793 protein-coding genes, 21 tRNA genes, 3 other RNA genes, 4 pseudogenes and 1 riboswitch (2 of these 822 running past the window's edge) are annotated in these 922,746 nt (G+C 39.1%); of the genes and pseudogenes, 324 read left to right on the top strand and 497 right to left on the bottom strand.

Annotated elements, in window-relative coordinates; all coding sequences use genetic code 11:
- Positions 1–472 carry the 3' portion of a DUF2189 domain-containing protein gene (locus RM552_RS05635; protein ID WP_311367794.1) on the top strand. It extends 338 nt beyond the left edge of the window, so 472 of the gene's 810 nt are visible here — the last part of the coding sequence; its start codon lies off the left edge, out of view; its stop codon occupies positions 470–472.
- Positions 473–567: 95 nt separating this feature from the next.
- Here the strand turns inward: RM552_RS05635 and RM552_RS05630 are convergent, their stop codons facing one another.
- The 6 genes from RM552_RS05630 to cmoA all read right to left on the bottom strand — a co-directional run bounded on the left by RM552_RS05630 (position 568) and on the right by cmoA (position 7,334).
- On the bottom strand, positions 568–2,343 hold the full coding sequence (locus RM552_RS05630; RefSeq protein ID WP_311367793.1) for a sugar phosphorylase: 1,776 nt from the start codon (positions 2,341–2,343) through the stop codon (positions 568–570).
- A 40-nt stretch (positions 2,344–2,383) separates the two neighbouring features.
- Positions 2,384–3,610: a glycosyltransferase family protein gene (locus RM552_RS05625; protein ID WP_311367792.1), complete on the bottom strand. Its 1,227-nt coding sequence runs from the start codon at positions 3,608–3,610 to the stop codon at positions 2,384–2,386.
- 4 nt (positions 3,611–3,614) lie between these two features.
- The gene (locus RM552_RS05620) at positions 3,615–4,484 is read right to left on the bottom strand and encodes an HAD-IIB family hydrolase (protein WP_311367791.1); all 870 of its coding nucleotides are present in this window, start codon (positions 4,482–4,484) and stop codon (positions 3,615–3,617) included.
- The gene (locus RM552_RS05615; RefSeq protein ID WP_311367790.1) at positions 4,469–5,359 is read right to left on the bottom strand and encodes a kinase; all 891 of its coding nucleotides are present in this window, start codon (positions 5,357–5,359) and stop codon (positions 4,469–4,471) included. The genes RM552_RS05620 and RM552_RS05615 overlap by 16 nt, the downstream gene beginning before the upstream one ends.
- A 163-nt stretch (positions 5,360–5,522) precedes the next feature.
- Positions 5,523–6,512: a tRNA 5-methoxyuridine(34)/uridine 5-oxyacetic acid(34) synthase CmoB gene (cmoB, locus tag RM552_RS05610; RefSeq protein WP_311367789.1), complete on the bottom strand. Its 990-nt coding sequence runs from the start codon at positions 6,510–6,512 to the stop codon at positions 5,523–5,525.
- 60 nt (positions 6,513–6,572) lie between these two features.
- Positions 6,573–7,334, bottom strand: a complete 762-nt coding sequence (gene cmoA, locus RM552_RS05605; protein ID WP_311367788.1) for a carboxy-S-adenosyl-L-methionine synthase CmoA — start codon at positions 7,332–7,334, stop codon at positions 6,573–6,575.
- Positions 7,335–7,546: 212 nt separating this feature from the next.
- Here cmoA and RM552_RS05600 point away from each other — a divergent pair, with 212 nt between their 5' ends.
- Positions 7,547–8,182 (top strand): LuxR C-terminal-related transcriptional regulator, encoded by a 636-nt coding sequence (locus RM552_RS05600; RefSeq protein ID WP_311367787.1) that lies wholly within the window; start codon positions 7,547–7,549, stop codon positions 8,180–8,182.
- A gap of 130 nt (positions 8,183–8,312) precedes the next feature.
- Here RM552_RS05600 and fadE read toward each other — a convergent pair whose 3' ends face one another.
- From fadE to purM, 4 genes are all read right to left on the bottom strand, one after another.
- Entirely contained in the window at positions 8,313–10,880 is a 2,568-nt protein-coding gene (gene fadE / locus RM552_RS05595; RefSeq protein WP_311367786.1) for an acyl-CoA dehydrogenase FadE, read from the bottom strand.
- Positions 10,881–11,063: 183 nt separating this feature from the next.
- Complete coding sequence (locus tag RM552_RS05590) at positions 11,064–11,753, bottom strand: DUF3108 domain-containing protein (protein ID WP_311367785.1); 690 nt, start codon at positions 11,751–11,753, stop codon at positions 11,064–11,066.
- A 43-nt stretch (positions 11,754–11,796) separates the two neighbouring features.
- A complete protein-coding gene (gene purN / locus RM552_RS05585; protein ID WP_311367784.1) occupies positions 11,797–12,471 on the bottom strand; it encodes a phosphoribosylglycinamide formyltransferase in 675 nt (224 codons plus the stop codon).
- A gap of 10 nt (positions 12,472–12,481) precedes the next feature.
- The gene (gene purM / locus RM552_RS05580) at positions 12,482–13,516 is read right to left on the bottom strand and encodes a phosphoribosylformylglycinamidine cyclo-ligase (protein ID WP_311367783.1); all 1,035 of its coding nucleotides are present in this window, start codon (positions 13,514–13,516) and stop codon (positions 12,482–12,484) included.
- A gap of 239 nt (positions 13,517–13,755) precedes the next feature.
- Between purM and RM552_RS05575 the strand changes: the two genes are divergently transcribed.
- Both RM552_RS05575 and hda read left to right on the top strand, forming a co-directional pair.
- Complete coding sequence (locus RM552_RS05575) at positions 13,756–15,057, top strand: DUF2066 domain-containing protein (RefSeq protein ID WP_311367782.1); 1,302 nt, start codon at positions 13,756–13,758, stop codon at positions 15,055–15,057.
- A 13-nt stretch (positions 15,058–15,070) separates the two neighbouring features.
- On the top strand, positions 15,071–15,778 hold the full coding sequence (hda, locus tag RM552_RS05570; protein ID WP_311367781.1) for a DnaA regulatory inactivator Hda: 708 nt from the start codon (positions 15,071–15,073) through the stop codon (positions 15,776–15,778).
- On the opposite strand, the gene RM552_RS05565 is transcribed toward hda, so the two are convergent.
- The 3 genes from RM552_RS05565 to arsC form a co-directional block, all read right to left on the bottom strand.
- Positions 15,775–17,739: a hypothetical protein gene (locus RM552_RS05565; RefSeq protein WP_311367780.1), complete on the bottom strand. Its 1,965-nt coding sequence runs from the start codon at positions 17,737–17,739 to the stop codon at positions 15,775–15,777. The genes hda and RM552_RS05565 overlap by 4 nt on opposite strands.
- Complete coding sequence (locus tag RM552_RS05560; RefSeq protein ID WP_311367779.1) at positions 17,732–18,187, bottom strand: DUF2069 domain-containing protein; 456 nt, start codon at positions 18,185–18,187, stop codon at positions 17,732–17,734. The genes RM552_RS05565 and RM552_RS05560 overlap by 8 nt, the downstream gene beginning before the upstream one ends.
- A 125-nt stretch (positions 18,188–18,312) precedes the next feature.
- Positions 18,313–18,669 (bottom strand): arsenate reductase (glutaredoxin), encoded by a 357-nt coding sequence (arsC, locus tag RM552_RS05555; protein WP_311367778.1) that lies wholly within the window; start codon positions 18,667–18,669, stop codon positions 18,313–18,315.
- 113 nt (positions 18,670–18,782) lie between these two features.
- Here arsC and RM552_RS05550 point away from each other — a divergent pair, with 113 nt between their 5' ends.
- Positions 18,783–19,253 carry a TlpA family protein disulfide reductase gene (locus RM552_RS05550; RefSeq protein WP_311367777.1) on the top strand — a complete coding sequence of 157 codons (471 nt, stop codon included), beginning with the start codon at positions 18,783–18,785 and terminating at the stop codon, positions 19,251–19,253.
- Positions 19,254–19,286: 33 nt separating this feature from the next.
- On the opposite strand, the gene bepA is transcribed toward RM552_RS05550, so the two are convergent.
- A complete protein-coding gene (gene bepA, locus RM552_RS05545; RefSeq protein WP_311367776.1) occupies positions 19,287–20,801 on the bottom strand; it encodes a beta-barrel assembly-enhancing protease in 1,515 nt (504 codons plus the stop codon).
- A gap of 190 nt (positions 20,802–20,991) precedes the next feature.
- On the opposite strand from bepA, the gene RM552_RS05540 reads away from it, so the two are divergent.
- Positions 20,992–22,068, top strand: a complete 1,077-nt coding sequence (locus RM552_RS05540; protein WP_311367775.1) for an AI-2E family transporter — start codon at positions 20,992–20,994, stop codon at positions 22,066–22,068.
- A 102-nt stretch (positions 22,069–22,170) separates the two neighbouring features.
- Here RM552_RS05540 and bcp read toward each other — a convergent pair whose 3' ends face one another.
- Both bcp and RM552_RS05530 read right to left on the bottom strand, forming a co-directional pair.
- Positions 22,171–22,629 (bottom strand): thioredoxin-dependent thiol peroxidase, encoded by a 459-nt coding sequence (gene bcp, locus RM552_RS05535; RefSeq protein ID WP_311367774.1) that lies wholly within the window; start codon positions 22,627–22,629, stop codon positions 22,171–22,173.
- Positions 22,607–23,158 carry a glycine cleavage system transcriptional repressor gene (locus tag RM552_RS05530; protein ID WP_311367773.1) on the bottom strand — a complete coding sequence of 184 codons (552 nt, stop codon included), beginning with the start codon at positions 23,156–23,158 and terminating at the stop codon, positions 22,607–22,609. Before RM552_RS05530 ends, bcp begins: the two co-directional genes overlap by 23 nt.
- Before the next feature lie 171 nt (positions 23,159–23,329).
- Here RM552_RS05530 and dapA point away from each other — a divergent pair, with 171 nt between their 5' ends.
- The 3 genes from dapA to purC are packed head-to-tail and all read left to right on the top strand — an operon-like array spanning position 23,330 to position 26,087.
- Positions 23,330–24,214, top strand: a complete 885-nt coding sequence (gene dapA, locus RM552_RS05525; protein WP_311367772.1) for a 4-hydroxy-tetrahydrodipicolinate synthase — start codon at positions 23,330–23,332, stop codon at positions 24,212–24,214.
- On the top strand, positions 24,214–25,326 hold the full coding sequence (bamC, locus tag RM552_RS05520; protein ID WP_311367771.1) for an NlpB/DapX family lipoprotein: 1,113 nt from the start codon (positions 24,214–24,216) through the stop codon (positions 25,324–25,326). The genes dapA and bamC overlap by 1 nt, the downstream gene beginning before the upstream one ends.
- Before the next feature lie 41 nt (positions 25,327–25,367).
- On the top strand, positions 25,368–26,087 hold the full coding sequence (purC, locus tag RM552_RS05515; protein WP_311367770.1) for a phosphoribosylaminoimidazolesuccinocarboxamide synthase: 720 nt from the start codon (positions 25,368–25,370) through the stop codon (positions 26,085–26,087).
- 13 nt (positions 26,088–26,100) lie between these two features.
- Here the strand turns inward: purC and yfaE are convergent, their stop codons facing one another.
- The 4 genes from yfaE to ubiG all read right to left on the bottom strand — a co-directional run bounded on the left by yfaE (position 26,101) and on the right by ubiG (position 31,090).
- Entirely contained in the window at positions 26,101–26,385 is a 285-nt protein-coding gene (gene yfaE / locus RM552_RS05510; protein WP_311367769.1) for a class I ribonucleotide reductase maintenance protein YfaE, read from the bottom strand.
- 29 nt (positions 26,386–26,414) lie between these two features.
- On the bottom strand, positions 26,415–27,545 hold the full coding sequence (gene nrdB, locus RM552_RS05505; RefSeq protein ID WP_311367768.1) for a class Ia ribonucleoside-diphosphate reductase subunit beta: 1,131 nt from the start codon (positions 27,543–27,545) through the stop codon (positions 26,415–26,417).
- A 102-nt stretch (positions 27,546–27,647) separates the two neighbouring features.
- A complete protein-coding gene (nrdA, locus tag RM552_RS05500; RefSeq protein WP_311367767.1) occupies positions 27,648–29,969 on the bottom strand; it encodes a class 1a ribonucleoside-diphosphate reductase subunit alpha in 2,322 nt (773 codons plus the stop codon).
- 410 nt (positions 29,970–30,379) lie between these two features.
- Positions 30,380–31,090, bottom strand: a complete 711-nt coding sequence (gene ubiG, locus RM552_RS05495; RefSeq protein ID WP_311367766.1) for a bifunctional 2-polyprenyl-6-hydroxyphenol methylase/3-demethylubiquinol 3-O-methyltransferase UbiG — start codon at positions 31,088–31,090, stop codon at positions 30,380–30,382.
- Positions 31,091–31,344: 254 nt separating this feature from the next.
- On the opposite strand from ubiG, the gene gyrA reads away from it, so the two are divergent.
- The 9 genes from gyrA (at position 31,345) to pyrF (ending at position 41,686) form a co-directional block, all read left to right on the top strand.
- On the top strand, positions 31,345–34,035 hold the full coding sequence (gene gyrA, locus RM552_RS05490; RefSeq protein WP_311367765.1) for a DNA topoisomerase (ATP-hydrolyzing) subunit A: 2,691 nt from the start codon (positions 31,345–31,347) through the stop codon (positions 34,033–34,035).
- Between the two features lie 110 nt (positions 34,036–34,145).
- On the top strand, positions 34,146–35,228 hold the full coding sequence (serC, locus tag RM552_RS05485; protein ID WP_311367764.1) for a 3-phosphoserine/phosphohydroxythreonine transaminase: 1,083 nt from the start codon (positions 34,146–34,148) through the stop codon (positions 35,226–35,228).
- 33 nt (positions 35,229–35,261) lie between these two features.
- A complete protein-coding gene (gene aroA / locus RM552_RS05480; RefSeq protein ID WP_311367763.1) occupies positions 35,262–36,548 on the top strand; it encodes a 3-phosphoshikimate 1-carboxyvinyltransferase in 1,287 nt (428 codons plus the stop codon).
- 80 nt (positions 36,549–36,628) lie between these two features.
- Positions 36,629–37,321, top strand: a complete 693-nt coding sequence (gene cmk / locus RM552_RS05475) for a (d)CMP kinase (RefSeq protein ID WP_311367762.1) — start codon at positions 36,629–36,631, stop codon at positions 37,319–37,321.
- A gap of 100 nt (positions 37,322–37,421) precedes the next feature.
- Positions 37,422–39,095, top strand: coding sequence for a 30S ribosomal protein S1 (gene rpsA / locus RM552_RS05470; protein WP_311367761.1), 1,674 nt, complete (start codon positions 37,422–37,424; stop codon positions 39,093–39,095).
- 100 nt (positions 39,096–39,195) lie between these two features.
- A complete protein-coding gene (gene ihfB / locus RM552_RS05465) occupies positions 39,196–39,474 on the top strand; it encodes an integration host factor subunit beta (RefSeq protein WP_311367760.1) in 279 nt (92 codons plus the stop codon).
- Between the two features lie 86 nt (positions 39,475–39,560).
- Entirely contained in the window at positions 39,561–39,824 is a 264-nt protein-coding gene (locus RM552_RS05460) for a lipopolysaccharide assembly protein LapA domain-containing protein (protein WP_311367759.1), read from the top strand.
- Positions 39,824–40,993, top strand: a complete 1,170-nt coding sequence (gene lapB / locus RM552_RS05455) for a lipopolysaccharide assembly protein LapB (RefSeq protein WP_311367758.1) — start codon at positions 39,824–39,826, stop codon at positions 40,991–40,993. Before RM552_RS05460 ends, lapB begins: the two co-directional genes overlap by 1 nt.
- Positions 40,994–40,996: 3 nt before the next feature.
- The gene (gene pyrF / locus RM552_RS05450) at positions 40,997–41,686 is read left to right on the top strand and encodes an orotidine-5'-phosphate decarboxylase (protein ID WP_311367757.1); all 690 of its coding nucleotides are present in this window, start codon (positions 40,997–40,999) and stop codon (positions 41,684–41,686) included.
- Between the two features lie 51 nt (positions 41,687–41,737).
- Here the strand turns inward: pyrF and ald are convergent, their stop codons facing one another.
- Complete coding sequence (ald, locus tag RM552_RS05445; protein WP_311367756.1) at positions 41,738–42,868, bottom strand: alanine dehydrogenase; 1,131 nt, start codon at positions 42,866–42,868, stop codon at positions 41,738–41,740.
- Between the two features lie 123 nt (positions 42,869–42,991).
- On the opposite strand from ald, the gene lrp reads away from it, so the two are divergent.
- The 6 genes from lrp (at position 42,992) to serS (ending at position 49,687) form a co-directional block, all read left to right on the top strand.
- On the top strand, positions 42,992–43,477 hold the full coding sequence (lrp, locus tag RM552_RS05440) for a leucine-responsive transcriptional regulator Lrp (protein ID WP_311367755.1): 486 nt from the start codon (positions 42,992–42,994) through the stop codon (positions 43,475–43,477).
- Between the two features lie 112 nt (positions 43,478–43,589).
- Complete coding sequence (locus tag RM552_RS05435) at positions 43,590–45,977, top strand: DNA translocase FtsK (RefSeq protein WP_311367754.1); 2,388 nt, start codon at positions 43,590–43,592, stop codon at positions 45,975–45,977.
- Positions 45,978–45,982: 5 nt separating this feature from the next.
- Entirely contained in the window at positions 45,983–46,678 is a 696-nt protein-coding gene (gene lolA / locus RM552_RS05430; RefSeq protein WP_311367753.1) for an outer membrane lipoprotein periplasmic chaperone LolA, read from the top strand.
- Entirely contained in the window at positions 46,678–48,003 is a 1,326-nt protein-coding gene (locus RM552_RS05425; protein ID WP_311367752.1) for a replication-associated recombination protein A, read from the top strand. Before lolA ends, RM552_RS05425 begins: the two co-directional genes overlap by 1 nt.
- Before the next feature lie 8 nt (positions 48,004–48,011).
- A complete protein-coding gene (gene crcB, locus RM552_RS05420; protein WP_311368282.1) occupies positions 48,012–48,383 on the top strand; it encodes a fluoride efflux transporter CrcB in 372 nt (123 codons plus the stop codon).
- Positions 48,384–48,391: 8 nt separating this feature from the next.
- Entirely contained in the window at positions 48,392–49,687 is a 1,296-nt protein-coding gene (serS, locus tag RM552_RS05415) for a serine--tRNA ligase (protein WP_311367751.1), read from the top strand.
- On the opposite strand, the gene RM552_RS05410 is transcribed toward serS, so the two are convergent.
- The 5 genes from RM552_RS05410 to RM552_RS05390 form a co-directional block, all read right to left on the bottom strand.
- Positions 49,688–50,032 (bottom strand): TusE/DsrC/DsvC family sulfur relay protein, encoded by a 345-nt coding sequence (locus tag RM552_RS05410; RefSeq protein ID WP_311367750.1) that lies wholly within the window; start codon positions 50,030–50,032, stop codon positions 49,688–49,690. It abuts the gene before it with no gap.
- A 56-nt stretch (positions 50,033–50,088) separates the two neighbouring features.
- Entirely contained in the window at positions 50,089–50,349 is a 261-nt protein-coding gene (locus RM552_RS05405; protein WP_311367749.1) for a DsrH/TusB family sulfur metabolism protein, read from the bottom strand.
- Positions 50,350–50,360: 11 nt separating this feature from the next.
- Positions 50,361–50,747: a DsrE family protein gene (locus RM552_RS05400; RefSeq protein ID WP_311367748.1), complete on the bottom strand. Its 387-nt coding sequence runs from the start codon at positions 50,745–50,747 to the stop codon at positions 50,361–50,363.
- On the bottom strand, positions 50,744–51,133 hold the full coding sequence (gene tusD / locus RM552_RS05395; RefSeq protein WP_311367747.1) for a sulfurtransferase complex subunit TusD: 390 nt from the start codon (positions 51,131–51,133) through the stop codon (positions 50,744–50,746). Before tusD ends, RM552_RS05400 begins: the two co-directional genes overlap by 4 nt.
- Positions 51,134–51,244: 111 nt before the next feature.
- Positions 51,245–51,904 carry a Bax inhibitor-1/YccA family protein gene (locus RM552_RS05390; protein WP_311367746.1) on the bottom strand — a complete coding sequence of 220 codons (660 nt, stop codon included), beginning with the start codon at positions 51,902–51,904 and terminating at the stop codon, positions 51,245–51,247.
- Between the two features lie 209 nt (positions 51,905–52,113).
- Here RM552_RS05390 and RM552_RS05385 point away from each other — a divergent pair.
- The 12 genes from RM552_RS05385 to RM552_RS05330 all read left to right on the top strand — a co-directional run bounded on the left by RM552_RS05385 (position 52,114) and on the right by RM552_RS05330 (position 59,945).
- A tRNA-Ser gene (locus tag RM552_RS05385) sits at positions 52,114–52,205 on the top strand.
- A 259-nt stretch (positions 52,206–52,464) separates the two neighbouring features.
- Positions 52,465–53,106, top strand: a complete 642-nt coding sequence (gene uvrY, locus RM552_RS05380; RefSeq protein WP_311367745.1) for a UvrY/SirA/GacA family response regulator transcription factor — start codon at positions 52,465–52,467, stop codon at positions 53,104–53,106.
- Between the two features lie 27 nt (positions 53,107–53,133).
- Entirely contained in the window at positions 53,134–54,966 is a 1,833-nt protein-coding gene (gene uvrC, locus RM552_RS05375; RefSeq protein ID WP_311367744.1) for an excinuclease ABC subunit UvrC, read from the top strand.
- A 60-nt stretch (positions 54,967–55,026) separates the two neighbouring features.
- Entirely contained in the window at positions 55,027–55,593 is a 567-nt protein-coding gene (gene pgsA / locus RM552_RS05370; RefSeq protein ID WP_311368281.1) for a CDP-diacylglycerol--glycerol-3-phosphate 3-phosphatidyltransferase, read from the top strand.
- Positions 55,594–55,734: 141 nt separating this feature from the next.
- Positions 55,735–55,810, top strand: a tRNA-Gly gene (locus tag RM552_RS05365).
- 72 nt (positions 55,811–55,882) lie between these two features.
- Positions 55,883–55,956, top strand: a tRNA-Cys gene (locus RM552_RS05360).
- 46 nt (positions 55,957–56,002) lie between these two features.
- A tRNA-Leu gene (locus RM552_RS05355) sits at positions 56,003–56,089 on the top strand.
- A 138-nt stretch (positions 56,090–56,227) separates the two neighbouring features.
- Entirely contained in the window at positions 56,228–57,091 is an 864-nt protein-coding gene (locus tag RM552_RS05350; protein ID WP_311367743.1) for a sulfurtransferase, read from the top strand.
- Positions 57,088–57,714: a LysE family translocator gene (locus RM552_RS05345; RefSeq protein ID WP_311367742.1), complete on the top strand. Its 627-nt coding sequence runs from the start codon at positions 57,088–57,090 to the stop codon at positions 57,712–57,714. Before RM552_RS05350 ends, RM552_RS05345 begins: the two co-directional genes overlap by 4 nt.
- A gap of 68 nt (positions 57,715–57,782) precedes the next feature.
- The gene (locus RM552_RS05340) at positions 57,783–58,526 is read left to right on the top strand and encodes a hypothetical protein (RefSeq protein WP_311367741.1); all 744 of its coding nucleotides are present in this window, start codon (positions 57,783–57,785) and stop codon (positions 58,524–58,526) included.
- On the top strand, positions 58,519–59,301 hold the full coding sequence (locus tag RM552_RS05335) for a glucosaminidase domain-containing protein (protein ID WP_311367740.1): 783 nt from the start codon (positions 58,519–58,521) through the stop codon (positions 59,299–59,301). Before RM552_RS05340 ends, RM552_RS05335 begins: the two co-directional genes overlap by 8 nt.
- Positions 59,298–59,945: a DUF2987 domain-containing protein gene (locus RM552_RS05330; RefSeq protein ID WP_311367739.1), complete on the top strand. Its 648-nt coding sequence runs from the start codon at positions 59,298–59,300 to the stop codon at positions 59,943–59,945. The genes RM552_RS05335 and RM552_RS05330 overlap by 4 nt, the downstream gene beginning before the upstream one ends.
- A 27-nt stretch (positions 59,946–59,972) precedes the next feature.
- Here the strand turns inward: RM552_RS05330 and rssA are convergent, their stop codons facing one another.
- The 11 genes from rssA to ccoN form a co-directional block, all read right to left on the bottom strand.
- Positions 59,973–60,893 carry a patatin-like phospholipase RssA gene (gene rssA, locus RM552_RS05325; RefSeq protein WP_311367738.1) on the bottom strand — a complete coding sequence of 307 codons (921 nt, stop codon included), beginning with the start codon at positions 60,891–60,893 and terminating at the stop codon, positions 59,973–59,975.
- Positions 60,894–60,920: 27 nt separating this feature from the next.
- Positions 60,921–61,823, bottom strand: coding sequence for a tRNA 2-thiocytidine(32) synthetase TtcA (gene ttcA, locus RM552_RS05320; RefSeq protein ID WP_311367737.1), 903 nt, complete (start codon positions 61,821–61,823; stop codon positions 60,921–60,923).
- A gap of 113 nt (positions 61,824–61,936) precedes the next feature.
- On the bottom strand, positions 61,937–62,674 hold the full coding sequence (fnr, locus tag RM552_RS05315) for a fumarate/nitrate reduction transcriptional regulator Fnr (protein WP_311367736.1): 738 nt from the start codon (positions 62,672–62,674) through the stop codon (positions 61,937–61,939).
- A 28-nt stretch (positions 62,675–62,702) separates the two neighbouring features.
- A complete protein-coding gene (locus RM552_RS05310; protein ID WP_311367735.1) occupies positions 62,703–63,371 on the bottom strand; it encodes a sulfite exporter TauE/SafE family protein in 669 nt (222 codons plus the stop codon).
- Positions 63,368–63,610: a cbb3-type cytochrome oxidase assembly protein CcoS gene (ccoS, locus tag RM552_RS05305; protein WP_311367734.1), complete on the bottom strand. Its 243-nt coding sequence runs from the start codon at positions 63,608–63,610 to the stop codon at positions 63,368–63,370. The genes RM552_RS05310 and ccoS overlap by 4 nt, the downstream gene beginning before the upstream one ends.
- Before the next feature lie 52 nt (positions 63,611–63,662).
- On the bottom strand, positions 63,663–66,161 hold the full coding sequence (locus tag RM552_RS05300; protein WP_311367733.1) for a heavy metal translocating P-type ATPase: 2,499 nt from the start codon (positions 66,159–66,161) through the stop codon (positions 63,663–63,665).
- Positions 66,162–66,218: 57 nt separating this feature from the next.
- Positions 66,219–66,710: a FixH family protein gene (locus tag RM552_RS05295; RefSeq protein ID WP_311367732.1), complete on the bottom strand. Its 492-nt coding sequence runs from the start codon at positions 66,708–66,710 to the stop codon at positions 66,219–66,221.
- 135 nt (positions 66,711–66,845) lie between these two features.
- Positions 66,846–67,811, bottom strand: coding sequence for a cytochrome-c oxidase, cbb3-type subunit III (gene ccoP / locus RM552_RS05290; protein ID WP_311367731.1), 966 nt, complete (start codon positions 67,809–67,811; stop codon positions 66,846–66,848).
- Between the two features lie 4 nt (positions 67,812–67,815).
- The gene (locus RM552_RS05285; RefSeq protein ID WP_311367730.1) at positions 67,816–68,010 is read right to left on the bottom strand and encodes a cbb3-type cytochrome oxidase subunit 3; all 195 of its coding nucleotides are present in this window, start codon (positions 68,008–68,010) and stop codon (positions 67,816–67,818) included.
- A gap of 8 nt (positions 68,011–68,018) precedes the next feature.
- A complete protein-coding gene (gene ccoO, locus RM552_RS05280) occupies positions 68,019–68,624 on the bottom strand; it encodes a cytochrome-c oxidase, cbb3-type subunit II (protein WP_311367729.1) in 606 nt (201 codons plus the stop codon).
- Positions 68,621–70,075: a cytochrome-c oxidase, cbb3-type subunit I gene (ccoN, locus tag RM552_RS05275; RefSeq protein ID WP_311367728.1), complete on the bottom strand. Its 1,455-nt coding sequence runs from the start codon at positions 70,073–70,075 to the stop codon at positions 68,621–68,623. The genes ccoO and ccoN overlap by 4 nt, the downstream gene beginning before the upstream one ends.
- A gap of 206 nt (positions 70,076–70,281) precedes the next feature.
- Here ccoN and RM552_RS05270 point away from each other — a divergent pair, with 206 nt between their 5' ends.
- Complete coding sequence (locus tag RM552_RS05270; RefSeq protein ID WP_311367727.1) at positions 70,282–70,728, top strand: hypothetical protein; 447 nt, start codon at positions 70,282–70,284, stop codon at positions 70,726–70,728.
- A 12-nt stretch (positions 70,729–70,740) separates the two neighbouring features.
- Here the strand turns inward: RM552_RS05270 and bfr (RM552_RS05265) are convergent, their stop codons facing one another.
- The 7 genes from bfr (RM552_RS05265) to RM552_RS05235 form a co-directional block, all read right to left on the bottom strand.
- Positions 70,741–71,208, bottom strand: a complete 468-nt coding sequence (gene bfr, locus RM552_RS05265) for a bacterioferritin (protein ID WP_311367726.1) — start codon at positions 71,206–71,208, stop codon at positions 70,741–70,743.
- Between the two features lie 3 nt (positions 71,209–71,211).
- Positions 71,212–71,682 (bottom strand): bacterioferritin, encoded by a 471-nt coding sequence (gene bfr / locus RM552_RS05260; protein ID WP_311367725.1) that lies wholly within the window; start codon positions 71,680–71,682, stop codon positions 71,212–71,214.
- A gap of 147 nt (positions 71,683–71,829) precedes the next feature.
- Positions 71,830–73,413, bottom strand: a complete 1,584-nt coding sequence (locus RM552_RS05255) for a cation:proton antiporter domain-containing protein (protein ID WP_311367724.1) — start codon at positions 73,411–73,413, stop codon at positions 71,830–71,832.
- 149 nt (positions 73,414–73,562) lie between these two features.
- Positions 73,563–73,763, bottom strand: a complete 201-nt coding sequence (locus tag RM552_RS05250; RefSeq protein ID WP_311367723.1) for a hypothetical protein — start codon at positions 73,761–73,763, stop codon at positions 73,563–73,565.
- 117 nt (positions 73,764–73,880) lie between these two features.
- Positions 73,881–74,693 carry an alpha/beta fold hydrolase gene (locus RM552_RS05245; protein WP_311367722.1) on the bottom strand — a complete coding sequence of 271 codons (813 nt, stop codon included), beginning with the start codon at positions 74,691–74,693 and terminating at the stop codon, positions 73,881–73,883.
- Positions 74,694–74,904: 211 nt separating this feature from the next.
- A complete protein-coding gene (locus RM552_RS05240) occupies positions 74,905–76,365 on the bottom strand; it encodes a flavin-containing monooxygenase (RefSeq protein ID WP_311367721.1) in 1,461 nt (486 codons plus the stop codon).
- The gene (locus RM552_RS05235; protein ID WP_311367720.1) at positions 76,358–79,081 is read right to left on the bottom strand and encodes a DUF2339 domain-containing protein; all 2,724 of its coding nucleotides are present in this window, start codon (positions 79,079–79,081) and stop codon (positions 76,358–76,360) included. The genes RM552_RS05240 and RM552_RS05235 overlap by 8 nt, the downstream gene beginning before the upstream one ends.
- Before the next feature lie 437 nt (positions 79,082–79,518).
- Here RM552_RS05235 and RM552_RS05230 point away from each other — a divergent pair, with 437 nt between their 5' ends.
- Positions 79,519–80,295, top strand: coding sequence for a hypothetical protein (locus RM552_RS05230; RefSeq protein ID WP_311367719.1), 777 nt, complete (start codon positions 79,519–79,521; stop codon positions 80,293–80,295).
- A gap of 70 nt (positions 80,296–80,365) precedes the next feature.
- Positions 80,366–81,241 carry an NAD(P)-dependent oxidoreductase gene (locus tag RM552_RS05225; RefSeq protein ID WP_311367718.1) on the top strand — a complete coding sequence of 292 codons (876 nt, stop codon included), beginning with the start codon at positions 80,366–80,368 and terminating at the stop codon, positions 81,239–81,241.
- Between the two features lie 17 nt (positions 81,242–81,258).
- On the opposite strand, the gene RM552_RS05220 is transcribed toward RM552_RS05225, so the two are convergent.
- Together RM552_RS05220 and RM552_RS05215 are read right to left on the bottom strand one after the other, a co-directional pair.
- Positions 81,259–81,705 (bottom strand): YaiI/YqxD family protein, encoded by a 447-nt coding sequence (locus RM552_RS05220; protein WP_311367717.1) that lies wholly within the window; start codon positions 81,703–81,705, stop codon positions 81,259–81,261.
- 49 nt (positions 81,706–81,754) lie between these two features.
- Positions 81,755–83,119: an SLC13 family permease gene (locus RM552_RS05215; RefSeq protein ID WP_311367716.1), complete on the bottom strand. Its 1,365-nt coding sequence runs from the start codon at positions 83,117–83,119 to the stop codon at positions 81,755–81,757.
- Between the two features lie 145 nt (positions 83,120–83,264).
- Here RM552_RS05215 and RM552_RS05210 point away from each other — a divergent pair, with 145 nt between their 5' ends.
- Positions 83,265–83,918: an RNA polymerase sigma factor gene (locus tag RM552_RS05210; RefSeq protein WP_311367715.1), complete on the top strand. Its 654-nt coding sequence runs from the start codon at positions 83,265–83,267 to the stop codon at positions 83,916–83,918.
- 1 nt (position 83,919) lies between these two features.
- On the top strand, positions 83,920–84,654 hold the full coding sequence (locus RM552_RS05205) for a DUF3307 domain-containing protein (RefSeq protein ID WP_311367714.1): 735 nt from the start codon (positions 83,920–83,922) through the stop codon (positions 84,652–84,654).
- Here the strand turns inward: RM552_RS05205 and RM552_RS05200 are convergent.
- Genes RM552_RS05200 through RM552_RS05190 form a run of 3 tightly spaced genes read right to left on the bottom strand, consistent with a single transcriptional unit; the run spans position 84,651 to position 87,799 of the window.
- On the bottom strand, positions 84,651–84,794 hold the full coding sequence (locus RM552_RS05200) for a DUF2256 domain-containing protein (protein ID WP_311367713.1): 144 nt from the start codon (positions 84,792–84,794) through the stop codon (positions 84,651–84,653). The genes RM552_RS05205 and RM552_RS05200 overlap by 4 nt on opposite strands.
- A complete protein-coding gene (locus RM552_RS05195) occupies positions 84,787–86,313 on the bottom strand; it encodes a cryptochrome/photolyase family protein (protein ID WP_311367712.1) in 1,527 nt (508 codons plus the stop codon). Before RM552_RS05195 ends, RM552_RS05200 begins: the two co-directional genes overlap by 8 nt.
- A gap of 28 nt (positions 86,314–86,341) precedes the next feature.
- Positions 86,342–87,799, bottom strand: a complete 1,458-nt coding sequence (locus RM552_RS05190; protein ID WP_311368280.1) for a cryptochrome/photolyase family protein — start codon at positions 87,797–87,799, stop codon at positions 86,342–86,344.
- 117 nt (positions 87,800–87,916) lie between these two features.
- Between RM552_RS05190 and RM552_RS05185 the strand changes: the two genes are divergently transcribed.
- The gene (locus RM552_RS05185) at positions 87,917–89,299 is read left to right on the top strand and encodes a DASH family cryptochrome (RefSeq protein WP_311367711.1); all 1,383 of its coding nucleotides are present in this window, start codon (positions 87,917–87,919) and stop codon (positions 89,297–89,299) included.
- Complete coding sequence (locus tag RM552_RS05180; protein ID WP_311367710.1) at positions 89,292–90,761, top strand: cryptochrome/deoxyribodipyrimidine photo-lyase family protein; 1,470 nt, start codon at positions 89,292–89,294, stop codon at positions 90,759–90,761. Before RM552_RS05185 ends, RM552_RS05180 begins: the two co-directional genes overlap by 8 nt.
- Positions 90,762–90,785: 24 nt before the next feature.
- Here RM552_RS05180 and RM552_RS05175 read toward each other — a convergent pair whose 3' ends face one another.
- Positions 90,786–91,070 carry a RepB family protein gene (locus RM552_RS05175; protein ID WP_311367709.1) on the bottom strand — a complete coding sequence of 95 codons (285 nt, stop codon included), beginning with the start codon at positions 91,068–91,070 and terminating at the stop codon, positions 90,786–90,788.
- Positions 91,071–91,290: 220 nt separating this feature from the next.
- Here RM552_RS05175 and fabA point away from each other — a divergent pair, with 220 nt between their 5' ends.
- Positions 91,291–91,809 carry a 3-hydroxyacyl-[acyl-carrier-protein] dehydratase FabA gene (gene fabA / locus RM552_RS05170; protein ID WP_311367708.1) on the top strand — a complete coding sequence of 173 codons (519 nt, stop codon included), beginning with the start codon at positions 91,291–91,293 and terminating at the stop codon, positions 91,807–91,809.
- A 56-nt stretch (positions 91,810–91,865) separates the two neighbouring features.
- Here the strand turns inward: fabA and rmf are convergent, their stop codons facing one another.
- The 17 genes from rmf to rluC form a co-directional block, all read right to left on the bottom strand.
- Positions 91,866–92,042, bottom strand: a complete 177-nt coding sequence (gene rmf, locus RM552_RS05165; protein ID WP_311367707.1) for a ribosome modulation factor — start codon at positions 92,040–92,042, stop codon at positions 91,866–91,868.
- A 314-nt stretch (positions 92,043–92,356) separates the two neighbouring features.
- Positions 92,357–94,030: a DUF3466 family protein gene (locus RM552_RS05160; RefSeq protein WP_311367706.1), complete on the bottom strand. Its 1,674-nt coding sequence runs from the start codon at positions 94,028–94,030 to the stop codon at positions 92,357–92,359.
- Between the two features lie 33 nt (positions 94,031–94,063).
- Positions 94,064–95,965, bottom strand: coding sequence for an ATP-binding cassette ATPase Uup (uup, locus tag RM552_RS05155; RefSeq protein ID WP_311367705.1), 1,902 nt, complete (start codon positions 95,963–95,965; stop codon positions 94,064–94,066).
- 13 nt (positions 95,966–95,978) lie between these two features.
- Positions 95,979–96,209, bottom strand: coding sequence for a glutaredoxin family protein (locus RM552_RS05150; protein ID WP_311367704.1), 231 nt, complete (start codon positions 96,207–96,209; stop codon positions 95,979–95,981).
- On the bottom strand, positions 96,210–98,330 hold the full coding sequence (rlmKL, locus tag RM552_RS05145) for a bifunctional 23S rRNA (guanine(2069)-N(7))-methyltransferase RlmK/23S rRNA (guanine(2445)-N(2))-methyltransferase RlmL (RefSeq protein ID WP_311367703.1): 2,121 nt from the start codon (positions 98,328–98,330) through the stop codon (positions 96,210–96,212). It lies immediately after the preceding gene.
- The gene (pyrD, locus tag RM552_RS05140) at positions 98,323–99,327 is read right to left on the bottom strand and encodes a quinone-dependent dihydroorotate dehydrogenase (RefSeq protein WP_311367702.1); all 1,005 of its coding nucleotides are present in this window, start codon (positions 99,325–99,327) and stop codon (positions 98,323–98,325) included. Before pyrD ends, rlmKL begins: the two co-directional genes overlap by 8 nt.
- A gap of 58 nt (positions 99,328–99,385) precedes the next feature.
- Positions 99,386–104,224 carry an NAD-glutamate dehydrogenase gene (locus RM552_RS05135; protein ID WP_311367701.1) on the bottom strand — a complete coding sequence of 1,613 codons (4,839 nt, stop codon included), beginning with the start codon at positions 104,222–104,224 and terminating at the stop codon, positions 99,386–99,388.
- A 356-nt stretch (positions 104,225–104,580) separates the two neighbouring features.
- Entirely contained in the window at positions 104,581–104,814 is a 234-nt protein-coding gene (locus RM552_RS17730; protein ID WP_432277180.1) for a DUF2835 family protein, read from the bottom strand.
- Complete coding sequence (gene pepN / locus RM552_RS05130; RefSeq protein WP_311367700.1) at positions 104,801–107,467, bottom strand: aminopeptidase N; 2,667 nt, start codon at positions 107,465–107,467, stop codon at positions 104,801–104,803. Before pepN ends, RM552_RS17730 begins: the two co-directional genes overlap by 14 nt.
- Positions 107,468–107,490: 23 nt before the next feature.
- On the bottom strand, positions 107,491–108,999 hold the full coding sequence (nhaC, locus tag RM552_RS05125) for a Na+/H+ antiporter NhaC (protein WP_311367699.1): 1,509 nt from the start codon (positions 108,997–108,999) through the stop codon (positions 107,491–107,493).
- A gap of 3 nt (positions 109,000–109,002) precedes the next feature.
- Positions 109,003–110,331, bottom strand: a complete 1,329-nt coding sequence (locus RM552_RS05120) for a sodium-dependent transporter (RefSeq protein ID WP_311367698.1) — start codon at positions 110,329–110,331, stop codon at positions 109,003–109,005.
- A 46-nt stretch (positions 110,332–110,377) separates the two neighbouring features.
- Entirely contained in the window at positions 110,378–112,477 is a 2,100-nt protein-coding gene (gene prc, locus RM552_RS05115) for a carboxy terminal-processing peptidase (RefSeq protein ID WP_311367697.1), read from the bottom strand.
- A 24-nt stretch (positions 112,478–112,501) separates the two neighbouring features.
- Entirely contained in the window at positions 112,502–113,218 is a 717-nt protein-coding gene (gene proQ, locus RM552_RS05110; RefSeq protein ID WP_311367696.1) for an RNA chaperone ProQ, read from the bottom strand.
- An 83-nt stretch (positions 113,219–113,301) separates the two neighbouring features.
- Positions 113,302–113,598, bottom strand: a complete 297-nt coding sequence (locus tag RM552_RS05105) for a hypothetical protein (RefSeq protein ID WP_311367695.1) — start codon at positions 113,596–113,598, stop codon at positions 113,302–113,304.
- 6 nt (positions 113,599–113,604) lie between these two features.
- Positions 113,605–114,066, bottom strand: coding sequence for a GAF domain-containing protein (locus RM552_RS05100; RefSeq protein ID WP_311367694.1), 462 nt, complete (start codon positions 114,064–114,066; stop codon positions 113,605–113,607).
- A gap of 43 nt (positions 114,067–114,109) precedes the next feature.
- The gene (locus RM552_RS05095; protein ID WP_311367693.1) at positions 114,110–114,760 is read right to left on the bottom strand and encodes an HAD-IA family hydrolase; all 651 of its coding nucleotides are present in this window, start codon (positions 114,758–114,760) and stop codon (positions 114,110–114,112) included.
- Positions 114,747–115,706, bottom strand: a complete 960-nt coding sequence (gene rluC / locus RM552_RS05090) for a 23S rRNA pseudouridine(955/2504/2580) synthase RluC (protein ID WP_311367692.1) — start codon at positions 115,704–115,706, stop codon at positions 114,747–114,749. Before rluC ends, RM552_RS05095 begins: the two co-directional genes overlap by 14 nt.
- Before the next feature lie 683 nt (positions 115,707–116,389).
- Between rluC and rne the strand changes: the two genes are divergently transcribed.
- A complete protein-coding gene (rne, locus tag RM552_RS05085) occupies positions 116,390–119,377 on the top strand; it encodes a ribonuclease E (RefSeq protein WP_432277194.1) in 2,988 nt (995 codons plus the stop codon).
- A 70-nt stretch (positions 119,378–119,447) separates the two neighbouring features.
- Here rne and topA read toward each other — a convergent pair whose 3' ends face one another.
- Entirely contained in the window at positions 119,448–122,123 is a 2,676-nt protein-coding gene (gene topA, locus RM552_RS05080; protein ID WP_311367690.1) for a type I DNA topoisomerase, read from the bottom strand.
- A 258-nt stretch (positions 122,124–122,381) separates the two neighbouring features.
- Between topA and astB the strand changes: the two genes are divergently transcribed.
- Complete coding sequence (gene astB, locus RM552_RS05075) at positions 122,382–123,722, top strand: N-succinylarginine dihydrolase (protein WP_311367689.1); 1,341 nt, start codon at positions 122,382–122,384, stop codon at positions 123,720–123,722.
- Between the two features lie 54 nt (positions 123,723–123,776).
- Here astB and RM552_RS05070 read toward each other — a convergent pair whose 3' ends face one another.
- Positions 123,777–126,059 carry an Ig-like domain-containing protein gene (locus RM552_RS05070; RefSeq protein ID WP_311367688.1) on the bottom strand — a complete coding sequence of 761 codons (2,283 nt, stop codon included), beginning with the start codon at positions 126,057–126,059 and terminating at the stop codon, positions 123,777–123,779.
- A gap of 179 nt (positions 126,060–126,238) precedes the next feature.
- On the opposite strand from RM552_RS05070, the gene RM552_RS05065 reads away from it, so the two are divergent.
- Entirely contained in the window at positions 126,239–127,537 is a 1,299-nt protein-coding gene (locus tag RM552_RS05065; protein WP_311367687.1) for a dicarboxylate/amino acid:cation symporter, read from the top strand.
- 3 nt (positions 127,538–127,540) lie between these two features.
- Here the strand turns inward: RM552_RS05065 and RM552_RS05060 are convergent, their stop codons facing one another.
- The 7 genes from RM552_RS05060 to dnaQ form a co-directional block, all read right to left on the bottom strand.
- Complete coding sequence (locus tag RM552_RS05060) at positions 127,541–128,767, bottom strand: lipoprotein-releasing ABC transporter permease subunit (RefSeq protein WP_311367686.1); 1,227 nt, start codon at positions 128,765–128,767, stop codon at positions 127,541–127,543.
- Positions 128,768–128,796: 29 nt separating this feature from the next.
- Entirely contained in the window at positions 128,797–129,474 is a 678-nt protein-coding gene (gene lolD, locus RM552_RS05055; protein ID WP_311367685.1) for a lipoprotein-releasing ABC transporter ATP-binding protein LolD, read from the bottom strand.
- 74 nt (positions 129,475–129,548) lie between these two features.
- A tRNA-Asp gene (locus tag RM552_RS05050) sits at positions 129,549–129,625 on the bottom strand.
- Positions 129,626–129,686: 61 nt separating this feature from the next.
- Positions 129,687–129,763, bottom strand: a tRNA-Asp gene (locus RM552_RS05045).
- Positions 129,764–129,812: 49 nt separating this feature from the next.
- Positions 129,813–129,889: transfer RNA gene (locus RM552_RS05040), tRNA-Asp, on the bottom strand.
- A 181-nt stretch (positions 129,890–130,070) separates the two neighbouring features.
- Positions 130,071–131,393 (bottom strand): TIGR03503 family protein, encoded by a 1,323-nt coding sequence (locus RM552_RS05035; protein WP_311367684.1) that lies wholly within the window; start codon positions 131,391–131,393, stop codon positions 130,071–130,073.
- 71 nt (positions 131,394–131,464) lie between these two features.
- Entirely contained in the window at positions 131,465–132,133 is a 669-nt protein-coding gene (gene dnaQ / locus RM552_RS05030; RefSeq protein ID WP_311367683.1) for a DNA polymerase III subunit epsilon, read from the bottom strand.
- Between the two features lie 177 nt (positions 132,134–132,310).
- Between dnaQ and rnhA the strand changes: the two genes are divergently transcribed.
- A complete protein-coding gene (rnhA, locus tag RM552_RS05025) occupies positions 132,311–132,775 on the top strand; it encodes a ribonuclease HI (RefSeq protein ID WP_311367682.1) in 465 nt (154 codons plus the stop codon).
- A gap of 1 nt (position 132,776) precedes the next feature.
- Positions 132,777–133,976: a class I SAM-dependent rRNA methyltransferase gene (locus RM552_RS05020; RefSeq protein ID WP_311367681.1), complete on the top strand. Its 1,200-nt coding sequence runs from the start codon at positions 132,777–132,779 to the stop codon at positions 133,974–133,976.
- A 12-nt stretch (positions 133,977–133,988) separates the two neighbouring features.
- On the opposite strand, the gene RM552_RS05015 is transcribed toward RM552_RS05020, so the two are convergent.
- The 5 genes from RM552_RS05015 to RM552_RS04995 form a co-directional block, all read right to left on the bottom strand.
- A complete protein-coding gene (locus tag RM552_RS05015; RefSeq protein WP_311367680.1) occupies positions 133,989–136,451 on the bottom strand; it encodes a polyprenyl synthetase family protein in 2,463 nt (820 codons plus the stop codon).
- Positions 136,452–136,730: 279 nt separating this feature from the next.
- Entirely contained in the window at positions 136,731–137,033 is a 303-nt protein-coding gene (locus tag RM552_RS05010) for a PilZ domain-containing protein (protein ID WP_311367679.1), read from the bottom strand.
- 105 nt (positions 137,034–137,138) lie between these two features.
- On the bottom strand, positions 137,139–141,029 hold the full coding sequence (hrpA, locus tag RM552_RS05005) for an ATP-dependent RNA helicase HrpA (RefSeq protein ID WP_311367678.1): 3,891 nt from the start codon (positions 141,027–141,029) through the stop codon (positions 137,139–137,141).
- 25 nt (positions 141,030–141,054) lie between these two features.
- Complete coding sequence (locus RM552_RS05000; RefSeq protein ID WP_311367677.1) at positions 141,055–142,122, bottom strand: isoaspartyl peptidase/L-asparaginase family protein; 1,068 nt, start codon at positions 142,120–142,122, stop codon at positions 141,055–141,057.
- A 138-nt stretch (positions 142,123–142,260) separates the two neighbouring features.
- Positions 142,261–142,659 carry a hypothetical protein gene (locus RM552_RS04995; protein ID WP_311367676.1) on the bottom strand — a complete coding sequence of 133 codons (399 nt, stop codon included), beginning with the start codon at positions 142,657–142,659 and terminating at the stop codon, positions 142,261–142,263.
- A 308-nt stretch (positions 142,660–142,967) separates the two neighbouring features.
- Between RM552_RS04995 and sbcB the strand changes: the two genes are divergently transcribed.
- From sbcB to RM552_RS04980, 3 genes are read left to right on the top strand one after another with little or no spacing between them, the layout of a single operon-like run.
- Complete coding sequence (gene sbcB, locus RM552_RS04990) at positions 142,968–144,419, top strand: exodeoxyribonuclease I (RefSeq protein ID WP_311367675.1); 1,452 nt, start codon at positions 142,968–142,970, stop codon at positions 144,417–144,419.
- Between the two features lie 30 nt (positions 144,420–144,449).
- Positions 144,450–146,090 (top strand): flagellar assembly protein A, encoded by a 1,641-nt coding sequence (locus RM552_RS04985; RefSeq protein ID WP_311367674.1) that lies wholly within the window; start codon positions 144,450–144,452, stop codon positions 146,088–146,090.
- On the top strand, positions 146,087–147,730 hold the full coding sequence (locus RM552_RS04980; RefSeq protein ID WP_311367673.1) for a flagellar assembly protein A: 1,644 nt from the start codon (positions 146,087–146,089) through the stop codon (positions 147,728–147,730). The genes RM552_RS04985 and RM552_RS04980 overlap by 4 nt, the downstream gene beginning before the upstream one ends.
- A gap of 6 nt (positions 147,731–147,736) precedes the next feature.
- On the opposite strand, the gene RM552_RS04975 is transcribed toward RM552_RS04980, so the two are convergent.
- The gene (locus RM552_RS04975) at positions 147,737–148,909 is read right to left on the bottom strand and encodes a thiolase family protein (protein ID WP_311367672.1); all 1,173 of its coding nucleotides are present in this window, start codon (positions 148,907–148,909) and stop codon (positions 147,737–147,739) included.
- Between the two features lie 205 nt (positions 148,910–149,114).
- Between RM552_RS04975 and RM552_RS04970 the strand changes: the two genes are divergently transcribed.
- The 7 genes from RM552_RS04970 to glgC all read left to right on the top strand — a co-directional run bounded on the left by RM552_RS04970 (position 149,115) and on the right by glgC (position 157,495).
- Positions 149,115–149,510, top strand: coding sequence for a MerR family transcriptional regulator (locus RM552_RS04970; protein ID WP_311367671.1), 396 nt, complete (start codon positions 149,115–149,117; stop codon positions 149,508–149,510).
- Positions 149,507–150,679 carry an isovaleryl-CoA dehydrogenase gene (locus tag RM552_RS04965; RefSeq protein ID WP_432277179.1) on the top strand — a complete coding sequence of 391 codons (1,173 nt, stop codon included), beginning with the start codon at positions 149,507–149,509 and terminating at the stop codon, positions 150,677–150,679. The genes RM552_RS04970 and RM552_RS04965 overlap by 4 nt, the downstream gene beginning before the upstream one ends.
- Before the next feature lie 82 nt (positions 150,680–150,761).
- Positions 150,762–152,369, top strand: coding sequence for a carboxyl transferase domain-containing protein (locus RM552_RS04960; RefSeq protein WP_311367670.1), 1,608 nt, complete (start codon positions 150,762–150,764; stop codon positions 152,367–152,369).
- A gap of 88 nt (positions 152,370–152,457) precedes the next feature.
- Positions 152,458–153,246, top strand: coding sequence for an enoyl-CoA hydratase/isomerase family protein (locus tag RM552_RS04955; protein WP_311367669.1), 789 nt, complete (start codon positions 152,458–152,460; stop codon positions 153,244–153,246).
- Positions 153,239–155,227, top strand: a complete 1,989-nt coding sequence (locus RM552_RS04950; RefSeq protein ID WP_311367668.1) for an acetyl/propionyl/methylcrotonyl-CoA carboxylase subunit alpha — start codon at positions 153,239–153,241, stop codon at positions 155,225–155,227. The genes RM552_RS04955 and RM552_RS04950 overlap by 8 nt, the downstream gene beginning before the upstream one ends.
- Positions 155,228–155,231: 4 nt before the next feature.
- Positions 155,232–156,140, top strand: a complete 909-nt coding sequence (locus RM552_RS04945) for a hydroxymethylglutaryl-CoA lyase (protein ID WP_311367667.1) — start codon at positions 155,232–155,234, stop codon at positions 156,138–156,140.
- Between the two features lie 101 nt (positions 156,141–156,241).
- Entirely contained in the window at positions 156,242–157,495 is a 1,254-nt protein-coding gene (gene glgC, locus RM552_RS04940) for a glucose-1-phosphate adenylyltransferase (RefSeq protein WP_311367666.1), read from the top strand.
- A gap of 31 nt (positions 157,496–157,526) precedes the next feature.
- On the opposite strand, the gene RM552_RS04935 is transcribed toward glgC, so the two are convergent.
- Genes RM552_RS04935 through RM552_RS04925 form a run of 3 tightly spaced genes read right to left on the bottom strand, consistent with a single transcriptional unit; the run spans position 157,527 to position 159,806 of the window.
- On the bottom strand, positions 157,527–157,943 hold the full coding sequence (locus RM552_RS04935; protein ID WP_311367665.1) for a DUF1801 domain-containing protein: 417 nt from the start codon (positions 157,941–157,943) through the stop codon (positions 157,527–157,529).
- 27 nt (positions 157,944–157,970) lie between these two features.
- Positions 157,971–158,777 carry an alpha/beta fold hydrolase gene (locus RM552_RS04930; RefSeq protein ID WP_311367664.1) on the bottom strand — a complete coding sequence of 269 codons (807 nt, stop codon included), beginning with the start codon at positions 158,775–158,777 and terminating at the stop codon, positions 157,971–157,973.
- Positions 158,778–158,798: 21 nt separating this feature from the next.
- Complete coding sequence (locus tag RM552_RS04925) at positions 158,799–159,806, bottom strand: helix-turn-helix transcriptional regulator (RefSeq protein WP_311367663.1); 1,008 nt, start codon at positions 159,804–159,806, stop codon at positions 158,799–158,801.
- A 152-nt stretch (positions 159,807–159,958) separates the two neighbouring features.
- Here RM552_RS04925 and RM552_RS04920 point away from each other — a divergent pair, with 152 nt between their 5' ends.
- A complete protein-coding gene (locus tag RM552_RS04920; protein WP_311367662.1) occupies positions 159,959–161,080 on the top strand; it encodes an alkane 1-monooxygenase in 1,122 nt (373 codons plus the stop codon).
- A gap of 7 nt (positions 161,081–161,087) precedes the next feature.
- On the opposite strand, the gene RM552_RS04915 is transcribed toward RM552_RS04920, so the two are convergent.
- Positions 161,088–162,383 carry a spinster family MFS transporter gene (locus RM552_RS04915; protein ID WP_311367661.1) on the bottom strand — a complete coding sequence of 432 codons (1,296 nt, stop codon included), beginning with the start codon at positions 162,381–162,383 and terminating at the stop codon, positions 161,088–161,090.
- 234 nt (positions 162,384–162,617) lie between these two features.
- On the opposite strand from RM552_RS04915, the gene RM552_RS04910 reads away from it, so the two are divergent.
- Positions 162,618–163,421 carry an acyl-CoA thioesterase gene (locus RM552_RS04910; RefSeq protein ID WP_311367660.1) on the top strand — a complete coding sequence of 268 codons (804 nt, stop codon included), beginning with the start codon at positions 162,618–162,620 and terminating at the stop codon, positions 163,419–163,421.
- 25 nt (positions 163,422–163,446) lie between these two features.
- On the opposite strand, the gene RM552_RS04905 is transcribed toward RM552_RS04910, so the two are convergent.
- Both RM552_RS04905 and RM552_RS04900 read right to left on the bottom strand, forming a co-directional pair.
- Positions 163,447–164,292, bottom strand: coding sequence for an HDOD domain-containing protein (locus tag RM552_RS04905; protein WP_311367659.1), 846 nt, complete (start codon positions 164,290–164,292; stop codon positions 163,447–163,449).
- A gap of 50 nt (positions 164,293–164,342) precedes the next feature.
- The gene (locus RM552_RS04900) at positions 164,343–165,431 is read right to left on the bottom strand and encodes a 2-dehydropantoate 2-reductase (RefSeq protein ID WP_311367658.1); all 1,089 of its coding nucleotides are present in this window, start codon (positions 165,429–165,431) and stop codon (positions 164,343–164,345) included.
- A gap of 37 nt (positions 165,432–165,468) precedes the next feature.
- Here RM552_RS04900 and RM552_RS04895 point away from each other — a divergent pair, with 37 nt between their 5' ends.
- Positions 165,469–166,788: a glycosyltransferase gene (locus RM552_RS04895; protein WP_311367657.1), complete on the top strand. Its 1,320-nt coding sequence runs from the start codon at positions 165,469–165,471 to the stop codon at positions 166,786–166,788.
- Between the two features lie 9 nt (positions 166,789–166,797).
- Here RM552_RS04895 and RM552_RS04890 read toward each other — a convergent pair whose 3' ends face one another.
- On the bottom strand, positions 166,798–167,433 hold the full coding sequence (locus tag RM552_RS04890; RefSeq protein WP_311367656.1) for an RpiB/LacA/LacB family sugar-phosphate isomerase: 636 nt from the start codon (positions 167,431–167,433) through the stop codon (positions 166,798–166,800).
- Between the two features lie 93 nt (positions 167,434–167,526).
- The gene (locus tag RM552_RS04885; RefSeq protein ID WP_311367655.1) at positions 167,527–169,218 is read right to left on the bottom strand and encodes an aminotransferase class V-fold PLP-dependent enzyme; all 1,692 of its coding nucleotides are present in this window, start codon (positions 169,216–169,218) and stop codon (positions 167,527–167,529) included.
- Positions 169,219–169,491: 273 nt separating this feature from the next.
- On the opposite strand from RM552_RS04885, the gene RM552_RS04880 reads away from it, so the two are divergent.
- Positions 169,492–170,142, top strand: a complete 651-nt coding sequence (locus tag RM552_RS04880) for an energy-coupling factor ABC transporter permease (RefSeq protein ID WP_311367654.1) — start codon at positions 169,492–169,494, stop codon at positions 170,140–170,142.
- Positions 170,143–170,152: 10 nt separating this feature from the next.
- Here the strand turns inward: RM552_RS04880 and RM552_RS04875 are convergent, their stop codons facing one another.
- Both RM552_RS04875 and RM552_RS04870 read right to left on the bottom strand, forming a co-directional pair.
- Complete coding sequence (locus RM552_RS04875; protein ID WP_311367653.1) at positions 170,153–170,722, bottom strand: phosphoribosyltransferase; 570 nt, start codon at positions 170,720–170,722, stop codon at positions 170,153–170,155.
- A gap of 74 nt (positions 170,723–170,796) precedes the next feature.
- Positions 170,797–171,993 (bottom strand): FtsX-like permease family protein, encoded by a 1,197-nt coding sequence (locus RM552_RS04870; protein WP_311367652.1) that lies wholly within the window; start codon positions 171,991–171,993, stop codon positions 170,797–170,799.
- Between the two features lie 118 nt (positions 171,994–172,111).
- Between RM552_RS04870 and RM552_RS04865 the strand changes: the two genes are divergently transcribed.
- The 5 genes from RM552_RS04865 (at position 172,112) to RM552_RS04845 (ending at position 180,367) form a co-directional block, all read left to right on the top strand.
- Positions 172,112–172,693 carry a PilZ domain-containing protein gene (locus RM552_RS04865; protein ID WP_311367651.1) on the top strand — a complete coding sequence of 194 codons (582 nt, stop codon included), beginning with the start codon at positions 172,112–172,114 and terminating at the stop codon, positions 172,691–172,693.
- Positions 172,694–172,744: 51 nt separating this feature from the next.
- Positions 172,745–176,257: a transcription-repair coupling factor gene (gene mfd / locus RM552_RS04860; protein WP_311367650.1), complete on the top strand. Its 3,513-nt coding sequence runs from the start codon at positions 172,745–172,747 to the stop codon at positions 176,255–176,257.
- Between the two features lie 136 nt (positions 176,258–176,393).
- Positions 176,394–177,476 (top strand): CsiV family protein, encoded by a 1,083-nt coding sequence (locus RM552_RS04855; RefSeq protein ID WP_311367649.1) that lies wholly within the window; start codon positions 176,394–176,396, stop codon positions 177,474–177,476.
- Between the two features lie 2 nt (positions 177,477–177,478).
- On the top strand, positions 177,479–178,024 hold the full coding sequence (locus tag RM552_RS04850) for a cob(I)yrinic acid a,c-diamide adenosyltransferase (protein WP_311367648.1): 546 nt from the start codon (positions 177,479–177,481) through the stop codon (positions 178,022–178,024).
- Positions 178,025–178,051: 27 nt separating this feature from the next.
- Entirely contained in the window at positions 178,052–180,367 is a 2,316-nt protein-coding gene (locus tag RM552_RS04845) for a penicillin acylase family protein (RefSeq protein WP_311367647.1), read from the top strand.
- Between the two features lie 11 nt (positions 180,368–180,378).
- Here RM552_RS04845 and RM552_RS04840 read toward each other — a convergent pair whose 3' ends face one another.
- From RM552_RS04840 to thrS, 8 genes are all read right to left on the bottom strand, one after another.
- Positions 180,379–180,999, bottom strand: coding sequence for a hypothetical protein (locus tag RM552_RS04840; RefSeq protein WP_311367646.1), 621 nt, complete (start codon positions 180,997–180,999; stop codon positions 180,379–180,381).
- Positions 180,971–181,267, bottom strand: coding sequence for an integration host factor subunit alpha (locus RM552_RS04835; RefSeq protein WP_311367645.1), 297 nt, complete (start codon positions 181,265–181,267; stop codon positions 180,971–180,973). Before RM552_RS04835 ends, RM552_RS04840 begins: the two co-directional genes overlap by 29 nt.
- Before the next feature lie 3 nt (positions 181,268–181,270).
- Positions 181,271–183,658: a phenylalanine--tRNA ligase subunit beta gene (gene pheT, locus RM552_RS04830; RefSeq protein ID WP_311367644.1), complete on the bottom strand. Its 2,388-nt coding sequence runs from the start codon at positions 183,656–183,658 to the stop codon at positions 181,271–181,273.
- Positions 183,659–183,671: 13 nt separating this feature from the next.
- Positions 183,672–184,652, bottom strand: a complete 981-nt coding sequence (gene pheS, locus RM552_RS04825; protein WP_311367643.1) for a phenylalanine--tRNA ligase subunit alpha — start codon at positions 184,650–184,652, stop codon at positions 183,672–183,674.
- Between the two features lie 347 nt (positions 184,653–184,999).
- Positions 185,000–185,353, bottom strand: a complete 354-nt coding sequence (rplT, locus tag RM552_RS04820; protein WP_311367642.1) for a 50S ribosomal protein L20 — start codon at positions 185,351–185,353, stop codon at positions 185,000–185,002.
- A gap of 23 nt (positions 185,354–185,376) precedes the next feature.
- The gene (rpmI, locus tag RM552_RS04815) at positions 185,377–185,574 is read right to left on the bottom strand and encodes a 50S ribosomal protein L35 (RefSeq protein WP_311367641.1); all 198 of its coding nucleotides are present in this window, start codon (positions 185,572–185,574) and stop codon (positions 185,377–185,379) included.
- A 113-nt stretch (positions 185,575–185,687) separates the two neighbouring features.
- On the bottom strand, positions 185,688–186,242 hold the full coding sequence (gene infC / locus RM552_RS04810; protein WP_311367640.1) for a translation initiation factor IF-3: 555 nt from the start codon (positions 186,240–186,242) through the stop codon (positions 185,688–185,690).
- Between the two features lie 84 nt (positions 186,243–186,326).
- The gene (thrS, locus tag RM552_RS04805) at positions 186,327–188,258 is read right to left on the bottom strand and encodes a threonine--tRNA ligase (protein WP_311367639.1); all 1,932 of its coding nucleotides are present in this window, start codon (positions 188,256–188,258) and stop codon (positions 186,327–186,329) included.
- A 193-nt stretch (positions 188,259–188,451) separates the two neighbouring features.
- Here thrS and RM552_RS04800 point away from each other — a divergent pair, with 193 nt between their 5' ends.
- The 3 genes from RM552_RS04800 (at position 188,452) to RM552_RS04790 (ending at position 191,701) form a co-directional block, all read left to right on the top strand.
- Entirely contained in the window at positions 188,452–189,540 is a 1,089-nt protein-coding gene (locus RM552_RS04800; RefSeq protein WP_311367638.1) for a DUF3080 family protein, read from the top strand.
- A 138-nt stretch (positions 189,541–189,678) separates the two neighbouring features.
- A complete protein-coding gene (locus RM552_RS04795) occupies positions 189,679–190,449 on the top strand; it encodes a class II aldolase/adducin family protein (protein WP_311367637.1) in 771 nt (256 codons plus the stop codon).
- A 76-nt stretch (positions 190,450–190,525) separates the two neighbouring features.
- Positions 190,526–191,701, top strand: coding sequence for a mandelate racemase/muconate lactonizing enzyme family protein (locus tag RM552_RS04790; protein WP_311367636.1), 1,176 nt, complete (start codon positions 190,526–190,528; stop codon positions 191,699–191,701).
- Positions 191,702–191,846: 145 nt separating this feature from the next.
- On the opposite strand, the gene RM552_RS04785 is transcribed toward RM552_RS04790, so the two are convergent.
- Together RM552_RS04785 and RM552_RS04780 are read right to left on the bottom strand one after the other, a co-directional pair.
- A complete protein-coding gene (locus tag RM552_RS04785; RefSeq protein WP_311367635.1) occupies positions 191,847–192,725 on the bottom strand; it encodes an amidohydrolase family protein in 879 nt (292 codons plus the stop codon).
- 8 nt (positions 192,726–192,733) lie between these two features.
- Positions 192,734–193,477, bottom strand: coding sequence for an SDR family NAD(P)-dependent oxidoreductase (locus RM552_RS04780; RefSeq protein WP_311367634.1), 744 nt, complete (start codon positions 193,475–193,477; stop codon positions 192,734–192,736).
- Between the two features lie 156 nt (positions 193,478–193,633).
- On the opposite strand from RM552_RS04780, the gene RM552_RS04775 reads away from it, so the two are divergent.
- Positions 193,634–194,617, top strand: a complete 984-nt coding sequence (locus RM552_RS04775) for an SGNH/GDSL hydrolase family protein (protein WP_311367633.1) — start codon at positions 193,634–193,636, stop codon at positions 194,615–194,617.
- Between the two features lie 14 nt (positions 194,618–194,631).
- Here the strand turns inward: RM552_RS04775 and RM552_RS04770 are convergent.
- Positions 194,632–194,708 (bottom strand) — tRNA-Val (locus RM552_RS04770).
- Between the two features lie 65 nt (positions 194,709–194,773).
- Positions 194,774–195,841, bottom strand: a complete 1,068-nt coding sequence (locus tag RM552_RS04765; RefSeq protein ID WP_311367632.1) for a patatin-like phospholipase family protein — start codon at positions 195,839–195,841, stop codon at positions 194,774–194,776.
- Between the two features lie 248 nt (positions 195,842–196,089).
- On the opposite strand from RM552_RS04765, the gene RM552_RS04760 reads away from it, so the two are divergent.
- The 5 genes from RM552_RS04760 to RM552_RS04740 are packed head-to-tail and all read left to right on the top strand — an operon-like array spanning position 196,090 to position 198,906.
- The gene (locus RM552_RS04760; protein WP_311367631.1) at positions 196,090–196,476 is read left to right on the top strand and encodes an ACT domain-containing protein; all 387 of its coding nucleotides are present in this window, start codon (positions 196,090–196,092) and stop codon (positions 196,474–196,476) included.
- A 39-nt stretch (positions 196,477–196,515) separates the two neighbouring features.
- Positions 196,516–196,866: an ArsC family reductase gene (locus RM552_RS04755; protein ID WP_311367630.1), complete on the top strand. Its 351-nt coding sequence runs from the start codon at positions 196,516–196,518 to the stop codon at positions 196,864–196,866.
- Entirely contained in the window at positions 196,859–197,986 is a 1,128-nt protein-coding gene (gene dapE, locus RM552_RS04750) for a succinyl-diaminopimelate desuccinylase (RefSeq protein ID WP_311368278.1), read from the top strand. The genes RM552_RS04755 and dapE overlap by 8 nt, the downstream gene beginning before the upstream one ends.
- 14 nt (positions 197,987–198,000) lie before the next feature.
- Positions 198,001–198,705 (top strand): M15 family metallopeptidase, encoded by a 705-nt coding sequence (locus RM552_RS04745; RefSeq protein WP_311367629.1) that lies wholly within the window; start codon positions 198,001–198,003, stop codon positions 198,703–198,705.
- A gap of 12 nt (positions 198,706–198,717) precedes the next feature.
- Positions 198,718–198,906 carry a DUF2897 family protein gene (locus tag RM552_RS04740; protein ID WP_311367628.1) on the top strand — a complete coding sequence of 63 codons (189 nt, stop codon included), beginning with the start codon at positions 198,718–198,720 and terminating at the stop codon, positions 198,904–198,906.
- Positions 198,907–198,935: 29 nt separating this feature from the next.
- Here RM552_RS04740 and RM552_RS04735 read toward each other — a convergent pair whose 3' ends face one another.
- The 6 genes from RM552_RS04735 to pgm all read right to left on the bottom strand — a co-directional run bounded on the left by RM552_RS04735 (position 198,936) and on the right by pgm (position 206,568).
- Positions 198,936–199,259 carry a heavy metal-binding domain-containing protein gene (locus RM552_RS04735; protein ID WP_311367627.1) on the bottom strand — a complete coding sequence of 108 codons (324 nt, stop codon included), beginning with the start codon at positions 199,257–199,259 and terminating at the stop codon, positions 198,936–198,938.
- Positions 199,240–199,683: an HIT domain-containing protein gene (locus RM552_RS04730; RefSeq protein ID WP_311367626.1), complete on the bottom strand. Its 444-nt coding sequence runs from the start codon at positions 199,681–199,683 to the stop codon at positions 199,240–199,242. Before RM552_RS04730 ends, RM552_RS04735 begins: the two co-directional genes overlap by 20 nt.
- Positions 199,673–200,722, bottom strand: a complete 1,050-nt coding sequence (gene astE / locus RM552_RS04725; protein WP_311367625.1) for a succinylglutamate desuccinylase — start codon at positions 200,720–200,722, stop codon at positions 199,673–199,675. The genes RM552_RS04730 and astE overlap by 11 nt, the downstream gene beginning before the upstream one ends.
- Positions 200,723–200,764: 42 nt before the next feature.
- Complete coding sequence (locus RM552_RS04720) at positions 200,765–202,081, bottom strand: putative bifunctional diguanylate cyclase/phosphodiesterase (RefSeq protein WP_311367624.1); 1,317 nt, start codon at positions 202,079–202,081, stop codon at positions 200,765–200,767.
- A 145-nt stretch (positions 202,082–202,226) separates the two neighbouring features.
- Positions 202,227–204,668, bottom strand: a complete 2,442-nt coding sequence (locus RM552_RS04715; protein ID WP_311368277.1) for a glycogen/starch/alpha-glucan phosphorylase — start codon at positions 204,666–204,668, stop codon at positions 202,227–202,229.
- 265 nt (positions 204,669–204,933) lie between these two features.
- The gene (pgm, locus tag RM552_RS04710; RefSeq protein WP_311367623.1) at positions 204,934–206,568 is read right to left on the bottom strand and encodes a phosphoglucomutase (alpha-D-glucose-1,6-bisphosphate-dependent); all 1,635 of its coding nucleotides are present in this window, start codon (positions 206,566–206,568) and stop codon (positions 204,934–204,936) included.
- A 366-nt stretch (positions 206,569–206,934) separates the two neighbouring features.
- Between pgm and RM552_RS04705 the strand changes: the two genes are divergently transcribed.
- From RM552_RS04705 to RM552_RS04695, 3 genes are read left to right on the top strand one after another with little or no spacing between them, the layout of a single operon-like run.
- The gene (locus RM552_RS04705; RefSeq protein WP_311367622.1) at positions 206,935–207,843 is read left to right on the top strand and encodes an AAA family ATPase; all 909 of its coding nucleotides are present in this window, start codon (positions 206,935–206,937) and stop codon (positions 207,841–207,843) included.
- 5 nt (positions 207,844–207,848) lie between these two features.
- Positions 207,849–208,877: a DUF58 domain-containing protein gene (locus tag RM552_RS04700; RefSeq protein WP_311367621.1), complete on the top strand. Its 1,029-nt coding sequence runs from the start codon at positions 207,849–207,851 to the stop codon at positions 208,875–208,877.
- Positions 208,874–210,988 carry a transglutaminase TgpA family protein gene (locus RM552_RS04695; protein ID WP_311367620.1) on the top strand — a complete coding sequence of 705 codons (2,115 nt, stop codon included), beginning with the start codon at positions 208,874–208,876 and terminating at the stop codon, positions 210,986–210,988. Before RM552_RS04700 ends, RM552_RS04695 begins: the two co-directional genes overlap by 4 nt.
- A 28-nt stretch (positions 210,989–211,016) precedes the next feature.
- Here RM552_RS04695 and RM552_RS04690 read toward each other — a convergent pair whose 3' ends face one another.
- Complete coding sequence (locus RM552_RS04690; protein ID WP_311367619.1) at positions 211,017–212,246, bottom strand: saccharopine dehydrogenase family protein; 1,230 nt, start codon at positions 212,244–212,246, stop codon at positions 211,017–211,019.
- A 73-nt stretch (positions 212,247–212,319) separates the two neighbouring features.
- Positions 212,320–212,781, bottom strand: a complete 462-nt coding sequence (locus RM552_RS04685) for an SRPBCC family protein (RefSeq protein WP_311367618.1) — start codon at positions 212,779–212,781, stop codon at positions 212,320–212,322.
- Positions 212,782–212,987: 206 nt separating this feature from the next.
- Between RM552_RS04685 and RM552_RS04680 the strand changes: the two genes are divergently transcribed.
- From RM552_RS04680 to RM552_RS04660, 5 genes are all read left to right on the top strand, one after another.
- A complete protein-coding gene (locus tag RM552_RS04680; RefSeq protein ID WP_311367617.1) occupies positions 212,988–213,713 on the top strand; it encodes an esterase/lipase family protein in 726 nt (241 codons plus the stop codon).
- Between the two features lie 9 nt (positions 213,714–213,722).
- Complete coding sequence (locus RM552_RS04675) at positions 213,723–214,952, top strand: NAD(P)/FAD-dependent oxidoreductase (protein ID WP_311367616.1); 1,230 nt, start codon at positions 213,723–213,725, stop codon at positions 214,950–214,952.
- A gap of 32 nt (positions 214,953–214,984) precedes the next feature.
- On the top strand, positions 214,985–216,454 hold the full coding sequence (locus RM552_RS04670) for a WS/DGAT/MGAT family O-acyltransferase (RefSeq protein ID WP_311367615.1): 1,470 nt from the start codon (positions 214,985–214,987) through the stop codon (positions 216,452–216,454).
- Between the two features lie 221 nt (positions 216,455–216,675).
- Positions 216,676–217,848: a hydroxymethylglutaryl-CoA reductase gene (locus RM552_RS04665; protein WP_311367614.1), complete on the top strand. Its 1,173-nt coding sequence runs from the start codon at positions 216,676–216,678 to the stop codon at positions 217,846–217,848.
- Between the two features lie 120 nt (positions 217,849–217,968).
- On the top strand, positions 217,969–218,670 hold the full coding sequence (locus tag RM552_RS04660) for a DUF8198 family protein (protein WP_311367613.1): 702 nt from the start codon (positions 217,969–217,971) through the stop codon (positions 218,668–218,670).
- On the opposite strand, the gene RM552_RS04655 is transcribed toward RM552_RS04660, so the two are convergent.
- Positions 218,667–219,290, bottom strand: coding sequence for a TetR/AcrR family transcriptional regulator (locus RM552_RS04655; RefSeq protein ID WP_311367612.1), 624 nt, complete (start codon positions 219,288–219,290; stop codon positions 218,667–218,669). The two genes, RM552_RS04660 and RM552_RS04655, sit on opposite strands and share 4 nt — an antisense overlap.
- A 195-nt stretch (positions 219,291–219,485) precedes the next feature.
- Here RM552_RS04655 and RM552_RS04650 point away from each other — a divergent pair, with 195 nt between their 5' ends.
- From RM552_RS04650 to RM552_RS04640, 3 genes are all read left to right on the top strand, one after another.
- On the top strand, positions 219,486–219,833 hold the full coding sequence (locus RM552_RS04650; protein ID WP_311367611.1) for a phasin-related domain-containing protein: 348 nt from the start codon (positions 219,486–219,488) through the stop codon (positions 219,831–219,833).
- Positions 219,834–219,922: 89 nt separating this feature from the next.
- A complete protein-coding gene (locus RM552_RS04645) occupies positions 219,923–220,591 on the top strand; it encodes a hypothetical protein (RefSeq protein WP_311367610.1) in 669 nt (222 codons plus the stop codon).
- A 115-nt stretch (positions 220,592–220,706) separates the two neighbouring features.
- The gene (locus RM552_RS04640; RefSeq protein WP_311367609.1) at positions 220,707–221,489 is read left to right on the top strand and encodes an SDR family NAD(P)-dependent oxidoreductase; all 783 of its coding nucleotides are present in this window, start codon (positions 220,707–220,709) and stop codon (positions 221,487–221,489) included.
- 4 nt (positions 221,490–221,493) lie between these two features.
- Here the strand turns inward: RM552_RS04640 and RM552_RS04635 are convergent, their stop codons facing one another.
- From RM552_RS04635 to RM552_RS04605, 7 genes are all read right to left on the bottom strand, one after another.
- Positions 221,494–222,396 carry an alpha/beta fold hydrolase gene (locus tag RM552_RS04635; protein WP_311367608.1) on the bottom strand — a complete coding sequence of 301 codons (903 nt, stop codon included), beginning with the start codon at positions 222,394–222,396 and terminating at the stop codon, positions 221,494–221,496.
- Positions 222,397–222,459: 63 nt separating this feature from the next.
- Complete coding sequence (locus RM552_RS04630; RefSeq protein WP_311367607.1) at positions 222,460–223,215, bottom strand: esterase/lipase family protein; 756 nt, start codon at positions 223,213–223,215, stop codon at positions 222,460–222,462.
- 22 nt (positions 223,216–223,237) lie between these two features.
- Positions 223,238–224,719, bottom strand: a complete 1,482-nt coding sequence (locus RM552_RS04625; protein WP_311367606.1) for a WS/DGAT/MGAT family O-acyltransferase — start codon at positions 224,717–224,719, stop codon at positions 223,238–223,240.
- Positions 224,719–226,371, bottom strand: coding sequence for a long-chain-fatty-acid--CoA ligase FadD (fadD, locus tag RM552_RS04620; protein ID WP_311367605.1), 1,653 nt, complete (start codon positions 226,369–226,371; stop codon positions 224,719–224,721). The genes RM552_RS04625 and fadD overlap by 1 nt, the downstream gene beginning before the upstream one ends.
- Positions 226,372–226,634: 263 nt before the next feature.
- Positions 226,635–227,096, bottom strand: coding sequence for a phasin-related domain-containing protein (locus RM552_RS04615; RefSeq protein ID WP_432277178.1), 462 nt, complete (start codon positions 227,094–227,096; stop codon positions 226,635–226,637).
- Positions 227,097–227,214: 118 nt separating this feature from the next.
- Positions 227,215–228,621 (bottom strand): WS/DGAT/MGAT family O-acyltransferase, encoded by a 1,407-nt coding sequence (locus RM552_RS04610; protein ID WP_311367604.1) that lies wholly within the window; start codon positions 228,619–228,621, stop codon positions 227,215–227,217.
- A gap of 61 nt (positions 228,622–228,682) precedes the next feature.
- A complete protein-coding gene (locus tag RM552_RS04605; RefSeq protein ID WP_311367603.1) occupies positions 228,683–230,302 on the bottom strand; it encodes a GMC family oxidoreductase in 1,620 nt (539 codons plus the stop codon).
- Between the two features lie 238 nt (positions 230,303–230,540).
- Between RM552_RS04605 and RM552_RS04600 the strand changes: the two genes are divergently transcribed.
- Positions 230,541–231,272 carry a hypothetical protein gene (locus RM552_RS04600; protein ID WP_311367602.1) on the top strand — a complete coding sequence of 244 codons (732 nt, stop codon included), beginning with the start codon at positions 230,541–230,543 and terminating at the stop codon, positions 231,270–231,272.
- Here the strand turns inward: RM552_RS04600 and RM552_RS04595 are convergent.
- Both RM552_RS04595 and RM552_RS04590 read right to left on the bottom strand, forming a co-directional pair.
- The gene (locus RM552_RS04595) at positions 231,269–232,273 is read right to left on the bottom strand and encodes an ion transporter (RefSeq protein WP_311367601.1); all 1,005 of its coding nucleotides are present in this window, start codon (positions 232,271–232,273) and stop codon (positions 231,269–231,271) included. The two genes, RM552_RS04600 and RM552_RS04595, sit on opposite strands and share 4 nt — an antisense overlap.
- A gap of 117 nt (positions 232,274–232,390) precedes the next feature.
- The gene (locus RM552_RS04590; RefSeq protein WP_311367600.1) at positions 232,391–233,866 is read right to left on the bottom strand and encodes a DUF3336 domain-containing protein; all 1,476 of its coding nucleotides are present in this window, start codon (positions 233,864–233,866) and stop codon (positions 232,391–232,393) included.
- A 175-nt stretch (positions 233,867–234,041) separates the two neighbouring features.
- Here RM552_RS04590 and RM552_RS04585 point away from each other — a divergent pair, with 175 nt between their 5' ends.
- Positions 234,042–235,256: a DUF445 domain-containing protein gene (locus RM552_RS04585; protein ID WP_311367599.1), complete on the top strand. Its 1,215-nt coding sequence runs from the start codon at positions 234,042–234,044 to the stop codon at positions 235,254–235,256.
- 34 nt (positions 235,257–235,290) lie between these two features.
- On the opposite strand, the gene RM552_RS04580 is transcribed toward RM552_RS04585, so the two are convergent.
- Positions 235,291–236,061 carry a ParA family protein gene (locus RM552_RS04580; RefSeq protein WP_311367598.1) on the bottom strand — a complete coding sequence of 257 codons (771 nt, stop codon included), beginning with the start codon at positions 236,059–236,061 and terminating at the stop codon, positions 235,291–235,293.
- A gap of 100 nt (positions 236,062–236,161) precedes the next feature.
- Here RM552_RS04580 and RM552_RS04575 point away from each other — a divergent pair, with 100 nt between their 5' ends.
- Positions 236,162–237,562, top strand: a complete 1,401-nt coding sequence (locus RM552_RS04575) for a wax ester/triacylglycerol synthase domain-containing protein (RefSeq protein ID WP_311367597.1) — start codon at positions 236,162–236,164, stop codon at positions 237,560–237,562.
- A 90-nt stretch (positions 237,563–237,652) separates the two neighbouring features.
- Here the strand turns inward: RM552_RS04575 and fusA are convergent, their stop codons facing one another.
- The 4 genes from fusA to RM552_RS04555 form a co-directional block, all read right to left on the bottom strand.
- Positions 237,653–239,740 carry an elongation factor G gene (fusA, locus tag RM552_RS04570; protein WP_311367596.1) on the bottom strand — a complete coding sequence of 696 codons (2,088 nt, stop codon included), beginning with the start codon at positions 239,738–239,740 and terminating at the stop codon, positions 237,653–237,655.
- Between the two features lie 153 nt (positions 239,741–239,893).
- Positions 239,894–241,027 carry a 23S rRNA (cytidine(2498)-2'-O)-methyltransferase RlmM gene (gene rlmM / locus RM552_RS04565; protein WP_311367595.1) on the bottom strand — a complete coding sequence of 378 codons (1,134 nt, stop codon included), beginning with the start codon at positions 241,025–241,027 and terminating at the stop codon, positions 239,894–239,896.
- On the bottom strand, positions 241,028–241,420 hold the full coding sequence (locus RM552_RS04560; RefSeq protein WP_311367594.1) for a DUF423 domain-containing protein: 393 nt from the start codon (positions 241,418–241,420) through the stop codon (positions 241,028–241,030). It abuts the gene before it with no gap.
- Positions 241,421–242,302 carry a transcriptional regulator GcvA gene (locus tag RM552_RS04555; protein WP_311367593.1) on the bottom strand — a complete coding sequence of 294 codons (882 nt, stop codon included), beginning with the start codon at positions 242,300–242,302 and terminating at the stop codon, positions 241,421–241,423. It abuts the gene before it with no gap.
- Positions 242,303–242,518: 216 nt separating this feature from the next.
- On the opposite strand from RM552_RS04555, the gene RM552_RS04550 reads away from it, so the two are divergent.
- Positions 242,519–242,812, top strand: a complete 294-nt coding sequence (locus tag RM552_RS04550) for a hypothetical protein (RefSeq protein ID WP_311367592.1) — start codon at positions 242,519–242,521, stop codon at positions 242,810–242,812.
- Positions 242,813–243,018: 206 nt separating this feature from the next.
- On the opposite strand, the gene ydiJ is transcribed toward RM552_RS04550, so the two are convergent.
- Positions 243,019–246,081, bottom strand: a complete 3,063-nt coding sequence (gene ydiJ, locus RM552_RS04545) for a D-2-hydroxyglutarate dehydrogenase YdiJ (protein WP_311367591.1) — start codon at positions 246,079–246,081, stop codon at positions 243,019–243,021.
- 280 nt (positions 246,082–246,361) lie between these two features.
- Here ydiJ and RM552_RS04540 point away from each other — a divergent pair, with 280 nt between their 5' ends.
- Positions 246,362–246,514, top strand: a complete 153-nt coding sequence (locus RM552_RS04540) for a hypothetical protein (RefSeq protein WP_311367590.1) — start codon at positions 246,362–246,364, stop codon at positions 246,512–246,514.
- Between the two features lie 111 nt (positions 246,515–246,625).
- Here the strand turns inward: RM552_RS04540 and ppsA are convergent, their stop codons facing one another.
- Complete coding sequence (gene ppsA, locus RM552_RS04535; RefSeq protein ID WP_311367589.1) at positions 246,626–249,007, bottom strand: phosphoenolpyruvate synthase; 2,382 nt, start codon at positions 249,005–249,007, stop codon at positions 246,626–246,628.
- 175 nt (positions 249,008–249,182) lie between these two features.
- Between ppsA and ppsR the strand changes: the two genes are divergently transcribed.
- On the top strand, positions 249,183–249,995 hold the full coding sequence (ppsR, locus tag RM552_RS04530; protein WP_311367588.1) for a posphoenolpyruvate synthetase regulatory kinase/phosphorylase PpsR: 813 nt from the start codon (positions 249,183–249,185) through the stop codon (positions 249,993–249,995).
- 1 nt (position 249,996) lies between these two features.
- Here ppsR and RM552_RS04525 read toward each other — a convergent pair whose 3' ends face one another.
- Entirely contained in the window at positions 249,997–250,329 is a 333-nt protein-coding gene (locus RM552_RS04525) for an RnfH family protein (RefSeq protein ID WP_311367587.1), read from the bottom strand.
- Between the two features lies 1 nt (position 250,330).
- Positions 250,331–250,759 carry a type II toxin-antitoxin system RatA family toxin gene (locus RM552_RS04520; RefSeq protein WP_311367586.1) on the bottom strand — a complete coding sequence of 143 codons (429 nt, stop codon included), beginning with the start codon at positions 250,757–250,759 and terminating at the stop codon, positions 250,331–250,333.
- A gap of 78 nt (positions 250,760–250,837) precedes the next feature.
- Between RM552_RS04520 and smpB the strand changes: the two genes are divergently transcribed.
- The 6 genes from smpB to RM552_RS04490 all read left to right on the top strand — a co-directional run bounded on the left by smpB (position 250,838) and on the right by RM552_RS04490 (position 255,034).
- Complete coding sequence (smpB, locus tag RM552_RS04515; RefSeq protein ID WP_311367585.1) at positions 250,838–251,302, top strand: SsrA-binding protein SmpB; 465 nt, start codon at positions 250,838–250,840, stop codon at positions 251,300–251,302.
- 42 nt (positions 251,303–251,344) lie between these two features.
- Positions 251,345–251,711, top strand: a transfer-messenger RNA (tmRNA) gene (ssrA, locus tag RM552_RS04510).
- A gap of 384 nt (positions 251,712–252,095) precedes the next feature.
- Entirely contained in the window at positions 252,096–252,800 is a 705-nt protein-coding gene (locus tag RM552_RS04505; protein ID WP_311367584.1) for a hypothetical protein, read from the top strand.
- Between the two features lie 36 nt (positions 252,801–252,836).
- A complete protein-coding gene (locus tag RM552_RS04500) occupies positions 252,837–253,049 on the top strand; it encodes a hypothetical protein (protein ID WP_311367583.1) in 213 nt (70 codons plus the stop codon).
- Positions 253,050–253,154: 105 nt separating this feature from the next.
- A complete protein-coding gene (locus RM552_RS04495) occupies positions 253,155–253,940 on the top strand; it encodes a hypothetical protein (protein ID WP_311367582.1) in 786 nt (261 codons plus the stop codon).
- Positions 253,941–254,035: 95 nt separating this feature from the next.
- Positions 254,036–255,034 carry an aldo/keto reductase gene (locus RM552_RS04490; RefSeq protein ID WP_311367581.1) on the top strand — a complete coding sequence of 333 codons (999 nt, stop codon included), beginning with the start codon at positions 254,036–254,038 and terminating at the stop codon, positions 255,032–255,034.
- Positions 255,035–255,146: 112 nt separating this feature from the next.
- Here the strand turns inward: RM552_RS04490 and RM552_RS04485 are convergent, their stop codons facing one another.
- A complete protein-coding gene (locus tag RM552_RS04485) occupies positions 255,147–257,738 on the bottom strand; it encodes a putative Ig domain-containing protein (RefSeq protein WP_311367580.1) in 2,592 nt (863 codons plus the stop codon).
- A gap of 276 nt (positions 257,739–258,014) precedes the next feature.
- Positions 258,015–260,357 (bottom strand): putative bifunctional diguanylate cyclase/phosphodiesterase, encoded by a 2,343-nt coding sequence (locus RM552_RS04480; protein ID WP_311367579.1) that lies wholly within the window; start codon positions 260,355–260,357, stop codon positions 258,015–258,017.
- Positions 260,358–260,624: 267 nt separating this feature from the next.
- Between RM552_RS04480 and RM552_RS04475 the strand changes: the two genes are divergently transcribed.
- Entirely contained in the window at positions 260,625–261,359 is a 735-nt protein-coding gene (locus RM552_RS04475; RefSeq protein WP_311367578.1) for a hypothetical protein, read from the top strand.
- Positions 261,360–261,439: 80 nt separating this feature from the next.
- On the opposite strand, the gene rpsO is transcribed toward RM552_RS04475, so the two are convergent.
- From rpsO to rimP, 6 genes are all read right to left on the bottom strand, one after another.
- Positions 261,440–261,709 carry a 30S ribosomal protein S15 gene (gene rpsO, locus RM552_RS04470; RefSeq protein ID WP_311367577.1) on the bottom strand — a complete coding sequence of 90 codons (270 nt, stop codon included), beginning with the start codon at positions 261,707–261,709 and terminating at the stop codon, positions 261,440–261,442.
- A gap of 172 nt (positions 261,710–261,881) precedes the next feature.
- Complete coding sequence (gene truB / locus RM552_RS04465; protein WP_311367576.1) at positions 261,882–262,826, bottom strand: tRNA pseudouridine(55) synthase TruB; 945 nt, start codon at positions 262,824–262,826, stop codon at positions 261,882–261,884.
- 7 nt (positions 262,827–262,833) lie between these two features.
- Complete coding sequence (rbfA, locus tag RM552_RS04460; RefSeq protein WP_311367575.1) at positions 262,834–263,235, bottom strand: 30S ribosome-binding factor RbfA; 402 nt, start codon at positions 263,233–263,235, stop codon at positions 262,834–262,836.
- Positions 263,236–263,315: 80 nt separating this feature from the next.
- On the bottom strand, positions 263,316–265,931 hold the full coding sequence (gene infB / locus RM552_RS04455; protein WP_311367574.1) for a translation initiation factor IF-2: 2,616 nt from the start codon (positions 265,929–265,931) through the stop codon (positions 263,316–263,318).
- Between the two features lie 23 nt (positions 265,932–265,954).
- The gene (gene nusA / locus RM552_RS04450; protein ID WP_311367573.1) at positions 265,955–267,448 is read right to left on the bottom strand and encodes a transcription termination factor NusA; all 1,494 of its coding nucleotides are present in this window, start codon (positions 267,446–267,448) and stop codon (positions 265,955–265,957) included.
- A gap of 36 nt (positions 267,449–267,484) precedes the next feature.
- The gene (rimP, locus tag RM552_RS04445) at positions 267,485–267,943 is read right to left on the bottom strand and encodes a ribosome maturation factor RimP (protein ID WP_311367572.1); all 459 of its coding nucleotides are present in this window, start codon (positions 267,941–267,943) and stop codon (positions 267,485–267,487) included.
- A gap of 426 nt (positions 267,944–268,369) precedes the next feature.
- On the opposite strand from rimP, the gene RM552_RS04440 reads away from it, so the two are divergent.
- A complete protein-coding gene (locus tag RM552_RS04440) occupies positions 268,370–269,044 on the top strand; it encodes a helix-turn-helix transcriptional regulator (RefSeq protein WP_311367571.1) in 675 nt (224 codons plus the stop codon).
- 76 nt (positions 269,045–269,120) lie between these two features.
- Here the strand turns inward: RM552_RS04440 and RM552_RS04435 are convergent.
- The 4 genes from RM552_RS04435 to RM552_RS04420 all read right to left on the bottom strand — a co-directional run bounded on the left by RM552_RS04435 (position 269,121) and on the right by RM552_RS04420 (position 273,124).
- Positions 269,121–269,197, bottom strand: a tRNA-Met gene (locus RM552_RS04435).
- Positions 269,198–269,362: 165 nt separating this feature from the next.
- Positions 269,363–269,665 (bottom strand): 4a-hydroxytetrahydrobiopterin dehydratase, encoded by a 303-nt coding sequence (locus RM552_RS04430; RefSeq protein ID WP_311367570.1) that lies wholly within the window; start codon positions 269,663–269,665, stop codon positions 269,363–269,365.
- Between the two features lie 187 nt (positions 269,666–269,852).
- Positions 269,853–272,507: a TonB-dependent receptor plug domain-containing protein gene (locus RM552_RS04425; protein WP_311367569.1), complete on the bottom strand. Its 2,655-nt coding sequence runs from the start codon at positions 272,505–272,507 to the stop codon at positions 269,853–269,855.
- A 176-nt stretch (positions 272,508–272,683) separates the two neighbouring features.
- Positions 272,684–273,124 carry a MaoC family dehydratase gene (locus tag RM552_RS04420; RefSeq protein WP_311367568.1) on the bottom strand — a complete coding sequence of 147 codons (441 nt, stop codon included), beginning with the start codon at positions 273,122–273,124 and terminating at the stop codon, positions 272,684–272,686.
- Positions 273,125–273,260: 136 nt separating this feature from the next.
- Here RM552_RS04420 and RM552_RS04415 point away from each other — a divergent pair, with 136 nt between their 5' ends.
- Positions 273,261–274,163, top strand: coding sequence for a LysR family transcriptional regulator (locus RM552_RS04415; RefSeq protein WP_311367567.1), 903 nt, complete (start codon positions 273,261–273,263; stop codon positions 274,161–274,163).
- 73 nt (positions 274,164–274,236) lie between these two features.
- Here the strand turns inward: RM552_RS04415 and RM552_RS04410 are convergent, their stop codons facing one another.
- A complete protein-coding gene (locus RM552_RS04410; RefSeq protein ID WP_311367566.1) occupies positions 274,237–276,036 on the bottom strand; it encodes an acyl-CoA dehydrogenase C-terminal domain-containing protein in 1,800 nt (599 codons plus the stop codon).
- 51 nt (positions 276,037–276,087) lie between these two features.
- Positions 276,088–278,190 carry a 3-hydroxyacyl-CoA dehydrogenase NAD-binding domain-containing protein gene (locus tag RM552_RS04405; RefSeq protein ID WP_311367565.1) on the bottom strand — a complete coding sequence of 701 codons (2,103 nt, stop codon included), beginning with the start codon at positions 278,188–278,190 and terminating at the stop codon, positions 276,088–276,090.
- A gap of 298 nt (positions 278,191–278,488) precedes the next feature.
- Here RM552_RS04405 and RM552_RS04400 point away from each other — a divergent pair, with 298 nt between their 5' ends.
- The 3 genes from RM552_RS04400 (at position 278,489) to RM552_RS04390 (ending at position 280,733) form a co-directional block, all read left to right on the top strand.
- Positions 278,489–279,412 (top strand): haloalkane dehalogenase, encoded by a 924-nt coding sequence (locus RM552_RS04400; protein WP_311367564.1) that lies wholly within the window; start codon positions 278,489–278,491, stop codon positions 279,410–279,412.
- A gap of 11 nt (positions 279,413–279,423) precedes the next feature.
- Entirely contained in the window at positions 279,424–280,188 is a 765-nt protein-coding gene (locus RM552_RS04395) for an SDR family NAD(P)-dependent oxidoreductase (protein ID WP_311368275.1), read from the top strand.
- A gap of 149 nt (positions 280,189–280,337) precedes the next feature.
- Positions 280,338–280,733, top strand: a complete 396-nt coding sequence (locus RM552_RS04390) for a DUF3718 domain-containing protein (RefSeq protein WP_311367563.1) — start codon at positions 280,338–280,340, stop codon at positions 280,731–280,733.
- A gap of 105 nt (positions 280,734–280,838) precedes the next feature.
- On the opposite strand, the gene RM552_RS04385 is transcribed toward RM552_RS04390, so the two are convergent.
- Genes RM552_RS04385 through RM552_RS04375 form a run of 3 tightly spaced genes read right to left on the bottom strand, consistent with a single transcriptional unit; the run spans position 280,839 to position 283,726 of the window.
- The gene (locus RM552_RS04385; RefSeq protein ID WP_311367562.1) at positions 280,839–281,813 is read right to left on the bottom strand and encodes an NADPH:quinone oxidoreductase family protein; all 975 of its coding nucleotides are present in this window, start codon (positions 281,811–281,813) and stop codon (positions 280,839–280,841) included.
- 2 nt (positions 281,814–281,815) lie between these two features.
- Complete coding sequence (locus RM552_RS04380; RefSeq protein ID WP_311367561.1) at positions 281,816–283,033, bottom strand: acyl-CoA dehydrogenase family protein; 1,218 nt, start codon at positions 283,031–283,033, stop codon at positions 281,816–281,818.
- Positions 283,034–283,057: 24 nt separating this feature from the next.
- Positions 283,058–283,726 carry a histidine phosphatase family protein gene (locus RM552_RS04375; RefSeq protein WP_311367560.1) on the bottom strand — a complete coding sequence of 223 codons (669 nt, stop codon included), beginning with the start codon at positions 283,724–283,726 and terminating at the stop codon, positions 283,058–283,060.
- A gap of 190 nt (positions 283,727–283,916) precedes the next feature.
- Here RM552_RS04375 and hemN point away from each other — a divergent pair, with 190 nt between their 5' ends.
- Positions 283,917–285,395 carry an oxygen-independent coproporphyrinogen III oxidase gene (hemN, locus tag RM552_RS04370; protein WP_311367559.1) on the top strand — a complete coding sequence of 493 codons (1,479 nt, stop codon included), beginning with the start codon at positions 283,917–283,919 and terminating at the stop codon, positions 285,393–285,395.
- 52 nt (positions 285,396–285,447) lie between these two features.
- Here hemN and RM552_RS04365 read toward each other — a convergent pair whose 3' ends face one another.
- Positions 285,448–287,814 (bottom strand): zinc-dependent metalloprotease, encoded by a 2,367-nt coding sequence (locus RM552_RS04365; protein WP_432277193.1) that lies wholly within the window; start codon positions 287,812–287,814, stop codon positions 285,448–285,450.
- Positions 287,815–288,027: 213 nt separating this feature from the next.
- Between RM552_RS04365 and RM552_RS04360 the strand changes: the two genes are divergently transcribed.
- Entirely contained in the window at positions 288,028–288,438 is a 411-nt protein-coding gene (locus RM552_RS04360; protein WP_311367557.1) for a hypothetical protein, read from the top strand.
- On the opposite strand, the gene recD is transcribed toward RM552_RS04360, so the two are convergent.
- From recD to RM552_RS04325, 7 genes are all read right to left on the bottom strand, one after another.
- Complete coding sequence (gene recD / locus RM552_RS04355; RefSeq protein WP_311367556.1) at positions 288,430–290,382, bottom strand: exodeoxyribonuclease V subunit alpha; 1,953 nt, start codon at positions 290,380–290,382, stop codon at positions 288,430–288,432. The genes RM552_RS04360 and recD overlap by 9 nt on opposite strands.
- Positions 290,382–294,176: an exodeoxyribonuclease V subunit beta gene (recB, locus tag RM552_RS04350; RefSeq protein ID WP_311367555.1), complete on the bottom strand. Its 3,795-nt coding sequence runs from the start codon at positions 294,174–294,176 to the stop codon at positions 290,382–290,384. Before recB ends, recD begins: the two co-directional genes overlap by 1 nt.
- Positions 294,173–297,592 carry an exodeoxyribonuclease V subunit gamma gene (gene recC / locus RM552_RS04345; protein ID WP_311368274.1) on the bottom strand — a complete coding sequence of 1,140 codons (3,420 nt, stop codon included), beginning with the start codon at positions 297,590–297,592 and terminating at the stop codon, positions 294,173–294,175. Before recC ends, recB begins: the two co-directional genes overlap by 4 nt.
- Positions 297,593–298,012: 420 nt before the next feature.
- On the bottom strand, positions 298,013–299,698 hold the full coding sequence (locus tag RM552_RS04340) for an AMP-binding protein (RefSeq protein ID WP_311367554.1): 1,686 nt from the start codon (positions 299,696–299,698) through the stop codon (positions 298,013–298,015).
- Positions 299,699–299,836: 138 nt separating this feature from the next.
- Positions 299,837–304,552 (bottom strand): EAL domain-containing protein, encoded by a 4,716-nt coding sequence (locus RM552_RS04335; protein WP_311367553.1) that lies wholly within the window; start codon positions 304,550–304,552, stop codon positions 299,837–299,839.
- A gap of 91 nt (positions 304,553–304,643) precedes the next feature.
- The gene (gene dld / locus RM552_RS04330; RefSeq protein WP_311368273.1) at positions 304,644–306,440 is read right to left on the bottom strand and encodes a D-lactate dehydrogenase; all 1,797 of its coding nucleotides are present in this window, start codon (positions 306,438–306,440) and stop codon (positions 304,644–304,646) included.
- Positions 306,441–306,612: 172 nt separating this feature from the next.
- Positions 306,613–307,974, bottom strand: coding sequence for a ribonuclease J (locus tag RM552_RS04325; RefSeq protein WP_311367552.1), 1,362 nt, complete (start codon positions 307,972–307,974; stop codon positions 306,613–306,615).
- A gap of 123 nt (positions 307,975–308,097) precedes the next feature.
- Here RM552_RS04325 and RM552_RS04320 point away from each other — a divergent pair, with 123 nt between their 5' ends.
- Positions 308,098–308,865 (top strand): heparan-alpha-glucosaminide N-acetyltransferase, encoded by a 768-nt coding sequence (locus tag RM552_RS04320; protein ID WP_311367551.1) that lies wholly within the window; start codon positions 308,098–308,100, stop codon positions 308,863–308,865.
- Here RM552_RS04320 and RM552_RS04315 read toward each other — a convergent pair whose 3' ends face one another.
- From RM552_RS04315 to RM552_RS04215, 21 genes are all read right to left on the bottom strand, one after another.
- Positions 308,866–309,651, bottom strand: coding sequence for a hypothetical protein (locus RM552_RS04315; RefSeq protein WP_311367550.1), 786 nt, complete (start codon positions 309,649–309,651; stop codon positions 308,866–308,868).
- A gap of 29 nt (positions 309,652–309,680) precedes the next feature.
- Complete coding sequence (locus RM552_RS04310; protein WP_311367549.1) at positions 309,681–310,169, bottom strand: hypothetical protein; 489 nt, start codon at positions 310,167–310,169, stop codon at positions 309,681–309,683.
- 30 nt (positions 310,170–310,199) lie between these two features.
- Positions 310,200–310,733 (bottom strand): hypothetical protein, encoded by a 534-nt coding sequence (locus tag RM552_RS04305; RefSeq protein WP_432277192.1) that lies wholly within the window; start codon positions 310,731–310,733, stop codon positions 310,200–310,202.
- 17 nt (positions 310,734–310,750) lie between these two features.
- Positions 310,751–311,146 (bottom strand): hypothetical protein, encoded by a 396-nt coding sequence (locus RM552_RS04300; protein WP_311367547.1) that lies wholly within the window; start codon positions 311,144–311,146, stop codon positions 310,751–310,753.
- Positions 311,147–311,154: 8 nt separating this feature from the next.
- Positions 311,155–312,033: a hypothetical protein gene (locus RM552_RS04295; RefSeq protein ID WP_311367546.1), complete on the bottom strand. Its 879-nt coding sequence runs from the start codon at positions 312,031–312,033 to the stop codon at positions 311,155–311,157.
- Positions 312,034–312,043: 10 nt separating this feature from the next.
- The gene (locus tag RM552_RS04290; RefSeq protein WP_311367545.1) at positions 312,044–312,577 is read right to left on the bottom strand and encodes a hypothetical protein; all 534 of its coding nucleotides are present in this window, start codon (positions 312,575–312,577) and stop codon (positions 312,044–312,046) included.
- A 65-nt stretch (positions 312,578–312,642) separates the two neighbouring features.
- A complete protein-coding gene (locus RM552_RS04285) occupies positions 312,643–314,010 on the bottom strand; it encodes a hypothetical protein (protein ID WP_311367544.1) in 1,368 nt (455 codons plus the stop codon).
- A gap of 2 nt (positions 314,011–314,012) precedes the next feature.
- The gene (locus tag RM552_RS04280) at positions 314,013–314,558 is read right to left on the bottom strand and encodes a hypothetical protein (protein ID WP_311367543.1); all 546 of its coding nucleotides are present in this window, start codon (positions 314,556–314,558) and stop codon (positions 314,013–314,015) included.
- A 1-nt stretch (position 314,559) separates the two neighbouring features.
- Positions 314,560–316,155, bottom strand: coding sequence for a hypothetical protein (locus RM552_RS04275; protein WP_311367542.1), 1,596 nt, complete (start codon positions 316,153–316,155; stop codon positions 314,560–314,562).
- An 11-nt stretch (positions 316,156–316,166) separates the two neighbouring features.
- Positions 316,167–318,308 carry an FHA domain-containing protein gene (locus RM552_RS04270; protein WP_311367541.1) on the bottom strand — a complete coding sequence of 714 codons (2,142 nt, stop codon included), beginning with the start codon at positions 318,306–318,308 and terminating at the stop codon, positions 316,167–316,169.
- Positions 318,309–318,312: 4 nt separating this feature from the next.
- Positions 318,313–320,496 carry a bifunctional serine/threonine-protein kinase/formylglycine-generating enzyme family protein gene (locus RM552_RS04265; RefSeq protein WP_311367540.1) on the bottom strand — a complete coding sequence of 728 codons (2,184 nt, stop codon included), beginning with the start codon at positions 320,494–320,496 and terminating at the stop codon, positions 318,313–318,315.
- 141 nt (positions 320,497–320,637) lie between these two features.
- Complete coding sequence (locus tag RM552_RS04260; RefSeq protein ID WP_311367539.1) at positions 320,638–321,015, bottom strand: hypothetical protein; 378 nt, start codon at positions 321,013–321,015, stop codon at positions 320,638–320,640.
- A 10-nt stretch (positions 321,016–321,025) separates the two neighbouring features.
- Entirely contained in the window at positions 321,026–321,490 is a 465-nt protein-coding gene (locus tag RM552_RS04255) for a hypothetical protein (protein ID WP_311367538.1), read from the bottom strand.
- Positions 321,491–321,748: 258 nt separating this feature from the next.
- Complete coding sequence (locus RM552_RS04250) at positions 321,749–325,339, bottom strand: ABC transporter permease/M1 family aminopeptidase (RefSeq protein ID WP_311367537.1); 3,591 nt, start codon at positions 325,337–325,339, stop codon at positions 321,749–321,751.
- A 9-nt stretch (positions 325,340–325,348) separates the two neighbouring features.
- Entirely contained in the window at positions 325,349–326,239 is an 891-nt protein-coding gene (locus RM552_RS04245) for an ABC transporter ATP-binding protein (RefSeq protein WP_311367536.1), read from the bottom strand.
- Positions 326,240–326,354: 115 nt separating this feature from the next.
- On the bottom strand, positions 326,355–327,368 hold the full coding sequence (gene ansA / locus RM552_RS04240; protein ID WP_311367535.1) for an asparaginase: 1,014 nt from the start codon (positions 327,366–327,368) through the stop codon (positions 326,355–326,357).
- Entirely contained in the window at positions 327,361–330,288 is a 2,928-nt protein-coding gene (locus RM552_RS04235; protein ID WP_311367534.1) for a DUF349 domain-containing protein, read from the bottom strand. Before RM552_RS04235 ends, ansA begins: the two co-directional genes overlap by 8 nt.
- On the bottom strand, positions 330,278–330,571 hold the full coding sequence (locus tag RM552_RS04230) for a YeaC family protein (protein WP_311367533.1): 294 nt from the start codon (positions 330,569–330,571) through the stop codon (positions 330,278–330,280). The genes RM552_RS04235 and RM552_RS04230 overlap by 11 nt, the downstream gene beginning before the upstream one ends.
- A gap of 37 nt (positions 330,572–330,608) precedes the next feature.
- Positions 330,609–330,941: a hypothetical protein gene (locus tag RM552_RS04225; RefSeq protein ID WP_311367532.1), complete on the bottom strand. Its 333-nt coding sequence runs from the start codon at positions 330,939–330,941 to the stop codon at positions 330,609–330,611.
- A gap of 38 nt (positions 330,942–330,979) precedes the next feature.
- Positions 330,980–332,647: an alanine/glycine:cation symporter family protein gene (locus tag RM552_RS04220; RefSeq protein ID WP_311367531.1), complete on the bottom strand. Its 1,668-nt coding sequence runs from the start codon at positions 332,645–332,647 to the stop codon at positions 330,980–330,982.
- 69 nt (positions 332,648–332,716) lie between these two features.
- The gene (locus RM552_RS04215; protein ID WP_311367530.1) at positions 332,717–333,859 is read right to left on the bottom strand and encodes a M14 family metallopeptidase; all 1,143 of its coding nucleotides are present in this window, start codon (positions 333,857–333,859) and stop codon (positions 332,717–332,719) included.
- Between the two features lie 318 nt (positions 333,860–334,177).
- Between RM552_RS04215 and RM552_RS04210 the strand changes: the two genes are divergently transcribed.
- On the top strand, positions 334,178–336,010 hold the full coding sequence (locus RM552_RS04210; protein ID WP_311367529.1) for a winged helix-turn-helix domain-containing protein: 1,833 nt from the start codon (positions 334,178–334,180) through the stop codon (positions 336,008–336,010).
- Positions 336,011–336,200: 190 nt separating this feature from the next.
- Entirely contained in the window at positions 336,201–336,881 is a 681-nt protein-coding gene (locus RM552_RS04205; RefSeq protein ID WP_311367528.1) for a hypothetical protein, read from the top strand.
- A 64-nt stretch (positions 336,882–336,945) separates the two neighbouring features.
- Here the strand turns inward: RM552_RS04205 and RM552_RS04200 are convergent, their stop codons facing one another.
- From RM552_RS04200 to malQ, 5 genes are all read right to left on the bottom strand, one after another.
- Positions 336,946–338,394, bottom strand: a complete 1,449-nt coding sequence (locus tag RM552_RS04200; protein WP_311367527.1) for a glyceraldehyde-3-phosphate dehydrogenase — start codon at positions 338,392–338,394, stop codon at positions 336,946–336,948.
- A gap of 276 nt (positions 338,395–338,670) precedes the next feature.
- The gene (gene msrB, locus RM552_RS04195; protein WP_432277177.1) at positions 338,671–339,060 is read right to left on the bottom strand and encodes a peptide-methionine (R)-S-oxide reductase MsrB; all 390 of its coding nucleotides are present in this window, start codon (positions 339,058–339,060) and stop codon (positions 338,671–338,673) included.
- A 47-nt stretch (positions 339,061–339,107) separates the two neighbouring features.
- Complete coding sequence (gene glgX / locus RM552_RS04190; RefSeq protein WP_311367526.1) at positions 339,108–341,240, bottom strand: glycogen debranching protein GlgX; 2,133 nt, start codon at positions 341,238–341,240, stop codon at positions 339,108–339,110.
- Entirely contained in the window at positions 341,241–343,436 is a 2,196-nt protein-coding gene (gene glgB / locus RM552_RS04185) for a 1,4-alpha-glucan branching protein GlgB (protein WP_311367525.1), read from the bottom strand.
- A complete protein-coding gene (gene malQ / locus RM552_RS04180; protein WP_311367524.1) occupies positions 343,436–345,649 on the bottom strand; it encodes a 4-alpha-glucanotransferase in 2,214 nt (737 codons plus the stop codon). The genes glgB and malQ overlap by 1 nt, the downstream gene beginning before the upstream one ends.
- A 278-nt stretch (positions 345,650–345,927) precedes the next feature.
- Between malQ and gap the strand changes: the two genes are divergently transcribed.
- Together gap and RM552_RS04170 are read left to right on the top strand one after the other, a co-directional pair.
- Positions 345,928–346,923 (top strand): type I glyceraldehyde-3-phosphate dehydrogenase, encoded by a 996-nt coding sequence (gene gap, locus RM552_RS04175; protein WP_311367523.1) that lies wholly within the window; start codon positions 345,928–345,930, stop codon positions 346,921–346,923.
- A 144-nt stretch (positions 346,924–347,067) separates the two neighbouring features.
- Positions 347,068–347,955, top strand: coding sequence for a D-hexose-6-phosphate mutarotase (locus RM552_RS04170; protein WP_311367522.1), 888 nt, complete (start codon positions 347,068–347,070; stop codon positions 347,953–347,955).
- A 6-nt stretch (positions 347,956–347,961) separates the two neighbouring features.
- Here RM552_RS04170 and RM552_RS04165 read toward each other — a convergent pair whose 3' ends face one another.
- The 5 genes from RM552_RS04165 to zwf are packed head-to-tail and all read right to left on the bottom strand — an operon-like array spanning position 347,962 to position 353,616.
- A complete protein-coding gene (locus RM552_RS04165) occupies positions 347,962–348,594 on the bottom strand; it encodes a bifunctional 4-hydroxy-2-oxoglutarate aldolase/2-dehydro-3-deoxy-phosphogluconate aldolase (protein ID WP_311367521.1) in 633 nt (210 codons plus the stop codon).
- Entirely contained in the window at positions 348,587–349,564 is a 978-nt protein-coding gene (glk, locus tag RM552_RS04160) for a glucokinase (RefSeq protein ID WP_311367520.1), read from the bottom strand. The genes RM552_RS04165 and glk overlap by 8 nt, the downstream gene beginning before the upstream one ends.
- A 1-nt stretch (position 349,565) precedes the next feature.
- Positions 349,566–351,407, bottom strand: coding sequence for a phosphogluconate dehydratase (edd, locus tag RM552_RS04155; protein WP_311367519.1), 1,842 nt, complete (start codon positions 351,405–351,407; stop codon positions 349,566–349,568).
- A gap of 14 nt (positions 351,408–351,421) precedes the next feature.
- Positions 351,422–352,114, bottom strand: a complete 693-nt coding sequence (pgl, locus tag RM552_RS04150) for a 6-phosphogluconolactonase (protein ID WP_311367518.1) — start codon at positions 352,112–352,114, stop codon at positions 351,422–351,424.
- A gap of 5 nt (positions 352,115–352,119) precedes the next feature.
- Complete coding sequence (gene zwf / locus RM552_RS04145) at positions 352,120–353,616, bottom strand: glucose-6-phosphate dehydrogenase (protein ID WP_311367517.1); 1,497 nt, start codon at positions 353,614–353,616, stop codon at positions 352,120–352,122.
- Between the two features lie 406 nt (positions 353,617–354,022).
- Between zwf and RM552_RS04140 the strand changes: the two genes are divergently transcribed.
- The 3 genes from RM552_RS04140 (at position 354,023) to RM552_RS04130 (ending at position 357,786) form a co-directional block, all read left to right on the top strand.
- Positions 354,023–354,874, top strand: coding sequence for a MurR/RpiR family transcriptional regulator (locus RM552_RS04140; RefSeq protein WP_311367516.1), 852 nt, complete (start codon positions 354,023–354,025; stop codon positions 354,872–354,874).
- Between the two features lie 32 nt (positions 354,875–354,906).
- Positions 354,907–356,343: a pyruvate kinase gene (gene pyk / locus RM552_RS04135; RefSeq protein WP_311367515.1), complete on the top strand. Its 1,437-nt coding sequence runs from the start codon at positions 354,907–354,909 to the stop codon at positions 356,341–356,343.
- Positions 356,344–356,592: 249 nt separating this feature from the next.
- Positions 356,593–357,786 carry a saccharopine dehydrogenase family protein gene (locus RM552_RS04130; protein ID WP_311367514.1) on the top strand — a complete coding sequence of 398 codons (1,194 nt, stop codon included), beginning with the start codon at positions 356,593–356,595 and terminating at the stop codon, positions 357,784–357,786.
- Between the two features lie 30 nt (positions 357,787–357,816).
- Here RM552_RS04130 and RM552_RS04125 read toward each other — a convergent pair whose 3' ends face one another.
- Positions 357,817–358,368, bottom strand: coding sequence for an NAD(P)H nitroreductase (locus tag RM552_RS04125; RefSeq protein WP_311367513.1), 552 nt, complete (start codon positions 358,366–358,368; stop codon positions 357,817–357,819).
- Between the two features lie 261 nt (positions 358,369–358,629).
- On the opposite strand from RM552_RS04125, the gene sppA reads away from it, so the two are divergent.
- The 3 genes from sppA (at position 358,630) to RM552_RS04110 (ending at position 361,707) form a co-directional block, all read left to right on the top strand.
- A complete protein-coding gene (sppA, locus tag RM552_RS04120; RefSeq protein ID WP_311367512.1) occupies positions 358,630–360,498 on the top strand; it encodes a signal peptide peptidase SppA in 1,869 nt (622 codons plus the stop codon).
- A gap of 89 nt (positions 360,499–360,587) precedes the next feature.
- Positions 360,588–361,193: an acyl carrier protein phosphodiesterase gene (locus RM552_RS04115; protein WP_311367511.1), complete on the top strand. Its 606-nt coding sequence runs from the start codon at positions 360,588–360,590 to the stop codon at positions 361,191–361,193.
- Complete coding sequence (locus tag RM552_RS04110) at positions 361,180–361,707, top strand: SprT family zinc-dependent metalloprotease (protein ID WP_311367510.1); 528 nt, start codon at positions 361,180–361,182, stop codon at positions 361,705–361,707. The genes RM552_RS04115 and RM552_RS04110 overlap by 14 nt, the downstream gene beginning before the upstream one ends.
- Before the next feature lie 9 nt (positions 361,708–361,716).
- Here the strand turns inward: RM552_RS04110 and yfbV are convergent, their stop codons facing one another.
- The gene (gene yfbV, locus RM552_RS04105) at positions 361,717–362,163 is read right to left on the bottom strand and encodes a terminus macrodomain insulation protein YfbV (RefSeq protein WP_311367509.1); all 447 of its coding nucleotides are present in this window, start codon (positions 362,161–362,163) and stop codon (positions 361,717–361,719) included.
- A gap of 175 nt (positions 362,164–362,338) precedes the next feature.
- Here yfbV and trxB point away from each other — a divergent pair, with 175 nt between their 5' ends.
- The 4 genes from trxB to infA all read left to right on the top strand — a co-directional run bounded on the left by trxB (position 362,339) and on the right by infA (position 365,182).
- On the top strand, positions 362,339–363,289 hold the full coding sequence (trxB, locus tag RM552_RS04100; protein ID WP_311367508.1) for a thioredoxin-disulfide reductase: 951 nt from the start codon (positions 362,339–362,341) through the stop codon (positions 363,287–363,289).
- A gap of 111 nt (positions 363,290–363,400) precedes the next feature.
- Positions 363,401–364,144, top strand: coding sequence for a leucyl/phenylalanyl-tRNA--protein transferase (gene aat, locus RM552_RS04095; protein WP_311367507.1), 744 nt, complete (start codon positions 363,401–363,403; stop codon positions 364,142–364,144).
- Complete coding sequence (locus RM552_RS04090; protein ID WP_311367506.1) at positions 364,141–364,830, top strand: arginyltransferase; 690 nt, start codon at positions 364,141–364,143, stop codon at positions 364,828–364,830. The genes aat and RM552_RS04090 overlap by 4 nt, the downstream gene beginning before the upstream one ends.
- Positions 364,831–364,963: 133 nt before the next feature.
- Positions 364,964–365,182, top strand: a complete 219-nt coding sequence (infA, locus tag RM552_RS04085) for a translation initiation factor IF-1 (RefSeq protein WP_006003271.1) — start codon at positions 364,964–364,966, stop codon at positions 365,180–365,182.
- 132 nt (positions 365,183–365,314) lie between these two features.
- Here infA and clpA read toward each other — a convergent pair whose 3' ends face one another.
- Positions 365,315–367,585 (bottom strand): ATP-dependent Clp protease ATP-binding subunit ClpA, encoded by a 2,271-nt coding sequence (gene clpA / locus RM552_RS04080; RefSeq protein ID WP_311367505.1) that lies wholly within the window; start codon positions 367,583–367,585, stop codon positions 365,315–365,317.
- A gap of 13 nt (positions 367,586–367,598) precedes the next feature.
- Entirely contained in the window at positions 367,599–367,922 is a 324-nt protein-coding gene (clpS, locus tag RM552_RS04075) for an ATP-dependent Clp protease adapter ClpS (RefSeq protein ID WP_311367504.1), read from the bottom strand.
- Between the two features lie 377 nt (positions 367,923–368,299).
- Here clpS and cspD point away from each other — a divergent pair, with 377 nt between their 5' ends.
- The 8 genes from cspD to RM552_RS04035 all read left to right on the top strand — a co-directional run bounded on the left by cspD (position 368,300) and on the right by RM552_RS04035 (position 378,595).
- On the top strand, positions 368,300–368,524 hold the full coding sequence (gene cspD / locus RM552_RS04070) for a cold shock domain-containing protein CspD (RefSeq protein ID WP_311367503.1): 225 nt from the start codon (positions 368,300–368,302) through the stop codon (positions 368,522–368,524).
- 246 nt (positions 368,525–368,770) lie between these two features.
- Complete coding sequence (locus tag RM552_RS04065; RefSeq protein WP_311367502.1) at positions 368,771–369,334, top strand: pseudouridine synthase; 564 nt, start codon at positions 368,771–368,773, stop codon at positions 369,332–369,334.
- 110 nt (positions 369,335–369,444) lie between these two features.
- Positions 369,445–370,596: a tRNA 2-thiouridine(34) synthase MnmA gene (gene mnmA / locus RM552_RS04060; RefSeq protein ID WP_311367501.1), complete on the top strand. Its 1,152-nt coding sequence runs from the start codon at positions 369,445–369,447 to the stop codon at positions 370,594–370,596.
- 58 nt (positions 370,597–370,654) lie between these two features.
- The gene (gene hflD / locus RM552_RS04055; protein WP_311367500.1) at positions 370,655–371,272 is read left to right on the top strand and encodes a high frequency lysogenization protein HflD; all 618 of its coding nucleotides are present in this window, start codon (positions 370,655–370,657) and stop codon (positions 371,270–371,272) included.
- Between the two features lie 56 nt (positions 371,273–371,328).
- Positions 371,329–372,705 carry an adenylosuccinate lyase gene (gene purB, locus RM552_RS04050; RefSeq protein ID WP_311367499.1) on the top strand — a complete coding sequence of 459 codons (1,377 nt, stop codon included), beginning with the start codon at positions 371,329–371,331 and terminating at the stop codon, positions 372,703–372,705.
- A 118-nt stretch (positions 372,706–372,823) separates the two neighbouring features.
- Positions 372,824–374,074 carry an adenylate/guanylate cyclase domain-containing protein gene (locus RM552_RS04045; protein WP_311367498.1) on the top strand — a complete coding sequence of 417 codons (1,251 nt, stop codon included), beginning with the start codon at positions 372,824–372,826 and terminating at the stop codon, positions 374,072–374,074.
- Positions 374,075–374,263: 189 nt separating this feature from the next.
- Positions 374,264–376,492 (top strand): NADP-dependent isocitrate dehydrogenase, encoded by a 2,229-nt coding sequence (locus RM552_RS04040; RefSeq protein ID WP_311367497.1) that lies wholly within the window; start codon positions 374,264–374,266, stop codon positions 376,490–376,492.
- Positions 376,493–376,687: 195 nt separating this feature from the next.
- Positions 376,688–378,595 carry an alpha/beta hydrolase domain-containing protein gene (locus tag RM552_RS04035; protein ID WP_311367496.1) on the top strand — a complete coding sequence of 636 codons (1,908 nt, stop codon included), beginning with the start codon at positions 376,688–376,690 and terminating at the stop codon, positions 378,593–378,595.
- Here RM552_RS04035 and kdsA read toward each other — a convergent pair.
- From kdsA to hemA, 4 genes are all read right to left on the bottom strand, one after another.
- On the bottom strand, positions 378,592–379,437 hold the full coding sequence (gene kdsA / locus RM552_RS04030) for a 3-deoxy-8-phosphooctulonate synthase (protein ID WP_311367495.1): 846 nt from the start codon (positions 379,435–379,437) through the stop codon (positions 378,592–378,594). The genes RM552_RS04035 and kdsA overlap by 4 nt on opposite strands.
- A gap of 106 nt (positions 379,438–379,543) precedes the next feature.
- Complete coding sequence (prmC, locus tag RM552_RS04025; RefSeq protein ID WP_311367494.1) at positions 379,544–380,407, bottom strand: peptide chain release factor N(5)-glutamine methyltransferase; 864 nt, start codon at positions 380,405–380,407, stop codon at positions 379,544–379,546.
- 19 nt (positions 380,408–380,426) lie between these two features.
- A complete protein-coding gene (prfA, locus tag RM552_RS04020; protein ID WP_311367493.1) occupies positions 380,427–381,512 on the bottom strand; it encodes a peptide chain release factor 1 in 1,086 nt (361 codons plus the stop codon).
- Entirely contained in the window at positions 381,512–382,789 is a 1,278-nt protein-coding gene (hemA, locus tag RM552_RS04015; protein ID WP_311367492.1) for a glutamyl-tRNA reductase, read from the bottom strand. The genes prfA and hemA overlap by 1 nt, the downstream gene beginning before the upstream one ends.
- Before the next feature lie 93 nt (positions 382,790–382,882).
- Between hemA and lolB the strand changes: the two genes are divergently transcribed.
- The 15 genes from lolB (at position 382,883) to RM552_RS03940 (ending at position 392,301) form a co-directional block, all read left to right on the top strand.
- Complete coding sequence (gene lolB / locus RM552_RS04010; RefSeq protein ID WP_311367491.1) at positions 382,883–383,629, top strand: lipoprotein insertase outer membrane protein LolB; 747 nt, start codon at positions 382,883–382,885, stop codon at positions 383,627–383,629.
- Positions 383,622–384,497, top strand: a complete 876-nt coding sequence (ispE, locus tag RM552_RS04005) for a 4-(cytidine 5'-diphospho)-2-C-methyl-D-erythritol kinase (protein WP_311367490.1) — start codon at positions 383,622–383,624, stop codon at positions 384,495–384,497. The genes lolB and ispE overlap by 8 nt, the downstream gene beginning before the upstream one ends.
- A gap of 41 nt (positions 384,498–384,538) precedes the next feature.
- Positions 384,539–384,614: transfer RNA gene (locus RM552_RS04000), tRNA-Gln, on the top strand.
- Between the two features lie 40 nt (positions 384,615–384,654).
- Entirely contained in the window at positions 384,655–385,593 is a 939-nt protein-coding gene (locus RM552_RS03995) for a ribose-phosphate pyrophosphokinase (protein ID WP_311368271.1), read from the top strand.
- Between the two features lie 87 nt (positions 385,594–385,680).
- Entirely contained in the window at positions 385,681–385,899 is a 219-nt protein-coding gene (locus RM552_RS03990) for a hypothetical protein (RefSeq protein ID WP_311367489.1), read from the top strand.
- A gap of 23 nt (positions 385,900–385,922) precedes the next feature.
- Positions 385,923–386,303 (top strand): hypothetical protein, encoded by a 381-nt coding sequence (locus tag RM552_RS03985; protein WP_311367488.1) that lies wholly within the window; start codon positions 385,923–385,925, stop codon positions 386,301–386,303.
- 140 nt (positions 386,304–386,443) lie between these two features.
- On the top strand, positions 386,444–387,100 hold the full coding sequence (locus RM552_RS03980; RefSeq protein ID WP_311367487.1) for a 50S ribosomal protein L25/general stress protein Ctc: 657 nt from the start codon (positions 386,444–386,446) through the stop codon (positions 387,098–387,100).
- A 20-nt stretch (positions 387,101–387,120) separates the two neighbouring features.
- Complete coding sequence (pth, locus tag RM552_RS03975; protein WP_311368270.1) at positions 387,121–387,705, top strand: aminoacyl-tRNA hydrolase; 585 nt, start codon at positions 387,121–387,123, stop codon at positions 387,703–387,705.
- A gap of 32 nt (positions 387,706–387,737) precedes the next feature.
- Positions 387,738–388,829, top strand: a complete 1,092-nt coding sequence (gene ychF, locus RM552_RS03970) for a redox-regulated ATPase YchF (protein ID WP_311367486.1) — start codon at positions 387,738–387,740, stop codon at positions 388,827–388,829.
- A 231-nt stretch (positions 388,830–389,060) separates the two neighbouring features.
- The gene (locus RM552_RS03965; RefSeq protein ID WP_311367485.1) at positions 389,061–390,086 is read left to right on the top strand and encodes a hypothetical protein; all 1,026 of its coding nucleotides are present in this window, start codon (positions 389,061–389,063) and stop codon (positions 390,084–390,086) included.
- A 145-nt stretch (positions 390,087–390,231) separates the two neighbouring features.
- Positions 390,232–390,308: transfer RNA gene (locus RM552_RS03960), tRNA-Met, on the top strand.
- Positions 390,309–390,380: 72 nt separating this feature from the next.
- Positions 390,381–390,465, top strand: a tRNA-Leu gene (locus RM552_RS03955).
- Positions 390,466–390,471: 6 nt separating this feature from the next.
- A tRNA-Gln gene (locus RM552_RS03950) sits at positions 390,472–390,547 on the top strand.
- 64 nt (positions 390,548–390,611) lie between these two features.
- Positions 390,612–390,687, top strand: a tRNA-Gln gene (locus tag RM552_RS03945).
- Between the two features lie 141 nt (positions 390,688–390,828).
- Positions 390,829–392,301 carry an alanine/glycine:cation symporter family protein gene (locus RM552_RS03940; protein WP_432277176.1) on the top strand — a complete coding sequence of 491 codons (1,473 nt, stop codon included), beginning with the start codon at positions 390,829–390,831 and terminating at the stop codon, positions 392,299–392,301.
- On the opposite strand, the gene RM552_RS03935 is transcribed toward RM552_RS03940, so the two are convergent.
- A complete protein-coding gene (locus tag RM552_RS03935) occupies positions 392,298–392,474 on the bottom strand; it encodes a hypothetical protein (protein WP_311367484.1) in 177 nt (58 codons plus the stop codon). The two genes, RM552_RS03940 and RM552_RS03935, sit on opposite strands and share 4 nt — an antisense overlap.
- Before the next feature lie 21 nt (positions 392,475–392,495).
- A complete protein-coding gene (locus RM552_RS03930) occupies positions 392,496–393,662 on the bottom strand; it encodes an FAD-dependent monooxygenase (protein WP_311367483.1) in 1,167 nt (388 codons plus the stop codon).
- A 243-nt stretch (positions 393,663–393,905) separates the two neighbouring features.
- Here RM552_RS03930 and miaB point away from each other — a divergent pair, with 243 nt between their 5' ends.
- From miaB to RM552_RS03900, 6 genes are read left to right on the top strand one after another with little or no spacing between them, the layout of a single operon-like run.
- Positions 393,906–395,333 (top strand): tRNA (N6-isopentenyl adenosine(37)-C2)-methylthiotransferase MiaB, encoded by a 1,428-nt coding sequence (miaB, locus tag RM552_RS03925; RefSeq protein WP_311367482.1) that lies wholly within the window; start codon positions 393,906–393,908, stop codon positions 395,331–395,333.
- Between the two features lie 24 nt (positions 395,334–395,357).
- A complete protein-coding gene (locus tag RM552_RS03920) occupies positions 395,358–396,401 on the top strand; it encodes a PhoH family protein (protein ID WP_311367481.1) in 1,044 nt (347 codons plus the stop codon).
- A 6-nt stretch (positions 396,402–396,407) separates the two neighbouring features.
- Positions 396,408–396,908 carry an rRNA maturation RNase YbeY gene (gene ybeY, locus RM552_RS03915; RefSeq protein ID WP_311367480.1) on the top strand — a complete coding sequence of 167 codons (501 nt, stop codon included), beginning with the start codon at positions 396,408–396,410 and terminating at the stop codon, positions 396,906–396,908.
- Between the two features lie 42 nt (positions 396,909–396,950).
- Complete coding sequence (gene corC, locus RM552_RS03910) at positions 396,951–397,811, top strand: CNNM family magnesium/cobalt transport protein CorC (RefSeq protein ID WP_311367479.1); 861 nt, start codon at positions 396,951–396,953, stop codon at positions 397,809–397,811.
- Positions 397,812–397,836: 25 nt separating this feature from the next.
- Positions 397,837–399,321, top strand: a complete 1,485-nt coding sequence (gene lnt, locus RM552_RS03905; RefSeq protein ID WP_311367478.1) for an apolipoprotein N-acyltransferase — start codon at positions 397,837–397,839, stop codon at positions 399,319–399,321.
- Positions 399,322–399,355: 34 nt separating this feature from the next.
- Positions 399,356–401,014 carry a SulP family inorganic anion transporter gene (locus tag RM552_RS03900; RefSeq protein ID WP_311367477.1) on the top strand — a complete coding sequence of 553 codons (1,659 nt, stop codon included), beginning with the start codon at positions 399,356–399,358 and terminating at the stop codon, positions 401,012–401,014.
- A gap of 24 nt (positions 401,015–401,038) precedes the next feature.
- On the opposite strand, the gene greA is transcribed toward RM552_RS03900, so the two are convergent.
- The 4 genes from greA to dapB form a co-directional block, all read right to left on the bottom strand.
- A complete protein-coding gene (gene greA / locus RM552_RS03895; RefSeq protein WP_311367476.1) occupies positions 401,039–401,518 on the bottom strand; it encodes a transcription elongation factor GreA in 480 nt (159 codons plus the stop codon).
- Positions 401,519–401,659: 141 nt separating this feature from the next.
- A complete protein-coding gene (carB, locus tag RM552_RS03890; RefSeq protein WP_311367475.1) occupies positions 401,660–404,881 on the bottom strand; it encodes a carbamoyl-phosphate synthase large subunit in 3,222 nt (1,073 codons plus the stop codon).
- Positions 404,882–404,891: 10 nt separating this feature from the next.
- Complete coding sequence (gene carA, locus RM552_RS03885) at positions 404,892–406,055, bottom strand: glutamine-hydrolyzing carbamoyl-phosphate synthase small subunit (RefSeq protein WP_311367474.1); 1,164 nt, start codon at positions 406,053–406,055, stop codon at positions 404,892–404,894.
- Between the two features lie 446 nt (positions 406,056–406,501).
- Positions 406,502–407,305, bottom strand: coding sequence for a 4-hydroxy-tetrahydrodipicolinate reductase (dapB, locus tag RM552_RS03880; protein WP_311367473.1), 804 nt, complete (start codon positions 407,303–407,305; stop codon positions 406,502–406,504).
- 197 nt (positions 407,306–407,502) lie between these two features.
- On the opposite strand from dapB, the gene RM552_RS03875 reads away from it, so the two are divergent.
- On the top strand, positions 407,503–408,189 hold the full coding sequence (locus tag RM552_RS03875) for a cytochrome b/b6 domain-containing protein (RefSeq protein ID WP_311367472.1): 687 nt from the start codon (positions 407,503–407,505) through the stop codon (positions 408,187–408,189).
- Here the strand turns inward: RM552_RS03875 and ahr are convergent.
- From ahr to grpE, 6 genes are all read right to left on the bottom strand, one after another.
- A complete protein-coding gene (ahr, locus tag RM552_RS03870) occupies positions 408,186–409,205 on the bottom strand; it encodes an NADPH-dependent aldehyde reductase Ahr (RefSeq protein ID WP_311367471.1) in 1,020 nt (339 codons plus the stop codon). The genes RM552_RS03875 and ahr overlap by 4 nt on opposite strands.
- 9 nt (positions 409,206–409,214) lie before the next feature.
- A complete protein-coding gene (locus RM552_RS03865; RefSeq protein WP_311367470.1) occupies positions 409,215–409,697 on the bottom strand; it encodes a c-type cytochrome in 483 nt (160 codons plus the stop codon).
- Between the two features lie 258 nt (positions 409,698–409,955).
- Positions 409,956–411,428 carry a hypothetical protein gene (locus tag RM552_RS03860; RefSeq protein ID WP_311367469.1) on the bottom strand — a complete coding sequence of 491 codons (1,473 nt, stop codon included), beginning with the start codon at positions 411,426–411,428 and terminating at the stop codon, positions 409,956–409,958.
- 378 nt (positions 411,429–411,806) lie between these two features.
- Positions 411,807–412,928 carry a molecular chaperone DnaJ gene (gene dnaJ, locus RM552_RS03855; protein ID WP_311367468.1) on the bottom strand — a complete coding sequence of 374 codons (1,122 nt, stop codon included), beginning with the start codon at positions 412,926–412,928 and terminating at the stop codon, positions 411,807–411,809.
- Positions 412,929–413,106: 178 nt separating this feature from the next.
- Positions 413,107–415,050, bottom strand: a complete 1,944-nt coding sequence (dnaK, locus tag RM552_RS03850; RefSeq protein WP_311367467.1) for a molecular chaperone DnaK — start codon at positions 415,048–415,050, stop codon at positions 413,107–413,109.
- A gap of 87 nt (positions 415,051–415,137) precedes the next feature.
- Entirely contained in the window at positions 415,138–415,833 is a 696-nt protein-coding gene (grpE, locus tag RM552_RS03845; RefSeq protein ID WP_311367466.1) for a nucleotide exchange factor GrpE, read from the bottom strand.
- A gap of 554 nt (positions 415,834–416,387) precedes the next feature.
- On the opposite strand from grpE, the gene RM552_RS03840 reads away from it, so the two are divergent.
- From RM552_RS03840 to RM552_RS03805, 8 genes are all read left to right on the top strand, one after another.
- Positions 416,388–417,680 (top strand): GntP family permease, encoded by a 1,293-nt coding sequence (locus RM552_RS03840; protein WP_311367465.1) that lies wholly within the window; start codon positions 416,388–416,390, stop codon positions 417,678–417,680.
- 139 nt (positions 417,681–417,819) lie between these two features.
- The gene (locus tag RM552_RS03835) at positions 417,820–418,983 is read left to right on the top strand and encodes an E22 family MetX-like putative esterase (protein WP_311367464.1); all 1,164 of its coding nucleotides are present in this window, start codon (positions 417,820–417,822) and stop codon (positions 418,981–418,983) included.
- 81 nt (positions 418,984–419,064) lie between these two features.
- On the top strand, positions 419,065–419,328 hold the full coding sequence (locus RM552_RS03830; protein WP_311367463.1) for an alpha/beta hydrolase family protein: 264 nt from the start codon (positions 419,065–419,067) through the stop codon (positions 419,326–419,328).
- A 33-nt stretch (positions 419,329–419,361) separates the two neighbouring features.
- Entirely contained in the window at positions 419,362–420,138 is a 777-nt protein-coding gene (locus RM552_RS03825) for a 3-hydroxybutyrate dehydrogenase (RefSeq protein WP_432277175.1), read from the top strand.
- Between the two features lie 104 nt (positions 420,139–420,242).
- Complete coding sequence (gene nadK, locus RM552_RS03820) at positions 420,243–421,118, top strand: NAD(+) kinase (protein ID WP_311367462.1); 876 nt, start codon at positions 420,243–420,245, stop codon at positions 421,116–421,118.
- Positions 421,119–421,274: 156 nt separating this feature from the next.
- Positions 421,275–422,948 (top strand): DNA repair protein RecN, encoded by a 1,674-nt coding sequence (gene recN / locus RM552_RS03815; RefSeq protein ID WP_311367461.1) that lies wholly within the window; start codon positions 421,275–421,277, stop codon positions 422,946–422,948.
- Between the two features lie 91 nt (positions 422,949–423,039).
- Positions 423,040–423,393 (top strand): outer membrane protein assembly factor BamE, encoded by a 354-nt coding sequence (locus RM552_RS03810; protein WP_311367460.1) that lies wholly within the window; start codon positions 423,040–423,042, stop codon positions 423,391–423,393.
- Between the two features lie 49 nt (positions 423,394–423,442).
- Positions 423,443–424,756, top strand: coding sequence for a Na+/H+ antiporter NhaC family protein (locus RM552_RS03805; protein WP_311367459.1), 1,314 nt, complete (start codon positions 423,443–423,445; stop codon positions 424,754–424,756).
- Positions 424,757–424,839: 83 nt separating this feature from the next.
- Here the strand turns inward: RM552_RS03805 and RM552_RS03800 are convergent, their stop codons facing one another.
- From RM552_RS03800 to fabB, 7 genes are all read right to left on the bottom strand, one after another.
- Positions 424,840–426,408, bottom strand: coding sequence for a methyl-accepting chemotaxis protein (locus tag RM552_RS03800; protein ID WP_311367458.1), 1,569 nt, complete (start codon positions 426,406–426,408; stop codon positions 424,840–424,842).
- 225 nt (positions 426,409–426,633) lie between these two features.
- On the bottom strand, positions 426,634–430,722 hold the full coding sequence (locus RM552_RS03795) for an EAL domain-containing protein (protein WP_311367457.1): 4,089 nt from the start codon (positions 430,720–430,722) through the stop codon (positions 426,634–426,636).
- On the bottom strand, positions 430,722–433,517 hold the full coding sequence (locus tag RM552_RS03790; protein WP_311367456.1) for a FimV/HubP family polar landmark protein: 2,796 nt from the start codon (positions 433,515–433,517) through the stop codon (positions 430,722–430,724). The genes RM552_RS03795 and RM552_RS03790 overlap by 1 nt, the downstream gene beginning before the upstream one ends.
- Positions 433,518–433,675: 158 nt before the next feature.
- Positions 433,676–434,692, bottom strand: a complete 1,017-nt coding sequence (locus RM552_RS03785) for an aspartate-semialdehyde dehydrogenase (protein ID WP_311367455.1) — start codon at positions 434,690–434,692, stop codon at positions 433,676–433,678.
- 18 nt (positions 434,693–434,710) lie between these two features.
- A complete protein-coding gene (locus tag RM552_RS03780) occupies positions 434,711–435,913 on the bottom strand; it encodes a 4-phosphoerythronate dehydrogenase (protein ID WP_311367454.1) in 1,203 nt (400 codons plus the stop codon).
- A 6-nt stretch (positions 435,914–435,919) separates the two neighbouring features.
- On the bottom strand, positions 435,920–436,669 hold the full coding sequence (locus RM552_RS03775; protein ID WP_311367453.1) for a class II aldolase/adducin family protein: 750 nt from the start codon (positions 436,667–436,669) through the stop codon (positions 435,920–435,922).
- Positions 436,670–436,809: 140 nt separating this feature from the next.
- Positions 436,810–438,024 (bottom strand): beta-ketoacyl-ACP synthase I, encoded by a 1,215-nt coding sequence (gene fabB, locus RM552_RS03770; protein WP_311367452.1) that lies wholly within the window; start codon positions 438,022–438,024, stop codon positions 436,810–436,812.
- Positions 438,025–438,190: 166 nt separating this feature from the next.
- Between fabB and mnmC the strand changes: the two genes are divergently transcribed.
- Complete coding sequence (gene mnmC, locus RM552_RS03765) at positions 438,191–440,272, top strand: bifunctional tRNA (5-methylaminomethyl-2-thiouridine)(34)-methyltransferase MnmC2/FAD-dependent 5-carboxymethylaminomethyl-2-thiouridine(34) oxidoreductase MnmC1 (protein ID WP_311367451.1); 2,082 nt, start codon at positions 438,191–438,193, stop codon at positions 440,270–440,272.
- A 9-nt stretch (positions 440,273–440,281) separates the two neighbouring features.
- On the opposite strand, the gene RM552_RS03760 is transcribed toward mnmC, so the two are convergent.
- The 6 genes from RM552_RS03760 to RM552_RS03735 all read right to left on the bottom strand — a co-directional run bounded on the left by RM552_RS03760 (position 440,282) and on the right by RM552_RS03735 (position 444,708).
- Entirely contained in the window at positions 440,282–441,055 is a 774-nt protein-coding gene (locus RM552_RS03760) for a FlgO family outer membrane protein (protein WP_311367450.1), read from the bottom strand.
- A gap of 1 nt (position 441,056) precedes the next feature.
- Positions 441,057–441,824 carry a FlgO family outer membrane protein gene (locus RM552_RS03755; RefSeq protein WP_311367449.1) on the bottom strand — a complete coding sequence of 256 codons (768 nt, stop codon included), beginning with the start codon at positions 441,822–441,824 and terminating at the stop codon, positions 441,057–441,059.
- 69 nt (positions 441,825–441,893) lie between these two features.
- The gene (locus RM552_RS03750; protein ID WP_311367448.1) at positions 441,894–442,517 is read right to left on the bottom strand and encodes a FlgO family outer membrane protein; all 624 of its coding nucleotides are present in this window, start codon (positions 442,515–442,517) and stop codon (positions 441,894–441,896) included.
- 90 nt (positions 442,518–442,607) lie between these two features.
- Complete coding sequence (locus RM552_RS03745) at positions 442,608–442,946, bottom strand: YfcL family protein (protein WP_311367447.1); 339 nt, start codon at positions 442,944–442,946, stop codon at positions 442,608–442,610.
- A gap of 23 nt (positions 442,947–442,969) precedes the next feature.
- Positions 442,970–444,112 carry an ATP-NAD kinase family protein gene (locus tag RM552_RS03740; RefSeq protein ID WP_311367446.1) on the bottom strand — a complete coding sequence of 381 codons (1,143 nt, stop codon included), beginning with the start codon at positions 444,110–444,112 and terminating at the stop codon, positions 442,970–442,972.
- A 23-nt stretch (positions 444,113–444,135) separates the two neighbouring features.
- Positions 444,136–444,708: an elongation factor P hydroxylase gene (locus RM552_RS03735; RefSeq protein WP_311367445.1), complete on the bottom strand. Its 573-nt coding sequence runs from the start codon at positions 444,706–444,708 to the stop codon at positions 444,136–444,138.
- Between the two features lie 167 nt (positions 444,709–444,875).
- On the opposite strand from RM552_RS03735, the gene RM552_RS03730 reads away from it, so the two are divergent.
- Both RM552_RS03730 and RM552_RS03725 read left to right on the top strand, forming a co-directional pair.
- The gene (locus tag RM552_RS03730) at positions 444,876–445,355 is read left to right on the top strand and encodes an acyl-CoA thioesterase (RefSeq protein ID WP_311367444.1); all 480 of its coding nucleotides are present in this window, start codon (positions 444,876–444,878) and stop codon (positions 445,353–445,355) included.
- On the top strand, positions 445,352–446,578 hold the full coding sequence (locus RM552_RS03725; protein WP_311367443.1) for a retropepsin-like aspartic protease family protein: 1,227 nt from the start codon (positions 445,352–445,354) through the stop codon (positions 446,576–446,578). Before RM552_RS03730 ends, RM552_RS03725 begins: the two co-directional genes overlap by 4 nt.
- 10 nt (positions 446,579–446,588) lie before the next feature.
- On the opposite strand, the gene RM552_RS03720 is transcribed toward RM552_RS03725, so the two are convergent.
- Together RM552_RS03720 and fadR are read right to left on the bottom strand one after the other, a co-directional pair.
- Positions 446,589–448,640 (bottom strand): oxidoreductase, encoded by a 2,052-nt coding sequence (locus RM552_RS03720; protein ID WP_311367442.1) that lies wholly within the window; start codon positions 448,638–448,640, stop codon positions 446,589–446,591.
- A gap of 97 nt (positions 448,641–448,737) precedes the next feature.
- On the bottom strand, positions 448,738–449,448 hold the full coding sequence (fadR, locus tag RM552_RS03715) for a fatty acid metabolism transcriptional regulator FadR (RefSeq protein ID WP_311367441.1): 711 nt from the start codon (positions 449,446–449,448) through the stop codon (positions 448,738–448,740).
- Between the two features lie 183 nt (positions 449,449–449,631).
- On the opposite strand from fadR, the gene dsbB reads away from it, so the two are divergent.
- From dsbB to RM552_RS03695, 4 genes are all read left to right on the top strand, one after another.
- Complete coding sequence (dsbB, locus tag RM552_RS03710) at positions 449,632–450,153, top strand: disulfide bond formation protein DsbB (protein ID WP_311367440.1); 522 nt, start codon at positions 449,632–449,634, stop codon at positions 450,151–450,153.
- A 92-nt stretch (positions 450,154–450,245) separates the two neighbouring features.
- Positions 450,246–450,506, top strand: coding sequence for a DUF5062 family protein (locus RM552_RS03705; RefSeq protein WP_311367439.1), 261 nt, complete (start codon positions 450,246–450,248; stop codon positions 450,504–450,506).
- A gap of 88 nt (positions 450,507–450,594) precedes the next feature.
- Positions 450,595–450,912 (top strand): hypothetical protein, encoded by a 318-nt coding sequence (locus tag RM552_RS03700; protein ID WP_311367438.1) that lies wholly within the window; start codon positions 450,595–450,597, stop codon positions 450,910–450,912.
- A 162-nt stretch (positions 450,913–451,074) separates the two neighbouring features.
- A complete protein-coding gene (locus RM552_RS03695; protein ID WP_311367437.1) occupies positions 451,075–452,187 on the top strand; it encodes a cystathionine gamma-lyase in 1,113 nt (370 codons plus the stop codon).
- On the opposite strand, the gene RM552_RS03690 is transcribed toward RM552_RS03695, so the two are convergent.
- The 11 genes from RM552_RS03690 to RM552_RS03640 all read right to left on the bottom strand — a co-directional run bounded on the left by RM552_RS03690 (position 452,184) and on the right by RM552_RS03640 (position 461,399).
- Positions 452,184–452,540 (bottom strand): hypothetical protein, encoded by a 357-nt coding sequence (locus RM552_RS03690; protein ID WP_311367436.1) that lies wholly within the window; start codon positions 452,538–452,540, stop codon positions 452,184–452,186. The genes RM552_RS03695 and RM552_RS03690 overlap by 4 nt on opposite strands.
- A 39-nt stretch (positions 452,541–452,579) precedes the next feature.
- The gene (locus RM552_RS03685; RefSeq protein ID WP_311367435.1) at positions 452,580–453,119 is read right to left on the bottom strand and encodes a YcgN family cysteine cluster protein; all 540 of its coding nucleotides are present in this window, start codon (positions 453,117–453,119) and stop codon (positions 452,580–452,582) included.
- Positions 453,119–453,427 (bottom strand): YcgL domain-containing protein, encoded by a 309-nt coding sequence (locus RM552_RS03680; RefSeq protein WP_311367434.1) that lies wholly within the window; start codon positions 453,425–453,427, stop codon positions 453,119–453,121. The genes RM552_RS03685 and RM552_RS03680 overlap by 1 nt, the downstream gene beginning before the upstream one ends.
- Positions 453,405–454,592, bottom strand: coding sequence for a ribonuclease D (gene rnd, locus RM552_RS03675; RefSeq protein WP_311367433.1), 1,188 nt, complete (start codon positions 454,590–454,592; stop codon positions 453,405–453,407). Before rnd ends, RM552_RS03680 begins: the two co-directional genes overlap by 23 nt.
- A 132-nt stretch (positions 454,593–454,724) precedes the next feature.
- The gene (locus RM552_RS03670; protein ID WP_311367432.1) at positions 454,725–455,573 is read right to left on the bottom strand and encodes an alpha/beta hydrolase; all 849 of its coding nucleotides are present in this window, start codon (positions 455,571–455,573) and stop codon (positions 454,725–454,727) included.
- Entirely contained in the window at positions 455,574–456,269 is a 696-nt protein-coding gene (locus tag RM552_RS03665) for a Slp family lipoprotein (RefSeq protein ID WP_311367431.1), read from the bottom strand.
- An 80-nt stretch (positions 456,270–456,349) separates the two neighbouring features.
- A complete protein-coding gene (locus tag RM552_RS03660) occupies positions 456,350–456,667 on the bottom strand; it encodes a hypothetical protein (protein WP_311367430.1) in 318 nt (105 codons plus the stop codon).
- A gap of 11 nt (positions 456,668–456,678) precedes the next feature.
- Positions 456,679–457,362, bottom strand: a complete 684-nt coding sequence (tsaB, locus tag RM552_RS03655; protein WP_311367429.1) for a tRNA (adenosine(37)-N6)-threonylcarbamoyltransferase complex dimerization subunit type 1 TsaB — start codon at positions 457,360–457,362, stop codon at positions 456,679–456,681.
- Between the two features lie 88 nt (positions 457,363–457,450).
- Positions 457,451–459,379, bottom strand: coding sequence for a DNA repair helicase YoaA (gene yoaA, locus RM552_RS03650; protein WP_311367428.1), 1,929 nt, complete (start codon positions 459,377–459,379; stop codon positions 457,451–457,453).
- Between the two features lie 35 nt (positions 459,380–459,414).
- On the bottom strand, positions 459,415–460,620 hold the full coding sequence (locus RM552_RS03645) for an ABC transporter permease (RefSeq protein ID WP_311367427.1): 1,206 nt from the start codon (positions 460,618–460,620) through the stop codon (positions 459,415–459,417).
- Positions 460,620–461,399, bottom strand: coding sequence for an ATP-binding cassette domain-containing protein (locus RM552_RS03640; RefSeq protein WP_311367426.1), 780 nt, complete (start codon positions 461,397–461,399; stop codon positions 460,620–460,622). Before RM552_RS03640 ends, RM552_RS03645 begins: the two co-directional genes overlap by 1 nt.
- Positions 461,400–461,594: 195 nt before the next feature.
- Between RM552_RS03640 and RM552_RS03635 the strand changes: the two genes are divergently transcribed.
- On the top strand, positions 461,595–462,398 hold the full coding sequence (locus RM552_RS03635; protein ID WP_311367425.1) for a Yip1 family protein: 804 nt from the start codon (positions 461,595–461,597) through the stop codon (positions 462,396–462,398).
- Positions 462,399–462,467: 69 nt separating this feature from the next.
- Here RM552_RS03635 and RM552_RS03630 read toward each other — a convergent pair whose 3' ends face one another.
- Positions 462,468–463,370 (bottom strand): DUF3025 domain-containing protein, encoded by a 903-nt coding sequence (locus RM552_RS03630; RefSeq protein WP_311367424.1) that lies wholly within the window; start codon positions 463,368–463,370, stop codon positions 462,468–462,470.
- A 162-nt stretch (positions 463,371–463,532) separates the two neighbouring features.
- On the opposite strand from RM552_RS03630, the gene RM552_RS03625 reads away from it, so the two are divergent.
- Together RM552_RS03625 and asnB (RM552_RS03620) are read left to right on the top strand one after the other, a co-directional pair.
- Positions 463,533–465,191, top strand: a complete 1,659-nt coding sequence (locus RM552_RS03625; protein WP_311367423.1) for a M28 family metallopeptidase — start codon at positions 463,533–463,535, stop codon at positions 465,189–465,191.
- Positions 465,192–465,471: 280 nt separating this feature from the next.
- Positions 465,472–467,142 (top strand): asparagine synthase B, encoded by a 1,671-nt coding sequence (gene asnB / locus RM552_RS03620; RefSeq protein WP_311367422.1) that lies wholly within the window; start codon positions 465,472–465,474, stop codon positions 467,140–467,142.
- A gap of 10 nt (positions 467,143–467,152) precedes the next feature.
- Here asnB (RM552_RS03620) and RM552_RS03615 read toward each other — a convergent pair whose 3' ends face one another.
- Together RM552_RS03615 and queE are read right to left on the bottom strand one after the other, a co-directional pair.
- Positions 467,153–468,019: an amino acid ABC transporter substrate-binding protein gene (locus tag RM552_RS03615; RefSeq protein ID WP_311367421.1), complete on the bottom strand. Its 867-nt coding sequence runs from the start codon at positions 468,017–468,019 to the stop codon at positions 467,153–467,155.
- A gap of 54 nt (positions 468,020–468,073) precedes the next feature.
- A complete protein-coding gene (gene queE / locus RM552_RS03610; protein WP_311367420.1) occupies positions 468,074–468,772 on the bottom strand; it encodes a 7-carboxy-7-deazaguanine synthase QueE in 699 nt (232 codons plus the stop codon).
- A 172-nt stretch (positions 468,773–468,944) separates the two neighbouring features.
- On the opposite strand from queE, the gene queC reads away from it, so the two are divergent.
- Complete coding sequence (gene queC / locus RM552_RS03605; protein ID WP_311367419.1) at positions 468,945–469,616, top strand: 7-cyano-7-deazaguanine synthase QueC; 672 nt, start codon at positions 468,945–468,947, stop codon at positions 469,614–469,616.
- Positions 469,617–469,619: 3 nt separating this feature from the next.
- Here the strand turns inward: queC and RM552_RS03600 are convergent, their stop codons facing one another.
- From RM552_RS03600 to RM552_RS03590, 3 genes are all read right to left on the bottom strand, one after another.
- Positions 469,620–470,549, bottom strand: coding sequence for a LysR family transcriptional regulator (locus tag RM552_RS03600; RefSeq protein WP_311367418.1), 930 nt, complete (start codon positions 470,547–470,549; stop codon positions 469,620–469,622).
- A gap of 261 nt (positions 470,550–470,810) precedes the next feature.
- The gene (gene uvrB, locus RM552_RS03595; protein WP_311367417.1) at positions 470,811–472,826 is read right to left on the bottom strand and encodes an excinuclease ABC subunit UvrB; all 2,016 of its coding nucleotides are present in this window, start codon (positions 472,824–472,826) and stop codon (positions 470,811–470,813) included.
- 12 nt (positions 472,827–472,838) lie between these two features.
- On the bottom strand, positions 472,839–474,212 hold the full coding sequence (locus RM552_RS03590) for an MATE family efflux transporter (protein ID WP_489753036.1): 1,374 nt from the start codon (positions 474,210–474,212) through the stop codon (positions 472,839–472,841).
- A gap of 795 nt (positions 474,213–475,007) precedes the next feature.
- On the opposite strand from RM552_RS03590, the gene RM552_RS03585 reads away from it, so the two are divergent.
- From RM552_RS03585 to RM552_RS03520, 14 genes and pseudogenes are all read left to right on the top strand, one after another.
- A tRNA-Asn gene (locus RM552_RS03585) sits at positions 475,008–475,084 on the top strand.
- 28 nt (positions 475,085–475,112) lie between these two features.
- A tRNA-Asn gene (locus RM552_RS03580) sits at positions 475,113–475,189 on the top strand.
- Positions 475,190–475,364: 175 nt separating this feature from the next.
- The gene (gene rsxA / locus RM552_RS03575) at positions 475,365–475,943 is read left to right on the top strand and encodes an electron transport complex subunit RsxA (RefSeq protein ID WP_311367416.1); all 579 of its coding nucleotides are present in this window, start codon (positions 475,365–475,367) and stop codon (positions 475,941–475,943) included.
- Positions 475,940–476,512 (top strand): electron transport complex subunit RsxB, encoded by a 573-nt coding sequence (gene rsxB / locus RM552_RS03570; RefSeq protein ID WP_311367415.1) that lies wholly within the window; start codon positions 475,940–475,942, stop codon positions 476,510–476,512. Before rsxA ends, rsxB begins: the two co-directional genes overlap by 4 nt.
- Positions 476,512–478,329, top strand: coding sequence for an electron transport complex subunit RsxC (gene rsxC / locus RM552_RS03565; RefSeq protein WP_311367414.1), 1,818 nt, complete (start codon positions 476,512–476,514; stop codon positions 478,327–478,329). Before rsxB ends, rsxC begins: the two co-directional genes overlap by 1 nt.
- A complete protein-coding gene (gene rsxD, locus RM552_RS03560) occupies positions 478,322–479,413 on the top strand; it encodes an electron transport complex subunit RsxD (RefSeq protein WP_311367413.1) in 1,092 nt (363 codons plus the stop codon). The genes rsxC and rsxD overlap by 8 nt, the downstream gene beginning before the upstream one ends.
- Entirely contained in the window at positions 479,406–480,056 is a 651-nt protein-coding gene (rsxG, locus tag RM552_RS03555; protein WP_311367412.1) for an electron transport complex subunit RsxG, read from the top strand. The genes rsxD and rsxG overlap by 8 nt, the downstream gene beginning before the upstream one ends.
- Positions 480,053–480,757 (top strand): electron transport complex subunit E, encoded by a 705-nt coding sequence (locus RM552_RS03550; RefSeq protein ID WP_311367411.1) that lies wholly within the window; start codon positions 480,053–480,055, stop codon positions 480,755–480,757. Before rsxG ends, RM552_RS03550 begins: the two co-directional genes overlap by 4 nt.
- Positions 480,754–481,386, top strand: a complete 633-nt coding sequence (gene nth, locus RM552_RS03545) for an endonuclease III (protein WP_311367410.1) — start codon at positions 480,754–480,756, stop codon at positions 481,384–481,386. The genes RM552_RS03550 and nth overlap by 4 nt, the downstream gene beginning before the upstream one ends.
- 178 nt (positions 481,387–481,564) lie before the next feature.
- Positions 481,565–482,491 (top strand): sialate O-acetylesterase, encoded by a 927-nt coding sequence (locus RM552_RS03540; protein WP_311367409.1) that lies wholly within the window; start codon positions 481,565–481,567, stop codon positions 482,489–482,491.
- A 21-nt stretch (positions 482,492–482,512) separates the two neighbouring features.
- Positions 482,513–482,656: a hypothetical protein gene (locus tag RM552_RS03535; RefSeq protein ID WP_311367408.1), complete on the top strand. Its 144-nt coding sequence runs from the start codon at positions 482,513–482,515 to the stop codon at positions 482,654–482,656.
- 75 nt (positions 482,657–482,731) lie between these two features.
- Positions 482,732–483,883, top strand: coding sequence for a helix-turn-helix transcriptional regulator (locus RM552_RS03530; protein WP_311367407.1), 1,152 nt, complete (start codon positions 482,732–482,734; stop codon positions 483,881–483,883).
- 131 nt (positions 483,884–484,014) lie between these two features.
- Entirely contained in the window at positions 484,015–484,404 is a 390-nt protein-coding gene (locus RM552_RS03525; protein WP_311367406.1) for a hypothetical protein, read from the top strand.
- Positions 484,405–484,414: 10 nt separating this feature from the next.
- Positions 484,415–484,541, top strand: a pseudogene (locus tag RM552_RS03520) (endonuclease III); the annotation flags it as partial.
- Here the strand turns inward: RM552_RS03520 and RM552_RS03515 are convergent.
- A complete protein-coding gene (locus RM552_RS03515; RefSeq protein ID WP_311367405.1) occupies positions 484,538–485,407 on the bottom strand; it encodes a flagellar protein MotY in 870 nt (289 codons plus the stop codon). The pseudogene RM552_RS03520 and the gene RM552_RS03515 sit on opposite strands and share 4 nt — an antisense overlap.
- A 196-nt stretch (positions 485,408–485,603) precedes the next feature.
- Between RM552_RS03515 and rnt the strand changes: the two genes are divergently transcribed.
- Entirely contained in the window at positions 485,604–486,227 is a 624-nt protein-coding gene (gene rnt / locus RM552_RS03510) for a ribonuclease T (protein ID WP_311367404.1), read from the top strand.
- Between the two features lie 88 nt (positions 486,228–486,315).
- On the top strand, positions 486,316–486,510 hold the full coding sequence (locus RM552_RS03505) for a (2Fe-2S)-binding protein (RefSeq protein WP_311367403.1): 195 nt from the start codon (positions 486,316–486,318) through the stop codon (positions 486,508–486,510).
- A gap of 72 nt (positions 486,511–486,582) precedes the next feature.
- Here RM552_RS03505 and RM552_RS03500 read toward each other — a convergent pair whose 3' ends face one another.
- Complete coding sequence (locus RM552_RS03500) at positions 486,583–486,912, bottom strand: Grx4 family monothiol glutaredoxin (RefSeq protein ID WP_311367402.1); 330 nt, start codon at positions 486,910–486,912, stop codon at positions 486,583–486,585.
- A gap of 282 nt (positions 486,913–487,194) precedes the next feature.
- Between RM552_RS03500 and RM552_RS03495 the strand changes: the two genes are divergently transcribed.
- Entirely contained in the window at positions 487,195–487,779 is a 585-nt protein-coding gene (locus RM552_RS03495; RefSeq protein WP_311367401.1) for a Fe-Mn family superoxide dismutase, read from the top strand.
- 114 nt (positions 487,780–487,893) lie between these two features.
- On the opposite strand, the gene RM552_RS03490 is transcribed toward RM552_RS03495, so the two are convergent.
- Genes RM552_RS03490 through prmB form a run of 4 tightly spaced genes read right to left on the bottom strand, consistent with a single transcriptional unit; the run spans position 487,894 to position 492,226 of the window.
- The gene (locus RM552_RS03490) at positions 487,894–488,946 is read right to left on the bottom strand and encodes a hypothetical protein (RefSeq protein WP_311367400.1); all 1,053 of its coding nucleotides are present in this window, start codon (positions 488,944–488,946) and stop codon (positions 487,894–487,896) included.
- 13 nt (positions 488,947–488,959) lie between these two features.
- Positions 488,960–490,189, bottom strand: coding sequence for an MFS transporter (locus tag RM552_RS03485; RefSeq protein ID WP_311367399.1), 1,230 nt, complete (start codon positions 490,187–490,189; stop codon positions 488,960–488,962).
- Positions 490,190–491,290: a chorismate synthase gene (aroC, locus tag RM552_RS03480; RefSeq protein ID WP_311367398.1), complete on the bottom strand. Its 1,101-nt coding sequence runs from the start codon at positions 491,288–491,290 to the stop codon at positions 490,190–490,192.
- A gap of 12 nt (positions 491,291–491,302) precedes the next feature.
- The gene (prmB, locus tag RM552_RS03475; protein WP_311367397.1) at positions 491,303–492,226 is read right to left on the bottom strand and encodes a 50S ribosomal protein L3 N(5)-glutamine methyltransferase; all 924 of its coding nucleotides are present in this window, start codon (positions 492,224–492,226) and stop codon (positions 491,303–491,305) included.
- An 87-nt stretch (positions 492,227–492,313) separates the two neighbouring features.
- On the opposite strand from prmB, the gene smrB reads away from it, so the two are divergent.
- Positions 492,314–492,865: an endonuclease SmrB gene (gene smrB, locus RM552_RS03470; protein WP_311367396.1), complete on the top strand. Its 552-nt coding sequence runs from the start codon at positions 492,314–492,316 to the stop codon at positions 492,863–492,865.
- A 20-nt stretch (positions 492,866–492,885) separates the two neighbouring features.
- On the opposite strand, the gene RM552_RS03465 is transcribed toward smrB, so the two are convergent.
- From RM552_RS03465 to RM552_RS03450, 4 genes are all read right to left on the bottom strand, one after another.
- Positions 492,886–493,008, bottom strand: a complete 123-nt coding sequence (locus tag RM552_RS03465) for a DUF3149 domain-containing protein (RefSeq protein ID WP_311367395.1) — start codon at positions 493,006–493,008, stop codon at positions 492,886–492,888.
- A 147-nt stretch (positions 493,009–493,155) separates the two neighbouring features.
- Positions 493,156–493,779, bottom strand: coding sequence for a transglycosylase SLT domain-containing protein (locus tag RM552_RS03460; RefSeq protein ID WP_311367394.1), 624 nt, complete (start codon positions 493,777–493,779; stop codon positions 493,156–493,158).
- 144 nt (positions 493,780–493,923) lie between these two features.
- Positions 493,924–495,516, bottom strand: coding sequence for a glutamate--cysteine ligase (gene gshA, locus RM552_RS03455; protein ID WP_311367393.1), 1,593 nt, complete (start codon positions 495,514–495,516; stop codon positions 493,924–493,926).
- 73 nt (positions 495,517–495,589) lie between these two features.
- Complete coding sequence (locus tag RM552_RS03450) at positions 495,590–498,424, bottom strand: M16 family metallopeptidase (RefSeq protein WP_311367392.1); 2,835 nt, start codon at positions 498,422–498,424, stop codon at positions 495,590–495,592.
- A gap of 329 nt (positions 498,425–498,753) precedes the next feature.
- On the opposite strand from RM552_RS03450, the gene RM552_RS03445 reads away from it, so the two are divergent.
- The 3 genes from RM552_RS03445 to RM552_RS03435 are packed head-to-tail and all read left to right on the top strand — an operon-like array spanning position 498,754 to position 501,030.
- Positions 498,754–499,314, top strand: coding sequence for an Hpt domain-containing protein (locus RM552_RS03445; protein ID WP_311367391.1), 561 nt, complete (start codon positions 498,754–498,756; stop codon positions 499,312–499,314).
- 16 nt (positions 499,315–499,330) lie between these two features.
- Positions 499,331–500,104, top strand: coding sequence for a pseudouridine synthase (locus RM552_RS03440; protein ID WP_311367390.1), 774 nt, complete (start codon positions 499,331–499,333; stop codon positions 500,102–500,104).
- Complete coding sequence (locus RM552_RS03435) at positions 500,101–501,030, top strand: ketopantoate reductase family protein (protein WP_311367389.1); 930 nt, start codon at positions 500,101–500,103, stop codon at positions 501,028–501,030. Before RM552_RS03440 ends, RM552_RS03435 begins: the two co-directional genes overlap by 4 nt.
- A 56-nt stretch (positions 501,031–501,086) precedes the next feature.
- Here the strand turns inward: RM552_RS03435 and lysS are convergent, their stop codons facing one another.
- The 13 genes from lysS to RM552_RS03370 all read right to left on the bottom strand — a co-directional run bounded on the left by lysS (position 501,087) and on the right by RM552_RS03370 (position 513,534).
- Positions 501,087–502,628 (bottom strand): lysine--tRNA ligase, encoded by a 1,542-nt coding sequence (gene lysS / locus RM552_RS03430; RefSeq protein WP_311367388.1) that lies wholly within the window; start codon positions 502,626–502,628, stop codon positions 501,087–501,089.
- A gap of 73 nt (positions 502,629–502,701) precedes the next feature.
- A protein-coding gene (gene prfB, locus RM552_RS03425) for a peptide chain release factor 2 (RefSeq protein ID WP_311367387.1) occupies positions 502,702–503,800 on the bottom strand; the annotation gives its coding sequence in 2 pieces (ribosomal slippage) (positions 502,702–503,724 and positions 503,726–503,800; 1,098 coding nt in all).
- Positions 503,801–503,947: 147 nt separating this feature from the next.
- Positions 503,948–504,517: an NADPH-dependent FMN reductase gene (locus tag RM552_RS03420; protein WP_311367386.1), complete on the bottom strand. Its 570-nt coding sequence runs from the start codon at positions 504,515–504,517 to the stop codon at positions 503,948–503,950.
- 85 nt (positions 504,518–504,602) lie between these two features.
- The gene (argS, locus tag RM552_RS03415; RefSeq protein WP_311367385.1) at positions 504,603–506,336 is read right to left on the bottom strand and encodes an arginine--tRNA ligase; all 1,734 of its coding nucleotides are present in this window, start codon (positions 506,334–506,336) and stop codon (positions 504,603–504,605) included.
- A gap of 12 nt (positions 506,337–506,348) precedes the next feature.
- Entirely contained in the window at positions 506,349–507,935 is a 1,587-nt protein-coding gene (gene prfC, locus RM552_RS03410) for a peptide chain release factor 3 (protein WP_311367384.1), read from the bottom strand.
- A gap of 155 nt (positions 507,936–508,090) precedes the next feature.
- Complete coding sequence (rimI, locus tag RM552_RS03405; RefSeq protein ID WP_311367383.1) at positions 508,091–508,546, bottom strand: ribosomal protein S18-alanine N-acetyltransferase; 456 nt, start codon at positions 508,544–508,546, stop codon at positions 508,091–508,093.
- The gene (locus RM552_RS03400) at positions 508,543–508,860 is read right to left on the bottom strand and encodes a hypothetical protein (protein WP_311367382.1); all 318 of its coding nucleotides are present in this window, start codon (positions 508,858–508,860) and stop codon (positions 508,543–508,545) included. The genes rimI and RM552_RS03400 overlap by 4 nt, the downstream gene beginning before the upstream one ends.
- A 23-nt stretch (positions 508,861–508,883) precedes the next feature.
- Positions 508,884–508,960 (bottom strand) — tRNA-Trp (locus tag RM552_RS03395).
- A gap of 103 nt (positions 508,961–509,063) precedes the next feature.
- A complete protein-coding gene (locus RM552_RS03390; protein ID WP_311367381.1) occupies positions 509,064–509,885 on the bottom strand; it encodes a phosphotransferase in 822 nt (273 codons plus the stop codon).
- Positions 509,886–509,888: 3 nt separating this feature from the next.
- Positions 509,889–510,515, bottom strand: a complete 627-nt coding sequence (pnuC, locus tag RM552_RS03385) for a nicotinamide riboside transporter PnuC (RefSeq protein ID WP_311367380.1) — start codon at positions 510,513–510,515, stop codon at positions 509,889–509,891.
- 1 nt (position 510,516) lies between these two features.
- Positions 510,517–510,771, bottom strand: coding sequence for a YkoF family thiamine/hydroxymethylpyrimidine-binding protein (locus RM552_RS03380; protein WP_311367379.1), 255 nt, complete (start codon positions 510,769–510,771; stop codon positions 510,517–510,519).
- Positions 510,772–510,784: 13 nt separating this feature from the next.
- Positions 510,785–512,884 (bottom strand): TonB-dependent receptor, encoded by a 2,100-nt coding sequence (locus RM552_RS03375; protein ID WP_311367378.1) that lies wholly within the window; start codon positions 512,882–512,884, stop codon positions 510,785–510,787.
- A 52-nt stretch (positions 512,885–512,936) separates the two neighbouring features.
- Positions 512,937–513,055, bottom strand: a riboswitch (TPP riboswitch).
- 68 nt (positions 513,056–513,123) lie between these two features.
- Positions 513,124–513,534, bottom strand: a complete 411-nt coding sequence (locus RM552_RS03370; RefSeq protein ID WP_311367377.1) for an acyl-CoA thioesterase — start codon at positions 513,532–513,534, stop codon at positions 513,124–513,126.
- 96 nt (positions 513,535–513,630) lie between these two features.
- Here RM552_RS03370 and RM552_RS03365 point away from each other — a divergent pair, with 96 nt between their 5' ends.
- Positions 513,631–515,763 (top strand): tRNA(Met) cytidine acetyltransferase TmcA domain-containing protein, encoded by a 2,133-nt coding sequence (locus tag RM552_RS03365; RefSeq protein ID WP_311367376.1) that lies wholly within the window; start codon positions 513,631–513,633, stop codon positions 515,761–515,763.
- Between the two features lie 54 nt (positions 515,764–515,817).
- On the opposite strand, the gene RM552_RS03360 is transcribed toward RM552_RS03365, so the two are convergent.
- The 6 genes from RM552_RS03360 to RM552_RS03335 are packed head-to-tail and all read right to left on the bottom strand — an operon-like array spanning position 515,818 to position 520,783.
- Positions 515,818–517,098: a tetratricopeptide repeat protein gene (locus tag RM552_RS03360; protein WP_311367375.1), complete on the bottom strand. Its 1,281-nt coding sequence runs from the start codon at positions 517,096–517,098 to the stop codon at positions 515,818–515,820.
- Positions 517,099–517,100: 2 nt separating this feature from the next.
- Positions 517,101–517,712: an energy transducer TonB gene (locus RM552_RS03355; RefSeq protein ID WP_311367374.1), complete on the bottom strand. Its 612-nt coding sequence runs from the start codon at positions 517,710–517,712 to the stop codon at positions 517,101–517,103.
- Between the two features lie 2 nt (positions 517,713–517,714).
- Positions 517,715–518,116 (bottom strand): ExbD/TolR family protein, encoded by a 402-nt coding sequence (locus RM552_RS03350; RefSeq protein WP_311367373.1) that lies wholly within the window; start codon positions 518,114–518,116, stop codon positions 517,715–517,717.
- 11 nt (positions 518,117–518,127) lie between these two features.
- Positions 518,128–518,652, bottom strand: a complete 525-nt coding sequence (locus RM552_RS03345; protein WP_311367372.1) for a MotA/TolQ/ExbB proton channel family protein — start codon at positions 518,650–518,652, stop codon at positions 518,128–518,130.
- 1 nt (position 518,653) lies between these two features.
- Positions 518,654–520,012 carry a MotA/TolQ/ExbB proton channel family protein gene (locus tag RM552_RS03340; protein ID WP_311367371.1) on the bottom strand — a complete coding sequence of 453 codons (1,359 nt, stop codon included), beginning with the start codon at positions 520,010–520,012 and terminating at the stop codon, positions 518,654–518,656.
- Between the two features lie 6 nt (positions 520,013–520,018).
- Positions 520,019–520,783, bottom strand: a complete 765-nt coding sequence (locus RM552_RS03335; protein WP_311367370.1) for a DUF3450 domain-containing protein — start codon at positions 520,781–520,783, stop codon at positions 520,019–520,021.
- 335 nt (positions 520,784–521,118) lie between these two features.
- On the opposite strand from RM552_RS03335, the gene RM552_RS03330 reads away from it, so the two are divergent.
- Complete coding sequence (locus tag RM552_RS03330; RefSeq protein ID WP_311367369.1) at positions 521,119–521,394, top strand: late competence development ComFB family protein; 276 nt, start codon at positions 521,119–521,121, stop codon at positions 521,392–521,394.
- A gap of 11 nt (positions 521,395–521,405) precedes the next feature.
- On the opposite strand, the gene ffs is transcribed toward RM552_RS03330, so the two are convergent.
- Positions 521,406–521,502: signal recognition particle sRNA small type (ffs, locus tag RM552_RS03325), an RNA gene on the bottom strand.
- 85 nt (positions 521,503–521,587) lie between these two features.
- Positions 521,588–522,643, bottom strand: a complete 1,056-nt coding sequence (locus RM552_RS03320; protein ID WP_311367368.1) for a Glu/Leu/Phe/Val family dehydrogenase — start codon at positions 522,641–522,643, stop codon at positions 521,588–521,590.
- A gap of 257 nt (positions 522,644–522,900) precedes the next feature.
- Between RM552_RS03320 and RM552_RS03315 the strand changes: the two genes are divergently transcribed.
- Positions 522,901–523,359, top strand: a complete 459-nt coding sequence (locus tag RM552_RS03315; protein ID WP_311367367.1) for an Lrp/AsnC family transcriptional regulator — start codon at positions 522,901–522,903, stop codon at positions 523,357–523,359.
- Between the two features lie 11 nt (positions 523,360–523,370).
- Here RM552_RS03315 and maiA read toward each other — a convergent pair whose 3' ends face one another.
- The 6 genes from maiA to pspA all read right to left on the bottom strand — a co-directional run bounded on the left by maiA (position 523,371) and on the right by pspA (position 528,437).
- Positions 523,371–524,024, bottom strand: a complete 654-nt coding sequence (gene maiA / locus RM552_RS03310) for a maleylacetoacetate isomerase (RefSeq protein ID WP_311367366.1) — start codon at positions 524,022–524,024, stop codon at positions 523,371–523,373.
- A 78-nt stretch (positions 524,025–524,102) separates the two neighbouring features.
- Positions 524,103–525,659: a transcriptional regulator TyrR gene (tyrR, locus tag RM552_RS03305; protein ID WP_311367365.1), complete on the bottom strand. Its 1,557-nt coding sequence runs from the start codon at positions 525,657–525,659 to the stop codon at positions 524,103–524,105.
- Between the two features lie 211 nt (positions 525,660–525,870).
- Positions 525,871–526,662, bottom strand: coding sequence for a phenylalanine 4-monooxygenase (gene phhA / locus RM552_RS03300; protein WP_311367364.1), 792 nt, complete (start codon positions 526,660–526,662; stop codon positions 525,871–525,873).
- A 268-nt stretch (positions 526,663–526,930) separates the two neighbouring features.
- Positions 526,931–527,413 (bottom strand): envelope stress response membrane protein PspC, encoded by a 483-nt coding sequence (gene pspC / locus RM552_RS03295; RefSeq protein ID WP_311367363.1) that lies wholly within the window; start codon positions 527,411–527,413, stop codon positions 526,931–526,933.
- Complete coding sequence (gene pspB, locus RM552_RS03290; protein WP_311367362.1) at positions 527,410–527,646, bottom strand: envelope stress response membrane protein PspB; 237 nt, start codon at positions 527,644–527,646, stop codon at positions 527,410–527,412. The genes pspC and pspB overlap by 4 nt, the downstream gene beginning before the upstream one ends.
- An 83-nt stretch (positions 527,647–527,729) precedes the next feature.
- Positions 527,730–528,437, bottom strand: a complete 708-nt coding sequence (gene pspA / locus RM552_RS03285; protein ID WP_311367361.1) for a phage shock protein PspA — start codon at positions 528,435–528,437, stop codon at positions 527,730–527,732.
- A 230-nt stretch (positions 528,438–528,667) separates the two neighbouring features.
- On the opposite strand from pspA, the gene pspF reads away from it, so the two are divergent.
- The 9 genes from pspF to RM552_RS03240 all read left to right on the top strand — a co-directional run bounded on the left by pspF (position 528,668) and on the right by RM552_RS03240 (position 539,329).
- Entirely contained in the window at positions 528,668–529,792 is a 1,125-nt protein-coding gene (gene pspF, locus RM552_RS03280) for a phage shock protein operon transcriptional activator (RefSeq protein WP_311367360.1), read from the top strand.
- Positions 529,793–529,814: 22 nt separating this feature from the next.
- Positions 529,815–531,470 carry an ABC transporter substrate-binding protein gene (locus RM552_RS03275; protein ID WP_311367359.1) on the top strand — a complete coding sequence of 552 codons (1,656 nt, stop codon included), beginning with the start codon at positions 529,815–529,817 and terminating at the stop codon, positions 531,468–531,470.
- Positions 531,467–532,498 (top strand): ABC transporter permease subunit, encoded by a 1,032-nt coding sequence (locus RM552_RS03270; RefSeq protein ID WP_311367358.1) that lies wholly within the window; start codon positions 531,467–531,469, stop codon positions 532,496–532,498. Before RM552_RS03275 ends, RM552_RS03270 begins: the two co-directional genes overlap by 4 nt.
- Positions 532,485–533,378: an ABC transporter permease subunit gene (locus RM552_RS03265; protein WP_311367357.1), complete on the top strand. Its 894-nt coding sequence runs from the start codon at positions 532,485–532,487 to the stop codon at positions 533,376–533,378. The genes RM552_RS03270 and RM552_RS03265 overlap by 14 nt, the downstream gene beginning before the upstream one ends.
- Complete coding sequence (locus RM552_RS03260; protein ID WP_311367356.1) at positions 533,378–534,466, top strand: oligopeptide/dipeptide ABC transporter ATP-binding protein; 1,089 nt, start codon at positions 533,378–533,380, stop codon at positions 534,464–534,466. The genes RM552_RS03265 and RM552_RS03260 overlap by 1 nt, the downstream gene beginning before the upstream one ends.
- Positions 534,463–535,254 (top strand): ATP-binding cassette domain-containing protein, encoded by a 792-nt coding sequence (locus RM552_RS03255; protein ID WP_311367355.1) that lies wholly within the window; start codon positions 534,463–534,465, stop codon positions 535,252–535,254. Before RM552_RS03260 ends, RM552_RS03255 begins: the two co-directional genes overlap by 4 nt.
- Positions 535,255–535,513: 259 nt before the next feature.
- Entirely contained in the window at positions 535,514–536,647 is a 1,134-nt protein-coding gene (locus tag RM552_RS03250; protein ID WP_311367354.1) for a DegT/DnrJ/EryC1/StrS family aminotransferase, read from the top strand.
- Between the two features lie 48 nt (positions 536,648–536,695).
- On the top strand, positions 536,696–538,621 hold the full coding sequence (locus RM552_RS03245) for a hypothetical protein (protein ID WP_311367353.1): 1,926 nt from the start codon (positions 536,696–536,698) through the stop codon (positions 538,619–538,621).
- Positions 538,622–538,639: 18 nt separating this feature from the next.
- A complete protein-coding gene (locus tag RM552_RS03240) occupies positions 538,640–539,329 on the top strand; it encodes a WbqC family protein (RefSeq protein WP_311367352.1) in 690 nt (229 codons plus the stop codon).
- 6 nt (positions 539,330–539,335) lie between these two features.
- On the opposite strand, the gene RM552_RS03235 is transcribed toward RM552_RS03240, so the two are convergent.
- The 3 genes from RM552_RS03235 to RM552_RS03225 are packed head-to-tail and all read right to left on the bottom strand — an operon-like array spanning position 539,336 to position 541,646.
- A complete protein-coding gene (locus tag RM552_RS03235) occupies positions 539,336–540,019 on the bottom strand; it encodes a class I SAM-dependent methyltransferase (RefSeq protein ID WP_311367351.1) in 684 nt (227 codons plus the stop codon).
- A 17-nt stretch (positions 540,020–540,036) separates the two neighbouring features.
- The gene (locus RM552_RS03230; protein WP_311367350.1) at positions 540,037–540,975 is read right to left on the bottom strand and encodes a glycoside hydrolase family protein; all 939 of its coding nucleotides are present in this window, start codon (positions 540,973–540,975) and stop codon (positions 540,037–540,039) included.
- Between the two features lie 11 nt (positions 540,976–540,986).
- On the bottom strand, positions 540,987–541,646 hold the full coding sequence (locus tag RM552_RS03225; RefSeq protein WP_311367349.1) for an acetyltransferase: 660 nt from the start codon (positions 541,644–541,646) through the stop codon (positions 540,987–540,989).
- Positions 541,647–541,794: 148 nt separating this feature from the next.
- Here RM552_RS03225 and RM552_RS03220 point away from each other — a divergent pair, with 148 nt between their 5' ends.
- Genes RM552_RS03220 through RM552_RS03210 form a run of 3 tightly spaced genes read left to right on the top strand, consistent with a single transcriptional unit; the run spans position 541,795 to position 544,272 of the window.
- Entirely contained in the window at positions 541,795–542,598 is an 804-nt protein-coding gene (locus RM552_RS03220; protein WP_311367348.1) for an FkbM family methyltransferase, read from the top strand.
- 4 nt (positions 542,599–542,602) lie between these two features.
- Positions 542,603–543,397 carry a phytanoyl-CoA dioxygenase family protein gene (locus RM552_RS03215; protein ID WP_311367347.1) on the top strand — a complete coding sequence of 265 codons (795 nt, stop codon included), beginning with the start codon at positions 542,603–542,605 and terminating at the stop codon, positions 543,395–543,397.
- A gap of 38 nt (positions 543,398–543,435) precedes the next feature.
- Positions 543,436–544,272: a phytanoyl-CoA dioxygenase family protein gene (locus RM552_RS03210; RefSeq protein WP_311367346.1), complete on the top strand. Its 837-nt coding sequence runs from the start codon at positions 543,436–543,438 to the stop codon at positions 544,270–544,272.
- Between the two features lie 81 nt (positions 544,273–544,353).
- On the opposite strand, the gene RM552_RS03205 is transcribed toward RM552_RS03210, so the two are convergent.
- From RM552_RS03205 to RM552_RS03140, 14 genes are all read right to left on the bottom strand, one after another.
- Positions 544,354–544,959, bottom strand: coding sequence for a DUF4402 domain-containing protein (locus RM552_RS03205; RefSeq protein WP_311367345.1), 606 nt, complete (start codon positions 544,957–544,959; stop codon positions 544,354–544,356).
- A gap of 161 nt (positions 544,960–545,120) precedes the next feature.
- Positions 545,121–545,921: a fimbrial biogenesis chaperone gene (locus RM552_RS03200; RefSeq protein ID WP_311367344.1), complete on the bottom strand. Its 801-nt coding sequence runs from the start codon at positions 545,919–545,921 to the stop codon at positions 545,121–545,123.
- A gap of 12 nt (positions 545,922–545,933) precedes the next feature.
- A complete protein-coding gene (locus RM552_RS03195; protein WP_311367343.1) occupies positions 545,934–546,404 on the bottom strand; it encodes a hypothetical protein in 471 nt (156 codons plus the stop codon).
- Positions 546,394–547,374 (bottom strand): SPOR domain-containing protein, encoded by a 981-nt coding sequence (locus RM552_RS03190; protein WP_311367342.1) that lies wholly within the window; start codon positions 547,372–547,374, stop codon positions 546,394–546,396. Before RM552_RS03190 ends, RM552_RS03195 begins: the two co-directional genes overlap by 11 nt.
- A gap of 203 nt (positions 547,375–547,577) precedes the next feature.
- A complete protein-coding gene (locus tag RM552_RS03185; RefSeq protein ID WP_311367341.1) occupies positions 547,578–550,463 on the bottom strand; it encodes a carboxypeptidase-like regulatory domain-containing protein in 2,886 nt (961 codons plus the stop codon).
- 82 nt (positions 550,464–550,545) lie between these two features.
- Positions 550,546–551,676, bottom strand: coding sequence for a sodium ion-translocating decarboxylase subunit beta (locus tag RM552_RS03180; protein WP_311367340.1), 1,131 nt, complete (start codon positions 551,674–551,676; stop codon positions 550,546–550,548).
- A 4-nt stretch (positions 551,677–551,680) separates the two neighbouring features.
- Positions 551,681–553,486 (bottom strand): sodium-extruding oxaloacetate decarboxylase subunit alpha, encoded by a 1,806-nt coding sequence (gene oadA / locus RM552_RS03175; RefSeq protein ID WP_311367339.1) that lies wholly within the window; start codon positions 553,484–553,486, stop codon positions 551,681–551,683.
- Between the two features lie 18 nt (positions 553,487–553,504).
- On the bottom strand, positions 553,505–553,765 hold the full coding sequence (locus RM552_RS03170) for an OadG family protein (protein WP_311367338.1): 261 nt from the start codon (positions 553,763–553,765) through the stop codon (positions 553,505–553,507).
- A gap of 264 nt (positions 553,766–554,029) precedes the next feature.
- Positions 554,030–554,106, bottom strand: a tRNA-Arg gene (locus RM552_RS03165).
- A gap of 23 nt (positions 554,107–554,129) precedes the next feature.
- Positions 554,130–554,206, bottom strand: a tRNA-Arg gene (locus tag RM552_RS03160).
- A gap of 23 nt (positions 554,207–554,229) precedes the next feature.
- A tRNA-Ser gene (locus RM552_RS03155) sits at positions 554,230–554,322 on the bottom strand.
- Positions 554,323–554,483: 161 nt separating this feature from the next.
- The gene (gene csrA / locus RM552_RS03150; RefSeq protein ID WP_311367337.1) at positions 554,484–554,675 is read right to left on the bottom strand and encodes a carbon storage regulator CsrA; all 192 of its coding nucleotides are present in this window, start codon (positions 554,673–554,675) and stop codon (positions 554,484–554,486) included.
- Positions 554,676–554,877: 202 nt separating this feature from the next.
- Positions 554,878–557,502, bottom strand: coding sequence for an alanine--tRNA ligase (gene alaS, locus RM552_RS03145; RefSeq protein ID WP_311367336.1), 2,625 nt, complete (start codon positions 557,500–557,502; stop codon positions 554,878–554,880).
- A 150-nt stretch (positions 557,503–557,652) separates the two neighbouring features.
- Entirely contained in the window at positions 557,653–558,096 is a 444-nt protein-coding gene (locus RM552_RS03140; protein WP_311367335.1) for a regulatory protein RecX, read from the bottom strand.
- A gap of 96 nt (positions 558,097–558,192) precedes the next feature.
- Here RM552_RS03140 and RM552_RS03135 point away from each other — a divergent pair, with 96 nt between their 5' ends.
- Both RM552_RS03135 and RM552_RS03130 read left to right on the top strand, forming a co-directional pair.
- A complete protein-coding gene (locus tag RM552_RS03135) occupies positions 558,193–559,350 on the top strand; it encodes a GNAT family N-acetyltransferase (protein WP_311367334.1) in 1,158 nt (385 codons plus the stop codon).
- Positions 559,351–559,593: 243 nt separating this feature from the next.
- Entirely contained in the window at positions 559,594–561,690 is a 2,097-nt protein-coding gene (locus RM552_RS03130; protein ID WP_311367333.1) for a M13 family metallopeptidase, read from the top strand.
- 107 nt (positions 561,691–561,797) lie between these two features.
- On the opposite strand, the gene RM552_RS03125 is transcribed toward RM552_RS03130, so the two are convergent.
- The 57 genes from RM552_RS03125 to RM552_RS02845 form a co-directional block, all read right to left on the bottom strand.
- Positions 561,798–562,388, bottom strand: coding sequence for a DUF938 domain-containing protein (locus tag RM552_RS03125; RefSeq protein WP_311367332.1), 591 nt, complete (start codon positions 562,386–562,388; stop codon positions 561,798–561,800).
- A gap of 55 nt (positions 562,389–562,443) precedes the next feature.
- On the bottom strand, positions 562,444–565,074 hold the full coding sequence (metH, locus tag RM552_RS03120; protein ID WP_311367331.1) for a methionine synthase: 2,631 nt from the start codon (positions 565,072–565,074) through the stop codon (positions 562,444–562,446).
- A gap of 35 nt (positions 565,075–565,109) precedes the next feature.
- Positions 565,110–566,165 carry a homocysteine S-methyltransferase family protein gene (locus RM552_RS03115; RefSeq protein ID WP_311367330.1) on the bottom strand — a complete coding sequence of 352 codons (1,056 nt, stop codon included), beginning with the start codon at positions 566,163–566,165 and terminating at the stop codon, positions 565,110–565,112.
- A 21-nt stretch (positions 566,166–566,186) separates the two neighbouring features.
- Positions 566,187–567,107, bottom strand: a complete 921-nt coding sequence (locus RM552_RS03110; protein WP_311367329.1) for a homoserine O-succinyltransferase — start codon at positions 567,105–567,107, stop codon at positions 566,187–566,189.
- A 127-nt stretch (positions 567,108–567,234) separates the two neighbouring features.
- Positions 567,235–567,693, bottom strand: a complete 459-nt coding sequence (locus tag RM552_RS03105; RefSeq protein WP_311367328.1) for a DUF2802 domain-containing protein — start codon at positions 567,691–567,693, stop codon at positions 567,235–567,237.
- Between the two features lie 154 nt (positions 567,694–567,847).
- Complete coding sequence (locus tag RM552_RS03100) at positions 567,848–568,336, bottom strand: chemotaxis protein CheW (protein ID WP_311367327.1); 489 nt, start codon at positions 568,334–568,336, stop codon at positions 567,848–567,850.
- Between the two features lie 110 nt (positions 568,337–568,446).
- Positions 568,447–569,124, bottom strand: a complete 678-nt coding sequence (locus RM552_RS03095) for a hypothetical protein (protein WP_311367326.1) — start codon at positions 569,122–569,124, stop codon at positions 568,447–568,449.
- Entirely contained in the window at positions 569,117–569,893 is a 777-nt protein-coding gene (locus RM552_RS03090) for a ParA family protein (protein WP_311367325.1), read from the bottom strand. The genes RM552_RS03095 and RM552_RS03090 overlap by 8 nt, the downstream gene beginning before the upstream one ends.
- Positions 569,894–569,981: 88 nt before the next feature.
- Positions 569,982–572,210: a chemotaxis protein CheA gene (locus RM552_RS03085; protein WP_311367324.1), complete on the bottom strand. Its 2,229-nt coding sequence runs from the start codon at positions 572,208–572,210 to the stop codon at positions 569,982–569,984.
- A gap of 12 nt (positions 572,211–572,222) precedes the next feature.
- Entirely contained in the window at positions 572,223–572,972 is a 750-nt protein-coding gene (locus tag RM552_RS03080; protein ID WP_432277191.1) for a protein phosphatase CheZ, read from the bottom strand.
- An 18-nt stretch (positions 572,973–572,990) separates the two neighbouring features.
- Complete coding sequence (cheY, locus tag RM552_RS03075; protein WP_311367322.1) at positions 572,991–573,374, bottom strand: chemotaxis response regulator CheY; 384 nt, start codon at positions 573,372–573,374, stop codon at positions 572,991–572,993.
- A gap of 36 nt (positions 573,375–573,410) precedes the next feature.
- Entirely contained in the window at positions 573,411–574,139 is a 729-nt protein-coding gene (locus RM552_RS03070) for an RNA polymerase sigma factor FliA (protein ID WP_311367321.1), read from the bottom strand.
- A 9-nt stretch (positions 574,140–574,148) separates the two neighbouring features.
- Positions 574,149–575,000: a MinD/ParA family protein gene (locus tag RM552_RS03065; protein WP_311367320.1), complete on the bottom strand. Its 852-nt coding sequence runs from the start codon at positions 574,998–575,000 to the stop codon at positions 574,149–574,151.
- A complete protein-coding gene (flhF, locus tag RM552_RS03060) occupies positions 574,997–576,496 on the bottom strand; it encodes a flagellar biosynthesis GTPase FlhF (RefSeq protein WP_311367319.1) in 1,500 nt (499 codons plus the stop codon). The genes RM552_RS03065 and flhF overlap by 4 nt, the downstream gene beginning before the upstream one ends.
- Before the next feature lie 59 nt (positions 576,497–576,555).
- Positions 576,556–578,655 (bottom strand): flagellar biosynthesis protein FlhA, encoded by a 2,100-nt coding sequence (gene flhA / locus RM552_RS03055; protein WP_311367318.1) that lies wholly within the window; start codon positions 578,653–578,655, stop codon positions 576,556–576,558.
- Between the two features lie 198 nt (positions 578,656–578,853).
- Positions 578,854–579,987, bottom strand: coding sequence for a flagellar biosynthesis protein FlhB (gene flhB / locus RM552_RS03050; RefSeq protein ID WP_311367317.1), 1,134 nt, complete (start codon positions 579,985–579,987; stop codon positions 578,854–578,856).
- An 84-nt stretch (positions 579,988–580,071) separates the two neighbouring features.
- Positions 580,072–580,848: a flagellar biosynthetic protein FliR gene (gene fliR, locus RM552_RS03045; protein WP_311367316.1), complete on the bottom strand. Its 777-nt coding sequence runs from the start codon at positions 580,846–580,848 to the stop codon at positions 580,072–580,074.
- Positions 580,849–580,866: 18 nt separating this feature from the next.
- Entirely contained in the window at positions 580,867–581,136 is a 270-nt protein-coding gene (gene fliQ / locus RM552_RS03040; protein WP_311367315.1) for a flagellar biosynthesis protein FliQ, read from the bottom strand.
- A gap of 1 nt (position 581,137) precedes the next feature.
- Positions 581,138–581,887, bottom strand: a complete 750-nt coding sequence (gene fliP / locus RM552_RS03035) for a flagellar type III secretion system pore protein FliP (protein WP_311367314.1) — start codon at positions 581,885–581,887, stop codon at positions 581,138–581,140.
- Positions 581,880–582,434, bottom strand: a complete 555-nt coding sequence (gene fliO / locus RM552_RS03030) for a flagellar biosynthetic protein FliO (RefSeq protein WP_311367313.1) — start codon at positions 582,432–582,434, stop codon at positions 581,880–581,882. The genes fliP and fliO overlap by 8 nt, the downstream gene beginning before the upstream one ends.
- Positions 582,394–582,861, bottom strand: coding sequence for a flagellar motor switch protein FliN (fliN, locus tag RM552_RS03025; protein WP_311367312.1), 468 nt, complete (start codon positions 582,859–582,861; stop codon positions 582,394–582,396). Before fliN ends, fliO begins: the two co-directional genes overlap by 41 nt.
- 3 nt (positions 582,862–582,864) lie before the next feature.
- Positions 582,865–583,944: a flagellar motor switch protein FliM gene (gene fliM, locus RM552_RS03020; protein ID WP_311367311.1), complete on the bottom strand. Its 1,080-nt coding sequence runs from the start codon at positions 583,942–583,944 to the stop codon at positions 582,865–582,867.
- A gap of 33 nt (positions 583,945–583,977) precedes the next feature.
- The gene (gene fliL / locus RM552_RS03015) at positions 583,978–584,493 is read right to left on the bottom strand and encodes a flagellar basal body-associated protein FliL (protein ID WP_311367310.1); all 516 of its coding nucleotides are present in this window, start codon (positions 584,491–584,493) and stop codon (positions 583,978–583,980) included.
- A gap of 79 nt (positions 584,494–584,572) precedes the next feature.
- Positions 584,573–586,852, bottom strand: a complete 2,280-nt coding sequence (locus RM552_RS03010) for a flagellar hook-length control protein FliK (protein ID WP_311367309.1) — start codon at positions 586,850–586,852, stop codon at positions 584,573–584,575.
- A gap of 130 nt (positions 586,853–586,982) precedes the next feature.
- Entirely contained in the window at positions 586,983–587,435 is a 453-nt protein-coding gene (gene fliJ / locus RM552_RS03005) for a flagellar export protein FliJ (protein WP_311367308.1), read from the bottom strand.
- Positions 587,436–587,441: 6 nt separating this feature from the next.
- Entirely contained in the window at positions 587,442–588,788 is a 1,347-nt protein-coding gene (gene fliI / locus RM552_RS03000) for a flagellar protein export ATPase FliI (protein ID WP_311367307.1), read from the bottom strand.
- Positions 588,769–589,599 (bottom strand): flagellar assembly protein FliH, encoded by an 831-nt coding sequence (gene fliH / locus RM552_RS02995; RefSeq protein ID WP_311367306.1) that lies wholly within the window; start codon positions 589,597–589,599, stop codon positions 588,769–588,771. The genes fliI and fliH overlap by 20 nt, the downstream gene beginning before the upstream one ends.
- Complete coding sequence (gene fliG / locus RM552_RS02990; protein WP_311368266.1) at positions 589,599–590,651, bottom strand: flagellar motor switch protein FliG; 1,053 nt, start codon at positions 590,649–590,651, stop codon at positions 589,599–589,601. Before fliG ends, fliH begins: the two co-directional genes overlap by 1 nt.
- Positions 590,652–590,683: 32 nt before the next feature.
- Complete coding sequence (gene fliF / locus RM552_RS02985) at positions 590,684–592,378, bottom strand: flagellar basal-body MS-ring/collar protein FliF (RefSeq protein ID WP_311367305.1); 1,695 nt, start codon at positions 592,376–592,378, stop codon at positions 590,684–590,686.
- A gap of 61 nt (positions 592,379–592,439) precedes the next feature.
- The gene (gene fliE / locus RM552_RS02980; protein WP_311368265.1) at positions 592,440–592,766 is read right to left on the bottom strand and encodes a flagellar hook-basal body complex protein FliE; all 327 of its coding nucleotides are present in this window, start codon (positions 592,764–592,766) and stop codon (positions 592,440–592,442) included.
- A 279-nt stretch (positions 592,767–593,045) separates the two neighbouring features.
- Positions 593,046–594,407: a sigma-54-dependent transcriptional regulator gene (locus RM552_RS02975; protein WP_311367304.1), complete on the bottom strand. Its 1,362-nt coding sequence runs from the start codon at positions 594,405–594,407 to the stop codon at positions 593,046–593,048.
- Complete coding sequence (locus RM552_RS02970) at positions 594,400–595,590, bottom strand: sensor histidine kinase (protein ID WP_311367303.1); 1,191 nt, start codon at positions 595,588–595,590, stop codon at positions 594,400–594,402. The genes RM552_RS02975 and RM552_RS02970 overlap by 8 nt, the downstream gene beginning before the upstream one ends.
- 119 nt (positions 595,591–595,709) lie before the next feature.
- Positions 595,710–597,173: a sigma-54 dependent transcriptional regulator gene (locus RM552_RS02965; RefSeq protein WP_311367302.1), complete on the bottom strand. Its 1,464-nt coding sequence runs from the start codon at positions 597,171–597,173 to the stop codon at positions 595,710–595,712.
- Positions 597,174–597,316: 143 nt separating this feature from the next.
- Positions 597,317–598,021: a pseudaminic acid cytidylyltransferase gene (gene pseF, locus RM552_RS02960; protein WP_311367301.1), complete on the bottom strand. Its 705-nt coding sequence runs from the start codon at positions 598,019–598,021 to the stop codon at positions 597,317–597,319.
- Positions 598,022–598,054: 33 nt separating this feature from the next.
- Entirely contained in the window at positions 598,055–599,203 is a 1,149-nt protein-coding gene (gene pseC, locus RM552_RS02955) for a UDP-4-amino-4,6-dideoxy-N-acetyl-beta-L-altrosamine transaminase (protein ID WP_311367300.1), read from the bottom strand.
- An 8-nt stretch (positions 599,204–599,211) separates the two neighbouring features.
- On the bottom strand, positions 599,212–600,210 hold the full coding sequence (pseB, locus tag RM552_RS02950) for a UDP-N-acetylglucosamine 4,6-dehydratase (inverting) (protein ID WP_311367299.1): 999 nt from the start codon (positions 600,208–600,210) through the stop codon (positions 599,212–599,214).
- Between the two features lie 25 nt (positions 600,211–600,235).
- Complete coding sequence (locus RM552_RS02945) at positions 600,236–603,862, bottom strand: motility associated factor glycosyltransferase family protein (RefSeq protein ID WP_311367298.1); 3,627 nt, start codon at positions 603,860–603,862, stop codon at positions 600,236–600,238.
- A gap of 64 nt (positions 603,863–603,926) precedes the next feature.
- Positions 603,927–604,319 carry a hypothetical protein gene (locus tag RM552_RS02940; protein WP_311367297.1) on the bottom strand — a complete coding sequence of 131 codons (393 nt, stop codon included), beginning with the start codon at positions 604,317–604,319 and terminating at the stop codon, positions 603,927–603,929.
- Entirely contained in the window at positions 604,316–604,738 is a 423-nt protein-coding gene (gene fliS, locus RM552_RS02935; protein WP_311367296.1) for a flagellar export chaperone FliS, read from the bottom strand. Before fliS ends, RM552_RS02940 begins: the two co-directional genes overlap by 4 nt.
- Positions 604,739–604,795: 57 nt before the next feature.
- Positions 604,796–606,244 (bottom strand): flagellar filament capping protein FliD, encoded by a 1,449-nt coding sequence (fliD, locus tag RM552_RS02930; protein WP_311367295.1) that lies wholly within the window; start codon positions 606,242–606,244, stop codon positions 604,796–604,798.
- 13 nt (positions 606,245–606,257) lie between these two features.
- Positions 606,258–606,764, bottom strand: coding sequence for a flagellar protein FlaG (locus RM552_RS02925; protein WP_311367294.1), 507 nt, complete (start codon positions 606,762–606,764; stop codon positions 606,258–606,260).
- An 82-nt stretch (positions 606,765–606,846) separates the two neighbouring features.
- Positions 606,847–607,683, bottom strand: coding sequence for a flagellin N-terminal helical domain-containing protein (locus tag RM552_RS02920; RefSeq protein WP_311367293.1), 837 nt, complete (start codon positions 607,681–607,683; stop codon positions 606,847–606,849).
- Between the two features lie 840 nt (positions 607,684–608,523).
- Entirely contained in the window at positions 608,524–609,351 is an 828-nt protein-coding gene (locus RM552_RS02915; protein ID WP_311367292.1) for a flagellin N-terminal helical domain-containing protein, read from the bottom strand.
- A gap of 743 nt (positions 609,352–610,094) precedes the next feature.
- Positions 610,095–610,928, bottom strand: a complete 834-nt coding sequence (locus RM552_RS02910; RefSeq protein ID WP_311367291.1) for a flagellin N-terminal helical domain-containing protein — start codon at positions 610,926–610,928, stop codon at positions 610,095–610,097.
- Between the two features lie 369 nt (positions 610,929–611,297).
- A complete protein-coding gene (flgL, locus tag RM552_RS02905) occupies positions 611,298–612,521 on the bottom strand; it encodes a flagellar hook-associated protein FlgL (protein ID WP_311367290.1) in 1,224 nt (407 codons plus the stop codon).
- An 11-nt stretch (positions 612,522–612,532) separates the two neighbouring features.
- Positions 612,533–614,677, bottom strand: coding sequence for a flagellar hook-associated protein FlgK (gene flgK, locus RM552_RS02900; RefSeq protein ID WP_311367289.1), 2,145 nt, complete (start codon positions 614,675–614,677; stop codon positions 612,533–612,535).
- Complete coding sequence (flgJ, locus tag RM552_RS02895; protein WP_311367288.1) at positions 614,674–615,612, bottom strand: flagellar assembly peptidoglycan hydrolase FlgJ; 939 nt, start codon at positions 615,610–615,612, stop codon at positions 614,674–614,676. Before flgJ ends, flgK begins: the two co-directional genes overlap by 4 nt.
- A gap of 67 nt (positions 615,613–615,679) precedes the next feature.
- Positions 615,680–616,831, bottom strand: a complete 1,152-nt coding sequence (locus tag RM552_RS02890; protein ID WP_311367287.1) for a flagellar basal body P-ring protein FlgI — start codon at positions 616,829–616,831, stop codon at positions 615,680–615,682.
- On the bottom strand, positions 616,828–617,475 hold the full coding sequence (gene flgH, locus RM552_RS02885) for a flagellar basal body L-ring protein FlgH (protein ID WP_311368264.1): 648 nt from the start codon (positions 617,473–617,475) through the stop codon (positions 616,828–616,830). Before flgH ends, RM552_RS02890 begins: the two co-directional genes overlap by 4 nt.
- 130 nt (positions 617,476–617,605) lie before the next feature.
- Entirely contained in the window at positions 617,606–618,394 is a 789-nt protein-coding gene (flgG, locus tag RM552_RS02880; RefSeq protein ID WP_311367286.1) for a flagellar basal-body rod protein FlgG, read from the bottom strand.
- A 46-nt stretch (positions 618,395–618,440) separates the two neighbouring features.
- The gene (locus RM552_RS02875) at positions 618,441–619,184 is read right to left on the bottom strand and encodes a flagellar basal body rod protein FlgF (protein ID WP_311367285.1); all 744 of its coding nucleotides are present in this window, start codon (positions 619,182–619,184) and stop codon (positions 618,441–618,443) included.
- Between the two features lie 217 nt (positions 619,185–619,401).
- Complete coding sequence (flgE, locus tag RM552_RS02870) at positions 619,402–620,787, bottom strand: flagellar hook protein FlgE (protein WP_311367284.1); 1,386 nt, start codon at positions 620,785–620,787, stop codon at positions 619,402–619,404.
- A gap of 9 nt (positions 620,788–620,796) precedes the next feature.
- Complete coding sequence (locus RM552_RS02865; protein ID WP_311367283.1) at positions 620,797–621,489, bottom strand: flagellar hook assembly protein FlgD; 693 nt, start codon at positions 621,487–621,489, stop codon at positions 620,797–620,799.
- 25 nt (positions 621,490–621,514) lie between these two features.
- A complete protein-coding gene (gene flgC, locus RM552_RS02860; protein ID WP_311367282.1) occupies positions 621,515–621,934 on the bottom strand; it encodes a flagellar basal body rod protein FlgC in 420 nt (139 codons plus the stop codon).
- Positions 621,934–622,353, bottom strand: coding sequence for a flagellar basal body rod protein FlgB (flgB, locus tag RM552_RS02855; RefSeq protein ID WP_311367281.1), 420 nt, complete (start codon positions 622,351–622,353; stop codon positions 621,934–621,936). The genes flgC and flgB overlap by 1 nt, the downstream gene beginning before the upstream one ends.
- Before the next feature lie 169 nt (positions 622,354–622,522).
- The gene (locus RM552_RS02850; protein WP_311367280.1) at positions 622,523–623,347 is read right to left on the bottom strand and encodes a CheR family methyltransferase; all 825 of its coding nucleotides are present in this window, start codon (positions 623,345–623,347) and stop codon (positions 622,523–622,525) included.
- A gap of 8 nt (positions 623,348–623,355) precedes the next feature.
- Positions 623,356–624,294, bottom strand: coding sequence for a chemotaxis protein CheV (locus RM552_RS02845; RefSeq protein WP_311368263.1), 939 nt, complete (start codon positions 624,292–624,294; stop codon positions 623,356–623,358).
- A 154-nt stretch (positions 624,295–624,448) separates the two neighbouring features.
- Here RM552_RS02845 and flgA point away from each other — a divergent pair, with 154 nt between their 5' ends.
- The 3 genes from flgA to flgN all read left to right on the top strand — a co-directional run bounded on the left by flgA (position 624,449) and on the right by flgN (position 626,123).
- A complete protein-coding gene (flgA, locus tag RM552_RS02840) occupies positions 624,449–625,156 on the top strand; it encodes a flagellar basal body P-ring formation chaperone FlgA (RefSeq protein ID WP_311367279.1) in 708 nt (235 codons plus the stop codon).
- A gap of 199 nt (positions 625,157–625,355) precedes the next feature.
- On the top strand, positions 625,356–625,688 hold the full coding sequence (gene flgM, locus RM552_RS02835; protein WP_311367278.1) for a flagellar biosynthesis anti-sigma factor FlgM: 333 nt from the start codon (positions 625,356–625,358) through the stop codon (positions 625,686–625,688).
- Between the two features lie 3 nt (positions 625,689–625,691).
- Positions 625,692–626,123, top strand: a complete 432-nt coding sequence (gene flgN, locus RM552_RS02830; protein WP_311367277.1) for a flagellar export chaperone FlgN — start codon at positions 625,692–625,694, stop codon at positions 626,121–626,123.
- Positions 626,124–626,235: 112 nt separating this feature from the next.
- On the opposite strand, the gene RM552_RS02825 is transcribed toward flgN, so the two are convergent.
- Positions 626,236–626,691, bottom strand: coding sequence for an LPP20 family lipoprotein (locus RM552_RS02825; protein WP_311368262.1), 456 nt, complete (start codon positions 626,689–626,691; stop codon positions 626,236–626,238).
- Between the two features lie 222 nt (positions 626,692–626,913).
- On the opposite strand from RM552_RS02825, the gene RM552_RS02820 reads away from it, so the two are divergent.
- The 5 genes from RM552_RS02820 to RM552_RS02800 all read left to right on the top strand — a co-directional run bounded on the left by RM552_RS02820 (position 626,914) and on the right by RM552_RS02800 (position 633,043).
- Positions 626,914–628,143 carry a flagella assembly protein FlgT gene (locus RM552_RS02820; protein WP_311367276.1) on the top strand — a complete coding sequence of 410 codons (1,230 nt, stop codon included), beginning with the start codon at positions 626,914–626,916 and terminating at the stop codon, positions 628,141–628,143.
- 175 nt (positions 628,144–628,318) lie between these two features.
- On the top strand, positions 628,319–629,728 hold the full coding sequence (locus tag RM552_RS02815; protein ID WP_311367275.1) for an undecaprenyl-phosphate glucose phosphotransferase: 1,410 nt from the start codon (positions 628,319–628,321) through the stop codon (positions 629,726–629,728).
- Positions 629,729–629,766: 38 nt separating this feature from the next.
- On the top strand, positions 629,767–630,876 hold the full coding sequence (locus RM552_RS02810) for a hypothetical protein (protein ID WP_311367274.1): 1,110 nt from the start codon (positions 629,767–629,769) through the stop codon (positions 630,874–630,876).
- 1 nt (position 630,877) lies between these two features.
- Positions 630,878–631,954, top strand: a complete 1,077-nt coding sequence (locus RM552_RS02805; RefSeq protein ID WP_311367273.1) for a hypothetical protein — start codon at positions 630,878–630,880, stop codon at positions 631,952–631,954.
- A gap of 48 nt (positions 631,955–632,002) precedes the next feature.
- The gene (locus RM552_RS02800; protein WP_311367272.1) at positions 632,003–633,043 is read left to right on the top strand and encodes a hypothetical protein; all 1,041 of its coding nucleotides are present in this window, start codon (positions 632,003–632,005) and stop codon (positions 633,041–633,043) included.
- 13 nt (positions 633,044–633,056) lie between these two features.
- Here RM552_RS02800 and RM552_RS02795 read toward each other — a convergent pair whose 3' ends face one another.
- The 5 genes from RM552_RS02795 to RM552_RS02775 are packed head-to-tail and all read right to left on the bottom strand — an operon-like array spanning position 633,057 to position 642,847.
- The gene (locus RM552_RS02795) at positions 633,057–638,348 is read right to left on the bottom strand and encodes a carbohydrate binding domain-containing protein (RefSeq protein ID WP_311367271.1); all 5,292 of its coding nucleotides are present in this window, start codon (positions 638,346–638,348) and stop codon (positions 633,057–633,059) included.
- A 19-nt stretch (positions 638,349–638,367) separates the two neighbouring features.
- Positions 638,368–639,378, bottom strand: a complete 1,011-nt coding sequence (locus RM552_RS02790; protein ID WP_311368261.1) for a glycosyltransferase family 2 protein — start codon at positions 639,376–639,378, stop codon at positions 638,368–638,370.
- A gap of 16 nt (positions 639,379–639,394) precedes the next feature.
- The gene (locus tag RM552_RS02785; protein WP_311367270.1) at positions 639,395–640,111 is read right to left on the bottom strand and encodes a sugar phosphate nucleotidyltransferase; all 717 of its coding nucleotides are present in this window, start codon (positions 640,109–640,111) and stop codon (positions 639,395–639,397) included.
- Positions 640,112–640,139: 28 nt separating this feature from the next.
- Positions 640,140–640,907, bottom strand: coding sequence for a polysaccharide biosynthesis/export family protein (locus RM552_RS02780; RefSeq protein ID WP_311367269.1), 768 nt, complete (start codon positions 640,905–640,907; stop codon positions 640,140–640,142).
- Positions 640,907–642,847, bottom strand: a complete 1,941-nt coding sequence (locus RM552_RS02775; protein WP_311367268.1) for an aminotransferase class I/II-fold pyridoxal phosphate-dependent enzyme — start codon at positions 642,845–642,847, stop codon at positions 640,907–640,909. Before RM552_RS02775 ends, RM552_RS02780 begins: the two co-directional genes overlap by 1 nt.
- A gap of 193 nt (positions 642,848–643,040) precedes the next feature.
- Here RM552_RS02775 and RM552_RS02770 point away from each other — a divergent pair, with 193 nt between their 5' ends.
- From RM552_RS02770 to RM552_RS02740, 7 genes are read left to right on the top strand one after another with little or no spacing between them, the layout of a single operon-like run.
- Positions 643,041–644,723 carry a GumC family protein gene (locus RM552_RS02770; protein ID WP_311367267.1) on the top strand — a complete coding sequence of 561 codons (1,683 nt, stop codon included), beginning with the start codon at positions 643,041–643,043 and terminating at the stop codon, positions 644,721–644,723.
- A 6-nt stretch (positions 644,724–644,729) separates the two neighbouring features.
- Complete coding sequence (locus tag RM552_RS02765) at positions 644,730–645,653, top strand: DUF6316 family protein (protein ID WP_311367266.1); 924 nt, start codon at positions 644,730–644,732, stop codon at positions 645,651–645,653.
- Positions 645,654–645,659: 6 nt separating this feature from the next.
- On the top strand, positions 645,660–647,168 hold the full coding sequence (locus RM552_RS02760) for an O-antigen ligase family protein (protein WP_311367265.1): 1,509 nt from the start codon (positions 645,660–645,662) through the stop codon (positions 647,166–647,168).
- Positions 647,168–648,193: a sulfotransferase gene (locus RM552_RS02755; protein WP_311367264.1), complete on the top strand. Its 1,026-nt coding sequence runs from the start codon at positions 647,168–647,170 to the stop codon at positions 648,191–648,193. Before RM552_RS02760 ends, RM552_RS02755 begins: the two co-directional genes overlap by 1 nt.
- Positions 648,190–649,701: an oligosaccharide flippase family protein gene (locus RM552_RS02750; RefSeq protein WP_311367263.1), complete on the top strand. Its 1,512-nt coding sequence runs from the start codon at positions 648,190–648,192 to the stop codon at positions 649,699–649,701. The genes RM552_RS02755 and RM552_RS02750 overlap by 4 nt, the downstream gene beginning before the upstream one ends.
- Positions 649,685–650,251, top strand: coding sequence for a serine O-acetyltransferase (locus tag RM552_RS02745; RefSeq protein WP_311367262.1), 567 nt, complete (start codon positions 649,685–649,687; stop codon positions 650,249–650,251). Before RM552_RS02750 ends, RM552_RS02745 begins: the two co-directional genes overlap by 17 nt.
- Entirely contained in the window at positions 650,217–650,867 is a 651-nt protein-coding gene (locus RM552_RS02740) for a hypothetical protein (protein ID WP_311367261.1), read from the top strand. Before RM552_RS02745 ends, RM552_RS02740 begins: the two co-directional genes overlap by 35 nt.
- A 6-nt stretch (positions 650,868–650,873) precedes the next feature.
- Here the strand turns inward: RM552_RS02740 and RM552_RS02735 are convergent, their stop codons facing one another.
- From RM552_RS02735 to RM552_RS02725, 3 genes are read right to left on the bottom strand one after another with little or no spacing between them, the layout of a single operon-like run.
- A complete protein-coding gene (locus tag RM552_RS02735) occupies positions 650,874–652,106 on the bottom strand; it encodes a class I SAM-dependent methyltransferase (protein ID WP_311367260.1) in 1,233 nt (410 codons plus the stop codon).
- 1 nt (position 652,107) lies between these two features.
- Positions 652,108–653,241, bottom strand: coding sequence for a CDP-glucose 4,6-dehydratase (gene rfbG / locus RM552_RS02730; protein ID WP_311367259.1), 1,134 nt, complete (start codon positions 653,239–653,241; stop codon positions 652,108–652,110).
- Positions 653,225–654,178 carry an NAD-dependent epimerase/dehydratase family protein gene (locus RM552_RS02725; RefSeq protein ID WP_311367258.1) on the bottom strand — a complete coding sequence of 318 codons (954 nt, stop codon included), beginning with the start codon at positions 654,176–654,178 and terminating at the stop codon, positions 653,225–653,227. Before RM552_RS02725 ends, rfbG begins: the two co-directional genes overlap by 17 nt.
- A 366-nt stretch (positions 654,179–654,544) precedes the next feature.
- On the opposite strand from RM552_RS02725, the gene RM552_RS02720 reads away from it, so the two are divergent.
- Both RM552_RS02720 and RM552_RS02715 read left to right on the top strand, forming a co-directional pair.
- Complete coding sequence (locus RM552_RS02720) at positions 654,545–655,177, top strand: hypothetical protein (RefSeq protein ID WP_311367257.1); 633 nt, start codon at positions 654,545–654,547, stop codon at positions 655,175–655,177.
- A gap of 55 nt (positions 655,178–655,232) precedes the next feature.
- Complete coding sequence (locus RM552_RS02715; protein ID WP_311367256.1) at positions 655,233–656,171, top strand: UDP-glucuronic acid decarboxylase family protein; 939 nt, start codon at positions 655,233–655,235, stop codon at positions 656,169–656,171.
- Between the two features lie 25 nt (positions 656,172–656,196).
- Here RM552_RS02715 and RM552_RS02710 read toward each other — a convergent pair whose 3' ends face one another.
- Positions 656,197–657,381, bottom strand: a complete 1,185-nt coding sequence (locus tag RM552_RS02710; protein WP_311367255.1) for a glycosyltransferase family 4 protein — start codon at positions 657,379–657,381, stop codon at positions 656,197–656,199.
- A complete protein-coding gene (locus RM552_RS02705) occupies positions 657,371–659,041 on the bottom strand; it encodes a WecB/TagA/CpsF family glycosyltransferase (protein WP_311367254.1) in 1,671 nt (556 codons plus the stop codon). Before RM552_RS02705 ends, RM552_RS02710 begins: the two co-directional genes overlap by 11 nt.
- Before the next feature lie 123 nt (positions 659,042–659,164).
- Here RM552_RS02705 and RM552_RS02700 point away from each other — a divergent pair, with 123 nt between their 5' ends.
- A complete protein-coding gene (locus RM552_RS02700) occupies positions 659,165–661,453 on the top strand; it encodes a hypothetical protein (protein ID WP_311367253.1) in 2,289 nt (762 codons plus the stop codon).
- A gap of 49 nt (positions 661,454–661,502) precedes the next feature.
- Positions 661,503–662,474, top strand: coding sequence for a glycosyltransferase family 2 protein (locus tag RM552_RS02695; protein WP_311367252.1), 972 nt, complete (start codon positions 661,503–661,505; stop codon positions 662,472–662,474).
- 8 nt (positions 662,475–662,482) lie between these two features.
- Here the strand turns inward: RM552_RS02695 and RM552_RS02690 are convergent, their stop codons facing one another.
- On the bottom strand, positions 662,483–663,367 hold the full coding sequence (locus RM552_RS02690) for a fatty acid desaturase family protein (RefSeq protein ID WP_311367251.1): 885 nt from the start codon (positions 663,365–663,367) through the stop codon (positions 662,483–662,485).
- Positions 663,368–663,577: 210 nt separating this feature from the next.
- Here RM552_RS02690 and RM552_RS02685 point away from each other — a divergent pair.
- Positions 663,578–663,653: transfer RNA gene (locus RM552_RS02685), tRNA-Arg, on the top strand.
- Positions 663,654–663,741: 88 nt separating this feature from the next.
- On the opposite strand, the gene RM552_RS02680 is transcribed toward RM552_RS02685, so the two are convergent.
- Positions 663,742–664,611 (bottom strand): alpha/beta hydrolase, encoded by an 870-nt coding sequence (locus RM552_RS02680; RefSeq protein WP_311367250.1) that lies wholly within the window; start codon positions 664,609–664,611, stop codon positions 663,742–663,744.
- A gap of 226 nt (positions 664,612–664,837) precedes the next feature.
- On the opposite strand from RM552_RS02680, the gene RM552_RS02675 reads away from it, so the two are divergent.
- On the top strand, positions 664,838–666,661 hold the full coding sequence (locus tag RM552_RS02675) for a serine hydrolase domain-containing protein (protein WP_311367249.1): 1,824 nt from the start codon (positions 664,838–664,840) through the stop codon (positions 666,659–666,661).
- Between the two features lie 118 nt (positions 666,662–666,779).
- Here the strand turns inward: RM552_RS02675 and RM552_RS02670 are convergent, their stop codons facing one another.
- Together RM552_RS02670 and RM552_RS02665 are read right to left on the bottom strand one after the other, a co-directional pair.
- Positions 666,780–667,466 carry a hypothetical protein gene (locus RM552_RS02670; RefSeq protein ID WP_311367248.1) on the bottom strand — a complete coding sequence of 229 codons (687 nt, stop codon included), beginning with the start codon at positions 667,464–667,466 and terminating at the stop codon, positions 666,780–666,782.
- Entirely contained in the window at positions 667,466–668,323 is an 858-nt protein-coding gene (locus RM552_RS02665) for an alpha/beta fold hydrolase (protein WP_311367247.1), read from the bottom strand. The genes RM552_RS02670 and RM552_RS02665 overlap by 1 nt, the downstream gene beginning before the upstream one ends.
- Positions 668,324–668,605: 282 nt before the next feature.
- Here RM552_RS02665 and RM552_RS02660 point away from each other — a divergent pair, with 282 nt between their 5' ends.
- The 3 genes from RM552_RS02660 to RM552_RS02650 all read left to right on the top strand — a co-directional run bounded on the left by RM552_RS02660 (position 668,606) and on the right by RM552_RS02650 (position 670,581).
- Positions 668,606–669,880 carry a serine hydrolase domain-containing protein gene (locus RM552_RS02660; RefSeq protein WP_311367246.1) on the top strand — a complete coding sequence of 425 codons (1,275 nt, stop codon included), beginning with the start codon at positions 668,606–668,608 and terminating at the stop codon, positions 669,878–669,880.
- 41 nt (positions 669,881–669,921) lie between these two features.
- Positions 669,922–670,179 carry a DUF1330 domain-containing protein gene (locus RM552_RS02655; protein ID WP_311367245.1) on the top strand — a complete coding sequence of 86 codons (258 nt, stop codon included), beginning with the start codon at positions 669,922–669,924 and terminating at the stop codon, positions 670,177–670,179.
- A gap of 204 nt (positions 670,180–670,383) precedes the next feature.
- Positions 670,384–670,581 (top strand): DUF2268 domain-containing putative Zn-dependent protease, encoded by a 198-nt coding sequence (locus RM552_RS02650; RefSeq protein WP_311368260.1) that lies wholly within the window; start codon positions 670,384–670,386, stop codon positions 670,579–670,581.
- A 320-nt stretch (positions 670,582–670,901) separates the two neighbouring features.
- Here RM552_RS02650 and RM552_RS02645 read toward each other — a convergent pair whose 3' ends face one another.
- The 5 genes from RM552_RS02645 to RM552_RS02625 form a co-directional block, all read right to left on the bottom strand.
- Positions 670,902–671,333, bottom strand: a complete 432-nt coding sequence (locus RM552_RS02645) for a GNAT family N-acetyltransferase (RefSeq protein WP_311368259.1) — start codon at positions 671,331–671,333, stop codon at positions 670,902–670,904.
- 58 nt (positions 671,334–671,391) lie between these two features.
- Positions 671,392–671,556, bottom strand: a complete 165-nt coding sequence (locus RM552_RS02640; RefSeq protein ID WP_311367244.1) for a hypothetical protein — start codon at positions 671,554–671,556, stop codon at positions 671,392–671,394.
- Positions 671,557–671,712: 156 nt separating this feature from the next.
- The gene (locus RM552_RS02635; RefSeq protein ID WP_311367243.1) at positions 671,713–672,948 is read right to left on the bottom strand and encodes an aspartyl protease family protein; all 1,236 of its coding nucleotides are present in this window, start codon (positions 672,946–672,948) and stop codon (positions 671,713–671,715) included.
- Positions 672,949–672,978: 30 nt separating this feature from the next.
- Positions 672,979–673,242: a hypothetical protein gene (locus tag RM552_RS02630; protein ID WP_311367242.1), complete on the bottom strand. Its 264-nt coding sequence runs from the start codon at positions 673,240–673,242 to the stop codon at positions 672,979–672,981.
- A 188-nt stretch (positions 673,243–673,430) separates the two neighbouring features.
- Positions 673,431–674,345, bottom strand: coding sequence for a LysR substrate-binding domain-containing protein (locus RM552_RS02625; RefSeq protein WP_311367241.1), 915 nt, complete (start codon positions 674,343–674,345; stop codon positions 673,431–673,433).
- Positions 674,346–674,488: 143 nt separating this feature from the next.
- On the opposite strand from RM552_RS02625, the gene RM552_RS02620 reads away from it, so the two are divergent.
- The 9 genes from RM552_RS02620 (at position 674,489) to RM552_RS02580 (ending at position 683,437) form a co-directional block, all read left to right on the top strand.
- Positions 674,489–675,406: a pirin family protein gene (locus RM552_RS02620; RefSeq protein ID WP_311367240.1), complete on the top strand. Its 918-nt coding sequence runs from the start codon at positions 674,489–674,491 to the stop codon at positions 675,404–675,406.
- Positions 675,407–675,431: 25 nt separating this feature from the next.
- Entirely contained in the window at positions 675,432–675,965 is a 534-nt protein-coding gene (locus RM552_RS02615) for an NADPH-dependent FMN reductase (RefSeq protein ID WP_311367239.1), read from the top strand.
- A gap of 23 nt (positions 675,966–675,988) precedes the next feature.
- Positions 675,989–676,219 carry a DUF2798 domain-containing protein gene (locus RM552_RS02610; RefSeq protein WP_311367238.1) on the top strand — a complete coding sequence of 77 codons (231 nt, stop codon included), beginning with the start codon at positions 675,989–675,991 and terminating at the stop codon, positions 676,217–676,219.
- 68 nt (positions 676,220–676,287) lie between these two features.
- On the top strand, positions 676,288–676,911 hold the full coding sequence (locus tag RM552_RS02605; RefSeq protein WP_311367237.1) for a hypothetical protein: 624 nt from the start codon (positions 676,288–676,290) through the stop codon (positions 676,909–676,911).
- A gap of 134 nt (positions 676,912–677,045) precedes the next feature.
- The gene (locus RM552_RS02600; protein ID WP_311367236.1) at positions 677,046–677,738 is read left to right on the top strand and encodes an ABC transporter ATP-binding protein; all 693 of its coding nucleotides are present in this window, start codon (positions 677,046–677,048) and stop codon (positions 677,736–677,738) included.
- Complete coding sequence (locus RM552_RS02595; protein ID WP_311367235.1) at positions 677,735–680,221, top strand: ABC transporter permease; 2,487 nt, start codon at positions 677,735–677,737, stop codon at positions 680,219–680,221. Before RM552_RS02600 ends, RM552_RS02595 begins: the two co-directional genes overlap by 4 nt.
- A 73-nt stretch (positions 680,222–680,294) precedes the next feature.
- Positions 680,295–681,422 (top strand): DJ-1/PfpI family protein, encoded by a 1,128-nt coding sequence (locus RM552_RS02590; protein WP_311367234.1) that lies wholly within the window; start codon positions 680,295–680,297, stop codon positions 681,420–681,422.
- A 34-nt stretch (positions 681,423–681,456) separates the two neighbouring features.
- Positions 681,457–682,170, top strand: coding sequence for a response regulator transcription factor (locus RM552_RS02585; protein ID WP_311367233.1), 714 nt, complete (start codon positions 681,457–681,459; stop codon positions 682,168–682,170).
- On the top strand, positions 682,163–683,437 hold the full coding sequence (locus tag RM552_RS02580) for a sensor histidine kinase (protein WP_311367232.1): 1,275 nt from the start codon (positions 682,163–682,165) through the stop codon (positions 683,435–683,437). The genes RM552_RS02585 and RM552_RS02580 overlap by 8 nt, the downstream gene beginning before the upstream one ends.
- A gap of 37 nt (positions 683,438–683,474) precedes the next feature.
- Here RM552_RS02580 and RM552_RS02575 read toward each other — a convergent pair whose 3' ends face one another.
- The 5 genes from RM552_RS02575 to RM552_RS02555 form a co-directional block, all read right to left on the bottom strand.
- Positions 683,475–684,227 carry a hypothetical protein gene (locus tag RM552_RS02575; protein WP_311367231.1) on the bottom strand — a complete coding sequence of 251 codons (753 nt, stop codon included), beginning with the start codon at positions 684,225–684,227 and terminating at the stop codon, positions 683,475–683,477.
- Positions 684,228–684,299: 72 nt separating this feature from the next.
- On the bottom strand, positions 684,300–684,629 hold the full coding sequence (locus RM552_RS02570; protein ID WP_311367230.1) for an outer membrane protein assembly factor BamB family protein: 330 nt from the start codon (positions 684,627–684,629) through the stop codon (positions 684,300–684,302).
- 46 nt (positions 684,630–684,675) lie between these two features.
- Positions 684,676–685,113 (bottom strand): anthrone oxygenase family protein, encoded by a 438-nt coding sequence (locus RM552_RS02565; protein WP_311367229.1) that lies wholly within the window; start codon positions 685,111–685,113, stop codon positions 684,676–684,678.
- Positions 685,114–685,303: 190 nt separating this feature from the next.
- Positions 685,304–686,245: a glutathione S-transferase family protein gene (locus RM552_RS02560; RefSeq protein WP_311367228.1), complete on the bottom strand. Its 942-nt coding sequence runs from the start codon at positions 686,243–686,245 to the stop codon at positions 685,304–685,306.
- A gap of 91 nt (positions 686,246–686,336) precedes the next feature.
- Positions 686,337–686,789: a DoxX family protein gene (locus tag RM552_RS02555; protein WP_311367227.1), complete on the bottom strand. Its 453-nt coding sequence runs from the start codon at positions 686,787–686,789 to the stop codon at positions 686,337–686,339.
- A 161-nt stretch (positions 686,790–686,950) separates the two neighbouring features.
- Here RM552_RS02555 and RM552_RS02550 point away from each other — a divergent pair, with 161 nt between their 5' ends.
- Complete coding sequence (locus tag RM552_RS02550; protein WP_311367226.1) at positions 686,951–687,859, top strand: LysR family transcriptional regulator; 909 nt, start codon at positions 686,951–686,953, stop codon at positions 687,857–687,859.
- A gap of 112 nt (positions 687,860–687,971) precedes the next feature.
- On the opposite strand, the gene RM552_RS02545 is transcribed toward RM552_RS02550, so the two are convergent.
- The 3 genes from RM552_RS02545 to RM552_RS02535 form a co-directional block, all read right to left on the bottom strand.
- Positions 687,972–688,793, bottom strand: coding sequence for an NmrA family NAD(P)-binding protein (locus RM552_RS02545; RefSeq protein ID WP_311367225.1), 822 nt, complete (start codon positions 688,791–688,793; stop codon positions 687,972–687,974).
- 27 nt (positions 688,794–688,820) lie between these two features.
- Positions 688,821–689,408 (bottom strand): carboxymuconolactone decarboxylase family protein, encoded by a 588-nt coding sequence (locus RM552_RS02540; protein ID WP_311367224.1) that lies wholly within the window; start codon positions 689,406–689,408, stop codon positions 688,821–688,823.
- 205 nt (positions 689,409–689,613) lie between these two features.
- Entirely contained in the window at positions 689,614–690,576 is a 963-nt protein-coding gene (locus tag RM552_RS02535; protein WP_311367223.1) for an AraC family transcriptional regulator, read from the bottom strand.
- Between the two features lie 543 nt (positions 690,577–691,119).
- Between RM552_RS02535 and RM552_RS02530 the strand changes: the two genes are divergently transcribed.
- A complete protein-coding gene (locus tag RM552_RS02530) occupies positions 691,120–692,988 on the top strand; it encodes a TonB-dependent receptor plug domain-containing protein (protein WP_311367222.1) in 1,869 nt (622 codons plus the stop codon).
- A 73-nt stretch (positions 692,989–693,061) separates the two neighbouring features.
- Complete coding sequence (smrA, locus tag RM552_RS02525) at positions 693,062–693,661, top strand: DNA endonuclease SmrA (protein ID WP_311367221.1); 600 nt, start codon at positions 693,062–693,064, stop codon at positions 693,659–693,661.
- Positions 693,662–693,673: 12 nt separating this feature from the next.
- Here the strand turns inward: smrA and purL are convergent, their stop codons facing one another.
- Positions 693,674–697,576 (bottom strand): phosphoribosylformylglycinamidine synthase, encoded by a 3,903-nt coding sequence (purL, locus tag RM552_RS02520; protein WP_311367220.1) that lies wholly within the window; start codon positions 697,574–697,576, stop codon positions 693,674–693,676.
- A gap of 347 nt (positions 697,577–697,923) precedes the next feature.
- Here purL and mltF point away from each other — a divergent pair, with 347 nt between their 5' ends.
- Positions 697,924–699,354 carry a membrane-bound lytic murein transglycosylase MltF gene (gene mltF, locus RM552_RS02515; RefSeq protein WP_311367219.1) on the top strand — a complete coding sequence of 477 codons (1,431 nt, stop codon included), beginning with the start codon at positions 697,924–697,926 and terminating at the stop codon, positions 699,352–699,354.
- Positions 699,355–699,770: 416 nt separating this feature from the next.
- Here mltF and tadA read toward each other — a convergent pair whose 3' ends face one another.
- Positions 699,771–700,247 carry a tRNA adenosine(34) deaminase TadA gene (gene tadA, locus RM552_RS02510; protein ID WP_311367218.1) on the bottom strand — a complete coding sequence of 159 codons (477 nt, stop codon included), beginning with the start codon at positions 700,245–700,247 and terminating at the stop codon, positions 699,771–699,773.
- Positions 700,248–700,503: 256 nt separating this feature from the next.
- Here tadA and RM552_RS02505 point away from each other — a divergent pair, with 256 nt between their 5' ends.
- Complete coding sequence (locus RM552_RS02505; RefSeq protein WP_311367217.1) at positions 700,504–700,737, top strand: hypothetical protein; 234 nt, start codon at positions 700,504–700,506, stop codon at positions 700,735–700,737.
- 62 nt (positions 700,738–700,799) lie between these two features.
- Here RM552_RS02505 and RM552_RS02500 read toward each other — a convergent pair whose 3' ends face one another.
- Complete coding sequence (locus tag RM552_RS02500) at positions 700,800–702,767, bottom strand: monovalent cation:proton antiporter family protein (protein WP_311367216.1); 1,968 nt, start codon at positions 702,765–702,767, stop codon at positions 700,800–700,802.
- A 366-nt stretch (positions 702,768–703,133) separates the two neighbouring features.
- Between RM552_RS02500 and RM552_RS02495 the strand changes: the two genes are divergently transcribed.
- On the top strand, positions 703,134–704,036 hold the full coding sequence (locus tag RM552_RS02495; RefSeq protein ID WP_311367215.1) for a GGDEF domain-containing protein: 903 nt from the start codon (positions 703,134–703,136) through the stop codon (positions 704,034–704,036).
- A 20-nt stretch (positions 704,037–704,056) separates the two neighbouring features.
- Here RM552_RS02495 and tilS read toward each other — a convergent pair whose 3' ends face one another.
- The 17 genes from tilS to rpsB all read right to left on the bottom strand — a co-directional run bounded on the left by tilS (position 704,057) and on the right by rpsB (position 723,785).
- The gene (gene tilS / locus RM552_RS02490; protein ID WP_311367214.1) at positions 704,057–705,523 is read right to left on the bottom strand and encodes a tRNA lysidine(34) synthetase TilS; all 1,467 of its coding nucleotides are present in this window, start codon (positions 705,521–705,523) and stop codon (positions 704,057–704,059) included.
- Positions 705,524–705,546: 23 nt separating this feature from the next.
- Entirely contained in the window at positions 705,547–706,503 is a 957-nt protein-coding gene (gene accA, locus RM552_RS02485) for an acetyl-CoA carboxylase carboxyl transferase subunit alpha (protein ID WP_311367213.1), read from the bottom strand.
- A gap of 27 nt (positions 706,504–706,530) precedes the next feature.
- Complete coding sequence (gene dnaE, locus RM552_RS02480) at positions 706,531–709,995, bottom strand: DNA polymerase III subunit alpha (RefSeq protein ID WP_311367212.1); 3,465 nt, start codon at positions 709,993–709,995, stop codon at positions 706,531–706,533.
- A gap of 52 nt (positions 709,996–710,047) precedes the next feature.
- Positions 710,048–710,620, bottom strand: coding sequence for a ribonuclease HII (gene rnhB, locus RM552_RS02475; protein WP_311368258.1), 573 nt, complete (start codon positions 710,618–710,620; stop codon positions 710,048–710,050).
- Positions 710,616–711,782 (bottom strand): lipid-A-disaccharide synthase, encoded by a 1,167-nt coding sequence (lpxB, locus tag RM552_RS02470; RefSeq protein WP_311367211.1) that lies wholly within the window; start codon positions 711,780–711,782, stop codon positions 710,616–710,618. The genes rnhB and lpxB overlap by 5 nt, the downstream gene beginning before the upstream one ends.
- 7 nt (positions 711,783–711,789) lie before the next feature.
- Positions 711,790–712,560 carry an acyl-ACP--UDP-N-acetylglucosamine O-acyltransferase gene (gene lpxA, locus RM552_RS02465; RefSeq protein ID WP_311367210.1) on the bottom strand — a complete coding sequence of 257 codons (771 nt, stop codon included), beginning with the start codon at positions 712,558–712,560 and terminating at the stop codon, positions 711,790–711,792.
- Position 712,561: 1 nt separating this feature from the next.
- The gene (gene fabZ / locus RM552_RS02460; RefSeq protein ID WP_311367209.1) at positions 712,562–713,008 is read right to left on the bottom strand and encodes a 3-hydroxyacyl-ACP dehydratase FabZ; all 447 of its coding nucleotides are present in this window, start codon (positions 713,006–713,008) and stop codon (positions 712,562–712,564) included.
- Positions 713,009–713,195: 187 nt separating this feature from the next.
- A complete protein-coding gene (locus RM552_RS02455) occupies positions 713,196–713,711 on the bottom strand; it encodes an OmpH/Skp family outer membrane protein (protein ID WP_311367208.1) in 516 nt (171 codons plus the stop codon).
- 93 nt (positions 713,712–713,804) lie between these two features.
- Positions 713,805–716,294 (bottom strand): outer membrane protein assembly factor BamA, encoded by a 2,490-nt coding sequence (gene bamA / locus RM552_RS02450; protein ID WP_311367207.1) that lies wholly within the window; start codon positions 716,292–716,294, stop codon positions 713,805–713,807.
- Between the two features lie 42 nt (positions 716,295–716,336).
- The gene (gene rseP, locus RM552_RS02445) at positions 716,337–717,701 is read right to left on the bottom strand and encodes an RIP metalloprotease RseP (RefSeq protein WP_311367206.1); all 1,365 of its coding nucleotides are present in this window, start codon (positions 717,699–717,701) and stop codon (positions 716,337–716,339) included.
- Positions 717,695–718,906, bottom strand: a complete 1,212-nt coding sequence (ispC, locus tag RM552_RS02440; RefSeq protein ID WP_311367205.1) for a 1-deoxy-D-xylulose-5-phosphate reductoisomerase — start codon at positions 718,904–718,906, stop codon at positions 717,695–717,697. Before ispC ends, rseP begins: the two co-directional genes overlap by 7 nt.
- A gap of 9 nt (positions 718,907–718,915) precedes the next feature.
- On the bottom strand, positions 718,916–719,788 hold the full coding sequence (locus RM552_RS02435; protein ID WP_311367204.1) for a phosphatidate cytidylyltransferase: 873 nt from the start codon (positions 719,786–719,788) through the stop codon (positions 718,916–718,918).
- On the bottom strand, positions 719,781–720,506 hold the full coding sequence (gene uppS / locus RM552_RS02430; RefSeq protein ID WP_432277189.1) for a polyprenyl diphosphate synthase: 726 nt from the start codon (positions 720,504–720,506) through the stop codon (positions 719,781–719,783). Before uppS ends, RM552_RS02435 begins: the two co-directional genes overlap by 8 nt.
- 79 nt (positions 720,507–720,585) lie before the next feature.
- Positions 720,586–721,143: a ribosome recycling factor gene (gene frr / locus RM552_RS02425; protein WP_311367202.1), complete on the bottom strand. Its 558-nt coding sequence runs from the start codon at positions 721,141–721,143 to the stop codon at positions 720,586–720,588.
- 25 nt (positions 721,144–721,168) lie between these two features.
- On the bottom strand, positions 721,169–721,927 hold the full coding sequence (gene pyrH / locus RM552_RS02420) for a UMP kinase (protein ID WP_311367201.1): 759 nt from the start codon (positions 721,925–721,927) through the stop codon (positions 721,169–721,171).
- Between the two features lie 179 nt (positions 721,928–722,106).
- Positions 722,107–722,979, bottom strand: coding sequence for a translation elongation factor Ts (gene tsf / locus RM552_RS02415; RefSeq protein ID WP_311367200.1), 873 nt, complete (start codon positions 722,977–722,979; stop codon positions 722,107–722,109).
- Between the two features lie 80 nt (positions 722,980–723,059).
- Positions 723,060–723,785 carry a 30S ribosomal protein S2 gene (rpsB, locus tag RM552_RS02410; RefSeq protein ID WP_311367199.1) on the bottom strand — a complete coding sequence of 242 codons (726 nt, stop codon included), beginning with the start codon at positions 723,783–723,785 and terminating at the stop codon, positions 723,060–723,062.
- A 383-nt stretch (positions 723,786–724,168) separates the two neighbouring features.
- Between rpsB and map the strand changes: the two genes are divergently transcribed.
- The 3 genes from map to RM552_RS02395 all read left to right on the top strand — a co-directional run bounded on the left by map (position 724,169) and on the right by RM552_RS02395 (position 728,151).
- Positions 724,169–724,957 (top strand): type I methionyl aminopeptidase, encoded by a 789-nt coding sequence (map, locus tag RM552_RS02405; protein ID WP_311367198.1) that lies wholly within the window; start codon positions 724,169–724,171, stop codon positions 724,955–724,957.
- A gap of 99 nt (positions 724,958–725,056) precedes the next feature.
- Positions 725,057–727,693, top strand: a complete 2,637-nt coding sequence (gene glnD, locus RM552_RS02400) for a [protein-PII] uridylyltransferase (RefSeq protein WP_311367197.1) — start codon at positions 725,057–725,059, stop codon at positions 727,691–727,693.
- Positions 727,690–728,151 carry an acyl-CoA thioesterase gene (locus tag RM552_RS02395; protein ID WP_311367196.1) on the top strand — a complete coding sequence of 154 codons (462 nt, stop codon included), beginning with the start codon at positions 727,690–727,692 and terminating at the stop codon, positions 728,149–728,151. The genes glnD and RM552_RS02395 overlap by 4 nt, the downstream gene beginning before the upstream one ends.
- A gap of 36 nt (positions 728,152–728,187) precedes the next feature.
- Here the strand turns inward: RM552_RS02395 and RM552_RS02390 are convergent, their stop codons facing one another.
- Positions 728,188–728,637, bottom strand: a complete 450-nt coding sequence (locus tag RM552_RS02390) for a flavodoxin (protein ID WP_311367195.1) — start codon at positions 728,635–728,637, stop codon at positions 728,188–728,190.
- Between the two features lie 77 nt (positions 728,638–728,714).
- Positions 728,715–729,428 (bottom strand): tRNA pseudouridine(65) synthase TruC, encoded by a 714-nt coding sequence (gene truC, locus RM552_RS02385; RefSeq protein WP_311367194.1) that lies wholly within the window; start codon positions 729,426–729,428, stop codon positions 728,715–728,717.
- A gap of 101 nt (positions 729,429–729,529) precedes the next feature.
- Between truC and RM552_RS02380 the strand changes: the two genes are divergently transcribed.
- Together RM552_RS02380 and RM552_RS02375 are read left to right on the top strand one after the other, a co-directional pair.
- Positions 729,530–730,558 carry a DUF3549 family protein gene (locus RM552_RS02380; protein ID WP_311367193.1) on the top strand — a complete coding sequence of 343 codons (1,029 nt, stop codon included), beginning with the start codon at positions 729,530–729,532 and terminating at the stop codon, positions 730,556–730,558.
- A 5-nt stretch (positions 730,559–730,563) separates the two neighbouring features.
- On the top strand, positions 730,564–730,875 hold the full coding sequence (locus RM552_RS02375) for a DUF3301 domain-containing protein (protein ID WP_311367192.1): 312 nt from the start codon (positions 730,564–730,566) through the stop codon (positions 730,873–730,875).
- Between the two features lie 559 nt (positions 730,876–731,434).
- On the opposite strand, the gene RM552_RS02370 is transcribed toward RM552_RS02375, so the two are convergent.
- A complete protein-coding gene (locus RM552_RS02370) occupies positions 731,435–732,073 on the bottom strand; it encodes a GNAT family N-acetyltransferase (RefSeq protein WP_311367191.1) in 639 nt (212 codons plus the stop codon).
- Between the two features lie 71 nt (positions 732,074–732,144).
- Positions 732,145–732,510: a DUF3192 domain-containing protein gene (locus tag RM552_RS02365; RefSeq protein ID WP_311367190.1), complete on the bottom strand. Its 366-nt coding sequence runs from the start codon at positions 732,508–732,510 to the stop codon at positions 732,145–732,147.
- A gap of 192 nt (positions 732,511–732,702) precedes the next feature.
- Here RM552_RS02365 and RM552_RS02360 point away from each other — a divergent pair, with 192 nt between their 5' ends.
- On the top strand, positions 732,703–733,077 hold the full coding sequence (locus RM552_RS02360; protein WP_311367189.1) for a hypothetical protein: 375 nt from the start codon (positions 732,703–732,705) through the stop codon (positions 733,075–733,077).
- Here the strand turns inward: RM552_RS02360 and syd are convergent.
- Positions 733,034–733,603 carry a SecY-interacting protein gene (gene syd / locus RM552_RS02355; protein WP_311367188.1) on the bottom strand — a complete coding sequence of 190 codons (570 nt, stop codon included), beginning with the start codon at positions 733,601–733,603 and terminating at the stop codon, positions 733,034–733,036. The genes RM552_RS02360 and syd overlap by 44 nt on opposite strands.
- A 143-nt stretch (positions 733,604–733,746) precedes the next feature.
- Between syd and queF the strand changes: the two genes are divergently transcribed.
- The 3 genes from queF (at position 733,747) to ppnN (ending at position 737,577) form a co-directional block, all read left to right on the top strand.
- Positions 733,747–734,556, top strand: a complete 810-nt coding sequence (gene queF, locus RM552_RS02350; RefSeq protein WP_311367187.1) for an NADPH-dependent 7-cyano-7-deazaguanine reductase QueF — start codon at positions 733,747–733,749, stop codon at positions 734,554–734,556.
- A 49-nt stretch (positions 734,557–734,605) separates the two neighbouring features.
- Complete coding sequence (locus tag RM552_RS02345) at positions 734,606–736,120, top strand: diguanylate cyclase (protein ID WP_311367186.1); 1,515 nt, start codon at positions 734,606–734,608, stop codon at positions 736,118–736,120.
- 77 nt (positions 736,121–736,197) lie between these two features.
- Positions 736,198–737,577: a nucleotide 5'-monophosphate nucleosidase PpnN gene (ppnN, locus tag RM552_RS02340; RefSeq protein WP_311367185.1), complete on the top strand. Its 1,380-nt coding sequence runs from the start codon at positions 736,198–736,200 to the stop codon at positions 737,575–737,577.
- A gap of 106 nt (positions 737,578–737,683) precedes the next feature.
- Here ppnN and RM552_RS02335 read toward each other — a convergent pair whose 3' ends face one another.
- Positions 737,684–737,926, bottom strand: coding sequence for a hypothetical protein (locus RM552_RS02335; RefSeq protein WP_311367184.1), 243 nt, complete (start codon positions 737,924–737,926; stop codon positions 737,684–737,686).
- 292 nt (positions 737,927–738,218) lie between these two features.
- Here RM552_RS02335 and RM552_RS02330 point away from each other — a divergent pair, with 292 nt between their 5' ends.
- Positions 738,219–738,461 (top strand): ComEA family DNA-binding protein, encoded by a 243-nt coding sequence (locus tag RM552_RS02330; RefSeq protein ID WP_432277188.1) that lies wholly within the window; start codon positions 738,219–738,221, stop codon positions 738,459–738,461.
- Positions 738,462–738,526: 65 nt separating this feature from the next.
- Here the strand turns inward: RM552_RS02330 and galU are convergent, their stop codons facing one another.
- A complete protein-coding gene (galU, locus tag RM552_RS02325) occupies positions 738,527–739,426 on the bottom strand; it encodes a UTP--glucose-1-phosphate uridylyltransferase GalU (protein WP_311367182.1) in 900 nt (299 codons plus the stop codon).
- Positions 739,427–739,470: 44 nt separating this feature from the next.
- Complete coding sequence (locus tag RM552_RS02320; RefSeq protein WP_311367181.1) at positions 739,471–740,814, bottom strand: UDP-glucose dehydrogenase family protein; 1,344 nt, start codon at positions 740,812–740,814, stop codon at positions 739,471–739,473.
- 442 nt (positions 740,815–741,256) lie between these two features.
- Between RM552_RS02320 and wecA the strand changes: the two genes are divergently transcribed.
- The gene (gene wecA, locus RM552_RS02315) at positions 741,257–742,285 is read left to right on the top strand and encodes a UDP-N-acetylglucosamine--undecaprenyl-phosphate N-acetylglucosaminephosphotransferase (RefSeq protein ID WP_311367180.1); all 1,029 of its coding nucleotides are present in this window, start codon (positions 741,257–741,259) and stop codon (positions 742,283–742,285) included.
- 132 nt (positions 742,286–742,417) lie between these two features.
- On the opposite strand, the gene RM552_RS02310 is transcribed toward wecA, so the two are convergent.
- The 13 genes from RM552_RS02310 to RM552_RS02250 form a co-directional block, all read right to left on the bottom strand.
- Complete coding sequence (locus RM552_RS02310; RefSeq protein ID WP_311367179.1) at positions 742,418–743,653, bottom strand: glycosyltransferase family 4 protein; 1,236 nt, start codon at positions 743,651–743,653, stop codon at positions 742,418–742,420.
- Entirely contained in the window at positions 743,631–745,247 is a 1,617-nt protein-coding gene (locus RM552_RS02305; RefSeq protein WP_311367178.1) for a heparinase II/III family protein, read from the bottom strand. Before RM552_RS02305 ends, RM552_RS02310 begins: the two co-directional genes overlap by 23 nt.
- A gap of 109 nt (positions 745,248–745,356) precedes the next feature.
- A complete protein-coding gene (locus RM552_RS02300; protein ID WP_311367177.1) occupies positions 745,357–747,468 on the bottom strand; it encodes a bi-domain-containing oxidoreductase in 2,112 nt (703 codons plus the stop codon).
- A 50-nt stretch (positions 747,469–747,518) separates the two neighbouring features.
- Positions 747,519–748,307, bottom strand: a complete 789-nt coding sequence (locus tag RM552_RS02295) for an AglZ/HisF2 family acetamidino modification protein (protein ID WP_311367176.1) — start codon at positions 748,305–748,307, stop codon at positions 747,519–747,521.
- On the bottom strand, positions 748,294–748,923 hold the full coding sequence (hisH, locus tag RM552_RS02290) for an imidazole glycerol phosphate synthase subunit HisH (protein WP_311367175.1): 630 nt from the start codon (positions 748,921–748,923) through the stop codon (positions 748,294–748,296). Before hisH ends, RM552_RS02295 begins: the two co-directional genes overlap by 14 nt.
- A complete protein-coding gene (locus RM552_RS02285) occupies positions 748,920–750,041 on the bottom strand; it encodes an N-acetyl sugar amidotransferase (RefSeq protein WP_311368257.1) in 1,122 nt (373 codons plus the stop codon). Before RM552_RS02285 ends, hisH begins: the two co-directional genes overlap by 4 nt.
- A 26-nt stretch (positions 750,042–750,067) precedes the next feature.
- Complete coding sequence (locus RM552_RS02280; protein WP_311367174.1) at positions 750,068–750,604, bottom strand: acyltransferase; 537 nt, start codon at positions 750,602–750,604, stop codon at positions 750,068–750,070.
- The gene (locus RM552_RS02275) at positions 750,576–751,700 is read right to left on the bottom strand and encodes a glycosyltransferase (RefSeq protein ID WP_311367173.1); all 1,125 of its coding nucleotides are present in this window, start codon (positions 751,698–751,700) and stop codon (positions 750,576–750,578) included. The genes RM552_RS02280 and RM552_RS02275 overlap by 29 nt, the downstream gene beginning before the upstream one ends.
- Positions 751,701–751,742: 42 nt before the next feature.
- Positions 751,743–753,095: a polysaccharide pyruvyl transferase family protein gene (locus RM552_RS02270; RefSeq protein WP_311367172.1), complete on the bottom strand. Its 1,353-nt coding sequence runs from the start codon at positions 753,093–753,095 to the stop codon at positions 751,743–751,745.
- A 2-nt stretch (positions 753,096–753,097) separates the two neighbouring features.
- Complete coding sequence (locus RM552_RS02265) at positions 753,098–754,360, bottom strand: Coenzyme F420 hydrogenase/dehydrogenase, beta subunit C-terminal domain (RefSeq protein ID WP_311367171.1); 1,263 nt, start codon at positions 754,358–754,360, stop codon at positions 753,098–753,100.
- A gap of 41 nt (positions 754,361–754,401) precedes the next feature.
- Entirely contained in the window at positions 754,402–755,514 is a 1,113-nt protein-coding gene (locus RM552_RS02260; RefSeq protein WP_311367170.1) for a glycosyltransferase family 4 protein, read from the bottom strand.
- 436 nt (positions 755,515–755,950) lie between these two features.
- The gene (locus RM552_RS02255) at positions 755,951–757,033 is read right to left on the bottom strand and encodes a hypothetical protein (RefSeq protein WP_311367169.1); all 1,083 of its coding nucleotides are present in this window, start codon (positions 757,031–757,033) and stop codon (positions 755,951–755,953) included.
- A gap of 177 nt (positions 757,034–757,210) precedes the next feature.
- Positions 757,211–758,122 carry a Wzz/FepE/Etk N-terminal domain-containing protein gene (locus tag RM552_RS02250; RefSeq protein WP_311367168.1) on the bottom strand — a complete coding sequence of 304 codons (912 nt, stop codon included), beginning with the start codon at positions 758,120–758,122 and terminating at the stop codon, positions 757,211–757,213.
- Between the two features lie 897 nt (positions 758,123–759,019).
- Between RM552_RS02250 and RM552_RS02245 the strand changes: the two genes are divergently transcribed.
- Complete coding sequence (locus RM552_RS02245) at positions 759,020–762,676, top strand: Ig-like domain-containing protein (protein ID WP_311367167.1); 3,657 nt, start codon at positions 759,020–759,022, stop codon at positions 762,674–762,676.
- A 99-nt stretch (positions 762,677–762,775) separates the two neighbouring features.
- Here RM552_RS02245 and RM552_RS02240 read toward each other — a convergent pair whose 3' ends face one another.
- From RM552_RS02240 to rfbA, 6 genes are all read right to left on the bottom strand, one after another.
- Positions 762,776–764,179, bottom strand: a complete 1,404-nt coding sequence (locus tag RM552_RS02240; protein WP_311367166.1) for a lipopolysaccharide biosynthesis protein — start codon at positions 764,177–764,179, stop codon at positions 762,776–762,778.
- An 87-nt stretch (positions 764,180–764,266) separates the two neighbouring features.
- The gene (locus tag RM552_RS02235; RefSeq protein ID WP_311367165.1) at positions 764,267–766,876 is read right to left on the bottom strand and encodes an SLBB domain-containing protein; all 2,610 of its coding nucleotides are present in this window, start codon (positions 766,874–766,876) and stop codon (positions 764,267–764,269) included.
- A 13-nt stretch (positions 766,877–766,889) separates the two neighbouring features.
- Positions 766,890–768,158 (bottom strand): UDP-N-acetyl-D-mannosamine dehydrogenase, encoded by a 1,269-nt coding sequence (gene wecC, locus RM552_RS02230; protein ID WP_311367164.1) that lies wholly within the window; start codon positions 768,156–768,158, stop codon positions 766,890–766,892.
- Positions 768,158–769,285 carry a non-hydrolyzing UDP-N-acetylglucosamine 2-epimerase gene (wecB, locus tag RM552_RS02225; protein ID WP_311367163.1) on the bottom strand — a complete coding sequence of 376 codons (1,128 nt, stop codon included), beginning with the start codon at positions 769,283–769,285 and terminating at the stop codon, positions 768,158–768,160. Before wecB ends, wecC begins: the two co-directional genes overlap by 1 nt.
- 107 nt (positions 769,286–769,392) lie before the next feature.
- Entirely contained in the window at positions 769,393–770,460 is a 1,068-nt protein-coding gene (rfbB, locus tag RM552_RS02220; protein WP_311367162.1) for a dTDP-glucose 4,6-dehydratase, read from the bottom strand.
- A gap of 87 nt (positions 770,461–770,547) precedes the next feature.
- The gene (gene rfbA, locus RM552_RS02215) at positions 770,548–771,426 is read right to left on the bottom strand and encodes a glucose-1-phosphate thymidylyltransferase RfbA (RefSeq protein WP_311367161.1); all 879 of its coding nucleotides are present in this window, start codon (positions 771,424–771,426) and stop codon (positions 770,548–770,550) included.
- A 192-nt stretch (positions 771,427–771,618) separates the two neighbouring features.
- Between rfbA and RM552_RS02210 the strand changes: the two genes are divergently transcribed.
- From RM552_RS02210 to galE, 3 genes are all read left to right on the top strand, one after another.
- Positions 771,619–773,133 carry a peptide MFS transporter gene (locus tag RM552_RS02210; protein ID WP_311367160.1) on the top strand — a complete coding sequence of 505 codons (1,515 nt, stop codon included), beginning with the start codon at positions 771,619–771,621 and terminating at the stop codon, positions 773,131–773,133.
- 158 nt (positions 773,134–773,291) lie between these two features.
- Positions 773,292–773,594, top strand: a complete 303-nt coding sequence (locus tag RM552_RS02205) for a DUF6170 family protein (RefSeq protein ID WP_311367159.1) — start codon at positions 773,292–773,294, stop codon at positions 773,592–773,594.
- Positions 773,591–774,610 carry a UDP-glucose 4-epimerase GalE gene (gene galE, locus RM552_RS02200; protein WP_311367158.1) on the top strand — a complete coding sequence of 340 codons (1,020 nt, stop codon included), beginning with the start codon at positions 773,591–773,593 and terminating at the stop codon, positions 774,608–774,610. The genes RM552_RS02205 and galE overlap by 4 nt, the downstream gene beginning before the upstream one ends.
- Before the next feature lie 102 nt (positions 774,611–774,712).
- Here the strand turns inward: galE and pseI are convergent, their stop codons facing one another.
- The 13 genes and pseudogenes from pseI to ccmA all read right to left on the bottom strand — a co-directional run bounded on the left by pseI (position 774,713) and on the right by ccmA (position 786,097).
- Positions 774,713–775,780 (bottom strand): pseudaminic acid synthase, encoded by a 1,068-nt coding sequence (pseI, locus tag RM552_RS02195; protein ID WP_311367157.1) that lies wholly within the window; start codon positions 775,778–775,780, stop codon positions 774,713–774,715.
- 8 nt (positions 775,781–775,788) lie between these two features.
- On the bottom strand, positions 775,789–776,472 hold the full coding sequence (locus RM552_RS02190) for a formyltransferase family protein (RefSeq protein ID WP_311367156.1): 684 nt from the start codon (positions 776,470–776,472) through the stop codon (positions 775,789–775,791).
- Between the two features lie 46 nt (positions 776,473–776,518).
- Positions 776,519–777,631, bottom strand: coding sequence for a UDP-2,4-diacetamido-2,4,6-trideoxy-beta-L-altropyranose hydrolase (gene pseG, locus RM552_RS02185; protein WP_311368256.1), 1,113 nt, complete (start codon positions 777,629–777,631; stop codon positions 776,519–776,521).
- Positions 777,632–777,654: 23 nt separating this feature from the next.
- A complete protein-coding gene (locus tag RM552_RS02180) occupies positions 777,655–778,512 on the bottom strand; it encodes an MlaA family lipoprotein (protein WP_311367155.1) in 858 nt (285 codons plus the stop codon).
- A complete protein-coding gene (ccmI, locus tag RM552_RS02175) occupies positions 778,509–779,876 on the bottom strand; it encodes a c-type cytochrome biogenesis protein CcmI (protein ID WP_311367154.1) in 1,368 nt (455 codons plus the stop codon). Before ccmI ends, RM552_RS02180 begins: the two co-directional genes overlap by 4 nt.
- A complete protein-coding gene (locus RM552_RS02170; protein WP_311367153.1) occupies positions 779,877–780,380 on the bottom strand; it encodes a cytochrome c-type biogenesis protein in 504 nt (167 codons plus the stop codon).
- Positions 780,380–781,048 carry a redoxin family protein gene (locus RM552_RS02165; protein ID WP_311367152.1) on the bottom strand — a complete coding sequence of 223 codons (669 nt, stop codon included), beginning with the start codon at positions 781,046–781,048 and terminating at the stop codon, positions 780,380–780,382. The genes RM552_RS02170 and RM552_RS02165 overlap by 1 nt, the downstream gene beginning before the upstream one ends.
- Entirely contained in the window at positions 781,045–783,075 is a 2,031-nt protein-coding gene (locus RM552_RS02160) for a heme lyase CcmF/NrfE family subunit (RefSeq protein WP_311367151.1), read from the bottom strand. The genes RM552_RS02165 and RM552_RS02160 overlap by 4 nt, the downstream gene beginning before the upstream one ends.
- Complete coding sequence (gene ccmE, locus RM552_RS02155; RefSeq protein WP_311367150.1) at positions 783,075–783,545, bottom strand: cytochrome c maturation protein CcmE; 471 nt, start codon at positions 783,543–783,545, stop codon at positions 783,075–783,077. Before ccmE ends, RM552_RS02160 begins: the two co-directional genes overlap by 1 nt.
- A 125-nt stretch (positions 783,546–783,670) precedes the next feature.
- Entirely contained in the window at positions 783,671–783,856 is a 186-nt protein-coding gene (ccmD, locus tag RM552_RS02150) for a heme exporter protein CcmD (protein ID WP_311368255.1), read from the bottom strand.
- Between the two features lie 114 nt (positions 783,857–783,970).
- Positions 783,971–784,717, bottom strand: a pseudogene (locus tag RM552_RS02145) (heme ABC transporter permease); the annotation flags it as partial.
- Between the two features lies 1 nt (position 784,718).
- Positions 784,719–785,402 carry a heme exporter protein CcmB gene (gene ccmB / locus RM552_RS02140; RefSeq protein WP_311367149.1) on the bottom strand — a complete coding sequence of 228 codons (684 nt, stop codon included), beginning with the start codon at positions 785,400–785,402 and terminating at the stop codon, positions 784,719–784,721.
- Positions 785,402–786,097, bottom strand: a complete 696-nt coding sequence (ccmA, locus tag RM552_RS02135) for a cytochrome c biogenesis heme-transporting ATPase CcmA (protein WP_311367148.1) — start codon at positions 786,095–786,097, stop codon at positions 785,402–785,404. The genes ccmB and ccmA overlap by 1 nt, the downstream gene beginning before the upstream one ends.
- 114 nt (positions 786,098–786,211) lie before the next feature.
- On the opposite strand from ccmA, the gene fliK reads away from it, so the two are divergent.
- Entirely contained in the window at positions 786,212–788,644 is a 2,433-nt protein-coding gene (gene fliK, locus RM552_RS02130) for a flagellar hook-length control protein FliK (protein WP_311367147.1), read from the top strand.
- Positions 788,631–788,987, top strand: a complete 357-nt coding sequence (locus tag RM552_RS02125; protein ID WP_311367146.1) for an EscU/YscU/HrcU family type III secretion system export apparatus switch protein — start codon at positions 788,631–788,633, stop codon at positions 788,985–788,987. Before fliK ends, RM552_RS02125 begins: the two co-directional genes overlap by 14 nt.
- Positions 788,988–789,103: 116 nt before the next feature.
- Here the strand turns inward: RM552_RS02125 and fghA are convergent, their stop codons facing one another.
- Complete coding sequence (fghA, locus tag RM552_RS02120; protein WP_311367145.1) at positions 789,104–789,949, bottom strand: S-formylglutathione hydrolase; 846 nt, start codon at positions 789,947–789,949, stop codon at positions 789,104–789,106.
- A 17-nt stretch (positions 789,950–789,966) separates the two neighbouring features.
- On the bottom strand, positions 789,967–791,094 hold the full coding sequence (locus RM552_RS02115; protein WP_311367144.1) for an S-(hydroxymethyl)glutathione dehydrogenase/class III alcohol dehydrogenase: 1,128 nt from the start codon (positions 791,092–791,094) through the stop codon (positions 789,967–789,969).
- A gap of 109 nt (positions 791,095–791,203) precedes the next feature.
- On the opposite strand from RM552_RS02115, the pseudogene RM552_RS02110 reads away from it, so the two are divergent.
- Positions 791,204–791,344: pseudogene (locus tag RM552_RS02110) on the top strand (2Fe-2S iron-sulfur cluster-binding protein); the annotation flags it as partial.
- Positions 791,345–791,541: 197 nt separating this feature from the next.
- Here the strand turns inward: RM552_RS02110 and recA are convergent.
- Both recA and RM552_RS02100 read right to left on the bottom strand, forming a co-directional pair.
- On the bottom strand, positions 791,542–792,567 hold the full coding sequence (gene recA / locus RM552_RS02105) for a recombinase RecA (RefSeq protein WP_311367143.1): 1,026 nt from the start codon (positions 792,565–792,567) through the stop codon (positions 791,542–791,544).
- 303 nt (positions 792,568–792,870) lie between these two features.
- A complete protein-coding gene (locus RM552_RS02100) occupies positions 792,871–793,368 on the bottom strand; it encodes a CinA family protein (RefSeq protein ID WP_311367142.1) in 498 nt (165 codons plus the stop codon).
- Positions 793,369–793,450: 82 nt separating this feature from the next.
- Between RM552_RS02100 and mutS the strand changes: the two genes are divergently transcribed.
- The 6 genes from mutS (at position 793,451) to RM552_RS02070 (ending at position 802,825) form a co-directional block, all read left to right on the top strand.
- Complete coding sequence (gene mutS / locus RM552_RS02095) at positions 793,451–796,042, top strand: DNA mismatch repair protein MutS (RefSeq protein WP_311367141.1); 2,592 nt, start codon at positions 793,451–793,453, stop codon at positions 796,040–796,042.
- 187 nt (positions 796,043–796,229) lie between these two features.
- Positions 796,230–797,861 carry a CTP synthase gene (pyrG, locus tag RM552_RS02090; RefSeq protein WP_311367140.1) on the top strand — a complete coding sequence of 544 codons (1,632 nt, stop codon included), beginning with the start codon at positions 796,230–796,232 and terminating at the stop codon, positions 797,859–797,861.
- 25 nt (positions 797,862–797,886) lie between these two features.
- A complete protein-coding gene (gene eno, locus RM552_RS02085; protein WP_311367139.1) occupies positions 797,887–799,179 on the top strand; it encodes a phosphopyruvate hydratase in 1,293 nt (430 codons plus the stop codon).
- A gap of 137 nt (positions 799,180–799,316) precedes the next feature.
- Positions 799,317–799,949, top strand: a complete 633-nt coding sequence (locus tag RM552_RS02080; RefSeq protein WP_311367138.1) for a hypothetical protein — start codon at positions 799,317–799,319, stop codon at positions 799,947–799,949.
- Positions 799,950–800,026: 77 nt separating this feature from the next.
- Complete coding sequence (locus RM552_RS02075) at positions 800,027–801,826, top strand: ABC transporter transmembrane domain-containing protein (RefSeq protein WP_311367137.1); 1,800 nt, start codon at positions 800,027–800,029, stop codon at positions 801,824–801,826.
- A gap of 84 nt (positions 801,827–801,910) precedes the next feature.
- Positions 801,911–802,825 carry a hypothetical protein gene (locus RM552_RS02070; protein WP_311367136.1) on the top strand — a complete coding sequence of 305 codons (915 nt, stop codon included), beginning with the start codon at positions 801,911–801,913 and terminating at the stop codon, positions 802,823–802,825.
- Between the two features lie 11 nt (positions 802,826–802,836).
- On the opposite strand, the gene RM552_RS02065 is transcribed toward RM552_RS02070, so the two are convergent.
- Complete coding sequence (locus RM552_RS02065; protein ID WP_311367135.1) at positions 802,837–803,856, bottom strand: NAD-dependent epimerase; 1,020 nt, start codon at positions 803,854–803,856, stop codon at positions 802,837–802,839.
- A gap of 298 nt (positions 803,857–804,154) precedes the next feature.
- On the opposite strand from RM552_RS02065, the gene RM552_RS02060 reads away from it, so the two are divergent.
- From RM552_RS02060 to RM552_RS02045, 4 genes are read left to right on the top strand one after another with little or no spacing between them, the layout of a single operon-like run.
- The gene (locus RM552_RS02060) at positions 804,155–804,829 is read left to right on the top strand and encodes a hypothetical protein (RefSeq protein ID WP_311367134.1); all 675 of its coding nucleotides are present in this window, start codon (positions 804,155–804,157) and stop codon (positions 804,827–804,829) included.
- 40 nt (positions 804,830–804,869) lie between these two features.
- A complete protein-coding gene (locus tag RM552_RS02055; protein ID WP_311367133.1) occupies positions 804,870–805,061 on the top strand; it encodes a hypothetical protein in 192 nt (63 codons plus the stop codon).
- On the top strand, positions 805,062–805,919 hold the full coding sequence (locus RM552_RS02050) for an HprK-related kinase A (RefSeq protein WP_311367132.1): 858 nt from the start codon (positions 805,062–805,064) through the stop codon (positions 805,917–805,919).
- A complete protein-coding gene (locus RM552_RS02045) occupies positions 805,916–807,034 on the top strand; it encodes a nucleotidyltransferase family protein (RefSeq protein WP_311367131.1) in 1,119 nt (372 codons plus the stop codon). Before RM552_RS02050 ends, RM552_RS02045 begins: the two co-directional genes overlap by 4 nt.
- A gap of 7 nt (positions 807,035–807,041) precedes the next feature.
- On the opposite strand, the gene RM552_RS02040 is transcribed toward RM552_RS02045, so the two are convergent.
- Positions 807,042–807,866, bottom strand: a complete 825-nt coding sequence (locus RM552_RS02040) for a S1 family peptidase (protein ID WP_311367130.1) — start codon at positions 807,864–807,866, stop codon at positions 807,042–807,044.
- Positions 807,867–808,483: 617 nt separating this feature from the next.
- Between RM552_RS02040 and RM552_RS02035 the strand changes: the two genes are divergently transcribed.
- Both RM552_RS02035 and RM552_RS02030 read left to right on the top strand, forming a co-directional pair.
- Positions 808,484–809,374, top strand: coding sequence for a PEP-CTERM/exosortase system-associated acyltransferase (locus tag RM552_RS02035; protein ID WP_311367129.1), 891 nt, complete (start codon positions 808,484–808,486; stop codon positions 809,372–809,374).
- Positions 809,375–809,605: 231 nt separating this feature from the next.
- Positions 809,606–810,460, top strand: a complete 855-nt coding sequence (locus RM552_RS02030; protein WP_311367128.1) for a ThiF family adenylyltransferase — start codon at positions 809,606–809,608, stop codon at positions 810,458–810,460.
- 117 nt (positions 810,461–810,577) lie between these two features.
- Here RM552_RS02030 and RM552_RS02025 read toward each other — a convergent pair whose 3' ends face one another.
- From RM552_RS02025 to RM552_RS02010, 4 genes are all read right to left on the bottom strand, one after another.
- Positions 810,578–813,142 carry a tetratricopeptide repeat protein gene (locus RM552_RS02025; RefSeq protein ID WP_311367127.1) on the bottom strand — a complete coding sequence of 855 codons (2,565 nt, stop codon included), beginning with the start codon at positions 813,140–813,142 and terminating at the stop codon, positions 810,578–810,580.
- 121 nt (positions 813,143–813,263) lie between these two features.
- Entirely contained in the window at positions 813,264–814,079 is an 816-nt protein-coding gene (gene pepA / locus RM552_RS02020; protein ID WP_311367126.1) for a flocculation-associated PEP-CTERM protein PepA, read from the bottom strand.
- Positions 814,080–814,267: 188 nt separating this feature from the next.
- A complete protein-coding gene (locus RM552_RS02015; RefSeq protein ID WP_311367125.1) occupies positions 814,268–814,855 on the bottom strand; it encodes an acyltransferase in 588 nt (195 codons plus the stop codon).
- Positions 814,852–816,087: a TIGR03087 family PEP-CTERM/XrtA system glycosyltransferase gene (locus RM552_RS02010; protein ID WP_311367124.1), complete on the bottom strand. Its 1,236-nt coding sequence runs from the start codon at positions 816,085–816,087 to the stop codon at positions 814,852–814,854. The genes RM552_RS02015 and RM552_RS02010 overlap by 4 nt, the downstream gene beginning before the upstream one ends.
- A 275-nt stretch (positions 816,088–816,362) precedes the next feature.
- On the opposite strand from RM552_RS02010, the gene RM552_RS02005 reads away from it, so the two are divergent.
- The 10 genes from RM552_RS02005 (at position 816,363) to RM552_RS01960 (ending at position 829,846) form a co-directional block, all read left to right on the top strand.
- The gene (locus tag RM552_RS02005; RefSeq protein WP_311367123.1) at positions 816,363–817,349 is read left to right on the top strand and encodes a polysaccharide deacetylase family protein; all 987 of its coding nucleotides are present in this window, start codon (positions 816,363–816,365) and stop codon (positions 817,347–817,349) included.
- A gap of 1 nt (position 817,350) precedes the next feature.
- Positions 817,351–819,183 carry a carbamoyltransferase family protein gene (locus tag RM552_RS02000; RefSeq protein ID WP_311367122.1) on the top strand — a complete coding sequence of 611 codons (1,833 nt, stop codon included), beginning with the start codon at positions 817,351–817,353 and terminating at the stop codon, positions 819,181–819,183.
- A gap of 1 nt (position 819,184) precedes the next feature.
- Positions 819,185–820,333: a GNAT family N-acetyltransferase gene (locus RM552_RS01995; protein ID WP_311367121.1), complete on the top strand. Its 1,149-nt coding sequence runs from the start codon at positions 819,185–819,187 to the stop codon at positions 820,331–820,333.
- A 1-nt stretch (position 820,334) separates the two neighbouring features.
- Positions 820,335–822,920 (top strand): hypothetical protein, encoded by a 2,586-nt coding sequence (locus RM552_RS01990; protein WP_311367120.1) that lies wholly within the window; start codon positions 820,335–820,337, stop codon positions 822,918–822,920.
- A gap of 7 nt (positions 822,921–822,927) precedes the next feature.
- Positions 822,928–823,899, top strand: a complete 972-nt coding sequence (locus RM552_RS01985; RefSeq protein ID WP_311367119.1) for a glycosyltransferase family 2 protein — start codon at positions 822,928–822,930, stop codon at positions 823,897–823,899.
- Positions 823,900–823,933: 34 nt separating this feature from the next.
- Complete coding sequence (locus RM552_RS01980) at positions 823,934–824,647, top strand: GDSL-type esterase/lipase family protein (protein WP_311367118.1); 714 nt, start codon at positions 823,934–823,936, stop codon at positions 824,645–824,647.
- Positions 824,634–825,761, top strand: a complete 1,128-nt coding sequence (locus RM552_RS01975) for an acyltransferase family protein (protein WP_311367117.1) — start codon at positions 824,634–824,636, stop codon at positions 825,759–825,761. Before RM552_RS01980 ends, RM552_RS01975 begins: the two co-directional genes overlap by 14 nt.
- A gap of 19 nt (positions 825,762–825,780) precedes the next feature.
- The gene (locus RM552_RS01970) at positions 825,781–827,154 is read left to right on the top strand and encodes an O-antigen ligase family protein (RefSeq protein ID WP_311367116.1); all 1,374 of its coding nucleotides are present in this window, start codon (positions 825,781–825,783) and stop codon (positions 827,152–827,154) included.
- A gap of 11 nt (positions 827,155–827,165) precedes the next feature.
- Positions 827,166–828,320, top strand: coding sequence for a glycosyltransferase family 4 protein (locus RM552_RS01965; protein WP_311367115.1), 1,155 nt, complete (start codon positions 827,166–827,168; stop codon positions 828,318–828,320).
- A 92-nt stretch (positions 828,321–828,412) separates the two neighbouring features.
- Positions 828,413–829,846, top strand: a complete 1,434-nt coding sequence (locus RM552_RS01960; protein ID WP_311367114.1) for an oligosaccharide flippase family protein — start codon at positions 828,413–828,415, stop codon at positions 829,844–829,846.
- A gap of 60 nt (positions 829,847–829,906) precedes the next feature.
- On the opposite strand, the gene RM552_RS01955 is transcribed toward RM552_RS01960, so the two are convergent.
- On the bottom strand, positions 829,907–831,253 hold the full coding sequence (locus RM552_RS01955; protein ID WP_311367113.1) for a hypothetical protein: 1,347 nt from the start codon (positions 831,251–831,253) through the stop codon (positions 829,907–829,909).
- Positions 831,254–831,428: 175 nt separating this feature from the next.
- Positions 831,429–832,934 carry an oligosaccharide flippase family protein gene (locus RM552_RS01950; RefSeq protein ID WP_311367112.1) on the bottom strand — a complete coding sequence of 502 codons (1,506 nt, stop codon included), beginning with the start codon at positions 832,932–832,934 and terminating at the stop codon, positions 831,429–831,431.
- Positions 832,935–833,225: 291 nt separating this feature from the next.
- Between RM552_RS01950 and RM552_RS01945 the strand changes: the two genes are divergently transcribed.
- From RM552_RS01945 to RM552_RS01930, 4 genes are read left to right on the top strand one after another with little or no spacing between them, the layout of a single operon-like run.
- The gene (locus RM552_RS01945; protein ID WP_311367111.1) at positions 833,226–834,338 is read left to right on the top strand and encodes a glycosyltransferase; all 1,113 of its coding nucleotides are present in this window, start codon (positions 833,226–833,228) and stop codon (positions 834,336–834,338) included.
- A gap of 12 nt (positions 834,339–834,350) precedes the next feature.
- The gene (locus RM552_RS01940; protein ID WP_311367110.1) at positions 834,351–835,415 is read left to right on the top strand and encodes a GNAT family N-acetyltransferase; all 1,065 of its coding nucleotides are present in this window, start codon (positions 834,351–834,353) and stop codon (positions 835,413–835,415) included.
- 14 nt (positions 835,416–835,429) lie between these two features.
- A complete protein-coding gene (gene asnB, locus RM552_RS01935; protein ID WP_311367109.1) occupies positions 835,430–837,316 on the top strand; it encodes an asparagine synthase (glutamine-hydrolyzing) in 1,887 nt (628 codons plus the stop codon).
- On the top strand, positions 837,309–838,421 hold the full coding sequence (locus RM552_RS01930) for a glycosyltransferase family 4 protein (protein WP_311367108.1): 1,113 nt from the start codon (positions 837,309–837,311) through the stop codon (positions 838,419–838,421). The genes asnB (RM552_RS01935) and RM552_RS01930 overlap by 8 nt, the downstream gene beginning before the upstream one ends.
- Here the strand turns inward: RM552_RS01930 and RM552_RS01925 are convergent.
- The 4 genes from RM552_RS01925 to RM552_RS01910 are packed head-to-tail and all read right to left on the bottom strand — an operon-like array spanning position 838,418 to position 843,043.
- On the bottom strand, positions 838,418–839,233 hold the full coding sequence (locus tag RM552_RS01925; protein WP_311367107.1) for a hypothetical protein: 816 nt from the start codon (positions 839,231–839,233) through the stop codon (positions 838,418–838,420). The genes RM552_RS01930 and RM552_RS01925 overlap by 4 nt on opposite strands.
- Positions 839,230–840,765: an exosortase A gene (gene xrtA, locus RM552_RS01920; protein WP_311367106.1), complete on the bottom strand. Its 1,536-nt coding sequence runs from the start codon at positions 840,763–840,765 to the stop codon at positions 839,230–839,232. The genes RM552_RS01925 and xrtA overlap by 4 nt, the downstream gene beginning before the upstream one ends.
- A gap of 9 nt (positions 840,766–840,774) precedes the next feature.
- Positions 840,775–841,599, bottom strand: coding sequence for an XrtA system polysaccharide deacetylase (locus RM552_RS01915; protein WP_311368254.1), 825 nt, complete (start codon positions 841,597–841,599; stop codon positions 840,775–840,777).
- 37 nt (positions 841,600–841,636) lie between these two features.
- Positions 841,637–843,043 (bottom strand): TIGR03013 family XrtA/PEP-CTERM system glycosyltransferase, encoded by a 1,407-nt coding sequence (locus RM552_RS01910; protein WP_311367105.1) that lies wholly within the window; start codon positions 843,041–843,043, stop codon positions 841,637–841,639.
- A 304-nt stretch (positions 843,044–843,347) separates the two neighbouring features.
- On the opposite strand from RM552_RS01910, the gene RM552_RS01905 reads away from it, so the two are divergent.
- Genes RM552_RS01905 through RM552_RS01890 form a run of 4 tightly spaced genes read left to right on the top strand, consistent with a single transcriptional unit; the run spans position 843,348 to position 848,266 of the window.
- Positions 843,348–843,974 carry an XrtA/PEP-CTERM system exopolysaccharide export protein gene (locus tag RM552_RS01905; RefSeq protein ID WP_311367104.1) on the top strand — a complete coding sequence of 209 codons (627 nt, stop codon included), beginning with the start codon at positions 843,348–843,350 and terminating at the stop codon, positions 843,972–843,974.
- Between the two features lie 21 nt (positions 843,975–843,995).
- Positions 843,996–845,570, top strand: coding sequence for an XrtA system polysaccharide chain length determinant (locus RM552_RS01900; RefSeq protein WP_311367103.1), 1,575 nt, complete (start codon positions 843,996–843,998; stop codon positions 845,568–845,570).
- Complete coding sequence (locus RM552_RS01895) at positions 845,567–846,544, top strand: XrtA-associated tyrosine autokinase (protein ID WP_311367102.1); 978 nt, start codon at positions 845,567–845,569, stop codon at positions 846,542–846,544. The genes RM552_RS01900 and RM552_RS01895 overlap by 4 nt, the downstream gene beginning before the upstream one ends.
- A gap of 27 nt (positions 846,545–846,571) precedes the next feature.
- Positions 846,572–848,266, top strand: coding sequence for a porin family protein (locus RM552_RS01890; protein WP_311367101.1), 1,695 nt, complete (start codon positions 846,572–846,574; stop codon positions 848,264–848,266).
- Positions 848,267–848,268: 2 nt separating this feature from the next.
- On the opposite strand, the gene RM552_RS01885 is transcribed toward RM552_RS01890, so the two are convergent.
- Positions 848,269–849,435, bottom strand: coding sequence for an XrtA/PEP-CTERM system-associated ATPase (locus RM552_RS01885; protein ID WP_311367100.1), 1,167 nt, complete (start codon positions 849,433–849,435; stop codon positions 848,269–848,271).
- 208 nt (positions 849,436–849,643) lie between these two features.
- Positions 849,644–851,080 (bottom strand): bifunctional D-glycero-beta-D-manno-heptose-7-phosphate kinase/D-glycero-beta-D-manno-heptose 1-phosphate adenylyltransferase HldE, encoded by a 1,437-nt coding sequence (hldE, locus tag RM552_RS01880; protein ID WP_311367099.1) that lies wholly within the window; start codon positions 851,078–851,080, stop codon positions 849,644–849,646.
- Between the two features lie 43 nt (positions 851,081–851,123).
- Here hldE and RM552_RS01875 point away from each other — a divergent pair, with 43 nt between their 5' ends.
- A complete protein-coding gene (locus tag RM552_RS01875) occupies positions 851,124–851,465 on the top strand; it encodes a GIY-YIG nuclease family protein (RefSeq protein WP_311367098.1) in 342 nt (113 codons plus the stop codon).
- 40 nt (positions 851,466–851,505) lie between these two features.
- Here RM552_RS01875 and RM552_RS01870 read toward each other — a convergent pair whose 3' ends face one another.
- A complete protein-coding gene (locus tag RM552_RS01870; RefSeq protein ID WP_311367097.1) occupies positions 851,506–852,405 on the bottom strand; it encodes a DUF350 domain-containing protein in 900 nt (299 codons plus the stop codon).
- A gap of 152 nt (positions 852,406–852,557) precedes the next feature.
- On the opposite strand from RM552_RS01870, the gene glnE reads away from it, so the two are divergent.
- Positions 852,558–855,434, top strand: a complete 2,877-nt coding sequence (gene glnE, locus RM552_RS01865) for a bifunctional [glutamate--ammonia ligase]-adenylyl-L-tyrosine phosphorylase/[glutamate--ammonia-ligase] adenylyltransferase (protein WP_311367096.1) — start codon at positions 852,558–852,560, stop codon at positions 855,432–855,434.
- 10 nt (positions 855,435–855,444) lie between these two features.
- Here the strand turns inward: glnE and RM552_RS01860 are convergent, their stop codons facing one another.
- From RM552_RS01860 to RM552_RS01835, 6 genes are all read right to left on the bottom strand, one after another.
- Positions 855,445–856,074, bottom strand: a complete 630-nt coding sequence (locus tag RM552_RS01860; RefSeq protein ID WP_311367095.1) for a TcpQ domain-containing protein — start codon at positions 856,072–856,074, stop codon at positions 855,445–855,447.
- A gap of 145 nt (positions 856,075–856,219) precedes the next feature.
- The gene (gene lpxL, locus RM552_RS01855) at positions 856,220–857,170 is read right to left on the bottom strand and encodes an LpxL/LpxP family Kdo(2)-lipid IV(A) lauroyl/palmitoleoyl acyltransferase (RefSeq protein ID WP_311367094.1); all 951 of its coding nucleotides are present in this window, start codon (positions 857,168–857,170) and stop codon (positions 856,220–856,222) included.
- Between the two features lie 131 nt (positions 857,171–857,301).
- Positions 857,302–857,559 carry a DUF3081 domain-containing protein gene (locus RM552_RS01850; protein WP_311367093.1) on the bottom strand — a complete coding sequence of 86 codons (258 nt, stop codon included), beginning with the start codon at positions 857,557–857,559 and terminating at the stop codon, positions 857,302–857,304.
- Positions 857,560–857,700: 141 nt separating this feature from the next.
- Complete coding sequence (locus RM552_RS01845; RefSeq protein ID WP_311367092.1) at positions 857,701–858,291, bottom strand: outer membrane beta-barrel protein; 591 nt, start codon at positions 858,289–858,291, stop codon at positions 857,701–857,703.
- A 149-nt stretch (positions 858,292–858,440) separates the two neighbouring features.
- On the bottom strand, positions 858,441–859,661 hold the full coding sequence (locus RM552_RS01840; protein WP_311367091.1) for a hypothetical protein: 1,221 nt from the start codon (positions 859,659–859,661) through the stop codon (positions 858,441–858,443).
- Between the two features lie 44 nt (positions 859,662–859,705).
- Positions 859,706–860,503: an outer membrane lipoprotein-sorting protein gene (locus RM552_RS01835; protein ID WP_311367090.1), complete on the bottom strand. Its 798-nt coding sequence runs from the start codon at positions 860,501–860,503 to the stop codon at positions 859,706–859,708.
- Positions 860,504–860,706: 203 nt separating this feature from the next.
- On the opposite strand from RM552_RS01835, the gene RM552_RS01830 reads away from it, so the two are divergent.
- Both RM552_RS01830 and RM552_RS01825 read left to right on the top strand, forming a co-directional pair.
- Positions 860,707–862,956, top strand: a complete 2,250-nt coding sequence (locus RM552_RS01830) for an acyl-CoA dehydrogenase (RefSeq protein WP_311367089.1) — start codon at positions 860,707–860,709, stop codon at positions 862,954–862,956.
- Positions 862,957–863,146: 190 nt separating this feature from the next.
- Positions 863,147–863,731 carry a thymidine kinase gene (locus RM552_RS01825; RefSeq protein ID WP_311367088.1) on the top strand — a complete coding sequence of 195 codons (585 nt, stop codon included), beginning with the start codon at positions 863,147–863,149 and terminating at the stop codon, positions 863,729–863,731.
- A 19-nt stretch (positions 863,732–863,750) separates the two neighbouring features.
- Here RM552_RS01825 and RM552_RS01820 read toward each other — a convergent pair whose 3' ends face one another.
- Complete coding sequence (locus tag RM552_RS01820) at positions 863,751–864,746, bottom strand: GGDEF domain-containing protein (protein WP_311367087.1); 996 nt, start codon at positions 864,744–864,746, stop codon at positions 863,751–863,753.
- Between the two features lie 308 nt (positions 864,747–865,054).
- On the opposite strand from RM552_RS01820, the gene RM552_RS01815 reads away from it, so the two are divergent.
- From RM552_RS01815 to RM552_RS01785, 7 genes are all read left to right on the top strand, one after another.
- Positions 865,055–866,275 (top strand): acyl-CoA dehydrogenase family protein, encoded by a 1,221-nt coding sequence (locus RM552_RS01815; RefSeq protein WP_311367086.1) that lies wholly within the window; start codon positions 865,055–865,057, stop codon positions 866,273–866,275.
- Between the two features lie 18 nt (positions 866,276–866,293).
- Positions 866,294–867,376 (top strand): phosphotransferase family protein, encoded by a 1,083-nt coding sequence (locus RM552_RS01810; RefSeq protein ID WP_311367085.1) that lies wholly within the window; start codon positions 866,294–866,296, stop codon positions 867,374–867,376.
- 29 nt (positions 867,377–867,405) lie between these two features.
- Positions 867,406–868,152, top strand: coding sequence for an SDR family oxidoreductase (locus RM552_RS01805; protein WP_311367084.1), 747 nt, complete (start codon positions 867,406–867,408; stop codon positions 868,150–868,152).
- Positions 868,153–868,171: 19 nt separating this feature from the next.
- Positions 868,172–869,038: a bile acid:sodium symporter family protein gene (locus tag RM552_RS01800; RefSeq protein WP_311367083.1), complete on the top strand. Its 867-nt coding sequence runs from the start codon at positions 868,172–868,174 to the stop codon at positions 869,036–869,038.
- A 76-nt stretch (positions 869,039–869,114) separates the two neighbouring features.
- Positions 869,115–870,800 (top strand): serine hydrolase, encoded by a 1,686-nt coding sequence (locus RM552_RS01795; RefSeq protein ID WP_311367082.1) that lies wholly within the window; start codon positions 869,115–869,117, stop codon positions 870,798–870,800.
- A 64-nt stretch (positions 870,801–870,864) separates the two neighbouring features.
- Positions 870,865–873,330 carry a PHP domain-containing protein gene (locus RM552_RS01790; RefSeq protein WP_311367081.1) on the top strand — a complete coding sequence of 822 codons (2,466 nt, stop codon included), beginning with the start codon at positions 870,865–870,867 and terminating at the stop codon, positions 873,328–873,330.
- An 8-nt stretch (positions 873,331–873,338) separates the two neighbouring features.
- Positions 873,339–874,604: a ligand-binding sensor domain-containing protein gene (locus RM552_RS01785; RefSeq protein ID WP_311367080.1), complete on the top strand. Its 1,266-nt coding sequence runs from the start codon at positions 873,339–873,341 to the stop codon at positions 874,602–874,604.
- 24 nt (positions 874,605–874,628) lie between these two features.
- Here the strand turns inward: RM552_RS01785 and RM552_RS01780 are convergent, their stop codons facing one another.
- The 9 genes from RM552_RS01780 to RM552_RS01740 all read right to left on the bottom strand — a co-directional run bounded on the left by RM552_RS01780 (position 874,629) and on the right by RM552_RS01740 (position 882,407).
- Positions 874,629–876,383 carry a monovalent cation:proton antiporter-2 (CPA2) family protein gene (locus RM552_RS01780; protein WP_311367079.1) on the bottom strand — a complete coding sequence of 585 codons (1,755 nt, stop codon included), beginning with the start codon at positions 876,381–876,383 and terminating at the stop codon, positions 874,629–874,631.
- 60 nt (positions 876,384–876,443) lie between these two features.
- Positions 876,444–876,875: a DoxX family protein gene (locus tag RM552_RS01775; RefSeq protein ID WP_311367078.1), complete on the bottom strand. Its 432-nt coding sequence runs from the start codon at positions 876,873–876,875 to the stop codon at positions 876,444–876,446.
- A gap of 28 nt (positions 876,876–876,903) precedes the next feature.
- Positions 876,904–877,695, bottom strand: coding sequence for an HvfC/BufC N-terminal domain-containing protein (locus RM552_RS01770; RefSeq protein ID WP_311367077.1), 792 nt, complete (start codon positions 877,693–877,695; stop codon positions 876,904–876,906).
- 28 nt (positions 877,696–877,723) lie between these two features.
- Complete coding sequence (locus RM552_RS01765) at positions 877,724–878,632, bottom strand: MbnB/TglH/ChrH family RiPP precursor modification enzyme (protein WP_311367076.1); 909 nt, start codon at positions 878,630–878,632, stop codon at positions 877,724–877,726.
- A 21-nt stretch (positions 878,633–878,653) separates the two neighbouring features.
- Positions 878,654–878,950 carry a BufA1 family periplasmic bufferin-type metallophore gene (locus RM552_RS01760; protein ID WP_311367075.1) on the bottom strand — a complete coding sequence of 99 codons (297 nt, stop codon included), beginning with the start codon at positions 878,948–878,950 and terminating at the stop codon, positions 878,654–878,656.
- A 126-nt stretch (positions 878,951–879,076) separates the two neighbouring features.
- Complete coding sequence (locus RM552_RS01755) at positions 879,077–879,643, bottom strand: YHS domain-containing (seleno)protein (protein WP_311367074.1); 567 nt, start codon at positions 879,641–879,643, stop codon at positions 879,077–879,079.
- 109 nt (positions 879,644–879,752) lie between these two features.
- A complete protein-coding gene (locus RM552_RS01750; RefSeq protein WP_311367073.1) occupies positions 879,753–880,094 on the bottom strand; it encodes an MGMT family protein in 342 nt (113 codons plus the stop codon).
- A gap of 89 nt (positions 880,095–880,183) precedes the next feature.
- Positions 880,184–881,494 carry a kynureninase gene (kynU, locus tag RM552_RS01745; RefSeq protein ID WP_311367072.1) on the bottom strand — a complete coding sequence of 437 codons (1,311 nt, stop codon included), beginning with the start codon at positions 881,492–881,494 and terminating at the stop codon, positions 880,184–880,186.
- A complete protein-coding gene (locus tag RM552_RS01740) occupies positions 881,484–882,407 on the bottom strand; it encodes an alpha/beta hydrolase (protein WP_311367071.1) in 924 nt (307 codons plus the stop codon). Before RM552_RS01740 ends, kynU begins: the two co-directional genes overlap by 11 nt.
- Positions 882,408–882,693: 286 nt before the next feature.
- Between RM552_RS01740 and RM552_RS01735 the strand changes: the two genes are divergently transcribed.
- Positions 882,694–883,116, top strand: a complete 423-nt coding sequence (locus tag RM552_RS01735; RefSeq protein ID WP_311367070.1) for a secondary thiamine-phosphate synthase enzyme YjbQ — start codon at positions 882,694–882,696, stop codon at positions 883,114–883,116.
- A gap of 13 nt (positions 883,117–883,129) precedes the next feature.
- Here RM552_RS01735 and RM552_RS01730 read toward each other — a convergent pair whose 3' ends face one another.
- Together RM552_RS01730 and RM552_RS01725 are read right to left on the bottom strand one after the other, a co-directional pair.
- Positions 883,130–883,669 carry a DUF2780 domain-containing protein gene (locus RM552_RS01730; RefSeq protein WP_311367069.1) on the bottom strand — a complete coding sequence of 180 codons (540 nt, stop codon included), beginning with the start codon at positions 883,667–883,669 and terminating at the stop codon, positions 883,130–883,132.
- Between the two features lie 115 nt (positions 883,670–883,784).
- A complete protein-coding gene (locus RM552_RS01725; protein ID WP_311367068.1) occupies positions 883,785–884,288 on the bottom strand; it encodes a YchJ family protein in 504 nt (167 codons plus the stop codon).
- 280 nt (positions 884,289–884,568) lie between these two features.
- Between RM552_RS01725 and ggt the strand changes: the two genes are divergently transcribed.
- A complete protein-coding gene (ggt, locus tag RM552_RS01720) occupies positions 884,569–886,338 on the top strand; it encodes a gamma-glutamyltransferase (protein ID WP_432277174.1) in 1,770 nt (589 codons plus the stop codon).
- Here ggt and RM552_RS01715 read toward each other — a convergent pair.
- From RM552_RS01715 to RM552_RS01705, 3 genes are all read right to left on the bottom strand, one after another.
- Entirely contained in the window at positions 886,335–886,502 is a 168-nt protein-coding gene (locus RM552_RS01715) for a hypothetical protein (RefSeq protein ID WP_311367067.1), read from the bottom strand. The two genes, ggt and RM552_RS01715, sit on opposite strands and share 4 nt — an antisense overlap.
- Positions 886,503–886,563: 61 nt before the next feature.
- Positions 886,564–888,966 carry a PVC-type heme-binding CxxCH protein gene (locus RM552_RS01710; protein WP_311367066.1) on the bottom strand — a complete coding sequence of 801 codons (2,403 nt, stop codon included), beginning with the start codon at positions 888,964–888,966 and terminating at the stop codon, positions 886,564–886,566.
- A gap of 21 nt (positions 888,967–888,987) precedes the next feature.
- Positions 888,988–889,455, bottom strand: a complete 468-nt coding sequence (locus RM552_RS01705) for a CreA family protein (RefSeq protein ID WP_432277187.1) — start codon at positions 889,453–889,455, stop codon at positions 888,988–888,990.
- Between the two features lie 249 nt (positions 889,456–889,704).
- Between RM552_RS01705 and RM552_RS01700 the strand changes: the two genes are divergently transcribed.
- Both RM552_RS01700 and RM552_RS01695 read left to right on the top strand, forming a co-directional pair.
- Positions 889,705–890,361 carry a dUTP diphosphatase gene (locus RM552_RS01700; protein WP_311367064.1) on the top strand — a complete coding sequence of 219 codons (657 nt, stop codon included), beginning with the start codon at positions 889,705–889,707 and terminating at the stop codon, positions 890,359–890,361.
- A 449-nt stretch (positions 890,362–890,810) separates the two neighbouring features.
- Positions 890,811–891,146 carry a DUF3718 domain-containing protein gene (locus RM552_RS01695; RefSeq protein WP_311367063.1) on the top strand — a complete coding sequence of 112 codons (336 nt, stop codon included), beginning with the start codon at positions 890,811–890,813 and terminating at the stop codon, positions 891,144–891,146.
- Positions 891,147–891,196: 50 nt separating this feature from the next.
- On the opposite strand, the gene RM552_RS01690 is transcribed toward RM552_RS01695, so the two are convergent.
- From RM552_RS01690 to RM552_RS01675, 4 genes are all read right to left on the bottom strand, one after another.
- Positions 891,197–892,330, bottom strand: coding sequence for a zinc-binding dehydrogenase (locus tag RM552_RS01690; RefSeq protein ID WP_311367062.1), 1,134 nt, complete (start codon positions 892,328–892,330; stop codon positions 891,197–891,199).
- Positions 892,331–892,508: 178 nt separating this feature from the next.
- Positions 892,509–892,787, bottom strand: coding sequence for a peptidylprolyl isomerase PpiC (gene ppiC, locus RM552_RS01685; protein WP_311367061.1), 279 nt, complete (start codon positions 892,785–892,787; stop codon positions 892,509–892,511).
- A gap of 18 nt (positions 892,788–892,805) precedes the next feature.
- Positions 892,806–894,422, bottom strand: a complete 1,617-nt coding sequence (locus tag RM552_RS01680; RefSeq protein ID WP_311367060.1) for a diguanylate cyclase — start codon at positions 894,420–894,422, stop codon at positions 892,806–892,808.
- Entirely contained in the window at positions 894,415–895,881 is a 1,467-nt protein-coding gene (locus RM552_RS01675) for a bifunctional metallophosphatase/5'-nucleotidase (RefSeq protein WP_311367059.1), read from the bottom strand. The genes RM552_RS01680 and RM552_RS01675 overlap by 8 nt, the downstream gene beginning before the upstream one ends.
- Positions 895,882–896,116: 235 nt before the next feature.
- Here RM552_RS01675 and RM552_RS01670 point away from each other — a divergent pair, with 235 nt between their 5' ends.
- From RM552_RS01670 to RM552_RS01655, 4 genes are all read left to right on the top strand, one after another.
- Entirely contained in the window at positions 896,117–897,241 is a 1,125-nt protein-coding gene (locus tag RM552_RS01670) for a PilT/PilU family type 4a pilus ATPase (RefSeq protein WP_311367058.1), read from the top strand.
- Positions 897,242–897,308: 67 nt separating this feature from the next.
- Positions 897,309–897,815: a DUF2059 domain-containing protein gene (locus tag RM552_RS01665; RefSeq protein ID WP_311367057.1), complete on the top strand. Its 507-nt coding sequence runs from the start codon at positions 897,309–897,311 to the stop codon at positions 897,813–897,815.
- 117 nt (positions 897,816–897,932) lie between these two features.
- On the top strand, positions 897,933–898,868 hold the full coding sequence (locus tag RM552_RS01660) for an SPFH domain-containing protein (RefSeq protein ID WP_311367056.1): 936 nt from the start codon (positions 897,933–897,935) through the stop codon (positions 898,866–898,868).
- Positions 898,869–898,871: 3 nt separating this feature from the next.
- On the top strand, positions 898,872–899,336 hold the full coding sequence (locus RM552_RS01655; protein WP_311367055.1) for an NfeD family protein: 465 nt from the start codon (positions 898,872–898,874) through the stop codon (positions 899,334–899,336).
- Between the two features lie 32 nt (positions 899,337–899,368).
- On the opposite strand, the gene RM552_RS01650 is transcribed toward RM552_RS01655, so the two are convergent.
- The 8 genes from RM552_RS01650 to gcvT all read right to left on the bottom strand — a co-directional run bounded on the left by RM552_RS01650 (position 899,369) and on the right by gcvT (position 908,190).
- Positions 899,369–900,283 (bottom strand): sensor domain-containing diguanylate cyclase, encoded by a 915-nt coding sequence (locus RM552_RS01650; protein ID WP_311367054.1) that lies wholly within the window; start codon positions 900,281–900,283, stop codon positions 899,369–899,371.
- A 6-nt stretch (positions 900,284–900,289) separates the two neighbouring features.
- On the bottom strand, positions 900,290–901,090 hold the full coding sequence (locus RM552_RS01645; protein WP_311367053.1) for an alpha/beta fold hydrolase: 801 nt from the start codon (positions 901,088–901,090) through the stop codon (positions 900,290–900,292).
- Positions 901,091–901,478: 388 nt separating this feature from the next.
- Positions 901,479–902,426: a hypothetical protein gene (locus tag RM552_RS01640; protein ID WP_311367052.1), complete on the bottom strand. Its 948-nt coding sequence runs from the start codon at positions 902,424–902,426 to the stop codon at positions 901,479–901,481.
- Between the two features lie 126 nt (positions 902,427–902,552).
- Positions 902,553–902,894 (bottom strand): hypothetical protein, encoded by a 342-nt coding sequence (locus RM552_RS01635; RefSeq protein WP_311367051.1) that lies wholly within the window; start codon positions 902,892–902,894, stop codon positions 902,553–902,555.
- 66 nt (positions 902,895–902,960) lie between these two features.
- Positions 902,961–903,374, bottom strand: a complete 414-nt coding sequence (locus RM552_RS01630) for a hypothetical protein (protein WP_311367050.1) — start codon at positions 903,372–903,374, stop codon at positions 902,961–902,963.
- Positions 903,375–903,609: 235 nt separating this feature from the next.
- On the bottom strand, positions 903,610–906,543 hold the full coding sequence (gcvP, locus tag RM552_RS01625; RefSeq protein ID WP_311367049.1) for an aminomethyl-transferring glycine dehydrogenase: 2,934 nt from the start codon (positions 906,541–906,543) through the stop codon (positions 903,610–903,612).
- Between the two features lie 126 nt (positions 906,544–906,669).
- Positions 906,670–907,059 carry a glycine cleavage system protein GcvH gene (gene gcvH, locus RM552_RS01620; protein ID WP_311367048.1) on the bottom strand — a complete coding sequence of 130 codons (390 nt, stop codon included), beginning with the start codon at positions 907,057–907,059 and terminating at the stop codon, positions 906,670–906,672.
- Positions 907,060–907,101: 42 nt separating this feature from the next.
- Complete coding sequence (gcvT, locus tag RM552_RS01615; protein WP_311367047.1) at positions 907,102–908,190, bottom strand: glycine cleavage system aminomethyltransferase GcvT; 1,089 nt, start codon at positions 908,188–908,190, stop codon at positions 907,102–907,104.
- A gap of 147 nt (positions 908,191–908,337) precedes the next feature.
- Between gcvT and RM552_RS01610 the strand changes: the two genes are divergently transcribed.
- Complete coding sequence (locus RM552_RS01610) at positions 908,338–909,198, top strand: LysR family transcriptional regulator (protein ID WP_311367046.1); 861 nt, start codon at positions 908,338–908,340, stop codon at positions 909,196–909,198.
- A 347-nt stretch (positions 909,199–909,545) separates the two neighbouring features.
- Positions 909,546–911,083: pseudogene (locus RM552_RS01605) on the top strand (amidohydrolase family protein).
- A 53-nt stretch (positions 911,084–911,136) separates the two neighbouring features.
- Here the strand turns inward: RM552_RS01605 and RM552_RS01600 are convergent.
- The 5 genes from RM552_RS01600 to RM552_RS01580 form a co-directional block, all read right to left on the bottom strand.
- Positions 911,137–911,598, bottom strand: a complete 462-nt coding sequence (locus RM552_RS01600; RefSeq protein ID WP_311367045.1) for a hypothetical protein — start codon at positions 911,596–911,598, stop codon at positions 911,137–911,139.
- Between the two features lie 272 nt (positions 911,599–911,870).
- A complete protein-coding gene (locus RM552_RS01595; protein ID WP_311367044.1) occupies positions 911,871–913,100 on the bottom strand; it encodes an FAD-dependent oxidoreductase in 1,230 nt (409 codons plus the stop codon).
- Positions 913,101–913,156: 56 nt separating this feature from the next.
- Positions 913,157–914,443, bottom strand: coding sequence for an FAD-dependent monooxygenase (locus RM552_RS01590; protein WP_311367043.1), 1,287 nt, complete (start codon positions 914,441–914,443; stop codon positions 913,157–913,159).
- Positions 914,444–914,458: 15 nt separating this feature from the next.
- On the bottom strand, positions 914,459–915,781 hold the full coding sequence (pepP, locus tag RM552_RS01585) for a Xaa-Pro aminopeptidase (RefSeq protein ID WP_311367042.1): 1,323 nt from the start codon (positions 915,779–915,781) through the stop codon (positions 914,459–914,461).
- A gap of 58 nt (positions 915,782–915,839) precedes the next feature.
- A complete protein-coding gene (locus RM552_RS01580) occupies positions 915,840–916,409 on the bottom strand; it encodes a UPF0149 family protein (RefSeq protein WP_311367041.1) in 570 nt (189 codons plus the stop codon).
- A gap of 267 nt (positions 916,410–916,676) precedes the next feature.
- Between RM552_RS01580 and ssrS the strand changes: the two genes are divergently transcribed.
- The 6 genes from ssrS to serA all read left to right on the top strand — a co-directional run bounded on the left by ssrS (position 916,677) and on the right by serA (position 921,546).
- Positions 916,677–916,860, top strand: a non-coding RNA gene (gene ssrS / locus RM552_RS01575) — 6S RNA.
- Positions 916,861–916,895: 35 nt separating this feature from the next.
- A complete protein-coding gene (locus RM552_RS01570; RefSeq protein ID WP_311367040.1) occupies positions 916,896–917,810 on the top strand; it encodes a ribokinase in 915 nt (304 codons plus the stop codon).
- 23 nt (positions 917,811–917,833) lie between these two features.
- Positions 917,834–918,775, top strand: coding sequence for a nucleoside hydrolase (locus RM552_RS01565; RefSeq protein WP_311367039.1), 942 nt, complete (start codon positions 917,834–917,836; stop codon positions 918,773–918,775).
- 58 nt (positions 918,776–918,833) lie between these two features.
- Positions 918,834–919,472 (top strand): 5-formyltetrahydrofolate cyclo-ligase, encoded by a 639-nt coding sequence (locus RM552_RS01560; protein ID WP_311367038.1) that lies wholly within the window; start codon positions 918,834–918,836, stop codon positions 919,470–919,472.
- 35 nt (positions 919,473–919,507) lie between these two features.
- On the top strand, positions 919,508–920,170 hold the full coding sequence (gene rpiA, locus RM552_RS01555) for a ribose-5-phosphate isomerase RpiA (protein ID WP_311367037.1): 663 nt from the start codon (positions 919,508–919,510) through the stop codon (positions 920,168–920,170).
- 146 nt (positions 920,171–920,316) lie between these two features.
- Positions 920,317–921,546: a phosphoglycerate dehydrogenase gene (gene serA, locus RM552_RS01550; RefSeq protein WP_311367036.1), complete on the top strand. Its 1,230-nt coding sequence runs from the start codon at positions 920,317–920,319 to the stop codon at positions 921,544–921,546.
- 79 nt (positions 921,547–921,625) lie between these two features.
- Here serA and RM552_RS01545 read toward each other — a convergent pair whose 3' ends face one another.
- Both RM552_RS01545 and RM552_RS01540 read right to left on the bottom strand, forming a co-directional pair.
- A complete protein-coding gene (locus RM552_RS01545) occupies positions 921,626–922,369 on the bottom strand; it encodes a DUF481 domain-containing protein (protein WP_311367035.1) in 744 nt (247 codons plus the stop codon).
- Between the two features lie 130 nt (positions 922,370–922,499).
- A protein-coding gene (locus tag RM552_RS01540; RefSeq protein ID WP_311367034.1) for a DUF481 domain-containing protein crosses the window boundary here: on the bottom strand, positions 922,500–922,746 show its end. It continues 614 nt past the right edge of the window; 247 of the gene's 861 nt are visible here — the last part of the coding sequence; its start codon lies beyond the right edge, outside the window; its stop codon occupies positions 922,500–922,502.

Genomic DNA, 922,746 nt, shown 5'->3' with positions numbered 1-922,746 from the left:
TTCACTTCGTCATTCGTTTAAAGCAATGTCGCGAAATGCCGTGAATGAATGGGGCTTTGGCATAATGCTCATGATACTTATGATATTTTGGTTAAGGGTTGCTAGCTTGATCCATGCGCTTAACCCTAATTATTCAGATACTAGCTTAGCGAGTATTTGGCCATTTTTGCTAATTGGTACGATTGTCGGCGGTGCATTCTCAGTTTTTGTATTTGTTATTAGCGTGTTTACACAGCCAATTTTGTTGGAACGTAAAGTAGATTTGGCAACAGCTGTTTTGAGTAGTATGAACGCTGTCTGGAAAAACAAAGAAGCTATGTTTGTTTGGGCATGTGTAATCCTTATTTCCATTTTACTCGGATTTTTTACAGCCTTTATTGCCTTTATTTTTATAATGCCAGTACTCGGTTATGCAACTTGGCATGGTTATATTCAAACCATAAAAACAAAACGAGCTAGAAAATTCGTTTAAAAACAGCCTAATGATTGTAAAACTTAGCGGATAATGAAGGTCAACTAATAGTAGATAAAAAAACGTCGCTTTACGCGGCGTTTTTTATTAAGTTATTAAAAACGATTAGATATCCACATGCTTTGATAAGGTTCTAGATCGATGTATTCCATTTGTTCGCAAATGATTTTTTGTGTCAATAAATCTACCCATTCGTCAGTACCAATTAAGTTAATATCACTTAAGCGTATATGTTGAGTCTCTTTCGATATATTTGATATACAAAATATACTTTGAATTCGATCTATGCTTTGACGCCAATACCCAAACACTTGGTCACCTAACTGCAGTGTAAATTGAGTAGCATTTGGGTGAAAAGCAGCTTGGCTTTTACGTATTGATAATAGTTGCGAAATTTGTGTAAGCACTTGATGATGCAAGGAATGCACATCGTCTAATTCACTGACTAAATCGGCATATTCCCATCTATGACGATTAATAGATCGATTTTGTCCTGTATGTGTGACTTTGTCATAATCATTTGTTGTTCCAAGTAAAGAATGAATATAAAGGCCGGGAACACCTTCTAAACCAAACATAATTGCGTGAGCACAAAGAAAACGTTGTAATTGGTATTCATCTGGCCCACTCACATCACCTTGTAAAGCATCTATTAAAGCGATATTTAATTCATAGGGTTTTTGCTTGCCATCAGCTGTGCTGCGAGAAGACACTTTCCCACCAAACTTTTGCATACTATCTGCTAACGCCCAAATCTCGTCTTCACTCAATAAACCTTCAGCGGGCCGTAAACCTATACCGTCATGAGATGCAATAAAATTAAAATAAAAAGTGCCATTTTGCGCTGGAGGCATACTCATCATCCAGCGTTTAAGATAATTGCACGAACCCGTTAGAAGGGTATTTAATAGCAAAGGAGGTAAAGAAAAGTTATATATCGCATGAGCTTCATTTGCATTTCCAAAGTAAGTGAGATTTTCTCTATTGGGAATGTTTGTTTCAGTGATAATAATGGTGTCTGGGGCAGCATTCTCTATGAGCGTTCGTAACAACCGTACTACTTCATGGGTTTTGGGCAAGTTTATACAAGAAGTGCCAACTTCTTTCCACAAAAATGCGATTGCATCTAGTCTGAATAACTTAGCACCGTTGTCTAAATATAATCGAATTATTTCGACCATAGCACTTAGGACTTCCGGGTTTCGGAAATCAAAGTCAACTTGGTCATGGCTAAAAGTACACCATACATGTTTAGTACCTTTACTAGTCTCAACTTCTTTGAGCAAAGGACTGGTGCGTGGTCGTGTTACATTGCTAATATCATCATCTGGTGTAGCTTCAAAAAAGAATCCTTTGCCAGGACTTTTATCGAGTAAAAAGTTATCGAACCACCTACTGCGGGCACTGCAATGATTAATTACTAAATCGACCATTAATTTACTGTTCTCAGAGATACTGCTTATGTCCTGCCAATCTCCTAATCCTTGATTTACCGTCGAATAATCAATCACCGAAAAACCATCATCTGAGCTATATGGAAAAAATGGCAATATATGCACGCTATTGATGGTTGCCCTGCAGTAGCGATTTAAAAAATTATCGAGTGTTTTTAAGGGCGCTTTATTTAAGCCTTCACTGTTCGACTCATTCGTTTCAATTATGGAATCACCATATGTAATTAAAATAACATCTTCTTGCGACCATAAATTCGCATGAGCTTCTACTTTACTTGCTTTGTTACGCGTATTTATACGCATGGTCTCAATGAGTTGTTGGGACAACGCTGTTAATTCCACATCGCTCAGTAAGCCTTCATAAATAGTGTTTAAGTGATGATTTATTTTATGTTGTAAATCGATAGCAAATTCCATTAATAGTTCCTGAAAATAGTCAATTTATATACCAGCGCATTTATTGGCCTAGAAATTCTTTATGGTCTTCTTCTACTGCACGTAAAAGGCATTCAAGTACATCAGGTTTAGCACTTACTACTCTATTCCAACTTGGTATAAAGGGCGTTTCCATAGGGTTATCCAAAAAGCTCGTGCCTGCTTTCATTATGTTTTTTGCGAATAACTCAACCGCTTTTTCTTCTGAATGAATATCTAATTTCAAACCATTCATCACAGCATCATTGTGATAAGTTTCAATAAAATCCAAGGCAATTCGGAAATAAGTTGCTTTAATTGTTCTAAAGGTTTCTGTATTGAAAACAGTACCCTGGGTAGCTAACTTTCTAAACAAGGCCTTGGTAATATCTATTGACATCTTTGATAAACCACCCTGGTCGTTATTCAAAGAAAGGTCTTGATGTTTGTGATCATAAGCATCGGCGATATCAGATTGGCATAAGCGATTGTGTGAATAATTTCTGTGCATCTCTGACAAAACGCCGATTTCTAGCCCCCAGTCGCTTGGAATACGGATATCATTTAGGACGTCGCGTCTAAATGAAAACTCTCCCGCAAGTGGATACCTAAAACTGTCCATAAATTCTAAATAATCGTTTTGGCCTAAGGTATGCTTTAACGCTCGTAATAATGGTGTGACCAATAACCGCGACACACGCCCATTAATTTTGCCATCGGCAACACGCGCATAAAACCCCTTACAAAATTCATAATTAAATTGCGGATTCGCAACAGGGTAGATTAATCGAGCTAATAAAGAGCGATCATATGTCAGTATGTCACAATCATGTAAAGCCACGCTCTCCACTCTATTAGAGGCTAAAACGAAACCCATGCAATACCAGACATTCCTACCTTTGCCCAACTCTTTCGGCGCCAATCCCAACTTACGTAATTCTTCATCTAGGGCTTGTAGTCGAGGGCCATCATTCCATAAGACTCTGTGTTGCTGTGGTAAATGAGAAAAGAATTTTAAGGCGTATTGGTACTGTTCTTTAGTAGCTCTATCTAAGCCGATGACAACTTCATTTAAGTACGGGACTTTAGCAATATGATCGATTGTTGCAGGTAAAGCTTTACCCTCTAGTTCTGAAAATAAACTAGGCAAAATTAAGCCTAAAGGCCGCTTTTTAGCGAATTCATTTAATTCACTTTCGAGCGCTTCGACCGAGCGATTTTCTAAATTGTGCAGCGTTGTCACAATACCATTTTGATAAAAATCTGCCATGTAATTACCTTATTTGTAAAATTGGAATAAGTTGATTAAGCACCTGACTCCATCCTTTCGGACCATCAACAGGTGACGTATATACTAATTTAGTTTTTTGTAGAATAGGAGGCGGATTAACGGGAGAAGTAATACGGACCGACACGTCTGCCGCTTCTAACATTGCGATGTCATTATTTCCATCTCCAAGCGCAATACTTGTGGTTACCTGACCCTGATTTTGTCTTTCAAATTCATTGCAAAGCCAACTCAAGACTTTTCCTTTATTAGTATTTCCACCAATATGTAAAAATCGTCCACCTTGAAGGGGAGAAGCACCTAAATTAGTTGCCGAATTAATCAACTGCTTTTTTAATTCTTCATTGGCGTGCCAATATAAAGGCTCTCCAAACTCTCGTTTGGATGCATTGATAGCACTTTGTTGGTCCAATCCAGTTAACTCAATTATCCGTTCAATCGGCATTTCTGAGAACATTTCAAAACAACCTTCAAAATCTACGTTCAATTTTTTCAATATGTTTTGCCAATGTTGCCTTTTGTGTGTAAATGATTTCATCCAAAAGCCATTACGCCAAGTCGTGCCTTTGGGTTTTTCAGGAAAAAATGATTTTGGGATGTATATTGCAGCACCATTTTCAACAACAAATGGCCCATGTATTTGCATTTCATCTTGAATAGCCAAAACTTCATCAAAGGTTTTACTTGTATTTAAAACAAGCGGTATTTGATAACGTTTTAACGCCTCGATGGTTTGTTCAGCCTCTTCAAAACTGTAACTATAATGGTCAAGTAATGTGCCATCTAGATCACTAAAAACAAGAGCCTGATGCTTGTCTGTCAATGGCATGATTTGTTTAATTACGTCATTTGACATTTTATAATTTCTCGATGTTGATTAAGTATAAACAAAGCATCGGCGCGGGCGGGCAGTATGTCTAATGCATATTCAGTTAGCCTTTGATAGTGCTGAATAAAACGGCCAACCTGTAGTTCATTCATTGCTTTATTTAGTGGCAAATTTTTAGCCTTGAGTGTGTCTATTAATTTATTTTCTTGTTGTAGGCGCCAATTATAGACGCTAGCAAAGCTCGGTGCTTGCAACATTACCAAGTAGTCTATTTCAGAAAATACAGTTTGATAAGTTGTTTCTAGTGATTTATTTACAAAACGACGCCATATGCCATTAGGGTCTTCATTTATTTCTAAATCATTTACGCCTTTTGTTAATTCACCGTCTTCTTGGGCAAGCATCCCAACGCACCATCCTTCTAAAATTACGATATCAAATGCTTTTTTTATTTGGATATGTTGATTCGGCGGTAGCACATCATCGATGCTTTTATCAAAAACAGGTATTTCACAATGTTGCTGGTTTTTTAGCGCCTTTATGCAACTAAGTAATAGGTTTGCATCATGCGTACCCGGCACGCCTCTTGTTTGCAGCAAAGGATGGACGGTTTCGCTTAATGTTTTACGATGTGCTCGACTATAATAAAAATCGTCTATCGACATTGAGATAGACATTTTATCGAATACTTGTGTCAGTAATTGAGTGAGCAATGCGCTTAAGGTTGATTTTCCTGAGCCTTGGCAACCGTTAAGCCCGATTATCAATGTTCCACCTGCACCATCATGGTGCTTGGATAGGGTCTTAGCTAATGGGACGAACCATTTAAGTGCGATATGTCGATATTCTTTTGGTAACCTTTCTTTTATAATAAAGTCATGTACTACAGTATCAATGTTCAAATAAGAACTCCAAAGTCACATTAAATCATAAACTTAGCTTATTATTACCACAGTATTAACGTAGTCTTGATGTAGACTTTGTGCAGTACAATATATGGCAATTGTTTTGTTAATTCCTAATACTTCAATTTTAATGCCAAAGTCTTTACACCGCAGACTATGTTTATTTTGTCGAGGCGACTGAAGCTGTGATAACGGCGCGTAAGGGCGCTTGATAACCTTCAATTGTTAAAGAATGGTTCTCGGGGTCCAAAAAATCAACTAACGATTGATTTTGCATCCACTCACTTGACTGTTGTTCATCCGTAGAGGTAAAACCAATATCCACACATTTACAATCTTCAAAGCCTACTTTTTCTAGCCAAACGATTAGCGCTTTTACACTTGGTATAAACCATACGTTGCTCATTTGGGCATATCTTTCGTTAGGCACCAACACTGTTGTTTTATCACCCTCTACGACTAATGTTTCAAGCACTAATTGTCCACCAGGCGCCAACTGCTGTTTCAATTCTTTTAAAAATTTTATGGGATCAGGTCGATGGTAAAGAACACCCATTGAAAACACACAATCAAAATATTGGGTGCTGGGCATTGCTTCAATGCCAATTGGTAGGAAGTGTATATTTTGTTCGGGCATGTATCGTTTAAAGCATTGAAACTGATAGAAAAACAAACTTGTAGGATCAATTCCTATTATTTGCAAAGCACCTGCTTGATGCATCCTAAACAAGTGATAACCACTTCCACAACCAACATCTAATACCTTTTTGTTTTTAAGGCTTTTTATATGCGGCAGCACTCTATTCCACTTCCAGTCTGAACGCCACTCAGTTTTAATGTGTATATCAAAAAAGCTAAAAGGACCTTTACGCCAGGGCATAAATTGCTTAAGTATAGAGATGGTTTTTCTTCTTTCCCCTTCAGATAAAGGTAAGTCTGAAGCAATGCTGACAATATCGTTTATGTCTAATTGAACATTATTGCATTCTGGCAATGACGCTAACTGTTTACTGAGTTTGGTCTTCTCTTTTACATTTCCACAAGTATCCCAATCATTTAGCTTGTCTGCAAAGTCTGCTAAGTACTTCTCCATTTTAGTATTGAGAAGTGACTGATAAAACAGACTACGCCATTTAAATTTACTGCTCATTAAACAATGCCTGTTAGTTGCAGACCATAGGTCGTTAAAACGATTTTATACATGAATCAATTAACCCAAATTTTTAGCTTTGATCGCAACCATAGATGAAAAATTAAAATGTTGATACCACCTACAAACATAAGAAAAGCCTGCGGCTTTTAAACGTTCAATATGGTCATCGGCGGTATCTAGTTGCATCACCTTTTCTAATGCACTTCTTTTTTGACTAATTTCTAAATCTGAATATCCATTATCACGTTTAAACTTGTGATGTAACGCAACCAAAGTATTGTCAATGGTGGGTTCCTCGTAAGCTAATTTTTCACTTAATATCAGAATACCGCCAGGCGCTAGGGATTGGTATATTTTCTCAATAAGGCCTTGCCTAGTATCTTTAGCTAAAAACTGGAGTGTGAAATTGATTACTACCATATGGCAAGAAGATAAGGTGCTTAATGTTATATCGTCTTTATGAATATTGATATATTGACCATATTGAAAGGTTTTTACATGTTGCTCACACCTTTCAATCATTTCTTGCGAATTATCAATCGCCTCAATATTGGGTTTCTTTTGTTGTAAACGTTTAGCTATAGATAAACTGGCTTCCCCAATTGAACAACCAAGGTCGTATATCTGTGCATTATCCGGACAAAATAGTGCCGCTAATTCACCAATACCATCTATTATAGTTTGATAGCCGGGAACAGAACGATTGATCATATCGGGGAACACATCGACAACCTGTTTGTTAAAACTAAATTCTTCTACATCAGTTAGCTGTTCCGAATAAATAGTGTCCGGTGCAAACTTGTCCTTGCTTTTTTTCATGTTAAAAAATACACATTAGTTGAATAAAAATGGTACTACAGGTAAGCTTGAAGTATAGCAGTAAAATTACCAATTGGTTATAGAACTCAGAAAGATTTGCTTACCAATTGTTATTTTTCACTTTTGTATTCCAATATATTTGGTAAAGCAATTTAAACTGAGTGAAGTCATTTAACCAAAGCAATAAAGGTTAGAAAGGAAATAGTGTCCCCATGTTAAAGTTCTTATTGGCTGATGACCATCCGTTGTATAGAGAAGCATTAAGAGCTGCTTTGCAAAGCCAATTGCAAGGGGTTAACTATTTAGAGTCAGACTCCTTCACCTCCACTTTACAAGTACTAAGACGTCAACGAAATATTTCAGTCATATTATTGGATTTAAATATGCCAGGCTGTGAAAATTTCTATGGCCTTTTGCGTATTAGGCAGTCTTTCCCTGATATACCAATTGTGGTCGTCTCAGCATCTGATTCTATTGAAGTAATTGCTCAAGTAATGGATTTTGGCGCAAATGCATTCGTGCCCAAAACGACGCCTACTCTTGAAATGGTAGCAGCAATAAAACAAGTATTGTCTGGCCAACAATGGTTACCAGAAGGAATAGCAGAAAAAATTGAGAACGTTTCGTCTGATACGATTGAAATTGCCCAAAAAGTTAAAGAGTTGACACCAAAACAATTTCAGGTACTACGTTTGGTGAAGCAAGGACTAATGAATAAACAAATTGCTGACACATTAAATGTGACTGAGGCAACAGTGAAAGCGCATATCAGTATGTTATTCAAAAGATTAAACGTTAAGTCGCGCACACAAATTATTGTGGCGATTGAGAAACTACAACTCGACTAATTCATCCTTATTTTTTATTTGCGTTTGTTTAAAAGCGCGATAATGGCGTTTCCAAAAACAAAAGACCAACACGCAAGCATGTTGGTCTTTTTACTATTCAACTTATAATGCCAGAATAACCTGGGAACGCTTAAGCTGCTTTAGTTTTCCGAGGCGCTTTAGGCTTTGCTTTGGAAACTGCCGCCTTTGCCGGTGTTTTAGCTGTTGGTTTTGTCGTTGTTTTAGCGCTTGGTTTTTTTCTGGGACTCCGTTTTGGTGCTGCAGTGACGCCAACTTTACTAGTCGCAGAAACTAACTCTTGTGGATCAAAATCATCTACGTTGATTGTTCTGAGTCTTCCGGCTTCAGTATCAATCAAGAGCTGCGCTTCTTCTTGCGAAATGATATTGGCTTTTAACGCTTGTTCTGCTAATTGATCAAGTTGAGTCATTTGTAAACTTTTACCTAAGGACTTGCAGATCTTTTTGAAGAGAGGCTCAACCTTCACTATATTCTCTAGCGTCTGTTCTAAATCACCAAACAAGTTACCTTCTACTCGTGATAAATATTGACCATCACCTAAGCGGCTTCGTGCACTATTTGGCGTTTGTAATATATGCGCAATTTTGTGCTCTATTACGTCGCTAGGTTTAGTGCTTAACTTACCAAACGGTTGCACGATTATTCGCAACAAAACAGATACTGCCGAATTGGGGAAATTACGTATAAAGTCATCAATTGCCACATCAATTTGATATAAGCTATCTTGTAATGCCCAGTTTAAGAAGGGCAGGTCTTCTTTATTTCGTCCTTGTTCATCAAAACGCTTTAAGGTTGCTGATGCCAAATACAATTGACTCAATACATCACCTAGTCTTGCAGATAAACGCTCTCGACGTTTCAATGAGCCACCCAAAACACCCATTGAAATATCTGTCAATAATGCCAAGTTAGCACTATAACCTTGTAAGCGTTTGTAATACCTAGCGGTTTCATCTTTAAATGGCGCACTAGATAAAACATTACGACTCAAAGTAAACCAAGCCGTTCGAACGGTATTACATATGGCGAAGCCAATATGTCCAAACACTGCTGTATCAAAATCTTCGAGTTGCTTTTGCTTATCTTCTTGCTGAGCGGCGTAAATCTCCTGAAGAACATAGGGGTGACAGCGCATAGCACCTTGACCAAAAATCATCATGTTTCGAGTCAGAATGTTCGCGCCTTCTACCGTAATAGAAATAGGCACACCTTGATAAGCTCGTCCAAGATAATTGTTTGGTCCTAAACATATGCCTTTACCGCCATGTATATCCATGGAGTCATTCACAATAGTACGCATACGTTCGGTTAGATGATATTTGCAAATTGCAGATATTACCGAAGGCTTTTCTCCTAAATCTACGCCCGCGGTAGATAAGGAGGTTACTGCATCCATCATATATGCACTACCACCGATTCTGCCGAGCATTTCTTCGACACCTTCCATTTGACCTATTGGCATTTTGAATTGACGTCGAATACGCGAATAGGCACCAGTTGTTAATGCTAATTGTTTAGCTCCACCCGCCGCCGATGAGGGGAGTGTTATACAGCGTCCTACCGACAAACACTCCATGAGCATACGCCAACCTTTACCGGCCATTTTTTCGCCGCCAATAATGTAACTAATCGGCACAAACATATCTTCAGCTTGAAGTGGTCCATTATGAAAAGGAACATTTAGGGGAAAGTGCCGACGACCAATCTTGAGCCCATCTGTATCTCTAGGAATGAGTGCACAAGTGATACCCAGCTCTTTTTTGTCTCCCAACAAACCGTCTGGGTCATGCAATTTAAATGCAAGTCCGACCACTGTAGCAATTGGGGCTAGGGTGATATAACGCTTTGAAAAAGTAAGACGCATACCGAGTACTTCTTTACCCTCAAATTTGCCTTTGGTAACTATACCTGTATCAGGGATTGCGCCAGCATCTGAACCAGCTTCTGGGCTTGTAAGCGCGAAGCAAGGTATTTCATCACCATTTGCTAAGCGAGGTAAATAATGATTTTGTTGTTCTTCAGTACCATAGTGCTGCAACAATTCGCCTGGTCCAAGTGAATTTGGTACGCCAACAGTTGACGATAATACCGCACTTACCCCTGCTAGTTTTTGAAGTACTCTTGACTGTGCATATGCAGAAAATGCTAATCCACCGTATTTCTTTTCGATGATCATAGCGAAGAATTTATGTTCTTTTAAATACGCCCATATATCGTCTGATAAATCTGCGTCTACATGGTTGATTTGCCATTCGTTAACCATTGAACATACTGTTTCGCAGGGGCCATCTAAAAATGCTTGTTCTTCACTGCTAAGCCTTGGACTAGCAATATTATGAAGCTTCTGCCAGTTTGGTTTACCTGAAAATAATTCACCATCCCACCAAACGGTTCCAGCATCTATTGCTTCTTGTTCAGTATCAGACATCTCAGGAGAAACTGATTTGTAAAATGCTAATAGTTTTGTACTTATATGTTCCAATCGAATGGGTTTATAAGCAATAGGCAACGCGATTACTGCAAACAATAACCAGCCGAGTATACCTATTGAACCCACGATAGAACCTATAAGCATTGTCGCTGTTAGTGCGCCAAGGCAGGTTGTGAGTGAATAGCGTTTGTATGCTACCACGCAAAATACAAGTGCAAATACTAAAAACCAAATTAAATCTGACATATCAACTCCCGAGGTCTGACCAGATATTCAAAGGTAGCCTTTTTCATCACAAATATCAAGTGATTGCATGCGATATCGCGCTTAGCGTTGTAAAAGGCTGAGCTAGCAAATAGATACGCAAATTTCACTTCAAAGATTACTTAATTATGGCCTATCGTTTGTTGAATGTGTTTTTAGCTGACATTATTTTGGTGAAATATAAGAAAAGTGCTTAAGTTGCATGTCGCCTTGTTCTTTTCCGTCTTTAAACTGTTGTAACCTAACAAGGTTATAATTCAGGCTAGGTGCAAACCATGCGAAAGTAACTCGTTTATTACTTTCTCGGTTAATTTTTACTTTATATGCCATCAAGTTTCCGTAGGGTAATGTAAGGTTTTCTTCTTGAATAACCTCTAATTCGTAGTGACGTTTTTCTCCTCTATAATTAATAAAATCGTAACCAATTTTTTTTACACCCTTTGCAAGTTGGCTGGGTAGGTCGATACGAAACAATTGATTATCTAATTCACCATCCCACTCTAAAGTTTGTTCGTCGTCTATAATTATTTGCCCTAAAGATTTATTAAACTGAACCTGTAAATATTTACTCGGGCCAGTGCCGGTTCGTTTGTATTCATATGTGATGGGAACAAGTTGATTGTTTTGATTTTCGAATGATGTTTTTTCAAAACGCTTATCTGAGAGGAAAAAACGAGAAACTTTTGAACGATAAATCAGCTCAAAATGATTTGCTTTAATATTGGTTAATGCTAGGTTCGCTTGACCCACATCGCTGCCTGACCTTAACGCTACAAATTCTGCATTGAATGGTTTCAATGAAATACTTTCAGCAGAAATAGCCGGTTTTGCCAAAAGAGAAAAAATGCCGACCACGATTATACTAAAGAAGGCCTTAATGCTCGTGTGTCGTTTGGTGTTAGGAGGGAAAAAACTCCTTACTATCAAGTTTTTCATATATTAACCCAGTTTTTATTATTTTTTTATTGTCTAACCATACCCGTTCTTGATGCAAACGTAAACGTCCTTCACAGAACCACTTTATTGCCATCGGATATATCAACCACTCACATTTAGATACTTTTTTAGCCAGTGTCTCTGGTGTATCGTTGTGCATGATAGATATTGCACTTTGTAGGACAACTGGACCGCCATCTAGTTCACTCGTCACGAAATGAATGCTTGCCCCATGAACATCGTCAGCGTTTTCAAGCGCCCGTTTATGCGTATTTAATCCAGGATATTTAGGTAATAAAGAAGGGTGTAGATTCAGCATTTTCCCGGCAAAAGCAGCGACAAAGTTGGGCGTTAAAATGCGCATAAAACCAGCTAGCGTGATAAGGTCAGGCGAGTATTTTTCGATTATTTTTTGCAATTCATGATCAAACGCTTCTCGCGTTTCAAAGGCGGTATGAGTCAAAGTATGGGATGGAATATTATGCTTATATGCGCGTTCAAGTGCGTATACCTTTTCTACGTTAGAAATGACGGCAACAACTTCACCATTGATCAGACCTTGTTCACATTTATCGATAATAACTTGTAAATTAGAGCCTGAACCAGATACTAAAACCACTATCCGACTTTTTTTCAATTCAGCCACTCTATTTAATCACAACGCTTTGATGTGGATCTGAACTCACAGAACCTATTAGCCATGCATTTTCACCCTGCTGGTTCAAGAACTGGACAATTTGCGGGGCTAACTTGTTATCAACAGCCAGAATAAGACCGACACCACAATTAAAGGTTCGTAACATTTCATGTTCGGTGACTTGTCCGTGTCGTTGTAGAAATTTAAAAATTGAAGGCCATTGCCAAGAGCTAGCATCAATGTTGGCACATAAGTCTTGTGGTAAAACACGGGGTATGTTTTCCCAAAAGCCACCACCAGTTATATGTGAAATAGCCTTGACGGGATAGGATTCTAAAAGGGCTAAAACTGATTTCACATATATTTTCGTGGGCGCTAATAAGTGCTCAATAATCGGTTTATTGTCTAGTTTTTCAGTGAGATTTATATTAGCAAGCTCTATAATTTTACGTATTAAGGAATAGCCATTTGAATGAGGGCCAGAAGAACCAAGCGCAATTAAAGCATCACCTGCACGCACCTGACTGCCGTCAATCACATTATCAGCTTCAACTACACCCACACAAAAACCAGCAATATCATAATCATTACCGTCGTACATTCCGGGCATTTCAGCCGTTTCTCCACCGATTAACGCGCAACCTGAAAGTTCACAACCCTTTCCGATACTCGTGACTACTTCAACTGCGGTATCGACATTCAGTTTACCTGTAGCGTAATAATCAAGGAAAAATAAAGGTTCAGCGCCTTGCACAATTAAGTCATTAACGCACATGGCGACTAGATCAATGCCAATGCCTGCATGCATGTTGTGGTCAGTTGCTAAGCGTAATTTAGTCCCTACACCGTCAGTACCTGAAACAAGAAGAGGGTGCTTGTACTTTTGAGGAATAGAACATAATGCACCAAATCCCCCTAATCCTCCTCTAACTTCTGGTCGATGAGTTTTTTTGGTAACCGTTTTTATTTTTTCAACCAATGCATTACCTGCATCGATATCTACGCCAGCATCTTTGTAGCTTAATGATTGTTTTGACTCGGACACACGTCTTCCTTTGTAGTCATAGTATGTAATGTGGATTAAAAAGCATTAGTGCGCATTGAACGAAATTTACACTATGACGTCCAACTAAAGCATCGTATTTTAGCAGTTAGCAAGCTAAAAAGGGAACAAAAATATCAATGCATTAAAAATTCAGATGCAATACTTTGTTAAATGTCCGACAATGGTAAAATAATTAACACAACTATTAACCTTAGTACTAAAGGAAGGGTCTAAAGAGCGTGTCGAAATGGTTTATGCATAATATTATCTTTATCGTACTAAGCTTATTTTTTAGTGCAAATGCTGTCCTTGCAGCAGATATTCTGCATATTAACATTGGTCGCATTGTTGTAGACGATCAGTCAATTAGGTCGCAACAAACAGCCGGTAAGAAGGCGTTGAGACAAGTTTTTATAAAAATAAGTGGTAATGAGAACATTGATCAAACCCCTGAAATTAGCAGAGCAATTAATAATTATGAACAATATCTAATTGCCAGTAGTTTTATTCAAATAAACACTCAATTAGTATTTGAAGCTAATTTCAGTAGAAACAAAGTTGAACAACTTCTCTTGGCCTCGGGTCAATCTGTTTGGACTAGTTTGCGTCCTAACGGATTATTATGGTTAGTGAACGAAAATGACGATGACAGTAAATCAATGTTAACGCATGTCTCTGCTTCATCATTGCTTCCTGTAGTTGAAAATGCTGCTTTTGCGAGGGGAGTTGATATTATTCTTCCTTTAGGTGACATTCAGGACACCACAGAAGTGAGTCTCTATGACTTATGGAATCAATATTTGAGTAGAATTATTACCCAAAGCCAACGTTACAATCCAGATTTTATTATTAGTAGTACAATTCAACTTTATTCTTTAGCTGAACATGAAGACCGTCAAGCATTAGAACGAGCATTTAAAGAAAAAAAAGCAATACTGGAAGAAACAGAGCAAACGTCGGATGATGAAACGACTAGAGAAATAAATCCAATAGAACCTGAAGATGTCTTGTCGCTTGATGATGCACATGAAAACGCTGTTGTAGAGTATGTGCCAAGTATTCTTAGTGCCGAAGTGCCAGCTGACACACAATTTAAACTTGATTATATTATTACAAACGAGATGGATGTTAAGAGAGGCGTTATTTATGCTCGTGAGCGCGAGGAAGCTATTGTTAAACTAATTGATAGTTATGCCAATATATTGGCCCAAGAATTTGCTTTAGGGGCTAACTTCTCCAAAGATAAAAACACGACTTTATTGGAGGTTAATAATATCGCTTCCCTAGTCGATTACTTAAGTCTTATAGAGTTACTTAATTCTGTCCCTAGTGTAAGTGCAGCTAGTCTGCGCAGACTAGCAGGGGATAAAGCACTTATAGATGTCGAACATGCGATGACGGTGCAGCAATTGTCTGCAATTCTAGCTTTAGATCCGCGCACAAATGTCAGTGAAAGCGCAGAATTTGAGATACAAAAATCAAACCAAAATACACAACAAAGTGTCTTGCAGCCACAACTGCAATTGCATTGGCAAAAGTAATGAGAAATAAGCCATGCAGTTAGTTTTGCCGGTTAACAGCTTTCATAAACAATCCTTTGAAAATTTTATAAACGGATATAATGTGCATATTGTCTCGCATTTACATCAAATTTTGGACGCTAATGTACAGCCAGCACTTGCTTCTCAAAGTATATGTGTATTGTCAGGACTTGAAGGTCTTGGTAAAACACATCTTTGTATGGCAACACAATCAAAAGGATTATTAAAAGGCTATAAATCGCAATATTTGAATATGCAAAGCCTAGTAAATATGCCTACTGAAATGGCGGAAGGCATAGCGGACAATCAGGTTTTATGTTTGGATAATATACATTCGTTGCGCCACAATGATGATTGGCAACGCGTATTATTTGATTTAATTAATCAATTTTTAGAAAAAAATGGCCGGCTATTGTTAATGAGTATGCGAGAGCCGCTTGCAGGTTCTAATTGGGGATTAAAAGATTTAAAAACACGATTGCAGTGGGGCACTAATTTTGGGCTAGCACAATTAAGTGACGAAGAAAAAGTAGTAGCGCTAGAGTCTTACGCCAGCAATATAGGGTTTACACCACAAAAAAAAGCAATGACCTATCTTATCACTCGCGTTAGTCGAAATATGAATACCTTAACTGAGCATTTGCGCGTATTAGACAGGCAGTCATTACAGCAAAAACGTAAAATAACTATACCGTTTATCAAAGAAGTGCTTAAGATTTAAGGCTTTAAATTTGGTCGTCCAGAGTGTATGTCTCTGCGATCTCTTTCTATAATCGCACGCTTCTCCAATTCGGATAATTTTAATGGGGACCTCGTTTCTTCAATACTCTCATTTTCGAAAGTAGGCGATATATCTAGGTTGTCTAACCAACCCTCATTTTCACGCATTAAAATCGGTAAAGGTAGCGTTTGTACTATATTTCGAACATTCCCTAGTTCTGGATAAACGCGACTAACAGCAAAAACTGTTCTGTCTTCTAGGGCGGGCGAACTTACTCTATTCCTTTGGCCCCAAGTAACGGAAGGGTTACTATTGTCAATAGCACCGTCTATTATTGCGACATCTGCTTCGGCATCTAAGCGATGTAACATCATGAATCGTTCAACGAGTGTCGCAAAGTCTTCTCTATTAGTTAGATAGGCATAAAATGATGGGGCAATGTCTGGTGTGAAGAACCCAGCAACGTCGCTACCACGATAGGCTATCTGTGTGCTATTTGGCGTTTCATTTTGAAACCTAACCCTAGCGAGAGCATGCATTTCATCCGACCTTAAAGGATAAGTATTGGTAAGGATATCAGAACTTGTGCCATTGTTTCTAAAATAAGCTAGAGGCGTTGTGTTTGGGTTCATATTTGGCCAAGAAGTCGGGGGGAAAAAATCATTTGCATGTGCAAGTTCATGATACATTAACCATGAAATACTAGCTTCTAGGTCTTCAAAAGGTCTAATGTCTCGATTTTGTTTACTATATCCACCTGCAGGATAATATTGATTATTCTTCGTGTAGCGCCACAAAACGGCGAACTGGAGATCACTACCGAAGTCGCTTCTAAAGTCCGGCACGTCATTTAACGTATCTCTTTCTTCTGGACTTTGCCAAAAATTTCTAGCATCTAAATATATAGCACCAGTTGCCGACCAATAAAAAGAAGGGCGAACGTCATACGATATTACAATCGCCGTTACTCCTCTTAATAGTTGCAGCATGTCAGGGCCAGCAGCCGAATTAGTTAAGTATTGTTCGAATCGCTCTCCCATCCACGCATGCGAGACTAACGTTCGATTCATCACATCATCGATACTTGGTGAATTGCTAGATGTGCCGATAAGTGGTAAATCGCGAAAAGTACAATTTGGGGTCCCTGGAATATTGTTTGAATATACACAGCTTTCTAAGGGATTTTTATAGGGGCTGTTTGACTTATAGGCAAACAAATCTTCTGTAATCACAATATTGTTGCTAAAAAAGAGACCATTAGTATCAAAGTCAACGTTTTTTACGGTAACAAGAACGCGGTCTGATTCACTGCTACCATCGGTAAATTGGACGATACCTTCAAAGCTAATAATCTCATCGTTGTCTACGGCAGGGGCATCAAAAAAAAGAAAATCATCGTTATTTTGAATATTTTGCGCTTGAGGACCTGCAATTTGATTCCATTGAATATTATCAAGCGTCTTGGTTTCTGGTATATCCATATGCAATGACACCTTACCCAATTCAGTAACGGTATGATCAAGGCGAATTGTTGACAGACTTTCAGACATGTTGGATACCACAAAATCTATATTGTGAGTTTGTTCTTCTCCATTGTTTACGAGTGAGAGGGTCAAACTGTAGTTACCCGTTTCTTTTGTATCAAACCCGATAGTTTGGGAGTTGCTTGCTAATATATTTAAAAGAGGGCCGCTGGTTTGTGACCAACGAATAGACGATATTGCGTTTCCGCTTTGCGGAACCACTGCAAATCCTAATGCTTCACCAACTTCAGCTTGTTGTTGACCATATATTAATATGTTGCCGGTATCTAAAATTGGGGTTAAATCACCAACACTTGGTGTATCTCCAATGGGGTTAAGACCTGGGTTGTCGGGGGTGCTTTGGTCGCTACCTGAGCCACCGCCACAAGCATACAATGCGCATACGACTATAATTAACAACCAAGACTTACTATTCATTTTTCTTGACCCCTTCAAACAATGCTTTTTCATCTTCCATAACTTTACTTAGTTTTGGTAGACTTGTTCCAAGCTCTTGACCCCTTAGACGCGCAAACATGCTGCATCCTACAAACATACCACAGGCTAATAGCAATTCTAGCGTCGCGTGCATTATATATGCTGGTTCAGCGTATATAACCGTAATGGCATGCAAAAAATACCATAAAACGATAAAACAAGACCAAGCATGCGTATATGGCTTGGCCTTAATGATACCAAGCAAAGGTAACAGTAAAGGTAACAAATATATAACAATTATAAAAAGTGTTGAATATTCTTGGTCGCTACTGAGTGCGAAATACCAAATACTTAACCAGAGCAATAAGCCCAGATGACTAAACAGAGCGATGCGCCTAAATAATAAAACCTGAGACGACATTACAGGGGGTAATTGTTCACTTTGCATTATTAGTTCTCACAGACTACAAGTTTTGGTTTAAATACGACTAACTAAGTGATTTCGGATGCATAATATTTAAAATATTGGCATTTCACGCGGCAAGTCATATGTACATTTCAAATAATAAAAAATCAAACACCAAGGAGTTCCATAATGCGTTCCAGTGGTCTTCCAATTGCTGCTTTGTCATTTACATGCAATATAGGTCTCTCTATTAACTTGGGGTATAACACCATCGCTTGTATTATTTCTTCATCTGAAGATGATTTCGTTAAACCGGCTAAAGAGAACTCTTTTTCTTTAATACGTGTCATTTCTAATATGCTTGTTAGTCCCAAGGCGGATTGCAAATCTTTTATTTGTTCGCATGTAAGTGGGGTTTTAAGATATTCCAGCACTTGAAAGTCGATATTTTGCTGTTGTAAATAATCAAGCGCTTGACGGCTTTTAGAACATCGAGGGTTATGGTATAAAATAGCTGTGGTCATGTATAATTCCTATTACTTGTGGTCACTTGAATGCTGTAGCGAAAAACACACAACATAACTCAAAAGACCATCATTATAAATATTTTCTATAAGGTATCATAGGCGTTAAATTCATGAACAAAAGAATAATAATAATTGTAGGGTTTTGTTTAGTCATAGTCGCATTTTGTGCAGGCTTAGCCCTTAATAAAGCCTTCGAATATGATTTGAAAACTTTAAATGGAGAAAAATTCACCTTTGCACAACTTAACGAAAAAATAGTAATTGTGAATTACTTTGCAGAATGGTGTGCGCCGTGTTTAAAGGAAATACCTGAACTCAATCTATTTAACGCACAATCGCCTGATAATGTAATCTTGTTTGCTGTTAGTTATGATGCGCTTTCAAATGAACAACTTAACAATATCAAGAATAAATATGATATTCAGTTTCCTTTGATCGTCGAACAAAAAAATGCGTTTCCAATTGAACGGCCCGCAATGTTACCAGCTACTTTTATCATAAAACCTGGTGGAAAGTTAGCAGGCCAATTACTAGGTGAACAAACTGCTGAGACATTAAATGAAGCGGTTTCTTCCTTATGATTAATCAAACATACTTTTGTTTATCTAAGCCACTCAAATACTGAGATTTTGCAAAGATTCTTGGGCTTGACGCAGTTGGGCGATTCTTCCTTTTATGCGCTGTTTTTCTAAATTATCGTTACCCGTTTGATTGTAAGCAAACTGCAGCTCATCTATGGCTAATGGGTAGGCGGATATGAGCGCGTAGATTTCTGCTTGTGCCATATGCGCTTCTTTTTGTTGTTGATTCCGATTATAGGCATCATGCAACAATTGGTAAGCAACAAAATTTTGATTTGATACCAGTAGCAAATCTCTTAGCAATTCGATTGCTGGCTTGTAATTTTGAGCTTCAAGATAGGCATTTGCAAGGTTTAGTGTCAGCACATAGTTTTTAGGTTTTAAACGCCAATGTGGTGTCAATAAACTAATAGCTTCTCGAGCTTGTCCTTGTTTGATAAATACATCGGTCATCAAATCCAAGAAAAAAAGATTTTCAGGGTCTTCCTTCAATAAAGGGCTTAATACCGATTGCGCATCTGCATAGTTTTCATTTTCGAAGAGCGCGATAGCTAAACCGTATTGTGAAGCGATATAGGCAGTTTTTTGCGTCGAAGTAGTCATACTTGATAGGTTTCTACTATTGGCCTTAAATCGCTCAATATTTCGTTTTGGCGTGCTCATATAACGCCCCATTATTCGGGCTTTTGCAAGATGAAAATCAATACTGGGAGGCAAGTTGATGCGGCCATAAGACCTAGCACGTGTAACGGTTTGTGCGACCCTCTCTTGAGGCAATGGGTGCGTTTGTAAAAATGCGAGTTGAATAGATCTGCCTCTTATTTGCTCGGCTAATTTTCCAAAAAAAGCCGGAGCACCTTGTGGGTCAAAACCAGCTCGGTAAAGAATATTAATACCAATATTGTCGGCTTCTTGTTCATTATTTCGAGTGAAATTGATAGATGCTTGCTGACTACCTGCCATACCTGCTTGAATAGTGGCAAGTCCTGCTTCTGGGTCAGCCAAGCCAATTAGGAGCCCGCCAATTAAGCTGGCTATCTGCAGGGGAGTATTGCGTTTCTGATTTTGAATGCGCCTCGCAAGATGTCTTTGTGTGACGTGAGCTACCTCATGGGCAAGTACTGAGGCTAGTTCACTCTCAGTAGATGCTTGAGCAAGTAAACCTGTATGAATTCCAATGTGCCCACCATAGAATGCGAAGGCATTAATGACAGGGTTATTAATCATAAAGAATTTGAAAGGAAATTTTACGTTGTCGGCATGGATAACCAGTCTATTTCCAATACCTTGAATATATTCCTGTAAAACGGGATCGTGCACAAGTGGCGCTTGACCGCGCATTTGCCGCATTATCACGTCGCCTATAATCTTTTCTTTATCAATAGTGATAGCATCAGATGCGACGACGCCAATCTCGGGAAGCTGGTTTCTATTATCTTGAATAGAATCTTGAAAATATCCTGGACCAGAATTACTTTGTGCTTGAGCATTATCACTATAAAAAATTGTTAGCAATATTATAATAGGGAGGTTAAAGCTATACTTCATGTAAATTAGTTACTTCCATCTTAGATGATATAATTTATACTAGAGACAGTTGAAATGTTAGATCCAACTTTACCCTAATGTAGACCGGAAATTTTCAAGTAAGTTTCCACTCCAAGGCTTAAAAAATTAAAACGCCTCGGTTAAAGATATCAAAATGAGTGAAATACCTCTACCCATAAAAGGATTATAGATGTTCGGTGTTGTTGGCAATTGGTACAGACGCAAGTTCTCTGACCCTAATTCGTTGATGTTATTATTGCTGATTATTTCTTCAGCGCTTATCTTGTATTTGTTTGGCGGTATTCTAATGCCAGTGTTGGTGGCCATAGTTATTGCATATTTGTTGGATGTACCGGTTTCTAAGATGGAAAGTTGGGGGGCTAGAAGGTGGTTAGCAACTAGCTTTACATTGGTCATATTCTTTGTTGTATGTTTTATTCTTGCGGTGAGCTTAATACCGGTTGTATCAAAACAAAGTGTCAATCTAGTAAAAGAAATCCCATTGATATGGGAGTCGACGCAAACTTGGTTAGCAAGTTTACCCAGTAAATACCCCAATCTAATTGAGGTAGGTTACATCAAACAAGCGTTAGAAGGTATTAATGAACGTGTTGTTTCATTCGGTGAACAATTACTTTCAGCATCGTTTAGTTCAATAGGAAATATCGCAGCTATTTTAATTTATATGATATTAGTGCCATTGATGGTCTTTTTTATGTTGAATGATAAAAAGGTATTTATGGCAAGTATCTCTTCTGTTTTGCCAAAAGAAAGACGCCTAATCACCCAGGTAGGCGAAGAAATGAATACGCAAATCGCGAACTATATAAGGGGTAAGGTTATTGAAATAGCGATCGTTGGGGCTGTTAGTAGTATTGCGTTTAGCGTGTTAGATTTGCGTTTTGCAGTATTGTTGGGGATGTTGGTAGGTTTTTCAGTTCTTATTCCATATATTGGTGCAGCGGTGGTAACCATTCCTGTTGCTATCGTTGGGTTATTTCAATTTGGATTTACTTCAGAGTTCGGTTACCTGATGATCGTATACCTAATTATACAAGCTCTTGATGGGAATTTATTAGTGCCGCTATTGTTTTCTGAGGCTGTGAGTCTACACCCGTTGTACATTATTATTGCAGTGTTGTTGTTTGGAGGACTATGGGGTTTTTGGGGCGTATTTTTTGCAATACCTCTAGCAACGTTGGTTAAAGCTTTAGTCACTGCTTGGTCTAGTCCAAATCAAAAGTTGGACGTTGAAGCAGACCTTTAGTTATCGCTTGCATTTGCGAATGCTCAGATAGCTGTAGTGAGCTTGAAAGGCCTAAGCAGCGCGCATGAAAGCTTTATGCTCAGGCCTTTACAATCGTTAATTTTATAATGCTGCCATGACAACTGTGTGATGTTCTTTTGTTTTAAACTTATCGAATACTTCACACACAACGCCTGCTTCATCAATCAAAAAACTGATGCGATGAATACCATCGTATTCTTTACCCATGAATTTTTTTAAACCCCAAACTCCAAACGCATCGGCTACACTATGATCTTCATCTGACAACAACGAAAAATTCAATTCTTCTTTATCAGAAAATTTTATTAAGCGTTTAACAGGGTCTGGGCTTATCCCTAAAATAATTAGACCTTTTTCTGCTAACACAGTTTTACTATCTCTTAGTCCTTTAGCCTGAATCGTACAACCTGGAGTCGATGCTTTAGGATAGAAGTAAATCAGAACTTTATTACCCTTTAAGCTATCAAGGTCTATTGTTTCATCAAATTGATTTTGCAAAGAGAAATTAGGGGCTTTATCACCAACTTTCAATGTATTCATTGTCTTCCTTATTTGTATGACTGATTTTACCATGAAGGCCTAAGTCATTTAAAAAGTGTTTAATAGTGTTGTCAAAACATGCACGATCAAAGCCCGTAGGGGCTAGTAATATCATTTTACAATCTACTTCAGATTGCTTATTTATCGTTCTCGTCTTTTGTCTTAAGGCATGCACATTAACTTTTTGTTGATGTAAAATCATGGTTAATTGTTCCATCAAACCGCTCGTATCATGTCCACTAAAAGCAAGACGAATATAATTTTCGATATTTTGCTGCTTATGCCCAGTGGTACGTTTCATCATGCAGAGCAGATCAAGTTCCACACATATTTTAGAGCAATTGATTTCAAGCGCGGTGATATTAGACTGGCTGCCATTAACTATCATGCTAAGTGAAAAATCAGCCCCATATTTGGCATGTCGACTGTCTAAGATATTGCACTTATTATTGCTGATAGACGCGGTCACTTTTGACAATACTTGTGGATTGTCTAAGCCCATAATATTGATAATTAGTTCATGTTGCATATTATTTAGCGCCCATTTCAAAGACTTCCTATGATATCAAAGCTTCTAACCATGCGTAAATAAGCAATATTTTAGCAAATTAGCTTATTAATTACCTAATTACACGCTTAATCCTTGTTTTTGAATGCATTCATCTCTAATATTACCGACTATTTTAAAAAGGGAGTGTTTATGTTTAAAGGTAGTTTTGTCGCGCTCGCCACCCCCATGTTAGACTCTGGTGAAGTTGACTACGAAAGCCTAGGTACATTAGTCGAATTCCATATAAATAATGGGACTGACGGCATAGTGTCGGTCGGCACAACAGGTGAGTCTGCTACCTTACCATTCTCAGAACATATAAAGGTAATAGAACGAACAGTTGATTTAGTGGATGGAAAATTGCCAATAATTGCTGGTTCAGGTGCAAATTCAACCGAAGAAGCTGTTTTTCTAACTAAACAAATCGCAAAAGCGGGTGTGGATGGCTTTTTGAGTGTGGTTCCTTATTACAATAAGCCTCAACAAAAAGGTTTGCTAGCACACTTTGATGCCGTTGCATCTGCTTCAGATTTACCTTTAATACTGTATAACGTGCCAGCAAGAACTGTATTAGATATGCATGACGAAACAGTTATTGAACTTAGTGAGCACTCTAATATAATTGGGCTCAAAGATGCTACCGGTGATTTAAATCGATTGCAGTCAGTAAAAGCAAACGTAGATTCTTCATTTATGGTTTATAGTGGTGATGATGCAACAGCGTGTGAGTTTATGTGCATGGGTGGTGATGGTATCATTTCAGTCTCGGCTAATATTGTACCGAAGCAAATGGCATCAATGTGTCGATATGCCCTAAACGGGGAATATGAAAACGCGAAAGCTGAAGATAGTGGTTTACAGCCGTTACATGAATTACTGTTCATAGAGCCTAATCCAGTGATGCCAAAATGGGCGTTATATAAAATGGAGCTAATAAAATCACCTTTTTTACGTTTGCCGTTGGTATTACCTGAACTTAATAGTCAAACTGACATCGAAAGAGAGTTAGTAAAACTAGGAATAATAAGAAATTGATGAAGAATGTAATTTTATATGGCAGTTTGTCATGTTTATTAGTGTTAGCTGGTTGCTCAAGCCCTAGCCAACGAGAAAAAGTTTCTGGTAGTTATGACTATTTGAAAACTAAACAATTGACAGACGGCTTTGAAGTCCCAACAGACTTGCAACAACCACTGCGTTCCAACCAGTATGATCTGCCAATTCTGGAAAGCGCTAATGAAGACGCAGAAGCCTTGGTTGGCCAAAATATGCGTATTTCTTCACCTAGATTGATACTGCCACTAGTAAGTGGTTCAAATGTGATTGAAGGTAGTGAAGATGCCGTCGTTACCTTTGACAAGATAAACGATAGAGAAGCTTTAGATAAAACAATTTGGGATAAGGTGCTTGGGTACCTCGAAAAGAATAACATTGGTGTTGAAAATTTTGACCGTGAAAACAATGTACTGACAACAGATTGGGTTGTAAGTCGCACTGAAATACCCGCGGACAGCTGGTACGACTTTACATCTGAATTTATTGAAGAATCACGCAAGTTTACATTAAGTTTGGAGTTAGCTCCCCATGGGAGAATAGCTTCTTTATCAAACGAAATCGTAGCTTACATTGATCAAGACGGGAATTCTGCCTTGAACAGCTTAGATGCGATATCAGAAAGATCTGATGAGGTTGAATTTTTAAACTATATCATTGCAGAATATGACTTCGGTATTCGATTAGCCAGGTCTGAGCGAATTGCTAAAATTAGAGATGGGTTTAGTACAGAGTTAGGCTTCAATGCAGATGGTGATTCCGCATACATTATCAATGCAGGATATAATAATGCCTGGCCAAGGTTATTATTAGTCCTCCGTAAAATGGGCTTTGATGTAATAGACTTAGACCAATCTTCAGGTTTGTTATTTGTTGCTTACAATGGTAATGATGACGGGTGGTTTTCGGGCTTATTTTCTGACGAAGAATTACCTTTAGAAAAAGACAACTATCGTATTCTGGTTCAGCGCTCTGGTGAAAGAACTTCTGTCACCTTTAAAGATGACGAAAATATCAGTTTTGATATTCAACTTGTGACTGATTTATTCCCCATATTCCAAGAGTATATGGCTTCAGACAATCTTGATATTTAACACAATGCGGTCGAAAAAATTAACAAATTATAGGTTTCAATATGCAAGTTGAAAAGAAGGATGAATTATACCGAGGTAAAGCTAAAACGGTCTTTTTAACAAACGTAGAAAATAAGTTAATACTTGAGTTTAGAGATGATACTTCAGCTTTCGATGGCGAAAAAATTGAGCAACTCAAAAGAAAAGGTGAAGTAAATAATAAATTTAACCACTTTATTATGCAAAAGCTAGAAGAGCAGGGTATTAGTACTCAAGTTGAAAAATGCCTGTCAGATAACGAAAGTTTAGTGAAAAAACTAAATATGATTCCGGTAGAGTGTGTGGTTAGAAATTATGCTGCTGGTTCTCTATGTCGCAGATTGGGTGTTGAGGAAGGCATTGTTCTCAGCCCGCCGACCTTTGAATTTTTCTTAAAGAATGATGCCTTGCATGATCCTATGGTAAATGAATCCCACATAACTGGGTTTAAGTGGGCGACTGAAGACCAAATTGCGAAAATGAAGTTACTTTCATTCGAAGTGAATGACATTCTGGTGGCCTTATTCGCAAAAGGCGATATGCTTTTAGTTGATTTTAAATTAGAGTTTGGCGTTGACGAAAATGGACATATTGTTTTAGGTGACGAGTTTACCCCAGATGGTTGTCGATTGTGGGATAAAGACACTAAAAAGAAGCTCGATAAAGACAGGTTTCGTCAAGGTCTTGGTTCTGTCGTTGAGTCGTATATCGAAGTAGCATCAAGAATAGGTTTATCATTGTAAATCAATAAACACTTTAGTTTTCTATGTTTATTTCGATATCAGACCTTGGTGTAGTGCAGCAACTTAATATTTCGTCATCATCAATAAAAGCAAGCGGGTCTACCAAGTAGTTTACTTTTCCGTTTAACAACTTGGTACGACAAACTCCGCAAAAACCTTCGCGGCAATTAAACTGGACTTCAACGCCATTGCGCTCAAGCGCATCTAAAACTGTTTCACCCTTGGTGCAAGAAACAAGGGTGTTATTTAGTTTTATTCTTGGATTGTCTGTATCATTAGATACTTCGTTTTTAGACATGTTAAGGCTAAGATTGATAACTATCGGTGTTATAAATCAAAATCTCCAAAGTCATCAGCATTAACCTCTGAATCAATTTGTGATACCAGATACGAACTTACTTCTACTTCTTGTGGAGCAACTTGAACATTGTCAGAACTTAAATAGTTATTCATCCAGGGTAGGGGATTACTTTTACTTTTAAACTCAGGTTTTAGACCGATTGCAGCCATTCGCTGGTTTGCGATATATTCAACGTAATCATGCAATATTTCTTCGTTTAGACCAAGCATTGAACCATCTTTGAATAAATATTTTGCCCATTCTTTTTCTTGTTGCACCGCCGTTAAAAATATCACTCTTGCTTCGTTTTCGCACTCTTTAGCAATTTCTGCCATTTCGGGGTCGTCTTTACCCTTACTCCAAAGATTCAGTATATGCTGAGTACTGGTAAGGTGTATATTTTCGTCGCGTGCTATTAGTCGAATAATTTTGGAATTACCTTCCATTAATTCCCTTTCTGCAAAGGCAAATGTACAAGCGAATGAAACGTAAAAACGTATGGCTTCTAGTGCATTAACCGAATTCATGCATAGAAATAATTTTTTCTTTAATTCACGCATAGTTATCAGATGTTCTTCACCGTCAACAATATGGGTGCCTTCACCGACTGTTTGATAAAGCTGAGTAGCAAAAATTAAATCATCATAATATTTACTAATATCTGTAGCGCGTCTTTTTATTTCGTCATTAACCACAATGTCTTCAAAAATATCACTCGGGTCAGAAAACAAATTTCTTAATATATGAGTGTAAGACCGAGAATGTATAGTTTCAAAGAATGACCAAGTTTCTACCCAAGTTTCTAACTCAGGCAAAGAAATTATGGGTAAAAATGCAATGTTAGGCGAACGACCTTGGACTGAATCTAAAAGCGTTTGATACTTTAAATTAGACGTAAAAATATGTTTTTCAGCAGCAGTCAATCGACTAAAATCTACTCTATCTTTACTGACATCAACTTCTTCTGGGCGCCAGAAAAAAGATATCTGTTTTTCAATAAGTTTTTCAAAAATAGGGTGCTTTTGTTGGTCGTAGCGAGCAACGTTCACCGGATTGCCGAAAAACATTGGTTCCAGCATAGTGTTAACTGTTTTTTGATTAAAAGTAGTATATTTCATTTTATTATAATAATACCTAGTGTTATTTAAAGGCTATATGCCAGTGCCGATTGTTGTCTAAATGTGTAAACTTTTAGCTACTTATATAATTAAGCTTGGTGCTTATATCTTACAAGCACCGCCGGCACAGTCATCATCTTCCTCTATGATAACCTCACGAGCGTTAGCGTTACTTTTATCCATTTCCATTTCGGTATCTGATTTTTCGGACGCACCATCTCTAGTATTATGGTAGTACAGCGTTTTAATGCCGAGTTTGTAGGTCGTCAGTAGATCTTTTAACAACAACTTCATTGGCACTTTATTGCCTTCATACTTTCCAGGATCATAACTAGTATTCGCAGATATCGTTTGATCGACAAACTTCTGCATAATGGCGGTTAATTGTAAGTAACCGTCGTTAGATGGTAAGTCCCACAATAACTCGTATTGGTCTTTCAGCCGTTTATATTCAGGAACAACTTGTTTTAATACCCCATCTTTGCTTTGCTTAATACTGATATGGCCCCTTGGCGGCTCAATACCATTAGTCGCATTTGAAATTTGTGACGAAGTTTCAGAAGGCATAAGAGCTGACAGCGTGCTATTGCGAAGACCGTGTTCAACCACGTCTTTACGTAAACCATCCCAATCATAATGCAAAGGTTCTTGACATATTTTGTCTAGATCTTTTTTGTAAGTATCAACTGGCATAAGACCTTGAGAATATGTCGTTTCATTAAACTTAGGACATGCGCCAACTTCTTTAGCTAGATTATTTGATGCTTTCATCAAATAATACTGTATTGCTTCGAATGTTCTATGAATGAGGGGGTTTGCACTAAAATCTGAATATTTAACACCATTTTTTGCTAAATAATAGGCGAAGTTAATAACGCCTATACCTAAGGTACGCCTGCCCATTGTTGCATTGTAAGCAGCAGGTACTGGGTAATCTTGATAATCTAGCAAATTGTCAAGGGCTCTAACGGCAAGATCTGCTAATTCTTCAAGTTCATCTAAACTTTCGATTGCCCCTAAATTAAACGCCGACAACGTACAAAGTGCAATTTCTCCTTCTGGGTCGTTAACATGCTCTAAAGGCTTAGTTGGTAGTGCAATTTCTAAACACAAGTTGCTTTGTCGTACCGGTGCAACTTTGGGGTCGAAGGGGCTATGCGTGTTGCAATGATCGACATTTTGCAAGTAAATTCGACCAGTATTGGCACGTTCTTGCATGAACTGGCTGAATAGTTCAATAGCTTTAACACGCTTCTTCCGAATACTTTCATCGTTTTCGTATTGCACATATAAGCGCTCAAATTCAGCTTGGTCGGCAAAGAATGCATCATATAACCCTGGCACATCAGAAGGACTGAATAAAGTAATGTATTCATCTTTTATCATCCGAGTGTACATCAGTTTATTTGCCTGAACACCATAGTCCAAGTGACGAACTCTATTTTCCTCAACACCTCGGTTGTTTTTAAGTACTAACAAAGACTCTACTTCTAAATGCCAAATTGGGTAAAACAAAGTGGCCGCTCCACCTCGTACACCACCTTGTGAACAACTTTTAACAGCGGTTTGAAAGTGTTTATAAAATGGAATACAACCTGTATGAAATGCCTCTCCACCTCTAATTGGACTGCCTAATGCACGAATACGACCAGCATTCACTCCAATACCTGCCCGTTGACTGACATATTTTACTATGGCGCTAGACGTTGCATTGATTGAATCCAAACTATCGCCTGCTTCGATTAATACACAAGAACTGAATTGACGTGTTGGTGTACGCACGCCTGCCATGATCGGTGTAGGTAGTGATATTTTAAATAAAGAAGTCGCATCATAAAAACGTTTTATGTAATCCATGCGAGTGTCGTGTGGATATTTGGCAAATAAGCAGGCAGCCACTAAAATATATAAAAATTGTGCACTCTCGTATATTTCACCACTGACACGGTTTTGGACGAGATATTTACCTTCCAATTGTTTGACTGCAGCATAACTAAAATTCATGTCTCTAGAATGATCAAGAATATCGTTCATTTCTTCAAATTCTTGCTGGCTATAATCTTCTAGTAAATGTTTGTCGTATTTGCCTTGCTCTACCATACGAGTCACTTGCTCATACAAGTGTGGAGGCTCAAATTGGCCAAACGCTTTTTTACGCAGATGAAATATAGAAAGATGAGCCGCTAAGTACTGATAATCAGGGGTATCAGTTGTGATTAAATCAGCCGCTGACTTAATCATAGTTTCATGTATTTCTTCTGTCTTTATGCCATTATAAAATTGAATTTGGGCTTTAATTTCAACCTGAGAAACAGATACATCTTCAAGCCCTTTTGCTGCCCAAGAAACGACTTTATGTATTTTTTCAAGATCGATCGGTTCTTGAGTACCATCACGCTTTGTAACTAGTAAGTTATTATTCATTATTATGCTCTTTGGCGTTAATATTTTACGGGTTTTGACGGCAAAACACCGTGGTCTATTTTTAATAGTTTGTTATTTACGAGAATTATAATTTAGCGCAAGCAAGCCGTTATTTTAGTTTTTGAGTGGGTTGGCTCACTGTGTCATACACAAGATAGTGTGTCTGGGACTGCTTTGCAATCACTATATGTAGTGTTTTGCGTCAAATAATTGACACTTGAAATTATGTTAGTATGAACTATCGATAAACCTTAAATACAACAATAGTTTAAGAAGAAGCAACAATTTAGTATGGATAAAATATTTTTTTAAAACAATTTGTTATAACAAAAATATTTTCCTTACAAAAAAGATTATAGTGTAAAAAATAAGCTCATTTCATATCACTTTTTATCTCAATAATAAGGCTTTTATTCTTTACGACAGGCGATAAAATAGTTTACGTCTACATTTGTGTCAGATAAATAGTATTGGTTTGCAAGCGGGTTAAAATGTAACCCAGTAATATGCTCTGGCACTAGCTCCGTTTGTTCAATCATTTTATTTAACGCTGCGGGCATAATGAATTTTTGATAGTCATGTGTTCCTTTGGGTACCATACCTAAAACATGTTCAGCGGTTATTATTGCGAGAAGATAAGACTTAAGGTTTTTATTAAGAGTAGAAAAGATGACTCTACCGCCTGGTTTTGTCAAACGAGCACAGGCTCTTACAATGGACGAAGGGTCAGGCACATGTTCTAACATTTCTAGACAAGTCACAATGTCATATTGTTGCTCATGCTTATCCGCCCAATCTTCTACAGTGCTAAGAGCATAATTTAGCTGTAAATCATCGGCGCCACTTTCTAACATATGCAATTTAGCAACATCTAACGACCGTTGCACCATATCTATACCAGTAACAATAGCGCCTCTAGCCGCTAATTCTTCTGCTAGAATGCCACCACCACAACCAATATCGACGATAGTTTTTCCGAACACACCACCAACATAACTTTCTATATAATCTACTCTAAGCGGGTTAATATCGTGTAGAGACTTAAACTCTCCGTTTCTATCCCACCATGTGTTAGCTAAATCATCAAACTTTGATAATTCATCAGTATCAATATTACTCATGATGTTTCCTATTTTGTCTGTTTTTTGCGCGTTTTTAATATAAAAAGAATACGTCAGTCATAAAAAGCGTTTTAGAACTTGCTTAAATCACAATATCCCGCTTTTACATGCTACAGTTTTGTTTAACTTAGTGATAGTATGTATCTGATTATTAATAATAACAAAGTAATAGATCAAGTAAGACTAACGCCCATTTATGACAATGGGTAGCGTCAGAACAATATCGACTTACATAAACAAGGATCACGCAGTTTATGACTGATAGTACCCAAGATAGTGCCAAAGATATTTCCCCGATTAATATAGAAGAAGAACTCAAGAATTCCTACTTAGATTATGCCATGAGCGTAATCGTTGGACGTGCTCTTCCCGACGTAAGAGATGGTTTAAAACCGGTTCATCGCAGAGTTTTGTTCGCAATGAACGAATTAAAAAATGATTACAACAAGCCTTATAAAAAATCTGCAAGGGTTGTTGGAGATGTAATTGGTAAGTACCATCCTCATGGTGATTCAGCCGTTTACGATACCATTGTTAGAATGGCGCAGCCGTTTTCCTTGCGCTATATGTTGGTCGACGGGCAGGGTAATTTTGGCTCTGTTGACGGTGATTCAGCTGCTGCAATGCGATATACCGAAATTCGGATGGCTAAAATAGCGCATGAGCTTTTAGCTGACCTCGATAAGGAAACCGTCAATTTTGTCCCTAATTACGATGGGCAAGAACATATACCCGAGGTATTGCCAACACGTGTACCTAACTTATTGGTTAACGGTTCTTCTGGTATCGCTGTTGGCATGGCGACTAATATTCCGCCGCATAATTTAACTGAAGTCGTCAATGGTTGCATTGAGCTGATTAACAATCCTGACTTAACAATTGAAGATTTACTTGAGTTTATACCCGGTCCGGATTTTCCTACCGCAGCTATTATTAGTGGTAGACAAGGTATTATCAACGCTTACAAAACAGGACGAGGCAAAATATACCTTCGTGCTAAAGCTGAAATTGAACAAGAAGAAAATGGTAAAGAGACAATTATTGTTCATGAGATACCTTATCAAGTAAATAAGGCAAGGCTGATAGAGAAAATAGCTGAGTTAGTAAAAGACAAAAAAGTAGAAGGTATTTCTGCGCTGCGAGATGAGTCTGACAAAGATGGTATGCGCATTGTTATAGAAGTCAAACGCAATGAATCTGCTGAAGTATTACTAAACCACTTATATGCGCTCACACAATTGCAAACCGTTTTTGGTATAAATATGGTTGCCCTTGATAAGACGCAACCAAAAGTATTTAACCTTAAAGAGGTGCTTGAGTCATTTATCCTTCATCGCAGAGAGGTGGTGACTCGTAGAACGGTTTACGAACTTAAAAAAGCGAGAGATAGAGCGCATATATTAGAAGGCCTAGCGATCGCATTAGTCAATATTGACCCAATAATAGAACTCATCAAAAGATCAAACAGTCCGGCTGATGCAAAATTGGCGCTTACTCAGCAAGGTTGGGATTTGGGCGATGTCGCACAAATGCTCGAAAGAGCAGGGAACGATGCCGCACGACCAGATTGGTTAGCTGACGAATATGGAATTCGTGATGGCCAATACTATTTAACTCAAGAACAAGCACAAGCCATTTTAGACCTTCGCCTTAATAAGCTTACTGGATTAGAGCACGATAAAATTCTTGAAGAATATCGTGGACTCATTGATGTGATCGCTGAACTATTAGAAATATTAGGAAGTTCAGAAAGACTAATGGAAGTCATTACCGAAGAGTTAGAAAAAATTCGTGATGAATACGGTGACGAACGACGCACCGAAATTACAGCAGCAAGTCATGACATTGATATTGAAGATCTAATTGAACGTGAAGAAGTGGTTGTTACTTTGTCTAGGGAAGGTTACGTCAAATATCAGAAATTATCTGACTACGAAGCGCAGCGACGAGGTGGTAAAGGCAAGTCTGCTACCAAAATGAAAGATGAAGACTTTATTGAAAAACTGTTAGTCGCTAATACACACGACCATATTTTATGTTTTTCGACCAGAGGTAGATTATATTGGCTGAAAGTTTATCAGTTACCACTAGCGAGTCGAAATGCGAGAGGGCGTCCAATTGTCAATATATTGCCTCTTGAAGAGGGCGAGCGTATTACTGCAATATTGCCTATTCAAGCATTTGAAGCGGGTAAATATGTGTTTATGGCAACGGCAAATGGCTCAGTTAAGAAAACAGAATTAATTCACTATTCAAGGCCACGAGCGAACGGCATTATTGCTATTAATTTAAACGACGGCAACGAGTTAATTGGTGTTGATTTAACCGATGGTGAAAGCGAAATAATGTTGTTTTCTGATGCGGGTAAAGTCGTTAGATTTAGCGAATCTCAAGTGCGAGCAATGGGCCGAACTGCCACTGGTGTAAGAGGTATTAGATTAGGCGATGCTGAAAAAGTAGTATCCTTAATTGTGCCTCACGAAGATGGGGACATTTTGACTGCGACCGAAAATGGCTATGGAAAACGCACGCCTATCGAAGAATATCCAGCAAAAAGTAGAGCAACAAAAGGCGTTGTTTCGATTAAAGTTTCAGAACGCAATGGCCAAGTAGTAGGCGCTGTGCAAGTGAATGAAAACAACGAAATGATGCTAATAAGCGATCAAGGAACACTGGTTAGAACGAGAGTAAGTGAAGTTTCGTCAATTGGTAGAAATACTCAAGGCGTTCGCCTTATAAAGACTGCTGATGATGAACATGTAGTTGCTTTACAAAAAATAGAAGAAGTGATCGAAGAAGCGGGTGAAGAGGTTGTGGAGGAAGGTACTGTTACTGCTAATTCTGAAAGTGCAGAAACCACCGATACACAAAAACTGGGTGAAAATAATTCGGATTCAGAGTCGTCTCAAGACCCTGAGGACGATAATGAAGGCGATAAGGCTTAAATAAAATTATCTAAGTTTCTGCAACAAATTGTTCGTAAAACTAATAAAAAGCAGCAGTTCTCGGGACTGTTGCTTTTTCGTTTTTTAATTCATTTTTTACATGGTGTGAAATGACTATTTATAATTTTTGTGCTGGTCCCGCAATGTTGCCCAAAGCCGTACTGGAAAAAGCAAAAACAGAAATGCTAAATTGGAATGGTTCCGGGACGTCAGTTATGGAAGTGAGTCATAGGGGCGCTCCATTTATGTCGCTTGCTCGTGAATCTGAGCAAAATTTAAGACATCTACTGGCCATTCCAAATAATTATAAAGTATTGTTTATGCACGGTGGTGGAAGAGGGAATTTTTTTTCTGTCCCTCTGAATTTATCAAAACGCGGCACAATTGCGCAATTTTTGAATTCTGGAATGTGGTCTGATAGCGCTATAAAAGAAGCACAAAAATATTTGCAAGTCGAAGTGGTCGCCAGCAACATTAAACGCAATAATCTGATAGAAGTACCTGAGCAAACAGAGTGGGAATTTAATAGTGATGCGGCTTATTTTCATTATTGTTCAAATGAAACCGTTGACGGTATTGAAATAAACTGGGTTCCACAAACGGGTGACGTGCCGTTAGTGGCTGATATGTCCTCTAATATCCTTTCTAAGCCATTAGATATAGAAAAATTTGGTATCATTTACGCAGGTGCGCAAAAAAATATCGGACCTTCAGGTTTATCAATTGTAATAATAAGAGATGATTTATTAGATTTTCAAGACGATAAAACGCCTTCTGTATTTTCTTTTAAAGAGCAAGTTAAGCACGACAGCATGTACAATACGCCACCTACTTTTTCATGGTATTTGGCTGGTTTAGTGTTTGAGTGGCTAATTGCCCAAGGTGGATTAGAAAACATGGAAAAACTCAATAAACAAAAAAGTCAGCATTTATATAGCTGTATCGATGGAAGCCAATTTTATAAAAATAACGTTCATCCAAATAATCGCTCTAGAATGAACGTAACATTTGACTTGGCTGATGAGCGTTTAAATGACGCTTTTCTTAAACAAGCAAATGAATCAGGATTGCTTGCCTTGAAAGGTCATAGGGCGGTTGGCGGAATGCGCGCAAGTATCTATAATGCGATGCCAATGGAAGGCGTAGAGGCACTTTGTAGCTTCATGAGAGACTTTGAAAGAGTCAATGCATAAACATCATCAACATTTTATTATTTAGGAACATTAATGCAGCAGTTAACATTATCCCCCATAAAAAAAGTATCTGGCACAATTAATGTCCCAGGAAGTAAAAGCTTATCCAATAGAGCTTTACTTTTAGCTGCTTTAAGCAAAGGGAAAAGTAAACTCGTTAACCTATTAGATAGTGAAGACATTCAACATATGCTGACAGCACTGAGGCAACTTGGTGTTAATTATTCCCTCAACACGACTAAAACAGAATGCGTAATAGAAGGTATTGGGGGCAAATTTAAAACAACAGAAAAACTTTCTTTGTTTTTAGGTAATGCTGGCACAGCAATGAGGCCCTTATGCGCCGCATTGGCTTTCTCCGACGTAGATGTTGTGCTGACCGGTGAACCACGAATGGAAGAGCGTCCTATTGGAGATTTAGCGGATGAACTTATTAATGCTGGCGCCAATATTTCTTACTTAAAAAATGAAGGATATCCGCCGCTTGAGATTAAAAAAGCGCTAGTAAAACGTGACCATTTTGTTATTGACGGGAGTGTTTCTAGTCAATTTTTAACCGCATTATTGATGGCTGCGCCGCTTCTGCAAAAAACGATTACTATCGATATCAAAGGAACATTAGTCTCAAGTCCTTATATAGACATCACGATAGCCACTATGGCTAAATTTGGAGTAAGGGTTGAAAACAATGCTTACCAACAATTTATTGTTAAAGGTCAACAAGAATATATTGCTTCAGAACATTTTTTAGTCGAAGGTGATGCTTCATCCGCATCTTATTTTTTGGCAGCGGCAGCAATAAAAGGCGGTGATGTCAAAGTGACTGGCGTTGGCACAAATAGTATCCAAGGAGATATTAGGTTTGCTGATGTTTTGGAGGAAATGGGTGCAACAGTGACCTGGTACCCAGATTCAATTGAGGTGTCTAACAATCGTTTGTTAGCGGTTGATATGGACATGAATCATATTCCTGATGCGGCGATGACAATAGCAACGACTGCACTCTTTGCTACAGGCACAACATGTATTCGAAATATTTATAATTGGCGCGTTAAAGAAACAGACAGGTTGCATGCAATGGCGACCGAACTAAGAAAGGTCGGGGCGCTTGTAGACGAAGGGCACGACTATATTTGCATTACCCCTCCAAATAAAATACAGCATGCCACCATTGATACCTACAATGATCATCGTATGGCAATGTGTTTTGCATTAGTCGCGCTTGATGATCATTCGGGTGTAACAATTAATGATCCCGCCTGCACAGCAAAGACTTTTCCGAGCTTCTTTGAGGCATTTGGTAGTATTTGCGAAAAATAAAACGGTACATCGGTTTATGTCATTTGCACATTAAGCAAAGAGGAGTATAATTCCGGCGTTTTCCAATAGCGGATGAATATATGCAAACGCAAAAAGTGCCCATTATTACGGTAGACGGCCCAAGTGGAGCGGGTAAAGGTACGCTTAGTTGTATGCTTGCTGAGGCATATAAATGGCACTTTTTAGACAGTGGTGCAATATATCGAGTATTGTCTGTTGCAGCCTTACACCACGATATTAGCTTTTCTGATACAGCTGGATTGACCCCTTTGGCGTCGGGTCTTGACGTCACTTTTAGCGTAACAGAAGCAGGAAATCGCATCATCTTAGAAGGTGAGGACGTGACCGATGACATCCGCAGTGAAGAAGTCGGCGACGCCGCTTCGCAGATTGCTTCTATTCCCCTAGTAAGGGAGGCCTTATTGCGTCGTCAAAGAGCCTTTAGAGAGTTGCCCGGATTAGTGGCTGATGGGCGTGATATGGGTACGGTGGTATTCCCTGATGCAAATGTGAAGATATTTCTTATAGCGAGTGCAGAAATACGTGCTGAACGCCGATATCAACAGTTGAAAGCTTTAGGCCGAGATGTTAAAATCTCGCGCCTTTTGTCGGACATCCAAGCTAGAGACGACCGAGACCGTAACAGAAAAACGGCTCCTTTAATTGCTGCTAAAGATGCATTTGTACTCGATTCAAGTGACTTGAACATAAAGCAAGTGTTTGAAAAGGCTAAAAATTATGCAGACTCTAAATTATTTGGGTCTGTATATTAAAGAACGTTAAAAAGACCGAGTTTAGGATGAATTTGGTTACCTTAAATAACCCCGAGATTCTGGATTGAATTGTCGGACTACAAAAGAAATTTAAATTAATATGACTGAAAATTTTGCAGATCTTTTTGAAGAAAGCCTTCAACAACTAGAAACACGCCCCGGTGCCATCGTAAAAGGCACTGTCGTATCCATCGATAAAGACATTGTATTAGTTGATGCTGGTTTAAAATCAGAAAGTGCTATCCCTGTCGATCAGTTCAAGGCCTTAGACGGTTCTTTAGAAATTGCTGTTGGTGACTCTGTAGATGTTGCCCTTGATGCAGTTGAAGACGGATTTGGCGAAACTATCCTCTCTCGTGAAAAAGCAAAACGCCATGAAGCATGGGTTGAACTTGAAAAAGCTTACGAAGAGAAAGAAACGATCAAAGGTATTATTAACGGAAAAGTTAAAGGCGGTTTCACCGTTGAAGTTAACACCGTTAGAGCTTTCCTACCTGGCTCATTGGTTGATGTTCGCCCTGTACGCGACACTAACCACTTAGAAGGTAAAGAATTAGAATTTAAAGTAATCAAGTTAGACGCTAAGCGTAACAACGTTGTTGTTTCTCGTCGTGCGGTAATTGAAGCAGAAAGCAGTGCTGAACGTGATCAATTACTATCTAACCTTGAAGAAGGCGATGAAGTTAAAGGTATCGTTAAGAATCTTACTGATTATGGAGCATTCGTTGATTTAGGTGGTGTTGACGGCCTACTTCACATCACTGATATGGCTTGGAAGCGTGTTAAACATCCAAGTGAAATCGTGAATGTTGGTGACGAAATCAATGTTAAGGTGCTTAAGTTTGACCAAGAGAAATCACGTGTTTCTTTAGGAATGAAGCAAATGGGCAGCGATCCGTGGCAAGAAATTGCTGAACGTTACCCAGAAGGTGCTCGTTTAAGTGGTGCTGTCACTAACTTAACAGATTACGGGTGTTTTGTTGAAATTGAAGATGGTGTAGAAGGCTTAGTACACGTATCTGAAATGGATTGGACAAACAAAAACATTCACCCATCTAAAGTGGTTAATTTAGGTGATGTTGTTAATGTAATGGTATTAGAAATTGATGAAGAACGTCGTCGTATTTCTTTAGGCCTAAAACAATGCATTGATAACCCTTGGGAAACGTTTGCTAAGTCACATGAAAAAGGCGACAAAGTATCAGGTAAGATCAAATCAATCACTGACTTTGGTATCTTTATCGGTCTTGACGGCGGTATTGATGGATTGGTTCACCTTTCTGACATTTCTTGGCAGAAACAAGGCGAAGAAGCGGTTCGTGAATATAAGAAAGGTGACGAGATTGATGCCGTTGTCTTACAAGTCGACCCAGAGCGCGAGCGTATCTCTTTAGGTGTTAAACAAAATGAAGAAGATCCGTTCAATAAGTATCTGACAGATAACAAGAAAGGTGCTATTGTTAATGGAACTGTTATCGAAGCCGATGCTAAAGGTGTAACTGTAAACTTAGCTGAAGAAGTTGACGGATACATTCGAATTGGTGACCTAGCAAGAGAAAGAGTAGAAGACGCAAGTGAAGTAGTGAAAGTGGGTGATACCATTGAAGCTAAATACACGGGTGTTGACCGCAAAAATCGCGTAATTACCTTGTCGGTGAAAGCTAAAGACCAAGCTGATGAAAAAGAAGCTTTGGATAAAGTGAATAACCAGGCAGAAGATGCTGGCTTTGCAAACGCAATGGCTGAAGCATTTAAAGCTGCCAAAGGCGATTAATAGCAATTCGGAGCGGTTAGTCCTAACCGCTCCTTTATTCTTTCCTTTCTTTGGTTATCACAAAATCATTATTTAATACTCAACATCGATGGAGTGTAAAGTGACCAAATCAGAACTTATTGAACGTTTATCTTTAAAAACCGATGAATTACAAGGTCGTGAACTTGAGAATGCGGTTAAAGAACTTCTTGAACAAATGGCGCAAACTCTACAAAAGGGTGACCGCATAGAAATCAGAGGTTTTGGTAGTTTTTCATTGCATTACAGAGCACCACGTGTAGGTCGAAACCCTAAAACTGGCGATACTGTAGAGCTAAATGGGAAACATGTACCCCATTTTAAAGCGGGTAAAGAACTCAGAGATAGAGTGGATTTGTAGGTAGTTATACCCAAAAATAACCTTTTTTAGCTATTTTCAGATTGCGTATCTATATTGAAATATGAGCTAGTAGGCTTAGGAAGAGTATGAAAGGCATTGTTCTTTTTGTTATCGTTTTATTTATTTTATTACTTGCTATAGTGGTTGGAGCGCGGAATTCATCGTTAATTACTGTTGAATTGTTGGTTATTCAAACAGAAATGCGCTTATCAACCTTTATGATCTTTTCGTTATTTGCCGGTTTTTTTGTAGGTATATCCACAATACTGACGAAATACCTTGTTTTACGCTTACGCTTTGCCAATATGAAAAAACGACTAGATAAACTTTCCCTAGAAAAGTCCAAATAATGTTGGAACTTCTTTTTCTACTCCTTCCCGTTGCGGCTGCCTATGGTTGGGTAATGGGGCGCAATAGTTTAAGAAGTGCTCAACGCAAGCAAAGCTCAATACTTTCTAATCATTATTATAAAGGTCTTAATTTTCTGTTATCAGACGAACCAGATAAGGCAGTTGATACTTTAATCAAGATGATAAGTGTTAATAATGACACGATAGAAACACATATCGCTATGGGTAATTTCTTTCGTCACCGTGGTGAATTAGACAGGGCTATACGTGTCCACCAAAATCTTATTAGTCGAGATAATATAAATAAACGTCAAGAAGCATTGGCGTTAGTTGAATTGGGCACAGACTATTTATTAGCCGGTTTCCTTGAGAGAGCAGAAGGCGTTTTTATACAACTGCTTGAAAATGAAAAGCACTTTGCTATTGCGCAACAAAAGTTATTTAGTATTTATCAAGTCACTAAGGAATGGAATAAAGCGGTTGAATTAGCGGCTCGAAGTTTAAAAGTTACCCCAAACGATGAGCATTTGTATTTGCTTTTATCTCATTTTTATTGTGAACAAGCGTTGTTTTATATCGAAGATGACGATTTAGGGAAAGCACAAGAGACCTTAAAAAAAGCGGTTATGGTCGAAGGCAAACAAGTGCGAGCATGGTTAGAGTTAGGTAAACTCGCTGTAAAGCAAGGTGAATATAATCAAGCAATAGATTATTTAACTGAAGTACCAAAACGCGACATAGATTGGTTAAGCGAAGCTATTCCTTTACTCGAAAAAAGCGCCGGCAAAACAGGCAACTGGGAACAACTTGAAAAGTTATTGGAGCCTTATTGGCAAAAATGTGCATCGTCGTATATTGCTAAAGTAAATATCATAGCCCGCAATGGAGAAGTAGAGCCGGCAGTAGAGACATTGTTGGTGCAATTAAAACAACATCCAACTATGCGCGGATTTAAGAGCCTTTTATCGCTTTACCAAAAAATGATAAGCGATAAACGTACACAACGTAGTATTGATCATTTGCATGAGCTCATAGACAAACAGATTGCACAAAGACCCAAATACCGATGCCAAAGTTGTGGGTTTTCTGGACGACAATTGTATTGGTTATGTCCTTCGTGTAAAAAATGGTCTGTAATTAAACCTATTAAAGGTTTAGATGGAGAATAAATAATGGACGCACGGCCGGTTATCATAGCGTTAGACTATGACGACATCCAATTAGCTAAGCAATTCGTAAAGCAATTGAACCCTGAAAATTGTCGATTAAAAGTGGGGAAAGAAATGTTTACCCTGTTTGGTCCAGACTGGGTTAAATATTTAGTTGATTTAGGCTTTGATGTTTTTCTCGATTTAAAGTTTCATGATATTCCCAATACCGTAGCCAAAGCAATTACAGCTGCGGCAAAATTAAAGGTATGGATGGTTAATGTGCATGCTAGTGGTGGGCATGAAATGATAAAAGCGGCAAAACATGCATGTTTAGCATCTGAATCAAAACCATTATTAACTGCAGTAACTATTCTAACTAGTATGGATAAGGCTCAATTTGTTCCTATTTATGGGCAACAAGATATTGCTAAGAAAGTGCTTGATTTAGCAACAATTGCCAATCAATCTGGTGCGGATGGTGTGGTTTGTTCTGCGCAAGAGGCTTCTTTGCTGCGTGAAAATTTTAATCAGCAATTCAAATTAGTGACCCCAGGGATACGCCCAGTCGGCAGTGATGTAGGGGACCAAAAACGAATAACAACACCCGCTAAAGCGAAATTATTAGGCGTTGATTTTATGGTAATAGGGCGGCCAATTACGCAAGCTTCAGATCCAGTTAATGCTTTGAATCAAATATTGCAGTCGTTATAAAAAAGCACCCTAAAAGAGTGCTTTAAAATAACAAATAAATATCATCTAGCATTACATTGATAAAGCATCTAATGGTTCTGCATATTTTAAGTTCAATTGAGAACCCAAAGCATCAACAACTGCTTGATAAGTTATATATCCTTTGTGAACGTTAAGACCATTTAAAAGGTGAAGATTGTTTTGCATAGCTTGTTTTGCACCATTGTTCGCCAATGCCAAGCCAAATGGTAATGTGGCATTATTGAGGGCCATTGTTGAGGTTCGGGCAACACCACCAGGCATATTAGCTACACAGTAATGTACTACATCATCTATGATATAAACCGGATCTTGATGCGTTGTTGCTCTAGATGTCTCGAAACAACCACCCTGGTCAATAGCCACGTCGACTAGCACAGACCCCGCTTTCATATTTTTAATATGCTGTTTATTTAAAAGTTTAGGTGCCGCTGCACCTGGAATCAATACTGCACCTACTACCAAATCGGCTCTTGAAGAATAATATCCAATAGCGTCTTCTGTAGAATATACCGTTTTAATTTGTGAGTTGAATATATCATCTAACTCTCTTAAACGCGGTAAGGAGCGATCTAATATAGTGACGTCGGCACCCAAACCAACAGCCATTTTTGCAGCATTAGTGCCTACTACACCCCCCCCAATAATGAGGACCTTACCAGATGCTACACCCGGTACCCCACCCAATAAAGTGCCGCTTCCTCCATGTGCTTTTTCTAGATAATGTGCCCCAGCTTGAACCGACATACGTCCGGCTACTTCACTCATGGGCGCGAGTAATGGAAGCGCTCCTTTTGCATCAGTTACCGTTTCATATGCGACGCAGGTAGCGCCTGATGCAACTAATAGTTCAGTTTGCAATGGATCAGGGGCCAAATGAAGGTAAGTATAAAGAATTTGACCTTCTTTCAACATTTTACATTCACTAGCTTGAGGTTCTTTTACTTTCACAATCATATCAGCTTGATCAAAAATATCGCTTGCTTTACTTATAATTGATGCACCCGCTTGTTGATAAAGTTCATCGGTAAACCCGATAGCAGAGCCGGCATTTGACTCTACAATAACGCCATGCCCAGCATTCGTAAACTCATTAACAGCGGCAGGGGTCAAGCCAACTCTGTACTCATGATTTTTTATTTCTTTTGGTACACCTACTATCATATTTGCTTTACTCTCAAATAAAATTTTTTAAGAATTTTAAACCAAATTATTCTAAAAAAAATTTCGTTATTTTTTCGTAATCAGTATAATATGCTATATATAACAAATAATGCGGAATTATATATGGCAGTCGAAACGGCTAAAAACATAGATCGCCTTGATCGTCGAATCATGTTTGAACTACAAAGGAATGGGAAAATATCGAATGTCGCCTTAGCTAAAGCTGTTGGTTTGAGCCCAAGCCCATGTTTAGAAAGGGTTAAGAGGCTAGAGGCTCATGGTTATATAAGCGGCTACATGGCACAGTTAGATCCAAAGTTACTAGGTTCTGCGATGTTGGTTTTTGTCGAAATAACGCTGACCAAAACATCTGTAGATATATTTGCAGAATTTTCTGCTGCCGTGCAGCAATATGAAGATATTCAAGAATGCCATTTAGTCTCAGGTGATTTTGACTTTTTGCTTAAAACAAGAGTGTCCGATATGTCGAGTTATCGAGAGCTATTGGGAGATACATTACTAAAATTACCCGGCGTAAGTGCTTCAAGAACATATGTAGTAATGGAAGAAGTAAAACATACTTCTAGCATCAAAATTAACTTAAATTAAGCCGGACTAATATGCTAATCTTTAGGGTATTATGGGCAACAAAGACGACACAATGTAGTTTTATCACTAACATTGAATACGAACAAACTATTTAGAGAAACATTTATTTAATATGGCTCGATTATCTGGCATTCAGCGCATGATGGAAGTAGGCATGATAGTGTCTTGTGCTTTTGCGTTCTTTTTATTAGTTGCATTAGCATCATTCCATCCTGCTGACCCTGGATGGAGCCAGGCTGGTTTGCAATCTGATGTGCAAAATATTATGGGCCCCGTTGGTGCCTATTTGGCTGATGTTTTGCTATTTATTTTTGGCATAACAGCTTTTTTAGTGCCATTTGGTTTAGCTTTTATTGGTTGGTTTTCGTTTTTACATTTGAAAAATGTAATCGAGCTTGATTATCTAACCATCGCCTTAAGACTAATTGGTGTGATCTTCTTGGTATTTGGGTTTACTGGCATAGCGAGTATCAATTTTGACGATTTTTACACGGTTTCTGCTGGCGGTGCGATGGGAGATATTATCAGCGATGCTTTGATTCCACATTTTAGCTTTGTTGGTTCTGTGTTATTACTGCTTTGTTTTTTTTGCACCGGATTTACACTCGCGACAGGCATATCGTGGGTAAATTTGGTCGATACTATAGGCGCGTTGGTAAGCGCTAGCGCTCGTAAATTATATTCATTACCAAAAAAATTGGCACGCTTAAGCTTGCCTAAACCCAATGTGTCTTCGGTTCAAAATGATGAGTTTATAGATAATAAATTATCTAAGCATGGCCAATCAAGCTTTGGTTCACAAAGTAAATCTAACGAAGGGGTTCAAGTCACTAGTTTAAAACCAGAACCAGCGAAAAAGAAAACAGAAAGAAAAACGCCCACTATTAATGTGCCTGACGAGATATTTGAAAAGGTATTGAGCGATGATCCGTCAATAACAGAGCATGCTAATTTGAATAAGTCATCTTCTACTGAAGAAGAGACGAATAGCAATACTGATATTGCACCCTTACCATCATTTGATCTATTGCAACGGGCAAATAAACGAGAAAACCCAATAACAGAAGAAGAGCAACAACAAATAGCAAGGTTGTTGGAAGCAAAATTAGCTGATTTTAATATTGAAGCAAATGTAGTTGATGTATTGCCTGGTCCTGTAGTAACAAGGTTTGAACTTGAATTAGCGCCAGGGATAAAAGTCAGTAAAATAACCACCTTGGCTAAAGATTTAGCCCGAGCTATGCTGGCTAATTCAGTACGAGTGGTTGAAGTTATCCCAGGAAAGTCAGTGATTGGCTTGGAATTACCTAATAAACATAGAGAAATGGTTCGGCTAAGCGAAGTGATTAGCTGTGATGACTTTCAAAAAAATGATTCACCACTCACGATGGTGTTAGGTGCCGATATTAGCGGTAAGCCAGTAGTTGTAGATTTAGCTAGCATGCCGCATTTGCTAGTAGCTGGTACGACAGGTTCGGGGAAGTCTGTTGGTGTCAATGTCATGATCTTAAGTTTGCTTTATAAGTCTACGCCAGAAGATGTTCGTTTGATTATGATTGATCCAAAAATGCTTGAGCTTTCTGTGTATGAGGGGATACCTCATTTGTTGGCCGAAGTCGTTACCGATATGAAAGAAGCATCCAATGCATTGAGATGGTGTGTTGGCGAAATGGAAAGGCGCTACCGTTTAATGTCGGCCTTAGGCGTCAGAAATTTAAAAGGTTATAACCATAAAATACAAACTGCTAAAGATCATGGCGAACCAATTTTAGACCCATTATGGAAGTTTGAAGAAAGTATGGAGACAAGTGCTTCCGAACTAGAAAAACTACCTGCAATAGTCGTAGTTGTAGATGAATTTGCTGACATGATGATGATTGTTGGTAAAAAGGTTGAAGAGCTTATAGCCCGTATCGCGCAAAAGGCGAGGGCGGCTGGTATTCATTTAATATTAGCGACGCAGCGACCGTCAGTTGATGTGATTACAGGGTTAATAAAGGCAAACATACCTACTCGCATAGCTTTTCAAGTATCGAGTAAAATTGATTCGCGTACTATATTAGACCAACAAGGAGCTGAGTCGCTTCTTGGTATGGGTGATATGCTCTATAACCCACCGGGTACAAGTATAACTACTCGTGTTCATGGTGCGTTTGTGGATGATGATGAAGTTCATGCTGTTGTTGCAGATTGGAAAGCCAGAGGCGCACCTGACTATATTGATGAAATATTAAATGGGGATAATGGTGGAGAAGTACTTTTACCTGGGGAACAAGCTGAATCAGCTACAGGTGAAGAATATGATGCTGTATATGATGAAGCATTAGCCTTTGTGACAGAAACCAGAAAAGTATCTATCTCTAGTATTCAACGCAAGTTTAGGATTGGTTACAACCGCGCCGCCCGAATTGTTGAACAATTTGAACAAAATGGCGTCGTAAGTACGGCAGGTAATAACGGAAATAGAGAAGTTTTAGCTCCGCCTCTGATAAGGGATTGAATAACATGAGAACTAAAATACAACGAATGTTAACGCGCAGTGTGAGCACTTTGATGCTATTTACAGCGGTGCCTCTCGCCTATTCAAATATGAATATGATTGCGATTGATAATACGCTTAAAACAACCCAAGCTTCTGTTGATGATAAGTCACGTCTAAAAGATTTGTTAGCAAACTATGAGAATTTTCAAGCTAATTTCACTCAGACCATAACAGATTCGAATGGCGATGAACTACAAACGGCAAGTGGTACCATATTATTGGTTAAACCACAAAAACTGAGGTGGGAAGTGACGTTTCCTGAGGAGGCCTTACTTATTGCAGATGGCCAAACAGTATTTAGTATTGACCCATTCCTTGAGCAAGTGACGCTGTTAGAGCAGGACGATCTAACTAACAATAATCCCTTAATGTTGCTGACGACTAATGATGAAAGCCAATGGGAAAGGGTCGATGTCGTATTTAATAACGGTTACTTTGTTGTAAACTCAAAAGATGATAATGCGATGATTGTATCCGTGACCCTTAAATTTGATGATAATGCTTCGTTAACTAGGCTAATCTCAGAAGACCGTCAGCAACAAACAAATACAATCTCATTTACTCTTGTTGAACAAAATATCGTTTTGCCAAATGATATTTTTACCTATGATGTAAAACCCAGTTGGGTTATTGATGACCAACGAACAATCGCTCAGTAATGTTAAATGAACGTCCACTTGCCCATATATTACGCCCAAAAAATATAGAAGATTTTGTTGGGCAAGAACATCTTTTGGGTGAAAATGGTCCAATCAGAAACCTATGTGAGGCAAAACAACTTTGCTCGATGATATTGTGGGGACCTCCTGGTTGCGGTAAAACTTCATTAGTTAGTTTATTAGAGCACTATTGGGAGTTACCAATAGTGCACCTTTCAGCCATCAACAGTGGCGTGAAGGACATAAAAAATATTGTTAAAAATCAAACAGGTTTGTTTCAACAACAGCAAATTGTCTTTGTTGACGAAATACACCGTTTCAACAAAGCCCAACAAGATGCATTTTTACCCTACGTAGAAAACGGGGATATTGTATTGATTGGTGCTAGTACAGAAAACCCGGCCTTTTCAATCAATTCTGCTTTATTATCAAGAACACGGGTGTTTACTTTACGCGCCTTGTCAAAAGAGAATCTTAAGCAATTAGTTTACAAGGCCTTGGAATATTTATCTGCTTCCCAAAACGGCATATTTAAAATAGAAGAGGCTGCTTTAGCCTTACTGATTAATCAAAGTGCTGGGGATGCTCGTAAGTTATTGAGTAATTTGGAGGTTGCTGCTCAAATTACAAATCAAACACCGAGTAAACCAGTGAATAACAAGGCAGGTACTGAGCTTTTCAAAATTGACGCTAATATCATTGCCAAGGCTAGCGGGCAGTCTATCGCCAGCTTTGATAAAAATGGTGACCACTATTATGATATTTTGTCAGCGTTTCATAAGTCCGTAAGAGGTTCTAGTTGTGATGGTGCATTATATTGGTATGCACGATTATTAATAGCAAATTCAGATGTGACGCCCATTTGTCGACGTTTGCTGGCGATTGCATCAGAAGATATTGGAAATGCAGATCCTAGAGCTTTGCAAATTTGTTTAAATGCGTGGGATACATACCATCGCGTAGGTGCTGCAGAGGGTGAAAGGGCTATTGCACAAGCGGTTATTTATTCAGCGTTAGCAGCAAAGAGTAATGCCACATATGTTGCGTTTAAAAAAGCAAAACGCTTAGCTAGTGAGCACTCTCGCGCAGACGTTCCTGTTCATTTACGTAATGCGACAAGTAAGATTACTCAAGACTTAGGGCATGGCAAAGACTATCAATATGCGCACAATTATGAATTTTCTATTGCGCCAAACCAACAATATTTACCTGATGATGTAGAGCTTGAGCCATTGTATGAGCCAAGTGATAGAGGTTATGAGAAGCAATTGGCGGCAAAGATTGAATTTTTGAAGCAAGTACAAGCTCAAGGAAATAAAGTATGACGGTGCATATTTCTGCATATTTATATGTTGCTTTAGGCGGTTCTGTTGGAGCTTGCTTACGTTACTTTTTAACACAGCAAAGTACTAAATTATTTTCCGACAACTTTCCATATGGCATTTTATTGGTCAATGTCATCGGATCGTTTTTTCTTGGACTTTTATACGCATGGTTAGAGCAACACCCAAATATTTCTGATAACATTCGTCTTATATTTGGTGTAGGTCTTTTGGGCGCTTTAACTACATTTTCAACTTTTTCTCTTGATACAATAACGCTATTTATGCAGGGTGAAGTATTAAGAGCTATTGCCAATACACTAAGCAACGTAGTTTTATGTTTGTTAGGGGTGTATTTGGCCTTTATGATCGTAAAAGGATAAATAGTTTCATGTTAGATCCACGTTTATTGCGCAGTGATATAAAAAGTGTTGCAGCTTCACTTGCTAAAAGAGGTTTTGTTTTAGATGTTCAAGCCTATATTGAGCTGGAAGAAAAACGAAAACATTTGCAAATAAGCACTGAAGAATTACAAAACGAAAGAAAAGTGCGCTCAAAATCGATCGGAAAAGCAAAAGCTTCAGGTGAAGATATTCAACCATTATTAGCACAAATGGACGCAATTGGCAGCAAACTTGATGAAAGTAAGCATGCATTAGATAGTGTTCAAAATGCTTTAAATATTTTCCATCAAGAAACGCCAAATATACCTGACGAATCCGTACCAGAGGGTGAGGATGAAGACGATAACGTAGAGATCACTAAATGGGGCGTGCCAAAGTCTTTCAATTTTGAAGTTAATGACCATGCTGACGTAGCAGCCAAATTGGATAACGGATTAGATTTTGAAACAGCAGCTAAGTTATCAGGCAGCCGCTTTGTTGTGATGAATGGTGCAGTTGCGCGCATGCATAGAGCCCTAGCACAGTTTATGTTAGATGTGCATACTGAAGAACATGACTATCAAGAGGTATATGTTCCTTATCTTGTTAATTCAGATAGTTTATATGGTACTGGTCAGTTACCTAAATTCGGTGAAGATTTATTCCATACTAAGCCAGCGACCGAAGAAGGCCAAGGAATGTCGCTTATACCTACGGCAGAAGTTCCACTGACCAATATAGCCAGAAACAAAATCTTCGACGAGAATGAGCTGCCGATTAAAATGACGGCCCATACTCCTTGTTTTAGAAGCGAAGCTGGCTCATATGGACGAGACACTAAGGGCTTAATAAGGCAGCATCAATTTGATAAAGTCGAGATGGTCCAGTTAGTATTACCAGAAAATAGCATGAGTGCCTTAGAAGAATTGACCTTGCATGCTGAGGCTATACTACAAAAGCTGAACCTACCTTATCGAAAAGTTATTTTGTGCTCAGGTGATATGGGTTTTGGGGCATGTAAAACCTATGATTTAGAAGTTTGGTTACCTGCTCAAAATACATACAGGGAGATCTCGTCTTGTTCAAACATGGGGGATTTTCAGGCACGTAGAATGCAAGCAAGATACAAGTCTAAGGATATGAAAAAACCCGAGCTTTTGCATACCTTAAATGGCTCTGGGCTAGCTGTTGGCCGCACTTTGGTAGCAATCTTGGAAAATTATCAACAAGAAGATGGCAGTGTTCTTGTCCCGAATGCGTTAGTGCCTTACATGAACGGCGTTAAAGTTATACAGACTAGTTAATTACAAGCATTTAGCTGGTTTTGGCAAGCCAGCTATTTTTGTGGCGATTTTTGCGGGTCCTTTGGGAAACAAACGATAAAGATATCGACTATTTCCTTTATCAATGCCATAGCTTTGTTCCATAGCTTTTACTAAAGCCCTAATAGCAGGGCTGGTGTCGTATTTTAGATAAAATTCACGCACAAAATTGACCACTTGCCAACGTTCGTCTGTCATTTCTATATGTTCACGCTGCGCAATCAGTAAAGCAACATCCTCAGCCCAATCTTTGTGATCTAATAAGTACCCATTATTGTCGACTTGAATTAGTCGATTATTGACCTCGATTGTATTACCTGTAGACATATTTATTTCCTAATTACAGTTTGTTCAAATGTATAAGCAATCATTTGTGACGATGCTTAGTCTTGTAAACTAATGATAGGAGAATGCTTAGAGCAAAGTAAAACCCATTCTTGATCAGATAATAATTGGCAAGCTATATTTGTTTCTAGTCCTGCAGCATGCCAATCACGGTCTAAGGCATAAATTTCGCAATCAGGATATTGGTTTAGGATATTTTTACATGCATAAACACCATCCTGAATAAGTACTACAATAGTTTGAGCATTAATATAGTCATCTATTTTACTTGCTTGGGAGGAAAAAAGCTGGATTATCATAATAAGCTCATTTAAAACACCAGAACCTGAGACGCATTAAGGCATAATGATTTAAACGCTTCTGGTTCAATAAGTGTAATTTTCATACTCTCTGCATCAATAGACTCATCAGTACTTTGACTAGACAAAAGATAAATATCTTCTACTTCAAACAATGGAAGAGAAGAGAGCCTTTTCAGCATATTTTTACGGTTTATCTTGTTGGCTTGCTGTTGTGTGAACAATTGATATTTAGCAAGCCCGCTAAATACAAATTTCACTTTAACACCGATATTAGAGGCCCCAAGAGCGGCTTCAAATGCATCGTTAGCACTACTTTGTGAATAGGGGCTTTTTGTGCTATTTATTAATATGTAATCCTCAAAAACTTCCTGACTACTTGCTCGCTGTGTTTTCAAAATTGAACACCCTTAGAGGAGGTAAGGGCGGCAAAATAATCACTCAAACCAACTTGTTCAAACGGAGGATTAACGTTGTAGTTGCCGTTTAGCGCACACTCCTCACTGACTATTCCGCGACGACCTGCTGCGGTAGTACATACATTCAAACGAACTCCTTGCTGTTCATGTAGTTCAAGCCAAGCTTGATAAACATCAAACTCATCAGAATTAACCTGTTGCAACAAAGACGCATTTTGCACACCAGCTTGATAAAAGAACACTTGTTCAATTGCAAAGCCTTGCGCTATGGCTGCTTTACAGAAATATAAAGCAGATTCGGCATTTCTTGAATCAAAGGGACTTTTGGTTACTATAAGCGTAAATGCTGTGTTATCTGTAGCCATTATTCTTTAACAACCATAAAATATTGAATCGGTGTTTCAAATATTATAAACCTTTATGAGTACAAAACAAAAACGCCCCTGCAAGAGGGGCGTTTTTAACAGAAATATGATTTACTCGTCCATTAAATTCAGTAATGACATCATATGAATGAACATTGTCCAAATATTACTGTACAAGGCAGCGGTAGCGATAATGTAGTTGGTTTCACCACCGTTAACGATACGACTGGTATCAAACAGTATAAAACCTGACATAATCATAATCGCAACAGCATTAATCGCCATAGTAAGTGCAGGCATAGCAAAAAAGATATTTGCTATAATTGCTAATATAACTACCACTAGCCCTACAACCAAAAATCCACGAAGAAAGCTGAAGTCCTTTTTAGTAGTCACAGCGTACGCAGATAGTGATACAAATACAATTGCTGTCGCAGCTAAGGCTTGTCCAACGATGTGTCCGGCGCCTGAAGATACATACATGCTTAGTATTGGGCCTAACGCACCACCAAGGAGCCCAGTGAATGCAAACACCCAAAATAAACCCGCTGCTGAATCTGCTTTTTTGTATGTTATGAATAAGCAAACCATAGCGCCAATAAACATTGCAATATAGCCGATAAACCCTACATTAAAACTCATGGTTATAAATGCAGTAACCGCACTGAATGCAATAGTCATTGCCAATAGCATATAGGTGTTGCGAAGCACCTTATTGATTTCTACTGCGGGTCTTGCACTAGCACCAGAATACAAAGTATCACGATCCATTATTTTCTCCGTTTAAACTAAACTGAACTAACCAACTAAACTTTAGTGTATTTGTATGGGTTTTAGTTCCAAATTTCAAGATTTTTCGAACAAAATAATAAAAGAAGTGTTAACTTTGTTTAAAAAACCTGCGAATAGACCCTTTATACGCTTTTTTTAGCAGAAAGGCTTTACAAAAAGCTAAGAGAATTTTAATATGCGCACCACTTGGATAGCTGGCAGAGCTTGGTTTAATGCACCTGACTTGAAATCAGACGTACGGTCAAACGTACCGGGGGTTCGAATCCCTCGCTATCCGCCACATTATAAAAACCCGCTTTTATCACTAAAGCGGGTTTTTTTGTTCGTAGTTCAAGAGAATTTTATATTTGAATAAGTGATAGGAAAGATAGCACCACTTTAATTCCCATGCACTCTCACTGTTTACAAATTAAGTGCTGCTATCTTTCCTTTTACTTTGTGAGAGAAATTAAAGAAACTAGTTTTCAAATTGTGTTTAATACAGCATACTAGTGAATTACAGAGCGTGAAAAACGCAAATCAAAACAGGTTGTTACGACGTGATTAAAATTTTAGTGGTTGATGACCACGACCTCGTAAGAACAGGGATTGTCCGTATATTAAAAGATGTAAAGGATTTTAATGTAATTGCTGCTGTCGGTTCGGGTGAAGAAGCGGTGGAGTATTGCCGTAAACATTCTCCAGACATCATCTTAATGGATGTTTCTATGCCAGGTATTGGTGGGCTTGAAGCTACGCGCAAAGTTAAACGTATTTGTGACAGTGCTAAGGTAATCTGCTTATCTATGCATAAGGAAAACCCTATTCCTTACAAAATAATGCAAGCAGGCGCTCACGGTTTCCTTACTAAAGATGCAGGCCAGAGCGAAATGATTAATGCGGTGTACAAAGTGCATTCAGGACAAAAATACATATCACCCGAAATAGCGCAACAAATTGCAATTGGTCAATTGGATATCAATAACGACAATCCTTTTGAGCAATTATCCGAACGTGAATTGGAAATCACCATGATGTTGACTCGTGGAATAAAAGTAACCGATATCGCGGGAAAATTATCAATTAGTGCTAAAACAGTTAATACTTATCGATACAGGATGTTCGAGAAACTTCATATTAACTCTGATGTGGAGTTAACCCATCTTGCATTACGACACAAGCTGATTACATCTGACGCATAATTAAGGCAATAAGAAGGACAAGTAGAGATGACAGATGAACAGTTGCCTCTTTTTGATCATAAAAATTTTCTTAAGCACTTAACCAGCAAGCCTGGCGTGTACCGGATGTATGACCGTAAAAATGAAGTCATTTACGTTGGCAAAGCAAAAAATTTAAAAAAACGTGTGACTAGTTATTTTAGGAAAAGTGTCGATAGTGTCAAAACGCAAACATTAGTAAATAACATTGTGGCAATGGATGTCACTGTGGTGTCGAGCGAGACTGAAGCATTCCTGTTAGAAAATAATTATATTAAAAAGTATCGACCTCGTTATAATGTTGTGTTGCGAGATGACAAAAGTTATCCCTTCATATTTATATCTGATCACAAACATCCACGCATAAGTTTCCATAGAGGTAGTAAAAAGAAAAAAGGGCAATACTTTGGTCCCTATCCAAGTGCGTGGTCTGTGCGCGAAAGTCTGCGGTCTATGCAAAAGATATTTCCAATTAGGCAGTGTGAGGACAGTTACTATAGGGCGCGCTCTAGACCTTGTTTACAATATCAAATGAAACGCTGCAATGCGCCTTGTGTAGAAGGCTACGTGACTGACGAGGAGTACTCAGAGCAAGTTGAACTAGCAGCGTTATTTCTAAAAGGAAAAAACTCACAAGTTATTGGGACTCTAGTCAAAAAAATGGAAGTCGCGAGTGACAGCCTCAATTTTGAAGCAGCGGCTAAATACCGTGACCAAATTAACGCCTTAAGACGCATTCAAGAAAGACAATTTGTCGCGGGTACACAGTTAGAACTTGATGTATTTGGTATGTCATTTAAAAATGGGATTGCTTGTGTTTTCGGAATTTTCATTCGTGATAACCAGATCTTAGGTAGTAAACCTTTCTTCCCTAAGGTTCCAAAAGGGAGTACAGCTGAAGAAATATTGGCCTCATTTATTTTACAATTTTATCTTTCTGGTAATAAAGTAATCCCTAAGCAGATCGTTTTGCCACTAAAATTCGACGACATGGAAACGACGCAACAGGTATTAAGTGTCGAAGCAGGGCGTAAAGTGACGTTTTTTGAGGGAGCAAGGGAAGAAAAGAAAAAATATTTGCAAATTGCGAACAATAACGCTGAAAACGCACTAGAAACACAACAAAATCAACAAAAATCGATATTTGCAAGGTTTACTGAATTAGAAAAAATACTAGACTTTGAAACACCTATTAAACGCATGGAATGTTTCGATATTTCACATATTTCTGGGCAGCAAACCGTTGCATCATGTGTTGTTTTTGATCGCAACGGTCCGCTCAAATCAGAATACAGATTATTCAATATAGATGGCATTACTCCCGGTGACGATTATGCGGCAATGGCACAAGCATTAAGAAGGCGATATAAAAAACCAAATAAAGATGCAAAGATTCCAGATGTACTGTTAATTGATGGTGGCAAGGGTCAATTGTCACAAGCCGAAAGCCATTTTAGCGAATGGCCAGAAGATTTAAAACCTATGATTGTTGGGGTAGCAAAAGGAACTTCTCGAAAACCAGGGTTAGAAACTCTCATTGTTGCCTATTCTCATGAGACTCTTGCAGTAGAATCAGACTCAGTTGGACTACATTTAATTCAACACATAAGGGATGAGTCACACCGCTTTGCTATTGGTGGGCATAGAAATAGACGTCAAAAGGTAAAAACAAGGTCTCCGTTGCAAGAAATACCAGGTATTGGGGCTAAAAAGCGACAAACGCTACTAAAATACACAGGAGGTTTGCACGGTTTAAAAAAAGCCAGCAAAGATGAAATTGCCAAAGTACCTGGAATCAGCGAAGATTTAGCTGATATCATATACGATTATTTGCATTCCTAAACAAGTAAGATCTGTTATGATGTTGACGTTGAAGTTTTTGTAGAGTTGTCTATTGTTGTGATCTGGACTATCCCAAATTTTATTACTATTTTTCGTGTTCTTCTGATCCCTATTTTTGTGACAGTTTTCTTTTTGGATTGGAAATGGGCTCAAGAACTAGGTGCTTTTTTGTTCTGGTTGGCTGCCATAACTGATTGGTTTGACGGATACCTTGCCAGAAAGCTAAAGCAATCTACCGCTTTTGGGGCATTTTTAGACCCAGTAGCAGACAAACTAATAGTAGCAGCAGCGCTTGTAATGATAACGCATATTTATGCAAGCGTTTGGATAACGATACCGGCAATCATTTTATTAATGCGTGAAATTTATATCTCTGCTCTGCGTGAATGGATGTCACAATTGGGTGAACAGGACTTGGTTAAGGTAAGTTTTATTGGTAAAGCAAAAACCATGGCGCAAATGCTGGCATTAATTGGTTTACTCTCGGGGCTAGAATATTTTATGGGCTTCCCTATCTATTGGGTCACCTTAGGTAAAATATTACTTTACATAGCGGCAATATTATCTCTATGGTCAATGGTGGCATACACAAAAGCTGCTTGGAAAACCTTATTAAATCAAAAATAATAGGGCTTTGATGTATAGTTTTACTGAGATTTTATTACGCTAAAACTGAAATTGATTAAAAATTGACTGAACAAGCTAATGCAAGGCGATTTGTGGTTGACAGCGCATTAATTGTAGGTAGAATGCACCGCACATTTCAGAGCGGGAATAGCTCAGTTGGTAGAGCACGACCTTGCCAAGGTCGGGGTCGCGAGTTCGAATCTCGTTTCCCGCTCCAATTTTTCTTAGTAACAATTTGAAATTCTGAAATGTGTAACGCTTGCACTCCAAAGCGTGAGCAAAGTTTTGCGGCGGAATGGCAGAATGGCTATGCAGCGGATTGCAAATCCGTGGATCTCGGTTCGACTCCGGGTTCCGCCTCCAGTTTACTGGAATCGTAACTCTTAGCTATATTACAGTGTTAAAAGTTGCCCGGGTGGTGAAATTGGTAGACACAAGGGATTTAAAATCCCTCGTCAGTAATGACGTGCCGGTTCAAGTCCGGCCCCGGGCACCATTTCTTCCTTACAAATAGTTATTTTTCGAAAAGTAATCTCATCTATTATATCTACTTAAGCATAAGTCAAGCATTCACAATCTATGACTGGATATGGTATTTTAGTTGTTATTATATTAGCTTTTGAGACGATTGAAGATGTCTTTTATTAACGCAAATTCACTTATAAAATGGCAACAGCAACAACACTGCAATCTTGGCAATAAAGTGCGAGTTTTGTTCACATCAATGAGTGGCAGTACAGGTGTTCGAAAAGACTTAGTAAAACAACACCCAAATTCATATATTGCTGATTCAACCTTTTTTGATTTAGAAACCCAATTCGCAGACACTAATTCGGCGATTTCAAATACGATGTGTTCCAAGTCACACTTTCAAATCGAAGCGCAAAAATTGGGCATAAACAACGACGATACTCTTGTAATCTATGATGATTATGGGAATTTTTGCGCGTCGAGAGTTTGGTTTATGTTTAAAAGCGTAGGCCACAAAAATGTATATGTTTTAGACGGTGGCCTACTTAGATGGTTAAGCTTATCGTTGCCCGTTGTTAACAAATTGAATATAAACCTTAGGGCGAGTGAATATACTGCTGCAGAGAGCACTCAATTTCAGTTTGTTGCGACTGATTATGTATTTGAAAGGATAAATGCGCCCAATTATCATATTATTGATGCTAGGGCCTTGCAGCGCTTTACTGGGCAGATTCCTGAGGCTCGTAAACACCTTCGAAGTGGACATATTCCAAGCTCTAGTAGTCTTCATTATGCACAATTGCAAAACGAAAATGGCGAATTAGTGGCATATAATCAGTTAACAGAATTATTTACTCACTATGACAAAGAAAACACATTAATTATGACATGTGGAAGTGGTGTGACGGCCTGTATTTTAGCTCATGTCGCCTACACATTAGGTTTTGACAAATTGCGAGTATATGATGGTTCGTGGTCAGAGTGGGGGGCTAGTGCCCATTTACCGATTGAAACGGGAATAGCATGAATATAGATTTCAATGTTTGGGCCAGCATCGCACTAATGCATTTTGTCGCTGTGGTTAGCCCTGGACCTGATTTTGCAATTGTCTTAAGACAAGGTTTGCAAAAAGGTTTGCGAGCGGCGCTATGGACAAGCTTAGGTATTGGCACAGGTATTTTATTGCATGTTAGTTATTCAATTCTTGGTATTAGCTTAATTATTAAAACAACACCATGGCTATATAATGCCTTGTTGTATATTGCTGCAGCTTATTTCATTTGGATAGGTATAAATGCATTAAGAAGTAAATCACAAGCCCAGAACCAAGATGATAGTGCTGATACTACACAAACTAGAGGACTTTGGTACAAGGCCTTTTCCTTAGGATTTATTGTAAATGGCTTAAACCCCAAAGCGACCTTATTTTTTCTTGCCTTATTTACAGCAGCTATCCCCGCGGAAACCTCGCTCAATACTCAAATTTTTTATGGCGTGTATTTAGCATGTGCGACAGCGGTTTGGTTTTGCTTTTTATCATTTGTTACTACTATTTCGAAAATTAGAACCGCATATCAGCTCCATGGGCATTGGTTCGACAGATTAATGGGGATCGTTCTGATTGGGATGGCCATATTTCTTTTACTATAAAAAACCTCAACGCATGTGAACTGTGCACTTATCAATGTTATAATCTACACTAGTCTGATAATTAAGGTATGAATGCCATTAAACCTACATTTTCCGGATTTAATCCCGATTATAAATTTGATATAAAAAATATATTTGAACAAGGGAATGCCTTAACTAAACAGAATATTTTTCTACTAGCACGTGCTTTAGTGATGATTATAAGTTTAGGTGTTGTGGTTATTCTTATACTTTTTGATGCCTATGGTATTAGTGATATTGCAAAAATAGCAAGCGGGGAAATAGTCTTAACCATAGCCCAACAACTTGGTATCGATTTAAGTTTAACAGTTGTTTTAGCGCCATTGTGGACGGGTATTAGCATGGCTGCAGTGTTTAGTAATCGGTCAATTAATATTCCATTTTCGAGCATCTTTGTTTTTTTCAAACTGCTACCTTTAGTTGCAATAGCCTATCTACTGATTAACACGTCTTTCGAAATAGGTTTGAGGCTATTAGTCATACCGGGTTTTTATATATTTGTGGCGACAACATTCACTTTAATATTAATTGCAGATAAAGGCTTACGACCATTTCAAGCCATATGGTGGTCTGTAAAAGCAGTTAATCATTACATTGTGCCTATGCTAGTCATTTTTTCATGCTTTTTCTTAATGTTAATTTTGGTGTTTTTTACTTTTGGCTTGGCCTATTTATATGTAGGACCTTTATTTTTTAATGTTAAGGCTATTTTGTATGAAGCCATTTTTTGTCATGAGTCCATATTAGAAGAACGAAATGTAAAATCTGAACAAGGAGTGTTCGATGCATAAATTTAAAATTATTGGCATTACATTTTTTATTGTCCTAATAGTCCTCGTGTTAACATATGTTTTGTTGCCACAAGATAAAAGTATTAAACATTACCCATTAGTAGAAAATGCCTTTGAAGCAGTGCCAGATTTTTCGTCAATTTCTAATGTTGTTGAAAAAAAACAAGCTTTTTTTGAATATCTTGCGCCTGCCGTTGAAGCACAAAATAGTTATATCCTTGAGTTAAGACAAGTCGTACAAGGTTACAAATCACTTATAGTTGCAGGAGAGTCACTTTCTTCATTACAACAAGATAATCTTAACTGGTTATACGAGGAATATCGGATAAACCTTGAACAGAGCCATGAGCAAAGATTCGCTGAGTTATTGCGTAAAATCGATATTATTCCACTAGAATTGGTGCTAGTTCAAAGCGCTAATGAATCTGCTTGGGGGACTTCACGTTTCGCCCGAGATGGATACAATTTTTTCGGATTATGGTGTTTTAAAAAAGGCTGCGGCTTTGTGCCCAAAAGACGAAATGAAGGGGCGACTCACGAGGTTGCTAAGTTTGATGATTTATCCAGCGCTATGTATTCTTACATGCGAAATATAAACCGTCACGACGCTTATAAAGAGTTGCGTTTGATTCGCCATAAAAGACGTAATAATCAGCAAAATATTAGCGCTATCGCATTAATAGATGGCTTATCTAAGTATTCTGAAAGAGGACAGGAGTACATAGAAGAATTACTGCAGATGATTAAAGTTAATAAGGATTTAATACCCTCGTGAAGAGATTTGCACTTAATATTACTATTATGTTTTATGTTTTTGCTTTGAGTTTTGATGTCAAAGCAAACGAATTGATCGTCGATTATAAAAGTTTTTATAGTCACGCACGTAAAATAAACAATGATGAAATGAATGCCTTACAATTTGCTTTCGGATTTATAAACATAAACAGCAAAAAATTATGTAGCATTGAAAGTGCCCGGATAAGTACAGAAAAACAACAATTACCGCTCGAAGTGAGTAAAGAGAATAGATTTACTATACCGGTAGAGAGGGCGCTAAGACTTGCTGATGCTAAGGTAGTATTATCATTAACTGAGGCGGTGAATATTTGTGACATGTCGGTTCAATTAGAAACTAAACCTGAGTTCTTGAAGATAAAATATTCAGCGCAAGAACTTGAAACCTTGTTTACGCAATATGAGGCATTCTTTGACGACATGGGTGGTTTTTTGTCATTTATGATGCCAAGTGTTAAAGGCTTAAATATATATTTTAAAGATCAAAACCTCGTGAAAGACCTTGAGCACGGCTTAAGGGTTGAAAATGGCGTGTTATTGGTGCAACAATCGCAATTTGTAAGCTTGGCTAGTATCGAGTTACCAAATAAACCTGTAAGAATTACAGCTCACACCGTTAAGTAATTCTGATAGAGATTTAAATAGCCCACCTTAATTTTCGTTTTCTTGTTGTATTTGTATATCCAATTGATATTTAATCTGCTGTGCTAAACGTTGCACCGACTCATAACCCTTGCTTGCTAACTCTTCCGCTCTATGAAACTCCAATAATCCTACATCTCTTAACTGTGGTTCAATCAATAGATCGGGTGGATCACCAGCTAAACGAGACCTTGTGACTCTTGCTTGTAAAATTTCTAATGAACTACTCATTACACTCATGATGCCCGGTGCACGCTTTTTATTGGGTTTAGGGTCGGGCGAAAACCATTGTTTCATAAAACCATCATTTGCTTTATCGATAAAATCATCAGTTTTTTGAACATTTACTTCGTGTTCATGTTCAAATTTTTCAATCAGTTGCGGTCTAAAATCAGCACTTAAGTTTACTGCTATCACAAAATCTGCACCTAATTGCCTGCATTGGTTTACGGGAACAGGATTGACGACTGCACCATCAACTAGCCATCTGCCTTCACGTTCTATAGGGGCAAAAAGAGCAGGGATAGCGCAAGAGGCTTGAATAGCATGTTCTATATCTCCACTATTAAAAACAACCTCTTTGCCAGAATATAAGTCAGTCGCTACCGCGGCGAATGGTATGTTCATTTCTTCAAAAGTACTGGCACAAAAATCTATTTTATGTTTTTCAAAGACTTTTTGACCACTGGCAATGCCACCGCGCTTAAACCCAATACCTAAAAGTTTAAATACCTGCCATTCTGAAAGTGAATAAGACCACTCTTCGAGCTCATTTAGCTTACCGCTGGCAAATGCAGAGCCAACATATGCGCCAATCGAACAACCGGCAACTACATCTATTTTGACCCCCATTTCTTGTAAGGCTTTAATGATCCCTATATGAGACCAGCCTCTTGCTGCGCCAGCTCCCAGTGCTAAACCAATTTTCAATTTACTCTTCCTTTTGACGGTGATTTTTTATTTAGCTTTTACTTCTACAACATTTAAACGAACAGTGTCTTGATTAGGGGTTTTAATTGTTAGATCTGGTTCATCAAATCCAATGTCGCCTTCACCTTCATAATTATTGTTTTTACTTAAATTAGTGAAATCAAAAAGAGATTGATCTAAAAGATGTGAAGGCACAATGTTTTGTGTTGCTTTAAACATCGATTCTATCCTGCCTGGGAAACGATGCTTCCAATCATTCAACATAGCTTTTATGTTTTTACGTTGCAGGTTTTCTTGCGAACCACAGAGGTTGCACGGAATGATTGGAAATGCCATATGCTGGCTATACTTGGCAATGTCTTGCTCAGAACAGTATGCAAGAGGGCGTATGACAACATGTTCTTTATTATCGCTTACAAGTTTAGCGGGCATTGACTTAATTTTACCGCCATAAAACATATTCAAAAACAGTGTTTCTAAAATATCATCTCTATGGTGTCCTAATGCTATTTTTGTCGCGCCAATTTCAGATGCCGTTCTATATAAAACGCCTCTTCTTAATCGTGAACAAAGGGAACACGTTGTTTTACCTTCAGGGATTTTCTCTTTTACAATAGAGTAAGTGTCTTCTTCTATTATTGTATAATTAACATTAAGTTCTGTTAGATATCTTGGCAATACATCCGCTGGAAAACCAGGTTGTTTTTGATCGAGATTAACAGCAATAAGGTCAAAATTTATCGGTGCGATACGTTGAAAATATAATAATACGTCAAGTAGCGTGTAACTATCTTTTCCACCCGACAAGCAGACCATTATTTTGTCATTGTCAGTGATCATATTAAAATCAAAAATCGCTTTTCCAGTTTCTCTACGCAAGCGCTTTTGTAGTTTGTTAAAACTATATTCAAGTTTTGTTTTTACTGACATGAGTATTATTTACTAATTAGATGATGCATAAATTATACAATAATAAGTCTTCGCTTAAAAATAAGTATATTTAAATATATGATTTACTAAGGTTGATTATATCAATCAATTCACTAGTTAACTGAACTGATTTCTATTTCTGAATCTGGCATTCTTTGCTGAACACCCTCAAGATCCAAAATAGTAATTAACTTGCCATCTACCTGTAAAAGGCCTTCTTTTTGAAAACACGTTAATAGCCTAGAAATAGTTTCCACTGTCAAACCTAAATAATTCCCAATTTCACCTCGAGTCATTGAAAGGTTAAATTGTTTTGCTGAATACCCCCGCTCATCAAATCGTTGTGACAAATGGCTAATAAAATGAAGTAAACGTTCTTCAGCGCTGCGTTTACTTAATAACATCATCAAATCGTGATTATGTTTAATTTCGGAACTCATAAATTTCATGATTTGTTGACGTAACTTAGGATAGCGATTCGACACTGTTTCGAGAGTATCGTATGGCAACTCGCAAACCATTGCTGTTTCAAGGGCTTGAGTATAACTTTGATGAGTGTCGTCACGCATTGCATCAAATCCAACTATATCACCAGGGAAATGAAAACCAACAATCTGTTCGACGCCATCACTGCCGCTAATGTAGGACTTAAATGACCCCGACCTGACAGCGTATAAAGAGTGAAACTTATCACCCACACTAATTAATTTATCTTGTTTATGGAGAGGTCGCTTGCGCTCAATAATATCGTCCAAAGAATCTAATTCAGATTTATTAAGACTAACGGGAAGACATAAATGACTGAAGCTACAGCTTTGACAATGTATAGAAAGTTCTGAACCTTTACTCATAACGCTACTTTAATATTTCTGAAAGAGATCATTTTATACCCTGAAATAATTTAAAGGTCAAAAATATTGCGAAAATTAGTATCAGAAAAGCCATAAACAAGCGAGTGTTTTTGTGTTGTAAATAGGGAATCACGAAACTTGCACCAACGCTAGAAGCAATTAATGCGGGCAGGGTGCCGATCCCAAAACATAACATAAAAACAGCGCCATTTAGACTATCACCGCTTGCTAAAGACCACGTTAACGCTGTGTAAACTAAACCACAAGGTAACCAACCCCATAACATTCCATATAAAACAGTATGCCATGGGGATTTAAATGGAATTAAGCTTTTGCCTATCGGCGCAATTTTTTGCCATAAATACCCACCCAATCTTTCAAAATAAGCTAGTATCTGCAATATCCCACTTATGTATAGGGCTAAAAGTAATAGAAAAAATATGCTTATAATTTGCAGAATATATAAGCCGAACACTACTTTTGCAGTAAAAATACTGCTTAAATAACCGGTAATTGCACCAGCGATTGTATACGAAAGGATCCTGCCAATATTATATGCAAAGATATACGGTGTTTGCTTGCTATTTTTAGGTGTTGCGAAAGTAAACGCAGATGCGATGCCACCACACATGCCAATGCAATGAACGCCACCTGCCAAGCCCATAAAAAAGGCCGTTAATAGAGAAAAGTCAGTCAATGTTTTGGTTCTTTGGTGTTTTGTTTATTACTTTCAACTGTCTCAGAACTCTCTGCTTTATCACTTACTGTTTTATTGTCTTTTGTATTATTAGGCGTAATGTCGTCATCAAATAATATGCTATAACCCTGTCGCTCCAAGTCGTCGAATTGATTAGATTTTACAGCCCAAAAAAACACGCCAATTGCAATAGCAACGATTATGACTGCTAGCGGTATAAGCACAAAAATTATACTCATTTGAAAATTAAACCTTTGGTAAATAAACTATTAACACTATTCAGTACTAATATTAACGCATCAAACGGGTAGAGTTATAGACAACAATAATAGAGCTCAAAGACATACCTAAAGCTGCCTGCCAAGGCGTTAATAACCCCAACACAGCAAAAGGGATCACCAAAATATTATAGCCTAAAGCCCATGCAATATTTTGCTTAATCTTACGTTTTGTAGCAAATGCCAAATTAATTAAATGGCTCAACATGTTTAGTTTAGGATTTAATAATACGACATCAGCAGCATTTTTGGCCAAATCAGATGCATTGCCTACCGCTATAGAAACATCTGCAGCCGCTAATACCGGTGCGTCATTAATACCATCTCCTAACATTAATGTTTTGGCATTTATTTTCTGCATGTTGTTTACATAGTCTAGCTTTTGAGCTGGAGAGCTATCACCAATAACATTGTTAATCCCTAATTGCTTGGCAATAATTTCGGCATTTGCTTGTGTGTCTCCGCTCAGAATTGTAGTTTTGAACGCTTTCAACTGTTTAAGCGTTTCAGTTACATCGTCAGCTAGCGTATCGGTGACCCAAAAACCTGCCAATACTTGATTTCCCATGGCAAAAATAACATTTGCGCCTTTTAGTGCTGTTATGTCATCAATTTGAAGCACTCTATCTAGTTTTTCCTGAATAAATTTTTTGGAACCAATGTGACATTGATAATGGTAGATATTGCTAGATACACCTTTGCCTATTTCAATATTCAGGTTTGTTACATTTATATCTTTCAGGGCTTGCCATTTTTTTTGACTCAAACTTAGCGGACCGAGCTTTTGATTTGCATCTACAAAAGCCTTGGCGATTGGGTGTTCAGAACGCATCTCAATAATGCTCGCAAGGTGCATTACTAGTTGTTCATTAGTAGTATGTGGTAAGCCAAAAGTATCACATAACTCATTTGAAAAACTTTCATTCAGCCATGTTTTTTGTATCGAAAATTCACCTTTAGTTAACGTGCCGGTCTTATCAAACACAATATCGCTAATGCCTGTAATTTGTTCAAGTGCATCGGCTCGTTTAAGTAATATACCCAACTGATTTAGTTTTGCCATGGCGCAGGTCAAGGCAGAGGGGGTTGCAAGACCTAAGGCACAAGGGCAGGTTGCCACTAATACTGAAATAGTAATCCAAAATGCATGTTCGCTACCTTGATAATACCAAAATAAATAGGTGGCTATTGCCACCGCAAGGACAATGATCACGAAAAAGCGAGAGAGTTTATCAGCAACTGCGGCTACCTTAGGTTTATTGGCTAGTGCATTTTCTTGCAAGCGCAATATTTGATTCATCATGGCATGTTTAACTGACGCAGACACTTTTACTATGATTGAACCTTGTTGGTTAAGTGAGCCAGCATACACTTTATCGCCAACACTTTTTGTTACAGGCTCAAATTCTCCGGTAAGCATTGATTCATCAAAAAGGCTCTTACCTTCGGTTATATAGCCGTCTACAGGCACACTCTCGCCAGGCTTCACAATAACCATATCACCTTTGATTAGTTGTTTTGCCAATACCGACTTCCAAATTGAATTTTCGAGCCTATTCGCTGTGATGGGAATCAATTTGAGCATGTTTGACGATATTAAAGAAGCACGATGTCTAGAGCGATGTTCTAAGAATCGACTTATTAAGAGAAAAAACACGAACATGCATATAGATTCAAAATACACCTCACCCGTATTCTTATTTACCGCCAGCACCCCAGCAATATAGGTCGCAACTATGGCAATCGTCACAGGCACATCCATATTAACAGTTTTAGCCTGAACGGCTTTGAGCGCACTAATATAAAAAATACTGCCTGAATACAATACAACAGGTGTGGTCAGTAACAAACTAACCGCATTAAAATAGCTTATTGCATCGTCATCAATATTACCAAAAATATCAAAATACTGCCCCATCGCTAACATCATCACCTGCATTGTCATAATGCCCGCAAGTCCCAATTTTTTTAGAAAAGCTTTATGTTCTTTTTTATAAGAAGCTTCATGTGTGTCGGGCTGAAATGGAAGAGATTCGTAGCCGATCGATTTTAATCGGGAAAGTATTTCTGACAACTTTATTTGATCCGGTTGCCAACTAATTAACGCCCGGCGAGCAGAAACATTGACAGAAACCTGCTTGATACCCTTCAATTTCGCGAGTTGTTTTTCAATAAGCCATCCGCATGCTGCACATGTAATCCCTTCAACGGTTAGTTGGATTTGTTTATGTTTACCTTGGTCGAAAACAAATTCTTCTTGTAGATCAGGTTCGTCGTAAACTGACAATTGTGCCATCGTATTAGAAAGGGCAGAGTCACCTCTAGCAGCAGGCTCAGTTCTAAATTCGTAATAATTAACTAAACCGTTGTCGACTATTGCTTGAGCAACTGCTTGACACCCAGGACAACACATAGCATGAGGGACATCATTGATGACAACTTGATATTTTTGGGCGTCTTCATTTGGCAAGCCACAGTGAAAGCAACAGTCTTCCGCAATATTGATGCTCATTTTGTTAATACAACTATGCTAATTGATAGTAACCTCGCTATGGCGAAACAACTCATCTTAGGGATCGAACTTAAATGCATTATTTTGCGGCAAATGGATGTTTTTCTGTATTTTCCAGTTTTCATCAATAGGAGTTAACCTCAATCGCCATTTTCCTTTGATAGGAAAAACTTCGTTGTTTCTATATACACCCGAGGCATCTCGAGTTAAAAACACATTGAAATCTTTATTTGCTTGGGTAACGTGGAAAAAATCTAATTTTAAGGCTTCTCCAGTGGCTGGCTGACCACTTAAAAACGTTAGTGCAATATTACCTTCTTCTACTTGCAGCATTGTACTGATATTTAAAGCCTGTGCATTTACTATTTTGTCTAAACGTTCGTTGATACTTTTGCCTTCTTTGTAGTAGTCATCAACGACCATGCTGTTTGTGCCGTCAGTAGCTAATCTAATCACTTGAGAACCCACAATAAGTGAAGAAAGAGGGATGGCAATCAAAAACCAAGGCCAAAATTGTTTATACCAAGGTTTATCGTCATATTCTTGCATGTTTTTATTACCTAAATTGCATATCAATAATACTAAACAACGTTTAATCAGCGCACTTGCGCAAAAAAAAGCCTCATTAAGAGGCTTTTTTAATAAGGTCAATAATATCTCTTAAGGATGAATTTAACAGCTTAATCATTTATTCGATAGGCTAAACACATAAGCCGCGACCACATGGACCTTGTCTTCACCCAAGGTAACATCAAAAGCTGGCATTACTCCATTTCTTCCATAATTTAAGGTATGCGTTACTGCTGGCTCTGTGCCGCCGTATAACCAAACATTATCAGTTAAATTAGGTGCGCCAAGCATTTGATTACCGGTTCCATCCATACCGTGACAGGCAGCACATACTGCATATCGTGCTTTGCCAGCTTGTGCCAATGCGTCATGATTTTCTTGCACTTTGCGCCCACTTAGGCTCAATGTGTAAGCGACAATTTCTTTTATGCCTTGCTCACCAAATGCATCTAACCATCCTGGCATGACGCCAGCTCGGCCTTTTATTAGGGTTTCTTTGATTTTCTCACCTGATCCACCGTATAGCCAATCATTATCGGTTAGGTTTGGAAAGCCACCACGCTGTCCTCTTGCATCTGAACCATGGCATTGTGCACAGTTTTGCAAGAATAGTCGTTTACCAACCTGCACGGCTTCTTCATTATTAGCTAATTGTTCAACCGGAGTTTTTGCATACTCTGCAAAAATAGGGTCAAACCTTTCTTGGGCTATTCTAATAGCAACTGCATATTCGTTTAAATTATCAGCTGCAATATCTTCTTCTAACTGTGCTTGAGACTCTTCTAAGGTTAGCACTGCTTGATTTGAACTTTCCCAGCCGAGCAAACCCTTAAATGAGAAGCCTATGCCAGGATACGCGATTAAATACAGCACGCCCCAAACCATAGTGATATAAAACAAATTAGTCCACCAACTTGGTAGTTGATTATTAATCTCAACAATACCATCAAATTCATGGCCCATTTCTTCGCCTTCGGGCACGCCTGTTTTATTAGCTAAACACCATTTAAGTAACAACCAACAACCAACAATGGTGCCAAAGGTAATTACGCCAATCCAAATTGTCCAAAACATAGTCATTGTCTTATGACTCCTGATCTTTTTTATTAATTTGTTCGTTCATTTGCGTGTTTTTGTGTTGCACTTCATCTTCAAAAATGATGTTTGCTGCTTCATCAAATTTACTTTTGTTTCTGCCAGTGAAGGCCCACCAACAGGCCCCGACAAATGCCACAAAAACGACGACCGTGAATATACTACCGACAATTCCTTGATCCATAATAAAGCCTACTGTAAATAAGTGCCGAGAGATTGAAGATAGGCAATTAGTGCTTCCATTTCCGTTTTACCCGCTACCGCAGCTTGTGCGCCTGCGATGTCTTCATCGGTATAGGGAACACCCAGCATGCGATTAACTTCTAATTTTTTGGCAATGTCTTTACCTGTTAACACATTGCTTTCTAGCCAAGGATAGCTAGGCATATTAGATTCAGGCACTACGTTACGTGGGTTTATTAAATGCACTCTATGCCATTCGTCGCTGTATCTACCACCCACTCTAGCTAAATCAGGCCCGGTGCGTTTTGAACCCCATAAAAAAGGTCGCTCCCAGACGGATTCACCTGCTACGGAATAATGGCCATAACGTTCTGTTTCTGCTCTAAACGGTCTTATCATTTGACTATGACAACCAACACAACCTTCCCTTATGTATATGTCTCGACCTTCCATTTGCAGCGCTGTATAGGGTTTTAAACCTTTTACAGGCTCTAATACCTGCTGCTGAAACATAAGAGGTAGTATTTGTGCCATTGCACCAAAACTTATGGCTACTAAGACTAATATTGTTAACAGTCCAACATTCTTTTCAATTAACTCATGTGGATTTTTCATTTGGCAACTCCTACAGCAACATCATCTGCTAGCATGCCTTCGTCCTGCTCATTCTTTTTTGGTGCATAAATAGTTTTGTAGCAGTTATAAGCCATAATCAACATTCCAGCGACAACAAATACACCGCCTATAAACCTAACTACGTAGAAGGGCTTAGATGCTTCTAAAGATTCAACAAACGAATAGGTAAGGGTTCCATCGGGGTTCACCGCTCTCCACATCATTCCTTGTAATACACCTGAGCACCACATGGCGACGATATATAATACAACGCCAATGGTTGCCAGCCAGAAGTGGTAATCAATTAAGCGAGTGCTATACATCTTAGGCTGTCCAAATAATATAGGCACCAAGTGATATACAGAACCTATCGATACCATAGCGACCCAACCGAGCGCGCCAGAATGTACGTGTCCAACTGTCCAGTCAGTATAATGAGAGAGTGCGTTGACGGTTTTAATCGCCATCATAGGACCTTCGAAGGTGGACATGCCATAAAAAGACAATGAAACAATCAAGAAACGTAAAATAGGGTCTGTGCGAAGTTTATGCCAAGCACCCGATAGCGTCATGATACCGTTTATCATACCGCCCCAAGATGGCACGAAAAGTATTACTGACATGACCATGCCCAATGACTGCGTCCAGTCGGGTAGGGCGGTGTAGTGCAAATGATGAGGCCCAGCCCAAATATAAAGAGAAACCAATGCCCAAAAATGTACAATAGATAAACGATATGAATAAACAGGACGACCGGCTTGTTTGGGGACAAAATAATACATCATGCCTAAGAAACCGGCCGTTAGGAAAAACCCTACCGCATTGTGTCCATACCACCACTGCATCATCGCGTCGACGGCGCCAGCATATATCGAGTAAGACTTAAACAATGTAACAGGGATGGCTAGGCTATTCCCAATGTGTAGCACTGCTACGGTTAGCATGAAGGCGCCTAAAAACCAATTTGCGACATATATGTGTGAAGTCTTCCGAACAACGAGTGTTCCAAAAAAATTAATAACGTAAGCGACCCAGACGAGAGTTATCAAGATATCGATAGGCCATTCTAGCTCAGCATACTCTTTACTTGCTGTAATACCTAAAGGCAATGTGATGACCGCTGAAACGATAACAGCCTGCCAACCCCAAAATGTAAAAGCAGCCAATTTGTCACTAAATAACCTAACTTGACAGGTACGCTGCACAATGTAGTAGCTAGTGGCAAACAATGCACTCCCACCAAAAGCGAAAATTACTGCATTGGTATGTAAAGGGCGCAAACGAGAATAAGTTAACCACGGTAAATCGAAATTAAGTACAGGTGCAAAAAGCTGAGCAGCTAAAAGTACCCCAACTAACATGCCGATAATACCCCAGATGACGGTCATAACTGTAAATTGCCTGACAACTTTGTAATTATAGTCAGGTTGAACTTGGCTTGATTCACTCATTTTTACGTGTTCCGAGTCTAGAAATTATTTTTGTTAACGTGTGTGTGTTACTTTTTAAATATTGTGTCCTAGTTGAGTGGAGCATCAATCAAAAGTAAACTCAGCACTCATTACCTGCGATGTTAATGTTTTTAAATACAAAAAGATACTTAAGTTAGGTTACTTTTGATCTCGGTCAATAAAGCAAAGTTTACGGTGAATAATTTGTGAAAAAAATGCAACAAATTCGAAAGGGATATTTCTTTGTAGCCTGCATTTTTATTGTGTTTGCAGGTTTTTATTTGCAAAGTATTAACAATTGGTCTGACGCTTCAGAAAAATGTGTACTTATCGATAATTGGTGTGAGATTCGGAAAAACGACCTGACCTTACGTATAGAATTTGACCAAACCCCCGTCTCTGAAGAGGAAATCGCTTTAGACATTGGTCTTAGTGACGCATATTTTGTCTCAAATGCGTGGGTCGAAGGGGTAAATATGTACATGGGAAAATCACCAATTGTCTTTGAAGACGAAGAAAAGCCTTCGCAAGGCGTGATGTTTTTAGGCAGTTGTCACCTCGATGAGATGCAATGGCATTTAAATATTAAAGTGGCTAAAAAAGGCACTCAATCTGAACAATATTTCACGGTGCCTTTTATTACTCATAATTAAACTCGATACCACTTATAGTTGTGATTGAAGATAATTTTGTATGCCCAAACGTTTAATTAAACCTAATTGTTGTTCTAGCCAATACGCATGATCCATCTCAGTGTCGTCTAACAACACTAACAGCATATCGCGGCTAACATAGTCTTGTTCGGTTTCGCAGATAGCGATTACTTCTTTTAATCTGTTAGCGACTTCATATTCAACGCGCAAATCACTCTCTAACATATCAGGGACTTCACTACCTATTTTCAAACCAGTACGCGTTTGCATGTCAGGTGTGCCACCAAGAAATAACATGCGTTCAATTAACTTTGTGGCATGACCTTTTTCATCATCAAACTCATGGTTGATACGCTCATATAATTTGTTCAAGCCCCAATCAAGATACATTTGTGAATGTATAAAATATTGATCCATTGCGGCTAACTCAAACCCAAGTAAGCTGTTTAAGCCGTCTATTACTTTTTGATTACCTTGCATAAACTATCCCTCCACCTGAGACTGCAAATAATTTTCAATGCCCATATTTTCAATTTGATACTGTTGAGTTTCTAACCAATCAGAATATTCTTCTTCGTCATCTAAAATCTTTGTCAACAAATCCCTACTGACAAAATCTCGTTCGGTTTCGCAGATCGCTATTGCGTGCTTTAACTTGGGAATTTGTTCTTGTTCAAACTTATAATCACAAGCCAAGCACTCTTTGGTGTCTTCACCAATGTATAATTTCCCCAGCATTTGCAAGTTCGGTAAACCTTCCAGAAAAAGAATTCTTTCGATTAATCTATCGGCCTGCTTCATATCTTTAATCGATTTTTTATAAGCGATATTATTTAAGCCTTCTAGCCCCCAGTTTTTGTGCATTCTGGCATGCAAAAAATACTGGTTTATTGATGTGAGTTCAACCGTCAACATGTCGTTGAGTTGTTTTATCACTGTAGGAGAACCTTTCATTATTAGTGCTCTGTTATTAAGACTGGTTAAATCTTAACATAAAGGAAAGTGCATTCATAGCAAACAATAATAAAAACACTTATAAAACAACTACATAGAAAGGTAAATCATTCTTATTTACAATTAGATTAGCAAACAAAAAAGAGCTTAAGTTTTATATTGTGATTGACTTTGCAGTAATTCAATACTTTCATCTGCAAAACCATAACCTGCATCAGTGAAGAAATTAAAGACTTTATCGACCCCTTTTGATAGCAAAGGGGCAACTTCATCTTCATATCTTGCTATGGCAGCAATTTGTCCCTTGTAGTCTGAGCTACGTAACTGCGTGGTAATGTTTGAAGAATCTTCAATTGACGGTAATGCTAAGAGTACAAGCTTGATATTAGTCGTATCTAAATTTTCCCATAGATCGATATTTTCGCCGTCTCCTACAATGGTGTTTTGTTTAAACTCAGGCATGCTAGATACTTTTTCTGAATCTGCATCCATGCCCCACACTTTATTATCAAGTTTTTTGTGTAAGGCAGATAAGGCACCTTTACCAACTCTTCCCATGCCCACTACTAAAACTTCGGCGTTTTTCATGCATGGATATTGGTCTTCAGAAAGAACAGTTGAGGATTCAAACCCTTTTAGCTTGTCTTTAAAACTTGTATATGTATCGTGTGAATGCTTATACATCAGACTCGTGATTACGAAAGAGAATGACATGGACATCGCCATTATGATTAACCACTCTTGAGTTAACAAACCAATGCCGACTGCTACGTTAACAACGATCAAACCAAATTCACTAAAATTACTCATTACCAGGCTAGTTAAAAATGCAGTGCGCACACGCAGTTTGAGTTTTGTTAATATAAAAAAGAAGAGCGCATATTTAAGTGGCAATGTAATGGTAATAAGAATGGCGATAAAGGTCATTTCAAAAGAAGGCAGGCCAGAAAGACCAATTGTTAGAAAAAAGCCAATTAGAAAAAGATCCTTAAAGCTTAATAAAGACTTTGAGAGCTCAGTAGCTTTGAAACTAGGGGCGAGCAGCATACCAACAATTAATGCACCCAAATCACCTTTAACGCCCACCAGTTCAAATAAATAATACCCACCCAGAGCGAATATAAACCCTGATAAAGGCAATAGTTCTCCGTGTCCTGCCTTTTCTAGTAGTTTCCTTAACACAGGGACACATGGAATTAGCAAAAATAATGCGAGAGCATATATTGAAGGCAACTTTCCAGTAGATGCAACCAAAAACAAGACAGCAAAAATATCTTGCATAACGAGGATACCAATCGCTATTTTACCGTGTCGCGTGTTTCTCTCGCCAGACTCTTCTAAGATTTTAACAACACATACCGTTGAACTGAAACTTAAAGCAAACGCAATTAGCGCTGTTTGCTGCCAATCCAAGCCTGTGAAAAAAGGCAATGAAAGGGTAATAAATACAATGAAAATTGCACCAGAGGCTACTAACCAAGATAAACCGTGTAGGATACTAGAAAACCATATCTCGGCTTTAATAAGGTCTTTAATATTGAGTTTCAAACCAATAGTAAATAACATTATGGTTATACCCAAATTAGCGAGTTGTTCGAGCTGAGGATTAGAGGAATAACCAAGCATATGCAAACAAAAGCCTGCCACTAGGTAGCCAATTAAAGGAGGCATATTGATGAGTTTGCAGCCGAAGCCCAAGACAAAAGCAACGAGTAATAATATAAATTCCATGCGAGCTTATCGGCAGCCTTATATATTTATGAAAGATTTTAGACTCTGACGAAAAAACAGAGAGTGTTAATTTGTCTAAAAGAATATAAAGAAGCGCAAGATTAATGCAATCTTTTAAAGAAAATTTTAGTGATTTCAGCTATATCTATTTATTGTGTTAGTAAATCCAAGTCTTGTGGAGATAAAGAATCTTGGAATGCTGAAATAAACTTAATTACATATGGTTTAGGAATTGTATCCATCAACTCAAATGCTCTTATTGTTGCTAATTTACAGTTTAAACGGCTAGCAATACAACTTAACGGTATTCCTCTGCGCGCAACTAGTCTTAAAAATTCTTTGCCAGTCATAACACGTCACTCTTTACTTGATGAACAGAGACACTGCTTAATTATAAGTAAAGCATAGTCTATTTACCAAAAAGAAATGTAATTTATTTCATACTAAAGTATAAGCCTTTGTTCCACTTAAAATTTTAATAGTTTGAAAACTTGCTTGGGACACTCGACCATTGGCATATGACCAATATTTGGCAATATCACCATTTTACCATTTACTAGTTTTTGCCAAATAACAGCATCAGAGGCTGGCAGCAGAGCATCTTTTTCTCCCCAAACTATTAAGCTAGGCGGATATTTTTCTGAAGGTGTAAATGGTTTAGAGAAAAAGCTATCAATATCAAAAAAATCAGTGAACATATGTTTGTATTGATTACTTTTAGATAAATAATTTTTATGTATCAAGTAATGAAGTACCGAAGGAGGAACAAAAGGGGGCTTATACATTGTATTTTTAAAGAATGATTTAGCTGACTCTACAGTGTCATGTAAAAATGGGTTATGTTTCTTTTCTGCGAGAATGCGTGCAAAGTCTGATTTTGCCCCAGCAGGATCGAGCAGTACTAGTTTTGTTACACAGTCATTAATTTGTCCTAAAATAGCGGCGACCATTCCCCCCATGGAATTACCAACTATTAAAAGTTGCGTTGATTTAACTGGATACAATACGCTTAACAAGTGATTAATATATTCTGCCTGAGCCATTGCAGAATAATTTTCTCTCGAATGATAGAGGTGCGCTCCATGACCTTTAAAATCAGGAATGATTAATTGATAGTCTTTATACGCATACCTAGCTAGTTTAAGCCAAATATCTTTGTCGGCACTGAAGCCATGAAGCATCAGTATACTTGGCTTGGATGGGTCAATATGCGGTATAGTTTGGTTGCTCGCTACATTACTATAAAAATAGTAGGTAGTGCCATCGTCACAAAAAATCACATACCTTTTTAGATGCGCAAACTTGCGTTGTATATAGTTTGTACTTAAATATAAAAATTTCCCGATAACATATGATTTTGAAAAAAATAGTAAGCACAAAATGACTAAAAGCAATAGAAAAAAGAACAAATTAAAACCTCAAATTAAAACCTCAAAAAAATGATATCAACATGATTGCTCTCACTATTAAACCAAACTCGGTGACTAAAAACTATTTTATAATGTGATGATGATGAGCGAACTTTTTACATAGACGCCGAAAACTAAAGCTAAAACCAGGAAACATTGCAATTACTTTCCCATGTTCATTTTTGTACCAGCTATTGCAACGTCCTTTATACCAGACCGTCTTTTCCATTTCTCTATGCACCATTGCCGTATAACCTTCTTCAGCTTCGGGTATAGGCTGTATTGAACACGCTGATTTTTCATGTAACTTTTTAATACAGGTCATGATGTATTTCATTTGTGATTCAATGACAAAGAGGGCACTTGTATGACCAATACCGGTATTTGGACCTGTGACTATAAAAAAGTTAGGAAAGTTTGGCATGCTAGTACCTAAATATGCTCTTGGATAATCGCGCCACTGTGCACCTAAGGTTTTCCCTTTTTCGCCTATTACTTGGTAGGATACCATCGATTTTTCTGGATTATATCCGGTTGCTAATATTATTAGGTCGGCGTCTATCAAACCCGATTGCTTAGTTTGTAAACCCTCATAACTTGCGTATTCAATGTAGTCATCTTTTGTGTGCAAGACAGTATTTTGATGTTGCAGAGCAGGGTAATAAGTATCGCTGACTAAGATTCGTTTACAACCAATAGTAAAGTCTGGTGTAAGTTGTTTTCTTAGATTTTCATCTTGCACTTGCTTTAGTAAGTGTTTTTTTGCTGGAATAGCGCCTAATACGCGCAATAGAGCAGGGCTGTACTTAAACGCTATTACGCGTAACTCAAACAGCCAATAGATTAACGTTCTTAAAGCGAAATTAATCGGCCTAAGGGCTAATGTAGCGCGGAATCTTTTTGGTATATGATAATCAAAACGTGAAAGCACCCAATGTGGTGTTCTTTGAAAAACATGTAATTTTTTCACCCTGTTTATAATACTAGGAATGATTTGAACCGCACTAGCCCCGCTACCCACTATAGCAACAAGTTTATTGTTAAGGTCAATACCGTCGTGCCAATTATTGCTATGAATAACCTGCCCCCTCAAGTCTTGAAGCCCATGTATATTTGGCATTGCTGGACTACTCAGAGGTCCGGTCGCATTTATTATTATTTTCGATTTAAAGGCTTTACCATTCTCTAATTTTACTTGCCAATGAGTTTTGCACCATTTTGCTTCAATAACGGTAGCACATAGCTCGATACTAGGGGCGAGATTATGCTTTTCAATAATGTGTTCGGTATATTGCGCTAACTGCTTTTGCTTTGCGTATAGATGCTCCCAAGGAAAAGGCTCGCCATCGATACTGTAAAGTGGACTTGGCACATCCACAGCGGCCCCAGGGTAAACACTTTGCTTCCATGTGCCACCAAAAAATGCACGTCGTTCAAGTATTACAAAATCATTGATACCCATTTTTTTAAGGTTCATAGCAGCAGTTAGCCCTCCAAAGCCGCTGCCTACAATTAATACTTCGATGATATTTTCACTAGTCATGAATTTCTTTTGTTTGTTGTTTTAAACGTTGGAATAACCATGCGACACCCAAAATAGATAAACCTAAACCAATAAATGACACGGCCCTGTATAAACCTTCTAGTGTTGACATATCAACAATAAAAGCCTTCAAAACCACTAGAGCTAGGATAATGAAGCCTGCTTTATTAACTTGTTCGTGCTTAAGTTTCTGAGCTAGTACTATAGAAATGATAGCGATAAACAGCCAAACAATTGAATAGGTATAGAGTTCTGCCTGTGACATAACACTGTGTCCAAACGCTAACACTTCATTATAAACGCTACGAATAAAGCCGTTTACATATAGAATTAAAAATATCGGAACTGTTATTAATATAGGTACTCGTAATCTATTGAAAGTTAGCCTATTTTTTAACGTAAACATGAGTAGTAGGGCAGGTATAAGCCACTGGGGCATTAACCAATTTATTAAAAAATGACTACCTGTGGTTTGCTTGCTAATAAATGGATTGTTAAAGAAAGATACATCAATTTGCATAAAGCTAAAGCCAATTAATAAAGCTGCGGCAAACAGTGCATATAATTTGGGGTGGCTAGAAAATTGTTTTCGCCAAAAGTAGACAATCGATAAAATCAACCAATTCATACCGAGTAAAACACTCTCAGAATAACTTAGATTATCGAAATTAGGATAGTCACCTGTTAACAAATAACTTGTTTCGGTAGTTACTAGTAATGCGACAGTGTGAACTATAGCACCAGAAAACCAAGCTTTTAATTGAGTATCAAAGGTATATTTGCGTGCGAGCCACATTAATCCACATACCAGGGGATATATAACTATTGTCCAATGTATGTTGAGTATAGTTTCATCTTTATAGGCATCAGCCCAAGGTGCAAAACTTAAACGAGCCAATACAAAAGCTAAAGCAATCTTATAAATCCAATTTGGCAAGGTGATCTTATATCGACTGCTTAACCACGCCATTAAAGATATTTGAATCGCCAAAGCTAAAGTGAGTGTCCCTGCACTAAGTAACATTGTCATAATAAGACTTAAAGCACCATTCGCAAACAACAAAAATGTCATTTGATGCAGCGTGTTGTTTGTCTTTAAAGCCCATACAGTGAAGCCTATTGCGAATAAGCCAAGCTCAGCTGCATACAGAGGATAAAGAAACTTTGCTGCATCGGGCGCCGAAATAGCATAGCTAATCGCCATAATAGAAAGTGGAGCGCACACCAACAACAATAAATAACTTGGCCGTGCAGGGAATATTTTTATCATGCAAGATGCGTAAAGAATAAACCCTAAACTTGCACCTTGAGCAAACAAATAGGGCCCCGCAAACGGGAATAAATTATCACTGTAGTCATAATTAGCTGGCATTAATAAGAATGTGACGAGACAGATAAACAATGCGATAAATGGCCAGGAATCAAAAGCACTATGTCTAATTGGTATAATCGCCAGAAACAACATCAACACCAGACTGAGTATCAATATTTCTGATTGGTAGCGATCTAGGATAAAGAAAGCAATTAACGCGAAAATTGGCACAAAAATACCTAATTGCTCTTTACGAGGAAGCAGTAAATCTTTCAGCGTTAAAGGGTCAAAACGTGTCTCTTTTAAGGTCCAGCCACATATAGGTGCGACCACAAACAAATAAGCCGTTAGCATAACAAAAACAGTAACAATGCTTAGTTCCGCTGTGCTTACTGTTCCTTTGTCTAACAATATCAATAAAGAAATTCCAAACCAAGCTAAATGGCCTGCTAAACAGAGCCACCATACCCAAGCGACTTTTACTTTTTGATAAACTAATAAAGCAGCCAAGCTAACAAAACTTACATAAAGAAGTAGGGCACTTATATTATTAGACCCCGTGCTCACCAGTGCAGGAACTGCATAAGAACCAATAACACCGATACCAGCAAGTACTGGCCCGTAACGAATAGATAAGATTGACGCTACAATTGATATGCCCGCTAATATAACGAACGCAAAATTAGGACTTAAATAACTATAAAAATCGAATGCTACTAATGTTATTGAGAAGCAAGTAATGACGCCGCCACTGGCTAATGCAGCTGGAATCAAGGGTGAATGTATTTTAAATTTATTAGGATTTTGAAATAAATATTCTGCCGCTATTATTAACGTAATACCAAACAATGCGCCTATGATAATTCTTAACATAGGCGGAAATAAACCAGCTTCGATGCTATATTTAGCTAAAAAGATACCACCTAATGCTAATACTGTAGCGCCTATCCAAATAAGACCATTTCCCATTAAGAATGTTTCAAAATTAAAACGTCTTGATTTTTTTGAAGCTTTACTCTTATTTAGCTGGTGTTTAGGTTGAAGGTCACTAGATGTATGCTTTGTGACCATAGGGATATCTGATTCATCGTTTGTAACATTCTGCTCAGAGGAATTTTTCGTTTCATCGACCGTAACGTTTTCCTCATCGGGGTCCTTGGCGGTCTCTTTTGTGTCATCGGGATCAATTCTAAAAGTTGTTATATGCGCCTCAACATCCTCTTTTAACCGATCAAACATGTCTTTCAGTCTTAAAATTTGTTTTTTTTGTATTTCGTTTATTTTGTTTGCTTGAGTTAAGTCACTTTTCAAGCGTCTAATTTGGCTTGTATTAATAATACTAAGGATAGCACCAATAAGAATTGCTAATACGACCACGATACCGAGAAAAACCAATCCATTCATTTATAACTACCTTAGATTACATTCTAAACAAAAGCTTACAACGAAAACCGCTAACAACATAATTTAACGCGAACATAAAATTAAAAAATATGTTCATTATTAAAGAGGGGATGACAAACAGGACTACAGCAATGTGGATAAACTGTGAATAATAGATTATTTAACATAATATACATTATACGTAATATAATAATATGTGGATAATATAAGGCTAATGTTATCAATGGCTTGAGTTTATCTTTTAGGTTTGAAGATTGATTCGTTATTAAACTCTTATTGAAATCACCTTGCTAATAATTCATAAGTAGAATTCAAGAAGAAAAAATAACATGAGTATATTGCAGAATATTATATTGAATGTTTGCGATTCAAAAAGTTTAGAACCAATTTTTGATTTGTTAGTCTGTTTAATATCTAAAATAAAAAGTTTGTGAATATTGAAAGCTGAAAAACTTCAATCAATTGAGCAATTGCCATTTCCACTAAAGGCTTTATTGTCTGAAGATTTGTTACTTACTCAATCCAAAAATAAAAACAATATGCACTATTGGATTATTTCATTAGTGATTCATGTTTTTTTGTTCATACTTGCGATTTATTTTATTCCTTCTCCAAAAAAAATAGAAAATATTCAGCCTTCAATTCAAACTTATTTGGTAAAAATAAAATCAAAAACAACAAAGTCTATTGATAAAACCGAATTATCTAATAAGGGAGAGCAAGAAGACAAAATTGAAATTGAGACAAGTGACTCTGCTATAGATTCCAATGAACAAGTGGAAATTGGTCTGCAACCCCCTATTAACGAAACAATCGACAACCCAGTCTCAAACCTAAATAATGACCCGGCGGACTTTAGTAAAACCGATAAAAGTCAAACCAACAGTATCCGAAAAAGTATTACCAAGGCCCTATTGCAACAATATGTTAACGATGAAGCTAAAAAACTAGGTCAACAAAGTGCAAAGGCTTTTCAGGATGCCAAAACAAGCCCAACAATAAATACGATTACAAGTAAAGACACATGGGAAATACCGGATGAAATTGCTCCTACATTAGTAGATTGTCAAGACACCGCTAAAAAGTCACTTGCCATTATCGCGACGTTTACTGGCGGTAATTTTGGATGCTTAGATAATAGTAATTTTCAGCAATTTATTGATAAACATAAGAATAAAGGTGTGATAGCTAAGCCTGAAACAAATAATAAATAGCATTTCCAACTTGCTTTTAAATCAAGTTTAGCAAATGATTAAACTCTCTTTTATATTATTAGGATTGTAAATGAAACTAGCTTTTATTGGTTTAGGCGCGATGGGATTTCCAATGGCTGGGCATCTCAGTAATAAAGGGTATTCAACAACGGTTTATAATAGAACAAAAACCAAATCAGAATTATGGCATAAGGCATACAACGGTAATGTCGAGCCAAGTCCAGCCAAAGCTGCTAAAGATGCAGATATAGTGTTGCTGTGTGTAGGTAATGACGAAGATGTCAGGTCGGTTGTTTATTCAGATTCGGGCGTTTTAGCATCAATGAAAGCCGGGGCAATATTAGTTGACCATACAACAACTTCTGCACAACTTGCTCGAGAATTAGCAGATGCTTGCCATGATAAAAATTGTGGGTTTATGGACGCACCTGTGTCAGGAGGTCAAGCTGGGGCGGAAAACGGTAAGTTAACGGTAATGCTGGGCGGGAGCCAAGAAACTTATCAAAAAATAGCGCCAATACTCGATTGCTACAGTCAAAAACATGCATTAATGGGTGATGTAGGTAGCGGACAATTAACTAAAATGGTTAATCAAATCTGTATTGCAGGAGTGGTTCAAGGGCTGTCAGAAGCACTTCATTTTGCCACACAGGCCAAACTGCCTGTAGAAAAAGTTATTGAAGTCATAAGTAAAGGCGCCGCGCAGAGTTGGCAAATGGAAAATAGATGGTCGACTATGGTAAAAAATGAGTTTGATTTTGGGTTTGCTGTCGACTGGATGAGAAAGGACCTAGATATTGTCCTTACTGAAGCGAAGCGAAATAAAAGCACCCTTCCTATAACCGCTATTGTTGATCAATTTTATGCGCAGGTACAAAACAATGGTGGAAATCGTTTTGATACTTCTAGCTTAATCAGTTTATTGAACAAAACCGAGGGGCCTTAAACGCTTTTTATCTGCCCTTATTTATTGCTGGCTAATATTCTGTCCAGGTGGCCGGCAAACTCTTTGCGTTCTCGTTGTGACATAGGCGGTGGCCCGCCTGTATTGACGCCGCTGGCGCGCATTGTATCCATAAAATCTCTTGTATTTAAGCGCGAGCGGATATTTTGTTTATCAAATAATTCTCCTCGCGGCGATAAGGCCATCCCCTCTTTTGCAATGATATCAGCGGCCAAAGGAATATCTGATGTAATAACTAGATCCCCTTTTTCACAGCGCTTAAGAATTTCATCGTCAGCAACATCAAAACCTGCATTCACTTGTAAAAATGTAATAAAAGGAGAAGGCGCTACTTTCATGTAATGGTTAGCCACTAACAGCGTATTAATTTGAGTGCGCGTTGCCGCTTTAAATAAGATTTCTTTGATAACGCTAGGGCACGCGTCGGCATCTACTATAATGTTCATATACCACTTTTATCATTTTTGATTTTTCCAAACTCACTTAGTGTTAAATTTAAATGAGCACATATACAAGCAATCCTATTAAACAAGACACTGCAAAACTCAATACTGCGCCCTCTTTTACCATATCTTGTATTTCAAATTTTCCCGTTCCATAAGCAATAGCATTAGGTGCAGTGGCTACCGGTAACATAAAGGCGCAACTAGCAGCCATAGCTGCAGGTATCATTAATACTTCTGGCGATACGCCTTGATTAACGGCTACCAAATACAAAATAGGCATTAGAAGTGTCGCTGCGGCGGTGTTACTAATAATTTCCGTTAAATAAGTCACTAAAAGACACAATAACAGTATGGTAATCAGCACAGGCATATCAGCGAGTGAGGAGAGCGATTGACCGATTATTTCACTCAATCCCGATGCTGTAAATCCTTTGGCTAAGGCAATACCCCCAGCAAATAGCAATAACATTTCCCATGGAATTGACATTGCCGATTTCAAATCAAGCACTTTTTGCCCTCTTCCGTCGGGCGTTAAAAACATAACAACAACAAAAAACAATGCAACTGTGCTATCGCCAGAAACTTCTACTCCCAGTAAATCACTCCACCCACCAAAAGGTGCGTTACGAGTTATCCAGGCCAAAACGGCCAGGCCAAATAATATAAGCGTTCGCTTTTCTTGAATTTGCCATTCACCTAAGTTGGGTAATTCGACATGCAAAGGCCCTTTTAATGAACGCGTTAACCAAAGCGCCATAATTGGAATGGCAACAATAACCACCGGTATACCAATAGACATCCATTTAACAAAACTATATTCACTGCCGGTTTGCGCTTCGTAAATACCAGCAAATATAACGTTGGGAGGTGTTCCAATTAGCGTACCTAAACCACCCACGCTAGCAGAATATGCAATGCCCAAAATAAGTGCTATTTGCAACTTTTTATCGTTAATTTTATCTAAAATTGCCAGCGCTATTGGCAAAACCACTAAGATTGTTGCTGTGTTAGATATCCACATACTTAACGCGGCTGTACAAACCATAAAGGCAAAGACTAAGCGGCGTTTACTTGATACACCTATTGCCCTGACCATTAAAATGGCTAAGCGTTTATGTACTCCCGATCTTTCAAGTGCTTTTGAGAGCATGAATGCACCCATTAGTAATAAAATAACATGGCTACCTAATGCGGCAGACACCGATTTATGGTCAAGTACATTAAAAAGAGGCAATAATACAAAGGGCACAAGGGAAGTAATCGCTATTGGGACGGGCTCTGTCACCCACCAAATGACTGTTAGTAAGGCAATGGCGGCGGTAATTGCAACTTTGTACGAGACATCAAAGCTGTCTAAAGTGAAAAAGCAAATTAACGCTAATAACGGGCCAAACCATGCGAAATGTTTACTCAAAATAACCTCTATTTATGCGGACAATCTACTCATAAGGTAGCAAATGTTTTTATTTTATCGCGTGCAAAGCAAATGTATACATTTGCTTTATCTTGAGTGATATGACAAACTTGATCTAGTATTCAAATAAAAAAGGCGTGAGTCAATGCTAATTGCTGTAGAAACAGGTGACTTGGTTGCATCTACTTCTTTATCAGAGAAGCAACTGGCCAAAGCACTGCTGGCGTTAAAAACTAACTTTGAAAAAATCACCGCTAATGAACACGGAAGTTACGAGATTTTCCGTGGAGATGCATACCAAATTGTGTATTTTAGCCCAAAGTTTGCATTCAAATATGCAGTATTAACCAAACTGTTTTTGTTGTCACAGTTGGATATTAAGGTCAACGTTAGCCAATCTATCGCGATTGACGTTGTTAATTCTCAAATATCTAAGCCTAGTGAAAATATGCATAGTGTTCTTGTTACATCTGGAAGACAATTAGACAGAGGGAATAAAGGTGAAATACTATTGAGTTCAGATTTAATCACAGATGACTTTAGCTTAGCAAACGCCTTCCTAAACCGCTTGATTAATAGCCTAACTCAAAAACAAGCAGAAGCACTGTATTGGTATATCCGCTTAGATTACCCTGAACAGCAACGCATTGCAGACACCCTTAAAATGACCAGACAAAATGTAAATACGCATTTAAACAGAGCGAGTGCTGATCTTGTGAAAAACTTTTTATATCGCTTTGAACATAATATTGAACAAGTAAATACAAACGAAGCATATTTGAAAGCAAGGGAGAACTGAGATGACGCTATTTTTGCTTTTATTAGTGGGTCATATTGTTGCTGATTTTTATTTGCAGCCACAAGCGTGGATAATGTGTAAAGTTCAAAATAAGCAGCGTTCTCTTGGTTTGCTGAAGCATATGGGAGTGCATACAGGGATAACGTCTGTCATATTGTTCTCCTATTTTGCGAGCTTTACACTTCCCATCTTGATTGGCTTATTAATTATAATTGTGAGTCATTACATCATCGATATTTGGAAGACTCACATGGGTTTTACGACCAAGTATTTTTTGATCGACCAAGTCTCTCATGTTGTTGTTTTACTGGTGGTATCCTTGTGGTTGTTGGGTTTCGATCTATCAAGTGTACAAACATATCTTTCGACACACGCCAATATTGACTATGTTATTTATGCCCTAGCCTATTTGTTTGCATTTAAACCGCTCTCAATCCTTATTCAGCTATTATTACGACCTTATGTAAATCAATTTGATGCACAAGAAGGTAATGGTGGTTTACAAACAGCCGGAGAGCACATTGGGGCATTAGAGCGTATTTTGATCATCACATTTATATTAATTGACCAATTTACTGGCGTGGGGTTTTTATTAGCCGCTAAGAGTATTTTTAGGTTTGGGGACATGCGACGTCAACAAGACCGGAAATTAACTGAATATATTATGCTAGGCACCCTTTTAAGTTTTACAAGCGCTATTGCAGTTGGTTTATTGGTGAAGCAGCTTTGGGATTAGTTTGCCCGTTTTTTGCTACGGCGGCACCGCTCTGAACAATATTTCACATCGTCCCAGTTTTTTTCCCACTTTTTACGCCATTTAAAAGGTAAGCCACAAACTAAACATGTTTTTTCTGGAAGAGTAGGTTTTTTATGCATTTAGGTTTTTAATAAAAATTTGAGTGTCATCAAGCATGTGACTGAGTTGTGTTGGATCCATTTTGCTCATGGTTCTATACATCATCCCCATACGCGGGTTACCTTCAAATCGATGCTGATGTGTTTGCATAAACCCCCAGTATAAATAATTAAAGGGACAGGCCTGAGCACCTGTTTTTTCTTTAACATTGTAATGACAATTTGCACAATAATTAGACATCTTATTCACATATGAGCCGCTTGCAGCATATGGTTTGCTCGCTAATTGGCCGCCATCTGCAAACAAAATCATACCACTAACGTTAGGCAGTTCAACCCACTCGTAGGCGTCTGCATAAACAATCAAATACCATTCATTAACCTCTTTGGGGTCTAAGCCTGCTAACAAAGCAAAATTGCCCAAAATCATCAGCCTTTGAATATGATGGGCATAAGCATGTTCTTTAGTTTGTTTAACGCTTTGACTAATACAATTCATCTGTGTGTCACCAGACCAAAAAAAGTCAGGTAACGGTACTTTGGCATCTAGATAATTGTCAGTTTTTAAAGTAGGCATAAAGTGCCAATAGAAGCCACGTACGTATTCCCGCCAACCTAAAATTTGACGAACAAAGCCCTCGACCGAATTAATAGGTGCATTTTGCTCATAAAATGCGGCTTGCGCAGCTTGTAATACTTCGTCGGGTAATAATAATCCCGCATTCAAATAAAATGAAATATGTGAGTGATAAAGCCAAGGCTCGTCTTGAACCATCGCGTCTTGGTATCGACCAAAGTTTTCCAATCGTTGTTCAATAAAATCATTAAGCACTTGAAGCGCTTGTTCCCTTGTCACTGCATAATGAAAATTGTCTACATCTCCAAAGTGGTCTTTGAACTCATTTTTTACTAGTTTAATGACATCTTTGGTAATCTGATCTTGGTCAAAAGATGTTGGTTTTGGTGGTTTAATGCCTTTTGGTAGTTTTTGACGATTCTCTCCATCGAAATTCCATTTACCACCAATAGGCTTGCCGTTTTCCATCAAATATTGATGCTTTTGTCGCATTTCTCGATAAAAATACTCCATCCGCAATTGCTTTCGAGCACTTGCCCAATTAGAAAAATCTGATTCACTGGCTAAAAAGCGATTATCATCGCTTATTTCCAAATCAATATTTAGCTTTTGTGACCACGTTTTAATATCTTCAAACAATCGATATTCACCGGGTTTTGCCAATACCAACTTGGTAATTTTATGTTGGGAGCAAAAAAATCGAACTTGTTCATAAAGACTGCCTTTATTATCTTTATGTGCGTAGTCGATGTAGCTGACCTGATAATTGTGCGCTTTCAATGTGTTTTTAAAATGACGCATGGCGCTGAATAAAAACGCAATTTTAATTTTATGATGTTTGACATAACTGGCTTCAGTTCGCACTTCAGCCATCAATACATGGTCTTTAGCCTTATTTAAGTTCACTAAGGAAGACATATTTAGATTGAGTTGATCACCAAATAACAAACACAACGTACTCATATTATAAACACCTATGAAAAATTATGATTTAAACCGCCTTTTTGATACTCGAATAGGCGTCTAATGCCCGTTTTCTGGTGGCACTAAGGTCGGCAATAGGGTGTGGGTAATCTTCACCAAGCGTAATCCCAGCTTCAGCAAGTATGATAGGTGGAGCATCCCATGGCTTATGAATATATTTATTAGGTAAGTTGGAGAGTTCAGGGCAATACGTTTTTACATATTCACCCTGCTTATCGAATTTTTCACCCTGCAATATAGGATTAAATATCCTAAAAAATGGCGCTGCATCTGCTCCTGAACCTGCTACCCATTGCCAACCAGCAGCATTGCTAGCGGTATCTGCATCGACCAAACAATCCCAAAACCACCTTTCACCACGTCGCCAATCAATAAGTAAGTTCTTTACTAAAAAAGAGCCTACTATCATTCGTACTCGGTTGTGCATATAGCCTGTTTTATATAGTTCTCGCATGCCTGCATCAACAATAGGGATACCGGTATTGCCCGTTTGCCATGCTGTTAAGTCTTGCTTTGATTGGGTGTCATTCTTCCAAGGAAAGATGTTGAATTTTGAATTGAAATTTTCGCGTTGTATATGATTAAAGTGAAATAATAAATAATACGAAAATTCTCGCCAACCTAACTCACTCAAATATACACCAACGCCTTTGCGCTCTTTAGCAGAATCGATACCTTCAAAAGCATCTACAACCGCATACCAGGTTTGATTTGGCGATATGAGACCAAAATGTAAATAAGGAGAAAGTAATGAAGTACCCTCTACGCTTGGTATATTTCGTTGCTCATCATAATTATCTATCGATGAGGTAATAAAATGGGCTAATTTATCCTGTGCACCATTTTCAGAGACATCCCACATTTCATAAAACTTTTCATCCCACTTAATTTTAGGCAGTAATTGCAGGTCACTTATGGTTAAACGCGCTAGGTCTGGAAACTCCACAGAGCTTTCGGCAAACTTAGTATGATGGGTGTTGACCGGGTAACGTGGTGGTGCTTGCTTCAAACATCCATTTTTGTAAAAAGGCGTGTAAACTTTGTAGGGTGTGCCATCCTTTTTTAGCACACTCATGGGTTCCCACAAAAGGCTTCCATTCGAACTTGTAGCGTTAATATCCATGGACTTTAACGTTGTTTTTATTATCGAGTCTCGACTAATAGCCCAAGGCTCATACATTCTGTTCCAAAACACATGCTGACATTGAGCTGATTTACATAAAGAAGGAATTATTTCTTTTGGATCTCCTTTAAATATCAGCAGCTTATTGTCTAAAGCCTTATTCAACGATTCAAGTGCATGGTGCAAAAACCAACGGGACGCTCCGCCCATCGAGCCTTCTTCAGGGACCGTATCGTCGAAAATATACACTGGCAATACATTACCAATTTGATTCGCGTTAGCGAGGGCCGGATTGTCTTTTATGCGTAGATCTTGGCGAAACCATACGAGGGCTTGTGTCATATTGTAAAGAGATTTTGTCAATTAACTTGATAGATTTTTACTCATACTAAACTCTTATAGATCGCTTTATTAGTGAAGCATGTAAAAAGAATTTGATAAAGCAGGGTTGGCTGTTCGTTGCATTTAGCTAAATTGCCTGCCCTAAGCTCAAAAAAAGTAGAAGCTGGAGATATTTTTCAAATGGGTAAAATAGGTTTACATTGGATGCGCCATGACCTCAGAATCAATGATAATTGGGCCTTAAGTCAACTAATACAAAAAGTCGATAAAACGGTTGTTGTATATGTTTTCAATTCGACTCAAGAAATTGAAAATAACTATGGTTTTTCTAGCTTAGGAAATCATCGAAAAGTGTTTTTGCAAGAGTGCTTACTGGAAGTGGCAAACCGTCTAAAACAAATGAACATATCTTTTTATTGTGTAAGATCGGACGATCCACCTGATACTATTTCCACGCTCATTGAGCATTGGTCATGCAGTGTTATGAGTTATGAATTCCATGCTGGCTTCCATGAAAATCAGGAGGTTTTAAAGGTAAAAGAGTCTCATCCTAGCCTTCAATTTATCGAGCAATATAGCAATTATTTATTTTCACCACATGAATTACCATTTGCATTAGATGACATGCCAAATGTATTTTCACCATTTCGACGCAAAGTAGAAAAAAATCTTAAGCTTCAACTCACCATACCAGAACTTATGAGTGAGAAAAAAGCTAACAATCAGCCGAATACTATGCTTAGGCTTCCAGATGAAATTACTGAGCTGTTTAATGGTGTTTTAACGAGCCACTCAACCGATCTGAATGATATAAATAAGTCTCGGTATGCCGCAGGAGAAAGTGGCGCTCATGCCCGTATAGAGGAGTATTTCTTTAAATCACATGGTATCGCGAAATACAAAGAAACACGTAATGGTTTAGATGGGTGGGGTTTTTCAAGTCGCTTGTCAGCTTATTTAGCAATTGGCGCTATTTCTCCGCGAACAGTAGTAGAGAAGCTAAAAGAGTATGAATCTATGCACACTGCCAATGAATCAACATACTGGTTGTTTTTTGAGTTACTTTGGCGCGAATTTTTTCATTGGCAAGCTTTGAAGCATGGCAAGCATTTATTCAACTTTGCAGGGATACAAAAGAAAAAACCTGAAACAAACATTGACCCAGTACGTTTCAAGCATTGGATAGCAGGTACTACCGCTTACCCCATAGTTAACGCGTGTATGAAACAATTGGCACACACAGGGTTTATGTCAAATAGAGGCAGACAACTAGTTGCAAGCTGTTTTGTGCATGAACTTGGGCTTGATTGGCGATATGGTGCCGCATATTTTGAACATATGTTGATTGATTATGACGTCGCCAGTAATTATGGAAATTGGCAGTATTTAGCTGGTGTAGGCTCTGATCCTCGAGGACACCGTCAATTTAATTTACAAAAACAAACAGAAATATATGACCCTACACACCAATTTATAGAATCATGGTTAAGCCATGATTGAAAAGCAGCGTTTTTCTGTCGTTTGGTTAAAACGCGATCTTCGTCTGCGTGATCATCAGCCAATTGTTAGAGCGATCGCACGTGGCCGCCCTATTTTGCTGCTGTATATTGTTGAGTCTATTATGCTTGAAGATCCTCATTTGGATATCAGGCACTGGCGTTTTGTTTATCAGTCACTACAAGATTTGAATCAACAATTATCCCAATTTGATACAGGTGTTACTGTATTGATGGGAGAGTGCACAAAAATATTCTCTGACTTAGAAGCAATGGGAATGGATGCTATTTTCAGCCATGAAGAAATCGGTTTAGCGCACACATATAAGCGAGATTATGAATTAGCTGATTGGTGTAATGTGAATGATGTGTTATGGCAAGAGTCTTTTTATGGAGCAGTTAAGCGGCCATTGAAAAGTCGTTCAACATGGCAGAAACACTGGCAAAAGAGGATATACTCGAAAACTGATGATCCCATATTAGACGATGCCTTTTTTTATCAACTTCCTCAATCGATGTCACGGTACCAATATCTTTGGCCAAAGGAATGTAAACACCATCATCCTAGTTTTCAGTTAGGGGGCGAAAAAAGAGCATGGTTTACTATGCATCATTTTTTTAAGGACAGAGGAAAGCGTTATTTTGGAAATATTGGTAAGCCACTCGAGGCTAGAGAAACCTGTTCTAGGTTATCTCCCTATTTGGCTTGGGGAAATCTTTCTTTAAAACAAGTTGTCCAATTTACTCAAACTCAACAGGATAGAACTGGTTGGAAGGCCTCAATAAGGGCTTTTAGTTCCCGATTGCATTGGCATTGTCACTTTATACAAAAATTTGAAACAGAAAGCGACATGCAATATCGCTCGGTCAACACGGCATATGAGAAATATCCATATTGCGATCAAGATACAGCCTTAAAACGTTTTAAAGCTTGGAGTAAAGGTAATACCGGTATACCAATAATTGATGCGTCGATGCTGGCCCTAATAAACACAGGTTATTTAAACTTTCGTATGCGTGCAATGCTAGTTAGTTTTTTATGTCACCATTTAAACGTGGATTGGAAGTTGGGTGTTAAATTTTTAGCAAGCCAATTCTTAGATTTTGAACCCGGTATACACTATCCACAATTTCAAATGCAGGCGGGTATTACGGGCACAAACACCATAAGAATATATAATCCAATTAAGCAGTCAAATGAAAAAGACCCTAACGGTGAATTTATCAAAAAATGGCTGCCTCAGCTCTCATGCTTGCCGAAAGAATATATTCATGCACCTTACGATATACCGGCTATGGAAGCGGCATTCTTGAATTTTGACGTAGACCGAGATTATATGCGGCCTATCATTGACGTTGAACAAGCCGCAAAAGAAGCAAGAATCCGATTATGGGCGTTTAGAAAAGATAAAGGGGTTAGACAGGAGGCGATCAGGATAGTTAAGCAGCATACAGTCCCTGATTAACAAATGTTATGATAATGGAGACATCTAGCCTTTTTTATGTCGTTTTTGCATTAATTTCTTTTTATCATCTTCTTGTAACCAGTTATTTAAAAACCTTATTTGCCCATTTTTATAGGCCGCATAGGTTATGCGTAACGAATTTGAAATAATATCGTTATCAGTCCAGCCTGTTTTTTCGACAATCTCTTTATAATTGTCCATCGCGTCGGGTGTGATATAACCACGAACTAATTTTTTACCTAACGCTTTTTGGCGTTCCCTATAACGCTTTTGTTTTTCTGCGTTGGCGACTAATTTCTTATTTTTCATTGCTATCCGTCTTATTGACTCAAACTATATGTGACTTGAATCTCTTAATTGTAAATGATATTTCGGATTTTTTTAATTTATTTAACTGTTCAGAGTTGTTTAGCGTACAAGTGTTCGCTAAAGTGTGCGTACTTTGTGCGAAGAAAAGCGCTATGTGCGCCCAATATACAAGTTGTTCGCCCCTGAATTAAAATAAAAGGTACTAATTAAGTAAGCCCATATGATAAATAAACAAAATAGTTTCACACGCGAAGAATTATTGACCTGCAGTACTGGCGAAATGTTTGGACCGGGTAATAGCCAATTACCTGCTCCTAATATGCTAATGATGGACCGTATTATTAACATTTCTGATGAAGGTGGAGAGCATGGTAAAGGCTACATAGAGGCTGAATTAGATGTTCACCCTGACCTGTGGTTTTTTGCCTGTCATTTTCCAGGCGATCCGGTCATGCCTGGTTGTTTAGGTTTAGATGCAATGTGGCAATTAGTTGGTTTCTTTTTAGGGTGGTCTGGTGGCCCAGGGAAAGGTCGTGCTCTTGGCGTAGGTGAAGTAAAGTTTACGGGTCAGATATTGCCTAGTGCTAAAAAAGTCAGTTACCGTATTGATTTTAAACGTGTAATAAAGCGGAAATTGTTCATGGGTTTGGCCGATGGCTCTGTCGCTGTTGATGGACGCGTTATTTATACTGCAAAAGATTTGAAAGTAGGTTTATTTCAAGATACATCAGCCTTCTAATACACAAAACCCCGTCGCATGACGGGGTTCTTTTATACTTCAATAATACTATTACGTTAACGAGAGTTTAAGCCTAATTGCCTATCGGTGTTTGCCTCTCGCCACCCTCCCAACCAATGAGAACGCGCGTCAGATGCCTGAAATGGACAATTGTCTTTAGAACGACCAGAAATACCTGCTTGATAACCTTTTGAATGGGCCCTGGTAAGTTTATCTCTCTTTTGTCTCTTCATTTAAAACCTCTCTAATAAAATAAAAAGTAACGCTTTAGTACTTAACCGAATTATCGGCTTGTGTCACTAAAAGTCACATTTAAGTAATACACCCTTATCATGAATTCTTCAATGCAAAATTCAATCAATAGGTATTAAAAAGCATTAACTAGTTGAAAAATATAGAGGCTTTGACTCACAATAAATTTGACTTAAAAATCAGTTTATTATTATGTTCTGTTATAAAAATAAATAAGGCCACGGTTAACGTGGCCTTGGGAGCATATCGATAGTTTTTAGTATAATTATCCTAAAAAACCAAATACATGCCGTATTTATTTGGATTTTAGGCGCCTAAATAGAATAAGTATCAGCAATCCAAATGAACTTATTATGCCAAAGCTTGCACCTTGACGCTCATTGGCTGCCGCTTCTTCCTCACTAGGGGCACAATCTGAAGCTGGATTCCCGGTAGGAATCAATTTCACTGCGACCACAGCATCGATCATTATTGCATTACCATCTGCATCATTAACCGGTTCTCCTCTGATATCACGTTGTGCTCTAGTGACAAGTGCTTCTGCAATTATCTCTCCGTTATCATTGATATCATTCGCCGCCACAATCTCAAATGGCGCATCACAGGCAATAAGTGAATTCAAATTAGTAAAGGTTTCGGCATCGATGTCATAAATAAACCCGTTTTTACGTCTATTTTCAGAATCTACATCAGCCTCACCTACTACAATATTTTCATTGTTTATTGCTCGAGGCACCGTTTCTGAACTGACAAAAAACCCATCAGGAAGTGTTATTTGGTCGTTATTACGATCATAGATAAACATTTTATCTCTAGATGTTCCACTAATCGTTCTTACTGCGTAGCCGACCACAATATTATTGTTGTTAATGCCTGTGGCTAAATTAGGCAGTAAGTCTGTGTCAGAAATTAGCTGACTGGTTACACTATTTTCAAATACAGCAGCTGCTTGGAAAAAATTATCACCGTTTGTAACCGGAGTATTGCCTACTGCAACGCCATTATCATTGATATCAACAGCACGATTTGAATAAATATTAATATCATCTGTTTCGGGTTCAAAAGTTAAACCATAAACCGTGGTGTCTACCACCTCGCCTTCGCTATTTAACTGCCAAACCATCGCTCGTCGTGTCATTTGTGGTAGGAAAGTATTGCTTGTGACACCAAAAATGCTAGTAGACGTTCTATTAATTAATGAATATAAACAAGTTTCTACAGGCTGGTCGCCTCTTATTTCAGGATCATTGCAATCATCAATGGCTTCTGTTATCGATTCACTTACCTCTACAGACCCTTCACCCGCTACCTGAAAATTAGTATTAATTGACCTTGCGTCGCTCAAACCACCAGCATCAATGTTCGGTGGTGTTAGTGCTGTTACACTATCACCGATTTGCACAAAGCCACGAGAATTATACTCATTGGTAACCACGGTGATATCGGTACCGTCTTCTAAGGTATAAGGTGTTTTGACATATGGACCCGCCATCGTGCCAACAATATGCGTTCCGCCTACGGAATCAGTCAATAAAGTAGTTTGGGCAAATGTAAAGCCATCCGTATCGTCTGTTTGAGTATCAAACCCAAACACATACTCAAAATCTGTTCCGTCTGTTTGATAGCCTATTTGTGAAGCTAACTTTTGCGTGAGAGGGTCAAACGCAGCTGTAAAACTCAATATACGGTTAACAATGATAGTATAATCAATATCGTTAAAATCGCCTTGCGCCGCCGCATCAGGGTCTGTCAGCGCTATTTGGTCTAAGTCCAGAATACTCAAATCAATTGGAGGATTAAAAGGCTGATTGACCGTTGTTAATATTAGGCCGGTATTATCAATAGAACTCGCAAATTGATTGCTTGATACTGATTCAGTTGGCAAGGTTTCGACATCATAAGATGAAGCCTGTCCAAATAACGGTAAACTGCTTAGCGCTAACATGGCTGTTATGCGATTTAATTTCATGTATCTTCCTGTTACTACTTTGACCATATGGTCTTAATTATTCTGCTTTGATTCTAAAGCTTCCCAGCGCCCAAAGGCTTCGTCTAACTTGTTCTCAAAACTCTGTAATTGTGAGAGTGTTTCTTTTGTATATTTTGTATCTTGACTAAAAAAATCAGGCTCACTAATTTGTTTTTGTAATTTTTCTATTTCGTGTTCTAAATTTTCAAGTATTGCCGGCAATGATTCTAATTCTCTTAACTCTTTATATGATAACTTTTTAGGCTTCACCTTTGTAGCAGATTGTTTGCTTTTTGGTTTAACTTCATTTTCTTTTACATTTAACGATTTCTGGCTGTGTTTGTCATGCCAGACTTTCATTTCACTATATCCACCTACAAATTGAGATACCTTGCCTTGTCCTTCAAAAAAAAGACTACTGGTCACAACATTGTCAATAAACTCACGGTCATGGCTCACCAATAAAACAGTTCCAGAGTATTCAACCAATATACTCTCGAGTAATTCAAGCGTTTCGACATCAAGATCGTTTGTAGGTTCATCTAATATCAGTAAATTACTCGGTTTTAGCATTAATTTAGCAAGCATTAATCGGTTTTTCTCGCCACCCGATAAGGTAGATACAGGCGCGTTAATTCTTTCAGGAGAAAATAAGTAATCTTGTAAATAGCTGATTACATGACGCGTACCGCCATTTACTTCTACTTCTCTTTTGCCATCAGCAATTGCATCTATAAGTGGTTTATTTAAGTCTAGCTGACTTCTGTGCTGATCAAAGTAAGCTAGTTCTATGTTAGTTCCCGTAAAATACTCACCTGATTGAGGCTGTAACTCTCCTAATAAAAGTTTTATTAATGTGGTTTTACCACAGCCATTTGGGCCAATTAGTGCAACCTTATCTCCACGGGTAACCAATAAATCTAAATTCTCTATAATCTTTTTCGTGTCAAACGCATAACTAGCCTGATTGAGTTCAAAAATTCGTTTACCTGATTTTGCACCACTTAAGGAGTGAATCACGGCAGTCCCCATTTGATTGCGTCGTGACTTATATTCTTCTCTTAATGCTTTCAAGGCTCTCACCCTGCCCTCGTTGCGTGTGCGTCGAGCCTTGATACCTTGTCTAATCCAAACTTCTTCCTTGGCCAGTTTTTTATCAAATTCCTTATTGTGCGTTTCTTGAACCTCTAGATCGTGGGCCTTTTGTTCTAAATATTTAGCATAGTTGCCAGGATAAGACTTCACTTGACCTCTATCGATGTCTATTATTCTGGTTGCCATACTTCGTATAAATGCCCGATCATGACTAATAAATACAATTGAACCATTATAGGTCAGTAAACTTTTTTCTAACCAAGCCACCATATCTATATCAAGGTGATTAGTTGGCTCGTCTAATAATAATATATCCGGCTGAGACACCAAAGCACGAGCTAAAGCGGCTTTTCGACGCCAGCCGCCAGATAGGTTTTTCAGGTTTGCACTGCCGTCTAAACCTAGTTGCGTTAATACGTTAGAGATTTTTTGTTCTAGCAACCAGCCATTACTTGCATCTAGTTTTTCTTGAATGCTTTGCAATTCTTTTAAAGCAGATTCAGAATGGTCTGTCGCTACTTTATTACTTTGAGCAAAATATGCTTTTATCAGTTTAGCATCATCGCTTAAACCTTCTGCAACATAGTCAAATAAGACTACATCGTTGTTAATTGGAGGGTCTTGGTCGAGCAAGGCAATATTAATATGGCTCGCGACTATGCGTTGACCGTCATCTAACTTTACATCACCATTTAGTACTTTAAGCATGGTCGATTTGCCACTGCCATTCCGACCTACTACACAGACTCTTTCTTTATCGGCCAAGGTAAATTCTGCGGCATCCAACAAAGGCGGTTGACCGAACAATATAGTTGCGTTTTTTAATTGAATTAAATTCATTTTAATAAACAGCTCACGATAAAAATGCTTGAAGGGCTTCTATGGAAAAAGGCCAGCCTAATTCTGCAGCATCCGAATTTCTTTTTATTACTGGGATTCGAGCACCATATAAGTGATACAACTCAACAGAATCTCTTATATTGATTTTTTCAATTTGAATATCAATATTTTGCATACTATGTAGCATATCGAGTGCTTGGTCACACAATCCACAGTGAGGGCCTGAATAAAGAATCACTTTCATTTAATGTACACTCAATATCCAACAATGATGTATTTTCGGAGAACGCTTAAAATCTTCATCTATTGTTTGTTGAGAAATATTTTCGATAACAAAACCCGTATCACTAAGACTTTCATGATCTAATTTAAAATTACGCAAATTATTACTAAAATAAATCTTTCCATTTTTTGTCAGTTTTTCTTTTGCTTGTTTTAAAAGTGCAACATGATCACGCTGCACATCCCAACTAGCTTCCATTCTTTTTGAGTTTGAAAACGACGGCGGATCAATAAAAATGCGATCAAAATTTGTTGCAAGCGATGTTGACTCAATCCATTTTAAACAATCTGCTTGAATAAATTCGTAAGCACCATTTAGCTTGTTTTGTTTGAAATTATCTTGAGCCCATTTAATGTAGGTATTAGACATATCAACCGACACTATAGATTTTGCCCCTGCCTTTGCTGCATGAACAGACACAGAGCCTGTATAACAGAATAAATTTAATACATGTTTATTGAAGCAGTCTTCGGCAAACCGTTTTCGGGTTAAGCGATGATCTAAAAATAAGCCAACGTCGAGATAGTCAGTAGGGTTTATTAAGAACTCTGCTCCGTATTCATTAACCAATATATGTTGATTAAAACTATGGGACTTTTCATATTGCTTATCGCCCTGCTGTTTTTCTCTTACTTTTAGCACTATTTTCTTTTTATCGCACTGTAACACCATAGGCAAATGCAATAAGGCTTGGGCTAACCTCTCTTGTGTCGTGCTCTCTGGTATGTTTTTTGGGGCGGCGTACTCTTGTACAATAACCCAATCAGCATAACGGTCTATGGCGAAGTTATAATTAGGTAAATCTGCATCGTATATTCGATATGCGTTACTGTCAGTTCGTTTTATCCAAGACTTCAAACGTTTTAAATTCTTATTCAGACGATTGCTAAATTCGTTAGCACTAGGTGCATTTTCAAATTGTTGCGTGTTTTCGCCTACTAGATCATAACACGCTAACTGCGTTTCAAGTTTTCCATTAAATAGCTTATAACGTTTATCAGCGCGAAGTTTCAATGCTTTTAATAGTTGCTGATTAGAACACAATAAAGCCAATTTCCAATTAACAAACGCAGTTTTGAAATGTTTACCTAGCTGTGAATACAACGGTAGTAAACCTACGTAATCATCTAAACGTTCGCCATAAGGAGGATTACTGACTATAAATCCTTGTGTTTCCGGAACAGTTGCATGCAATGCATCACACTGTTTAAATTCGATATATTCATCAACTCCTGCGTTGCGAGCATTCGCCTTAGCTGCATCTATTAACTTAGTGCTAATATCAAACGCATAAATAGGTGCTTTTGGTATATCGATTGACTCAAAAGCGGCTTGTCTTATTTCTTCAAAATCCGTTTGTTGATGCTGTAACCAATCACTAAACCCCCACCGTTCTCTGTACAAATTAGGTGCTAAACAGCTGGCCATCATGGCCGCTTCGATAGCGATAGTACCTGAGCCACACATAGGATCCAATAAGGGTAAATGCATATTGTCGACCCATGTACTTCTATATAATATAGCGGCGGCAAGTTGCTCTTTAAGAGGAGCGTCTCCCGTTTCTTGTCGATACCCTCTTAAATGTAAACTTCTACCTGATAGATCTAAACAAATACGTGCTGTTTCTCTGCGCAATCGAGCTTGAAACTGAATGTCGGGTGACTGTCTATCAACATTTGGTCTTTCAAATCCCGCTTCGGTAAATGTATCTACAATTGCATCTTTTACTTTCATTGCCCCAAATTGAGTGTTGTTAATATCACGATTTGTGCCCAAGAACGTAATTGCAAAAGTGGCTTCCGATGAAAAATGCTTTGTCCATTCAATACTATTGGCTAATTCATAAAGGTCGTTTGCATTCACACATTTACCAGTATTTAATATTAACAATACTCTATTTGCGATTCTAGAATGCAAACACAGATGATAAGCATGCTTTAATTCACCTGAAAAACGGACTTGCCCAGGTTGAACGGTAAAAGAAGTTTCTTCGAAACATTCAAAACTCGCCAATAACTGTATTAATTCTTTTTTTAATATCTCATCCAAGCCGCGTGCTGAGCTTACTATAAATTCATGCATTCGCTAACTCATTAATTAAAGCGGGGCCTTGGTATATAAAGCTAGAATAAATTTGTAATAAACTGGCGCCAGCCTCTCTACGTTTTATCGCATCGTCGGCTGAACTGATACCCCCCACCCCTACGATTGGAATGCGGCCTTTTATATGGTTTGCTAGTAGTTGTGTAACTTCTAAGCTTTTGTCATTTAAAACCGCTCCACTTAGACCACCGCTTTCGTTAGCATGTTTATGAGATGCGACTTTACGGCGATCCAAGGTAGTATTTGTTGCGATCACTCCATCCAAACCAGACTCTACTAACACGTCAGCGATTTGTTCGATTTCAACGGCACTCAAATCTGGCGCAATTTTTACTAAAATAGGAACATATTTTGAATACGCTTTTTGCAAAGCACATTGTTCTGCTTTTATGCCACTTAGCAAGTTTTTAAGGGCATCTCCATATTGTAAATTACGCAAGCCTGGAGTGTTTGGCGATGAGATATTAACAGTAATATAAGACGCTAATTCATATACTTTTTGCATACAATAAATATAGTCATCTAGTGCTTGGTCATCTGGCGTATCTTTGTTTTTTCCAATATTAATGCCCAGTACACCCGAATAATTACTTTTCTTCACATTTTGCACTAAGTAGTCCACACCCTTATTATTAAAACCCATTCGATTAATAATAGCTTGATACTCTGGCAGTCGAAACATACGAGGTTTCTCGTTTCCTAACTGAGCGCGGGGCGTGGTAGTGCCAACTTCAATAAAACCAAACCCCATACTTGCAAAGGCATCAATACATTCGGCATTTTTATCTAAGCCAGCTGCCAAGCCTATATCGTTTGGAAAATCAATACCAAAACAATTGGTAGGCTTGTTTACCATTTTTTGAGAGTAAAAACTCGATAAAAAATTGTGTTGAGTTTTATTCAGTAGTTTGATTGCGGTGTCATGACTCCATTCTGCATTACACAGAAGAGACATTTTTTGTAAAAGCGAATACACACAAAATCCATATAAAAAAGCCCTGCAAGCAGGGCTATTGCAAAATTATGCGCATAGTTTAATGGTTTGCGCTGATACTTAACAGCATCAATTCACGCAGGGCGACAGAAAATTTAGCAAATTCATGATTTTCACTGGTTTTGAATTCAGTCATCATGTGATGCCAGCGAGAAAGTTTTGCCTGATTATCCTCGATCCATGAGGCCAAAATGGCATCTGCATCCTTACTTTTAGGAGCTGAATTTAATAAAACAGTGGTTATAGCTCGTTGCTGCCAATCTAATTCTTCCCGATAAGAAGCGCGCGCCAGTGCCTGCCAGTGGTTGGCAACGGTCTGATGATTAATTTGCTGTAAAAACCAATGCAACTCGAACTTATTACCCAACTGAAAATAAAGTCTCGCCACAATTTCAACGGGGCGTTTTTCAAGTTCAGCAACCTGTGCTAAATCTAAACTTGAGAATAAATTGCTCATACAAGCTATTTTTATTGCCTGAACTTCAGGAACTTGCGCTTGAACGAGGAAATTGATGCGTTGCTCAACCTCTTTCACTTCAGACGCTACCAGATATTGTGTTAGCTTATTGGCTATTGTATTGAATGCACCGGCATACTTGGCAATAGCATCATCAATAGGCAAATCTTTTTCGCCATGTCGAATGTACCATCTAACGGTTCGCCTCAATGTTCGGCGCATCTCGTCGAGGATCTCCAACTGTAATTTTGCATCAATAATATTATCTAACTGTTCAACTTCTTCCCACAACTCACCCATTTTAAAGATGGCTTTTACAATAGAATATGCGTTACAAATTTCACTAGCATCAGCACCCGTTTCTTCTCGCAAACGATGAACAAAGTTTAGACCCATATCGTTAATGACTTCATTGGTCAGCTTGGTGGCAATAATTTCACTACGCAAGGGGTGTAATTGCATTTGTTCACTGTATTTTTCTCTTAATACCGCCGGAAATGCATTTAGCAAATATTTGTTATAGTAAGCGTTACCGGTGATAGACTCGAGATTAAATTCTTCCTTCATTACCATTTTGCCATAAGCAATCAGTACCGATAGTTCGGGACGCGTTAAACCTTGGCCTGTTGCGACACGTTCGGAAATTTCATCGTCAGACGGGATAAACTCTAACTCTCTATTTAATGCACCCTCTCTTTCAAGTCCATGAATAAATCTAAGCTGTTCTTTAAGTTGCTTAACGCCCATCATTTCGGTAATTGAAATTGACTGTGTTTGGCGATAACAGTCTTGAATAACAATATCCCCCACATCATCGGTCATGTCATATAGCAAAGCATTTCTTTGTTTTAGGGTTAAATCCCCATTATTAACTAGAGTATTCAGGAGTATTTTGATATTCACCTCATTATCAGAACAATCAACACCGCCGACATTATCAATGAAATCTGTGTTTACATGTCCTCCATTAGCTGCATATTCAATACGGCCCAATTGAGTAAGACCCAGATTGCCGCCCTCTCCCACAATTTTGGCTTTAACGTCTTTACCGTTAACACGTAGAGTATCATTTGCTCTATCACCGACTTCTGCGTGACTCTCTTTGCTACCCTTAATGTATGTGCCAATACCTCCATTCCAAATTAAGTCAACAGGCATTTTTAATACATTATGAATCAGCTCGGTTGGGGTCATTGTCGCTTTATTTACCCCCAAAGCCTTTTTCATTTCAGGACTTAACTTAATTGATTTTTCACTACGTTTGAATATGCCACCGCCCTTCGATATAAGCTTGCGGTCATAATCATCCCAACTTAAAGTCGGATCTTCAAATAGCCTTTGTCGTTCTTTATAGGTTTTTTCTACGTTGGGGGTTGGATCAAAGAAAATATGCATGTGATTAAATGCACAAACAATTTTGGTTTGCGTGGATAGCAACATACCGTTACCAAACACATCTCCCGACATGTCGCCAATTGCGACACAAGTAAAAGGCGTTGTCTGACAATCGACGCCTATTTCTCTAAAGTGGCGTTTAACCGACTCCCAAGCACCTCTGGCAGTAATCCCCATTTTCTTATGGTCATAGCCAACGCTACCACCTGATGCAAATGCGTCGCCCAACCAGAAATTAAATTCATCAGAAATGCCATTGGCAATATCAGAAAAAGTAGCTGTGCCCTTATCTGCCGCAACTACTAGATATGGATCATCTTCATCTAATCTCACCACGTCTGTAGGCGGTATCACTTTACCATCGACAATGTTATCGGTAATGTCCAACAAGCTTCTAATAAAAATTTTATAACAAGCCTGCCCTTCTTTTTGCATAGTAGCTCTGTCAGCATTATCAGGCATTCTTTTACAAACGAAACCACCTTTTGCTCCTACAGGCACAATGACTGTATTTTTTACCTGTTGAGCTTTTACTAAGCCTAAAATCTCAGTTCTAAAATCTTCCATACGGTCTGACCAACGCAAACCCCCGCGTGCAACTTTCCCACCACGTAAATGCACACCCTCAATTCGCGGAGAATACACAAAAATTTCAAATTTAGGCAATGGTAATGGCATTTCAGGAATTTCTGCTGGCAACATCTTAAAGGAAATATAAGGTTTAATTTGCCCTTCTTCGTCTTTTTGGTAAAAGTTAGTTCTGAGTGTTGCATTAATCAAATCAAGATAACGACGAATAATTCTGTCATCATCCAAATTTGACACTGTATCTAGTTTTTGCAGAATTGTCTCTTGTAGCCTATCAACTGCCGTTTTATTACGACGAATGCTGGGGCAAAATTGTTGATTAAATAATTCAATCAATAATTTAGATATATCTGGATAACTGGCCATTGTATTGGCTACATAAGACAAACTAAAACTTGAACCAATTTGGCGCATGTATTTTGCATATGCTCGAACAATTGTGACGCGTCTACCAGTAATACCTGCACCTAAAATAAGACGATTAAAGCCGTCATCTTCTAAATTCCCTAGCCATGTTTCTGAAAATGCGTTTTGAAAAAGCTCTTGTGCTTTATCCATGTCAAGATGTGCGCTGCCTTTGTACAGCATCGTAAAGTCCATTACCCAACTAATTTGACCTTGCTCATTAGTTACTTTGTAAGGACTTTCATCCACGACTCGTATGCCAAAATTCTCCAACATTGGCAAAACATCTGATAAGTGTATAGGTTCATCTTTATGATAGAGCTTAAGCTTAACTACATCACTGTCGCTGCTTTGTTCTTGAGGCTTGTAAAATAAAATATCGAGTTTATTTTCATCATTTAGTAATTCAATCCTTTGTATATCGACTAAAGCCGCACTTGGAAGATTTTGCTCAGAATAACTTCTACTGAAGGCATTATCGTACTTTCTGACAATTGTTTTTCCATGTTCCTCGCCATATACAGAAACAATTTTACTGTTTAACTTATCTTGCCAGGTCTTTGTTAACTCAATCAGATTTTTTTCTATTTCGTTCACATCAAATTCCAAATTATTATTGTTAACACGAGCAATGTAATGGGTGCGAGCATAAACGGATTCAGAAAAATAAGTATTAAATTCAACCTCACCTTCTGCTTTAAATGAGCGTTTTAATAAATCTTGTGTTTCACGGCGTAATTGAGTGTTGTAGCGTTCTCTTGGCACATATACCATACAAGAAAAATAGCGCCCAAAAGTGTCTTTTCTCACAAACAAACGGGACATACCGCGTTCTTGCATTTGAAAAATGCCCATAATTATTTGAGCAAGATCTTCATCTGTAGTTTGGATGAGTTCATCTCTTGGATAGGTTTCTACAATGTTGACAAAGGCTTTATAAGCATGAGTGCCTTTTTCAAATCCACTTAACTGACACATTCTGTCAATTTTCTCACGAAGCATGGGTAAATCGGCAGCGCTACTATTGTAAAAAGATGCACTATATAAGCCTACGAAACGATGTTCGCCGCTAACATTGCCCTTGTCATCAAATTCCTTAATGCCAATATAATCCATATAGGCCGGTCGATGAACTCGTGATTGGCTATTCGTTTTGGTTAACAATAATGGATTGCTGCTTAATGCCATTTCACGAGCATTGGCAGGAACATTCGATAATAATCGTTCTCTATTGCTTATTGAGTTTTTCATTAATCCCAAAGAACTATCATTATTAGGGCACCATCTATGGTCACCTTCTACAGCTTTAACATCGTAATATCTATAACCCATTAACGTGAAATTATGGTCGTTCAACCAATTAAGAAAGGTTTTGCCCTGTGATTTTACAGAGGCAGTGGCTTTACTTTTAGATTTGACAAACGACTTCGTAATATCTTTGAGTTTTTCTCGCATGGGTTGCCAATCAGCAACCGATAGAGACACTTCACTTACGACTGAACGAAGTTCTTCGGTTATTTTTCCTAAATCGCGAAGTCTTGATTGCCGGTCTATTTCGATAAAAAATACAGTTTCAGAAGTATAACCTGCTTTTGTTGATTCCTTTTCGGTAAACTCAGACACATTGCCATCTTTACTGCGGATAAAGTGCATGGGTGTGTGTAAAATCAAGTGTGATGTTATGTTCATACGGTTTATAGCCATACGAATTGAATCAACTAAAAACGGCATATCATCAACAATTATCTCGATAACCGTGTGAGAGGATTGCCATCCATTTTTAGCAATTTCTGGATTGAATACCTTAATTGACGGTTCGCTAGTCTCTCTGTCTTGTAAAAGTTGCCACAGACTTAATATAGCCCCATATAAGTCGCTGTCACTGCGACCGTCAAGATCATCAAAAGACATGGTCTTCATTAGTAACTGACCAAATTGAATGACTTTGTCTGATTGGGAGGGATCAACCTTATCGTTGACCAATGAAAATACACGCTCTAGTAACACAGATTGTTGATGATGCGTAAGCGACATTGTTTTATCTCTTTTAAGTTTTAAGAATACTACTCCACCCGTTTATCGGCATTTTCCTTAATTAATTAATGGTTTACTAGTTATTATTAACGATTTATTTACATTTTGCATAAGGATTTCGAAAAATTGCATAAAAAAAAGACCCAAAGGTCTTTTCATAAATAAATAAGCAAAAATAATTTGTAGATATAATTTGTAACTGTTGGAAAAAGACACAGTTTTTCCTTATTTACATATGTAGCAAGCTTATGAAGCAAATATCAAGTTCAAATTTTGAGTATAAATAGACAACTAGAGAACGCAAACACGATAGCGTGACAGTGAATTGCTAAGACTGAAAAGCCTAATAAGAACAATCACCTGCTTTCATACTTATTTATCATTTTAATTTTATTATTCCGGTCAACTTCCATTACAAACATACCATGCAAACCGTTTAAGCTTACAAACTTTTGCATGTTCTGTTTAGGCAACTGAATTCGTTTACCTTCAGTTGATGTGACCACGAGGTATTGTATTTGGTCATGGTAAAGATTTTCACACTCGGCATAAGACATACTGACAGAAAAATAATATTTAGTGTTTTTCATCTTGTTTAGATATTAAGCATTTACTAATTTTTTCGAATAAATCCTTACTTAAGCCTTTTGCACCATATAACCGTTGCAATTGCACAATTATTTTTTCTTGGAAGGAATTTTCTAGTTGTGAGTATTGTATCAATGGCGTAATAAGACGTGAGGCTACCTGAGGGTTCACTTTATCTAACTGTAACAAATAGTCTGCTAAATATTTATATCCACTTCCGTCAGCTTGATGAAATGCCACAGTATTATAGAAAGCAAATGATCCTATCAAAGACCGTACTTTGTTTGGATTTGTAATTGAAAATTGTTTATGCGCTTGCAATAGGTCTAATTGCGACAACAAATCTGGTTTTTCAATACTGGCATGCAAGGCAAACCATTTATCCATTACTACCGCATCATTAGTATATTGTTCTTCAAATGAAAGCATTAGCGCATCAAATAAATCGATATTATATACTTGAGCAGCTTTCAACGCTCCCAATTTATCTGTCATATTACTAGCGTCTTCAAATTGCTGTTTAATCAAGGCAGAAGCTAACTCATTACCACTGCAAGCAATATTAAATAAGAGAACGTTTTTTAATTTTCTGCCGTTTACTTGTTGCCTTTGATAAGCGTATGGCAGATCGTTTTTGCCATTTATATTGTGGTAATGTTTAAGCATATAGTTGACTGAGATGCTCGCTAAATAAGCGCGAACTTTGATATATGCTTTATTTAACTGTAACGGATTCACCTGTTCCAATTTCGCTATACAGCTTTCGAGTGAAGGCAGGGTCATTAACTGCGCGAGAACTTCATCGGGTAATGTCAACTCGGGTAAACTTCCCGCAAGGGTCGTTAATTCTTCTTTCACCTTAGCATTAAGTTTACACTCGTTAAGGTATACCGACTTAATCCAAGTAAAAAACAACTGCTGAGTCGCTTCCCATTTTGAATAATGATTATTGGCATTTAATATGATGTTTAAGAGTTGTTTTCCAGAATAGTCAAAATGGATTTTCACAGGCGCTGAAAAATCTTGCAAAAACACGGGTGTAATCTTATTAGCATCGCCTAATATTAGAATAGAATCAGCGCTGTCGGTTAATACAAAAGTATCGTTAGCCAGGCCTGTTTTAATTGCCTTCCCATCAGCATTTAGACATTGCACTTTTATTGGCACATAGAGCGCTTGTTTATGAGCTTGGTCGGCTGTGGCTTGAGTAAACTGTCGAAATCCAATGCGACACATATTGTCTTCATCATTTGATAGTTCGATGCTAATTTCTGGCGTCCCCGATTGTGAATACCATAATTTAAAATGAGCAAGGTCAATATCATTAGCATCCTGCATAGCCTGCACAAAATCGTCGCACGTCACAGCTTGACCATCATGCCTCTTAAAATATAAATCCATTCCTTGTCTAAAACCACGCTTGCCTAACAATGTGTGTAGCATTCTTATAACTTCAGCGCCTTTATCATAAACGGTGACCGTATAAAAATTATTCATCTCCATTACTTCATCAGGACGTATAGGATGACTCATCGGGCTAGCATCCTCTGCAAATTGATGTTCACGCATGACTTTTACTTGGCCGATTCGTGTGATCAGGGGGCTGAACATATCTGCTGAGAACTGTTGATCGCGAAAAACTGTCAATCCTTCTTTTAGACTTAACTGAAACCAATCACGACATGTAACTCTATTGCCTGTCCAATTATGGAAATATTCATGCGCAATAATAGATTCAATATTAAAATAATCTTCATCAGTCGCTGTATTTGAATCGGCCAGTACAAACTTGGAATTAAATACATTTAGACCTTTGTTTTCCATTGCTCCCATATTAAAGAAGTCAACCGCAACGATCATGTAAATGTCTAAGTCATACTCTAGTCCGTAAGTTTCCTCATCCCAGCGCATTGCCTTTTTAAGTGAATCTAAGGCATGTTGACCTTGCCCTTTGCGCCCCTCATCTACAAACAATAACAGTTCAATAGTGCGACCTGACATTGTGACAAACTTGTCTTCTAACTTATCAAAATGCCCCGCTACTAATGCGAATAAATAACATGGCTTTGGAAAAGGGTCTCTCCAAATACATTCGCGCATATTAGTATCGTTAACATTGTCGCTGATCAAATTTCCATTGCTTAATAAATAACTGAGGCTTGTGTCATTTGTTCGAATGCAAACGGTATATATGGATAGAATATCTGGTCTGTCAAAAAAATAGCTTATTTTACGGAAGCCTTCGGCTTCACACTGAGTACAATACGCGCCGTTAGAAAAATATAAACCCTCTAAACTCGTATTGTTTATCGGTGAAATGGTATTACTTATTGTGAGTGTAAATTCATCTTTATTGCATTGAATTCTTAGCCCATGTTCGTCTTTCCAAAAATCAACATCTAAGGTTAATGGAACACTATCAATCATAATATCAGTGAGCTGCAGACCCTCGCCATCCAGTACCAAAAAATCGACTGAATTATCAACACGACGTATTTGCATTACATTTTTTACCCGTGTTTCATTGGGATCCAACTCAAAAGTCAAGTGAATATTTGGAACTAAATGAGTCGGCGCTTTGTAATCAATACGTTTTTTACTGAGACTATGCTCGCTATCTGTGTTAGTAAGACTTGATCCAGAATCTGATGCCATGAAAACCCTACGATATAAAAATACTATTTATTAGTGACAATCTTAACTTTAGGTGGTTCTAGGCGTAAAATTTTAATACCAAAGTAAGCATAAAAAATAGCCATAAAGGGATTTATTAAGTTAAAGAAGGCGTAAAACACATAATCTAAAGGACTTACCTGCAGCACCCCGTGCATATACGCACCGCAAGTATTCCATGGAATTAACGGAGAAGTGATTGTACCGCCATCCTCTAAACTTCTAGATAGGTTTAGTTGATGTAATCCTCGTTTGGTAAACTCTTCTTTGTACATCCGCCCCGGCATTACAATTGAAATATATTGATCAGCAGTCACTAAGTTAGCACCAAAACAGGTAAGAATTGTTCTTGTTACCATATCGCCGGCTGTTTTTGCTCCATACAAGCAAGCGCCAACAATCGCTTTCAATAAACCCACTTTATCTAATACCGCTCCAAACGACATTGCGCATATGATTAACCAAATAGTATTTAACATCCCATCCATACCACCACGATTAACAAGTGAATCTAAGGCATCGTCACCAGTAATATATTCGAGTTGTGTGAACATGGCTTGCCACACCACCATTACGCTTTGTATGGTATCTTGCAAAAACGCGGGAAAAATACTTAGCTTGTCTAATAAATCAGGATTGAACTTGGATAGAACAAGTTCAGATTGAAATATCATCGCCCATATTCCACCCAGCACAGCTGCCATAAAAATAGCAGGGAAAGCGGGCATTTTTTTAACCGCAACAACAAGTAAGACGATAAGTGGGACCAGTGTGTACCAGCCAATTGTAAATTGTTCTGAAATAATCGCTTGCATAGCCGAAATACGCGAACCCGAATCGACTACATCTTCTTGGAAGCCTAAAGTAGTAAATAAAATAAGCGCTATTATAATGCTTGGTACAGTGGTCCAAAGCATGTATTTAATATGTTCAAATAAATCTGTTCCCGCCACCGCTGGGGCTAAATTGGTCGTTTCTGACAAAGGCGATAATTTATCGCCAAAATAGGCACCTGAAACAATTGCGCCTGCTGTTATGGCTAAAGAGAGGTCCATGGCTGTTGCAACACCAATTAATGCAACACCTATCGTTGCTGCTGTTGTCCAACTGCTGCCAATACTCATGGCTACGATTGCACAAATTAAACATGCTGCGGCGTAAAAAAAGCTTGGATTAAGCAGAGACAAACCATAATAAACCAGTGTCGGCACTGTACCCGCCAGCATCCATGTACCGATCAGTGCGCCTACGGCTAGTAGTATTAAGCATGCGTTCAAAGACAGGGCGATACCACCCACAATGCCCTCTTCTATTGCTTGCCATTTGTAGCCATTTTTTAAGCCAATAATTGCAGCAGTAAATGTACCGATTAATAAGGCTATCTGATTAGGTCCAAAAGACGAATCTTCACCAAAAAGATATACACTTGACCCCATTAATACAATTAACAATATGATAGGAGTAAGCGCATCTAGCATCGAGGGAGTTTTAGTTGAGTTGTTTTCAGTAGACATAGTTTAAAATACCGAGCGATAAAACATGAGAGCGATAACTAAAGGACAAACAAATTTTACGTACCACGGCCAAATTTTCCAAAATAATCCAGTTTTAATATCTTCACAACCGTTTTTTAATTCTTCTAATATTTGGTCTCGACGCCATATCCACCCAGCGAAAACACACAATACTAAACCAAGTAAGGGTTGACTATACTCAGTTGTAGCAGTAATCACTAATCCAAATAACTGTTCAAAGTTTAAGACAATTAACGCGCTAAGAACAAATACTAAGGCCGTTATCAACAGTGTTGCTTTGCTCCTTTTCAGCCCTTTGTTATCTACCAGAAAAGCAACCGGCACTTCTAACATAGATATCGAAGATGTAAGGGCAGCAATAGCCATTAACGCAAAAAATGCAGCGGCAACAATGGTACCAATATACCCCATACTTTCGAATAAAGAGGGCAATACTTGGAAAATTAACGAAGGTCCTGAAATCAAGTTATTAGAGTCATCGAGTATTTGTACGCCATTTGCTAAGGCGACATACATAGCTGGTATTATTAACATGCCAGCGAGCACCGCTACGCCAATATCAACTAACGCAACAGACGTTCCGAGTCTTGGCAAATTTTCATGCTTTTGAATGTAACTACCATAAACTAACATGGTACCAACACCGAGTGACATAGAGAAAAAAGCCTGGCCCATAGCATCTATCATTAAGCCAGTGTCGAACACTTTAGAAAAGTCTGGCACAAGGAACTTTGACCACCCTTCTGCCGCGCCATCTAAGGTACTCACGTAAATAATGAGCATGGTAATAAGTATTAGTAATGTTGGCATTAGTCGTACAGACCATCGCTCAATACCGTTGCTAACGCCGCCATTTACCACTATGCAGGTGACCACTAAAAAACCTAGCATAAAGACTAAATTTCGTGGAATAGAGTCCTCTGTTAACCAAGGTAGATCAATACTGACAATATTAGTTACAGAATCAATCAAATATGACAGCATCCAACCGGCAACAATTGCATAAAAACTTAATATTAGAATAACGGTAATCGCACCAATACTGCCGGTTATTGTGCCAAACACATTGCCCGAAATTTGTCTAAGTGCATCAATCATATTCGCACGCTTTGCGCGTCCAATGATAAGTTCAGCCATTAGTACTGGGTATGCCAGCAAAAACGCCATAATCAAATACATTAATACAAAAGCAGCACCGCCATTTTCAGCCACTTTCGTAGGAAATCCCCAAATATTACCTAGTCCGACCGCTGAACCTGCTGCCGCTAAAATAAACCCGATTCGAGAGGAAAACTGACCTCTTGCACTCATACCAACCTCTTTTTATTATTATTATAATGAAAGTATAAGCACCAAATTAGGTGCTTACTTTGGTTTTCACGTTTAGAGCATAACTGCCTGTTTGTATCATATCAAAGGTAATGTTGGCCGCTTCTGACAAAAATGGGTCAATATCGTCCAGAGCGTCGGGTAAATCATCATCAAGATTTTCTACCAATGGTAAACCCAGTCTTTGCAGTCTCTCATTTACTCTAGCGAGTGATTTACTTTCATTTTCTTTCTTTTCTGCAATTCGCTCTGCTTCGACCAAACTTATATAGTTTTTGTCTTTATTCTTTTTATATTCCGCTATGTCATCAAAAATGTATTTAAATTCCGGGTCTTTAACAGCTCTTGCTAAATGCTTTTGAGTTAATAATTCAATAACATTCTCGTTATTCTCTAATGCTGTATAACTGGCTTTTTGAATACTATCCCATGGAAGAGCTGTATCTTCGCTGCTCTCTCCCCACTCTGATGGGTCTATTGCAGATGGATATTTAATGTCGGGTAATACACCTTTATGTTGCGTACTTCCGCCGTTAATTCGATAAAATTTACCCGTGGTGAACTGAACCGCACCTAGTTTATTTTCAAAAAAGTCATATACGCGAGTCAACGGCCTATGCTGTTGCACAGTCCCTTTACCAAAAGTCTGTTCACCAATAATTATTGCGCGATTAAAATCTTGCATGGCAGCAGCGAAAATTTCACTAGCTGAAGCACTAAATCGATCGACCATTACGGTTAATGGCCCACCGTAATGAACAATACCATCGTTGTTTCGTTCTACAGCTATGCGTCCACTTCCGTAACGCACTTGCACAACAGGGCCTTTGTCGATGAATAAACCTGACAGCTCAATTGCTTCGGGTAAACTTCCGCCGCCATTACCTCGTAAATCTACAATAATGCCTTCGATATCTTCTTTCTTTAAATCATCGATTAATTTAATAATATCTACGTGAAGTTTGTGGTAAAACGAAGGGATTTCGATTATTCCTAATTTTTTACCAGCATTTGGGCCATCTGGTGCGACAAATACATCTGCTTTGGCTTGTCTATCTTCTAATTTGACTTTGTCGCGGGTTATGGTGACTTCTGCAATACGTTTAGTGTCTGTTCCACCTTTTTGTAGTTGTAGTTTAACCATAGAGCCTTTTGGCCCTTTTATTAACTCGACAACTTCATCCAGACGCCAACCCACTACATCAGTAAATGTTTCATCATTTTCTTGAGCGACACCAATAACTTTATCTTGGGGCTTAACTTTACCTGACTTATCTGCAGGACCACCCGCTACCAAACTCATAATGACGGTATGATCTTCTTCAACACGCAATACGGCACCAATCCCTTCTAATGATAGATTCATGTCTTGTTGAAAGCGTTCTGTACTTCTGGGTGATAAATAACTGGTGTGAGCTTCAATGCTGCGTGAAAACGCATTCATTACAGTTTGAAAAACATCTTCACTATTAGTTTGCGTTAACCTTCTTATCGCGCGCTTATATCGCTTCCTTAAGATATCTTGGGTTTCTTCCCAATTTTTATCAGCTAATTTAAGGTTCAATGCATCGTATTTAACACGTTGCCGCCATACCTCATTTAATTCTGATTTAGAAGAAGCCCATTGAGCATCCTCTCTGTCGTAAACAAATTTGTCATCTTTAACCGTAAAGTCAAACTCTTTGTCTAATAAACTAATTGCGTATTCGAAACGTTCTCTACGTCGTTCCAAATTAGCCTCATAAATATCATAAGCTGCTTGCAAACTTCCGAGTCGAATTGCATCATCAAATTTCTTATTGAGTTTGGAGAAAGCAGCCAGGTCTGAAGCTAGAAAAAAGTGCTTATTGCCATCTAAAATATCAAAATATCGGTCAAACACTTGTTCTGACAATTCGTCATCTATTTTGATTTTCTTGTAATGTGCTCGAGTAAAAAGAGCCGATATACGTTTAGCTGCGCGAGAATGTTGTTCTTCTTGTTCCAACTCAGGCAAAATTAACACTTCATTTTCTAAATCTGTGTTTGCGCTCACCGCGCTTAAACCAACAAATAAAGAAACGCTAATTGCGAATGTCGTTACTTTTAAATGTTTTAAAAAACCACCCGACGAACTGACTAGCTGCATAAAAAACCTCAGTTTTAATAAATACTAACGTGCCTTTGTTGGCGCATACAATTGGTGTTGTTGAACTTTGACCGTCATACCTGATTTTAGTTGCACCGATATACCGTCTTTGCCTATAGCAGTAACGACTACTGGCATCGGTTCTTTACCAAGTTTAACGAGTAATGAATTACCCAGTGCTATTTCTTCATCTGTAATTTCACGAACTTCTTTATCTTTTTTGACAAAAGCAGCATTGTTTTTAGGTTTCTGACTCGAATTTTTTATACTGGCTCGTTTTTTCCGCATTTGTTTGCGTTCATCAGCGACTGTATTAGTGACCTTCGTACTGTCCTCTGTAGCCTGTGAATCAGAATTTTTACCACTCTGATAACCCTTATGCTTGTTAGGTTTGCGGCTTTCTCTCAATTTAGCGGCTTTTGCTTTACTTTCTTTTAATTGCAAAGCGGCATGGTCAGCATGTTCCTGTTCTACTGTTTCGCATTCTTTACCCTGCAAATCGATTCGCGCCACCCCGCTTTTTATCGAAGCCAAATATCGCCAACTGCTGGTGTAATGACGCAGACTCATTCTTAGCATACGTTTGCTAATTGCTTCATTACCGTCTAATTCTTTTGCTAAGTCCTGAAATATTCCTATCTTCAAAGGCTTCGCAGGTCCCTCATTAAAAAAGCATTGAGGGTAAGTTTGACTTAAAAACGCCAGTGTATCTTTTTGATTAACTAGTTTATCTTGTTCCATTTATTCCGATAACTTTTATAAAATTTCAGGGTACTATTTGCATGAACTTGTAGCATGCTTGATTAAGTTTTTGAATCCATGAATTATCCATTAGATTCGTCTTCAGATTCGATATCATCCCAGTTAGCCATTAGATGGTCAACCCAATCAACCAAATCATCTTCTTCTATATCGGCTAAATTTCTGTCTACATGCCAAAATTTCCATGTATAAGCTAACATATTGTTGAGTATTTGGGTGTCAATATCGTCTGCGGCATTGTCATAAACCATGTGCAGTGCCATATTTAACTTTTCACTTGCCGCATCTGGGTATTCATGCACATCTTCCATATCTTGCCACGTGGACAAGATAGTATGAATATCGACTAATTGCTTCATTTAAAATTATTCCAAGGTATCGACTAAGATATTGACTACTTTGATGAGGCAGTCGGCGTCAAGCTTACTAAATGTATCCAAATCGGGACTGTCTATATCCAACACCGCTAATACTTTATCATTCTTTACTATTGGTATGACTATTTCAGACCGTGAATTAACATCACATGCAATATGCCCTTCAAATTGATGAACATCTTTTATAATTTGTGTTTGTTTTGAAAGCGCTGCAGTTCCGCACACTCCTTTTCCCATTGGAATTCGGATACATGCGGGTTGACCTTGAAATGGACCAAGAACGAGTTGGTTGTCCTTCACAAAGTAAAACCCCGCCCAATTCACTCCTTGCATCTGGGTAAATAAAATGGCACTGATATTCGCCATATTTGCTACTAAATCAGATTCATCTGCAATTAAGGATTTAACGTGTGACAATATCACTTCATAGTTTCCAATATTGTTTTTCATATTTTGTTTATCTTAATTATCTACTACATGGTTATTAAAAAACTTAAATGTTGGCATCAAAAATTTCCGGCAACCTAGTCAAATCATCAATTATATGCAGGGGGTTATGATCTAATAATTGCGATCTAGAATGTGCGCCAAAAGAAACACCAATGCGATGCATTCCGATATTTTCTGCCATTTGCATATCGTATTTGGTATCACCAATCATAACGGCGTTTTCAGGTTTTATTTGCCAATGGGCTAATAATTTGACCAGCATATCAGATGAGGGTTTAGATTCTGCATCATCGGCTGTAATGGAAGCGTTAAATAAGTGTTCGCATTGCGACTGGTTTAACGCTCTTTTTAGTCCCCTCCTCGCTTTACCTGTTGCTATACCTAAGGTGTAAGTTGCTGATAGACACTCCAATACCTCTTTGGCATCAGGAAACATAAAACATGGCGTTTGATCTTCGGTTACGAATATCTGTTTATAATGTGCTCTCACTATTTCAGCTGTTTTACTATCAACCTCAAAGAGCATTTTAATAGCTGGAATAAGGCTAATCCCTATTATCGATTTAACATCTTCGGCTTTTGGTATAGGCAGTTTACTAGCAATGGCAGCAGCCTGCATACAGGTAATAATTTTTTCCGCCGAATCCATTAAAGTACCGTCCCAATCAAAAATAATATGGCTAATTTGACGCATTTAATTTTTCCATTAGCATATTTAGCTCTTGGTCGTAGGGGGCTGAGATGACTATCTTTTCTTCCGATAAAGGATGGGTAAAAGATATTTTTTTAGCGTGTAAGAACAATCGTTTGCAGCCCAACCCTTTAATGTACTGGCTAAACATTGGGTTACCATATTTAGTATCGTTAGCGATGGGGTGACCGGCATATTGACAATGAACACGAATTTGATGTGTTCTTCCAGTAATAGGCTTTGCTTCAACTAAACTGCATCTTTGCCATTCCTTTAGCAGAGAGAATTTAGTTTCACTTGGCTTTCCATTGTCGTCTACAAAAACCATACGTTCCCCACTTTGAATCTGATTTTTGTGCAACTTCGCGCATACTTTGGTTCTTTTTACGGGCCACACTCGATCAACCAAAGCATGGTAAGTTTTATCCATGGTGTTTTGCCTAAGTTGTTCATGAAGATGCCTTAAAGCAGACCTTTTTTTGGCAATAATAATACAGCCAGATGTGTCTCTATCTAAACGATGGACAAGTTCTAAGTATTGCCCTTCTGATCTCAATACTCTGAGGGCTTCTATTAAACCAAAAGACAAACCACTCCCACCGTGAACAGCGATGCCACTTGGTTTATTAATAACCAAGAGACGCTCATCTTCATATAAGATACTTTTTTCAATTAGAGTAAGTTTATGGGTCTGTTTTTTGATATTAGATGTTTCGTCAGGTTTCACCTCTAAGCGGATTGGCGGCACCCTCACTTCATCGTTGGTTTGCAACTTATAAACGGGTTTAATTCTTTTTTTATTAACTCTCACTTCACCTTTGCGCAAAATTTTATATATTTTACTCTTAGGTACTCCTTTGAGTTTTGATATTAAAAAGTTATCAATGCGTTGCAGATGGTTCTCTTGTGTAATGACCAACATTTGAACTTGGTCAAACTCATTTGCCATGAATATTATTTTCCCGCATAAATAGCCCTAAATGTGAATTTTGTATGCTAGATCAATTTGTTGTGATAGTATCATGCTTCGCGGAACAACGCTCTAAGATAAATAGTTCGTCGCCACGCTTTTTGTGAGTATTAAATTGTATATTAAGTAACGAAGACCGTTAAGCAAAAAGTGAGAGCTTAAATACCTTGTAGACTGCAAACAAATGTGAATTTGAAATAGATAGCAGTTGGTGATTTAAGATATATTTATGGATACAAACCTCTTGTTGGTTAGTCTATTTTTTGGAGCGAAAGTGACTTATTCTTTTTTTGTATAAGTTTACTTAACCGCGATTAACCATGAATTTACTGTATTCGCTCGTGCTGATTTAGAACAACTAATTGTGCGAGACGAATGCGCATTATAATTAAACAGATTTAACATCAACTGAATTTAGTTAGATGCAAATTATGGTTGTGACAGGTTTTAATTCAGGATTGGAAAAAAGGTTTCCAGCACAATATTTGTATAGAAATATTGATAATTAAATTTCTGACGCACTCATAATTATACAATTAAAAGACTTTAAAGTTTACGTAAGTCATTGAATTATAGCATGTAAAGGCACAGACGCGACGTCTCTTGTCATAATTCTTGTTGCTGATAGATCTGTTTACTAACAGAGCTATAATATGAAAAGAATGTTAATTAACGCAACTCAGCTTGAAGAGTTGCGCGTCGCCCTAGTAGATGGGCAGAAACTCTACGATTTAGATATTGAAAGCCCCGGTCACGAACAAAAAAAAGCAAACATCTATAAAGGCACCATTACTCGTGTCGAGCCCAGTTTAGAAGCAGCATTTGTCGACTATGGTGCCGACAGGCACGGTTTTCTACCGCTCAAAGAGATAGCCAAAACTTATTTCCCCAAAGACTACAAATATGACGGCCGGCCGAGTATCAAGCAAGTTATCTCTGAAGGCACTCAAGTCATTGTTCAAATAGATAAAGAAGAACGTGGGCAAAAAGGTGCTGCCCTAACGACCTTTATATCACTTGCGGGCAGTTATTTGGTATTAATGCCAAACAACCCTCGTGCTGGTGGTATTTCTCGTCGAATAGAAGGTGAAGAACGCACTGAATTAAAGGCGGCGCTAAGCCAGCTTGAACTACCTAATGGCATGGGTTTGATTGTCCGTACTGCCGGTGTAGGAAAGTCTGCAGAAGAGTTAAAAAATGACTTAAGCGTTTTAGTGCATCATTGGGAAGCCATTGAAACAGTTGCCAGTAATACTCCCGCTCCATTTTTAATCCATCAAGAAAGCGACGTTATTGTACGTGCAATCCGCGATTATTTGCGTCGAGATGTTGGTGAAATTTTAATAGATAGTGAGCATGTTTATGCAAAAGCCTTACAACATGTTGAGCTTGTCAGGCCTGATTATGTGAGTAAATTGAAGCTGTATAAAGGTGAAGTGCCTTTATTTTCACATTATCAAATTGAAACCCAAATTGAATCAGCATTTCAGCGCGAAGTAAGGTTACCTTCAGGTGGCTCTATCGTTATAGACCCTACTGAAGCCTTAACATCTATTGATATCAATAGTGCAAGAGCAACCAAAGGCTCTGACATTGAAGAAACCGCCCTAAACACTAACTTAGAAGCAGCTGACGAAATTGCTCGACAGCTACGTTTACGTGACTTGGGCGGTTTGGTAGTCATCGATTTTATTGATATGTCACCTATCAAAAACCAGCGTGACGTTGAAAATAGAATGAAAGACGCTGTGCGTTCTGACCGTGCGCGTATTCAACTTGGTAAAATATCCAGATTTGGATTGATGGAAATGTCCCGTCAGCGTTTACGTCCATCTCTCGGTGATTCTGCCCATAACGTATGTCCACGTTGTGATGGCCATGGCACTATAAGAGGAATTGAATCACTTGCACTTTCTGTTTTGCGTATTATTGAAGAAGAATGCATTAAAGATAATACTGGTCAAATAGAAGCTCAGTTACCGGTATCAATGGCGACATATCTTCTAAATGAAAAAAGAGACGCTGTGCACGCGTTAGAAGCTCGTAATAAAGTTAGTTTAATGGTGATTCCTAACCCAAATTTAGAAACGCCAAAATACCAAATACTGCGCAGAAAGTCGTCTGAAGTTGTTAAAGACTTAAGCTATAACCTTGAATTAACAAAAGAACCAGAACATCCCGCGGACTCCACTAGTGCTAAAGTCGTTAAACGAGAGGAGCCTGCCCTTAAAGGGATGACAGCGCCTCCTAAAGCTGCAACATCATCAAGTCCTGTCGCCACTGATTCAACACCAGGCCTATTAGAAAAATTGGGTGCGTGGTTTAGTAACTTGTTTAGTGCGCCTGAACCCGAAAAGGCCAAACCAAAAACGAATAATAATCGTAAAAGTGGGCAAGCAAATAAACGACGAAATAATAGAAACGACCGCGGCGAAGGTAGACAAGATCGCAATCAAGGTAGAAACAGAAATGCCAAGCGTGGCCGCAATGATAACCGCAGCGATAAACGCCCTCAGCATGCAAAAGCGACCAATACGAATGATAGAGGCTCAGATAAAAAACGTAATGATAACCACAAAAAAGGCGATATCAACGCAAATGCTATAGATATTGAGAATGCACAGGATGCAACTCAAAAAAGTGCGGATAAGCCTGCCAAACAAGCTCAAAGTAAACCTAAACAGCGCAGAAATCGACGTCCTCAACGCACAAGTGTAAGAGTAAAGGATGATTCTGATATCGAAATATCAAATCTTGCAAAAGAAGCGGTGGTTAATGAAGATGTTACGAGCGCAAAAACAAATAATACAAACGCAGATGTAGAAGCGGAAAAAACAGAAGTTTTAGCTTCTTCTGAGACAGTCACTACAGATAAGCAAAAATCAGCGACTGAAAATTCAGAGCCGCTTGAAAATGTGAATGTAGCAAACGCTGACGATGATGCAGACCCTAAAAAGCCTCGTGCAAGAGGCAGACGTTCTGCACGACATGTGAGAGCTGCGGGACAAAAGAAAAAGCCACAGAGCAAAGAAGATGGTCAGCAGGTTGAATTAATGTTTGATGCTGAAGTAAACAAAACATCAAGTGAAACACCTGAACAAGCAGAAATAGCTATTGATAAAGTGCAATCTTCAGATGAAAAAAATAATGACGCAATAGAGGTAAATGAAGTTGCGGCTGTAGATGGTGCAGAACAAGTTAATGCTAAACTTGCTCATGACGACATAGTTGAAGAACTTACAACAAACGCTGTCAATGAACCAGTAACTGCATCTGAACCTGACCAGACAGAATTGACAACCGAAACTGCAAAAGCAGATGAAGCTGAATCCTCAGAATCGATTGAAACTGAATCCTCAGAATCGATTGAAGCTGAATCAGGCAAGGTAGATAAGCAGGTAGAAATTGAAGACAGCTCAGCAAACGCCGCTAAAACGGTTGAAGAGACTCAACACGCACGTGTTTACGAGCACAAGCCTATGCTATTTGTATCGCATCCTATGACACAGCCACAAGAAGTTGAAATGGCTAGTGAAACGATCGCTATTAATGCAATGGCTGATGAAAAACGCTTAACTTATCAGGCATCTAGTACTGCAACGTGGGCCAATGTTAAAGCAAGTGCAAGTGCACCAATGACAACTCCATAATGTTTTAATGGTAGTAAAAAGCGCCTATAAGGCGCTTTTTTTTGTCTACTAACTGTTAAACGTAAATCACTTATTTTTTCCTAACGCCCTTTTTCGGCTTTGCTTTAGGTCCTTTCTTACGCTTATCATCTATCACCCATTTTCCACCCTCATACCAAGCAGACCAGCCAGTTGCCTTTTTGTTACTATCTTCAGACATCACATATTGCTGCTTAGTTTTACGACTATACCTAACAATAGATTCATTGCCGTCAGGATCAGCCGCAGGGGCGTCAGCTAAATAATAAAATTTAGGTGAGATACGATCTCTAAAACGCGCTAGTTCATTAACTTTAGGCGCTCTCGTTTCTCTTGAACGTGGGAATGTTGAAGCCGCCAAGAATATACCCGACGCACCATCTCTTAGCACAAAATGTGCGTCAGAATTCTCACATTCCAACTCTGGCAGAAACACAGGGTCTTCTTTTGGCGGCGCAGCTTCGCCGTTTCTAAGTAACTTGCGCGTATTTTTGCATTCTTCATTAGTACAACCAAAATACTTGCCAAATCGACCATTTTTAAGTTCCATGTCGCTTTGGCATTTGTCGCACTCAATAATTGGGCCATCGTAACCCTTTATTTTAAACGTGCCTTTTTCAATTTCATAACCCATACAGGTCGGTACATTGCCGCAAACATGTAATTTACGGTTTTCGTCAACCAAGTAGCTGTCCATCGCTGTTTCACATACAGGACAACGGCGTTTGGCTCTTAAGACTTCGGTTTCCAATTCATCTTCATCGTCTACTTTTACCACTTCTTCACCGGGCGTGAGATTCATGGTTTGAGTACAACGCTCTTTAGGAGGTAACGCATAGCCAGAGCAACCCATAAACACACCCGTACTTGCGGTTCTAACATTCATATGGCGTTGGCATTTTGGACAGTCAATATCAACGGGTACTGCCTGATTTGGCAACATACCACCATCGTCTTGACTTTTTTCTGCATCGCTTAACTTATTAGCAAAATCAGCATAAAAACTATCCAGAACTTTCTTCCACGACAATTCACCGTGCGCTATATCATCTAAGCGTTGTTCCATATTTGCAGTGAAATCATAATTGATTAAGTCAGCAAAATTATCGACTAATCGGTCATTAACAATTTCACCCATTTTTTCTGCATAAAAACGTTTATTCTCAAGCTTCACATAACCACGGTCTTGAATTGTAGAGATGATATTGGCATAAGTAGACGGTCTACCAATACCGCGCTTTTCTAATTCTTTCACTAAAGACGCTTCGTTAAATCGAGCGATAGGCTTGGTAAAGTGTTGTTTAGGATCAATATGCTCACAACTAAGTTCGTCGCCCTGTTTCACATTTGGTAACTCAGCATCGTTGTCACTTTTCTTTTTAATTTGATTGAGGACTCTAGTCCAACCATCAAACACTAATACCCGCCCTTTCGCTGTTAATTCAAAGCTTCCTGCTTCGACCCGAATAGTGGTAGCGTCATATTTTGCATTGGTCATCTGGCAAGCTAAAAACTGTCGCCAAATTAGCTCATATAGCCTCTGAGCGTCTCTTTCCATTTCAGATAGTGAATTACCAGTCACGTTAACGTTCGATGGTCTTATAGCTTCGTGAGCCTCCTGAGCGCCTTCTTTACTGCCATATCTTATTGGGTTTTCTGGTATATACTGCTTTCCAAACTTATCAGAAATATAACCACGACACATGTCTACTGCTTCCGAACTAAGATTAGTGGAGTCAGTTCTCATGTAAGTGATATGGCCGGCTTCATACAGGCGTTGCGCCATGGTCATGGTTTTTTTAACACCAAACCCAAGCCGGCTGCTGGCGGCCTGCTGTAGCGTCGATGTGATAAAAGGGGCTGAAGGTTTACTCTGAGTTGGTTTTGATTCGCGACTAGAAACCTTAAAATTAGCTGTTGCTAGTTTTTCAACAGCAGAATTTGCCTGCTCTTCATTGGTCGGTTTAAACGCTTTACCATTTTCTTTCGCAACTAGCATGCGTAAGGCTTGTGAATTTACCTTTGTCTTCAAGTCAGTGTGAATATCCCAAAACTCTTCGGGTACAAAGGCTTTTATTTCACGCTCTCTCTCTACTACCAGACGCACAGCCACAGATTGAACTCGACCCGCTGACAATCCTCTTGCCACTTTTTTCCATAGTAAAGGAGACAGCATAAACCCGACTACTCTGTCTAAAAAACGTCTAGCTTGTTGTGCGTTTACACGATTGGTATTAACTTGACTGGGTTTTGAAAAAGCATCTTGAATTGCATTTTTAGTGATTTCATTAAATACCACTCGCTGAAACTCTTTGCCTTTACCGTCTAGTAGTTCTTGTAAATGCCATGCGATTGCTTCCCCTTCTCTATCCAAATCCGTTGCCAGATAAATAGTGTCTGATTGTTTCGCAAGTTTTTTTAATTCCGCAACAACTTTTTCTTTGCCTTGTAAGATTTGGTAATGCGCATGCCAATTTTGCATGGGGTCTACCCCCATACGGTCTACCAGCTTTCGGTATTCATAGGCCTTAAGATAGTCTTCTTTTTCTTGCTCGCCCCATGTATTTAATTCTTTTGCCGGCTTTTTCGGCTCCACTAAGCCGAGTGATTTAGTTGGAAGATCGCGAATATGTCCAACACTCGACTTAACAATAAAGTCTTTGCCTAAATATTTATTTATTGTTTTGGCTTTTGCTGGTGACTCAACAATAACTAGTGATTTGCCCATTTAATTATAATAAACCTTATAAAATAACGATTTGTCGAATAACAAAACTTAATAGTGATAATGTCATTTACTGTTTCCTTATTAAAGATATATCTTCAAAGTGAATAGAAAACAAGCTGAACTACATAAATATGTTCCTCTTAATCAGTAAAGTCATTGTTTTTATTAGAGTTTTGATAAAAACTTATTGGAATCAGACTTTAAGTACGTATAATCACGAAGAAAAGTAACCAGAACGTCAGCCGCGGAGAATAGTATATGAATTCAATAGAAGCAAATTTTGATGGCTTAGTTGGTCCCTCTCACAATTATGCTGGCTTGTCTTATGGGAACGTTGCTTCAAAATCAAATGCGAATGCTGTGAGCAACCCCAAACAAGCCGCATTGCAAGGGTTACAAAAAATGAAAGCATTGTCCGATATGGGCATGACACAAGGTGTAATAGCACCTCAAGAGCGACCTGACGTATATAGCTTACGCAAACTAGGCTTTACCGGTAGTGACCAGGATGTGCTGATTAAAGCGAGTAAACAAGCCCCTGCAATCTTTTTAGCGTGTTGTTCAGCGTCAAGTATGTGGACAGCTAATGCTGCGACGGTCTCGCCAAGTGCCGATACAGCTGATAGCAAGGTGCATTTTACGCCAGCTAATTTAACCAATAAATTTCATCGAGCGATAGAGCCTACCGTTACTGGGAATATACTTAAAGCCCTATTTTCTGACGATGAGCATTTTTCACATCATCAACACTTACCTGAAAACGACCATTTTGGAGATGAGGGCGCTGCGAACCATACTCGATTTTGTCATAACTATGGTGACCATGGGGTTGAATTATTTGTATATGGCAAGCATGCTTTTAATGACACTTTGCCTGCACCCAAAAAATTTCCAGCTAGGCAAACGCTAGAAGCTTGTGAAGCGGTTGCTCGCTTGCACAAATTACAAGAAGGCAGTGCGGTTTTTGCGCAACAAAACCCTGACGTTATTGATCAAGGAGTTTTCCATAATGACGTTATTGCTGTGGGTAATAAAAATGTGTTGTTTTATCATGAACAAGCCTTTTTAGACACAAGTAAGACGAAACAAGATATCGGCAGAGCTTTTGGAGCAGAGCCTTTCCACTTCATCGAAGTACCTACAAATTTAGTGGGCCTACAGGATGCAGTAAAAAGCTATCTCTTTAATACTCAATTGATAAATTTGCCGAGCGGCGACATGGTGATTATTGCGCCGATGGAGTGCCAAGAAAATAAAGCCGTATATAGCTATTTGCAGCAGCTTCTCGCTAGTAATACCCCCATCACTAACGTGCATTATTTTGACGTTAAACAAAGTATGCAAAATGGTGGCGGTCCTGCTTGTTTGCGCTTGCGGGTGGTGTTAAATGATCTGCAACTGGCCGCAGTGAATTCAAACGCCCTTATGAATGATACCTTGTTTGCCACTTTAAATACTTGGGTGAACAAACATTATCGTGACCGACTAACTGCATCAGATTTGGCGAGTAAAGAGTTTTTGGATGAATCTCGCTCAGCACTGGACGAACTGACTCAAATCATGCAGCTAGGTTCGGTATATCCGTTTCAGCAAATTTAAAAACAAAAAACCCGAGTTAATAATCTCGGGTTTTTGAAAGCTTACAAATATTGCTTATAGATTATCAGCACATGTTGTACTTGAGCCAAAAGGGTTACTCGGCGGAGGATTCGCTCTTGTTGTCAAATCATCTGCGGCAATGGATAAACTAAAGTTTTGCGCTTCCATCGATTCAGTACCTGCTGACTGCCCGAATACACTTAAGGTAACTTTTGACCAATACGCAAACTGTTTTGCATATCGTAATTGCACAATTGCCTGTCCAAATTCATCAGTACGAGAGACGTTATTTCTAAAATTGACGGTTGCAGTATTACCCGGTGTTAATAAACCATCGTTATTGTTATCTTCATTAAGATCTAACAAGCCATTGTTGTTTAAATCTTCGCCTTCATCTAACACACCATTTTGGTTTGTATCTTCACTACGCTCCAAAATACCATCCTGGTTTACGTCTTCGTTAGGGCAAGCTAAGGCATTACCAAATGCATCAACGACACTGACTACTGCAAAATATACATTATCGTCTTCATTCCAAACCCAGTAGCCTTTTGAATATGCATCAGCTTGAGTAGGCACAACAGAAGCGGTAAGCTCGGCATTGGCGACTGGACGACCAGAAGAATCTGTTACAAATACAGCAAACTCTTTGATATACGTTACGCCGTCTTCGTTTATTATTGCATTACCCGTACCTAATGATATATCGAATGCTCTATCACCCACAGTTAAGTCGGTCGTACTTTCGATGCCATCAGATTCGGCTCCAATGGTTACACCGTTATCGCCACTCACAGCGTTCGACGTGTACACAGTAGACGCAATACCATTACTATCCGTAATAGCTGTATTGGGTGACACGCTGCCGCCCGAAGCATCTGATATTAATCTAAAATTAACCACCTTCCCTTTTACCAAGTTGCCTCTGTCATCGCGCAATATGGCCGTAATAGTTGAAGTTTGACCCTCTGGGCCTATTAAATCTGGTGTTGCATCAACGAATATTTTATCAACGGTGGAGGCGACAAATTCAACTACTGCTCTGGCACTTACTTGATTACCTTCACTGTCGACACCAATAGCTGAAACAGTCGCTGGACCTGCAAAGTCTGAACTGATAGTGACACTTGCTATACCCTGTGCATTAGTCACTGTGGTGTTACTTTCAATACCATTTACACTAATTATTCCTCGAGAAGTGGTTACTTCAACCGTTCCGTTTGCAAAAGCGGCATTGTTTTTAAACCAACGCAAATCGATTGCATGTTGAGTAGACAATGCAAGATTTTCGGTTGGAATATTGAAAAAACTGAAATCATCTTGTTGGACAACGATATTAAATGTTGCGTTAGCATTTAAAGCGGAAGCAGTGACTGTTGCTGTGCCTGAAACAGGAGAACTAAAATTAACTGTCACTTGGCCGTTCTGCCCGGTTATTGGAGCGTTGTTATCCAACTGACCAATGTCTGTTGTAAGTTGTACTTGCTCGTTACTAATGCCATTCCCGTCTGAATCAGACAATACAATAGTGATGGGAGCAGAATCGTTTATAATGACAGAAGATGCACCATTTAAATTTACTTCGGTACCAACCACATCAATATTCAAGCTTTGTGACAGTGTTGCGGTATTGGCAACAACAGAAATTTGTCTATTCTCTTTATTATTTTGAGTAGTTAACATTGCTCGCGCCGTGCCATCATCGCCGGTTTGTAAATCTATGTTCGATAAAGACGCATCCTGGTCAGCCGAAAAGGCTACCGATACACTGGGGAGCAAAATGTTTTGTTCGTTTTTGACCACCGCGATTAATTCGATTTGATCGCCACCGCTAGAAGCCAATTGCACGGCATTTGCGTAAAGTTCTAGAGTAAACGGCGTTTGCTGCTGTGTACCCATGCTCTCAAAGCCTTTTTCGACGGGTGTTGCATTTGGCACCGATGCTGTAACTGTGCCACTGCCTGACAGATCACCCACTGTCATGATCATTGTTGCCACACCTTGTTCATTGGTTAACGCAGTGCCTGTATCGGTCGAAAATGTAGCTAATTGGGTAGTACTCAAAGTAAACGTTACCACTAGGCCTGCTTGAGCGACACCAGCGTCATCTGTCACCGTTGCATTTAGTGTTAACGGAGAACCTTCAGCGAGTTGAGTAGCCGAACTGCCCTGACTGTCAACAATATCTAAGCTTAGCGAAATAACAGGTGTAGAGTCTGGTGAATCGCCACCTTCATCCGTATTGGGCCCTTCTCGCGTAAGGGGTTCGCTTGAACCACCACAAGCGACCAATAGTAATATGGCAAAATTGAGCAGGATAAGTTTTGCGATTTTCATTCAGGTACCTATGTATTCTATATTGGTCAACGCGGCCTTGTTAACGCTAGTGTAATCGAGCACTTGAGTTAGCAATCTTCATTTAGCTTGCGTTGTAGTGTATAAAAGGTTTTAGATTTTGAGTTATACTTGTTAATCTTAGGTATTCAGACTAATAACCAAAAACAATAGGTCGATGTATGTCAAACCCAGCAACAAAATCAAATTTAACCGTTCGTATTCTTATCGGCATGCTGCTAGGAATCATTATAGGCGTGTTACTACAATGGTCATTTGACGAAACTAACGATCGCGTAATTTCTTTATTTGGCTTGTCGGTCTCTTTTAAAGAATTTTTTGTTTTAGGTATATTTGACGCAGGGGGTCAGATATTCGTAAACCTACTTCGAATGTTAGTAGTCCCCTTAGTATTTGTTTCTTTGGTATGTGGCGTAAGTAGTTTATCTGACCCTTCAAAATTAGGAAGGTTAGGTGGGAAATCGTTATTTTTATATATCTTAACCACCTGTATTGCAGTTACATTTGCATTGATTATGGCTTTGATTATTCAACCAGGTGAAGGTTTTACCCTCCCTACTGAAACCGTTTATGAAGCAAAAGAAGCACCTGGTTTAGCACAAGTCATCATTAATATGTTCCCTTCAAATCCAATAGCTGCGATGGCCGACGGAAATATGTTGCAAATTATAGTATTTTCATTGTTAGTGGGTTTTGCGATAACAAAAGCGGGCGATGCAGGGAAAAAAATTCAAGGCGCGTTTGAAGCATTGAATGAAGTGATCATGAAAATAGTGATTGTTATCATGAATATCGCACCATATGGTGTTTTTTTCTTAATGGCAGAGTTAGCTGCGAGTGTTGATATAAATGCTTTTGGCAACATCTTGCAATATTTTTTCTTGGTATTCTTCTTGTTGATTTTACACGCTTTAATTACATACCCAGTCTTACTATCAACCCTTGCTCGCTTAAATCCACTAATATTATTAATTAAAATGAAAGATACCGCGATATTTGCGTTCAGTAGTTCTAGCAGCAGTGCAACACTTCCCGTGACCATGGCTACCGCTCGCAACAAACTCGGTGTAGACAAATCAGTGGCTTCCTTTACCATCCCTTTAGGTGCAACTATTAATATGGATGGCACAGCCATTATGCAGGGAGTTGCGACCGTCTTTATAGCCCAAGTCTATGGTGTTGATTTATCCACAACTGATTTACTTATGGTAGTGTTAACCGCAACCTTAGCCTCCGTTGGCACGGCTGGTGTACCTGGCGTTGGCTTAATAATGTTGGCAATGGTCTTACAACAAGTAAATTTACCGGTAGAGGGTATTGCATTAATCATCGGTATAGACCGCTTACTTGATATGACACGAACAGTTGTCAATGTGACTGGCGACAGCACTATTGCATGCATAGTAGCAAAGTCTGAAAATCAATTAGACAAAAAAATGTATAACAATATGGACCTTTAAGGCTTAACTCAAGTTAGTGGCTGGGTCCAATTTTGCGGCTTTGTAAGCTGGGTAAAGTGTTGCTAACGTCGTGATAGACAACACAATTAACACAGTCATTAACACATCTAGCCACTCTAACTGTGACGGGATAGTGCCGGTAAAGTAGATGTCACCCGACAGTAATTCAGTGTTAAAAATTGATTCGAAAAAACGGATGATATCTCCCAGAAACAAGGCTAAGAGCACACCAATTGTTGTGCCAATAAAGGCCCCGCTAACACCATGATATAAGCCTTTCACTACAAAAATTGAAGCTATATTAGTATTACTTGCACCAAGTGTTTTCAAGATTGCAATTTCACGACTTTTTTCTTTAACTGACATCACTAAAGCAGAAACGATATTAAAAGACGCAACAGCAATGACTAACGCTAACACTATGTATACTACCGTACGGATTAACTGTATGTCCTGATATAAGTGCCCATGAGTGCGAGTCCAATCAGACATATATGCAGCCTGATTAAATTGAAATCCATATTGGCGCACTAATTCGAAGGCGTTAAAAGGGTCGTACAAGGAAATCTCAATATGCGTTGTTTGTTGATCAAATCCTAATAAGGCAGCGAGATATTGTTTATTTAACAAGCCAATTTGATTGTCGAGTTCACCGCCTACATTAACGCTTCCTTGAATAACTACCCATGCACTTTTAGGTGCCTTAAAACTAAGATCCTGAGTATTTGAAGGCAATAATAGTTGGATTTTATCACCCACTTCCAATTCGAGGTTTTGCATTATTTGATCGCCCAATAATATTGCGTTTTCCATTGTTGCCAGTTTTTCAGCATACATTGGGTTTCCAAATTTAGCCTGTAAATATTCATCTTCAACACCAATAAGTGCTGAGACTGCTTTCATCTTTTTTCCTTTTTGCAAAAGTCCAGCGGCTTTATTAATTGAAAATACCTTTTTCACTTTAGGATCGTTTTCTATTTGTTTAACAAAGGTGGGATCGGGGTATAGCCCTTTATTATCGATAGCGAAAATTTCCGCATGAGGTACTACTTTTAATAAACTTACGCGAAGCTCATGCTCAAAACCATTCATGACCGATAACAATAGAATTAACACTGCACAACCTAGTGCAATACCACTAGTCGATGATGACGAGACAAAGCTAATAAAAGAGTCTTGCTGCTTTGATTGCCTGAATCGTTTTGCTATTTGTAAAAAGACCGCTTGCACGCTTGCCAGCTCCTAATAAATGTTTTTGCCTATGACAAAAATTGTCCGTTAACGAGCGTTAGTGTTCGGTCCATTTGCTCAGCGAGTTGATGATCATGGGTTACTATTACAAAACAAGTACCTTCGCTCTCATTGATATCGTGAATCAACGCAATAATACTGTCACTAGATTCATTGTCTAAGTTCCCAGTTGGCTCATCGGCCATGATAATACTAGGATTGTTGATAAGCGCCCTTGCAATTGCTACACGTTGCCTTTCACCACCAGATAATTGATGTGGTTTGTTTTCTAATCGATGAGAGAGGCCTACCCTTTCGAGCAATTGAGATGCTTTATCGTAAGTTGTCGATTTATTTTCGCCACTAATTAATTTTGGCATCGCAACATTTTCTAGAGCGTTAAATTCAGGCAATAAATGATGAAACTGATATACAAAACCTAGGTGTTGATTTCTAAACTTGGCCTGTTGTTTGTTCGACAGTGTATTTAAGTTACCACCATCGAAGTTCACGTTACCAGAATTTGGTTTATCTAAGGTGCCTAATATGTGCAATAGGGTACTTTTACCCGAACCTGAGGCCCCTAATATTGCAAGCTTTTCGTTTTCAAAAATGGATAAGTCAACATTTTTTAAAATTTCAACTGTATGGTTTGCATCGTTATACGATTTGCAAATTTGCTTGGCACTAAGCAGCGTTTTTTTCATTAGGGTGATTAGATAACTTCAAGATAAGACTAGTTTAACGCTATTATAATATATTACTAGGGAAAGAGACTAAATGGCGGAGTGGACGGGACTCGAACCCGCGACCCCCGGCGTGACAGGCCGGTATTCTAACCAACTGAACTACCACTCCACATGGTAATGTATTATGCAAGGTAGACAAAAAGCTTTACATTTTTTTATCAATAGATAAATGGCGGAGTGGACGGGACTCGAACCCGCGACCCCCGGCGTGACAGGCCGGTATTCTAACCAACTGAACTACCACTCCGCAAAACAAACTTTTTGTAAAACCACACTCAAAATTTTAGCAGACTAAATGGCGGAGTGGACGGGACTCGAACCCGCGACCCCCGGCGTGACAGGCCGGTATTCTAACCAACTGAACTACCACTCCGCATTACCTAACATTAGGCATAGTCTTACAACAATGTAAATTTAATGTTGTGAAACACTAAATTACGTCATCTAAAGTGCGGCGCAGATAATACGGTTACTGCCATCACTAGTCAACCGCTTTTTGCAAACAAAATGAAGGTTGTACAAATTTCGTCCTAAGTAAAGACAATGGATTGAAATTAGCTTGCAGGGATTGAATCTTTGGCTGATTTACTGCGCTTGAAGTTCAGTAAACGAATAATTCGAAGAGAAAGATGATTAGTAGGATTTTTTTGTTTGTCGGCAAGAGCATACAAGAAGGCAATACCGAAGACTAGCAATGCAAAATTTATAATAAAAATATGCATTAACGATAGTGTCTCTTCTTCTTCGCTAGATGATTCCTGTTCAACCATAAGTTCTTCAATGATAGGGTCAGTGGCTACAGCTATGGGTTCAATAATGGGAGGAGGCTCTACCACAAACGAATATTCTGGTACGGTTAGCATTAGGTTTCGGCCAGTAACACTGGTTGCATAGGCACTCAGATTTACTTTGTAAATGCCCTCTCCTACATTATTTAAAGGAATTTGTTTTGGCAGATCATTTGCTTCAGTAATAGAGATTCTTGCTACATCACCATTGGGATAACGCAAAGTCCCATCTAAAATGAGACTTGAGAGACTCACCTGTGTTTCATCAGTTTGCACGGTTAACATGTGTTTAGCATCATCAGTGTCCGCTAAGTGGTGACTTATCTGAACAGGGTTAGGCAACAGAACGACTTTTTCATTCACTTGCTCTCGGGTGAACAGAGGGGTTCGCAAGGTAAAAATAGGTGTCCATTCCCCCTCAATAATGCTTAAGTTAAATTGCCCCGTGAAAATACCATCTGCATCGGCCTCATCAAAGCCAAGCCCATTGTCTTCAAATCTTGCTACTGTTCTAGAACCTAGTCCAAAGTTAGGGTATTCAGGATTATTAGTACTGACAAAATCGATAGAAAGTGATATCACTTCTCTAAATGGGGTAATATCGGGTTCACTGCCCTTGTTTTGTAAAAACGCCACTTGTTTAAGTGTCTCACCTGAATAAACCACGTTAGGAATTGCTTGCGCACTCAAGGTTATATCTGCGATAACCATTACTCTGCTTTGCGGCAATACATCACCTACAGCTTGCCAAGGTCCCGGCATTGGGTTTTTTAGCGAAATCATATCGTAAGTATCGGTTTCAAACCAAGTATAGCTATCGTCATCTAACGAATTTTCAATAAATAGCTTACTTCCGTCAGGTCGAACTAAAACAACAGGAGGTGAACCGTATTCTCTAAAAAAAACTATCGCAATTTCAGATATGCCGTTGTCGACACGGAATCTATTATTGAGTAACTGAATACTATTTTGATATTCATTACCAATGGGTACTATGACATCTTCATAATATATGTTGGATTTATTTTGCTCACCAGCTGTGGGAGCTGATGACTGCTGTGCGAACGCAAAGCCACTTGAAAATAGCATGCATAAACACACACAAAAGACTGTGTTTGCTTTGTTCGTTACTAATTCTTTGAATTGTACTAGTGTCGATTTCACTGCATATTGAAGATGGCTTTTTCCTTCTCTATATCATCGGCAGTGGCTTTGATAACCTTAAGCACAGGTACAGCATTAAGTTTAATGACTGTTTCCATACCGTCAGAATTGGTCTCTTCTTGTCCTGATGCGAGTGATAACTTGGTCTGCCCACCCGTCATATATAAATATACTTCAGCCAATATTTCTGAGTCTAATAAAGCGCCATGATAAGTACGACGGCTGTTATCCACATTATAATATTTGCATAAGGCATCAAGGTTATTCTTTTGACCTGGTCGCATTCGCCTTGCCATCACAAGCGTGTCTAACACGGCGCATATGTCACTAGTTTTAGGTAAATTCTGACGCGTCAGTGCAAATTCGTGATCCATAAAGCCAACATCAAACGGTGCGTTATGAATAATCAGTTCTGCACCTTTAATAAAATCAATAAAGTCACTCGCTATTTCTGTAAACTTTGGTTTATCGACTAAATATTCATTAGTAATGCCATGAACATCGATTGCTTCTTGCTCTATTTCTCTTTCCGGATTGACATACACATGAAAAGTCTCGCCTGTTAGCTTTCTATTTACTAATTCAACACAACCAATTTCAATTATTCTGTGCCCTTGTTTTGGGTCAATTCCGGTCGTTTCAGTGTCGAGTACGATTTGGCGCATATTTTTTCTTCTTGTTATCTCTTATCTAAGGTAAAGTATCTTGTCGTTGATACAAAATCAACAAACCCACCTATTATTTTACCTTGATATCGCGGGGGGTGTTAGAAATAAAATGAGAATTACATCTTCGTGCTTGTTTAGCGTCTTAAAATTAACCTTAAAGCAAAAATTATACATATGAAAAAAGTCACAATTTATACCGACGGCTCTTGTTTAGGCAATCCTGGACCCGGAGGCTATGGCGCTATTCTTAGTTTTAATTCTACACAAAAATCGATTAGCAAAGGTTATATTTTAACCACAAATAATAGAATGGAGTTAATGGCACCCGCAAAAGCTCTCGCTATTTTAAAAGAAGAATGCATTGTCGATTTATTCACTGACAGCCAATATGTCAAAAATGGCATTAATCAATGGATCCATGGTTGGAAAAAAAATGGATGGCGTACGAGCAATAAAAAAGCAGTTAAAAATGTTGATTTATGGCAAGATTTAGATGCTCAATGCAACAAACATCAGGTTAATTGGCATTGGGTAAAAGCCCATGCCGGGAATCCACAGAATGAAGCTGTAGATGATTTAGCAAGAAAAGCCGCGAGCAGTTCTCAATTAATTGAAGATATAGGATTTGACGGGAATTAAAGTGGCTAGTTTAGTATTAAAAGAAAATAGAGAAAAATCTTTATTGCGCAATCACCCTTGGGTTTTTGATGGTGCTATTGAAGAAGAAATCGGGACGCCACGCTCTGGCGCCACTGTTGATATTTTGTCAAGTTCAGGGAAATGGTTAGCAAAAGCCGCCTATTCGCCTCATTCTCAGATTCGCGCGCGTGTTTGGAGTTTTAATCAAGATACGATTATTGATAATAATTTTTTTACTCAATGCATTAAAAACGCAATAAGCAAAAGGAAAGCATGGCTACAAAAGCAACGCACCAACGCTTACCGTATAGTTGCGGCTGAATCAGATGGTCTTCCCGGTATAACGATTGATCTTTACGGCGATGTTCTTGTGATTCAGCTATTAAGCGCAGGTGCTGACAAACACAGAGACAAGATCGTACATTCATTAAAAAAGATTTTCCCCGATTATGTTATTCATGAACGCAGTGATGTTGCGGTCAGAAAAAAAGAAGGCTTAGAACAATACATCGAAACACATGTCGGCGTGTTACCCAATACAGTGATTATTCAAGAAAACGGCCTAAAAATTGAAGTTGATTTAATCAATGGCCATAAAACGGGCTTTTATTTAGACCAACGCAAAAATCGAAAAATTGCGGGTCGCCTTTGTCGTGACAAAAAAGTCTTAAATTGTTTTAGCTATACCGGGACATTTGGGCTTAGTGCCGCTCTAAACGGGGCTAAAAGTGTTGTCAACTTAGATGTGTCAGAATCCGCAATTGATACGAGTTTACATAATGTTCAGCTCAACTCTGATGTATTAAACGAAGCTTCTATCACTCATCTAATGGTCGACGTATTCGAACAACTGCGTGTTTACAAAGAAAATAAAACCCGTTTTGATGTTATTATTTTAGACCCACCAAAATTTGTTGAAAACAAAAATCATTTAGTCAGGGCTGCAAGAGGATATAAAGATATAAATAGGCTAGCCTGTGAATTGCTGAATGAAAATGGCTGCTTAATTACCTTCAGTTGTTCAGGATTAATGCGTGAAGATCTTTTTAGCAAAATTGTTGCTGATGCTGCTCAGGATGCAGGGGTCTATTTAAGTGTACAAGACAGGTTGCATCAAGATTGCGACCATACAGTGGCCAGCTATTTCCCAGAAGGACACTACCTAAAAGGTTTAGTCTGCATAAAATCAAAATTTATATGAGGTGAAAATAGCCTAAGATTGGCGATGTATTACAAAGTCCAAAAGTTGTTCGTAAAACGTATTATCGCCACTTAAACTCCTTAGAGATTCAGCTGCTTTTCGACGATACTGATAAAGTTTATCTCTCGCTCCTTCCACACCAAGTACCGTAACAAAAGACGCTTTATTTGCCGAAGAATCTTGTTGTACCGGTTTACCCATAGTTTGCTCAACACCTTCTGCATCCAGTAAATCATCTTTCAATTGAAAGACCAATCCGAGGTACTTAGCAAAGCGTTTTAAGTATTCTTTCTCAATATCATCTTCATTCGCCAATATGGCCGGAATAATCATGGCTGCTTCTATTGCGAGACTTGTTTTTAAAAAACAAATTCGTTCTAACTCGGTAATACCTGTACATGAACGACTCGATTTTAAATCCAACAACTGCCCCTCACATATTGCCTGAGTAGTATTTGATGCATATTCTATAGAAGCGAGGATGGTTGAAGGATCCACCCCTTTAATGGTAGTTTGCACTTCTACTGCCTTCATTATCAGATAAACCCCCGTTAGCTCTGCATGAGCTTCACTCTTACAATATTTATGCAAGGAGGCTTTACCGCGTCGTAAAGACGCATTATCTTGGCTAGGTTTATCATCAAATACTAATGATGAAGTATGCATATATTCGAGCAGTTGTAATACAGGGAGAGTTTGATCTTGTTCAAATTTATATCTATGAATCATAGTAATGTACGCTAAAACTGGGCGTAATCGTTTACCACCAATAGTAAGTGAATAGTTAGCAGCATCACGCAACAGTGTATCGTCTATTCGTTGATGTGCTTCGATCTTTAAATGTTGCTCTATGAAGGACTGAGCGTTTTGGTAATTTTTTTGAAAATCTTTTTTGATTCGTTGTTGATGTTCAAAATAATTGCTTACTTCACGGCTAATGAGTTTGTCAAACCACGCGACTTGATTCGGTGTTTTAATAAGCGTTGAAATTAACTTATCAAATGGCATATACCCGGTATTTAAAAGCGTTCTCTCTAGTTCCTTATACTTTTCGTCGCCGACTTCGTTTTTTAAACTCTTGTGAGCATTAATACTTCGCTCCAGTAATAACTGTTTTGCATGAGCATCGTTTTTATAAACGGTGGTAATTAAGTAAAACACGACACACCAGTACACACGGTAGGGATTTACGTTTTCTGATTTAGCCCCTTCAACATGATAATAATGACTATATGGTGTTAAATTATCTTGTTGGATGTCCACTAACAAGTCTTTTATATCATCGTTAAATTGGTTATAAATCCCAAAACAAAACACACGATGTTCAAATTGTTCGTCTCTTTTATTGTGCACAATATCTCTGGCTACTAAACGACTCCCCGCCGATTTTAAAATGACCGGCAAAAATAAGGCCTCATCAGAATAAACACCATGTTTTGCTGATTTTCTGCGATCAATATCTTGAGCTTCAAAAAACACAAAAGCTTGTTCAAAAAAGGAAATTGCACTGCTCCTTGATTGATAGCTTTTAATAGTTTCAAAAGCACATTTTAGCTCCTCATAAACGAAGCACATGGTCTCATTATTAGCATCACTAAAAACAGGAAACTCAGCAAGTTCTCCACTCAATAGGCTCTCTCTAATAGCCAAATTAAAAGATTCTTTTTCTTCATTATTTAAAAAATTTGGTGAATCTTGGATGTCGTCAATTAATGGATAAGTCAAGCCATAACAATAGCCCAACCTTATTGCGTTATCTAAGGATTCAGATTGTGCACGCTTTGGCAAATCTTTCGGCATTTCAGTTAAGCGATGCATGACAACACCTGCAATAACTTTTACCAACTTACGTAATCCATTGGTCTTATCCAATGATGCGGGGAGTTGTTGTTCCAGCAGAAACAACTTAGACTTCAACCATGTAATGCTAGCTTCAACATTGTATTGTTTAGACTTTTTGTCTATATAGGCATTATTTAGTAGCTCTGGTGCATCATGCCCTTCATTTTTTCGCACCCACTTTTGGATATGAGTACTGAGTTCATCTACTTGTTTGATGACATCTCTATTTTTTAGAGACTTACCTAAGTCACGCATAAAAATATAACTAAGTGACTTATCTAAGTAGGTCTTCAATTGCTTATCAACAGCGAGTTTCTGTAAAAATGTCAAGCTATTAGTGCTAGCATTTTGTTGCATTTGTTGCTCAATCAATGACAATTTTAAAGAGCTTTTGTTTTGGTTGTTCTCTTTTAACCATTGTTCATAAATACAAGTCAATTGTGCAAGACAATCGTCATTCTTAGCCAAGGATAATAACTCAGAAAAATAGTGAATCGCCTTTTTTTCCATTTTTTGATAACACCCAGAATCAATGCTGCATGCTATGTCATTACTGAGCTCATCATATGAAGAATCATTATAAAGAGACTGCTTTGATAACTTGGCGTTACTTGAGTCAATAAGCGATGTCAAATTCACTGCTCCTTGTAGACCCATAGCTATATGTTGCATTTACAAACAGCTGTATGGATAGTTTAGAATATAAACACTTACGTTTATGTGAGGACAAGCAAGTTATACACCATTCGTAGAATTATTATAAATCAGACACTTACGTAGTACGTGATAATAGATAAAGCGAATATTTTGTGCAAATGACTAATTTTTGGGAAAAGTAACACGGCATCCTAATGAACGCCTAGTTTGAATTTGCCTGATCGTTGAAGTTACAAAATAAAGTTGAATGAAAATCTAATTCATTTCACTTATTTCAACACCAACCAAATAGGTATCAGAGTCTTGTTCTTCACATCTCACCACTTTAGCTTTGGCAACTAAAGAAGGTATCTGATCATTATTAGAATCGACAGTAATTTGTAGCAAGGCGCCTATTTCAATAGCTTCTGATTCCATCTCTAAAGACATACCAGTTGCACTTATGTCCTTACATATAGCCGTCAAAGCTAAAGATGGATTTTGGTCTAATAATTCTACCTGACAAGGTGAATTGACCATCATCCGATAAAAATTTCGTTTGTCGTCGTAAGATAACATGAACTAATCCTCGTGAATTTAACGCTTTTTATCCAAACCTATGTTACACCACATCCATCATCAAACGATGTGCATCGTTCTTTATATTGGGTGAACAGTTTTAAGTCAACCTTTGTTTGATATCTCATTTAATTTATTACTTATTCGTTTCAAAGAAATGGGATATTTGGTCCCCAAATTTTGTGCAAATAAAGAAATTCTAAATTCTTGTATCATCTCTTGTATTTCATTTACCTCTTCCAAGTCTTTCATTTGTGTTGCATATTCTTCTTTGCATTTAATAAGTAAGGATTGCGCTTTATCAATTTCTATCTGATTAACTCTATCGCGATTTAAGTCTATTTTTAATTTTTCACAACGCACCAACAAACCTTTTAAGTATCGGTTCCAATCGCCTAGCCCTGATTCTCCTGTTTGTAAAACAAAGCCTTTAAAAACAAGTTCATTCAAATGCGATTTAATATGGCTGATATGACTTACATGGTTTAGCGGAATATTTCCTTTGCAAAATTTTTGTATTTGATTAGCTAAAGCCAAACCTGTTTCAACCTGTTTCGCTATTTTTAACGCCTTATCATTTAAATGCATACGAACAAACTCTTGCGTTGTTTTAAAAAACCTCTGCTCTCTGATTTCATTGCCATCCATATGCTCGTTAACTAATGCGGCGATGGCTGCACTTGCGATATCATCTATTAATAGCTGCACTTTTCCAAAGGGATTAAAATATAAACTCAACTTGGATTTATTCGGCAATTTCTCTTGAAGATACTTCAATGGCGAAGGTACGTTTTGCTTGAGGAGTAAAATCGTGCCAACCGCATGTTGTTTTTTTGCCTCACTTTCTAGTGTGAATAAGGCTAAGTCGACCTGATTGCCGACCACTTTTAAACCGGGGAACGCTTCAATTTCAAAACCATTTTGCGTTTTTCTATAACGCTTTGGGATAGTTTCCATCGAAAAAGTGGATAAACTCGCTTTTTCAATGCCCTCAGTCGCGACCTGTTCTAGGGTTTGTTTTAATTGAGACTCAAATTGTTGTTTTAGTTTTGGCAACGATTTACTGCTACCCAATACTTTCCCTTTATCACTAACAACAGCAAAGTTAAACCGCAAGTGGCTCTCAATGGTTTCTATATCAAAATCTTGTGAACTGACTTTTACACCTGACATTCGAAACAGCTTATTCGCAAATGCATCAGTTATGTTTTGGACGATACCATTTTTATCAACTGCTGTGAGGTCTTGCATGCAAGCATTAGCATAATCAGGAGCAGGAACAAAATTTCGGCGCAATCGCTTCGGTAAACTTTTAATAAGCGCTACAAGCAATTCTTGCCTTAATCCAGGTACAAGCCAGTCAAAGCCTATGTTCTTTACTTGATTTAATAAACCAATGGGAATATTTACACAAACACCGTCATCCGTTTTACCCGGTTCAAACTGATAACTTAGTGAAAAAACCAAACTATCTTGCTGCCAAGTATCTGGAAACGACGCCTTGCTTACGCCGCTAGCATCCCGTTTTACTAATTGTGCTTGTTCAAATTTTAGCAGATTGGGAGAAATCTGAACCGCCCTTTGCCACCATTTTTTAAAACTTGCTTCACTATTGACGTTTTCAGGCAGTTTTTCGCTATAAAAGTCTACTAGTTCATCTTCGTCGATTAATATATCGCGCCTGCGTGATTTTTTCTCTAGTAATTCAACTTGTGAAACTAAAGCCTGATTTTCGCGCAAAAAAGCAAAATTCAATTTTGACTCACCATTCACCAAAGCATGCCTGATAAATATATCGCGCGCTTCTACTGGATTAATGTTGGCATAGTTGACGGTTCGCCTCTGAACAATAGGTAAACCAAACAAGGTAGCGTTCATATAGGCAAGTACAGCACCTCGTTTCATGCTCCAATGCGCTTCTACATAGTTATATTTAAACAAATTTTTGGCGACTTTTTCTATCCACTCTGGTTCAATTTTAGCCGCTTGCCTAGCGTATAAATTTGAGGTCTCAACTAGCTCTGCGCTGACTATCCACTTTGGTGGCTTAGCAAACAAACCTGACCCCGGGAATAGTTTAAATTGACTATTTCGTGCTCCCTGATATTGTCGGTTTGCATCTTTTAAGCCGATTTGTGAACTTAAGCCAGCGATCACTGGCAAATGAATTTGTTCATATTCAGCCACATTTTTATTTAAACGAAGATCAACAGACACCAATGTGTGCTTAACTTGATGAACGATATCTTGCCATTCGCGCATACGCTGAAAGTTTATATAGTGTTTTGTACAATATTTTCTTAATTGATTTTGTGTAAGGTTTTTTTGCTCAGTTTTAAACGCTTCATAAAGGTTCAACAAACTTAAGAGATCAGAGTTTTTATCAGCGTACAAAGCATGTGCCTCATCCGCTTTTTGTTGTTTATCATGAGGCCGTTCTCTCGGGTCTTGTACACTCAAACCAGCCGTAATTACCATTATCTCATATACACTTTCATGGTCTTTCGCCGCTATTAACATGCGAGCATATTTGGGATCTAAAGGAAGCTTAGCCATCTTACGCCCTATTGGCGTTAGCTTAGACATACCTCTATGCTTAGTAATTGCCTCTAATTCAACTAGCAGACGTTGGCCATCACTGATAAATTTGTCTTCGGGGGCTTGTATAAATTCAAAATGACTAATTTCACCTAAACCCAATGCTAACATTTGTAAAATAACACTACTTAGATGCGTTCTAGTAATTTCTGGATCAGTAAAGGCTGGGCGCGATAAAAAATCTTGCTCGGAATATAAACGAATACAAATACCCGCAGAGGTTCTTCCACATCGACCCGCTCTTTGTTTCGCAGAGGCTTGTGAAACAGTTTCTATTGGTAGGCGTTGTACTTTTAAACGATGACTGTATCGAGACATACGCACTTTGCCGGTATCAATCACGTATTTTATACCCGGCACAGTTAATGATGTTTCAGCAACGTTTGTTGCAAGTACAATTCTGCGGCTTCCTTTCGGGTGAAATATAAGTTGTTGGTCCTTAGCTCCCATTCGAGCATAAAGTGGGAGTATTTCTGTTGCCTTATATTGTTTTTTAATTAATGCTTGTTGAGTCTCCCTAATCTCTCTTTCACCACTTAAAAATATTAATATGTCACCTCGGCCTTCAGCAAACAATTCGTCGACGGCCAAAAGAATAGCTTCACTTTGGTCTTGCGCTAAATCTTCTGCGATATAGTCTTTGTGTCTTATTTCTACTGGATAACTGCGCCCACTTACTTCTATTACTGGTGCATTATTAAAGTGACTAGCAAACTTATCGGTTTCAATGGTAGCGGATGTGATAATGACTTTTAAATCGGGACGCTTGGGTAAAACTCGTTTTATGTAACCCAACAGAAAGTCAATATTTAAACTGCGCTCATGTGCTTCATCAATAATAATAGTATCGTATTGGTTTAAAAACTTATCTTGTTGCATTTCTGCAAGCAGCATGCCGTCAGTTAACAGTTTTACTAAACTATTATCAGAGACTTGATCGGTAAAGCGCACTTTATACCCCACCAAAGCGCCAAGCTCAGAATCTAACTCTTCGGCAATTCTGCCGGCCACGTTGCGCGCGGCCAACCTACGAGGTTGAGTATGGGCAATCATAGCCGCCCTTCCGCGTCCAAGCTCTAAGCACATTTTTGGAATTTGTGTCGTTTTACCTGAGCCAGTTTCACCAGCAACGATCAGCACTTGATTTTTAGATATTAATGCCTTAATGGCATCTTTTTTGTCACTTACCGGCAAGTCAGGATAACTGATATTTAATGTTAACGCTTTTCTCTTTGACAATAGCGCTTTAGATTCTTCTACCTTCTTTTGCCACGCTTCAACAGCAACAGTCATTTTATTAGGGTCTGCAATCTGACTACATTGCTGGTATTTTCTTTTAAGGAAAAAACGGTCTTTAAGCATGCATAATGCAAGCTCAGATGATAAATCTACTTTCACTTGTTATATACCCGGAATACTAAGCCTAGTCTTTATATATTTTGATTGTCATATTTCCAGCAGTATCGATACTGGCTCTATACATACCAGGTGTATTAAATGGCATTGAGATATTGCCAAGGCTATCAATAGCAATCACCCCGCCACTGCCTGCATTTGCATTCAATGTCTCGAAAATTACTGCGTTAGCAGCTTCCTGTATTGAATCACCTTTATATTTTACGCGAGCGCAGATATCAGCAGCAACATTGTGTCGTATAAAATATTCGCCATGACCTGTCGCCGATACTGCGCATGAATGGTTGTCTGCGAATGTGCCTGCTCCGATTATTGGAGAATCTCCTACTCTGCCATATCTTTTTGCTGTCATCCCACCTGTTGAAGTACCTGCCACTAAATTACCATGGGCATCCAACACGACCGCACCAACCGTACCATACTTGTCATCTTGAAAAGGCAATAGATCTGATAAAGTAGCTTCTGTAGACTGTCCGTTTTGCTCACTAAAAGATAGCTCATCAATTTTTGATTTCGCTCTATCGAGGGCCTTTTTACGAAATTCGGTATTAAAAAAGCTGTTTTCAACGCTTTCTAAATCATGTTTCGCTGCAAAAGCTTCAGCTCCCTCGCCTGTTAACATCACATGGGGAGACTCATTCATTACCAATAATGCACCTTTAATTGGATTTTTAATATTGCGCACGCCCGCTATAGCACCCGCTTGTTTATCTTTACCGTGCATAATGGAAGCGTCTAATTCATGCTGCTCATCATAAGTATAAACCGCACCGACGCCTGCATTAAATAAAGGGGAATTTTCTAAATAAACAAGTGCTGCGATCACCGCTGAGCTTCCATCTTTACCTGCTTTAAGCTCTTTATATCCCAATTCTAGCGCTTGTTTTAATGCACTTTTTATTGCTTGCTCTTGCTCATCTCTGATATTTTCTTTCAATATCGTTCCTGCCCCACCATGTATAGCAATAGCAATAGTTGCGGCATCTTTGCTTAGTTTTGCTGATTCACTTTGTGGGGGTATGGCGTATACCATAAAACTACTAATCAACAATGATAAATATACTATAGACTTCATTGGGAACTCTTTCGGCTACAAATGTTAATAATATAACACTTATGCGTATTATGACGACCTAACTATAAAAATTATTTTTACCCAAACATCAACTTTCTAGCATGAAGCCTAAAGTTTTACATTCTTTTTGTTTGTTATTTATCGCCTTGCCGCTATCGACTGCCATTTATTTAATTCTAAATGTGGCGCAACAGCATTTAAAACCTGATGTTTAAATGCATCGAAGCTTCCATATTCAAAACTACTTGAATTTTTCAGTTGATTATAAGTAAGCCTCAATTTACGCATTGAAAAGAACGGCGCAACATTAACATGGGCGGTTTGCGTAAACGTACTCCGCGCTGAAGCGTTGTCGCTATGTCCATAATTAAAATTCACTGTGTGGGAGTAGTTTATCAGTGCAGATGCATGATTATTGGATGGATTTATCGCGTCATTGTTTGTTTGTAGATTTTCTTCATTTGTCATGCTCTCGCTACGTAAAGTATTAGGTTCTTTATCACTATTTTCAAACCGCTTAATAATATAATTATGCATGGCATGCTCGCTATAAAAATCTTCAACGCTTCAATAATAGTATCAATCCTTTTTTTCTATTAGTCATAAAAGCGATAAATACAATGACCTTTATAACAATTTGACTGTTGCAAACTGCAGACAATATTAAACACAAGCTCTTATAGCCGCTGCGTAATTTTCCAGTTACGTTGTATATTCATTTATGTTCTATAAACCCTAGCTCGTAAGTTTTATTAATATAATGACTTAACACTATCGAATTTTTATTACTTATAAAAATTAGCGTAAACTATCGTTATAAACATATTTTTAAAAATGAGATTATAGTGGCGACTAGTATTTTATGGCATGACTATGAAACATGGGGGGTGCGTCCTAGCGTTGATTTTCCTGCTCAATTTGCAGCAATTAGAACAGATTCAGATCTAAATATTATAGAAAATTCACCCATTATAAATTGGGCTTGCAAAGTCCCACATGATTATTTACCGCACCCAGAAGCCTGCATTGTGACCGGCTTGTCACCTTTAGTAATTAACCAAACTGGTATGAGTGAACCTTTCTTTGCTGATAAAATTCATCAACAGATGTCTCAAGCAAACACATGTGTCGCGGGTTACAATAGCATTAAGTTTGATGATGAAGTGACTAGGCACCTTTTTTACCGTAATTTTTATCCAGTCTACGACCGAGAATTTAAAAATGACAATACTCGGTGGGATATTATTGATCTTGTTAGGGCGTGCTATGCTCTGAGGCCAGAAGGTATTAATTGGCCCTTGTACGAAGATGGAAGACCTTGTTTTAAGTTAGAACAGTTAACTGCAGCAAATGATATTACTCATGCAAGTGCGCATGACGCTTTATCAGATGTATATGCTACTATCGCAGTGGCTAAATTAATCAAACAAAAACAAACTAGACTCTATGAGTTTTATTGGCAATTACGAAACAAACATATCGTAAATAGATATTTGCAACGATATCAACAAACCATATTAGTGTATGTCAGCGGATACATCTCTGCCAAAAGTGGTTGCTGCACGCTTATTATGCCTATATGCCCCCATCCAAAAAATAAAAATGCCACACTTTGTATTGACTTAAATCGTCCTATTGACGCTTTTTTGGCAAACGATGCCGAAACACTTTCACAACTTTTGTTTCATAAAAGTGAACAAGTTAATACAGAAAAGCGTCCCTCCATATATAGTGTCGCGGCTAATAAGTGCCCGTTTGTTGCGCCACTAAACACCTTAAATCCTCAACAATCAGAGATATTCAAGTTAGATATTGAAGCATGTAAACAAAATTTTGAAATGCTGCAAAACGCATCCAATTTAGTCTCTCTCTGCCAGCAAGTTTTTAATGTCAATATTGAAAAAGAAACCAACAATAATGTTGACCAAGGCCTATACACTACTAGTTTTCCGCAACCTGCCGATACAAACTTAATGAAGACAGTTCGGCACACCGAGCCAGAACAATTAATCGCATTGCAAGGAAAGTTTGAAAACGAAATTTACAATAAAATATTGTTTCGTTATCGAGCAAGGCATTTTCCTCATTTATTGGCAATGGATGAAATTGATAAGTGGCAACAGCACTTACAGTTTCGCTTTTCTGTTGGCAAGAAGGAAGAATGTTTATCATTAGAAGAGTATTTAAATTCTATAGAGGAATTAATGGCACAATATCAACAAAATCCTAAAAAAATTGGCTTGTTAAACAAGCTAAAGCGCTATGCTATGCATGTAACGGGCATAGAGACTTTTTAATGACTATGAACACATCATTGAGCCTGTAATATGAACGGTATACACCTATATACATCTACAGAGGACAATAAGCTATCTCTATCCATAGAGCCATTGCTAATCGAAGACAATTTTGAAGTAAAAGCGCTTATTGCACATATAGGAAAATCGGAATATTCAAATTACTACTTAGACGATGAAAATATTCTTGAGCTATGTGATACCTTAAAAGAACAATTGACACAAGATCGCATGGAACCAATTGAAGGTATCATTGGGCAAAAATTTAATGCCAAACTAAATGTGGTGTTAAGTGACGACAAAATGGAAGCTGAATTACAAATCACCTCTGCGTATGGAGGTGAAAATCCAAACGTAACAACAGCCATGGCTTTCCTAAGTCATCACTCCATTGTTAGAGGTGTGAGTCGCAAAAGAATAGATGCATTAATAAAAACCTTAACAAATGCGCCTCCCGGCACTCTTCATAAAGCAACAATAGCCAAGGGTCTGCCACCAAAAACAGGTAAAGGTTCTATCGTCCGTCCTGTTGTGCCAAACGCATTAGACAGAGCTTTAACGCCCTCACAATCTGAAGGCATAAAGGTTGATATGCGGGATTTTGGTGACATTATTTGCGTTGTCAAAGATCAGTTAGTGGCTGAAAGAATTCCTCCTAAAAAAGGACGAAACGGATATACCGTTACAGGCGAACCAGTCCCGGCACAAGATGGTGATTGGCATAAAATTAAAATCGGTACTAACGTGTATATTTCTATCGAAGATGAAAATCAAGTATTTGCGTCTATCGATGGATTACCTAAATTTTCAAGACAGCGAATTAGCGTCGATGATGTTTTTGTAACGAAAGGAGTCAATGTTGCTACAGGCAATATAAAATATGGTGGCGCGGTAATTGTTAACGGCGATATCACAGAAAAAATGAAAATAGAAGCTGATGGCGATGTCACAATAAATGGCTTTGTTGAGTCAGCGTATATAAAATCTTCAGGCGACATCATCATCACCCAAGGTGCTACAGGTAAAATTCAAGAAAAAGACTGCTGCCTGATTGCTAAAGGCAGTGTCTTTTTGCAACATGGGCAAGGACTAGATATTACCGCCGATAAAAACATCAATATTATGACACAACTTGCTCATTCGGTGTTGCATTGCGGAGAAGACCTTATTGTAGGTGAAGTAAAGCAACCATTGGGGAAAATTTTCGCATCTTATATTTATGCAACGAAGAAAGTAATGGCAGGTACTCTTGGTGCTATATCGGGAAGTGATTTGATAATTGATTATGCTAAACCTCATATCGCAATGAGTGAAAAATTAAAGTCTATGAACACCATGTATGAAGATTTACTTGTAAAAAATACTGAACATGAGAAAAAGTTAGAAAACGTACATAAATTAAACTTAAAAGATGAAAATGCTGTTAAAAAACGTGAGTTAATAAAGGAATTAGAGTTAGAACGCGTGTTTTTGAACTGGCTTCGGGTATCTATAGTCGAGTTAAAAACACAATTGAAAACGTTCAAACAAGATATTTCGATTGTGGCAAACAAAGGTATTTTTCCGGGTGTTAAAGTACAAATTGACGATAATCAGTGGAAATCTGAAAATGAGCTTTCAAGGTGTCGAATAGTCTATGAATATAGTAAGTGGAAGAAATTATTAGTATGAAAGGCATTACACTCCAGTCTGACGATGACAAAACTACACTTTTTGCTTATGTAGAACCGCGCCTACTAAACGGCTCTTTCGATATTGAAGCCCTATCAAAGTATGCTCAAAATCAGAGTGATGTTGAATACTACCTTATTCCTGAAGCCCTAATGGCACTCACCGACAGCGTTAACCTTGCTTTAAGTTCTGAAATATATGACACCATAGAATCGATTATTGGAGAAACCCGCGATGCCTTTATAGATGTGCAGGTCGCCAATGACGAAATGTCAGCCGAATTGATTGTGCATGCTCCATATGGCGGTAAAATACCTTCTCTTTTTGAAATATTGGACTTAATTGACGAAAGAGGTATTAAGCGAGGTGTCAGCGAGAAAAGAATTAATAAACTATTAGAGTTGTCAGCAGAAGCATCTGGTGGAAGCATTATTAGCGATGTGATCGCTAAAGGATTAACCGCTAGAAACGGCAAGAACTCTCGTTTAAAAGCACTTGTTCCAAACGCACTTGATCGAATACTTGCTCCTCAGCCTTTGACAGGTGGTAAGGTTGATATGCGAGATTTAGGCGAAATATTATGTGTTGATCCTGAAGACAAACTAGCAAAAAGATTGCCGCCGACCAAGGGCCGCAAAGGTTATACCGTAATGAACTCGGTACTAGAACCAGCTGGAGGCGTTTGGGAAGCCATAAAACTAGGATCTAATACCCACATCTCTGAAAACAACGAAAACCTAGTTCTGGCATCAATGGCCGGACAGGCTAAATTTGTTGATGGAATGGTGCTGGTTGAAGATGCTTTTGAATCAAAAGGCGTCAACGTAGGAACCGGTAATATTCAATACAAAGGCGCAGTTATCATTAATGGTGACGTTAAGGAAAACATGGTAGTACAAGCCTGTGGCGATATTACGGTTAACGGTTTTGTTGAGTCTGCAATGATTAAAAGTGATGGCGATATTATTATTACTCAAGGCGCAATGGGTAAAATGCACGATGTAGATTGCCGCTTAATCGCGGGTGGCAATATTTATCTTGCGCATGCTCAGGGCTTAGATATTGAGTGTAAAGGTGATTTGCATGTCGCCAAAGAGCTCGCCTTTTCTCGCGTAAAATGCAGTGGGAATATCATTGTTGGTACCGGTGATAAACCATCAGGATCTGTTTTCGGGTGTGAAATTGAGTGTTGTAAAAATCTGTCAGCAGGCTCGATTGGTGCTAGTTCTGGCAGCAAACTAACCATAAATTACACCCAAGGTTATGAAGAAATTAATCATAAACTACTTTCTATTAACCAAATTATTAGTCACCTTGAAAAAGCGAATACTGACCACATATCTCGTTTGGAGGCCGTTCAGCTTAAAACAGTACCGGTAGAATTACGCGAAAAATTTAAAAACTTATCCGATGAAGTTGAATCAGAAAAAGAATTATTGACTTGGCTGACAAGAAACAGAGAATTATTAAGAGAACAGGTCGATAATTATGCGAAATCGATAAAAATAGTCGCTAATGTCGAATTGTTCCCAGGTGTCGTGTCTATATTAAGCAACAAAACCTGGGAAGGGCAAAAAGAATGCCGAAGTTGCCAGTTATACATTGAGAATAACAATTGGGTTTACGAACCACTTATTTAATGTAAGTTAGTCTCGTTCTAGCGCAATTGCTGTTGCCTCACCACCACCAATGCATAAGGATGCTACTCCCCTGTGAGCACCCTGACGTTTTAAAGCGTGCAATAGTGTCACTATTATCCGGGCGCCTGACGCACCTATAGGATGGCCAAGGGCACAGGCGCCACCATTAATGTTGACCTTAGCAATATCTAATGACAGCTTCTTAATCGCTAACATTGTCACCATGGCAAAAGCTTCGTTTATTTCATACAAATCAACCTCTTCACTTGTCCAATTGGCTTTTGCCAACACTTTTTCGATGGCCCCAACAGGAGCAACGGTGAAGTCCTTAGGTTCCATGGCATGTGTCGCATGAGCCACAATCTTAGCTAAGGGCGTTAACTTTAGTGCTTCAGCTTTGCTTTTAGTCATAATTAATAACGCTGCAGCGCCATCTGAAATACTGCTAGAATTAGCGGCTGTTACTGTGCCGCTTTTAGTAAACGCGGGTCTCAGCGACGGAATTTTATCGATATTTGCATAGCCAGGCCCTTCATCAGTATCCACAATGTACTCACCTTTTCTAGATGACACTGTTACAGGGGTAATTTCATCATCAAATTGACCGTTCTCAATTGCACTTTTTGCCAAGCTTAATGATCTTATCGCAAAATCATCCATGCTTAGTCTATCTATGCCCTCGCTATCAGCTGTCTCTTGAGCAAAACACCCCATTGCTTTTGCATCATAAGCATTTTCCAATCCGTCCCGCATCATATGATCGAACATCATACTGTGTCCCATTCTGTGGCCAGCACGAGCTTTAGGCAATAGATATGGGGAAGCACTCATATTTTCCATTCCTCCAGCAACCACAATTTCAGCACTACCGGCTTTGATTAAATCATGCGCTAACATAACGGCCTTCATGCCTGAACCACAGACTTTATTGATCGTCATCGCACCTGTTCTGACGGGCAAACCTGCAGCTAACATAGCTTGTCTCGCCGGTGCCTGACCAAGACCAGCAGGAAGCACACAACCCATAATAACTTCGTCAACTATGCTTTTATTGATATCTTGCATACAAGCATCTATTGAATAAGCGCCCAACGAAGGGGCATCAACACTTGCTAATGAACCCATAAAACCACCCATCGGGGTGCGTTTTGCATTCACAATTACGATAGTTTCATCCATTTTTTTTCCTTTAAACAAGTCGTTTTCTACATCTTTTTACCCAGATTAGGTTTACGTTAACTTGACTTTACGTAAACGTAAAGTCATTATGTCATTTTTCCTAGAAAATATTTTCTGTTGCAATGATTTGCAGAGGGTTTTGAGACGTAAAACATGCAACTATCTTTATTATACAAAACATCGTTGACACATGAACAATAGTATTATGAATTCAAAAACCACCTATTCAATCGGCGAATTAGCTAAGCATTTTGACGTTACCGCCCGGTCAATTCGTTTTTATGAAGAACAACATTTAATCGCACCAGAACGACAAGGCCAAAGTAGGATATATCATGCCAAGGATAAGGTAAGGCTTAAGCTAATATTAAGAGGTAAACGCCTCGGATTCTCACTTGCGGAAATCAGAAAACTTTTTGAATTATACGACACCAATCCTAACTCCGCCGCCCAATTAGAAATAATGCTTCAATTGACCCAGTCTAAAAGAGCTGTTTTAGAACAACAACTTAATGATATTCAAATGCTGATGAATGAGTTAGACGAAGTAGAAATTCGCTGCCAGGAAGAATTAAACGAAATAAAACGAGGTTTACTATGATTACTGCCACCTATCCTTCTCTTAATTTTGGTTTGGGTGAAGATATCGATATGCTGCGTGAGCATGTCTATAATTTTGCTCAAAATGAGATTGCTCCGCTTGCTGAGTCTGCAGATGAAAACAATGCTTTTCCTAACCAACTTTGGCCTCAATTTGGCGATATGGGACTACTTGGTGTAACTGTAAGTGAAGAGTTTGGCGGGTCCAACATGGGTTATTTAGCCCACACTATTGCTATGGAAGAAATTAGCAGAGCGTCGGCGGGGATTGGTCTAAGTTACGGTGCACATTCAAATTTGTGTGTTAACCAGCTCTTTAAAAATGGTAGTCAAGCACAAAAAGAAAAGTACTTACCATCTCTGGTAAGTGGAGAACACGTCGGCGCGCTAGCGATGAGTGAACCCAATGCTGGCTCAGATGTTGTAAGCATGAAACTCCGCGCCGATAAAAAAGGTGACAAATATATCCTGAATGGCAACAAAATGTGGATAACCAATGGACCAGATGCATCAACTTTTATTATTTATGCAAAAACGGATACTAGCGCAGGCTCAAAAGGTATTACGGCATTTATCGTTGAAAAAACCACCCCCGGGTTTAGCCAAGCACAAAAACTCGACAAATTGGGTATGCGTTCTTCCAATACTTGTGAATTAGTTTTTGAAGACGCAGAAGTGCCTGCTGAAAATGTCTTAGGCTATGTTGGTGGCGGTGTTAAAGTACTAATGAGTGGTCTAGATTACGAAAGATTAGTACTGTCTGGCGGTCCTCTTGGGATAATGCAAGCCTGTATGGATGCGGTAGTCCCCTATATTCATGATCGTAAACAATTTGGTCAATCAATTGGTGAGTTTCAACTAATTCAAGGCAAAATTGCGGATATGTACACACAAATGAATGCAGCAAGAGCATATGTATATGCTGTTGCTAGGTCGTGTGACAGAGGAGAAACTACTCGTAAAGATGCGGCAGGGGCGATTCTCTACTCAGCCGAACTCGCTACAAAAATGTCGCTTGATGCAATTCAACTATTAGGTGGTAATGGATATATCAATGAATATCCTACTGGGCGCTTATTGAGAGACGCTAAACTTTATGAAATTGGTGCCGGCACTTCAGAAGTAAGAAGAATGCTGATTGGTAGAGAATTATTTAATGAGTCTCGATAATTATGCTTGCTGATGCTTACCACCTCGGAAGTAATATCACCGGAAATAATAATACTAATCTATATGCAAAAGGGGTATTTACGTGCCTGTTATAGAATCTAAAATAAATACTAATAGTGAAGATTTTGCTAAAAATAAGGCTCAAATGCAGTCTCAAGTAAAAGATTTACAAGATGTTGTGCAAAAGATTTTGCTAGGTGGTGGTGAAGCTTCACGCCAAAGGCATTTGTCACGAGGTAAATTACTTCCTAGAGAGCGAATCGAAGCACTTATAGACAAACATTCCAGTTTTTTGGAAATTGCGCAATTAGCCGCTTGGGAAGTATATGAAGACTATGTGCCATGCGCGGGAGTAATAGCAGGCATCGGCAGAGTTTCGGGAATCGAATGTATGATTGTCGCTAATGATGCCACTGTTAAAGGCGGTACCTACTACCCTCTAACCGTGAAAAAGCATCTTCGTGCTCAAACTATCGCCGCAGAAAACAATCTTCCCTGCATTTATTTGGTTGATTCTGGAGGCGCAAACTTACCTCGTCAGGACGAGGTTTTTCCAGACAAAGAACATTTTGGACGTATTTTCTTTAATCAAGCGAACATGTCTGCATTAAATATCCCACAAATTGCTGTGGTGATGGGATCTTGCACTGCCGGAGGTGCTTATGTGCCTGCGATGGCAGACGAATCAATTATCGTACGTGAACAAGGTACTATATTCCTCGGTGGGCCGCCGTTAGTGAAAGCAGCGACTGGCGAAGTGGTAAGTGCAGAAGAATTAGGTGGTGGAGATGTACATTGCAGAACATCTGGTGTAGTAGATCATTTGGCGAATAATGATCAACATGCGTTAGCCATTGCACGTGATGCCGTTGCTCGTTTAAATCGAGATTCAGATACACACTTAAAAAGACATGTTTCGGCGCTACCGCGATACGCGAGCGATGAAATATACGGCATTATCCCAAAAGACAGCAAGCAACCCTATGACGTAAGAGAAATCATTGCGCGTATTGTAGACAATAGTGATTTTCATGAATTTAAGGCGCTTTATGGTGAAACGCTTGTGTGTGGTTTTGCTAGACTCGACGGTTATGAAGTCGGTATTTTGGGAAATAACGGCATATTGTTTTCAGAATCTGCGCAAAAAGGAGCACATTTTATTGAGTTGTGTTGTCAGCGTAAAATACCCTTGATATTTTTGCAAAACATCACTGGTTTTATGGTTGGTAAACAATACGAATCAGGCGGTATCGCCAAGCATGGTGCAAAAATGGTGACGGCAGTTGCGTGTGCAAAAGTGCCAAAGATCACCATACTAATTGGCGGCAGTTTTGGTGCTGGTAATTACGGAATGTGCGGGCGAGCATACGATCCAAGGTTCTTATTTATGTGGCCAAATGCAAGAATTTCTGTAATGGGTGGAGAACAAGCTGCGGGAGTTTTATCTCAGGTTAAAGTAAGCCAAGCCGAGCGCAATGGACAAGTTTTGACTGAGTCCGAAGTTTCAGCCATTAAACAGCCGGTCATTGATACCTACGAAAAGCAAGGTCATCCGTATTTCGCTTCCGCACGATTATGGGATGATGGTGTTATTGACCCAAAAGATACTCGAAGTGTAATTTCATTGGCGTTATCAGCCGCCAGTAATCAAGTGCTTGATGATACGCATTTTGGTGTCTTTAGAATGTAAATTGATACCTTGAAATAGCAATTATTGCCGTATTGCTATTTATTTCTGACAAACAATTTTGCTAAAAAACATACATAGTGAATGAACAATGCAAAAAGTAATTTATACAGTTGAAAACCAGGTCGCTAAAGTTACGCTTAACCGCCCTAGCCTGCACAATGCTTTTGATGAGGAAGTTATTTCTGACCTTATAAAATGTTTTGATGATGCACAGATAAATCAGGATGTACGTGTATTGATTCTGCAATCAGAGGGCAAAACCTTTAGTGCAGGAGCTGATTTGCAATGGATGCAAAAAATGGCCGGTTATACACATGCAGAAAATCTTGCTGATGCAAAAAATTTGGCGTTGATGCTGCATAAACTTTTTACTCTTAAAAAGCCAACTATAGCTAGGATACAAGGGGCTGCATTTGGTGGTGCGGTTGGCCTAATTGCATGTTGTGATATCGCCATAGCTAGTAAACTGAGTAAATATTGCTTAAGCGAAGTAAAACTTGGTTTGTTACCAGCAACTATTTCGCCGTATGTTATTAATGCTGTTGGCGCACGCTATGCAAAACGGTTATTTATGACCGCTGAAGTTATTTCAGCTCGTCGGGCACGACGAATTGGCTTAATTAGTGAAACGGTTAGTGAAGAGGAACTTGATGAAGAGATTAACGCTATTGTAGACAAAATTTTGAAAAACGGTCCGAATGCGGTTTCGCTATCTAAAAGCTTAGTTAATGAAATACAACATTTGCCTATTAATAACAATTTAATGGACATGACAAGCCATACTATTGCCAACGCAAGAACCTCTGTAGAAGGTCAAGAAGGAATACAGGCTTTTTTACAGAAACGCAGTCCAAATTGGGTTAATAAAGATGATTAAAAAGTTACTGATAGCAAATAGAGGTGAAATCGCTTGTCGTGTGATACGCACAGCGAACAAACTAGGTATCGCAACCGTTGCTGTATACTCAGAGGCAGATGTAAATGCTCAACATGTAAAATTGGCCGATGAGGCTATTTTATTGGGTCCAGCTCCTTCCTCCGAAAGTTATTTAAAAGGTGACTTGATTATCGAGAAAGCCTTGGCCTTAAATGTAGATGCAATTCATCCCGGTTATGGTTTTTTATCTGAAAATGCAGGGTTCGCCGACAAATGCGAGGCCTCAAATATAATATTTATCGGTCCCGGATCAGAAGCAATCCGCGCTATGGGTTCAAAGTCAGCGGCCAAAACTATAATGGAAAAAGCCGGTGTACCATTAGTGCCTGGTTATCATGGGCATAATCAAGACCCTGATTTTTTACATGCTGAAGCTAAAAAAATGACTTATCCAGTGTTACTAAAAGCGGCTGCTGGCGGCGGCGGTAAAGGCATGAGACAAGTCTGGAAAGATGATGATTTTTTTGCAGCGCTTGCTGCGGCAAAAAGAGAATCAATGAACAGTTTCAGTGATGATCATATGTTGATAGAAAAGTATTTGACCGAACCTAGACACGTAGAAATTCAAGTGTTTTGTGATCAACACGGTAATGGCGTTTATCTTTTTGAACGTGATTGCTCTGTTCAAAGGCGTCATCAAAAAATTATCGAAGAGGCACCAGCACCGGGCTTAAGTGAAGAGTTAAGAAAAGAAATGGGGGAAGCTGCTTTAAAAGCAGCGTTTGCTATAGATTATCGTGGTGCAGGCACAGTCGAGTTTTTGCTAGACCATGATAACGCATTTTACTTTATGGAAATGAATACTCGCTTGCAGGTTGAGCATCCTGTGACAGAGTTAATAACAGGAGAAGATCTTGTTGAATGGCAAATAATGGTAGCAAATAACCAACAACTACCAAAAACACAGGAAGAGTTAAGTTGTCACGGTCATGCCATTGAGGCGCGTATATATGCAGAGGACCCTGATAATGAATTTTTGCCTAGCACCGGTAAAATTGAATTTCTTGTAGAACCCACTGCAACTAATAATGTTAGGATAGATACTGGTGTCATTGGTGGTGACGAAGTATCAATTTACTACGATCCGATGATTGCAAAACTTATCGTTCATGCACCTAACCGCGAGCAAGCTTTGTCTTTGTTAGTTGCAAGTCTTAACAAATATCTACTTTGTGGTGTCACCACAAATATTCCTTATTTAAACAAAGTACTAACCACTAGCGCTTTTCAAAATGCACTGCTCACTACAGATTTTATCGAGCGTCATGAGCAACAAATCGACAATGCGACCAGCAAATTGGCACCTGAATACCAAGCTGCGATTTGCAATATATTAAGCCATGGTAATGGACAAACTGCGTTCACCAGTGATCATTCTGAAGATGAGTTATCGTTTAACTTTAGGTTAAATCACTATAAAACAGAATGCATACTATTTATGTACGGAAGTACCAAATACGAAATTCGCTGTCAATATTTAGAAAAGAACAAAATTGATTTATTTTTCGCAGATAAGCATCACATATTTTTTAGTAATATGGGTCAAAACAAGCTAACCGTACACGCAGAAAACGGTCGTTATTCGTTTCAATATTATCAAAATGCCACAACATTATGGGTCCAAGGATATTTAGGAAGCGTTCGTATTGACAAAGTTTTGCCTGAGCTTGGCACTAACGATGGCGCAAATGATGTGGGTGATATTTTAGCCCCTATGAATGGAACGATTGTAAGTATCAACGTAGCGCCAGAACAGAATGTTGAAAAAGATCAAGTGTTGGCAATAGTTGAAGCGATGAAAATGGAACATAGCTTAAAAGCACCTTTTGATGGCCAAATAGCAGAGTGCTATGGTGCTGTTGGAGAGCGTGTCGATGGCGGTAGCGTGTTACTTAGTATGAAGAAACAAGATAAGGATTAGTGTAGTGCGTGATTATACTGATTTGCCTCAAAAAGTGAATATCATTGAAGTCGGACCGCGTGATGGCCTACAAAATGAAAAATCACCGCTCACCATAGAAGACAAAGTAGACCTAATAGATCGTTTATCAAAAACCGGTTTACAGCATATAGAGTCTGGAAGCTTTGTTTCGCCTAAATGGGTGCCTCAAATGGCTAATTCCGATCAAGTTTTAAAACAAATTAAACGTAAAAAAAATATTACTTATAGTGCACTTACGCCAAATCTTAAGGGCTATCATCTTGCAAAATCGGCAAATGCTGATGCTGTAGCGATATTTGCTAGTGCATCAGAAAGTTTTTCCCACAAAAATATAAACTGTAGCATTGCCGAGAGTCTTAAACGGTTCGAATCAGTATTAAATGAAGCTAAACGCGACAATATCCCTGTGCGTGGTTATGTTTCTTGCGTACTTGGATGCCCATACGAAGGTGAGATCTCTGCTCAAGCTGTTTTTGACATCACCCAGGCCTTGTTACAAATGGGCTGCTACGAAGTATCGTTAGGCGATACAATTGGCGTGGGAACACCGTTAAAATGTAAGCAACTTTTGCAATTATTACTCTCTCAAATAGACGCTTCGCGACTTGCTTTGCATTGCCATGATACCTATGGGCAAGCATTGGCCAATATACTTACTGGCCTGCAAGAAGGCATATTTAGCTTTGATGCCTCAGTATCTGGTTTAGGCGGTTGCCCTTATGCAAAAGGCGCATCGGGTAACATTGCCACAGAAGATTTACTCTACATGCTAAATAACATGAATATAGAAACGGGTGTCGACCTTAGTTCTCTCATAAAAGTGGGCGCTTCTATTAGTCATAAACTCAATAGAAAAAACCAGTCTAAAGTAGGCGCTGCACTAAGCGCTTAACTTCAGTTGCTTAAAATCGCTAGCAACACTAAAAACAAGATTGCGAATCCATAATAGATACTTTAGGATAGAAATATATCCCTATTGCAGTTAAGTAAAGTATGTCAAATCCAAATAATCGTTATATCAGTAATTTAACTCGTGATACCTATGCGCTCGTTCTTGCGGGAGGGCGTGGTTCTCGACTTCATGAACTCACAAATTGGCGAGCTAAACCTGCCTTATATTTTGGCGGTAAATTTAGAATCATCGACTTCCCTTTATCTAATTGTATAAACTCTGGGATACGCAGTATTGGCGTACTGACACAATACAAATCACACTCATTAATACGCCACTTAGTTCGAGGATGGGGACACTTCAAAAAAGAATTAGGAGAATCGGTAGAGATATTACCTGCATCTCAGCGATTTTCAGACGAATGGTACCAAGGTACCGCTGATGCTGTATATCAAAACATTGACATCATCAGAACAGAACTGCCTAAATACGTAATGATACTTTCAGGGGACCATATTTATCGTATGGATTACGGCCCAATGCTTGCTCAGCATGTAGAATCTGGAGCCAGAATGACAGTAAGTTGCATGTCTGTCCCTGTTGAACAAGCACGAAATGCTTTTGGCGTTATTGGTGTTGATGAAAACAATCAGGTAACTGGCTTCATCGAAAAACCCAGTGATCCTGTTCGTATACCTGATGACCCCGATAGTTGTTTAGCATCAATGGGAAACTATGTTTTCGATACTGAGTTTTTGTTTGAACAACTTGAGAGGGATTCTGCTAATCCTGATTCGGACCATGACTTTGGTAAAGACATCATTCCAAGTATCATCGACAACCATAAAGTGTGCGCATTTGACTTTAAAAAGAGTGCAAAAAATGACTCTTACTGGCGTGATGTAGGAACCTTAGATAGTTTTTGGGAAGCTAACATGGAAATGGTCGCGCCAGTCCCTGAACTCAACCTTTATGATAAACTTTGGCCTATTTGGACGTATCAAGAGCAACTTCCTCCAGCAAAGTTTGTATGGGATGAGCATGATCGTTCTGGAAAAGCTTTAAATTCAGTAGTTTCTGGTGGATGTATTGTGTCAGGTGCAACTTTACGAAACAGCCTTTGTTTTTCAAATGTAAAAGTAAGGTCATACAGTGAAGTTACTGAAACAGTTATTTTACCTGAAGCTGAAATTGGCCAAAGCTGCATTGTTAGAAAAGCCATAATAGACAGAGGTGTCAACCTACCTGACAACACCGAAGTAGGTGTGAATCATGACGAAGACAGAGCCAGAGGATTTAGGGTCTCAGAAAATGGCGTGGTATTAGTCACCAGAGAAATGCTAGGGCAAATGTAGTAATGTCTGTAAGTGAAAAACACCCCTTCTATTAGGGGTACTTTTCATTCATACATGACCAGTCTAATGCGACTAATTCTTCCAATGTTTTCATATCGACGTCAGCTAATTTGTTGATATTTAAGCACGATTTACCATGTTTAAACTTACCTAATCCTGCTAATTTTTCGGGGTGTTTTAAAACACCCAACATTAGATACAAGCTCATATAGTTTTTTCTTGGTGAAAAAGCCGCTCGTGACCATGTTTGGCGTTTTTTACTGCTGTTCTCATATGAGTAATCACCAAAACCTATAATTGATGTCCCCCACATTTTGGGGCTTTGCCCGGTCACTCTAGAATATACCTCAAGCAGAATTAGTGCATCTTGCTTTCTAGTTGGATGCACAAGAGAATCAATATATGCTTTAACAGACTCATCGTTTACCCGTGTTTTTAACGTACTCATAAAAAGCCCCCTGTATGACCGAATTTTCTAAGTAACTTGAGAAAGTGCGATATTTTCAATAAGACTAGCAACTTCAATTGGTTTTTCAAGTGGAAACATGTGACCTGCTGAAGCAAACTCAATATGCTTCATGTTGTTGTTATGTCTTAAGAATGGCTTTCTTAAATAAGGTACGCATACATTTGTATATTCAGCAGAAACCAAGGTACTAGGGACTTTCAACGATTGATAATAGCTCGGTAAATTGTGAGGAATGGTTCTAAATATGTCTGCTTCATTTTGCACTTCGAAAGTGAGTACTTTATAAGCACCATTTTGCTGAGTGGCGGCACTAATATAATCTGTAATGCATTCTGGGTCGAAGTGTTTGAAGAGTGCCTTTTTAGAAAAATAGTCGAATAGGTCTTGGTCAGCATACCATTTTTGTTTTCTAATTTGAGTGATGCCAGCGGGGGTAATGTTGTTAATGAAACGAGTACGTTTTGCAATTTTAAAAAGGAGCCTAGTGATACCTGTAATTAAAGGAGGTTCGAGCATAATTAATTGACTAAACAAGTCGGGTCTTTTGCAAACTGCTTTGTAAGAAATAACCGCTCCAAAAGAATGCCCTACCGCGATAGCCTTTTCACCTTTCGTTAAATGATGTTCGGTATAATCAACCAATTCATCAACCGTACTTTCCCAATTATCATTAAGTGGATAGGCGTTATTGTGAGTAAATTTATCTTTTGCAATAACCTTATATCTGGGGGTAAGTTGTTTGAACAGTTTATTGTAACTCTCAGCTGGAAAACCGTTTGCATGGGCAAAATGAAGAACCTGACTTGATGACATATTAACTAAATCCCTAGTAACTTAAGTACTATTTTTTTCAATAAATTCTGTGGGTGAGCATTGATACCAACGTTTAAAAGCACGCCTGAAATTAGCCAAATCCAAAAAACCCAGCATAACAGAGGTTTTGCTGATGGAATATCCATACACCAAAAGATATTCTTTCGCTTGAACGGCTTGATGCTGATCCAATAAGCGCTTAAAACTGGTTTGTTCTTGTTTCAAATATCTGTCTAGTGTGCGCTGACTAATATTTAATTGTTTTGCAACCTCAGGTAATTTAGGTCTATAAGTGTTAGTCTGCATCAGGATCTGCTGCACCTTCCCCGCATAACTGGTAAATTCTAACGATTTTTCTAACTCTAACTGACAAGCCTGCTCTGCTTGTAAAAAACTAAGTTTATCCACGCCAGGTATGCTTTTATGCATTAATTTATGGTTTGTTGCGATACCGCAATACGCATGATTAAACGTAATTTCTGCACTTTCAAAACAGGCGTATTTATTTTCAAATTCAGGTTGTTTGTAATCAAAGAAAATTCGTCCAATATATAAGTCAGGTACACGAGCCTGTATAGCAGCAAACAAATTGAACATGGCTGCGGTAACTGCCTCAATAACAAAGGCATGTAATTCACCTTTCCAAAAGGTATCTTTCGCTAGAACGACTATTTCATCGCCTTGATATATATAATTAACTTCAATAAATGGGATCCTTATAATTAAATATTTGGCTACAAAATCGATAATTTGCTGCAGGTTTTCACAATTTAATAACGCTAGACCAAATGTACCATGATGCGCAATTTGTAAGCGATGCCCTAGTTCAATCCCAAGTGTTTTTTGAGCATCTTCTTTTAATGCAATTTGCATTAAGTCTTCAAAATCTGCCAAATTTACTTTCCCATTGAGGGTGTAAAGACTTTTTTCATTTAGTTTTTTATCTAAAAGCCATGAATCCACATCAATGTTGCGTTCGCGCAATAATGCAATTAAGTGACCAAAATAATAAGTTGGTAAATTTTTCATTGTGTTATCAAATTAATATGCTTAATGATAATTTAGTGCAATATTTGCCAAATGGCAATAAATGACTCCATATAGACAAGCAAGGTACTCACTATTTATTCATTTAAACAGCAAAATATTGGTGCTTAATTGATATAACGGGAGGGTTTACCATGTTGCATTATTTAAAGTTTTTCCATTTTTATGGCATTGCTGTTAGTAGTTTCATATTCTTATTGCTCGGCGGAAATTTCATCTATGTCGGTTTTTTATTTTTTATATTACTTTATGTGCTAGGTGATATGTTTTTAGGAGACGATTATAGTGAGCCAACACTTAATAATAAGAACTTCATAAATACAATGCTTTATAGTGCTATACCATTAGCACTTTGTTTATTACTTATTTGTGCTTGGCTGGTAAGTCCTGCAAACCATGCAATTATGCAGGATTTAAGTAATATTATTGGCTACGATTTGTTCGCTGCAAAACAGGCAACTAATATATGGCAAATTGGCATTGCCGTCATCTATGCTGGTTTTTTGCTTAGCGGTGTCGCAAGCGTCGTCGGACACGAGTTAGTCCACCGAATCTCGAGTAAAAAAGATGTCTGCGCAGGACGTTGGTTAATGAGCATGTGTCTTGATGCTAATTTTTCGATTGAGCATGTTTACAACCACCATGCAAAAGTTGCAACGGAGGATGACCCTGCGACTTCACCGAGAGGTCGTAGTGTTTATTTACATGTATTGTATGCCCTCTTCTTAACCAATAAGTCAGCTTGGAATATCGAAGTAAAACGCCTCAAAAGAACAAAAAAATCAATATTTAGCTACCACAACATTTTTATTAGAGGATACCTAATGTCATTAAGTATTCTGTTAGTAGCGCTCTTCCTATTTTCATGGCAGGGAATGGCGATGATTTTTGCGATTGGTTTGAGTGCAAAGATTATTTTAGAAATTGTTAATTACATTGAACACTATGGTTTAGTGCGCGACGTAAAAGCACCGGTGAAACCAAAACATTCGTGGAATACCAACCGTAAAATGAGTTGTTGGGCTATGTTTAACCTTCCTAGACACTCTTATCACCATGCCAACGCAAGTGTGCCATTTGAACAATTAAAGTCGTTACCACAAGCACCTACTATGATAAACGGATACATCTCTAGCATAGCTATTGCTCTGATTCCGCCCTTATGGTTTTTTCTAATGAACAGAAAATTAGCCCATTGGGATGCTAATTTTGCTGACCAATCAGAACTAACACTATTGATGAATCAGCAAAAATAGCTATTTTTTATGCAGCCGCTTGTCGTTTTTCGGCAGCGGCCCAATCACGCTTAATGGTAGTTGATGCCCAATAAAAGGTAATCACTGACAAAACATAGGGCACAATCAATAAGGTGAGCGAAAAACGGAGTGCTTCAGCACTGCCCATTTGCTCAGTATACATTTGACTAACGATACCCACTAGCGTTGGACCACCACCCAAGGCAATGATATTGAGTACAAAAAAGAATAAAGCAGTGGACATTGCCCTAGCATTTATTGGTGCCAAGGTTTGTGCAATAGCAAAACAAGGTCCTAAATACATACCACTTGTTGTCAATAAGACAGCCATCAATGCAATAGAAAGCCAAGCATTACCCACGTACAAAGCAACTATAAAACATGGTACGCCTATGATCATTGCATACGTGGGTAATAAAGCATAACCTTTGCGATCTTTTTTACCCCAGCGGTCTGCGATAACGCCACCTAGCCAAACACCAGCCGCATAAGCTGTACCATTAATGATACCAAATGAGATGAGTAAATCTTGTATCTCTATATTGCCATGTACTCTCACATAAAAGTCAATTATCCACGTGGATATTGCATAACTGCCAAACGAACCAAAAGAGATCCCGAGACACATCCCCCACCAAGTCGGTATTTTCAATAAGGTTTTGATTGCTTCTTTAAGGGACATGCTTTGAGTACTGCCACTGGGCGCTACCGTCCGTTGCGGCTCCTTAATAGTTAATTTCATGATAATAGCCAGTATTACACCGGGCACACCAACGGCCAACATGACTGTGCGCCAGTCTGCATTGCCACCTTTTAGGAAAAAAGCCGCTGCAAAATAAGCGGCCATAATGCCAAAAGGTATACCAAGAGAATAGATAGCAAGCGCTTTTGCCCTTTCTGTTGAATCATATAAGTCAGAAATCATCGAGTGCGAAGGAGGACTGCCGCCAGCTTCACCAATACCCACACCAATTCGCGCTAAAGCAAGTTGAGTAAAGTTAGAAGCATATCCCGATAATGCAGTGAAGCCACTCCAAACTGTCAGTGATATGGCGACAATATTTACCCGACTATAGCGATCGGCTAGCCAAGCAATCGGAATGCCAACAACCGTATATAGTAACGCAAAGGCAAAACCTTTCAGCCAACCTAATTCTGCATCATCTAAACCAAGATCTTCTTTAATAAATGGCGACAAAATGCCAATAATCTGTCTATCAATAAAGTTAAAGGCATAGACGAGTGTCAGTATCAATAGAACGTAGCGCCGGTAGCCTGCAGAAGGCTGTTGTTGGGTTTCCATGGATATTAGTCCCTATCATTATTATTATTAAGTTGTGCTAAATACATATTTTTATGCGAGCATGCGGTATTTACATCCTCGTTAAGAATCACGTATTTATCAAGCAAACACCAATTTATGTAAATTATTTGTGAATATTGACATAACTGATAAACAAAGTGATGTTATTTACTTGCCTATTTGAGAAATATAAACAACAATTTAACAAATCAGACCAGTTGAAATGGCATATTTATGAATATAGATGACTATATTAGCTTAGCTGCTAATGTGATTAATACTAGCGATACTCCTATCATAGTTGAAAAAGATTGGTCGCAAGGACGCACGATTTATGGAGGCCTCTCAGCCGCATTGTTATACGCAGCGGCTAAACCATATGTTGATAACGAAAGATTATTACGATCGATGACTTGTAATTTCGTCGGCCCGCTTTTGTCTCAACAAGCCTTTACAATTTCGGTAGAAATTATTCGTGCTGGAAAAAATGTAAGTCAGGTGCAGGCGCGAGCTATTCAAGACGGTAAAATTTGTGTAGTTTCACAATTTTGCTTTGGTCAAAGCCGTGAGTCTAAAATTGAAGTACTTAACCACGAAGTTTCAAATATGCCTTTACCTAAAAAAGGCAAGTTTATTCCACAAATCCCAAAGGTTACGCCAAAGTTTCTAAAACATTTTGAATTAGCGTTTACTGATGGTGGCGTTCCATTCACAGGGCAAAAAGCAAGTCATATTCATGGGTGGATGCGTTATAAAACAACACCAAAAACCTTAAGCGACGCACATATCATTGGTATTATAGATGCGTGGCCACCCACTGTTTTACAAATGTTAAGATGGCCAGCCCCTGCTAGTACTGTTTCGTGGAACCTTGAGTTTATTCATCCACATCGTCCCCTTAATCCTGAAGATTGGTTTGCCTATAAGGTTAATACAAGACAAGCTGCTGGCGGTTACGCTCACACAGAAGCGACTATATGGGATAGTCATGATGAAGTGATCGCCTTATCGCGACAAACAGTGGCCGTATTTGATTAAGGCTATTATTGGTTAAATGTCAGTATTAAGCCGCTTTTGGTTCACTCATTTTAAATAGAGAGGACAAGGCTTCGAATTCTTCTTGGGTATTTTCTATTGCTTCAGAAATATCCTCCAAACTTAAATGTAGACTCTCATATAAAAACGCAGGTATGTGGTGACGCAAATTGTAAAACTCATCGAAGGTTTGGGTTACCGCTAAACTATACGACAATTGAATGATCTGAGACTCAACCGTAACCGCTGGCAAGTCATCATGATGTTGCATAGCGATCGTTGAAACTAAAATATCAGGTATTAACCAGCGTTGCATAAGGGATGCCGATACTTCTGCAAAACTAAAACCCAATACTTCCTCTTGGCATTGCTTAGGTAATAAATCCTCATTCAAACGGTTGCATTCACGAACGATAGTAGGTGTCACTCTTAACACAGCAAGTTCACCTACATTGTGTAGTAAGCCGCTAGTGTATAATCTGGATACGTCTTTTTCTTTACACTTTTTAGCAAAGAATACGCCAAACAAAGCGCATAAAATACTTTGTTTCCAGAACTTATCTATATCGATGTATTTCATATGCTCTCTGGTAAGCATATTACTCATACCAAACACAAGGGCAAATTCATACACGGATTTAACGCCAATGACTTGGATGGCTTTTTCAAGAGACTCGATTTTGCGTTCAAACCTAAATATGGGGCTATTTGCATATTTTAATAAATGTACTGCCAAACCGGGATCGGTAGAGACAACATGAGAGATATCCTTCATTGTTGAATCGTCTTTTTCAAAAAGTAACCGCAATTGATTTGCAGTATTAGGTACTGAATAAAGTTCGTTCGCTTTTTGTGCATACTCTATTGCGTTCATATGATTCTTCTTGGTCCCTAACACACTATGCTTTTACAAATAGTGTATTGTTATTTAAGTAATTCTGTTATTTCAGCTAGTATTTGCTCTGAATCGATATCAATTCCACGCTCTCGTCTTTTAACCTGTTTAACAACGTAGTCGTTAAAAACCGATTCGCCGCCGAGGGCCTTTGAATGTGACACGACTAATCCATTAAGATAGTCAATTTCAGTCAATTTTTTTTGCTGCAAATCCCACCACATACTTGTTCTGACCTTTGGGTCTATCTCCAACATTTTGTGGGCGACTCTTTCAAACAAAAAATCTGGCAAAACTAATACAAATGGTATCCACTTATTCGGCAGATTTGCGATTTTCGGTAGTTTTATTTTCTTTTTATTTACAATAAATAGTAGTTCTATCATGAGTTTAGCTAGCAATTTTCGATAAAGCCTGTTAGTTAACATTGTTTTTACCGGTACGTTTGCTAATGCGTTGACTGCATTTCCTAAATTGAGTTGTAGTTTAGCCCATTGCAAAGCGGTCATATCGTAAGTTATCTGTGTAGGGAGAAAGGCCGAATCTAATTGTCTTGACAGCCATTTCACCTCATCACCAATGGTATCTATATGCTCAATGACAAAATCGCCTTCAGAGCCTCTATGAAAATGACCTACTTCATCGTTTATGACATTAAATGGGACCATTGCTCTTATGACTCGATGATCAGGAAATGCCTGCTGTATAACTTTATGATTTTCAACTCCGTTCTGACAACAGACAATAATCGTATTTGGTCCAACACAACGCTTTATGACTTTGATAGCACTTTCAAGCGCTAAGCACTTTATCGTTAACCACAAAAAATCTGCTGGTGGCGACAAAACGTTTGCATCTTCAGGGGACACAATTTTTGGCAAAGAATCGATGACTAGATTATTACCTTCATAGTCGCTAATTGAATAATTATTATTTAGTTGGTCTGCAAACTTCTCCCTTGCAATTAAGGTCACCTTTTGAGATGCATGAATAAATGCGGCTCCTAAATAACATCCAATTAGACCTGCGCCTAATATCACATGCTCTGCGCTAACATCTATACTGTTATTTTGTGTTAATTTAGAAATTGGCATATCGTTTGGTTGTCCTGTTATCATTACTCAATTCATATTCCATATACCAAGGATAGTATAGTTGCAGGTTTTATTTATAGGTTTTGTTTGGCCAGAGCCACGCTCAAGTGCCGCGGGGCAAAATATATTAAGTTATATTCAGTCCTGCTTGGCAGCGGGTTATCATGTCCATTTTTGCAGTGCGGCAGAAACAACACCCAACTCCTTCGATTTAAATAGTGAAGGCGTAAGCTGTTTTTCATGTAAATTAAATTGTGAAAGTTTTAACAAGCAAGTGCAGACAATAAATCCTGACCTTGTCATTTTTGACCGTTTCATGTGTTTTGAACAATTTGCTTGGCGAGTGAAAGAGCAGTGCCCAGACGCTTTATTAGTGCTTGATGCAGAAGACTTACATTTTTTAAGACAAGCACGTCAAATGCTCCATAAGCAGTCTACTCTTCATAAATTTGACAGCCATTGTGAACACCATAATTTTATGCAAAGTAATGATATTTGTAACGAACTAACCCTACTTTGCGGCGAAAACTCTGTATTTGCAAGGGAACTTGCTTGCATATATCAAGCTGATATCACCCTTCTTCTTTCAGACTTTGAAGCTAACTTATTGCATTCATTATTTGCAATACCACAAAAGCAATTGTTTCATCATGCTTTTTTTATCGATTCTACCTCCGCCTATTGTTTTAATAGTAAACACGAACATAAACCAATACGCACATTTGAACAAAGACAAGACTTTATGTTTATTGGCAGTTATCGTCATGCCCCTAATGTTGATAGTCTTAAACTATTGAGTGAACATTTATGGCCAGCGATATATGACAAACTGAAGCATGTAGAACCCAAAATCAGTTGTCATGTTTATGGTTCCTATTTGTCGCCAAAGGCTAAACACTATGCTAAACCAAAGATTGGTTTGCATGTGTATGATCAAGCTCCTGATCAATTTGAAGTGATTAGTCGAGCAAAAGTGATGTTGGCACCGATTCCATACGGAGCAGGCGTCAAAGGGAAACTGCTAGACGCCATAATGACCGGAACACCGAGTGTTACCAGCCCCATAGGAGCTGAAGGTATACCTTGTGAAACATGGCCTGGCGCTATTTGTGAAAACAACAAATCATTTATTGATGCAGCGGTAGCTTTATATACAAATCAAGATTCTTGGTCATTAGCTCACAGCCATGCAAAACTAACATTAGAAGATCATATCGCTAGCAGTGAACATGCTAAAAAAGGTTTATTATCAGTATTACAGTCGACGGTTCAGAATATACAAACCCATCGACAACATTTATTTGTGCAATCGATCCTGTGGAACAAACTATTTTTGGCGAGCAAATATATGAGCCAATGGATTGAAGCAAAAAACAGATGATTATCCGGATTAAAGTAAACTTTTTATGTATTCAGTAATTTTAGGGTCTTGACTATTTTCAAATAAACATGCTTGAAAACGCTCACCTGATACAGCCGTTTTTACCAAATCTTGGTCAATACTTTTCAGCACATCTACATAATCACTTTTTAACATTGACGCTTTTACCTGAGCTAAAATACCCGCATTTTCAACTTGTGGTGCTTTTCTTTCTTTTGGATAACCCGCTCCACGCTCCCCTGTTAATGCTTTTTCAAACATATATTTCACATTAAGTTCAGCACCCCAACCAAAACCTTTTGCAAATGCCAATGCCAGAGCATTCCCATTGTTTATTTGATTAAACAAAAACGCGTCAGAAGGATCTAAGCAATAACCACAAAAAACACCTGGGTGTAAATTAAGAGACATCATTGCGCCTTGACCAGTGCCACAACCCGCTATAACAAAATCAACGGATTTTGTATTCAATAGTAGGCTCGCCATTATTCCTAAATGTATATATGTCAAATGATGGTCAGTTTCACTATTCATACCCACGTTAAACACCTGATGTCCAAGTGGATCAGCTACGCTCATCAAAGCATCGTTAACTATAGGATTTTTACCAGCTTGGCTATTTTCCATCATCAAAGCAATTTTCATTTATTTGTCTCTTTAAAGGTATTAAAAATTAGTTGTCGAATATTATCATTAAGATAAAACTTTAAACACCGTGTTTACGTCTTATATTAACAATCATACTTCCTCTTGTATCCGTCTAATAACTTGCCTAATGCCGTCTCTTCTGCCTTTACTGAAAAATTTGAATAAACCCAAATAGGTCAGATACATTTCGATATCAAATTCAGCAATAGTTTGCGTGTTAAGTGTATTTATTTTATCCAAGATGACAAACAACAGTCCTCGTATAATTTTACTATTTGAATACGCAAGGAAACGATAGTTATTTGCAGGCCCCTTGTATGACGCCAGCCAAACAGATGATTCACATCCACTGACCTTATTTATTTCAGTACGCGCTTGAGGCGGCAAAATCGGTAAGTGTCGACTAATAAGTAATAGTTGACGATGTTTTTCATTCCAATTATCTATCGCTAGTAATTGTTTCTCTGTATCGCTACAACTTGTATGCGCTTCTGTTGAAATGTGTAAATCACTGCCTGTGCTTGTTGTTGTTTGAGTTGATAGATTCTCTTTATCGCTAACGGTCATATATTCGACAAATCGCCTTAGCGCGGCTATAAAGTCGTCCACATCTTGAAAAGTGTTGTAACAAGCAATCGAAACCCTCACACAACCCTCAATTTTTAATGTTTGCATTAATGGCATGCAACAATGGTGACCAGCGCGAACCGCTATGCCCTCAGTCGCTAGATAGGAAGCTAGATCATTACAGTGAAATGGAAGCAAGTTAAAAGCAACAATAGGCAAGGAATTTTGTTCATTGCCATATATTTGCATGTGTTTAAATGATGATAACTGAGAATATAAATAATTGACTAAAGCATTTTCGTGACTTTGTATCGCCTTTAAATTAGCTCGACAAAAAGAAGCAGCTTCTGTCATGCTCAGTACACCGGCAATATTAGGCGTTCCAGCTTCAAATTTTAGGGGCGGCTCTTGTGCTTCAAAATTATCAAATGAGGCATGACTTATCATTTCTCCCCCTACCTTGCTAGGTGTCAATAAACGCAATAAGGCAAAACGCCCATATAAAACGCCAACACCTGTACCTGCGTACATTTTATGGCCACTTAACACATAAAAATCACAATTAATATTGGTCACATTAATATCGAGATGGGCTGCAGCTTGGGTACCATCAATTACAGATATAGCATTCGCGCTTTTTGCCAAATGGCATAAGGTTTCAACTGGGTAAATGTTCCCCAACGCATTAGAAGCATGAGCAATAGCCAATAATGCAACATCTTCAGTGATTAGTGATTTAGCATATTGTAACTGCTCTTCACCAAACTGCCCATTTTCTGCCAAGGGTATTCTTGTTAGCTTTAAATTAAATCGTTTTGCTAAGACTTGCCATGGTAATAAATTAGCGTGATGCTCACTTTCGCACACTACTATTTGCTTTCCATTTAACATGTTTTGGGTCAAACCATTAGCAATCAAATTTAGTGCTTCTGTAGCACCACTTGTAAAAACAAGCGTAGAACTATCATTACTGCCAATAAATTCTGCAATATTTGAACGAGCTTGTTCATAAACCTTAGTCGCTTTTTGAGCAAGTTCGTATGCACCCCTGTGTACATTTGCATTGTATTGACGGTAATAATTTTCACTAGCAGTCATTGCACAATTAATACGTTGACTCGTTGCCGCGCTATCTAAATAGACAGTTGTTGGCGGGGTAGAGTCAAGTTTTATATTTTCGAAAAACGGAAACTCTTGTCGGAAATCTGATGGCATAGGTAAGCTAAACCGGCTTTATTGCTAGCGAATTCGGGCATTATACCTTTAACCGATATTAATGCCACAGAAGCAGAAACTGAGGCACATTGACCGCTAGTAAAAAGTAGATGTGCTTATTCAGTAAAGATTACATGCCAATTTTTATACTGCATTCCCATATTTCTCTGCCTTTTGCTACTCTTGTATTATAAGTCGCTTTAATTTGAAGTAATATCTAGCGTAATACCCATAAGATGGCGCTATATTTAACCGGAGGAAGTATTTCTCATTATGTCGATGACCCTATTACAAATGATTGCTGTTTTGTTATTTGCTGCTGGACTAGTTTATATAGTTACTAAGACAGAACTAACTCGACTAATGACAGATCGAAAATGGCAACATATTGTATTTGGTGCAGCCACCTGTGTTTTCGTTTTATGGTTGTTCAGAATTAGCATACATGACGGTCTAATTATTCATTTTTTATGGTTATCTACACTCACACTAGTATTAGGCTTCAGATGGTCAATGCTAGTAGGTAGTTTTGTGTTGATTATGAGTACAGTAATTGGGAATGATACTTGGCAGATGATTGGTGTAAATGGTTTAATAGGCGTATTTTTGCCGATAATCGTAACATATGCCGTATTTTCGTACGCTTTTCATCGTATTTATCGACAGTTTTTTGTGTATATTTTTGTTTGTGCATTTTTCCCAGGTGCATTGACGATTGCTTTGAAAATGCTTGGGCTAAGCGCATATTATCTAGCCGATGGCATTTTCACCTGGGACGTGGTTTACTACAATTACACTCAAATGACCATATTAATGATATTTCCAGAAGCTTTTTTCAACGGTTTCAGTATGACTTGTCTGATTGTTTATAAACCTGACCTAGTGGCAACTTTTAGCGATAAATTTTACATTGATGGAAAATAGTCATCTTATCTTAGTCTTCGAATAATATATCTAGAATCGGGCTAAGTTCTTGTTTTCCTTCCACTATTTCTTCTTTCGTCAGGCCCGATAACTCATGAGGGAAAACTAACCATTCTTCACTTTCGTGAACGTAATAATCAGGAACCATCTGTGATATTGTGCGATTGTTTTTAGGTTTATAATATGGTGTTGCAATACGCATATCTTTAGGGGCATTTAATCGCATTAGGCCATGAATTTGATTGATTAACGCTTCTATACTTCTTCCTGAATCAAACACATCATCGACAATAAGCAGTTTGTCATTGGCATTCGCATTTTCTACCAAATAGTGTAGCCCATGTACTTTTATTTCTTTATTTTGTTGATTTATACCGTAGTACGATGACGTTCTTACTGCGATATGATCGGTAGGCGCATTTTTATATTCAAAAAATTCTTGCACGGCAATTCCAATAGGCGCGCCGCCTCGCCAGATGCCAACAATGAAATCTGGTCTAAAGCCGTCTTGATAAACTTTAGACGCTACTCTGAAAGAATCTTGCAGTAAAGAAGAAGAATCTATAAACACTTTAGCCACGGCACATACTCACAATATTAAACTAGAAAAAAAAGATAGTAATAGTTTATAGCAAGGATAATAAATTAATAGCCCTATTCATTACTTAGGCTATTTGCAGGCGTAATAGACTGCGCTTTTTTTGCAGGGTACCAACTTGCTAGCGCGCAAAGTACAATAGCAACCAAGCTAATAATAATAATTTGTTGGTAGCGTATATCGATAGGCAAACCTTGTCCGTTTTCACCAAACGCAAGGTTTGTACCCAAGACTTCAAGCAGATAGTTTAAGCTCCAACAACCAATCAAACCTAAAAACACTCCACCTAAAACGCCTTTTAATCCATTAAAAATACCGTTAAACAAAAACACTCGCATAATATCTGTTGGCAACATGCCTTGTGTTTGCAAGATAGCAATATCTGGTTTTTTCTCCGAAACAACCATAACAAGCGCTGAAACCACGTTAAAAGCAGCCACTGCAATTACCAGCATTAACATAAGTGACATCATGTTTTTTTCCATCTTTACCGCATCAAACAGAGGCCCTTGACGGTCTCGCCACAGCTGATATTTGATTCTTTTTTCATCTAAATGCTGCGATATGCTTTGATAGTCAAATGCATCTTTTAATACTATCCTTGTTTGGCCAAATCCCGTCAATTTTTGTCGAGAAAGGCGTGCTAAATCCTCAATATGCATGATTATCACTTTATCATCCATTTCAGAATTCACATTGAAAATTGCGCCAATTGTCACCAAACGTTGACTTGGTATTCGCCCTAAAGGAGAGTATTGACTCGCGTTTGTGCTTATAACGCGGAGATCTTGGCCTATATCAACCCCCATTTGATTAGCTAAAATACGGCTAATTGCCACTTTGAAACTTCCTGATTTGATACTATCCCAGTTTCCTGACACGACGTTTTCGGCTATTACTGAATGCTCTGCCGCCGCACTAATATCGGTACCCTGAGCAATTAATCCATTGATATTATTTCTAGATTGCACAATAACTTCTCTCTCAACGTATAGAAGTTGCGTGATAACTTTTGTAGAAATTTCATTGGGTAGTACTAATGGCGGAGTAGCATCAACAATGACATGCGGCATGATCCCCAATATACGCTTTTTTAATTGTCCCTCTAAACCATTCATGACAGATAACACAATAATAAGCGCAGCAATGCCAAGCGCAATGCCGATGATTGAAAACATATTGATAAAGGCAACAAAACTTTGCTTTGTTCCAGCTTGAGTATAGCGTAGTGCTATAAAAGCAGAAATAGACATGTATAATTGCAAACCTTGCGAGAGAGAGTGTTATTTAATAATAAGTCTACTATTATTTAGTAGCTAATGCATACTCTGGCACAAGATTAGACAATAATTTAAACAACAGGATTGAACATTGCCAACTTTAGAAGAAAAGATTGAACAGTTTAATGAATTCTATTTGATTCCTTTTAATATAAAAGTCAACGTTTTGCCTTGCGATAAAGAACCTAGCAGTATATCCATGGCAGATTTTGAGAACTCTATGCCTTACGCTTTTAAAATAGCGGGCGAAATGGCAGAAATTCAATCTCAAACACTAAAGCCGCTCAGAAATTTGGGTGATAAATTAAATGATTTAGTTGATTATTTGCAGTTTCAAGCAAAAAAAATAGATTTGATGATGAGCTATATTTTGCAACAACAAGATGATCCTAAATATAGACAAACAGCAATAAAATTTGGTGGTGGCGGTGTCATTGTTAGGCAAAACAATAAAGTGGATCTTGGTGAGACTCGCGTAATAAAACTGTTTTTAGAATCTGAATCGGCAGCCATATACTGCCTCGCTGAAGCAATAGTATGTGAGCAAATTAATGAGGAACAAACCGACATTAGCTATGTTTACACGCATATTCGGGAGCGCGACCAAGAATTATTGGTGCGCGCTAGTTTGCATTTGCAGACCCAAACATTGCGCAAACAGCATACACAATAATATCATTCTTTTTCACTAACGCTCCTCAAAAAAAGTATAGAAAATACAAATATGTCGTCTATTTTTGAACCGAGAATTCCGCTAACCAGAAATCAACGCAAGATACCCGACCATTTGCACTGGAATCGGCTGGAAGGTGCAGCTGTGCCACTTGCTATCGCCAACGCTTACAAGAAGCATCAAGGTCCTTTAATAGTTTTAACGACTGATACAGCAGAAGCTTACCAGTTGGAAAAAGAAATCAGCTTCTTTTTGGACAAAAAAACCGACGATTTACATATTTTCCCTCATTGGGAAACATTAGCCTATGACCATTTTTCGCCCCATCAAGATATTGTTTCTAAACGTTTAGAAACGCTGTATTTACTCAGTCGTAAACAGCCTGGAATATTTTTGGTGCCCATTAGCACTTTGTTGCAACGCCTCGCCCCCGTCGACTACATTGGTAAACATCTCCTATATCTTCAAGAAGGAGAAAGATTAGACACCAATGATTTTAGACGGAATTTAGAGAAGGCTGGCTACCTGCATGTGGGGCAAGTAATGTCACACAGTGAATTTTGTATACGTGGTTCAATTATTGATATGTTTCCTATGGGCAGTGATCACCCATACCGGATAGATTTATTTGATGATGAAATAGACTCTATCCGCTTATTTGATCCTTCCACTCAAAGAAGTTTAGACAAAGTTAGCAACATTCGACTGCTTCCCGCGAGAGAATTTCCCACAGACAAAGAAGCACTATCGCTATTTAGAACACAATTTTTAAATAACTTCGATCAAATTAAGCAAAATGAAGCTGATTCCGTATTAAGCCAAGTAAGCAAAGGCACAATGCCAGGCGGCGTAGAATACTATTTACCTTTGTTTTTTAAACAGACCGCAAGTTTGTTTGACTATTTACATGAAGATGCCATTTTTGTTTATCAAGGCGGGCTTAATCAAGCCATTGAAAAATTTTGTCTTGATGTTGAAAATCGCTACGAACAGTATAAGTACAATTTATCCCGGCCATTATTAACACCAACTGCTCTTTTTCTCCATCAACAAGAAGTAAACGCTTTTTTAAAAGCATGGCCTTGGGCAAAGATTGACACAAAAAATGATATTTCAAAGGATCTCGCGACAACCAAGGGAAAGCTTGACTTTAAATCACAAAAAATAAATAACATAGGCATAGATACCCTAGCCACAAACCCTTATGCGGCTATTCAAGCTGAAATAAAACAAGCAAATGAGCAATGTATCCCTGTTATGTTTGTTGCAGAATCTGCTGGGCATAAAGAAAGCCTTATTAATATATTATTGAAAGCCAATATTGAGCTTTCTCCCGTCGACAATTTTAGTCAATATAAAAACATTAAAAAGCCGGGTATTTGCGTAGGTTCGGTAGAAGATAGCGTTAAAATTTTAGATGGCAAAAATTCTCTACTGCTCATCACTGAAAAACAACTACTAGGACATAAAGTAAGCAGGCGTAAGCAAAAAAACAAAACAACATCTATTGACGAAAGTGCCATAATAAGAAATTTAGCCGAATTATCCGAAGGCTCTCCAGTAGTCCACTTGGAACACGGTGTTGGGCGCTTTTTAGGTCTACAAACACTCGATGCTGGCGGTGTACCAAGTGAATACTTAAGTATTGAGTACGCCAAGCAAGCAAAGCTATACGTACCAGTATCATCGTTACATCTAATCAGTCGTTATTCTGGCGGTGACGCCGAACACGCCCCTTTGCATCACCTAGGCAACGACACTTGGTCTAAAGCCAAACAAAAAGCCGCTGAAAAAGTGCGTGATGTAGCTGCACAATTATTAGATGTATATGCAAAAAGAGCAGCTAAACCAGGCTTTGCGTATCCAATTAATTGGACAGATTACCAGAAATTTGCAGACAGTTTTCCCTATCAAGAAACGGCTGATCAAGAACAAGCTATCAATGCCGTATTGCAAGACATGGGCAGTAAAAATGCCATGGACAGACTCGTTTGTGGCGATGTCGGCTTTGGCAAAACAGAAGTCGCAATGCGAGCTGCATATATTTGTGCCATGCATGGCAAACAAGTCGCTATTTTGGTGCCTACAACACTATTAGCGCAGCAACATTATGAGAACTTTAAAGACCGATTTGCACAATTTCCAGTCAATATAGAAGTTGTTTCACGCTTTGTCAGTAGCAAAGACCAAAATCAGGTACTAGAACAATTGCAATCGGGTAAGGTCGATATTGTAGTTGGTACGCATAAATTGCTGCAAAATGACGTGACCTTCAACGATTTAGGCCTTGTTATTATTGACGAAGAACATCGTTTTGGCGTTCGTCAAAAAGAAAAATTTAAGGCCTTACGTGCAGACGTTGATATATTAACGTTAACCGCAACACCTATTCCAAGAACGCTTAATATGGCATTAAGTGGTATGCGCGATCTATCGATTATCGCAACGCCTCCTGCCAAACGCTTACCTGTGAAAACATTTGTACTACAAAAGCATAAAGATATTGTGCGTGAAGCGATAATGAGAGAGATATTAAGAGGCGGCCAAGTTTATTTTTTACATAATGAAGTCAAAAGTATTGAACAAACAGCAGCCGATATAAGCGAAGTAGTACCAGAAGCCAGAATTGCGATTGGGCATGGTCAAATGCGCGAGCGTGAACTTGAAAATGTAATGAACGATTTTTATCATCAACGCTACAACGTATTAGTTTGCTCAACTATCATAGAAACAGGTATTGATGTAGCGACAGCCAATACTATTATTATCAATAGAGCTGATCATTTGGGACTGGCGCAGTTGCATCAATTGCGTGGTAGAGTTGGTCGTTCACATCATCAGGCATATGCGTATTTACTCACACCTCACCCACGACGGATGACTAAGGACGCAACTAAACGCCTTGAAGCGATTGCGTCTTTAGAAGATTTGGGTGCAGGATTTGCACTTGCAACCCATGATTTAGAAATTAGAGGCGCTGGTGAATTGCTTGGCGATGATCAATCAGGGCAAATAAACACCGTTGGTTTTAATCTGTACATGGAAATGCTTGAAGCGGCCGTCGAAGCGCTTAAAGAAGGTAAAGAGCCGAGCCTAACCGATACTTTGGGTAAACAAACAGAAGTAGAGTTAAGAATACCTGCACTTTTCCCTGAAGATTATATTGGAGATGTAAATATGCGTCTCGCCATGTATAAAAAGTTGGCTAATTGCAAAAGCAATGAAGAAATTGATGACATTCAAATTGAATTGATCGACCGCTTTGGTTTATTGCCTGTTGCTACTAAAAATCTGGTGCAAATGTCAGTGATTAAATTATTGGCCAAGCGTTTAGGTATAAATAAAATTGAAGCCAATGAACGTGGTGGCAGTATTGAGTTTGCAGCTGACACTAAAGTAGACGCGGGTTATTTAATACAATTAATACAAAGTAAACCATCGAAATATCGCTTTGATGGTCCACAAAAGCTCCGATTTATCGAAAGTACACCTGCTACACATGCAAGAAGTGATTTTGTGTTTGAATTGTGCGAAAAGCTAGCCAAAGCAAGCAATGTCAAATAAAGTAGCAGTACTTCGCAGATTTATTACTGGTGCGAAGCATGTAATAGCCAAAAATAGAGAGAGATGCTAAGGAATGGATAACAAATTAATAATAAAATCTTGCAATGCATTTGTTCTATCAATATTAGGAATATGCATGTTAGGTTTTTCTTATAATGGTGTTAGCCAAGAACAGCAAGACTGGTGGTTTAATGTCGAATTCATCGCATTCAAACGAAATATTCTCGCTTCTAATGATGAGGATTTTTCGCAAGCAGACTTTCAATTTACAAATACGGCTTCTAAAGATATTTGGGCTGTAGATTTGTATATTAAAGCGCTAAAACATAATATTGAGTTAGCCCCATGTAAAGATCCGATGCTTAATTATTTTTCTGAACCTACACTCGATTTAGCGCTTCAACAACAACCAGAAGCGCATTTCGATAAACTTTATAACACATTAATAACTGGGCCAAGTCCCCTACACTGCTTGTTGGAAGCTGATAAACAAAAGCGCCTCCCTTATTCATATTATGAAAACGAATTTGCATTTCCCTTACCGCTTGGTCTGGGTCATGAAAAAGATTTTGTTCCCCAAGAGGTTTTTGCTAAAGACGCTATTTTCAAACCTTATACACACTTGATCACAAAGGAAGAGACAACGACGACAGAAGTCGCATCGCGTATTTTTAGGCAAAGAGACATACAAGGCCTTTTCTATACCGCTTGGCGTCAAAACGTCGTCTTTGGTGAGGACAACGCGCCATTTTTTCATATTAAAGCCGGTAAGTTATTAAGATTAAAACCTAAAGTGAGCTACGATGATTGGGAAAAATCGTATTTTGCTGATGAAAATCAAATTGAAATGCAAGACGACCAGTTTTTTGAAAACTTGAAACGTCAGTTGGAAAATAAAGAAGCTGTAGACTGGTTTAGCTCAATCGAAAAACAACAAGAAATATCTTCACGACCATATCAACAAAACTGGGAAATGGAAGGTTTATTTAAAGTCTACTTAGACTATGTTAATCAAATCCCATATTTACATATCGATTCTGAGTTTAAGCATTATCGCATAGCAATTAACGAGGCCGAACAGGCCCAATTTGAAACATTCCCAATGAAACAGCGTCGTCGGATTATCAGTAAACAGATTCATTATTTTGATCATCCTGCTTTCGGATTTGTTATTCGCTTAGAAAGGTTCGTACCCCCTGTAGAAGAAATAAAGGAATAGGCATGAAAATCTATACCAAACAAGGCGATAAAGGCACTACTGCTGTTTATACGCATGAAGTATTGCGGCTTAGCAAAGACGATATTCTTTTAGATTGCTATGGTACATTAGATGAACTAAATGCAAATTTAGGGCTTATTGTCGCAAAACTTCGAGCCGCGAATTCACAAACTAACGAATTAACAAGCGAATGGCTAGATACTTTACAAACATGCCAGCAACAATTATTCGCAATTGGCTTTGCTATTTCTGATGACGATAAATTGCACTTAAGTAGTGTTGATAAATTGGAAGTTCATATCGACAAAATGCAAAGTAAACTGCCACCACAAACCTCATTTATATTGCCTGGTGGATCAGAAATTGCGGCGCAAATACACGTTGCTCGAACAATAACCAGACGGGCCGAGCGAATATTAGTCAGTCTATCGAAACAACATGAAGTCAATGAAATAGCGTTAACATATTTAAACAGGTTGTCAGATTTTTTATTTGTTCTTGCAAGATACTGCAATTTTGTAAGTAATATTAAAGACATCTCCGTTTAGTCTGCATTTACATGCCAAGGAATAATAATGAGAATATTTAAGTGGCTTATAATAAGCATAATTTCGGTGTCAGTTTTATTAGCAATACTTTTATACTGGGGCCTTCATGCGAGTTTACCGCAACTAGATGGAGAATTATCTAGCCCTGAGCTTATACAAAACACCGAATTAGCACGAGATGATTTGGGCACCGCAATAGTCTCTGCGCAAAATGAATATGATGCGGCATTTACCTTAGGTTACGCACATGCACAAGATCGACTCTTTCAAATGGATTTATTACGTCGACAAGCTGCAGGAGAATTATCTGAGCTTGTAGGTCGCATAGCGTTACCACGTGACAAAAAGCACCGCACACATCAATTTAGAAAACGCGCTAAGGCAATATTTAAATCACTTTCCCCACATGAGCAAAAGTTGTTAAGCACTTATACGGCTGGCGTGAATGCCGGGGCTGAGGGATATTCGACCAAACCTCTTGAATACTACTTGCTCTCTTCTTCGTTCATACCATGGACACCAGAAGACAGTTTGTTGGCTAGTTTTAGTATGTATCTTGATCTTCAAGCCGCTCAAATCGAAACAGACTATCGTTTAAGCATTCTAAATGAAATCTTTGGTGAAGAGATGCTGCGTTTTTTTACTCTTCCAAGCACCTATCAGGCAGCAATTGATCAAAGCACCATACCTTTAGAGCCTATAAAAGTGCCAGTATTACCACCCTCCTTAACAAACAAAGACACTTTTGATACTGCTAATGTAAAAACATTAATTGAGGAAATTCCAGATATTGGGAGTAATAATTGGGCCGTTGCCAATGAACTTACTCAAAATAGTGGTGCCATGTTAAGCAATGATATGCATTTAGGACTATCTGTACCTTCAATATGGTATCGAGCTCAACTGAATTATGTTGAAAATGGTGAGTCAATTTCGATAACAGGTGTTTCCTTACCAGGTACGCCTGCTGTGATTGTTGGTAGTTCAAAACATATCGCTTGGGGTTTCACTAATTCGGGCATTGACAATGTTGATTGGATTGAATTATCGGACGAAAGCGTTATTACCGAGCTTACTGAAATAATAAAATTAAAAGACGGTGTTGAAGAATATACCTTTGAAACTAGCCCATATGGCCCAGTAAGACGCTTTAAAGACAAAACCTATGCCCTTGCATGGGTTGCTCATCAGTCTTATGCCGTTAATATGAAATTAGCTGACCTTGGCAAAGCTAAAAATATTGATGAGGCATTAAATATAGCTCGTTCGGTCCGTATTCCTGCGCAAAACCTAGTCTTAGCCGACAGTCAAGGTGATGTTGCTTGGCAACTTCTTGGTGCTATTAGTGGACGAAAGGCAGTGGCTAGGCATGCTATACCTGAGGAAAGTTATAGCCCTTCATGGAAAACAGCCGAACCAAACCCAGCCAATATGATTCGCCCTGATAGTGGCCGTGTTTGGAGTGCAAATGCAAGAATGGTCAGCGCTAAGGACATTGGCCGATATGGCAATGGCGGTTATGCCTTAGGTGCAAGACAAAAACAAATTGTGTCTTCTCTAATGGAAAACAGCAATTTTACTGAGCGGGACTTTTATGACATTCACCTAGATAATAGAGCTGTGTTTTTAGGTCCATGGCATAATTTATTACTTCAGGCTCTGGAAGCAGCACCAACTGAATATGCAGATGACATAAAACTATTAAATGAGTGGGATGCATGCGCATGTGAAGACAGCATAGGATATACACTTGTAAGAAGGTTTAGAAGTGAAGTGATTAACATGTTATTGGCGCCAATTAATAAAGAACTGAACAAACATGATTTGTCCGTTAGGTATATGTTAAGAGGAATAGAACCAGCAATTTGGGCTCTTATTGATCAAAACGAAGATAGTTGGTTACCTGTTGAATATGAAAACTATCAACAATTTTTTCAAGAAAGTTTCAAGCAAACAAAATCACGCTTAGTCAACCAATATGCCCTTGAAGGAAATGACTACACAGCTCTTGCATGGGGTAATGTGAATGCTTTAGAGGTACGACATCCGTTTTCTGGAAGTGTTGGCCCCTTTGGTGACATGCTTAACATGCCAAAAGTGAAAGGATTTGGTGACAGCTATATGCCAGCTGTCCAATCTAAGAGCTTTGGAGCTTCGCAACGCTTAATAGTCAGGCCAAACGCGTTAGAAAATGGCATACTGACGATTCCAGGAGGTCAATCGGGTCATTTTTTATCAAAATATTTTGAAGCAGGCTTCTTAGAATATGCCGGCCATCAGAATACTCCCTTATTGCCTGGCGACATTAAACACCGTTTACGCTTTTCAGCTACTGCAGACTAGTTCTAGCTCTGTTAGTTGGGTGTTTGCTCTGTTGAGACAAAAACCTGCCATTGGCGTTTAGACTCTTTAAGTGCATCACCTTCAAAGCCTTGAGCAATTAACTCTTGGGCGACCGCTTTGATAAGCTTGTCTCGTTTATCGACTAGTTCTTTAGATGTCGCGTGCATGTCTTGAAATGCAGGATATTTTCGATACACAGCATCAAGGTCTGAAAAATTATAAAAAGCTTCTTCAAATTCTGCTTGATAATTTGTTTTCATACCTTGAAAAGCAAGAAACACAAGCCCTTGCTCTCCTTGCATAAGGGCCTTCTCAGCAGCCAATAAATTCACTTCATCTGCGGCATCTAGCAATTTTTGTTGCCAATATAATAAGGCTTGGTCGTCTCCATCTGCAGCCGCCGCAGCTAATGATAATTTTACATCTTGAGCAGCAAGCAACTCATTTAATGATAGTAAAGGTGCTTTTTGTTCTGCAATTGTAATGTTTTCTGATTCTGCTTTATTGGTAGACGGAGGTTCTTGTTCTGAACAAGCAAACATAAGAAAAACGCTCACTAAAAGTGAACGTTTGAAGAGTTTTTGTGAAATGAAAGAACGCAAACTATTTTGCAGGCGGAATATTTTCCACACGACTTTTCAGCTTTTGCCCGGGCCTAAAAGTCACCACACGTCGAGCCTTTATCGGAATATCTTCTCCCGTTTTAGGATTTCGACCTGGCCGCTCATTTTTAGTTCGCAAATCAAAGTTGCCAAAGCCTGACAGTTTTACTTGTTCCCCTGCTTCAAGACACGCTTTTATTTCTTCAAAAAACAATTCAACAAGGTCTTTAGCCTCTTTCTTATTGAGGCCTAATTTTTCGAACAAATGTTCGGCCATATCTGCTTTGGTCAATGCCATATTTTAATCTCTCAATGCTGCACTAAAATTGTCACGCAAATGTCTAACTACTTTATCGACAGAATCTTGAATTTCTTGATCTTCTAGTGTTTTATCAACACTTTGCAACCAAATGGATAAAGCGAGGCTTTTTTCGCCTTCACTTATACCTTCACCTGTATACATATCAAACAAGTTTATGTCAACAAGATTAGATATTCCAATTTTTTCGATACTATTTAATAATTTACCCGTTTTTACTTGATCAGATACAACTAATGCAAGGTCTCTTCTAATTGCAGGGAATTTTGATATAACAGCAGCTTCAGGTATTTTTCTACCACTTACATGTTCTGTTTGTAACTCAAACGCAAAAACTTGTCCATTTAAGCCTAAAGGTTTAGCAAACTTAGGATGTATAGCGCCTATTACGCCAATTACTTTTCCGTTTAAGACAATATTAGCACACTGACCAGGATGAAATACGTCATGCTGAGACGCTTCAAACTCTAAGTTACAAGCGCCTGATTGTAAACTCAGTAAATTTTCTGCTATCCCTTTAATATCAAAAAAGTCTAATTTTCGGTTTGGAATGTCCCAATGTTCATTATGCGTATTGCCAGACATTACCAAGGCAATGTGCGGCGTTTGCAACACACCATTCTCTGCATTAGCGTCTGCTTTAAATGTTAGCCCACTTTCAAAAAGACGCAAGTTTGCTTGTTGGCGTTTTTGATTATAAGACAAAGCATCAAGTAGTCCGGGTAACAAACTGACACGCATAACTGACATATCACTGCTAATTGGATGCGGTAAGGTAAGAGTTTCAGCATTAGGAAACAACAAAGCTTGTTTTTTGGGATCCACGAACGAATATGTAATAGCCTCAAACGCGCCTTTGTCACACAGCAATTTTTTCATGCGATTAAGACTAATCTGACCTTCTTTCTTGTTAGACATTGATAAACGAGCAAGCGGTTTTACATTTTCAATGTTGTTGTAGCCAAATATTCTCGCCACTTCTTCAATTAAGTCTTCTTCTATTGCAATGTCAAATCGATAAGAAGGTGCTTTAACGGTCCACCCTCCTTCAGAGTCATCAACTGTCATTCCCAAACGTTGCAACATATCTGTAACTCGTTCACTAGCGATGTTCATGCCTAACACTTGGGTCAATCTTTGTGGGCGAAGCGTAATATGATTGCGAACCGGTAGCTGGTCTTTATCCTCTGCCACGGTTACTGGTCCAGCATGCCCACCCACAATATCTAATAACAGTTGGGTTGCGCGCTCCATAGCGTGCATTTGCAGCGCAGGGTCAACGCCGCGTTCATAACGATGTGACGCATCTGTGTGTAAACCATATGCTCTCGCTTTGCCTAATATTTCGTCTGGATTGAAAAAAGCGGATTCTAGGAATATGTTAGTTGTTTCGGCAGATACGCCAGAATATTCTCCGCCAAATATACCTGCCATAGCCAAGGCTTTTGATTCATCAGCAATTAATAAGGTAAATTCATTGAGCGTCACTTCATTGCCGTCAAGTAAAACAAGCTTTTCTTCTTTCTTAGCCGCGCGCACAACAATATCTCCGTCGAGTTTATCGTTGTCGAAGGCATGCATTGGATGACCAAGTTCGAGTAATACAAAATTGGTTACATCTACTACAGGATCAATTGACCGTATGCCGCTACGTCTTAGCTTTTCTTGCAGCCAGAGCGGAGACTGTTTAGACATATCAACATTTTCAATAATTCGTCCTAAATAACGAGGACAGGCTGAAACATTTTCTAAACGAATGCCGCGCTTTGATTGCGACTCAACAACATTTTTAGCTGGTGCTTCTTCGAAGACATCAGTTTGATTTAACACCCCTACTTCGCGCGCTATGCCTTTAATTCCGAGGCAGTCGGCACGATTTGGCGTTAAATCAATCTCTATTATACTGTCATTTAACTGCAAGTAATCTTTAATATCTTGACCCACTGGCGCATCAACTGGTAATTCTAATATGCCAGAATGGTCTTCACCCATGCCCAACTCAGAAAAACTACAAAGCATCCCGTGAGAGGGTTGACCACGTAATTTTGCCTTTTTAATTTTGAAATTGCCAGGCAGGACTGCGCCAACAATAGCGACTGCTACTTTAAGACCAGAACGACAATTAGGCGCACCGCACACGATATCGAGGAGTTCATCACTACCTACATTTACTTTGGTAACTTGCAGTTTGTCAGCGTCTGGATGTTGACCACACTCAATAACTTCGCCGACAACAACGCCGCTAAATTCTCCTGCAACGGGCTCAATACCGTCAACTTCTAAGCCAGCCATACTAAGCTGTTCACACAATTCATTGGTACTTATGGCAGGGTTTACCCATTCTCTTAACCAAGATTCACTAAATTTCATCTGCTAACTCTAATTATTTAAACTGTTTCAAAAAGCGTAAGTCATTTTCAAAAAATGAACGTAAGTCAGTTACACCGTAACGAAGCATTGTCAAGCGTTCAACGCCCATACCAAACGCAAAGCCAGTGTATTCCTCTGGGTCTATGTTGACCGCTTTTAACACGTTAGGATGCACCATTCCGCAGCCCAATACCTCCAGCCACTTTCCATTTTTCCCCATTACATCTACTTCTGCTGAGGGCTCAGTAAATGGAAAATAAGAAGGCCTAAATCTTATTTGCAAATCTTCCTCAAAAAAGTGATGAAGAAAATCATGTAATACCCCTCGCAATTCTGCAAAACTTACATTTTTATCTACCATTAAACCTTCAACTTGATGAAACATTGGTGTATGCGTTTGATCGTAATCATTACGGTATACGCGGCCTGGGGAGATTATGCGTAACGGGGGCTTTTCAACCTCCATGGTTCGTATTTGTACACCTGAAGTTTGTGTTCGCAACATCAAATTAGGATTAAAATAAAAGGTGTCATGGTCAGCTCTAGCTGGGTGATTTTTTGGGATATTCAAGGCATCAAAATTGTGAAAACCATCTTCAACTTCAGGCCCTTGCTTTACTGAAAAACCAAGTTCACCAAAAAAACTTTCAATACGCTCAATTGTTCGATTAACCGGATGCACATTGCCAATTTCGGTCAATCGTCCAGGCATAGTCACGTCAACCGACTCTGCGGCTAACTTTGCATTTAGTTCTGCATCTTTTAAGGCTTTTATTTTGGTATTAATTAGACCTTGCACTTGCTGCTTGGCCTGGTTAATTTTTTGACCAGCGGCCGGACGTTCTTCAGCACTTAATGCACCGAGACCTTTCATTAGCCCAGTAACTTTGCCTTTTTTACCCATAAATTCAACACGCACAGCGTCAAGTTCATTAGGCGTACTAGCTTGCTCGACAGCAGCTTCAGCCTCTTTAATTATTGCTTCAAGCTCCATTTTTCCCTCGTTTTATTGGGCTTTTAACAAATCACAAAGACTCTCTATGTAATATTATGCGAGATCCAATGCGTTTGTTGTTGACTACAATTCGTTTCAACCCATTAGTTTACATTGTTTACACGAATTTTTCGTTAAGAATATGAATAAATTAACGTTTTATTATCAAACCTAAATAATCTTCAACACAATATAAGTCAAAATAAGCATAAAGTACCAAGTGACCTTGCGTTTTCAGACATAAATTTAGCGATCAAAAAAGCGAGCATCCTGCTCGCTTTTTTGAAAAAGAACTTAAACTCGCTAATTGAATAGCTGGGTTTAATTAAAATGTTACTTAAAATTGCTTATAAAGCGCCTTTTGCTGCATCGACAAGTGCAGTGAAAGCTGCTTTGTCGTGTACAGCGATGTCAGCCAGTATTTTACGATCGATTTCAACAGAGGCTTTTTTCAAACCATTGATAAAACGAGAATAAGACATACCGTTTTGACGGGCAGCTGCGTTTATACGAGCAATCCAAAGTTGGCGGAACTGACGCTTACGTTGACGACGGTCGCGGTATGCGTACTGACCTGCTTTAGTTACTGCTTGCACCGCTACGCGATAAACACGTGAACGAGCACCGTAATAACCTTTAGCTTGCTTTAATACTTTTTTGTGACGTGCGCGAGCGACTACGCCGCGTTTTACTCTAGCCATTGTTCAGTCTCCTAAGTGCTAAGTTATACGTATGGCAACATGCGTTGAATAAGTGCTGTATCGTTCTTATGAACGAGCTTCTTACTACGCAAGTGACGTTTACGCTTAGTACTCTTTTTGGTCAAAATGTGACGCAAATGAGACTGTTTGCTTTTGAAGCGACCTGAACCCGTTTTTTTAAAACGTTTTGCAGCACCGCTGTTGGATTTCATTTTAGGCATTGCTAAAACTCCGCATTGTTTACCTCACAGGTAATATAAATACCTATTGTGAGTGGTTAAAATTTGCAGCAAGGTGTTATAAGTTGTGCAGACTTATAAACTTTAGACCATTACTACTTCTTGGTAGGTGCGAGAACCATGATCATTTGACGACCTTCTACACGATTGGGGAAGGCCTCAACCGTGGCAATATCTTGCAAATCGGATTTAACCCGATTTAAAAGTTCGATACCAATCTCTTGGTGAGCCATTTCACGACCGCGGAAGCGAATCGTTACCTTGGCTTTATCTCCACCTTCTAGAAAGCGACGCAGGTTGCGCAGTTTTACCTGGTAATCGCCTTCATCAGTGCCAGGGCGAAATTTAATCTCCTTGACCTGAATTTGCTTTTGTTTCTTCTTTTGTTCTTTTTGGGCTTTGCTCTTTTCGAACAAAAACTTCCCGTAGTCCATAATTTTACAGACCGGAGGAGCTGCATTAGGGCTAACTTCTACTAAATCTAAACTTGCTTCAATAGCGAGGTCCATTGCTTCGGTAATTGACACTACCCCTGCTTGTTCACCATCTGCTTTCACCAAGCGTACTTCATTAACGGTTATTTCTTCATTAATACGGGCTTTGTCGCCCTGAGATTTATTGCTAACGCCTTTAATTTGGTATTCCTCCAAGAACTTTAAAAAATGGCAAGCCAGCCGAATTTAACACGCGGCATGGCTTGCAGATGCGTATTATACCTATTCTTTATCGGAGCGCTATTGAATTTTTTTACTTTTTATGTCGTTTTGCATTAAATCAATAAAAGCTTGTGCATCCATCACCCCTAAGTCTTTTCCTTTACGGGTTCTGACAGCCACTTTGTTGGCTTCTTTTTCTTTATCACCAACCACTATCATATAAGGCACTTTTTTAAGTGTATGTTCCCTAATTTTGAAACCAATTTTTTCGTTTCTAATGTCCGATTTCGCTCTTAATCCGGCAGTCTTTAACTCCTGTGTAACAGTATTGACGTACTCTGACTGCGAATCTGTAATGTTTGCCACTACAACTTGCGTTGGAGCTAACCAAATAGGAAAGGCGCCCGTAAATTCTTCAGTTAATATACCAATAAAACGCTCTAATGAACCAAGTATGGCTCTATGTATCATTACCGGTGTTTTACGCTCACCGTCTTCGTCAACAAATGTTGAACCTAATCTTCCTGGCATAGAAAAATCTAGCTGTACTGTGCCACACTGCCATGCCCTATCTAAGCAATCATAAAGTGTAAATTCTATTTTAGGCCCATAAAACGCACCTTCACCAGGCAAATAATCGAATTCGATATCCATACCTTTTAGCGCATCAGCCAAGGCTTTTTCTGATTTATCCCAAATTTCGTCAGACCCAACACGCTTTTCTGGCCGTGTCGACAGTTTTACGACTATCTTTTCAAATCCAAAAGTCGCATAAGTGTCGTAGACCATTTTTATACAATCTGTAACTTCATCTAAAATTTGTTCTTCGGTACAGAAAATATGAGCATCGTCTTGTGTAAAACCTCTAACACGCATTAAACCATGTAATGCGCCTGATGGTTCGTTACGATGACAACAGCCAAACTCTGCCATTTTTAAAGGTAAATCTCTGTATGACTTTAATCCTTGATTAAATATCTGGACGTGACCTGGGCAATTCATAGGTTTTATTGCATATTCACGTTTTTCTGACTCTGTAGTAAACATATTCTCAGCATATTTATCCCAATGGCCAGACTTCTCCCACAATGATCTATCCATCATCAAAGGACCTTTAACCTCGTCGTATCCGTATTCACGAAGTTTCTCACGAATGAATTTTTCTAATTCTGTGTATACTGTCCAACCATCGTTATGCCAAAACACCATCCCGGGTGCTTCTTCTTGCCAGTGCCATAAATCAAGTGCTTTACCTATTTTACGATGATCTCTTTTTTCTGCCTCTTGCAAACGATTTAGGTAAGACTTTAACTGTTTTTTATCTGGCCAAGCAGTACCATAAACGCGTTGTAACATTTTATTGTCGCTATCACCCCGCCAATATGCACCCGCAACTTTCATTAATTTAAAATAGTGACAAAAACGCATATTAGGGACGTGAGGGCCACGACACATATCGACATATTCTTCATGATGATATAAACCAGGCTTGTCGTCTTTTTCTATATTTTCATCGAGTATTTGAATCTTATAAGGTTCACCTCGTTCTTCAAAGGCATCTCTTGCTTGCTGCCAGGTCACTACTTTTTTAATTACGTCGTAATTAGTTTTGGCCAGTTCAAGCATTCTTTTTTCTAATTTATCGAGCGCATCCTGGTTTAATGCCTCATCTAAGTCTACGTCGTAATAAAAACCATTGTCGATAGTTGGACCAATCGCCATTTTTACATCAGGATAAAGTTGCTTTATCGCATGTCCCAATAAATGCGCGCAAGAATGACGAATAATTTCTAACCCTTCTTCATCACGCGAGGTAATTATTTGAAGTTTTGCATCTTTTTCAATGACATCAGTTGCATCGACTAAACTGCCATCTACTCTACCGGCAATGGTAGCTTTGGCCAAACCAGGCCCTATATCATTGGCAACATCTAAGACTGAAACTGCGCTATCAAACGAACGTTGACTGCCGTCAGGGAGAGTAATGTTTACGGGGTTTACAGAAGACATCTATATATTTTCCTTTCAGTGGTGACACCTACCAAGCGCCACATGATCAATGTAGGGTGCGGATTATAGCGATTTGACCTAATAATATGCAAATGAAGTATTGAATTTTCTTGATATTTTTCCTACTTCACTTGGATCCGAATCAAGCTCCTTGCCATAAAAAGAGTACCATTCGAATTTTTGTACAATATAAATGCTCGTTACTAACGTAAAACATTTCACCGTATTATTGATTTTATTTTTTGTGTTTGTTGTAACTACGGGCTGCTCAAAGCAACAACAGATTGAAAATGACTTACTCGCTTATCAATCACGATTAAGTGGTTTTACGGGTATTAAAATACAACAACAAAATCAAGTAAGTGCCCAACTTAATGCACCATTAAAAAACTCACTTAAACAAAATATTGAACAAATCTATATCAACCTGAGGGAATTGTATGCACTGCAAGATTGCACACTTAATCAAGTTGTAGCCCAGCGCAACACTGCCCTAGGAAAAATGCAGTTACCTTCAAAACGCTACTCATACGAAATTGCCTTACTTGAAGAATTAGCCAATTGTAAAGCACAACTCCTTGCAAAAGGAGACGGAGAAAATGTTAGTTCGATACTCAATCAGTTGGAAAATTGGGAAAAACAAAAAAAGAAACAACTCCCCTTGGTTTGGTCTAATTTTATAACACAATCAGACGAAATCTATCTCCATATTAGTAGCACATCTTCATATATAAGTGGCGATGAGGAAGACAACTTTATTGCCAGCAAACAAGCTTGGAAGGCATTGTCTGGGCACATGGAAGTTTTTATAAGCTTTCAATCTTTCAGGGAAAACATAGATAAATTAGGCTTACCAAGCCCGGAGAAAATCGAACAGCATCTGCAACAATTGGATCAATCAAGACTTTTAGCTCGAATGTGGAAAACACAATTATTGATGACAAATCTGTTAAATAATACTACACCATTATTAGAAGAATACCTTTTAGCAAACACTTGTAGTAACTCAAAACAAGCGGATGATATTGTCATTATGCGCAATATATTCACCATGTTTTTCGCTGAAAAAATTCAATCTTTGGCGGCGGAGTTAAATAAATATCACTATCAGATAGCCCCCTTAGTACTCCCATTAACTGAATCGGATATATTACCAAGCTCATATAAAGACTATTTGAAACGTCAACTTGTAACAAACCACAATGCGTATAAATCAGCGATGAAAATCCATATAGAAAGTTGGCAACAAATATTTGCTCGTTGTGCTCAAAAAAATATATAGGCGTGCTGTTTAAAAACCATTGCCCTTTATTTTACATATAGGCAAAATATTTAATTATTATCGCGTTATTAAACTACGACGTGTTATTATTTTTTTAATCAAGGTACACAAAAAAACAAGTTAGGAAATGAGTTGCTTATGTACAGTATTCCCGCATTGGATGTAAAAAAACACGTATCAGAACAAGAGTGGCAAACTCGTGTAGAGCTCGCAGCTGCGTACCGCTTATTGGTTATGCATAACTGGGATGATCTGATACACACTCATATTTCAGCTCGCATACCCGGTACAGATGATTTGCTCATTAATGCTTTTGGTTTGTGCTTTGAAGAGGTCACCGCCTCAAACTTAGTTAAAATCGATATTCATGGCAACAAACTTGATACTGATTGTCCTTTTGATATAAATCCAGCGGGATTTACAATACACAGCGCTGTACATATCGCTCGGCATGCAGATCAATGTGCTTTGCATCTTCATCATCCTGACGCTATCGCTGTTGCCAGCCACAAAGACGGTTTATTGCCTCTTAGTCAATACTCTGCTTTTGCCCTCGCTAGCTTGAGTTATCATAGTTACGAAGGTTTAGCAGTAGAGCAAGACGAAATAAAACGCCTTCAAGATGATTTAGGCACCGCTAATTTTATGTTGTTACGTAATCATGGCGCGCTTACGATGGGGAAAACAATTGGCGATGCGTTTATGCATATGTACGATTTATTATGTGCTTGTGAGATTCAAGTGAAGTTGCAACATTCAATGAATAACTCACATCCTGTAGATCAGGCTATTATCGATGGTATTAAGGCACAAGCTAATGTCGTCCATACTGGTCAAACAGGCGGCCAAAAAGCCTGGCCTGCCATGATGCGAAGAGTGAAACGCACATATCCTGATTTTGATACCTAATCTAGTCATATGAACTTATTGTCTATCCCTAAGCGTCAAAAAACTATTACCCTTAACCTATAGAAACCCAATAATTATGAAAATAACTCACGTAGAAATCTTCGATATACACTGTCCTGAGCGTCCTCCATGGAATCCAATTTTTGTACGTATACATACTGATGAAGGTATTCATGGTGTAGGTGAAGCTGGTTTGGCTTACGATTGGGGCCATAGCGCGGCGGCGGCTATGATAAAAGAAATCGCTGAAGCCGTATTAGTTGGCTTTAATCCGTTCAATACAGAATTATTGTGGTCACGCATGTTGAGAGAGAGCTTTTGGGGTCTAGGCGGTGGACCGGTGCTATATTCGGCTATGAGTGCTATCGATACTGCTTTATGGGACATAAAAGGCAAAGCACTTAATGTACCTGTTTACCAGCTCTTAGGTGGTAAAACAAATGACAACTTGCGTACCTATGCCAGTCAATTACAATTTGATTGGAGTCAAGATTGCGTAAAAATGTTAAGCCCAGACGATTATGCACGTTCTGCCGCAAAAGCGATGGCAGAGGGATACGACGCGGTAAAAGTTGACCCCATAGTCTACGATGAGAATGGTGATTCTAGCTTTGATCGCACCAAGCTATTTACCCCCAAACAAATGAAGCTATTTGGTGATCGACTCAGAGCCATACGTAATGAAGTGGGTGATGAAGTAGATATCATTTTTGAAGCTCATTCACTCATGGGGTGCGCGTCAGCCATTCAAATGGGAAGCGTGATTGAAGAAGTTGGATGCATGATGTTTGAAGAACCGGTCAATTATTTGAACTCTGCTGTTCATAAAAAAGTGGCAGAAAACGTCAAGGTGCCGATTGCTGGGGGTGAACGCTTGTATCACCGATGGGATGTGCGACCATATTTTGAAGATCAATCTATTGATGTGTTACAACCGGATGTCGGCTTATGTGGTGGCTTTACTGAAGCAAAAAAAGTGTGTGACTACGCCGATGTTTATGACATTCGAATTCAAGCGCATGTTTGTGGCGGCCCCGTTGCTACTGCAGCGGCGCTTCAACTTGAAGCAGCTATACCTAACTTTTTGATACATGAGCATCACACCTATGCAATTAAACATTGGAACAGGGAACTATGCTTACAAGACTACCAACCAAAAGATGGATTCTTTAAAGTGCCCGATTTACCGGGAATTGGCATTGAGCTAAATGACGAAATCGTTAATCGTTCACAAAAAGTCACAGTGAAATAAAGGACTATCTATCAAGTAAAAAAGGTGTCTTTCATAGCAAAGGCCCCTCTTTTTATAGCTTTAAAATTCAAAATTAATGCTCATAAAGCAAATTTTCGCCTTTTCATAAAGTCTATAAATTGCGTTAATTACCCGCGAAAATCGTCTAATTGTCGCTAAATCCATATATTTTTTTCGCATTGGCATAAATTAACATATCAGTATCTACGTTTAATTCATTACAGACTCTAATTATCGTTTGCCAATATTCTACATAGCTATGTTTTAATAGTATTACAGGAAAGTTACTTGCACACATGATTCGCTCTTGCGGAAATATGCTGGTTAGTATAGCCATACATTTTACTAAATCCCTGTAATGATAGCTTGTACAGCTCATTTCAAAACCACTGAACTTAACATATACGTTTTTATGCTCAGCGAATTTACGCATGTTATTCTGCCAAAATGTACCGTTGTCATCTGCAGACAAATCTGGTTTGCCGGCATGATTAATCACCCATTTTATGTTTGGTGTCTGTCTAATATAGTGGTGGAGCAGATCAAAACTCACCTCAAGATTTGCGTTAATCTGACATTCAAAAACATAGTGTCCTGAATTAATTTCAGCTATGTTTGTTTGCGTGTTCATGTGACCGAGGATAACATTTACATCTTCATCAAGAATATGTCTAAACCCTTGTAAAGATTGGAATTGTTCACATGCTATTACATTGGATTTAAAATCTTCATGTGTTTGTGTTAAATCACAACAAGCAATTGCTTTATGTCTATGCTCAAAAGTATTTAGCCAAGCTAATTCAGTATCTGCTTGTTCATTATTAAAACCTGCTTCAATGTGCACATAGCCTGACAAAAACATTTGATTATTGAGCACCAAATCTTGCGGACCAAAATTTTTTGCGATTAGATCTTTATTTTCCCAATTTGGCTCATTATTTGGCTGTAACCATGCGTATCGACCTTTTTCTAAGTCAAAAAAATGTACATGGGGATCAATAACTTTAAAGATATGATTAGTCATTCGTAGAATTAACCTGTGGTGTAACCACCATCTACTGCATACAAAGCACCAGTAATAAAACTAGCATCTTTACTGGCCAAAAATAACGCAAGTGCGGCAACATCATTTACGTGCCCTATCCGGCCTAAGGGCTGCAAAGCAGCTTCTTCGGCATGAACACGCTTTTTATCAGCGCCAGATTTTTCACAATAAGCATCAATCGCTTTATGGTATAACGGTGTTTCAACGGTTCCAGGGCAAAGTGTATTTGCTCTAATATTGTCTTTCGCATAATCCAAGGCTATTGTTTTTGCCATTGAAGCTAAAGCATGTTTTGAAATGTTATAAACGAAAGAATTTGGTTTGCCAACGCTAGATTGATCAGAGCCTATAAATAGAATAACCCCATCTTGCTTTTGCTTCATATACGGTATCACGGCCCTACTAACAGAATAAGCCCCTTTTACATTCAGGCTCATCACTCGATCGAAATCTATTTCCTGGGTATTTTCGATATTTGCTGAAAAGTGCATGCCTGCATTAGACACTAGCACATCGATAGTTTGCGATGATGCTATTGAATCCACGACTTGTTTAACTGCGTCATGGTTTGTTATATCACAATGCCTGTAATGAATGTGATCATTCTCATCATGATTTTCAGCCATTACAATATCTAAATTAAAGACTTCATACTGTTCAGCAGCAAAACGCCGCGCAATCGCTAAGCCAATGCCCGATGAAGCGCCTGTTATAAGGACGGTTTTTGTCATTCTTCAAAACTGTGTAATTAGAGTTTAGATAAGTATGCTTGAGATTGTTTTGAATCGCCAGAAATTATCTTTAATAGTCAACATAGCATGTACAAACATTGCGTTTTAATACATACTCAGATAAGTACACACAACAATAAAAATAAAGGAAAAATGATGCTTAAGCATATACTTTGTATTTTCGCTACACTTTCAATATCACTCCCTTCATTGGCCGCTCCCATTACTGATATATTTGTTATCGGTGATAGCACCGCTGACGCTGGTAATTTAAGTAACGACCCTGCGTTTCAATTACTTCTTGGTCAACCTGGACAACCCGTGCTAAGTGATCCGCCGTTTTTTCAGGGCCGCTTATCTGACGGACCAAATTTTGTCGATGTATTATCTCAGTATCTAGTTGGAGATATGACAAACGCCTCAGTTTTGGGTGGTAATAACTATGCATATGCTGGCGCTGTGACTAGCGGTACTGTATTAGGTTCTGCACCACTAGCACCTGATATGCTGTCTCAAACCAATAGTCTTATTGCTGCTCAAGGCAGTTTTGATGAAAATGACCTGGTTGTTATAAGTGGTGGATTCAATAATTTCTTCGTAAACCAAGCATTGGGAAATCCACTTACCGATTTTGAGGTTGTGACACAAATATTAACGGATATGTCTAATATCGTCACCAGTTTAGGTTCTGTAGGTGCAACACGTTTCCTAATAAGTTCCGATACGTCTGTAGTCAATAATTTTCCTGTAAATTTATTTCCCGGCCTCTTCGACATAAATCTATTAGATTATTCAAGTCTTGTTGGTTTTGCAGCTATCAACCCTCAGATGTTTGGCTTTAATCCTTTTGGAGCTCCAAGTTGCTTCATACGAGACGCCCAAGGCAATATCTTTACGTTTGATCCGAACACTTTTAACCCGTTTGGTGACATAGAAGCACAATATAATGTGCCAGGCACATGTTTAGATTTCGGTTTTGATACAAGTGACTTTTTATTGTTGGATGGCACTCACGTCACTAAAAACGTACAAACATTTATTGGTAATCAGGCCATTAATTTAGTACCGAGCCCGTCATCTGCGTTGATTGTTCTAATTGGACTGGTTGCGATTGGACTTCGTCGGAACGTTAAAAAGTAATAACATAGGAAACGTGGTGCGCCTACCCTGACTCGAACAGGGGACCTCTACCATGTCAAGGTAGCGCTCTAACCAACTGAGCTATAGGCGCATTTTGCTGTTTAATGCGGCGCGTATAATAGCTAGTGCCCGAAATATACGCAAGTGCTTTTTGTATTATCTTTTCAGATTTATAGGCTGTATCAAATCAGCTAAGGATTGTTTTTCTGCTGCTTCTAAAAATGACTCGGCTAATCGGTCTGATTCAGCAATTACTTTGGTCCAATATTTAATCCTGTCTTGAGCTGGCAAATATTTAAAGTCATTCCGGTCTGGGATTTTTCCGAAAGGCAATTTGGCGACAAAATCATCACTCGGTGCAAGCATTAACACATTGTCGTAACTAGATTCATGACAGCTTCTAGACTTTAACGACTTATCGAACCAGCCGGGAGTAGGTTTTGAATAGAAATGTGGGTACAACACCAAACCTGAGGTTTCTATCTGCATATCGAAATGATAATCGATAATACCGCCGTCTCTAAACATGCCGGGCTTAGCCCCGTTGATATCCTTTACGCCTTCTATTACTGCAGGTATAGAGCCCGATGCCATTAATGAAGTTAAAAAATTACTTTCATTTAACTGCACATTTTCAGTAATAAACTTGTGTTTTTCGCTAAAACTAAATGCTTTGTTGCTCGACGAAAAAACAATTCGGGTAAAACTTTTATTAAGCTGTTCTCTAGATTGGAAGTTGCGCAATGCAGCGAGCATCAAACCCGAATATTGCTTCAATTTAGATTCGCAGGCTGTCAAGCCGTGGCATCGTGCCACCACAATATGGACGGTTTTATTGACGCAGTTTAAAACTTGCTCTACCCCATTCTCTCCCATCATTTCACCCAATAACACACTTCCCTTTTGCGTGATTTCTTGCACGCTAGGTTTTTCTGAATAAACCGTGTTTGAATAGCCCTCAGCTAAGCGCGATATAGCCGCACCAGGATTATCTTGTGCAAAACAAGCTGCTCTGAAGGCACCCACCGAGCTACCGATGATATCAACATGATGTGTCGATTTATGCATGAAGTCGTTAAACAATACTTTGTCGAGCCCAGTGAGGACAAACCATTTAGGTCCGCCACTAGCACCTAATACTGCGCTAAACATCTCAGGTGTAAAGCCATTTTGTTTAATGTATGCGAGGGCTTTTGGTCCAGCATAAAATGATAAAGGAGACATAAGTATTTATAATTTCTTTTTTTGTGAATTATGCAAAGAAGATAAAAAAAGTTCAAATAATATTAAATGATGAAGTGTTAGCATTAATAGCTATATCTAAGCTCTTATCAGCTTATAATTGATTGTATTCTAAGCAATCTCAATTTGTTATACTTTTCAAAAATTTAGCGCGTTAACCTAACGTAACACACATACTTATCCACAGATAAAGTGGATAAAACTAATTTTTTCAATATCAGGACGATTCAATGTCTAAACAAACTTTGCGAGTGCTATCAAAGACGTTTGCAATCCATAGCCTTGATGAGAATAGTAATATTCCCTCCTCCGTATTCAAATGCGATATTTATTTTATTGGAAAAACTGAAGACGAGCTATCATTGGTCGTGCCTCAATCTTTATCTATTCCTGCAATTGAAACCGATTTCGATTGGCGTGTCTTAGAAGTATTGGGCCCATTAAATCTTTCCTTAGTGGGGATTATGTCGGACATTAGCGGAGTATTGGCCGCAGCAAAGGTGAGTGTTTTTATTGTATCTACATTTGAAACTGATTTTGTGTTAGTCAAGCAAGAACAATTAACCAACGCGATTAATGCTTTAAAAAAAGCGCGATATACAATAATCGAAGATTAAGCAAAAGACTCTGAGCAAAACTAAAGCTAAAGGATAAATATGACTAAAATGTTCGGTATCCCCAACTGCGATACTATAAAAAAAGCAAAATCATGGTTACAAAAAAACAATATTTCCTTCGATTTTCACGATTACAAAAAACTCGGTGTAGACGAAACCGTATTGCATGACGCTATTGATAATTTTGGACTGGAGCTAGTTCTAAATAAACGCGGAACTACCTATCGAAAACTAAGCGATGAGACTAAAGCTTCAATTAATTCAGACAATGTTGTGGGTCTGTTAACAGAACATCCTTCTATGATTAAGCGCCCTATTTTATTACACAATAAAAAGTTAATTATTGGGTTCAACGATTCAATTTATCAGGAATTTTTTGGCCTTGAATGATGTCATTGCGTTAACTAAAACACTTATTAATAAAAAATCCATCACGCCAGACGATGCTGGATGTCAAATACTATTTAAAGAATTATTGGCTGATATTGGCTTTACTAATGAAACTATGGTGTTTGAGGATACAACCAATCTATGGTCTCGCAAAGGCACAAAACAACCTGTCTTTTGTTTTGCTGGCCACACCGATGTAGTGCCTACTGGTCCAATAGACAAGTGGCAAAGCCCTCCTTTTGAAGCCACTGAAAAAGACGGCTTTATTTTTGGTCGTGGTGCTGCAGATATGAAAGCAAGCCTAGCTGCGATGATGGTGGCGACTAGACGATTTGTGGAAGACTATCCAGCACACAAAGGCTCCATTGCTTTTTTAATAACAAGCGACGAGGAAGGCCCATTTATTAACGGTACTACCCGAGTGATAGACACGCTGGAAGAACGAAAAGAAAAAATTGACTACTGCATTGTAGGTGAACCCTCGAGTACAAATCTAACGGGGGATGTAATAAAAAATGGTCGGCGAGGTTCGCTTACCGGAACGTTAACCGTGCATGGTATTCAAGGACATGTTGCCTACCCACATCTTATAAAAAACCCAATTCATCTGGTAGCCCCGGCAATAAGTGAATTGGCAGAGACTGTTTGGGATAATGGTAATGCGTATTTTCCAGCGACAAGCATGCAGATATCTAATATTCATGCCGGTACTGGCGCAACTAATGTTGTGCCAGGGAGCATTGAAATAGTGTTTAATTTTAGGTACTCGACAGAGGTCACGGCTGAACAACTGCAACAAGGTGTTGTAGACATATTGGACAAACACCAACTTCACTATACTATCGGATGGATAAAAAACGGCTTGCCTTTTATTACAGCTGAAGGAAGCTTAATTGCTGCAAGTCAAGAAGCTATAGCGGAAACGCTTGGCATTGACACCACATTATCCACTGCTGGAGGGACGTCGGACGGGCGCTTTATTGCGCCTACTGGTGCTCAAGTCATTGAGCTTGGTCCTGAAAATAATACCATTCACAAGATAAACGAATGCGTTAACATAGAGAATGTAAAAAGTTTAGAAAAAGTATATTACGCAATATTAGTAAAGTTACTTAGCTAGAGGCTATAAGGCTAATGCCAAACGACAAAAACTCAGAGTACTTAAACGTCTCATCATCACAAATAATGGGCTTAACAGAGCAGCATTTAACGCCTCTAATCGGTCCACATAAACTCCATCGTATTACAATAGATGCATTTTTATCTATGCAAAAAGCAGCAGCTTCAGAAAATATAGATATTCAAGTATGCAGTAGCTTTAGGAGTTTCGATAGACAATTGAGTATCTGGAATAAAAAATGGAGGGGGGAATTACCATTGCTCAGCCTCAATGGCGAAGTACTAGATACCGCAAATCTAAGCGATGAACAAAAAATTCATGCTATCATGCTTTGGTCAGCTCTACCTGGCGCGAGTCGACATCACTGGGGAACCGACTTTGATGTTTACGATAGAGCTGAAGTGACCCGGCGAAAACATCAATTTGAACTGGTACCCGCAGAGTATGAAAATGGCGGCCCTTGTGCAGAATTAAGCAATTGGATTAGCGATAATGCAGCCACGTTTGGTTTTTATTTACCTTACTCAAAATATACAGGCGGAGTTGCTAGAGAACCTTGGCATTTATCCCATAAAATGGTGGCTAACAAAATTATCAGTGATTTTGATCTAGACTCACTGCTTATACTATTGAAGAAATCCGAAATTCTGGGTAAAGAGCAAATATTGAAACAATTGCCCGATTTAGTTGAACGTTATACATACAACAAAGGCCTTTAAAAGGAATATACTATGCAGTTAAGCTTAACTTGGGTAATTGTCATTATTGTTGTGGTTTTTGCGGTGATTATTAGTAACATCACCCTGCTTAAAAAAAGTAATAAACCGTTTGAGTTTTCTGATGCATATGAAAAACAAAAAGAAGCTGAAAAGAACAAGAAGCCCGAAGATGATCAGGATAAACCTTCAGGCTTGATTTAAGTTTACTTTGTTATGTATCGGCTTTTTAGTTATTGACTTACTTTAACTGCAGTTCCGCTAATACTGACCATTAGCATACTGCCATTTTGACCCACAACTTCATAATCTAAATCAACGCCAACCACGGCATTTGCGCCAAGCATCATGGCTTCTTTTTGAATTTCATCAAAGGCAATTTTTCGAGCTTTGGTTAATTCTGCTTCGTAAGCGCCCGAGCGACCACCAACGATATCCCTTATTGAAGCAAACAAGTCTTTAAAAACATTTGCCCCCATTATCGCTTCACCTATCACAATGCCGTAATAAGCTTCGATTGTTTTTCCTTCAACATTATTAGTCGTAGTAATAAGCATTCAAGTCTCCTTGGTTTAGTTCTTTTAATGTTGTACAAATTAGCCCTTTGCGCTTTTCAAAATCAGGCGGGGAATATGGTAATGATTTACCCTTCCCCCAAATAGGGCCAGGCCATGTATCATCATACTCAAATCTAGCAACATGGTGTATATGCAATTGTTTCACAATGTTACCAAGCGCGGCCACATTTAATTTATCTGGCATAAACGCAACTTTTAATGCTTTACATACCCAAGCAGAAATTTGCAATACTTGAAGTTGAACATTCCAGTCTAAATCATCTACATCATAAACATCTTTATATTCTGGCACCAAAATCAACCAGGGGTAACGACTGTCATGAATGAGTCTAATTTGAATATGATTGCATTTTACCAGTAAGGTAGAGTCGCTTTTTAAACGATGGTCTATTTCAAAGCTCACAAGGAATTACCGTTAATAAAGCGCGTTGACCAATCGCCACTTCTGCATTTGGAAAAACAATCGCTTCGCCGTTATGAGTTGCATTTATAGGCGTTCCGTTTTCAATTGCCAATACATCTCCTTTATCAAACTCGGTAAAATTGGCAATATTCTCACTAAATCCTAGCGAAAAATTTTCATGTTCCCTATTTATCACCTGATTAACCTTAAACACTGTAATTGGGCAATCGTTATAGTGCTTTAGTAACACTTGTTCTTTGCTCAACAGTGCAATTAATTGTTTCTTAACCGCGCTAAAGTTGCGCATATCGTTTTCACCAAAGGGCTTTACTTTACCCAATTCGACAGTGAATGAATGAGCATGATGATAAAAAGATGAGTAATAACTAAAAGTGCCCGTTGGTGATTGAGAAAGTAATATAGTGTTAACGTCACAAGCAGACAAAAAAGCCAACTGTTCTAAATCATATTCTCGCCCATGTAAAAAGGGATATACCGCAAATTTTTCATGTTTAGAGGGACGAATAGCGGTATGCAAATCATAATGGATTTTTTCCGATTGCGGCCCATTAAAAAAACTGTCAACAATATGTTTAATGGTATCTGCTCTGACTTTTTCGTATGTATTTAATAAAACCGGCGCATTTGTTCTGACAAAAAGACGATTAAGGTTTTCATCGATAAAGCGAACGCCTTTATTCATTGCATCTATATTACCAAATATGAATAAGATACGGTGTTTACTTAGCAGACTTTGATTTAAAATTTGCGTTACTAACTGACTACAAATTTCAATGGGGGCGGTCTCATTACCATGAATGCCGCATGATAAAACGATACTTTTTGCATGTTTATCGACGGATGCTAAATTGATTCCAAGTATTCCGTTAGCAAGCAAGCTAACATGCGTTCCATTTTCTAATAAAAAGGTAAATGTGTTGGAATCTAAAGTGTAGCGTCGGCTAAAGTCTAAATAATCGTTGCTAATAAGTTGTTTAATTGACTGACGAGAAACCCCAGACAAAGAGAGTAATTCCACGCAAATCTCCGTAAATCGAATCTACGAAGTATGGTAGCACCTTTAACTTATTTTTCGAGCTTCTTGATGAATAATTTTAGAGAAGTGCCCTACTCTTAATAAGTTAAGAAACTCGCTCAAAGGAACTGCTTCAGAAAATAAAAAGCCTTGCCCTTTATCAACACCCATAGATTTTAGCAATTCAAGTTGCTCAACTGATTCTATGCCTTCTGCATAAGTTTCGCATTGCTTTGCGTCACAAATTAGTTTTGTCGCTTGAACAATCGCGCAATTTACTGGGGAATCCTGTAACGCTAAGATAAAGGCCTTATCAATTTTGATGGCACTGAGCTGCAGATCGCGGATAAAACTCAAATTAGAATACCCTTTACCAAAATCATCCATCGAAACAGATATTCCCATATCGGCTATGTCTGCTAATTGGCGTTTAACCAACAGAGAATTCGATAAAGCAACGTCTTCTGTAAGTTCAATTTCAAGCAAGTGGGTTTGAATATTATATTTATTTACTAATAATCTGAGCGTGCTAGTCAAATGTTGGTCGTACAACTGTGTAGGTGATAAATTAACGGAGATTTTAATTTGATGACCACACTCATGAATTTTTGCAAGCGCAGCCAAAGCATGATCGATAGACCAATAGCCAAGTTCGTTCATCATGTTATATGACTCGGCCGCTTTTAATAGTGTACCCGGAAACACAACGCCGTCTAATGGATGATTCCAACGCAGCAAGCATTCACCGCCAATAATACTGTAATCGTTTAAGTCGACTTTTGGTTGAAAATATAGTTCAAGTTCGTCTTTTGCGAGTGCTCTTGTTAGATCTGCTTTTAGTGTCAGGCCTCGTCCGGTCGCCTCATTAGTGTCGTCATTCAATAGAGTGAAATTTTCATGTCTATTAGACTTAGACTTTTTTAAAGCCGTTTCAGCCAGGGAAATAATTGTATTCACACTGGAATCGGGGTTTTTCCGTATTGCAACACCTACATTAAAATCTGCAATGAAAGCTGTATTATTCACGCTTAATGGTGTTTTAAAGTGGTTAAACAAGTGTTCATGTTCTGCGCGCATACTACTTGCACTTATGTTATTGGTAAACACAACACCAAATATATCACCACTGATTCTGCCAATTGCCATGGCATTGTCATATATCAAGTTAATACGATTTACGATTTGTAAGAGAAGATCATCACCTGCTTTATGGCCAAAAGCAGCAGATACGTCAGAAAAACGCATTACGTCTAACAACATGAGACTAAACCGTTTCTCGCGCTCAGCGATACTAGAAACTATCTCAATAAAATGATAGCGGTTTGGAAGTTCATTAAGATGTTGAATGTGATTAGGGGCCATCAAAAAGTAATTGTCCTCGACTACGTTCCCCTTATATATCGGTGCATTCACACAATACTTTATTCAAAAAGGCAAAAAACCGACTTAAATTCAGTCGGTTTTTTTAGGATGTTCGTGATTACCTGTTTTTTATACCGATGCTTAGTTATTTATCAACTGTACAAGGGTCTAGCTTCCATATTCTTTCAACATAATCCTTAACAGAACGATCCGAAGTGAATTTCCCCATTTTAGCCGTATTTAATATTGCCATTTTTGCCCATTTTGCGGAATCACCATACGCTTCATCCAACGCAATATTTGCTTCACAGTATGAATCATAGTCAGCTAAAACAAGGTAGGGATCACCACCTTTAAGCATGCTGTCTTTTAAGCTTGAGAGCGCGCCAGGTCTGCCAGGTGTAAAGTAGTCACTATCTAACCAGTCAAGCACCGCTTTTAATTCACTATTTTTATAATAGTAATCATACGGTTTGTAACCCTTACTTTGAAGTGCAGTTATTTCCTCAACAGTATTGCCAAAAATGAATATGTTGTCTTCCCCTACTTCTTCAGCAATCTCAATATTTGCACCGTCAAGTGTGCCAATAGTCACAGCGCCATTTAACGCTAATTTCATATTACCAGTACCTGAGGCTTCTTTACCAGCAGTGGATATTTGTTGTGAAACATCAGCAGCGGGTATCATTTTTTCTGCCAATGAGACTCTATAATTCGGTAAAAAAACGACTTTAATTTTTTTATTTACGCGTGAATCATTATTAATCTTGTCAGCAATCTTATTAATCGCATAAATAATAGTCTTAGCTAGCGTATACCCTGGCGCCGCTTTAGCACCAAAGATAAACACTCGCGGATGCATGTCATAATTTGGGTCCTCTAACAAACGGCGATATAAAGCCATAATGTGCAACAAATTTAGATGTTGGCGCTTATATTCATGCAATCTTTTAATCTGAATATCAAAAATAGCTTTTGGATCTACCTTAATACCAGTAAGTTTTAGTATTTCGTCCGCTAATATTTGCTTATTTTTTTGTTTAATTTTCATAAACTGGTTTTGGAAAGTTTTATTGTCGGCTAATGCAGAAATAGCATCAAGTTTATCTAGTTGCAAAGGCCAATCACTTCCAATTTTTTTACTAATAAGGTCTGACAATAATGGATTGCAGGCTTTGAGCCAGCGACGTGGTGTTACACCGTTGGTAACATTTGTTAATTTTCCTGGATAAAGTTGGTCGAATTCAGGAAATAAATTTTGTTTGACTAATTTTGAATGGATTTCTGCGACACCATTTACTGCAAACGAACCAATAACCGAAAGGTTCCCCATACGAACCATCTTTTCGCCAGCTTCCTCAATAATAGAAAGTTTGGCCTTAATTTTATTATCACCTGGCCATTTATTTTCTACTTCTTGCATAAATCGATGATTAATCTCATAAATAATCTCTATATGCCTAGGTAGAATTTTTTCTAACATTCTTACTGGCCACTTTTCTAACGCTTCTGGCAGTAAAGTATGATTAGTATATGCAAAGGTTTTGGTTGATATTGCCCAAGCACTGTCCCAATCTAATTCGGCTCTGTCTACTAGTATCCGCATCAATTCAGGAATTGCTATTGCCGGATGCGTATCGTTTAGTTGCACAACAACTTGCTCTGCAAAACGAGACCAATCGTCACCGTGAGCTCTTTTATATCTTCTAATTATGTCTTTAAGGGAACATGCACTGAAAAAATATTGCTGAATTAACCGGAGTTCTTTACCAGCTTCAGTTTCGTCATTGGGATAAAGTACTTTAGAAATTGTCTCTGCTTGTATGTTCTCGCGTTGAGCATCAACATAACCTCCCGCATTAAATACATCCCAATTAAAATATCCAGAAGATTTACTTTGCCATAAACGCAGCACATTTACTGTGCCACCACCATACCCAACTACAGGAATATCCCATGGAACGCCTTGTACGATCGATCCTGGGTGCCATTCTTTTTGAATTTTCCCATCATCACCGTACTTAGTTTCAACATAACCATATAGCGAAATTTCTTGAATAGATTCTGGCCGACAAATTTCCCAGGGATTGCCGTAGTCTCTCCAACTATCAGGCCGCTCGATTTGCCCCCCATTTTTAATTTCCTGTCGAAAAAGACCGTGTTCATAATGAATACCATAACCGATCGCAGGTAAGTCCATAGTGGCTAAGGAATCAATAAAACATGCTGCTAATCTTCCTAATCCTCCGTTACCAAGCGCCATGTCGGGTTCTTCTTCTAGTACGTCACTTAAACTTACGCCTAATTCTTGTAAGGCAGTATCTGCGGTTTCGAATAATCCAAAATTTTGCATATTATTTGACAACAGCCGACCCATCAAAAATTCTGCAGAAAAATAATGAACTGCTCTAGTATCATTTAAATAATGCGTTTTTTGTGTGCTTCTAAGCCGCTCTAACACTAACTCTTGAATAGCAGCGCTAACCGCTTTAAACCATGCGTGATTATCCGCTTTGTTTTCGTCAGTGCCTAACGTAGAGTGTAAATGCTTAATCACAGCTTGTTTAAAGACATTTTTATCTAGCATGTCTTCTAATATTGGTGATTGTGCACCTACAGTTTTTTTGGTGGTTTTAGCTTGTGTTTTCATAGTATTCCAAAGGACGTTCAACTTGCCCGAAGTTTATTACAGCAAAACGGACAACGCCAATGGGTAAAAGCTAAAACATACGTATGAATGTAAATATTTTGTTAATTTTTAAGACTGATTTGAAATATCAATATTATTTATCCGTATTTTTTACATTAATTACTATATTTATTAACATTTACATTACAAATAAGCATTTTTCTTAGATGATTGTAGAAACCAACTCTTCCGCTTCACAGATGATTTTAGTCAAATGTGTATCACCCGAAAAACTTTCAGCATATATTTTGTAGACATCTTCGGTACCTGAGGGTCGAGCCGCAAACCATCCGTTTTGAGTGCTTACTTTGACACCACCTATGGCCGCGTTGTTGCCAGGAGCGTGGGTTTGAACTTTAGTGATTTCTTCGCCCGCCATATGACTTGCCTTAATGTCTTCTTTGCTAAGAGCAGATAGCTTTTTCTTTTGTTGCAAAGATGCAGCCACATCGATTCTGGTATATACAGGTTTACCAAACTTAGCGGTCAAAGCCCGATAATGCTCAGCAGGATCTTTACCCGTTTTTGCTGTCATTTCGGCAGCTAATAAACACAAAATAAAGCCATCTTTATCAGTAGCCCAAGTATCACCTTGCTTATTTAAAAATATCCCACCCGCTGATTCTTCTCCAGCGAACCCAATGGTTTTATTGCTAAGCCCCTCTACAAACCACTTAAATCCTACTGGCATTTCAACTAGCGATCTTCCTAAACTATCAACAACCCGGTCTATCATTGAACTCGAAACTAGCGTTTTACCTATAGCTGCCGTATTTGGCCATTGATTTCGATGTTGTGCTAAGTAGTTTATGGCGACCGATAAATAGTGATTAGGGTTCATTAACCCACCTGTAGGGCACACTATGCCGTGTCGGTCAAAATCTGGATCATTACCAAATGCAATGTCAAATTTGTCTTTTAGGTCAATTAAGCCTGACATCGCATAAGGAGAAGAACAATCCATTCTTATTTTGCCATCTCTATCACATGGCATAAATGAAAATCGTTGGTCTAAACTATCGTTTACAATTTCTATATTTAAGCCGTAACGCTCAGCGATACGATCCCAATAATGAATACCTGAGCCACCCAAAGGATCAGTTCCCAAAGACAAACCTGCTTGTTTTATTACATCTAGATCGAGTACTTGGTCGAGTTGTTCGATATACAAGCTAGCAAAATCTTGCTCCTTAATAAACTCAGACGACATTGCTTGAGAAATGGGTATGCGCGCAATTGGTAAGTTCTGGGCGATAATTTCATTTGCTCTATTTTGTATCGCAGTTGTAACAGTCCCCTCGGCTGGACCGCCATGGCTCTGGTTGTATTTAAAACCGCCATCTGTAGGCGGATTATGAGAGGGTGTTATAACTACGCCATCGGCGTAATTCTCACTACGATTACGATTGTAATGAACAATTGCGTGAGAAATAACAGGTGTAGGAGTAAATCCGTTATTTTCTTGAATAACGACATGAACTGAGTTGGCTGCTAAGACCTCAAGAGCGGTTATCAATGCGGGTTCTGATAAAGCATGTGTGTCTTTACCTATAAACATCGGACCGTAAATACCATTTAACTTTCTAACTTCCGCCAGCGCTTGGCAAATTGCTGCAATATGTACATCATTGAAGCTGCCAATAATAGACTTTCCTCGATGACCTGACGTACCAAAACTCACAGCTTGGCTGATATCTTCAACATCAGGAATAACACTGTAGTAATCGCTAACAATTTTTGCGACATTAATTAATTCTGATTGTGGAGCTTTTTTGCCAGCAAGCGGATGAACGGACATATCAATGATTCCTAGTATGATAATTGAAATTATTATGCGAAAACTTGGTGTGTATTCATTATGCCACTAAAAATTAAGACCTGTTAATTATTAATATTCACAATGATATACCATTTGTGAATTGTGACACATTAACGCGCTGCGCTTTAAAACAAAATGCACTAAAATATATGCTTCTTTTAGCTATACTAAGGTATGCTAAATAATAAGTTAAATGGATACAAAATTGGCTAGAATATCGGTCAGTTAAGTTAATTCAAGATTTTGATTAAGCTGTCAATAAGCAAAGTCGACAAAAGACCAAACCATGTGGATATGCACACTTGTGTTAATTAGAAGTGTCAATAATTATAGGAAAGCCATTGCATGCGCTCCGACATCGCAAAATGTATTGAACAAATTAGCCGAGCGATTAAAGGCAAAGAAGACACTATTGAGCTAGCGCTGGTTTGCTTGTTGGCCAAAGGACATTTGTTACTTGAAGACCTTCCCGGTATGGGGAAAACGACCTTGTCAGAAGCGCTAGCAAGCGTATTTGGACTCGACTTTGCACGATTACAATTTACTTCAGATTTATTACCAGCTGATATTTTGGGCGTCAATATATTTGAAAATACCAGTCAAAGTTTTAGTTTTCACAAAGGCCCCATATTTAACCAACTATTGCTGGCCGACGAAATTAACCGTGCAAGCCCTAAAACCCAAAGTGCATTGTTGGAAGCGATGGCAGAAAGGCAAGTCACAATAGATGGCGTAACAAGACCTTTACCGTCGCCGTTTTTTGTAATAGCAAGTCAAAACCCACTTCATCAATCAGGGACGCATCCTCTACCAGAGTCGCAGTTAGATCGTTTTAATATGCAACTATCAATTGGTTACCCGGACTTTGATTCTGAAAAAGCAATGCTGAGTGAACATGACGACAAACCCAAGTTAGCGACGATCATAAGCCTAGAACAATTGACCCTGTTGCAAGAAAAAGTGGGTAACGTTAGTGTTAGTGAAGATGTATTGAATTATATCTTGAATTTAGTGAAGGTTAGCAGAGAGTCGGGTGATTTCCCCAATGCAATTTCTCCACGAGGCTCTAAAGCACTGTACAGAACAGCTCAAGCAGCTGCGTTTGTTCGTAGAAGAGATTTTGTTACTCCAGAAGATGTACAACATGTTTTGCAGGCTGTTTTTGAACATCGTTTAAGAGGCCAAATGAATTCTCCTACAGCGACAACCTTTAGCGACCATCTTTTGCAACAAGTCGATCCAATGGCTGCATAAGCCACATGGGTATAATAAATACTTGGCATCGTTTTAAAGCTTGGTTGAAAGACCTTCACAGTATCTGGCTGAATAAACGGATCCCAAGCAACAATTCGGTTCAGTTAAATATAAACAATACCTTTATCTTACCGACAAGTTTTGGTTGGTCGTGCATTGGTATAGCAGTTTGTTTGTTTGTATTGGGTACTAATTTTCAGAATAATGTCATTCTCTTACTTTGCTACTTTCTTATTGCTGTTATTTTACTGTCGGTATTTCATAGTTATTTTTACTTTATTCAACACAAAATTGAGTTTTTACCTATACAAGCTGATTTCGAAAATAGGCAGCTATATCAACCCATTCAAATCAATTCGACCGAAGATTATCAAGGCGGATGTCTAAGTTTTCAAATCGAAAACAAAGGGGTTATTAGCTTACAACAGCAAGCAAAAAAAACAATACGGGTTCCTTTACCTTCCTATACTCGGGGTCAATACCATAGTCCTCGCGTCAGCCTGAGCTGTATTTATGGATTTGGTTTGTTTAAGTGCTGGAGTCATTTAAGCCCAGATATAGATTTTTTGGTTTATCCGAAAATATTTAAGGCACCTATGAATTTGGTGCTAGAAAGTGAAGAAAGCGATTTGGGATTATCAAGTGATTCTCAACTTGCTATATCAGATAATCTGCAAGGTATACGCGAATACCAAGCCACCGATCCCATTCATCACATCAGTTGGAAGCACCTTGCAAAGGGCCAAGGATTGTTAACTAAGGATTTTAGTGAAAATCAAGGAGTATCAGGTTGGTTACGATTGCAGGACATACAACACTTAGGTCTAGAACGCGCATTGCAGTGCTTATGTTATCAAATTCAGCAATTAGAAAAAGATCATGTGAAATTTGGTTTAGATTTGGGAACGACTAAGTTATTACCTCAAACCGGTCCAAAACACATTGAAGAATGTTTGTCTCAATTGGCCCTTTATTCATCTTCGCCGACTAAACCTGATAGCGCCAACGCCTCCAAGCATAAGGCAAAAGCATGAAAGCTTATGTCGATAAGAACTTAAATAGCTTACCTGTATACGGCAGCTTAATCGCTGTATTTTTCCTTTTATTAATAACGCTGCATGAACCAATGATGACATGGGTTTGGATATTAAGTCTTTGCTCTATTATTATCGCCATCGCACGCATTAAAAAGCGACTAGAGCCGATTAAAAACCTTACGCTTAACTTGTTAGCAATATTTTGCATGCTGCTGTTAATTTACATGTCTGGTAGTTTTGGTTTAATGGCTACTATGGTCAACCTATTGGTTGTTGCGTGTTGCCTAAAGATCATCAATTTACATACCAAAGCTGACTATCACCTAATACTAATTGTGCTATTTTTCCTTATTGCATGTGGTTTTGTTTACAACCAAAGCGTTTATTTAGTGCTTTACTATTTTGTGTGTTTGATCATGCTTTTTCTCACCGCATTTTTTTTAAACCGAGGTGTATTAAGTATTGGCAAAAGCATTAAGCAAAGCCTCAAAATGATTTTTCAAGCAAGCCCCATTATGCTTGTTCTTTTTATCGTCGTACCAAGGTTCCCACCATTTTGGCAAACTCAAATAGAAAAAAGTACAGAAACTGGCTTATCAGAACAAGTTACGCCAGGCGATATTGCTAGCCTTGCGCAATCAGATGACCTCGTTTTTAGGGCCGAATTTGAAAACAATAATGTGCCAAATTCTCAAGACCGATATTTCAGATCTATCGTTTTAGATTACTTTGATGGATCAACATGGTCAGTAGCAAGAGAACCTACGCCTTATGACAGTGTAAACAAGTTCTCTTTTGAATTTGAAGATACACAAGAAACCAGCCAGTTTCGCTACTTAATAATAGCCGAACCAGCAAATACTAGATGGCTTTACTCTCTTGATATTCCTTTGCTTGAAGAAAACATGGGCGATGCTGCGATTTTTATGAATCAGCAATATCAACTGTATCAAAATGAAGTATCTACAAAATCAAATTTATACATTATTTCATCTTATACCAATGCCCGTTTAGACGTATTTAAAGATGAAGTGGACTTTTCCAGATATTTACAAGTGCCAACCGACTCTAACCCGCGCACTCAAGAGTGGGTGGCTGAAACCATTAGCGAAGAAATGACGTTCACCGACAAAGTGGATGCTATTAATCAGCTATTTTTAACGCAAGCCTTTACATATACATTAAAACCCCCTTTGATGAGTATAAATCCAGTTGATACTTTTATGTTTGAATATCAAAAAGGATTTTGTTCTCACTATGCTTCAGCAATGACCTATATGCTAAGAATTGCAGGTGTACCCGCCAGAATGGTTACGGGCTATCAGGGCGGTGAAATACAAGGTGAAAATATATTAACTGTTAGACAATATGATGCTCATGCATGGGTTGAAGCATATGACGATAAATTAGGCTGGGTTCGTTTTGATCCAACCTCATTAGTTGCCCCTAACCGAACATTATTAGGTCTACTGTCTGCGTTAAACAATCAAGAAAGTGAAGTGTTCGCTCGTGATATAAAAAGCTTTTTTGATTTTGCAGGGCTATCGGTACTTGATGAAAAATTGTCAATTCTTGACCACAATTGGAACCAGTTTGTACTTGGCTTTAATCAAGATGCCCAATCGAATATCATTACTTCTATTTTTGGCGAACTTAGTAAACAAAGCCTAACTCAATTCCTATTACTGACTATCGCTTTAATTGGACTGTTTTTAGCAGTGTTATTTTTACCCTATCGGTCTTGGTTTACACTGCCTACTAAAACACCGTTATCACTAGTTTTTAAGTCACTTAGTAAACTCGGTTACGAAAAGCAAGCTCATGAAACACTGGCTAGTTTTGTTGATCGTATTAAGCCCAGTATACAAGAGGCGGTATTTGGGCCATTGGAGCACTTTACCGAATTGTACTATCGCGCTACTTATCAAAGAAACTATGACACACCTGACGTTCATAAACCCAACAATACGGCAAATAATAAACATAACACGCATGAAAAATCTGTTGCTAATGATATGGTAAATGTAATCGAAGGTGAGTTAATAAAGGCAGCGAAAGCGGTGCAGCTTGCAATTAGATCACAAAAAAGACACTCCAGAAAGACCTAAAAACAAAATCGCACACCTTTTATAATCACTATTCTTGCTGCAATGTAAAGCTCAAACCCGCGTATTTTTCGAGACGCTGCACAATATGCATGCCAAATACACTCGCTGGGGTCCAAAAACCACCTGCTTTGTCTTCTTTTGAAATATCCTCAAGCAGACACATAGCAGATTCTCCTAACATTTTAGCAGTAGAACCGTAACCAGGATCGCGGTCTCCGGTAACTTTACACCGAAGTTCTTGCCCATTTTTTGTTTTACCGACAAACCTAAGGTCGTATCGCCCTTCTAATTGCTGTTTTTGGCTCGGTCCTTCACCTGGTTTAGGCAGGACTGTTTTTTCCATTAACCAGCGGCTCGGTGGAATCACCGCCGCCAGCATAAAGCCACCCATTCCTGCAGAAAATGCAGCGGCTCCCATCCCTCCTAATATACTCTTTCCAGTCATCATTGCTTCGTCGTATAGGAAATCGTTACCGTATTGGTTACCTAATAACGAATTACTTCGATGAATAATTCTAATATTAATTGCAGCCATAACAAATGGTGCAATCCATGTCTGCATATCTTTATCGTAGGCAGGTGTCATTAAATTAGTTTGTTTCACAGTGAAAGGATGGTCTGATGGACACAAAGCGTATGGGTCAGACAGTAACTTTCTTAGTTCCCTATCACTGCTAGCCTCTTTGATCATGTTCATCATGCTCGCAACAGTGCCACCCGACGCAGCGCCTTTCATACTTTTCACCCGCATTTTTATGCTTGAGCAATACTCATCAAACTGCAGTTTTGCGTTTTCTTGCAAAAAGAAAACGCCAAGATCCGATGGAATAGAATCAAAGCCGCAACTATGCACAATACGAGCCCCAGAGATTTTGGCAATATCCTCGTAACGAGTAACCATCTCTTTAATCCATTGTGGCTCTCCTGTTAAATCACAGTAATCAGTGCCATGAGCGACACAGGCTTTTACAACAACCTCACCATACAGCGCATAAGGACCAACGGTGGATATAACGACTTTTGTTGAGGTCACAAGCGCTTCAATACTTTCATCGTCATCAGTGTTTGCAACAATAATATCTAAGTTTGCGGCGGCATCACCTAATGACGCTTTTAATTTGCTAAGTTTGCCCTCAGACCTTCCTGCTATCGCCCATTTTATTCTGCCGCCAACGGGATAATTCTCTTGCATGTAGCGCGTTAATATTTCGCCTACAAAACTGGTGGCGCCGAACAAAATAATATCATACCGTTGCATTTTTCTATCCTTATTATCGTTATGTAATAGAACTACTTACAATTGCTGCCTAAAAGCACCAAGTTTATATTTATTACACCAATACTGTTTTAATATTGGTAATGTAGGTATCTACCATCCCTGCAAACTCCATTTTTACCATTGGACTTATTGCTAGTTTAAGCAGGCCCGGTAAGGGCAATGTTAGCACTGCTTTTGTAACAAAAGACAACTCAGTTCCTGCACTTAGTTCCTTAATTGTCCATTTCCCCGACACCTCGCTATTGCCTTCCCCTTTGATTGGGAACCATTCAACCGTTTTATCCGTGCTATTAGCTATGTACTCACAAGCATATGCAGTTTGCGCCGAGTGAGTGCCTAAATTTACTTTTTCCATTTCCCATTTAAATCTATTATCACCAATCTTTGTGATTGCATGAACTTTCGGGAAGTGTGCGGCAGATGCTTCAACATCTGACAACAAAGCAAAAACATGGTCTGAATCTGCGCTTACAATAAATTTTCGTGACAAATCGATGGATACTTTTAAAGCCAATGTGTCCCCCTAAAGCATATTGATAAACCTTGGTATACGATATAATAAGCCAAAGAGATTAGCGCAAGCACACAAATTACATCAAAGTCACTATGATCTAGTTAGTTGTTGTGAAGTATGAACTAGTATAGTGCTAATCAGATTCGATGGTTTCACGAGAAACGTTCTCCATATTAGTAGAGAATAAAGATAATGGTAAAAGTTTTGTGACAATACAACATTCACCTCCACCACAATGCAAGAAACCAAGCTTGTTAAGTATATTACTTGAAGTTAGAGCGCCTTTTGAGTTCGCCGCTATTGGCTTGCATGCGCATACTCTATCAAAAGCACCAAAAGGTGACGGTCGCCCCATCCTATTAGTCCCAGGCTATCAAGCTAGCGATACGTCGATGAAACCCTTAGGTACATATCTGCATTATTTGGGGTATCAGGTATACTATTCTCAACTAGGGAGAAATAAAGGCCAAGTAAATAGCGATATGCTTAGAGTAGGCAGAAGATGCGAAGAAATCGCTGAAGAACTGAACGGTCAATCTGTCACCCTTATTGGTTGGAGTTTAGGTGGTGTACTTACCCGTGAGGCCGCTCGGCTATACCCCAAATCTGTTAGAGAAATCATTACACTTGGCACACCTATAAAAGGCGGGCCCAAATTTACATCGATTGGAAAACAATACATTGCATTAAATAAGATTGACATCGACTCTTTTGAAATAGATGTTCATCAACGCAATTGTATTGGGTTCGACCAAGCGGTAACATCTATTTATAGCAAAACAGATGGTGTTGTTGGATGGCAGGCTTCGATCGATACTTACAACCCACAAGCCAATAATATTGAAGTAGTTAGCTCACATTTAGGCTTAGGCGTAAATCCACAAGTTTGGAAGTTAATAGCAGAGACGCTTCACAATAGCCGTGTAAATTAGGAATTATTTTTGACCACTCACACTTACAAATCGCGCATAATTATTATTGGCGCCAATTTTGCTGGACTGACTGCCGCAAGCAAAATTGACAAACACCACCTTGTAACAGTTATTGATGCTCGCGCGGATTTTCAGTGGACACCAAATATCCATGAAATGCTATCAGATGTTAAAAAACAAGATTATTTGTCCTTGCCACTTACTACCCTCATCTCAAAACTAGGTCATCATTTCATTCAACAAACCGTTAAATCGGTTAACAATGAGTTAAAAACTGTGTCTTTAAATGATGGGCAGACATTAGATTATGACGTACTACTGATCGCTTCAGGGCATAGCCGCACGAGTTATGGCATAACAGGAGCAGACAAATACGCCATTGGCTTCAGACAAGCTTCCGATGCATTAGCCATAAATAATAAAATACAGGCGTCAATAAATAGTAATACAAGCACCATTATCAACATTATTGGGGGTGGCTTTACAGGTGTAGAAGTGCTCGGCGAACTGCTACGAAAATACCCAAAAAATACAAACATTAAGCTAAATATCGTCGAGTCATCATCTAGCATATTACAATCACTGCCCAGCAAACTTGCCAATGACATAATAGAACAATGCAACAAGTTGGGTGTTCATTTTTACTTCAACAAAGCGATAAAAGAAGTTAAAAACGCTAGCATTTGCTTTGATGATAATAGTACTGTTCAATCTGATATCACAATTTGGACAGCAGGTACCAAATTGCCTGATTATCTGCTAGACCTAAATGCAAATATTGTTGCCAATGGCTTGCCAGTCAATCGTTATTTACAGGCGGAAGGATTTGACTCTATTTTTGTTGCTGGTGACTCTGCTAGCTATTCATCCCCCTTACCTAAACAAGCTAGCAACGCGATGGACATGGGCTTGCACGCGGCTGAAAATATTAATCGTTTTTGCAAGTACAAAACAATGTTGCCATTTACGCCAAAAACTAAACCCATTTTATTGTCTTTAGGCGATATTAATACTTATCTTATCCAAAAAAACCTAGTGTTAGCGAGCCCTCTCCTCGCCGCTGCAAAAGAAGCAGTTTATCAACTTTATATGGCACGATTATCATCTCTACTTCCGATAGAACAAGGACTTTCAGGTATCGCTGGCAGATTCAGTCTGTCAACAGAAAAATTGCTACTTGCTGAAGTATTAAAGGCAAGACCCAAAGTACTATTAGGGCGAAGTAAAGTTTTGTATTAGAATAACCTCAGCTTAAAGCGAAAGGACAGACTATGGATCACCTGAGTGGATCAGACGCCGCATTTTTACATTTAGAATCACCAGAAACACCAATGCATGTTGGTGGACTCGCTATTCTGGAGTTATCTGCTGATTATTCTGGCGACTTTATGGAAGACGTGCGTAAGCATATTCAAGAAAGAATGCACATGGCTCCAATTTTTCAACGAAAACTGGTCAATATGCCCTTTGATATCGCAAACCCAATTTGGGTGATGGACGAAGATATCGATATTGAATACCACATTAGGCATGTAATTGTGCCGCCGCCTGCGACTAGGAATACAGTTGATAAATTAGTTGCTCGTTTACATTCTAGTTTACTTGACCGTAGTCGTCCGCTCTGGGAAATGCATATACTAGACGGTTTACCCGTACCTGATGAATTGCCTAAGGGAACACGTTATGTAGGACTTTATTCAAAAATGCATCACGCAGCCTTAGATGGGATGGGCGGACAAGTGCTGATGGAAGCAATAATGGATGTGTCGTCTATACCTCGTCCGCCAAGAAAACGCATACGTCGCCGAGAATCCAACAATGGAGATAACTACGGCATTGCCGAATTAGCGGCTTCAGGGGTTATGCATAATATTAGTCAATCGATTAAATTAACTAAAAACTTACCCAAACTGACGGGCAAAGCATACGATCTTATTAAACCAGCAAGAAACGCTGACGGCAGTAAAGCAGAAAGAATGAACTGGTTAGCGCCAAAAACACCATTAAATGCCACTATTACCAATCAGCGAAGTTTCGCTCGGTTTTCAATTCCGCATGCAGAAAGCAAAGAAATTGCAAAACTAAATAACGTTAGTCTAAACGACGTTGTTATGGCAATTTCTGGTGAAGGTATGCTTCGATATTTTGCTGACGAAGGACTCAGTTTAGACGAGAATATGTTAGCAGCCATCCCTGTTAGTGTGCGACCAGAGGGCAATACAGAACTAAGTAATCAAGTGTCAATGGCGCGTATGAGCTTGGCAACTACCATCAAAGATCCACTTGCTCGATTAAAAGCTATAAATGCATCATCAACTCATACCAAAGAACTAATGTCAGACGTAAAATCTATAATGCCTACCGATTTTCCGTCAATTGGCGCACCTTGGCTAGTGAGTAGCATTGCATCTACTTTAACACGAGCCAGGGTAGCGAATTCTTTACCTCCCTTTGCTAATGTGCTGATATCGAATGTACCGGGTCCAAACATCACTCTATACTTTGCTGGGGCTAAACAAGTTAGTACTTATCCAGTTTCGATTCCGTATCATGGGATGGCATTAAATATCACCTTACAAAGTTACAACGGTTGGCTTGATTTTGGTGTGATTTCATGTCAAAAACTTATGCCTGATATCTACGAACTAGCACAACATATGAAAGAGGCTTACAAAGACTTATTAAAGCTCAGTATTGCTGCTCAAGCCAAAGAGTCAGGCAGTACTAAAAAGCCCTCATAATGTTTATGATGGAGATATGTTTTGGATGATATGTTAGGCGAGTAACTCGCAAAATAAACTTGAAATTCAAGTTCAAGTACCAAGCTTGTAAAATATTTGTTATTTATTTGATAATTTTATTGTTTTCCATTCCACTAAATGTGTATATTACTACACTGTTTGCAGTATTTTATATAGTTTGAATGTTCAGATTAAGCTAACAACAATTAAGGACCCATATAATGAGTGATGACATGCGTATTCCACGTAATGCAGAAAATGACCATACCGATGAAATGGCCAAAATCCGTCGTGATTTTATTAAAGAAAAGACTGGCGCAGAATTAGAACATACTGGTCAATACAGTATCGATACTGCTGTGCTACCTGGCAATGTGGAAAATTTTATTGGTATTGTACAAATGCCAGTTGGAATCGCTGGTCCTGTGCATATCGATGGTGAACATGCTAACGGCCATTTTTATGTGCCCATGGCAACCACTGAAGGCACATTGGTCGCTAGTTATAGTCGTGGTATGCGGGTTATTAATGAATGTGGGGGCGTCAAAACAACTGTTGTTGAGGGTTGGATGCAACGTGCACCTGCCTTTATATTCGATAATGCGCGTCAAGCAAGGGATTTTGGGATTTGGGTTACTGAAAATTTCGATAAAATTAAAGCGGCAGCAGAAACGACCACAAGTGTTGGTAAATTAGAACATATTCAACAATGGTCTGTTTCCAAGACAAAATATCTACGATTTAACTACACCACTGGCGACGCTGCTGGTCAAAATATGGTCGGGAAAGCCACACTCATTGCTTGTGAATGGATTAAAGCTAACTCCCCTATTCCGTGTTTTTATATGTTATCTGGTAATATGGATACTGATAAAAAGCACTCGCACCTTAACATGCTACATTCTCGAGGCAAGCGAGTAATTGCCGAAATTGTTCTGAAAAAAGAAGTGCTCGCAAGTGTGATGAAGGTAGATACCAAAATGCTAGCTGGTGCGACAACACTAGCAAATACCGGAGCTCACATGGCAGGTGCTGCATATAATGGCCCACATTCTGCCAACGGCATTGCTTCGGTATATATTGCGACAGGTCAAGATGAAGCCAATGTGGTTGAATCACACGCTGGTATGCTATCGCATCAATTGTTGGATAATGGCGACCTATACATGTCTGTTACTTTACCTTCATTGATTGTTGCGACTTTTGGTGGCGGTACTGGTTTGCCTACACAGAAAGAATGTTTAGAAATAATGGGTTGTGTTGGTAAAGGTAAAGCCAATAAATTTGCCGAAATTGTAGCGGCAACCGTATTGGCGGGTGACATATCTTTGGGTTGCGCAGTAATAGCTGGCCATTGGGTTGCTAGCCATGACAAAATGGGAAGAAACAGATAGTACTGTTGCTTAATTAAAGCCCGGTTCTTCCGGGCTTTTTTATATAGGCCTTAATACCATGTTGATGTAAAATTGTGTATTAGAGCCGTCAACTAAAGGACGCTTACATAAAGGATCGCAATGTCCAATACCTTAGAAAACATTATTTTGTCTTTGCAACACACCCAAAATATGCAAAAACATATTGCAGAAAACAATCTAACTACCCATATTCGTCATTTACAAGCTTGGCAAACTAAACGTTTACTCGTTACTCATGATGACTTATGGCAGTCAAAACGTTTTAAGCCGGCGATGCAGTTTTTCATTGACGAACTATACGGCCCTAAAGACTTTAGTCAACGTGATAACGAATTGGCCAGAGTGGTGCCCAAAATGGCTAAACTGTTGCCTGATAAAGCCCTTTTATCTTTGCAAGCTGCTCTTAAATTAAATGCACTTTCACTAGAATTAGATTTATCGTTGATACAAGATTTAGGAAAAAATACGCTTGACCACAATAGCTATTTTGCGTCTTACAAAGCCTGTAACAACCAAACGAAACGTGAAGAGCAAATTCAATTACTCGAGAACTTGGGATTAGACTTAGCGCAAGTTGTTAAAATTTCAGGCATTTCTGCCATTTTGATGCTTTCAAGAAAACCTGCAAAAGTGGCGGGAGTAAAGAGTCTTCATGAATTTTTAGAAAAAGGGTTTAAATCCTTTAAAAAGCTTGGAAATGTGCATGACTTTATCAATCCAATCATCCTCAAAGAACGAAAAATGATGCTGGCTTTATTTGAGAATGACGAAAACGACAACCCTTTACCCAAGGTTAATTAATCACTATCAAGATTTTTTTTCAATATAGCAGTCTTTATTTTCGCGCTGTCTTGATTTTTTGCATAATACGATTGAAGACTAAAATAAATAGTCATCAAAGTGCGATAAACAATATTAGGATCAACAAGCGAATCACCTTGCATCTGATAATAATTGAGACTTTGGAATAACGTGAGGCTGATCACGTCAAGCAAAAGGTCTAGATCAGCTGAAGAACCATTCAAAACACCTTTTCGTTGTTGCTGACTAAGGGTACTGCGAAGATACTGTCTTTGAAATTTAGACAACCTTTGTAACTTTGTTGTTATAGAGGGATATTGGGCTGAAATTTCTGCAATGTTTTGAAACAAGAACCTAAACAAATGCATAGCTTCCAAGCAATGAAATAGGTATTTGTAAAAATCTAAGCTGTCATCTGAAGATTGGTCAATGCCGTTAATTTTAGCAATGTAACTGTCAACCAAGGCGTTTATAATTTCATCTTTACCTTTGAAATGATAATAGAGATTTCCAGGGCTTATATCTAACTCGTTTGCGATATCGACACTTGTGATATTACGTTCACCTTGAGTATTAAACAAATCAAGACTTATCAACAATATTTTGTCTTTAGTTTTCAATGTATGTCGCCCCAATGAAACGTAAGTGATTTCCTAATCTACAGCTAATTGGCTTTTAAGGCTAGGGGCTGTTGTTGTTAAAAACTGATAAATTTTAATTAATTGCATTTTTAGTATGCGCTTTCTAATCCTATTGTTTATATTCTCATCATCATAGAGCTATAACGACATTTTTTAATTACTTGGAGAACTTAAATGACAACATTAGAACGCGTAAATAACACAATAGGCACAGCAGAAGAAATCGCAAGAAAAGCTTGGTTAGCAAGCCTTGGCGCGTATGGAAAAGGTTTTGAAGAAATCCAAAGTCAATACGAAAAATTCAACGGCGAAACAATGCGTATGTTTGAAGAATTAGTAACGCGCGGCACAAAAATTGAAACTAGTACAAAAGAAAAAGTAAAAGCAAAAACCTCAGTAGAGCAACGAGTAGAAGATGTTCGTAAACAACTTGGTCTTGATAACACCGACACTGCGTCAAAAATTGAAGAATTGTCGAAAAAAGTTGATGCCTTAGCTGCAACCGTAAAAGAACTTTCTTAGTATAAAACGCTAAGTAGTTCTTGGCTTTAATGCTTTTTCGCTTTATCACTGTGGTTTGATACAACATTTATTTATACAGGAGACATAAAATGTCGACTAAAGACACCTTAGAAAATATGGCTAAAAATACCTTTTTGGCAGGTTTAGGATCTATTGATAGCAGCAGAGACGCTCTTGCTAAGTCAATCGATGCCGCGCAAGAAAAATCCAACAGCCTATACAATGAATTGTTAACTCGTGGCGGCGAAATTCAAAACAAACTTTTTGAAAAAAGAGATGAGCTCCAAGCTAAAGGTAGAAAGTTTTTAGGGATTAAATCGAATCAGTCACAAGACGATAAGATTGAACAATTGAACGCGAAGGTAGATCAGTTGACTACAGCTGTGGTTGCATTAATTGAAAAAAGAAATGCAACTAAAGCAGTAGTAAAACCTAGGGTAGTGGCGAAGCCTAAAGCGGCTCCAAGAGCGGCAGCGAAACCTAAAGCAGCTCCAAAAGCAGCAGCGAAGCCGAAAGCAGCCCCAAAAGCGGCAGCAAAGCCTAAAGCAGCTCCAAAAGCAGCAGCGAAACCGAAAGCAACCCCAAAAGCGTCAGCGAAACCTAAAGCAGCTCCAAAAGCGGCAGCGAAACCTAAAGCAGCTCCAAAAGCAGCAGCGAAGCCGAAAGCAGCCCCAAAAGCGGCAGCAAAGCCTAGAGCGGCAACACAGGCAAAAAGCGATACAAAAGCAAGTAGTGATGCGCCTAGCAAAGCAGAATAATATTTATCTAGCATATAAAAACGGGCATATCAGCCCGTTTTTTTATATGATAAATATTTGATTCTTAAATATGCTTATAATCACTTAGTCTCATTCCAACATTAAGGTATAAACAATGCACGAGTGCAAAACAGTAATGATTACCGGCGCTTCGGAAGGAATTGGACGAAGCTTTGCAGAAACCTTCGCCAAAAAGGGTCACGATTTAGTACTTGTGGCCAGAAATGCTGAAAAGCTAGCATCCTTAGCCCAAGAATTAAAAGCTAACTACGCTATAGAAGCCCATCCATTTGCGGCAGACCTTATTCCTGTGGGAGCAGCAGAGGCGATTTTTGCTGAAATTAAAGAACAAAATATTAATATTGATATATTGGTCAATAATGCAGGAATGATGCAAGTCGAAAAACTTCACGAATGTGATATCGATGGCTTAAACCGGCTGATACAACTGAATATTCAAAGCCTTGTTAACATGAGCCACCACTTTGTCAAACCAATGATAGAGCGTGGAAAAGGTAAGATTATCAATGTGGGATCAATTGCTAGCTTTATGCCAACGCCAAATTTTGCGGCTTATGGCGCAAGTAAAGCATTTGTGCTCTCTTTTACAGAAGGTTTTGCTGAAGAGTTGCGTGGCACAGGCGTAACAGTTACTTGCGTATGCCCTGGTATGACGCAAACAAAAATGCTCGACCACGCAGATGGTTTTGAAAAGTACATACCAAACTTCCTCAAAGCCGAACCATCGGAATTAACAAACGAAGCCTATAAGGCATGTATGAAAGGCGACGTGGTATTTTTGGATAAACTTGCCAATAAACTTCTTGTGCAATGGGCTACTCACTACCCAAGATGGTTTGTAAGAGGCGTAAATGGGATTTTTGCTCGCTTCAAATAGCTTATCAACGCTTACTTATTAAGTTTATATCTTCAACAATTTGTTGCCAAAGTTGTGTGGGGAGCGTGTGCCCCATTCCTTTTAAAATTTGTAATTTGGCATTGGGTATCGCTTCAGCAGTGGCGATTCCACATTCAACAGGCACTAGAGGATCATCATCCCCATGAATAATGAGGCTAGGTAAATCAAGCTGACGTAAATTGGTCGTGCGGTCGGGTGAATCAATAATGGCCGCAAGCTGACGTGCTACACCTGCAGGATTGAAACCTCTCTCTCTTGAATACCTAATAACTTGTTCAATACGACTTGCATCAAATGTGAAGTGCGGTCCGTGCAGTAACTCCCACACTTTCAAGTTATGTTTTACATATTCATCTAATTGTTTGGGGGCAGGCTTTAAAAGCTTGGCACTCACTTTAGCCCTAGCTCTAGGTAGTGAGCGATCGCCTGTCGTCGACATAATTGAAGTCAGTGATTTGACTCTGTCGGGTGCTTTTATTGCGATGCATTGCGCAATCATGCCGCCCATTGATGCGCCAACCAAATGAGCATGAGAAATGCTCAATGCATCCATTAATCCCAATGTATCGTTCGCCATATCGTCAAGCAAATAAGGTGCGTTTATCTTTCTACTAAACAAACTGTTACCCAGAAAATCCCACAGATTGGGTACTGGGTAATCAGTGAGCCAAGTGCTTTTGCCAATATCACGATTATCGAAGCGAATAACGTGCAAATTATGACTCGCTATCAATTTGCAGAAGTCGTCGCTCCAGTGGATCATTTGGGTGCCTAAACCCATGATCAACAATATTGCAGGATCGCTTTGACGACCAAAACTGTCATAGTGAATGTGTAAACCATTTGAGCTTGCCTGCTGGCTTGCATTGTATTGAATGTTATCCAACGTGTACTTCCTTGGTCGAATATTGGCGCGTTTTAATCAAAAATAGCATATATTTAATAGTGCCTAGTACGGAGCCCAAGCATCTTCTTTTTGCGCCAAGCGATTTGCCACTATCCACATCACCTCGTGATTATGTCCTAATCCGCAATGACTACCCTTAACCTCAATATTCTCAGCCTGATCATCATCATCAATATGCATATTTAGGCAAGCCTGCCAATGAGCTACGCCATCGGTACGTGAGTAGAGTGCAGAGGTAGGCACTGGTGGTGGCTTTAACATATTTACCATCACGTCTGGGTTAGTGCTAACAATATCACCATTAATCAGACCAAATAGTTTTGCAACAAAGGGAACTGAGCCACCGGGTCCATTAAATGGACTTCCCAGAGTAATTACTTGTCTTACATGGTCCGGCAATAAACGCGCAATTTCGCGCGCTAAGATACCGCCCAAACTCCAACCAACTAAGCTAACTTTCTTGTCATGTTTTAGTGAAAGCTCTATCACACGATTAAGCAGTGCATCACTTAGTACGTCATGTCCGCCAACAATTTCAGTACCCAAGTTGCGGCCCAAACCCCACCCATATGTTTGATAGCCTTTGAACGCTAAAAAGGAACGAATTGGTTTAGTGCTGATATCGCTAGCTAAAAATCCTGGTAACACCATGACGGGATGGCCATCTCCTTTAGGTGCACTCAATAAAAACGGCATTAGCATGCCTGTCATCCCTAATTCAAAGAAAGTCCGACTTTCCCCTATCATATTGATTAAAGAGGGTTTTGGTAATTCTGCAATGGGTGCTTCTATCGTCATATTACTTCCTAATATTTGAGCGTTAATCTTGCTCTAAAAATTGCTTAAGTACTTCAGCTTCTTTTAGTTTCTTTTGTGCTGCTTGTTCTAATTCATTGGCACTTTCACGAATATAGCGAGTAAAAATATCAAGGTCAGGCATAAGGTTTGTTGCGCTAGTAGGGCTTATTGATATCGTGCCGTTGTAACTGCAAATAGGCATTATTAGCCCCATGCCATCAAAAATTGGAGCTGTGCCCATATTTACAATCAGTTTATGACCCGCTAAATAAAGGGGTATTTGTGGACCAGGTACGTTGGTAATAACCACGTTAAAGAATGGATTGTGTCGTTTAGCAACGGCTGCACTGCTATAGAACCTTGCAGCCACACCTGCTAAACCAAAAGGTATTAGCTCTGCATAGCCCATTAAGCTCTTGGCATCTATTGCATCTTGATAAAGCTTTCCAATCACAGTGTTCTGATGTATTTTTTCTAGCCTTTTGATTGGGTCGCTCAAATCTGTCGCCAATTGAACATACATGGCCGACACTTGATTTCCCATCGCATTTTTTTCTTCATCTGTACGAGTTGAAACTGGCACCATCGCAACTAAAGGTTTTTCAGGCAATTCATTTTTATCTTTCAAATATCGTCGTAACGCGCCGGAACAAATAGCTAAAATCACATCATTGAGCGTTGCTCCATGAACCGCTTTACGAAGCGCCTTCACTCGGTGAATATCTAATATTGCAGAATTCCAGACACGCGAGGCTTCGACTGTATCATTGAATTTAGTCTTGGGTGCTCGTAGAGGAATAGTCGGCATTCCAACCCCCTGATTGCGACTCAAACTACCCGCTTTTAGCGTTGACTTGCCCGTATCCCATAATAAACCCGGTAATTTACCGGGACGCGTAATAAAGTTATAAGCACTTTTTGCCATAAGACCTACAGGGCCAGGTACATCAGCTATTTTTTTATTAACCGGAGGTTTCACACTTCTTGGTTTCGGCGAAACATCATATAGCATGGTCATTAAATCAGCGCCTGATTTACCATCAAAACCTGCGTGATGCACTTTACTTATTAAGGCTACTGAGCCTTTGGGAACTTGCGGTATAGAGTCCAAGCCTTCTACAAAGATAAATTCCCAAAGAGGCCGCTCTCGATCAAGCTGTTGAGAAAACAAACGTGACGCTAAATAACGCAACTCCTTCCAGCCGCCCGGGCGCGGCAATGCCGTTCTATGCAGGTGCTGATTTAAATCAAAATCGGGGTCTTCAATCCAATATGGTCGGTCCAAACTCATTGGTACCGTGACTAACTTTTGTGTGAGCTTATCCACTGTATGCAATCTATCTTGAATAAACTGCTTGAAATCATCAAATTGCAATGAACCTTCCATAATAGCCACGCCGCCAATATGCATTGGTACTTTGGGTGTTTCAAGGTATAAAAATGACGCGTCTAATCCAGATAACTCTTCCATACTCTCCCCCATCAGATACTCAATTATGCTCATTAAGTCCTAAGTTCTCTACGCAATATCTTGCCTACATTACTTTTCGGCAGTTCTGCTATAAATTCAACCTTTTTGGGTATTTTGTATCCGGTTAAGTGCTGACGGCAGTGGGCAATAAGTTCTTTTTCAGTCAAATCTTCTTTTTTGCGCACCACTACTAACTTAACAATCTCACCCGAAACTTCATGCGGAACGCCAATCGCAGCAGCCTCAAGTACGCCCTCATGCATCGCCGCTACTTCTTCTATTTCGTTAGGGAATACATTAAAACCCGACACCAAAATCATGTCTTTTTTCCGATCCACAATATAAAAAAAGCCATCTTTATCACATGTTGCAATATCGCCGGTAGCTAACCACCCATCAACAATCATTTCAGCACTAGCTTCAGGCCGGTTTAGATACCCTTGCATTACTTGTGGCCCACGCACATGCATTTCGCCTGCTTCGCCAAGAGCGACTTCATTACCCTCGTCATCCACTAATTTTATTTCTGTCGATGGAACAGGCATCCCAATTGACCCTTTATAAGCTGGTAGTTCGGGTGGATTCACTGTTACGGTGGGGCAGCATTCTGTCAAACCATAGCCTTCGAGCAAAATAAGCCCGGTAGTCTCTTGCCACTTTTCAGCGACCGGTTTTTGAACTGCCGCACCACCGCCCAGAGCGAATTTCATGCGGCTAAAATCTAAGTCGGAAAACCCGGGAGTGTTTAATAAGCTATTAAATAAAGTATTTACGCCGGTTAACACTGTAAATGGATATTTTGCCATTTCTGCAACAAAGCCTTCCATATCTCTGGGATTAGTGATTAACAAATTTGGACAGCCGTACTTAATAAAGGTCAAACAGTTCCCTTGCAGCGCAAAAATATGATAAAGCGGCAACGCGGTTACAACTAATTCTTCGCCAGGATCAATCACATTTTCAAGGATGCTAGATGTTTGTTCTAAGCTTGCAACCAAGTTACGATGACTTAACATTGCACCTTTAGAAACGCCCGTAGTACCGCCCGTATATTGCAAAAAAGCGAGGTCTTTACCCGTAATTTCTGGGCGTGTATAGGTTTGTGAGGACCCCGTTTTTATTGCTGTTAAAAAACGTTCCGCGCCTGGTAAGTCATATTCTGGCACCAATTTTTTTACATGTTTTATTGCAAAGTTAGTAAACAATCTTTTAATTGGCGAAAGCATGTCACCAAGTGATGTTAGGAGTACTTTTTCCACGGCCGTTTCTTTGATCACTTCGCTTAAGGTACAAGCAAAATTTTCGACAATCACAATGGCTTTTGTGTTTGAATCTGATAATTGATGCTGTAATTCTCGTGGTGTATAGAGTGGATTAACATTTACCACAATCATTCCGGCTCGGAGTATACCAAACAGCGCCACTGGATATTGAATAAGGTTAGGCATCATTATGGCAACCGCATCACCTTTTTGTAGTCCGGCATTCTGCAAATAAGCCGCAAAGTTTTGTGACAAGGCATCTAATTCGGCAAAGCTAATGCTTTTACCCATATTAATATAGCTAGTGTTAGTAGAATATTTTTCTATTGATTGTTCAAATATGTCAACAATAGATGAATACTGTTCTGGGTTAATTTCTGCGGGCACAGAAGAATCGTAGTTTTCTAACCAAATCTTTTCCACTTTCGCTCCTAAATGCTGTTCTACTTTTTCGTAATTTGCATTGCAAATTTTTAACGAACTTTAATATCCAGCTTTTTATTATTCTTTACTTTATATGCAATAAAGCCCTCAGTTAAAATTAACACATATTTTTATACATTTCATTAACAACTACGACCAGTTGGAAACTTATATTCGTTATTTGCTGCAGTTTTTCTTAAATATTTTATTTAAAGCAAAAAAAAGAGCCCTAAGGCTCTTTTTAATTTGTTATTAAAATTCGATTACGCTTTTTTAGCTGCCGTTTTGCTTGCTGGTTTTGCGGCTGGTTTTGTTTTCGGCTCTGCTGCTAATTTAGCAACTGCTGCCGTTAACGCATCAATTTTTGCACTCAAGTCTTCAATTTTTTGGTCGTTATCGTTTCCGCCCATACCAAGCTTAGAGCGCACTGTTTCAATACGTGATTCAATATCAGTTTTGGCAACAACGTCATTTTTAACAGATTCTACTTTAACTTTACCTTCGTCTTCAATTTTTTGCCCTTTAGCAACTAATTCATCGAAGAATTTGTTTGATTCTGTAGAAAGAGCTTCCATACGCCCTGTCAATTCTTCAAACCCTTTACCATATGCGCCAAGACCTGCTAGCCATACTTTACGGGCCATTTCTTCTGCATTAGCTGCAGATTCTTTAATCATGTTTTCTGCAGTTGCTGCGCTTTCTTTTAACTTGTCGATGTTGTTCATAATATTTATCCTAATAGTGGTTAATTTAAGTATCTTGCTTCGATAGGATGCATATTAAAGAGATAAATTAGAATTCTCATACTAATTAAGCAAATTAAATCTATTTTTATAAAATAAATTACTCATTGTCTTTTTCTTTCATCAAGTTTTGCAGGAAAATCCCACCTTTAATGCTATCAATTGCCGATTCAATATAGTCGGCAATCACTTGTACATCGGGAATTGTATCCCTACAGGCCATTAAACCAAAACCAATGGTGTCGCAGTAACTCACCACAGTAATATTCAATGATTGTCCGTCAATCAATACAGACATGGGATAAGTTGCTTTTAGTTCAGCTTGACCAAAATAGAGAGGTGCGCGTGGACCTGGAACGTTAGAAATAGTCACATTGGCAGCCGGAGGGGTTAATTTGGACAAATTTAACTGGTTCATTACCGCAACTAAACCTTGTGCCATCACTGCAAAATTTGTTGCAGCATCTGCCGATACGTCCATTAATTCGTTTTTTGCGTCGTTAGTTGATTGACCAATTAACTGCAAACGTGTCATGGTATCGGGTTCGTTAGTAGCCAAATTAGCGATAACATAAGTGATTTGATTACCACTACGATTGACCTGACGAACCGATACTGGCACTGAAGCAATTAAGGATTTTTTTGTGAGGGCCTTTTTGTCTAGCATGTATTTGCGTAATGCTTCAGAGCAAAGTGCCAAGACAATATCATTGACGGTTGCATCTGCTTGTTTTCCAAGCGCTTTAATCTCGCTCAGCGACAATGCTTTTACAGCGAAACGACGAGCACCGGTAATTGGCACATTAAACAAGGACTTTGGTGCACTAAATGGGACCGGTGATGTGTTTTTGTCAATGCCAACGGCTTTTAAGCCCTGTCCCATAAACATTTTTGACAAGTCTTGTACCATCTTTGTGTTCGAACCCAGCTTCTCGATTACCTTATTGGCTTTATCTCTAATGCTAGCTTCTTCGTCACCGTTTACTTTTTTATGCTTTGGCACACCTATCCATGGCGCTCTAACCTCATCTGTCACCGCAAGACTCAAACAATTTTCCATGAGCTCGATTCCACCCATACCGTCTATAGCAGCATGATGCATTTTCATATACAGAGCAAATTGATTGTTTTCTAAGCCTTCAATTAAATGAAACTCCCATAAGGGTCTTTCTCTATCTAATAGGCGACTGTGCAAGCGAGAGGCAAGTTCTAGCAAATCTTCAACAGTACCGGGTTTAGGCAGCGCCGAATGGCGCACATGATAATGAATGTCAAAATTGTTATCGATTTCCCAACTGGGTAGCGCAGCACTACGCACTGAACTTAACTTTTGATTAAATGGAGGTCCAGGCCTTTGTTTTTCTAATTTTTCTAACAAATCGCGAGGGAAATTCCCCTCATAATTGGGCGGGATTTCGAAGATAGCTAAGCTAGCAACATTTACGGGGGTACTTTGTTTTTCTAGGGACAAAAACGCGAGATCAAGCGCATTTAGTTTATTTGACATGCTTTATAACCTGTAAACTAATTTGCCTTAGTGTAAACATAGGTATTGGCTTTTTACAATTCTATTCCGCGTATTCTGTTTTGATTAAGTCGGCTGCACGTTCAGCAATCATTATAGTAGGTGCATTCGTATTACCACCAACTAAACGAGGCATAACCGACGCGTCTATCACTCTCAAATTCGCGATGCCTTTTACTTTTAGTTCAGAGTCAACAACTGTACTATCGTCCTCTACTCTGCCCATTTTACATGTGCCGATTGGATGATAAATGGTCTCCGCTCGCTTGCGAATGAAGCTTAGAATTTCTGCATCGCTTTGCGCTTCGGGTCCCGGTCCAATTTCACGGGATTGATATTGAGTAAAAGCTTTAGCCGCTAAAATTTCCCGAGCCTTTTTTACCCCGTCTATCATGACTTTTTGGTCGTCTTCATGTTCAAGATATTTGGGATCTATAACTGCTGGGTGGCGCGGGTCGGACGATTGTAGTCTAATTTCACCGCTGCTTTTTGGATACAAGCAGCAAACGTGCAAACCATAACCATATCCAAAGGCCGTCTTTCGCCCATGGTCTAACAAAATAGCGGGCAAGAAATGATACTGAATATCAGGAACAGCTTCGGCGTATTGCGATTTAACGAAGCCCCCTGCTTCTGCAATGTTTGAAGAAAATAGTCCTTTGCGTTTAAACAAATATTGAAACACAGATTTTATATACTTAGGAATTGCACTGAATGCTACGGCATAACCTTCTCTCGCATCACATCTATGCTGCACTATCGTATCCAGATGATCCTGTAGATTTTGCCCTACACCAGGCAAATCGATTTCACATTCAATACCGTGTTCTGATAAATGTTGCTCAGGCCCTATGCCCGACAGCATTAGTACCTGAGGAGTATTAATTGCACCACTTGACATTATCACTTCTTTGTTTGCAAATATATTTAAAACCTGACCATCTTTGACAAACTTCACGCCCTTTGCTTGTTTGTTTTCAATGATTATTTTGTCTACACATGCTTGTGTAATTATTGTTAAATTGGGTCTTGCTATTGCATCAGTTAAATATGCTTTAGCCGCTGAACAACGTTGACCATCTTTTTGGGTTACTTGGTAAAAACCAAGGCCTTCTCTACTCGGTAGATTAAAATCTTCTATTACCTTTTCGTTTACTTCAGAAGCAGCTTCTACAAATGATTTTGACAACACATCTTTATGACGTAAATCATTAACGCAAAGTGGGCCCTTATTTCCATGGAACTCGCTCTCGCCATGTTGTTGGTTTTCAGCCTTCTTAAAATAAGGCAACACTGATTCCCAACCCCAACCTTCAGCACCGGAAGCTTCCCAATAGTCGTAATCTTCTTTTACGCCTCTAATATAAATCATGGCATTAATTGAACTAGAGCCGCCAAGCGTTTTACCTCTTGGCCAATGTAATTCTCGATTGTCTAACTGTGTTTGTGGTGCAGTAGAGTAGCCCCAGCCAATTCCTTTTATTCGCGCTAATAACGACAAACCAAAAGGTATATGAATTAAAGGATTTTTGTCTTTTGTCCCAGCTTCAAGTAAACAAACTGAAAACGCTGGGTTCTCAGACAGTCTTGCGGCTAGTGTCGCCCCCGCAGATCCGCCACCAACAATAATAAAATCGAACTCCGTTTTTGATAAGGAATACATAAAATACGGTCACTACCTGATAAAATTGACTACTACTACTCATCAAAATTAGAGTGAAATAAAAGAACTTTATTCTTTTGCAACTCATCTGATGTCCTACCAGTTAGTGTATCAAAAAAGAATACCAAGTGTTACTTTTCTGTTAAATCAGTTGCGTTTTATTTTCTGTACAGTCCTAATGCAGTCAAAACTCATTTCTTGACATAAACTCACTTATCGACACAATAAAGCAATTATTGTGAATAGAATGACCACTATGAAGCCAGACTGGCGCCTAAAACTTCGCTTAATTTCCGCTAGAATACTCATCAAATTAGGTAGATTAACGCATGCAGATTATTCCTCCTCTGAATTAAAATCTGCTGTGGATAAACATTTACCAGAAACCTTTCCAATTGAAGTTCCGGTGAGTAAGGGTGAACTGAGTTTATTGGAAGCACAAATTTCTATGCCCAAGAATGAAGCACTTATTGACGTACATTTGCTAGGAAGTTTATTAATTGGGCCAACAGTAAAACCGATATATCGTGCGCACATTACTATTCACCTGCAGGCCTATCCTATTTACGAAGTGGACACCAATATAGTAAAGCTAGAAAAACTATTAGTAAGCAATGTACAGTTAGTAAATGATGAATATTCAATTATTGAGGACAGTAAAGAATTACTTGGCTTATTGTTCCCCGTACCTTTCCAAAACTTATTAACGGGTACAGTTAAGTCAGCCATTGGCTTGTTAACAGGCGGTGGCTCAGACCTAGCGGTAGACTATATGAAGCTTTATTTATCTGGTAGTAAGCAGCGTATACTCGACTACCATAGACCACAAATAGAAGCGCTGGTCAGTGATTTTGCTCAAAGCGAAGAATTACAATACCAGCTGGATCCTAAAGAATTTGAAGAATATTTGTTTAGTTTATATGGTAGAGAAGTCATTGTTGAGGAGGGTAATTTACGGTTTAAATTTTAAGTGAGGTCCTCTTGAAACGTTTCTTTCCAACGCTTCTGAGACACGTGTTGTTTAATAAGTTCGATACACTCATTAACAATTAAAAGAACTTCTTGGTCTAGCATATGGTCTTCACTTGAAAAGCGACCCAGGCCATGTTCAATAAAATCATCAATTTTTTCGGGTGTGGCATCCTTAAGTAAATTAATAATAGATTTGGTGACAATATCAGTCACCGATTGCTCTAAGGTTCTTTCAATAGTATTGCCTAGCACGGGTACTAATTTTAAAGATGCCACCTGAGGGTTTTCACGTACAGCTTTTGATACGCTGGTATGAACATGATTGATAACCGATTCTGCATGTTTATTTTGCTCAATAGATTCCCCCACATGCACCATGACAGAGGATACCCACTGGGTGAGAATAGGCAGACGTGAAGCAATGACTTTACTACCAATATCTTCAATGAGCGGTGAGCCGGCTGCAATGTCTTTTTGCGCATCTGACAACACCTTTACCACTATGCGGTCACTTAACTCTTCCACAAACACGTTGTAGTAAAAAGTAATAAAGCGATAAACCGCTGTATTCCGAATATCAATGATTTCAAATTTTTGTAAACGGTATAATATTGAAAAAATACGTAGAAACCTGAAAACCCTAGCTCCACCCAAAGGAATACAACCTACTAGGTCATACCAATGAATAAAGGGGAAGAAATACCATCTAGTATAGATTTTACGCACAACGGCAGCTACCCAACGCACACAAAATTCTGCTAAAAAAATCGCTATAAAAGCTAAATCATAGAGTAAAAAATTCTCATGCACAGGCGCGTAAGCTTCTACTATGCTTGGTGATAAAGACGATAACAAAGCTTTAAACGCCCCAGTAGCAAAAAGGCCGTCAAATAAAAGCCAACATAAATTTACGACTAATAAAAAAAGCATAAATAAATCGACTATTAGCCATGGCCCTTCATGGCTTGATTTAAGTTTTGAAAAACTAAAGTTAATCATACTTACTCAGACGATCTATCAATAAGTACGCCATTAAACCTGGCTATTGCTTGCATTGCATGTAAATTGGTCATCGAGCTAGTTTCCATTCGATTTTTAAATGACTGTAAAAAGAAATTAGTTATCACCTACAACTTTTAATCCATTATGCTTGCCTAAAATCCGTGCTTCTCGTTCCTTTAATAACTTCAAATATTTGCGTAAAGTCTTACTAATGAGGGTGTTTCTTTTAACCAAATCAAGTTGTGGCCAAGTCGCTCTTTCACCATGTTCAAATAGTTCTGCAAGACTCTTTTTACTAGGGTTAGAGACAATATGGAGAAAATTGGCAATAGTGGGGTCAGGTAAAATGTTAATATCTCCCATATACTGCTGGTCAATAATTGAACGTACTTTATGAATACCCAATTTGGTTTGACGATGGCTAATCGCGTTTTCAAGCACGTCAAATGCATAAATGCTATTTATTTTGGCTAACTTGGCCACATAACGCATACTTAAGCCAACAATACCAGATGTATCACGCTTATCACGTGCCCTAAACAAAGTAGAGATAGGGTTGGTTTGACTCACAATACTATGATTCACTCCATACAGGCGGGCCAAACGTTTAAAAGGTAAATCGGCCATGATAGAGCCATCAGCAAAACGACGGTTAGGAATATAAGGTACCACTTCTCCTGCTTGATTTTTTGCTTTCAGCTGCACCGCAGAAAATACAATGGGAATGGCACAAGAAGCTCTTACCGCTTGCGAAATAATTGCATTGGGTGATGTTTTTGCGTTTAATAATCGAGAGTGCTGATGTAAATCGGCGGGTGACACTGTAATCGTTACGTGTTTCCCCGTTTTTTTGAATGCTTCTTCAAACGTAGTTAAGTCGAATAGCTCGATTAGTGCATTTTCGAGGTTTGTGCTATCAAACAAGCTATCTTTACTAAACCCGTTCCATAAGCGCCATTCACTAAATTTTGAATGGATAACATCTGGCGTTAATATGTCTTTTAGTTCTTCATTGGTTCTGGTCCCAACAAGTGCCGCAAGTATAGAACCTGCGCTAGCACCAGATAGTACGTCTGGCAACAAGTCATGTTCTACTAAACATTTCAGTACACCACCATGAAAGAAGCCTAAGCCTGCGCCACCGCTTAACATCAAGCAACTGCGGCCAAATGCATGTGCGGTTTCATCAAAAAATGAAAGCTTTTCGTAGTAATCAATTATGTTTTCATCTGCCTGATAAATAAAATCTAAAGATTCACATACTTGCTCAATAAATTCTTCAATTAGCCTTTTGGTGCCTATTTTGGCCTGAGCGTTCAAAGACGACGCTGCTATATTTCCCAAGTTCCCATGTAATCCTTCATGCAAGATATACATCAACCCAATAGCGTCATTGTTTGCTCTGGCTTGTTTTATTCGTTGAACGCGTTTTCGAATTGCACGATAGTCGTAATCTTTACATGCATCTTTTGCCTTCCATTCGTTTGCGCCCGACAACTCATCATGGGCTTGAGCAGCTTCTTTGTATTCAGCATACGACTCGGCTGTTTTCATGACGTTCTCTAATTCAGAAAGTCTTTTATTTGCCATGCTATTTAGTCTCTTTTTCGAAATAATCGCTAAATTTAAACGTAAATAATTAGAATTAGCTACCTAAATTGACTAATATTTCTTTTTTTGTGTTGACCATCTTGATTCCGATGGTAGCCTGATAGGCATGAAGTTAGCCTACAAATAAAATAATTAGACGGCGCGTTCCAATTTTATGAATCTTGGTTTAAATATAGAAACACTTACTTTATTGTCAATTCCCTTAATCAGCGCGATTGTGGGGTATTGCACTAATTTCCTGGCACTGAAAATGATGTTTTATCCTATTCAGTTTGTTGGAATAAAGCCAATATTTGGATGGCAAGGACTCATTCCAGCCAAGCGTCAAGAAATGGCAGAAATTGCTGTAGAGCTTGTGCTTGGTAAATTATTAAGTGTACAAGAGCTTGCTGCCCGGATTGATTCAAATGAATTAACTAAAGCAATAGACCGTCGTTTGAAACAAGTCCTGCGAAAAATTGTAAACGAGGTCATGCGAGAGTGTGCCCCGCAACTCTGGGCATCGTTGCCAGTTCAAGGAAAAAATTTAGTCTACGCTCGAATCGAAGCAGACATCCCAAACATTGTTGGCAACATGGTCGATGATTTTCAGCACAATATTGAAGAAATCGTCGATATTAAAGAGCTCGTGGTCAAAAAATTAGTCGAATCTCCGGCATTAATTAACGAAATTTTTCTAAAGTCAGGGGCTAAAGAATATCCGTTTATTGAACGTTCTGGCTTTTGGTTCGGTTTGTTATTTGGCTTACCAACAATGCTAGTCTGGATTGTTTTTCCGCAATGGTGGGTGCTGCCACTTGGGGGTTTAATTGTAGGCTATTTAACCAATTGGATAGCAATAAAAATTATCTTTGAACCCAAACAACCTGTTAAATTTTTGGGTTTGACCATTCAAGGTATGTTTTTAAAACGCCAACACGAAGTCTCGAGGGTATATTCGGACATCATAGAAGAAAAGTTAATGACCTCCGAAAACATCACTGAAATTGCCTTACATGGTTCTGGGTCTGAACAATTGTTAGAATTGATGGAGTTGCATGTAAACGATGCAATTGAACGTTATATCGCGATAACACAGCCATATTTTGCTATTGGTGTGGGCTCTGAGTCCTACTATAAAATGAAAGAGCTGGCGAGCAGACGTATTTTTGAAGACTCTGATAAATACTTACCCTATGCCTTCGAATATTCGAACAAAGCATTGCGCATTGGTGATGACTTATGTGAAAGGATGCGGGCACTCAGCCCTGAAGAGTTTGAAGGTGTGCTCCGTCCAGCCTACGAGGCAGATGAGTGGAAACTCATACTCACAGGCGCCCTTTTGGGTATGGGTGCGGGTTTTATGCAATTGTATTTAGTTTTTATGTAAGCAAACGGGTATAAAGTCCTAAATGCTACTTGCTCTAATTTCCGTTTTCCAATAAATCAAAAATAGCTAACAGCGATAAACTAAGTTTATGTTTAGGTGCAAATGTTATAAGCGGCTTTTTCGCTTGATGAGATTCACGCATTTTTACCGATTGGCTAATATATTCATTCAGCACAGGATAGCCCTCTGCAATTAATTCGTTAATAATCTGTTTAGGTAAATTAGCATTTGTCATAAATTGATTTGCAATGATGCCCTCAATTTCTAATTTAGGATTGTGATCTTCCTTAATTTCTGCAATTTTTTGCTGCAAACTATACAAACCTTGGCGTGCAAAATCATCGCAATCTATCGGAATTAGGCACCTATCTGACGCGATTAGCGCCGATAAGCTATAAAAATTCAACGCAGGAGCTGTATCAATATAAATATGATCAAAGTCTTTGCTCATGGATTCAAGCGCTTCTCGTAATTTATATATTTTATGTCGACTATGCAGCTCACTTTCTAATTCGTTTAAACGTTGAGCCCCCGGGATAATAAATAAATTGTCCACTTGGGTTGTCTTGCAATATTCAATAGCTGCTCGACGATGGAGATGAAAAGTAATCGTTTGCTCAAAAAGATCAGCAATTGTGCTTTCTTCTGGTGTTGCTAGAGCGTCTAGGTAAGCTGTGCTATTGCACTGAGTATCTAAGTCTATTATTAAGGTACGAAAGCCTTTACTTGCCGAAATGGCCGCTAAATTGACTGTTAGACTTGATTTGCCCACGCCACCTTTTTTATTGAACAATACTCTTATCACGCTTTTACTCTCCATCAGCCATTATTTTCAATTGCTTGTATTGTAGAATGATAATACTCTGGTACCAAAGTGCCAGAAAAATTATGTAGGGGACACGTTCTTGAGCAAAAAGATTTCATTTCTAGACCGAATGTTCTGGATAACTGAGTCAAAAGCAAATCCCAAGCATGTGGCGGCTATGCAATTATTAGAAATACCTGAAAACGCCCCCACTGACTATGTTGACCAACTTTACGCTGAATTACAAAGTTTTGACAGTGCTGTGACTCCATTTAACTGCAAAGTAAGCCAGTTTTTGGGATACCCAATTAAATTAACACCTACCAAACAAATTAATATGCAATACCATGTGCAATTACATATTGTAGATGACATCACAAATAAGGTGAAACTGCATAAGTTTGTCGCTAAATTGCATGAAAGTTGGCTAGATAGAGACAAACCCCTTTGGCAATACCATCTTATTAAAGATAAACAAAGTAAAGTATTTGCCATTTATGTCAAAGTGCATCATATGTGTGGTGATGGTGCCTCGCTTATTCGAATATTTCAAAAAGGATACAGTGAAAACATTAACAGCTCCGATTTTGTGCCCGTGTGGGCCTCAAAAAGCGCATCAAGAACAAAGCCCAAGGTAAATATATTTAAACGAATACTGACGGGACTTTGGGGGTTTATAGTTGCGATAAAAGACCTGCTTTGGATTATCTTCCGTTTGATGCTAAAACTACTGTGGATCAATCGTGTTTACATGCCAATTCCATTTACTGGCACAAAAACCATTTTGACAGGCCAAGTAAAAATTGGTCGTGTAGTATCGAGTATGGATATAGATTTTACTCGAGTAACTAAGCTAGCAAAGCGTTTAAGGGCCTCTGCAAACGAAATACTATTATGCGCCTTCGATATTGGTGTTCACCGTTTTCTCGAAGAACATGGTCAAGGGTTTGATAAAGCCCTATATACCAACATGCCAGTTAATTTGCGTAAACCAGGTGAAACAACAGCAGGTAATCAAATCGCTATTGTGCCGGTTAAACTGGCCTTCGATGAACATGATCCTTATTTAAGGCTACGACAAATTATTGAAAACCACCGCATTGTAAAATCCGTAGCGAGAGAATCACACCCTGCCGCTTTTAGTTACTACACTTTGCTAATTCAATCTTTCTCAACATTATTTGAAGTTTTACATATATCAGATTGGTTTCGACCCATTGGTAATATTTTGGTTAGTAACATGCCTGGCCCTGCCAATACACTTTACTTTAAAGATGCTAAATTACTGTCAAATTATCCAATTTCGACTATCACTCCAGGTGGCGGTGTTAATATTACCGTGGTTACTTATAACGGAATAGCGCAAATAGGCTTAGTTTCGTGTGATTCTAAAATAGACAGCTTAGACAATATGGTGAAGTATTTTCATGCCGCATTTAATATGCTAGAAAAATGCGTCGACGATGATTCACTCAGCATAAAAGATATCGTCATACGCTAGTAAATAAGGTGTTAGCAAAATTAAGATACAAAAAAGCCGTTCAAGTTGAACGGCTTTTTATTTTTATTTAAGAAAAGCTAGTTTAAACAATTATTTTGCTGCTTTACGCGCTTTTACTTCTTCAATGACCTTCTCTGACACATTAGCCGGGCAAGGCATATAGTGTGAAAATTCCATCGAGAACTGACCACGGCCAGACGTCATTGTACGTAAGTGTCCGATATAACCAAACATTTCTGAAAGAGGCACATCTGCTTTAACACGCACGCCTGTTACGCCAGCTTCTTGATCTTTAATCATGCCACGACGACGGTTTAGGTCACCGATTACATCACCTACATGGTCGTCAGGCGTAAATACGTCGACTTTCATAATTGGCTCGATCAGTTGTGGACCCGCTTTTGGTATAGACTGACGGAATGCGCCTTTAGCTGCTATTTCAAACGCTACTGCAGATGAATCAACCGCGTGGAAACCACCGTCGTAAAGCTCAACTTCAACGTCTAACACAGGGAAGCCAGCCAATACGCCTTCAGCCATCATGCCCTTGAAACCCTTTTCAATTGCTGGGAAGAATTCTTTTGGAACATTACCGCCCACAACAATAGAGTTAAATACATAACCACTGTTTGGCTCACCTGGACGAATTCTATAGTCAATTTTACCAAACTGACCAGAACCACCAGACTGCTTCTTGTGCGTGTAAGAATCTTCAACCGCTTGCGTAATGGTTTCACGATAAGCAACTTGCGGCTGCCCTACTACCAATTCAACGCCGTAAGTACGCTTAAGGATATCGACTTTAATATCTAAGTGAAGCTCGCCCATTCCCTTAAGGATAGTCTCGCCTGAATCTTCATCTGTCTCAACTTGGAAAGACGGATCTTCAGCAACCATTTTACCGATAGCAATACCCATTTTTTCAGTTGAACCCTTATCTTTAGGTGCAACGGCAATAGAGATTACTGGATCAGGGAAAATCATAGGCTCAAGCGTACATTCATGCTTAGGATCACATAAGGTGTGGCCTGTTTGAACGTTCTTCATGCCAACAATCGCGATAATATCGCCGGCTTGAGCGCTATTTAATTCAGTACGGTCATCTGCGTGCATCTCAACCATTCGGCCAATACGCTCAGTTTTACCGGTAGCCGAATTCAAAATGGTATCGCCTTTGTTTAAGGTACCAGAATATACTCGAATAAAGGTTAGCGCACCAAAACGGTCATCCATTATTTTAAATGCAAGGGCTCTAAATGGTTCGTTTACATCTACTTTAGCAACTTCACCAGTAGGCTCACCTGTTTGAGGATCAGTTAGCTCTTGTGCGTCTACTTCTGTAGGGCTAGGCAAATAATCAACAACAGCATCTAGTACGTTTTGAACACCTTTGTTCTTAAACGCAGAACCACAGTAAGTTGGGAAGAAGTCTAGTTTACGTGTACCTTCACGAATACAGTGCTTAACTTGCTCAATAGTTGGCTCTTCGCCTTCCATATAAGCCATTAACAAGTCGTCGTCTTGCTCTAACGCAGTTTCAACGAGTTGTTCATGGTATTCTTCAACTTTGTCAACCATATCAGCAGGAACGTCTGTAATTTCGAAGTTCTCCGGTAAACCAGTATCGTCCCATACGTATGCTTTTTTCTCTAGCACATCAACAATACCAACAAAATCGTCTTCGATTCCAATGGGCAATGCCATAACTAAAGGATTTGCACCAAGTACATCTTTAACCTGTTTTACCACTCGGTAAAAGTCTGCACCCATACGGTCGAGTTTGTTAACAAAAATAACACGAGCTACTTCAGATTCGTTAGCATAGCGCCAGTTAGTTTCTGATTGAGGCTCAACGCCACCAGAACCACAGAATACGCCAACACCGCCATCAAGTACTTTCAATGAACGATATACTTCTACAGTAAAATCAACGTGTCCAGGAGTATCGATGATATTCATACGATGATCTCTCCAGAAACAAGTTGTTGCTGCTGATTGGATAGTAATACCACGCTCAGCCTCTTGCTCCATGAAATCAGTAGTTGATTCACCGTCGTGCACTTCACCAGTTTTATGTATTTTACCGGTAAGTTTTAAAATTCGTTCTGTGGTGGTCGTTTTGCCCGCATCTACGTGAGCAAAAATACCAATATTTCTGTAATGGGCTAAATCTGACATGCTTTCCACTTTATTGGTTCGTTAAAAATTTCGGGCGAATTATATAGATCATTGAAGTGAATTTACACCACTTTAGAGTTTATTTTTGAAACTAGTCGATAATTCACTCCAATAATGAGCAAAAACTAAGAAAACAGTCGACAAATCTTTAATTTAATTTGGTTTTGCTAAAGCTTTTAACAACTGAGTATTGGTAATAATTACTATGCTTATTTCATCTCTATTGTGATAAAGCTGTTTTGCTGCAAAATGATATTCTTCAAAATGTGTAGACAAGGTGTTTTTAATATTTTGTAGGATAACACTAACTACCTTATAGCGCTTTGCCATCGGTAACTTAAGGTTAAATATCGCCGCATTTGCCTTGCGCGACACCAGCCATTTGAGCATTAAGTCAGCAACACGACTGGGTTGTTCGAGCATATCGCAAACTAACCAATCTACGTTTCCTTGCTGAGGTTCATATAAAAAGCCATCTTGAGAGTAATATTCTACAAGCCCTGTTTGCAATAAATTTTCTGCGATTTCGCCATGATCAACGGCCTCAACAATAATATTCCTTTTTATTAATTGATAAGTCCAGCCGCCAGGACATGCGCCAAGATCAACAGCGCGCATACCTTTTGTAAATAACGCGGTTTGTTGATTTTGGCTAAAAAATAAGAGTAATGCTTCTTCTAACTTAAGAGTAGACCTACTAGGCGCTTCCTGCGGCATTTTAAGACGTTTTATCCCCATTGGGTTGCTGCTACTGTCATTAACAATGCTAATCGCTAAGGTGCAGTTAGCACTGGTTTCAAATATTGCGTGCAAACGTACAGATGATTTTGTGTCATTTCCTATCGGAGTTAATAAATTCAACTTTCGTAGAGCCGTTCTCAAGGGCACTAAAAATTTTTTACAAAACTTTGCTATTTTTTTATTTTTTTCATTTTCAGCATACTCAACAAACACTTCGGAAAAGCTTTGCTTAGGACAAGCCATTTGTAAATAAGCCAGAATTTCAGCGACTCTATTGTCAGTTTTAAAAGCAATATCGCTTAATAGGAACAACTTTTGTCGCGCAAAAATCAACTCGCTAAATTTGGGTAATTTTGCATTCAACCGCGTTATTTCGTTAATCGACTGAATATGGTCAGGATTTTGTTTATTTAGGTGAAACCTCACCAGGGCATCGTTTTTATTAAACTTCCCATAACCATAATGGTTGTTGATAGCGAGCTTATCTTGTAATTCAGCCAACAAGTCGGCTTCATAACCCGAACGACAGTAAAATATTAACTCCATTTAAGATTGCTTTTCTTTCTGACTAAGTTGGTACGCAAACAATATAAAAGCCAACCAAGCAATTAAAAATAACAAGCCTCCAATCGGCGTAAAGTAGGCAAATGTTTTTATGCCGCTTAACGCTAAAGCATACAAACTGCCGCTAAACAGAAAAACTCCAGCAGAGAAGCAACTATTTACTACATTAACAGCACGAACATCAGATTTGAGCAAACTAACACTCAACAAGATCGCCAAAGCATGATACATCTGATACTTAGCAGCGGTATCAACAATACCTAACTGGTATTCTGTTAAAATATTTTTAAGCCCATGAGCCGCAAAAGCACCTATGCCTACTGCACAGAAAGCAAAAACAGCACCGACTATGATCCAATGGTAACTCGATTTCATTTATTCCCTCGCCTGCTCTAACATCCAATCTGAAAAAGTATTGATTTTGCTGTTTTCCGCTTGCGTACTTTTACAAACTAAATAATAGCTATTTTTCGATTCTATTTTTTCGTCAAAAGGACAAACCAACCGACCGCTTAAAATGTCAGGCTTGGCTAATACAGTGCCAGACAAAGCAACTCCTTGACCATTAGAGGCTGCTTGTAAAACTAACATAGTATGAGAAAAAATCGGACCTTGATTTACGTTTATACCCTTTACTTTAAAATGTGATAACCAATTTTTCCACACAACTCGAGTATTGTCGTGCAATAAACGATGGTCTTTTAAATCGAGTAAATTACCAAGCTTGTTCCCTTGCAATAAAAGTGGTGAGCACATTGGGGTTAAATATTCTTTTAATAATTGAATTGAGTGCAAATTCGGCCAATTCCCAAGCCCATAGTAAACAGCTATATCAACCGAGTCATCAAGGAAACCGTCATCTAAATCAACGGCCTTTATTCGCACATCTATATCAGGATGAAGTACCGAAAACAGGTGTAACTTTGGCACCAACCAATGACTAGCGAAACTTGGCGGTGTTGCAATTGTTATTGTGCCCTTCGCACTCATTTCAGTGAGCCTTTCGGTAGCTTCTTGTAAATGAATAAATATATCTCTCAATTCATGAAAATAAGACTGCCCCTCTTCGGTCAACAACAACGAACGATTTTTTCTGTGGAATAATTTAATCGATAAATAATTTTCAAGACTTTTGATTTGATGACTCACCGCAGCTTGGGTCACAAACAGCTCATCTGCTGCTTTTGTAAAACTTAAATGACGTGCTGCGGATTCAAAGGCTTTTATTGCATTGAGTGGCGGTAATCTTTTAAGCATTAGGCTATTTCCTGTCGGTTCGTTATAGATTAGTTTTTCTAATCAATAATATCAATAAATTTCGTTAAACTATTATTGGAAATGACCGTAATATTGTACGTGATAAGTAAATTAATTTATTTATTATCAATAATTTACAGATGTTAATTAAAATTTAAACATTAGTAAATTTAACGTTTATTTTATATCAATTATTTTAACCTTTAGGAAATCTAAATGAAATCAATATTTATAATTGCTGGTATCGTACTGTCAGCTTCAAGTTTTGCATCTCCCCCGATAGAACAGTCGAACATTTTTAATGACATTAAAAATGATAGCGTACTTGCTCAAAAACTTAATAAACAAGACCTGATTGAAATCATTGGTCAGCATAACGATGAAAGCAATCAACTTGCATTACCACAAATAGAATTGCTACCAATTGTAGACTTGATTCCCAGTCAAACTGGCAGTAATAGTAGAATAGCCAAGGTGATTAAACTAAAACAAGTCGCAGTTAGTGAGTAGATGGCTTATGTTAGAAAGCCAATCTTCTGATATACCTGTAATAAAGTCCGACACAGTGGCAGAGAGTAATCGGCATTAACGATATACTGCCACCGTGTTTTTCAACATTTCCCTTTCATTCAAGGCAGTCGCCTAGGTCTTCAAATTATTAATTTACCGCACTGAGTAGTCATATTAGTATGCGCGGATTCCAAGCATTTACTCATTCACGAAATGACAGAAGCTAAAACCTCGATAGGATGTTTTGGCCTAAAGTTATCTATACGTTTTACTTGACTTCGGCATGAATAACCTGTGGCCAAAATTTGAGTGCTTTCAGATAAATCGATAGTTTGTTTCCAACTTAAATCGTAGATTCCTCTAGAGTTATCCAAATGTTCTAATTCATGCCCATAGGTACCTGCCATTCCGCAACATCCTACTGAGACTATGTCAAGATCAAGTCCACATTGAGCAAACGCATGCTGCCAATCTTTTTCACTCTCTGGTAAAGCGGTTTTTTCTGAGCAATGACTCAACAGCTTATAGCTATGTTTTGGGTTGTTTTGGCTACAAACTTTAATGCCGTTCAGACTATTTCCATCTTTTAACCATTCGCTTATTGTCAGCACCTTAAAATTCACTTTAGAATCGCCTAAGCACTTTTTGTATTCATCACGATAACAAAGTACTAAGGATGCATCGGCCCCTACCATTGGGATACCTAGTTTTGCAACTTCATTGAGAAATGTAGACGTAGTACCTGCGGTTTTTGCAAAAGCAGTTAAAAAACCTTTTACATGTTGCGGTTTTCCATTCGGTGAGAAAGGCAAAATAACAGGTGTTTTCTGTATTTTTTGAATGAATTTAACCAGTGAAACCACAATTTCAGCATCGTAAAACGATGTAAATGGATCTTGCACAATCAAAACATGCTTATCTCGCTGCTCTTGTGGCATTTTCATAAGCACCTCTAGTGACGCTTGTGATGTTAAATATAAGGCACTGTCTTGAACTTGCGCTTTTAAAGTGGGCGACGAAAGCAAGGGAGTATCGACGTAACCGACAACATTTTTTAACAGCCATTTTGAAGGTGCAAAATCTGTAAGTGAATTAAAAAATCGAGGTGACTTTGCCATCAAGGGAGCAAGTGTTTCTACTTTTGCGACGAAGTAATCCTTCATGGGACGCATATAACGAGAATAATAAATGGCTAAAAATTTTGACCTGAAATCTGGAACATCAACCCCAACCGGACATTGCGATGAACAAGATTTACAAGCCAAGCAGCCATTCATTGCATCAAACACTTCATGATTAAAATCAGTTTTGCTGAATAAACTATTCCAAATTCGTTTGTATATATTACTTTTGAATGATGATGGAGAAATAGTTTGCTTAGTAACAGCAGAGTCGAGTTTTGCTAGCTGAAACAACCATTCTCTTATCAGCCCTGCCCGGCCTTTTGGACTATGACGACGGTCAGCAGTAATTTTGCTCGACGGACACATTGGCGATTTGGTGTCATAGTTAAAACATAATCCATTGCCGTTACAACTCATGGCACTTTCAAATTCGTTTTTAAAAGAAATAGGAATTTGTCTATCGAAAGTAGCTCGTTTTTGATCACTGACTTGTACTAATGTGTGATCAGTATTAGCTGGAACAGCAATTTTACCCGGATTCATTTTGTTTAAAGGATCAAAAACAGCCTTAATTTTACAGATTTCGTGGTATAAATCGTCGCCAAAAAAGGCTTGTGCATATTGGCTGCGATAGCCTTTGCCATGCTCGCCCCACATAAGCCCTCCGTATTTGGCGACTAGACTAACCACTTGATCAGAAATTTTCTCTAATAGTAATTCTTGCTCGGGATCGCATAAATCCAAAGCTGGTCGAACGTGCAAGACACCGGCATCAACATGCCCAAACATCCCATATTCCAAACCATGGGAGTCGAGCAAATCTCGAAACTCCATAATAAAGTCGGCAAGATTTTCTGGCGGAACAGCAGTATCTTCGGTAAAAGCGAGTGGTTTTTTCCGTCCTTTAGTTTTACCCAGTAAACCAACAGCCTTTTTGCGCATGGCGTAAATCTTTTTAATATCAACCCGGCTGTCAATGACTTGAAATCCGATGACACCATTTTTGTTATTTTGTTGAATCTCGCTGTTTAATCTGTCACCTAGTTCTTTGATTTTAGCGCTTATCTCTTGCTCTGATTCGCTATTGTATTCAACCATGTTTAAGCCATTCATGGTTTTATTTGGCACATCTTCAATCAAAGTTGCAACTGAACTCCAAGATAAGTCGGTACGCGCTAAATTAAGCACTTTACTGTCAACTGTTTCTACCGATGTCGCGTTAGCGGCTATCATGCTTGGCGCATGACGAAGTGCCGATTCAAAATCATCATATTTGATATTTACCAACTTGGTATATGATGGTATTTTGCTTATGTTTAATTTGACCTCAGCAATAAATGCAAGCGAACCTTCAGCCCCTGCGATAAGTCGACCTACATCTATTGTTTCTGCTTTATCGTCAAAAGTGTGTTCAAGATCATAACCCGTTAAAAATCGATTTAACCGCGGGAATTTAGCTATAATTTGACTGCGTTTTTCTACACAAGTACTTAGAGCTTGGTGGTAAATTTCACCAATCATGCTCTTCTCTTGTGCCAGTTTTTGGGCTTCGGTTTTATTAAGCGGTGCTGTATTAAGTATGTCGCCATTAGCTAAAACAGCAGTCAAGGCAAGTAAATGATCGCTGGTTTTACCGTAGACCAAAGATCCTTGACCTGAAGCATCGGTGCTCACCATACCGCCAATCGTTGCGCGGTTGCTAGTAGATAAATCGGGAGCGAAAAAATAACCATATGGAGCTAAATAGTCATTTAAAGCATCTTTTACTAAGCCCGATTGCACTTTGACCCATTCTTGTTCTATATTGAGCTCAATAATCGCATTCATGTATCGCGACGTGTCGACCACTACTCCAGGCGTCAATGATTGACCATTGGTACCCGTGCCACCGCCTCTGGCGCTAAAGGTAATCTCAGGCATATCTTTTGCTGTTTCTGCCAAAAGTTGTAAATCAGCTAGGTTTCTGGGGTGCAAAACCGCTTGAGGCATTTTTTGATAAATAGAATTGTCAGTGGCAACCGCTAAACGACTAGAATAAGAATACTCAATATCGCCTTGGTAATCGCTATTTTTCAGGGCATTTACATAATCTAATGTCGTCTCATTTAAATGAGAGTCAGGTAATAATTTAGGGAGTGCGTTCAATCAGGTGCTCCTACTTGTCGAGGCAACAGTATACAGACTGATTTTTAGTGACTAAAGCCAATTCCATATTATTTTCTATCAATTTATAGCCAAAATTTCTTTACAACTGATTTCCACCTTCACAACTGTTTAATATTTACACAATTAAGTGCATTCTAATTTTTGCCGATACATCAAGAGAAGAAGTAAGTTAAATCAATCATTGCAAATTATAAAATCAATATAATCAAGCAATTACGCTCAAGATATGTTACTATCACAGCGTTGACAAGGAGAAACGATGATTAAGTTATTCAAAGAAGCATTTAAGCGTAGACACCCATACGCCCCCGTTGCTTATATGGGAAGGAAAAATTTTGAGAAATCAATGGACTGTAAAGTATTGAAATTAAAAGAGTTAGACAAGAGAATGGCGCAAGAGGCCAAATCGTAGTCGCTCTCAAAGTAGAATGGTAGCGTTATTTACGCACATAGACATTTTATCATTCAAAAAAAGCGAGCTAGTCATCGACTGCTCGCTTTTTTAATGCCCTAAATTTAGTCTTTAAGTACAGTTTTTTTGCGATTCTGCCAAATATAACCACGTTTCAACGACCGTATCTGGATTAAGCGATACGCTATCGATACCTTGCTCAACTAACCAAGCAGCAAAATCTTCATGATCAGACGGTCCCTGACCACATATTCCCACGTATTTACCGCGAGCCTTAGCAGCTTTTATGGCCATCGATAATAAAGCTTTAATTGCGTCGTTGCGTTCATCAAACAGGTGAGCAATTAGGCCTGAGTCACGGTCTAGTCCAAGAGTTAATTGTGTCAGGTCGTTTGAACCAATTGAGAAGCCGTCAAAGATGTCTAAAAACTGGTCAGCAAGTAATGCGTTAGAAGGTAGCTCGCACATCATGATTACGCGTAACCCTTCCTCACCTTGTTTTAGGCCCTGTTCAGCTAACAGTTCAATAACTTTCTGGCCTTCTTCTACTGTCCTTACAAAGGGGATCATAATCTCAACATTAGTTAATCCCATCTTGTTTCTGACACGTTTTATGGCTTCACATTCCAAAGCAAAACAATCTCTGAAGCTTTCCGAAATATAACGACTTGCACCTCTGAAACCTAGCATGGGATTTTCTTCATGAGGTTCGTATTGGTATCCACCAACAAGGTTAAAATACTCGTTAGACTTAAAGTCTGACATTCTTACAATCACCTTTTTAGGGGAAAACGCAGCACCAATTGAAGCAATGCCTTCAACTAGTTTTTCAATATAAAACTCTACTGGCGATGCATAACCGGCCATTAAATCATTGATTTCTTCCTTCACGTCATCAGGTTGTTCGTCAAAATTTAGTAAAGCCTTTGGATGCACACCAATCATTCGGTTAATAATAAATTCTAATCGAGCTAAACCTACGCCTTCATGGGGTAAGCGGCCAAAATCAAAGGCTCTGTCGGGGTTGCCCACGTTCATCATCACTTTGAGAGGTAAATCAGGCATAGCATCTATACGTGAAGTCGTTACCTCAAAATCAAGTACCTTATTATAGATATACCCTGTATCACCTTCTGCACATGAAACAGTGACTTCGTCACCTGTGTTAATAGCGTCGGTAGCATCGGTACACCCTACTACAGCAGGAATACCCATTTCACGCGCTATAATTGCAGCATGACAAGTTCTTCCTCCTCTGTTAGTAACGATGGCCGAGGCTTTTTTCATAATGGGTTCCCAGTCAGGATCCGTCATGTCGGTAACCAACACATCGCCAAGCTCAATTTTGTCCATTTCAGCAATAGAGCCTAAAACTTTTGCCTTACCCGCACCAATTTTGTGACCAATGGCTCTGCCTTCACAAATCAGACTAGCTTTACCGTTTAGTTGGAAACGCTCAATAACTTGCATATCTTCTCGACTACGAACAGTTTCTGGTCGTGCTTGCACAATATATAATTTACCGTCTACACCATCTTTGGCCCATTCTATATCCATTGGACGTTTATAATGTTGTTCAATTATCATGGCCTGTTTTGCAAGCTCCATAACTTCTTCGTCATTGATTGAAAACTGAACACTGTCAGATTTATCAATATCTACAATATCAACTTGCTTGCCATGCTCGAGATCATCTGAATAAATCATTTTGGTTAATTTGCTACCAATATTTCGTCGCAAAACGGCTGGCTTACCATTACTCAATGTCGGTTTATGTACGTAAAATTCGTCAGGGTTCACTGCGCCTTGAACAACCATCTCACCCAATCCATAAGAACTGGTGATAAACACCACATCCTCAAAACCAGACTCTGTATCAATAGTAAACATAACACCAGATGCTGATAAATCACTGCGCACCATGCGTTGAATTCCAGCACTTAAGGCAACTCCTTTGTGATCATAGCCCTGATGTACCCGATACGAAATAGCGCGATCGTTAAATAAAGAAGCAAACACATGCTTAATGGCGACTAAAACAGAATCGTAACCTTTAACATTCAAAAAAGTCTCTTGTTGTCCTGCAAACGAGGCATCAGGCATGTCTTCAGCAGTAGCCGAAGAGCGAACAGCAAAAGATGCTTCGTCACCCGCATCTGCACAGAGTGTTTCAAAAGCGCCTTTGATAGCATCTTCTAATTCTTGTTGAAACGGCGTATCTAAAATCCATTGGCGGATTTGCTCACCTGCCTTTGCAAGCGCATTTACGTCATCTACATCCAATGCATCTAAAAGCGCATAAATCTTTGCTTCAACACCACTTTTTTCTAAAAAGAGATTAAATGCATAGGCCGTAGTAGCAAAACCACCCGGTACTTGCACGCCAGCATTTGAAAGATTTGATATCATTTCACCCAAAGAGGCGTTTTTACCACCGACTCTATTTACGTCATCCATGCCTAAATCTTGATACCAAAGAACATAATCTTGCACTGTTTGAGCCTCCGCGTTTATCGCATATGAGTAGTTTAAATTGAAAGTTTACAATATGAGCAACAAATTGCTTAATCTGTGCTACGTTAGCTATGTGGATTGTAAATTGGCTTTCATTTGAAAGTAAAATTTATTTTTTTTCGTAAGAAAATTACAACAATGTTAAGGAGATGTTGTGCGCGCTGCATTTTACATATCAGACGGAACCGCTATAACTTCAGAGGTTTTTGGGCATGCTTTATTGTCCCTATTTCCAATTGAATTCGAACATTTCACTATCCCTTTTGTTGAAACCGAACAACATGCTTTAGAGGTAATTGAACAAATAAAACGCGCTTATGAAAAAACAGGTGAGCGACCGCTTGTTTTTTATACCATGGTTAACTTAGACATTGGTCGAATTATTAGTCATTCTGTAGGTATTAATTATAAATTTCTTGACCAATTTGTTGCGCCGCTTGAAAAAGTAATTGGTGTGCCTTCTAAGCCCGAAAAACATCGCACCCATTCTATGCATGAAAAAACCTATGATATTCGCATTGAAGCGGTTAACTATGCCCTTGCAAATGATGATGGATCTAACTTAAAAGATTATCAAGAAGCCGATATTATTTTAGTAGGCGTGTCTCGTTCTGGCAAAACCCCAACGAGTTTATATCTAGCTTTGCAATATGGTATTAAAGCCGCAAATTATCCTTTTACTGAGGACGATATGGGGGATATTCTAAAACTACCGCCAATATTGCGCAGATTTAAAAACAAACTATTTGGTTTAACAATAGGTGCCGATAGACTGCAAGAAATACGTTCTGAACGCAGAGCCAACAGCCGTTATGCGTCTATTAAGCAATGCAGGATGGAATTAAGAGAAGTAGAAAATTTGTACCGAAAAGAAATGATACCGTTTCTAAATAGTACATCGTTTTCGGTTGAAGAAATTTCTGCCAAAATTCTCGCTACAACGGGTTTACAGCGCAGAAAGTACTAGCCTAGTTGGTTTTAGCTTTACCGCCCGTCACTCTGTTTGCGCGGCCCTCGTCTTTGGCTTTTTCAGCTCGGCGTTTGCGTACCTCTTTTGGATCAGCAATTAATGGCCGATAAATTTCAATACGGTCACCGCTTTTTAATACTGTGTTTAGTTTTGTAGTTTTATACCAAATACCCACTTTATTGACTGCTAAATCGATATCAGTATGAAGTTGCAGTATGCCAGATTGCTCAATAGCTTTCTCGACTGTGCAATTTTCCTCTACCGAAATAGCGAGTAAAGTCTGTTTTTCGGGTAGAGCATAGGTAATCTCAATCGTGATATTGTTCGACATTTTAATAGACCTCTTTCGCGCGCTGCGTAAACGCTTTTACCATATTGCTGGTAATACTTTTAAAGAGCTTGCCGAATGCCATGTCGACCAACATATTAGAAAACGTAAATGCCATATTTAGTTCTATTTTGCAGGCTTCGTCAGATAATGGGGTAAAAATCCAAATACCAGAAAATGTATCAAAGGGCCCTTCAAGTAAATTCATATCAATAGAGCGCCCTGGAATCAGTGTGTTTTCGGTTACCAAGCGCTGTTCAAAGTTGGCCTTTGATAAAATCATTTCTGCTTGCATACTAGTTTCATTTTCCAACAAAACATTACTGGTTTTGCAACCAGGTAAAAAGCTTTGGTAAGCCGCTACATCGTTGACTAAATCATACATTTGTTTGGCGCTATATGGCACCAATGCGCTTTTATTAATACTTGGCATATCTAAACTGCAATTATTCCTCAAAATAAAGTGGGATGTTAGAGACATCCATCTGCATTCGCGGCTATAATACCGCGCATGAAGAAGAAACAAAATAACAATAACACGATTGCCCGAAATAAAAAGGCGCGTCACGACTATCATCTAACAAGTAAATTTGAAGCTGGCTTAGAGCTGCAAGGGTGGGAAGTCAAAAGCATAAGAGCGGGTAAAGCCAATATTACCGACGCTTATGTTTACGTCAATAATGGTGAGGCATTTGTCACTAATATTCGCATACAACCATTAAGTGAAGCATCGTCGCACGTGATTTGCGACCCAACTCGTACTCGTAAACTTTTGCTAAACAAACGTGAAATCGAAGAATTAATGGGCGGCTTAGACCGTCAAGGTTTGACGATTGTTGCTACGGCGATGTATTGGAAAGCATGTTGGGTAAAACTAGAGATTTATCTAGCTCGCGGCAAGCAAGACCATGATAAGCGCAATGATATTAAAGATCGCGAATGGTCTCGGCAAAAAGAACGCTTGATGAAACATTAATAGTATCGAGCCTTGGGCTTGTGCTATCATAGTTGAAACACTGGGGCTGTTTTGGATTCGACAGGATTCAATGATGTTTTAGGTGCATGCAGAGGTGCGGTTGGCCTCTTTAAAAAGCCGCAAAAAAATAGTCGCAAACGACGAAAACTACGCACTAGCAGCTTAATAACCTGCATAGAGCCTCTTCGCCCTAGCTTTTTTCTGTAAGACGGGGAGTTCGAAGAGTCAAACCCAAACAGGATCGTGTGGAATCTCCCGCCTGAGAGATGAAGCATTAAAACTAATTCAGGTATGTATTTAAGTGGCGTGTCTATTCGCAGCTTGCTTACGAGAATAATAATAGACTAAGCATGTAGTACCGAGGGCTGACGCTTTCTGGACGGGGGTTCAATTCCCCCCAGCTCCACCACTTTAAATAACGAAGGCTGATTTTTCAGCCTTTTTTATTGTCTAAAATAACACCAAGACACACTGTTTTAAAGGCCTAAAGAGGTATTCATCTGTCGGTAAGTATTGCTAAGTAACATTTAATAGTGCTACATTTTGACACACGAATGGGGAAATGTTCTTTAGATTTCTTGCTTCAGGAAGTGTCACTCTTGCGGTGGGCGAAGCGCTTCATTCAGGAAATGTTTTTAATGACATATATTCTGTTCTGGCTGATATATTTTAAACTATTAATAGTAGACAGTTATTTATTTGATAAACGATTTGGATTATTTTTAATTTTTAAATTCATGCTAGGGTATCAAATTAAATTAGATTAGCATTGCGGTATTTTATGAGGTTGAATGTGGAAAGAATTTCCTTTGTACTTTTTTATATGTTGTTGATTACGTCATGTACGAATTATGAAAAATTAGACATCCAAGACATTAGAGTAAATGTTTATGAAAGTCACGAGCAAAATGTGAATCTATTGGCGGCGTTGTTAAATTATGATTTCAATTATCTCATCAACAAAAAATACGAAATCAATAAAGAGCATTTGAATTATGTTGAATTAGGTTTTGATATTGATAACTCTGAACACATTGCTTCTGTTAGAATCGTTTATGATTTAACATATTTTAAGGATAAGGATGTTCTTGATGCTACAAAAAAATATTTTGAAAGTTTAGTATACTGGCTAATCGATTATCATATTGTAAACGAGGAAAAATATCCGAAGTTATCAGTGACAACGTACGATATTGTTCATTCATTTTTGAATCAAGGACAACCGAATCAATATAAACGCTTTTCCTCAAGAGCCCAGGAAAATTTAAGTAAAAAAGAGTATTTGCTGTTTAGGCAGGACTTTTATGAAATATGGGGAGAATATTCAACGTTTTCATTTTCCAACCTTCAGTTTTATGAAGGAGAAGGAGGTACCCTTATATCTTCATTGAAATTTGACGTTATTTTTACCGACGGGAAAAAAACCACGATACAAATAATAATGCAAAAAGAAGGTGATATATGGAAAGTAAATCTAATTAACGCTCCGCTTGAATAAAAGAACTCAGATTTTTTGCAAAACTTGGAATAAAACATGAAAGCCCAAAGAATCTCTGATAAAGCCCCTATCCTATGTCATCCTGCAGTCGTTTTTGTCATCATATACGTCTTAACTGCCATCGTAATATTGACGGGTTATGACTTGTCAGCAGTTGCAGTTTGTTCATTTATTGGGTTCCTTTCTATTACCTTAGCTTCTATTTTGCGTGAATTAGTTTCGTGTAATTACTTATTATCACGCAAGTAGTGATAGACCAAAAGGCGACTGCATAGACCCTAAGGGTTTAATACCGGATCCGCCGGTTAAGAAACCAGACCCCCTTGACTTATTAAACAATTAGGAGATTCTTCATTGAAACATATTTCGTATCTGATTATTTTACTTGCCTTTAGCGTCGCTGAAATTAAAGGAAAAGAGTCAACATTTAGTTTAGCAAAACCTCATATTCCAAGTAATCAGCGCTGTGAGCTTGCGAGTAAATATATCAATGAGGCCTTACTTCCGGTCGAAGAAAATCTTAGCAACTATAAAATTCTTGGGAATTGTGCACTGAAAATCGGTGATATCAAGGTAGCTAAATATTATTGGGGAAAAGCAGCACTGCTTGGAGATGAATCAAGCTTAATAAATATTGGTATGATAAGTAGTTTAGATCCATCATCCGAGCAAGAAAGGTATTTTGGTATAACGATTCTAAGAAAAGTGGGGAATCAAAATGTAAAAGAAAAGTCAATGAGCAAGTTGTTTAGTGCCCTTATGATTATCTCTTATCCTTATGAAGGCTTATCAGATAATATAAAAAAACGAAAAACAGTCGCAAAACTTCTCGCAGAAGCAGCAGAACTAGAACATACGCATGAAATCTACCTGTCTGCGATGGTAATTAAATATCTTGTAAATCTTGGTTATTTTGAAGAAATCGAATCGACTGACCCGAGAGTTGAGCAAGTTCTTCAAATTGCAAGAGATACGAAGCCATATTATTGTTATATGAGCGAAGTTTTGGAGAGAAATTTATATAAGGTTCCTCAGAAAAAAGAGCTTAATCAAAGGTACAATAATGGTTGCATAATTGAATCTGAAGCACTCAACAAAGAAATTGAAGAAATTTTGCAACAGGATGAAAAGGTTAGATAAGAATTTAGTGGTCATCGTCAATTAAGACTAATACTTAGTTGTATGAAGCTTTTTTAATACACTTATATTAGCATTTATTCAATAGGCATTTGTTCATGGAAAATTACCAAGCCAGTATAGATAGATACAAACACAGTCAATATAAACGCTGTGGTAACAGTGGTTTGCGCTTGCCATTTGTTTCTTTAGGTTTATGGCACAATTTTGGGGCTCAGAATAATCTGGACCTAGCACGTGACATGGTGCTTAGAGCATTTGACTTAGGAATTACCCACTTTGATTTAGCCAATAATTATGGACCCCCCCCAGGAAGTGCGGAGTCGTTTTTTGGGCAAGTTCTTAATACTCAACTCAAACCATATCGAGATGAATTAATCATTTCTACAAAGGCTGGCTATGGTATGTGGGATGGCCCATATGGTGATTGGGGTTCACGTAAATATTTGATTGCGAGTCTCAATCAGAGCTTGCAGCGAATGAACGTGGATTACGTCGATATCTTTTATCATCACCGACCCGATCCAAACACCCCCTTGCAAGAAACCATGCAAGCTTTAAGCGATATAGTAAAATCGGGTAAAGCCTTGTATATAGGCTTGTCTAACTACGATGGTGAAGGTTTATTGAAAGCGAATAAAATCTTACAAGAGCTCGGTACGCCATGTGTAATTCACCAACCTCGTTTGAATATGCTAGATCGTGAAATGGAAAACGAAAGGGTTCTTAGTGCCGCAAATCAGTCTGGTATCGGAACTGTGCCCTTTTCACCATTGGCACAGGGTATGCTGTCGAACAAATACCTCAATGGTATTCCCAGTGACTCTCGAGCTAGCGACCCAGACGGTTTTTTAACACCCGAGCAAATTACACAAGAAAAGCTCAATACAATTATAAAACTAAATGAATTTGCAAAAGCTCGGCAGCAAACACTACCACAATTGGCAATTAGCTGGCTTCATGCTAAAGAGTCAGTGACATCTTGTATTATCGGTGCCAGTAAAATCTCACAAATAGAAGAACTAATGGCTACAGAAAAACATACAGCACTAAACGAAGATGAGATGAAAGCACTTGATTTGATACTTCAGGTCTAACATTGTGGATTAATCAGATAAAACCTCGGGGACAAAGCGCTTAAAATCACATAGAAATTAATTTCAAGCACTCTGACCCTTTGGTTAATTTGGTTACTTTAGTTATTCTATTTTAGTTTTCACTAAAGGTGATGTTATCAAAAAACACGATATTGTCTTGTGATCTAGCATTAAAATCAGGGAATACAATAACGTTAGTAATACCAATAGTTTCGGCTCTTCCAATATAACTACTGAAGTCAAAAGTTAGCACTTCCCATTCATTTATTTTGGTGTTAGCGACTTTAAGTTCAGGTTGAGCAGCTTCGCCCACCGAAAATTTTATCCCAACATCACTAATAACAGTCTTATACACCGCTATTCTGACAATTTTATTGCTATTATCCAGAGTAAATGTGGGTCCTGAATCGGTTTCAGTGCCTGCAAATGGGTTACCGGTTTGTAAGGCAGTGAACTTTGCAACCATTGCTGAACCATTCACACTATCTGGATTCTCATTTGCAACTATCTCTAAATCTGGGTCAGAGTCATTTTCAAAAACTTTCCATGTATAGCCAGCGTTACCTGCACCGTCAGCTTCAAAATCTAATGTTACCGGCCCATTTCCAGACGGAGGAGGTGTAGGGTTAGTGCTAGACGCACCATCTCTAAATATCTTAAGGTTATCGATTCTAAATACCGTACCATCGCTATTTGGCGAAAACGCTGGGAATATCATGACCAAATCAATAGCACCTTTATCTAAGCTGCCTTGTAAATCAGCTAAGTTAAAAGTGTAAGTCTGCCATGTATCTAATACTGGAGCCGCATGGGCTTCTTGGGCTGAAGAAAGGGCAACCTGTACTTCTTGTCCTGCACCACTTTCAACTTTCAAAAACCACTCTTGAGGGCCGCCAGAGCTTTGCGTCACTAGTTTTAGATCAAATTGTATTACCCCAGTACTCGCAAATGCTGAAGCATCAAAGGGCATACCGTTGACAGCACCATCACCATCTCTTGCAGTGTATCCGACTACGGTTCCACCTTGGTTTTCGGCTCTGTCGATAGTGAATTCAGTAACTTGACCTTGCTCACTATCTTCGTCTGTGACTAAACTCGCTTGGGTCACGCCACAACATGTCCATGCGGCCCATTCTGCCAGTATTTCATCATCAAATAATGTAAGTGCTAGATCAGTTGGTGTTCCGCCTGGATTTGGCGGTGGAGCAGGTGTAGCGCCATCTTCCATTATACGAACATTATCCACTCTAAACACTGTACCATCACTATTGGCTGAAAAGGCTGGAAATATCATCACAAGATCTATCGCTGATAAATCTAATGAGCCTGTTAAACTTGATAAATCAAAAGTATAGGTCTGCCAAGTATCTAAGACAGGTGCTGAATGGCCTTCTTGAGCAGACGAAAGCCCCAGTTGAACTTCTTGCCCAGCGCCACTTTCTACTTTCAAGAACCAATCTTGTGGACCACCTGAACTTTGAGTAACGAGTTTAAGGTCAAACACTAGGGTGCCGGTGTTTCTAAAAGCAGAAGCGTCAAATGGCATACCATTTGTTGCGCCATCGCCATCACGAGCAGTAAAGCCTACTACAGTGCCGCCTTGATTTTCGGCCCTATCAATGGTGAACTCTACAACTTGATCTTTATCTGCGTCGTCGGTGACAACCGTTGCCTGCGTTACGCCACAACACGTCCAAGTTGCCCAGTTAGGCAACTCTACGTTATCAAAAATAGACAGAGCCACATTTGCCGAAGCCGCTGTCGCAGTAATTGTGAAATTCTGACTAACGCTGTCTGTACCATCTGAAACCGCTAGTTCAACTGGATAATCACCGGCTATATCAGGCGTACCAGATAACACACCAGTAGTAGTATCAAATACTCCCCAAGCAGGTAAGCTTACTGATGAAAAAGTTAAGGTGTCATTGTCACTGTCAGTTGCGGTGATGGTGTAAGTGTAGGCTGTGTTTACCATTGCCATTGTTAATCCATTGCTGGTAATAACAGGTGCAGTATTTACAAACGGAGCAGGACTCACAACAATGGTAAAGGTTTGACTAACGGTGTCAGTACCATCGTTGACAGTCAATACGACATCACTGTTACCAACATCACCCACAGCCGGTGTACCACTTAAGATGCCGGTGCTTGCTTCAAACGACATCCAAGATGGCAACGTTGTTGCGGCAAATGTAAGAGTATCGTTGTCGGCATCTGTTGCCATAATGGTATAACTATATGCCACATTTTCTTCAGCTACAAGAATCGCAGTACTGGTCACAACTGGCATTTCATTTGGTGCAGCTGCAACGGTTATCGTAAACGATTGAGTAACTGTTTCTGTGCCATCACTAATGGTGAGCGAAACTGAAGCACTACCTATATCGTTTTCGCCAGGCGTACCACTAAGAATGCCGCTACTGGCATCAAAATTTAGCCAGGCAGGTAATGTCGGTGCCGCTAATGTAAGTGTATCGCCACTATCGGCATCAGTACCTGTTAATGTATAGGTGTATGCCTGCCCTTCTGTCGCGTCTGTTAAGGCTGTGCTAGATATTACTGGTGCATTATTAACAGGCGGCGTTACAACAGGAGGCGTACTTGTGTCTTCATTACTACTGCCCCCACCACATGCACTTATTGCTAAAACACTACCAACTGCAATCGCTAAATGTTTAACGCTTCTTTTATAATTTTTATTCATTAGAATCCCTATTAAACCAAGAAAAGGTCTTGGCGAAACCTTAGCTGTTACCAAATAACAACCAATACATACCCAAATAAATGTGGCAGCAAAATATAAGTTTTAACCTTATTTACATATTATTTACATGTAACAAATGAGGGCACAACGCAAACAGGCTGAAACGGACGACAAACTTGCTCAGAGGGATAAAAGGCTTTCGCTTAGATTGTAAGGATGTTGTTACTTGAGTTTACTTAATCAATAATTTCGAGGAGTGGGATCACACAGACGAGCTTATTTTGTAACGACTTCTTGATTGAGATACTTCCTTTCAAATTTTAGTGGGTCAATTGGCTTACTATAATAATAACCTTGAAACAAAATATCGCCGTTCAACATAAGCCACTCAACTTGTGCTTCGGTTTCAACGCCTTCTGCAACAGTTGTTAGGCCCAGGTTTTTAGACAGTTGAATGATAGAACGCACTAAGTTTTCGTCTTGTTTATCTAAGGTAATGTCGTTAATAAATGAGCGATCAATTTTTAATTTATCGACCGGCAAATCTTTTAAGTGGCTTAAAGAAGAAAAACCTGTACCAAAATCGTCAAGTGAAAAACCGACGCCCATTTTCTTCAAGCTAAGTATTTTGCTTATCGTATCTTCCATGTTGTTTAATGCGACACTTTCGGTAATTTCAAAGTCTAAATATTTACCGTCTACGTTATGCTTTGTGAGCACCCGCGAAACTGTTTCAATAAAATCGGTACGTGCTAATTGTTTGGCACTAATGTTAACCGCAAACCTGAAACCATCTGATAATAAGTCTCTGCCCTTAGTATCAGCAATAAAGGCACAAACTTTATTTAAAATTCTTTCACCTACGTCTACAATCAACGCGCTTTCTTCCAAAAATGGTATAAACTCAACTGGGCTAATAATTTCGTCGCCCTTGCGCCAGCGCATTAACGCTTCTGCGCCAACCACTTTTTGCGATATTGAATCCACAATCGGCTGCAAGACAAAGTAAAACTCGTCCCTAAACATTGCCTTCATTATGTCGCGTTCAAGCTTTAACAGCTCGGCTGCTTGGGTCGCCATTTCATCTTTAAAAAGTGTTACGCAATTTCTGCCTGCCTTTTTCGACTCATACATGGCCGTGTCGGCATATTGCAAAATTTGATCAGCATTGAAACGGTCTTTTTTAAATAAAACAACACCAACACTTGCTGTTAAGGCATAGCTATGTAGACCAATTTCAATTTCTTTATTAATGCATACTCTCAGTCTCTCGCCCAATACCTCTGCACTATTTGTTGCAACTTCAAGTTCGGTAGATACATTTTCTTCAATACATAGAAATTCATCTGCGCCCAATCGAGCGACTAAATCTAAAAATGAAAACTCTTTTCGTAGTCGACTCGCCAATTTTACTATTAGTTGATCACCTACCGAATGACTTAAGGTATCGTTGATACGTTTAAATTGGTCTAAGTCTGCAATTACCGCAATACCATAAATATCATCATTGACCGATGACTCATTAAGTACATCATAAACTTTGTTTCGATTAGGTAAGTTAGTTAATGGATCAAAATAGGCCAAGGACTCAATCTTTTCTTCTGCCTGAATGCGTTTCGTTACATCAGACGCTGTAATTAAAATACTATGGCCATCGGGCGTTTTGAATTTAACAAACGCCATTTCCATGTGGCAGTCAACATTACTCGCATTTTTAACAGGTAATGTATGATTAAACTGTCGTTTTCGAGAGCCAAGAAAGTCATTTATTGCATCACTTAAATCAGCATCAATAGGCTTAATCACTTCATCTGCTGATCGCCCTTTTAATTCATAAATACTGTATCCATAAAACGTTGCTGCAGCTTTATTTGCGAAAACAAAATTGAGATTACTATCGAGTGAAAAAATCAGTGCAGGGGCGGTATCTAGAATTAATCTAAATCGTTGTGATCGTTCAGTTAAGAGCACTTGCCCAGTGGATATGCGTGACAACATATCGTTGGCGGCATTAACAATTAAACTAAATTCGTCTCTTTCGTGACCAACTAAGTGGTTTATTTTCTGAGTGGCGATTGATTTAGTATTAACGCGTTGAAAACGGTCAGACAAACGCGTAAGTGGAGCTGCTAGTGTAAGGTGATACAAAATACTAAGCGCTAAGGTTAATAATATATAACCGCCTAAGGCAATCGCGAAAGCTCTAATTGCACGCTCGTATACACCCGACAAAGCGACGTGATTATCGATAACCAACACCATTTTACCATAAGAACTGTTTTGACCGGGACTTAACATTTCACCGGATAACTCTACCGTTGACCGAGTAAAATTGGGAACCACTAAATTAAGCACAGAATTATAGGTAAGTGTTGGGTTTGTTGTTTCGTCAAGGTTTTCTTGTCTGGAAAAATCGGCCATGACTTTATTCTGATCATCAATAATGGCGACATAGCTAAAAAAATCAAAATAGGATAAGCCGTTAATGACTTGTTCAGCCATGCGGTCTTCTAGTAAGTAAACCGCATTGCTAGCTGAACCTTTAGCTGCAGTCACGATTGACTCTATTGTTTGTGAAACTTCTGCTTGGCGTTGACGAAAGTCAAATATAGTTTGCATAAAAGCCATTAAAAGGCCCAAGCACACAAGAAGCACTAAACTTCTTACACCTAACGTGAACGACAATTTGGAGTTTAATTTCATAAGCGTCTGTTTTAACTTCTGAATTGTAATAATAGTTTAATTATTAGCAGCTTGCCAACTAATTCTGTATCGGCAAATTAATAAAAAGTATGCGCTTTTTAAAATATTTAGTTACATGCCGAACTTGATGTATTATATAAGGACTAATATTTATAAAATTGTTGTAGTTAAAAGGAATAATAAGTGTCTGGACAGAACAAAGACAAAGACTTTGCACCAATAAATGTGGACGTAAATGATCGTATTCCAGTAGCCAGCCCTCGTAACGCGAGCAAAGGAACAACTCAAGGAAACTCCAAAAATAGCAGCGGACTTACTGTCATTGCCCTATTAGTAGCTCTAGCAGCTTGTGGCGCAAGTGGATTTTTATATACCTTGCATGAAAAAAACCTAGCCCTAATAGATGAAAAAGAAAAACGCTTACTAAGCCTCGAGAACAGGTTGTCTGCAACGGGGGAGGAAATGGGTAATTCAACGATAGCATTGCAGGTTAAAGTGACTGAGCTATCTGAAAAATCTGAAGAGTTGTGGGAACAAATGGACAAACTTTGGGCTTCTGCATGGAGACGCAACCAGACAGAAATAAAATCACTAAGTGAAGAAGCAAAGAAGTCTCAGCGCGAAGTCTCAGGCCTTATTAATACGCTTAAGACCCAAGTAGCTAGCAACCAATCGAGCATAGGTACCACCCAGCAGCGGATCGATAGTGTTAATTCAAAAGTTTCTGCTCAAGCAAATGAGATGCTTTCAGCTACTGTGAATCAAGAAGCGGTTCAAGAAAACATTAACCAACAAGATAGAAAAATTAGAGAAATGGCTGAAAAAATCATTTTGCTTGAAAGAAGAAATACCAACCTATTGAAAGAACTTCAAGAAATAGAAAGCAGACTAAATGCAGTAATCAATAGAACCGTTTAATACTTAAGATTTTCACTGATATAAAAAAAGCACCCAAAGGTGCTTTTTTTATAATTCGTTAAGCTGTAAAAGCTTTTTCTTTATCGACGTAAACCTAAACGCTTGATCAACGCTAAGTAACGCTCAGAGTCTTTACGCTTTAGATAATCAAGTAATTTTCTGCGTTGACTAACCATTCTCAAAAGACCACGACGTGAATGGTGGTCTTTTTTATGATCTGCAAAATGGCCCTGCAATTTATTAATGTTATGCGTTAATAATGCAACTTGAACTTCAGGAGAGCCAGTGTCTCCCTCTTTAACGCCGTAATCGGCAATGATATTTGCGGTTTCTGCTGTAGTTAGTGACATGTGTTTCTCCAATGTTTTTGTTAAGCAAGTCCAATCACTAATTCAGACTCACCGTAAGAGCGACGCATTATATAGAAAGCAGTAATTTAAGCAAGATATATATGGCCAATATTTTAATGGGCTGTATGCCCGTCATTACAAATAAAACGTGGTTATCCTAAGCAATATCGGATTAAGACTCATAAACAACCAATCTTTTTGGATTTATCCTTTTATCGGCACTACACTCAGCTAATCCAAGAAATAAATCATTATGGTAAATACGCACAAAACATTGTGGATTAAGCGTAACTTTTACGCTGTCAAGATCAAGACTTTGTCCATGCATGAATGCCTTGGCGTCTGTTTCGCTAATATTTACTTTATCTAACCTAGAAATAGCAATATCCATAGGTAATAGCAAAGCATCCAAAGTGTTAAAGCTACCTAGGATGTTCCGGTCTGTGTCTTCGTCTAGCTTATCTAACTCTTTAAATGACATCATTTTGCTGGTATCAAAGTGAGCGACGCCAGTGCGCCTTAACGCGACGACATGTGCCCCACAACCAAGGTTTTGGCCTAAATCGTCGATTAACGATCTAATATATGTGCCTTTTGAGCAACTAACATTTAGTGTTAATATGTTATTTTTTAGACTTCGCCAATCTATATTATATATTTCTATATCGCGAGCGGGTCTATCAATAACTATACCTTGCCGTGCATAGTGATATAGTGGCTTTCCTTCATGTTTTAAAGCCGAGAACATCGATGGCACTTGCTTTATTTTACCCAGAAAGGTATTCAATTCTTCTTTTATTTTTGCTTCAGATACCTGTACCTTGCTAGTTTCAACAATTTCACCATCAGAGTCAGAAGTATCGGTGCGCTCGCCAAGTTTAGCGCTAACCAAATAGGATTTATCAGCATCTAACAAAAATTGTGAAAACTTTGTCGCCTCTCCCAAACAAATTGGCAACAAACCAGTGGCCAGAGGATCCAAAGCGCCGGTATGACCCGCTTTTTTTGCATAGAAGATTCGTTTTACTTTTTGTACAACAAAATTAGACGATACGCCCGTGGGTTTATCGACTAGTAGCACGCCGTTAATAGCGCGACCTTTGCGTGTTCTACCCATTATACGATTAGACTTCTTTGTCTTCGTCAGGTGTTATCTTTTTTGCTTCATCCGAAGCAATTGCTTTATTTACTAGCTGAGAAATTCTTGCTCCCTCTAAAATAGAACTATCTCTAAAAAAATGAACGGCCGGAATGTTGCGCATGCGCACTCTCCTGCCCAAAATTCCTCTTACAAAACTTTCATTTTCTTTTAGTTTAACTAAGTCTTTTTTCGCTTTTTCTTCATCATTAGCATAAAACGTAATAAATACTTTTGCATGTGCTAAGTCACGTGATACTTCTACATCCGACACTGTAATCATGCCGACCTCTGGCTCACGATGCTTAAATTCTTGCTGTAAGATTAAAGCAACTTCTTTGTGTATTTGTTGCGCTACTCTGTCAGTGCGGGAAAACTCTCTAGCCATTACATTCAACTCTTAAATCATAGTCATTTATTGACAAAAACGGAGGCATAAAGCCTCCGCTGTTATTGTGTTGAGGTACTTTAAATTTCGCGTTTAACTTCTACGATTTCAAAGACTTCAATTTGGTCGCCCACTTTTACGTCGTTATAATTCTTAACACCGATACCACATTCAATACCTTTTTTAACGTCTTGAACATCGTCTTTAAAGCGGCGTAAAGACTCAAGCTCACCTTCGTAAATCACTACGTTTTCACGTAGTACACGAATAGGATTGCTACGTTTAATTACACCCTCAGTGACCATACAACCCGCTATAGCCCCAAGTTTAGGTGATTTAAACACGTCTCTAACTTCAGCTAGACCTATGATTTCTTGTTTAAATTCAGGCGCAAGCATACCACTCATCGCTTGTTTAACTTCTTCAATCAACTCATAAATAATACTGTAATAACGTAAATCAATTTCTTCTGCTTCAATCATTTTTCGAGCGGTAGCATCTGCTCGAACGTTAAAGCCAACTACGATTGCTGATGAAGCCGCAGCCAAACTCGCGTCTGTCTCTGTGATACCACCGACACCACTGCCGATAATATTCACTTTTACTTCATCCGTAGAAAGTTTGGTTAAACTATCTGATATCGCTTCAATTGATCCTTGAACATCTGCTTTTAATACAATGTTCAAATCACTCACATCGCCACTTTCCATGTTTGCAAACATATTTTCTAACTTAGCTTTTTGTTGCTTCGCTAGTTTAAGTTCACGCTGTTTAGTATGACGTTTGGCGGCAACTTCTCGCGCTTTACGCTCATCTTGAACCACTACTGCGTTTTCACCTGCAATAGGTATACCTGACAAACCAAGCACTTCTACCGGAGTAGAAGGACCAGCGACGTCAATACCTTTACCATTTTCATCGCGCATGGCACGCACTCGGCCATACTCTTCACCACATAATAAAATATCACCGGCACGTAACTCACCTTCTTGCACTAGTACAGAAGCCACGGGGCCTCTACCTTTATCAAGACGTGATTCAATGACAATGCCTCTGGCAGGACCTTCAGCAGATGCTTTCAGATCTAACAATTCTGCTTGTAAACTAATCGCTTCGAGCAATTCTTCTACACCCATGCCGGTTTTGGCCGAGACGTTAACAAACTGATAATCACCGCCCCATTCTTCAGAGATAACTTCTATTTGTGAAAGCTCTGTTTTAACCCTTTCTGGATCGGCTGATTCTTTATCCATTTTGTTAACAGCAACAATTAACGGAACATCCGCAGCTTTACTATGTTGAATCGCTTCTTTTGTTTGCGGCATTACCCCATCATCTGCCGCTACAACTAATATAACAATGTCCGTAGCGGTTGCACCACGAGCTCGCATCGCAGTAAATGCGGCGTGCCCTGGTGTATCCAAAAATGCAATACGGCCGTTCGAAGTTTCTACGCTATAGGCACCAATATGCTGCGTTATGCCTCCGGCCTCGCCATCAGCAACAGTAGACGCTCTTATAAAATCAAGTAGCGATGTTTTACCGTGGTCGACGTGCCCCATGATGGTTACTACTGGCGCTCGACTTTTTATAGCACCTGCTGAGCTTGCTGCTACTAGCTCTTCTTCAAGCGCGTTTTCATTCACAATTTCGTACTTATGACCCATTTCTTCAACAACTAACACAGCTGTTTCTTGGTCTAGCACTTGGTTAATTGTCGCCATTTCACCCATTTTCATCATGGTTTTAATGACTTCAGTACCCTTGACCGACATACGACTAGCCAAATCACCAACTGTTATGGTTTCACCTAGTTTGACAATTCGTTCAACGGGCGCCACAGGCTTATTAAAGCTATGTTTAAGATCTTCACCTGCGTTCTTTTTACTCTTTTTACGACGTCGACTTCCACGCTCCACTTGCATATCTTCTTCGTCTTCAGCTTCTTGAGCATAGCGATTAGAATGCAAATGTACTTCTTCGGCCTCTTGCTTTTTACGACGCTCTTCTTCTTCTTTCCAACGCCGCTCATTTTCTTCAGCTAATTTCTTAGCAACTTCAGTCGCTTCCTTAGCTTCTTTTTCAAGCTTTTTCTGGGCTTCTTCTTCCTGTTTATTTTGTAACCTTTCTTCTTCTGCACGAGCAGCTTCTTGTGCTTTTCTATCTTTATCACTTAATTTAGCGTCCGCTCGACGTTCTTCGGCTTCTTTCTTTGCTTTTTCAGCTCTAGCAGCACGTTCAGCATCTTGTTTTTTACGAGCTTCAGCAGCTTGTTTAGCTTTCTCTTCCGCTGCTGCCCTAGCAGCTTTCGCAGCTTCCTCAGCTTTTTGTTCAGCCTCTAAACGTATTTTTTCTTCTTCAGCTTTACGTTGTGCTTCTTCTTCTGCTAACTTTTGAATTTCTTCGTCAGAACGCTTCACATATGTACGCTTTTTACGCACTTCCACCTTTACCGCTCTAGATTTACCTAAGCTAATAGTACTTGTTGTTTTGCGCTGTAAAGTCATCTTTTTGGGTGCCTGCGCACCTGAGCCACCATGTTGCTTGCTTAAAAAGTCTAACAGTGTCTTTTTTTCTTCTTCGGTAACACTGTCATCTGCAGCTTTGCTAATGCCTGCATCTTTAAATTGTTGTAATAATCGGTCAACTGTAGTGCTAATATCACTCGCTAACTTTTCTATGGAAACATCTGCCATATCTGATAATTCTCCTAATTGACCTATTCTTCGTTAAACCAAACAAGGTTTCTAGCAGCCATAATTAGCTCCCCTGCTTTTTCCTCGGTCAACTCTTCGATGTCGCTTATTTCGTCGGTGCCCTGCTCAGCTAGTAGTTCAAGGTTTGTTACGCCTCTGCTAGCAAGTAAATAGGCAACATGCTTATCCATACCTTCTAAGTCAAGCAATTCCTGGTCAGGTTCTGCTGATTCTAAGGATTCTTCATTTGCCAAAGCACGCGTTGTCAATGTGGCTTTTGCTCTATTTCTTAATTCTTCGACAATGTCTTCATCAAGTCCTTCAATTCCTAAAAGCTCATTTACAGGAACATAAGCAATTTCTTCCAAACTAGTAAAACCTTCATCTACTAATACAAGCGCAAAGTCTTCGTCAACGTCTAGGCCATCAGTAAATACTGATAATACTTTTTTGTTTTCTTCTTCATGCTTAGTCGTTAAATCTTCCACAGTCATGACATTCAGTTCCCACTCAGTCAACTGACTAGCAAGGCGTATGTTTTGACCATTACGACCTATCGCTTGCGCTAAGTTGTCGCTTTCAACTGCCACATCCATTGCCTTAGTATCTTCATCAACTACGATAGATGCTACTTCGGCGGGCGCCATTGCATTAATAACAAACTGCGCCGGATTTTCATCCCACAACACAATATCTACACGCTCTCCGCCAAGCTCGCTTGAAACCGCTTGCACACGAGAACCACGCATACCCACGCAAGCACCAACCGGATCAAGGCGTTTATCATTTGTTTTAACCGCAATTTTTGCACGGGCACCAGGATCTCTTGCCGCCGCTTTGATATCTAATGTTTCTTCAGCAATTTCGGGAACTTCTAGGCGAAATAACTCAACCAACATATCTGGATGAGTTCGGCTTATAAAGAGTTGGGCGCCTCTCGCTTCTGGTTTAATAACATATAAGAGACCACGCACTCGGTCACCCGGTCTAAATGTTTCTCTAGGTAACATATCTTCTCTAAAAATAACGCCTTCTGCATTGTTTCCTAAATCAATAATGATATTGTCTCTATTTACTTTTTTAACCGTACCAGTGACTAATTCACCTACTCGGTCTTCGTACTCTGCAATCATTTGCGCGCGTTCAGCTTCACGTACTTTTTGCACAATAACTTGCTTTGCTGTTTGCGTAGTGATTCGGTCAAAAGCAATTGATTCAATTTGCTCTTCTACAAAACCGCCAAGTTCCATATCGGGCTCATCAATCTGCGCTGCTGATATTGTAATTTCAGCAAATGGGTTTTCTTGTTCTACATCATCTTCAACGACTAACCAACGTCTAAAAGTGTCAAAATCGCCTGTTTCTCTATCAATAGAAACACGTACTTCTATGTTACCGTCGTTTTTCTTCTTGGTAGCGCTCGCTAATGCAAATTCAAGAGCCTCAAAAATCTTTTCTCTTGGCACTTGCTTTTCGTTTGATACAGCTTCTGCTACTAATAATATTTCTTTACTCATTCTTGCCTCATTGCTCTTTAACCGAGCGTAATAAGTTTAATCAAAATTTGGTACCAAATTAGCTTTTTGTACATTGTCATATGCTAATTCGAATCGTTCTTTATCTACTTCAATGGTAAAACTGTCTTCATTACAAGCAAGCAACGTGCCTTTATAATTACGTCGTCCTTCTAGTGGCATCGACAAACGTAAATCAATTATTTCATTTATAACACTTGCATAATGAGATGGTTTAAATAAGGGTCTATCCATACCAGGAGATGATACTTCTAAGTTATACTCGGTGCTGATTGGATCTTCTACATCTAACACCGCACTAACCTGATGACTTACTTCAGCACAATCATCAACTTCAATACCATTCTCAGAATCAATATATACCCTCAGTGTTGAATGCTTACCGGCTCTTACAAATTCAACACCCAATAGCTCGTAGCCCGCGGCTGATACCGGTGCGTCGAGCATTGCATTTAATTTTTTTTCAAGTTGTGACAATCCCAACTCCACTTTTTACATACAAAAAAAGGGCAAACAGCCCCGTACAAACTTTGTTTTAATAGGCTAAAACCTGAACAAAACAAACAAAAAAGCCCCGAACAAGCGGAGCTATCTAAGAATAGCCATGGCGTAATACACCACGCTATTTAAGGATTAACCACATAATAATTGTTGTTATCCCGCTTGTGTTAACGTTACTTTGAAACTTGGTAAAAGCTTACCTTAAGTGGCAAATTTTATACTAAAAATCGCCTACTAAAATTGCTATTACCAACAGGGAGTTCGTTATTGCGGGCAAGTATACAAGGGTCTACATCACATCGCAAATATAAATAATCAATAGCCTTGATGCAAACACAAAATATGCGTATCTTCTTACACTATAAACATTAAAACATCTTAGATAAAACGGATTTTAAATTAATGAAAGTATCTCAAGCCCTCTATGTTGTCCACGATACAGAACGCAATAACATGGATGGTAGTAAAGAAACTTTATGTTTCGCAGATTTGTTAAAAACATGCGCTTATCAGGTAAAGATACAAACAAGTCAGTGTGACTTTGCGAATATTAGCGCGCAAGCTATTGTATATATCGATTTTAAAGATACTAAATTGAACGCAAAAACACTCTACACTTATCGTGAAAAGTGCGAGCATCGTAAAATTGTTATCGTTGGCCTAGACCAATCAATGGCAAGTAATGAAAGTAGCATGTTAAAGCATGGGATTACGGGAGTATTTTATTCGCATGATCCAATCGATCTAATTGTAAAAGGTATACAACAAGTTAAAGCTGGAAAGCTTTGGTTTAAGCGCGCCACAATGGAACACATGGTCCAAGAATTGCTGCCTTTAGTTACGCAAAATAACCACGCCGAAAAACACAAAAGCTTAACTCACAATATATTATCTAAACGAGAACTATTAGTCGTTAGTTTGATACAAGATGGGGCTAAAAATCAGGAAATTGCCGACAAATTACATATTAGTCTTAATACCGTGAAAACCCATATTTATAGCATTTTTAAGAAAACATCTTGTAGAAATCGAGTAGAGCTTATCAAGTGGTCTATGCAATCAGAGCTTGTTTCTTAACTCTAATACGGTGTGGAAAATATTTTTCATAAATCTAAATGCAAAAAAACCAACGCTGATGCGTTGGTTTTTAATGTGGTTGCGGGAGCTGGATTTGAACCAACGACCTTCGGGTTATGAGCCCGACGAGCTACCAGACTGCTCCATCCCGCGCTTGAATTCTGGTCCCGAAATTAAGCAGTTACACATCTAAAGTATAATGCCTCGTCTCAAGGTGGGCGTATTATACATAGCAGATTTCAGTATGCAAGGATTAAACAATAAAATAAAAATCGAATGCCTAAACTTTGTTCAAAGAGCCTTTAATTCGTAATTTACTTATACTTTATACAATTCCATTTTTTTCGCTAATTCAAAATCCAGATCACTAATACCGTCTACATCATGAGTGACTAACTTAACCTCCACTTTATTGTAAACATTAAACCATTCAGGATGATGCTTTAATTTTTCAGCCCAAATCGCTATTTGCGACATCCATCCAAACGCCCGAATAAAACTTTTAAAGACAAAGGTTTTACAAAGCTTACCGTCTTGCAGTGTCCATGGATTGTCTTGCACAAGTTTATTTAATTCCTCCAAATGCCATTTAATCGCATCAGACTCTAATTTATTCGCCATTTAGCATTTCCTTTTTGTCTTATTTTGTTTTGTATTATTTTGTGTGGGTAGGCTGTAATAATCTACATACTATATGCCATAGCATAAGATGTAACAATCATGTACTACCTCACATATACAAATAAAACAGCGTCAATAGATCAAAAAAATAGCCCCATTAAGGAGCTATTTTTATCATTTGTAACTACTAAAAACCAACCGCTAGTCTGACATAAAGTTGACGTCCGCGAGGATCATGAACTTTAGAATCAAAACCACCATTAGTGAAGACTTGTGGCGGATTTTCGTCAGTAAGGTTAATTCCACCTACCGTTAATACATAAGCATTTTCTGTATCAAACATTGCTCCAACATCCATATTATATTGCGCATCAATAGTAGTATGGCTATCAATAGGCAAGTCATTTTGGTCATCGTCATAGCCATCAATATAGCGGAAGAATATATTTGCTGAATGATTTTCATGTTGCCAATTCAAACCAACATTCATTCTCAATTCGGGACTAGACACACCAATATTATTAAAGTTTCTACTACCTGCACCATCAATGTTGCCAGCCTGTGGGTCAACTAAATCATATTTTGTCACAAACGTCGCGCTAATTGATGGTGTAAACGCGCCTACGTCAGTGTCAATCTCATAGCTTGTCACTATATCAAGCCCACTGGTTTCTAAAGAACTTGCATTAACGTAGGTTGTATTAACTTGCAATAACGGGCCATTTAATGGATCGCCTGCTCGTATTACCCTTGTAGTATCTTGAGGGTTGGCGTTTAATATCGCTTGGAAGCTTTCTTGAATAATCAAATTTTCAAAGTCAAAGTTCCAATAATCTACCTCTAAGGACCAATCTTCAACCAGTTCCAATGAAATACCCATATTATATGCAGTGGATTCTTCAGGTACTAAGTCTTCGTTGCCAGACGCGCGCGCTGCAGCAAATGCTGCGGCCCCCGTTAATGGGTCAACCATTTGATTGAGGCTAGTCGCGCCACCATCGCGTTGAAAAATAGACGGTGCGCGAAACGATGTTGACCACGATGCTCTAACAGAAAAATCATCTGTAACCCGCCAAGAAGCTGCAATTTTAGGGTCGATTGTGTCACCGGTAGTACCGCCGTAGTCTTCATAACGTAACGCAATTTGCACATCCAAATTATCGCTAACCGGCATGGCTAATTCACCAAATAGAGCAACGACATCTTGCTCACCATATATATCGGCATTACCAATAACGAATGCAAATCGGTCCTGATTCGAAAGATCGTCGTAATCTTGAGTTAAATCTTGATAACGATATTGAGCACCCACCGCAAGACCAGCTGAACCACCATCCATTTCAAACCAATCTGTCGATATAAATGCTTCAACCACCTCAAGATTTGATCTTGAATCAATTTCCTGACGTGCGGTAAAGGAATCTATAACCGCTTGAGAGTTAGGCGAAACAAAGTTTGAAGAGAATGGATTAAAATATTCACACCCCCCCTCGCCTGCAACTGCAGCGGGATCAGTACGGTTACAATTTAAACCACCGAATCCGCGCAAAGCGTCTTGAAAATCTTGAGCCAAGGTATCCCGAACAGTAAAGTAAAAGTCGTTAGTAGCTCTTGTATAACTGACTTCCCAAAATCCTGAATCTAACTCGCCTTGGACCATGGTGCTAAAGCGGAAAGTGTCTGATTCGGTACGAGCAGGATCGCCTGGTTGACCATTACCTAACTCCCTGCCGAAAAACGATACCGGAAAGCCAAAGAAATTATCAGGGTGATCAGCGGGCACTGTGGGTAGAGTCAAAATTGGAAATGAAGGCGAACCACCACGTTCCGCTCTATTGCGCGCATAACTGACTTCAGTCACCCACTCCATAGTATCGCCTAATTCTTTAGTACCCCTAAAATAGGCGTTAACACGCGATTCATCAGGTACTAGAGAATAAGTTGAGCCAAAATCAAACCCACAAAAACCAACATCTGTTCCACTTGGACCTGCTCCAGCAGGAGCCAAAAGGATAGGTGAACCACCAAACGTAGAACATCCCGGATCAATAATAGGTGTAGGTGCTGCTGTAATAGGCGGTAAAATGAAAAATGCACCCGGCATACCTAAAGAACTAGTATCATCTTGGGGACGACTTAATCGTCTGTCTGAAGTAATCAAGGGGCTACGGTTGGTGTAGCTAATTGCGGCCATTAAGGTGCTATCGTCTCCTACAGTGCCCCAAAGACCTTGCAAAATATATTCTTTGTTATTGCCATGTGCGCCATCTTGATAATCTAATGTTACTGAGGCACCGTCATAATTCTTTTTAGTAATAAAGTTAACCACCCCAGCAACAGCATCTGAACCATATAAAGCTGAAGCGCCATCTTTTACTACTTCCATACGATTTATTGCAATCATTGGCACTAAAGAGCTTGTATCTACGAAGTTCACTCCACCATTATTTGGTTGCGAATTTACTACCTGTCGTTTGTTGTTTAATAATACAAGCGTTGACGCAACACCTAAACCTCTTAAATTAATGTTTGATGTGCCAGCAGTCGCATTTTGCGTAAATGCATCGGGGGTATTTTCAGCACCCGTATTAATCGTTAACGTTTGTGTAATATCGCTAATATTTTTTGCGCCAATTGCCTCAATGGCAGTCGCGTCAACAACTGCTAACGGCGAAGGTGATTCAAAGTTTTCGCTTCGTCGCACAAAACTACCAGTGACCATGATGAGTTCGACGTCATCATCTTCACTCGCTTCTTCTTGCGCAAAAACACTTGTCGGTAACGTAAACAATTGAGTTGCCACAAACGCGGCAATAGCAGTTCTTTTTGTAGACAGTTTCATTTTATTCCCCCAAATCGCACTTTAAAATTTGCTAAGGTGCGTTACTGTTTTAAGTTTCTTGTGTGTAACCATTGACTTATACCCTACTGATAGTAGGCGTAGATCAAGTATTTGTAAATAAATTGTTATTTATTTGATCGCATCACTAAAACAGATGGTCTAACCTGTTCACATTATTAACGGAGTATAAGAGACAAAAACACGCCTATTAAAGCCGGTTTTTCTCGTCCCTTTATTAATACTTGACCATTAAACTTGTAAAGATCTCCATGAGGTTTTTTCTCTATATTTTCTAAAGTAAAACTGTATTTTATTTCATCGTTGACTCTTACAGCTTCGATAAATCGTAATTGGTCCATCCCATAATTAATCATAGTCGTTTTGCTTTCGTCTATTTCTAAACACTCTGCAAACATCTTAGGCATAAGAGACACAGTCAAGAAGCCATGAGCTATAGTTGATTTATAAGGACTAAATTGAGCACACCTTTCAGCATCAAGATGTATCCATTGATGATCACCGGTTGCTTCGGCGAATTGATTTATTTGTTCTTGTGTAACGGTAAAAAATTGTTCATTTTCTAAACGTACACCAATTGTTAATTGATCTATTTTCATTTTATATTATTATTACCCATACTAATTAAACATTCTTTTAACTATTAATAATATTTATAGCACGTAAACGCAAAAAATTTAAATATTTTGTTAAGGAATTATTAATACGTTGGACATATTGCAAGGATCTTATTAGATGAATTTACACCGAATCGATTTAAATTTATTTGCCGTTTTTGATGCAATTTATACGGCTGGTAGTTTAACCAAAGCTGCTGATGTACTTTGCATTACTCAGCCAGCCGTTAGCAATTCTTTGGCGCGATTACGAGAAATGCTTAATGACCCATTATTTGTAAGGACAGGTCACTCAATGACACCTACACCTGTTGCTCAAAATATTATTGTGCCCGCTAGAGAAGCACTTGGCTTATTGCGTAAGAGTGTTCAACAAAGTCATGTTTTTGAACCTGAAGTGTCTACAAAAGCGTTTAATTTTGCGAGTAGAGACTTGTTAGAAGTAAGTATAATGCCTCGCTTAATTGCCAGGCTTCAAAATATTGCACCTAACATTACATTGACTAACTATGAGATGAGTAGACAACGTGTTGTATCTTCTATGGCTAGCGGGAATTTAGACTTTTTTGCTGATGCTTCTACGTTTACCGACGCTTATTTGAAAAAACAACGAATTGCTAAAGACAGATTTGTCGTACTAGCGCGCAAGAACCATCCGGTCATTAAGAATGAATTATCAATGGAAAGCTTTCTGAAGTTAGGACAAATAAACGTGTCAAACCGTCGCACAGGACCAGGGCCAATTGATGTCGCTTTAGATAAGCTTAATAAAAAGCGTAAGGTAGTAATGCGTGGCCAACATTTTTTAACCGTACCAAGTGCAATATCCAAAACCGATTTAATAGCCTGTTTGCCTTATCATTTAGCTAAACATTACGACTTAGCTATGTATGAGCTGCCATTTGAATTACCACCTATTGAATATTTTTTATACTGGCATGTCAGTGCCGATCACGACAGTTCTCATCATTGGATGAGAGAGCAAATTCAAGAAGTATCTAAGGCCTTTTTGCCCGATTAAAAAACTCCTCGATATAATCAAAAAAGGCGAGTGGAATATTCCACTCGCCTTTTTTAATTTATTTGCTTATTTACTAGCCTACTTTGAACAGTTCAGCGTCCATTTGCATTAGGTTTTCAGAGCCTGAATGAATAGCTGAAACGAGTGAACGTGTGCGCGTTAGCATGCGATCAAAATAAAACTTAGCGGTATGAATTTTCGCTTGATAAAAGTCTGATTCGCTGCTTCCTTGATCAATTTTTTCTTGCGCCAACACAGCCATTTTCAGCCAGAAATAACCAACCGTTACATAACCTGAAAACATTAAATAATCTACCGACGCGGCACCCAACTCCTCTGGATTATTGGCTGCAGACAAACCTATATCTTTGGTTATTTGTTGCCATTCATCTACGTGCGAGTCGATTGCATTTGTCCAAGCATTGAACATAGATTTTCCACGCACTTCGGTACAATAGTCTCTTATTTCTTGAGTAAATACATTGAGTAACTCACCATTAGAACCCATTATCTTCCGACCTAGTAAGTCTATCGCTTGAATTCCTGTGGTACCCTCATACATGGTGCAAATGCGAGTATCTCTTGCTAATTGCTCCATACCCCATTCAGCTATATACCCGTGACCGCCATAAACCTGCATCCCATAACTAGTTGCTTCTTGCGCAGTTTCTGTTAAAAACGCTTTCACTATAGGCGTTAACAAAGCGAGCTTCGCGTCAGCTAGTTTTACATCCGATTCATCTTTACTATAACAAGTCACATCTACTAATTTCATACAGTAGTTTGCCAACGCACGATTACCTTCGGCTAGAGACTTTTGAGTCAATAGCATACGTCTAACATCGGGATGCACAATAATTGGGTCAGCTGGTTTGTCTGGACTTTTAACCCCACTCATTGATCTGAATTGAACCCGGTCTTGCGCATAAGCTAGCGCCCCTTGAAATGCAGCTTCGATTGCTGACAAGCCCTCAACCCCGGTTCCAATTCTAGCGATATTCATGAAGGTGAACATGCAGTTTAGACCACGGTTTTCTTGCCCAATTAGGTGCGCTTTTGCACCATCGAAATTCATCACGCAAGTTGCCGAACCTTTAATTCCCATTTTATGTTCGATTGAACCACATTTAACTGTGTTTCGGTCTGCAACATTGCCGTTTTCATCAAGATTATATTTTGGCACAATAAAAAGCGAAATACCCTTCGTTCCGGCTGGCGCGCCCGGCAATCTGGCAAGTACAATGTGGATAATATTTTCTGACATGTCGTGTTCACCTGCAGAAATAAATATTTTTGTACCCGTTAGACTATAGCTACCATCATCATTGGGTTCTGCTTTACACTTAAGCATGCCTAAGTCTGAACCACAATGAGGTTCTGTGAGGCACATTGTGCCGGTCCAAGAGCCTTCTATTAATTTATCTAAAAATAAAGCTTGTTGCTCTTCAGTGCCATGACTTTTTAACGTTTCCATGCATCCCTGGCTAAGGCCTGGATACATTGCCCAAGAGTGATTGGCACCCGAAAACCACTCTGCTAATGACGTCGCCAATGAGTATGGAAGACCCTGCCCACCAAATTCTTCTGGGTGTGCCATCGACGGCCATCCACCTTCCACATACTGTGCATAAGCTTCTTTAAAGCCTGTTGGTGTTGTTACCACGCCGTCATCTATTTTACATCCTTCTTGATCGCCAATAGCATTGATTGGTGCCAATATATTTTCTGAAAACTTACCAGCTTCAGTGTAAATAGCCCTAACTAGGTCTTCACTTACCTCGTCAAACCCAAGCGCTTGGTAATGCGCTTCCATACCCAATAACTCTTGGGTAACAAATAAAGTGTCTCGTTCTGGCGCTTTATAATTTTGCATAAGAAATACTGCCTCTAATTTAAATATTCAAAAATTCTTAAGTCTAACCAATTACTTTTTATAGGTGGCTAGGGCTTGTTTACTTTGAGCAAGTTCAACTAACAGATCGGAAGGCTTAAACCAATGCTTGCCGTATTCGCCTAGTGAATCATGATAATGTTGCATCTTGTCAGCAATTTCTTGCAAACCAATTTCTTCGGCATATTGCATTGGACCACCTCGATGCACTGGGAATCCATAACCATAAACATAGATTACATCTATATCGCTGGCTCGCTGAGCTATGCCTTCTTTGAGTATTTCAAAGCCTTCATTAATGAGCGGGTAAATACAGCGTTCAAGAATTTCTTGGTCACTAATTTGCCTTTGCTCTATACCTAACTCTTTTGCTCTTCGTTGCGCTATTTCAATGACACTTGGATCTGGAATAGGTGTACGACTGCCCTGCTCATATAAATATACGCCTTTACCCACTTTAAGGCCGACTCTGCCGGCTTCAACTAGTTCATCTGCAACGGTACAATATGAAGGATCATGTTCAATGAATGCCTTTCTAGATTGGCGCACAAAATAACCAATATCTAAACCAGCCATATCACCCATAGTGAAAGGTCCCATTGGCAACCCAAAATCATAGATTATTTTATCAATGCGCTCAGGAGTGGCACCTTCAAGCACCAATCTTCCCGATTCACGGCCATAAACTTCGATCATCCTATTGCCTACAAAACCAAAGCAGACGCCAACCAACACTCCCACTTTACGTATCGTTTTAGCAAGTTTCATAGAAGTCTTAATGACATCGTCCGCGGTTTTTTCACCGCGCACAATCTCGAGTAATTTCATCACATTCGCAGGAGAGAAAAAATGTAAACCAATCACGTCTTGCGGCCTAGATGTACAGGCTGCAATTTCGTCAACATCAAGTGTTGAGGTGTTGGTAGCAAGGATTGCACCGTCTTTACATACTTTATCTAGTGCTTCAAAGACTTGCTTTTTAACACTCATTTTTTCAAAAACGGCTTCGATGACTAAATCGGCTTCTGACAAGTCGCTATATTCGGTAGTTCCTTGTAATAAAGACATCCGTTGTTCAACTTGTTCTTGTGTTAATTTGCCTTTCTTCGCCGAATTTTCATAATTTTTGCGAATAACAGCCAAGCCTTTGTCTAACGCTGCTTGCTCTAATTCGAGCATTCTCACCGGAATGCCTGCATTGGCGAAATTCATCGCAATGCCACCACCCATTGTGCCTGCACCAATTATTGCTACCTGTTGTATATCTCGCGCTTTAGTATCCTTCGCTATTGAGGGAATTGACGCAGCTGCTCTTTCAGCAAAAAAGAAATGCTGCTGGGCTCTCGCTTGAGGTGTATTCATACATTGCATAAATAGCTCACCCTCACGTTTCAAGCCCTCATTGAATGGCAACTCAAATGCTGCTTTTACCGCATCTATACATTTCGCTGGTGCAAAGAAACCACGAGCCTTAGCAGCTGTATGTGCTTCGGTCTGAGCGAAAACTGTCGCTAACTGTTCTGTCATTGCAATTTCAATTTTGCTTGTGGCGGGGATTACCTCGCCTATCGCCTGTTGCGCTACATCAACAGCGGCATCAAGCAAACTCTCTGGTGTTGTAATCTTGATGAACATATCGTTTAACACCTTAACGGGTGTTGGTGCGCCACTCACAATCATTTGCAAGGCAGTAGCTGCTGGAACGAGCCTAGGTAAACGTTGGGTACCACCTGCGCCCGGCAATATACCTAAGTGCACTTCGGGTAATCCAACTTTATTCTTTTCTGTGGTGACTCGGTAGTGACAAGCTAAAGCAAGCTCAAGTCCACCCCCAAAGGCTCCGCCATTTACAGCTGCAACAATTGGTTTGGGGCTATTTTCGATTAACGCTAATACTTCTGGCAACATGGGAGACAAGTCACCACCCGAAAATTCTGAAATATCGGCGCCCGCACTGAATAATGGCAAATCGCTTGTAATCACAATTGCCTCAATTTCAGTATCGCTTATAGCCTTATTAACAGCGTCTATCAATCCTACTCGAAGTGCCTTTGATAACGCATTTACTGGCGCATTCGCCATACTAACGACGCTTACATTGCTTACCGTTTTTTGTGATACCACTGAGTCGACCATGTTTATCCTCGTTTAAATTGAATTTCTACCCGCAGATTAATAGACACACTCGTCTTTATCTTCAAGTGATAACAAAATGTTAAAACAAGTCATAACATCAAGCTAATTTATAAGTTTTATATTTCTAAATAAGCTTGCCCTATTCGCTTCTAATCATTTGCAAGCAAGAGCGAATAAAATTTATACATCAAACTATACGACCAACACTGTTTATATTGGGATATAAATCAAAATGATAGATACAAATCGACTCAACTAACATATAATGTTAATTAGATGTAAACAAAAAGAAAGCACTATGCAAATATTACGCACACCCAAACATTGTTTTGAGAACTTACCCGGTTACAGTTTCCAAGAAAACTATGTTGATGTAAGCAATGCTTGCGCCTTTACCGTTGGCGAAGAACTGAGAATGCATTATGTTGACTATGGTCTGCCTGATTCGCCCGTGATTTTGATGCTCCATGGCGAGCCTAGTTGGAGTTACTTATATCGGCATATGATTAACAATGTCGCTCAAGCAGGTTTCAGAGTGATCGCTCCAGATCTTATTGGTTTTGGTAAGTCCGATAAGTTTGCAGAACAAGATGCCTATACCTACGCGAATCATCTTAGTTGGTTACGCGAGTTTTTAAACACCTTAGCATTAACCGATATCCATTTAATATGTCAAGACTGGGGGGGGCTTCTTGGTCTTAGGTTAGTGGCAGAACAGCCTGAATTATTTATGGGTGTTATTGCTGCTAACACAATGCTTCCTACTGGAGACCATAAGCCACCACAAGCATTTTTAGATTGGCAAACTTATTCTCAAGAAACAGATAATTTTGACATTGGAAATATTATTCAACGAGCCACACAAAATGATTTAATTGATGAGGTTGTAGCGGCATACAACGCGCCTTATCCTGAGGAAAAATATAAAGCGGGTGCGCGAAAATTCCCTCTATTAGTACCAATTAGCCCAGACGATCCCGAAACAGAAAACAATCGAAGAGCATGGGCGAGTTTAAAACAATTTGATAAACCCTTTATAACGGCTTTTAGCGACCACGACCCGGTAACGGCAGGTGGCGATAAAATTTTTCAAAAAACAATACCAGGATGCATAGGACAATCGCATACTACTATGGCAAACGGCGGACACTTTTTACAAGAAGACTGTGCGTCCGCACTAGCTGAGCTCGCAATAACTTGCTTTAAGGAAAACGAAAGATGAACACGTCGCATATGGATCCACTCTTAAACTTTGAAAATCAAACAGCGATTATTACTGGCGCTGCTAGCGGCTTTGGACGAGCTCTTGCGATAGCGTTAAATCAACGAGCTTGTCAATTAGTGCTTAGTGACATCGACGAGAGTGGATTAGAACAAACACGGAAATTACTTACATCACCGGAAAAATGCAAAACACTCATTGTCAATGTCGCGTCAGAAGAAGGCGCCGAAACAATGGTCAAAAAGGCTTTGGATGCATTTGGCTCGTTAACGATTGCCGTAAACAATGCAGGAGTTGCACACAAACAAGCAGCCATACATGACCTAAGCGGGGAAATATTTGACAATCAGTTTGACATCAATGTAAAAGGCGTTGCGTTTGGTATGAAACACCAAATACGTGCAATGCTCCAGCAAGGGTCTGGGCACATATTAAATGTGAGTTCTATGGCTGGTATTGGCGGAGCACCAAAGGGAGGGGCTTACAGTGCAGCTAAACATGCAGTAGTTGGATTAACTAGAACAGCAGCGGTCGAGTATGGTCGCTACAATGTAAGGTGCAATGCGATATGCCCATTTTTTAGTCCAACAGATATTTTGGAGAAAGGTGGCATGGGAAGCGAAGAAAACAAAGCCAAGCTTGGTATAGGCAGTCCAATGAAACGTATTAGCAAAATTGAAGAAATTGTAAATGTAATGCTCCTCACTCTCTCTCCTGGGAATACCTACATGAATGGACAAACTATCGCTGTTGACGGAGGTGTAAGCGCTTGGTAAATCCAATCCGCCATTATAATTGTGCTTAATCAGTCACTTACGGATTTAGCGTATTTTACACTATACTAAAGTATCATTAAGCTTACTTCACGCTACATAAAATTTTTATATCATTTCTCCGTCGAAACAAACCAGTTCGGAGAAATGACATGTTGAAATCATTATTATTAACTAGCGCTGTAGGAGCGTCTCTAATGTTTGCTGCACCATCAGCAGATGCAAAAATAGAAGATGCCCTTGCAAACATCTGTGCAATTGTAAAAGCCGATGACAAAGGCGAATTACGTAAAAAGATGAAAAAAGTACAAAGCGACTATTCTATCAAGCTGCGAGATTACTACGACGGTATCACTTGCGGTGGAAATAGCCTAATTAGATTAGCAATTCTAAACAATGCAGTGGAGGCAGGCACTTTATTAGTGAAAAAAATGCCAAAAAAGCATTTAAGCAAACCTGAAGCCGACGGCAAAACTTTGCAAGCGTGGATTGCTGAACAAGGCTTAGACACCAATGCAGTTGCGCAGGTAGTTGCTGATCGTATTTAACGTTTTATCATCCTGTTGATAACCTTTTCAACATGGTAGGCAGAGGTAACTTTGCCATTTTATGACCTCCTCCCCGGAGGTCATTTTTTATCTGCAAGTTTTTATTTATGGAATTAATACTACTTTTCCCATTACTTGTCTTGAAGTTAATTTATCTAGCGCCCCAACTGCTGCTTCTAATTTAAACGCTTCGTCAATTACCACCTCAATTTTCTTTTCAGCAAGCCAAGTCACTAACTGTTTCATATTAGACATGAAGTCTTGGGGTTGGTGTTGGACAAATGAACCCCAAAATACGCCTACAACAGAAAAACCTTTCACTAAGGCCAAATTTATAGGAAATTTAGGAATTTCACCACCAGCAAAGCCTATCACCAAAAGACGACCAGCCCACGCCATTATTCGTGTGCAAGTATGAAAAGTATCACCTCCCACACATTCGTAAACGACATCTACACCCTTTCCATTCGTGTGCGACTTAACCGTATCTTTTAAATCAACCTTACTATAATTAATAGTAATGTCGGCACCATTTTGTTTTGCTACTTCACATTTTTCATCTGTCGAACAGACCGCTATCACCTTAGCTCCCATTAGCTTACCAATTTGAACTGCAGCCAACCCAGTTCCGCCAGCCGCACCTGTGACTAGCAGTGTCTCGCCTTCTTGCAAGAGAGCTCGTTGTTTCAAGGCGTGATGAGCGGTAGCATGCGCTGTTGTTAATGCCGCAGCTTGATCTAGGGGGATGGACGCTGGTATTGGCATTACTTGCATGCAAGGTATCGCCACTTTTTGTGCGTATCCACCCAATTGGCATATGCCTATCACTGGCATACCGACTTTAAGATAAGGTACTTCTGGACCTACTTCGCTAATAATACCTGCAACTTCACTACCAGGAATAAATGGTAATTCGGGTTTCATTTGATACAAGCCCTGAACTAATAGGCTATCTGGGAAATTAACGCCAGAAGCTGAGACATCAACCACAACCTCTCCAGGTTTTGCGACTGGATCGGGCAAGTCAGCGTATTCCAAATCCTCAACCGGGGCAAAATTCCTACATACTATTGCTTTCATATCTATTTTCCTTGTTGCTGGACAACTAAGTTTTTTCCTAATTGCATCATGTGCACTTGATCAGGGCCATCTGCTAGCCTGATTGTTCTTGCATAGGCTAAAGTAGCTGACAAAATGGTATCTTGAGATGTGCCTGCTGCACCATGGATCTGAATAGCCTCATCAATAACCTCACAGGCCATTTTAGGTGCGACTATCTTAATCGCCGCAATGATATTTTTAGCTACCTTATTACCATATTTATCCATATGGTCAGCTGCTTTAAGTGTCAATAACCTTGCTTGCTCTATTTTACAATACATTTGCGCAATACTTTCACGTACTGACTGCTGCTTACTTAATGGTTGCCCAAAAGCAATACGCTGTTCTACTCGCTCACATGTTAGGTCAAGAGCGCGCTGTGCGCACCCAATAAGACGCATACAATGATGAATTCGACCCGGTCCTAATCTACCCTGTGCAACTTCAAAACCACGCCCCTCTCCAAGTATCAGGTTTGTTTTAGGGACTTTAACGTCTTCAAAGAGTACTTCTGCATGTCCTATTGGCTCATCCAAATATCCCATTGCTGACATAGGTCTAACAACAGTAACTCCAGCAGTGTCTATCGGAACAAGTATCTGTGATTGTTGCGAATGACGAGGGGCTTGAGGATCAGTTTTACCCATTACTATCAATATTTTACAGTTATTATTCATGGCACCACTTGTATACCACTTGCGACCATTTATTAAATAATAGTCACCCTTATCAACGATACTGGTAGCAATATTTGTTGCATCAGACGATGCCACCTCAGGCTCTGTCATGGCAAATGCAGACCTAATTTGACCTTCTAATAAGGGCACTAGATACTCTTGTTTTTGCGCATCAGACCCATATTTTGCAAGTACTTCCATATTACCGGTGTCTGGAGCACTACAATTAAATACTTCCGACGACCAAAGCACTCGACCCATGATTTCGCACAAAGGTGCATATTCTAAATTGGTTAATCCCGCTCCGTACGGTAAGTATTCCTCAGGCAAAAATAAATTCCAAAGTCCTTGTTCACGTGCCTTTTCTTTTAAGCTATGCATTAAAGCAGGGGTTTCCCAAGTATTACTATTGCTAGCGACTAAGTCGTGATATTCAGATTCAACAGGATAAATTTCTTCCTGCATAAATTTATTTAGTTTTTCCATTAGTGCAAGTGACTTTTCGCTATGATCAAAGTTCATCGTTGCCTCCTTAATTTGGGTTTATTAACTATAAGTAATTTTGTCTTGATGCTGCTTATTATCTAAATGTGGTACGTGATTAAAACAACTAAGTTGAAATCCATTTTTATTAAAGAAAAACTCATTCAGACTTGTATTTTTGATTTGTAAATTTAATGCTACGGCTTGTTCAACTGACGTATTTAATAATGTTTTTAAGAATATGGCCATCGTCCCGCCAGAACTGACTACCAGTACACGCTTGGCTCGACTTTCTTTTATTTGCTGCATGCCCTGCTCGACTCGACAACAAAAAGCTTGCCACGTTTCGCCTTGAGTAATATCTAATTCGGATTTTGACCATGCAATCATTGCATTGCGAAGTACTTTGTACCATTCGCTTCTTGGTGCATTGGGGCTTGGCTTTTGCTTTGGGTAGTGAGTTAAGTATGTGCGTACAATAAGATCAAAATCAAATTCATCCCAGCATGAATCTGAATAGATGTGTTCAGCTTTTGTATGCTTTAAAATACCTTCACTTGTTTGAATTTGTCGTTTTAAGGCGCCCGTCACAAGTAAATCAAACTCCTGTTGGCGTTGCGCAAAATATTCACCCAATAAAGACGATTGTTCATGCCCTAATGCACTTAACTCATCATAATTTTCGGCACCAAAGGAAGCTTGTGCATGTCTGACTAAAAACAATTGCGCCATAAAATGGAAATCCTCGTTTGTAAAATATCACAACCTAGGCTAATCGGTTTTAGCAAATAAGAGTAATTAATTGTTTTGATATACGCTTATTCATTACTTGTATAAAAACTTAAGCTAGATCAATTTTTGTATCCTGCAATTGCAGTAAACTTTGGGTTCAGCATAATTTAAAACAAAACGAGAAAGACACATGAGTTTGACAACTGACAATATAAACCCGATGAGTGTGGTGGCTAAAAGAACAAACCATGATGAAAGCAACCCAGCACTTAAAACAAGTACTGATATCAAAATAAATGAAATATGCGACCTTACTTTGTTGCAGAAATATAATACCTCTGGCCCACGATACACCTCGTATCCGACGGCAGTTTCTTTTACCCACGAATTTAATGAAAACGATTTTAAATGCTCTGTTGAGGAGTTGCGTCACACTGGTGCTAAAGACAGTCTATCTCTTTATATTCATATTCCATTTTGCCATAGCCTTTGTTATTACTGTGCTTGCAACAAAATAGTCACGCGGAACAATGACAAATTAGAAAGATATTTACACTATCTTAAAAAAGAAATTCAGCAGCGCAGCCAATTATTTGTTGATTTTACAGTAGATAAAATTCATTTTGGTGGCGGTACACCTAGTTTTCTTAGCCCAAAACAGTTAGCGGGTTTACTCTCTTTTATCTCAAAGAAATTTACTTTATCCGAAGACTTAGATCAAAGTATTGAAATTGACCCTCGTAATTTGCCCAATAATTTTCTTAGAGACCTTTTTTTAATGGGATTTAACCGCTTAAGTTTTGGTGTCCAAGATGTAAATAAAAGTGTGCAAGAAAAAATCAATAGGGTTCAAAGTACAGCTCTACTAATATCTTTAATTGATAGAGCAAAACAACTCGGCTTTGCTTCAATTAATGTAGATTTGATTTATGGCTTACCCGGACAAAACATCGAAAGCTTGAAACAAACCCTAAGGGCAATAAAACACCTAGACCCTGATCGTATTTCACTCTTTAGTTATGCTCATATGCCTAAATTGTTTGCTGCTCAACGCAAAATAAAAGACGAATGGCTCCCTGACACTGAACAAAAATTTACTTTATTTAACTATTTAGCAATTAATTTAATTGAGCAGGGGTATCACTTTATTGGCATGGATCATTTTGCAAAACCCAAAGATGAGTTATGTGTTGCAGCTCGAGAAAAACGTTTGTATCGAAATTTTCAAGGATATACTACCGATAAATCAAACTGTATTTTGGGTATAGGGGTTTCTTCAATTAGTAGCTTGGGCCGTTCATATGCGCAGAATGTCAAAAACTTAAACGAATATTACGCAGCAATAGATAGAGATGTTTCTATATTAGATAAAGGCTTGATCTTGAGCTTGGACGATGAAATTAGACGTAGTCTAATTCAACAATTAATGTGTAATTTTTATGTCGATAAAAATGCCTTCTCTAAACTACATCAAATTGACTTTGATGTTTATTTTGCAAAATCATTGAGTGAACTTGTTCCATTAGTAAAAGATGGGCTACTGAGTGAAACCGAAGATGCTATTTATGTGCATGCAAAAGGTCGTTTACTTATACGAAATATCTGCATTAACTTTGATGCACACATAGGTCATGAAAGACATAAAATGCGGTATAGCCGTGTCATATAAATAATAAGACAAGTAGCAGCCCAGAAAGGCTTACTACTTGTTTGATCATTGTCTAAATAGGAGAACCTGGAGGCAAAGGTTTTATGTTAATGTTGAGAGCCCAAATGCCTGTAGCCCAATATTGCTTGAGATGTTTAAGCATGACTTTATTGCGAGTACGTTTGCTATTTTTCTGCAACCATTTCTCAAAATCAATCAGTACTTCATACATGCTCATCTTAGCTTCTGCGCTCAACTCTTCATCACTCAACACATCAAAGAAAACCGACAAAGCGACTTTTTGAATACGTTGCTCTAATGGAGAGATAGAGTTTGTCTCAATCAACTCACTAAAAATATGATTGCTGACTTGTTTGACTGAAGGAATGTCACTATTCTGGCTATGTTGAAATGCTAAGCGATTTAGCCTTTCACTTTGCAATAAAATATTCAAGGTATACCCGGAGATAGACTCAGCTGCAGTTATCGGATCAAAGGCGGTATCCATTCTCGATGGCATACTCTCGCGTGTTCGAGTGCTACCATATGCTTTTGGCGGTATAAGCTTTAGTATGTCATTCGATAGCGTAAGAAATTCAGCACTTGCGCTAGAAACGAGAAGTTTAAGTGCCTGTTGCTGTATATCAGCGTCTACCGCTATAACGTTGGGAGCCTGTCCTATTCCTTTGACAGAATATTGGTAATGCAAGCCAGATACCTGTTTCACTAGCGCGTCTAATTGATAACGGTGTGAATAATATAAAGGAACTAGACGCCTTTCTAAGTCAGAATAATTACTATTTTTTGGTAAGCTATTTTCTCCAAACTTATTTAGCGCATGCGCTCTCACTTTTATAAAACGCTCAAATTCAGTCACAGGCTTTGAGCCGTTATCCCATAGGTGTCCGTCTGCAGACGCTCGTTTAGTAATGCGTGCATCAGGATCAGATTTGTATAAAAATCCTGCGGCTTGCGTTTGCTCAACCAATTCCATTAAAGCGTTTTGTTCATCTATAGAATCAGGGTAGTCCTGATAACCATATTTAACTACATACTTATCCCATTCACCTATGCCTAAGTCATAAGCCTCTGCCAGATTAATTTTACCCGCTTCTAGGCTGATATAGGGGTGCGGATAGTCCATAACACTGGCTCTGTTGTTTTCAGATGCGGCAAAATTATGTGCTATGCCAATGGTATGCCCAACTTCATGAGCAGATAATTGCCTAATGCGATTTAATGCTAATTGCATTTGTGCTTGGGTATCCTCAGTTTCACTATCAACAAATGGCGAAGTAAACGCATTCGCAATTAGGAAGTCTTGCCGAACACGTAAGCTACCTAGTGTCACATGTCCTTTTATTATCTCGCCCGTGCGGGGATCGATTACACTACTTCCATATGACCAACCTCGAGTAGCTCTGTGCACCCATTGAATAACGTTATAACGCACATCCATCGGGTCTGCGCCCTCAGGCAACACTTTCACCTGAAACGCATTCTTATAACCCGCTGCTTCGAAAGCTTGATCCCACCATAAGGCGCCTTCCTTCAAAGCACTCATTACAGGTTCAGGAATGCCAGGGTCGAGGTAATAAACGATAGGTTCTACCGCTTCACTTATTGCAGCATTTGGGTCTTGTTTAGCCAAGCGATGACGCGGAATAAATTTTTGTTCCATGGCTTCATCTATCGGCACAGAATAATCAATGTAACTATGTTTCCAAAAGCCTGAATAAGGGTGGAACGATCGCGGTCGATAATCGCTGTCCGGTAGTTGAATAAATGAGTGATGCAAATGCACAGTGACACTTTTAGCATCAGGTGAAACGTCTCTTATATATTGCCCTTTTGGCGAACCTGCAAAAGTGATTAGTGATTCTAACTCTGTATTTTTTTCAAACGTTTTGGTTTTTGCAAGGTAGACACCTGACCTTCCTTTATCAATGCTATATCCTCCTTGACCTGATCTTGAAAGTCTCTCACCGATACCATGAATATCAGTTTGCAAAAAATTAGTGTAGTCGATGTACAGCTTGTCTTCTTCTTCATGCGCTAATTCAAATCCAGCGATGACTGAGTCGGCAAAAGCTTCATCAACACTTTTGCGCTCCGCGATGTTATCACTTGTGGCTCGATATTTTGTATTCAATTGTTTAAGTAAAATTTTATTGCCAAAACGCTGAAACTTAACCAAACGTGTGTCTGCTAATTGGCCTCTATCAAGCCCAATATCATTTGACCCAATACCTTGAGGAAGACTACTTTTAAAAATAAACAATTGTTCGATTTGTGTGCTTTTTAATCGCAAAAACACTTTGTCTTGATTTTTATCATATACAATATCAAGCAAACCATTTTGCACCGATTTGTCTTGCAGAAAATCATCGTTACCTTGGTTGTTTGCAAAGGTCTGCGTGAAAGGTACAAAGACTAACATAAGAATGAATATGCGTAGGGGAGCTAGTTTTACCACTTGAGAACCTCTTATATCGATTTAGATTGATCTGCATCATGCATTAAGGACGTGAAAATCTGTAATATTTTTAATACTAAACTATATTACCAGTACCGTAAGATTTATTCACTCAGACTTTTTAATTAAAGTCGGTGTTGTTGTTACCTATACAAATCGTGGATATAAAAAATACTGATGCCAGAGCAAAACAGCAATAAAAACCCTAACAAAGTACTATTACATCGGCTTAAAAATACCAAGCAATTAACCTTAGTGGTAGACGGTAAAAATACGGTAGCCCTCGCTGAGAAACCTATCTTTGGACTTTCTGTGACCGTAAATGAAGCCCTTAAGAGCAAGCTTGGTTGCCTATTGATGCCAGGCTTTATTCTTGGATGGGTTAATTACCTTGATATCAAAAGTTTTGCATGTATTTCTAATGACAATATATATACTGAGGCAGCTCAGTTTATTCATGCGGAAAAAAATCAACTGCTCTTAAAAACACCTATTAAGCTGGTCGCTCTAGAAGAAGACATGAATCATAGTAAACATTTATTTACCTTCGACGATATTGGTAATGCACGAAACGACGAATTAGCTTAGTCGTCCTTCAATTCCACTAATTCTTTTTGATTTATGCTGTAAAGTTTCTATTAACACTTCTTTATTTGCTAAAATATCAACGCCCGTCCGCGCTCTGGTAACAGCTGTGTATAACAATTGCTGTGATAAGAATGCCTTATTGTATTCAGGGAGAATTACAGCAACACGGTTGAATTCTGATCCCTGCGTTTTATGTATGGTCATTGAGTATGTTGCTTCAAAATGCATTAAGTTATAAATGGAAATGCTTTTGAATGTACTATTTTCGCGTAAAAAATAAGCCGCCAAACCACTCTCTTTATTTTTCCAAATAATGCCTACATCTCCATTGAATAGTCCCAATTTGTAATCATTTTTCATGATCATGATCGGTTTACCATGATAAATTCGACTTACAGCATTTATATGAGCTTGATTTACTAACTCAGTTTCTATCATATTGTTTAGGTTATCGGTCCCGAAATAACCTTTCTTAAAAGGAGAAAGTAAAACAAAGTCTTGCAAGATAGCAAACGCTTCTTGAACATTTTCGGCTCTATAAATGCGCGCATAATATTGCTCTACAATACCTGAAATATAGTATTTAAGTGTAACTGGGAAGTTTTCTTTATTAACATTCATGTATTTTACAGAGGGCAATTTAAGCGCACTAGAAAACGCTTTTACATCCATCATAAGAATGCTATTTGCTAGCTGGCCGATGTCTTGATTATTCCGTCGAGATAGAGTGAGCCTATTTAAAAAACCAAGGCTATCTGTAATTGAACTGACTATTTTTTTACGATTAAAAGCATCTATTTTCGTCAAAATTGGCATAACTTCAGCTAACTTCTGCCATTTTCCTTCATCAAACTTGGCTAATGGATGATTCACTAAGTCGGCTAAAAGACTTCCACTCTCAATAGAAGGCAACTGATTTGCATCACCTACCAAAACAAGCGTAACGTCACTGCGAAGCGCTTGTATCAGTTTTACCAGCATGCTCACATCTAACATGGAAGATTCGTCAACTACCACCAATTTCGCTTGAATTTGATTGTGTTGGTCATATTTTGCTTGACCGGTAATTGGGTCTATTTTGAGTAAACGATGTATAGTTTTTGCCTCAATTTGCATGAGCTCTCTTGCAATGCCTTGCAGACCGTCTGTCATTTCTAATTGTATAAGCTCTTTTTGAAATGATTCAAAAACACGGTTTGCCGCTTTTCCGGTAGGTGCAAGTAATTCTATTTGTGCAGTTTTTAGTCCATCAATGATACTTTTTAACATAACTAATCTGGCTATAGTGTATGTTTTACCCGTACCAGCACCTCCAGTGATAATGGAGAATCGAGACAAACAAGCACTCAATGTAGCCAATTGCTGCATATCAATGTGATTATCTTTGACTGCTGTTTGAGGAAATAACGATCCTAACAAGCTTGAAGCTTGGTCAATCCATGTTGGACTGAGCATCTGAGCTTGTGTCTGTATGCACTTTTCCTTAACAAAAGCACATAATTGAGATTCGTAATACCAATACCTTTTTGTATAAATAAATGCATCGTTTATAACGATATACGCTTCATTCCTAAACGATTCTTGTATCGTTGACAAGGCCTCATTGAGCACAGTCTCATGAGGAAAATGATAACCATGCTTTGTTTGAGAATGGGGTTCTGATTGCGCTTGGCTATCTTCTTTCCAAAATCTTTTTTCACTTAGTGCGTTAATATGAATACAGATATGACCATCACGTTGATAAGCTGATACGGCTAAAAATATATGAAAAAGAAGACACACTTGCTCTTGTGAAAGTGGGTTTTGTGCATTATTGCAACGCCAATCATATAGTGCTTCTATAATGTTTTTTGCGAAAAAATAATCAATGGCTTCAATGGCATGAAGTGTTTGCATGCATATAATACTGTCATTATAGGGTAACGCAGGTGGTATGCCTTTCATTAGTGCGAATTTCCCCTAATGGTAGTTTGATTTGTTGAGTCTATGGTAGTGCTTGTTTGTTTAAAAAGTGTATCTAGTGCAAATATCGTTTTCTTATCAATATGATGCATAAAAACACCCGTAGGCTGATTCGCATCGGCACCTTGACTATGCATTCCCCGTAGATATAAATAACAGACGCCGCCAAAGTGCTCGCTAAAATTATAGTTCTGAATATTTGCGCGCAAATAACGATGTAAAGCAAGGGCATAAATTAAATATTGTAAATCATACATATGCAATGTGATGTCTAATAGTAACTTATGTTCAGTGTAGTCAGACTTGTCACTCCCTATGTAATTTGACTTATAGTCTGCAATAAAATACTTTCCGTCACGTTCAAATATCAAATCAATGAAACCGTGCATGGCTCCTTCTAGCATGGCCCCCTCTATAAAAAAGTCGTTTTGCTCCATCACTTGGTTAACACTCAGCTGAGGAAGTTGACGTTGAAAATGCCGAGACAAAGAATGTCGATGCTGATTTACAAGATCAATAAACGCAGTCAATGCTAGTTTATTAATTGGGTAATAAAACTCACTCTCTTTGAGTACTTCCCCCTCTAATAATGATGACAAACTAAAACTCTTATTATTAATTGTCTCGTTATAAAAAGAATATCCTAACACTTCATCAAGCCAGTTTTTTAATAGAAGGAAGTCTATATTTTCTTTGTTTACCCTATTAATCGCTAATCGACCAAATACTGTTTCATAGTCGGGATCTGAAAAATTAAGGTTTTCCAAAATATCATGTAAATAATTTCCGGCATCGGGACCCTTTGGAAACGTAAAAGCATAATGCGTGCTGGCTTTATCTTCACTTAAAGGTATTTCAAATGGCTCAATTTCGTCAACTATAGATGTAAGCTTGTTGTGTAAACTTCGCGACAATCCACTAAATGATGTTAACCGCCAATCACTGCAAATGGGAGAGCTTAAACTCAAGTTGGTAGGCATTATTGATGTTTCTTCAGTATAAGTGTCTACTAGTTTTGCCACATCATTGGTCATTTTAACCGCAAACAACGCCTCGCTACCGAGCAAACTTTGCTTAATTTGCTGACTTAATTTGATGCCCTTGTCTTCTTCAATATCATGCTCTACTCGTATATTGAGCGCGCGCATTAAAGCGCTATGATTAAACGATTTTGCACTTGTCATACCCATATAGCATCTAAAAATTGGTCTAGTTAGTGCTACATACAATAAGCGCATCTCTTCTGCCTGCACTTCTTGTTCTTTGTATCTAGCAGATTCAAATGTTTTTCCTATTTGATAATGAGTGTTTTGTACACCAAAGGCATCGTCTTCTTGGTCGGAACTTTGATGAAAACTCATTGCATAAGGGTGTTTGACAGACGTAACGTGATTGGCGAAAGGAATAAAGACAATGGGATATTCTAAGCCTTTTGATTTGTGTTGAGTAACAATTTTAATGAGTTTTTGATCGCTTTCCAAACGCAATTGCGAGGCTTGAGCAGCCGAGGGTTCAGAAATTTTACGATGTAGCCATTGCGTTATCTTGATAGGCGCCTTATTTTTTATTTCTGCCTGCGCCAACAGTTCTGCAAGGTGCATATAGTTAGTTAGGGAACGTTCGAGCTGTTGATGTTGAATATTCTGCGACTGTATACAGGTTTGTAATACCGCGAATATCCCTTTATTTTTCCATATCCCCCATAAGTCTAATACGCGTTTATAAATTGTTTCCCATTCTTCAGCATCATCGTTAATGAGCATCGCATTGATCGTTGCTACCGTAATATTTTCGCTAATTAAGCCCGTCGAAAATGCGCGTCTTATATTATCGTTTGTTGGCGTGTATAAGGCATTTAGTAACCAATATATTTGTAAAGCTTCTTGGCTCTCAAATAAAGGCGATTTTTCGCTAAGATAAACGGTTTTTATTTGATGCTCGTCAAATACCCGTTTGACCATTTTCGCTTGATTTCCATTTCTGACCAAAATCGCGATATGCTCAGGTAAAGTGTTTGATTCCATCTTGCCAGAAAGCTTTATTTTAGTCTGAGTCAATAATCGTTTTACTTCCTGGGCAGACCAATTCAAAATATCGTAGTGCTGCTGCGTTTTAGAAGCTTCTTTAAATACTTGTTTAGGACTTTCAGTGCGAACTAATGGCGCATTTGCGCAAACAAAAAGCATAGGCTGATGCATGCCGTCTGTATCTATCAAGGCCATTTCATCACTTGTAAATCCTGCTGAATTTACTGGCCTATATTCAATGTTGAAATTAAACAATTCAAATGAAGCCACTCGTTTATTACTTATATCTTTTCCATAAAATATTCGATTATATGCATCAATCAGATTAGCACTAGACCGATAATTGGTTGACATACTCCATCTATGATCGGCGTCATGCGCGGCATGCAAGTATGTAAAGATATCACCGCCACGAAACGAGTATACGGCCTGTTTAGGATCGCCAATCATCACTAACAATAAATGCGATAGGTCCGCGTTTTTTGTGTTGTAAATTTTTGAAAAGATTGAATATTGTTGTGCATCTGTATCTTGAAATTCATCGATTAAGGCGACCGGATAATCTGTACGTAAAATAGTTAATAACTCTGTATCTGCGGTTTCCATTGCCTTAGCAACCAAGCTGATTAAATCATCAAAACCCAATACTTTTTGTTCATCTTTGCTCGTTGCAAATTTGAAGTTAATCTTATGGAGCGTCTCCACAAGCACTTCATTTAACTCACAAGCCGCCAAACTTTCTTGCAATTTTTTCTTTTTTTTATACAACAAGCCTGCTTCATGAATATTGCTTTTAATTTTCTCGAAGGTAGCAAACAAAATATCATCAAGGTCTGCACTAAGTGCTCCTGTTTGTTGCATATTTTTTCGCCGAGAAGGTGTAAACAATCCGGTAAAGCACCTGGGTAATATAGCTTCATTTTTCAATGAGCCAAGCAGCCACTGTTGTATGATGGACGGAGATTCTATAAGCGTATCTTGTTGCAGCCAATTGCGTGTTAAATTAATCTCAACTTTTATTTTTGAAGGCTTACTTTTTACACCTTGTAAAAATAATTCGTCATATTCTTCTAGTAAGGCGAGCAATGCCTCACGGCTTTCCACTAAAGACTGCCAAACAGATTCAAACAAACGATGTTGAGACGCGATCAACTCCTCTTCATCAATGGCTTCCAATGTATACGGCTTGCCAATAAAACCGCCAAATTCTAATAAAAAATTTTCTGGATTGTGCCACCCTTTATTTTGCATCATCGAATAAGCATGCTTGTCTGCCCTAAGGGCATGCAAACATTCACGGGTACAAATACGAGTTAAATGCTGCAAATCATCTTGCAATTCAGATTGCTGAGTAATTGACATACTCGATCCAAATCGGCTAATGATTCGTTGGCAAAAGCTATGGATGGTAAAAATAGCCGCTAGATCAATTTCTAAATGAGCTATTTCAAGTCGTCGTTTAGCTTCACTACTTCCTACCTTTGCCATCATGGCTTTGCTAAAGTCACAAGGCTCCGTATCCCAATTTTGCAGCAACTCAACGATAAACTTGCTGATTCTTTCGCGAATTTCCTCGGTCGCCGCTTCAGTAAAAGTCATTACTAAAATATGCTTCACTGAGAGCGCTCGTTCAATTAGCAAGCGCACATAAATTCTAGTGATATTATAGGTTTTTCCTGTGCCAGCACTCGCTTCAATCAAGTGTTTACCCTGTAAAGGGATATTGATTGGGTCTAATTGATTCTTCATGGATTTGCTATCGCTTGTGCTACGAGTGTTAAATGTGGAGGAACGACAGCATCAAAAATTTCGCCCTGCTGCATATCATAAAAGCAATCGAAATAAGCTTGTAGACACTCAATATCTATTTCTGGCATTTGCTTAAACAGATGATCGAAATATGGATTGGGTAGATGTGAGCTCTTATTAGAATGATCATTGCCAGCTTGTGATGCCTCTTTCCACAAAAGCTTCAAAACAGGACTCGCTAAAGCGTCTTCTGGGGACTCAAAATCGAGTATTTGTTCTGCTAATCCATGATCTAATATTAGCGGCGAAGCATAAGCCTTTGCATAAACAAGCAAAATATTTGATAAACACTTGTGGGCATCTTTTTTGTCACTGAGGCGACATTCGTAATATTTTACAGCATATTTTTCGTTAGCCTTAGGCTTGTCTATTTTTTGCGTAAAATATACGCGCATCGATAAATTTTCATGGGCATATTTTTCTGTTTCGTCATGCATTAATAAAAGCAAATACTGTAACCATGAAATTAGCATGTGCTTTATCTTAGGTTTGCCATTAGTATATTTGACAGCCCTACTTCCTGCTCCTTTTATAAAATCGAAGTGGTAGCTCAATGAAAAACCATTTAAGTCTAATTGGCCACTGCAACTTTGTGTTTCACCTTCATGAAGAATACAATTGTGGCAACTGAAAACCTCTTCCGCATAGTCTATTAAACTTGAATCGATATCCAAATAGTAAGGTAATTCTCCCGATTGCCTTACTGCGGCGATTTGTTGATTAAAAGCGATATTTTCACGACGCTTTGCATTACTTAGATCTTCTTTATGCTTAGTATTGCGCCATAATTCACTGAAGCTTTTTTTAAGCATGTATTCGCTAAGGCCATTTAGTTGATAGTTCTCAGCAAAATCTCTTGCTTCAGGCTTAGAAAGATACAAATTTAAATGCCGGTTAACATAAAATGCTAAACTATTGTTTAAGCACTGATATAAATCTTGTAAATTAATGTCTTTAATTTGATCAGGTGCAATTTTTCCATCAATATACCCTGAGCGTTCGGCATGCTGCGTGATTGCTAGCTTTACCAAATGACTTGCCTGAGTTCTCCAACCCTCTTCATAGCAACCCAAATAAGCTCTATCCTCAGCAAAACTTTCAATACTGAAAGGATGAAGAGAATGTTTGACAATGGGTAAAGCCTCTTCTCCAAAGTACTCATGGCAATGCTCTATCAAAAGCGCTAAGACAGATGAAGCCTGCCTATCGCTGTTATCATTTATTTTTTTATATTGATAACTCAAGTGTAAATATTGTCGAGCTGAAACAATTGATTCAAGAAATAAATAGCGGTCGTCTCCACGACGGGAGCGGTCGCCTTTAATACTTGGGAAGTAATTCATTAAATTAAACTCAGCGGGTAAGTCCTGACGAGGAAACTCAGACTGATTTAAGCCCAAAATTGCTATTACTTTAAATGGTATGCTTCGCATCGGTAACATTGAACAGAAACTTACTTTCCCAGCGTAAAACTGGGACCTAGTTTCTGGAATACTCAAGAGTGCTTCTAAACTTTCAACAAATACAAATAGAGACACCGGTGTATCAAACTGACACGATTCGGTGTTTTCAATAATATCATTGAGTGTTTTTTGCAACAGCTTTACAGCAAAACTATCCTCTTGTTGAGGTGCAAAAAAGTTCTCTAACAATAAAGCCACATATTCTGACCATTGGCGCGGTGTTCTATTTTCAGATAATCCAGCCACGAGTAAATGGATTTGTTCAATCGCTTGCATAAATCTACCAAGCGTTTTAGTAGCTTGCCCTTCAACAAAGCCTAATGTGGCAACATCATCAACTAAAATATCAGTAGGGGCATTTATCCAACCTACAATTATTCGTTTAAGTCCCTTTTCCCAAGTATGTTGGTTATTTCGAAGCTTTACTTCCAATGCACTACTTACATGCTCATCATCAAGCCCCCAAATAATGCATGCCCGCTTGAGGTACGTGGCACAAAAATCCAAATCATGCTCTGCCAAACCGAACCTTGATGCAATCGACGGTAATGACACCAGGTCGACAATAGTACTTGCATCAAAACGACTGTTACCCATCTTTAAGATGCCCAAAACAGCCACAATTAGCATTTCTGATTCGATTGGCTTTCGATCGCTAATTGATACAGGGATATTTAGGCTCTGATTCTGTGATTGGGTGAATATAGCATTGATGTAAGGTGAGTATTTTTCGATACTGGGACACATCACAAGTACATCTCTTGGTTGCAAGCTTTTATCTGCATCGAAGCGAGCCAATAATGTATCCTTTAAGACTTGTAATTCTCTCACTTCGCTATGGCAAGCATGTACTGCTATAGATGGGTAATATGGGCTTTCTGTAATCTCTGATGATAATGGCGGCTGGGTAATTTCACCATCAAGAATTTGCCCTTGAATACACGATAATAATGTCCTACCATCGCGCCCACTAGTAGGCTCAATATCAAATGATGCAATTTCTTGATGCGTCATATCAACCAATAAATTATTCAGGTCTCTTCCTTGACCACCAAGATTTCGTAAAAGAGGATGCACTTGTTCTTCAAATAAGGATTTTTCAAAAGCATCATGTCGGTGTTTATATGCAAGTGCTCTATCTGACAAAGCGTCGCCCCAGTAATTAACACTGGGGTTTAATTGGAAAAAATGCACATGAGTATGTTTCGCAATAGCATCAAAAAATTTGAGATGTAGTGAAGACATCGAATTAAGCGCAAATACATAAATATCTTTTGGTAATGAAATATCTTCATGTAACAAACTGTTTATTGCCATACTTTGCAGATTAGCAGGATGAAATTTTTGTTCTTTTACTAACTCTCGCCAGATCCATGCCTGCCACAACTGCATTTTATTAGTGGATTCAGTCTCGGTTTGAAATAACTCATTTGCTTCCCATGCAAGTAACCAATCGGGTCGAAAAACCAAGTATTGCTCAAACACGTCAGCTAGTTGTTGCGCAAACCAAAACTGCCGTTTTTCCTTTGTATCCGGATCATCGCTTGCCCAATATTTTTTAATCGTTTTAAAATAGTGATTTTCAATCAATGTATTGTTGTTTAGCAACGCAAAAATACGCCATGATAATACTTCTCGTCTGTATGGACTTTGCTTAGGTACCTTTCCCTCTCCTAAAATTTGTCGACTGAGATCCCATATATATCGGCTTGGCAAAGGGCTGGAAACATTCATACTCACACCAAGTTGCTGCGCAAGCTTTAAACTAAGCCAGTGCTGCATACCGGGGTTTGGTACAAGGATGATACTAGGGTCTAATACTTTTTTGGGGCGTGATTTTAGTACTTCAGAAAGTAATAAAGACAAGTCTTCCAATTTATTAGACGGATACAAGAAAAACAAATAAAGGCCCCTGTCTTTCTATTTGTCGTAGCGACAAGTAAGAATGAAGAAGAATGATAATGAGTTAATATAACCAGCGGACGATAGAGAAACAAGTAGAAAGTTGAAAAGAAAAAACGTTGCATGTATTACTTACAATAATACATGCAACGAAACTGCTTTTGATGTTTTAGCTCATACAAATCAACTAAACTAAAACAACTTAGCACACACAACACTTATACTATAGCAATTGCCTTGCCAATATTAATTTCACTTACAATTCAATAGCTTAAAAAAACCGATGCCTTTCTTATACATTTTTTGAACTGCAATTGTGCAAGCTATTTAAGGTTTGCACTGTCTTGTCGCAAATCATTTGAAAAAGATATATTGTTACTTAAGCACTATGTTAGTTTTGACACCCATAAGTTAGTCACCCCAAACTACTTTGTCAGAATATTTACCTGTAATTGCGTCTTTAAACTTTTCTTCAATAACATGTCTTTTAACTTTAAGTGTTGGCGTAAGTAATTCGTTTTCCACTGACCATTCTTCTGTAAAAACGATGACACGGTCCATGCGTTGATGACTTTCCAGTTGAGCGTTAACCTCATTTAAAGTATTAGTCAGCGCTTCAGTGACAATGTCTTTTGCTTCTGTCCTAGCGTCTGCTGATAGCACTAATAAGGCAATAGGTTGTGGCAAACTAGTACCTGTAACACACACCTGTTCAACCATCGAGTTCTCCATAATTGAAGCTTCTATGGGTGCTGGAGCAACATACTTACCTTTTTCGGTTTTAAATATGTCTTTTAATCGTCCAGTGATAAATACAAAACCATCATCATCTATGACCCCTTTGTCACCTGTTCTTAAATAACCATCACTAGTGAAAACTTCGTCTGTTTTTTCTTGGTCTTTGTAGTAACCGACCATGTTACATGTCCCTTTTACTTGGATTTCACCGTCTTCCGCGATTCTCACTTCGACACCATCGTATGCTTTACCAATACTGCCAATTTTGTCAGCCCGAAATGGTATGGTTGACGTCCCATAAGCGCTGTTTTCAGTCATACCCCAACCTTCGGATATATCCACACCTATTTTACTGAACCATTCAATCGTTGCTGGTGGAATCGGCGCAGAGCCTGATGCCCACATTCTTGCTGATCCAAACCCTAGGCCGTCTCGAACTTTTTTAGCAACTTTTTTACCTACAAACGGGATACTCAACAAAAAACTCAGCTTTTTCTGAGGAATTTGTGATAAAACCCCCATTTGAAACTTAGTCCATAAGCGTGGCACCGAAATGAATAGAGTTGGCTGACAATCTTTTACATCTCTAGTAAACGATTCTAATGACTCCACAAAGTGTATTGACGTCCCCGCATAAAGACTGGCTAGCTCAATCAGTACTCTTTCAGTTATATGTGCTAACGGAAGATAGCTCATTACTCTGTCTTTAGCGCTAACCTCAAGTGCATTCAGCGAGTTTCGTGCGGCCCAATTTATCGTGTTGTATGTATGCACAACCCCTTTAGGTTGTCCAGTGCTGCCCGAAGTATAAATAATAGTCATAATATCGTTCATGTCGTGAACTGGACTTTCTTGCATGGGTTCTATATCAGTAAATGTTCCCCAATCGATGTCTGCACTTACATCGTCATAAGGGAAACCAACTTTAATTAAGTCGTCAGTTTCAATAGCGTTAATTGCAGCGGTGTTATCTAACTTTCCAACAAAAAGTAAAGGACACTCAGCATGTTCTAGCACATACGTGATGGTATCTTTGCCGGCAGTTGAGAAAATCGGCACCGACACATAACCGGCCATCATAATAGCCAAATCAGTGATCACCCATTCAGCCGTATTCTTACCTAAAATACCAATTCTCGTTCCTTTCGGGTAATCATAAGATTTGAGTTTGGCGGCAACGCGTCTTGCAGTTTCAGCAGTTTGCCCCCAAGTGAAAGTGCGTGTTTCACCTTTAACAGGCTGCGTCATATAATGCTGTTCGGTATTTTCTTTTTCCCATTTGTACAGCATTTCTAGGGGGGAAATTATTGTATTTTGTACACCAGCAACAGCAGCTTGATTCGTATTATCCAAAGGCATATATGATCCTAAACTTTTATTTATTTAACACGTGATTAACATACGTATCATAATACCTAAATGGTCATATCTGTTAACTGTTTTTTGTAAAAGATATCGTAAAGTTTATTCGAATGAATTTTATTGTTCATGAAAGTTTTATTTTGGGGCCTTCGGTAACTTTATAACTGGTGCCTTTTTTTTGTGGTCTGCATTCTTTTTGATCTCAATGCATTTTAACCAGTCAATAAATAGGAAATCCATTGATTCAATAAAAGTTAAAGGGTGAGAAAATAAAAATCCTTGAACATATAGACTTTTGTTTTGCATCGCAAAATCTAACTGATCAACTGTTTCTATTCCCTTCGTCCTCAACACCATCGCTTTTCTTTCTGCTGCTGTATAAATAACACTTGCCATTGCACGGGCATCAAATTGGAAGGACATATCGTGAATAATTTGTCGGTCTGTGATCAAACTATCAAAATTAATATCTTTGATAAACTTGTATGAGGAATAAGTTTTACCAAAGTCATCTAACGCTATTTCATAGCCGAGTTGATGGCTGTCTTTGACGAAGTGTTCAACACTTTCTTTATTGTTAATGCAAAGATCTTCATTGATTTCAAACTTTATAAATTTATTAGGAATTTTGAGTTTAGTTTGCAACTTAGACAGTGCCGCAAAATCAAATCCTAATATATGCTGCTCTGTCATATTAAGTGATATATACCCATCAAAACCAGATTCTTGCCATTTTGCAAGATCTGTTAATGCATCTTCTATGGATTGATTTGTAATATTATTGATGCATCCTACCGATTCTGCTATCGCTAAAAAATCAGATGGCTTTAACGGTTTATCTTTGCTAAATAAAGGCCATCTAAGAAGTACTTCAAAACCGATGGTCTTGCCATTGTGCATATCAATTATAGGCTGATAATAATTAATGAATTGTTTGTTTTTAGTCGCCAAATTAATATTGGTGAACAAGCTCGATTGTGTCTGAAACTCTTGGTTCATTGAATCAGTATAAAAGCTATAACGCTTGTTTCCTGTTATTTTAGACTGATTTAACGCAAGGTGTGCCCTGAATAATAGCGTTTCAGCAGAATGACAAGCTTCATCCAAAACTGCAATGCCAATATTGGCTGATACTGTCGTTGAAATGTTTTTTAATGTAATAATGCTCTCTACGTCTTTTAACAAGTTATTTGCGATTTCGTCTATCTCGTCTCTAGTGTTGACATTTTCTAAAACAACAACAAATTCATCACCGACCAAACGGGCAATTACCGTCTTAGCTCCAAAAAACGCGACAAGGCGTTTTCCGACTTCTTGCAAAATATCATCGCCTGCATCAAGTCCAATATTATTGTTGGTTTGTTTGAAGCTATTCAAATCAATATACAAAAGCGCTAACACATCGTCGTGTGTTGCAGCATACTCAATAGACTGTTGCAATCGTTCTAAAAATAAATGCTTGTTCATTAAACCTGTAAGTTTGTCAAAGTTTTTCATTTGCTGCAGTGCATTATTACTGGCTACTTGCTCAGTTATATCAGTAGATACAATCAAGTAACTGTCGACTTCAGACGGATTCAATTCGCTCGCGATTGCGTTAATATTTGTCAGTAAGGATAGCTTTTTGCTACCTATTTTGACGACATGTTCCATTTTTATCTTATCGCCGGCTTGCATACTGCTTAATTTTTTTAAGGTCTTATAGAAAAGCTCCTGATTTTCAATAACACTTGCTTCACTATGTTTAAAACGGTTATTTTTGTCTATTAAATTAAACGCTTTTCGAAAAGCCTGATTACTCGCTACTAAGGTTTTATTTGAATCAAATATCAATACCCAATCTCTTGTGTGCTCAAAGACATTGCCAAACTGCTTTAATCTATTCTGGTTAGTAATGATATTTGTTACTTCGGAAGTGGTGCCCGCAACCGATAGTAATTTTGTATTGTCGGCTGACATTTGTTTATTGCTAAGATCACGATACCATTTAATAGTATTTTGACCGCTCATCACTCTATAAGTATGGTCAAATGAGGCCTGCTTTACGGCAATGAAGAGGTTCCAAGCTTTAATATAGTCTTGTCTATCTGGCTCATATATATGCTCGATAAACTTATCAAGGGTCGTGTTGGGAGGGAGGGATTGTTTGTTTGTACCGTTGTTTTCTAACACATTCTCTGGGCGCTTACCCTTCAGGATATTGGTTTGGGCATCCCACTCCCAAGCATGGGCATTATTTACTTTGAGTGCATTGGTCAGTATTTTATTATTCTGCTTTATTTGTAGGTTTGCATTGTTTATCAAATGAGTGATTTTACGTCTACGCCAATACCAAACTATGCATATTGACACTGCCGAAAAAGCATATACAAAGTATGCGAAGGGTGACAAAAATTGGGGGTGCGCAATGTTTAAATGTAACGATGCCACTGCCATCTCGTTACTCACTCCAGCAGGATATATTTCAATAGTATGTTTGCCAGATGATAAAGTGGGCAATAACAATTTGCCTTCGCTGAGGTTTGGATAATTACTTATTTTATTTCCTGACACGATACGATATCGATACTTTTTGCTGGCATTAGTTGTACTGGATAGTGTTGAAAAATATAAGGTTAAACCTACGTCGTCATAATTTAAATTAATCGTCATATCATTCAGTAAGGTCAATGGCATATTTAACGACCGAGAAGCCAATTGTATTTCAGTAATAGAAGGAGATGTAATTTCAGGTATTTGTTCGCTTAATTCAGAGGGATGAAACATGGTAAAACCCAAATTAGCGCCATAGACTAAACTGCCATCAGACAACACCTCAATCGCTCCTTCATTGAATTCGCTGGTGGCTAGGCCATTTGCAAAACCAAAACTTTGTACATTTAAGTTTTTTGTATCAAATCTATGTAAACCTGAATGAGATGAAAACCACAACAAGCCATCATTATCAAATTTCAAATCATATATAAGGTGGGTCGGTAAATATTTTTCATTGGTGTACTTAGCAAGTGTGGTAAATGAATTTCCATTTAACTTATATAAACCATTTCCTGGGTAAGACAGCCAAAAAGAGCCTTCATTGTCACGGGCAAAACTACCTGGATAAATACTTCGACGTGTTCCCTCAGCTTTTATTGAATGTAATAAAGTAAGCGTTAGTGTTTCAGTATTAATTCCCCAAAGTTGCGCTGCACTGGCTAACAGCATCATTTTAGATTTTGTATCTACACCTAAAAACTTATAAGTATCAGCCACAGCAATATTATATGACTGTAAATCTATTTTTTTTAGCTCACTGTTTTTCACATCGACATAAAAAGCGCCGTTATCTGTTAATACCCAATAAACATTGTTATTTATTGGTACAAATGAATAAATGAATTCTGTAAATAGTTCATTAATAGCTTTATTATTAAAGTCGAACGAAACAAATTGATTGTTTTCTATATCAAATTTTCTTAATCCATCACCAGTAATTAGCCACAAATAACCTGTTTCGGAAGAATTGATTTGAGAAATTTCTGACGCTGAAAATTTGGCTAAATTAGGACTGGTTTTATAATATTGTTTAATATTGCCTGACGTTAAATCATATCTATTTAAACCATTATTAGTGCCAATAAATAGACTATTAGCATCGTATTGATAAATAGACCAAACAACGTTATTACTTAGCCTTTTGTTTTCTGGGGTAAATATCGAATTGTTAATATTTTTAAATCGCTGACTATTTGGAGACCACTTCATTGCTCCACTATACTCAGTTCCAAACCACAAACTACCTGCTTTATCGACACTTAAATTTAAAATATCACTGCTGGACAAAGCTTCATAATTCTTGATGGCTCGGAACAGAAAACTCGTTTGATAACTATCACCCTCTATTGAATAAAGACCAATATCACTGGCGAAATAGAGTTTTTCATTAATTTTTATCATATCCCAGATATTACGAATATCATTAATCGTTTGATATGAAATGTCACCCCATGATTGCGTAATGTATTTGTCTAGTTCGGCCAAGTTGAAAGCGTGCAAACCTTGCACTGTGCCAACAAATAATGTTTCTTTGTCGAACGATTTTAATAATTTTACATTTGCCGTATCGGCACCCTTGGGACCTGGAGAAAAAATAGTGAAAGTCTCGCCAGAATTTACATTAAATCCAAAAAGGCCATTGGTAGTACCAATGTACAATACCTGTTTGTGTTGATAGATGCTTCGGATGCTGAAGCCTTGATTAATTTGTGCAATACTTAATTCAAATAGTAAAACAGCGCTTTTAGTCTTGAATGAGTATCGGTAAACGCCTTCATTTAACCCAACAATGATGTCGCCATTATCTGCTTCAAACATTGAAGAAGAGTCTTGAAACCAGCTCGGCGCTAATTTTGAATCAACAGCCAAAAGGGTATCAATCGTCTTATGCTGCAAATCTAACGAAACTACTCCTCGGTTAGATGTACTTAAAATAAGTCGTCCAGAGCTATGCTCAAATATATGATAAATCGAAGAGTTGACAATATGATTGTGGATATCGTTAACTTGTAGCACTTTTGTGCCATCAAAACGATTGAGGCCTTCTTCAGTACCTATCCAAACAAATCCTTGTTTATCGACAAGTATATCGTGAATTGTATTTTGGTCTAAACCTTGATCGGTATCTATATACATCAATCTCGGTGATTGAATAGCCGCACCATTCATGACCTGCGCGTGGGTAACACTAAGACTTAAAGCAAATAACAATACCATGGTGATTTTTGGTATCAAATAACAGTTAAGTGAACACCAAAAACCAGAAAATGATTTATAGTTTTTGATGCTTAAGTCATATTTTTTTATGCCGTACAAAATGCAAAATTCCCTTTCCCAGCAAGCAACGCGTCTACTCTTTTACTTGTAATGAATGATACCGCACAAAGCAATATTTAGCTATTTGCTTTTACAAACAACATTGACAATTCCGCTGCGTTTTTTCAAGCTTGCCGATGCCCGGATTAAAGGTATTAGTAGGATCTAAGCTCGTGTAAAACTGCTTTAATGGGTCTTCAGCTTTGTACAAATAGCCTACGTTATGTTCAGCAGGATATTTTGCGCCACGTTTATCTAACTGAGTTAACATCATCTTTTTCACATCATGCGCATTTACGCCTTTTTTGAGAATATAATCTTGATGAAAGACATAACAAAAAAAGTGACCATAATAGAGTTTCTTTTCTATATGTTTTTCGATATCAGGCGGGAAAGATTCAACCCAGTTAATTTCATTACGTTTTAGGGCAATATCAAGTGCTAGTATGCTTCCTACTTCTTTGTTGTGCATTGTTTGATAACGAATAGCGGCCCCAGCAGCGGCAAAACGATGCAAATAAGCTTTTTTCGCTTCATCTTGATCGCATTCAAAAAAGTTCCCGCTGTTACTGTTAGCAAAATACGCTGTTAATATATTATGCCCTTTCTCAATATCTTCGTTACTTAGTTTTAATACTAAATGATGTTCGTATTCTTTGCGATACGCCTTCATACGCTCGGGAATATGGCTTGGAAACAATCGACTCAAGTGTTGCATTATTCGGTCGCTCAAGTATGGGGGCAACCACTTTACTTTATTTAGCAATGCATCAACTCGCCCTTTTTTGGCAAATAAATTAGGTAATCGCTTAGTGCCTAAATGTAAGACACTTAAAAATGTGTCCTTGCCATATTTTTCGGCAATATCAAATATGTCTCGATGCATATACTCACCGACTTCAGGTAATCCATTCAACTGAGATAATAATTGTCGACGAAGTTGATATAAGTCATTTGCATCATTGGTTCCAATATAAAAACTTTTTTCTACTCGATTTACAGGATGTGAATCGACTCTAACGGCAAAAACAGCTAACTTCCCGGCGCAGCCACTTGCCTCATATAAACGCCTCGGATCAGCATTAAATCGACTTGGTGTGTCTGCATCTATATTTTTGATTCGAGCTTGATATAAAGTATCGCTAGCACTTCGATTACCTTGTTCAATATCGTCCGTAGGAAAATTTCTAGTCGCTAAGTTTTTAATGATAGTGTCGGCATCGTCACCAAGCTTTATCCCAAGATGATTAACTAACAAAAGTTGCCCATGCTCGTTTATTTTCGCAAACACTGATAGTTCAGTGTAAGCCGGTCCTCTCTTGACTAAGGCACCACCAGAGTTGTTTGCAATGCCACCCACTACTGTCGCACCCAAAGTGGAAGAGCCAATGACCGAATGTGGCGACCGATTAACCTTGCTTAATGTTTCTTCTAGTTTGTGCAAAGTTGCGCCGGGAAAACTAAGAACCTGTTTGCCCTTATTGAGTAAAACAATATCATCTAAGGCAAGCGTGTTAATCACTATAACAGGCCTATCATAATCATTGCCGCTAGGCGTAGAGCCTTCCGTTAACCCAGTATTTGCAGCTTGCATTATAACAATCAGCTTTTGTTTTACTGCAATTTTCAATACTTCCCATAACTGCAACAAGTCTTGTGGAAATAACACTGCCAAAGCACTCCCTTCACCTGAACGCCAACCTTTACGATAATGTTGGTTCTTGTTCGGATCAGCACTTATATTGTTAGCACCCAATACCTTTTCAAAACTCTGCAAACAAACAGCAGCTTGATTATGTATTGGTTTACTCGGTTGACGAATACCAGTATCCACCTCAATATCTGTACTGGAATGCAGTACGGATGCCTCTTTATCGGTATTTTGCATAACAACCACCTTCTTCTTGGCAATATTTTTCACAGCTATTCCATTGGCTCATACTAAGACTTTAGCTTTTATAAAATCAAGTCGGAAACATGATATGTCTATGCGAAACGCCTTCCTGTTCTGCTAAACCCTTGCTCGCTGAAAAGCATATAACCTTTCAAATATATCATATTCAAAGAGGAGTTCGGCCGGCAGAGATTGCTTTTTTAAATATTGCAAATTTAGGCGAGAAACTATAAAGATCACCGTTTAGAGCGGTTAGCTGGTGCGGTATTTGAGTCAACTTAGCTTGTTCAGCACATGCTTTTAAATGCCGAGGTTCGCCATGAACTGGTACTACACATTTTGGTCGTACACTGTTAAACAAATCTGTTAGATCTTCTCGATTGGGATGGCCAGAAGCGTGAATCGTATGTTCCGCATTGTTTGAATCAACGACCCTAATTTTACGTTTTTCTAATAAATCGATTAAGGTTTTTATGGGCTTTTCATTGCCAGGAATTACGATACTGCTAAAAATAACGGTATCGCCCTCGTCTAATTCACAATCGCGATGCTCATCTTTTGCAAGTCGAGTCATACTTGCCTTGGGTTCGCCCTGTGAGCCAGATGCGATAATCAGTACTTCATGCTTAGGCAAATAACCGATGTGTCGTCGTGGCGTAATGCTAATGTCAGATGGCCAATAGCCAGCATATCGTGCAATACTGATCATGTTCTCTATTGCCGGCCCTAACACACAAATATACCTCCCGCTCGCTTGGGCAATCTTAGCAATGGATACTAAACGGGCAATATTGCTCGCAAAGCACGTCACAACCACACGTCCAGAAGCTTGGCTAATGTAAGTGCCTAAACCCTTTTCACATGCCTTTTCTGAAAGCGAATATCCGTCTTTTAGTGCGTTTGTTGAATCACAAACGACTACATCTATTTTCTCTGAAACGAGCTCTTTGAAAAAGGGCCGATTAAAGGCTGTACCTACTACAGGTGTATCATCAATTTTCCAATCTCCTGTATGCAACACTTTGCTTACAGGAGTTGTTATTAAGAGTGCATTGGACTCTGGTATAGAATGCGTAATTTCAATCCATTGTAAAGTAAAGGGGCCGATATCCAATATCCACCCAGGTTCAACTTCAGTAATTGGCAAATCTAGATCAATACCTGCTCTATATAATTTTCTTCTGAGTACTTCAGCAGTAAATTTAGTAGCGTAAATTTGACATTTGAGCTGCGGCCACATTGCAATTACAGCACCGATATGATCTTCATGTGCATGAGTCAATACTAAGGCAGATAATGAACTTGGGCGATTAGTAATAAATGAAAAATCAGCTGTCATGACGGGAAAACGTTTTGCATTCTCATTTATGTCGTCTTCTTGCTTTTGTGGGACATTAAAGGTCACTCCGCAATCGATCATAATCCATTGTCCGTTGTGACCATATAAGTTGACATTCATGCCTATTTCACCGGTCCCACCCAAGGGTAAAAACCAAAAATCGTTTTTTGTCGGCACCTTATTCAACATTATTTTTCATCTCAAATACTTCATTTATTCTTATCATCTTTACACATTAGCAGAATAATTAATGTAAAGAAGCTCACACAGCATCATTAATAAAATTTAATACGAATAAGGCTTATTAATAGATTGAGACATCAACACGCCAGAAAAAAATACGCGAGCATTTTCTTTATTTTAATGCCATGCTACCCTCTCGCTATGCATCGTAATATTACCCTCGACATCGCCAGAACATTCGCCATTTGCTTAATGGTTGTGTTCCATTTTATTTATGACTTAAAATTTTTTGGCTATATTAATTGGAATATTCCAGATGGTCATGGTTGGGTACAGTTTAGATGGATTATTATAAGTCTTTTCTTTTTATGTTTAGGTGTTTCACTTAGTTTTGCTCATGCCAAGCAATTTAAAGGACGAAAGTTTTTTCTGCGTTTAATGCAAATATCCCTCAGTGCATTGCTAATATCAGTCGCCACTTTTTTCGCTATTAATGATAATTGGATATTTTTTGGCGTTTTACATTTCTTAGCCTTATCAAGTGTTATTGTTATCTTTTTTGTATCTTACCCGCGCGTTAGTTTGTCAATAGGCATTGTGTTTGTTGTGATAGGTGTGATGCAAGTCGTGCCAAGTCGATGGCCTTTTCACTTGTTATTTGACGGGTTACCTAAATATACCAATGACTTTGTCGCTATTTTTCCATGGTTGGGATTGGTATTCATTGGCGTAAGTTTGGGACATAGCGAATGGATGAAAAATGACGTCTTAGCACCTAGCCTAAGCAATAGTAAACATCTTGCGACGCTTGTTTGGCCTGGACAGCATAGCTTGAGTATTTATCTTCTACACCAGCCAATCATGATGGGAATACTTTTTTTAATCAGTCTAGCCTAATTATTGTTTCAGGCAATTTTCTGCATCCGCTAATAACCAGCTTTCGCTCACGTTTTTGTTATTCATATTGATATTATGTAACCAAAGAGTTTGTCCTTTTAACTGATATACCCCGCTAAATTTTTGTAAATCGGCACCCGCTGAATATTCATGTATTTTTTGACTCAATCGCATGTCAAACCACATTGGATACAAGCGCGCTAAGAGATGTTGTGAGGCATATAATTCTAGTAACGAATGCTCAATTTGTGTCATGTGACCGCTAGCAATGCGCAATAATGGACTGTGTGACGCTTGTCTTTGCTTTAACATTATCAAATTTTTTCCAGTATAAGCCGCCAAGTCTATTCCTATGCAATTATGCATGTATTGCAATATGGCTTCGGTTTTAGAAATGGAATCTGGAAACTTTAATTGAAGCATATCTCCATTCATTTTTGTCATCTTATTTAGTTGTTGTTTTACTTCGGTATGAGTGCTTTTTTGTGATAACTTTCTATTAGTACTTTTCTGTGAAGATGCTTGCGTAGTTTGCGCCGTTACTTGTCTTGAAGAAACGTTCATTTCTGAAGGCGTAGGTAGCTGAAAATTAGCCATACTAATATTGACAGGAACAGATGCTGTCAAAACTGTTTTGGTCGATTGTTCACTTGGCGTAACTCGGGTTTTATTGACCTGTTCAACCAGCTTATTTTGCTCGATTAAATGATTGAGAAGAAAAGTGAACACAACTAACAAAAGCGTGGCAACTGCGTAAAAGCGTCTATCGTTGTTTTCTCTGACCATGTGTGACATCGGTATTAATTGGACAGATATTAATTGGACAGGCTAGACAAAGCCGTTAATTCAAGCTTTTGCGAAAGATCGCGCAACAAGGCTTGTTGATTTAATCTTTTAATTTGCTCGCTTTGCAGTTTTTCATCGGTCTGAGCGGCTAAGTCAAGGTCGCTAGTATCACTTTCTTGTTTCTGTTTTTGCTCTTGTGATGCACTCAATGACGTCGTTTTATTGTTTAGAGTATCCCTGTCAAGGAAGCTTTGCTGTTGAGCTCTCTCTAAATCATCTATTTTTTTATTTAAAATATCTATCCTTTCATTTAGCGCAATAATCTCAGGTAAATCTCTAGTGGCTAATGTTGTTGAAAAAGTGTCTTTATTTATGGAATCAGATGGAATAGATCCAGTCGTATTTGTCTCATCATTATTTTCAACTTGATGCGCAGGAATAAAGTAGTCCCATATTTGTGACTGGTACCCCAAATACAAGATTGCGATGATGCTACAAGTTATAAAAAGTGCTTTCATGTTAAGCCTCCTAACAGTATTAGATAAAATTTATTCGGCACTTGCCGATGGTAAAAACTTTGCAAATTCGGCGTTTCGCTTGGTATAAATTATGGCTACCCATGCTCTAACTACAGTCGCCGTAGGTAAACCAATTACGGTTGTCATGAAAGCCATAGAAAACTGCTTGGTCAAGATACTAATCACATTGTTCACATTTTCAGGTGTTAGACTTTGTTCAGACAACGCTCCTATTCCTAGGCTAATTCCCAAAAGTGTAAAAGTAAGCGCTAATGTTGATATAGCATTTGCGCTTTGTATTCCTATTTGGTGCCAATACAAAAATATATCTGCCTGCTGGGTTTTACTAAATCTATGAATTGCAATGATTGACAGTAATATCAACGCGCCAAAAATAATGCTAAACGTTAGGCCAAAGTTTTGCTCAATCCAAGTCAATATATCGGCCACTTGCATATTTGTGACGAAGCTCAGCCCAGCAAATACTATGGCTAGCCCTCCAATAAGGCAGGCAATTGCAAAAAACATATTATGCAATGGTTTTGCTGGCTCAGTATCTGCCATATTTTTCAAGCTTGAGATCATTTCCTAAAACCTACTCTCGCATTTAATATGGCTTCATTATTAAAATTAACCTGGTCAAGCCACTGCTGTGCTGCGCTTAATGATTTTTCTGCCCCTGCATGTACTAAGAATGTTGTCTCATATTCGTTAAATGCTCGCATCACAATCGTTGAATCACTATTTAATAAACGCTCATCTCGCATCACCATTCTTTCCATATCAGTGAGATGTTGTTGTCTTTTATTCAACAAATTTAAACGTTCTTGCAACATTAGCGATGGCGATAAGAGGTCGTTGATGAGTGCCGCTCTCTCTCGTTCAAGATTTTTTAAACTTAAGGCTGGATCGATTGCCAATACACTGGTGCTCACTAATGTGATTAAAGTCACACATACTAATTTCAATACATTCATAATAATTCCTATAAGAATATGGACACTGAATTGGCAGGTGTGTTGGTAATACCAGCCGAAGAGAGTGCTTGTTTTTCTTCAATTTCACTAATTGTGAATTCTAACGATTGGGCATCTAAAGCGACAATTTTAGCCATGTAGCTTAGCATTAAGGCCTCTTGATCAAGCAGAGACTGCTCACTAGATGATTGCATCAATAATTGTCTGATATATTCTTGAGTGCTCACTTCTCTGCCATCAATGCTTGCGGCTAAATTAGCGCTATGAGCTGCAATAGCATCTTTAAGTTGGTCTATTTTGGCCAAGTTACTGGCAAATTCTTTTGCATAAGGGCTCTGTTCAGATAATCCATTTTGTAATAAATTATCGTCAACTTGTTGCATGACTCTTTGCATACGGTCTTTTGCTGCTCGTTGACTTATTTTTAGCTGGTATGCTTTTGAATTTAATTCTTCATTATTACCTTGATATAGTTTTTCGAGCACCTTCTGATAAACATCAATTTTACTTTCCAATTGACTCTGTCTAATCTGCTGGCCTTTTTGCAATAAATCTAAAAAGTTCGATTTCACCTGCACTAAGTCAACTTTTTCGTCAATCATTTGATCCTGTGCAGCGCCTTCAATTATGGACTTTAGTGTTTGGATTTTATTACTTTCATCCATCATTTTATTTTCAACTGCAAGCAATTCTGTTGAAAGCGGCGATAACCTAAAGTCTTGTTGAATACGCTTTTCAATTAGGTTTGCGGGTAATTTAACCAATGACTCCGCCGAAATTGGTTGCCACTCTTGTGATTCGGCTGCATAAGCAAATTGATTGATGCTCATTACCGAAACGAGCACTACAATCTTATGTATATACGTCTTTCTATTGAGTATTTTCATTTTATTATCCTTATTGCAATGTCCACTTACGAGTTCTAGTTATTTCATCCCGTAAACTTGGCGCAATATTCAACATGGTTAAATCAAAAGCGGTTAATTCGTGTTGTCTAAGTAATGCGGTGGCAGTGTCGACAAAAGAAGAAAAATCATTCAATAATAAGTCTTGTTGTGGAAATCTTTGATGAAACGCGTCCAAAGCTTGTTGCGCAGACTGAATGTCGCCGGCATTGACAAAATTAACGACTGCTAGCGCATTAAATTGCATCGCTGTTTGTAAATCTGGATGCTTTGGCGAAAATTCGACATCTTGCAAGCAGTGCTCAGCAGAATTAGCCAACGAAAGATACTGACTAACAGAAGGTGAATTAATAGCTTGTTGTAATGCTAGTACCTGTTCAACGCAAGTAGAATCAAGTCTTTCAAAACTGGCGTTACTGACGATGACTTCTGCTGGTGAAGAGTGTGTGTTGCTATAACACCCTCCAAGGACAGCAATACAACATAATAAAATCGACGCTTTGGTTAAAGAAACAAGATGGGTCATTTATCGCTCCATATAAAACTAATAAGGTTTAATGAAGCCTATAAAACGATTAGTACGTTTTTTTCTTAAGGTTGGTATAACTCGTTTTTAATAATAAAAACTGGTGTGTTTTGTGTATGAGACCACGATACAATATCTTGTGTCGAATGCTGAGACTGCTGAGATTGAATAAACAATAGATAGTATTGCAAACTCTGTTTATCAGCAGCATCCACCTTGTTGGGGAACAGCAGTATATGATAGTACTGACGAATTATATTTTCAGAAGGAAGCGGTATACCCCAAGTAACCGAGTACCCCTCGTTGTTTTTGTTATCCTCTGGCAGAGAAACCTGTCCAAACAAAGGTACGATAGCACTTGATTCCGATACCAGCCAAACTTGAGCAAAATCAGTATACGTTTTTAAACTAAGTGAACACAAATGCTGTAGGTTTAAGGCGTTTATCGAACTAGTTTGACCTAACTGACCAGTATATATTATCGGTTTATTTGCTGTTAAGCTGCACAATTGCCGATTTTCAGAAACGTGTGAAACGAGTGAAAATTGGTCAATTTTGTGTTGTGTCCTAGACTCTCCAAACAAAAAATATATTGCCACAAATACAACTGAACAAACTACCAATAACACTTTCGTTTTTATTGTCTTGGGCAATTGCTGTATGAAAGATATATTGTCTTGGTCTATTGGTAGCGTTTTGTCATGCTTTCCCGTTTGAGTTTTAATAGACTCAATATGATTAATATCTCCACTGTCTATTCTTTCTAAATTAACAGTTGCCGACAAGTTTTTATTTGGTTTGGGGGATGATTCAACATCGTTCATTACATCACTGCTATTAGAAACGCTTTTGTTAAGGTCAATCGAATCTTTAAGAAAACTTTCATTCAATAAAAAGTCAATAATTTGCGTTAGCGATTGAACAGGCGTTAGATTTATACTTGTATCGGGCAAAGGCTGGCGCAAATTGCCATGAGGAACAAAAAAATGTACAGCATGCCCTTGTGCCTGCCAGGCAGATATTTGAGCATTGGCCGCAATACATTTTTGTGGCAAGCCTTCTACACTTAATACCTTATGATTAACTGTGTCTATTCTTCCAGTTGCTATGAAAATCGTGTTTTCAACACCAGTAAACAACATATTCTTACTGCTGACAGCTAGTGCATGGGCTAAAAAAATAGCTAGTTGCCAACTGTTGCCTTGGTCAATCTGACTAGCAATATTTACGCGATATGCGTGACATCCAAATAATTCATGAATTAATCCCTGCGGTTTTTGCACAAAACTTTGATAATCTGCCGATATTTTTGCCAGTGTTGAAGTATTATTGATGCTTACGACTGAATGAAGGTCTGGATCTGACAGCGCATGTATACTCTGAACTTGCACTAAGCCTTTGGTGGTCGCAATATACACCTGAGCTCGTTTCAATGCTATGAACTCACAATGTATAGATGCGATTCTGGATGACTAATTAAGCTGAATATTTCACTCTCTTGCGTTGTTAGCAACTGATATTTATTTGATTCTGTGTGTTCGAAATATATCATATGAAATTGGTCAGCAAATTCGGCGTGTACAAACAGCCCTTTCCTTGTTTTTTCTGGGTCTAGTTCTGCATTTAATCCATTGCTTAACTTTACTATGACAAACACTTGTTTATCAATGCTTTCATCAAAAACCCATTTAATCTCAAAGCCATCTGCAGACCGAACGTTTACATCCACAGAACTGGCCGCAACCTGGGGCATGCTCTGCATATCGCTAAAGAATTGTAAGGCCTTTTTATATAAACGACGTTTGTGCAAACTGCTATTTATTAGACTTAACACATCTCGATTGGAAGCATCGTGTGGTGATAAAATATAGTTTACGATCTCTTGCATATTGATGCTTACACAAGCCTCATGTTGAAACTTTGTATCTAATAGCCCCTGATATTGCCGCTTAGCAACAAATATTTGCTCTAATTTGTTCATACTACTTTGCACCTTGCGAATACAATTGACTTAACTCTTCTATAAATATAAGACGATCAGTCGAAAATTTACTCGTTTCGGATAGCCCTAATTCTTCAATGCTTGCTAAGAGTAACTTCAAATGGCTGTTTAGGCTCAGTAATTGCTGCGAACAATATATATAATTTGAAACAGACATCATTGATTTATCAGTAAAACCTTTACGATTATTTTTTTGCAATGCTTTGCTTGCTTTTTGTGTAAATTCTCGATAGCAAGCTTGCCCTTCAATAATCTTCAATAGATCATCCGAATTGGCATTAGTATGCCGAGCAAATTCAATTTTTAGCATAATAGCAAGACGTTCATACCGTTCGTCTGCATCTACCATAAGTTGTATAATTGACAAGGCCATAAATGGCTCTAACATTTGTAATACTGCAATATTCGCCAATAGAGTGTCGTTATTATGTTCAATAAGTTGCAGAACTTGGTGAACTAACTGTTCATAATCAGCCTCTTTAGAAATAGCGTCTTCAATATCAATTGTTTGTTTTTGTCTAATCGATTGTAGTATTGCATTTTGCGCTTGACCAAAACAGTTTGCACGCAACCATGATTGTGCAAACATCAAAATTTCAAAGTGTGAACTTAATAATTTAATAATAGAATATTGTTGTTTAGTTAGGGCTTTGGGAGGATTTAACAAACTCTCGTAGTCAATATTATCTTGTTTATCTTGAGGCAAACAAGCAAACAATTGCTCAGTCGATAATACACTCTCTAGCATAAAGTTTTCAGTACTTTGAGCATTGGCAACAAAGCCTTTATTTCTGACTTCTTCAATTGCGTTTACATACGTCAGGCTTTCTTCTACCACTGCAAAGTATTTGCTATGTCCTTCAATATTTTTATATTTTTGCCAGAAAGCTAAAATATTTGCATCATCAATCACCAAACACTTGTTTAATTGCTCATTATTAGGTGATGTGGTTTTACAATAAAAATCGTCTAATAAGCGCAATCGACGCTGTAATTTTGCTGTCGGTAAATGTTCTGATAAATAAGCATAAATTAGTTTTTGTAACAGACTAGAAAGCGCTTTTATCGCATTGAAACCTTCACCATACAAACACGTCTCAATTTTATCTAAAATACTCTCTAAACTACCCACTAACCACTCCATAAAACAAGACAAAATATTCGCTCTTGAAGCGTGGATTAGAAAACTTTTTTTAAACAAGGTCATGCTAAGTGTATTTTCGTGTATTGATATTTGTGCGTGTTCAAGCAAATGTGCTTGTTCCTTATCTTTTTCAAAAAATTGCATAAAGCCATTTGGTGTGTGGGAATTCTGCAGCCAAAAAAAGTCTATTAAATTACTTTTGGGAGAATGATGAATGATTGCCCAGCATAAGTGTGAAAGTTCAAAACATAAGCTACCATAATTTCGGCAGATGATATTTCGTGCGAGCAGATCAACACTCTTATCAAAGAATTTACGATTTGTTCCACAACAGGTTTTTGTTTCTCGTAACAAGCTAAAGTCATTACTTAGTTGTGCTGATACACCATAACTAACGACTGAGGATACCTGCTGTGTTTGAGAACTTTGCATAGGTCTGAATATTATTCAGTAGGTAATTTATGAATAGAGTGCTGCGCATAGCGCATAGAAACCCCATCATATTGATTGAGCTGAATAATCGTATCCTGATACTTTATTGAACAAGGTAATTGCAAAGGAACTTCTCCTATCAGCTCAACATCTTCAATAGTAATATTCGATATTTCATCCAAAGGCGCTATCAAAGCTTGCTCACCCAGTTTAATAGTGCATATAGGAGTGTATAAAGAACTATCCAATATATCCTTTTCAGAAACAATTCTCATGCTTGCATCTTTTTTGTTAAGAGCCACAATGGCGGTTTTTTTGGTACAAACAAGCTTAGTTCTTAATGCTAAGGCATTATCTGGCCAAATTTTATTTAATTTCTCTTGGTTTACCAATGTTTCTGACGATGGCACAAATGAAAATTCGGCCAATTTACTGCATGCAGATATTTTTACATTTAATGTCACTGCATTTAAGCTATCGTTAGCACCCAAAGTAATACTATCCCCACTGCTAAGCGCACTAGAGACACCTGCTTTGGATGGTATAGCATTGATATAGCTACCATTTTTGCTACTATGATCTTTCAATGCAAAGCCACTGGCTGTTTGTTCAATGGAACAATGATGCCCAACTCTCGACACTAATTTATGGTTAATATGGAATACACTATCTTGACTACTAATCCACGTGAAATCGTTTTTATTCGGTAATCGTCCAATATGTATAATGTCGTATTGAGTAAGCGTGATACTCACAGGATCATTGCTAGCAAAAATAACCATTGATCTAGCACTCGTAGAATACTCCTGCTTAATTTTTTTAATTAGTTTAGCGATTGCCTTGGTTTGTTTTTTAAAGTTACCTAAGTGCTTGGCTTTAGCATAAGCCTGATACGCTTGTTTGAGAGCCTTTAGTGGCAATTGTTGGCGATAATTGTTCATCGCTTTGGCAATTTTATTTCTTATCCACTGTTCATTTTCAGATAACAATTTTGTATTGTTTTCGTATTCCGCAATTTTCTGCGTCAATGCTTTTGCATCTTTGTTGACCGTATTAATATGTAAGGCTTTGGTGACAAACAACTTAGCAGTAATAATGTCTCCTGCATCAAAATACAACTTTGCTTTATCCACTGTTTTTGCAGAATCAATTTGTCGACTATTCCAATAAGATGCTTGCGAAGCCCATTTTTTTGCCAAGCCATAAAAGGGTTTTTTAGCCGTTTGGTAAGTATTCAACCAACCATCAGCATTTCGTAATTCAGCGTATTCATTTAAGTAATAATTTAAATATTGACGCCTTATCAGATATGCCAAAATGAATACAATAACTGAGAAAACAAGACCAAGAGTAAGTAAGGAAGGATTATACGGCTTACCCCCACGGGTGATTGATAAAAGCTCTTTTTCCTTATCAAAATTAAAAACGATAGCGGTGTTTTTATTTTCAAAAAAAGCAGCGAATACATTTTTAACTTGTGATGCACTAAGACTTGTTTGGAGTTCATAATGACTAGTAACTACTGGAAAATAGCGTTGACCAAATCGAAAATACTGGCTAGAACGCTTTAAGGTCATCTTTGTATCCATGTTGGCGCCTAATACATGGGTACTTAGTCCTTGCAGTTCTTCCTGTTCAAAATCAATAAGTGATATCCCTATTGTTTGCTCTTTTAATCTGCTTGATAATTTTTGTGCTAATAGTCGCCCAGCATTCTGACCTAACAACAACAAATTATTATCGATATCTTCTGGCTGTATCGGCATGCTATCAGCCAATATAATCTGATGAGACAATGGATCTAACATGTCTATTTGAATATAAGATTGTTTTGATCGGGAAATAGAGTACAAACCAAGCAATTGAATTTCTGGCGCGTTAAATAAAACTGCATTGAGTAAACTTTTTATGTTCGCTTTTCCACATAATGAAGTATTACATTTTTCAAAAATTACGTGAGACGGCATTAACTTCTCTAGACTCTGAGTGAGCGCTATTTCCAGTCCTTGTTCAAATTGATTTTGTTGCAATGGACTAAGTTGAATACTGCTATTATTCTGAGTATCAACATAAGGAATAAGCACAATGTGCCAGTCTTTAGCGACAAGCCTAATGGGAAAAAACAATAAGACAATAATTAATATATAAGGCACTAAATTATTCATTTGGATAGTAAATTAGTCTAAATCCAGTCGTGGGAGTTTTTGCCTGTTTAAGTAATCGGTTCATGTGATTCTGTTGTATTTCTGTTACTTCATTATACCACGAACCGCCAGCTACAATAGCCTGGTCACAGCGCTCCAGACCATTATCATACCAACATTCTGACAACCATTCTTGAACATTACCATATACGTCATATAATCCCAATTCGTTGGGCCTTCCCAAACCAAAAAACCGTGTAGTTCGTGCAATAGTGTTACCACAGTTTTTGCAATGACTATTTTGTTTTAATTGAGTAAACGATGCTATAGATTGAGGCCACAAGGCGAATAGTTTCCATTGCTCCAAATTCGGAAGCTTAAATTGACCATTAACCTTTGTATTCATCCAAGGAATAAATTGCTGATTCACTTCATACCAGCTAACGTTAGTCATTGGCTGTTCTATTGACTCTCTCTTCGCCAACGTCGAGTACGTTTTACTTTTACTACAGCTACCATCGGCAACACATAAATTATATAGCGCACGACTGACTTCGCTTTCCATAACAAAAAATGGAACATTTAAGGTGATACTTTTGTCGGCCGGCGCAGCGCTTGAAATGTTAATCAAGCTTACTTTTTCAATTTCGCCTTTCGCAGTAACGATGTCTATTAAAACTCTATTCTCTTGAGGCAAAAAGCTACCCAAAACTAGCTGCTCAGAGGAGGTACTTTGATTAGCTTTGGGTGGCATAGTATCGCTTACATCTTCTTTAAATACGGTGACAATTGGCTCACTCTTATCCTCAGAATGTTTATCGAGCATAAAATAGTTACTCAGAGTCCAATATGCGAACACAAAAAGAATAACTAAAACAGACACTATAAATTTTAATGACTTGGCGTTTGTGTAAGACTGAGTTGGCTTGCTAACATTGCTTAGCATGGCCGCTTGTTTAGGAACCTTAAGCTGCAGTAATAACAACGCTGCTTGTGGGTTGTCAGGTCGAGATTGTTGGCCGTCTTCTAGTAATTTCTCAAATTCTTCAACGCTACTATGTATCTTTTTATGATTGGCATATATCTGCGCTTTTTTATCAACTAAATCGCACCATTCAAACCATTTTTGTAGGTTTTTATTTAAAATTAGTTGCTGCTTAACCGCAGCTTCTAGGGTAAAAATATCTTTTATATCAACTTTATCTTGTTCACTTTTAATGCTTGCACATAAGTCAATCGCATGATGTTTATTCAGCTTTCCTTGGGCTAATAGTATTTTTTCAATCTCGCTTGATAAGGCCATAGATAATGTCGACATTAGTGAATCATCTGTCATCACAATAGTCTGAAAACTCTCAGCATTTTGAGTGTGTTTCTCTATTAAATCGAGACAAACACGTGCCGATTTTGGTCGCTTGTCAGGATTGCTAGCCAACAAAGCTTTAATCAAGTCTACCATCCATTTGGGTACTGTTGGAGAAAGCGATGAAATGAGCTCTTCGCGTTCATCTTTGTTATTTAGCCTATTTAGAGCACCACCACCTAGCAACAATCGGCACCATAAAACGCCAATTGAATACAAATCTGCACCCTCCGATAAGTCTTGATTTCCTTTTTTCACTTCAGGGCTAGCATATTCATGCGTAAATTTAGTCGTAATATTTAAAGCGTTTACATTTGTGATTAATTGATGATTGTTAAAAACATATGCGGCATCAAAATCACCCAGATAAACTTTCAAGTTTTCATCAAGCAAGATGTTCTGAGGTTTCACATCGAGATGAAGAACACCTTTGTCGTGTAGGCTATTAATTGCTGATAAAACTTGTTTAATGAAGCTAATGGATTTATAGGCGCTTATACGATCGCCTGACGAAGCCATGTATTCTGCTAAATTTTGCTGATACAGAGGCATTAATATGTAAGGAGTATGCTCCACGTTGCCAATATGCATTAATCTAACGATATGTTCTTCGTTTGAGAAATGATGCATAAGTCGAGCTTGATAAATAAAGGAATCGTTTACGTCTTTAGCGTGATTGTTAGAAGCTTGGTCTGAATTATTTACATAGGCGCATTTAATCACTAAATTGCAGTTTAGTGACTGACAATATACAAGATAAATTTGACTGTTTTCGCCTACAAAAAGTTGTTCTAAAACTTGGTAGGCGTCAATAAAATCGCCTTTTTGGTACATTAACACCTGAGGTAAAAGCCTGTTTATAGTAATAATAGGCTTATGCCATAATTGTGCCATTATTATGGTGTATTTATGCTATTTTTTGTATCACTTTCTGAATTTAAGCGATTATTCTCTTCATAGTCAAAACCTGCCCTTTTATTCTTCAGATTGCCAAATACGAGGAATGGTTTGATGTTGGAATGAATGATGCTTCAACAAAGGCTGTGTATTTTGATGAGTAATATGGCGTTTATTCGCTCTGTGTCTCATAACATTATGCATCCTAATATCTTGTAACTTAGTTTTCATTGCTTGCAAACTTTGTTGTTCCGAGATATGGCTTTTTCCAGGCGATAAGCTCGTTGTTTCTGTTTGCTGAATTTGATTTATTGCATAGGCTGCATTTAAGCTTTGAAAGTGCTTGGGAGTAGCAGGTTTAGCTTGATATATATAAGGCAGAAATAAACTACAAATCACAACACTAAGCACCAATACACCCATTTTAATTAGACTAGTATTATGTAATTTTTTCATCTATTTAGTCTCAATACTGTGTAGATAAGGTGCTTTGCCATTGTGCTGACAACATGGTTATTTGCACCGGCACCCCGTCAAACATTTTCTGAATCGCGAGCAATTCGTTAAGTGCAAGTGCGGGATTAACCGCAACAATGACTTCTTTTACTTGGTCTTTACTTGAAAAATTAGAAATATAATTATCAACACTAATTTCATTCAAGGCTAAGTCGTAAAATTGACCTTTCCAAAATAACAACACTTTTTGTTTTATTTCGTGGGAACTATGACTGACTTCAGCCTTATTGTTTTTATCCTCCTCAGTAGAAATACTAATCTTTTGTTTAACTGCATACTCAGCTATTGGTTTGTCTTCTGCTTCTGTTGACGCAGGTAAGGTCACCGAAATAAGCGCTAGTATTAATAATGCAAAAAACGCCATAGATAGGCCTAATGCTACTTCGGTCATGGCTTGTGTGGCAGTATCTTGCAAGAGGGAGTCATCCTTTTAAAAACAATAAAGCGTTAGGCTTATTCAAAATTAATCATGATCACCCTAGCTTATAAGACGATTTGTGTGATTTTTTATATTGCTAGGAGGTTTTGCTGAATAATCGAAAAGAAGAACAGCCAATCTGCACAGCCGAATTGTAAGCAAAATTTGCATTACAGAACAACAGCGCGGTTTTCATGCTTGCCCTCAGCCTTTGTCTTATTATATGAACGAATATTCAGGCATTAAATATTAGATTTACAGAGCAAGTATATTGTCTCTGCTATTTCGATCAATGTAACGAATAAAAGGGTCAACACCAATAAATTTAGGTCTACCCGATATTGCTTCTAACTGTATTAATAGCGTATTTTCACCATCTTCCAAACGATGCTTATTGTGGTACAAAATATTCGTATCATTACTAAAATCGTTTGGATCGCCATCAAAAATAACAATATCTACTAAATCAGCGAATTGTTGGCTAGTTTCTTCGCCTACACCATCAACTGAAAACTGCTTTACATTTACCATCAATTCGATCAAATGTAATTTCTCTGGGTTAGTATTTCCCGCTTCAATAGTATTTACCTCGGCTTCTATTAATTCGATATCATAAATCGTAATTTGAGAGAATTGCTGTTCTATAAAGTCATACTGTGACTTTTCTGCAACTGACTTAATCGCATTTAATAGATCAAGAGTGGTCGCCCTCTTGCCTTGACTAAATTTAAATTGTTCAATTAGGCCTGCAATGGCTCTATTCATGTTTTCAAACCCTATTCGATCAGCAATAGCCATTAATACAATGCCACCTTTGTGATAATAAATATAAGGTTGATTTTCAACGCGCATAAACGGCATTTCTTCTAAGTATTCGGTACTTCTGCCACGCAAATAAGCGTCTAGCTCATAGCTCAAAAACTCTCTGATTCTTACCTCACCATATTGCTTACGCATGACTTGTAAAGCAGCATACTGAGACAAAGATTCAGATAATACCGCACTGCCTTGAACATTAGCTGCATCTAATTGATGTCCAAACCACTGATGGGCGACTTCATGTGCTGTTATATAGTAAACAGAGTCGATAGTGGCGGGATCCCGTAAATCAGCTATAAAACCAATTTGCTCTGAATAAGGCACCGTATTAGCAAAACTTTGCGCAAATCGACGATATCCTGGAAACTCAATAATGCGTAATTGTTTATGTTGATATTTGCCGAATGCGTCCTCAAAAAATGCAAGTGAATCTTTGCTAGACTGTATCATTCGTTCTACATTCCATTCGTGTTCACGGTGATAATAAACGCTTATTTGAACACCATTGTAAATTTCGCTTTTAACTTCTAAATCAGCCGACATTAAGTTATAAAAATTAATCATCGGCTTATCCATTTTATATTGGAAATAGTTTCTCCCGCCTTCTACCCAATATTTTTGCAAATATCCAGGCGCGATTGCAATCTGGGATTGGTCGGTAGACAAGGTCGCCGAAAATTCTATTAGACCTATATGCTTGCCCAAAAAACTCTCATTATACCGACTCTCATCTTCTAGCTTGTAAGCTCTCTGAGGTGGCGGCAAATCACGCTTTTTTCGCTCATATTGATCGCTTAAATAGATATTTTTTTGTACGCCAAACGTTGGTAATAAAGAAACATTGTCGATAAAGGTTCCATTTTTGACCAAGCTTGTATCTTCATCACTATCTTTAAATCCAAAGTGTTGACGTGTCACTTTTATTCGTAATGCTTTCTGCTGGCCAGGCTGCATTGCTTTGTCAAACGACATCCACGCAGTCTTTAAATCACTATTAAAACCATTTATTTCTGCAGACTCAATTTCAACTCGACTATGATCGGGATAATTAATCAGGAATTTATCGATTGATTCATTTGTTTTATTTATAAGGGTTAAATCTGCAATAACTTCAATTTTCCTCAGATTGGGAAATATTGCCGCATTGATATCCACACTGACTATGCTAGGTAGAGGCGCATCTTCAAATAGCGAGTATTGCTTTTCATATTCTGCTCTTAATTCAAACACTTGTTCATCGAGTAAAAACTGATTTACCACCCGCGTATTATAATGAATAACAGTACCAACACTTATAAAACACACAATACCCAACACAACTAATACTTGGCCACCCTGCCCTAAATGGTAACCCATTAGCTTCCATCGACTTTTCAAACTTACCTTTGGCCCTCTCTGCCAAAGTGCAAAACTAAATGCCGAGAATACTAAGGCCAATGCAGACCAATACAACATATAATAATGATGTGACGACATCGCCCAACCATAACCATTCATATCAGAAAATATCATTTGGGGAGAAGAGCTGTAAAAGAACATATTATGTTCAAAGCCTATTTGAGCCATAACAAAGTTAGATACTAAAAAATACCCGACAAAAATTAGCATACCAACATATTTAGATGGGCTAAGTGCTTGTATTAAAAATGCCAATACAGTGAGCAAAATATAAGGCAATGCCTCAAAATACATTAAAGATATAATGTATTGTGGTAAGTCGTAATTTGTATAACCAGATACGGTTTGATTTATTAGCGCCGCCATTAAACCGGTAACTAAAACTGATATCGTCACAAAATTAACCGCACAAAACTTTGACAACCAAAATATAAAATTGGGCACCGGCGTACTGTCAATAATGTCACCGATGCCTACTGTGCGTTCTCTCCATACCACCTCGGCGGTATAATAAGTAATTACGATAATAAGTGTTAATCTGACGCCATTGGAAATTTGCGACACCATGTATTGGGTAATTGGCCAATCACGCACACCATAGTCTCCACTTGCAAAGACAAAAGTGCTAATAATTAAAAATGCAGCAAAGAGTAAGAGAACAATAAACGCAGGACTGGTGATAATCTGACTATATTCAAATTTCACCCTTGCCATAAAAAGTTGCAAATAATCGTTATCTTGAAAAGAATAATCTATTCTATTGCTATGCAATTCATGCAAAGTCGGCATATATTTAAGGTCTTTTAATGCAAACTTTTTGCTTCGACCCTGCGCCAAACGCAGTGGAGAAAAAATCCGGCCAAAAAACAATAAAAAGCATAATCCTAAGCCTATCCACAATAGTCTATTACTCAACACAAGGTCAGAAAATGATACGACTAAAGAGTTACGTTCTTTAGGTGTCCAGTATTGTGTTGTTTCAAAAAAGCTATACACGCCAAATGGATCAAATATTGCTAATAACTCACTTTGTTGAGGCGAAGTAAAAATAACTTCGGCAAGTGCGTAAAGTATAAATAGTCCTAGCGCAAACAAATAAACAGCTAACATACTTCTAAAGCGTAATGCTGCTGCAAATATTATTGTGCTCAAAGCAAACAATGTTGGCACTGAAAAAATGAGATATGGTACTAGGTAATAAAAAAGATTAAATTCACCCAATCTATCAACATCAAGTTGTGGCGATAAACTTCCAAGCATTAAGCCCAGAGGCACCATAGCTGATACAAATAAAATAACTAAAAATGAACCAATAAAACGACCAACTTGATACTTAAATGTATTGATGGGCTTTGTATAAAGCAGTTCGCTCATATTTGAAAGCTCATTTCTTATGGCAGTATTACCAATAAAATTGACCACTAAGAATAAAGAAAAAATGCCAAAAATAACCACTGTCTGGGCTATTGCATATGGACTATTAAAATTGATATTACTTGCGGAGCCAATACTCACATTTTCAATAGCAACAGATAAAAATGGCAATAAAAAGAAAATTAGGCATGTCACAATAAAAGAAGGCTGTTTAATAAAAAACCGCCATTCAAACTGTATCATTCTAAAAAACATTCAATAAGCCTACATTGCCGTATAATCTGAGGAATCATGACCGTATTTTAGTACTCTAAAATACGCATCTTCTAGGCTTACCGGTGCTGATTCAAAACCGTCTGGCATGTCATCTGACAATACATGCATTACCGTTCTTCCCGCAAACAAACGTGTTGAAATAATCTTATGATTTTGAGCAATTTCATCAAACTCTAATGGTAAAACTGTTTTCCGCCATACTTTGCCTTTCAAACTTTCCGTTACTTTAATAGGATTACCTTGAAGCAAAATTTTACCATTGCCAAGAATTGCCATGTCTTCACACAATATTGAAACATCATCAACAATATGTGTTGATAAAATAACGACCTTTTTTTCAGCCAAGCTTACTAATAAATTATGAAAACGATTACGTTCTTCTGGATCCAGACCCGCGGTAGGTTCATCAACAATAAGCAGATCAGGATCACCTAACAAGGCTTGCGCAATCCCAAAGCGTTGACGCATTCCACCCGAAAATGCGCTCACATAGTTTTTACGATGTTCGTAAAGATTAGTATGTGCAAGTAAGCCTTCGACAGTCTCATGCCTCTGCCCTTTGTTCGTCAAACCTTTTAACACAGCAATATGCGATAACATATCGTAGGCACTGACTTTTGGGTAAACACCAAAATCTTGTGGTAAATAACCCAACTTTTTACGTAATGCTTGAGGTTGGTCAAAGACGTCTATGTCGGCGAATTTAATTTGACCGCTATCTGCAAGTTGCAGTGTGGCGATTGTTCGCATAAGTGACGACTTGCCTGCACCATTTGGCCCTAATAAACCAAATACGCCATTTGAAATATTAAGACTTACCTGGTCGAGAGCTTTGATGCCATTGTCATAAGTTTTACTAACATTAGAAATTGTGAGCATATTTTGGTACTTATCATTGCATTGTTTACTAAGCGTTAAGCTAACAGCAGAGCACTAGAAAAGAAAGCCAAAAAACAAATTCCAATTGTATCGAAATGTGATAACTGAAATTATCTCAATCTGTCATTTCACCACGGATATTTTTAGCCATCAGGCGTCTTCTTTCTGAGATATCTAATTCTGAACGACTCAATAAATAATGCAATTTAGCCAAAGCCGCTTCGGGGGTTAAGTCTTTCCCCGAAATAACCCCAGTTTCTTCGACTAATACGCCGTTGGCGTATCCCGCCATGTCTACTCGCCCACGCATACATTGAGTACAATTTACGAGTAATATGCCATTTTCATGCGCGGCGGATAACTGTGAAAGCAATTCTGGATTCTGCGGCGCGTTGCCAACCCCATAACTTAACAAAATTAAGGCATTAACAGGTTGTTGAACAATATTAGTTATAACGCTGTTGCTGATGCCGGGATATAAGCTGACCAAACCAACTGGTTGACTCTTAACTGCACTGACTGAAAACGCTTTATTACTTGCATTAAATGGTAATTTATAATTCACCTCAATATTGATACCTGCATCTAATAAATGAGGGAAATTAGGCGAATCAAAGGCATCAAAGCCATCAGCATCGACCTTGCGAGTGCGGTTTCCCCTAAATAATTTATTATTAAAAAACAGAGTGACTTCTTCGATGGGATAATTTGCTGCGATATATAAAGCATTGAGCAAATTCGCTTGACCGTCAGAACGAAGCTGAGCAAGCGGAATTTGTGAGCCTGTAATAATGACTGGTTTATTTAAATTTTCGAACATAAAAGACAAAGCTGACGAAGTATATGCCATAGTGTCGGTGCCGTGTAAAATAATAAAGCCATCATAAGCTTCATAATGTTTAGCGATATCATTAGCAATGAGTTGCCAATCACTTGGCACCATATCACTGGAATCAAGAAGATGCTCATATTCATTGATAGTAAAATTAGGCATTTCTGCACGGTGAAACTCTGGCATTTTTTTAAGCGTCTCACTTAAATAACCTGCGGCTGGCACATAACCTTTACTTGATGGTTTCATACCTATCGTGCCACCAGTGTAAGCCACATAGATATGCTTTTTAGGCATCAACATTCACCATTTCAACCTTAGAATCGGCCGCTTCCACATCAATATTGTTACTACCTAAATAAAACTGCATAAAAAGTGACAATAAATCTTTGTCAGCTTTTTTTATCGCGCCCAAACTCGTCCAATGTTTTAAGACATCTTCTTTATTAGGCATACGTTCACCCTGCAATTTTGCTGTCATTAAAGCTAATTGCACTTGTTTTTTTAAGGCTTTCAGGTCTATGTTATCCGCAATATCTTGTTTATCCACTAGTATGCTTAAAACCATTAGTAGGCTTTTATGGTCATATTTACCTAACAAAGGATGCTTTTCAAAATTGCCTAAGGCCCAAGTTCTATATTTACTAGGTAATTTCTCACTTTCTTTCAAAAATATGGCTTGGTCTGCACTTTGTAAACATTCAAAAAGTGATTTTAGTTGAGTATTTTCTCTTTCTTGATTGAATTTTTTAACCGCACTATGAAAGGATGTTGATAGATTTTGTATTTTTTTATGGACTTTTTTTTGTGAATTTTCTGCAAGGGAGCGGAAATGTGTTTCAAGCTCGGCAAAAGACTGCTCAAAAAACTCTAAATCTGTAATTGCACGTGAAGAATCAATCTTTATTGATATCTCATTGATTTCGTTTTCAACTGCACGCAAAGCTTGGTCTTGTTCAGCTTGCTTTTTATTAACGACCTGATGAAATTTCCCAAATATCGCGTCATTTTTTTCCCTAAACGCATGCCATAATTGATTGTCTTTTCCTTTGCCTGCAAAGCCTATTGTCTTCCATTGGAATTGCAGTTTTTTCGCTTCATTCACTGCTTGTTGCAAGTCATCCATATTCTCTAGCCGACTTGCCGCCTTTAATAATTCATTTTTTCGCGCTGCATTATCTGCTTGTTCTTTCTCTATTGCTTGGGTTAAGGGCCTAATCGCTTTGTTGAACTCACGGTTTAAAATAGTAGCCTCTTTTTTATCTAGGTCTACAATTGATCTAAACGCTTGCCTCAATTGCGATAACTTTTTATGAAGAGCTTGTTCGAGTGAAGCAAAATCCAGTTGTTTAGCCTCGTCTATGATCCTTTGAGCGCTTTTCGCATTCTCTTGGCGTTGTGTTTCTATTTTTGCAAAAAATTCACGACATGGCGCAAAAGCTTGTTCCAATACCACATCAAATTCAGTATTTAACTGATCATCTTCGTCTGTGTACAAATGTCCAAATGATGACCATTCTTGTCGTAGTCTTTTTACCGCCTCAGCTCGTTCATAGCCATCGACAAATTTACTTAATACAAGTTCTCTTGCCTGTATCAATAATGCAGGTTTCCTTGGTTGTGCCACATAAGCTTGCCAATCTTGCAATTTTTCAACTTCTTGCAGGGTACTATCATATAGTTTTGCGATTCGTTTGAAGCGAATTTCGCCTAAATTATCACCTAACACTTTATTAATAAGCAGTTTAGTATGATGAAAAGTTGAGATGGCTGGCTTGTATTTACCATCAACAATTAAGCGATTAACGACTCTTAATTTCTGCTCAATTTTTCGTTCGTGTTGTTTAAAATTTGCATTTATTTTATGCAAAATACCGCGAAATCGTTTTTCCTCTTGAGAAAAAGCTTGTTTGGTTTGTTTAGGCAAATTAACTTTTTGGGATTCGATATTTTCTTTAAAAGCTTTCTGGAGTTGAGAAAACTCTGTTTCTAATGTTCTTGCAGTGGCTATATCTGGCTTGTCATCCAAACTGGTTTTTGTAACCGCATTTTGCTCGACATTATCAAGCAGTTCTCTAGCCTTAGCCAATACTTGAATATTTTGTGTGACTATGAGTTTAGATTCAGGCAAATGCATCAAAACGCGTCTATTTTCGTCTATTAGCGCCGAAATTCTATCTACTTCATTCGTTCGTGAAGAATCCAACGACTGGGATTTTAAATTAGATAATTCTTCTGATGCTGTACTAATTGCTCTTTCAAAAATCTTAATTTGTGCGGTAACATCACTTTCAACTTCGCTAATACAAAGCTCTATTTGTTCGCTAATTTGTTCACAAGATAGTGTTAGTTTGTGAATATCGTCATTCAGCTTTTTAGCTGCTAACTCTTTGTTATGACTTTCAGCTAAGGTTTGTAATTTTAACTGTGCGGTATTTTTTAATGATAAGTATTTAGTGCTCAGTTCAGCTGCATCTTGCTCACTTAAGTAGGCAAATTTATTTTTTAAACTCTCAAAATCTGTAATTTGTTTATCTAACTCACTTTTTAGTGTTGCGTAATCATCTACATCTTTTAACTTTAGTAACAGAGCATTAATTAATACGGCCCTCTGCTTTACTTGGATAGGCTGTTGTTTTAACCAATCTAAGTGCTCAAGTTTTTCTTTAACCGCAAGTTCTACGGTCATATTTTTGGCCTGCTTCATAAAACGATGAAGCAGTTTTTCGTCTTCAGTTTTTTCAATGATAGCCAATTGTTGTTCAACATCAGCTTTTTCAGCAAAATACTTTTTCGTCACTCTCTCCGAATCAATATTCAGCAAAGTGTTCATCGATAGGAACTTATCTTCATTAAGACGAATACAATTAAAAAGTAGATGCTGAAGTACACTCTTATTTTTCATTTCTGATATGTATGCTTTAAAAAGCTTGTCATCCACAACATGCGGTTGCTCAACAAGCTCATAACATTGCTGTTGAGCGTTCTTTTTTATCATAGCAGAAGATGTCGTTTCTGCTGTTTTCACCCAAAGAACAAACGAATTCAAATGTTTTAAAGCCGCAATTTTGACTTTGTCGCTCGCATCATTAAACGCCAATTCATGAACAATAGATTTGTCTTTCTCTTTTGTTACATCAAGTTTATCCAAGCTTTCAATTCGGACATTGGGGTCATCACTGGTATAGGTTGGCGCAAACAGTTTTTTAAAAATCATTTTCTTTAAACCGTGCTATGTTACTTTGTTTACTCGCTTCATGCTTCAGTTCGTTTTGGAGTTCTTGCCGTGACTTTTGAACAATTTTTCCCTCTTTATTGACCGTCATATGTTCTTCAGATTGTTCTATTTTTGCTTGATACAGCAATATCGCTTGTAGTACGGTTTCTTTCTGCTCATCACTTAAGGGATTACCGTCAAGCCACTTGCCGGTTTCAATCGCTATTTTAAGTTTTTCAAATACGTCTTTTGACATAGTCGCCACAAGCTGCTCGATATGCATAAATTATCCTTAGAATACTTTTTTGCAGCACCTACAATCAGCTGCGCTTTGCTATAGCTATCCTAGCACGATTGACCACATACCAAATAAACCCAATGGTAGCTACCGCAACGGATACATTAAACATCATAAGACCCTTGTCGCCATCAGGGAAGTTACCTAAAAAGACAAAATAGCATCCAACAATAAACAACAGAATCGCCAACATCGACTGATTCTGCAGCTTTTGCAGCTTTTGATATCTTTGTAGAGACAACTTACGTTCTATATCTTCTTTAGATGCACTGCCAAATTCATAATGACAATGACTACACGAATTTGCTTTGTCCGAAATTGGCTTTTGACAAGCCGGACAACTGATAATCGCCATGTTAACCTCTTAAATCTGTGCAGCCATTCTAGGCCTACTTATTTACTACTTTTTACCTTCTGCCAATATTCATTGACTGTTTCTTTCATCTCTTTGTGTAGCATCAAAATACCAAATAGATTGGGTAAGGTCATGACCACAATCGCTACAGCTGATATTGCCCATACCAATGTGGTATCCGAAACAGCTGCCCACAGGAAACCAAAAACGTAAACAACACGGTATGGCATCACTGATGCCGGACCAAGCAAATATGTCATTGCCCTATCACCATAATATGACCACGCAATAGCAGTAGAAAATGCAAATAGTAATAAACCAATAGAAACAATATATTGCCCATAACTACCTAAAAAGCCCTTTGTAAACGCTATTGTTGTTAAATTGGCTGAATGCACTAAAGATTTACCTTGCACAATAATGGTTGTTCTTGAGATATCACCATTAACTATGTTCAAAGTCCCACTAAATTTATCGTCGAGTGAACCCGCAAAGTATGTCACTTCTTCTGCAAATGAGCGGGCATTGATTAGAGTGTACCCGCCACTAATCGCTTTACCATTAACCACGACTATTTCGCCATTGTATGCACCGACTGAAGTGCCATCGAGCTCGTTTAAATATTTATAGACATTGGTAGCATCTTCTTGATTATCTTGCTGATACTCGCCATCAACAAAAAACATATCCGAACGATCAAACACATTTTCGTGCTTTTGATTCCAAACACCAGATGACAAAATAACTAAACCTGTAATCGTACAAATAATGATAGTGTCGATAAATGGCTCTAAAATAGAAACCATACCTTCAGAGACAGGCTCTTTTGTTTTCGCTGCGGCATGCGCAATAGGCGCAGAACCTTGTCCAGCTTCATTGGAAAACAAACCTCTATTCACGCCCCTATTGAAAGCATAAGCAAATGTTGCTCCTAAAAACCCGCCGGCAGCAGCAGAACCACTAAATGCGTCAGTTAATACAGAAACAAAAGCAGGCCCAACATTTTCAATGTTGGCAAATATCACAGAAAACGCACCCAAAATATAAATCACTGCCATAATAGGCACTATTTTAGATGTGACTGCCGCAATTCTCTTAATGCCGCCCAAAATAACAAGTCCGAGCAAAACAGCTAATATGCCACCTACAATCCAAGGTTCAAAACCAAAAGTAGCCTCCATTGTGCTAGCAATACTATTACTTTGCGGCAAGTTTCCGGTGCCGAAAGAACTAATGACTGTCGCAACCGCAAAAGCAACGGCTAACCATTTCATGTTTAGACGTTTATCCATATAGTACATAGGGCCACCGGCATAGGAACCATCGGCGGTTTTATCTCTGTATTTGTGCGAGAGTGTGACTTCAACAAACTTAGTTGTCATACCGAAGAAGGCTGTTGCCCACATCCAAAATAATGCTGCAGGTCCACCTAAAAATATGGCCAAGGCCACACCGCCAATATTTCCAGTACCTACCGTCCCTGAGAGTGCGGTCGTTAGTGATTGAAAATGGGTTGTATCACCCGGCTCATCACCTTTATCTAGCTTGCCTGACACCACTTTCCATGCATGCTTAAAAAAACGTACTTGAGGAAACTTCAGATAAATGGTGAAAAATGCACCCGTGCCCAACAACACGTAAGGAAACCAAGCTGCACTGCCTAAAAAACTATCTATTAAATTAACAAAATCGAGTATTGCGTCCACGTCAGATTTCCTTGTTTATCGTCTTATTTTTCTTTTATCTTCAATTTAGTGCTTATTTTCAAGCACAAATCACTTAGTTTTAAGTTTGTCAGAAACAGCATTTATTGCTATTAAAAGGTCTTCACCTAACTGTTTGCATCTTGGAACAGACCAACCATAACTTGCATCAGGCAAATTAGCATTATCTTTAAAGGGCATTTCTAGCGTATATGCAAGGCATTCATATCGAAACCCTACTGCGTTGCTCGCAACAGTAAGGTTAGCCTCACCTGGTTTATCTTTGTCGTATCCAAAAACATCTTGAAACTCTGGTGTAACCGTGAGTAAGGTTTCTTTAAACAGATCCTCAAGCTCTTTGATTTGCTCAGAATAATTAGGATTTCCTTCACCACCTGCCACAAAATTATAAGGGAGTGCTTCATCACCATGTATGTCAAAAAACATATCTACGCCGGTTTCTTGCATTTTATTTAACACGTAGAGGACTTCCGGGCTATTATTTAATGATGGATTTTGCCATTCACGATTCAAATTTATACCAGCGGCATTGGTTCGTAAATGCCCTCTTACACTGCCATCAGGATTCATATTTGGAACAATATAAAACACATTATGTTGCAGTAATTTTCGGGCTAAACCATCGTCTTCATCTAATAACCTTTGCACCAAACCTTCCACTAACCACTCTGCCATTGTTTCGCCAGGATGTTGTCGAGCGGTAATCCAAATTTTATTTTTAGCTGCTAACTCAATGTCTTCAGAGCCTATCACTAACAAGTTTATTTCTCTGCCATCGAGGGTTAAGCCCAACAACTCATGGCGACAGTCAAAACACTGTTGCGCTTGAGCAATGAAATTTAGATGTCTTTCATAACTGTAAGGTGCGAAATAAGCAAAATAAACACTGTTTTGTTCTGGCGTGAATTCTATGCTGAGATTATCCCCATCGAATACACTATCGACTCTAAACCATGTTTCTCGGTCGTATGACGCAACTGCATGATAGCCTTTCCAGCCTTCCGGATAGGCTGACTTTGCCAAGTCTACAATGGTAATACTATGTGCAACAAACGCTTCGGAGTGTAATTTAAAATGGAACCATTGATAAAAATCAGACTGATGATCTTTTTTTATGAAAAGTTTAATATCGCCGGGCGATTCAGCTGAAATTACATTTATGTTGCCACTGTCGAACTGACTGTTAATAATCATGAAATATTGGATAGTTTAATTTTATTATTCTGCAGTAATGTTAGCAAACTCTTAAGATTTACTAAACATGAAATATAAAATAGTTAATCTAAAAGGATTTAGCAATGCGTAAGCTAGCAGAATTGGATGCAATTATTGGTATGTGTCCGAATGTTATACGATGAAGGATGTTTTAGTTCAGCCATGATAAAAACGATTTGTGTTTAGCTTTAAAAAGTTTGGTCATTGTCAAAGCTATGTCTAGCAGTTGGCTTTAATCTATCATTTATTCTTGCTATCTTAATGATAAGCAGTATGGGAAGGTATATATCAAAAAGAATGCGCTATACACTTAATCACTGGCAAATAATACCACTCGAACACCTAATAGAAAACACACAAACGGGCGAAACGCATAAAATTGAACCTCGTTCGATGGCAGTTTTGACTATGCTGATGGAAAAATCAAATGAAATGGTCAGTCGCAAAGAGTTTGTTGAGCATGTTTGGGAAGGTCGTGTCACTGTCGATGAAAGTTTAACGCGATGTATCTCCGAACTTAGAAAAATTCTGGAGCGTGATGCCAAAAAGCCAGAATATATAAAAACAATCCACAAAAAAGGCTACAAACTACTAGTAGACGCCCAAAAAGTTGACCCTCCGATGTTGCCAGAGCAAAAAGCGAGCACTTTTCAAAGGCGTTTTGTGGTTTTGGCATTTGTCGTCACAGTATTTGCATTTGTCGTTAACATGAATTGGCCATTGTTTAGCAATAACGCAATAAAAAACAATGCCAAACACGAAGTTAATCGTGTTTTGAGCGACTTAAATGGCATCAGAGAAGTGCTGCTAGCCTCTGAATCATCTACCCCAATCGTATTTTTGAGTAACAACGACGGAACAAATGTTCACTACACCATTAAGTCTATTCCATTGATAGAAGGTGAAACAAAAGAAAAACAAAATATTATTCAACTGCTAAATAGTTATGGGCAGGTCATTTGGCAAGCATCAAGTTTGCAGTCTGATGAGCAACAAAAAGCAATGTCTGTTGACGCATTGATTGAGGTTTTACGGCTTTTACAGTTATATAAAGAAGCGCCGGAACTAGCACTCCTTTCACCTGAAATGCGCACTATGTATTCTCGCGCGCTGTATTTAATTGATGTAAGAGGGCGAGAAAACTTAGAAAATGCATTTGAACTGTTAGATAACATTGTGCAGCAAAGACCCGACTTCGCTATGGCAATTGTGCAAAAAGCCGTGGCTGCTCGCATGATGAGTTTTTACCTTGAATTGATAGAGGAACGACAACAGCAGTCTTTGCAATACCAATTATTATTGAAGCAAGCACAGGCAACAGCACCTGAGCACCCCGTCATTAGAAGCTTAACTGCAAGGCTTGACCTTAGTCGCAAGAATTGGTTCGAGTACCAACGAATACTTGAAGAGGCTGTCGAGTATTCTCCTGCATGTGTCATTTGTGTGAGGAACTTAGCGGAACATTATCTCAATGTAGGTTTTTATCAAAAGGCTGAAACATTGGTACAAACTCACTTAGACTATTTTCCATTGTCAACAATGATGCATAGCTTCTTAGGTCAGATTTATAACATGCAAGCACAAACAGAAAGTGCAAAACGACAAGTAAAAATCATCAACGCCTTAGGTCATTCAAGTGGTTCAGATGCCTTGGCTATGAAAATCAATATAGCCATGGCCGAAGGCGATATTGAACAATATTCGAAGCTAGCAGAGGCGATGGTTGCCCGTTATCCAGCTTATCAATACCATAAAGATGCCGTGGATGCGCAACTAAGAGGGGACAATGATGCGCTAAATCAGATCATGTCAAAAATGCCTCGCCTTGATTTCAATATTGCCTTAGTAGCTGGCAGTTATCAGCCCATAATAGATCGTATCAAACGAAATGTGAGTAATGGTGTTCTGCGCGATCTCATGTTAACACATGGCTGGCTCCAGCCGAATTCACATCTATCACCTGGTTATAGTCAAGGCTTACTTAGGCTAAAAAACCATAAGGATATTGTTCAATTGTTGATAGACATTGGATTGATGGATTATTGGTCTGAATACAACCAGTGGCCAGATTACTGCCATAAAAATGAATACCTCCAACATCGTCCAAATTATTGCCCACCACAACTATAAAATCGTCTGCAGTTAGGAAACTAAACTCTTTACTGCGAAACCCGTAAGCAATTGAATTAATTATAAATATATCGCCCTTAGGAAATGATTAGCTTTTCATTAGCTTATTTTTATATGCTACTAGTGAATTCGATTTTGAAACAGTTTACAAAAGAAGTCGTCTATAACTACAACTCCAAAAAGGGAAATGATGAAGACGTTAAAAATTTTATTTACTAGTGCATTGCTGTTCGCAGCAAGTAATATTAATGCTAACTTAATTGAGGGCAGTTTCTCACAAGTTGGCTTTGAAGGAGGAGGCTCTATCACAGGGTATTTTAAAGGCACAGATGTCGATCTCGATGGGCAGATTCGTACCGTGGGATTTTTTACTAACTTATTAATTCCCACTCTTCAACAAACCAATGAACTCGAATACGCGGAAATTACATTTTCAGGCTTTAATTCTACTCAGGGTGATCATACTCTCATATTTGATGGAGCGTTGGCCGCAGTTAACCCATTTTATCGACCATTTTTTTCCTTTGCATACAATATTGGTAGTGGAGAGATTGGAGATGAAGCTAACGAAGGTATGAGCTTCGCCGTGGGTGCACCAAGCACAAATTATGTGCTGGGTGAACTTTTCGCTGATATTTTTCTGCCAGACATAGACTTAACAATGCCTGAAACAAACACATTTGGTTCGTGTGATGGTATCAATGTTTGTGGCGCTGTTTTAGAATTTATCCCAGCCGGACAAAACAGCATTGACACAGTATTTCAATCGTTGAGTAAGGGGGCGGTTGGCGTTGTTTCCGCACCCGCTTCATTGTCGTTGCTCTTACTCGGCTTTGTTTGCATGTTTGTAAAATTAAGAAAAAACACGTAAGCCAAGTATCAATAATTTGAAATCAGTGGTGCTAAACAGCACCACTTTGTCCTTTCACCTTATATTATGGTGCCGGAATGGTGGGTACTGAAACACCCGCCATATCGGTAACGACACGCATCACCTGACAACTATAGCCATATTCATTGTCATACCATACATATAAAGTTGCTCTGTCATCGGCCACAATGGTTGCTTGAGAATCAACAACAGAAGGAGCGCGCGTTCCTACTAAATCAGTAGATACAATTTCAGTTGATGCGGTAAAATCTATCTGATGTTGTAGATTCGAAAACAAAGAAGCGTCACGCAAATAGGTATTTATGCCTTCTTTGTCAGTTTGAGACGCTAAATTTAGATTTAGAATAGCCATTGATACATTGGGTGTTGGCACTCTAATCGCATTCCCTGTCAGTTTACCTTCTAATTTAGGATAAGCTTTAGAGACCGCTTTGGCCGCGCCAGTTTCGGTAATCACCATATTCAATGAGGCTGCTCGTCCACGTCTTTCTGCTTTATGATAATTGTCTATCAAATTTTGGTCGTTAGTAAATGAGTGTACTGTTTCTACATGACCACTTTTTATGCCGTACTCTTCGTCTAGCGCTTTCAAAACCGGCGTAATCGCATTTGTAGTGCAACTAGCAGCGGACAAAATCACATCTTCTTTATCAATATCTGTATGATTAACACCATGTACTATATTTTTGATTTGTCCTTTCCCGGGAGCGGTCAAAAGTACTTTTGACGCACCTTTCGCTTGCAAGTGTTGAGATAAGCCTTCTTCATCTCTCCACATCCCAGTGTTGTCTACCACTATAGCCTTATCAATACCGTATTGCTGATAATCCACCTCACTTGGATGATTCGCGTATATAACTTGAATGAACGAACCATTTGCTTTTAGCGCTTTGCGTTCATTATCAACAGTGATGCTTCCATTAAAAGGCCCGTGTACTGAATCTCTTCGTAAAAGGCTAGCACGTTTTTCTAAATCGCCCTCTTTCCCCCCACGAACAACAATTGCTCGTAATCTAAGTTTGTTTGCTTTGCCTTGACGCTCTATCATCAATCTGGCTAATAGCCGACCAATCCGTCCAAAACCATATAGAACAACATCAACCGGCTCATGTTTATCATCTTGATTATTTACGCTATGTAGTGTGTTAGTTAAATAGGTATCAAGACTCTCAGTTTTGGCTATTTTATTATAGTGGAAATCATAAGCCAAACGACCAATATCGACCTCGCAGGGTGCAATAGGCATGTTGCTAATTGCTTCTAGAATAGGAAAGCTTTCTCGCAATCTTAACTTTACACCCTCAAACAAGCGCACGCTTCTATGGGCTTTAATTATATCTATCGCACTAGCGTTTAATAGCGATCGGCCATAAACCGTTATTTCAATTGCTTTATCCCTATATAAACGACCTACAATTGGCATCATTCGTTCAGCGAATTCTTGACGTTCTTGCCAACTAGATTGAAGCTCTTGTTCGTACTGTTGATTCATATCTACTTACCTTATTAATGCGAGTGAGACGGATGACGCGCGCATTCTATGCAAACTTGAGTAAAAGTCCAAACTGGTGAAAACTTTCACTTTTAGAGTCAAAAACGGATCAGCTGTTAATTTTTGTGTAATTAGTCGACATCAGTGAATAGCATTTAAAATAAACATCAAAAACAGTGATGTTATTGGAGTTCTTAGGTAAAAATAGTAAAAAAACCTGTAATAAAATTACACTAATTAATTTAGAGTATTTTACAATTTTGTTAAAAAAGCGATTTATTCGCTATCACTTGAAGCGTCAAAATTTAAAGATATCGAATTTACGCAATATCGTTTGCCCGTGGGTAATGGGCCATCATCAAAAACATGACCTAAATGCGCTTCGCATTGCCTGCATAAAATTTCAATGCGCTGCATCCCTAGGCTAGAGTCTTCCTTATATACCACGTTATCGTCATTTGATTGAGCATTAAAAGAAGGCCAACCGCAACCTGAATCAAATTTTGCCGCCGACTCAAACAAAGTAGCGTTGCAACATTTACACGTATATTTGCCTGTTTCTTTATTATGTAAAAACTCGCCAGTAAATGGCCGCTCTGTTCCTGCTTGACGCGTCACTCTGTATTCTTCTGGTGTCAACTTTTCTTTGTATGGATCGGTCATCATGTTCCTTCCAAGATATTTGTGGGCGTTAAAAATGATGGCATGACAAACTATTTATTACAATACAATCGCATCGTTCGTGCTGGCATGTTAAATATCGAATCAATAGCGCTAGCTCTGTATTTTGAAATATCACTAACACTTGTATCAAGAACACAAACCCATTTTTCATGCGCTTCTAATACAGGTAAATGAAACTCACGAGCGTCATGTAAACTATTAATACAAAGTAGCCATTGTTCTTCTTTGCTTGCATCTGACGCTAATTTAACATTGATCGCGTTACTTGGATGCTCTGCTGAAGCATAGTGTAGCGTATCTTCGCCAATCAAATGTAAAGCAAAGCAATGATGTTCGTGATTAACCCAGTCGATATCTGTTTTATGACTGCCATCACGTCTATACCAGTCAGCTACTTTAATATTTTGTCTGTTGTCGAACATATCATCGTCAAAGTGCATTTGTTGCAAAAGGCGATTTTTTGCACGTAAATTAATAACATACTGGCAAAAAGTTAAAAACTGGGCCTTTCTGTCCGTCATCTCCCAGTCTAACCAATTAATTTCGTTGTCTTGGCAATACGCGTTATTATTTCCATTTTGTGTTTTACTTAATTCATCTCCAGCGAGGATATGCGGTGTCCCCTGACTCAACACTAGCGTAGCAAATAAGTTTCGTTTTTGCCTTTCCCTCATGTCCAGAATCAAGGAGTCATTCGTTTCGCCTTCAATACCATAATTGGCACTCAAATTATGATTATGGCCATCTCTATTTTCTTCTAAATTATCTAAATTGTGTTTATTTTCAAATGACACAATATCGTGCAAAGTATAACCGTCATGATATGTGACATTATTAACACTAGCATGCATGGGACGAGTGTTTTTTCTGAAAATATCTCTTGAGCCCATAAGGCGCGTTGCAAACTCACCTTTTAAGCCTTTATCTCCACGCCAAAAGCCGCGTACTACATCTCTGAATTTATCATTCACTTCTAGCCAATAGTCAGGGTATTGCCCTAATTGATATCCTCCTGGGCCTATATCCCAAGGTTCAGCTATCATAACCGCTGTTCTAAGCAGTGGGTCTTGACGCAATACTTTGAAAAAAGCAGCACTATTCTTAAACTCATGAATTTCTCGTCCTGCTACACTTGCTAAATCAAACCTAAATCCGCTCACTCCCATTTCGCTTACCCAATACCGTAAGGCATCTACCACTAAACTAAGCATATAAGGATCAGACACTTTTAAGGTATTGCCACAACCTGAATAATTGAGATGCTGAGCTTGATCAGTTTCATCGTTTTGCTCTAGCAAATAGGCATGAGATTCAAATAAGCCTTTAAAACTTAACACTGGGCCATCTGCACCACTTTCACATGTGTGGTTAAAAACCACATCGAGAATAACTTCAATATTATGCGCTCTAAAACGAGCGATCATTTCTTTACATTCAGTTACCGCATCATTATTGGCATAGCGAGGCTCTGCTGCAAAAAAGTTGATGGGATTGTATCCCCAATAATTCGTTAAGCCTTTTAGTGTAATAAAGGGTTCGGGCATAAAGGCCATTAAAGGTAAAAACTGTATACTGGTAACACCTAATTGCTTTAAATGCTCAATAATAGCTGGCTCACAAGCCCCTAAATACTTGCCTCTTAGCTGTTCTGGAATACTCGGATGTAACTGCGTTAGCCCCTTCACATGTGCTTCGTATATAACCCTTTTTTCATCACTTATTCCTAGCGGGCGCAGGTTGCTATTAGCTTGAGCGAACAGCTTAGCTTTTGGCACCAAAGCATGAGAATCACCTGCATATTTTTCAGCCGACCATGTCAATGGTCTGTTTAACGATTGGGCATAAGGGTCAATTAATAGCTTATCGAGGCTAGAATCAGGATTTGTACTTCGATTACTTTTGGGTTTAACACGCAGACCATATAAGTGCTCTGTACCTACGCCTTTTATAAAGCCAAACCATCTCGACTGGATTCGTTGTTGTAACAATATGCGCGCAATTTCTTCTTCATTTTCGTCATATAAACAAATGAAAACTTGAGCCGCATCTGGCGCATAAATGGAAAAATTACAGCCATTTTCAGTTAACTTTGCGCCAGCAGGGAATAAGCTACCAGTCTGCAACACAAATCGATTTATGCTAGTTGCTATTTTCAATGACATTTACTGTACTACTAATTTATAAATAATTGTAGCTAAAGGAGGAACGCTTATTAGAATACTATTTTCTAAACCATGCCAGCTTTCGGTGTCCGAATGAACCGTATTCATTGTATTAAAATCACTACCACCAAAGCATGCATCATCAGTGTTTAACAATAATGAATACTGCCCCTTTTGTGGTACACCAAATCTCATTTCATCATGCACAATGGGTGTGAAATTACAAACAATTAGAAGCACTTCATTTTTATGTTTAGCAAAACGCGCAAAAGCGAATATAGATTGCGACTCATTATGTAAATCAACCCATCTAAAACCAGCAGGATCATGATCAAGTTCATGCAATGCTGGTTCACTAGAATACACCTCATTTAATTTTCTATAGAGTTTGTGAATACCTTGATGTGACGGGTATGATAAAAGATGCCAAGGTAAGGATTCATCGTGATTCCATTCTTTATCGGGCGCAAATTCGTTACCCATAAATTGTAATTTCTTGCCTGGGTGAGCAAACATGAAACCATAGTAGGTGCGCAAATTAGCAAAACGTTGCCAATCATCTCCGGGCATTTTCTGAATCATGGAGCCTTTTCCGTGTACAACTTCGTCGTGGGAAATAGGTAATACAAAATTTTCATCGTATGCATACACCATAGAAAAGCTTAGCTCGCCATGATGGTATTGTCTATATGCTGAGTCCTTAGCAATATAATGCAAAGAATCGTGCATCCATCCCATGTTCCATTTAAAGCCAAAGCCTAAGCCACCTGATGAGACAGGTTTTGAAACGCCGGCAAACGAAGTAGATTCTTCAGCGATGGTAATGGCATGTGGATGTTTGGCATACACTTCTGTATTCATCCATTGCAATAGGCTAATCGCTTCATAATTTTCGTTACCACCATCAACATTTGGTAACCACTCTCCTTCATTGCGAGAATAATCTAAGTACAGCATGGATGCGACAGCGTCAACACGAATACCGTCTACATTAAATTTATCAAACCAAAAAAGCGCATTAGCCACTAAAAATTGGCGCACGGTATCTTTGCCAAAATCGTAAATACATGAATTCCAATCTGTATGCCAACCTTTTCGCGGATCCTCATATTCGTATACACAACTACCATCAAATCTAGCCAATCCATGTGGATCTTCTGGAAAATGAGCAGGCACCCAATCTATGATGACGCCAATATTATTTTGATGACAAATATCAACAAAATATTTAAATTCGTCAGGTGTACCAAATCGACAAGTAGGTGCAAATAAACCTACCGGTTGATAGCCCCAAGAACCATCGAAAGGAAACTCTGACACTGGCAAAACTTCGATATGTGTATAACCCATATCTGTAACGTAATTGACGAGATCTTCTGCCAGTTCGTGATAAGTTAAATAACGTGAATCACCTTCTAAGGGACGCTTCCAAGAACCCAAATGAACTTCGTATATACTCATTGGACTTTGGTAAGGGTTATGCTGTGTCCTTTTTTCACGCCATTTTTGGTCTCGCCATTGATAAGCGCTATGATCAAACACAATCGAAGCGTGTGAAGGGTGATCGTGGTGACTAAAGCCTAATGGATCTGATTTATCAGGAAGTTGATTCCCCTCTCTATCAGACAAACAGTATTTATATTGTGCTCCGGCTTCCACATTAGGCATGAACAATACCCAATATCCTAGTTCAGTGCGCTGCATTGGATGCGCCGTGTTATTCCAATGATTAAAATCACCAATGAGATACACAGAGCCTGCATTTGGTGCGAAAACACAAAACCTAGTACCCTTGATACCACTTTCTGTATTGACTAGCTGAGCGCCAGCTTGGTGATACAAATTTTCAGGGGCATGATCAATAAAATGAACCGCATGATAAGCAAAATCTTGAAATTGATAAGGGTCTATATACACATGCTCACCATCTCTGGTGGCCGCACAAACTGAGTACTCTTCGGTCACAGCTTTATCGAGAACAGCTGAAAATACACCTGGACTTTCTTCTTCAAGCAAAACAATACTTTTTTGACTATGAGCGCTTTTTAGTGACACAGCAGTGGCATAGTTACACCATACCCGTATGATGTATTTACCGTTTTGTTCACTAGTCCCTAAACAAGAAAAAGGACGATCACAGCGTCCTATTTTCAATTCGTGGGCCAATTGATTTGTCAATTGATATTCACCCTGCATTAAGTTACCTCTTTGAGTGCTTTCTGGCTCGCTTGTCGTCGACGAGTGGTTAATTCTTTCGTTAAACGAACAATCTCAGGTCTATCAAAAATGTCTTCAATATTGTGACTAAGTTTACGTTGCCAATTTGGATATTCATTGAACGTGCCAGGAATATTAACAGGTTTATCCATTTGCAACCAATCTTCCAATTGTAAACTTAATAACGCACTAGACCCTGTTGCCATATGTGTTTGCATGCCAAAGTTGAGCTCACTTGTCATACCAACATAATTCACGTCTGTACTTATGTTTTTACTGATAGCGCTATGCCCATGTAATGTATTAAGTATATGTTGTTTATTTTCATGTCGTATGTTGTACAAGTTCGACAACACCTCTTGATCAGGATACAAACCCACTTCTTTTCCTAATGATAAATCGTCGCAATGCCAAAAACCTATTAATGTAGGCATGTCGTGGGTTGTCAAGGTTGACATAGATTGCTCGGGATAATGACTTGGTGAATAAAAGCCGCCATCTTCAGCTTGCTCAAAAAAGAAGACTCGATAGGAATACATACCATTTCCGTGCAGTTTTTCGCGAATGGCGTCTGGCACTGTGCCTAAATCTTCTCCAATTACCAAACTTTTATTACGCACACTTTCCAAGGCCAAAATTGCCAATAAGTCGTTAACTGGGTAATTCACATAGACGCCATCACTTGCATCATCCTCTTTATGCACCCACCACAAACGCAACAAGGCCATCACATGGTCAATTCTTAAAGCACCAGTACCTTTCATATTAGAAGAAAACAAATCAATGATAGGCTGGTATTGTTGTTTTTGTAATTGTTCAGGATCCATCGGCGGCAAGCCCCATTTTTGACCAAGCGGACCCAATATATCGGGGGGTGCACCTACACTAACTTGTGTGCAATAAAGTTCTTTATTACCCCATATTTCTGCCCCGCCCTCACTTACGCCAACAGCTAAGTCTTTATATAATCCTATCGACATGCCTGCATATTTAGCGGCCCGACTAGCCGCTTCAAATTGCAAAGCTGCTTGCCATTGCAAAAACAAATGAAACTTGACTTTTTTAGCGTACTTTTTAGCAAAGACCAATACAGATTTATTATTGATATCTTGATATTCTACTGGGAATACTGGCCAGCCCCAATAATCTTTGCCTTGGTCTTTCAAATGTATCTGCAAAGATTCAAATATGGCTTGTGAACGTAAACTGTCGCCTCCTTCCTCTACAAACTTATCAAATTGTTTTTTTTGTTTGTTTTGCCTTTGCAAATAGGTTTTATCAAACTCTTCAAAAATTAAGGAAAGCGCCTTGAGTTTTACTTCAGCAACCCCTTCATAATTGACAAAATCACTTGCTCTTAATGTCTCTATTTTTTGAGGTATATCATTATCAAACCACCATTCTTTTACAAGCTTGTGGTCAAAACCAACAACTGCCTCTACATCAATATATAAATAATTAAGCCATTGTCGAGAACTTGGTCCATATGGTGAACAGGCATTTGGATTAGCAGGAAACAAAGCATGGATGGGATTGAGACCAATAAAATCGGCGCCTTTAGCAGCTGCTTGCTTAACTAAACTTATCAAATCGGTGAAATCACCTACGCCCCAATTACGACGGCTTCTTAAGCAATATAATTGCACACTCAAGCCCCACGCTTTTTCACCACTCTTAATAGCTTTGGGCATGTAACAAGCTTTTGGCGCAATAATTAATTTACATTGAGAAACGCATTTACGTCCACAGTACATGCTAATTTGGTGATAACCCAAGATAGTAATTTTTGGTAGCTCAATTTCATACTCATGCCATTCTAGCCCTTCTATATTTTCAGTGGCTAGCAACTTTGCATCTACAGGGGTCACTTTATGACTCAGTGTATTGCCGTTTTCAAGTGATATTTTGAAGGTGTGCGCTTTAGCAGCATCAGAAATACAAACTCTCGCCTTAATCTTTACACTATCTCCTTTGCGCAGCACCAATACTGAAGGCAGCGCTTGTAGCCAATATTCAACAGCTTCGGATTCTAACTGCTCGGCAAGCATTTGTTCGTCTTGCATGGAATAGCCCATCGCTTCTAACAATTTATATTGGTTTTCGGGCTTAATTTTAGCGGGTTTCCCCCAAGCATCTATAAAATCCGAACTAATGCCTTTTTGCTCAATTAGATAGTCAACTAGTTGTGTCATTGATAAGTGTTCCTGCACATCGTCTAGCGTATAGGTTATTTTGTGAGTTTGCGCTGAATAAAAACGAAATATTCTGTTGTGTCATTGGCATTATTCATTAACTAACACAAAATCGGTATTGAATACGATTGCAACCCGCAAAAGCATAAGGATATCTGTAATAAAACAACACATAATAATATTTTTTTGCTTTACAGTAAAATATTGTGCATAATTTTCGTAATTTAATTACATCTTATTAATATATAACTTTTGTATTAACAGAATTTGAGGGCAATATGGCTATAAAACTTGGTATAAACGGCTTTGGACGTATCGGCAGATTGGTTATGCGTGCTGCTTGTGAAAGAGATGATGTTGAAGTTGTTGCGATTAACGATCTATTAGATATTGATTATATCGCTTACATGCTGAAATACGATTCGACTCACGGCCGTTTTAATGGATCCGTAGATATTGTTGACGGCAATCTTATAGTAAATGGCAATACCGTTCGTGTTAGTAGCGAACGCAATCCTGCAGACTTAGCTTGGGACGCAGTAAATGTGGATGTAGTAATAGAATCCACTGGTTTATTCTTAACGACAGATACTGCCAAAGCTCACCTTCAGGCTGGCGCTAAAAAGGTTGTTCTGTCTGCCCCAAGTAAAGACGATACACCAATGTTTGTTATGGGTGTTAACCATGATAAATACGCTGGAGAAGCCATCGTTTCAAATGCGTCATGCACAACCAATTGTTTAGCACCTATTGCGAAAGTCCTTCACGATAACTTTGGCATTGTAGATGGCCTAATGACAACGGTCCATGCTACCACCGCTACTCAAAAAACAGTAGACGGGCCATCTCAAAAAGACTGGCGTGGTGGTCGAGGCGCGTTACAAAATATCATTCCGTCGTCTACAGGCGCCGCAAAAGCAGTTGGTAAGGTTATCCCTGACTTAAACGGCAAGTTAACCGGCATGGCTTTCAGAGTGCCAACGGCTGACGTTTCCGTAGTAGACCTCACTGTTAACTTGGCAACAGCAGCCAGTTATGAAGAAATTTGTGCTAGCATGAAATCAGCGTCAGAAAATGAATTACAAGGTGTGCTTGGATACACTGAAGATGCAGTAGTGAGCAATGATTTTATTGGTGCCTCTGAGTCATCAGTGTTCGATGCGGATGCTGGTATTGCGCTAACCGGTAACTTTGTTAAAGTGGTGTCTTGGTATGACAATGAAATGGGGTATTCACTAAGAGTGCTTGACTTGGTTGCCCATATTAGTCAATAACTCATTGTTAGCTAGCTAAAATTAAAGACAATAATATTCGAAAAAGTAATCGGCCGCTAACAGAGCGGCCTTTTTTGTTTACGCTACTAACCTTAGCTATGCTAGGCTGATGAATCATTATTTAGAACGACTATGAGGTTATGAATGGCAACAGTTGATTTACAGCAAACCAGTTCGCTTACGCTGGAGTCCGGTGAACAAGGAAACGTACTCAATATCGATAACGATAATGCTTCAGCGCGCATTAGTTTATTTGGTGGTCATTTATTATCGTATATTAATAAAAAGGACAACAGGCAAAGATTATGGTTGAGTGACGAGGCAATCTTTGATAACCAAACCCCAATAAGAGGGGGCGTTCCCATTTGTTGGCCCTGGTTTGGCGAGGCAAGCACATCATTACCAGACAATAGCCCTAGCCATGGCTTTTTACGCACACAAACTTGGCAAGTAGAACATGCAGAAGACGTTGTTAGTCAAAACAAAGTACGAGAAACGAAGATAATACTCGTCCCAAGTCAGATGAATAATGTTGGCTTTAACACAAACCTTAATGTCCGTTTATTAATCAAGGTTGGCGATTCTTTGATCATCCATTTAGAAACCACTAACCTAAGCGAAAATCCAATAGAGCTAAGCCAAGCCTTGCATACTTACTTATCTATTTCTGATATTTCGAATATAGTGATTGATGGGGTAACCGGCAGCTACTTAGATAAACTCACCGGAATATCTATGCCAAAAACTCCACATCCTTATTTAATAGACGCTGAAGTTGACCGTATCCATTCGCATGTACAAGAGAATAAAGTGATGGTCATAGACAAAGAAACAAATGAACCCTTGGCTCAAGTTTCGCAGCGAGGGCATGATAGTCTCGTCATTTGGAACCCTTGGATTGAAAAAAGCGCTCGTATGAAAGACATGAGTAAAGAGGGATTCAAAACAATGTTATGCATCGAAGCCGCCAATACTGACGGCTTACAAATTGGGCCGAAGGAAACGCATATTCTTGAGCAAATTATCTATTAGAAGTGTTTAAAGACGAATAGCTTCATTGGCCAAGTCTGTCAATACTTTCCAGTCTTTGTTCTCAATTGCTTCGTTTGGTGCTAGCCATGAACCGCCTACGCAACGTACGTTTGGCAGCGCCAAATATTCCTTATAATTGCTCAAACTTATACCGCCTGTTGGGCAAAATACTGTATTTGGGAATGGCCCACCAATAGATTTAAGTGTCTTTGTGCCTCCAGCCGCCTCAGCTGGAAAAAATTTAAGATGATCATAACCTGCATCATTTGCTTTCATTAAATCCGATATGTTAGATATACCGGGGATAAGTGGAATAGTGCCTTCCTTTCCTGCCGCCAATAAATCTGCCGTCAAGCCTGGGCTGATAGCGAATTTAGCACCAGCGTCAGTTACCAATTTAAGTTGCTCTCTATTGGTTACAGTACCTGCTCCAATGTATGCTTCTGGAATGTTGTCTGCAATTTTTTGAATAATTTCAATAGCAGATTGAGTACGTAGGGTTACTTCTAACACGCTAATACCACCTTCTAAAAGCGCTTCGGCAATAGGTATTGCATCCTCTACATTTTCAATGACCAGCACAGGCACAACAGGGCCTTGACTGAATACTTCTGCAGAACTTATTTTCCAATTATTCATCGATATTACTTCTCTGTGTATGTTGTGTAAGATAAGCCAAGGCACCAAGAAGACCATGGTCCGGCTCTTTAATTAAATAGGTAGGTATATCCTTTACATAATGAGCAAAATCACCTTTTGCTTCAAAATACTGTCTAAAATCACTTTGTAAGAAAAACTCACCTAATTTACTTGTAACACCGCCGCCAATAAATACGCCACCAGAGGTGCATAAATTGAGTGCTAGATTACCAGCAAAACTTCCCATTACTCGACAAAATTGAGTAATGGCTAAACGCGCCATCGCATCACTGTTAGCTAATCCAGCTTTAGTTATATGCGAAGGTTCTTCAAAACTTAAGGTTTGCTTATGATGCAAGCACAACGCTCTATATATATTTACAATACCTCTACCTGACAGCACTTCTTCAGCAGATGCCCTACCAAATGTTTTATGCAAATATTGCCATATAATGATGTCATTTTTATCGTTAGGGGCAAAATCTACATGACCACCTTCACCATCTAATGTTTGCCAGCCAAGGCCAGTCCAGGTGAGATGTTCAACACCCAAACCAGTACCCGGACCAAACACAGCGATATTGCCATTCTCCTTGGCACTACCTGCACCAATTTGAATAACTTGATTGTGATTTAGTGTTGGTAGCGAATGCGCCACTGCGGTAAAGTCATTAATGACAAACAATTGCTCCAACGCTAACTCAGACTTCAACGCCTTTTTAGAAAACACCCACGAATGGTTTGTCATTTTTACTATGTCATTGTTAACCGGACACGCTATCGCAATACAACCAGCGGTAAAGCTACCCGTTATGGTTTGTTTCTGAAAATGATTAATCGCATCAACTATAGTTTCAAATTCTGTACAGAGATATTTTTCAATTTTCGAAATTCGACCATTCTCAATTAACGCTAGTCTGATATTTGTGCCGCCAACATCGGCAACAAACCTTGGTCCTGCGGTTAACATGCTACAAGGCTCCCTGATCTAATCGGTCTTGTTCGACAAATAAAGAACAAGCACCCTGCTCAGAACCTGTAAGTGTTGACCGCATACCAGCAAACAATTCTCTGCCCATACCTTGATGACTGGCTGTCAGATTCAAAGAAGCGTTTTCACGTGCGTCTAATTCAGCCTCTTCAACGAGCAAGGTGATATTACCAGTTGAGGTATCAATTTCTATTAGGTCGCCGTCTTGTACTTTGCTAATGAGGCCACCTTTAAATGCTTCGGGGGTCAAATGGATCGCGGCCGGCACTTTGCCTGATGCACCTGACATACGACCGTCTGTTACTAACGCAACCTTGTACCCTCTATCTTGCAATACACCCAGTGGAGGTGTTAGGCGATGAAGCTCTGGCATACCAATTGCCGCAGGGCCTTGAAATCTTACCACCACAATACAGTCTTTGTTTAATGCACCCGAACTAAAGGCATCATCCAGGGCATATTGATCATCAAAAACGACTGCAGGCGCGGTTAATTTGCATATTGGATTTCGCAAAGCAGACGTTTTCATGACTGCCCGGCCCAAGTTGCCGCACAAAACTGACAAACCTCCGTCAGATTTGAAGGGTTTTTTGATATCGGCAAAAACGTCAGTATCGAAAGAGCTTTGTGCACCCTCTTTCCAAACCAGTTCACCGTCTTCCAATTTAGGCTCTTGCATGTAACGTTCTAAGCCCTGTCCACAAATTGTATTGACATCATTATGCAAAAGACCTGCATCTAACAATTGTTTAAATAACAAGGCCATACCACCTGCTGCACTAAAGTGATTTATATCAGCTGAACCATTTGGATAAATGCGAGTGATAAGGGGCGTAGCTTTGGATAAATCGGCAAAATCATCCCAATTGATGATCAAACCTGCTGCTCTTGCGACTGCAACCAAGTGCATGGTGTGATTGGTAGAGCCTCCGGTTGCTAGCAAGGCAACAATTCCATTTACCATCGACTTAGCATCCACAATATGTCCAATTGGCATATAGTTGTCAGTGAGATCGGTCAAGCGAGTGACTTGTCGTGCTGCAGCATCCGTTAACGCGTCTCTCAGTTCAGTGCCCGGATTAACAAAGGAAGCGCCCGGTAAATGCAAACCCATTACTTCAACCACTAGCTGATTGCTATTGGCAGTGCCATAAAATGTGCAAGTACCCGCTGAGTGATATGACTGAGACTCCGCTTCTAACAACGCATCACGCCCCACTTTGCCTTCAGCGAATTGCTGTCGTATTCTTGCTTTTTCTTTGTTCGGTAAACCAGATGGCATTGGGCCAGCGGGCACAAAGATGGTGGGCAAATGGCCAAAACTCAAGCCACCTAAAAGCAAGCCAGGAACTATTTTATCGCAGATCCCCAGCATCAAGGTACCATCAAACATATTATGAGATAAACCTATCGCTGCGCCCATAGCAATATTGTCTCTGCTCATAAGACTGAGTTCCATACCAGCATTACCCTGAGTGACACCATCACACATCGCTGGGACACCGCCTGCAAACTGACCAACACTGCCAACTTGATTTAATGCCGTTTTTAACTTTTGAGGATAGTCTTCGTATGGTTGGTGAGCACTAAGCATGTCGTTATATGACGATACTATGGCTATGTTAGCTTTGGTCATACTGCGTAAATCAGATTTATCTTCTTTACCGCAAGCTGCAAAGCCGTGCGCCAAATTTCCACAAGACAACGCACCTCTGTGAGGTCCTTGACGTCTAGCTTCTTCTATTTTTTTTAAGTAAGCAGCACGCGAAACTTTGCTTCTTTGAATAATTCTATCGGTTACTTCTTGAATAATATTGTTCATTTTCTTGTCCTAAGCTAAGGCGCCCACATCAAACTCACTTGCGCTTCATCACAAACCGCTTTAATTGGCTTCTGTTTAGCATCGTAATTGGCTAGCGCGTCTTCCAACACTGCTAGTTTTTTGTCTCCAACAAGGTGTAAATAGATGTTTTTGGCCTTAATTATTTTGGCTAATGACATAGACATTCTTAAATGTGAAGCTGTTGTAGGTTGGGTAGCGATAGCACTAAGCTCTCTTTCTAGATCGAGCCCAGCATCAATCTGTTCACTACAAGGAAATAAAGAAGCGGTATGCCCGTCTTCTCCCATCCCCAAAACTAATACATCAAATTCGTCAGCAATGTCATCAATGCGCTGGCTTATTTCATTTTCTGCGTCATAGGGTGAATCATAATCTGCGGTTAGCGAGACAAATTTTGCTGCTGCCGCTTGTTCAACCAATAAATTTTCTTTCACAAGTTTTTCGTTACTGTCAGCATGTTGAGAATCCACCCATCTCTCATCAACTAAGGTCACTATAACATTGGTCCAATCAAAGCTTTTATTAGCTAATAAATCAAACAAAGGCTTGGGCGTCGAACCGCCGCTTACTGCCATTGTTGCCACCCCATTATCTTCAATACCACGTCGTAACTTTGCTAATATTTTATTGGCAAAAGAAGTATTCAAATTGTCGGCATTGGTATACTTATTGAACATTACAGACATTTTATTTACTTCCTTTTTCGTTTTATTTTGCTTTCGTACCAACTTCGTCCTTCTTTGGCTAATAACCCAATAGACGATACTGGCCCCCAAGTGCCAGATTGATAGGTTTCAGGGGCTTCATTACTGTGTTTCCAAGCATCAATAATTGAATCCGCCCAACGCCACGCTTGTTCAACTTCATCACGTCTGACAAATAATGCCTGATTACCCTGCATAACTTCTAAGAGCAACTTTTCGTATGCATCTGCAATACGTGAATCTGCAAATTCCTCAGAAAAACTTAAATCCAACTGGCTTTTTTGAAGATCCATCGATCCCATACTCGCGATACCAGGGACTTTATTCATAACAGTTACTTCAACACCTTCATCAGGTTGTAGCCTAATGACTAACTTATTCGGTGGTAAAGTCGAAAAACTATCTGAAAACAAATTATGTGGTTGACGTTTGAAATAGATGACTATTTCACTTACTTTGGCTGGAAGGCGTTTACCGGTACGCAAATAAAATGGTACTCCTGCCCATCGCCAATTGTCGATTTCTGCTTTTATGGCAACAAAGGTTTCTGTGGCACTTTTTTGATTAGCATCCGGCTCGTCGAGATAACCGGGTACTTCTTTACCAGCCACAAATCCAGTACCGTATTGGCCACGAACAGTTTTGTCATTAATATTTGAACTGTTAATGGGCCTTAGCGCCTTGAGCACTTTCAGTTTTTCATCCCGAATACTATCTGCATCCAGAGTCGCTGGAGGTTCCATCGCAATTAAAGTCAATATTTGTAAGAGATGGTTTTGTACCATATCTCTCATCTGGCCAGCATCATCAAAATAGCCCCAGCGCCCTTCAATACCAACGGATTCAGCTACACTCACTTGGACATGATCGATACAATTATGATCCCAATTTGTAGCAAAAATGGAATTGGCAAAGCGTAACGCTATCAAATTAAGAACGGTCTCTTTACCCAAGTAATGATCAATACGATAAATTTGTTTCTCATCAAAAAATTCGGCGACTTGGTCGTTAATCACTATTGAAGAAGCCAAGTCATTACCAATCGGTTTTTCTAATACAACGCGCACGCTTTCATCGATAACACCAGCATGGTCCATTCCTTTGCATAAGGCGCCAAAAATTGATGGGGGAGTTGCAAAATAGCAAACCATGACACGACTCTTATCGACATGTGCGCAAAGTTTGCTGTAGTCCTCTGGTTCGGTCATGTCTATCTTGACGTAATCAACCCGAGCAATAAAACGTAACCAAGTTTCTTCACATACTGCTTCACCTAAAAAGCTTTCAAAATTTGTGCGAATCGTTTCCACATATTCGTCTTTTGACATTTCTCTTCTGGCAACGCCAATCACTTTACTGCCTTCATGTAACAGGTTTGCTTTATCTAATTGATAAAGTGAAGGTAGTAACTTCCTTCTTGCTAAGTCTCCCGCCGTTCCAAATAAAACGAAATCAATAGGTTCGTATTTTTTTTCAGCTACCATATGTTGCCTCAATTAAAGAACAAAATGTGCGGCAAATGTAAATAGAAATAGCCGCAACTTGTTAAGTAGAATAAGTACTTTTGCCGTAGTAAACTACAAATGTAGTAAAATTACAAATTAAATTAAATCATGAAAAGATACGAATTTAACAACATAGAAAAATCGCCAACTTATTCCGACTTTAAATTCATAATATTAACTATATATTTCAATGCTATAAATAACTAATGCATGAGTGAAAATTATGTTTTTAGCTATTAACCAGTATAAAAACAATCAAAATATTGTGATTCACTTTCAATATTTTTGTTGAAAAGTTACAAAATGAATGACAAAGAGATAATTTGCTTATATTATACATCTCAACACTTATGTAACATCTTGGCGATAAACTTAAGTATAACGCATGAATATATTAGAAAAAATTTCTCGTGAAATGACCGAATTCAGCAAATCTGAAAAGAAAGTCGCTGAAGTCATATTAGCAAATCCGCAATCCGCCATTCATTCTAGTATCGCGACCCTAGCCAAACTCTCAAATGTAAGTGAACCAACAGTTAATCGATTTTGCCGTCGTTTAGATACTAAGGGCTACCCTGATTTTAAACTTCACTTGGCACAAAGCCTTGCCAATGGGACTCCTTACGTAAACAGGCATGTGGATGAGTTTGATGGTCCAAACGAATATACAACAAAGATATTCGAATCAACAATGGCTGCGCTCGAGGTTGCTCGTCAGTCAGTCGATATCGCCATGGTAAATAGAGTGGTAGACTTGCTTACTCAGGCTAAAAAAATATCATTTTTTGGCTTAGGAGCGTCTGCTTCAGTCGCACACGATGCAGTCAACAAGTTTTTCCGATTTAATGTGCCGGTTATTTCATTTGAAGACATACTTATGCAACGAATGAGTTGTATGAACAGTGTTGAGGGTGATGTTGTAATTTTTATTTCCCATACAGGCCGAACCAAAAGCCTTGTTGATGTTGCACAAATTGCACGCTTAAACGATGCAACTGTCATAGGTATTACTTCAGCTGATACGCCTTTAGCCAAAGAATGTAATTATGTGCTGTCTTTAGCCGTGCCGGAAGACACAGATTTATACATGCCTATGGCGTCAAGGATTGCACAGTTGACCTTAATTGATGTGCTTGCAACTGGTTTTACCTTACGTAGGGGTAACAAATTCAGAGAGAACCTAAAACGCGTCAAGCAGACACTTAGAAGTTCTCGCTACATCAAACACGACCATTAATCTAATCATTTATTTAATATAGAGAGAATATAATGTCACGTAGAACAAAAATTCTAGCGACACTTGGACCCGCAACCGACACCTCAGAAATGATAGAAGCTATCGTCCGCGAAGGTGCAAACGTTGTTAGAATGAACTTTTCTCATGGTAGCGCTCAAGATCATATTGAACGAGCTCAACGTGTCAGAGATGTTGCTTCTAAATTGGGTGTTTATGTGGGTATATTAGGCGATTTACAAGGACCAAAAATTCGCGTATCCCGCTTTGTCGACGATTCAGTTATCTTAAAGAAAGGACAAGCATTTATTCTTGACGCTGAACTAGATAAAAACGCGGGTACCAGTGAAAGTGTAGGAATAGATTATAAAGCCTTGCCTGAAGACGTTTCTCAAGGTGATGTGTTGTTGCTAGATGATGGACGCATCCAACTACAAGTAGTCGAGGTTATTGGTAAGAAAGTCCATACTGTTGTTACAGTAGATGGAAAGTTGTCAAATAATAAAGGTATTAATCGTTTGGGTGGCGGTCTGTCTGCAGAAGCGCTTACAACAAAAGATAAAGAAGATATCAAAACAGCAGCTACCATTGGCGTTGACTATTTAGCTATCTCATTTCCTCGTTCTGGTGCTGATCTTGACTATGCTCGTAGCTTAGCTGAAGCGGCAGGATGCCATGCTAAAATCTGCGCAAAAGTAGAGCGAGCCGAGACAGTCGCAAGCGATGATGCAATCGACGATATTATTAGTGCCTCCGATGCGGTCATGGTTGCTCGTGGTGACTTAGGTGTTGAAATTGGTGATGCTGAACTTGTGGGTGTGCAGAAAAAACTGATCAGTCGCTCGAGACAGTTAAATAAAGTGGTCATCACCGCAACCCAAATGATGGAATCAATGATAGAGAGTCCTATGCCGACGAGAGCAGAGGTAATGGATGTGGCAAATGCTGTTTTAGACGGTACCGACGCGGTCATGCTCTCGGCTGAAACCGCTGCCGGTCAATATCCAGTAGAAACTGTTGCTGCCATGGCTAGAGTATGTGAAGGAGCAGAAACCCATCCAAGCATTAAAATTTCAAAACATCGTATTGATGAGGATTTTAATGACGTTAGTGAAACAACAGCTATGTCTGCAGTGTATGCTGCTAACCATCTACCCATGATCAAAGCAATAGTTGGTTTAACAGAAAGTGGCACTACACCTCGTTTGATGTCTAGAATAACCACTTCTTTACCAATAATCGCAATGTCACGTCACGAATCAACCCTAAATCAGATGGCATTGTTTCGAGGTGTAAGACCTGTCTATTTCGATTCATCAAGCAGCCAAACCGGCTATCTGACTCGAGATGTAATTGCTACATTGAAAAATTCGAAGATATTAAATGTAGGCGACTCATTTATTCTTACATATGGCGATCAGATGGAAACTGAAGGTGCGACTAACGTTTGTAAAATAGTGACCGTCTCCTAAATTATCTTGTGTTATTCCTGCCCAGGCAGGAATACCCTTATTCAATATTTGGGGTAAAACACGTAAAGCAAAAAATAGTGAAAACTACAAACAAGCGTGTATGTGTATTAAATACTCGCTGTTTTTGGTCTTTGCTTTTGTCATATTAATAAGCATGTATCAGTCAAAAAAATTATCTTTTCGCCAAATCTCGATTACCCTTAATAGACTATTAATTTTAGCGTAAGCAAAATAAAGGAAAACTTAATCATGGCGAACGAAAAATATGACCTCATAGTGTTTGGAAGTACTGGGTTTACCGGCCGGCTTGTGGCTGAATACTTGCAAAAGCAATATGGCGAAGGCGGTCCTTCTGCTTCCGATAATATTAAATGGGCGATGGCGGGTAGAAGCGCAGAAAAACTTGAACAAGTTAGAGACGAAATGGGCATTAGCCAGGATATTGATCTTTTAGTCGCCGATAGTGATGACCAATCCAGCTTAGATTCATTAGTGGATAGCGCAAAAGTAGTTTTAACAACGGTAGGGCCATATCAATTATATGGCGAAAAACTATTAGCCACCGTGGTTAAGTTGGGCAAATCTTATGTCGATTTATGTGGAGAACCGGCATGGATGCATCAAATGATTGCCAAATACCAAGCTGAAGCTAAAACAAATAACGCTCATATCGTTTTTTCATGCGGTTTTGATTCGGTGCCATTTGATCTTGGCGTTTATTTTTTGCAGCAAGCCGTTATTCAAGAAACAGCAGCGCCGCTTGATTATGTAAAAGGCCGAGTTAGGAAAATGCAAGGAACATTCTCTGGTGGCACTGCAGCAAGCTTAAAAGCAACGATGGTTGCCGCAAAACAAGACAAAGCAATTATGCATGCGCTTATAAACCCCTATTCATTAGCCACGTCGGAAGTTTTAAGTGAGCAACCTAGGGGCGACAAACCTCATTTTGATGAAAAGCTAGGGTCTTGGGCTGCACCATTTATTATGGCTGCCATCAATACAAAAAATGTTCATCGCTCAAATTTCTTATTAAATTATGCATATGGTAAAACGTTCAAATACGATGAGATGATGTTAACGGGGCCAGGAGACAAAGGAGAAGCAATTGCAAACCATGTCGCTAACGATAAATCCTTAGGTGGCGAAGGTGGTCCAAAGCCAGGCGAAGGACCAAGCAAAGAAGAGCGTGAAAACGGATTTTATGATGTATTGTTTATTGGAGAACACGCTAATGGTAAAACTTATGCCGCAAGCGTGGCAGGTTATCTTGACCCGGGTTATGGCTCAACCTCAAAAATGATTACAGAGAGTGCTATTTGTTTAGCTGAAAAAAAGGAAAGTCTAAGTGGTGGTTTTTACACTAGCGCACCGGCTCTAGGCGAAGCGCTTATTGAGCGTTTGCAAAAAAATGCTGGTTTAGTGTTTAAAATAGAGCAAGCTTAATTTCTTTTATTTAGTCATTTACAACGAATACTACGTCCAATATTGTACAAAACTGTCAGCCTCTCGAGGTTGACGTTTTGTCGCTTTTAAGGGCGTCGTTCCCAAATACAAAAAACCTAAGATTTCGTCATTTTGCTTACACCCAAGTGACTGTTTAACATGCTCGTCAGTTGCATACCAACCAGTACGCCAAATACCTTGAAATCCTTGCGCTAATGCTGCCATCTGCATAGCTTGTACTGCGCAAGCGGTCGATGCCACCTGCTCAACTCTGGGCACTTTTTCATGTTCTTTATAATCACAAATAGCCACAATCACCATCGGCGCTCTAAGAGGCAATAAAGGTGCCCTTTCAATACTAGCCTCCGGTGCTCCTTTAGCTAATGCTGCAGCTTCAAAGCAGCTCCCTAATTTCTCTAAACCTTGCTCAGTACAAACAATAAAACGCCATGGTGACAAACAATGATGATCGGGTGCACAAAAACCAGCTTGCAATATATTATCAAGCTCATTCCCCTTCGGTGCAGGAGCGGTTAGTCTGGGTTGTGACCGTCTATTAAGTAATAAGTCTAATGCTTCCATTATGTCCTCTGTGTAGATGATAAGTGACGTTTATCAAATATTGCCTGCTGACAAAGCGCTGTTACCATGCCTATAATTAAATTATACTCAGATAAGTTGATATATTGCACAATATTTAAGTCTTATTTTGCGTTTGTATTTATATCGACCATTAAGCTTATATTACAGGTAACAACTGTTTACAATTTAAATCTGTCTTCTGTAAGCAGCATTTAATACACTACTGTGAAGGTAGTTGTATATTTTTAAAAGGACAAATTAATGTCAGAAAAACGTAGTTTTACTAAATCCTTATTCGTTGGAATTTGGAACACACTAAATTTTAGTCGTCGCTTAGTGCTTAATATTCTCTTTGTGATAATCGTACTTTTTATTATTATCGGTATAGCAAACTCAGGCTCAGACAAACCTAAAGTTTCAGCAGATAGCGCCTTGATTCTTAATTTGAGCGGTAATATTGTTATTCAAAAAACATGGGTTGACCCTACCGAAAAATTTGTACAAGAAGCATTAGGACAAGGCGGTGATGCCCCAGAAATACTGCTTAAAGAGCTGATTGACGTAATTGAAAATGCTGCCGAAGATGACCGAATCAAAGCTTTAGTACTCAAATTAGATCGCTTTGGCGGTGGTGGCATGGACAAGCTGAAAATGGTTGGTGAAGCACTTGAAGTGTTTAAAGCAACAGAAAAGCCGGTTTACGCGATAGGCGATTATTACGGCCGTTCTCAGTATTATTTAGCCTCACATGCAGACAATGTGTACATTCATCCTATGGGTGCGATGCTAATGGAAGGTTATACCCGCTACGGTACTTACTTCAAAGAAGCCTTAGAAAAATTAAAGGTGTCTACTCATGTATTCAAAGTAGGCAAATTTAAATCGGCTGTCGAACCTTATCTACGTAATGATATGTCAGACGAAGCAAAATTAGCCAATGAAGCATGGTTAACTGAATTATGGAGCATGTTCAAGAATGATGTTTCAGGCTCCCGTGAATTTGGCACAGATAACTTTGACGAAAACTTTGATGCTCTGCTTGAGAAGTTCAGTGCAGTAGAAGGCGATTTTGGCCAATATGCACTTACCAACAATTGGGTAGACGGCCTCCGCACTAGAGCTGAATTTAAGTCAGAAATGATTGAGCTTTTAGGTCAAGGTGAAGATGATAATTCATACAATAGTGTCAGTTATAATAGCTATTTAAAAATGATTACGCCTGATTTCACATTACCAAACACCGATTTAAACCAAATCGCCGTTATTGTCGCTAAAGGCACGATTTTAGATGGCAAGCAAGATCCTGGAACAATTGGTGGTGATAGCACAGCGGCTTTACTTCGCAAAGCCCGTTTAGACGACAATGTAAAAGCAGTTGTGTTACAAGTCGATTCAGGTGGTGGTAGCGCCTTCGCATCAGAAGTAATAAGACAAGAAGTTGAATTAATCAAAGAGGCGGGGAAACCAGTAATTGCCTCAATGGCATCAGTAGCAGCCTCTGGTGGCTATTGGATATCTGCCAGCGCCGATAAGATATTTGCAGAGCCAAGCACAATAACGGGTTCTATCGGTATATTTGGTATGTTCATGACATATGAAAACTCATTAGCTTACTTAGGCGTGAATACTGACGGCATTAGTACAAGTGAATTAAACGGCATTGACCCAATGCGAGAGCTTTCTGAAGGTTATAAATCACTGATTCAAATGAATATCGAACGAGGATATAAGCGCTTTATCACACTAGTGGCAGATGAACGTGGAATGACACTAGAAGAAGTTGACGAAATCGCACAAGGCAGAGTTTGGGTTGGCACACAAGCATTAGAATTGGGTTTAGTTGACGAACTTGGTGGACTAGAAGAAGCTGTTGCAGCAGCAGCCGATATGGCCGAACTTGAAGATTACTCAATGACCTATATAGAGCGTCAAATGACCGAAGAAGAGAAAATGTGGGCTAATTTACTTAATAATGTGAGTACAGTAGTTGGTAAACTAAATATTGATATAGAGCCGAGCCCTATTCAAAAGTTAGCTAACACTTTTAATCAAGAGGCTAAGATACTCACTTCTTTAAATGACCCCATGGCGTCGTATGTACTTTGTTTAGAATGCACCATGGTTGAATAACTACTAAACTTAAGCTGTTGCTAAAAACCCAGACCATACTTAAAGTCTGGGTTTTTTATTGGTATAACCTAACCATTATTGAGTAATAAATGAATTACCTTGCCCATATTTGTTTAGCTAAAATGACCGAAACTGATTTAGTTGGCAATTTTATGGGTGATTTTGTTAAAGGAAGCGAATTGGACAGATTTGACACTCCAATACAACATGGTATTCATTTACATCGTAAAATTGACGTATTCACTGATCAATACTACAAAGAAACCCACATTAGTACACACTTTCCTTTGCATTTACGTCGAACTTCATATCTTTGCTTGGATGTTTATTTTGATTACTTATTAATTAAACATTGGGAACAATTTTCGAATTTACCATTAAATACTTTGTTAGATGAATTTTACGACAGCCTTGCCACTTTTGAGCAGCCGCTCGAAAATCGATTTGATAAGGTTAGACAAAGCTTGCTAAGCCGCAGGTGGTTGAAAAGTTATGCCTCTATAGACACCATCAAAAATGTACTTATCCATATTGAAAATAGATTCAGTCGTCCTTTACTATTTGCTGTGGAAAGTGTGGATATAATGCATAGAAACCCTCAAGTTGAACGCACATTCTTGACATTTTTCCCTTTGTTAATCCACCACACGCAGCGTCAAGCCTTAAGTATTACATCCAGCAATGACAGCATGTAAAGCACCTGAAGCTTTGATATCTTTGGCTCAAAAAAGATTGAAAATACTATTTAAACATGCACAAGAAGCATTGCTTAGTGAGCACAACGCTCTCTTATGTGCAGAGTTAAAAATACCCAGAATTGAGCTTGGGCAAAGAGGAAAAGTTGCCGGTAGCGCACATTTACAACATAATTTGATAAAGCTAAACACCTTATTGTTTGAGCAGAATAAGCAGTATTTCTTAGATGAAGTCATTGCGCATGAACTAGCTCATATTTTAGTTTATCAGTTATACGGCCCTACAAAACCACATGGGAAAGAATGGCAACATATAATGCGTTCAGTATTTGAGAGAATACCTCACACTAAACACGGCTTGGATATCTCTAATATAGGAATTAAACAAGTCGCATATAAATGCGGTTGCGATACGGTCTATTTATCAATGACAAGACACAATAAAATCATTAAAGGGAAACAACAATATGTGTGCAAAAAGTGTCGTCAAACACTAAGGCAGTCAAGTGAATAAGGATACATTTTAAAAAAGGTGTTTTGTAAACGCTTTGTCTAGTTCTTTAAAAGCGGTGCGCAACAAAATAGCTAATTCTTTAAACTTAGGCTTTTGGGTAATCCTTCTTAACTCACAGCCTTCTGCTCGCATCTTAGCGTGAATTTCTTTGTACCAAGATAAAATATGAGGTGGCAATTCTTGTTCTGAACGATGCCCTAGCCACAGCATCCCCTGCAAGGGCATACTGACAAAAAAAGCCCCCATCGCAATGGCTTGGGGAAGTGCGCCTTTTCCTAGAACTTGAATTTGCATCGCTACTATCAATATGGCCAATGGTGGCATTATCTTTATTGCTAATTTAGTTGCGGTTATTATCCTGCATTCTGGAAAAAGTGCATACAACTGCTTTTGCATTGGCCAAATTCGCATATACTCTTGACCATTTTTCAAATAACTAGGAAGTTGAGTTAACATAATATCGTTTAAACCTTTCTTCTTTATTGCGTTAATATTAGCATAGTTAAATCGCGCAAGTGTTAAAATCTAATTGCTTGAAGAAAACTTTTTAGCGATTAGTATAAAAATTAGAGATTGAATTAGCGACTGATGGACACACATACACTACAATAACCACTATTTGGAGAATCAAATGTCAGAAAGCAGACACATACCTCTGCTAATATTAGGCTCTGGTCCTGCTGGGTATACAGCAGCGGTATACGCAGCCAGAGCAAACCTAAATCCAGTCCTTATTACAGGTAGCCAACAGGGTGGACAACTCACAACAACGACAGAAGTAGAAAATTGGCCAGGTGATGCCAACGATTTAACTGGTCCAGACTTAATGGTAAGAATGCAAAAACATGCCGAAAAATTTGATACCGAAATTGTTTTTGATCACATTATAGAAACTGATTTTAGTGAGAGGCCCCTTAAACTGAAAGGCGAAAATGCTAGTTATACTTGCGATGCTCTTATTATATGCACTGGAGCATCGGCAATGTATTTGGGCCTTGAAAGCGAACAGGCTTTTATGGGCAAAGGAGTAAGTGCTTGTGCAACTTGTGATGGTTTTTTTTACAAAAACCAAAAAGTTGTTGTGGTCGGTGGCGGTAATACCGCAGTAGAAGAAGCTTTGTACTTATCAAATATTGCTTCTGAGGTCCATGTTATCCATCGTAGAGAAACGTTTCGTTCAGAAAAAATACTGACTCAACGCTTAATAGACAAAGCGGAAAATGGTAACGTCACCTTACATTTAAACAAAACCCTTGAAGAAGTTGTGGGCGATGAAATGGGTGTAACAGGTGTTAAAATCAAAGATACTGTAAATAGCAGTGTTGAGGAATTAGATGCCATGGGAGTGTTCATAGCAATTGGTCATTCACCCAACACTGGTATTTTTGATGGTCAATTAGAAATGAAAGATGGCTATATTATTGTTAATAGTGGCGCTAATGGCAACGCAACACAAACCAGTGTTGAAGGCGTGTTTGCAGCGGGTGATGTAAGTGATCATATCTACAGACAAGCAATCACATCGGCAGGTACAGGTTGTATGGCTGCTTTAGATGCTGAAAAATACCTAGACGCCTTATAATTTAGCTAAAACGAGTGAGTATTTATGGCGAACACATGCTTTTTTTAGTCCAAACTGCATATGTAATATGGGTTTGTAAGTTGGGCAATGAAAAATACTTAAGTGGTGATAATGTTAGAAATCTTTAAACTGAATCACTCACTTGATTTTCCCTCATTAGAGTTTGCATTAGAAGAACCAAACGGCTTACTCGCATTTGGGGGAGATTTGTCTCCCAAAAGACTAAAAATGGCATACAAAAACGGGATTTTTCCGTGGTATAGCGAACAAGAGCCTATCTTGTGGTGGTCGCCTGAACCAAGAGCTATATTTTATGCTGACGAAATATCAGCAAATAAAACATTACGTAAAAACATCAAAAAATTTGGGTACTATGCATCGCTCAATAAAGACTTTAACGCAGTTATCGATAATTGTGCGAACGTCCCGCGCGTTAACAGTTCAACTGAAATTAGTGCTGAAGTAAGCAATGATAGCTCGTCGAGTACCTGGATAAATGTTGACATGATGAACGCATACACACATTTACATGAATTAGGTTATGCACATTCTGTCGAAGTTTATAATTCAGAAGACAAACTCGTTGGTGGATTATATGGTGTGGTGGTAAGTGGTGTATTTTGTGGTGAATCAATGTTTCATTTGTCAAATGATGCGAGTAAAACCGCTCTCCTAGCATTAGCACAGCATATGCTAAACCATGGAATGAACATCATAGATTGTCAATTGGTTAACCCTCATTTGTTATCTCTTGGTTGTAAAACTGTTTCTCGTAAACAATTTTTACATTTATTAGAAAACAATAAGCACATGGTTGACTGTTGGGGTACTAAGGATTTAATCATTTCCTTATGAAATTTGGCGTAACACAGACATTTGCTTGCAACTATTTACCCGACAAAGAAGAACGCTTATTGGTTTGCATGGAGCAAGAATCAGAACTTCAAGGACTTTATAACTCTCTGATTCAAGTAGGGTTCCGACGCAGCGGTGAACAACTTTATCGCCCACATTGTGAAAATTGCAAAGCCTGCGAATCAATTAGAATAATATGTGCAAAGTTCTTGCCCTCTAAAAGTCAAAAACGTGTATTGTCAAAAAATAAAGATGTTCAAATACAGGTAGTCAATAGTGAACGTGATGATTACTATGCATTGTACGAACACTATATCGCCAAATACCATCATGACGGAAGCATGTTTCCCGCAACTTATGAACAATATAGAAGCTTCGTTCATTGTGATTGGAATAAACCTTGTTTCATTGAGGGGAGAGTCGACGACAAATTAATTGGGGTAGCGGTGACCGACACCATCACTAATGGCTTGTCTGCGTTATATACGTTTTTTGAACCCAGTATGGCTAAGCGTTCCTTGGGTACCTTTTTTATTCTACAACAAATAAGAATCGCAATTGAAAAGGAGCTGCCATATCTATATCTTGGATATCAGATTGATGAATGCAACAAAATGAATTACAAGCAAAAATTTTTTCCTCATCAACGCCTACGTGATAATCAGTGGATTTTATCGACTAAATAAACAGGAAAAACTTTACTAATGCATGCTTTTGGCGTAATGTTCGCGCCGAAAAGCGAACAGTATTGACACGACAGGTATATAGACCCTGTTATGCAAAACAAATAATGTTAAAAAACTGAGGTTACCAAGCTAAATGGCAAAAGAAGATTGTATTGAAATGGAAGGTACGGTGCAAGACACACTTCCTAACACTATGTTCAGAGTAGAATTAGAAAACGGACATGTTGTTACCGCGCATATATCTGGAAAAATGCGTAAAAACTACATCCGTATCCTTACTGGAGATAAGGTAACTGTTGAAATGACGCCTTACGACCTCAGTAAGGGACGCATTATTTATCGAGCACGATAAACATCCTTTTGTTATATCGCGTCGAATAAAAATAATAATTGCGATAAAAATTTTCATAAAATTAAAAAAGCCGCGTCACTGTTAGTGCGCGGCTTTACTGCTTGATTCGAAACAATAGCGAAACTGTTTGGTTTACGCCTTTTCTTGCTTAATGGATTCTATGCTCTTGTATGTGAAACTCAGTTTCTTATTTTTCAGTCCCACTTTCACTTCGCCTCCATTAGCTAATTTTCCGAACAATAGTTCTGACGCCAACTCACGTTTTAATTCTTCTTGAATCAAACGCGCCATTGGCCTAGCACCCATTGATTTGTCGTACCCTTTTTCAGCTAAATAAGCGCGCGCTTTTTCGCTTACTTCTAGAGATACTCCTTTAACGTCTAACTGCGCTTGTAACTCTATAATAAACTTGTCGACAACTTGCATTATGACTTCTTCATCCAGGTGGTTAAACCAAACAATACTGTCAAGTCTGTTTCTAAACTCAGGAGAGAAGGTTTTATTAATCTCAGACATCGCGTCATGGCTATTATCTTGCTGTTTAAAGCCAATTGATGTCCGCACAGTCGCTTGTACACCTGCATTTGTTGTCATAACTAAAACTACATTTCTGAAGTCTACCTTTCGGCCATTGTTGTCGGTTAGCGTCCCATGATCCATAACTTGCAATAAAATATTGTATATATCGCTGTGTGCCTTTTCCATTTCATCAAGCAGCACAACCGAATAAGGTTGTTTAATCACTGCATCTGTAAGTAAACCACCTTGGTCATAGCCTACATAGCCAGGAGGCGCACCAATTAAACGACTTACTGCGTGCCTTTCCATATATTCAGACATATCGAAACGGATAAGATCAACGCCCATTATTTTGGCTAGTTGTTGTGTCACTTCGGTTTTACCCACACCAGTAGGACCAGCAAACAAAAAGCTACCTATAGGCTTAGCTTCATTGCCAAGTCCTGAACGTGACAGTTGAATCGCCATAGACATTTTTTCTATTGCTTGGTCTTGCCCAAACACAACCATCTTTAAATTACGCGAGATATTCTTAAGTACATCTTTATCAGATGCCGAAACAGATTTTTCGGGTATCCTAGCAATCTTAGCGATAATTTGTTCAATATCAGTTACGTTGATTGTTTTCTTGCGTTTTGACGCTGGCAATAAACGTTGGCTCGCTCCCGCTTCGTCAATGACATCAATAGCTTTATCGGGAAGTTGACGCTCATTAATATATTTGGCTGATAATTCAGCCGCCGCTTGCAAAGCTTTTTGTGTAAACCTAACACTGTGATGCTCTTCATAACGCGACTTTAATCCAATAAGTATCTTAGTAGTATCGTCAACACTAGGCTCAACGACATCAATTTTTTGGAAACGCCTAGCTAATGCGCGATCTTTTTCAAAAATGCCTTGATACTCTTGATAAGTGGTAGAACCAATACATCTGAGTTCGCCGCTGCTTAATTTGGGTTTTAACAGATTGGAAGCGTCCATAACACCGCCAGATGCTGCGCCCGCACCAATAATTGTGTGTATTTCATCAATAAAAAGAATAGCGTCTTTATCGTTACTAAGTTCCTTCAAAATACCTTTGAGACGTTTTTCAAAATCTCCACGATATTTAGTACCCGCAAGTAAACTTCCTAAATCGAGCGAATATATTGTACTCTCAGCAATCACTTCAGGGACATCTTCATTAACAATTCTAAATGCAAGGCCTTCAGCAATTGCTGTTTTACCAACACCCGCCTCGCCCACTAACAAGGGATTATTTTTACGCCGACGACAAAGAATTTGAATACTTCGCTCTACTTCCGAATCTCTGCCAATTAGCGGATCAATTTTGCCTTCTTTTGCCGATGCATTTAGGTTGCTGGCATATTTTGCCAACATGGATTGATTTTCTTCATTTTCGGCAGCTTCCTCGTTTACTTCTTCTGAGGGTGTTTCGTCATCTTCGTTTTTGCTAACCCCATGTGAAATAAAATTCACAACATCAAGTCTTGTGACGTCGGCTTTTTTGAGAATGTAAACCGCTTGAGACTCTTGCTCACTAAAAATAGCCACAAGAACATTCGCGCCTGTTACTTCACCTTTACCCGAAGATTGAACATGAAAAACAGCTCTTTGTAATACACGCTGAAAACCAAGTGTGGGCTGGGTCTCGCGATCTACGGCCTGTTCTTCCGTAATTAATGGAGTTGTCTCATTTACAAATTCGGTAAGCTCTGTGCGCAAAAGATCGACTTTTGCGCCACAAGCTTTCAACGCTTCATTAGCTGCTGTGTTATCAAGTAACATTAATAATAAGTGTTCGACAGTCATAAATTCATGACGTTGTTGACGCGCAAACACAAAGGCTTCGTTAAGCGTTTGTTCTAAATCTTTATTTAACATTTTAGTATTCCTCTTACTGCGCTGGTTCCATCGTACACATTAATGGGTGCTGATGTTTACGAGAATATTGGTTAACTTGCATAACTTTAGTTTCTGCAATCTCTGCAGTATATATGCCACATACTGCCTTTCCGTGATAATGCACCGTCAACATCAATTGGTTTGCTTTTTCTGTGTCCATAGAAAAAAACGTTTGTAAGATTTCAACTACAAAATCCATTGGCGTGTAGTCGTCATTATTTAGCATAACTTTGTACATCGGTGGTGGTGCAGTTTTTTGCCGCCGAAGTTCAAGTTGTTTTTCTCTTTCGATGTTTATAATGTTTTCTTTACTCATTGTGTATTCATATACTTGTTTGCTACTGCGTCGCCAATGAAAAATAACAACAACCATTAAACTGTCTTCAAAAACAGACTATAAAATAGCGACAATAGAAGCAAGTGTTTCTTTGCACTTCATACTTTGATTGTAGTGCGTATTTAGTAACTTGGGCGACGTAAATCATCATTTAGCATGAAAAATGTGAAAAAGCTTTATATCGCGTTTATATTTCTTGACAATGTTGACCTAACAAATCTAATCTAGTTGCTGAGTGACAATTTTGCCGTATGTCACCGATAGTTCATATAAAATAGTTCATATAAATTTATCGTCACCATAATTAAAACTATGAGGGCGAATAGTAAAGAATTCAAGGAACAGGACGCAGTTCTATGGCAGTTGGTAGAGTAAAGTGGTTCAATAATGCTAAAGGTTTTGGTTTTATTGTGCCGGAAGACGGCGGTGAAGACATATTCGCACATTATTCGACTATTCAAATGGATGGATATCGTTCACTGAAAGCTGGGCAACAAGTAACTTACGATGTTCAGCAGGGACCGAAAGGTTTGCATGCTGAAAATATCGGTCTTGCGGACGGAGAAGAGCCGACAAGATAAACAATTAGAATAAGTTATTCGAATTTGTTAGTAGTGGATATCTCCAAGAGATAGCTTACCTATGATAAATGGCAATAGCGTGGGATGGTTGTGCCACAATTAAACCTACTAAATCAAAGGTGGGTGAATGCAGACAGTGTAGAACTACCATGTCCGTTTTTAGTTTCTGATTGAAAGCAGCAGTTGACTGCTTTTTTTATGCCTCAAAACCTAAAATTCCAATTTAAAAAGTAAAAGAGAGTCAGCGTGAATCGTTTGAAAATCAAAGATTCGATTTCTAGAAAAATAATATTATTTAATAAACCTTTCAACACGCTAAGCCAGTTTACAGACAGCCAAAATAGGCGCACTTTAAAAGACTTTATTGATATCCCAAGTGTGTATTGTGCCGGCCGATTAGACTATGACAGTGAAGGACTTCTCATTTTGACGAACGACGGTTTGTTGAATAAAAAAATTACTGCTCCTCAAAACAAAACCAGTAAAACCTACTGGGTGCAAGTTGAAGGAATCATCAACAAGGCCCAAATTGAAGCGCTTCGCACTGGTGTTGCTTTGAAAGACGGAATGAGTTTACCAGCTAAAGTGCAACAAATCGCAGCACCCAATATTTGGCCACGCACCCCCCCTATTCGTGAACGCAAGAATATTCCAACGGCTTGGTTACAAATATCGATAATCGAAGGGCGTAACAGACAAGTAAGAAGAATGACTGCAAGTGTAGGTCTGCCTACTCTGCGTTTAATTCGATATAGAATAGGATCATGGACAATTGATGGCATCGACAATGGACAATATATCAGCTTGTAGTGTTGCTGATTAGGAAAGACAAAAAATTAGTCGAACATATTATGACCTTACAATGCCTATTTGCTATACTGCGCGAAATTCGTAAAAATCATACACAACAAACGGAATAAATGAACAGTAACACTGAAAAACCCATCAAAGAAACAAAGGTCATTGTTGGCATGTCTGGCGGTGTTGATTCGTCTGTCTCTGCCCTGCTTTTGAAACAACAAGGATATATTGTTGAGGGTTTATTCATGAAAAACTGGGAAGAAGACGACAACGACGAATACTGCGCAGCAGCTGAAGATTTAGCCGATGCACAAGCAGTTGCCGATAAGCTCGGCATATACCTTCATACCATTAATTTTTCCGCTGAATATTGGGACCGTGTGTTCGAATATTTTTTGGCTGAATATAAAGCAGGCCGCACTCCCAACCCCGATATTATGTGCAATAAAGAGATAAAATTTAAAGCCTTTTTAGAATTTGCAGCGGAAGATTTAGGGGCTGATTTTATCGCGACTGGCCATTACACCCAACGCCGACTTTATAATGGTAAATGGCAAATGGTGCGGGGAGCCGACGATAATAAAGACCAAAGCTATTTTTTATATACGTTGAGCCATGAACACCTCGCTAAAACGCTTTTCCCTATTGGTCACTTACCTAAGCCGAAAGTGCGCGAGATAGCGCATGCATTTGATTTAATTACCCACGACAAAAAAGACAGCACGGGTATTTGCTTTATTGGCGAACGAAAATTCAGTGATTTTTTATCACAATATTTACCTGCACAACCCGGTATTATAGTGACCGTAGACGGTGCCGAAATTGGCACACACCAAGGCCTGATGTATCACACCTTAGGCCAACGCAAAGGTTTACTTATTGGGGGTAAAAAAGAATACGGTGATGAACCATGGTATGTGGTCGAAAAAGACCTTGTAAATAATCGCTTGATTGTCGCCCAAGGGGCCAATCATCCTAGCTTATTTTCACATGGCTTAATTGCCGGTCAACTGCACTTTGTAGACCGAGAGGATTTCAATAAGACGCAGAAAATAACGGTGAAAACACGATATCGACAAAACGATGTAAAATGTACTTTTGAGCCGCATTCCTCAGACAAAGCAAAACTGATATTTGATGAGCCACAAAAAGCAGTAACGCCAGGACAATCAGCGGTTTTTTATCGTGATGATGTATGCCTTGGTGGAGGTATTATTGAGAGTTATTTGAAGATAGACGAAAATAATGAAGCGCTACTTAAACATGCCTAGATTATCAGTATATCAGTTATTATTTTTTACATTTAGTACCGCGATTTAAGGCTGCTCAATGAATTATCAAGAACAACATTTAGCCTTAGCTGGTGTATGCCAAAGCGCTAAACTAGTGCAATCAATAGCCAGAAATGGCAGTGCAGACGCAAATGCTGTTGAAGCCAGTATTTCTAGTATACTAGTCACGTCACCTGACAATACCCAACAGGTATTTGGTTCACTCCAAAATCTTGCTATTGGTTTCCAAACTTTAATTGCGCAATTAGACTCAAACAATAAACATAAAGATGCCGAATTAACACGCTACATTGCCTCTATACTCAGTTTAGAACGCAAATTAAGCCGTCATAATAGTGCGCTTAATGAGCTCGCTGAAAGAGTATCTCATGTCCAACGACAATTAGGGCATGTTGAATTTGAACATACACAAATTTTGACCTCTTTAGCCTCTATTTATTCTGATGTGGTAAGCCCGTTGGCTGCCAAAATTCAAGTGGCGGGTAATCCAGATTATTTAAGTCAGACTAGTAATCAAAAGAAAGTTCGAGCTTTGCTACTGGCGGGTGTGCGTGCGGCTGTATTGTGGCGACAATTGGGTGGCAAGCGCAGACAAATTTTGTTTAATCGCAAAACGGTCGTTAATGGTGCCAAAGAAGCACTACGAACAATTTAAAACAACATCAAGGTAGTTGCCTTGAATTTCATTAGACATTTTAAAAAGGTATACAAATGGAATTATCAGCACTTTCTGCATTATCACCAGTCGATGGCCGATACGGTAGTAAAAGCAGTGAGTTACGTTCTTTTTTTAGCGAATTTGGCCTAATCCGTTATCGTGTGGAGGTCGAAGTTAGGTGGCTTCAAGCGCTTTCTATGCAGGCTGAAATTACTGAAGTGCCTCCGTTTAGCGATGAAGCTAATGCCATCTTAAATAACATCGTAGATAATTTCAGCGAAAAACATGCACAACAAATAAAAGATATTGAAAAAACGACAAATCATGATGTCAAAGCTGTTGAATATTTTCTTAAAAACCAAGTTAAACATAACAATGAACTGAATTCAGTCAACGAATTCATTCATTTTGCATGTACTTCTGAAGATATTAATAACTTGTCGCATGCATTAATGCTAAAAAATGGCTTATCTAATGTTGTTGTTCCTTATTGTGAAAAGGTAATTACTGCAATTGCTGATTTAGCCAAACAGTACAAGCATATACCGATGATGGCACGCACACATGGGCAACCAGCCTCTCCTTCTACAATGGGTAAGGAAATGGCAAATGTCGTAGCGCGTTTAAAACGACAACTGACGCAAATAACAGCAGTCCCCATGCTAGGGAAACTAAACGGCGCTGTAGGAAATTACAATGCACATTTGAGTGCTTATCCCAATCTTGATTGGCATAGCATATCCGAAAATTTTGTGAGTGATTTAGGACTGGTGCATAATCCATTTACCACCCAAATAGAACCTCATGATTATATTGCTGAACTTTTTGATGCAATGGCTAGGTTCAATACCATTTTAATTGATTTTGACCGCGATATATGGGGCTATATTGCTCTAGGGCACTTCAAACAAAAGACTATCGCTGGTGAAATCGGCTCTTCCACCATGCCTCATAAGGTAAACCCTATCGACTTTGAAAACTCTGAGGGCAATCTTGGTATCGCTAATGCAGTTTTTGCTCACCTTGCGAGTAAATTGCCTGTTAGTAGATGGCAAAGAGATCTTACTGATTCTACGGTTTTGCGTAATCTAGGCCTTGGGTTTGGGTATGCCATCATAGCTTATCAAGCTAGTTTGAAGGGTATTAGCAAACTAGAAGTCAATGAAAAAAGTCTGGCCAAAGAATTAGACGATAATTGGGAGCTATTAGCAGAACCGATTCAAACCGTCATGCGCCGATATGGTATTGAGAAACCTTACGAAAAATTAAAAGACCTTACTCGTGGTAAAAAAGTAAATGCGTCTGTTATGGGTGAATTTGTAGATGCCTTAGACATACCGGAACAAGCAAAAGCAGAACTCAAAAAACTAAGTCCCGAGCAATATATTGGTGATGCAATCAGGCTAGTTGATCAGTTGTTAGCAGAATAAGCTGACGCTAAAATGGTCATATCAATCATTTAACCATGAGTGAACTCACTAAGTTGTTTGAGTTCTAATCGCATAAAATTTAGTGGTCGCTCTTGGTAATTTCTTCAAGGATGAAGAAATGATTCAAAGCGGTAAACTTAATCATCGAATTATTCACAATAATCGCACTAAAATTGTTAAAACAATTTCAAATGCCATGTTGTTTGTCATCTGTCTACAGGCTTTTAAACTCATATTGATGAGCTTATTGGAGCAAGATGACGCTCATGCTAATACTTATTGGTTTTATCATTTTTTAAATTTTTGTTTTCACTGTTTATTGTTCATTTATGCAATGAGACTAAACAATACAGGGGGTTTTAGCCGAGCAAGAGCAATATTGATAATAGCTTTTTGTAGCTATTTATTTTGGGCTTGTATCTTGTGGCAGGCCGACGTTGGACTTCACTACTATTTTATCCTCTCTATTTTTATTTGTAGTTATTTATTTTCTGGTCAAGAAGTGCGTCAAATGATTGTAGTTTCTGGGCTAATGGCTTTTTTGTTTTTATATTTCTCGTTTAGTCTTCCAAATACGCTGCATGCAAACGACCCAAGCTTTTACGGCTTGATGCAAAATGCGTTAGATATACCTTCCTACAACATTGCGCTAAACAAACGAATCAATAATATGGGTTTTATTTTTTCGTGTTGCATTTGTGTGTATTACATTCGTCAAATATTAAGCCGACACTGGCATAAACTTCAGGTTTTACAGCGTAACCAACAAAATCTTTTAAAAAAAATATTCCCAACCACATTGGCCGAACAGCTTACATATGTGAATGAAAGCACGCTCAACTTTAATCAAGAACTGGGTGTGATTTTTGTTGATATTTGCAATTTTTCTGAAATGTTGAAATCGCCCACTCAAGAGCCTGATTCATGGAAGCAGTTTTACAAATTATATGACGATTTTGATAATTGTTTATCGAATTTAGATGCAAGACGAATCAAAATAAACGGCGATCAATATATCGTCATAATTGGCTTAAATCGAACATATTGCCAAAAGCAAATTGCTAATTGTGTTATTGAGGCTTGTTTTTTGTTGCAAAAGCACTCTCAAATGTCCATTAAAATAGGCGCTAGCCTCGGTCAAGTAAGCATTGGAATATTTGATACCAATCACCCTCAATTTGATATTTGGGGTCAAACTGTTATCAGAGCCGCAAGGTTAGAACAAACAGCTGAGGCCAATCAAATTTTTATTGATTCGGCTATACATCTAAATAATACGATCATAGATGCAACAATTTTTAAACAAGAAAAAAACCTTAAAGGCATAGGAAAACAAACAACTTTTGAAATTTCACACTTTATTTGTTGATATGTCTGCTCAAATAGTCTTAAACGCTACAAAAACCTCTTTAAATCAGATAGAATTCAGCTCCAAAAATTAGCATGCTTGCAAAAATGTTAAGACCTTAAATTTTTGCTGCGTCATAATGCCATCTATTGATGAAACAAAGTTGCTTTTTTGAAAGCGACGTCAATACAACTAGCTATAGGACTTTTAATGACTACAGACACTTCTAAGATAATTTATACCATCACTGATGAAGCGCCAGCGCTTGCCACTCAGTCATTGCTTCCAATTATCAAAGCATTTACTGCTTCTTCAGGCATTGATGTAGAAACCAGAGATATTTCACTCGCTGGAAGAATAGTCGCTAATTTCCCGCAGTTTTTAACAGAAGAACAGCGCATGGATGATGCTCTTGCAGAACTTGGTGATTTAGCAAAAACACCCGAAGCAAATATTATCAAGCTACCTAATATAAGCGCATCAATTCCACAGCTACAAGCTGCAATAAAAGAATTACAAGTTAAAGGTTATGCTCTTCCAGATTATCCAGAGAGCCCACAAACGGCTGAAGAAGAAGAAATAAAAGCGACTTACGCTAAAGTATTAGGTTCGGCTGTAAATCCTGTATTACGTGAAGGAAATTCTGATCGTAGAGCCCCTGGTTCAGTTAAACAGTTCGCAAAAGCTAACCCACACTCAATGGGTGCTTGGTCGAAAGATTCAAAATCACATGTAGCACATATGGAATCTGGCGACTTTTATGGCAGTGAATTATCGGTAACCGTTGATGGCGCCCAAGATGTTCGTATCGAATTTGAAAATAAACAAGGATCGGTTTCTGTTCTAAAAGAAAAAATATCTCTGTTGGACAAAGAAATAATAGATGCCTCAGTCATGAGTAAGCATGCATTAATGGCGTTTTTTGAAAAAGAAATTAATGCTGCAAAAGGCGAGGATGTTTTGTTGTCGTTGCACATGAAGGCAACCATGATGAAAGTGTCTGATCCTATTATTTTTGGGCACGCTGTAGAAGTTTTTTATGCAGATGTATTCTCAAAGCACGCCGACACTTTCGCTCAACTTGGTGTGGATGTTAAAAATGGTCTTGGCGATGTTTATGCTAAAATTGCTAACTTACCGGCAGATAAAAAAGCCGAAATAGAAGCTGATATCCAAGCTGTGTATGCAACCCGCCCCGATATGGCGATGGTTGACTCTGATCGCGGCATTACCAATTTACATGTGCCATCTGACGTTATCATTGATGCATCAATGCCAGCAGCAATTCGTGCCTCAGGGCAAATGTGGGGACCGGACGGTAAGCAAAAAGATACTAAGTTTATGATCCCCGATCGTAATTATGCAGGTGTTTTCCAGTCAGTCATCACATACTGCAAAGCTAATGGTGCATTTGATCCAACCACAATGGGTACTGTGCCAAATGTGGGTTTAATGGCGCAAAAAGCTGAAGAATACGGTTCACACGACAAAACTTTTAATTTTAGTGAAGCTGGTACAGTAAGAGTCGTTAACGTGGCAGGTGATGTATTGCTTAGCCATGTCGTTGAACAGGGCGATATTTGGAGAATGTGTCAAGCTAAGGATGCTCCCATACAAGATTGGGTAAAACTTGCAGTAACGCGAGCTCGTGCCACTAATACGCCAGCGGTATTTTGGTTAGACAAAAACCGCGCTCACGATGCCGAAATGATAAAAAAGGTTGAGCAATATTTGCCTAACCACGATACAACTGGTTTAGATATCAGAGTGCTTAGTCCTGTTGATGCAACCGAATTTACCCTAGAACGTTGTGGTAAAGGACAAGACACAATTTCAGTGACAGGTAACGTTTTACGTGATTACTTAACCGATTTGTTCCCTATTTTAGAATTAGGTACAAGTGCAAAAATGTTATCTATTGTTCCTTTAATGAACGGTGGTGGCTTATTTGAAACCGGTGCAGGTGGTTCAGCGCCAAAACACGTGCAACAGTTTGAAAAAGAAAACCACTTACGTTGGGATTCTTTAGGCGAATTTTTAGCGTTAGCAGCGTCGCTTGAGCACTTAAGCGTCAATACTGGAAACGCCAATGCGCAGGTTTTGGCTGACACTCTAGACGCGGCAACAGCCAAGTTCTTACAAGAAAACAAGTCGCCTTCACGAAAAGTAAAAGAGCTAGATAATCGTGGTTCGCATTTTTATTTGGCAATGTACTGGGCACAAGAACTTGCAGCACAAACCACGTCTGATGAGCTTAAAGCACAATTTAGTTCTATTGCCGAGAGCATGACGACTAACGAAGACACAATTGTGAATGAACTAAACGAAGTACAGGGTGCTCCAATGAATATCAATGGCTATTATTTTGCTGATGATAAACTGGCAGCAGAAGCAATGCGTCCTAGTAAAACCTTAAACGGTATATTGAGCGCAGTTTAGCATACAAGTAATTGACTCAAAGAGGTTGTGCTTTTAGTACAGCCTCTTTTTTTTTGTGTTGATAAATAGCGCTAAGGCACACAAATTATTACTTGAATGCTCATCTCACGTCGCATACTCTTCTATTGGGCAATATTACTCAATGAACTAAAGTACTTAAGGTCGGTAGATCTTTATTTAAGAGGAAGCATAATTATGCCTTTGTTACGTCTGTGTTCGTTGTTATTAATAATACTTTGTAGTTTTTCTTCTCACGCTAAACTCGTCAATGTACAAATTAACGAACAAACAAACTTTATCGCTTTTGGCATTGAACTCGAAGCTATAAGCGGTAATTTACATTTCGAATTCGACCCTAAATTGCCGCAAAATCAGCACGTGACTGACATCCAATTGGCTAACATGCAAGATGGAAAAGTAGCGGTAACATCCACTTTTTTCATTATCCAACCAGCAGATAAAAATAAAAGGAAGGCGACTCTTCTAGAGATTAGCAACCGAGGTTCAAAAGCCTCACTACGGTATTTTAACAAAGCTGTGGTGAACAATTCGCCTACAACAGCGTCTTCATTAGGCGATGGCCTATTGCAGCGTTTGGGCTTATCGGTTATGTGGGTGGGTTGGCAAGCAGATGTCTATGCTCAAGATAACAATATGTCGGTTATATTGCCTAGGGCTAAAAACACTACAGGCATGGCTCGCAGTGATTGGACAATAGAAAGCCAAGCTAACAAATTGCGTTTGGCACATAGGGATAATATTAAAGTACTTTATGTCGTCGACAAGCACAAACAAGAGCAGGCTTATTTAACACGGCGACTTGCCCCCAACGACATGAAACAAATTGTGCCTAGCTCTAAATGGCGTTTTTCAGAACAAGGGGATGCGATTGTTGGCGATTTCAATCCTGGCATCTACGAATTAGTATACCCAACCCAAGAATCAATAGTTGTTGGATTAGGATTTGCACTCATTAGAGATACCGCAGAATACATAAAAAAAGGTGATTCACGGTTCTCTAGCCCTAAAACCATAGCATTTGGAGTCTCACAAACAGGTAGATGGCTGAGACACTTCTTATACCAAGGCTTTAATAAAACTGAGGCCGGTAACATCGCATTTGATGGCATGCTTATACATACAGCTGGTGCGGGACGAGGTAGTTTTAATCATCGTTTTGCACAAGCCTCGCGCGATGCACATAGAATGTCAGCGTTCTTCTATCCTACCGATGTGTTTCCATTTGCGAGTAGACCAGTTGAGCACCCTGTCACAGGCGAACCTGATGGCTTAATGCTGCATATGACAAACGCTTTTCACCCTAAAGTGTTTTATACCAACACAGGTTACGAATATTGGGGAAGAGCAGCAGCGCTAATTCACTCGCATAATGGAAAAGATATAGAACCCTTAGCAACTGAGCGTATATACCACCTAGCATCAGCCCAACATTTTGTTGAGCGTCAAAGTAACCTGAAAGCCATCGACGGCAAGCCTAGGTATTTTCAAGGAAACTCTCTTGACCTATTGCTAAATTTGCGCGCATTAATAAGTGCATTAACTGAGTGGGTAGTGGATGATAAAAGCCCACCTAAAAGCCGATTTCCACGATTTTCTGATAATACACTAGTCAACTTTGAAAATTATAACTTACCCAATATGTTAAGTGATTTAAGAAAACCTATTAGTCCACACACGGCCTATATTTACGATTATGGAAAACAATGGCAACAAGGTGTTATTAAGCTTAATCCACCCCGTATCCTTGCGACCATTGTACCGCCCTTACCCGCTGTAGACAGCAATGGAAACGAAATAGCGGGTATAAGACACCCATTGCTTGAAGCGCCTATTGCAAGCTTTTTACCGTGGGTATTGCGTCATAACGCACAATTTGCGCAAGATGAAATGATGGATTTCAGAGGTGCGATCAAGTTGTTGCCAAAACAACAGGTATTACAACGTTATGCAAATTGGGACGCTTACAGAAGGACCCTCGAGACTGCGATAAGCCATGCAATCACTCAAGGTTTTATACTAGAAGAAGACCGAGACTCGGTCTTAACGCAAGGGGAATGGCTATGGAAACTAGCGACTGACTAATCGATATCCAAAGGGCTAAATGATTTCACTAATTCATCAACGGCTTTCATTTGTGATAAGTATGGATAAAGTTGGTCAAGTGGTAATGCACACGGACCGTCACATTTAGCATTATCTGGATCGGGGTGTGACTCAATAAACAAACCAGCAATGCCTAAAGCCATGCCACTGCGAGCTAATTCAGCAGCTTGTTTGCGACGTCCATCAGCAGAATCACTTCGCCCGCCAGGCTTTTGCAATGCGTGTGTTGCATCAAAAATCACAGGCGCCATTGGTTTCATTAAATCCATACCAAGCATATCCACAACCAAGTTATTGTAACCATAACAACTTCCACGCTCACACAGTAATATTTGATCGTTTCCTGCTTCGGCAAATTTGTTAATGATGTGTGCCATTTCGTGGGGGGCCAAAAACTGAGGTTTTTTGACATTAATTACTGCTTGGGTTTTTGCCATGGCAACCACTAAGTCGGTTTGCCTCGCTAAAAATGCCGGTAGTTGGATAACATCAACAACTTCGGCAACAGGCCCAGCTTGATACGGTTCATGAACATCAGTAATAATTGGCACATCAAAAGTAGCTTTAATTTTTTCAAATATTCGTAAGCCCTCTTCCAGTCCCGGTCCACGATACGAACTCACAGATGAGCGATTTGCCTTGTCAAAAGAAGCTTTGAATACATATGGAATACCAAGTTGCGAAGTCACTTCTACATATTTTTCTGCGATACGCATGGCTAAATCTTCTGACTCTAAAACATTCATTCCACCAAACAAAACGAAAGGAGAATTATTTGAGACTTCGATTCTATTGACATTAACTTGCGTAATTGCATTCATTTTTTAAGTTCCTAGTTTCTGATTTGGCATTTATTGACAGCTTGCTCTTTGACGCAAAGATTGTCGTTAAATATCTTTATTTGTCGCTAATTGTTAGTAAATTCCGTTAATTGCTACGAAATTTCGCGTAAGTTACACGCACTTTTTTACCATAATCATGACGATGTTGAATATTAGTATATCCATGGTCTAACAAAATTTCAGCAATCCTTAGGTGTTGCTCATGTCCATGCTCTAAAAATAAAAAAGCATCATCGTTTAGATATTGTTGAGCAGTTTCAATAATATAGCGAATGTCGTCAAGACCATCAGCACCCGAAGCCAAAGCGGACATTGGTTCAAATCGCAGATCACCTTGTTGCAAATAGGGGCTATTAGATTCAACATATGGAGGATTAGCGACAATAAGATCAAAGCGTATATTGTTGCTTTTAGAAAAAAAACTAAACCAGTCGCTTTGATGACAATCAATTTTAACTTTGTTTAGCACCGCATTTTTTTCCGCTAATACGACCGCATCAACAATTTTATCAACTGCGCTAATTTCCCAGCTAGGGTTTTCTTTTGCTAATACAATGGCAATAGCTCCAGTACCCGTGCCCAAATCCAACACTTTTGTCTTGTCGGGAAAATCATGTTCAAGAACCGCTTCAATTAACGTTTCCGTATCTTGACGTGGAATAAGCGTGCAAGGCTCAACAAACAACTCTAGGTCCCAAAAGCTCTGTTTACCCAAAATAAATGCTAATGGTTTGCCGTTTATACGCTGCTTTAATAGTGCCTCAAAATGCTCAACTGTATCTTGTGACAATTGCTCTTCTGCGTTTGTAATCATCCAAGCGTGATTCTTTTGAATAACATGTTCCAACATCAAACGAGCTTCTAATGCTGGTGCCTGATAACTTAAGTCGGGTTGATCAGCGATAATTTGTGCAGACCATTTTAAAAGACCTGAGACAGACTTATTCATCAATTTTATTCGTCAGTTTTTATTCTTCAGACAATGCAGCAAGCAAATCGGCTTGATGCTCCTGCCTTATGGGGTCAAGCAAAGCGCCTAGGTCTCCAGCAATCACATCGTCAAGCTTATACAAGGTTAAATTAATGCGATGGTCAGATACCCGTCCTTGCGGAAAATTATAAGTCCGAATACGCTCAGACCGGTCGCCGCTACCCACCAAACTCTTTCGAGTACTGGCTTCTTCTTCTGCGCGTTTGTCTGTTTCCAACTGATTTAAACGCGACTGTAACACCGACATGGCTCGTGCACGGTTTTTATGCTGAGACCGTTCATCCTGACATTCAACAACCACACCAGTAGGCAAATGAGTTAAACGGATAGCCGAGTCCGTTTTATTAACATGTTGACCACCCGCTCCAGATGCTCTGTAAGTGTCTACACGTAAATCAGCTGGGTTAATTTCAATTGCTTCAGACTCGGGTAATACGGGTAATACCGCGACCGTGCAAGCAGAAGTGTGAACCCGTCCTTGAGATTCGGTTTCGGGAACTCGTTGCACACGGTGACCACCCGACTCAAACTTTAAAATTCCAAAAGCGCCATTCCCACTTACTTGTGAAATGACCTCTTTATATCCGCCATGCTCGCCTTCGTTTGCGCTCATAACTTCCAGACGCCAGCCTTTCGTCTCAGCATAACGAGAATACATACGGAATAAATCACCCGCAAAAATTCCGGCTTCATCTCCTCCTGCACCCGCTCTAATTTCTAAGAAACAATCGTGATCGTCGTTTGGGTCAGTGGGTAATAAGAGTATTTGTAATTCAGTTTCTAGCGTTTCGGTCCGATGTTTTGCATCTTTGTATTCTTCTTGTGCCATCTCTCGCATTTCAGCGTCATCTTCTTGCATCATTTCGTTGGCAGATTCAATATCTTGTTGTGCACTTTGAAATGCATTGAATTTTTCAACGACTTGTTCTAGTTGAGAATACTCTTTTGATAATGATCTAAACTTTTCTTGGTCACTAATAATGCTTGGTTCACCCAATAAGGCTTGAACTTCTTCAAAGCGTTCAACCAGTGTTTCTAGTTTCGTTACTACAGAATCTTTCATTATTTTCCTTTTGGGCCTTCTACTTGAGAAGTAAAAATATCTTCTAACAAACTTAACGCGCTTTTGTTTGGGTCAGCTATAGCCTGCTGAAGGGCTTTAGTAGGCTGATGCATCATGGTTTGTGCTAATTTGTAACTGAGTTCTTCAAGCACCTTATCAGTTTCCTCACCTTGCGCTAACTTTTGCATCGCTTTCGATAATATTTGTTGACGCACTATTTCAACATCTTCTCGATAGGCCTTAATTAAGTCACGCTTTTGATGCAATTGCTGCCACTTTAATAAGTCTTCTATATTTTGGCTAATTATTGCATTGGCTTCTGAGGCAGCAACTTCTCGATTTGCAATATTTTCTTGTACTATATGCTGTAAGTCGTCAACCGTATACAAATACGCATCGTCGAGTTTACTAACCTGGTCCTCAATGTCTCTAGGTACTGCTAAATCTATAAGCAACATGGGTTTGTGTCGCCTTGCTTTTAAAGCAACATCTATTGTACCTTTGCTGATCAAAGGCAAAGCGCTTGCGGTTGAACTAATAACAATATCAGTCTCACTTAACACGCTAGGAATTTGACTTATTGTGACAACTTTACTTTGAATATCTAGGACATCAGCAAGATGTTGCGCATTTGCTAAGGTTCTATTTGCAATTGTAACTTGTTTTATTTCAACATCGCTTAAATGTTTAGCGACCAATTCGATGGTTTCACCTGCACCAATTAACAACACCGTACTTTTATTTAAATGTCCGAAAATCTGCTTAGCTAATTGAACTGCGGCATAAGCAACAGAAACTGCATTTGCGCCAATATCAGTTTGTGTCCGCACTTTTTTGGCAACTGAAAATGTTGATTGGAAAATCTTTTCAAATTGGCCATTAATCGTCCCTACATGCTTTGCTTCAGTAAATGCTTGTTTAACCTGTCCAAAAATTTGTGGTTCTCCCAAAATAAGTGAGTTAAGACCACAAGCCACTTCCATAAGATGTCGTAAGGCATCTTCCTTTTCGTATAAATAAATATATTTTTTCAGCGTTTCAACATTGATGCTGTGCAGTTCTGCTAACCAATCAATTAAATCAGCACATGAAATTTGAGCGGAACTAGCAAACAGTTCGGTACGATTGCAAGTAGACAATATCACCAACTCAGCATTCTCTCGCTGCTTGGCGTATATGGTCAATGCATCGGCAAGGGTTGCGGGAGTAAACGCAACTTTTTCACGTACCTCAACAGGAGCAGTTTCGTGGTTAATGCCAACAGCAATAAAGCTCATTAGTATGGAATAGCCTAGGTTAATTTAATATGTTCGTATTATCGACAGCGCATTGTAGTCAAAAGCACGCTTAATTTAAAGAAAATCACTATAGTGAGAAATAAAAATACTGTATTCTACGGGAAACGACTTAATTTTGGCGGTATTTTGCACTCATTGCTTTATCAACAACGGTTGTATCACCTTTTTAAAGTGCTTTGTTTCTATGTTGTAGTCGCTTTGTTCGTGATTGGTTGTGTTTCGGCACCTAAGCCCAGAACAAGCCTGGCCAATACATCAGATATTGCGGCACTTGATCAATGGCGTATAAAAGGCAAAATAGCGTGGATCACGCAACAAGAACGCACCAGCGCGTATTTAAACTGGGAGAAAAATCAAAGCTCTTTGTCTTTTGGATTAACCAATGTCTTGGGTATTACATTAGCCAAAATGAAATACGACGGCAATATGGCGACCTTAACCGCAGACGGCAAAACGTATACTGACTTTTCTGCGAGTAGACTAATTGCACAAACAACGGGTTGGCAAATACCTATTGCTAATTTGCAGCACTGGATAAAAGGAGTAGCGGCCCCAGAAATCGAAAAATCCATCAGTGCTGACAGTAATGATTCAAATGAAAACCGAATTCAAGACATTAGCTATAATTCAGATGGTACTTTACGGCAATTCACACATAGCTGCAGAGCATGTGATACATGGCAAATTTCATATGTGGCTTACAAAAGTTGGTCACTATACGAACAAAATTTTCGTTTGCCCTCCTCAATTACGCTTCTTAATGTAAATACCCAGGCGCAAATTAAGTTACGAATAAGCCAATGGAGTGAAAGTGAATAATTCTGAGGTTAATGATGTATTTGATTGGTGGCCTAGCCCTGCAAAAATAAACTTGTTTTTACACGTCTGTGGTCGCTTCGAAAACGGCTATCACGATCTTCAAACACTTTTTCAAATTTTAGATTTTGGCGACGAGATTGGGTTTTCACTTCGTAAAGCTGGTCTGCAAGAAAATTGCGTGCAAATACTTGATAATATTGACGGTCTTGACCCGCAAGACAATTTGATAGTAAAAGCTGCGCAAGCACTATTACCATACAGAACCCTAAAGAGCCACAGTGTTGAGATTAAACTAAACAAGCGTATTCCAATGGGTGGAGGTTTGGGGGGTGGTTCAAGCAATGCTGCGACGACTTTACTGGCCTTAAATAAATTATGGCAGTGTGAATGTGATCTAAGTACTTTATTAGCGATAGGGAAAAAATTAGGTGCTGACGTACCGGTTTTTATAAAAGGGCAAACTGCATTCGCCAGTGGCATTGGTGAAAAGCTGCAGTCTCATAGCGTTCAGGAACAAATATATCTTGTCGCCAGTCCCAATGTGCATGTTTCGACTGCAGCCGTTTTCACCCACCCTTCGCTACCTCGACAAACTCAAAAAATTGATTTTGCGCACTACAAATTTGAACAAACGCAAAATGATTGTGAGAAATTAGTCTGTAATATGCATCCTGAGGTTGCAAATTTATTACAGTGGTTGCTAAACTACGCACCGTCAAGAATGACTGGTACAGGTGCTAGTGTTTTTTCTATTTTTGAGTCCGTTAGCGACGCAAAAAAGGTTTTAAAAAAACTGCCGGCTGGTACAAAAGCTTTTATTGCTAAGGGCTTAGACTGCTCTCCGGTGTTACAAAAATTAGCCCTATGACGCGTAATTGTTACGCATCAAAGCGCATCTGTCGATTTATTTGGGGTATAGCCAAGTTGGTAAGGCAGCGGGTTTTGATCCCGCCATTCGTAGGTTCGAGTCCTGCTACCCCAGCCAACTCTCTTTAAATGCACCGAGGATTTATCTTGTGCCTGATATGAAGCTTTTTGCAGGAAACGCCGTTCCTGAACTCGCCCAGAAAGTCGCCGAACGCTTATACACCAAACTAGGAAATGTGAGTTGTGGTCGTTTTAGTGATGGTGAAATAAGTGTCGAAATACATGAGAACGTGCGTGGTTCGGATGTTTTTATTATCCAGTCTACTTGCGCGCCCACTAACGATAACTTAATGGAACTTATCGTTATGATTGATGCGTTTAGAAGGGCTTCTGCTGGTCGAATAACCGCTGTTATCCCCTACTTTGGCTATGCCCGTCAAGATCGACGCGTGCGCTCGGCAAGGGTACCAATTACAGCTAGGGTAGTCGCCGACTTTTTGTCTAACGTCGGTGTTGACCGCGTATTAACTATCGATTTACATGCTGAGCAAATTCAGGGATTCTTTGATGTACCGGTAGACAACGCCTTCGGTACGCCCATTTTATTAGACGATATGTTTCAACGTGACTTTGACTCACCAGTTGTTGTCTCGCCAGATATTGGCGGTGTAGTGAGGGCGAGAGCAACAGCTAAATTACTTAACGATGCAGACCTCGCCATTATCGATAAACGTCGTCCAAAGGCTAACGTTGCTCAGGTAATGAATATTATTGGTGATGTTAAACAACGAGACTGTATTATCGTCGATGACATGATTGATACGGGTGGCACGCTAGCGAAAGCAGCAGAAGCGCTTAAAGCGCATGGTGCCAAACGCGTTTATGCATATGCTACTCACGCGGTGTTTTCAGGCAATGCGGCAAAAAACTTGGAAGACTCTGTGATTGATGAAATTATAATTACCGACAGTATTCCTTTGCCACCAGAAATCAAAAAGTTGAACAAGGTTAAACAGCTTACATTGTCTGAAATGCTTGCTGAGACGATCCGTAGGATCAGTAATGAAGAATCTATTTCAGCTATGTTTGAATACTAATTAGCAATGGTGAATTTGAACGATGCGACGTTATGGATTAAATCCATAGCGTCGTTTTTGTATTAGCCTCAGCGAGCAGAGTGAGCGATGACAGAACAAACACCAAAACCAAATAATACTAAACTTACTATGCGCATAAGAATCATACTTGGTATTGCTTCTATCCCCTCTTTCCTATTAGCGGGAATGTTAGGCGTCATGATAGTCAACGGTGATGCGAGTGATATAGGTTTCTTCGAAGCAGTTTATGCGTGTGTTGGTATATTAGCGTTATATATTGCACTTAGCGGTAAACGTTTGTTTTAATTGTTTGATTCAGGAAATACAAAATGCCATATCAACAAATTTTAATTTTGATTATGTGTACTTTTTTTCTTTACGCTTGCCAATCTTCAATACCTGATCAGGAACCCAATATGACAGTTGTCGAGGATAATAACGAAAAACCCCAAAAAACCCTTACACTTGTAGGTTATATCCGATATCAAAATATCGAAGGCGGTTTTTTTGGATTTATTGATAGCAAAGGCGAGGCATTTACTTTAATCAATTTACCCAAAGCTCATTTAGTAGATGGATTAATGCTTGAAATAAAAGGAAATATCATAAAGGATTATGCAACTACTACACAGTTTGGTTCTGTCTTAAATGTGAGTCAATCAACGGTACTAGGAAAGGATCAATCTCCCCCTTCTGCAAAGGAACTGTAAAATATTAGCACTATCTACACTTTTTAATTGTACGTGGCCTTTTCCAATGATAGAATTCGCCGCCGTTTTAATACGGTGAATACGCGTGTTGCTTGGTCGCAAAGCCACACAAATTTAATTTATAACATTGGAGACATTATATGTCTGACGCAATTTTTACATTGGATGCTACTGTCCGCACAGATATGGGGAAAGGTGCGAGCCGCCGCCTACGTCACGCAGGAAAAGTACCAGCCATCATATACGGTGCGGGGAAAGATCCCATCGCATTAACGCTTGAACACAATAAAGTAATTCAAGCACAAGCTTTTGAAGCCTTTTATTCACATGTTTTGACTATCAATGTTGATGGTAAAAAAGAAGAAGCGCTTGTGAAGGATATGCAACGTCACCCTTTCAAGCCTAAGGTTACTCACATTGACTTTCAGCGCATTGTTGCTGGCGAAAAACTTACCACAAACGTACCTCTTCACTTCATTAACGAAGATAAATCACCTGCTGTGAAATTAGAAGGAGGTCATGCTGAGAGATTGATGACAGAAATTGAAATAAGCTGTCTGCCTAAAGATCTTCCAGAATATATAGAAGTAGATTTGATAGCCGTTGAGCTTGATAGCGCCGTTCACTTGTCAGATATCAAATTACCTAAGGGTGTTGAATGTGTTGAATTAGCTAAAGGCGAAGAGCATGACTTAGCCGTTGTGACAATTAAAATGTCTCGCGGAAGTGCAGAAGCTGCAGACGAGGCCGGCGATGAAACAACTGGCGAAGCTGAAGCCGGAGATACTGAGGAATAACATCAGTGTCGACCACTAACATGCCTAATGTTCGTTTGATCGTGGGCTTGGGAAATCCAGGCCCCGAATATCGATTCACTAGACATAATGCTGGCGCTCAATTTGTAGAAAACTTAGCAGAAAGATTTGGCATTAGCCTTAAACTTGACGCTAAGTTTTTTGGTTTTACTGGCAGAGGGAATATTGCCGGCAAAGATGTTCGCTTGTTGATACCAACAACTTTTATGAATTTAAGTGGTAAAGCGGTTGCTAGCATGTGTCAGTTTTATAAAATTGACAAAAGTGAATTATTAGTTGCCTTTGATGAACTTGATTTTGAACCTGGTGTTGCCAAATTTAAACAGGGTGGCAGTTCCAGTCAAAATGGTATTAAAGATATTGTCAGTCGCTTGGCTAACCAGCGTGATTTTTGGCGTTTACGCATAGGCATAGGTCATCCTGGACATAAAAACAAAGTATCGGCCTATGTGTTGTCAAAGGCACCTAAGCAAGACTACGAAAATATTGAGAGCGCGATTGACGAAGCTTCTCGATGCTTAGAATTACTGCTTACAGAAGGTATAACAAGCGCGCAACAACGCTTACATAGCTTTAAAGCAGACTAAGCACCAATCAATAACAAATTTAAGAGGCAATTATGGGTTTTAAATGTGGCATCGTTGGTTTACCTAACGTCGGCAAATCAACTTTATTTAACGCGCTCACAAAAGCCGGTATAGAAGCAGCAAACTTCCCCTTCTGCACCATTGAGCCAAATACTGGCGTTGTACCAGTGCCTGATACGCGACTTGATAAATTGGCGAGTATTGTTAATCCTCAACGCGTTATTCCAACAACAATGGAATTCGTCGATATTGCGGGTCTAGTTGCGGGAGCTTCAAAAGGTGAAGGTTTAGGCAATAAATTCCTTGCAAATATTCGCGAAACCGATGCTATTGGGCATGTTGTTCGTTGCTTCGATGACGATAATATCGTGCATGTTTCTGGCAAAGTAGATCCTCAAGAAGATATTGATGTGATTAATACTGAACTAGCATTAGCCGACTTAGAAACCACTGATAAAGCTATTTTAAGAGTTGCGAAAAAAGCAAAAGGGGGAGACCAAGAAGCAAAATTTGAACTTGTTGTCCTCGAAAAACTTTTACCGCACCTAAATGAAGGTGGTTTGCTAAGAGCTTTAGACTTGACTAAAGAAGAATTTCAAGCGATCGCTTATATGAATTTCCTAACCTTAAAACCGACAATGTATATTGCCAATGTGAACGAAGAAGGTTTTGAAAACAACCCCTATTTAGATAAGGTTAAGGCTATTGCGGAGGCTGAAAACGCGGTAGTTGTTAGCGTTTGTGCCGCTATAGAATCTGACATTGCAGAACTTGAAGACGATGAAAAACAAGAGTTTATGGATGAACTTGGTTTAGAAGAACCCGGTCTGAACCGTGTAATAAGAGCCGGTTATAACTTATTAACTCTGAAAACTTACTTCACAGCGGGTGTCAAAGAAGTGCGTGCTTGGACATACCCTGAAGGCTCGACCGCTCCTCAAGCCGCTGGTAAAATACATACCGATTTTGAAAAAGGCTTTATTAGGGCCGAAATTGTTGGCTTTGACGATTATGTCACTAACAACGGTGAATCTGGAGCGAAGGAAGCAGGCAAATGGCGCTTAGAAGGTAAAGATTATATTGTTAAAGATGGTGATGTCATTCATTTCAGATTTAACGTGTAAGTTTTTTCGCGTTTTACCAACACTAATAAGGATAGGGTTTATCTTATAAACCCTACCCTTTTTGCCTGCAATACAGTGTCAAATACTTTACAAATTTATTGTTTTTTCTAATTTAAATATCATCCATTTAGCGCCATTCCCCATATAAAGCAATATGCATAAGCACAGACAGAGTAAAGGTGTGTAAAACCTCGCTTGGTCTTATTAATACATCCATGATATTGATATTTTATGAAAAATAGTATGCCGCAAACTACTATGCCTTTGTTACCCGGTGAAAAACCCATACCAAAAGCGCCCTCGATAGTGTTGGATGATGGAACTAACTGTATACCTCAGCATTTTCTTAGCTATCAGCACACTTTGAATTCAGTCTCTGAAATTATTTCACTTATTGATTTTGATCCTAAATATGTGTTGTTTGTCGATGAAGAACAAAACAGTATATTTCTGCAAGTAGGCATAATTGGCAAAGACAACTATTTGCCAAAATCGGTGCAGCAATCAAATAAAATAGTTTATGGCAGGAGATGGCGCGTTGAACCTCAATTACCTTCATCAGAAATTATACAAACTGCTTTTTTGGCCTGTCTTAAAGCTCGCGAGCATGAAATAAGAGAGCTTTTTAAATATCGAAGTGAGTTATTACAAAAAACAGTAATAACGACTCCTTTTAGCTGTCATCATGACTTGCCATTGATAGCCATGTCAAAGTCGACTGATACAAGCGCAATGCGTTATCCTTTAGCGCTTGAAAACCTTATTGCCTGTTTAAAAAAAGTGACCTATGCAGACGCTATTTTTAAATTTAAAGGGCTACAAGTACTGCCTGGTGACAAGCAACAATATATTCTTAGTTTTGATATAAGCCCCCTTGGAAAGAGTGATTTACATGAGTTAAAACAAGCAATAAGTGCGCATATTGTATTAAATGATTTATGTGAAGATACTATTTTGTATGGCCTATTCGATTATGTGCTAGCCCTTAGTAATCGTTATGTTGAAGAAAACTTCATATTCAAGGGCTATGCACGTTTTTCTCGAAATCAAAGTGTTGCGAAAATATCAAATCTGTCAGCCGAAACACGTATTGGAAGCCAACATAATATTGATAGTGAATTTGCGACACAATTTGCAGATTTAAATTATCAAACCGACGCAACACGTGTTCCGAAAATTAACAATAATGGGTTGGAGAAAAAGATTAAACATCAATTAAAACAGTTTGACATTCAATATGGTTTTTTACCTAAATAAAATACTGAAATAGATAAATGTGATGCACTTTTTAGCCTCAATTGTGGCATTTTTACGCAAGTGCGTCATTTTGACAAAAAAACGGTTGACGCTTAACTTTCAACTAAGCATAATACGCGCCACTCCGAAAACGGAGTAATTTAGTGGCTACGTAGCTCAGCTGGTTAGAGCACATCACTCATAATGATGGGGTCGCAGGTTCGAGTCCCGCCGTAGCCACCATTTTATTTTTTTGTTTTTTATGAGTTTGGTAGACACTTCAAACTCATGGCTTACGTTTTCGGAAACTTCTTTGCGGAAGTGGTGGAATTGGTAGACACGCTGGATTTAGGTTCCAGTGCCGCGAGGCGTGAGAGTTCAAGTCTCTCCTTCCGCACCACATTGTTGGGGTATAGCCAAGTTGGTAAGGCAGCGGGTTTTGATCCCGCCATTCGTAGGTTCGAGTCCTGCTACCCCAGCCATTTTCCAAGAGATATGCTTGAAAATGGACTTGTTTTTAACAGACTATTTTTATGCCTATTTTATTGGGGTATAGCCAAGTTGGTAAGGCAGCGGGTTTTGATCCCGCCATTCGTAGGTTCGAGTCCTGCTACCCCAGCCATATCCAAACGCCAGCAATGCTGGCGTTTTTTTATTGTTTTTATGAATCTCGTTGCTAATCGTTAACATTAGCCATGGTCAAATCTATAAAAATACTGCACAATAGATTTACATTTTAGTTATTCTCCCTTCATATTTCTTCATGGATACACTACTTTCTTGGCTCCAAACTAATATATTTGCGCCCATGCAAACCTCAGTAACTGCTGTCGTTTCCTTTGTGAACAACATTTTGTGGGGGGATGGGCAAGTACTGATATATCTATTATTAGCGGCCGGCGCATGGTTTACCTGGCGTTTAAAGTTTATTCAAATTCTTGATTTTAAGCATATGTTTTCGATTATGCGCAAAAGTGGTAAATCAGACGAAGTAGGTATTAGTTCATTCCAAGCATTATGCACAAGTCTGTCGGCACGCGTAGGGACAGGAAACCTTGCAGGCGTGGCCGTTGCCATTTCTTTAGGAGGCGCCGGTGCAATCTTCTGGATGTGGGTAATTGCTATATTGGGTATGGCAACAGGTTATGCGGAAAGTGTTTTAGGACAAGTGTATAAAATAAAAGACAGTAACGGACAATATAGAGGCGGGCCTGCCTACTACATTCAACAAGGTATACAAAATAAAGCATTTGCATGGGTTTTCGCATTGTGCTTATTTTTTGGCTATGGATTCGTGTTTTCTGCAGTGCAAGCAAATACGATAACCGATGCATTAAATAACAGTTACCAACTTCCTACTCATTATGCCGGGCTAGGCATATGCATACTTGCCGCGTTAATAGTAGTAGGTGGACTTCGTTCAATCGCAAAATTTGCTGAATATGTGGTTCCTTTTATGGGAGTGGCGTATATTTTAGTTGCCCTTGCAATAACTCTCATCAATATACATCTTTTACCCGGTGTTTTACTCGATATCATACAAAGCGCATTTGGATTGCAAGAAGCTGGCGCTGGCGCGCTGGCTGCGGCGATAAAAAACGGCATACAACGCGGATTGTACTCAAATGAAGCAGGTTCAGGTAGCGTCCCTCATGCTGCCGCCGCAGCGACTCCAGAACCTAACCACCCAGCCTCTCAAGGTTATGTGCAAATGTTGGGAGTATTTATTGATACTATGGTCTTGTGCACGTGTACGGCCTTTATCATTTTATTGGGCACGCAAACTAGTATTGGCGAAATGGAAGGTATACGTCTTACCCAAACCGCTATGCAATCACATTTAGGCGCGCTTGGAAGCGACTTTGTGTCAGCTGCCATATGCTTGTTTGCGTTTACCTCTGTAGTCGCAAACTATGCTTATGGCGAAAGCAATTTACACATGTTTAAATTAGATAATAAAATCGGACGAGGTGTGTATACCTCAGGCTATTTATTGATGATTTTTTGGGGCGCCATGGCATCATTACCCATGGTTTGGGCCATGGCCGATATGGCCCTAGGCCTAATGACGTTAGTAAATATTATTGCAATCGCTATGCTAACGCCTACTATTGTAGCGGTTACACAAGACTACAAAGCTAAACGAAAATTGCAACAAGAAGTGACTTTTGCGCACCAAGACTGCCATATACAAGGTCAATTAGAAGAGCCCGATATATGGAAGTCTAAAAACTAGCTAAAACCGTACATTAGCCCTGAAAGCAACAAAGCAATCAGAATTAATGGCAAAATCCAACGTTGAATTTTGCTCGCGGACTCGTCACTCATGCGCATATTTGATTTTTCTATCATTGGAATGATCACGATAAGTGCAATGAATAACACACCAAGAATAATTAACACATTCATCTATATATCCTGTTTTAAGGTTTATGATATACCCATTGCATATCGGAGTACTTTTGCTTTTATAGGCCCTGTTTGATTTGCCACTTTTAAGCCTACCTGCCGTATAATTCGCAAAGGTAAGGCTTCATTTGAAAATACCGAATAAATAACATCCATTGCTGTCATCATTGCTAAATTATGGCCTTTTCGAGATTTTTCAAACAAAGTACATACATCAGATACTGATTCAATGCCCTGCTCTTCAATGAGCTCTAATAAAGTAGCAACATCTTTAAACCCTAAATTAACACCTTGCCCCGCCAAAGGGTTAATAGTGTGGGCAGCATCACCAAGGATAATACTTTTTCCTTGACCATATCTATGTGCATGCATCCTAGCAATTGGAAAACTCGCTTTTCCTATAATTTCAAAACTAGGTAAAAAAGGTGGAAAGGCGCGTAATATCATGTGTTTCAATGTGCGATTATCTGCTTGTTGAATCTTATTTGATTGGTGTTTTTCGTCATACCAAACAAGGCAAGCGTGATTATCATACATAGGTAGCAATGCTCTTGGGCCAGTGGAATAAAATTGCTGCCATGTTGTATCAGGAATAGCGGCGTTTAATTTGACCAATATTGCAGTTGCACTTTGCTTATATTGCCATCCACTGGTGACTATCTTGCTTGCTTTTCTTACCAAAGACTGAGCGCCATCAGCACCAAGAATCATTTTTGCTTGAATGGCTAAGCCGCTCTCTAGCTGAACATTTCCTTTGCTGGTGTCGATAGCACTTATCATTTCGCCATATTTAATATCAACATGCTTTTCATATTTGTCTTGAATAGAACGCAAAAGGCCCAGCTGAACTAAGCGATTTTCGATGAAATACCCAAGCTTATCTTGTCCAATATCCTTTGCATCAAACGTAGTGGCTGCCGTTGCGTCTTCCCATACGCTCAATCGACTGTATGGTCGTAGGCGTGTATTTTCGATATGTTGCCAAGCACCTAATTGTTTGAACAGATTAATAGCGTGCAAATTAAATGCAGATAAGCGTAAATCCGGGCATTGCTCACGGTCGAAAGACTGAGGTTTTTGATGCTCAAGCAATAAAATACGTAAAGGTTTTTTTAAACGAGCCAATCCCAGCGCCATTGCTGCGCCTATCATACCGCCGCCTACTATGCATACATCATAGTTTTTCATCTGCTTCAGATTGACCCTTTCATTCATAAATTCGTGTTTGATACGAACAACGATATTTTTGCTTAAAAACAAGTTATGCCAATTATGCCATAAACCAAATTAGATAATCTCGTTTTAATAGTTTTAAAAATATAATAGATACTGGCCTTAACAAGGCTTTGAGGGTAAAATGCTTGGCCGTTTTGTAGTCTTACAATAACAAAACGCGATTGGCTTTATTGAAAAAGGTTTTTAAAAAACGAAATGAGCAAGAAACTATTTATTAAAACATGGGGCTGCCAAATGAACGAGTATGACTCGGACAAAATGGCTGACTTGTTAGATGCTACTCATGGTTATTCACTTTCTGAAGAAGCTGAAGACGCTGACGTCATCTTACTTAATACTTGTTCGATTCGTGAAAAAGCACAGGAAAAAGTATTTCATCAACTAGGCCGCTGGAAAAACTTAAAAAAGGACAAACCTGAGTTAATTATCGGTGTAGGCGGCTGTGTAGCGTCTCAAGAAGGTGACCAAATACGCAAACGTGCTCCATTTGTTGATATTGTGTTTGGCCCACAAACATTGCATCGTCTACCTGAAATGATTGGCCAAATCAAACAAGGCGAGCGTTCAGTTGTTGATGTTAGTTTTCCCGAAATTGAGAAGTTTGACCGATTACCCGAACCTAAAGCAGATGGGCCTAGTGCTTTTGTTTCCATTATGGAAGGTTGTTCAAAGTACTGTAGTTTTTGTGTTGTGCCCTATACAAGAGGCGAAGAAGTCAGTCGTCCTGTTGACGATGTCTTGTTGGAGATTGCTCAACTCGCGTCTAAAGGTGTACGTGAAGTCAATATGCTTGGCCAAAACGTGAATGCATATCGAGGCGAACAATACGATGGAAGCATTTGTCGATTTGCAGAATTACTTGAATTAGTGGCAAGTATAGATGGTATAGATCGCATCAGATACACCACTTCGCACCCTGTAGAATTTACCGACGACATTATTTCTGCGTACGAAAATATACCTGAATTAGTCGATCATTTGCATTTACCTGTGCAGTCGGGCTCAGATCGTATTTTAAACATGATGAAACGCGGCCATACTGCAATTGAATATAAATCCACTATACGAAAATTAAAAAAAGTCCGGCCAAACATTGCTATGTCATCTGATTTTATTATTGGTTTTCCTGGCGAAACAGAAGACGACTTTGCCGATACCATGGATTTAATTAATTTTGTCGGCTATGACATGAGCTTTAGTTTTATTTATAGCGCGCGACCGGGGACACCAGCTGCCGATGCCGTAGACGATGTAAGCGAAGAACGCAAAAAACAGCGACTACAAATATTACAGCAGCGGATCAATCAAAATGCGCAAACCATTGCTCGCAATATGCTCGATACTACCCAGCGAATTTTAGTCGAAGGGCCGTCTAAAAAGGATCCCAATGAATTAACTGGGCGCACAGAAAATAACAGAGTCGTCAATTTTGTTGGCAGTGTGGACATGATTGGTGAGTTTTGTGATGTAAAAATTACTCACGTGTATAGTAACTCTTTGCGCGGTACCGTTTGCAAGAGAGAATCAGAAATGGGCCTTAGAGTAGCTGTGTCGCCAGAAAGTATTTTGGCAAAGCAACCTAAAATGGATGACCTTGGTGTCATTCAAGTAATGCCCGCTTAATAGAATTGTAAGACAGGAGATAAATTGAGCAAAATAGTCAGTAATCAAGTTGTATTAGAGCCACAAGACACCAAACGCTTATCTAGCTTATGTGGGCCTTTTGATGATAATTTGAAACAAATAGAACGTCGTTTAGGCGTTGAAATAAACTATAGAAACAATGAATTCAGCGTTCATGGCGACCCATTGCAAGCCAATGGTGCCAGCGAATTACTTAAATTGCTGTATATTGAAACACAGGCAATTAAGGGCAGTGTACCCGTACTTGAACCAAATCAAGTGCATTTAGCCATTCAAGAAGCTAAATGTTTGGAACGTGCAGAAGCCGGCGATTATGGTAAAGAAGTTCATATAAAAACCAAGCGTGGCGTAATAAAACCACGCAATCCAAATCAATCAAAATATGTGTCTAATGTCGTGACTCACGATATTACGTTTGGCGTTGGTCCAGCTGGCACGGGTAAAACATATTTAGCAGTAGCCTGTGCAGTCGATGCTTTAGAAAGACAAGAAATAAGACGAATATTACTCACACGACCTGCCGTTGAAGCTGGTGAAAAACTGGGGTTTCTACCGGGTGATTTATCGCAAAAAGTCGACCCTTATTTAAGACCTCTTTATGATGCCTTATTCGAAATGCTTGGCTTTGAAAAAGTTGAAAAACTTATTGAACGTAATGTCATTGAAGTCGCTCCACTTGCCTATATGCGTGGTCGAACGCTAAATGACGCGTTTATTATCTTGGACGAATCACAAAATACGACTGTCGAACAAATGAAAATGTTTCTAACACGCATTGGCTTTAATTCTAAAGCGGTGATTACTGGGGATATAACTCAAGTTGATTTACCACGAGGCGCCAAATCAGGTTTACGACATGCTATAGATGTGTTGTCGGACGTTAACGATATATCGTTTAATTTTTTCAGTGCGAACGATGTTGTGCGTCACCCTGTTGTTGCAAGAATTGTGCAGGCTTACGAAGATTATGATGCTGAACAAGACGCTATAAAAGCGCAATTGCGAGCACAAAAAGACCAGCAAGATCAACAGCCGAAAAAAGATTAGTCATTCATGACAAATTGCGACCCAACAGAAATCGTTTTGGACCTTGATTGGCATATCGCAGAAGATGTAGAAGAAAAACTGCTTAAGCATATCCCTAACGCAAAACTTGTATCCAATTGGCTTAAAACCACATTGGAGCAAGTTCAGTATGAGGGGATCCTAGAAGTTGGTATTCGAGTGATTGGTAGCGAAGAGTCATATAGTTTGAATCAACAATATCGCAATCAAGCCAAAGCAACCAATGTATTATCGTTTGAGAGTGAGTTACCCGAATATATACCTTCTAATTTTATTGGTGATTTGGCGATTTGTGCACCAATTGTGATTGAAGAAGCAGAAACTCAAAATAAATTGGCGCATGACCATTGGGCACACCTTTGCATACATGGACTCTTGCATTTATTAGGATATGACCACATTACAGAAAGTGATGCTGAAAAAATGGAAAGTGCCGAAATAAAAATATTAGCGCAATTAGGTATTGACGACCCTTATCAAATTAGGTGAGGATAGGCGATAAATTGAACAATAAAAACGAGTAATCATTACATGAGTGACGACAACCCCCACTCTAGCAACGGTTCTTCTAACAAAAGCTGGTTTGCACAACTAATGCAGGGCTTTAAAGGAGAACCGAAAAACAGAGAAGAATTATCAGATCTAATTTCTGACGCCCAAGAACGCGAACTAATAGACCCGCAAACCAAAGAGATGATTGAAGGTGTAATGGGTGTCAGCGACATGCGGGTTAGAGACATAATGATTCCCCGAGCACAGATGATAACCATCGATATAGAACAAAGCGTCGACGAATTTTTACCCTTAGTTTTAGAATCAGCGCACAGTCGTTTTCCGGTTATTAGTGAAGATAAAGACCATATTGAAGGTGTATTGCTTGCCAAAGATTTATTGACTTATGCTTTTAATAACGAAAAGACCTTTATCCTTAAAAATGTCATCCGTGAAGCGGTTATCGTGCCTGAAAGTAAACGAGTTGATGTGCTGCTCAAAGAGTTCAGACAGCAACGATATCATATGGCAATCGTGGTTGACGAATATGGTGGAGTCTCGGGTCTTGTCACAATAGAAGATATCCTTGAACTCATTGTCGGCGAAATTGAAGATGAATTTGATGATGATGTTGATGAAAACGATAACATTCGTCCCTTAAACACATCTACCTATTCAGTTAAGGCGCTCACGCCAGTAGATGACTTTAATGCTTTTTTTGAATCCAGCTACAACGAAGAAGATTCTGATACTATTGGTGGAGTAGTGTTACGTGCCTTTGGACACATGCCTGACACAGGTGAAAAAGTACAAATAGATAATATAAACTTTGAAGTCACACATTCTGATAAAAGACGTTTACTGCAATTAAAAGTTTACTTACCCGACCTGGAGAAATAAGCTGAAGCCGCTAGTTCTCTACTTATTGTTAATATGCAGCGGTGCTAGCTTAACCTTTGCTTTTGCCCCCTATGGTCAATGGTACTTACCATTTATGGTGCTACCAGTCTCATTTTATTTAATTTCACGCTATGCAGACAAAATATTTATTGCTGCTTGGATGTTTGGTTTTGGCTATTTTAGCGCGGGCATAGCTTGGGTACATGTAAGTATTGCCGAATTTGGTGGTATCCCATTAGTTGCTTCATTATTTTTGATGTTTTTACTTTGTGCGTACTTAGCCTTATTTCCAGCAATGGCTTTTTACCTAACAAAAAGATTTTTTCCGATCCGTCCAATGTGGCCTTTGGTATTACCATTTATATGGTTAATAAGTGAATGGGCTCGAGCCCACTTATTAACAGGCTTTCCATGGTTGTCTATTGGTTATTCTCAAAGCACAAGTATGTTAAGTGCATGGCTACCCATAATTGGTGAAATTGGATTGTCTGCACTTATAATTTTGGTATGTATAAGTATAGCGATAGGAATCCAATATAAGAAAGTGATTTCCATCATCCCTATTGTCGTTTTGTTTGTGTCGTCTTTTGTTTTACAAAATGTGCAGTGGACAAAACAGAGTGACCAATCTAAATCGGTGTTGTTGGTACAGGGAAACATCGCTCAATCAATGAGATGGGACCCCAAAAAAGACGAACAAACAATTCGTCACTATCTTGCACTGACAGAGCCCTATTGGGATGCGGATATCGTTGTTTGGCCTGAAGCCGCTATTCCGAAGTTGGAGATTGGTAGTGGAGAATTATTAGTCGCGCTTGACCAACGTGCTATACAAAGCCAAACAGGCTTTATAACCGGTATCGTCGATTACAATATAGAAACGAAAGTCGCACTAAACCTATTGCTTGCCATGGGTATCGACAATGAACAAAGCAATACACCTTATCAATATGGGCATAAAAAACGTTTTGCAAAACATCACTTATTGCCAATAGGTGAATTTGTACCTTTTGAAGACTTACTTAGACCATTAGCGCCAATTTTTGATTTACCCATGTCTTCTTTCACGCGTGGAGAGTATGTACAAGATAATTTATTAGTTAATGAGACCTATTTTGCTCCCGCGATATGTTTCGAAATTGCTTTTCCAAAGCAAATTCGAGCAAACTTGCAACCCCATACAAATGCAATAATTACCGTCAGTAACGACGCGTGGTTTGGCGATTCTCATGGCCCCCATCAACATATGCAAATTGCGCAAGTTAGAGCTAGAGAATTTGGTCTTCCATTATTACGTGCAACTAATAACGGTGTAACTGGCACGATAAATAGTTATGGTCAAATAACAGCAAGTTTGCCTCAATTTGAAAGTGGGGTATTAACAAGTACCCTCCATTTTTCGGAAGGCTTTACACCTTATAGAAAATTTGGAGATTTACCTGTTTGGATAGTGACTGCGATGTTGTTTTTCATCGCCTTGATTATTAGGTATAAAGGTCAGTCAAATTAGTTTTTAAAAGTAAATTAGAGAGTTAGGGACAAGCTTGAAAATTTTTAATGTCATCAATACTTCAAATCTTAAAGGCGATATTTTAGGCGGGCTTACAGCCGCTATCGTTTCCTTGCCATTAGCTTTAGCTTTTGGTGTTGCTTCAGGCGCCGGCGCAGAGGCAGGTTTATACGGAGCGATAATCATTGGGTTTTTCGCCGCGATGTTCGGTGGCACACCCACGCTAATATCTGAGCCTACAGGCCCAATGACGGTTATTATGGCTGCCGTTATTACCACTATGATTGCAAAATATCCGGAAACAGGCCTTGCCATGGCATTTACGGTTGTAATGATAGCAGGCCTAACGCAAGTTTTATTTGGTGTGTTAAAACTAGGAAAGTACATAACGCTAATGCCATATAGCGTGGTCAGCGGTTTTATGTCAGGAATTGGATGTATTCTGATCATTATGCAGTTTGCGCCAGCCGTAGGCGCTTCTGTGCCTGCTGGCGGGGTGACAGGAGCAATAGTGAATTTTCAGGATACACTTAGTAATATCAACACTGTTGCAGCAGGAATGGCGATTTCAACTCTTGCATTGATATTTTTCACACCAAAAAAGATTAAGCAATGGGTTCCCCCACAGCTTATCGCACTTGTTTGTATTTCTATCATTTCGATCACTTTATTTGCCGACGCCGACATTCAACGTATTGGTGAAATAGATGTGAGTTTGCCAAGTTTAGTGTGGCCGACATTTAGTTCTGATCTTTTACAAACAATGATATTAGATGGCATTGTCCTCGGTATCTTGGGCTGCATTGATTCAATGTTAACATCCGTTATCTCTGACAACTTAACACGCCATGAACATAAATCAGATAAAGAACTAATCGGTCAAGGACTCGGCAACTTATTCTCAGGTTTGTTCGGTGGCCTGCCGGGTGCGGGTGCCACAATGGGCACTGTGGTAAATATACAAACCGGAGCGCGGACAGCACTATCTGGTTTGATCAGAGTGGCCATATTAGTTGTTGCAGTTTTTGGTGCGTCAACATTAATATCTGTTATCCCGATAGCAGTTTTAGCCGGTATCGCCATAAAGGTGGGCATAGATATCCTAGATTGGGGCTTTTTAAAACGCTCACATAAAGTGTCTCGTCACTCTTCTATGATCATGTTCATTGTATTATTACTCACCGTTTTCGTGGATTTAGTAGTAGCAGTTGGTATTGGAGTATTTATTGCCAATATTCTCATCATAGAAAAACTCAGTGAATCTCAAGCAAAAAACATTAAAGCGATTAGTGACGTCGATGGCAGAGTTCCACTAAGTTCAGAACAACGCTCTTTACTAAATGGCGCCAAAGGCCAAATTCTTTACTTTTATTTAAGTGGAACCATGATTTTTGGAGTATCAAAAGCCTTATCTCGCGAATTAAAAACCTTAGGCGACCATCATTCCTTAATAGTTGATTTAAGTGATGTTTCGTTTATTGATGATACAGTTGCCCTAGCGATTGAAAACTTGGTGAAGGATGCTCAAGGTTTAGATAAGCAAGTTGTAATGTTAGTGAACAATCCAAAAATAAAAGAAAAATTTATGATGATGGGTTTTGAAGCTTTGTTGGGCGATGCAGACTTTGTATTAGACCGGACCGAAGCCTTGCTACTCGCCCATGACAAATTAAAAGAAGGTGGATACCTTTAATTTGTTGGCATAACTTCAATAATTTTAAATATATTCTACTTCAATAATTTCAAACTCAACAACGCCAGCCGGCGTTTGAATTGTTGCCACGTCATCTATTTCTTTGCCTATTAACCCTCTGGCTATTGGCGAATTTACAGATATCAAACCTGCCTTTAAATCTGCCTCATCATCTCCAACAATTTGATATTTTATTTCTGCGTCCGTGTCGACATTAAGCAATTGCACTGTTGCGCCAAAAATAATTTTTCCGTTATTCGGCATTTTAGTGATATCGATTATTTGCGCGCCTGATAGTTTTCCTTCAATGTCTTGGATGCGCCCTTCACAAAAGCTTTGTTGCTCGCGAGCGGCGTGATATTCAGCATTTTCTTTCAAATCCCCATGCTCTCTTGCTGAAGCAATATCAGCAATAATTCTTGGTCTTACTTTCGTTTTTAACTCATTCAGCTCTTCACGCAAGGCTTCTGCGCCTTTAACCGTCATTGGAAATGTTGTTGCCATGCTTTCTCTCTTTTAGAATTGTTTTTTGAGTTTGTGCTTGTCTAAACTATCAACACAAAAGAAAACGAATGCCCTTGGCATTCGTTTTTACATATAGTTTTACCGTAAGTATAGAACAATAATCAGTTTTCTGACAGATGTTTAACTACGAATTTGTCGGTGTAAATCTTGTACAGAATTAACATTTTTAAATGCATCTTGTGTACCCGATTGCATAGTCGCAAAGGCAGCATTTAAGGTGGTTGTATAGGCCACTTTATTTAACAAGGCTTCTCTTCTGATATACACAGAATCTATAATGGCTTGGCGCCCTTCTGTTGTATTTACTATATACGTATAAGCCCCATTCTTGATAAAGTCGACTATATTTGGACGTCCTTCACCTAAACGATTTGCTACATCACAAGGTAAACCCGCTGCTTGTAATGCGTCTGCAGTTCCTTTTGTTGCCTCAAGTGTAAATCCATTCGCGATCATGCCATGTGCTAATTCAATCGCTCTAATTTTATCGTTGTTTCTTACCGAGATAAGAACTTTACCTTGTTTAGGAAGTGGTTCGCTCGCACCCAAATTAGCTTTTGCGTATGCTTCTTCAAAATTGATGCCTACTCCCATTACTTCACCCGTAGAACGCATTTCAGGTCCTAGTAGGGGATCAACACCTTGGAACTTAGCAAATGGCAAAACTACTTCTTTGACCGAATAAAATGGAGGAATCACTTCTTCCACAAAGTGTTGAGAAGCCAAAGATTTTCCAGCCATCGCTCTTGCTGCTATTTTAGCGAGAGGTACGCCAGTTGCCTTTGAAACAAACGGAACAGTCCTAGCAGCACGAGGATTTACTTCAATAAGATAAACCTGTCCATCTTTAATCGCAAACTGAGTATTCATGAGTCCAACAACTTGAAGTTCTAAGGCCATGTCTTTGACTTGTTTACGCATTTTTTCTTGAATTTCATGGGGCAATGAGTACGGAGGTAAACTGCAAGCTGAATCACCAGAATGTACACCTGCTTGTTCAATATGTTCCATGATGCCGCCAATAACTACTTGCTCGCCATCACATATAGCATCTATATCCACTTCGATGGCGTCATCTAAGAATCTATCCAATAGAACTGGCGAATCATTAGATACTTTTACCGCTTCATTCAAATAGCGAGTTAAATCACTCATGTCATAAACGATTTCCATGGCACGACCACCAAGCACATAGGAAGGTCGAACCACTAACGGAAACCCAATTTTCTCTGCCTCTTCTAAGGCTTCTTGCATGTTGCTAACAGTAGAATTTGAAGGTTGCTTTAATCCAAGCTTTTTCACCATCTGCTGAAATCTTTCACGATCTTCAGCGCGGTCAATAGCATCCGGTGAAGTACCAATTATATTAACGCCATTGTCTTTAAGCGCACGAGCTAGTTTTAAAGGTGTTTGCCCGCCATATTGCACAATGACACCCGTTGGCTTTTCAATACGGACAATTTCTAATACATCTTCAAGCGTTACTGGCTCAAAATACAAACGGTCAGACGTGTCATAATCGGTAGAAACGGTTTCAGGGTTACAGTTAACCATAATCGTTTCATAACCGTCCTCTCGCATGGCAAGGGCAGCATGAACACAACAATAGTCAAATTCTATCCCTTGACCAATCCTGTTAGGTCCGCCACCTAACACCATTATCTTTTCACGGTCTGAAGGATCAGCTTCACACTCTTCATCGTAAGTTGAATACATGTAAGCCGTAGAAGTTGAAAACTCGGCTGCACAAGTGTCTACTCTTTTGTAAACCGGTAAAATTGAAAGACTATGACGTTTGTCACGAACATCACCCTGAGCAACATCTGTCAAGGCGGCTATGCGAATATCTGAAAAGCCTTTACGTTTCAGCTTCCGCATAAAATCGGCATCAATACCCGGCAACCCGAGATCCGTAATCTCTTCTTCCAGTTCAATGATTTCTTCTATTTGTACCAAGTACCATTTGTCGATGTTGGTTAAGGCAAAAATTTCATCAACTGTCATGCCCATTCTAAAGGCATCTCCAATATACCAAATACGTTCAGCTCCGGGTTCTCGAAGTTCGTATATCAGTTTATTTTTGGCTTCAGGATCGTTTAAATCTAAAACTGGCTCGAAACCACTTGAGCCGACTTCTAACCCGCGTAAAGCCTTTTGAAGCGACTCTTGTTGATTACGACCAATGGCCATCACTTCACCAACCGACTTCATTTGTGTAGTCAATCGGTCGTTAGCACCCGCAAATTTTTCAAAATTGAAGCGGGGTATTTTAGTCACTACGTAATCGATCGAAGGCTCAAAACTTGCTGGTGTTTTACCGCCCGTAATGTCGTTTGCCAATTCGTCAAGCGTATAACCAATTGCCAGCTTTGCCGCTATTTTAGCGATTGGGAACCCGGTTGCTTTAGATGCGAGAGCAGAAGAACGAGAAACTCGCGGGTTCATTTCAATAATCACCATGCGACCCGTTTTTGGATCTACACCAAACTGTACATTTGAGCCGCCTGTTTCAACACCTATTTCTCGTAACACCGCTATTGCAGCATTACGCATAATTTGAAACTCTTTATCTGTAAGGGTTTGCGCTGGAGCAACCGTTATTGAATCACCTGTGTGCACGCCCATGGGATCAAAATTCTCTATGGTGCAAACAATGATACAGTTATCAGCTTTGTCGCGCACCACTTCCATTTCGTACTCTTTCCAACCAATCAGTGACTCGTCAATTAGCAATTCAGACGTAGGTGACAAATCTAGGCCTCGCGCACAAATTTCGTCAAACTCTTCAATGTTATAGGCTATACCGCCACCACTGCCACCCATGGTAAATGATGGGCGAATGATACAAGGGAAACCAATACGACTAAGCACATCATGGGCCTGTTGCATGTTATGAGCAATTTCTGCATGGGGACATTCCAATCCAATTGATTTCATCGCTTTGTCGAAGCGCTCACGGTCCTCTGCTTTATCGATTGCGTCAGCATTAGCGCCGATTAATTCAACGTCAAATTCTTTTAAAACACCATGTTTATTAAGATCAAGCGCGCAATTAAGCGCTGTCTGGCCGCCCATAGTCGGCAATATCACATCAGGACGTTCTTTATCTATAATTTTTCTGACTACTTCCCAATGAATGGGTTCGATGTAAGTTGCATCTGCCATTTCCGGATCAGTCATAATAGTGGCTGGGTTTGAATTAACAAGGATAACCCGATACCCTTCTTCGCGCAGTGCTTTGCAAGCTTGCGCGCCAGAGTAATCGAATTCACAGGCTTGTCCTATCACAATAGGACCTGCGCCAAGAATCAAAACACTTTTGATATCTGTACGTTTTGGCATTTTACTCTTCCTACTGTTTAGCTTGTTTAATTAATTCAATAAAATGATCGAACAATGGTGCCGCGTCATGCGGGCCTGGACTAGCTTCGGGATGCCCCTGAAATCCAAATGCCGGCGCATTAGTGAGCTTGATGCCCTGTAAAGTTTGATCAAACAATGACACATGTGTCACGTTAATGTGTTCAGGTAAATCGCTCTCGTCAACCGCAAAGCCATGGTTTTGACTAGTAATCATCACTTTGTTTTGGGCTAAATCTTTTACTGGGTGGTTCGCTCCATGATGGCCAAATTTCATTTTTGATGTTTTAGCCCCTGCAGCTATGGCTAGCAGTTGATGCCCCAAACAAATACCAAAGATTGGAATCTGTTTAGCAATAAATGTTTTTATTGCCGTAATTGCATAATCACACGGCTCAGGATCGCCAGGCCCATTAGACAAAAATATTCCATCTGGTTTGAGCGCTAAAACCTCCTCAGCACTGGTTTGAGCGGGAACAATTGTTAATTTACAAGCCCTATCAACCAGCATTCTTAAAATGTTGTTTTTAGCACCAAAATCGTAGGCCACTACGTGGTAAGATAAGTCTTGTACATTTTCCGCATACCCTTGACCTAAGGACCAAACGCCATCATTAAACTGATGTTGTTTTTCACAACTCACAACTTTAGCTAAATCCATACCTTTTAAGCCAGGAAATGCGGTGGCTGAATTGAGAGCCCGTTTAATTTCATCTGAAAGTTGTTGTTCGTCTAGCTTGTCAGAATCTCCAATCGACATAATACAACCATTTTGAGCACCTTTGTCTCTAAGCACTCGCGTCAAACGACGTGTGTCAATGTCTGCAATACCAACAATGTTATTACTCTTTAAGTAATCTGATAAAGTTTGTTGGCTTCTAAAATTACTCGCAATTATAGGTAAGTCTCTAATAACAAGACCTTTTGCGTATATATTGCTAGATTCGACGTCTTCAGAGTTGGTGCCGGTATTTCCTATGTGTGGATAGGTCAGTGTAATTATTTGTTCGGCGTAAGAAGGATCAGTTAATATTTCTTGATAGCCAGTCATTGAGGTATTAAATACAACCTCACCAACGCTACTACCTGCAGCTCCAATGGACGTTCCTTTAAAAACGGAACCATCAGCTAACACTAATAGGGCAGAAACAGCCAAGTCAACCTCCTAAAAAGTAGAGATAGCTAGTGTTTATCGAAAAATCAACGATAAACATGCAGTTAAGTATCTTTTTGTAAAAGAGGATACTCAATGTCTCTGCCAAAAAATCAACACTACGGCTGCCTGAGCTCACTGAAGTTCAATAAGCTTGGGGGCTTGCCGACTAATCATGTAGAATCGCCTGATTCGATATTGATTAAATTTGGCAAATTCCACGCAGTATATAGGACAATGAATTGTAGATCTAATAGTTTTTAAAATAGTGTTTAAAATAGTTGAAAATAACTACTTTAGACTTATTTTGTCAAAAACATGCTAAAAACATGCTTTTATGTCCCTAGCCACAACCACGTTGAGAGCCATTTATATTACCCCTTTAAGTAGCGACATGAATTCGAATGCAGCTAAAAGCTTAAGCCTATATTTGGATAATTCGTTAGAAATTAAGTTAAGGCAAGCACGTCCTGCATGGAATAGAGGCCAAAAGGCTTCTCTTTTACCCATATAGCAGCGGTCAATGCGCCGTTTGCAAAGGTGAGTCTGCTTGATGCTTTGTGGGTAATTTCGATACGCTCGCCAAGTGTTGCAAATAAGGCAGTATGTTCACCAACAATATCACCTGCTCTAACAGTAGCAAAACCGATCGTTTGTGAATCTCTTTCGCCAGTGTCGCCTTCCCTGCCAAAAACAGCTACTTTATCTAAATCTCTGTTTAAAGTTTCAGCAATGCTTTGTCCAATCGCAATGGCAGTTCCAGACGGCGCATCTTTTTTAAAGCGATGATGTGCCTCTAAAATTTCGATGTCAGCTCGATCCCCCATTACTTTCGCGGTGGTTTTTACTAGATTAAGCATCAAGTTGACACCAATGCTATAATTAGCAGCGAGTACAATAGGCACTTTCTTAGCGGCATCGTCAATCAGTGCAAGTTGCGCATCATCTAAACCTGTCGTACCTATAATAATGGGCTTTTTGTGTACAATAGCATATTCAAGGTTTCCCTCTAATGCATCTGGTAGCGTGAAGTCTATCAATACATCAGCAAAATCGGCCAATTCCGGCGTTAACTCTTTTACCGTAATATACTGTTTATTAATGCCAGCCAGTTCACCCGCATCAAGGCCAATAAATGCTGAACCTGTTCGCACTGACGTAAAAGCTAGGCCTAATTCGGCATGCTGATAAACGGCATCGATTAGCACTCTGCCCATGCGTCCGTTAGCACCTAGAATTCCTACTTTAATCATAATATGTGTCCATTACAAAATTGTTGCCTCATATTGTGCCACGATATCGCCCAAAAGGTTAGCATCTGTTTTTATTGGTTTAAAATCATGTTCTTCGGTTAATCTACACTATACTATGGCGCAAGAGTTGTTATTCTGATTATTATTTCATCCCTAAGAAGTTTAAAAGGTAATATTTTTATAGAGGAATTTGAGCCGTGCAAAAAATAAAGGTCTGGGACTTGCCAATTCGATTATTCCATTGGTTATTGGTACTCGCAATCGTATTTCAATTTGTGACTGGGGACCTGCTTGACGACGCCATGCAACTGCATTTTTATGGTGGTTATACCATTATCGGTTTAATTATCTTTCGGTTGCTTTGGGGTATGCTAGGCACATATTATGCGCGTTTTAATCAATTTATTGTTTCTCCAGTTTCCGCATTTAAGTACCTTACAAAAGCAAACAACATTGTATATCTAGGACACAATCCTGCGGGCGCTTATTCGGTAGTATTATTGCTCAGTCTGATATTTACTCAGGCTATATCTGGTCTATTTATTAGTGACGAAATATTCACAGATGGCCCTTATTACGGCCTACTTAATGAGTTTTGGCAATCATTAGCAAATTTTATACACCACAATTTCATGAACGTAATATTTGCAGCTATTGCTTTGCATGTTGGCGCGATTATATTTTACAAAATCAAATATAAAGAAGGCTTGACGTCGGCGATGATTACCGGTTTTAAACAAGTTGATACAACTAATTTAAACAAACCAAAACAAACATTCCCTTATTTCAGTTTTATATTGAGTATTGTGATTACGATGAGCATATTGTATTTACTCATTGAAGTTTTACCACCGCCGCCTGCTGATGATTACTTTGGCTATTAAAAATCTGCCTGTAACACAATACGATATCTTGCTTTACCGGACTTCAGATGCGCTAAGGCGTCATTAATTTTACTCATAGGGAACATCTCAACCATCGGTTGAATCTTATGCTGATTAGCAAATTCTAACATCGTTTTAATGGTATCTGGACTACCTACAGGAGAACCAGAAATAGATTTTTGTCCACTAATTAACGAAAATGCTCCTATGTCTAAGGGCTCAAGCGTTGCGCCAACAAAATGTAAACGTCCTTTTGGCTGCAAAGTAGTCATATATAAATTCCAGTCCAACTTAACATTTACCGTAGAGATGATAAGATCAAATTGCCCTTGTACCGATTCAATTTGTGCTGCGTCTTTAGAATTTATTACGTGATGGGCCCCCATTTTTTTTGCTTCATCTGCCTTATTATCGCTCGATGTAAAAGCAGTGACTTCACATCCCCATGCACTTAAGAATTGCACTGCCAAATGCCCTAAACCGCCAATACCAATCACGGCGACTTTGTCAGTGGGTTTAATGTCATATTGAACCAAAGGATTAAAAACCGTAATGCCGCCACAAAACATTGGCCCAACTGATTTTAGGTCAAGTCCTTCCGGCAAACCAACAACACTAGTTTGGGAAGCTTGCACATATTCCGAAAATCCACCATGCCTTTGCACAATTGTACCTATAGCCTTACTACATAAATTATGATCGCCGTTGTCACAGCTACGACACTGTTCACAATAGTCTGCATGCCAACCTAAGCCAACAAGATCACCTATATCATGTTTATTAACTTTGCTACCTACTTCTACAATTTCGCCAGCAACTTCATGCCCAGCTATCAACGGATAAGCTGACAAGCCCCATTCATTGTTTATCATCGACAAATCAGAATGGCATATGCCACAATAATGCACTTTGATCCGCACCTGTTCATCGCCCAATGTCGGTAATTGTGTGTTAATTTTTTCTAGGGCTTTTCCTGCACTATTGGCCGCATATGCTTGGCTCGTCTTTTGAGTCATTAATATCTCCTAGTCTTTTTTGTATTCGTCATGACAAGCTTTACATGTTGCACCAAGTGCACCAATACCCTTTCGAAAATTACCTTCGTCGTTCTTAGCTACAAGGTCTTGTAACTTAGCGGCCGCAGAAACCATATCGTCGATTTTAGCGTTAAAATCATCTTTATTTTTCCAAATACTACTTTTCGCGTCAGTGTTGACATCAAAGGCGGTAGTATCAAGCTCAAAATAGTCGTGCATCATGCTAGCTAAAAACGCTACTCTTTCTGCATTTTTGCCTATCGTTTCTGCATTCATAGGAATATTGCCCCGCGCCATCCCGCCGAGTGGTCCCATATTACTGCGTACTAATTGCAGTAATGATTTTCTGAAAGTAACAGCCGCATTTGCTTGTTTCTCTGATGTGGCTTTAGGATGGTTGTCGGCAGATGAGATGCCTGATACACATATTAAGCTTGCAAACAAAGTAGAAAGTAATATTTTATTTTTCATCGTGATGCCTTTATTTATAACTGTATTAAAAATGAATGAGGATTATTGCTTTTTAAATTTTATATTACACACGAATATTAGTTGAAAATTTAATTATTGAAAGCTTGATTCAGGCCTATACTAAAAAATATAACTAGCAGAAGTAGAAAATGACTTGCTCATCGTTGGGAGATAACAAGAAATACATTCAATATTTGGCAGTGTTTAGTATAAATATGACACTGCCAAACAAACATAAATAAATACTTATAAACTAAGTTAAGTGCGTTTTGATCGCACAAGTATAAGTACACATAAGCTCAAACATATGACCATGCTAGGCGCACTTACTTGATTGGGCAAGCTTGTAAAGCGTCCAAAGAAATTGAAAGTAAAACTTTGCCCTGGCATCCCAAAACTGGCGTATTGGTCGGTAGAGAACGTTATATCAATATCAAAAAAAGTTTCTATTGCTGAAAAAAAGTTAATGGCAAAATCAGTCTCTTCTTGTTCTGATAAAACGGTTCCTACATTAAATCCGTCGAGTGAAAAAAGGCTGGCATTTATACCGCTAATTTCAACATTAAGTAGGGATAGGTCTGTCAACATATCAGCATAACCTAGATCATTCGATACATTTGCAATCATAAAATCAAAAGCGTCTGCCTGATTAATATCTAGCAAACCTAAGTTGTAAGACCCACTGGTACCATAGTTGGTGTCGAATGCAGGACCAATTGTAGCAGGATTCAGAATAGACAACATACCTGACCTACACGCTGGCGCAGCGCCATAAGATGTCGAATCTTGTGGGCAAACTGTACCAAAGGTATTTGCCTCACCAGCGGCATAAGTGCCTGGGGGAACTGCGATAGCTTGAGGGGACCCTAAATCAGCTGTAAAAAATCCTGGTGGCGCTGGGGTTTGTTCAGTTGCTGCGGTTCCTGCAGCAAAATAACCAGGCTGAGCTAATATCGCTTCAGTCTGACCAGGAAGGCTAATGTATGACCCTGGTGCAGCCGCAATTGGCGCGGCAGCACCAAAATCGGGGGTGAAATACCCAGGGGGAGTAATAGTTTGCTCGATGGCCCCTGTCCCAGATGCAAAATAACCAGGTTGAGCCAATATCGCTTCAGTCTGACCAGGTAAACTGACAAAGCTTCCTGGAGCAGCCAAAGTCGGAGCCGCAGCGCCTGCATTAGCCACAAATGATCCTGGTGGCGCAATAGTTTGTTCTATGGCACCCGAGCCCGCAGCGAAGAAACCTGGTTGAGCCAATGTCGCTGAAGTTTGTCCGGGAAGACTAACAAAAGATCCTGGGGCTGCCAAAGTAGGAGAAACTGCGCCTGAGTTAGCCACGAAAGAGCCAGGTGGGGCGATGGTTTGTGTTGATGAGCCAGATTCTGCCACAAAAAAACCAGGAGACGCTAGCGTTGCAAAAGCTTGACCTTGCAAAGGCACGTATGTACCTGGCGGAGCTGGAGTTGGCGCCACCGCGCCCTCTGTTGATACAAATGTGCCAACAGGAGCTATGGTAGGCTCAGTAGCGCCTGAATTTGGTACATAATATCCAATAGGCGCCGGTGTACAAAAGGCATCCCCCACAGGCGCAAAAAAACCAGGCGGACATACGACATTAGCATGAGCAGAACCAAAAAATACATGCATAACAATAAACACGAAAATATATTTACTCGGTAAACTAACGGTATGTTTCTTTATTCGATAACGACTTGATGGGTTAACAGACATTCTAATGCATCCTTTCTGAATTATTTAGCAATATACTGTCTTAGTTTTTTCTGTTTTCCCAGTTATGGCATACTCAATTTTCAAGTTTGGCATACCTATTTTTTAAAGTGTTCAGTAATTCAATAACTTGAATCATCGCTTTGTTTATATTATTGCTAAATAAGCTAACTATTCCTCTGTTAGACTTACAACACATCAAGTGATAATGATTTATTAGATTTTTATTGGAAGGTAATTTTTATTGGAAGGTAATAATTATCGAGAAAAACAATCATGTAGAACTAAGGCGTTAACAAACATACTATCGCTATATGAAACTGTCGCTAATGCGGGATGACAAGGATATCAAGTAGACTACCAGATACCCTTGTGTAAAAGTTAACTTCTTAAGTCGTCAAAAAAACTTTTCACCCCATCGAAAAATCCGGTCTCTTTAGGTCTATGTTTTGCGCCAGAACCGCTAATAGAAGTCTCAAATTCTTCTAATAAAGCTCTCTGTTTAGAAGACAAGTTTACCGGTGTTTCAATTTCAACTTTACAAATCAAATCACCAACACTGCCACTGCGAACAGACTTGACGCCCTTTCCGCGTAGTCTAAACATTTTACCTGTTTGAGTTTCTGGGGTTACTTTCAATTTTACCTTGCCATCTAAGGTGGGTACTTCAATTTCACCACCTAAAGCTGCCGTGGTAAAACTTAAAGGGACTTCACAATACAAGTTATTGTTGTCACGGGTAAATATTTCGTGCTCACGAATATTCACTTGTACATATAAATCACCTGCTGGTGCCCCACTTTCTCCCGCTTCACCTTCGCCGCTCAAGCGGATTCTGTCACCTGTATCAACACCCGCAGGTACTTTTACAGACAAAGTTTTGGTTTTTTCAACACGGCCTTGGCCACGACAAGGCGAACATGGGTCAGAAATGATCTGACCTTTTCCTGAACATGTTGGGCAGGTTTGCTGAACAGCAAAGAAGCCTTGGCGCATTTGTACTTGACCATTTCCTTTGCACGTTGGACACGTTGTTGGAGAACTACCCTTTTTGGCACCAGAGCCATGACAAGACTCACATTCGGCAAGAGTCGGTACTCTGATTTCGACTTCTTTACCACGCACTGCTTCTTCTAGGCTCATTTCAAGATTATATCGTAAATCCGAACCTTGACGAGCACGTGAACGACCGCCGCGGCCACCGCCGAAGATGTCACCGAAAACATCTCCAAATATATCACCAAAATCAGCTCCACCGGCGCCGCCACCCCTATTGGGGTCAACACCTGCATGACCGTATTGGTCGTACGCAGCACGTTTTTGACTGTTGGTAAGGATCTCGTATGCCTCTTGGATTTCTTTGAATTTTTCTTCGAGGGCTTTATCGCCCTGGGTTCTGTCAGGGTGATACTTCATCGCAAGCTTTTTATAGGCTTTTTTGATTGTTTTTTCGTCAGAACTCTTGCTGACCCCTAACACTTCGTAATAGTCTCGTTTAGACATATAACACCCTGTAGTGACTTGTATTTCCAGTTAAATCAAAACTGCTGGTAGCCTAAGGAAACCTTGCAGTCACTGGTAAAAATTTGAGGCTTTTGCCCGTTTACTCGCAACAAAGGCGCAACTCACAAAGTGGTTGCGCCTACGGTCTATTGTTGCTTTAAATAAAGTACGTCAACGATTATTTTTTATCGTCTTTTACTTCTTCAAATTCAGCATCAACCACATCATCAGCGCCTTCACTAGTGTTAGCATTATCAGCACCTGCATCTTGTGGCGCTGCACCTGCAGCTGCTCCTTCCGCTTGAGCTTTTGCTTGCGCCATTTCCATAAGCGGAGCAGAAGCTTCCATTAAAGCTTGTGTTTTAGCTTCAATAGCTTCTTTATCTTCACCTTTCCGCGCTGTCTCAAGCTCATCTAAAGCTGCTTCAATCTTAGCTTTATCATCAGCACCCAGCGCATCCCCAGCTTCTTCGATTTGCGTACGAGTAGCATGTATCATGCCGTCTGCCTGGTTACGTGACTGCACGAGTTCTTCAAACTTAGCATCGGCTTCTTTATTCGCTTCAGCATCTTGTACCATTTGATTCACTTCGTCTTCACTTAAGCCAGAAGACGCTTTAATCGTGATTTTCTGCTCTTTACCTGTGTCTTTATCTTTCGCAGAAACATGTAAAATACCATCAGCATCAATATCAAAGGTAACTTCAATCTGCGGCGTGCCGCGCTGAGCAGCACGAATACCTTCTAGATTAAACTGTCCCAATGACTTATTACCTGCGGCCTGCTTACGCTCACCTTGAAGCACATGAACAGTTACTGCAGACTGATTGTCTTCAGCTGTTGAGAACGTTTGTGATTTCTTGGTCGGTACCGTCGTATTTTTTTCAATTAGCGCTGTCATTACACCGCCCATAGTTTCAATACCCAAAGACAACGGCGTAACATCTAACAACAATACGTCTTTTACGTCACCGGCCAAAACACCGCCTTGAATAGCTGCACCAACAGCAACTGCTTCGTCAGGGTTAACGTCTTTACGTGGCTCTTTACCGAAGAATTCAGTCACATACTTCTGTACTAAAGGCATACGAGTTTGACCACCAACCAAAATGATGTCGTCAATTTCACCAACACTTAGGTCAGCATCAGCAAGCGCTTGTTTTAATGGTTCAAGCGACTTCTTCACTAGCTCTTCAACTAGTGATTCCAATTTAGCACGCGTCACTTTAATCGCTAAGTGCTTAGGCCCAGATGCATCTGCAGTAATATACGGCAAATTAACTTCGGTTTGTTGTGCTGAAGACAATTCAATTTTCGCCTTTTCGCCCGCTTCTTTTAAACGCTGCATAGCTAAAGGATCTTTACGTAAATCAAAACCTTGATCTTTCTTAAACTCATCAACAAGGTAATTGATCATGCGATTATCGAAATCTTCACCACCAAGGTGTGTATCACCGTTGGTCGCCAATACTTCAAAAGTATGTTCGCCATCAACTTCGTCAATTTCAATGATAGATATATCAAAAGTACCACCACCAAGGTCATACACTGCAATTGTGTTGTTACCTTGATTTTTGTCCATACCATAGGCTAAAGCAGCAGCAGTTGGTTCGTTGATAATACGTTTTACATCTAAACCCGCTATTCTGCCAGCATCTTTAGTTGCTTGACGTTGAGAATCATTAAAATAAGCCGGAACAGTAATTACTGCGCCTGTGACTTCTTCACCTAAATAATCTTCTGCGGTCTTCTTCATTTTTTTCAAAACTTCTGCAGAAACTTGTGGTGGTGCCATCTTCTTACCATTTGCTTCAACCCATGCATCTCCGTTATCGGCCTTGCATATGTTAAAGGGCATGATATCTATATCGCGTTGCACTTCTTTATCTTCAAATCTGCGGCCAATTAAACGCTTAATCGCAAATAATGTATTGTCCGGATTAGTAACAGCTTGACGCTTTGCAGGCTGCCCTACTAAGGTCTCGCCGTCTTGTGTATATGCAATAATAGATGGCGTAGTACGCTCACCTTCTGCGTTTTCGATAACTTTTGCACTTTTACCATCTAGTACCGCTAAACATGAGTTAGTTGTACCTAAATCTATACCGATTATTTTACCCATAATATGTGTCTCCAAATTCTTTCATCTTCCCACTAAGTGGGGTTAGTAACCCTATTTTCAATAGGTGATTAATATTTTTTTATTTCTTTATGCTTTAGTATCTACGGTATTAGTACTGCCGCGAGAAACCATTACCATTGCTGGTCGCAATAAACGTTCATTTAGTAAATAGCCTTTTTGCATCACTGCAATCACTGTATTTGGTGGTACCTCATCAGTTTCTTGCATAGACATCGCTTGATGCTGTTCTGGGTTAAAGCTTTCGCCCTGAGGATCAATAATCTTCAAACCCGCATTTTCAAAAGTCGTAATAAAAGACTTTTGGGTTAATTCTATGCCTTCTAATAAAGGCTTTATCGCTTCATTTTCAGCATCTGCTGCTAAGGTAGCGCGCTCTAGGTTATCTACAACGTTCAATAATTCTTTGGCGAACTTTTCGAGCGCAAATTTACGTGCTTTGTCAATTTCTTGTTCAGCTCTGCGTCGCGCATTTTCGCCTTCAGCAATAGCCCTTAGAACTGAATCTTTTTGCTCATCAACTTTCGCTTCGGCAGCACTCAGTTTAGTTTCTAACTCATCTGCATAAGCTTTCCAGTCGATTTCTTGTTCGTCGTAGTTTTGAGTAGCATCAATATTTTCAGATGCATCCTCTTTAACCTGAGAATCACTGTTCTCACTAGTGACATACTCTTGATTACTATCGTTTTCATTAGTCGCGCTATTTTCCGACGATTCAGCTTGAATATTCTGTCCGTCTCTATTACCCGCATTTTCTGTATTCATGCTATGTCTCGCTTATTACTTTTTCGTGTATGAACATTTGCCAATGACGGCTATAATGGGGATTGTTTAGTATGCTTCAAGAACAAAATTAGACTTTTTTTATAAAACTACGCGAGCTTGGCTAAATATGTTTTCAATTTAGACCTTAATTGCTGTTGCCCTTGCTTATATTCTTATTTTATTTGTTGTCGCCATTTTAGGAATTAAAGCAAACAAACTCCCGTCATCGGTATATTCTTTGACATTGGGTATACATTGCACTTCTTGGGCATTTTTTGGCACAACAACACAAACCACACAATTTGGTTGGCCTTTTCTATGACACAAATTGTAGCGAAAATGCCACAATATGAACTAGTACCATCGTACTATTGGCTTTGCAGATTGGATATTGCACACTTTACACTAACTAGTGCTCTTCGTTCTGCGGTCACAGGTAACATTTAGTGCTAATCTTATTATTAAGTAGACAACTTTTTTAAAGGTAACAAGCTTTAATGCAGCTAGCGCTAATTCCCTATTGTTAAGTATTTTAAATACGCCTAGGAAAAAATATGTTGAGTTTAGTTGGCCTAATTGGAGGGCTGGTATTATTAATAGTGTTAACCATACGTGGCATGAATTTGTTCATCGCCGCGCCTCTATGTGCGCTTATTGTAGCACTATGTAACCACATGCCGGTGTTTGCTGGTGATAGTAACTTTGTGGTCACGTATATGTCCGGTTTTTCTGGTTTTGTGGCGTCTTGGTTTTTTATGTTTTTACTCGGCGCTATATTTGGCAAGTTTATGGAAGATACCGGAGCCGCAGACTCTCTTGCCCGTGCAATTATTAGTAAGCTAGGTTACAAGCATGCCGTTTTTGCTGTTGTTGCCGCTTGTGCGTTATTAACTTATGGCGGCGTATCTGTTTTTGTAGTCGCATTTTCCGTATATCCAATGGCATTAAGTTTATTTAAAGATGCCAACCTACCCCGGCGATTCATACCCGCAACATTAGCTTTTGGTTCGGTTACGTTTACTATGACGTCGGCAGGTTCGCCAGAAATTCAAAACTGGATCCCAATTAAATACCTTGGCACTTCGCCGTTTGCAGCATGGGAAGTCAGTTTAGTGGTGGCTATCCTCATGGCGGTGCTAGGATTTTGGTGGTTAAAACGTATGGTACGGATTGCCGTCGCTAATGGCGAAGTTTTTCAAGCAAAATCAATTGACCCAGAAATCAAAGAGCGTGATTATCCACATCCTTTAACTGGGCTCGTCCCTTTATTGGTGGTTTTGCTGATCTCTTTTTTATTGCACGAAGCCTACGCCCAATTTGCACTAATTGCTGCTTTAGGAGGTGGTGTTATCACTATCATGGCGGTCAATTACCGTTATTTCAACAATATGTCTGAAGCAATAAATATGGGGACAACTGGCGCCTTAATTGCGATTGGAAACACGGCAGCCGTTGTAGGCTTTGGTGCCATTGCTAAAACAACTGCCGCCTTTCAAAACACAGTGGATTTAATGACCCAAATTCCTGGTAACGAATTAATAGGCGCTGCGATTGCAGTGAGTGTAATTGCAGGTCTGACCGGCAGCGCCTCGGGGGGCCAAGCTATTGCGTTACCTGAAGTTGCCCCTTATTATTTAGACCAAGGTGTAAATCCCGAACAATTACACCGAATAGTGTCTATTTCTTCTGGCGCCTTGGATTCGCTTCCACACAATGGTTATGTTGTCACCACAATTAGAGCAATTTGCCATGAAACTCATCAAAATGCTTACGGGCCAATGGCAATCTTAACTGTCATTGTCCCTCTAATTGGGCTTAGTCTTGCCATTGCCCTATTTATTATATAGGCATAAGCTATGAAGAGCTTCGGAACATTGCACCTAACGATACTGGCATTATGTAGCATCATTAGTATGCATGCAGGCATTTCGGTAACAGATGATACAAAAAAATAATAATTCAAACCAAACAGAAAAAGACCCGTTAATGACATCAACAGATCAAACTCAAAGCCTGCCATTCATAGAAAAGAAACAATTTACTACCCGTAACTTCAAAACATTCGGTGGGAAAACAATAAAAAGAGTAGATGTTGGTTGGGAGAGTTATGGAAATCTGAATAAAAATAAAGACAATGTTATTTTGATTACTCATTACTTTACCGGAAATTCTCATGCTGCAGGCAAATACACAGAAAGCGACCTTGAAGTAGGTTATTGGGACAGTATTATTGGCCCAAACAAAGCCATCGATACCAATCTTTTTTTTGTTATCAGTGTAGATTCTTTAGTCAATGTAAGTGCATTTGACAAAGATGTTATTACCACGGGACCCGCAACAATAAATCCAGACACTGGAAAGCCTTATGGCTTGGATTTTCCGATTGTTACTATACGCGATTTTGTGAATGTGCAAAAACTGGTATTAGAAAGTTTGGGAATTTCTAAACTACATGCAGTTGCTGGACCATCAATGGGATCAATGCAAGCTATTGAATGGGCAAGTACTTATCCTGACTGGGTAGATAGACTGATATCTGTGATTGGTTCAGGCAGTGCTGATGCATGGACGACTGCTGCCTTAGAACAATGGGTAGTCCCTATTACTCTAGATGCTAATTACAGAGACGGTGACTACTATCAATTTGCTAAAGAAGAGTGGCCGCGAGCTGGCCTCACACATGCCTTAGCGTTGATAACACAATCAGCTTTGCATCCCGCTTTTTTCAATCAAATCGGCAAGCAAATCGACTTTAAAGTATTGGATGAAAATATTCTTCAAGATATTAAAGCAAAACCTAGTATCGTCAATTGGTTGTATGAGCGTGCTAGCGCTCGAGCTGACTTAATAGACGCGAATCATTTGATATATCTGGTTAGAGCGAATCAGCTTTTCATCACTGGTATGCAAGGTAGTTTAGAAGAAGGTTTAGCTAACATTAAAGCCAAAGTCTTACTGATACCCGCTAGCGATGACCTTCTTTTAATGCCTTACCATGCAGAAAAGCTTGCCAATTATTTTCAAGATAAAGACCATGCTGTGCAATTGCGTTATCTCGAAAGTAATAAAGAGAATAGCCGAGGCCATTTGGAAGGTGTAGCAGGGATTGCAGAACATAACGAGACAATTAACGCGTTTTTAACTAAATGAAGACAAGTTTCTTGCGAAACTGCGTGAACAAATAATGAGTTAAAAAGTATAATTCAATATTCACAAACATCTCTATCTGGTTTGTCTTCGGGCGATGCAATAGACACTGTTGGTGACAAATATGCCACTATGACAGGGCTAAACGAATGGGCGGCCAACAACAATATGATAGTTATGTATCCGCAAATTAGGAAGTCAGCTATGTTTCCAATGAATCCACAAGCTTGTTGGGATTGGTGGGGATATACAGATAAAAATTACGCTAACAAAGACGGTAAACAAATTAAGGCGATTCACCAAATTATATTAAATTTGCCTCAATTTGTGTTTAATCGTAGCCAATAAACGCAATAACGCATTTTTATACTTGGAAAAATCATGCAAAAAATTACACCTAAAACAATATTAATTACGGGTGCCGCCAGTGGAATAGGTTTTGGTATCGCGACTTATATGGCACAACAAGGTCATAATATTGTGGTTGCTGATATTAACAAAGATGCCGCACATAAGGCGGCTGAAGCCTTGAGTCAATATGGAACTGACACTCGTGCAATTGCAATAAATGTTACTGATGCTGAGGCGATAGCAGCCCTGCCCGCTTTACTGGGTAATACTAAAATTGACGTCTTAGTCAACAATGCCGGTATTCAACATGTGAGTGCGCTGGAAGATTTTCCGGCCGACAAGTGGCAACTATTGATAAATGTGATGTTAGTTGGTCCAGCTTTACTTACCCAAGCTTTTTTGCCACAAATGAAAGCGCAAAATTATGGGCGTATTATAAATGTTGGCTCCATCCACTCTATAGTCGCCTCGCCGTTTAAATCAGCATACGTCGCAGCTAAACATGGACTTGTCGGTTTTACTAAAACAGTGGCATTAGAAACCGGTGATTATAATATTACTATTAATACTTTGTGCCCAGCTTATGTGAAAACACCATTAGTTGAAGCACAAATAGGTGATCAAGCTAAAGCCAATAACATGTCTGAAGAAGAAGTAGTCAACAATATATTTTTAGCTCCCATGCCCAAAAAAGCATTTATTGAGATTGACGAGTTAGCCACGACTGCCGAATTTTTAATGTCGGATGCGGCTAAAAACATGACTGCACAGAATGTAGTTCTAGATGGTGGTTGGACAGCGCGTTGACAATTAAAAAAAACCAGCGAATTTGCTTGCCAGACGCACAAGCTTAAGTGTACCTTTCAGTTATGGATGTTAAATTTTCGTTAGAAAAGGTGCTGTTGTAAAAGATGCGTTATAAAACCGTTGGTCTTATCGGTAAACCAAGCCACTCGGCAAGCTATACAAGCTTAAATATTCTGGTTGAAGAGCTTGCATCGCGCGAGTGTAATATCTTAATCGAACAGCGTATTCGTGATTCAATTGACGATAAATCTTTAGTCGTTTGCTCTATGCAAGAAATTGCCGAACAGGCTGATTTGGCTATTGTTGTTGGTGGAGACGGCTATATGCTCGGCGCCGCCAGGGTGCTAGCTGGTTTTTCGATCGATGTGATTGGTGTAAATCGTGGTAATTTAGGCTTTTTAACAGACATTAATCCAGAGGGTATATCACGTCAACTCGCGCATATATTTGCTGATGAACTACATCGTGAAGAACGCTTTTTATTAGAAGCTCAGGTGCATAGTAATAACGAACTTCAAAGCACGCACGTGGCTGTAAACGAAATTGTGTTGCACCATAGCAAGGTCGCCCATATGATGGAATTTGAATTACACATTGGCGATGACTTTGTATTTAGTCAACGGTCTGACGGCATGATAATTGCCACTCCAACCGGCTCTACTGCATATTCTCTTTCTGGTGGCGGACCAATATTAGTGCCGCATCTCGATGCTGTGACCTTAGTTCCGATGTTTCCACATGCGCTTAGTAGTCGTCCAATTGTGGTCGATGCTAATTCAGAGATAAGACTAAAAATTTCTGATAAAAACTCAGATAACGTACAAATAAGTTGCGATAGCCACGTTGTCATTTCATTGGCTCCCGGCGATGTTGTCACAATAAAGAAAAGTCCTAATTATTTATCGTTAGTGCATCCTCCTGAATATTCTTATTTCAATGTATTAAGAACAAAACTTAATTGGGGCAGCCGCCTTTTTTAATATGTACTTTTGTTCTATTGCACTGCATTGAATGGATGGGTTATAAAAGTGCCTTTACATTGATTTAATTACTGTTTAGTATACTGTATAGATAAACAGTAACTTACTGATTAACACGCTTATGTGTTGAATATTTCAGATTAAAGGTAGCAAATTATGCTAGTTCATATTGCGATAAAAAATCTAGCCATTGTTAAAAAAGTAGAACTAACGCTAGGCTCTGGTTTAACCGCTATAACTGGGGAAACCGGCGCAGGTAAGTCGATTGCCTTAGATGCTTTGGGTTTGTGCCTTGGAAATAGAGCAGAATCAAATACAGTAAGAACTGGAGCCGACAAAGCAGAGGTAGTGGCTCATTTTGACCTTGGTAAACTCAAACGTGCTAGAAAATACTTAAATGAACATGAGCTGGCCCAAGACGACAACCCTGATGAATGTTTTGTTCGTCGAGTTATCAGCGCTGAAGGCCGTTCAAAAGCATTTGTGAATGGCATACCAGTTAATTTAACGCAGTTAAAAACCTTGGGAACTTTTCTCGGCGCAATTTACTCACAACATGCACATCACGAATTCCTAAAAACTGACAACCAACGCAGTGTGTTAGATGCATATGGCAAGCATGCCCCGCTTACTGAACAACTAGCACTAGCATTTTCCGCCTACACTAATACAAAAAAACAGCTTGATATAATGTCTCAACAGAGCCAACAACGCGCAGAGCGTATGCAATTGTTGGCTTATCAAGTTGAAGAACTCGATGAATTCAGTTTGACTGAAAATGAATTTGAAGAACTCGAAAATCAGGTGAAAAAACTGCATCACACCCAAGATATTTTACTCAACAGCGAACGTGCCTTAGAGTGCCTCGAAAGTGCCGACAATTCTGATGCACTTTCTTTAATCAACCAAAGTATCAAAGCTGTTTCAGACATCATACAGCACGACGATAGCGTGCAAAATGTGAGTGAAAGTTTATATGGTGCTTTGGCGCAACTTGAAGAAGCCTGTAACGATTTAAAACACTATCAAAATACAATTGAAGCTGATCCAGAACAGCTTATTTTGCTAGAAAATCGATATTCTGAATGCTTGGATATTGCAAGGAAACATAAGGTTAGTCCTGAAAACCTTTTCCAAATGCACATGGAGTTGGTAAATGAATTAAGCTTAATCAAAGGGGAAGAAAACAACTTAATCACGTTGCAAGATGAGCTTCTTAGCCATGAAGCCAACTACAAACAGGCGGCAGATGCTTTATTTCAAGCAAGAAAGCTTTCAGCAGCAGCACTTGCTAATGAAATTCAAACTTCTATCAGAGAAATGAATCTGCCCCATGCTCTTGTTCAAGTGTCTGTAAATGAGATTGATAATAAAGCGCCAGCAAAAAATGGTAATCATCTAGTAGAAATACTATTGTCAGTTAATCCAGGTCAAGTTTTAGAGCCTATTGAAAAAGTCGTTTCTGGCGGAGAGTTATCCAGAATAGGCTTAGCGATACAGGTCATATGTTCAAAAGAAAATCATATTCCTACCATGGTATTCGATGAAGTCGATACCGGTATTAGTGGACCCACTGCAGCTTTAGTCGGGAGATTATTAAGAAAGCTTGGAAAAGAAGCGCAGGTAATGTGTGTTACTCATTTACCTCAAGTTGCAGCACAAGCTCATCACCAGCTTTTTGTGAGTAAAAGTACCGATGGCAAAACGACTGAAACTAATCTTTTAAAATTAACTAAAGATGAACGTGTAAATGAGATAGCCCGCTTGCTAGCGGGTGACGAATTAACCGATACTGCAATCGCAAATGCCAAAGACCTATTAAGCTTGTAATGACATGAACCTTTATTTAGAACCAATTTGTACTTGAATGGTCTTAGGCAGGTGAGTTACGATGCACGCGCAAAAACTATAAAGGTAAACCATGAAATTAAAATTAGTCTTAATATTTGTCGTCTGTTTGTTAACAAGTGCATGCACAGACTGGATATTTCGTATAGATGTTCCACAAGGCAACTTCTTGGATCAAGATGATGTAAATAAACTTCGCGTTGATATGACAAAAGAGCAAGTCATTTTTGTTTTAGGCAACCCAGTTGTTCAAGACAGCTTTGATAATGACACTTGGTATTACGTGTATGATATGAAAAGAGGCATGCGTAAAAGAGGTGAGGACATACGAAAAGAGTTAGTCATCACATTTAAAGACAATAAAATTGCATCATTGGATGGTGATTTTGAAACTCCTGAAGACTTTAATACGCCGCTAGAGCAATAAAAAAGTAAACTGAGTCTAAACAAGCCACTGCGCAAGGTTAATAACAATAATGACTCCAACACCCAAATTTATTGGACTAAGCCCAATTATATTGTCGGTCTTGCTGGTGGTTGTTTCAGGTGTGGTTTCACAAGATTTTAATACCATGCCTATTTTGGTATCGCTGCTGCTAAGCTCAGCTTATGCGTTTTCACTTAACCCACAGTCTAATAAACTCAATATCGCACAAAAAATTGATATTTTCTGCGTCAGTGCAGGCAATAAAAATATTATTCTATTGGCAATCATTTTTTTATTAGCAGGCGCTTTTTATTCCCTCACAATAGAAATTGGTGCCCGCGATGCCACGGTAAATTGGGCTTTGCAATATATTCCCTCGCAATTTTTACTACCTGGACTGTTTATCATCAGTAGCTTTATCGCGTTTTCCATGGGAACCTCGATGGGAACCATTATGGCAATTACACCAGTAGGTATTGGCTTGGCTGATAGCTTATCTTTTTCGGCACCACTTGCAGCTGGTATTGTCATTGGCGGTGCTATGTTTGGTGACAACCTATCATTTGTATCGGATACGACTATTGCCGCCACTAAAACCCAAGGTGTTAAGCTTATTGATAAATTTAAAGCAAATATATTAATTGTAACGCCAGCGGCAGCGGTAACGATTTTACTATTATTATTGATAGATATTCCCGATACTTCTAACATCACTTTACACACTTACAATTTATGGTTAGTGATACCCTATTTCCTAGTCATCTTTGCCGCTTTAATTGGCCTAAATGTGATGGCAGTATTAGGCTTAGGTATATTATCAGCAAGCCTTATCGGACTTATTAAAGGCCAATTCGATATAGAGGGTTTGCTCAGTACCTTGCAAACCGGTATGGGTTGGATGCAGAACTTGGCTATTATTGCATTAACGATTGGAGGTATTATTGGCTTAATGAGGGCTTATGGTGGCATGGAATGGTTAATGCAAACATTAACCAAAAGAATTCGGAGCAAAAAAAGTGCTGAATTTAGTATTGCCAGCTTAGCCAGTTGTATGGACATCGCCACTTCTAATAATACCATCGCCATTGTTTCTTCTGGTACGATTGCCAAGGAAATTTCAACTAAATACAACGTAGACCCAAGGCGTTCTGCGAGTATCTTAGATATCTTTTCATGCGGTTTTCAAGGACTAGTACCTTATGGTGGACAGTTACTGACGGCGGCAGTGATGTGCAACGTATCCCCCGTAGCGTTAATCAAATATTGTTGGTACCCGGCGTTAATACTTGTATTCGGTGTCTTAGCAATTGCAAGTGGTTTACCTAAATTTAAAAGCCTTGATGATAAATCCAAAAGAATTTAAATAAAACTTCATTGCAATCGCTTTGTTGGACAGTTGCTACTCGACTTTTTGGTTGACGTTTAGCGTTTGTGTTTTTTTTTCACTTATCTATGGAAACGCATGACTAACGAGCGTTGTTGCTCTATCGTCTCTTTTAGTTTGTCACTTGTAAGCTTTGTACTCTCTGAGTTTTGTTTAGTTTGTAACGCTGACTCTGCGATATGTGAGATTTGTTCATCGATATGTGCAGACACATTACTTTGTTCTTCTGTTGCACTTGCCATTTCTATGGTCATATCGGCAACTGAATCCATCATTTGATTGATGTCGTTAAAGTGTTGTTGGGTTTTCTGGACCTTTTCAATACCTGCGGTCGCACTCTCTACCCCAGCTTCTGATGCGTTCACAGCTTGACTGGAACGCTCAACAAGGGTAGTTATAATGGCGTGAATTTCTTCTGTCGACTCTCTTGTTCGAGTGGCTAATGACCTTACTTCGTCAGCGACTACTGCAAAACCTCGCCCTTGTTCACCCGCTCTAGCTGCCTCTATTGCGGCATTCAAGGCTAATAAGTTGGTTTGCTCAGCAATACTGGTTATAGTGCTAGTCACATTACTTATTTCATTAGTTGAGTCAGATAATGCTTTTACAGAACCCGCAATTGACGAGACAGAATCCCTTAAGGAAGTTATTGTTTCTGTCGCTTCTATAGCACCGTCGAGTCCAACGCTTATTTGACCATTCGCATCGTTGACTAACGCTTTACTTGAATCCACTCTGCTGGCTACTTCGGTAATCGCTTGCGACATTTCAGTAATCGCGGAGGCAATTTGCTGAGTCGCTTGTTCTTGGTGAGTCACTGACAAGTTAGTGCTATTAGCAGACTCCGATTGCTCAAGCGCAATTTGTTCCAGCGGTTCGATATTGTCTGAAATTCGAGTGATGGCAGTTTGACCTCTAGCGGCTTCGACTTTAAGTGCGAGTTTTATTTCGGCAATTCGGCCTGTGTCAGCAAAATATGTTTGCGCCACAATTTGGTTGTGATACGAATTAGAAGCAGATGCTAAAATTGAATTAAATTCTTTGTTTCGTAAAACTAACGCAAAGCTGCCGGTACCCAGTACAAAACAAGCTGATACCAAACCTAATAATAGATTGCCAGACCATATCCCGGAAACCAGCCCTGCTATACATGCAAGACTACTGTATGGCACAAGCGCGGCACCAAGTGTCTTAAATCTGCGTGCTAACGTAGTAGGAGACTTACTTTCTCTTATCCTGCGATAGCATTCTTCTGCAAGTTGTTTTTCTTGCATAGTCGCGTTGACTCGAACCGATTCATACCCGCTAATTTTTCCGTCTTCAAACACCGGCGTCACAAAAGCAGACACCCAATAGTGATCACCGTTTTTCCGGCGGTTTTTTACCAGCCCCATCCAAGAATTACCCGACTGAAGTGTTGCCCACATTTCTTTAAATACTTCTTGGGGCATATCTGGATGTCGAACAATATTATGATTTTTGCCAATTAGTTCATCGTAATCAAATCCACTGACTTCTTGAAAAGCCTTATTGCAGTGTTGTATCACGCCACGGGAATCTGTCGATGAAATGAGTCGTTGCTGATCTGAAAACGAATATTCGTTACCGGTAACTTCTTTGTTTCTACGCATTTTGTACTCAATTAAGGTTAGAGTGAATTTGCATCATTTATAATTTGATATCGGTAAATCCCAATAATGCTTTACATAAAGTATAGATAAATTTCAATGCCATTTGGACGAGCGGGCAATTTAATATTGCTCTATTTTATACGTATCACTCGATGCTTATTCGACAATCGACAGCTGATTATAGTAATCGGGTATGAAATCATCTAATTGATACAAAATGCTACCTTAAGGAAGGCGATTTGTAGCGCGTTTTTCGTAGGCATGCTTATATAGCTTTTTAGAAATATTTACACCGCCATCTTGGATAATTTTCGGGAATTGTAACAATGCGGTTGCTTCCACTGCAGACACAGGTTTTGATAAGTAGTAACCTTGGGCATAATCGCAACCTTGTTCAATTAACGAGATTAATTGGGTTTGTGTTTCAATGCCTTCCGCTGTGGTTTGTTTACGTAAACTTTTGCCTAGAGATATGGTGGCGGTAACAATGGCGTGTGCATCTGCATAGATTTCTTTATCTTCATTTTGGTCAATAGATGAAATAAATCGACGATCAATTTTTAAAAACTGTACGGGTATTTCGCTTAAATAGGCAAGTGAGGAATACCCTGTTCCAAAATCGTCAATAGCTAAATCTATTCTGCGTTCACGAAGCGCATCAAATAATTCGCCAATAGCATAATTATTTTCAATCAACACTGACTCAGTAAGTTCGAGCTTAAGATATTTCGCTTCAATACCCGATGCCTCAATAGTCGTATCGAGCATATCCAAAAAGTTGGTTTGTTTTAACTGGTTTGAGGATAAATTAACGGATATTGAAGGTGGTATATCAAAATTCATATCGTGCCAGATCTTGGTTTGTCGACAAGCTTCTTCTAATACCCATTTGCCTATATTCCAAATGAGACCCGTTTCTTCGGCAATAGGGATGAATTTGAATGGTGGAATGAGGCCTTTTTCAGGATGTTGCCATCTAATTAAGGCCTCAAAACCAGCAAGCTTACCCGTTTCCAAATCAACGATAGGTTGATATTGAAGATAAAACTCATTATTGCCAAGTGCTTTTCGTAAGCTAGATTCGTATTCGGCGGCTTCAAGACTAATTTTTTGCATGTCGCAATCAAATACTTTATAGGTGGCTTTACCCGATTCTTTAGCACTGTACATCGCTATATCAGCGTCTCTTAATACATTGGGTACATTTTCATAACTATGATCGCAGACGACGACACCAATGCTCACATTAAAATAGAAAGTGTTGTCAGATAAAATAAAAGGCTTTTTAAAGGCATCCACTATCTTTTGAGCCAATTGAACCAGTTGTGCTTGATCATTGTGCTTGGCAACAACAGTAAATTCGTCGCCTCCCAGTCTGGCCGCATGTTGATCTTTATTTAATAAATCTTTCAAGCGAGCCGCTGATTCAATGAGTAGTCTATCTCCCATAGCATGACCGTGGGTATCATTAATTTGTTTAAAGCGATCGCCATCAAGAAAGAGCACACCAAAGCAATCATTTTTATCTTTTTTGCATTTAGTCAGTAATTCTTCAATTAGTTCTATTATCCATTGCCTATTGGGCAATTGCGTTAAGGAATCGTGAAAAGCCATATGAAAAAGTTGTTCTTGCGCTGAATTTTTCTCGTTTATTTCAATTTGTAGCTGTTTAGTTCTATCTTCAACTCGATTTTCTAATTCAGCGTTTAAACATGCTAACGAGTCTGTTGATTCTTTTAACTGTGCTGCATGAAGTTGAAGTTGCGCTGTTTTATCATCGACTTTCTGTTGGAGTTCTTTTTCTCGCTGAGCGTTAATTGAAAGTCGCCAATACATTACTATAAAAATCAAACTAATAATTAAGGTAACAAAGAGCAATATTGACCACCACGTTTGATACCAAGGTGGCAGAATTGAAAAACTAAATGATGCACCTGTTTCATCCCACAAGCCACTGCTATTCGCGCTATACACTTCAAACTTATAATTGCCTGCAGGTAAATTAGTATATTGTGCAAAACGCTCATTTGCGGTAGCTTCAACAAATCCAGTTTGCCAGCCATTTAATCGATATTTAAATTTATTGTATTCTGGAAAAACATAACTGAGACCAGTGAATTCCAACTTCAAACTATTTAAATCATATGATATTTCGGGTGTGTTAGAGTGCGATGAATGACGCAAATAAATCTCTTCGGTTGGGGTGTTATTTTCAGCCGAAATGAAATCTATTGTGGTTATGAGTGTTTTAGGTATAAATTCATTTTCAGGTAAATCATTGGGATTAATAATGGATACACCATATTTGCCTGGTACATAAATCTCATCTTCGATATGCCAAAAACTGCCATGTGTGCTCAACTCATTGCCGGCAAGTCCATCATGCTCAAAGTATCTAAACCACTTGTTTTTAGCGATATCAAAAATACTTAAACCATGATCGGTAGCCACCCATAATTTATTGTCACTATCCTTCCCGATATAGTAAATGACATTATTACTTAAGCCTTCGGCTGTGGTATAGGATTTTTCGCTTTTAGTGTGATAGTTATACTTTACTAAACCTTCTCGGGTACCTATCCAAATTTCATCTAATGATTCGACAAGTACAAACGAAAAGCTTAAGCTTTTCGTTGCTAACAAAAAAGTAAACTCTCCAGTTTTTAAATCTAGTACCTCAAGGCCTCGGTCTCCCGCAAGCCAGAGTTTATTGTCAAACAATTGCATATCGGAAATTTGCTCATTAGTAATATCACTATTGCCACCTCGCCGTTTATGAATGAAATTGGTAAAAACCCCATCTTCAAAATTAAAATATTGTAATCCCTTAGCCCAAATACTCATCCATATTCCACCTCGTTGATCTGCCACAAGTGTGAAAACATTGTTACCGGCAAGCGTTTGTTCAGTTGGCTTGTTCGGGTCAAAAACTAGTCGAGTGACTTGCATGGTTTCTGGGTTAAATTTTGATACGCCACCTGACCATGTGCTTGCCCAGATATGCCCATTTTCGTCTTCACTTAGGCTAATAACAGAATTGGAAGACAGCGTGTTGGTATTGAGTGGATCATGTTTTATGTTAGAAAACATACCGGTATTTATATTCAGAATATTAATACCGCCACCATCTGTGGCAATCCATAGATCACCATTGTCGCGCAAGATACTGCTATATGAATGTGGAAAATAGTCTTGAGGAGGGTGACTAAATTTGTCGCGTAAAATTGCAAATTTCTCGAGATCAGGCGTGACTCGATAAACGCCGTAGTTATTCATCGCAAGCCACAAAGAACCGTTTTCGTCCTCTGTTATTTCTTCAACCGTGGCATAGGGCAACTTTCCCGGTTCATTAAAAGCCGATGACATACAGATAAATTGATCTACTTTGGGTTTATACAAACATAAACCTTCTTTTTCTGTACCAACCCATAAGTTACCAGCGCTGTCTAAATATGTTGTTGTGATGTCATCGGAAATTAAGCCACTGTCGATATCGCTATTGTTATATAAAGTAGATTGTTGACTATTAGTGTCTATCCGTAACAATCCCTGCGGTGTTCCTATCCATAATGTCTTGCGCAATGCATCTAGGGATATACTTCTTATTACTAAGCTATTTAAATAGGCGTCCAACTGAGTACTTATTCTGGTAAGTTGGTTTTGTGCAATATCAAATTTAAACAGGCCAGTTGAAGACATGATAAAAAGAGCATGTAGGTCTTTATCATACGCCATGCTATCAATATAGCTTGATAGTATATCAATTTCTTCAATACCATCATTATTGTTATTGTTTAGCGTTTTTTTATCTACTTTTAGTAAACCAAAACCCTCACCTCCTAGCCATAAATAACCATCCTTATCTTCAACAATGCTACTAATCGTTTGTCTATTAGTAATATCATAGCTATTGAAAGACTGAGTACTCTCATTAAAACGATGCAAGCCTAAATTACCAAACCAGAGTTGTTTTTGGGTGTCCAGAAAAAGGAACGAGGGTCCAGGCGCACCACCTAAAATAAAGTCACTAAATTCGAAGGTTTTTAATGTATAGGCGTCGTAACGCATTACACCAACATCGCCAGATAGCCAAATATAACCCGACCCATCTTGAATGACATGTCTTGTAAATGGCGCTGCTTTGTCACCAGAGAGATGTATAGGGGTGGCCCTAAAGTTAGAAATTGACTCAATTTCATCAGTATTGAGTTTTATTTGTGAATGACTAGGGAATACAATAAAAATTAACAAAAGTAGAATATGTGAAAATAATTGAGATACCCGGTTGCTTCTTTTATGTAGACTTTCCAACACTAATCTTCACTGTTAAATTTTTTCAACAAGTCTGCCGCTTCTTGTTGTTGCTCTGGTGTACCTTTAATACTTACTTCATCAAGCAACTCTTTAGCGGCTTCATAATCTTCCATATCAATATATACTTGAGCAAGGTCTAAGCTACCAGCTTGATCGATGTCGGTGTCATCTAAATCGGTAATGTCATCTTTACCATTATCGACCAAGTGGTCAAGCGAGTTTTCTATATCTAAGTCTATGTCATCCTCGTTCATTTCAGGCAGTGATTCACTTTCTCTAAGTAACTCATCCACATCGACAAAATCGTCTTGCACGCCGTCGTCATTGTCTGCGTCTTTGTCAATAAGATCATCACTCATCAAAGCATCAATATCTAAACCAGCCAAATCTAAGTCCGACAATAGTTTATCTTCATCACTTTGCTTATCTGCGCTCTCTGAAGAGAGCTCTTCTAGCATTTCATCAAAATTGACATCGTCAAGGTCGCTTGTTAGGTCTTTTTCAAGCTCGTCGGGGGGAGTTAAGCTGTCTTGCGTGGTTTCTTGTTGGGTTTCTTGTTGGGTTTCTTGTTGAATACCACTATCATCTTCATCAAGCCAATTATCCAAATCAGGTAAACTTGATAATAAGTCATCTTCATCTTCTTTTTGCGCTGTTTGAGTATCATTACTCTCTGCCGAAGCTTCGAGCGATTGTGCACTTTCACCTGAAAACTCTTGCTCTACATCGTCATCAACCATGCTCTCTTCTGATTCATCGTCAGTAGACATGAAGCTTGGAATATCATCCAACAGGTCTGCATTGCTGTCGTTATCTATTAAATTATCTGGTAATTTATCTGCTTTATCATCGAGCTGCTTTTCTTGGTCAAACTCGGCTAAAATAGAATCTAATTCTTCCTCGCTGTTAATTTCTTCCGTTAAATCGTCTAATATTTCATCGGATAGTGCAGAGTTTAGCTCTTTTGATGGCTCCTCTATAAGCGGACTTTCTTCGCTATCTAATCCTAATTCTTTATCTAATTGTTCTTCAGCGGTTAAATCTGACTCTATATCTGCAATGATGTCATCAGCAATATTTTCATTTATAGTATCGGATTGCGCTGGGACATCCAAAGGACCTTCGTCAGCAATAGATTCATCTAGCTCACCCAACAATTCGTCAGCGAGCCTATTGATATCTTCATTCTTTTTCTCAATTTGTTTTTCTATTTGATCAATAGTGTCATCGCTAATATCACCATTTTCGTCTAAAGAAATACCCTCGGGGAGGTCAGAGTCACTGTCTTCAGATTGTTCTTCAACACTTGTATCAGGATTGTTATTTTGTGCTTGCGCTCCGTCATCGGGCGTTGTTTCTATTTCTTCTGACTGCTTTTCAAGTTCGGGGGCTTCTTGATTGTTTTCATCTTCGTCATCGGTAATGTCAGTAACTAAGTCGTCAGCACTGTTGTCATTTTCGGCATCTAGCAATGTATCTAGATTATCATCGGCACTATCATCAATATCATCATCGAGAGATATACCAAATTCGTCATCTTCTTTCTCTACAACTTCATCGGTATCAGCTTTTTTGATATCGGGCACTAACATGTCGTCATCTAAATCATCAAAATCACTTGAAAGATCTACCTCAAACTTATTATCTGACGATTCACTTGATGTGTCTTCATTGTCGTCATCTGACAAATCATCATCAAGCATATCTGCCGTTAACATGTCTTCGTCTAAAATATCATCGCTAAGGGTGGACAACGCATCTTCGTCTTCTAATTCGTCAGACAATATGTCATCTACTTGTAAGGCATCGTCATCGGCCAAGGCAGCCATTAAATCATCTGAATCACTGCTTTCTACATTGTCATCAATTTCACCGATAACGAGCTCATCATCGACAATATCAGGTGTTTTTGTAGCGGGTGTTGGCGCTATACTCGGTTCAGGATGCGGAGCCGGCACTGGTTTTCTTAAGATTAAGATTCCAAAGAGTATCAACACCAATAATACAACCGTGATACTGATAATCATAATCCCCGTATTCGATGTGAGGAATGTCATCAATGACCCTGAAGACTCGTCAATACGACGTTGCTCATTCTCTTTCATCAAGGCGATTAATTGATTGAGTTGGGCGACTTGTTGATCAATTTGAGTTTGTAATTCAGTTTCGACAGTTTGCGTTAACACACGGTTGTTATCATCAATTTGCAACAAACGTTCATTTAAGTTTCTATTTTCTTGCAGCAAAACTTCAACACTTTCTAGAGATGTCGCAACCTGTTCACGCAGGACAGCTATTTGATCTCTTTGTTGACGTTTAAGTACATCGAGTTGGCGTTGTAATTGACGTTGAGTATTAGATAAGTCTTGTTGATTGACCAAAGGTACATCGGGTTTTAAGTTACTCGCAGGATCATTTTGTCCGGTTGGACTTTCTCCGACAGCAGGATCTCTAACTGAATTTTGACGACCAAAAGCACGGTCGTCTTGAACCGCTTTTTCTCTTGCTCTGTCTGGATTGGTGCGCGCAATATATCTATCGCTTGGTAGTTGTAAAGTAGCACCATTGACCATGGTATTAAAATTACCATTTTCAAATGCCTGTGGATTCAACTCATAAATCGCCAGCATAACTTGATAAATACTGAACTGTGAATCTTGTTTATAACGGCTAGCAATGCGCCAGAGTGTATCGTTTTGATCAATAGGACCGTAAACAACACCTGAATATACTTGGGCATTGTCGCGTGGGCCTTGAATTTGTGTTTGAGCATCGGCAAATGCACTTACGCACATAAGCAACGATAGACATAAAAAAAGTCTTAAAACACGCATAATTATCAAATGAAATGCCACTCTTTAAAAAAAATAATGTTAGCTGATAAGAGTTATCGGCTAACATCATTAATATTTTATGTATTTAGTATTGGGTAATACTTATTTCTAAAAATAGCTTATAAGTAGTCCCTAATCAATGCCTCTGCAATTTGCACACTATTTGTTGCAGCGCCTTTGCGAATATTATCTGATACAACCCATAAATTAATCCCATTAGGATGAGAAATATCATTTCGAACTCGACCAACATGCACAAAGTCATTACCTGAAGCTGAACTAACCTGAGTAGGAAAGTCTGCAGCTTGCGCGTATACTTTTACATTTTCTGCCTGTTCTAGCAAATCGATAACCTGTTGTGCGTCGATGGGTTGACGAGTTTCTATATGTATTGCTTCACTGTGGCCAAAAAACACAGGTACTCTTACTGCCGTTGGATTAACTAAAATCGTCTCGTCACCTAAAATTTTACGGGTTTCCCACACCATTTTCATTTCTTCTTTGGTGTAATCATTTTCCAAAAACACATCAATTTGTGGGATTGCGTTGAAGGCTATTTGGCGAGAAAACTCTTCACCTGTTACTTCTTTTGCATTTAACAATTCAGCAGTTTGCCTTGCTAACCCTTCCATTGCACTTTTTCCCGCACCCGATACTGATTGATATGTACACACATTTATTCGTTCAATGCCAACAGCGTCGTGAATGGGTTTTAAAGCAACAACCATTTGAATGGTTGAACAATTAGGATTAGCTATAATATTACGGTTTCTAAAATCAGCTAGCGAGCCGGCATTCACTTCAGGCACAACTAAAGGAATATCTGGTTCGTAACGATATTGGGAAGTGTTATCGATAACAACACACCCCGCTTCTGCGGCTTTGGGCGCGAACTTTTCTGAGATAGAACCACCAGCTGAGAAAAAGCCAAGTTGTACTTTTGTCCAATCGAACGTATCTGCATTCAGTACTTTAACTTTTTTACCGTTAAATTCAACTTCACTGCCGGCAGAACGTTCGCTCGCCAAAGGGTAAAAATTACCAATTGGAAAGTTTCTTTCAGCTAATAATTCCATCATGGTCTGCCCGACCAAACCTGTTGCGCCTAAAACAGCAACATCAAACGCTTGTGACATTTTTTATCATCCTATAATTTAATTAAAATATTCACTGTCGTTAGAAATGATAAACCCTAATCCACGCAGGCATTCTTGAGTATATTTATTAGATGCTTCAATAGCTAAAGCACTGAATTCTCTGCGAATTGGATAATCTTGTCTTATTACTTTAAAGGAGTCAGATTGTGACATGTGTTGACGAAAAACACTATCATCATTTTCAATATTATATACCAATTTACATAATGCCAAAATGGCAGTTTGATAATCAATATCAGAACGCAGCGTTTGCTTGTTCAATTGAGCCTGCAATGATGGTGGAATATCACAGGTAAAAGCAGGCAACAGAGACTCTACACTAATTTTTGCAGGTGTTTGTATATATTCGCAGAGTCTCTCATATAATATATGCGTACCTTTCGCCTTACCTTCAAGCGAATGTCCAGCAATATGTGCAGTTGCAAACCTGACTAGAGGGATCAAGTCACGCTTTATAAAAGGCTCGTTTTCCCACACATCCAACACAATGCTAGGCGCATTGGGCAATGTAAGTCTAGTTAACAGAGCCGTATTATCGACCACACCGCCTCGACCAGCATTAATCAATATTTGATTGCTATTGAGCTGTGCCAAGGTCCTTGTATTAAACAAATGTTGGCTAGGATAAGCGGGGTCGCTGTTCAAAGGAGCATGGATACAAATAATATCTGCACTTAACACTTCATCAAAGTTGACATAGTTAGTGTCGGAAAGTGAATTTTCTATAGCGCGGGCTGTTAATTTATCAACTTGTGGTGGGTCATAAATAACCACGTTTGCACCAAGTACTGACATAGCCTCTTTAACTCTTCTCCCAACATTACCATGCCCTACAATGGCAATTTTTTTATCTGCTAATAAAAAACCTTGTTCACAAGCTATTGTTAATACTGCTAAAACTGCATATTGCGTGACCGCAATTGCATTACACCCTGCAGCGGAGCACCAGTAAACACCTGCTGCCTCTATTGCTTTAATATCAAAATGGTCATAGCCAGCAGTAGCAGTCCCAACAAACTTTAACTTAGGCATATGAGTTAAAACGGTATTGTCTATCTTAGTCGTTGACCTTACCAAAAGTACTTCTACTTGAGACAAATCTTGCTCAAGCAAATGCCCTTCAGCAAAAGCTGCTACTTCACCTAATTCACTGAAATAATCAAGGTAATAAGGCATCGCCTTATCTATTAAAATCTTCAATGCGATTTAATCTCTAAAATCTGGACACATTCTATCTAGTTTCCTCAATATGCCAGGCCACGCTAATTGGCCACCCGCAGATTTCGTTACTTCTGAGGCTTGTGCGCGGATCCCATCTAATATTTGCTTATTAATGGGCACTAAAGGCGCGTTTGTCGCTTGTGCTTTTAATTGAATTTCGCATGCACGTTGCAAGATAAACATGGCTAAAAACGTATCAGCAATATTATCAGCACAGGTTAACAGACCGTGATTCCGTAAAATCATAAAGTTTGTATTGCCTAAATCTGCAACCAAACGAACCTTTTCATCGGGATTTAACGCAACACCTTCATATTCGTGGTAGCTTAGCGAGCTCAATGCAAATAAAGATTGCTGAGAGTATGCTTGTAGGCCTTGTTCTAACGCGGAAATTGCGACACCTTCTGTTGTATGCAAATGCATCACACACTTAGCATCATCTCGTGCTTCATGCACTGCGCTGTGGATCACGAATCCGGCAGGATTGATATCAAATTCAGAGTCCATCACCTTGTTACCGTGAAGATCTACTTTCACCAAGCTTGAGGCTGTGACTTCTTCAAACAACATTCCATATGGGTTAATCAAAAAATGATGTTCAGGCCCCGGTACTCTCGCTGAAATATGAGTGAAAACTAAGTCGTCCCAACCATAATGAGCAATCATTCTATAACATGCGGCTAAGTCTACTCTGGTTTGCCATTCTTGCTCACTTACTTTGCTTTTTATACTCATACCCTGCCCCTTTGCTTATAGATTATGCAGTATTATTGTAAAAAGGGTTGGCAAACGCCAACCCTTTATTTGAATATCACTTATAAACCAAACTTATAAAGTTCTAAGCACAGCAATTAAAGAAAATTATAGTATCGTCCTTAATCTGAATATCGTTTAAACGCCAAGCTCGCATTAGTTCCACCAAAGCCAAAGCTATTCGACATCACCAAGTTTAGCTCGGCGTCTCTAGGTGAGCTCACAATGTCTAATCCTTTTGCGGCTTCGTCTAGTTCATCAATGTTAATAGAAGGACAAATAAAATTGCCCTCCATCATGAGCAAAGAATAGATCGCTTCATGTACACCAGCCGCACCAAGAGAATGGCCTGTTAATGATTTTGTCGCACTAATTGCTGGGCAATTTCCCCCAAATAAGGTTTGTATGGCTTCTAACTCCTTCACATCGCCTACTGGCGTAGAGGTGCCATGGGTGTTTAAGTAGTCCAAAGGTATATCACAATCTTTAAGCGCCATTTTCATGCATCTAATGGCACCTTCACCCGAAGGGGCGACCATGTCGTAACCATCTGAAGTTGCACCATAACCTACGACTTCAGCATATATTTTCGCTCCTCGCGCTAGCGCATGTTCTAATTCTTCAACCACGACCATGCCGCCGCCGCCAGAACTCACAAATCCATCTCGATTAGCATCATAGGTGCGAGAAGCAACAGCGGGGTTATCATTATACTTTGTAGAAAGAGCACCCATTGCATCAAATTGTCCTGACAGCGACCAGTGAAGTTCTTCGCCACCACCCGCAAATACCATTTTTTGTTTGCCTAATTGAATAAGCTCTAAAGCATTACCAATACAATGAGCACTTGTAGCGCATGCAGACGCAATTGAATAATTGACCCCCTTAATCTTAAAGGGTGTTGCCAAACAAGCCGAAACAGTACTCGCCATGCAACGAGTTACCATATAAGGGCCTACTCTCCTCACCCCTTTTTGACGCATAATATCGGCTGAAATAACTTGATTTTCAGAACTTGCTCCACCAGAGCCTGCAATAATACCCACCATATCGTCAGAGTATTGTTCTTCACTTAAGTTTGCGTCCTTTATAGCTTGTCGCATAGCTAAATATGCATAACTTGCAGCATCACCCATAAACCTGAGTGCTTTGCGATCAATATGCTCTTTTAGGTCTAGTTTCAAATCACCCCATACTTGGCTGCGTAAACCAGCTTCAGCAAATTGCTCAGAAAACGTAATGCCCGATTTACCCGCTTTTAAGGATTGTTTAACTTCATTTGCATTGTTGCCTATACTCGACACAATACCCAGACCTGTAATGACGGCTCGTTTCATTTTTCACCTTTGACAAATGTTGCGTTGATTTATCCAATGGACGCAATATCGGATATGTTTGTAAACGTTTTTGTGAGTGTAATATGTTACCTAGTTTATTTCTACAACTGGTCTGCTCTTATGGGTATAATACTTTATGATTTTTACTGGTTCTATTTAAAACTCAATGAAACTCTCTCCTGCAAAAGTTCACTTTAATGACACTGGAACCCCCTGCTCTAGTGACTACGATGATTTATATTTTTCAAACGAAAATGGCATAGCAGAAACTGATTACGTTTTTATTCAAGGAAATAATCTTCAAGATCGTTGGTTAAAACATCAAAGTGCACACTATTGTATTGCTGAGACTGGGTTTGGGACAGGCCTTAATTTTTTATATACCGCCTTTTTATTTGATAGATTTCTGCAAGCTCACCCGCAGCATATTTTAAAAAACTTATATTTTATAAGTACTGAAAAACACCCAATAGATATACAATTACTTACAAAAATCCTCGCCAACTTTGATCAACTAGAAAATTATAGTGCTCAATTGTTGACGGATTATCCGGATAATTCTCAAGGTGTGCATAGACGTCATATTAGCACTAATATCTGTTTAGATTTGCATTATGGCGATGCCAAAACGTCTTTAGCTGATGTAAAAACACTGCAAAAAGGTCTAGTTGATGCCTGGTTCCTCGATGGTTTTGCGCCGAGTAAAAATCCAGATATGTGGCACCCTAAATTATTTCAGGAAATAGCGCGCTTAAGTAAACCAAAAGCCACTTTTGCAACCTTTACGGCTGCAGGCATTGTAAAACGTGGACTAATGGAACAAGGTTTTTCAATAACAAAACGTAAAGGTTTTGGTCGTAAGCGGGACATGCTTGTGGGACTGTTCGACAAACCTGTCAATTTGCAAACATTGTCGACCAAGCATCGAACTAACCATGCGCCTTATTTCTACCGACATAAAATAAATGATGCAGAAAATGACTCCGTCAAACAAGCATCATCCCGATTGACCGTTGGCATCATAGGGAATGGTATTGCTGGCGCCATTACCGCGCTAAAACTAGTGCAACTAGGGGTATCAGTCAATATTTTCTGGCGCGCAAAGCAATCTGCAGATGGTGCATCGGGTAGTCCTATTGGTGGTTTCTATCCGCAGCTTAATGCCCAAATGAATACAGCCAGCCAAATTCAATTACAAAGTTTTTATTATGCGCATCATTTTTATCAAAATTTATCACGCATTGCAGAGTTTGATCATGCATTTTGCGGTGCACTACAAGTTGCCTTTAATGACAATACTAAAGAGCGACTACACAAAATTAGTCAAAAACAAATATGGCCAAATACAGTAGCGCAGTATGTTGATCCTGAAAGAGCAAGCAAGCTTGCAAATATTGACCTGCCTTACGAATGTTTACATCTTCCAAATGCGGGCTGGATATCCCCCCATTCAATGATTAATGCTTGTTTGAAAGTTGCTCAAAATACGGGGTTATTGACACTTTTTAACGAAACTGAATTACTCAAAATAAATAGTCACCATAACAATGTTATTAATTTTGAGGTGCAGCATAATCAAAGCTTAAAAACGGTAAGTCATCAGTGCAATGCTCTTGTCTTTAGTACAGGTTTTAGTAGTCCTGATTTTTCCTTTCCTCATATCCCTTTGACCTTAACTAGAGGACAAGTTGAGTTAATTGCAAGTAAGCCTGACTTGCAGCCATTGCAAACACTCTTGTGTCACAAAGGCTATTTCACCCCTGCTGTTAACGGCATGCATGCCATGGGATCGACATATAAAAAAGAAGACACAAGTTGCGAGGTTAGAGAGGCAGAAACACTGATGAATCTTTCTTTACAGCAAGGTTCATTATGTCAAGCGACTTGGGTGGCTAAACTTTCAGATGCAAGCCAAGATGATAATAGTTATGCGCGAGCTTCGGTTCGTTGTTCAACGCCCGACCATCAGCCTGTCGTTGGAGCTCTTCCTGCATCAAAACAAGCGCAAGAATTATCCGAGCTATATAAAGCCTTACCGTATTTTCGCTATCCTATTCCAAGCGTACAAGACAACATGTTTTTACTGACAGGCTTGGGATCTAGGGGCTTGACTACAGCGCCATTAATGGCAGAAATTCTCGTAAGTCAAATGCTAGGACGCCCCTTACCATTGAATGGGAAGTTACTAGATGCACTAATGCCTAATCGGTTTTTAGTGCGAAATCTAATCCGACAACAAAGGCCTTAGTAAAACTGGCTAATCTGAATAACTCACCAATCTTGGGCTCGTTTGCTCGCTTACAAACCTGGGAATTAAAACACTCGCGCTTGAAACAACTTGGTTTGTTTGTAATGAAATAATCCGCGCATTAACAAACACACCGTCTGCCTTTTCAATCATAGTCCCAGAGAGAACATGGTCCATTACTCGCTTATTAGCTAACTGTATGACATCTCGCGAGAAGGCAAGGTCGCCCCGACTTGTTACTTGTATAGCAGGCATTAATTTATGGTCAATAACGGTTAGGCCAAATTGTTGCATTTCAGAAATTGAATACTCGGCTAACTGATTACCCAATATCGTTGTATTTTGTAGCGTCCGGTCAAGTTTGACAAAACTGCTCACGCCAATCATTAAATTGGTATTTAAACCGCGACCATTTTTAACTAAATCCATAGCTAATTGACCCGCATAATCCTGTACACTTTTATAGGTAAAAAACGGACTAAAGCGCTGTACGGGGGGCAATAATGGCTGGTAACCAGTGACGTCTGAGCCATTTTGTTGAGTTTCTGCTGACTTGCTTGTTGCTTTTAAATCAGCATAGTTATTTAGGCCAATGGCATCATTTGATTTGTTGTCAGGGTCCAACTCAGGGGGAATTTCTCCCGCTAACCCATATTGTTCTCTGAGTAAATCTGCAATTGTTTGAGGTGGCTCATATCCTGCCATAAAGGCTTTACCCGCTGCGCACCCCGTTATAATTGCGCCAGCACTTAGCACTATTAATAGTTTATTAAGTGATCTCATTTTAGTCGCCTCTGATAATTCTAACACCGTCAACAATTTCATTTTGACGGGACGAACCGCTTGGTAGCAATGCATCCACTATATAAAAAGGAATAAAACTTTGAGCACTCGCAACAATGACATTAGATTGCATACCCAGCATACGCGCATTAATTAAAAAACCACCTTGATGTTTGGTCATTGTGCCAGTTAATACATATTGAATAGGTGTGTCATTTTTTAAATCTAAGAAATCTCGCGATAATACAAAATCGCCTGTCTCAGTCACCCGAATAAATTGTGTTGCTTTGAATTCAACAACAGGCATTCTAAATTTATGAAATTCGTGCACGAAAGACTCTGCCATTTGTTGCCCTAAAAGGTTAGTTTCTTTTAGGTCGCTGTCAATCAGTGAAAAATGTGTCACAGCGACCGGCGTGCGCTCTGTCACGTATTCCATGTTAGCGACAAGATCTTGTGCCATATTGCGAACATAATCTCCAACATGTTTGGTAAGCGGCATACCTTTATATGCCCCTGTCGCATGTGACATAATATTGGGTTTTGTAATCGATCCAAACTCATCTATTGACGAAGCATCTAACACTGCAGAGTGTGAAACACCTGAATGGGAACGTACGTCAATAACACCGTTACTGTCTGGTTCATTATCAGCAAGGTTTGTTTGTGTAGATTCGTTTGCCGAATCGGCAAACATTTGCTCCATGGAGGGCAATACACTGCATCCCCCTAACAATAAAAACATGCTTAACACAGTAATAAATTTCATGACTAACTCCTAAATTTAGCCAAGTTTCGACTCGGCCCAATGTATATTTTTATGTGACTTTCTAAACGGCTACTTTTCTGTTCTGTATAGTTGCCCATTGCGCATGACTACTTGCTCAGTTTCCCAAAACAAATCGCCAGGAAAATAACCTGTGGCGGCAGCAACAACATCTTTGTTGCGAACATTAATGACACGGGCATTTACAATCGCGCCATTTTGCTGTGGAGTGATTGTGCCGGTGATGTAATAATCGATATTCTGTAGCTGAGATAAATGAGACAAATCTCGAGATAGTGCTCGGTCATAGCTTTCAGACATAATAATTGAATTACTCGCTTTAAAGTCTTGAGTCACTAACCCATATTTAACAGCTTCTGTCATTAAGCCTTGCTCAAGCTGCTGACCTAATAGCATTAATGGACCTTGTTGAGTCATATCAAGTTGCATAGAAGTAACTGGCACAAAACCAGCAACGGCGTACCGATATTGACGGTCTGCGGTAAAACCAGTAAAAAGCTCCTGTGCTAACCGATGAGTATGAAACTCAACGTTACCAAGATTTTGAACGTGCGGTGTCTCAGATTTGGTATATAAATTAGGGATGATATTGGCGCATCCAGACATACCAAAAAGTAAGACCAGACATATTACGCAAAGCAAAAACGACGCAATTGTGTTTAGCGAATTTTTCATACTAACCAGCCCTAGCAGATTTAAATAAAATGAATTATTTAAACCTTAAGCAAGTTTGGTTCCAAGTGTGCCAATTTAATATGTATGAGCTTATGCTGGAATTTTTTCAACCAACTCACGCACTTGTACTGCGTCTTGTTGGCTTAGTTCTTGATCATTAATTGCCGCATTAATAGATGCATGCAACATGCTTTTTAAATTGCGTTGGAAAAGATGTAGACGGTCCTCATTAACCGTATTCGCATGTATTTTAAAACGTTCTATTTTCTGTTCGTCCAGCAAAATAGCCGCTGCGACAACCGAAAAATGACCGTGCAAATAACTTGAAATAAAAAGTTCTTGCTCATCCCCGTTTTCAATAAAACTATCGAGAAAAGCTTCTACTTGATCAAAGTAATCTTCTAAGCTAGTTTTTATTTCGTCTATCATCAAACAACATACCTTTAAAGTCTTTAAACACCGACGTAGTATAGTACCTGGTCTCTATACCCCGTAATAATTGAGATTGGACCGAGCATTGAATGGTCAACATCATGATCGCCTGAATCAGATATTAAGCCTTTCCCTGCTAAACCTTGTATTTTCGTTTTAGTTGCCACAAGTACGATATTTGCCTTCCCAATTTGCTGAATGAATGCAGGGGATAGTTGTTGGTTACCGCGTCCTAATATATGACCTTGCCCACCTATTAAAGTAATGATCAACTTGGTTGGTTTGCCAGCTGTTAACTCAATCAACTCTTGCGCGTTCACATCATTTTTTACAATCTTATTTTGATAAATTAAGTCAACACCCAGCAGTGTATTTGGTAAGTTACAGTGTTGCATGATCGCATCTACAGTGCTTCCTGAGCCCATTACAAAATAGTAGTCTTCATTATCTTGCATAATTTCAGTAAGGTATTCAGCAATATCGTCGAGCAATAATTCATCTGACTCTTTGCCACCCATTTTGACAGCTTGAATATATTGAAGCGATTCCGGTACCCATAATTCACCGAAATGTTTCGCGATGACCTTACCTTTTCGAAATTGTTCTTCGTCGATATCGCGAACTTCGGCTTGAACCAAAGAAACCAAGTTCCCTTTTATTACTTGCGCCAGCACACTGCCAGCAGCTCTTGGCGTTATTGCATAAACCCCACTATGAATTTTACAACCTGCTGGCACACCCAATACAGGAATTTTCTTAGTCAGGGATTCACACACATTTATTGCCGTTCCGTCACCACCGGCAAACAAAATCAAATCGACCCCTTCATTTTCTAATGCCTTGACGAGTTGACAAGTGTGTTCCGCTTCAGTTTGTAATGGCATTGAATTGGACACTATATGCGCTGTTAAACCTAATAAAACTGCAGTGTCCTCGCCCATTGCCCCGGCACCTGTATAGACTTCATAATAATCACTAATATCGCTACACTCATTTAAGGCGGTTTGCGCTTTTTGCATGGCTAATTGGGGTGCACCGGCAGCAAGGGCTTTTTCTCTTATTTCTCTGCCGTCACTTCCTTTAAGGGCAACTGAGCCACCGATACCGGCAAAGGGATTGATTACAAGACCTAACTTAAATTTTCTACCAAAAGGGATATTCATGTTCGATGACTCATAATAAGTGCCTAATAGTAATCATTTAATACTTGCAAGAATGATTGTGCTCTAGTCGGAAAACCCTTAACTTGATATAGACTAAGCTGTTTTTGTACTGCATTAGTAAAGTCTTGTTCTTCTTTCTTTCTAGTTATATCGCAGGCCTCATGGGACAAATTATCAATACTGACACAAAACGGTATCCCACAGGCTTTAGAAAAGGCGTACTCAAGGGCTTGTGGTTTTATTTCTACTTGTAAGAATTTTACTTGATCCCTTGCATTGCGACCATCAGGTACATACCAATAACCGTAGTCTTCTTGTTGCCGACGTTTGTCGCCTGCAATACACCAGTGAGCAATTTCATGTAAAGCACTAGCAAAATAGTCATAACGATAATAAACAACATGTCGTTTGTGTTTTTGACAATTTGGTTGATATAGAGGCTCATCGGCCCCTCCAATCAATATTGTTGAAAATTGCTCTTCAAAACAAGAAGCAAACAAACTTTCTAAATCAACACTGTTATGCTCAACTGCTTTTGGTGAAACTAAGTTAATAGACCTTTTTGTATTAAGGCCCAGTTGTCCGTGCAGCGACATGGTAAAGCTTCTCCTTATTTGTCTATAAAAGACAGAGCACGTATTGGCAAACAATAAATAGCGGACCATCGTAGCGCACAATTATAACCGATGTTAATATAAAGAAGCGAGTGATGATGATGCATATATCGTATGACCCACAACAACAATAAAAGCGAGTTATAAAGGTGAAGACAAATCTTACCTTATTAGATTGGAAATATAATGCTCCCTTCATCAGTGAATGGTGCATCGACGATTCGCATATCGATCATTACCAACATACCAATAACGTTGCTTATTTAGCGCGCCAAGAGGCGTTGGCTTGGGAGCATTCTACTTGTTTAGGTTTATCTTTCGAAGACTACAAAAGAGAAGATAGAGCAATGGCGATTACCCATCACCAACTCAACTACCATTTGGCATCACATGAAAATGATACCCTAGCATGTGCGACATGGATTATTGCTTGTGACGAAAAATGCAGACTTTCACGCTTTTTTCAATTTATAAACGTAGCGACTAATAAAACGGTATACAGCGCTACAACTCAATTTGTTTGCATTAAGCTGTCTAGTGGCATTCCAATAAAAATGCCTCCCAGTTTTAAATCGATTTATGGTAACGCTGCTCTACAATATCAACATAGCAACAAGGAAGAGGTATGAGTAGAACAAGCTTTTGGTTAAGCGTGTTGTTGTCTATATCACTGGGCGCTAATTTTTGGTTTTTATACAGAGCCTCAACGAGTAATAAAATTGACAGTAATGAACCAACATCCACTGTTGATGCTCAGACTAACAATAATTATGAGATGGTCAAACATACTAAAGGTGCCCGTAACATTGGTAAACTCGAACTAATTGAATCCTCAAAGCAACAGCTTATTAATGATTCAGATACACCTCTATCGCATCCTGAAGATTCAAAGATTTCGTTAAATATTAGCGAAACAGATAAAAACAATGCTCAAATTTTTATGCAGTTTTTACTCAATCTTAAAAAAAATGAAGCATATGAGCAGCTGGAATTTGAAGTATCTGAGTATCTACGCAAATTTCCTCAAGATATAAACGCACAGTTAATAGAGGCAGACGTTTATTATCATACTAAACCTTTAAATATTGCGCTTGTACACTATCAATCTATGTTGTCTCTTCCGCTTTCTAAAGACCAACGCAATCAAGTAGAAACTATCATTAGCGTAAATAGTCAGCGCATCATGAGGCAATTTAGTGGCGATGGTGCTTGGGACTTATTAGCAAGCTTTTTAGAACCATTGGTGCAAGTCGACCCACTTAATCGCAATTATTTAATGGCACTTGCGAGAGCTTATGGTATGCAGGAACAGTTGAGTCTAATGGAAGATGTTCTCGCCAGTTTCCCGCCAGACGATCCTAGAGCTAATAGGCTAAGAGATAGTATTTTTCAGCGTTTAAACAATGAAAACGTAGCCCAAACGGCAGTCACTCCTCCTATATTTGAAAACTTAACCGAAAACGAATCGCGCAAAGCTGATGTTGTTTTACAACAAACGCAAGGCCGTTTTGTTACTCAAGCAATTGCAGCTAATACATCGGTCTTGTTACTTTTAGACACCGGCGCATCTACAACCGCATTAAGCGATAAAAAGTTTGCGGATATTTCCTCAGGCTATAAAGAGTTTTTAGGGAAATTTAGCGTCAATACTGCAGGTGGAGTGATACAGGCACCTATTTACAAGTTGAGGAGTTTCACTTTGGGCAATCAACAACTTAGTAATATTAGTGTGATTGTATTACCGCAAGAAAATTTGAGTTCATATGACGGCTTATTAGGTATGAATGTAATCAGCCAGTTTGACTTGGCATATCAAGCATCAAGTCAAACTATGCGAATGTACAAAAAATAAGCATACAAACCTAAAGACGAGCAGCGAGTCGAGTGCCTTGGTCAATTGCCCGTTTTGCATCTAACTCTGTGGCTAAGTCAGCACCGCCGATTAAATGATTTGGTAAAGTTAAACCTTCTTGCAATTCGCGCAAAGGATGCTGACCGGCACAAACGACAACGTTATCGACCTCAATAACTTGCTTTTCGCCCGCTATTTCAATGTGCAAGCCCTGATCGTCAATCTTTAAATATTGAACACCAGCAATTAACTTAACACCTTTCATCATTAAACCAGCGCGATGCGCCCAACCAGTTGTTTTGCCAAGACCCGCACCTACTTTAGTAGATTTTCGTTGCAACAAGTAAATTTCCCTTGGTGACGGCTCTGGCAATGCTTGTACACCCTCAACACCTCCCCTAGCAGTGAGTGACATATCAATCCCCCACTCTTTCATAAATGCCGGAATATTAGTCGAGGTTGATACTTTTCCATGCGATAAAAATTCACTTGTATCAAAACCTATCCCGCCAGCACCCATTACTGCAACACGTCTACCCACCGGTTTTTTATGTTTAAGAACATCTATATAAGATAATACTGATGGATGATCGATACCTTCAATGTCGGGGGTTCTTGGCTTTATACCTGTAGCAATAATAACCTCATCATAACCACCCTTATGCAAGGTTTCTACGTCGACTGTAGTATTTAACTTTACCTCTACACCATGCAAGGCTAACTGCACATCAAAATAACGTATGGTCTCGTAAAACTCTTCTTTACCTGGAACTTGCTTTGCAATATTAAATTGCCCACCAATCTCCCCATCAGCATCAAATAGAGTAACTTTGTGACCTCTTTGGGCGGCTGTCGTGGCGGCAGCCAAGCCTGCTGGCCCTGCACCCACTACTGCAATATGCTTTAAGCTAGTTGCTGGTTCAATATTTAATTCTGTTTCGTGGCAGGCTCTTGGATTGACTAAACAACTCGTCATTTTACCGTCAAAAACATGGTCCAAACAGGCCTGATTACACCCAATACAAGTATTGATTTGACTTGCTTTGTTGTCTTTTGCTTTATTCACAAACTCCGCATCAGCCAAAAACGGCCGGGCCATAGAGACTAAATCGGCATCGCCTCTAGCTAAGACTTCTTCAGCAACTTCTGGCGTATTTATTCGGTTTGAGGTCACCACAGGAATATTCAAAGCTTGGCGGAACTTAGCCGTAACCCAAGTAAAAGCCGCTCTTGGGACTTTTGTCGCAATTGTAGGGATACGGGCTTCATGCCAACCAATCCCTGTATTAATAATAGTAGCTCCCGCTTTTTCGATTTTTAAACCTAATTCAACCACTTCGTCATAACTTGACCCACCTTCGACTAAATCAAGCATGGACAGGCGGTAAATAATAATGAACTCCTCACCAACCGCTTCGCGAACCTTCTTTACTACTTCAATAGGCAAGCGTATTCGGTTTTGATACTCTCCACCCCATTCGTCTTTGCGTTGGTTAGTGCGTAAAGCGATGAACTGGTTTAAGAAATATCCCTCAGAACCCATTATTTCCACGCCATCATAACCTGCTCGTTGAGCCTGCTTGGCAGTAAAAACAAAATCATCTATCTGTTTTTCAATACCCGCTTGGTCTAGCTCTTTCGGCTTGAAGGGATTGATGGGAGCTTGAATAGCTGAAGGAGCAACAAGCTTATCGCTATATGCATAACGACCCGTATGCAAAATTTGCATACATATTTTACCACCCTCGGCGTGTACAGCATTGGTCACATACTGGTGATTTTTGACTGCTTGGTCACTGTCTAATCGACGAGTTACAGCGTGTGTAGCGCCCTCGTCGTTCGGGCCAATACCTCCGGTGACAATGAGCCCGACACCGCCTTTAGCGCGTTCAGCGAAAAACGCAGCCATGCGTTCATGTCCGTTTTCTAATTCTTCGAGTCCTGTGTGCATTGAACCCATAATGATTCTATTTTTTAACTGGGTGAAGCCCAGGTCTAAGCCTCTGAACACATGCGGATAAGGAGAGTTGTTCGGGGTGGTAACTTTGGAAACATCTGTCATTCTTTTAACCTAATGCCTGTTATCATTTTAACTTGTTGTGTTTTTATATTATGGCGCTGAGCCGTCACAAATGCACATCAAACATATTTATATGAGCTTAATCGACAATGTTATCTGGCATTTCTTGACGTAATTCTTGCCAAATTTTTCCACTTTCAATTCCGTAGGTTCTTACTACGCCAATGACCCTATCCGTATCGTCAGTGTCAAGCACCGCAAGCAAGCGTTTATAATATTCAGTTGCAACATCCCTTGCAGGTTGATGACTAAAGAAAAAGCCTCCCACACGCGCATAAATTCCCCTAAAGCCATTCATCATAAGCACATAAACTGGATTATTGGATGCCAGTGCTAAATCATGATGCATTTGATAGTCATGCTGAGCAAACGCTTTACCCTCTTGCAAAACATCGGCATGCCTGCCGATTATGTCTCGACATGCTTGTAAATTTTGTTTAAACGCTGCCCTGATGAATACAGCACTCAAATTTGTTCTTGCAGAAAGTAAATTATCTAATAATTGCGGTTGTCCGTCTTGATCAAGTCTTGCAAGGGTTTCAAGAATATTCAGCCCACATGTTTCCCAGTAGTTATTTACTTTTGTTGGTTTGCCGTGCTGGATAGTAAGCCAGCCGTCTCTCGCGAGTCTCTGCAGCACCTCGCGTAAAGTGGTCCGAGTGACGCCTATTAATTCTGACAATTCTCTTTCTGCGGGTAAAATAGTACCGGGGGGGAACCGATTACTCCATATTGATTCAACAATGTACTCTTCGGCAAATCCTGCTGGGCTTTGAGATTTATATATCATAGTTAATTCTTATTCTTGTTCTCTTGAACTGATTGTACCAGATGACAGCGACAAGAAAAGCATTATTGCTTGAGGTGCTTCCTTATTCGGATACATAGAAAGAATGCATTGATTTTTACTTACTTAAACACATATGTTTGCTAACATTAGAAGGTCGTTTGTTTAATCGTTTGGAATACTAATATGCAGTGGATATATCAATTTAGCCAATCGCGGGTTTCATGGTTCATACTTGCTTTTTCAGCATTTGCATTATTTATTAGTGCGCTTTATTTCCAGCACGTTTTAGATTTCGCACCTTGTGTTAAATGTATTGATCAACGCACAGCTGTTATTGGGATTTTTCTCGCTGGTGTGATTGGTTTGCTAAGCAATAATGCTATTACACGGTGGGCGGGCTTTGCCGTTTGGGGATATAGTGCTTATTCAGGGCTAATGTCTGCAAATGCTCATATTGATGTTATATACGCAAGCAACCCACTATTTGCGCCTTGCGATATTGCCCCAAGCTTTCCTTCTTTTATGCCGCTGCACGAATGGCTACCGGCTGTTTTTGGAGCGACGGGCGAATGCAATGACAATCGTTGGCAATTTATGGACTTAGGCATGGCTGAGTGGCTACAGATTATATTTATCGCCTATTTGGTAGTGCTGGTAATAGTTGTGCTTGCACAATTTTTCGGTAAAAAAACCAATGCACAATGAAAATGCCGCAACTCTTAAGTTTAGCGAAACGCTTAAAAGTTACCGAGTAGTTTTGTATATTATTTTTGGCCTATACGAGGGTTTTATTTCCTATGAAAAAAATTAAAAACGAAAATGCCTTACTTAGAAAAGCACTCACCGTTGCAGAAACATACGCGCAGAAGAGAGGGTATAAAGCTTTTTCACCGTCTGACTCAGCAAAACATAAAGTAGAAAGTTTGTATAGGTTATTGGTTCTCGACAAACTTATTACCCCCCTTCCTCAAGACAAAGAAGATTTGGCCAGCTTAAAACATCGTTTGGTCGTTTGGATTATGAAACAGTTGCCCGATGACCACGAATTATTAAAATAATTTTTATTTTGAAATCTGTGTTAGCTTTATCGTATTTTTAGGAGTATGTTAAGTGCCCGAAAGATTTATTCACAATAGGAAAACAAGAATGAAAATTAAGAATCCATTACTAATGATAATGCTAGCCGTGACAATTGGTTTAGTTGGGTGCGCAGAAAAACAAGAAGCGTCAACTGAGGATGCAAAACAAGAGACAATGGAAGCAGCAACAGATGTTGAAGCTAAATCTGAGGATATGCTAGCTGAGGGCGAAGACAAAGTAGAAGCGATAAAAGAAGACGCAGACTCTGCAATGAAAGAAGCTGAGCAAAAAGCTGAAACAGCCGAAGAAGATGCAGCCGCTAAGTTAAAAGAAAAATGCATCGAAGCAGCTGAAAAGTTAGGTCAAAGCACAGATAAATGCTAACAATAAATGCTTAGCGATTGATGTACAAATAGCCCAATCTCGCGATTGGGTTTTTTTATGCTCAAAAAAAGCTTCTATATTGGCATTAGCAGGAATGGCAAATATATGCAGGTATCCACAATGTGCTATCCTATTTATGGATAATTCTTAGAGATACAAATCATGGCTCAAAAACCCTCTTTGGCCTCGCGCATTATTAATGCAGGCTCGCCTAAACCCGAAAATGGTCAGGCGTTTAAACCTGGCCCACAGTTTGCCAGTACCTTCCATTTGCAAGGCGATGTAGAAGCCAATACCTACCAATATGGTCGTTTTGGCCAACCAACATGGGATAGTTTGGAAAAAGCGTTTGCTAAATTAGAAGGCGGTGAAACGGTAATATTTCCGTCTGGAATGTCCGCTGCCGCAGCCATTTTGACTAGTTTAGTTTCACCAGGCGATACTATATTATTGCCTGCTGACGGATATGCGCCGGTTCGTTATTATGCTCAGCAGTATTTAGTAAAGTTTGGTATTCATTTAAAAACGGTAGAGACTGCAAAAATAGATGAATATGATTTCTCTGGGATAGATCTTGCCTTATTAGAAACACCCAGTAACCCTATGCTAGATACTTTTAATGTACATTTGGCAGCGACTAAATTACACCAACACGGCGGTTTATTAGCTATTGATAACACTACCCTTACTTTTTTGGGACAAGCACCACTCCTGTTGGGCGCTGATATTACTATGTCTGCAGACACAAAAGCGGTTAATGGACAAAGTGATGTATTATTTGGTCATGTTACTTGCAAAGAGTATGCAATTAGCGAAAAAATTCGAGAGTGGCGAAAATATTCGGGCAATATCCCTGGCCCAATGGAAACATGGCTTGTTCACAGAAGTTTATCAACCCTAGATGTTCGACTAGAGCGAATGTGCAATAACGCTTTAGCGCTTGCCACTTTACTAGCTGAACACGAAAAAGTTTTGTCTGTGCGTTACCCTGGACTAAAAAACGACCCTTCCTATTCCAACGCAAAAATACAACAGCAGTACTTTGGCTTTATTGTGAGTTTTGAATTGGCCAATCAGCATGCGGCAGATTCTTTTTTAAGGGCTTGTAAACTGGTCTATGAAGCGACAAGTTTTGGTGGCGTGCATAGTACGGCCGAACGTCGGGCTCGCTGGGGGACAGATGATATTGCAGATGGGGTTATTCGGTTTAGTGTGGGTTGTGAGCGGGCCGAAGATTTATTAAATGATGTCATGTCAGCATTAGAACAAATTTAGTCTATTTGCTTTTGTTTACTTTCTTCGCTCAAATTAACTTTTTCATTCTGTGTTTGCTCAGTTTTTAAGTTTTTTTCGAGCTCCTTATTCGCTTCTGCTTCTCGCTTAGCTTCATCTCTTTCAAATTCTCGCCAGTCTTGCTTATAGTCTTCAATAGTCACAGTCATGCCATTCAAACATTCGTCACGTGATTGGCCGATATATTGGTCACATCTTAACATTCGTTTTTGTTGATCACTGTATTGCGCTTCTTTGCTAATGCAAGCTGTTAAAATAAGTGCTAAAAACCAAACAACTAATGCTCGGGACACATTAATAGATTGATTCCCTATGTTCATTTTAGTTTTTTGCATATATACCTCCGCATATGGGTATTTGACGAATCTAGCTTGTCATTCTTCAATATCTTGAGATGGCCAATGCACAATGTAGTTTTCAAAATCATGAAGGTCAATTTGTGCTTCTGAAATTACTCGATTACGCACACTAATGCCCAATTGATGCATTTGAGCTTTTTTGCCCTTGTTTAAGAGTGGATGCCAATTTGCCAATCCTTTACCCTCTTGTAAACGACGATAGCTACAAGATGGAGGCATAAAGAAAATATCTTTTAAATTATCTTTGGTTAGGCTGACACAATCGGGAACAAGTTCAGAACGTTTATCATATTGAGTGCACATACAATTTTTATCGTTGAGCAAGTAACAGCTTATGTTGGTATAAAGAATTTCTTCACCATCTTGTAAGCGTTCTGTTGGCTCAAAGTCTCCATCAATACTTTCATCTTCAATAAACTTATGCAAGCAACACCTTGCACAACCGTCGCATATAGCTTCCCATTGGCTGTCAGACATTTCACTTAAGGGTGTATTGAGCCAAAATTGCGAATCGATTAATTCTTTACTATAAGGGCTTTTCTTTTTGTCTTTCATTACTCGTCTCTTTCACGAGTTGGTATATTTGCGTCCAAACCTAACTCACTCCGGTGGGTTTTTAGCAGGTTTTTCTGAGCCGGAGGCATTTGTAAATAGTAGCCTTTATCTTTTATGCTGGTCACGAAAGACTGTGAATCTATTCCCGCTACTTTTTTATGCTTTTCAATCGCTAAATACATAACAAATACAGGCGGGCCAAACTGCTTTAATAAAACTTCAGGTACCCTATCAAATGCATTTTTTTTCTCTACATATAAATAAGTATCCGCTTTACGTTTTGATTTATATACTACGCTTAACTTCATGTGAACCCGTTAAAAATGCTGATAGTTGTGGTATAAAAGGGTTTAATAAATTGTAACGCCAAGAACAGAGTAGATCAGGTTTTAAGGCCTGTGCTTCTAGTTCGTCTAAGTCAAACCAACACCACTTTAAGACCTGATTGAGTTGCTTTTTAGAAGCGAAAAGTGTGGTAGGTATTGAATGTTCATGTGATATTTGTTCTGTAAGCGCTTTTAGCTTTTCAAGCGCCTGCTTATAGTCTCTAAATTCGGTGAGTCTCTGTACTCTTTTGGGCATAGCTTCATCAGGTGCATCAATGACACTGCGGCATATTTTTAAAATACTATCACCATATAATTTAGCCGGCTTAGAATATAAATGCTGGCACTCAAATAGTTGTGGATTCGCCTGAGGAATCTTGTAGGCCAGTTCTATTAATGCTGTCTCTTTCAATACAAATGATAGTGGTTTATCTTCTCTGCGAGCAGTTTGCATGCGCCACTCTGCTAATTTTTGCAAACAAGCAAGATGTTTATGCCGCAACTTCCAATTATTCTTTACGCTTAAATAAGCTAATTCTGCAGGATATACAGCTTGCTTTTTTGCTGCAAGATGAGCAATCTCGTCATACACCCAAGTTAGTTTATTTTGTTCTTCAATTGGCACAAGCATGTGTTCGTAAAGTGCTAAAAGATGAGTGACATCTGCAAGAGCATAATCGCATTGAGCATTGCTTAAAGGGCGCTGCAACCAATCTGTTCTTGATTCACCCTTATCAACTTTAATATTAAAAACGCTTTCTACTAAATTAGCATAGCCTACCGACACACCGAGACCTAAAAGTGCAGCCGCAAATTGTGTATCAAAAATGGGTTGTGGAATTACATTCAAATGGTGTAGCAGAGTTTCCAAATCTTCTGAACAAGAATGAGCTATTTTAATAATATCGGTTTGTTCCAGTATTTTGGAAAATTCACTTAAATCAGAAATGGCAACCGGATCAATTAAATAAACCGTTTCACCGTCGAATACCTGAATCAAACCTAGTAATGGATTTAATGTTTGAGTCCTCACAAATTCAGTATCGAAAGCAATCACAGCCTTATCAGCGAGCTTTTTACATGCTTTATTGAGGTCGGCTTTAGTATCAATATACTGATAGTCTGTAATATGTTGGTAAGAATGCAATAGACTGTCTTTTAATTTAGTTAGCTTACTTATGAATCACGTGAACAAGCTATGAGTTAGGGAAAATTCTTTTTAATAGTAACACAGACACACAAGCGAATCAGCGTCGCTTGTTATGTATTATGCTTATCACTAATAGTTATTAATAATAGTGTTAATTTTTAGCGCTATCTCTTTAGCAGAATCCATATGTACATGGTGTCCGCCTGCAAAAGTGTACAATGGCACACCTTTGAATTGTGCTTTTCTCTTATCAATGCCTGCTTTTACTTTTTCAAAGCCCTGATCACCTAAAATAACAGCCCTAGGACATGTAATTGAATCTAGGATATTTAGCGCTTGACCTTCGGTTAGCCTTAGCGGAGACAAGGTACGTAAGCGTTTATCGCTGCGCCATTCTACAGATCCATCAGCGTTGATGTTTAGATTGCGTCGCATAATAAGCTCAGCATTATGAGGATTCAGGTCACTGACTCCACAACGTGCCTTGACAATATCTTTAAGGCTATTGGGTTGTCTTATGGCTTTTTGCGCTTTAAATCGACTTTGAATACTTGCTGAAATTTGTTGTGCTGAAGTATGCTCAGGTTCACTCAAAGGTCCCATAGATTCAATGGCAATAAAGCCCTTTAAATAGCTCGCTTGGGTACTCGCAACTATACTACTGACAATAGCTCCCAAAGAATGCCCCACTAAGACAACATTGCTTAATGCTAGATGCTCTATTAAGGATGCCAGGTCGAACACATAATCGAGTAAGTGATAATGCGCGTCAGAACTACGATGCTGGGACTTCCCATGGCCTGCAAAATCTACCGCTATCCAATTAACGTCGGTAAAAAACGGTAGCATGGGCAAAAAACTGTTAGCATTATCTAAGTAACCATGCACAAATATGAGGGTAGTATCAGCATTTGTTAAGTCGTTTTGTAGCGTCGCCAATTTTGTGTGGGGCAACGCTACAATAGATTCTTTTATCAATTAACGTTCGTCTTTTGGTCTGTTACTTTGGTTCCGAACACCAGAAGATGTTGTTCGCCCAGAACGAGAAGTAGCGGAAACACTACTGTTTGAGTTGCTTCTCGTGACTACTCCGCCTTGAGAATGACCATTATGTTTGGTGACTCTTAAACGTTGACGCAAATGACTATTATGCCATGGCGAATACCAAGGGTTATAAAATCCTCGATTGAAGCCATAATGAAAGCCAAAAGGAGAGAATGCAAAGCTTTCGACGCGAACATCCGAAGTTTCTTTCCACATATGATAGCCAACTGCATTTAATACCGGATATTGATATTCCTGTTCGCCAATTATTCCTACACTAGTAGTGCCCACTTCACCAACAACAGTAATTAGACGCCCTTCTTCAAATACTAATGGGTCGACAAAGCCAGTCACAACCGCCTTAAAGCGTCCTTCGCTTGGCTCACCTGTGCGAGGCTTGCCTGAACGTGCCTCAGGGAAATAGACTATTTCGATTTCAGAGACATCTTTTTTATTTTCGACACTCACAATTTTGCCGCCCCAACGCGCCTTCCTACCCGCTAAATCACTTTGCTTACTGTCAACATAAGTTACAAGTTTGTCGACTTCTGCGACCTCTATGTTTTCTGGCGTCATTGAGCACCCACCAATTAAGAGGGTGAACGGAATTAGGATACTAAGTAATTTCATCTGAAAATCTCCGTATTTTGCGGCACCGGATATTACCGGTCTTAAGCTACGACAACTGGTCTGCTGTCTAGTTCATTGATTTAAGCATAAAAGTCGACGCCCATCAAATTACTGAGGGCTTCTTGTCGCTGTGAAATATCCAATGAAGTGTATGCTTGTAAACTTTGCTTGACCGTAAAAGGAAGTTTATACGAAGATTCAACATAGCTGTTCGCTCGTTCGAGCAATTCGTCTGCTTGTTTATGCGCTTTCTCGCCACCACCTCTAACATAATCAGCTTCAATTACCGTTGCTTGATGCTCTTTCTCTAACGAGCCTTGCTTTTTTTGCGCATACGAAAAGTTATTTTCATGTTGATTTATAATCACAGCGTTATTTAAGGGATTAACTATTGACATGAACTCTCCGTTTATCTTCGATTTGGCAGTTTTTGCCAGGTGACTTTATCCCGTACATAAACAGGTTCAATGTTCTTAGCATTGGTCACTTGATCACGATTAAACTGATACTGAGCTAATGGTAGCATATGTAATGCGTTTGGAAACATTACCTTTGGCAAGGTGTCTATATATCCAGAGAATATATCTGCATAGGCCTCAAAACCAGTGCCCGCAATACCCAATGGTTTGTGTTGTGTGTACATATTCAAAGCAAGCTGAGGGTCTATAACGGTTTCATTACCATTTGTTGTTGCAATACCGTTAACAATTGTGAAGCTCCCCGCATATACTTCCTTCATTCTTGCATCTATCAAGGCTAGAGTAGACTCAAGTCGATATTCGTCATAATTCTGCTGCGCCAGTGTTGCTAAGGTAGACACTTCGATAACCGGTAAATTACTACCTAATGCTAAGCCCTGTACCGTGCTTGCCGCTATTCTTACACCTGTGAAACTGCCAGGTCCTCTGCCATAAGCAATAGCATCTAGATCAGCTATTTTAATGTTATTGCGCATAAGTATTGTGTCTAGCATAGGCAATATTTGCTGACTATGTTGTTGTGGGCATATGTCGAATATAGAGTCAGTATTACTCCCAATAGATAAGGCGACACTGCATGCCTCTGTTGCGGTATCTATCGCTAGAATATTCATTTTATTACCAATCGTTTCATTACTTGATTAGAGTGCCTTTCGTCTTATTTGACGCTGAATTAGTCTAAATAGTAGTGCTTAATCTTACTTAATCAATAGAAGACAGAAAATCTTCTACTATTTTCAAGTCTCGGGTTTTTTTCATTGGCGGTAAACTAGCCAAAAATTTACTTCCATATGCTTTAGTTACCAGACGATTATCACATATAACCAAGACCCCTTTGTCATTAAAATCTCTTATAAGCCGCCCTGCGCCTTGCTTTAAAGCGATGACTGCTTGAGGAATTTGAATATCAAAAAAAGGCGCTCCACCTTGCTTTCGGCAATCATCCAATCTGGCTTGTAACAAAGGGTCATCGGGCGAAGCAAAAGGCAACTTATCGATTAATACGCATAGCAAATCATCGCCTTTTACGTCCACTCCTTCCCAAAACGCGCCCGTTGCGAATAACACACTTTTACTATCGGCCAAGTAGTCTTTCAGCAGCATTGATTTTGAACGTTCACCCTGCACAAATACCGCATTCTCAATTTCTTCAGATACAGCTTCAGCGACAAGACGCATCATGTGATGACTGGTAAACAACATGAAACTGCGCCCTTTTGCCGCTTCGATTAAGCTAATACAAATATTTATTAAGGCTTTTTTCATATCTTTGTGATTAGGTTCAGGTAAATACCTTGGCACACATAACATCGCTTGTTGCTGGTAGTTAAAGGGGCTATCAAAACATTTTGTTGTAGCTGTTTCTAAACCCATTAAGCCTTGATAATGGGAAAAATCGCCATCTATTGCTAAGGTTGCTGACGTGAAAACCCAACTAGTATCTCTAGATTGAGTCACTTTATTAAATTGTGCGGCAATACTAAGCGGGGTTAAATGTAAGATAGCATGGTATTTGCTAGTTTCGTACCATAGGCTTACATCTTTGTGGTCATCCCGCAAAAATAAATTTAATCGCTCATCAAAGGTATTTAGCTTTTCTATTAGCGTATCAATGTCTTTGTCTCGGCCAATATTTAGTTGTGCTACTTGATTTAGCTTGTTCAATTCGTCAGACAACAAAGTAATTTGTTTTTTGATATCTGGCCGTTTTAATACTTGCGTCCAGTTTCCTCTTTCAGGGTCTTGCCCAAATAACGCTCTAAAATCGGCTACGGCATATAAGCACTTCTGCGCGCATTCAGACAATTGATTGGCATCTTTTAGCTGTACTTTTTGCAATTTACTAAGATCTTTGAGTAGATCATTTAACTGTCTCGTTGACAAATTTTCACCAAAATATTCGCTCGCAATATCAGGAATTAAATGCGCCTCATCAAAGATAACGGTTTCTACATTAGGGATAAGCTCACCAAAACCTTGTTCTTTTAGCGCTAAATCGGCGAAAAACAGGTGATGATTTACCACCACAATATCAGCCATCATAGCCTTTTGACGTGCTTTAACTAAAAAACAATCTTCAAAATAAGAACAGTCTTTGCCTAAACAATTGTCGATGGTAGAGGTCACAAGCGGTAACACTTTTGCGTCCTCTTTTAGCAAATTTAAGTCACTCATGTCGCCTGTTTTGGTGCCATTAGCCCATTTCATGACTGTTTTAAATTCATTTAAAACGTCCTTATCTAGACCTCTTTCTGACACTTCGTTTATTTTAGTCCGATGCAGGCAAAGGTAGTTGCTTCTGCCTTTTAATAATGCCGTTTGTTTTTCTTGATTTAACATTTGTTTGACTTGCGGAAGGTCTCTTTGGTATAGCTGTTCTTGAAGGTTTTTTGTCCCAGTAGATATGATAACTTTTTTGTTTGATTGCAATGCCGGCGCAAGGTAAGCAAAGGTTTTGCCAGTACCAGTGCCTGCTTCTGCAACAAGCACAGCCTTATCGTTGATAGTCTCTTCAATTGCTTTAGATAGGTCGAGTTGTTGCTCTCTAACTTGATAATCGTCTAGCGCTTTTGCCAAAGGGCCATCATTGGCAAAAAAAGCAGCAACACCCTTAACGTTCGTTTTTGTCATATTACAACAGTATGGCCCTAATAAGTACTTGCGGCTTATCTAAATAACACTTTCTCTTGGTTGAACCAATAAACGCAAAATGCTAAAAGAGCTCCCGCCAAAATAACCGAAGAACCAAATATAGCAACTAATTGCACATAATCCATTGTCCCTTTGATCAGTTCTTTTATCGCTAGGGCCACATTCGTCAATGGTATCCATGCCCATACGCCTTTTAATTCAATGCCGGGAATGAGTGCAATTACCACTGGAATAATGACAAATATCATCATAGGGTTCATATAACCTTGGGCTTCTTTAAATGAACGAGCGTATATTGACAAGGCCAGTAAAACGGCGGCAAACGTTGCCACCACGGGCACTAACATTAAGAAAATCAAAACAAAGTCAACCCAGTCAATCGCGGCCATAAACTCTGTCAAAATGTTAATATCTGCCATTGAGGCTGCACCCAGACCCCAGGCTGCGAAACTCGTTATGGTGATCAGAGCTGTGGTTGCCCCCGCAGTAGCGATGGTTAAAAATTTTGCCAAAACAATTTGAACACGATCAATAGGTGAGAGTAATAAGGTTTCTAATGTTCCTCTTTCTTTTTCTCCTGCACCTATGTCTGCAGCTGGTAACATTGCACCGGACAAACATAAAATGAACACCATATAAGGGACAAAGCCACCGATGACAGAACCCGCTTGCTCACGATCATCTGCCACATTAACCTTTTCAACTAAAATTGGATTGATCAGGGCTTTTTGAATATCTTCATTCACGCCTAAGGAAGCAAATGCTGCACGTTGGTTAGTTTCTTCGATCACATCGGTTATATCGCGAACTCTCGATTGAGCCCTATTAACTTGAGCATCGTTCAACACAATTTTTAGTACAATTTGACCGCTATTAATCACGTCGTTGCCATAGTTACTTGGGATTTGCACAATAAAATCGACCAAGCCATCTTTAACCGCTTTTTTAGCGTTTTCTTCGTCACTAATGTCTTCGCTTAGGCTGATTAATTCAAGCGTCTCTACATCAGTTAACTGCGCTGCCAAATCGCGACCATACTGCTCACCAGAAATAGCAAAACGCAGTGTTTTTGTTTGAGCTTCAGATTGTACCTCGTTGGTAACGTATATCATGCCACCAAAAATAATGGGGAAAATCAATACAGGTAACGCAATCATAAAGAATACAGTTTTACGGTCACGAACTAGTTCCAACAATTCTTTTTTATAGATTAACCACATTAGTTTTGATTCCTGTGCAGAGTAAGCATAAAGGCTTCGTGTAAGTTAGGAGACAAGGCAGTGAATTCGCTTAAACTACCATCAAACGTTGTTAAACCATGATCGATAACGCTAATGTGATCACAGAGCTCTGTGACTTCATCCAAATGATGGGTCGAAAAAATGACTGGAATGCCTTTAGTTTTTAAATCTCTTATAAAATCAATAACCGTTTTAGCTGCCATAATATCTAAGCCAGTGGTGGGTTCATCAAGTATTACAACATCAGGGCTATGGACAACCGCTCGCGCAATTGACGTTTTTTGTTTCATGCCTGTGGAAAAATTTTCGCTACGACGGTCAAGAAATGTATGCATATCGAGTTGGTCAGCAATTTCATCAATTCGCGCATTAATAGCGCTTTCGCTCATGTCATTTAAACGGCCAAAATATTGAATATTTTCACGCCCTGTAAGACGACCATACAAACCAGTAGAACCCGACAAAAACCCAATCTTTTTACGTGCAATTATAGGTTGATTAACAACGTCAACATCATCAATGATAATGCTACCAGAATCCGGTTTTAGTGCAGTCGATAACATCCGTAATGTTGTTGTTTTACCGGCACCATTTGGCCCCAGTAGTCCGAGCACTTGACCTTTATCACATTTTAGACTGACATCTTTAACCGAATGAAAGAATCGACCTTCAAGGCGAGGATCTTTTTTATCTTGCTCGCTGAGCTTTTTCGGATTTTCAACTTTGAATTTTTTTGCTAGTTGGGCAATGGTGATCATGCTCACATCCTTTATTGTTTTGAATAGCTTAAGGTAAGTCGCCTTTTATTGCTATTCAAAATCTTCTAAAAAAATAATCTTCTCAAATAAAAAGTGTTTCTATTTATGTATTTTGCCCAAATCTTCATTGTGTAGTTGCATTAGAAACAGGTATATTAAGGCGTATAACACAGGAATGCTTACTAGGGGAAATTGATGTCAGACCAACATGATGAAACTAATAATAATCAAAATAAAGAAACAGAAACCAACGCGTATTCACAACCTGAGGCTGAACTATCTGAAAAGGTCGAACTTAGCGTAAGCAACCCAATACAAGCGGCAAGTGAAATATTTTATAAACCCAAAGGTGTTTTTGATGCATTAGCGGTCAAAGACAATTGGTCGTGGGTTCCTTTTATTTTGCTTGCTGTAGTGATGTCATTGCCCGCCTACTTATATTTTGGTGTAGTTGATTTTGAATGGTGGCGAGATATCACTATCAATACATCTATGCCCGATGCGAGTCCTGCTGAGAAGAAAAATGTCATGTCAATGTATCAACAAGGCTCTACACAATTGACCAGTATGATTTTCAGTGTAATCGCACCGATACTTATTAATCTAATTTTAGCGCTTTATTACACACTTGTTACCCGTAATGATAACAAAAGTGTGCAGGGATACACTGATTGGTATGGTGCCATGTGGTGGATGTCGATGCCTGTGTTAATTAACTCACTAGTTGCTTTGCTTATCATTGCCATGCATGACAAAGGGACTGAACTCTCAACTGCTGTTTTGGCACCCTTGTCAGTGGCTTATCTTATGGGGATTGAAATGTCATCGAATTGGTTCAATTTTTTCAATGGTGTGCGATTAGATGTTATTTGGACAATATACTTATCAATGACTTGTGTGCGCTCTTGGACTAATTTTTCGGCCAATAAATCTCTTATTGTGGCGATTATTCCGACCGCTTTTATTTGGTTACTATTTGCAATTTTTGCCGCCACTTAAGCGTCACACCATATAAAGCACTGGCAATTTCAAAGGCGCTGACGAAAAATCATGCGCCTTTGAGTGTTTTTACTTACATGATTTTGGCATAAAGTAATCCGTGTTAGCGTAAAATGCTTCATTCTGCTGGTTTTTAGACCATCCCGGAATGCCCAGTAAAGGCAGAGGCTTCCATGGCTTCCTCTTAAAAATCAATTTTTTATCAATGAGATGTGTTAATAACATTTCGTCTACGTTGAGAAGTCGCTGCTTATCTCCAACTTGCTGATTGTCTTGAATCAAGGTTGTTAGCGTTTCGCTTGAAACACTCACAACTGTTGCTTTAGCGGTCAGACCAATAAAAGGGTTTAGCAACATTTCCCATAAAGCATGGCCCAAAACGACGGGGATAATATGGCTATGCCATAGTGCTTTATTTTTAACGAAAATTTGTTGCCAATCATGATTATCAAGTGCGTTTTCTAGCCAAGTTTGGTCGGTAAACAGTACTAATCCACATTCATCAAAGTGCGTTAGTCTGTCTCTAATGGCAGAACGATTTTTGCTATTTGAACGGTTTTGTCCATTTAGCGCATTGGTTTGTGACGACTTGATTTCCGTAACATGCTGTTGGTTAAAATACTGTTTTGTTTTTGGAAATTGCAACCAAATCATACCATTAAAGAAATCGTGCCAATTATTTCTCGTTGGAATTTTTTTATATTTATAAATGTATGCTTCATATGATTCATTGGCGTATTCAAAAACATCCTGAGCGATAAATTCGTTATGTGGCGTTTCATTGATAAGATCTTGTCGAAGCAAGTTTATGCATATATCGGCGCTTATTTCCTGATTCTCTTCAGCATAATTAATTATTTGCCGCTTAAGCTTGTTGCTTAATACAGACTCTAGGGCATTAAAGGGGCATGTTTTGCACTCATTGTCGAAAAAATGCATTAAGGTTTTCGTATTAAATGTCTGACCGGCCATGATGATTGAATTTATGCTCTCTAACCTTGTTTCAAATATTGAATAGCTTATACTCATGCCGCATGTTAGGGATTGTTGAGGTTTTGCTCAATGCATATGACGTAGCAAATAACAGCAAAACCCAAGTACATACAGCTTAAGAAATAATACTAGGATACAATAATGAATAAAAATATCTTTTCTGCCAAAAAAACCACTTTATTAAAAAGCACTTTGTTTGCTCTTCTGGCGAGCAGCTTAGTGCTTAGTGCTTGTACACAAGCACCATCATCAGACAACTTTGAAGAAGTTTATAGCAATATCAGTGAAGACGAATTACGTGCACACATTAAAACGCTAGCTTCGGACGAATTTGGAGGCAGAGCTCCTGCAACCGAAGGTGAAAAACTCACCCTTGATTATTTAACCGAAGAACTAAGCAAAGTGGGATTTGAACCCGGGAATGGAGATAGCTTTTTTCAACAAGTAGACCTAATGCAGATAAGCGCTGACGAAAACATGAGTCTACAGATGGGTAGCCATACTTTTGCGTATAAAGAAAATATGGTCGCAAGTTCGAAACGCGAGCAAGCGCAGATAGATTTAAAAGATTCCGAGCTTGTTTTCTTAGGATATGGGGTAAATGCGCCTGAGTACGATTGGAACGACTATTCTATGGCTGATGTTAAAGGTAAGACAGTTATTGTATTGGTCAACGATCCAGGCTTTGCTGCGCCCGATGGTGACAGATTCCAAGGTAAAACTATGACCTACTATGGCCGTTGGAGTTACAAATATGAAGAGGCAAGTGCGCAAGGCGCAGCGGCCGTATTTATTGTGCATGAAACAGAGCCGGCTTCTTATGGCTGGTCGGTGGTGTCAAATAGTTGGAGTGGTCCTCAATATGGTTTAGTGAGTCCTGATGCAGGTGCCAGTAGAGTTGCGGTAGAAGGATGGATCTCTTACGAAGCGGCAACAAAAGTCTTTGCCGAAGCAGGTCTTAATTTCGAAGAAGAAAAAACAAAAGCGCAAAACGGTCCATACGCTAAAGACTTGTCTATGACGGCTTCTGTCACGGTCAAAAATGAATTTAAAAAATCAAAAAGCTACAATGTTTTTGCAACGTTACCTGGTTCTGAAGCACCCGATGAACATATAATTTATACCGCACATTGGGACCATCTTGGCACCGACTTAAACAATGGAAAAGACGACCACATATACAATGGTGCTCATGATAATGCGACAGGCACTGCTGCTAGCCTCACCATGGCGAAGGCGTTTGCTGACTTAAACAAAAACCCAAAACGTTCGGTTAGTATGTTAATCGTAACTGCAGAAGAACAAGGCCTATTAGGGTCTAAGTTTTATGCTGAAAACCCCATTATCCCTCTTAATAAAACGGTTGCTAATATAAACATGGACGCCAAAAACATATTAGGTAAAACCAAAGATGTCTCAGTGATTGGTATGGGTAAATCTGAGTTAGAGCAATACTTAGAAAAAGCGGCAAGCAAACAAGGCCGTACCTTGTCGCAAGAAGATAGACCTGAAGCTGGATATTATTATCGTTCTGATCACTTTAGTTTTGCTAAATTAGGTGTACCCGCTCTATATGCGAAAGGTGGTTCTGAGCCCATTGATGAAGAAACAGCTAAGTATCGCAAGCGCATGAGCTTAATCGTAACTGGATGTTATCATCAAGTATGCGATAAATACCGTGACGAATGGGATTTAGGTGGTGTTCTTGAAGATACTCAACTTCTTTTTGATGTGGGGTATCAGCTTAGCAATACTGACCAATGGCCTGCTTGGAGCCCTAACAGCGAATTCCAGCGATAGGTAATTTACTGTAAAAAACACGACCTTCACTTAATTTTATGGCAAAAAATGCTGTTTTCTTAAGTTGGAGGTCATAAAAGCCAAATAAATCCTTGCTTTTTTTCCTGATCGTGGCAAATTCACGGTGTAGAAAGAATAGAATAAAAAAAACAATAAAATTCTGCTGTAAACGTGGTCATTTTAATAGCCTAGTGCTAATAAAAGGTGCATCTGAGTCTAGCAAGCTTTCTCGACAGAAAACCAACGTCACTTTGAATCAACTACAGAGGCAAGCCTTTTTATGTGCGGTATTTTCGGTATCTTAGATATCAAATCAAATGCGAGTGAATTAAGACCTAAAGCACTCGAATTATCAAAATTATTACGTCATCGTGGTCCTGACTGGTCAGGGATATGGCATGATGACAACGCTATTTTATGTCACGAAAGACTCGCAATTGTCGATGTCGACACAGGTGCTCAGCCGCTTGTGAGTGATAATGGTAAGCAAATATTAGCGGTTAATGGCGAAATATATAACCATAAAGAACTAGCAGCACAAGAGTGCGCCAATTATGATTTTGCTACGCGCTCTGATTGTGAAATCATCATCCCATTGTTTCAACAATACGGTGCCGAATTTGTTGATAAATTAGAAGGCATGTTTGCTTTTATTCTTTACGACAAAAGTACAGGGGATTATTTAGTTGCTCGCGATCATCTAGGTATTATTCCGCTTTACACTGGTTTTGATGAACATGGCAATTTTTATGTCGCATCTGAAATGAAGGCATTAGTGCCAATATGTAAAACGGTGCAAGAATTTCCTCCTGGTCACTACATGTTAAACGGTAATTTAGTAAAATATTATCAGCGTGACTGGATGTCGTATGATGCAGTTAAAGATAATCAAACTAACCTAGATGATCTGAAAAGCGCTTTTGAAAAGGCTGTAAAGTCGCATTTGATGTCTGACGTGCCTTATGCCGTATTACTATCTGGTGGTTTAGATTCCTCATTAGTTTCGGCAGTTGCAGCTCGTTACGTAGCAAAACGAGTCGAAGATGGTGATCAAAGTGATGCGTGGTGGCCACGTTTACACAGTTTTGCCGTTGGTCTTGAAGGTGCCCCTGACCTAATCGCCGCTAAAAAAGTCGCCGATATGATAGGTACTGTCCACCATGAAATTCATTTCACTATACAAGAAGGTTTAGACGCCATTAAGGACGTTATTTACCACTTAGAAACCTTTGATACCACAACCATTCGTGCTGCCACGCCAATGTATTTAATGACTCGCAAAATTAAGGCTATGGGCATCAAAATGGTACTTTCTGGTGAAGGTAGTGATGAAATTTTTGGCGGTTATTTATACTTCCACAAAGCGCCCAATGCAAAAGAACTACACGAAGAAACTGTCCGAAAATTAGACAGATTACATATGTTCGATTGTGCAAGAGCTAACAAAGCAACGTCAGCGTGGGGCGTAGAAGCAAGAGTACCTTTTTTAGATAAAAATTTCATGGACGTAGCGATGCGTTTAAACCCACAAGACAAAATGTGTATCAACGGACGCATGGAAAAATGGATTTTACGCAAAGCATTTGATGACGAAACTTATCTACCAGCAGAAGTGTTGTGGCGCCAGAAAGAGCAATTTGGTGATGGCGTAGGGTATTCCTGGATTGATTCTATTAGAGATTTTGTTGATGCTGAAGTTAGCGATCAGCAATTGGCAACTGCCGAATTTCGTTTCCCGATTAATACCCCCGACACAAAAGAAGGGTATTACTACAGAACTGTGTTTGAAACCTTTTTCCCTCAAGAAAGTGCTGCTAAGTGCGTTCCTGGCGGTAAATCGATTGCTTGTAGCACGGTGGAAGCACTGGAATGGGATGCTAGTTTTAAAGCTGCTGCTGACCCATCAGGTCGTTCAATGAAATCCGTTCATAGTGGCGAGTTCAAAGAATAATCGTCATAATTTATGGTAATGCATTTGGTTTGTACCAGAGCGATTTATCTTCGATTGGTGTGAGTACAGGCAGCAAGGGGTTGCTCAAATAATAGACGTCAGCCCCTTCAACATTAAAACGCTCTAATACTTCGCCATAATGCTTCATAAAGAGTTCATCGTAACTGCCATCAGCGATAGCTCGTTGCATGCCGGTTTTTAACAAATTCGCTAGCGTGACGTTACTCTTGTTAGTAAAAAAATATTGTGCCGCAGGATAGCGAATAAGAATATTTTTCTTCAGTCTAAAATTTTTTGAATAAGTATTTTCTAGTTCGCTCATCACTTCGATGACTGAGCGAGGGAAAAAATCAGCCTCTTGAAAATTTACAGACTGAGTCGCTTCGATATAGTCTCTAGCGGTAATGACATTGAACCCGTTCGCTTGTAAGATTTTGGTGTCTGGCCAAGCGATTCCTTGTACCGGAGAAAATTTAAGAAGGTCCGCCTGAGAATCTATTTTAGTAAACAAAAATGGATTGTCTTTGTGAGTTAATAGAACACGCCAACCTATGAGCCCTTTTGTTATAGGAATTCTAATCGCTCTTAATTGTGATTCTCGTTGTAAATCAGTCATTGACCATAACACATTAATCTCTAGGTTTTCTTCCAAGCGTTTAATTGATTTTGCTTGTGTGATAGGTGATGAGGAAGGCACTAACTGGTAACGCACACCCGTTTTTTGCAATGAGAGTTCTAATAATGCTAATGGAAACTCATAACGCTCATCATTGTCGACTTCAGATTGCGGATATACAATCGTCCACACGGCGCCCATCACCGCGGGGGAAGATAAAATTAAGAAAAGCGCCACTATAAATCTATTATTTGATTTCATTGTTCTGCAATATGAGCATTTCGAATATAGTAGAGTATCAACCAGACTATGTAATTATTCAACGCCAATATACTTATGCAATTGCACTGACAGGCGCCAATTATTTTTTATACAGGTATCAACGGCAAGTTGTGTAGCGCGTTCTTGCTGGCTAATTGGTTGCAAATATATTAGCGCTGACTGTTCGTTTTGCTTGTTATTGCCTTGCGTTAAATCACTTTCTTGGAGCAGTACATTTAGCTCATCTATATGTTTTTGCATAGCTACAGGATGCTTAATTTCATTAGCTCTTTGCATAGCGCTAACAAGCACAGGCATGCCAGCTTTCATATTTATCTTAGGTGAAACTGTTACCCACGTCTCTTCGCTACAACTTATAGAAAATGTCCCGCTTGTTTCAATCTGAGTACTGTAACCCTTTTTATGAGCTAATTCAGTAAAAGGGACCAAGTCAAACATACAGGGTTCACCGCCTGTAATAACAATATGTTTTGCGGTATACGACTTGTCCTTAAAAAGCGCAAACAAAGACTCAGGGCTCGCTGAAAAATAAAAAGCTGATTCTTCATTTTCTTGCATTATTACATCGACAGACCTTAGATTATTGGGTAATAAATCCCATGTATGCTTTGTATCGCACCAAGGACAACCTACAGGACACCCTTGTAATCTGACGAATATAGATGGCGTACCTGTCCAAAAACCTTCGCCTTGTATAGTTTCAAATACTTCATTAACTTGCAGCCCCGTCATTGGTCGTTTTTCCTATACTTATATTTTCTAAATGCCACACTTTCAAATATACTACACCCAATATCGATATGGTCAGTTAATTCTAGCTAGTAAATTTAGGCGGATTCTAGCATTGATAGTTTACAAAGATCTAAAATATCACCACTTTTCTTTATAGGTTGAACAAATATTAATGGTTAATACACAGTCCCAGAAAAAAGTCGTTATTATATACTCAGGCGGCATGGATTCGTATACAGTCCTTCACTTAGCATTGAAGCAAGGTTATGAAGTGTTTGCACTTTCATTTAATTATGGTCAGCGTCATAGTAAAGAGCTTGATTTTGCTAAAAATGTCGCTAAAAAGCATAATTTTGCGCATAAAATCGTCGATATCTCTAGTATTAATCAATTAATTGGGGGTTCTTCTTTAACCGATGACATTGCGGTTCCCGAGGGCCATTACGAAGAACGTTCGATGCAACAAACAGTCGTCCCCAATCGCAACATGATATTGCTTTCATTGGCGACAGGATATGCCGTGTCGATTGGCGCTGAAGCCGTCTATTTTGGTGCACATTCTGGTGACCATGCAATTTATCCTGATTGCAGGACAGAGTTTGTACAAGCCATGAATGAAGTATGTAAAATTGCTAATTATGAAGCCATAGAAGTAAGAGCGCCATTTTTAAAAGTGAGTAAAATTGAAATTTTAAAGCAAGGGCTAGCCATGAAACTGGATTATGCCGACACCTGGACTTGCTATAATGGACGCGATAAAGCGTGCGGTAAATGTGGGGCCTGTCAGGAAAGGCTTGAAGCTTTCTCGGCAAACAATGCAAGCGACCCACTTGACTATGAATAAACTCTATTTTTGACTTTCTGACACGAAATATTCAATTTCTTTAATGCAGTGACGCAAAACTGGATTAAGCCTAGTATTTTTGCCATTCATCACAAATAATTCATGTTCAAAATTAAACAAGCTTCCTTTAGCGATTGGCACTAAACCGGTCGCTGCACCTTGTTCCTTAGCTATATAATCGGGTAACAAACCAACATATTCGCCTGTCATGATGGCAGCCATACACACTTCGTATGAGTCGGAAAATGTTTGTATTGATAAGCGTTTATCACCATGAATATAGTTTGATGAAGATAATCCTGATATACCAATTGCAGGATACTCTTCAATATCAACGTTATCTGGCAAGCGCTCTGACTCTCTAAACTTGGCCAGAGGATGAGTAGGTGCACAATACAGTCGGCCTTTACATTTCACACCGACATCGTGAAAAGTCACTGATTCAGGTTTCACCATATCATAGGTTGAAAGTACCAAGTGACATTCACCAGATAACGCCACATGCTCTACTTCGTTATATAAACGAGTTTGCAAATTGACATGGATGTCATCAAATTTTTTCATTGTACTTTTTACGGCTTTACTTACCGCCAACTGGATAGAAGTGGCTAAACCAGACATAAGTACAATAGTTATATGACCAGAATAATCGTCATGTAAGGATTTAAGGTTAAATACAAAATTATCAAAAGCATTGAAGATGCGTTTTGTTTCTTGGAAAACCACCTCGCCCTCTTTTGTCATTTGAAAACCGCCACGACCACGATGACATAACACCAAGTCAAGCCGTTCTTCTAATTTCTTGATGGCTGCAGATATATTTGGTCTTTGCATCCTTAATACGGGTTCAGCCGCAGTAAAGCCATTACATGAAGCCACAGCATAAAATACTCTGAGTAACTTGATATCGGATTCTTGTAATCGGTTAAGCATTATTTTCCCTCAATTTCTTCCACTTGCAGCTAAGTACTCAATCAGGATTGACGCTTTTGCCGCCATTTATAGCGAACAGCGCGCAATTTTTGGACGCTAACATCGCGTACGTTCAAGAGTCTAGCATGATTATCTAATATAGTTATCGTTTCTCATAACTAAAACTTTATTTTTTTGTTACATTTTGAGGTGTATTATTTTTGAGGGGACGCAGGTTTGTGTCTAATGTATAGGCATGATAGAGGCCCGAAAGCCTTTATTTTATGATAGTTTGACAATTTCTTTACGCAGAGCTTCTACCTTATCGCGCACGGCTGCAGCTTTTTCAAATTCCAGGTCTCGAGCCAATCCAAACATTTCTTTCTCTAAAACAGTGACTTGCTCCATCATCTGTTTAACATTCATAGCCTTAGTTGCTGTTTGTTGATCAGATACCTTTTTCAACTTGACCTTTCCTGCCGCAGGGTGAGCACTATCCCCTAAATCCATGATATCTGTAATTTCTTTGTTCAGTTGTGTCGGCACAATTCCGTGTTTCTTATTATACTCTCGCTGTTTTTGCCGACGTCGGTCGGTTTCATCAATGGCTTTTTTCATCGATTTAGTGATTTTATCACCATATAAAATAGCTCTTCCATTTAAATGCCTTGCTGCCCTACCAATAGTTTGAATAAGCGATTTTTCTGCCCTCAAAAAGCCTTCTTTATCAGCATCCAATATAGCAACTAAAGAGACTTCTGGCATATCCAAACCTTCTCTTAATAAGTTGATACCTACTAAAACATCAAACTTACCTAAGCGTAAGTCCCGAATAATTTCTATACGCTCAACAGTATCAATATCGGAATGCAAATAACGCACACGCACTCCGTGCTCATTCAAATACTCGGTTAGGTCTTCTGCCATACGCTTAGTTAATGTGGTAATTAACACACGCTCATTCAACTTCACGCGATGCCCTATTTCACTCAATACGTCATCAACTTGTGTAGCAACAGGGCGCACTTCTATTTCAGGATCTATTAAGCCTGTCGGTCTTACTACTTGTTCAACAATATCACCCGCAGTATGTTCAAGTTCATAATTGCCGGGGGTTGCAGAAACATAAATCGTTTGTGGGCAAATTTGCTCAAATTCATCAAACTTTAATGGTCTATTATCGAGCGCTGAAGGTAACCTAAAACCATATTCAACAAGTGTTTCTTTGCGTGAACGGTCACCTTTATACATCGCGCCTATTTGCGACACAGTTACATGAGATTCGTCAATGAATAACAAACCGTCTGCAGGGAAATAGTCTAGCAGCGTTGGCGGTGGCTCTCCTGGCGCACGGCCTGACAAATACCTTGAATAATTTTCAATACCAGAACAATAACCAAGCTCAAGCATCATCTCTATATCAAATTGTGTTCGTTGAGATATACGTTGTTCTTCTAATAATTTGTGATTGTCTTTTAGCACAGATTGACGTTCTTTCAATTCACTCTTTATAAAGTCAATGGCGTTCAGAATCTTTTCGCGTGGTGTTACATAGTGTGTTTTAGGAAAAACAGTTGTTCTAATAACGTGTTTTTCAACCGCCCCAGTAAGTGGATCAAACAAAGAAATTCTTTCTATTTCTTCATCGAACAATTGTACACGCACCGCTTGCTTCTCTGAATCCGCTGGAAAAATATCAATTACATCACCACGCACTCTAAAAGTACCACGCTCAAAAGCCAAGTCGTTGCGCTTGTATTGCAATTCGGCTAAGCGGCGCAGTATATCGCGTTGATCCATAATGTCGCCTTGTCTGAGATGCAACAACATTTTCATGTAGCTTTTTGGATCACCAAGGCCATATATTGCTGATACAGAGGCAATAATTATTACATCCCTTCGCTCCATTAACGCTTTTGTTGCAGACAAACGCATTTGCTCAATATGGTCATTTATTGATGCGTCTTTTTCAATAAAGGTATCGGTACTAGGGACATACGCTTCAGGCTGATAATAATCGTAATACGAAACAAAATACTCTACCGCATTATTAGGGAAAAACTCCTTCATCTCTCCATATAGTTGGGCGGCGAGGGTCTTATTGTGTGCCATAATTAATGTTGGTCGTTGTTCTTTAGCAATGATATTGGCCATGGTGAAAGTTTTACCTGAACCCGTAACACCAAGCAGCGTTTGTCTAGCCAAGCCGCTTTGTAGGCCATCGATAAGACTTTCTATCGCCTGTGGTTGGTCACCGGCTGGTGAATAATTTGATTCAAGCTTAAAACCTTTAGCCACTAATGATCCTTTTTATATACTATTTGCTTGGTCGGCATTATCTATGCAAGATTGTTTTTGAATTTTACTAATGGATGTTTTAAACCACACTAAAGATACGATTGCCGCTACCACATTAGCTAAAACACAGCCCCAAAATAAACCTTCAAGCCCAAACCAATAACTTCCTAACGCGGTAATCGGGATATAACAAACAAACAAACGTATTATGCTAAGCCACAAAGCAATCATGGGTTTATGCATAGCATTAAACGAGCTATTTGTGAGTATCACAATACCTTGCAGACCATAACCCAACGGAACGATTAACAAAAACAAAGTAATCAGGTCAGCTACGGCTTGCTCTTCAGCAAATATTGACGCAATAAACCTTGAACTTAAGGCAAGTATTGCAAAAATGATTAGCTGCCAAATCATTACAAACTTAATACACAACTGATAAGAGGCTTGTATTCGAGCATATTGATTGGCACCAAAGTTTTGACTAATGAATGGAGGCAGAGACATAGATAGTGCTAAAACTACAATGCTGGCGATTGATTCCAGGCGATTTCCTACTCCCCACGCCGCCACTGATTCTGCTCCATATTGCGCGACTATGTAAGTGACAACAGCAGCTGTTATAGGCGTTAACATGTTGGAGCCAGCTGCTGGCAAACCAATTGTTAATACTCCATTCGCAGCCGCCCTAAATTCTTGCCAATTTAAGATTTTCGCTTCCATTAACTGTCGTTTAACAGCAAGTAAATATATTATCCATACGCTACATACTGCCCATGCTATACAAGTGGCAATTGCCGCACCTTGTATTCCTAAAGCAGGGAAACCCAACCAACCAAAAATCAAAATAGGATCTAAAATTGCGTTTATCGCGCCACCTAGCGCCATTATTATACTGGGTGTTTTTGTATCGCCAGATGCACGCAAAACAGCATTGCCCACCATTGGAATAGCTAAAAACACCCCAGCTAAATACCATATAGACATGTAATCATAAATTAATGGGATTAATTCTTCTTGAGCGCCCATTAATGAAAAAATAGGACCAATTGAAAAATAACCAAAGACACTTAGTATTCCTACCAACAAAGTCGCAAGCATAATTGATCCAGTTGCTAACACTTTTGCTTTAGAATCATCCCCTGCCCCAAGATATTTGCCAATGACTGCAGACGTGCCAATGCCCAATCCAATATTTAAACTAATTACCGTAAATGTAACCGGGAATGTAAAACTGATAGCAGCGAGTTCGTTAGTGCCAATTAAACTAACAAAGAAAGTATCAACAATACTAAAAGTCATTAACATAATCATGCCGACTATCATTGGCATGGTCATGTTAATCAATGTTGATTTTATATCGCTTTGTAATAGTTCGTTTTTGATAAGTTTTTCTCTGTAAAAATGACGCTACCTTAGGTAGAAAAGTTACGGATCATTGTCTGGAAGAACAGCTTCGTTAAAGGTTAACAAATATTCGGCAATATGTTCGCATTAGATTCCAAATATTTCACAATTATTTTATTCACTTATATGAATAAATTGTGACAATAATATGTCATTTTATTGACAACAATAATATTTACGCCTTGTCAATGAATTTAACACACAGGCTTTATAATTTTTATAAGCTGTAAAAACGCATTTAGTTATAAAGAGCATGAAAAACACTTAAATCATTGATTATTATAAATTTAATGATTAATTCATCATTTTTATACAATAAGCATTGACATTAATTAAAAAATTCAAACATCGATTAAAAACTTTCTTCCACAGACTTATCCACAGTTCGGGTGGATAAGTAGCCACGCCTTAATAATGACGTTACTTGTAAAGAATCTGAAATATTTCTATGTAAGTCACTACTAACCTTCTACTGCCTTTCATATTATTATGCGCTTTCAGTTAACTGTATATAAAGACAGTTATCAAGGGTTTTTTTATTCTTTTTAGTACTAAGCAAGTGATATTTTGCTTCAGAAAGTAATATTTTATACTTTCAGTGATTTAGCGCTCACATTATAGTTATAAAAATTTTATTTTCGTCTGTATTAGCAATCGCCCTATCAAATATACTGTTTAAACGTAAACTTTGCTCATTGAAAATGGAAAAAAACCGAAAACATAGTTGACACAAAGCACTAGGCTCATTAATATGCGCTTCCGTTAAAAGACAGGTCCCCCTTAGCTCAGTTGGTTAGAGCGACGGACTGTTAATCCGCAGGTCCCCCGTTCGAGTCGGGGAGGGGGAGCCACTTTTAATGTAAATATCCTAACTGCAATTCCCCCTTAGCTCAGTTGGTTAGAGCGACGGACTGTTAATCCGCAGGTCCCCCGTTCGAGTCGGGGAGGGGGAGCCATCTCTGTTTTGTTCATATATTAGATTTACACCCACATTACAATTGCCGCTGTTTCTTTGTTGTTTATTCATTCATAAAAAGCGATAATTACGCTTTGTAAATTTTGCATGCCTCGATGTTCAAAAATAAAGCTGGAACGTCTTTTATCAAATAACTAGGAAACTAACCATCAACGATGACAGATTTGCTACTACTTTTGCTGGGCACTGTATTAGTTAACAATTTTGTATTGGTGCAATTTTTAGGTTTATGTCCTTTCATGGGTGTGTCTGGCCGTTTAGAAACCGCGATTGGTATGTCAATGGCAACGACCTTTGTACTAACCCTAGCGTCTTTATCAAGCTATTTGGTCGAGACCTATATTCTTGCTCCATTAGACATCGTTTACCTCAGAACACTTAGTTTTATTTTAGTTATCGCAGTTGTTGTACAATTTACCGAAATGGTTGTTCGCAAAACAAGCCCTACTTTGTATAGATTGTTAGGTATATTTCTTCCTTTAATTACAACCAATTGTGCGGTTCTTGGGGTTGCTCTTTTAAATACAACTAAACAACACACTGTAGTTGAGTCAATTGTGTATGGATTTGGCGCGGCAGTCGGGTTTTCGTTTGTCTTGATTTTATTTGCCGCTATGCGTGAAAGATTAGCCGCCGCGGACGTACCTTCTCCCTTTAAGGGTGCTTCTATTGCTATGATAACGGCAGGACTAATGTCGTTAGCATTTATGGGTTTTACAGGCCTTATAAAATGACAATGACATTTATTGCCCTCTTAATTGTTGCGATAATTGCACTTGTTTTAGGTGCAGGGCTTGGCTTTGCAGCGATTAAATTTAAAGTAGAAAGCGACCCTTTGGTAGAGCAGATTGATAATATATTGCCCCAAACTCAGTGTGGCCAATGTGGATATCCAGGTTGTAGGCCATATGCAGAAGCTATTGCCAACGGGGACGAAATTAATAAATGTCCACCAGGTGGCGAGGCGACCATTAAAGATCTTGCAAGCCTAATGGGAGTTGAAGCAAAACCTTTAGATTCAGCTCATGGTGTCGAAGACATAAAAAAAGTCGCTTATATTCGCGAAGATGAATGTATTGGCTGTACTAAATGCATTCAAGCGTGTCCAGTTGATGCAATAGTAGGAGCTGCTAAACAAATGCATACGGTGATTATCGACGAATGCACCGGGTGTGATTTGTGTGTAGACCCCTGCCCTGTAGATTGCATCGACATGCTCGCATTGACACCAGAAACTGAAAACTGGCAATGGGATCTACAAAAAGTACCCGTGGGTGATATTCAAATAAAGGTTGTAAACTAATGGACCAATTTACACCCTATGACACCATAATGGAGCGACTCTCTTTAGGTCAATTATGGGACTTTCCTGGCGGAGTGCATCCCACAACACATAAAAGCTTATCTAACACTGTTAACATTGCAAAGCTCCCCTTGCCAAAATTCGTGCACATCCCCGTTAAACAGCACATAGGTGTGGATGGTGAATTATTAGTAAAGCTTGGCGAGCATGTATTAAAAGGGCAAGCCCTAACCAAAAGCGAGAACCCATTTGCTGTTCCAGTGCATGCTTCAAGCTCTGGAGTAATTACAGCAATTGGTCAACATCCTTCGGCACATCCTTCTGGACTTAATGACTTAACAATTACTATAGAGTTAGACGGTAAAGACGATTGGATAGCGACTAAAGGGTTCAGTGATTTTACTAAAGCAAGTAAAAATCAACTTATTACTGCAATTTGTGCTGCTGGCGTTAGCGGTTTAGGAGGCGCAGGTTTTCCTACTCATATAAAGTCAAATAATGCGAAACCTCTAGAGTTTATTATTATAAATGGTATCGAATGCGAACCATATATTAGCTCAGATGATAGGATTATGCGGGAACATGCTTGGCAAATCAGACAAGGCATAGATATTCTTGCCCACTTGTTACAACCCAAACAAGTTATTATTGCGGTTGAAGATAATAAACCAGAAGCAATCGAAACTATGTCGATTGCTTGCCAACAAAAAGCAGACTATCAGGTTATATCAGTACCTACAAAATATCCGGCTGGTGGAGAAAAACAGCTAATACAAGTATTAACATCAAGGGAAGTACCCGCAGACGGTTTACCCATAGATGTTGGTTGTATGATGTTTAATGTGGGCACTTGTTTCGCCGTTTCTGACGCAGTGATCGAAGGCAAGCCCTTAATTGAAAGAGTGGTCACAGTAACAGGCAAAGCCATACAAAACGCTCAAAATGTTTGGGCCTTATTGGGCACACCGATAAGCCATTTACTCCAACATTGCCATTATGCGAGTCAGTTACAAAGCCATCCTCAAATTATTATGGGAGGGCCGATGATGGGCTTTACCATTGCGTCGGCAAAAACTCCGGTTGTCAAAATTACTAATTGTATCTTGGCGCCGGCGAGAGAAGAACTTGCTTCTACTAAAGACGAACGCGCCTGCATAAGGTGCTCAGCTTGTGCTGATGCCTGCCCGGCGAGTTTATTACCCCAACAACTCTATTGGTACAGCAAAGCAAAAGATTTTGAAACGGCCGAAGACTATAATTTATTCGATTGTATTGAATGCGGTGCTTGCGCTTATGTGTGCCCAAGTGAAATCCCACTGGTTCATTATTATCGTCAAGCTAAAAGCAATATCCGACAACAACAACAAGAAAAAGAACAAGCAGATAAAGCAAGAGTGCGCTTTGAAGCCAGAAAAGAAAGACTAGAGCGCGAAAAACAAGAGCGCGAAGATAAACATCGCAAAGCAGCAGAAGCTCGGAAGCAAGCGATGTCGAAAGACGGTGGTGCTGCTAAAGATAAAATTGCGGCGGCATTAGCAAGAGCAAAAGCAAAAAAAGCTGCGCTTGCAAGCGACAAAGACAAAACAGTTAACATTGCAAAACAAAGTAGTATTAACAATGATAATCAAGAATCTGAGAAATCTGACGTAAAGGATAAACAATCGGATAAAGGCACGACAAATGAAAATTTAGAACAACAAACAGAAAAGACTGCAGCGGAATTAAAAAAGCAAAAAGTAGCAGCCGCGATAGCAAAAGCTAAGGCTAAGAAATTGCAAAACGACAAACAACAAAATGATGAGACTAACAATGACTAAATTAGCCGTCGCTAGCTCTCCTCATCATCACAATAAACGTGATACTGGCGCGGTAATGCGACTGGTCATTTACGCCATGATACCGGGTATTATGGTACAAACATTAGTATTTGGTTACGGCGTTATTATTCAATTGCTGCTTGCAATTATTACCGCAATAGTAACTGAAGTTGTTGTACTTGAAGTAAGAAAAAAAAGTGCCGAACGAGCGATTAAGGACTATAGTGCCGTTTTAGCTGCTATGCTACTCGCCGTAAGCATTCCACCGCTAGCCCCCTGGTGGGTGATTGTTATTGGTACTTTTTTTGCGATTGCCATTGTTAAACAACTATACGGTGGGCTGGGTTACAATATGTTCAATCCAGCGATGGCCGCCTATGTGATGTTATTAATATCATTTCCTGTGCAAATGACAGCTTGGATGCCGCCGATCAATGCAACAGCGCAACAAATAGACCTGTGGGACTCTCTTTATACCATTATCACAGGTTACACCTCACAAGGTTATAGTATTGAACAGTTGAAAGTCACCATTGATGGGGTTACATCTGCTACTCCTCTGGATTATATGAAAACCACATTAAGTGAGGGCTATACTGTAAGTGAGGCCCTCAAAGATGGCATGTTTAATGATAGTATTGGCAAAGGCTGGGGTCTTGTGAGCTTGGCATATTTTGGCGGGGGCTTGTTTCTGCTTGCTAAAAAAGTCATTAACTTCCATATACCCTTTAGTATGATATTCAGTGCTATGTTAGTTAGCACATTGTTCTTTATGTTTGACGCTTCCGTCTACGCTTCGCCTTGGTTCCATTTAGTCAACGGGAGCTTAATTATTGGGGCTTTTTTCATTGCGACAGATCCAGTTTCAGCGGCCACTACCAATAAAGGGCGACTAATCTTTGGTGCGGCAATTGGCTTTTGGATTATAGTTATACGAACTTGGGGTGGCTATCCAGACGCAATTGCTTTTGCAGTATTACTTTTGAATATGGCGGTTCCGCTTATTGATTATTACACGCGCCCTCGGACTTATGGGCATGCTGTAAAAGTCAAAGATATACCGTCAAGGAAAAATGATGTTTAGTCATATAAGAAAAAACGGTCTATTACTTGGCGCCTTTGCGTTAGGGACGACTAGCATAATTGCCCTCACCTATACCTTAACCCATGAGAAAATAGCGCAAGCTCGAGAGCAACAATTGTTAAGTACTCTAAATCAAGTCATTCCTAAGCAAATGCATGATAATGACCTACATCTTGATTGTTTAAAAGTACCTGCAGACCCTTTGTTAGGTGAAAAAGCACAACGCGTGTTTCGCTCTCGTTTACTCGAAAATAATACCGCTATCGCAATAGAAACTACAGCTCCCAACGGTTACAGCGGTGCTATTGATTTAGTCGTTGCCGTAAATATTGAAAATTCCATTTTAGGTGTCAGAACTATCAATCATAAAGAGACCCCTGGATTAGGAGATAAGATAGACCATAGATTAAGTGATTGGATATTCGATTTTGATAACAAGCAGTACAGTGACGATACCGGACAAAGGTGGCAAGTAAAAAAAGACGGTGGTCAGTTTGACCAATTTACCGGCGCAACAATTACCCCTCGAGCCGTAATCGCAGCTGTGAAAAATGCAACGATATACATAAAGCAAAATAGTACGTATTTATACAACGCTCAAAGCAATTGTTTGACTACACCATTAACGGAGGACAAACAATGACAATAAAACATGATTTTGCCGACTTGAGTATGCAAGGATTATGGAAAAACAACCCTGCAATAGTGCAATTGCTTGGCTTATGCCCCTTACTAGCGGTTACGGGCACATTTATTAATGGTTTAGGCTTAGGCATAGCGACAACCTTGGTACTTCTTGGCTCAAATATCACTGTTTCTTTAGTACGAAATTTTGTTCCAAACGAAATAAGAATCCCGATATTTGTCATGGTGATAGCCTCATTTGTAACAGTCGTCGAATTGTTAATGAATGCCTTTACCTTTGGCTTGTATCAAGTCTTAGGGATTTTTATTCCGTTAATTGTGACAAATTGTGCCATTATTGGACGAGCAGAAGCTTATGCATCCAAAAACCCGGTGCATTATGCAGCCTTTGATGGACTAATGATGGGCGCAGGGTTTACGTTTATTTTGGTTTTGCTCGGTGGTATGCGCGAAATACTTGGTTTTGGCACATTATTTACAGGTGCCGATTTATTGTTTGGTGAATTTGCACAAAATGCTACTATCCATATATTTGAAACCGATGCTAACTTTTTACTCGCCATATTGCCACCAGGTGCTTTTATTGGCTTAGGGCTTATCATAGCAGCAAAAAATATGATTGATAGAGCGGTAGAATCGCGCATGCAGAAAGAGCAAAAAATCGTTCAGCGTGCGCGAGTAACAGGCACCGATATATGAATAAAGAAAAACGTAGAGAAATCTTAACGCGTCTTCGCGCTGCAAACCCACACCCAACTACTGAGCTAAATTTTGCTTCTTCTTTCGAGTTACTAATAGCGGTCATACTTTCGGCTCAGGCAACAGACGTAGGCGTAAACAAAGCCACAGATAAACTTTTCCCTGTGGCCAATACCCCAGAAAAAATACACGCGTTAGGCGTAGCAGGGCTTAGTGAATATATTAAAACGATTGGACTTTATAATTCAAAAGCAAAAAATGTGATAGAGACCTGTCGATTGTTAATTGAGCAACACCAATCAAAAGTACCCGAAAATCGTGAAGCCTTAGAAGCATTGCCAGGAGTGGGCAGAAAAACGGCCAATGTTGTGCTTAATACCGCCTTTGGCTGGCCAACTATAGCAGTAGACACGCATATTTTTAGAGTGAGTAACCGCACTAAGCTGGCAATGGGAAAAACCGTTGAAAAAGTTGAAGAAAAGCTAATAAAAGTCGTTCCTGCGGAATTTAAAGTAGATGTTCATCATTGGCTAATACTGCATGGCCGCTATACCTGCATCGCCCGCAAGCCACGCTGTGGATCTTGTATTATTGAAGATTTGTGTGAGTTTAAAGATAAAATAGAATAATTGAGGTCAGCGCTTGCCAATTAGATAGACTCACAAAAATGCGTAAACAACTGCTTTAACGACTTTGGTTAAGTTTTAGTTAAAACACAACTTGAGTTGACTTCATAGTTCAATCTCCGTAGCTTTGTCATGCATGCTAAACGAAATTTAAAAGTATATTTAAAGGAGCCCTCTAATAATGAAAAAGTTATTCATTGGCTTATTACTATATTCATTCTCAAATTTTGTATTTTCTGATGAATATTTAACTTTCTTCCTAGCTGGTCAATCTAATATGGTTGGATATGGCTATGTAAATGAACTTCCCGCTGAACTTCGACAAGAACAATCAGTAATGATATTCCATGGTAATGGTACGTTTGACAATCAACCGGATGGCGGCACTGGGTTATGGTCAAAGTTAAAACCCGGTCATGGCACAGGTTTTAAATCAGACGGAAAGACCAATCACTACGCCAATCGATTTGGTGCTGAACTCAGCTTTGCTTCGACCTTAACTAAACACTTCCCCGACAAGAAAATTGCAATAGTTAAATATGCAGTTGGGGGTACGGGCTTGCACCTCAATACTGGCTATGGAAATTGGTCACCAGACTTTCGTGAAGGAGATGGCAAAAACCAATATGATTTCGCGCTCAACACTATTGAACGTGCATTTTCATCTACCGATATTGATGGTGATGGGGAGATAGATACACTCATTCCTGCGGGCATAATCTGGATGCAAGGTGAAGCGGACGCTCACCAAAGCGAAGCATCTGCGAATGCCTATTTTAATAATCTAACTCGCCTCATGGAACTATTTCGAGCAGCACTTAGAAAAGATGATATTCCCATTGTTATTGGAAAAATAACAAATTCAGGGCTGAGTGACGATAATATTATGCCTTACATCAAACGTGTGCAATTAGCACAACAACAGTTTGTTGAACATGATATATGTGCTGGCTATATGACTAAAACCGAAGGTTACCCATACAGTAAAAATGATCCTTGGCATTATTTAAGTGACGGATTTGTACAAATGGGAGAGAACTTTGCGAATGCTTTTGTCAATTTGGAGAGTCAATGCAAAGACACTAATGTGGAGTCTGGTAAATCTTAGAGCCGATTTCAGCTGCTTATAATGAGCACAAATGATGACGATAAATCAGAATGGCTAAAAAATCATTATCAAGAGCGTTTAGCGTCAACGACCATTGATAGTTCCATTTGTCTTAGCCTTTCGCGAGATTTCTCGCAAGCAATCGTTACATTGCAAATAGTTTAATTTATATAACATTTACCTTTGCTAAAGGACGTGTACTATTATCTATCATTAATGTTGATTTAAAGATACTCATCTATGGAAACGGCAGACATTCTGATAGTAATTGTATTATCAATAGGGGCAATTCAAGGCATTGTTTTTGGTGCTATTCTATTGAAGTCTTCGAAATTTAATAAAACCGCCAATCGTTTATTAGCATCACTACTTTTGCTGTTTTCTTACCGTCTTCTCGTACAAATAATGCGCCTATTCGGACTAGGCTACTATGATACATGGTACTATCTTATGATTGACCTAAGCTGGATTCATGGTGCACTTTTATTTGGATATGTTTATGCGCAAACCCATCAAAATTTTCAATTAAAATCGAAACACTTAATTCATTTGTTGCCTGTTATTTTTCAAGTCATTTTCAGTGTTTTTGTGAGGATACAAAATATATATTGGGATGGCACAAAAGAGAGCTTATCTTGGGCAGGCTATTGGGGATACTGGGCTTGGATGAATCAACCTACAATCTATATCGTAGCGAGCATTTTGATTGTGTCTTATGCTTACCTTGCCGAAAAACATTTAAATGCATCTAATAGTAAGTTTGTACTAGGTGAGGTCAGATTAATTTGGCTCAAAAGAATAATAAAATCCTTTAAGGTCTATTTCTCACTCGTATTTTTTGTTCTTGTGATTGATATGTTGTTTATTCGACTAAGCTCTCAAGAATACTATTTTTATTTTACGCGCTTTTACTATTACCCGTTTTTTATTGGTATTTCAATTATGACATATTGGATTGGCATTGAAGGTTTTAAGCGTAAAGACAGCACAGACATTTCTAATGTAAAGTCATTAGAACCAGAACGAGTGGCGCAGTTAGAACAGATTGTTAAAGATTTACAAAGTGTAATGCGAGACAAAAAGGTATTTAAAGATCCTGATTTAAGCCTAAATAAAACAGCAAACATATTACAAATTAAACCTTATTTGCTTACTCAAGCGCTAAACGAGGTCCTACAAACTAAATTTAATGACTATGTGAATGCCTTTAGAATTGCCGAAGTACAGTCCTTACTTTTACGACCCGAGAAACGTAAGCACAACTTATTAACCCTAGCACTTGAAGCGGGCTTTAATTCTAAATCGTCATTTAACCGTTCGGTAAAAAAGCACTTAGGTGTTTCTCCGAGTGAGCTAAGAAAGATCGCAAAAAAATCACTAGATGACATGTGATTTATACAACGGAATTTGTTTCATTTACATAATTGAAACTATTAAATTGTTTCATTTATCTAATTGAGACGAAGTTAAATAATCTAAAAGGTAAATTGGCTGCTCTTTAAATTTACATATAGAGTTTTAAAATGAAATTAATTACCTTTGTTATTTTTTTGACTATTAGTGGCGTTGCTAACAGCGCAAATACAAGCCCTAGCATAGATAATCATGCGCAACTAATAGGTACTTGGGTGTTAGACATGACACCCAATAATCCTAACGACAATAATTTTGCCAAAATGACCATTGATAAAATAGAAAAAGGAAAAGTCTACGGCGAGTTTTATCGAGATGGCGTGAAAATGCAGTATGGTGTCATTAATAAAGTGACTAAGAGAATCACTGTTGCACTAGTATCTTCCGACAATAGTGGTAAGTACAACAGTAGCTTTTATTTAGAAAATGGCATGCTATACGGGACCACGCATGCAATTGAGCGAGGATTTTTAGCTATCTGGACAGCAACAAAACAATAGATTGTGCTAGGAAAAACTGTTTAACGTAATTCCTGCTGAATTTAAGGTAGATGTGCCATTGGCTTATGCTGAATGGTCGATATACTTGTGTGGCTCGTAAGCCGCGTTGTGGCGCTTGTATGGTTTCTTTATACTAGTCAGCTTTATTCATCCGAACAACAACGCGGCGATTCTTTTCGCGCTCTAGTGAATTATCATTAGGGGATACATGTCGTTTCTCACCGTGTCCGGTAACATTAATGCGTCCACCGTCAACACCCATATTCGCAAAAAAATCTTTGATTTCATTGGCTCGGCGAATAGACAATTGTTCGTTTAACCAACTACCACCATAGCTGTCTGAATACCCATCTACTAAGACCAAGTCTAAGCTGATATCTTCTTTTAAATATTCAGCGATCATATTCAGACGACGCTCTGAATATTGGGTTAACTCAGCGCTATTTTTCTTGTAGGCCAACACAGTATATGCAATGTCCTCAAAACTGTACGGTAACAAATTACTAATACATTGACTAAAAGCAAGGTATTCCGGTTCAAAATTGCTCGCATTTAAAGACACTGCAACAGAATCATTGCCGTTCAACCAATCTTGGTAATGAATAGTTGGCCAAAAACCTTTTTCTAACTCAGTCAACATTTGCCATGCGGTATCCGCGGGTAAATCGCCATCGTACTGCTTGAGTAGGTCCATTTGTCCAATTTTTCGTTGTGCGACACCTCGCATCCACTTTGGAGGCATTGAATATACTGCTGCAGCATCGTATTTACCCGGAAGCCTGAGCATATCTAAGGTAAATTCTAAATTTAGCTGTTTTGATGCTTCAGTAATAAAACTTGCCTCACCAAAACCTGGAATAGGATGAGAAAGCTCACATACTAAGCGTGTTTGTTTGGCCATCGCCCATGTGGATGATTCAATATCTACCGCGTACTTACGCACGTTGGCTTGTGTACTAATAGATATAAAAATTAATAGGATGAATATAATATGACTTCGCATAATTTTCCTTTATTGCCTGACGGTCTGTTGCCGCTAAGGACTTCTATATAGGATAATATCGACCTTAATAAAAATTAGTTTAGGCTAGAAACTTTGTTGCTAGCAAAGCCCGATAAAGTCCTGCATACTAAGGCGATATCGCTCATTCATTTAGTCACACTCTGAGGTAGCTAAAGTATATTATGACAACAACAGCATGACAGCATCAGCTCCCGCACTTAACCTGCGCTTTAGAGGTTATTTCCCAGTTATTATAGATGTTGAAACTGCAGGATTTAATGCAGCGACAGATGCACTTTTAGAAATAGCTGCCATTACATTAAAAATGGATGACGATGGGATCCTTAGCCCTGATAGTTGTTTTCATGAGCACATCTCACCTTTTGAAGGTGCTAACATTGAAAAAGCGGCAATAGAATTTAATGGCATTGATCCTTTTTGTGCATTGCGCGGTGCCAAAGCTGAACAAGTGGTAATGCAAAGTTTGTGCAAGCATATACGTAAAATGCAAAAAGCGGCTGATTGTCAGCGCAGCGTTATAGTTGCTCACAATGCTAGTTTTGATCAGGGATTTGTCAATGCTGCCATCGGTAGACAAAGTATAAAGCGTTCCCCCTTTCATCCTTTTGTATCGTTCGATACTACTTCTTTAGCTGCGTTGTCGTTGGGTCAAACGGTATTGATCAAAGCTTGCCAAGCAGCCAATATTGAATTCAATCAAACTGAAGCCCACTCTGCGTTGTACGACACACAAAAAACAGCGGAGTTATTTTGCTATATGGTCAATAAATATCAATCTCTTGGCGGATGGCCACTCTAGTTTCCTCAATATTAAAAATAAATCTTGCGTTTAATCTAAATAACAACTATTATCATTTAGAATTAGATAACTGAGAGATTGTGCCAAAATGTTCGTTTGTGTATGTCATGGGATAACCGATAAACAAATTCAAACAGCTGCTCGTGAGCAAGGTGTTGGCAACGTGCGTGATCTAAAACAGCTGTTACCGCTTGGCTCTAGCTGCGGGACCTGCGTGCAAATGGCTCAAGATATCATTAATGATGTTATTATTGATGAGAGCTTATTTAAAGAAGTCAGTTAAAGAATAAAATTTGAACACTAAAAAGCCGCTTCTTAAAGCGGCTTTTTAATTTATATGCGTGGGTATATCACCTTATTCCGCTTTGTGCTTTTCTGCAGTTTCTTTTATTAATTCTTGCAACTCACCCTGCTGAAACATTTCTAAAATAATATCACAGCCGCCTACTAATTCGCCATCCACCCATAATTGTGGGAACGTGGGCCAGTCGGCATATTTTGGCAGTTCGGCACGTATCTCTGGGTTTTGTAAAATATCAACATAAGCAAACTGCTCATTACAAGCCATAAGCGCTTGAGACGCTTGGGATGAAAATCCACACGAAGGCAACTTAGGTGAGCCTTTCATATACAGTAAAATTGGGTTTTCGCTAATTTGTTCTTTGATCTTATCTATTGTTTCCATGCTACGTCGGCCTTATTTATTAATATCTTGCAGTGGTAAGGTTATTGCGACTATTTTAACTAATTCAAGCTAACAGTGTATGAAAATTAACACAAATTAGTAAGTAATTTGAAATATATAAGGTAAAACTGATCTTCTTTGTCGTAAATTTCGAATATTAACTATATATAATAGATTATCATTAAAATTTTTGGATTTGTTCAGTGTAATATAGTTTAAAAACTGACAATAATCCCCACTTCTTAAATTGATTAAAAAACACAATCTACCTGGAGACAAAACATGGCTTTTGAGTTACCTGACTTACCGTACGAAAAAACAGCATTAGAACCACATATCTCTGCTGAGACACTTGATTATCATCATGGTAAACATCACGCTACCTACGTGACTAAATTAAATGGTTTAATTGAAGGTACTGACCTTGCTAGCAAATCTCTAGAAGAGATTGTTAAATCTAGTGATGGCGGTGTTTTTAATAACGCTGCGCAAATCTGGAATCACACATTCTACTGGAATAGCTTGAGTCCAAATGCAGGCGGTGAGCCGTCGGGTGCACTTGCTGACGCAATAAACGCAAAATGGGGTTCATTTGCTGATTTTAAAGCAGCGTTTAACGACAAAGCCGTAAACAACTTTGGCGCAAGCTGGACTTGGTTAGTAAAAACTGCTGACGGTGGCTTGGATATTGTCAATACTAGCAATGCTGGTACTCCCATTACTGAAGATGGTCTTACACCACTATTGACCGTAGATCTTTGGGAACATGCTTATTACATTGATTACCGTAATGTAAGACCTAACTATTTGGAAGGTTTTTGGGCATTAGCAAACTGGGGCTTCGCCGCTGACAACTTTGCTAGTTAAGAGCCTTCACAGAAAGCTCGGGACTGAATAAATTCAGTATTCCGTTAGAAGCGCTTTAGGAAACTAAAGCGCTTTTTTTGTATTTCGAATGTAGTGTATGGCAAACCGACTCTGTTAGTGAGGGCAAACCAAAGCTACCATAGACTCATCTGGAGAAACACCAATTCGAGAAATACCGGCCTGACAGGTTTTTTCTTTTATACCAATAACTTGCCATTCTTTTTGTGGCGATAACTTGGTCTTTATATCGACTATTTGTCGTTGCCAAAGTTGTTTACCATCACTAGTAAACACAATACCACTGGGTGATACCGCAAAATAATCACTGCCTTGAGGCAATGTCGAAATTCTAAGCTTTTTCTCTGTTTTTGCATGATATGCAAATAGCCAATTACCCTCATCAGCCATATCTTTGGAATAAAGAAACCAAGGAGTTTGTTTAAAGCGATATAAACTTGCCCCAATTCCTTGATCGATAATAGTATCTTCAACATTATTATCGCTATTTACACGTTGCAATTGATGAGGTTTAGTTTCTCCAGAATCGTCAACACCACCTAAAACAAAGAGCAGAAGTTCATTATGATTCAGCCATACTTGATAACCTACAGGTTCGATTTCGTGCGCAAGATGAGATACTTGTTGCCCTTGAGTATTTAAAGACCATAACTCTTGTTTTCCTTGCTCGTTTACCCTGATAACTGACATTCCTTCTTTATTAGGTAAAGGCGTCGGTGAGTATTCTGAACTCAAGCTCTGTGTTAGATTTTTTGTTTTACCAAGCGCGATGTCAAATAACATGATATCGGTTTGCTGAATGGCTTGTTTCATATCATTTTCTGCACCCTCTTGCACTACCATTTGGGTAAAATATAAACGGGTATCGTCAAAAAAATATGGTTGATTGGTATAAAGATTATTGTTAGTTATAGCGACTAAATCACTTATAGGTTCTGCGGCGTTAACATTCAATCGAGCCAACCAAATATCACTACCACTTGGTGCTTGAGCATAAGCATTTGTATGCAATAGCAGCATAAGTCCTATGGTCAATACACTTTTATAGTTGGCACTTCTCTGTAATTGACCCCAAATAGCCAACTTTAATTTATATAAATTTACTAATGCATTTAGAGCGGACTTCTGTTTTAAGAAAATTACATTCATATTTAAATACCTGTTAAGTACGTTGTTCAATATCGGGCGCCTTGATATTACCGCGGTCTTTTATCACAAACATGAGCAAACCACCTACAAAAGCCATTATTGCTGAAAATACAAAACTTTCTTGCGAACCTAGCCCTTGTAACCACATTCTACCCGCAATATAACTGCCTAAAGCACTGCCAATACCGAATGAAATTGAAATATAAAGCGCCTGTGCCCGGCTTTGAAAACTCGCCGGAAAAAAATGGGTTAAAAAGTAAACTGAAGCGACATGTGTTAAGCCAAAACTAAACGCATGGATTATTTGGCTTAACACAATAACCCACAACTCATGCGCAAAGAAAGCTAATGCTAGCCAGCGAATACCTGTAAGTAAAATACTTAAAGCTAATAATAACATCACATTAAAACGCTTCAGTAAACGACCCGCATATATAAAAATAAAAACTTCTGAAAGCACACCCAGCGCGATAAAAATTCCCGTTTCAAAACCACTATAGCCCAAGTCTTGCATATACAGGGAGAAAAAGTTGTAATAACTGCCAAAACTTACTTGCAGCAATAAATTCCCTAATAAGAATAAAACAAATACCAACGACAGGGCTTTTTTCCACTCCCCCATATTATGACTTTCATGTTCTTTCTTATGCTCAGGTGCAACAACTAATAAGCTACATAAATAAAGTGCAAATAATGTACAGCTAGAGGCGAGAAGGATAAATTGTGCACCATAAAAATCGATCGCTTTACCAATAATTAAACTACAAACAATAAAACCGATACTTCCCCAAAGCCTTAGTTTGCCATAACCTCCTTTCGCCTTGGATGTAGCTTTAACGGTTATCACCTCTAATTGCGGCAACACGGCCGTCCAAAACATCATCATCAAACAAAATGTTAAGGTTAATAACCAAAAATCAAAAACCAAATAAATCGCTAAAAACACTAAAAACGCTAAAAGACAGCCAAGTCTTAATACTTCGCCAACTTTACCAGTTTTGTCAGCGATATTGGCCCATAAACTCGGGCCAAGAATACGAGAAAGTGCAACGCAGGCAAGTAAAATACCAATTTGATTTGAGTCATAGCCACGGTCATCAAGAAATAAACCGATATAAGGAACAAAAATACCGAGTTGGCCAAAATAGAAAAAGTAAGTAAACGCAAGCGTAATTCGGTTACTTTTACTGTGCACGCTAGCGTGACGCTTTTCCCCAAGCAGCAGTGCACTGATATTTTTCAATTAGTCTCTACTTGCAGGAATATGCGGCGTTTGCGAATCTACGTTGCTATTTTGCCCTCTATGACGTAATAGATGATCCATTAATACAAGCGCTAACATCGCCTCTGCGATAGGCACAGCACGTATACCTACACAGGGATCATGTCTCCCTTTAGTAATAATATCTGCAGATTCACCTTTAATGTCTACTGTCCTGCCAGAAATACTAATACTTGATGTAGGCTTGAGTGCCATGTGCACGAGTAAATCTTGCCCTGTTGAAATACCACCTAAAACACCTCCGGCATGATTGGTATAAAACCCTTGCGGCGAAATTTCATCTCTATGCTCAGTTCCTTTCTGTGCAACTACATCAAAACCGTCTCCTAACTCAACGCCTTTCACAGCGTTGATACCCATCATTGCATGGGCGATATCGGCATCGAGTCGATCAAACACAGGCTCACCCAATCCTAAAGGTATATTAGTGGCCGTCACTGATACTCTAGCACCCACTGAGTTACCTTCTTTTTTGAGATCACGCATGTACTGTTCTAGTGCGTCCAATTTACTCTCATCTGGGCAAAAGAAAGGATTGTCATTAGTAATGGTATGGTCTATTTTTTCTATTTTTATAGGACCCAGCTGAGAGATGTATCCCATTATCTCAATCCCATAGTTTTCTTTTAGATATTTTTTTGCAATCCCACCTGCCGCTACACGAATTGCGGTTTCTCTCGCCGAAGAACGCCCACCGCCTCGATAATCGCGTAAGCCAAATTTTTGCTGATATGTATAATCAGCATGGCCAGGTCTGAAACTATCTTTAATTTTTGAATAATCTTGACTGCGTTGATCAGTGTTTTTTATCAATAAGCCAATACTAGCCCCTGTGGTTTTGCCTTCAAACACCCCTGACAATATCGTCACTTCATCGGCTTCACGACGAGCCGTAGTGAATTTCGAAGTTCCTGGACGACGTCTATCCAAATCTGGCTGCAAGTCGTCTTCACTTAATGCTAACCCCGGGGGGCAGCCATCTACAACCCCACCAATCGCAATACCGTGACTTTCGCCAAAAGTGCTTAGCGTAAATAATTTGCCAAAGGTATTTCCTGACATTCTATTTCCTTTTTATAAATTTGATATTTTTTCTTGTTGCGCAAGTAACTGTTGCTTGTTAACTGCAAATATACCACTACCACCTTGTTCAAGGGAGCACCATGTCACCTCTAAATCGCCAAAGCGTTGATTAAAGTTTACTTCACTATTTCCGACCTCAACAAATAACCAAGCGTCATCGTTCATAAAATCGAGGACCTGGGTTAATAATTTTTGAGTAAGGTCAAGACCATCTTCTCCGCTAGCGAGGGCAAGTTCAGGCTCATGCAAATATTCTTGGGGTAAGTCATTCATATCCTCAGCATCCACATAAGGTGGATTCACTACTAGCAAGTCATAACCTTGACCTTTCAAGTTGTCAAATAAATCCGATTGCAAAGGGAATACTCTATGATCTAATTGATATTCTTGTATGTTAATAGAGGCGACGGCCAACGCATTTGTGTCTATATCTACAGCGTCAATTTGCGCATCGGGATAGTGTGCAGCTAAGGCAATCGCAATACAACCACCGCCAGTACACATATCCAGAATATTGCTTGGACTTGAATCTAAAAAGGGTGCAAAGCCCTTATTAATTAGCTCAGCAAATGGTGAACGAGGAATTAAGACGCGTTCATCAACATAAAAAGGCATACCAGCAAACCAAGCCTGCTGAGCAATGTACGGAAGTGGCGTTGCATCTTGAGCGCGTTTATCGATCCAATCATTGATGATGGTTCTTTCTGCTTGAGTCAACTTACAAGGATAAAACAATTTACACTCTTCTTGCTCTAAATCGAGTGGGAGTGCAAGTGCAGTAAAAACCAATCTTTGAGCTTCTTCCCAAGCATTATCGGTTCCATGTCCATAATAAAGATCATACTGATTAAATTGGGTTATCGCGTAGCGCACATAATCGGCTACCGTCTCTAAGTCAGCGCATACTTGGTTCATGCTAGTTTCTTCGCTTGTTTAACACAATTTAGGGGAATGCGCGTATAATAACGAAAGTTTATGTATTTTTCTGTTTAAATTAGGCTTATGAACAAAAATAATTCAAGTGATACCGACTTTGCATCTTTATTTAAGGACGCCAAGCCAGTTAAACAAGACCGCTATGTTATGAGTAAAAAAGAACGCATGGCCCAGCTTGCATTGAAAAAAACAAAAAATGTGCCTAAAGAAAGCCGCAGAGAAAGCGCCAGTATAGAAATATCGGACGAATTCGAAGCTTATTGGCCTACGGATAAACCATTAAAATTTTTTCGTGACGAAAGTGATGTTGGTAGTGAATGGGTAAAAAAACTTTCAAAGGGCATGGTACCTCCCGATTTAGAGCTTGATTTACACGGTTTACGGGCAAATCAAGCTAAACAAGATATTCTTAGCGCTATCAGCGAGGCAAGCAAAAATAACTATACCTGTATCCAAATAATTCATGGGCACGGAAACGGCATATTAAAATACAAAACACCTAATTGGCTTGTACAGCATCCAGAAGTCGCGGCATTTGTTCGCGCACCAAAACTATATGGTGGGAATAGCGCTATTTTAGTATTGATAACTAAAACGCTAGATAACTTAAAGTCTTAGAAAATAATTTTCTAAATTGCTTACGCGTCTTCGTTTACGTTATGTACAAACAAATAGACGTAGTATGCACATATCGCAATGACAACAAATATGCCCAAGATTGAACCCCATGCAACTGGATCATTGAGTAATAGTTCCAACATAATGCTTCTCCAAAGTTTGCTAAACAAAATAACTTGGCTTAAGCATAGTATTCTTGCAGGAAATTTTGATGATCTTGATCAATCTTATCTATCGTCAATACCCAAAACAGTATGGAAACTTAATCTAGATCAAATAATTTGCGTAATCTAGTCAAAAATTCCAAAAAACCAGCCACTCTTAAGGTCATCTTCACAAGTTTTTAGTTGCGTGGCGTAACGCCTTGCACGTTCGTCAACTTTGTCTGCAACTTTTATCAGCCACGCCTTTTGACGATAGCTTTTGCGCTTGTATCCACCCCAACCTTCGTGATAATTAAGGTATTGTGCCCTTGCGTCCCATTTTGATATTTTGTTAATCGTATTTGTTTTGCTAATAAACCAACCCATGAAGTCGATCGCATCTTCAAAATCGTCTCTGTCGGCATAGCGATTGCCTGTTTCTTTGACATAGTCGTTCCATGTCATTGTTTTAGCTTGTGCATAACCATACGCAGAACTGACCCTCCCCCATGGCACTAAACCAAACAAAATATAATCACGCGGGGGCTTTGCATCATGCCGAAAGGAACTTTCCTGATACATCATAGACATAGGAACGTGAATGGGCACTCCCCACTTTTCTCGCATATCCGCAGCGGCATCATACCAATCATCTTTCTCTTCAAATATTCGGCATAAATTTTCACGTTCAGAGGGCACAGTTGTGCTACAAGCACTGATTAAAACCATGCAACTGACAAAAATCATCATTAATTTGATATTTTTTAACATTATTCTGAACTTATCCTAAAACCGATGCTCTTACTAATGTGTGTTTCAAATGTTTCCCTAAGTGTGTATTGCCTGATGTTATTCATCAGGCTTTTTTTTGCCTAAACATCTTTATCGAGATAAGAAATTTGACGGCCGAATTAACTATGCGCCGCTTTTACGGTTTCCAAAATATGATGCTATAAAATCGCTAAACAAAAGCGTGTCCGCTTTTTCTATAGACATTTGCGCATCAAAAGACAGCTTAGCTTGTTCTTCAAAATCCTCTCTTGTCATATTTTTATACTGTAGACCGAGATTGTGCTGTTTATATTGTTTAGCAAGTTCAAGTCCCAAGCTACTATTATCTATATCGTTATCGAGTAAGGTTTTCAGCCACAAACCAGAAGGCGTTAATTCTGGATTAATAAATTTATCTTTTTGTTTTTGGACGGCTTTTGAATAATTTTTTGTGTTATTTGTTTTATCTAGTAAATCCGCAATTTGTGAGAATTCTTCTATTAGTTCACATCCCCAGTCGCTAAGTTTAATGGCTAAGCCTTCTTTGTTTAGCATCAGTTCAGGATTCCGTCCTTCTTTGACCGATTTATCCATATTGTTTTGGGTGACACTATAATCATCCCCCTGAAACTGTGCTGAAGGTGTTAACAAACAATGCAATAAAAATACGTCTAGGAAATAAAACTGTTCAGAATCAATTCCAATTGGCGAATAAGGATTTACATCCAATGAACGAACCTCAAGATAACTTACTCCCCTATCCTCAAGTGCATTTGTCGGCATTTCGAGGGATTTAGCTACTTGTTTTGGCCTAATCGGCGAATATAACTCATTTTCAATTTGTAAAACGTTAGCATTTAATTGTTGCCAACCGTCTTTCTCACTATGCCCTAAATGCGCATATTCAGGTGCATGCTGCCCAATTGCACTGCGTAAGGTAGCCACATAGGTATCCAAATTGTTGTAACAAATACTAAGGTTGGATTGTGCGCTACTCGTATAGCCTAGGTCACTCATTCGCAACGATGTTGCGTAAGGCATATATAAAGTACCTTTTCCTACTTTTTTAAACTGGTGGGCTATGTTTCTATGCGAGATAAATGACCCACAAAGAGCTGGTGAGGCACCAAATAAATACGGAATAACCCATGCTAAACGCCTGAAGTTTCTCACCATTGCATAATAATGAGCAGATTGAGTATGCTTATTCCACGATTCAGCGTGCAATTCACACCATTTTTGCCAAAAGCTCTCAGGTAATGAAAAATTAAAATGTACGCCCGATATGACTTGCATCATACTTCCGTAACGATGATGCAAACCCTGACGGTAAACTTCTTTCATTTTCGCGACGTTTGATTGGCCATACTTGGCGATCGGGATATTGGTCTCTGAATCAATAAAACAAGGCATGCTCATTGGCCATAACAACTCATTCCCAATAGATTCGTATGTGAACTTGTGAATATCGATTAATTGCGAAATTGTTTTATTAATATCGCTATCGGGAGGCGTAATGAATTCTAGCAATGATTCAGAAAAATCAGTTGTAATCCAGTCGTTGGTAAGGGCTGAACCCAACGCAACAGGATGCTCACTTGTGGCAATACCGCCATCATTGTTAACTCTTAAGGTCTCTCTCTCAACACCATGTTTAATATCTTTTAATGGAGCACAAAACGATGATGCCGATATGGCGGCCAAACGTTGCTCAAAAGTGTGTTGTTTTTCTGTCAAAATAACCTTCTATTTTATTTTTAATATACGTTTAATCTAAGCTTTTATTGAATGACCGAGTAGACCGACTTTTCTACCTCAGTATTTCAATCACTTCAATATCTCGATCAAAATCCTCTAAAGAATCTTGCAGTTTTTTTGCATCTCCGACAACAATTATATGCATTTTATCGCTAACTAACCATTTGGCGGCTAGAGCATTTAGTTCTGTGGTTGTGATATTTTGTATAATCTCTTGTTGTTTTGCAGTGTAGTCTTCATCTAAGCCTAATGAAGAAAGACGAATTAGAAAGCCTGCTTTTTGCCTTGGCGTTTCATATCTCAAAGCATCAGACTGTGTATAGGCCGATTGCATAAACACAAGCTCTTCTGCTGTCATCCCATGTTGTTGATACTGCTCAATCTCCGTTAAAAACTCTTGTATGCTTTCTTTTGTGAACTCTGCCGTAACATCCGCAGACGCAGTAAATGTGCCGGTTAATTTACCGCCTGAAAAGCGACTGCGAGTGCCATAGGTGTACCCTTTGTCTTCGCGTAAATTTAAATTGATACGGCTATTAAACATTCCACCTAAACTAAAATTGGCTAATGAAAGTTTAAAATACTCATCATAAGGGTCATAAACAGGTCCGTGTCGAACGATATTCACTATTGATTGCACCCCACCTGGATTATCCACAATAAACAATTTGCCTTTATCTATATTTTTATCGATTGTGAAATCTGGAAGCTTGTATCCACTTTTTTTCCAATCATTCAACATAACTGTGAATTCAAGTACCTTAGCTTTATCCGCGTCACCAACCACCACAAGCGTAGCAAAATCTGGTCGGTAATACTGCTCATAGAACCCTTTAACATCATCCAAGGTTATCGCATCAATACTTTGCAAAGTGCCAGAATCAGGTATACCTAATCGTGATTCTTTACCATATAAAACCATTTCACGCGCCCTCGACATAAGCGTAGATGGATTATTTAAAGACTGCTCCATGGCTTGAATATTGCGCTGTTTAAGTCGTTTAAAATCTGCTTCCAAGAATGCTGGATTAAATAACTTTTCTTGCAATAAGGCTAAGGTTTTATCAACGTGTTTACTTAGAGTGTTAACGTAAATATTTGTGTACCGACCATTCGAACTAAATGAAATAGAACTGCCAATTAACCGTAATTCATTACTTAACTCTTCGCTACTAAAATTGAGTGTACTTTCATTCATCATGGCGGCAGTCATACTAGCTAAGCCAGTTTTATCTAAGGGATCGAGCAATACCCCTCCTTCTAAACTTAGCGAAAATGACAAGGTAGGTGTTTCATTTGACTCGAGTCCTAATACCTTAATACCATTGCCCAAAGTTGTTTCCCAAAATTGAGGAACGTTAACGGCTTTACTCGCTTGAGCGCTTGGCTGAATGCTTCTGTCAAAAGAATCGATAATAACCGGAGCTTCGCCAATATTGGCCATTTCTTGCTGTACCGGTATTACTCTATCTTGTAAACTAAAATTGCTCTGGGCAGCAGCAATTTTACTTTGTCCGGTAGGAACAATACTTAGTACGACAGCATTTTTACCTTTAATGAAAGTATTATAAACACGCATTACATCGGCTTCAGTGACAGCATTATATCGGTCTAAATCAAATTGAACGGTATCTGGTGTTCCCCTATATATTTGGCTTGATGCCATGACCCCAACTTTTCCTGCTACACTCTGTAAGTTATAAATACTGCTTGTTTCTATGCTCGTTTTAACACGCTGTAAATCATCATCTTCAACACCTCTTTTTTCAAATTCATCCAAAGATGCATTGATAATGTCATTTAGAGCACTTAAATCACTTACCTTGCTAGGATTAGCTAACGCTAAGAGAAGAAATTCACACGCTAATTCACGACAAGGATGACTTGCTTGCGCTTGCACGGCAAAACCATTTTTTACCATGTTTTTATATAATAAAGATGTACGTCCACTCCCCAATATACTTGCTAACACATCAAGGGCTGGCTCGTCAGGATGATCGCTATAAACCGTTGGGAATGTGACTTGTAACAACGGCAGGTGGACTTTATCTTCTAAAGTAATATATCGGGTTTCGTCTAGTGCAGACGGTTGCTTTTTAGCCGACTTTACCTCTGGGCCACGCGGTATAGGGCCAAAATATTTGCTAATCCATTGCTTAGTTTGAGCTATATCAATGTCGCCGCCAATCGTTAGAACGGCATTATTAGGGCCATACCAGCGCTTGAAAAAGCGTTTTAAATCGTCAACATTAACGCGATCTAGATCTTCAACATAGCCAATTGTTGACCAAGAATATGGATGACCTTTGGGATACAAAGCTTCTCTAACTCTTTCTGAACGCAAGCCATAAGGCCTATTATCAACCCGCTGACCTCTTTCGTTTTTGACTGTTTCGCGTTGATTCTCAAATTTTTCTTGAGTAACTGCAGGCAACAAAAAACCCATACGATCTGCTTCTAACCATAGTACTTTTTCTAACTGGTTTGCGGGAATGGTTTGAAAATAATTAGTCCGGTCACTATTGGTTGTACCATTTAAGTTGCCTCCAGCTTCCGTAATCAATTTAAAGTGTTCTTCATCAGCTACATTTTCAGAACCTTGAAACATCATATGCTCAAAAAAATGTGCAAAACCCGATCGTCCATATTCTTCTCTAGCAGAACCAACATGGTAAGTCACGTTTACGTTGACTAAGGGATCTGAACCATCTGGATGCAAAATGACGGTTAGGCCATTTTCTAGTTCATATTGATGATATTTAAAAGCATCTCCGGTTAATTCAGCCTGATTAAACGAAGATTTGTCTTTATCGACTTGGGGTTGCTGACAAGCGGCGAGCATAAAATAAACGACGACTAACATGCTAAACAAACTAGATTTTTTCATATTTTTCATTCTTTTTATTTGTTGTTTACGTATGTATCTTTGGCTGGTTCAATGATTTTGGCTTTACATAAATAAAGTCCAGCAATACAGTATAAAAAGTTGTCCAGCTCTGCACAGATAAATGGCAAAATTCGACAGGTCTTGTGTATGATGGATAAAAAAAAGATGTATGTAAAAAGAAAGATGTAAAAAATAGTAAATTAAATTGAATTTGTATTTCTAAATCTGTCGACAATCATTAAAAAATAATACATATTTGTTTTTCAATACAGTAATTTATCGATATCTCTCATCAACATAGCACTTATTGATAAATAAGGAGACACCCAATGGACGTATCGAAAAATCTCGTTGATGTGCCATTCGCACTTTCTCAATTAGGAGGAAATTCAGACCTTCTGCAGCGCATGCTACAAAAATTCAAAAATGAATTTGCTAGTGTTCCGTCTGATGTAAGATCTTTGCTCGACGCCGAAAATATCAAAGATGCTAAATTAAAAGTACATACTACCAAAGGTTTATCTGGAAACTTGGGGTTAATAGCGCTTTATGACTGTGCCAAAATCTTCGACCAACAATTGAAAAATGAGAATATCGATGTTTCCTTACTTGATACGTTCGAGGCTTTGATGAAAGAGACTTGTGATGCTATCGATACCATAGATTTAGAAACAAATAATGTAGCAGAATTTTCACAAACACAGAAAAAACACAACCATAAGCAAATATTTTTAGAACGATTACAACGTCACGAATTTATTGATGATGATACGCTTCATATGTACATAGATAGCTTGGGTCTTGCTGTTGATGAAAAAACCTTGCTTTTCTCTTTGGTAGAAGAGTTGCAATACGCTAAAGCTATTAGCATTATTAACGAGAGTCAATAAGGCTGCTAGTTTATAGATGTCACATCCGGCTATCATAATTGAACATGATGATTTTGTTGTTGTTAACAAGCCTAGCGGCGTTAGTATGCATCAAGGCAGTAATGCGCATAATAATAAAAATGTACAAACAATTTTAGCTTGGGCCTTACAAATTGGACTAACCTGTCCTCTTTATCTTGTCCATCGTTTAGACACACATACAAGTGGATGTCTACTTCTAGCTAAACATAAAAGCCCCGCAGCAGCATTAAGTGCTCTATTCGAAAATAGACAAATAACAAAGTTCTACATTGCCTTGAGCGATAAAAAGTCGAGCAAAAAACAAGGTCGTATCAGCACCGACATGGTCAAATCCAGGAATGGAAGTTATAAGCTAGCATCGTCTACAAAGTCTCCAGCTGTGACATTTTTTCAAAGACAAACACTAAATCAAGCCACAAAGCTCGTGTCTCATGCACCGAGATATCTATATTATCTAAAACCTATTACCGGCAAAACCCATCAACTTCGTGTAGCTCTTAAATCACTGGGGAGCACTATTTTAGGCGACTCTCGATACAAAGGCGCCGTTGCTGACCGCTTGTATTTGCATAGTCTTATGTTAAATTTTACCTATTTAGGCGAAAACTTTAGCTGCACGGCTCTCCCTACACAAGGCGCATTCTTTGACAAAGATTTATTGGGGCAAATGAAAGATCCAACTTCTTTTAACTGGCCTCGGTATCAGCATCCAAACCGAGCAAAGAATCGGGTCGAAAATGCTAAAAATAATATGATTGAATACAAATGACTATAGGCATCATCGGAAACGGTGTGATTGGCAATATTTTTGCTCATTACTTAAACTCGCAACCAATCCATTTATTATGTCGTCATCATAATAATCCAGTTAAAACCTTGACTTTACCTGATGCAAAAAACGCGTTGGCCATCAATGCCGAGGTGCAGACTATCGAGTCGGTTTTTAAGACATGTTATGACGCCATCATAATCCCTGTTAAATATCATCAATTAGATAGCGTCATCAATGCACTAAAACCCAACTTAGCCGCCTCCACTTGTCTCATATTAATTCAAAATGGCGTTGGCGGAGGTGAGTTACTGCAGCAAAATTTCCCGAATAATGACATCTATATAGGTACCACTACCGATGCCGGATACCTTGTAAATAATAATGTTCAAATGACCGCTTACGGTCGTTTAGAATTAGGTATTTGGAAAAGTGCACTTCGGGCTGAAAACCTTAACCACACTAAAAATAATAGTATCACTGAACAAAATGCCCACCCTGCAATAAAAACTTTACTGCAATATCACCCTAATGCTTGTTGGGCAGAAAGTGTGGATACTATTCTACTCAGTAAACTTGCGATAAATGCTGTCATCAACCCGCTTACGGCCATTCTCAACATAAAAAATGGACAACTTAGAGATTATCCAAATCAGGTCTCTCAATTAAAGTCCGAAGTTTTTTGTGTGTTGCAAGCCTATGGCTTTGTGTTTGAAGCTGACGCTCTATCTAAGCGAATTGATGAAGTAATTACCCTAACCGCAGAAAACTATTCTTCTATGCATCAAGACTTCAGAAATAAAAGGCAGACCGAAATAGACGGCGTATTGGGTTTCTTACTTAAGCAAGCTAACATTTTAGAACTAAATGTTCCTAATATTGTGCGATTATTCAATGATATAAAGAATAAAGAAAAACCCCGCTAACACGCGGGGTGCACCGAGGTTTACATAAGACTTGTTACTATGTTTTTCCTAATAGCTTATTCTTGTCCTAGCGGCTTCATATGCGGAAACAAAATAACATCTTTAATGGTAGCGCAATCTGCAAACAACATGACTAGTCGGTCAATACCAATACCCTCACCGGCGGTGGGTGCAAGCCCGTATTCTAGAGCGGTAATATAGTCTTCATCAAAGTGCATGGCTTCGTCATCCCCAGCATCTTTTTCTTCTACTTGTTTCATAAATCTAGCGGCTTGATCTTCAGAATCATTTAATTCAGAAAATCCGTTTGCCAATTCTCTTCCACCAACGAAAAATTCAAAACGGTCGGTAACAAAACTATTCTCGTCATTTCGTCTAGCTAAAGGAGATACTTCCCATGGGTATTCCGTAATGAAGGTAGGTTGATCCAACTGTTCTTCAGCGGTCGCCTCAAAAATTTCGCAAAGATATTTGCCTGCGCCCCAAATACCATCAACTTCTGGCTCTTTAATATGTAAGGCTTTTGCCATTTCTTTCATGGCAGGCAAGTTATTTTCAGGATCTTTTATTGCCACTTCGTTTGCTTCAGGCCAATATTTCAAAACAGCGTCTGCCATACTTAAACGAGTGAATGGTTTACCAAAATCATATTCTTTAGTGTCTGTGACTTCACCGTCAGCATTGCGTATATGATTTTTAATAGTAGTAGACCCTAGTACTTTTTGCGCCACTTCCCGCAACATATCTTCAGTAAGGTTCATCAAATCTTTATAATCAGCATAAGCTTGGTAAAACTCTAGCATGGTAAATTCAGGATTATGACGTGTAGACAAACCCTCATTTCTGAAATTACGGTTTATCTCAAAAACTCGCTCAAAACCTCCAACAACTAAGCGTTTGAGATAGAGCTCTGGTGCAATTCGAAGGTACATATCAATATCGAGCGCATTATGATGAGTAACAAAAGGTTTAGCTGTAGCCCCGCCAGGAATAACTTGTAGCATCGGCGTTTCAACTTCCATAAAACGGCGTTCTGTCAAATAAGCGCGAATACCGTTGACTATTTCACTGCGCATCTTAAAGGTTTTACGTGTATCGGGGTTAGTAATAAGGTCAACATAACGTTGACGATATTTTGTTTCTTGATCGGCCAGGCCATGAAACTTCTCAGGTAAAGGTCGAAGTGACTTAGTCAGCAATTGAAAACTGTCCATGGTGACGTACAAATCACCTTTTCCTGATTTATGAATATCGCCGCTAACACCAATAATATCGCCAATATCTAGTGTGCCGTATTGTGCTTTTATGCTTTTCTGAGCAGTTTTATCAGCATAGGCTTGTATATGACCCGTCATGTCTTGTAACAACAAGAATGGTCCACGCTTTGCCATTATTCTACCCGCAATAGTTGCTTTATTTTTTGCTTGTTCAAGTTCGTCTTTTTCTAATTCGCCAAAAGCGTTTTGCAAGTCTTCAGCATAGTGCTCGCGTTTAAATTGATTTGGATAACCATTTGAAGGGCAGTTTTCACGTATATTACTGAGCTTTGCTCGTCTTTCTGCTATCAATCTATTTTCGTCTTGCTGCTCAATACTCATCGAGTTTCCCATTTTTTGTATTTTTTGAACTTTTTTGTTTAGTGTCACTTGCCGTTTGTAATAGCCAAAGTAATTATATACCTGACTTCAAACTTGCAATAATAAATTTATTTAAATCACCGTCTAATACTGCTTGTGTGTTGTGAGTTTCAACACCGGTACGCAAATCCTTAATACGCGAATCGTCCAGAACATAGGAGCGTATTTGACTCCCCCAACCAATGTCAGATTTATTATCTTCCATTGCCTGTTTTTCTTCATTTTGTTTTTTCATTTCAAGCTCATAAAGTTTTGCTTTCAGTTGCTTCATTGCCTGATCTTTATTTTTATGCTGCGACCTGTCATTTTGACATTGGACAACAGTATTAGTCGGCACGTGCGTAATTCGTACCGCTGAATCTGTGCGGTTAACGTGCTGACCACCCGCGCCAGAAGCCCGATAAGTATCTATGCGAAGTTCTGCCGGGTTTATATCAATATCTATATTGTCGTCAACCTCAGGATATGCAAATGCCGAGGCAAATGAAGTGTGTCTTCGACTACCCGAATCAAAGGGCGACTTTCTTACTAATCGATGAACACCTGTCTCTGTGCGTAACCAACCGAATGCGTATTCACCACTAAACCGTATGGTAGCACTTTTGATTCCGGCTACATCCCCGTCTGAAGCTTCTAACAATTCGGTTTTAAAGCCTTGTTCTTCGCCCCAACGTAAATACATTCTTAACAACATATTAGCCCAATCTTGAGCTTCTGTGCCGCCAGAACCCGACTGAATATCCAAATAACCGTCATTACTGTCATTTGGTCCAGAAAACATTCGACGAAACTCTAGTTTTTCAAGGGCAATTATTAGTTCATCTAATTCCTGCTGGGCTTCATCAAACGTCTCTTGGTCTTCGGCTTCAATAGCTAATTCTACAAGGCCTTCAACATCTAGTACGCCTTGCTCTAACTGTTGAATAGTTTGGACAATTAGCTCAAGTGCTGCTTTTTCCTTGCCCAGACTTTGCGCTTTCTCTGGCTGATTCCAAACATCAGGGTTTTCTAATTCTCGTGATACCTCTTCAAGCTGCTCTACTTTAACATCGTAGTCAAAGGTACCCCCGAAGCGCTTTTGTGCGGGTTTGGATATCAGCTATGGCATTGTTTATTGGGTTTACTTCAAACATAATTCATCTTTTCAAAAACGACTGGCGCGAGTTTACCTAAAAACAAGCCTGTTTAACAGGGCTAACACCCTAATTAACATAAGAATATGAGTTTATGAGCTGCCACTATCAGAATGGCTTAGAACACTAAAAAATTCGTTAAATAACTTATTTTAAAGCTTTGGTATAAGCGACACTTTGTGCCCCAAGAACATGTAATTTTTCGATGGTCTTCTCATCAATAACCTGCCCTTTTTCGTTAATTAAACTAGATACTTTACCAATCGCCTGTTGACTGGGGTGCACATGTATTCCAAGGTTCCCTAACAACATACGAGTTGGGACTAAAACACGCATTCCGCCCAATGCACCTGGCGAACAAGCCATGAGTGTAGCAGTTTTGTTCCGAAAAGCTTGCAAAGGCTTCTCACCCTGCTCCATTCGTGATGCCCAATCTATCGCATTTTTGAAGGCTGCGCTAAAACTACTATTGTATTCAGGACTAGCAATCAAAAAGCCATCATGTTCCATTAGTAATTGTTTAAAGGCTTTAGCACCCTTTGGAATTCCTGAAACAGCCTCGTCATCTTCGTTGAACAAAGGCGCGATGTAGTCGTTTAATGATACAATCGTTACTTCAGCACCAACATCTTTCGCGCCTTGCGCAGCGCACTCAACAATACTCTGATTAAACGATTGTTTACGCAAACTGCCACTAAACGCTAATAATTTACACATTATTTAATTCCAAATTTAATACATTAAGCTGACAAAACATTTAACACCTCCACCTGAGTCTGAACAAATTGCTAGGTAACATTTGCTACATTTTATCCATAGTTTCAATGCCTAATATTGTTAAGCCCTTGCCAAGAGTTTTGTTTGTGAGTAAACATAACTGTAATCGAGTTTCTTTATCACGTTCACTCACGCCTGCCATCAATATAGGACATGCTTCGTAAAAACGCATAAATAATGCTGCTAATTCATACAAATAGGTACACAATACGTGTGGAGTTGCATCTTTCGCCATAATTTCTAGGGCATCTTGAAATTGCAGAGCGTGTAAAGCTAGTGACTTTTCTAGTTCGTGATCAATATTTACTTGAAACTCAGTGTGATTTAAATCGAGTCCTGCTTTGACGAATATGCTTCTAGTTCTAGTAAACGCATATTGAATATAAGGAGCCGTATTTCCTTCAAAACTAAGCATGGTATCCCAATCAAACACATAATCAGTGGTTCTATTTTTGCTTAAATCTGCATACTTAACCGCACCAATTCCTAACTTTGTTTTCATGCTTTCAATTTGTATTTCAGACAAACTACTTTCTCTATTTAACAACAATTTCTCTGCACGCTCTACAGCTTCATCTAGCAAATCGACTAGCTTGACTGTTCCACCCGTTCTTGTTTTAAAAGGCTTATTGTCTTTGCCCAACATCATGCCGAATGGACAATGTTGGTACTCCTGTTCAGCTTTTATATATGCCGCTTTTCGAGCAACAATTTCAGTCTGTTTGAAATGCAAGGCTTGACGAGCATCAGTAAAAATCAAAGTTCTATCTGCGCCTAAATAACCCGATCTGTGCCTAACTGCAGCTAAATCCGTTGTGGAATATAAATATCCGCCACCGGATTTTTGTACAATGTATACCGCTGGCTTGCCATTTTTATCGGCTAATTCAGGTAAAAACACTACCTGAGCACCTTGGTCTTCTTGAGCAATACCTTTTTCTTTTAGGTCTGCAATCACATTGGCTAAATCGTGGTTATATGCACTTTCACCCATAACATCATCGCGCGTAAGACTCACGTTTAATTTTTTATAAACATCTTCAGAATGAGCAATAGAAATATCAATAAAGCTTTGCCACAATTGCAAACATTGTTCATCTCCTCCCTGGAGTTTGACGACATATTCGCGTGCTTTATCAGCAAAACCGGTTTCTTCATCAAACCTAACTTTTGCCTCTCTATAAAAATCTTCTAAATCACTCAGTGCTGATTCAGCAACTTCATTTTTTGCCAATTTGTCTTGCAAATGTGCAAGCAACATACCAAATTGGGTGCCCCAATCGCCCATATGATTTTGGCGAATCACTTTATGTCCCAAAAATTCTAAGCTTTTGACCACCGCATCACCAATAATGGTGGAACGTAAATGTCCAACGTGCATTTCTTTGGCTAAATTGGGAGCGGAATAATCTACCACTATGGTTTGCTCGACTTTTTTCTGTATATTTAATCGCGCGTCGGTCAACGCTAACATCGTTTGCTCTGACAACCATTTATTACTGAGAAAAATATTAATAAATCCTGGTCCAGCAACTTCTAGTTTCTCGGCAATACCGTCTAACTCTACCGTCCCTAAAATTTGTTGAGCGATATCTCGCGGATTTTGTTTCAATTTCTTAGCCAGACCCATAGCGCCATTAAATTGATAATCACCAAAGCCAGCTCGGGTGTTTTTTGCCAATGGCACGGCGGCATCTGCAAAGCCAAGACTGTTAAGCGCTTCTGCAAATTTAGAAATAAGCTTTTGTTGTATGTGCATGATGTTTATCTTTTATTGTTCGCGCGTAGCGGCAAATTTAATATCAGGATGGCGTTCTTGTGCTAAGCTGAGGTTAACCATTGTCGGGGCTATATAGGTAAGATTATCGCCGCCATCATAGGCCAAATTCATTTCAGACTTACGTTTAAACTCATCAACCTTTTTGTCATCCCCGTAAACCCAACGAGCTGTGCTCACATTTACGTGCTCGTAAATCGCATCTACGTTATATTCAGCTTTTAAACGAGCAACTACAACATCAAATTGAAGGACTCCTACGGCACCCACAATTAAATCATTATTAACAAGTGGTCTAAATACCTGTACCGCGCCCTCTTCTGCCAATTGTATCAGGCCTTTAAGTAATTGCTTCTGCTTTAAAGGATCTTTGAGTCTAATACGTTTAAATAATTCCGGCGCAAAGTTAGGTATACCGGTAAAGATGTATTTATCACCACTTGTAAAAGTATCACCAATGCGCATTGAACCATGATTATGTAAGCCAATAATATCGCCTGCATAAGCTTCTTCAAGTAATGCACGGTCTCCAGCAAGAAATGTTAATGCATCAGATATTCGCACATCTTTACCTATGCGGCTGTGGTGCATTTTCATTCCTTTTTGATATTTTCCAGAAACCACTCTACAAAACGCTATTCTGTCTCTGTGTTTAGGATCCATATTCGCTTGAATTTTAAAAACAAAACCACTGAATTTGTTATCGCTTGCGTTGACAAAGGTGTCTTGGTCGGTTTGTCTACCCAAGGGCGTGGGTGCCCATTCAACAAGACCATCTAACATATGATCAATACCAAAATTGCCCAAAGCTGTTCCAAAGAACACGGGGGATAACTCACCCTTTAAAAATGCTTCTAGCTCAAATTCATGAGATGCACCTTGCACTAATTCAAGCATTTCACGCAGTTCATCTGCATATAAACCAATTGCGTCATCGAGTTCAGGGTTGTCTAAGCCCTTAATAACTCGAGATTCTTGTATAGTGTGCCCCTGACCTGTTTGATATAAAATGGTCTCATCACGTAATAAATGATACACGCCTTTAAACTCTTTACCCATACCAATAGGCCACGTAATAGGTGCGCATTTTATTTTTAATACGCTTTCGACCTCATCTAATAAATCAATAGGGTCGCGTGTATCTCGGTCTAGTTTATTCATCAAAGTAATAATAGGAGTATCACGAAGGCGAGTGACTTCCATTAATTTAATCGTTCGATCTTCAACCCCTTTTGCCGCATCAATTACCATCAAACAAGAATCAACAGCCGTAAGCGTTCGATAAGTATCTTCTGAGAAATCTTCGTGTCCGGGAGTATCTAGTAAGTTCACTAAATGCTCTTGATAAGGAAATTGCATAACAGAGGTTGTAACCGATATTCCCCGTTCTTTCTCCATCTCCATCCAATCTGATTTGGCATGCTGGCCTGACTTTTTACCTTTTACCGTGCCTGCGGTTTGCAATGCGCGTCCAAACAACAGCACTTTTTCTGTGACCGTGGTTTTACCGGCGTCAGGATGCGAAATTATTGCAAATGTTCTTCGCTTATTAATTTCTTCGAGAAAATTGCCATCGCTCATCGTTTTTAAAACCTTATTAACCCAATTATTTGCCAATTATTTAACGCTACCCGCTAGCATTACGCTAAATCGGAATTTGCTATCCAAAAGTAAAGCGCCGTATTCTACCGAAAATTAGATTTTTATGCTCTGATAAATTTTGACTCTGTCAAAAATCATGATTCTCTTAACATGACTAACGCATCTTCTTTTTGATTGTCTTGTACATCGTAATAATTTTTTCTCATGCCAATTTGACGAAATCCAAATCGCTGATAAAGTGAAATTGCATGTGAATTATTACTATTTACCTCCAATAGTATTCGCTTTATTTGCTTAGTTTCTAGTGTGGATATTAACTCAGACAGTAATGAAGATGCATAACCTAAGCGCCTATATTGTTTACAAACGCTAATATCGTCAATCTCGGCTTCGTCAAGGCTTATACGCGCTAACAAATAGCCGCATAGTTGGGTTTTAGTATCCACAACATCAATTGATATCAGTGACACATCGGCCATGAATGCACTCTTGAAGGTAGCTAGTTGCCAAGCACGATATCGATGTTCACAAAATAGCCTATAGGCTTCTTCAAGTAACTCTGGTTTTTGTCTTGCGTGGTAAATCTTCACTTGCTCAAATGTTTAATTGTTTGCCATACCTGCCGCTTAAAATCACTTTCCGATAATAGGGTGGTATCAGGGAGCTGTAATTGTTTGTCATCTAAGTTAAGTGAAATTGATGAATGACCAAAACTAAGAGAAAATATCGAAACACGCTCTCCAGTGGAGTCTTTTGATATCGACAAATAAGTATCTAACAGACTTAAAACATCATCCAACCAACGAAAATCAATAACGTTTAATGTTTTATGTAGTGAATACAGATCTATGCCCATGTGTTGCAATTGAGCAATATGTTGACTGTTAATATCAAGCTCAGACACACTAACCTCGATCAAGTAAATGTTGGCAGGGGTGGAGGGATTCGAACCCCCAACCGTCGGTTTTGGAGACCGCTGTTCTACCAATTCGAACTACACCCCTACGCTGGACATGCATTATAACCATCCGACTCAATAAATAAAGTGATTTCATTACTGCATCCATACCCTTTTTCAATTTTCGCACAGCGCAGCGTGTAATTGCTTTACTCGATACCTAAAGATTGATGCCAAAGATAGTTAGTAAACGCAACCACATCTTTTACACGAAACACATTCTGTTCGACTTGAGAGGCTTTCAAGTTACTTAAATGTGCATATGAATGGCATAATTCTATTAGGGTTTTATCGTCAAAATCATTAATACTCGCACAATTTGCGATATCAAAATATCGGCAGCCTTTTGCAGCATACTCCCAATCGTAAAAAGGTCCTTGGGGAGAAACTACATGATCTAAATGCAGGTCGTTATGACATAGGACAAAATCCGATTCGTGGTGTTTTAAAAGATCCTGCCATGTTAGTTTCATTTGTTTGTATTGAGCACATAAATCGTCAGATGGACTATCAATTTGCTGCCAATAAACCTCCCAATGTTGCAATAACGGTAATACAGGCACCGAAACAAAGGACGAATGAATATTATGCAAAGATTCTGCTAGCATATCTATTTTATTGCTAAGATCCAGTTTGTTAGATCCAGTATGCGCGCGAGACAACCACTCTTCACAATATATACGTTTATTTTGGCTCAGATAAATTGGCTTTGGCGCTAAGCCCAAAATCGCTAACTCTTCTTGTAATTTAAATATACCCGTCCTATCAACAGGAACACTCTCTATGTCACTGAAGACCTTCAATAAGATAGTTTTTTGAGTTGTTTTTAACTTAAAAGCCTGATTGAGCGCCCCTGAATTTAAAAGCGTGGTTTCAACTTCGTTAGTCTTACACTCAATCACATCATGCAGTCTTAACTGATGCAAGATTTGTTTAAACACCTTTGAACCCAAGCTAATATTCGTTTTCATACTTTAATTGATGTTGCTAAATTGACTCTCCTTTACGATGTTACAATAAGTTTGCCGCCACTGCACCCAAGCCCTTATGGCGATAATAATATAAACTATCATCAAGAGCATTGAAACGTACAAAGCATTTTCATTAAACAAGACCAGACTCGCTATATTAATTATTGTCCAGTAAATCCAACATTCAAGTATTTTCTTAACGGTTAGCCAAGTGGTCATCAAAGAGAAAACACTTATGCTAATGTCGAGCCAAACTAATTGATATGTGAACCAGTATATTGTGGCGAAATAAAACAGAATGGAAATGCCTATTCCCAAGCCTGAGAAAATCAAATGATGCTTTAAAGTAAACTTTGATATGACGGTTTTGTCTTCACCTTGTTTTTGCCAAGAGATAAAGCCATAGACTGCCATTCCCATGTAGTAAATATTGAGTAACATTTGATAAAAAACAGACACTTCCCAAAATACATAAGAATATAAAGCCGTGCTGATTAAGCCAGCTGGCCAACACCAAATAGACTCTTCAGACGCTAGCCAAATATAAGCAACAGCAAAAATAAATGCGAATACTTCGAAGATACTCTGCTGCTGCCATTGTGTGAGAAATAACTGCCAAATCTCGTTCAAGTTAGCTTAAATCCATATTATTTGCATTGAGGAATTTACATACAAAAATAGCTTGGCCTAATTCGTCAAATGTTTTTTTCATTTCTATGCGCATTGTTTCTATTAGATGATCATACTCACCACTTACTATGGTGCTTGTGTGCGACGTGGAAACAAATAAAGCTTTGTCTTCATTTAAGCGGTCAATAAACGCTTTTATATATTTCACATAATCTTCATTTAACGGATACAAGGATATTTCGACGGCTAGTTTCATTGTTTAACTTCTCCTATTCCCAAGTGTAAGTGACGCTTAGGCCGATTTGTCTTTGTTGTCCAAATTGATAATAAGGCTCAGTAAATGCATATTCGTCTCTTGGGTCATTACTAAATCCACCAAAGCCTCTTGTAAATTGTTGCCGATCAAATATATTCTTCACCCATAGCTGTACTTTATAGCTATCTTTTTGCCAATTAAGTTCTGTATTAACGATTGTGGTAAAAGGCGCTCTTTCATCATGACCATCTGAAAATCCAAAATCATCTTTCATATCCATATCGACGTACCAAGATAGCTTGTCGTTTATTTGCCAAATAGAAGATAAAAAGCCTGTATAATAAGGTGCTTGTGCTTGTTGACGGCGCTGTGTAACCGAACCATCTACTTTTGTGTAATCATCAAAATGTGCATCTAAATAACCCAAATTTGCTTGCACCAGCCATGCATCGTTAATATCCCAGGTAGCACTAAACTCTATACCTTGGTTTATTCCTGAACCCGCATTCCCTATCACATCTGCAAATGAAGTCACCACACTGCCGTCGTCTGTCTCACGTGTAAACACAGCAAAATCACTCACTTGAGCATCATCTCTTCGCATGTGAAAAACAGTGAAGGTATAAAATAAATTTTCAGCTTGTGTTTTTAATCCTAGCTCTAAACTGTTATTAAACTCTGGGGCAAAAATCCGATTGGCGCTATCAAGTCTTTGGTCAATATTAAAGCCACCAGCTTTGTAGCCTCGAGAAGCTTTAGCATAAATAAAACTATTACTTAGTTTGTATTCAAGTGACGCTGATGCCGCGATTAGAGTATCGTCTATATCTGCAACAAAACCTTCAGCATCTGCAAACTCTGCATCGAATTTTTCTAAACGAGCCGCTGTACGAAGCGCTAAATCTTTATTCAACGCAAATGTTACTTGCCCATAAACAGCACTATTTGTTGGGTTATATTGACTACTGTAGTCTCCTTCGTTAAATGTATAAACACGCAAGAGATCTTCTTTATGTTGATTAAAATTAGCACCTACTAAATAAGCTAAGCTGTCGTTAGTCGATTGGATATTGGCTAATTTCACATCAACGCTGCGCCGTGTTATTTCGCGCTGATAACGATCAAAAGATGAATATTCAAAAGGATGAAAGCCTACAAATGTCCAATCTTCATCGTAGCCGTAGTCTGTATCGGCCTGAATACTCGACATAGTCATTTGCAACTTATGTGCAGAAAAATCGTGAGAATACTTAACACTAGCTGCTTGCGCATCGAGTTTATCGAAACCAGGCTCGTCAGAACGTGTTATGTTATCGTTATCTAATGAGAATGCATCATAGCCATTATTAATATCAAAGTGATATAAATTAAGTGCTAACAAACTTTTTTCAGATAACTCAATATCAAACTTTGCTGTCGCACTTAACTCATCTATACCATTAGTATCCTCTCTGTTTAAGAAAGAGTTCTCGACAAAGCCATCGCTTTTAGTAGATTGAATATTAAAGCGGCCATTCACTGATTGCGTCAGGGAATTTGAATAAACACCGGCTAAACGTGATTCATTAAATTGACCATAACTTGCACTTATTTGAGCAAACTCTTCTTCGCTGGCTTTGTTGCTAACAAGCTTAACAATACCAGCTAAACTATTCATACCTGTCGCCACAGACTGTGGACCGGATAAGATTTCAACTTGCTGTAAATCGAACACTGTGGCTAATCCGCCAATACCAGAAATATCAATATCATCTAACAAAATACCTACCGACGGATTGATCGGCTCAGCAAACTGAGAACGTTCTCCAATCCCTCTTATTTGTACAAATTTCCCACGAGATGCACCGGAGCTAAAATTCAAGTTTGGCACTAACGAAACTAGGTCTTGTAAATGTCTTGCTTGTCGTTTTTCAATTACATCGAAACTGAGTACAGTCGCTGCGATCGGTAATGTTGATAAATCGCCTTGATTTAAGTCAGCAGTGACGACAATTCTTTCAATGTCATCTGATGATTCATTGTTGTCTTGGAAAGAAAAACTAAAAAAAGCGAACAAAGTTAATATGCTGAATAAAAAGTACTTTGATGTGCTGAAAGGTATTTTATATTTCATTATGGTTCTCTTCAAAATGTGAAAAGAGCCGGAGTATAGCGACAGGGTATAGGTGTGTTTATTTTACCATTCCTACGCCGGTACTAACCGGATCAGGTGAATAAGGGTTCTTAATAGTCTCAGCGCATTTTGTTAATGATTACATTAACCAGCGCACCCCTTGGTTTATTGTTGTTAAAACAACTCAGCGATCATACCAACATTACAAACAGTTGCAATGAGTTGTTGGGCTTTACTCTTTATATATTCAAAGAGGCTAATTCTTGTGCAGTTTGTTCAACTAACATTTCTTGTGTTTTACCGTGAGGGACAGGTTGGCGACTTACAGGGTCAACCGCAACAAACACAATGTCATCAGCAAAACATATAGTTGTTTTAGTTGCTTTATTTCTAACCAAGCAACTGACTGTAATTGAGCTTGTGCCAACCCTTTTTGTAGCCAATCCAAACTCTACTATATCGCCTTTTCCCGCCGGTGATTCGAATGATATTTCGCCGATGTGTTTGGTGACTAAACAGTTTGTTTCCAATTGACAAATTGCATAAATGGCAGCCTCTTCATCTATCCATTGCAAGGCTCTTCCACCAAATAGTCCATTGGCATAATTTAAGTCACTGGGCATTACCAAACGACGTGATAAAAAACGCATGATTGTCTCCTAGCTTTTAGCTAACAAAGAAAACTAAAGTGTGTGAAGGTATAATATGCCACTATAGATTAATTAAATATAAAAGGTTGTTAGATTTTGGCGGAAAATTTACCTAACAATAATGCGATTCAAAGTCTCCAGCAAGGACTTGAGGCTTTCAACGAGTGGTTGAATGTGCGTAGCACGCTAGCTTGTCATCGTCAGATAGTCACGTTATCGGTAAATGCTAAGCATATTTTCGACTGTCTGCAAGTGTTAGATAAGCACTATAATCAGATATTGTACGTTGGTAACAGTGAATTTGAATCCCTAGATAATATTGCATCAAAGATAGAGCCCAAACAATATAAAAAGATGCTTGGTCAACAAGTGGACGCATTAATATTTGATGCACGAATGGGTATTAACCTGAATGCATTAATCGCTACCATAGGACTTATCAATCATTCGGGAATATGTTTACTGATATTACCAGAGTCGGATGAGGGGAATTCGGCTAATACCAGCGCTATATCTTTAAGTTTTGGTTATCAAAAGCCTGAATCTTGGTTTAACAAAAAACTGCTTAACGTTCTGAATGAACAAGTCTTAGCAAGTATTAGTCAAGATAACTGGCGTTTTCCACCTAGTCTAATAATTGACATGTCAGAGAATGTTTTGACGGAAGAAATTAATCCATCAACAGAACAACAAAAGGTCATTACATTTTTCAGCAACAATATACACAAAAAAAACACGCTGATTGTAATGGGTGCCAGAGGACGGGGTAAATCAACGTTATTGGGATTTTTGCACGCGCCTGCTACAGAGGCAAATAAACACGTTTATATATGTGCACCATCAAAAACACATGCTAAGCAATTTTATAGCAGTTGCGGAGTTTCAGACAATTATCTTCAAAAAACGACAAGCTTTGTTGCGCCTGAAGATCTTAACGACATTGAAGAAAAAGATGCTGTGCTTTTTATAGATGAAATGGCGTCGATAGCCCCCAATTTTTTAAAAAATGTGATTACACAGAATATGCCAATCGTTATGACTGGCACTAATATAGGTTATGAGGGCAGTGCAAAAGGTTTTGTGCAACGCTTATTACCGAGCATGTTAAGTGAGCCTACAAGTTATGTGTTCACCTTAAACACACCTTTTCGTTGGTACAAAGAAGACCCATTAGAATCATTTACTAATACTTTATTAGCAAACGACTTCGAGTGTACAGACCAAAAATTAATAAATACCACCAAAGAAGGCCATCATTTTTATCTTTTGGATAAATCCATATTAATAAATGAATCAAACATATATGAACAAGTTTTTGGTTTATTGAATTTGTCGCACTATCAAACCCATCCAAATGATATTGTGCGCATGCTGGACTCACCTGATCACCAGATATTTGTATGTGCCGATACAGACACTAACAACATACTTGCAGTAGCATGTATTATTGTCGAAGGGATTAGCGACGATAAAGTATTAGCTGAAAATATCAGTAAAGGTAAACGACGAGTACAAGGCCAGATGACACCACAAACCTTGTCTTATTACACTTTTAGTCCTCAATATTGTGATTATCAATATTATAGAATTAGCAGAATTACAGTAAGCACCGAGGCAAGAAGACAAGGTATAGGTAGCCAATTATTGTTGACTATTAAGTCCTATGCACTATTGAACGGTGTTAGTTTTTTAAGTACTTCTTTTGGCTTTACTAGTGAGCTATTTACGTTTTGGCAACAGAACAAATTTACTTTAGCAAAAATCGGACAACGAGTTGACAGTGCAAGTGGGACGAGAAGCATTATGATGTTAGCCAGTGTAAGAGATACAAGCTCATATCCGAAACAGTTGTTAAATATGCGCTTGTTAATGGACATTAAATTTCTTCGGGTTATTAAACCACATATAAGTGAAACGCTTGAGGAACTTGAAAAACATATACCCAATACTAACAACAATGACCTAGCCCTATATGCAAAGCAAATCTGTCTTTTGTATCTTGATTCCAACATGAATTTTAAACAACTAGCATTTGCTATTTTTTATTATGCGACCAGTTTAAGTTCAGAGCCTTCTAATCTTATTGACTTACAAAACGATACACCTGCACTATTAACGCTATGTCTGGCGCTAATACAGAAAAACCTTTCGAAAAAACATAAGATAGCCTTAGAATCCAAATTAAAAATAGTATTAAAGCAGCAAATTAATAAACTGAATGATAGATAATATATTTAGACATAAAAAAACCCGCGAAAGCGGGCTTTTAATATAAAGCTTATACTACAGTTTAATGCCTCTAGCATCTGCTTTTTGCTTGATATAAGGCAACCAAGCGCGAGCACTTCGACGAAGCTGTGGATCTTTAATCGCTTCTTTAGCATGGACATTTGCAGCTCTAAACCGGCCTGCGTAAAAATTTGCTTCCATTAACGAATAGTGAGTTTTACCTTCTTCTGCACCATTGTCTAGCGCTTTGGTTAGCGCTCCAATTGCGCTCACATAATCCTCAGATTGCATCAACATTACACCTTGTTTCCTGAAATACTCAGGATCAGGGTCCTTAGCTCCAGCCTGTCCGTAATATTTAGCTGCTTCTTTAGTTTCACGAGCTGCCAGATATACATTAGCTAAAGTAGCTAAATCTTTTGCGCCATTATCTAAAAGCCCAGTGTCCATATATTTCTTCTGCAGTTCGGCAGATTTTATTGGTATTTCCTTTTGAGCGTATAATTGAGCAAGGGCTCTAATCTCGTTTTTCTTAGATAAAAAACCTTGGTCATAAGCAACCGACATTGTTGCTAACGCACTGTCGAAATCCTCAACCAACATATATAAGAAACCAAGCCTTGCCCACCATTCACCCTCTTCAGGCAATAACTCTACCAATATTTCTGCAACCTTAACGGCGTCGTTATAACGTTTCGTTTCATGGTATGCACCCAACTTCAACACATAAGGTCTTTTATCAATTTCTTCATTAACTCTAATAGAATTGTCTGCTTGAGCAATAGCCTCGTCATACTTCTTGATATTAAAGTTTGCCTGTGCTGAGCGAAGATAAACCTCAGGAGTTTCTTTGCACGTAAACTCCATCCATTTGTCGTACCAAGAAATTGCTTCTGAGAACTTCTCTTCTTGCAAAGATAGATCACCCATTAATTTGAGCATATCGGCTTGGTCTTTATCGTTAAGCGCATTCCTTTCTGTCGCTCTTTTCAATACAACGTAAGCATCATTCATTTTACCGTCAATAGATATCATCAATTTGCCCATGAACTGTTCGACATAAGCTTGGTCGTACGGTTCTTTTGCCTCTATCTCGCCGAGCATTTCAACTGTTTGAGCAATGCGCGCTTGCTCTTCTATTTCTGGATCTTGATATACTTCGTAAGCTGAATTCAGCTTTTTCCCAGCACGTTCGCCTAACAGCTTCGTTTTCGGCAACTCGTATCCAGGACAATCTATCGGTATTTGTTGCGCATTGACAGTTGTTGTCAGCGTTGCAAGAGTAACCATTCCTATTGATACAAACGTATTTTTGATTGCATTAAATTTTTTCATATCTAACCACCATCTAGAGTGAAATCAAGACGAACTTTCAAACCAGGCTGCCTTTGGGCTACCCCGTCAACTACTTTTGGCTTGTATTTCCACTTGCGTAGCGCACGCTTTGCTTCCCGGTCGAATATACGTTTTGGTTGAGCATCAATCACCTCTACGTCTTCAACTCCACCGACTTCGTTTATTGTAAACGATAACTGCACCCAACCTTCTCGCCCGTCACGCGCAGCTTCAGGTGGATATTTAGGGTCCATTCTGAATATAGGCGTCGCTTCACCATCTTGCATCGCACCAATACCACCAATGTTGACACCTACACCACCGGTATCAATGCTTGGTACTGCCAAACTAAACGCATTCGCGTCTGGTTCAACTACATCAGGCTCAACCAATTCTACTTTTGGCGGCTCCTGAGGAGGCGGCGGTGGTGGCGGTGGCTGCCGCACACGCGTTTGTGTCGCTTCGTCAGGTTGTTGCATTATTATGTCAATTATAGGAGCTGGTGGCGGCTTATCGCCTGGAGCATCAGTATTCTCAACAAGCTTTGCCATTACTACAAAAAGAGCAAACGCAACGCCGGCACCTAAAAATATAGAGATTATCATTCTTAACATAATTAATTGCCCTCAACTGCAACAGCGACTCGATCAATACCAGCAGCTTTTACTTGGTCCATTATCTCGACAACTATACCGTGCTTAGCCTTAGAGTCAGCCTGAATAAAAACTGCATCTGTAGGCTGCTCTAATAATAATTTTTCCAAGTTCGCTCTAACCGCTTCTAATGATATTTCGCGCCTGTCCATCCATACTTTGCCGTCTTCTGTTACTGCGATAAATATGTTGGCGTTTTTAAACTTAACGGCCGTAACGCCCTCAGGTTTGTTTACTTCAATACCCGCTTGCTTAACAAAAACGGTCGTCACTATGAAGAAGATCAACATGATAAACACGATATCAAGCATCGGCGTCATATCAATTGCTGCATCTTCTCCTTCTTCTCTAACTTTACGTCCCATAACAACCTCGTTTAGTGATGTGGCAAGCTATCAACAAGCTTTTCTTTCAACATTTTAGCTTTAGCTTCAAGACGCGAACTAAAGAATAAACCTGAAAGCGCAGCGACCATACCAGCCATGGTAGGAATGGTTGCCATTGAAATACCAGCTGCCATCAATCTAGGGTTACCAGTTCCTTGGGTGGCCATAGTTTCAAACACCCCTATCATTCCAGTAACAGTTCCTAATAATCCTATTAGAGGACACATTGCAACTAAAGTTCTGATAATTAACAATCTAGCATTTAATCCATCAGAAGCCTGTGAAATCCATTGGTCACGGATTCGATGCGCATACCAAGAGGTAGTGTCGGTTCGTGCATCCCAGTCAGAAATAATTTTCTTTCTCACTGTTGGAAACACGGACGTCAAGTACCAGAAGCGCTCAATCATTAATACCCACATTAAGAAGAGCGCAGCAGCGACGAAATAAAGTACGTCACCACCGGTTGCGATGAATTCCCTGACGGATTCCCATAATCCGATTAGGAATAACATATTATGCTTGCTCCGACTCTGCGTGCGCGGCAACAATACCGGCAGTTTGCTCATCTAAAATATGAACAATAGACTTAGCGCGACCAGCTACAATGCTGTGCATAAGGATTAACGGAAGTGCCGCAATAATACCTTGAGCCGTGGTCACAAGTGCCATTGAGATTGAACCAGCCATTATTCTTGGGTCGCCCGTACCAAACAAAGTAATTTGTTGGAAGGTCATTATCATACCCAGTACAGTACCTAGTAGACCAAGTAGAGGCGCTATCGCAGCAAAAATCTTGATGATATTGATGCCCGATTCAACACTTGGTAATTCTTTGAGTATCGCTTCATCTAATTTAAGTTCGAGAGACTCAACATCAGCTGATTTATTAGCACTGTAAACCGTTAAAATACGACCGAGTGGGTTGGTATTAGATGGGTTATCAATATTGTTCAACTGGCCACGCATTTTACCGCCAACCAAAGTAAGCTGAATAATTTTGAACAAGCCAATTAATAAACCAATTGTCAACATACCCGTAATGATATATCCCACGATACCACCAGCATGATAGCGTTCTTCTAAGGTTGCTTTTTGCTTAAACAAGTTAAGTATTGCACCACGAGAAGGGTCAACATAAACTGCCGTAGTACCACTAGTTAAACCACGCAAGTCAGCTGTTGATGAAACTTGATAGCTTTCTGGTTGGCGTCCAAGTGGCTGAATGGTTTTTTCTTCATCGTTATAAACTAAATAACCTTCTTCACCCACTAGGTTAAATGTACCAATCCTTACGACTTCTTGAGACGTGACGCCACCTTCCAAATCTACTACATCTGCAGTAAATTTAGCGATTTGCCCAGAAGCAGTCATCTCTGTTTGCAAAGATATCCATAACTCTTCTAACTCACGTATGTTAGGTAAGCCTTTTGTGTCCTGTGACATCTCAGCCAAAAATGCTTCACGGCCTGGCATCTGAGCACTCACAATTGATGTTGAAATACGGCCATAAGCATCTGCTGATGCCTGACGAACAACACCAAACATTTCACCTAAAGTACCTGAAGCTTGGTCAAGCTCAACTTCTTTATCGATAATAGTTTGCTCGTTATTTGTGAATGAAGCTTGCAAACGGTCACCGCGTTGTTCTTCGGCACGCAATTGAGCTTGCGCTCTGCGCAACAATGCTTGCTTGTCAGCGCGAGCATCGAGAAACTCTCTTTCTCGCTCTTGATTAATACTAGCCTCAGAAACCCGGTTATTTTTTACTTGGTCTAATAACTCTTGTAAGGTCGCTGGTGCTTGTGCATTTGCAAACCCTGCCGTCAACGTAACGGAAGCAGTCGCGATTAGTGCTTTTATAGTTGTTTTCATTAATCTTTACTCCGCTGCTCTAATTGGAATTTCTACTAAATCTTCAGGCACCAAACCTTGTGCCATGCGGACAGCTTGAATGGTAGAGTCTAAAAACTCATCACCTAATTGTTGCCATGAACGTGAGTCATTATCCCACACCCATGCGTTTTCTTGGTCTAAACTAAGCGCAACAAGTGCTGCTCGTCCAAGGTTAAAGAAGTCAACAGAAACTTGTGTGCCACTCGCATCTATCGTACCTGTGTAAGACTGAATACGTGTACCATATTCGTTTTCAATAGAATATGCGTCTAGTACCTGACGAAATTGTTCAGACACCGTAACGCTAGAGTTACCCATAAGGTCTCTAAGACGCTCAACGCGGTCTAAACGTTCCTGAAGATTGATCGGAATATCAAGATTAATGAATTGTTCCAAACTATCAATCATTCTTCCCATCAAAGGTACGATATTTTGTTTTGTTTCTTCGATAGAATCGATTTGCGATTGCAAAGAGTCGATTACTCGTTGTTGGTCTGCAACCAACCCGGCAAGATAATCATTATATATTTTCAAGTTTTCGGTTTGATCGATAACACCGCGATATTCGACTAGCAGCTCTTGTGACTGTTCGAAAAGACCATTGATCTTTTCTTGCGACTTATTAGCTGCCACCTGAATTTTTTGCGCTTCTTTTTGCACATCTGCTAGCGGACCAGCAAAGGCAATACTTGACGAAGCTAGTGCGATAGCACCAACCACGCAAGATGCGATTTGAGTTCTCTTGCTCATTTTGGACATATTCCCAACCATTATTTTTCTGTTAACAAAGCTTATACAAAGCTCATAAGGGTTTATTTTGATTTATATTCTAATATTTATGCCCTACTAAAGTTGGACACACTTCTAAATATTCACAGGATGTTGCATAAATGTCAAGAAACTAGACAAAGTCAAAGCGAAAAAATTCTTGTTGCTCAACACATATTATCGATAAACGTAAAAGGCAAATATTTTATTCAGATTTTTGAGTTCGTTTTTTATCGAAAAAATTAAATTTTTAGCAGTTTTTGTCGATGATTATCTATGAGTAAGCGAATTACAAAATAGCGAAGAAAAATCACATTATGAAATTAGACGACGACATACATAACTACTATGAACACATGGTCTTAGAACATATAGAAGAACTTGGATTGCCCAAAACTAAAAGTGCTGACTATTTAGCTGATTTAACTTGCTTATCTCTTAATCAACTTTCACCTAGGTATATTAGATACGAAGTTGACATGGCGTTTTATTTGCCAAATTCTGAGCGCCAACAAATGCGCATGAATGTGATTCATGCCATCCAAACTGGGGTGGATTTTTTGGACGAGCATTCAGATTCAAATAAAAAATAGAAATTGGTGGCAAACTCCAGCCACATCCCGGCACATGAGTCCCTTAGTACGGCTGCTCCCTTCCGGGCCTGACCGGGTTTCCAAGCTATCATTGCGAGAGAACCAGAGTTTACCATTGAAAAAATGACTAGGGTTACCGCTAGTCAAATTGCAGGCGCATTATGACCTTTTAAAATTCAGTATGCAACAGGGCTTAAGCAGAATATAAGATTTTTTCTGCCTTCATATTAGCCACGGTTTGGGTAGGTATACCAGTGCTGCTAGATTCCTCTAATACTGCTCTGACTGTGTTCGATATGCCTGCTACTCGTTCACACAAACCGACATTGCTTCCATTCTTTATTGATTGATAGTGTATGTCGATGATACCGCCAGCATTCGCAAGGTAATCAGGTACATAACAAATACCTTTTTCCAATAAAAGTCTATCCATCTCATTTGTCGCTAATTGATTGTTTGCGGCACCGGCGATAATACTTGCTCCCAATGAAGTGATCGTATTTTCGTTAATTGCACCGCCTAATGCGCACGGCGAGAATATATCTACATCTAGTTTATGAATATCGCTATTGCTGACTATGGTTGCACCAAATTGCTTTTCAGCAATCAAAAGGTTGTCGTCGAAAATATCTGACACCATTAATTCACAACCCGCTTCATGAAGCAATTTTGCCAGACGCAAACCCACGTGACCAACCCCCTGAATGGCCACTTTCTTGCCGGTCAAATCGGAATTGAACACATGTTCAACGGCTACTTGGATACTATGAAAAACACCAAGAGAAGTTGCGGGAGCTGGGTTTCCATCTGCAGGTAGACCATCGATTGAATATTGTGCTGTATTGCCACCCGCAAACTTTGTCTTTTTTGCCATTTGATTCACGTCAGCAACAGAAATGCCAGAATCTTCTGCGATAATATATTTGCCATCACAAGAATTCACAAACTTACCCATTGCTTGCATCAGTGCGTGAGACTTATCTGTTTTTGGATCGCCAATAATAACTGCCTTACCGCCGCCCTGTGGTAAACCTGCCATAGCAGCTTTATAAGACATTCCAGAAGATAAACGCAACACGTCAGCCAAAGCAGCATGACTATTTGCATAGGGAAACATCCGACACCCACCCACACTAGGCCCTAAATTGGTATTATGCACAGCAATAATTGCCTTTAGGCCTGTTGAAGCATCGTTAATAAACGAAATACTTTCATGCTTGTCATAATCGGGGTGGTCAAAGATACTCATTTACTTCCTAAACAAATCATAATCACTTTTGTAGATGTTACTAGATTGAGGTGAGGACAAGTTTTGCGATTGAAGAATTTCTTTACCTTATATTTTTTAAATAGATAGGTAATAATTTCGTATTTATAGGATAATCATCCTATAATATGAACAATTTTAAAACTGTACGTAATATTTCATGTCAATACTGCATATTATAACAACTCAATAATATTCAAAATGAAATACACATACTATTTATGTTGAACAGATAAACTATGAAATTAGATAAATTTGATCGTGAAATTCTTAGAGTCATGCAAAAAGATGCAACAGTTTCAATGGCAGAGCTGAGCCAGTATGTGGGACTGTCACATACACCCTGTTGGCGCAGAGTAAAACGCATGGAAGCAGAGGGTATAATTCGTCAAAAAGTGACCTTGTTGGACGCTAAAAAATTAAGTTTAGGGGTGTCAGTCTTTATTTATGTTACCTTGAAAAATCATGATGGTGATTCTCTCACTAAATTTGAAACGGCAGTCCAAGAAATTGACGAAATTATAGAATGTCATACTACCAGCGGTGACAAAGACTATTTATTAAAGGTAATGGTGCGTAGCATCGAAGAGTATGAATTATTACTCAAGTCAAAATTAACATGCTTGCCACTGGTTGATCATTTAAGCTCTACTTTTGCTCTCAAACAGGTAAAAAATACTACCGAACTGCCAATATAGCATTAAGGTTATTAGCTTGCGTCAATTTGATTCTCTGGCGCGGCCTCCACAAAAGCAGGTAACTTTTGGCAATTTTCTGATATTTTTTTGAGTATGGGATAATGATCCATTTTCACACCGAATCTAAGTGCATTGTAGACTTGTGGCACCAAACAAACATCTGCGAGACTAAGCTCGTAACCAAAACAATATTTGCCCGACCGAGTCGCCAAACGTTTTTCTAAAGCATTAAAACCAGATTCTATAAACGACTTAGCCCAATAGTTAACTTGCTCATTTTCTGCTTTCAGCTCGTCGCGAAGTTTATGCAATACTCGTAAGTTAGCCAAAGGTTGTATGTCACAAGCGATGTCGTGTGCTAGCATTCTAACTCTTGCTCTATCAAGCTTGTGTTTAGGAAGAAGGGTTTGTTCACCTGGGTACACTTCATCGAGATATTCGATAATAGCCAATGACTGATTTAAGGTTATGTCTTTATCTTGATCAACGAGTGTCGGCACGAGCATTGCAGGATTCAATAATTGATAATTTGCTGACTTTTGTTGCCCGCCATCTTTAACCAAGTGAATGGGAACGTATTCGTAATCTATGTGTTTTAAATTTAATGCTATTCTGACCCGATAGCTGGCTGAAGAGCGCCAATACCCATACAATTGTATACTCACTATTCCTACCCTACATCCACTAAAGCATTTAACACTCAATTAAGCATAGCGACAAAAATGATGTAGGGCAAATTCCCCTTATTGCATCCTGACAGAATGCTTCGAGATGCCGTATTCACGCAATTTATTCGCAATAGCCGTATGACTCAAACCTAATTTTTTGGCTAATTGTCGAGTACTTGGATAAGACGGATACAAGCGCTTTAGCATGTCTTTTTCAAATCGTTTGACTTCTTGCTCGAGTGTACCGTCAAAATTCTCGTCGATGTAAGTCACGCTAGCACTGCAGTTGGGTAGTTTTATTGCTTCTTTTGTAATTTCGTTGCCATCAATTAAAGAGATTGCTCTGTAAAGAGCATTTTTTAATTGACGTATATTGCCAGGCCATGGATAAGATTCAATATAGTCGATGCATGGTTTACTCAATTTTGGCGCTTGAATCCCTAGCTTTTTTGAATGTTGTAGTACTAATTTATTTGCTAAGGACACAATATCTGCTTTGCGTTCTCGTAATGGTGGTATTGCAAGACCAAGTACATTTAACCGATAATATAAATCCTCTCTGAATTTACCATTTTGAACAGCTTCCGCGAGATCCTTACAAGATGTGCAAATTATTCGGCAGTCTATATATTTAACTCGACTATCACCCACTTGATGATAGGTTCCATATTCGAGCACTCGCAACAATTTTGCTTGCAAAGACATAGACATTTCAGATACTTCGTCAAATAAAATGGTGCCGCCTGCTGCTTGTTCAAATAACCCAGCTTTACCAACTGCTTTTTCAAACCCACCATCCGCATATCCAAATAGTTCAGTTTCTGCCACGTCGTCTGGCAATGAAGCACAGTTTAAAGTCACAAATTCGCCATCACTACGTGCACTATTTTCATGACAAGCTCTAGCTATTTGTTCTTTACCCGAGCCTGTATCACCGGTAATAAGAATATTGCCGTCTAATTCAGACATTCTTTTAGCTTCTCTGATAACTCGTCTCATCGCGGTTGAATTAGCATCAAAACTGTCAAAACTGCCTGAATAGGTGCTTCTTAGGGCATGAATTTGAGCCCCTAGTCTTACTTCTGATTTTAATAGAATAACTGCACCCGCCAACACGTTAGTTTCGCTATCGGGTATATTAACCGGGAGCATATCGGCAATATAATCTTGTTGTAAAAATTGTACTTTTTGAGTTTGCGCTTCAACTTTTTTAGCACTCAGCCATTTAATAAAATTAAACCCCGATATTAGTTCCTCAATGTTGATATCAAGTTGTTGGTCGGTCTGTAATTCAAGGCTTGATGTCACCACATCATTATAAAGTACTACTTTTCCGTTAACATCTATCGAAAAAACAGGATCTGGTAAGGTCTGAAGTATTGCATGCAACTGATTGCGTTCACGTTGTATTGGCATGAATGGTGTTGTTTTTACATCCACTATGCCGTCTACTCGTCTTAATTGGGGCATGAGATGTTGAAAGTCGCTAAATTCGATTGTGGGAAAGTCCAAGAAAATTTTCCCAGTTTCATCAATTTCTATTCCTCGCAAATCGATGTCATACTCATTTAATATATCAAGTACAGCTTGCGTTATGCCCTTTCGATCTTTACAACTTATTTCTAAACGCATTTGCCTTAACTCCAATTACTTATATGACCACCACGCCTTACTGCACCTGCTTTTGTGTATAACTATTGTGCACGGGTGTAAACATATCTGTTAATGTATGGCTTTATTTACGCAAGAGCGATTGGCTAGATCAAGGAAATGAGCAACATGAAAAAAGTTTAATGATTGCAGGACAACCTAGACCAAGGCCCGCAATCTAATTAGATGAGCGTTAGTTATCTTTAGCTTTAAATTGAGCTTCGAAAAGTCCAAGTTGTTTTGCCTGATTCACCAGCGCCATAAGGTCAGTATCGGCTAATGCATCTAAATCATCTGCGTTTTGCAAAACATAATAAATGGGTTGCATAATATCAATTCTATAAGGCGTTCTCATTGCATCAAGGGCATTAAAATCAGTTCGTTGCGCTTTTTCAGATTCTAAAGCATATTTGGTTTCGCCCGGAGAAGATAAAATCCCGCCTCCATAGATACGCAGTCCATCTGGTGTTTGCAAGAGACCAAACTCTACCGTAAACCAATACAAACGCGCTAAAAATACTCTCTCTTCTTTGCTAGCTGCTAATCCAAGTTTTCCGTACACATGGGTAAAATGTGCAAAAGCATGATTTGTTAGAAGCGGACAGTGCCCAAAGATTTCATGAAAAATATCGGGCTCTTGCAAATAGTCAAACTCCTCCTCACTCCTAATAAATGTTGCGACTGGAAACTGTTTATTAGCGAGCAGAGTAAAAAATTCGGTAAAATTAATTAACGCAGGCACTGCTGCTGTTCGCCAACCTGTTGTTGCCTGCAATACAGCATCGATATCTTTTAGTTGAGGTATTTTATCGCTCGGCATATTTAACAAATTAATGCCATGCATATATTGCTCACATGCACGCCCTTCTAGTAGCTTTATCTGCCTTTCGTATAAGCGACGCCAGCGTTCATTTTCGCTGTCACTCCATCGAATAAGGCCATCTACATCTATTTTTTTTGACACATATTTAGACAGTTTGGACATTTTTTACCTCTTAAAATGGCCGGCAATAGTAATCAAAAATACCTAATTTGATGAGGAATTGCTTGAACACCAGCTTGGTAGTACCAGTGATAATTGTAAGTATTATTTTACAAAACTAAGCAACTATACTATTTCTACAAAGGCATACCGATTTAAAACATCGGCATAAATAAACAGCTGAAGGTCAGTAAAATAAAACTGAGGCCATAAAAAAACCACCTTGTGCAAACATGGTGGCCTTTATTTTAGTCAAATACGAGTTTGCTACTTATAGCTTGTTGAATTCTCGATTTAATTGGAATTCAGATGATGTCACATACTTTTCCAAATTTCTTAATTTTGACTCTACCGCTGCATAGCGTTGCTTAATATCCATAAAGGCCTGTCTAGGTGGTTGTCCTGCCTGCCAAACTTTGGCTTTTATCTCGACTTTGTTTGCGCCTTCAGCATCGCTATTTCTAAATCCTTTCCCGGCGTATGCATTATTGCTTGTTTGATTGTCTGCCTGAAAAGTATAACCTTTGGAGCTATAGTTGGTTTCTTCGTAGTGTTTACCTTTCGGTTTTTCATCTAAGATAAACCATGCTGCAACATAAGCAACTAACATAAATGGTCCAGCGAGTAATAGAAATGCCGTAACAGTTAGTATTCTAACCAACCAAATTTCAATCCCAAAGTAATCACCTAATCCAGCACAAACACCCGCGATTTTGGCTTTGCTTTTGTCTCTATAAAGTTCACCATTTCTCATGCTCTACTCCTCCAATTAGGTGTTTCAGCATCGAGTATGCTCTCTAGTGTCTCTATTCTTTCTGCCATTTGCTCTGCTTTTTCAGCTAAGTTTTGCATAGAACGAATTTCAGTATCAGACAAACCTTGGCTAACTTGTTTTTTACTTCTGTAATGAAGAATCAGCCAAATCGGCGCAACAAACACCATAAAAACAACTAGCGTTATACCGGTAAATATAAAAAACTCTTCCATTGTTATTCTCCTACCGAATTCACTTGCTTGGCAACTTTTGGTATTAGCTACCAAGCAAATGCTTCTTTAATAATACTGTTGATCTAGGCTTTCTTAGATTTTTTAACTTCTGACACATTAGCTGCTTTGGGCTTATTGCCTTGCATCTTTTTCTTTAGCGCGGCTAGTTCGTCTTCAATTTTATTTTCTGACTCTAGGCTTGCAAACTCATCATTTAATGAACGGTTGCCAATGTCATAAGCTTCTACTTGAGACTCTAAATCATCAATTTTTCTCTCAAACTGTTCAAATCTACCCATTGCATCATCAACAGTACTGGAATCTAAGCGCTTTTTTACTTCTAAGCGACTACTTACTGTTTTCTGGCGCATCAAAATAGTCTTTTGACGATTTTTAGCATCTGCTAACTTGTCTTGTAATTGACCAGTTTCAGTTTGTAGCTTTGACAATTCGTCTTCTATAATTGCAAGCTCTGATGTCAATGTTTCTGCAGCTTCACTTGCTTTTTGTTTTTCCTGTAAAGCAGCTCTTGCTAGGTCTTCTCGACCTTTATTAATGGCTAATTCTGCTTTTGACTCCCAGTCAGCCGCTTCCTGAGTGTATTTATTTATTTGATGCACAACATCTTTCTTGTTTGCGATAGTCTTCGCAGATGCTGAGCGCACTTCAACGAGTGTATCTTCCATTTCTTGTATAATTAAGCGCACCATTTTTTCTGGATCTTCTGCTTTATCTAATAAAGCGTTGATGTTCGAATTAACGATGTCTGAAAAACGTGAAAAAATTCCCATGGTTTAGTACCCCTTCATTTAACTGCTATTATTAGCAAGATTTTGATAATTCACAAACGGATTTATCTACTGTGTTACTAGAACTGTATTCAAATAGCTTGCCAACTCGTTAAAACGCTTTAAGTTGTTGTTTTTAATTGTTTTATTTAATATTTTATTTTTATAGCCAAGCTACCTTGTTTTGAAGTAGACTATTATTTAGTGAAATTGACCACAATGTTGAGAACAACATGAGTTTGTTTAAACAAAACGATAACCTTATCGGCCAGGCAAATAGCTTTGTAGAAGTACTCGAACAAGTCTCTCAAGTTGCACCTTTGCATAAACCAGTATTGGTAATTGGTGAAAGAGGAACGGGTAAAGAGCTAATAGCAGCTCGCCTACACTTTTTATCAAAACGTTGGGAGCAAAACTACGTAAAGCTTAATTGCGCGGCACTTAACGATAATCTGTTAGAGTCAGAATTGTTTGGCTATGAAGCTGGCGCATTTACTGGCGCAAGTAAGCGACGAGAAGGTCGTTTTGAATATGCCAATAATGGCACACTTTTCCTTGACGAACTTGCTAATACTTCAGCACTCATCCAAGAGAAACTGCTGCGTGTTATCGAATATGGCGAATTTGAGCGTGTGGGTGGCACTCGAACCGTTAATGTTGATGTCAGATTAGTAGCCGCTACTAATGAAGATTTACCAACACTGGCAGACAGCGGCGAATTTAGAGCAGATTTACTCGACCGCTTGGCGTTTGACGTGATTACAATCCCCCCATTGCGCGAAAGAAGAAGCGACATCATGATGTTGGCCGAACATTTTGCAATTAATATGGCGCGAGAATTAGAATTAGAACTCTTTCCCGGCTTTAGTAAGTCTGCAACTGAACGTTTAATGGACTATAACTGGCCAGGTAATATAAGAGAGCTAAAAAATGTCGTGGAGCGCGCCGTATACAGGACGCCCCCTAACTTGCCTGTCCATGAAATTGTGATAGACCCGTTTGAGTCTAAATTCAGGCCTAGTAGACGCATAAAAACATCGAGCGTGCCCAACGCTATCGCGCCTTTAGAGCAAGAAAACATGCAGGCTAACTTAAGCCATAGTAACGCCGATGGCGAATCAAGCAATAGGGCTGAATTAAATGGCACAAATGACAGTTCGGTCAATGCAGATACGTTTGTATTTCCAATGGATTTAAAACAGGCTTCACAAGAGTTTGAAGTGAAAATGCTACAAGAAGCCTTGGCTGATTCACAATTTAATCAAAAAAAGACTGCGGAAAAGCTATCACTGACTTATCATCAATTGAGAGGGTATTTGAAAAAATACAATTTACTCGAGAACACAGAATCAACATAGTCCAAAATCTGGGATTAATACAATGATAAAACAGCCCATCAGCTCACTATCGAGTGAGTCAAAAACAAAAGCTGCGGGCTTGCTCTTTTGGGTGCTTTTTATTTTTTGTGTGGGGGCAGTCGGGTGCAGTAATGAACGTCCGAGTAAAGGCAACGCTATCACTTTTTGTTCTGAAAGTAATCCCGCTTTTTTCAATCCTCAACTTGACACATCAAGCACTACGGCCGACGCCTCTGCACATCAAATTTACGATCGCTTACTTGAATTCAATCCAGATAACGGGCGAATAGAACCGGGCCTTGCTAGTAGTTGGTTAGTTAGCCAAGATGGTCTGACTTATACGTTTCAATTACGACGAAAAGTAGCCTTTCACAGCACAGAATATTTTTTACCGACTCGCAGTTTCAACGCTGACGATGTGATCTTCAGTATTGATCGCTGGCGAGATCCAAAGCATCCCTATCATGAAGTCAATGGAGGTAACTATCCCTATTTCGAAAGCTTGAGGCTTGATCAAACCATAAAAAATGTAAGAAGAGTAAACGGTTATAGAGTCGAAATTACGTTATTTAAACGCGATAGTTCTTTTTTAGCAAATTTAGCCACTGACTTTGCTGTTATCATGTCGAAAGAGTATGCTGACCAGCTAACCAAGATTGGCTCACCAAGTCGTTTAGACACTCATCCTATTGGCACCGGTCCGTATAAATTTGTTGCTTATCGTCAAAATCAATATATTCGCTACTTGCGACATGCAGAATATTTCTTGCCGACTTCGGGTGCAGAACATCTCATATTTGATATTACTCCTCAATCGTCATTAAGAATGGCAAAACTTATCACTGGAGAGTGTGACGCCGTAGCTTTTCCCTCCCAAAGTGATTTAGAAGAAATTGAAAAACGTGAGTCTTTATCTCTGCTAGAAAAGCCAGGCCTAAACATTGGTTTTTGGGCTTTCAATACAAGTAAAGCTCCTTTTGATAACCCTAAAGTAAGACAAGCATTAGTTTTGGCCGTTGATAAAACATCAATACTCGATGCTATTTATCGTGGTCAGGCTACACGGGCAAAAAGTTTGGTGCCAAGTGCTTCGTGGGCTTATCAAAACGATGCTCGCGAATTAGGTTATAATCCGGTTAGAGCCCGCGAGCTACTAAATGAAGCAGGCGTGCCATTCAACTTCACTATGGACGTCTGGGCAATGCCTGTGGAAAGAGCATACAACCCCAATGCTATGAAAATGGCTAGGCTGCTGAAAAACTATTTAAACGAAGTCGGTATAACGCTCAATATCATTAGCTACGATTGGAATATATTTCGTGAGAATTTAAAACTTGGGGTACATGACAGTGTGCTTATTGGATGGAATGCCGACAATGGTGACCCAGATAATTTCTATCGTCCTTTACTAACATGCGATGCAATTCCATCAGGCACAAATAGAGCCATGTGGTGTAATGAAGAGTATGACAATATTATTCAACAGGCGCTGCTTATTGATGATTTTGAAGAACGTAAAGCCTTGTATCATCAAGCTAATCAATTATTATTTGAATATATGCCACTCATGCCCATCGCGCATGCATATCAATATCAGGCGGTACGCAGTGACATTGATAGCATGAAAATAAACCCTTTTGGGGGCATACGCTTTGATGATGTTGAGAGAAAACAGTGATAAAGCTACTTATTAGATACATCAACCTGATGGTCGCGACTATTTTAGTGCTGGTCTTATTATCTTTTTTGCTACCATTTTTCTTCCCCGGTGATTTATTAACCAATATATCGGGTATTACACCGCAGTCTGAACAACAACGGATTGCTTTAGAACAAGCGTTTAAACTAGACCAAAGTATCTTCCAGCAGTTTTTTCTGTATATCGAAAATTTACTCAGCGGGAACTGGGGGGTAAGCAGCGTAACTCAACTAAATTTGACAGACGAAATTATGCTTGCTCTTCCAGCTACTTTAGAGCTTGTTATGTATTCGCTTATTGTGGCAACATTCATTGGTATTCCAATAGGTTTTTTATCCGGCTTAAAACATCATAACCCTATCGATTTTTCGGTCGTCACATTTAGTATTGTGGGATATTCCTTCCCGGTTTTTTGGTTAGCGTTGATATTTATCATTACATTTTGCTTGCAACTGCAGTGGCTTCCAATTAGTGGGCGAATAGATTTGTTGTTTGAAGTACAACATCAAACTGGATTTATTCTTATAGATATTTTTTTATCAGATATTGGTGACACTAAAGCGGCTTATATTGATGCTATAAGACATGCGATCTTGCCCACAATAGCGGTTGCTACTATAACAACCGCTCTATTTATTCGCTTCTCAAGACGTTCTGTTATCGATGTTATGCAAAAAGACTATATTATTGCTGCAAAATCGAGGGGCTTTACCCAGAGCCAAATTTTCTTGAAGCACGGGTTCAAAAATGCCTTAATTCCTATATTGCCGTTATTAGCGCTTCAATTATCAACACTCATCACAAATGTCATGATTATAGAAACTATTTTCTCTTGGCCAGGCATTGGCAATTTATTAATACAAGCTATTTATCAGCAGGACTATCCTGCAATTCGAGTAGGTATGCTAGTTGTCGCTTTAATTGTATTGGTCCTAACTATTAGTCTAGAGTATGTGAGCCGAGCATTCGATAAAACAAAGGATGATAAAGAACGTGCAGCGTTTTAGCCTATATCAAGAGGAGTACCATCCCTCACCTTTAGAAAACGTTTGGATTGAATTCAAACGTAGCCACTTTGCGGTTTTTGGTTTGGTAATTTTATTGTTCTTTTTGGTTATCACATTATTTGCCCCTTTTCTTTCACCCTATGATCCTGATTTACAAAATACTAACGCTATTTTATTAGCCCCTGTATGGGAAGCAAATGGTACCGTAGCGCATATTTTTGGCACAGATAGTCTTGGTAGAGATGTTCTTTCACGGCTCCTACATGGGGCTCAAATCACATTTGGCAGTAGCTTACTCATTGTTTTAGTGGCCACTTTTGTGGGAGTCGGTTTTGGTGCTGTAGCAGGCGTCTTAAAAGGTGTAAGTTCAAGTATAGTCAATCATCTATTTGATTCGATAATGGCTATTCCAACCCTATTGATTGCTATCATTGTTGTTGCTATTACCGGTCCCGGATTGTTCAATACTATGTTTGCAATTACCATTGCACTGATACCGCAATTTATTCATCAAACAAGAAGTTATGTTAAAGCACAATTGGATAAAGAATATGTATTACTAGATAGGTTGGATGGCGCTAGTTCTGCTCGCATATTTTTCACTTCTATACTGCCTGGCATGTTCGAACTCATTGTTGTGCAAGCCACACTGTCATTAACCGTTGCTATTTTAGACGTTTCCGCCTTGGGTTTTCTAAAATTGGGCGCTCAAGAGCCTACTATCGAATTAGGTCAAATATTGACCCAAGGCTTGGAAGCTGCTTACGAAGAACCGTGGTTGGTTGCCTTACCTGGTTTTTTTATATTCTTAATGGTGTTATCGGTCAATATTGTTGGTGAAGGTCTTAGAAGCGCATTAAGAGATAGGTTTAAACACTAATGGCGTTACTTGATATTAAAAACCTTAGTTTGTATATGGATATAGGTGGCACGATTGTGCAAGCCTTAGAGAAAGTCAGCTTTACCCTTAACGAAGGTGAGATTAAGGCCCTCGTTGGTGAATCTGGATCAGGCAAAACTTTAGTTGTAAAAGCCATTATTGGGGCCTTACCGGGTTATTGGCAAGTCAAAGCAGACAGATTAAATTTTAAGGGGCAAGATTTAATTGACCTCAATTATGAACAACGCCGTCATATTATGCGTCGCGATATAGCCGTTGTTTTTCAAGAGCCAACCTCGTCCTTAGACCCGTCCGTTAAGCTTGGAAGCCAAATTGAAGAAAGTATTCCAGAAGAATTTGTCAATAAAGGCCGCTTTTGGGAACGCAAGAAGCATAGAAGAGAAATCGCAAACAGTTTGCTTCATAAGGTAGGCATTAAAGAGCATGAACGTTGGTTGAATTGCTATCCAAACGAAATTCCTCGGGATGTTAGCCAAAAAATAATGATTGCGATGGCATTGGCTTCAGAGCCAACCATACTTATTGCCGACGACAGCACTCGAGGAATGGAAAGCACAACTAAAACACAAATACTAAGATTATTGGTCAAATTAAATAAAACAAAAAATTTGTCTATTTTATTTGTTAGTCACGATTTACTCGCTATTACCAGCATAGCCAATAGTATGACTGTTTTATATTGCGGACAAACAGTAGAGTCAGGGAAAGTAAAATCTCTCCTTAAACGCCCTTTACACCCCTACACCAAAGCACTATTGGACAGCGCACCAAGTTTTCAAACTAGTTTACCGGTAAAATCACCATTAAAAACCCTAAAAGGAACAATACCAAGCTTTCAACATTTACCCACGGGTTGCCGACTTGGGCCAAGATGCCCTAACGCCGGAAAAGAGTGTGTACAAGCACCGATAATGCGTAACATTCAAGATCATCAATATAGCTGTCATTTTCCATTACATGTCGTCAATAAAAAAATCAGCAAAAAACAAGCGCAGACATCCACTGAACCATTGTCAAACGATAACGTGGATAATAATGCGGCATCTTCAGGCGAGAGAAACACATGACTTGTATCTTGCGAGTAAATGAAATGACCTACACACAGGTCGATAGCAGTGGCTTATTTGCACCAGAATCCATTTTCAAATTGGGCCCCATTACCTTCGATATGAATGAGGGTGAAACAATTGCTATTATTGGTAACAATGGCTCAGGGAAAACCCTCACAGGAAAGGCTTTAGCGGGGGCAATTACCCCGAGTTCCGGCTCTATCGAGTTTTTAGAAAATAATGCAGAAAACGAAGCAAATCGTCATAAACACCCTATTCGTATGATACTGCAACATAGTGTTGATTCGATGAATCCTGCTGTCTCTATTGGCAGCGTCTTCCAAAATACCTTAAAACTCAACACCAATTTATCCGAAGCACAACGCCAACAAAAGATTGAAGATACATTGGTGATGGTTGGCTTACTCAGAGAGCATTATTATTACTATCGCCATATGCTATCAGACGGCCAACAACAGCGTGTTGCGCTTGCAAGAGCCTTATTATTAGATCCCCGAATTATCGTCGCAGATGAGCCTTTTGCAGCTTTAGATCCCTCTGTTCGCTCACAAACAGTCAACTTAATTTTAGATTTACAAAAAAATTTAGGCTTAGGCTTTGTTTTTATTTCACATAATATTGGGATAGTGCGACATGTAAGCGACCGCGTTTTAGTTATGGACGACGGTAAAATTATTGAGCAAGGCAAAACCAGCGAAGTATTTGCTAATCCCAAGCAAGCTTTAACCCAAAAACTCGTGCAAGCACATTTCAACTTGGTTGAGCGACACTTTAGTTTGCTTTAAACCAACGGCAACCCCAAATGAGCTAAAGAGGATAAATATTGCCGGATCTTGCGGTTCTCCTCTTACCCAAAGATGCTACGCTTAGGTCTTGATACATGTCCCTAACACACTAGTTAATTGTCATTATAGACCTTATCTGCTTAATCTTGGAATTTGGCACGATATTCGCTTACACCTACCTTACACAATGACCAATGTAACGTTATTCGCTTGAATTCTGCGTTGCCTGTCAAAAATCCGTAATTAACGCACCAATAAAATGGGGGATGCCAATATCGCTATTCCACTTAATGAGCCATATTTACCCGCGTTTAAAAAATACGAGAAATACCTCGAAAAAATGTATGCCAATAAATGGCTAACTAATGGTGGGCCTTTGCTGCAAGAATTTGCTCTGCGCCTGCAAGATTATCTTGACGTGCCTTATGTAGTGCTAACAAGCAATGGGACGGCCGCTTTGCAACTGGCATACCGGCTATACAATCTACAAGGCAATGTAGTCACAACGCCGTTTAGTTTTATTGCTACCTGCAATAGTGCTGATTGGGTCGGGCTTAAGGTGAAATTTGCAGATATCGACCCAGACAACCTTAATATATCTCCTGCCGCCATCGAAAAGTCTATTGATGAAAACACCACAGCAATTGTACCCGTACACACTTATGGCAACCCCTGTGATGTTAAAAACATCAAAAAACTAGCAGACAAATATAAACTTAAAATTATTTATGATGCAGCGCACGCTTTTGGTATTAAGCGCCATAAAAGATCTATTCTTAATCAAGGTCATGCATCTGCTATTAGTTTTCATGCAACTAAGCTATTTCATTGCATTGAAGGCGGCGCGCTCATCGTGAATAATCGCGAAGATTATCAGCGCGCCCAAAATATGATTAATTTTGGAATTGATGCACAAAAAGGTGGAATCTCTTATACCGGATTTAATGGCAAAATGAGCGAAGCACACGCGGCAATGGGTTTAGCGATGCTTGACGATATCGATAAGGTCCTAGAAAAACGTCTAGAACATTATCACCTATACAAACAACTATTAGGTGATGCAGTAGCCTATCCCATTTGGGACAAATCAAGTACTCAAAATGCTGGGTATTTTCCAGTTTTATTTGAGGATAAAAAGCAGCGTGATTCAGTTTACGAAGCACTATCACGAAAGAATATTCAATCGAGAGCGTATTTCTCACCGTCGTTAAATTCATTAAACCACTTTACTAAAAACCAGAGCTTTGACTGCCCTGTTTCTGAAATCATGGTTGATCGAGTGCTTTGTTTACCATTGTTTTATGTTCTAAAACCAACAGGTATTAAACAAATATGTACGATTATTAAATCGACTCTTCAATCGCAATCTCTAAGACTGAAAGAAGCCATTTAATCAAAAAGAATATTTGGAAATAGAATTTACTAATTATGGAATATAGCTATGGAATATAGCCCACAACAATTGATGCAATATATTCAGCAAAGGCAATTCTCGCGAGCTGAAGAGGGCATCATTGCATTTATAGAAATGAATGCTAACAAACGCAACTTTATAAAACTTGCGTTGCCCGCCGGCGGTCATACTACTAGTCAAGTCGAATATGAACAACAATGCGTAAACTCAATAGGAGCTTATGCGAACATAATTGTGCAATTGTTTTGTCATCCTCAGTATCCACCGAGCTCAAAGATATTGGATACATTTTTGTTTAACAAAGAAACCTTAGAATTCATTTTTTCTTTAAGTGCTTGGAAGACTACCGATCCCATTATTGAAAAGCTATCCTTATTGCAAGAAACGAAGCTCAAAAAATCCCAATTATCCAAACGAAAATTGGTAAGATTAAATGTGCTGTTTTCGCTAATATGTTTAACCAGCAAACACAATCTTCCTTGGCCCAACTTATTTGACTTGGCGCCTCGCCTTGCCTGTTTGACCTACCTCGCTCTACTTAGTCAAACTATCAGTACGCTTGCGCCGGGTAAAGACGAAAAATTTAGCGATTTGTTGGCTCAAGCCAAAAACTTACCCGTCATTAAAATTGATGAATTTTTAGCTAATTTCGCCCTGAACGGCTATTTCTATAGCAGTTATACAACTGGTGAAAATAAATATGAAATTAAGAAGTGGTTATCTAAGCTTTTAAGGGCGAACATTAGCAATTTTTTGTCGAAAGAGATTTGTTTGCACATTGAATCATGCACAAATAAACCTATTCCTCAAAAACCAAAAATAGGTATTGTGCTTGAAGTGTTTCATACCCACCATGCCATGTATCGCTGTTTTAATTTATCGTTACGTGCGCTCGCAAAACAATATACGTGCATCGCATTTTTGGACAACGATAAAACGTATGAAATAGATGTTTCTGCTTTTGAAAGTGCGAAATATTTTGAACTCAGTGATTCAATAAACCAACGTGCACAATTGATATCAAAAGAAAAGTGTGACGTGCTTTTTTATCCCTCTGTAGGCTTAAAATCTTGGGGCTTTGTATTGGCATCAATGCGCTTAGCACCTCTTCAGTTTATGCAAGGTGGCCATCCGTCGAGCACTTATAGCGACGCGATGGATTACTTTATTATACCCGGAAACGCATTCGCAAAAGACGATGTCCAACAATACATTAATGAAAAAGTGATTATGGTAGATGACAAAAGTAGTTCGCAAAATTACGCGACACGTCATTCTCAGCTTAGCGACAAATTTGTTAGAGATAAAAGCGGTTTTCTTGAGGAAGACAAAGAAATTATTATTGGTGTAAATGGTGTGATAAGAAAGGTTTCTTGTGAAACTATTTCGCTTTGCAAGGAAATCAGTGAACGCGCATCTAAACCTATTAAGTTTATATTTTTCTCCATGCATCCAAGCGCGCACTTGGCTTATTTAGAGACAAAGGTAAATTTGTCGAGCATATTGCCTAATATAGAAATTATTAGTTATTCTGAATACCTTTCTTATTTAGAACAAATAAGCCGCTGTCACTTTTTATTACCAACCTTGCCTTTCGGCGGTGCCAATAGCAACGTGGACGCTATGGTGCTAAAAAAACCTAAGTTATATTTAAACCAACGTAAAGAGCTGTATACCCGTACCGACGCCATAGAATGGCAAAGTATAGGACTAGCAGATTTGATGAGATGTGACACGAAAGAAGAAATGATTGATAAAGCTCTGGGACTCATCGAAAGTAAGGAAACACGCATTAATTATTTCAAGGCTATGAGTGAAAAATGCCAGCTAGAGAACATCTTTGGAAATAATGACTCAAATGATACAACCTATATCAATAGACATGTAGAGTTGTTGTTAGATGATTACCAAGCAAACTTGAGACTGCCAATGCCAACTCAAGAAGCTTGTTAGAGTATTTTGGGGCAAGCTATGAAAACGGTCATTATGCAGCCATACTTCTTTCCATATTTGGGTTACTTTCAACTAATGCATGCAGCTGATACTTTCGTGTTTTTAGACGATGTGAATTTTATAAAAAAAGGATTCATTAATAGAAACTCAATCTTACTTAATGGACGAGCGCATCAATTAAGCTTACCCGTCAACAAGATTAGTCAAAATAAACTGATAAATGAGCATACAATTCGCAACGATGATACCAGCATCTTGACTACGTTTAAGCATGCCTATGCTAGAGCACCCTACTATGAAAATGTAGCGCCACTATTGGCAAATTTGATTTCTTATAAAGAGGTAAACTTAAGCTATTATCTTGCACATCAACTGCAAAGCATTTGCGAATATTTAGGTATCAAATGTCGATTTTTGTTTTCTAGTAGACTGGATAAAGACCCTAGTGTTAAGGGCCAAGATAAAATTATCGCACTCTGTAAGAACTTACAAACAAGTCATTATATAAACGCAAATGGCGGGAAACACTTATACGAACCGCAAGCTTTTGCACAAGCAAATATTCAACTAAACTTCATCAATCCATTAATGCCGAAATATCAACAGTATGGCAATACATTTGTTAATAACTTATCCATAATTGATGCAATGATGTTTAACTCTAAAGAAGAACTGAGTGATTTAGCAGGTCAATACCTAATTGAGTGAATACACTTAGGGAAATTGGTAAATCGCGTAGCTAGCATTAGGATGCCAGCCTTTTTTTTCGGTTATAAGCTTAAAATCATGCTCTGTAAATGTCTTTTTGTGTACAGGGTTATTGTAAATAACATAACACGGCTTGTTGTTAATGTTCTTTATAAACTGTTGCAAAATTTTGTTGTCAAAAGGATTATATAAATAATATACATTGATGTTTCTATCAAAAGAAAAATCCATTGTAGTGGCATCTTCGTTAAACAAACGCGTGTTTACAGCACGTAGTTTTTTAATATTACGGGTACAAATATTGAGTAAAGATTGACTGTAATCTAATCCGATAATTGGAATATCTGGATGTTTTTTTAACAGTTTGTTCCATACACACAACACTTTTCCTTTACCGCATCCTATATCAATAAGTGCAATATCAGTTACAGCAAGCTGCGCATTATCGAGCAAGTAAGACAAACTATCTCTTATCACGCTAGTCCAACTACTCATATAGAGAACCCCGTGCTCAAAATTATCGGGCCTCTCAATAAAATCCTCTTTTTGAATCCATGAGTGGGTGTCAGTTCCGTTCATAAGATCAAATAAATGATTGTTCTTAAAATACGCTACTGGCAGTCGGATTCCTGCTGCCTTATGCATTGCGCGGTAGTCTTTCAGGCCAAATCGTTTAGGTTTTGATATCACTTGTTTTTACCTAGCATTTATAGATTTGCCGTAGCATAACCAAAACCTGATTGACCAAAACCATTACCGTTATAAAACATAAATAACTTTCCCTTGTATTTTATAACATTTGGGTACGCTAACATGTTTGTATCCCAAGCATCTTTTGAGGTATGTAATACGCGATTGTTTGCGTCTCGAACCCAGTTTAAGCCGTCACTAGATTCTGCATATTCAATTCTGTATGCTTGTTTTGAATTGTTGCGATAATCTGACTTTCCGCGAACTGAATACCACATACTCATTTTATTTCCGTTATTCAAAACTGAAGCACTCGCCAAACCACCTTCCTCGCTTTGCAGGTCTAATGCAATTTCACTGTTGAGCTCCCAATCTATTGCATTTTTCGAACGTGCAATTTTGATATTGTATAAAGGTTCAAAGTACTCGTTTTGTTTCTCCCAACCTACGCAACTTAAATAATAGGCTACAAAATTTTCGTCACGTTTTATGACGCAACACGTTCCTGTAAAAAAAGGCTCTTTGGCGCTTTGCCCAATGATTGGTCCCGCAAATACACGTTGGTATGTTCGCCCATTATCATGACTGACTGCCAAGCCAATAGCATTTTGGAATGGTACGCTCCCGCGCCTCATCCAACCGATATAGTATAAATATTTTTTTTCGCCAAGGCTTAAAATAGAAGTTGGCATTATGCCAGAATCGTCAAAACAACCTGGCTGACCCAGCTCTAAAATAGGCTTATTGTGAATATAAAGTATATTTTCCGGCCGCCCTGCTTCGACTTCGATAAAAGACGTATGACTTCTTCCTCGGTCGTCTCTACTTGCATAATAAATACGCCACATTTTGTCGTCTACAGTGTCAACAATAGGCACTTGTGCATGCGTTTGCGCCCAAGATTGAATGGCCTTGGTCTTAAAGACCAAGCCCTTTTTTTCCCATTTCAGTCGCATGGAATAACGCTTCAAAATTTAATGTCTTTACTAGACTTCCTGCTTTTTTGTGCAGGTGCGCCAGTATAAAGTCCCCAAGCTTCTGTATCTTTAGTCAACATTCCACCCATCGCTAATAGTGTTCCCTCTGCCAAAGTAATACCATCTCTAAGCGTTGCATTGACTCCAAGAAATGAGTATTCCCCAATATCACAATGACCAGACATAACCACATGGGAAGTAAACGACACATGATCACGAATGCGACCATGATGGCCGATATGATTTCCGCTCCATAGACTAACGTTATCACCGATATCTGTGAATGGCTGTAATGTATTGTCTTCTAGAATAAAACAGTTCTCACCAATCTTGTTGTTTGAGATAAAAGCTTTTGAACTCACATAACTGATCAAAGAGTAACCTTTGTCTTTTATAGCATAGAAAATTCGAGCTCTATCTTGATTCATATTACTAGGAGACATGGGAGCAAAAAATTGACACTCATTTGAGGGGTAAATATTTTCCACAGATTCAAATGAAACAACTGGTAAACCGCAAAACTCCTTGCTCTCTGGCAAATATTCTCCATCGACACAAAATGCGACCACATCATGTTCGCTGTCGTTGCATAAGTAATAATGCGCCAATTCTGCAAAGTCTGAAACACCAAAAATTACTATTTTAGACATAAATTTAACCTTGTTATGACCGCTCTTTAGACATCATGGCAAGAAGCAAAGCATAATTCATACCAATAAATGTAAGGCGTGTTTTTTATAGTTGATGGCACAATTTATGCTTATTATGAGAAGTATTAAAATTAATGGGTTATAAAATTTGTCATATCAATATACACCACTTGAATCTCTCGTCTCCGACGAAGAAATTAAACTTTCAGAACTGGTCCAAAGCACATATATGAATCAAACAGAAGTGCAGATAAGAGGGAGTTCGTTACGATTTAACACCGTTTCAAAACGAACCCTATGGCAAGCGGTTGGTATTGATAAAATTGAACCTGAATTACTCAATTTTATTGACAAACTCCCAATCGAATCAGTTTTTTTTGATATTGGCGCAAGTAATGGTATTTTTTCTGTTTACGCGGCAAGCCAAGATCTAAACGTGTATTCATTTGAACCAGAAGCGGCAAACTTTTCACTCTTAGCAAAAAATTGCTTTTTAAATAACAAAAATAAACATCCAATCAAAGCATTTAATCTTGCAATTTCTAATAGCAATAAAATTGATAATATGTATGTTGAACACTACGAAGCGGGTGCACACAATAAGATTTTAGGTGCCCCAAAAAATGTGGGAGCGAAGCATGCTTTTAAGCCTGAACATCAGCAAGCTTGTATTTGTAATAAGCTTGATGACTTAATTAGCTTATATAACTTACCTGTTCCATATGCTATTAAAATAGACGTAGATGGTGCAGAAATGAGAGTGATAGAGGGGTCAAAATACACCTTACAAAATGAGCTTTTAAATGAAATTTTTATAGAAATTAACGAAAGCGATGCTAACGATACAAAAGCCATCGAAATACTCAACACTTATGGCTTTGAAGTACAACGAAAAACTCAAGTTCAACACTATGAGGGGCTTTTTAACTATGAGTTAAAAAGAGCTATTTGAAACAATGAACATCAAATCTAAACTTGAGAAAAATGGTTATGTCATTGTTAAAGGTGTGCTTCCCATGACAACTATTGCAAAAGCTAAAAACGCAATAAAAGCATGTGTTGATCAACAACTTGACCTATTTGATGCGCCTAAACCTAAAAATATTCATGACTCATTGCAATGCTTATTTGCATCTAACCCTTCTCGCTATAAAGACACAATTTCAAGTTTATGGCGTTTGTGCGATATATATAACGTATTGCAACATAAAAAAATCCAGAAAATATTAATAAACGAGCTTAAGTTTCCTTTTATTTCTATCGCTGGCGGTCAAGTCGTTCACATTCAGTCAAAAAAATTACAAATTCCTGGTGGATATTTTGGATTACCGGCTCATCAAGACTTCCCTTCGGTGAACGGTAGCCTAGATGGAGTGATAATTTGGACACCATTAATAGAAAACAAAGGTAACCAATTTCCCTTACAAATTATACCTAAAAGCCATCTTAACGGCGTTTTACCCACACAGACAGACTCAGATATTCCTTGGCAAATAGCCACAAATCAATACAGCGAAGGAGATTTCATCTCGGTTTCGTGCGAACTGACTGACATTGTAATAATGTCTACTTTTACGGTTCATAGGAGCGGCATTGAAGGAAAAAGTGGGCTTAAATTAAGTTGCAGCACCCGATTTGACAATGTATCCGAAAGGTCTTTTATAGATAATGGTTATCCTTCGGCATATATCCGCTCAGTTGATCGTGAGCTATACAAAACTAACCCATACTTATCTGCTTTTCAATCTTAAGCATGACCTTAATTTACATTTTATATTAAGTGAAAAATATGAAAACAAGAGCAATAGATGATTCGGAAATAGAAACATCACTCTGTAGTTTACAGCACGATGGTTTTTGTGTTTTAAAACAATATATTGACCCTAGCGTTGCCTTGGTGTTAGCAAAGCGTTCGCGAAAAATTAGTGATCAATTGATAGCTAATGGCAGAAAAACTAAAGCACCGATTGGCATGCAAAGGATGATTAGTGAGGACCGATTAGTCAATAATATCATCAATTATGATGACGACTTTTTAACGCTTGCGAGCGCTGGCGATCATTTAAAAATACTGATTCCAATTCTGAACGACCCCTATTATGGGTTATTGCCAGAAAAGCATCCAAATTATATTTTAGGGCAAGCAAATGTGAGAGAAGGCACATCTGCACTCCCATTCCATGTAGACACACGCATACTGACAAAAGGATTAGAGTGCTGGTCGATGCAAGGGGTGTTAGCACTTAGTGCAAAAACAAAACAAACGGGAGGCCTCAGAGTAAGGCCAGGTTCACACGTTTTAGGTCAATACCCAGATAGTAAAAAAGTTTATGATGATTCAATTAGTGTCGATTTAAAGCCCGGAGATTTTGTTCTTTTTGACAGTCAATTGCATCATGCAACTTTTGCCAGTGAAGTAAATTTTCCCGGTTGGTCATTCAACCTCACTTACAGAGCATGGTGGGTTAAACAACAATTCGACTTTTGTAAAATGCTAGGTGCAAAAAAACTAAAATCACTTACCCCTCAACAGCAGTTTTTATTGGGTGCATGTACTATTCCTTCAAGCGATCCTCTTTCATCACCCTCAATGAGAGGCGGATATGAGTTATTGGAAACGGTTTAACTAATTTTAAAACACAAAAAAGCCAGCAATGCTGGCTTTTTTAATGACGTCGTTTCAACGCATTTAAACGTTTAAATGCGATTAGTAGCTAACTTCTACAACATAGTTGCCTGTATAAGCACCATCGATATAAGGACTTGTTGAAGCATCACTGTCAGTAGCTAGTTCACCACCTACATAGAACCCAACATCACCATTTACGTCGGTTAACAAATCACCAGCGCTTGAATAAGCAGTACCATCATTACCGCCACCAATAATCTCAGCTTCCCAACCGCCAAGTAAAAGTTCAAAGTCTGGCGTTCCTGGAGGAGCAGATGCATTTGACAATGAAACATCTGCCGCTTCGAATGTGATTTCCAAAGCAGAGAATGGTGCGGTGCCTGAAACTGAATACTCACCACGAACACCCTGTGATATAACAGTTATTGCAGCGTTGTTATCAGAGTCGCTTGTTGATGGAGTACCATCTGCGGCAACTGTAATAGACGCTACGTTTGCACCATCGTCTTGAGCTGCTGCTCTAATAGTACCGAATGACAGTGGCGTTACTTCCGTTAAAACGAAGGCATTTTGCACTGTTACAGTAGCTTGTGATGTTACAGTTTCTTGTGCTTGTGAAGCTGCTGACACCGTTAGCAAAGATGCTGAAGTTACAGCTAATAAAATTTTGTTGCGTTTGAACATTGTTCTAACTCCATAATATTACTAATTAATGACACAGCAACGCAAGAACCCTCGCGACAACTCTGCCTTTCAGAAAATACAATTATTTTCTTTCATTGCGGCTTTTTGCCTACAATCTGGGTATCGGCACATCCCAAAGTCACTTTAGTAAAATTATCAAATTATTGTCTTAAAACAAATTCTTGAGGTGTTACTGACATGTATTCACCAGCACCAACAGCACGAATAACAAGGTCTCCAGAGATATTTTGATCATAACCTGTCAAAGTAATACCTCTAGAATTTTTATTTATTTCACTGAAAAAATTAACCGCATTTAGCCTTCCAATAGGTTCTGGACCTGCTCCTTTTTGATAAACTTCAAAGTTTGCTAAGAAGCTCATATCACCTTTTCTCTCAACATCCACATCAAGTACCACTTTTTCTGAGTCCGGTCGTTTTCGCAACGAAGCACCTGTAATTTTTATCTCTGCATTATTTTCTGATGTGCGTAACATCACAGGAACAGTGTAGTTCATAAATAAGTTCAGTTGCATACTAATACCTTCAGTTGGTGCCTCTTCTACGGTGGCCTCTGGCGGTATTACCATAAATTTTAGGTGAGAGCGGTATTCTGCCTTGCTGTTACTCGAGCTCCTTCTAGCTAATAACTTAATGAGTTGCCTTTCACCTGGCTTCAGTCTAACTTGTCGAGGCGAAAATCGAATCATATCTGCTGCAGAGTGCTCAAAAGCTTGCCCAGTACTTTCAACATCTTGATAGCCGCCGTTAGGTAAAGCAAATTTATCGACCCACTCTAAACGGTAGGTTAGTTCTTGTGTAGAAGTATTGATCAATACAATTTCTTCCGTTCGCTCGTTTTCTTCAAACACAACACGAGTAGGCGAAATTAATAACTTACTATGTGTATGAAAACTAATAATACTAATCAGAAATAAAACAAATACTGATTTAAATGACATAAAAACCTCTTATTAAAAATTTAGGGTAAATCTAACTCTTGACGTAAATGTAGTGTCTGTGAAGGCTTCTGAGCCGCTACCGCTAGTTCTGATAGAGCCGCCAAACCTTAGTTCGGCAATACCTGTTCCAGGCACGACTAATGAACTGGGTACATCTATTGCGTATAACTCAAAATGCTCAAGCGATATTAAAGGAGAACTTGTTCCAGATTGTGTAATACTCGCGCTTACTATAAAGGTAGTACCCGGGGCATAATCGGTAATTTCTATTAGACCAGCCTCGCCAATTGCAATCGGCCGAATTCCTGACGAGAAAGTGAACGCACCAAATCTATCCATTTCTATACTTTGTACAGAACTATTATCCAGCACCACTATCGTGCCAAAATCAATTGTTCTAACAAGTGTGCTGTCAGCGATTACGCTTTTGCTAATTATCGCTGCCAATAAACAGGAACAATATGTTAAATATTTAAATTGCATTGCCAACATACTCACTAACACCACAATAATGACCCCGTTTTGCAATTAGCGAACACACAGCTCGAGCGTCTTTATCTGAATCATATGGACCCACCCGTACGCTATAAAACGTTTTGTTATTAACATATACTTTTTGTATGCGTGCACTTCTATCGCAAGTAATATCGGCTATCTTGTTGTTAAGGTCTTTCCATCCATTATTTGCTTTAGCCGCAGAGCTATAACTAACTAAGTGCAATGCAAACCTTCCAGAGATAGTTTTGCAGTTGTCATTATTAATATTACTCGAAAAACTTGACCTACCTTGTATTGAGGCTGGTTGTGCTTGCGGACTTGCGCCTAAAGAAGCGAACTTTGCATCAATTGTCTCATTGGTTTGCACTGAGGTTTGAGCAATAGATTTAAATTTGTTGTCAGCTACGCCAACTTCTACCGAGCTAGTATCAATTTTTGAGCTAGTATAACTAGGCACAACTGCAGTCTTTTGATTCGTTTTAAATACTTGACCTATTTCGGAACTATCCCCTTGCTGCACATCCATTTGTGTTTGATTAGTGCTTATTAAGTTATCCATAGGTTGACTAATTAGGTCAGCGCTTTTTGTATTTGAAAAACTTGCACTATTTATTGGGCTATTTAGTGCATTCAATTGTTCAAACATATAAGAAAATTCAGATTCATACTTTGCAAGCCTAGCTATTTCAGCTTCTAATTTGTTTATGTCTTCAATTTTTTGATTAAGCTTTTCGATAGTTCTTGATTGCTCGACATAAAGCTGAGAATTGCGTGTTTTATCCGGAGCGGCAGTTTCAGAGTTACCAAATGAAAAACACCCAGCTAGAGAAACAAAACAAACCGACATAATGCAGAGCCGAATAGGTTTAAGTAAAAAGCCATTATTGGAAGAACTATTATGGAAATAACGGCTTAATAAAGAATGATGATTATTTAGTACAATATTTTTTTTCATAAATCCGCCATTTGATTGACATGATGTAGCTATTGATTACATTTCAGGTATTTGTATTCAAGTTTGGTGCCAAAATAGTGTATTAAATGTGGGTTCGCTCAAAAAGACTTTGCTTTGCTTATAAAAGGAGGGAATATGAATGAATGCCTGAGCCGCACTTAGCTATTTAACTAATAATCTTGCTTAATAAAACTACTCGCTTTCTATTGAAGAAATGACTTTGTTAAAACTAAGCATTCCAAATCTAATGCAATGTTTTCGCACCATTGTTCTGCATTATTAGCCACCGTGAAATATCCTGACACCACTGAATACTGATTTTCTGTCAAATCATCGACGATGTGCAGATTTAAGCTTGGATTCTTTTGTTTTATGGATTTTGCAAATAACATCGCCAGTGCTTTTCTTGGAAAAGCGCCATGACTAACAAAATAACCATTATACTCCGACATTTGCTGTGCAAGTAATATTTGATCAGCAAGATACTCTTCGCCCACTTTAATATTAATTTCGACAGGCTCAAGTGGCTTTAGTTTGTAACGACGATTCGTACTGTCAGAAAAAGACATTTTATACCTACCCGGAAGCACCCCTTCAAAATAAAAGAAACCATCAAAAGAGGACAAAGCAGTGTACACGTTGCCACTTTGTATATTTTCTAATTTGACAGAAGCTCCTTTTAAGTCAATTGTCGACCCATCTTCTTTTACCGCTCTAGCAAAGCCATCAACTTCCGTGACTTGTACGAACGGGAAATCGATGGTTTGAGATAAACCATAGCGCGGCGTTATGGAAATACCTTGAAGCCATGGCTGGATAAATGGGTCACCAATAGACCTACTGTCAAAGGTAATATCTGTTTGTACTTGGTCTGCTAAACCTTGCAACATTGCCACACCAATGCCATTGGTTTCGCCTCGGCTTCCCCCTTGGTTTGCAACAAATTTGATGTTTTCAAGCAAAGGCTCTCCCTCATCATATTCGAAATTAGCATTTACATCTTCAAAGGCTCGAACAAATATGACACCACGCGTCACCATTGAGCGATTGGAGGCATACACTAAATCATCACCATCTTCATAGCCCAGGCTCATTCTAGCAGTAAGGCCAACATTCCAGTTTGCCGATTCATCATAGAAAGAGTTCAAGCCCAAATATAGATAATCGTGCTTGTATTCCACGCCAAATTGATACCTATCACGGTCGCTATCGAGCGTTTTGGTATAACGAAAGTTGCTAGAGTAGTTTTCATTAATGCGCCAGTCTGCCTCGGCCAAGACTGAATCAATACCAAAACCATCAATATCTGAGTAATTACTTGCTAAACGGAAAAATGCAGGACCCACACTAAAATCGAGACCAATGTTACCATCAATAAATTGAGAGGACTCGGTTGCTGTTTCACGTTGATTAAAGCCAATACTATGATTTAGTCGTGCGCCACCTATTCTTGTGCCAATTTGATTGGATATCCGCGCAAATGTATCTTCGTCTTGTTTTTGATATTCAATTTCATTTAGGTAATTGATTCGGCCGTTTTCACCCAATTTGCCGTCATTGATAAAACGGAATAAATTGATTGCTGAAGCATCTTCGGAGTCTTTCCTATAGTTGTAACTCAATCTTAAGTTCTGACCAAACAAACGACTTCGCAGTGATGAGTTGACAAATACTGCTCCATTGTCTCCGACTGCCGTTTCTAAGCTACCTAATAGTGCATCTGAAAATTTAGTGTCTACCCCAGCTGAAAGTAAATTAATATTATTGTCGGTATTGAGTATAGAAGTATGCCCTAAAGATAAACGCAGGCTATCAGATAAACCATAACCGTATTTACCGTTAATACTTATACCGCCATCACTTTCGTCTGAGTTTCCAGTTTCTTGTCCCAGTAAAGACGTTCCAATCTGTGATATCGAAAACTCATATCCAAGACGCTTCTGATTAAGCAATGCTCTGTCTACCACTTTCTCTACCACTTCGCTATAACGTTGCCCTTGTGGGCCAAAAAATCGTAACTCTAAACTGTTGTCGCCGGTGACTAAAGGAATGTCATTAAACTCATAGCGACCAGATTGTACATTAACTTGTCTATCAATTAATATCCCATTACGGTATAGTTCAACATCCCAATCAGCTTGAATTTCACCGGCTAAGGTAGTTACATCAAAATCGTTGTTTCGACCCAATCTTTTGTTAGAAATGTAAATTCCTCGACCTTGGTTAGCAGTGCGTTGCCCAGGAATTCTGGTAGGTGTGACATCGCCTACAACAATTTGACTAGCTCTCAATGGACCAAGTAAATCAGCTTTTAAAGATTCGCGTGAAAAACTAACTCTAGAGTTCACTAAAAGGTCGTCATTAAATCCAGACAAGAAAAATCGCATGTTAGTCAACCCGACATCCCGGCCGCCCAGAATTGAGTAGCGTTGAGAGTTGTCATTTTCTGAGAAGTTAGCATCTAAAACGATATCTAAGGACTGCGGAGATAGTATTCTATAGCCTGAGCGTAACTCTGGGTAAATGACGTCTGAAGAGCTTTTTCGGAAAAACCCTGTATTGCTTCGACGCGCAAGTCTTTGTTGTATTGGCAAAGTGATACCAGGTTTAAGACTTACATTGAGATTCTCTAGATCTACCTCTGGGTTTAACTGAAAGCTTTCGTTTAAAAATTGAATGGACACATAGTATATGCCATTGTCTACAAAGATATCTTTAGATGAAAATTGCTTTTCAAGCGAATCTTTTAAGGATAAACGAGCGCCATCATCAGTTCCGGGTAAAGTGAGTTCAAATATATTATCTTCGCTGGCAAACCAACCTTTAAGTTGGTTTCCTTCGCGGTTAATGGGAAACTCTAAGATAGATGTTAATTCTTCTAAATCAAAATATAGTTGATTGTCTCGGTACAGAGCTATTGCATCACCCAACTTATATTTACTCAGGCGAATACTAACAATTAATTCGGAATTCTGTTCATATCGAGAAGCATTTTCAATATTTTGTGCAAACACATGAGACGAATTACACAGAAGCATCGTCACAATACACGCTAAAGAAAAATTCTTGAACTGAACTATAAAACGCATTAACCGTTCTCAAAATTTGAAAGATTAATGCTGTAGAAGCAAGTATTAGACCAATATTAAATTAACGACCCACTAGCGTTTATTAGCCTACTAATGCCAAAAGTATACCCGCAGCAACGGCACTACCTAATACGCCGGCAACATTTGGCCCCATAGCATGCATAAGTAAGAAGTTATGCGGATTGGCTTCAAGACCCACCTTGTTTACCACACGTGCAGCCATTGGTACGGCAGACACACCAGCAGCACCTACTAGAGGATTGATTGTTTCGCTGCTTACACGGTTCATTACCTTAGCCATAATAACCCCGGCCGCAGTCCCAATTGAAAATGCAACCGCGCCTAACGCCAAAATTCCGAGGGTTTCGACCGTCAAAAAAGCATCAGAAGATAGTTTTGAGCCTACCGCTAACCCTAAAAATATGGTGACGGTATTTATCAACGAATTTTGAGCGGTATAACTTAAACGTTCAACCACACCGCTTTCTTTCAACAAATTACCAAAACAAAACATCCCTACTAGCGGCGTTGCTGAAGGCAAAAATATGAGGGTCAATATTAATACAGCTAAAGGAAAGAGAATTTTTTCTCGTTGTGACACAACCCGCAACTGCTTCATTTCGAGTTTACGTTCTTCAGGCGTGGTTAGGGCCTTCATAATGGGCGGTTGAATGATAGGTACCAATGCCATGTAGGAATATGCTGCCACGGCGATGGCACCAAGTAATTCTGGTGCAAGTTTAGACGCCAAGAAAATAGCCGTTGGGCCATCTGCACCGCCAATAATCGCTATTGCAGACGCATCTTGCAGTGTAAACTCAAATCCGGGTAAGCCATTAAGCAAAATGGCACCAAACAATGTGGTAAATATGCCAAATTGAGCGGCAGCGCCAAGCAATAACATGCGAGGGTTGGCAATAAGCGCGCCAAAATCAGTCATTGCCCCTACACCCATAAATATTAATAATGGGAATATTCCAGTATCGACACCCACATAATAAATGTAGTGCAATAAACCACCAGCTTCGCTAAATCCGGCAAGTGGAATGTTAGTCAACAACGCGCCGAAACCAATCGGTAATAGCAACAAAGGTTCAAACTTTTTAACAATTGCTAAATAAAGTAAACCTAAGCCCACTGCCATCATAACTAATTGACCAGCTTCAAAGTGAGGTATAGAAGTGCTTTCCCACAATATTAGTAACTTTTCCATGTTATTAGCCCACCAACATCAAGGTCTGGCCTAACTGCACTGAATCGCCTTCGCTAACGCCAATTTGGGTCACAGTGCCACTGACTGTACTACGCACTTCAGTTTCCATTTTCATGGCTTCTAAAATAACAATCACATCACCTTCGTTTATTGCTTGCCCATCTTGCACAATAACTTTAAATATATTTCCGGACAAAGGCGCTTTAATTTCTGTACTGTTAACACTAGGTGCTGGGGTTTGTGCGGCTGCATGGGCATTCTGATTGGTCGGTGTCGCCAAATTTACTGGAACTATCTGCTGAATATCGCCGGCCTCGGTTACTGCCACCTGATAGCTTTCACCCTTTACACTTACATTGTAAACAACAGCATCGCCGGCTATAGGCGTAAGTTCTTCAGCAACAACCTCGCTCGATTTTGCACTACTAGGCGCTGGCTCAAAAGCGCTAGGATTGTCTCTGTTTTCAATGAATTTAAGACCAATTTGAGGGAATAAAGCATAAGTTAAAACATCGTCTACTTTATCTTCTGCTAGACGCAAAGATTTTTCTTGAGCCAAGCCTTCTAGCGCTTTTTCTAAATCGGGTAGCTCTGCATCGATTAAATCTGCTGGGCGACATTCAATCATTTTATCACCGGCTAAAACACGCGCTTGTAGTTCTTTATTTACAGCACCAGCAGTCGCTCCATATTCACCTTTTAATACGCCTGCCGTTTCTTTCGAAATGGACTTATAACGTTCGCCAGTAAGCACATTGATAACCGCTTGCGTACCTACAATTTGAGATGTTGGTGTTACTAAAGGAATAAAACCTAAATCTTCGCGAACACGCGGTATTTCTTTCAGAACCTCGTCAAATTTATCCTCTGCACCCTGCTCTTTTAACTGGCTTTCCATATTGGTAAGCATGCCACCTGGAACTTGCGCAGTTAAAATTCTTGCATCAACGCCTTTTAAGCTGCCTTCAAATTGCGCATACTTTTGTCGAATATCTCTAAAGTAGCTGGCTGCTTCTGCCATTAGCGGCTTATCTAGTTTAGTGTCTCGTGCGGTCCCTTCAACAATTGCGGCGATAGTTTCAGTCGCTGAGTGCCCGTATGTCATACTCATTGGGCTTATTGCGGTATCTAGCATGTCGATACCCGCGTCAATCGCTTTTTGATAAGTAGCTGTACTTAAACCAGTGGTCGCATGACACTGCATTGCAATGGGTATTTTTAAAAATGATTTGAGCTCCGTTATGAGTTCTTCACAATCATAGGGCTTTAACAAACCCGCCATATCTTTAATACAAATAGAATCGACGCCCATATCTTCGAGCTTTTTTGCCATATCAAGCCAAAAAGAGAGTGTATGTACGGGGCTTATTGTGTATGCCAGTGTGCCTTGTGCATGCGCACCAACACTTTTTGCAGCTTTAACCGCGGTAGTTAAGTTACGCACATCATTCATGGCATCAAAAATTCGGAACACGTCAACGCCATTAACATGTGCTCGCTCTACAAATTTAGTGACAACATCATCGGCATAGTGCCGATAACCTAACAGGTTTTGTCCCCGTAATAACATTTGCTGCTTAGTATTAGGCATGGCTTTTTTGATGGCTCTAATGCGTTCCCAAGGGTCCTCCCCTAAATACCTAATACATGCATCAAATGTTGCACCACCCCAGGACTCCATTGACCAATAACCAGCTTTATCTAACTTCTCAGCTATAGGCAGCATATCTTCTATTCTAAGGCGTGTAGCTAGCAAAGACTGATGTGCATCACGGAAAGCTAATTCAGTGATTTTCAACTGTGTCGACATTATGTTTTTCCCTATATCTTAATTCTTGTGGCTTCTGTGCGCGTGTATGGCCCCTGTTATGGCCGCAGCAATAATCGGATCGACTGTCGTAGGTGTTTGGTTGGTATTATTATTTTTATATGTCGTTTTATGTGCATTAGTAGCTAATGATTCATCAGGAAATTTAGATGCAAACCACGCTATAGAATGAATACCACCTATTAACATGGTCAGAAATGCAAAAACCACACACATTCCTACTGCTAATAATACACCGGCTTCTAATAGTTGCTCTGTCATTTTTATCCTATTGAATTAATCATCTTCTGTACTGCTAGTGTTAAGTATCATGCCATATGTCAAAACACAACGAAAATACCTGCTTAACAAAAACATGATCAACGCCACTATGCAAAAATTTTATCGTAAACGCTCTTTTTATGCAATAAATCTGAATAAATAAGCGCACAAGATTGAGCGTTTATAAATTGTTTATAAATGCCTAAATACTAGGGTAAATAAACGGGCATAAAAAAACCACCCAAGTAAGGTGGTTTAATTAAGTGGCGCGTGCGGAAGGATTCGAACCTCCGACCGCCTGGTTCGTAGCCAGGTACTCTATCCAGCTGAGCTACGCACGCGCAAAAACGGTTTTGATAAAAGTTGGCGCGTGCGGAAGGATTCGAACCTCCGACCGCCTGGTTCGTAGCCAGGTACTCTATCCAGCTGAGCTACGCACGCGCAATCTTTTAAAAAGTCACAAATGGCGGAGAGAGAGGGATTCGAACCCTCGATAGGGCTACAAACCCTATACTCCCTTAGCAGGGGAGCGCCTTCAGCCACTCGGCCACCTCTCCTAAATTGTGGAGCGCAAGTTTACTCAATCAAGGCTGTAAGTCAATGGTTTTTTGGTCACATTTTAGCAATCGCTAATTTTTTAAACAAAAACCCATAAAAATGAAAAAAGCTCGCATATACGAGCTTTCATTATTCAGCTATTATTTCGCAGAAAAAGTATTTAGCTATCAGCTAAATTACCATTACCCTTTTCAGCTTGGATCCTCATATAGATTTCTTCGCGATGAACGGACACATCTTTTGGCGCATTAACACCAATTCGCACTTGGTTTCCTTTAACCCCAAGAACAGTGACCGTTACGTTGTCTCCTACCATTAAGGTTTCACCTACGCGACGAGTAAGAATTAGCATTTATTGCTCCTATTGTGTGAACCATTAGTTGCTATATTTTATGAACAAATGCTATGCAAATATAGACAACTGCTTTGTCTTAGAATATTCAGTATAAGACAGTCAACCGCACTTCGCTACAGTATATACAAATAAACTTATGCTTAACAACAACCTAGTAAAACTTTTTGTATAAAAAAATGAATCCAAGCATGCAAAATGCTTAGATCTCATTTTGTATCCAAGTAGAAACTGACGCTAAAGCATTGTCCAATGACGCTACATCACTTCCTCCCGCTTGCGCCATATCGGGACGACCGCCACCTTTACCTCCAACTTGACTAGCTAAATAGCTAACCAATTTGCCAGCTTGAACTTTTTTTGTCATATCTTTGGTTACACCAACAATCAAACTCACTTTGTCGGCTTTACCCAAGCCTAGTACAATTACACCTGATTTTATTTGAACTTTGAGGTCGTCTACCATATTGCGCAATGATTTTGGATCTGCATCCTCGAGTCGTTTAACAAGCACGCTAAGGCCATTAATGTCTTGTACTTCGTTAATTAAATCTTTCGATTTTTGTCCGCTTAGTTGCTGTTGCAAAGCAACAAGGCTTTTTTCACTTTGTTTGAGCTGTTGTACAAGCTGTTCTGTTTTCTTAAGCACACTAGCCTTATCAGCTTTTACTAAACTCGCAATGCCGAACAATGTTTCAGACTCCTGACGAACAAAGTCTATTGCAGACTGACCGGTAATCGCTTCTAATCGGCGCACACCTGAAGAAATACCACCTTCAGAGACAATTTTAAACAAGCCAATATCGCCCGTTCTTTCGACATGAGTACCACCACATAACTCTACGGAAAACGACTCAGCGGCAAATTCGTCTTGCACCCCTCCCATACTAACAACTCGCACTTCATCCTCATATTTTTCACCAAATAATGCCATTGCGCCAGCATCTTTGGCCTGCTCTAATGGCATTAATTTTGTTTGCAGCGCAAGGTTATGTCGAATTTGTTGATTCACCACGTTTTCAATTTCTGTTAACTGAACGTCACTGATGCTTTCAAAGTGTGAAAAATCAAATCGTAATTTTTCAGCGTCGACCAACGACCCTTTTTGAGTAACATGTTCGCCCAATAAATTACGCAATGCAGCATGCAAAAGGTGAGTTGCGCTATGATTTAATTTTATGGCTTGACGTCTTGCACGGTCTACCGTCAATTCTATATTTTGCCCTACTTTTATGCTTTGTTCGTTTAATTTTACACTATGCACTACTGCTCCTGACACTTTTTGCGTATCGGCAACAAGAGCGGTCGCACCATCATATTCAATGAACCCGGTATCGCCTACCTGACCACCCGATTCTGCGTAAAACGGGGTTTTGTCCACCACGACTAAAACATGGGTGTTTGATGCTTCAGTCACCGATTTTTGATCAACTAACAAATCAAGCACTTTTGCAGAACCGGTCAATGCATCATAGCCAGTAAACTCGCTCTCATGATCTAATTGCAACAAGTTATTATAATCAGCGCCAAATTTACTTGAAGATTGCGCCAACTCTTTTTGCGCTTGCATGGCTTTATCAAAACCAGCTTCATCAATAGTAAATCCTTGTTCTCTTGCAACATCATTGGTCAAGTCAGCCGGAAATCCATAAGTGTCGTACAACTTAAATACTACTTCACCCGGTACTTGCTTTCCTTCAAGTTTTGACAAGGCGTCGTTTAAAATCAACATGCCTCGTTCTAATGTCGCGGAAAATTGTTCTTCTTCGGCTTTTAATACTTTTTCTATCATGGCTTGTTGCTGCGCAAGCTCTGGATATGCTTCTCCCATTTCGTCTACCAAACTGCTGACTAATTTGTAGAAGAATATATCCTTTGCTCCTAATTTATAGCCATGCCTGACTGCACGACGAATTATTCGCCTGAGCACATATCCTCGTCCTTCATTCGAGGGCATCACACCATCACATACTAGAAAGGAACATGAACGAATGTGATCGGCAATCACACGTAAAGATTTGTTATCGAGGTCTTGAGTCCCCACAATAGCAGCAGAAGATTTTATTAACGCTTGGAACAAGTCAATTTCATAATTGCTGTGCACATTTTGCAAGATAGCAGATATTCGCTCTAGCCCCATACCAGTATCTATCGACGGTTTAGGCAAATTTTGCATATCACCATTTGCTTGGCGATTGTATTGCATGAAAACCAAGTTCCATATTTCAATAAAGCGATCACCATCTTCTTCAGGTGAACCTGGAGGCCCTCCCCATATATGCTCACCATGGTCATAAAAGATTTCCGAACATGGGCCACAAGGACCGGTATCACCCATTGACCAAAAGTTATCTGAAGTGGCTATGCGAATAATTCGTTCAGCCGGCAGGCCTATTTCTTTTTCCCATATTTGATAGGCTTCTTCGTCTTCATGGTAAACTGTTACCAACAATTTATCCTTTGGTAAAGCTAACTCTTTAGTCAGGAAAGTCCATGCAAATTGAATTGCTTCTTGCTTAAAATAATCGCCAAAACTGAAATTCCCAAGCATTTCGAAAAAAGTATGATGTCGCGCTGTATAGCCAACATTGTCTAAATCATTATGTTTACCGCCAGCTCTTACACAGCGTTGAGATGAAACAGCTCGGGTGTAGGCTCTTTTTTCAGTTCCCAAAAACACGTCTTTAAACTGATTCATACCTGCATTGGTGAACAATAAGGTGGGATCGTCGTGAGGAACTAACGAAGAAGTCGCAACTTCTTGATGTTGATTATTTGCAAAAAAGTCGAGAAAAGCGCGTCTAATATCAGCGGTAGAACGAGTCATCTAATTTCCTATTCAGCCTAAGCTTGGGTATGTCATGGCATCTTCAAAAAATGCATTAAATAAAAGCAATTAAGGTTTTATATTAACAAAGCCCGCAAAGATAGCAGAAAAGCATATAAAAATTAAGTCTATTGATGCCAAAAACAATGGCTAAGTAAAGGCTTCTTTAATTTGTTCTAAGTCAAAACCACGTGATTGCAAAAAGCGCATTTGCTTTTGTTTTACCTTGAAGTCTATAACTTGTATATCACCATATTTTTTTAAGCGAACTTCGCTAGCTTTTGCAAACCAATCAAACTCTTCGGAAAACATATAGCTTTGATACAAAGATTCATCTATCTGTTGTTGCTTTAGTTTTTGTTCTATATATCGAGGCCCCTTGCCGTTCATGTAGCCTATTCGAACAACACTTTGTGCGTAACGTCTATCTGATTGAAGTTTCTTTTGTATAAATAAGTCCAATTGCTTGTCAACATTTTTGGCGTCAAAACCACGTTGAGCAAGCTTTTGTTTTAATTCAAACGCGCTATATTCCCTGCGCGCTAAAAATCGCGTTATCACATTATTTATTTCTTTAATTTGCTCTTGATCCATATTCCCTGCTTGTGCTTAATATCAATTAACGCATAATGATAGTGCTCATACCTTGGGCCCTCTTCTTTTATCTTTTTTGCAATTAGGCAATAGCACATGAATTGGCAATGGAAAACCGTCGATAGCATAGCAACAATTAGTGCAGATTCAATATCTGGTTTAATATCCCTGCCAACACTAGGCTGCCAAACTCCTTTTTTAAGCTATTCTTTTTTACTCGCGTTAGAAACAAACGAATGTGTAGGTGCTAACAGTGGTTGGCAAGCTAAACATATTGTTATACACGATGATGACCAAATTATTGCGTTTATTCCAGGATATTTGAAGCAACACTCCTATGGTGAATATGTTTTCGACCATAGCTGGGCTCATGCATACCAACAACATGGTTTAGGCTATTACCCAAAATGGATAAATGCCATCCCGTTTACACCTGTGCCAGGCGCTCGTGTATTAGTGAGAGCTGATGTTTGTGAGCAAGATTTATTATCATTTTGGCAAGTAAATAAAGCACAGATAATGAAAAAGCTAGATATTTCTTCTATGCATTTTTTGTTTACTCAACAAGCTTATTCTGACTCATTACATGAGCAAAATTTTTATCAACGACGTTCTGTACAATTTTATTGGTTTAACAAACAATACAAAGATTTTAGCGAGTTCCTTGGTTTAATGACCGCTCGAAGGCGCAAAACAATTAATAAAGAGCGCAAAAGTCTAGTCGATGCAGGCATAAGCATGCGCCGAATTGAGGGTCCTTCCATAAAAACTGACCATCTCGACGTGTTTTATCAGTGTTATCAAAAAACTTACATGAAACGCAGCGGTCATGGCGGTTATCTAAATAAATCCTTTTTTGAATCGCTAATTGAAAGCATGCCACAAAATATACTCTTGGTGCTTGCTTACAAATCCTCAACGGCCGTTGCATGTGCGTTGTTTTTTAACGATAAAGAGGGGCTATATGGCAGATACTGGGGTGCACTCACTGAGATATCAGGTTTGCACTTTGAAACCTGTTATTATCAAGGTATTGAATTTTGTATAGAAAACAATATCCCACTGTTTAATCCAGGCACGCAAGGTGAACATAAAATTCTCAGAGGCTTTGAACCTCAGTTATGTTTTTCTAATCATTCTATGGCTCATCCAGAGTTCGATAACGCTGTCGCAGATTTTGTCAAAAGAGAGCAAGCTCAAATTAATCAATATCAAATTGATGCTGGAAATTTATTACCCTTTAAAAAAGCATAATTTAGGTAGATTAGAGGATTCATTCATACAATCGAAAGTTCCTAAGATCATTAGATCTTTAAATCTGTTACAAAAACAATCTAAATTGTTACAAGGTTTGTATAAACCTTGATTTGTAAGCTTGCTACTTTTAAGGTATCGCAATCAAACAGTCGTGCGTCTTGATATTCATCCTGATAAACGCTGAAGCAATTCGTAATACAACATAACATTTACTACAAATATAAAGACAGAAGGACCATCATGAAAAAGTCATTACTCGCAATAGCAATAGTCAGTGCGTTAGCACTTAGTGCATGCTCAAAACCTACGAATACCGACTCTGCAACAATCAGTCAACAAGAAGATATGGCAAAAGCTACCATGACTGCAGAAAACGCTGCGCCTGAGCTTGGCAGTTTTGGTATAGATTTAGAATCTCGCGATTTGAGCATTAAACCAGGCGACGACTTTTTCATGTATGCCAGTGGTACCTGGTATAAAAATTACGAAATGCCAGCAGATAAAACTAGTTTTGGCGCTTTTGCTGCCCTTGCAGAAAAAAGTGAAGAGCGAGTAAAGGCGATAATTGACGATGTATCTACCAAGAGCGAGCTTAACTTTGAAGAAAGCTTAATTGCGAATTATTACAACTCCTACATGAATATTGATACTTTAAACGAAAAAGGCATTAGCCCGATACAGCCTACTTTAGACGAGATATCAGCAATTACTGATGTTGATGGCTTAACTAAAATGTTTGGAAATACTTGGTTGGTTAATACCAATTCGCCAATTGGCGGTGGATTGGGTATTAATAGAGTCGACCCAAATTCGTACCAGATGTCAATTGGAGTTGGTGGCTTAGGCTTGCCAGACCGTTCATACTACTTAGAAGACAACGAGCGATTTGGTAAAATCTTGGCAGAATATGAAAGCAATATTGCCACAATGCTTGCATTTGCAGGGCTAGAAAATACTGAAGAACGCGCCGCAAAAATTATAGCACTAGAAACAGCAATGGCCGAAGTTATGTGGCCTCGCGAAAAACGTCGTAATCGTGACCTAACCCTCAACCAAATAGAGCGAGCAGAATTAAACGAAACCTATCCTGGGTTTAATTGGGATCTATATATTGAACAACTGGGTTATGAAGCGAAGAGTTTGAATATTTCTAACCCTCAACCAGTAAACGACATGATTACACTGATTAACAATGAATCATTAGACGTCTGGAAGGATTATTTACGTTACCACTTGATTTCAGGCAATGCAGGTCTTTTGTCGGAGGAAATATATGCCGCTAACTTTGATTTTTATGGTACGACCTTAAGTGGCCAACAGACTCCTCGTGACAGATGGAAGCGAGCTATTGGAGCAATGTCTGGTACAAGTTCTTTAGGTTTCGCTCTTGGTAAAGTATACGTAGACCGTCACTTCCCTGAAAGCTCAAAAGAAAAAATGGTAGAGCTAGTAGAAAACTTACGTACAGCTCTAGATGAACGGATTACTAATTTAGACTGGATGGGAGAAGAAACTAAAGTAAATGCGAAAGAGAAACTTCAGGCCTTTGTACCTAAAATTGGCTACCCAGATGTATGGGAATCATTTGAAGGTTTAAGCTTATCTGCCGACGATTTAGTCGGGAATATAAAAAATATACGTCAGTTTTTCCGTGCAAAAAGTATTGCTGATGAAAACGTTAAAACAAACAGAGATGATTGGTTTATGCCGCCTCAACGTGTGAACGCCTACTATAATCCGTCTTACAATGAAATCGTATTTCCTGCAGCGATTCTAGAGGCACCATTCTTTGACCCTAATGCCGATCCAGCGGTTAACTATGGCGCAATAGGCGCGGTAATTGGCCACGAAATGGGTCATGGATTTGATGACCAAGGCTCTAAATCAGATGCGAAAGGTGTTCAGCGTAATTGGTGGACAGATGAAGACCGTGCTGCCTTTGAAGAAAGAACGCAAATTCTAGTTGACCAATATTCAAAATACGAACCAATTGAGGGTAATTTTGTAAATGGTAAAAATAGTTTAGGTGAAAATATTGGTGATGTAGGTGGCTTAGCCATGGCTTACCATGCTTATAAGTTAAGTCTTAATGGTGAAGAAGCACCAATTTTAGATGGCTTAACCGGCGACCAACGTTTCTTTTTAGCTTGGGCACAAGTTTGGCGTATTAAACGTACTGAAGAAAGCATGCTAAATAGACTTCGTGGCGGCACACATGCACCGGGTAAATTTAGAACGCTCGCCCCTAGAAACCACGATGCATGGTACGAAGCATTTGATGTTCAGCCGGGTGACGCACTTTATTTGCCACCTGAAGAACGTGCTCGTATTTGGTAATCTCCCCGCTCAAGAAGCGGTCTCTCAGTGTGTGAATTTGTGACTATAGTCATTCACTGAGAGGCTTGTGCAGCAACAAACAAGTAGTTGCTGCTGATTTGATTGCATTACTTTCGATGCCAAATAAGCATAAGGTTATTAGCTGGCATTTCGACTACCTCACTTAGGCTTAAGTTTGGTGCCCAAGATTGTAATTCGGCAATATCCCTATAACCACCTCGGCCGGTCTCGACGAGCTTTTCGTGAAAGTCGGCATTACTTTGACTACTGAATTGACCGTCGACCTTAAAAGGTCCGTACTGGCTAAAAACGCCATGCTTAGGTAGACGCATTTGTATCATTTCCATCAAGCTTTTGACTTCATTTGCTTGCATGATATGTGCAGTGTTAGCGCTAAAAAAGGCATCAAATGCTTGTTCAGGCCATGTACTTTCAGGCACTTTTAATTCTATTGGCGCTAGAATATTTTTACTAGGGTATTCCTGTATCCATTGACGGATGCCCGGATGATACTCAAGTTGATCCGCGCATTGCCAAATAAGGTGAGGTAGACTGGCAGCAAAATGTACAGCGTGTTGGCCTGTTCCACTGCCAATTTCAAGGACATGTGTACTTTTTCTAAAAGTATTTTTTAATACTTCAAGAATATGTGATTTATTATTCTCACATGCTTGGCTGAATGGCTTTTCTATGTTCATTTTTTTTGGTTCATTTTTTTGCTCTTTTTTAGTGGCTAGACAGCAGGGTATATCGTTAGTCTTGTAAATTAGGCAATAACCATTTTTCTGCTGTTTGTTGAGACCACGTTTTACGTTTTGCATAGTCTTGTAATTGATCATCTTGTATTTTAGCTACCGCAAAATAACGACTTTCAGGATGCGAAAAATACCAACCTGAAACAGATGCTCCAGGCCACATTGCATACGATTCAGTAAGTTTCATACCTATGCTTTGCTCAACATCCAAAAGATCCCAAATCACCTGCTTTTCAGTGTGTTCGGGACAAGCGGCATAGCCTGGGGCAGGTCTAATGCCTTGATATTTTTCTGCAATTAAGGCCTTATTATCTAAAGATTCATCCTTTGCGTATCCCCATAATTCTTTGCGCACCATTAAATGTAAATACTCTGCAAATGCCTCAGCTAATCTGTCTGCTATGGCTTTTACCATAATAGCGTTATAGTCATCACCCTCTTTTTCATATGCTTTAGCTAAGTCGTCTTCACCGATACCTGCTGTAACCGCAAATGCGCCAATATAATCCACCGCATCTGATGTGCTACTGCTCGGTTTAATAAAATCGCTTAAGCAATAATTAAAACCTCTTGGCTTTTCGGTTTGTTGGCGTAAATGTTCCGCCTTAGCAATAACTTGACGGCCACTTTGATCAAAAATATTCACGCTTTCGTCGTGACTATTTGCCGGGAAGATCCCAACGCGCCCTATTGCTTTCAAAGTTTTGTTATTAGTCAATTTGTCTAATAGCATTGTGGCATCAGCAAACAGTTTTTTAGCTTCTTCCCCTACTACTTCATCATTTAAAATACGTGGGTATTTACCAGCTAAAGACCACGTTAAAAAGAACGGAGTCCAATCAATGTATGCAGACAAAGTCGCAATGTCGGCTTTGATTGTTTTTACACCGACAAACTGTGGCACTGGCACTTGGTATGTTGCCCAATCACAGCTAAATTTGTTGGCACGCGCATCTTCAAAACTGATAGCCTTAGACCGAGGTCGTTTTTTGGCATGTTGTGCACGCACTTTTACGTATTCATCACTGATTTGTTGTGAATATGCAGTTTTACTATGTGCCGATATAAGTTTTTGACAAACACCTACCGCTCGGCTTGCATTAGGCACATAAACCACAGGATGATCGTAATTTTGTTCAATTTTCACCGCTGTGTGTGCTTTAGAGGTTGTCGCACCGCCTATTAATAAAGGTAAATTCATCTTCAATCGTTGCATCTCTTGAGCAACGTGCACCATCTCATCAAGTGAGGGTGTAATTAAACCGGATAAACCAATCATGTCAGCTTTTTCGTCTATTGCCGTTTGCAAAATTTTAGCAGCCGGCACCATCACGCCTAAATCGATGACTTCAAAATTATTACATTGTAAAACAACCCCCACGATATTCTTACCAATATCATGTACATCGCCTTTTACCGTCGCCATCACTATTTTGCCATTGGAACGTGATACACCCGACTTTTCTTCTTCGATAAATGGCTGTAAGTAGGCTACTGCTTTTTTCATTACACGAGCCGATTTCACCACTTGTGGCAAAAACATTTTACCTTCACCAAATAAATCCCCGACAATATTCATACCGTCCATTAGTGGACCTTCAATCACTTCGAGTGGTTTATCTGCCTCTAATCTAGCTGCCTCGGTATCTTCAATAATGTATTCGGTGATGCCTTTGATTAAGGCATGCTCTAGGCGTTTATTGACTGCTTGTTCTCGCCACTTTAGGTCTTCAACAGCGGCGACTTTGCCATCACCTTGATAGTTTGGCGCTAACGCCAAAAGATTGTCAGTCGCTTGACTATGACGATTTAAAATAACGTCTTCAACTGCATCTTTCAGTTCTTTTGGTATTTCGTCATATACTTCTAATTGACCTGCATTAACAATGCCCATATCCATACCTGCCCGAATGGCATGATATAAAAATACAGAATGCATGGCTTCTCTAACCGGGTTGTTTCCTCTAAACGAAAAGGAGATATTGGACAACCCGCCAGATACATGACAATAAGGTAATGTCTTTCTTATTTGTCGGGTGGCTTCAATAAAATCAACCGCATAATTGTCGTGCTCTTCGATACCCGTGGCGACTGCAAAAATATTTGGATCGAAAATAATATCTTCCGGTGGAAAACCAATATCCTTCACTAAAATATCGTAGCTCCGCGTACAAATTTCTATTTTTCGTTCACAAGTATCGGCCTGCCCTGTTTCGTCAAAAGCCATTACCACTGTTGCCGCGCCATAGCGTTTAATCTTTTTTGCTTGCGCAATAAAAGGTTCGGGGCCTTCTTTGAGGCTAATAGAGTTGACAATAGCTTTACCTTGTACACACTTTAAGCCTGCTTCGATAACCGACCATTTGGATGAATCAATCATAATGGGAACGCGTGATATGTCAGGTTCAGACGCAATCAGATTGAGAAACTTGACCATGGCTGCTTGTGAGTCGAGCATCGCTTCATCCATATTAATATCGATGACTTGTGCTCCATTTTCGACTTGTTGACGCGCTACATCGAGCGCTTTCTCGTAGTCTTCAGAGAGTATTAGTCTTTTAAACATCGCTGAGCCGGTTACGTTTGTGCGTTCGCCGATGTTAATAAATGTCGAGAAACTATTGCTCACAAATTTTCCTATTCAATGTAATTCACCCAATACCTTTAGGCATGAGTAAAAGGCTCTAAGCCTGATAATCTCATTTTTGTTTCTACGTCTATTGATTGTCGAGGCGCATAATTGGCTACTGCATCTGAGATAGCCTTAATGTGTTGAGGTGTGCTGCCACAACAGCCACCCACAATATTCAATAGACCACTTTGCGCCCACTCTTCGATGTGAGCGGCCATATCACTTGCATTTAAATCGTATTCGCCAAACTCGTTTGGCAAACCTGCATTTGGATGTGCAGATACTAAAGATTCGCTAATTCGCGATAACTCAACTACATATTGGCGCAATAAGTCCGGACCTAAAGCACAGTTAAGCCCAAAGGAAATAGGCTCAATATGACGTAAGGAATTATAAAAAGCTTCTGTTGTTTGACCGGATAAGGTTCTTCCAGATGCGTCAGTTATTGTGCCCGACACCATTACTGGTAAACGGATATTCAGTTCTTCAAACACCTCGTCTACGGCAAATGCCGCTGCCTTTGCATTTAAGGTATCAAAAATGGTTTCTAACATTATTAGGTCGACCTGCCCTTCGATGAGCGCTTTTGTAGCCTCTTTGTAATTAGCCACAAGTTCGTCAAACGTAACGTTGCGTTTTGAAGGGTCATTCACATCAGGCGAAATAGATGCCGTTCTACTTGTTGGCCCCAATACACCCGCAACAAAGCGAGGTTTATCGGGTTGCAGAGCAGAATATTTATCTGCTGCTTGGCGCGCAAGTTTAGCAGCTGCATGATTAATTTTTACAACCTCATCTTGCATATCATAGTCAGCCATTGAAATACTATTTGCATTAAATGTGTTTGTCTCAAGAATATCCGCCCCTGCGGCAAGATATTTTTCATGAATATCAAGAATTAATTCTGGCTGAGTAATTGCCAATAAGTCGTTGTTCCCTTTGACATCACAATGCCAAGTTGCGTATTCGCTGCCCCGATAGTCTGCCTCTGCTAGTTTATGCTCTTGTATCATTGTACCCATTCCACCGTCGAGTACTAAGATGCGACTTTCTGCGAGTTTGTGAATAAGTCTTGCTGTTTGGGTCATAAATAAGTCTCAATAAAGCTGTTAATTTGACAGACTTTGTAAATCGTAAGGGGTTGTTTGGTATACAAAATAATTTAACCAGTTAGTTAATAACAAATTACCGTGTGACTTCCATTGAACAATACATGGTGCATTAGGATCATCTTTTTGATAATAATTGACAGGAACCCGTGGTGAAATGCCGGCGTCGAGATCACGCTTATATTCTTGGTCTAAGGTGCAGGCATCATACTCTGGATGACCGGTAACAAACACCATACGTTTGTCCGTTGTGGCAGCTATGTATACGCCTGCTTGTTCCGACTCCGCTTGAACCTCGATATCGTCAATTTGGTGATAACTAGACGATGGTATCTCGGCGATGCGGGAATGTGGGGCATAAAATTCAGGATCAAACCCTCGCATCAATTCGTTTTTTGCATCCAATACTTTGTGTTTAAAAACGCCCGATAACTTATTATTCCTAAGTTCGCGTTGGATACCATAAAAGTGATACATAGCCGCGTGGGCTGCCCAACAAAGATAAAAACTCGATTGTACGTTTCCTCTCGCCCAATCCAATATTTCCACCATTTGTGGCCAATATTTTACCTCTTCATACTCTAAATTACCTAAAGGTGCGCCAGTAATAATAAGGCCATCATATTTTTTGTATTTTATATCGCTAAAATATTGATAAAAAGTATGCATATGAGAGGCTGGAGTATTTTTAGGGGCCACTTGATCAATTCGAATTAGATCCACGTTTATTTGCAAGGGTGTATTCGACAATAATCTCAAAATTTGCAATTCTGTCTCAATTTTATTAGGCATTAAGTTCAAAATACCTAATTGTAAAGGTCTAATATTTTGTGTGTTCGCTCTGGCATCATCCATTGCAAAAATATTTTCATCTAACAATTTTTCGAGCGCAGGCAATTCAGCTGGGATCTTTATGGGCATATTTGTACGGTGAATTTGTATTCAAGCTTAATAAAACATGGATGCTATTTTGGCAATAAATAAGCAAATGTCAAACAATTTACGTCTAGACGTCTAAAATAAAATAGGATATATTTTTTAAACTGAATTATTTACGTTGTAGGCCTTTTAAAACCTCCACTTCTGCCCTTGGCAATTGGCATGCATCCATAATGTCTTCTACTGATAGGCCTTGCGCCGCTAACTCGGTCGCTTTTTTATACATTCTTATTTGTGGATCTTCTTTTTCTAATTGCTCGAGTCTATTATCAGCTTGATCGAGTCTCTTTATTAAGCCGAGTATTTTTGTCTCATTGATTTGTAGAGCCTTATCTTTTTTCAATACATCATCAGTGAGCTGCTCAGGCTTATCAGCATCAGATTTATTGATGTTCTTTTGTATCTCTTGGGTATGTTTATACAAATCATTAAGCAACTTAATAGACTGTGTTAAGCGTTGATTTTCCGACCGTACTTTGCTCCAAATAAACAAGCTAAAAAAAGCCAGCACTACAACTAATGCCAGCGTAATAATATGAAGGGTTTCAGGACTAAGAGGTAGTGCCATTTGCTTTGCACGCTTATATAAAATTGGTGTATTACTAGTTATAGCAAAACAGCCGGTAATGACCAGCTGTTTTTAAAGGAAACATAAGTATTTTTAATTTTCAGTCAGTTAAGACCTATGAATAGTGTTGCTTCTGAGCGTATTCATCAGCACACTAGATTGCCATCATATCATCCCACTCTTCTTCACTCAGTAACTTGTTCAAGTCAACCAATATTAACAGCTCATCACCCCTATTACTCACACCTTGAATAAATTTGGTACTCTCTTCAGTACCTACATTAGGTGTACTATCAATTTCAGATGATTTTAGATAAACAACTTCGGCTACACTGTCGACCAATATGCCAACAACATGCTCGTCTGCCTCAATAATCACAATACGAGAATTGTCGGTAATATCTGTAGGGGGAAGCCCAAATCTTGAACGTGTATCGATCACCGTCACAACGTTGCCACGTAAATTAATGATACCCATGACATAATCTGGTGCCCCAGGCACCGGAGCAATCTCTGTATATCGCAGTACTTCTTGTACTTGCATTACATTAATGCCGTAGGTCTCTTCATCTAAACGATACGTTACCCATTGCAAAACCTCGTCATTTGGATCTGAAACTGTTGCTGTTTTTTCGTCAGACATGTGTATGCTCCGCTCCACTTTTCAACTTGTGTACATATCAAAACCATCTTAGGTTTGATATCACTATGTTCATTCATTTTGTGCATAATAACGCTATTTGTGCACGCCAATTATTTAAGTAATTTTTCTACCAATTTCGCACTATCTAGTAGCACTTCCATTGTTTCTGTCACAACTCCTACTAACCATGTTTTGTGATGCACATTGTCGTGCCACTTCAGGGCAGTTTTATGTAACATCTTGGTTGACCCGAGTTCATTACATTCGAGCACAAATTGTGATTTTCCTAACTGTAAATAATACTTATCCAATGCAAGCTCATTTACTTTTTGTATCGGTTTTCCACCAAACCAAAAAGTTTCATTAAGGCATTGGAACTTTTCTTCACCGTCAATTAAAACGCCCTTAAAAATCGATGAACTATCAAGGTTCCTTTTAGCCATTTTTAGAGCGCTTTTCGGCCTAATAATTCGACCTAATTCTAATAATGGAACAGACACTTTAAATCCAGCAATAATACAACTTAAACTCTGAAACTCCGTTGGTAAAGTATCACAAAGTTTCAGATTGGGATCTCGTAAACTCCCGCTTCTTATACTGTCGGCAATCGCTGAGTTTTCTTTACCCTCTTGTTGCATACAATCGAGCTTACAAGCATTTTCAAACAGGTCAGATAATGAATCATTTGCTCGTAGTATGAGTTGGTCATTTGTACCAGAAGGCAAAGTTGAATCTGCAAAAAAATTCAATAACGCATTCTCTGCATGCTTATAGTTTTGATCATTCATGTTTTAGTAAATCATTCGTTAACTTTTCATAAGCAAAGGCGCCTCTTGATTCGGGCGCAACTTCGACAATTGACGCGCCAATAGCGCTGGCATCTCTAAATTTTGTATCAATAGGGATATAGCCTTTCCATAGGCTTTCTTTAAAGGTTTCTCTTATTAACGAATAGGTCCGAATAGCTGCATTGTAGCGCCTATCAAACAATGTCGGCACAATGAGAATACGTGCATCTTGTTTCAGATTTGTGCGTAATTTTTCTAGAGTACTCATCATGCGTTGTAAACCTTGAAAAGCGAGATATTCAGTTTGTGTCGGTAAAATCAATTTATCTGAACTGGTAATTGCGTTTATCATCAAGACCCCTAACACGGGTGGGCAATCTATCAGCACATAATCATAATCACTAGATATACAATCAAGGGCATTTTTAATTATGAGCCCCTTACCCGTCTGCTGTGATAGCGCATTATCTATAGTCGAAAGTGCCATATGCGAGGGTAATAGTGTTACATTTTGGATGCTAGTTTGCACCGTCACTTTATTTACAATTGCTTTTAATTTGACTGTATTTTGTGGCGAGGTGAAGACATCGAACAAGGTATGTTGCAAAGTATCGCTGTCTATTCCTAAATAGTAACTCAGCGAACTTTGTGGATCTAAGTCAATCAGTAATACTCGCTTGCCTAATGCGCTCAAACAAGCAGCAATGCTAATAGTAGAGGTAGTTTTACCTACTCCTCCTTTTTGATTTACCAGGCTCCAAACCTTCATTATAATAAAGATCTCATGATTGATTACCAAAACTCATTGTTGCAAACTAGGCACAAAAATTATTGGCTCAGAACGGCATTATTTTAGTCTAGGAATATCTTTTGAGCAGGCCCGGCACATCTAGAATTAATGCAATTCCACCATCAGACGTAATTGTTGCACCCGCCATACCTGCGGTTCCTTGCAACAATGCATCTAAAGGTTTGATCACCACTTCTTCTTGACCAATTAAAGAGTCAACCGCAAAACCAATTTGAGTAGGCCCAATTTGCATAACGACAACATGGCCCTTATCACGCTCTTGACTCGGTTTATGCGGGTTAAGCCAGTCGTTTAAATAAAATAGTGGAATCGCTTTTGAACGCACAATCATGGTCAATTGCCCATCTACCGTATTTGTTTTGCTCAAATCCATATTAATAATTTCGTTTACTGCGCCTAGAGGCAAAGCAAAGGTTTGTTCACCGACAACAATCATTAATGTAGGCAAAATGGCTAAAGTCAAAGGCACTTTTATTTCTAATGTCGTTCCTTCACCCATTTTAGAATCTATTCGCACACTACCATTTAATTGGGTGATTTTAGTCTTAACTACATCCATGCCCACGCCACGACCAGATATATCACTTATTTCTGTTTTAGTGGAAAATCCTGGCGCAAATATAAGATTAAATGCGTCATTGTCTGACATGCGTGCGGCAGCATCTGCATCTAATACGCCACGAGAAATAGCAATTTCTTTTAATTTCTCCGCGTCCATTCCTTTACCGTCATCGGTAATAGTCAATAAAATATGGTCACCCTCTTGGGAGGCTGCTAATTTGACTGTACCCATTCGAGGTTTACCCTGAGCTTGACGCTCATCCGGCATCTCTATACCGTGGTCAACAGAATTTCGCACCAAATGCACTAAAGGATCGGCTAAAGCCTCTACTAAATTCTTATCTAAATCAGTTTCTTCGCCTTCAAGCACAAGAGTAATTTCTTTTTTCAGTGTTCTTGCCATATCCCTTACAACTCTGGGGAATCTTCCGAACACTTTTTTGATAGGTTGCATGCGGGTTTTCATCACCGCACCCTGCAAGTCTCCAGTGACAACATCTAAATTTGCAATCGCTTTCGTCATGCTTTCGTCAGCAACATTTATTCCAAGACTGATTAGGCGATTTCTGACTAATACTAATTCGCCCACCATATTCATAATTTGGTCAAGTCTTTTAGTATCTACCCGAACGGTCGTTTCAGCTTGTGGAGGAGCTGATTTAGTCTCTGCTTTCTTACGAGAAACCTCTTTTTTAGGCGCTGCGTTGGTAGTATGAGTTGTTTCTTTACTCGCTGCTACAGGTTTTTGTTCTGGCTTTTTAGGTATCTCACTCTGACCCTCGTTTTTTGGAGGGGTCGCAGGTGTTTCTTTTGCGACCTTATCAGTTGGTACGTTCGAATCTGCAATCGTCGGCGCTTTTCCTTTACCATGCAAATCATCTAATAACGCTTCAAACTCATCATCACTTATTTCGTCGTCGTTATTAGTTATACTTGGACTTACACTTTCCGGCGTCTCTGATTGGCTTGTAGAAGTCTCTGCTTTAAAACTGCCTTTACCATGAATATCATCAAGTAGAGCTTCAAATTCATCGTCGGTAATATCGCTATCTTCCGCACTATTTTTCGCTTCTGGTGTTTCATTTTTAGCCGGTGAACTTGGCTTTGATGTCGGTCCACCCTCACCATGCAGTTCATCTAATAGCGCTTCAAATTCATCTTCAGTAATTTCTTCGATAGAGTCTTCTGTTTGAGCGGCTTCTTGAGCACTGCTCTGAGGCTCTGCTGCAGATTCATTACTTTTCTCTTCAACTGTTTCATCTTCAACAGCTGATTTTGATTGCTCAGCTGTTTCGGCTTCGCCAAAGATCGTTTCACCTTCAACTTCTGGTGAACTGAGCTTATGTAATATCTTGATTAAATGTTCCGGAGCGGCTTCAAGAGGCTGTCTTGATTTTACATTTTCAAACATATCTACTACTACATCTGTGGCTTGTAGTATGACGTCCATTAATTCAGGTGTTAATGATCTCTGACCATTACGCATTACATCGAAAACGTTTTCGGCACCATGGCATATGTCAACTAGTTCTGTCAGTGACAAAAATCCAGCACCACCTTTTACAGTATGGTAGCCACGAAATATGGCATTCAATAAATCGGCATCTTCTGGATTGTTCTCGAGATCAACGAGTTGTTCTTGGAGTAACTCTAGAATTTCACCGGCTTCAACCATAAAATCCTGAAGAATATCCTCATCAACTTCAAACGACATCTAAGCGCTCCCCTAAAATCCTAAACTTGACAGCAAATCGTCAACATCGTCTTGCCCTTGCACGACGTCATCACGTTTTTCTGCATCTATAATCGGCCCTTCCGCTTTTACCTTATCGTCAGATTTCTTGGATGCCTGAGCGTTTTCTTCTATCGACTCTGGACCACTAAATGTCGCTAACATACCAATTAAATGATTTTCAACTTCTTTGACTAAGGTAATTACTTTATTAATAACTTGCCCTGTAATATCTTGATAGCCCTGCGCCATAAGAACTTCGGTCAATTTTGCATTGAGGGCTTGGGAATCTTTTCGGGCATCAGTTAACAAACCATCTAATTCGTGACATAAGTTCTTGAACTCGCCCAGTTCTATTTGTCTATGCATGAGTTTCTTCCACTCAGGCATGATGCAATCTAAGCGCTCGGAAAGTTTTTCAGCAATAGGCATACTATTTTCAACTGCATCCATTGTGCAGTTAGCAGCTTTTTCAGTCTCAGCAATCACATACTCTAGTCGCGCAGTTGCGTCGGGAAGTTCTTCTTGCGTTAGGTGGCTAATGCGATCGTCTATTTTAAAGCTATTGAGTGAATCGTGAAGTTGACGAGTTAATTTGCCTACTTCCGAAAACAATGCAGCAGATTCTGGCGCCTGCGAATTTTGAATGATTTGGTTGGCTGCATGCGTATCATTAGATTCTAAGTGTTTGACGAGTTCTTTGGCCTGATCCAGCGTCATCAAAGGTGTTTCTTGCGTCATAATATCTACCTTTGAAATGAGTTAACCTAAACGTTCAAATATTTTGTCTAGTTTCTCTTTAAGGGTTGCAGCTGTGAATGGCTTAACAACATACCCATTAACGCCTGCTTGAGCCGCAGCCACTATTTGCTCTTTCTTGGCTTCTGCAGTTACCATTAATACTGGGAGGTGTTTTAGCTTATCATCAGAACGAATGGCTCTGAGTAAGTCTATGCCTTGCATGCCTGGCATATTCCAGTCAGTAACAACAAAATCAAAATCACCTTGATTAAGCATAGGCAAGGCAGTATTGCCATCATCAGCCTCTTGTATATTGCTAAACCCAAGATCTTTCAAAAGGTTTTTTATGATGCGACGCATTGTTGAAAAATCATCAACAACGAGAATTTTCATACTTTTATCCAAAACTACCTCCGCTAAGGATCTTTATTCGAATTAAAATTATTTCTCTACTTGCCAAGATTGCATTTTAGACTTCAGCTTTATCATGGCTTGAGAGTGGATTTGGCTAACGCGAGATTCACTCACTTCTAGCACTTCACCAATCTCTCTTAAATTTAGTTCTTCATCATAATACAAGGCTAAAACAATCGCTTCGCGCTCGGGTAAAGTCGTAATAGCCTTTGCCAGTGCTTTTTGAAACGAACCTTGCATCATCTCTTCAAAAGGTTTATCGGCACCTTTTGACTCTTCCGTAGTTAAAACATCTTCACTAACGCCTAAATCTTCAATTCCAACTAATTTTCCAGCGTTAACTTCGTTAAGCATTTGATGGTAATCTTTAAGGGTAACGTCTAAAGCACTAGCTACTTCAGTATCTCTCGCATCTCTGCCAGTACTCTTCTCAACTTGATTGATCGCTTCAGTTATTGCCCTAGAATTCTTGTGGACGGATCGGGGTGTCCAATCTCCCTTACGAATTTCATCAAGCATGGCGCCCCTGATCCTAATACCTGCAAACGTTTCAAAACTAGCGCCTTTTGTACCGTCAAAGTTTCTTGCTGCCTCTAACAAACCAATCATGCCTGATTGTATTAAGTCATCGACTAACACACTCGCAGGTAATCGGGCCAATAGATGATGAGCGATTCGCTTCACTAGTGGTGCGTGTTTTTCAACCAATTGGTTTTTGTCTATTTGTTGTTGATATCCAGTCACTTGTATACTCACTATGGTTACCTAATCATGCAATGACACTAAGTTTTCAATAAAAAACTCTAAGTGTCCCCCAGCTTGCGCTGGCATGGGCCAGTGCTGCATGTCTATTGCTAATTTATTAATTGCTTTAGAAGCGGGTGAAGCAGGAAATGCCTCAACAATAGCACTTTGTTTGCGTACCGCTTTACGCACATTTTCATCAAATGGCACAATAGCGATTAATTCCAGTGCTACGTCTAAAAAGCGCGTGGTTACTTTCGATAGTTTGCTAAATAGCTCTTTGCCTTCTCTCTCACTGCGAACGGTGTTTGCAATAATTTTAAATTTAAAAACGCCTTGCTCTCTGTTTAGTATTTTTATTAACGCATATGCATCAGTTAGGGAAGTGGGTTCGTCGCATACAACAAGCACAACATCTTGAGCTGCTCTCGAAAAACTCACAACCATGTCCGAAATACCCGCGGCGGTATCTATTAACATAAGGTCAATGGGTGTTTTTAACTCGCCAAAGGCTCGAATAAGACCCGCATGTTCATGGGCACTTAATTCAGCCATAGATTTTGTGCCCGAAGTTGCTGGTGCTATTTTGATTCCATGTGGGCCTGTGACTAATATCTCGTCGAGGGTGCAGTCTCCATTTAGCACATGAGACAAATTACGCTCAACTCTTAGCCCTAACATGACATCTACATTTGCCAAGCCTAAATCGGCATCGAGTACCAATACACGACGTCCCAATTTGGCACATGCTATTGCGGTATTTAACGTGACGCTAGTTTTACCAACGCCTCCTTTACCTCCAGTAATGGCGACAACCTTTACCTGTTTGTTCCGGCTCATTGTACGCAAACTCCTAGCTTGGTCGTCAATCATAAGACACCCGCTTCTGCCGAAGTATTTTCGACTATTTGATCATGTTGCATACCAGAACCATATTTCCTAAATAGCTTGGCAGCAATCAGGGTTAGGTTGGCAGAATCAGCTAATTTTATATCTTCAGGGACCCGCTGACCGTCTGTCACATAAGATAAGGACATATCATTTTCGATAATAACGCTAAGCGCCTCACCTAAACTGTAACATTCATCTAATTTGGAAAAGATGCAGCCTTTGATTTCTGTTGAACGATATGCTTTGACCGTCTGTTTAAGCACTTGATATTGTGCACCCGCTGGCAATACTAAATATTTTTTTATGCTTAAATTGATATTGCTCTCGTACTCGTTAAGCTGTGAAATCAAGCGATGATCGCGTTGACTAAATCCTGCTGTATCAATAAGTACTAATTTCTTATTGCGCAATTGATACAAACAATCATTTAATTCTTGTGAGTTATGCGCTTTCTTAACGCTACATCCAATTATTTTTCCGTAAGTTGACAGTTGCTCAAATGCAGCAATACGGTATGTATCGATGGTCACCATAGCAACGTTTTCGGCACCGTACTTTTGCGCATACTTTGCGGCAAGCTTAGCGAGTGTAGTGGTTTTACCTGTGCCTGTTGGGCCAACAAGAGCAACTACACCGGACTGTGTTAAGATGTCATTCCCACCAATATGCAAGCGGTTTGATAATAGATTAAGAATATATTTCCAACCTTCTTTTTCATCTACTTGATGAGGCAGAAATTCAATAAACTGTTTTGCTAGGTGTTCGCTAATTCCCATATTAATGATTTGTTCATGCAAATAGCTATGGACAGGATTGTTGCGTTTCCTGCGTTCATCAGAAAGTTCTGAGACTTGGAATTTGAGTACATTTTTAATGGATTCTAACTCTGCTTTGATTACATCTAGCTTTTCAGGCTCCAATACACTAGGAGGAGGTTGAATACCGCCAGCTTGTGAGCTTGCGTGCTGTTGCGCTACGTTTTCTTCTTCAGAAAATGCAGGGGATCTAAAAATACGGTTATCAGCTCTAGGTTCTGACACGTCGCCATAACCAGCTTGCTGTGAATAGTGAAGCGATTTTTCTGGCTCTCTATTTAATTGATTTAAATTTTGGTCCGCCTCATTATAAGCAGGATATGAACGTTGCTTGTTGCTAGCATGCTTAGCTACTGGGGTCTCAGTTTTCTCAGCTTGTTGGCCATTGGTTTGATTATGCTGTTGGCTTTTTTGTTGTTCTAATAATGCTTGCAAACTATCAGGTCCAGAATCACCTATTATCTCGCTCAAACTAGGTGTAGCAGAGACCTTATCTTGCGTTTTGGCATCAGGCATTTTTTCGGCAGGATCGATAGCTGCGACTAACTCAATGCCATTGGCAACTTTTTTATTCGACATAATAACAGCATCACCACCAAGTTCGTCTTTGACCAACTTAAGCGCTTCTCGCATGTCTTTTCCAAAAAAACGTCTAATCTTCATATTGTTCTCTACCGCCTAATTCTGAATCGCTATATTTCGTGAAGTACAATAACGGATGGCTATTGCCCAACTGATGACACTATCTTTATTTGTTTATCATCTGGTATTTCTTGATAACTCAACACATGCAAACCAGACACCGCTTGTTTTAAAAACTTTGATAAGACCGGTCTTAACATGCCTGACGTTAACAATACTGCAGGCTCACCAGCAGCCTCTTGTTGTTGACACGCTTCTGACAAAGATTCTTGAAGCTTTTCTGCCAAACCAGGTTCGATTCCTGCGCCGTCATCACCACCCGCCTGAAGTGACTTATGCAACATCTGTTCCAATTCAGGAGCAAGTGTAATTACTGGAATTTCAGCACTACCATTGGTTATTTCTTGCACTATCAGTCGCTTAAGTGAAATTCTCAAGGCAGACACTAATACATCGGGGTCTTGGCTTTTGGGACCATAGTCTGAAAGCGTCTGTACTATCGTACGCATGTCCCTAATGGGCACACCTTCAGACAATAATGTTTGTAGTACTTTAACCACCAAACTAAGAGACAAGATATCGGGTACCAAACCTTCTACTAGCTTTGGATGTGTCTTTTCAAGCATATCCAGAAGTTGTTGTACTTCTTCGTGTCCCAACAATTGATGGGCATGATTTGTCAGTAATTGACTCAAATGGGTGGCAACAACTGTCGCTGAATCAACCACCGTATACCCTAAAGTTTGTGCATGTTCTCGTTGGCTTTGTTTTACCCAAACAGCATCCAATCCAAATGCAGGGTCTTTTGTAACGGTGCCTTCGAGTGTGCCAAATACTTGACCCGGGTTAATTGCCAATTCATGGTCGTGGTTAACTTGCGATTCGCCAACGCTAACACCTAATAAAGAAATAGAATAAGCGTTAGGCGTGAAATCTAAATTATCGCGGATGTGAACAGGTGGAATAAGAAAACCAAGCTCTTGTGAGAGTTTTTTCCGAACGCCTTTGATTCTATTGAGTAATTCTCCACCTTGTGATTTATCAACCAATGGAATCAACCGATATCCAACCTCTAGCCCTATAATGTCTAATGGCTGCACATCATCCCAACTAAGCTCTTTAACTTCGCCCATTGGTGCGACATTGTCTGGCATTTTTGCCACTTTTGCGGCTTCTTCAGCACGCTTTTTAGCACTCCAATCGCGGTAGAATGCATATCCACCTACCATTGCAGAAAAGGTCAAAAAGGCAAAATGCGGCATCCCGGGTATGATACCCATAATAAATAAAATAATGGCAGTGATATACAATGCTTGTCTATTCGCTAGCTGCGCTCTAATTTCGTCGCCCATTATTTGACTATCGTTTTCTCGAGTCACAATTATGGCGGTCGCAACCGATAACAATAAAGAAGGTATTTGAGCAACTAAACCATCACCAATTGTTAAGACGGTGTACACTTCCATTGCGTTACCGAAAGACAAATCATGTTGATACATGCCAATAAAAAGCCCGCCAACAATATTGATTAACATGATAAACAGGCCTGCTATTGCATCGCCTTTTACAAATTTAGAGGCACCATCCATAGAGCCATAAAAATCTGCCTCACTGGTAATTTCTTGACGTCTTTTGCGCGCTTGATCCTGGTCTATGTACCCTGCGTTTAAGTCAGCGTCTATTGCCATTTGCTTGCCCGGCATCGCGTCAAGAGTAAATCTAGCGCTGACTTCTGAAATTCTGCCAGCCCCTGCGGTAACCACTTTAAAATTGATGATGAGTAAGATGGTAAAAATAACCGCCCCTACCACATAATTACCACCAATGACTACTTCACCAAATGCTTGTATTACTTTACCAGCGGCATCCCCACCTTCATGACCTTCTAAAAGAACGACTCGGGTAGATGCTACGTTTAGTGCGAGGCGCAAAACCGTCGCAACGAGCAATACTAAAGGGAAAATACCAAAATCTACGGGGCGTTGCGTGAATACACAAACTAAAATAATGACTAAAGACAAGGCAATATTAAAACTAAACAAAGTGTCTAATAAAATGGTTGGCATAGGTAGAATAACCATACCCATCAAGGCCAACACTACAATCGGCGCGCCCAATCCACTGGTTAGACTTTTTAAATGATTTTTATCAATTTTTTGAAACGCTTGTGCAAGCTGCATACACCAAATTCTTGACTAATTATTAATATTTAAAGTGGGTACTACAACTCTCGTGCCAACTTAACAAAAATATCAATTTAATTAGTTTTATCGCCTAAACTATCCCTGCAAACTCTTGCCTCACTCCCACGATCACTTGTGTTATTCCCGCGAAAGCGTATTGGAATAGTTGTGTTGCGGTAATAAAGAGGGTACTTATTATCGCCTTAGCTCTGGTGGTATTGGTAAATCTTTTTTAAGTGCTTTAGGACGTTTAGCTTTACCTTTTTTATATGCTTTTAATTGATAAACATAAGCAAGGACTTGGGCAACTGCCATAAAGAGTTTTTGAGGGATTTCGTGGTCTGCTTCGGTTGAATAATAAATTGCCCGTGCCAAAGCCGGAGATTGAACAATTGGAACATCGTGTGCTTGTCCGATTTTACGAATGTGCAACGCTAATTGGTCAGCACCTTTGGCAACCATAACCGGTGCACGATCACCATCCTGATCATATTTTATAGCAACCGAAAAGTGTGTTGGGTTAGTCACAATAACGTCAGCATCAGGCACTTCTTGCATCATACGATTTGCTGCGGCTTGATATTGAATGCGTCTTACCCTGCTTTTGACCATCGGATCGCCTTCTGCATTTTTCCGTTCATCTTTTACTTCTTGCAGCGTCATTTTCATTTCTTTATTGTGTTTATGATTTTGAAACGGAACATCTATGAGCGCAATCGGCACCATTCCAACGACCAATAACAAAAAGGCCCATTCGAGCATATCCAAAGCATGGAAAATATTTAGTGGGTAAAGTTCAACGTCAAGATGTAAGGCCTCGTCTTTAAAAATAATTAAGGCAAAATAAGCCATGCCAGAAATAACTAATACTTTCCCTATACCTTTTAGCAATTCAACTAAAGCTTCTAAGCCAAACATTCTTTTAAATCCCTTCATAGGACTTACTCTATTGGCTTTTGGTGCTGCTGACGACCAAGTGAAATTATAGCCTCCCATTGCGACACTGCCGTAAATACCACCAATCATCGCAATGACGATAAATCCAATTAATGGCCATGCGCTTTCAAGCACCGCCATTTCTAAAATCTGAAACATGTGTTTTATGTCGTAAGTTTCATCGCGCGACAACATAAAAGAGCGTTGGGTAATACCAAACATGGCGCTAGCAATATACTGTCCAACTGAAATTAATGCAAAAGCACTGAACAACAACAACAAAGTAGTTGTTAATTCTTTAGAACGTACTATCTGCCCCTTTTTTCGTGCGTCTTCGAGTTTTTTGGGGGTGGGTTCTTCCGTTTTTTCAAACGAATCATCTTGTTCAGCCATCATTCTGCCCAAATCGATTGTTGCACATATAAAATAATGTGAGTTTGTATTGTGCTAAGTTATTCTCATTCTGACTCAGCATCGCTAGCAACTTTTTAATAATTCGCACATTAGTCCTTGTGCTCGAGTCCACTGCTGCTCAAAATGCAGTGCTTGATTCGACAAGGTCATCCATATAATGGTCAAACCCATAATTTGAGCAATAGAAAATCCAATACTGAATATATTCAATTGTGGTGATGCTTTTGTCATTACCCCAAAGGCCAAATTAACTATTAATAGACTCACTATAGGTGCTAAAGCAATCGTCACTGCTGACACAAACATCCAACCTGCCCAGTGAGCAATTTCTTTAAACTGTTCTCCAGTCCACCAAGGGCCGGTAATAGGAAATGCTTCAAAGCTGACTACGAGTAGCTCAATCATGAATAAATGGCCATTAAAAGCCCAAAAAAGCAAGGTCGCCAGAATCAAGTAAAATTGACCAACTGCGGGAACATTTATACCATTCACAGGATCGACAATAGAAGCAAAACCAAGACCTGTCTGCATTGCTATAATTTGCCCAGCTAGCACAAAGGTATTAATGACCATCATCGAAATAAACCCAATTGCAATGCCAATAATGAGTTGCTTTATCACCTCAAGCATTGCCCCGAGCGAGACTAATTCGGTCATTGGAACAGGAGGTATCATAGGAACAATCATGGCAGTCAACAAAATCGCAAGCAAGTTCCTAATCACCGGGGGAATAGTGCGGGCACTAATGCCAACCATGGCGATAAACATGCCCGAAAATCGCATAAACGCGAGCATATAATCACTGATCAAATTGGTTATTGTGCTGCTTAGCAAGTCCATGTTTTTATGTTACGTCCGTTAACCGACGATTGTCGGAATGCTGTTGACTAACTCAAAGGTATAATCCATAAGTTTTTTGACCATCCAACTGCCCAACCAACTCATTGCCAACAAGGTAACGATAAGGCGCGGTAAAAAACTCATTGTTTGTTCGTTTATGGAGGTAGCCGCTTGAAATACTGCTACAACTAACCCAATTAACAGTCCAGGTAAGATAATTGCTGTAACAATTAATATGATCATAAACATTGCATCACGCAATATTTCTACGAATGATTCTGGACTCATGTCAAACTCCCATCCCGAAACTATTTGCCAGCGTACCAAAAATCAAATTCCAGCCGTCTACCAGCACAAATAACATTAATTTAAACGGTAAAGAAACAATCATGGGTGACAACATCATCATACCCATTGCCATTAAAACGGAAGCCACTACTAAATCTAATATCAAAAATGGAATAAACAACATAAACCCAATTTGAAACGCAGTTTTTAGCTCGCTCGTGACAAAGGCTGGGATAAGTACTGTTAATGGCACTTGCTCTGGAGAATCGAATTGGCCTTCGTAACCACCAATGCGAACAAATGTCTCTAAATCAGTCATACGAGTTTGACTTAGCATAAAATCGCGCATTGGTTCTTTTGCTTTGTTAAAGGCGTCTATGGATGTCATTTCTTCATTTAAGTATGGCTGCAATGCCTGTTCGTTAATTTTTTCAAATACCGGGGCCATAATAAACATCGATAAAAACAAACTAACACCAATAAGAATTTGATTTGAAGGCGACTGCTGTAAACCAATAGCTTGGCGGAGAATAGACAATACAACGATGATTCGAGTAAACGAAGTCATCATCATTACGGCCGCAGGAATTAGACTCAAAGCAGTCATAATAAAGAGCGCTTGTAGAGTCATTGAGTATTCTTGGCTGCCGTCGGGATTTGTTGTTACTGTAACGGCTTCGATACCTGTTTGTTGTGCAAAGGCGGTTGAAGCAAAAGTAATCAATATAAACGCAAAGAATCCTTTAAGCATGTTTATCACCCGTATTATTTTTACTAATTCCTTTACCAGAAAGTCCATCAGCCATTGCTTGCACCAATTTTTGCTGAAAATTCAATTGAGTAGAAGAATTATTGTCTGCTAAGTCAATTGACTTATTCGTACTGCTAGCTTTCGTTTGTAGGGGTGTTTCAAGTTTTGCTAAATGATTAATGTTTTGTGATGTAATGCCTAAAAGGTGTTGTTCGTCACCTACTTCGATAACCATTACTTTTTCTTTATTGCCAGCCATTAAGCTAGCAACCACTTTCATCTGTCCGTTTCCTGCTTGAGTGACATTAAATCGACGCATGACAAATGCAAAAGCAAAAATAATGGCGATTACAACTAGAAGTGACAAAAACACCGACATAATGTTACTCGGAGAGGTGATATCACTTGTGTCTTGTTGTGCGCTTAAAAAACTTGATTGAAGTGTAATGAAGATTAATAGAAGTAGCTTTGAAATACCCGTCAAACATGGGTTTGACGGGATTTTTTTATTTAAGTTTTTTGATTCTTTCGACCTGACTAATAACATCCGTTAACCGAATCCCAAATTTATCGTTGATGACTACTACCTCTCCATGAGCAATCAACGTGCCATTTACCAAAACATCTAAAGGTTCACCGGCAACGCGGTCTAATTCAACCACTGAGCCCTGGTTTAATTGCAGTAAATTTCGAATACTAATATTGGTTCGGCCGACTTCCATCGATATGGTGACAGGAATATCTAAGATGGTGTCTAGCTTTTTATCTTCACCAGCAGCCATTGGCGCTTCGGTTAATTCATCTAGCCCCGCAGATTGCACCTCATCGACGCTATCTTCTGGTTCATTTTCCTGTTGTGCAGCAGCAATGAGATCATCAGGATCAACCGACTCCTCTGCTTCCCCGCCTTCAGCAGCCGATTGTTCAGCCATGGCAGCTTCCCAATCATCTAAATTATCATCATCTTGGCTCATCGCTTATTTCCTCTGTAATACACTATTGAGATCTTCTTCTAGTACCGATAATTCAGAATCACTATCAATAATCACGCCACCTTTGGTAAATAATTGCAATTCTGACTTAACTGAAGAAGGTCTTTTAATTTTATCGCTGATCTGAAGAGCAACGTTGTCTCTAGACTTACCTAACTTGGCTCTAAATGAAGGTAAATCTTCTATAGAAACGGTCACACTATCTGGCATCTGAATAGGAATAATATCCCCGTCTTCGAAACTCATTAACTTTCTTAGAGATAGTTCAACATCTAAAAAGTGTGTCGTTAATCCAACTTTTACATCCATCAGTTCATCGCGCAAGGCTTTACTCCAACGGAAGTCAGTGTCCTCTTTATCATTTTGTACGCCAGCATCTAACATGTCTCGAATAGGCTCTAACATTGAATAGGGTAAGGAAATATGAAAGTCTCCTCCACCGCCATCAAGCTCTATGTGAAATGAACTAATCACCACAACTTCTGTTGGACTCACAATATTTGCCATCGCCGGATTAACTTCTGAATCTAAGTATTCAAAAGACACATCCATTACTGGCGCCCAAGCTTCTTTATAATCCTCAAATATTAACTTTAACAGCATTTGAATAATGCGACGTTCGGTAGGTGTAAATTCTCTGCCTTCAATTTTGGCATGATAACGACCATCACCACCGAAAAAATTGTCAACCATGATGAATACTAAACGCGCTTCCATGGTTATTAATCCTGTGCCTTTTAATGGTCTAAAGCGCACCATATTAAGACTAGTAGGAACAAAAAGCGTATGCACATATTCACCGAATTTAATCATTTGGATACCATTTATAGACACTTCTGCTGAACGACGCATCATATTGAACAAGCTCACTCGCATATGTCTAGCAAAACGCTCATTGACAATTTCGAGCGTAGGCATGCGACCCCGAACAATTCGGTCTTGTGAAGAAAAATCATATTCAAGGGCAGAACCGTCGTTTTCAATTTCTTCGACTTGTTCTTCTTCAACATCATCCACACCGTGCAATAGTGCGTCTATTTCGTCTTGTGAAAGTAAATCACTCACTTTATCACCTATGCCCTGCTATATTCTTTATAGTCATTGGATCACAAATCCTGTAAATAATACTTGTTCAACAACTGGGTTATTTTCTAGTTCATTGAGTATTTGACGTACTTGTGATGTCGATTTTGTTCTGAGCTCTTTTTTACCCAATTCGGTTACCAAATCGTCGGCGTTTGCGGCACTAAAAACCTGTAAAAGATTGCCTTCTATCATTGGAATGTGACGTTGCGCTCGCTCTTCGTTTTCCGCACCTCGTACCATCAACTGTACTTCGATTTGTACTAATCGTTCACGAGCTGCACCCGGTGCGTTAAACTGAAATGGTCGCGGCATGGCAACATAAATCGCTCGACCTTCGTTTTCTGTCGATTCTGACATTTCGGCGCTAGCTTCTGTGTCATCTGTTTCTGCACTTTGCTCATCACCCATGAAAAGAAAATAATATGCACCGCCACCACCACCTAGCAATAAAACAACAGCTACGATAATGATTAACATCAATTTCGATTTTTTCTTGCCGCCATCTTCTGTTGTTAATTCTTCAGCCATTTCACTTACCTTTTGGTGTATTCAAGTTGGTTAATTACTTACATTAATTGCTTATGTGACGCCAATTTATGTCATTAAATCACGCGTAATAATCAATTCCCGCAATACCATTGCTATGTATTCTTTGATTAATAATTGGCGTTTCAAGCGCCACTTCATTGTCACTTACCTGTTCATCACTAGCTAAATCTTGACGTCTCACAACGACATCACTATTTGCATGTTGTTCTTGTTCATTACTTGCAAATTGCTGTTGATCATTACCTTGCTCTACAGATGATTCACCAAGTTCAATGCCCTGCTCTTGAAGCATATCTCTTAGTCTGGGTACTGCTTGGTCGAGAGCTTCTTTTGCGGCATTAGATTGCACCGAAAAATTAACTTGAGCACTATCACCACTTAGATTAACTTTTATCTGCATACCACCTAAGTCTGGCGGGTCTAATCTAATCTCAGCAGTCGCATTTTTGGCGTTCACCATCCATCTAACTTTTTCAGCGAGTTGTTGTTGCCCGTCTGCTTTAAATATATTTATAGCCCGGTCAATGACGGCTTGCTGACTTAATGACGCACTATTTGTATTTGCGGCCATATTTACCCCATTAGCAATTTTCGTTCCTTCTACTTGAGAAATATTGCCAGCAATGTCGTTGTTGCTTACATTTTGTACAGAAGCCTGTAATTGAGCACTTGTGCTATTTATAGCATTCGCCAAATTTAGTACGGCATTAACTTGTTTAACTGCTTCTTCTACCTTTAACTTAATAGCTTGATCACTTTCTATCGCTGCACTTGATAAGGCTTTCTCGGCCAGTGCATTTAAATCTATGCCGGGTTCTCTTCCTTGCCCCAACTGTTGCTTAAATTCTTTAACGCCCGCTTGTAATGCCGCAATAAATTCATTGCCTTTTTCAGGCGTTTTTAATGCTTGCGCAGTGTTTTCTAGTCGCTCTTTTAAGTTAGCAAGTGTTGCTTGCAACTTATCCTCTTCAAGCGCGAGTATATTGTTCAAGGGTGCCTTAGTATTTTCTACTGAAATGATTACTTTATTTTGCTCTGCAGTTTTATTAGCAAGTTCAGTAGACCTTTGTGACATTTTTGAAAGTACATTGTCATCTATTTCGTCCTGATTTGAGAGAGCTAATTCAGCATCCAAACCTTGAGTAATGACTGTTCCCTTTTTCAATTCAGTATTTTCAATATCGAATGTTGCTGCTATTGCCTCAGCCTTGCTTTTATTAAGTGTTTCATTGCGAGGTAACGCGGCTAAAGTTTTATCATTTACTATCGTTTCGTCAGTTATCACGTTTGATGTTATTAAGCTTTCTGTATTGTTTTGTGTTGTATTAGCTTGCACATTAATTTGGGCAATACCTTGCGCATTTAGCTCATTATCACTTGCGAGAATGGCCTTGCCATTAGCTTCAACGGCTTTAGCCCCCATTATTTGTTCCATTAATGTCTTGTCTAAGTCAATCATTTCTTTAAACGTTTGTGATGCTATTTTTGTGTTGTTTTGCAATTCACCCTCAACTGTACCCATGCTATCTTTTTGCAATTGCAATAACATCGATGATATTAAGGCCTTCACTTTATCTTCATCCACAACAGATAATTCTACTTGAGTGGCTTGGTTAGCTTCTGCGGTACCTGCTTGTAAACCCTGCAATAATTGAAGTTCCACTAAGCTTATTTCTAGCTGAACTTGATTCTGCTCTGATGCGTCTAGACTGGCTTGTTGAGAAACCACTAGTAAATCGTCAAAAATCTTTATTGCATTGGCAGAAACGCTTTTGTCATCTATATTATTAAACTCTTTAGCGTCAGAAATATCCCTTCCTGATTCAAATTCAGCTACTTTGCTCACATAACTGATAAAATCAAATTCTGCTTTTTGTTGTTTGTCTTTATTTGTTTGGTCTTGCGCAACCTCTTGTTGCCCTTGTCTGGCTAATTCTATTTTTGAACTTTTGATTTCTTGTTCACTATTCTTTTTATCTTGATCAATATTAGTTGCGTCTAAGGTTTCAGCTTTATCATTTGAAGACGTTTGCCCCCTTTCGACCTTGCCGGTTTTTTCATTTTTATTGTTAGGTGATATTTGTTCGGTAGCCTCTTGCGTATTTTTTGTATTACGCAGCGACATTTCGCTTTGTTCGAATGAGGCGTTGGTGTCAGCGCTAGCGTCCTGTCTTCTGTCATCGCGCACAGCATTTAACATCGAGGTGTTAGATTTACTGTCTTGGTGTAAATCTAAAGCCTCATGGAAAGCAGACTTACTAGTCGCTTCTGCTTTCACTTCTAGCGGCAATACAGAGGCGGCAGAGTCAGGTTGTTTGCTGGCAATTTGTTGCATCATATGATTTTTTCCCAAAACAAATATTTTTTAAGCTATTGTTTTTAATGTAATTAATAGAATATAAATTAATTAATATAGTAGAGTTAGCATTATCTATACCAATTTTTACTGCTGAGGGAAGTTACTTCTTTTAGCGATGTAAGGAGGTTTTTTTAAATGCATGTTGAGCTGCTAATTCATCAAACATTTTTTGCTCTTGCCTATTTTCTAACGCGATTGCCTTTTTCTGTTTTGAGAGTATTAAACTCTTTATAGCTTTACTTTTTTGTTGTTGTAGCAGCCATTGTTGTTTACGTTGAGCTTTAACTAATACGGCATTGTTAATAAGCTGTATTTGCTGCTCACAAGCTTTATCCAGTTTCCCAACAAACTGATGATGTTGATTCATAGATTGCGCGTCGACGCCTTGATGAGCTTTTTGTCTAATTCCATGCAAATAGTCAAGTCTATAACGTTCAAGGCCAGACAATTTGATTTGATTTTGTTGCAAATGCATGTTTGCCTGCTGATAAAGCATTGCGCAGTTCTGTTCTTTTTTTAGCGCTAGGTCGAGGACCAAATTAAGCTGTCTTAATTTACTCATAAATTATTACTTAGCCGGCTGACTAGCGGCAATGCCACCACTAAGCGTCGTCACCGTTTCTAGTGTTTGCTGCATATCAATTATTTGCTTCGTTCCTTGTTGTAAAAAAGCATTAATAGCAGGCGCCGCGGCAATTGATAAATCAATTTGTGGGTCACTCCCTTTGACATAAGCTCCTATGTTGATGAGCTCTTTGTTTTGTTGATAGTTCGAATAAACATTCTTGATCCGTCGAGCATGCTCTTCGTGTTCTTGAGAAACGACTTGGGGCATGACTCTTGAAATGGAGCTTTCTATATCGATCGCAGGGTAATGACCAGAATCTGCCAGTTCTCTTGAAAGCACAATATGACCATCAAGGATAGCGCGAGCAGCATCAGCAATAGGATCCTGTAAATCATCACCTTCAGTGAGTACAGTATAGAAAGCCGTAATGGAACCTTGTTGTTTGTTGCCGTTGCCCGCTCTTTCTACTAGTGCAGGTAACTTAGCAAAAACTGAAGGTGGATAACCTTTAGTTGCAGGAGGCTCGCCTACGGCAAGTGCTATTTCACGCTGAGCCATAGCATATCGTGTGAGAGAGTCTATTAATAATAAAACATTTTGACCTTGTTCTCGAAAATACTCCGCAATGGTGACCGCAGTTTCGCAGGCTTTTAAACGCATTAGAGGGGAAGTATCAGCCGGCGCAGCAACAATTACTGCTTTTTTTCGCTCCTCAGGGCTCAAAATATCTTCAATAAACTCTTTTACTTCTCGGCCTCTTTCACCTACCAAGCCTACAACAACAATGTCGGCCTTGGTGCCTCTTGTCATCATTCCCATTAATACACTTTTACCCACACCACTGCCTGCAAACAAGCCCATCCGTTGACCTTTACCAACGGTAATCATTGCATTAATGGCTCGCACACCAACGTCTAAAGGTTCTCTAACTGGTTTCCTGCTCAAAGGGTTTATCACTTGGCCTTGTGTTGAAACGCTCTTAGTCGTTTTTATTTCGCCTAAATCATCTAAAGCCTGACCATTAGCATCAATTACACGCCCTAACAAAGCACTGCCAACGGGTAAGGCCGAATCCTGACTCAATGGTTCGACCAATGAACCTGGGACAATGCCCTTAATACTCTGTACCGGCATCAAATAAGTAATATCGTTAGCAAAACCAACAACTTCTGCTTCAACTCTTCCGTTAATTGTTTGCACTAGCGCCCTTCCACCAACGGGAATAGTGCAGCCTATCGCTTCTAAAGTTAAACCAACACCGCGGACCAATTTACCCGCTCTAATAACCGGAGAAGTTGGAATATCATTGCCCAAAGCTTTGATGCGTTCAGCTAGCGCGAGGGTCATCACTCAATCCTTGTTTGATGAGCATTTGTGAAAAAATATCGCTACATCTTTTTTCAATTGACAAGTCAACAGCATGATCATTGGTTTGTATCTTACAACCACCTCTAGCAATAGTGTCATTGGTATTGATTCGCCAATTATTTTGCTTAATGATTGTTTCGTCAAAATGCGATAAAAATACGGGATAGTCTTCTGGGTTAATAATAATACTGTAATCTTTTTCTTGACTAGGAAGCGCTTGAATCGCTCGGTTTACCGCATTCAACAGTACCTTTTCATTTTGAGTAATTTCAACATTCACAACTGCTTTTGCCATATTAATAGCGAGAATTACCAGTTCTTTTTGAACATCTTCATCAATTTGTTTTAAAGGTTGGTGCAAATCATTAATATAACCTGAGAGCTCGTTTTTTTTAGCTTCAATGGTTTGCGTAGACAACTCTATACCTTCTTCAAAACCGGCCTTTTTACCGCTTTCTACTCCCTCTTTTTGCCCCTCTTCAAAGCCTTCTTGCTTGCCTTGTTCAAAACCCTCAGCATGCCCTGTTTTTAAGCCTTCACTATGTGCTGCTTGTCGAATTTCCTCGATTTCAGCGGCAGTAAGCGGAGCAAGATCTTCGTCAACTTCCGGTGCTTCGTATTTCCATTTCCCTCTAGGTCTGTTGAGTGCATCGGTTGCGGCTGGTGAACCTGATTTATCGTCTTCATGGTTCAGTTGTTCATCTTCAACACTAGGTAAATCCCATTTTTTCGCTTTATCGAGTTTCTGGGTAGCAGAACCTGCCCTATTCACAGCTGTATTATTGAACATTAAACAAACTCTTCTCCACCGTTACTGCCCAGCATAACTTCGCCAGCATCGGCCAATCGTCTAGCAATCGACAAAATTTCTTTTTGCGCCGTTTCAACTTCGCTTAATCTAACCGGGCCCATTGCTTCTATGTCATCAACTAACATTTCAGCGGCTCGCTTGGACATATTGCGGGTAATTTTGTCACGTAAATCATCGTCGGCACCCTTAATCGCGCGCATCAACGATTCTTGTTGCACTTCTCTCAAAATGGCTTGGATACCGCGGTCATCAACGTCAATTAAATTATCAAAAACAAACATCAGGTCTTGTATTTGTTGACTCATTTCTTCATCTTGTTCTCTTATCGCTTCCATTAATTGCGCTTCGATATTTGTATCAAGATAGTTCATTATATTAGCTGCTGATTTCAGACCACCCATTTTCGCTGCTTGGGCACCAGCTTGACCTGCAAATTGTTTTTCCATAATTTCATTTAGCTCTTGTAATGCAGCCGGCTGTACTTCTTCTAAATTTGCCACGCGCATCAACAAGTCTAAGCGGACTTTTTCAGGGAAATTAGCCAGAATCTCTGCTGATTGCTCAGGATCAAGGTAGGACATAACGATTGTTTGTATTTGAGGGTGCTCGTTACGAATAATATTTGCCACTTGCTTAGAATCCATCCATTTTAAAGATTCTAGACCTTTAGCACCAGTACCCGCTAGTATTTGGTCAAGCAAATGAGCAGCTTTATCTTCTCCTAAAGCAGCTACTAGTGCTCGTTTCACAAAATCTTCACTCTTGAAGCCAATAGTTGAATAATTTTGAATTTCGTCAATAAAATGTTTATGCACTGCAGATATTTTGTTTTGCGTCATATCGTCGGTACCAGCCATCGCAATACCTAATGTTTGTACTTGCTTTGGCTCCATAAATTTCAGTATCTGTGCAGCATCGTCTTCTGATAAACTTAATAAAAGTATGGCCGCTTTTTCAATACCATCTAATTTATTTATGTCATATTCTGGTATCTCTGGCGCTTCACTATTTTGAGCAGCATTTGCTGGCATTGTGTTTTGTGCATCTTTTGCCATGGTATGTCCTACTCGTCTTCTAATAACCAGCCACGAACAACTTGGGCTGATAATTCAGGTTCATTCGCCACCAACGCGCGAATCGCTTTAAGTACATCTTCGTCACCATGTAAGTTAGGTAACATGAGTGAGCCATCTGGCGAGAAGCCAACTTGTGCTTCATCAAAATCTTCACTCAGCACATCAATGGTTTCATCACCTAAATCCAAATCTGCATCATCATGCTCTTGTTCAAGTAAACCATTCTCAGGAAAGAGTAGTTTCTTGAGCATAGGTCTTACTACCGCCATGATTAATACAATAATAACAGTGGCACCCATAAACAATTTAAAAATAGGCATGAACCATTCTTCTTCCCAAATTGAGAGTGGCGCAACTTCGCCTATGTCAATGCGGTTAAATGGAATACTGACGACTTCTAACGAATCGCCGCGAGTGACATCAAAACCAATACCACCCTGTAATAAACGACGTATATTTAAAAGCTCTTCTTGACTGAGCGGCGTGCTAACACTTTCACCGTTAGCATCAATCGAATTCTTATGGTCTATTGCTACCGACACACTCAAGCGACTAATCACACCCGTTTGTTTTTTGGTATGACTAATCGTAGTGTCTAATTCGTAATTTCTGGTAGATTCTCTACTTGTATTGCCTGGCGTAGCTTGTCCCGCATTGGTGTCAGTTGCATTTTCTGGAATCTGAGAGTCTCCTGGCGGTTGATTGCTCAATGCACCAGGAATACCGGCTATAATTGCACCAACGGTATTTTGCTCACTTAACATTTCGCTTCGCACAGCAGGTAAGTCGGGGTTATATTGTCGCTGCGTCTGTTCGACTTTTGTAAAATCCATACTCACGTCGGCTTGCGCTGTATAATTACCAACACCGAGCACAGGAATAAGAATAGAATCTATTTTTTCTAGGTACTGCATTTCACGGTTTTTTTCAATCTCATATTCTTTACGAGCCATTGCACTAACTGAGTCAGCAGAGCCTGAATTGAGTAAGCGACCGTTGTTGTCGGTTACCGTTACCCTAGTTGGGTCAATGCCTTGTACAGCAGAGGCAACAATGTCTACAATTGCATCTACCTCTTCACCTGACAAAAATGTTCCATTTTGTGCGGTTACAACGACTGTTGCACTTGCTTTTGACTCTCTTCTGGCAAACACATTTTCTTTAGGGATGGCGAGCAATACGCGAGCTTTGCCTACCGCATTAATATCTTCAATTGTGCGCGCTAGAAGCTGTTCTCGAGCATGCTTTAAGCGTTCCATTTCGACACGCTGACTAACGCCAAAGCCCATATCTTGCATGATGATATCGGTACCTTGATTTGCACTTGGTGTAAGCCCTTGACGCGCTAATCCCAGTTTTACATTCTTGAATTCTGAATCAAGTACCAAAATTGTATTTCCTTCAATTTTATACTCGATTTGGTTTTGGTCTAAGTGATCTAAGGTTTCAATCATCTCTTGATGAGGCATTTGTACTAAAGGCCGATAAGCAGGCTCTTTTGACCATATAAAAATAAAAATAGCAATCGCCACACAAATGACAAGTGTCACGATCATAGTCACTTGCCTAATAGTTTCGGTATTAGTGAGCGTTTCTAAAATTGGATTTTTAGAAGATTCAAGTATTTCTGTTGATTCATCAGAATCTGGTATTGAGAGTTCGGTACTTGCTGCTTCAGCCACAACGTTTACTTCCCATTAATTTGACTAACATAATTTAAGGTTTATTTTTGTCTTAAGGACATTACACGGGCATATTCATAATTGTTTTATAGGCTTCCAATAGCTTGTTTCTAACCTGCACAGTTGCTTCAAATGCAATCCCCGATTTTTCTTTCGCTACCATAACATCAACTAAACTTAAGTTTGGGTCACCCATATCAAAACGTGTTTGCAATGTTCTGGAGGTTTTTTGCATGCCATTTACGTTATCTAAAGCTTGGCCAAGCATGTCAGCAAATTGACCTGAGGCTGGGTTTTTTTCCGCTCTAGACAAAGCATCTGACTGCCCTGTCAGTTCCGCTGCCATTGCCTGCATTTCTTGATAAATTGAGTTTGCTTTAACGTCCACTAGTTCTGCTCCAAGCGTCATATTTTTGGAAAATCTTAAGATTTCCGGTCGTTATAACTTTCTCTGCAAAGACAATGCCAACATCATGAAAAACGGCAGTTTTTGACTTTCATTTTGAATTGGCGTGGCAACTTAAAGCCGCTAGCGTGTATTAAAAGGCGTAAACCTAATGCAAAAAAAAACCGCCCCAATAAGGGGCGGAAATAGGGATTGACATCCTGTCATACTGCTTACAAAAAACGGGAGGGGTTTTTATTCGTAAAATTGCGTCATATTTTCCTATGATGGAAGTTCTATGCCACTTTCGCGCATTTTCGCTAATTTATATCGTAGAGTGCGCGGACTGATACCTAATTTCTCGGCAACATCTTTACGTTTGCCGTTAAGTGCTTGTAATGCATCCAAAATAATTTGATGCTCTTGCACTCGCAATTCTGAACCCAATAAACTTTTATCGTCCTCTATAAACAAAGCTTGAGGATTAGTTTCTGCATTAGCGTCAAAAATTTGTTGGTGAGTACTTTCAATGAGTAAATCATCACCATCTATGATGTCATCATTGCAGAGAATTAATGCACGTTGAATAACGTTTTCCAATTCACGCACATTTCCAGGCCATGTATGCGTATTCAATTTATGAGCAGCGCTAGCCGAAAATGTGAGTTGCGTTGCCTTGTTAGAATCACAATGTCTTGTCAATAAATGTTTTGCTAATGGTAATATGTCGCCTTGACGTTGATGTAATGGTAACCAAGTAATTGGAAACACATTTAAGCGATAATATAAATCTTCTCTAAATTTGCCATCTGCCACAGCGGCTTTCAAATCACGGTTGCTAGTAGCAATCACTCGTACATTTAACGATATTGTTTTACGACCACCTAATCGCTCAACCTCTTTTTCTTGCAACACTCGCAGTAGTTTGGCTTGTAAAGAAAGGTCCATTTCTGTGATCTCATCAAGTAAAATCGTACCTTGCTGAGCTTGTTCAAACTTTCCTGGACATGCCTGAATAGCTCCTGTAAATGCCCCTTTTTCATAGCCAAACAGAGTCGCTTCCAACATATTTTCCGGAATCGCTGCACAATTTATTGCGACAAATGGTGCGTCGCTGCGAGAAGACTGATCGTGGATGTAACGGGATAGTACTTCTTTACCAGAACCACTGGGACCCAGCACCATTACAGTAGCATCAGAATTGGCCACTTTTTGCGCTAAATTGAGTAAATTAAGACTACTTGGGTCAGCCGCTATTGGTGTTCTCGATACTACTTTTTGAGCGGGTGCATAACGCCCGACTAAATTAAGTAATACTTGCGGTGCAAATGGTTTTGATAGGTAGTCGGTTGCACCATCGCGCATTGCTTGTATTGCATCATTAACATTGGCATACGCTGTCATTAATACAAAAGGAAGATTCGGGTATTTCTTTTTGACCGACTTTAATAAAGAAAGACCGTTCATACCTGCCATTTGAATATCACTTACAATTAAATCAAAACTGCTATCTGATAGCTTAACCATCGCACCTTCTGCGCTATCTACTGGTGTCACTTGATATCCACCCAACAATAAAGTATCCATTAACGCTTCGCGAAGACCATGATCATCTTCAACTATCAATATTTTTGTTTTACTCATGTGCTACTCCTGTCTCACTATTTTTTTGGGTATTGGAAATATTAGAATTTGATAATGGTAAATAAAGAGAAAAATAGGCGCCTTCAATTTCATTATTACCACATTTCACAAAGCCTTTGTGAGACTTAGCAACTGTATTAACAACTGACAGCCCTAAGCCAGTGCCTTGTGACTTTGTGGTAAAAAAAGGTTCAAATAATTTGTTTATTTTATCTTGCTCTAAGCCTGGACCATTGTCGATAACACTAATTACTGCATAATCAACATTTTTGATATTGGCTTTGCGGGTTAGTAATTGAATGTGAGGCTTCTTTGATGAAGTTTCAGCCATTGCGTGACTGGCATTCATTAACAAATTCGCTATTGCGCCACATATTGCGGTAAGGTTACCTAGTATGGCACTATCAACAATCTCGTTAGAAACTGTTAAAGTAATGTTTTCTTGTTTGAGTTGAGCATCAACTTGTGCAATGCTTTTATCTTGAATATCTTGAGTCAATAAGGTGCTAACAATTTGCTGGTCTGAGCTTTTAGCAAATAACAACATATCGTTAACTTGAGATTCTAATTCCTTTAAGCGATGTGTTAATTTTTCGCTAAATCGATTGGCTAAATCATCACGTAAGCTCATGGACTTAAGGTTTTCTGCATACAACAATGCCGATGACAAAGGGGTTCGTACTTGATGCGCTAAAGACGCGACCATTTTACCGAGCGATGACAAACGCTGCATATGACCTACTCGGCTTTGTAATTGTCTGGTTTCGGTTAAATCCGTAATAACAATCAACTGACCTTTTTCAATACTCAATGGGCAGATATCAATTTTTACCCGTTTCCCATTTCGCATAGATACTTCGTGACCATCATCAGCTTGTGGTGCAAATACTCTATTTATAACATCTCGCCACAAATTGCCCTTTAAGGGTTCGCCCAATAAATGTATCGCTTGTTGATTAGCCAAACTTACTCGTCCCATTTTATCAACCACTAATACTCCGGCCGGTAAAACAGATATAAGGTGGAAAAAGCGACTATCGTTATCGATATCGCTGCTGTTTAAATAGATGGGACGACCATTATTAAACGTATCGTCGTAGGCAAAATCACCTACAACATTGGCGCTTAACTCACTTTTGGATAGACTTGGAGCAGTTTGTTTCGGTGAAGAAGATAAAATCATACATTGGCACTTTAGTCACTACATACTGTACCCAATGCATTCTATATGCCAAATTTAACTACTTGTTTTTAAAGGAAATAGTTTTATAGCTATGTCAATATTATGACTTTAGGTTCAAATTATTGACCGTCAGCTTTTTCTAATCTAACAATTTCATATTTGCGCATTTTTTCGACTAATGTTGTTCTGCGCATGCCTAATTGGTCCGCAGCTCTTGCCACAACCCAGTCTTGTTGCTCTAAAGCTTGTTTGATTAAGTTTATCTCTAAATCGGATAGGTATTCCTTTAGGTTCACGCCGTCAGAAGGTAGGCTAGCGTCGACCGATTGTAAATCTGTATCACTAGCCGGTGGACTAGCACCTTCAAACTTAAACATCGCATTAATTGCATCACGCTCTTGTTGTTCTTTCTCTGTATTGTCAGACTCTGGAAATTGTGTACCATTATCGTCAAATTGATACTTGTGAGGCAGATGTTTTAAATCTATCACCTGCAAGGGGTGCAGAATAGATAATCGCTCCACTAAATTAGATAACTCACGGACATTGCCGGGCCAGCTATGCCGCATCAATGAACCCATGGCAGTTTGCGTAAATTTAACCGGAGACTGTTTATTATTTTCTAGACGAGTGACAAGTTCTTGCAACAGCAAAGGGATATCTTGTGCCCTATCGCGCAGGGCAGGCGTTTCAATTGGGAAGACATTGAGACGATAATATAAATCTTCTCTAAATCTACCTTTCAAAATCATTTCTTCTAAATTACGGTGAGTAGCTGCGATAATACGCACATCGCATCTTAGGGTTTTAGCACCACCAACGCGTTCAAATATTCTTTCTTGCAAAACGCGTAGTAATTTGACTTGCATTTGTAAAGGCATATCCCCTATTTCATCTAAAAATAAGGTTCCCCCTTCAGCTAATTCAAAGCGTCCTTTTCGTGCACTTATCGCGCCTGTAAAGGCGCCTTTTTCATGCCCAAACAATTCACTTTCAAGCAAATCACCAGGAATAGCACCGCAGTTAACAGGAACAAATGGACCTTTTTGGCGCTTTGACATGTAGTGAATGTTTCTTGCGACAACTTCTTTCCCGGTTCCCGACTCGCCGAGAATAAGTACATTGGCTTCAACAGGAGCCACTTGTTCTATGAGTTCCCTAACATCTGTGATGCCATGAGAATTACCAACGAGGCTTCTAAACAGCTTTGTTTTTCCCGTCATTAAAGAAGATAGTGGACGGTTCGCGGTGTGGTATTCATTGCTTAATTTTAGTAACTCGCTTAAGTTCGGGTAGGTGATTGGTTCATAAAGAGAACCAATCAAGTTTTTAAACTCGCGATCACCGCTTAGTTGAAAGCCAATGTTAATAAATGGGCTATCGGGGTATTTTTCTATGATATCTTCCGCTATCTCTGGCACCTCACCGTCTAGCAAAATCGCTCCCCAATCGCCACTTTCAGCAATCGTTGCGACGCAATCAGTGTAACCACAACTAAAAAACTGCTCCCCTAAGAAAGACAAGATAATTTCTAAATTCTGCTTACGGGTTTGGTTTTCACTGACTACCAAAAGTTTGCTCATACTGCTCCAACTCGTGTGTACTAGATGATTAAAACGTCTATGACTTATGCATAGATAATAATATAACGATTTACCTAATAGTATAGAAAAGTCGTCTTTTTGACAGCAAAAAATAATATTTTTTGACACATTTTTGGTGTTTATTAGCTTTTTGTATAGGCTTTATACATTAGCTCGGCACGCAACCAATCTTCTTCAGTGTCTATATCTTGTACTAAATGTCGTGGGATTTGTATTGCAAGTGAGTCTTTAGAAAACCATGTTCTGGCGGGGTTTAAGTAGTCTTTTGTGCGCCCCCAATAAAATTGGCCAGCGTCATGAAAACAAGATTCAAGATCCTGAGAACGTGTTAATACATGTTCTGGAAACAAAGGATTAACAATGCCATTTTCGATAGTAATTCCACGTTGAATTGGAAAACCAAAACTAGTAACCGAAAAAGCAAATGCTTTTTCTTTATCAGCTTCAAGTAGTGTTATCCCTTTCTGCAAAAACTCAGCTTGTAAGAAAGGCGCCGTTGCGTATATACAGCAACAGAATTCGTACTGTTTGTTAGTGGCTTGTAGTGCATTGATCGCATGGGTAATGACTTCGCGAGTGCCCGTAAAATCATCAGATAGCGATGCTGGTCGCATAAAGGGAACGCTAGCACCTAATGATTGGCTTAATTTCGCAATATCGGGGCAGTCAGTCGACACTACAATTTCGTCAAACAAGCGCGACGCTTTTGCCGCCTCGATTGAATATGCAATCAGTGGTTTCCCGCAGAATAATTTGGTATTTTTACCGCGTATCCGTTTGCTTCCACTACGAGCCGGAATTAACGCTAAGCGCGCATTATTTTGCATAGGTTAGTTGCACTCTTCATGTATAAACATCGCTTACTCGGCAAGTATATCATGTAAGACTGATATCACTCGATCTTGCTCATCTTCACTTAAGTCATAATATATGGGTAAGGTTAACGCATGATTATAGAAATTTTCTGACACCGGAAATTGACCCGCTTCAAAACCTAATTCTTGATAATAAGGATGCAGATGAATGGGGATATAATGCACATTCACGCCAATCCCATTGGCGTGCAAAGCTTCATAAACCTCAGCTCTATTATGTTGTGTCAATTCCACCATATATAAGTGCCAACTAGCCGAGTCAATATTGTCTATTTGTGGCAGTTTTAATGGTAAATTTTGCAAGCGATCAAAGTATTTAGCTGCAATTACGCGTCTTTTATGAATAAATTCATCTACTCGGGATAACTGTGAAAGACCCAAAGCCGAATGTATATCACTTAAACGATAATTATAACCAAGGCAAAGTTGTTGATAATACCAAGGCCCTTCTGACGCACCTTGCATAAGCTCAGTATCTCGAGTAATACCATGCTTACTATACAATTGACATTTTTTTGCCAGCTTTTCATTGTTTGTCATTATCGCACCGCCTTCTGCGGTAGTAATAGACTTTACCGGATGAAAGCTCAATACAGCGATATCAGAAAATTGACAATTACCTACATTTTTATCTAAATATTGGCTTCCTAAGCTATGTGCAGCATCTTCAATTATTGCGATTTTTAATGGGGCACATAATGCTCGTATTGCCTGCATATCGCAGCTGATACCGGCAAAGTGGACAACTACTAGCGCTTTAGGTAAGGCATTATTTTGTTGCGCTTGTAAAAGTTTATTATCCAACTGTACAACGCTAATATTACGCGTTGTTGAATCTATATCAACAAAATCAACCTCTGCGCCACAATACCGAGCACAATTTGCAGATGCGGCAAAAGAATTTGGCACGGTCCATAAAATGTCACCCTTGCCTAATTCTATTGCCATACACGCAACATGAAGGCCCGACGTCGCGCTATTAACTAAGGTACAATGCGCCGCGCCGGTATAGTGACACAATGCTTTCTCAAATAAGGGTCCTTGCTGACCTTGTGTCAAAAATTGATTTTCTAATACATCAACAACTGCTGCAATATCGTTTTGGTTAATACTATGCTTGCCATAATTAATCATAAGGAAGTTTATACGGTTTGTTGATCGAGCCCAATTAGCTCATTAATACTTAAAAAGTGAGGGTTAGTACCAGAGTGATATTCAAATTTATCACTCACTTGTGTCCCTTTTTCAAATAATTTGTTTTGCTTGTAATTAACAGCATCTTCAAAAAATGTAATTGCTGGTGTTATTACAAAATGGTCTTCAAATTCGATACTATGATGTGCCATTTCTTCAGGTACCATTACTTCATGAAGCTTTTCCCCTGGCCTAATACCAATAAGATCATGCTCCCGCGTACCACTCATTGCTTCAACCAAATCTAAAATATTTATTGATGGAATTTTAGGGACAAAAATTTCGCCGCCCTGCATGCGTGCGAAGTTTTTCACAACAAAACTCACTCCATCGTCCAAAGTTATCCAAAATCGCGTCATTTCGGTATGTGTGACCGGTAATTTTTTTGCACCTTCATTTAATAACTTTCGATAAAATGGCACCACGGAACCCCTTGAACCCACTACATTTCCGTAACGAACCACTGCAAAACGAGGACCATTTGCACCTGCTATATTATTCGCTGCGACGAATAATTTGTCAGAGGCCAGTTTTGTTGCACCATATAAATTTACTGGGTTAGCCGCCTTGTCTGTTGACAGCGCAATAACTTTATCGACACTGTTGCTAATGCATGCATCAATGACGTTTTGTGCGCCATTAATATTTGTTTTTATACATTCATTAGGGTTGTATTCTGCTGCAGGGACTTGCTTTAACGCAGCTGCATGAACCACAAAATCGACATTTTTAGTCGCTGCTATTAATCTTTCTTTATCACGCACATCGCCAATAAAGTAGCGCATCGATTTATGATTAAACTCTTGCTGCATTTCGAATTGTTTTAATTCGTCTCGCGAAAAAACGATCAAGCGTGAAGGGGCATAGTTATCTAGGACAAAGCGGATAAAACGCTTACCAAAACTACCTGTGCCACCCGTGATTAATATACTTTTGTTGTCAAACAATGTGTTTTCTCCAAATTACGCATGCTTACTCTAACCAAGGGCCCAATAACTCAAATGCCTTTGGTGGTCTGTGCATCAATAGTCCTCGGTTTCGCGTAGCATCCTGTAAAGTAATTGCGTTGGTATTACTCTCTGGTTTTGTTACAGCCAAATAGTGTTTAAACATATAGGTGTTTGATAAGTGCCCGTTTGCCGTGTTTTTGCTGAACACTGTATTTACCATGGACAATAAACCTTGTTTAATTATCGATACTGATTTTGAATCATATTCGCTTTGTAAATCACTTAAAGCATTAGTAGATGCATTTATCAAGCCAGTTTTTTTAAAGCTTGGTTTGCAAAATACAAATGCAAATTTATGATAATCTTGTGCCCTCGCGCTGATATGATGTAAATAGTTTTCTATCGTAATAGCCTCTAACTCGCCTTGTTCAAACTGTTGGTTTTGGGAAGCATTTAAGACGTCTATCATGTTAGGTAAATACATAATAGTGTTAGTGCAATCGGCATTTATAACTTCAAAGTGCGTTTGCTGATGCACTATTACCATAATATTAGCACTTGTTTCTTCAGCAATTGTGGTTTTGAAAATCGCAACGTCATGGTCGTTTGTTATGTCAAACAGTACACAATCGTAGTGCTCACTACTTGTTAGTTGAACACTGTCAATGATATTAATATTGGGTATATTTTTGTCGTGAATATAGCTTTGTAATAAAGCACGTGTAGTTGTATCAGAGACGTAAACAGCAAGCCTTTTTGATTTGTGTTTTAACAATAACTGTTCTCGAATTTGGGAGAAAGCTTCTGAAGTATCAACTAAACTCAATTGGTGATGGATAAGGTGCTTAGCGTCTTCTATAAAGACCCGCCAGGTGCCGAGTATTTCATTGCAATCGCTTAGGTAACTTTGTAGGTCTTCTTCTGTGTCAGCAAATTCACCCATTATTTCACTTGAACGCATGGCCGCTTTTGACAAACCTGCAGACAAATAATTAATACTATTGTAAAAATAATAAAAATAGAGCGAGCCACCATGTGTTTTCGCCACATTTAATTGTGCTTGCAAAGACTGAATGAGCGCATCAACATCGTTCAATGAAGACAGCCTTGCCGCGCAAATTTGCTCCAACTGGCGCACTTGTTTAAACATTAACTCACTGCTGTATGCTTGCGCTAACATATTCGCTAAATCAACTTGTGGTGATATGAAGCAAGTTTGTAGGTTTTTTAAAGCACGCTGTTTTTCTGCTTGATGGGTAGTAATTAGCACATCATTTTTGTGCAGCGACCTTGTCCCTTCAATAAACACCCCATTAGACAAATTAAAACAATCAATGTTTTTACCTTTTGTTTTTTGTTCTCTTAACAATTGTTCAAGGATCATTCGAGAAATATTAAACTCTGTTTTGGTATACACCCACTCGTGATGGTTACCTTTTACTCGCATGGTTGTATTATGCGTGCTCTGATAATCAAAGAGCTGCTTTCCGTTTTGATAGTAACCAGAATCTTTACTATGGTGTTTATTTTGGTCAGCAAAGCCCAAATCTACACCGACTAAATAAAGTTGTTCAAATCCAAGCGTTAAAAATATATTTAAAATTAGATTAGTTACTGTGGGATATGCGTAATCCAAGGTAGTGAAATGTTCTGCATTCAACATTGCTAAAAATGTTTGTGAACTTGATTCTCCACTTTTAAATGCCATCAGTACATTTTTATACAAATCACAAGTGTCTGGATGTATACCATTGACACTTAATAGTGTTATTTGCTTTAAATATTCTGGATCGTCAATACGCGATGCCCAATCAAAATTTGCTCTGTTTTGTTCAACTTCACCATGAAAATCTGGACATATACCATTTCGGTGTAAGGCTTGTAATGCTGTTCCGCAACTTATCACAATCGCAGATTCTCTGTGCTCTTTAATCACATCAATACAATCGTCAAGAGAGGGACCATTACCCACTATAAATATTGGTGTTGATTTGTCTTTAACTGCTAAGTATTGCTGCGGCATGCTGCGCATTACTGGCACGCCTCGATGTAAAGCGTGAAATGTATGTGCAATACCATAAACGACATGGTCGAAATTTTCACCCATAGAGAAGATCACCATTAATTGCTGACGAACTTCGTTTAATACTTGCGCTAACATCGGGTTATCGTATGCTTGAACGATAAAAGTTTCATTCAATAAATGTGGCCCTATTTGCATAAACTGCGACATTAAGTCCTTGAACAAGCGTGAACTTGATTCACCTATATTTATGTACAATTTACAGTCATTGGACTCACAATTATTGAGTATTTCTGACCAGTCTATGGCATGTAGACTTGCCGCAAAAAAGTCTGGATTGGGTTCGCATATTATGAGATTTTCTACCTCATGTTCATTCAATAAAGATGCTAATAAATACCCTTCTGCTAAGCCAAAAACTAACAACACCTTAATTTTTTTGGGGAGGCTTTTTATATGTTTTTCTCGTGCTTGAAGACGTGCATCTAATTGGCAAATAAAACTGTTATGTACATAGTGCTTTAACTTATCTGCACTGTAACCAAAGGCTAAGCCATCCACGCTTGGATTGTTTTTAAAATGCTGCGCTAACAACAAAGCTTCACGTTTTGGGTCATCCCCGGCAAAAAAGTTTCCTTCGTTGATATTATAAATATTAATATCTTGTGTAGTGTTATGACGAACAATTTGCCATTGCCGACAATGATAATCCTCAAAAGCGGCATGTAAGTCTGGAAAGTGCAATAGTAAACTGGCTAAATTTTCGAGATATAATGGACTACTGTCATGTTCAATAGCTGTCCAGTTTTGAGCGTGATTAGCATTAAATGAGGTTAAAAAGTGAGCACTGTGATCTAGCGTTTGCGACAACTCAGCAATGCCATTATGCCATTTACCCAAACGAATGTTTGATACTATTTTATTAAAAACTGGCGTGATTTGATGTTGATAAACAAGCACTTCTGACACACCTAGCTGTGTGTGTAGTTCATTGATTTCTTTAAAAAATTGATGGATATTATCGCCAATTTGAAAAAACAATTGGATGCCACTGTTGGTTGCATTTTCTAAAAAATTAGCCCAGTCAAAAATAGAAAGACTTGCTTTAAATAATTGCCAATCTGATTCATAGATAACTAGTTTGCTACATGAAATACTATTCAATAAAATGGGGATATGTGTTGCTTTGCCTAAGCCCAAAATGACTAGTGCATCAGGCGGATTATTTTCAACATGAGCATGCAGTGCTTTTGCGTAAACAGATCTTTCGGTAAAACTATTATCTTTCGCTTTTAGCGTCTTTACATTATTTTCAGAAAAACATAAAAGCGAGGAATAAAAATAGTAATTTTCAACTTGCTGAGAAATATTCTCATCAACATTAATAGGATAAAAACAACGTCCAGTATTGAAATCAACAATATTAGTCTGTTTGTTTTTATCTACAAACACACTCAAATTGCGGGTCGGAATTTGGCTTATTAGACTGCCAATACTAGGCACATAATGCATGAATGCTTGAACGTTTTTAGCGTGTTGACTATTGATTAATCCTGCTAGTCGTTGTTCAGATTGACTTTGTTTTTCGTCGTCTGGTTCAAGATGCAATCGAATATCGGTAAGCATAAATGTCTAGTAAAATCCCGTTGTGTTTATATTAAGTGACAACAGAAATTAACTGGTTCTGATCTTAAACTTGGTGGTACTCTTTTATAGCTTTTGATGCTTTGCTAATGTTGGCTAAATTTTCACGAACGTGCTTTCGTTTTAATTCAACGGCGCCGAGTAACACTTTATTAATATCAATTTCTTTGCGTGCAAAAGACAGTTTCTGTTGTTCTTGCAAAGTATTAAGCAAAGACTCTACCAAGTTCGCGCGTTTTAGAATAAATTTTTCAATGTCTTCGTCTATGGCCTGACTCAATGTACCATCTGCGTCTTGTTCTACATTACAGTTAAACAGTTTTAGTAAGTGTTTATTTATGTCGGCCAGCTCACTTGGCGTATCACTATGATCAAGCTCAGCGTTAATAAAATTGCTTATTTTGCTTGGTTGACCAGCTGGTTTAAGAGTAGTTTTCACACATTTTCACCCTGAGCAGCACTATATGCGATTTGTTTATCTTCTTCAGAAATTGCTGCCCAAGCGTCTTTTATGGGTAAATATAAAGACGACACTTCATCAATAATGGTTATGCCATTTTCAGTGTCAATCTCTGTTAATTTATCGATAATATAGTTGTATAAACTAAAGATGTTTTCAGCAAACTCTCCACCCACATCTACATTAAGTGTGTCGCGTAAATTAATAAAAATTGCGGTCGCTTTTGACAGGTTTTCTGCACGACCTTTTAAGTCATCGCGGGTAATGCAACCTTTAGCATAGGCGAGCCTATCGAGCGCACCTTGCATTAGCATTAGCGTCAACCTATGTGGGTCGGCGCTAGCGACGTCCTGTTTTAAACTGCCTTTTTGATAGGCATTTATTGCTTTAACTGACACTTTCTTCACCTTTTATAAAAACACAGATGGTATGTGCTAAGTGGATATTAAATTTAGTTATGATAAAGCAGCAAACAAGGCGTTACCTGTTTGCTGAAGGCGTGCAACCGTGCTATCTAAGCTTAAATAGCGGCTACGCAATGTTTGTTCAAAGCTGATCATACGTATTTCAAATCTTTCACGGTCGCTCGTTACCACATCTTGCAAATCTTTAATGTTGTCTTCTCTTGAGCTCAAAATACCTGAAGACTGGGTGTATTGTTCTGTAAACTCTAATATTCGTGATGCTATGCCACCTTCGCCATTGAATAATTTGTCAATGTCGTCAAAATTATCATTAAGTGCATTTTCGAGACGGTCTGCACCAGAGCCCAAACCAAAATCGGTAGTGCTGATTTCTAGTTTCCCCTCTGAGGTTAATTCAATCCCCAGTGCAAATAAGCTACCAATTAACGAATCGCTAACGTTACTGCTTAAAATATTTGCTAATCCAGACTGAATACCTCTAACAGTAGAGTCTCCAGCTAATGCGCCGTCTTCTTCTAGATCGGACTCTCCATAACTGGTTAACCTAGCGAGGTCATCGTTAAGTTCGTTAAATTTATCTACAAACTCAGTAATTTTTTCTTCTAATCCTTCAGCATCAAACCCAATAATTAGCCTACTAGCAATGGGATCGCCATTGGTATCTTGATCTGACAACTCTTTTACATCAAAACGCACACTCTGAATCGTGTTCTCAAATTTATTAGTGTCACTCTGGACTTCAATACCATCAACAACCGCTATTGCATTTGCCGCATTTTTTATTGGCGACAGTAAAGTGCTCGACTCTGAGGAGTCGGTTGTGCTAATGCGATTGAGTTCAGCGATGTCACTATTGTTGACGATTTGTAAATCGTTACCAACACCGGTGATGTCTGATGTAAACACAAGTCGAGCACCGCCATCGGCGGTCCCGGTGTTTATAATATTGGCTTGCACACCAAAATTGTTTTCATCGTTGTTTATTTGTTCGCGAAGTTCGGCAAGCGTGGTGCCCTCAGAAATACTTAACGTAAAAGTGTCGTCGGTATCGCCAATTTTAAAAGTAATGTCGGCTGTACCGCTTGTGAGCACAACATCATCGGAGGATGCGAATCCACCATCAACCGCATTGGCCGTCTCAATACGGCTACCCTGAGCTAGCTGTGTTACCGCAATCTCATAGGTACCAGGCAGCGCAGCTGTACTCGGGTTTGCAGATAATACATCATTGTCTTCCGACGGATTCTCAATGGTGGGTTCACGGCCCGATAAGTTACCTTCTTGCTGTAACTCTTTAATGGCATCTTCAAACTCACTAAGTTTGGACTTAACTTGTCCAACGGCAGAAATTTCGTCGCTGAGCGATTCATCACGTTCGTCTAAACGCTGAGTCTTCGGCCCTCTTTCAGACTGAAGAAGTTGTTCTACTAGTGATTCAAGGTCTAAACCAGAACCTACTCCCAATGATGAAATGCTCATAAATTACCTCATATTATGCCTGCCCATCAAACACTACACCCGTTTTATTCGTGCTGTTTGATTCCAGTTCTTTCATTCGCTCTGCAAAAACCAGCATCTCCTCGGAAGGAATTTGCCGTATAACATTGCCGCTTTCTCTATCCATTACCGTAACAATCGGCTGGCTAGAGCTGTCATCAAGCTTGAATGAAAGTTCTGTGCCATTTGTTTGCAATTCTTGACTTAAAGACGCCAAGGACTCATTTAAATCGACCGTTTCCTCTCTTGTTAGCGTATCGGCTGATTGAGTATTTGCTTTACTCTTTTTGTCGTCTTCAGCCTGCTGCTTTTCAGCCATATTGACCTGCACTTTCTCTGCAGATTTAACTTGCTGAGCCACCGACGGCGTCTCACTTTTGGTGAATTGACTAGCACCACTGGCAAACCCGACTAAACTGCTGCTAACAAATGATTGACTGCTTAATGTCGAAGCAACATTACGCGCAGTCTCTTGCCCTATTTTAGTATTTACAAGGTCCATAACTACCTCCGTTGAAAAAAGTGAGGAGCGGTTACACCCAAACCTCTGATGAACCGCCCGTTCAACGCAACTCTACATGGTTTTATCCAAGCAATGCTAAAGCGGTTTGCGGCCTATTTGAAGCCTGACTTAACACCGCAATACTTGCTTGTTGCATAATTTGATTTCGGGTCAAATTTGCTGTTTCGGCGGCAAAGTCTGTATCCAATATTTGTGAACGAGCACCAGATAGGTTTTCGTTGATGTTACTAAGGTTTCTTATTGTCGATTGAAATCTGTTTTCAAGCGCCCCAAGGTCACCTCTTACACCACCAATCGCAGATATTGCAGTATCAATCAAACCAATTGCTGCACTCGCATTGGCCGCTGTTGATACCGACAAAGCACCTATTCCAAGCCCTGTAGCACTGTAGCCGGCAGTTGCTATATCTGCCGCTTCTAAACCAACGCTAATAGTTTGCCCTGCATTTGCACCTACCAAGAAATCTGCATCATATGAACCGTCAAATAAACTAACACCATTAAACTCAGTATCGGTGGCGATGCGAGATATTTCGCTTTTTAGCGCAGTCACTTCTGTATTTAGCGCTTCTCGATCGGCAGCAGAATTGATACCGTTTTGCGACTGTATAGCTAGTTGACGAATACGTTGCAGAGCGTTAGTTGTTTCTCCTAATGCTCCTTCCGCAGTTTGTGTTAACGATATAGCGTCATTTGCGTTTCTAACAGCTTGTTGTGTGCCATTAATTTGCGACGTTAATTTATCCGATATTTGCAAACCTGCTGCATCGTCTGCAGCCGAATTAATACGAGAACCAGAAGACAATCTTTCAAAAGACTTATTTAGCGCATTAGATGATTCAAATAGTTGGCGCTGTGCATTTAGCGCAGACACATTAGTATTAACAAAAATAGACATTTACTACCTCCAAAAACAAGAATCTGAAATCGCCAGCACACTGGGAATTCTTGTTTTCTTACATTTAGCTGAAATAGGTTCACTAGGCCTGGTTCAGCAACCTCAAATTTGGTTTAGCAAAAATAATTGCATTACCCCTCAACTAAATGTATCGGCGTCATCTTGAACTTCTTTAGATTTAATTTGAAAATAATTTTTAATTATTTTATCTCTCTGATTTTAAATCTATTATTTTAATTATCGCGTTCGCGATAATGACGCTGGACTACGCGATAATGACGGCGCTATTCGCACCCTTAGTCATTCCTTTGCGCACATTGTCATTCCTTCGAAAGAAGGAATCCCTCGAAAAGAGCATGCATCCCAGATGATGAGGATGTTTGGGGAGATTATCGCGTTCGCGATAATGACGGTGGACTACGCGATAATGAAGGTGACCGACGCGATAATGACGGTGGCGTTCGCGATAGGGACGGATGTTTTTTGGTACCTACTAATTTGGCACAGATCATGCTTTTAATTTTGTATTGAAAAAAAAGCTGAGCCATGGGGTGGCCCAGCCAAATTGCTCACGTTAGGAGTTGGAGCAAACTTTTCGTCGACTGGCAGGATTGTAGAATATGAAAGTACTGGCCTCTCAACCGCACTTCTACACTATCAGTCTTGTTAGTCGACATTTTCCTTTGTACCAGTTAACTGCTCACTACCTATAATATAAATTTTAGCGGTAGTATACGCCATCCTTGGCGTAGAGAGGGCCTCTCAAGCCTAAATAACTGGTTGAACTTACTTGTTATTGTTAAATTTTATTTTTTGTTAAATCACGTTTTTATTACCAGATTACTGTAATAAGCTAAGTGCAGCTTGTGGTCGCTGATTCGCCTGCGACAAAACAGTTGTGCTCGCTTGTTGAATAATTTGTAGCTTTGTTAAGTTAGCTGTTTCAGCGGCAAAATCTGTGTCTCTTATGCGGCTACGAGCTGCCGACACATTTTCTGAAACATTGGTCAAATTACGGATAGTCGATTGAAATCTATTTTGTATTGCACCTAAATCCGCTCGCTTGTCGTCTACAATAGCGATTGCGTTATCTAATTCGATAAGTGCCGCCGATGCTGCAGCCGGTGTGGAGACAGAGAGGTTAAATCCTGGGAATAATCCAGATGTGCCAAAGCCAGAAGCTCGCGATACATTTATACTAATTGTTTGACCTGAATTTGCACCCACTAAAAATAAAGCTGAGTAGCCTCCAGTTAACACACTCAATCCTGCAAACTCTGTCGTTTCTGCTACACGACTCATTTCGGCTTTTAATGCAGAAACTTCTTTTTGCAAAGCGTTTCTGTCGTCTACTGAATTAATACCGTTTTGTGATTGAATAGCCAATACTCTAATTCGTTGCAGTGCGCCTACCGTTTCTTGTAATGCACCTTCGATGGTTTGGGCCAGTGAGATACCATCATTTGCGTTTCTCACGGCTTGATCTAAACCCATGATTTGAGAAGTCATTCGATCAGATATTTGCAAACCAGCAGCATCATCTTTGGCACTATTGATTCTAAACCCCGATGATAAACGCTCAAATGCAGTACTTAAATTACTAGTGGTATCATTTAAAAACCGTCTTGTACTTAACGACGATATATTAGTATTTACAAATAAAGACATAATTTTTCCTAACGATTTAATTTATGCGCCAATATTTTGTGTTTTTGGCGTCATAGTTTTCACTTTATTCAGTGAGCTAACCCTATTTTTATGGCATAAACCATTGTCGATAAAAACAAAGTTGGCACACAACGTGCTAAAGAATTAGGTAATCAAGGACTGATGAATGTTCAAACTCTTTTAGAGATTTGAAGCATGTATGCTGTAACAGAGCGCAAGCTCTTGCTGACCGGCAGGTATGATGTTCCAGACCTCATACCTCTCACTACCTCCTGGCATCATTCCTGTCAGTCGGCAGTTCAGCATGTCATGACGACATCTGCTATTTTGGATAATGTTTATGAAAACAATTATCTATCATACAATCATCTTTAATTAGGGTGAATTGTTTTACTCTTGCTCTTCACCTTTCCTAACGCTATCGCCATTGCACCATCTGGTGAACGGTTGCACTTCTTTGTATTACTCTTTGAACTTGCTCTCGGTAATTAATTGAGTGCTTTAAGGGACTTTGTTGTTATGTTTTACCCCCGACAATTTAGTTATCGAACAGACACGCGAAAATCTTTAGTAAAAAAGACTAAATTAAATAAAAAAAAAGGAAATAAGCGGCCAGGCAATGCCTGGCCAATCGCTCGGATGTTAGAGAGTGAGCGGTCTCTCTTGCTGTTTGGCTAGTTAAAGCTAGTACTACCTCCTGGCTTCATTCCCCAAACAGTAGGGTCTCAGAAGGAACTAAAAGTTTAGCCTAAAAGCTGCAACGCCGATTGAGGACGCTGATTAGCCTGGGATAATATGGTAGTACTTGCCTGCTGAATAATCTGATTACGCGTTAAGTTAGCAGTCTCTTTCGCAAAATCAGTATCTAGTATTTGTGAACGGGCTGAAGCCATGTTCTCAGATATGTTAGATAAGTTACGAATAGTAGACTGAAAACGGTTAGTCAGCGCACCAAGGTCTGCACGAGCTCCACCTACTGCTGAGATTGCAGTGTCTAGTGTTGCCAACGCTGCCGAGGCACCTGCTGCAGACGATACAGATAAAGCCGCAAGGCCCAAACCAGTTGCTGAAAAACCTGCTAAGCCGTCTGGCGAACTTAAACCAACAGAAATAGTTTGGCCACTGTTTGCGCCTACTAAGAATGTTGCTGAAAAACCACCTGTTAAAATATCGACTTTGTTAAACTGAGTGTCTGTAGAAATTCTAGAGATTTCAGTTTTAAGTGCTGATACTTCTTTTTGCAAGGCATCACGGTCAGCTTGCGCATTAATACCATTTTGCGATTGCACCGCTAGTTGACGAATACGTTGCAAAGCAGTTGTGGTTTCGCCTAGGGCGCCCTCAGCTGTCTGCGTTAACGAGATTGCGTCGTTCGCGTTGTTTACGGCTTGATTTAACCCGTTGATTTGAGTTGTCATACGGTCCGTAATTTGAAGACCAGCAGCATCGTCAGACGCACGGTTTATTCTGAATCCAGATGATAAACGCTCAAAAGATGTATTTAACGAATTGGTTGAATTGAATAGCTGACGCTGGGCATTTAAGGCCGATACGTTAGTATTTACGAACATAGACATAAGTCTCTCCTACACTATCAGTCCAGCGCTTGCTGGCAGCCGGAAACATTCCGGAATTTAGTTTCATTTGTAGAACATAGCTTCTCAATTAAAAAGCATATGTACTGGCTCTCTCGTAAATGGTTATCGACAAGGGTGAAATTCCCTTTAATAGAATTTAATAAAAATTTTATTCAGTGGGCTGAAAAGCGGCAAAAAATTGCCGCCTTTAAAAAATGAACAGGGTGATATTATCGATGTTGTGTACCGTAGAAGACTAAAAAAACCATTTTTTAAACGACAAAGTTTTTTTTACTTTTTTTATTTACTATAAATAAAAGCCCCGATAATGCGGCCATAAGATATTCAGACAACGATGAATGTTGCAGCTTATATATAATTAAAGAGGCTAAGGTTAGCGATTCGCGGAAATGAAGCGAAGGCTGCTTCAAGCGCTGTTTCTTGCTTAGCAAATTCGGAAGAAGCTTCTGCATAGTCAACATCTTCAATTGCCGAGCGAGCTTGCTGATTTGCAATTTCGGCATCCAATTGTGCAGATTCTACTGATTGGGCGATATTTAAACGTGCACCTAAAGAAGAGTTTTCCCTTGCCATCCGTGTCAGCCCGTTATCTAAGCCAACAAGGGTATCATCAATTATTGAAGTATATTCTTGCTCGCTCAAATTTGGATCGTTTAATGCCAAAAACAGGGTGTGTAAGGTTTCTGCCATATTTGCTTTTTTTGGTCGATTTAACTCGATGTCAAAAGTATCACCAGGGACGCCAACTGCATTTAATTGAATTCCATTAAATGATATATCTTGCCCACTTTCGAATACTAAACTATCCAGTATTTGACCAGTACCAATATTACTAACTTGAATTTCGTTTGCCGAAACGATTGTAAATCGAAACGCATTATTGGCATCGTTAACAGGATCGAAGTTTTCGCGATGAAACTGATCAAATGAACCTTGGTTTTTTATCTGATAGTTCTCTACAACCGCCCCTGATACATTTGGCAACGAAAAATTAAGTCGTGCTTGTACATCTTCAAATAGAGATTTTCCTGAACTAGTACTTTGAATGCTAACACTGTCAGACAACTGAATGATATTTGTACCGTCATCTCCAACAAAACTAATTCGATTATTGCTAGCTGATGGGTTGAATTCAAACGCTTGTTGCCCAGACTGGTAACCAGAAAATATATATTCTCCGCTTGCATTCTGAGAGTTCATTAAATCAACAAGTTGGTTTCTTAACTGTTCGATTTCAGCCCCCAACGCTATTTTGTCAGGCGCAGATAAAATACCATTACCCGACTGTACAGTTAATACTCGCGCTCTATTTACAACGTCATTTATGCTTCTTAGCGTAGTTTCTTGCAGTTCTAGCGCATTGGTAACTAAATCATTATTACGCTGATACTGACTTATTTTGTCTATTTCTTCAGTCAAGCGAATGACCTGTGAAGCACCAACTGGATCATCAGACGGCCTTAACAGTTTTTTGCCACTGGCCAGCTGAGTCTGGATATCAGACAAATTGCCCTGACTGGAATTTATTGCGCGCAAATTTTGATTAAATATTAAATTTGTAGTTACTCGCATATCTCACTCCACTATCTAGATACTTGCAAAATCGTATCGAACATTTGCTGGGCTGTAGATAAAATTCTAGCGGCAGCAGCATAAGACTGCTGAAACTGAATCAAATTTGCAGCCTCTTCATCGAGGCTAACGCCTGCGCTTGATTCAAACCAATCCGATGATTGCGTTTGCATTATTTTAGCGGCTTCTAAGTCGATTTTTGATGCCGCGGAAGCCGAACCTACTTGGCTCACTAGTGAAGAGTATGCTTCGTTGAAAGTAGCTTTGTTACCTTGTGTGCCATTGCTTAAACGCACAAAGTCACCTTGTTGTAGGCTTGCTAAATCATATGCATTTCTATTGTCATTAATACCGTTTGTATTGTAGTCAAAGGTAAACTCATCACCCGGTTTAGGAATACCTTCCAATGAAAAATCGTAACCTGGATAATCGTCAAGCGCGCTAAATTCAGGAGGCCATGCTGGTGTACCTGATTGCTTTGCTTGCGCAAGTAGATTATTTAAATCACTAGCGCCTGACACCGTTGATATTATTTGTCCGCTATTGTCTAGAACATCGTATGTATCTGCTGAACTGAAGCGAACAGTCACCGGAGCGCCAAAGGTGGCAGACGGTGATTCACTCGCATCTTGAAGACCAAAATCACCATTAAAAGCTGATGCTCGACTGTCAACAAATGAGTTATCTACAAAACTATTACTAATGGTCAAACCAATTAATTTAGCATCTCCCAAGTTATCAATATTGGTATCTAATCTAAGAGGTTTAGCAAATGCTAAGTCTTCAGCACGAGTAGTTGCCATTGTTAAATTAGCAGCCGCAATGCGCGTCGGTTGAATTAAAAATGCATCTCCAACAGCATAGTTCCCACCATCATCGAAGGTTATTTCAATACCTCCGATAGTCGCGTTGTACGTACCTGCTTGAGCCGTAACGGTTAAGGTTTGAGTAATCGGATTATTGTTTTCATCAAGCTGAGGGCGACTTTCGTTTGTCAATGCAGCTACTTCGACATCAAATGTCGCTGGGTTGCCAGTGGGAGCCGTTAATACTGTAATTTTATAATCATTATTGGTTAGGTCACCACTTTCACCTGGACGCAAGCGACCAGTCACGCCAACTGACAAGTCGGCGTTTTCAGGATAGTTGATGCCTCGAAAATCAGCTATTGTGAACAAATCGCCACCCAATTGAAGATCCAAATCCATACCCTGACGATTTTGCGTATTTAAGGTGTCAGCCAATGTAGTTGCAAGCTTACCCAAATCTCTTTGTGCAGGCTCTAACACTTGTTCTCTATATTTATAAACACCACCTAAAGCGCCGCCTAGACTTTGCTCTCGCACATTAATGGTGGTGTTTTGTTTGGGTGGTTGATAATTAGTTTGGAGTTTTAAGTCGCGACTGGTGTAATCGGGTTCCCCTCCAATTGCAAAAACATTAAAAGCGCCGTCGGCCAATACTAGTGATTCTCCGCTTTTTAAGTTAATGACTATACCGTCGTCAGCATTGGAACTTTGTCTTACTTCAATTGCAACTAATTCAGACAACTCCATAACCGCTAGATCTCTTTGATTAAGAAGCGCCGAAGGAGTGTCGACTGTGCTAGAGCCTTGAGCCACTTGTATCGCTTCATTCAAATCGCCAATTTGCTCAATAAGGCGATTGGCCGTGCTTACGGTATTTTCAATTTGTAACTCAGTCTCTTCCTCTTTTACGCGCATAAAATCGCCCAAAGTATTGATCCGATTAAGCATACTTTGTGCTTCACCTAATACGGCATCACGAGATGGCATATTGGTAGGATCATCCGTTGCGGTTTGTATGGAAGCAAAAAATCGGGTCAATGCAGAAGAAATACTGTTCGCTTCAGTCGCGAGAATGTTGTCTAAGCTTTCTACCCTATTATTGAAAGCTTCAAACTCACCTACTGAACTTGTGTCGCGACGTAATTGATTTTGAGCAAATACATCTAAGACTCGATCAGTAAAGCCAAAGTCTACTCCACCCCCAAGGCGCGAAGTAAATTCTGTACGTTCACGGACATAACCCTCTGTGTTGATATTGGCAATATTATTACTGGTCGTGTTTAGCAATTTTTGACTGGCATTTAAGCCAGAGGTTGCCATGGTAAATAAATCAGCATTTCTAATCATGGCAATAACTCATTTAACAAACTGCCGTTATATACCGACATAATTTTATCTGCGTAGCTAGGGTCAGTCGCATATCCCGCCTCTTGAAGAGACTTAAAATAACTCGCCGCGTTTTCAGTTTTTTCAATAGCTTCGCTATACCGAGGATTTGATTTAATAAAGTCTACATAATCGCTAAGTGAATCGGCAAAATCGGAATAGCTTCTAAAACTAGCTTGTTGTTTCTCTGGAATTTGATTTACGTATTCAATGGTGTCGACAACCGCTTTTTTACCTTGCCAACGTGGGTCAGCTTTTATGCCAAAAAGATTATGCGAACTATTGCCGTCATTCTGTTGGATAACATATTTGCCCCAGCCTGTTTCTACTGCCGCTTGTGCTAGTAAGGCCTTAGGATCGATGTCAAGTTTCTCAGCAGCGGCTACCGCTTTATCATATAAACCCTGCACAAAGTCTTTGGGTGAAGCAAAAGCTGCCTGCTTTTGAATTGAAGCATCACTATTGCTCACTGTTTTATGATTGTTTTCTTGTAGTAATTTACGGTAGCGATTGATGTCTTCTATATTTGCGTTACTGCGTAAACCATTAATAGTGGTTGCCTCTTTATTAATATCCATTTGTTGAATAATAATTTCAGCTAGGCCGATACTACCATTAGTGGATAAATCAGTAGCGAGTTGCTGGTCGTGCATATCGCGATAAAACTTAACTTGCTCTGAATTAAACGGACTATCTTGATCAGCAAGTGCATCTTGTGCTTTGCGCATAGACGACAAAAGCATCTTAACGAATATGGCTTCAAACTGTTTAGCCGCTTCTTCTAAAGCCTTGCCATCGCCATTTTTAGCTGCCGTGCGCAAGGTATCTAGCCCATTGAAGTCAAGTGTACTTCTCGACATCTCGAGTTGTGACTTTGTATCTAACTTCATATCCATACTAGGGCTTCCTCGTATTACGCTTGCTAATCGTTTTATTTTGGTGATTGTTACAAATAAACAGCATTTAAATGACTATCAATTCGCCTTGTAAGGCACCCGCTTGCCTGAGTGCTTCAAGGATCGCCATAAGATCTCCAGGCGCGGCTCCAATTTGGTTTACGGCCCTTACTAATTCATCCAGCGTGACGCCAGGGTCAAACTTAAACATGCGACTATCATCAAGTTCGACGTCAACAATCGACTGATTAAGTGCCACTGTTTGGCCATCTGCAAACGCGTTTGGTTGAACAACTGCAGGGTCTTCGGTAATAGTGACCGTTAATCCCCCATGAGTAATTGCTGCTGGAAGCAATCGAACGCTACTGCCAATCACTATTGTGCCGGTGCGACTGTTTATAACAACGCGCGCCGGTGCTGCAGCAGGTGTAAATTCAAAATTTTCTATAGTCGCCAAAAAGCCAACGCGCTGACCCACATCTCGTGGCGCACTAACTCGCACACTTGCGGCATCTAATGGCGTTGCTATGGCATAGCCCTTTTCAGGATCGGCGCCTAAACGACGATTTATTTCATCAGCTAAAGCCTGTGCAGTTGAAAAATCAGGCGAATTCAAATTAAGTGTTAAGTAGTCATTTTGCATAAGGCCATTTGGAACAGTCCGTTCAACAACTGCACCATTGGCAATTGTGCCAACGGTTGGTGTATTACTAACAATTCTTGAGCCATCGTTGCCTTGGGCACCAAAACCAGACACCACTAAGCTGCCCTGTGCAACGGCATAAATCTCACCGTCGAGCCCTCTTAGCATTGTTGTCAATAGTGTTCCCCCTTGCAAACTGCTCGCTTCTCCTATTGAAGAAACGGTTATATCTATAGTTTGCCCAGGTTTAGCAAAAGCAGGTAAATCTGCATGAATTGCAACTGCTGCAACGTTCTTAATTTTTGGCTTCACGCTACTGTCTAAACTAATACCAAAATTAGCCAACATGGTACGAAAAGACTGTTCAGTAAAAGGAGACGTTTCTCCAGTGCCTGGTAAGCCTACTACCAATCCATATCCTACCAATTGATTTGAACGCACACCTTGCACACTGGCTAGGTCTTTAATGCGCTGAGCCGCGCCAAGCTGAGTACAATAAACAAGCAAAATAAAACTGATTAATATACCGGTCACTTTTTGACTATTCATACTTAAAACACCATTTGACGAAATCATAGAGGCCACCATGAAGAGTTGAAAAATTTATTTAACCAACCTTTTTCCTGCGCATTGGCGAAAGTTCCTTTGCCACTATATTGAATTCTTGCATTAGCAATTTTATTTGACTGTATTTCGTTACTAGGGCTTATATCTGCTGGCCTAATCACACCAGTCAATCGAATATACTCATCACCATTGTTTAGGGTCAGCCATTTCTCACCTCTGATCACTAAGTTGCGATTTGCCAACACTTGGACAACAGTGACCGAAATATTGCCTTGCAAGCTATTACTTTGGTTTGACTGAGCATCACCAGTAAATTCGTTACTTGAATCAACACCGAGTTGAATAGCTTCGTTGCCAATGCGGATGGGTTGTGCACCCAAACCCACAACAGGGTTTAAATTAGCGGTAGATTCTTTTGAGGTGCGAGTATTCGCACTTTTGGTGGCATTGGTATTTTCACTCAATGTTACAGTAATAATATCGCCTACCCTTCTTGCAGTAACATCAGAATATAGACTGTTGGCTGATATCGCTGAAAACAAACTACCCGTTTCAGCAATACTTTCGCGTTTATCAATAGGTTGTACTGGCGCATAATACGGGTCATTTGCGCTTATTGGTGTGCTACTGGTTGATTCGCAACCCATCAACATGAGCATTGCCATTGGTAATAGCAGTAGAAAAAAACTGCGGTAATAGTGATATTGTGTTTTCATGATCGAGGTTTACCTTGTACTGCTTAATTTATGTTCGCCAACTTCTAAAATAGGCTATTCAATGCCGTTAAAGCTGCTGAATAACCTGACCTAACATTTGGTCAACTGACGAAATCACTTTAGAGTTCATTTCATACAAACGCTGACTTTCAATTAAATTGACAAGCTCTTCAGTTACATTAACATTTGATGTTTCAAGTGAACCTTGCGATACGGTTCCTAATCCCTCTAATCCAGGCACGCCTTGAACTGGTGCGCCAGATACAGCAGTTTCAACAAATAGATTTTGTCCTATGGGTTGCAGGCCAACTGGATTAATAAAATCAGTGATGTTAATTTGGCCAAGTACCTGCGGTTCAGCTTGAGCTCTTAATTGCGCAGACACTTCACCTTCTTGAGAAATAGTAATTTGTTGCGCTTCTGGCGGCACGGTTATGACAGGTTGCAACACAAAACCAGCACCTGGAGTCACAATTTGACCTTGGTCATTCAGGGTAAATTGGCCATTTCGAGTAAATGAAGCGCTTCCGTCTGGCATTTGTATTTCAAAAAAACCTTTTCCTTGAATAGACATATCTAACGCATTTCCAGTGGTAATAAGACCACCTTGCGTATGTGTTTTTTGAGTGGCGACAACCTTTGATCCTGCTCCGAGCATTAAACCCGATGGTAATTCTGTGTCAGCTGATGAACGCCCGCCAGGCTGATTAATATTTTGATAAAGCAGGTCTTCGAATACCGCTCTATCCTTTTTAAAGCCAACAGTACTGGCGTTTGCCAAGTTATTTGAAACAACTGACACATCTGTTTGCGCCGCGTCTAAACCTGTTTTACTTATCCATAATGCCGGATGCATATTTGTAACCTCCGCGAATTCAATTCGCTAAATAAACGTTTAATACTTAAATCATTCTTAATAACATGTTGCCACGCATGGCTAAGGTGTCGGCTTTTTTCATAAGCTTAACTTGCATTTCGTAATGACGTTGCAGACCAATCATATTCACCATTTCGTCAACAGCATTCACATTCGACCCTTCTAACATTCCGTTTTGTACCGTAACGGTGAGATCCTGCTGGGCAATCTCACCAGACTTCAAAGCAAATAGGCCGTCTTCACGTCGTTGAATTTGATCATTAGGTGGATTTACTAATTTAAGCTGGCCAATTTCTTCAACCGCATTCTCAGGCGCACCTTGTAGTCGAGCCGATATGGTTCCGTCAATACCAATGGTCAAGTTATTCAGTGGGACAGGCAAAAATATAGGACCATTGTTTCCCATTACTAAATTGCCTTTTGGGTCGAGCAAAGAACCATCGGCGCCTGTTGTAAATCCACCGGCGCGAGTAAATGCTTCCTCGCCTTCTGGAGTCTGCACACTAAACCACCCTTCGCCTTGGATGGCGATATCAAGCTCTCTGCCAGTAGTAATTTTGGGGCCCGACTCATAATTATTTGCTGGGCTTTCAGTCATTGAAAAAACGCGTGTTGGCAAGCCCTCACCAAATGCTGGCATGGCTCGGGCTTGTTCTAATTGTGCCCTAAAACCATTTGTTTGCGCATTAGCCAAATTGTTGGCGCGCACACCCGTAGCAATCAAATCTTGCTTAGCCCCGCTAGCTGCAATGTATAAAAGCTTATCCATTTATCTACCTTAGTTCCTAAATTAGGAATACACCGTTAGAGAAACACTCTCTGACTGTTGTTACTAAAGTTTTGCAAGTAGTGTGCCAATAGAAATAATGCGGAGATTTAAATGTATGGTATTGATTTATATGGTATTTACTAAAATTGCCGCTTACATGGAATAAGCGGCAATGCGGCAATTAATAACCGGGAAAGATCAAAATATAAAGACAATATTATCTAATATTTAGAATGGTCTGGTTAAGCTGGTTGTTCACTTCAAGCGCACGTGAATTTGCCTGGAAGTTTCTTTGCGCAATAATCATATCGATTAATTCAGTGGTTAAATTTACATTTGCTTGTTCAAGCGCAGAAGAATTAATATCTCCATATGTCCCAGTAGTCGCTTCGCCCGCTAGCGCTTCTCCAGAAAGTATACTTTCCTTCCATTGCGTAGAACTTTGCTGAGTTAAACCTTGTTCATTAGAAAAACGAGCGAGTGCAACTCTCACTATCGGCTCTGAGGTACCATTTGAAAATGTCGCTCTAACTAAACCGTCTGGCGAAATATCAATACCCGTTAATCTACCTACTGGTAAACCGTCTTGCTCTAGTGATGTCACTTCAAAAGCTGACGCAAACTGCGTAGGCTCATTCGGGTTAGCACCTGTTGGATCTAAATTAAAATCAATCGTAATTTGTTGTGTCGCATCAGAACCGTTCGCTAAAATCAATTCACCAAGTGCTTCAGTCTGTATTTTCTGGTTAGGTTGCGGCAAACCATCGGCAGACTCTATAGCAATAAAATCACCACCGTCACTAAATTGAATTTTCGCTGCCGTAGTTGCGAAGCCTGAGTTTGTGCCAACAACATTTACTGCAGTAGCAGGGTCAGATTCACTTCCGTCTGAATTTGTCATATCAACGAGTTGATCGTCTACGGCGGCTACGACATACCATTCATTTACTGCGGTAGGATCGTTGTCTTTAAGAAAGTAATATGTCATTACGTGACTATCACCAAGAGAATCATAAACAGTTACTGAGGTTGCTGCGTTATATGTAAGTGGATCAGTTGGATCAAATTCGGTCGGCTCTTTAATTTGTTCGCCTGCAGGCAAGTTAAACCTCACGTCGACCTCGGTTGTTGATTGCGGTGAGCCCGATGAATCGGGAATTCGAACCGGTACCGTGGTGCTCAAGGCTACCGAAGCAGAAGTGCCGTCTGGGTTAACTGGAAATCCTAATAAATTATCTCCGGCGGAATTAACCACAAAGTTATCTGAATCTAACTTAAATTGGCCTGCACGAGTAAATGAAAAGTCTCTTGAGGTAATTTCCGGTACGGTTGCAAAAAAGCCGTTACCCGTAATTGCCAAATCAAGTGCATTGTTTGTAAAACTTAAACTGCCTTGAGAAAATTGTTGTGACACTTCTTGTGTTAATACCCCATCCCCTACTTTAGTTTTGCCTGATGCTAATAAAGAAGCGGCATATACATCTCCAAACTCTGCTCGTGACTCTTTAAAACCAACTGTGTTAACGTTTGCTATATTGTTTGCAGTTGTATCTAAGTCTTTTTGTGATGCAGATACTCCACTTAATGCTATGTTAAATGACATGTTTTGCTCCTATGAATTACCGATTTGTATGACGTCGTCTAAACGAATGCTGACATCACCATCTAAATTTAATACTACACCCGCTCCTGACCCCGACAAACTCACGCTATCGACGTGGCGATTAATTGCGGTAGGTAGAGCGGTCGACTCTCCAAACACTTTACCTTGAACGGTGACAGCATAATCACCAGGCGGCATTAAATTGCCGCTGCTGTCGGTCCCGTCCCAGCTAAATTCAATGTTGCCTGCGGCTTGTGTGCCAATGTCAATAGTCCTGACTACTTCACCGCTTGCGTTTTGAATCGCTATTTGAGTCTCTTGGGAGGTTTGTTCGCTAATAATTACGCCAGATAAACCGTCGCCTTCATTTGCCATATGACCTATATTGCCTGTCACTAAAACCGACTGACCAATTAGACTGGATGCCTGCAACGCTTGGTTGCTAGTCATTGAGGCTGCAAAACCCTCAAATTTTTCATTTAATTGCGAGATACCATCAGCCGTTGTAAAAGACGTCATCTGTGCAACTAATTGGTCGTTATCAACAGGCTTTGTTGGATCCTGATTAGCAAGTTGTTCGGTCAACAGCGCAAAAAAGTCTTCTTGTTTTAATTGTTGCTCAGTTCCATCTGAAACTGGCACTGGGTCTTCGGTTTCCCAATACAGTGTTGAGTTAAGACCATTAGTAGGCAGTAAATCCATAATTATTTCCTCAACCTAATGTCAATTAATTCTGGCCAAGTTGCAATACTCGACGGAAGATCCGCTTGGTAGTATCAGCAACCTGAACGTTTGTTTCATAACCCTTTGATGCCGATAACATGTCGGCCATTTGCTCAACTATGTTGACATTGGGCTTGTAAATATAGCCGTTTTCATCGGCTAATGGATTGCCTGGCGAATATTCGACTTGCAATGGCGCTGTGCTATTAACGATACCCAACACGCTAACACCCACACCTTTAGTTTGATCAGCATTTGCTTGGTCTAGTGCTGCAGCAAAAACAGGGTGACGCGCTTTATAGGTTTCTTCATAACTACTGCTGACCGTATTAGCATTGGCGATATTACTTGCAGTTGTGTTCAACCTTACAGACTCTGCCGCCATACCAGTACTAGAAATATTCATCACATTAAACAAACTCATTATTGACCTCCGCTGCTAAGCGCTTTTTTCATGCCTTTGAACTTACCGTTCAATAACATTAAACCTGCTTCATAACGCATACCTGTTTCCAGAAAGGCATTTCGTTGCTGCTGCACATCAACAGTATTACCATCGCCGGTATCCGGTTGATTAGGGATAATAAAATCGATTTCAGATTGCATTTGACTAACGCCACTTAAGTGATTTTCATGGGTTTTAACTAACTGACTGTTGTTATGTTGTGCACCCGATTGCATACTCTTGGCTGTTTTCATGGCCGATTGGAAGTCTATGTCCCTTGTTTTATACCCAGGAGTATTTGCATTGGCCAAATTACCTGAGATTACTTCCATACGCTGACTACGAACCTTTAAAGCGTCGTGATGGACATTTACCAGTCTGTCTAAATCGATTGCCATGTTAAGCACCTTGCACTAACTATTAATCTGCATTTGTATTCGCCCAGCTATTTTGCTTTACGAATGAATATGCATTCTTCACAGGACCTATGAGCAAGTGCTGTGCCATTTTCAAAAAAAATCAGTAAATGGGGTCTAAAGGAGGAAGGAAATAAGGCAGGAATACTAGCTAAAGCCTTGAATAATATAGGCCTTTTCTTTCTGAGTTCATGGTAAACTCTCGTTCTGCACCACCAATCGTTTCGGCGGCTCCTAACATTAATGCTGCATTTGTAGACATGCAAGCGGCAAACTTTAGCAGTATGTCGGTTTTTTGTTTGCCGTTAAAATAAATGAGGACGTTACGACAAAAAATAACATCAAACTTACCTAATGCTTTGAAAGATGAGAGCAGGTTGACCTGTTCGAATCTAACCATGCTTTTAATAGTCGCATTGACCTGCATGTGCTTATCGTCAATTTTTTCAAAAAACGCTTGCCGATAATATGCGGGTAATCCTCTACTTAGGGCCATTTCATGATAACTACCGATTTTAGCTTGTGTCAGTACACGTTTGTTAAAATCACTCGCCACAATTTCGACATTTCTAAATCGACCTGGGTTATTTTTTTGGTAATTTGCGATCGTCATTGCAATTGAATAAGGCTCTTGACCGGTAGAGCATGCACTGCTCCAAACTCTCAGTGTATTTTGACTGTCACTCAATCGAGGCAAAATATTGTCTTGTAATAAGTCAAATGGATAGGCGTCTCTAAACCAAAATGTTTCGTTGGTTGTCATTAACTCAAGACTTTCATTCGTTAATGCGATGTCGCTTTGTTGAATCAATTTACTAATAAGGGCATCATAATCAGCACAATTTGAATTCTTCAATAAACCACTTAAGCGGCTTTTCACTAAATATTGCCGATTATTACCAAGCACAATGCCTAATTTTTTTTGCAGAAAATCAGCAAAAAGAGCATAGCTTTTGGGTGATAATGGCGTATCCAATGTATTTATTACTCTATAATATCAGGTGTCTTTAATAACCATTTTTGCACTGCAGCGGTTAATTCATCTGGATGGAATTTGGCAATAAAATCATCTGCGCCTACTTTTGTTACCATTGCCTGATTAAATACTCCACTAAGCGAAGTATGCAAAACAACTTTCAGCTTTTTTAATTCAGGTGTGTTCTTGATTTCTGCTGTTAAGGTATATCCATCCATTTCTGGCATTTCAATATCAGACACTAATAAACCGACGGTATCTGTTACATCACCAGTTTCTGCCGCGATTTCTTTTAAACGCTCAAGGGCTTCTAAACCATTTTTTGCTAGTTCCATTTTCATACCAAGAGTAGACAGCGCTTTTTTAACCTGATTTCTAGCAACAGAAGAATCGTCAGCTATAAAAATGAGTTTTTCGGTATTGTCACCAACATTAATATTATCGGTAATTTCACTACTTACTTCGGTATTAAGGGGAGATATCTCGTTTAAGATTTTTTCAACATCCAATATTTCGATCAATTCGTCTTCAACCTCTGTGACAGCTGTCAAGTAACTGGCTTTGCCAGTACCTTTTGGAGGTGGAAGTATTGCATCCCAATTAGTATTAATGATTCGTTCGACCGAACTAACTAAAAATCCCTGCACAGATCGATTATATTCTGCGATGATAATAAAGGCGGTTTGCAGATTCTCGATCGGCTCGTCACCGGTTGCCATTGATAAATCGATAACAGAAATAGTTTGACCTCGAATATGTGCGACCCCTCTCACATAAGGGTTAAGCTTAGGAATGGAAGTGAGCTCTGGGCATTGCAATACCTCTCGCACTTTAAAAACATTAATACCAAAACGTTGCCTAGAGCTCAATTTAAACAGGAGTAACTCCAACCTATTTTGCCCTACGAGCTGAGTACGTTGATTAACTGAATCTAAAATACCTGACATGACCTTCCACCTTTTTTCGGCATGAATGTTGCTGTACTTACCTTTAAGTACACTCTTTGTCATCTATGGGCCTGAACATTTTAGGAAAACGCCAAAGTAATGACGTTAAAATCCAAACTAGATGATAAATCGACTGATAGAAAAGGAAATACGCATGTATTCTAACAAGTCCCTAACCTTATCGGCTAAAAAGGCCATACTCTTTACGTCTTTTTTTATTTGTTTTTTTGCCAACGCAAGTGGCAAAAAACATGCTGAACTTGAGGCCACAGTTAAGCAATACTTAAATGAACAAACAGCCTCTTACCAAAGTGATCAGATAAAAATTAATGTTAGGCCTATCGACAAGCGGATTGAAATACCGGATTGCAATGTTCCTATCAAAGCAAGTTCAGCAGGCCTGCAAGCAAATCAAAGCAATATTTCTGTAAAACTTTCTTGCGCATCCAACAATTGGTATTTATTCACAAATGCTACCGTCGCGATTGTGGAAAAAGTAGTTGTGAGTGCTGATAATTTAAATCCAGGTACTTTATTGGCAGCTAATAACCTAAAAATTATTGAAATAGACAAAAATAAACTACGTGGCCCTACTTTCAGCAAAAAAGAAGACATCGTAGGAGCAAGGGTAAAGCGCAGAATGCGCGAAGGCAATATTATAGACGGTCGAATGTTATGTTACGTATGCAAAGGCGACAGAATTACAATTGCTGCCATTAGCGGCGGTTTGTCGCTCCGAGTTTATGGTGTAGCGCTTCAGGACGGTACTCTCGGCGATACTATTCAGGTAAAAAATACTTCATCCGATAAAACAGTATACGGAAGGGTTACGAGTACCAGTGAAGTATCGGTTAATATCTAATGTTGGTATGAAGGTTGCTTTAGTCGATAGTAGCGAGGATTTACATGGTGTTTAGTAAGCAAAAAGTTCCGATTTATAGTCAGAAGTCTACTCTTCAAATTATAAGCGGCATTTTTCTGACATTATTTACGAATAACACTAAAGAATCGTGACAAAGGGTCGATACCCTGCATAGAGGTAATTCAATTGGTAGGAATGTATGTCAATTAATAATGTAAACAATACAAATAAAACACAGCTAGATGCCGCTAAATTAGGGCAGCAAGCTCAAAGTCAACCTGGAAGAGTAACTAGTGAAGCAGGGGCAAATAGCAGCGGCCAAGCACCTGTTAAACAGGACTCTGTTTCATTAACTCAATCTGCTCAGCAGTTGGCTAATGTCCAGAAAAAAGGATCTGAAGCGCCGGTTAATCAAGAAAAAGTTGACCGGATAAAACAAGCGATAGCGAACGGTGAGTATCAGGTAAACCCTGAAACACTTGCTAAAAAGATTGCCGCTTTAGAGTCTCAAATATTTGGCGTGAAAGTATAAACTATGACAACAAGTCTTGAAAATGCAATTTCAAAACAGCTTGAGCTTCTTAAAAGCTTAAAAGGGCTGCTTGAAAAAGAGCTACATCTCATAAGCTCTCGCGAACCTGAGACCTTGATGCAGTTACTAAACGAAAAGCAAGTCTTGCTAGACAATATTGAGTCGCAAGACTCAGCAGTCGAAACACTATACAAGCGCGCTGAGAGTGCTGGTGCCGTCAGTGAAAACTGCGAACCTATGCTAGACGAATGCAAGCAAGTTATGTTTGAGTGCAAATATCTAACGCAAATCAATGCAAAATCTGTTGAGCAGGGGCAGCTAAGGCTGGTTCATTTGCGTAATTTGATGATGGAATTACGAGCGAAAGAATCGATGACCTACGACCGCTCTGGCAGAGCTTCTGGCAATAGTTCTACTAAAGGCATAAGCGCATAACGTTCAAAGTCTTTTTTTATATAAAACATAAATCCTTACCAAAAAAAATCACGCATTAAGCGTGATTTTTTGGTATTTATTGGTCAAATATACATAAGCGTGTGTACTATTATTAATAGTACGAAATCTTTCTTATTCGTTTAGGTTGAGCGGTTGATAAATATATCGCGTGTACTTTTTCCATATCTAGTTCAAGCTCAGTTGCGTAAGTGTCATCACCTACAGGATATGTTTTCACTACTCTTGCGCCTCTAATTACCCCTTCAACAGAAGACTTTAAGGCATTATTTGTTAATACTAAATTTGCCAGCTCTTGCTGACCGTCAACTTTTTGTCCATACACCTGCTCAGCAAGTTCTCTGTATGCATCTAATTTAGATGCTTTTATTGCCATCAGTCGCTTACTAGCAGCATCGCTTGCGATTTGCGCATTAATTGGGGCATAACCAACTGCGTTAAGCACTGGATAATTTTCTGGCTCTATGGTCTCCCATTCAACATGCTTTGTAATTAAACTCTCACAAGCACCCAAGGTGAGACCCAGCAATAACACACTCGCTTTAGCCATTTGATTGCCTGGGCGAGACAACACACTACGTTTGTTTTTTTGCATAAAAAATACCTTAAGATTGTAATCATGAGATTAGTTCTAATAAATGTTTAGCAAGTCATGTGCCACAAGCATCACAATTAAAAACAAAGCTCATTCAGCAAGACTATTTGGCACACAACTTGAATACACTGGAGTAAATAAGCAGTCAGCTAAATAAACCCTTACTAGAGGCGGTATATGAAAATAATTGAAGCACACCATCAACATGGACCAATACTGCTCAAACCTTTTTTTCTAAACATATTAGTAGGGTGTTTCTCTTTTATTAGACTCAGTGTTATTAGCTGTGGACTGTTGTTGATTGCATCGACCAGCAACGCAGCGTGGTTTTCAGCAACGGGGCAAGCAGTCGTAGTTAATGGAAATAAAGAGGCCGCGCGCAAAGAAGCCACCGAAGAAGCGATTAAACAGGCACTTTTGTTTGCAGGTGCTTCAGTTAGAAGTGTGTCTCAAATGACGAATGGTTTACTAATGGACGAACACTTAGAAATACGTGCTAATGGCGAAGTGAATACCATTCAATTAATCGACGAAGTTTATCAGGATGGACTTGTGACAGTTTCTATTAGAGCTGACATATTTGCACAAGATGCTCAATGCAGTGCAGCTGACTATACAAAAAAGATTGCGACGACCTATTTTCCGGTTCAGTTTCAAGCTCAGGCTGCCGATGGACAAATTCAAGATATCGGAAAAGTCACAGCGCTCAAACTACAATCCCTCATAGACAAAATTACCACAAGTGTTGAAATAACTCACGTTGCGCCTTACGTATTTGATTGGCATATGGCAAATGTACCAAGAGAATCTCAGGCCTTAGCGAATAAAACAAATACTCAGTACATTGTCAATGTGGTGCTTAACGATATTTCGGTAGACCGATATGAAAGAGCTGGTTTTAATCCCTTTAAAACTGAAAACAGCATCCGTAGTTTCGACTTTACACTTAGTTTAGTTGACGGCGCTACTGGTGAAGAACTATATAGACAAAGCTATGAAAGCAAAGCGCCTTGGGATTTTCAATTTACCGATAGCATAGACGTTGCTTCAGATAAATTTTGGCGTAGTCAATATGGCAAAAATATCAAAACTATGCTCCAACAAGGTGTAACCGATTTAGAAGAGTTTGCAATCTGTCAACCAACCATGGGACGAGTTTTAGCCGTAGCAAATAATCAGTTGCAAATAAACCTAGGGCGTTCTCACCAAGTACAACAGGGTGATCAACTGACCTTGTTCAATGTGAAACAAATAACCGACAATTTTGGCCAAGAATATCGCCAATTTGTACTGCACCCCACCACACTTGTAGTCAGACAAGTATATAACGACACCGCCACTGTTGAGGCTGCTGACAGGAGCCTATTAGGCGACGTGCAACCCAACGATTATGTAGCTCGGCAATAAAAACTAACTCTGATTAATTACACTACCTGAGTTTTTATTAATTTGGCGTTTGAAGTATATTATTTCTGCTATTGTTTATCTGTTGATTGCGCGTTACATTATATACATGACATACAGGTGTGAAACACGCAAATTAAATTGCATACTATTGCGTGCGTAGTTAAGGAGTTTTTTAATGTCGGTGCAATTTAATAAAGGTTATCTTCACCGCTACGGCGCGTTATTCATAATCTTAATTATACTGTTTGACTTATTCTTCATCATTGGTAGCTTCAAGGGAGTGCTTTATTTTCTTGAAATTGAAGAAACAAATGACTACTTGTTTACCCTCGCTTTAACCCTTATTATTTTCCTTACTTTCGCCATGAGTTTGTCTTTTTACCGCTCATTCAGGACAACCCCTATACTTTCAGAAATTGGCGAACTATTCTTATATTGGGGCAGTACCTTTGTTAGCATAAGCACACTAGTCTACTTATTTGAACAAAAAATGCCGGTTTCTTCTGACATTTTGGTGCTTTGGTTCTCTGTAAGTTTTGTTTGCTTGGCAATTTCCAGATTTGTTTTAAGAACGGTCGCATATTCACTGCGTAAAGTTGGACACAATTTTCGCAGAGTCGCCATTGTTGGGCATACTGAAATTGGTGAAAGCTTGTTTAAATCTATCCAATCAAATAAATGGATGGGCTTGCATTTTGTTGGCTTTTTTGACGCTCGAAATACGAAACGTGACGCGAGACTTGACCAGTCATTTTCACATGAACAATTTGAAGTACTATTATCAAAAATAGCGCGCAACGAAGTCGACATTGTTTATATCACGCTCCCCATGAGTGCACAAAAACGTATCCAAATGTTTATCGACCAATTATCTCAAACAAATGTAGCTATCTATTATGCACCTGATTTTTACTCGTTTGATTTACTAAGAGCAAGTTGGGATAGTATAGACGGTCAACCTCTAGTCAGTATTATTGAAACTCCGCTTCTAGGCGACAATAACCTTATAAAAAGACTAATGGATATCTTCATTTCTAGCGCTATTTTATTGGTAATTGGTTTACCACTTCTATTGTTTGCAATCTTGATTAAAATGGATTCAAAAGGTCCAATTATTTATAAGCAAAAACGCTACGGTCTAGACGGGAAGAGTTTTATCATCTATAAATTCCGCACTATGCAATCTAACCCAGAAGACCAAGTATTTAAACAAGCTCAAAAGAATGATAGTAGAATAACTAAACACGGCAAGTGGATGCGCAAATATTCGGTGGATGAGCTCCCTCAGTTTATAAATGTTTTACAAGGCAGGATGTCGATTGTTGGGCCTAGGCCCCATCCTTTAGCACTTGACGACGAACATCAAGCTCTTATTCGTCGATACAATTTACGTTTTAAAGTCAAACCTGGAATTACTGGCTGGGCACAAGTGAATGGTTATCGAGGTGAAACAAAAACCTTAGAATGTATGAACAACCGTATTAGATACGATCTTGAATACATAAATAAATGGTCAGTATATTTTGACATTAAAATTATTCTTTTGACATTTAAATCGGTGATTAAGCCTGTGAATGCTTTTTAATATTTTAACTATTTATAAAAACTTTATTGAGAAAATTCATGAAACGAAAGCACATTTTAGTAACTGTTACGCTGGTGCTAATTAGTGCACTTGCTTTTTACTTTGTAGTAGGAAGCAGTGATTTAGAAACGCAACAAGAAGATTTATCTGATCTAGTTAAGGATGTACCAACAAAAGATGTGGCATTGGCCACAAAGGCTCCAAAAGAAAGTATTCAGGTAAATGAAAGCGCTGCAGAACTAAACCATTTACAAGCGCAAATAGATGCTATTTCTAATTCATTTATAGAGATGAACAAATATCCGCCCTATTCCCTTCCCATTCAAAACACATATATTTTTAATGGCGAACAAACCACACAAGCCAATGCTGCTTCTATTCCCTATAAGGACCAATTTGGAAGTGAGATAGTTGTTTCAGCAATGCTCGACAAGAAAGTATATTTTTATGGCGATACACTGCAAGCCCAAGTCGATGTTAGTGGCCTAAATGGCACGAACGAGATACAAATTTTTGGTCAGTTAGTAAATATTGAGACACAAAAAACGTACAATGTTTCCTTTGTTAAAAACGGAAATCAAGCACTAACATCCTTTGGCCTTTCTCAAGATCTTGCTGAATTTGACAATCACTTTCTAAAGGGTGAAATATCATTAAATATCAATGCTAAAATAAATGGCGAAGTTTTCCCTAATGCACTAGTATTTCGCTATACCCAAGCGTCAGCTACGCTTATAGATGTTGGTAACGCAAATCCAAATGAAGAACACCTTGATATTCCTTTAATTTTCGACGTTGAAGAGCCAGGGTACTATTTTGTGAGCGCCTTGTTGATAGACGCAAAATCTAAACGTGCACTCATTAATCTACAAGGAGAAAGTAGGTTGACGTCAATCAATAACGAATTAGTGCTTAAGGCTCACATTGGCGCACTTAAAGCGAGTAATTCAGAAGGTCCCTATGAACTAGTGGGCTTCACAATAAAACGCGGCGCCGAAGAAAACGAAAATTTTGATGTGCCAGGAACCAGTCGTTCAAGTACGTACAAAGTTTCTGGATATCAGTTTGACCGCTATATCGACATAGAATATAAAAACCAACTCGTAAACGAAAGAGCAAACTTTTTAAAGCGCCTTGGGGGCAACTAACATGAAAATAAAAACAATATCGCGTCAATTATTAATCGCTTTACTATGCATATTCAGTGCAACTTCATATGCTGAATTAGCGGGTAAACCTGTGATTTTAGTCCATGGTTTCGACAGTGAAGACCTAAGTAATCCAACCAATTCTGATTCCGTTTTATTAAGACGGTCTGAAGATTATTTTAATGATTTTTGGACGAGCAGAGCTGATAGACATTTTTACTGGTCCAGTAGTGAGCGTGTCTCGGGTAAGATTAAAAACCAAATGCGCAGGCATTTCCAAGAGATAGAAGAGAGTGGTTTATGTCAAGAGGGGTGTGTCTTTGTCACTCACTCAACTGGGGACCTAGTCCTTAGAGACGCAATATCACGTTTGGGTCAGTGGGACATTAATCCTAATAGAGTAAAAATTCTAACCGTGCTAGACATGGCTGGAGCAGGTGGCGGTACTGAACTTGCCGATTTAGCCTTAGTTGTTTCATACGGCACATTTATCTTGCCACTTCCTGTAACAGCCGCTGTTTCTTTATACATTGGCTTTATACCAACACCCAATAATTTGGGCGTATTACATGACCTAAGACCATCTAACGCTAGAGATATCGCGCAACAGGCTCAAGCCATACCTCGACTGCGATTTGTTGGAACGGGCGAAGGTGCAGGAGATGGGTTTTTGAGAGGTTTGGGAGACGGCGTAGTGCCGCTGCATAGCGCTTGTGGCGCAAGCAGTCAACAAACAATATACAGCTGCGCGTCTGAGTTAACAAATTATGGCGTAATCTTAACCAATACGAATGCGCCAGATATTGGTCCAAGTGGTTTTTTGTTCAATCATTTTCCTGTGCTAATGGGCGAAAGAGTTGACCATAGCCAAGTGATTAACGCTGACCGCGTGGGCGGGTTTTATGTTCCTGTAGTCAACAACGTCGATATTAATGGCTTTGACGTTAACTTTAATGAAGCCGTCAACGTGTTTGACTTTTCACAAGGATTAGGCGTACGCTATTTGGTAAATAGTGATGAAAAACCAATGTCACAGCACGTGTTTGATACGTTAAACCAAACAGCTGATGTAAATTAAAATGTCTTAGACCATATATCTAGGCTAATAAAATTAAGAGAGATATTTATGAACAAACTTCGTTTCGCTATGATTCTTTTACTACTTATTAGCGCTAATACATTTGCCAATATTGCTGGGAAACCAGTGATATTGGTGCATGGCTTCGACACTGATGAATTAGCAAACCCTGCGTCTTCAGAGCAAGTTTTACTTGAGCGCTCAATCGCCTACTTTGGAGAGTTCTGGAGTGACAAAGCAAGTAAGCACTTCTATTGGCCAAGCAGTGAACGAGTCGCAGGTGAAATTAAAAATCAATTTAGACGTCATTTTGAAGATATTAGTCAAAGTGGACTTTGCCAAGAGGGCTGTATTTTTGTTACCCACTCAGCAGGTGATTTAGTTCTTAGGGATGCCATATCTAGGCTCGGTCAATGGGGTATTAGTGGTAATAGGGTAAAAATATTACTGGTATTAGATATGGCTGGAGCAGGTGGTGGCACTGAACTAGCAGACGCTGCTACTACCGTTGCACTAGGTCAATCAACTAACCCCATTTTGAGCTTTGTGGTTTCCTTGTTTTTAGGCTTTACCCCAACCCCAGCAACGCTAGGCGTTATAAATGATTTACGACCTGTTGATGCCAGAAATATCGCTCAACAAGCACAAACAGTTCCTCGCTTGCGCTTTGTTGGGACTGCCCCCAACGAGATTGGTAATAATTTTGTGCTTGGATTAGGCGATGGCGTTGTACCCCTTCATAGTGCATGCGGCAGTACTCAACAAGAAGTATTACTTAGTTGCTCTTCGTTTATTACCAATTTTGGAGCTCTAGTCAATACTTTAGGACCAAGTGCTTATCTGCCAAATCATTACCCGGTAATTATGGGCGAACTGGTTAACCATAGCCAAGTTATCAATAATGAACGTGTGGGTGGAATATTTGTACCTGTTGCAAACAACTTTAACTTAAGCGGTGTAAACGTTGGATTTAGAGAAGGCGTACAGATCTTCCCTTGGGCACCAGGCATCAGTATACGTTTTTTATTCGGCAGCAATCAGAAGAGCATGTCGCAACAAATATACGACACACTAAACCAAATAAACTAAAAGCGTAATACAGTTATTCAACTGCGCCATTTAAATACAATTGAGCGTTGTCGAATGCATCTATGCCTATTTCCTTGCCCATTAGTCGGCCGGGAATATCGTCAATAGGTGGGTGTATTCCGCCCCATATTCGTGACAAAGCAGATTGATCTGCCGCGTCTTGATAACGCGCCCACTGCAAAGAGAATGATACGCTAGGCCCTTTTTCAAATACTAAGAAATTATCCTGAGGTATGGTGAGCGTGCTTAGGCCGCCCGGAAAATATTCGTCCCCCGTTATTAAACTCATCACTTCAGCAGCCGCTCTTGAAAACGTAGAATGCCCAGAAACATAACCTGCAAATGGCGGAGTTACAAAACTAGGGCGTTGATAAGGCCACCAATTTTCTGCCAAAATCCATCCCACTCCAGCGACATCAGTGAGCGGATCGTCAACATAGTCTGGACCACGCCACGCAAACACTTTAATTTTATTAATATGTTCACCTAACTCACCTGCGAGTGGATCATCAATACCAACTAACTCAATCATGCCTGGTTCTAAAGAAATCCCATTAGGATGCCATGAGGGCAAAAGAAAATCTGAGCTCTGCCCTAAGTCTGCCATTCCTCGGATTGCGCTTATAGGCCTTATATAATCATACCAACCCTTGGCTCCCCATGCGGCAATAGCAGAATCGTGCATAGCTCCTCCTAACACAAAGTAGCTTTTTACATCCCATTCTAAATTTGATAATTCAACTCCTGCACCGTTCCATTTACGCTCTAAAAGAGGGTGCTCAGTCACTGAATTCAATATAACAAACCAGTGGCCAGGAGGCGTTTCCGAATCAGGCCCGTCTGCCCAGTATTCAGCAAGCACACGCGTATAATCTCCAACGGGCACATATTCGGGTGTATACGGTGCACCTGTTTTAGGGTTTACGACATATCCTTGATTTAAACCAAAACCATTGTTTAGGTCATAATAATCAACATACTCATCAAACTGTGCTGGTAACAACTGAGTATTGCCAATGCTAGCCGGAGAAATATCGATAACTTGATTATTTGATGGATCTAAATATGAAGACCAAATGGATACCAACGAAAATGCCCATTTATAAGTACCGGAATCTACTTGAGGTGGCATGCTTGGATCATGATATAGCCAATAATCAAAGCCGTCTCTATTATTCACGTTCAAATCTGTCTGCCGTAATGCAAATGGAACGACCTGTCCCCATTCGGGACTCAAAAAGTCGGGTTGAGTACTCACTTCATTGCCTGATTGATCAATTGATAAAGCTAATTTGAGAGGCTGCCAGCGATTTAAATCAGACAAAAAGGGGTTTCCTGGTAATTCAGGTTCAAGGGCAGGATTGACCGTTTGGTAATGTAGATTTGCATAATCATTCTGTTCGTTAGCATTGTCTGATAAACCAAAATCGATATAACACTGTGCCAAATAATTGCCCAAAGCAGCAGCAGAGCCAGAGCTTACATCTATTGTATCAACTGCTGGATCATATCCGTAATAACTCATTATAGCTTCTGTATCCAAGGCAACTCTTTCTGCCCCAGGCGAATTAACAAAGCGATGTTGAATTAGACGATAACTCATATAGCTTATAGCTTCGTTTCGAGATGTTTGTGCATTTTCTTGTGGTGTAAAGCTGTCTACTGAACAGTTCACTCCTGCGCGAGTCTTACCCAGTAACCAAGGTGTCTCAATTGTTCCATATGCCGACCAAGCATCGTACATGGCGGCTGATATGTGAAAGAGATTTCTTGCGTGCACGGTTGGTCTTGCAAAGTCATTGCGAATGGCTTGCAGTAAGACCTCATTCCAACGGCGAGCGCTGGAGACATTTGCATCAGCTGCCACACCTGGTAAAAAGTGTGCTGTTAATGTCACAACACCTTCAGGCATGGTAAAACTGGTTGAAACTGAATTAACATCGGCAAAGCTACCACCATTATTACTTGTCCAATGTGAAAAGAAATAGCCCTCTTCTGGTGGCAACGCAGTTATAGGCACTTCATCTCCGGCTTGGTAATTCCCTGAGCCTTGACCTTGTACAATCGTAAGATTAGTACTTGCAATTACGGTTGCGCCGCAACTAGCGGCAGCCCCAGCGTTGTCTATCCACACATTCCTCGCTGTTTGACCTGCACTGAGTTGCAATGATAAGCGTGCAGCAAAGTCATCACCTGTCGCACGAAATGTCACAACATAGCTTTGCCATTCTGTAGTTAAAGGCAGAGCTTGACGCAAACCCAAGTTAGCCCATGGCGCTTGATCTTGATCGACCGAGAGGATTGCAAAACCCGCTTTATCTGATTTCACATCTATCGAAATACGATATTCTCTGCCTTCTTGAATAAATTGTCCGTCATTTATCAATTGAGTATGCCAAGGGATACCACTGCTATTTATAATAGTCGCTTTCAGTGATTGTCTGCCTTGAGATGACATGCTTGGATCAAGGCTCCACGTGTTCGAAACAGGGTCAAGGGTTTCTAATCTCCATCCAGATAAACCTTGTTCAAAACCCCCATTGGGTAATAATTCTGCAGGTGATATAAGTGTTTCGGGAGGTGCCTCCCATGGTTTGATGCTTATTCTGTCGAACCAAATCGTACGAGCGCCCTCACCTCCTAGTAGAAAGGCCAGCCTGCTGGGATCTTCGCTAGAAGTTGCTTCAAATGTAGTTTCATAACTTTGCCAATTAACGTCAACATTATATTGAGCGTAATGACCGAGATTTGCCCATGGACTATTTTGCTGCATGAGCGCACTGCTTATTGTGCCTGGTGCGCTAGCTTTAGCGCCAAATTTAAGCACGTATTTCTGACCCGCTATTATGTCAAAATCCTGTTGTCCAAATTGCACTTCCCAAGCTTGTTGGCCTCCATCGCCCATAGAAATTGATGCCGCTTTTCCCTGCCTATTAGAAGTCGCATTAAAATCAACGCTTACATCACTCGCAGCACCCAAGGCTAATGCATTGAAAGCATTATTGGGACTTTCGAAATCACCGTTTATTAACAATTCACTGCTTTGGTATTCAATAGGCAATGCCTGCAGAGATATATCGTCGATTGAAACAAGTCGTGAATCACCAAAGCCAAGTAAAAATCCTAACCTAGAATTCAAATCGTTAACAGGAGATTTAAAATCGATATTGTATGTCTGCCATTGCGTATCAAGACCAATATATTTATTTAAACCCGTTGGTTGAAAAGGAGCGTAGTTTTGCCCTACCAATAAAAACATACCTGTATTTGCGATATTGGATCTGGCCTTAAAAGTAAGACGGTAGTTACGATTAACTTGAAGAGATACATTGCTTTGTTGCAACATCACCTGCCAAGGCTGGTTGTTATTGCTATCAACGTCGACGGTCATAATCGTGTTTAAATCTTGGTCAAGTGCAACTTGCCATTCAGCTTCGGCGCCACCAGCGACAATAGTTGTCCAATCCTTATCGCTATCTTCAAAATCGCCATTAGTGATCCGCTCACCTGATTCAACTTGCTCTTTTATCTGTAAATGTTGATTAGTAGGCACCTTAATTTGAGTAATTCTGCCGCTCGGCCAAGCTATTTCTACTTGCGCACTTTGCGCTGAACCAAGTCCAAACTCTAATTCTAAGCTTGCCGTGCTGCCTGCACTACTTGAGCCAGCGCGCACTTCTCGAATTTGGAATTCTTCTGGGTCTATTGTGCCATTATTGTCTAAATCAGCCATGATTGTCGCCCGAGCACCTATCGCACTGCGGTTACTTTTATAAGGGCCAGGCAGAGAAGGATCACCCTCAAGGGCTAACACCAAATAATTATGTTGAGTCTGTACTGAGCTATTATTTCGATATAAGGCTGACGAGTCTGATTTATTGACTACAAACACATCTGGCCAACCATCACGATCATAATCAGCACTTACCGCTGACCTAGAATTTTTATTCTGTGCAATACCTGCGCTTTCACCTGCTTCTGTAAATCCAGACGGCGTATTTAAATACAAATTATCTGTCAGGCTATTATGACTCGCAACATAAAGGTCTTGTCGTCCATCCAAATCAAAGTCTTGCCATTGCACCCCCCAAGAAAAAGCGGATGGCATATCAGCGCTATATACAAAAGACAGCTCGCCGGTTTCACTGTATTGATTTATCCAATAATCATTCCGCCCAATAGCATTTGGCCCTAGGGCACTGGCTTCTGTAATGTAAATATCGAGATCACCATCATTATCTGGGTCTCCTACGTCAACACCCATTGCCGAACCACTATTGTATCCAAACGCTTTGCTCATTTTATAACTGATTAATTCAAAACCAAGCCATGTGCCTATGGCATCCTCACCTAAGTTTCGATAAAGCATATTGCGGTCGTCGATTCCGCCCACTTTGTTAGTCACTAATAAATCGGGCCATCTATCGTTATCAAAATCGGCAAAAATTATCGCGTTAGATGAACTAAAATGCTGTCCAGACGTGATAGTTTCGCCTGTTACGGTCTCATATCCATTAACATCAAAAGCGACTGTTTGATCACTAAATGTGCCATCACCATTGTTCCTGTAAAAAATATCTCTTTGCCCTGGCAATCCACTAGGCCCTTCAGCGTCGCCCGCTAAACAAAAAGAATCATGATTCCCTACAAATAAATCAAGGTCTCCATCTCTGTCAACGTCAGCCCAAGCGGCAGTTAAGGTGTTATCTAAAACCATCGCGCCATAAGTCAAACTTTGATGCGTGGCTGTGGCCAAGCCAAATTGATTATTGCTTATATCTTGGGGATTCGTTGAATTGGTGAAATCGATAAATGCTAGATTGCCAGTCTCAGAAAGTTGGTTTTGCAAAAGTACATTTGGGCCATTGAAATTGAGAATATACAAGTCAACATCACCGTCGTTATCATAATCGGCAGCAATTGCTCCAGTTGCCGATCCTTGATCTGCTGCTCCCGCGTCGTTATCAGGGCGATAGAAGCCGCCTTGACCGTCATTTAAATAAAGCTCGTTCGGGGTTGACAAACTGCCTGCATTGTCGCCTTTTAATAAATATAAATCGGGAAGACTATCATTGTTTACATCGGTAAAAACAGCGCCTGGCCCATGAATATCGCCACTATCAGCAATGTAATTATTGAGACCTGCAGCAACGGTTGTATTCTCAAATAAGGTACTAGCGTACGATTTAGCATGAAAGAGTAAGATGATAGAAAATACAAAGAGTATTCTGGTTGGGGTTGTTAAAAACAGCGAAGTATAATCAAAGCTTATTCGATAATCCTTGCTTTCTTGGCATTCATTCATAATACTCGCCTTAATTAATCTAGTTCCCTAGCTCCCGCACAAATTTAATTATATCAGGATTATTACCAGATTTTTTCTCCCGCGAAAAAGCCTTTTTTGCATGTCTAAAGCCAGACAATATTTGGCGGCGATAGATAAGATAATAATAAAAGTCTGTAACCTTACTTCTGGTTGCTGACTCAGCTCCAATCCATTTTAACAGTAAGAACGTGATCGGGTTATCAAGTAATCTAAGCCCTAAACGCTTGATTAGCCTTTTTGCATAAGCGAAGACACCAATTTCAACACTTAATACACCGTATCGGTCCAGCACTTCAGGTGTTGGTAACGTTTCTGATGTTGCCCAAATCCAAAGACCAACAAACCATCCTTTCTTTTGAATGTCTTTTAATAGCAACTGATGCAAGTGCTTGCCTCGCGCTTTTTCTTCAAACCTCAGAGTCATGCCTGCTTTCGACAATTGATGACCGCAATGAATGTCTTCATTATATAGCAGTAATTCTTCAAACATTCCGTGCTTCAGCATAAATTCGCGCTTAAACGAAATATTGCATGTCCAAAAATAGGTGTAACAAATTGGACAATCGGCAGTTAGGTTACTGTAATCAAACTCGTGAAACAGCGACACAGGCTTACTCTTAACTTCTTCCGGCACATATGCAACACCTAATACCGCTTCATTTTGCTCAGGATAGCGTCGATGATGAGCTTCATACGCTAACAACATATTCGAGTCGGGTATGACGTCATCGTCCAAAATAATAATCGTTTCACCATTGGCTTCTTTTATCCCTTTGTTTCTCGGAGCTGCAGGCCCGCCACTGGGAGGAATTTCATAAAATGAAAAATTATCAAATTGATTTGCAAACCCTTGCAGTACTTCATTAGTATTATCGCTAGAACCATTGCTCACAAAAATAACTTCGTATCCGCTATTTTCAGAGCTTGCCAAATTCATAAGTATAGGAATAGAGTTCGCTATTAAATGAGCACGGTTATAAGTAGGGATCACAATACTTGTGAAGTACATCACACAATCTCCTAAATCAGTCGTTTGACTCATTTTGCTGTGGAATTTGCCATGGTGCTCTCCCATCAATCAACAAATCTTCCAGTTCAGACTGATCTTTACTTGTATCCATCGATTTCCAAAAACCTCTATGCTTACTTACATATAATTGTTCTTTTTCAGCAAAATAAGGCAATACTTCTTGTTCTAGGTTTTTTCCTTGCCAGTCAAATAGCGCTTTATGCTCAAAAACCATAAAACCCGCGTTTATCCAATAGTTATCTACCAATGGCTTTTCTTCAAATCGTTGCACTTTGCAATCTTCATCGTACACAACTAATCCGTATTGAGCGCGCAACGGAACGGTTGTTAATGTGGCTAAGCGTTCTGACTTATTATGGTTCTCTAGTAATTTATGTAAATCAACATTTCCTAAACCATCGCCATAGGTAGCAAAAAATTTGTCGCCAACAAATGACCCACAACGCGCGATTCTTTGCCCTGTATCGGCATCATCACCAGTGTCAACTATGCGGATATCCCAATCGGGGAAACGGCCATCAAAGTAGTCAATCAGAAGTTCCTGTTTATGACCTGCTGCTAAGACAAATTCAGTAAATCCTTGTGCTGCAAACACCTTCATTAAATGCACAATGATTGGTGTTCCATTTATCGGCATCATCGGTTTCGGGAAATGTTCTGTGTACGGATAAGCGCGTGTTCCTCTGCCTCCGCATAGTATTACTGTTTTCATGTTGAGTTCCTATTATTTAAATGTATTCTTAAAAATTTTCATCTAATATGCGATAACTAAGCACAGTGTTACCTATTATGTTGATATATTGTAGCGGCCTGCCGATGAAGTCATCGAGAAACCTAAGTACTTCACTTCGCCCAGTCTCTGGTACAAAAATAATGTCGTCAGGTTGTAATTGAGCCAATGTCATTGATAAATAAGCTGATGGCTGACCCTCTTCGCTAGACATGATTGGAATAGCACGTAAAACTCCATCATCACCCAATCGGATAATAGAAATATCGTCTGGACCACCACTACGCTTTGGACCACCTGCTATAGTCACTGCTTCCATCACTGTACTAGCCTGATGCAGAGGAATGGCCCTAGGTATATTTACATCACCAATAACATACACCATATTTTCTCTAATTTTCTGAGCTAAAAGCGTAATTTTTGGATCTTTCAAACGGCTAGAAAAACGCAAAGTTAAGTCTTTTTCTAGTTCACTGAATGTCTTGCCACTAGCGGGAATTTGGCTTTCTGTAGGGAGTGAAATATAACCATCAGGTCTGACTGTGACGACTCTTGATAATTCTGGTACCTGCCAGATAGACACTTCAAAACTATCACCTGGAACAATGATATATTCTTTTTTATAGCGACCTTTTGCCTTAATTATCTCAGGCGGCGCGAGCAATTCTTCATCGACGGTTTTTGATGTTGTACATGCACTTAAAACCACTCCACAGATTATGCATATACCCATCATGATGAAGCGTTTAATGAGGGTTGTCGAAAACTTCTGGTACATTATTGGCTAATTCCTATTTTGGTTTTTTGGGGCACTTCAATCGGACTAAAATAAGCTAAAGTTTGGATAACTACATCACAAATTTTCTTAATATCCAAGTCTGTTAAATCTGTATTCATCGGTAAAGAAAATAATCGCGATTCCATTGCATTAGCATGCGGATAATTTCGTTTGTCGACCTTATATTTTGCAGCAAAATATGGATGAGAATGCAAGGGTTGATAATGTACACCAGTGCCTATCATCTCGTATTTTAATGCCTTCATAAACGCTACTGCGTCTATTGTCACCTTGTCTTGCAACACTATCGAAAATAGATGGAATCCCATTTCATCATCATTTGTGGGTAGTTCAGGCAGAATGATTGGTAAGTTTTGTAAGTAACGGTGATATAAATACCAAATATCTCTGCGTCGCTGCCATTTATCTTTTATTTGGGTAAATTGCGATAATCCCAAAGAAGCTTCCATGTCTGTCATATTGTACTTAAAGCCTGGGCTAACCACTTGATAGCTAGTTTTGTTACTATTTACTCTTGCCCATGCGTCGCTCGTCATACCATGATTAGAAAACAACCTTAACTTGGCCAATTTTGACGGGTCGTTCATAACCACCATGCCGCCATCGCCCGTAGTAATGCTTTTTGTTGCATAAAAACTGAAACAACCTGCATCACCTATTAGGCCAACGTGTTTATCTTTATAGCGTGTTTCTAAAGCATGAGCGCAATCTTCTATGACAACCAATGAATGTTGCTTTGCTAAAGCCATAATAGGCCCCATATCAACAGTTCGGCCTGCGATATGAACCACAATGATAGCTGATGTTTTTTCTGTAATATGCGGCGCTATCAGCGCCGCCGAAATGTTGTAACTGCTCGGATCACAATCTACAAATACTGGTGATGCTCCTACATACTCCACAGCTTGCGCAGTAGCACAAAAGGTCATTGTCGGTAGTATTACTTCATCGCCATCTCGCACGCCTAACACCAATAGTGCCAAATGAATACCTGCAGTACAACTGTTTACAGCTACAGCGTCATGAGTCTCTTTAAATGCAGCAAACTTTTGTTCAAACTGCCGAGTAAGTGCACCTTTGCCAATCCAACGACTACGCAAACAGTCGTTGACTGATTGAATATCAGATTCAGTAATGACGGGCGCACCGAATAGAATGTTTTTATCATTTGCTCTTATCTTTTTGCCCCCTACTGCGGCAGGTAAGGTTGGCAATTTTGTGTACTCTTGCGCTAGCGTAGGCAAATACTTGCGAAAGACTTTTTCCAGATAGAAATAATCAATGTCAATGGCTAACTCTCGGCATTTTTCGTAGCATTGTTCCAAATCGAGTGGATAACTACCACCCTTATCTATCACCTCAAAATTGGCCTTTTTCCTTTGTATCCTTTCAATTATGCTTACGATTTCAGTGACTTTGTACGGATACGAGGCAATGTTTAAGCACTTATTTTTGAGACTAATATCTTTTATAAAGGCATCAGTGATTTTAAAGACATCATCAATATCTACAGGATAACGCACAGCATTCGCCCAAACGCAGAATTCCTCACCCTGTCTTATTTTTTCAGCAAAAACAAAAGGTAAAGTAGTTGCAGCATTACTTTTGCCTATCACCGCGGGCAATCTTATAATCAAATAGTCTGAACAGTGACGTTTAATAAATTCTTCAACTTCTAATTTATGCGTCACATATGGGGTGTTTTGTCGGTCTTGATCAGCGATGCTGCAAGTACTGAAATAGACAAACTTTATATTTGGGTGTGCATTAACAACGTCTTTGAGTAAACGCCACTCACGATCAAATTCCGAAGGTTCTCTGCATAGTGAGTTTGATACGCCTGAAGCAAATACGACCACATCTTGGTCGGCCACATATGAATCAAAAGCTCTGGCTATTAGTCCATTCCCTATGATCAAAATACTACTCCTGCTTTCACCACGTGAACTCTTTAATCAATATTAATTATAAAAACCAGAATCATCATATTATCTTAAAATTTTAACTGACACCAGACGAAAAATTGTGCACAATGACAATAACTTTTTGTACTGGCTCCCATCCACTTTTTCCATAAAGTTGTAGTCATTAGTGTAACAAATGGATTTTTCTATGAAAAACGCGTTAACGAATCCGAAAAATGAAGCTAACCCAGCACCTAATCATGCTTACTTTGAAAATCAAACGGCTGACATGTTTGATTTCAATAGTTTGTTACAAGGCCTTATAGAAACAATTCTTGTCAACAAAAGACTAGTCGCTATCACTACAATATTCGTAATCTTTCTAGCGGCCTTGTATCAATTTGTTTGGCCTCCCATTTATAGAGCCGAAGCGGTAATAATGGTGGAGCGCTCTGAAGATGCGGAAAGAGACTCGTTTTATAAAGAGTGGAATCTATTTCGTAAGAACGATGCTCGTACAGAGATAGAATTGATGAAATCTGGGACCGTATTAAAACGAGTCATAGAAAAAGAAAACCTAGGTTTTGACGATGTTTATCATCCGGTCATGTCTCAAATATCTCATTTTTGGGAAATTTCCTATCCTGGCATGGCTTATAAAGAAGTGAAATCATGGATACTTGGACCAAGTGAAGTTGATGCACTTACACCCGAACAAAAGGAATTAGGAAAAACAATCAGAGATTTGCGTGCAGGTTTGCAAGTGCAAACCGCTGGTGACATCCTAATTGGTGAAGTATATGCAAAAGGCCCACACCCTAGAATTTACCAAATCACAAATACATGGATAGACACTTATATGGAGTGGCGCATGGAGTCTTTAGAAGAAGAAGCCAAACGCTCTATTGATGCCCTGACGCAACATATCGATAAAGTGCATGCTGAAATTCTTGAAACATCAACTCAACGTGTCAAATTTTTAAATGAAAATAATTTGGTATTCGATTTTGTCAGAGAAACACAACAGGTCGAAAAACTTGTAAACTTGGAAACCGAAATTTCCGCGACGGATACACGATTGGATACATTACGGTCAAGCTTAATAGAAATCAATCGCCAGTTAGCTGACATGCCAGAACAACGCATTGTGAGCAGTACTAAAGAAGCAAGCGGCGTTCGTGAGTCAGCAAAGAGCAAAAAGTTAGAATTAGAAGCTAAGTTAGTCACAGATTTAATAAGGTATCGGGCTGATTCTCCTGAAATTGAATTGTTACTCTCTCAAATTGCTGGGCTCGATTCATTAATTAATAATAGCGAGAGTACTTCTGAAGCATCAACCACCACAGCAATCAATCAAGTATGGTTGGAACTTAAACGAAGAAAATCAAACATAGAGACTGAATTATCTGGCTTAACTGCGGGTTTAGCTTCTATGAAAACAATACAGGCTGATATGGTAGAAAGTCTAACAAGAGCGCCGGAATTGGCAGCGCAATTAAGGGATATTGACCGCCGTTACAGTGTAGCCCAACAAGTATACAAGGTACTTCTGACTAAACGTGCACAAGCTGATGTTTCTTATCTTTCAGCAAAAGAAGCAATGCCCACACTTCGAGTAGTAGATTACGCGGTTCCGCCAGCGTCTAAAAGTTGGCCAAAAGCGAAGTATTTGTATCCAATTGCACTCATTATAGGCATTATTTTAGGCGTTATTGCAGCGTTGATTAAGAGCTTGTTAGGCAATAAAGTAACAGTGCGTTTTCTAGAATCATATGTTGGCATCGGACAAGAATTATCAGTCGTTGAAGTCAAAACTGATACCTCCGACATGCCTTTATTTCAACAATTCAAAAGCCGATTCACTCCGAATCGCCTTATCGTAAGTAAGTAGTAAGTAATGGCAATAGAAAACGACATTGATAACTCGCAAGCAGCGCAAACAAATGAAAGTTCAACGCCTTCAACAAACTGGTTTAAAAGTAAAATGAGAAATATTCAACGTTGGTGGGCACGAAGAAAAGTTAAAGTGACCGAAGATATCGTGCCATATAGAAGACTTGCATTACAGTTTGTGCATGACAAGACTCAATCTCCCACCATGCTAGTGGTAAGCACCGATAAGGATGATAGCGTCGCCCATAGTTGTGTGCTGCTGACCATGGCACTGACGAGTATTGTCAAAAAACCTGTATTGCTTATCGATATTAGTAATACCGGGTCTGCCATTCCAGATTTATTAGGTTGCCAGTCGAGAGCTGGAGAATCTGGTACTTTTACACCCGACGCTCGAAAAAAACGATTTTATGAAAACGATGAAGGATGGTTTTTTAACACTCGTGAAGGCGAAACAATAGGTCCATTTTTATCGTTGGAAGATGCAAAGCTAGAGCTGGAAAATTATATTGAAAACGATTTATTTACTACCGACGGCACAACAACAAGTAAAACTAATCAGTTTATTCTAACTTCTCAAGCTAAAAACATCGATTACATGTCGGCAGTATCTGCTGGATTGCATGGGTCACTTGAGAATAAAAGTGAAGACGAAGCCATGCGGCAAATTGCAGATCTAATTAATGAAGTACAAGATAATTACGAGTATGTGATTTTTTATGCTGGTTACTTACTTGATAGCTCAACGGCATTAAAGGTTGCTCCACACGCTGGAAGAGTCGTACTAGCATCCATTGAAAATAAAACTGGACAGAAAGAATACCTCGATGCAGCGAAAACTCTTCGACTTTGTGATGTTAACTATTACGTGAATATGTTGGTAAAAATTTCAGGTAAAGCGAGAGCATCATCAACCATAAACACATGATTTGTCATGTCGTATTATACCTCTTCAAGCAAAGATAAGTTTCATTCGCTACTAGCCGTCTTTTTTGCTTTGTGTTTTGGCATGGCTCTATTACTAGTACTAATTGTTGGCGGCTTTAAGCTGGTGCTAGTCGCTGTGCTAGGCGTGCTAATGGCAGCCATGTTGATTTTATCTTCCAATCCTAGGTTATTGCTACTCTGGCTATTGGTATTCTCTTTGCCATTAGCGTTAAGTAAGCAATTTGGCGAAATTGTTTTTAAAGGTGGTGGTGAACAAGCTTTTCGACTCGAATTATTTGATTTATTTGTTGGAATCTTATTAATTTTTCAATTAAAGGATGCCTTGCAAAAAGACTCTCCTGGATATCGAATCCCTAAAGTCATTTGGCTTTGGCTTTTAATAATTGTAATCGGAATAGTGGATGTTATACAGGGCCCTTGGCGCACCTCTGGCTCACATGAGCTTCTGCGAATGGCAAAGGTTGCGTTACTTTTTGTCGTACTTGTAAACGAACTCAAAACACCTAAACACATTTATAGTTGTATTTTGCCACTCGCATTAGGTATCGCGCTACAAAGTAGTATCGGGATATTACAATATTTGAAAGGTAATTTGCTTGGACTAGAATTTTTAGGTGAAACAACGTCAAAAACCATAGAGAACTTGGCTTATACTTCCGTGCAAGGTTCATTGGCATTTAGACCAAGTGCCCTATTATTGCATGCTAATATTTTCGGCATATACATTGCCGTGATCCTTCCTGTTCTGATTGGGTCATTTCTGCTCTTTAAACAATTTTGGTTTAGGGTCTTGCTAGCTGGAGCGATTTCTCTTGGATTGTGTGGTTTGATATTGTCACAAAGCCGTTCTGCTTGGGTAGGTTTTGCAATCGGATATATGGTATTGATGATATTAATGATTAGTCACCGAACGTTAAGCAATCGTGCCCTCATCGCAACCATTACCTCATGCGTTGGGATGTTTGTGGTGTTAATTCCATTTGCGGGGAAAATATTTAATCGATTATTCGCCAGTAAAGATGACGCCACTGTAGGTCGCCAAGTGTTTATGGAGGACTTTTTCAGACTCATACAAGATCACTGGTTATTTGGTGTCGGTATAAACTCCTATACATTAGAGCTACCGCCCTATTTGAGCTTTTCTGAAAGTATCTACAATGGATGGATTCCGCCTGTACACAATATTTACTTTTTGTGGTGGGGAGAACTGGGTATTTTGGGGCTCTTTTTACATATGTGGTTTTGGTTGTATATCATATGGGCTGGGTTTAAAAACTTAAAAATTAAACATGAAGGTTTATTTGTTATCAACGTTGGCTGTTTGGCCGCTATGTTTGTATTTGCATTTGATGGTTTTTTAAGCTTTTCGTTAAGGGTTAGTCAACCTCTCCGAGTATTTCTTTTGTTATCTGCAATTATTGTAGTTATTCACTATTGGCGCCAAGTGATGGATAAACAGCAATTAACAAATACCATTAACGCAAGGAGAGCTTAATGAACACTCAAGAGGCGTTAAAAAACGCCCAAAGCTTTCCTATCAACCAAAACAAAAAGTTGATATCAGAAACGCAAGAATCTGACACCAAGTTACCTGACAAACCCCTAATATTTATTATGGGCTTACACCGTTCTGGCACAACCTTCTTGTATGAGAGTCTTACTGAATACTATGGAACGGCAAAACTTAGTATCTTTGATATCGTGTATTTTCCTGAATTACTCAACATTTCAAAAAACAATGCGGAGAATGAATACAAGCATGCATTGTCTTCTTTTTTTCATGCCTTAGCATATTCAAAACGGGGCAATGATAGTATTTCACTTGGACCCAATACAGCCGAAGAATATGGTTGGATTCTTAAACGTTGGGGAAGCGCTTTTTCATGCAACCAAAAGACATTACCCTTAATGCGACAAATAATACATAAACTGTCTGCAATAAATACTGATTCACAAGCCTTAATTTTAAAAAATCCATGGGATATCGGGCAAGGCAAATTTATTTCGGACAATTTTCCCGAGGCAAAATTTATTTATATTAAGCGCTCACCCAAAGAAATTCTAAATTCTGAAATTAACAATGCTTTACATTTTACAGAGACCAAGGATCCTCTACTTTCGCTGTTATCAAATAGTATTCCGATTACTAGAAGACTCACAAAAACATTTACAATCTTACGCCTACTGCTTGGCCGTAGAGTTTTTACTAAACTAATTGCAAAATTAATGACTGGCGATATCGTCAATAATCTCCAAAAATACCAACATGATATAAAGCAGATAGAAAAAAGCAAAGTCTTTGAATTAGACTATTCGGATTTAATAGATAACGCTCACGATACCTATACCGCGCTAACACAATTTTTAAGGTTAACACCTAAAGTTGCATCCGAAATACCCAAAGCTCATCGTTCCAAAAAACCTGTGAGTGAGGTAGTTGAAAGCGCTAGCGTTAAATTAAACGCACAGCTGCTGGCATCTGATTTAAGCCGTTTTATTTCATCCAAACATAATTCATGAATCATCATAAAGGTAAGGAAAATTCTGAATTAGCCGACTCTGACGCCGGTGAATTTTCTGCTTCGGATGGACAAAATCATACCAATTGGAAGCTGTTAAAAAATGGCGTCGCTTTATCACTTGGTCGAAATCTAAACTCTATACTGCGACTGGTCATTGCAGCAATAATTGCTCGACAATTTGGTGCCGATACTTTTGCTGAATATTCGTTGCTGTTAGCCATAATGATGATTGCTGAATGGTTTATGGATTTTGGTACCACCGATGTGTTTGTGAGAGAAGTGAGTAAAGACAAAGCATCTTTTAGCCAGAGACTGGCCTCTTTGTGTTTACTTAAAAGTGTGCAAATACCTCTCGGAATAGCAGCAATGATAGCCATGCTTGCCATATTTCATACCACGGTTGATATGATGAGAGCCGGCATATTTATTGCGATAGGACTATTTGCATATGGCTTTGTCAGCGTCTATCGAACCGTTTTTAAAATACATTTGACGATGGAAAAAGAGATGCTAGCTGAATTCATCTCGATTGTCTTAACAATCCCATTCATATGGTTAGCGCTTTATCTGGATCAGGGTATTCTAGGTATCGCTTTTTGTCTTGGTTTATCCCGAGCTAGCTTTTTAGCTTTTTGTGTTTATTTTTCTGAACGACGTTTTTTAACACTGACAGGCTCAAGCTTTGCACAAGCTAAAGACCTTTGGAATGCTTCATATCTTATTGGCTTTATTGGTTTATTTTCAGTGTTAAACAATGCTATCGAAATATTAATGTTAACGAAATTTAGTTCATTAACCGATGTTGCTATTTTCTCTGCTGCGCAAAAACTAGTATGGCCGTTATTCATGATTTTATCGGCTGTTGGCACCGTATTTTATCCGGTTTTAGCTAGGTATTGGATAGACAACAAGAAGAAATTTTATACTGCCACACAACAGGCATTTTCGATTATTGCCTTGCTCGGATTTCTTGCGGTTTCTGGAATTTATTCAGGGGCAGATTTTATGATGTCATTAATTAGCCCTGAATTGATCATAGGTGTCGATGCCTTACATTTGTTAATGCTCATGTGTTTGTTTAAGTCATTTTCGGCATCACTGGGACCGATTTTATTTATTGCTGGCGCCGTAAAAACAGCCTTTACCTTTTTTACGTTCGCCGTCATTGTGAAAATTATATTGCTTTTAATAATCACGGGAGACTATGGGTATTTTGGCACAGCTGTCGTTTCTGTCTCAGTAGAGTTATTTATTGTATTTCCTTTAACCCTGTTTTACCTTAAGACAAAAGCGCAATGTAGCATCAATTTTGTTTCGGCAGGCTTGCTTTGTTTAACCTGTGCAATCACTATATTGGTCTTTGAGTATTTGATTGAACTGCCCAGTGCAGCTGAATTGGTTTTGGCGCCAATCTCAATGCTTGGCATGGTGCTATTAACTAAACAAACCAGTATTGCCAAGGTCATGTCGATAATAAGGCTGCGTAACGATGTATCCGAGTCCTAGAATTACATTTAAAGAAGTTAAACGCCGACTAAAAGTTGATCATGAGCGCTTGCTCAGCATTCTTAACAGACAATCGACATATAAGCGCACACGTGCATGGTTACATCCTAGTTTTCAAGCGGTATTTCTGTTTCGTATTGCTAATTATTGCAGAGCCAGATCATGGAATACTCTAGGACGCTTGATATGGCAATTCAATTTATTTTGGACAGGCGCTGATATTAGTGAGCACGCTGATATTCTAGAAGGTTTTGTAGTCATGCATCCCATTGGCGTTGCTGTGATGGGTACTGCTGGCAAAAATTTAAGTTTAGGTGCATGTGCTGGGTTAGGTGGAGAAACAGGCAAGACAGAGGACATTGGCGCTGGACCTGGATTTTGTTTACTTGGCGACAATATTACTATTGCATCCCATAGCGGCGTGTTAGGGCCTGTAAGTATTGGCGACAATGTAAATATTGGTGCAGTAGTGGTTGTTACGCGCAATATAGAAAGCAATACTGATGTGCTTTCTTATGAAATTAGAACGCTGTCGAATGCCAAAACCTAAGAGTAACGATTCTTTCAATTGCAGAAAATATGGGCACGCTTCTTGGCGAGGGATGTGGTTTAACGTGCGTCAAGATATAAATCGTTATCTAAATAAATCACCACTTAATAGAGCACTCGGAAAAAGCTGGAAACGCAAGTTAAGCGCTTTTTTAACACCCGAAATTTTATGTCTCTTCATTTATCGATTATCTCACTTTTTACATGTGAATGATTGGAATCTACTCGGACGGTTTGTTGCACGCATCAATTTATCTCTATTTAAAGTACATATTCCGTCACATAGTTGCATTGGCCCCGCTTGCAGGTTATCTCACCCACCTGGAGTGGTTTTTGAAGGTAGAGCCGGTAGAAATTTGACTATTTTTTCACTTGCAATTTGCCAAGCAGGCAGCGATTTCATTTCACCCAACTTAGATATTTGCCCACAATTGGGCAATCATGTGCAACTAGGGGCATATACGGTTACCACTGGCCAGATAAGTCTTCAAGATGGTGTAAGGCTGTACCCAGTGTTAGCCGTTGATAGCGATATCACGAAAGAAAAGCTCGTTATCAGAAAAAAGCCTCACTACAAAAAAGTAGTGAGGCATACAGTGCGTAACATGAATAATTAAGGATTGTTAGTCAGATATAATTTCTGGATAAGGCAGCGGCATAATAAATTCGCCCTTAAATCCGTAATCATTTCTCAGTAGATTGATTATTTCAGTTTTAAAATTCCAAGCGCCTATAAGCACATAATCCGGATCCATATCCATGAGCTCTTTCGGACTTACAACAGGTATATGTACTCCAGGGCAAAGTAAGCCTTGTTTTCTATCGTTTGCATCACCGCAAGCTGAAATTAAATCCGTTTTTATATCGCAATAGTTAAGCATGGTCATATACTTCGCGGCAGCGCCATAGGACACAACTTTTTTACCGTCGGACTTTAGTTTTTCTAACAAAGCAACTAAGTCGCGGCGTTGTTTATTAACGTCTTTAGTAAACGAGCGCCAGCCCTCGATACTATTCAAACCAATAAACTCTTCAAATGCTCGCATTGAGTGATCATTTGCAGGTGTTTCATTTTCCTCATGTTTAACTTCACAAAGCAATGAACCACCATTCATATGCACAAAATCCACGTCGGTAATTTTTAAGCCAAAACGTTTGAATAAATTGTGCAAAGAACCCACCGTTAGGTATGACAAATGTTCATGGAAAATAGTGTCGTACTGCAATTCAGCGCGCAGCATATAGGCATATGGTAGTTCTAACACCAAAGTACCTTCTGGTGCTAAAAGCTTCTTCATTCCAGCGATTAAATCTTGCAGCTCACTTGAATGCCCAAGTACATTTCGAGCAACCATCACTTCTGGCTTTTCGCGCGTCTCTAGTATTTTATCGACAACTTTCACGCCAAAAAAATCGCGAATCGACGGAACACCTCGATCATTGGCTTCTTGTGCAAAATTAGATGGATCGACACCTAAGATATCAAAGCCTACATCACGATAGTGCTCTAAAAAGAAGCCGTCATTGCTTGCTACCTCAACTAAAAATGGTTGCTTTTCATCACTGCCAAATTTTTCCCATAAGCGTGTAGATAATTTTTCAGCGTGTGCTTTCGCACCTGCCGACGTAGATGTCATCCACAAATAGTTGCTGAATAACTTCGTGCGATCAACCTCGTCCTTTATTTGAAGCAAATCGCATTCTGGACACATTACCAGCGACAATGGCTCTCGATTTTGATCAGCGGTATCACTTAGATCTTTTATGAAAGCATTAGCCAATGGGACATCTCCCATGTCTAACACCATATGATATTTTTCATGATTGCATGCCAAGCATTTAAAAGAATCTGTCATTTTATTCTCCTACAGTGTTAGTTTGTTGAGCCCATGTTTGGCCTGCGGTTTCTGCATCAGCGGTATATTGTTGTATTTGTTTTAAGACTAGGTCATACATATCAGTATTCGAATTTGACAAATATAATTGATACCACTCTACGATAGCATCTAATACAGTAGGTACACTCCAAATTGCTTTCCAATCAAGTTCGCTGAGTGCTTTACTGCAATCCAATTTGAGTAACTTTGACTCTGCGCCTGATTTATCCTCATCTATTATGAGTTTCGTGTCATCAGAATTCCAACGTTTTAAAAGGCCATGAACGATGTCTTTTACTGTCCAAATGTCGTCATTCTTAGGTCCAAAGTTCCACCCCCCAAGAAAGGTCTCAGGGTCTTCAGCCAGCTTAACCCCTAACCATAAATAACCACTCAACGGTTCAAGAACATGTTGCCAAGGTCTTGTTGACTTGGGGCTTCTGATAATAACGTTTTGTTTAGAATCAATTGCTCGTATAATATCTGGGATAATCCTGTCAGCGGCCCAATCACCGCCCCCAATCACATTCCCTGCTCTGACCGAAGCAATGGGTGTGACCTTGCTTGAGCCCGCTGACAATTGATAACGAGAATCACTTAAACAGCTTACCACTAGCTCTGCGCATGCTTTACTTGAACTATATGGGTCCATGCCGCCAAGTTCGTCCGTTTCTCTATACCCCCATTGCCAATTTTGATTCTTGTAGCACTTGTCGCTCGTCACAGAGATAACGGCCTGAACTGACTCGCATTTGCGTGCTGCTTCTAGCACATTAACTGTACCAATAACATTTACAGCATATGTGTCGGCAGGCTGGTCGATTGAATAGCGCACAAGAGACTGCGCAGCCAAATGAAAAACGATATCTGGATTGTAGGTTTCAAATACTTCCTCTAGATGTTTAGCATCGCAAACATCCCCTTCAACATGCGTTATCCTATTTTCCATATGACACGCTTCAAAGTTACTAGGCTCACTTGGTGGATCAAGGGCATAGCCTATGACATCTGCATTTAACTGCCTTAACCAAGCTGTTAACCATACTCCCTTAAAACCAGTATGTCCGGTAATCAATACTTTCTTACCCGCGTAAAATTCAGCTAAGCGATTCATTCTTTTTTCCTTTTCTGGATTGCTCTTTTTGATACCATTCAATCGTGGCGCGCAAGCCTTCATTCAATGACCTTTTTGCTTGCCATGCTAAATTCTCAGTAATAAATTTTGATGGCGACAATACTGCTTGTTTTATAGTCGGTAAATCCACGCCTTCATCAATCACTTCGGTTGAAAGCGCAAGTAGAGTTGATAGTTCATCTATCACTCTTTGTATTGAAACAGATTCTGTATTACACAACACTAAATTTTCTGGAAGATTTCCTTCGGTACTATTATATTCCGTCAAAGACAATATCGCGTCAACTGCATCCTCGACAAAAAGTAAATTACTTTGCGTTTTTAATGAACTGCGTAATGTAATCTTTTGATCTTTTAATATTTGTGTGAGCAAGGACATTACCAAACGGCTATTATGCCTCTCTCCCGGGCCATAAATATTCCCCAACCTCAACGAAAAACTATTCAATCCGGTCGCTTTTGCAAAATTCCGCTCTATTATCTCTGCGCAATATTTTGAAGCCGCATATGAGTTTAAAAAAATATTATCTGCATTGCAGCATGCTGCTGTGCTTGCAAGCATTATTGATGCTTTGGAGTTGATTTCGCTTAACGTACGCATTAAATGTAAAGTGCCTACTGTATTAACTGCAAAAGTATCGGCAATCTCGCTATGCCCCACTTGGCTCTGACCAGCAAAGTGCAACACAGCATCAAAATCTTGTCCATTTATCGCCTGCTTTATGCTTTCTATATCTTGCAAGGTCCCACATGCGACTTTCACTTTGGTAGCATCACTTATGTCGACACCAAAGTCCGGATTTGAGGTGAATATTGTGATTTGACTGTCTTGGTTAATCAGCCTTTTGAGAACTCGGCTACCGACAATACCGGATGCTCCGGTCAGAAACACATTTTTCCCTCGCCAAAAGGACATCCTGTCTCCTTATATAATTTACTTTTAAATATACAGCGCATCAAACGCAACGATGATTCTCGTAGCACTTCGCTGCAAACACTTGACGCATACTATCGCTTAAAATAAAACTATTCTCAATATCGGAAAAGTAAATTCTTGCAATTCAACTGAAGAAATCTCTATTTAGTAAAATTTTGCATCATAAAAAGTGTCAGGATTTTTTACACTTTTCATTTTTAAACTGGTTAAAAACCAATGGCTTCGATGTATATCATTGTTTCTATTGCACTTTAATCAAGCGGCTTAATATTTGCATGAATTTCAAGTATAAGTATAACTTTTCATCATTTTTAATTTTAAAATACAAAAGCCCTAGGAATTCACATGAAACCATACCTCTATGTTGTCGCTTGTATTTCATTGTTTGTTTCACTTACAGCAAACGCCGCTTTTATCGCTAACCCTGATCCATCAACGCTAGCGGATGATATTGATGGCACAGGCTACTTTGCTGCAGACAATATTTTGTTTAGCACTGAAATCCTCGATATTGGCGAGGCAATACTAAATAATGGCAACATTTTTGGTTTTTACTTTGAAGGTAGTGACGTTTTAGATGCCAATAATCGCCATGTTATTTTTGGCAGCGATGATGGCGATAACTCTGAAGCGGTCGTGAATTTCGCAAATGGTATTGTGGTAGATGTTGATCAAGGCGTTGTACAAAACAGTTTCTCAGGTACTGGTAATATAGGCTTTTTTGTTCAATTATCGGCATTTGGAAATGGCTTGCTTTTCTCTGATGCATCATTAAACGCTGGCAACATTGACTATTTTGGTGCTTTCGAACGCAATGCATCGCCTGGCACCTTTGCTCTACTCTTTGCTGATCCGACTAATCAAGATCTAATCGAGTTGGTTGTATCAGGCACCCTTGCACCGGTAGATGCGTCTAGTCCATCACTTTTTGCATTGCTAATGATTGGCATGTTTAGTATTCTAAAACGAAGAAAATAAATACATAATAGATTTCAATTATTGAAATAACTTGTCATAAGGACATGGATAATAAATGAAACGAGTATTGGTTACGGGAGGCGCGGGTTTTATAGGCTCCCATTTGTGCAAGCAGTTAGTCGAGCAAGGTCACGACGTATTATGCGTAGACAACCTGTTTACGGGTAACAAGAAAAATATCCAAGCTTTGTTTGACTGTTACAATTTTGAATTTGTTCGTCACGATGTTACTTTCCCACTTTATGTCGAAGTAGACGAAATTTACAATTTAGCGTGTCCCGCATCTCCTGTTTATTATCAACACGATCCAGTGCAAACCCTGAAAACCTCCGTGCATGGTGCCATCAACATGCTTGGTTTGGCCAAACGAGTAGGTGCTAAAATACTTCAAGCATCAACGAGCGAGGTTTATGGTGATCCGCACGTGCACCCACAACCTGAATCATATTGGGGACGAGTTAATCCAATAGGCATTCGGTCATGTTATGACGAAGGAAAAAGGGCTGCAGAAACGCTGTTTGCTGATTATCGTCGCCAACACAATATCGACACGCGTATAATTCGTATTTTTAATACTTATGGTCCAAATATGCACCCGAATGACGGGCGCGTAGTCTCTAACTTTATTGTTCAAGCCTTGGCAAACGAAGATATCACCATTTACGGTGATGGCAAGCAAACGCGAAGCTTTCAATATATCGACGATTTATTGGCAGGCATGGTCGCGATGATGGATAATGAGGATGATTTTCACGGTCCAGTAAATATAGGCAATAACACTGAATTTTCGATGCGTGAATTGGCAGATGAAGTACTTTCTCTTATCCCAGAAAGCAAAAGTAAATTAGTATTCAAAGCACTTCCATTTGACGACCCTAAACAACGCAAACCAGATATTTCTCTTGCAAAAGAAAAACTTGATTGGGAGCCTACAATACCATTGAGAAAAGGTTTAGAGAAAACCATTGAGTATTTTAAAAGCTTCAACAACTAAGGTAACTGCGACATTTAGTGGTTTTTTATCTTAACACCCTATGATACACGGCTAGCGTTTTATTATAATTGGCGTCTAAGCTAAAATTCTCTATCGCATATTGCCGGCCGGCTTGCCCCAAGCGTGTACATTTTTCCGGATCATTCCACAAAGCTAACATTTTATCTGCTAAGTCACTTGAATTGCCTGCTTCAAAGAAAACACCCGTTTCATCTTCAATAATGAGATTATTTAAGGCACCAATTTTTGCCGCTAAAACTGGCACCCCATGCGCCATAGATTCTGCACCTACTACACCATAGGTTTCAAACCAATTGCTTGGAAAAACAAGAAATCGAGCATTGCGATAAAACTCGGCTAAATCTTCGCGACCATGCGTCACAATTGCATCAGCACTTTTTGGTAAATCAATATCGACAAAATGGTTTACATTTCTGGCAAGCTTAACCGGTACCTTACAAATATCCGCCGCGGCAAGCAAAGTATTTATCCCTTTCTCTTTCACAAAACGTCCTGCGAAAGAAGCGTATTGGCCTTGCTCGGCTTTAACTGAAGTGTCTGGTATTTCTATCGCATGAGGAATGGCTGATATATTATTATGTTCAATGTTCGCATGTTCCACCAACCATTCTTTAGTAAACTCTGAACACGTAATAAAATGGTCCACCGTATTTTTATACAATTGGCTTTTTCGCAATTTGTAGTTATAAGCAACATTAACGGCACTTTCATGGTAAGAATTTTTGCATTTGTTTAAAATACCGTGATATTCCTTCCCGCCAATACATTTTGTACAAAGCTTTCCGTTTAAAAAATGTGTTCTGGCAGGGCAAGTTAAATGGTAATCGTCACAAGTGAATACGACGGGAATTCCCCGTTCTTTACATATTTCTAGCACAAACGGTGAAATTAACGGAAAAAACTCATTAGCATGAACGATATCTGGATTAAAACTAGTTAGTTTTTGTTTAAATTCAGTAATCGATTTTGGGTTGTATAAGGATTTCAGCGCTGCATGTAAACCACCATTTAGCCCCTGAGGTAAGTCTTTACTAGATTTAGTAAATGAATCTACTATATGTCCCGCTTTTTTAAAGACTGAAATGGTAGCAAGCGTCGAAGCAAGGGACCCGCCCCCGCCTCTAGGTTGATTAAAAACATGTAAAATTTTAAGTTGATCAGACTTATTTGTTGTAAGATTACTCGACAAATTTAATTCCTTTCTGCTTTATTCGGCTTTTAATAATCTCTAAAAATGCTACCAATACATACTTGCTGTTGTAATAAGCGTAACGCTTAAACAAACGTCTAGGCTCAAGCGATAAACGGTATAACCATTGTAAACCTGATTTTTTCATCCATTCAGGGCAAGGTTTAGTTCTTCCAGATAGTAAATCGAAAAGGCTTCCGCAAGCGACCATTGGTGCACTAATACGCCCATTCACTGCAGACATCCAAACATCTTGTGCTGGTGTGCCAAGTGCCACCCAAACGACATCTGGCTTTAATTGATTGATGCGCTCTATAATTTGGTTCGTATATTCTGCAGAAACGGGTCTTTCCGGAGTTGGAAAGCAATCTAAAATTTTGATACCTGGATAACGTTTACGTAACTCTTCAGCTACTTCTTCGGGTTGACCTTCACGCCCACCAACTAATACTTGTGTCCAATTATCAAAACGTTCACAGCAATCGAGTACTAAATCGTCATTGTGCGCTCTTTCGCATTCAACACCCATCGCGCGTAATGTCCAGACAATAGGCATACCGTCGGTAGTCACAATATTTGCCTCATTAAGAATATCCCTATAATCTTTTTCCTCATAAGCCATTGTCAATCCAAAGGCATTCGCGCAACTCACATATCCACCTTGCTGCTTTTCTACCATGTCTGAAATAGTGTCAATAGTATGAGAGAAACTATACGCAGATACTTTAGTTTTCATCAATTTTACATTTATGTTCCTATCGCGGCGCCACCATGGCAATTTAACCATACGTTTCAATTTTCGAAAATACTGAACGAAGGGCCTAGAGACAAAATAAAATATTGACCCATTTTTTAATAATGTAAACAGCGCATCTTTATACTTTTTATCTTGTCTCCACAAACAATACGCTTTGAACGACTGGTGTACTTTACGTCTTTTGTTTAGCAGTTTAGGCGGAATAAACCGTTGCCATTGGTCCAATAACCATAATATTTCTGTCTGCATGACAACACCCCAGCGCATAGTCATGTTGCCATCAAACATACGGTAGTAACAACCCACCTCTTGAACAGCACCAACTTGTTGATTGTGCGCTAAGCGTAGATAAAAATAATAATCCGGACATGCACTTATTTGTTCAGGGACATCATCAATAGCAAGTAGTTCTTTTCGCTTAAAAACGGCAGAACCAATCGCAATAAAACAAGAATTTTTAAATAGTTCTAAAAATATATCGCCTTCAGGCAAAGGCTCATATTCATGTCGGTGATCGTACTCAATATAATCACCGCTATCGTAAAAACGTAAAGTACGCGCATAAATAAAACTATACTCACCCAACTTGCTTTTATTGATTATTTTTTCAAGGTGAGTGGGGGCCCATAAATCATCCTGATCAAGATAGGCAACCCAGTCCCCTTTTGCCTTTCTTAATGCGGCTTTACGAGAAGCTCCTAACCCTATATTGGTGTCTGATTGATATAGCGTAATACGATCATCTTCAATGCGACTGATTACATCTTTTGTATTATCTGTGGAACAATCATCCCAAATAATAATCTCAATATCTGTGAAGGTCTGTGAAGTAATGGAGTTTAAAGTTTCTTCGACAGTATTGCTGCCATTATACGTATTTACTATTACACTCACGCAGGTCATAATGCTATTTCCAAAAAGTTTGGCTTGCCGGAGCGGCTTTAGTTTGTTTAATGGTATCTCAAAGATGGACTCATGACTATCAGTACCAAACAACAAATAAGAATTTTTTTTAAAGGGAACAATATGCAAAACTCTCACCTGTCAACCTCAAAACTAATGGGCAAATTCTCTATCGCATTCTTTCTATGTCTACTGTTAGTAATTAGTTGTGGCGAAGGGAATGCAGGCGGTTTCGAAAGTGGCGGAATTCAAGCATTTCCAACCGAAGGTTTAAATGGTGAGTTTGTTCAAAATGGTGGTTTTGAGTTAAGCTCTACAACAGCTTCGGACATACCTTTAGCATGGGTCAGAAATCTAGGAACGACCGGTAAAAAAGGCTCGGTAGAACATTCGCAAAATGCTTTGTCCGGTCAATATGCACTAGCATTAATTCCGAATAAAAATAATGACAAAAACCAACCCTTGGCCGTTGCGCAAGAAATTAACACTACAAACTTGCAAGGTAAGACTCTACATTTTGGCGCTAATATGTCTGTTCAAGGCGGTGCCAACGCACTAGTAGGCTTAGTGAGTGTTGTTGATGGTAAAACCGGTGAGTTTAAGATGCTGTTCCACTCTGCGGCAGATAGTAGCTGGAAATTTTATCAAGACAGCTACGAAGTACCAATTGGCAATAATGTAAAACTCTATTTGTCTGTTTGGGTGTCAGGCGAATCTGGCCGAGCTTATTTTGACAATATTTCTGCCCGCTTAGATACTAATTTCAGCCAACCTACAAAAGTTGCCGAACAACCTAAAGCGGGCATCAACTATGACGGTAGCCCTTGGCGTCCCTCAGAAAACCCACAAACACTGCAAGCATCAATTGATGTTGATGGTGCAGATATAAAACATGATATTCCTTCTGCATTGTATGGTGGAAATATAGAATGGCGCTGGAATGCAACAAGTTTATGGCAAGAAGATAAACAACGAGTAGATCCGGAGATCACTCGATTATCTAAAAATATGGGTCTGCAACTTATTCGCTATCCTGGCGGTATTTATTCTGATTTCTATAATTGGCGTGACGGTATCGGACCCTATAATAAACGACCTAAAATAACTCATGAGGCAGGTAAAGCAGATGCCTCGGTGCCAAACTTTGGCACCGAAGAAGTAATTGCGATGGCCGAAGACATTGGCGCAGAGCTGATATTTACAGTTAATTTTACGAATGGCACCCCGCAAGACGCAGTAGATTGGATAAAATACGTTAACAAAGACCGTCTACGTGTCGAATATTGGGAAATTGGTAACGAGCAGTACATTAATAATGGCAACCATGTTTCTAAAGCCGTTACAGTATCACCAAAAGACTACGCTAAGAGAGCGTTAACATTTGCCAAAGCAATGCGTAAAGCTGACCCTCGGATAAAAATAGGCATCATTGGTGGTCTTAACGAGGGCTTGTATAAGCAAATGGACTATAAAAATTGGAACAGGATTGTCTATGACGAAATGCAAGGACACTTTGATTTTGTTTCAATTCATAATGCCTATGCACCTATTTTAACTGGCGACCATGCTGGCAAGCCCTTGAAGACTGTTTACAAAGCGATGATGGGACGTCCAATCGCTATTGCCAACAATTTAAAACGGATGGATCAAGAGTTGGCCGAATTTTACCCAAATGAAGCTGATAGACCCTTTATCGCAGTGACTGAATGGGGGCCAATTTTTCAATTCTTCCATGCGGGAGATTATGTCGATCACCCTAAGACACTCGGTTCTGCTATATTTTCGGCAAGTACGTTAAAAACATTTATCGAAAGTAAACCCACTAAAATGGCTGCATTTTGGATGCTCAATGATTTTAGTGTGCTCGGATGGCTGTCTTCTGCAAATAGCCGTTTCCCGCCCGATCCAGAGTGGATACCAACGCCTAGAGCCTATGCCTTTGAATTGTTTACCAAACATTTCGGCACACAAGTCATTGCTAGCACCACCGAGAGTCCAAAATTCAATACACCTTCTATTGGGTGGTCTGAAGGACAAAAAAATGTGCCCTATTTAGACGTAGTAGCAAGTGTTAGTGAAGATGGTGACACACTATATATTATGGGTATCAATAAACATTTTGATGCAGATATAGAAACCTCAATTAATTTGAGAAACTTTATTCCTGAGTCTGATGGGAAAAGCTGGATTTTGGGCGGCGTGAATATTGATTCACATACCGGTTCAAAAGTGATCGCAGTACCCAACTTAAAGTGGGGCAAACAAAAGTCTGATGAAGAAAATGGCCAATTTAATGAGGGCTCAATGAATCAGGTGACCTTAAATGATTATCCGTTAGATAATATAGGCAAAGAGTTTAGCTTTACTTTTCCCAAACATTCAGTGACCAGTATTGAACTAAAAAGAAAATAATGATTTGGCATAAAAATCAACTTTCAGATGATATTTTGAGGTTTTAAGAGTGAATACGCATCAGTTGCCAATGGCCAGCATAGTCATACCGGCATATGGGCGCACCGTACTGCTCGAAAAAGCAGTGCGTTCTTGTATAACACAGGATTATCCGGCTACGCTCTTTGAAGTCATTGTTGTAGATAGTTCTTCTAATGATGCTAACGAAAAGATGGTGAATGCGCTTGCAAGCGAATCACCATGTTCTATCAAATGTCTTCGCAAAAAAGCGGAAGGACCAGGGCCTTCTAGGACCCTAGGTGCTCAGAGCTCAAAAGGCGAATATATCGCTTTTATGGATAGCGATTGTGAAGCAAGTCCTAAGTGGCTACGTTCAGGTATATTGGCATTTGGAAAAAATGTCGGTTTAGTGCAAGGGCAAACCCTCCCGCAACCCGGGGCTCCCCATAACGTGTTTAATCGCTCATTTGAACTCAGACAAGAGAGTTTTATTTATGAGACCGTCAATATTTTTTATAGTAGGGAGGCATTTATGAAAGTGGGTTCATTTCGTGCCGATGAGGACCCTGAAAATTTAGTTGTTATGGGAGGCGAAGATACCGACTTTGCGTGGAAAGTTAAAAATTTAGGATATGCCAGTAAGTTTTCCTCTGACGCGACGGTATACCATGTCGTTGATGTTATTAGCCCAACCCAATGGTTATTTGATAAGCGCATGATGGTTGTTCCTCGAATTCCTAAAGACTTCCCTCAAACCAGAAAGTTTTTCTATCTTCGTTACTTCTTTGACCAGGTACAGGCAACATATTGCTTGGGGCTTATTGGGTTGATTGGTGTGTTATTTTCATGGTTTAGTTTATTACTCTTTTTACCTTATTGCTTTGTGCGTGGTAGCGAAAAAACGGTCGCAATGAAAGGCTTAAAACGATTGTTTAGAATAGGCTTTTATTTTTGTAAAGATTCTTGCAATTTTTTCCAATTGTTACGTGGCTCAATTAAGTATCGTAGCCTTTTGCTTTAAAAAGCTCATTAGACAATTAATTTTTCTATGGCCTCTCTATAATTCGCTGCAAAAGCTTCCTTACAATAATACTCATTTTCTTTTAGGCTTTTATGTAACCTAGGAATATTGTAATGCGGAACATTAGACACCAAATGATGTTCAACATGATAATTGTAGTTATGAGGCGCAACGAGCATGGCTAAGCCATTCTTTTTAACACTTCTAGCGCCTCTGAATGCATCTCTAGAAGGCTCCCTACCAGCATGTTCACAAATACCTCGAATGTGCATAAACATTGGAACCAAGGTGGTCATAGGCAACACCCAATACAAAAAATAAAACCACCACTTACCGGCCATAAAGCATAGGCTTATCAATCCAATATGCCATATGAGTCCGGGCACAAGAGAAGCAATCACCGTCACCAAAGCAATTTTATTTTTCCTTGCATAGTTTAAGTAATATAAATTTAGATATAACCAAGATAAGCCAAGTAGATCAGGTAGAAACTGCAACCACAATTTGTTTTTAGCAATAGGAAACTTTTCAATAAATACAAGATCTGGATCCTTCTTAGTCATCATATGTTTATGATGAAGAAAGTGAGCGTGTTTGTATGCATCAAAACTGATCCCTAAACATGCTCCCATAAAAGCTCTACCTATAAATAAATTTGCATTTTTACTTTTATATAAATTTAAATGACTCGCCTCGTGTGCTAGTACTCCTAATGCATTTTGCTGCCGAGCAATCAATAAAATAGCCACGAGAGTAATTGCGATATTATCTGTTTGCCATGCCACAATAAGAATGCAAAATAGAATAGAAATATCAAGAAATATGTATGCACTACTTTTCCAGAAACTCTTTTTTGTCAATGTTTTTAAATCAATATCTTGTAAGGTGTCCACATTGCTATCCTAGCTAAATCGCTCGAATACAGTATGCCATTTTGATCACTTTGACGCTAGCCATCCGCTCTTTTTATGATTGCTGCGGGATATTCGCTTTTGATTCACTTTTGCGTTTACAAAGAAAGTATCAGAGCTTTTTAACAAGTTAAAAAACCATATTTGCAGTTGTAATCGGGGCATTTTTGAAGCAAGATTAACGCCGTTGCACGGCCCTTAGTTTAACAGGATAAAACGATTCCCTCCTAAGGTATAGCTGGGGGTTCGAGTCCCTCAGGGCCGGCCATTTTTTTTCGATAATGATTAGTGCAACCCTCTCTTGAATCGATCAAACTTCAAGAGAGTTTCTCTGCTTCATCGATGACGTCTACACTTTATTCGAACCAAAAAGGCAAAACGTCGGGGTAATTCGCTGGCAAGATGTGGTCTGCATCAAAAACTATTTGCAACTTGGATTTCGTCGGCATGGCATTGAACAATTCCGAAAATTCAGATTGTGACGAATACTGATCTTGATTCGAGCTAAGCAACAACACGTTTTGATGTTTGATAAATTGCGCGGCATTTATGGGGGATACATACTCCATTTTTTCGTCAACATTGGGCGGAACAATGATCATCATTTTTTCAATACGTTGATCGGCTGCGGCTAAAAGGAGTGACATTTGTGCTCCCATGCTATACCCAACAACGTGTATTGGCATTCCTTTAAACTGCGGTTGTTCTGTAATCCAATTTAGTAGAAGCTTATAGTCTCTGATGCTGTTTTGCACCATGTCCAAGTACAATTCTGGGGCACCCGATTTCATGTTTCCCATGATAAGTTGCAGTGGTTTATCTACAAGTTTGCGTGAACCATGATACCTTGCATCCAGCGCCATAACTGCATATCCATTTTCATGTGCCATTTGAGCTATCTTGTTCGCTTGTGTGATTGTAGGTGAGCCATTAATTTCAGCGTTCCACCAACGTGGGTAGCTTCTTCCCATTGCGTGCAAAGCAATTAGAACGGGGTGCTTATCTGAGTTTGACGCAGGGTAGCTTATTTGACCGTTAACCTGCTCACCATCAAAGCTTTTATAACTTATTTGTGTTCTACCATTTTCTAACACAACTTGTTCTACCTGAACTACTGTGCCATCGGCAGAGTAAAAGTCTTGAAAGGGATTTGTATTCGTTTCTGCAAAAACACTTTGTGACACTAATAAAAACAGAAAGGCGCCGCGTTTAGACAGTTTAATCATTTTTGTTGTAACTCCATATTTAGTTTGGTTGAGAGAGAACCATACTCGTTTTATTGTGAAGCATATGTGAATTGACACAAAATTTTGGTGTGCAGCATTTTAAGTAATATCGTTGCTACTGCTTTTTCACATTTATTTCACAACATTAATTGAATAGTGGAACTCAGAATTAACTCGCTGTTTAGATGGCAAACGGCGGTCTGTTTAAAATAGGTATGATTAAGACATGTTTTTTTGTGAAATTAGCCGTTGTTTTAGAAGCTTTTATCGATACACATTGGCATTCTTGCTGTTTTGTCTTTCGTCATTGACATCGAATGCAAACGAACAGCAAGCCGAAATACAGCAACTTCTCGCCGACTATGATTTGGCGGGTATTGTTTGGACGACATTTGATGATGGCCAAAAAAATTCCTCTTTTTCGGGGTTTGCAAATATTAAGTCAAATCGTCGTATGCAATTGGACACCAAGGTGCAGGTAGGTTCAGTAGGCAAAGTTGTTTTGGCTGTCGGTGTTTTGCACCTTATAACCACTGGGAAGATTCATTTAAACGATTCAGTTGAGGACTTGCTTCCTACATTAGACTGGCAAAACCATTGGTCGAATAATGCACCAATAACCATTGAGCATTTATTAGCGCACACCTCTGGTTTGGATAACATCAAAATGTGGCAGTTACTCAATTCGAGCACTAAACCCGATACTCCTCTAGCGGAAGCATTTTTAAATACTGATCCTCATATTTTAACTCCGCGCTTTGAACCAGGAACCCAATATTCCTATTCAAACATGGGTTACAGTTTACTCGGCATGATTATTCAAGCCGTTACACGTAAAGACTATGAAGACTACATGGACTCGTTGTTGGAAAAGTTGAACATGAATGACAGTACATTTAACTTCGTCACACAAGGGAGTGACTCGCGGCTTGCCATGGGATATTTTGAGGGTACAAACCCGCAGATTGCGGTTCCAATGCTACTGAGACCAGCGGGACAATTTACGACAACGGTTAATGATATGAGTCAATTTATCCAATTTCTGTTAGGAAACGGGATGAGTGACAATGAACGTATCGTGCAAGCAGCGCTAATGAATAGACTAGGCGTTCCAAAAGGGACTTTTGCTTTTGAGTCTGGGCTTGAACATGGGCATGGACTTGCTCTAGCAAAAAGAGATAGACATGGTGCTATAGGCTATTGTCATCCGGGCGAAACATTCGGTTTTTATGCTAACCTTTGTCTTTTCCCAGAGGAAAAAAAAGGTTATTTTTTTGCGATAAACACCGACAATGAAAGCGCACTATACGACGATTTCAACCGCACGTTAATCAATCAACTCAACGTGAGAAAAGCCACTGAAAACTATGAGGCTGGTTCTTTCAATAACCCGCAACAGGATATTTCAGGCCTGTATATCCTCTCGCCGAACAACATGCTTGAATTCCACTGGTTAGACTACATGTTTAACAGTATTTATCTAACTGCGACAGAGTCCGGGTTTAAGGTATATTCACTTCAACAGGAAGAGTTTGAAATTACCACTGTAGGTAAATTCCTTTACAGGCGAGATGGCAGAATAAATACCTCTCACGTTTACTATCACGATGGTCAGTTCGCGTTTATAAGTGATGGACTAAATACCTATAAAAAATCGTCTTTGAGCTTCTTATTATTGAATTGGTTTGTACTTATTTTGGGGTGTTTTGCCTTGATAGTATTGATAGCGAGGGGTGCTGTAGTGTCTGTAAGGGGCTTCAAAAAAGGTATAAATCCAATTTTATTGCCCTTTTCAGTATTATGTTTGTTAGCAATACCTGTGTATCTATATTCGCAACAGAGTTTTTTAGACTTTGGTGAGCAGACCGCCGCAAGTATATCATTGGCCGTAGTCAGTGCAGGCTTTCCCTTCGCCTGTTTGATAGCGGCATTGTTGTATGCCAAAGAAAAGAAGCTCAAGAGCTTTGATGCTCTGATAACGTTAATTGCTTTGATGTTAGCACTTTACTTAACAGTCAACGACGTTCTACCAATAATATTTTGGAAGTAGAGAGTTGTTAGCCTTATCTATTGCGGTAACTGTCCTCGGAGTTCTTAATCAGCAAAAATTGAGTCAGGTGGGGAGGCAGACGAAACATAATACGGTTTGATAAGATAGACTTCATCAACTAGTCAGTGGCAATGTGCAGTGCAATTGTGTTTGCCATTTTTTCTACAAGTGCATCAAATGAATGACTTGCTTTTTCAGGATTTTTTATTAAATTGTCAAAGCCATTAAATGCAACGCTGTTTGGAATATAAATAGACGATTGTCCTGCCTCTGATTTATTGCCAATGGCAAAACGCTGGTCATAATAAATTTGCCGCTTACTAATGTCAGTTATGCGGGCTTGAACATACATAAATGGAACATATTTACCTGCATGGTCATCATCACTAAAGCCCATCGACACTAAAGTTAAAGTCAAAGATACATTGCTTGGGGCAGACCTGTTGTTGTGAGCCAGTTGTTGTACTTTATACCCTTGTTCTGTTAGTGCTCGGGCAACTCTTTTACCCAGTCGCTCTGAGAAGTCATCGGCGCTAGAGTTGATCAACGCCATGACTTTGTTAGTCTTTACATATCTATCACCTACTAAATACAAAGGTGTTAACACGCCCATGAAATGATTCATACTTTCATTATTTTTCACAGTATATCGGCCCACTTCATTTACGGCTTCAATCATTAATGGAGTATTTTTTAAGTCGATTTGTGCTCTATCATCCAGTGCTTTCGGCACAGATGAACAGCCCTGTAGAAATATAAAAGAGAGTGCAAAAATATACTGACAATGATGTTTAAATAAAGACATTATTTATCACGCCGAGAATTGACTAATGCAAGAATGCTGTTCGCGACAAGCTCTGGGTGCGTTTTATGAAGATTGTGATCTGGCGAATCAACTATATGGTGGACTTGACGTTCTTGGTTGCTAATTAACTCACTATGTTGCTTGATCCAAAGCGCCTTGCCTTGCTCTGTTTCATTAAAAGCAAAAGGTTCATTGCTTACTTGACCAGCTGTTATTACATGAACAGGTATATTTTTGGGAAGCGCTCGAGTGTGTTTACAAGCGTTGTCCATTTGTTCAATGAGCAGCTTATAGTCTGCGACTAAATGTTCAGGCATGTATTGCAGCAGCATAATATCTTCACGCTTTATGAACTGTGCATCTATCGCTTTGAACTGATGGCGTTGAGATAGGGTTGCAGGCTCGACCATTACCATGCCCTTTAGTTCTTTAGGAAAGGCTTCAGCGTATTCACTCGCGATTAAACCGCTATATGAGTGAGTAACATATATAAAGGGTTGATTTATATCTAGATAAGCTTTCAAGGCTCTTAAGTCTTCAAGATGATTGAGAATTGCTCTTGGTTTCGAAACTGCTGAGGACTTGCCTATGCCCGCTCTTGAATAGGTTATCGTGCGAATACTTGCAGGCAATGCATTTATGACCAGTTGCCAGGTTTCTTGATCGGTACCAAAGCCAGCATCAAAAATAACGACAACATCTCCGTGCGCAGAATCCTTGAACGCCAACCTTACATCATTCAACTGGGCAAAACGTATTGGCTCTAGTGAGTATTTTGGGGCTGCTGAAACGCCTACTCCAAGAACAAGCGTTCCAAACATTGTGCATATGGCCAAAAGCTTAAACAAAGATCTCATAGATAACTCTCTTACTAATTAACGATTTCGTTTATTTTGCAGACGTTATTGTGAAACTGATGTGAATTGACTGTTTTTTGTTATCCGCTCAGTAACAAGTTAAACTTTAGGTCATATGTTTTAGACAATGCGCACGATAATAGGCTCAGAGAATTCTTACCCAGTATAGGGCGCAGCAGTCATATCGATGAGATATGTACGGTCGGTCATTCTTCTTGAACGCATTATCAATTTTGGTACTTCCTGATAAACGAGAATAGATGCAAACTATAGGGGGTAGGTATGAAAAAGTTTATAGTGTCTTTGCTAATAATCGCGCTGTTGTCGACAGCTTGGGGAGCACTTCGCATAACGGCTTTGATGCAGGGCTGGTTGTTAACGCCATGGAGTGAAACCGATGATAATAACGGATTCACCAATGCTCTAAATATTACAATCAAAGAGCAAGCAAAAGGTAATGCAGTTGTAGCGTTAATTGAAAGCGGTGAAATAGTACATACTTACTTTTATTCAAAAGGTGAACCTGTTGATGAACAGTCAGTCTTTGGTGTTGCTTCTGTCGGTAAGTGGGTGACTGCGATGGGTGTCATGCGCCTAGTCGAACAAGGGAAATTAGATTTAGATACCCCCGTTAGTACCTATTTGAAAAGCTGGGCATTACCTGCGAGTAACTTTGATAATAACAAGGTTACTCTACGATTATTGCTCAGTCATACCGCTGGAATAGAAGATGGTTTAGGTCACGATGGTTTTGCTCCCAATGAAGAAATTCAACCGCTAGTCGAGCACCTAACCCAAGCTGCTGATGCAGACCCAGAAGTTAGTGGACGCGTTATTGTCACTCAAGAGCCTGGCAGTCAATGGGACTATTCAGGAGGAAGCTACAACTTAATTCAATTGATTATTCAAGATGTGAGCGGAATGACTTTTTCTGATTTTATGTACGAAGAAATATTTGCCCCCCTTAATCTAAGCAATACTCAATTTCAGGTTGATAGAAATGAGCCATTGCTAGCACAGTACTATGGTGAGAATGAAACACTGCGCGAATATCCTAATTACACATCACTTGCTGCTACAGGCCTGTATACAAACATCATTGATATGCATAAATTGCTAAAGGCAAACCTCAACTCCACCTTCAGAGGTGACGGGTTCCCAAACTTACTGAGCAAACAAAGCTTGAATCAAATGCGAGCTCCAATTGCTAGCGTTGGCGGCCAGTATATTTGGGGTACTGGCGTAATGCTTTTTGCTCCGACCAAGGAAGGGTATGTCATTGGACATGGCGGTAAATCTCCATTCCTGAATGCTTCGGTTCGATTTGACCCAAGCAATGGTAGTGGTTTTATTATGTTTCAAACGGGTAACGATGAAGCGTTTGCTTCAGATATCGCAACGCAATGGACGCTGTGGAAAACAGGGAAACCCGACATTTATCTTGTAAACAACAGAATTGATTTGGTGATTAAAGATGCCCTGCTCGGTTTTGTTGTGATTGTCATACTTGTCATTGCATTTCACATTTGGCAGTCGAAGCATAAACCCCGACTTTGAACTAACTTTAATCAACAAAGAGAAAATAGACCACAAACTTTGTGGTTGTCGACCTTACACCAATAGATAAAGTGCCTCAATATAGCGCCTTAGCAGCAGAAACGCTGACCCCATTTAATGGCAAATTCATTGATAAAGGAGATGTTGAAGTGGTTAACGGTGAAGCGCAACATAAGTTAAAAGTAAGTATACAGTTCCCTGACATCGAGAACGCTAGAGCTTGGTATAAAAGTGAGGCATATCAGGCAATCATGCCTTTGAGAGAAGAAGAAATGAGAAGCGAGTTTCATCTGATTTAACAATGTTAAGAGTGCTCAATCGGTAAAAATTGATATCGTTCTACTGAGAAATATAATGAAAAACATCTTAGCTTTAGTTTAAATTTACTAGAGATTTCGATACTCGAAGGGAGTGCTGACTATATTGCAGAATTAACTGCTGGTGCAGCTTAAACCTTAGACGATAAAAGAGCTGAATTTGGCTTAAGTAAAAATAAGCAACTTATTGCTGATTTTCAGGCGACGATGCTATCGTCGAATTTTTCGGCATGGCTTTATTCCGATGTCGATTCGATGCCCAGAGATGTGGGCTATTGGGTGGGCTATCAAATAGCAAAAGCATATATCGAAAATGGTGGTTCAATTGTCGATTTGCTATCTATGGAAAACGCGGAGTTTATATTGAGACAGTCAGGGCTATAGTTTTATACCAAAACACATTGTTAGCACATTTCACGGCAATTGAACCTAAAAGAGCCTTAGTTGAATATAGCAGAGCGGTGCTTTATTCCGATTTAATAGTGTCAGAGTAAAATACTTTCAACGCATTGGGTAGGACTTATTGGTCTGCGTTCAGCTTCTCCAAATGGTATCAATTCAAGCAAAGCGCCAAGTTTAGGGGCAATACTTCTCCAATATTACCAATAAATATAAGCGTGGGAATTAGAATAACCATCCTCGCTATCATTAACAATAAACGGTGTTGGTCGCTCTTTCCAAAATCCACTTATTATTTTGTTAATTTAACCGAGCACCATGTGTATTAGTGGGAATGAATTGCCTTGACCGTCTAATTCAGACCTCCCAATTCTTTTAAAACCTACTTTTTCATAGAAGCCTATAGCATTTGGATTTTGCTCGTTTACATCAACTTTTGATGCATCCAAATTGTCTACGGCATATTGAATTAAATTACGACCAATACCTGCACCAAAATGCTGTGGTTTAACAAAGAGCATTTCAATATTTGAATCTGCAACCCCTATAAAACCAGTGATTTTTTCACCTTGCTTAGTGCAGCGAAGGTCTACAGCATCAAAATAATGTTGAAGAATAAGAGGCTTTAGTTCAACAATACTTTCCTCTGGTAAAAAGTCATGAGTTGCACGAACTGAGGCCTCCCAGATTTCGATAAGTTCTTGGTAATTATCCTTCGTGACTTCGAATACGTCCATTAAGGCTTCCTTGAAATTAAACATGATTTAGGCCGAGCTTTTTATATCATGGTGACCGTTAAAGCTCGGAAAACATTTCTTCATCAAAAACGGCTGAGACCCAAATAATGTCTAACCACAAAAAAAATACCGGCAAATTGCCTTTTACCTCATCAAACCGCGCCTCGACACCCTCAAACACCCGCAACAAGGCACTAATTTGAAAAGCAGTAGTAATCTTCACTGTTAATGACCATTCGGCCAAATAGTTGGCCAGTCCAGACTGTGCCTAAAGTTTGCTAAAAGACTTTAGGAAATTACCAATAATGATGATGACCAACCGTAGCATGTACAAAAGGGACTACCTGACAAACCCCTTTTGGCATCGTACTGTTCCACCTTACATCGAAAAACCTTCAATCGGAGCAGCGCTAACACGCTCACAAATGTCACTCTCATGAACACAAAACTCAAACAGCCCCTCTTTTGAAGCTAATTCTTGCCACTCATCCACGGTATATAACTGTGATTTAACGCCGTTGATTTTATTAATTTCGGTGCCTATTTTAAAATTGAGTGCTTTGGCTGGCAAGTCAGGCGAACTGTATACAACGACAAAATTTCCGTTTTGTAACTTTCTCAATTCTAAACCCAGTAAATTATATTGGCTTTTGAAAGAATGTCCTTTTCGCTGAATAAAAGCTAACCTCATATTTGGATAATCGATAACTATCTCATACTGACTCAATAGTGCACTGCCTAAGGTCCAAAAATCATCTTCATCTTCTTGAATAATGTTAGTCACTACATTTTCAAGCCGTAAGTTTCCGACTTCCACAAGTGGCGTGTTTGCTTTGAAGTGGGTTGCCATTCCACTGAGACTATATCCAGCTGACTGTATTGAAGGAGAAGGAAATGCTTTACCGCCACCAAAGTATGCATCGTTAATACTCATGTGATATCTGCTGCCTGTGTCCAATATGATATCGCGCTCCAACACATGGTCAGAGAATGTAATCTTGGCAGGAAAACTGATTTTGCCAAAAAAAGTATCAAATGGGATCCACTCGGGTTTCATGTTTGAGATAGCTTTTGGTAGGGTTTTATGAACAGTCACTAGATTAGCATCACGATTAAAATACCAAACAAGGTCCTTTAATATATCGTTGCCAACGACACCATCAAACCCTGCTTGATCGGGCCGTATAAAAAACCGAGTTTCAGAAAGTGGGATATATCCAAAATTAACATCTTTGTAAGCAATAGAATCAATAACTAAGGTATTGATCTTAGTTTGGAAAGCAGGCGTGTGTTGATGCCCTCCATAACCACCTATCGTTAACTCGTAGCCTTGTTCAAGCTGTAATTGTTTAATTTTCGGCGTATCGAATAGCATTGAAATGGATGAGCCCGTGTCAATCAGCAGCTTTACCTTCTTAACGCCATCAATGGAAACGTAAATATAAGGCTTGGCATATACATAATCAGCCTCAGGCGTCGCAATAGTTTGATTTTGCTCCCATATAGGCTCGATCCCATTATTGGCGTTCATTAGACGTACTTTGTTGACTATACCGCAACCTGCTAAAGCGAAACTGCAATAGACTACAGCGACTGATGAGAAAAATTTATACATACGTCAAGTACTCCTTCAGTGGCTGCTTCATTAGGTTGAAGACCATAAGTTTTTGCGATCTGCCCAGCGAAATGCTGCGGCAAACCATGTAACTGCGAGCAAATACAAACCCAGCCAGGCCGAGGCATTTAAACTAATAGGCTCTCCCCATCCGCCATAAACAAAAAACGTTAGTCCACATATCACTAGCAGAATGATGCTCAGAAGTGTTTGTTTGCGATCTTTAAATCCCAGAAGTCCGAATGAAACCCATAAAGGTGCTTTTTGCCAATCTTCAGATTTTTTATCTATCATTTGTTTATTCCTCATTGAAATTGTTTATTAAAGTAAAACTTACTAATTTCGTAGAAAACAATATTAATAGATAAAGGGGTACTTACTCTTGACAGAAAGTACGCAATTTATTACCGAAAGTACATTTTGGGGGGATTTTCAAAACACGTAAAAAAAATGTGAGGATATATGACAGAGCTTACCAATCTTCAATTCGGTTTATCTCCAACCCGAGCATTCACATTGTTCACGAAGTAATCTGCAAGAGTGCGAACAACTGGTGATTGGCCGAGTCGAGAAGGAGTAATTAAACTTAATTGCGCGCACCCTGCCGTCCAATCAGGTAAAACTCTTACCAAGGTTCCGTTATCTAATTCGGCTCTGCATGTATAAGCGGGCAAGCTTACAATCCCAAAATTTTTTGCTGCTGCTTGTTTTAAGGTAGTCATGTCATCGCTGCACAATTTAGGAGTAAAGGAAATGGTGGACTTGCCTCCACTACTGTTTTCTAGATTCCAATGCCCCTGTGCAGGCTGCCAACCTACCTTTAAACCTTGTCTTTGTTGTAGATCTTTAGGTGACGTTGGCGTACCCGTTTTATCGAGATATTCAGGACTCGCGAACAAATGCCAAGAAACATTCGCTAAGCGTCTTTGAATAATACTCGAATCTGGCATGGTATCCATATGCCCTCTTATTGCCATATCTATCCCAGAAGCAACAAGGTCGACACTTTGGTTGCTAACCTGTTGGATGAGTTTCACATTTGGATGTTTAGCCAGAAACTCAAAAACAATTTCTTGAAGCGCAAACTGCGCAACGCCAAACGAGCAACTAAAGCTTACATGACCACTTAATGTTGCTTTTCGATGTTGAAACGCTGCTTCGGCAATTTCCATGCCTTCTATCACTTTGCGCGCATGCTCGTAAAATAGCTCGCCGGCTTCTGTCACATTAAACTGGCGGGAAGTTCTTTGTATCAGTCGAGTATCAAGTCTTGCCTCTAGTTGAGATACGTGCCTGCTGAGGCGCGATTTAGGCATGTTTAATGCGTCTGCGGCAGGAGAGAAACCGCGTTTTTCCACGACATGAATAAAATAGAAATAGTCATTTAAATCAATCATAACCCGTTATGCTCCTAAGTTCGTTCCAAGTATAGAACGATACATTCATTTTTTGAGTCTACACGTTCTAATTTTTGATTGCTATCCTCTAAATCGTGGTTATTAGCACAGTGATTTACTCAAAATAAACAGGAGACTTTAAAATGAACACCAATCCCATGTTAGCAGAGAGCCGGACTGCACAGATATTTTCGAGCGTTACATTTAGTGCACCACAAAAAGGCAATAAACTAAATATTGGAAACGGTTTTACAGCAAGTACCTTTCGTCACAATAATTTCGTTGGCGCCATGGACCCTTTAGTCATGGTAGATCATTACCATATGAGCAAACCTACTTTTGGTGCTCACCCTCACGCTGGTCTTTCGGCGGTGACTGTCCTTTTTGAAGACAGTGTAGGTAAATTTCACAACCAAGATTCACTAGGTAATGACTTTGATTTAATGCCTGGCGACTTGTATTGGTTAAAGGCTGCCTCTGGTGCTGTGCATGATGAGAAGCCTAGAGATGGAGCGAATACTCATGGCCTTCAAGTATTTATCAATCTGCCACACTTAATGAAACATGATCCGCCCGAATCGCTGCATGTGAAAGCTAAAGATATGCCAATCATTACAAAAGATGGCCTGCGCGTTCGAGTTGTACTTGGAAACAGTAATCAAACTGAAGGTGCGGTATCACCTGCGTTACCTATGACTATTCTAGATGGAGAGCTTGATACTGGTTGTAAGTTCACTCATGACTTGCAAGCGAAGGAGAATGGCTGGCTATATCTATTAACTGGCGAAATTAAACTAAACGCTGGAGGCGAGGAAATTACCATGCAAGCAGGTAAAGCGCTTGGTATCAAAACGATGTCAGGTTTTGACACCAATTTGATTGAGTTAACGAATGTAGCAAGCTCTAAAGCACACTTTGTTTTGTTTGCTTCTGCCCCCGTTAATGAAAGCTTTGTTCAAAAGGGCCCTTTTGTAATGAGCAATGAGGCTGAAGTAGCAAGGATTGAAGCCGCATATGCTGCAGGCAAACTAGGTCAAATTAAGTCGTTGTCCAAAAACTAATATTTACACAATAGAGGAAATAACCATGAAAATTCTAGCATTAGCAGCCAGTAACAGTCTCAAGTCTATTAACAAAGATCTTATAAAATATGCCTCTAGTCTAATACCCGATGGCGATATCGAGTTTTTGGATATTAATGACTATGAAATGCCTATTTACAGTATTGATTTAGAGGAAAAACAAGGCATCCCAGATCCAGCCTCTAGATTCCTAGATAAAATTGCAAAAGTTGACGCGCTATTAATATCGCTTGCTGAACATAATGGTAACTACACCGTGGCATACAAAAACCTTTTTGATTGGGCTACTCGCGTAAACCAAAAAGTATACCAAGACAAACCACTCGTGTTTTTATCAACATCACCTGGACCAGGTGGTGCGAGAAGTGTTTTGTCTTTAGCCGTCGAATCTGCACATTACTTTGCTGGCAAAGTAGTAGCGTCTTTGTCTATACCTGAATTTTTCAAGAATTTTGATACTGACAAAGGGTTACTTACAAATGATCTCTTAGTAAAGCAGCTCAAAGATACATTGTCGCATTTACAAGACAATAAATAACAGATATGAAGGAGATTACTCAAATGATTCCACATAAATTAGAAGCGCTTGCGTTTTCATTTGTAATGTCATTTCTAATGTCCGGCGTCATGTCAGCGACCATGTTAATTTTAGAATCAACAACTTTAAGCGAAGCTTTTGTTAAGTGGCCAAATTCATGGCTCATTGCAATGTTAGTGGCGTTTCCATTCAGTTTAATCGTAGTGCCATTAACTCGAAGGTTGATGGCAATTACTATTAAATCAAGTGTGTGACAAGGTGACTGCCATTGACGCTAATACAAAATACAAGGCCAAATTAAACCATTTTTAAGGTGTTAACAATGAACCTAGACAACCATGAAGAAATTTTTTATAAAGCATGGAATAAATCAGGCTACACAAGCATAGAACTTCAACCATTGGATGTGAATCGGGTTATAGTAAATGACTACCCTAGTGTTGAAGGGCTCAGCTTGACTCGAACTCAACTTTGGGAAATGGAGGTTAAAAAAGCCGCCCGCCCCGACCTTTTCATCAGTAGTGTAGTCAAGGAAGGAACTGCTCGTGCTTGGGGACGTCAAATACTGAAAAACGGTGATGTAGTATTCATCCGTGTTTCAGAGCAACGGTTGTGGTTGCAGCCGCAAAGTTATGGCACAGTGATAGAAGCTTGTTATTTGAATCATTCAAATCAACAAGTAACATTTATTGGCTTACCTAAGGTCGAAGATGATGCAGGGCAGGTCCTATATGCTACGCAAAAACAGCCTTTATTCCATGTGACTCATGGCGTAAGCGGTGAAGAAAAACAGCCACTTAACACTTGGCGTATAGTGCATCTTGAAAACGATCCAAATGACTTATTACACGAGCGATTCGAGATAATGTCTGGCGCACAAGGACTGCCAGAATATGTTGAATACTATATCGAGAGAAGTCTGAACGTTCAGCTTACTAGAAATTAACTTACCCCAAACTAAGTTAAATAAAATATTTACTGTCTGAGTGAACAGATTATCTAAGATATCTTGGGGAATTCACACCCGTTTCACAAACTACCAACTAACATCAGGTGCAATAATCACTATTGGACAAAATTATGTTGGTAAAAAACACTACACAAATCCAGTTAATTGGCGTGGGTCAGTCTTTCAACAACAACGATACAAAAGTCGAGCTGTTTAGCGATCTTAATTTATCGATAGTTCAAGGGCAGTCCTATGCTATCACTGGTCCTTCTGGTTCTGGGAAATCCAGTCTTTTAATGTTGATGTCGGGTCTTGAGATACCGGCAAAAGGCGATATCCATTGTGTATCAAATTCAAAAACCGGTCCACTAAGTTTATTGAGAGAAGACATTGGTTTTATATTTCAACAATTTCACTTACTGCCAGAACTCACTGCTTTAAGCAATGTAGCCTTGCCCCTAAAGCTTCGTGGAAACAAGAATGCTGAATCGCAAGCTAAAGAATACTTAATAAAAGTTGGATTAGGGCACCGGCTTGACCACAAGCCTCAGCAATTGAGTGGTGGTGAGCAGCAGCGTGTAGCAATTGCTCGGGCCTTAGTGTTTAAGCCAAAATTCATTTTTGCCGATGAACCCACCGGCAATTTAGATGTAAACAGCGCTAAAGCGGTTGCCGATATCTTATTTTCTTGCTGTCAGCAAAACGGCGCCGGTTTGGTCCTTGTCACTCACAGTACCGAACTAGCGGCTCGAGCTGAGCATGTGTTCTCTTTAGAAAACGAGGCTTGTAGGGTTACGCAACAACTTCAGCCAGGGGTGGCATGATGAATATACAAACCTACAAACTGGCTTGGCATTTTTATCAGCAAGAGAGGCACTTAACACATCAAAGATTTATGCATTGGACACAAGGGATATTGATGGGATTTATCGTCACCTTGAGTCTAACCAGCCAAAGTATACAAAACTATTTAGAGAATAACCTAGCAAATTTATTGGGTGCGGATTTGGTGATTAGTCAACAACAAGTATTGAATGAATCCCAGCAACGTGCACTCATTAATATGTCTGAGAAAATGGTATTGACGCAAAACCTAATTACGACGTTAACCCATAATGGAAAGTGGCAACGCACTATGTTGAAAGCGGTCGCGAGTGATTACCCGCTAGAAGGAGAATTGCTAACGACAGCATCATTAGATGAGGCGCCCGAATTTTCACTCACTGGCCCCGAATCTGGAGAAATATGGCTTGATCCGCGCTTGCTATCCAGTCTATCTGTCACCATCGGTGAAACGCTTACCATTGCTGATCAAGCTTTTTTGGTCACGAAGATTTTACTCCACGAACCTGATCGCTTGATGGAGGGGCACAATGTAGACATGCGCGCTTTGATCAATCGCAATGACCTTAGCCATATAAATGTGCCTCAAGACATTATAAATCATCGTTATCTTTTCGCTCTTGGCCCAAAACAATCTGAACAAATCCTCGAATGGCAAAAACTGCATTTACCTGCAGCACAGGTTCGTCATAAACAAGGGGCTCATCCACTTGCATTATTCTGGAAAAGGACTGAGAACTTCATTGGCCTTGCTTCTATTATTCTATTTTTTATGGCGGCCATTGCTATCGAGCAGCTCACGCGTATACAAATGCAAAAAGAACAGTATTTTAGCGCTGTATGTATGAGTCTTGGTGCGAGTAAAATAACAGGAATGCAAATTTCGATTTTAAAATGGTGTTTTCGTTTTTTAATCATGCTGCCTTTCGTTTTATTGTTTTCTGCGTTCAGCCATTGGCTACTTGTTGATTGGCTTAGTTCAACATTAAACGACCTGAACTGGCAATGGCACATGGGCTTGGCATTACAATCTGCGATGGCAGTGGGTGCCTTATTCTTGATATTTCAGTTACCTGTATGGGCCAGCCTTAAAAAAAGCTCCGTGGCCCAACTAGTAACCAATACCCAGCGTAAAGTCAGTTATTGGATATCAATTTTTAGTGCAATGGTCGTGTTAGCCAGTATTGCCTTTGCATATTCCGACAATGGCCTACTCACTTCGATGGTGCTATTGGCAATGCTAATAAGTGTACTATTGATATTGGTAACTAGTTGGCTGGGGCTATCATTAGGAGAAAAGTTCACTCAGGGTTTCTCTGGCTTGATGCCTTTTGCACTCTTTATGATGAAACAACGATTGGTCGGCAAAAGCACCCAGATTCTTGGCGTTGGATTATGTGCGTTTTTATTGTTGTTTACTTTAATGTTAATGAAAGATCTGGGCAATACAATGAGCGCTTACAAGCGCCAGCATGATGGCAACTTGATGGTGTCGCAAGCTACTCAACATCAAATGCAGTTCATCCAAGCATGGGCCGCAGAACATGATATTGATATTCGGCAGCGCAAGCCATTTATCTACGCAAAATTAACTGAAGTGAACGGACAGCACTTATCACAATTTAGCGATAAACCAAGTGATAGTATGGCAACTTTTCAGCGCTCTATCAGATTACATTGGGCCGACAATATACCCACTAATAACCGTGTAGTCGATGGCCAATGGTGGCCAAAGGACACTAAAAACTGGCAACAAATTTCAATAGAACAGGAGGTGATGACCGATCTAGGTTTATCTCTAGGTGACCTAATGACTTTTTCTGTAGGTTCGCAAAGTGTTGAATTTACTATTGTAGCCAGTCACGCATTTAAACCTGGAGCAGGTTCAATAACATTTTGGGTACAAATGCCATCATATGCGTTAGCTTACTTGCAGGCCCCGCAATATAATATGGCCAGTTTAGAATTAGCTGAAACCCAATTTTCATTATTAGGTGATTTATGGCAACAGCACCCTTCACTGCGCATGGTGTCACTCAAAGAAATGACAGCCAGATTTGATGCCATGCTATCAATGATTACCCATGTTATTAGCGGCTTTGCCGTGTTAATCATCATACTAGCAAGTATCGTTATTTTAGCCTCGATTACCTCATTAGAAGATAAAGAAAAAAAGAAAAACGCTATCATCATGAGCTTTGGCTTTGATAAATCGACTTGTCTAAAGCTTAATATCATTGAGTGGATTGTGACGGGTGCAATAGCCGCTATTGGCTCTATTTCTGGTACTTATGTCGCGGGTTTACTCATTTATCAATCTCAATTTTCATTGACCTACAAGCCTGATTTTCTATGGCTCGGCGTTACCTTGTTTGTGATCTTATTATCTGTCACGCTGCTGGGAATTGCTGCCAGTAAAAACAGTTTATCTAGTTCGGTTCGTCAATTAATGGCCGAACAATAAGTTTGTACTTTATTTCACATCCTTTTCACAGATAGTTTGAGAAAGTGATGACAACTCTATTAAAGGAAGCACGATGAAAAAGTTAATACAACAATTTATACAAACGATTATCTTAACTTTATTTTTGTTAAATTCGGTGAATTCATTCGCCGATTCACACAATAAAAAAATACTAATGGTACTTAGCGGTTATGGCCAACAAGCAGGAAAAGAAACTCCTGGTTATGAATTTGGTGAGTTCTCAAAGGCTTATCTAGTTTTTAAGCATCACGGTATACAAGTAGATATTGCTAGCCCTTTAGGTGGTCAGGTAGAAGCCGACAAATATGATCCCAGCACACCATACAACGCCGCTATCTTAGGTGATAATGCAATAATGGCCAAACTAAATAATACGTTGTCAATCGCTGCTTTAACTGCCACAGACTACGATGGAGTGTTTGTAGTTGGTGGCAAAGGTGCAATGTTTGATTTACCTAAAAGTAAGCCATTGCAGAACTTAATTGCCGATATTTATCAGCAACAGGGCTCGGTGGCTGCGGTTTGTCATGGCCCTGCTGCGCTGGTTGACGTTAAACTAAATGATGGCAGTTACTTAATTACAAATAAAGTGGTAAACGGATTTACTAACCAGGAAGAAAAGCTATTTGGTAAAAAGTGGATAAATGATTTTGAGTTTATGCTCGAGGACAAAATTATTGAACGAGGGGCAAAATTCGAATCTAGTGACATCATGTTAAACCATGTTGCTGTTGACGGACGTTTAATCACAGGTCAAAACCCATCCTCCACTGTATCGGTTGCTAAAGAGTTGCTTAAATCTATAGGTATTAAAATCAAACCTATGCCTGCTTATAAAGATGATGCAACATTGGCTTTAGTCGCTAAAGTTTTAAGCGGCAGTAAAGAGGCTGAAAAAGCACTTACTGATTCCAAAGGGCAATATAATATTCCTCTTGTAGGCATGTATGGGTATTATTATCTAAAAGTGGCAGTCGATAAAGTTGAACTGGAAAATGCGCTAGTCCTAATGAGCTTGGCAAAAGAAGAGCTCAACAATCCACGGATAGATTTAAAAATTGCTACCGTGCAACACCAGTTAGGTAAAAACGAGGCGGCCCTTACGACTTTGCGCCAGTTACTGACGGTCACACCTGATTTTAAACCGGCGATTGAGATGTTAAACACCTTGACCCAATGAAAACCTTAGTGCCAATACATGTGAGGAGATTTGCATGAATACATTGCCCCCTTTGCAGATACTGCTGATAGAAGATGAGCAAAATATTGCCAAAAATATTGCTGAATTTTTTGAGCAAAAGGGACATGTATTGGATTTCGCAGTTCGGGGCAATCAAGGCCTCGAACTGGCCCTACAAAACTACTACGATTTAATTATTCTTGATTTACATTTACCCGGAATGGATGGCACAGAAGTGTGTCAAAATATTAGAGAAAGAGCCGACCGTCACATCCCAATTTTAATGCTGACAGCAAGAGATAGCCTCGAAGATAAAGTGGAAGGGTTTACCGTTGGAACAGACGACTATTTAAGTAAGCCATTTTCTCTACAAGAACTTGAAGTGCGTTGCTTAGCCCTTTCGCGCAGACATTTGCTGCACACAAATGATAAGCTAGTAATAGGGCCTTTAGTACTGGATAGAAAACGACGGACTGCCATGCGTGAAAACTCAACGCTTGAGCTAAGCAGCATGGGATTTAAGATTCTTACTATACTCGCTGAAGCTTACCCACAAGTAGTTAGCCGTTCGCAGTTAAATTTTAAGCTTTGGGGTGATGAGCCGACAGAATCAGACGCAATGCGTTCTCATATTTATCAATTACGTAATGCAATAGATAAGCCCTTTCCCTTTCCTATGCTCAAAACAGTATTTGGTGTTGGTTTTGTGCTAGTAAGCGACAATGCAGAGAGTGCAAATAATGATTGAAAGACCAGATAAATTTCATAGCTTAAGTCGTCGTATTGTCATTCAGTTCTGCATTTTTACCTTTGCTATATCTGCCGTTTATGGCCTTATTTCTTTTTTACTCATGTACACCTTAGAAGATAACTTCTTTCGAAAAGAAATCCAATTAGAGGCTGAATATTTGTCCTTTGGATATCAACAAACGGGCGAATGGCCGCCAACAAGAAGACCCAACATGCAACTGCATTTTACTAAAGCCACTTTTCCTGCTGATTTCATGGAAATTTCAGTAGAAGAGCCAAGGCGCACAGAATTTACGGGTAACAACGGTAAGCATTATCATCTCTATACTTTTCCACAATATGAGAATACATTTCTGGTTGCTGAAGTGAGCAATGAATTGTTTGTGAGACCCATTCGAAGTGGCGTTATTCAATTTCTGAGTATCAGTACATTATTCGTTTCTATTTTTGCGTGTTTAATCGCCTGGTTAATTAGCAGAAAAACAACTCGCCCGCTTAAGGAATTGGCTGAATTGGTCGATGGCGTCGAGCCAGAAGTTATTCCTAGAGGTTTTTCTAAACACTATCCTAATAACGAAGTAGGGATTTTAGCGAGTACCATAGAAAAATCTTTGCATCGCATATCTTTAACATTAGACCGCGAGAAGTGCTTTACGCGTGATGTAAGTCATGAATTGCGCACCCCACTTGCTATCATAAAAAACGCCGCTGAATTATTGACTACTCAAACCACTAGCAATAGCGAAGACAAAAAGCTTTTGCACCGTATTGCTGAAGCCTCTGAAAAAATGGAAAAAACCGTTTACACTCTGTTGATGTTAGCGCGCGAAGAAAACACTTCACAAGGCAAAGAAAACGTTCAGCTAATGCCATTAATTGAACAGTCAACTATCGACAACCGTGCATTACTTGTTGGTAAAAAAGTCGACATCAATATTGCTAATAGTTGCCACACACGAATATATGCGCAACCAGGTATGTTAAAAGTATTGCTCGACAACTTACTCAGTAATGCCTTTCAATATACCCTCTCTGGTGAGGTAAATATTAGCTATTTAGATAACGCGCTTGTAATACAGGATACCGGCCCGGGAATAGAGCCCAGTATTTCTGATAATGTAACTGAGCCTGCCATCAAAGGAACTAAAAGCACAGGCTTCGGATTTGGCTTATCAATTGTTAAACGGCTTTGTGCACATCAAAGCTGGCAACTTTCGGTCAGTAGCCAAAACGGCACTACCGTTAAAGTTGCATTTATTACTTAGCTACAACTTAAGAACACCATACCAAGTGATGTTTAATTTATTGCTTTCTAATTTGATAATTAGAATAGGTATCCAATGACTCTTCGTCGATATCAGTAAAAAACGCAAACGTCCCATTCATGCTCAATGCATGCTGATGCGGTAAAATAGCCTTGTCGATTTTAAGAAAACTCAAGTTCAGACTGAAATCCGTAATTTTAGCAGTGAACATGGGTGAAAAAGCCTCTTTATTGACTATTTGGATATTTTCAATGAATGCTTGCTGTTTATTAAACAAGAGTGTTCCTGATAGCTTTTCGGTGGCGGTATCACCTAATTGACTCAGGTTAACGCGAAAATTTGCCCTTAAAAGGCTCTCACTCTCATCGAGCAACACCAAGCTATCAACGTGAATAATTTCACTCAGTTTTATATGAAAAGTTTGCTCGCCCTTTTTTTCTAATTTCTCTCTTTTGGAATCTTTAAATGCCTGTTGCTCTGTTTGACTGGGCATTTGTCCATTTTTACTCAGAAGTGACCATTTTTGAGTACCCTCTAAAAGAGGGTCGTATTGTTCGATACTTCTTGTGATATCGCCTTCCTCGCTCTCATAGCGTGACACTATATAAGACCAATCTTCACGAGGTGTTAGTTCAAAATCTCTGATAGCCTTGGCGATGGTTTGCTTAAGAAGTTCTGGAGACTGCTGATATTTTTTCGGTTCGCTTTCACTCTTGGCGAATGAATTCGTTGTAATAACAGATAATGTCGCTCCTAAAAAAACGACTAAAATGGAAGACTTCAGTTTCATGATATGCCAATAAGATAATTAATAGGGGATACAATATTAGCGTTTATAATGTGAAGTAGATGTGAAAATAGACTAAGTAGTGAAATCAACCACTGTCTCGATAATCTCACCCATTGCAGCCTGTCCAGCAGATCCGGCTTCTACATCGGCACTTTTTCCTGAAACCGCGATAACACAAGAGCCTGAACCAAGCCCTTTTAGTCGATTCTCCCATTTAACCACACCGGTTTCAGGAGAAAGACAATAAAAAGTGCCGCCCAAGTATACAAATAACTCTTCAGAATAAACCACAATCGTAGGCTTTCCCCAATCTATTTTTAGTTTTTGACGCCAAAGCTCGTTGCCGGTTAACTTGTCTAAGCATACAACATGCCCTTTAATCCCCAAGAAAATCTTGTCCATACCGAAGTCTCCTTTCATTTTTTGGTGTATTTGTTATGTTAAACCTTTACAAACAAAGCAATAAACCGGAAACAACGCCGCAACCAGTGCGCACATGGTTCCAAACAACCCATTTGGAAAGATAATCCTTCCAAACACCTTTTATTTCAGTTTTTTGTGCATCTTTAAGCTTGTCATTAAGCGGCACGTTAAAAACCACAGTTACCGCAACGGTGCCAATAAAAAAGACAATACCTGCAGCCGAAGTGAGTCCTGAACTTAAGAAAAATAAACTTAGGCTACCCACGCCAGATAAAAAGAAACAGCCTAAGAACAAGGGGTTCAAAATCTTTTTATTGATTATAACCATCACTTCAGCTCCATTGTCTACACTCGACAATGCATGCATGATGGTGTTACTAAAAATGAAATACAGGCCAATCATCGTGATCATGGCCAGTTTAATGATTGTTTCTGTTAGATACCAAAGTGTGAAATCGGGCATATGTCCTCCTAAATGATTAGCTAAACAATACTCAATGCTAATAGAGATATATTTACCATTTGACCCAACTTCATTGCAGTTAGTACATTATTGAGGGCACTCTACATCTCTTCAGCTTTCAAGATACCTTGATTTAGCATTCTACATATAACAACACCTATGCTTATGCATAGAAAAATAAGATGCCATGTTATGTCCCTTTAGGTAAATATTTAAACCAATTGAGCTCAGGTCCTTGCGGCACAATCTGTGATGGGTTTAAAGCTTTAATTGAGTAATAACCTGCTTTGATGTGATCTATACGAGTATTTTTTGCAAACGCCTCAATTTTTAATAAACGCTCTAAATAAGCTGATATAGCAGGAAATTCGCTAATCGATTTAACATTTGTTTTAAATAGTCCATGATAAGCAACATCAAAACGGGTCAATGTAACAAACAATCGAATATCACTTTGTGTTAACTGCTTACCCACTGCATAATCATTACTTTGAAAATGCAGCTCTAAGCTTTCTAAACGTTCAAATAAAGACACTATAGCTTCATTATAAGCTTGTTGACTTGATGCAAAGCCCGCTCGGTAAACACCGTTGTTTACGCTTTCGTAGATACTATCGTTAAAAGCGTCAATGTCTTGTTGAAGCTCCATTGGGTAAAGATCAATATCTGAATTGTGTATAGGTCTTAAATCCTCATTAAAAATATGCAATATGTCCGAAGATTCATTGTTAATGATCTTATTATTTTGCATGTCCCAAAGGATTGGCACTGTGGCGCGACCTGTATATTGGTCATCAGTAATGGTATAAAGTTGGTGGGCAAATTCGACACCTTCAATACCGCTTTTAGTTGCCCCTGGAAATGACCCAAATTTCCACCCTAAATCGCCCAGTTGTGGCTCAAGCACTTTTAACTCAATTATCTCCTCCAACCCTAGTAAAGAGCGCGCGATTAGGGTGCGGGTGGCCCAAGGGCAAATATAAGCGACGTATAGTCTAAGGCCTTGTTCAACTGCTGACTCTGCATCAGTAATTCGCTGTGTGAAGACACTACTTTGACGAATAAAGCGACCTTCACTGTCTTTTTTCTGTACTGGATCCCACTTACTTAGCCATTTTCCGTTAACTAACATGATATTTCCTCATTATTTTTTATGTGCTTCGAACATCAGCTAAAAACGCACGGTTTACATGATTTCAAAACTAGAACGTATTTATTGTTTTCTATTTAGTATTTAACAAAGCACTAAGTTTATTGTCGATTGACCAAGCACCACCACCTTGGATAGTTAATGCAACTGATACAGCTAAAAGGCTTAATGCGAATTCATAACCGTTATTGCTCATAAACAAGCCATTACCAATGTGCACACTAAAAATAGCGACGACCATAGTAAATGCACTAATTGCTGCGGCGGGTCGTGTTAACATGCCAAAAATTAATGCTAATCCGCCAAAAAACTCAGCGCTACCAGCCAAAAATGCCATTAGAAAACCAGGAGCCAAACCGATACTTGCCATCCATTGTCCAGTGCCTTCAAGACCGTAGCCGCCAAACCAGCCAAATAGTTTTTGTGCCCCATGAGCCGCCAAAATGATGCCAACAGGGATGCGTAACACCAGTGACCCTATGCCCGCGTTTGATATAAGTAATTTATTTAGCGTTAATTTATTCATTGTTTTTTCCTCTTAAGATTTATGTTTTATGTTTTATGTTTTATGTTTAGCTGATTACAGCTTGGAAATAAGATTACCTTCAAAACTATTATTGATAAACGGTGTATTTATTGAATGATTGCCAATATAATGTTTGCAATAAACTAAAAATAGAGTGACGTGTGGATAGATTAGAAACGATGAAAGCCTTTATTTCAGTCTCAGAAGAAGGTGGGTTTACCCGTGCAGCAGACAAGCTCGACATGTCCAATCAATTGGTCAGCAAATATGTCTCAGATTTAGAGGAACACTTAGGAGTAAGATTGTTTAACCGCACGACTCGTTCTGTAAGCCTAACTGAAGCTGGTGCACAATGTTTGCTTCACGCTAGACAAATACTTGAACGCCTAGAAGATATGGAAAGTGGGCTTGGAGAGTTAAAAAGCCAAGCTACAGGCCTATTACGCATTAACGCACCTGTATCATTTTCAATAAAGCATTTATCTACTTTAATTAATGACTTTAAAAAGCACTATCCATTAGTGGGGATAAACTTACAGTTAAATGATCGTAAAGTTGATTTAGTTGAGGAGGGATTTGATTTAGCTTTGAGAATTGGACATTTAAAAAGCTCTTCCCTCATTGCTAAGCGAGTAACATCAATACGACTAGTGTTAGTTGCTTCTCCAGAGTATCTAAAAACTCACGGAACACCAGAACATCCTAAACAGCTTATACCTAAGCATTTTCTTCACTATGGCTACATGTCCTATGATCATCCATCTAATCTTCTTTATAGTGCCCTTAAGCATGCGGTTAAAGATCAAGCTACCAGCTTTTCGAGTAACAACGGAGACATTTTGGTAGACGCAGCAATATCAGGAATGGGATACGCATTGCAGCCCACATTTCTTGTCGGCGAAGCAATAAAGCACGGAAAATTGAAAGTATTATTGAAGGAGTATGAACCTGACGCAATGGGGTTGTATGTTGTTTACCCTCATAGAAACTTGATAGCCAACAAACTCAGAACATTTATTGACTTTATCAGCAGATATTATGGAGACACGCCTCACTGGGACCAGTTTTAACATTACAGTTTGTGGACAAGTTAACAACTAAGAGTGAGGTCGTCTTGTATATTGTTTAACAACTATCGCTATTTTTATTCACCTTAAGCGATAGCTGTCAATATGACTATTATTAAAATCGCGTTTTGTTATTAGCTATATACTCTTTAAAAGACGTTGCAGGTCGACCAAGCGCTTTTTCCACCCCATGAGTCACATATTCATTGCGGCCATCTAGCACCTCGGTGAATAAAAAATTAAGCAGTGACAACACATCCTCTGGTATATCTTGGGCTAACATCATGTTATTAAAATCAGTCTTACTAACTGTACTGAATTTAATTTCCCTACCCAATATATTTGTGAATTGTGCAGCAATATCATCAAAACTTAGTAATTCTGGGCCTGTTACTTCAAAGAGCTTATTCTGTTTTTCTGGATTTAGCAGAGATTCTACTACCACATCCGCAATATCTTCGATATCAATAAACGGCTCTTTAACGTTTTTAACAGGCAGAGCAATGTGACCTGCGTCTATGAAACCTTTAAAAAAGCCATCAGAGAAATTTTGACTAAACCAAGATGCCCTCACAATGTTCCAGCTAAGACCAGAATCAATCAAAATACCTTCGCAAGTTTGAGCCGCAGGCTCACCGCGTCCAGAGAGTAAAGTAATGTGTTTGACGGTCATCAACTTAGCTAAGTCACAAAATGCTTTTATATGTGCAGCTGAAGCCTCTATTGCCAAGTCAGGGTAATAGGTCAGATAAACATGAGACACATCCTGCAACGCAGACTCCCAAGTGGTAGCGTCGTTCCAATCAAATTGAGTACTTGAACTTCTGCTTGCGGCTTTTAGTTTGTCATTTGGTAAGTGCTTCAATAAACGATTATAAACCGCACTTCCGGTCTTACCGCTGGCACCAATCACAAGTATTGTTTTAATGTCTTTCATTTTATTCCTCCTGTTAGTCTATAGGTATTATTCATCAAAATATTTCTTCTTTTGACGGTCGATAAGTGGTTTGATCAATTTGATAAAAAAGGGGACTTTGTATCCTTTTTGACTTAGTTGCTCGCCTGCCATTTGGTAAACTTTTTCGTTTCCTTTAATGCCATGCCCATCGAGTAGACGATTGAAAAAATTAAAGGCACTGACAATGCAGATGAGGTCTTCAACCGTTTGTGCAGACCATTTAGCTGCTAAAATCGCATCGACATCGCTTTGAACCATACGACTCGGGTTTGTCGTGAGTTTGTATGCAAAATGAAATAGTGGATTAAATACTGGGTCAAGTGATGAGTTATCAATATTTTCAAGTAGCTCGTCGAGTAAATTACTCGAGACACTAAATTGATTTGCCACTGCTAAATGTGCACCAGTACAAAAGCTGCACTCGTTTAAAGCAGAAACGTAGGCTGCAATTAGTTCTCGCGTTTCGATTGAAAGCTCAGAAGAGCCACGCATAATGTTTTCAGAAAATTTATCAATAGGTGCAAACCGGCTTCGGTTGTTCCAAGTGATATCTGTGATGTCACTGTTTTGATTTAAATGGGTAAAAAAAGGCATTATTGTTCAACCAATAGTTATTTTCGATAATGCTTATTCTTCCAAGAAACAGAAATACATAATAAACCTATCGGTCAAAATAATTGATTGAACGTTCTATTTTGGATGTTTAGATATTAGTAATGTGAGTAGCGATATCACGCTTATTTATAAAGAGATTATTTTGACAGTTTTGTAGCTTAGCAAATGCGATAAAACACCTTCACTAGAAGGATACTTCCTTTCTGATAATGCTAGGAGAGTGACCAATTATTCTTTTAAATGCTCTAGAAAATGCAGATTCTGACTGATATCCGTAATCGAGGGCTATTTGTAATATTGACGCTTTTGTATTTTGCAAGTCTCCATAAGCTAAAGACATTCGCCATTCAGTTAAATACTCCATCGGTGAATTGCCGACTAGCCTTTTAAACTCCGTGGTGAAGGAGGTTCTAGACATACCCACTTCAGAACTTAAATCCTCTAAATTCCAGTGCCTTGCTGGTTGTTGATGCACCAATTCGATTGCTTTTGATATACGAGAGTCTTCTAATGCGCCAACCCAGCCTAGTTCTTCTGTATCATTATTTTCGATATACTCTCTCAGGCTAGTAATGACGAGTAAATCAGCCAAGCGCGAAATAGCACCAGCACTGCCATCTCTTGAATTACTTGTTTCTAATTCGAGTAAGTCTATTATTGATTTTAACTCACTGTATCTAGCGCTTTCTTGTTTTACCAAAATGCTATCAGGAAGCATATCAAGTAACCTTAATGTAAGTGGGTGTTTAAATACAATTGCACCACAAAGCATTTCTGTTTTATTACCGCCTCCACCGAACTTAAGACGCTCGTATCTATCATTAATTATTTCAATTGGTAAATCTGCTAAATTTGTATGGAAACTAGATGTTCCGCAAGACAGAATATGCCCTTCACCTCGAGGAAGCAGAACATACTCACCTGAATTGAGTTCATATTTTTCATCATTTACACAAAGTCGTGCGTTACCATTGATAACCAAGTGGAACATCATGCAGTTATCCATAAGTGGCATTTCAATGCCCCAAGGGATAGAAAATTGAGAATGAGTACAGAATACGCTTTCTAGTGACATTTTATCTAATAAGCGACCAATAGATGACTCTTTAATTTCGGTGTTAATGCGTGTTTTGTAATCAAAACTCATTTTAGTGCTCAGCTAGTTACAGGCTTTTGAAATCTTCAGAGAGAAGTACGCCTAAATAAGGTTGAGGTTTAACAGTATAAAATTTTGTTGCAATTGTAAAATACGTACCAACGTAAACTAATGAGTCCATAAAAACAACTTAGCCCAATTTAATGCAAATGTTTAGGCAAGAAGTACATTCAACGTTTTAGTTTTTTGCTAATGAATTATCAGATGCATGCTTTTAAAATACCAACATTTACATCAAAAGTATTTTTACTTAAGCTATTTAGAGTTTCGCAGGGGTCAAAAATGCTTAAAATCAAGCATTTTTGTCACGGACTTTTCGTGTCCGTGACCATAGGGATAAAACGTTTCTAATCGTCAAACATGTCAACTTGGCTACAGCCTTTGACATACCTATTAAACCCGCTTATTGTAGGTCTATAACAAATGCCGACACTTCGCAGGGCTTTACCTCCTAAGGTCTAAATGGGGGTTCAAGTCCCTCAGGGCTGGCCATTTCTACTTAAACTTTGATTAAGCATTTAGGAAGTAGCATTAATGAGCTTAAAGTATGTCGTTTTAGCAATATTGAGTGCGACACTAATATTCCACAAAACATATGCAACACAGACAAAGCCAAACATAAGCTCAATTGAAGTTATACAAGTCAGTGGTTCGCGACTAAATGAAGACCCTATTGGTGCTTCAAGTGTATTATCTCGAGAACAAATTACCCGAATCAATCCGGCGTCAACTATCGAATTACTTGCCAGACTCCCACATGTTGACGTAGCCCAAAATGGTAATGCGGGTGGCCTTTCCTATGTAAGTGTTAGAGGCGGCGAATTCAACTTCACCTTAGTAACCATAGATGGTATTGCGGTAAATGATACAACTAATAGTCGTGGAGGAGGTTTTGACTTCAATCAAATCAACCCCGCATCTATTGAGCGTATAGAAGTGTATCGAGGTGGTATTAATACAATATACGGCGGTGATGCTATCAGTGGTGTTATTAATATAGTCACACGAGATACAACGGCACCCACACTTTCTTTTGAAATTGGACAACAAGAACAACTAAATGCAAGTGCCACTGCTAGTCTTCAATTAAACGACGAATTAAGCACATTGGCATCAATTTCGACCAGAAACAAAACTGTTTCTGATTTTGAGGCATTACACTCGGAACAAATTTTATTAAAAACGGCTTATCAAAAGTCTACTTTTAATTTGACCGGTCTATTAACCTATAACCAAACTGACGTAAATGGTTTCTCGGAAGATTCTGGGGCCAGTTTATTTGCCAATCCTGAGGCTCCGGAGCAAAGGAATAGTAAGCAATCCATCGTAGGGTTAAGCGCAAAGTATGCATACAAGCCTGAGTTGAGTTTCAATATCAATTTATCAAGCCTCAATAGACACGAAAAAATTGATAACCCGGGAATAGTTGATGGTGTTTTTTCAGGTATTCCTTCAAGCATAATTACGTCAAAGTATGAGCGTATCGAACTTGACGTATTTTCAACTATTAGCGTGAGTAACACCACAAAAACAATCGTAGGGTCAACAATACGCCATCAAGATGGCAGCAATAGAGGCTTCTTAGATTTTGGATTTCCATTGCCGGTAGATTATGATTTTTCACAAGACATTAATTCAATTTATATTGAAACAAAACATCAAGTGCGCAATTGGACTTTTGAAGCAAGCGCAAGGTATGATTCGCCCGAAGAGTTTGCCGATGAGACTACCTATAGGTTTGGTGCAGAGTATTTATTGAATCAAAATACTCATTTTTTCGCCATGGTCAACCAAGGATACAAGCTACCCAGTTTTTTCGCATTGGCCCACCCTTTGGTTGGCAACAGTGAGCTCAAACCCGAATTGAGTAATAATTTTGAAGCTGGTTTTATTAGTCAGTTTAACCAACACATTCAATACAGTATCGTCTTCTTTAAAAATCAATTTGAAAATTTGGTCGACTTTGACGCAGAACTTTTTACCAATGTTAACCGCAATAATGTTGATACAACAGGCGTAGAGCTAGATATTAACGCCAAGCTAAGCAACGCCATCAGTATTTCAGCAGATATGCGCTACCTTGAAATAGAAGCAGAACAAGATATAGTGCTGCGAAAACGTCCTAAAATAAGTGGCAATCTGCGCCTTGATGCTACATATAAAAATGTCTTAACCACACTATTTGTTGATTTTCGTGACGACTTTATTGACAGTTCCATTGCAACTGGATTTGTGCGTTTACCCGGCTATGCAAGCCTTGGAGCTAGCGTAAAGTTGAACTTGCAAAAGCAATTGCAAATAAGCTTCAATGTTGAAAATGCCTTGGGTAAAAAAATAGAAGATGCGGTTGGCTTTGTTGAGGACAATGTAGAAGCGCGAATTGGCCTTATTTACCAATTTTAATAGATTGTTCCATTGGCTTATTTAGATCGTATTGATAATAGAATATTCTCAGATTGAATGATACAGGAGCGAAATGATGCCGAATTCTTCTGATACTAACAGCGAATTCTTGCAGGAAATGCAGGGAATGGATGGGGTTGTGCCATTAAACACTCCCAATAGAGCAAATACTCTTGCTGGTAAACGATCAAGCTTATCGCAGCAGTTAAAACGAGAAGCCTTAGAAAAACAAATTGCGTTAGATGACAACGGCTTAAGTATCGATTACGTGACACCTTTAGATCCGCATGACTTTCTCTCTTATAAGCAAGACGGTGTTCAAGACGGTGTATATAAAAACCTCCGTTTAGGTAAATATCAAATTGATTCTCGTTTTAGCGTAAAAGGACTTAAATTTGACGACGCCAGACTAGGCATTTTCAATACTATCACTGCTTGTCATGAAAAAGGTATTAGGACCATTCTTATTGAGCATGGTTTAGGCCTAAACTCTAAGCCCTTCCCCGCATTTATGAAAAGCTATGTCAACCAATGGCTGCACGAAATGGAGGCTGTCATTGCCTTTCATACCGCTTTAAAACAACATGGCGGCTTAGGCAGCGTGTATGTTTTACTCAAAAAGCATGCAAATCAAAAACAAATTAACAGAGAAAGACATCAAGCTCGTTATTGATTTGCCGAGTCTTTAAGCAATATACGCTCTTGCATTTCTAAACATTCGCATCCATGGGCTGTCTTCATCCCAAGTGGGGTCAGCCCACGAATTAGTAACGGCTCTAAATACTCGTTCTGGGTGAGGCATCATGATTGTTGCTCGCCCGTCTCGACTCGTCAACCCAGTTATGCCTGCAGGGGAACCATTAGGATTGGATGGATATTGCTGAGTCACATTGCCATAATTGTCGACATAGCGAAGCACAACTAATGCATTATTTGCTTGCTCAAATGATTCGTTACTTGTAAATTCAGCCCGCCCTTCACCGTGTGAAACAGCAATTGGCATGCGCGAACCCTGCATATTTTGTAACAGAACAGAATTAGATTGTTGCACCTCTACCATCGCCGCACGTGCTTCAAATCTTGCAGATTCATTTGCAACAAAGTGAGGCCAATGTTCTGCGCCCGGTATTAAAGACTTTAAATTAGACAACATTTGGCAACCATTACAAACACCTAAAGAAAAATTACCTTCTTTGTTAAAATAGGCGCTAAACATGTCACGCAACTGCGAATTAAACAAAATTGATTTTGCCCAGCCTTCACCAGCACCAAGCACGTCCCCATATGAGAAGCCACCACATGCAACAAGGCCTGAAAAATTCATAAGATCATATTTTTGACTGACCAAATCACTCATATGAACATCAATACTATCGAAGCCTGCCCTATGAAAAGCTGCAGCCATCTCAACATGGGAGTTAATCCCTTGTTCGCGTAAAATAGCAACTTTTGGCTGCACGTTCCGAGCAACAAACGGCGCGCTCACATCTTCATTGATATCAAAACTAAGGGATGCATGTAAGCCTGGATTGTTTATGTCTTTTTTGTTTTCGTGCTCTTGTTTTGCGCATGCTGGATTATCTCTTAGGCTTTGCATGGCAAAAGTAGTGCTTGCCCACAACATGCGATAATGGGTTCTTGTGTTCGATAAAATCTCTTTACCATGCGCCATAAATTTAATTTCGTCGGCATCGACAACGCTACCGATTGTTTTGCATATATCGCTTAAATTATATTCTGCTAAGGTTTCTTTTACTGAGCCCAAATTCTCTTCCGATACTTGAATAACAGCGCCTAATTCCTCGTTATATAAAGCCTTTGCGTATGATTGTTGAGTCGCGTTAATGGCAAGGGCTGAAATATCAATATTGAGACCAAGGTTACCGGCAAACGCCATTTCGACAAGCGTTGTAAATAAACCACCGTCTGAACGGTCATGATAAGCACTGATAAGCGATTTTTTATTTAAGCTTTGTATGGCGTTAAAAAATGCTAGTAACTGCTCGGGCGAATCGACATCTGGTGCCGTATGACCTAAACGCTTATTCACTTGCGCCAAACAAGAACCGCCCATGCGCTGTTTTCCTGCACCTAAATCGATTAATATCAAATGGCTTGCTTGGTTTTTCAATTGCGGGGTAAGCGTACGACGAACATCTTTGACAGCACCGAAAGCGGTGACCACCAATGACAATGGCGCGGTGACGGATTTTTCCTCAGCTTTATCCTGCCAAACCGTTTTCATCGACATTGAATCTTTGCCAACAGGTATGGCCAAACCTAGCGCCGGACAAAGTTCTTCTCCAACAGCTTTTACGGCTTCGTATAAGCCAGCATCTTCACCTGGGTGATTAGCCGCCGACATCCAGTTGGCTGATAACTTAATACGTTTTATGTCACCTATATCGGCAGCTGCAATATTACTCAATGATTCTGCTACTGCTAATCGTGCTGCTGCAGCATAGTTAAGAAGAGCCACAGGTGTCCGCTCCCCCAATGCCATAGCTTCACCATAGTATGCGTCAAAAGCACTGGTTGTTACTGCAACATCGGCGACAGGCACTTGCCATGGCCCCACCATTTGGTCGCGCGCAACCATGCCGGTAACACTGCGATCGCCAATGGTTATCAAAAAGGTTTTTTCTGCGATGGTTGGTAGTTGCATTAACCGTTCAGCAGCGTCTGCTAAATCAATATTTTGTGCATCGAAATCGTCACCCGTGCTAGTTGAAGACTGAACGTCCCTATGCATTTTAGGCGGTTTTCCAAGCAATACATCGAGTGGCATATCGATCGCTTTATTGCCAAATTTTTTGTCACTTAATGTTAAATGGCGAGATTTTGTCGCTTCTCCTACAATGCTAAACGGAGCGCGTTCTCGTTCACATATTGTTGTGAAGACTTCCATATTTTCCGGGGCCACTGACAATACATAGCGTTCTTGTGACTCGTTACACCATATTTCGAGTGGGGACATGCCAGATTCGTCGCAAAGCACGTCTCTTAATTCAAAAATGCCACCGCGTTCTGCGTCGTTCACCAATTCTGGAAATGCGTTAGATAGGCCACCCGCGCCAACATCATGAATAAATTGTATCGGATTGTCACTAGCAAGTTGCCAGCATCTATCTATCACTTCTTGACATCGGCGTTCCATTTCAGGATTTTCGCGCTGCACTGAAGCAAAATCTAAATCGAGATTTGACTCGCCAGATGCTACCGAAGAAGCCGCGCCGCCGCCCAAGCCAATATTCATCGCTGGACCACCAAGAGCAATCAATTTTGCACCAACGGTTATTTCACCCTTTTCTATGTGGTCACGGCTAATATTACCTAAACCACCCGCTAGCATAATGGGTTTATGATAACCACGTACTTCTTGCCCATTAAAACTATTCACGTTTTGTTCGTAAGTACGAAAATATCCTAATATATTGGGACGTCCAAACTCGTTATTAAAAGCGGCTGCACCTAATGGACCTTGAATCATAATTTCTAACGCATCAACAATTCGCTCAGGTTTACCATAAGGCTGTTCCCATGCTTGAGGTAATTGCGGTATATTTAAATTAGATACGCTAAATCCGGCTAAACCCGCTTTAGGTTTTGAACCACGGCCTGTTGCACCTTCGTCTCTTATTTCGCCACCGGAACCGGTTGCGGCCCCGGGGTAAGGCGAGATCGCAGTTGGGTGGTTATGTGTTTCGACCTTCATTAAAATATCAATGGCTTGATGGTGATAATGATAACTACCACTTGTTGCATCGGCATAAAACCTACCTGCATCAAAGCCTTGCATAACCGCGGCATTATCTTTATAGGCTGAAAAGACATATTCAGGTGTCTTTTCGTAAGTATTCTTAATCATTTTAAACAGCGATTTTGGCTGTTGTTTACCGTCGATAGTCCAATCAGCGTTAAATATTTTATGCCGACAATGCTCAGAATTAGCCTGCGCAAACATATATAGCTCAATGTCGTGAGGATTACGTTTTAATTTAATGAAGTTTTCTAACAAGTAGTCAATTTCATCTTCAGCAAGCGCTAAGCCTAATACTTTATTCGCGTCTACTAACGCTTCTCGACCCTTCGACAAAACATCAACTTCTTTTAATGGCTTAGGTGACTGTTGTTCGAACAAGCTTTTTGCATTATCGATACTAGGTAATATCATTTGCGTCATACGGTCGTGAATATGTGCTGTCACCGCATTTTGATATTTGGGGTCAAGTCCTGTAAAGCTATACAATATGCCTCGTTCAATACGCAAAACGCTTTTAAGCCCAGAGTTATTAGCAATATTGGTTGCCTTAGTTGACCATGGAGAAATAGTGCCTATTCGCGGTGTGACTACAAATGTTAATGCATTATTTTTAGTTGCTATATCCTTTTTTTCTTCCTTAGGGCCATAAGTAAGTAAACTTTTTAAGGTTGTCATATCGCTTGCATCGAGCGGTGCACTTGTATCCACAAAATGTATAAACCGCGCATCAATATCACCAAGCGATAACGAAGAAATTTCAAGTTTGTCTACCAAGTTTTGCTTTGCAAAAGTAGAGAGTGCAGACGAACCAAAAAGAGTTAACATAGTAATTTCACCAATAGGAAAGCTAATATTTAGCAGTGCCAAATACTCTAATAGAGAGCTTATTAAAAAGGACGTTTAATGACAGGCCGAATTATAGAGTAAAACACTAGCCTTGATAAGAGTATGTGACACTATTAGTGCAAAAAAAGGTCGATAAAAAAAGGAATAGTAAAGTTGTATTATGACCTATCAAAAATGCCTCCTTACATTGTATATAGCGACTTTGAAATTTGGTAAGAGTCTTTATTCGATTGCGTATATCAGCAATATAATTTAACCTAATCTCAATTACTAATACCATTAATGAAAACGCAAAGGATAAAGTTATCTATCGATTGTTCACTCCCATGAGCTTATCGCTTCGCTCGGCATTGGTTTTTGTAATATGTGCCATGCTGACAAGTTGTAAGCCTTATTCAAACGAGACTAAGCTTTCTCGTATTATAGAAGATGGCGTGCTCAAAGTTGGGTCGATATATGGCCGCACTACCTTTTATAACGGCGCTGAGGAACAAGAAGGCTTTGAGTTTGAGCTTGCGCAAGGCTTCGCGGAATTTCTAGATGTTAAATTAGAGGTATATCCCTACTACTCATATGCAGAACTCATTGAACAATTAGACGGCAATCGTGTTGATTTGCTCGCTGCCAATATCACCATGACAAACGGCCGCAAAGCAGCATACAAATTTGGCCCTGCGTATCAGTCTTTGAATTTTGAATTGGTATATCAAAAAGGGCAAGACCGGCCTCGATCTTTTGAAGAGCTCGAAGGTAATCTAACCATTATTGCGAATGATTTGTATCGTGAACCTTTGCAATCAAAGCTTGAAAATGACGGCGCTATCAGTTGGCAAGAAACTAATGAAAAGGATATCGAAGAATTACTCGAAATGGTAGCGAATGGTGAGTTGGACTATACCATTGCTGATTCAAATATTTTAGATGTTGCTCGACGACGTTTTGCGAACTTGGGGATTGGTTTTTCTATTACAGATACCTTGCAAATTGCTTGGATGTTGAATAAAACAACAGATGACTCGTTACGTGCCGCCATGTTGGAATATTTTGGCGAAATGCAATCAAGCGGACAACTGGCTGTGTTAGAGGATAAATATTTTGGCCATGTTAGAACCTTTGACTTTGTTGACACTCGCGCCTTCGTGCGTTCCGTAGAGCAAAAGCTACCGCAATTTAAAGAAATGTTCCAAGCTCATGCAGGCGATATTGATTGGCGTTTACTCGCAGCAATGGCATATCAAGAAAGTCATTGGAATCCTGATGCAATATCTCCTACTGGCGTGAGGGGAATGATGATGTTGACACGCGGAACCGCTAAAGATTTAGGGGTAACTGTGCGTACCGATCCTGAACAAAGTATTAGCGGTGGCTCAAGATACTTTGCAAGTTTGTTAAGAAGAATACCAGCGAGAATTAAAGAGCCCGACCGTGTATGGATGGCAATGGCTGCTTACAATATAGGATTGGGTCATCTAGAGGATACCAGAAGAATTACCGAGCGCTTAGGTTATAACCCTGATCTTTGGATAGACGTCAAAAAACACTTACCTTTACTGCGTCAAAAAAGATATTATGAATTCACTCGTTTTGGTTATGCAAGAGGCGATGAAGCAGTCAATTATGTCGACAACATAAGACGTTACTATGACAGTTTACTCTGGTTAGATGAAAACCAGTCAGAGTCAATTTTACCTGAACTCATAGAATCGGAAGCAGTATCTTCGCAGGCACAACAAACACCCAATCTAAACGAGCAATAATTCGCTTTTGAATGGGCTCGACGCCTAAGGCCTAATTTTAGGCTTGAAAAATGTCATAAAACCCACATTTAATCTTCATAAAAATGCAAAATTATTCGTTGATGATCAGGGTAAGATTCATAAGCAATCCAACAAGCCCTCCATTATTTGAAGCAACTTGGTGCAAATATTGCTTCAATTATTACCATAACTACATTTAAGCAAAAAACGAATAAACGCTAAACCAGACAGGAAGATTATATGAAAAACACTACAAGATTAAATAGAAGCCGACGATTAAAGAATAATAATCAACGCCGGGTGATGATAAAAAAATTACATCAACGGGTTTTAGTTAGAAGAAAACAATTTATTAATTTTAATACAGACGCTGATATGCAGGAAGCGTGTTAAACAACGAGCCTAAACTCCCCCAATTATTGCCTCTTTTTTTGTAAACGCCGATGCTTAAAAAAAGATGAAAGTATCTGGCCACACTCTTCTTCCAAAATACCAGAAGTAACCTTAATTTGATGATTCAGCTTGGGATGTTGAGCAATATTGGTAATACTTCCGACTGCACCAGCCTTATGGTCTTTCGCGCCAAACACTAAATGCTCTATTCTACTATGCACTAGCAACCCGGCACACATACAACAAGGTTCAAGCGTTACGTAAAGAGTTGTGTTGGGTAAGCGGTAATTTCCTACATTTTTGGCAGCCTGCCTAATTGCAAGCATTTCGGCATGTAAAGAAGGGTCGCTATTCACAATTGGTTGGTTATGCCCTTCACCAATTATCTTACCATCGGCAACAAGCACTGCACCCACTGGAACTTCTTGCATATTTTGTGCAAGAACGGCTTGCTTTAATGCTGCTTGCATAAAATATATGTGATCGTTTTTGTCACTCATCGTTAATTTGACCAAAAAGTGTAATTATTAAATGCGAATGCTTAGTCGAATTCACCAACACAGTAAAGTAAAAAGGATTAATATTAATATTTTCAATAGCTTATCAATTTTTAATATTTGGCAACCTATTTGCAGTCTACATTTATAATGTAACGCGTTTATCCGTTATACTTAGGTTGTTAATTGTAACATGCTAATAGACCTAAGCTTAAACAAGCTTTAATATAAAGCGTTAAAAAATAAAAGGGGTATAGACATGGACATAACCGCAATTGCAATAGTCGGCATTATTGGGGCAACAGTGGTCAGTTTAACAAAGCACTTTAGCGCAAACAGAGTGCCTAAAGCTGCCAATGACCAGATGACAATAGAGTACGAAAAAATGCAAAAAGACTTACTAACAATGTCAAAACGGCTCGAAGTACTCGAAAAAATTGTGACTGATGAAAAATACAATTTGAATAAAGAGTTCGAAGCTCTTAAAGACTAAGCGCTCACTCAAAAGACTTCTAAATGCAATAAAAAGAATTCAATTTTTGCGAATAGAAGCAATTACCCGCCATCTAACAAAAACTTTTCGATCCTTTCCATACGGCGAGGTTTTGCCGTAATTATAACAACATCCTGTGCTTCAATCACAATATCTAAGGCAGGGTTTTCATACTCTTTACCTTGTCGGCGCAAGGCAATTACTTTTACTTTTTTACGTAATAAATTAAGTTCTTCAAGAGAACGTCCTACTGCATAGGCATTTTCACTCATCACAATAGCATGCATAAATTCGAGTTTATCCGTAGTTTCGTATGTGATCTCGGTTGTTTCTCCGGGGAAAAAGCCATGCATATGTTGATATTTTTCTTTACGTTCACTTCGGATTCTTTTTAATATTCGAGACATTGGAACGCCCGAATAATGGAGTACCTGAGAAATTAACATCAAAGAGCCTTCTTGTACTTCTGGAACCACTTGTTTTGCCCCAGCATCATACAAATCTTGCATATCGTAGTCTTTGCGTGTGCGAACGATTAACGTAACATCTTCGTTAATATGTTTAATAGTATTAATAACTTTCAGCGCTTTTTCGTGCTCATCGAAGGTCACTATCGCTAATTTTGCTTGGCTTATATTGGCGCTTTTTAAAATATCTTTTTGGCTAACGTCGCCATAAATAATAGCTTCACCTGCAGTACGGCTTTGTTCTACACGTATAGGATCGCTGTCGATTACAATGTATGGCAAGGCCTCCAACTTGAGCATTCTGGCCATTGATTGCCCTACTCGCCCAAACCCTAAAATAACAACATGGTCTTGTAACTTCGAGACTACCTGTGCTTGCGCTTGGAGCTTTTCATGAAGTTTATTTCCGCTTAGTCTAGCAGCAAACCCACCGCTGTTGCCTATCAACCAAGGTGTTATGCCCATGCTGATAAGTGCAATGCAAACCAAAACTGATGAATCCAAATCGCTAATGAGCCCATTTTCTAATGCTAGTGCTAAAATAATAAAACTAAATTCACCCATCTGCGCCAATTTAAAACCGGCAGCCCAACCATCTTCGGCAGTAGTATTCGCTAAACGACTGGCAATCATCACCGTAGCAGTTTTTACAGCGACCAACACAATTAACCCAAAGACAATAAGATACCAATGTGACAACAAAACCGATATTTCTAGCTTCATACCAACAGTAATAAAAAATAATCCCATCAAAATATCACGAAATGGTCTTATATCTGCTTCTAGTTGATGTCGATATTGTGATTCAGATAGCATCATCCCCGCCAAAAATGCGCCTAAAGCCATGGACAAACCAAACATATAGGTGGCACCGGCAGCCAATAGAACAATCAGTATTGTGCACAGTACAAAAAGCTCTTCTGTTTTTGTTTTGGCAATTTCGTTAAATACGCGTGGCAAAACCCATTTACCAATAGCAAGTAATATCGCTACGATAAATATACCTTTAAGCAAAGATATAAAAATTGCAATACCAATGCTTTGTTCGGTAGCCACAGCCAACAAAGGAATAATGATGAGAAGCGGCACAACCGCTAAATCTTGAAATAAAAGAATGCTAACAGCTAATTGCGATCGTTGAGTATTTAATTTTCCTTGCTCATCAATGGTTTTAATCACTATTGCGGTCGACGAGAGCGCTATAGATGCACCAATAATAATGGACGCCGTTAATGACAAATTAAATAAACCGCCCATTGCGGCAAATATCAAGGTAGTGACGACCATTTGTATAAGGCCAACACCAAAAACCAATCGCCGCATTGCCAACATACGAGCCAAGCTAAATTCTAAACCCAAAGTAAACAGCAAAAATACTATCCCAACCTCTGCTGCCAAATGCATGTCTTCGGGTTGTGTATAAAGTTTGAATATTTCTGGCCCTACAACCACACCCGCAAATAAATACGCTAATATTGGAGGTAGTTTAATCCGTTTAAAAAGCCACACCAGTATCACGGCAATGGCCATTAACGAAATAATGTTAACGAAGGTATTATCCAAATAGTACTCGCATGTCGTGTATCAGTGACCCATTACCTAGCCTTGGCATTAAATTTGCAAACCAAACTCTGCATGGTTTTTTAAAACCGATAGGACCTTTAGTTAGGACTTGATTTAATCGTTCTTGTCAGCATCGCTACTGTAAGTTGATGACAGTGCTAAGCCTCAGTATATCGGCAGTTTAGCACAAAACAAACGAACGAATGAGTAAGACTTTACGCTAAACTAACGATATTAGTACGGATACTGACGGTTATTTGACACCTTGCAAAATATGGCGTTATTTGTTGATAACTCTCAACATCAAGCGAGTAATAGCGTTAATTAATTTGATTCAGCTAATCACCAACTTTATGGAGTATAGTGATGGATATGAGTACTGTCGGCATAGAAACAAAAAACGTTCATGACAACAAAACACTCATCGAAAAAAGCAATGTTTTGACCATTGCTGAGTCCGCTAAATTTATGCGGGCAATGCTTTCTTCTATTGATTTGAAAGAATTAATAAACGAGTACTTTGCTTTTCTTAATATGAAATTACCCTGTAATAGTTTGAATCTAAGTTTTGCTGAAAAGTTATTACAAGCAGGAAAAAATAAAGCAAATAGTCGCAAGCTAAAAATCTCCATTTATTATGGACACCCTTTTGGGACCCCACAGCATGCGCAGCTAGCTTATTCTTTCGAAAAAGTCTTGACCCCTATTCAACGCGCACTTCTATCCGAAATGCATAGTATATTTGCGATGAGTTTACGTCATGCTCTAGAATATTTTAGAATTAGCCAACTGGCAACCAAAGATATGTTGACAGGTTTGGGAAACCGTAGCCAATACGATGAAACCATCGGCAAGCTAATTAGTATAAGTAACAGAAATGACGAAATTTTTGGTTTACTCGTGTTTGATCTGGATAATTTCAAGTTGGTAAATGACCGTTTTGGTCATCAAGAAGGTGACGACGTATTGATTGCCTTTGCAAGAATACTCGAAAGTAATTTACGAGATTCGGATTATGCTTTTCGATTTGGTGGCGATGAATTTTGTTGTTTACTTATCGATAGCGACGCCACAGCAAACAAAATGGTCGCTGACCGCATTAACAATTCTATATTGAAGCATCCATTATTTTTGCAACACGGTGTATCTAGTAGTGTTGGAGCAACATCTTTTATTAAATCCGATAATGCTAGAAGCCTATTTGAAAGAGCTGACAGTGCCTTGATAGAAGCCAAAAGAGCAGGTAAAAATTTATATATAGCAGCTTAATGACTTCATAAGCGCCTTATTTACTTAGAAAAAACAACCTTAGCATAAATTGGTTTAACAATTTCAGACTTAGACCACTTTACTTTGTCTTCTATAATCACCATGTAAGCTTGGGTGCCTGAGGAAATCACGATCACTTTTTGCCGCTGCATAGGCGAGACTCCCCACTCTTGATACCAATTTTTTAGCGCTTTAGTAGGTCTATTTTCGAAGGGTTTAAACTTGAGATTACTAGCCCCAAAGCTCCAAGTTAAGCTTTCTTGTGGCAGTAAATAAACGCTATCTTTATGTTGAGTTTTATCTGAGACTTGCTCTAACCTTATTTTATTTGTTATTACAATTGCACCTGTTTGATCGAAAACTAGTTCTCTTGGCTTGTCAGTAATATACGACGGAATATTTTCTTCACTGGTGTTATTTGGGATGGCACTCAGTACAAGCTGCTCCTGAAAGCGTTCAACGGCATAATCCTCAACACGAATATGAGCCGACGCAGTTGTTGATTTAAGACACAAGCCTAATATCGCTTCTAATTGCTTTAAGGATGGTGCTGTCTGTAAAAATGATGACAACCAAAACCGTAAAAAACTACGTTGAGTCGGCACAGAAAGTTTATTAAAAGACGCTATATCTATCCGATTTTGACCTTGACATATCGTTGGAGCAAGGCTAAGCATATATTCACCTATAACAGTATCTGCGTCAGCACATAACCGTGCGCTCCTGCTTAATGTGGTTGTGAATTGCGGCCATTTTTGCGTAATAAAAGGCATAACATTTTTACGTAAATAATTACGATCAAAGCTGTCATCATCATTCGATTCATCTTCAATCCATGCGAGATTTTCATGTGTTGCAAAACTAAAAAGCTGCTCACGAGTAAAATTTAATAACGGTCTCACAAATTGGGTATCATGACGTTCAAAGTGACTTGCCATGGCTGCTAAACCTTTCACACCAGCCCCTCTCTTGAGTTGCAAAAAAAATGTTTCTGCTTGATCATCTTTATGCTGTGCAAGCGCAACACATATTTTTTGTTGACACTTTTCTGAGTCACTTCTGCTATTGTGGAGTCTGGCAATTACATCACTAAGCGCTTGATAGCGCATTTTTCTGGCAATCGCCTCTAGGCTTTGTCGAGGCTTTCTTTCTATATTTACTGCTTGCGAGGCAAATTCAATCTTGTATTGCTTGCATTTATCCGCACAAAAGTCTTGCCACGAATCGGCGTTTTGACTTAATTTATGATTAATATAAATAGCACTTAAATTAAAGCTTTTCGTCTGATATGTCGTTTGTAAAATACTTAACAGATGCAATAGTACGCTTGAATCCATGCCACCAGAAAGTGCAACACAAACATGAACGTGTGTTAAGTCAAATTCATTGTTATCAAGGTCTGCTGCAAAGGGCAAATCAAGCGATAAAGCCAATTCTTTGAGTAGTTCAGCTTTTAACTTAAGTTGTGCTGATGCACTTAGGTTCATTGTTAGCCACTTTTAATTATCCTTTAGCAATAACCAAAAGACATCAAACGCTCATAACGCTCTTGCATAAGGGTCTGATTATTTAAAGACTGCAACTGAGCCAACTGTTGTTTTATCGTCGCTTTTAAATTCGCAGCCATACTTTTATGATCACGATGAGCGCCACCCAGTGGCTCATCTACGATCGTGTTAATCAGTCCGAGATCGCGTATTTGAGGTGCGGTTACCCCCATTGCGTCTGCTGCGACAGGCGCTTTTTCAGCGCTTTTCCATAATATCGACGCGCAACCCTCAGGTGATATCACTGAATAAGTTGAATATTGCAGCATATTGACTCTATCGCCAACACCAATTGCCAACGCGCCACCAGAGCCACCCTCTCCGATTACCGTGCAGATGATAGGGACTTTTAGTTCCGCCATTTCTTTTAAATTAGTTGCAATGGCTTCACTTTGTCCCCGCTCCTCTGCACCCACACCCGGATATGCACCTGGTGTGTCTATAAAGGTTAATATTGGAAGATTAAATCGTTGCGCCATTTTCATTAACCGTAAAGCTTTGCGATAGCCTTCTGGTTTAGGCATACCAAAATTACGTTTAATTTTTTCTTGAGTATCGCGGCCTTTTTGATGTCCAATGATCATCACTGGTACGTCATCTAACTTAGCGAGACCACCAATAATTGCTTTGTCATCAGCATAAGCTCGATCACCGGCAAGTTCATCAAAATCTGTGAAAATATTGTCAATATAATCTTGCGTATATGGACGCATTGGATGTCGCGCCACTTGGGAAATTTGCCACGCGCCTAAACCTGCAAATATTTTACGGGTTAGCTCGGCATTTTTTTCGCGTAATTTAGTGATTTCTTCTTCTATACCGACATCAAAGTCACCACCTTGATTAACAATACGAAGTTCTTCTATTTTGGCTTCCAGTTCGGCAATTGGTTGCTCGAAATCAAGAAATTGTAAGCCCATTATAATGTATCCATTTTGTAAATTAGTTTAATTAAACGACATGTTCACGCATTTGTCACCCAACATATGCGTTAATTGCGTTAAAAGGTCATCCTCTAGTCTAACATACCAGCTAGCGCCTGCCGCCATTTCAAGTGCGGTATCAGGATGTTCTATCAATAAATGAAGCGGACACGAACCGCCTTTGTATTCGTGCAGTATATCTTGCAATTTAGCCACTGACGACACGGTACAATCTTTAGATGCTAAGTTTAGGCTGAGTTTTTTAACAAAGCGATTTCTTGCATCAGAAAGTGTCATGACTTCTTTAATGTTCATTGTAGTGCTTTCGTTATACCGATCAAAGCTGACCTGTCCCTTTATCCATATAAGATTATCGGTACTTAAGAGCGCTTCGTATTGCTCAAAAGCATCTGGACTAACGCGCATTTCCATACGCGCTGACTTGTCATCAAGCGTGACTAGCGCCCAACGTCTACCCTGCTTATTTGTTAATACTCTTATTGCATATATCAAGCCAGCAGTCCGTGTAAAAACATCTCGTTGTGTTGGCATTAAATCTTTTACTGTGCAGTCAATATAATTTTTACATTCTTGAATGTATTGACTCATTGGGTGACCAGTTAAATATAGTCCTAGCGTTTCTTTCTCGCCATCTAACCATACTCGTTCGGGCCACGGAGGAACTTGTTTAAAACTATGCTCAGTTTGCGCTTGGGTAAAATCTTCCATGCCAAATAAATCAGCTTGTCCCGCTGCTGCCGCCTTTGCATTTTGCACTGCCGCATCTAATGCATCTTTGAGGCTTGCCATTAAAGCAGCTCTATGGGGACCAAGCTTATCCATGGCGCCAGATAAAATCAGTTTTTCAAGCACACGTTTATTGATTTTCTTTAGATCAACTTTTGCACAAAAATCAAAAAGGTCAATAAACTCACCTTCATTCTTGCGCGCTGCAATGATTGCATCGACAGGCCCCTCGCCAACGCCTTTTATTGCGCCAATTCCGTATACAATTTCACCATTCTTATTGACCGTAAATTTATAGGCACCGCTATTTAAATCAGGTGGTAGCACAGTTAATTGCATATTTGCACACTCGTCAATAAGTGTCACTACTTTGTCGGTGTTATCCATATCTGCAGACAAAACGGCAGCCATAAATTCAGCAGGATAATGTACCTTTAACCACAATGTTTGATAAGACACCAACGCATATGCAGCAGAATGTGATTTGTTAAAACCATACCCTGCAAACTTCTCTACCAAGTCGAATATCTTCATCGCCAAGTCAGGATCAATATTATTGTCTATTGCGCCCTGCTTGAAAAATGAACGTTGTTTTTCCATTTCTTCAAGCTTCTTTTTGCCCATGGCGCGGCGCAATAAATCAGCGCCCCCTAGCGAGTACCCCGACATTACTTGTGCTATCTGCATAACTTGTTCTTGATACAATATTATGCCGTATGTCGGTTCTAAAATTTCTTGCAAACACTCATGTTGATATTTCTCATCAGGAAATGAAACCGCTTCTCGCCCATGTTTTCTGTCAATAAAGTTATCAACCATACCCGACTGTAAAGGCCCTGGCCTAAATAGTGCTACCAAGGCAATAATTTCCTCGAACACATCGGGCTGCAGGCGCTTTATCAAGTCCTTCATACCACGAGATTCAAGCTGGAAAACGGCGGTTGTTTCTGCTTGCTTTAAATAATTGAACGAACGTTGGTCTTCTAAAGGAATACTCGTGATATCAATTTCAATCCCTTGTACTTCCTTAATCATGTCAATCGCCCACTGGATAATAGTGAGTGTGCGCAAACCCAAAAAATCAAACTTTACTAAGCCTGCGGTTTCAACGTCATTCTTGTCAAATTGCGTTACCGGGTTTGCTCCAGTATCGTCGCAATAAAGAGGCGCAAAATCAGTGATTGTAGTAGGCGATATAACTACGCCACCCGCATGCTTGCCAGCATTTCGAGTTACTCCCTCTAGAATTCTGGCCATATCAACGAGTTCTTTTACTTCTTCATCTTGTTGATAAATCTCTGGAAGACGCGGTTCAACTTCAAATGCTTTTGCCAGCGTCATGCCGGGGTCACCCGGAATCATTTTAGATATTTTATCGACAAAGCCGTAAGGGTGGCCCATTACTCTACCTACATCCCGAATTACCGCTTTTGCAGCCATGGTACCAAAAGTAATAATTTGCGAAACCGCGTCCCGACCGTAAATATCTGCGACATGGTCAATGACTTCATCGCGCCTATCCATACAAAAATCAATATCAAAGTCGGGCATAGATACGCGCTCAGGGTTTAAAAAGCGCTCAAATAATAAATCAAACTCTAGAGGATCTAAGTCAGTAATATCTAGCGCATAGGCAACTAAAGAACCTGCGCCAGAGCCTCGGCCTGGACCGACTGGAATGTTGTTGTCTTTACTCCACTGAATAAACTCCATAACAATCAAAAAGTAACCCGGAAAACCCATTTGGTTAATTACTTTTAATTCAATTGCTAGACGCTCATCATATTCAGCTCGCTTTGCTTGACGCTCTTGTTGGTCAGGAAAAATTTGCAGTAAGCGCCGCTCTAAACCTTTTTCTGATTGATCGACTAAAAATTCTTCTACCGTCATTTCTCCCGTAGGAAAATTAGGTAAAAAGTATTTCCCAAGGGTTAATTCGACGTTACATCGTTTAGCTATTTCAACCGAGTTTTCTATCGCTTGAGGAATGTCATCGAACAAAGCCAGCATTTCATCTGCGCTTCGTAAATATTGCTGTTCGGTGTGTTTTTTTACTCGCCGTGTATCATCAAGCGTGTATCCTTCGCTGATGCATACTCTAACCTCATGAGCTTCAAAGTCTTCTGCACTTAAAAAACGGACGTTATTGGTCGCCACCACCGGTAAATCGTACTGAGCGGCAAGCTCAACAGCTTTTTCAATATAAAAATTTTGACCACCTTGGCCTGTTCGCTGCAATTCTATGTAATAACGGTCTGGAAAATAGGTTTTATAAAATTCAAGAATTTGTCCAATTTGCTCAGTTTTATGTGATGAAATGGCTGTTCCTAAATCACCCTCTAGTGCACCTGACAACACAATGACACCGGCATTGTACTTTGCTAAAAGTGCTTGGTTAACAACTACTTTGTATTGCACATGACCACGTAAATAAGCATCAGATATCATATTTGTGATATTTTTATAACCTTGCTCATCCATGGCCAATACACAAATTTGTACAATTTCGTCTTCAAGAACCTCACTTTCTAACCAAATATCACAGCCTATTATAGGTTTGATATTTTTGTTTTTGGCTGACGAATAAAACTTGACTAAGCCACACATGTTCATGAGATCAGTTAACGCAATAGCCTCGTATTCTAGAGCTAAACTGGCATCAAGGATCGGATTGATTTTATTCAAACCGTCTTGCATTGAAAAATCACTATGTACACGCAAATGAACGAATTGCTTTGTCACGTAGACAGGTACTCCAAGTTTATAAGTGAAGGACTCACATTTATAAGATATTCTACCCTTTTGTGGCGGCGACTTGAACTGGTTTAAAACTCATTCTGTGTTCAGCAATCGGCCCATGTAGTGCCAAGGCTTCGAAATGTTGTTTTGTGGGGTACCCTTTATGCTTTGCAAACCCATATTCTGGATGTTTTTGATCAAGCTCATACATCTCTTTGTCGCGTGTCACTTTGGCTAAAATAGATGCAGCTGAAATTTCGGCATGCTTGAGATCACCTTTTACTACGGCTTCACTTTTATATTGCCATTTAGGGCATCGATTGCCGTCAACTCTCACCAAATCAGGTTGAATTTTTAAACCTTGTACAGCTCTTTGCATCGCTAGCATAGTCGCGTGCAAAATATTTAGTTCATCGATTTCACGAGGACTCGCACGTCCAATGCAGTAAGCTAATGCTTTAGCCTTAATATCAATTAGCAAAGCTTCGCGTTTTTTTGCGCTTAGTTTTTTCGAATCGGTTAAACCATTGATTGTTTGCTCAGGATCTAAAATAACAGCGGCGGTCACCACGTCACCAACAAGGGGCCCTCGTCCAACTTCATCAACGCCAGCGACCAAACAGTTAATCATCGTGGTTTTGACTCTCGCCAATAAGGGATAAGATAGCCTTAGATGATTCAACATCAGCACTTTTGGCCAGACTATTATGAATGGCAGTATAGTCTAGCAACAAGTCTTCTCGCTCTTCAGACATGACTTGTTCGAGGTGATGAGCCAAATTATCGGGATTGACTTGTTCTTGCAAAAACTCAGGTACTAAGGATTTATTAGCTAATATGTTTGGTAGCGCAAAGTAAGCTGGTTTATACAAACGTTTCATCATCATATAAGTTAAGCCAGACATTTTATAAGCAACCACCATAGGGCTTTTACACAACATCGCCTCTAATGCCGCTGTGCCCGAAGCAAGTAAAACCAAATCGCTGGCCATCATCACTTCTCGAGCAGGACGACGAGAAATAATATAGTCAGTTAATTCTGGATAATTATCTTTCAACATTTCCTTAATTTGCTCTTCGCGTTCGAGATTAACCGCAGGAATGATGATCCTCATATTTGGATGTTTTTGTTTTAAAAGCTGATATGTATCTATAAAAACATTAAGTAAGGCATCAATTTCACGTTTTCGAGAGCCCGGTAATAATGCCAAATACAAATTGTCTGCCCTCAGCTGCAATGCATCTTTTGCTGCAATTTTATCTATTTCGATAGGGATACTGTCGGCCATAGTATGGCCAACAAATTTAAAGGGAATATTATATTTTGCATAAATTTCATTTTCGAAAGGAAATACACCTAAGACTAAATTGGTAGCCTTAGCAATTTTATGTATTCGTTTCTCGCGCCACGCCCATACCGTTGGGCTAACATAATGTACCGTCGGTATCCCTACGGCCTTTAGTTTTTTTTCTACTGTGAGATTAAAATCAGGTGCATCTACACCAATAAAGACATCGGGCGGACTATTAATAAAGTGACGTATGACTGTTTTACGAATATGCATCAAACGAGGTAAGTGCTTTAAAACCTCCACTAAGCCCATGACAGAAAGTTCATTCATATCAAATAGACTGTTCATACCCATATCGATAAGTTGTTGTGAGCCAATACCTTCAACGACTGCGTCGGGGTAGCGCTGGAGAATTTCTTTAAGCATGCCTTGCGCTAATATAGCGCCAGATGTTTCACCAACAACAAGCCCTATTCTCAGTGGCTTCTTTATATTCATGGTGAATTTATCTAGCAATTCCGCGATTGGCCGAAGACAAAAACTCTACCATCACCCGTAATTCAGTTTGTGTGTCGCTTAGTTTTTCCAATATTTCTGTCGCTTCTTCCAAAGTATGTCCTTGACGGTATATGACTTTATAAGCATTTTTTACGTTACGAATTTGTTCCGGACTAAAACCCCTGCGTTTTAACCCTTCACTATTTGTACCTTGGGGTACGTTTTTCATGCCGCTGAACATCACATAAGGAGGAATATCACGAAGCACGATCGCTCCACCTCCGGTGAACGCATGCGAGCCAATATGACAAAATTGATGAACCGCTGTCATGCCGCCCAAAATAACAAAATCACCAATATGGACGTGGCCTGCAACAGTAGCATTATTTGCTAAAATATTGTCATCACCAACCATGCAATCATGCGCTAAATGAGTATTGACCATGCACAAATTGCGGTTACCAATTTTAGTCAAGCATTGATCTTGTATGGTTCCTCTGTGGATAGTGCAAGACTCTCTAAATACATTATCATTGCCAATTTCTAGAAAGGTTTCTTCACCAGCATACTTTTTATCTTGGCAATCTTCACCAATTGAACAAAATTGAAAAAATTCATTATTATTACCAATTTTGGTATGTCCCTTCACCACTACATGGCTTAAGAATTTGCAATCATCACCAATTTCTACGTTGTCGCCAATGTAACAAAACGGACCTATATGCACATTGTTGCCAATTACGGCGTTTTCAGACACGACTGAACTTGGATGGATCATTTTAGTAATCTCTCATAGCACACATAAATTCAGAAACACACACGTCTTTACCATCTACCGATGCGATACCTTCAAACTTCCAAATGCCACGGCGTTCTTTCAAGAGCCTAACCGCAATTTCAAGTTTATCACCCGGCACAACAGGCGCTTTAAAGCGAGCTTTATCGATACCTGCATATAAGTATAGTTGGTCGCTGTTGCCCATGGTTTTAAAACCTAATATACCCGCTGCTTGGGCCATTGCTTCTAAAATCATGACGCCGGGAAATATTGGTTCACCAGGGAAATGCCCTAAAAAGCACTGCTCATTTATCGTGATGTTTTTATACCCATGAATAGACTGTCCTAGCTCGTAGTCAGTAATTCTATCGACCAATAAAAAGGGGTATCTGTGGGGTAACAAAGACATTATTTCTTTGATTTCAATTGTGTTTAACGAGTTAGCCAATTATTTCTCCTACAAAAACGACTAGCACATTGTGGCTAATCAGGCACTCTTCAGTATTTTCGCTTTGTATAATAAGGGTTTAGTCGCCTAAAACAAATCAGACCAACAAAAGTTGGTCTGATTTAAACATCAATTTGAGTGGCAATGCCGAACAAGGCATTCGCGCCAAGTTCTCACCCTTGATTAATTAATTAGCTTTGCTTACTCGGTCTAGTACTTCTTGAGTAATATTGAATTCTTCACCAGCAAAAGGTACTGCTGTAGCATTTAATATTAAGTCATATTTACCACTATCCGCAATAGCTTGTATTGCTTGGCCGATAAGTCCTAATAATTTATCACGCTCTTCTTGTGAACGTCGTTGCATATTTTGTTGCAGAGGCTGACCTTTTTGTTGTAATTGCTGGCCAATATCATTGATTTGCGCTTGTAATTCTTTGATTTGTGCTTCGCTCATTGTAGCTTCTTCGCGTTGCAATTTTTCTACTAAAAAATTACCGTCTGCACGTAAACGCTGAACTTCCTGCATTTGGTCAGCAAACTCAGCATTGATGTTTTGTTCAATGGTTGCCACTTGTGGCAAATTAGCCAATACCGCTTGAACGTTAACCACACCGATTTTTTGTTCAGCATTTGCTGCTGTTGACATCGTTGCTACTGTAAACAAAACAGCTAATGACAACACTCTAATTAAACTTTTCAATGTAAAACTCCTTTAGGTTTTAATAATTTTTGTAATTTAAACAACAAACCTTGTTAAATTCGTGCAAAAAACTTTTTGTGTATTATACCTTGCTTAGAAGGTTGATCCAATGTTGAATGTAAAGAATCTTGCATCATCTCCCGGTCTTTCTTTCAGGGCTCTAGAGAAACTAAACACCATTGGTCCCATGGGTGAAATCCATTGCACAGACACACCCGCTGACGCACGGTACAATTTCCAATCACTATAATCCAATAATTCGTCGCTACTGCTGACCAAATTAAGGGTACGGTATAAATCGTAGTTAAATTCTGTATCCCAAACATTACCTACGTCAGTGAAAATACTAGTCCGTACTGAATTATCAAATTCTTCATCAACAAAAGGGGTAGGCACAATAAGCTCTAAGCCACCCAACGCCATAGCATTACCACCCAAACTTCTTTGTGATAACGCAATTTGATCGTTCTCTGGGTTTTGGAAAATAGGCACGCCATTTGGCGTAGTCGCAATCACTGAACTTTGACGAACAACACCTCTTGGACCAACCGTGTTATTTTCGAAACCACGCAAGGTATCAGCACCGCCAGCCGTAAAGTTATCGGTAAACGGTAAAATTTGTTCTACTCCGTTTTTGTCTCCGTAACCATTACCGTAACCAAGGCGGAGTCTTGCCAATACTGACCAACGTTGGTTTCTCGTCAATGGGAAATACCATTTGGTATCTGCAACAAATTTAAAGTAGTTAACATCTGAGTTAGGCGTGGTAACACTGAAAGATGCACGCTGTGTCGAGCCAGCAGTTGGGAATAAACCTCTATTTAAGGTGTTACGAGTCCACGATACTGAAGCCAAAAAACTATCATATTCAATGGCGGCATCGGGGTCGTTTGGATTGAGAAACTGGTCATAAAACCGCGCTGTTTGTACATAACGAGTATTATCACGCTGTAACTCTACATTTGAGTAGGTTAAGCCAAAACTAATTCGGTTAACCTCGTTTATAGGATAACCAAGATTGCCGCCCACAGACCAACGCTTAGTATTAAAATCAATGACGTTAAAGCTTGCACCGTCAAATTCACTATAACCAATGCTACCACCTAAACTAATGCCATCAATCGTAAAATATGGGTCCAAGTATGTAATTTGAGCACTACGTTGGTAAGAAACCGTATTTAAGCTTACGCCGACTCGTTTACCTGTGCCCAAAAAGTTATCTTGCTGTATACCGGCTTGTAAACTTAACTTTGTCGCATCGCCATACCCAATCCCTGCATTAAATGAACCTGCTGGCTGCTCTTTTACAGTGAATTCAACATCAACCTTGTCGTCTTCATTAGGTAAGCGAATGGTTTCAAATTCAACTTCTTCCATGTAGGTCAAACGAGATAACTGCGCTTTTGAAGTTTCAAGTGATTGATTGGCTAACCAACTACCTTCCATTTGCACAACGTTTTGCCTCAATACATCATCAGAAGTAATAGTGTTACCTTTAAACGCGATCCGGCGCACATAAATTCGTTTGCCCGGGTCAACCGACAAGGTAAGTTTAACCGTTTTCTCTTCTTCGTTTATATCAGGAATAGTGGTTACTGTTGGATAAGCGTAACCAAAACGACCTAAATAATTAGAGATAAACTCTTCCGTGTAAGTCACTGTCGCCTGATTGTATATTTGCCCCGTTCTTATCGGTAAGATAGTGCTGATAAAATCTTCAAAGCCTAGCAAATCTCCGGCAAGTTCGACATCTGAGACCTCGTAGATTTCGCCCTCTTTTACGTTCATGGTAACGTAAATACCATCTTTTTCAGGTGACATAGAGACTTGGGTTGATTCTATTGCAAATTGCAAATACCCGCGGTCTTTATAATAACTTTCAATGGTTTCCATATCGCCAGACAAGGTCTGTTGCTGGTATCTTGTTTCTGACAGGAAATCCCACCATGGCGTATTAAATTTAAGCTCCATTTGCTTAAACAATTCTTCGTCTTCAAATATTTGGTTACCTACAATATTGATTTGACGTATTTTAGCCGCATCCCCTTCTTCAAATAAGAGCTTCACGTCTACACGATTTCGCGGCAGAGGGGTAACTATCGCAGTCACATCAGCATTATATTTACCAATACTATAGAAAAAGTCTTTTAAACCGTTTTCGATCGAAGTGATAACGGTACGATCAAGTGGTTCACCAATTCTAATATTAGAATTATCTAAACTTTCTTGAAGTTGTTCGTCTTTTATATCGTCATTACCTTCAAATACGATATTACTGATGGTTGGCCTTTCAGACACTTTAACCACCAAGACATTGCCGTCACGGAATATTTCAACACGCTCAAAGTGAGTCGAAGAATATAGTGACCGAATAAGTTGCGATACCCTAAATTGATTTAAGGTGTCACCTCGCTGCACAGGGAGGTAAGTTAACGCGGCGCCAAGAGCAACCCTTTGCAAACCCTCAACACGGATGTCTTCGACAACAAAGTCATTCGCACTTTGTGACCACGATGTTTGTGGCCAAAGTACACAGGAGCACGCCAGCAATATGGCTGCAAAAATTAGTTTTTTACACTTCATCAACTATTAAAATTCCAAGATTTTGCATGTCAGAGATTATTCTTATGTATTTCGTAGGATGTCATTAAAAATAGCAGTACCCATGACCAAAATTAAGATCACACCACCAATTTTAAACCCTACTTCCTGAACTGCCTCTGACACCGGCTTTCCAGTTATCCACTCTACGGTGAAGTACAACAAATGCCCGCCATCTAAGATGGGTAATGGCAAAAGATTAATGATACCAAGATTTACGCTAATAAGCGCTAAAAATCCTAGAAAAGCTACTAATCCATAACTTGCATGATTTCCAGCTCCTTGAGCAATAGAAATCGGTCCGCTCAAACTCTTCATAGACAAGTCGCCAGTAACTAACTTACCCAACATTTGGGTAGTCTTTACCATCAAGCGCCAAGTCCCTTCTGTGCCTTTTATTAACGCGTCTATCGGGCCAAGCTTTGTCTTAACTATATATTCACTTGGCCACTCTTCGCGCAAAGGAACCACACCCATATAACCTTTATTAGGGTCATCTGGCTTCGTTCCAAGCAAAAGACTAATCTCAATGTTTTCAGCTGAGCCGTTCTCATTTAGCCTAATAACCTCAAGCTCTACAGCTTGTGAGGGTCTTTGTTCAATGTACCCGACTATTTGTCTCCAATTTGTCATCAAGGTTCCATCTATTTTTATTATTTCATCACCAACCTGGATATTTGCTGCTCCTGCAGGCCCATCTTTAGGTACTAAAGCTAAAGTATTGGTGATGGGTGGCGAGAAAGGTATAAACCCTAAGTCAGCAAACAAGTCGCTTGACTTTGGGTCAATTTTCCAACCATTAATAGGTAATATTTTTTCTTCCGTATACCCTTTTTGGCCTTTAACTAGCACTCGAATTTCGTCTTCACCGGTGTGAGTCGCCATTTCTAAGCTAACATCGCGCCAGTTATCAACTTCATTTCCGGCCACCGCTTTTATTTCGTCTCTTACCGAAAGCCCTGCTTTTTCAGCGTAAGAATCGGGGATTATTTCACCAACAATGGTTTTTGCTGATTGCGAACCAAGCAAGCCGACCATCATTAGCGCAAAAATTGCGAATAAAAAGTTAACAATAGGGCCGGCTGACACGATAGCCATGCGCTGTAAAACAGGTTTATGGTCAAACGACACATCAAACTCTTCTGGCCTCAGAGTATCGACACGACCATCCAGCATTCTGACATATCCACCTAAAGGTATAGCAGCAATAACAAACTCCATGCCAGATGATGTTATGCGTTGGTAAATAGGTTTTCCAAACCCAATAGAAAAGCGCAGTACCTTAACATGACATAACTTTGCGACGTAATAATGGCCCCACTCATGAACGGCCACTAATATACTTAGGGCCAACACAAAAGAAAAAACATTCCAAATAATGTCTAACACTTACATACCTCTTTAAGGACTTGTGCCGCAGTTAAACGACTCGTATGGTCGTGATCAATAATACTGTCTATACATGTAAGCTTAGTATGACACTGCTTTTCGAGTGTTTGCTCATTTATTTGAGTAATTTGTGTAAATGTAATGTGCCCACCAAGGAAAGCCTCTACTGCAATTTCATTGGCTGCATTTAACGCGGTGGTTGCCGCTTGCCCTTCCTTGCATGCTTCTATTGCAAGATATAAATTTGGATATCGCTGCGGGTCAGGTTTGCTAAACGAAAAGTCAGATAATTGATTAAAGTCTAAAGTTTTCACACCCGCATCGATTCGCCTTGGAAAACCTAATCCATAGGCAATCGGCGTACGCATATCTGGGTTGCCTAACTGCGCAATAACCGAACCATCAATATATTGAACCATTGAGTGAATAGTGCTTTGTGGATGCAAGACCACTTGAATATCTTTTTCGTCAAATCCAAACAACCATTTTGCTTCAATAAACTCGAGTCCTTTATTCATCATAGAAGCCGAATCTACCGAAATCTTTTTACCCATATCCCAATTTGGATGAGCACATGCTTGTTCTGGCGTAATTGCTTCAAAATCTGATAAAGACAACTCTCTGAATGGCCCGCCACTTCCTGTTAACAACAAATGTGCAATACCTGATGCGGTTTTATCGCCATATGTAAAATCACTGGGTAAGCATTGGAAAATAGCATTATGCTCACTGTCGATAGGAATCAGTTGCGCATTGAATTTATTAACATTGTTAATAAAAAGCTCACCAGACATTACTAACGCTTCTTTATTTGCAAGCAACACCTTTTTCCCTGCGGTCACCGCTGCCATTGTAGGTAATAATCCAGCCGCACCCACAATGGCTGACATCACAATATTGACTTCAGAGTCGGCAGAAACATCAATCAATGCCTGGGGACCAAAAAGTAATTCAGTATTTGACTGTGTATCTTTCAGAAATTCCTTAAGCACATTTACAGCTTGTTCAGTTTCAAGCACTGCATACTTAGGTTTGAATTTAATGACTTGTTCGGCGAGTAATGCAATCTGGCTGCGCCCGGTTAAGGCAAACACTTCAAACATATCAGGGTGGCGCGACAATACATCCAATGTATTGACCCCTATCGAGCCGGTAGCACCAAGCACGGTGATAAGTTGTTTTTTCTGGCTCTGGTTTGAATGCATCTTAATTACTTATGCCATCCAAACTACGTAACAAAAAGCAAACACAGGAAAAGCGGCTGTAAGACTATCAATCCTATCCATGACACCACCGTGACCGGGTAAGATTTTACCACTATCTTTAATGCCTGCGCATCGTTTAATCATACTTTCATTTAGGTCGCCCAAAGCAGAGACCCCAACGGTTATGCCACCAATAAGTAAATGAAGCCAAATTAAAGAAGGATCTGTCGAAAAGTGCAAAGCAGCAAACGCTATAATAGCAAATGACGCCATTACCCCACCAAACAAACCTTCTAAGGTTTTACCTGGCGAAACATTGGGTCGCAGCTTATGTTTACCAAACTTAACGCCTACAAAAAATGCACCAATATCAGCGGCCCATACAATTCCAAGCACGTAAAATAGGAGACTAGCGCCATAGTAATCGACTTCTACAAGACTCGTTCTTAAAGTAACCAACGCTACCCATGTTGGGATTAACGTTAACACGCCAAAGCAAGCTCGTATACTGCGGCTATTTTTCCAAAAATGACTGTATTTAGGATAGGCAATAATCATAAATAATGAAAACAACCACCACAGCACAGAAATTTGCAAAATAAAGAAGTAAATGCCGTTGAGCTCTTCGCCCTGTAGCCAAATGCTCTCTGTGTCGACAAGTACAATTAAAATGGCAATTAAAACTGCGATAAAAAGTGTAAACCAACCTTTAAATAATCGTCCGGATATCCCCGACATATTCGCCCATTCATATGCCCCAAGCAGTATAACTGCGGCAACAAAATACCTAAATTGTTCTGCAGGTAAAAATAAAATGGCTGCGATCGCTATGGGAGCTAAAACAACAGCAGTTAATACACGTTGAGTAAGAGAACTAATCATGAGAATCTTTTGACATAATTTGTGCACCCGTTTGGCCAAAACGACGTTGTCGATTTGAGAAGTCTTTTATCGCTAATGTAAACACGTCTTCGTCGAAATCAGGCCACAAAACGTCTGTAAAATAAAATTCAGCATAGGCGCATTGCCATAATAAAAAATTACTCACTCGATGGTCGCCACCCGTTCTGATCAATAAATCGAGTTCGGGCAAGCCAGCTGTACTGATATGAGCATCAATTACTTTCTCATTAATTTCATCTAGCCCAAGTTCACCCGATTTCACCTTTCCTGCAACCGATTTCGTTGCCTGTAAGATATCCCATCGTCCGCCATAATTTGCCGCCACGTTGAGGGTGAGGGATTTATTGTTTTCAGTCAAGCTTTCAGCATCAACAATTTTGTTACGTAATTTAGTATCAAAGGCTGAAACGTCGCCTATAACCTTCAATTTAATATCATTTTTATGCAGTTTTTTAACTTCTGATTTCAGCACAAAACTAAACAACTGCATTAACACATTCACTTCTTCAATTGGACGCTGCCAATTCTCACTACTAAAAGCAAACAAAGTGAGCGACTCGACCCCTAACTTGCGGGCTGTTGAAACTGCAGAACGCACAGCGTCAAGTGCAGATTTATGCCCAAATGTGCGGAGCTTACCCCTTTGTTGTGCCCAACGACCGTTACCATCCATAATAATACCCACGTGATGTGGAATATTATCAAGCTCAGGATTTTCATCCTGAGAATGATTGTCACGGTGCTTGTTGCGGTGATTATTGCTTAGCGCCAAAATCCTAGACTTCCATTAATTCTTTTTCTTTGTCGACAAGCATAGCATCAATCACTTTAATGAAATCATTGGTCAGGGTTTGAATATTCTCTTCACCCGCGCGACTTTGATCTTCACTCACTTCCTTTTCTTTTAAAAGTTCTTTTATATCGCTATTGGCATCACGACGAATATTACGCACTGCTACGCGTCCTTGTTCTGCTTCTGCACGAACGACTTTAATTAAATCTTTGCGACGTTCTTCAGTTAGCGGAGGTAAAGGAATACGAATGGCCGCCCCAGCACTCATTGGGTTAAGTCCCAAATCCGATTGCATAATAGCTTTTTCGACAGCCTGAATAGCGCTTTTGTCAAATACAGACAAAGCAAGCGTTCGGCTGTCTTCTGCGACGATATTCGCAAGCTGTTTAAGCGGTGTATCAGCGCCATAATAAGACACCATAATACTGTCTAGTAAACTAGGGTGTGCGCGTCCAGTCCTTATTTTAGCTAGTTGACTGCGCAAAGCTGATATGCTTTTCTCCATGCGCTCGCTGGCGTCTAATTCAATTTCATCAATCATAATTAATCCTTGATTTATTTTATTATTATTCGGCTTCTTGCTTATCTGCGGATTGTCCTGCATGACATATTAATGTGCCGTCAGATTCACCCAAAACAACGCGTTTAAGTGTACCTGCTTTATTCATGTTAAACACTCTAATTGGAATACTATGGTCTCGGGCTAATGTGAATGCGGCTAAGTCCATGACTTTTAATTCTTTTTCGAGTACTTCTTGGTAAGTCAATTGTTTGTATAAAACAGCATCAGGATTTTTTTCCGGATCGCTATCGTAAACACCGTCGACTTTAGTTGCTTTTAACACAACATCCGCTTCGATTTCTATTCCACGTAAACATGCCGCCGAATCGGTAGTGAAAAATGGATTCCCTGTTCCCGCTGCAAATATTACTACTTTACCTGACTTTAGCATGCTACTTGCGTCAGCCCAGTTGTACGAATCACACACACCATTAAGTGGGATAGCAGACATTAAACGCGCATTTACAAATGCACGATGCAAGGCGTCACGCATTGCTAAACCATTCATAACAGTAGCGAGCATACCCATGTGGTCACCCACAACTCTATTCATGCCCGCTTTTGCCAGGCCTTCGCCTCTGAACAAATTACCGCCACCAATTACTAAGCCAACTTCAATGCCCAATTCAACAAGTTCTTTTATTTCTTGCGCCATGTGATCAAGAAACTTGGCATCAATACCAAAACTTTCTTCACCCATTAAGGCTTCGCCACTTAACTTCAGTAATAAACGTCGATATGCAGGTTTAGGTGTCACACTCATTTTGGGGGTTTATCCTATCGTTGAATTCAAATTATGTTCTCTAGCAACTAAGAACAGCAAGCTTAAATAAGTCGTTCTTCGCTTATAAAAAAGCACCTCGTTTGAGGTGCTCAATAGTTTATATGAACATGTATGATTGCAAAAGTATCTTTTACAAAAGTTAAACATGTCATCAATATTTATTGTTTTGCTGCTTCCATCTGAGCCGCTACTTCAGCCGCAAAATCTTCTGTTTTCTTTTCAATGCCTTCACCCACTTCAAAACGCACAAAATTGACAACATCAGCACCTTTAGCTTTTAATAAATCACCCACACTTGTTTTTGGTTCTTTAATGAAAGGTTGACCTGTAAGACTTATTTCGCCTGTAAATTTCTTCATTCGGCCGAGTACCATTTTCTCTGCGATTTCAGCAGGCTTACCTTCTTTCATGGCAATTTCGACTTGAATCTCTTTCTCTTTTTCTACAACTTCTGCTGGCACATCACTTGGTTTTACAAACTGTGGATTTGCTGCAGCAACATGCATAGCAATATCTTTGGCCAAGTCTTCGTCACCACCATTAAGGATTGCAATAACACCAATGCGGCCGCCGTGCACATAGGCACCAAGGTTGTCGCCTTCAACATTAATAACACGACGAGGAGAAATATTTTCGCCAATCTTAGCCACTAAATTATCACGTGCTGTTGAAACAACAACGCCGTCTAATTCAGCTTCATTTAATGCTTCAACACTGCTAATTCCATTAGCAGACGCAAGTGTTACTAGCTTGTCGCCAAACGCTAAAAAGCCTGCGTCACGAGCAACAAAGTCCGTCTCACAGTTTAATTCCAGCATCGTTGCTTTATTGCCAGTAATATTAGTCAATATAACGCCTTCAGCGGCAATTCGACCTGCTTTTTTAGCGGCTTTAGCTTGACCTGACTTTCTCATGTTTTCTATTGCTTGCTCAACGTCGCCATCTGTTTCTACTAGGGCTTTTTTACAATCAAGCATGCCAGCGCCAGTGCGCTCGCGTAGTTCTTTTACCAGTGCTGCTGTCACTGCCATTTTCATTACCTCAAAATTTATTTAGTCTTGTTCAAAAAAGGAGACTACTGTCCCCTTTTATCAAAATATTTGTTTGCTAATTATTCGCCGTCTTCAACAAATTCGTCGTTTGCTACAGGAGCATCTTGATTGCGACCTTGCATGATAGCGTCTGCAGCAGCATTTGTATAAAGCTGAACTGCTCTAATCGCATCATCATTGCCTGGGATAATATAATCAACACCATCAGGGTTAGAGTTAGTATCAACAACACCCACCACTGGGATACCTAAGTTCTTAGCTTCGGTAATTGCAATGTGCTCGTGATCAGCATCTATTACAAAAATAACATCGGGCAAACCACCCATGTTTTTTATTCCACCTAAGCTGTTTTCTAGCTTGGTCATTTCACGCTCTAGCAACAACACTTCTTTCTTAGTTAATTTTTCGAAAGTACCGTCTTTGGCTTGAGATTCTAACTCTTTCAAACGGTTGATAGATTGTCTAACCGTTTTCCAGTTAGTCAACATGCCGCCTAACCAGCGTTTATTAACATAATACTGACCACATTTAAGGGCTGCTTCTTTAACTGCTTCGCCAGCTGCTCTTTTTGTCCCAACAAATAACACTTTGCCTTTGCGCGCAGAAACGCTTGAAAGGAAACCTAGTGCATCGTTGAATAAAGGAACTGTTTTTTCTAAATTGATGATATGAACTTTGTTACGTGCGCCAAAAATGAACTGTGCCATTTTAGGGTTCCAGTAACGAGTTTGGTGACCAAAGTGGACACCGGCGTGTAGCATGTCACGCATTGAAACGTTTGCCATTGTATTTTCCTAATTGTAGGGGTTATGCCTCCATATTTCCCTAATCCCGATCCTGCGATTGTTTAACCGCTAGACACCCCGGAATCAGTGTCGAAATATGTGTGAATTTTACACCTGCAAATACTGTGTTTTGTATGGTGCATTTGTGCAATATCAGAATTGCGGGCGCTTTATACCATGCCGGTGCTTAGTAAGCAAGTTTTATCGCTTGTATCTTGCTATTTTCCGATGATAGGGTTTGCCAATTATCCTTTTACGCTTATGTCATTCCCATCGTTTGCTCTTGTGATATAATGCAAGCAATTTGCAATTAACGCGATCAATGTATCAAGGCAAACATATATGCCATTATTAATAATGGTCGTGAGTAAGAAGGAAACGTTTTGGCAGCAACCATAAAAACAGCAGCAGAAATTGAAAAGATGAGAGTAGCAGGCAAACTGGCTGCTGACGTACTCAACATGATTGGTGAGCACGTGGTTAAGGGTGTTACAACCGAACAACTCAATCAAATTTGCCATGATTACATTGTAAACGAGCAAGCTTGTATTCCTGCTCCACTTAATTATGGCCGCCCTCCTTTTCCTAAATCCATTTGCACGTCAGTCAATCACGTGATTTGCCATGGTATTCCCAGCGATAAAAAGCTGAAAGATGGCGATATCGTCAATATCGATGTTACGGTGATAAAAGATGGATATCACGGTGACACCTCCAAAATGTTTGTGGTTGGCAAACCCAGTATTTTAGCTGAGCGTTTGATTAGAGTCACACAAGAGTGCCTTTACAAAGCCATCGCGCTAGTTAAACCTGGTGCAAAATTGGGTGATATTGGCCACGTTATCGAAACTCATGCACATAAACATAATTACTCGGTAGTGCATGAATACTGTGGACATGGCATTGGTGCAGTTTTTCATGAAGACCCACAAGTAGTGCATTATGGTCGTCCAAATACAGGCGATGAATTGCTACCAGGCATGTGTTTTACCATCGAACCAATGATAAACGCTGGTAAACGTTTCTCAAAAATATTGCCTGATCAATGGACAGTTGTGACTAAAGACAGAAGTTTAAGTGCCCAATGGGAACACACATTACTAGTTACCGAAACAGGTGTCGATATTCTGACTCACAGAGAAGAAGAAAGCATCGCTAAGTCTTTTTCGTAGTCTTAAGCAACTAGGCTGACGCTTGGCTGCAATTTCGCCAATATGGTATTTTCAACAAAACCGGGCACATTTGGCTTGTAAACACATAGGAATATTAGATTGGTCAATTTAGAGACAATACTAGCTAACATACAAGAAATTGAATCGATAGGAGATATAGGCGCTTTTCGTTCTTGCGTAAGTGATAATCTAAGCTGGTTAAAACAAAACTTTAATAGCGTGCATGTTGATGAACTTGTGGTTAAGCGAGCTGAATTTACTGATATTTTGCTAAGAAAAGCATGGTGTTTACAAAATTTAGAGAATGTAAAAGGGTTAAGCCTTGTCGCAGTAGGGGGATATGGTAGAGGACAAATGCAACCATATTCCGATATTGACTTGTTAATCCTTAGCGACAAAACATTAAAGCCCGACGTTCAAGAACGTATATCTAGTTTTATTACTTTTTTATGGGATATCAAACTAGAAATTGGTCAATCTGTGCGCACTGTTAAAGACACTTTAGCATTGGCCAAAGATGATATAACAATTGCAACTAACCTAGTTGAGGCCCGTTTACTCATTGGTTGTGATAAAACCTTCACCAAACTTTCATCAAAACTCACCAGTCATCGAATTTGGTCCAGCAAAAACTTCTTCTTAGCGAAGTTGGAAGAACAAAAAGCACGCCATAAGAAATTCAATGATACATCTTATAACCTTGAACCAAATATCAAGGAAAATCCCGGATGTTTAAGAGACATCCAAAATATTGGATGGGTTGCTAAGCAACATTTTAATGAATACGACGGTATGACCTTGATCGGGCATGGCTATTTTACAGAGCTAGAACATGCCGAATTGATCGAGTGCCGATCAAACTTGTGGCAAATTAGATTTGCACTTCACCTAGTGGCAAAAAGGAGTGAAAATCGATTATTGTTTGATTTTCAAACGGATGTTGCAGAACTTCTAGGCTTTGGGAATGGTAAAGCCGGCGTCGAAAAAATGATGAAACACTTGTTTAGAATTGTTCGACGAGTAAGTGAATTAAATAGCATGTTAATGCTTCGCTTTAAACAAGATATTCTTAATTTGAAAGTCAAAAGACGTCGCGAACTAAATGCAAACTTTTGTGTAGAAGATGGCCTGATATCTCCCACATCCGAAGAATGCTTTGCGTCTCCCATGCTTATACTCGAGTTTTTAGACTTGCTTTCACAACACAAAGACATCGAGGGCTTAGACGCAAATTGTATTCGTTTGCTCCGCAACGCAAGACGAGAGTTTCAATCCGCTTACTACCACCAAATTCCTGAATGCAGAGTTTATTTTATTAAGTTGGTCTCTAATCCAGACTTTTTTGATCTTGCATGGGATGTCATGCATAAGCATGGAATTTTACAATCGTACTTGCCTGAGTGGGATAAAATTGTCGGAATGATGCAGTTTGACTTATTCCACGCCTATACCGTAGATGAGCATACCCATCGTCTTGTCAAACACGTACGAAGCTACTATACCAAAGCTGAAGAATTTCCACGCTGCAATAAAATTGTGAATAACGCAGATAAGCCTGAAATACTGTTTTTGACTGCTATTTTTCATGACATTGCTAAAGGTAGGGGTGGTGATCATTCAGTGTTAGGTGAAAAAGACGTAAGAGTATTCTGTGTAGATCATGATTTGGATAACAAAGATGTCGATATTATTGCATGGTTAGTAAAACACCATTTGTTAATGTCGGTGGTTGCACAAAGACGTGATATTTACGATCCTGAAGTGGTACGAGAATTTGCTTCTACAGTAAAAAGTCACGAGCAGCTAGATTTACTATATGCACTTACGCTTGCCGACATAAGGGCCACCAATGACAGCCTGTGGAATGATTGGAAAGCATCTTTATTACGAGAATTATACCAGTTGACGCGTAAAGCACTCGATAATGGTTTGCAGTGCCAAATGACCTTGAATGAACGTATCAAAGATTATCAAAGCAAAACGATAAAATTGCTTGCTGATAAAAATATCGACGAAAGTCAGTATTTACCATTTTGGGAGCAATTCAATCAGGATTACTTTGCTCGATATAGTCCCAAACAAATTGCGTGGCATACTCAATGTATAATAGAGGCTGGTGAATTAAGCGAAAAAGACATACTAGTAAGTGCCTCAAACGACACATCAAAAGCAGGCACTGAATTACTCATTTTCTGTCAAGATAAACCTGCTTTGTTTGCGCAAATTGCATCTGTCTTAGATAGTCGGAATTGCTCCATACACGATGCGCAAATTTCGGTCACTCGGTCGGGCTATGTGTTCGACAGTATGATAATTTTAGACCAAGATGGAAAACGCATTGAATCGCAAACTCATATCAATACTCTGGTCAAAACAATCCATGCACAATTAACCAAACCAGGTCGTTCGCATTCAAACTCGAGAAAGATGTCTCGTCGGATGAAACAGTTGGATGTTCCTACAAAAGTCAGATTTTATTCTAGCCAAGCAGAAAGCACTCTTATTGAACTAGAAGCGCTTGATGCACCAGGCCTCTTGGCAAAAATAGGCCACCTATTTGTTGATTTAAAGTTTGTCTTAAAAATGGCAAAAATATCTACTATTGGCGAACGCGCAGAAGACGTATTTATTGTTAGCAATGAAGATGGCAATGCATTGACCCAAGAACAACAAGTTGTATTTAGAAAGCAATTGAAACTAAAGTTAGACCAACCCGAGGTGAACCACGCAATATGAACCAGCTTGCGTCCGACGTTGGTTATTGCACTCTTCGCATTCGCGTCAGATACGCTGAGTGTGATGCGCAACAAGTGGTGTTTAATGCCCGCTATGGAGACTATGCTGACCTTGCTGCTACAGAATATATGCGAGCGTTAATTGGTGATTTTAAAAACCTGCTAGCATTAGGGTATGACAATCAAGTGGTTAGCCTTCACATAGATTGGAAGCGCTCTGCTACTTTTGACGACGTACTTGATTTAATCACCAGCATTGAACATGTAGGCAATACTTCGTTCAGACTCTTAATTAATATGCATAGCGTGACTCAACACAATCAACTGATTGCACAAGCCAAAGTCACATATGTAGTGGTTGACGCAACTTCGTTTAAAAAAGTGAAAATGCCCGCATTATTACTGGATAATTTTAAGCGCAAGTTTGATGTATTTATTAATCAAAGCGGAGTTGAGTAATATCTACAAGAATGGTTATTAAATAAATATTAGGAGTTAGCTGCTTAATGCTTCAGCAATTGACTTAACCCAAGGTACGACTTCATCTTCTGGTGATAGTGTTTCTATTGCGTCTACTTCAAACATTTCGGCAATTGGTTTACCTTGCAACTCGCTAAGCAACTCAAAAAATTGCCTACCTCCGCCGCAATAACTTTCTCCATAACTGCTGTCACCTAGGGCCGCTACGGCAAAAGACTTTCCGTTCATTAGAGGGAAGCTGTCTTGTAGGTCACTAAAAAAAAGTTCTAGATTTGGCGGTATATCGCCTTGTCCTGTGGTTGAAGTTATTACGAGTACAGCATGAGCGTCCACAAAGTCAGAGGTCTCAGGATCAGTAAACACTTCACTTTCGTAACCTTCTGTCTCTAACATTGTTTGAACTTCTTCAGCAACATGTTGTGCGTTACCATAAACTGAACCTGCAAAAATACTGATGCTACTCATGACGCCTCTCTTGTATAAATGTGTAAATTGAACATATTGCTTTTTCGCTCAATTGTATATGGCAATTTTTCTAAATTTCAATGCTGATACTTAAATAAAGATAAAACAAAACGTAAATCTTCATCCAGGTTTGTCGCCAAGTTTAATAAAGTATCGGAATTTGGATGTTTAAACTTGATATCTTTTGCGACCAACGCTAAACGCTTGATTTGCAAATGCTGAATAGCATAGCGATTTTGCTTGCCATCACCATGAGTAGTGTCACCAATAATAGGGTGCCGAATATGTGCCATATGCCTGCGTAACTGATGTTTACGACCTGTTTTAGGTAATAATTTGACCAAGCTAAATCGCGCGGTTTGGTGCTTTCCCAATGGGCTATCAAACTCAAGGTACGCCAATGTTTCAAGTGATGTGATGGCATCTTGTGCTGCTTTATCTTTTTGTGCCTTTGCATCGGTCATCTTGTCCAAAACTTCTTTGAGTGGATAGTCGATTATTTGGTCGTTGACAAAACCTCGTACCACTGCGATATAACTCTTTTCTATTTGCTTACTGACAAATGCCTGACTCAGTGCTTTTGCTATCTTAGGATTTAAGCCAAATAAAATGATACCCGACGTAGGTTTATCTAAGCGATGAATGGGATACACATATTGTCCAATTTGGTCTCTGAGTACTTGCAGTAAAAATACTGTCTCATGTCGGTCAATTTTACTTTTATGCACCAACATACCCGAAGGCTTATGCACTGCAACAATATCATCATCTTGATAAATAATTTTTAGCATTGAGTGTTAAGGTGCCTATTAAAAGAGTTGAGTAAAGGGTGTCTTGTTGAAAATTGAGCGCTATAATACCCCAATATTTTGCAAACACGTACCTGAAATAAATGTCAGATAATGCGATTAGCACCTTAAGTGAATTTTTATTACAAGCGCAAACTCAATACTTGGTTTTTGACCTGGGTAGAGGTATTCGCAAAATAGACAACCAAGTCTTTTTTGAGTGGGAAAATCAGCAAGAAGCTTGTGCTTTTCCACGTCAAAACCATGTATGGTTGTGTATTGTTTTTTGGAATGAAAAATTAAGTCACGAACGGTATATTTGGTTTGTTAAACTACCACTTGACGAACAAGGCTTAATAATACCTGCGAGTCGAGACCAATTTTTAGAGATTATTGTGCAGGCCTTGGGCAAAGAGCTAGAACACAATGAAGATAAGCAAGCTAAATTACCTGAAAATCCTTTTGTATTTACTCCCAGTCAACAACAGTTAGCTGATTGCAATGCCTTAATAAGAGCCTCAATCGGCATAATCGCAACACCATCAGAAAAAGCCTTGCAATACATTAAAGCGCCTAAGATTCAAGATTGGTCAGTTTTAAGTGTCCAAGAAATTGCCGATCTGATCTGTTTTGCTGACAAAAATACACAAGCATCAATAGCTCAACAATTACCGCATTTCGCGCCACCCGTTCTCAGTTGTTTGTTTGCTAGTCTAGAAAACAACATCGTTGAAGATTGTTTATTAAATGCCTTAATCGCTTATCATGAAAATTCAAACGATGTTACTTTATCGACATTATGTTTACGTGCAATGAGCTTTCAACCTAACGATCGTTGCATTAAATATGTAAAAAACATTGTGCTTAATAATAATGATATTTCTTTAGATACATGTGTGGTTATTGTCGGCAGATTTTGGCAGTTGTGTGAGGATGATAATTTCTTAGTTGCATTAATGCATAAAATAGCGACCATCGACGAGAGCGCTGAACTATTTAAATCTTTATATGCTGACCTAGTCAAGATACCATCTATTAGAACTGCAATGCTGGGGTTTATTAGAAATGAAAAGCGTAGTGATGCCGTTGCTAATGCCATTGGCCACTTATTTAACACCCAATTAAAAGCGTAGTTACTATGGATTTATTTAGCTTAGTGCTGTTGATGACAATCACTTTAGTGTTTTACCAATTCTGGCGATTGCGAGCAGTTGCAGAATACATTATCCCTGTCGCTAAACAATATTGCGTAAAGGAAAATCTACAATTCATTTCAATCGCTCGAAAGTCCACTCGTTTTAAAGCTTATAAGGGAAAATTAGATTGGCATTTAACTTACTTTTTGTATTTTAGTAGCGACGGCGAGAGTGAGTATATCGGTGAAATTGTCTGCCATGGAAAGCACATGGTTAGTATTCAATTACCTGCATTTAGAATCAACAGCGACTAAGCTCTGTTAATTGTATACCAAGAAAAAAGGCAGACCCGAATAGAGTCTGCCTTTATGAGAATTTTGAGAATCCTTCTCAGCTATCCATAGCTAATATTTCATCCAGAAAAATCCTTTACACCCCTTTCCTTTTTCTCCCACTCTTCCTAAGCAGGCAGCACAATCCGGTGCCGGTCCCTTTCCATTGTCCTTGTTTCCCTGTGCTTATAAAAGCACTACAAACTGTTCCATATTAGTTTGTGTTCTCCGTTTGTGGAGCTGTCCGTTTATTCTATCCTTAGCTACTTCCGTTTAAAGCTCAGTCCGTTGATCTGTCCGTGTCTCTAATTCCTTAAGACACGTGTATGATACGCAAAACTCTGCTGCTTCAGTAAAAATAATTAAGTAAAAAGTAATATGAACACAGAGAAAAAATCGCAGGAATAATACTAAACAATTGAATTTTATGTGCTTTTATAATAAAGAAAGATGAAAGCTATGTGAAATTATCCATATTACTCACAAGCTTGTAGGAAATGTCTTACAAGCTTGTGTGGTATTTAGGAAGAAGCAAAAGACGCTAGTCTCTTGGACGAAACATCACGCTGCCAGTGATGTTACCAACTGTAATTTCTTCAATGAGTTCAAAATCACCATCTCTGAAAAACGAATTACACTTTGGTAGGGTCACTAAAACACCCACGCCTTCTGAACTTTCATCCTCAAGTAATAAACCAAGTATGGCACTCATTAATACATGTCCCAAACCAATATCTTGATGATCAGGATGAACACCAATTAACGACAACATGTGATAGTTTTCTGCAGGGATTTTTTCGCGTACCTTTTCTTCCTTCATGATCATTTGTTTAGTGCCAAAATATCCAGCAGTTAGCATCATTTTTAAACGCCAGTGCCAAAATTTCCCTGCACCAAAGGCTGTATCCGGCTTGGTTAAACATGTAACGGCTAATAAACGACCATCTTCAAATAAGCCTATGAGAGGCTGTTCAGCATCCCAATAAGTGTTTATTTCTTCTCTTATTGCACTTCTTAAACGCGCTTCGTAACCCTCTTTATCAGCCTTAAAAATATCGACGAACAATGGGTCATCAAAATACGCATTATATAAAATAGATGCCGCAACTTTTAAATCATCTGCACTTAAGTATGCGGCGCTGACATTATGCACATCGGGTTGGTATTGTGCCAAGCTCATGTTAGGTCCTCATATAAAAATAATATGAGGATTGTAGACGAAAACAAATTACTTGTAACAATTTTTTAACTTTAAATTGCATCCAAGGCAGTTTGACCAAAACCAATAAGCTCACCATTTAAGAATATAATAGGTGTACATTCGTCTTTAGTTGTTGTTCCGTCACCTTTTGTTCTTTGTGTACGATAAAACAATATACGATGCTCTTGCTCATTTTTAACCAGCAATTCGTCAAAGTCAGGCGTACCCATTGAGCGTCGAACTGAATTAATAGATGCACCTACACTTAATAGACTTATTTTTTCACGATTCTCTTCTTCTAATTCGGCCCAACTAGTGCCGTTGTTATCACTATCATAATCATCGTCAATTGAGATAACACAACCAGACAATAATAAAACGCTGGTAAGACTCACAACTAATATACTTTTTTTCATTTTTTCCTCTAAATATGTATTGTTAATGCTCATTCCACTTTAGACTAACAATAATTGGGCCAGTTTTGACAAATATAATATTTACAACAACTTACAAATGTTTTTCTTTTTATCTTGTGTTAACTTAACGAGTTATTTAAGAATAACGCTAATAATTAGCACAATTCGCAATTCAATGACTGGGGTATAACAATGTCTATTGAACACGTAACGCAAATTTGCCAACACTTAAAAAACTCGGGGAAAACGCCTACCACAGCATTAGTCAAAGCAAAAGCTGCTCCTGGTACGCCATTAGCACTTATTATTAAGGGTATTCAAAGATTTAAAGCATCACAAATTGAGGGTGATACAAATAGCCAACAACAAACCGATATTAAGAATAATGTGGATGTAGCGAACGTTGATGAGGCCTCACCAAGTCAAGCCAAATTTAACTTGGAACAATTAACTCAACTAGCGCATTCTCAGCAACGGAGAATCGAGCAACTTGAAAAATTCAACCAGCTATTGCAAGCCGAACTTAAAGACATACAAAAGCAGGTGCAGGCTTTATCAATTGGATAAAACGTTTTAAATCTGGGGCAATAATTTTTGTGGGTGCTCTTCCTACTTCTTCTAGCACAACTTCGCCCGTCTTTAACAAAACAGAGAGTACAAAGCTATCTTCGTCAGTAAGCGCAATAAATAGCGTGTCGTCTTGCTTTAAACGTCGTTTCATCAATACGTGTGCGATTAAGTTTTTTTGCAAACGATCAAAGTCTGCCTCGTTCCATGCTTGAATAAGTGTTAGCCCACCATATTCTGCACTTGCGTTAATGTCATGACTAAAATATCGGCAAAAATAGTCATGCAAAGACTGTGGTATGTCGATTTCAAGGGCTGTTTCCAAATTGCTAAGATTTACGGAAGATTCGCGTTTGAATGGACTCCATGTTACTTCATCGCCTTCATCGATATCAATTTCTAGCGTGTTCGGATAGCATGGAGAAAGCCATTCAGGCTCATAATACGTATGCAAACCTTGGTTATCTTTATTGGAAAGCATTTTGTATTCTTCAATAAATCGGTCGAATACTTCTCTAAACGACATATATATAACCTTGATGTTTAATTTTTTGAAATAAACCCTAACTATACTAGGGTCTGCTGATATTTTCTGTATGATTTTGCAACAAATAACAACAGGCCTCAAAAGAACAATCAATCCCAAAGTTCAAACAGGAATCAAGATAAGTGGAAAATTTAAGTTTAGGCAAAGCAACATCTTATACTGATCAATACGATGCGTCTTTATTACAGGGCGTACCAAGACGACTGAGCCGCGAACAAATCGGCTTGTCTACTCCTTTGCCGTTTACTGGGAGTGATATATGGAATGCTTATGAAGTATCTTGGTTAAACCTCAAAGGCAAGCCAGTTGTTGCTATTTTGCGTTGTTGGGTACCTATCGATTCACCAAACTTAATTGAATCGAAGTCGTTTAAATTGTATTTGAACAGTTTTAATCAAAGTAAATTTAAATGCGCCGATACAGTAAGCACAGTGTTAGAAAAAGACCTGAGTGAATGCGCAGGGAACAAGGTTGCTATTAAACTGATGATGGCAGAAGACTTTGACCAACAAGTGATTAGTGATTTAAAAGGTGACTTATTAGACACATTAGATATTACGATGGATGAATACTCGCTAGAACCGTCACAATTGCAAACAAGTGAAAAAGAAGTCAGTGAGACGCTAGTCAGTCATTTGTTGAAATCTAATTGCTTAATTACTAATCAGCCTGACTGGGGAAGTATATTAATTCGTTACTCAGGTAAACAAATTGATAGGTCAAGCTTGCTAAAATATATCATTTCTTTCAGGCAACATAACGAATTTCACGAGCAATGTGTAGAAAGAATTTTTATGGACATACAAGAGTATTGTAAACCTGAAAAATTAAGTGTTTATGCAAGATATACGCGGCGCGGTGGTTTAGATATCAATCCATTTAGGTCTAATTTCGAAGCCACCTATAGCGATATACGACTAGCTCGTCAATAAGGTCGTTATTGAAAATTTGATTTAACCCAAGGTAAAAAAGTTAGCCAACATGAGTGAAAAAACACCCAAACAGCAACTGATGATCGCTCGCCAGCAACTCGATAAATTGTCATTATTTATCGCTGGCTTAGCCGACTTTTTTTACGGCGCAAGCCCTGCAATTGATGATGAATTCCAGCAAATTAAAAAGTTACTGTCAGGAAAACCAGATTATGCCAAAGCGAGTGAAATTTCGACTGGACTCAATGCACAGCTAAAGCAAGAAAGTAAATTTATACAACGTAAAAACGCAGATACGTTAAATCAAATTCAAAGCTCTCTGCGGCAAATTTCAGAAATTGACGCTGTTGATAGCACCGTGAAATCAGAAATAAAGTCTTTTATCAAAAATTTAGTGCCCAACGAATCAGACAAGGTATCGGCGCCCATTAAACAATTTGAGCTTGCATTATCGCTTGTGAAAAAGGCACTGAGTAACAATGTAGTCGCAAATGACCAAGCAGAAAAATTAGCTCAAAAAGACTTACACGATAAAATCACTCAAGAATTGAAAGCATTGATTGCGCCATTTCATAAGCAAGATAGAGCGATGGGAAACGATAGCGCCATTATTGAAATTCAACAAAAGTTGAATGAAGGTCTTGGTCATAAAGAATTGCTCGAATGTTGCTTGACGATGATCCGTTTTATAATAAAAGATTTGATGACAGAGACTTCTGCCGCGAGCAAACTCATAAATGAAATTCATCAGTCCTTAACTAAAATTAACCATGGTATTAAATCGACAATTAATCGTTCTAAGAGTCGTTTAGATCAACAAGTAAAGCGTAATCAAGCGATGAAAAAACAAATCATCGCAATGGAATCGACAGTATCAGGGACGAATGAACTTGCTGACTTAAAACGGCAAACATCTGAATACCTGAATAAATTACAAGACTCAATTCAACTAGGTGAGCAAGAGGAAAGAAGCGAACAAGAAAAAATGATTGCCTTGCTTCAAACCATGCAAAAACGACTTGAAGCTCTAGAAGAAAAAGCTGAAAAATATAAACAAAAACTCGTGCAGCAGCGTGCTAATGCAATGACAGATAGTTTAACTAAACTTCCTAATCGTATGGCTTATGAAGAGCGTATAAAAATTGAATATGAAAAGCAAAAGAAAGAAAAAGGAAAGGTATTTTTAGCCATTCTGGATATTGACCACTTTAAAAACATTAATGATAAATATGGTCATTCTGTTGGTGATAAAACCCTGCAGGTAATGTCAAACCATATACAGAAACATCTTCATGGAGACGATTTTGTTGCTCGCTGGGGTGGAGAAGAGTTTGTGGCTATTTTGTTTGATGACGATTTAACTAGCAGTTTTGACAAATTAGAAAAATTGCGCATTGCTATTGGTGCGCTTCCTTTTAAATTTAAGGGTAACAGAGTAACAGTAACCGTCAGTATTGGGGTGGTAGATATGCTTGCATACAATAATACTCAGCAAGCTTTCGAAGCCGCCGATAAACTCCTGTATAGCGCAAAGCAAAATGGTCGAAATATTACCTGTAGATAAATCGCGTTAGCGAATCCGGTAAATAAAACGTGAAAACAACTTCACGCGCGATACGACCGACAAATAGGAATACACACATGACACATAAGATTCAACTCAATCCCGTTGGCTGGATGTCACAATTGTCTCAGTTAGAAATGCATTTACTAGAAAAATCGGCTACAGCGGATCTTTATAAAACTTTCAGAAATTGCTGTCTAGCGGTGTTAAATTCGGGTATTGAACAAGATGATGCAGAAGCCTTGTTCGACCAATTCAAAGACTTTGAAGTCAAACTCATAAGACGTGAGCGAGGTGTCAAAATAGAGCTTATCAACCCGCCTGAATCTGCATTTATCAACGGAAAACTTATCACCGGTGTACACGAGCACATATTTGCTGTTTTGCGTGACATGCTATTTATGAGTAGCAAACATAATTTTCAGCTCAATGCGGTAAGTGAAACCATCAATAACCCTACTCAATGCAATATGACAACCCATGTTGTTTTTGACATGCTACGTCATGCTGAAGCGATTGGTAATGGTGAACCTGCCAACATGATTGTATGCTGGGGTGGCCATTCGATTGTGCCTGAAGAATATCAATATACCAAAGAAGTGGGCTACCATTTGGGCTTGCGTAACTTTAATATTTGCACTGGATGTGGCCCTGGTGCCATGAAAGGGCCAATGAAAGGCGCTACCATAGGGCATGCTAAGCAACGTATTAGAACGGGCCGGTACTTAGGCATAACTGAACCAAGTATCATTGCCGCAGAGCCTCCTAACGCGATTAATAATGAGTTAGTTATTATGCCCGACATAGAAAAACGGCTAGAAGCGTTTGTTCGCTTGTCGCATGGCATTATTATCTTCCCGGGTGGTGTGGGCACGGCTGAAGAATTGCTTTATTTACTTGGCCTATTATTGGACGAAAAAAACGCTAACCAGTGCATTCCACTCATCTTAACCGGCCCTGCTGATCGGAAAGCGTATTTTGAAGCGATTGATGACTTTATTGGTGCAACTTTAGGCAAAGCTGCCCAAGAGAAATATCAAATTATCACGGGTGATGCGGCTAAAGTTGCTAATACTCTTATGGACGCGCGAGAAGATGTACTCAATTACCGCAAACAAATGGGTGATTCGTTTAACTTTAATTGGACTTTGCACATCCCAACCGATTTTCAACATACATTTGCCCCAACGCATGCAAATATGTCGGCCTTAGACTTGAGCCTTGACCAGCCTATTTCTACTCTTGTAGCTAATTTACGTAAATGTTTTTCTGGCATAGTAGCAGGTAACGTTAAAGCAGAAGGTATTCGAGAAATCAAACAACACGGCCCTTACGAACTAAGTGGAGATGCAGCTTTAATGGAAAGAATGGATACAATGCTGCAGTCATTCGTAGATCAAGGCCGCATGAAGCTGAATGGCAGCCCGTATACACCTTGCTATAAAGTGAAAAAGTAACAAATTTTTATTGTCGTTGATATTATGCCATCTGAGCTTTGTTGCTCATCTAGCGTCTAGTTTAAGATGCCTATGTTCATGATGCCTATGTTAAAGATCTTTGGCCTTATAAACTGTCTTCATGCCCGCCATAACGTGCGGCTAAATCGTCTAAATCTGACGATGTATAATCGAAACCTTTTCCATCAAACGAATATTTCACAATTACGTTGTTCGAGGCTCTATGCAGCTTTGCTTTTACTTCATGTAGTGACCAATGTTTGAGTTCATTCACAAAACGATTCGCGTCTGCATGAGAGTTAAATTGATAAACGAGTTGATGCTCTAATTCTGAAAAATAGTGTTTCATATACTCAATTTCCCACGCTCACCTGAACAAATCCTAGACCAAGAGCCAAGTGCACAAGACTTATTTTAAGCGCTAGCATGTGCTTTCCGAATTTGAAGTAAAGGCTTTGAGAGGCGTTTACTTTCATTTGGGATTGATTAATACAATTTACGTTATTCAACAAATAACACCTCTAATATAAGGAAAACTACTCATGAAAATTCAACATCTAATGCTTCTGATGATTGCAATTATTGCTGCTACTGGTTATTACTCTCAGCAAGCTTTTGCCGGCACGGTTAATAGCCTAAACATGCACAATAGTGCTAATCAATATGCAAACACCGCATTTTTAGCAGAGAGCGCCACACTTAACATTAACACTGCCAATGCGGAAGAACTCGGTATGTTGCCGGGTATTGGTGCGAAAAAAGCACAAGCAATTGTGGCATATCGAGAACTAAACGGCGAATTCAATAGTATCGACGAATTGGTCAACGTAAAAGGCATTGGGCCAAAAATGTTGGCCAAATTAACAGATAAAATATCTGTGTAAAACAAAAAAGCCTCTTTACAAAAAGAGGCTTTCTATGTTTGATAAAATAGGCGTCTTAACTACTTTTAGGCGTCTTTAATCGCTTCTTTCATGTAAGCGGTAAACTCTTCACCAAGTTCTGGATGACGCATCGCATATGATACATTGGCCATCATATAGCCTAACTTACTACCACAATCATGGCTCTTGCCCTTCATGTAATAAGCATCTACTTGCTCATGCTCCATAAGCGTGTCGATGGCATCAGTTAATTGCACTTCACCACCCGCACCAGGTAGGGTGATACCTAATAGATCCCATATTTTTTCCGACAATACGTAACGTCCAACAACTGCTAAGTCAGAAGGCGCATCTTCAAGTGCAGGTTTCTCGACCATTTTATGTATTTTGGCAGATTCACCCGGCTCAAGTGACTTACCTTCCAGATCGACTATACCAAACTTTGGTACATCTTCTTGTGGCACTTGTTCTACCATTACCTGACTTACGCGGCTTGTATTAAACTTAGCCACCATGTCAGCCAAATTGTCTTTTTTAGGATTGCTCGATATATCATCAATAATTACATCAGGTAATACAACCGCAAATGGATTTTCACCTACTAATGGTAACGCGCACATGATAGCGTGACCCAAACCGTTAGCAACACCTTGACGCACATGCATAATAGTGACGTCTTTAGGACAGATTTGTTGCACCGCTTCTAGCAACTGTCGCTTTACCCGTTTTTCGAGGGTTGCTTCGAGCTCAAATGAGGTATCGAAATGGTTTTCGATACTATTTTTACTCGCATGAGTTACCAAAATAATTTCTTTTAACCCAGCTTGTACACACTCATTTACTACGTATTGAATAAGCGGTTTGTCGACAACTGGCAACATTTCCTTTGGAATAGCTTTTGTCGCTGGTAGCATTCTTGTACCCAATCCTGCTACTGGTATTACCGCCTTTTTCACCTGACTCATTAAAGTCTCCCTTTTCTTAAATTAACGATGTTGTATTAACGAACTTAGATCACTGGCGAAATAGATTTTCCGCGCCCTATGCCATAGTAATGCAAACCGTATTCCGAAATGTTGTCAGGCTCAAATAAATTTCTTCCATCAAAAATAACATCGTCTTTAACACTCGATTTAATGAGGTCAAAATCGGGCGCTCTGAAGGCCTGCCATTCAGTACAAATCACCAAACAATCTGCATTACTCAAGGTCGCTTCTTTGGTTCCCATAAGTGTTAGGTCTGGTCTGCTCCCATAAATACGCTGAGTTTCTTCCATTGCTTCTGGGTCGAAGGCCTGTACCCTAGCGCCCTGCTCCCATAACTTTTCCATCAATACCCGCGACGACGCTTCACGCATATCGTCGGTATTAGGTTTAAACGACAAGCCCCAAAGTGCAATCGTTTTACCATTAATCTCGTTGTTATAATGGCGCATAATATAATCGAATAATTTTTCTTTTTGGCGATAGTTAACGGCTTCAACGGCTTGTAGGACTTTTGCATCATAATTGACCGCACCTGCACTACGGATGAGCGCTTGCACATCTTTAGGGAAACAAGAGCCGCCGTATCCACAACCAGGATAGATAAATTGATAGCCAATTCTTTGGTCGCTACCAATGCCTTTTCTAACATTTTCAATATCAGCACCAAACTGTTCAGCCAAGTTCGACATTTCGTTCATGAAGCTAATTTTGGTTGCCAACATGCAGTTAGCCGCATATTTGGTTAACTCTGCACTGCGCACATCCATCACGATTATTTTGTCGTGATTTCGATTAAAGGGCGAATAAAGTTCGCGTAATTTTTTTTCTGAGTGCTCACTTTTTGTGCCCAATATTATTCGGTCTGGACGCATACAATCGGCAACAGCCGCACCTTCCTTCAAAAACTCAGGATTTGACACCACATCAAAAGTAACGTCTTTATTTAAGCCCTTTTGAACTTCATTTACTTTAGCGGTAACTTTATCGGCAGTACCCACTGGTACAGTCGACTTATTAATAATAATTTTATGCGCCTGCATATTTTCAGCAATGGTTGATGCAACTGCCAACACATATTTTAAATCAGCGGAGCCGTCTTCGTCTGGCGGTGTACCAACAGCAATAAAAATAACATCGCCATGCTCAACACCTGAAGCAGCATCCGTCGTAAATTTGACTCTTCCAGCCTCATAATTTGAATTAACTAGAGGCGTTAGGCCAGGCTCGTATATAGGGATGATTCCTTTTTTGAGGTTATCAACTTTATTTTGATCTACGTCGATACAAACCACGTCATGCCCGACCTCTGCCAAAACGGCGGCTTGAACCAGACCTACATAGCCTATGCCAAAAACGGTTACTTTCATTGAGTGTTTCCTATACTTTGGATGTTTTTAAATGTGTTATTAAATTATGTCGTAAATACTAAGCAATTTTCATGACAGTCTTACTAAAAGAACTTAACTAATTTATTGAATACAAATTTTATTGGGCCAGAATATACCATAAATTTGATAGCCTAAGCTATTACATCACTTATGTTAAGATTTATTTGAGTGGTATATCATCAACGTAAATCCAAAACACCAATTTATAATTTGACACATTAAACTATGTATTATTTCTTGTGTTAACAATAGTTTCTTATGCTATGATCCTCGTAAGGGATTTGGTAATAGGCATTTTGTTGTTGTATTTTTTCCAAATGAAGTCCTATTTTACTAATTGTTAAGTGAAATATTTGTTTAGATTGGGTAATTAAATATTTTGGATATAACACACATTTCGTTGACTCAAGGATTGAATCTAATGATAGAGCTATTTTTCGTGTTCTTTTTCTCGTTCGCATCACTTTTTTTGCTCAGAAAAGTAGCAAAAGTAGTGGGGCTAGTTGATGAGCCTACCTTACGTAAGCGTCACGAAGGCGTGGTGCCTCTTGTTGGTGGCATAGCTGTTTTTATTACTGTAGCGCAGTTTCTTTATTCTAATCCTGAAGTTTTACCACATAGTTCACTTTTTCTTGTACTCATAAGTATATTAACAATTGTCGGTGCATTAGACGACAAATACGACATTAGTTTTAAAATTCGCCTAGTCGTACAAACACTACTAACTTGTTCAATGATTTATTTTACTGGCATTGAATTAACTACAATCGGCGACATATTTGGTTTTGGCGAGATTAAACTAGGAGTACTAGGACCGTTTATAACAATATTCGCTGTGCTAGGGGCAATAAACGCTTTTAATATGGTAGATGGGATAGATGGATTACTTGGCGGTCTGTCTATCGTTACATTTTTGTCTATCTCGATTGTATTTATGATAGGAAACGAGTTGGATCTTGCATACCTTTGTATAATCCTAGTAGTTTCGTTGATTCCTTATGTGCTATTAAATTTGGGGGCATTTGGCCGTCAACGCAGAGTATTTATGGGAGATGCTGGCAGTATGCTAATTGGTTTTACTGTTATTTGGTTGCTACTGATAAGTAGCCAAGACTCCAAAGAGTTGATCGTTAGACCTGTCACCTGCTTATGGTTAATCGCACTACCATTAATGGACATGATGGCAATTATGTATCGTCGAATAAAACGAGGCCGCTCACCATTTAAACCGGATAGAGATCATCTTCATCATATCTGTCAAAGACTTGGCTACAGCGATTCGCAGACCTTAATTCTCATATGCTCTGTAGCGAGTATATTTGCGACAATAGGAATATTAGGAGAAATATTAGAGGTTCCAGAATTTATTATGTTTGGTGGGTTTTTAATTTGTTTTATTTCGTATTCTGTAGCACTACTAATCAATTGGCCTCATAGGGTTTCTAAATAGTCATTTTGGCTTAGTTGTCGGCAATCGCTTTTACTGACATTTTTTGTTTTTGCGGACCAGAGCTTAGGTAGTAAAAGCAACTTCAAAAACACCATGAAAACTAAGTATATTTCATACAATAACTAAAATTATCTAACGAAGATATTCTTCGATCGCGATTTCTAGTTCATCTATAAATGCACTAGCTAAACTTTCCCTATTATAGGTTTTTGATGCCTTCTTTGCATTTTCTGACATACGCTCAATTATAGAATGATCTGAATAGATGCGTTCAATAGCTTTAACTAATTCTAAAGGCTGTTCAGCTTTTACAATTACTCCAGAATGTGTGCTCTCAACAATTTGAGTAGCCTCTCCTTTTGGCATACTAACCAACAATGGTATGCCCATACCCATACTCTCAAAGATCTTTGAAGGGATAACTGTTTTAAATAAATCAGTATCCTTTAAACTAATTAAAGACAAGTCACACAAACTCCAGAACTCTGGCATCGATGACTTAGGTTGACGAGCAATTGAAATAACATTGTTTAAACCTTCAGAATTTATTCTATCATCAATAGTTTTTTTGGCTGCCCCTCCGCCAACAAACAAGAACCTAACTTCATCATTTGACGCAATCAACTTTGCCGCATCAAGAATACTATCTAATGCATGTGCAAGCCCATGTGTACCTACATAGCCAATAATAAATTTATTTGTTAACGCATATTTGGTCTCTAACTCTATATTTTTTGAATCGACAGGTTTATACGTAGAAAGATCGACACCGTTCAAAACCACGCCTATTTTTTGTTCATTTACGCCTCTTTCGATCAACTCATTCTTAAAAGACTCAGTGACAGCCACTATTCGACTAGAATGTTTGTATAGAAACATCTCAATTTTTTCTAAGACTTTAATTATCAAAGAATCTTTCATAGCACCCACAGCGGTTATCGATGCAGGCCATATATCCCTTAACTCAAACACAAAAGGTCTTCTCTTAATCTTTGCTAAAAAATAACCTGAAATTATCGTAAAAAACTGAGGCGACGTTCCAACAATAACATCTGGCTTTTTAACAAATAATCCAGCAAAAAAAGAAGACACCATAAAAGAAAGAAAATCTAATATCCTTTTCAAAAAGCCTTCATTTGATGTAACAAATGTTTTTACTCTTCTAACTTCGATCCCTTCGATAAATTCCTTCGAATACCAGTTATTTTCATAACCATCAAAAACTCTGCCTTCAGGAAAATTTGGTGCCCCTGTGATAATCGTTACTTGGTGCCCTAAAGTAATCCAATATTTTGCATGCTCAAAAGTTCTTGTTGCTGGAGCGTTGCCCTCGGGAGGGAAATTATCAGTGAGAAATAGAATATGCATCTTCAGGATTCCATTTTATTTTACTTACAAATTTAGTTGCGGATGGGTTTAAACAAATACACTTTGAATTTATCGAAACACCGAATTCAGGATGCCATGTAGAATTTTTAATCTCAATTTCTGCATTTATAGCCTCAAACAAACAAGAAATGCCATGTGCAGTTAACAATAGTTTCCTCTTTGAAATATTTTCTATTTTTATATCAGGATGAAGATGGAAATAAGCTTCTATATGAACTGGATTACCGACTAAGCTATCTGTAATTGTTATATCGTTTTCTGTGACATCCCAATTTCTTTTGTGCAGACAGTCTATCCCCTGTTTCTGATAGCCATTATGAATCCCAAAAAAACTTTTCTTATCTTCACTTATTTTTCTTTGGACTATTTCTGCCCTTCTAGCGACTCTAAATCCACTCCATATTTCAGTAGAATTGCTCTTGTCAATTGCAACGGTATTGTGCGCAGCTGTCCCACGTTGTCTTAGTCTTTCTTTACTTAACCCATACTCTGATGTACCAGAGTTAACAAAAAAACGTTGTTTTGAAATACATAGTTCGAACGATAATGTATCTGCATGTGCGTGACCCGGTATATAACTTGGACCAACTTCATTCAAATCACATATCAGCGATATATGATCTGTTTTATAGATTATGAAACCAGACTGCTCATAATCTATTAAACCTTTATTTACAAACGAATCTATTTCCAATTTGAAGCCCATACTTTTAGCATAGTCATATATTGAACTGTTTTCTGGAGCTATTCCAAATGCTGAGTCGTTGAAGAAACTAATTCGGTCGTCCATATGTGAAATGTCATACAAAAACCTTAGCATCTTTGGAATCTTTGCACTTATTTTTTCGGCTAGTTTTAATGGAAAACGGTTCTTGTATGCATTTGATAAGTTCTTCAAATCAAGCAGGTCTGTAAGAATAATCGCGTGATACATTGGCGTAAGTTCAAAGTTAGCACCTTCTTCAAAAATTTGTTCATCAAGCTCTTTTAATAGAATTTTTGTTCCTAAATTCAACCATTTTTCACTTTTTGGATGTTGTAAATACAAGCCTGCGAAAACAAGGGCTTTTGCATTAACAAATAAGTGATTCCCTAATAGGTGATACTCTAAATCATTCGCTAAATAATCAGCCTGTATCCCTAAGCTTTTTATGTGCATTTGGTTATGTGACTCAAACGACAACCCATATTTTATCCAATTTACTATCCTTAAAGAAAGAGGGTATGGTTCCCATCCATTACCAACGCCAGTTGGATTATCGTTAATCCAAGACTTCAACCAATAGTCGTGGATTAGTTGCCTGCTGCCGGCTCCTTCTGCATTTAGGTCATCGAAATAATGTAGATTGTATAACCATAATTTTTCAAAATTAGCATTATTCCATACTTCCACCAAATCAGTATTCGATTCAACATTTAAGAATTTACAAAGTTTATTGGAGTATATTCTCTGTTTTCCCAGCGCTATGGTTTCCCATCCACCGTCTTTAATTGCAATCTCGGAGGTGTATTTAGAAGTCTTTACTTTTTTGAGTTTCTTTATAATTCTATAAAATATTTGCTTTATTTTCATATACTTTACAGTATTGAAATACAGAATAAGTTGTTTTATTTTCAATTTTTTAAATACAAAGTGAATAAAGTCATTTAATGCAGTTGAACTAAATTACAACTACTATTCGTTACCTGAGAGAATCAGCAATTTCGATAGATACTTTTGCAACTTCAAAGATTTCTTCTAACGGAATCGGCGCTTCTTTACTATTTTTGACAGTATCTACGAATGCAGAAATACATTCACTTTGTCCCTTGTTTTGACTTCTAGTTTTAAAAGAGGAAAATCCATCCCAGTTAAACCCTGACAATTTTTTAAAATTGTCTAATTGAAGTACCCCTTCATCACAGAATATTTCAATTCTCTCTTTTGGAAATGATTTGCCGCCATTTGCGAAATAATGTATCGAACCGATAGAGCCATCTTCAAACACAAGGCTAATGATTGCTTTATCTTCACAAATATCAACCGAATCTGAATCTCCCATACGAATTGCGCTAAATTTTTTTATGGGAGAATCAGTTAAGTGTCTCATCAAATCTATATAGTGGCATGCTTCACCTATAATCCTCCCTCCACCTAACTCTCTATCTTGCGTCCAGTGCTCTTTTGGAATTGCGCCTGCATTCATGGTGAAAATAAAAGTCTTTGGCATTGGTTTAACACTTAATAGACTCTTTATCTTTTGGATATGAGGAGAAAACCGGCGATTAAATCCTACCATAAGTTTTGTGCCAATCTTCGACGTTTTTATTGCTTCTTCAATAGTCTCAACCTCTTCTATAGATAACGCTAAAGGCTTTTCAACAAACACGTGTTTATTTGCTTTAATTGCAGTCAAGCATTGTTCTGCATGCAAATTATGCTGAGTTCCGATGACAACAGTATCGGCCTCAGTTAGAAGCGATTCAGCAAAATCAGTGCTCGCTAATTTAAACTGATTTTTTAAACCATGATGATAAGAATTAATTCCCGAACTAGTTACAACAGTATGAAGAGTAGCCCCTGCTGACTTAAATGCTGGCATAAGTACTCTAGATGAATAATTCCCTGCCCCTAAAAAAATACACGAAGCATCACCCGTTTGTTGCGCATTATTGGTTAAGGTGATCGTTTGCGACATTTTATTGTTTGAATCGTCATCAGCGTATTGCAGCAGTATGCCTAGCGCACTCTTATCATTTAAAACGGCGTACGCGTTTACCGCATCATTGAACACAAACCTATGGGTTATTAATGCCTTAACGTCCAATATGCCTGATGACATTAAATCCAGGATTGCTTCAAAGTTTCTTGTTTCTGTCCACCTTACAAAAGGCAAAGGATAGTCATTTCCATTCTCCTCAAAGTTCTTGTCGTATCTCCCTGGTCCATATGAACAAGAGACTTGAAAGCTTAATTCTTTTTCATAAAAATCTGCTCTGCTTAATTCCAAGCCAACAACACCGACTAGTACAATTCTTCCGCGCTTCCGAGACATCTCAGCTGCTTGATGAACGATTGAATTATCCTTTGCACTCGCGGTAATAAGAACTGCATCTACACCTTTATTTCTTGAAAAATTCTTCGCTTTTGCTAACGCATCCTCTCCCTTTGACAAGTCTACGGTTTCAGCACCAAACTTAGATGCTAACTCACATTTCTTCGAATCAAAATCTATGCCCATGACTCTGCAGCCATTTGCCTTTAACAATTGAACTGCCATAAGTCCTATTAAGCCCAGACCAGTTACTACTACGCACTCACCAAGTGTAGGCTTTATTAATCTAATCCCCTGCAAAGCGATTGCGCCTATTACTACAAAAGAAGCGGACTCATCATCAACATCATCTGGGATTTTAGCCACTAAGTTTTTGGGAACTCTCACAATTTCGGCGTGATTCCCGTTCGATACAACTCTTTGCCCTTTGCTAAATCCAGTATCTGAACCTTCTTCAACTAAGCCTACATTGCAATATCCTAATGGCAAAGGTTGCTCTAACTTTGAACGTATAGCTTCCACAGTTGGCGCAAGGCCATCGGTTCTGACTTTGTCCAAAACCATTTTTACTTTATCCGGCTGTGATCTTGCTTTTTCGATCCATCCTGCTTTTCCAAAATCAACCAACATTCTCTCAGTACCGACTGAAACAAGCGAGCTAGTTGTTCTAACTAGAACATTACCTTTTTTGCTAAGCGGACGCGGAATGTCCGCCAATATAGTTTCGCCATTCGATATGTTTTGAAGTACTTGTTTCATAGAGTTTAATAAACCATTGTATTGTTAATAAATAAGATAATGACTTTGGGTTAGTCTGATCTGAAATTCTTTTCTGCAACTTTAACAATTTCATTTTTTGTAACATCATTCAGGTAACTTATCAAAACAGCTTTATAAACCCCTTTGAAAACAAACAGACTTCCTACAGAAGCGCCAATTACCTTATATCTTTTTATTAAATTAAGTATGTCATCAAAGTTAGAAGCACCGCCAAGAATCGTAATTGGTGAATCAGTTTTTTGCCTTACGATATCAACTAAATCAAAGTCGTATCCTTTCATTGTTCCATCTCGGTCAATAGAATTTACAACTATTTCACCCACACCAAAAGATTCTATTTGCCGAAGAACTTCTTCTAACTTTTTTTTCACTTTTTTTGTTCCATTGTGGGTAAATATTTCATATTTCCCCAAAAAGTTCTTCTTCACATCAAGAACCACTACTACGCTTTGTTTGCCTATTGCGTTGCATAGAGGTGTAAGTATTGTAGGATCCTCCAGTATCGCACTGGAAAAAGCTACTTTCTCTATACCCAGTTGAATTATTTTTTTAGCTTGTTCTACTGTGTTAACGCCACCGCCATAACAAACAGGCATCCGGCTTTCATTCGCAATATTTTTAATCAATTTATAATTTGGTTCACTTTTATTGACTGTTGCGTCTATGTCCAAAATTATTATTTCATCTACTTCTTTTTCATTGAATATTTTAACCGCATTTATTGGGTCACCGACATATTTATGTGTCTTGAATTTTTCAGTTTTAACTAAACCATTTTTGTGGATTAATAAACAAGGAGATACTCTAGATCTTAACATTTTTTACATTCGCAAAATTTTTAAAAATAGATTCGCCATTTGAATGACTTTTTTCTGGGTGGAATTGAAAACCATAAATATTTTCTTTTTGTACAACACATGCAAATTCATTTCCATAAATGCTTGTCGCAACTACATCCTCAAGGTTTTCGCAATGAAAATAATAAGAATGTAAAAAATAAAATCCTTTTACTACATCAACACCTTCAAATGCGGCAGGATGGCGATTAATTTTTATACTATTCCACCCCATATGAGGAAGTTTAGGCTTAGTGGTTAACATTGCATCATCAAATTTTTTAACACATGCATCAAACCAGCCTAGCCCTTGAACAGCTCCCTCGTCACTTTTTTGAGCCATTATTTGCATGCCAACACAGATTCCAAGGGTTGGCTTTTTATCCTCTAATACGGCACGATCCAAGGCTTTCCTTAGACCCGATTTATCTAATTCAAGCATAGCTTCATCAAAAGCACCAACGCCCGGCAGTATAATCGAATCAGCTTCTTCTATCTTAGACTCGATATCAGCCAAAACTACAGGTATTTTTAACTTTTTATAGATATTAACGATTGCTTGAACATTTCCAAGACCATAGTCAATGATAGCGATCATCGCTTGCCGCCCTTCTCTTTACCAAGAAGTCTCATTATTTTTGCGCCAAAATCATAAATAGTTTGCTGATTTTTATAGTCTTTATATGTCTTATTTGGAGCGTCAAAATAAGCTTTAAGTTCGCTTTCGTCTATATCCAATTTGTTAGCAATATAAGAAAAGTCATCATCTATAGTTTCAGGGTCATGAGCTGGTTTTTTTAACAATTCAAGAGCTTCTTCTCTTGTCATTTGATTAGTCAGAATTAAGCTCGCAAATTGGACCTTTCGGGTATCAAAACCAAATTTTTGTGGCAGCCAGTACGATTCGTAAAATCGGGTAAACCGCGATTCGAAGTGTTTTTGCTTGTATCGTTGATAGCCAAAGTTATCAACCAAAAACTGTGTAGCTTCTTCTTTATTGTATTGAAGATAGTCTAATGGTCTATAAACCTTAATACCCTTGATATATGGAAGATATACCTTGTGCCATAATATATTAGTGATTGGAAAATCATTAAGGGGGATTTTACCAAATTTGGAATGTATATCTTTTATTTGTGTGCTATCAGACTGAAAATACATCCACTCTTTTGGATTTCTAATACATTCTGTAGAATAATTTCCACCAGTCAGTATATGTTTAATTTTATGTTTTGAAGCAAACTTATACATCGTTGCAAAAAACGCATGGTCTTGAGGAGTATCAATATGGGGCACGCCAGACTTAAAAAACGATAATTGTAAGTCCTTCATCTCCTCCCAATTAATTACTTCTGTGTATAAATCTAAACTTAAACGCTCAACAATCTGTTCGATATTATTTACTGCTTGTTGGGAATTCCAACCGGCGTCAACATGAAAAACTAGAGGTCGAAGATTTAGCTTTTCTTTAGCCAGATATACTAAATAAGAACTGTCTATCCCTCCGCTCATCCCAATAATACAATCGAACTCTTTGCCTTCACCTTCTTTTCGAATTGCGTCCGCCATTTTTTGTGCCTCTTTAATATCCCCATCTTGCGGGTTCCAAAAAGGCGCTATATCTTTATCAAAGGTCAAGCAATGATCGCATACTCCATTTTCATCGAAGGTTATTTTAGAATCAGTTGTGTCCATAACGCATCGTGAACAAATCATATAATCTCGGTTAGCCATTTGTAGGTCTATTCCCTGTACTTAATTAATTTCGCTGGAACGCCACCAAAAATTGAATTCTCTGGAACGTCCTTAGTAACAACGCTGCCAGCAGCAATTACAGCACCTTTGCCAATCGTAACTCCGGGCGTAATCACACAGTTGGCGCCTATCCATGTGTCACTGCCAATAGTCACTTTCGCATATTGATCTCCCGATATAGGAAATGGCTCACCTTTTTTGGGGATACTATGATTTGCTGAAATTATCTGAGTTCTATACCCTATCAAGGCTCTCTCACCTATTTCAACACCGCCTGAAGTGGTGATCAATACATCCTTTGCAAGGTCAACTTTATCGTTTACTACTAGATTCCTTCCTGGCGTAATCCATACTCCAGGATATATTACAACGCCCCGCCCAAATTTAGCACCCATGATTGACAATAAAGATATTTTTAACAAACCAAAAGTTCTATATCTTGGTAGTGAAAAAACTATGCTCATCACGAATTCATAAGTAATTACCAAGAAAGATTTAAAACTCTCTCGCAATAACTTTAGCATACTCTATCTCCTGTAAAGTTCTTTCATCTATTGAGGGATATTGCTTCAATTTGCTTAAACCACGTAACTTTATGGATTCTGAAAGTTGAGGTTCTAATAATAACTTTTCAATAGCGTCAGCTATTACTACAGGGTTATCTCTATCAACATATACTGCTGCTTCATCGCATATTGATCTAGACCATTTTTCATCAGCAACTATTAAAGGCTTCCCAAAATACCAAGCCTCAATAATGTTGTTACTAAAACTCTCTAATTTACTGAGCAGAAATACAAAATCTATCTGCTGATAAATGCTCGCCAAATATTTTTTTGATAATTGTCCAACAATCTTGACATTGTCTTCAACACCAAATTTGGTAAGTAGGTTCTTGAATTTTTTGCATTCTAAACTTTGATCATCATTTGCCGTAAAAATAAATTGAAAACGAACACCTCTCCTTTGAAGTATATTGGCTATCTCTGGTATCAACATAATATTTTTATTCAATTGCCAGCCACACAAAAAGAGACCTTTTGAGGTGTCTTTGTTTGATTTCAGTAAAAACTCTTCATTCTCATAATCAAAGTTAACCGATGGTTTGATATATTTAGTTTCAGTTAAACCAAATAACCTGCCTGCTCTTTGTTTCATGGCTTCATTCTCGAATACAACTGCATGGCTTTTTTTTAGCCCATATATTCTGTATTGGTCAACAATATATTTCTTTAACCTTCCTAGGCCTCTGTAATGTTGCCAAAAGTCAATTTCGGGAAAGTATAAGTTTGAATCGGCGCTACCCGATATTTGAGGGATGTTGTTTGTGTATAAGCCTAGGCCGAAGCAAGAATAGATAACGTCTATCTTCAGACGTTTCACTTTAGCGTTTAACTTTAGTATTTCAGCTACCATTCTTAGCAATGGATTCTGAGGCACTGTGCCAAGGATTTTTAACCCTGATTGAATAACAAATCTCTCTATTTCCGTACCTCTTGCCACGACAAAATAAGCGTCAACATCACTTGGAGCAACTCTCAAAAATGACTGTACAAAATTTAACCCAACATTTTGCCCCCCTCCTTTTTTGAGGGTTGCAAGGTTAATTAAAATTTTCATATCAAATTACACATTCTTTCGGGACTAATAAACACATGTGAATTAATGCTTTATAAACTTTCTCATTAATTTAGCTTTATTTTCTAAATTGTCTTTCATTTTGTGGAATGTATTTTGAAGTCTCCCCTGAATATCTTCTTTTCTCGACCACACATCTTCAAAGTGTTCAATACACTCATCTTTAGAAGGATTATTTAAATAATAGACGTTATCTTGCAATTGCAACATATCACAAACAATACCCTTTATTCTTCTATCCGTTTTTGACCCCATAACAAAAAATGGAGTGTTTACACCTACCGAACCTATCATCGAGTGAATTCTTTCAGCTACTAAAAATTCAGCGCTACCAATAAGCGCCTTGAGTTCCTTACCTGAAAGTAAATCTTTCAACAATCTTGCTCTATCTTCAGATAGTCCAGACCTTTTCAAAATATCATTGGCAATAATTCTATCATCTAGTGCTTTTCCTGGCCCAATAGCGTGAGGCAAGAACAAGATATTAACATCATGCCTTTCAGCAATGTGCTTTATTAACTCTGCATATAAATCACGATGGGCAGAAAGTTTTAGATCTGGTGTTTTTATATCTTCAAAGCAATATCTTGATATAGGTGGCGGTTCACAACTTGTGCACATAACGACGGGTTTCGAAAAAAATTCATCTAAATTGTTTCTGCCTATTATTTGGTTCAACACGCTACTATCTACTGGCTTCATTCCGAAAGCCGGATCAGCTAATGTTTCAGACTTAATATTTGGAAAATTTTGATTAACTACGTTATGTGAAGCTTCTGTCCGGCAATAGAAAAAATCGGCTTTTGCAAGGGTAGAATAAAGGACATTGATTATGGCAGGACTTTTAAATGTCAGCGGAAACTCAACGCCAAAAACACCAAATTTTTTACCATAATTCATAAAAACATCTATTACATGACAAACTCTATCGTCCAGTGCACCATCATGGCCCGCTACAATGTAATCACAATCTAGTAATTGTTTTAGTCTAATTTCCTTCTCTCCACTTGGTGCTTTACCACTGTGAATTTGATTCAAGATTTTATTTGTTTTAACGAGCGCAGAGCAATGTTTTGCAACCCAATTGGGGTAGATTTTGTGTAAACCATTTCTTAAAATCGAATACGAAGAATCTCTCAGTTTCTCATAACTAACACCTAACCCAAACTCTCTATTTAGCCATGGTGAAATGAACCACTTTACAGGGTAAACATGAATACCGTCTTCGAATCGATATTCTTCAATTTCGTCAAACAAGTGAATTTCACAATTGCCATCTGGGAACAACACATCAGCTATACCCCTCACAATTGCTTCTTCACCTTTGTTTTCTAACGGGACTAGCTCTGGTATAAATATATTATAATTTTCTGACACTTTTAAACCCTTGGATATCTTTTAATTATTTTCGCTATAAATTTGTATATTCCAATTTTTTCAAAAAATGAAAAAACTGAGTGCGATATGTGTACTTTTAATTCAAAAAGCAAACCACCATCTGTTTGGTGATAACCACCATCAAACCTTGGAGTGCTCATTCTAAAAAATTTGTATAATTTTAATCTCGCTTTTTGCCTTACTTTTTTACTTGCTAAATTACCACTTTGAGACTTAATAACTTCGGCCTCTGACACCGAATGCATTTCTATTAAACGCTGTTGATGCAATTTGTCAATTATTGATTGTCCATATTCTGACCTTGCTAGGGCTATGGACCATGATTGGCCAGATTCTAGGTATTTAGGAATCCAAGCGTCACCGCATGAGATATCTGCTAATTCACCTGTAGCGTCAACACAGACTCGACATCTTTTATACTTTATGACTCCGGTCATTCTAGCATAATCTGGATATTTTAATGCTTTGACTTGTCCCAACATTGTTTTGATTACCATTGATCCGGGTTGTCCACCCCCTCTATAACGCAAAAAATTGACATCTTCTTTTTTGATGTTGGCTCTTTGAATTAATTTGTCAGTTTCTCTTAGGTCTCTGTACCCACCACAAAAGTTAGCTATGGTTAATTTGATTTTGTTTTGTATTAATTTATCTTTCAACTGCAGTTCTCGTAATGCCGCAATTTGACATGGAGTACCTATAAAAGCCAAATTTCCATTAAAGTTTGTAATATCTGCTTCCGAATCAAAAATAGGAACTGGAGCGTACTTTGAGCCTTGAGCTTCGAAAAGTTGGTCCGGTGATGTAGCTATAAATGAGCTTGGCCGAGGTCCATTTTTTGAATAATCCATCCCTGTCACCACTACCCCATCTACGACTTTTTGCTCTATGAGGTATTTCGCTATGGATGTCATTATTCCGCCTGAAGAGGCTTTTTCTACTATTTCACTCTCTAAACTTCTCACCACTGTTGCAGTTATCCATCGCCCCAGCTCGATACTTTTATTTTGAGCTTGCGGAAATAAAGTCTTGGCAGATTCAATAATTGAATACCCTTTGCCAGGGCAAATTTCTAGAGCCTTCCCTGTTGTCCAACCCGGTTCAGCAACTTTTAAATTTGGTAAAAAAACTCCTTTTTCTTTATCTTCATACATAGTTACTTTGCTATTTTTATCCGCTAAACAACAAGCACCGCAAGATATACATAAGTCATTTTTAACGACATCATGAATTGACTTAATCATATAATATTATAAAGCCCTTTTAGTTTAAAATCCCCATTGAATCAAGCAATGGTTTCTCGACACAAAATACTACTGTACTGCTGTGACATTTTTTCAATTGAGAAGTTTATTTCAGCTCTTTGTCTTGCTTTTAAGCTGTAACCAGTGACATCGTTCATGATGTCTTTGCATGCCTCTACAGCCAATTCGACCATTTGTTCTGAATAATCATATTCGACTCCTGTATTAATCACTATTCCAGCGTTTCCAACCAATTCACTTTGCCCACCAAAGTGTTGACAAACAACAGGTACTCCGGATGCGAGACTTTCCAATACTGAATTAGGGCACGCGTCACTTGAGGTTAAATGTAGACTAAGTGTTGATTCAGGTAAGATAGTCGACAATGTTTTTGGCGATACTGAGCCAGTTACTTCTAGATTTATAACTTTCTTTTCTTTTTCTTTAAAAACTATTTCCGCAACATCTTCGGTCAAAGAGCCGATTATTCTTAAAATAAGTTGCTGATTACCTAATATGCTCGATAGTTTTCCAAATACTTCCAGGCAGCAAATTATTATATCTGGATCCCTTAAGTTACCATGGACTGAAACAATACATTTTTTCTTGTTTATCGCTTCAATAGGTTGAAAAAGCTGAGTGTTCACACCGTTATAGATAATAGAATAATTATTTTCTCTATTACACAGCCATTTATTACTAACTTGTCTTGAGAATTGAGATTGATAAATTATGTAGTCCGCGAGTTTCAGGCTGGTCTGAATCTGAAAATTTGTTCGCATTCTATAAAGTGAAAAATCTCTCGGATGTCTCCTGCGTATGCTTTCCACATCGTTCAAGTTGTCGTATAAATCAGGGTAACTGAAACCGTCAACTCTGAGTATAGTTTTTACCCCTAGTTTGTTAAATATTTTAAAAATGAGCGGAGGCATATTTGAAATAATTAAAATTGCATGAAAACCTTTAAAAGGATTTCTTATGATCTTGATGTCCGAGGTATTTGTTAATCCATCACTCAGGTTTTTTATAAATCGACCCGGTCCATTAGTATCACTTTTTGACAACATTGAAACTAAAACATTATTATTTTTAGGACGAACTAAAGCTCCGACCAAAATAAACAGATATTTTAAATATTCTTTTATTGTTCTCATTTTTAATTGGGTTCTTATTAGATTAGTTTCTTAAGGGGCAAAAAAGAAAAATTATTTGATAGTTTTCAATGATACATGTGACTGTGAATTAGAGATTAGATGATAAAAAAAATACTTCATTTAATCAATAAATTTTAAGCCGTCAGACGCATATTTAAAGATATTCTTTTCTTTATTCCTATCATTCACACTCTTATCCAGATTTTTAATCTTCAATACTTCTTTCTTTGTTCGCTCGTTGTTCAGAATGTTCATGTTTGTTTCATGTCCGAAATGTACTTTTTAAGTCTTAAATAACTAATTACGTCACCATCTGAATAACCTAACCATTCAAGTATTCGCTATTCGTCAATGATTTATATTTCTTATTTACGTTGAATCGGCTATGACAACAATTTCAATTACCCTCAACAATTTTGAGGGATATGGGTAATCATTAACTATTAACATTACTGTCGTAGGTGATATTTTCTATTTGTACATTTTTAAGCATTTTCATTCTGATGAAATAAGGTATCAAAAAACAAAAAATAAGTGTCGCATCAAACAGACTAGCTTTGGTTAAATATATTGTCAAAACAAATAAAAATGGCCGCACGCTTGAAATTATAAGCTTCTGCGAAATCAGCACAAGAATTAAGCCCACGATACCAAATTTAATGATATTAAAAAGCCAAAGACCCGCATCGTTTATCGCTGCAACTTCGAACTGAGCAAGGCCTCCAAAGAATTTCATATCGTCTATTTGGGTAGGAATACCCATAAGGCCATTGCCAAACAAAATTTCAAATTGACTTTGTGTAAATGTTATAACAATTAAACCAAGACGCAGTGAGCCAAATTCACGATGACCCATGTCTAATCTACCAACAAAATACCAGTAAATTACGGGTACGAGTAGCAGAAATAATGGAATCATAATTCGTATATTTTGCCGCAACTTTTCTTTACTCATCAATCCGATAAACAGAGCTAAACTGGAATATACGATTGCGGCAGCTGAAAACGAAAAAATAGTTGATAGCAACACTATTATATCGATACGATTTAGTTGATTTACTAGGCACATTCTTGTTGCAACAAGAATTAACATATATGTCGCATAAGTAGAGGGCTCGTAGTACATGCCTGTAGGCCTATAAACCTCCCCGATTAGTGGTAATGTCATTCCCGCAATATAACGTTGTTCCTTTCCTACTATAAGATTTAACGGGTCAGGATAAAAACCTACTGTATAGACCAACAAGTATTGAATACCAAAAAATATTACATGTAGTAAACAAACGGTTCCAATTACTTTGTGCATAACTAAAACATTTTTATTACATAGAATACAAATTGGTAAAATAATAAGGATTTTTGAAATAACCGAAACAGTTAAGCCCAATGTAGTAAATTCAGAATTTGTTTTAAATTCACCAAAGCCCTTTACATTGGCTAAAAGTAGTATAAGAAATACTAAAATTATTGGTATAAAAGATAGAATATTTAGGAGGCTTAAGGTTAACCATTGCTTCACACACAATAGCGAAAATATAACCAAGCAAATAATGACTATGAAGCGTTCAAAACCAAAACTCTCTAATGTCAAAATAAAGATTATCAGAGTAACTAAAACTCTCGCTATCACTTTAAAGTTCTCTTTAAACCGCTTTTAATAAAAGTATTAAGTGTTTTATTTGTCATTCAGCAATAACTATTTTTTAAAAAATAACATTATCAGAATAACAAAAATACTTACTAAAGAACCTAAAACTGTCAAGGCTATTACAATTAGGGCTCTATTCGGTTTACTCCTTTCTTCCGCTATTTTCGGAGCTATAACTGTTTTTAACATGTATTCGTCTGCAACTTCTGCAAGCATCAGTGCTTGTGTTTGATCTTCTATCATTCCATAGAATACAGCTCGCATATCCGCTATATTAGTTTCCGAAATTTTTTGTTGGAGATAATTTATATTCCTCTGTGCATCATCAATATCTCTCTCTTGAAAATGTGAATTCAAATCTCTAACTAATTTAGACACTAATTCTGCAGCAATTTCAGGGGAATAGTGCTCGACACTAACTTTTATCAAACCCGTTTTTGTATCATGGCTTACATCTAAGAACTTTTGAAATTTTTTGTGCGATTCAAAGCTACTTGGTTCAGCAGGGACTCCTGGAGGAGTTTCCCTCACCCAAGTCTTAGAGTGGTTATCAAAAACATCACTATCCCATATTATTTCCCTAGAATCTTCATCCCATTTATATATTCCCATAACATATGGTTTAAGTGCATGATTTGTAATAAAGGTTTCAGAAAATGACCAGCTCTTTACTAACGCAATAGCTTGATCTATTTCATTTGATTTGCCTGCATTAAGATTTATACCTGCAATAGCAGCTAAACCACCATACTGAGATGCTAGTCCACCTGCGCCGCCTGTTCCCTGAGAAATTGAATAAACTCCTTCACTTCTATAGAAATTAGGGATACTCAATGCATAATAAATTGAGACAACAGCACTAATAAACGAAACAACTATTATCCACCACTTTTTACGCAATAGAATAGATAACATCTGGGAAAGAGTAATTTCATCTGCTTTTAATAAAGAACTTTGCATTTAATAGTATATTTTCCATTTACGTTAATTTTAAAAACTGCATACTCGAAAGTACTCTCTAATACTAACACTAGAGCTAAGGGGTCACATTTACATTAATCAAACCATGACAGCGAAATCAAAACCTAAAGATTTGTTTTTAGCAATTTTATTTACGATAGCCTTTCAGATATGCTATCGCATGCTACTTGCATAAACTCTTGGAAATTGTTATTTCAGGATTGCCTGTATTGTGATTATTTACTTATTATAACTTAATTTACTTGTGATCGATAAACAGTTAATAGCAATAATTTTCTAATTGTTACTTATATAAATTGACATCTTCCTTTTGCATGGAAAACATACTGCATTCACAAGAAACACCCACATTCATACTTAAATTGAAAAACTCAAACAACTAGACATTATTCTCGTTATCGATTATAAAACATTTTTACGTAATCCAACAAATCAATTCGTATTGCATACACATTGTGTTATTTTTTTTCAGCATAATTGAAAAAAAAAAAGCTTTTATTATCTAACTTTTATTTTAGCAGTCCATATAATCTTATCGTTGCTAGTAATTAGTATCTATTCTTCCTATACTATACTCAAAAGAATCTTGGGAATTATATTTTTCCGATAACTATATCTTCTAGAACAACTATATTTGCCATATCGTAATAAATAATGAATCGATAGCCATTCAGCAAAATACAAAATAGCATTCATAGAAGAAAAAGCCTGGTCTCATTTGACGTTAAAGTTAACTACTCAGATAGTCTAATAGCTAAATTTTTCAAACACTTTATTTGTTTATTTTTTCGCTATATTAGTATCAAAATACTTATAACTGGCTCAAGCAAATAATAGTAAAGTCGATAACGGTTAAAAATGTTGAGGTCAAATAAATTGCGTTCACATTCTATCGCTACAGCTTTGTTAATTGCTACTTTCAGCCTTTTACTTCTATCACCAAATTGTTTTGGTAAAGGGCCTGGTATTGGCAATCTCGACTATTCTGAAAACCAGCTATTTCAGCCAATCTCTCTCTTAGAAAGTCCTAAAGGCCATGGCACTGTGGCCTTGGTTGATGGGTATTTAATGACTATATATTCTAGTGATGGTGGAGGTCGATCAAGTGATGGTGGCTTTGATTTCTGGGATATTTCAGACCCATACAATCCTGTTTTATTCTCTCGATTTGATAATGTCGACACTAATGGTATTCGTGAAGCACATGGATTTGGATTGAGCAATAGTTATCCAGTCAATTACGCAGTGGTGCAAGCGGTAGACGGCATTCAGTTTTGGGATGTCTCTGAAGTTGAAAATTTAAAATTAGTCAACTACTTAGATTTACCTGGCATTGTTAGAGGCGATTATTCTGGTGATTGGTGGATATTTTGGCAAGCACCATATGTTTACGTTGGTGGTGTTGAGCAAGGTTTATACATTGTTGATGCTACAGATCCACAAACTCCTATTTTAGTAAAAAATATTTCGACAAAAGATTTGGGTGGGCTAAATCCTAGTCAAGTTTTTGTTGTCGGCAATTTAATGTTAATCGCTGAAGCGAGAGAGGGTGAGTTTGCGAGTTTAGACGTAAGTGATCCCGAAAACCCTGTTTTGCTCAATAGATTCAGTGGCAAAAATGGATATAGCCATCTCTTCGCTGCAGGCACTTTATTTACATCAGGAGGTAATGGAAATGTCCCTAAAGTATATGTGACTAATGTGAACCATAATGGTGAATTTGATTATATAGGTGAAATTGGTCCTGATATTCTGTCAAATGGTGGATATGGAACATATCAAGACGGTTTTTTTCATTCTGGTTTTTCAAATGGCTATTCAAAATTCAAAATTTTCAATGAAAATGGGGAATACGATTTGGCATATGTAGGGACCGGAAGCTCAGAATTAGATGGCGCTGATGAAGACTTTGGAATTGTACTGGGTAATTTAGCGTTTGTTGGTAATGATCATGGTGCGTCAGCTCTGATTGTGCATCAACAAGAACCCGATACTAGCGGCCCTGAAGTACATTGGGTACATCCAGCAGATGGCACCACGCAACAAGCTAGAAGCAGTAGAATAGGCATATCTATGTCTGATTTAGTCGATATAGAATCTGTTAATGCTAGTACGTTCTCAGTCCAATCAAGTTCTGATAAAGTATTGCAAGGTAAATATAGTGTACAACAAGGAATAGTAAATTTTAGTCCAAATAGCATACTCGAGCCAAATACGACATACGAAATAACAGTTGAGGGTATTAAGGACGTAATGGGCAATCCAAGCCCTGTGTTTACCAGTACTTTCGAAACAGGTAATTATCTCGCCCCGACCTGTTCTATCGCAGAATTACAACCTGTTAAAACAAGAGGCGTTGCAAGTTACTCTATTGAATTCATCAGTGAGCAAGATGTAGAAAGCATAATTTGGGAATTTGGAGATAACAGTCAAGCCATCGAAGCTGAAATTTCAAATACTATAACGCATAGTTTTGATTTACCTGGCAGATATAATGTTACAGCAACAGTTAGTAATATAAATGGAACTAGCAAGTGTAGTAAATCTCAAATAGTTTATAACTCTCCACTCGACCAACCACCCGTTGCGTCAAAAACACTTGCTGTTAATTCAAATTATGTTTTTGTTGCAAACCCAGATAACCATTCAGTCACTGCAATTAACAAAGACACCCATCAATTAGCTTGGGAAACTCGTGTTGGTGAAAATCCAACATCTTTAACCTTAAGTCCAAATGGTAATTTATGGGTCGTTAATGAAAAAGATGCAAGTATTGCCGTAGTTTCGACAAATAGTGGAGAGGTCATAAAAACAATTCAATTAGCCCTAGGGACTTCGCCCTATGGAATTGTCAATCACAATGACAATTTTTATGTAACCCTGGCTGATACAGGGCAATTGATCAAAGTTAATACAGATGGCGAAATTGTGTCTACCTTAAATATTGGTGGTAAACCACAATCGATAGCAGTTGAAACTACAAATAATAGAATATTTATTGCGGATTTAATTTCAGCATCAAGAAACTTAGACGCACCTAGCCAACTGCCAGTAGGGGAAGTAATCGAAGTCGATGCAGACACCATGCAAATTAACCAAGTTCATAGATTAGCTTATGATATAACACCCGACACTGAATTGACGGGAAGAGGAGTCCCAAACTATTTAAACGCCGTTGCTATTAGTCCCGATGGTTCTTATGTTCTTATTCCGTCGAAAAAGGATAATGTCACTCGAGGTCAGTTTTATGATGGCACCAATTTAACTTTTGAGTCTAGAGTAAGAGCGAGCCTCAATGGGCTAAATATCGTTACAAATACAGAGGTGATGGAATATAAGGTCGATCTTAATGACCGCAATATGCCTAGAGATGTTATATACAGTCCACTTGGCGATTTACTATTTATCGCTATGCAAGGCAATGACTTGGTAGAGATAAGAGATGCCTTCAATCCATCCAAGGTGATTTCTAATTTAAACGTTGGCGCAGCGCCGAGGTCCCTTCTTATTGATTCACACTCAAATAATTTGTATGTACATAACTACTTATCAAGATCGGTCACAATCTATAATATAACCAATCTTTTAAATGCATCAGGAAATAATGCCGTATTGATAAATGAAGTCTTCACCGTAAGTAGTGAAACTTTATCTACAAACGTGTTAAATGGAAAACGACTTTTTTATAATGCAAGTGACCCACGATTGAGTAGAGATGGCTATATAAGTTGTGCAAGTTGCCATCAAGACGGAGGCAACGACGGACAAAATTGGGACTTAACACAATCGGGAGAAGGGCTCCGCAATACCATAGATCTTAACGGAAAAGCGGGTACGCTATTAGGAAATGTTCATTGGACTTCTAATTTTGATGAAATACAAGATTTTGAGAACGATATAAGAAACCTTAACGATGGCACTGGTCTATTAACAGATGCAGAATATCAAAACACAATCGACCCTCTAGGCACATCTAAAGCAGGTTTATCGCCAGATCTTGATGATTTGGCAGATTATGTGTCTTCCTTAAATGAGTTTTCAATTAGCCCACATAGATTGCGCGATGGTTCTTTAACCGAAAAAGGGACTTTAGGTAAACAGTTATTCGAGGATTTGAATTGTCACACATGTCATTCTGGACAATCATTTAGTGATGGAAAAAGGCATGATGTTGGCACAGTCTCAGCATCTTCCGGCAAAGGGGTAAATAGCGAATTACAGGGGGTTGGATTTAAGACTCCGACTTTAAAAAATTTATGGAAGACCGCCCCTTATTTTCATAACGGTCAAGCTCAAAGCCTTATTGATACTTTGGCAGTTGAAAACCATGTTGGTGAAGTATCAGAAGATGATAAATTAAATCTAGTCGCTTATTTATTGCAGATTGATAAAAATGAATCAGCACCTGCTATACCAACACCAGCGCCCCTCCCTGATCAGGTCACCAAAAGTGCCGGCTCAATGAACTACATGAATCTAATTTTTTTACTACTTGTCGTGTTATATCGCGATAAACAAAATACGCGACTGTGATAAGCGAATAAACCCAAACTATATACTGAATTGCTAAAATATCTGCAATTAACATTCTTTTCTTTTTGCGAAAAGAATTATCAATCAAAGGACAAAAAATCATTTGAATTTAGAGATAAACTTTATTGATGATAGTAATTCTATTATCTCTTTAGATTTAGATAAATAACCCATACCTATGTATAACAAAGCTGTGAGTGCAACTAACGTAAATAATTCTGCAAAAATATTAACTTCCACAATTCCTTTTAAATATTTCAAAATCAAATAAACACAAAAACCTGAACTTAATGGAACGGCAATATTGGCTAATTGAGTAGAAATCTTGTATCCAGTATACTTTGATATTGCAATAACATTTAAGAAGGCTCCTATTGCAGAGTTGATCACCAAGGCCCAAAGTATATAAGCTAGACCAAAGTTTGCAGCTAAAATTAATATGAAAATTGAAAAACTTCTTTTAATTATCTCTAGTTGCAATATTTTACCCGCTTTTCCTAGTGATTTTAATCCAGACCTTGTGACTGATTCTACAACGATAAATACACCGCAAAGACTCAAAATTTCGAGCATCCAAGCAGCCTCTAGCCATTTGTCACCCAACAAAACAATAACAATTGAATCAGACATACCCCCAATAACCGAAATAGCGAAAAAACTTAGAAAACATGATGTTATTAGCAGTCGCTTTAAGTCCTCGGTTAGGTCTCCATTTTTCTCTAATTGCTTAACTAAAATTGGAAATGAAGCTTTGTCAATTATTGCGCTTATTGCATTCACGTAGAGTTCAATAATTTTATTCGCTTGGTTGAATAACCCAACGGTACCAGGGTCAAAACGCTTACCTATTATCAAAGTTGCGGTCTGCTGATAAATGGTTTTAATAAATGAAGCCAACATTAATTTTAAACCGAACGAATATAAGTCTTTAAACGATTTAGTATTAAACTTAAACTTAGGAAAATAGTTGGCATATATGATAAACATTATTGCAGTTAAACTAGCTTCAATTATTTGTTGCCATACCAACGCCCAGTAGCCATAACCATAAAACGCTAAGACACACGCTACAATCAAAGATATCAAATAAGACAATAAGACAATTTTTGCTTGTGGTTTAAATTTTAGTTCTTTTGTAAGCTTTGTCATCTGGACTATAGACAATGCTTTTACAATTAAAACAACTGATAAAGCTTTTAAGAGCGTTGATAGCTCATTAGAATCATAGAACTTACCAAAAGAGTCTGAAATTAAAATCAATAAAAAAGTCAACAATACACTGACCAAGACGTTGAAGACAAAAACAGTCTCGTAGTCTTCTTTGGATATGTTACTTTTCTTTATTAATGCACCACCTAAACCAGAATCGACCAAAATCGAGCAAATCGAAACAACTACGGCAGCAAGAGCAAATAACCCAAACTCCTCAGGTCCCAATAGTCTGGCGAGGCTTATTATTGCAATAACTCTCAAAGCAACGTTGCCAAACTTCTCAATAAACACCCATAAATAATGGCTCATAAATCTCTTTGGTAATATTTAAAAAAGAAGACTACTCCGGTATTCTCGATGGGTATAGCATATTATGCCTTACAAACTACCGATTGCAGCTATGGCCACAGCAGTTTGATATATAATCTGCGTTACACCTTGCCAGATACTAATATTGTCATAGTTGGTAACATCCCTCGGAACTACTATTGTATCGCCAGGTAGCAGCATTACACTATTCTCATTTGAGAACCAGAAACTAGACTCAGGAACAAAAACAGATCCATTTGCTCTAACGATGTAAGTTTTCGATTCATCTGCGTACTCTCGCAATCCACCGGCTAGTTTTATATATTCATCAAGAGATAAGCTGTCGTCATAACGATAAGTAGTACTAACAAATACTTCTCCAATTATAGAGATAGCGGGGGTAATATTAGGTACTACTAATAAATCACCATTTTTTAGCTCTACATCTGCATCTAAAGATTCGCTAGCTATTTTTTCAAGGTCAATTATCATCCGACCAACCGGCTCTATACTAGTTAAGTCTTCCAAAATTTTTGTGGCATTTTCATAATCTATGGTACGAGAAAATTGACTATTACTAAGGTTATTGTTTGCCAACTCCTGCCTCAAATCATCAACCGCTTTATCAATGTTGTCTTTTTCTTTTGTTTTTAGTTCTTCCCTAGAGAATACAGCAGCCCCCAAGCTCGCATTAGATGTAAACCCCCCCGCTCGCTTGACTACATCAAATAAGGTTTCACCTCTAGATATCTGATATGTGCCTGGGAAAACGAATTCTCCTCGTAACTCTACAGAGTTGTTTTCGTACCACTCTGGAATGCGAACAATGTTCAAGACATCTTTAGATTGTAATTTTATTTGCTGACTATCCGGCAACACTAGTTGGTGTAGCAAGTTTATTCGCTTGTGAACAATATCCGCTGCTCCACTGTTGAATTCTATACTAGTGACTTCTGCGCTCTCTAAATGTGCCGCTTCGGTCAATCCACCCGCCGCATTGAGCGCCTTAGACAACGAAAACTCTTCGGCCAGTGGATAAACTCCTGGATATTTAACTTCACCGGTAATTTCCACAAGTCTGACAGGGTTACTCTCAGAAGCTTCACTTTTTAAACGAGAAATTATAGGTGCAAGTAAAGCCCTTCTAGAAAAGTTATCACTCTTTTCATTTCCGAATACCTTTGTTGTAAATCTATTGCGTTCCACTTTCTGTAGAAAACTAGCTTCATCACTTTTTAAGTCATCCTGAGAAGTCCTTAAATTGCCACCGGTTACTTTTCCGATTAGACCACCGGCATTATTTTGCGCGATTCGATCAAAAACTATCAACTCATCAAAAGCTTGGAGCTCTAAATCGAAGTCTCCTGACAAAACTTCAATCGGCTTAAACTGAATTATTTCAGTTTTCTGTCCAAACTTTGATCGTCTTGCAATTATTGAATACTGTAAATCTGAATTAGCCATTAAGGTCTGTTCAGTTAATATGTTGCTCAATTTAAGAGAACCGGTATCAGCTAAAACAGAAGGAAGATTAATAGCACCACTGATTAAGATAGCATTGCTGAACTCTAAAGTGGCTTTTGGCACTCTGAGAAAATCACCATTCTTTATTTGCATTTTTTTTAATGACTTATTTCTCGCAGAAACATTAGATATAGTAAGACCTACGTCATCAACAAATCTTATCAGTTGCAAAGAATCTTGGTCTGCGGTTGGTAGTAAACCGCCTGCAAAGTCAATTAACTGGGTAAAACTCTCTCCGTCAAGCATTTCATAAATGGCGGGCCGACGAATTTGCCCATCTAGGGATACTATATTTTTTGCTGTAGGAACAAATAGAACGTCACCTTGCTCAAGCCTAATATCTTTGGAGGTATCCCCCAAAACAATTAAATCATAAAGATCAAACGTAGTAATTGTTTTCCCTTGTCTTTTCAATTCTATTTTTCTCAAAGAACCAATATCATTTACCCCACCACTGTTCAGTAGAGCACTAGATACCGTAGAAAGTCCATTAACAACAAGAGGGCCGGGTCTATAAACTTCGCCAACTAAAAAAACCTGAATTGTTCTAACTTTACCCATTGAAACAAATGGATTCACACCAATTTTTTGTTCATCAAATGTGCTTTTAACTAATGTTTTTAGCTCTTGGAAGTTGGCTCCTGCGACCATTAAAGGACCAAGGTCAGGTAAATCAATGTTGCCCTCTGAATTGACAACTAATTCATAACTACCGGTTTCTTTACCAAATACTTGAAGTTGGATGGAGTCACCTGGGCCAATTATGTAATTGGATGGTACCGGGGTGTTGGTGCTTGGGCTTATTATTTCATTTCTAGCATTAAATAAGTTATACCCAAAAGGCTTGAGCTCTTTGGTCTGCTCTTCAACAATACTTTGCTTCGCAAGTTGTTCACTAATTTTTTCTTCGTTAACCTCACGCACAACAAAATCTTCTTCTTGCTGGACTGAAGCTTGTGCTTGCTGCGCACCATCTAAAAGAGATAAATCGAAGCCCATTTGTCGAGCTAACGCCTCTTGTTGTGAACGAGGAAGGTTTTTAAACTGCTCAATTTGTTGTGCAGATGGCACAAATGATTGCGCTAGGACGTTCTTAATCGTCAGTAATAAAACCATCGTTAAGATACTAATAAACGTAAATTGTAAAACTTTCACAATAATAAATGCCTTATTTAGTTTTCCATATTCCTTTGGTATCTATGACAATACCATCAGGTAAAGATGAATTTTTAAACAACTTATGGTCTACAAGCAATATGTGTATATCAGCATTTTGCCTTGCGAACTCAAAATCGACAAGATTAATCTCTGCAGGGCTCTGAGATTCTCCGATATTTGGTTCAACCGAAATACAATTGGTTTGATATTCGCTAGTAAGTAATTTAGCAATGCCGAGCGCAGGACTTTCTCTTAAATCATCAATATCGGGTTTAAAAGCTAACCCATAACAAGCAATCTTTACATCTTTTATCGTTTTATTTGGATTACTTGTTAAAAAATCAGCAACCGCTATTTTCACTTTATCTACAACCCAACCGGGTTTCCCGTCATTGATGTGGCGGGCAGTTTTAATTATTTTTGCTGTTTCAGGTGATTTACTTACGATAAACCAGGGATCAACAGCAATACAATGTCCTCCGACTCCTGGGCCTGGCTGTAAAATATTGACTCGAGGGTGTCTATTTGCGAGTGCTATTAATTCCCATACATCAATATTTGTTTCATCACAAATCAAAGATAGTTCATTTGCAAAAGCGATACTAACATCTCTAGATGCATTCTCAGTTAACTTAGCCATTTCAGCCGTGCGTGCGTTTGTCACTACACATTCGCCTTGAACAAATGTTTGATACAGCGCCACAGCTCTTTCTGAACAAGCTTTTGTTATGCCGCCGATTACTCTGTCATTTTCAATGAGTTCTCTAACAACATGGCCAGGAAGCACTCTTTCAGGGCAATGCGCGACATAAACGTCAGTATTTATTGAACTCTCATTGGGTAATTTTAAATCTGGTCTAAAATCCTGTAACCATTTAACTACCTGTTCGGTAGCGCCAACAGGAGATGTTGACTCAAGTACTACAAGGTCACCTTTTTTTAATACTGGCGCAATAGACTTGCAAGCACTTTCAATGTAACTCAAGTCAGGCGTTGGTATATCACCGCCATCACTTTTAAATGGAGTTGGAACTGCAATCAAAAATGCATCCGCAGGACTCGCTTCTAAACTGGCTCTTAGCATGCCTTTTTGCACAGCTTGGGCAACCATAGCATCTAAATCTGGTTCCACAATATGAATTTCACCGCGGTTAATGGTGTTGACGGCGTTCGCATTAACATCTACCCCAATGACATTCTTTCCATGGGCTGCAAACATTGCCGCTGTGGGCAGTCCTATATAACCCAAACCGATTACTGATACAGTTTCGAACGACACTAATTATCTCCTTTAGCCAATGTATTTAAGATTCTTACGCAAGCTTTTCCATCGCCATAAGGATTGTGTGCTTTGCTCATCTCGTTGTAGTGATTTACGTTTGTTAAGAGTTTATTTACATTTTCTACTATTAAACTTCTATCAGTACCCACAAGCTTAACAGTACCCGCCGAGACAGCTTCGGGCCTTTCTGTTGTTTCTCTCATTACCAAAACGGGTTTCCCTAAACTTGGAGCTTCTTCTTGTATTCCACCGCTGTCAGTTAAAATGATGTATGCCCTATCCATTAAATATACAAACTCTAAATACTGTTGAGGCTCAATTAGCAAAATATTGTCACAGTTTTTTAGCAGGCGGTTTACCGGCTCTTGTACATTTGGGTTTAAATGCACTGGGTACAAAATTTGTACATTTTGATAAGTATTCGCTATCTCGGCTAGTGAAGCACATATATTTTCAAAGCCTTCACCAAAGTTTTCACGCCGATGACCTGTCACCAAAATAAGTTTTTTAGATTCATCTAAAAAATCAAATTTAGCGTTAAGTTGCTGCGTCAACCCTGCTTGGTTATCCATTTTTTCTTTCGCTAAGAAAAGAGCATCAATCACAGTATTTCCAGTCACAACGATACTATTTTTGGAATAACCTTCGGATAATAAGTTTTGTTCAGACATTGAAGTGGGTGCAAAGTGAAATTGTGTAAGCGCACCGGTCAATTTACGATTTGCTTCTTCTGGCCAGGGAGAATAGATGTTACCTGTTCGTAGGCCAGCTTCAACATGACCTACCGCTATCTGCTCATAATATGCTGCTAAACTCGTTGCAAAAGTAGTCGCCGTATCACCGTGAACTAGCACATAATCTGGTTTAAAATCTTCTAGAACAGATTTAAGGTTTAGCAGAATAGCAGCAGTAACGTCATTGAGTGTTTGTCGATGTTTCATCAAGTCCAGATCATAGTCTGGTTGTATCTCAAATAATTCGAGCACTTGATCTAACATTTCTCTGTGTTGAGCTGTAACACAAACCTTAGAATCGAATCGAACATCTGCTTCCAATGCTTTAACCAATGGTGCCATTTTAATGGCTTCCGGTCTAGTGCCAAACACACTTAATACTTTTTTCATCTAATCCCTGCAAGTATCGATTATTGCTCGATTTATTTGCCGCGAAGTTTACCGAAATAAGGAGCTAAAGTCACATAAATCCATCGTTTTATTGCAAAATTTTCCAATTAGCGTTGAACTAGCGGCCGCCACCAGTCTTCATTTTCTATATACCATTGCACAGTCTTTTTTATTCCACTTTCAAACGATTCATTTGGTATATACCTAAGCTCATTTTGGCTTTTAGCTGGGTCTATCGCATAGCGACGGTCATGCCCAGGCCTGTCTGTAACATACTTTATCAACTCTTCGCTTGCATTGTTTAATGCCGATTTTGCATTTGGAAATTTGACCGCCATAGATTCGTTTTCACTAAAAGCTTTATTCATTAACTGACAAATCAACCTGACAATGTCTATGTTAGCCCATTCGTTTATGCCACCAATGTTATAGCACTCCCCTAGCTTTCCCTTATTAATAACCAAATCAATACCCATCGCGTGGTCTTCAACATATAGCCAATCTCTGATTTGTTTACCATCACCATAAACAGGGAGTTCTTTGTCATTCAAAATATTGCTAATGAGCAAGGGAATAAGCTTTTCCGGAAACTGATAAGGCCCATAATTATTTGAACAATTGCTGGTAGTAACCTGCAAACCGTATGTATGAAAATACGCCCGCACTAAATGGTCGCTTGCTGCTTTACTAGCAGAATAAGGCGAATTTGGTGCATAAGGAGTCGTTTCACTAAACGGTGGTTCATTGGGTTCAAGTGTGCCAAACACTTCATCGGTGCTTACATGATGAAATCGATGTTTAGGAAAGGTTTTAGTATCAATTAACCATATTTTTCGGGCCGCTTCTAATAAACTAAATGTGCCCATTATATTTGTTTCTATAAACTCAGCAGGACCGGCGATAGAGCGGTCTACATGGGACTCCGCAGCAAAGTGAACAATTGTGTCAATTTGATTTTCTAACAATAATGATTCTACTAAGGCTTGGTCACAAATATTTCCCTTAACAAAGGAAAATAAATCGCTGCTTTGCAAAGATTCAATACTTTTGTAGTTGCCGGCATAGGTTAAGGCATCTAGCACAATAATTAGGTCACTTGGATACCTATTTACCCAATAATGAACAAAGTTAGCGCCAATAAAACCCGCACCACCGGTTACAAGTAATTTTCTCAATGTTTATCAACCTTAAACATTAGTTAATGCATTAACATGCAAAATCTGTTGGAAACTAGCGCAAAAACTATCCAAACTGCATCCTTATTATTTCGATTCATTTGCAACTTTTAATAAATACTTACCGTAGCCACTTTTTATCAATGGCTGAGCTAATTCTATTAATTGTGCTTTGGTTATAAAGCCTTTGCGATAGGCTATTTCTTCGGGGCAGCAAATTTTTAGCCCCTGACGTTTTTCAATAACCGCAATAAAGTTAGATGCATCCAATAAGCTGTCAATGGTACCTGTGTCAAGCCATGCAGAACCACGACCCATTATTTCGACATCTAATTCGGCTTCTTGCAAGTAAAGATTAACAACATCGGTTATTTCGAGTTCGCCACGTTTACTAGGTTTTATTGTTTTCGCCAAGTCTACCACTTTGTTATCGAAGAAATACAAACCTGCCATGGCAAAATTGGATTTTGGTTTAGCGGGTTTTTCTTCTATCGATAACACTTTACCATTGCTTTCAAACTCTACCACGCCGTATCTTTCAGGATCGGTAACATGGTAACCAAATATCGTTGCACCCTTTTGTTTTTCGGCGCATGTTGTAAGCGTATGTTGAAGCTCATTACCGTACAATAAATTGTCGCCAAGTACCAAGGTAACGGTGTCGTTACCTATAAATTCTTCGCCTAGAATAAACGCTTGTGCGAGTCCGTCAGGAGTCGGCTGGGCAACATACTCTAACTGAATACCCCACTTTGTCCCATCGCCTAGTAACGCTTGGAATCTTGGTAAATCTTCTGGTGTAGTGATAATAAGTATGTCGGTAATGCCAGTAATCATTAGCGTCGACAAAGGATAGTAAATCATAGGCTTATCATAAATGGGCATTAACTGCTTACTAACAACCTGCGTTAAGGGATGAAGCCTAGTTCCAGTGCCACCTGCGAGTATTATTCCCTTTCTAGCCATATTGCTCTCTTTAGTCAATTACCAGCAACTTTAATATTACTCTAATTATGTTGTTGTTAAAACTAGTTATTTTGCAAAAATATCTATCACTAAATAAAGTGAAAAGTCCCTAATAATACTGAGTATACTTGCAACTATCTGTAAAACAGAGGCATAATGAAATGAACAAGAAAAATAAAAAAAGGAAGTACCATGTCATCGACAAATCATCTCCCCCCCCAAATAGACAGAACTAACGATACTGCATTTTTTGGTCATCCCAAAGGGCTCTCTACATTAGCGTTCACAGAAATGTGGGAGCGTATGAGCTATTACGGTATGCGCGGGCTATTGGTTGTTTTTATGGTTCTGGCCGTCCAAGAAAGTGGCTTCGGTATGAGCGAGCAATCAGCGAACGCTGTTTATGGCCTTTATACAGGGGCGGTTTACTTTACTGGTTTGTTAGGTGGTTGGATGGCAGATCGGCTAATAGGCGGTCAAAAGGCAGTTTGGTACGGTGGTATTATTATCATGTTAGGGCACATCTCTCTTGCCATACCGGGCACTAACACCTTTTTCTTAGGTTTAATCTTAGTTGTTCTTGGCACAGGTTTACTCAAACCAAATATTGGTGCAATGGTAGGCCAGCTTTATTCGGATACTGATGAACGTAGAGACAGTGGATACACTATTTACTATTTAGGTATTAACATAGGTTCTGCAATCGGCGGGTTCGTGTGTGGCCTAATGCAAGTCAAATACGGTTATCATGCCGCATTTGGTGCTGCTGCTGTTGGTATGGGCTTAGGTTTAATACAATACAAACTTACAGCCAAAAACATCACAGCCGTTTTTGATAGACCAACAGTACAAATGTCGAGTAATGCCGTTAAGTTAAGTTGGTCAATCATCATAGGCGTAATGCTAGTCTTAGCAATAATTACTATATTAGCTATGGTAGGAACTTTAGTCATTAACCCAGTTGCGATTACAGGTTATATAGCAACTATTGTATTCAGTATTTTCTTAATTTATTTTGGTGCTATCTACTTCAAGGGTAACTTAGACGAGCATGAAAAAAGAAAAGTTGGCGCTTTATTTTTAATCTGTATTGCATCAATTTGTTTCTGGGCGGGTTTTGAACAAGCTGGTTCTTCTTTTAATTTTTTTGCTGAAAATAATACGGACCGTATGATAGGTTCGTTTGAAATTCCAACGCAGTGGTTTCAATCATTAAACCCAGTATTTATTATCGTGCTATCACCATTTTTCGCCGCTTTGTGGATTAACCTTGGGAAGCGAATGATTCAACCTAGTTACATTGTCAAATGTGCTGCTGGTTTGATCATTATGTCTTCTGGTTTCTTTGTTATGTTTTTTGCTGCTTACTTTGCTGCAGACTCAATGAAGGTTGCTCCTACTTGGCTAGTAATGACATATTTTTTGCACACGGTTGGTGAACTCTGCCTGAGTCCAGTAGCATTGAGTGCTGTTAGTAAACTATCTCCGCGAAGATTTGCCGGCCAGTTGATGGGCATTTTCATTTTAACTTACTCGATTGGCAGTCTTGCTGCTGGTCTACTAGCTGGTCTTGTAAATACTGGCGAAGCACAAGTTGAACCATCTGTTTATATGCAGGTTGCACTGTTCGGCACTACCGCTGGGATAATTCTTTATTTGTTATCTTTCAAAACACGCAAATGGGAAAAGTCTGGGTTAACTGAATAGAAAGCCGATTAAAAATTATACTTTAATAAAATAGTAATATATATATACGATAAGAAGGAGTGGAGTTAATCGCCACTCCTTTTTTTTGTGCATTTTTCGATTTTGCACAACATATAACGTACAATATTTAGCTGCGAAGACGAATCACTAGGAAGCGCGTGAAAATTTATACATCCACTAAAAAAATTCCCGGATTAGAAACCCTATCGGTTACTGAGCGCATGGCATTACTTGAGCAAGCTGCTAACAGGATGACTGTGCCAGAAAAAACCCTCCTCAATCTGATAAAATTGTTAGTAATCGTGCCCGTATTCGCATTTTTATTGCGCGTTGTCGACAATTGGTGGTCTTTGGCATGGGCGGCATTAATATTGCTTCTATATCCATTATTCGTAAAGCCCTTACAATACTCATTAAGCGCAAAATATTTAAAACTTAATAAAGCAAAGGAAGATGAATGAAAACTATTTTGGTTACCGGCGGCAGCGGGTATATCGGCAGCCATACTGTCAGACAACTGTTAGATGCAGACTATAAGGTGGTTGTGCTCGATAACTTTGCCAATTCGTCGGCAGAGTCTCTTTCAAGAGTTAGTAAAATATGTGGTAAAGCTCCCGATCTTGTTGAAGGCGATATTAGAGATGCAGTATGTCTAAACAGTATTTTTGCCAAATACAAAATTGACTCGGTGATCCATTTTGCTGGCTTAAAAGCCGTTGGGGAATCGGTTGAAAAGCCACTAATGTATTACGAAAACAACGTGTATGGCACCTTAAACCTTTGTAAAGTGATGGCCGCTAACCATGTCAAAAACATTGTATTTAGTAGCTCAGCGACCGTATATGGTGACCCAATAGAATTGCCGCTTAATGAAAATTTACCTACGGGTAAACCAACCAATCCTTATGGTATGTCAAAGTTAATGGTCGAACACATGCTTACCGACATGCAAAACGCAGATCCCGAATGGAATGTAGTGTTGCTGCGCTATTTTAATCCAGCAGGAGCAAATAGTTCAGGAACTATTGGTGAAGATCCCAACGGGATACCCAACAATCTAATGCCATTCATCTCTCAGGTTGCCACCGGCAAAAGGGAGTTTTTAAGCGTGTTTGGTGACGATTACGACACTCATGATGGCACCGGGGTACGTGACTATATTCATGTTGAAGATTTAGCCGACGGCCACTTAAAAGCTTTAAACAAAATTGACCAAAAAGCCGGCCTATTTATTTGTAACTTAGGTACTGGTCAAGGTTATAGCGTGCTCGACATGGTACAGGCCTTTGAAAAAGCAAGTGGCCAAACTGTGGCTTATAAAATTGCCCCTCGCCGCAGTGGCGATGTTGCCTCTTGTTATGCCGACCCTGCCCTGGCGGCATCAGAATTGGGTTGGTCTGCTAAAAAAGGGCTGCAAGAAATGTGTGAAGACTCGTGGCGCTGGCAAAGTCAAAACCCTGATGGTTTTCCAAAATAAGCTGAGTTTCTGTTAAGAAACAGCATGAGTAGCCAAATTGGCGTTACGAACAAGGCATCCTTATGTAGATGCCTTTTTTAAATGTGGCGATTTATGTTTTTATTATTCAAAGTGTTCGGTTTTTAAAGCCGTTCCTCGCGTTAAATTTTGCTTAAACACCTTACCAATCGCGTTCTCTAAATATTTTGGAGCAATGCCATAACCCGGCCTGATTGAACGTACGTTTTGCGACGACAAGACTTCGCCCGCTTTAACGTCTTTAACCACATATAACGAGCGTCTAAACACCATATTACCTTTTTCACTTTCTTTACGTGTGTAATCCACCTTACCCATTGCTTGCCAAGCAATTTTACTGTCACGGCATAACTGGGTGAGTTCAGGCTCTTCAAGTGAGAACGAATCATCTGGGCCGCCGCCATCGCGGCTCAAAGTAACATGCTTTTCAATTAAACAGGCGCCCATACAGACTGAAGAAATAGCGGTTACATTATCAATAGTATGGTCTGACAAACCCGTAAGCACATTAAACCGCTCTGCCATATCTGCAATAGTGCGTAAATTGTAATCACTTGCTGGCGCTGGATAACCGCTCACACAATGTAATACAACAAGTTGCTCACAGCCATTGTTTTTTGCAGTGGCGATAGCTTCAGAAATTTCATCTTGGTTAGCCATTCCTGTGCTAATAATTAAAGGCTTTTTGGTTTGAGCCACATACTTTATAAGCGGTAAATCGATTGCTTCAAAAGACGCTATTTTGTATGCAGGTGCATTTAAGTCTTCAAGCAAATCAACGGCGGTATTATCAAAAGGTGAGCTAAAAATGGTGATCCCCAATTGTTTAGCTTTATCAAAAAGTGGTTTATGCCAATCCCACGGCATGTGGGCTTCGGAGTATAAATCATATAAACTTCGTGCATCCCACAAACCACCGTTAATTTGAAAATCGGGTTGGTCGCAATCAATGGTAAGGGTGTCTTGGGTATAGGTTTGTAATTTTATTGCATCAGCACCACTTCGCTTAGCCATTTCCATAATGGCAAACGCGCGTTTTATATCACCATTATGATTAGCCGAAAGCTCGGCAATAATGTATGGCGCAAATTCAAGTCCAATTTTGCGACCATCAATACTAATAAAGGGTTGTTTACTACGCGATTGAGTCATATGCGTCCCTAGTCTTGCGTTGTTTTTTTAATAGCAAGCGTATAACGCTGGCCTTTATAATCAAAATAAGCGGGGAAGCGCTGAGGATCACAAACTCTGAGCAAATCGAATTGTTCTGCTATCGATTTATCTATGTCAATCAATGAGTCTTCAGGTATTCGTTTTGGATAATAACTAGCTTGCATAGCTAAATCATCTTCTCCCTCGTTTATTGCAATAGCTTGAGACTGCGGTTGCACATATTCTGCATTGTTAAGTGCCCATTCAATTAGCTCTAATTCTGACTCGAACAAGAGGTGGTTAATTTCGTCATAAAGCTCTGTACCACTAAGTGGTATCGATATTTTACGCCAAATATCCCCAGTATCTACCTGATCTTGAGCTTCTAATAAACTGATTGTGATATTGTCTTTGCCAGCTAATACATCCCATATATGAGGGCTCCAGCCACGACCCCGTGGTAAATCGCTAGCATGTAATACAAGCACATGTTTAAATTTTGCGCGCAAATCAGCATTAATTATTTGTGAACATGACACCAAAAATAAAAACTCTGTGCCCGCACTAATTTGTGCTTTATCGTTAATAATTGAAACCTGCTTACCCAATTCATTATTCTGTTGCCACTGCAACAAATATGGATATACAGGGTGCTCAATTGACGAACAAAGGATTATCGCTCTCTTTCCCATTGCGTTATTTGTACCTTTAATATTTCGTATTTAATATGGAATAGGATTACTTGAAGGTAATCAAAGAAAGTAGCGCATTAACAACACGTTCAGTACCTTTACCATCACACACTTTTTTTGCAGCCAAGCTCATTTCTTTTCGAAGCGAGGCATCATTCAATAAAAGTTGTACTTGCTGATTAAGTTCTTCAGCGGTTTTCCAAATTTTCACTGCATTTGCTTGCAACAATTGTTCCGAAATCATTGATTGGTTGTCAGCATAAACAAATACTAGACTTGGTAGGCCCAAACAGCAGCGCTCCCATGAGCTAGTTCCAGCAGCCCCTATCGCTATATCTGAATGTGACATCAACTCTGCCATGTTCTCTACATTACGATAGACTTGAATTTTTAGTAGTGAATTCTTGATTATTTTACTGATAGCATCTGCATGTTTATTTTGAGCGCCAAGCACAAGGTCAATATGGATACCAGCATTTGTGTCATCGATAGATGTTATGGCTGTTATGGCTGTTATCGCTTCAGCAGTTTTATTTAAAGGGTCGCTTCCACCTAAAAATATAAAAATACGCAAAGGCTCGACAGTAGATGTAGTATCAATATTAATCACATTAACTGGAAGCTGGGTAAATGTTTCTTTTAATAATGCATACTTTGTCCCGCAAAGTATTCGGCTATCTTTTGGAACAAGCTCATGGTAGTCATTGCTCTGACGCTGAAAGGTTTGGTCCAGCAACACATCACAAATATGACTTTTATTAGCCAAATCATCAATGACGAATAATTGACGGTAGTATTTTTGTAGCAAACTCTCCCAACGTATATCAATGCCGTAGTGATCGACAACAAGTAAATCAACACATGCGTGTTCGGAATACATCGTCTTCAAGGCATTTATAGTCTGCTGGGCATCGGTATCGAAATCGCAGCCGAGCCATGTTGTGTCATCAGACAGCTCTATTTGTTGCTTGGCCTGTAGTGGCAAAGAGGGCAACAATACGACTGGAAACCCTCTTGCCTCAATTTGTTCTTGCATGTGCCCCGGCCAATCACGGCAAATAAAAGTCGTTTGCACATTTTTTTTTGCCAAGGCCTCGGCAAGTGTGAGGCAACGCATTATATGTCCTGAGCCCATAAAGTCAGACGCATCTGCTCTTATAACAGCTTGCCTTGCGGTAAGAATTATTGGATTCCTTCTAACAAGCTTTCGAAGTCAGAAAAGTCATCTTCTTCTGCTTCTAGTTCTTCTTCAGTTTTTTGTTCAATTTTTCCATCGCTAACTTCAAAAGCTAAGCGTTGAAAATAAGCATCTCTTACAAAAAGGTATTGATCTAACGCGCGATTAAGGGTTTCTTCTTGTTCCAACAACGACGCTCTTGCTTCTAATATAGAAACCACCGCTGCGCCTACAACGTAAGGGTCGCGAAGAACCGTACTCGGCCAATAATAGTTGTCGACCACACGTCCAGTAAGGCTTCTAAAGTCACTAGGGCCTAATGCCGGCAGCATCAAATAAGGGCCAGTACCAACTCCCCAGACCCCTAATACTTCGCCAAAATTTTCTCGTTCTCTCTCTAGTCCCATGTCACCTGCAACATCAAATATACCTAGTACGCCTGCGGTTGAGTTGATTGCAAAACGGCCTACGCTGGTTAAACTCGCTTGGAACTTACCCTGTAACAAATTATTTATGGTATTGGCTGGCTCTTCGATATTGTTAGAAGCATTCACTAAACCATTTCTGACCGAGGTAGGAGTAACCTCAATATAGGCTTCGGTGATAGGTTTTATCAGAAATCTATCGAGAACATCATAGTTAAAATCCCATACCACGCGGTTTATAGGCTCTAGGGGATCAGACACTTTGTTTTCATCTTCAGCTTCTAATATCGGCTCTTCAATACTGTTTTGCGCATTCTTGTTTGTCTGACTGTTCGTTTGCGCTTGCAATTGGGCTTCTGTATTTTGATTAGATGCACAACCACCTATTAGAGCCGACAGCATTATCAAAATTGCTAAGCTTTGTTTGCTCGCTTTCACTGTATTTCCTTATCTATCAATAGATTAATATTCTGCGTGCCTTGCCCAGATTGTTCATTGCCTTGTACTGGGTTGCCTTGTGCTAAGTGGCTTGGTGTTAGCGTTACCTGCATAACACTTCCTTCAAACTCACCAGCCTTTGGCATTACGTCAGCATCCAGAGAGATTCTCGCGCTTACATTGATAAGCTTAGCAGAACTTAAATTCATTGCCGGTATCATTGCGTCGCTATCACTTAGACTCACCGTTACCGGTAATTTGCTTAATGGCATGCGTTTTACCGCCAAAGGCGCTCTGCTTTCAGATTCAGCGTTCTGAGCAAACACAATTAAGTAGCCTTGTTGCGGAAGCTTTGATTTTAACTCATCAGCTACCGAAACTTGTATAACAATTTGTGTTTCTTTTGTATCAGTTTGTAAATCATCAGGTATAGAATTTGTATTAGCGGGCATTACATTAACCCCAAGGTTCTGTAAGCCTGCCACTAACGATTGATAAAACTGGCTCTCAGGGTTTATTTCATCTTTAATAATATTGAAGTTGGCAAGCGCTAGTTCGGCGTCTTGCAACTGTATTGCGGTAGCGGTCAATAACAAGCGATAATTTCTTTCACTCGGTTTCTGCCCAATCAGATACACTAGCTGTCGCTTGGCATTTTCTAGCGACTGCTCATCTTGGCTGAGCATCAGTGCTTCAGCAAATTTGAATCGAACATCGTGATTTTGGGGATTGATATCTAGGGCCTTTTTGAAGGCAGCAATACCCTCTTCCATGCGTCCTATAGCCACATTAATTTGGCCTAAAAATGCCCAGCCATTATCGTCCTGAGGTGTATCTCTTAATTTTCGTCGAATAGAAAGCGCTAATTTTGCATAATCATCAGGCGTCAAACTTTGTGCACCAGAACTCTGCATCCTGGCTCTAATCTCTTCAACGTCTATCTGTGCCTGTTTATATTCTTGTAAACCTAATAATTGGTTTGATTGCGAATACACCCATACTCCTAATGCAATACAAGGCACTGCAAGTAATACATAGATCAACTTCTGGCGGTAGCCTTGAGTAACTATTGAGTCAGTATCCGCAGCATTGCTTTTCTCTACTTGTAGCTGTGTTTCAAGAGGTGTTTCGTCAACTAAAGCAAGTTTTAATTCTTTAATGGTGCTTTCTTTATCTTCTGGATTGATAAGACCCTCTTCGAGCTCTCTTTCCAATTCGCTGATACGCTGCTTAATAACATTAGCATTAGACAATTGTCTGCGTTGTTTTTGTTTATTCGCTAGGATTGCCCCCAAAATAGGGAAAACCACAAAAACGCCAGCGAAAAGCACCAAGCCTGCAGCTGCCAAATAAAAATTAGTCAATTACTCTTCCTTTAATAGCTGTTCTGCACGGGCAAGTTTTTGCTCAACATCTGCGTCATCGATTACTTTACGTCTGCGCACTAAAACCACTAACATGATCAATGCAAAAAGAATGGGAAGCGCCCATAACCAAAAAGTGACAGGATTAAGCGGAGGTTGATAGTAAACAAAATCACCGTAGCGCTCTTTCATCCAGCCAATGACTTCTGGCTTGTCTTTACCCTCTTGCATTAATTCATACACTTTTCGACGCATATCGTGCGCGATCGGCGCATCTGAGTCGGCAATATTTTGATTTTGACACTTTGGACAACGTAATTCGGCCGTTAAGTTGAGAAACACTTTACGTTTTGCTGGATCGGCAAATACATAATTCTCAGCATATTGCTGCTCAACCTGCTTAGCATCAGCCGACGCGTTGTTAGCCTCTTGTTGGTTATCTTGCTGAGCCAATATTTGCCCAGAAAATAGCAGTCCAACCATAAGCAATAGTGTTAACGGCATCAGTTGCCTCCTACCCCAGTGGTGCGCTCAGCATCATCAAATCGTTTTGCGTTTTTGGGACTTATCGATTGATTGAGCAACTCAATTTTATTTTCAATGTTGGGGGCGATGTCTTTTAGAATAGGCGAAAATTTATTTCTCCAAACCCTGGGGTTAATATCCCCCAAATGATGTACGCGGATTATGCCATCTTGGTCGACTAAAAAGGTTTCTGGAGCGCCTGTTACCCCTAAATCTAGGGCGGTATTTCGATATACATCAAATATATTAAATGCGAAAGGATCCCCAAACTTGGCGGTCGTTTGTGCCACTTCTTGCCTAACTCTGCGTAAGGTTTTGGACCCAAAATCGGGATCTATGTCTTGGTCATAATACAAGCCGACCACCGGCAAGCCTTGCTCCGACAATGTAGTTAAATAGGGTAATTCTATTGCACAAGTGACACACCACACGCCCCACACATTAATCAGCGTAACTTTCCCTTCAAATATCTCATTGGTATATATGACATTTTCATCGTCTAAATCAGGCAATGAGAAAGTTGGAAATGTTTTACTCAAGACTTCAGATTCTCTGACGGTAGGATCTGAATAGAGCCCTTTATACAAAAAGAAACAGAGCCCTAAAAACACAACTAACGGTAATAATCGGGTCGATAGTTTTTTCATGACACACTGTCTCCGCTAGTAAGCGGCGTATTCGGTAAAGGTTTCGATGTGTTATTTTTAGTCGACACTGCCGCCTTTAAACTGGCAATTTTCTTAATTCGATAGCGTTTATCAGTTATTGAGAAAACACCTCCTAAACACATAATAAACGATCCGCCCCAAATCCATACCACAAAAGGCTTATAGTATAAACGTACTGACCAAGATTCGCCGTCTAATGGCTCACCCAAGGCAACAAATAAATCTCGCGTAAAAGTAGTATGAATACCAGCTTCGGTCATGGTCATTCGTTGGACGGTATAAAAACGCTTTTCAGGCTCTAAGTGACTTACTAATTCGCCATTTTTAAACACATCAAAAATACCTTTATCAGATATATAGTTAGGTCCTTGAACGTCTTTAACACCGGTAAACAATACTTCGTAATCAGCAATGCTAATACGCTGTCCTGGGTCCATTTTAACATCACGTTCCAGTTCATAATTACTGACAAGTGTGATACCAATCAAGGTCACCGCAAAACCCAAATGCCCTAATATCATGCCCCAATGGCTGCGTGTAAGCTTTTTGAGCGAGGCAAAAAAAGCTTCTTCTCGTGTACCCGAAACCACTCGTTGTCTCACTTCAAGCACCGACGATACCACAATCCAAAAACTCATAACCAAACCTAACAATGCCATGTAGGTGCGTTCGTCATAAGTCGCATTTGCCAATAAACCCGCCGACACAGCTAATATGAATGCAAAAATTAATTGATTGCGCAACGCTACCGGTTTTTGTGACTTCCATCTGGTTAAGGGCCCAATACCCAAAAACAAAACGAAAGGCACAATCAATAAGGTAAACATTTGATTGAAAAAAGGCGCACCTATAGAAATCGTGCCTAAACCTATCTCTTTATGCACGAGTGGGAACAGGGTACCCAATAACACAACAATAGTAGCCGCGCATAAAATTACATTATTCCCCATCAGCATCATTTCTCGGGAAAATAATTCGTATCGCCCGACGCTCTTCAACTGAGCTGCGCGTACGCCGTAAAGCAGTAAAGAGCCACCAATAACAACGACTAACAAACCCAAGATAAAAAGCCCTCTGTCAGGATCGCTAGCAAAGGAATGCACCGATACCAATACGCCCGAACGCACTAGGAAGGTGCCAAGCAAACTCAAAGAGAAAGCCGCAATAGCAAGTAACACAGTCCAAGACTTAAACACTTTGCGCTTTTCTGTTACAGCTAAAGAATGCATTAAGGCAGTACCAACTAACCAAGGCATAAAAGAAGCGTTTTCTACCGGGTCCCAAAACCACCAGCCGCCCCAACCCAATTCGTAATATGCCCACCAACTACCTAAGGCAATACCGACTGTCAAAAAGCTCCACGCGGCAATAGTCCACGGACGCGACCAACGTGCCCACGTCGAATCAAGTTGACCACCAATAAGTGCTGCAATGGCAAATGCGAAAGCCACTGAAAAGCCAACATACCCCATATACAACATAGGTGGATGAATAATCATGCCAAAGTCTTGCAATAATGGGTTGAGGTCACGACCATCAACAGGGAAAAACGGCAACATACTGTCAAAGGGGTTTGAGGTAATCAGCATAAACAAATAAAACGAAATACTTACCATGCCTAAAACTGAAAGCACTCTGGAGACCATGACATCAGGAATACCTTTTGAAAATAAGGCAACTGCCAAGGTCCAAATTGAAAAAATTAATACCCAAAGTAAAAATGACCCCTCATGGCCTCCCCACACAGCAGTAGCTTTGTAGTACCAAGGAAGTTGACTATTTGAATTTTGCGCCACGTAAGTCACACTGAAATTATCGGTCATAAAAGCATGAGTTAAGCAAATATAAGCAATAAGGGTAAATACAAACAGTCCGATAGTAAGCGGGCGGGCCATTCTCATCATGGTCGCATTATTCGTTTGAGCACCCCACAGAGGATATACGGCCAGCATAATTGACAGTACTAGCGCTACTACAAGCGTAAAATTACCAATTTCAGGTATCATTAATAAGTCGCCTCTGAAGGAGGAACATGTTTAATTCCTTTCATTTTTTCAGCCAATTCGGGTGGCATATACTCTTCGTCGTGTTTAGCTAGCACTTCGTGAGCAACAATAAGGCTGCTGTCTTTCAATGTGCCAGTTGCAACAATCCCTTGTCCTTCTCTAAATAAGTCTGGCAATATGCCTTGATATTGCACGGTTACACTGGGCCCAACATCCACTAAATCAAAACTAACTGCGAGGGTTTCAGCGTCCCTTGAAACACTACCAGGCACCACCATTCCGCCAATTCTTAAACGCTGCCCAAGTGTTGGCTTTATGCCCGTTTTGTCCTTTCCTTCAATGATTTCGCTAGGTGTATAAAAGGCATCTACGTTGTCACTTAGGCTATATAACATTATGCCAATAGCCGCTGACACTAACAAAATAATACTGGTAGTAGCGAACAAACGTTGTTTTCTTCTTGGGTTCATGAAAATACACTCAATAATTTATAAATAGACGTATCAAATATCTAAGGTTAATACTGCACGCTTTGTGTTTTTGTTCAGCGCTTGGCAAATATCCAAGCATACGATGGTATACACAATGCAAATATTTACGCTTTTTGTTTCGCTGCGCGTTTAGCCTGCCGAGCAGCCATGATTTTTTCTACTCTTGCTTTTTGTTTAATGGCTTGTTTAATAATCTTAGTGCGTTCAATCACACTCAGTACCAATAAACCCAATAAGGTACTTATGGTAATCGCGTAGCTCGACCAAACAAACACAGCGCGCCCTCCCATATCGACAAATGCTGCAAAATCATCAAATTTAAACCCTTGCATACTAGCCAGTACTAAACCACTTATCAGTAAAATCAAAATAATCACTCGCCATACCATAGATATGACAGATGTTTTGTTTGCTTGTTCACTGGCAATGACTGCATTCACCCAAGGTCGGTGCGAATCACGAACAATAAGCTCATTTTTCAATCTCAATAAAGTTACCGTACCAATAAAACCTAACATACCCAGCATGGCGGTAAGCAAGGGTATCAGCATAGCTACCGGCATTGATGGCTCGTCCAACTTACTAATTGTGGCTGTTTGATGCAGGGTATTCCACCACTCCACTGAGTACTTTATGATAGGAATGTTAATCACCCCTACCAGCGACATTATCGCAGCAGCCTTGCCTCCTTGTTGTTTGTCGTCAAACGACACGTATAATGCAATCACGCCGATATATAGAAACAATAAAATAAGCTGCGAGGTTAGTCGTGCATCCCAAATCCAATAAGTGCCCCAAGTAGGTTTACCCCAAATCGCACCCGTTACTAAAGATAAAAATGCAACAACCGCACCCACTGGCGCGATTGCTATCATGGTCATAAATGCACTTCGCCACTGCCATACAATGCCAACAAAAGCGGCACTCGCCATGGCTACATAAGCACTGAGAGATAAGCTTGCTGTCGGTACATGCGCGTAAATAATTCGGTATACATCAAACTGTTGATAGTCAGTGGGTGAGAAGGCTAAACCCCAAATAAAACCAACGGGTAAGCAAACACACATAATAGTCGCAAAATACGGCAACAGACTATTGCAAGCATGATAGGCTTTTTCAGGTTGGGCAAAAGAGTTTATCCATTTCCACATATTAGTTCTGGCTCACTTTTAACGAGTATGCAATAGCAGCAGGTGCAGCCGCTAAAGCAAATAACAACAGGGATAGCATAATACCAAGTTGAAAACGAAATGGTAGATTCATTGCAGCAGAATCTATTGCTGATGTGGCAAATATTAATAACGGAATAAATAGCGGAATTAATAACAACGCAAGTAAAACGCCAGACCGTTGCAGCCCCACAGTAAGCGCAACACCAATTGCCCCAATCAAACTAATGGTTGGCGTGCCCAATAGCAATGTAACGATGAGTACTTTATACATATCTATTGTCATGTTTAAAAACAAGGCTAATAGAGGTGACAACAGTAGTAATGGAACGATAGTAATTAGCCAATGTGTCAGCACTTTCACTAATACATTTAAGTACAAAGGTACTGGACCCAGTATCAATTGCTCTAAGCTGCCATCCAAAAAATCGTCTCTAAACAATTTATCTAAACCCATCAATAAGGATAAAATTGCAGCCACCCATACAATGGCCCCACTAACTAACTGTAGGGTTTGCGGATTTGGTCCTATGGCAAGCGGAAAAAGTGTTACTACCATCAAGAAAAACATGAGGGGCTGCAAGAGCTCTGCGCGCTGTCTGTAAGCTAAGGCAAAATCTCGCTTACATAAGGCCCACAAATGCTGCTTAGTACTGACATTACTCATCACCACATGTACTCCAATTCGAGCGTTTTATGTGGATAATCAATATTTGTTTGCTGGTGTGAGGTCATTAAAACGGCCCCTCCGGACTTTAGAAACTGTGTAATGTGTGCTTCTAAAATACTGACGATGTGCGTATCTAAAGCGGTAAAAGGCTCGTCTAACACCCATAAATTACTTGATTTATGCAGCCATAGTTTGGCTAAGCCTACTCTACGTTGTTGCCCTGCTGACAATTGTTTAACCGGCACTTCTTCTAGCCCAGCTAAGCCCAGCTCTTGCAACACTTCGATAATAATATTTGGTCTATCTGTTCCCGCCTGGCCTTTAGTGTCCTCTGCAGAGTGTGTACTTTTTACCAAGCCTTGCCCACTCAACGACATCCAGTATTGCAAATTTTCCTGTGCACTTAATAAACCACTGAAACCTAACTTATGCCCACAATAAATCAGTTTTTGACCCGCGAGGTTAAGTTCGCTTTTTACGCAATGCCCGTTAATCGTCACTTTACTGACACTCATAGCACTTTGAGCACCCAATCCTACCAATATACGTAACAAACTTGTTTTGCCAGCGCCATTTTCTCCGCGCAAGAAAACTAATTCACCACTATTAATAGTTAAATCAATATCTTGAAACAATATTCTGTCTTGTTTTTCGCAACAAATGTTGGTCGCATCTAATATCGGCAAGTTCATACTCAGGTGTCTGAAAAGCAACGAAATGTTAGCACATTACTTGCATACTTTGCATGTATTGTAGTGCATTAAATGCGTCCACTATGCAAAATTAACGGAGCTTGCCAATTCATTATGGCTGACATTCAATCCAATTTGCTTAAAACACTTAGTAAGGTTATCGATTCAACGAGACCTGGCTATGCGCCTACTGGGCTTGGCGCACAAGTGTCGAGCGCAAGAAATGAAAATACCCTGACATTAACCGTGGTGGCCGTTAGGAATAATGCTATTACGGTTCAAGCAGTGGGATTAGCTGATCGATTTTCGTTAGAAAAAAGAGAATTACAAGGGCTTGGAACGCGCCCTTTAGTTCCCGGCGACAAGCTAGTGTTAATTAGTAACAACAACCCGCAAGCGATGAGTTTTAACGTGAGGTCAGAGCAACAAAACCCATCTATTACTTTCCAAACGAACATTCTTCAAACCCTAAAACAACAATGGCCTGATTTAACTGCAAATATATTAAAACAAGCACAATCTAATGTACTGAACGAGATACAGTATCCAAGTTACACTCAAAATGCCAAAGTAATTATTAGCACTGTAATCGATATTGCCTTGCAAAATAAAGTACAGCAAAATTTAGCTATACAAGCCTCGGCAATTGGTAAAATTGTACAAGTCTCTCCCCTTTCAATTAGTATAAAAGTGAACTCGACTACAACAAATAAAAACGATTTTTTTATTCAACTTCCGATTCCAGCGACACTTTCAGCAACCTTAAAGCAGGGTCAAAGTATACAGTTGAGTATTAATACTCAAAACAACAACAAAGGACCTATAGAATCTCTAGCTTTGGTAAAAGCTGGCGCTAATATTGGCAACGAAACCAGTCTTCCGAAATCTAAGCTCGAACCGCTAGCAAGCAGTCAATTAGCCATAATTAATCAGAGCTTAAACACGAATAGCAAACAAGTAGAACAATTTATTAGCCCAATTTTATTATCGCAATCAAATAAACCATCAAACAGTATTATTCCAAGCGGCGTTGCAAAGGCCAATATCACACAACAAAATCTGGCTAATGGCATCATACTTAATGCAAACTCCACTTTATTAAATGCTTTATCTCCCTCATTAAAACAAGCTTTGTTGCAGTCTGTGTCATCTCAACAATTGCAATCTGCACAAGTACAAATTTTGCAGAACACGCAAAATCAACTACTTGTCAGATTGTTAGAAAAACCGGTGGTTATCAATATAGATAGGCGTTCTGTTTCAGCACTTGACCAGTTAATTGGTAAACAAGTTTCAATACCAAGCAAAGAAAACGTAGCATCAGTCACTTCTAGTGTTGCTAACAACGAGTCAATTGGTACTGAAAAACAAAGGTCACAACAAGGTGTCAACATCACCGAAGACTCTTTAAAAACAAAACTCATCCAAGTATTAAGTCAAAAGGTAAACGGAACGAACTCAATAAATAGTCCATCCAACAATGCAGCGACCACTTCAACCACGTCTATATTGAGCGAAGATACTCAAGCTAAAGTCAATATCCAATTGGATGAGATTAAACGTTTTATTGGGCAACAACAGCATTTTTCTTTGGCAAAAAGTGAAGAGTTTAATACTTTGCTCGGGAAGCTTGTCAGTCAACTGAATGCACTAGAAAGCAGAGCTGAACCAGAATTAAAACAATTACTAAAGCAAATTATTTCAAATATTGTTACAACAAAACCAAGCCACTTACAAAGTATCTTTAAACAAACTTTAATTACCGGTTCTCCTGAAGTTAACACTTCCGTATCGACTTCGTTGCCTGTCCAAAATGAACAAAGCCTTAATCAAAGCTTACCCAACCACCCCGCAGCGAATAACACCTTGTTAAATAGTGCCCTTTTTAATACGGGCGGCTCAGGGCTAGTATCAGGTTTGGTGACTATGTTTCAAGCCAGCCTTCAAGCTAAATTAATTAGCCAACAACCTCAACTATTGACCCAACTGACACAATTTTTGCCCGCATTGCAGGCTAAAAAGCCAAACAATAATAAAAATGTAAACATCAAGGCAGTGCAAGACCTACAGCGTTTGGATCCAAGACATAGTTTAATTGATGATTTAAGCAAATTGCTCAATCAACATAACTTAATGAAGCTAAGCTCTTTTGAATCTAGTTTGCAAGGTCAAGACAGCTATTACTACACCTTACCCAACTTGTTCTCGTCTTCTCATCAAGATTTCGAATTATTGATTAAAAAGAAACAATATGAAGAGGAAAAGGAGAACGAAAAACAAATTCAGCAACATTGGCAACTCAGTATGAAATTAGACATTGGCAAACTCGGTAAAGTACTCGCTAAAATTAATTTAGTACAAGAAAATGTAGATTTACATATGTACGCGTCAAGCTCCGCTTTAAAAGATAAAATAGAAGACTTTTTGCCAATGCTTAACAAACGTTTACAAGACCTTGGCTTAAATGTGAAGCAACAGTGTTATATTGGGAAAATACCCGATACCTTGTACAAAACCGAATATCAGGTGGTACATGCCTATGTATAACATTGATAACAATAATAAAAATTTGCGGGCAGTCGCCTTAAAGTATGAACAGGGTAATCATAAAGACAATGCAGAAAAGCTAAAAAAAGCATCGCCCAAAGTTGTTGCAAAGGGTCAAGGTGATGTCGCAAAAGAAATATTAGCATTGGCCGAATCACATGGACTATTGGTGCATCAAGATGAAAATTTAATGCAGGTATTGAGCAACCTAGACTTAGGCCAAGAAATTCCTGAAAGCCTTTATCATGTTATTGCAGAATTAATTGCTTTTTCATTTGTGCTACAGGGTAAATTTCCTGATAGCTGGAAAAATACTCATCAGAAAATTGATTTCAAAGAGTAAGTGTATTTTATCTTTTCACCTGAGCCTATTGAACCAGTTATGTTTTCCATTTAGACATGGCCATCTAAAGGCAGTAGCATTGCGCTTTATTGTGGTTTCAGTGTTGGCTCTGCCATCTATGTATTTAAATATTGCTCATGAAACATGAGATGTTCCTCTATAAAACTAGCAATAAAAAAATAGCTATGATCGTAGCCACTTTGCATCCTAAGCGCTAAGTTTGTGTTACTTACTTTGGCCGCATCCACTAAGGATTGGGGTTTTAATTGATTTTCTAAAAAATCATCTGCATCACCCAGGTCGACTAATATCGGCAGGGTATACTGCGTTTTTTGCAGCAGTAAACTAGCATCATATTGCTCCCAAGAAGATTTGTCGTCACCCAAATAAAGTGAAAATGCTTTTTGGCCCCAAGGACAATTGCATGGATTGGCGATAGGACTAAACGCCGAAACCGACGTGTACTTATCGGTATTTTTTAGTGCAATTGTAAGCGCGCCGTGCCCCCCCATAGAATGACCACTTATTGCTTTTTTATCTGAAACAGGGAAATTTTTCTCTATTAAAGCGGGTAATTCAGACACAACATAGTCATACATTTGATAATGCGTCTTCCACGGTTGTTGTGAGGCATTAAGGTAAAACCCCGCACCTAAGCCAAAATCATAAGCACCAGCCTCATCATCAGGCACACTGTTACCTCTTGGGCTTGTATCTGGCGCAACAATCGCGATACCCAATTTAGCAGCCATACGCTGAGCACCTGCCTTATGCATAAAATTCTCATCCGTGCAGGTTAAGCCTGACAACCAATATAAAACAGGCACCTTATTTGATTTTTCAGCTTGTGGCGGTAAAAAAATAGCAAAGCGCATATTGCATGTTAAGGTTTCTGAATAATGACTATATTGCTGATTACGTCCACCAAACATTTGGTTTGAACTTATTGCTTCCATTGGCATTAGTTGGTTACCCTTTGCTATTTATCAAAATGAATAACTGAACGAATACTCTTACCTTGGTGCATCAAATCAAAAGCGTCATTGATTTTATCAAGGCCCATGGTATAGCTAATAAAATCGTTCAAGGCGAAATCACCAGCCATATAGCGTTCCACGATTTCAGGTAGCTCTGAACGTCCCTTCACGCCGCCAAATGCTGTACCCCGCCATACTCTTCCTGTAACGAGTTGAAAAGGTCTCGTGCTTATTTCTTGGCCTGCACCCGCCACACCAATAATTACCGACTCTCCCCAACCTTTATGGCAACACTCTAACGCTGAACGCATCACATCAACATTTCCTATACACTCAAAAGAAAAATCGACGCCTCCCTCAGTCATATCAACTACAACTTCTTGAATTGGTTTGTCAAAATGCTTGGGATTAATGCAGTCGGTCGCGCCTAATTTTTTTGCGAGCTCGAATTTACTTTCATTAATATCGATGGCGATAATTCGACTCGCTTTTGCCATTGTGGCACCAATGATAGCAGCCAGACCAATACCTCCAATCCCGAAGATTGCGACAGTATCGCCTTCTTGGACTTTAGCGGTATTCATAACAGCGCCCATGCCAGTTGTCACACCGCAGCCGAGTAAGCATACTTCTTCTAAAGGCGCGGCTTGATTAACCTTAGCAAGTGAGATTTCGGGCAGCACTGTGTATTCAGAAAAAGTGGAACACCCCATATAATGAAAAATAGGTTCACCGTCTTTAAAAAACCGCGTTGTACCGTCAGGCATTAACCCTCGCCCTTGCGTTTCCCTTATTTTTTGACACAAATTGGTTTTACCCGAAGTGCAAAACTTACATTCCCCGCATTCAGGTGTATACAGAGGAATAACGTGGTCACCTACCGCCACACTGGTAACACCCTCGCCAATTGATTCCACTACACCGCCACCTTCATGACCTAAAACACAGGGGAAAATACCCTCAGGATCGTCGCCAGACAGAGTAAAAGCGTCGGTATGGCAAACGCCACTTGCTAAAATTCGCACCCGCACTTCACCCGCCTTAGGTGGCATGACATCTATTTCTTCTATTTTTAATGCTTCACCTGCCGCCCATGCAATGGCCGCTCTTGATTTTATGACATTAAGCACTTTTTTCTCCTGTTACTAATTCGCTTTGTACAAAATAGTATATATCGAGGTATATTAATCACAACTTTATAACCTATACTTAGACAAACGATTTAAAAAGGCTTCATTTATGGTGCAACAAACAGTAACGATAAATGATAAATCGCACGAGGTCGATGTGGACGGTGCAATGCCTTTATTGTGGTTTTTACGCGACAAGCTTGAGTACACTGGGACAAAGTTTGGTTGTGGCATGGGACTTTGCGGCGCTTAGCAATGCTGTATTTGCAGCATCAGGAAAAAGATATCGTGACTTACCCTTTAAACCGAATACTATTTAACCTCAATATACATTGCTAAAATGATGCTGATATAAAAAGACCGAGCACAGGAAGCTATGCTCGGTCATGTCATTTTGTCACTTTTGTTAGGCTAGGTAGTGAAAAGAGACAAATAGTATGACAAAACTTATGCTTCAGTTTCTACGTCAGATTCTTTATCTGTTTTATTCAAAAGTAATTCGGCGCGTATTTTATCTTCTATTTCTTTCGCTAATTCTACGTTTTCTTTAAAATACTTCACCACATTTGCTTTACCTTGACCAATACGATTGCCATTACAGCTGTACCAAGCGCCAGCCTTTTCTACTAGCTTAAGTTTTACACCCAAGTCTATCAATTCAGCTTCTTTACTTATACCTTGCCCATACATGATTTGAAACTCAGCTTGTTTGAACGGAGGAGCAATTTTATTCTTAACCACTTTTACACGGGTTTCATTACCCACGACTTCATCACCTTCTTTAATCGCACCTATTCGACGAATATCCAAGCGTACTGAGGCGTAGAATTTAAGTGCATTACCACCTGTTGTCGTTTCAGGATTACCAAACATCACACCAATCTTCATTCTGATTTGGTTGATGAAAATTAGCATGGTATTGCTTCGTTTTAAGTTACCTGTAATTTTACGCATACTTTGCGACATCATTCTGGCGGCGAGCCCCATATGAGAGTCTCCAATGTCGCCTTCAATTTCCGCTTTAGGCGTTAACGCAGCCACAGAGTCCACTACAATAACGTCAACCGCACCTGAGCGAGTTAACATGTCACAAATTTCCAGAGCTTGCTCGCCAGTGTCCGGTTGAGATACAAGCAACTCATTAATATCAACGCCTAATTTTTGCGCGTATATAGGATCCAATGCATGTTCTGCATCAACAAAAGCACAGGTTTTACCTTCTCGCTGTGCACTTGCAATCACTTCTAGTGTCAGTGTTGTTTTACCGGATGATTCAGGACCATATATTTCAACGATTCTTCCCATTGGTAAGCCACCTGCTCCCAAAGCAATGTCTAGCCCCAATGAACCTGTAGATATAGTTTCTACGTCCATGGTTCTATTTTCACCCAGTTTCATTATTGCGCCCTTACCGAATTGCTTTTCGATTTGTCCTAGTGCAGCCGTTAATGCTTGATTTTTTTTATCGTTCACAATAGATATCCTTTTGGCAGTAACACAAAGTATGGTTACAAGTGTGTTTGTTATATTTATACTTGCACGTAATTATTTATTTACTTTTTCTTATTTACTTTTTCTTATTTACTTCTTCAGAACAAGTAGTAACTAAATATGCATGCAATCATTTATATCGCAAGTATACTGTATAATCATACAGCTTCAAGTGATATTTTAAATTATTTTATAATGTCTTGTTTTTTAATTAATTTTTCATGAGAGAAAAACGAATTAAGTGATGTAAAGTACGCTGTAATGGTAGCACTTAGAGATGATTTGTTAAGCTAGGCATTCGATCAGTTTTTCTAGCCCTAAAAAAATAGCTTGTTCTCGTACCAAACTACGGTCACCAGAAAACCTTCTACTAAAGCTTAAGACAGATTCATTCGGCAATGCAATAGCAAACCAAACTAATCCAACTGGTTTATCTTTACTACCGCCACCAGGACCAGCAATACCGCTAACGGCAATGCAATAATTAGCGTTTGCTATTGCTTGTCCACCTAATGCCATTTGTTCAACAGTTTCTTTGGATACCGCACCAAATTGCGCCAATATATCCTCAGATACATGCACCATGGACGTTTTCGCCTCATTTGCATATGTCACCCATGACTGATTAAACCATTGTGAGGAGCCAGAGATCTCGGTAATAGCGTATGCAAGACCACCGCCTGTGCATGACTCTACCGTCGCAACACTTGCTTGCTGCGCCAGTAATAGGTCGCCAAGTGTTTGTGAAAGCCTAAATTTTTGTTCTAGGGTAAAGTTTATCAATACTATTGCTTTTTAGTTTTGCTTATTTCCAATAGAATAACGTTAAATTATGCTAAACCAAAGTATCTTTAATAAGAAAAACATGCCAAAAAACGCAGAACACACGCCAATGATGGCCCAGTATTTAAAAATAAAAGCTGAATACCCTGATATCTTGTTGTTCTACCGTATGGGCGATTTTTACGAACTTTTCTTTGATGATGCAGTTAAAGCTGCTGATTTGCTTAATATTTCCCTTACCGCAAGAGGCAAAGCTAAAGGCGAACCTATTCCTATGGCAGGCGTGCCTTATCATGCAGTTGATAACTATTTAGCCAAGCTCGTTAAATTAGGCGAATCGGTTGCGATTTGTGAGCAAATCGGTGACCCAGCAACATCCAAAGGACCCGTAGCAAGAAAAGTGTTAAGAGTAATTACACCCGGCACTTTGACCGACGAGGCGCTACTGGAAGATAAGCAGGACGCTATTCTTGCTTCTGTATACAAAAACAAAACTACTTATGGCATTGCCTATATAGAACTAGCATCAGGCCGTTTTAATATTGTAGATTGCCATAGTCAAGACGCTTTCTTGGCTGCACTTACACGCATACAAGCGAGCGAAATACTATTTCCTGAAGGAAGTTCATTTTCAGACTTGTTAAAAACATTTCCAGGTACTCGCAAGCGCCCCATTTGGGAGTACGATCTTGATACTGCCTTAATGAAATTAAACAAACAATTTGGCACTGCTAATCTTGAAGGATTTGGCGTTAAAGAAGACAATATTGCATTATGCGCAGCCGGCAGTGCCTTGCAATATTTACAAGAAACGCAAAAAACGCAACTCAACCACATTTCGACTATTCAGCAAGAAAGCATGCAAGATGCCATCCTTATGGATACGGCAACACAACAAAACTTAGAACTCAGTACTAATTTGTCGGGCAAAGCTGACAATACACTTTTAAGTGTAATAGACAATACGGCAACCTTGATGGGTTCACGCTTGCTTAAAAGATATGTGCACCGCCCGATAAGGGACGCCGAAGAAATCAAACGCAGACACAGTGTTATACAAGCATTTTTGGCTAATGATTTTGAAGAAATTAAAGCCATTTTGAAGGAGATAGGCGATATTGAGCGTATTTTAGCGAGAATTTCGTTGAGAAGTGCTAGGCCAAGAGATTTTGCAAAATTATCAATTTCGTTAACAAGATTACCGCAACTTAATCAGGCTTTACATGCTATTCATACCCATACTCCTTGCGATGAATTGATTAATTTCATCAACAATATAGGCGAGTATCCTGAGCTTCAATGCTTATTGAAAAGTGCGATTATAGAAAACCCGCCAGTTGTTTTGCGAGATGGTGGCGTGATTAAATCACAATATAATGAAGAACTCGATGAGTTACGAGACCTAGCCGACGGGGCCAGTGCATTTTTGACACAACTAGAGCTTCGTGAGCGCGACAGCACAGGTATTGCGTCATTAAAAGTGAATTACAATAAAGTACACGGGTTTTACATTGAAGTAAGCCGAGCTAATGCCAATCAAGTCCCGCCAGAATATATTCGCCGACAAACTCTCAAGAATAATGAACGTTATATAATACCTGAATTAAAAGAACACGAAGACAAGGTGTTAAGCAGTCAAAGTAAAGCACTTGCCTTAGAAAAGAAGCTCTATGATGAATTATTTGACGCTTTTATGCCGCATATAAACGCATTAATTAAAAGCGCCCATTTTGTCGCTAAACTAGACGTTTTGTGCAATTTTGCTGAACGAGCAGAGAACCTTCAACTTTCTCAACCAAAACTTGTAAATAAAGCACAACTGTCTTATCAAAACGGCCGACACATAGTGGTTGAAGAGACGCTAGATAAAGCCTTCATTAGTAATCACATAAATATGGATGCAAAAACGCGTATGTTGATGGTAACAGGGCCAAACATGGGCGGAAAATCAACATATATGCGTCAAACTGCCTTGATTGTGATATTAACTTACATTGGCTGTTTTATACCTGCGACGGACGCTGAAATTGGTCCTATCGACCAAATTTTTACACGAATTGGAGCCGGTGATGATTTGGCGTCAGGGCGCTCAACCTTTATGGTTGAAATGACCGAAACCGCAAATATCTTAAACAATGCAAGCCCTAATAGCTTAGTGCTTATGGATGAAATCGGCAGAGGTACAAGTACTTTTGATGGTTTATCCTTGGCGTGGGCTTGTGCTCAGCAACTTGCATCCAATAAGCAATGCTATACCTTATTCGCCACTCATTATTTTGAACTTACCGAGTTGGCGGTGATTTTTGACAATATTAAGAATATCCATTTAACTGTAGTCGAACATGGTGACGACATCATGTTTTTACATAAAGTTGAAGAAGGTGCGGCAAGCGGAAGTTTTGGCTTACAAGTTGCAAAATTGGCAGGTGTGCCAAGAGAGGTGTTATTGGCAGCAAAAGCCAAATTAAAGCAATTGGAATTAAGTCAAAAAACTGAAAATACACCAAAAAGTGAAAACGATGCTGAACTTAGCCTCCTAGAAAATAATCAAATGAGCATGGAGTTGGATGAGCCTCATTGGTTAGAAATGGCGCTAAACGAAATAGATATAGACGCTATGACGCCAAGAGAAGCTCAAGCAATGCTGTATCAATTAAAACAACAAATTAATTAACACCTTTACAAGAATTAAGCATTTACTCACGTCCTTAGATCTAGGTATAATGATCACCCCATAGAGGCGGCATTCTTTCCGTTTTACTCATGCTTCGTAATTCTTCTTTATAAGTAACAGGTTTTTAGCTTGTTGTAAGTTTGAAAATTGCAAGTTAGTCACAACAATTCAATTTGCTAGGTAAATGATGACAAATTATATTTTCGTCACCGGTGGTGTGGTTTCTTCGCTTGGAAAAGGTATTGCTGCAGCCTCGCTAGCAGCTATTTTAGAAGCCCGCGGGTTAAACGTGACTATGCTCAAACTCGATCCATACATTAATGTTGACCCAGGCACCATGAGCCCTATTCAACATGGAGAAGTTTTTGTTACCGATGACGGTGCCGAAACAGACCTCGATTTAGGTCATTATGAACGTTTTATCCGCACCCGCATGACCAAACGCAATAACTTTACCACTGGCCGTGTGTACGAAGAAGTAATTAAACGAGAACGCCGAGGTGATTATCTTGGTGCTACCATTCAAGTGATCCCTCACATAACGAACGAAATTAAACGCAGAGTAATTGCTGGCGCTGAAGGCTACGAAATTGCCATTGTTGAAGTTGGTGGCACCGTTGGTGATATCGAATCACAACCCTTTATTGAAGCTATAAGACAATTAGGAACTGAATTTGGCCGTGAACACACTATGTTCATGCATCTTACTCTTGTGCCTTTTTTAGCGGCTTCAGGTGAAGTAAAAACCAAACCTACCCAGCATTCAGTAAAAGAATTACGATCAATAGGTATTCAACCTGACATCCTAGTGTGTCGCTCAGAAGTACCTATTCCAGTAAATGAACGCGCAAAAATTGCTTTATTTACTAATGTTAACGAAAAGGCCGTTATTTCATTGCGCGATGCTGACAGTATTTACAAAATACCGGCTGCATTGAAAGCGCAAGGTATGGACGAATTAGTAGTAAAACGCTTTAACTTTGATTGTCCTGTTGCTGACCTAAGCGAGTGGGAACAAGTGCTTTATGCAGAATCAAACCCAGAGGGTGAGGTCAATGTGGGCATGATTGGCAAATATGTCGAGCTACCAGACGCCTACAAATCTATTAATGAAGCATTGAAGCACGCTGGACTGAAAAATCGTCTGACAGTCAATATTCACTACGTGGACTCTCAGCATATAGAATCAAAAGGCACTCAAATACTGGAAAACCTCGATGCTATTTTAGTACCTGGAGGCTTTGGTGAAAGAGGTATTGAAGGAAAAATAGCGGCTGCAAAATATGCACGTGAGAATAAAGTCCCGTATTTGGGTATTTGTTTAGGCATGCAAGTTGCCTACATCGAGTTTGCTCGAAATGTGGCAAATATGGAAAACGCTAACAGTACTGAATTTGATGCAGAAACACCCTTCCCTGTAGTTGGTTTGATCACAGAGTGGCTTGATGCTGATGGAAGTAAAGAGATCAGAGATGTTTCAACCGATTTAGGTGGTACTATGCGTCTAGGTAGTCAGTTGTGCCACCTGGTGGCTGGTTCAAAAACCGCCGAAGCCTATGGTACAACAGAAATACATGAACGCCATCGTCACCGTTATGAAGTGAATAACAATTTACGCGGTCAAGTTGAAAAAGCAGGCTTAAGCGTGAGTGGTTTGTCTACTGACAAACAGCTAGTTGAAGTCATTGAAATACCCGAACATCCATGGTTTGTTGCTGGTCAGTTTCACCCTGAATTTAACTCGACACCTAGAGATGGTCACCCACTATTTAGCGGCTTCATAAAAGCGGCTGGTATGTTTAACAAAGAAAATCATTAATTTTAACGAGTAATAAGGAATCAAAATGGCCAAAATAAGCCGAATTGTTGGACGTGAAATATTAGACTCTCGGGGAAACCCTACTGTTGAGGCGGATGTTTATTTAGCATGTGGAGCAATGGGTCGTGCAGCAGCACCATCGGGCGCATCAACCGGTTCTCGAGAAGCTCTAGAATTACGCGATGGCGACAAAGCACGCTATTTGGGCAAAGGTGTATTGACAGCTGTTGCAGCTATTAATGGTCAAATCGCTGACAGTTTACTTGGTCAAGAGGCAAACGAACAAGCCAAAATCGACCAAATAATGATTGACCTTGACGGCACAGAAAACAAAGAAACTTTAGGTGCTAATGCTATATTAGCGGTTTCTTTAGCAGTGGCAAAAGCCCAAGCTATTAGCGCGGGTAAGCCACTTTATGCACATATTGCAGATTTAAACGGGACATCAGGCCAATATTCAATGCCTGTTCCAATGATGAACATTATTAATGGTGGCGAGCACGCCGACAATAACGTCGACATTCAAGAATTCATGGTACAGCCAGTGGGTGCTAAAAACTTCCGCGAAGCACTGCGCATGGGTGCTGAAATATTCCATAGTCTAAAGAAAGTACTTAATGCCAAAGGCTTGAACACAGCGGTAGGTGATGAAGGTGGTTTTGCTCCTAATTTGACTTCAAACGCCGAAGCGCTCGCTGTTATTGTGCAAGCAGTTGAAAATGCTGGGTATAAAATGGATGAAGATATTACGCTAGCGCTCGACTGCGCAGCTTCTGAGTTTTATAAAGATGGTCAGTATGTGTTAGGTGGTGAAAGTAAGTCATTCGATTCCGAAGGTTTTAGTGATTACTTGGCCCAATTAAGCGCCGATTACCCTATTGTTTCAATTGAAGATGGACTAGACGAAAGTGATTGGGATGGTTGGGCTTATTTAACTAAAATACTGGGTGATAAAGCACAGCTTGTTGGCGACGACCTGTTTGTGACAAATACTAAAATTCTCAAACGAGGCATCGACAATGGTGTAGGTAATAGCATTCTTATCAAGTTTAATCAGATAGGGTCGCTTACTGAAACGCTTAACGCAATTAAAATGGCTAAAGATGCAGGTTTTACTGTGGTGATTTCACATCGCTCTGGGGAAACAGAAGATGCAACAATCGCTGACTTAGCAGTAGGAACCGCAGCCGGTCAAATAAAAACGGGCTCTTTATGTCGTTCAGACCGAGTCGCAAAATATAATCAGCTTTTGCGCATTGAACAAGAACTTGGCGAAGAAGCTGCTTACAAAGGCCGTAGTGAAATCAAAGGTCAGTAGATAACAATTGTTTATATTTTATAAAAAGGAAGCTTAATCGCTTCCTTTTTTATGGGTACTACTCTCAGAGTGATTTGAATGGTATGATCCTGAAAATCAGGCAATCGGCTGAAACCTACAGGCCCTAACTGTTAGCAATGGCAACAAAAGAAAACAAACAACAAACTGATATTTTTTATTTAAGCACAAAATTTCCTAATTTTGCCGAGCTTAGCAATGCCCTCTATGAGCGGGAGTTACAAGTCTTAGCAAATAGTCATATTACTGACCCTACCTTGCTCAAGCGGAAATTAAAAGGTTTGTCTTATCACGTAAAAAATGCCGCAATGTCACTACTAGAAGGTGGTGCTCCTATAAACGTTGATGTTCATAATGGTAGTTGGCAAGCTAAACAAAATGTCAGATGTCCCTTAAGTTCTCAATCACCTGACCGAACGATTCAATGGTATGCACATACTGCGAAACAAGGGCAGGTAGTGCCTGTTTATGTTGAAGAATTGGGCGAACAACATATTGAACTTGATTGTATTGATATCATGGCCTCCGACCGACTGCATTTAAATAAATTTGGATGGTTCTCAAAAACCGGGGAATATTTTGATATTGTTCCTAAGACAGCGAAGTATTTATTATTAAAGCCCACCAAAAAAATTATGACGGCAGCGTGCGGCGGCCATAGGTGGACTGCAAAAGGAAAATCCATTCCACGGGCTTTATCGCTTCGTGAATTGCTATTATCAACCGACATTGACTGGAAAACGTTCAACTAGCCCCCATAACGACTTTATATAGAAAAAGAATCCATCACCCAAGCAATTGTGCATTTAGCAACTTTCAAATAGGAAGTATGGTCATTAAACAGTCTTACACAAGCCGACAAATATTAAGCTGGTTATTTTCGCATTTAGCCCCTTATAAAAAACAAGTTTTTATTGCACTCACCGCTTTATTACTTAGCTCTTTAGCATGGTTACTATTGGGTCAAGGCATCAAACATGTGATTGACCAAGGTTTTGTTGCTGAGAATACAGACACTCTGCAACAAGCTTTGATTGTTGTTCTAGGCGTTGTGCTATTAGGGAGTGTTGCTACTTATTTCCGATTTTATTGGATGGTTTGGCTAGGCGAAAGAGTCTGCGCAGATATTCGATCAGATTTGTTTAGCCATCTTGTTAAATTGACACCGTCGTTTTTTGAAAACACGCGTACCGGCGAAATTATTTCTCGTTTTACCAGCGATACAACATTACTACAGTCAATTGTGGGCACAGGAATATCAATGGCTTTACGATCCCTTGTGATGTTTGTTGGCGCCTTAGTATTAATGCTATTTACTTCACCAAAACTTACATTATTTGTCTTTATTGCGGTACCCCTTATCCTTTTGCCCATAAAAGTCTTTGGTAATAGGGTGAGAAACCACAGCAAACTTAGTCAAGATAAAGTCGCCAAAGTTGGCGGTATGATTGACGAAAGCCTTCACGAAATACATACAGTACAAGCATACAATCATCAACATATTAGTAGCCAATTATTCTCATCAAAAGTAGAAGATGTTATGCAACAAGCAAAAAAGCGCATTCATTTTAGAGCGCTTTTAATCTCGGTTGTGATGCTTATCAGTTTATCTGCTATTTTTGCGGTTGCTTTTGTGGGCGCAAAAATGGTGTTAAACGACACTATAAGTGCCGGAGAGTTAACAGCCTTTGTATTTTATGCCGTACTAGCTGGTGGTGCGATAGCGACGATCAGCGAAGTCATAGGCGAACTCCAAAAAGCTGCCGGTGCTTCTGAACGAATCTTACAATTAATGGAACAACAACCTGATATTAAAGATGACGGAAGTGTAGTATTAAATGCTACTGCGCAAACAAACGACCCAAGCATTATCCTCTCACTAGACAGTGTAACATTCAGTTATCCCACTGCACATGAAGAGGACCACAAGCATGCTAAACAAGCAACTAAAGTAATCGATAATGTTTCTTTACAAGTAAAACAAGGTCAAACCGTCGCCATAGTCGGCCATAGCGGTGCAGGAAAATCGACCTTGTTTCAGTTATTACAACGCTTTTATGATATCAACTCTGGAAACATTGCGATATTTGGAACCGCTATTAAAGAGATCAAGATCGACAGTGTTAGAGAGCAATTTGCATTGGTCCCACAAGATGCTGTGATATTTGCTGATACTGTGATCGAAAATATACGTTTCTCTAACCCTAGGGCGAGTTTAGAAGATGTTCAACGAGCGGCTAAATTAGCATTTGCCGACGAATTTATTCAACAACTTCCTAGTGGATACGACAGCGAGCTGGGTGAAAGAGGCGTTAAATTAAGTGGTGGTCAAAAGCAACGCATTGCAATAGCAAGAGCCATCGCTGCTGAACGCCCTATTCTACTGTTAGACGAGGCCACAAGCGCTCTTGATGCAAAAAGTGAACGCTATGTAAAAAAAGCACTAGAATCTTTAATGCAATCAAAAACAACGCTCATTATTGCGCACCGTTTGTCTACAGTAGTCAATGCCGATCTGATTATTGTGTTAGAACAAGGCCAGGTGATCGCAACAGGTCGCCACAAAGAGTTGTATGATAACAACGAGGTATACAAAAGCTTTGTCGATTTGCAATTAGTGAACGAATAAACTGACTTGCTAAGCTTTTCTAGGCCTTTTTTATTTTCTTAACTTGCCGATAAAAGTACTAGGTCGTAATCAAATAAAAAAATTATGCATCAACTCAGCCAACTACATATTGAAGCTGCAAGAAATTCAAGCGATGATTTCAATCTGTTTCACGATAAAAACCGGTGGCGCATGGTGCCTAATAATCCCTTTGGCGGACCAATAGCATTGGGTTTTCAGTTAGGGTGTTATATTGAAACTCAAATCGACGCAATGCGAAGCAATGCGCAAATCGAAAATTCCCGACGAACTTCATTTCCATTTAGCGCCTATGAACTTAGTTTTGCTGGCACTGTGTGCCCTAACGATATTATTAGCTTGAATGTAAAACCCACAAAAACCAAACAGACTAATGAAGGTCTTGTACAAAGCAATCGTTTGCTATTAATGAGCAAAAAGGATAATCAAAGAAATAAACCCGTTATTATTGGCAGCAAAAAAGAATACGAAAAAATGCCACATATCATCGAGGGTGATTTTCCTTCATTTACAGACATTAAAACCGTGGATGACCGAAGTTTTATTGCCAATAGCCAATATTTTTTAAAACATAAATATATGATTGTGGGTAACGCAAAAAACTTTTTGACGAGTGCCTTCGCTGAACAATCAGATTACATAGACGAATTCGAAGATAAAGTGAATTTTCCGGAAATGTACCCATTGGGTTTGTTGTCTTCAGCACTGCTTGAGAGAGCTAAAGCAGATGAATATGATTTACGCAAAAACCCAATGATATTTGTTAGTCATCAATTGATCATCAACAAATCACAGTTAGCTAAATTACGTAGTAACGACCGCTTAGATATTTTGGTTAGTGAACAGTTGCCAATCGCTAATAATGAACAAAAAAAGCTACATTACTGTTTAGCATATGCAAATGACAAATCACCACTTTTTCAAGCGCGAGTCGAACTTATGCCTCTCAAATCGTTGCTTGATAACCAAGCTAGAAACTAGTCCCCTTGCAATTACTTGTCAGAATAAAATGCCTTGTACCACGCCACAAACTCTCCAATTCCTTGTTCAAGGCTAGTATTGGGACGGTAATCCACTGCTTTGACTAAAGATTCTACATCTGCATAAGTATCAGGAACATCGCCAGGTTGCATTGGCAATAGGTTTTTTTCAGCTGTTTTTCCTAAGGCTTTTTCAATTGTCTCAATAAATGTTAGCAAGTGCACGGGCGTTTGTGCGCCTATATTATATATCCGCCAAGGTGCTTTACTGGTACTTGAATTTGGTGTTTTGGCGTCCCAGCTTTCGTCACTTGTTGCTGTATGTAAGGTCGTCTGAATCACACCTTCAACAATATCGTCTATATATGTGAAATCACGACGATGTTCGCCATAATTGTACACGTCAATCGGATTACCTTCGCTGATAGCCTTTGTAAATTTGAATGGTGCCATATCGGGTCTTCCCCATGGACCATAAACAGTAAAAAACCTTAAGCCTGTAGTCGCTAATCCATAAAGATGACTGTAGGTATGAGCCATTAACTCGTTAGCTTTTTTGCTCGCTGCGTATAACGATACAGGATGATCAACATTGTCCTCAACCGAAAATGGCATAGATTCGTTGGCACCATAAACCGAGCTACTAGAGGCGTAACAAAGATGTTGAACTGCATTGTGTCGGCAGCCTTCCAAAATATTTACAAAACCGACTAAGTTTGAATCCACATATGCATGCGGGTTAGTAATAGAAAATCTCACGCCCGCCTGAGCCGCCAGGTGTATGACTCGATCAAACTTATGCGTTTCGAACAAATCTTGCATTTTTTGTCTATCTGCAATATCCAGCTTGATAAAATTAAATTGCTCAGCGTTTTTATGAGAGTTTATCCAATCAATTCTCGCTTCTTTTAACTCAGTAGAGTAATAATCATTAATATTGTCGATGCCAACGACAACCATACCCTTTTCCAGAAGTTTTATTGCTGTATGCGCACCAATAAAACCAGCCGCACCTGTTACCAATACTTTCATAATTTTCCTAAAATATCCTCATCGGTTCATTGTAGCTAATTTATGAAAACAATTATATTTGAATCTTCGACTTTCCAAATAAGCTAATATTCAGTACAATTGTCGCAATAAAGTAACAGTTTGATTTTTATCAAAGCAAAAAGCGAGAATTAAGTAAGTGTCAGAATACTTTACACTCACAAATGCTAGTAAAAATCTTATTAGAAAAAACATGTGTAATCAGCAACTTAAATTTAGGCATAATTATTGCAAAATGAAATTTAAGTTTGTGTAAATGAAGTAAAAGGTTTGCTCTAAAATGGAAATAGAAAACAATAACACCGACAAAAAGCAAGGAAATAGCCGCCGTGGTTTCATTAAAAAGGCGTCGTTAGCAGCAGGGGTATCAATATTACCAGCAAGTAATGTTTGGGGCACAACATGTAACGCATCAGGCGTTTCAGGCGGCTCTACCTCGCCTACTACGAGTTGTTCAGTTGCATCGTACTACGGTGGACACAAACATAACTCATGGAGAAAGTTTTTAAAAACTAGCCCCAATAACAATCATAAAAAAGCACTCGCAGGAATGATTAGCGGTGTAAGCTACGAAGACAAGTTTAATACAGGGGTCAGTAAAGTAGATTTTTATTACCCTCGCCTCAAAGCCTTTATTGAGTCAAAAACAATTCGAATTGTTGGTGGCGGTATGATACCGAGCAAAACAATGTCTGTTAGCAGTGCCATCAAAAGTAATAACCGCTTAGAACGCGACTTGGCCTGTACCTACTTAAATGGTTTATTTGGTATGAACCAAGGATTAAGTCACGAGTTTTCTGGGAACGATGGCCTTGGGCTGTTAGTCGAACACATTTGGGGTTCAGCGCATGTTGGGAGTTTAAGTCAGGCACAAAATGCGATGACTAACAGTTTTAATAACAACAAAACATGTACTTATACGACATTTAAAGACTGCATAAGAGACTATATTTAAGTTTATGCAACAACGCTTACTTATTGAAAGGCTGACAGACATGTCAGCCTTTGTTGTTTTTGACAAACACAATTGGCATACTTATGTCATTCAAGTCGAACATTTAATACAAGAAATGCATAAGCTCGATATTCAATATAACCAAGAATCATTTGCAGCGCTTGATATCACTGAACAAGAGCAAATCTTGTTGGCTACTGGCCTCGTTAAATCCAAACAAAGTTTGGCATAAATGCTAATAGACTGTGGACTTTATACATATCGATTTTCGGGAGTCATAGGGGCATTAAAACCTGAATTATCATTACTCTATCCTAATTCATTTATTGAAGAATCTACCAATCACAAGCACATACCTACTTTTGATATTCACATAGAATATACGAGTGCATTGCGAAGGTTCATAAGAAGACAACTAGTATTAAATGTAGAAGGTCAACAGCCTTTTCACCCTATCCCACCTCATAAACTTTTACCTTCTATTGAATGGTCAATGAATTGGTGTGCGGCTAGTTATGACCACACAAGATTACTTATACATTGCAGTGTGGTAGTAAAAAACGGAAAAGCGATTTTATTCCCTGCAAAATCTGGGTCTGGTAAATCGACTACTGCTACATTTTTAAGCTTAAACGGTTGGAGTTTGTATTCTGACGAAATGGCGATTATTGATTTAGAGAGTGCTAAAGTATTACCCGTATTTAGGCCATCATCTTTAAAAAATCAATCGATTGACATAATAAAACCTTTAGTAAAAGAACAACAAATGAGTCACGTTACTAAAGGAACACACAAAGGTGATATAGCGCATGTTCGCACTCAAACAAGAATCGAATATGACCAGTTGATGCCAGCAGAAATAGTTGGCATCGTATTTTTAGATTTTGGTCTTGGACAAAGTTTGAGGACTTATGAAATTGAAAAATCAGTCGCCTTTGCCAAACTTATCGCCAACGCATTTAATTACAGTGTATTGGGTGAGTCAGCATTTAAGGCTTTAGCCAAGATAGTAAATGAATCTATAGCTATAGAAAGTTCTTATTCTAATATGAATGATATAGCACTCTTATTGGAAGAGTTAATCGTATGAACAACGCGATTAGCAAATCAACATTTTTGTCATGTTTAACGAAGGGACTCACCGAAGACCATTCGTTAATCAACAACGAACAAACAATAGATGCTTTTTTGCGGAACATATTAAAAGCCCAATTGCACGGTTTTGTGAGTCAAAAACTTACATTATCCCAAATGAGTAAGCTACCTAAGGCATTTGCTTTACATATGCGGTCTGTACAACAGTTTTCATTCGCCCAACAAACGCAAACTCAACTAGCATGCACACAGCTTGCGGATGCACTTCTTCATTCCGGTATAAAGGTTACCTTACTAAAAGGCGCTGCATATATATTAGGTGAAAAGCAAAACGCCTTAGGGCGATTGATTTCTGATATCGACATCTTAGTCCCTAAATTAAAAATGCCGCAACTAGAAGCTTTTTTGAAAGACAATGGCTGGCAAGCGGTTGTTTTAGAAGACTATGACGAAAAATACTATCGCGAATGGTCTCATGAACTCCCACCGTATACACATTTAGAAAGTGGCGTAACACTCGATATTCATCATACTCTAATACCCGAGTCGTCTGGTAAAATCATTAATGTGGATTTACTGTTTGAAAATAGCACGCAGATGGCAGCCAATTTGTTTGTTCCTGATAACTGTCATTTAGTGCTTCATAGCGCTATTCATTTGCTGCTAAACGACGATATTGAAAAAGGTTTAAGAGACTGTTTTGACCTTCATTTGCTATTAACTGAAATTGCGAAACAAGACAAAACCACTGATCTCGTGGAATTGTTTATTCAATCAAATTGTGAAAGAGAGCTCGTGATATTGTTAAATTTGCTAACTCACTTATTTGATAAAGATACACAACCTTATTGCAAATTGATGAGTGATAAAATAGCGCAGCTTACACCGTTTGAAAAAATCAAAGTCACTTGCTTATATCACGCTATTTTTCCTCAATCCCGCTACTTAGAAAATTCAACAAATTCTTTAGCGCGATTTTATGTATACACGAGTGGGCATTTAAGCAAAATGCCATTACCGAAGTTTATAAAACATATCACATATAAAACATATCGAGGAATTGTGAAAAAGCTCCTTGGCGCTCATGTATTCGCAAAAAGCCCTCAATAATATTCAGTCATAGGGTAATATTGTTTTTCTTCGCCAACGCTTTTACATGTTTAACAGGGATAGCATAACTGATACCACTTGGATTAGTTAATGCGGCTTCTTTTCCGGCAGAAACAAACACCTTATTGAGCACAGCGAATACTTCACCTGTTTTACGATTAAAAACTGGGCTACCACTATTGCCAGGAAACGCCGTTATATCTAGCTGGTAGATTAAAAAAGGGACTTTTAAGCGCTTTAGCATCTTTATCGTAAGTTCGTCAGCATTACGAGCTGGGTTAACATCGGGAGCTTTGGCTGCCACTATTCCGGTATGTGTTGCTGGATAAAGACCTAAAACAGCACCAATTGGAAAACCTGTCATAAAAACTTCTGACCCATCGTCAATTAGCTCATTATTAGCAAGGCTAACCGCAGGTAAAGTATCCTGAATAGCCAAAATTGCCAAATCATGAACCGGATCAATACCAATTAATTCCATTTTATGAGTTTTTGGTAAACGACCTTCACCCGATAAAGCTACAAAATATTGCACAATAGTTGTGTCTAACTCCGTCGACACAACGTGGTAATTTGTCACAATATACTTGCCATTTCCAACTACAAATCCTGTTCCCAATATCTTAGGCGCATTAGATTGAATTGGCGTAAACAAGCCAATCCCAACAATAGATGGTTTATTCTGTTTTACTTGTATTGATAAGTCTGGCAAATCATGGCTGTTTGCTTGCAAGCTTATTGACAGTAATAAAACGGTAAAAATGAAATAAGAAAAGTTAACACCTTTTAGAAGGGAAAACAGCAAAGACTGTCGCGGCAATAAGCTCATCATTTTTTTCCTTTATAATGAATGATTTGTCTATTTTGCAATAAATTTATACAAAACAACACACTGAATAGTGCATGATTTTATATGTTGAAATAGTAAAACATATGAAATTTATGAAAGCAAACCTTGAAGGCGTAAAGGCCTGTCGAGCATATTCAATAAATTAGTTATAGGGTGAGGCTTTATTATCTTGTCGTGTCATTTAGCGAAACCCTTCATGTTTTATACCTAACACAACAGGATCGACTTAAAGGTATTTAATAAAATACCATAATCTTCATTTATGTACTATTTTCTTCCCATTTTTCACGTCTATTTGTAAGACATGTCTTACATCACAAAAATATATAATGAGCAAAAATAAAATTAGACTAAAGCATGAATTAAGCGAATATTTACAAAATTTAATAAAAAAGTGCTTTACTTTAAGTAGCTTGTGAATAATATAGTAATGGAAACTGACACACACCCGTAGCATTTTTGCGACACTGTTTCAAATAAGATACAAATCTAAGCACTATTATATCTTCGGTTTCCAATTTTATACCTTTACCGTATTTACAATACTTCGCTTTACTAAAGGCGCCGTATAATAGAATTGAGAAGCTTAGGAGAACACCATGTTAGATGGCCAGACAATCCCGATGGAAAACAGTGAATCGATACCGTTTGAGGGTCTGAGCGACAATAGGGTTTTTGAAAAAAATATTGCAGAGCAGGCCAAAGCAGACCGTCGTGCGGCTAAAATTAGACGATACGAGCGCGCTAGAGCACATGCTAATCATTTCCAACAAGAAGCTGATTGGGTGTTTGAACACTTTACTGAACACTTTACAGCTGTTTTAGCTCACAGCAAAGCTGAACTTGAGAGTGCGTTTCGTATTCGTCACGAAGTTTTTTGTGAAGAAATAAAAATATTTGAAGGTAACGAAACGGGTCTAGAACGAGATAGCTATGACGACTTTGCAGAACAATGCCTAATTCAGCATAAACGTTCCAATGATTACTCCGGTTGTGTCAGGTTGATTATGCCAGAGAAAGAGGGGCAAATACTGCCAATAGAAAAACAAGGCTTACAACATATTGACCGTGCAGACTTGTTACCAAGTAATTTCAAGCGTTCAGAAATAGCAGAAGTATCTAGAATCCTAATCCCAAAAGTATTTAGAAAAAGAAAAATCGATAAAGCTGCTTGCGCCGCAAATACAGGAATCAATATCGACTTGTATGATGAAAACGACATTCGTTGTTTTCCTTTTATCGCTGTGGGTTTGTATATGGCATGTACCGCTATGTTTATCAATCGCGGCAAAAAGCATGTTTATTTTATGGCAGATCCAAGATTAGGTAAGAGCATGCAAGTTGTTGGGTTGACGATGACACAAATTGGTCCTGAATTCGAATATGTCGGGCGTCGTGTGCCCTACTATATTAACAGCGATGATTTTATGCAAAACTTAAAACCTTCTTTCCGGTTTATGCTCGATGAGTTTATGAAAACTATTCGCTAACAAATAAACCTTGTCCCAAAAAGCCAGTTCTGAAAAATCTGGCTTTTTTGTTATCTTAAATAAACTCATCAGCAGCCGATATTAGAATAGTGGTAATATGGCAATTCTAAATGGACTCAATAGCATACATGTATATAGATTAAAAACGTCGCCACTTGCTAAAATACGTTGTTATAAGCGTCTTAATATAATTTAATAGTGCTAGCTTTCTAATCCTTTTGAGGAGTATAAATGTTCGACTATGATACAGCTTTTTCGCGGAATGTTGGTTGGATAACTGAATCTGAAAAAGACATCATTAAAAATACTAAGATTGCTATTGCAGGTTTAGGTGGTGCAGGTGGAGAGCATGCATTAACTCTAGCCCGCATGGGCTTTCAACACTTCCATTTTGCCGATTTCGATGAATTTGAAATTCATAACTTTAATCGACAGGCAGGTGCATTCACCGATACAGTAGAAAGGCCAAAATGCAAAGTTATGGCCGAAATGGTCAAGAAAATCAATCCTAATATTACGGTAAAACAGTTTAACGACGGCGTTAATGATGAGAATGTTGACGAGTTTTTTGAAGGTGTAGATATATATGTCGATGGCATAGACTTTTTTGCCCTACATGCAAGGTTATCTGTGTATAGAAAAGCTGAAGAGAAAGGCATACCCAACTTACTTGCAGCACCATTTGGTATGGGTGCAGCAATGGCAATATTTACACCTGAGAGCATGCCATTTGAACAATATTACAGGTTTAACGATGCAAAAACAGATGATGAAAAGTTTATTAAATTACTGATAGGCTTAGGTCCAGCCCTTTTACAAAAGAGCTATTTGGTTGATGAAAGCACAGCCGACTTTAAAGAAAAGAAAGGTCCTTCAACGCCTATGGCAATTAAACTCTGTTCTGGCATGTTGGTGACTAATGTATTGAAACTCGTGCTAAAAAGAGGTGAAGTAATCGTCGCCCCTAAGGTCCAACAATTTGATGCTTACAAAAATAAGTTTGTTGTCTCTAACTCTCGGTGGGGCACAAGAGGCCCTTTACAGCGCTTGAAGTTTAAGATTGCTAAAGCAAAAGTGCTTAAATAATTAGCATGTAAGAGCTCGTCAATGATACCCAAATGATTGCAAACCGACACTTAACACAAATCGTTTGGCTCTCATAAAAATTCACTAGGATGCCGTGAAAAGCCTTAAACCCCTTCACTATTCCAATATCGAATTATAGGTCGCCTGCACATTTTGGTTATCGGGTGCAATGTTACGAGCTTGTTCTATGAGTTCTATTGCTTCTTGGTTTTTTCCTTCATCATTAAAAATGACCCAAGCTAAATTGGTTAGCGCAAAGATATTATTCGCGTCTATTGACAACACTTGTCTATAAAGGTCTTTAGCTTTTGCAGTATCAACATTCCCCGCAAGCAAAAGTTTCAAACCTATATGGTTTGGCTCCTTGATCAAATGAGAATTAATTAACTGAGACGCGCGATCTTTTTCACCAAGTTGGAAATATAATTCGCTCAGTAACATCAAACTTTCTGGATCTTGATAGTTTTGGTAGTTTTTGCTCCAAATCTCACTTGCTGTCTTTATTTTCCCTGAGTTTCTCTGTGCCAAACCAAGAATTCTGCCAGGCTCTGGTGAATCAACATTTTGCAATCCTTCCAGTAAAGTAATGGCTTCAGAATTATTACCACTTGTTACATATTGCCAAGCCAACTGGTTTTTTGCTGGTAAAAATGCAGGATATTTACGTATCACACCCTTTAAAATATCAAGTACAAGATTTTGGTCAACAGAGGCCTTGAATAACCTTGCATATCGGGGGTAAAGCTTTATATCTTGCAATTCTAATTTACTCAACTCTGATAGCTGCATGTTTACGGCGTCAATATCACCTAACGCTAGGTAATTTTCAGCGCTTAATAGCACAATTTGAGAAGACAGTTGGGGAAACTTAGGTTTTCCCTCTTGTAAGAGTTTGATGGACTTTTGGTTATTATCAATTTCACGGAAATACTCTGACAAATAAATTAATGACAATCCATTTGTTTCGTAGTCTTCATATATGCTTTCGATAAAAACATCATCTCCACTCTTAACGATTTGATTTAGCGCCGCATATTGAGACAGGTAATTAAATGAATAAGGCATTAACGTTAACGCTTTTTCACTTAAGGCATGCGCCGCTTTATAATTTTTCTGAGCAAATTCAATATTAACTTGACGACTATAAAATACTGGATGGATGGTCACAGTGAGCCCTTTATCTAGGGTTGCGTTGGCCTTTGCATATTGGCCATCACGCACTAGTAGATCTGAGTAAAGTAAAACATCCATAAATGCATAATTACTTTCATTTAGCCATTTTTCAGCGATACTTATCGCTTGAGTAAGCTTACCTTCATTCACTAACTTGCTCGTATGTAATACCTTTGCTTTGTCGTAGGCTAAACTATCTACTGAGCCTTTATTTTCTACAATATCTTTTGCCAAAGAAAACATTTCGCTGGAATCTTCTATCGAGACAGCAGCTTGTTTTACTGCCAAATCAAATGCTACTTTGGTATCAGGTGAGTTTGTTGATAAATCCCTCAAAGTTGAAGCTAATTCCTCGGTGTTACCGCTATCTCTGTAACCGCCAAGAAGCGAATTAATTTTTTTAATATCACTGAGTTCTTGTATAACTTTGTCTGCTGGTTGTAAAACACTATCCTTGTCGGCACCAACACGCGCTTTTGCATAATTTAAAATCAATGAATATTCTGAATATTCTTGCATATTTGACAAAGCACGCTCTAAGTTACTAATTGCCTGCTCATAATTATTAAGATTATAATTAATTAATCCGGCTACTAAGTGATTATTCCGAGTATTAAAACCATACTGAATAGATCTTTCGATGTGTACTTTTGCTAAAGGTAAATTGTCTTGCATTAGAGCGATTTTAGCCATTTGTTGATTTGCAAGAGGCTGGTTTGGAAACTTGCTTAGAATATCTTTTAATTCAAGGTTCGCCCTATCTACTTTTTCTTGCAATATCAGTGTGTTAATGAAAGAAAGATAAGCAATGTGATGGTTTGGTCTTAATGATAAATATCGTTCTAAATAAGATTCTGCGACTGAATATTCTTTCAGAAAAGAGAAATGATCAGCTGCAATAGACTGAAAAATCGCACTTGAATCATTACTATTTTGTTCAAAAAAGGATTTAAGCGCTGTTGAGCCCTCGTTTGTAAAGGTATCTATCATTGCCTTACCTAGACTAGCATATTGGCTATCAGGATCAGTAAATATACTGCTAATATCTAAAGCGATAACTTCTTCATTAGATAGTGTTTTTAATTTAGTCAGGAAAGTAAGAAGACTAAGCCGCTTGCTAGGTGATTCAATATTGTTGTCGCTGAGTAAAGAAGCTGCTTCCTCGTATGTTCCCAAAAAATATTGAGCTTCAAGAACATCATCAAGTGACAACTCTAGAATATCTTTTTTAGGGTTATCAATTCTGTTCCATTGATTAATCGCCTCGGTGTAGTTGCCTCCGCCCACTAAGGAACGAACCAAAAACGACCTCGCGATAGCAGAATCTGGATTTTTTGCTAGAAAGTTTTTAGCAGTAATTTCTAGCTGACTAAATGCACTTTCTTCGACTAAGCGCTTTGCGCTTTCAGTAAACTCTTCTTCAGATTGCTGAGTCGAGCAAGCAACTAAAAAAAGAGAAAACAAAACAATTGAGATAGGAATTAAATTGAATCGGCGATTTAAACGCATTTACTTATAACTTATGTGATTGTACTTGCTAATTAATATAGCATAAAGACTAAGTTATTGTGTATTACAAAAACAAAAAAGCAGTGCTTAAGCACTGCTTTTCAAAACTCGCTTTCAGATATTACTTAGCTCTACGAGATAAGCACAGACCTAATATACCAAGACCTAAAATAGCAGTAGTCGTTGGAGAAGGTACGAAAGTTACGTCAGCTTGTGATGTGAACTCTTGGATTTGACCAGTAGCAAGTGAACCGAAGTCTACTTCACTGAAAAGGTCAGAGATGTTTCCATCAGAGAACACCATGTCGTAGAAAGGCTGAGGCTCTATGAAGAATGACGAACCAGCAGCAGTCAACTCAAAAGTGTCACTACCAACGAAGAATGAAGAAGAACCTGCACCAACGTTAGTTCCACCAGTTAAATCTGTTGTGAAACCAAGAAGTACGTCTGTTCCACTTCCAACGATTGTTGCTTCAACATCGCCTGCAATGTTTTGAGCAAACGTTACGCCATCAGCGTTAAATGCGCCAACTTGGTCAGTATTCGAATCGTTATCCCAGTCAGCATAAACTTCGATGTCACCAGTAAAGTTACCTAGGTCGAACAAGTTCCCGCCAAGTGCAGAAGGCATGAATGAACCTACTACATCAACGATTGCATACAAATCATAATCAATGTTAAGACCAGAGAAAGCATCTGGAACGCCAGAGAAACCTGTAAAGTCTAAAACGATTGAAGCAGAAAACACGCCTGGTGCTTTAAGTGCGATACCTTCAACATAAGTACCAGCAATTTCGTTCGCTACGAAAGTGTTGCCTGCACCTGGAGTTGGATCTGCAGAAGTATCAACAGTGAATGGTAGGCCAGAGGCGCTAGCAGTAGCTGCAGAAGCTGCAAAAGCGATTGCACATAAGCTTTTTGCTAATAATTTTTTCATTTTTTTTCCTTAAAATGTTTGTTGTCACGAGTACATCGATAACAAAGCAAACAGCGGGCCAACTTTTCAAGATATTGTTTTAAATGGATTTTATGCCAAACGATAAACTGTTATTATTAAAGTTGTAAAAATAACTGACACTTATTTTAGCTTTGTTTGCAATAAGCATATGTTGGCTGGAACCGGCTTTAACTTCTAGTTTTAATGATTCTAGCTGGGTTACCCGCGACTATAGAATTGTCCGGTATTTTTTCGATTACCACAGAGCCAGCAGCTACTACACAATTATTGCCTATGTCGCTCATGATTAAAGCACTATTGCCAACCCAACAATTTTGGCCAACTATAACTTTAACAAAGCTACCACCTTGCTCCCTAATAGGTATATCGAGTTGATCAAAATTATGTTGCCCTTTACCGCTCATGATATGCACACCGCTGCCTAAAAGCGTATCTTTACCTATTGCACACTTACCAATATTGCACTGTGGGCCAATGTATACCCCAGAACTGATATCAATATCTGTTTGCGATAACAAAACGGCAAAAGAAATGACCACATCGGGAGAGCAAGCCGCAAGAGTAAAGCGATAAAACCCCGCTCGCAAATAAACGCCGACCTTACCGGGAACTAAACTCAACAGTTGACTATAGCCACTGAGCAGTGAATCTGGTGTGAAAATGAATGACAGCAGATAATAGCTGAGTGTTACTGGCGCTATTATCAATGCCGACAATATTTGCACTATGTTTTTAATAGTGTTGCGTAAGCTCATTTCGCATTAAGCCGGTTATGATTATTGTCATCCGAAATCAAAGGTTCACCAATGGCAAGCGTCTGCGTCAAGGGCAATAATACTGATTCCCACGCATAGTTATTATTTATTGTTTCCAAACCGTTATATCCAATTTTTGATCTTAACTTAGCGCTTTTAGCCAATGTCAGCGAGAGTTGTTCAAAAGCTTTTGCATCCTTTGCGATTAATATGTCTTCTTTATCTTTACACATGATTCCTTCGGCACCAAGCGCAGTAGATATAACTGGGATTGCGCTTGCCATTGCTTGTAATACTTTATTTTGCACTCCCCTCGCTATTTGGAAAGGCGCGACAAAAATGTGTGACTTATCAAAATACGGCTTTATATCATCAACAAAGCCAGTAACTTCAATATTATTGTGTTTAGAGAGCGCTTTAATGGACTCAGTAGGATTCATACCTGCGATAATTAGTCTAGCATTTGGAATTTCTTGCTCAATGCCCGACCAACAGTTTTTTATAAACCACAAAATGGCATCTATATTGGGTTTATAGTCCATAACACCGCTAAACAAAAAGTTGATTGTATCAATAGGTTTGCTCTCACAGGGGTTAAAAAGACTTTGATCAATACCATTCCCTAACACGAGTATATTATCTGTTTGATGAACCCGCTTTTGAAAAAGTTTTTTTTCTGTTTCAGCAATGACAAATGTTCGCGTAAAACGTTCAGAAATCTCTCGCTCTAGCTCTTTGACTTTAGTCGCTTCACGGCGATACACGAGTTTTTTAATAGCGCTTGATTGCACAGAATATTGCATCCATTTATCAGAATCAACATCCATAAAATCCATCAACAACTGTGCTTTTTGGTCGGCAGGCAGAGCAAATGCATAAGGAGCCAGCGATGAAGCAGTTAACAAAACACTATCAGCATTTGTTGATTCGAGTAAAAACAGCCCCAACAAGTCATTTGAATAAAAGTTAGCTTCACTAAAAGATTGCCTGAGCAGAAGTGCACGCGCCAGTCGTAAAGGTTTAGCAATTAAAGGTGCCGTTTTGACAGTAATGTCAAAGTGCTTGGCGAGTTTTTTTGCGTTTTTTACATCATCGTCATTTTCAGTAGGTGCCAATACCAGCACACTGTGGCCTTTTCGAATAATTTCTTCAATTTGGTGAAATGTTCTAAGCTTCTCACCTTTATTAGGTGGATATGGGACCCTGTGGGCTAAAACAACAATGTTCGCCATTCATGTTTTCCTGTGGCTGTTTATTCGCCTAAATTGCTTAATACTGATCGCATCCAATTTACATATTATTTATAATAAACATAAGCTTACATACACTTTTATCATTAAAACACTATATATCCAAAGTTTAGGGAGTTTATTCATGTAAAGAAATATTGAGGTTTTCGATAATCAAGTTGATTTCTTGCAGCAAGTCCTTTAGATTACCCGCTTTCGATTAATAATGCTAGCCTCCAGTTAAGCGGCTACACATTGCAGGTTTTTATAAATTCTATATGAGAATGCATCAAGGTAATATTATCGAATTCGGTGAAGATACTCAACCAATGCTTATGGTAGTTGTCGACACCGAAGAAGAATTTGACTGGAATGCTCCCCCTGACCGCTCTCAAGTGGGTGTCAAACATATGGAGCAACTTCATCTTACACATGATATCTGTGTAGATTTTGGCCTATCTCCTTGTTACGTAATAGATTACGCAATAGCTAATCAAAAACCATCTATCGACGTCTTGAGCAATTATCACCAATTAAATCAATGCGAAATTGGCGCCCATTTACATCCATGGGTTAATCCGCCTTTCGAAGAAACACTTTCTACGGCAAATATGTATCCAGGAAATTTAGATGCTAACCTAGAACTCTATAAACTGAAAAATTTACAGGCCAAAATAGCAGAGAATTTTGGCTTTACGCCACATATCTATAAAGCAGGTCGATATGGATTTGGGCCAAATACACTAAAAACCTTAGAGAAATTAGGGTTCAGCATTGATCTTTCTTATTGTCCGCCGATAAACCATACAAAAGATGGTGGGCCAAATTATAGTTATATAGATTCATTGCCTTTCGTGTTCAATGACAGCAAAGTGTTAGAAATTCCTATTTCAGGTGGCTTTACCGGTAAATTGGGTAATCTATCACGCTCAATGTTTGATTTAGCAAAAGAATTAGAAAATTTTAGGGTGCCTGGAATTTTAGCTCGAACCCAACTGCTTGACCGTTTGATACTGTCACCAGAGGGCTATACCAGCGATGAACATATTAAATTAACTAAACATTTATTTAATAAAGGACACCGATTGTTCACTTGGAGCTTTCATAGCCCTACAGTTATTCCGGGAAATACCGATTACGTAACTAGCAAACAAGAACAACAGGTTTATCTCGATAGCTTTAAAAGGTTTTTCGATTTCTTTTTTAACCAATTAAATGGTCGTGCAGTAACGCCGACCGAAATCTACGCAATGACGGAGAAATAACATGATTGTGTTGGGCATTTCCCCACTAGACAAAGACGCTACTGTTTCTATAGTAAAGGACGGTGTAGTGCTGTTCGCTGCAGGTGAAGAACGCTTCACTCGGCAAAAACAACAAGATGGTTTTCCGTACAAAGCGGTAGAAAAAGCGCTTGAATATACTGGTATCAAATTAGAAGAAATTGATAAAGTCGCTTACGCATTTTTAGATGCTGACAAAGAAACTGAAATATTCACCAAAAACGTTCAAGACGAAAAAACGTTTATAGAGTATTTTGACGAGCCGGACGTCTCTGCCCTGATCAAAGAAGCTAAACAAAAAGTACCTGTTCGCGACAAACCTATCCATGGACTGCAGAATCCGAATGAAAAGATGGATAAGAGCATGCTACACAATGCTTATTATGCAATGTCTGGAAAAATGAACTTTTTCTCAAAAAAAGCAGCCATTGAAGGTACTTCAAAATGGGCTGAAGATGCTAAAGAAGGCCACAAACGTTGGCAAAAAGAATTACTCAAAGGGCTATCAAAGCTTGGTTTAAGCGACAAGTTATCGCGTATTGACCATCATTTATCACATGCTGCAAATGCATATTTGTGCAGTGGTTTTGACAAAGCACTATGTATTACATTAGACGGCTATGGTACGGGCTTAGCTGGTTCTGCCAGCATTGCCGAAAACGGCCGTATAAAGCGCTTACAAGGTGTTCAATATCCGCATTCTTTAGGTACCATGTACGAACATGTTACTTCTAGTTTAGGATTTAAACCAAGTCGCCACGAAGGTAAAATCGTTGGCTTAGCATCATATGGTGATCCAGATATTCTTACCCCAATTTTACTCAGCCGTATAGAACAGCGGAAAGGTGATTTTAAGATTTATCAGGCTAATAATGTATTTTTGTCGCGTTTATTGGCATCTGAATTTCCAAAAATTGATGTCGCTGCTGCTTATCAAAAAGTCTTAGAAGTTGTTGCTGCGGAATTCGTGAAATATTGGGTTGAACAAACGGGCATGACAAACATCGTATTGTCCGGTGGTGTTACCGCTAATGTGAAGCTTAATCAACGTATATTCGAGGTGGATGGTGTAAACGAAATTTTTGTCTATCCGAATATGGGTGATGGCGGCTGTGGCACTGGTGCGGCCTTGTATCTATCAAACAAAGCCGAAGTCAAAGAGTCAATCAGCAATGTTTATTTGGGGCCAGACTTTTCGGATGACGAAATTCAGGTCGAGCTGGAAAAGGCAGGTCTAACTTTTACCAAGCCAGAAAACTATGCTGCCGAAGTCGCAAAAGTTATCCATGAAGGTAATGTTGTTGCTCGATTTGATGGCCGTATGGAATATGGTCCGCGCGCATTAGGTAACCGTTCTATCATGTATCACGCGAGAGAACCTGAAGTAAACCAGTGGCTTAATAAGCGCCTCGGTCGAACAGAGTTTATGCCGTTTGCGCCAGTAACGTTGTATGAGAAGCGTGAAGACTGTTATATCAATATCAAAGGTGCTGAACACGCGGCCGAATTTATGACCGTTACTTTTGATTGTACTGAACAAATGAAAAACGATTGTCCTGCAGCCGTTCATGTAGACGGTACAGCACGTCCTCAATTGGTAAGACGCGAAGTCAACCAAGGGTATTACGACATATTAAACGAGTATTATAAATTAAGTGGTATACCAAGCTTAATTAATACAAGCTTTAATATGCACGAAGAACCCATAGTCTGTAGCCCACACGATGCTGTTAGAGCTTTTCTTGACGGCAACCTCGATTACCTAGCAATAGGTGGTTTTTTAGTTAAGCACCCAGAGCAAGCCAGCTTTAACTAAATTGAATGATTATCAAGTCGAAATAAAATCAAACATCGACGCGGCTGAAATGGCCGCGCTCGGTGATGATTGGTGCAGCCTACAAAGCCGCGCTAAACATCGCTTTTTTATTTCGTGGCATTGGATGCACACTTGGTTACTCACAATCTCTCCACACGTTTCCATTATCACGATTCGACATCAAGGTACCGTTGTGGGTTTGTGCTTACTTTGTTTCAAAGACAGTGCTCGACACAAAGTAATGTCTGTAAAACAATGCTTTTTGCATGAAACAGGCGACCCCAATAGTGACCAACAATGGATAGAATATAACGATTTTTTAGTAGATGATAATCACGCAGAATATGTGTATCCGCTTATGGTTAAAACCCTAACCGAAGCATTCCAGTGGGATGAGCTTCTTTATGGAGTTGCATCTGCAGAGAAAGTTAGGCAATTGGCTGACATTAGCGGATTACACTTAGTGATACGCTGGGAAAGTGAAAGTCATGGCATCGATTTGGCTAAACTTAGAAATGAACAGCCTGACTATTTAAGTTCCTTATCAAAAAACAAACGCTCACAGATACGCCGCAGTATTAAACACTATGAAAAACAAGGGTCCATAGAGATACATCATGCTAATACTGTTCAAGAGGCAAAAACAACTTTTGCTGAAATTAGCCCTTTGCACAGGGAGCGATGGGGCGTTGGATATCAAGAAAGCGGTTTCGCAAACCCTATATTTTGTCAGTTTCACCAAAGTTTGATAGAACGAAACTGGTCGAGCGGCTATATTGATCTTATCAAGATAAGTTGCAACAAACGTGCTATTGCCTATTTTTATAATTTTATTTATCAAAATCGCGTTTACTTTTATTTAAGTGCTCTGCAGTCGGAAAGTGATAATAAACTCAAGCCTGGCCTAGTAGGACATGCGCTTTGTATTCAGCAATACTTAGATGCGGGAATAGATTACTACGACTTTATGGGCGGCGGTGAGTCTTATAAAGACAGCTTGGCGCAACGTACTGGTAAATTTTATCGTGCGACCTTACAAAAACCAATATTCAAACTAAACTTAGAACAAACGCTTAGAAGCGCAAAAAATACTGCCCAAACTAGTATGAAACATCTGGCTAGTAGCTTACAAAAGACTAAAGGAAATTAGCATGACGATCACTGCAGTCACTGTTACGGAGCCATCGGGTTACGCTAGGAAACAGCAGCATCTTCGTTTTAGTCTGCCTCTTGAAGCAAGCTTATTAAAATTAGAAGCTAGTGGCACGCTCGCACTTCAAACATGCGTAAGAATCTCTGATAACGACAACGCACTTGTCTTTCAAGCAGTTCCACTGACATATTGGCAAGATGGCTCCGTAAAATGGTTACAATTCAGCACGTTTGTCGATATTGGTGCTAATGAAAGTAAGTCATTGAAAATCGAAATTAATACCGATGAAAATGATGCTTTTGATGAGAGCAACACCATAAAAAGTTCAAGGCAAGACACCTTGCATCAGCAGTCACAAATAAGTCCTAATTTCGCTCCAAAGGGACCATTGAACCTTCTACAATTTAATGACAATAATGAATGTGTCAAACTTGAAGGCAATTGTAATATTGATATTAATGGGCATAAACACACTGCGATTATTGACAATATACGTCACAAACAACAAGCGTCTATTGGTACCCCGTTTGTTTCAGTGGTAAATCTTAGCGGGAGCTTTATACCTGAAGATTTGTCCGCACCAACTTCGTCGATAAAATTTGAATGCGAATACACAATTAATCAACAAAACCGACACATTGCAACCGCTTTTACTCTGCATAATCCCGAAGCTTCAGAACACCCAGGCGGATTATGGGATTTGGGGGATAAAAATAGTGTAGAGGTCATCGATTTATGTTTTCATTTTGTTTCAAAGAAGACAATTTCTATTGATTTAACAAACACCGAAGATCCTGAGTCAGGCGTACCACAAAAGTTAGAACTTCCGGTAATACTTAGCCAACTTAATTCTGGTGGCGAAAAATTTGATAGTATTAACCATGTGGACAAACATCAGCGCTTGAGCAAAACGGAAAAAGGATACAAACTAGTAACAGCTAATCATGAGTTCAGAGGCCAACGCATAAGCCCAACGTTTAGTTTAATTAGTGAGTCGAAACAACATATTCATCATTTGAAAGTGCAAGATTTTTGGCAAAACTTCCCCAAGAGTATTTCGATCAAAGACAATGAGTGCATTGTTAATTTATTTCCTAGTCATATAGAACTTCAACCCGGTGAAAAAAAGACACATTATTTTGAGCAATTGTTTGGTACTGATGCTGCTACAAATATTTCCCAAAATAGTTTGATTTGTGCGATCAAGCCTGATTGGATACAGAAAACAGGTGTTCTGCCATTTTTTAGCCCTACTAGCATTTCCCATCCCTTAAACAACATTGTTAAAGAGCAAGCTTTAGAAGGGTCACATAATTTCTTCCAAAAACGAGAAGCGATAGACGAATATGGATGGAGGCACTTTGGCGACCTCTATGCAGATCACGAAACCAGTCGACAAAAAGACGAAAATATTTTTATTTCACATTACAACAACCAGTACGATCCAATATTTGGATTTATGCAGCAATATTTGAAAGACAATGATATTCGCTGGTTAAACCTGGCCTATGACTTAGCAAAACATGTGTTAGATATTGACATATACCATACAAATAAAGACAAGGCCGAATACAACAATGGACTTTTTTGGCATACCGATCATTATAATCAAGCACATACATGTACTCACAGAACATTTTCCAAACATCAAAGTGAAGCTGCATATGGTAATCAGCAAGGTGGTGGCGGACCTGGTGGGCAGCATTGCTATACAAGCGGCTTAATGTTGCATTATTGTATGACAGGTAATCTTGCTTCAAAACAGGCGGTATTGAAACTGACAGAATGGATCACTAATGTCTACGAAGGCTCAGGTTCAATATTTGAGTTTTTATTGCGTTTTAAAAATCGCCATTTTGGTGATTACCGCAATGTGGTAACCAATAAATATCCTTTCGATAGAGGCTCTGCAAACTACGTTATAGCACTTCTAGATAGTTACTATGTAAGCAATGATAGTAACTATCTAACACGAGCAAGAAAAGTCATTGAACATACAATAAGTGCTGATGATTTAATCGAAGAGCGTGGACTTGATAACCCCGAAACAACATGGTTTTACATCGTATTTTTACAAGCTTGTGCGCGCTATATTTTTGTTAGCCGTCAATCTAAGCTCGATCAGTTGGATGGCAATGTGCTCAATGCATTTTGTAAATATATTGAGTGGATGTTAGAGCATGAAAAACCGTTTTTAGAATCTGCCGAAAAACTAGAATTTGTTAATGCTACTTGGGTGGCACAAGACACTCGTAAAGCTTGGTTGTACGACGCTTGCTTGTGGCTAGATATCATACCCAAGCAAAAACAAACTCTCCTGCAAAAGAGCCAATTCTTCAAAACTTACATCGTAGACTATCTAAACGCATCAGACGAAAAACACTACACTAGAATTTTGGTGCTATTGCTACAGAATGTTTCCGCATTCGAAGCAAACAGTGCAATTGAATATAGCCAGAAGAATACTATGCCCATTAACGGGCAGGCAATAAAATACGATACACTCACAGGTAATGTTTTTAAACTGTTGAAACGTTTTTCGCTAAAACGAGAAGTGTCTTGGTTAAAGAAACGCCTAAGGTAATCGCCAAATGTCTTCAAAGTTAGATCAAGCAAATACTCAACATAAACCTGACCTAAAAGTGTCGTTTGTTATTCCACATAAAGGCAGAACTGAGCTTTTAGAAGAGACTATTTGTTCCATAGACCAGTTAAATTACCAAGGCGCTTACGAAATCATTGTGGTTTCGAAAAACCAAGGATTGGTGCTTGCTACTGCAACGACATGCAAGTTAACTGTTATTGAGGCGCCGGAAGAATGGAGTATTTCTAAACAACGTAATGAGGGTGCCGCAAAAGCCAAAGGTGAGTTTATTGCGTTTATCGATGCTGACGTTGAACTCAAACCTGATTGGATTCAAGTCATGCTTGATAACTACAACCAAAACGTATCAATTTTAACCTCACCACAAATACCATGCATCAATGCCCCTGCGACCGAAGTTGTGCGCTCTGCCTTACAAAACCTTTCTATTCAAGGAAATCCTGATTCACTCGCGGGTAGCAATCTGTTTTTAAGTAAATCCATATTCTTGCAAACACCTGGCTTTCCTGAACATTTAAGCACTTGCGAAGATGTGTTTTTTACCGCAAGCGCGGCATCTATCAAGCCACTAATGGCCACATTTAAGACATCACATATTCATTTAGGTGAAGACAAATCACTCATTAAGCTTCTAAAAAAAGAAATATGGCGAGGGCAAGCTAATATTGCTTCACTTTCTGGAAGAAAAATCCCTTTAAGTGAATATCCAAGTATCATAGCCCCATTAATGGTTGTATTTGGCACTCTAGCAAGCTTAGTTCTCATTATTTTTGGATTTGGGTCGTTATCTTTAATAGCGATATTACTTGGCATATCTCCAATCGTAGCATATAGCTTGCGCCTATTTATTAAAGCAAGGACTAAACTAAACTTTGTACATACTTTTAGTTTTTATGTTTTTTACTTTTTTGGACGAGCATTAGGCACTATTAAAGGAGCCATAAATGCCATATTTTAACTTCATCCACTTGAATATTAGATAACGAGCTAAAATGCTTAAAAAAACATTCATTATTTATATTCTTTTAATTCACGTGTTAGTTGCCGTACTGGTGATTAAAACAGATACTTATCATGCCATTATGTTGAAGCTGGGCAAGCAACCTACAAATAGTCAAACAGAACATTACATCAATTCATTGTATGCTTTTCAAAGCTACCTTGACCAGCAAATAGAAAGTAGTCACGATTTTGTAGTGGGTGATAGTATTGGGCAAAGTCTCAATACAATAAATTTAGATTCACCTGTTATTAATTGGGGAATTGGACACAACACTTCCCAGCGTTTGTTAGAAAAGATAGCGAGTTTATCTTCACTTAAAAATGCACGTAGAGTGATTATTTTTATAGGAATAAACGACCTAAACGCAAATCGTTCAGTCGCTGAAATAGTTGAAAATAGTAGGGGTATTTTAAAAATGCTATCTACCAATACACAAGTGTTTTGGGTATCAACTTTTCATATGGCTGAGGATAGGCATAATGCGGAGCTAATTAATAATCGCGTTACAAAACTTAATATAGAAATGAAAAACGTAAGCCAAAATGACCCACGTGTTACCTTTTTAAATATCAATAGTGAGTTCAGTCAAAATGGTTATCTGAAAAAAAAATATGATCGCGGAGATGGCTTACACATTAATCGCGATGGATATCGTGTCATTACTGAATGGATAAATAGAGAAGTATTAAATGCAAGCGAATGATAAACGTTACTTGACTCAATTGACTTGGTTACGAGGCATAGCCGCAACACTAGTTGTTGTAGCGCATAGCGTCAGAATGGCAGAAGACGTTTATCTCGACACACAAACATCCACTGTTATTGGCTTTATTCGTTTTTTCGATTTAGGCACTTTTGGCGTCATGTTATTTTTTGCATTAAGCGGTGCAACACTTTATTTTAGCAATAAACATGTACATGGTTTGCGTGGATTAGCACAGTTTTATGTCAAACGTTTTTTCCGCATTTGGCCAGCGTTTGCCGTCTCACTTTTTATCTATATGGCTTTTATGCCAATTTTTCAGACCTATTATGTTACTCCAAGAGACAATTGGATAGAGTCTCAGTTTTTAAGCGATTGGAGCTTTATAGACTTAATGGGTTATTTGACTTTAACCTTCAACATTCAAGGTCCAAATGGACTTTTCAATAACGCATATTGGAGTCTACCGGTTGAGTTTCAATACTATTTAGTGTTTCCCCTACTAGTATTATCGATGCGTTACACTAGTATCTTCGGTCCCATTGTAATTGCAGTGGTAAGCTATATTGTGCATCGTGAAGGTTATATCAGCATGGAGAGCACTTGGGTTTTCATGCTGGCTTTTACCTTTTGTTTTGGTATTGTTTTTGCGTACCTTTATGAACGTATCAAGATACGCTTGCATGCAGCATTAGGACTTTTGTTGTTCGCTTGTTTTTTTATTGCATGCACTCTAACGCAACAAGGATACATCGATTTTGGTACTTTACCGGTTATTTCAAACCCTTTCGGATTCAATGGAATATTTGGTTTGCTGTGCATGGGCGCTTTGTTATTTACTAACTTTACATTTGATAAAGGCCATACCTTAATAAAACCGTTCTATTGGTTAGGTGAAATTTCATATAGCCTTTATTTGTATCACAATTTGGTGATAGGCGCTTTAACGATAATTTGTATACAATTCGCATGGCCAACAGTGTTAGAGTCGGCCACTTTAATATTTTTGATTGTTATGCCTATAAGCATGATAATAGCCAAAATATCTTATGAGACAATTGAAGTATCAGGCATTAAACTCTCTCGTAACATAGCTAAAAAACTATTGTCATGACTACTTCGAGAACCAAACAATGTTAACGATTGTTCTATTTTACTTAACTTATTTAGGAGGTATTGCAGCCTCCCTAGTGAGATATCCTGTTCTCGCATTTGTTACTTATCAGGCAGTATATTTTTATAACCCTAATGAACGCTGGTGGTCAGCGTCTATTCCCGCTTTAAGTTACTCGTTTTTTACTGTCGTGGTAATGGGCTTAGTATTTATCTTTCATATAAAAAGCACCAATAAGAATAAACTTTTACAAATACCTCAGTTTCGATGGGCTTATGCGCTAGTTGCATGTTTTGCTTTCTCATATTTTTGGTCACCCTACCCAGGTGGCCATGCTTATGCAGTCGAAACATTTGTCAAATTGATGATAATCATATCTATTGCTTACAAACTATGCGATACCCCACAAAAATTAACGTGGGTATTATGGGGGCATTTATATGGTAGTTGGTATATTGCATATTTGGCTTTTCAAGTAGGTAGAAATAGCGGTAACCGTGTTCAAGGCATAGGCACAGTTGATTCCCCAGATGCAAACGGTATTGCAGCTGCGATAGCACCTTCTATAGCACTAGCTTTGTATTTTATTTGGCAGTCCAAAACCCTTTGGTTAAAATTTGCTGCTGCTATTTGTGCGGTATTTGTTGCCAACGCGTTGATACTTATCAATAGTCGTGGTGCAATATTAGGTGTTGGCGTATCTGTGTTTTATCTATTTTTTGTTATGTATTTCTCAAAAGTTCGCTCCACTCGACAAAAGGGATTTGTGATATTAATGCTGATCTCCGGCCTTGCTGGTGGCCTCAAACTCGCTGATGATTCATTTATAGAGCGAATTGAATCAATGTTTGTATCAAAAAAGGAAATCGATTTTACTCAGGAATCTGGCGCAACACGGTTTTTATTTTGGAAATATGCCTTTGATATGGCAAAAGATTATCCATTTGGTGCGGGAGCTCGTGCCTTTGTGTTCTACTCGCCTTCTTATATACCCTTAGACGTAGGTACCGGAGCCTCTCGCAACAGAGCGGTCCATTCAACATGGATGGAAGTGCTCACTGAAGCCGGTTTTATTGGTTCCTTTTGTTTTGTTATGATGCTTTGGACAACCTATAAAACTCTAACGCAATGCGAAAAGAAATTTAAATTAGAGGGTGATATTAAAAACTATTACCTTATTATAGTGATAAAAGCATGTCTTATTTGTTTTATGGTATCCATGACCTTTTTAAATCGTTTACGAGCAGAAATTTTATATTGGATGGTGCTCTACTCAGCTTGTTTGTATAATATTTACATATTAAAAAATCATTCCGAAATAGAAAAACCGGTAGACGAAACCAAATTACCTGAGCCTCAAGACAAAGCCTCAGAAAATTTAACTTTCAAATAGCGGAGTCAATCTTGGCAAAACTTGCTCTTATTAGGCCACACCCATCAGTACAAGACATACAGTTTTATAACTCACAAGAAATTGGCTTAGCCAACGCACTTGCTGAACTGGGTCATTATGTCGATGTTATTTGTATCGGCCCTAACAATAAATTTGAAAAACAAAATATAGCAGAATTTGAAAACGGAAGTGTCAGCCGTATATTATTACCTTACAAAAAACTACCAATAATCGACCTCATTTACTTCCCTAAGCTCAGTTCATTTTTGCACGAACAGCAATATGAATTTGTCCATGTAAATGAATTCAACGAATTTGTCACCTATCAGGTAAGTCGCTTTAGTAAGAAACACAAGGTGCCTTTTGTATATTATCAAGGCATGTATAAGCAATTTCCTGGCAAAATTTATTCTTTATATCAAATAATTTATGATTTTTTCTGTCTGCCATCAGTAAAACGACACACAAGCATTGCTCTTGCAAAAACTTCTTTTGCTGAAAAGTATATTCAAGAAAAAGGATTTACTAATACTAAAGTGATACCAGTCGGCTTAGATACAAAAAAACTGGTATTGCCTGATACTCACGAACAAGATTTTGCCGCTCGTTTTGCTATACCTACTGAGCACACCTTAGTTATTTACATTGGCAGTTTTGAACCGCGTAGGAATATCGAATTACTTACCAACATTGCACAAACACTGAAAGATGAACCCATTACATTCTTGTATATTGGTGAGGGCGAATTACTGGAAGGCGCAAAACAATTTAAACAAACACATCAACTCGAAAATTTGCTTTTGCCGGGCGCTATTCCGCAATCGGAGCTAGCCGCGATATATGAAAGAGCTCAAATTGTCTTATTGGCAAGCGATTATGAGATTTACGGTATGATTTTGCTCGAAGCAATGTACTTTGCAACAGCAGCAATATCGACACTAAATGCAGGCTCTGTCGACCTTATTAATGATGATAATGGTTGCATTATTGAATCTAAAGATCTTCAAACTTGGTGTGATAAAGTAAAAGAGTTATCTTCATCAACTGAAACGATAGGAAATATGTCTAAATATGCACAGGTTTTTGTACAAGACAATTTAACTTGGGAAAAGGTAGCGGAAAAATATCAAGCTGAAATACTCGACCCCAATTTAAGTGAAAAATAGATGCTTATTGAACACTTTATCTTAACCGAGAAAAAGCGCACTTGAGAACAGAAAAGTCTCTCACAAGGAGCGTATTATCAAGCTCGGGGCTAATGCTCTTTGCGCGCATTCTACAAAAATCATTAGGCATTATCAGCCTCATTATTTTAGCACGTTTGTTAACACCTGAAGATTACGCCGTTATTGCTATATGCACTTTCGTCCTCTATTTAGGTGAAACTTTATCTAGCGTTGGTAGTGAATCATTTATTGTTCGGAAAAAAAATGTTTCAGATGAAGACCTTAATACAGCTTTTACCCTCGATTTCATTTCAAAGATAGGAGTGTGGTTAGTCACTGTAGCGCTTATACCTGTTTTAGTTTATTTATTAGATGGCTATCAGGAACTGGGGCTGGCCCTGTTTTTCAGTGCGAGTATTATTTTTATTAACGCTTTTAAAAACCCTGGTATCTATGTATTAAATCGCGAATTCAAATATTCGGGGATTTTTACAATCCAAGTTATCCAAAAAGTGGTGTCATTTATAATCATCATTTCATTAGCCTTTATTTACAACTCTTACTGGGCATTGATCATTGGTGACATATTTTTTGCTTTAATTTTTGTACTTGGATCATATTTTATTTCACCTTATAGACCTAAATTTTCCCTAAGCGGCCTCGCTAAACAATGGGCCTATTCTAAATGGATCATGGTCAGCGGTATTATTGGTTATTTAAGAGCTCAATTGGACACCTTAGTGGTCTCAAAGCTTTATGCACCAGTGATAGTGGGTAGATACCATCTTATTAAACAAGTCTCTATGATGCCAGCAAGTGACGTTTTGGGGCCAGCTTTGGTACCGCTAATGACGTCCTACTCTAAAGTTAAAGAAAACCAAGAAGATTTAGCCTATCAATTTAATTTGAGCGTGTATGTTACGTTAGTCTTTATTACGCCGATTTGTTTATACATGGCTAGATATTCAGACCTTATTATAGAAGCGGCATTGGGTGCAAAATGGATCGATTCTGCACCTATTATGAGTATTATGGCTATCATGCTGTTTTCATACGGGATCAATCAATTGCTTGGGCCCATATGTATGGTGAAAAACAAAGTAAAACAACTTTTCATTTACGATCTACTCAGTTTTATTTTTGTTTTCATTGCCTTAGTTTATTTACTTTTTAATCACCTTGATATTGCCGATTTTACCCTGTTTAGAACATTAGCTGCTTTTATTCCAGTTTTTATTTTCTTATTTTATATTAACCGCTTGCTTTCAATCAGTGCAGGCAAAATGTGTAGTCTCCAATTACCCATCATTGTCATAAGCATGATTACTTTAGCTGTAATAGAGCTTGTTTCTGACGAGCTTTTTGAAAATGCCTTCTTTAATTTATTTGTTCACGTAAGTATTTATTTCGTTATCTATGCATCAAGCCTATGGCTATTAACTAGTCTGCAAAAAGATGTGCATAAAGAAGTAGAACACTTCCATCAATTGGTAAAACGATTTGTTATTAAATTGAAGAACCATTAAAAAAGGCACATATCAATCAAGACATGTGCCTTACAACAATTCATTGTCTAATAGCTTTTTTTAAGTACTAAAGTAAGCCAAAATGTCATTATGCACTTGACTAGGTTTAACGCGCCCTTTTTCCGGATTAGGTTGCCCGTTTGAGGCTTTAAACCAATACAAACCAACTGGATTATGCATTCCTGTTTTAACTTCATTCATTCGGTAGAAAGCATCACCAAAAGAAAATTTTTCATCTGGATTGGTTTCATCAAAATAAACGGCGTTTTCCGATACTAATTTGGTACAACGGCATTGAATAAGAAGTATATTCGCCTCTCTACTAAGCAAAAACATGTGATCAGACCCAACATGGAAGTAATCATTACTATCCATGACATACTTACTCAGTTTCTCTTCAAGATCGATGGCGGATTGCTCATCTGCTAATTCTAAATGAAACTGCTCTGCCATTATCGGTTTGTACTTCGCATTCTCGGGAACACCAAATTGTTTTCTGAAGTGTTCTTGGCTAGTGATATGATAATAGTGTCTTTCGTTCTTCACGTAGGGCTCTTGGCTTAGCGCAGTAGTAAACACTATTGCTGTTTCTTCGCCAACTAACTCACGTAGTTTGCCCAAAAGATAATCTGTATTTTTGTATGCAAGACGAATAGCATCTTTGGTTTCATGGTTGATTTCAGCACTTGTATGTGAAAACTTTTCTGGCTCAAAATCTTTCCAATAATGGTGTTGAAAATGCGCGACTGCATTTGAAAAAAAAGTGGCAAATTCGGGGTTATCTTTTCGATAATGATATTGGAAGATATCAAGCTGAATCCTATCTAGCCACATAGCCCGCTTCCAATCATCTCTTTTAAACAGTTTTTCTTTAAGAATTTGACCAAATAAACCAAACAAAGTGCTCACTCTGACACCTTGCTTTAATATCGACTTGGCAAACTCAAGTTGTGAAATAGACTCAGACCCACTATGACTATGCACAGATTGACTGACAAATTTATAGTAATCGTGCATGCCTTCGTCGTGTGTCGGTTGGATGTCTGTGCACCAAGGGTCGGGTAAAAATCTACCTTTGAACACTGAAGAGTATTTAGCATTCATACTTCCACAAATCCAATTTTTGAGACCATATTTTTCAGACAATATATCCCAAGTAAATTGCCCTTTAAAATCCTTGAGTTTATTTAGCTCTTTAATACCATGTTCTTGCCAATCCTGCCCTGTATGCAAATCCAACCACTGCACCCAAGGGTTAAGATCTTCTCCTTTTGCATCGGTTTCAGTTTCCATTGCCAACGAGTCCTTCCTTAATTTCTCAAAATTAGGAAGCTCACCTTCACTAATGAAACGCTCTATCAATGGCGGGCAAAGCTCATTAAATTCCAAGACGAGCATTTTTTTCATATTTACTTCCTCGTTAAACTAAAAGACGAACACTAAGCGTCATATTTACTCTTAAAGAACCACTTACAACATAAAACTCATATGCAATATAGGCTGTAGAGGATAAACACTTCTATTGCGCGAGTAAAGTTTGAAGTGTAAACAACGCGCATATAAATTAATACCTAAATCCGGTTTATGTATTTGCAGGTAGATATTTTTTAAGCCCTGCCGGCATATAACTATAAGCATTTTGGGTAATTATACGAGCATATGCTGCCCAAATTTCCGTTTTCCCCCTTAAGAACAATACTAATACTAACAATGTAATTAAATAAGTGAGGAAAAAAGTTGAGCCTAAACTTAATAATACCAATACGATATTTGTATCAACCGGCAGTAATGATTCTATAAATAAGCCAACGTAAGTAGCAACTGCGCAACACAAGGCAATTACAATACTATTAAAAAGTGACAGTTTTAAAGATAAAGGAATAAAAGTACGCATAAACATTAATAAAGCGATAAGTGGAATAAGTGCAACTGCACCTCGTGCCAAGATAAATTCTCTAATGTTGTAGTCAACAAGCATCATTAAACATAAAACAGCAAAGACTAAAGAGAACATATCATAATAAAATACCTGTTTTACTTTGCCTAATGCAACGCAGCAGGCTGACAATATCGGCCCTATTGAAAAGACTAACACAGTTAAGGACATTGCACTTAAGAGCTCATGCGCACTTTTTAATTTACTTCCAAGTAACACATCAATCACAGACGGTGCAAAAAAGAAAAAATAGCAACAAATAGGCCCAACAAGACTTAACACAAACAATAAACTCAAATTAAACTGATAACCAACATCGTGTAAGTTTGCTTTTACTCTCGCAAAAGATGCTAGGAGCGGTTCAGCCACTGGCGCAATTAATTCCGATGATGGCAAAACTGCTATGTGTCTTGCAAGGTGAAATGAGCCGACAACATCCGGGCTAAATAAGCGCGTCACAAAAATAACGTCTATTTGCGCGCGGATATAACCAATTCCACCTTTTAACAAAAGCCACTTAGAAAACGCAAACTGCTCTTTCACTTTTTTAAAACTTACTTTAGGCCTAAACTCATGAATAACATATGAGCCAATAGTCATAACCAAAGCTGCCACCACATCAATAACCAAAATAGCCCAGTAAGTTTTATGGATCATGACTATTGTGATACCAAAGGTAAAACCAACTAATTTTTGAACTAAGCTAAGGTAAAAAATTTTACGATAAGTAAATGCTTTTTTTAAGAGTGCTAAGGCAGGGTTTTTTAAAGCATTAATAACAAGCACTGAAGATGCGAATATTAGCGGTATTGTTAACGAAACATCTGGATAAATTTTGTCTATGAAAGGAGCAGTTAAAATAATCAGTATCCATAAGCCTGATTTAAGCATGATGTCGAGGGTCCATGCTGAATATAAATCGTCATCTTCAGTTTCAGTTTTTTGCACCAAATATTGTTCAGTACCAGTAGTAGACAAAATTTCACAAAAATGGACTATTAGCGCAATAATTGCGATTAAACCAAAGTCTTCGGGCGTCAACAAACGAGCCATAATCAAAGTACTGATTAACCCTATGCCTCTTTGCACAAATCTTAGTAAAAATAAGATACCGGAGCTTTTAAGCACTAATGAAGAGAGTGAACTTGACAAATGACCGCCTGTTTAACTATTGAGTCTGGTAATCAATAACGAAAACTTTAAGAGTAATGGAGTATGCAAAAACAGGCAAGAAGTGTACCACCGCGCCCAATTAGACTCAATGTTCTATAATTATCAAAAATTTTAAACCCAATACGATTGTGGCCGATAATAAATGATAACAGGATATTGCAAGCACACACGAGACAGCTTATATTACACAGCCTCGTATTTGGCAGTGTATATTTGCGTAATAGCTGTCGTAGTCACGTTGGTTTTCGCGCAAATTACTTAAGACTATCTATGAACAAAACCCCTCATGTATTACAGTTTATTTGCTCAACCGCATTTTATGGTGCAGAGCGTTGGATTTTGGCTTTATGTCGAAATGCTGCGCCAGGGTCAATAAAGTATTCGCTTGCGGTTACACAAGAAGACAACGCTGAAGAACTTGAACTTGTTAAACAATTTAAGCTCGATGGTGGCGATACATTTTCACCTGAAATGAAACACAAATTCGATTATGGTGTGGTAAGCACCATTGCAGAATATTGCAAGAAACATAAAGTTGATGCAATTCATACACATGGATATAAGTCAGATATTATAGGTATTTTAGCGGGACGAAAGGCCAATATTCCTGTGGTCGTAACGCCGCATGGTTTTGAAAATGCCTCAGATATTAAATTACGAACATTTATATGGTTAGGTTGCAAAGCGTTGAAATACGCCGACAAGGTAGTACCTTTGTCGCCCCAACTTGTAAAAGATGTAGAGGGTTTTGGGATTACTGAACCTCAACTAGAATATATCCAAAATGGTGTAGACCTTTCTGAAGTCGACAACGTTAGGAATGCACCGGCAAAGCTAAGCAAGGATAAAAAACGCATTGGCTTTATTGGGCAAATGATAAGCCGAAAAAACATTGATGATATACTTGATATTTTCGATGACCTGGCAAAAACAAGAGACGATATTGAGCTACTCCTTTTAGGTGATGGTGATGAGCGGGCGCGACTTGAAGAGTACTCAGAAACACTAAATAGTAAAAAAGATATTCACTTTTTAGGGTATAAAGACAACCGTTTGGATTATCTGAAAAGTTTTGATTTATTTGTTATGACATCTACTCTCGAGGGAATTCCTCGTTGTTTAATGGAAGCATGCGGCATGGGAATACCGGTTGCCGCATATGAAATACCTGGCGTGAATGAGCTAGTCAAGCATCAAGAAACAGGCTTACTTGCTGAGCTTTCAGACAAAAAAGCCTTAACTCAATATTGGCTTACACTACTTGATGATGCAGACGAAGCGAATAGGCTTAGTACAAATGCAAACCATTATGTTAACAAGCACTACTCAGCCAAAAGAATGGCTGACGAGTACCTAGATTTATTTACCCGTATTTTAAACTAAAGAGATTGTAATTTGACTATTCAAATACAACAGTTAGACCTTTCCCAAAGTGACATTTGGGATGAATATGTATTAGCTCACGACCACGCAACTCCCTATCATCTGATGGCTTGGGGTAAAGCTGTAGAACAAGCTTATGGCTTTAAGTGCCTATTTGTTGCAGCAATGGAAACAGAAAAACCACACATCGTAGGCCTTTTACCTATTGTAGAAATGAAAACCCTGCGCGGTAAAAAGCAATTATGCGCCCTTCCATATTGTGATGTTGGCGGTATTTTAAGTAACGATGATACCATTACTGCAGCGATAAGAACGTACATATTAAATTATGCAAAAACTTCGAATGTTTTGGATGTAGAAATTAGAGGTTTAGATGCTGAAGTTTTAAAAGTAGCCGACGCCCCTAAACAAGAAAAAGTTCGAATGTTGCTGAGTTTGCCCGAAGATGCAGATGCATTAATGGCGCAATTCAAATCCAAACTAAGAAGCCAAATAAGAAAAGCTGAAAAAAACGGTTTAGATTTTGAGGTATATCGTGGCAAAACTATTACATCAGATGTTCTTAATGACTTTTACTCTATCATATGCAAAAACATGCATAACTTAGGGTCGCCAGTACACTCCCTCGCTTGGTACCAAGCAATTGTAGAACAATATAAAAACAACGTTTCTATCGCTATTGTTAAGTTTGAAGATTTGGCTGTAGGCGCCGGCTTGGTGCTACAATGTAATGACAAAGCTGTTATTCCTTGGGCATCAACATTAAGTGATTATAATCGCCTTGCACCCAATATGCTCTTATATTGGGCTGTATTAAGCACATCTTGTGAAAATCATGCCAAGTTATTCGATTTTGGTCGGTCTACCGTTGGTGAAGGTACATTCAACTTCAAAAAACAATGGGGTTGCGACGCACAACGTTTACTTTGGGAACAAATTGAAGACGGCAATTCAACAATGAATAAACCAGGCGAAACCTCTTCAATGCGACAGTTTGCTGAAAACACCTGGCGTAAAATGCCACTTGGTTTTACTAAATTTTTGGGCCCTAAAATAAGACCCTACATCAGTTTGTAAGGATAGCGACTATTATGTGCGGAATCGCCGGCTTTTTAACTCACAATTTTCCTGAAGCGTCGAAAGAGCATTTGCTCGCTATGGGTAATACAATTGCGCATAGAGGGCCTGATGCCCACGGCGAGTATATTGATGACCAAGTAGGTCTATGTCATCGACGTTTGAGTATTCTGGATTTGTCTGTTGCTGGTAATCAACCCATGTACTCGCCCGACCAACAAGTGGTCATTGTATTTAATGGTGAGATATACAACTTTACTGAACTTCGAGACAACTTAGAACAAGAAGGCGTTGTGTTTACCTCGGGCACCGATACCGAAGCCATTTTGCATTTGTATATGCGCGAGGGTACAAATTGCCTAGAAAAATTAAATGGTATGTTTGCGTTTGCTATATGGGACAAGCGCGAAAACTCATTATTTATTGCCCGCGACCGGCTCGGGAAAAAACCTTTATATTATTTAGAGCATGACGACCGTTTTGCGTTTGCTTCTGAAATAAAGGCTATTTTGAGCTTACCCAATGTACCACGTGATATTCGTCTAGACGCCGTACATGATTTTTTTGCTTATCAATATATCCCTGATCCCAAAAGCATATTTTCACACATTCATAAACTTCCACCTGCTCATTTTATGCTGATCAAAGATGGGCATAAAACCATTACGAAATATTGGGATCTTGATTTTTCGCGTACATCACAAAAAAATGAAAGTGAATTAAAAGCAGAGCTTCAAACGCTCATTAATGCGGCAACAAAACGTCGCATGTTAAGTGACGTACCTCTCGGCGCCTTCTTAAGCGGTGGTGTTGACTCCAGCGGCGTGGTGGCGACTATGGCAAAAGCCTCGCAAGAGCCGGTTAAAACATGCACGATTGCGTTTGATGATAAAAAATTTAACGAAGCAGAATTTGCAGCAAGTGTTGCCAAACAATATAACACTGAGCACCATGAATTTATGGTCAGCCAAAATGTAAAAGAAAGTTTAGAGGGTATCGTTGCCTATTTTGATGAGCCCTTTGCAGATCCGTCATTAGTGCCTACTTTTTTTGTGTCTGAATTAGCGAGGCAGGCGGTCACCGTTGCAATAGCCGGTGATGGTGGTGATGAAGTTTTTGCTGGTTACGAAAAATATCATACTGATGACCTAGAAAACAAATTAAGACAGAAATTCCCAAATTGGATGCGAAAGAAAATCTTTCCTCCTTTAGCCAATTTTTTCGCTAAATCTGAATTAACTGTATTTAGGAAAGCAAAATCCTTATTGACTAGTCTAAGCGTAAGTCCCGAATATGGTTTTTATATGACCAATTCTCAAATGGAAGATCGTCAGTGGCAAGCGTTAATTAATGATGAAACTCGTCAAGCGCTTGGTGATTATCACCCCTCTACTGTCACGTTAGATTTTTACAATAGTGCTAATGGCTCAGACCATCTATCAAAAATATTATACACCGACGTAAAAACCTATCTAACAGGCGGCATTCTAGTGAAAGTAGACAGGATGAGTATGGCTAATTCTTTAGAAGTTAGAGCGCCTATTTTAGACAGAGAAATTTTAGAATTTGCCGCCACAGTCCCTTCTATACTTAAATTTAATAAGGGCGAGAAAAAATATTTATTGAAAGAAGCATTCAAAGAAGATTTAAGTGATGACATTTTATACCGGAAAAAAATGGGTTTTTCGGTTCCCTTAGCCGATTGGTTTAAGAATGAAATCAAAGAAAGCGCTCAATATTACTTAATTGATCAAGTCGAAGGTTTAGCAGAAGTATTTAAACTCGAAAAAATAAAAGAATACTGGCAGCAACATCAGCAAGGTCAAGCCGATCACAGCGCCATTTTATGGTCAATGTTAATGTACGAAATGTGGTGGCATAGGTATATTAAAAATGCGTAAAACAAAGGTTCTGCATATCACCTTTGATATGCGTATTGGTGGCACAGAAATGGTCATCAAAAATATAATTGAAGATAATCAAACCGAAGCATTTGAGATGTCGATTTTCTGTATCGAAGAACCTATTGGTCCTTGGGGTAAGGAGCTTATGGAGAGAGGATTAAAAATTTACTCTCAACATCGTTCAGATGGATTTGACATTGGCATGATTAAGGCTATACGGAAGCAAATTAAAGAAAATAATATTGATGTTCTACATTGTCATCAATATACCCCTTGGGTTTATGGTGTACTTGCTAGCATAGGCATGAAAGCTCGAGTTATCTTTACTGAACATGGGCGTTTTTATCCCGACGTCAAAAGCCCCAAGCGCCGTTATATTAATCCTATCTTGAGATTTTTCACCCACAAAATCACTGCTATTTCAGATGCAACCGCACAGGCACTAGATTCATATGAGTATATTCCGAAGCAAGATTGTGAGGTGGTCTACAATGGAATTCATGCAAGTCCATTAGCAGTAAAAACCAATATTCGCGAGAAGCTTGGCTTAAATGATGAAACCTTGTTATTGGGCACAATTGCGCGATTTGATCCTATAAAAAATCATTTTTTAATGTTAAACAGCTTAAGAAAAGTTTTGGATAAAGGACTGAATGCGCATTTGATTATTGTTGGAGATGGCGAAACTAGGCAAGAAATCGAAAGCACAATTCAGCGTTTGTCATTACAGGATTCCGTCACTTTACCTGGGTATGTTGTGAAGCCAAACGATTTTTTGCATGCCTTTGATGTGTTTTTGTTAACCTCGTTCAGTGAAGGCACATCTATGACCTTGCTTGAGGCTATGCGCGCTTCAAAGCCATGCATTGTTACTGATGTTGGAGGTAACCCTGAAGTAATTAAGGACGGAGTCAACGGCATAGTAATAAAAAACGATTGTGAGCCAGAACTTAGTGAAGCAATAATTGCTCTATCAAGTGACACTGAAAAACTAGGAAGTATGCAAACTGCAGCTAAAAAACGCTTTGATGCTCTCTTCACTGCAAAGCATATGTGTGAGCAATATCAAGCAATTTATGACCAATTAAGGCCTATCAATTAGGAGTGGGTTTGCTTAAAAGAGCGAGTCCAAAACGCCCCGAGTAGAACACCTAAAACGGGTAATACCCACTTCAGAACATAAGCCACTTTTTCAAAATAAAACTTTTTAGTGATAAATTCTTCCGGACCATCCCACACAACATAAGGCTTCGAATAAGAGTTCAAAAAAAACGTCCTATCGCTCTCTTCATATCCCCTGCTCATATATAATTCAGCGGCTTTGGTCACATTGTTTTTTAAATCAGGGGGAGTAAACGGTAATACCACACCAAAATCAGGGTCAAATATCTTGCGCTTACCCTCTACTTCAGCCGTTACCACAACATGCCCTGGAAAAGTTAGTATTTCTGCCTGAATACCATGTTTCTCTAGCAATTGAGTCATGACCATAGATGCATCACCGCATATGCCAATACCTCTTTCTATGCTTTTATAGGGATTAGAAAAATGATATCGCTCATATTCAGGAATGCCCGTTACTAATCCCATGATATGAATTATCCAATTTTCCCATAGCGGTACAAGCTGATGAAATTTTTTCGGGTCAAACTCTTCCCAATGTATATGTGCTGTGCCATCAGCAATTAAATTGGTTAATCGATAGGTATATTCTGTTTGAGACTCGTCTTCACGCTGATCAATTTGCGCTAGAAACTCTTCTTTTGATACTGTAACGTCCTTTTCGCCAAAACGTAAGTCTTGCACATTAAATTCACTAGGGCGTAATTCTTGGCTTAGACCATATAAGTTGATACCCAGTAAAATGAGACTAGGTAGCAAAACGAATAAGCCGAGTATCCTCAAAACTGTCACTGATCGATTGCCATATTAAGATTAGCGTTAATCAAGACATCAGCGACAATTTGCTCAACATGCTCCTCATTTGGCAAAGCATCGCTATTCCAATCGAAACCAATGGCAATAATTGCAGAGTGTGATTGCACACCTTTGAGACGTTGTATAAGTTGTTTGAATTTAACTTCTCTGTAAGTATCAACAAGTTGTCCATCAACCAAATACCAATAATAGATTCGTCTATGCGTGCCTATAGAAGACGATATGTTATCTTTTTGAATATAAGCATCACCTATTTGAATCCGTTGGCGTGCAGATAAAGTCCATCTATCTTGTTCGTAAAGTCGGTTTAAGGAAGAAACCAACTCACCATCAGTGCCATTAAAGTAGGCATAATAAAGGTCAAAATCGATACTTTTGTCGCTAGCATGCAGATATTGCATTTCTTGTTGGCTATTTCCGACAAAACGAGGCTCCCAACTTAACCGAGGTGAGTGCTTTATACTTTGGTAATTTAAGCCTTTAAAACTGACCCCTTCTACACCCACCATATCCACATTTTGCATTCTAAACACTTGTACCAATGCGCCAACTAAAAATACTGTACACAATATGAACATAGGCAGACTAAGGCTTGTTAAGCCAGGTGTTGCTTCATCGATATTCACAGGTATATCGTGAACATTAACGCTACTATTTGCAGACGTTTTGCCCAAAGAAGCTTTTTCATTCTTTTTAACAAGTTCGCCAATTAAGAATAAACACACAAGAACAAATGCGAAGAAAAACCATCCGTAGACAAGGTGATCAGCGCCAACCGCGTGTTCCATATCGCTCGCATAGCCAATATATATAATGCCATATACTCGAACTGCATTTGCCAAGATTGGGAAGAGTATTGAGAGGCCGACAAATAGTATACGACGTTTCCAAGTACGCAAATTCATATAAGCGTAGAGATTACCTAATACAATAGAAGCAATCAGAAAACTTACCCCAGAACAAGCTTCTGCGACTAAAAATTTACCTTGCGGTATTTCAATAAACAAACCACTTCTAAATAATGGAATTCCGGTAAACTCAAGCATGGCAACCGCCATATCAGCAGTGATTTCTTGCAAAAACGGAATAAGTTCTTCACCAACAGGTATTGCAAACAAAATGAATGCCAATGGAAATTTACAATCCCACGCAATTCGGTTTCCCAAAAATAACCACAATAAGGTGGGAAGCATGGCAAATATAGCAGCATGTTGAAAAAGCTGTATATCAGCAGCGGTACTTAATGCATAAAAAAGGATTTGACCCACAAATAAAATGGCCGCCAACCAAGACATTTGCATATTCGCCCATTGAATCTCTTTCCGACGCTCAAAAATCAGATATAAAGCTGCTGGTATTACTATCAGACAATGATTGTATATGTCGTTTGTTGCCCATATTTGCATTGCACTGAATAGAGGTGCGTAAACCAGAAGCAGCCAAAGTCCAAATAAAACGGCGAAAGGCACTAATGTGTTTTTTTGTCTCGCTTGCGTTATTAAGCTCAATCCATGCTCCTAAAATTCATCTTTGTATACATCACGCATGCTGCCCCATTGGTAGTCCTTCATCAATTTAACCAGCTTTTTTTCCATCACATGTAAATTAACATAATGTCTCAACTTTGATTTAAAAGGGGCATCTTTTATTCTAGGTTGATTGGCATCAATTTCCCAAGGATGAAAATAAAAATTATAAGGCTGACTAGTTTCTCTTAAATATGCATCAATTCGACGCTTAGATAACCAATAAGGTAGCAAGCGGAAAAATCCGCCCCCGCCTATACCTTTATTTTTATCGCCATTTGATAAAGTTGGAATAGGGATTTCAGTAATGCCTTCTTTACGCTTATGCACAAAACGTGGCCACTCAGGAACGCCATATAAATCGTGTTCTATTGGGTAAGTACTTGATGAATATTTAAACCCAAGCTCCACCAATAACTCAAATACGTATTCATTTTCTTTGTTTATCGAAAAACTAGGGGCGCGATAGCCGATAACTTCACTACCACTAATTTGTTCCAAAATATCTTTACTTTCCACTATGTCAGCTAATACTTCTTGTCGTGACATTGTGGTATTTCGTCTATGATTTGTGCCATGGCTTGCGAGTTCATGTCCTTCATCAACGATTCGTTTTATGACATCTGGACAATGTTTGGCTACCCAACCTAAGGTAAAAAAGGTCGCTTTTACATTATGCTCGTTAAATAAATCTATTAAGCGATGAGTGTTATCTCCTACCCGGGGCTTTATAGATGTCCAATCATCTGGTGAAATAACCGACTCGAAGGCAGAAACGTGAAAGTAGTCTTCTACGTCAACGGTCATAACGTTCATCGACTTACCAGTGCTTTGAAATTGTTGAGTCAACTAACTACCTTCCTTTACCAAACAGAATAACTTCAACTGTTCTGATCAGAATTAATAAGTCTAATAATAAGCTTTGATGTTTTACATAATATAAATCAAATTTAAGCTTTTCTAATGAATCTTTGACACTCGCGCCGTAGGGGTAATTAAGTTGTGCCCAACCGGCTAAACCAGGTTTAACATTGTGACGTTGATTAAAGTACGGTAATTCTTCAACTAATTGCTCCACAAATTCGGGGCGTTCAGGTCTAGGGCCAATAAATGACATTTCGCCTCTAAGCACATTAATCAATTGTGGTAATTCATCTACGCGATACTTTCGAATAAAAGCACCGATACTGGTGACTCTATTGTCATTTTTAGAAGCCCATTTTGCGCCATCTTTTTCAGCGTCAGGACGCATACTTCTGAATTTAAGAATATTAAAAAGTTTGCCGTTTTTACCTACTCGTTGCTGTTTGTACAATACCGATGCACCCGTTCGGTAACCGTCATCAACGTAAATAATAAGCGCCGTAATTAGCATTATTGGCCAGGTAAAAAACAAGACAAATATCGCCAAGAATATGTTCAACCAGTAGTCCATCACTGTTCTAAATATCTTTTGAGATTGGAAACCATTGGAATATATCACCCAACTCGGATACATAAGGTCAACCGCAATTTGACCCGTTTCACGTTCCATAAAATCTAATAAGTCAGTTACTTGAACACCCTGCAACCTCGCATTAAACAAAGAGTCTATGGGCAAGGTCCCTCGTCTTTGGTCATTCGCGATGATGATTTCATTTATCTCTTGGTCTTTTAAATATTTGTCAAAGTCTTCATTTAGCTCAATATTTGCGACCTTCTCTTTTTCGATACCTTCATCGCGCTGATCACCGCTGACAGGAATGAAACTTACCAAATTAAAATTAGATCTGTCGACCATTCTGCGCATACGCTTTTCAATAACAGATGCTCGCACACCGGTACCCAGTACAACTATGTTGGGTTTGTTGCTAAGGGATTCTGTGTTGTAAACAAAATATCTAAATGCAACTAAGGTCATAATAATTAGCGTGACAGACAGGGGCGCTAATAGTGGGTGTGCTTCGTAGGGTCGGTAGAGCGCGTTAGTTGCTATAGTAACAACAAAGAAACTAATAATTGCACTTACAAAAATACGTCTAATGATGCCCCTGAACGGTTCACGCAAACTAGATTCATATAAGCCGACCGACAAATTAATTGTTGTCACGGAAACAGCAAATGCGACACAAGTAATCACCATCGACGTAGCGTCAGTATTTAAATCGAGTCCCAACCACCCCAAAGCTAGACTCGAAAAATAGGTAGCGTAAGCAACAATAGCTGCATCGCAAACCACTAATTTCAATGAACTTTTTCTTGAATTTGAGTTAGTCTTCATGCCCTTCCAAAATAATTGTTATTCCACGATTACAATGTTAAACGAAAATAATTTGTAAATTTTCGTGAAACCAAATGAACTTTTTGCATATGTCATTTTGTAACATACCTTGTATTTCGATAAGTTATTAACCGCCAAAACAGGTCAGCATTATAGAGCTTTTATACAGTTGGTAAATACTCGATTTGAAATACGTTCTGCAAAAATGTTTTTTTTCGTGCATAATGTGCGCGCTATCGGTATTATCGGCATGTAGATAAATATGTGTAGTGTAAACTCAAATATGATTAAGGAAAATTATAACATGATACGGTTGCAGCGAATTTACCTTGCTTTACTTGTACTTGTAAGCGTCGTTTTAGTCGGTTGTTCTAATCCTCTACCAACGGCTACAACTCGAGCGTCATTAACAACCGATGTTAATGATTATCAATATTTAATTGGCCCGGGTGATCAACTCACCATTTTTGTATGGCGAAATCCTGAAATTTCAGGCAACTTTACCGTTAGACCTGACGGCAAAGTAACGACTTCTTTGGTAGAAGACGTAGAAGTGGCTGGTCGCACACCAACAATGCTTGCACGTCAGCTTGAAGAACAATTGGCAACATACATTAACAATCCTCGAGTTACTGTTTCTGTTGGTCGTTTTAATGGCCCGTTTAGCGAACAAGTCAGAGTGATTGGTGAAGCGTCTAATCCTCGCGCTGTAAATTATTCGCAGCACATGACTTTACTCGATTTAATGATTGAAGTTGGTGGATTAACGCAGTTTGCTGATGGAAACGATGCAAAGTTAGTAAGAGTTATTAACAACGAACAAATAACTTACGACATTTTTATTGAAGATTTAATCAAAGACGGCGATATATCTAAGAATGTAGACGTTTTACCCGGCGACGTGGTTATTATCCCAGAAGCTTGGTTCTAAAAGCACTCAGAGATATATTAAATGCAAGATTTACAGCAAACTATTCAGCTAGTCCTTGATTATATCCGTGGGATTTGGATAAGAAAAAGATATCTTATCATTTGTTCATGGCTTATTTGCCCTATCGGATTTATATACGTCGCTTCATTACCCGACGTGTATGAGTCGGAAGCGCAAGTATATGTTGACACGCGCTCGGTAATCGCGCCACTACTGCAAGGAATCAGCTTATACAACGACCCCGACAGTGAGGTGCGCATGATGGCGCAAACACTGAAAAGTCGTTCGAATATTGAAGAAATTGCTAGAGAATCTGATTTAGACATTACTGTAACAACTGATGTGCAATACGAAGAACTGATTGCTGAATTAACTGACGATATTATTTTAGATAAAACAAAACGAGAAAACATATACACAATCTCGTACACACACAAAAATCCGCAAGTTGCCAGAACGGTAGTACAAGAAACATTAGATGTGTTTGTTGAAGGTTCACTAGGGGGCAATAGACAAGATACCGCAACTGCCACACGATTCATCGATGAGCAAATTGCTGAGTACGAAGCTAGGCTATCCGAGGCTGAACAACAACGAGCGGAATTTCAAAGGCAGCATGCTGATATTTTACCCATGCAAGGTTCCTTCCATACAAACATGCAGAATCTGATGAGCGAACTGTCAGACACTAAATTAACCATAAGAGAGGCTCAACAAAAAGCGGCTACTTTGCGCGGTAAGCTTACTAACAATCGAAAAGCTACAGATGGCTTGGGTGTACAAAGTGGGACTGATGCGCCTGTTATTACTACTAAATACGATCAGAGAATTCTCAAGTTAGAAGAAAACCTAGATGACCTTCGAATTGGCTACACAGATAAACACCCTGATGTTATCCAAACAACAAATATGCTAGAAAATTTAAAAAAGGCTAGGCAACGCGAAATAGATGCGTATTTAAACCAGGACGACAGCGATGACGCACCTTTAAGCCAGTTGAATCAGGACATCACTCTGGAGATTAGTCGTCTTGAGGGCGAGATTGCTTCATTGAGAGTGCGCGAAGAAGACTACAATCTTAAAATAGAAGATTTACGCAATAAAATTGATTTGGTCCCACAGATTGAAGCGGAAGGTATCGCCAAAAACAGAAACTACGATATCGTAAAACAAAAATACGAAGAGTTGTTAACACGCAAAGAAGCCGCTGATATAACTAAACGTGCTGAAATCACTTCAGATGAATTACAGTTTAGAATTATTAAGCCACCATTAGTTCCGCCTGAACCAACCGGGCCGAATAGGTTTATTCAGTATACTGGCGTGTTAATTGTTGGTTTCGGTTTGGGAGTTGGCTTAGCGTTTTTAATGAGTCAATTAACACCTATATTGGTCAGGGGGCATCAGTTGACAGCTCTAACAGGATATCCAATTTGGGGGGCGGTAACCCACTTGCAAATTGACCAGATTAAAAAGACTGAACGCTTCAGAGTCGCGGTTTTCGTGGCATCAACAGGCGCAATAATATTTGTGTATGCGGTGTTAGTTGCGGCAGACGTAATGAACATCGATTTATTAAGTAAGGTGATTTCATGAAGAACACCATAGAAAAAGCCCTGCAAAAACAACAAGAAGCACAAGAGAAATCAAAAGCAGAGCAAGCTTCAATCAGTGAATCAGATGATAATGCTAGCACGATTGAAAAAGCTTTAGCGGCGAAGGAAAATTCTGAAACAACTGAAAATCTGCCAGTAAGCGATAATGAACATGCAGAAGAGGTTTCGTCGTCAGATAACACAAATGATAATGCCTCAAATGCAAAACCAAATAAATACTTTGATATTGACTTAGATAGGTTAAGAGAAAACGGTTTTGTTAATTTGGAAAATGCACGGACATTGATAAACGAAGAATATCGTGAAATAAAGCGTAAACTATTACAAAATGCTTTTGGACCCCTTGCATCTACCATTGCTAGTAGTAATATCATTATGGTAAGTAGCGCGAGGCCGTCTGAGGGGAAAACATTCACCGCAACAAACTTAGCGATTAGTATTGCTGCGGAACAAGATAAAACGGTATTGTTGGTAGATGCAGATGTACTAAAACCCAATGTGTTAAGAACACTTGGACTAGAGCCTACAAGTGGACTCATGGAATATTTACTAGGTAAAGTGGATGACTTAAGTGAAGTGATACACCACACCAATATTCCTAAGTTAAAAATAATACCTGCGGGTAAGTCGCATCACCTATCAACAGAATTACTTGCTTCAACAGTGATGAAGGATACCGTAGCAGAGTTTTCAAGTCGATATGCAGACCGTGTAGTAATTATTGATACACCTCCTCTTATAGGTATTAATGAATCAGCAGTTTTGGCTAACTTAGCGGGACAAGCTGTGATTGTTACAGAAGAAGGTCGTTCCAAAATGGGCGATATAAGACACGCGGTAGACCGACTTAATCCTGATATGGCAATTGGCTTTGTAGTAAATAAGTCTACGCAATTTTCAGAAAAAGGTGGTTACTATGGCTATCAATATTATGGTTCAGGTGACAGGGATTAACCTTTAATTAGAGTTGAATTAATAAATATGAGTAAAATGCGCTATGGATTAGTGAGTTTCATCTTCATACTAACTAGTATCCCATTTGGTAAATTATCGTCTGCTGGAGAAGTAGTGTACGATGCTGGTATCGAAACCGAATATGTAGATCAAAGAGTTGACGTTGTAAATGATCAAAGCCGCATAGATGCTGGCAACATCATTTTACGACCTTATCTGGCAATGATATATACGGCGAGAGACGCAAACCTATTTATCCGTGCCGATCATTACAATACCTATAGAAACCTTGAAGATGAAAACTTAACTAATAACTACACTGAGTTTAGTTTTCGTGGTGATTATTCGATAGTTAGAAACTTATTAGTATTGCGAGCTAGTGGCGCGAATGGTTTCAGAAGTCCCTCAGCAGAAACTCTTTTAGTGGACGATTTTTTATTAAATACCGACCAACTTAGTAAAACCCAATTTAGCCGAATTTCTGCCGACTTTACGCTTCCAAGAGGCGATTATTTTGGCTTAGACTTTAGTACTGGTTATGCAAATCAAACAGTGCGTTCTAATGACAATATTGGAAACAATTCGTTATTTATTGACTTAAATAATGATTCTTATTTCTTTAATTTGAATGCTATATCGGGTGAAACAATCAAAAATGCGCGAATTACGCTAGATGCAGATATTAATTATATTAAACGTGATTTAAACGCAGATTTTGTCAGTCAAATAGTAAGTCTAAATAATGATATAAAGCTTTTTGGACAGATTGGTTTAGCACTAAACGCAACATATGAAAATAATGACGTAAAGTCTACCGAAGAAAGTATTGACAGACTTCGTGAATTTTACTCTGCTGGAGTTGGCCTAATATGGCAGACTGATAATGAACGTTCTATAGAAGTTGCTGTTAACCGTTCAAAATCTAATTCAAACGGAGCTAATATAGACGATGATGAAGAGTTGAATGACGAAGAAGATACATTTATGAGTGTAGATATCAATTGGCGCTTTTCAAATAGGACTTACCTTGAAGCCTTATTTAGCCGTCGCTTTTTCGGTGATTCGGCTAGTGTTTTATTAACACATTCGCTGCGCAATTGGAGAACAAGAATTTCATATACTGAAGACGTCAGCACGAACCTCAGACTGCTTGCAAATAACGACCAAGGGTTGTTTATATGCGATAACGGAAGCACTGATATAGCCGATTGTTCTTTGACCGATTCTCTTGACACACAGCTTGATACGGGACAATTTCTAGTACCTTTCACTACGCAAACTTTGTCATTAAATGATCAAGTACTATTGCTCAAACGATTTAGCTTTGAAACAGCTGTTACTCGCCGAAGAACTACTTTATCGATTACCGGTACAGTTGCTGACCAGACAGAATTAGAGACCATACGTGATCTAAGAACGGAACAGTTTGGTGCTAACGTTGTGTTTGCATTTAGTAGAAAAACAGATTTAAAAATAGGTCATATTCTTTCTAGGACAAACGGTATCCTAGAAGACAATTCGATAGTAGATACGACAGTAAACGAAACAAATATTCGTTTAATACGCAAACTAACTCGAAGATTCTCTGCGTCGCTAGCCTTCAGAAAACTAAAAAGAGACGGTGATTTTGACCAAATTGCAGGCACCGGTGGAATCGAAGGACCTTTTACCGATAACCGTATTACTTTTAGCGTTAAATACAACTACGGAAACCGCAGATAAACTTACTTGTCGTCTGATTTTAAACGGACGTAGGTTTGATATTTCTTCTTCAAGAGCTTGTCGATATATTGTGTTAACTTAACTTTATGTTTTATTGCATCGTCAAGTGCATCCACTAATTCTTCTAGCATATCTTTGTAGTATTGTGCTTCTTGTACAACATTGCCATTTCGAGTAATTAATGGCGGTGGTGTTTGTTCTTCAGAAACAATCGTGTTCTCATCAACATTATCCTCAGTGGCAGTTGAAGCGCTTTGAGTTGGCGAATTTTGTGATGACGCACTTGGCGTTTCAGCGTTTATTGAGCCTGTGTTTTCACTTGTCTTTTCAGCGCTGGCGATTTGTTCATTTTCAGGTAAAAACATTTCCGCTTTTACTTCTTCAATCACCTGCAAAGTATCTTCTTCTGAAAATGTTTCTAGCTCTTCGAGAAAACCATAAAGAAGTACACGGTCGAGTAAAGTATTTACTTTACGCGGAACACCACCACTGAACTCATGAATACTGCTGAATGCGCCATCAGAAAACAAATCGTCTCGTTTATTACCAGCATGTTCTAAACGATATTTTATGTAAGAGGTCATTTCTTCTAAATTAAGCGGTGCTAGATGACATGAAGCCACTATTCGCTGTCGAAATTGCTCCATATTTGGTGCGCGCAAAATAGGTTGTAATTCAGCTTGCCCTAGCAAAAAGCTCTGTAATAGAGGTTTACCATCGTTTTGAAAGTTAGATAACATGCGCAACTCTTCAATTGTTTCGAGTGGCAAATTTTGCGCTTCGTCAACAATTAACAAAGCACGCTTACCAGCTTTAGCGAGTTGTTGTAAATACTCTTGTAAACTTTCTAGTAGGTCAGTTTTTGATTTTCCTGCGGTATCAATACCAAATTTAGATACCACCATTTTCACAATTTCGTCAGGTGACAGTTTAGGGGTCACTATTTGGGCGGCATGGATGTCAGTTTCAATGTCCTTCAATAAACTATTAGCAATGGTTGTTTTACCCGTACCAATATCGCCCGTAATCACAATAAAGCCTTCTGCTTGAGACAAGCCATATTGCAAATACGACATTGCACGCTTGTGCAATTTACTCGCATAAAAAAATTCAGGGTCTGGCGTTAATTGAAACGGCTTAGACGATAATCCGTAGTAACTCTCGTACATGAAATTGAATTTCCTTTAAAAAGCGTATAGTTTGTTATGCAAAGAGTTGGTAAAGCATTAGGAGTTGACTGCTTATAGGGGAGTCATTAGTGTCCATTCTTTAGAGCTTCCTTAATCTTATGCGTAATATAGTAAACCAAAGTCAATGCTAATAAAACTCGATTTTTATCGATGCTAGTAAACGTACAATCCCTACTAGGTGACCCATTTAGCTATTTCCATCAATAATTTGCGAAATTATCGCAGTAGTCGAAACGCCATCTTCAAAACACAGTGTGTTAACTTGTCCACCGTTGGCTATCACTTCGTCAGCACCGGCAATTTCTTCTATCTTATAATCGCCCCCTTTCACCAAAACATTAGGCAATACTTCACTTATTAGTCGCTGAGGTGTCTCTTCGAAGAATTCTACCACCCAATCAACTGAGGAGAGTCCGGCTAAAACAGCCATACGACGATTAACATTGTTTATAGGCCGCCCTATTCCCTTAAGTTTTGTGACTGAAGCATCTGAATTTACAGCAACAACTAAACGATCGCCTAAAGCGGCGGCTTCATTCAAATAACTCACATGACCAGCATGCAAGATATCAAAGCAACCATTGGTCATGACTACCTTCTCGCCTTTTTCTTGTGCTTGCTTTACTGCTAATATAAGTTGTTCTTGATTTAACACTCCTCCATCTGTGGTTTTATTTTGATTTAAGGCGAGCGCAAGTTCTGTTGCTGTCACACTGGATGTGCCAAGTTTAGCGACAACTACCCCTGCGGCGCTATTAGCAAGTTGGCAAGCGTAGTCAATTGGTGTATTTAACGCCAAAGCACAGGCTAGAGTAGATACAACCGTATCCCCTGCTCCTGTTACGTCAAATACCTCCCGAGCTAATGCCGGTAAATGATGCGCCTTGCCATTACGGGAAAATAAAGACATGCCTTTTTCTGAACGAGTTAACAGTACATGTTCAACGTTATTTATTTCGCACACGGTGATGGCATTGGCATGTAATTGTGCTTCATTGTCTGCATGCCCTTGCACTTGTTCAAACTCATTTACATTAGGAGTAATTAATGTTGCGCCACTATATTTAGTAAAATCATCACCCTTAGGGTCTACGATGACGGGTTTTCCATACTTGTTAGCAAGAGTAAGAAGCTCTTGTATCTCAGATAAGCCACCTTTTGCATAATCAGAAAGCACAACCACGTCCGCATCTTCAATATGTTTTTCAAAGCGTTCTTGCAAAAGTGCTTTGCCTACGTCAGCAAAAGACTTTTCAAAATCTAACCTTAATAATTGCTGGTTTCTACTCATTACTCGTAGTTTGGTAATGGTGTTGTAGCCATCTATTTTTAAGAAGTCACTTTTCACGCTTCTTGCTTCCAACAAATCGGTCAATACTTGCGCACCATCGTCATTACCCACAAAACCCATTAATGTTACTTTTGCACCTAACATTGCAGCGTTAACCGCGACATTGGCAGCTCCACCGGGTCGGTCTTCACAGTCTTCGACTTTTACCACTGGGACCGGTGCCTCAGGAGAGATCCTTGAAGTCCCTCCTTGGTAATAGCGGTCTAGCATAAGGTCACCCACTATAAGTAGCCTGGCTTGACTAAAATCTGGTAACGACTTTGATGAATGCATGGTAACCTTTCAAACAATTTTATAAATTAATTGAAGTATACCAGTGACAACAGAAAAATCAGCATCAGCTTGGTATTTGTATATGATTGAAAATAAATACAATCACCTATACACGGGTATTAGTACCGATTGGCAAAGACGTTTTCAGGAACATTCATCCGATGGTAAAAAAACCGCAAAAGCTTTGAAGGGTAAAGGACCCTTGCAATTATTATTTTGCGCACAGCTAGAGGATCATCACTTTGCACTACAAGCTGAAATCTGGGTCAAGAAACAGACTCGAAAAACCAAACTCTTACTTATTGCTAAACAAGTAGAAATGCCATTCAAACACACGGCGATTCATTCAACTAAGCTAAAAGAATTAACCCAAGGTTTGTTGTAATATGTAGGGCAAAGATTGCTTGCTGCTCTTTTTAGTAACATCAAATAACATTGCTAAACAATAAAGCAATCCCTATAGACAAAATCGCTTCAATACTAGCTATGCCTATATTATGCTGCAATGTGACCTCAGAACGCCAATTAACGCCCATCAGCACCAAGCGTTTAGTCAGGCTTGTAATTATCATTAAGGTAATTGCTAGAGCTAAGCCAATAATTAACCATCCTGTAATATTACTGATGTAAGCCGTGGAGTTGTATATTAATAATTTACTTGCTGTTGATACGGCTATTGCGATACCAATTAAGTTTCCGCCATGCTGAATAGCTAGAGCAATTTGACCGTTGCACAACGTGCGTTGAAAAGAACTATTTTGGTTATTTTCAGCAAACGAGTATTCGTTAATCCTAGTCACTAATAATAAAACACATAAAACCACTATTGAGCCAGAAAACACAGCAATGAAGGCATAAACATCGGTACCTTGAGCCCAATCAATTATGCTTTTTGTAATGATAGCGCTTGCAATGGCAGAAGAAGCATCGACTAATGCGACAGACACATTTTTTTCCCTGATCATCAATTCTTTGTCGAGACGATTAAGCACAAATTTGTCGTGTGCGATGCGCCCTATTTTCACTAAAAATATCCCCAAGGCACCAAAGAGCAACATACTCATTGCAGCTACATCAAAGCCCATACCTACATGGCGGCCTACAACTGCTGAGAGCACAATAGTCAGCGCTAACATTCCTCCTGCTAGACTGATCCCAAAAGCAAAATTATCGCGCTCGCCCAATTCTTCTCTTACACTGATTTTATTAAAATAACCTGACAGGGAGCGAATTGCAAAAAGTAGAAAAATCGCGATACTTAAATCAATAAGTAAGTAAATAACAAGATTACCAGACAAAGGGACAAGCTTAACTAACTGTTCCATGAAATTAACTTTTACATCCGATTATAAACAGACATTATATTTTGTTGACTGTTACGATACATTTTTAACACCTAACATTCTTAGACGCTAACTCTACCTGAAGATTGAATGATATAGTAAGTAAAATTGACGCAAATGACTAAGATATTCACGTGCAAAAGAACTTAGAATCACTCGATAAACAATTTTCTACTCAATTTGACAGCTTAATGAGCAAGGCTGAAGCACTTGGCTTAAACTCACAAATATTAAAAAGCCAGCAATCAAAAATTCGGCACTGCTTTACTATTAGTCCCTTCGTCGCAAGAGTAGCTGAACAATATATCAGCCACTTCATTGAAATTCTCCAAACTGCTGAAAATTGTCCAGATAAGGTTTCGCTTAGTCAGTCAAAGGATTTTGCCAATAAAATCTCAGTTTGTAGCAATGACGAGCAAGCCATGGCAATAATTAGGGAGTATAGAAATACACAAATGTTGCGCATAGTTTGGTTAGACTTGCTGCATCAACCAACTATTGAACAATCCTTAATAGCTTGTTCTGCCTTAGCCGATACAATTATTGAAAAAACATATGAATACACCTATCAATCATTAGTTTCTCGTTATGGCGAACCTCAAGATAAGCAACAATTATTAATTTTGGGAATGGGTAAACTTGGCGGACGCGAACTAAACTTTTCATCTGATATTGATTTGATTTTTGTTTATCCAACAAATGGAAGCAGCCAAGGGCCACGCAAACCAATTGAACACCAAGCTTTTTTCACTCGTCTTGCTCAGCAATTTATTCGATTATTAGACACTCGTACTGCAAATGGTCAAGCATATCGGGTCGATATGAGACTTAGGCCACTCGGAGAAAGTGGTCCTTTGGTACTTTCTTTTAGTGCCTTTGAAACCTATTACCAAGACCAAGGGCGTCATTGGGAAAGGTTTGCCATGCAAAAAATGCGTATCATTAACAAGACTGCTTTTAATGAAAAGCTCTATGCCATCATTAAACCTTTTGTTTATCGTAAATACCTAGACTACACCACTATAGACGCAATTAGGGAAATGAAATTACTGATAGAAAAAGAAGTGCGAAGGCGTCAAATCAGAGACAATATAAAATTAGGAAAAGGCGGCATAAGAGAAGCAGAATTTTTCATTCAAAGTATACAATTGATACATGCTGGACGTATTGAAAGTATCCAAACCCCTTCATTTTTAGAGAGTATTGAATGTTTATGTCAAGCTGAACTGCTGGGCAAGAAAGAAGGAAATACTTTACGAGTCGCTTATCTTTATTTACGCAAAGTTGAACAACGCTTACAACAAATAAACGATGAACAAACTCAGACCTTGCCTCAGGATGACGCGGGGTGGTGGCGACTAGGAAAAGCCTTAGGAGCCAATTCAATTGACGAAATTAAAAATGATTGTTTTGGTGCAATGAACACAATTAATACAATGTTTGTTAGTGTTATTGGAGACGCTAATCTTGAAGATGTAAAACACGAAGCAAAAAATACAAGCTTTTACGATATATGGCACTTATCATTAAGCAAAGAAGAGTGTTTGCATATTTTATCAGATACATTCTCTCAACAAGCCACAACAGACCTATATGAAAATTTAACGGCACTCAAGAAGAAGCTGAACCGTATGGGGCTGGGTGCCAAAACACTCAATACGCTAAATCGTTTAATACCGCTATTACTCAGTGAATTGGAGATAAGAAACAATATTCATCAAATTGAGGGTATTTTTAAAATACTAAATACTATAAGCGGTAGGGTCACATATTTAGATTTATTAGTAGAACAACCAGATGTTCGTAAACGGCTTTTGAACCTATGCAAAAAAAGTGTATGGATCAGTCAACAAATAGCGCAATACCCTTTGTTGTTAGACGAATTATTGCACCCACAATATCTAGTCAGTGACAACATTTCTTTATCTGAATACAAAGAAGAAACTACCGCAAGTTTGCGCCAAAGCTTATTGCGTGTTGAACTTGCCGATATAGAACGGGTTATGGAAACACTGCGAGAATTTAAGCACTGTAATCAACTCAGAATAGCTGCAGCAGATATTTCAGGTACTTTATCAACCAATAAAGTGAGTGATAAATTAACGGTGCTAGCCGAAATTATCATGCAACAAGTAATTGAATATGCATGGGAGCAAATCAGTCAAACATTTGGTGAGCCGACAGGAAACCAAAATAAGCAAAAAAACTTTGCATTGATTGCATATGGAAAGTTAGGAGGGCTTGAATTGAGCTACGGCTCTGATTTAGACGTGGTTTTTGTACATTCTGCCGCTTTAGATAAAATGACAAATGACACAGGTCGCCGTAAAGCAATTACTAATCAAGAATTCTACATCAAGTTGGTCCAACGTATCATTCATTTGTGTACCACAAAAACATACAGTGGTGTGCTTTACGAAATTGATTTAAGACTACGTCCTTCAGGGAATTCTGGCCTGCTAGTAAGTCATATAGATACCTTTGGTGACTATCAGACAAATAATGCGTGGACATGGGAACACCAAGCATTAGTCCGAAGTCGAGCAATAATTGGTGAAACACATTTAGTAAATCGCTTTAATGAAATTCGGCGACGTGTTTTAGGATTAAAAAGGAACATATTTACACTGCAGAATGATGTGTATGATATGCGTGTAAAAATGCGCGAGCATTTGTACAAACCCCAAAAAAATAGCATCGATTTAAAACATGCTCCAGGCGGCATAGTTGATTTGGAATTTATGGTGCAATATTGGGTTTTATCTCATGCCCATACCGATTCTCAATTGAGTATATGGTCTGATAATTTGCGTATCTTAAAAACATTGGCTGATCTTGGCATTCTTAGCGGCGAGCAGTCAGATGAATTGGCTAAATGTTACCTCACATTGCGTCATCTTTCGCATAACTTACAGTTAACTGGTGAGTCACATGCAAACATAGATGATCAACTAAATAGCATATTAGAACGAGTTAACTTAGAATTTAATAAGGTATTTAAGGAAAAATAAACAAAAGAATTTAATAGTTTTGTGCCAAACTTCCTGGGCTTTTTTGGCAGTTATTAGCCAAAAAGTTGTTTTCCTTTGTGGTCAATACTAGTGCTCGCTTTTGAAAACAAAAATACACTAAAATAGGTTTGTCAAAGTTAGCATCAACCGCACCAGCTATCTCCTCCAGCATGCCTATTAAGGTATTATTTGATTGAAACCGATTGCGAATAATAAAATCGTGTTTCAAATCCCACACTAAGTTAAACCCTTCAGCAGCCGCATATTTTTTTGCCTCTTGCATGAGCGTACTTTGGGATGAAAAAGCGCGTTCTTGATAGTTTCCTTCCCAATTACTCATCGGTGGGTATAGTTGGTCGCTTACATTATCTATGAGTTCGCTGACTGCTTCATTATTTTCTTCTAGCACAACCACATATTCACCGTAACGCTCTTTTATTGGATCGCGTGAGGTTTGCCTGAATTCTGCATAAAAATTACTAACGCTCTCTGCGACGCTGGTGTTTTTTAAGCTTTTAGTATTGACTGCTGACTTGTCAGCATGCTCTGGTTTGAAGACTAAAAAAGCGATAGCACAGCTAATTACGACAAGCATTGCGCCAATTCTTTTCAACCAAAAGTTAGTCATACTATCTTTCATTATTGTTCCCAAAATTCTAGTTGCTAAGCATGTATAGCGGCATCTTATATGAATTTTTATCGGCACATTTCATTATTGCTAAAGTCACCAACAAGGGAGCTTTCAGGGGGCTTTTTGGCGCTATGCAATTGGACGTAATATAAGATTACTTATACAGAGATTCAGGCGCATTGGCGGGTCTAGATTTAAAACGTTTATGCATCCACAAATAGCTTTCAGGTTGTTCTTCTACAAGCGTCAATAACTCTTCGTTTAGCCTGGTTAACGCTTCTTCAGCATTCTCAGGATCACCTAAATAATCTAATGCGGAGGTAAACTTAATTTTATAACCGCTGCTAGTATATTGTGGTGTCAACAAATAAGGGACAGCATTTGTGCGGCTAGCAAACATTAAAGTACCAGTGGTAGTGGCTGTTTGTTCAACACCACCAAAGGGCACAAAAATCGACTGTTTGGCACCATAATCTTGGTCTGGCATATAAATACATAACTCACCTTGATCCATGGCTTGAATAAACGCCTTTGAATTTCGCTTGTGCACCATATACTTATTAGAACGATTTCTACCGTGGTATTGCAGATAATCCATCAATGGATTGTTGTGTTTACGATAAAAGGCAATAATTTGGTGGGTATAACCAATACCACGGCACGCAAACTCCAAATTGACATTATGTAAAGCGAGACCAAAAATGCCTCTACCACTATCCAGTACCTTTTGTACGTCCTCAAAGCCCTCTACATGAAAGTGTTTTTTGACTCTCCATTCTGGCCACCACCAACCCATTCCGGTTTCAAACAAAGCCATACCAGTACGATCTAAATTGGCCTTAAACACCTTGTTTACTTTTTCTTCAGACCACTTAGGAAAACAAAGCGCTATATTTTGTCTGGCAATGTCAACTCGCTTTGGAGCAATCAACTTAATCAACTGACCAAACCCTTTACCGAGTATACGTATACATGGAAATGGCAGCCATAAAAGCAAATACAACACAGCAGCACCTAGCCATATAAGCCAATATTGGGGCAATATAAACTGCCATTGGAAAGCAGGAGCATCGACTGATTTAATTGAATCTGAATTTGCTGACAAAGCAGGTCCCTTAATTTGAATAAGGCACTTAGTTTACCTTAGGCGTGTTTTAGACAAAAGCCTTTGCAGATTTTTTGTTGTGTTGAGATTTTTAATGCCATAAACCAAGTACTGTTAAGCGAGTACAAGGCTTAGTATTGATTAACAATATTTTTTAACTTTTTTTCAAATGCTTCATAGTGAGAGGCGGACTCGTAGTCAAAGTGATACTGATTGTGAAACCCAAAGCTGAGTTTGACTAATGCATCTTCTATAAATAACGTGTATCCGTCAAAATCTGTATAAGCTTTTACGCCCTCTAAGATATGTGCTTCGCCGTCTTTATCACCATTTTGTCGAACTTTTTCAAACACACTTAGTAAAAACCTACTATCTAACTCATTTTTCATCAGTCTAAACCGTTTTAACTTGTTCTCTTTTTATAAGAAAGGCCTTAATAAAAGATCAAAAGGCCTCGCCAAACTGAATCAAGCATTTAATAATTGCAGGATAAACTCTAGCAAGAAAATTTCAATAAAACGTCGGTGACATCAAAAATTTAAGCGGAAGCCAATATAAACAGCTTGCGCACTGTAATCATTTTCGCCTTCGATATGTTCAATTTCTATTCGTAATAAGGTGGAATGATGAATATAGAAATCGAAACCTAGACCAATAACACCAGCGATTGAACTATCTCTTTGTTGGCAAATTAAATTAGCACTTTGATCTGCCAATAAAGTCCCCAAACATTCTTCATCATTACTAATGTCGACAAATGTGCTGTCTAGTCGGAGTAAACCAATACGATAGAATAACTCACCATGCCTGCTGGAGGCTCGACCTAGCGCCGACACTGAAAGTGAGTTTATCTCTTGACTCCCTTCTAATGACTCCGAAACATTAAAGTTACCGCTGTTATCTACAAGTAATTGAAAACCTGTTTCAAAAGCCCACTGGGCATTTAGCTCATAACCAATGTTTAGTTTGTAACTGAAACCGTCAAAATTTTCTTGTACGTATTCATTATCAGCATAACCTAGTGCTGAAACGGCATAAAATGTCCCATCTTTTGTCGCTGCATGGGCACAAAATGACATGCTTATCAAAATAACAATAAACAACTTGAAGGTAGTACGCATATTCATGTTTCCTAAGGCCTAGAATGATTAGGCTCGGCTATAATTAATATCAGTTCAACTAATCAATTCAAAAGTAGCAAGAAACAAGCCAAATCGAGCATAAAAAAAGAGCCCATTGGCTCTTTTATAAAAGTCTTAATAATTGGTGACTAAAAATAGTACTCAATATTTAAGCTGATATGATCGTCTCGCCGAATGGTATAAGTGGGGTCTTGAGGAATGTCACTGGAAAAGAAATATCCATTTATCTCTAAGCGCCAGTTCTGATTTAGACGAGTAGAACCCTCAATGGTGGCTGAATAGGTACCCGAATTATCGAGATCTTTAACATAGCCCAATAAAATTTCAGAACCAGCAAAATCGTTGAGTTGCAAACGAGCACCTATCATTAAGTCGTTTTGTCCCCAAATAAAGGCTTGTTCCTCGCGCTCATCATACTGATGTTCCATTAACAAACCCAGGTCATAGCCGGTGTCATAAAAATCAACGACAGTATATTCTAAGCCAGCAACATATGCTGAGAATTCATCATTTAAAGACTTGCCTCTGAGTGCTTCGAGCTTTAATAGCAAAGAGTCCATAACATACAACGCGTCAATACTCACTTGCTGCAATTGATTGTATTGAGGTGCCAAGGCGGCCAATAAATTATTTTCATCAACGGCAAAGGTCACCTCTGGCAGGCGGTTTGTGCCGTCAAAATACGATAATCCAAAGTCCAAATTGCCTATACTTTGTTGCCATCTAACTGCAAAGTCAACGTTACTTTCTTCGTCTTCTGATTCGTATTGAGCAAAGTCATTGTCTAAAGGTAGTTGTCCGCGTAACCGGCCCTCTATCCCTGGGAAAGTTCGTTCTCTAAAATAGGGTAAAACATAAAAACTAATCGCACCGGAATCTAGTAAATACCTTAGGTCTAGCATGGGTTGACCCAGCTTGTCCTCAGAATCTATTGATTCTATAAAATCAGTTTGGTTAATAATATCGACTAAATGTAATGACTCTGTCTGCCCCCAAAATACACGCCCAATGCCCGCCCTAACTTCCCAGTTATCAAAAAAATAGGAAACCAACAATTCTCTAATATCTACGTGACTACGTTCTTCGTCGCGCTGATCTATGCGCGCAAAAGGGGTAAATGTAATGTATGCATCGCCTAATTGAGTTTCAAATTGAGGGGCAATAGCAATTGAAGCTTGACTGTTCGCTTGCCCAGGAAACAAGCTATCTTCTATGAAGACTCTTTGTTCTATTGCTACTTGGCCATCAATTTGAATGTCTGCAAGTGCATTATTTGATAAACATAAAACCAGAAATAAAGCAGTTGCCAATAGACGTCTAAAGTTTAAAAGTTCGCTTTTTGTTTTCACGTAATCATCCCTTTTTAAAAATGTTACAAAACTAACTGATTTCATTAACGTAAACGCGCTAAGGCATTTTTATTAAAGTCAGAGTCATCCAAACCCGTTTGGAAGTTTATGTCACTCGTTAGCAGTGTTGTGCTTTTACCCGTTTGCATATTATCCATGTCAACCCGCATTGCACGCCAATATCTATCTAGATATTGGACATAGTCACTGGCTTGCATTATTTTTAACAAAGCCTTTTTACGATCATAAAACTCGATTTTTTGCACTCTAAAGTGCTCTTTGTCTATCCAAACCAATTGTGAACTGTAACCTGAATATTTATCAGTCGGAATTTGTTCTACAACATAACATTCCACGTCATCTATGGTTTCATCTTTGATGTATGCAAACGTAAATTTTTCTATTTCAAACGATGTCATGTCTTCAAAAGCAAATTCACTGCCCATGAAAGGACTAGACTTGTTTCGAGTCGAAATACGCTTTGTTCTTTTTAACGCTGGCATGTAAATCCATTGATCGTCAGGACCTGATACTTTAGAAAAGCTTAAAAAAGCGGTACCAGACACGTCTCTGGGTTGATCAAAAATAGTCAGCGCTTTGTCACCATCATCTTCGATTTCCAGCGTTTTTATTCTAATCTCACGCACCGATTCGTCACCACTTGGATTACGCAGTATCATCTCTAGAGATGCCGTAGTGTCAATCCACCCGGTGTCCCTCTTTTTCACTTCCTTTGCTATTTGCAATCCTTTTTCAGGATCTTTTGCCACACTCTGATTGATACTCATGAAGCCCAGTAATATGAAAAAAAGCATGAACATTCGTTTTTGTAAACTTGGCATAAGTCATCCTGTTGATGATTTTTATAATTAGCTTTAACGGCAGATTTATCAGGAAGTTAAATCAGAAAAGCGTACTCAAGAACCTCTATTTGTAAGCTCAAATATACACGTCAAGTGTAGCATTAATAGAAAAGAATTTTGACCTTTTACTCATATTATGTTTTTATACTCGCCCAACTGGTCAGATGAGCGGATAAGTTAATATGAGTTTAAGAACCAATCTACGAAAAATGTTACCTCCAATTTCAGTAACAGAACAGGAAGCATTAGACGCCGGAGACGTATGGATCGAATCTTCAATTTATCAGGGTAAGCCGGATATGGCAGCCCTTCGTCAGTTACCTCATGCAAGGCTAAGCGCTGATGAGCAAGCGTTTTTGGACGGCCCTGTAAAACAGTTGATCAAAATGATCGACGATTTCGAATTGCAAAACAGCAAGCATATTCCAGACGAAATATTGTCTTTTTTGGGCAAAGAAAAATTCTTCGCCATGATCATCCCCAAGAAATTTGGCGGATTAGAATTTAGCCCTTACGCTAATTCAACTGTGGTGACAACTATTGCGACTAAAAGCGGCGCAATAGCAGTAACAGTGATGGTACCCAACTCGCTTGGACCAGGCGAGCTATTAATGCATTACGGTACAGAACAACAACAAAACTACTGGTTACCAAAGCTATCGGTTGGCCAAGACATTCCTTGTTTTGCCCTTACCAGTCCAGAAGCTGGTTCAGATGCAGGCGCTATTCCTGATGCAGCCATTGTCACAAAAGGCACTTGGGAAGGTGAAGAAGTAATCGGCTTAAAAGTAAGCTGGGATAAACGTTATATTACGCTTGCACCCATCGCTACTGTGCTAGGTCTTGCTTTCAAAGTATTTGATCCTGACCAACTATTAGGCGACGAATTAGAACTGGGTATTACCTGCGCATTACTTCCAAAGTCACATCCTGGGGTAGAGCTTGGTAATCGCCACGACCCAATGGGTGTGCGTTTTTATAATGGCACTACTAGGGGCAGTGATGTATTCATTCCCATGGACTTCATTATTGGCGGACAGAAAAACATTGGTAAAGGCTGGCAAATGTTAGTGAGCTGCTTAGGTGCAGGAAGAGGCATTTCTCTACCTGCAATGGGTGTTGCAACGGCCCAATCTGCTTTTAAATCCACCGCAGAATATTCATTTGTGAGAGAACAATTTGGTGTGCCTATTGGCAGATTTGAAGGCATCCAAGATAAACTTGCCGATATTGCAGGCAAAACTTTCTTACTAGAATCTATGCGAGTTTTAACAACTGAAGGTCTCGGCGAAGGTTTAAAACCATCTGTTGTTACCGCGATTGCTAAATACCATATGACTGAGTTAGGCCGTGATGTGCTCAACTCAGCAATGGATGTGCAAGCTGGTAAAGCAATTCAGCGAGGCCCTCAAAATACATTAGCAAATGGTTATTCCGCATTGCCCATTGCAATCACGGTGGAAGGTGCCAATATTTTAACACGTAACTTGATGATTTTTGGTCAAGGTGCCATGCGTTGCCACCCACATTTAAAAGATATGGTTGATTTGATCCATTCAAATGATAAGAGCGCTGATAGTCAATTTAATAAGGTGCTTGGTAAAACCGTGAGCTTCAGTGTTAAAAACGCCTTTAGAAGCACTGTCAAAAGCTACTTACCATTTATGCGCAATAGTGACAGTAGTTTTTCTGAAGTCAGAAAATATGAAAAGCGTATTAATGCTCTTTCAGCAAAACTGGCTCCGTTAGCTGATCTTTCATTGTTAGTATTAGGCGGTGACCTTAAAAAAGCTGAGTTGTTGTCAGCACGTTTAGGAGATGTCATTAGTTATGTCTATGCAGGCATGGCGGCAATTCGATATTACGAACAGAAAGTACAGGACCGTCATCTAGCGTTACCCTATTTTGAGTATGCGATGGAGTGGTCATTACAGCAAGGTGAAAAAGCGATTGTAGACTTTGTCAATAATTTCCCTAACGCCCCAACTAGAATATTGATGAGGGCATTAACCGCAACTTATACCAGATCAGTCAGTGGTATTAGTGATGATTTAATTCGTACCTTGTCGACTGCAGCGTTGCAAGATACCAGTATAAAAGATCAAATTACTAGTGCGGTTGTAGTTGTACCGGGTGACGGAAACCATATTAACGAACAGGCGTTTAAAGCAAAACATGCGGCTATGCCGTTATTGGGTAAAGTGCAAAAGGCCCTTAGAAAAGCCCCTGTTGTTCCTTTTATTTCGTTTGAACATGCCGTCAATACACTGCACGAGAAGAATGAATTGAATAAGGAAGAACGTGATATTTTATTGGCCTACAATGAAAAGCGCATGTTGTCGGTAAGAGTGGATGAATTTAATTTCGATTTAGAATTAATTCTCGAAACTGACGACCTTAGTGATAAGCAACAGGCAGCAAATGCAGCATAAAAACTGCTGCTTAAGTAAGTTTATGGCGTAAGTATTTGAAACACATTTACGCACAAAGCGATAGGTACTTGCCTATCGCTTTTTTTATGTTTGTTTAATTATGCCAAAGCCTTGAGGCTACAATAATAAACTTGCTATCATCCAAACAATAAAGTATTTCGATTTAACCATTCACAATAAGAAAAATTTAATGGCACAACTCTATTTCTACTATTCTGCAATGAACGCGGGTAAATCAACCTCATTATTACAGTCTGCATACAACTACAAAGAAAGAGGCATGCAGGTAGCACTGTTTACTATTTCATTAGATAATCGCTTTGCTGATGGTAAAATTGCTTCTCGCATTGGTCTGCAATCTGATGCAGATTTATTTGACCAAAATACTGATTTTTTCGCAACAGTGCATAGTTTGCACACTAAAGAGAAGTTAAGTTGCGTGTTTATAGACGAAGCGCAATTTTTAAACAAAGCGCAGGTTAAGCAGTGTCTACAAATAGTCGACCAGTTAGATATTCCAGTGCTCGCTTATGGACTGCGAACAGATTTCAAAGGAGAAACGTTTTCAGGCAGTCACTATCTATTAGCGTGGGCAGATAAACTGAATGAATTAAAAACAATTTGTCATTGCGGAAGAAAAGCGAACTTTGTTGCTAAAGTCGACGAAAATGGCGCTATTACTCAAGAAGGTGCTCAAGTTGAGATTGGTGGCAACGAGAAATATGTGTCTTTATGTCGTCGCCATTATTGTGAATTAACACAGTTTTTTGATTAAGTGCGACACTTCAAAATCATTAACTTACCACTTGGTTTCTGCCATTTCGTTTAGCATCATATAGTTTTGCATCTGAACTTTTCATCCACAACTTCCAATCATATTCCGCTTTTACCGCAGCAACTCCGATACTCATCGTCACTTCTTGCTCTTTTAACAAAGGTAGTTCACTTACAATCGCTCTTATGGCGTCGGCAACCTTCCATGCATCTTTTGCTTTTGTATCTGTTAATAATAATAAAAATTCTTCACCGCCTATTCGAAACAAATAGTCGTTGTCACTGATCATATTTTGCAATTCTGTTGCTAAGTTTTTTAGCACCTTATCTCCAGTATCATGCCCATAAGTGTCATTAATGGTTTTGAAATGATCGATATCAATTAAACAAATGGCAGAAGGCGTCTTATTCTGTTTAAAATCCAAAATAGCCCTATTTAAGTGTTCATCAAGTTTTGAGCGATTAAGTAGACCAGTCAACACATCAGTGTTTGCTTGTTTTACCAGTTCCACTTGGGTCTTAGTAATTTCTCGCATCGAGATAAAGATAAAGATATTAATGCCCATCAAGACTATGCAAAAGCGAAGCGCCAAATCTTGCGGTAAATAAATCAGCGCAGCGCTTAATACTGCGAGTGAAAAAACGAGATTAGTCCATTTTGCATATGCGAACGGCAATATGTAGTAAATCCCGAAAACACACAAGTATGACCAAAATGAGCCTATTTCTTTCAGTGATACAATCGCCGTTACCGACGCCAATGCTAATGCAGGTGCAATACCAAAAAGGTTTAAGTGAAGGGAATATTTTCCTCGATAAGTTAACAATACATTTAATGCAAACAAACCAGCAACTAAAAGCGCAGTTACCCCACCAGCATATCTGTCTTGAATGAAATTATTAACACCAAAAGGCACCATGATTAAGCATGCAACTGAGGATATCCCAAATGCTGTTCTGGTTAAAAAGTTAGCCTTACCTAAGCTCGACGCTGTATTTTTTAAAAAACTGATCATCTGTATAAAATTAGCTAAACATTGCTCTAATTATTTGTATGTCTTCACGACTAAACCCAAATATTTGGAGCAATTTTTAGACCTAAACTTACATCCTTTCTTGTGAATTAATGACTGATACGAGCAAGCAACGCAATAAATAAACTAACACAGATAAATTCCGTTTGGCTACACATAGCTATAACTTATTGCTAAGCAGATAGAACATTATTCAAACTTATATGTAGCGCTTAATAAAAGGAATTAGCATATGCTTTGTTATTAGCATAGGCTATTGTATAAAAATTGATAGAAAACGAGGTCGAAACATGGATTTTTCCAACAATGAAAAAACACGTGATTACATTCAACGTCTACGCGGGTTTATGAACGAACATGTATATCCTGTTGAAGATTCAGTATACGCCGAAATTCATGCTGCTAATCCCGACGGAAATTGGCGCAATTGGACCGTTCACCCAACAATCGAAAAGCTAAAAGGGTTGGCAAAAGAGCAAGGCTTATGGAATATGTTTCTACCTGATGAGCAACTTGGACAAGGTCTTAGTTGTTTAGAATATGCACCATTAGCGGAAGAAACAGGAAAAGTACTGTTTGCACCGGAGATTTTTAATTGTAATGCCCCTGACACAGGCAACATGGAAGTACTCTATCATTTTGGAAATGAATACCAAAAAGATAAATGGTTAACCCCCTTGTTAGCAGGCGAAATTCGTTCGGTGTTTGGTATGACGGAGCCCGATGTTGCTTCCTCAGATGCCACCAATATGGCCGCCACTATTGAAGATAAAGGCGATGATTTGTTGCTTAATGGCAAAAAATGGTGGACTACAGGTTTAGGGCATCCCAACGCTCGCATTATGATATTTATGGGTCTATCTAATCCAGAAAATGACAAACACTCACAACATTCGATGGTGCTGGTGCCTCTAGATACTCCCGGTATCGAGATCAAAAGAATGTTAAGTGCTTACGGCGATTATGATGCCCCATTTGGACATGGCGAAATACACTTAAATAACGTCCGTGTATCTAAAGACAATTTGTTGGTTGGCTTAGGTAAGGGATTTGCTATCGCTCAAGGACGCCTTGGGCCGGGTCGCATACATCATTGCATGCGAGCAATTGGCGCCGCAGAAAAAGCCCTAGAGTTAGCAATAAAAAGAGGATTGTCACGGGTTGCTTTTGGTCGCCCGTTAATAGAATTGGGTGGAAACAAAGAACGCATAGCAAAGGCGCGCATGTTAATAGAACAAAGCCGTTTATTAACGCTTCAAGCCGCGTGGAAAATCGATCATTTAGGGGTAAAAAATGCAATGGTTGATATTTCTGCAATAAAGGTTGTTGTGCCAAACATGATGCAAGAAGTCGTAGATATGGCGCTACAAATATTTGGCGGAGGTGGCATGTGTAACGACTATCCAATTGCAAAATTTGCTGCAGGAGCGCGTGCATTGCGACTAGCGGACGGGCCAGATGAAGTACACATGGCGATGGTCTCAAGACTTGAACTGAAAAAATATAGATAATTTGGTTAAACATAGCCTATGACAAATAAAATAATAGACACAGCCGGTGCCGTTAGGGAAGGTGAAGATTTAGCCATTGAGCCTTTGATGGACTGGTTGCAAGAAAATATAGCCAAAGTTGACGGTAGCTCGTTTGAGGGAGATATGAAGGTCACTCAATACTCGGGAGGGGCTTCAAACTGGACATATTGCCTGAGTTTTGATAATCGAGAACTTATTTTACGTCGCCCTCCGGCAGGCACAAAAGCAAAAGGTGCACACGACATGGGCAGAGAGTATCGGCTCCAGGATTCTCTAAAGCCGGTATTTGATAAAGTGCCTAGCATGCTTGGTTACACTGATGACGAAAATATCATTGGTGCAGAATTTTATGTGATGGAAAAAATAAACGGTATTATTCCTAGAAAACACTTTCCGAGGGGAGTACAACTAACTCCCGAACAAGCGAGCAAACTCTGTAAAACTGCACTTGATGAACTAATATCATTGCATAGAGTTGATTACCAAAGCGCCAATTTGAGTCATATCGGTAAAGGCGCAGGATATGCTGAGCGTCAAATTTCAGGATGGATAAATAGATATTCCAAAGCAAAAACATGGAATGTCCCAAGTGCGAAAAAAGTCATGCATTGGCTAGAAAAAAACTTACCGAGTAAAGAAACTATTTGCATCACTCATAATGATTACCGATTCGATAATTTAGTCTTAGATGCTAACGACCCTACTCGTATATTAGGTGTGTTAGATTGGGAACTCGCCACGCTTGGCGACCCTTTAATGGATTTAGGTAATAGCCTTGCTTATTGGGTTCAAGCTGATGATGACTTTGTTGCCCGCAGCACACAGCGTCAACCGACCGATATTCCGGGCATGATGACGCGTCAAGAAGTGATAGATTATTATTGCCAACAACAAGCGCTAGAGCCAAAAGAATTCGCTTTTTATGAAGTATATGGTTTGTTTAGACTCGCGGGTATCGTACAACAAATTTATTACCGTTATCACCATAAACAAACTAGAAATAAAGCATATAAAAACCTTTGGTTTTTTGTGCATTACATGCTGTATCGCTGTAACAAAATTATTAAGCGATATAATTAATAAGTTGAACTGTTCAATGAGGGATATTCATGCGTAATAATATATTGATCACTGGCGCTAGTTCCGGACTGGGTAAAGGGATGGCGATTGAGTATGCCAAAATGGGCCGAAACTTGGCCTTATGTGCTCGCAGAGTTGAACGCCTTGAAGAATTAAAAACCGAATTATTAAAAATTAACCCCAATATAACCGTGATATGCAAATCGCTTGATGTCAACGACCATGATGCTGTGTTTAAAGTCTTTGGGGAATTCAAACAAGAATTAGGGCAGTTAGACCGCGTAGTTGTTAATGCAGGTATGGGGAAAGGTGCATCAATCGGTACCGGTTATTTTCATGCCAATAAGCAAACGGCTATTACCAATTTTGTATCTGCAATCGCCCAATGCGAAGCGGCAGTTGAGATTTTTCGCGAGCAAAATTTTGGCCATTTAGTCACCATTTCATCCATTAGTGCAGTGAGAGGTTTTAGACGGGCTATGACGGTTTATGCTGCTACAAAAGCTGGGCTGTCTTCGTTGAGCGAAGGTATGCGAATAGACTTAGCACGCACGCCAATTAAAGTAAGTACTATCCATCCTGGTTTTATACGCAGTGAAATTAACGAAAAGGTGAAAACGGCACCGTTTATGGTAGACACCGAAACAGGATGCAAAGCAATCGTGAAAGCAAGCGAAAAAGAAGGAGCGAACACTTTTGTACCAGCTTGGCCATGGAGTATCATGCAACTCTTATTGCGAATAGCACCGCAATCTATGCTCGCTAAAATGAGCTAAGGATTGATGACATAATTTAATGGAAGCTTCCTTCTTCACCACGATCTTATTACCTTTAGTACTAGCCACTATCATGTTCGGCATGGGGATAAGTTTGCGTTTAGAAGACTTTTCACGCTTAGCTAAAATTCCGAAGCCTATATTTGTCGGGCTGTTAGGGCAAATGATTTTATTACCATTGCTCGCCTTTTCTATTTCGGTTTTATTCAACGTACCGGAACACATCGCAATAGGCTTGATGATATTAGCAGCATGCCCGGGCGGCACGTCATCCAATTTATTTACCCATATCGCAAAAGCAAATCTTGCGCTGTCTATATCTTTAACAGCAATTACCACCATTATATGCGTCTTTACGACACCCCTTTTAATTGCGTTTTCTATTGATTATTTTGCTGAACACAAACCCGCGCAATTTTCATTATTAATGACTTCTTTAAGTCTTATTGCAATAACATTGGTGCCAGTGACAATAGGCATGTTTGTAAAAAACAAATTCCCCCATTTTGCCGAAAAAGCTGAGCCTATATTTCGTCACCTGTCGGTTATTTTTATGGTGGTAGTTATCGTTAAAATTTGTTTTGATGAATGGGATAAACTTGTTGCTGCATTTCCTGATATGTATATATTGACTGTTAGCTTAAATTTAATAGCCACCACTTTAGGTGTGTTTTTGGCAAAGTTGTTTCTGCTCAATCATAAAGATGGCGCTACACTTGGCATAGAAATAGGGACTCAAAACGGCACGCTCGCCATATTAATTTCTATTAGTCTTATACAAGTACCTGAATACGCGCTAGTTGCAGGCGCTTATGGAATCGCAATGTATTTAGGCGCAACTCTCTTAGTTCTTTATGCTAAATCAAATAAAATCAGCCAATCCTAATACAAGCAATACAAATTTGATTTCAGCGTAATATTTTAGCAAACTCCATACTAATCCAAATAAAATATGAGTTCTCATGCGCACTATCCATCAAACCTTGTTTGCTTTGAGCCTGGTAATCACTTCAATGGCGAATGCTAGTCATGCGCTAGATACAAGCACGCAAGCGGTCAAAGCAGAACCAAACGGCCCTTTGTATGTTGCATCAACCGCTGAGAGTACTAAGGGTGACTTGATACTCAACAATACGCTTTTAGTTGATACCATTGAAAGAGCCTTGAATGAGTTTAATACACCAGGTATGGCTGTGAGCGTTGTCTATCAGGGTGAAAGCTTATTAATAAACGGTTTTGGTAAAGCCAATATAAATAAGAATATCGATGCTACAGCTGATACCTATTTTCGTTTAGCATCGGTGAGTAAAGCTTTTACAAGTGCTGCTCTCGCAATATTAGTGGATCAAGGCAAGTTATCTTGGGATGATAAGGTCATACAGCATTTACCTAACTTTACAATGCATGATCCCTATGTCACACGTGAATTTACTGTAACCGATTTATTAACTCATCGAAGCGGCTTAGTTAGTGGCGCTGGCGATAGTATGATCTGGCCTGAACCCTCCGGATTTAGCCGAGATGAAGTCATACATAACTTACGTTATCTCAAACCAGAATATAGTTTTAGGGCTCGTTACGCATATAGTAATGTCTTGTATATCACCGCAGGTGAGTTGGTTGCTAAATTAAGTGGCCAAAGCTTTGATGACTTTGTCAACGAACATATTTTTACTGCCCTAGAAATGCCTTGCTTCGCTGGCGATATGCCAAGCACAGCAGTCAAAAATTCTGCTATGGCATATGGACACAGCGACGAACGTGGCATATATCCAGTGACTAGGAACAATATCAGCGAAACAGGGCTAATGTCGGCCGCTGCAGGCGGCATGGTATGCAATGCAAAAGGCATGAGCAAATGGTTGCATGCACTACTTTCACAAGAAAATTTACCTTTTTCGAAGCAACAATTAAACAAAATGCTCAGCCCAGAAACCATTTTGGGTATATCTTCTATTGAAAAAGAGTGGGATAACACTCAGTTTAAAAGCTATGGTTTGGGATGGCGTTTATCTAACCTTGGGCACTTAAAAATGGTGTCACACACCGGCACCTTATCGGGTTATCAAGCCTACATAGCGTTGTTGCCTGAACTTGAGTTTGGCGTTGCTATTTTAAACAATGGTTCAAACTCCGCAGCAAGAGGTGCTGTCATGCAAACCCTAATTAAGGGATTATTGGAATACAAAGAAATTGACATTAGACACGCTCAGGCTCAAATAGAACAAAGCTCTTCTGACTGGGTAGATAATTACATCGAATATTTAAATGAAAGAGAACAGCGTTATCTAACAAACTATGTGTCTCCCAAGGCAATTAGTGATATGAGCATAGCTAACGAAACCATCGTAGGCGAATATAGAGACAAGTGGTTTGGTAGTATGCACATTGTAAAAGAAAATGGCATATTACGGATTAGCTCGTCCAGAATGACAACTCTCAAAGGAACTGTATTGCCCTTCCAAGATTTTAGCTTTAAGGTAGAATGGGATAACAAAAATGCGGCTAGTGACGCATTTATTCATTTTACTGTGAATGTGAATAGAGAAGTAACTTCTGCACGCATGCATCCGTTTACAGTGGCAGAGCGCGTGAATCACGCCTACAAAGACATGGAATTTATCAAAGTTGTTAGCGAAGAAGAATAAAGTTGATCTAGAGCACAAAAAGAAAGTAAGACCTAAGAAAGGCCTGATTAGGCGATTTTGGAAATTGGCCTTTTTACTCGTTTTGTTAGCGCTAATTATCGATTTTTCACCACTTATAGCTGAAAAACCTGTGCTCGATGGAAATCAAGCACAACAAGCACGTGGCCAAGCAAAACAGCTCATTGATGGATTAGCTTCGTCCGCGGATACTATAGATTTGCGCTTTGCTGAGTCAGATATTTTGGCAATATCGGCAACCATGTCGCATATGTTTGATAACACCAATTTTGGCCTAGGTTATTCTCCTCAAAATATCACTATCGCAAGTTCCTCAAGTTTCGGACTTGGATTATTCAATATTTATTTAAATCTTTCGTGCCAAATTGGAATTGATTTTAGAGCAAGCCATATTAAAACCTGCCACATTGGCGACTTACCCTTACCTGGATTTTTGGTTGATGGAATTTTGTATTCGTCATTGTATTTAGTCTTTGACGGTGAAGTCGCAGACACTATCGACAACTTGATTACCAGCGCACAAATTGAGAATAGAGCAATTGTTATAGATGCAAGCAAAAGCATCGATTTTAGGAAACGGGTTAACGACACTTTAAGCGATGCTAGAAGTGTCGCTAAACTGGCCATACAAAACAACATTCCTGACCCTTCTATCATTCAAATTTATTTAGACGACTTGGCAAGACAGGGTGATAACGAAAATCTCTTTTGGTATATTCGCAATAGTATGCAGCTAGCAAGCTTGCGGTCGATTGATAACCCAGCGGTAATAGAAAATCAAGCTGCTTTATGGGCCTGGGCAATCAGTTTTGCGGGTGATCGTTTTGCTAGCCTTGCCGGGATTGATAAATATGAAACGAATAGAAAAGTTAAACTGAGAGACCGAAGAGATTTAGCATTACACTTCTTATTTTCGGCCATTATTGCGCAAATTAGTAATAACGAATTTAGTGCCAACGTTGGTGAGCTTAAAGAAATTTTGGACAGTGGGAAAGGCGGAAGTGGCTTTAGTTTTGCAGACTTAGTAGCCGATAACACCGGTATCGCTTTTTCGAGAACACTGACTGAAAACACCAGAAGCGCTTTGGCTGCGCAACAGTTATTAGCCAACATGTACGATGAAAGAAGTCTTATTCCGCATGTACATGACTTACCTGAAGGCTTAAGCGACAGTGAGTTTAAAATCCTTTTTTCAAGTGCCCAATCTGAAACATTTAAAGACTATGTTGCCTCGGTCGATGCGAGAATAAAACAATTACCCTTATATACCAATGCAGCAATTGATAATTCAAATAAACCAATGTCGTTAATTGATGAATTTCCTTATGGTAAATGGTTGACAATCGATACTCATATTCACAGTACTTATAGTGATGGTGAATATTCAATTGCGAATATTGCTGCAAAATCAAAACAATTTGGTTGTGATGCCATTGCTATCACTGACCATGGTGACAGTCCATATACCGGAGTATTTTCTAGTAAGTACTTTGACGATATAAAAAAAGCAAACGTCGATAATACTAATTTGACGGTAATACCGGGACTAGAATGGAATATCCCCCCTTTCAACGGCCGTGAACATGCTACCGTGCTATTGCCTAGGACAGCAAATACTGAAAATAATTATGCAGACTTTAAGTCAAAATATGATCACTTTAATGACTTTTCAAAAATGCTTATTTCACAAAAACCAGCGTTTGACTGGCTGAATAGCTTAGCCCGCAGTGCACCCGTTGCACCAGTGGTATTTTATAACCATCCTAGTCGAAAAGATTTACAAGTGAGTGAGAACAGCTTTGATTTTTTGAATTGGCAGTCCATGAGTAGTACCTTAATTGGCATGTCGGCGGCACCGGGTCATCAACGCCTATCAGGCGAAGACCGAGGTGCATATATTCAAAGACTTAGAACGCTACATGGTATGGATCCAACCGCTAGGGTCGGTGGTGAGTGGGATAAGTTACTTCAACAAGGGCTTAGGGTACTGTCTGCAAGGGCACCATCAGACTTCCATAATTTGAATATGGATTACTGGCCTTGTGAATATTCAAGTACACACGTTTATGCCAAATCAAATACACATAACGATATTCTTGAAGCCCTAACAAACGGCAAAACTTGGGCACAATTAGGACAATTTGTAGAGTATTTAGATTTTGGTATTTTGAGCAGGAATAAAAAATATAGCAGTGGACAAGTGCTGGCTGTGCGCCAAAGTCAAGAAATTGAAATAAGAATACTAATGAGATTAAAAGAGTTAGACTGGGATGGCTTTTCCACAAGGCTTGACGAACTTAATCTGGTGGTTGTTTCTGCTAATAATGTTGAATCAATCAATTTATTGCCTAACGCTAAACTGAACGGTAAAAAAATTGAACTAACGATGAATATGAATATTGGCCCCGATATAAAAGCAATAAGACTGGTAGGACGAAGTATACAACCGGGTTTACATCATTATAAAGTATTTACAAACCCGATTTTCGTCACTAACAATGTAATGGAGTAAAAAGTTAAATGAGAGTTCGACATTATTTAGTGATTCTATCCCTAATTACCATAACTGCTTGCAGCGAACCGGTAACAGTAGAGACCTCAGTGGCAGAACGTAGTCTTGAACAAAAAATAGGAACCACTTTTGAAAAAGTACAAGACAAACATTTTAAAGCGCCTAACTTTGAATATCTTGATTTAGCATTGACGAGCGATGGCGCCGCTATTTGGGGAGCAATGGGCATTGATGACAAAGGCCGATTTTATTTTGGTGTATCGACATACAGCAGTTATCATGACACCGCTTTTTTGTACCAATACAATCCAAAAACAAAGACCCTCCAAGCACAAAGCGATGTTATTTCACAGTTAAAACACAACCAAGTGTATCGCGATGGCATGTCACAAAATAAGCTACATAGTAAATTTTATCAGGCAAATGATGGGTATATTTATTTCACTAGCTTTGATGAAACCGGTGAAAGTGTAAGTAAAGGGATAACACCAATACATGGCGGTCATTTTTGGCGCAAAAAACCAAACAGTGAAAATTGGGAACATCTTCTAGCTACTAAAGAAGCATTGATAGCGCTTAATACTGATGGTCGATTTATTTATGCCCTAGGTTATTGGGGTCATGTACTTTACCAATATGATACCTTGAGTAAGCGCTTTAATAGAACCAATGTGGGTGCGTTTCCAGGACACATAAGCCGTAATATTTTGGTAAATTCCGACGGCAGCATATTTGTACCACAAGTTCAAAAAAATCCCGATAACAGCATTAATTCTTATTTAGTCGAATACGACAGCGAATTAAATATCACGGATAGGCATGAAATGGACCACTATATGTATGCTGGTAAACACAGTGATCATGGCATTACCTCATTTACCCAAATGAAAAACGGAGAAATTTATTTTGCTACTGGTACCGGAGCCCTGTATCACATACAAAAAATTGCGAATAACAAACATGATTTAGTTTTTGTTGATTTTATGAGTGATACCGCCGAACAAGGAAATTACATATCTAATTTATTTTCTATTGATGGCTATGGTTTTTTAGTCGGCTTATGGCAAAAACATAACACCAGAGTTCATCGTTGGTTTATTCATGAAGTTACAAGTGGTATCACAGTGTCGTATTCAGTCTCCGATAAAATAGGCGAACCTATTTTATATGGTAGCCACACAAAGGATAATAATGGCCATATGTATATGGTGGGTGTAGATGTGACGGACCGCTCTAAGCACTATCCTGTTATTATTAAAACAAATTATGAGTAGTTGTTGCCAAACAGTTACAATAGCTTAACTAGACTCGCTATCTTTCACAAATAATTGCTGGAGCTCTTCTCGCCCTTGCTTGATTGAGCTCAAGCGAGTTTCCATATTCATATCACTTTTTATTGCATCTTCAAGCATTTTAGCGTCATGTTCGGCGAAGATAACGGTCATTTTTTTAGCCTGACCATTTGAGTAGCCAATTGATTTAAGTACATGCTCACATGCTACTAGCCCACCATCGAACATTTCTCTCACAAAATCATCGAGCCCCAGCTTACCAATATCTTCGGCATGATTTCTATTTCTTGCTCTAGCAACTATATTCACTTTAGGATAATGCTGTTTGACTAACTTAATAATATTCAATGTTTGTTCGGGTTCATCAATTGCCACTAACAAAATTCTCGCGTCTGCTATGCCCGCTTTTTCTAACATATCTAAACGACTTGCATCGCCAAAAAATACTTTATTACCAAACTTTCTCACAAACTCTATATGTTCAGCATCTTTATCTAACGCCGTGAAAGGGATGCTATTTGCTGCCAACACCCTAGCGGTAATTTGGCCAAAGCGCCCAAAACCTGCAATGATCACTTGTGGTTGATGAGAAACAGATTCAGATTCGTATACTGCAGGACAGTTTTTAGTACTAAAAAATTGTGCATGCAATATGACCAGAGGCGAAGTGACCGCCATTGATATCCCTACAACCAAATTAACTTGAGCTGCTATGTCTGGCGTAAGGACTAGACTACTTAACGCTAGCGTCATTACCACAAAAGCAAACTCCCCTCCTTGCGATAACAATAAGCCAACGCGGCTTGCATCTTTTAAATTTTGCTTATTTAGCAACAAAATACTGCTGATAATGCCAGCCTTTATTAAGACTAATAATAAGCTCATTGATACAATGAAAATTGGCTTATCTATCAGCAAGCTTAAATTTAAATTCATACCAATAGCTATGAAAAACAAGCCAAGTAACAAACCCTTGAAAGGTTCTATCTCAACTTCTAGCTGATGTTTAAAACTACTATTTGCCAATAAAATACCAGCTAAAAATGCGCCCATGCCCATCGAAAGTCCCGCAGACGACATTGCTAGAGCGGTTACTAAAACCAGAAAAAGAGCAGCAGCTGTCATCACTTCACTACTGCCGTAATTAGCCACTATTCTAAGTACAGGGTTGACCAAAAACTTGCCGGCGATCAACACAGCAACAACTGCACCTAAACTAATATACCAAGCAACACCAGCGTCAGTTTCAAACGTTGAGAAAGAACCGACAATAAGCAATATAGGGATAACTGCCACATCCTGCATAAGCAACATTGAAAACCCCTGCTGCCCCGGAGGCGTATTTAGAATTCGTTGTTCATTCATTAATTGAATTGCAAATGCGGTAGACGACAAAGCTAACGCGAGGCCAATAGTGACGCTTGAAGCTATAGGTAAACCCAGTAAAAAATGCGATATTAGCGCTAATACCAGTGCTGTTACTAAGAGCTGCGAACCACCACTTACAATAATCTGATTACGCATACGCCATAGTGTAGATGGCTCCAATTCTAAGCCAATAACAAAGAGCAGAAGCACAACGCCAAGTTCAGAAAAATGCAGGATTGTTTCGATATCAGTGATTAAATTCAAACCCGATGGACCAATAAGGACACCTGCAACTAAATAGCCTAAAATAGCGCCTAGTTTGAATTTTTTAAATAATGGAACAGCTATCAGAGTAGCGCCTAAAAATATGGCGACTGAAGGTAAAAGGGTCATGTTAGCTACACTTAAATTTGGCTAGTACAAATAAAGTGTAGCTCATATCTAAATGACTTGTTATTTGATTTTGAATAATTGGTCCAAAGACAGTTTTTCTGCACCCCATATAACAACAGCCAATAACATCAAACCCCAAATTACATGTAAATTATAAGCGGCGGCGGGAATATCTTCCAAACTAATGACTGCAACATAGTTAACTATAAACAGGCCTATGGCTGCTTTACGGGTAAACAAGCCCAAGGCAAGTAATACAGGCAGTACAAGCTCGCCAAACGTAGCTAAATAAGCCGCGGATGTAAAATCAAGTACAGGCACAGCATATTCATATTCGAATAATAAAAGTGTCGATTCCCAATCATTTAATTTTGTTAAACCCGATTTGAAAAAGACCCAAGCCACATATAGTCGCGCACCCAGTAGTGCCGGTACTGCAAGGTAATTGGCTTTTCCAAAAATTTGATTGTACAAATTAATCAGCTTACTCATATCTTTGTCCTTATCATTATATTTATTTCTAGCTTGCCTTTATGGCAAGCACTTTTTTCGTTTGAATTATGGATTGTAACCAAGCGCTCATACTTGCTTGGTCTTCACCAAAGACAGAAAGAATTTGCTCAATACTCTCGTTACAATTCAAGCTATTTAGCGCTTGTATTTCGTTTTTCTGAACATACTCAAATTCAGCTTTATACTCTGCACGCCACACAACAATAGACCTTGTGATACCGGATTTAATTGCATCGTTTATCAAATTATTTATTTTCGAAATTTGCAAGTGTCTTGCGCTTTCGTTGGTCTGCAAATTTTCATCATGAGCCAGTTGATACAGCTCCACGACGGGGAACAAAAAGTCTATTACTATTAAGGATGTTGCAGGAATGAACGTCAATTGGTCGGCAGGCCTAGTTTGCAACAAGGTAAAACTGTCTGCATCAAAAGCGATGTCCTTTGACCGCTCTGCATGCATCAAATGCCAATCTAAGATGGCTAATTCTGGCAAAAAAGGCATTTCAGCGAATACGTCAATACTCAAAATATATTCATTGAAGTTGGCTCCATAATCTGCCCAATCAAAACATGTTTTGGGATACTGGAGTAAGTAGCCGTGACATAACTTCCTAAAGTCTTGTTCTTCCAAAATGGCAGCAACACTAGAAAAACTAATCGCTAATGCACGAATACCATTTTCAATATAATTGTTATGATAAACATCAATTGCGTTTTGAGCCTCATCAATTAAATGATCCATACCATGGGCACTTTTAGATGAAAAAATATGTTCTATCAATGATGTTTGATACTTCATTAAAAAGCTAAGCCTATATCGCGTTCATTTATTGAGTCATTAATTCTGTGTTAATAGCCCGTGCTTTATTAGCTTCAGCAAGAAGGACATCCCAACTCGGCAGATCATTGTCCCACTCTACTAAAGTTGGTTTTAGCCCTACATGTGAAATGACTCTCTGATACAAAGACCAACATGTTTGAGAAACCGAACAAGCATGATCATCTACTATAAAACCATTAACCCGTTTGTCACTAAATCCTGCCAAATGTATTTCACCAATAAGCTCTGCAGGAATTGATTGTATTTGCTCAAATATCTTGTCAATAATGTTTGTCTCTTTTTTATTGAGCGCATTGACGATCAAATTATTCAAGTCTAAAAGCAAGCCACAGCCAGCCCGTTTACACAATTCAATTAAAAACGCAGCTTCGGTCATGGTGTCTGTTGCCAACTCATCAACATAACGTGGTTGTAAATAAGCCGACAAATTTTCTATCAGAATTGGCCTTTTAATGATACTTTGCACGTGTTGAACATTGTCACTTAACACCTGCAGAGATTTATCATTATAAGCTAAGGGCAAAAGATCGCCCGAATGCAATATTCGACCACCCACCTGAGCACGATTGAAACATAGATGTTCTGATACTAAATACGCATCAGCAGTATTCACCACTTTTGCAAATTGTTCGAGAGTTTCTTTGGGAACCGATAAATTTGAACCTAAGCCTAATGATGTCCCATGCACCGACACTTTATATTTCTCGCTTGCATCTCGTAATAAATCGATACTGATGCCACCATTAGCAAAAAAGTTTTCAGCGTGAATTTCGACAAAATCAATTGTGTGCTCTACAGATTGATGATTAAGTTCGGTTGATAAAGCATGATTGTAGTGGGGATGACGCAGCCCTACACCAATTATGGGTTCGGGCTGCAGATGTGTTGATGGCAAAATAAGCCTACTTAAGGTAGCTTAGCTGTTTTTCTCAGCTTGCATTTCTTTGAACAATTTTTTCGCTTCTTTTTTGTCATAACCGCCAAGCTCTTTACAAGTGCCTTTTGGAACTAAGCGCCATTCACCGATATCGTTGTCTACCGTTGATTGACCTGCACAACTGTGAGTACCCGCTAAGTTACCACAATCATTTTGACCAGCTGGCGAAACGCCATAACACTTTTCTTTCTTTTTGCTTGCAGCTTCAACAGCGTCAACAACACCAAGTGTCATCACAGTAGCAAGAGCGGCAGCAGCAGCGATATTCGTTTTCATATTCATTCCTCGTTGTCTTCTAAGTAAGTTGTTAGCGTAACTCGCTTAAACATTTCAATAAACAAGTTACTCTATTAAACCGATGAAATACAAATTTAATTTCATCTTTTTGAAAATATTTTTTAATTAAAGTTCAGAAACCGGGGTATTTTCAATATCGACCCAGTATTCATTGGCGTCAACAATCAATTCACCCGAATTTTTTGTCCAGATATTTTGAACTGTCGCATTTAGGTTTAAATATAATTTACCATCGACAATTTCAAATGCGGTTGGATCAGTGTCATATTTTTTTTCTTTAGATACCCCAAAAGCACAATAACCACCATACTGAGGAGCATACTTTGAAGGATTAGCTTTAAACAATTTTTGATGCTCAGCACTACTAAAATGATAAGTCGCACCAGCATAATTGGCTGTAAAATTGCTATCTCCTGGGGTTGCTGCGTTTAATGTAAAATATGCGACAGGATCATAGCCTTTAATCGCGATTGCATTTTCATCAACATTAACAGCATCAAGGGAAGAATTAGCCTGTGAAGGTATTAGGCCACAAGATGTTGCTGCAAAGGCAACTAATATTGCAAATGTATAAAAAAATTTGGTTTTCATGGTATCGCTCCCGGTAATTTTTAAATCAATAAAGTTATTAAATTCGATTAGAAGACCCAAAGAAATATCAAATAATTTCAAACAAAGTGAATTGTGTTCAAATTGTGATAAATATTTAGCGTTACTTTACCGGAAAATAATAAATGGAAATGGCGTTTTGCAGAGGCTTAAGAAATGGAAGATAACAATACTAAAACTGTAAAGTATGTAATAACTCACTTAAGTCAGGTCGCCAGTTAAATTCCTTCATATTAACTCGATTGTTCAATACAACAACATTTTCTTCTTGCAATAAACCTTTTTGTCGTTGCGCTTGTTCAGAGGCTTTATCAAACGCTAACTGCCCATTTGAACGCAACACTCTATGCCAATTAACCTTCCGCCCTTTGGGTATTTGGCCCAAACTCTTACCAACTAAACGAGCTCTGCCAGGCAATCCGGCTAAATCGGCAATTTGCCCATAACTACTAACTTTCCCAATAGGAATTGCGTTAACCGTAGCCCAAATTCGCTCATAATTTTGTTTGCTCATTTTTATATAATCACATTGCTTGCAGGTTGTGTAGTTTGCCTAAATCCTTAATCGGACCAGTAAACAGCACTAGAGAAGGATTAATCATGCTATGTGACTTCTTTCATTTGTTGATACATCGAATTTTTATACTCTTGCTTATTCACCAGATCGGCAAGTATACGAGCCGCATTAAATACCTGTTCATAAGTCAAAAACAAAGGAGAAAAGCCCAAGCGTAAAATGTTAGGCGCTCTAAAATCAGGTACAACATTATGCGCAATCAGTGCTTGGCAAATTGCATATGCATAAGGATGAGTATAACTAATTTGACTGCCTCTAAGGTTTGCGCTTGGATGACAAGCTAGCTCAAATAAATCATCTATCATTAGATGTTCAACACACTCTTGAAAAAAACCATTGAGCGCGATAGATTTATGTCTAATTTGATGAATGTTTATACCTTCAAATGCACCTAAACTCGCATCCAAAATACTCATCGATAAAATGGGAGGTGTTCCACTGAGCATTTGTTCTGGCCCATCAGCAGCTTCGTAGTCATGTAAAAAAGCAAAAGCTTGTTTATGTCCCATCCAGCCACTTAAAGGTTGCTGGATGGCTTTTTGAAGTTTCTTAGCCACGTATACAAAAGCAGGTGCACCCGGCCCGCCATTTAAATATTTATAAGTACAACCTACTGCAAAATCAACTTCGCAATGCTGTAATTCAAGTGGCAACACGCCGGCACTATGAGCCAAATCCCAAATTATGAGTGCGCCTTTTTGATGAGCTAATTGAGTAATGGCCTGCATATCACTAATATCACCATTTTTAAAATTAACATGGGTGAGCATCACTACTGCAATTTTGTCGCCATTTTCTTGTAATTCATGTTCTATATCTTTGCTACTAACAGTGTGTAATTTACATCTATTTTCACCAAGCAAATTTGATAAGCCCTGAGCCATATATATATCGCTAGGAAAATTATCAGCTTGTGACAAGATGATTGTGCGCTTATTTTGAATCGGCGGCGTTTGCTGTGTCTCTTGCTTTAATCCTTGTTCTTGTATGAGTAAAGCGGCACTTAATACTTTAAACAAATTGACAGAAATTGAATCCGCACATACAACTGTATTTTCTTCCGCCCCAATCAAGTTAGCTATTTTGTTGCCTATTGTTTTGGGTAATCCAATCCATTTGTGTTTATTCCAACTTTCAATTAAATCAGCACCCCATTGCTGTTCTACTACTTCTTTAGCGCGTGCCTTTGCTGCTTTAGTCAATGGTCCCAATGAGTTCCCATCTAAATAAATTTGCTGTTTTGGCAGTTCAAACTCGTGTAGTTTGTGCGCTAAATCATCAGTTGCATCAAGCTGCTTTGCTTTTTCTTGTAAATCGTTAAGGCACTTAATCTGCATCGGTATTTTTTACATCCAGTGGCGTTATGACTCTATTCTCATTAATGGCTTCGAGTCGTTGTATAAGCGTTTTAAACGCAAATGAGCCAGGATGGATCCAATCAAAATGGCCAACACCCGGTAAAATTTGATTTTCAGTATTTGGATGGGTTGCTAGTGAGGTAGGCACTATATTGTCTTTACTGCCCGAATACATAATCGCACTATTTAACCCCAGCATAGTGTAGTTCAAAGGATTTGCGAGCTTATATGCGGTTGCTTGTTCTTGCTCGTCACCTTGCATAAATTTTGGTGTTGCCGTTTGGCAGCTATTATCACCAAGTGCATACCGTGGTAAATCAATAATTGCAGCTAAACCAATTAGGTTCAGATTTTCAAATACATTAATTGCGTCTACCGCTAAAAGCGTCGCAAGGTGACCGCCTGCACTGTGCCCAACCATGGTCACTTGCTGTGAAGTAATACCCTTACTGCGCATAAATCGACGAATATTCAATATTGCTAATTTAAGGTCATCTAAGGCCACCGGCCATTCACCACCATTGCCAGTTCGTCGATACTCAATTGAAAACACGTTGTAGCCCGCGGCAGCAAGGCCACTTGTAAAAGCCTGGCTGTGGCCAATATCAAATGCAGACAACCAGCAACCACCATGCACAAAGATTACGGTATCTTGTTGTTTAGGAATAAAGTCTGAAGAAGGGTTTATTGCTTCCCAAAAATAGAAATACTGATCTTGATGGCTTGCATAAGAGACTGCATTTGTCGCATCTAGTGTAGGTAGGCTCTCTATGGATGAATAAGGAATATTGTCATTCACCTTAGGAAATTGAATTTCTTTATGTATATTCTTGCAAGCACTTAGTAATAGCATGCAAGCAAGCACAATAGATATGTTGAATAACTGTTTCAACGTTATGGCCTCAAAACGATTCTTGTTTGGCTAATACTATAGCGACAATAATGATGCCCCACAATTGCCATCATTCATCATTATAAATTAAGCGTACACTATTGAATAAAATCTATGCGACTTTCTTTTTGTTCTCTTTTTTTAACATACATAAAATAAACACGGGCTGATTAAATACAGGGCTGATAGTTTTACTATTTGTATGCCATACTACAAACATTACCATGGTTAGTACTAACCCTTTCGACACATAAAACATGTGGTTTTAATTTGACTGGAACTCTATATGGCAACTTCTATTCCTCTTACATTACCTCCCTTTGAAAGGGGCTTTCATCTCATTACTAACACTATCTTTAAACATGTGAATAAGTCACTTGCTACCCTACCGTCTCATGGTCTAATGAGTGTATTTATCCAGCATAGCTCTGCGTCATTATCTATTAATGAAAATGCAGACCCTAGTGTGAGAGCTGATTTAGAAGCTTTTGTAAACCAACTCATTCCCGAAAACTTGCCATATTACACGCATACTTATGAAGGCAGTGATGACATGCCTGCACATATTAAAGCGAGTGTTTTCGGCAGTAGTGTGCACGTTCCGATCATAAATGGGAGTTTAGCTTTGGGAACATGGCAAGGTATATATTTAGGCGAGCACCGCAATGATGGCGGTGCTCGTAAACTCATTATCACTATTATTGAATAATAATTAGCGTAAATTAAATCGATAACTGGCTTAAACTTTCCATTAACAGGTTTTTGGCTTCCTGCCCCTGAGGTGTATCTAAATACGATTTGGCTTGCTCCACATATTTTTGAATCATGGCAGTATCAAGCCCAAGTACATCAAACTGTTTTCTAAGTTCATTTAATTGTGCTAGTGATTCGTTCATGCCTGCCGCTTTGTCTATTAGACCGGCTAAGCCCTCTTGCTTAATACCTTCTATGGCTGGTAAATAGGTTAAAACAGTGTCTGCACCCGGAATATATTCACTTAATTTTGAAAATTGCTCTTCACTCACATTTTGTTTTGCGTAATTGAACAAAGCCGCTATGCCACCTTGAGCTTGTGTTTCACTTACCCCTAGACCTGACACTACCGAATCTATAAGACCGCTGGCAGATGGAGCAGCTTGTACTTGTTCTGTTTCTTCACCTATACCGACCATACTTAATAAAGAATCCCACCAACTCTTTTCCTCTGCGTTTGCAATAGAACTCAGCCCCACTAATACAACTAATGTTAATAATTTTTTCATGATCTATCCTTATCTTTTGTTATTTTCCGAATTATTGAGATGCTGACGATTTGTTGACAAGTTCAGCTCGCCAAATTAAGCCTATACGATTAAGCGGAAAAATTAGCAGTTGTTGTTAACAACAGCAACGCTTAAATTTTTTGCCACTACCACATAAACACAATTTGTTTCTTTCTGGTTTTAGTTTACCTGTTTTATCTAATACTTTGCCAGTGTGGTATTTCCATTGTCCTAATTCTTTAATAAAAAGGCTACGTTCATGCATGCAAAAAAATTCGCCTTTGTCTTTGTAAAAAGCAACAAATTCCACCTCGCCTTTTTCAGTAGATTCGCTTGAATGAATAATTTGCAAATTTAACCATTGTGTATGCTGACAGTCATTTTCAATAACATTTATGCTTAAGCTTTTCGCTTTGCTCGCGGTGTAGGTATTAATAATATAATGGTAATTTTGTATCGCATAAGCACAATAGCGTGAGCGCATCAGCTTTTCTGGCGTGGGCGGTGTTAGTGACATTTCGTTTTTAATCGTCGTTTCGTGCGCCTGAATAAAGGGCAAGCAACATTCAGTAAATGCTAAGCCACTTTTGCATGGGCAAAAATTTGATGTCTCTTTCATGTTTTATTTGCCGTTACATTGCCAGCATTTTTTGCGCAAGGTTTACCGCCAAAAAGCAGCTTACCCGCGGCCTGAGATGGTATCTTCCGACATTTATTGTGAATGTATCCACAGTGAAACTTCATTTCCCTTCCTATTGCATTTGTGATTTATTTCCGCATTAATTTTGTATTTAAGTTTAAGCAAATAATGTTACATTATTAACCAGCAAGAGTAAGCTGCCTTGCCTATAGCCATAGTAAATAAAAATAGTAAGATGTTAAGGAGAAAAATACTAAACATGATTATGCTCATCAATAAAAAAATAAAATCGGTGTCTTTGTTCAGTGTGTTTTTCCTCCTTGTATTAGTTATCATTTCAGCCTGCTCAGACTCAAGTCAACGAGACACTTTCGATAGTAAAAAAAGTGTCCAAAAGATAGAAAATCAGCAAGCTGTCGCCATGCCTGACGAGTTTGCAGCAAACATTGCCATGGATATTCTTAATAAAGGCGGTAATGCAGTAGATGCTGCCATTGCAGCACAATTTAGTCTTGCAGTAACATTTCCTGAAGCAGGCAATATTGGTGGTGGTGGCTTTATGCTGATTCACTATGATAAGCAAGATGATTTTATTGATTATCGTGAATCTGCTCCTGGCCTTGCACACCGTGATATGTACCTCGACGAAAATGGTGAGGTAAAGCGATTAGAATCACTTTTTGGCGTGTTGGCATCAGGGACTCCTGGCACAGTGTCTGGCATGTGGGAAGCACATAAAAAATATGGCACTTTGCCCTGGGCTGACTTAGTACAACCTGCTTATACGCTGTCAAAAGAAGGTTTTATTATGCCGGAAGCACTTGCTTCGAAAATAAAGCGCTACATCGATAGACTGGAAAAAAGAGAAATTACTGTCAACTTTAAAGACTACTTTGGACATGCGAGAACAGGTGAGTTATTTGTTCAGGCGGAACTAGCTGATACACTTTTAAGAATAAAAGAAGCAGGTAAAAAAGGATTCTATGAAGGCGAAACAGCAAAGATTATCAGCCGGTTCATGGAACAGAAAGGTGGCTTAATTAATCAAGATGATTTATTAAAATATCAAGCAAAATGGCGCAAACCCATAAAAAGTAAATGGAGACAATACGAGGTAATTAGTGCAGCACCGCCAAGTTCTGGGGGCATTGCGGTTGCACAGTGGTTACAAATGTTTGATATCGTTAAAGCAAGGAGTCCAGAACTCAATCTTAACGATGCTCAATACATTCATGTGCTTGCGGAAATAGGTAAACGAGTATTTGCCGATAGAGCAGAATATTTAGGTGACCCTGATTTTATTGATGTACCCCAAAAGGCCTTGCTCACCTCTGAATATATACAAGAACGTGCCCATAGTATTCAACTCGATAAAATATCAATAAGCGAAGACATTAAACCAGGCCTAGCAGAAAGTGAACAAACAACGCACTTCTCAATTGTTGATGCTATGGGCAATGCCGTTTCAAACACCACAACAATTAACTTAGGTTTTGGCAGTGGTGTTGTAGTTGAAGGTGGTGGTTTTTTATTAAATGATGAAATGGATGATTTTAGTGCCAAGGCTGGTGTGCCAAATTATTTTGGTGCTATTGGTGGTCAAGCAAACGAAATACAACCTTATAAACGCATGCTTAGCTCCATGACGCCTACTATTGTACTTGAAAACAATGAAATTAAGATGGTGACAGGCTCTCCTGGTGGCACCACTATTTTGTCTTCGGTTTATTTAAGTATTCTGCATGCACTTGAATTCAATTTACCGGCCCAACAAGTCGTAGATCAACCGCGTTTTCATCATCAACTTTTACCCAAAAATGAAATTAGATACCATGAAGGTTTATCTACAGATGTTCTTACAGAATTGGAAGCCTTAGGCTACAGCACCCGTAAAAGCAGGTTTGGTGATTTGCATGTAATCATAAAAAACAAAGGCAAGCTTGAGGCCGCATCTGAAACAAATGGCCGCGGCAAAGCGCTTGTGCAAAGTTCAACAATTGTGCAGACCATCACAGAGGAAACTTTTTAGACTCGATACGACAATTGGTTTGCTCGTTTGCCAATTAAATATTCAGTAATACTCGCCAATGTTGTATCTGCAATATTCGCTAAGGCTTCTGTTGTTAAAAACGCCTGATGAGAAGTGACTACTAACATTTGGGAAAGACAAAAGTCGAGCAAATACGTCATCATCTAGCACTCTACCAGACATATCATCTCTCTCCAAAATCACCCGGCTCAAAGACCATCTTCTTTAAAAGTCGTCTTGCTGATAAGGAGTTGTCTGCCCGGTTGTTTCTTCACGGACTTTTTTAAACAACTCTACTGAAACCTGACCATCAATGTCAGCGGCATTACCCCATGTATTGCGCAAATAGGTCGCAATTGCGGCAAGCTCTTCGTCATTTATCACCGGATTATTTGCATAGCCTGGCATCACCATGTTTGTCTTCCACTGCTCGCCATTGACTGTTATTGGGCCACTTAAACCATGTAGCAATACCTTTGCCAAACGTTGTTTGTCTGTAATTACCCATTCGCTTTGCCAAAATGTCGGACCCATTCCATCAATACCATTGCCGTCGGCACCATGACATGCTGAACAAGCCCCTTTACCATTATAAAGGGTTTTACCTTGGTCATATAAGGTAATCCCTTGCGTAGCAAGTTGGTTGCGATTGTTTCGTTGACTAGGGTCCTTGCCCAAATTGTCAACAATGTACCTAAACTCTGCGTTAGGATATTGCGCAAGCTCAGCGGTAAATTGTTTTGAATTATTAGCAAAGCCACTCACTACCGCCTCTAAAACGTATGGTTTTTCGGCATACAGGTCCAATATTTTTTTGCTTAGCCAAACCGAATCTTTACTAGCGAGTTTGCCACTTATTAGCGCTGCTTGTAAGGCTAAGTAATAGTCTGTTTCGATCAGTTCTGCTAGTGTTTTAAGCAACTCTGAATGATAACGTTGGGGCAAATATGCTGACAATGCAATTGCGCTGGCTTTGACTTTATTCGTACCTGAACGCATGAAGTGATTTAATATTTCATAATTTAAACGCTCTAAACCATTCAGCGTCCAAAGGCCATTAATAATGACCCTTTCGTCATGACTATTTTTAATCAAGTCGAGCACTGCTTTCGCCTGTTCAACAGCGCCTGTTTGCACGATAAGTCGGCGAGCAGTATCACGATGCCAGCCATTCTTATGCGCAAGCAGAGGCACCAATTCGTCAGTTGATAATAACGAAAGTGATTGAGGTTGTGGTAATGCTTTACCATTCCAACGCAAACGATATAGACGACCCATGCTATTATTATTTTGGTCTAATTCGCGGTCTTTAATTTGTTTGCCTAAATAACTGGTCAAAAACTCTTTGTGCTGAATAATACCATGGTAAAAATCGACAATATAAATACTTCCATCAGGAGCGTTGTGCAAATTAACTGGGCGAAAACGCTCATCAGTAGACGCAATTATTTCCGCTTTATCTAGCAAAGCAACACCACTTAACTGTCCTTCAGATTCAAGCAAACGCCTTGCAGAAATCAGATTACCCGCCGGCTCTGGTGTCAGAGCTAAGCCATAAAGGTCCTCAGGAAAATTATCACCCCGATAAATAAGCGAGCCAGAAGCGGCAGTAAAGTTAGCCAATTTTCCTTTATTTTCGCCTTCTCCAACTAACACACCATCGATATACGCTCGATTGACTCCTGGATTTATGCGCACAGGGAAGACGCTTTTCTCGCCAATTAAGTGCGCTGTTGGTGACGCTTTAAATTCTGGGTTTGTGCGCAAAGATCCTGGTAAAAGATATTCTCCAGAGATAGGCTCATGATTTTTGTTATGATACAAGCGTCCAAAATCATCATGAGTCACACCCCATTGCCCCCGAAAGTCAGTCTTGTCCTTATATAAACGCCAAAATTTATTGCGGTAAATTTCTTTGGCACTTTGTGGTAAAGATGTTGTGCTATGAGACATAGGCACTGCTTTATACCGATCGCTGGACTTTGCGTTATAGTACCAATTGTCAATGTTATACATCATCGCATTAGGTTTGTGCTCTAAATTACCACCTGCGGCATATTCAGAATCTGCTACTTCTCTGATGCCCGGCACAAGCACACCATCTCGCTCGACGACTTCGGTAAAATATAGTTGTGTATGATCAGCATAAAAAATACCCCCTTCTACGATAGATATTGTGCGCGGAAGGATAACGTCGTTTAAAAACACTGTGCGAGTATCTAGTTTGCCATCTCCGGTAGTATCTTCAAGAATTGCAATATTTCCTTCAGGTACTTCTTCTCCAGTTCCTTTAATATCGGGCATAAATCGCGTCATTTCGGCGACCCAAATTCTGCCATCAGGATCAAAAGCCAAAGCAACAGGGTTAAAGATATTAGGCTCAGATATTATATTTTCTAAGACAAAACCGTCTGCCACGTGCATGCTTTCAAGGGCTTGTGCTACAGTCAGAATAGGAGCAGGTGGAATGTCTTTTTTATCAATAGGGTCTTTCATAACGTGACCTTCACGGTCACCTTTAAAAGCACTCTTTTCTGCCACTTTATTTTCTTGATTAAACGCCATAACCGCTTGGCTTAAGAGCAACAAAGGCAACAAACAAAAAAGTACGCTGACTCTACTTTTCATGACGCTCATCCTATTAAACATCTAATTTGCTAATACAGGAGAGTTATACGCATCGGTACCCCATAAAGGTACTGTAGACAAGCTATGTTTGTAGCTACCGCTTGTTTCTTTGGTCGAATACGAAACGTACATCAGAGTTTGAGCCTTTGCATCATATATGCGTCGTACTTTCATATTTTTGAAAAAGATACTTTTAGATTTTTTAAACACAACCTCACCCGACGCCGATTTATCAATATTAACCAACATTGCTTGAGTAATTTCACCCGTTTGACGACACGCTATTGAACTATCAGATGGATCGGCTAAATCTAGATTCGCCTCGATACTTGAAATATGGCAGGTTACGCCACTGATAAGTGGATCTTGCAAGGCATCAATTTTAATATCTTTTGTCGTAAATACGCCTAAAGAAACATCGCCCACTTCACTGTCGGAACAGGCAAAAAGTGTCAATACCACCAAGCTAAATAGCAAAGCTACTCTCATTTTTCTTATTTTTGACATTTGTTGTCCTTTTATGACTTATTTACAAGCAAGGTTCGCAATTGGTAATAGATGCAAAGTAACATTTTTGATACTTTATTCAAGTACGCTACTTAATATGACTCACTTAAGACTTTCAATAAAGTTAACTCTTATTAACTTGACCTTACGGATATCTATTATCACAAGCGTTTATCTATTAAACTAAGTAATAACAAAGTTTCTCAAATTTCGTAAACAAGGACAAATGCTATGCTCAGCGCCACTCAACTTGCTACCATGCTCGATTTACAAGACAAAATGAACAAAAAAGTAAACCCGCAATGGTTAACTGCAGGTTATCGCTATTTGCGCGCAGCAATGATTGAGTCTGTAGAAGCGATTGAACATCATGGTTGGAAATGGTGGAAAGCGCAAAGCCTAGATTTGCCACAAGTACAAATGGAGTTAGTAGATATTTGGCATTTTGCTTTGTCACACATTATTATTGAACACAAGGGTGATATAGACGCCGCCGCAAAGGCTATAAACACAGCTTTGCGAAGCTCACATAAAGCATTAAGTTTTGATGGGACCCAATACAATTTTACACACCAAAACTTAGTCGAAAATTTAGAACTCATGACAGGTTTATGTGTGGCTCAGCGCTTCGATGTAAGTTTGTTCTTATGTATTATTGAGCAAGCAGAAATGGACGCTAATAACTTGTTTGAGCAATATGTGGGAAAAAATGTGCTTAATTTTTTCCGTCAAGATCACGGCTATAAAGACGGTACTTACATTAAGATGTGGCAAAATCGAGAAGACAACGAGCATTTAGTCGACGTCATGGCCACACTCGATAGCAGTCAAGAAGCTTATCCTGAGACGCTATACACACTTTTATCGCAACGCTATCCCGGCGCTTAATACCCGCTTCATTCATCCATCGTTTAACAAAGAGTATCAAAACCCAACGATACTCTTTTTTGCTTGTCTACGTTTTGCAATTGTGGCGCTAAAATTATGTGTGTTATTTACATTTTTACACATTTTAGAAACAGTTTACGTAATTCTATGACTAGATTTACACTTGTAAAACCTGCTTACACTCTACCTCAAAATGAAACACATTCAGCCCAAACTTTTTGCTTTACTGTGACGACATAGAGTTCATAAGGCTATTTTAAGAAGCTTAGCAACTTAACGTGGTGTGTCGTATAGACAGCACCAAAAAACTCAGCATAAGCTTTTCATTATACCTTAACCATGGCCAGTAAAAGGTCGATATCCGGGGCGCTCGTTGTGAATAGAGTGTCATTTAGAAAATCTAGCTTAAATCTTATAGATACTACTTATAGATACTAAAGGAATTCAACATGAAAAAATTATTAAACAGTTTCAGCTTGCCAGCTACTATCGGTGTTATTGCTATTTGCTCACTCTTTTCCCTTAACGCTAACGCTAAGTATATTCCAAATGAAAGCTCCCTAATTAAAGTTTGTAAAGCCATTCAGACTAATAATGCAGCAAAACTCAGAGTTGCCGTCAAACGCAGTGGATATTCTTATCGAGATTTAGCCGAGGGGTTAATGTGTAACGGACAAACAGTAGTTGAGTATGCGATGTCGCATGGAGCAATAGAAAATGCTAATTTAATGGCAAAACTATCGCATACTAAATTACCGCAGTTGGTCGCCCAAACGACCAAATAAATTCAAATATGACAATGGCCATCACGGTAATAGGTGATGGCCATTTTGAATTACAAAGATGGGTTAATTAAGTATTTTTCGCCCGTTTTCTTCGCCATATATTCAGCAACATTCTCAATTTCCAATGCCTGCTTAAGTGAAATTTCCTTGCTGAAATTGCTTGCAAATGTACTGTCTATTTCATCTGCAACTCGCTTATGCAATGCTAAAACCTCTTTAATATCTAAGCTACCTAAGAATCGCATTAACAACCACCCACCAATATTCCAAGTCATGCCGTATGCACGATTAAGCACGGTTGGCGCAAAGTCTAATCCGCCATAAATGTAAACTTGTTTATTGGCTTCCGACCCATAAGTGTTGAAACCAACTGCATCTTGGCTGCCAACAGCTTCCATCGCGGTCAAAATGTCACTCACCACATCGCCACCACCAATCGCATCAAAGGCTAGCGTTGCACCGGTTTCGTTAATGGCGTTGAACAAATCCATTTTAAAACTCTCTGCACTAGAATTAAGTACATGTTTAGCCCCTAATGAGCTTAGCATATCAACTTGCTCTTGTTTGCGCACAATGTTAACGATGTCGATACCTTCAGCTAAACAAATTTTATTCAGCATGATACCCAAACTAGAGGCTGCAGCGGTATGAACCAATGCACTATGCCCTTCTCTTTTCATGGTTTCCACCATGCTTAAGGCAGTTAAAGGGTTTACAAAAGACGATGCGGCTTGTTTAGCTGTGGTGCCTTCATTGTGTAACATACAAGCTTGAATAGGTACACAAGCATATTCGGTATAAACTGCTCCAGTTAATACACCTACCGTTTTCCCAATAAGGGCCTGTGCTTGTGGGCTATCACCGGCCGCAACTACTGTGCCAGCGCCCTCGTTACCAATTGGTAATGCTTGGTCTAAACGCGACTTTATTCGCATCAACATAGATTTGTGAACCGGCGCCTTTAATATTAGATTTTCATCATCAAAACTGGCTTCACGTAAGTCAGCTGGACCAAACATAGGCCACATATCAGAAGGATTAATCGGTGCAGCTTCAATTTTAACGATTACTTCATTGGGCTTCGGTTGTGGGATCGCTACTGTTTTACAACTAACACTAAGTTGTCCTTCAGAACTAATTTCAGTAAAAAGTTGTTGGCTAGATTGTGGCCTTGAATCGCTCATGTCATATACTCTCGTTGTGCTGTAAGTACATAAAATCTAACATGCTGAAAGCGACTGCGCTAGTTATCAAGGTTGTTAGTTGACTATCATTGATATCGATACTTTTTTAATGTCTAGTATGGATAACTATCAAAAGGACAATTCACGCTTTCTATTGGCCTTGTTAATATGAGATATTTTATTGACGATAAAGAGTCTTGATCAAATGATAACCAAACCTGGTTTTAACTGGGCCGTGTATTTTCAAAATATCTTTCTTAAAAACAACGTCATCAAAAGCTTTCACCATTTGGCCACGCTTAAACTCGCCAAGGTCTCCGCCTTTTTTGCCCGAGGGGCATATGGAGTGTCGTTTAGCTAAAGCACCAAAATCTTTACCCTTTTTTAATTGGATGAGTATCTCTTTTGCTTGTTTTTCGGTTTTAACAAGTATGTGAAGGGCGCAAGCTACTGGCATATTTCGACTTTTATCTCTTTATTCGTCAATGGCAAAAAAATCACATTGGTTGCGTCCATTTCTCTTTGCTTTGTATAAAGCTTTGTCGGTTTGTTCAAAGATAATGTCCGACATCCAATTATCATGCTGTGTAAAAAGGAATGAACCTGAGCCAATACTTACCGTTAGTGTATCGCCAATAGCGCTTTTTGCATGCGGTATCGATAGCGACATTATTGCTTTTCGTACCGCTTCTGCTTTCAATTTAGCACCATTGGGGTTGGTATTAGGTAGGATACAAACAAACTCTTCACCGCCAAAACGCGCGCAAAAGTCAGTGTTTCTGGCCATGATTTTATGTATTTCATTGGCAACTAAACGTAAACAAGCATCGCCTTCAGAGTGCCCATAATGATCGTTATAGTCTTTAAAAAAGTCAATATCCACTAAAAATAAGCTCACCCACCATTCATTTCTGCGAGCAATTGCCATAGTTTCTTTAAGCTGTGCTTCAAATGCGCGCCGGTTTGGTATTGCGGTTAATGGGTCTGTTAGCGTCATGTTCAATAAAGCACTTTCTTGTTCTTTCATCCGCGCTAAATACAATGAAAAGCGCTCCGCTAACTGGCTAATTTCGTCATTGCCATTAATATGAATTTCGGTACTGTTGTGTTCTGAAGCCATTTCAACTTGCTGCGCAAGTGATATTAGCCGAGAAACAATTTTTTTGTACAAAAAATAAATAATACCTAGGGTTAAAAGAAAAGAAAATAGGCCAACTATTACCGTAATATTTGCGTATTCTGTCGCCGAGTCATTTGCTTTATTTGCAGCCTGCAAGGTTGACTGGTTTGTTAGTTGATTTTGATAATCTAAATTGCTCGACACATTCGCTATTAAGTTTCTTACGAATGAATCTCTTCCTCTTGTTCTACCGACAATTTTTAAAAATTGTATCTTTTGGGTAACAAGACCATCGTTGCCAATCAAATGTGTTTGAATGTCGGTCAGTGACGCCTTTGTATTTATTTGTGAACTTGCAACACCATCAATGGCATTTTTCAGTTTTTTTGCTAACTCACTTTCTATTTGTCTAAGCGCATGCATGCGAGTTTGTTGATCAATTTGCATGGCAAGTAATAAAATATCTAGTAGCTTATTTTCAAGTTTGTTGTCGGCAATATTAGTATTAATACTCTGAAATAGCTTTGAAAATTCGTAAGTAAATTTTTCTCTGCTTTTTAGTAGCATATGCTCCTGCAAAATACGTTGTTCTACCAAAGTGTCTAGTTCATTAATTTCTTGAGTCAAAGTAGCTAATTGTCTAGTTAGGTAGCTGTTGGCATCGCTTGTGCCCAGCAATGATTGATTAACTAACTGTATGCTTTTATCAACCTTCTGTTTAGCTAATTGTCTGGCAGGGTTGCTTGTCGAACCTGTCAATATTGATGTGAGGGTTGATAAACTTTGAATACGATTTGTAAATGATGCCGCTTTTGCGATATTGGGCATAGACTCGTTGGCCAGATTTTCGAGTGTGTATCCCAAATTACTCAAACGATAAACGGCAAAAATAGTAACTATAGTGAATAAGATCAAAATAATAAGTTGTGCATAGGTAAATAAGCGTATTGTTTGCTTCTTGCCACTAATCATTTTGACGACCTTTTGATACATCTAACATTCGTCCGTCCAAACGACTTTGCAACTTGCCCCTTAACTGGATTTCGCGCAACACCAAGTCTGAAATCAATATCGACTCTTGTACCCTTTTTTCTTTTAAAACGGTAGCGCGAGTTAAGGAAAAAAACTCATCTCCACCATCTGCCAAATAATCAGTTGTTGCCAAACGATAGACCTTATCTTTTTGTAAAGGCAGTTGGTTAATCGTTACTTTTCTTACTCTCTGCCCTGCAGGGGCGGTGCTATCAAAAGTCACTCTCATACCAGATACATGCAAAAAGCTACCCTGCCTTTCATCAATACCTGCAAAACTATTTTCTAAAGCTTCTTCAAGATCCTCGCCTGTAATCGCCAACACACTAAGGGTAGAACGATAGGGTAATTCTGTTGCGATGGTTCTTCGCGTTATGGATGAATGTGTTTGATAGGTTCTATCGCCCCGAATACTGCCCCCGTTCACTAAAGCGATGTCGGCATTAGCAAAGTTTCGCATCGTATCAGCAACGTAATTTCCAAATGCATTTTCACCCGTACGCAAGCTTTGTACCGATGTAGTGTAATTACCATCCCAAAAGCCAATACGAATATTGAGTAACCGGTCTAAACGCAACTGATAACTACTAAGATGATGCTGTGTGGATACATCGGCTACATGGTCTTTTAAGGTAATACGCTTTACCTGTTTGACTTCATTTTTGTTGCCTAAGGTAACGGTAACAACTATTGCCTCACCCGGTTTTGTTGTGGCAATGGCATTGTTAATTGCCTTTTTTGATGCATCATCATTAATAGAAAATAGGGTGTTTGACTCGTAGGCCAAATCGATTATACCTTCCTGTAATATATTTGGAATAAAATCAAAAGAATAGAAGTGATGCAATACAACGTAATCTGCGCCTAAGGCTCTCAGTTTTTTCGATTTTGAGCGAACTACATCAATTGGCGATTGCACATCAATATGTTTCAGTAAGTATTCATATACAAGTCGACTATGAATAATGGATAACACACCAACGGTGACCTCGCCTTTCGTGATTAATGCATAGTCAACCAAGCCATCGGGAACACTATTGATGCGCTTATCAATAGTATTACTGCTAACAATAGGAAATGCGGCTTCGTATGCTCTAAGAGACAATTCGTCTTCAAAAAAACTATACTCTCGCTTGGCGACACCCATTACATCTGGCTCTAAACCGTTTAAAAGATCGATAATGTGCGACCCACGGTCCAAATTTGCTAGTGCACTTGGCCCAATCGAACCGCCTCCAAAAATAAAGAAACTATAGGGATTCTTAGCCCGTTGTTGATCAACTACATGCTTCAGTTCCGCATATCGGCCCGATTCAGGGTCAGTAATATCAGGCATTTCTGAAGCAAATATAAAGGTAAGCGTTTTAGGCTCTTTGGGTATTTTTTGCGCGTGAACCATCGCAGATGACAGTGTCACATGTAGAAAAAAAAGAATGAAAAAGCTTCTAGCCAAAAACATAAATATGCTGTTGATATTCAATAGGGACATTAATCTCGAATATTATGCGTATATTCTTAAAGTGTAATAGATTATCGGCACAATACTAGAATTCTGCAGGCAAAAACTTCAGCACACCCAAAAAAGGTCGATATCTATTTAATACTTCTAATTTCGGCTTAACAAATAGGCAGACATGAACCTTTTAGACGAATATATTAACTCAATGGCAAGCTTGGGCGCATCCGACTTATTTATATCGGTAGGTTTAGCGGTAAGTGCTAAAATAAATGGCGAACTAGAGCCCTTAAATTCTCATAAATTGAGTTATGACGAATGTTTAGATCTTGTGCATCAAACTATGACGCCAGATCAAATAGACAGTTTCAATAAAGATCTTGAATGCAATTTTGCAATTAGTCGCTCAAATATTGGTCGTTTTAGGTGTAATGCTTTTTGGCAGCGAAACATGCCTGGCATGGTTATTAGACGAATTCAGGTGGATATTCCAAATACTGAAAGCCTCGGCATCCCTGATGTGCTGAAAAAAGTGATTATGGCAAAAAAAGGACTGGTGTTGTTTGTAGGCGGAACAGGCACCGGTAAATCTACCTCCCTCGCGAGTTTAATCGATCACCGCAATCAGCATTCATATGGGCATATATTAACAATAGAAGATCCAATCGAATATTTGCACAAACATAAAAACTGCATTATCACGCAACGCGAAATTGGTATCGACACCTTATCCTTTGACGACGCCTTAAAAACTTCCTTACGACAGGCTCCTGATGTGATCCTTATTGGTGAAATTAGAAGCATGAAAACCATGGAATATGCCTTATCGTTTGCCGATACGGGGCATTTATGTGTTGCTACTTTGCACGCAAATAATGCCAACCAAGCAATAGAGCGTATCATGCATCTTGCTCCTAAAGAATTACATAACAAGTTACGTTTCGACCTTAGCCAAAATATTCGCGCAATTGTTGCTCAGCAACTTGTTCCTGTGGCCAATGGTAAAGGCCGAGTCGCTGCAATTGAGGTATTACTTAACTCGCCTTATGTTTCAGATTTGATCATGCGTAATGAAATAGGTGAATTAAAAGAAGCCATGATGAAAGGTAAAGATATGGGCATGAAAACCTTTGATATGGCCTTATATGATTTATACGCCGCAAACAAAATAACCGAAGAACAAGCTTTGCATCATGCTGATTCGCAAAACGATTTGCGCTTAATGATTAAAATGCGAAATGGCGTAGGTGATGAAGGTAGCCTAGGAAGTCTTTCAAATGTGACGGTTGACCTAGATAATTAGTGCACATATTATGTAATATAGTGCTCAGCATCACCATAACTCTTCTAATTAATTCAAGGACGATAAAATGAAAAAATTACTCTTTATTTTTGCTTTATGTAGCTTCATTTCTTTTAGTGCTTTTTCTGATGACAAAGCTGCTCAAGATGATATTGATGAGCTTTTTGAGGTCATGCAAGCTGAAAAAATGATCGACACTATGTATCAACAATTTGGCGCAATGTTTGACAACATGAGAGAGCAAATGGGCGTGCAAGCCGACGAAATGCCCATTTATGAAAAGTATAACGAGAAAATGATCAATCTAATGCGCGCCGAAATGGGTTGGGTGCAAATGAAAGGAGACTTAAAAGCCATATATTCTCAAAACTTTACTGCTGAAGAAATTGCTGAACTTCTTAAGTTTTATAAAAGCCCAGTAGGCCAATCTTTTATTGAAAAAATGCCCGTCATAACGCAAGAGTCTATGATGCTTGGTCAACAAATGGCAACAAACGCGATGTCCAAAATTCAAGCAATAGCTCAGCAACTTCAAAATGAACTACAGGAACACAGGGCAAAAAGCGCTGACTAATTCTCGTATTTAATTAGCAAAATGTTTAAGTTACTTAGTCGTCTACATTAGTAATTGTATAACTATTTATGTTTACAAAATGTATGTTCGTTTAACGTCATAAAAGGAAATAAAAAGATGGAAGCAATACTCGATTATATTTTAACAGTGCAAACGCTTATTTTGGTTTTTGTGGTGGTGTTGCTAAAAACATCTATCAAATTTGTCCCACAAAATCGTGCTTATGTGATTGAACGTTTCGGCAAGTATCAATCAACAAAGGAGGCTGGGCTCAATTTTATACTACCCTTTGTTGATAGAGTTTCCGCAGACCGCTCGTTGAAAGAACAAGCTGTCGATGTGCCTGAGCAAAGTGCAATTACTAAAGATAATATTTCTTTGCATGTAGACGGTGTGCTTTACTTCAGAGTGCTTGACCCTTACAAAGCTACTTATGGCGTAGATGACTATGTGTTTGCGGTAACCCAACTCGCGCAAACGACCATGCGTTCTGAGTTAGGTAAAATGGAGCTCGATAAAACCTTTGAAGAAAGAGATTTATTGAATGCCAGTATTGTTGCGTCAATAAATGAAGCTGCTGGTCCATGGGGCATCCAAGTTTTGCGCTACGAGATTAAAGATATAGTGCCGCCGCAATCGGTGATGGAAGCGATGGAAGCACAGATGAAAGCGGAACGTGTAAAACGAGCGCAAATTTTAGAATCTGAAGGGGATAGACAAGCAGCTATTAACCGCGCAGAAGGTGAAAAAGCTTCTGTTGTATTGGCTGCTGAAGCAGACAAATCTGAACAAGTGCTAAGAGCAGAAGGTGAAGCTAAAGCTATCGTTGCGGTGGCCACTGCTCAAGCAGAAGCGCTGCGCCAAGTTGGTGAAGCAGCAGCTACAGATGAAGGACAAAAAGCAATTCAACTAGACTTAGCAACCAAAGCCATTGAAGCCAAACAAGCTATAGCAAAGGAATCCTCTGTAGTGCTGTTACCCGACAGTGGCACCGATGCAGCAAACATAGTCGCCCAAGCAAGTACTATTATTAGTCAGTTAAATAAGGGGTAAGCGATGGAATGGGTAAGCAATAATTTAGTTGAAAGTCTATTGATACTTGGCATTGTCTTGTTAGTAATAGAAATATTAGTACTTGGGTTTTCTACTTTTGTCATCTTTTTTGTTGGTGTTGCGGCTATTATTACTAGTGCCTTACTCTATGCTGGAATAGTCCCTGATTCAGTGTTAAGTGCATTTTTTAGCACTGCTGTAATTACTGTGATTGCAGCTGCTTTATTGTGGAAGCCTTTAAAAAACTTACAGAGCAATGTGGACACCTCGAAAGCTAAAGGCGATTTAGTAGGACATCGCTTTGTGTTAACTGACGATGTCAGCCCTAAGCTCACCCCTCAATACCGTTATTCAGGCGTAGATTGGAGTTTGATATCAAAAGAGCCTTTAGAAGCAGGTACAGAGGTAGAAGTAGCAGAAGCACAAGTAGGTAAGTTTTTTATAAAGGCCGTCAGTACCAAAACCTGATATGTTGCTGCCTTGTGTTAAATAGCGTTATCTTAAATTTGGTAAGAGACAGCCGTTGTTCTGTTTCTACCATTTTGCTTTGAAGCATACAGCGCGTTGTCGGCTGTGCTATGTAAGGATTGATAATCTACTATTTGATTTTTTGAGCTAACTACCAAACCAATACTAACCGTTATGTTTACCCCAGATAATATATGTTTGGCTATTTTAATTCTTAAATCTTCAGTTATTTTATGTGCATTTTCTAGAGTAATATCGCTTAATAATATAATAAATTCTTCACCGCCCACCCTAGCGACCAAATCATCGGTATGCCTATTTTCTAATAATAATGCGGCTAAGTTTTGCAAAACTTGATCACCAACCTGATGCCCATGAGCGTCATTTACCCTTTTAAAATAATCAACATCAATGCAAAGCATTGCCAAATTTGAGTGATCACTATTGGCATGATTGATCAATTTGTTGCCTAATACCGCAAGTTCCCGCCTATTTAATAAGCCGGTAAGTGGATCGGTAGTCGCTAGGTTATATAATTCTGAGGCTTTGTTTTCGAGTTCTTTTTTTGCTTTTAACAACTCAGTTTGCAGCTTATCTCTATTAGCACACACATAAAATGACCAATACGACAGACCTTTATTATCTTCAATAATATTGATCACAATCGGCACACTTTCATCGTCACTTTTAGTTAATTTAATTTGTATTTCTTCGACAATTTTGTCTTTGAGTAATAATGGATAAACATAACTGTCGATAAAAATATTAGACGCTTTTGTGAATAGTGAAGAAATAGGACTATCAATTAAGACCTGTACTGAAAATCCGGTCAGTTCAGTAACATAAGCATTGCAGAAGAGAATTTTTCGATCTTCATTTACAATTAAATGACCCGAATGAAAACAATTAAATTTTTCAAAATGAGCTAAGTTGACATCACAGGTCATGCAATTCTACTCAATAAAGCCAAGAACGATAGGTGCAATAGTGTTGTGGTTAGTCATATGCAAGCAATGCCCCTCTGACTCAATTACCTCAAGCTGACAGTCACTTATGTTCTCATTCATGTAAATGCCCACTTTAACATCGGCAAGCGCATCAGATGCACTTTGCAGGATTAAAGTGGCGCAAGGGATTTGTTTTAAAATATGCCTATAATCTGAAAAGAAGGTAGCAGAAGCAAAAGTCTTCGCGACAATCGGGTCAGTGCTACAAAAACTCCCCGACAATTCACCAATAAGTTCGTCAGAATGTTGACTACCCATAACAAGTGGTGCTAAATAATTAGCCCAGCCAATATAATTTTTGTCCATCAAATCTAGGAGCTCTTCAAGGTCTGCGCGTTCAAAGCCACCTGCATAATTAGGCCGGTCATTCAGAAAACATGGCGATGGGCAAACCATTACAATATTCTTAATTAGCCTTGGCTTTTGAATTACTGCAATTGACGCGATAATAGAACTGACAGAATGTGCAATAACGGTGACATCACTAAACTCAAGCGCTTCAATCACATCACAGATGTCTTGCCCATAGCCTTCTAGAGTAGAATACTTTTCGATTGAATACTCGCTCAATATTGATTTACCTGAGCCAACGTAATCAAATAAAACAAGCTGGAAATGCTCTTCTAAGTATGGCTGCATAAAGCGCCACATATTTTGATCACAACCAAAACCATGCGCAAGCAATACAACGGGTGCCCCATTCTTACCCAATACTTTTACATTGTTTCTTTTAATTATATTGTTCATGTGTTTATTGACTAACCTTTTACAAAACTAACGAGCTGCATACTAAGCAGTTACTAAGCAAGAATTGTACCTATTAATCAACAAGAGTTGCTTCTGCAGCAGAGTGAGCGGCTTGTGTAGCTTTCCGTCTTGGAATTATAGTCTTGAGAAAAATCTCTTCGTCAGTTTCGAATAAAGGGATTAAGTATGCAAACGACAATGTCCTCGAATGAAACACCGCGCTCCTAAAGAAGAAGTTGATTTTTTTCCGAATTCCAGTTTATTACTTTCATACTCGATGATCCCAGCACTATGTGTACCGAATGTCATCACAAGCATAATGGGATAGCGTCTAGGCCCAGCGGCGGCAAAACCGTCCGACTGGGTCGCCTTGCTATGTGCTCTTATTCTATTTCATCCTGTTAATAAGTTCTATCACCTCTGGCCTATCTACAAAACCTGCGACGTTGAAAGAATTTGGGCTCGGCTTAGCACCATTGGCTATCAGCAGTTCAATAATCTCAGTTGAGCCTCCAATAATTGCCGCGTCAAATGGGCCACCCTTTCGTATCGCGAAGAAGTTTGCATTTGCTCCTTCATTCAAAGCCATTCTCACCATCTCGATATCGTTATATTTAGCGGCAGTAATTAGTTTTTCAGTTGGACTTTTCCCCATGTAACGCCGCTCATTCGATATGTGAATTTCAGGTAACACAATTGATGATCTCAATCCCACTAGCAGTGTTGTCTTATTTTTGAACTCGTGAGGCGGGATGTATAAATTAAAACTAGCTGAAGTACCTATCGCATTGCCTGTTAGCTCTGCCTTAACGACCATTCCAGCCACGTCAAAAAATGCACCTGAACATGTGTCATGGAAAGCAACGCCAATATTACTTCGACTTTTTTGTGGCAAGTAGGTTAATGCACAGCCGGAATGAGGACTCCAACCTCCTACGACAAAATATTCATTGTTCTTTGAGAGATGCTTTGACTTCTCAATTGCGGGCAGTTCAGATAGCAACAATCGCGCCCAAACGTACGAGGCGGATGAACCATATGCTGCCTCAATAGACGATCTTAAATTCTTGTTCTCTGGATCTGCCAATAATGATTTGTCAATCTTTGCTAGATACGCGAGATCATTTGCTGTTCGCCGATAAATCCATACCGGCATGTTTACGTATTGCACGGACACCAGTTGACCAGGCTTTATATTCTTTAAATTGACTTTGACAGGTTTCCTTACTGCCTCAAGCTGAGTATCTATATAGTCCTGAGGATAATTATCCGCTATCAAAACGGGCGGCAAGATAACGCAACCGGCTAAAAAGAAGACTAATTTATATAATTTCATCAATCAATTTCTCTTGCGCATAGTGACGCCATAAACGGATTATGCCTGAGCAGCGCGCAGGAAGTCCGGTAGAAGCGGCGCTTTTTGCGGCTGGAACGAATTTGTTGGCCTTGTTATAGGTACGAGTTAAAAATAAAACCATATAGCAATTAGAGCCCCTACTATAAGCATATGTTTTAATTCACGGACAATACCACCATTAATAAAAACAGCCGCTTCTCGCCTACCGGTAAAAGCTTTTAATTTGCTCAGCTTCTCTTCGTTGTTTAGTATTTTAGCAGCTTGCCAATATTCATCTATTGCCACAATTAACAAGCCAATAAATACAGCAAGACAAAAATATACACTTGGGTTAATTGTAAAATAAACAATAAGTAGAGATATGAATGCTATTGGAAAGGCATACTTCTTTATTCTATTTTTATATTGCTCTAATTTTTCAGCCTGTAATTCGCCTTCCGTCATCATTAGTACCTATAACACCTGATTAAGCGGTAAAAATTGCTCTGTATTTTTATCCGCTTCAATCTTTTGTTAGGTGTCGTCATCAAGACTTCCTCTTTCTATCTCGCTACGGATGTCTTGAGTCAGCGGTAAAATTTGAATATCTGGTATGTTTTGCCCTGTGTCGTTGCATACATCCATTTGCAGCCACAGCTTCTTTTTATTTGATAATACATCGCCACAATCATAACCTATCAATGAAGAAATATAAAAAACATCAGTCTTCAATTCCAATCTTTCATTTTCAAGTGTTTTGGACTCAATAGACCAACTATAGATTTGTTCAGCAAAAGCCTTCAATTCAAGAATATTGTCAAATTTAGACGATACTTTACAACTCTCTATATTTAAATTTATCAATGGTACAGAGCTTGGTCCCGCGCAGTCTGCATAGGCAAATGACTGGATTAAGAATAATGGCAAAAGTGCGAAACGATTAAACATTTTCAAAGACACCTAACAGCTTATTATGTAGACCGCATAGTAACTACTAGATAGTTTCATTTAAAAAAGCCTCCATACTCATTTAATTTCAATAGCTTACTATTTTTTTGATGCCAATTTCTACAATTTTTTCTGCGTTTACTATGCATGCTTTGTAAACGCACACATCATTTTAAAATGATGTGCATTAAAAACAACAACGTAAAGTAATATCACAATTAATTAGGTGTTATTACTACTCAGCAAAATCTCGATAACTATCCAAGTCTGGACAAGAACAAATTAAGTTACGGTCGCCAAATACATCGTCGATGCGGTTAACCGTTGGCCAGAATTTGTTAGCGGCAACCGCGGGTACTGGGTACGCACCTAGTTGGCGGCTATAACTGCGATTCCAGTTGTCGTCGACCATGTCGGCGAGCGTATGCGGAGCATGGTGCAATGGGTTGTCATTTGCATCCCATTCGCCACTTTCGACTTTGGCAATTTCTTCGCGTATGCAAACCATTGCTTCGATAAAACGGTCGAGCTCAATTTTTGCTTCTGATTCTGTGGGTTCTATCATAAGCGTGCCTGCTACTGGAAAGCTCATGGTTGGCGCATGGAATCCATAATCATTTAAACGCTTAGCAATATCGACTTCTGTGACACCTGAAGCCTCTTTTAATGGGCGTAAATCGACTATGCACTCATGCGCAATACGGTCGTTGCGGCCAGTGTATAAAATGGGGTAATGGCCTTCTAACTTTTTAGCGATATAGTTAGCGTTGAGCATGGCGACTTCTGTGGCTCTTTTCAATCCATCGCTGCCCATCATTTTGATATACATGTAACTTATTGGCAAAATAGATGCACTGCCCCATGGCGCTGCCGCAACCGCACTATTAGTGCCAAGATCGTCGTTGGTGCCGGCTGCAGTTAAATGAATCAATGTGTGACTAGGTAAAAATGGTGCCAAGTGCGATTTTACGCCTATTGGTCCCATTCCAGGCCCACCACCACCATGTGGAATACAAAAGGTTTTATGCAAATTAAGATGAGATACATCTGAACCGATTAAACCTGGCGAAGTGATACCAACTTGCGCATTCATGTTGGCGCCGTCCATATAAACTTGGCCACCAAACTCATGCACTATATCGCAAATTTCGCGCACTGTTTCTTCGTATACGCCATGGGTAGACGGGTATGTGATCATCGCACAGCTCAAGTTATCCTTCACTTCTTCAGCTTTTGCACGCAAGTCATCAAGGTCTACGTTACCGTTGCTGTCGCAGTTAACAACCACGACTTTTAAACTCACCATTTGCGCTGAGGCAGGGTTTGTACCATGTGCAGACTGTGGTATTAAACAAACGTTTCTGTGTTCGTCTCCACGACTTTGATGATAGCGTTGTATGGCTAATAAACCAGCATATTCACCTTGAGCGCCACTGTTAGGTTGCATCGAAAGTGCATCGTATCCGGTAATGTCAATTAACCATTCGCTTAATTCGTCTAGCATGGCCTTATAACCTTGGGCTTGGTCAACTGGTGCAAATGGATGAATCTGCCCAAACTCAGGCCATGTTACAGGAATCATTTCAGCGGTCGCGTTTAGCTTCATGGTACAGGAGCCTAGCGAAATCATAGAATGATTTAAGGCTAAGTCTTTATTCTCAAGGCTTTTGATATAACGCAGCATTTCTGTTTCAGAATGATAGCTATTGAAAACCGGGTGAGTTAAAAAGTTGCTAGTGCGCGCAACACTCGCCGGAATTGAAGTGCTACCTTGAGCAATAATTTTTGCATCGAGTATGGCAACATCTAGGCCGTGGCCTTCGCCTAACAGTACGTCAAATAAATCTTGCACATCGGCTCGGGTAGTAGTCTCATCTAACGAAACACCCACGCAGCCGTCTATGTCGCTGCGCAAATTCATGCCATGTGCTTTTGCGGCTTCGAGCACTTGTTGTTTGTTTTGTACTTTGAGACTTAAAGTATCAAAATAGGTGTTGTTTAGTAATTCAACACCCCCATTGCTAACGAGGCCAATTGCTAAAATATCGGTCAAACGATGTATACGCTCGGCAATCGCCTCCAAGCCTTTTGGTCCATGATATACCGCATAAAAACTCGCCATATTGGCAAGCAATACCTGTGCTGTACAAATATTAGAATTCGCTTTTTCGCGACGAATGTGTTGCTCACGGGTTTGTAAGGCCATGCGTAAAGCACTTTTGCCGCGAGTATCTTTCGAAACACCTATTATGCGACCAGGCAGTGAACGCTTATAGTTATCGCGAGTAGCAAAAAATGCCGCATGTGGGCCGCCATATCCCATTGGCACACCAAAACGTTGCGCGCTTCCAAAAGCTACATCTGCACCAAGTTCTCCGGGGGGAGTGATTAATGTTAACGCAAGTAAATCTGTCGCGACCGCAACCACGCCTTTGTTCGCCTGAACCGCAGCAATGGTTTCTCTAATATCCACAATGGCACCACTGCTAGTAGGATATTGCAATAACGCACCAAAAATGTCGCTATTAGCAGCGTCTTCTAATTCACCATAAACTAGGTCAAAGCCGAACATATCGGCGCGAGTTTTTAAAACATCTTTAGTTTGAGGATGCACATCATTTGCAATAAAAAAGCTATTAGCGCGTTTATTTTTTGATACTCGTTTAGCAAGGGCCATTGCTTCAGCTGCAGCGGTAGCCTCGTCGAGTAATGATGCAGATGCCAGAGGCAAGCCGGTTAAATCTATGGTTGCTTGTTGAAAATTTAGAATAGCTTGTAAACGACCTTGAGCAATCTCAGGCTGATAAGGTGTATATGCTGTATACCAACCGGGATTTTCTAGTACGTTGCGCAAAATCACGTTAGGCGTAAAAGTGTTTGAATAACCCATACCTATGTAAGAACGGAAAATTTTGTTCTTTGCGGCCATGTTTTTGAGTGCAGCTAAGGCTACTTCTTCACGTTGGGCAGGTCCAACGTTTAGGCCATTTGAGCGAATGCTTGCAGGCACAGTTTGATGCATTAAGTCGTCTAAAGAATCTGCTCCAACTTCTGCCAACATTTCAGCAATTTCTTGCTGTCCGGGGCCAATATGACGCCGAACAAACTCATTTTGATTTTCTAGCTCCGACAAGTTTGCAGGGCTGTTGACTGACACACTTACATTCATAACGACTTACCTTAATATCAATACTTTACCCAACTGATTAATTAACCAAAGAAAACACTCACCGTGGCCAAACACAGTCTCTTCTACTGCTCAGATTTTACGCTATTGCGATAGTAAAAAAACGTATTACTCGTCTTCAACTACATTTGTGTATGCTTCGGCGTCAAGCAATTCTTCCAGTTCGGCGTCGTCACTGGCTTGCACTCTAAACATCCAACCATCGCCAAATGCGTCTGAATTTACCAATTCTGGTGAGTCTTCCAAGTCTTCATTTACAGCAACCACTTCGCCGGTTAATGGGGTGTATACATCTGATGCTGCTTTAACCGATTCTGCGACAGCCACTTCGTCACCAGCGTTGACCGTGCTGCCTACTTCAGGCAACTCTACAAACACCATATCACCTAGTAAGTCTTGAGCATGCTCAGTGATACCAATAGTATAAGAACCATCGCCTTCTGGGCGTATCCATTCGTGAGAGGCTGTATATTTAAGTTCTGCTGGAATATTACTCATAGTTTGTCCTGAAAGTTAGTTAATCAAAATAGTTTGTGTTAATTAAAGCACACTCTTTCCGTTACGCACAAAATTCGCTTTTACGATGTCAACATCGACCCATTTTTTACGCATTTCAACCTGTGCAGAAGCGCCTGCTAATGCGCCATCGCCAGCAGGGACTCGTGCCATCGCGATACTGTGACCCAATGTTGGAGAAAAGGTCCCAGATGTAATAACACCCTCGCCGTCTTTCGTTTTAACTTTTAAGCCGGCACGCAAAACACCTTTTTCTTTGAACACTAAACCCACTAATTTTTGTGTGCCTTGAGCTCGTTGTGCTTCAAGCGTTTTACGGCCAATAAAATCTCGATCTTGTGGTTCCCAAGTGATTGTCCACGCCATGTTTGCAGCAAGCGGCGATACTGTTTCGTCCATGTCTTGCCCATATAAGTTCATACCAGCTTCTAAACGCAAAGTATCGCGTGCTCCTAAACCACAAGGTGTGACGCCTGCTTGCAACAACGCATTCCAAAATTCAATTGCGCGCCCTTTTGGTACCATAATTTCATAACCAGCTTCGCCAGTATAGCCAGTAGTTGCAATAAACAAATCTTCTGCTTGAACCCCATAAAAAGGTTTCATACCAGCGACGGCTTCTGTTTGTGCCGCGCTAAATAAGGTAGCTGCTTTTTGTTTGGCATTTGGCCCTTGCACAGCAATCATCGCAAACGCAGTTTGTTCCACTATGTTGACCTTAAATCCGTCAGCGGCTTTGTTTAACCAATTGAGATCTTTTTCTTTGGTAGCCGAATTTACAACTAATCGGTAATTGCTTTCATCAAAGTGATAAACAATTAGATCGTCGACTACGCCGCCATCTTCGTTGATCATGCCGCTATAAAGCGCTTTTCCTTTATCTTGAAGTTTTTCCACATCATTGGCGAGCAAGTATCGCAAATAGGCTTTTGCTTGTGCGCCACTTACATCAACTATAGTCATATGAGACACATCAAACATGCCTGCATCGCGACGAACTGCATGATGTTCTTCAATTTGTGAACCATAATTAATTGGCATATCCCAACCAAAAAAGTCGACCATTTTAGCGCCTAGTTCAGTGTGCGCGCTGTGCAATGCAGTAGTGTTCATATGTAATGACTCTAGTTTTAAATATTGTAAAAAGTATATAGAGCCAATAATGCACAAACAAATTAAAAGAACTAATATGTACATTAGTTTTTTAAATGTATTATTATAAAATCATTAATTTACCTAATATTCACAAGAGCCTTTTAAATGCAAAATTTGTCACTCACGGTGCTGCGCACTTTTGTTACTTGCGTCGAGTTAGGAAACTTCCATAAGGCCGGGGATTTATTAGGCCGCAGTCAACCTGCTGTTAGTTTGCAAATTAAAAAACTTGAGTCTCAATTACAACGAAAGTTGTTTAATAAAGTAGGGCAAAGTTATAAAGTGAATAATGACGGCGAAAAGCTTTTTGCCTATGCTCAAAATATGTTGGCGCTTAATGACGAAATATTTAATACTTTTAATACTCAAACTCTGCGAGGGAGGTTAAGACTGGGTATTCCAAGTGAATTTGCATCAGCCATACTGCCCAGTATTATTGGTGAGTTTTCACAACGTTATCCGGAAGTATCTCTGGATGTTACTTCTGCTTTGAGTCAGCACCTGCTGGCACCAAATTCTATACAGCAATTTGATTTAATTTTAGCGCTGCTAAATTCCGATGAGAACACTAGGATATTGTCAAACGCACACACTATTCGTAAAGATGAATTAGTGTGGGTAGCCTACCGCAATATTCGACTCCCTCACGACTCACTGCCATTGGTATTAGCCCCTGAAGGTTGTATTTATCGCCAACAAGTTATCGAGCACCTAAAACGACAGACTCATCTTTGGAAAATCACTTATACCAATCCTGATTTTTATGGCTTAATTGCTGCTATGAAGCAAGGGCTTGGTATTACTGTATTGGCACGCAGTATAGTGCCAGATGAACTAGTCATCGTTAAAGACAAAAGACTGCCAAAACTCCCAAAGGTCGATATTTGTTTAATTAACCAAGACAATCAGCATCCTCAAGTGAGTAAAGCCTTAAGCGATTATATTAAAACGAGATTAACACCTTAATTTTAGATATAAAAACAGCTTATTTGCACCAATATTGAGCATTTTTTATATCAACAAGTGCGTCTTTCAACCCTTTTGTATATTAATTGTGAATTAGAAGAATATTTTATTAACTTTTTGTGAAAATTGGTTATTATTAACACCAAGAAGAGGCCATCGATGCCCGTCAGCAGTCAATTACAAAATTTATAATGATACTGGCCGTTAATTAAATAAATAGTCTCCTTAAAAACATGCTTTTTTTGCGTGGGTTTAATGAGCAAATAAAAAAGAATTTATATACCATGCATAAACCACAAGAATATTTTTATATCACTCGCTTAATGCGTTACTTTGTATTAATTTTAATGGCCGCAGTATTGTTTGCCACAATTGCTATTGCCGCACCGGGTGATAAAGCGCCAACGCGTGGCGCTGACGAAGGTAAAGGGCCACATCCAGAAATGATATTGCGTGGCGTTAATCTTATCAATGGTGAAGGTGCACCAATGCGTGGACCGGTCGATATTGTTGTAAAAAAAAACGTATAACAAATATTGTTAGCGTCGGCTATCCCGACGTTCCAATCAAAGGCAATCGCCCTATAGCAGGACCCAACACGGTAGAGCTCGACCTAAGCGGTCACTACGTATTACCTGGGTTTATCGACATGCACGGGCACATAGGCGGGTCAGCCGACAACATCCCTGCAGAATATGTTTTCAAGCTTTGGCTAGCACATGGTATCACTACCGTCCGCGAACCCGGCAGTTTCAATGGTTTAGATTGGGTGTTGGACCATGTCGCTAGAAGCAACGACAATACAATTGTTGCCCCTCGAATCATTCCCTATTTAGGATTTGGCATGGGTAGCGAAGAGCCTATCTTTACACCAAAACAAGCCACTAATTGGGTGAAAAAAGCGGCTAAGAAAGGCGCTAAAGGTATCAAGTTTTTTGGTGCCACTCCAAAAATTATGCAAGCCGCTCTACTTGAAGCCAAAAAACAGAATATGGGCACCATGATGCATCATGCACAACTTGATGTGATGCGCATGAACGTGATTGATTCAGCCCGTTTAGGTTTGGGTACTATGGAGCACTGGTATGGCTTACCAGAGGCTCTTTTTACAGATCGTACAATACAACACTATCCAAGTTCGTATAATTACAATAACGAACAACACCGTTTTGAAGAAGCTGGCCGCTTGTGGAAACAAGCCGCTAAAAAAGGAAGTGACAAGTGGAACGCAGTTAGAGACGAGTTAATTGATTTAGATTTTACCCTTAATCCAACTATGACAATTTACCAAGCAAGCCGCGATTTAATGCGCGAACGAAATGCCGATTGGCACAAGGATTACACCCTACCCACCCTATGGAAATTTTTTACACCAAGCCGTTATGCCCATGGATCGTATTGGTTTGATTGGACCACTAAAAACGAAATTGATTGGAAAGAAAATTTTCGTTTATGGATGGATTTTATTAACGACTACAAAAACCATGGTGGCCGCGTGACTACCGGCTCAGACTCAGGTTATATTTACAAAATATATGGTTTTGGCTACATCAGCGAATTAGAACTTTTGCAAGAAGCGGGCTTTACACCCTATGAGGTTATCCAAGCCGCTACATTAAATGGTGCTCAAGCGCTTGGTATGGATGACGACATTGGCTCCATCGCTATTGGCAAACTTGCTGACTTTGTTGTGATGGAGCAAAATCCATTGGAAAATTTCAAACTATTGTATGGCACAGGACATTATCGATTAAATGATATGAATGAAGCTATTCGGACAGGTGGGGTAAAATACACAATTAAAGACGGCATAATATATGATGCTAAGGCTTTGCTAGCCGATGTTAGAGAAATGGTCATAGAAGCCAAAAAAAACCTAAACTGATATCAATAACGTCGACTGTAGGTTTTTAAATCAATGAATGTTACGTTGATGCGCTAAAAAGTATAAGTGATCTCAACAGCGGCTACTGTCCAATTTTCAGCGTCTTGAGTAATAAAGCGTGGTACAGTCACTTGCGGCAACCACACCGACTCGCCGATTGTTTGTAGCGTAGCATGTGCTTTCCAATTGTTGTTCATACGCCAATTTAAGCCTAGGGCGATAAGTAGAGGTGCGCGAGTTTGGTCAAACATTTTTTGATCTAAAGCAGTGAATAAAGAAAGCTCAGGTAGCAGGCTATTTTCTTGTTGTCTTATCAGCGCTATTTCGTTTACGAGGGGTGGATTGGCTTCTGCTTGATTTACCAACATGTGTAGTAATGAATGTTGATTCTCAAACGTCACTAGCGCATTTTCATTCATATCAAGAAAATCGATTATTTCTCCTGCATTGGCGCTGGCTTTGTTACAACAAAACATGACGCTGACCAATAACAACAAACTCGATAAATACTTCATCTGATTTTCCCGCATATATAATCGACAAATCCATATTAGCCTAACTCAGGATGTCCTTTAGGTATGCCGCAAGCTTAGGAGTTATTGCTAAAAATACGTCTAAATACTAAGTCATTATTTTGCTTAAGTTTTTTTAACACTAATATCGATTAAATTAATGCAAGATAGACCTGCTTGTTTGACCTAGTAATGGCTAACGCTATTTGTGACGGAAAGTACGAAGCCAATAGGCCTCGCACATTAAAAGAAGTGTTGTATGGGCACTGCCAAGCTCAATCCATCGCTTGATGCATAAAAAATTGTTTTACACCCGGCAGCTTATCTGCTCCTAATAAACCTAAGTTTCTTATGAGTTTTTTGCCCGGATTTTGACCATTAAATAATTGTTTAAATGCTTCCATTGTAGCGACAACTTTTAATGCTTCAGCTTTTCGTTCGCGTTCATATTTACGTAAAACAAAATGACTGGCATATTTTTGATGCAGTTTGAATTTTTCACACAGGTTTAATAAACAAGCTACATCAGATAAACCCAAATTGGCACCCTGACCGGCCAGGGGATGAATTGTATGAGCTGCATCGCCAACTAAGGCAACGCCAGCAGCAACCCATTGTCGCGAATACTGCATTCTTAAGGGGAAATGTGCACGCCCTGTATTGAGCGTTACCCGCCCATAGTGACCGTTGATATTGGCATAAAGTGTGTTTGCAAAATCGCTATCGGATAACTCAATTAATTGAGTAGCGCGCTCTGATTGTTGAGAAAACACAATTGAACACTGGTGCTTGTCTGCTAGGGGTAAAAACGCTAAAGGGCCATAGGGTGTAAAAACTTGTCGAGTGACATTATTGTGGGCAAATTCAGTATTCACATTGGCCACTATAGCAGTATGATTATAGTCCCAATAAGTTTGGGCAAAGCCATAAGCTTGTCTCACTTGACTATTCGCGCCATCAGCCCCTACAAGAAGAGCAGTTTTTATTACTTGTTGATCAACTTTTATGTCAATTAAGCTTTGTTTGCTCGTTTCGGCATCATACAAATTGGTGTCAATTACTAATTTTTTCACCGAAAACAATAATTCTACGTTTTCAAACTGCTTCAATTGCTCATGTAGTGCCACTATTATTTGAATGTTTTCGATGATATGCCCAAGAGGCTCATTTGTGCTAACTGATTTATCTGCTTCGTTTATGCTGGGAAAATGTATGTTCCCAAAACCATCTTTGTCCCATACATGCATATTAGTATATGGCTGTTTGATTAATATGTTGTCCCACACTTCAAGTTGTTTAAACAGGCTCTGACTCGCTGCGCTAATCGCACTTACCCGAGGTGAAAAAACTGACTTGTCGGTTTGTGGCGCTTTCGGTTCTGGGCCTTTGTCTATTAGCGCTAGGGAAAAACCTTGTTTAGCTAGTCCCAACGCGAGTGTTAAGCCTACTATACCACCGCCAATAATAACGTGGTCGTATTGCTTAAAATGACCTTGTTCATGCATAGTATTTTCCTGCATTGATGTCATGTTGAGCTTGAATGCAAATCATGTGATTCATACTAGCGCCTACCAATTGCGAATTGGGTAAACGCTGATTTCAATGGCGCGAAAGAGTTCAATACATGTAATCCCAAATTCCGAGTAAGCACCAAAGGCCAATATTGATTAGAAAAAACACGAACTAATGAATCGGTCGCTAGTATAGTGTCACGTTTATCAGTGTCGCGCAGTTGTTTATATTGTTGCATACAATGAAATGAACCAGGGTCGTTTTTTGTCCTTGATTCAAGTTGCACTTTGACCATATCGACAACATCTCTTATGCCTAAATTAAAACCTTGCCCGGCAATTGGATGTAGACTTTGCGCGGCATTACCAAGAGAAGCAACCCTATGCGTTGTGTAAGGTTCAGCTTGGTTTAACGCCAGTGGATAAACAAATCGACTCGACAGATCTTGTATTTTACCTAAACGTGAGCCAAATAAATCTTCAAGTTGGCGACTAAATTCTGCGTGACTAAGTGACAACAAATCATCTGCTTTAGTATTACTTGCGCACCATACTACTGACATAACCTTGTTTGATTTGCTTTGCGTAAGTTTATTAGCTGTCGCCTTAGGACCGCTTGATAGCGCCATGGGCAAAAACGCAATGGGCCCTTGACTAGTAAAACGCTCAAACGCTTGATTGTTGTGTGGTTTTTGCATTATTACATTTGTAATTATGGCGGTTTGTTCATAACTTGTGCGTTTAAAATTTATGCCCAATTGTTTAGCAAATGTGGCATTACCACCGTCGCAAACCAGTAAAAGTTTAGTTAGCAATGTGTGATCTTTGTTGTTGATAATGTTTGCACCGTCTAAATTTAGACAGACACTATCTTGAGTTCGCACAACATGCTGAATATTGGTTTCTGCAAGCAGATTAATTTGTGAATGTTTAGTCAGTTCTGACAATAAATATTGACCTAAATCCGCCAGCGCAATAACCTCACCTAAGCTTTTACAAGACTCATTGTCAGCTTGGGATATTTTGTTTAATAACACTTGTCCAACATGGCCTTTATCAGAAACATGGATACTATCAATAGCTTGAGTTTGAATATTTTGCAGCTCTACGCCTAAGTATTTGAGGTGCTCAATCGACTCTGCAGCTAGCGCAATGACTCTTGCGTCAAAACCAGCATGGGTGGGCGCTTGTTCATTATGTTTGAGGGGCGTTATTGCTTTGGTTTCAATGACAGTAATGGTGTAGTCAGTATGTTTTGCTAGCGCAAGTGCACTAAGGCATCCAACTATGCCACCACCACTAATAGTGATGTCTGAATATACGTCTTTTTTACTCACACTACTCATATATAGCTAATGCGCAGTTTGCATTAAAGCTTCTATTGCCTCAATACTTTTAGGCAGCGCTTCAGTTAACACGTGGTTGCCCTTATCCATGATAATAATGTTATCTTCTATGCGCACGCCAATCCCCTTATATTTATCGGGCACATCGGCGTTAACAGCAACATAAACACCGGGTTCAACCGTCATTACCATACCTTCAGATAGCGCGATGTCTTTGTTTGATGCTTTATAGTCCCCCACATCATGAACATCTAATCCAAGGTAATGCCCTAAACCATGCATAAAAAACTCTCGATGAGCATTAGCCTTTATGTTGCTCGCAACATCGCCTTTTAAAATGCCAAGGCCTATCAAACCTTCAGTAATCAATTCCACCGCTAACTGCATTGCTTGAGCGATAGTAACGCCTGGTTTTAAAAAGTCTATGCATGCAAGTTGCGTTTTTAAAACCAATAAATAAATGTCAGCCTGCGCAGGGCTAAATTTGCCGTTAACCGGAAAAGTACGAGTAATATCTGCGGCATAACCAGCATATTCGCTACCAGCATCTATCAATACCAAATCGCCGCTTTTCATTTTTTGTGTGTTTTCAGTGTAATGCAAAATACAGGCATTGCTGCCAGAGCCAACAATTGTGGTGTAGGCAGCTTGCCTGGCCCCATACATAGCAAACTGGTGTAAAATAGTGGCTTCTAATTGATATTCATACATGCCAGGTTTGCATATTTCCATTGCTTGTTGATGTGCGATGCAGCTTATTTCGGCACTTTTTTGCATCAATGCTATCTCTGACTCAGATTTTATTAAACGCATAGCATGAATAATAGCGTTCACATCAACAATACTGCTAGGTGCTTGCATGCTTTGTTTTGGCGCATTTTTGCATATCGATAAAGCTAATTGGACACTATCGTCTGCTTGTTGATTTTCATTCAGGGTGTAATACAAGGCCTGATGCCCATTTATAAACTCAGGCAATAGCTCGTCTAAGTCATCTACCGAATACGCCATATCAAGCCCTAGCGTTGAAGGTGCATTACTTACGCCAATTCGTCTGCCGTGCCAAATTTCTGCTTCTGGGTCACTTGGTCTAACAAAAATTATTGAGCTAACTGAATCTGGAAAATTACCCGCATTAGATAGCAATAAAAATGCGTCAGGTTCTACAAAACCAGTTAAGTAATAAAAATCACTGTTCTGACGAAAAATGTAATCGGTATCTCGACTTCTGGTGACTTCTTGTGCCGCTGGAATTATTGCTAAGGAGTTAGCTTGCATCTGAGCTAGTAGTGACTCTCTGCGGGCTTGGTATTCGCTTAATTCAATCAATTTTTTACCTTAGTATGTCTTAATCTCAATGAGCTTTCACCCTAGTGGACACCTTACTCTAATGAATAACCGGAGCCTGCTGGCGAGAATCTAAAAGCGACTTACCCATTTCGTTAAAACACAGCATTGTGCCAATGCGTACGTATTCAACAACTTCAAAAAATGCTTGCTCAGATTCTTCGTCATCTGTCATTTCTTCGTCCATTTTGGAAATTTGTGAGAAGTCATCAAGGGCTTCTTTTACTTCTTCTGAACAGTTGCTTAGATCTTGTTGTTGTAGGCCAAAACCAAGCATAAAGCCTTGTACCCAACTGACTAAAGCCTTTCCTCTTTCGTTCAAAGGTTCGTCATCATTTGGCAAACACATTTTAAGGGCAAAATCGGCTTCTACAAATTCTTGGCAAAGTTTATCGTACATTTGTGTAGTTTGGTCAATAACCTTAGGGTGCATTTTATCACCTTGATTAACGACGTCATTTAAGGCATTGGTCCATTCACGATCGTCGAGATCCATGCCACCCGCTAGCATGCCGCATAGGATACCCTGTATTTCAGCAGCATCCACTACCACATCGTGCTGTTGTAGAATGGTAGAGATTGATTCGTAAGAATTGTAATTGTTAGACAAGTCAGCCACGCACTAGTTGGTGTTGAATTTAATTGGGTAATGGTAGCAAAACTCAGAAGTTTTTTAAACAAAACAGACATAGCTGTCGATAACACTATTGTCAACGCGGAAATTAACCAGTACAAAAGGTAAAGCGTGTAAATAGTGCTTTATATTAGTACTAAATGGCAGCTTTATTGTAGTAACAGTTTGCGGTACTATTCGCCTTCGGCATTAACGAACTAATGCCGCGCTAAATGCGTAAAAGTAATAGAACACTAGAAACAATGCTTCCTGGAATGTTTGCAAGTTTGCTTCATGTTCCTGGCCGATGCTATAAAATTAGGAAATTGATTCCATTACTATTGTGCAAGCTCGACTTGAATCGAGAAGCCTACGGTAATGATGATACTTCCGCCGTGTCCACTTCGGCACACGGACGAAAAGCATACAGCGGCATTTTGGGAGGCACCCTCTTCTGAAAAATAATAAAAACAGAGATGAAAAATGGCAGTAATTAATTTTGGGTCAATTAATATCGACCATGTTTATAGCGTTGAACATTTTGTTGCACCTGGAGAAACCCTGTCTTCAAGTGCTTATAAATCTGTATTAGGCGGCAAAGGTGCCAATCAGTCAATAGCTTGCGCTAAAGCAGGAGCCAACATTAAGCATGTTGGTAATATTCATGCCAATGACCATGCATTTTTAAATCAAATGCAAGATGTCAATGTTGATTGTAACTGGGTTTGTAAAATCGATTCACTCGCCACCGGCCATGCAATTATTCAAGTTAATAATGAGGGTGAAAATGCGATTGTACTGTATGCTGGCGCTAATCATTGTATAAACAAAACGCAAATAGACGACGTGCTATCCAACGCTGATAAAACAGATTGGGTGTTACTACAAAATGAAACTAATGCGATAGCAGAAATTATAGAGAGTGCCAGTGCTCAAGGGCTCAATATTGCATTTAATCCGGCACCCATGACGAAAGAAGTCAGTACGCTTGAATTAGAAAAAGTAAGTTTACTTATAGTGAACGAAATAGAAGCGATGCAACTCACATCGACTGATACCATACACGAAGCTAGTGCAGAACTTACTAAACAGTATCCAAAAACCAAAATACTTCTTACTCTGGGCAAAAATGGTGTTCATTTTATGCAAGATGGTAACACCATTAAAGTCGACAGTTATAAGGTTAAAGCGCTCGACACTACAGCCGCTGGAGATACTTTTATTGGATATTTTTTAGCTCAGTATTGTATATTGAACAAACAAGACGCAAATAACGAAGTCATAGTAACGCAAGCACTTAAAACAGCCTGTGCAGCGGCAGCATTGTGTGTTACAAAAGCCGGAGCAGCGCCTTCAATACCAACGCAACAAGAAGTCGCTAAATTTTTATCCATTTAGCGTATTCGTCATAAGGAATCGAGATGACCCAAAAAATAATATTAGATACAGATCCTGGTATAGACGACGCAATGGCTATCTTTTTTGCATTTCAATCACCCGATATTGACGTACTTGGCTTAACTACAGTTTTTGGCAATGTGCCTGTTAGCATGTCGGCTCAAAACGCTATTACCCTTGTTGATTTAGCGAAACTCAATATACCTGTTTGCAAAGGCGTCGCCAGGCCTTGGATTGGCCCTGAATCAACTTATGCACACTTTGTACATGGTGATGACGGCTTTGGGAATATTAACTTCCCTCAAGCTAAAGGTGAATTAGACCCGCGTTCTTCTGCCCAATTTATTATTGATATGGCACATAAATATCCAGGTGAAGTAACGATAGTTGCAGTGGGACCTTTAGGTAACTTAGCCTTGGCGCTTCGTTTAGACCCGGATTTACCTAAACTTATCAAAGCGGTCAATATTATGGGCGGTAGCGCATTTGCGCCTGGTAATGTGACGCCATTGGCCGAGGCCAATATTTGGAATGATGCTCATGCTGCAGATATTGTTTTCTCAGCTGACTGGGAAATTAATATGTTTGGTTTAGACGTAACCTATGATATTCCCTTTGCTCCAACTTTTGTTGACGATCTTGCAAAAGCTAACCCAACATTGGGCGGGTTTGTTGCTAAGGCCAGTCAGTTTTATATGGATTTTTATTCGCAAAATACCCCGGAGCGAGTATGTTTTTTCCATGACGCTTTTCCTTTGGCCTTTATGCTGCAACCCGACCTATTTGAAATGACAAAAGGCCATATGAGAATTGGCACAAGTGAACTCGACAGAGGCCAAACAGCATTTGCCCCAATTGGCAGTACTCAAAGCCCTCTTTGGCTTGAGAGTAAGCAGGTCAATGTTGCCACAAAAGTCGACCACGCTAAATTAACAGCGTTATTTACGAATACCTATGCTCTTTAGTCGTCTTTTGCAAACTATATTATGAATAACAAAATATCTATTGGGTAATAGCAAGAATATGTCGACGGAAAATTCATCGCAACGGCCGTCTTTAGAACAACAGAGCCATAGCCGGAATAGTTTACGGCAGCATTATATAAACATTCGCAATAGCGTCAGTCCAAAACAACAAAAAGAACAAGCATTGCGTTTATTGGAATGTTTCCAAAGAAACGTCATGAGTCCCAAGCTTCAAAAAGTGGCGCTTTATATTACTAACAAAGCTGAACTCGATACCGCACCTCTTATTTCATTTTTGTGGCAGCTCAACATTGACGTCTACGTACCCGTTTTGCACCCTTTTTGTAAAGGCCATTTGTTATTTATTCGCTACGCTCAAACAACACCCATGACACATAATAAGTATGCAATAGCAGAACCGATATTGGATGTTAGAAACGTTATACCACTTGCTGAACTGGATACTATGTTGGTCCCACTTGTGTGTTTTGATGAGCATGGTAATCGCTTAGGAATGGGAGGAGGTTATTATGATCGAACTCTCTCGGCAATAAACAAATTAAGTCATAAAAATAAGCCGCAAATAGAACTAATTGGGCTAGCTTATGATATACAAAAAGCGCTATCATTGCCCAACGAAAAATGGGACGTGCCATTAACAAAAGTATTGACGCCATCTCGTCTTTATCGTTTTTAATTCATTAGTTAGTAAAATAAACGGGACCACACATCATGAGTTTTTCTCAAGACGAAAAAAAACAAGCAGCAGCAGAAGCCGCTTGCAAATTTGTGTTAAATGACACGATTGTTGGTGTAGGTACAGGCTCTACTGTGAATTATTTTATTGATGCTTTAGCGTCGATAAAACATAAAATTAAAGGCGCAGTTTCAAGTTCAGAAGCATCTACCAAACGTTTAAAAGCACATGGAATAGAAGTTTTCGATCTAAACGAAGTCGACAGTTTAGATATTTATGTGGATGGTGCGGATGAAATTACTGAACACAAGCATATGATAAAGGGCGGTGGTGCGGCATTAACTAGAGAGAAAATCGTATCGGCAGTAGCTAAAACATTTGTTTGTATTATCGATGATACAAAACAAGTACCGATACTTGGCTCTTTTCCCCTGCCCGTTGAAGTAATTCCGCTCGCTCGTTCTTACGTGGCGAGAGAAATTGTAAAGTTGGGCGGCGACCCAGAGTATAGAATGGGCACTGTTACCGATAATGGAAATCATATAATTGATGTACATAATTTATCAATTGTCGACCCAATTAAGCTCGAATCTCAATTAAATCAGATTGTTGGCGTCGTCACGAATGGTTTATTTGCTGTCCGAGGCGCAAATATTGTCTTAATCGGCGATGAAAGTGGTGTGACGGAAATAAATTAAGGGCATGTGCTGACGATATTTCACTTGCTTATCTAGCTATTTTTGATATCTTTCACGCACTTAAATAGACGTCTAGATGTCTTATGGCTGTCATCTTCGTTAAAACAAATTTATAACTACTACCTGCAGAAGGATCTATACCCAAAATGAGCAAAAAGTCCTTATCAAAAAGTAAAATTCGTATTCTTTTACTAGAGGGCCTGCATCAAAGTGCCTTGGATACATTTTCGGCAAACGGTTATTCAAATGTGGAATCATTGAAGACCTCGCTGCCTGAAAATGAATTAATTGAAAAAATCAAAGATGCACACTTTGTCGGTATTCGCTCCAGAACTCAGCTCACTGATAAAGTATTAAATGCTGCCAATAAATTAGTCGCTGTTGGTTGTTTTTGTATTGGTACTAACCAGGTAGATTTAGCCGCTGCAAAGCAAAAAGGCATTGTGGTATTTAATGCGCCATTTTCCAATACACGTTCGGTAGCAGAATTAGTGCTTGGACAAATTATCATTTTATTACGTGGCATACCCAGTAAAAATGCAAAAGCCCATCGCGGCGAATGGGAAAAGAGTGCGCTAGGTAGCTACGAAGCACGTGGTAAAACATTGGGCATAATTGGTTATGGACATATTGGAACGCAACTAAGTATATTGGCCGAGCACTTAGGTATGCGCGTTCAGTTTTATGATATTGAAAACAAACTAGTATTGGGCAATTCAACTCAAACACTTTCATTAAAAGCTCTTCTAGAAAGCTCAGATGTGGTGAGCTTACATGTACCTGAAACTGTGCATACACAAAATATGATTGGTGAGAAAGAACTCAATCAAATGAAAGATGGCGCCATATTAATAAATGCAGCAAGAGGCACCGTTATTGACATTCCTGCATTATATAATGCTTTGCAAAATGGTAAATTAAGTGGTGCTGCTATAGACGTTTTCCCTGTTGAACCTAAATCGAATAATGAAGAATTTATTTCGCCTCTTAGAGAATTCGATAATGTTATTTTAACGCCGCATGTGGGTGGTTCTACGCAAGAAGCCCAACAAAACATTGGCACTGAAGTCGCTGGCAAACTAGTAAAATATAGTGACAATGGTTCAACCCTTTCTGCTGTTAACTTTCCTGAAGTGTCGTTACCCGAGCATGCGGAAAGATCTAGGTTGTTGCATATTCACTTTAATCGTCCCGGCATATTGACCCAAATCAACCATGCGTTTGCTGATAAAAACATCAATATTGCAGCTCAATATTTGCAGACAGATGAAGATATTGGTTATGTCGTTATTGATATAGACGCTAAAAATGCGGTTGAGGGCTTAGCACAATTATCCGCTATAGAAGGTACGATAAAGTCACGTATCCTGCATTAAACGATCCGTGGACCAACAACTTTACTAAAGACACAAAAAAAGGGAATTTACATTCCCTTTTTTTCAGGTTAAGAAAACCTTAAAAGAAGCTGTATACCAATGTCACTGCAGTTTCGGTATCTAGTTTGTCTATGCCGTCTGCTACATCAGTATTGTGATCAAACTTAACAGAAAACTTCATCGACAAGCCTCCGGCTATTTGTGCAGAAAGTGCACTTTCTGCGCGAGATTTAGTATTATCAGAACCAATTTCAGTGCTAAATGTTTGAGTAAAACGAGATGTTTCTGAAATATTCCAGTTATAATTCACTGCGCCACGAACAATAGCGCCATTAACACTTTCACCAGTTTGATCTTCGGCAAAAGAATAACCAGGGCCAATACTGTATTCAAAACTACTTTTTTCGTCGCCCCAAAGCTTTTGGTTCCAACCAGCAGCCACTGTGCCTTGATACTTAAAGTTACTAAATCTGTCATCTTCATATGAAGCAAATGCAAACAAACGATGATCAGGATTTTCTAGTTTGTAGTTACCTTGTGCAGATGCAAAAAACTTCTGTGCGGTCGTTCTTTCGGTGTCTTCACCGTCCTCATTCGCAATAGTATCTTTCTTATAGAGCCCTTTTACAATATATTCATTGCTCCATTTATCTAATTCTTGCTTAGCGTTAAAACCTGCACTGGCAGAAGTTGTTTCAGTATTACCCGAAGTGAAGATGAAACCAAATTCACCGTCCATTGTTAATGCTTTTTCTTCTTCGGCCACCACTGGCGTTGCCGCAATAGCAGCTAAAATAGCCACAGAAATAAATTGTTTTTTCATAAGACTTCCTTTTTTGTGATTCTAGTCAACCCACCTGTCCTTATTAATCTAAAGAAAACAACCTTGGGGCGTATATTTTTTGCGCATAATAAAAACAGCGCATTGTAGCGTTTTTATTGTTTAAAGCAACTTAAAAAAACTGATAAACCATAGAAACACTGGTTTGTGTCGACAATACGCTGTCTTGGCTAGCAACGTTATCATTGTAAATTAAATCAACTGAAAACTTCATCGCCAGTTTATCAAACACTTTAGCGCTGAGCGATGAACGTGTTCTTGCTTTACTAATCACTTCACCTAACTCTGCCGAAACCGTTTGTACAAAACGAGCATCATTTCTGAATATATGATTGTAATATACTGTTCCACGAACAATC

The organism is Glaciecola petra, from assembly GCF_031846345.1.
In the GTDB taxonomy this organism is placed as follows: domain Bacteria; phylum Pseudomonadota; class Gammaproteobacteria; order Enterobacterales; family Alteromonadaceae; genus Glaciecola; species Glaciecola petra.
The sequence above is the reverse complement of the archived record's forward strand: the minus strand, read 5'-3'. Positions and strand labels throughout refer to the sequence as shown.

Excerpts from the sequence above, each read along its gene's own strand:
- RM552_RS05630 (WP_311367793.1), bottom strand. The coding sequence starts at position 2,343 with ATGGAATTTGCTATCGATTTACAACATAAAATAAATCATCACTTAAAC.
- RM552_RS05625 (WP_311367792.1), bottom strand. The coding sequence starts at position 3,610 with ATGGCAGATTTTTATCAAAATGGTATTGTGACAACGCTGCACAATTTA.
- RM552_RS05620 (WP_311367791.1), bottom strand. The coding sequence starts at position 4,484 with ATGTCAAATGACGTAATTAAACAAATCATGCCATTGACAGACAAGCAT.
- cmoB (WP_311367789.1), bottom strand. The coding sequence starts at position 6,512 with ATGAGCAGTAAATTTAAATGGCGTAGTCTGTTTTATCAGTCACTTCTC.
- cmoA (WP_311367788.1), bottom strand. The coding sequence starts at position 7,334 with ATGAAAAAAAGCAAGGACAAGTTTGCACCGGACACTATTTATTCGGAA.
- RM552_RS05600 (WP_311367787.1), top strand. The coding sequence starts at position 7,547 with ATGTTAAAGTTCTTATTGGCTGATGACCATCCGTTGTATAGAGAAGCA.
- fadE (WP_311367786.1), bottom strand. The coding sequence starts at position 10,880 with ATGTCAGATTTAATTTGGTTTTTAGTATTTGCACTTGTATTTTGCGTG.
- hda (WP_311367781.1), top strand. The coding sequence starts at position 15,071 with ATGCAGTTAGTTTTGCCGGTTAACAGCTTTCATAAACAATCCTTTGAA.
- RM552_RS05565 (WP_311367780.1), bottom strand. The coding sequence starts at position 17,739 with ATGAATAGTAAGTCTTGGTTGTTAATTATAGTCGTATGCGCATTGTAT.
- RM552_RS05560 (WP_311367779.1), bottom strand. The coding sequence starts at position 18,187 with ATGCAAAGTGAACAATTACCCCCTGTAATGTCGTCTCAGGTTTTATTA.
- arsC (WP_311367778.1), bottom strand. The coding sequence starts at position 18,669 with ATGACCACAGCTATTTTATACCATAACCCTCGATGTTCTAAAAGCCGT.
- RM552_RS05550 (WP_311367777.1), top strand. The coding sequence starts at position 18,783 with ATGAACAAAAGAATAATAATAATTGTAGGGTTTTGTTTAGTCATAGTC.
- bepA (WP_311367776.1), bottom strand. The coding sequence starts at position 20,801 with ATGAAGTATAGCTTTAACCTCCCTATTATAATATTGCTAACAATTTTT.
- RM552_RS05540 (WP_311367775.1), top strand. The coding sequence starts at position 20,992 with ATGTTCGGTGTTGTTGGCAATTGGTACAGACGCAAGTTCTCTGACCCT.
- bcp (WP_311367774.1), bottom strand. The coding sequence starts at position 22,629 with ATGAATACATTGAAAGTTGGTGATAAAGCCCCTAATTTCTCTTTGCAA.
- RM552_RS05530 (WP_311367773.1), bottom strand. The coding sequence starts at position 23,158 with ATGCAACATGAACTAATTATCAATATTATGGGCTTAGACAATCCACAA.
- dapA (WP_311367772.1), top strand. The coding sequence starts at position 23,330 with ATGTTTAAAGGTAGTTTTGTCGCGCTCGCCACCCCCATGTTAGACTCT.
- bamC (WP_311367771.1), top strand. The coding sequence starts at position 24,214 with ATGAAGAATGTAATTTTATATGGCAGTTTGTCATGTTTATTAGTGTTA.
- purC (WP_311367770.1), top strand. The coding sequence starts at position 25,368 with ATGCAAGTTGAAAAGAAGGATGAATTATACCGAGGTAAAGCTAAAACG.
- yfaE (WP_311367769.1), bottom strand. The coding sequence starts at position 26,385 with ATGTCTAAAAACGAAGTATCTAATGATACAGACAATCCAAGAATAAAA.
- nrdB (WP_311367768.1), bottom strand. The coding sequence starts at position 27,545 with ATGAAATATACTACTTTTAATCAAAAAACAGTTAACACTATGCTGGAA.
- nrdA (WP_311367767.1), bottom strand. The coding sequence starts at position 29,969 with ATGAATAATAACTTACTAGTTACAAAGCGTGATGGTACTCAAGAACCG.
- ubiG (WP_311367766.1), bottom strand. The coding sequence starts at position 31,090 with ATGAGTAATATTGATACTGATGAATTATCAAAGTTTGATGATTTAGCT.
- gyrA (WP_311367765.1), top strand. The coding sequence starts at position 31,345 with ATGACTGATAGTACCCAAGATAGTGCCAAAGATATTTCCCCGATTAAT.
- serC (WP_311367764.1), top strand. The coding sequence starts at position 34,146 with ATGACTATTTATAATTTTTGTGCTGGTCCCGCAATGTTGCCCAAAGCC.
- aroA (WP_311367763.1), top strand. The coding sequence starts at position 35,262 with ATGCAGCAGTTAACATTATCCCCCATAAAAAAAGTATCTGGCACAATT.
- cmk (WP_311367762.1), top strand. The coding sequence starts at position 36,629 with ATGCAAACGCAAAAAGTGCCCATTATTACGGTAGACGGCCCAAGTGGA.
- rpsA (WP_311367761.1), top strand. The coding sequence starts at position 37,422 with ATGACTGAAAATTTTGCAGATCTTTTTGAAGAAAGCCTTCAACAACTA.
- RM552_RS05460 (WP_311367759.1), top strand. The coding sequence starts at position 39,561 with ATGAAAGGCATTGTTCTTTTTGTTATCGTTTTATTTATTTTATTACTT.
- lapB (WP_311367758.1), top strand. The coding sequence starts at position 39,824 with ATGTTGGAACTTCTTTTTCTACTCCTTCCCGTTGCGGCTGCCTATGGT.
- pyrF (WP_311367757.1), top strand. The coding sequence starts at position 40,997 with ATGGACGCACGGCCGGTTATCATAGCGTTAGACTATGACGACATCCAA.
- ald (WP_311367756.1), bottom strand. The coding sequence starts at position 42,868 with ATGATAGTAGGTGTACCAAAAGAAATAAAAAATCATGAGTACAGAGTT.
- lrp (WP_311367755.1), top strand. The coding sequence starts at position 42,992 with ATGGCAGTCGAAACGGCTAAAAACATAGATCGCCTTGATCGTCGAATC.
- RM552_RS05435 (WP_311367754.1), top strand. The coding sequence starts at position 43,590 with ATGGCTCGATTATCTGGCATTCAGCGCATGATGGAAGTAGGCATGATA.
- lolA (WP_311367753.1), top strand. The coding sequence starts at position 45,983 with ATGAGAACTAAAATACAACGAATGTTAACGCGCAGTGTGAGCACTTTG.
- RM552_RS05425 (WP_311367752.1), top strand. The coding sequence starts at position 46,678 with ATGTTAAATGAACGTCCACTTGCCCATATATTACGCCCAAAAAATATA.
- serS (WP_311367751.1), top strand. The coding sequence starts at position 48,392 with ATGTTAGATCCACGTTTATTGCGCAGTGATATAAAAAGTGTTGCAGCT.
- RM552_RS05410 (WP_311367750.1), bottom strand. The coding sequence starts at position 50,032 with ATGTCTACAGGTAATACAATCGAGGTCAATAATCGACTAATTCAAGTC.
- RM552_RS05405 (WP_311367749.1), bottom strand. The coding sequence starts at position 50,349 with ATGATAATCCAGCTTTTTTCCTCCCAAGCAAGTAAAATAGATGACTAT.
- tusD (WP_311367747.1), bottom strand. The coding sequence starts at position 51,133 with ATGGCTACAGATAACACAGCATTTACGCTTATAGTAACCAAAAGTCCC.
- RM552_RS05390 (WP_311367746.1), bottom strand. The coding sequence starts at position 51,904 with ATGGATCGTGATACTTTGTATTCTGGTGCTAGTGCAAGACCCGCAGTA.
- uvrC (WP_311367744.1), top strand. The coding sequence starts at position 53,134 with ATGACAGATGAACAGTTGCCTCTTTTTGATCATAAAAATTTTCTTAAG.
- RM552_RS05350 (WP_311367743.1), top strand. The coding sequence starts at position 56,228 with ATGTCTTTTATTAACGCAAATTCACTTATAAAATGGCAACAGCAACAA.
- RM552_RS05345 (WP_311367742.1), top strand. The coding sequence starts at position 57,088 with ATGAATATAGATTTCAATGTTTGGGCCAGCATCGCACTAATGCATTTT.
- RM552_RS05340 (WP_311367741.1), top strand. The coding sequence starts at position 57,783 with ATGAATGCCATTAAACCTACATTTTCCGGATTTAATCCCGATTATAAA.
- RM552_RS05335 (WP_311367740.1), top strand. The coding sequence starts at position 58,519 with ATGCATAAATTTAAAATTATTGGCATTACATTTTTTATTGTCCTAATA.
- ttcA (WP_311367737.1), bottom strand. The coding sequence starts at position 61,823 with ATGTCAGTAAAAACAAAACTTGAATATAGTTTTAACAAACTACAAAAG.
- fnr (WP_311367736.1), bottom strand. The coding sequence starts at position 62,674 with ATGAGTAAAGGTTCAGAACTTTCTATACATTGTCAAAGCTGTAGCTTC.
- ccoS (WP_311367734.1), bottom strand. The coding sequence starts at position 63,610 with ATGAGTATAATTTTTGTGCTTATACCGCTAGCAGTCATAATCGTTGCT.
- RM552_RS05300 (WP_311367733.1), bottom strand. The coding sequence starts at position 66,161 with ATGAGCATCAATATTGCGGAAGACTGTTGCTTTCACTGTGGCTTGCCA.
- RM552_RS05295 (WP_311367732.1), bottom strand. The coding sequence starts at position 66,710 with ATGCAAGAATATGACGATAAACCTTGGTATAAACAATTTTGGCCTTGG.
- ccoP (WP_311367731.1), bottom strand. The coding sequence starts at position 67,811 with ATGACTATGTTTTGGACAATTTGGATTGGCGTAATTACCTTTGGCACC.
- RM552_RS05285 (WP_311367730.1), bottom strand. The coding sequence starts at position 68,010 with ATGGATCAAGGAATTGTCGGTAGTATATTCACGGTCGTCGTTTTTGTG.
- ccoO (WP_311367729.1), bottom strand. The coding sequence starts at position 68,624 with ATGAAAAATCCACATGAGTTAATTGAAAAGAATGTTGGACTGTTAACA.
- ccoN (WP_311367728.1), bottom strand. The coding sequence starts at position 70,075 with ATGAGTGAATCAAGCCAAGTTCAACCTGACTATAATTACAAAGTTGTC.
- bfr (WP_311367726.1), bottom strand. The coding sequence starts at position 71,208 with ATGCAAGGTAATCAAAAAGTAATAGACGGCTTAAACAGCTTACTTGGG.
- bfr (WP_311367725.1), bottom strand. The coding sequence starts at position 71,682 with ATGAAAGGTTCTCCTACAGTGATAAAACAACTCAACGACATGTTGACG.
- RM552_RS05255 (WP_311367724.1), bottom strand. The coding sequence starts at position 73,413 with ATGGAATTTATATTATTACTCGTTGCTTTTGTCTTGGGCTTCGGCTGC.
- RM552_RS05250 (WP_311367723.1), bottom strand. The coding sequence starts at position 73,763 with ATGACTGGCAAAGAATTTTTAAGACTAGTTGCGCGCAGAGGAATACCG.
- RM552_RS05240 (WP_311367721.1), bottom strand. The coding sequence starts at position 76,365 with ATGACTAGTGAAAATATCATCGAAGTATTAATTGTAGGCAGCGGCTTT.
- RM552_RS05235 (WP_311367720.1), bottom strand. The coding sequence starts at position 79,081 with ATGAATGGATTGGTTTTTCTCGGTATCGTGGTCGTATTAGCAATTCTT.
- RM552_RS05225 (WP_311367718.1), top strand. The coding sequence starts at position 80,366 with ATGAAACTAGCTTTTATTGGTTTAGGCGCGATGGGATTTCCAATGGCT.
- RM552_RS05220 (WP_311367717.1), bottom strand. The coding sequence starts at position 81,705 with ATGAACATTATAGTAGATGCCGACGCGTGCCCTAGCGTTATCAAAGAA.
- RM552_RS05210 (WP_311367715.1), top strand. The coding sequence starts at position 83,265 with ATGCTAATTGCTGTAGAAACAGGTGACTTGGTTGCATCTACTTCTTTA.
- RM552_RS05205 (WP_311367714.1), top strand. The coding sequence starts at position 83,920 with ATGACGCTATTTTTGCTTTTATTAGTGGGTCATATTGTTGCTGATTTT.
- RM552_RS05200 (WP_311367713.1), bottom strand. The coding sequence starts at position 84,794 with ATGCATAAAAAACCTACTCTTCCAGAAAAAACATGTTTAGTTTGTGGC.
- RM552_RS05195 (WP_311367712.1), bottom strand. The coding sequence starts at position 86,313 with ATGAGTACGTTGTGTTTGTTATTTGGTGATCAACTCAATCTAAATATG.
- RM552_RS05190 (WP_311368280.1), bottom strand. The coding sequence starts at position 87,799 with ATGACACAAGCCCTCGTATGGTTTCGCCAAGATCTACGCATAAAAGAC.
- RM552_RS05180 (WP_311367710.1), top strand. The coding sequence starts at position 89,292 with ATGATTGAAAAGCAGCGTTTTTCTGTCGTTTGGTTAAAACGCGATCTT.
- RM552_RS05175 (WP_311367709.1), bottom strand. The coding sequence starts at position 91,070 with ATGAAAAATAAGAAATTAGTCGCCAACGCAGAAAAACAAAAGCGTTAT.
- fabA (WP_311367708.1), top strand. The coding sequence starts at position 91,291 with ATGATAAATAAACAAAATAGTTTCACACGCGAAGAATTATTGACCTGC.
- rmf (WP_311367707.1), bottom strand. The coding sequence starts at position 92,042 with ATGAAGAGACAAAAGAGAGATAAACTTACCAGGGCCCATTCAAAAGGT.
- RM552_RS05160 (WP_311367706.1), bottom strand. The coding sequence starts at position 94,030 with ATGAAATTAAATCGCATAACAGCCATGTTAGCGCTAAGCAGTTTACCG.
- uup (WP_311367705.1), bottom strand. The coding sequence starts at position 95,965 with ATGAATTTAATTCAATTAAAAAACGCAACTATATTGTTCGGTCAACCG.
- RM552_RS05150 (WP_311367704.1), bottom strand. The coding sequence starts at position 96,209 with ATGAAAGTGATTCTTTATTCAGGCCCTCACTGTGGATTGTGTGACCAA.
- rlmKL (WP_311367703.1), bottom strand. The coding sequence starts at position 98,330 with ATGCATGAATTTATAGTAAGCTCAGCACGCGGCTTGGATGAGATATTA.
- RM552_RS05135 (WP_311367701.1), bottom strand. The coding sequence starts at position 104,224 with ATGTCGCTTACGCATCATCAACAATCTGTGTTACTAGAGCGTGTATTT.
- RM552_RS17730 (WP_432277180.1), bottom strand. The coding sequence starts at position 104,814 with ATGAAAAACACTAAATATTATTTTTCTGTCAGTATGTCTTATGCCGAG.
- pepN (WP_311367700.1), bottom strand. The coding sequence starts at position 107,467 with ATGGCATCAGATTCTGGATCAAGTCTTACTAACACAGATAGCGAGCAT.
- nhaC (WP_311367699.1), bottom strand. The coding sequence starts at position 108,999 with ATGTCTACTGAAAACAACTCAACTAAAACTCCCTCGATGCTAGATGCG.
- RM552_RS05120 (WP_311367698.1), bottom strand. The coding sequence starts at position 110,331 with ATGAGTGCAAGAGGTCAGTTTTCCTCTCGAATCGGGTTTATTTTAGCG.
- prc (WP_311367697.1), bottom strand. The coding sequence starts at position 112,477 with ATGCAGCTAGTCAGTTCGTCGGGTGGTTTTTTAAAACATTTAAAAGTA.
- proQ (WP_311367696.1), bottom strand. The coding sequence starts at position 113,218 with ATGGAACAAGATAAACTAGTTAATCAAAAAGATACACTGGCGTTTTTA.
- RM552_RS05105 (WP_311367695.1), bottom strand. The coding sequence starts at position 113,598 with ATGAAGCAATTAGTCGATATTCATACTATCTTGTCCACGTGGCAAGAT.
- RM552_RS05100 (WP_311367694.1), bottom strand. The coding sequence starts at position 114,066 with ATGAAAAACAATATTGGAAACTATGAAGTGATATTGTCACACGTTAAA.
- RM552_RS05095 (WP_311367693.1), bottom strand. The coding sequence starts at position 114,760 with ATGCGTCAAATTAGCCATATTATTTTTGATTGGGACGGTACTTTAATG.
- rluC (WP_311367692.1), bottom strand. The coding sequence starts at position 115,706 with ATGGCAAATGAGTTTGACCAAGTTCAAATGTTGGTCATTACACAAGAG.
- rne (WP_432277194.1), top strand. The coding sequence starts at position 116,390 with ATGTTAATTAACGCAACTCAGCTTGAAGAGTTGCGCGTCGCCCTAGTA.
- topA (WP_311367690.1), bottom strand. The coding sequence starts at position 122,123 with ATGGGCAAATCACTAGTTATTGTTGAGTCACCAGCAAAAGCCAAAACA.
- astB (WP_311367689.1), top strand. The coding sequence starts at position 122,382 with ATGAATTCAATAGAAGCAAATTTTGATGGCTTAGTTGGTCCCTCTCAC.
- RM552_RS05070 (WP_311367688.1), bottom strand. The coding sequence starts at position 126,059 with ATGAAAATCGCAAAACTTATCCTGCTCAATTTTGCCATATTACTATTG.
- RM552_RS05065 (WP_311367687.1), top strand. The coding sequence starts at position 126,239 with ATGTCAAACCCAGCAACAAAATCAAATTTAACCGTTCGTATTCTTATC.
- lolD (WP_311367685.1), bottom strand. The coding sequence starts at position 129,474 with ATGAAAAAAACGCTGCTTAGTGCCAAGCAAATTTGCAAATCGTATAAC.
- RM552_RS05035 (WP_311367684.1), bottom strand. The coding sequence starts at position 131,393 with ATGCTATTTTCAAGTGGCTTTGCGTTCGCACAGCAGTCATCAGCTCCC.
- dnaQ (WP_311367683.1), bottom strand. The coding sequence starts at position 132,133 with ATGCGCCAAATCGTACTCGACACTGAAACGACCGGAATTGACCCAAAA.
- rnhA (WP_311367682.1), top strand. The coding sequence starts at position 132,311 with ATGAAAAAAGTCACAATTTATACCGACGGCTCTTGTTTAGGCAATCCT.
- RM552_RS05010 (WP_311367679.1), bottom strand. The coding sequence starts at position 137,033 with ATGTTATCTTACGACGACAAACGAAATTTTTATCGGATGATGGTCAAT.
- RM552_RS05000 (WP_311367677.1), bottom strand. The coding sequence starts at position 142,122 with ATGAAGTCTATAGTATATTTATCATTGTTGATTAGTAGTTTTATGGTA.
- RM552_RS04995 (WP_311367676.1), bottom strand. The coding sequence starts at position 142,659 with ATGCATAATTATATTATTAAGCGGTTTGAAAATAGTGATAAAGAACCT.
- RM552_RS04985 (WP_311367674.1), top strand. The coding sequence starts at position 144,450 with ATGAACGGTATACACCTATATACATCTACAGAGGACAATAAGCTATCT.
- RM552_RS04980 (WP_311367673.1), top strand. The coding sequence starts at position 146,087 with ATGAAAGGCATTACACTCCAGTCTGACGATGACAAAACTACACTTTTT.
- RM552_RS04975 (WP_311367672.1), bottom strand. The coding sequence starts at position 148,909 with ATGGATGAAACTATCGTAATTGTGAATGCAAAACGCACCCCGATGGGT.
- RM552_RS04970 (WP_311367671.1), top strand. The coding sequence starts at position 149,115 with ATGAATTCAAAAACCACCTATTCAATCGGCGAATTAGCTAAGCATTTT.
- RM552_RS04965 (WP_432277179.1), top strand. The coding sequence starts at position 149,507 with ATGATTACTGCCACCTATCCTTCTCTTAATTTTGGTTTGGGTGAAGAT.
- RM552_RS04955 (WP_311367669.1), top strand. The coding sequence starts at position 152,458 with ATGCAAAAAGTAATTTATACAGTTGAAAACCAGGTCGCTAAAGTTACG.
- RM552_RS04950 (WP_311367668.1), top strand. The coding sequence starts at position 153,239 with ATGATTAAAAAGTTACTGATAGCAAATAGAGGTGAAATCGCTTGTCGT.
- glgC (WP_311367666.1), top strand. The coding sequence starts at position 156,242 with ATGTCAAATCCAAATAATCGTTATATCAGTAATTTAACTCGTGATACC.
- RM552_RS04935 (WP_311367665.1), bottom strand. The coding sequence starts at position 157,943 with ATGAGTACGTTAAAAACACGGGTAAACGATGAGTCTGTTAAAGCATAT.
- RM552_RS04930 (WP_311367664.1), bottom strand. The coding sequence starts at position 158,777 with ATGTCATCAAGTCAGGTTCTTCATTTTGCCCATGCAAACGGTTTTCCA.
- RM552_RS04925 (WP_311367663.1), bottom strand. The coding sequence starts at position 159,806 with ATGAAAAATTTACCAACTTATTATTTTGGTCACTTAATTGCATTATTG.
- RM552_RS04920 (WP_311367662.1), top strand. The coding sequence starts at position 159,959 with ATGTTGCATTATTTAAAGTTTTTCCATTTTTATGGCATTGCTGTTAGT.
- RM552_RS04915 (WP_311367661.1), bottom strand. The coding sequence starts at position 162,383 with ATGGAAACCCAACAACAGCCTTCTGCAGGCTACCGGCGCTACGTTCTA.
- RM552_RS04910 (WP_311367660.1), top strand. The coding sequence starts at position 162,618 with ATGAATATAGATGACTATATTAGCTTAGCTGCTAATGTGATTAATACT.
- RM552_RS04905 (WP_311367659.1), bottom strand. The coding sequence starts at position 164,292 with ATGAACGCAATAGAGTATGCACAAAAAGCGAACGAACTTTATTCAGTA.
- RM552_RS04900 (WP_311367658.1), bottom strand. The coding sequence starts at position 165,431 with ATGATAACAGGACAACCAAACGATATGCCAATTTCTAAATTAACACAA.
- RM552_RS04890 (WP_311367656.1), bottom strand. The coding sequence starts at position 167,433 with ATGAAAATTGCTTTGATGATGGAAAATAGCCAAGCTGGTAAAAATCCT.
- RM552_RS04885 (WP_311367655.1), bottom strand. The coding sequence starts at position 169,218 with ATGCCATCAGATTTCCGACAAGAGTTTCCGTTTTTCGAAAATATAAAA.
- RM552_RS04880 (WP_311367654.1), top strand. The coding sequence starts at position 169,492 with ATGTCGATGACCCTATTACAAATGATTGCTGTTTTGTTATTTGCTGCT.
- RM552_RS04870 (WP_311367652.1), bottom strand. The coding sequence starts at position 171,993 with ATGTCTATTTCTGCTTTTATAGCACTACGCTATACTCAAGCTGGAACA.
- mfd (WP_311367650.1), top strand. The coding sequence starts at position 172,745 with ATGTCGTCTATTTTTGAACCGAGAATTCCGCTAACCAGAAATCAACGC.
- RM552_RS04855 (WP_311367649.1), top strand. The coding sequence starts at position 176,394 with ATGTTAGGTTTTTCTTATAATGGTGTTAGCCAAGAACAGCAAGACTGG.
- RM552_RS04850 (WP_311367648.1), top strand. The coding sequence starts at position 177,479 with ATGAAAATCTATACCAAACAAGGCGATAAAGGCACTACTGCTGTTTAT.
- RM552_RS04845 (WP_311367647.1), top strand. The coding sequence starts at position 178,052 with ATGAGAATATTTAAGTGGCTTATAATAAGCATAATTTCGGTGTCAGTT.
- RM552_RS04835 (WP_311367645.1), bottom strand. The coding sequence starts at position 181,267 with ATGGCATTGACCAAAGCAGATATGGCCGAACATTTGTTCGAAAAATTA.
- pheT (WP_311367644.1), bottom strand. The coding sequence starts at position 183,658 with ATGAAATTTAGTGAATCTTGGTTAAGAGAATGGGTAAACCCTGCCATA.
- pheS (WP_311367643.1), bottom strand. The coding sequence starts at position 184,652 with ATGGAGCTTGAAGCAATAATTAAAGAGGCTGAAGCTGCTGTCGAGCAA.
- rplT (WP_311367642.1), bottom strand. The coding sequence starts at position 185,353 with ATGGCTAGAGTAAAACGCGGCGTAGTCGCTCGCGCACGTCACAAAAAA.
- rpmI (WP_311367641.1), bottom strand. The coding sequence starts at position 185,574 with ATGCCTAAAATGAAATCCAACAGCGGTGCTGCAAAACGTTTTAAAAAA.
- thrS (WP_311367639.1), bottom strand. The coding sequence starts at position 188,258 with ATGTCTTCTGTAAACCCCGTAAACATTACTCTCCCTGACGGCAGTCAA.
- RM552_RS04800 (WP_311367638.1), top strand. The coding sequence starts at position 188,452 with ATGCTCGTTACTAACGTAAAACATTTCACCGTATTATTGATTTTATTT.
- RM552_RS04795 (WP_311367637.1), top strand. The coding sequence starts at position 189,679 with ATGTACAGTATTCCCGCATTGGATGTAAAAAAACACGTATCAGAACAA.
- RM552_RS04790 (WP_311367636.1), top strand. The coding sequence starts at position 190,526 with ATGAAAATAACTCACGTAGAAATCTTCGATATACACTGTCCTGAGCGT.
- RM552_RS04785 (WP_311367635.1), bottom strand. The coding sequence starts at position 192,725 with ATGACTAATCATATCTTTAAAGTTATTGATCCCCATGTACATTTTTTT.
- RM552_RS04780 (WP_311367634.1), bottom strand. The coding sequence starts at position 193,477 with ATGACAAAAACCGTCCTTATAACAGGCGCTTCATCGGGCATTGGCTTA.
- RM552_RS04775 (WP_311367633.1), top strand. The coding sequence starts at position 193,634 with ATGCTTAAGCATATACTTTGTATTTTCGCTACACTTTCAATATCACTC.
- RM552_RS04765 (WP_311367632.1), bottom strand. The coding sequence starts at position 195,841 with ATGTCTCCTTTATCATTTTATGCTGGACCAAAAGCCCTCGCATACATT.
- RM552_RS04760 (WP_311367631.1), top strand. The coding sequence starts at position 196,090 with ATGTCTAAACAAACTTTGCGAGTGCTATCAAAGACGTTTGCAATCCAT.
- RM552_RS04755 (WP_311367630.1), top strand. The coding sequence starts at position 196,516 with ATGACTAAAATGTTCGGTATCCCCAACTGCGATACTATAAAAAAAGCA.
- RM552_RS04745 (WP_311367629.1), top strand. The coding sequence starts at position 198,001 with ATGCCAAACGACAAAAACTCAGAGTACTTAAACGTCTCATCATCACAA.
- RM552_RS04740 (WP_311367628.1), top strand. The coding sequence starts at position 198,718 with ATGCAGTTAAGCTTAACTTGGGTAATTGTCATTATTGTTGTGGTTTTT.
- RM552_RS04735 (WP_311367627.1), bottom strand. The coding sequence starts at position 199,259 with ATGCTTATTACTACGACTAATAATGTTGAAGGAAAAACAATCGAAGCT.
- RM552_RS04720 (WP_311367624.1), bottom strand. The coding sequence starts at position 202,081 with ATGGCCCCTAATCACATTCAACATCTTAATGAACTTCCAAACCGCTAT.
- RM552_RS04715 (WP_311368277.1), bottom strand. The coding sequence starts at position 204,668 with ATGCTAGATAAAAATGTCTTTAAACAAGCTGTGATTAAGCATTTACAC.
- pgm (WP_311367623.1), bottom strand. The coding sequence starts at position 206,568 with ATGTCCGTTCATCCGCTTGCTGGCAAAAAAGCTCCACAATCAGAATTA.
- RM552_RS04705 (WP_311367622.1), top strand. The coding sequence starts at position 206,935 with ATGCGCTCCGACATCGCAAAATGTATTGAACAAATTAGCCGAGCGATT.
- RM552_RS04700 (WP_311367621.1), top strand. The coding sequence starts at position 207,849 with ATGGGTATAATAAATACTTGGCATCGTTTTAAAGCTTGGTTGAAAGAC.
- RM552_RS04695 (WP_311367620.1), top strand. The coding sequence starts at position 208,874 with ATGAAAGCTTATGTCGATAAGAACTTAAATAGCTTACCTGTATACGGC.
- RM552_RS04690 (WP_311367619.1), bottom strand. The coding sequence starts at position 212,246 with ATGCAACGGTATGATATTATTTTGTTCGGCGCCACCAGTTTTGTAGGC.
- RM552_RS04670 (WP_311367615.1), top strand. The coding sequence starts at position 214,985 with ATGGATCACCTGAGTGGATCAGACGCCGCATTTTTACATTTAGAATCA.
- RM552_RS04665 (WP_311367614.1), top strand. The coding sequence starts at position 216,676 with ATGAGTGATGACATGCGTATTCCACGTAATGCAGAAAATGACCATACC.
- RM552_RS04660 (WP_311367613.1), top strand. The coding sequence starts at position 217,969 with ATGTCCAATACCTTAGAAAACATTATTTTGTCTTTGCAACACACCCAA.
- RM552_RS04650 (WP_311367611.1), top strand. The coding sequence starts at position 219,486 with ATGACAACATTAGAACGCGTAAATAACACAATAGGCACAGCAGAAGAA.
- RM552_RS04645 (WP_311367610.1), top strand. The coding sequence starts at position 219,923 with ATGTCGACTAAAGACACCTTAGAAAATATGGCTAAAAATACCTTTTTG.
- RM552_RS04640 (WP_311367609.1), top strand. The coding sequence starts at position 220,707 with ATGCACGAGTGCAAAACAGTAATGATTACCGGCGCTTCGGAAGGAATT.
- RM552_RS04630 (WP_311367607.1), bottom strand. The coding sequence starts at position 223,215 with ATGACGATAGAAGCACCCATTGCAGAATTACCAAAACCCTCTTTAATC.
- RM552_RS04625 (WP_311367606.1), bottom strand. The coding sequence starts at position 224,719 with ATGAGCATAATTGAGTATCTGATGGGGGAGAGTATGGAAGAGTTATCT.
- RM552_RS04615 (WP_432277178.1), bottom strand. The coding sequence starts at position 227,096 with ATGAACAACATCGACAAGTTAAAAGAAAGCGCAGCAACTGCAGAAAAC.
- RM552_RS04610 (WP_311367604.1), bottom strand. The coding sequence starts at position 228,621 with ATGTCAAATAAACTAAATGCGCTTGATCTCGCGTTTTTGTCCCTAGAA.
- RM552_RS04605 (WP_311367603.1), bottom strand. The coding sequence starts at position 230,302 with ATGTATTCCTTATCAAAAACGGAGTTCGATTTTATTATTGTTGGTGGC.
- RM552_RS04595 (WP_311367601.1), bottom strand. The coding sequence starts at position 232,273 with ATGATTAACTTTAGTTTTTCAAAACTTAAATCAAGCCATGAAGGGCCA.
- RM552_RS04590 (WP_311367600.1), bottom strand. The coding sequence starts at position 233,866 with ATGGCAAATAAAAGACTTTCTGAATTAGAGAACGTCATGAAAACAGCC.
- RM552_RS04585 (WP_311367599.1), top strand. The coding sequence starts at position 234,042 with ATGAATCTTGGTTTAAATATAGAAACACTTACTTTATTGTCAATTCCC.
- fusA (WP_311367596.1), bottom strand. The coding sequence starts at position 239,740 with ATGTCAGATTTAGCCCATTACAGAAATATTGGTATTTTTGCTCACGTA.
- rlmM (WP_311367595.1), bottom strand. The coding sequence starts at position 241,027 with ATGGAGTTAATATTTTACTGTCGTTCGGGTTATGAAGCCGACTTGTTG.
- RM552_RS04560 (WP_311367594.1), bottom strand. The coding sequence starts at position 241,420 with ATGAAATCGAGTTACCATTGGATCATAGTCGGTGCTGTTTTTGCTTTC.
- RM552_RS04555 (WP_311367593.1), bottom strand. The coding sequence starts at position 242,302 with ATGCTTAAAAGATTACCGCCACTCAATGCAATAAAAGCCTTTGAATCC.
- RM552_RS04550 (WP_311367592.1), top strand. The coding sequence starts at position 242,519 with ATGAAATCAATATTTATAATTGCTGGTATCGTACTGTCAGCTTCAAGT.
- RM552_RS04540 (WP_311367590.1), top strand. The coding sequence starts at position 246,362 with ATGATTAAGTTATTCAAAGAAGCATTTAAGCGTAGACACCCATACGCC.
- RM552_RS04525 (WP_311367587.1), bottom strand. The coding sequence starts at position 250,329 with ATGTCGAACAATATCACGATTGAGATTACCTATGCTCTACCCGAAAAA.
- RM552_RS04520 (WP_311367586.1), bottom strand. The coding sequence starts at position 250,759 with ATGCCAAGTATTAATAAAAGCGCATTGGTGCCATATAGCGCCAAACAA.
- smpB (WP_311367585.1), top strand. The coding sequence starts at position 250,838 with ATGAAGAAGAAACAAAATAACAATAACACGATTGCCCGAAATAAAAAG.
- RM552_RS04500 (WP_311367583.1), top strand. The coding sequence starts at position 252,837 with ATGAAAGCCCAAAGAATCTCTGATAAAGCCCCTATCCTATGTCATCCT.
- RM552_RS04490 (WP_311367581.1), top strand. The coding sequence starts at position 254,036 with ATGGAAAATTACCAAGCCAGTATAGATAGATACAAACACAGTCAATAT.
- RM552_RS04485 (WP_311367580.1), bottom strand. The coding sequence starts at position 257,738 with ATGAATAAAAATTATAAAAGAAGCGTTAAACATTTAGCGATTGCAGTT.
- RM552_RS04480 (WP_311367579.1), bottom strand. The coding sequence starts at position 260,357 with ATGCAAACTATATTTGACTTTCGTCAACGCCAAGCAGAAGTTTCACAA.
- rpsO (WP_311367577.1), bottom strand. The coding sequence starts at position 261,709 with ATGTCACTAACTACAGCAGAAACCGCAAATATCATTGCCGATTACGGC.
- truB (WP_311367576.1), bottom strand. The coding sequence starts at position 262,826 with ATGGGTAGAACACGCAAAGGTCGCGCTATTAACGGCGTGCTACTAGTC.
- rbfA (WP_311367575.1), bottom strand. The coding sequence starts at position 263,235 with ATGGCTAGAGAGTTTTCCCGCACTGACAGAGTAGCGCAACAAATACAC.
- infB (WP_311367574.1), bottom strand. The coding sequence starts at position 265,931 with ATGGCAGATGTTTCCATAGAAAAGTTAGCGAGTGATATTAGCACTACA.
- nusA (WP_311367573.1), bottom strand. The coding sequence starts at position 267,448 with ATGAGTAAAGAAATATTATTAGTAGCAGAAGCTGTATCAAACGAAAAG.
- RM552_RS04440 (WP_311367571.1), top strand. The coding sequence starts at position 268,370 with ATGAAAGTATCTCAAGCCCTCTATGTTGTCCACGATACAGAACGCAAT.
- RM552_RS04430 (WP_311367570.1), bottom strand. The coding sequence starts at position 269,665 with ATGGCGAATAAATTAGAGTCTGATGCGATTAAATGGCATTTGGAGGAA.
- RM552_RS04425 (WP_311367569.1), bottom strand. The coding sequence starts at position 272,507 with ATGAAACTGTCTACAAAAAGAACTGCTATTGCCGCGTTTGTGGCAACT.
- RM552_RS04420 (WP_311367568.1), bottom strand. The coding sequence starts at position 273,124 with ATGAAAATAGATCAATTAACAATTGGTGTACGTTTAGAAAATGAACAA.
- RM552_RS04415 (WP_311367567.1), top strand. The coding sequence starts at position 273,261 with ATGAATTTACACCGAATCGATTTAAATTTATTTGCCGTTTTTGATGCA.
- RM552_RS04410 (WP_311367566.1), bottom strand. The coding sequence starts at position 276,036 with ATGCAAAATTATAAAGCGCCAGAACGAGACACTTTATTTGTTACCCAA.
- RM552_RS04405 (WP_311367565.1), bottom strand. The coding sequence starts at position 278,190 with ATGGTCGACTCAGTGGTATCACAAAAAACGGTAAGCAATGTAAGCGTC.
- RM552_RS04400 (WP_311367564.1), top strand. The coding sequence starts at position 278,489 with ATGCAAATATTACGCACACCCAAACATTGTTTTGAGAACTTACCCGGT.
- RM552_RS04395 (WP_311368275.1), top strand. The coding sequence starts at position 279,424 with ATGGATCCACTCTTAAACTTTGAAAATCAAACAGCGATTATTACTGGC.
- RM552_RS04390 (WP_311367563.1), top strand. The coding sequence starts at position 280,338 with ATGTTGAAATCATTATTATTAACTAGCGCTGTAGGAGCGTCTCTAATG.
- RM552_RS04385 (WP_311367562.1), bottom strand. The coding sequence starts at position 281,813 with ATGAAAGCAATAGTATGTAGGAATTTTGCCCCGGTTGAGGATTTGGAA.
- RM552_RS04380 (WP_311367561.1), bottom strand. The coding sequence starts at position 283,033 with ATGAACTTTGATCATAGCGAAAAGTCACTTGCACTAATGGAAAAACTA.
- RM552_RS04375 (WP_311367560.1), bottom strand. The coding sequence starts at position 283,726 with ATGGCGCAATTGTTTTTAGTCAGACATGCACAAGCTTCCTTTGGTGCC.
- hemN (WP_311367559.1), top strand. The coding sequence starts at position 283,917 with ATGAGTTTGACAACTGACAATATAAACCCGATGAGTGTGGTGGCTAAA.
- RM552_RS04365 (WP_432277193.1), bottom strand. The coding sequence starts at position 287,814 with ATGTTAGTCTTTGTACCTTTCACGCAGACCTTTGCAAACAACCAAGGT.
- RM552_RS04360 (WP_311367557.1), top strand. The coding sequence starts at position 288,028 with ATGCCAGAGCAAAACAGCAATAAAAACCCTAACAAAGTACTATTACAT.
- recD (WP_311367556.1), bottom strand. The coding sequence starts at position 290,382 with ATGAAAGGCATACCACCTGCGTTACCCTATAATGACAGTATTATATGC.
- recB (WP_311367555.1), bottom strand. The coding sequence starts at position 294,176 with ATGAAGAATCAATTAGACCCAATCAATATCCCTTTACAGGGTAAACAC.
- RM552_RS04340 (WP_311367554.1), bottom strand. The coding sequence starts at position 299,698 with ATGCCTTTGGATAATACGAATCAAGCTGCTGTTGCTGGTGTACAAAAT.
- dld (WP_311368273.1), bottom strand. The coding sequence starts at position 306,440 with ATGCAAAATACCGATAAAGAGGCATCCGTACTGCATTCCAGTACAGAT.
- RM552_RS04325 (WP_311367552.1), bottom strand. The coding sequence starts at position 307,974 with ATGTTGAATAAGGTGCCGACAAAAAACGATTTTTGGTTTTTACCCTTG.
- RM552_RS04315 (WP_311367550.1), bottom strand. The coding sequence starts at position 309,651 with ATGGTCAGAGAAAACAACGATAGACGCTTTTACGCAGTTGCCACGCTT.
- RM552_RS04310 (WP_311367549.1), bottom strand. The coding sequence starts at position 310,169 with ATGAAAGCACTTTTTATAACTTGTAGCATCATCGCAATCTTGTATTTG.
- RM552_RS04305 (WP_432277192.1), bottom strand. The coding sequence starts at position 310,733 with ATGGCAGATACTGAGCCAGCAAAACCATTGCATAATATGTTTTTTGCA.
- RM552_RS04300 (WP_311367547.1), bottom strand. The coding sequence starts at position 311,146 with ATGAATGTATTGAAATTAGTATGTGTGACTTTAATCACATTAGTGAGC.
- RM552_RS04295 (WP_311367546.1), bottom strand. The coding sequence starts at position 312,033 with ATGAAAATACTCAATAGAAAGACGTATATACATAAGATTGTAGTGCTC.
- RM552_RS04290 (WP_311367545.1), bottom strand. The coding sequence starts at position 312,577 with ATGACCCATCTTGTTTCTTTAACCAAAGCGTCGATTTTATTATGTTGT.
- RM552_RS04280 (WP_311367543.1), bottom strand. The coding sequence starts at position 314,558 with ATGAACAAATTAGAGCAAATATTTGTTGCTAAGCGGCAATATCAGGGG.
- RM552_RS04275 (WP_311367542.1), bottom strand. The coding sequence starts at position 316,155 with ATGCAAAGTTCTCAAACACAGCAGGTATCCTCAGTCGTTAGTTATGGT.
- RM552_RS04265 (WP_311367540.1), bottom strand. The coding sequence starts at position 320,496 with ATGTACCAAAAAGGCGATTTTATTGACGCCTACCAAGTTTTAGAACAA.
- RM552_RS04260 (WP_311367539.1), bottom strand. The coding sequence starts at position 321,015 with ATGAAAAAATTACATAATACTAGTCTAATTAAAATGGGTGTATTGGTG.
- RM552_RS04250 (WP_311367537.1), bottom strand. The coding sequence starts at position 325,339 with ATGTTTTTTAGAATGATACAGTTTGAATGGCGGTTTTTTATTAAACAG.
- RM552_RS04245 (WP_311367536.1), bottom strand. The coding sequence starts at position 326,239 with ATGCTCACAATTTCTAATGTTAGTAAAACTTATGACAATGGCATCAAA.
- ansA (WP_311367535.1), bottom strand. The coding sequence starts at position 327,368 with ATGCCTAAAAAGCATATCTATGTGGCTTACACTGGTGGCACGATAGGT.
- RM552_RS04235 (WP_311367534.1), bottom strand. The coding sequence starts at position 330,288 with ATGATTTTTAAAAAACTGTTTGCGCCAACCTATACCAGTGATGACCCC.
- RM552_RS04230 (WP_311367533.1), bottom strand. The coding sequence starts at position 330,571 with ATGCATATCGAGCAGCTTGTGGCGACTATGTCAAAAGACGTATTTGAA.
- RM552_RS04225 (WP_311367532.1), bottom strand. The coding sequence starts at position 330,941 with ATGGCGATTATCAGTTGTCCGGCTTGTCAAAAGCCAATTTCGGACAAA.
- RM552_RS04215 (WP_311367530.1), bottom strand. The coding sequence starts at position 333,859 with ATGATTATTAACAGTCAGTTCGACAGTGGCAACATAAATGTAATTTCA.
- RM552_RS04210 (WP_311367529.1), top strand. The coding sequence starts at position 334,178 with ATGCGCTATACACTTAATCACTGGCAAATAATACCACTCGAACACCTA.
- RM552_RS04205 (WP_311367528.1), top strand. The coding sequence starts at position 336,201 with ATGAAGACGTTAAAAATTTTATTTACTAGTGCATTGCTGTTCGCAGCA.
- RM552_RS04200 (WP_311367527.1), bottom strand. The coding sequence starts at position 338,394 with ATGAATCAACAGTACGAACAAGAGCTTCAATCTAGTTGGCAAGAACGT.
- msrB (WP_432277177.1), bottom strand. The coding sequence starts at position 339,060 with ATGATGACCGATCCATACAAAGAAAAGTTGACACCAGAAGAATACAGA.
- glgX (WP_311367526.1), bottom strand. The coding sequence starts at position 341,240 with ATGTCATTGAAAATAGCAACTAGCATAAATCGATTTGTGTTGCAGACT.
- glgB (WP_311367525.1), bottom strand. The coding sequence starts at position 343,436 with ATGCAGGGTGAATATCAATTGACAAATCAATTGGCCCACGAATTGAAA.
- malQ (WP_311367524.1), bottom strand. The coding sequence starts at position 345,649 with ATGACACAACTAGTTGACTATCTAATTGAGCAAAAAGGCATTAGTTCG.
- gap (WP_311367523.1), top strand. The coding sequence starts at position 345,928 with ATGGCTATAAAACTTGGTATAAACGGCTTTGGACGTATCGGCAGATTG.
- RM552_RS04170 (WP_311367522.1), top strand. The coding sequence starts at position 347,068 with ATGGCAACAGTTGATTTACAGCAAACCAGTTCGCTTACGCTGGAGTCC.
- RM552_RS04165 (WP_311367521.1), bottom strand. The coding sequence starts at position 348,594 with ATGAATAATTGGAAAATAAGTTCTGCAGAAGTATTCAGTCAAGGCCCT.
- glk (WP_311367520.1), bottom strand. The coding sequence starts at position 349,564 with ATGTTAACCGCAGGACCAAGGTTTGTTGCCGATGTTGGCGGCACAAAT.
- edd (WP_311367519.1), bottom strand. The coding sequence starts at position 351,407 with ATGAACAATATTATTCAAGAAGTAACCGATAGAATTATTCAAAGAAGC.
- pgl (WP_311367518.1), bottom strand. The coding sequence starts at position 352,114 with ATGTCTGTAATGTTCAATAAGTATACCAATGCCGACAATTTGAATACT.
- zwf (WP_311367517.1), bottom strand. The coding sequence starts at position 353,616 with ATGGTAGCTGAAAAAAAATACGAACCTATTGATTTCGTTTTATTTGGA.
- RM552_RS04140 (WP_311367516.1), top strand. The coding sequence starts at position 354,023 with ATGAATATATTAGAAAAAATTTCTCGTGAAATGACCGAATTCAGCAAA.
- pyk (WP_311367515.1), top strand. The coding sequence starts at position 354,907 with ATGTCACGTAGAACAAAAATTCTAGCGACACTTGGACCCGCAACCGAC.
- RM552_RS04130 (WP_311367514.1), top strand. The coding sequence starts at position 356,593 with ATGGCGAACGAAAAATATGACCTCATAGTGTTTGGAAGTACTGGGTTT.
- RM552_RS04125 (WP_311367513.1), bottom strand. The coding sequence starts at position 358,368 with ATGGAAGCATTAGACTTATTACTTAATAGACGGTCACAACCCAGACTA.
- sppA (WP_311367512.1), top strand. The coding sequence starts at position 358,630 with ATGTCAGAAAAACGTAGTTTTACTAAATCCTTATTCGTTGGAATTTGG.
- RM552_RS04115 (WP_311367511.1), top strand. The coding sequence starts at position 360,588 with ATGAATTACCTTGCCCATATTTGTTTAGCTAAAATGACCGAAACTGAT.
- RM552_RS04110 (WP_311367510.1), top strand. The coding sequence starts at position 361,180 with ATGACAGCATGTAAAGCACCTGAAGCTTTGATATCTTTGGCTCAAAAA.
- yfbV (WP_311367509.1), bottom strand. The coding sequence starts at position 362,163 with ATGTTAACTCAACTTCCTAGTTATTTGAAAAATGGTCAAGAGTATATG.
- trxB (WP_311367508.1), top strand. The coding sequence starts at position 362,339 with ATGTCAGAAAGCAGACACATACCTCTGCTAATATTAGGCTCTGGTCCT.
- aat (WP_311367507.1), top strand. The coding sequence starts at position 363,401 with ATGTTAGAAATCTTTAAACTGAATCACTCACTTGATTTTCCCTCATTA.
- RM552_RS04090 (WP_311367506.1), top strand. The coding sequence starts at position 364,141 with ATGAAATTTGGCGTAACACAGACATTTGCTTGCAACTATTTACCCGAC.
- infA (WP_006003271.1), top strand. The coding sequence starts at position 364,964 with ATGGCAAAAGAAGATTGTATTGAAATGGAAGGTACGGTGCAAGACACA.
- clpA (WP_311367505.1), bottom strand. The coding sequence starts at position 367,585 with ATGTTAAATAAAGATTTAGAACAAACGCTTAACGAAGCCTTTGTGTTT.
- clpS (WP_311367504.1), bottom strand. The coding sequence starts at position 367,922 with ATGAGTAAAGAAAACATTATAAACATCGAAAGAGAAAAACAACTTGAA.
- cspD (WP_311367503.1), top strand. The coding sequence starts at position 368,300 with ATGGCAGTTGGTAGAGTAAAGTGGTTCAATAATGCTAAAGGTTTTGGT.
- mnmA (WP_311367501.1), top strand. The coding sequence starts at position 369,445 with ATGAACAGTAACACTGAAAAACCCATCAAAGAAACAAAGGTCATTGTT.
- hflD (WP_311367500.1), top strand. The coding sequence starts at position 370,655 with ATGAATTATCAAGAACAACATTTAGCCTTAGCTGGTGTATGCCAAAGC.
- purB (WP_311367499.1), top strand. The coding sequence starts at position 371,329 with ATGGAATTATCAGCACTTTCTGCATTATCACCAGTCGATGGCCGATAC.
- RM552_RS04045 (WP_311367498.1), top strand. The coding sequence starts at position 372,824 with ATGATTCAAAGCGGTAAACTTAATCATCGAATTATTCACAATAATCGC.
- RM552_RS04040 (WP_311367497.1), top strand. The coding sequence starts at position 374,264 with ATGACTACAGACACTTCTAAGATAATTTATACCATCACTGATGAAGCG.
- RM552_RS04035 (WP_311367496.1), top strand. The coding sequence starts at position 376,688 with ATGCCTTTGTTACGTCTGTGTTCGTTGTTATTAATAATACTTTGTAGT.
- kdsA (WP_311367495.1), bottom strand. The coding sequence starts at position 379,437 with ATGAATGCAATTACGCAAGTTAATGTCAATAGAATCGAAGTCTCAAAT.
- prmC (WP_311367494.1), bottom strand. The coding sequence starts at position 380,407 with ATGAATAAGTCTGTCTCAGGTCTTTTAAAATGGTCTGCACAAATTATC.
- prfA (WP_311367493.1), bottom strand. The coding sequence starts at position 381,512 with ATGAAAGATTCTGTAGTAACGAAACTAGAAACACTGGTTGAACGCTTT.
- hemA (WP_311367492.1), bottom strand. The coding sequence starts at position 382,789 with ATGAGCTTTATTGCTGTTGGCATTAACCACGAAACTGCTCCTGTTGAG.
- RM552_RS03995 (WP_311368271.1), top strand. The coding sequence starts at position 384,655 with ATGAAGCTTTTTGCAGGAAACGCCGTTCCTGAACTCGCCCAGAAAGTC.
- RM552_RS03990 (WP_311367489.1), top strand. The coding sequence starts at position 385,681 with ATGACAGAACAAACACCAAAACCAAATAATACTAAACTTACTATGCGC.
- RM552_RS03985 (WP_311367488.1), top strand. The coding sequence starts at position 385,923 with ATGCCATATCAACAAATTTTAATTTTGATTATGTGTACTTTTTTTCTT.
- RM552_RS03980 (WP_311367487.1), top strand. The coding sequence starts at position 386,444 with ATGTCTGACGCAATTTTTACATTGGATGCTACTGTCCGCACAGATATG.
- pth (WP_311368270.1), top strand. The coding sequence starts at position 387,121 with ATGCCTAATGTTCGTTTGATCGTGGGCTTGGGAAATCCAGGCCCCGAA.
- ychF (WP_311367486.1), top strand. The coding sequence starts at position 387,738 with ATGGGTTTTAAATGTGGCATCGTTGGTTTACCTAACGTCGGCAAATCA.
- RM552_RS03965 (WP_311367485.1), top strand. The coding sequence starts at position 389,061 with ATGAAAAATAGTATGCCGCAAACTACTATGCCTTTGTTACCCGGTGAA.
- RM552_RS03940 (WP_432277176.1), top strand. The coding sequence starts at position 390,829 with ATGGATACACTACTTTCTTGGCTCCAAACTAATATATTTGCGCCCATG.
- RM552_RS03935 (WP_311367484.1), bottom strand. The coding sequence starts at position 392,474 with ATGAATGTGTTAATTATTCTTGGTGTGTTATTCATTGCACTTATCGTG.
- RM552_RS03930 (WP_311367483.1), bottom strand. The coding sequence starts at position 393,662 with ATGAAAAACTATGATGTATGCATAGTAGGCGGCGGTATGATAGGCGCA.
- miaB (WP_311367482.1), top strand. The coding sequence starts at position 393,906 with ATGAGCAAGAAACTATTTATTAAAACATGGGGCTGCCAAATGAACGAG.
- ybeY (WP_311367480.1), top strand. The coding sequence starts at position 396,408 with ATGACAAATTGCGACCCAACAGAAATCGTTTTGGACCTTGATTGGCAT.
- corC (WP_311367479.1), top strand. The coding sequence starts at position 396,951 with ATGAGTGACGACAACCCCCACTCTAGCAACGGTTCTTCTAACAAAAGC.
- greA (WP_311367476.1), bottom strand. The coding sequence starts at position 401,518 with ATGGCAACAACATTTCCAATGACGGTTAAAGGCGCAGAAGCCTTGCGT.
- carB (WP_311367475.1), bottom strand. The coding sequence starts at position 404,881 with ATGCCAAAACGTACAGATATCAAAAGTGTTTTGATTCTTGGCGCAGGT.
- dapB (WP_311367473.1), bottom strand. The coding sequence starts at position 407,305 with ATGATTAAAGTAGGAATTCTAGGTGCTAACGGACGCATGGGCAGAGTG.
- ahr (WP_311367471.1), bottom strand. The coding sequence starts at position 409,205 with ATGACTCAAAAGACGAGCCAAGCATATGCGGCCAATAGTGCAGGAAAA.
- RM552_RS03865 (WP_311367470.1), bottom strand. The coding sequence starts at position 409,697 with ATGAAAAATAAAATATTACTTTCTACTTTGTTTGCAAGCTTAATATGT.
- RM552_RS03860 (WP_311367469.1), bottom strand. The coding sequence starts at position 411,428 with ATGTCTGTTAACCCATCAAGTCGTTATCGAATAAAGAAACATACCGTT.
- dnaJ (WP_311367468.1), bottom strand. The coding sequence starts at position 412,928 with ATGTCTAAACGAGACTATTACGAAGTGTTAGGGGTCAGCAAGAGTTCT.
- dnaK (WP_311367467.1), bottom strand. The coding sequence starts at position 415,050 with ATGGGTAAAATAATCGGTATAGATTTAGGTACAACTAACTCATGTTTA.
- grpE (WP_311367466.1), bottom strand. The coding sequence starts at position 415,833 with ATGAATACAGAAAATGCGGGTAATAGAGACGGACAGAATATTCAAGCT.
- RM552_RS03840 (WP_311367465.1), top strand. The coding sequence starts at position 416,388 with ATGTTGAGTTTAGTTGGCCTAATTGGAGGGCTGGTATTATTAATAGTG.
- RM552_RS03835 (WP_311367464.1), top strand. The coding sequence starts at position 417,820 with ATGACATCAACAGATCAAACTCAAAGCCTGCCATTCATAGAAAAGAAA.
- RM552_RS03825 (WP_432277175.1), top strand. The coding sequence starts at position 419,362 with ATGCAAAAAATTACACCTAAAACAATATTAATTACGGGTGCCGCCAGT.
- nadK (WP_311367462.1), top strand. The coding sequence starts at position 420,243 with ATGCGTTATAAAACCGTTGGTCTTATCGGTAAACCAAGCCACTCGGCA.
- recN (WP_311367461.1), top strand. The coding sequence starts at position 421,275 with ATGCTAGTTCATATTGCGATAAAAAATCTAGCCATTGTTAAAAAAGTA.
- RM552_RS03810 (WP_311367460.1), top strand. The coding sequence starts at position 423,040 with ATGAAATTAAAATTAGTCTTAATATTTGTCGTCTGTTTGTTAACAAGT.
- RM552_RS03805 (WP_311367459.1), top strand. The coding sequence starts at position 423,443 with ATGACTCCAACACCCAAATTTATTGGACTAAGCCCAATTATATTGTCG.
- RM552_RS03800 (WP_311367458.1), bottom strand. The coding sequence starts at position 426,408 with ATGCGTAGAAACAAAGAAGTTACCGGTAACGAATATTCGTTTTCAGAT.
- RM552_RS03790 (WP_311367456.1), bottom strand. The coding sequence starts at position 433,517 with ATGTGCGTAAGTGCATTTGCCGATGCTCAAACACAAATTCAAGGCCCA.
- RM552_RS03785 (WP_311367455.1), bottom strand. The coding sequence starts at position 434,692 with ATGTCACAAGCGTTTGATGTTGCTGTTTTAGGCGCAACAGGTTTGGTC.
- RM552_RS03775 (WP_311367453.1), bottom strand. The coding sequence starts at position 436,669 with ATGAGTATAAAAAGCAAAGTAAGTGAGCAAGAATGGCAAACCAGAGTA.
- fabB (WP_311367452.1), bottom strand. The coding sequence starts at position 438,024 with ATGAAACGAGCCGTCATTACAGGTCTGGGTATTGTGTCGAGTATAGGC.
- mnmC (WP_311367451.1), top strand. The coding sequence starts at position 438,191 with ATGAAACTCTCTCCTGCAAAAGTTCACTTTAATGACACTGGAACCCCC.
- RM552_RS03760 (WP_311367450.1), bottom strand. The coding sequence starts at position 441,055 with ATGAGATCACTTAATAAACTATTAATAGTGCTAAGTGCTGGCGCAATT.
- RM552_RS03755 (WP_311367449.1), bottom strand. The coding sequence starts at position 441,824 with ATGAAATTTATTACTGTGTTAAGCATGTTTTTATTGTTAGGGGGATGC.
- RM552_RS03750 (WP_311367448.1), bottom strand. The coding sequence starts at position 442,517 with ATGAAAAATTCGCTAAACACAATTGCGTCGTTTTTGCTTTGCGTAATA.
- RM552_RS03745 (WP_311367447.1), bottom strand. The coding sequence starts at position 442,946 with ATGATAGACGAAATAAAAACTAGCTTAGAAGATTACTTTGATCAAGTA.
- RM552_RS03740 (WP_311367446.1), bottom strand. The coding sequence starts at position 444,112 with ATGAATATCCCTTTTGGTAGAAAATTTAAGTTAGGTCTTGTAATCAAT.
- RM552_RS03735 (WP_311367445.1), bottom strand. The coding sequence starts at position 444,708 with ATGTCGCTGCACGGACAACTGGGCCTTAATACAAAAAGGTCTATTAAC.
- RM552_RS03725 (WP_311367443.1), top strand. The coding sequence starts at position 445,352 with ATGAGTAGAACAAGCTTTTGGTTAAGCGTGTTGTTGTCTATATCACTG.
- RM552_RS03720 (WP_311367442.1), bottom strand. The coding sequence starts at position 448,640 with ATGACAGATGTTTCCAAAGTTACCACCCCGAACAACTCTCCTTATCCG.
- fadR (WP_311367441.1), bottom strand. The coding sequence starts at position 449,448 with ATGATATATAAATCTCAAAGCCCAGCAGGATTTGCCGAAGAGTACATT.
- dsbB (WP_311367440.1), top strand. The coding sequence starts at position 449,632 with ATGCAGTGGATATATCAATTTAGCCAATCGCGGGTTTCATGGTTCATA.
- RM552_RS03705 (WP_311367439.1), top strand. The coding sequence starts at position 450,246 with ATGAAAAAAATTAAAAACGAAAATGCCTTACTTAGAAAAGCACTCACC.
- RM552_RS03700 (WP_311367438.1), top strand. The coding sequence starts at position 450,595 with ATGAAAATTAAGAATCCATTACTAATGATAATGCTAGCCGTGACAATT.
- RM552_RS03695 (WP_311367437.1), top strand. The coding sequence starts at position 451,075 with ATGGCTCAAAAACCCTCTTTGGCCTCGCGCATTATTAATGCAGGCTCG.
- RM552_RS03690 (WP_311367436.1), bottom strand. The coding sequence starts at position 452,540 with ATGCAAAAAACTAAAATGAACATAGGGAATCAATCTATTAATGTGTCC.
- RM552_RS03685 (WP_311367435.1), bottom strand. The coding sequence starts at position 453,119 with ATGAAAGACAAAAAGAAAAGCCCTTATAGTAAAGAATTAATCGATTCG.
- RM552_RS03680 (WP_311367434.1), bottom strand. The coding sequence starts at position 453,427 with ATGAAGTTAAGCGTAGTATATAAATCAAAACGTAAAGCGGATACTTAT.
- RM552_RS03665 (WP_311367431.1), bottom strand. The coding sequence starts at position 456,269 with ATGAAATTACTTAGTATCCTAATTCCGTTCACCCTCTTAATTGGTGGG.
- RM552_RS03660 (WP_311367430.1), bottom strand. The coding sequence starts at position 456,667 with ATGTCAATAGTTAATCCCTTAAATAACGCTGTGATTATAAATCAACAT.
- tsaB (WP_311367429.1), bottom strand. The coding sequence starts at position 457,362 with ATGAATATTCTAGCGATAGATACCGCAACAGAGGCATGCAGTGTCGCC.
- yoaA (WP_311367428.1), bottom strand. The coding sequence starts at position 459,379 with ATGACAAAAACGAACGTTAAGGGTGTTGCTGCTTTTTTTGCCAATGAT.
- RM552_RS03645 (WP_311367427.1), bottom strand. The coding sequence starts at position 460,620 with ATGTGGTTAATCTATAAAAAAGAATTGTTGGAACTAGTTCGTGACCGT.
- RM552_RS03640 (WP_311367426.1), bottom strand. The coding sequence starts at position 461,399 with ATGATCACCATTGCCCAACTAGCAAAAAAATTCAAAGTTGAAAATCCG.
- RM552_RS03635 (WP_311367425.1), top strand. The coding sequence starts at position 461,595 with ATGTCAGACCAACATGATGAAACTAATAATAATCAAAATAAAGAAACA.
- RM552_RS03630 (WP_311367424.1), bottom strand. The coding sequence starts at position 463,370 with ATGGCCGGTCAGACATTTAATACGAAAACCTTAATGCATTTTTTCGAC.
- RM552_RS03625 (WP_311367423.1), top strand. The coding sequence starts at position 463,533 with ATGAATAAAAATATCTTTTCTGCCAAAAAAACCACTTTATTAAAAAGC.
- asnB (WP_311367422.1), top strand. The coding sequence starts at position 465,472 with ATGTGCGGTATTTTCGGTATCTTAGATATCAAATCAAATGCGAGTGAA.
- RM552_RS03615 (WP_311367421.1), bottom strand. The coding sequence starts at position 468,019 with ATGAAATCAAATAATAGATTTATAGTGGCGCTTTTCTTAATTTTATCT.
- queE (WP_311367420.1), bottom strand. The coding sequence starts at position 468,772 with ATGACGGGGCTGCAAGTTAATGAAGTATTTGAAACTATACAAGGCGAA.
- queC (WP_311367419.1), top strand. The coding sequence starts at position 468,945 with ATGGTTAATACACAGTCCCAGAAAAAAGTCGTTATTATATACTCAGGC.
- RM552_RS03600 (WP_311367418.1), bottom strand. The coding sequence starts at position 470,549 with ATGCTTAACCGATTACAAGAATCCGATATCAAGTTACTCAGAGTATTT.
- rsxA (WP_311367416.1), top strand. The coding sequence starts at position 475,365 with ATGACAGATTTGCTACTACTTTTGCTGGGCACTGTATTAGTTAACAAT.
- rsxB (WP_311367415.1), top strand. The coding sequence starts at position 475,940 with ATGACAATGACATTTATTGCCCTCTTAATTGTTGCGATAATTGCACTT.
- rsxC (WP_311367414.1), top strand. The coding sequence starts at position 476,512 with ATGGACCAATTTACACCCTATGACACCATAATGGAGCGACTCTCTTTA.
- rsxD (WP_311367413.1), top strand. The coding sequence starts at position 478,322 with ATGACTAAATTAGCCGTCGCTAGCTCTCCTCATCATCACAATAAACGT.
- rsxG (WP_311367412.1), top strand. The coding sequence starts at position 479,406 with ATGTTTAGTCATATAAGAAAAAACGGTCTATTACTTGGCGCCTTTGCG.
- RM552_RS03550 (WP_311367411.1), top strand. The coding sequence starts at position 480,053 with ATGACAATAAAACATGATTTTGCCGACTTGAGTATGCAAGGATTATGG.
- nth (WP_311367410.1), top strand. The coding sequence starts at position 480,754 with ATGAATAAAGAAAAACGTAGAGAAATCTTAACGCGTCTTCGCGCTGCA.
- RM552_RS03540 (WP_311367409.1), top strand. The coding sequence starts at position 481,565 with ATGAAAAAGTTATTCATTGGCTTATTACTATATTCATTCTCAAATTTT.
- RM552_RS03535 (WP_311367408.1), top strand. The coding sequence starts at position 482,513 with ATGAGCACAAATGATGACGATAAATCAGAATGGCTAAAAAATCATTAT.
- RM552_RS03530 (WP_311367407.1), top strand. The coding sequence starts at position 482,732 with ATGGAAACGGCAGACATTCTGATAGTAATTGTATTATCAATAGGGGCA.
- RM552_RS03525 (WP_311367406.1), top strand. The coding sequence starts at position 484,015 with ATGAAATTAATTACCTTTGTTATTTTTTTGACTATTAGTGGCGTTGCT.
- RM552_RS03515 (WP_311367405.1), bottom strand. The coding sequence starts at position 485,407 with ATGCGAAGTCATATTATATTCATCCTATTAATTTTTATATCTATTAGT.
- rnt (WP_311367404.1), top strand. The coding sequence starts at position 485,604 with ATGACAGCATCAGCTCCCGCACTTAACCTGCGCTTTAGAGGTTATTTC.
- RM552_RS03505 (WP_311367403.1), top strand. The coding sequence starts at position 486,316 with ATGTTCGTTTGTGTATGTCATGGGATAACCGATAAACAAATTCAAACA.
- RM552_RS03500 (WP_311367402.1), bottom strand. The coding sequence starts at position 486,912 with ATGGAAACAATAGATAAGATCAAAGAACAAATTAGCGAAAACCCAATT.
- RM552_RS03495 (WP_311367401.1), top strand. The coding sequence starts at position 487,195 with ATGGCTTTTGAGTTACCTGACTTACCGTACGAAAAAACAGCATTAGAA.
- RM552_RS03490 (WP_311367400.1), bottom strand. The coding sequence starts at position 488,946 with ATGAATGTAATTTTCTTAAAACAGAAGTCCGCTCTAAATGCATTAGTA.
- aroC (WP_311367398.1), bottom strand. The coding sequence starts at position 491,290 with ATGTCAGGAAATACCTTTGGCAAATTATTTACGCTAAGCACTTTTGGC.
- prmB (WP_311367397.1), bottom strand. The coding sequence starts at position 492,226 with ATGAACCAAGTATGCGCTGACTTAGAGACGGTAGCCGATTATGTGCGC.
- smrB (WP_311367396.1), top strand. The coding sequence starts at position 492,314 with ATGAACAAAAATAATTCAAGTGATACCGACTTTGCATCTTTATTTAAG.
- RM552_RS03465 (WP_311367395.1), bottom strand. The coding sequence starts at position 493,008 with ATGTTGGAACTATTACTCAATGATCCAGTTGCATGGGGTTCAATCTTG.
- RM552_RS03460 (WP_311367394.1), bottom strand. The coding sequence starts at position 493,779 with ATGTTAAAAAATATCAAATTAATGATGATTTTTGTCAGTTGCATGGTT.
- RM552_RS03450 (WP_311367392.1), bottom strand. The coding sequence starts at position 498,424 with ATGAAAAAATCTAGTTTGTTTAGCATGTTAGTCGTCGTTTATTTTATG.
- RM552_RS03445 (WP_311367391.1), top strand. The coding sequence starts at position 498,754 with ATGGACGTATCGAAAAATCTCGTTGATGTGCCATTCGCACTTTCTCAA.
- RM552_RS03440 (WP_311367390.1), top strand. The coding sequence starts at position 499,331 with ATGTCACATCCGGCTATCATAATTGAACATGATGATTTTGTTGTTGTT.
- RM552_RS03435 (WP_311367389.1), top strand. The coding sequence starts at position 500,101 with ATGACTATAGGCATCATCGGAAACGGTGTGATTGGCAATATTTTTGCT.
- lysS (WP_311367388.1), bottom strand. The coding sequence starts at position 502,628 with ATGAGTATTGAGCAGCAAGACGAAAATAGATTGATAGCAGAAAGACGA.
- RM552_RS03420 (WP_311367386.1), bottom strand. The coding sequence starts at position 504,517 with ATGTGTAAATTATTAGCGTTTAGTGGCAGTTTGCGTAAACAATCGTTT.
- argS (WP_311367385.1), bottom strand. The coding sequence starts at position 506,336 with ATGCACATACAACAAAAGCTTATTTCTAAATTTGCAGAAGCGCTTAAC.
- prfC (WP_311367384.1), bottom strand. The coding sequence starts at position 507,935 with ATGAGCGATGGCAATTTTCTCGAAGAAATTAATAAGCGAAGAACATTT.
- RM552_RS03390 (WP_311367381.1), bottom strand. The coding sequence starts at position 509,885 with ATGAAAACGAATATTAGCTTGGGTTCAAAGGTGTTTAAACAAATCTTG.
- RM552_RS03380 (WP_311367379.1), bottom strand. The coding sequence starts at position 510,771 with ATGAAACTAGCCGTCGAAATATCCTTGTATCCGTTAAATGAAGATTAT.
- RM552_RS03375 (WP_311367378.1), bottom strand. The coding sequence starts at position 512,884 with ATGAAATATAAAATACCTTTCAGCACATCAAAGTACTTTTTATTCAGC.
- RM552_RS03370 (WP_311367377.1), bottom strand. The coding sequence starts at position 513,534 with ATGCGTTTTTTATCACGTCGTTTGGTAATGCCCAGTGACTTAAATTAT.
- RM552_RS03360 (WP_311367375.1), bottom strand. The coding sequence starts at position 517,098 with ATGAAAAAATTTAATGCAATCAAAAATACGTTTGTATCAATAGGAATG.
- RM552_RS03355 (WP_311367374.1), bottom strand. The coding sequence starts at position 517,712 with ATGTTAAGAATGATAATCTCTATATTTTTAGGTGCCGGCGTTGCGTTT.
- RM552_RS03350 (WP_311367373.1), bottom strand. The coding sequence starts at position 518,116 with ATGGGACGTAAAGTTAGAGAAGAAGGAGAAGATGCAGCAATTGATATG.
- RM552_RS03345 (WP_311367372.1), bottom strand. The coding sequence starts at position 518,652 with ATGTTATTCCTAATCGGATTATGGGAATCCGTCAGGGAATTCATCGCA.
- RM552_RS03340 (WP_311367371.1), bottom strand. The coding sequence starts at position 520,012 with ATGAAAACAACTATAAAAGCACTAATCGCGACTGCTTCCGTTACGTTG.
- RM552_RS03335 (WP_311367370.1), bottom strand. The coding sequence starts at position 520,783 with ATGAGCAAGAGAACTCAAATCGCATCTTGCGTGGTTGGTGCTATCGCA.
- RM552_RS03330 (WP_311367369.1), top strand. The coding sequence starts at position 521,119 with ATGAAATTAGACGACGACATACATAACTACTATGAACACATGGTCTTA.
- RM552_RS03320 (WP_311367368.1), bottom strand. The coding sequence starts at position 522,643 with ATGAGTATCTTTGACCACCCCGATTATGACAAGCATGAAAGTATTTCG.
- RM552_RS03315 (WP_311367367.1), top strand. The coding sequence starts at position 522,901 with ATGAAATTAGATAAATTTGATCGTGAAATTCTTAGAGTCATGCAAAAA.
- tyrR (WP_311367365.1), bottom strand. The coding sequence starts at position 525,659 with ATGCGTTTAGAAATAAGTTGTAAAGATCGAAAGGGCATAACGCAAGCT.
- phhA (WP_311367364.1), bottom strand. The coding sequence starts at position 526,662 with ATGTCCAAACTGTCTAAATATGTGTCAAAAAAAATAGATGTAGATGGC.
- pspC (WP_311367363.1), bottom strand. The coding sequence starts at position 527,413 with ATGAGAAATGGTGAACTTTATAGAGACAAAAGCAAAGCCAAAATCGCG.
- pspB (WP_311367362.1), bottom strand. The coding sequence starts at position 527,646 with ATGGAAGAGTTTTTTATATTTACCGGTATAACGCTAGTTGTTTTTATG.
- pspA (WP_311367361.1), bottom strand. The coding sequence starts at position 528,437 with ATGGGAATTTTTTCACGTTTTTCAGACATCGTTAATTCGAACATCAAC.
- pspF (WP_311367360.1), top strand. The coding sequence starts at position 528,668 with ATGAGTTTGTTTAAACAAAACGATAACCTTATCGGCCAGGCAAATAGC.
- RM552_RS03275 (WP_311367359.1), top strand. The coding sequence starts at position 529,815 with ATGATAAAACAGCCCATCAGCTCACTATCGAGTGAGTCAAAAACAAAA.
- RM552_RS03260 (WP_311367356.1), top strand. The coding sequence starts at position 533,378 with ATGGCGTTACTTGATATTAAAAACCTTAGTTTGTATATGGATATAGGT.
- RM552_RS03255 (WP_311367355.1), top strand. The coding sequence starts at position 534,463 with ATGACTTGTATCTTGCGAGTAAATGAAATGACCTACACACAGGTCGAT.
- RM552_RS03250 (WP_311367354.1), top strand. The coding sequence starts at position 535,514 with ATGGGGGATGCCAATATCGCTATTCCACTTAATGAGCCATATTTACCC.
- RM552_RS03245 (WP_311367353.1), top strand. The coding sequence starts at position 536,696 with ATGGAATATAGCCCACAACAATTGATGCAATATATTCAGCAAAGGCAA.
- RM552_RS03240 (WP_311367352.1), top strand. The coding sequence starts at position 538,640 with ATGAAAACGGTCATTATGCAGCCATACTTCTTTCCATATTTGGGTTAC.
- RM552_RS03230 (WP_311367350.1), bottom strand. The coding sequence starts at position 540,975 with ATGCGACTGAAATGGGAAAAAAAGGGCTTGGTCTTTAAGACCAAGGCC.
- RM552_RS03225 (WP_311367349.1), bottom strand. The coding sequence starts at position 541,646 with ATGTCTAAAATAGTAATTTTTGGTGTTTCAGACTTTGCAGAATTGGCG.
- RM552_RS03215 (WP_311367347.1), top strand. The coding sequence starts at position 542,603 with ATGAACATCAAATCTAAACTTGAGAAAAATGGTTATGTCATTGTTAAA.
- RM552_RS03210 (WP_311367346.1), top strand. The coding sequence starts at position 543,436 with ATGAAAACAAGAGCAATAGATGATTCGGAAATAGAAACATCACTCTGT.
- RM552_RS03205 (WP_311367345.1), bottom strand. The coding sequence starts at position 544,959 with ATGTTCAAACGCAACAAAATTTTATTAGCTGTAACTTCAGCATCTTTG.
- RM552_RS03200 (WP_311367344.1), bottom strand. The coding sequence starts at position 545,921 with ATGTCATTTAAATCAGTATTTGTTTTATTTCTGATTAGTATTATTAGT.
- RM552_RS03195 (WP_311367343.1), bottom strand. The coding sequence starts at position 546,404 with ATGCAATTTAAATATTTAACATATTGTTCCTGTTTATTGGCAGCGATA.
- RM552_RS03190 (WP_311367342.1), bottom strand. The coding sequence starts at position 547,374 with ATGAAAAAAAATATTGTACTAAATAATCATCATTCTTTATTAAGCCGT.
- RM552_RS03185 (WP_311367341.1), bottom strand. The coding sequence starts at position 550,463 with ATGCGTTTTATAGTTCAGTTCAAGAATTTTTCTTTAGCGTGTATTGTG.
- RM552_RS03180 (WP_311367340.1), bottom strand. The coding sequence starts at position 551,676 with ATGGAAAAGTTACTAATATTGTGGGAAAGCACTTCTATACCTCACTTT.
- oadA (WP_311367339.1), bottom strand. The coding sequence starts at position 553,486 with ATGTCGACACAGTTGAAAATCACTGAATTAGCTTTCCGTGATGCACAT.
- RM552_RS03170 (WP_311367338.1), bottom strand. The coding sequence starts at position 553,765 with ATGACAGAGCAACTATTAGAAGCCGGTGTATTATTAGCAGTAGGAATG.
- csrA (WP_311367337.1), bottom strand. The coding sequence starts at position 554,675 with ATGCTAATTCTTACTCGTCGCGTAGGTGAAACCTTAATGGTAGGAGAC.
- alaS (WP_311367336.1), bottom strand. The coding sequence starts at position 557,502 with ATGACTCGTTCTACCGCTGATATTAGACGCGCTTTTCTCGACTTTTTT.
- RM552_RS03140 (WP_311367335.1), bottom strand. The coding sequence starts at position 558,096 with ATGGATCAAGAGCAAATTAAAGAAATAAATAATGTGATAACGCGATTT.
- RM552_RS03135 (WP_311367334.1), top strand. The coding sequence starts at position 558,193 with ATGAATTGGCAATGGAAAACCGTCGATAGCATAGCAACAATTAGTGCA.
- RM552_RS03130 (WP_311367333.1), top strand. The coding sequence starts at position 559,594 with ATGAAAAAGTCATTACTCGCAATAGCAATAGTCAGTGCGTTAGCACTT.
- RM552_RS03125 (WP_311367332.1), bottom strand. The coding sequence starts at position 562,388 with ATGAACATAGAAAAGCCATTCAGCCAAGCATGTGAGAATAATAAATCA.
- RM552_RS03115 (WP_311367330.1), bottom strand. The coding sequence starts at position 566,165 with ATGACCCAAACAGCAAGACTTATTCACAAACTCGCAGAAAGTCGCATC.
- RM552_RS03110 (WP_311367329.1), bottom strand. The coding sequence starts at position 567,107 with ATGCCCATAAAGATCCCAGCTGAATTGCCTGCGCTCGAAAAATTGTTA.
- RM552_RS03105 (WP_311367328.1), bottom strand. The coding sequence starts at position 567,693 with ATGGCACTACCTCTTAGTCCTGAAACCCTTCATATTATTACGCTGGCA.
- RM552_RS03100 (WP_311367327.1), bottom strand. The coding sequence starts at position 568,336 with ATGTCTGACGAAAAAACAGCAACAGTTTCAGATCCAAATGACGAGGTT.
- RM552_RS03095 (WP_311367326.1), bottom strand. The coding sequence starts at position 569,124 with ATGAATGATCAAAACTATAAGCATGCAGAGAATGCGTTATTGAATTTT.
- RM552_RS03090 (WP_311367325.1), bottom strand. The coding sequence starts at position 569,893 with ATGAAGGTTTGGAGCCTGGTAAATCAAAAAGGAGGAGTAGGTAAAACT.
- RM552_RS03085 (WP_311367324.1), bottom strand. The coding sequence starts at position 572,210 with ATGTCGTTTGAAGTTGATGAGGATATTCTTCAGGATTTTATGGTTGAA.
- RM552_RS03065 (WP_311367320.1), bottom strand. The coding sequence starts at position 575,000 with ATGATTGACGACCAAGCTAGGAGTTTGCGTACAATGAGCCGGAACAAA.
- flhF (WP_311367319.1), bottom strand. The coding sequence starts at position 576,496 with ATGAAGATTAGACGTTTTTTTGGAAAAGACATGCGAGAAGCGCTTAAG.
- flhA (WP_311367318.1), bottom strand. The coding sequence starts at position 578,655 with ATGCAGCTTGCACAAGCGTTTCAAAAAATTGATAAAAATCATTTAAAA.
- flhB (WP_311367317.1), bottom strand. The coding sequence starts at position 579,987 with ATGGCTGAACAAGATGATTCGTTTGAAAAAACGGAAGAACCCACCCCC.
- fliR (WP_311367316.1), bottom strand. The coding sequence starts at position 580,848 with ATGGACTTGCTAAGCAGCACAATAACCAATTTGATCAGTGATTATATG.
- fliQ (WP_311367315.1), bottom strand. The coding sequence starts at position 581,136 with ATGAGTCCAGAATCATTCGTAGAAATATTGCGTGATGCAATGTTTATG.
- fliP (WP_311367314.1), bottom strand. The coding sequence starts at position 581,887 with ATGCTTAAAGGATTCTTTGCGTTTATATTGATTACTTTTGCTTCAACC.
- fliO (WP_311367313.1), bottom strand. The coding sequence starts at position 582,434 with ATGTTATTAGTCAGGTCGAAAGAATCAAAAAACTTAAATAAAAAAATC.
- fliN (WP_311367312.1), bottom strand. The coding sequence starts at position 582,861 with ATGAGCCAAGATGATGATAATTTAGATGATTGGGAAGCTGCCATGGCT.
- fliL (WP_311367310.1), bottom strand. The coding sequence starts at position 584,493 with ATGGCTGAAGAATTAACAACAGAAGATGGCGGCAAGAAAAAATCGAAA.
- RM552_RS03010 (WP_311367309.1), bottom strand. The coding sequence starts at position 586,852 with ATGATGCAACAAATTGCCAGCAAACAACCTGACTCTGCCGCCTCTGTA.
- fliJ (WP_311367308.1), bottom strand. The coding sequence starts at position 587,435 with ATGAGTAAATTAAGACAGCTTAATTTGGTCCTCGACCTAGCGCTAAAA.
- fliI (WP_311367307.1), bottom strand. The coding sequence starts at position 588,788 with ATGACCCTCGCGCTAGCTGAACGCATCAAAGCTTTGGGCAATGATATT.
- fliH (WP_311367306.1), bottom strand. The coding sequence starts at position 589,599 with ATGTTCAATAATACAGCTGTGAATAGGGCAGGTTCTGCTACCCAGAAA.
- fliG (WP_311368266.1), bottom strand. The coding sequence starts at position 590,651 with ATGCCAGCAAATGCTGCTCAAAATAGTGAAGCGCCAGAGATACCAGAA.
- RM552_RS02975 (WP_311367304.1), bottom strand. The coding sequence starts at position 594,407 with ATGAGTAAAACAAAAATATTGATAGTTGAAGATGATCATGGTCTTCGC.
- RM552_RS02970 (WP_311367303.1), bottom strand. The coding sequence starts at position 595,590 with ATGATTTTATCTTCTTCACCGAAACAAACTGCTCCAAGTCTATCCAAA.
- RM552_RS02965 (WP_311367302.1), bottom strand. The coding sequence starts at position 597,173 with ATGAGCAAACTTTTGGTAGTCAGTGAAAACCAAACCCGTAAGCAGAAT.
- pseF (WP_311367301.1), bottom strand. The coding sequence starts at position 598,021 with ATGCAAAATAATGCGCGCTTAGCGTTAATTCCGGCTCGTAGTGGAAGC.
- pseC (WP_311367300.1), bottom strand. The coding sequence starts at position 599,203 with ATGATTAATTATGGCAAGCATAGTATTAACCAAAACGATATTGCAGCA.
- RM552_RS02945 (WP_311367298.1), bottom strand. The coding sequence starts at position 603,862 with ATGCTTACCGATATTCGATTGCATCTTGAACCAGACGACGAAAAACAA.
- fliD (WP_311367295.1), bottom strand. The coding sequence starts at position 606,244 with ATGAGCATTTCATCATTGGGAGTAGGTTCTGGTTTAGACCTTGAATCA.
- RM552_RS02925 (WP_311367294.1), bottom strand. The coding sequence starts at position 606,764 with ATGGACCTTGTAAATACTAAAATAGGGCAAGAGACTGCGCGTAATGTT.
- RM552_RS02920 (WP_311367293.1), bottom strand. The coding sequence starts at position 607,683 with ATGTCTATTTTTGTTAATACTAATGTGTCTGCGCTAAATGCACAGCGC.
- RM552_RS02915 (WP_311367292.1), bottom strand. The coding sequence starts at position 609,351 with ATGTCTTTATTTGTAAATACTAATATATCGTCGTTAAGTACAAGACGG.
- RM552_RS02910 (WP_311367291.1), bottom strand. The coding sequence starts at position 610,928 with ATGTCTATGTTCGTAAATACTAACGTATCGGCCTTAAATGCCCAGCGT.
- flgL (WP_311367290.1), bottom strand. The coding sequence starts at position 612,521 with ATGCGAGTAACTACAAATTTAATATTTAATCAAAATTTGCGCGCAATA.
- flgK (WP_311367289.1), bottom strand. The coding sequence starts at position 614,677 with ATGATTAGAAATGCTGATTTATTTACCATGGCAACCTCTGGCTTAAAT.
- flgJ (WP_311367288.1), bottom strand. The coding sequence starts at position 615,612 with ATGGATATGAAGTTAGATACAAAGTCACAACTCGAGATGTCGAGAAGT.
- RM552_RS02890 (WP_311367287.1), bottom strand. The coding sequence starts at position 616,831 with ATGATTTCGTCAAATGGTGTTTTAAGTATGAATAGTCAAAAAGTGACC.
- flgH (WP_311368264.1), bottom strand. The coding sequence starts at position 617,475 with ATGTTGATGGGTTGCGAATCAACCAGTAGCACACCAATAAGCGCAAAT.
- flgG (WP_311367286.1), bottom strand. The coding sequence starts at position 618,394 with ATGCATCCGGCATTATGGATAAGTAAAACAGGTTTAGACGCGGCGCAA.
- RM552_RS02875 (WP_311367285.1), bottom strand. The coding sequence starts at position 619,184 with ATGGATAAGCTTTTATACATTGCAGCTAGCGGGGCTAAGCAAGATTTG.
- flgE (WP_311367284.1), bottom strand. The coding sequence starts at position 620,787 with ATGTCATTTAACATAGCATTAAGTGGAGTATCTGCATCACAAAAAGAC.
- RM552_RS02865 (WP_311367283.1), bottom strand. The coding sequence starts at position 621,489 with ATGGATTTACTGCCTACTAATGGTCTTAACTCAACACTGTATTGGGAA.
- flgC (WP_311367282.1), bottom strand. The coding sequence starts at position 621,934 with ATGAGTTTGTTTAATGTGATGAATATTTCTAGTACTGGTATGGCGGCA.
- flgB (WP_311367281.1), bottom strand. The coding sequence starts at position 622,353 with ATGGCAATCGATTTAGACAGACTGGTAAATGTCCATCACGACGCTTTA.
- RM552_RS02845 (WP_311368263.1), bottom strand. The coding sequence starts at position 624,294 with ATGTCAGGTATTTTAGATTCAGTTAATCAACGTACTCAGCTCGTAGGG.
- flgA (WP_311367279.1), top strand. The coding sequence starts at position 624,449 with ATGTATTCTAACAAGTCCCTAACCTTATCGGCTAAAAAGGCCATACTC.
- flgM (WP_311367278.1), top strand. The coding sequence starts at position 625,356 with ATGTCAATTAATAATGTAAACAATACAAATAAAACACAGCTAGATGCC.
- flgN (WP_311367277.1), top strand. The coding sequence starts at position 625,692 with ATGACAACAAGTCTTGAAAATGCAATTTCAAAACAGCTTGAGCTTCTT.
- RM552_RS02825 (WP_311368262.1), bottom strand. The coding sequence starts at position 626,691 with ATGGCTAAAGCGAGTGTGTTATTGCTGGGTCTCACCTTGGGTGCTTGT.
- RM552_RS02820 (WP_311367276.1), top strand. The coding sequence starts at position 626,914 with ATGAAAATAATTGAAGCACACCATCAACATGGACCAATACTGCTCAAA.
- RM552_RS02815 (WP_311367275.1), top strand. The coding sequence starts at position 628,319 with ATGTCGGTGCAATTTAATAAAGGTTATCTTCACCGCTACGGCGCGTTA.
- RM552_RS02810 (WP_311367274.1), top strand. The coding sequence starts at position 629,767 with ATGAAACGAAAGCACATTTTAGTAACTGTTACGCTGGTGCTAATTAGT.
- RM552_RS02805 (WP_311367273.1), top strand. The coding sequence starts at position 630,878 with ATGAAAATAAAAACAATATCGCGTCAATTATTAATCGCTTTACTATGC.
- RM552_RS02800 (WP_311367272.1), top strand. The coding sequence starts at position 632,003 with ATGAACAAACTTCGTTTCGCTATGATTCTTTTACTACTTATTAGCGCT.
- RM552_RS02795 (WP_311367271.1), bottom strand. The coding sequence starts at position 638,348 with ATGAATGAATGCCAAGAAAGCAAGGATTATCGAATAAGCTTTGATTAT.
- RM552_RS02790 (WP_311368261.1), bottom strand. The coding sequence starts at position 639,378 with ATGTACTTCACAAGTATTGTGATCCCTACTTATAACCGTGCTCATTTA.
- RM552_RS02785 (WP_311367270.1), bottom strand. The coding sequence starts at position 640,111 with ATGAAAACAGTAATACTATGCGGAGGCAGAGGAACACGCGCTTATCCG.
- RM552_RS02780 (WP_311367269.1), bottom strand. The coding sequence starts at position 640,907 with ATGTACCAGAAGTTTTCGACAACCCTCATTAAACGCTTCATCATGATG.
- RM552_RS02770 (WP_311367267.1), top strand. The coding sequence starts at position 643,041 with ATGAAAAACGCGTTAACGAATCCGAAAAATGAAGCTAACCCAGCACCT.
- RM552_RS02765 (WP_311367266.1), top strand. The coding sequence starts at position 644,730 with ATGGCAATAGAAAACGACATTGATAACTCGCAAGCAGCGCAAACAAAT.
- RM552_RS02760 (WP_311367265.1), top strand. The coding sequence starts at position 645,660 with ATGTCGTATTATACCTCTTCAAGCAAAGATAAGTTTCATTCGCTACTA.
- RM552_RS02755 (WP_311367264.1), top strand. The coding sequence starts at position 647,168 with ATGAACACTCAAGAGGCGTTAAAAAACGCCCAAAGCTTTCCTATCAAC.
- RM552_RS02750 (WP_311367263.1), top strand. The coding sequence starts at position 648,190 with ATGAATCATCATAAAGGTAAGGAAAATTCTGAATTAGCCGACTCTGAC.
- RM552_RS02745 (WP_311367262.1), top strand. The coding sequence starts at position 649,685 with ATGTATCCGAGTCCTAGAATTACATTTAAAGAAGTTAAACGCCGACTA.
- RM552_RS02740 (WP_311367261.1), top strand. The coding sequence starts at position 650,217 with ATGAAATTAGAACGCTGTCGAATGCCAAAACCTAAGAGTAACGATTCT.
- RM552_RS02735 (WP_311367260.1), bottom strand. The coding sequence starts at position 652,106 with ATGACAGATTCTTTTAAATGCTTGGCATGCAATCATGAAAAATATCAT.
- rfbG (WP_311367259.1), bottom strand. The coding sequence starts at position 653,241 with ATGAATCGCTTAGCTGAATTTTACGCGGGTAAGAAAGTATTGATTACC.
- RM552_RS02725 (WP_311367258.1), bottom strand. The coding sequence starts at position 654,178 with ATGTCCTTTTGGCGAGGGAAAAATGTGTTTCTGACCGGAGCATCCGGT.
- RM552_RS02720 (WP_311367257.1), top strand. The coding sequence starts at position 654,545 with ATGAAACCATACCTCTATGTTGTCGCTTGTATTTCATTGTTTGTTTCA.
- RM552_RS02715 (WP_311367256.1), top strand. The coding sequence starts at position 655,233 with ATGAAACGAGTATTGGTTACGGGAGGCGCGGGTTTTATAGGCTCCCAT.
- RM552_RS02705 (WP_311367254.1), bottom strand. The coding sequence starts at position 659,041 with ATGACCTGCGTGAGTGTAATAGTAAATACGTATAATGGCAGCAATACT.
- RM552_RS02700 (WP_311367253.1), top strand. The coding sequence starts at position 659,165 with ATGCAAAACTCTCACCTGTCAACCTCAAAACTAATGGGCAAATTCTCT.
- RM552_RS02680 (WP_311367250.1), bottom strand. The coding sequence starts at position 664,611 with ATGATTAAACTGTCTAAACGCGGCGCCTTTCTGTTTTTATTAGTGTCA.
- RM552_RS02675 (WP_311367249.1), top strand. The coding sequence starts at position 664,838 with ATGTTTTTTTGTGAAATTAGCCGTTGTTTTAGAAGCTTTTATCGATAC.
- RM552_RS02670 (WP_311367248.1), bottom strand. The coding sequence starts at position 667,466 with ATGTCTTTATTTAAACATCATTGTCAGTATATTTTTGCACTCTCTTTT.
- RM552_RS02665 (WP_311367247.1), bottom strand. The coding sequence starts at position 668,323 with ATGAGATCTTTGTTTAAGCTTTTGGCCATATGCACAATGTTTGGAACG.
- RM552_RS02660 (WP_311367246.1), top strand. The coding sequence starts at position 668,606 with ATGAAAAAGTTTATAGTGTCTTTGCTAATAATCGCGCTGTTGTCGACA.
- RM552_RS02645 (WP_311368259.1), bottom strand. The coding sequence starts at position 671,333 with ATGGACGTATTCGAAGTCACGAAGGATAATTACCAAGAACTTATCGAA.
- RM552_RS02635 (WP_311367243.1), bottom strand. The coding sequence starts at position 672,948 with ATGTATAAATTTTTCTCATCAGTCGCTGTAGTCTATTGCAGTTTCGCT.
- RM552_RS02630 (WP_311367242.1), bottom strand. The coding sequence starts at position 673,242 with ATGATAGATAAAAAATCTGAAGATTGGCAAAAAGCACCTTTATGGGTT.
- RM552_RS02625 (WP_311367241.1), bottom strand. The coding sequence starts at position 674,345 with ATGATTGATTTAAATGACTATTTCTATTTTATTCATGTCGTGGAAAAA.
- RM552_RS02620 (WP_311367240.1), top strand. The coding sequence starts at position 674,489 with ATGAACACCAATCCCATGTTAGCAGAGAGCCGGACTGCACAGATATTT.
- RM552_RS02615 (WP_311367239.1), top strand. The coding sequence starts at position 675,432 with ATGAAAATTCTAGCATTAGCAGCCAGTAACAGTCTCAAGTCTATTAAC.
- RM552_RS02610 (WP_311367238.1), top strand. The coding sequence starts at position 675,989 with ATGATTCCACATAAATTAGAAGCGCTTGCGTTTTCATTTGTAATGTCA.
- RM552_RS02605 (WP_311367237.1), top strand. The coding sequence starts at position 676,288 with ATGAACCTAGACAACCATGAAGAAATTTTTTATAAAGCATGGAATAAA.
- RM552_RS02600 (WP_311367236.1), top strand. The coding sequence starts at position 677,046 with ATGTTGGTAAAAAACACTACACAAATCCAGTTAATTGGCGTGGGTCAG.
- RM552_RS02595 (WP_311367235.1), top strand. The coding sequence starts at position 677,735 with ATGATGAATATACAAACCTACAAACTGGCTTGGCATTTTTATCAGCAA.
- RM552_RS02590 (WP_311367234.1), top strand. The coding sequence starts at position 680,295 with ATGAAAAAGTTAATACAACAATTTATACAAACGATTATCTTAACTTTA.
- RM552_RS02585 (WP_311367233.1), top strand. The coding sequence starts at position 681,457 with ATGAATACATTGCCCCCTTTGCAGATACTGCTGATAGAAGATGAGCAA.
- RM552_RS02580 (WP_311367232.1), top strand. The coding sequence starts at position 682,163 with ATGATTGAAAGACCAGATAAATTTCATAGCTTAAGTCGTCGTATTGTC.
- RM552_RS02575 (WP_311367231.1), bottom strand. The coding sequence starts at position 684,227 with ATGAAACTGAAGTCTTCCATTTTAGTCGTTTTTTTAGGAGCGACATTA.
- RM552_RS02570 (WP_311367230.1), bottom strand. The coding sequence starts at position 684,629 with ATGGACAAGATTTTCTTGGGGATTAAAGGGCATGTTGTATGCTTAGAC.
- RM552_RS02565 (WP_311367229.1), bottom strand. The coding sequence starts at position 685,113 with ATGCCCGATTTCACACTTTGGTATCTAACAGAAACAATCATTAAACTG.
- RM552_RS02560 (WP_311367228.1), bottom strand. The coding sequence starts at position 686,245 with ATGTTAGTTAACGGAAAATGGCTAAGTAAGTGGGATCCAGTACAGAAA.
- RM552_RS02555 (WP_311367227.1), bottom strand. The coding sequence starts at position 686,789 with ATGAATAAATTAACGCTAAATAAATTACTTATATCAAACGCGGGCATA.
- RM552_RS02545 (WP_311367225.1), bottom strand. The coding sequence starts at position 688,793 with ATGAAAGACATTAAAACAATACTTGTGATTGGTGCCAGCGGTAAGACC.
- RM552_RS02540 (WP_311367224.1), bottom strand. The coding sequence starts at position 689,408 with ATGCCTTTTTTTACCCATTTAAATCAAAACAGTGACATCACAGATATC.
- RM552_RS02535 (WP_311367223.1), bottom strand. The coding sequence starts at position 690,576 with ATGAGTTTTGATTACAAAACACGCATTAACACCGAAATTAAAGAGTCA.
- RM552_RS02530 (WP_311367222.1), top strand. The coding sequence starts at position 691,120 with ATGAGCTTAAAGTATGTCGTTTTAGCAATATTGAGTGCGACACTAATA.
- smrA (WP_311367221.1), top strand. The coding sequence starts at position 693,062 with ATGATGCCGAATTCTTCTGATACTAACAGCGAATTCTTGCAGGAAATG.
- purL (WP_311367220.1), bottom strand. The coding sequence starts at position 697,576 with ATGTTAACTCTTTTTGGTTCGTCTGCACTCTCTACTTTTGCAAAGCAA.
- mltF (WP_311367219.1), top strand. The coding sequence starts at position 697,924 with ATGAGCTTATCGCTTCGCTCGGCATTGGTTTTTGTAATATGTGCCATG.
- tadA (WP_311367218.1), bottom strand. The coding sequence starts at position 700,247 with ATGAGTGACAAAAACGATCACATATATTTTATGCAAGCAGCATTAAAG.
- RM552_RS02505 (WP_311367217.1), top strand. The coding sequence starts at position 700,504 with ATGGACATAACCGCAATTGCAATAGTCGGCATTATTGGGGCAACAGTG.
- RM552_RS02495 (WP_311367215.1), top strand. The coding sequence starts at position 703,134 with ATGGATATGAGTACTGTCGGCATAGAAACAAAAAACGTTCATGACAAC.
- tilS (WP_311367214.1), bottom strand. The coding sequence starts at position 705,523 with ATGAACCTAAGTGCATCAGCACAACTTAAGTTAAAAGCTGAACTACTC.
- accA (WP_311367213.1), bottom strand. The coding sequence starts at position 706,503 with ATGGGCTTACAATTTCTTGATTTCGAGCAACCAATTGCCGAACTGGAA.
- lpxB (WP_311367211.1), bottom strand. The coding sequence starts at position 711,782 with ATGAATATAAAGAAGCCACTGAGAATAGGGCTTGTTGTTGGTGAAACA.
- lpxA (WP_311367210.1), bottom strand. The coding sequence starts at position 712,560 with ATGATCCATCCAAGTTCAGTCGTGTCTGAAAACGCCGTAATTGGCAAC.
- bamA (WP_311367207.1), bottom strand. The coding sequence starts at position 716,294 with ATGAAGTGTAAAAAACTAATTTTTGCAGCCATATTGCTGGCGTGCTCC.
- ispC (WP_311367205.1), bottom strand. The coding sequence starts at position 718,906 with ATGCATTCAAACCAGAGCCAGAAAAAACAACTTATCACCGTGCTTGGT.
- RM552_RS02435 (WP_311367204.1), bottom strand. The coding sequence starts at position 719,788 with ATGATTAGTTCTCTTACTCAACGTGTATTAACTGCTGTTGTTTTAGCT.
- frr (WP_311367202.1), bottom strand. The coding sequence starts at position 721,143 with ATGATTGATGAAATTGAATTAGACGCCAGCGAGCGCATGGAGAAAAGC.
- pyrH (WP_311367201.1), bottom strand. The coding sequence starts at position 721,927 with ATGAGTGTGACACCTAAACCTGCATATCGACGTTTATTACTGAAGTTA.
- tsf (WP_311367200.1), bottom strand. The coding sequence starts at position 722,979 with ATGGCAGTGACAGCAGCACTGGTAAAAGAACTACGCGAGCGCACTGGC.
- rpsB (WP_311367199.1), bottom strand. The coding sequence starts at position 723,785 with ATGGCAAACGTTTCAATGCGTGACATGCTACACGCCGGTGTCCACTTT.
- RM552_RS02395 (WP_311367196.1), top strand. The coding sequence starts at position 727,690 with ATGAACCAGCTTGCGTCCGACGTTGGTTATTGCACTCTTCGCATTCGC.
- RM552_RS02390 (WP_311367195.1), bottom strand. The coding sequence starts at position 728,637 with ATGAGTAGCATCAGTATTTTTGCAGGTTCAGTTTATGGTAACGCACAA.
- truC (WP_311367194.1), bottom strand. The coding sequence starts at position 729,428 with ATGCTAAAAATTATTTATCAAGATGATGATATTGTTGCAGTGCATAAG.
- RM552_RS02380 (WP_311367193.1), top strand. The coding sequence starts at position 729,530 with ATGTCAGATAATGCGATTAGCACCTTAAGTGAATTTTTATTACAAGCG.
- RM552_RS02375 (WP_311367192.1), top strand. The coding sequence starts at position 730,564 with ATGGATTTATTTAGCTTAGTGCTGTTGATGACAATCACTTTAGTGTTT.
- RM552_RS02370 (WP_311367191.1), bottom strand. The coding sequence starts at position 732,073 with ATGAGCTTGGCACAATACCAACCCGATGTGCATAATGTCAGCGCCGCA.
- RM552_RS02365 (WP_311367190.1), bottom strand. The coding sequence starts at position 732,510 with ATGAAAAAAAGTATATTAGTTGTGAGTCTTACCAGCGTTTTATTATTG.
- RM552_RS02360 (WP_311367189.1), top strand. The coding sequence starts at position 732,703 with ATGTCTATTGAACACGTAACGCAAATTTGCCAACACTTAAAAAACTCG.
- syd (WP_311367188.1), bottom strand. The coding sequence starts at position 733,603 with ATGTCGTTTAGAGAAGTATTCGACCGATTTATTGAAGAATACAAAATG.
- RM552_RS02345 (WP_311367186.1), top strand. The coding sequence starts at position 734,606 with ATGAGTGAAAAAACACCCAAACAGCAACTGATGATCGCTCGCCAGCAA.
- ppnN (WP_311367185.1), top strand. The coding sequence starts at position 736,198 with ATGACACATAAGATTCAACTCAATCCCGTTGGCTGGATGTCACAATTG.
- RM552_RS02335 (WP_311367184.1), bottom strand. The coding sequence starts at position 737,926 with ATGAAACACTATTTTTCAGAATTAGAGCATCAACTCGTTTATCAATTT.
- RM552_RS02330 (WP_432277188.1), top strand. The coding sequence starts at position 738,219 with ATGCACAATAGTGCTAATCAATATGCAAACACCGCATTTTTAGCAGAG.
- galU (WP_311367182.1), bottom strand. The coding sequence starts at position 739,426 with ATGAGTCAGGTGAAAAAGGCGGTAATACCAGTAGCAGGATTGGGTACA.
- RM552_RS02320 (WP_311367181.1), bottom strand. The coding sequence starts at position 740,814 with ATGAAAGTAACCGTTTTTGGCATAGGCTATGTAGGTCTGGTTCAAGCC.
- wecA (WP_311367180.1), top strand. The coding sequence starts at position 741,257 with ATGATAGAGCTATTTTTCGTGTTCTTTTTCTCGTTCGCATCACTTTTT.
- RM552_RS02310 (WP_311367179.1), bottom strand. The coding sequence starts at position 743,653 with ATGCATATTCTATTTCTCACTGATAATTTCCCTCCCGAGGGCAACGCT.
- RM552_RS02305 (WP_311367178.1), bottom strand. The coding sequence starts at position 745,247 with ATGAAAATAAAGCAAATATTTTATAGAATTATAAAGAAACTCAAAAAA.
- RM552_RS02300 (WP_311367177.1), bottom strand. The coding sequence starts at position 747,468 with ATGAAACAAGTACTTCAAAACATATCGAATGGCGAAACTATATTGGCG.
- RM552_RS02295 (WP_311367176.1), bottom strand. The coding sequence starts at position 748,307 with ATGTTAAGATCTAGAGTATCTCCTTGTTTATTAATCCACAAAAATGGT.
- hisH (WP_311367175.1), bottom strand. The coding sequence starts at position 748,923 with ATGATCGCTATCATTGACTATGGTCTTGGAAATGTTCAAGCAATCGTT.
- RM552_RS02285 (WP_311368257.1), bottom strand. The coding sequence starts at position 750,041 with ATGATTTGTTCACGATGCGTTATGGACACAACTGATTCTAAAATAACC.
- RM552_RS02280 (WP_311367174.1), bottom strand. The coding sequence starts at position 750,604 with ATGCTAAAGTTATTGCGAGAGAGTTTTAAATCTTTCTTGGTAATTACT.
- RM552_RS02275 (WP_311367173.1), bottom strand. The coding sequence starts at position 751,700 with ATGAAAATTTTAATTAACCTTGCAACCCTCAAAAAAGGAGGGGGGCAA.
- RM552_RS02265 (WP_311367171.1), bottom strand. The coding sequence starts at position 754,360 with ATGATTAAGTCAATTCATGATGTCGTTAAAAATGACTTATGTATATCT.
- RM552_RS02260 (WP_311367170.1), bottom strand. The coding sequence starts at position 755,514 with ATGAGAACAATAAAAGAATATTTAAAATATCTGTTTATTTTGGTCGGA.
- RM552_RS02250 (WP_311367168.1), bottom strand. The coding sequence starts at position 758,122 with ATGCAAAGTTCTTTATTAAAAGCAGATGAAATTACTCTTTCCCAGATG.
- wecB (WP_311367163.1), bottom strand. The coding sequence starts at position 769,285 with ATGAAAAAAGTATTAAGTGTGTTTGGCACTAGACCGGAAGCCATTAAA.
- rfbA (WP_311367161.1), bottom strand. The coding sequence starts at position 771,426 with ATGGCTAGAAAGGGAATAATACTCGCAGGTGGCACTGGAACTAGGCTT.
- RM552_RS02210 (WP_311367160.1), top strand. The coding sequence starts at position 771,619 with ATGTCATCGACAAATCATCTCCCCCCCCAAATAGACAGAACTAACGAT.
- galE (WP_311367158.1), top strand. The coding sequence starts at position 773,591 with ATGAAAACTATTTTGGTTACCGGCGGCAGCGGGTATATCGGCAGCCAT.
- pseI (WP_311367157.1), bottom strand. The coding sequence starts at position 775,780 with ATGACTCAATCGCGTAGTAAACAACCCTTTATTAGTATTGATGGTCGC.
- RM552_RS02190 (WP_311367156.1), bottom strand. The coding sequence starts at position 776,472 with ATGGGAAAGAGAGCGATAATCCTTTGTTCGTCAATTGAGCACCCTGTA.
- RM552_RS02170 (WP_311367153.1), bottom strand. The coding sequence starts at position 780,380 with ATGCCGTTAACACTATTGCTTATGGTTGGACTGCTATTTTCTGGGCAA.
- RM552_RS02165 (WP_311367152.1), bottom strand. The coding sequence starts at position 781,048 with ATGAAAAAACTATCGACCCGATTATTACCGTTAGTTGTGTTTTTAGGG.
- RM552_RS02160 (WP_311367151.1), bottom strand. The coding sequence starts at position 783,075 with ATGATACCTGAAATTGGTAATTTTACGCTTGTAGTAGCGCTAGTACTG.
- ccmE (WP_311367150.1), bottom strand. The coding sequence starts at position 783,545 with ATGAACCCAAGAAGAAAACAACGTTTGTTCGCTACTACCAGTATTATT.
- ccmD (WP_311368255.1), bottom strand. The coding sequence starts at position 783,856 with ATGGGAGGGCGCGCTGTGTTTGTTTGGTCGAGCTACGCGATTACCATA.
- ccmB (WP_311367149.1), bottom strand. The coding sequence starts at position 785,402 with ATGAGTAATGTCAGTACTAAGCAGCATTTGTGGGCCTTATGTAAGCGA.
- ccmA (WP_311367148.1), bottom strand. The coding sequence starts at position 786,097 with ATGAACTTGCCGATATTAGATGCGACCAACATTTGTTGCGAAAAACAA.
- fliK (WP_311367147.1), top strand. The coding sequence starts at position 786,212 with ATGGCTGACATTCAATCCAATTTGCTTAAAACACTTAGTAAGGTTATC.
- RM552_RS02125 (WP_311367146.1), top strand. The coding sequence starts at position 788,631 with ATGCCTATGTATAACATTGATAACAATAATAAAAATTTGCGGGCAGTC.
- fghA (WP_311367145.1), bottom strand. The coding sequence starts at position 789,949 with ATGCCAATGGAAGCAATAAGTTCAAACCAAATGTTTGGTGGACGTAAT.
- mutS (WP_311367141.1), top strand. The coding sequence starts at position 793,451 with ATGCCAAAAAACGCAGAACACACGCCAATGATGGCCCAGTATTTAAAA.
- pyrG (WP_311367140.1), top strand. The coding sequence starts at position 796,230 with ATGACAAATTATATTTTCGTCACCGGTGGTGTGGTTTCTTCGCTTGGA.
- eno (WP_311367139.1), top strand. The coding sequence starts at position 797,887 with ATGGCCAAAATAAGCCGAATTGTTGGACGTGAAATATTAGACTCTCGG.
- RM552_RS02080 (WP_311367138.1), top strand. The coding sequence starts at position 799,317 with ATGGCAACAAAAGAAAACAAACAACAAACTGATATTTTTTATTTAAGC.
- RM552_RS02075 (WP_311367137.1), top strand. The coding sequence starts at position 800,027 with ATGGTCATTAAACAGTCTTACACAAGCCGACAAATATTAAGCTGGTTA.
- RM552_RS02070 (WP_311367136.1), top strand. The coding sequence starts at position 801,911 with ATGCATCAACTCAGCCAACTACATATTGAAGCTGCAAGAAATTCAAGC.
- RM552_RS02065 (WP_311367135.1), bottom strand. The coding sequence starts at position 803,856 with ATGAAAGTATTGGTAACAGGTGCGGCTGGTTTTATTGGTGCGCATACA.
- RM552_RS02060 (WP_311367134.1), top strand. The coding sequence starts at position 804,155 with ATGGAAATAGAAAACAATAACACCGACAAAAAGCAAGGAAATAGCCGC.
- RM552_RS02055 (WP_311367133.1), top strand. The coding sequence starts at position 804,870 with ATGTCAGCCTTTGTTGTTTTTGACAAACACAATTGGCATACTTATGTC.
- RM552_RS02050 (WP_311367132.1), top strand. The coding sequence starts at position 805,062 with ATGCTAATAGACTGTGGACTTTATACATATCGATTTTCGGGAGTCATA.
- RM552_RS02045 (WP_311367131.1), top strand. The coding sequence starts at position 805,916 with ATGAACAACGCGATTAGCAAATCAACATTTTTGTCATGTTTAACGAAG.
- RM552_RS02040 (WP_311367130.1), bottom strand. The coding sequence starts at position 807,866 with ATGATGAGCTTATTGCCGCGACAGTCTTTGCTGTTTTCCCTTCTAAAA.
- RM552_RS02035 (WP_311367129.1), top strand. The coding sequence starts at position 808,484 with ATGTTAGATGGCCAGACAATCCCGATGGAAAACAGTGAATCGATACCG.
- RM552_RS02030 (WP_311367128.1), top strand. The coding sequence starts at position 809,606 with ATGTTCGACTATGATACAGCTTTTTCGCGGAATGTTGGTTGGATAACT.
- RM552_RS02025 (WP_311367127.1), bottom strand. The coding sequence starts at position 813,142 with ATGCGTTTAAATCGCCGATTCAATTTAATTCCTATCTCAATTGTTTTG.
- pepA (WP_311367126.1), bottom strand. The coding sequence starts at position 814,079 with ATGAAAAAATTATTAGCAAAAAGCTTATGTGCAATCGCTTTTGCAGCT.
- RM552_RS02015 (WP_311367125.1), bottom strand. The coding sequence starts at position 814,855 with ATGAGCTTACGCAACACTATTAAAAACATAGTGCAAATATTGTCGGCA.
- RM552_RS02010 (WP_311367124.1), bottom strand. The coding sequence starts at position 816,087 with ATGGCGAACATTGTTGTTTTAGCCCACAGGGTCCCATATCCACCTAAT.
- RM552_RS02005 (WP_311367123.1), top strand. The coding sequence starts at position 816,363 with ATGAGAATGCATCAAGGTAATATTATCGAATTCGGTGAAGATACTCAA.
- RM552_RS02000 (WP_311367122.1), top strand. The coding sequence starts at position 817,351 with ATGATTGTGTTGGGCATTTCCCCACTAGACAAAGACGCTACTGTTTCT.
- RM552_RS01990 (WP_311367120.1), top strand. The coding sequence starts at position 820,335 with ATGACGATCACTGCAGTCACTGTTACGGAGCCATCGGGTTACGCTAGG.
- RM552_RS01985 (WP_311367119.1), top strand. The coding sequence starts at position 822,928 with ATGTCTTCAAAGTTAGATCAAGCAAATACTCAACATAAACCTGACCTA.
- RM552_RS01980 (WP_311367118.1), top strand. The coding sequence starts at position 823,934 with ATGCTTAAAAAAACATTCATTATTTATATTCTTTTAATTCACGTGTTA.
- RM552_RS01975 (WP_311367117.1), top strand. The coding sequence starts at position 824,634 with ATGCAAGCGAATGATAAACGTTACTTGACTCAATTGACTTGGTTACGA.
- RM552_RS01970 (WP_311367116.1), top strand. The coding sequence starts at position 825,781 with ATGTTAACGATTGTTCTATTTTACTTAACTTATTTAGGAGGTATTGCA.
- RM552_RS01960 (WP_311367114.1), top strand. The coding sequence starts at position 828,413 with ATGCTCTTTGCGCGCATTCTACAAAAATCATTAGGCATTATCAGCCTC.
- RM552_RS01955 (WP_311367113.1), bottom strand. The coding sequence starts at position 831,253 with ATGAAAAAAATGCTCGTCTTGGAATTTAATGAGCTTTGCCCGCCATTG.
- RM552_RS01945 (WP_311367111.1), top strand. The coding sequence starts at position 833,226 with ATGAACAAAACCCCTCATGTATTACAGTTTATTTGCTCAACCGCATTT.
- asnB (WP_311367109.1), top strand. The coding sequence starts at position 835,430 with ATGTGCGGAATCGCCGGCTTTTTAACTCACAATTTTCCTGAAGCGTCG.
- RM552_RS01930 (WP_311367108.1), top strand. The coding sequence starts at position 837,309 with ATGCGTAAAACAAAGGTTCTGCATATCACCTTTGATATGCGTATTGGT.
- RM552_RS01915 (WP_311368254.1), bottom strand. The coding sequence starts at position 841,599 with ATGAACGTTATGACCGTTGACGTAGAAGACTACTTTCACGTTTCTGCC.
- RM552_RS01910 (WP_311367105.1), bottom strand. The coding sequence starts at position 843,043 with ATGAAGACTAACTCAAATTCAAGAAAAAGTTCATTGAAATTAGTGGTT.
- RM552_RS01905 (WP_311367104.1), top strand. The coding sequence starts at position 843,348 with ATGATACGGTTGCAGCGAATTTACCTTGCTTTACTTGTACTTGTAAGC.
- RM552_RS01900 (WP_311367103.1), top strand. The coding sequence starts at position 843,996 with ATGCAAGATTTACAGCAAACTATTCAGCTAGTCCTTGATTATATCCGT.
- RM552_RS01895 (WP_311367102.1), top strand. The coding sequence starts at position 845,567 with ATGAAGAACACCATAGAAAAAGCCCTGCAAAAACAACAAGAAGCACAA.
- RM552_RS01890 (WP_311367101.1), top strand. The coding sequence starts at position 846,572 with ATGAGTAAAATGCGCTATGGATTAGTGAGTTTCATCTTCATACTAACT.
- RM552_RS01885 (WP_311367100.1), bottom strand. The coding sequence starts at position 849,435 with ATGTACGAGAGTTACTACGGATTATCGTCTAAGCCGTTTCAATTAACG.
- hldE (WP_311367099.1), bottom strand. The coding sequence starts at position 851,080 with ATGCATTCATCAAAGTCGTTACCAGATTTTAGTCAAGCCAGGCTACTT.
- RM552_RS01870 (WP_311367097.1), bottom strand. The coding sequence starts at position 852,405 with ATGGAACAGTTAGTTAAGCTTGTCCCTTTGTCTGGTAATCTTGTTATT.
- RM552_RS01860 (WP_311367095.1), bottom strand. The coding sequence starts at position 856,074 with ATGAAAGATAGTATGACTAACTTTTGGTTGAAAAGAATTGGCGCAATG.
- RM552_RS01850 (WP_311367093.1), bottom strand. The coding sequence starts at position 857,559 with ATGAAAAATGAGTTAGATAGTAGGTTTTTACTAAGTGTGTTTGAAAAA.
- RM552_RS01845 (WP_311367092.1), bottom strand. The coding sequence starts at position 858,291 with ATGCGTACTACCTTCAAGTTGTTTATTGTTATTTTGATAAGCATGTCA.
- RM552_RS01835 (WP_311367090.1), bottom strand. The coding sequence starts at position 860,503 with ATGCCAAGTTTACAAAAACGAATGTTCATGCTTTTTTTCATATTACTG.
- RM552_RS01830 (WP_311367089.1), top strand. The coding sequence starts at position 860,707 with ATGAGTTTAAGAACCAATCTACGAAAAATGTTACCTCCAATTTCAGTA.
- RM552_RS01825 (WP_311367088.1), top strand. The coding sequence starts at position 863,147 with ATGGCACAACTCTATTTCTACTATTCTGCAATGAACGCGGGTAAATCA.
- RM552_RS01820 (WP_311367087.1), bottom strand. The coding sequence starts at position 864,746 with ATGATCAGTTTTTTAAAAAATACAGCGTCGAGCTTAGGTAAGGCTAAC.
- RM552_RS01815 (WP_311367086.1), top strand. The coding sequence starts at position 865,055 with ATGGATTTTTCCAACAATGAAAAAACACGTGATTACATTCAACGTCTA.
- RM552_RS01810 (WP_311367085.1), top strand. The coding sequence starts at position 866,294 with ATGACAAATAAAATAATAGACACAGCCGGTGCCGTTAGGGAAGGTGAA.
- RM552_RS01805 (WP_311367084.1), top strand. The coding sequence starts at position 867,406 with ATGCGTAATAATATATTGATCACTGGCGCTAGTTCCGGACTGGGTAAA.
- RM552_RS01800 (WP_311367083.1), top strand. The coding sequence starts at position 868,172 with ATGGAAGCTTCCTTCTTCACCACGATCTTATTACCTTTAGTACTAGCC.
- RM552_RS01795 (WP_311367082.1), top strand. The coding sequence starts at position 869,115 with ATGCGCACTATCCATCAAACCTTGTTTGCTTTGAGCCTGGTAATCACT.
- RM552_RS01785 (WP_311367080.1), top strand. The coding sequence starts at position 873,339 with ATGAGAGTTCGACATTATTTAGTGATTCTATCCCTAATTACCATAACT.
- RM552_RS01780 (WP_311367079.1), bottom strand. The coding sequence starts at position 876,383 with ATGACCCTTTTACCTTCAGTCGCCATATTTTTAGGCGCTACTCTGATA.
- RM552_RS01775 (WP_311367078.1), bottom strand. The coding sequence starts at position 876,875 with ATGAGTAAGCTGATTAATTTGTACAATCAAATTTTTGGAAAAGCCAAT.
- RM552_RS01770 (WP_311367077.1), bottom strand. The coding sequence starts at position 877,695 with ATGAAGTATCAAACATCATTGATAGAACATATTTTTTCATCTAAAAGT.
- RM552_RS01760 (WP_311367075.1), bottom strand. The coding sequence starts at position 878,950 with ATGAAAACGAATATCGCTGCTGCTGCCGCTCTTGCTACTGTGATGACA.
- RM552_RS01750 (WP_311367073.1), bottom strand. The coding sequence starts at position 880,094 with ATGAGCAAACAAAATTATGAGCGAATTTGGGCTACGGTTAACGCAATT.
- kynU (WP_311367072.1), bottom strand. The coding sequence starts at position 881,494 with ATGCAGATTAAGTGCCTTAACGATTTACAAGAAAAAGCAAAGCAGCTT.
- RM552_RS01735 (WP_311367070.1), top strand. The coding sequence starts at position 882,694 with ATGGCAACTTCTATTCCTCTTACATTACCTCCCTTTGAAAGGGGCTTT.
- RM552_RS01730 (WP_311367069.1), bottom strand. The coding sequence starts at position 883,669 with ATGAAAAAATTATTAACATTAGTTGTATTAGTGGGGCTGAGTTCTATT.
- RM552_RS01725 (WP_311367068.1), bottom strand. The coding sequence starts at position 884,288 with ATGAAAGAGACATCAAATTTTTGCCCATGCAAAAGTGGCTTAGCATTT.
- ggt (WP_432277174.1), top strand. The coding sequence starts at position 884,569 with ATGATTATGCTCATCAATAAAAAAATAAAATCGGTGTCTTTGTTCAGT.
- RM552_RS01715 (WP_311367067.1), bottom strand. The coding sequence starts at position 886,502 with ATGATGACGTATTTGCTCGACTTTTGTCTTTCCCAAATGTTAGTAGTC.
- RM552_RS01710 (WP_311367066.1), bottom strand. The coding sequence starts at position 888,966 with ATGAAAAGTAGAGTCAGCGTACTTTTTTGTTTGTTGCCTTTGTTGCTC.
- RM552_RS01705 (WP_432277187.1), bottom strand. The coding sequence starts at position 889,455 with ATGAGAGTAGCTTTGCTATTTAGCTTGGTGGTATTGACACTTTTTGCC.
- RM552_RS01700 (WP_311367064.1), top strand. The coding sequence starts at position 889,705 with ATGCTCAGCGCCACTCAACTTGCTACCATGCTCGATTTACAAGACAAA.
- RM552_RS01695 (WP_311367063.1), top strand. The coding sequence starts at position 890,811 with ATGAAAAAATTATTAAACAGTTTCAGCTTGCCAGCTACTATCGGTGTT.
- RM552_RS01690 (WP_311367062.1), bottom strand. The coding sequence starts at position 892,330 with ATGAGCGATTCAAGGCCACAATCTAGCCAACAACTTTTTACTGAAATT.
- ppiC (WP_311367061.1), bottom strand. The coding sequence starts at position 892,787 with ATGCCAGTAGCTTGCGCCCTTCACATACTTGTTAAAACCGAAAAACAA.
- RM552_RS01680 (WP_311367060.1), bottom strand. The coding sequence starts at position 894,422 with ATGATTAGTGGCAAGAAGCAAACAATACGCTTATTTACCTATGCACAA.
- RM552_RS01675 (WP_311367059.1), bottom strand. The coding sequence starts at position 895,881 with ATGGTTCACGCGCAAAAAATACCCAAAGAGCCTAAAACGCTTACCTTT.
- RM552_RS01670 (WP_311367058.1), top strand. The coding sequence starts at position 896,117 with ATGAACCTTTTAGACGAATATATTAACTCAATGGCAAGCTTGGGCGCA.
- RM552_RS01665 (WP_311367057.1), top strand. The coding sequence starts at position 897,309 with ATGAAAAAATTACTCTTTATTTTTGCTTTATGTAGCTTCATTTCTTTT.
- RM552_RS01660 (WP_311367056.1), top strand. The coding sequence starts at position 897,933 with ATGGAAGCAATACTCGATTATATTTTAACAGTGCAAACGCTTATTTTG.
- RM552_RS01655 (WP_311367055.1), top strand. The coding sequence starts at position 898,872 with ATGGAATGGGTAAGCAATAATTTAGTTGAAAGTCTATTGATACTTGGC.
- RM552_RS01650 (WP_311367054.1), bottom strand. The coding sequence starts at position 900,283 with ATGACCTGTGATGTCAACTTAGCTCATTTTGAAAAATTTAATTGTTTT.
- RM552_RS01645 (WP_311367053.1), bottom strand. The coding sequence starts at position 901,090 with ATGAACAATATAATTAAAAGAAACAATGTAAAAGTATTGGGTAAGAAT.
- RM552_RS01640 (WP_311367052.1), bottom strand. The coding sequence starts at position 902,426 with ATGAAATTATATAAATTAGTCTTCTTTTTAGCCGGTTGCGTTATCTTG.
- RM552_RS01635 (WP_311367051.1), bottom strand. The coding sequence starts at position 902,894 with ATGATGACGGAAGGCGAATTACAGGCTGAAAAATTAGAGCAATATAAA.
- RM552_RS01630 (WP_311367050.1), bottom strand. The coding sequence starts at position 903,374 with ATGTTTAATCGTTTCGCACTTTTGCCATTATTCTTAATCCAGTCATTT.
- gcvP (WP_311367049.1), bottom strand. The coding sequence starts at position 906,543 with ATGAATGTAAGTGTGTCAGTCAACAGCCCTGCAAACTTGTCGGAGCTA.
- gcvH (WP_311367048.1), bottom strand. The coding sequence starts at position 907,059 with ATGAGTAATATTCCAGCAGAACTTAAATATACAGCCTCTCACGAATGG.
- gcvT (WP_311367047.1), bottom strand. The coding sequence starts at position 908,190 with ATGAACACTACTGCATTGCACAGCGCGCACACTGAACTAGGCGCTAAA.
- RM552_RS01610 (WP_311367046.1), top strand. The coding sequence starts at position 908,338 with ATGCAAAATTTGTCACTCACGGTGCTGCGCACTTTTGTTACTTGCGTC.
- RM552_RS01600 (WP_311367045.1), bottom strand. The coding sequence starts at position 911,598 with ATGAAGTATTTATCGAGTTTGTTGTTATTGGTCAGCGTCATGTTTTGT.
- RM552_RS01595 (WP_311367044.1), bottom strand. The coding sequence starts at position 913,100 with ATGCATGAACAAGGTCATTTTAAGCAATACGACCACGTTATTATTGGC.
- RM552_RS01570 (WP_311367040.1), top strand. The coding sequence starts at position 916,896 with ATGGCAGTAATTAATTTTGGGTCAATTAATATCGACCATGTTTATAGC.
- RM552_RS01565 (WP_311367039.1), top strand. The coding sequence starts at position 917,834 with ATGACCCAAAAAATAATATTAGATACAGATCCTGGTATAGACGACGCA.
- RM552_RS01560 (WP_311367038.1), top strand. The coding sequence starts at position 918,834 with ATGTCGACGGAAAATTCATCGCAACGGCCGTCTTTAGAACAACAGAGC.
- rpiA (WP_311367037.1), top strand. The coding sequence starts at position 919,508 with ATGAGTTTTTCTCAAGACGAAAAAAAACAAGCAGCAGCAGAAGCCGCT.
- serA (WP_311367036.1), top strand. The coding sequence starts at position 920,317 with ATGAGCAAAAAGTCCTTATCAAAAAGTAAAATTCGTATTCTTTTACTA.
- RM552_RS01545 (WP_311367035.1), bottom strand. The coding sequence starts at position 922,369 with ATGAAAAAACAATTTATTTCTGTGGCTATTTTAGCTGCTATTGCGGCA.